Source organism: Paenibacillus sp. strain BS8-2 (genome assembly GCF_054483835.1).
In genome coordinates this window covers 5,001-697,500 of the sequence record NZ_CM137010.1, presented here as the reverse complement: position 1 = coordinate 697,500, position 692,500 = coordinate 5,001, and the positions used below count along the sequence as shown (strand labels likewise).

Here is a 692,500-nt window from a genome sequence, read left to right as displayed (position 1 = left end):
TGAGGAAGGCTCGTCCGCTCAGGGTAAGTCGGGACCTAACGCGAGGCCGAAAGGCGTAGTGGAAGGACAACAGGTTGATATTCCTGTACCACCGAAGATTGTTTGAGCAATGGGGTGACACAGAAGGGCAGTGACGCCGGCTGATGGAATAGCCGGTCCAAGCAGTGAGGCTAGTTGGTAGGCAAATCCGCCAACTATAAGGCTGGGCTGTGATGGGGAGCGAAAATTGCAGTAGCGAAGGTCATGTACTCCGGCTGTCGAGAAAAGCCTCTAGTTAGATCTAGGTGCCCGTACCGCAAACCGACACAGGTAGGCGAGCAGAGCATGCTAAGGCGCGCGGAAGAACTCTCGTTAAGGAACTCGGCAAAATGACCCCGTAACTTCGGGAGAAGGGGTGCCTCGGTAGGGTGAATAGCCCGAGGGGGCCGCAGTGAAAAGGCCCAAGCGACTGTTTAGCAAAAACACAGGTCTGTGCGAAGCCGTAAGGCGAAGTATACGGGCTGACGCCTGCCCGGTGCTGGAAGGTTAAGGGGAGCGGTTAGGGGTAACCCGAAGCTGTGAACCGAAGCCCCAGTAAACGGCGGCCGTAACTATAACGGTCCTAAGGTAGCGAAATTCCTTGTCAGGTAAATTCTGACCCGCACGAATGGCGTAACGACTTGGGCGCTGTCTCAACGAGAGATCCGGTGAAATTTTAATACCTGTGAAGATGCAGGTTACCCGCGACAAGACGGAAAGACCCCATGGAGCTTTACTGCAGCTTGATATTGGACTTTGGTACGATCTGTACAGGATAGGTGGGAGCCTTTGAAGCCTGAGCGCCAGCTTAGGTGGAGGCGCCGTTGGGATACCACCCTGATCGTATCGGAGTTCTAACCTAGTACCGTGAAACCGGTACGGGGACCGTGTCAGGCGGGCAGTTTGACTGGGGCGGTCGCCTCCTAAAATGTAACGGAGGCGCCCAAAGGTTCCCTCAGAATGGTTGGAAATCATTCGAAGAGTGCAAAGGCATAAGGGAGCTTGACTGCGAGACCTACAAGTCGAGCAGGGACGAAAGTCGGGCTTAGTGATCCGGTGGTACCGAATGGAAGGGCCATCGCTCAACGGATAAAAGCTACCCTGGGGATAACAGGCTTATCTCCCCCAAGAGTCCACATCGACGGGGAGGTTTGGCACCTCGATGTCGGCTCATCGCATCCTGGGGCTGAAGTAGGTCCCAAGGGTTGGGCTGTTCGCCCATTAAAGCGGTACGCGAGCTGGGTTCAGAACGTCGTGAGACAGTTCGGTCCCTATCTGTCGCGGGCGCAGGAAATTTGAGAGGAGCTGTCCTTAGTACGAGAGGACCGGGATGGACGTACCGCTGGTGTACCAGTTGTTCCGCCAGGAGCACCGCTGGGTAGCCAAGTACGGACGGGATAAGCGCTGAAAGCATCTAAGCGTGAAGCCCCCCTCAAGATGAGATTTCCCAGTATGTAAGACCCCTTGAAGACGACGAGGTTGATAGGTTCGGGGTGGAAGCACAGCAATGTGTGGAGCTGACGAATACTAATCGGTCGAGGGCTTATCCTACACGCTTATCTGTTCATACAAACGATAAGCAACAGCTTAAAGGTTCAGCAAACCTTTCGTATCCAGTTTTCAAGGTGTAATATACTTGATGAAGTCACCCACAGTGATGTGGTTTTTTTATTGGCCTTTAGCTCAGCTGGTTAGAGCGCACCCCTGATAAGGGTGAGGTCGGTGGTTCGAGTCCACTAAGGCCAACCATTCCAATTTCCAGATACGGGGCCATAGCTCAGCTGGGAGAGCGCCTGCCTTGCAAGCAGGAGGTCAGCGGTTCGATCCCGCTTGGCTCCACCATATTCCCTGATAGCTCAGTTGGTAGAGCACTCGACTGTTAATCGAGTTGTCACAGGTTCGAGTCCTGTTCGGGGAGCCATACAGAGAGGTGTCCGAGTGGTCGAAGGAGCACGATTGGAAATCGTGTATACGGCAACGTATCGAGGGTTCGAATCCCTTCCTCTCTGCCAGAACAGCTTATTTTCACTAAGCAGCTCTTGCTTTGCAGTACTGTACGTTAAGGCCCGTTGGTCAAGGGGTTAAGACACCTCCCTTTCACGGAGGTAACAGGGGTTCGAATCCCCTACGGGTCACCATATATGGAGGATTAGCTCAGCTGGGAGAGCATCTGCCTTACAAGCAGAGGGTCGGCGGTTCGATCCCGTCATCCTCCACCATATATCTGTTCAAAATGACGCGGGGTGGAGCAGCTCGGTAGCTCGTCGGGCTCATAACCCGAAGGCCGCAGGTTCAAATCCTGCCCCCGCAACCAAATTACTTTCGGATACAATCCGAAAAACGCTGTGGAGCTGTGGTGTAGAGGCCTAACATGCCTGCCTGTCACGCAGGAGACCGCGGGTTCGAATCCCGTCAGCTCCGCCACTTTTTATCCAAAAAGTGAAGAAGTCCTTCGAAGCTAATTCCGATTACTTTTACGGGGACCCCACTTGCAGGGAAGCATGGCTCGGTAGCTCAGTTGGTAGAGCAAAGGACTGAAAATCCTTGTGTCGGCGGTTCGATTCCGTCCCGAGCCACCATACAACTTCATTATGCCGCTGTAGCTCAACTGGTAGAGCAACTGACTTGTAATCAGTAGGTTGGGGGTTCAAGTCCTCTCGGCGGCACCATCATATGGCGGTCGTGGCGAAGGGGTTAACGCACCGGTCTGTGGCTCCGGCATTCGTGGGTTCAAGTCCCATCGATCGCCCCATATGTTGCTTCAAACATTGGTTAATGTTGGGGATTAGCCAAGCGGTAAGGCAACGGACTTTGACTCCGTCATTCTCAGGTTCGATCCCTGAATCCCCAGCCATCTTTTATCAAGAGCCATTAGCTCAGTTGGTAGAGCACCTGACTTTTAATCAGGGTGTCGAAGGTTCGAGTCCTTCATGGCTCACCAGTTTCATATGCGGTTGTGGTGGAATGGCAGACACGCTATCTTGAGGGGGTAGTGGGCGTACGCCCGTGGAGGTTCGAGTCCTCTCAACCGCACCAAACAAATTTCATATGCGGTCATGGCGGAATTGGCAGACGCGCTAGATTCAGGTTCTAGTGGTGTAACAACCGTGGAGGTTCGAGTCCTCTTGACCGCACCATGATTTGCGGAAGTGGCTCAGCGGTAGAGCATCGCCTTGCCAAGGCGAGGGTCGCGGGTTCGATTCCCGTCTTCCGCTCCAACATTTTTTTGCGCGGCCTTAGCTCAGCTGGATAGAGCGTTTGACTACGAATCAAAAGGCCAGGAGTTCGAATCTCTTAGGCCGCGCCATTGTTACGGGATGTAGCTCAGCTTGGTAGAGCACCTGGTTTGGGACCAGGGGGTCGCATGTTCAAATCGTGTCATCCCGATTAATGAGAGAAGCTCTTTATCCATTTGGATAGAGGGCTTTTCTTTTTTGTTATAAAATGACTAATTTTCGAATTTACTTATTATAGTCTGTCCTAGCAACTTATGTCATCCTTCGTTCGTTAGAAGGGTACATACACATAAGGGGGCTGATTCGATGAAGGTGGGATCTTCGTTGGCAGGAGTCGAGAGAGGGAAGCGCCGGCGGTTCCGATGGTTGGCTGCAGCATGGCTCGCAATTGTTGTCTTTGTAAGCGCATGTTCAAGCGGGGATGATAATGTGGGGAACAGCAGGTCGGAGAGTACGACGAAGGATGAGGCATCGGAGGCTGCTGAATTCAGCTTTGATAGCAGCGATCGTTCATTAGAGCCTTTAAGGACGAAAGAGGAACGCGGGGAGCACCCGAAACCGCAAGAAGAGGTTCAAGCCGGCCAATTAACGGCGGGAGAATGGGATGATCTTGCCGCATGGGAGGCATTTAACGATTTGTTGAATAGTCAGGAGGGTGATAGCAGCAAACATTTCTGGCGATTCGGCAATTTTCATCGGCTGGAGGTAGCTGTTACCGCTAACGGCAGAGCTGTGGCGGACGCAGAGGTTGTGCTGCAATCCGACAACCAGACGATTTGGGAGGCACGGACGAATACGGATGGTATCGCATACGTTTATGCAGGATTGTATGAGCGCGAGGTTCGTAACAACAGCGCTTATAAAGTTCACATCCGCAAAGGGCAGATTGAGAAATCGATGCAGGAGCTGGACATGGTTCGGCAAGGAGCTATCAAAATCGATATTGGCGCTAAAGCAGAGGGCACGGAGCCGTCCAGTCTAGTTGATCTGATGTTTGTTGTCGACACAACAGGTTCGATGCAAGATGAGCTGAACTATTTGTCAGCCGAGCTGAAGGACGTGGTGAAACGGGTAGCGGATGAACATGCGAATCAACTCGGAATAAGAGTGAGCGCTAACTTCTATCGCGATGAAGGGGATCAATATGTAACAAGGCCATACCCATTTACGACGGATATAAATCAAGTTGTGGAGCAGTTCGGTCAGCAGTCTGCTGGTGGTGGGGGAGATTACCCGGAAGCGGTTGATCAGGCGCTCCGCGACGCCATTAAGGAGCATAATTGGAGCAAGGATGCACGCGCAAGACTTTTGTTCTTGGTTCTGGATGCTCCGCCGCATGAGGATGTTCAAATTATTGAAGAAATCCATGAATTGATTGAGGAAGCCTCGTCCAAAGGTATACGAATAATTCCGGTCGCTTCGAGCGGCGTGAACGTGGACACGGAATATCTACTGCGGTTCATGTCTGTTGCGACGGGCGGAACCTACTTGTTCCTGACCGATGACAGCGGCATCGGAGGAGATCACCTGGAGCCTGCGGCAGGCGAATACGAGGTAAAGCTGCTGCGCGATTTGTTAGTGGAAGTAATTAACCGTTATGTAAGCTGACGAATAGATAGGAACAAAAGAAAGGGATATGCGGACAATCGCATATCCCTTTGCTGGCTTGTGACGATATACTAATTGCTAACCGTCGGACCGCTTAACACGGATGTACTTACCGCATCCGACGTCATGTCCGTCGTGTGGAAGTAATACGAATGAATGCCTATCGGAAGCTTGGTCGTATACGTATAGGCTTTGCCGTCCGCATAATTGGTATCCGCCGGATTGGCTGCTTGCATCGTACGTATAACCCCATCCAGTACAAGCTCTACGACGAACGGTGCTTTATTGTCTGCATCGGTGTAAGTCACGTTAAATGTAAAGTCCGTTGTCGGATCGCCACTCGATACGCTGACGCCACCGCTTGTTAATGTTGGAGCGGTACCGCTAGCAACATTGGTTGCTTTAATTTCGTCGATCAGCATTTCTCCATACGTTCCGCCGGTTTGGCTGAACCAGATGGACAACTGAGCGTTCTTTTTGTTAACAGCATGCGTAAGACCGTCGAGATCGAATGCAAGATCGGTCCAAGTGGAAGGCACGCTTGCCCAGCCGCCAGTCAAATTATGAGTACGAGTGCCGTCGTACAGGTCGACTCTCATGCGCAAATTCGTATGGCTTGGATTTTTGACGGTGAAGTTCAGATAACGATAGCCCGACAGGTCGAAAATATTGTTCCACGGCTGGAACTTGGCGTAAGATGTCGCTGAGCTAGGTGTCTGCGTGAACTTGCCGACCGTACGTCCATCCACTGTCGTCTTGGCGAACGTGCCGGTACCGCCGTTCTGATTGTACCAGTTGACCCATGGCATGCTGCTCTTGGAGCCCCATAGTCCGCCTCCTCCCATATCGTCGTAGAGAAGAGGGGTAGATGGATCCGGCAGCTTAGGCGCTACATTATAGTGTGTGGAGCTATAAGAATCCTTGCCATTGGCATCCGTGCCTTTGACATCGATACGGCGATAAGTGAACGGAGCTGCGGTGCTCTCGTCAAGTACGCTGGCGAATGCATCGCCGGATGCCGTCATGTTTGTATAACCTGTGCCTGGCATGTTCACATTCGATTGCAACGAGGTAAGGCCAGCCCCAGGATCCGCGAAGATGGTAACATTGCCGCGTACATAATCGCCGATAACCGGGGAGAGAATCGGCAGTTCTAACGGCAGGTCACCGGCAGAGATAGCTGTGCTGTCTGTTGCGCTAAGTCCCATGATCGTATACAGAAGACCAGCTTGGATGCTGATACTGAATTCGTTGTAGCGCCACTGGTTCGTATCATCTTGGTAAAGCGAACGATCCTCGTACCAAGGACTTACGCTTTTGTTATCTTTCGTATCCTTAATAATAGGTCCGCCGACCATGGCACCTGGCAATACGATACCGCGGGCGTCCGGCGTGTTGGCTTCTTCGTCGTAACGGGTATGCGGGAAGTCCACGAAGTCGGAGCCAATACCCGATACCCAGCTGATGTTCCACGGATTTTCGCCGAAGATCCAGTATAGACCTTTGAGTACGCCATTCAGAGCTTCAGGGTCGCCGAACAGCTCGTAATACCGGAGCAGGTCGCCGAGGTACGAGGCATGCGGTTCGTTAACACCGAAATTCTCGAAATGGTTAAATACGCCGTATGGTGTATCATCGGCTGTCGACAGGAAGTAATCAACTTGCTGTCTCAGCAAATCATGAATATGTGCTTGCGTCGTGCTGTCCGCGACTGGATAGAACTCCGCGAGCGACATCGGGCGCATGTCCCAATAATTTGTCGCGTACAGATCCGAGAACCCGATCGCGTTGATTTTGGTAGTAGCTGCGTTCTTGTAATCGATGTCGTTCGTTAGCAGATACAGCTGAACATCAGCAAGCAGCATGGAATTGTCGATGCCGCCGCGCGTCTGGTAAGAGCCGATCGGGTCGCTGTAATGGCTTAGCACGTAGGAGTGGAATACTTCTGCAGCCGCCTGACATTCGGCGGCAAATGCGGTTAGCGCAGTAACGTTTGACGGATCGATATCGCCGTTCGCGATAGCCGTATGAATGGCGCGTGCAGTAGCGGCTAGCGAGCCCGCGGCTTTAGCGGATCCGCCGATGTTATAGTCGGATATTTTGCGATCGTCAGCTGTGCCCGGGATGTTGTCGGTATTTTTGGTCGGGTGCACGAAGGAAGCGTTGTTCCGGATATTGTACATCGCGCCGCCGAACTGGTCAGCGATCTTGATGTAGTATTCGCTGCCCCAGATCGCTTCATCGATGAGGTCCGGCACGCCGTTGGCGTCGTTGTCGAACTCGACGCTGCTCTCGTCCGCGTAGCGGATATAAGCGAGCGCGATCTCCGCGGCTACCCAGTGGTTACCGCCGTATTTGCCATAGTCGCCTGCATCATACCATCCGCCGGTTAGATCATATTGCACCGTGCCGTCTGGAGAGGCAGCGTCGTCCAGATGTCCGGCTTCGTGATAGAGCTTCGCAGAAGGCGCGACGCTGCTGTAGCCAGCCGGATAGGCGTCTACGGTAGAGATGCTGGCTCGCTGCAGACGATAGAAGGCGGTCATCTCGTCCTTGTAGTTGTCCCAGACGTTTGTCTGAATCGGGAAGGGGAAGGAGGAGATGCCGTTTGTGTTCACGGTGTAGTTATCGCCAACCGTGGACAAGGTCGAGAAATCGACGGTGTACACGTGTTTGCCCCAGGTTACTCCCTCATATGCCATGCTGCCGGATGCAACGACCGTATTGCTGGCATTGCGTACTTCATAGGAGGTGTCAACGAGCGGTTGCACGGAGGTGACTTTAGCGTTCTTAACGTCATTAACGCTATATCCGGCCTGACTCGCGACAACGTCGATGAGCTGGCTGGAGTTGACGATGGTCGGCTGTGCTACAGGTGTGGTGGCTGCGCCGTCAGAGCTAAGGTCCGTCGCGCGGAAGTAGTAGGAGTGAGAGCCGACGGGCAGCTTGGTCAGGTAGGTATAGGATTTGCCATCGGTATAGTCGACGTCCCACGCATCGGTTTCCCGCATTTCGTAGGCTTTGTCATCGATGACGACTTGCATGGCGTACGGTTTCTCGTTGTCGCTATCGGTGTAGGTGGCAGAGAAAGTGAAGGATGTGTTCTGATTAGGGCTGCCAGTGGTATTGGAGGTCATGCTTGTGCCGGACAAGACGGGTGCGCTGCTTCCGGAGGCGGTTGTTGCGACGATGTCGTCCATCCAGATTTCGCCGTAAGAACCGCTCGTTTGGCGCAGCCAAATTTCGAATTTGACCTTCTTCTTGTCAATTGCAGGCGTGAGCGCATCCAAATCGAATTGGCGGGTTGTCCAGCTGCTGCCCACGGTTTCCCAGTTCATCAGCGTATAATAACGTGAGCCGTCGTGAATGACGACTCGCAGACGTGCGTCAGTATAACCCGGATTTTTGAGCGAGAAGTTCAAATAGCGATAGCCCCTCAAATCGACAGTTTCGTTCCAAGGCTGGAACTTCGCCCATGAATTGCTGGATGCAGGTGTTTGTTTGAACTTGCCAACTTGACGAGAATCCTCGGTGGTTTTCTCGAAGGTGCCGGTGCCGCCGTCTTGATTCCACCAGTTCATCCAGTTTTGTTTGAAAACACCGCCTCCCGAAAAGTTGTCATAGACTAGCGGATTGCTTGGTCCAGGCAATGGAGCGATTGCGGCTTGCGTAGCCATTGGCGCAGCAGTCATAACAGGAATAGCAAGGGCGATTCCCAAGCTAAGTGCGGTCAAACGTTTGGCTCCGGATGGCATCCAACTTCTTAACGACATTACATAAAACCTCCTATTTATCGTTTTCATGTGAGCACGCCCATAGGCTGCTGATAGATGATGTGAAGCGTATCCCCTGCGGCATACGCATTACCTTATCCCTCCTATTCCATTTTGAATCCGCTTTCAGTTCAATATAATAGAGGCTAACACGGTAGACAAGCAATGATGGATTATGAACAGTAGATGATTTATTTCTATTTTCTGATTAATTACAAATGGAGAAGGTGGAGAACATGGGTGTCGATGATAATCGTAGTCGCTTACCCTCAAGTGTGATATGTTAGTAAAAAACGACATGCTGTCTGACTTTCGACACGAATCGACTTGGGGGAGCATCTATGGCGGTCATTGCTAGGGAAAGAATGAAAGCGGTTTATTTGCCGCTGCGTATAAAATTTATGATCTTGTTTTGTTTTCTGATCGTTATCCCGTTTGTTGTCATCGGCACGATCACCTACCTCAAATATTCGGAGGGGGTCGAGCGCAATACGGCCGAGTTGTCCAATCAGCTTGTGGATCAGATGAGCGTTAGTCTGGATCGATACATTAAGGAAATCGAGCGGCTTACGCTTATGCCGTTCTATGACGAAACGATTATGCACATCCTCAAGAACCATCGCGAGTTTGCGGCGGCAAGTCCGTATTTGACTACGGATGAAACGTCCAAAATGAATCTATTTATATCTTCCCTATCGTATGACCGGCCAGAGCTGGCAAGCATCTCGATCTTCACTAATGATGGGAGCGTGTTCAGCAATCTGGAGCAAAGCATCAAAAGCCGCTGGAATATGATGACCGCGGATGAGGATTGGGTGAACCGGCTGAAGGAAGAGGATGGTGGTCTTGTTATCCTCCCTCCTCATCAAGCGGACTACTATATGCGCCCCATGACCGTTGTATCGATTGCGCGCATCATTCGCGAGCCTTACTCGAATAAGACGCTTGGTGCAATCAAAATAGATCTCACGCCGATAGGATTCGAGTCCATCCTCTCTACCGCAAGTCTTGGCGGGAACGGGAGCTTGACCATTACGGATCGTTCGGGAGAACAAATGAATGCGAGTGAGCCGACTGATAGGGGAGAATATTCAGCAACAGAAGCCAGTTCGGCGACCGATGACGCATTTATTCGGGCATCCGTCCAATCGGATTACACGGGATTACAAATCACGGCCATGATGTCGCGTTATGAGCTGCGCAAGGAAGCCAGGGAGCTGTCGCGTTATACGTTGATCGTATCGATTGCGGCATTGGCGGCGGCTGTTATAGCAGCGGTCGTATCGGCAAGCCGTCTCGTGAGGCCTATAGCCCATCTGCACGCCAAGATGAGATTGGCCAAGCGGGGCATGTTCCAGGAACGTGCGATCGTGACGACGAATGATGAGATCGGTCAGTTGACCGAAGGTTTTAACGGGATGATTGGAGAGATCGACCGGCTGGTCAAAGAGGTTTACGAGACGAAGCTTCGTGAGAGAGAAGCTGAGCTGTTCGCACTGCAAAGCCAGATTCACCCTCATTTTCTATACAATACGCTAGAAATGATGAATATGCTGGCGCTGCAAGGCAACGGACAGCAGCTATCCATGATTGCAACCAATCTCGGAAAGCTGCTGCGGTATACCGTTGATCGGAAGGAGCAGCAGGTATTGTTGCAGGATGAGCTGAAGTTTGTTGACTCGTATTTGCAAATTCAAGCGCTGCGCCTCGGTAATAATTTGCGGACCTCTGTCCGTGTCGATTCCTCCTACGACCGCTGTGTGGTGCCTAAGCTGATGCTGCAGCCGCTTGTCGAGAACGTCATCGAGCATGCGATGGGCTCAGCCCCGGTGGAGCTTATGATCTCGGCACGCGTGGAGGAAGATGATTGGATTATCATGGTGAAGGACAACGGTGTCGGCATGAGCCAAGAGCGCATGCTCAACCTGGAGAAGGCGATTCATGAGTCGGAACATATGAGTCAACAACAAGGCAGCAGCTTTGGTCAAGTGCGCAAAGGATTTGCACTTCGTAATGTGCATCAACGGATCAGGCTGCTACATGGCGAACCGTACGGATTGACGCTTGACCACGCCGTAGAGCAGGGCGTCACATTCCATATCCGACTGCCGATCGAATGGGGGATCTAACATGTATAAAGTATTTCTTGTGGAAGACGAGATTATAATTCGATCAGGACTAAGGCAGCTGCTCGAGCAGGTGATCGGAGGGTATCAGATCATAGGAGAGGCAAGCAACGGCAAAGAAGCGTTGGATATGCTTAAATTAGTGCAGCCCGATGTACTGATTACGGATATTCGGATGAACGAGATGAACGGCCTGGATATGATCAAACGACTGCGCGATCAGTATCCCGACCTCTATGTGCTTATCTTGAGTGGATATGCAGACTTCGAATACGCGAAGCAGGCGATTCGATACGGGATCAGCGATTACTTGTTGAAGCCGGTTGACCGCGTGGAGCTGGCGCAAGCGCTGGATACGTTCAAGCGCAAAGCAAGAAGCAAGGATGCGGCGGTGGCAGCAAGCGATGCGGCGGAGGGCCAGGCGGGCGACGAAGAAAAGGCGCATCAGGGAAGGCAGCTGATCCGCCGAGTCAAGCAATTGATTGCAGAGCGGCTCGATCAGGAAATTTCGTTACAGTACATCGCAGAGCAAGTGCATCTCAATCATCAATATTTGTCGGTGTTATTCAAGAATGAGACCGGCCAGAACTTCTCGGATTACGTGACCCAGTGCCGCATGAGCAAAGCCAAGCAGCTGCTCAAGGATACGAATTTGAAAGTATATGAGATTTCGGTGTTGTCGGGGTATATCAGCGCCAAACATTTTATGGCCGTCTTTAAGGAGGCAGTCGGTATGACACCATCGCAATATCGTGATCAAATTGAAAGCGCAATCTCGAATTTTCATACCTAATCTCGAATTACAGTGATTTTTCTCCGAATGGGAAATTCGTATACTTAGACTCATGAAAGCGCTTCAAGGTGCAAGACAAGAGACTGAGAGGGGATAATCACAGTGAGAAAAAGCTCGATGATGCTTCTGGCCATGGTACTAGTGCTGACGCTGCTGGCAGGCTGTGCAGGAGGTTCGAACGGAACGAACAACACGACAAACGGTGAGCAAGGCTCAACCAATACTTCCAAGAACGGGGCGACAGAAACGGAAAAGCCCAAAAAACAAGTAAAGCTGCAGTTCAGCATTTGGGGCAATGACGCTCACAAAGCGATGTATGAAGAATTGGTCAAAGCCTTCCAGGTTGAGCATCCGAATGTCGAAGTCGAGATTGTGACGATCCCGTTCGCCGATTACCAACAGAAGCTGTCTATCATGCTGGCTTCCAAAACCGCACCGGATGTAGGCTGGCTCGCAGAGCGTATGATCCCGCAATTCTTGGAGTCGGGTCAATTGGTTGATATTGCGGCAAGTGTGAAGGACGACGCAGACTACAACTTCGCGGACGTATTCCCTTCTACGCTGGAGCTGTTCTCCAAAGAAGACAAGCTGTACGGCATTCCATTCTCCACGCCGCCAGTGCTGATCTACTACAACAAGACGTTGTTCCAGGAAAAAGGGCTCAAAACACCTTCCGAGCTGTATGCGGAGGGCAACTGGAACTATGATGAGTTTCTGAAAGCAGCCAAAACAATCGCCGATCCAGGTAAAGGCGTATACGGCGTGAAGCTTGTTCGTGAATGGAAAAACTGGTCCGATGCGCTGCTGCCGCTGTTCTGGTCGCATGGCGCTGACGTATTCAACGCCGATGGAACCGAATTTACGCTGAACTCGCCGGAAGGCGTGAAAGCGCTGCAAGTGTACAACGATATGCTCTTCAAGGATAGCGTTCACCCGAAGCCGGGCGACGAAATTACATTTGATACGGGCAAGATCGGCATGTACACCGACCGTTACAGCTACGTGTCCAAGGCTCGCGCTGTTACCGACTTCGAATGGGACATCGCGCCAATGCCCGAAGGCATGAACGGCCGCGGCACATCACTCGGCTACGCAGGTTATTCCGTATTCGAGACAGAGCATCCGGAAGAAGCGACAGCGTTCTTGAAATTCGTAACGAATGCACAATCGATGGGGGTAACTTCGCAATACTTCGTACCTTCCCGTAAATCCGTCCTTGAATCTGACGTATTCCTGAAGGCAGCTCCGCAGCCATCTGCAGAAAGCATTCAAGTGGCCGTGCTCGAACAAATGGAAGGCGCCCGCATCGCTCCTGGCCATAAAAATTGGCAGCAAATCGACGTGAAGGTTCAAACGCTGCTGGACTACTTGTACACACAAAGCGAATCGGTAGAGGACGTGCTTGCACGGATGGAATCCGAAGTTAGTCCGCTCTTGAAGTAACAGATTGTTTTGGTAGACCCGCTTTGCGAATCCAACACGCTACGCGTCACCGGCCGGGCTTCCCTAGAAGTCCGGCCGGACCTCCCAAAGGAGAGAACTTCGAATGTTGAAATCTGAAAAGTGGTACGGCTACCTGTTCATCAGCCCTATGGTGCTCGGCTTTGCCGTCTTCATGCTCATACCCATTGTTACCGCGTTCGCGATGAGCTTTACAGATTGGTCCCTGCTCCGCGAAACGTCATTTATCGGCCTCGACAATTACACGAAGGCGTTTACGAACGATCCCGTGTTCTGGGAAACGGTCGGCAACACGCTCTACTTCTCGGCCGGCCTCGTTCCGCTTAATATGATTCTTGCGCTTGGGTTAGCCTTGCTGCTCAAAAACAATATCCCCGGCATCGGCTTCTTCCGAACCGCTTTGTTTACACCGGTCGTCACATCATTAGTCGTATGGGCGATCGTCTTCAAGTACATTTTTGCTACGGACGCGGGCATGATCAACCAACTGCTCAAACTGATCGGCGTGCAAGGACCTGCTTGGCTCTATAACCTGGAACTGGCTATGCCGGTCGTCATCGTGGTCAGCGTACTCAAAAATGTCGGCATGAACATGGTCATCTTCCTCGCCGCATTGCACGACGTGCCAAAAATGTATTATGAAGCTGCGAGCCTCGACGGCGCCTCCAAATGGAAAACCTTTACGCATGTGACACTGCCGATGATCTCGCCTTCCGTATTTCTCGCGATGATTCTGACGCTGATCGGCTCGCTAAAGGTGTTCGGCCAAATCTATGTCATGACCGGTGGTGGACCGGGCACAAGCACGTATGTACTGGTTTATTATATTTATCAGCAAGCGTTTAAGCTGTATGAGTTCGGTTATGCCTCGGCAGTCGCGTTTATTCTGTTTTTCCTGGTGCTGCTGCTGACTCTGCTGCAATGGAGCGCAAGAAAGAGGTGGGTGCATCATGAACAATAATTTGACACGCAGAGACGGGATCATCTCCCGATCATTGACGTATTTGCTGCTGAGCGTCGTGACCGCGATTATGCTCGTACCATTCTTCTGGATGGTGACGACCTCGCTCAAGGATCAGACCAAAATCTTTTTGTTCCCGCCGCAGTGGCTGCCAAGTCCGATCGAGTGGGGCAACTATGTTGAAGTGTTCACGCGCCAGCCGTTTCATCTGTATCTGTTCAACAGTGCATATATTGGAGTCATCGTTACACTCGGCACCTGCGTCTTTGCTTCGTTGGCAGGTTACGCGTTCGCGAAGCTTAAGTTCCCGTATAAGAATGCCATCTTTCTTGTGTTGCTCAGCAGCATGATGATCCCGACCGAGGTGACGGCGATTCCATTGTTCCAATGGATGTCGAAGCTAGGACTCGTCAACACACATTTCCCGCTGATCGTGCCGCCGATGCTTGGCGCTTACGGAATGTTTGGCGTGTTTCTACTCCGCCAATTCTTTATCACGGTACCTTCCGACCTGGATGAAGCGGCCAAAATCGACGGCTGCACGCCATGGACGACGTTCTGGCGGATTATGTTCCCGCTGTGCGCCCCGGCGCTATCGACATTATGTATCTTCGTGTTTCTGCATAGCTGGAACGAGTTTTTTGAACCGCTCATCTATTTGAGCTCCAGCGATCTCTACACGCTGCCGCTTGCATTGTCACTCTTCACCGACCAAAGCGGCACCGAATGGCATTTGCTGATGGCGGCCTCCGTCATCGCAACGCTTCCGCTGTTGATCGTATTCTTTTTCGCCCAGAAGCGGTTTATCGAGGGTGTAGCCATGACCGGCATCAAATAAATAGATAACGGCAATAAGAGCTGACCTTCCGATAAGAAGAAGGGCAGCTCTTGTTCGATATATATAGATAATCTAGAAATAAGTCACATTTTAGTTCCTATTCATCATCGCCAAGCCCGATAATTCGCGGTAAGATGTAATAAATTACAATAGAATGCAAGCCGCCGTATCTCGATACGGCGGCTATACGCAAATATGCTGACAGAACGGGGGGGCCTCATGTACAAAATATTGGTAGTCGACGACGAGCCGAGAGTCAGTATGGGTATCCGTAATTTTCTGTTAGCATCCGATTTGAAGATTAATTATATCGAAACGGCGCTTAATGGCTTCGAGGCAATCGACTATTTGCGAATGGATCACTTTGATCTTGTATTAACGGATATTCAGATGGGACGAATGAGCGGTCTCGAGCTGATGGAGACGATCTATATGGAGCAGCCGCATCTTCCGATCATCGTGATTTCTGCTCACGAAAAATTCGAATTCGCCAAGAAATCACTCCGGCTTGGTGCAAGGGACTACTTGGTCAAACCGGTCGAGCAAATAGAGCTGCTGCGCGTCGTCGGTCAAGTGCTGCAGGAGAAGGAAGAATACGGCAAGCAAACGCTGGAGCAGGCGAGAGGGCAAAAGGAAGAAGAAAAAACGGGGATGTCGAGACGAAACGAGCTCCTAATGGAGCTTGTTACCGAAAAAAACTTGAACCCCAAAGATTATGACGAGCTGCTGTCCGAGCTGAAGCCAAGCAGTGAAGGCGCTTGTTTCGGCATGCTGTCGATCAGGCTGGAGCTCGGCAGCGGCGGCTTTAGCAACCGGCAGATTAAGCTGAACGATCGTAAGCTGCTCAAGTACGGGGCTGTCAACATTATCGAAGAAAGTCTGCAAGAGTGGAAGGGCTTAGTGTTTAACGGCTATGGGAACGAGCTGATTGCCATGGTGCAAATTTATGATTATTACGCGAATGACTCTCAGCAACAGCAACAGCTCAAAAGCCAGCTTCAATTAATCGGTCAGCTAGTCACGATGAATATCAAACAATATTTGAATATCGAATCGGCTGTTGGTTTAAGTACGTTGAGTCCGAATGTGTTTATGCTGCCCAAGCTAATGGAAGAAGCCGGGGCGGCCATCGAGTGGCGCAAGCTTCATCCGGGACAAAAGGTATTTTACTTCGACGATATCGCATCGCAGCAAAACTTGAATATCGTGGAGTGGATGAACAAGGTCGATGAATATATGGAGCTCTTGAAATCCTCCTCAGAGGATCCTGCTTCGATCGTTCCTTCGTTAATCACCGGGCAACTGACCAAATACGGCCCAACCGAGGAGCTATTTAATAGCTGTTTCGGTATGCTGGTATACCGGATGTACGGATTGCTGCTGGAATACGGGCATAGCCAGCTTATCTCCCTGCATCGTTTTGATCCGTCGGTCTACTTCCGGAACTCTAATGCGGATGCGAAGCTGGAGGCATTAAACGTGTATATCGGTGAGGTTGTTATGCAATTGTATGAGATGGGCAAGGAGCGGGATAAATCGATACTGGCTCGGATAACCGGATATATTAGGGAGCATTATCGCAATCCCGCCCTCAAAATTCAAGATATAGCAAATGAGGTCCACTTCAGTACGGCCTATCTCGGTTATTTGTTCAAAAAAGAAATGAAAAAAAATCTATGGGATTTTGTAACCGAGCAACGGATCGAAGAGGCCAAGCGGCTGCTTACTTCGACGGACAAAAAAAGATACGAGGTGGCCTACGAGGTCGGCTATGAATCGCCGGAGCACTTTAGTCGAATGTTCAAGCGGTATGTGGGCATCAGTCCGGCGGAGTTCCGCAAGGACATCCAGGGGTGAGACAACTGAAGCTGAAATATAAAGTGACGATCGCATTCCTCCTATTTATCGTCGCTCCGTTCCTGGTTGTCGGGTGGTATTCTGCGTATAAGACATCGGAGTCGATGAAGGATGAAATAGGGAGAACGACGCTGCAGCTCGTAAATCAGAATCATGTCACGATCGAAAAAACGTTGTCCGCCGTAAATGATAAAATGGTTACGCTGCTTGATACGCATTTCTTCAGCAATCCCGCTCAGTATGCGTTCTGGACAGGCGTGGAGACGCTCGGTGAAATTAGCGCCGCCGATTCCATTCTTGAGCTGTGGTCCTCGGATGGAACGGAATATTCGTTGTTTATGAAAAATAAAGGCGGCAAACAAACGCCATTCCAGATGTTGAATAAGCAAACGGGTTTCATCTACGTGGAGGAAGGCGGAGCGGGGTTGCCCGATTGGGCGAAGGAAACATTAGGGCAGGGTGGCGGAAGCAGCGTCAGACTAGTCACGCTGCCCGGCGGAGCGACGACGGTTAGCTTCATGCGAGGCATCATGAATCCCAAGTCGTATGACGAAGTGATTGGGCTGCTGGTGGTGGCGAAGCTAGAGGTGCTGCTGACAAGGGATTTGGTTTCGGTCCAAATGCCGAAAAATGCGAGCAGCTATTTATTTAATGAGCAGAACGAGCTGTTAATGAAAACAGGCTCGACACCGTCTGAATTAATACAGATTCCGGTCGAGGCCAAGGATAAAATATCGGGATACTATTTTGCAACCGAGCATGGAACGAAATGGCTATACGCGTTTTCTCGTAAATCCGCTTATGAGACGACGTTGATCTATAAAATTCCTTACGAATCGATTACCGGCAATCAATCGTCTTTGATGGGGATGCTGATGGTATTGTCCGGCTTGTATCTATGCGTTGTGCTGTTATTTGTCTTGTATCTGCTAAGGATCGTTGTGAAACCGCTCGGCAAGCTGGTCTCCATAACGAAGTTGTACGAGCCGGGCAAAAAGTTGGAGCTGGATAGTGAACAGCTTCGTTCGGATGAATTCGGCATTCTGTACGGCGCTTTCCTCAAGATGACCAAACGTCTGGACCACTCGGTCGAAGAAAATTACGGCATGCAGCTGAAGCAGAGAGAGTACGAGCTTACGATGCTGCATTCTCAAATTACACCTCATTTGCTGTACAATACGCTGGATTCGATCTATTGGTATGCGCTGGACAGCGGCAATACGGATGTCGGCGACATGGTCAAGGATCTGTCCAAGCTGCTCCGCATCGGTCTTAGCAAAGGACGGAGTATGATCACGATCGAAGAAGAGCTGGAGCACGTGCGTGCATATACCCGTCTGCAGGCCAAAAGGTATCCAGACACGTTCGAGGTAGAGTGGCATGTAGATGCGGACTTGCTCTCATACATGACGCCAAAGGTCATTATGCAGCCGCTTGTCGAGAACGCAATCTTTCACGGCGTCAGCGCAATGGATGGCGAGGGGGTTATCCGTATCCGAGTCGAGCGAATCGAGGACGAGATCGAGTTATCCGTCGAGGATAACGGATTTGTGCCTGTCGACCTCGAACGTTTGGAGAGAATCGTTCAAGGAGAAGAGACGGACAAAGGTTATGGTATCCGCAATGTGCATCAGCGCGTGCAGCTGCATTACGACGAGGCGTACGGACTTCGGTATGAGCGTGCGGAAGGCGGCGGGCTGCGCGCCGTCATCCATATGCCGCTTAGAAAGCAGGCGTAAGACGGGCGACAATAGAAACGATCGAAGCGGGCCCCCACTATGGGGGCTTTTGTGATTTTAGTGTTTACTTTATATCACATTCATATAAGAATACATCATCGCTATGCAACCCTCTCGGTCCTATACTTAAAACATGAGAGAGAGGAAGTGTTCACGTGGAGAAAGCGATGACAGAACCCAGAAGGCTATCGGGCAGTGTGAAGAAAAAGTCGGCGTGGTCCATGTGGCTGCATCAAATGTGGAAATATAAATATTTGACGTTGATGCTTCTCCCAACAACGATCATTATCTTGTTGCATAGCTATCTTCCGATGTTCGGCGTGTTTATTGCATTTAAGAACGTTAATTACATCGACGGCATATTTGGAAGTCCCTGGGCAGGTTTTAGAAACTTCGAATTTTTGTTCTCGTCGGGCTCCTTGCTGCGGATCACGAGAAATACGATCCTATACAGCTTTGCATTTATGATTGTGAATCTGGTGATCTCGGTAGGTATCGCGGTCGCGATCAACGAACTTCGTAAGAAGTGGCTGACCAAAACCTATCAGACGTTTATCATCATGCCGAACTTCTTGTCCATGGTGGTTGTCAGTTATCTGGTTTACGCCTTCCTGCATCCTGATTTCGGATTCATGAACATGACGTTTCTGAAGTGGTTCGGCATGGATCCGGTCTACTGGTACACGGAAAAAGGGGTTTGGCCTTATATTCTGATTTTCGTAAACGCATGGAAAGGCGTCGGTATTGGCGCCGTGATCTACATCGCTGCAATCGCCGGAATCGATCCCGAATATTACGAAGCGGCGATTATCGATGGAGCCTCCAAGTGGAAGCAAATCATTCACATTACGCTGCCTTCCATACAGCCGATTATTATCATAATGACCATCCTGTCGATGGGAAGCATCTTTAGCGCGGATTTCGGCTTATTCTACCAGGTTCCGCAAGATTCGGGGGCATTATATCCAGTGACGGATGTCGTCGATACTTACGTGTACCGCGCCTTGATGAGAATGAACGATATCGGGATGTCGTCGGCAGCCGCACTCGTTCAGGCAGTCGTAGGTTTCGTCATGGTCATTCTAACGAACTGGACGGTACGCAAGATTAACAAAGAACAAGCCTTGTTCTAGGCCAGCTTTGGATCACGAAAACGACGAAAATACAGCTTTACGATGACATTAGTATGAGGTGAATGTTATGAATTTCCGAGCGAGCCAAAGAGAAAACAGCTTGTCTCCCGCTGCCGGCTTCCTATTAAATATGATGTTCGTTATCTTGTCACTCATCTGCTTGCTCCCTGTGCTGCTCGTTATCATTGTATCGATTACGCACGGAGACTCCATCGTGGCCAACGGGTACAGCTTTATGCCCGATCGCTTGTCGCTTGTCGCCTACGAATCGCTGTTTAAGGATTACGGCACGGTTATTGGTGGCTATGGCGTGAGCATCGGCATCACGATTGCCGGAACGCTTCTCAGTGTGGTGTTGATGGCGCTGTATGCGTACCCGATATCAAGAAGCGACTACCCGTTTCGCACCGGCTTTACGTTCTTTCTGTTCTTCACGATGCTGTTCAACGGCGGACTCGTCAGCCGATATCTGGTCTATACGCAGCTGCTGGGACTGAAGGATTCTTATATCGCGTTAATTATGCCGCTGCTCATTATTCCGTTTAACGTCATCATTATGCGGACCTTCTTCCAGACGACGATCCATCCCGCCTTGATCGAGTCCGCAAGAATCGATGGAGCGGGAGAAATTCGAATATTCGTGACCATCGTCTTGCCGCTATCCTTGCCGGTGCTTGCAACAATGGCGCTGTTCAGTACGATCAACTATTGGAACGACTGGTTTAACGCGCTGCTCTTCATCACCAGCGAGGACAAATATCCGTTGCAATATTTGATGATGCGAGTTCTTAACGACATTCAATATTTGCGAAGCAATGTAGAGCTCGCGGCTCAAAATCCTGAATTGCTTGCCAAGCTTCCGAACGAGTCGCTGCAGATGGCGATGGCAGCCGTCGGGATGGGACCCATTCTGATTGTCTATCCGTTCTTCCAGAAGTATTTTGTCAAAGGACTGACGGTCGGCGCTGTCAAAGGTTAAGCCGTTTTATATCAAGGTAGCTGCGATCGGGTGTCTTAGGCGCCTTAGACATCCCATCGTTCTATATAAATAAGTTTAGCGTTAGATACGATCGAGGAGGGTTAAAATGAAACAAAGAAAAGGCACGAAACAATTACTAATCGTATTTACAATTCTATTAGCAATGGTTTTGCAAGCGTGTTCAAGCAATAGCGGCGGCGGCAACAACACGCCTGCAGCCACGAAAGCGCCGGAAGCGTCGACTAAGCCTGCTGCAACGGAAGCGGTTGAGGAGCTAAAGCCTTACGAGGTTTCCATTACCTACTGGGGCACTCCGGAGCGGGACGTAGCACTGGTCGAAGAAAAGCTGAACGAGTTTTTTAAGGAAAAAATCAACGCGACTGTCAAGTTAAATCCGATTGCAAGCAGCGAATATAAGCAAAAAACGGAGCTCATGATGAACAGCGGCGAAAAAATGGACCTCGTGTTCACAGCTTCGTGGCTGGACTTCTTCTCCAACATTACCAAGGGCGCGTTCATCGAGCTGGACGAACTGCTCGAGCAGCACGGCCAAGGCATCAAGGAGCAGCTGAATCCGATGTATCTGGAAGCACCTCGTTTGGACGGCAAGCTATACGCTGTGCCGACGAACAAGGAGATTACGCAATCCCGTTCGCTCACGTTCCGCAAAGACATCATAGAAAAATACAATATCCCGCTGGATACGATCAAAACATATGCCGATATTACGCCATGGATGCAAGTCATTAAGGAGAACGAGCCGGACATCATCCCGAACTACTCGGCTGGCGGCGGCGGTGACGGATCGATGTACGAATCAGACGGAAGATTCCTTCCGGTCGGACCGACTCCTGGCAAAATTGCGATGTTCTTCTTTAACCCAACCCAAGAAAAAATCGAGGTCATTAATGCCCTAAATCCAGAAATCGTAACAATCAACAATAACGCGAACGAGCTTGCTCGCAGCTGGTTCGAGCTAGGATACACGAACAGTGATGCGGCAACAGCCAAAACAAACATATCAGAGCTGCGTAAAGAAGGAAAGACTTGGTTCCAAGATGGTGTCTGGAAACCAGGAGCGGAAATCGAGATGAAATTGACTACCAACAATAAATACGATTTCGTATCCCATGTGATGAACGAACCTTATGTTACGACGGATCTGACGACAGGCTCCATGTTCTCCATCTCCCGTACGTCGAAGGATCCTGCCCGCGCGATGATGGTATTGAACTACCTGCACACGGATCCGTATGTCGTGAATCTCATCGTTAACGGGATCGAGGATGTCCACTACAAAAAAGTAGGTGACAACCGCATCGAGCCGATCGCGGACTCCGGTTACGGCACAAGCGGATTGTTCTGGGTCGTGGGCAACCAAATGATCAACTACCTAAAACCAGGTCAGCCAGAAGATCTGTACACGAACTGGATCAAATACAATAATGAAGCGAAACGCTCTCCATTGCTTGGCTTCGTCTTCAACGATTCTAATGTGAAGAACGAGGTCACGCAGCTGACGGCTATCGCTACCGAATACAAAGCGATTACTACAGGCGCGATTGCGAACCCTGTCAAGCTGCTCGAAGAGCGTAATAAGAAGCTGCAGGACGCGGGTATCGAGAAGGTTAGAGCGGAAATTCAGACACAAGCTGATGCTTGGCTGGCTGCTCAAAAATAAGCAGAGAGTACCCCTATAGCTTGATCCATGCAGGGCTGTCCCAAGGGTCGATGTCGAACCTATTGTGACAGCCCTCTCTCTAATGAACATAAGGAGTGGGTAACAAGATGAAGCCCGAAAATTTGATTTATACATTCGTCAGCTATGCGGCTCATTATGATACCGACTGGGGGAAAGGTGTAGCAATCGAGGGAATCGACCGAACAGCTGCCGTTGCGCATAGACATGGCATCCCGGTTACATGGATCGTCAACAGCGGATCGGTGCCGGTGCTGGCTAGTCGAATTAACGAATGGCATGAACAGTATGGCGACGATATTATTTTGCAGACGCCGTTTTTCATAGAGGACTGCGGGGCAGATTCAGCCAAGTTTAAAGCTGCACTAGTGCAAGCATGGACGATCGTAGAGGCGGCTTTTCCATGGGCGAGTACAAAGGTGGCTGCACGAGGGAAAATCTACAATGAAGTGATAGAAGTGCTGGAAGAGCTTGATTTCAAAGGAATGTGGGGCTACTGCTGGGAGCAGGTCTGGTGGGACGGCATTACGCATAAAGGCATACCATGGGGATCCTGGTATATCGATCCTAATCGATATAAGGCACCTCATCCGGGCAAAGGCAAAGTTGTCGCCTGCGAGTGGACCGCGCGAGATTTGAACTTGACTTATCATTCACGCAGTCCCGTCATCTATTCGACAGACCCTAACGACGTGCTGAGAGCCGGGCTATGTACGGGTGACAATATCGACTACTGGAAAAATTTATTCATGGATTATTTACGTAATACTTCACACAATGACCAGGTGTTTTTCCTGCAGCAGCAAGAAGCGCATGAAATGGAATATACGGACCGATTCGCGGTGTTCCCGGCTTCCCATGTGGAGGCATGCGAGAGCATGCTGGATTTGTTTTTTGACTATATTACGGATTTCCCGATTACGTTGACAACGGTGCCGAAGGCGATGGAACGTTATCACGAACGAAATTCGGAGACGGCGCCGGTGTATATGCTGACGCAAGATACGCTTGTAAGACCTGCGGTGAACGAATATACAATGACGCTGGGCGGCGTAGGCGGCGGGCCTTGGCCGGATGTCTTCCTCTATTATGACAAAGTATGCCAGATGGCATTCGTTGATGGCGAATGCATCCCCCGGTTGCTACGTAATTATATCGGCAAGGGCAACATGGCGGACAACTTCGAGGAGGCGACTCCAGGATTGTTCGTGAAAGGATACGAGAAGACACTGGATCGTATCGCGCTGACGTACGAGATCGGATACACGCAGCCGATGCCATTCGGACTGGCGTATTGGGATGAGCTTGACGGGTTCGAAGTTATTTCTTGCAGCGAAGGCGTCGAGACGAAGCTGATCGAGGGTCGGTTAGTATTTCTTAAGTTTCAGCTGACGGGGGAGCCGCGCAAGCTCGAGCTGGTGCTGGCACGGAAGCGGGGATTGTAAGACCACGCTAGTTAACGGAAGGAAGGTGAACTCAATCGTCAATTAGGGATTTCGATCTTTATGGGGCATCGGCTGGCATGTGAGGTTGTCGACTGATGAGCTGTTCTTAAGGACTGACTCCCTTACTCCTTGCAATTGTGGTATGATGTGGGGAATGGCTAAAATCCGTTAACTACAATATGCATAACATAGGAGAACAAATGAACTTTAACGATTTGCGACTTATACCAGAAATATTGAAAGCGTTGCGCGAAGATAATCTTGTGCAGCCTACACCGATTCAAGAGCAAGCAATTCCGATTGCGCTCCTCGGCAACGACGTCTTGGGCTGTGCACAGACGGGAACAGGCAAGACGGCGGCGTTCTCGCTGCCGATCATTCAACGGCTGTACCAGGAAGGAGTTGCGGCACGTGACAAGCAGCGTCCGATTCGCAGCTTGATCCTCACGCCGACACGAGAACTGGCTATTCAGATTGAAGATAATATCCGTGCCTACGGTAAATATACGGGTCTTCGTACGTTGTCCATTGTCGGCGGCGTATCGCAGAAGGGTCAAGAGCGTCATCTGGAGAAAGGCATCGATATTCTGATCGCGACGCCTGGTCGGTTGATGGATTTGATGAACCAAGGATTTATTGATCTGTTGCATGTTCAGGTGCTGGTATTGGATGAGGCAGACCGAATGCTGGACATGGGATTCATTAACGACGTGAAACGAATCATCGCCAAGCTGCCATCGAAGAAACAAACGATGTTGTTCTCGGCGACAATGCCGCCAGAAATCGCAAAGCTAGCGGATTCGCTGCTCGTAAATGCTGCTAAGCTGGAAATTACGCCGGCATCCTCGACGGTTGATCTGATCGAGCAGTCTGTATATTTCGTGGATAAGACGAACAAACCGGCGTTGCTGGCAGAGCTGCTAGCGGATACATCCATCTCTTCTGCGCTAGTGTTCACGCGCACGAAGCATGGTGCCGATCGCGTTGCGCGCGGGCTGAACCGCGCTAATATTACGGCGCAGGCTATTCATGGCGACAAGTCGCAGAATCAGCGTCAAAATGCACTCAATAATTTCAAGAGCGGCGCTACACGTATTCTTGTTGCAACCGATATTGCGGCTCGCGGCATTGATATTGAAGAGCTGTCGCATGTGTACAATTTCAATCTACCCAATATTCCGGAGACGTACGTTCATCGAATCGGTCGGACGGGACGTGCTGGACATAGCGGCGTTGCTGTTTCCTTCTGCGATGAAGAGGAACAGCCATATCTGAAGGACATTGAGAAGCTGATTAAGAAAAAAATCTCGGTTGTGGTTGGGCATTCGTACCCGATGCAGGGAGCTGCAGCAGACGCGGTGGTTACGTCGGCTAATGCAGCCGCCAAGAGCGGGCAAGGCAATCGCTCCGCGAAGGCGAAGCAGCCAGCGGCGGCGCAAGGCGGCGGCCAGCAGCCCGCGAGGGCGCAGCAGCCAGCGGCGGCGCAAGGCGGCGGCCAGCAGCCCGCGAGGGCGAAGCAGCCAGCGGCAGCGCAAGGCGGCGGCCAGCAGCCCGCGAGGGCGAAGCAGCCAGCGGCAGCGCAAGGCGGCGGCCAGCAGCCCGCGAGGGCGAAGCAGCCAGCGGCGGCGCAAGGCGGCGGCCAGCAGCCCGCGAGGGCGAAGCAGCCAGCGGCGGCGCAAGGCGACGGCCAGCAGCCCGCGAGGGCGAAGCAGCCAGCGGCAGCGCAAGGCGGCGGCCAGCAGCCCGCGAGGGCGAAGCAGCCGGCGGCGGCGCAAGGCGGCGGCCAGCAGCCCGCGAGGGCGAAGCAGCCAGCGGCGGCGCAAGGCGGCGGCCAGCAGCCCGCGAGGGCGAAGCAGCCGGCGGCGGCGCAAGGCGGCGGCCAGCAGCCCGCGAGGGCGCAGCAGCCAGCGGCGGCGCAAGGCGGCGGTCAGCCGTCTACGAAGCCGAAACGCAAGGATCGCGGCAAAGTCCATATGGACTCCAAGGCGCGCCAGTTCGCGAGACAAGAGCAGATGGTTATTCGTCAGATGGACGAGGAAGTGAACCGGATGCAGTTGTCTTCGACGTGGAAGCCATACTTCTTGCCGGCCCAGCCCAAACCGAAGAAATAAGCTCATGACTTAATCAGCCGAGCAACTGTTCCTATTTAGGGTACAGTTGTTCGGCTTTTTTTTTGGAAATATTGGAAAGCTTCCCGGCTTGAAACACGTCCCGTCGCCAAAGGACGGCGTAGCCGTTTCTCCTTGACGTATAGGCAAGTATATGACGGATTGGAGTATATCATTTTCAGACGTTAGAAGGGTATCAAATCGGATACCTTGCGAGCGACGGTTATTGCTCCCCCTCGATACAAAGGCCCGATACTTCAATGTGCGCCAAACTGCGAATTCGAGGAAATAAGTCTATGAGGCATACTTAACGGCGTAGCCCGTCGAGGCGAATGGATGTGAAAAATCACATACATGGCGCCCAACCATATACCAACCGTAAGCCTACATTGCCTCAATATGTCTCATCACACAAATTTCTCGTCAAACGAAGTGTGTCAACAAACCATTGGCAGCGGACAGCGTGCAGCCCGCCATCTAGGCGGTGCCCAAATTCATCTTGCAGCCGCTAGTCGAGAATGCGATTTATCATGGTTTCCAGGAAACGCGTAAGGGTAATAGAATCGTGATCTCTGTGTATAGACAGAACGATTCTCTGTTTATTGAGGTTCAGGACAATGGGGGCGGGCTCGAAGCGGCAGCTCCGCGCAAGCCGTCACGAGATCGAGACTCTATCGGACTTAAGAATGTACAAGAAAGACTAGCTTTATTGTAAAAGGATGAAGCTCACATGAAGCTTATGAATCTCGAAGTCGAAGCCAAGGTTGAAATCGTTGTCCCGTTTCTAATTGCCAAGCCCTATGCATAAATGAGGTGGATGACATGTGGAGAGTGCTGATTGTTGAGGATGAACCATTCTTCAGAAGGACCCTCAAGCTGAAAACGCCATGGAAAGCCATGGGCTTCGAGGTCGTTGGGGAAGCAGGAGATGGAAACGAGGCTTTGCAACGCATTTATGAGCTGAAGCCGGATGTTGTGATCTCGAACATCATCATGCCATGCATGAATGGGATCGATTTGCTCAGACGCACCCGAGAAGCCGGAATCGACTGCCGATTCGTTATGTTGACCTGCTCCACGGAGTTTGAGTATGCACGTGAAGCTTTGCAGCTTGGGGCATCCGGTTATATGCTCAAATTATCGCTGGATAATGAAAGCTTAAGTAAGACGCTAGACAGGGTCAAGCTTGAGCTTCAAACCAAAGCCCAAATGAAACTGCAGCAAGAGTCGTCCTTATTTCATGTGTTATACAAAGAGGTATGGAATCATATTCGTCATATGCCGGATCAACCATTCGAGATGAGCCGTACAGACCATCTGTCATGGGTTCAAATCATTGTTTCCTATACGAACAAACCAATTCGCGAGATGCTGGGCGCAATGGGCACGCTGCTCCAACCAGGCACTGTCGTGCATGAGGATCAGCATAACGGGATTACAACGATGATGGTATGGAGTCATTCTCCTGTCGCGTGCAACACGGAAAACTATAAATCGTTGTTAGGAGCGGCCGTGATTACGGCAGCAGGAGAAGGAAACAGACTTTACGAGCTATGGTACAAAGCGCTGTTGGAATTAAGCGCATACTGGTACGGGCTAGAGGAGGCTCCACGCGGTACAGCATCGTTAGCCGCGGAAACCGATTTTACACAGGAGCAGCACAGGGAGCTGCTGCGAGCCATACAGCGTATGGAGGCAGGAGAGCTGCGAATATGGATTCATACCTTACTGCAGCAATGGCGTTCAGCTTCGATTCCGGTGTGGGGAGTCATGGAGAATTGCCATGATATTCTGAAAGCTGCCTGCCGGCTTGCGAATATGAAAGCATTCGGCGTTGAAATGATTTACTCATGCACGGACTACACGCAGCTCAAGAGCATGATGGTTGAACGTTTGTTGTCGGTCATGGAGAAATACAAATCCAACCAACAGCAGGTGACGGATCATGCGGGTATTAATCAAATTGTCCGGTACATCCATGCACACTATAACGCATCCATTACCTTGAGAGCGATGGCCATTCTGGTCTCCATGGATGAATATTATTTGAGCGGATTATTTACACAGAAAATGGGAGAACCGCTTATTCAGTACTTACAGCGGGTACGTGTCAGAAAGGCGAAGGAATTGCTGACCGAAAGTGAATTGGCCATTGCTACAATCGGTGAGATGGCTGGTTTCGTCAACACGAATTATTTCTTTAAGACATTTAAGAAGTGGACCACCCAAACACCAAATGAATATCGGAAGGACAGCAAAAGAAGCCGCTTCTAAGGTAGTCTCGTGACTACCTGAACGGCTTTTTTTTACGAAACGATCCTTGTTGATATGGCATTCTCTATATTTCTCGGCATGAAACGCGCTCCGCCGCCAAAGAGTTAAAAACGTTCATGATCACACTAAGTTCATTCATTATTATCGCAAGCGAGAGTTGCTATATTGGAAATAAGAATATGCACAGAGGCTTATTGAGGAACAAGGTGTTATGAATTGACCTTCAGATAGGAGTTGCTAGGGTAATGAATCGAGAAGAACAAGCTGATCTGGTTATTATCGGTGGAGGTACAGGCGGATGTGCAGCGGCAATGGCGGCATGTCGATTAGGATTGCAGGTCATCATGACGGAAGAAACAGAATGGATTGGCGGTCAGTTGACTAGTCAAGCCGTCCCGCCGGATGAGCATCCCTGGATCGAACAGTTCGGCTGCACAAGCACGTACCGTCAATTCCGCAATGGCGTACGAGACTATTATAAGAGTCATTATCCGTTGTCGAACAAGGCGCATTCCGCGATGTACTTAAATCCCGGCAATGGCCATGTAAGCCGTTTGTGTCATGAGCCAAGAGTGGCATTAGCCGTGCTCAACAGCCAACTGTCTCCTTATGTGAATAGCGGGAAGCTGCGTATCATGACGCATACGCGGCCGATTAGCGCCGAAGTAGAGGGTGATGATGTTAGGGCTGTTACCGTGCAGCACACTGGAACCCATAACAAGTTGACGCTGATTGCTCCGATGTTTATTGATGCAACGGAAATCGGAGAGTTGCTTCCATTAACGAAGACGGAATATGTGACAGGCGCAGAATCACAAAGTGTAACGGGAGAGCCGAGGGCGCTGCAAGGTGACAGCCAGCCTCTTGATATGCAAGCGATATCGCATTGCTTCGCTCTTGAGTATGACGAGTTTGAAGATCATACGATTACGAAGCCTGAAGGGTATGAGTTCTGGCGTACGTACAAAGCCGATTTCTGGCCGGATAATCACTTCAGCTTTGTGACACCGATCCCTTGGACGCTTGAGGCCAACCATCAGCAATTGTTCCCGTCGGCCAATCGAGCGGATTCGTTGTGGCAGTTCCGTCGTATTATCGACAAGGCGAACTTTCAAGAAGGCACCTACAACAGCGATATAACCCTGGTGAATTGGCCGCAGATTGATTATTGGTTAGGACCTGTATTTGAAGTGGAGCCGGATGTAGCAGCCGAGCATCTACGGCAAGCGCGAAACTTAAGTCTTTCGTTCCTCTACTGGATGCAGACAGAAGCCATTCGGCCTGACGGCAAACAAGGTTATGCGGGGCTGAAGCTGGCGCCGCATGTGACGGGAACGGATGATGGCTTGGCCATGGCGCCTTATATTAGGGAATCACGCAGAATTCAAGCGGAATTCACTGTGCTGGAGCAGCATGTGTCTCCCGAGGGAAGGCATGATGGCAAGGCGGCTGAATTCTTTGACAGCGTAGGAGTGGGCTCATATCGTATCGATCTGCATCCAAGCACTGCACTCCGCAATTATGTGGATGTCTCGGCGCTGCCGTTCCAGATTCCGCTCGGCAGCCTGCTGCCTGTTCGGGTCAACAACTTGATCCCGGCATGTAAGAATATTGGAACAACCCATATTACGAACGGCTGTTACCGGCTGCATCCAGTGGAATGGAACATCGGAGAAGCAGCAGGCGCGCTGGCTGCGTACACACTAAAGCACAAGCTGCAGCCACGTCAAGTTAGAAGCGATAAGCATATTCAGGACTTCCAGAAGGTACTGCGAGAGCTGGGCTTGGAGCTGGAGTGGCCTGTATTGCGAGCATTATAAATAATTAATCAATAATAGGAAGGGGTATGGATGGATATGAGTAAGAAACAGTTGCGAAGCGCCATTATCGGCTACGGAGGTCAATTCGGTATGGGGCAGGCGCATGCCCGGCAGATGCAAGACAACGGCATAGAGCTTGTCGCGGTATGCGATTCTGACGAAAATCGGACCGCGCAGGCGGTAATCGATTTTCCTGGCATACGTACCTTTACCGATGCGAATCGGATGTTAGCCGAACAAGATATTGATCTCGTAGTGGTCATTACACCGCATAATTCGCATGTGGATTTGGCGCGAAGTGTACTCGAGCATGGCAAGCACTGCATTCTGGAGAAGCCGATGTGCATTAAGGCGGAGGATGCCATGATGCTTAATCAACTGGCGGAGGATCGTGGGCTTATGCTAACGGTCTATCATAACCGCCGCTGGGACGGCTGGTATTTGACGGTGAAGGAGCTTATTCAAGAGGGTGCGCTAGGCGAGATCTTTATGGTCGATATGTTTTTCGGGGGCTTCAAGAAGCCCGGTCAAACATGGCGTGCTGACAAGCAAATATCCGGGGGGCTGTTCTATGATTGGGGAGCCCACTATGTAGATTGGCTGCTCGGTATCATGGCTGCTCCGGTCAAAGAGGTGCGCGGCTTCATCCATAACCGGTTATGGCATGACATCACGAACGAGGATCAAATGGAAAGCATCATGGAGTTCCAGGACGGTGCAACGGCTCAATTGCAAATCTCTACGATTGCCCGAGCGCCTAAGGATGCGGTTCGTGTGCTTGGTACAAAGGGTGCAATCGTGCTGAAGAAACCTATGGATACGGAGATTATTTTGTACAGCGAAATAGGTGGTCAAAAAATTGAGTCTGTCATTGCATGCAAGCCGAATCAATATTCGGTCTTCTATGAGAATATCGCTAACCATCTCAGAGAGGGAGAGGAATTGATCGTCAAAGCGAGCCAAGCCGCGAATACGATTGCTGTACTTGAGATGACAGAAATCTCGGCGAAGGAAGGCAGACCGATCAAGTTCGAGCAATAGACCATATAGATGACGAGGAGAATAGACATGAAGATTGCGCTCCAGCTATTCACCCTGCATAAGCACTTAACAACGCCGGATCACATACGGAGCACCTTCGAGAAGGTGAAGAGGTTAGGTTTCAATTATGTTGAGGTGGCTGGTATTAAGATCGATTACAAGCACGAAGTATCCAGGCTGCTGAAAGAAACAGGACTGACGGCTATATCTGCTCATATTGGCATCAATGATTTAATGCAGCCGATGGATGCTATTCGGACTAAACATGAGCTGTGGGGCTGTCGTTATTTTGCCATCGGGAGCATGCCGCTCGAAATGAGAGAAGACAAAGAGGCGTATGCCAGATTCAGCGCATTAATGGCGGAAGGCGGAGCGGCGCTTAGACGACAAGGCTTGGAGCTGCTTTATCACAATCATGCTTTTGAATTCCACAAATTCGATGGGCATATGGGTATGGAGCTATTAGCAGATACGGCGGGGCCAGACAGCTATGGGATGGAATTGGATGTTCATTGGATCCAAGCTGGCGGCGGCGATCCGGTCGAATGGATTCTAAGACTAAAGGATAAGGCGCCGATTATTCATCTTAAGGATTACGCTGTTAGCTCGACCGGTGAACGCATGTTTGCAGAGATTGGCCGAGGCAATATGAATTTCGAACGAATCTTATCCGCATGTGAGACGGCAGGCGTGTTATGGGGGGTAGTGGAACAAGATGACTGCTATGACCGCGATCCGTTCGAAGCGCTGGAGGACAGCGTGAGGTGCCTGAAGGAGCTTGGTGCTGCGTTTTAAACGCCCAGTAGAGACCGGAATATACGGTTGATAAGTTGATTTGGATCTGTAATTTGGAATTTAGGATCTGGGTTCTGGGGTGGGCCTCTCTGCGAAGAGAGGCTTTTTCGTTTTGCAGTATTTGTGGTTTGAATGATCCTCAAGTGTAACAATGAGATCGAAAACTGGCACTATCCCTTTAGATGAGATTGCTGTATAATCGGAAAACATTCCTCAAGAGCCGGATGCAGGTCTGCATCCGGCTATTCGGAACACACAACGAATTTGCAGCATGAGAAAGCAGGGATTCATCTATGTTAAGACGATTGCAATTATCCCTACGCGGTTATCACCCGATTGTAAAAGTGCTGCTGCTCGGCACGATCTTTGCACGGATAGCGAGCTCTATGAGCTTGCCGTTCCTTGCTATTTATCTGATTGCCAAGACGGATATGAGCCCGATGATGGTTGGCGTTACGATCGGAATTGGCTCCCTTGCAGGAATGCTTGGGGGTTTCTTTGGCGGTTTCCTGTCCGATCGCTTTGGACGAAGGGTTGTGATGTTGGCAGCCATTTATACATGGGGAGCCGTGTTTCTTGGTTTCGCCATGACGGACGTTCCGCTCGTATTTGCATTGCTTAACGCCGTTAATGGACTATGTCGCTCCTTCTATGAGCCGGTATCACAAGCGTTAATGGCCGATCTCACGGATCAGGAGAAGCGGTACGAGGTGTTCTCGCTCCGCTATCTGGCCATCAATATCGGCGTAGCCGTCGGTCCTTTGCTGGGTACGCTGTTCGCGGCGATGGAGGGGAGCTTGCCATGGACGATTACGGGTCTTATCTATATCGTGTACGGCATTCTACTGCATATCCTACTGCACAAGTTCGGTATCCACCATATTGAAGGGGATAAGAGAGAGGCGGTCACAATCACCAGGTCATGGAACGTTATCAAGGGTGATCGGGCGTTCCGTTTCTTTATCCTTGGCGGTATTGTATCGGCAATCGGTTATTCGCAGATGACGTCGACGTTATCTCAATTCATCGAGCAAAATTTCGTCAAAGGCGTAACGATGTTTGCCTGGATGATGACCGTAAACGCCGTTGTTGTCGTGTTGTTCCAGCTCCCCTTAACCAAGTGGGCAGAGAAGAGGAAGCCGTTAACCGTGATCGCAGTAGGCAGTATCTTCTTCGGGCTGGGGCATATCGGCTTTGCCTACAGCACGAGTGGGTGGTTATTGATTGCGGCAATGATCGTGTTTACCTGGGGCGAGGTCCTGACGTTCCCTGCCGCTTCTGTGATGCTGGACAAGCTGGCGCCGGATGGGATGCGGGGCACTTATTTCGGAGGACAGACCTTTACAAGCCTTGGTTCCTTTATCGGTCCCTGGCTTGGTGGGTTCCTGCTGCAGGATTACGGCGGCAAGACCTTGTTCCTCGTGATCGCGGTCATCTCCGTTACCTCGATCTGGTTCTATCGAGCGGGTGAGATCGATCGCGCAGCAGCCCGAATACAAACAAGGTAAAGCACACTTGTGTGCAGACCATCCTTATTCAAGGATTTCATACACGTATACACAAAAAGGAGAGTGACTTCGGCGTCGCTCTCCTTTTTGTGTAAACGCAAGATCATGGTGCACAGGGGCTCCTGCTGAGCTGGAAATGGTGAACGGGGGAGAAGTAATAGGGTATTTATTCCATTACAAGTATGCTACAGTAAACGGAGTGCTGCCTCATACATGTATAAGGTAGTTATATTCGCGTGGAGAGGAGAGCGTAATGATCAACTTCGAGCTCTGGCCGGCTAATATCGTGGAGAGTTTGTCCACAGTATTAGGTTTTGGTGTGTTTATTGGCATTGTCTTTTATTATTATCGGAAAGTGAAAAGAGGGGAGCGCCCGAATCCTTGGAAAGCCCTGCTGATTGCGTGTATTTGTTTATTCTCATTTACGTTCAATACTCCGATTGGCGAGTATACAGGCAAGCTGGCTATTCTGCCGCTAGGTGTCTGGCTGGTGTATGGGCTAACCCGAAAGTCATCTTGGCCTCAATATAGAAGGTTCGCTTGGATCGGATTCTGGAGCAATTATGTGCTGCTTGCAACGGGGCTGCTAGGACACTACATGTATGATGTCGTATATCCCAAACAAACGATAGCCACGTATCTCGCGAATGTGGAGGAGGCGAGGCTTGTCGCTATACATCCTTCCGCGCCTGAGGCATCGCTTGATACTGTACAATTTGAGAATGCCTTGCAAACGCTGGAGCTGCAGCCGAGTTATGATGGGATGAGTCTGGGTTATAAGGCTAATGAAACGGAAAAGGAGCCATTCCCTTACCTCCTGCTTGGGACGAAGTCGAGGTGGGGCAGCGGCATTGAGGCCGAGTTCTATATGCAATCGGATGGCAAAGGGCTGTTGATGATCTGGGATAATCGTTATATGTATTACACCTCCCAAATGACGATGCTTCGGACGGAGACGGGAGGTGGCGGCAAGTGACCAAACGAAGTATGGTGATCGGGTTGATCATACTGGCTGCCGCGGCGTTCATCTTCTGGAGATGGATCGGGGTAAAACCAACTGCAATGAGCGATTTGGAGTTCATACAGTCATCCTTGCAACAGCTTGCTCCCGACTATAACATCGCAGAGATTCAGGATATCGTTGAAGTGGACAGCCGGCATCTCTTCGTACCCTTTGTGTCTAAGGATGGCGAGTACGGCATGAGCTTCTGGGTCTGGGACAGATTCAAATGGGAGCTCAGAAGAGTACAGAGTGACGGAGATCCCCACCTTTGGAGTCTTCGAGGCGATGATCCTGCTGGACAGTATCTCGTGTGGAACGTAAATCCGGATTACATGGTGGGCGAATATGCGTTGTACTGGATGCGAGATCGAAACGGTGGACAATTCTACGGCAATGACTTTTATATTCCACGGGTCCAGCTGGAGCATCGAATCTCGCTTGGCGAGCGAACCTACGGAACGCTGCTTCTGCCCGAGCAATGGGCGGAGCTGCGACGAATGGAGCAGGCGGCTGTTAACGGCGCGGCAAACGCGGGTGTATGGGGAGGGAGCGTACAGATGCCATCGTCCTATCGAATCGGATATTTGCCCATTCTGATCGGGGAACCGAAGGATAGAAGTTTCTATAGTACAGGGGCCACGATTTTCGGAGACGTCGATGTTACGTTCTTATATCATCTCAACCAAACCGAGCTGGAAGGTCTCGCATCGAGTGCAGAAGCCGCTCCATAAGTCGTCAAGCTTCGACAGAGCGAGAAGAAATTATACAGCAATTAGTTATAAGTACAGCCGGCGAGTGAAGCAATTCGCGAAATGAACAGTTTCGCTTCGGGGTGCTGAGAGTGCACGATAGAAGGGCGGGAAGTCAGGCGCAGGTCAGCCGGCATCCCGCCCTATTCTATGTGCAAGGGAGAGATAGTAGTGAAAACAACGAAACGAACGGGTATCAGTTTGTTCCTGTCGCTTACGCTTCTAGCTGCTGCGGCCCCCCTTCCTGGGGCGTATGCATCCGGAGGCGCCTCAGGAACGGTGAAGTCCATTATCCATTACGGCGCGAACGGCACGGATGCGCTGGATGACAAGGCGGCGATTCAAGCGGCTGTCGATGCGGCTTCCCCGGGGGATACGGTACTCATTCCGAAAGGGACGTATTATTTGTCTGGATCGGTACAAGGCAAGAGCGGCGTCATCATTAAAGGCGAGAAACGCGATCAGTCCATTGTGAAGTTCGTTTCGGAATCTGATACATTTATGATCCACTTGCAGAATGTTACAGGCGCCACGGTCTCCGACCTGACTCTTGACGGCAATAGCAGTATGATCGCGATGTCGGCGGTTGCGATGTCAGGCGGGAAAAGCAATACCGTTAACAATGTACGCGTGAAGGATTTCACGGCTGTGGACGGATTTGGACCGCATGCGCTGTTCGTCGATAATTCCACTTACGCTACGATTTCGAATAATATCATTACGAATATTGGAACCGCTTCCATTTGGGGTGCAGGTGTACGCGCCGGCTGGGGCTCAGCCCATGCGACGATTGAAGGCAATGTGATCGAGAATACGGGACGCGGCGGCATCTTGGTCAATGATAACAGCCCCTGGGCGATTGTCCGAGGCAACAAGGTGAAAGGATCGGGTCTTAAGGAACACGGCCTTGCCATTGAGCTACATACCAACGTGGATAATTCCATTATTGAAGACAATCAAGTCGATACCTGGATTAGTGCCGTTCGTTCTAGCAAAATCGCTGTTCGCCGCAATTTGATTCAGCCAAAAGACGGTCGGGTGGGCAACATTGGACTCGAAATTATGGCGGACGATACGATCACGACAGATAACATCGTGGATGGCGGGCAACAGGTCGGGATTCAGCAATCGCCTGGCACCGGGCATCAGTACTGGGGATACAACGTCATCAAAGATATGGTGATGTGGGGCATGCAGCTGCAAGGCGAAGGCTCCGGTCAGATCGAGCAGTTCCAATACTTCTATAGGAACAGCTTTATCAAGACACAGGAAGGCAATCCGAAGGCTAATTATCCGGGTTATGACGGTAATGGCATCCGGATCCACGGCAGCTCTCAGAACTTGTCGTTCGATAGCAACATCATCTCAGGCAATGGCCGCAAGGCGATCGAGATTACAGGAGCGGCTGGCGTTGACCGGCTAAGCTTCACAAACAATCTGATTACGAGCAACAAAGGCATCACGATGGATCCTTACCCGGCAGCAGCCGAGCATCTGGAGTGGTCGGGCAATATCGTATGGGGCAACGGCTCGAATGTAGTGCCAGTATCGCGCGGATTCTCGAACAAGAAGCCGGTCGCGGATTTCCAGACGCCGCTATTGGTCCGTGTAGGTGAACCTGTTACCTTCACCGATGCATCCAAAGATGCGGACGGATCAATCTCGCATCGGCTATGGGATTTCGGCGATGGGCTGCCGAGCACGTCGACTTCGCCTACTTACGTGTACAACAAGCTGGGCATCTACCGTGTGACGCTGGTCGTATGGGATAACGAAGGCAGATCTCATCTGAAGGAGCGGGTCGTGCTTGTCAGACCTGGCGCTCCCGATACTCAGGCGCCGACGGCTCCAACGGGCTTGCTCTCTCCGGAGCAGACAGACGAGACGGCATTCATCAGTTGGTCGAAGGCTTCTGATAACGTAGGGGTCGTCAGCTATGACGTATTCGTGGATGGCGTGTTAGCCGGCTCCACCGCACCAGGCGAAACATCGTTCCTCATTACAGGATTAACGGCGTTAACGACTTACCAAGTAACGTTGAAAGCCAAGGACGCAGCCGGCAACGTTTCTCCCGCCAGCACGCCGCTGTCGGTAACGACGGAAGCGCCGGATGCAACACCACCTTCGGCTCCTGAGAATCTGACGGCGACAGCCGCAAGCGCGACAAGCGCAGCGCTGGCTTGGTCACCTTCGACGGATAACAAAGCGGTGACAGGGTATGAAGTATTCCGCGGCGGCAATCTGATCGGAACGACGAGTGGTGCTGCTGCTACGACGTTTACGACCGGCGGCTTATTGCCGGGCACGACGGGCACGTTCACAGTCAAAGCGGTGGATGCCGCAGGCAATCGCTCCGCTGCCAGCGTCTCTGCTTCGGTCACCATGACTGCGCCAACTGGTGATGTGTATCTCAGCGATTATGCTTGGGATTCCGGCACGGCCGGATGGGGCAATATCCAGCTCGACAAATCGTCCGACGGCAGACCGATCACGCTGAATAACGTCGTATACGCCAAAGGCTTCGGTACGCATGCGCATTCGGAAATCGTTTATACGGTAGGCGGGGCTTACGAACGGTTTATGGCGAGCGTCGGCGTGGATGATGAGACATACGGCAACGGCTCGGTGGGCTTCGAAGTTTGGCTGGACGGCGTATTAGCCTACGATAGCGGCGTGATGTACGCCGACACCGACACCATCGACATAGACGTCGACATCAGCGGTGCTCAGCAGCTCAAGCTGGTCGTCACGAACGGCGGAGTCAGCGGTACGGACTGGGATCATGCCGATTGGGGAGACGCACGTATCCTCTACAACGAATAACAATCGTGAAGGAGTTCGGCAGACTAGTATCCGCGAATGATCGAGCATGACGAATTCATGGCATTGCGTTTACGGTGGACATCAGGGTGCATGGGATAAAGAAAGGCAAGCCCTGATGTCCGCTGTAAGCGGGCAGTGGAGTTGTTAAGCATGTACGCACAAACATGAAAGGTGGTGAGGCTTAAGAGATTGGGATTGTCGGGATAGAGATAACCATCATGGGGTTGCATACTACAAGATCAGGATAGTGAGAAGGAAGCATTCTGAGCAGAAGTAGAAGCCAATCTTAACAAAGTGAGGGATTATTAATGACAACAACTACTAAGCGACCGAGACTGAAGCTGAGGCTATTCAGCGCATTATGTGCCATGTCGATGCTGCTGCCGGTATTACCGGCTCCGATTGCGAGCGCGGCAACGTTCGATGTGACCTCTTATGGAGCTGCCGGCAACGATACCGTGTCCGACAGCGCCGCCATTCAGGCAGCGGTAGATGCAGCCTCCAGCGGAGATACCGTCCTTATTCCCGCTGGTACATTCTATTTGACAAGCACGGTATCCCTGAAGTCAGGGGTCAAAATTACGGGCGCAAGCCGAGATACAACGATTGTGAAGTTTAATTCCACCTCCGCGCTTACGTTTTTCTCCATGTATAATTTGACCGGTGCAGAAGTCACTACGATGACGCTTGATGCGAATAACAGTACGATCCCGCAATCGGTTGTTGTATCAGAGAATGGCAGCGGCAACAAAATGACGAATTTGAACGTGAAGGATGTCGCGACAAACTCTGGCTTCGGTCCATTTGCGTTGTTCGGCATCAATACCGACAATCTGATCGTCAAAGACAACATCATTACGAACATCGGCGTCAACTCCGACTGGGGCGGCGGCGTACGGATCGGCTGGGGCTCCGACAATGCGCTTGTCGAGAACAACGTTGTCCATCTAACGGGACGCGGCGGGATCTTCCTGAATGACGACAGCCCTGGTGCGATTATTAGGGGCAATACAGTTACAGGTACTGGCAAGAAGATGGAGGGTCTCGGCATCGAGCTTCATACGAACGTCGACCATTCTATTATCGAGAACAACACAGTCGATCACTGGATCAGCGCTGTACGTTCCGCCTACATTGCGGTTCGGAATAACGTGGTGAGAGCAACGGACGGCACAGTGGGCAATATGGGCCTTGAGGTTATGGTCGACCACGGCGTTACGAGCAACAACCTTGTCGATGGCGGGCAGCAGGTCGGTATCCAGCAGTCGCCTGGCACGGGTTATCAGCTCTGGAATTACAACACTGTCCAGAACATGGTGATGTGGGGCATGCAGCTTCAAGGCGAAGGAACAGGACAAACCGAACAGTTCCAATACTTCTATAAGAACATCTTCGAGGATGGACCGATTGGTCACCCGGCTGCGGCTTATTCCGGTTATGACGGCAACGCGGTTCGTATTCACGGCAATACCAAGAATATTACATTCGACAGCAACATCATTCGGAACAATGGCCGCAAAGCGATTGAGATTACAACAGCGGGCGGCACAGATAAGCTTAGCTTCGTTAACAATACGATTACCGGCAACGGTGGACCGTCTATCGATCAATACCCGTCTTCCGCAGGGGATCTTGAGTGGAGCAACAATACGGTAAGCGGCAACGGCACCAACACGCAGCTGACGAGCAGAGGATTCAGCGATCCGAAGCCAGTTGCCAACTTCTCGGGGCCATTGACTGTACAGCTCGGACAATCGGTTACGTTCACGAATACATCAACGGACAATGGAACGATCGTCGAAAATCTGTGGGATCTGGGCGAAGGTTTGCCAGTCACCACAGCCAGCCCGACATACACGTACCAGAAAGCAGGCACCTACCAGGTTATTCTTGGCGTATGGGACAATAATGGTCGCGCCTCTGTCAAAGAACAGACGATTACTGTCGTAGCGGGACCGCCGGATACAACAGCACCTTCTACGCCTTCGAATCTGACATCGCCTTCGAAAACAAATACAAGCGTAACGCTGACGTGGAATGCTTCTACGGACAACGTTGGCATTGCCGGTTACGAAATTTATGCGAACAGCGGTCTTGCAGGCACGACGATCGGCGGCAGTACAACATCCTATACGGTTACGGGACTTCAGCCGAATACGGCTTACTCCTTTACGATTAAGGCCAAGGATACTACAGGTAACTTGTCCTCGGCCAGCTCGGCATTGAGCGTCACAACCGATTCGACGCCGGTTCCGGTATGGGAGCTGTGCGCGGGAGAGAACAACTGGTGCGGCTTCACGGGTACGAAGGAAGTCCGTTATGGTGCAGGCAGCAGCTGGGCTTACGGCACGTACACCAACGGGGTTATGTGCTCCAATAATACGTTCGGCGATGCGGCCCCAGGACAATACAAATCCTGCTTCGTTAATATGGCTACACCAGGCGGAGGCGGCGATACGCAAGCTCCAACTGCTCCAACGGGGCTGACATCGCCATCCAAAACGTCAACAAGCGTTAGCCTATCGTGGACGGCTTCTACAGATAACGTAGGCGTAACGGGTTACGAAATATACAATGGATCGACTCTGGCAGGCACAACAACTAGCGCAACAACGTACAACGTCACGGGACTAACAGCGAGCACAGCTTACAGCTTCACGGTCAAAGCGAAGGATGCGGCAAACAACTTATCATCGTCAAGCTCTTCGCTGAGCGTAACAACGAACGCTGCAGCAGGAGACACGCAGGCGCCGACTGCTCCAACAGGATTGACCTCGCCATCCAAAACGTCTACTAGCGTAAGTCTTTCATGGACGGCTTCCACGGACAACGTGGGCGTGACGGGTTACGAGATTTATAACGGATCGACGCTGGCGGGAACGACAACCGGCGCAACAACGTACAACGTCACGGGATTAACGGCCAGCACGGCGTACAGCTTCACGGTCAAAGCGAAGGATGCGGCTAACAATGTATCGGCGGCAAGCTCGGCACTGAGCGTAACGACCAATGCTGCGAGCGATACACAAGCACCAACTGCTCCAACTGGCCTGACCTCGCCATCCAAAACATCTACAAGTGTCAGCCTATCGTGGACGGCTTCCACAGATAATGTGGGCGTGACCGGCTACGAGATCTATAACGGTTCGACGCTGGCGGGCACGACAACCGGCGCAACAACGTACAACGTCACGGGATTAACGGCCAGCACGGCGTACAGCTTCACGGTCAAAGCGAAGGATGCTGCGAACAATGTATCAGCGGCAAGCTCTGCGCTGAGCGTGACAACCAACGCTTCTGGCGGCACAACACCAACTGGATCTATTACGCGTGAATACTGGACGGGAATTTCGGGACCAACAATTGCAAGTATCCCGACATCAACGACGCCTTCGGGCACGAGCTCCCTGACGAGCTTCCAGGCTCCATCGAACTTCGGTGACAATTATGGCACACGTATCCGCGGTTATATCGTGCCGACAGTAACAGGTACGTATCAGTTCTCTATTGCCGGCGACAATAACAGCGTGTTGTACCTCAGCACGGATAACACAGCTGGCAACAAGGCGCAGATCGGCGAAGTCGTCGACTGGGTGAACGAGCTGGCCTTCACGCAAAATGCCGGACAACAATCAGGACTGATTACGTTGACTGCAGGACAACGCTACTACGTCGAAGTGCTGCACAAAGAAGAGGGCGGCGGCGACCATGTGGCGGTTGGCTGGAAAACGCCGGGCAGCTCGACTTACTCCGTCATCCCAGGCGCTAATCTAGCTCCGATACAATAGGCTAGCACGCCGACCATACTCATAAAAACGCAAAAAGCATCTCTGCTGTGCCGACTGGGGCCAGTGGAGATGCTTTCCTTTTGCGCGTATTACTTAATGACGCCGCATGCAATGCGATCGCCAGAATTGCCGGATGGATCCGTTGCGTAGTCATCTGCTTTCGCATGGATAACGAGCGCTGCACCGCTGATCGAATTCGATTTCCCTGGTTCGAGTGTGACGGCGGCAGACGTAATATCGATGACGACCTCGCCGTTCGCGCCAACCTCGATATTAGGCAGATCGCCATCATGGAAGCCGTTGGGGTTGTTAAAGCCGTGCTGCTTCCCTTGCGGATTGAAGTGAGCGCCGGCCGACTTGAAGTCGGGACCCTCGCATAGACCGACCTGGTGGATATGAATACCGTGCGCACCCGGAGTCAGCTTCTTTGCTTCCAGATGAATGACGACATGGTCGCCCTTCTGCGTCAAAGACGCTTGACCGATAGACGCGCCTTCGGTGTTCATGATCGAGATGGTTTGTCCTGTTGTCTCGCCGCTTTCGCTAGATATGGATGCTTCGTGCGCCCCTGGATGCAAGAGGAGCATAAGCGAGGTTGCTATCGCAAATAGATTCATGTTTCCCTCCACATATGTTTCATGTTTGGCCGCCATCGCTTCAGCATTAGAAAGTGACAGCCTCCCTAGTATGTGCATAAAATTGGAAAACATTCGCGAGGATTAGATTTAGGTACTGGCTCCGGAAGCAGCATTGTTTTGCCGTTTCTGAATGTTGTGTACACCAAGGACGACCGCAATCAGCTCATAGCTGTCCAGCGATGTAGAGGAATTGCTAAGTTGGAACGCCCCGGCCTGCAGCCAGCCGCTGACCTTCTCGAAGGAGGCGACGGCATTACCGCCTTGATCCAGAATCGTATATTCCCGCGAGAAAGCGGGGGATTCTATCGTATAGAGACCACGAGGCCCGGCATCGTATTCGAACTTTTTCGAGAATAACGAGAAGCGGGCGCGCAGTACGCCGACCTCAAACCCCTGTTGGTCCGACACCTCCCACTTGCCTGAGAAGAATCGGAACTTGCCGGAGTACCGAAGCGCCGAGTCTGCTCCGTATACCGACAGCGTTGCAGTCATTATACTTTCCAGATCGACGGTGCCGCGCGCCTCACCTTGCTCGTTCATAATATCCGTCGTGCCTGAGCTAAAGAATCGATCGCTAAAATAAAGCTCCATCCCATCCCGCCTTCCATTATTCGTATATGGAATTATACGTCGGGAAGGAGAGCACAGTTGCTAATCGCGATACAAAATCGCGAATTAGAAATCGAAGTTGTCGGGGTCGGGACCAACACGTTTGTTTTGGTTCATGGCGTCGATCTCGGCCATCTCTGCGTTAGACAATGAAAAGTCGAACAGGCTTGCGTTCTCGTCAATACGGTGCTGCTTAGTTGACTTCGGAATCGTAACGACGCCGTGCTGCAAGTCCCAGCGGAGGATGATCTGCGCTACGGACTTGCGGTGACGATCTGCAATACGCTGAAGCGTCTCGTTCTGGAGCAGCTGACCTTGCGTGAGTGGCGACCATGCTTCGAGTTGAATGTTGTGCTCCCTTGTAAAAGCAAGCAGCGGCTTCTGCGTCAGGCGAGGATGGAATTCAACCTGGTTGATGGCCGGCTTGATCTCTGCGGTCTCGAGCAGCTCTTGGAGATGATGGACCTGGAAGTTGCTTACTCCGATCGCTTGTACGCGACCATCCTTATAGAGCTTCTCCATCGCACGCCAAGTATCTTGGATCTTGCCTGCGACTGGCCAATGAATCAGATATAGATCAAGCGACTCCAGCCCAAGCTTGCGCAAGCTGGTTTCGTAAGCTGCAAGGGTCTCCTCATAACCCATGTCGGCCGTCCATACTTTGGACGTCACGAATAATTGGTCGCGGCTAAGACTGTTGTCGGCAAGCGCCTGGCGAATACCTTCACCGACGCTCGATTCGTTGCCATAAATAGCGGCGGTATCGATGCTTCGATAACCTGTGCGGACGGCAGATCGAATCGCGTCTACCAGCTCTTGTCCTTCTTCCACTTGAAACACGCCAAGACCGACGCGCGGCATCGAAACGCCGTTGTTTAGCACAGCTGTGCTTTGAAGTGTCCATGCTGAAGCGTTATGTTCGATGACAGTGTTGGTTAGGTTATTGTTGTTCATGATGAAATCCCTCCGTTATGAATCGTTTCGTTTTCCCTTTGAAGTCGAATGGATACGCCGGCAAGCAGTACGGCGATGACGACCATCAGTCCGCCGATCCATGGCGTGTGGCGCAATCCGATACTGTCGACGACCAATCCGCCAGTCACTGAGCCAAGTGCGATGCCTACATTAAACGCTGCGATATTGAGCGCTGACGCGACGTCGACCGCCGATGGTACGTAACGTTCGGCGAGCTGCACGATATACAATTGCAGACCGGGCACGTTCATGAACGCGAACAATCCCATCATCATAATGGCGAACAGACCGGCGAGCTGATACGGAATCATGAAGGACATCGCAACCAAGATAACTGCCTGGACGATAAACATGCGGAACAAAGCGCCAATCGGATTACGGTTCGCCCAGCGGCCGCCGATTTCGTTGCCGATTGCGACGGCGATCCCATAGACGAGCAACACGATTCCGACCGCTCCTGGCTTCAGATGGAGGACGTCCTGCAGAATTGGCGTAAGGTAGGTAAAGGTCACGAATGTGCCGCCATAGCCTAGCGCAGTGATAGCGAGACCAATCAATAACCTGCGGTTGCCCAAGATACGCAGCATGTCCACAAATTTGGACGGCGGTGGCTGTTTAAGTCCCTTTGGAACAAGTATGCCGACGGCGATGAAGCTGACGACGCCGAGCAGGGTGACGCCCCAGAAGGTGGCGCGCCAGCCAAGCAGCTGACCGATGTAAGTGCCGAGCGGTACGCCGGTCACAGTGGCGATGGTAAGCCCCGTGAACATGAGCGCGATCGCGCTGGCCTGCTTCTCTTTCGGCACGAGCTGGACCGCAATCGTAGCGCCGATGGAGAAGAAGACGCCATGCGAGAATGCGGTGACGAATCGAGCGGTCATCAGCAAGGCGAATGACGATGATAAAGCTGCTGCTGCGTTGCCGACGATAAAGAGCTAAATTAACGCCATTAACAGCGTTTTGCGGTTCATCCGGTTCGTTAACGCCGTTAAGATTGGCGCGCCTGCAGCGACGCCGATGGCGTATCCGGAGATAAGTAGACCCGCAAGGGTGATACCGATATGAAGATCATCCGCGATGGACGCGAGCAAGCCAACAGGGACGAATTCGGTCGTACCGATTCCGAATGCGCTGATGGCGAGCGCAACAAGCGCGAACGAGCCAGATGCTTGTTTGCGGCCAGAACCCGCGGCTTCCCGGATTGTGGTGGATGCCATGATGAATGTTCCCTCCCAGTAGAATGAATGTCGGCCTCTTGTGCCGTTTGCTGCATGGATGCTAGTATAAGCCTAACGAAAACATTTCGTAAGTACGTACTTTTAAGTGCTATAGGCACCAAAAAGTACCCTGCATACGACGAAAGAGGGTAGAAGCGATGCCATTCAACATTCCGGTAGAAGCGACGCTGGAGGTCATCGGGGGCAAGTGGAAGGTCGTTATTTTGTGCCATCTGGACAAAGGGGATAAACGGACGAGCGAGCTTCGTAGACTGATGCCGAACATTACGCAGAAGATGCTGACTCAGCAACTGCGAGAGCTTGAGGAGGACGGCATGGTGAAGCGGACGGTGTACGATCAGGTACCGCCCAAGGTTGTTTATTCTCTGACCGACTACGGGTGGTCGTTCAAGCCGACCTTGGATGCCATGTGCTCTTGGGGTGAGAAGCATATCGAAGCCAATCAACTGAAATAGACAAAGAGACCATCTCCGCACGACTATCGTCCATGCAGAAATGGTCTCTTTGCTATACCTATGATCGGAGTAACACGATTCGAACGTGCGACCTCACCCACCCCAAGGGTGCGCGCTACCAGGCTGCGCCATACCCCGACGCTTCGAGAAGACAGCGCTGTCAAACGCTGATGTAATAGAGATTATACTACTCGTTTTTCGAGCTGGCAATAGGTTTGACGGGCTAAAGAGGCCCCTGTGTTAAGTTTTTGTTCTTGTCTGCCATTACCGCGCATTTGCTATACAATAAAGGAAAATGGTTGCCTGGGAGGTCAAATCTATGAAAGCCTTTTCGAAGGAAGAACGAAGCTGGATGTTGTATGACTGGGGCCATTCTGCGTATTCCGTTATTATCTCTACAGCCGTGTTCCCGCTGTTCTACAAGGCAGCGGCCGAAGCGTCCGGCATCAGCGCAGCAGACTCTACTGCTTTCTTGGCATATACCATCTCCATCTCCACGTTGATCCTTGCGCTGCTTGGGCCGATACTCGGGACAATAGCAGATTACCAGGGGTTCAAAAAAACGTTTTTTGCCGGCTTCAGCCTGCTTGGCGTCCTAGCGACCGGCCTCCTGACTTTCATACCGAATGACTATCCGGAGCTGCTGCTGGTCTGCTATATGTTTATCGCCATTGGCTCGGCTGGCTCGAATGTGTTCTATGATGCGTTTCTTGTTGATGTCACCGACGATACCCGAATGAATAAGGTATCCTCGCGCGGATTTGCGCTGGGGTACATCGGAAGCACGATTCCGTTCCTGATCAGCATCGCGATTATCCTCCTTGCCCAGCAAGAAGTGCTGCCGCTGTCCGTGACGGCGGCTAGTCAAATCGCGTTCATGATAACAGCGATATGGTGGGGAATATTTACTTTGCCCATGCTGCGTCATGTCCGGCAGAAACACTTCATAATGCGGGAGCCGCGTATTATCGCGAATAGCTTTGGGCGTCTCTATGGGACGTTTAAGGAGATTAAACAATACCGGGCGATGTTCCTGTTCCTGCTGGCGTACTTCCTCTACATCGATGGAGTCGGTACCATTATTACGATGTCCAGCGCATACGGCTCGGATCTGGGGATCGAAGCAACGGATTTGCTCATTATCTTGTTCGTCACGCAGATTGTGGCGGCCCCGTTCGCGATGTTGTATGGACGATTGGCCGACCGCTTTGGGAGTAAGCCATTGCTTTACGTCGGCATTGCTGTCTACATCTTCGTCTGTATCTACGCCTATTTCATGAATTCGACCTTCGACTTCTGGGTGCTGGCCATGCTGGTAGCCACCTCGCAAGGTGGAATTCAAGCTATTAGCCGCGCCTATTTCGCCCAAATGGTGCCGAAACAAAACGCGAATCGTTTTTTCGGGTTTTATAATATTTTTGACCGGTTCGCGTCTATTCTGGGACCGCTGCTCGTCGGCGTGACAGCACAAATGACGGGTAATACGAACACGGGCGTGTTCAGTCTTGTTGTTCTGTTCATTATCGGAGCGCTCCTCCTCGCGCGTGTGCCGGAGCCAGGCAAAGGACTCCCGGCTCATCAGGCGGGGATGGACGCGCAAGGCGGGGTTACGCCTCCGCAATAATGTCGCCGGTACGTGTGAGATCGTAGGATGCCATCGAACGCAGCTCGCGCCGAAAGAGTTCGGATCGGAGGATACGAAGCACGGCTTCGATCCACGGGAGATTCTCCGGGCGTTTCAACATGACGAGATCATAATGCTCGACGGCAAGCGGGATAAAGTCGACTCCTTGGACAATGGAGGCGGCCTTCTCTGTGCCGACTCCAACGTCGGCTTCGCCGGAAGCCACTTTGGAGGCTACGGATAGATGATTGCTTAGTGTATGATCATATCCCAGCAAGCCTGCATGCGGAATGCCATGAAGCCGTAGCTGCTCATCGAGAAGTACGCGAGCGCCGGCGCCTTGCTCCCGATTGGCGAAACGAAGGCCGGGACGAGCGAGATCCTTCCAGGCTGTGAGACCGAGCGGATTGCCGGCGGCGACAAATAATCCGGCCTGCCTCGATAACAGACGTACGACAAGATATGGCGAGCCAACAAGCAGCCGCCGGATATATGGCATATTGTATTCGCCTGTATCACCGTCCAGCAGATGGGTGCTGACTAGGTCGGCTTCGCCCTTGTACATGGAGATCAGGCTGTCCATACTGCTGGCATGAGAGCGGAACATGCGTTGACCGGGTGCTTCTGATTCCAGATGCCTCGAGAGAATATCCAGACTGATATCTTGCCCCGTAATGACGATGGAGCGAGAAGAGACAGTTTGAGTTTCCTTAGCCGGGGTTATCTCATGTAAGTCGGCGTTCAACCTGGGCACACGCTGCTGAGCAGGAAGTGATACGGGCTGTACGTGTGTGGGGACGGTACGATTACGCTGCTTGTAAGCTTCAAGATCCTCGGCGTCAACTCTCATTTGTTTGCCGACGCGGTAGGAGGGGATCTCTCCTTTTTTGATTAAATCGTATACGGTAAGCTTGGAAATCTTGAGGAGCTTCGCGATTTCGTCCGTCGTGTAGGAGATATCGGATGATTGTGGCATAACGTCTTGTTCCTCCCGCGTGGTGGCAGCGTTTTACTTTGTTCCTTATTGTAGCATAAGCGCGTACGCACGGCTTCTTGTATTGTTGGGCGGCAGACTATTCGGGCGCTGGTCAAGTTTCCTAAAGCGGAGCATCACATAGGATGGACGGAGGAGGTGCATAACGAATGCCATGGTATCAAAAAGCGATGATGCTCGTCGGCCAGCCCGTCGGAGTATCGCTTACAAACGGTCAAGGCGTATCCGGCGTCTTGTGCAGTCTAAACAACAACACGGTCGTGCTGCAGGAATATATGTATCAGAACCAATATGCGGCCAAACAATATCCGTTCCATACGATTCAGGATATAAACGGATTTCCAGGCTGTGCGGTATCGCCGGGACCGTTATATTAAGTTGATCCATCGAGGTTAAGGTACATTAATCCCGATAGAGGAACATTGAGAAGGGGGCGGATGCTCCCTTTTTGCTATGACAGCCATCAGGAGGCTTCTGCCAGCGCATGTAAGGGTAAGCCCTCCATGCCATCGCCGCGCCGAATGATGTAAAACATACAGCAATAATCTTTGGTTTGAAGCAGATTGGGAACGATTGCTGCATTTGATGCAGGAATCTCAAGCCTAGACAAAGGCAATAAGAGGTTATGACGCAGAATTGATGTACAAAATGCAGCAATAGTCGAATTCTCGAGGTTTGGAGGTTGGAATGCTGTATAAAATGCAGGATTATCGTCTCTTGCCCAGTCCATATATTTACAAAAACACAGCTGGAAATGCCCCAATTATCGTCCGCCGACAGCTTCACATTACCTTCGGACTTGGCCGTTATACGGCCATAAGGCTGAACCGCAATGACGCTGGAATCGGTGTTTTCAATTGTATGCTTGTCCATGGAGTACGAAGAGGGTATGTTTGGTCTAAATACATAGTGGACAATACAACTATATCTAATTATATTTAATTATAATTAGATATAGTTGATTAGATATAGTTGGTGACTGGGAGTGGATGAGATGGTAACTAGGTTTCGTGTGATTTGCATCAGTTTGATTGCGGCAGCACTGCTTATCAGCGGCTGTTCTACCTTCGGTAACGTGACGGTGCACGAAGAGACTGGCGGCCATGTTGAGCTGACGATCTCCGCTGCCGCGAGTCTGACGGATGCGCTCGAGGAGCTGAAGATCGCCTACGAGAAAAAGAATGAAGACGTGACGCTATTATTCAACTTCGGAGCTTCCGGTGCGCTGCAAACACAGATCGAGGAAGGCGCTCCAGCGGACTTGTTCTTGTCTGCTGCGACCAAGAATATGAAAGCTTTGGTTGACGGAGGTTTCATCGAGGAAAACAAACAAACGAATGTGCTCGGCAATGAGCTTGTTGTTGTCGTACCGTCGGACAGCAAGCTGAATATAGCGACAATGCAGGATCTGCAGGGCGAAGGCCTGCAGAAGATCGCAATCGGCATCCCGGAGAGCGTTCCGGCAGGCAATTATGCCAAAGGAGCTCTTGAGAAAGAAGCGTTGTGGGATGTGCTGCAGTCCAAGCTGGTGCAGGCCAAGGACGTTCGCCAAGTACTGAATTATGTGGAGACAGGCAATGTGGACGCCGGATTCGTTTATCGGACGGACGCGATAACTTCTAAGAAGTCCAAGGTAGCGTTCGCCGTATCACCAGACACCTATGCCCCAATTCAATATCCTGTAGGCATTGTGAAAGCAAGCGAACATTCGGTCGAAGCAACTGAGTTCTACGAGTTCTTGCAAAGCAAAGAAGCACTTGATGTCTTCGCGGAGTACGGCTTCTCCGTATCGAAAGAATGACGGCCATTGATTGGAATACACTCTGGCCGCCGATCAAGCTGTCTCTATTGGTGACACTGCTCGCAAGCGTTGTGGCAGCCCTTCTCGGCATAGCCGCCGCATGGTGGATGTCTCGCGGGAAATTCCGCGGGAAGACCCTCATTGATACCGTGTTTTTGTTGCCGCTTGTATTGCCCCCAACCGTTGTCGGATTCCTGCTGCTTATGCTGCTTGGCCGCAGAAGCTGGGTCGGTCAGGCGATCGAGTGGCTGTTCTCGGCCCCGGTCATCTTCAGCTCATGGGCGGCCGTCATTGCCGCGGTCGTGGTCGCTTTTCCACTCGTCTATCAGACGATGAAGGTAGGCTTCGACTCCGTTGATCGTGAGCTGGAGCAGTCGGCCCGGTCGATGGGTGCATCGGACCCGCAAGTGTTCAGACTCATTACGCTGCCGCTTGCTTGGCGTTCGCTTATGACAGGTTATATTCTAGGCTTCGCGCGTGGATTGGGAGAGTTCGGAGCTACACTGATGATAGCCGGTAATATCCCGGGTAAGACGCAGACGGTGCCAACGGCGATCTATGTCGCGGTTGATGCAGGACGGATGTCGATGGCTTGGGCTTGGACGATTGGGATCATCGTCATTTCTTTTTTGATGCTGCTGCTCACGGGCAGATGGAAGTCGCGGGAATAAAGTATAATGGAGCCGGATTCGAACCGGAATGATCCGATTTTGGACTAGTCGACGGCTTCCCCATCCAGTATGATAGAGCTGATATTGGACAATTTGAGGGCGAGAGGGGATAGTCAATTGACTACGAAAAAGTTGAAGTTCGACCGCTTCCCAGGCGGTGTCCACAAGGCGGTGACGTTCAGCTTCGATGATGGTCGTACGCATGATCGACGGTTAGTCGAGGTCATGAACCGATACGGGCTCAAAGGGACGTTCCATCTCAATTCCGGTTTCTTCGGCCATGATGGCTACATCAGTGGAGATGAAGTGGCTGAATTGTACAAGGGACATGAGGTATCCGCACATACGGTAACGCATCCATTCTTGGAGCAATCGCCAATGGATCAAGTAGCGGAGGAGATTCTGTCCGACCGTCAGGCACTAGAGTCGCTGGTCGGGTATCCGGTACGGGGCATGAGCTACCCGTTCGGCAGCTACAACAATCGAGTGGTTGAAGCGCTGCCGGCGCTCGGCATCGAATATTCGCGCACAGTTCAGAGTCATGGAGGTTTCAGCATGCCGGAGGATCCGCTGCGCTGGCACCCAACTTGCCATCATAAGACGATGGTAGAGAAGGCTGAGGAGTTTATGCAATTGCAGCCGTATCGGAATCGCTGGCAGCTTCTCTTTATTTGGGGGCACAGCTACGAGTTCGAGAACGACAACAACTGGGAGCTGATGGTTGAGGTCGGCGAACGGCTTGGCGGGCAAGAAGGCGTGTGGCATGCGACGATGGCGGAGGTGCTCACGTATCACAACGCGGTGTTGGCGCTGCGTTTCTCTGTTGACCGCAGCTGCGTCAACAACCCTAGCGCAACTGACGTGTGGGTAAGCGTCAATGGCGAATCGACGTTGATTCCCGCAGGCCGTACACTTCGGCTCTAGCCAAAAAAGCGTTAAGCCGTCCTAGATGTTAGACAGGCGGCTTAACGCTTTTTTTGTTGACGATAAAACCTGCCTTCAAGCACGGCCGCTCATCATCGCAAGGCCTCGATCGAGGTTTTCTCATGGATGACCCTCATGGCCTGGGCGCTACTCCTGCAGCTTCGCCAAATATTCGTCCAGCAGCTGGAACGTGCCCTCAAAGCCGACTTTCACGTTGTCCTTAAACGATTCGAAAAATTGGATCTCTGCTTTCGTCGCTTCGTAAGCCTTGCCGTGCATGGTAAGCTCGGTCTGATCGCCATCGGCGCGGAATGTGAAGGTGTTCAGAACGCGCAGCGGCCACATTTGACTGAACGATGCTCGCAGTGTGTTGCCTTCCTCGTCGGAGAAGGAGTTCGTATACACAAACCTCTCGTTCGGCACGATTTCGATGTAGTCGAATTTCCCCCACATGATCTGTCCTTCCGGGCTCGTCTGATAATAATGGACCACGCCCCCCGGGAGAAGCTCCTGTTTGACGGTCGTCATCTCGAACCCTCGCGGTCCCCACCAATGTTTCATATGTTCAGCCTGCGTGAATACATCGAAGAACAGCGCAAGCGGCGCATCGAACGTCCGTTTTATGACAAGTCCAGGCTCCTTAGCCGTTTTCCCGAATAATTTCTTCATAATGTGCTTCCCTCCGATCCCCCTATTCTACATGTTCGAATATACCGCAATGCGACGTTATAAGCCAGTTTCGCTCGAGATTGAGGTCTCGACTCCCTTCAAGCTCTCGACGATTATGTTACAATATGGGCACAAGGCAAGCTTAAGGGCGGAGAGAGGGCAAGAGGCTATGAAAGGGAACAAAGACTTTCTGATTCGCAAAAAAAGAGAACTCGGCGTCGAGCTGAACGACGTGCAGCGGCAAGCCGTGCTGACGACGGAAGGCCCGCTATTGCTGCTCGCATCACCGGGCTCGGGCAAAACGACGACGATGATTATGCGCATCGGCTATATGATCGAAGTGAAAGGTGCGGAGCCGTCACGCATCAAAGCCGTAACCTTCAGCCGGGCCTCGGCGCGGGATATGAGTGATCGGTTTAAACGGTTTTTCCCCGCGCTGCCGCCGGTCGATTTCTCGACGATCCATAGTCTGGCGTTCGAGATTGCGCGTGAGCGGTTATGGAAGGACGGGACCTCGTACCAGATTATCGAGGGGCGGACGGAGGCCGAGGAAGATGACGTAGCGGAGGGAGTTCAAGGAGAAGAATCGCTGCCGCTGCACAAGAGAATTATCCTTCGCACGTTGTTCAAACGATTGAATGGCGAGAACATCACCGACGATCAGCTGGAGGAGTTAACGACCTTTATTAGCTATGTTAAGAACCGAATGATTCCCGAAGCGGAATGGGACTCGGTCAAGACGGATGTGACGGGAGCAGGCGACCTCGCGCGCGAATACGAGCAATTCAAGCGGACGGGGCATGCTAAGCGGCTCATTGATTTCGATGATATGCTGACGATTGCGGAGGAAGCGCTGGAGAAGGATGCCGGGATGCGCAAGAAATATCAGCGCCGGTATGATTATATTTTGACTGACGAGAGCCAGGACACCTCCTTGGTGCAGCACGCGATCGTCGAGAAACTCGTCAGGGAGCACCGCAATCTCTGCGTCGTGGCCGACGATGACCAGTCGATCTACAGCTGGCGGGGGGCGGAGCCGTCTTATTTGCTGAACTTCAAGGAGACTTACCCTAGTGCGGAGATCTTGTTCATGGAGCAGAATTATCGATCGGACAAGGGAATTGTAGAGGCGGCGAACCTGTTTATCAAACGAAACAAGAACAGGTATCCCAAAAACATGTTCACGAATAACGCGACAGGAGACAAGCCGACGTTCAAACGTTTCTCGGATTATCGCAAGCAATCCAAGTATCTCGTCAGGCAGCTGCAGCAGGTAGAGAAGTTGTCCGAGACAGCCATCCTGTTCCGCAATAATGCTTCGTCCATTGTATTGATGAATGAATTCGACCGCGCGGGCATCCCGTTCTATATGAAGGATGCGGACAATCGGTTTTTCTCCCACTGGGTAGTGGAGGATGTGCTCAACTTCATGCGGATGTCGTTCACGGATCGCCGGGCGGACATTCTTGAGCGCATTCATCTCAAGCTGAACGGATATATTAGCAAACATCAGATGGCGGTGCTGAAGGAGATCGACAACAACGAGTCGGTGTTCGATAACCTGCTCCGGTTCGTCAAGCTGCACGATTATCAGACAAAGCCGATTGCGGAGGCCAAGGAGACGTTCCAGGAAATGCGCGGCATGCCGCCGAAACCTGCGATCGCAGTTATTCGAGGCCGACTCGGCTATGAGAAGGCGCTGGAGAAAATGTGTGAGCGGCTTGGCTTCCGCAAGGAATATTTGATCGGAATTCTGAACACGCTTGAGGAAATCGCGGATGGACTCGAGACGATGGAGGACTTTGCAGCCCGGCTGAAGTACCTCGAGACGCTGCTTCACTCCGCGAAGGGACGACGCGGTCAGAATGTGGTGACCTTCTCCACGCTGCACAGTGCCAAAGGGCTTGAGTTCGACCGTGTCTACATGGTCGATCTGATCGAGGGGATCATCCCGTCCGCTGAGGATACCAAATATGCGGGAGCGCACAAGAAGGACGGCGGCACGGGCGAACAGCCGCTTCTGGAAGAAGCAGTGCGACTGTTCTACGTCGGCATGACGCGGGCGCGTCATCATCTGGAGCTCATCTCCTACGGCAAACGCGACGGCGAGGAGACCAAGGAGTCCAGCTTCATGGAGGCGATGCGAGACATTGTGGAGCCGGAGAAGCGGGAGGCGGAAGCGAAAGCGGCAGCAGCCAAACGATTGGCGGCTGCGAGCGGCTCCGGTAGAGAAGCGCCGGGCAGCCGCGCCGGTACGGCAAACACGAAGCCGGGGCGGGGCGAAGGCAGCTGGAGCGCTAACGGCGAAGACGGAGTCCGGCGCTGGAGCGGCAGCGGCGGCAGCCATGCATCGGCGCGCCGACTCAAGGCGTCGCTCAAGCCGGCGGTCTCCAGCGTGACAACGACGGATGGCCGACCGGGCGGTGCGGGACAAACCTCGTCAGCGAGTCGCGGACGGGGCAAATCGACCACGGATGCTTCGGGGACAGCGGGGCAAGACTCCGCTTCCGGCCGCGCGATTCGCGAGCGCGCTGCGCTGAAGACAGGCGTGTCCGTGCGGCATCGCGTGTTCGGCTCGGGAATCATCACCAAGGTCGTGGGGGATGGAATCGAAATTTTATTTGGCGCTGCTAATCTGAAGTCGTTGTCCGTGGTCATGTGTCTGGATAAGGGACTTCTGGAGCATGACGGCTAAGTGTAGTAAACTATTAGAGACGGCTTGGCTTAAGCAGAGAGATCCATCCCATGTTTAACCGGTCGCCATAACGTAACAGAAAGCGAGGTGCTGCCGATGCTGCCAATCGATCCATCGGTCATTCAGCAACAAATCGATACAATGACGGGAGAACAGCTGTATCTCCATCTGGAGCAGACGACGGGCGCATATGCCGCACATTTCGATAGCTCCAAACATCCTGCGGCATCTTTCATCAGCAATATTGTAATTACTTATTCGCATGGCGGCATCTCCGGCGGGGGACCGTTCCGCGTCGGACTGAAGATGAAGCATGGCTGGGTATATTGCGAAGGACTGACCCACTACGAGGAGACGGAGACTGATCGTCTTATCCTTGCCGGTCACGATAGCACGGGCAAGCTGGTCGTTGCGCTGCAACTGAGCCGCGAGCCGTTCGGAGAGGAGCGATAATACATGACGGAAAAAATACTAGTGCTGCTGCCTCACCCGGATGACGAAGCGTACGGGATGTCCGGGGTACTGGCTCGTTATATCCAAGAGGGCGCTCACGTCACTTACGGCTGCTTGACGCTCGGCGAGATGGGACGCAACATGGGCGTGCCGCCGTTCGCAAGCCGCGTGACGCTGCCCGCGATCCGCAAGCTGGAGCTGGAAGAGTCATGCCGTGCGATAGGGATTCAGGATCTCAGATTGATGGGCTTCCATGACAAGATGATCGAATTCGAGGAGCCAGAGCTGCTGGAATCGGCGATTGCCGGCCTGATCGAAGAAGTGCAGCCGACGCTGGTCTTTACCTTCTATCCAGGCTACAGCGTTCATCCCGACCATGACGCAACCGGTGCCGCAGTCGTGCGAGTTATCGGCCATATGCCTGCTGCCAGCCGGCCAAAGGTATTGTGCGTCGCCTTCTCCAAGGATCATGTGACCGCGCTTGGCGCACCGGATGTGCATTATGATGTCAAGGCAACGCTGTCCAACAAAGTAGCCTCCATCTCCGCGCATCGGTCGCAGTTCCCGTCGCCGGCGGGCATGTCGAAGTCCGATCTGTTGGAGCGCTTCGGCACGGAGCGGTTCTATACGTATAAGTTCAAGTAGGGTAGTAGAACCTGAAGCATAACACTCCTATGTTTCCTATATGACAAGAGAAGGCGGGCCTCCTATGAGGCCCGCCTTCTTCCATGTGTAGCTTGTGGTGATTCAGCTAAGATGCAACAGAGCTCCACAGCAACTTCAACTATCCTTCTTGCAAGCTATCCATCAATCGAATGACTGCGACGGTTGCTTGCGCTTTGGTAACGTTGGTCAGTGGACTGAGCACCGATGCAGACACGCCCTTCAATATGCCCAGCTCGACTAGCCAAGCGACCGATTCTCTCGCATAGGAGCCGACAGCTATATAATCGTTGAAGTGGTCGAGAATCGTAACATCAGTCTCGTTCGTACGACCGACCAGCGCAAGCGCTCTTGTGAGCACAATCGCCATATCTTGGCGTGATATAGAACCGTTCGGGTCAAAGTGATCGACTGTTTTGCCTGTTACGAGACCAAGCTTAGCCGCGGCTGTAATGTCGCCTGCGAACGCGGTATCGGCATCGACGTCTGCGAATACGCTGCTGCCGTAATCTGGCAGGATGCCGAGCATTCGCGTAACGAGGGAGATGAATTCGGCACGAGAGATGTTGTCCGATGAGCCGAACTCCGCAGCGCTCTTGCCCGAGACGAGCAGACTCGACGTCGCGAGCTCGATGGCGTCCTGCGCCCAATCGATGGCAATATCCTCGTAATCAAAGGTAGTCGCTGCTACCGCATAGATACTGTTGCCGTCACGGATGAGTTCTGCCGTGACAGTGCCATCCGTCTGCTCTCTGATTACAGTTGCGACGGGACGGAACTCGCCGCTGGCCGGCAAATAGATGACGCCGATCAGTCGGCTATTCTTCGCGTCGTCTCCGCTCAATGTGAAGACGCGATGGAACAATTGACCCTCGAAGTCGGTAATCTCTGCATAGCTGCCGTCTTCTTGCTGCTCCGCGATCTGGAAGTCCAGCGGTTCGGTTAGCAAGGTCAAGCCAGCTTCATCCGCCTCAGCGTCGATCGCTTCTGCTTCCTCGCTTGGAGGCCTGATGGAGATGCGAATATCGGTTCCGCGAGCGAGCGCCGCCGCTGGGATGATATACGTCACGTCGCCCCAGACGATTGAGAGCTGAGCGTCTTCTCCTTTGGCTGCAAGCGCAGCTGCAACGGCATCCGAAAGCTGAATGTCCAGACTGTCCGCGAACGGATCGGCTGTAAGGGTGAATGCGGCAGAATCATTCACCTTAATGGTGCCCAGCGCAGCAATTTCGTTCACAGAGATCGTGAGTTTGCCGCTTTGCCACATCACGGTCGCATCTAATTCATCCTTATCCTTAACAGTCGGCAAATAAGGGAATACGGCATCTGTTGCAGCGTTCACAATGCTGGCCGGCGATACTTCGTCAATGACGTCGCCATCACGAGTAATAGCAAGTACGTAGAAGGAGTAGCTCGTGCTTGGTTGCAATTGCTGCTCGTAATAGGTGGTATCCGTTGTGGTGCCTAGATACTTCCGATTGGCATAAACCTCGTAAGCGTCGGCATCTGGGACAGCCGCCCACTCCAGCGTGGCATGAGTTGTGCCTATGCTTGTGAGCCTCAGCTGCGTTGGGGCCGCAAGTGTTTCTGGATTGAATGCTCCGTCAATCGGTAGATCCAGCGCAAGCTGATCCTGCAAGGTGAGGTTGCGGTCGCCGCTCACTTCCCAGCTCATAACGCCGGCAAGGTTAAGTGACTTGACGAACGAAGCGCTGTATTTCATCGACGTTTCGTCATTGTAGGTAATAAACATACCTGTTTCTTCGTTCCAGAGATAGGCTGTCTTGGACGCTTCGTTCCAATGCTTGACATACCCATCCTTCCCTACGAAGTTATTTTCCAGATCCGCTACGTCAAAGACGCCTGCTTCCCAAGTGCCGGCCGGAATAGATGTACAAGTGCCATATTCGCCGCCATCGGAGCAGCCTAGCCAGCCTTTGCCGTAGAATGGAATGCCGAGTACCAGCTTATGAGGCGGTACGCCTCCGTTCAAATGTCCAACGGCACCGCCGCTGACATTATTACGAGCCGCGTAATCCTTCGGGTGCGCTGCATCGTAGTAGAGCGGAGAGTTATGGTGGGCAAATAGCTCCCAGCTGCCGCTATAGTCGTAAGCCATAATATTAATGAAATCCAGATAAGCCGAAGAGTGCGCGAGATCCGCATTTGCGACAAAGTTGTCTCCTTGACCGGATGCGATCGTCAGCAAATAGTATTTGCCGTCCTCGGAGCCCGCCGCGTCGAACGCTTCGCGTATCGTCTTCATGAGCAGGGTGAAGTTGACGGTATCTTCCGGCGAATGTGCATTGCCTTCTTCGCCGCCCTCGATCGGATACTCCCAGTCGATATCCAGACCGTCAAGACCGTACTCGCGCATGAAATCAACGGCGGAATTCGCCATCGCGCGACGTGTTACTTCGCTTGCGGCTACATGAGAGAAGTTGTTCGACCACGACCATCCGCCTACGGAGACTAGCAACTTCAGATGCGGATTACTTTCTTTGATCGTGGCAAAGCTTTCGAAGTTCCGAGGATCGAAATCCGCGTCACCGATAATAACCTCGCCATCATATACGTAATCGTCTTGCAGCGGCAGGTCCTTGTTATGGCATCCAGCGGCACCTGAGCCGAACTTCTTCCAGCACAGATCCGCGAACGCATAATTGATATGAGTCAGTTGGGATACATCGATATCCTCCGGCTTAAAGTTGCGTCCCTCTTCGGATAAGGACCAGGATGTGTAGTAGGTGACGTTCGTATAGTTGGCTCCCGGAACACCGGTCGCTGCATGGCTCGCAGGAGATTCCCATAGCTCGTTCGAGGCCTTAACCGTAAAGGCGTAGGATTGACCCGCGGTCAAATCGGATATAGTCAGACGAGGATCGGCTGTCGTACCGATTGCAGTTCCATCCCGGTATACGGTGTAAGCGGTCGCACCGGGTACGGGGGCCCAGCCGAGCACGATTGTCGAACGGTTGGCGGTAACGACCTGAACATCGGCCGGCGCAGCCAGCTCACCCCAAGTGAACGCGACGGTGTTGCTGCTTGCCGAGACTCGTTCATTGGCGGAATCTTTGGCGACTACGTTAAAGCTAATCGGAATGCCCGAATCAAGCAAAGCCTCGGGAATCGAATAGGTCGCTCCAGTCACTGTACCCGTCCACGGACTATCTCCGTTCACATAGAGATCATAATCAGCGGCCCCTGGGCTTCCCGTCCAGGAGAACGTCACATCAGTGCCTGAGATGCCATCCACCTTGAAGTTATGCGGCGGGGAGAGCGGAGCCTCTTCGTATACGCTGGTGTCAGGCAGCGTCGTGAATGTGACGAGGTTGCTCTTCTGCTCTGGCGTCAGATTAGGCGCTTGCACGCCGTCGGGTCCCACGTAGAAGGAGTAGGTAGTCTCCGGCGTCAATCCGCCGACTGTCTGCGCTCCATCGTTAGCCCAGAGGATGTATTTGTTGCTGGAGTCCCAGATCCAGTAATGTGCGATGCCAGGAGCAGGCGTCCATGTCAGGGATACTGAATTGTGGGTCACGCTCTCGACAACGAGGTTCGTTGGTCCCCCGGTCGGATCGGGTTCGTCCTCTCCTTCCAAGGTCGTAAATTCGATAATATTACTTCTGTGCTCACTTATACCAACTGGCAAATCCCATGTGATATACAGTTTGTATGTGGTGCCTGGACTGAGCCCGGTAATGTTGCGACTCCCGCCGTTGCCCCAAGTAAAGTACCCATCGCCGCCTCCGGCAGGTTCTGCATGCCAGACGTCGACATCGTTTTTCGATGCGTCGTGGGTCCAAGTAATCGTTGCTGAAGAAGAAGTGATGCTTGCAGGGTCAACGGCAAGGCTTTGTGGCGCTTCGGGATTTACAATGGGTAGCTCATCTGCTTGAATCGTGGTTGGACTGAAGAATGGGCTGATCAGTAGTGCTAGGCAAAGCAGCCAGATAAGCGGATTGGTCATGCGAGTTCGTGCGAGTGGATACACCATATCACCTCGAATTTTATTTTTCGAAGAACGCTGCAGCAAGTGTTGCCCTGTGCAAGTCTAGGTGTGGGGGTATGAATTTGTCCAGGTCTCCTTTCATCAATTTGAAGAGTTAAGATCACTCCTGTTATCTCTTTAATCATGGGACGAAGAGGGGGGGTTCAGGAAGGGGGAGATTTGGATTCTACCGGGTTAAATTTACAAATCATGTACATTTTTCGGGGCGAAAATTATCTCGGATTAAAATAAACGAGGACGAGAAAATTCCCCCCCTGGTCAAATGGATGAAACCATGGGCAAATAGAGGGGGCAATTCTCGAATAGCTGGATCGAACCGATTAGAGCTCTTCCAGCGCCTGAAGTCCGAGCAGATTCAGACCCTTGCGCAGCGCCTCCGCCGAGGAGCGAACGAGCTTTAATTTGAATGCTTGTTCAGCGGCGCTGCCGTCCAGTACTTTGACATGGTGGTAGAACCGATTGAATGCTTGCGCTAGCTCTAACAAATAACGAGCCAGCACGGACGGTTCATATCGCTGCGCGGCTTGGCGGAGACGGCTTGGGTAATGGCCGATCAGCTTCAGCAGCGCCCAAGCATATTCGTTAATTGCGAGTTCGAAGTCTGCCTCGCCAGATGTGGGGACATCCCCAGATGCTGCGTCAGCCTTGCGCAGGATGCTGGATGTTCTTGCATAGGTGTATTGCAAGTAGGGCCCTGTTTCGCCGTCAAAGTTGAGCACCTCCTGCAGGGAGAAGTTGACGTCGAGCGTTCGGGTGTTCTTGAGATCACCGAATACGACTGCGCCAATCCCCACCGCTTCGGCTACGGCATCCTTGCCCGCAAGCGAGGGGTTCTTGGCTTCGATCACGTTCTTGGCTTGCTGCACCGCTTCGTTAAGCACATCTTCAAGGAACAATACTTTGCCGCGGCGCGTGGACATCTTCTGCCCATCCATCATCATAAGACCAAACGAAATATGGCGGCAGCGGTCTTGCCAAGCGGGATCCATCTTCTCGAGGACGCGGAATATTTGTTGGAAGTGGAGCGCTTGCTCGCCTCCCACCACGTATAGCAGCTGCTCGCCGTTCATCTGATCGCGGCGATACAGTGCCGTTGCCAGATCGCGGGTCGCATAGATAGACGTGCCGTCGGACTTGACGAGCAGACAGGGAGGCATGCCAGTTTCGTCCAGTCGAACGACAAGCGCACCGTCGCTTTCCTCCAGCAGCCCTTGCTCGCGAAGCGAGTCGACAACGGCGCCCATCTTGTCGTTGTAGAAGCTCTCTCCCAGCACATGGTCGAACGTTACGCCGAGCCGGTCGTACAGCTTGTTGAACTGCTTCAGACTTTCGCCGATCATCTCGCGCCATAACGCCGTCGCTTGCGGATCTCCGCCCTCAAGCTTACGGAACCACTCTCTCGCTTCGACTTCAAGCTCTGGATGGTGCTCGGCTTCTTCATGGAATTTCACATATAGCGCCAAATAATCTTTGGTCACGTTATCGCTTGCCGCAATGGCTTCCGGATTGCCCCACCGGAGATAGGCGACGATCATCTTGCCGAATTGCGTCCCCCAGTCGCCTAGATGGTTGACTTTCACCGTATCGTGTCCCGTCTCCCTAAGGATGCGATAGATGGCGTTGCCGATCATTGTCGAACGCAGATGGCCAATACCGAACGGTTTGGCGATGTTGGGAGACGACATGTCGATGATGACTCGTTTGCCGTTACCGACGTTTGGGCGCCAGAAGTCTTCCGACGGAGTGGTACGCAGAAGCAGCTCCTCGGCAAACGCCGGACGGTTAAGCTTGAAGTTCAAATAGGGACCGACGGCTTCCGCGCGAAAGGCGGGATGGTTCAGTTGGTTAAGTTGGTCTGCGAGTTTCTGCGCGATTAGCGCGGGGCTCTGCCTCATTGATTTGGCCAAAATGAAACAAGGCAACGCGACATCGCCAAGCTCATCGTTCGGGGGATACTCTAGCATTGCGGCTATTTCATCCTCCGCGAGAGGGAGCAGCGGTGCAAGACATTGCGTTAATAATGGATTGCTCATCTTTAGTTCCTCCTTATATGTGTGCGCGTTAGAACGCAAAAAATCCCCGTCTCTGCTAGAGACGGGGATGTACCCGCGGTGCCACTCTGGTTATCCAATGACTCACGTTCGGAGCTGGATCTTATCATAGCCGTAACGTGGCCGAACCGGGCTTTCCTAGAGGCAATCGCCTGTCGGAGAGCCGTCTCCCGGGTCCTCTTCGACCGTCTGTCGTTGACCGGCTCCCACCACCCCGGCTCGCTTGGCAACGTATATCTGACGATGTACTGTACCGTTCGTTGACGTTATACAGTATTATAGCGATTCGATGGCGGAAAGCAAGGGGAAAGTGCTGGGATGACGATATAGCTTTCGTTTCTTGAAAATGATATATTGGACACGAATCTATGATGAGGATTGTTTCGGAAGCAGGAGGATCTTATGAAGCACACAAGCAAAAATAACCAACCAAAAGCAGGTCGCCCGAACGTCAGTCAGTACACGGTCAAGGAACCGACGGAGCTGCTGCTTTTTTTGTTGCATAAACAATCCAAGGAAGGCCGGAACAAGTTGAAAGCGATGCTGGCCCGCGGTCAGGTGTCGGTTGATGGGCGAGTCGTGAAAGAATACAACTGTCCGCTCGCTCCGGGACAAACGGTGAGCATTAGCAGAGAAAAGATCGTCGAAGCAGAGCCGCTCGTCGGTCTCTCGATCCTGCATGAGGATGAGGATATTATCATCATTCTGAAGCAGGCCGGATTGCTCTCGATCTCGACGGGCCAAGATGAAGAGATAACCGCTTACCGCCAGCTCATGGCACATGTTCGAAGCAAGGATCCAAAGAGCAGAGTGTTCGTCGTGCATCGTCTGGACCGGGATACCTCGGGTGTCATGATGTTCGCCAAAAGCGAGAAGATTCAGCAATCGCTTCAGAATTCGTGGCAGGATGCAGTGAAAGAGCGGACATATGTGGCGCTGGTCGAAGGTAAGGTGAAGAAGCAGGAAGGCACGATCACCTCTTGGCTCAGGGAGAGCAGCACGCTCAAAATGTACTCCAGCCATCGCCAGGACGACGGTCAGCATGCCGTCACGCATTACAAGGTGTTGCAGTCTAACAGCAGCTTCTCCTTATTGGAGGTTCAACTGGAGACGGGACGGAAGAATCAGATTCGCGTTCATATGGAGGACATCGGGCATCCGATCGTAGGGGATAAGAAATACGGCTCCAAGTCCAAGGCGCTCCCGCGGCTAGGACTCCATGCTCGTGTACTTGCGTTTGTTCATCCGAAGACGGAGAAGCTTATGCGGTTCGAAACGGATATTCCTAAGGCGTTTCTTGGTTTATTGCGGTGAGGGATGAGGGATACGCATCTCTGACTAGCCATGCCTATTTTCTTAATCATGCGAGAATGGCGGGAGGACCGAGTTGAATATTAACCCAAAAGCTATCGAACTGTTCGAAAGCAATGAATGTGATGCTGCTTTGGATCTTTTCAAAGAAGCTGTAGACGCATCGAGAAATGTACAGTCTTTAACGAATCTCGCTTGGATGTATTACTACGAAGAAAGTGATCCAGAAACAGCTCTAGAATTGGTGGAAGAAGCCATTGGTTTACATCCGACTTCGCATTTGCCTTCGGAAAGTGATGATGAATTTGTAGGAGAAGCTTTTGTTGCTGAATAATTCCACCGATGAAATATTCTACATCTTTGAGTTCTAGTTGTTATTTATTTGGATGCTCAAGGCATGATAATTCGGAATACCATTCGTAAAAGATTGACGATGAAAGATGGCGGTCAGCTAGTTTGACCGCCATTTCTTATGTCATGATTAGGATTGCATCTCTGAACGGAATACTTTTTGTAAATTCACCGCTCTTTATTTTTTGGCTTTGTTAAACTGTATTGTTGATTTTCCCATTAAGTTAACAGGCAGTTTAGTTACAATGTATGGTAAATTAATCTGTGATATCATATTCAGTTTTTGGGGGTCGTGTATGCCATCGTATGAATTTGAGTTAAAACCAAATAACTTATTCGATTACTGTTCTATAAAAAAATATGTCCTGACTGCAAGGAGAAGCTGGTAAAAAGTAACGAAAAGACCTTTCTTAAAAGAGGTTGGTACAATATAAACGGAACTTATTCATATGGAAATCAATATCATTTAAAGTTTCGTTACTACTGTAAAAATTGTTTAAAAGACATACAATTGCTCGATCTGCGACATAGAAGATTTTTCAATAACTAATTCCATTGAACTAACAGGAGACGATATTTCAATCAATAAAGCTCAGCTTTTATTAAAGAAAATGGAAGATTACGTAAACAACCGATCCTAGAAATAAAGGAATTGAGTGGGCTAACCTCGAAAAAGAAAATTAGATTTTAGGTCTGGTACGGGCATACCAATTTGGAGGTAATCATGAAGAAGAACGAAATTCTAGATCTGCTAGTAACGTCCGGCCTTGAAGCATACAAAGACCGGTTCGATTCCTTGATCTTTCCGTCTTATCAGATTCAATTGGAACCAGAGGAAGACTCGAACTTCCCCTTGGGTGTGAGCAAGATTGGCGGTCAACCGGATCTGGCTGCTGATATCGAGTGGCCAAAGTGGAAAGGTTACAACATGTCATTCGTCGCTCAAATTAATCTTGCCGATCTGCCCGATCCTACTCCGCTTCCGCTAGGAGGTCTGCTTTCTTTCTTCTACGCGGTAGAACCGATGTACGAAGATGAGGACTTCTATGGTGATCCATACACATGTCACGTCATCTTTACGCCGGTCGAGGGGCTATCAGGACTTACCCCTAAACCGCTACCAGAACTCACAGAAGAAGCCATCTTCAGGCCAAATCGGGCTACGTTCTCGCCCGTACTTTCAGTACCTGCGCCAGAATCGGCCTATTTGGAGAGCATGGGGCTTGGATGGAATGGGAACCGTGAACACTTCAATAAATACTGGGAAGTCTTTATTGAGAAGTACCGTGAAATCACCGAGCCTAGTGATACGGTTCACCGCTTGTTCGGTCATCCGGAACAAATACAAGGCGACATGCAAGTTGCTTGCGAGGTTATGACAACTGGACTCACATACGAAATGCTTAAGGATCCTGGAGTCAAAGAACGCGCTGTTAAGTCCGCTTTGAAGTGGAGACTGCTTCTTCAAATCGATTCCGAAGAAGAGAAAACCGGCATCATGTTCGGGGACGTCGGTCGCGTTTATTTTTGGATTCGAGAGGAAGACCTCGCGGAGCAACGCTTCGATCGGGTTGTTTGCGAAATGCAGTGCTGATAGTCCTTGTCCCTATTCGAAAGTGGAAGTTAGCTAATGAAGTTGTTCCGCTAACGTAAGAACGGGAGTTCAACGAATTCTTGTTACCTGATTACAAAAACCGGCTATCGTTTATGAGAGCCGGTTTTAATTTAAGCGGCATAGAATAAAGACGGGAAGACGAACTAATAAAATGTAGATTCAAAAAAGTCATATATAATGTATCCAGCATAGCTGACTCGAGTATGGATCGGATTTCCGACGGCTAGCCGCCGAAATCCCCCGTCTCTGAATCGAAATAGGCCTTCGCACCTTCTACAGGTTCTTGCCTGTGAAGTTCATAACGCCAGATGACAGTTCTGTCTTCCTCGTCACTCACTGTCAGGCTGCCGGTGATGACCTCAGGGTAAGCCTCCTTCGATTCAAATTGGAAGGTCGGGCTTCTGAATTTCGCTGTCAACTGTATATCTCTTGTTTTGATTGACTCATAGTGACGGACGTATTTGCAGCCGCTCGGGATTTCTTCGTGCCGTATGGTCGCTTCGAAGGGCTCGCCTTGGCTGTCCGAAACGCCAACGTACAGATTGAACGCGTATCCCTCCGAAGTCGTTCCGGAACGCGTCAGCCTAGCGGAGATGTCGTCGGTCACGCGATCGCTCCCCCAGCCCATCCCGGTAGTCGTATGCTGGACCGTTCCTCCTATGCAAGGTTGAATACCGCTCGACTTCCTCTGGTACAAAGACGTCATCTGCACGCTTCCGCTGCCTCTGAGGGACAAGGGAGAGGAGGAGAGATCGCCGGTGCTGCTCTGATCGAGCTGCCACTGGCCCGAAGCCGACCTAGAGACAATCTCCACATGTTGATTCGACCAGCTGTCCCGTTCGCGGAGCGAGGCGGATACCCAGCCGGTATAGCTGTATGTTCGGAATTCCGGCACATGATAGGTCACAACGGTGGTGCCGTATGCCTCAGGTTCGACGATCTCCTGAAACCATCCGGCTGCGATGTCCATAAGGGTGTCGGCAAGTCCCAGCAGCTCGAAACCGCCTGATTTCGCGGCTTCCAGGCCCAGCTTGCCCGAACCGAATAAAGAACCGATCAACGCAGGAGGCGCGCTGGTTTCCGCCAATGCGCGAACGACGACCTCGGCCGATTCTTCTTCGCCCTCATGCTCCCGGACGTTCTCATCGACCACATCGGTTACAAGGCTGGCTTCGCCTGCGATATCGGAAATGCGTTGTACCTTCGACTGGAATTGCCCAGGAAGCTCGAATTCATTCTTGTTCAGGCTAATTACCGCATGCTTGCCGCCCCCGGCAACAAGATCCCATTCCACGCTCCACTTGTCGATTTCCTTGGCGATGTCCGCAGTATCCGTCGGGACCGGGATGCCGTAGAAGGAGAGGCATTCCTTCACTTCCTTGCCTAGCGGCGTGGCGTTCCATTGTTCCAGGTACGCCTTATATTTCGCTTCGTTCACGCCGACCTTCGCTGTCCAGTTCACTTCCTTCTCGTTCTCCGACGAATTCTGCTTGTGAAGGGAAGCGGGGTCTCCGGCCACCTCCACTTCAATCGATGAATAGAGCATACCGAGCTTGAGCAGCTTGAATGCCGCGCTCACAGCCGTCATGGCTTTGGCGGCTGCACTGTTAAGTGCCTCAGTGACTCTGCCGGCTAATTCGTTATTAAGCATCTTGATCAAGTCCAGGCCCGTGTCGGAAATGCCATATCCGTTCGGACCTCCGTCCTTGGCGCTCGTCCCGCTGCCCAGCCACTGCCGGGCAATGGAGCATGTCGTCGGCTTCGTGGTCGGCGCAGGCGTCGGCGCTTCATCGGCATAGGCAGTCTCCGTAAGCCAGCCCGTCAACTTCGCGCCGAATGAGGTTTGCGATGCTCCGGTCTGTAGCGCTTCGGTCTGCGGGGCTAGGAAGAGGCTGAGGAACGCGAACAATTCCAGATACGTCAGCCGGTATAGCTGGGGATGCCAGCCCTCCTCTGTCAGGTCGATGCCGGGCTTCTGCTTCAACGCCATCGCCTGCAGGAAGAGCAAGGCATCCGACCCCTCGTCATTCGGACTATCGATCGCATGGAGCACGGCTTGGCGAAGCGCGGACTGAAGGGCGAATGCCTCATCCTCTTCCGGCTGGAAGGGGAAGCCGAGATCTCGCAGCATCATCGCAAGCTCGGTTAAGGTTAACCGTCCCGAGGTCTCCTTAAGGGCGGCGTCATTCGCAAGCGCATAAATCTCGGCAGGCAACACAAAGAATGGCGTATCCGGTGACTGTGTCTCGTCGAGCGCGGCTTCCAAGCCGAATTGCTCGACGAGTAATCTCGTCGTATCGAGCTGAGCTTGCCGGTCGTCGTGAAGGAGAGAGTCGACAACGGACTCTTTAGGCACAGGGGTTACGGTATCTTTGTGAAAATACGAAATACTCGGGATAACCGTCTGAATCTGGGTGAGCACCCCTACGGCGATCAACATGAGCAGCGCGGCGACAATCTTTGCGCTACGGGGAAGGCTCTTCAGCCAGCGGGCGAGCGGCTGGATCAGGTAGACTCGCGTAGTTCGAGCCCCTTGACGCAGCAGCCACCATAATGCCAAGGCTGTGTACTTGATCAATGTCCATAGCACCGGCAGCAGATAGGTCCTTATTACTTGCAGCAACCAACGGAAGACGGTCTTCAAGCGGCTGTTCTCAGGGGGAGAAGGATTGTCGTTCATCGCTTACCTCCGATATATAAAATGAAGTTATAGGATCGTACGCGAAATAATTCAATAATAGTATATAATTTGCTCTCGACGCGTGCCTGCGACTAAAGTAACGATATGGAAGACGAAACTTCCTTATTCTCGCATGTAACCTTATAATTTAAATTAATAAGGGGGGCGGTAAATATGGCAAATCATTTTGCCGGAATAAGTAGCGACTCATGCAGAGCCTTTTATTAGGGCGATCTTTGCATGGGGTGATTCGTTTATGGTGATCGCCGGATTAAGAAGCAGATCGGTCAGTTACAAAGTGCCAGTAACTCCGTTTCTGATTTGAGAGTGGTCGCAGCGGTTCGCAATGAAACAGAAGTCAAGATAGGCGGAATGTTTTCGGATGCAACCGATTGGCAAAAACAACTGGTTGGGAACCTGGAACAGCTACAAACCACTGCGGACTTTCAGCGATATTTGCATTCCTTGGAGCCTTATTTGGCAGAGGAATATGCGCATGTGACAGACAATCAATTAAAGAAACTTTTCCCCAAACACAAGAAACTGAAAATACCTGATCTTAATGGTATCCCTTATAGATTCGCGACATATCTAGGCTGGACCGATATTGCAGCGAATAAATTTTTCATGGTTTATGATCTGAACGGAAAGCTTATCGGCATTGAAGGGAAGTATACGCCGACGAATAAGAAGGGTGTTTGCTTCGTGTGCAATCGGCATGCTGAGGTCATGTTAATCACTGCTGAGACCAAGTGGAAACCGGTAGGTGCATCACCCGATTATTACAGGGCAATAGGTAATTATTTGTGCGTGAACAGCGAGGCTTGCAATAAGAATATAACGAATGTTGAAGCATTGGAGAAATTCATTCATGGCGTGTTTGTCGGTCCGTAACCGGCGCGAAGCCTGACCCAAGTGACCCAAAAGAAAGTTGTTTCGGAGGAATGTAGCTTATTAAACACAAAGAAACGGCAGCCGGCATAATGGCTGCCGTTTTCTTAACTAACGAAAGAATGAGAGCTCAATGAACCGCCTAATCATCACGGAGGCGGTTTTCTTATGCTCAAAAATCAACATCAGCGTTAACATAGCCTATTTTTTTCTAAGCTTGTGCAGGTAAAAATAATACACGCAAATGAGTCTAAATCATGGACCGCGATCGGCGGCGATTGTTCCTATAATGAACATATCGAAAAGGTATGGAAACTAGGAGGGTCATGCGACATGTCAATGATGGTCGATCGGACAATGCCGGCAGAGCGTGCGGGTCGCCGGAGATGGTGGAATCAACATCGGAAGGAAGCTCTAGTGGGCTGGCTGTTTCTGGCGCCAGAAGCAATCGGTATCGTCGCGCTGGCTATCTTTCCGTTATTCTTCTCTCTCTTGCTGAGCTTCACGAACTGGAATCTCGTCGGTGGATTCAAGGAGATGGAGTGGGTTGGACTAGATAATTTTGCAAAGATGATGGACGATTCGAAGTTCTGGAAGGCGCTTGAGAACAACTTGTTCTTCACGGCGGTGACCGTGCCTGTTGGTCTAATCATCGCTGTCGTTATGGCCGTGCTCGTGCATACGAAGGTATATGCGAAGGATCTATTTAAAATTTTGTTCTTCATTCCTTATATTTGCTCGACTGTTGCGATTGCGGCAGTATGGGCCGCATTGTACCATCCCTCCAGTGGTCCGATCAATCAGTTCCTGATGGCGATCGGTCTCGATCAACCGCCCAAGTGGCTTGTTGACTCCGAATACGCGATTGTCGCGATCATGGTAATCGCGGTGTGGCAAGCACTCGGCTATCAGATGATTATTTTTTTGGCTGGTCTTACACAAATTTCTGAAGAAATTTACGAGTCGGCGCGTATCGACGGCGCTTCGGGGTTACAGCAGTTCTGGTCGATTACGATTCCGATGCTTGCGCCTACAACGCTGTTCTTGACGATCACAACAATTATCGGCTCGTTCAAAGTGTTTGATCTGATTAAGTTCTTGACCGACGGCGGCCCGAACGATGCATCGACTGTTTTGGTGTACCGCATTTACGAAGAGGGATTTATAAACTTCAACATGGGTTACGCATCCGCGTTATCATGGATTCTCTTCCTGCTTGTTATTGCCGTCACATCCGTGACATGGATCGTACAAGCTAGGGAAAAACGGGCGTAGAGGGGGAGAAACGGGATGAAATTATTAAAGCTAAAGCTCGACCGAGTGGCATTGACCGCCGTATTCGGAGTGTTCTCGATTCTATTTATTATGCCGCTCATCTGGATGCTCTCTGCTTCTGCGAAGGTAGAGCGGGACGTTATGACGTATCCGATCGAGTGGATCCCCAAGGACTGGAATTGGATCGAGAATTTCAGCAAGGTATGGCTGGAGGGGGTACCCTTCTCGATGTTCTACTTGAATTCGTTCAAGCTAGCCATTATCTCAACGCTCGCAACCTTACTATTTTCTTCAATGGCTGCCTTCGCCTTGTCGAAGCTGAGGGCACCTGGGAAAAGCATCATGTTCGGTCTAATGATGTCGTTTATGATTATTCCCGAGCAAGCGACGCTTGTTCCGCGATTTATTATGATAAAATGGCTGGGGTTGTACAATTCGCATGAAGGTCTTATCCTGATGCTGGCGTTTTCGATGTACTTTACGTTTCTTATGCGGCAGTTTATGATGAGTATCCCTAACGACTTTATCGAAGCGGCAAAGATCGACGGCGCTGGCTACGTCAGGGTATATGCACAGATCATGCTGCCTTTATGTAAGCCTATTCTGGCAACAGCAGGTATAATCAAGTTCATATGGACATGGAACGATTATCAGAATCCATTAATTTTCTTGTTCTCAAAAGAGTTGCTGCCGCTGCCGCTTGGCATTCAATTTTTCCGTCAGGAATATTCGAACAACGTGTCACTGATGATGATGGCTGCAGTATCCGCGATTATTCCATTAATTATTGTGTTTGTTGTGTTGCAGAAGCAGGTCATTAACGGAATTACGGTCGGCGGGGTTAAGGGGTAAGCTCATCGCTTCGTGTCTCGTAGTCAAAAAAGTACACGATGAAGTTCTACAGAGATTACACGGTAAACCGCTTTCATATTCTTTATGCTAAAGATGCAGTTAATCATTCTGTAGAGATAAGGGGATGCGGTATGAAAAAATTCGCGATGATAGCAACAATGTGCTCCATGCTGTTCTTGGCAGCTTGTGGAGATCAGGGCACAGGAGGAAACGGCGCTTCGAATACGCCAGCGAATGGCGGGGACACGAAAGGCAGTTCTTCCAGCGAGACGGTGACGCTGAAGTTCTATACGAATGCAAAGGGCGAGCCTGGCGAGCCGATGATGAAGATCGTAGAGGCGTTTAATGCACAAAGTGATACGGTGAAGGTGGAGCATGTCGCGCTTGTCCAGAACAATGATTCTCGCGAGATGCTGCAGAAGCTGGATGTACTTGCGGCATCGGGTGAAGAAGTCGATGTTGTGCTTATGAACAACGAAGGTTACGTGCTGGAACGCGCCGGCAATGGCATGTTGTATCCGCTCAACGAATACTACGATGCAAATCAAATCGATGCGGAAGCCGAATATTATCGCAATCCGGTATACGACGGCAAATATTATGGCGCAATGACGGACGCCAGCTTCTGGTATGTCGCGCTTAATGAAAACCACCTGAAGGAAGTGGGGCTGGAGCTCCCGTCCTCCGATTGGACATGGGATGACTTCCGAACATATGCCAAGAAGCTGAAGGAAAGTAAGGAAGGCCGCTTTGGAGCGTACTTCCACACATTTGGCGAGTATGCCAACATTATTGCTTATACGGATTTCAAGAACCCGCAATTGAAGGAAGACGGTACACTTCAGTTCGATGATCCATCCTTCGAATACTGGTTCAATCTACGCCGCGGTATGGAAGTCGAAGATCAATCCGTACGCCCGCTCGCGGATGTTCTGGCGGCGAAGCAGCACTGGGCAACGGACTTCATGAACGGCACAACGAGTATGATGCCGATCGCCATGTATTCGCTTGACGAAGCGTTCTTGAATGAGGAGAGTTACCCGCGCGACTTCAAGATTACGTTTGCTCCGCTGCCGCGTTCTTCTAAGGATACGGAAGCCGGATTGACGAGCATCGGGGGAAGCTTCCTCACCATCCATAAGAACTCCAAGCATAAAGAAGCGGCTTTCGAATTCATTAAGTACGCGACGACGGAAGGCGCGGCATTGGGCGGTCGGATCCCGGGCTGGAAGAAGGCGGACGGGAAAGCGATCGTGACCCAAATGGTAGGCGACAAGACGGATCTGGTAGACGTTGATGTGCTCACCTCGACCATCTTTAACGAGAAGGTGCGTACAGCCGGCTCCTCGGTGATCAGCGTGCCTTACCAGCAGCAACTGAAGAAGATAGCAGAGGGCGGCATTAACAAGTTCCTGCTCGATAATACGACTTACGAAGAAGCTCAGCAGTTCATGATGACAGAAGGCCAGAAAATTATAGAAGAGAACAAATAATAGAACGCGTTCGCGTTCGGGAGAGGGGAATCCGCGTTCGCAGATTTCCCTTTTTCTCTTTCGAGTGTTAGGTGTATCATGGTGAAAAAGGTCGGTGCTTGGAGGAATGGATGTTGGGCTGGTTTTATCGAATCTCATTTTATCGCAGAATACAGGTCGCGTTGTTGTTATTTCTCATCTTCCCGTTGCTGATCATAACCGGATTATCTTATATAACGAATAAGCAAGCGAACGAGGATAACGTACGCGCGAACATGAAGGGGATTCTCGGGATTCTCGCTAACGACCTGTCCAAGACCGCCAACGATGTTACGTATACCGTGAACCAATACTCGGCTGCCCAAAAAAATGATTTGTTTCTTTATCTTCGAGCATTACGAGATATTGATGGCTTTATTAACTTTCAGAACTATCGCTATTACGAGGAGCTTAACGCAACGACTGCTCTTCATGTGGGCAAGCTGTCTCTCGTTCACGTAAACGTCTTCTATATCAACCGCGTCGACTACCCGATCATTGGAACGGTTAATGCACAAGATATCGATAAATTGCAAGACGATACGCGCTTTGATCATCTCGACGCGGTTGAAGCGGCGACTGGTCTCGTGCATTGGTTTCGTGCAGATCGATCGGGTGGATACGAGCTCTACGCGAAGAAGAGCGTGTATGATCCTTACCATCAAGAGGTGCTCGGGACGCTGTTCGTTGGCATACCTGATTCGTATTTCGATGGGGTGTTCCAAAGTGCAGGTGACGGCACCATGACTTTATATGATGCTGATGGCTTCCGATTAGCCGGGATGAAAGAGAGTCCAGATCGACTGTCCGTTGCTCCGATGTCAGGCTGGATGCGGGAGCGCATCGCCGTGCCGGGCACGTCCTGGACGTTGACTTACGATCTGGAGGTCGCGAGCGCCACCGGCGACATTACACAGCGCTTTTGGTATACGATCATGGCGGTCAGCATTGTGATGTTCGTATTTTTATTCATGTCTACCGTAATCGCTAGAGGACTTAATAGACCGATCCATAAGCTGATGCGTGTCGCTGCGCAATACGGTGAGGGCAACAGCTCGATCCGGTACAATGCGACGGGACAAGACGAAATTTCTTTGCTCGGCGAATCGATCAACCAAATGCTCAATAACATTAGTGCTCTTATTCGCAAGGTGGAGGCAGAGCAAGAAGAGAAACGGGCAATCGAGCTATACGCCTTGTATTCGCAGATTCAACCGCACTTCCTGCTGAACACATTAAATTCGATCAAATGTAATCTAGCCATCGAAGGCGATCAAGTACATAGTGAGACGATCGACTCGTTAATGGCTTTGTTGCGTGCGCATCTGCGCGTTCATGAACCATTATCCTTAGGCGAGGAATGCAAGCTGCTTGCTCAATACATCTCCATCATGCGCATGCGCAACCGATTGAATATCGAGTTCGTGGTGGACTTGCCGGAGAACTGCCAGGAGGTGCTTGTGCCGCGATTGTTCTTGCAACCGTTGGTGGAGAACAGCATTGTGCACGGGTTTACCCGTCTGGGGCGAACACCGCGAATTAAGGTTACGGTTAGTAGAGCGGACGGAGGGGTAGAGATCCGAATTGCTGATAACGGACATGGGGTGACGGCCGAGCAGGCCGAAGCGCTGAACAGTAAGCTCGAAGCCGAAGCAGAACATACTGGCGCACGCGGAGTAGGATTGTACAATGTGAATCGCCGTCTGAAGCTAACGTTTGGCGAACGCTCGCGGTTTCTTGTCGAAACGGATGTGCTGGAGGGGTTTGCGACATATTTGTTTTTGCCATGGCACGGTAGCGACACAAGTGGAGGCGGAGAGGGGCGAGCAAATGTTTAACGTGATGATCGTGGACGATGATGTACCTGTAGTAGAATATTTGCGGAAATTAGTTCCTTGGCAAGCGCTCGGACTTGCTGTCAGCGCCGAAGCATACTCGGTTGCAGAAGCGGTGGAACAGTTTGAGGCGTCGCCACCGGATATATTGCTGACGGATATCGGCTTACCCGACGGCAACGGAGTCGAGCTGGCGCGCCAGTTCCGTGAGTCTCATCCGCGGCTTCGTGTCGTCTTTCTTACATGTCATGAGGATTTTCACTATGTCCAAGAGGCACTCCGTATCGAAGCCGACGATTATGTGGTGAAGGATGAATTGACCCCTGAGAAGATAGCGACCAGCTTGCGCAAGGCATCCATGCGGATATCAAGCGAGCAAGAACGGTGGGAGAGGATCTCCTACAAGAGAGAGATGGACCGCAACCGCGATGTTCTCTTACAGCAGCTCTTCAACGATCTATCAAATGGCTCAGATCCCGCTGTGCTGCTCGAATCGGCAAAGCGGCTCGGCATTGATTGGAGCGTTCCTTGCTTCGGCGCTGCCCTCTGTCATCTGGACCTCGGAGATTTATCCGAAGTGTACGATCGCGAAAATGTCGAGCTGGTTCATTATGCAGCTTATAATATTGCCTCTGAGCTGGCGACAGAATCGAGATTGACGGTATTTCGATCGAAGGATCAGCGTCTGTGGGTGATCTCAGGCGAAGCAACGGGCAATGTGGTAACCGGCGTATTGTCCGAATTTATAACGAGGCTACAGCAAAAGCTGCTCGAATTTCTTAAGGTGCGCGCTTATTGCGAAGCGGTGGAAGAAACTTGCGTATTCTCACAGCTCCCAGGTCTCATTATGCGGTCAAAGAAGACATTCGATCTAACGTACAATTTGGGCCGAGGCACATCGAATATAGCGCCAAAGCCTAACGTCGGCGCAGAAGTATCCGAGAACGACACGAATCTCGACATGTTGTCGACGAAATGGATCGAAGCATTAACGCAACAAGATGATTCGTCCGCGCACATCTACTTAGGAAATCTGGAGAAGGCGATGCGGGACTCTGCTCTGCATGCCGACAAGAAGAAGGAATGGCTGTTGCGCTGTGTGCAAGAGATCGGCGTTCGTTTAGGTCGGCCCGTGGATGCGGGTATTCAAGGAGATATCGCTCGCACGGCACGATTGGAGGAAGCGTTCCGCATCGTAAGGTGGTACGCGGAACGTTTGGTTACGCGTGTGAAGAGCGACGCGCGGGAAACGGCGGCGTCCGACCCCGATCTGAGGGCGATTAACGTTTTTATTCACGAGCATATCCATAGAAACATAACGTCAATTGATATCGCCAGACACTTGCACCTTAATCCTAGCTACTTCTCTAGATATTTCAAGAAACTGACAGGAACGATCTTTACCGATCATGTTCATCTCATGAAGATGGAAGAAGCGAAGCGGCTGCTTGCGAAAGGCGAAACGGCTGAAAACACAGCGTACATGCTGGGATATTCGGACCGAGCGTATTTCTCGAAGGTGTTCAAGAAGTATACCGGCATTAGTCCGAGTGAGTGCAAACTGCGTTCCCCAAAGGGAGAGGAAAGAGAATGATGAATAACAATACCGAGCTACGCGACGATAGGCCTTGGGTGTCGGATCAGGGCAATGGCATGTTTGTGAATCCCATCCTGCATGCGGATTATTCGGATCCTGACGCGATCCGCGTTGGTGATGACTTCTATATGACGGCCTCCAGTTTCGGCCATATCCCAGGATTGCCGATTCTTCATTCGAAGGATCTCGTGAACTGGAGATTGATTAATCATGCGATCCAACGAATGCCCCTTGACGGCTATGACCGGCCGCAGCATGGCAACGGCGTATGGGCGCCCAGCATTCGATATCATGCAGGAAAGTACTGGATTTTCTATGGCGATCCGGATGTTGGCATCTTTATGACAACGGCAGACGACCCGGCTGGAGCATGGTCTGATATTCATCTCGTCCAAGAGGGCAAAGGGTTAATCGACGCTTGTCCGTTCTGGGACGACAATGGGGATGCCTACTTAGTTCACGCTTATGCTCAAAGTCGGAGCGGTATTAAACATCAATTGCGCGTTCGCAGGATGAGCGCGGATGGGAGCAGCTTGCTTGATGAAGGCATTGTCGTCATCCATGATCCCGAGCGGCATCCGACGATCGAAGGGCCGAAGATGTACAAGCGCAATGGCTATTATTATATCTTTGCACCGGCTGGAGGCGTCGAGGAGGGGTGGCAAACGGTGCTGCGAGCCACTCACCCTTACGGTCCCTATGAGGATCGGATCGTTCTGAAGCAAGGTGATTCTCCGATTAACGGGCCGCATCAAGGCGCATGGGTGGAGCTAGCCTCAGGAGAATCATGGTTTATGCACTTTCAGCATAAGGACGCTTATGGCAGAATTGTACATTTGCAACCGATGTCTTGGGGGGAGGACGATTGGCCAACGATGGGCTTCGACTCGGACGGCGACGGAATCGGCGAGCCTGTGTTGCGTGCGCGCAAGCCTGATGTAGGCGGCGAGTTGATGTCCATTGAGATCCCGGCGACATCCGACGGCTTCGATACGGAGCATCTGGGGCTGCAGTGGCAATGGCAAGCTAATCCGGAGCCACATTGGTACTCGATGAGCGAGCGCCTGGGACGACTGCGACTATATGCACAACGTACGGAGGAACCAATCGGATCGTTGTTTGCGGCACCATATTTATTGATGCAGAAATTCCCCTCCGAGTCATTCGAGACCACTGTTATAGTGGATGGCGAAGGTTTGCGGCCCGGAGATTGCGCAGGTCTCATTGTGTTTGGATATCGGTATGCAGCGTTAACGTATAGCGTTGATGAGGCCGGGAGTACGGAGCTGGTCTTGGTAGAAGGGGACACTGAACGAGAAACGGAAGTGTGGCGTGTTCCTGTGCTAAATCGAGAGGTTTCGCTGCGCGTTGTCGTAAGTACCGGCGGGGTATGCAAATTCTCTTACTGTCACGCTGGCGAACGATATGTTGCGATAGAGGCTCCTGACTTTGTTGCTTCGGTTAGCAAGTGGGTCGGAGCGAAGGTAGGGATCTATTCGCAGGCTGGACGGAGCGATGGCGGATATGTGGATTTCGACGAGTTTCGGATGGCGGCGTCCGAGGCGAAGGACGTGGAATGATGAGTACGAACGACAGATTGTGGTACCGTCGACCTGCATCGGAATGGAACGAAGCGTTGCCTCTTGGCAACGGGAGTCTCGGCGCTATGGTGTTTGGTGGTGTGAGGAGTGAGACGATCTCGCTCAATGAGGACTCCTTATGGTACGGCGGCCCCCGTGATCGGCATAACCCTGATGCAGCGCTCCACTTGCCGCACATTCGGGAGCTTATATTCGATGGGCGTCCGCATGAGGCGGAGCGACTGGCTGCGCTGGCGCTAACGGGCTTGCCGGAGACGCAGCGCCATTATGTGCCGCTTGGCGATCTATTGCTGACATTCCCTGACGCAGGAGGGGATGTCTACGAGGAGTATGTTAGAGAGCTGGATATCGAGAAAGCGGTGGCCGGCGTGTCTTATCTTGCCGGGAACGGCGTTCGGTATACGAGAGAAGTGTTGACCAGCTATCCGGATCACGTGCTTGCCTTGCGATTAACGGCCGATCGACCCGGTGCGCTACATGTCACAGCAAGACTTGGCAGGGCCAAATGGCGTTATGTCGAGCAGATTCAAAAAATCGACAACGACACGCTGGTCATGAGAGGGAATGGCGGCGGCGAGGGCGGTGTAGAGTTCCGCGCAGTGCTGCGCTGCATCCCGACTGGAGGGACCGTTCGTGCAATCGGCGAGCATCTCATTGTCGAAGGAGCAGACGAGGTTGTAATGTTCTTGGCGGCGGCAACGTCTTACCGGTTCGATGATCCGGAGATGATCTGTATGAATCGCATTGAAGCGGCTGCGGCGAAAGGGTATGCAGCAGTGCGGAATGACCATATCGTCGACGTTACGGAACTGTTTGGGAGGGTGCGCTTCGAATTGCACGGCGATTCCGATTCCGACGACGTTCTCAACTTGGACACGCGGGAGCGATTAGAGCTCGTTCGCAGCGGCCAACGCGATCATGCTTTGACAGCTCTGTATTTTCAATATGGAAGATATTTGTTGATAGCGTCCAGCCGTCCCGGCACGTTGCCGGCGAACTTGCAAGGGATTTGGAATAAGGATTTCCTCCCAAGCTGGGACAGTAAGTTTACGATAAACATCAATTTACAGATGAACTATTGGCTCGCGGAGTCTTGCAATCTGTCGGAGCTGCATGAGCCATTGTTCGATTTGATAGACCGGCTTAAGAGATCCGGGAGCCAGACTGCTAAGGTCATGTATGGGTGCCGAGGTGCGGCTGCTCACCATAATACGGATTTGTGGGCGGATAGCGCCCCGCAAGATACCTGGATTCCGGCAACGTATTGGCCGCTGGGCTTAGCATGGCTTGCTCTCCATCTATGGGAGCACTATCTCTTTACGGAGGATCGCCTGTTCTTGACCAAGCATTACGATACCCTCAAGGAAGCATCTGTGTTCGCACTGGATTATTTGGTTGTCAGTCCAGAAGGGGAGCTTGTTACATGTCCTTCTGTGTCGCCAGAGAATACGTATAGGTTGCCTGACGGAACATCGGCGGTCTTCTCCTATGGATCCACGATGGATAACCAATTGATTCGAGCATTGTTCGAAGCTTGCCGGGCAGCAGCGGAGACATTGGGGATCGACGACGAATTCCGCACGACGCTGTCGGAAGCATCCGATCGATTGCCTCGCACCAAGATCGGTAGCCATGGGCAAATTCTCGAATGGATTCATGATTATGATGAGGATGAACCGGGACATCGTCACATCTCTCATCTATTCGGCTTGCATCCCGGCAATGAAATCAGCGCTGCGGCTACACCTGAGCTTGCGCAGGCAGCAAGGGTTACCTTAGAGCGCCGCCTCGCGAGTGGAGGTGGGCATACCGGCTGGAGTCGCGCGTGGATTGTGAACTTCTGGGCTCGATTATGGGACGGAGAACAGGCGGATGCACATCTGCAAGCACTGCTGGCGAAGTCGACGCTGCCGAATCTGCTAGATAATCATCCGCCCTTCCAGATCGACGGCAATTTCGGAGGGACGGCAGGCATTGCAGAGATGTTATTGCAGAGCCACAGCGGCGAGTTGCATCTGCTCCCTGCGCTGCCAGTGGGTTGGCAAAGCGGCAGCATGAGCGGGCTTCGTGCGCGCCGCGGGTTTACGGTTGACCTCAAATGGGCGTATGGCCGGTTACAAGAAGCGCGTATCATAGCAGCAGCTAATCGCCGTTGCCGAATTCGGATCGGGAAGGCTGAGGAGACGCTCGAGCTCGACGTTATACAAGGTCAGGTCTATGTTATTTTGTGCGATGCACATGACAGCTTTCGAGTGATGGATGAATCAGTAAAGACCGCGCTTGAGGATACAGCTCTGTAAGTAGCCAAATGAACGATCATTGGATAGGATATTATTAACGGGTCATATGACCTATAATTTATAAAAATAGTCCTTATGAATTATATTTTTGTTGAAAAGGTTCCGTCTATTAACCACTAAATGGTATAGATGGAACCTTTTTAAATTGACGACACATTTAATGACAAATAATATAGAGGGAGGAATAGTCGGAATTTGGAGGAATTTGTTGATGCAGCATTCGAAGAATCTTCAGGATCCTTTGCTTGAAATGTTTGTAGCCGAATCATCCCAACTTTTGGAACGACTAGAGGCTATCGTCCTTGAGAACGACGAACGTATTGCTGCCAATCTCGATCGGGAAACGATCAATGAAATCTTTCGGGTTATGCACACGATCAAAGGCTCCTCAGCCATGATGGGGTTTGCGGAGATCGCTGCCTTGACGCATAATCTGGAAGATTTATTTGCGTTTTTACGAGAAAAACAAGGTCACGTTCCGGTGGAATCCGCGTTGTTCGATCTTATTCTCGATGCCGTCGATCACATCAAAGTGGAAATTTTCAAGATTGTAAATGGCGATGCGCCTGACGGGGATTGCACAGCATTGATCGAACGATCACGCGTATTGCTGAATCAGTTCAAAGCTGATGATGGAGGAGGGGTGGCAAGCAAGTACCAATTGATTGTCCACTATCAGGACGGCTGTGAGATGGAGAATGTGCGCGCCTATCAATTATGCATGAAACTGCAGGAGTTAGCGCAAGTGATTGAGAGTCAGCCGACAGACCTACTGGATGAGCGGTCGACTGCGTTCATTCGCGAACAGGGGTATTCGGTGATCTTAACGACGACCATGTATAGAGACGAGCTAGAGCAACACATTCGGTCTGTTAGTTATATCGATCGCTTCTCGTTGACCTATACAAGCAGCGAAGCGGCTGTGACAATTAGTGCCGAGGATGAGGCTGTCTCTCCGTTTACCGTCTCGAATACGCAAGAGAAAGACGCCTCTCAGCAAAGCTCTATTAACGTGAGCGTCACGAAGCTCGATGAGCTCATGAATTTAGTTGGTGAGATGGTAATCGCCGAAGCTATGGTAACGCAAATTCCGGAATTCCAGGGGCTGCCATTAGAGCAGTTTCGCAAAGCGGCAAGGCATCTGAGCAAGATTACAAGCGAGATCCAGGATACCGTCATGTCGATCCGCATGGTGGCACTGTCGCAGACGTTCCAGAGGATGAATCGGATCGTCCGGGACATGAACAAAAAGCTGGATAAGGATGTGCGATTAACACTGATCGGCGGCGAGACCGAAGTCGATAAAGGTGTCATCGATCAAATTGCCAATCCGCTTATGCATCTTGTTCGTAATGCCATTGATCATGGCATCGAGCTGCCAGAGCAACGCGTATCACTTGGCAAGTCTGCGCAAGGTACGATTACGATTGAAGCTCAACATGTCGGCAATGAGGTGCTCTTAACCGTACGCGACGATGGCAAAGGGCTCAATAGAGCTTCGTTAATCGAGCGCGCACGGAGCAAAGGGATTATTACTTCCGAGCAGTCGCTGTCGGATCAACAGGCATTTGAGCTGATTTTTGCGCCCGGGTTTTCGACAAAGGACGGCATTTCGGAATTTAGCGGCCGCGGCGTCGGCATGGACGTAGTCCGGAAGGATATTGAAGCGATCGGCGGACATGTCACCATTGAGAGCAGACAGAACGAAGGCACAGCTATTCAAATCAAAATTCCTCTAACAATTACGATTATCGACGGAATGAACATTCGCGTTGGCACTGCCAGCTATTCGCTGCCTACCACATCTATTCAGCAATCGTTCCGCCCGCAGACGGGAGAAGTGTTCCTTGATCCTTCGGGTAATGAGTTAATCTTTGTCCGTGGACAGTGTTTGCCGATTGTGAGGCTGCATCGCAAGTTCGCTACTGGCATACAGGATTGTGCATCTGAGAGGAATATCGAAGAAGGCATATTAATTGTGGTCGAGCAGGACGGTAACCTGATATGTCTATTTGCTGATGAATTGTTAGGACAGCAGCAGATTGTCGTAAAGGCTTTGCCGCCATACTTACTGCAATTCAATCGTTTGGAAGGTATTGCGGGCTGTACGCTGTTAGGAGACGGAAGTATCAGCCTGATCCTCGACACATGTGGATTAATACGAACCGCTTAAATACGTAAGGGGGAGAAGCTCTTGTATTCTGAGGTCCAGCCATCGTTAGAGGTCGTTGAAGATACACAACGAGGGAAACTTCTTACGTTCCAATTGGAGAACGAATACTTTGCCATCGACATTAAGCACGTCATCGAAATCATCGGTATTCAGCCTATCACAAACATACCTGAGATGCCTGAATTTATCCGAGGTATCATTAATTTGCGCGGTAATATTATTCCGGTCATGGATGTAAGACTACGATTTGGCAAGACGTTTCGAGACTATACGGATCGCACATGCATTATCGTTGTAGAAGTACTGGATCTATCGATCGGGTTGATCGTAGACAGAGTTTCTGAGGTGATTGCCATTCCTGAGGAGCACATCGTTAATCCTCCGGAACTGAGAACGAGCGTTGCTCGTTATGTTAAGGCTATCGGTAAAGTCGGTGATAACGTTAAGCTGTTGCTGGATTGCGATAAACTCATTAACGATACAGATGCGAGTAGGTTGTATACCGCTTTATAACTAAGGGGGATTCTCGAATGCGTTGGTTTAATAATTTAAAGATAAGTACAAAGATGATAAGTGCATTCGTGATCGTGGCGTTATTAGCAGGAGTTGTTGGGGCGCTTGGTGTCATCTATATTAAGAAGATCGACACGGAGAGTATAATCGTGTTTAACGATTACGGCGTTTCGACTGGCGACATCGGCTCTGCCGGCATGGCGTTCCACAATATGCGGGCGACGGCGCGCGACGTATTTCTTAAGCCGGATACGGATGAAGTTGAGACCAATATGGCTAAGATCGAACAGCTCGATGCCAAGCTGACCCAGGAGCTGGATAAATTTATGGTCAGTCTTCATTCGGAAGAAGATAAAGAGATCTTCAATCAGCTGCAAGAGCAAATCGAGATATTCCGGGCGGGGCTGGCCAAGTCGCTCCAACTGGTGCTCGATGGTCGTCATGACGATGCGATTGCTACCTATTATTCAGAAACAAGCGCTCCTTCTGGACAAGTAAACGACCTGATTGATCTATTATTTAATCATAAAGTCGAAAAGGGTACGGACAAAACCCATGAACTGGAATCGCTCACTACGAGAATCAGCCTGACGATGATCGTAATTGTTATTGCGGCGGTTACCGTGTCAATCCTGCTCGGCATATTTATTGCCCGCTCGATCAGTCGCCCCATCCAGCATCTGGTCCAAACATCAACGAAAGTCGCCGATGGCAACTTGGAAGTGAATATTGAGGTTCGTTCGAAGGACGAGGTTGGACAACTGGCGAACGCATTTGTACGGATGACAGATAATCTAAACGAGGTGATGAGCCGAATTCAGGTGTCGGCAGAGCAAGTCGCGGCCGGCTCGATGCAGGTGTCTGATTCGAGCGCTTCGCTCTCCCAGGGGGCAACCGAACAAGCTAGCTCCCTCGAACAATTGACGGCTTCGCTAGAGGAAATTTCGGCGCAGACGCAGCAGAATGCCAATCATGCCAATGAAGCCAATGAGCTTGTAGAGTCGACAAAGGAAAATGCGAAACACGGCAACGAGCAAATGAAAGAGATGCTATGCGCGATGGATGACATTAATCTAGCTTCCGAGAGCATCTCGAAAATTATTAAAGTCATTGATGAGATTGCGTTCCAGACTAATATTTTGGCGCTTAACGCAGCCGTCGAAGCAGCTCGCGCGGGTCAACACGGCAAAGGGTTCGCGGTTGTGGCAGAAGAAGTACGCAATCTCGCGGCGCGCTCAGCGAGTGCGGCCAAGGAGACGACGGCGCTCATTGAGGGCTCTGTAAAGAAAGTAGAAGGCGGAACGAGGATCGCCAAGGACACGGCGCTCGCACTGCATAAGATCGTGGAAGACGTGGGGAAGGTCGCGGGGCTGGTGAACGAAATTGCCTATGCGTCGAACGATCAAGCGGCAGGTATTAATCAGATCAATCTTGGACTGCTGCAAGTGTCGCAGGTGGTACAAGGCAATTCGGCTACCGCCGAGGAGAGCGCTGCGGCGAGCGAGCAGTTATCCGGTCAAGCTGAGCTGCTTCGAAACCAAGTAAAGAGGTTCCAGATTCGCACATATAGCAGTTCCCGTTCCGGATATAGCGATATGGATGCGTTACCTGCGGAAGTGCTGCAGATGCTCGTCCAAATGGCGGATAAGAAGCGTACGAATACGGCATTAGGAGAAGCAGCGGCAGCGAGCTCGACTGCGATGTCCGCACGCAGCCACGGCCTTAGCGACAAAGAATTCGGTAAGTATTAATGATGCCGATGGAGCAGCTCTCGGACGATACATATGGTAGAATTGTCGATCACGTAAAGCGGCATTTCGGTATTCATTTGGGCAGCGGCAAGAAAACACTGGTCGTGAGCAGATTGGCTGATGTGCTCGGCAAGCTTCAGCTAAGCAGCTTTGACGAGTATCTGAAGCTAATAACCGCCGACCCGCAGGGGCAAGCAGCTAAGCTGCTTGCCGATCGCATGACGACGAACCATACCTTTTTTATGCGCGAGATCGATCATTTTCGATATATGAGTCAAGTCGTACTGCCTTATTGGGATGGGCAGGTTAGAGACAAGGACTTGCGCATCTGGAGCGCAGGCTGCTCGTCCGGTGAGGAGCCTTATACGCTTGCCTTTCTCCTTGATGATTATTTCCAGCTGCGAAAACGGGAGTGGGATACGACAATCTTGGCAACGGACATATCAGCCCAGGTACTAAATAAGGCGCTCCAAGGCGTGTTCCAAGGAGATGCGGTTGCTCCCCTTCCGGAACGATGGAGGAACAATTACTTCATGCATCAGGACGGTCAGTATCGGATCATCGAACGGATCAAGAAGGAGGTCGTCTTCCGAAAGTTTAATTTAATGGAGGCAAACTACCCGTTCCGGAAAAAGTTTCACGTCATCTTTTGCCGTAATGTGATGATCTACTTTGATCACCAGACGAAGATGAATGTCGTAAGCAAATTCTACGATTTGCTTGAGCCGGGAGGGTACTTGTTTATCGGACATTCGGAGACACTGCAGTGGGATCATACAGCCTTTGAGTATGTCATGCCTGCGGTCTATCGTAAAGTCGCAATAAGGAGGGTGGGCGTATGAATAGAGTCATCCGCGTCCTGATCGTCGACGACTCTCTCTTTTACCGGGAGCTGATCGCCGCGGGTCTATCCACTGATCCTGCGATTACAGTCATGGCTAAAGCTGCAGATCCCTTAGAGGCACTGAATATTATGCTCTATGAGCTGCCGGATATTATGGTCTGTGATGTAGAGATGCCCCGAATGAACGGTATCGATTTCCTGCGAAAGCTGATGCCAGAATACCGAGTGCCCTCCATCATCGTCAGCACGAACGCTCACGCTGTGTTCGAGGCACTAAGCGCCGGTGCTGTTGAGTTTCTATCGAAGCCTACAATGCCTTCGCCGCAAAGCTTGGAGCCATTTATTGAAGAACTAATCCGATTGATCAAGGTCACGACCCATGCCAAAGTGGTTGTGCCTGAGGAGCGAGCCTATACTCAATTGAGCTCGGCGGCTCCGTCCACAAGATCGGACATCGAGCTAATCGCGATCGGAGCTTCCACCGGAGGGACGGAGGCGGTCGCCCAGCTGCTCCGCGGCTTGCCGCCTAACGGAACGGGCATTGTGGTGGTGCAGCATATCCCGGCGACATTTTCGCGTATTTTTGCGGATCGTCTGAATCAAGACACGGCATGGACTGTGCGCGAAGCGAAGTCAGGCGACCGCATACAAGCTGGCACCGTACTGATCGCGCCAGGTGATCGTCATATGAAGGTACGGCGCGCCAGCCTCGGCTTAGCCGTCCATTGCTATGATGGCGATAAGCTGAATGGGCATCGGCCCGCGGTTGATGTTCTCTTCGAATCGGTTGCGCTCGAAGTAGGGAGAAGGGCGATCGGCGTTATATTGACCGGGCTCGGTTACGATGGGGCGAAGGGATTGATGGCGATGAGACGCAGAGGGGCGCGCACGATGGGCCAGGATGAAGCAACCTCCGTCGTCTATGGGATGCCTAAGGCAGCGTATGAGCTGGGAGCGGTAGAGAGACAGGTTCCTTTGCATCGCATGGCTAATATGATAACATCGATGTTTAATTAATGTAGAACGAATAAAGAACGAATAAAGAACGAATAAAGAACGAATAAAGAACGAATAAAGAACGAATAAAGAACGAATAAAGAACGAATAAAGAACGAATAAAGAACGAATAAAGAACGAATAAAGAACGAATAAAGAACGAATAACCCGTTTCCCCGGCGCTGACCTTGGGCGGGTTATTTTCATTTTTCAGTTACCGTGCTCTTCGTTTTCTACGATGGTATACCCACCATCCCATGGCGATGGTCCCGAGCACCAACAATCCGCCGAGCGGACGCGAGTTATGAGGGCCGAGGCATTGTTGAATTTGAGCGTGATGAGAAGACAAAGCGAATTAATTATTTCAACGAGCGTTGTAAAGCTGCAGCCTTGCTTTCGTCGATGCCTGCTACGGTTTTCATTTTCTTCACCGTCCAGTAGAATATTCTCAACCTATATGACGGCAATCTATTGAAATTCCTTCAAAGTGACTTTAGTTCAACTTATATAGTTATTTTTGCTGTCGTAATTTTTCTGTGAAAGTCATTAATGCTCGAATTACCATCAACCCACTCAAGGTCGATTTAATGATCTCATAAAACCAACTTTGATTTAAAATCAGACAATAGGATGCCCGGGGCCAGAAAATATTGGCCTTTATGTTTAAAGCTTTTAAAGTTTGTCTATACTGTTATGCTTCTTGAGCAGTTATAACGGGCGGTCCGCCTTCTATATAACCATGTTTGTGTTTGATCATGTGATAGATAATCGTTAAGATTTTTCGAGCAAGAGCAATTAACGCTTTTTTCTTACCTCTTCTCGCTGCCATTTTCCAAAAGCGAATAGCCAGTAAGGATTTTCTTGATTTCGTTGCGGCCCAGGCAGCTTCACATAAAGCTGTTTTGACATGAGGATTGCCTTTTACTGTTTTTGAACTTTTTTTTTGCCCGCACTTTCGTGATTTCCGGGGGCCACACCTGCCCAAGAAGCTAGATGATCTGCAGTTGGAAACTGGTCCATATGGACACCAATCTCAGCAATGATAGCCGAAGCAGTGATACTACTGACTCCTGGTATGGTTTGAAGCAGGTTATGCTCCTCTTGGTAAGGCTTAAGATGCGCTTCAATTTCTTGATCCAGCTCGGCAATCGATTTTTCGAGAAAAGTAATGTGTTCCCAGCAATTTCGAATCACTAGAATTTGATGATTGGTCAATGTCCCAAACAATGATTCTGCGACGCGAGATACATTTTTCTTCACGTTTCCCCGTACGCGATGTTCGATGTCATCTCGATCCACAAAGCCTTGTTCCATTAAACGTTCAAGAAGATTACGACCCGAAACACCGAAAACATCCGAAATAACCGTGCCTAATTTTACATTCGAGGCTTCCATCATCTTCTGAATGCGATTTTTCTCTGCGGTGAGGTTGCCAATCCGCTTCTTGCGAAGGCGTGTCAAATCCCGTAGTTCACGCAGATCCTCCGAAGGTACGAAGCTCTTTTCAATTAAGCCAAATCGTAGAAGCTTTGCAATCCATTCTGCATCACTAACGTCGGTCTTGCGGCCGGGCACATTCTTAATACGTTGAGCATTAGCAAGACAGATGTCGAAGTAACCTTCTAAGATATTGTACACCGGTTTCCAGTAGATTCCGGTGGACTCCATGGCGATATGCGTTACATTCATATCTTCGAGCCAAGTCATTAAAGCAAATAAATCTCTTGTCATCGTTGGAAATGTTCTCGTTTCGATGACGGGTGATTCATCCGCTTCTCCGACCATTACACAAGCAACAATTGATTCTTGATGGACATCGAGTCCGGCACCTCGGGCAACAAGCATATCCATAATACTTCCCTCCAATCGATTGGTACTACGATTGGCGAATTCGTTTGAACGTACCATTTTTCTGTACGCAGTCATTCGGCAAAGCGAGCTCCGAAGCTAGCATGGGGTTGTGCACAAAACGAATTCTCACAGTTTTTAGGACAGGGTCGAACCACCAAAAAGAGTCTCGTGTTTCTGTCCAATCGCAGTATTAACCATTATGGCAGGGAACGAGCGGCGCTAAACTCCACTTTCATGCTGGGGTTGCGGCCGAAGAGCCATGGATGTTTTTAGTTGAAACAAGATCTCGAATTGGGTATTATTAACAATGGGTTTAATTACAATATTAAGGAGGTATGCCAATGAAAGTATTTTTAAGGGAAAGATTGAAAATTAGGAATAAGGTGGTATTTATTGCAACGTTTATTTCCTTTTTTGCGTTAAGTCTTGTAACACAAGTTTATGCTGGAAACATCGCTAATTATCCAGCACACCAACAAGGTTATTCTAATTGGTGTTGGGCAGCTTCAAGTACTAGTATCCTTGATTATTATGATATCGTAGGTACTCAGTGTGGTATTGTCCAAATTGGTAACAATTCAAAGAATTGTCCTAATGTAACAGGTTCAGTTTATGATGCACAGGATGCTTTAGATCATTTTGGCGTCTCATCGGATTATTATAACGGAAGTCTTTCTTGGTCTAATATCCAAGATCAAATTGATTCTGGGCTACCAATATATGTTTCATGGGGATGGACTGCAGGTGGTGGTCATGCTGTTGTGATATACGGTTATAGTAACAGTGGTTCATATGTTAATTATATGGATCCGGCTACAGGGACAAAGACTTCTATGACTCTTACAAGTTTTACTGGCGGAAGCAGTTCAGATCGAATATGGCGATGGGGGCTTAACAACATTACGGAGTAGGAGGGGATTTGGATGCTTAAAAAGATAATCGGTACTTCATTCTGCTTCTTTTTCTTATTGGCAACTGCAGCATTCGCTTCTGTTCCTAATCATGTAGAAGAGTTCGCGAAGCATGAAGGATTAAAAAAATTCAAAGAAATATTATCGGAAGATCCATCAAGTTTGATGGATTACGGTTATTCTGATATAGATGAACTTGACAGAGCAGAACTTGGGGAAGGATTCCAAGTTCATATTATTGATCCCGAGAAACTTCAAAAGGCGAACGCTTCAACTGAAATACAATCCATTATTAAAAAAACAGATCAATGGGAATACATTGTCCTTGTTGATGGTTTTCCAAAATCGCTTCTTGGTGTTGGGATTGAGAATGGTAAATGGAGTGTAACGAAAGCTGGAGGATATGCACTTGATCTTGCTAAAAGTTACGATGAGATGACAGCCTTAAATCCGAAGGAAAAGCCAATCTTATTCTATGCCCAAGGGATCCCGATATTTTTATCTAAGAAAGATAACACTGAAATTATTTCGACAGAACTACTCGCAAATAACTCCAAATTGCTTCCCAATATAACGGATAGCAATTTATCAACAGCACAAGCACTTATTTCTAATCTACAACTGATTCAATCTTCTCCAAATCAGAACGAAGATTCAGGGGGGAAGATTGCATCTAGTATAACTGTCAACAATGAACAATCAACCGTAAAAGTAATTACTATAAGTGCAATAGTTGCTTTAATGGCGGCGTTTGTAATTTATCTAGTACTAGCAAAAAAAACAGCTAAAAAGATGGATTGATGATAATCACGAAGCTGGCGCTTATGAATCTGTATCATGGGTTTTATAAGGTGAAGAAGCAGTGAAGATGATATTGAAAAAGAACCTTGCGCGGGCGAGGTTCTTTTATTTTTCTCTACTTGCTTTCAATTGTCCATTCACTTTGTCCATCATTTTCTCGTAGTCATTTTTGTAGCGTTTGACGGATTGTTGAACATCATCGAACTCTTTACTAATCAATGTCAACAGGTTAAGCAATAGACAGCCTAATCCGGCCGACGAAGCGATCTAAAAGAATACCAATCAACTCATTGCGGTTGGCTTGGTAGTCATAGCGGTTCTCTTTGTCTTTGCGTGCTTAACCGGAATGCCCGTAATCGGATCGGCAGCCTCCTTGAAGCATACACTATAAATGAGCTCATAAGTACGTTTGATTAGAATGTCGGTTACGTTCATCGCAGATCACCCGAATAATTAAAAGGTATACCGTTTAACCTCATACGGCAAGAAGTCTCCTATCCTCTATAGGTGGGAGATGAATTGCATTTCTTCGAAGCGTTGCTTACCCAATACACGCCGTCATGATATAATCAGTAGTAAAGTTGTAAATGGCGGTGATACTGTGGAATTAGACAATAATAATCATTCAGTATTCTTGATGTACTATCACCTTGTTTTAGTTATCAAATATCGTCGAAAAGTGATTGATGATCAAATATCGAATCGTCTCAAGGAGATATTCGAATATATTGCACCGAAGTACAATATTGCATTACAGGAATGGAATCACGACAAAGACCATGTTCATATTTTGTTCAAGGCACAGCCAAACAGTGAGTTATCTAAATTTATCAATACCTATAAAAGCGCATCATCACGTCTGGTCAAAAAAGAACATTCCATCATTAGAAAATCACTATGGAAAGAATATTTCTGGTCGAGAAGTTTTTGTCTGCTAACAACAGGCGGAGCACCCATTGAAGTGGTCAGACGTTATATCGAAAGCCAAGGTGAGAAGATATGAACAAAGCATTCAAATATCGGATCTATCCGAATGCCGAGCAAGAAATTCTCATCAATAAAACGTTTGGTTGTGTGCGATTTATCTATAATCAAATGCTTGCGAATCGAAAAGAAGTTTACGAGTCATTCAAAGACGATAAAGAAGCAATGAAGAAACAGAAATATAGGCTTCCAGCCGACTTCAAGAAAGATTTTGTTTGGCTCAAAGAAGTAGACAGTCTGGCGCTGGCGAATGCACAATTGAATCTGCAAACGGCTTATAAGAATTTCTTCCGAGACCCGTCTGTGGGTTTTCCGAAGTTCAAGAATAAGCATCACGATAAGAAATCCTATACTACGAACAATCAATGCGGCACGATTCGGCTCATAGACAGCAAAACCATCCGACTGCCTAAACTGAAAGATGTGAAGATTAAGCTTCACCGTCAGTTGCCAAAGGAAGCCATCATAAAGTCTGCAACGCTAAGTAAAACGGCAACGGGTAAATATTTCGTCTCCATATTGATCCAATACGAAGCACGAATAAATCTAGTAGAGCCAACCCCTGAAACGGTAGTAGGTTTGGATTATTCGTCTCGTTCATTGTTTGTCGATAGTCAGGAAAACAGTGCTGACTATCCAAAATTCTACCGAAAGGCAGAAGAAAGACTGAGAAAAGCTGCGCGCAAGCTGTCTAAACGCAAAAAAGGCGGTAAAAACCGTGAAAAGCAACGCCTTAAAGTAGCCAAGCTCCATGAAAAAGTAGCGAACCAGCGCAAAGACTTCTTGCATAAGCGCTCCAGGCAGATAGCCAATGCCTGCTCAGCCGTTGCCATAGAAGACTTACATATGCGTGGAATGGCGCAAGGACTCCGTCTGGGAAAATCTACGAATGACAATGGATTCGGGATGCTAAAGACCTTTTTGGGGTATAAGCTTGCGGAGCAAGGAAAACAACTTGTTGTGATTGACAAATGGTTTCCATCCAGCAAACGGTGCAGATATTGCCAAAACGATAACAAGGAACTTACATTGGCAGATCGAACTTGGGTATGCCAGCACTGCGGCACAGCATTAGACAGAGACGTAAACGCGGCAATCAACATCAAAAATGAAGGTTGCCGGAAGCTGGGTATAGCCTAATCGGCACGAATCAGAACCGTGGGGCAAACGGGGATAGCTTGGTCATGATGCTGGCATTAGCTGGTATGTCCCAAGAAGCCCCCACCTCTAAGCGTTAGCGCAGGTGGTGGGAGTATGTCACTGCTAAGACGATCTACCGAGTTGCGTTCCCTTTACTTACGGGGATCGGTATTATGAATATCCCGTCAGCCGCCTTCGCGGATTTTCCGCCGTTATGGGCGCCGATTGCATCGAACGGTCTGGTCGTCGGTGTTATATTGGCGATTGTGATGGAAATCGTGGTGCGATGGGAGCGTTATGAGACTGTTGCTACCAGTTCGAAGGCCGGATAAGCGGTTTATCACCAAGAAGACCTATCGACAGGGATGACCAATCACTAAGAGGAAAAGAAGGAATTTGCCACAATCGAAAAGCCGTTGTCGTACCGGAGCAAATGCTGCGTACGTGCAGCGGCTTTTTTCGCATTCGACATGATTCGATGAAATTCTACCATAATTTACGGGTCTGGGCAGGATGATAGATGACTGCGTCGAATGTTAAAGGGTATATACAATCATGTCGAAAGGCGCGGCCATCGACAACTATTCTGACGCAGAGGAATGAGCTATCACATGATGATCGATGTGCTGGAAGTCCAGCAAGCCTTACGTTCTCGCGGCATTCTCATCTGTTTTTCCGGAAAGCTGACGCAAGCGCTTATTGTGGAGTATGGAGAAGCAGTGAAGTCGTATTTGGAAACAGAGGATCGTCCTCAGAACGAGGTCTATAATATTTTCGCATTATTCATCGAACAGACGCAAAATATCAATAACTACATCGCGATCAAAACGAACAGTCCGCACTATGAGACACTCCTCCATTCTAGTATCGTAACGATCGGGAAAACAGAGGATGACGGATACTTAGTTTGTTCTGGGAACTTGATTGAAAATGAAGACGTCGCAGCTCTTGAGTCCTATATCGACCCCTTGATGACTATGGATAAGACAGAGCTCAAGGCGTTGTACCGGACGAAGATGAAGGCAGATCTGGCTCCTGGGGCCGCGAGTGCCGGCTTAGGTCTTATCGATATGGCACGCAAATCGTCTACGCCGCTGCAATACTCTATCGTGGAACGGAATAACGGTTTATCCTTCTTTACCTTGAATGCGACTGTACGAGGAGTGTCATCATGAAGCCATTATACATAGAAGCTACGAAGAGCACGCCTGAAGTTCGCTTCGATCCTGAGACGGGGGCGCTCGCGATCTCCGGTCAGTCCTATCCAGAGAATGCGTTTCAATTCTACGAGCCGTTAATGAACTGGGTGGACGAATATTTGAAGGGGATGACTCGAGACACGGTCATATCGATCGAGCTTGAGCTCCCCTATATCAATACGAGCAGCACGAAATGCTTCATGATTCTGCTGGAGAAGCTGGACGATGCGTTTGCTTCGGGTCAGCCTGTCGAGGTTCGGTGGTATTGCGATGAAGAGAACGAAGCGGAGCAGGAATGCGCGGAAGAGTTCAAGGAAGATCTGAATCTGCCCTTCACCATTTTGCCAAAAGGTGTTTCGACGTGATCGGCCGAAGCAAACAGCCGCCTGCTCAAGGCGGCGTGTTCGATGCGAAGCTGGATATCGGCATCCGGAATGTGATGCTGCTGGCAAGCGTATTGATCGCGATTTCGATCATACTGATCGGTTCGTACGTGTATGGGATTACGGAGCGGGCAGCGCTGGATAAGCTGAAGACCCGCGACCTTCAGACACTTGCAAACTCAATTGCTGCGAGAGTTGATGGCAAGATCGAACGTGCGGTGGAGACGTCTCTGACGCTGTCTCACGACCCAGCCCTGTTGGAATGGCTGGCGAGCGGAGAACGTGATGAGCAGCTAGCTCGCATGATCAGTGGGAAAACAAGTTATATGCACCGAGAGCTTGGCTATAGTGCGACGTTCATCGTCGGCGCAGCTACACGTCAATATTGGGATTACGAGGGCAAGCTCTTATCTGTCATCGACGAGAATGACCCTGCGGATGTTTGGTTCTTCGACACGCTCGCAAAGGCGCAGCCAGTTTCCATCAACTTTGACTCTAACCCTGAGCTCGGAGACACATTCGCATTTGTGAATGTTCTGGCAGGAGAGGATGCGCACGCCCCCCTTGGCATTGTAGGTGTAGGGATGGAACTGGATGAGTTATCGGCGGAATTCGCCTCTTACAAAGAAGGTCGAGGGATCAATCTATGGTTGGTCGGCAACGAAGGCCAAATTCTTCTGTCCGACGATATCGCGAACAATGGCCGCAATATTAGCGAAGTGCTGCCCGAATCAGCTAGGCAACAGTTAGCGGATGCTGATGGAGCGCAAGACGGAGAAGCGGTCGTTCTTGAATATGAAATCCGGGAAGTTGGCAAGATGGATCTGATCCGCCAGCCTTTGCGATCGACGGATTTGCAGCTCCTCGTCGAGGTGGAGCGGAAGGAGACAACGGGCTTCCTTCAGTCGATCCGCTGGAACACCGTCGTCGCAGCTTTGCTCACTATGCTGGCTACTGTACTGTTCTTCTTCTATGTATCTCGCAGAATCGCCAATCCATATAAGCGGACGCTTGAATTGAATCGGAGATTGGAGACAGAGGTTGAACTTCGAACGAAGGAATTGTCAGAGCGCAATCGCGAGATGCTCGATAGCATCAATTATGCGCGGCTGCTGCAGCAGTCGGTACTTCCGAAGAGTGGACAGCTTGAAGCGACTCTCGATGCTCCGTTTGTTATTTGGCGGCCAAGGGATGTCGTGAGCGGAGATTTCTACTGGGTGAAGCAGTGGGGCGGAACGACGTTCGTTGCCGTTGGAGACTGTACAGGGCATGGTGTTCCAGGCGCCTTCATGACGATGCTTGCTATATCAACGCTTAATCGGATCGTGGAGTCGGATGCTGAGCTTAGTCCGGCAGGTGTTCTGGAAGAGCTTAATCGGCTGATGAAGGACACACTCCATCATGGGAATCAAGAAGGGGTAACGGATGATGGTCTGTCGATCGGCATTTGTGCTATGGGGGAGTCCGGCGAAATCGTGTTTGCCGGGGCTTCAAGTATGTTGTACCGACTAGACGATGAAGGTATGCAATCCTGGAAGGGCGATCGTTATGGGATCGGATATCGTCGTACGCCGAGCGATTGCCGTTATACGGACCATGTTGTGCCGGCCTTGGAGGCGAGACTTTATCTCTCGACAGATGGATTCATGGATCAGAATGGCGGAGAGCGTGATTATGCTTTTGGTAGAAAACGATTCGAGGAGCTTCTCCAGTCTGTGTACCGATGGAATGCGGCGGAGCAGCGTGATGGTATGATTCAATCGCTCGAGTCTTACATGAGGGGAGAACGGCAACGTGATGATATTACTGTGCTGTCATTCCTTAGTCGCGGCGATTGCTGAGCACGGAGGAGAAACGTATGAAACATGAGGAGCAATATCGGCATGAACTGAGTGTATTGTCTCGAAGCAAGCTGGAGCTGAAGCGTTCGGAAGTGTTGAGTGACAGCTTAAGGCCGGAATACGAGAAACTGCTGCATGAATACGAGAAATTGATGAAATGGTCTCGCAAGATCGCATCTATTAGCGATGTGCAAGCGAAGATGCTTCGCCGCCGTGAGAATGATATGAAGAGCTTGCTTGACCATACGAATCAAGGATTTCTGACGTTCGGGCTAAATCTGCGTGTCAATCCGCAGTTTAGTAAGGCATGTAATCGGATATTCGGAAGAAGCATCTTCGGATTGAACATTGTCGACCTTCTCTACGGGACAGCGGGTACGGAACGAGAGGCTCTCTGCGATCTTCTCCGTCAGGCGATGAGCGCGAGCATGTCCATGGATGATGCCCGGCATCTACTCACTGGCATGCCGGACAGCGCGATGATTGGTGAGAAGACGGTTGTGCTCGAATACCGTCCGATTATTGACGAGATGACGGAAGAGAGGCTTGTGCTACTCATCGTTACTGATGTTTCTGAACGAATGGCTTCGGAGGAGCGCATTCAATATTTGAGTTATCGCGATGTGCTCACGTCGCTTTGCAATCGCAGTTATATTGAGCCGATTCTCGATCTGCCGCCTGCCGCTGAGTGGCTGCCTGTTAGCTTGCTCGTGATCGATTTGAACGGTTTGAAATTAGCCAACGATGTATTCGGTCATCGTGAAGGAGATAGGCTGCTGGCAAGAGGAGCAGAGCTGCTGCGGACGGTGTTCGCAGGAGAGGAAGCGACCCTGGCTCGATGGGGCGGGGACGAATTTGTTGTCGTTCTGCCCCGAACGGACAAGGAAGCTTGCGCTGCTGCCACAGCGCGATTGAAGGCAGAATGCGAGAGATCAGCAATCGATCCGGTCAAAGTGTCGATGGCGATCGGAAGTGCGACGCTGTTGAATACCGAAGAACCTTTAATGTCGGCGTTCGTGACTGCGGAGAAGCAGATGTACAAGAATAAGCTGCTTGAGAACAAGCTGGTACGAGCAGATATGATGAAGAGCGTAACCACTGCGCTGATCGAACGAGGCGTTGAGCGGAGCGGGCATCAACAGCGGCTCCGCGAGCAGGCTATTCCATTCGCGATTCGGTTGGGACTGAAGTCGGGATCCCATGATATGAATGTGTTGGAATCACTTATTCCGATGCACGACATAGGTTATTTGGCACTCCCCTCCGACATGCTGCTTAAGCCCGGTGCTTTATGTGAAGAGGAATGGGAACTCATGAAGAGCCATAGCGAGATCGGCTACAGGATGGCTTCGTCAATTGGTGAATGGGCGCTTGCCGAAGCGATTCGCGGTATGCACGAGAACTGGGACGGCAGCGGTTATCCGTATGGATTGGCAGGAGAGCATATTCCATATGTATCCCGCCTGCTCGCCATTGTGGATGCATACGATGTGATGACTCACGATCAGACGTACAAACAAGCCGTATCCTCGGAGGTAGCACTCCTCGAGATTGAAGCCCAGGCTGGCCGACAATTCGACCCCAAGATTGCTGTAGCTTGGCTGGACTTCGTACGTGAATGTGAATTCGATATTAGCCAACAAATTGCATCAGCAGCTGATTAAACCGTTCGTGGGAGAAATATGAAACTGTTGCTTCCAGCTCGACTGGTGGTAAGGCATAAAGCAGTTTTCCAAGGAGGATGTATCTTTTGGAAGCTGCTTTTCAGTTTTTGCGTGTAAATCCGGTCGTGTGAGAAAAAATGTGATTTAATAATGAAGAGTCCAGATTATAGAAGGAATAGGTTGTAGTTGTGATGGAGGGAATGATGAACGTGAAGGATGGGAATGTAAAGGAAATGACCAATGACGGTTCATTTCATCGCCAGAACAATCGATTTACGACGCCATTCGGAGACAGGCCCAGCGAGCTGCCCGTTGAACCTGGCCGGTATCGTTTGATCTGGTGTCCTGCTTGTCCATGGGCGCATCGCGCCGTCATTGTTCGCAAGCTGCTCGGGCTGGAAGAAGCAATTAGCCTCGGTACGGTAAGTCCGATGAGGCCTCGGACCGGTAAAGTGGATTGGGAGTTCTCACTTGATCCCGAGGGCGTTGATCCCATCCTTCGTGTACGTTATTTGAGCGACATTTACCTTGGCACAGATCCTGATTATGCAGGCAGGCCAACGGTGCCGGTGATGGTGGAGATCGGGAACAAGCAAGCAGTGAACAATGATTACCATCAGCTCACAACAAGCTTCGAAACCGCTTGGGCGCCATATCACAAAGTAGGGGCTCCCGATTTGTATCCCGTGGATCTCCGTGCAGAGATGGAGGAGCTGAACGATAGCATTTTCCACCGTGTGAACAATGGCGTATACAAATGCGGCTTCGCAACATCCCAAGAATCGTACGAGAAAGCATATGACATGTTGTTCGACGAACTGGATCGTTTGGAAGAGCTGTTGTCCGAGAGGCGTTTCTTGCTGGGTGATGCGATAACAGATTCTGATGTCCGCCTGTATACAACGTTGGTTCGATTCGATACCGCCTACTACAATGCATTCCGCTGTAACCGCAGCTTGCTTCGCGAGTTTCATCATCTCTGGGGTTATGTCCGAGATCTCTATCAGACGCCTGGGTTCGGAGATACAACTGATTTTGACGCGATTAAGCGCCATTATCACTTGTCCATTACGATCGACCCGAATCGAGCAGAAACGTTAATATTGCCGAAGGGTCCGGATCAAAGCGCATGGCATACCAATCATGATCGTAATCGACTAAGCGACCGTGAAGGGAAGTTCCGGTAGCCACGAAGATCGAACAACAAATATCGGAGGTCAGACTTATGCTAATACGCGAGGCTGAGGAAAATGAGCGTGAATGGATACGGAAGCAGCGAATCGAAGCTTATCGCGTGCATGCCAATCGGATACCGGCAGGTCATTGGGCTGCGCTGGAGCAAGCGATATCCACCGATGCGGATGCCCTTGAGGAAGTGAAGCTGCTCGTCGCGGTGGAAGATAACGGAGAGATTGCGGGGAGTGTCGCGCTATTTCATCCAGATATCGATGCCTATGACGGATTAACCGAGAAACAGAACATTCCCGAAATTCGGCTGCTCGCCGTCTCTCCCGCGAATCGGGGGCGGGGCATTGCCTCCGCGCTTCTCGAAGAATGCTTCCGCAGGGCACGTTCCGAAGGATTTGCTGCCATTGGTCTGCACACGGGAGAGTTTATGCTCGAGGCTATCTCCCTGTACGAACGAACAGGTTTTATACGCGTTCCTGAGCATGATTTCCAGCCGGCCGACGACGGCATCAACGTACGCGCTTATCGGTTGTCTTTGGGGTAATCGTTTGAGAATTTTTTTTACACAAATTCTCGCCCTGTGTCCACCTATTACCTTCGATTAATCAACGATAATGAATGGATTTGTACTGCTCTGCGAGCAAGCCGCGCGCGGGCGACTGAAGGGCGAGCATGAGGCTGGCGGGATGATCCAGAGAACGCTTTGCCCAGAACTTCATTCGCTCATTCCAGCGATTGGTGGGAGCAGCGCCGGGAGAGTACCGCAAACAACACGGCAAGCCGACAATAGATCAATAAGACGATCGAAAAAAAGAAACCGTTTCTTGGTAAATGGAGGCACGACCAACCATTTACGAAAGGAACGGTTTTTTTGTACATTCCATAGACCATGAACCCCGTTTTTTATTTTCCCATATTCATTATGCAACGAGCTATCGCTATATTTTGCAAACGGTTTCATGAAAGTCTTTGATTCTAGAGCTTTAATAGGTTTGAACCTTTCAGCAAACACCGTTATACCGTGCAAATACTATAGTGCAGGGGTTATCTATAATGAGAACCATCCAGTGAGGAACGTTGTGAGTACGTCCAAATTACGATTTTGCGCTGCTGAATTGGGTGCGCCAATCGGATGGGTTCTTGCCGGTATGCTTCTTGAAAGCGCTGCTAAAGTGATGGATGTTGGGATACCCGCATTCTTCTGCAATCTGATTGACCTTCATCGATGTGGTAGTCAGATAGTTGATGGCCGCGCGCATTCTCAGCTCATTGAGATAACGAATAGGGGTGAAGCCGCTGTATTCTTTGAATTTTTTTACAAGATAAGAGCTTTGGAAGTGGGATATTTCTGCCAGTTGGCCTAATGTAATTTCTTCGCGAAACGTAGATTCCATAATGATCATCAAGGTTTTAATAATATCCTGCGTAGGCGTGTTGCTTAATGGTTTTTTAAGTATATCTTGGAAATTTTGTCCCTGTTTATAGGATTGCAGGATCTCTTCTACGATCAGGAACAGCTTCGAGATATCGAGCAGGAGCAGTTCGGTGCCGCAAGTCAGCTTGTCTAGATCCTGCTTCAGCAGTTCACTCATTCCTTTGATGGTATGGGACATGGCAGCAGGCATGTGGCTAGATATATCAGATTCACATTGAAGTCGATTCCAGACGAGGATGCTCTCTAGATTCGGGAATAAGGAGGTGGTATGCGTTTCGGTCAGCTCGATATACCAGAATGTTGCTTTGCTTGAAAGGATAACGACGTCATGGGGGGTGTTCGGTGTAATAAAGAATAGCGAATTTGGTTTAATCGTATAGCTTTCACCAAGCCATTGCATTTGATAGCTTCCTTCGGCCAAATATAAAATCTCGAAAGAAGGATGGATGCCGCCTGTCTTGTAATCGGATTGGGAATAGTGGTCCACATACTTGAAGGTTCTTATCTGCATAACAATTCTCCTTAGAAGAGATGGCTTATGGTAGCCCTATTGTAGTATGTCGCTGCACACTTGTAAATGAGAAACACAATAATGGAGGTGCTAGAGTTGTTTAAGAGGAAAATGATTTTAATATTAGCTTTTATGGTTTTGCTGTCCAATATGAATCTCATGCTCTCTGCCAGTAGCCGGGTTCACGCGGATGCTTTCGAATATGTGGCACAGGATTCTAGCTTTTATTTGAATGACACGCCTAATACTCTGATTGTAAGCGACGCGACAGCATCCGATGGCAGCGCAGCTGCAAAAGAATTAGCAGAAACGAACACATGGGACTTCCAGCTCAGGATGAATCAAGGGGTATTTACCAAGGATATGAATTTTGTTCCTACTGCCCCTGCCCCTTTTGCCGCAGGCAAAGCTTACGTGTTATATGCAAGAGTGAAGGCCGATCTCATCCAGCCGAATTCGACGGCAACAGCATTCTCTGTAGGTGTCTACTCGATGACGGCGAACAATTATCCACTTCCCTCCGTTCATATTGCAGCGAATCAATTGCAAGACGATGTATGGATGGATATTCAAGTCGGAGCTTATTATCCTTCGCTTACGGGCTGGGAATGTGTATATCTGGAAAGCGCCAATTATGTACAGGATCAGATTGCTTCGATCTCCGTCGACAAATTTTATTACCTGGAGGTTGCGGATCAGGAAGCACCCATTATCAATGTAGCAGGTGCAACTCAAAACAGTCTAATTGCGCATGCGGGAGGCTCGGTAACGATCCCGGTTACGACACTTAATATAGAGGATCATGAAGTACTGGATGTAGTTGTTAAGAATAGTGCGGGCGTGGTACAGAGCTTCAACATAGAAGCTGACGCCGTAAACAATAACAACTCGCGGATCAAAGTAACGGTGCCTGCACTGACAACCGGCGGCCAATACGAGGTGGAGGTCCGATATGCCAATGCAGAGACCGGCCGGACTCGGTTCGAGGTTACGACTGAGCCGCTGATTCAGATTGAGGAGCCGCTAGATACGTCGGTCAGTTACGACGGCGGAGAAATTATCACGAGTGCCACGACGCTCAATATTGGCGAGGGTGAAGAGCTGGATGCGAGCATCTTGAATCACCTCGGTGAGGATGTCACACAATCATCGGGAATCGTCGTTAACCAAAATGTCGTTACGAACCAAGCAGTTGAGTTAAGCATTCATATACCTGCGTTTACGTTAGGCGGGGCGTATACCTTGCAATTAAACTACGGCAATGCGAGTCGCAATCTTAACTTTGTTATAGAGCCTACGCCGGTCATTGAAGCATTATCTGACCAGGCTAATCCGGTATCATCCGTAATCGGCGGCGAGGTCATCATTCCTGTTAACGTGCAGCATATCGCAGATATGGAACAATTAGAAGTTGTTGTCATGAATGCGGCTGATGAATCCCAATCCTTTGCTACAACGGGTCTTGCCGTATCGGCAGGAGCGGCGGAAATTCGTATAGCCGTTCCCGCAGGAACAACTGCCGGCTTATATACCGTAGCAATCGGCTATGAGACGATCCCCGCGACGACTATTCAATTCGCGGTTAGCGGTTCGGCATATGTGCAAGTGGGCACACCGACCACAGCGACGATTCCTTCCGGCGGAGGAGTCATGGGAATACCGGTTACTTCGGCTAATGTAGCCAATGGGACAATAATCCCGATCCAGATAGAAGATGAATGGGGTACAGACGTCACTTCAAGCATAGCAGCATCGGGCAATACCATCCAGGATAATCAAGCAGCTATAGAGCTGGACATTCCCGAAACGCTTGCAGCTGGCGAATATTCGGTAACGCTGGATATGGAGGGCGTTGCGGAGCACCATACCAAATTCGTAAAGCTGGGAGCTCCTTCGATACACGTATTGGATACGATCGGCGGTCCGGTATCTTATTCGGGCGGGAAGCTCGTGATCTCGCTGGGTACGGAACAATTGGAGGATGGAGCGGAGCTTGCTGTTGTGATCAAGGATGAGGCAGGCGTGGATCAAACGGCATTATTCGGAGTCGACGGTCTCTTAGTGACCGCGAACACAGCCAACGTCGTCATTGATGTACCTGCTATGAATCAAAACGAAGATCAAACATTTGCTCTTCATTTCCAGCATGATGGAATCGAACTTGCAAGCTCGTCTTTCCTTGTGATAGCTCGTCCTGCTCAAGTGACAGGCGACTATACAATCGAAGACAGCAGCTTGCATCTGTTCAATGACGCCAATATTGTAGTCGACAACAGCGCAAGCGACGGGTCTGCCGCGAGTGTCGGAGGCGATTCGACGAGCAAGGACATCGTATATGAAGCATGGGATTTCGGGATGTTGAAGTACGGAGCTCCATATGATGTGTATTTCAAATTAAAGGTGAATCAAAGCGGCGGAAGCAACGGTGATGCTGTTAAGGTAGGGGTCTATGATACGACTCAGCGGATCGAGCTGATTACGCCAGTATCTGTACCGTTGTCGGAAACAACGGACGAACAGTGGCAGCTTGTTAGGGTGGGTACGATTCATCCTAATTATGGTGTGAATAAACTGCAATTCTATGTACAAGGAATGGGTAATAGCAGCGTAGAGTCGATATCGCTCGATCATGTGCTGCTGAAGAATGTTGTTCCGCATGTCATTCAGAATGACCAATTTATTCTTGCTGCGAGCGCTGTAAACGGTCCTGACGGATTAACGCCAGACAACTCTGCTGTTAAGGTAACCAATGGGACTGTGGCAGGTGTTAATATCAACGATCCTGCAATCCAGATTCCGATTGATGGATCTGAGCTTGTTACGGGCAATTATAATTTGATGCTGCTAGTAAGTCCTGATCGTGTGACAGGTACCAACTGGGATGATATAACGGGAGAAGTCATGGGATATTCGTTGCATAATTTGACGACGAACGAAACGATTAGACCCAAAACGATGTTGAGTACATCAAATTCGCCATTCAATATGAAAATCGAATACTTCGGCGCTTTGGTGATGCCGGTTGCCATTAACCCGGAGCATGATTATGAGCTTAACATTTACTCATCCGAGAATGTCGCAAACTTCCCTTCTTTCCGGGTGGATAGTGCAACATTTACTAGAGTGCTGCCCGAAACACATTATGATGCCAATCATTATGATGATGTGTATCCGTATAAGATTTCGCCAGGCAATGCGGATGGTATTCATGATTTCGCCACCGTGTATTATAGTGTGCATGGGTTATACCAGCCGGGGAAAACGGTAGATGTCACGGTTTATTCAGCAAACGGCAATCAGGTGAAGAAGCTGGTTGACGATCGCGAGGACTGGACATATGCGAATACCGTATGGGATGGGACCAACGATCAAGGAGCCATCGTCCCTAACGGCTTGTACACCATAGAAGTGAAGCGATCGGACGGCTTTGTCTTTATGTATCATAATGTCGAGGTTATCACAGGTGTCGAGCTGACGAAAGCAACGGTGAATCCTGCGCTGGATCATTTCCCTAAAGGTGTTTGGTTCGAAGCCGGCAATATCCCGTACATTGAAGCGGATGCAGAAGCTTATCTGGATCGTACCTTCAAGGATATAAGCGAAGCAGGTCTCGACACAGCTTACTTGGCCAATTGGCACGGGAAGCCGGATATCTACGACATTACATTGGAGAAAGCGGCCGAGTATGGTATTGAGCTGATCGGCTTGCCCAATAGCCATGATCTATTCAAATTCTGGGATGGCAATTTCTTTAATACGGAAGGTTTATATAGCAACGATGAGATAGCCATGTATGATGCTTTGGCTGAACGCACTGCATTGGCGCTAAAGGAGGAGCATGCGGATCAATTAGCCGGGTATTTGCTCTTCGATGAACCGCGAAGCTTGTACGTGGTGAACACGGAACGATTCCGTGACAATCTGTCTCTCATGGTACAGATGCTAGAGAGTATCGATCCTACAAGATTCACGGTCATTGATTATACGATGCCGGAGGATGCCGAGTACTTCTATCCGTCTAACCAAACCCAAGCGATAAGCCTGGATCTCTACCCTGCCGTTAATCATTATGCAACGCCAGGCAACTTCAAGCACATCGGCACGTACCCGAATGCGACGTTCGAGGAGAGTCTGGATGCATCTACGCTGCAGGTTCGTAAGGATCTGACGAACGATGCGCCAATCTGGATGATCTTGCAGGCACATGGCGAGACGGGCGGTTTGCCAAGAGAACCGATTGCATCAGAGCTCAGGGCGATGACCTATGAATCGCTTGGCAGAGGAGCGCGCGGTTTCACCTACTTCCTCTATCAATCGACTGTGGTATGGCGTGGAATGGTAGATTACGATTATACGCGTCGTCCGCATTACTACAATATCAAGAAGTTGATGGAAGAAGTGGAAGTGCTGAAGCCTGTCATTATGGATATGAGCCGAGTAGCCAATATTGCCACAACGACAGGCGGTGGCGGCGGCGCTACGGTCACGCCATACGATCCGGGGTATGCAAGTGCAGATATTACAACGCATGAAAGTGTCAGCTCGACGGACAAATATCTCGTCGTCGTGAATCATGATGCTTTGGCAAGCAGCGATGTGACAATCACGATCGATAGAGACAAGCTGGGCATGAATCTATCGGCTATTAAGGTCATTAACAAAGAAGATGGAAGTGAATCACCGGTTAGCTTCACGACGACGGAGGATGCCTATATCATATCGTCCTTTGGTTTCGAAGCGGGAGACGGTCAACTGTTCCGCTTGGTGAAGCAAGCTGCTCAAACGGTGAAGACTTTGCAGGATCAGCAGTTCGGAGTTTGGGGAGCCGGCAGTACGCGCGGCAATGCAGACCTGACAGCAACGGACGGTACAACGGCAATGAAGACGATAGGCGATAGCAATGGTCCTATGGATTTCTATAGCTATGTAAGTGCAGCCGATCTTGAGCTTAACGAAACGTATGATGTCTTCGCCAGAGTAAAGATCAACTATAAGACGGCGCTCCTCGCTGATCTGCAGAACGGTCCATCATTCCCGAAACCAGAGGGGGATGCCTTCGAGGTCGGTATGAAGTTCGGTACTGGCGGCATCATTGTTGCGCCGACTACCATATCGGGTGCCAGTATGGAAAATATGTTATGGACGAATGTGAAGATTGGCGAGTTTACGGCAACGGAGGCTGAGCTTGCGACGGACGCGGCTTATGTCTATGTTTCGCCGGCCAATAACAAAACAAATATCGAATCCATCTATGTTGATCACTTCTATTACGTGCAAGCGACGGAGGATGTGCCGGTAGATCCGATAGATCCGGTAGATCCGGTAGATCCGGTAGATCCAATAGATCAAGCAGGCTCAGGAGAGAATGGCACTGTCCAGGATAAAGGTCTACACCATGTCAGCTTGACGGCTAAGGCCTTGATGGAGTTGATGTCGAAGGCGCAAGTAGATGCGAGCGGCGACTATCAGATTGTATTGGATTATACCGGATTGAAGGATATGACAACCCTTCGATTGCAATTATCCAGCCTGCTGACATGGATGGAGCAAGAGGATAAGCCGGTGAAGCTGACGATCTCGACGAGCTTCGGTACCCTATCCATCGATAAGGAGCTGCTCCAATTACTGCAGGGAGAAACGGGCGATCTATTGACGATTCAATTGCGGAAGGGAAGCTTGGAATTCGAGCTGCTGGCGAATGACAAGCCCATCCAAAGCTGGGATGCCAATTATGCCGTAAAAGGTGAGTTGCCTTATTCGCTTAAGGAAGGTCAGCGCTCCGAGTATGTTGTTGTTACACGAAAGGATAAGAATGGCACAACATCCGTTGTTCCGCAAAGCGGATATGCTGATGGAGTCGCCAGCTTCTGGACGAGTCGAGCTGGCACTTACGAAGTGAAATATAACGAGAAGTCGTTCAGCGATCTCTCCGGACACTGGTCGGAAGCAGCTGTGAAGGCGATGGCAGCGCGCGAGATTATCAAAGGCAAGGGGAATGGCTTGTTCCAGCCTGATGCAGCCATGACGCGAGCCGACTATGTCATCATGTTGTTGCGTATGCTCGGCATTCGCGGCGATGCGACGGAATCGTTTATAGATGTACAGGAAAACGATTATTATGCCAAGGAGGTAGGGCTCGCACAGTCTCTGGGTATCATCAAGGGCGATGATAAGCAAGCGTTCAGGCCTCGCGCTGTCATCACGCGTCAAGAGATGTTCACGATAACGAATCGTGCATTGGCATTAACAAACAAACTTGGCCAAGATTCGGAGCCAGCGCAAACAACTATGTTCCTTGATGCGGATAAGATAGCCCCTTATGCAATCGATAGCATTGCTTCGTTATCCAGCATGGGACTGATTCAAGGATACAAGAATCGTATCCAGCCGCAAGAGGGAGCGACTAGAGGTCAGGCAGCACAGTTTCTGGCGAATCTAGCAGAGGTTCTGCAATCGAATCAACATCTTGAGTGATGCATTGAAATATTGACCTTACATCAATATATTGCAAACCATTGCAAGAGATAGCGTTCTTGGCAGGCTTTATCACGGTTCAGGATAAGGAAGAACAATATCTCTTGCAAATACGATTATTCCGATACAAGGTATAATTGTTTTAGAAATAAAAAATTTCATAGGAGGGTCACAAAGATGAAAGTAAAAAATAAAAAATCATCCATGTTCGTCGCTTTGTTAACAACAGCCGCATTACTCTCCGCTTGTTCAGGCAACAATGGCAATGCTCCAGGGGCGGAAGCCACAAATTCTCCCTCTAGCAATCCACCGGCAACGGAGGCTCCAGCTGTGTATGAGAATGGATTGCCTAAAGACGAGAAGGTTACGCTGAAGGTCGGTTTCCTCGAAGCCGGCTACGGAAGAGAATGGTTCGACCATGCAGTGTCCCGATTCACGGAGCAATATCCGAACGTCACGTTCGATATTACGGCTTCTCCGAAAATTCCTGAGCTGATTACAACGAAAGCAGCAGCAGGGGATGATGAGGATATGTTCGATATTCTATACGGACTGGCCTATACGGAGTTCGTGGACGCCAATAAGCTGGAGCCGCTTACCGACCTCTTCCAGATGCAGCCTTCCGACGGCGGGGGCAAGACGCTTAATGAGCTGATCGTTCCGGGGTACAATGTGCCTGAACAGTATTACAAGGGAGAGAACTGGCTGTTCCCGATCGCCAACTATGTCGGCGGCATGTTCTACGATCAGAAGCTGTTCAAAGAGAATGGCTGGAACCAGTCGCCGAAGACGTACGATGAGTTCCTTGCATTGTGCGAAGCGATCAAGAGCAAAGGGATTGATCCGATTGTATATTCCGGACTTTACAACTACTCGATCTTCTCCTTCGATACGAAAGTATTTGAATTAGCAATTGACAATGGCAACAAGGAATTCCGCAGTCACTTTGAGAATTATTCGGGACCAGAGTTTACTTCGGCCGAAAGCGTAGAAGTATATAATCGTTTGTATGATATGGGCAAGAAAGGTTATATCGGCAAACAAAGCGTAGGCATGAATCATACGCAATCCCAGATGCTTGCCTTGCAGGGCAAAGCGGCAATGGTTCCATCGGGCGACTGGATCGAGAACGAGATGAAGGAATCTGCCCCAGATGGCTTCGAGTGGGGGTATATGGCTGTACCGTTCTCCAATAATCCGGAGACGCCGATTCATATTAACAATGGTCTCAGCTACGCGTTCCAAATCTGGGCGAATAAGCCGGATCTGTCGAAGCAATGGGCAAAGGAATTCCTTGTATCCTTAATGACTAACGAAGTACAGCAGATTCTAGTAGATAAGGGGGGAGCGTTCCCGCTGAGATCTGACTTTATGGACGATCCGGCCAGAGCAGCCAACATGAAGCCGCTCCAGAAGTCGATTGCTACTTACCTGTCTGAAAACAATGTTGTCCTTGAACTGAAAAGTCGGAAGGTCGTTCTGAACTCACCGGATTACGTCGCGGCATACAAGCACGTTCAAGATAATACAGCGCTTATATTGACAGGTCAGAAGGAGCCGCTGCCGATTCTTGAAGAGGGTGAGAAGCTTCTGCTAAAGGCCGTTGAAGCTGCTGGCAAATAATACAAGCGTTGTCGTCATTCAGCACTAATCTTGCTTGTCAGACCGTTGATCATGGGGTTAACGGTCTGATTGGCGACTTGAACAGGAGAGAGATCGATGTGAAGACAGCAGCCCTAGCGAATAAACAGGTTCAAAAAACGCTTTTTTTAGTTCTGGCAGTCGTTCCGCCTTTCGCGGCTTACATGCTGTTTACGCTATACCCTAATGTGCTCTCCATTTATTATTCGTTCCTGGATTGGAATGGGATCGGGGAGAAAACATTTATTGGCCTCGATAATTACATTCGGTTGTTCCAGGATCCTGTTGTCGTGAATGCGCTTAAGAACAACTTGATTCTTGTCGTCACGGTGATTCCAATTACGTTAGTCATTTCGTTGGTACTGGCAGATTTGCTTGTGAATCGCAAGTATAAGGAAAATGGTTTCTATAAGGTGCTATTCTTTTTCCCGAATGTTTTGTCGCTTGTCGTTATCGCACTCATTTGGAGCTTTATCTATGATGGGACCTTTGGATTATTGAACGGCCTGCTGCGAGCAATAGGCATAGGAGGCGATCACAACTGGCTAGGCAGTCAAGGGACTGCGCTTGCATCGATGGTGCCGCTATATGTATGGTGTTATGTTGGTTTCTATGTCGTTATTTTTATCAATGCGATGAGCGCCATACCTAAGAACATCTACGAATCTGCTACGCTGGATGGCATTACGAATTTCCAACGATTAACGAAGATTACTTTACCTCTCATGTCAGGCATCATACGGGTGGGAATGATTTTCTTAATGCTGAATGTCATTAAGGGATTCGAATATATGTTTATCATGACAAAAGGCGGTCCAGGCGGATCGACGGAGGTTATTTCGTTGTACATGTTTAATCTGGCCTTCGGCACTCTGAACTTAGGACAGCACTTCTATGGATATGCGTCTACGATCGGGATGTTCATCTTCGTCCTGCTGGTGCTGCTCAAGGTTGGCATCGATAAAATATTCTCGAAGGATAGCGTAGAGTTTTGAAGGGCGGGTTCTCATGACAAGAGGAATAGGTTCGATCGTTTGGCGCATCGTCTTGCTGATCTGGGCATTAACGGTATTTCTTCCGATCGCTTGGATCGTATATCAGTCATTAAAAACGAATCAACAATTTTTTGCCGACATATGGGCGCTGCCGAGCACGCTTCAATGGTCCAACTACAGCAAGGCATGGACGAGTCTCGGCGTAGGCAAGTCATTGCTGAACACTGTCTATTACGTAGGCTTAAGTCTGATCATTAGTCTAACATTGGCGGTAGTGAATGCGTATGCCTTTACGAGAATGGAATGGAAGCTGCGCAACCTCGTCTGGAGTCTTATTATGCTGTCGCTGTTTCTACCGGGCATCAACATTCTGGTGCCGCAATACACGATCATGAGAGCGCTGGATTTGACGAATAGCTTGAACGGACTTGTCTTGCTGGCCAGTTTACCGCTCGGCGCCTTTGAGTTACTGCTGCTAGGAGGTTTTATGCGATCCTTGCCTAAGGAGGTAGAGGAGAGTGCCTTCATCGACGGTGCGACGCTCTTCCAGGTGGTTAGGAAAATAATCGTTCCGCTTGCCATGCCGGGTCTAGTCACGATTGGTATATTCAAATTCGTCGCCCTATACAATGATTTCCTCGGCCCGTTCATTCTGCTGAGCGATCCCGACAAGTATACGGTAAGTATTAATATGTACGCTGCGAATGCGATGATGGAATACAAAGCGGACTGGGTTACGCTGCTTGCAGGGCTGGTCATCACCATCATTCCAACAATTGTTGTTTATATGTTGTTCCAGCGCAAAATTATCGAAGGGGCAACGTTAGGCGGAGTCAAAGGGTAATACAAGTTAGACAAGATCGTTTCAAACGAACGGCCTTCTTGAACACGATTTCGTGGGATTGGAGGTTGTTTGCTTTAGTAGAGGTATTACACAAAAATGGTGAAAGGCCTGCGCGTATATGCACAGGCCTTTGGATTGCTAATTTTCTACAGCTGTATTTATGAGAAATCATTTACCCTATTGCGATTCCGTGAAATCGGTTGGCGGATATGCAAATACCTTAATGGCTTGTTGACTCCTGAGCAGATCGATTGCTTCATTGTAGCGGTAGAAGGGGACATGATGGGTCTGAAGACAATTCGTGTTTAATCCCTTATTCACAACTAGATCAAGGAGCAAGGCTTGGTCTTGCTCGGTAAAGCTGCGGTAACGATATGATTCAAGCTTGGTTCCTTTGAACCATAGTTTCTCGTTATATCGTACATCGCCCTTAAGTACGCCAAAGATGACGAGATGATCATTAATATGACCCAGAAGACTCTGAACCGAAGGCGATGCACCGACACAATCATAACCTAGATCGAAGCGTTGGTCGCCTAGCTCTTCTACGTGGATGGCTGATCCTATACCAAGCTCATTAACGAGATTAATACGTTCTCTATTGATATCCACCGCAGTTACTTGGCTAGCACCCATAAGCCTGGCCGCTTGAAGCGCTAGCATGCCGGCAGGTCCGAGACCGGATACCAGCATGGTCTTACCGTTTAAGTCTCCGAACTGGAGCAGCCCGATCAAGACGCATTTCAGCAATTCGAATGAAACGGCTTGCTTCCATTCGATTTCAGCCGGCAGCTTGATCAGCTCATGCTCGCGGAAGTTCAGGTATTCTGCATAACCGCCATTTCCTTGAAGATGCTCCAGCGAGGCTACCCGGTCACCAATGGACAGTTGTGTAACCTTGGAGCCTGCGAAGACGACTGTACCTGCGATCTCATGTCCGGGAAAACCGGGCGGAAGGGGGTAGTCCGGCGCGAGCGCAGCGTCGAACATATCTTTGCCGCCCAACATATTGATATCCCATCTTGGACATGTAGATGTCATCTCGATTCGCACAGTGACTTGATCCTCATGCGGATCCGGCGCAGGGAGATCAATAATTTGATAAGTCTCTACTCCTGTAATTTGTAATGCTTTCATGACACCCACCCTTTACGTAATGTATCCATCATTAATTATGGAACTTAAGTAAAGTGTACCGTCGGGTGGTCAGAAAGTCTTTGTACCGGATACGCCTAACATCCCAGAAGCAAGGACGAGGAAGGGCGATATGCAGGCAACAAACATCGTGATTTGTACATTATTCACATTTTCAAAGTTTCGGAGTCATAATGACTGACAGGGATGTGTGTTTTTCGATAAACATGAGGGGTTGTGCCTGTTAATTTTTTGAATATCCGATTGAAGAATGCGAGATCTTCGTATCCGACTTGCTGTGCAATCGATGATATTTTGTCGGTTGTTGTACGTAACAATTCGCAGCTTCGTTCGATCCGATAACGCCTCACATATTCGATATAAGTCATACCCGTACAAGCTTTAAATCGCCTGCGGAAGTGGCGTTCACTTAATCCGACTGCCGCAGCTTGTTCAGTTAAGCAGCCTGGGGCATGGGCATCATTCGGCGTCCGGAGCTTCTCGGCAATGAGATGAATCTGATCATCGACCGATCTCTTTTCCGTATCGTTTGTCTCAGACGAATGAGAGGATAGTTTGATCAGACGCTCCATATGAATGAGAAGCCGCATAATATCCGAATGGATAAGTGAGAGATAATGGTCGCGTTGTCGTTGGAATTCGCCGAACATATTATGGAAGATAGGCTCGAATATACCCTCGCGGTCATGGGCGTACAACCAAGCTTGATCGGGAAAAGGGTGCAGGAGCAATTGTTGCAGAGCAGACGCATTCTCAAAGGAGTGGCTTATGCGCTCTGCTAAGCTTTCGCTAATCAAGCAATTATAAACAATCAATCTCCCATCGCTGGGATTGGAGGGACGAAAAACATGGGATACGCCTGCTGGCAAATAGAACAGGTCTCCCTTCGAGACGGGAATCGTTTCATCTTCTATATAATGAAATCCTTTGCCCTCGCTGACATAACAAATCTCGATAAATTCATGTCGATGCTGCTCCAGCCGGAAGGATTCGGAGACCAAATTAATGAAGACAGGCCTCTTCGTACCCAGATAGGTTTCGTTGGTCACTAGCACAATATGATTCAAGATATCTCCCTCCGATAGAAAAGCTAATGTCCGTTTTATCCCTATAGTTGGTCCGGAATGTCCCTTCTTTTACCTATACCCATTAGTATAATGAAGTTGTTCGTAAAAAGATTGATAAATTATTGTCTTTATGGGAGCGGATACTCATGGACCGAATCGTTGAACGTCTAGATTGGCATGCAAATTGGATATGGGGAGGGAACGAGTCAAGTCCGAGAAATGAATGGAGATGCTTTCGCAAATCGTTCCAGCCCCTAGAGGAGGTTGGTCAAGCAAAACTGAGAATAAGCGCAGACTCTCGTTATGTGCTCTATGTGAATGGAAAGCAGGCTGGTCGAGGACCTGTTCGCTCATGGACGACTTCTTGGTCGTATGACGAATATGAGATTGGGCATTTGCTAGAGCCGGGCAAGGAGAATGTAATTGCGGTGCTCGTGCTGCATTATGGTATTTCTACGTTCCAATACGTTAGAGCGCGCGGCGGTCTCTTGCTTCAATTGGACTATCCAAACGGCGATGTGGAAGATGGTGGAGTCACAACCGATCACTCCTGGAAAACAGCCGTTCATCAAGGCTATGATACGAATTCGTCGCGGATATCCTGTCAGATGGGGTTTACAGAAATTGTAGATGCCAGATTGTGGGATGAGAGATGGGTAAGTGCCGGATACGATGATTCAGCCTGGGAAGCTGCAACGGTGATCGGCGAGGCGGGCGTGGAACCCTGGGGAGCTTTGGTACCTCGCGATATCCCGTTCCTGACCGAAGAGCCCATCTACCCGTCTAGAGTAGAATCGATTAGCGCTGTTCTTGCGCCAAAGTGGGGCGTTGTCATTGATTTGTATGCGCTTATGTCTCCAGACAGCGGAGATCATTCGAACAATATTCAGTTCTGTGGTTATTTGGCGGCGGAGCTTCAATTAGAAACTTCGTCCGACATCATCATCGGACTTCCCGATGGAGGGAGAATAAAACCAGAGTTATGGATAGATGGAAAGTTCTGCATTCCGGATGAACTCCCCGCACAAGTAACGCTAGAGCGCCAATGGACGTTGCGACTGGAAGCGGGCTCCCACATCCTTCTGCTCGACGTATCGGGCATGAGTCATGGACACGGTTTCCACATCGGGATTGACTGCGCATCTCCTTTCTCCTTGCAGCCGATTAAGACTGATGATGCTGGGGCAGAGCAAGGAGAATCGGAGTTCACGCTGATCGGTCCATTCGATGCGCTTACGATTATTGACTATCGACCATCACGAGAGCTTAATCGAGCACACCCGGACTATCTGGCCATCCGCGAGGCTGCTTCGGCCGCTGAGCTTATTGAATTTGTAAGTTGGTTCAAGGTAATAGAGCCGGTCTATATTAATCGCAATGATGTGTTTGCAGCTCACGTCTGGCAGATCGAGAATAAGCCGCAACCTATGCCGCAATCCGCAACTTTCGCCGTTACAGCGGGGCTCGATGCGGCGTTATTGCCAGTCTTTCCGGACAGGGATACGGAGCTTGTCATCGATATGGGCAGGGAGTTATCGGGATACATCACATTCGAACTCGACGCTTCCGAAGGAACGATCATTGATTTGTATGGGCTCGAATATATACGGGACGGCTGGCGGCAACATACGTATTCGCTCGATAATACGCTGAGGTACAGATGCCGGGAAGGACGTCAGTCCTATCAATCTGTCATTCGTCGCGGACTTCGTTATCTAACATTGACGGTAAGAGGAGCGGATCGTCCTGTTCGTCTATATTCGGTCCAGATGATTCAAAGCAACTATCCCGTTGCCAACGTCGGCCAATTCCTGAGCAGCGACACGAAGTTGAACGAAATATGGCGAATCAGCCGGGAGACGACCCGGCTTTGTATGGAGGATACATTCGTGGATTGTCCTGCCTACGAGCAAGCTTATTGGGTGGGGGATGCGCGTAATGAGGCACTAGTTAATTACTATACGTTCGGGGCCAAAGAGATCGTGGAGCGATGCCTGAAGCTTGTACCCGGCTCTGGTGACAATACGCCATTTTATATGGATCAATTGCCGAGCGGGTGGAATAGTGTCATCCCGAACTGGACCTTCTTCTGGGTGACAGCTTGTCTAGAGTATTACGAATACGCTGGGGATAAGAAGTTTCTGAACGATATATGGCCGCATGTGGAGCGTACGATGCATGCGTATTGGCAGGAGCGGAACGAGCAAGGTTTGTTTGAATTTAACGGCTGGAATTTGCTTGACTGGGCACCGTTTGAGCAGCCCGCGACCGGCATCGTGACACCTCAGAATATGTTCCTGGTCAGAGCGCTTACACACGCAGCCGAGATCGCTCGGATTGTCGGAGAGTCCGCCAAGGCGATGTCTCTGAACGAATGTGCTCAGGCTCTCCGACAATCTATCAATCAATATTTGTGGGATGATGAGCGATCGGCATATGTCGATTGTATTCGAAGCGATGGCAGCTACTCCGAGACGTTGAGCGTGCAGACACATATTGTGGCTTGCTTATGCGACATTGCCCAAGGGTCTAGGAAGGAAACGGCAGAAAGTTATTTGGTGGACGCTCCGCAATCGTTCGTGAAAGTAGGCAGTCCGTTTATGTCGTTCTTCCATTATGAGGCGTTAGCAAAAATGGGACGATATGATTTGTTAATGCAGGATTTGCAGCGAAATTATGGGGTTATGGTGGACAACGGAGCGAGCGCTTGCTGGGAGATGTATCCGTGGAGCGGATTTTTCTCAGACCCTAAGCTGCTCACGAGGAGTCATTGCCACGCATGGTCGGCAGGACCGGCTTATTTCCTAGGCGTGTATGTCCTGGGCATACAAGGCTTGACCCCTGGATGGAGCGAAGTGAAATTCGCGCCGCAGCCTTGCGGGCTGCGATTTGCGTCTGGGTCCGTACCTTTGCCAAGCGGAGAACGGATCGATGTATCGTGGCGCGAAGAAGGCGATGGCCAATTACAGGCGATCATCTCTGCGCCATCTGCGGTCAAGATCAGCGTGGAAGCACCTGCCGGGTATGAGATGACCGTTGTGTATCGATGCATTGGGAAGGAACTGCCGTGAAAGTCAACTAAGATGTGGAAGCTCCGAAGATTACGGAGCAAGAGTAGGCAAGGCAAGTCCAACTATGGACCGAAAAAGAAGGAGTCTCACCCTAGTAATAGGGCGGGATTCCTTTTTTTATCTCAAAACATGCGCAACATACAAGCATCTCATAGCCAGAAAAAACAGGAATATTAATTTCGTACAAAACGAGCTTGCTCGCTGTAGTCCTAATGCTGACTCCCCGCCCATTCATTTGCTTATGAAGAGTATCTGCTATAAAGACTTCCTGCTTCCCCGAATGTACTCTTTAGTAGAGTCAAATCGCTGCACTTCATAATGACTCGGTTTCTTAAAGCCTGGCTACCAAATTCAAGCTTTTATTCAAATGAAAGTGAGGGATGTAAGGAAGGATTTATGAATCGATGGATGTCAGCAAGATCAGGTTGAGCATGAAGAAGGAGGAGTCAATTTGTTTACTAAAAAAATTTTAAGCGCATTCATTGCATTACTAATGGTATTTTCCATTTTGCCCCTTTATGCAGCGGCGCAACCTCTTATGTCTGTAGAGTACCCTCCAGTTGCAGTTGCAGATGCGCTAGCTATTAATGGCGACGATCGAACGGCAGGGAGTGCTTTGAGCAGCAAGACGACGTCTATCGGAGATAAAGTGTGGCGTTCTGTTAGCGGATTACGATTTGCTCAAGATGAGATGAATAGCTCGGATAGCTATATTACAAGTGACGGAGTAGATCATCCTTATGCGTATGTTCCATATAATCCGTCAGTTGAAACCAATATAGAAGCGGATATTGTGCTGCAGAACTCGAGTTGGGTAGCGATAGGCTACAGCAGCGAAAATAATTATTTATGGACAACGGGTCAGATGTGGGTATATGTCGCTCCGACGGGTACCTATCAAATGTATAAGAACGGTATGGACTTGGTCGTTACCGGGCAAGCAGTTGTATCTAGCGGAACGGACTATACGAATGTGAAACTGCAATATAATAAGGCGACGGAAACCGCGTCATTATGGATTAATGGAGTAGAAGTAGAGACGGATCTTCAGATAGGAGAAGTAGGAGAGATCAACTATGCTGGATTTATGATTACTTATCCTACTGCCTCCGAACAACGAATCAAGAATGTAGTCATTCGCGGAGAAGAGCAACAATCGCTTGCTATAGCAGATGATTTGTCCGCTGCTGATTCCAATCGATCACTGGGCAGTTCCTTAAATGGACAATTTACGCCTATAGCTGCAGAGCAGTGGGCAGCTAGTTCCCAGCTTGTATTCGCAGAAACTGCGGGCAAACAATATGTGACCAGCAATGCGGGAGGATATCCTACAGCATTCGTACCTTACCAGCCAGCAGGTGATGCGACAAGTGTTGAAGCCGATATCGTATTAGGTTCGGAGGATTGGTCGGCAATTGGTTATGCATCGGCTGCGGGCGAGTTCTGGACCGCTGGCGTGGGAGCGCTGTGGGCGAATATTAATAATAACGGAACATATCGGATTTATAAGAATGGGGTAGTCATGATAGCAGGCGGAGATGCCGTAGTATCCGCTGCGGGGAATCCAACACATGTAAAGCTGGCCTACAATCGTGTAGCAGGTACGATAACCTTATGGGTCAATGGGATAAAATACGCGGATCATGTTGAAGTAGGAGATTTGGATGGCGAGATTCTGTACGCAGGTTTTATGATCTGTACCGCAAGTGATGGCGGGCAGAATTTCTCCAACTTTGCCGTGCGTGGAGAAGCAAAGTTGTCGGAGCTGCCAATCGAGGTGTTTGATGATCTCGCAATGAACGATACGAACCGTGCGGAAGGAAAAAAACTGAATTATCTGGACACTTTGATGGATGGACGATGGTGGGAAGCGTCTCCTGAATTTGTATTTGCCGGAGACTCGACTGACAGCTATATTACGAGCAAGGATGGCGGGAGTAATCATTACCCGTTGGCGCAAGTGGCCTATACGCCAATAAACCCTATGACGAGTATTTCCTATGATATCCAAATAGGTGATATGCCTGCAGGTTGGATTGCATTGGGATATGCTAGTGACTTGAATTACCTCTGGTTTACAGGTCAGCTATGGGTATTACTAAATGCCTCGGGGTATTATCAAATATACTCAGAGGGATCGAATAAGTTATTGGCATCAGGAACGGCAGATATTGATGTGAATAATTATACTAACGTCAAGCTGCTATATAACGCGAATAGTAACACGGCTTCATTATGGATCGATGACGTTCTTTATGTGAACTCGCTGAAGGTGGGCGACGCGCCTCTGAATATCCAAACGGCAGGTTTCATGATGACTTCTCCGACGGCATATGGGCAGAAGATTAAGAACTTTACAATCGAGGGAGAATCGGAGGAGGTCCCGCCGTTCTATCCAGAGGATATTGTAAAGCCCGATCCAAGCGACTTCCCGATCGGCGTGTTTGAGGATGCTAACTTGATTCGCGGCAAAAAAGGGGAATTCAAGGCGATCATTAATGACCTTCAGTCCAGAGGTCTTAATGCAATTATGTTATCCAACGCTAGCGCTGAACGTGATTCGGAAATGCTGGAAGTATCCGATAAATATGGATTTGATGTGTTTTTTGGCGCACATGTTGATTGGTATCCTTGGTTGCATGATAAGAATGCGGCAGGCGACTTGAATGCCGCAAGAGATCTTGTCACTCCTGTCGTCGAGTTGCTCCAGGACCATCCAAGCGTGAAAGGCATTAACATTTCGGATGAACCAGAGCTGTATACGCTGGAGAAGCATGTGAATGCAGCAGAAATTATTCATGAGCTCGCTCCTCACATTAAAGTCTCTACCCCCCTTATTGGTTTTGATCGCGCAGGGCCCATGGCTGCGGCGCTAAATCCGGATATTTATATTGTTGATGTCTATCCGGCGGCCAAAATTAATCCTGAAGGCGATTTTTCGATGAATGCTTATGGGTATGGCGGTTGGGATTTTATCAGCTACACGCGTGAAGTGATTAAGGAAAAAGCAGAAGATACGCCGCTCTGGATGATTTTACAGACCCATGCTTATAACTCAGGCCGGTTTTCCTTACGCGAGCCGCTCCCTGCTGAGGTTCGCGAGCAGCAATGGTTAGCAATTGGCGAGGGTGCTACGGGTATATTCTGGTTTGTATACGGTTCACAGCTGGATTCGGGTTGGACGGGCTTGAGCGACAATGAAGTGTTGTTCTCCGAGGTAGAGGACCTTACCGGCAGATTGAACCCGCTGCGCGAGACCCTCTTGAGCACTAAGAAAGATGAGGATCGTTTCACGGCAACGGCTACAGGTTCTGCTAAGCCCTATATCAGTACATTGGTAGAGAAGAATGGCGACAGGCAGTATGTGGTTGCCGTCAATACGGACGTATTGTCCAATCAGTTGCTCACGATTGAATCCAAGCAATTTGAAGGACAATTAAAGGATTTGGAAACGGATGAAATATTCACAATAGGGGAATCGGAGATTGATGTGCGGCCTGGAGACGGTAGAATGTTCGAAGTTATTCCGTCACATTCCTTCACGGAGCCTACGGTGAAGATTACGAGTGTGGAGTCTGGCATCACGTTAAATGTGGGCGATCAGCTTGGATTCAGAGCAGAGGCCGGTGCTCCTGAAGGAATTGCCAAAGTAACCTATTACGCCAACGGAGATGAAATAGGTTCGTCGACAGCGGTTCCTTATATCGCGAATTGGACGGTGAATCGTTCGGGAAGCTATTCGATAACGGCAGTAGCGACAACAATCAAAGGGCTGGAAACCACTTCAGAGCCAATTGAAATAATGGTTAATGGCACGGATAATATGATTCAGAATGCATCCTTTGAAGCGTGGAGCAATAACAGCCCAACAAACTGGAATATCGGTTCAAATATTACAGCGACTCTGGATCAAACGGTATACCGTACAGGAGACTCGTCGCTGAAACTGTCTGGCGTAATTGACGAGGTAGTTCTATGGCAAGATGTGACCTTACAGCCGAACAGGGAATATGAATTAAGCGCATGGATCAAAACGGATGATGTAAGAGGCTCAGGTGCGCTGCTTCGTACGGTTGTCACAGGGCCGGCTGCTTATAAAAATATAACGCAGCCTATCTATGGCACGAAGGAATGGACCAGGGTGCATGTGAAATTTACAACGCCGTCTGTTGTCACATCTAGCAATGTCTCCTTGTATCTGGATGCGCGCATGGTGCCAGGAACCGTATGGGTTGATGATATAAGCTTTGTAGCTACAGGCGCGGCTCAGGTTAGCGACGGGCTGACCATGCATTGGTCCTTCGATGAAAGCGCAGGCGTCAATGTCTATGATTGGTCAGGCAACGGCCACACAGGCAATATTATTCGATATGTGAACGGCGAACTAACAGAATTTGTGCCGTGGGCGGTCGCCTTTGATTCAGGGGCCAAATACGGTTCAAGCGGTCTCTTCTTCGACGGTGTAGTTAATTATGTACAATCCCAGGACGAATTCAGCTTGGATAACGAAACATTCACTTGGTCATTATGGATGAATCCGCAGGAGTTCAGAGATCAGATCATTATGTCGAGCGAGCAACTGTCCATAGCCATCGAAGATGGACGCCTGAATGTAAGCGTGCAAGCGGAGAGCGGAGAATGGCATAGACTAACAGGTCCTGTAGTTAACGCATTGGGCTGGCGTCATATTGCAGTCGTATACGACCAAGCGAACGCGCTGGAACTATATATCAATGGAGAACGGGTTGCTTCGTCAAGTGCTGTTGGGAATTTAGCTGAAGCAAGTGGAGCGATAATCGTGGGCGCTTCATTAGAAGACACCAGCTTGAATCTACACGGATATATCGATGATTTGCGTATTTACGATCGTGCTTTAACAGGCGATGAGTTGAAGCGTTTGGCTCTGAAGCTAGCTAATCCAATACTGCCAAGCGAGCCAGGTTCTGAGAATCCGCCAACCGAATGGCCAACGAATCCGAATACAGCCCCGACACTGGAAGGTACAGTGACGATACCGGCTGGCCAAGCTGGCCAAGTCCATCTGAAGCAGCTGATTCAGATGTATGTTCCAATCGGCGCTTTGGATCATGCAGCAACCATTACGATTACCGAAGTAACAGATGCAGATGTACTGATTGCTGACTCATCCAATCCTCTGGCAAGTCGTATTTATGAAGTGTTGAAGACGGTAAGCGGCAATTTTAATAAACCTGTTACCATTCGAATGGCTTTTGATCCTGATGTTGTAGGTAACAGCAGACCAGCCATCTTCTACTATGATGAGGACGCCAAGACATGGGTTGAAGTTGGCGGTACCGTAGCAGAAGGCAATATGGTAGAAGCGACCGTGGATCATTTTACCAAATTTGCGGTGTTCGCAGTAGCTGATGCAACAATTCCTGCAAGCTTTACTGATCTGCATGGGCACTGGGCTGAGCGCCTCATTGCGCAAGCGAGTGAGCTTGGCTTCGTGACCGGATATCCGGACGGTACGTTCCGTCCAGAAGGCAAGGTAACTCGGGCAGAATTTGTGAAGCTGCTCATTGGAGCTTTGCAACCGGAAACGACCGAGCACGCTGCAGTGACGTTCGCGGATCACAATCAAATTGGGGAGTGGGCGAGGGAATCGATCGCTGCTGCCGTACAATTGGGCTGGATTCAAGGCTATGAGGATAACGCTTTCCGTCCGAACCAAACCATTAGCCGAGCAGAGATGGCCGTCATTGTGGCAAGGGCGCTGGCTCTAGCTCCGAGCACTGGCGGCGCAACCTCATTTGTCGATGATCAGGATATCCCGGAGTGGGGGAGAGAAGGGATTCATGCTTTAGCTCGCGAGGGACTGTTGACTGGTAGAAAGGGCAATCTCTTTGCTCCGAGCGCGTCAGCAACAAGAGCTGAAGCTGTTGTATTAATTCTTCGGGCATTGGAATAGCTTATAAGCACGAACCGACTACAACTTTATAGGGAAAGGAGCACGAGGAGGTCAACCAAGCCATAATGGATGATCCTCTTGTGCTCTTTTGGCTTGTTTGACAAGGTGTCTATGAATTGGCAAATATGAACAACGATGCTACACTTGATTCCATATTTGCGGCAAAAACCGCATGTTACATCGCAGGATGGGGGATCCGTATGTATAACGTCATGATCGTGGAAGATGAAATGCTGGTTCGTCTTGGGTTAAAGCATTCCGTCGATTGGGGCAAATTCGGCATGCAAGTCGTCGCCGACTTGGCTAATGGGGCCGAGGCTTGGGATCAGTTCCAGAGGGCAGCTCCGGATGTGCTGATTACAGATTTGAAGATGCCGATCATGGGAGGGATGGAGCTGATTGGCAAGATCAGGTCCGTGAATCCGACGACACGTATCGTTATTCTGACCTGCCTGGAAGAATTTCATCTGGCGAGAGAAGCGGTTACCCTCGATGTCAGCGGTTATCTCGTCAAGCTAAGTATGTCTACGGAAGAGATGGAGGCCGTGCTTGTCAAGCTGCGAGAGGAGCTTGCAAAGCAGCCCTCTCATGCCGAGCTTCCCTTGCCGGACGAGGCTTCCGCCAAGGAAAGCTTACTGAAGGATTTCCTGTTTCTACAGCGCTACACCTCAGGCGAGTTCGCTCGCAAGGCAGTTGGCATGAAGCTGTCCTTATCTGCACGCCGCCTAATGATTTGCGCGATGGAGCTCGATCCTTATGAACGTCTTCAAGAGAAGTTCAAGGACAGCCGTGGATCGCTCATTCGGTTGTCCCTGTTAAATGTGTTGGAAGAGGTGCTTAAATCCTATGATTGCTGCGAGGTATTCCACGACTCGGATAATAGATACGTTCTGATCTTTAGCTTTGCGGAGCTCTCGGGAGAGAGAGAAGCGGAGGAAGTGCTAGGAAGAATCGTGGGGCATGTACGGAAAGTTATGTCTGTCTATTTTGACATAACAGCAACGTTCGGAGCCAGCGGCAAGCAGGATGGATACGACAAGCTTAAGTTGCTCTACGAAGAAAGCCGGAAAGCGCTGAATAGAAGCTTCGTGGGTGGTCTTGGAAGAATGTATGTACACAGTGAACGGCAATCCGAAGCATTGACCGCGGAGACCGCCGATAAGCTGCAGAGGGTTGCTGCGATCTGGGAGGGGACGGGGCTTCCATATAGCTTGGTGTGCAAGGGTGTGTTGGAACGATATTTGAAAGCGTATTCAAGCTGTGAGAGAAAGGATTTGCTCGTGTTGTTTGCACGGCTTCTTCACGGTCCTATCGTCACGCTACGGCTAGCCGATGATGAGATTTCGGAGCGTTGTACGTTCTATGCAGCGGAATTATCCAAGGCAAGAACGTTAGATGCATTGATAGGGCGATACGAGGAGTTTGTTCAAGAGCTGCTACGAAAGCTTCGACGTCGTAAACAGACAAGCCCAGCCATCGCCTCCGTGCTGCGGTTCGTGGAGGAGAAGTATGCGGATAGCATTACCCTGCAAGAGGCGGCGGAGAACGTGCTCATGAATGCCAATTATCTCAGCACATTGTTTAAGAAAGAGATGGACATGAATTTCGTGGATTATGTGATGCGTTTCCGCATTGAGAAAGCAAAGGAGCTGTTCTTGACCGGCGGACTCAGGGCGTACGAGGTGGGAGAACGGATCGGATTTGCCAGCCACAGTCATTTCAGCAGGGTGTTCAAGCGTTATGCGGGTCTGAGCATTCGCGAATTCCGCAGAGGATGGACAGACGATAGTGCGGAGGATGCCGAGGATGAAGAATAATAGAATCCGTTCGTTCGGCTACAGTCGAAGCTTGCGCGTGCAGCTTAGACTAACCTTTATGCTGATCACATTCATCATACTGGCGATGAGCGCCGTTATGACGTATACAGGCGTTATGGATATTCTAGCCAAACGTACGAATGAATCCTCCACTCAATACATGGCGCAAGCAAGCGACGCGCTGATCAGCCTGCGCAATGACGTGGACAAGCTGACCAAACAACTGCTGATCGACCCGGACATCCAGAAATTTCTGGATAGGGAGGATGGGGAGGAGCTTTCGGACCAAATTATACTCCACAGGGATATATTAGAGCACTTGCATGATTCGATAGAGGGCCATGATTATGTCCGATCCATCTATCTTTTTGCCGAAGACGGTAGAGTAATTGGCACCACAGAGAATAAAACGAAGCTGCTCCACGATCCCGCTAAGCGGGAGCCCTTCTACTCCTCAGCACTGCATGAACGTGTTATTAGCGTGAACCATGATAACGATCTTCCGACACTCGTATGGGATGGCTCGAAGCGGAATGAAGAATTCGGCAGGACCATGCATGAGTCCGAGGGGCGATTGAGCGGCATCGTTACGGCGGCACGGGCGATGAAATCGTTGTATCAGAGCAAGCCTTCGGCGACGCTCATCATCAACGTGAAGGAGGAAAAGCTCTTTTCCTTATATAATAACGGCAAATCTGCGGAGCCAGAGCAGCTCTATCTGTGTGACGCCAGCTCGCGAATTATCTCCCATGCCGACAAGAGTCTGCTAAGAACGCAAAGCGACGCATGCGAACGTGCGAACGCGGAGCCTGCAAGCGGGAGTCTCCGATATAACGAAGAGCAAGTCGTCTACTATAAGCTGGCCGATACGGATTGGACGATGGTGAAAGCCGTCCCGGTCAGCGGGTACATCCGGGATTTGTTCCAGCTTCGCTATCAGCTTATCGGCATTCTGATTCTCAGCTTTATTGCCGCTTCCTTTCTGTCCTCGATCTGGATTAGGAAAATAACTCGACCTATGCAAAGGCTAATGGAAGCGATGTCCATGATCGAGAAGGGCAAGCTAGATGTTATGCTGCAAGAGACAGATCAGAATGAGTTTGGACGTCTCAGTTTAGGGTTCAACCGCATGTCGGCCGGCATCAAGGTGCTGATCGAACAGAACCGAATCGCGGAGAACCATAAGCGAAGGATGGAGATCCAGATGCTGCAAGCGCAAATCAACCCCCATTTTCTGTTTAATACGCTTAATACGATTAAATGGATGGCGGTTATGCACAAGGCGGACAACATTATGAAGAGCATCGGAGCGCTGGGGAGCCTGCTGCAGCCGATCTTTAAGAAGCAAGGGCAATTATGCCCCCTTGCCGAGGAATTGGATTATGCTGTCCATTACATTCAAATTATGAATTACAGATATGGAGAAGGTATCGTCGTCGAATTTGAGGTTTCCCCTGAGGTGCGAGCCGTTCCCGTTCCGCGGTTTGTCCTTCAGCCCTTGATCGAGAATGCCGTGCTTCATGGTTTCGAGCGCAGCGGTTATGCTGGGCTTATTCGGATAGAAGCGGAGAAGGTTCACGATTCTCTCTCTATCCGCGTGGTGGATGACGGGCAAGGAATGACGGAAGAGAGACTGCTGGACATCCAGCAATGGATGTGTGGGGAGACGCCTGGGGAAGAAGAGAATAGGGAAGATTCTGCCTTCGGAATTGGACTGCGCAACGTTCACCGTAGAATCCGGCTTATCTTCCCAGATTCCCCCGGACTTCTGATCCAGCATTCTCAATCAGGAGGCATCCAGACGGAGCTGCGCATCCCGATATCCGAGATTTAGGCACTGATTCATGAGAAGGGGATCATAAATTCACAGGCAGTCGATTTATGTGGCTTTCTCCGGAGAAAGAAGCATCTTTTCGGAGATAAGGACATTTTTCGGCTGCTTTTCCTTTGTTATGCTGTGATAGCAGCAAGAATGAAAGGGGGCTGAGTCGAACGAATGAAAGTGGTAATACGTACAAAACCGGCAATCCGAATGCGTAATAAGAAACGGAAATACAGCTTAAAGCTTTTTCTTATGGCACTGCCTTTCCTGTTTCTAGTCATCCTGTTTTATTATGTTCCTTTGTTCGGATGGGTCTATGCGTTCTTCGATTACAAGCCGGGCATTCCCCTGATGCAGTCTGAATTTGTAGGGATGAAGTACTTTAAGATTGCTTTTGTAGAACAGGGGAGTAACCTCGTACGCGTGCTTGAGAACTCGCTTGCACTTAGTTTGTTAAACATTCTGGTTTCGCCGCTGTACGTCGTGTTTGCGATTCTGCTGAACGAGATGAACGGAAAACGATTTAGGAAATGGGTGCAGACCACTACCACGCTTCCTAATTTTATTAGCTGGGTACTCGTCTATTCCGTATTTTATGTCTTCTTCGCCGTATCGGACGGCGTTGTCAACAAAGCTTTGACCGCTCTCGGGCTGCTGGAACTTCCATTCAACTTTCTGGGGGAGAGCAGCATCGCCTGGGCTTTCCAGACGATGATCGGACTCTGGAAGGGACTTGGTTGGGGCGCGATTATTTATTTGGCCGCGATTGCGGGTATTGATCCTGAGCTCTATGATGCGGCCAAAGTAGACGGAGCGGGGAGGTTCCGCACGATATGGCATATCACGGTACCGGGTATCTCGTCAACGTTTATCGTATTGCTGCTGCTGAATGTGAGCAACATGCTGAACAATGGCTTCGAGCAGTTTTATGTCTTTTACAACGCGTTAGTAGCAGACAAGCTGGAGGTCATCGATTATTACGTATATAAAGTAGGGCTGCAGAGCAATGATTTCTCGTATTCGACGGTCCTCGGCATGTTCAAAACAATCGTCAGCGTCACCATATTGTTTGTGGTTAACTGGATCGCTAAACGAATAAGGGGGGAGAGCATTATATGAAACCGGCGGCGATGCAGGTGTCAACGATGCGAGAGCAGATCATTGACAAAGTGTTTGTGATTGGGAACTACATCTTTTTTGCGCTGTTTTCCTTATGCTGCATCTATCCTTTTTATTACATTCTGATTAATTCCATAAGCGATCCTATGGCGGCTGCAAAGGGGGTGTATCTAATCCCTCAAGGCTTTAATCTGACGGTGTACAAAGAAATGTTGACTCAGGAGGCGATTCTGTCGGCATTTGGCGTCTCACTATCGAGGGCGGTCATCGGTACAGTCGTCACCGTGTTCAGCTGCGCGTTGTTTTCTTATATTGTCACCAAGAAGGAAATGCCGCTGCGGAAGACAGCCTATCGCCTCGTCGTAGTGACGCTCTATCTCCATGCGGGGCTCATCCCTTGGTACATGACGATGAAGACGCTGGGATTAAAGAACAACTTTCTCCTGTACATTCTGCCGTCAGTCATTATCGGTTTTTTCGTTATATTGATGAAAACATTTATTGAACAAATACCGGCAGCGCTGGAGGAGGCGGCGATGATGGAGGGTGCGGGCTACTTTACTATTTTTGTCCGGGTTATCTTTCCGGTATCGCTTCCGATCGTGGCCACGGTTACCGTGTTTAATGCGGTCAATCAATGGAATGCATGGATGGACAATTTGTTCCTGGTTAATGACCCGAACCTTCAAACCTTGCAGCTTACGCTGCTGCAGTATTTGAAGCAATCGGAGGCGCTGGCGAGTGAAACGACACGGCGTTTGCTCGGCAACAGCAACAGGCTTGGAGAGAACGCCATAACGCCGCAAACTGTCAAAATGGCGATTACAATGATCGTCACGGCACCGATTCTCTTTATCTATCCGTTGATGCAGAAGTATTTTGTGAAGGGTATTATGTTAGGTTCGATAAAGGGATAGACGATTACAACCGATGATTGGAGGAAGAAATGAGATGAAGGGGAAAAAGATCAAACAAACAACTATTGCGCTGGTAGTGACCGCATGTCTCGTATTATCGGGCTGTACGAACGGCAACACGAAAGGTGAAGGAGGAGACGTCAGCGCAAAGCCGGTCACGCTGCAGCTTACAAGCGACAATACGTTATTCACCGCTACATTGGCCGCCGGCGAGCAATCGGATCCCGTCATGAAGGAAATTCAGAGAAAAACCGGGGTCACGCTTATGCTGGATACACAGACGGACGACAAGAAATTTAACGCCATGCTGGCTGGGGGCGATCTTCCCGATATTGTGGTGCTCCAGAATCCTCAGAAATATTTGAAGCCGCTGATCGAAGGCAATCAAGTCATTCCGATGGACGATCTGCTGGAGGAGCATGGATCCAGTATCTTACAGGAATCGCCGCAAAAAATCGAAAACAGCCGCAAGTATTTCAGCAACGGCACGGGCAAGCTGTACGCCATTCCCGGCATTGCGAGCCAAGTCGTGCCTCAGTTCAAATACGGTTCTCCTGCCTACAACATTCGGTGGGACTATTACAAAGAGCTGGGTTACCCCCAGATCGACGACATAGACGCCTTCCTGAACATGCTGGTCGAGATGCAGAAAAAACATCCAGAGAACGAGCAAGGGCAAAAGGTATATGGGCTGGCGCCGTTGTTTGATTGGGGACTCGTGCCTTACGAGCTGTTCGATCGGTTCTTCAACCGAATGAATCGGAACAATCTGTTCGTCTATCTGGATGCCGATACCTATATGCCGGGCGGCGGCATTCTGAATCCCGACAACGCGTACTGGAACGGTACAAAATTTTACCGCCAAGCCAATCAGCTAGGCGTGCTCGATCCCGATTCTTTCACGCAGAAATATGATAACTTCACGGAGAAAGTAAAGAGCCATCGCGTATTGTTCTCGCAGTGGCAATGGGCTGGCGTAAACGAAGCAAACGCAGAGTTGGCGAAGATGGATCAGGTCTCCGGCTGGATGCCGATGCCGGTGCCAAAGGGTCAGACGGTCTATGCAGGCGAATTCGGCTCGAACGGTTTCTCTAACCGGCTGTTCTTGATCTCGAAAAACTGCAAATACCCGGAGCGGGCTATGGAGCTTATCAGCTACTTACAGTCGGCGGAAGGCTCGAGGCTGATCCTGAACGGTATGCAAGGCGAGCATTGGGACATAACGGATGGCAAACCCCAGTGGAAGCAAGAGACAATCGATGCCCAGAGGAATGATCCGAACTTCCAGATGAATACGGGGATCGGGTTGTATTGGAATCTAGCGGGCTTTGTCGACGGCTATGTAGACCCGCAATATAATGTGCCATTCAACTTCACGCTGACTCTCGATTTCTGGAAATCGCAGATGACGGAGCTGGATAAGGACTATGCGAGCCATTATGCGGTTGCGTATCCAGGTGAGCTGGTTCAGAAGCGGGTGGAAGCGGGAGAGATTGGACTCATTTATTACGACATGGACAACGAGCTCGGCATGGACCAAGATATGCCGGATGACATCAAGCGGATCGAAACAAACGTGACGGACTACTTGGTGCGCATGGCGCCAAAGCTGATCTATGCGAAGACGGATGAAGATTACGAGGCGCAGCAAGCGATTATGATGGAGGAGCTCAGCAAGATGGACGCCCAGAAAGCCATCGATTACTGGATGGACAATTTGACGAAAGCGGCCGAGATATACGAGAGTTCTCGGAACAACTAATCGCCTAGAGAAAGGAATGTGGAGAATGAAGGGAATCGGAAAAGGATTTGCCGTCTTCACGATCTTATTGGGAGGTCTGCTATTAAGCAAAACAGCCGTTCACGCGCAGGATGTGTCGATTCAAGACCATGCGTTCACCTACTTCAACGGAGCGCATACCGTGGCGGATGGAACGGCGTCGGATCTGTTTTCGGCACATATGGCCAACGATAACACAGGTTGGAACATTCAATACATGCAATGGGATTTCTCTGCTTTGAAACCGGGCGTTTTGTACGATGTCTACGCCAAGGTTAAAGTCGAGCATGCCGTGGCGAATCCGTCTGGGCAAGCGTATAAGCTGGGCGTCTACGATATAACGGACGGCAGCGCCGTCTTGCCGGAGAAGACGATTGCCGCATCGGCCACCCAGGATAACGTCTGGAAGGAGGTCAAGCTGGGCACGTTCAAGCCAAACGCGTCGGTGAACTGGTTGAGCTTCTATGTCGGAGGAACCGCCAATACTTCGCAAGTGTCGGATATTTATGTAGATGCCTTCGTCTTCAGGGAGTATCAGGACTACACGATTGAAGATCAGTTCTTCTACCTCTTTAATGATGCCGCTTCCGTAACCGAACCCATGGCGGTGAACAACACGGCGGTGCGCATGGCGAACGGTACAGGAGGAGGCTGGAACATTCAGGCCAAGATCGACGGCTCCATGATTGAAGCCGGCAAGTCGTATACGGTATCCATGCAAGTGAAACCGGAGCGAACGGACTGGAATACGTCTGCTGGCGAGATGTTCGGCTATCTAGTCTATGACCTTACGACGAGTACGTATCTGGTCAATCCTACAACGGTGACGTCGACCTCTTCTGACAAAGTTGTCTACTACCCGCAATGGAAGACGCCGCCAATTATGATCGACCCTAGTCACGATGTCCGCGTTTGCTTCTTCCCGGTCAACAATGCGGCGAGCTTCCCTTCCTTTAAGGTGGACCGAGTGACGTTGTCTCAGGTACCGGTGGACGAAAGCGCGGTTAAGCCGATCCATGCCTATCCGTATAAGCTGTCGCCGGGCAATGGTGACGGGCTCAATGACTCCACCGAAATAACGTACACGCTGCCCTCCGCTCAGAACGTCACCGTGACTGTATATAGCCATGGCAGCCAGTCCACGGTTCGGACGCTCGCAAGCAACGTAACGCAGTCCGGGACGCACAAGATCGTCTGGGATGGGAAGAACGGTAGTGGACAGACGGTGGCTAACGGCTTGTATACGATGAAGGTCAGCTCCGGGGCGACGGAGCTGCTGAGGACCAATGTCGAGGTTATTGCAGGCGTTGCACTAACGCCTCCGCAAAGTGCGGTTCAGGACGAAATGCCCCTTGGCATCTTCTATGAAGCGGGGGAAATTCCCTATAACTTGACGGACGCGGCAACGTATCTGGGAACCACATTCAGCGATATTAACGGTATGGGTGCAGATACAGTTTTCTTGGCGAATTGGCATGCGAAGCCGATTGGCGTCTACGAAGAGACTTTGCAGCAAGCTGAAGCGAACAATCTGCGAATCGTCGGCCTGCCGGACAGCTACTTGTTATTCAACGAAACATTGTACAACGATGAGATTGCGATGTACGCTCAAGCTCAATCTATTATCGATCCCGTACGCGACAGCAGCGCTCTTTATGGCTATTATCTGTATGATGAGCCGGCCAACGATTATCGGCTTGCGGATAACTTAAAGGATATGAAGCGTTTATTGGAAACGGCGGATCCTACACGTCCGGTCCTGATGACCTACGTTGGCTTGGACCGAGTGCCGCTGCATTACGGCGTGGAGAGACCACAGGTGCTGAGTATCGATCCGTATGGCGTAGGGGAAGGCAGTGCGATCGGGGATTTTAGAAATATATACAAATATCCCGGATTTTCCTTTGAGCAGTATATGGACTTCTCTTCTCTGCAGATCCGCAAACACATTGACGACCCGGCGCCTATGTGGACGATCCTGCAGACGAACAACACAACGGGCTGGCTTCGCAATCCGACCGCTGCAGAAATTCGGGCCATGACCTACGAGGCGATCGGATACGGCTCCAAGGGCTTCACGTATTTCGTATATCAAACGGAAGTGGATTGGGTCGGCATTGTGGACGAATATTACAACCATACGGATGATTATGAAACGGTTCAAACCTTATTTAGCGAGCTCGCTGTGCTGAAGCCTACAATTAAGAACATGAGAAAGATCGGTGCTGTTGCTACCGCGTCCGGAGGCGGGAATTCGGCTTACGCGACCGCCGACATCACGACTCACGAGGATATTGTGACAGGTGACAACTACTTGGTTATCGTCAATCATGATTGTATCAACCCGGCGAATGTGACCGTTACGATTGACCGTGCCAAGCTTGGTAAAAATATCGTATCGATGACCAATATACTGAACAACGCCAATATTACGTTTACGACGACCCCGACCAGCTATATCATCAGTAATCTAAATTTGGCGGCGGGAGACGGCAAACTACTCAAGCTGACGAAGAGCTCCACTGCAATCATCTATACGGGCCAGGACTCGGACTTCCACGTTAATAACGGTGCGACGAAGCTTGTGACGGATCTTTCGACATCGAACGGGAAGACGGCGAAGCATACGGTAACGAACTCTAGAACCTGGAACATCCAGTGGTTCTGGGATAAAACGCAGCTTGTGCCAGGCGCAACCTATGATTTGTATGCCGTGGTCAAGGTAAAATACGCAAAGGATACTTACGTAGACGGATACGGAGCAGAGCATCCGTTCCAGCCGTCCGGCACGGCCTTTTCCTTCGGGGTATATGATCTGACAACCGGCACGTATCCGGTAGCAGAAACGACCGTAGCAGCAAGTGGATTGGAGAATATGTTCTGGCATACGGTGAAGATCGGCAGCTTCACGCCATCCCAGACAAACAGTCAAGTCGTTTATATCATGCCTTGGGATAACCCAAACAACGTGTCCGAGGTTTATGTTGACCAATTTTATTTTGTAAAGCAATAATTCGATGAACGTTTTCGGGAAGATTCAGAGAACATTAATCAACGCTGTATGGAGGATAAGGTTTACGTTGAAGGAACAACCGATTGTTTTATTTCATGGGGGATTCCTGTGATCGCTAGCTTCCAAGCAAAAGAGCAAAGCGTTCACACGGATGCTGAAGAAATAACAGAGATAGCTTCCCTCAAATAACAAATCTGCTCCGTGTAATTAACGAAACGATGTTAAATTGGCGGTAACGAGGAGCAAGAGAGTTAGCGTAGAGTGTCTTAATCAAAAATCCGTTGTTCCGACTGAACGTTTGCATCGTTCGGCGGAGCAACGTTTTTTTGTAATATTCGCGGAATGTAACGAGCTTCTCCATCAACGGACAACGTAAGCGGTTGAGCGTTAGCTATTCGCTTGTGTGGCTTCGCGCTAGCGAAGCTCGATTCTATGGATTTTACCTGAGTAAGTCTTCGGCAGCTCGCCGATGAGAAGCGTGCTTTCGGTTTGGTCGCAGCGTTCTCAAATCGTGATCGAGAAGGTAGCTTCGAACAGCTTGATGACCGCTTAATTAAGAGGTTCCCGGTCGATAGCCATGGGTATGGACGACGCCCCTCGGATTGACGGTCGTACCGACGTGTAGGAGAGAATCGACATGTCGTCGCGGTTGGTCGATTCGGCGTCGCTTCAAGCATGCGATCTCTTGAGAACGCACGTGATAAGGTGCTGGATATTAACCAATGGCATCCGTAAGGTTTAGGGGAACTGCTGAAGTCGGAATATCATTCTCTGAATCAACAAATGGAAGACAATAGCTGATTGTTGTACCTGTGCCAATTTGAGAGCTAATGGTTAAACCGTACATATTCCCGAAATAAGTTTTCAATCGGCTTGAGACATTGGATAAGCCTACACCTGTTTGTTTATTTAAATCAGAAGGTTGAAGCAACTGCAGTATTTTATCTTCTTCGATTCCGACGCCATTATCGCTCACATCAATGTATACTTTTTGTTCTTTCATATAGGCTCTAATTCGAATAAGCCCCCTTCGATTCGTTAAGGATTCCAATCCGTGTTGGATGGCGTTCTCCAGAATGGGCTGTAGAATAATTTTTAAGGTATATGATTTTTTTATCTCAGGATCAACATCCCATTCAACATCGAATCTTGATTGTGATCGAATTTGCACAATTTCGAGATAACAGTTCGCATGATAGAATTCGTCGCTGAACGATATGAAGTGTTTGCCTTTGGAGACAGATATCCGGAATAAATCCCCCAGTTTCACAATCATCTTTACAGCCATGTCTGTATCGCAGTCCATGAGATCAATTTCGCTTTTAATAAACTCCAACGTATTGTACAGAAAGTGTGGATTGATTTGGGACTGTAGCAAATGAAGCTCCATTTCGCGTTTTTTTAAAGAAGAAGCAATATTTTCATGAGTTAAATTGGCTAAATTATGCAGCATGTCATCGAAACTTCGATCCAGAATGCTAATCTCATCTTTTCCTGTCGCTGGCGCAGTAGATTGCTGCAACCCTTTGCCCGCCATAACGACTTTGTTTCTAAGCTTGCGGATGCCATTCGTTATTTGTTGCGTAAACAAGTAGCTGATGAATGTAAAGAGAACACACGCAATCATACCAGAGATTAAGACGAAAGCTCGCATACGAAAAATGGGCTCGTCCATAGACTTTGTTGGCGCAGTGAGGGCAATTACCCATCCTAACGGCTCTAGTTGCTGATGAGACACAAAGAATCGATCGTTATCTTGATAGATGATTTGGGCCGCCTGTGGATCTATCTTTTCTTGCATCAGTTGCAGGGTAGAAGGTTGCCCAATAAGCGTTGGATTTGCATCATAAATGATAATTCCATGCTCGTTCATGATATGGAATCGAACATCTCCTAATTGTTGAGATAAATCGGTGTCAATGCTGATAATAGACGATATGTTAACTTTCATTTTCAAAAATCCGATCTGCACGCTGTCTTCATAACTGAGTATCGCTCGGAAAAAAGTCAAAAAGTACTTATCCTGAAAAGAATCATGTTCGAGATACCACATCGGTTTCTTGGAATTAGAGAGGGCGAATTGCGGATCATCATCTAACGCGGATATGGGGAAAAGAAACTGCCCGTCGGAATAATGATAGTTTTGGGTGTAATAGAAACCAACTTCATCGATGTGAGTTTCCCGATAGGCTCTCATAAATCTAGTAGCTGCATAGATTTCCTTGTTGACTTGAACAATGCCTTTTTCTTCAAAAATACTAGGATCGGATAATAAACTTTGAATGTCCGGGTTTAACATCAAATGATTAGCGATACTTTCATAAAATTGAAGATTGAAGGAAATTGTTTTGTTTTGATGACTGACGAGAGCTCGATAGGAGTCGCCAATACGATTAATGATTAGGGTCTCTGCGTGACTAATAAAAAGCAGGGATAGGACAAGAATCGGAATGGCACTGGTTAACAGATATGTAATTGTTAATTTGTGATGAATCCTCATAATCCCTTCTCCCTCTCCTTTTTATATATATACTAACATGCTCAAAACTCAGCTTACTCAATATTGTACATGACTGGATTGAATCCGCAATACGGAGTAAAAAGTAGATACGTATAGACAATTATTTTGACTTATTTGACACAAATGTCCTTGCTATACTTTGATTATGAATTGAAAGTTACAAGGAGTGTATGGCATGAAACTAATGAATGCGAGAAAGAACTTGTTTGCACCGAAGCAAGATGCAAAGAGAATTCGTGAGCTGATAAAGCCGATTTGGTCACATCGAATGTTTTATTTGTTTCTATTACCGGGGATAGCTTGGTTCTTTATATTTTCTTATATTCCTTTGTATGGAGTGACACTGGCTTTCAAGGAGTACAGCTTCACCAAAGGGATATTAGGCAGTCCATGGGTAGGGTTAAAATATTTCGAACAGTTTTTTAATTACTATCAATCCGTGGATCTGATTAAGAACACGGTAGTCATAAGTTTGTTGAAACTATGCATAGGTTTTCCAGCGCCGATCATTCTTGCATTAATGTTAAACGAGATCGGGAAATCTTGGTTTAAGAGGCCTATCCAAACGATTTCCTATATTCCCCACTTTATATCCTGGGTAGTTGTCTATACGTTATTGAATCGACTGCTTTCGCCTAGTGGTGGTCCGGTCAACGATATGATCGAATCATTTGGGGGCACGAAGATCTTTTTCTTTGGAGAGATCGATTGGTTCTATCCATTACTCTTATTTTCCTTCGTATGGAAGGATGTTGGTTGGAACTCCATTATCTATCTTGCGGCTATCTCGGGCATCGATCAGCAATTGTATGATGCCGCCAAGATCGATGGAGCAGGTAGGTTTAAACAAATGTGGCATATCACATTACCGGGAATAAGGGATGTATTCATCCTTCTGTTTATACTCGGAACGGGTTCATTAATGAGTGCAGGTTACGAGCAATTGCTGCTCTTTAACAACCCGGCCACCGCTTCAATAGGCAATGTATTAGATACTTATGTCATCAATGCGGGGATAAAGGGGGGAGAGATGAGTTATGCTACGGCAATTGGTTTCTTCCAAAGCGTGATAGCTCTGATCTTTATCCTGACGGCGAACAAAATAGCCAAAAAAGTAAGCAGCACCCATTTGTTTTAAATTATGCTTGACTGATAGGAGAGAAAACGATGCGTTATATGTTTCCTGTTTTCAACTATTCGCTGCTCGGTTTGTTTGCATTCTGTACGCTCTATCCTTTTCTATACGTTATCGTATATTCGTTAAATGATGGGATGGATGCAATGAAGGGTGGACTCTACTTCTGGCCGCGAGAGTTTACTATAAATAATTACGTAGAGCTGTTTAAAGATTCTACGATCATCAATGCCTACAAGATCACGATCTATCGAACGGTTCTCGGCACCTTGCTGCATATCGTACTTAATATGTTGTTCGGCTATGCGCTGGCCAAGAAATCACTTCCCGGCAGAAACTTCATTACGTTTTTTATCTTCATCCCGACCCTGTTCGGCGGGGGACTCATTCCTTTCTTTATTCTTCTAAGAGATTTGAATTTGCTGAATACCTTTTGGGTGTATATCGTGCCATCGCTGTACAGCTTCTTCCACATCATTATTATCCGCACATTTCTACAGCAGCTGCCGCCGGAGCTCGAAGAGTCAGCCCGAATTGACGGCTGTGGAGATTTGAAAATTTTTGTATCCATTATACTCCCTCTCTCCATGCCGGTATTGGCTGTCATATCCATCTTTATTGGAGTAGGGCATTGGAATGATTGGTTTACCGGTAGGTATTTCATCACTGATAAAGATTTAATGCCGGTTCAAACGCTGCTACAGGATCTACTCACTCAATCAGATGCGCTGATGAACGCGGCCAAATCGATTGAGAAGGGGGCCGCAACCTCTCAATATAATATGGGCTCTGCAAAGGTGACAGTTGAGTCTCTCAAAATGGCCGTATTGGTTGTATCGACAGTTCCGATTCTATTGATCTACCCCTTCTTTCAGAAGCACTTCGTCAAAGGAGCTCTGTTAGGTTCTGTTAAAGGATAGTGGGCATCTTAATACTTCGAGCCAACAGCAGGCCCGATTTATTATATACGTAATATAAATTATTTTCATAAAACAAAGGAGGGTTCGCAAATGCGCAAAAAGACATTGCTTGTCACACTCGCTTGTTTGATAGTCATCATCACCATTCTAGGGGGCTGTACCTCCGAGAATACGAACGAAGGAAAAGCAACCGCCGTCAGCCCAAATGAGGGGAAGACGGAAGGGAACGAACCGGAAAAATTTGAAGAAGTTACGTTACAGCTGTTAACCAACTGGAATGGAGCGTCTACGGCTCCAAAGGACCAAATTAATAATCCCGTAGCCCAAATTATTAGGGAAAAAACGGGGGTTACGCTTGAAATCATGGAGGTTAAGATTTCGGAAGTAGAGAAGTTAAATGCCATGTTCGCGATTCAAGATTTTCCCGATATTTATGCCGGACCGGCTTGGATGGGTGGAGGCGAGATGGAAACCATCCTGAAGGGCGTAAAGGGAGACATGTTTCTGGATCTAACCGATTACTTGAAACGATATCCCAACTTGGCGAAGAGCGTACAGAAAGAATCCGTGCCGCTTGACATGTACAACCGATACTTGGATCCTGAGCAATTCGGCGGCAAATCGTACATGCTGTATACGGGAATGCCAGCGACAAGCGATGATGGTTACGACTGGCTATACGGATTCTATGTACGGAAAGACATTACTCAGCAGTTGAACGTCGATCCGCAAAGCATACGAACGAAAGATGACTTATATGATTTCTTGAACAAAATCAAAGATGCCAAGTTGACAGAGAATGGTAAGGATATTTTCCCTTTAGGGGCGTTCCATGGAGGCTGGCCACTCGGTCTATTGTCCAAAATGTTCTATAACAATGCAGGCTGGCAATTTAACGAAGATGGTACCGTGCAGCATAATTTCATGACGCAGGCCAATGAAGAGGCAATTCTCTTCACTCGGAAGCTCATTAGTGAAGGGTTGCTCGACCCCGAAGCCTTCTTGCAGTCGGAAGCTATCGCTAATGAGAAGATCGCTCAAGGACGTTATGCGGTTCTACCCGGCCACTTCTATTATGTGAATGAAGCTACGGGCGGATATGTAAAAGATAATCCAAATGGGGAGTTTATCCCACTCGGACCGTTGGACAATAGTAAAGGCGATCCGTATAAAAGCGTCTTCCGAGCGCAAGGCCATAACATTAATTTGATTCCGAAAACGTCCAAAGATCCGGAAGCCGCTGCTAGAGTCATTGATTTTCTATCCTCTGACGAAGGATATCTTCTCACGCACTATGGAGTCGAAGGCGTACATTATGACATGGTAGACGGCAAGCCATCTGCAAAGGCAGAATGGGTAGAGAAGATGAAAGCTGATCCGAAAGCGCTGTTAAATGAAGGGATAGCTGCGGGATATGCAACCTTGTCCGGTCCTGATCGTCAAGTCTCACTTGGCGGAGGAACATTCGGCCATGAAGCAGATCCTAAGAATGCCATCGCACAAGAATATAAAAAGATGATCCGTCCAAATGGGGTAGAGATTGCGACTGGATCTGATCCTCAGCTATACGCCATATCGACGGACATGTGGCAATCGATTAAACCGGTTGCTGACGGACTAGCTGAAATCACGCAACAGGCATACTACGCCAAATCGGAAGAAGATGCGAAGAAATTGATCGAAACCGGTAGAAGCCAGATGGAGAAAGCGGGAATTCATAAGATTGAAGAGATGATCGCCGAGCAGCACAAGATTACCCCATTTATCGATTATCTTGACCCGAATTGATCTTTAATCTAGCATTCAGAATGAAGGGAGATAGCCGGTCACAGTGGAATCGGATATCTCCCTTCTAAGGAGAAGAAAACTTAATGACACATGAGTTTATGTTCGAGACCGTTTCTTTAAGCTCACTCGCGAAGGTATTTCCCGATGAGGATATTCAAGATCCAATCTTGCAGAGTGCATCTGCCTTATGGAACGAAAGCTATTCTTATCAGATTGCCTATCGATGCGCGGGGAAATTGCTCCGGCCGATGAAGATTCAAATCCATTCTGATATTCATAGTCACATTCAAGTACGGACCGTCGGAGTCGTACCGGTAGAGATGCCGACTTATCATGATCATGACGATGACGTGCTGCGCGTGACGCCAGGTTTATACCCGGACCCTCTGTATCCAATCGAAGGGTTTCGGCTTACCGGGCTGCCGGGACAATGGAGGTCCATATGGGTGGAGATAGATGTGACGGATGCAATTGCGTCAGGCAACCATAGCATCGATATTACTTTTGAGACAGATGATGGAGAGCTGTTAGGGCGACAAAGCTTCAATTTGTTTGTCGTGGGCATCGAATTACCTAAGCAAACGTTGATTCGCACAGAATGGTTCCACAGCGATTGTCTGGCCACCTATTACGGGGTTGAGGTGTTCTCCAGCGAGCACTGGCAATGGATCAGGAAATATGTTCAAACCGCCGTCAGAAACGGAGTAAACATGATTCTGACTCCTCTGTTCACCCCACCGCTAGATACGTATATAGGGGGAGAACGACCTACGGTTCAGCTCGTTGGCGTGGAACTACAAGAAGACGACTATCGCTTTAACTTCGATCGGCTAGAAGAGTGGATCAATATGTGTGTAGACTGCGGCGTTCAATATTTCGAATTTTCCCACTTATTCTCGCAATGGGGGGCGAAATCCGCTCCGAAAATTATGGGGCAGGTAAACGGTGAACAGAAACAGCTATTCGGCTGGGAACATTCATCGACAGGACAGGAATATCAACATTTTCTTGAAATGTTTCTGCCAAAACTACGAGCGTTTATTGTCCAGCATCAGTTGCAAACACAGTCTTTCTTTCATATTTCCGATGAACCCGGCCCGGCTGATCTTGAAATCTATCAAGTGGCGAGTGATTTGATTCAGAAGCATCTGAGTGAGTTCCCCATCATAGACGCCCTATCGGATTATTCGTTCTACGAAAAGGGGTTGGTGAAAAAACCAATTCCATCAAACGATCATATCGAACCTTTTATCCATAACGAGGTGCCGGATCTGTGGACGTATTATTGTTCCGGACAATACAAACAGGGTGTATCGAATCGGTTTCTGAATATGCCTTCTTACCGCAATAGGATCATCGGCATGCAACTCTACAAGTTCCGCATAGCCGGCTTTCTGCACTGGGGTTTCAACTTCTGGAATTCACACTTATCGAAGCGTGCCATCAACCCTTATATGAATTTGGAAGGCGATTATGCTTATCCAGCAGGTGATGCATACGTGGTTTATCCAGGAGAATCAGAGCCCATTGAGTCGCTGCGGCTGCGCGTATTTCACGAAGGCATACAGGATATGAGAATGCTCCAATTGCTCGAGCAATTAGCTGGACGGGAGCAGACGTTACTCTGGTTGGAAGAAGGATTGTCCTCACCTCTCACGTTCGATCAATATCCGCATAATCAGTCATGGATTCTAGAAAAAAGAGAAGTTTTGATCAAAAAAATAGCGGAATACGTTGAGAATAAGAGACTTGCGCAGTAGTGAATCCAGACCCATGTAGGAGGAGGATACAATATGTATCGGCTACTTGTTGTGGAAGACGAATATGCTTCTCGAAGATGGTTGTTAAAAAAACTGAATTGGGAACAACTAGGCTTTCATGAGGTCGTATCCGCCGAGAACGGTGTGCAAGCATTGGATCTGCTATCTCAGATGGGAGGCGTAGATGCAGTCATCACGGATATACGCATGCCACTTATGGATGGACTTCAATTGGTGGCCGCCATTCGTTCCTTATATCCGCAGGCGGAAATCGTCGTCTTGAGTGGATTTGGCGATTTTGAATATGCTCAACAGGCTATCCAGTTTGAGGTGCGAGACTACTTAACCAAACCGATATCCAAGGAGCGGCTGGAACAAGTTGCCGAGAAAATTAAAATCAGGTTGGACGATAAATATTTGCAAACGACAAGGATGCAACAAGCCGTATGGTTGCAGAAGGAAAAGAATGAAAACGAAAAAGCAAATTTGTTGCTCAGATGGCTGAGAGATAAGGAAACCGCCCCGGCACTCCAGCTTAAGCTGCAGCAATTCGGAATTGAATTTCGTCATAGCGAGTATTGGATCCTTGTCGTGGAGCTGGATGAATATCACAAGTTTAAGCTCAGGTACAACCGAGAGGACAGGGATTTGTGCACATTCATTATTTCAAATATTTTTGAAGAAGTGATGATTCCGTACGAAAGTATCGGATCGACACACTCCGACAGGGGGCAATATGTTTTTATAATGCCTTTCGATCGATCACATGGAGACAAAGAGCAATACGTCCGAAGAATTGGCAACAAACTAATCGAGAATTTGTATAAACATCTCAAATTGTTCAAGGTTTCTGTATCCGTTGGCTGCAGTCTGACAACAAACCATCCCGAGTCCTTGCCGACTTGTTATGATCAAGCGATACGCGCACTTGGGCAGAAGTTTTTATCAGGTCATGGGCAAATTCATATATATAACGATACTTGTGCTGATTCGAGACCATCGCTAAGCGTCGTTCCTTACGAGATGGAGCAACAGATGCTGCAAGCCTTTAAGGAACACCGATTCGACCAAGGTATCACTTACTTATCACAGTTTTTGAATGCATTGACGCAGCTCGGCGATGTTGCGTTAATTAAGCAGATTGCATGCGAATGTCTTGCGAACTTAACGAAGTCACTGCGCGACTTCCGTGCCGTATCCACCCCGGAACTCTCGTTCATTGATTTTCTGGTAAGGCTGAATATGGCGGATGAATTCTCTCAGCTCCGCGACGATGCGTTAAATTATGCCCATTCGATCTATCATCGTTTCCACGAGCAACGAAGTGTCAGCCGTATGGATCGAGCTATTGAATATATGAAACTGCATTTGACTAGAGATCTCTCATTACAGGAAGTAGCCGATTATGTCGACGTTGGATATCATCGCTTTAGCAAGTTATTTAAACAAGAGAAGGGGCATAATTTCATCGATTTTCTGGTGAGTATGCGAATGCAGCGTGCCTTGGAGCTGCTGGAGAGCTCGGATCGAACGATCGCTTCGATCGGCGAAGAGGTTGGTTATTATAACTACCGTTATTTCATTAAGGTGTTCAAAGATCAATATGACATTACGCCGACTCAGTATCGAGAAAGATTAATGACCGTGATCTAGAACAAACCCAATATAAGTAGAATGCGAGGAGGATTTGACAATGGAAGTAGAGGACAAAGGAATGATCAGCAGAAGAAAAATGTTGGCCGCTTTGGGTGTGGCTGGCGCAGGTCTGTTAGTCGAGAATTTAATCCCCGGCAGCACATCAACAGCCTACGCCAAAGGTAATGAAAACAAAAACAACAAATGGCTATCATCTGGAGACTGGGTAGCTGTTACGCTCACCGAACTGAAGACTTTGATACAGCCTAACTCAAGCTGCATCTATTACTTGAAGGACCGTGGTAAGGAAGGGCCTTTCTATTATGATGCTTCTGATGTTTCGACTGCGGATAATACGGGAACCATCATCGTCTCCAATTATGGCGCTCGATTTAAACGCATCTATCAGGGCGAGGTAAGTGTGAAATGGTTCGGTGCTGTCGGCGACGGAGTGGCTGATGACACGATTGCGATAACCAAGGCAGTAGAAACGGTTCAACCCCCGGTAGGAAATTATCATACAGCACCTGGCGGTACGGTGTTTCTTCCGGAAGGCTCTTATCGGGTGACCAGTACCATTATTTTGTGGTCGAATGTATGTTTGCGGGGGAATTCCATTGAATCCACTCGAATCATCGCCGATCTCAATGGTTATGCGCTGACGCTTGCCTTCCTCCATAATACAGTCTCCGATCTGAAGATCGTCGGGACAGGCAATCAGGCCGGAAATGCGCTGGCCTGCGGCATCGATATGAACTACACGCCTCATCGATGGAAGATCTCGAATGTGCGATTCGAGAAGCTCTTGAAGGCATTCGAAGCTAAGGGTGCATGGACGGGAACGATGAACGACATTTATGTATACAACTGCGGCAATAGCACTACGTACGCCTGTTGGCTTGGTACTCATGCAGAAGGATATGAAACCAATAATGTGACGTATTCGAATCTACACATTGAGGGATCGCAGGAATGGATTGGCAAAGGATTGTATATCGAAAACCTCGATCATTCGTTCCATGGGCTCCATATTGAACATATTAGACTGCCTGATGCGTTTACCTCTAATGCCGATGGGGTCGTTATCAACGGTATATATGCCGAGCATCATTCTACGCCGGCGGATAACCAATTAACGTTCAACAAGAATGCGTTAATTACAGGTGGTCTAATCAATTGCGAAGTGGTGGCGAATGCTAGAGTTACCTTTGAAGGAACCCGTTTTTATGTCCCGCAGAATGTCATCAATAAAAATTTCTATAATTGTGTACAACCGGATATTCGGAGCGTTGGAGTTATTCAAAGCATCACTTCATTGCCAGCCATTGAAGATTTTACGGCGAGAGATATCCCATTAGACACGAACTCGGGAACGTTCGAAGAATGGGCTGTCAAAATGAATGGTACTGATGGTTTCATTGGAGAAAGCGGATATTACGGTGGTGCTCACCGCTTGGAAATTCTGAGTGAAGCGGGTCAATATTTCACCGGAACAAGAAGCTGCAAAGTGACTAAGATTTCAGACGATGCTTTCGGAGGCAGCGTATACTTCACGTTCCCTGAGACATATGTAAACAAAAAGATTTATGCTTGGGCCATTGTCAAAAACCCATCTCCCGAACTGCAGATTACCTTCGGACTGGGAGGTTATGGGTTCGAAGAGCCGCAGAAGCTCATTCCAGTTTCAAACACTGGAAGCGATTTCAAATTACTGGTAGTTGGGCCGGTTACACCTTATAGCAATTACGTAACCTTTAATATTAATAAAGTAGGAGGCGGCAGCCCCCCTAATGGACAATATTTCATTATTGATAGTGTGGGCATCAGCGTAGGCGGCATTAATTTCAGGAAGCTGTTTCAATCGGCAAAAACGTTATCAGAGGGTAGAAGTCTAGCATCCTTGCCTGCGACTGGGAAATGGATGATAGGAGATAAGATTACCAATACCACCCCTGCTGCAGGTGGAAACTTAGGTTGGATATGCGTATCATCAGGCGAATTCGGAACAATGAGCCCTCCAATTTTCAAAACATTCGGACAAATAGAATCATAGGAAGGAGATGTATGCCGTGCCACATTTCAGCGCGTCTACAATTCTATTATTGATCATCGCGGCTCTACTGCTGTTTGGTCCGAAGAAGCTTCCGGAGCTGGGCCGTGCAGTTGGCAATACGTTGAAAGAGTTTAAGAAAGGAACGAGAGAAATCATCGTTGATGATGAATCTGATTCCTCAGGGGAGCGGGAGAAGAAGATCCTCGATCACAAGCAAACAGAAGGAACGGATAGGTGATTCTATGAAGGATGGTTCCATGTCGATGGTTGACCATCTGACAGAGCTTCGCAAGCATGTCTTATGGATCGTGATCGTCCTGGTCGCAGCAATGATCGTCGGTTTTTTAGTTGCCGGACCGCTGCTTAGCTATCTGAAAGGGATAGAGCCTGCTTCGTCGATTCAATGGAACGCTTTTGCCCCATGGGATGGGATTAGGATCTACATGCAATTTGCCTTACTTCTGGCTATGGTCGTAACAAGTCCGTTCGCATTATACCGACTCTGGCTCTTTGTTAGACCAGGGTTGAGCGAGAGGGAGACGAAAGCAACATTTCGATACATTCCGTATACCATCGTTCTATTTTTAGTAGGTCTTAGCTTCGCTTATTTCATCGTATTTCCGTTAACTTTTCATTTCACCTCGGGGTTTAACAAGAGTATGGGGTTATCGGAAACCTATGGGATAACACATTATTTTTCGTTTATGTTCAATCTTCTTTGGCCGCTGTCGCTCTTGTTCGAAATGCCGATCGTCATCCTTTTCCTAACCAGAATTGGATTATTAAAGCCCGCTACACTGATCAAGTTCCGCCGCTATGCGTATATGCTGCTGCTTGTGTCAGCTACTTTTATTACACCACCCGATGTGTTGTCAGTCATTATCGTAACAGGGCCTTTAATCGGGCTCTATGAAGCAAGTATCTTCCTCTCCAGGTTCATCCTCCGGAAGCTGCCTCCCTATTTAGCCCCCAAATGAACTTGGACAGTAAACCCCTTATTCCGATACAATGAAATCAGTCGGAGGGGAAAGCAATGGAGAGAAGAAGGTTTGATCTGAATTTCAAGAAGATGGTTGTAGCAAAAGGGAAAGAAATTGGTAATATGACCGCTGCTGCACGGCAGCATGAAATCGATCCGAAGATGGTACTACGCTGGGCGAGACAGCTTGAGCGTAAAGATCTTGATCAACTAGACGATACAGCTTTGAAGCAGCCAACGTTCATTCCCTCAGCAGCCGACTTCGCTGCCCTAGAGAAGGAACATGAGAAACTCAAGAAGCTTTATGCAGAGCAGGCGCTAGAGAGGGAGATCCTCCGTGACCTGTTAAAAAAAACGAACCCGCACTTGCGGATAAAATAGCGATTGCGCAGAAATATATCTGCCAGGGGCATTCGATCAGCCTTGTGCTGCGCTTTGTGGGAGTAGAGCGATCCACTTACTATACACATGTGGTTCGAACAAATCAGCAACCTGAACAATACCATAGGAGCGGTCGCCCCGCACCTGGATACTCATATACGCAAGACAACAAACGAATCAGTGACGAGCAAATCTGTGAATGGATCATGGAGTTATTAGCCGATGAGTATACGTCCGTTTATGGCTACCGTAAGCTGACAAAGCTGTTAAAACGCCAGCACGGACTTGTCATCAACAAGAAGAAAGTCTACCGACTGTGCAAGAAGATGAATGTGCTGCGGCCTCAGCGAGCGCTGAAAGTCAAGTACCCTAAGAGGCTGGCGAACAATAGAACGATTACCGGTTCCAATCAGTTGTGGGAGACGGATATTAAGTATGGTTGGATTTCAGGTGAACAGCGTTTCTTCTTTCTCATGAGCATCATCGATGTGTTCGACCGAGCCATCGTTACGTATCACCTCGGTTTGTCCTGCGAAGCCAAAGACCTTGTCCAGATCACGCAAGAGGCGCTCATGAAGCGCCAACTCTTTGGCAAGGCGAGTGGGCCAGTCATACGATCAGACAATGGACCACAGTTCATAAGCCATCGATTTGCGGAGGCCTGCGAACAATTCAAGATTATTCACGAGCGCATACCACCGAAGACTCCGAATAAAAATGCGCATATCGAATCTTTCCATGCCATTCTAGAATCCGAATGCTATCAGCGATACGAATTTGAAAGCTATCAACATGCCTATGAAGTCGTGACCGGCTTTATCCACAACTACAACCATGATCGCATTCATGGCAGCATCTACGATATGTCACCCTACGAATATATGGATGCAATTAAGCTTGGCATTGCAAAGCCTAAGGAAATCAAAGTGTGAGTCGATGAATAACGAAAATCGAAGCAACCCTAAGCAATTCTATGCAATCAATCGAATAAGAGGTGCACTGTCCATTATTCGGGGGTTAAACCGCTCCGGAGGACTCGTCCGAGGAAATGACGTACGATCAGTCATATTCAACATCGTGAATGCGTTTAAACTACTCATTCCAATAGTAAGGAGGATAAGGTTTATGTTGAAGGAACAACCGATTGTTTTATTTCAAGGGGATTCCATTACGGACGGAAATCGAGGCAGAGACGAAGACCCTAGTCATATTCTAGGTCATGGATACCCTTACTTAATCGCTGCAAAGCTTGGATTTGAAATGGCCGAGAGGCGGCCTATTTTCATGAACAAGGGGGTTAGCGGGAATCGAGTTGCCGATCTATACGCGCGTTGGAACGAAGACGCCATGAATCTAAGACCGGATCTCATTAGCATTCTAATTGGTGTAAATGATGTGCAATGGGCATTGAATAGCGTATCGGATCGGTTCGAACGATCATATCGGCATTTGATCGAAGAAACCAAATCCGAGCTGCCGGACACAGGATTGATTTTATGCGAGCCCTTTATATTGAGGGAGGAGGATAGGTGGGCAGGGTGGCGTAAGCAAATTAAAGAATACCAGAACACGGTTCGCCGGCTAGCAGAACAATACCAGGCTGTATATGTTCCTTTGCAAGAAGCTTTCAGTGACGCCTGTTTGAAGGCGGACCCGGCTTATTGGCTCTGGGACGGCGTACATCCTACTGCTGCAGGACATCAATTGATTGCCCGCGAGTGGTTATCGGTCGTGCAGAACAGTCCTTTGCGTATAACTTAATATTTGACGATTCATTTGAGTTGCTATTATGGCGACTCCTTTTTTTATTCAACGGGCAGTCGCAACTTGAGAGAGTATGGCGATGCGTTCCTTGTCGGAGGGATGACGCAGTAGCCCCTCCGAGCTGCTGCAGCTGTACCGGGAATTGTACCGGCGGCCTTGCTTGCCGAAGCAAGGCTCGTAATCGTTGCGGCAGCTCGGATGTCGTCCATTAGTTAGAATGCCCAATTGCCCTTGCGGAACACCGGCTCTCTCTCGCCGCCTTCTGTAATGCCGTCGATATCCATGTCGGCTGAGCCGATCATAAAGTCGACATGCAGGATGCTTTGATTGAGACCGGCTTGCTCCAATTGTTCCTTGGTCATCGCTGCTCCGCCTTCGACGCAAGTCGGGTAGGCATTACCCAGCGCTAAGTGGTTAGAGGCATTCTCGTCGAACAGCGTGTTGAAGAAAATAATGTTGGAATCCGAGATCGGCGATTGGTGAGGCACAAGCGCAGCCTCGCCAAGATAACGCGAATGGTTATCCAAATCAAGCATTGCCTTCAGCGAGTCGTAGCCACGTTCTGCTTCGAAATGCACGACTCGTCCTTCCTCAAACGTTAAGCTGAAGTTTTCAATTAAATTACCTTGGTAACTCAGCGGCTTCGTGCTGCGAACAACACCGGTTGTACCCAGCTTGCTAGGAGCGGTGTACACTTCCTCGGTGGGGACATTGGGATTAAACGTGTTCCCTTGTTCGTTCCAGGAGATGCCGCCGTTCCAGCGATGAGACTCGGGGAGCTCGATGGTCAAATCCGTGCCGGGTCCGGTATAATGCAGCTTCTTGTATTGCTTGCTATCCAAATAAGAGCGTTTGGCGAGCAGATTATTATTGTGCTTCTCCCAAGCTGACACGGGATCGTCTTGATCAACGCGTACAATGCGGAAAATCGTCTCCCACAGCGCTTCAACCGCAGCATCGGCGTCTAGTTGAGGGAAGACGAGCTTAGCCCAGCCATCCGAAGGGGCAGCAACAATCGACCACGTTATCCGCTTCGCGGACATATACGATCGGAAGGTTGCTAGCGCGGCGGAGGATACCCGCGAATATTGTTTAATCCGCTCAGGGGAAATATCCTTGAGCAGCTCGGGATCTTCGGAGTGTATCAACAGGTAAGCATGTCCCCGTTCGGCTATTTCCGTCATTGCTTGCGCGCGCCAGGCCGGATATTCCTCAAAGGCTTCGTCCGGCGCAAGACTGTAATTCAGCTTGGTTACTTGCTCGTCCCGCCATTCGACATGAACCTGCTTCGCACCTACCTCGTATGCACGTTTCACGACTAGCCGAACAAGCTCGGGCACATGGATAGGCGCATTGATCCACAGTGTCTGGCCTTGCTCGATATGTACGGCCGTTCTGACAATCAGGTCGGCATATTTCTCTAGATTTTCTATTGTAGGCATCAGGTATTCCTCCACATTTGTATTCTAATTGAAGTGTACCACAACGAGCTTGCCTCCTTCATCCCACCATAGGTGCACCAACAATCGGATTGGGTTACAATGCAGGTATAGAGCTATTTGTACGTACACGAATTGGAATGATAACCAAAAGCGGAAAGGTGGCTTGCAGATGGAACTGGAGACGGTCATGCAGGAATTGGAGGCGCTTGGCAAGGAACGGCTGAAGAAGATGTATATGTCCAATGGCGCGCAAGAGCCGGTGTTCGGTGTGGCAACAGGCGAGATGAAGCCGCTGTTCAGGAAAATTAAGATTAACCAAGCCCTAGCGGACGAGCTGTATGCGACTGGCAATTATGATGCGATGTATTTTGCCGGCATTATTGCCGATCCGAATGCGATGACCGAGGCTGATTATAATCGGTGGATGGATACTGCCTATTTCTACATGGTGTCTGACTATGTTGTGTCTGTCACGTTGGCGGAAGCGAGAATCGGTCAAGATGTGTCTGATGCCTGGATTCATGGCGATGACGAGCTCAGAATGTCTGCAGGCTGGAATTGTTATTGCTGGATGCTGGGCAATCGCCCTGACAGCGCGTTTGACGAGGCGAAGATTGCCAATTTGCTGGAGCTTGTACAATCTACCATACACGATGCGCCTATACGTGCGAAATATGCGATGAACAGCTTCATTTATACTGTAGCGGTATCCTATACGCCGCTCCATGATCTGGCGGTTCAGACTGCTGGCGCCGTAGGACTCGTAGATGTGCAACGCGACAAGAAAAAAGGCGGCCCTCTCAACGTAAGCGAACGCATCCAGAAGGCGATCGACAAAGGCGAAGTGGGCTTCAAGCGTAAGCACGTAAGATGCTAGCCTAGCAGCCGCGGCAGGCGCTCCCGCCATGTGCGCTGATCAATCGGGACAATTTCCCGGTGAAGCTGCTTCGCTTAAGGACGAAGAAGGAGATCTTTCGAACCTCCCCAAGGCGATGAGGACTGCATTTCTGATACGATTGGATTATTTTTCCGAAATCAGCGTGAGGATTAAAGGATTCTTGCCGAAGTGTGGCGAAACCTGTTTGCCGCATATAAACTGGCAGAAGGTGTGATCCGAAGTTGATGAAGAAGTGGAAGTGGGCCATTAGTCTGGTTCTGAGCATGATTGTATGGATATCGGTAGGAAGCACGGGGGTCGCGACGGCAAACGGTACGCAAGTTGTCTCAGGCATCAGCATTTATTATGGAATCAAGGCGGGCGATACGTTATACGGCATATCCAAACGGCACTATCTGACCGGCGATTATGTCTCGGTGGCCAAAGCGAATGGCTTAGACCCGCAAGCGAAGTTAAAGGCGGGGAGCAGGGTTAAGCTAGGCAATCCGCTCGTGCTGGACTACTATACAGTTGCGGCAGGCGATACATTGTACGCAATTGCAGGCAAATATTTCAGCCGCATTAATTACATTAGCATTATGATGCAATATAACGGTATGAGCAGTACAGGGGATCTTAAAGCAGGCATGGCGCTGCGAATTCCGCTGCCGGCAGGTGAACGTTGGCATAAGGTGCAGGCTGGTGAAACGTTGTTCAGCATATCGTCTAACTATTACAAGCAAGTGGATTACATCGAGGCAATCGCAAAGAGCAACAATATTGACAGCGCGAAGGGCTCCATCAAGCTCGGCCAATCTTTGCTTATCCCTAATCCGTTTTATACCAATGAACTAGCCGCAGTTTCTAGTACGCCAGTGTCTTCAGCTAGCATCGTTCGATCTGTGGAGATCGACATCTCCAAGAACAAGCTGTACATCAAAGCGAACGGGAAGCTGGAGAAGACGTTTACTGTCGCGAGCGGACAAGGGCACAAAACGCCAACGGGTTCGTTTGAAATCATTACAAAGCTCAAAAACCCGTGGTATTCGGCCAAAAGTATTCCGGGCGGTTCCGCGGACAATCCACTGGGCAGCCGCTGGCTAGGGCTCAGCGTGCCGGGGACGAGCGGAACCAAGTATGGCATTCATGGCACGAACGCGCCCGAATCTATCGGAACCAGCGTTAGCGCAGGATGCATCCGCATGTTAAATAAGGATGTCGAGTGGCTGTACAGCAACTTGCCGACTGGCACGAAGGTTTTGATTCGAGCTTCATAACGCACAACAGGTTGACCTGCCAGGACATAACGTCTTGCGGGTTGACCTGTTTTTTTGTGTGCAGCGATTATGTCGCTCCCACTGATATAATAGTCAATTACTTTTACTCTGTGCGGACAGTAGCGTTCGGGTCATTGTCATACTGGAAATGGACGCACATATGGATTCAGATGAGAAAGCAGAAAGTTGACCGGTGCCTGGACCTAATCTGTCTGTATGGCTATTCGTTGCTAGGTAAGTTTCGCCTTAATCCAATCCTTAAACAATCCCAAAGAAAGCCCTTCACGCGATATTTCTTACATGTTGTCGAATCTTACAGGATTTGTGCCCGTTGATCGCTATGAATCATGCCATCCCTAATTTCAATAATTCTGCCACATTGTTTGGCGACTTCCGGATCATGGGTGACAATGACGATTGTCTTTCCTTCTTGATTCAACTGTCTAAGCATGCCCACGATCTCTTCTCCCGTCTTTCGATCCAGATTCCCTGTTGGCTCATCGGCTAGAATCAGCTCCGGTTCCCCGACCAATGCTCTCGCAATCGCCACTCTTTGCTGCTGCCCTCCTGATAGCTCATTAGGCTTTTTATCCAAATGCTCGGCCAAACCTACCTTTACTAGAACCGCCTTCGCTTTCTCCTTTCGCTCTTTAGAGCTGGATTTTCGATATGTCAGCGGCAACGCAACATTTTCCAATGCGGTATAGTCCTTTAACAGCGCAAAATATTGAAACACAAATCCGATCATGGAATTCCGGACCCGGTGAATGCTGCGACTTCTGAGGTGGTGATGGGACTGACCATTCAAGACGTATTCGCCTTCAGTCGGCGAATCCATGAGACCCAAGATATGCAGTAACGTGCTTTTGCCGGAGCCTGACGGTCCCATAATGGCTACGAACTCTCCCTTTCCAACAGTAAGATCGATGCCGCCCAAAGCATTTGTGTAAACTTGTTTGCGACGGTATATTTTTTTCAGTGACTTTAACTGAATCAGGTCCATCACTCCGTTCCTCCGATTAATGACTTCAATTCTTGTTTCTTAATAAACGGATACAGGATGAGACTGGATATTCCAATAGTCGCTATAAGAATGAAGAAATTCGACAAAAGAATGTTGAGATCGATCTTGATATCGAGCGAACTGGCCGCATTTAAATCACTAGAAATTTGGAGCAGGCGTCTATATTTTATGGCAAAATGAGCAATCGCCAATCCTAGTCCTGCCATACCTATGATCAAGATTTCCATAACGATTTGAACAAAGATGCCACGCTCGCTTTCGCCTACAGCTAGCTTTATCCCGAATTCTCTTCTTCTGATCCATATGGATACAAGAGTCGTTACGACGATTCCAATGATGGAGAATAGAATAAATGATGCTCCCATTACCATCTGAGGGATCTGAATGTAAATATCTCGTTCGGCATTGCTGCGAACTTCTTCACCAAGACTTCTAACGTTAATGTCTACTTCGGTCCCGGGCAAAGTCAATATTCGTTTTATTCCATCCAAATCGGCATTGGGCTGCAGCTTTAACACAGTGCCTAAGTGCAATCTATAGAACATAGAAGAATAGTCATTATATCGATCCAAAGGCATAGCCAGCAGCATAGTCTTATCCTGCTTCAAGTAAACGTTGGTCGTATTGTTATTCACGAGGTAGCCTTCAGGTATAAAACCTATAATGCAATATTGATTCTTGATGACATCGCCAATCTCGTAATACTTCTTAAAAAAAGTGCCCGCGAGCACAGGGATAACCTCTTTGCTGGTTTGACGGAAGTCGGTCTCCGTGAAACCATGCCCGTCTTTAATTTCCAAGTCCATTAAATGATAATAGGATCGATCCACGACTATGGTATTAATTAAAGGGTAAGGAAATGTGCTGATTTTCAATTCCTCGATGAGTCGGTCATCGAGTTGGTTCGCATCATCGAATATCAGATTATCTTCATAATAAGTCCCATATCCGATAACATCCGGATGCTTCCCAAGCTTCTCATATATACCTTGGACTTGCTCCATAGTAAATTGATTCTCGTTTAATAGTCTGGCCGATCCTTCCGGTTCTACCAAATATGTGCTTTCGAGATCTAGAAGAGACCCTGTTTCTAGATAATGAAGATTGTATAATGTATTCAGAGTGCCTGTCATCGTGGATAGACCTAGAGTGAACTGGACAAGAAGCAACAAGGAAAATACCCATCTATTCCTGAGTGCCTGCAAGGCGTCTCGTATTCTAAACATGGCAGTTACTCCTTTAAGGCTTTGGCTGGTTCGATTCGTATTATCTGAATAAGTGGAAGAGCCGACGTCAAGCAAGCAATTGCTAGGGTTATCAGAAGAGCTGCGGCCAAATGGCTGGGATGATAACTGATAAAGTAGCTTGTGGATTCAACCACGGATACTCCTGTTCTGCTAAGAAACCATTGCAAGGCGCTTGAACCAAGTGCAGCTAGAAAAGCGCAAGCGAACAACTGCCCCCAGATATGACCGATTAACGAAATAGTGCTGGCTCCGAGTGCCTTTCTGAGCGCAATTTCTTTCCTCTTTAGATACATCCATAAATAACTGACATTTATCCCGTTTATCATGGCGATCAGGGCCAACTGATAGGGGAATCCGAGCACTTCATTAACGCCCTGTCTCGATTTCTTTTCTTCTTTGAATTGCGGGTTTACGTTCGTAATTGTAATCTCAACCTCCTTAAATTGTCGCTTCACGGCAGTGATGAACCTTTCGATGTCTGAGGTGGGATTTTTCTCCGATCGGACCATGATCCGTAGTTCATTGCGGCGCCCCAGCTCGCTTATAAGCGATTGCGGCATTTCGTGTAGTCCCACAAACAATTTATTGCCATAGACATTGATTAAATCTCTGCCTGCATCTTTTCCAGCTATTCCCTTTACCTGATAGGTTTCTCCTCCCCATTCAAACGTGCCGAGCTGTGAAGTGATTAGCCTTCCTGCTACAATTTCTTTCTCCTCGACTGACTCTATGCCCTTGCCCTCGATCAGAGACGGCGTCCAGAGTTTGTCCGTAAGCATTCCTACTACCTCAATGTCGCTTACCCTCTTAGGATGCGAAGCGGTAACTCCGCTGGTAATGACGCTTGCGTCCTGGAAGCCGGCATTTGCCATATCGTGCAGCACATTAAATTCGAGCTTCTGAATGTCCTTTAAATCCAGGGCGTAGTTATATTTAAAAACGCCGTTTTTCTGATGGTAGAAATGGTCATTGTAATATTGATAGGTTGATAAAGCGATGAGCAAAGGGATGATGGTTAGCAGAAACCCCAAAAATAACATAGCGAATATGTTCCTGCTAATCCAGATTTCCTTTACAATTTGTCGCATGTTGTCCTCCAGCCAGCCAGAACATGAACGAGGGCATTACCCTTTGTTCATGTTCCGACATTTTATATTTATGAAGAAAATGAATTAGTTAAAATCCATGACCTTGCTAATTGCTGCTTCATCCCCGTTCATAATCCACTCATGGAAGGAAGATCCGCTACTTACAGCACCCGCTGTTACGAAATTAACATAAGCCATGTCGGTTTCAAGTGCCGGATTCCTAGCAGCGGATCTACTTGATCCATCATTTGTGTATGCTTCTACTCGAATATGGTAATTCCAAGATTCATTTGATTGACTAGTATAAGCATACACCTGGGCTTTTCCTCCTATACCAGTCCAAGATGCATCAGAATCCCAAGCGATAGAGGCGAACGAGACAGAAGAAACAGCACCTACGAAACAAGCTGCCAAGCCTAAAGATACTAATGACTTTTTTAGTAGATTTTTCATTTTACAATAACACTCTCCTCATCTAATTTTCGCGGCCGCATCCAAATACTACTATTTATACAACATAATTTCCATAAGTTTACACAATCTTAACAGCCTTACTAATAGTTAGACTCGTATATCTTTTTCATTCATATGTATTCAGAGTTTCTAATGAAAAAAGGTTCTTACCGCATAAAGCGATAGAAACCTTTGTTGACCCTGACTATTAAAACCAGCGCCCATAATCGGTATAAAAGCCATACGTCTATGAACAGCATCACGATTGATAAATGGGCGACTCTTCTGGAGCTCGGTGCTCATCCATGAAGTAAGCTCCCGATATGACTACAAACACTAAGCGAAATAAGTAAGCGCAATTGAAGCCGAACTTTTTCTTCAATCCTGCGCTGTTCAAGTGTTTGATGACGTTCAATTCTTTGGCAGTTGATCAAGGGATTGTTTTTGTTCTATCATGGAGAAGACACCTCTTCTGTGTGGTAGTGGTAGCTCGACACTCTCACTTTACCAAACGAAGGTCTTTTTCTCTATTGTAACAAGCTTGTTTTTCAATATGCCTCATGTTTAGAGTTAGCAAGCATTTGCGATTGATATTTAGGTGCGAAAGTTGAGATAAGAAGGATAAGAAAGAGCAGCTGTGAACACGTAAGGAGGCAAGAAAACATGGATAAGAGTAAGCGGAAAGAACTGCAAGAAGCGTATAAAGAAATAAAAACGTATATGGGCGTAATCCAAATTACGAATACGGTGAACGGCAAGACGTACGTCGGAGGTTATCCGAATTTAAAAAATAAATGGTCGACGATCCAAGCTCAGCTGGCCATGGGACAATTCCCGAATCTGGAGCTGCAGAAGGATTGGCATGCGCAGGGAGGAGCTGGCTTCGAGTACGAGGTGCTGGAGCAGCAGGATGCAGGGGAGATCACGGACATCAAGTGGGCCAAGAAGCAGCTCGAGAAAGGCTGGTTGCAGAAGCTGCAGCCTTATGACGATAAAGGCTATAATAAACCTCCCAAAGAATGAGGGGTGGAGCAAAAGCGCCTAGTAGTGATATGATGGTAGTGGGTGATGCTGACATGTCCAAAGAGACAACCGAGCCGGAAACTAATACGTCTGGCACTACTAATCAAACTAACGATAATAACGAGAAGATGGTTGAACTGCTCAAGGCTGTTTATCACAACGGCTTGACTGCATTAAAGATGTTTTTTGATGAAGTGGCAGGGCAGGTGTTGAACCAGGAACGTTATGGTCCTGTCTTTGTATTCCAAGTGAGAGACTCGAACCAACATGTATACGCTTGCGGATTTTTCCTCCAGGAGCTGGTCGCCAAGTTCCAGTCGGGCAAGGACCCGGCACAATGGCTCGCTTCCTTCTTCTTTGAGCTCATGAATGAACACAAAGAAGGCAAGGGTCTTCCTACTCCGCCATCCGGCGAAGATGAGACCAAGGCTTTGATCGACAAAACGCTCGTTCCGCATTGCATTACGTCCGTACGCGAAGAGTTTGAGCCTGAGCAAGTGCATGCGGGCCTCGGATTCGTACCGGAGAACGGGCCAGTGTTCGAAGCGGGTTTCCCGTCCATCAAGGACGGCAATAATGTGTGCGCGGTGCCGCTGCACATCTTGATTACGCATCATTTGCTTAACCGGGATCCAGCCGAAATTCTCATCCAAGGACTGCACAACATTCGCGAGCAACACGGATTAAACACCTAACACGGCATCCGAAGGGCAGGGGGATGTGCACATGCAGGAGAAGAAGGCGGCTTTCGCGAGTATTGACGAATATATCGCAGCGGCAGCTCCGGATGTAAGAGAGATTTTGCAGACACTGCGCGGTGTGATCCGGGAGGCGGCGCCTGAGGCGAAGGAGAAAATAAGCTACGCCATGCCGACCTTTGATTATCAAGGGAATATCATCCACTTCGCCGCATTTAAGAACCATATCGGAGTGTATCCAGCACCGAGTGGCATTGAAGCGTTCGCTGAAGAGACGAAACCTTATAACAAAGCCAAAGGCACGCTGCAATTTCCGTTGAATCAACCACTGCCATATGAGCTCATCGCACGTATTGTGCAATATAGAGTAGCGTCAAACGAAGAGAAGGCGCGCAGCAAGTCCTCAGTCAAACCGGATAAAGCCGCCAAAGCTCCCAAAGACGCCAAAGCCTCCAAGAAGTCGATGACTTCGGCAGCGCAGCCGGAATAACAAAGAAGAGACTCCAATCCCACTCAAGGGTCTGGAGTCTCTTCTTTGTTACATCTTAAAACGTTCGATCTGTACCTGCAGACGTTCGGCAAGCTCTGTCAGCGATCTCGCGGAGGCAGCTACCTCCGACATGGAAGCAAGCTGTTCCTCCGCACCGGCTGATACTTCTTGTGTGCCGGATGAGGTCGTCTCTGAAGCTGCCGAGACGATGCTCATCGCGTGAACGAGCTGTTCGGCGCCGGCTGCCATCTGCTGAATGGAGGAGGATACTTCGCCGATCTGATCATTCACGGAATTAACGGAGCCTTGGATTCGAGAGAGAGCTTCGCCGGTGTGATTAACGGCCGAGATGCTGGAGTCTACCTCGTGTGTAGCGGCTGCCATCTGATCCACGGCGTTATGTGTTTCTTGTCTGATGGCTTGTACCAGCAACGAAATCTGTTCGGCAGAGCTTGCGGACTGTTCGGCCAGCCTGCGGATTTCGACAGCCACAACGGCGAAGCCCTTGCCTTGATCGCCGGCTCTAGCGGCTTCGATACCGGCATTCAACGATAGAATGTTTGTCTGCTTCGCAATGTCGGAGATCACTTGAAGGAATGCACCGATCCCATTGGAACGATCTTGAAGCGTCTTAATTAATGCGGCTAAATTTGTAACTGTGGTATGGAGGGAATCCATCTGCTTGATCGCTGTTTGGGCAGCCGCCTCCCCTTTCGCGGCTTGGCTGTATGCGTCCGAAGCATTGGCCGATACGCTTTGTGCATGCTCTGCGATGAGTCGCGCGTTGGCGCTCATGTTATGGATGGTTTGAGAAGCCTCGCCGATATGATGAGACTGCTGGCTGACATCCTCGGCCACCTCCTGCATCGTCTGGGCTATTCGATCGGAAGCGAGTGAGGTCTGCTCGCTTGTAGCTGACAACTGCTCGGCAGAAGCCGCAACCTGCTCTGCATTATGGCCAACATGATGAATTAACTCGCGCAGCTGGGAGGTCATCGCTTGGAACGAACGGGCAAGATCGCCTAGCTCGTCTTTGCCGTTTGCACGTATCGTTTTGCTCGTCAGATCGCCTTGGGCAATCGCTTCGGCAGCCGCTGCGATCTGGATGACCGGACGAGATATCATTCGGCCCACCAATCGAGAGACGATGAAGCTGACGATAAGAGCTATGACACCGAGAATTAGAATGTTACGTTTGATATCCTTAACCTCATCCGAGGCTTGTAATTGTTCGGTATGCAGCAACGTTTGTTGGAAGGCTGACAGAGCTTCCGTTTCTTGATCGAATCTTTGCATGATCTCTTGACCTTCGCCAATAGCGAGCTCCATTGCCTTCGTGCTGTCGCCTTTCACCAATAACTTGATCGAGCTGTTGGAGGAGAAATAATATTGATTTTCTAGGTCGATAATATTCTCGAGCAACACGATGGCATCAGGGTGCGCGATATTCTCCTGCAGGGCTGTTGCTTGTTTCTTAAAAGCAGTATGTGCATCCGTAAAGCTCTGCAGCGATGCCGGATCTTGCAGGAGCAGGTAGCCGCGGAGGCTCGCCATCTCTTTTTTGACATTGATATTAAGCTGCTGAATCATGATGAGATTAGCGGCTCTGCCTTCAATGAGTTCCGTAAAATGGCGTTCCACCTTCGAAACTTGGGTGTAACTTAACACAATTGTGATGCTCATGACGAGTAATACGGCCATAAATCCTGAGAAGAGTTTCTTGCCTAGTGTTAGTCGCATCGTATTACCCCGATCTATGTAATTATTAATAACATGAATAATAATAGTACAGGCCAGCGGAGTTTACAATATACTGACTATAAAGTTATAGGTGTTTCCTATAATTGGATGGAGGCGCATGGGGCAGCCTATGACAAGCGTTGCCGTCTATGCTACTATGATTGCTAACTAATGAAATGACAATACATAACGAAGAACAGAAGAGGACCATTATGATTACACAATTGGATCATCGCAACTTGAGTACAGCTCAAGAAATTATCGGGGTGCAGATACCTGCATATCTTGTTGAGGCGGCGATAATCGGGTTCGACGGGATTCCCGCGCTGCAGGATACGGCTGAGCTAGTGAGTGCATCAAGCGAAGATTTTGTTGGCTGCTGGGAGGAGGATCGGCTGGTCGGTGTTATTTCTTATGAGACGAGGGATGAGGAGATCGACATTTGCCGGTTGGTTGTTCATCCCGATTTTTTCCGAAGAGGCATTGCCGCCAGGCTGCTGGGGCATCTACTAAGTCATGCGGCATTCGGCAAACGCACGGTCGTTAGCACAGGGAGAGACAATGCGCCTGCCATTGCGCTGTACAAGCGATTTGGGTTCTCCGAGCGTGGCGACTTCGAGGTGGCACCCGGCTTTTTCATTACCCAGCTAGTACGCGAAGCTTAAGTACAACAAAAGGCTTTCTCTAACGACCTTGTGACACAAAGGCGGTTAAGAGGAAGCCTGTTTACGTATAGAGCTCTGGTATTCAAGAGAAGCGGAGACCCTCAGCGATGGCAACGATCTCATTACGTTCAAGTGCTCCAGTGATTGCGATGTACAAATGATCAACAAAATATTGAAGCCCTGCATACCCTTCGTCCGACACTTGCAGATAAGCTTCGTAGCCGTTAATGACAATTGTTTCCGTCGCAATCTGCGATTGCTCGGAGGTGATTTTCATTAAAGAGCCCGGAGGAAATACCTGCACATGCAGATGAAAGAATCCTTCGGCTCCGTCCTTGCGATTATAGGTGATCGTCAGCTGTTGATCCTTAGATTCGTCATGGGGTCTGAAAGTCTGAATCTCCGTCATCTCGAAGACATCAGGCAAATAAGTAAGAGTGGGAGGCTTAAATGCCAGCTTGTCCACTGCCTCAGCGAGCGTGGAATGTCGATTGTGGCTCATTCCGCCACTGTCAATATCTAGACCTTCTTGAGGCAGCGTATCTTGTTGTCCCGCATAATCAGGAGGGGCGTCCGTCTTGGGAGCGGTATCTGCCGGCTTCTGCCTGCCAACAGTCAGCTCTACAACTCCATCTCTAATGGTTGCTGCCGACTCTATCATCGGGTGGAAAGCAATCGAAACGATAGGTGTCCCGAACACTAAAGCTCCGATCAGAAAGGATAAAGCGATATAAGGGGTAAGTCGGAGTCTTCGGCGCAGCCGTGCCCGTCTTAGTAGTCGTTTCTCGATGTTCAACCAAGAAGGCTCGGAGTCGGGTACGAACTCTGAATTTCGTGCCGCTTCTTCGAATGACTGGTCGAATATTCGGTCGAATCGTTCGCGATCCATAGCTAGTCCCTCCATCTCTTCAAGAATATCTTGCGCATCGCTTCACGAGCTTTGTAGAGCTTGTACTTCACCTTATCCTCAGTCGTATCCAGCTCGGCGGCCATCTCCCGATAACTTAGCTCTCGCTTCCAACGGAGCTCAATTAACGCCTGATATTCCGGCTTCAGCTTCGTAAGATAGGTTTCTAGCTCCTCTGCCATCAGTTTGGTTTCGATTTCTGCTTCTAGTCCTGCTTTATCCGTAGCCATTCTGAGATTGTCTATGATATAGACACTGTCTGTGTTGTTATCGTTGCGATTTTTTTTGTGCTTGCGAAAAAAATTATAGATTTCATTCTTCACAATTACCTTCATCCAGCCTTTAAGATGGCCTTCATTTTCTAATGGAGGGATATGGCGAATGATCTTCATAAAGGCGTTCTGGAGTATATCTTCCGTTGTCGCATGATCTTTGACCATATAAATGATGATCGGGTATGCAAACCGATAATATTCGTGATAGACTTCACGCTGTACACTAGGTGACAGAGCTTCAAATTGGACAGAAGTCAAATGAAACAATTTGGTAGACATGGAATCTAGATTCCTCCTGAGCGACAAAATACACTGATTCTTCCATATATTCCGTAATTATATCGTATTTACAACACTAGGCGACAGTGAATGATAGGTTTACAAGGAAATAACAGGAAATTTGGTGGCGATTGCTTCTCCCTATGACCAAAGCTACAATGATACTTGAAAGGAGTAGATGAAACGATGACAACACCTTTACAGCCGAGTCTCAACTCGGAATATATCGTTAACCAACTAAAGGAATTACTTGCGATACCAAGTCCAAGCGGCTATTGCATGGCAATTATGGAATATATGAAGGAAGAGGCACGGAAGCTCGGTTATGAGATGGAGCAGACGCCCAAGGGTGTAGGCATCATTACCATTCCAGGCGACGACCCCTCGACGGTAATCGGGATTTCCGCGCATGTTGATACGCTGGGGGCGATGGTCAGATCGGTCAAGCCGAACGGTATGCTCCGATTTACACCTATTGGCGGCTACTCCATGCAGAGTGTGGAGGGCGAATATTGTGTGATTCATACGCGTGATGGACGCAAATACGAAGGAACCGTGTTGACGACCAAACCATCGGTGCACGTGTACGCTGATTCCCGCGACTTGAAGCGCGAGGAAGCGAATATGGAAATTCGGATCGATGAGCTGGTGGCTTCCAAAGAAGACACGTTGAAGTTAGGCATCTCGGTTGGCGATTTCATTTCTTGGGATCCTCGGACCAGGGTGCTGGATAACGGCTGGATCAAGTCGCGCCATCTGGATGACAAGGCGAGTGTTGCGGCGCTGATGGGAGTCATGGAATGGCTGAAACGCGAAGGTCGCTCGCCTAAACATACCTTGAAGCTCATTATATCTACGTATGAGGAGGTCGGTCATGGCAATGCCTACATCCCGTCCGATATTACGGAGCTGATCGCAGTTGATATGGGCGCGCTAGGCGATGATCTGTCCGGCTCAGAGCGGCATGTATCGATCTGCGCCAAGGATTCCGGCGGTCCCTACGACTACGAGATGACATCCAGGCTGATTGAGCTTGCCAAGCGGGAAGGGCTCCCGTTCGCGGTGGATATCTACCCGCAATACGGCTCCGATGCGACGGCAGCACTGCGTGGCGGCAGCAACATTCGTGCAGCGCTGCTCGGACCAGGCGTACACGCATCTCACAGCATGGAGCGCACGCACAAAGAGGCTGTCCTCGGCACAGCCGCACTCTTATTGGCGTATGTATTGGACTAGCGACATCGCATACGAATCATAAAACGGTTAAGCCATGGGCAGGCTTAACCGTTTTTTTGTCGATTCACGCGAGCAGAATAATCCATAAAACTGAGCTCGAATATCCATGTTTTATGCGACTGGAGAGGAGTAAACTTAATGCCATAGTGAAAAAGAGGGGGGATGGCGGTGAAAACAAAGCCGTTATTCAAAGAGCATCTGTTGAATTACAAAATGCATTATGTAATTGGTGCGGTATTATTGTCCATATCATGTCTGTTGCAACTCGTTATCCCTCTACTGCTTGGTCGATTCGCCGATCTTGTACAAGAGGCGATTACCGGGGAACAAATCATGTCAATTGCGTTATGGATCGCAGCGATTGGTTTGCTGGCCGCATTCTTTCGCTCAACGAGCCGTATCTACTTGTTCAGGCTGGCTCGTCTGCTGGAGAAACATATTCGGAAGAAACTGTTTGTGAAATGGGAGAGCTTATCCAGCGAATATTTCGGCAAACAAAGAATCGGCGATCTCATGAGCCACGCCGTGAACGATATCAACATTATGCGCGAGGTCGGCATGATGGGGGTCTTCTCCACCATTGAAGCGGTCGTCCTCATTGGAGTAGCGATCGTGGCTATGGCTGGTTCTGTTCATATGGGTCTGACACTGCTCGTACTGCTGCCGCTTCCGGCGCTTACCTATCTGGCGTATCGATTCCGGGGAGAAATTGAGCATCGGACAACGCTTGTGCAGGAGGCTGTCGGGGGTCTGACGAGCCGAGTTCAGGAGTTCTGCTCGGGTATTCGGGTGGTCAAAGGTTACGTGCAAGAGCAGCCGGAGATCGACAAATTCAAAAAGGATAACTACAACAATCTGGAGACGAACCGTCAGCTTAATCGTTCCAACTCGTTTTTCTCCGCGATTAGCTCTGCGGTTGTTGGCGTCAGTTACTTGTTATCTGTCGTATTTGGCGGGCTTCTAGTGATGAAAGGAAGTATCGGCATGGGGGATTTCGTAGCATTTAATACGTATCTGACCATGTTAATCGCTCCGGTAGAGAACTTAGGCAAGGTCATTAATATCTTGCAGCGAGGCAAGGCGGTCGACGTGCGGCTGCGCCACATTCTCGATACGGAGCCGACTATATCGGATGAGGAGGGGGCAGAGCGTGTGCCGGATATTAAAGGGGCGATTGAAGTACGAGGGCTCACCTTTTCTTATCCAGGTCAGAAGCGCGCGGCGCTGGAAAACATCAATCTCACCATCCCTTCAGGCGGGAGTCTCGCCATCGTGGGCAAGGTAGGCAGCGGCAAGACAACACTCGTCAACTTGTTGCTCCGACTGTACAATCCGCCCAAAGGCACGATTATGATCGACGGACACGATATGATGGATATTCCCATCAAACAGCTGCGGGAATCAGTGGGCTTCGTCCCGCAAGAGCATATGCTCTTTTCGACGACAATTGGCAACAATATCGCTTTTCATCCTGGCGGATATGCTCAGAAAGATATCCAGGAAGCGGCAAAGGTCGCGCAGGTCTATGACAATATTGTGGAATTTCCCGGGAAATTTGACACCTCGCTGGGCGAGCGCGGCGTTTCGCTTTCTGGAGGGCAACGTCAGAGAGTTAGCATGGCGAGAGCGCTGATTAAGGGGCCTTCGATTCTAGTGTTCGATGACAGTTTGTCGGCAGTCGATGCGGAGACGGAAGAGCGTATTCTCGAGGGGCTGACAAGTGTGATGAAGGATCGTACGACCATCATTACCAGTCATCGGCTGTCGGCGATCCGTCATGCCGACCACATTATTGTGATGGATCATGGAAGAATCGTAGAACAAGGCACGCATGCTGCATTGATGAAATTAGGCGGTTTGTACGCTTCGACGTACAACAAGCAGACGATGCGAGTCGGAATGGAGGGTTCGCTTGGATATTCACAATGAACGTAAGTTAGCAGGCGTCAAGGACGGATTGTTGTGGCGTCGAATGATGAGCTTCGCCGTACCGTATTGGCGCAGCTTGGCCATATCACTGTTATTCGCATTGCTCATAGCGGCAGCTGCCGTCACGCAGCCGCTTCTTGTGAAGTCGGCGATCGACGACCGGATTAACGGCATATTGAAGCCGATGATGTACGCGACCGATGAGATCGCGCTTGCCGAGCTATCGGGCGATGACCGTGCGTATGGCAAGCCGATTCAGTTGGGAGAGCGGACCTTCTACCGTGTGAATCCGGACGAAGGAGAATGGATAGCAGGATTAAGTCCAGCAAGCATTGTCGTGCGCGATGGCACCTACTATTTGCAAGAACAATGGGACGGGAAGGCGATTGCGGCAGATAATTACGAGCTGTCCAAGGGAGAAGTCGCGGCTTTTCGAAAGCAGGACTATACCGGATTGATCCTGTTAGCTGGATTATTTGTGCTTAACGTCGCAGTGGCGGGCATTTTTACGTACTGGCAGTCGGTCATCTTGTCGAATACGGGTCAACAAATTATTTACGACATGCGGAATCGGATGTTTACGCACTTGTCGAAGCTGCAGACATCGTATTACGACCGGAATCCTGTCGGACGACTTGTAACGCGTGTCGCGCATGATGTCGAAGCCGTTAACCAGCTGTACTCGCAGGTAATCGTCAATCTTGCCAAGGAGGTGCTGCTGTTAATCGGTATCGCGTCGATCATGCTGGCACTGAACGTCAAGCTGGCACTGGTTTCCTTTGCGGTTATTCCGCTATTAATCGGAGTAACGTTCTACTTTAAGGGAATTATCCGGGATGCGCAGCGTGTGTCGCGGTTGATGCTGTCGCGATTGAACTCCTTCTTGGCAGAAAATCTTAGCGGGATGACGATCGTACAAATGTTTACCCGCGAGAAGCAGCAGCTTGACGAATTCTCCAAGCTTAACGACGAACATTATCGTGCCGGCATGCGGGGCAGTGTCAACAACTCGATCTTCAACCCGATGATCGGATTTATCGGGAACATAGCACTCGCGTTAGTAGTCTGGTATGGCGGGCACTCTGTGTTGGCGGCGGGCGTCACCTTTGGTATTGTGTATGCATTTACGACTTATGTTCGTCAGTTCTTCCAACCGCTGACCGCGCTTGCCGATCGTTATACGCAGATTCAGACGGCGCTTGCGTCGGCGGAGAGAATCTTTGAGCTGCTGGAGGAGCGCCCAACGATTGTAGATCGACCGGATGCGAAGGCGATTATTCGTCCGCTCAAGGGGAGAATTTGCTTCGACAAGGCATGGTTTGCTTATCAAGGGGATGAGTGGGTACTGAAGGATATTAGCTTTGATATTAAGCAAGGTGAGACTGTGGCGTTTGTCGGAGCGACGGGAGCAGGCAAGAGCTCAATTATCGGTCTTGTTAATCGCTTCTATGACATTCAGCAGGGGAGTCTGACGATTGACGGCGTCGAGGTCAGGGATTACAAGCTGGATGAGCTCAGGAGATCCATAGGCGTCATCCAGCAGGATCCCTTTGTATTTACAGGAAATATCTACGATAACATCCGTATGAACCGTGCGGACCTGACGGACGAAGATATTTGCAAGGCGGCGAAGGAGCTGGCGATGGACGACTTTATCGAGCGACTGCCGCACGGATACGAGACGCCAGTCGGCGAGCAAGGTGTCAAGCTGTCTTCTGGTCAGCAACAGCTTCTTGCGTTCTTGCGTGTGTACGTCAGCGATCCGGACATTCTGATTCTCGACGAAGCGACCTCGCATATCGACACGGAGACGGAAGAAACGTTGCAGCAAGGGCTGATGCGGCTCTCGCGGGGCAGAACGACGCTTATCGTGGCGCATCGCTTGTCGACGATTCGACATGCGGATAACATCATCGTACTCGACAAAGGCAGGGTACAGGAGATGGGCGATCATGATGGACTGATGCGAATCGGCGGCGTGTACCGCAAGCTATATGAGCTGCAGAACGCAGACGGAGATGATCGCTCGTCAGTTGAGGAACCAAGTAGAGTTGCCAGGGACGATGCTAGAGCAAAAAACGCGGAGCGCCTCGCAGCTATGCCGGCAACACGAGCTAGATAATAAACGAGCGAGCGTTATGTTGAAGGGATAGAAGGCGGCAGACTTATAGATTGGGCGCCGCCTTGTGCGTCTTGGCGTATTGCGATGGCGATTGGCCGGTAAATTTCTTGAACAGCCGGCTGAAATAAAGCTCATCCTCGTAACCAATGCTCTGGGCGACAGCCTTGAGCTTATGGTCAGACAAGATAAGCAGCTCCTTGGCCCGGTCCATACGCAGCTGAGTCAGGTAGTGGATCGGGCTGGCGCTCGCGTATTTCTTGAACAGCCGAGAATAGTGACTGCTGCTCATCCCCGCCATATTGGCGAGATCCTCGACGGTCATATTCTCAGCATAATGATTAACCATGTGATCGATCGTCGTTTCGATCATGGTATTGGTATGTCCCGTCACGGCTTGCGAGCGCAGATCTGCAATAATATGCGTCAGAATGTCGAGGAATTGAATGCGCTGCCGCATCTGGACAATCTGTCCGCGATGCTTCATGAGCTTAATAATCGCTTCGAATGCATTATAAATCGGCGGCGTACTCAGAATGGAGTAGCTGCCCGATAAAGGGAAACGCAAATGGTCCCCGCTCTCGAGCGACCAGGAACCGTCTTCTTCGTAGGCGGCTACAACATAGGAGAAACGAATGAAACAAAATTCGATAGGTCCGTCGCCCTCGTTAATCCGTTCGATAATCATGCCGGGAGAGAGGGCGAATAGCTTGCCCGGCTCCGCGGTGTAAGAGGTTCCATTGAGGACAAACGTTGCTTTGCCTTTCGTAATAAGCCACAAGCTGTGGAAACGGTGGCTGTAAGGACCGTTACGCCAGCCGGCAGGTTTGTGGGAGTAGCCAGCCAGGATGACTTTCATATTCATACGGTTCAAATCTCGCATGATTTCCCAAGGTTTCATCATACAACATGCCTCCATCCGATCGCGCCTTCTATAACCAGTGTATCAGAAAAAGAAGCGACATTGGTACGATTCGTGTGGTCGGCGAATAAGGGGACGCACTACTCGGCATAGAAAGGCGGCGACTCAAGCGCCTATTGGATTTGGTTTCTCTTCCGATAAGCCGAAGGAGGCATCCCCGCATATTTGGCGAATGCGCGCGTGAAGGCGAAGGGATTGGCGTAGCCGAGCGAATAGGCGACCTCCGCGATGGGAACTGCCGAGTCGTCAAGCAATTTCGCTGCCCTTTTCATGCGCACCTTCGTCAAATATTGCAGTGGGGATATCCCCGTATGCTCGGCGAAGGCGGTGGAGAAGTAGTTGCGATTCATGCCGACCAATTCGGCAAGCTGCTCGACGGTGAGCCCCTCTGATCCGTGCAGCTCGATATAACGAATGCTCTGCTTCACCCATTCCCTGGCTGGAGGGCGTGATGTCACCGGCAACGAATCGATCAGCTGTGAGAAAAATAGATGTAATACGCTTTGTGTCTGCAGGGCGCGAGGCAAGCTCTCGCCGCTGGGATCGCTGCGCATAAGTCCGAATAATTGGGCCAAAATATCCTGAAGCGAGTCGTTGATACGGTCGCAAATATAGGGAGTTTCTGGTGTCATCCCGGCTTTGCCAAGCAGGCTTTCCGCTCCGGGCCCGTCGAAGGCAAGCCAGCTGAACGTTGCTTTGTTGCAAGAGTCGGGACGATAATAGCTGTACGAACGATCCTTGAATTTGCAGAATAGATCGCCCCCCGCAAGCTTGACCTCTCGATTGTCCTCTCGAAGAATGAGCTCACCCTCTGTTATCAGGTGCAGGCTGTAACAATCCATGCGCCTTGCTCCTGCATGATAACCCGTTTTTGTGATGGACTGTCCTCCCCGTACGACCCATATTGTCTGTTCAAGCTCCCAGTCGCTAGGGGTACGGTAGAGGAATTCAGCGTATTCGTTCCCGTAATCCTTCCATTGCAAGACGCTCACCCTTCCTTCTACCTGACAAAGTGATAGTTTAACCTGATATTCAGACATGGTCATGATACGGTTTGTTTACCTATAATTTTAGCATAAGAGGAGGATGGATGATGAAAAAACCTAACATATTGTTGATCACGAGCGATCAACAGCACTGGAATACAATCGGAGCTTTCAACGGGGAGCTGCAAACACCGAATCTGGATCGGCTGACTCGCGAGGGCACAACGTTTACAAGAGCCTATTGTCCCAATCCGACCTGCACGCCGACTCGCGCATCGATTATTACAGGAATGTATCCAAGTCAACATGGGGCATGGACATTAGGCACCAAGCTGCTAGAGGATCGACATACAGTCGGAGAGGACTTCCGTGATGCGGGATATTTGACGTCGTTAATTGGCAAGGCTCACTTCCAGCCTCTGAAGTCTACGGACGAATTCCCTTCGCTGGAGTCATATCCGATCTTGCAGGATTTGGACTACTGGCGTTCCTTCGATGAGCCGTTCTACGGCTTTGATCATGTGGAGCTGGCACGCAACCACACGAACGAAGGTCATGTCGGACAGCATTATGCCGCCTGGATGGAGGAGAAGGGCTGCTCGAACTGGCGGGATTATTTTGTAGCGCCTACGGGGACGATGGATCCGAATCACACCTATTCTTGGCCGATTCCAGAGGAGTATCACTACAATACATGGATAGCGGAACGGACAAACGCCAGACTGGAGCAGCATAAGGAAAACGACGAGCCGTTTTTCCTTTGGTCGAGCTTCTTCGACCCGCATCCGGAGTATCTTGCGCCGGAGCCATGGGATACGATGTACGATCCCGAAAGCTTGACGATTCCGAGCGCTGTGCCTGGCGAGCATGACAATAACCCGCCGCATTTCCGCATGACGCAGGAGGATGCTCCGGACTTCGCTGAGTGGAAGGAGACGGGAATGGGCATCCACGGCTACGGCTCCCATCAGTACTATATTTACGGAGATAGGAAGAAGCTGAGCGAATATGACAAGAAAAAGCTGGTAGCCGTTTATTACGGCATGATCAGCCTTATGGACAAATATATCGGACGCATCCTGGACAAGCTCGATGAGCTCGGCATGGCGGAGGATACAATTGTTGTGTTCACGACCGATCACGGGCATTTCTTCGGACAACATGGCTTGCAGCAGAAGGGCGGCTTCCATTACGAGGATCTGATCAAGCTGCCGTTTATCGTGCGGTATCCTGGTCATGTGCCGGCTGGAGCAACATCGGATGCAATTCAGTCGCTTGTTGATCTGGCCCCAACCTTCCTATCGTTCAGCGATATTCCGGTTCCCTATGCCATGACTGGCGTCGATCAGAAGGATGTCTGGCTGGGACGCAAGAGCGAGGTCAGGGATCATGCCATCTGCGAGTTCAGACATGAGCCAACAACGATCCATCAGAAAACCTACGTGGACAAACGCTACAAAATCACGGTCTACTATAATCAGACATACGGCGAAATTTTCGACTTGCAAGAGGACCCTGGCGAGCTCCGTAATTTATGGAATGACCCGGCATCCGCAGGTCTGAAGTCCGAGCTGCTCCTCAAGTATGCTTGGGCTGAGCTCGGCAAGGAGCCGATGCCGATGCCGCGGATTTGCGGGGCATAGCTCGGGCGGCGATGATTGTTTAAAGATTGCTACATGGAATTGCGAATGGTATGGAGCCTCGTACTCACGTTTGTTGTGGGTGTGGGGCTTATTTTAAATTCTAAGGATTCATAAGTTTGCATCTTATCTGAGTTTTGGATTCGCGGAGGAGCTCTGAGGACCCGCCGATGTCCCCAAGAGATCATGAATCGCTCAGTTAGTAAGGCTAGCGGAGTAGAACTGCTGCTTGAGCACTTTGGGATCCGTTTATCCCAAGTGATTGTGTTTGGTGACGATTATAATGACCTTGAACTTTTTGGATTGCCTGTTTATAGAGTTGCTATGTTTAACGCTGTAAACGAATTGAAAGAGCTAGCTAACCAAATAACGGAATCCAACGATAATGATGGCGTTGCCATCGTACTGGAGCAACTTCTAATAAGGGATAGTGGTAGATGTCGGGATTGACAACGGGAAGATAATCATGTAGTTTGATATTTATCTAATTAGATAAATATCAAAACACATAAGGGCGTGCAGCCATGCAATTGGACAAAATCGTGCAATACCACAAAGCGCTTTCGGATGCGACGAGAATACGAATGTTAGTCTTGCTCTCAGAGGGCGAGCTTAATGGTCAGGTACTGGCAGAGAAGCTGGCGCTCGCGCCGGCTACCATCACATTCCATGCAGCCAAGCTGAGGGAAGCGGCGCTCATCTACGAAAGAAGAGAGAAAAATGCCATTTATTTTTCCTTGAATCCTTATTTCCTTAAGAGTGGAGCCGAAGGTGTGCTGGGCCTTGTATTCAAAAAGAGAGGAGAGATTGGTATGATTGAGAAGGACGAATATACCAAATGGAAAGAATCGACGATCCGGAATTTCTTTTCCGCGGACGGAAGGCTAAAGACGATTCCCAGCCAGATGAAAAAGAAGCTGATCGTGCTAGAGCATCTGGCGAATAAGCTGTCGTTCGGGCGCCAATACGAAGAATCCGAGATCAATGCGTTTATTAAGCTTGTTCATGATGATTTTGCTACGATTCGCAGGGAACTTATTATGCATCAGTTCATGTTCCGGGAGAATGACAAGTACGAATTAAATCCGCGTGAGCTCTGGACGAAGTGGGAGGAGCTGAAATAACGATGAAAACTTACGCGCTGTCGACGAAAGACAGGGACGGTATGATTGATGTCACGGCTTATGTTCGCGAGGCAGTACGGGAGAGCGGCGTGCAAGAGGGATATGCGCTCGTGTATTGTCCTCATACAACAGCGGGCATGGCTATTAATGAAAATGCCGATCCAGACGTAGTAAGGGACGTGCTTCGCCGATTGGATGAGCTTTACCCATGGGAGCATCGGTTAGATCGTCACGCGGAAGGCAATACGGCCGCTCATCTCAAGGCGATTACTACGGGCACAAGCCAGATGGTGTTGATCTCGGGTGGCAAGCTTGTGCTCGGTACGTGGCAGGGCATTTATTTCTGTGAGTTTGACGGACCTCGCAGGCGAACGTTCCATGTGAAGGTGATAGGCGGATAGATGGAGCAGCTGGATGCCGTGGCTGTAATCAGAGCAAGCATGGTAACACGGTACAGACGATTAGCCATGCGGAAGGAGTGCATGTAGATGTGCAGAAATATTAGACCGTTGTTTAATTTCGAACCTGCCGCGTCGCCGGATGAGGTCGAAGCGGCGGCCCTTCAATATGTACGGAAGATATCTGGCTTCGTTCAGCCCTCCAAGGCGAACGAAGAAGCATTCCGCCGTGCTGTGGCGGAAGTGACCGAGGTCTCCCAGCGTCTTCTGGAGTCGCTTGTGACGAATTCCGAGCCCAAGAATCGGGAAGTCGAACGAGAACGGGCACGTGAGCGCAACGCCAAGCGATTCGGAGAAAAACCGGTAGAAGGGTAGCGCAGGCTGCATTGTTAGATTGATTCGCGATTCGCGTGGCTTCATCCTTTCCCCCGCAGCCAAAGAAGGTGATCATCCCCGATCGGAAGTGGCAGCTCGCCAGTCCGAAGCGGCGCGTAATGCGAGATGAGCTCAGACGCAGTGACAGGCTCCGGCGTATCCAGCCAGCCGGCAACATGTGCGAGCAGCCCGATGAGCCGCTCGGCCTTGACGTTCTCGCTGCGGAGCGCGGCAAGCGTAAGCGACTTGTCCCGCTTGGAGAATCGCTCGCCGCTCGCGTCTCCGAGCAGCGGTACATGGGCGAAAGCGGGCGCCGCATGGCCAAGCGCATCGTATAATGCAAGCTGTCTCGGCGTGGAGTCGAGCAGATCGGCGCCACGCACGACATCGGTGATGCCCATGGCGGCATCGTCAACAACGACGGCAAGCTGATATCCGAACATGCCATCCGCCCGCTTGACGACGAAGTCGCCGAGCGTGTCGCCGTCATAGGAGCGAACGCCAGCGTAGCCATCGACGAAAGCAATTGGCACGCTCGGCATAACAAAGCGGAGGGACGGCTCCTTATGGGCAGCTCTGGCAGCTCGCTCCTCCTTCGTCAGATGGCGGCAGAAGCCGGGATAAGCCGGTCCCTCGGAGGATAGACCGTGAGGAGCACTTGCAATAGAAGCAAGCTCGGCACGGCTGCAGAAGCATGGGTAGAGACGACCGGCGGCCCGAAGAGTATCCAGAGCAGCCTCATATAACTCATCGCGATGGCTTTGCTCGTATGGTTCATGAATACCTCCGATGCGAGGTCCCTCGTCCCAGTTAAGACCGAGCCAGAGCAAGTCGTCCTGTTGCTGCTCGGCAAAGGCGGGACGCGACCTCGGTTTGTCGATGTCCTCGATGCGAAGCAAGAATTCGCCGCCAGAATGGCGGATTTGCAGCCAAGCGACGAGAGCTGCGAATGCGTTGCCGATATGTAAGAGACCGGATGGCGTAGGAGCGAAACGGCCCCGGCGCTTGAGCGGTTGAATCGATGGAATCGGCATTAGGAGCCCACCTTCTGGTCGAAAATGATGTCAAGAAAACGAAGATGAAATGGTCTGATGGTCGTTCGATGCGTTAGCATCTTACTTCCCGAGCATACAAAAAAAGAGCAGCATAGCCGCTCTGTTCGTTATACATATAGGTTGGTTAGTCTGGAGTGAACTTCAAATGGCGGAGCTGACGGGATTCGAACCCGCGGTCTCCTGCGTGACAGGCAGGCATGTTAGGCCTCTACACCACAGCTCCACACTTAAAGTCGGTGTCTCGCAGACACAAGTAGTATCTTATCACGGTGCTGCGTGCTTTGACAAGCTTTTTGTTCTATTGAAGCATAAACGGTGCTCAAACGGGAATCCAGATGCGCGAAGAATCCAGACGCATGGAGATCAGAGCTTCATTAAAGGTGAGCTGCTTAAAGCAACTTTTGCATTTCGTCTTTACTTTCGATGGCTGCAGGGCTGGGAAGGTCATCTTCTACCATCTCACGTGTTGAGCTGCGGAATTCGCGCAGTGTGTCGCCGAATGCGCGACCGAGCATTGGCAGCTTGGACGGACCAAATACGATGAGCGCGATGAGCAGGATGATGATGAGCCCGGATACCCCGATATTATTGAACATAGGAATCACCTCGTTTTCCATGTCATTCCATGTATTTTGCTTCATTATTGCGTGGCTTATGCGTTTCGTTTGGCGGGAGGCGTTGTTGATGCAGCCGCTGCAGAGGCGCTTTACAAAAACAGCTGTATCGGCTGCCATGCTGCAGATCTTGCGGGCGGAGTAGGACCGAATTTGCAGAAAGTCGGCGGCGAGATGACGACGGATGAAATTCACGATAAAATCGCCAAAGGCGGCGGAGGTATGCCAGGTTTCAAAGATCAATTGACGGACGCCGAAATCGACTCGCTAGTCGGTTGGCTTGCCGCCAAGAAGTAACGAAGCATTGATAGGTATGCGGGAAATTGAAAAGCCGTTTCGCCATGATCCGGGATCATGTTGCGAAACGGCTTTTGTGCATTCGGCGTGTGTTTAGGACTGTGTTTGTCGTAACGGTACTGCGAACGCCTGTAGGAGTGACTTCTCTTGTATGAGTGGTAGTGGTGGCACATCCGTCAGCGTTCTGGCACTCGATTTCTGGCTAGTTCATTATCATAGATCATTATCATCAAACATTGATGTATTTTATACAGGTAAATTTTCAAATTGTATGCCTTTGGAGAAGGTTTGATGTAGTTTGTACAGGATTCTAATGGCTTGAACCTGTTTCCAGGGGTGGAGGCTCCAAAAGTCCTGTACCAATTACATGATTTTTAATTTTCCCCAGACTTAGGAGGCGAGAATGCTGTACAAAATGAAGGATTCGATCCTCCAAAAGGACCCGCCGCTATAATCCAACAACTACCGCTCGAAAAAACATCAGCCACAAAGTACAGACTTCAGGCCGCCGAGGCGGGACGGATGCTCGTGAAACAGCGTCCAGTCCCACAGCCAGCTGTTGCGATAGTGTGAAAATAATCTAGATATACATCCTATGATTGCTCTAATCTAAACAACAAACGAGACAACATCACAGCCGCTTCGGAGCGAGTCGCAGATTTGCCAGGCTGCAGCATGCCTGCCGGCGTACCTTGCAAGATGCCTGCCCTCACCATATCAGCTAGCGGCGAGCGTGCCCACTTGCTGATCGATGCGGCATCCAGGTACCTGTTCAAGACAGCAACAGCATTGCCGTCTCCGCCCATATCGGACATCGTTGCATCAGCAGCACCAGCTTCAGAATTCTCCGCTATAACAATACCCTCGAGCGAAGCTCCTATTCCTGAATAGCTTGTTTGCTTCAGCGCTCTGCTCAGCATGACGGTTATTTGCTCACGCGTGATCCAGGCATCCGGACGGAAGGTCCCATCATCATAACCAGTGACAAGTCCAAATCGTTCGGCAGCAGCGACAGCTTCCGCATACCATGCGTCAGGATCGATATCAGTAAACGAGGATTGGCCGCCATACAGTCCAAAGGCGCGTACCAGCATTGCCGCGAATTGAGCACGAGTTACGTTCTCGTCTGGAGAGAAAGTGTCCATAGCTACACCTTCAATAAATAAACGACTCGCCAGCCATTCGACTTCGGAACGGGACCAGTGTTGGCTAAGATCGTCGAAGACACGATTGATATCGACCGCTGCGTAGATGCTGTTACCGGTTCTAAGCATTCGGATAAAGGAAATGTCACCATCCTGCTCGATATACGAAGGTACACCGGAGAAGCTGCCGGTCGCCGGATCGTAGACGGCTCCAGCTAGATTAGAGGATTCATACCCCTCTGGAAGCGGGATGTATCGAGCGGCGTAACCTGGCAGCTCAGTTACATCGATGTTACCGGCGGCACCTTGGATGGAGACTGCGAAATCGATAGCTTGCGACACCAGCTTAATTCCGTTAGCTTCTGCATCTATCTCCATTTGCCGAGCTTGCTCTCCCGTCAATGTGCTGATCTTCAAAGAAACGGTAGTTCCTTCCGGCATACTTTCCAGCATGCTTAGATCAGACGCAGACCATAGCGACTTCGTGGAGATCTGATAGCGGCCGAATACTGTATGCAGCTCTAGGATAATGCCATCATTGCTGGCATCGGTCGTTACCAGCGACATCAGGCTTGCTAGCGGGAGCGCCACTTCCATACGATCAGCTAATGGGTCTCCATCAAGCTTCATAGTTATACCATTCCGGTTGGCATCCAACAAAGCACCCGCTTGAGCCAGATTGGATGGAGTCAGCCGAGCAATATATGCCTTCCTACCATCCGAGGAGGTCTGCAACGTCCCAGACGCATGGATGAACGCGCCAGCGTCGTGACGTGAAACGATAGGTTGAGGCGGCAAAACAATCGAACCTAATTCACCGTCACCATTCCCATTACCGTCCCCATCGCCATCCCCATCACCGCTGCCCGGTTCATCGTTCTTTTTCCCATAGGCCCGAACATTGTCCAAATAATATGCATTTGCGGAATTGTTGTTGGCTGTGAAGCTTTGGATGACGGCGATATCTGCTACCGTGTTAAACAATCCGATCTGCTCCAGCGCCAGCTCGCCATCCACATAGATGTCCGCTTTGCCCGTTGCCAGGTTGGCGACGATGCTGATGGCATACCAAACGCCTGCTTCGTAGTTCATGAGAAAAGGTACGTACCCGCCGTTTGTCCGATAAGCCAAATGTCCGCCGTTTGTTTCGATTGCCACAGCAGCATAGCTGTTGCTTGTCGAGCCTGCTCCGGCTCCAGATGTAAGACGGAATACCTTGACCGAGTTGGCTTTGCTCTCCTGCATGAAATCAAAGGAAGCCCCGGCGATGGCCGTTTGCCCTTCAAATGTTCGATCCCCCAATACGATGCCGCTTCGATCGTCGAAGAATCGAATGCTTTTATCCGTACTGCTAGGCAACTCTGCTACGGTGAGCGTACCGCTTTCTTCGAGTATGGCGTAATGCTGAGGTGCGGCACCTGTTTCTTGATCGTCAAAATGATCCTCCAGCAGCATACGAAGCTCGGACAGCTCCGTCAGATCGGTCAGAGAAGCGCTGGTAGCAGCAGACAGTTCGCTTGCTCCCGCCGCATTAACGGCAGCTACCGCGTATTCGTACGTTATCCCCTGTGCAGCTGTCCGATCTTCGAAGGAATGTTCGAATATAGAACCATCGAGAATAACAAAGCTTTCCGTCTCGGCGACACGGCGATATAAAACATAATAATCTGTACCGTTCGAAGCCTGCCAAGAAACCGAAATCTTCGTGCTGCCTCCGGAAGCCGTAACGCCCGCTGGAACGGAAGGAATGGCTAGCTCTCTCGGCGTCGCGGTTACTTGGATTGATGCGTTACTCTCACCATTGTCGTTGACCGCACGAACGACATAATAGTATGGAACACCGTTACTTACCCCTAGGTCTGTATAAGATGTCTCAACAATTGTTTCCAGCAGGTCGAAAGGTCCTTCGGACGACTCGCTGCGATACACGTTATAGCGATCGGCCGCACCGACTTCCCCCCAACGAAGCTGGATCTCGCCGTCGCTTTCGATGGCGAGCAGTCCGCTAGGCGCGGTTGGTGCTTCTTCAGGAGCATCTGATGGTGTCCCGCTATAGCTGCTCGTGCTCAGCCAGTTCTCTGTTGACCAGTACAGCTCACCCGCGCCTGCTCCAGAACCGTTAGCACCGCTCAAGAGCGAGCTAAGTCCGGGGGTTTCCTGCGGCTCGTACAGATAAGGAAGCTCGCCCGACGCTGTATTCCAAGCAAATGGCAACGGTTCGGCCGGCATAGGAGCAAGCGGACTATCAGGCGAATCGCTGTCGCCGGAGTATGTAGCTCCGTCGAGCGAATAATCGATGCCGGTTGCTTTGATGGCACCCGTGAAACGTGGATCTACATCTTCCTTCTGATTGTTGCGAAGGGGGTACAGAACATCCGTGATCACGCTGTTCTCTATGAATACGGCCCCGCCTTCCGTAGAAATTGCACCGTTGCTTGTCACGCCGAAGTGGTAGCCAGCCTCGGCGATCGCTGCGGCAACCTCTGGCGTCAGCCTTTTGCTCGCGTTATGAGCTCCCGTGTTGTTGACGACGATGTTGTAGACATGCGCATTGCCAGCCCGGAGGCGCGGGATTCGGTCCATCATGTCCGTATACAAGTTGTGATGCAGCGTGATCGCAAGCTCTGCATTGTCGGCAGCAAGCTCGGACGCACCGATGAGATGCCCCTTCTTCTGACCTGCAGCAATTGCGATAATATCTGCTTTGGTCAAACCGGCGCCTAGCAGTGCTTCGTACATCGGATATTTGGCTGGCAATCGGTCGAGCGCTTCGATCTGCTCGCTAACCCAGCTTCCCTGCTTGCCGTCGTCGCCCTCAAAGCGGCTCCAGGAAATCGTGATGCCATTACTGCCGCCTTTGGCGTCGACGACACCGTCATACGATTTGCCGAAGGTAGCGTGGTCGATCCATACCTTGCTTGTTCCGCTCTCCAATGAAATATAGTCCCAATCGTTGCGATCGTAATCGCCGTTCGTTGCTTCGTCCCATTCCCACAGCTCATCGAATTTCAAATTACGAATTACGATGTTGGTGCTCGCCCGGAAGACAAGGGAAGCATGGCGAATGGCAGATCCGTTGCGGGAGAAGATGGTGAGCCCATTCGCATTGTCTATGGTGATCTTGCTGACGCCAGTCTTCAATAATATAGGGTGCAGGAGCGGTTCATTATGTTTGGCAAAAGGAGACCGTTTCGCGCTCTCCGGAATTTCGTTCCAGCCTAAATCCAGATCGTTCATAATTTCGATGACCTTGGCGCCGGAATCGGGCTGCAGCGCATCATGGAATTCAGCGGCGTTCGTTATTTTTCGATAGGAGGGATCATCCTCTGGGATGACGCCTCCGCCGCTGGCGTACGTTGCAAAGCCGGACAGCTCGTATAGGCCTGGCACAGTCAAGCCAGTGGGGATGGCCGACGTCTGCTCGGAATCGTCGCTCAGACCGTTCGTGTTGCCTGCGTTGACGACGAAATAATAAGGGACACCGTTCGTAAGTCCGTCAATCGTTGCGGTTGTTCCTGACGCTTCATCTAACAACGGATATGGTCCGCCATCCGCGGTGCCGCCTTTTATCTGATAGTAGGTGGCTCCCGTTACGGTGTTCCATGAGAGATCGACCGCCCCGTCCTTGGCAACGGCGACTAAGCCGTCAGGCAGGCTCGGGGGATCGCTGCTATCTACGATCGAATCGGAGTCGAACACCTCTTGGCCATCCACGACCCAAGTGATTTGGTCGAAAACGGCAGAACCGGCTGAGACGGCCAATCCGACGTGAAGCGTAGATAGATTCAGATGTGTATAGTGGTTCTTGTCGTTATTGTTGAAGTTGGTTCGGGATACATAATTGGTGCCGCCATCCGTTGAGTATGAGAAGGCGAGGTTGTTGTCCGTTCTTTGGATGCGCAAATAAACGGGACCGCCAAGCTCCGTGCCGAGGGCAGTCGTTCCTCCGCCCGTACCGTCAAGTCTTCTGTAATCGCGTACTTGATAGCTGCCTGAGCTGTAATAGAGGCCAAGGGCAACCATCTTGGATGCGGCGTCCGATCCGTCCTTTACCATGAGTGCCGCCCATGCGTTGGACGGGTTAGGCACGAATGCGCTGATGCGGGCCGTGAAGGTGAAATCCTTGTTTCCGATAACAGGCATAAAGGAGTAGACCACGTTGTCACCGGACGAATCGATTTTGCCGGCTGCAGCAGACATCGACAGCTGATTGTTTGCAAATTGAGCCGATGCCTCACCAGGCTTCGAGGACTCGCTCGCATACATACTGACTGCGCTCCATGAATCGGGCAGATTCGCCGTTACTACAGGATCAGCGGCAGCTGATACAATAGCGCTTGGCAGCGGGGATACGATGGCAAGCTGCGCAACCATGGTCGCCGCGAGGATGGTCCCGAGCCAGTGTTTGTGACGTTTCATCTTCCTGTTGCACCTCCATTGGATATAGGTATGTAAACGCTTACCGTTTCTTCGCCAGTATAGGAGACTCCGGGAGGTACCACAATAATCATCGCGCCAGTAATCGTGTTTAGCGACCTAAGAGGCGGATAATCATTTGTTCGGGTCATAATCACTTTGTTGGTCGCGGAGCGCAGCGGTGAACGTTTCTCCAGTCGCGGGACACGGTTCTTGCAATCATAAGAAAAGTTCACGTATGAATTCAATATTTCTTATAGACATAATTCGTCAATTTCATTGACCGAAACTAGCGTCTATGATAATTTTAGAGCAGGATAAATTCATACTTGGAAACTTGGAATTGAAGTGCATAGATTCGATGTGAGGTGGATGCAGTTGCAACTTAAGGTGACGAACAGTCCGTTTAACGAAACGCAGGTAGAGCTGCTTAACAAGCTGTTGCCGACTTTGACGGATTCCCAGATTCAGTGGCTTAACGGATACACGACTTTCTATCGTACAGGCGCCGCATCCGCGGAATCCGCGGTAGCATTGCAAGAACAATCGCCGGTTGCGGTTGCGGCAGCGCTTCCAGTTCTAGAAGCGGTTGAAGCTGCAGCGCCTGCATTGCCGCGCGAAGCAACCATTTTATTCGGTTCGCAGACGGGTAATTCGCAGCGTCTAGCTGGCAAGCTCGCCGCTCAGCTCAAGGAGCAGGGCTTCGATGTCACATTGTCGGCGATGAATGCTTTCAAGACGAACGGACTTAAGAAGGCTCCTTATTTGTTTATCGTGGCAAGCACGCATGGTGAAGGCGATCCGCCGGATAACGCGTTGACGTTCCACGAGTTCTTGCTGGGCAAGCGCGCGCCTAAGCTCGATGGCATGAAGTTCTCCGTGCTGGCGCTCGGCGATACATCATACGAATTCTTCTGCAAAACAGGTCAAGATTTCGACTCTCGCCTCGCTGAGCTTGGCGCAGAACGGATCGCGCCGCGCATGGATTGCGACGTCGACTTCGATGGACCTGCAACGCAATGGCTGGCTAGCGTGATTAGCGCTGTGACGGCAGCTCCTGCAGCAGCAGCTTCAAGTGCGACGGCAGCGGCTCCTGCAGCATCCTCCACGGCAGCCGGGGAATCGGAGTTTTCCCGTGCCAACCCGTTCAAGGCGGAGCTGTTGACGACGGTTAACCTTAATGGACGCGGATCCGACCGCGAAACTCGCCACCTCGAAATCTCGCTCGAAGGCTCCGGCCTGACATACGAGCCAGGCGACTGCGTCGGTATCTATCCGGAGAACGATCCCGCACTTGTTGACGCGATCATCGCCGAGATGAAGTGGAGCGGCACCGAGAACGTAGTACCGGGCAAGGATGGAGATGGAGAGGACGGCCAACTGCGCGGAGCGCTGCTCCGCCAATTCGAGATTACGGTTCTGACGCGTCCGCTGATCGAGAAAGCAGCGGCATTCTCCGAGAACGGCAAGCTTGCCGAACTGAGCCTGCCGGATAACAGAGAAGCGTTTAAGGCTTATGCCAATGGACGCGATCTGTTGGATCTGCTCCAGGACTTTGGTCCTTGGAAGCTGTCTGCAGCGGATCTCGTATCCATTCTGCGCAAGCTGCCGCCTCGCCTGTACTCCATCGCGAGCAGCAACAAAGCGAATCCGGATGAAGTGCATGTCACGATTCGTAAGGTCGAGTATGAAGCACATGGACGGAAACGGGGCGGCGTATGCTCCGTGCAAGTGTCTGAACGAGTGGAAGCGGGAGATACCCTGCCGATCTTCATTCAGAACAATCCGAACTTCAAGCTGCCTGTCAACTCCGAAACGCCGGTTATCATGATCGGACCGGGTACGGGCGTCGCGCCATTCCGCGCATTCCTGGAGGAGCGCGAAGAGCTTGGCTCGGAAGGGAAAACATGGTTGTTCTACGGTGATCGCCACTTCGTGACAGACTTCCTCTACCAGACGGACTGGCAGCGGATGCTGAAGGACGGCGTTCTGACGAAGCTGGATGTTGCGTTCTCCCGCGATTCGGAGGAGAAGGTTTATGTACAGCACAGAATGCTGCAGCAAGGAGCCGAGCTCTACGCATGGCTTCAAGAGGGTGCGCATGTTTACGTGTGCGGCGACGAAAAACATATGGCGCATGACGTCCACTCGGCACTGCTGACGATTATCGAGCAGCAGGGCGGAGTCAGCGCAGAAGCAGCAGCGGCATATGTAGCTGATCTGCAAGCGAACGGGCGCTACCAGCGCGACGTCTACTAGAGGAAGAGAAAGGAGCGGACAGCAGTGACGAAACAGAAAGTACAACCAGTTGGCGGGCCTCCGAGCGATGTCGAGCAACTGAAAATAGAGAGTAACTATTTGCGCGGGTCTCTTGTGGAGACGTTGGCTAATCGCGTAACAGGCGGCATGACCGAGCTGGATAACCGATTGATGAAATTCCACGGCAGTTATATGCAGGATGACCGCGATGTGCGGAACGAACGCCAGAAGCAGAAGCTGGAGCCTTCGTACCAATTCATGCTGCGTGTCGTGACGCCAGGCGGCGTTTCGACGCCGGAGCAATGGCTGGAGATCGACAAGCTGGCGCAGAAGTACGGCAGCGGCAGCATCCGTCTGACGACCAGACAGGCATTCCAATTGCATGGCGTTCTGAAGTGGAACCTAAAGCAAACGATTCGTCAGATCAACGACGTGATGCTGACGACGCTTGCGGCTTGCGGCGACGTTAACCGTAACGTTATGTGTACGCCGAATCCGGAGCAATCCGAGGTTCACAGCGAGGTTCAAATGTGGTCGGAGCGTCTAACGACGCATCTGGCTCCGAAGACGCCAGCCTACCACGAAATTTGGCTGGATGGCGAGAAGGTGGATACCGGCGAGAAGCCGAAAGCGGAGTCCGGCCTTACGGGCAATGCGGTGGAACCGATGTATGGACCGGTCTATCTGCCGCGTAAGTTCAAGATCGGCATTGCAGTACCGCCTTCCAACGATGTGGATGTGTATTCGCAGGATCTTGGTTACATCGCCATTATGGAGAAGGGCAAGCTGCTTGGCTTTAACGTAATTGTAGGCGGCGGCATGGGTATGACCCACGGCGATACGAACACGTATCCGCAGCTTGGCCGTGTCATTGGCTTCTGTACGCCAGATCAAATTCTTGATGTAGCGGAGAAGACGATTACGATTCAACGCGATTATGGCAACCGTTCCGTACGGAAGTACGCCCGGTTCAAATATACGGTCGACCGTCACGGTCTCGACTGGTTCGTGGGCGAGCTCCACGAGCGTATGGGATGGGAGCTGGCGCCGGCTCGTCCGTTCAGCTTCGACTCGAATGGCGACCGTTACGGCTGGAACAAAAACAAAAACGGCAAATGGAATTTCACGATCTATGTGAACAGCGGCCGTATTATCGATACCGACGAGAGCAAGCTGATGACCGGTCTTCGCGAGATCGCCAAGTTCCATACGGGCGACTTCCGCTTGACGGCGAATCAGAATTTGATCATCGGCAATATCGCGGCGAAGGACAAGAAAAAGATTACCGGTCTGATGGAGCAACACGGCATCACAGACGGCTCGGAGCTTGTCGCGATGCGCCGCAGCTCGATCTCTTGTGTGGCGCTGCCTACCTGCGGACTTGCAATGGCAGAGGCAGAGCGTTATCTTCCAACGCTGATCGAGAAGCTGGAGCCTGTGCTTACAGACGCAGGTTTGCGCGACGAAGAAATCAACATCCGTATGACCGGCTGCCCCAATGGCTGCGGTCGTCCGGCGCTCGGCGAAGTATCGTTTATCGGCAAATCTCCGGGCAAATACAACATGTATCTGGGCGCTGGCTTCTCCGGCGATCGTCTCAGCAAGCTGTACCGCGAGAACATTGGCGAAACGGAAATCGTCGACACGCTGACTCCGATTCTTCATCACTTTGCATCGGATCGTGAGCAAGGCGAACACTTTGGCGATTTCGTCATCCGCAATGGTTACATCAAAGCGGTTACCGACGGCACCAACTTCCATAGCTAAGCCATCAACAAGGTTGTCCCTTAAGTCGTGCATGTTGACGACTTGTGGGGCGGCCTCTTTTTGTAATATAGGAAAATCGAGTTGCGATCAGGTTTGCAACCATGCGCCGCCGGACATGCTGATAAGACCAGGCTTATCAGGTCTATTCCATTGGAGGAGGGGATTTACATGGTTGGCATTCATCCCGTTCATCGCCGTATGGCGGAGTTAACGCTCAAAGCCAGAGCGACAGGGGGTTATCACATGTTGTCGTTGCTGGAGAAGAGGGAGTTTGAGCACTGTATGAAAGTAAACTTCGATCTCGTATCTAATCTTGATTCGTTAAAGTCGGTTGCGTTCGTTGCGTATACGAGCGGAGACGCCGAATGGCATCAGGAGTTGTGCGCCAAAATCGAGGAGCTTGAATCGAAGCTGCTTTAGCAGGTGCTGCTATAGCCGAAGCTACTTAATCGAATATGAGATTGTCCGTTAATAGGTCAACCAGAGTTAAACGGAGCAGCTCTTTCATTAATACGAAGCAAGCGGAATCGAGCGAGGGTGGTATACTCATCGTATAAGGATTGTAATGACAACCATTAACGATGAGAAGGCGGCGAACTTTGATGAAAAAATCGATGATAGCAGCACAGCTATACACGCTTAGAGAATTCTGCAAGGACGAGGCAGGTCTGCGTGAATCGCTGCGCAAGGTCAAAGAGATCGGCTATGAAGCCGTGCAAGTATCCGGGGTAGGCCCGATCGATCCCCAGATCGTGAAAGCGATTGCGGACGAGTATGGTCTCACGATCTGCGCGACGCATGTCGGTTATGATGCATTGACGACTGATCTGGAAGCAACCATCGAAAAACATAAGCTGTGGAATTGCAAATACGTTGGACTTGGCGCTATTCCTGAATCGTTCCGTAATGCGGGCGGAGAGGGCTACTCTGAATTCGCAGGTATTGCGACAGATATCGGACGCAAGCTGAATGAGGCTGGCCTGCAATTTATTTATCACAACCATCATTTCGAATATACCAAATACGAAGGTCGTACAGGCATGAGCATCCTGCAAAACGACAGCGATAAAGACGCCGTTCATTTCGAGCTGGATATGTATTGGGTACAAGCAGGCGGCGCTAGCCCTGTAGAAGCTGCACATGAGGTTGATGGCCGTATGCGCGTTGTACATCTCAAAGACATGGCGATCGTTGATAATAAACAAGTGTTCGCAGAAATCGGCGAAGGCAACATGAACTTCCCGGCAATCATTGCTGCTTGCCGCGAGATCGGCGTTGAGTGGTACGTGGTTGAGCAGGACGTATGCCTGCGCGATCCGTTCGAAAGCTTGGCGATCAGCTATCGTTACCTCAGCACTTTGGCTGAAGAGTAGAACGATAACTCATTTAATTGAAAGAATAAAGCCTTCATTTCTCGCTTGTACAGTGGGGGATGAAGGCTTTTTTTGTATAGGATAATAAAAGTGTGTCCGGATTGAATTGCTCATGGCCGCCTAGTTCATACGTATTCTCGAGGTTGGGTGGCCGGAAAGATGTGTAGAATGCAGGATTGTTTGATGGTTGATGCTTTAAAAAATTAGCTTTTTCAATCCCACGCACCTAGTTGAAGTTACTTTCATTACAATCGTTAAAAATTTGTGCGATTTTCCCTTTGAGGGATGTAGAGGATGTCCTTCCGTTATGGTACGCTAAGTGACATAAACCAAACGAGGTGAATAATGAATGGGTGCTCAAGCAAATCGTAAAAAGAAGGGATCAGGCTCTCGTAATTTCGTATTGTATACGGCAATTGTTGTTCTGATCATTGTATTGCTAGTTGTAATCAACCAGATGCAGAAAAAAGAAGAAGGCCAGAATAAGGAGTTATCCAGCATCCCGTCGACCGAGTCGCAGCCGGTGCTTGGTGATGCTAATGCGAAAGTATCGATCGTGGAATTCGGAGATTATATGTGTCCTTCCTGCAAATATTGGGGAGAAGCGGTATGGCCTCAACTAGAGAAGGACTTTGTCGATACGGGTAAAGCAACGTTTTCTTATGTGAATGTTGATTTTCATAATCAGCCGTCCGTTACAGGAGCGCTTGCGAGCGAGTCCATTCTGAAGGCGTATCCCGACAAGTTCTGGGATTTCCACAAGGCATTGTTCGCGCAGCAACCGACTTCCGATCATGATGCGGTTTGGCTGACGGAAGACAAGGCGGTAGAAGTAGCGAAATCTGTCATTCCGGAGCTGGATGAAGCAGCTTTGCGGACAAGCATGAGCTCGGACGAGATGAGAGAGCAGTTCTTGTTGGACAAGGGTCTGTATCAAAAGTATAACGTGAACCAAACACCTACCATCATGATCAACGATACACAAATCGCAGATCCGTTCGATTACGCGTCGATCAAAGCGGCAATCGAAGCGAACCTGGAGTAGGGGTGAACCTATGTTATTAAGACGGAACGCGTTAAACCTTGCCTGGATCGTTGCAGTCGTCGCAACGCTGGGAAGCCTTTATTTCAGCGAGGTACGCGAATTTATTCCATGCGACCTATGCTGGTTCCAGCGTATACTGATGTATCCGCTCAGCATTATTCTCGGCATCGCGGCATTTAATGATGACTTCAAGATCCGTAAGTACGTGCTGCCGTTGTCCATTATCGGCATGGGGATATCGACTTTCCACTATATGCTGGAGAAGGTTCCGGGCTTCGAGAAGGTTCGACCTTGTACCAATGGTGTGCCTTGCACAACAGAATGGATCAACTGGCTAGGTTTCATCACGATTCCGTTCCTCGCACTGACCGGATTTACGCTGATCACGATTTTGATGCTGATCGCTAAGAAAAACGAAAACGAATAAGCACTGACAGGGTTAAGCGGCGGACCAAGACTTGAAATTTGAAGTCTTGGTCCACCGCTCTTTATTTATCCGACGTTAATAGAATCATGTTCTTGCTCCAGATCATCACATGACTCCAATATAACCGCAACATTACGAATGCTGCAGTGTGTAATAATGCAAAAACAGGACCCAGGTCCGCGATGAAGGAGTGGTGAAATTGCAAGAGGCGTTGGAGCAAATTCGGCTACCCGTGCCGGAGGCATTCGATTTCCAATGTAATTTGGCTTATTTGAAGCGCTCGAGCAACGAATGTCTATTCCGTACGGAGGAAAATACCGTATACAAAGCGATAACGGACGGCACGTATGCAGCCGTCTGGCGGGTCAGCGAGGGAGAGGGCGGAGAGCTGCTGCTCGAGAGGGTGACGGAAGTGGTATCTCTGGCATCGGATTCTGATGCAGCCCCACACACAGCCAACAGCCGCCAAAGCGCTGTAGATTCGCTAAGCCATGTTGCGGCAACCTATGTGCGTGAATGGTTTGATCTAGAGCGCGAGCTATCGCCGTTCTACGAGATGGCGGAGGGGGATTCTCTACTGCGGGGGCCATCCCGACAGTTCCGCGGGCTGCGTCTCCTTGGCATCCCCGATTTGTTCGAGGCATTGTGCTGGGGCATTATCGGGCAGCAGATCAATCTGTCGTTTGCTTACACGCTCAAGCGCAGGCTTGTAGAGCGCTACGGTCGTTCAATCGGCTATAATGACGAGACCTATTGGCTGTTTCCCGAGCCGGAGATCATCGCGGGACTGACAGTAGAGGAGCTTGAACCACTTCGTATGACGGCGCGCAAGAGCGAATACTTGATCGATACGGCGGCAGCCGTTGTTTCCGGCGAACTGAGCAGAGAGAGGCTGCTGGCTGCAGGTGACATCAAAGCCGCCGAACGTATGCTTATCAGCCGCCGGGGTATTGGTCCTTGGACCGCACATTATGTCATCATGAGATGCCTGCGATACCCGGACGCCTTCCCGATCGACGATGTTGGCTTACATAATGCGATTAAATCATTAACAAATCTAGAACGCAAACCGACAAAATCGGAGCTGCTAACGATGTCAGCAGGCTGGGCGGGCTGGGAAGCATACGCGACCTTCTATTTGTGGCGGCTGCTGTACTAAACAAAGCTCCGCTAAACCTCCCGCACCAGCTTGTAATACTGCATCGGCGAGCATCCGACATATTGCTTAAACACTTTGCTGAAGTGATAGGGATCACCAAGTTCAATCAACGGACGATCGATGCGATTATCGAATCTTTTGACGAAGGTCGCTGGATTTCGGCAACGTAACAATAACCAAGTAAAGGTAACTAGGAAGGGGTTATCCCATGGTCATCGAATAAGATGACCTTAGGATAGCCCCTTTTGCTTGCTTGATTATGCTCTAAATAGCTGTTCGAGCACGAAAAAACCTCTTATGGAGCAAGAGAAAAGACGGGCAACGCGCCACTGGCTAAGGGCAATCGATCGGTCGAGGAATTGTTTTTGACGAAACCGATCGATAGGGATGAGCCCGGCGACAGGTTCAGCAGCGAAAGCGGGATTGCCGCTTCGATGACCGTAGCATTGCGCGAATGGGCGATGCTGCTGCTTTGCAGTGTCCAGCTCCAGCCGCTGCCGGAATGGCGATAGAGGAACCCGCCCTCAAGCATATATTCGGCGCCGCTGTTCCCCCAGCCAGCAGCCTGGAAGCCGGTTGCCGAGCTTCCGTCTGTATTAAAGAAAAACTGAGAGAATACGTTCATTCCTGTTCCTTGGATGAGCAAATACAGGTTGGTGCCGTCACTTGCGGCTTTCATGCTTTGGACGGTGCTGCTGCCGGTTGCTAACGCGGGCACAACACTCCATTCTGCTGCGTTCCCGTCAATGATAATGGTAGCCGGAGGCGGCGATGCCGCGGGAGTGATCGTAACCGCTGCGCTCGCGCTCGAGAGATTGCCGCTTGTGTCGATGGCTTTTACCGTGAAGGAATAAAGCGTCCCATTCGTCAGCCCGGTTGCGGTATACGATGTTGAAGGAATTGGTGCAGATGTTAGCTGAGTCCCGCCACGGTAGACATGATAGCCTGCGAGATCGGAGGCTATGACAGCATTCCATGATAATGCCGCTTGCCCATTGCCCGTTGTCGCTGCCAGTCCGGTTGGTGTCGCGGGAGGTGTCGAGTCTGGTACAGGTGGACCCGCGATCAACGTATAAGACGGGAGAGTGACATTGGGTGCAGGGAGCCGATCTGTAGTCGAGTTGTTTTTGAGGAAGCCGAGCCTGATCGTATCCCCTTCTGCAAGTCCCAACGTCGCAAGCGGAATCGCAGCTTCGATCGCTGTGCCATTCTTCGTGTACGAGGACAACGCGCCGAGTGACGTCCAAGACCATCCCGAGCCGTTATGCCGGTACAGAAAGTTGTTTTCCAACAAATAATTGGCGCCAGCCGATGGCCAACCAGTCGCATTGTAGCCGGTCGACGCATTGTTGTCGGAGTCGATATAGAATTGCGCCATCGTATTTAGACCCGTGCCTTCCGCGAGCAAATACAGATTGGTTTCGTCATAAGCCGCTTTGATGGTTTGAACAGTCGTTGCGCCTGTCGCCAAGGCCGTGATGGTACTCCAGTCGGATGTATGGCCATCAACGGTTATGTCGGGACCATTCTGTAGCGGCAGCGTTGTAAAGCTGCTGTTGCCGCTGGTTGTCATAAGTCCACCTGCATTCGATGAGCGGATGCGGAACTGATAGGAGGTTCCTGGCGATAATCCATTCAGCTCCACCGAATGGCTAGTCTTAAGTGTGCTGCTGTTGACCGTGGAGCCATAGGCGGTCGTTAGACCGTATTGCACCTGACTTGTAGCAGGTTGATTACTTTCCCATCTGACAGTTGCTTTGCCGCTTTCGATTGGCTGCACAGTAATGTTCGAGACAACCGGCGGCGCCGTGCTGTTTGTCGTTGCGAAGATGCGCTCGCCGCTTTCGCCGATACGGCCTTGAGCATCTTGCGATGAAACTTTATAGCGGTAAGTCGTACCAGGCGTAAGGCCGGTTAGTGTCATGCTGTGCTGTGTAATTTGAGCGCTGCTGGTGCTCGATGCTTCGCCTGTCGAACCGACGCCGTATCGCACGATCGAAGTCGAGGGCAGATCCGTCGACCATGTGATCGTAGCTGTGTTGTCGCCGATCGCTGCAGCCTGGACGTTAGAGACGGCTGGTCCTTCGGTCGGCACGGTGAATTTGACAGTCTGCCCGCCGAAGTTGGCGCTGCGGAACCATGTCCACACTTCTCCGCCGCCATGCTGGGCGCCAGAGAAGAGGTAGTCGCGGCTCATCTCGAGCTCGGCTCTATTGCCCGATTGGACGGCGCGCACCGGCCAGCCTCGATTAGTAGGCGCGTTCGCGCCGCCGAATCGGAAGACGTCGCCTGAGCCCTGATGCGGAAGTGCGTACACCTGATTCATGTTCTCGAAGTAGATCCGGGCATCCGGAGATGTAGGCCAGAACACTTGCCAGCCCTCCGCGCCGTCTTGATCATAATCGAAATAGATCATTTCCTGACTCAGATTCAGTGTCGTATTTGCTTCGATCATCATAAAAAAGGAATCGCCGACGAATTTCGAATAGACCTTCGTAATGCCTTTGCTATTCGCCCCCGCCGGATCGCTGAAGATGGGCGTCTCAGAGCTCCATTCGGTGAACTGACCGTCGGCCAAGAAGCCGTCGTGCATGTCGGTCGGATGAGCGCCTGCATGGCTCGGATCGTGGAGTCCGTTCGAATCAAGCCAGTTCTTGGACGTATCGTAGATCGCCGAGTTGAAATGGGTAGAGCCGCTTACGTCGTATCCCATGTAACCATTGTTTGTGACGATCTCATTCATCCATTTGTTTGTGCCGCCGGAAGGAATCATAAAATCGATAATGATCATGTTGAAGCCGTCTGGCTGATTGGCAAGCTCATTCATATACGATTTCCAGAAGCCGCCGAAGTTGTCGCGCGAACGATAGCTTGGCGAAGCGGTATTCGTGTTCCAATTGTCCGCGTATGCGGAATGTTCGTCGTAGAAGCCTGGGATATAGGCGTTGTAGTACCAAGATTCCGTGACGAACATATTGATGGCGTGGCGGTAACGATCCGCGAATTGAGATGTTCCTTCGTCGGGATTGAAATACCAATAACCTCTGTTAGCCGCGACGATTTTGGCCGGATTCACCTCTTTGATCGCCTCGACTAATTCGACCATCCCTTCGGCGGTAAAGCCGAAGTTGCCGCGAGGCCCCCATGAAACGGAGGGTCCGGCGCCGCCGACAGGGTCCGGTGTGTCGACCGTATCGAGGAATACGCCGTCGAACTTGGCGTCGTGCACGATTTTGTCCACTTGGAAGGTCACGAACTTCTGCCAAGCGGGATCTCCTCCGTTCACATACCCGCCGCCGTAGCTGTTGTTGACGTCGACGACACCGTTGCCGTCCTTCCAATAGCCTCCGTACATATACCGGCTGTCCGTCACCCAGGTCCCCTGCTGATCCAAGTACCAGGGCATGACGCCTTGGTTTTTCCAGGTCAACCGGTTGCCCCATGACGAGTAGTCGTCCGCGATGCCGAGACCCGCATACCCTTGATAGCCGTCATCGTACGTACCGTCCGGGAGGGAGCCGCCTTCTACGTTCACGTACCCTCCGCTGCTGTTGAAATTCCAAGGATTTGGACCGTGGAGCGGTCCGGAAGGTCCGCTGTATCCTTCGGGCAACAGACCTAACTCGATGCCGCGCTGGATGGTCATATGACCGCTTGAGCCGGGAATAATCGTGGACAACATCTCACCGATGGAGATGTATCCGAGCACGATGACGTCATCCGCGGTGCCAAGCAGACCGTCGCTCCCGCGCTTAAGCTCTTGTACTTGCGCGCTGGTTAGATTTTCGAAATAAAATTCATTGTTCTTTACGTTGATGACCCGGAGCGTAGGCTCCAGAATGACGAGATCGTATCCCTTCAGTTGATTGAGCTTTGTCTGATCGAGCGCCCCGTACCAGAACGAGATGCGGCTGTTCGCGTTCAAGATCGGCACTTTGCCGTAAAACGGCGTCTTCCCCAGCTCGAAGAGGGGGTCTGCGCTGACGGTCTGCGGCGGTCCGCCGAGTGGATATACCGTCAACAGCAGGAGAACGGCTAACGCGGCGGCCAGTCGACTGCTCCATGTATTCGCTTTCATCTATGTTCCTCCTTTATAGTGGATAATCGTTCATAAATCGATGAAGGATTACTCATAGTGAAAGCGCCGGCAGTGTGGCGTTCTGCGCAGGCAGCCGCTCCGTAGTTGAGCCGTTCCGTATATAGCCGAAACGAATGGTTTGACCTGCCGCAGCCCCGATCGAGGAGAGAGGGATGCTTGCTTCGACGACGGAGCCGTTCTTGGCGAACTGCGTTGCGCCAAGCGTCGCGACCAGATTCCAGGACCAGCTGTTTCCTGTGCCTGTGTACACGTACAACAAGTTGTTCTCGAGGAAATAATCGGCGCCGCTGCTCGGCCATCCTGTCGCGTGATAACCCGTCGAGCTGTTGTTGTCCGAGTTGATGTAGAAGGCTCCCGTATCGGTCAATCCGCTGCCTTGAGCGAGCAAATAAAGGTTTGAGCCGAATCTCGTTCCCTTGAGTGTAGAGACAGAGGAGCTTCCTGTTGCCAACGCTGCGATACCGCTCCATTCGGATGCCGAGCCATCTACCGTAATCGACGTACCTCCTCCGCCTGAGCCGGTCGTGACGGTAAGCGTACTAACGGGGAATGAGCCATCGGTAAGCTTGCCCGTATTCGCGAAGTCGACGGCAGGCGTGTTCGTCGCCGGATCCAGGATGGCAAGCGCAACGGTATAGCTGCCTGCTGCAAGACCGGCCGGAACAGTTATGGAGCTTGTGTGGGAGTAAGTACCCGTCTTCCAGTTCTTGAGCTGGATGCCAGTCACTGCTCGCGCATAAACAGTAGATCCGCTGCGAATTTGGAGCTCAACCGGCCAGTTGAACGGGAAATGCTGCACGCCTTTATTCTCCACGCTTAGATCGACAGAGAGCGGCGATCCTTGCTGTGCGGAAGAGTTGTGCGTGACTTGCTTCACGACGAGGTGGTAGCCCATTCGTTTCTCGAGCGTATCCATGTTGGCTTGGTACGAGTTTCCTACTGCATAGGATGCGGGCGAGTTGGGACCGAGCCAGCTTGGTTTACTAAGCTCCGTCTGTCTCATCGTCTCGGTGAAGCCTGCGCCGCTTGTCAGGCTGGCTTGTAATCCGCTTGCTCCGCCGTAGAATTCGCCTGCCGAGATGGCGTTGTTCCAGAAGTTCGCATATGCCGGCTGCTGCTGTCCGATATCGTCCCAGTAGCCGTTCTGCGTGCCGGTGTACCAGCCCCATGAAGAGTCGAAACTTGGCTGATGGCCGAACATGTCGTTGAACATGCCGAGACCGTTCGAGGAAGCGAGCTGCACGCTTCTGCGGATCATGAGCGAGATACGATCGGATTTGTTTTGAAAGGCATTGATGTAGTGCTGGATGAATTGGTTCGAAATCGAGTTAGGAGGGAAAGCGCCCGTATAATTTTGTTCATTGTTAGGACCTATATAAGGCCAACTGTGGAATTCTCCCCAATGTCCGAGCGAGCCGATCTGAACGAAAGCGACAGGAGCGTCTTGGGTGTAATAGCGGGTTGCGATTGCCTGGATGAGCGTCTGATGGCGGGAGATGAGGGTAGGTGAGCTGTAGTTAGGGGCAAAACCGGTGTTGTTGCCCGCGCCCATGCCGCCGGTGTTGTCTTGATAGGCGATGCCCGCCGTTCCTTCGAGGTTAATCATGTCATTATACAGCCAATCGGGAATATCGCGATGAGGGACGCCGGAAGGGCTATCCAGCAGCAGTCGGAACACGATTCGCACGCCTTGGCTCCGCCAGTAGCTGAATTTGAACTTGGACTCGATGCCCGCCCAATCGTACACTCCTTTCGTAGGCTCAAGCTCCTTCCAGGTTACACCGGCATAGACAAGCTTGTGAGACTGCGCGTACGGACCTCCTTCAGCGCGGGGCGCCCAGCCTTTGAACGGATTGTTCAGCGGGCTGTTCAGTTCGGCAGGGTAAAAGACGGCGGCCGATGCGGCAGGCGGGAAGCTGCCTAAGCTGCCTATGGCGAGCAGTACGGCCATTAGCAGGCGAAAGGTGAACTTTCGCGGGTCTGACTGGGGACGAGGCAGACGAATACGGGGGGTTTTTACGTTTCTCATTATGCACCTCCAATAATTTGGCGCAAATTTTAACGAGTTTCCGCTTTGTTTGCGCACTCAACTAGAGAGTATAGTGCCATTATTTAGATATTTCAAGCCATTTCTTTACGATATCTAATCGATTTGTTCATGATGTTCGTGATTTTATCGAAATTACACAAAGTTGGTTGACAAAATTCATTACGCAAATTATTCTATTTTTGCACTTGTTTGCGCCAATTTTTTGGTGATATGTCGAAAGGGGGAAATGAAATGGTCAAATCTTTATCCGCGTTGCTGGCATCGGCGCTTCTTGTATCCTCGTTAGGTGCGGGGGCTACACATGCCGTTGCTGCAGGTGGTGTCAGTTTGGTGCCGCCGTTCGGGGGTACGGCGCAGGAGTGGGAAAACATCCCGTACGATTCCGTAACCGCTGAGAACACCCTGAACGAAATGAAAGCGTTACAGACAGAGCATTCGCTGTTCGTTGCCGTGAGCGGCGGAACACTGGAAGAAGCGGGGATTCTGTATATCGACAGCGATAACGACGCGTCTACCGGCTGGGATTCCTTGTTATGGAGCAACGGCGCAGGGATCGATTATAAGGTGGAGGACGGTGCGTTGTTCGGATATGAGGACGGCGCATGGGTGGAAGAGGGAAGCGCAGATGTACGGCAAGGCGAAAGCTTCATTGAGATTGATGTGGCGCGAAGCGACATCGGTCTTAGCGATCCGGGCAAGCTGAGAATCGGATATGTAGTAGACGGAGCCAGCATGTTGCCGGAGATTGGCTCCCAGATGTTCTCCGTCGACGCTGCTGCAGGAGCTGTGCCTGTCGGCGATGGACGAGCACTTGTCGTTGATGGGAATGCCGGAGATTGGGACGGGCTCGAACCGTTGATGGTAACGGCTGATGGCTCGACAAGTGTTACGGCGAATGTCTATGATCGTACGCTATACATGCTTATCGAAGGGCAGATTGACACCAATGATTTCGCAGACGGCTTGTGGGAGCATCTGTTCATCGATACCGATCGTGACCCGGCGACAGGGAACTCGTCGTGGGCATGGGCAGATACGCTTGGCTCGGACTATCTTGTCCAGTTCGGTGGATTATTCAGAAGCAATGCAGGCGGGGGCTGGGATGATACGGCTACAACCTTCGCATACGAACGTTCCGGCACCGGAGCGAACAAGATAATCGAATGGGCGCTGCCATTGGACGCGCTTGGCGTGGAGGAGCCGGCAACAGTGAATGTGGCATTCCTTACGGGCACATTATCCGCTCCGCTTGCATCGGGAGATCCTGCATCGCTGCCGCTGCCGTTGTCGATCGCGGTCGAAGCGGACGGAGACCCTTCCGAATGGGAAGGCGTAGCGCCGCTTTTCGCGACAGCGAATGAAGCGACGAAGGTTTATGCTCATGTGAATGGCGGCGCGCTAAGCGTGCTCATTCGCGGAAGCGTCGACACGAACGAATTCGCGGACGGAATATGGGAGCATCTATTTATCGATGCTGACCGGAATCCGGAGACGGGCAAACCTTCTTGGGCGTGGGCGAATACGATGGGCTCGGAGTACCTCGTTCAATTCGGCCTGCTGTACCGCAGCAATGAAGCTGAGGAGTGGGAGGATACCGGGACGGTATTCGATTACGCCAGGTCGGGCAGCGGCTTAGACAAAGTGATCGAATGGACATTGCCGCTCGACACGCTTGGACTAAGCGATGCGGGCAGCGCGAATCTAGCGTTCCTATCGAACACCCAGTCCGGGCCGGATGCAACGGGAGACCCTGCGACCCTGCTGTTAAAGTCGACGGCAGCAACAATCAACATGGATGGCCAAGCGGATGATTGGGTGGACATTCTTGCAAGTGCTGTTCCATCTGGGACAGGCGCGGAGCTGCGTGTCGCGACGGCTGGCGAGCGGTTGTATACGCTTGTTAAGGGTGAACAGCTTAATTTGGACAACGTCTATTATATTGACAGCGACGGTCTTGCATCGACAGGCGACACGGGAACTCCGTGGACGGCTGCGGGCATGGATTACAAAGTCGAAGACGGCGTGCTTTATGCTTACGAGAACTCAGGCTGGACGAAACGCGGTCCGGTGCGTGAGAACGTCACGACGGAGACGGCGGAGATGTACTTGTATCTTGAAGATATCGGTGCGACGACGGACTCGGATATTAGCGTCGGTTACATGGGACGCGGTCTGTTCCAGTTGCCTTCAGCGGGCAGCCAAGCCCTTGCGGTGGAGAGTGGTCCCGCGTGGCCGGGTGGTCAGGACATCGTATATCCGAAAGAATACTTCGGGGTCTTGAATAATCCGTACATGGGATGGGTGCCATGGGCCAGAAACAAGGACAAGGATGACGGCGAGTCATACGCTCAGCCGCATCGTACCGTCTATGCGGGCGTTTCTTGGAGAGAGCTGGAGCCTGTTCGCGGACAGTTCGACTGGGAAGGCATCGAGGAGAAATATCAGTTCGACTTCTGGGCGGAGTCGGGAAGCCGTATCAATCTAAGGCTTGTACTTGACCTGCCAACCTCGGATCCTGAACATATGGATATTCCAGACTGGCTGTACGAGGCATTGGACGAGGAAGGCGATCCCGGAGTCTGGTACGACACGGTCGAGATCGGCTCCGGCTTCAGTCCGAACTATAACAGTGAATTGCTGCTCGCAGAACATGAGCGCATGGTAGCTGCGGTAGCGGAGCGCTACAATGACGATTCGCGCATTGCTTATATCCAGCTTGGCAGCCTCGGACATTGGGGCGAGTGGCATACATGGCCGGCTGGCTCCGGCGTCTTCCCGACGCTTAGCATATCCGACCAATACGTGCAGCATTACCTGAATGTCTTCACGAATAAGAAGATTGGCATGCGTAAGCCGTTCCCGATCGCGAAGGATCATGAGCTTGGTCTGTTCAACGATGTATTCGGCATTAAGTCCTCCACCAACGAGTGGGTTGGCTGGACAAAGAACGGCTGGGCTGGTATCGGAGAGTTCGTGGATCCGGGCGACGATCCAGCTGAGAAGCTGGCAGCGTCGGCCATGCCTGACTTCTGGAAGTATTCCTTCTCAGGCGGTGAGTTTGCCGAAGGTAATCCAGAGAAGTGGCTGGTGAATGGAGCGATTATGGAGTCGCTTCGCCAAATCAGGGAGAGCCACACGGCTTGGCTTGGACCAAGCGCGCCAAGCGATGTGCCCGCGGGCTCCGAGCTGCAGCGCAATTTGGACGCTATGCACAACCTGATGGGATACCGGTTCGTGCTGGAGGCTGCGAAGTTTAACCAAGCCGTTCGTTCGGGCGACTCTGTAGATGTATCGATGTTGTGGAACAACAAAGGCGTTGCGCCATTCTACTTCGATTGGCCTCTTGAGCTGAGACTGCTAGACGGCAGCGGCAACGTGGCCGCGACAAGTGTCGTGGCGGATGCTGACATTCGAAACTGGCTGCCTGGCCGGAGTGAGGTTCAGGGTTCAATTGCCATCCCAGCCGGTCTTGCCGCGGGTCAATATGGCCTTGCCGTTGCTATTCTTGATCCCGAGGCAGATGCGCCGGGCATTCTGCTCGCGAACGAAGGACGTCTGGAGGATGGGAGTTATCATATCGGAAACGTTACTGTGCAAGCGGAGACAGGGGGCCTGGGAGGTTACGTGCCGCCAGTCGATATCGCCGAGCCGGGCGAACAACTCGTAACGGCACCGGTGGTAGATGAGGAAACCTACCGAGTTGAAGTTGCCCAGGGCATTCGACAAGTTGTGATTCCGCTAAGTGCGCTTGTTCAGGCATCGGGCCCAGCCCGATCGTTGACGCTGGAAGGAGAGGGCTTCACGTTGGAAATTCCTTACGACGTGCTGCTTCAATCTTACAAGGCGGCCGGCACTGATTCTGGCGCGCGGTTGACGATCCTCATAGAAGAAAACGAAAAGAAGGACGTAATTGCCCGTGCCGAGAAAGATGAGTACGCGAAGTTGGCCCCGCTAGGAGGAGCCTACGCACTCGGCATCGGTGTAAGAGGAACGGATAAATCTAATCTAGCCATCACCGATTATGCCGCGCCGCTCACATTAGGATTGGACGGTGGAACGAATGAGGCGGACACATGCGGATTGGGTGGCGTATACGAAATAACCACTGACGGAACAATGGAATATCAAAGGGGACAATGCAAGAACGGCGTATGGCTGGTCGATGTTGCGGGACCTGGGGTATATGCAGTTGTCACTTATGACAAGCAGTTCGACGACATGGCAGAGGGGCACTGGGCTAATCGAATCGTGAAATGGCTTGCGGCCAGACATGTTGTGACGGGAGTCAGCAAAACGGACTTCGCTCCGGATCGGTCAGTCACACGCGCTGAATTTGCCGTGATGGCGGCGAGGGCGCTTGGTTTGGAGCCGAATATCGGCCAAACATTTGATGATGTCGAAAGCGATGCTTGGTATGCCGGTTATATCGGTTCGTTATATGCAGCGGGTATCGTAAGCGGCGATACCACAGGAGCGTTCCGTCCGAATGATCTCATTACGCGCGAGGAGATGGCTGTCCTGCTTGCTAGAGCAATTGGACTAACAGCGAGAACAGGTGACGCGACTCTCTTCCGTGACGATGCGGCAATCAGCTCGTGGGCGGCGGATGCCGTCTATGCGCTGCGTCAAGCTGGTTATTTGTCGGGGTATCCCGACGGAACGCTGCTTCCACAAAATGAGGCAACGCGAGCGGAGGCAGCTCAATTGCTTCAATGGCTGCTTCGTGTCTAGTTGTTAGTAAGAATGTTAGTTAGAACGAAATCGGGCAAGTTGAATGACTTGTCTGATTTCGTTAAATATTTGGCGCAAATTTTCACTAACTTGGCATAAGTGTTAGCGCCAATTGGTACATCCTTACATGGCATGTAAGGAGCGCTATATTTAAGCAAAAACTCATTGACAATGCCTATCATTTGGATTAATATTTAAATAACATTTGGCGCAAATAAACGGATTTTATACTTGAAAATTTGGCGCAAATAAAAAGTGATCCAACAGACAACAAGGGAGAGAGTTAGATGGGGAATATCGGCATGGCGTTTATCGGCGTAGGAGACATGGGTTCGCATCATGCGATGGGGTTCGATCGGATACCGGGATGCGAGGTTCGCTACATATGCGATTCCCATGAGGGAAATGTGGCGCGAACGTTAAAGGAGCTTACCAACAGCACACCTATCATCACTGACGATTACAAGGAACTGCTCCACAAAGAAGATATTGATGCAGTTGTCATCAGCGTGCCGAACTACTTGCACCGGGAAGTGGCAGTCGCGTTCCTGCAAGCCGGCAAACATGTTTTCTTGGAGAAGCCTGTTGCGCCAACAATCAAGGATTGTGACGACATTATTCTCGAAGCGGAGAGAAGCGGGAAGATTTTGCAAATCGGTCTTGTCTATCGTTATTCCAATCTGTACCGGAGAATGGCAAAGGAAATTGCAGCAGGACGTCTTGGTCAAGTGTCGATGATGTGGTGCAAGGAGTTCCGCGATCCGTTCCCTCCTGCAGACTGGTTCTATGATTCGGCGAAATCCGGCGGAGCGCTGGTAGAGAAGGATTGCCACCACTTCGATATTTTCAACTGGATGATCGGCTCACGCCCACGCCGCGTATTCGCTTCGGGGGGTCAGCAGGTGATTCGTGGCGGTGAGGAACGGCTCATTACGAACTCGTACTCCCATTATCCGCCCAAGACGATCTCGGACAGTTCCATCGTCGATCATGCGTGGGTTATCGTGGAATACGAGAATGGCAGCAAGGCAAACCTCGGACTCTGTATGTACTTACAGCCTCGTAATTTGATGGAGGACGGACTGGAGTTCGGCTTAATCGGCAATAACGGTGCGCAGATGACGGCGAAGAAGGATTCGCGAATCGGTATCTTTGGCGGCGAGGACTTCACTAAAGAATACATCGACGTCGACGTCAGATCGGATTCCATTGCGGGAGGCCATACCGGCGGTCAGCGACAGCGCGAGGATTTCATCGATTGTATTCGCACCGGCAAGCAGCCGTTCGCGAATGGTCAGATTGGACGCGATGCGTTGCTCGTCGCGCTTGCGGCCGAGAAGTCGATACGCGAAGAACGTTATGTCTACATCGACGAGATTACGGAATGAGGTGGTCCTTTGTTATCGTCAAGCAAGCTTGATCAATGGAAATTTCTGGCCTTCATCGGCCCGTGGCTGATTGGGTTCACGCTGTTCTTCCTTATCCCGTTCGGTACGGCAGTCTTCTATGCCTTCACGGATGCCCGCTTGCCGGGTGCTACAGACGTTAATTTTGTCGGCTGGGACAACTTTGCACTACTGATGGATGATGAAATCTTTGGCAAAAGTGTAACCAACACATTGTACTTTGTACTGCTTGGAGTACCCGTCGTGACAATCGGCATGCTGCTTATCGCCCTATTGCTGAATCTGGATGTCAAGGGCATTGCGTTGTTCCGCACCTTTTATTATTTGCCAACGCTCGTGCCAATTGTCGCGACGGTCATCATATGGCGGCTCGTGTTCAACTCCGAATTCGGCGTGCTGAATGCATTTCTCGGCGTATTCGGCATTGATAAAGTAAATTGGCTCGGCAGCGCGGGCATGATTAAACCAGTCATCATTCTGCTGCAGGTCTGGATTTCGGGGAGTGGCGTGCTTATCTTCCTTGCTGCGCTCAAGGGCGTGCCCGCTCATCTGTACGAAGCGGCGCGAATCGACGGAGCAAGCGTGCTGAGACGGTTCTTCTCCATCACGCTGCCGATGATCAGTCCATCCATTCTGTTCGTCATTGTGATCCAGACAATGTACAACTTCCAGATGTTCACCGAGGCGATGCTCTTGTCGAACGGCGGACCGAATTACGCATCGTATACCTATGTGTTCAACATTTACAAATCGGCTTTCACGGACTTGAAGTACAGCATAGCGATGGCGCAATCGATGATTCTGTTCGCCATGATACTCGCGGTTACCCTGTTCATTCTGAAAGCTTCCGACAGGTTCGTGTACTACGAGGGAGAGAAGAGGGGGTAGGCTAGGGTGAACGTTTCGTACAAAAAAAGTAAAACGATGTCCAAAGTCGCAAGTTATGCACTCTTGACCGCCGTTCTGGCCCTGTTCACGGGACCGCTGTTCTGGATGCTGTCGACAATGCTGAAGACGAAGGCTGAGACGTACAGATTCCCGCCGACGATCATCCCGCATGAAATAACGTTCGACGCCTTCAACAGGCTGTTCACCGTGCAACCGCTCATGTGGCAATGGATCGGGAACTCTGTGATCATATCGGTGCTTGTCGCCGTGGGAACGGTGCTCTCCAGCTCGCTCACCGCATATGGTTTTGCCCGGTTCGACAACAAGATCAAAAATGGATTGTTTTTTATCGTTCTCATGACACTTATGATACCCGCCTCGGTCATGATCGTGCCTTCGTTCGTTCTGTTCACCCGACTGGGGTGGATCGACACTTGGCTGCCGTTGATCGTTCCGGCATGGCTCGGCGGAGCGTATTACATCTTTTTGTTCCGGCAATTTTTTATGACTATCCCACGCGAGCTTGACGAGGCAACCTTCCTTGATGGCGGCGGCAGATTCTCGGTTTACTGGCGCATCATCATGCCATTGTCGAAGCCGATCATTGTGACAGCCTCGATCTTCGCATTCGTGTTCTCCTGGCTGGACTTCCTGGGGCCGTTCCTTTATCTGAAGTCCAGCGAAAATTATACGCTAAGCGTGGGGCTTCAATTCCTAATCGGTCAAACTAGCCAGGATTTTCCGGCACTTGCAGCTGGCGCGTTCATCAGTATCTTGCCAATCGGCATCATCTACTTCTTCGCGCAAAAGTATATCGTCGAGGGGGTGGTGCTCACAGGTTCAAAAGGGTAGTCGCATAAAAGCAAGCGGAGTCATGCAAGGCATCATCATTCCAAATTGTTCGAAAAGGGGAGCTTGATCCATGTTTGTTTCGAAAAAATTAGTTTGGGTTGTATGTTTGGTGTTAGTTGTATCCATGGCATTGATAGGTTGCAGCGGCAATAATAACGGTGAAACGAATGAGGCGACAAACGGCAATTCTGCAGAAGCAACTCAGAAGCCTGAAGAAAAAGTTACGATTACGTATTCCCAGTGGGGAACAGCTGAGGAGCTTCAACGCATTCAGGAGCTGCTGGATCAATTCATGACGGCCAATCCTAATATTACGGTTAAGCTGGAAGGCAAGGATTGGGGCAGCTATTGGGACGGCTTGACGGCTAATGCCGCTGGCGGTACGTTGCCTGACGTTATGAAGACTAGCTATGCTTTCATCGAGAAATACGCGGAGCTTGGTATCTTCAAAGAGCTTGACGGTCTGCTTTCGAGTAACGGGTTCGATCTTGCAAACATAGACAACAGCATGCTCGGCTTACATCAATATGGCGGCAAACAGGTTTCGATGCCGATTGACGCTAACGTTATTATGTTCTATTACAATAAGGATTTGTTCGACAACCCAGAGACGAACCCTAAGGGTGCTGCTTATCCGGAGAAGATGCCGACTTGGGATCAAATCTCCGACATTGCAACAAAATTGACGCTTGATGCAAATAACAAAAATCCGGGCGAAGAAGGATTCGATGCTGGTTCGATCAAGCAATGGGGACTTTCTCTAGTGCCAGGCTCGACAATGGACTGGTTCCTGGAGCCGATGCTTTGGTCCGGTGGTGCGAAGCTTATCAACGACGACGGTTCACTCGCGCTAGATACACCTGAAGCGCAAAAGGTTCTGCAATACTTTATCGATATGACGAAAAACACGAATATCAACACAACGCCAGCACAAATGGAAGGTCTCGGCGGTCAAGCGAACCTGGGCATTACAACAGGCAAAGTAGCTATGAACGCTGGCGGCAGCTGGAACACAACGCATTACAAAGAAGCGGGCATCAACTACGGCATCTCGCATCTGCCTAAGTTCGAGACCACACAGACGGTTGTGCAGCCAGCAGGTGTAGCGATGAGCGCAACGACGAAACATGAGGAAGCGGCGTATAAGCTGCTTGCTTGGCTGTCAGGTCCAGACGGTCAAACGGCATTGGCTAACCAAGGTTTCGCGATTCCAGCGAACAAAGCAGCTTCTGGCGCTTACGTTCAAACAGCTGGCGATGACTTCGGCATTTTCTTGGAAGCGCAGAAGTACGGTATTATCTCTCCATTTACCGTGAAGAAAACGGATCTTGTATGGACGTACGGCGAACAAGTGATGAAGGGTCCTCTGGCTGGTGAAGGCGATTTGGCTGCGGCAATTGCAGATTTGGCTTCGAAGATTCAATAAACTAGAGCAATCCCAGATGAGGCAATAAAGCTTGTCTAGCAAGTCAGGAAAGCCTCTTAGGCGATAGCGGAACCCTCTTCCGCGCCTAAGAGGCTTCTTTTCTAGTTGGGGCAAAAAGGAATACAATAAAAAGTTTGCCCCAAACAATTATTTTTGATATAACTAGAATAACGGGAGGGGGCGTAATTCTTGGCAAAGTTAAAGGATATAGCTGAACAAGTAGGGGTATCTGTATCAACTGTATCCCGCGTAATCAACCATGACGTAAGCCGATCGGTGAATGAGGCCACGCGCAACCGCATATTGGAAGCCGCTCAGTCGCTGGGCTATAGGACGAACAAAACGGGCAAACCGGCGAAAGGCAAACGGGAAACGCGAGCAGCGGCGTTCCACGTGGGCTGTGTCGTCGCTGTCCCTCAGAATAAATATAATGACCCTTATTTCTCCATCATTCTCGAGGGTATTGAACGGGGGATGACTGCTCAGGGCTACCGCCTAGAATTTATTCAAACCATGGATAACGCGATGGATACAAGTGCTTTGCAGCAGCTGGTCAAAGAGCATTCCATCGACGGAATAATCGTGGTTGAAGGCATTCAGCCAGAGGCATACCAGTGGATCAAAAAGAACGTACGTGTCGTGGTCGGAATCGATATTGCCGACAATGAGGTACCCGTCATTGCATATGACCGCGTGATGGCGGCGAAGGCTGCCGTTGCCCATCTTATCGCGAAGGGGCATCGCGAAATTGGTTTTATTGGAGGTCCTGGACGCTATGGCGAAGTTCAGAAGGAGAAGCGTTACCGCGGATATCAATTAGCGATGGAAGAAGCGGGATTGCCGATTCATCCCGAATGGGCGATAAATGTCAATTGGGATGTATCTCAAAGCTACGAAGCAGTAAAGGAAGCAATGGACAAGACAGGACGACATCCGAGCGCGTTTTTTGCCGCTAGTGATATGATGGCGATCCCTGCGATGAGGGCGGTTACGGAGCGCAAGCTTAGTATTCCCGAAGATGTTGCCTTTTTCAGTGTAGATAACATTGAGCTGTCGCAATTCACGTCGCCGCCGTTATCAACGATCCATGTGCCCAAGATGGAGATGGGCATGATCGCTGCCAAGACGTTGATCGATTATTTGAACCGTCAATATACGATACCGGTCAAAATCTGGGTGCCTTACGAACTGAAGCTTCGTCATTCGTCAGGGGATCAATAATAAGGGGTTCCTTTCGAATCTAAATCGGAAAGAGAAGCAAGCTGTCGCGATTCACCGCTAGAGAGCGGAGAGGGCGACAGCTTTTTTGTTCGTATCACAGTACCATACAGGGGTATCGTAAATTTATATTGATTCATATACCTCTATGGGGTATACTGAAGTCAGACGAGGATGAAATTGTATGTTTTGTATGACAATGAAATCATACAGTTAAGTGCTGGATAGGAGCGTGACAAACATGACAGTAAGAGAGAATGAACGGGGCAAAGTTGACATAACGGGATTAGAACACGTTACTTTTGATATAACGGGCATGACCTGCGCCGCCTGCGCGAATCGGATTGAGAAGGGGTTATCCCGGATGCCAGGCGTATCGAACGCGGCAGTCAACTTCGCATTGGAGACGGCAACCGTGTCGTATACTCCGGCAGAGCTGACGGTTACCAGTATGGAAGACAAGGTTAAGCAGCTAGGGTATTCAGCGCTGGTCAAGAAACAAGATAATAGCGTAGCCGACAGAAGGGCCAAGGAGCTGCGCCATCAGCAATTCAAATTATGGATATCCGCTATTTTTTCGCTGCCTCTCCTGTGGAGCATGGTCGGCCACTTTTCCTTTACAACTTGGATTTATGTGCCGGAATTATTTATGAACCCATGGTTCCAGCTGCTATTGGCTACGCCTGTGCAGTTTTATGTCGGCAAGAGCTTCTATGTCGGTGCCTACAAGGCGCTTCGCAGCCGCAGCGCTAATATGGATGTGCTCGTCTCATTGGGTACATCGGCCGCTTACTTCTATAGTCTGTATCTAACGATAGATTGGTATGCGCTGCAGTCCGCTGGGCATGGAGGACATGGCGGCCCAGAACTTTATTACGAAACAAGTGCCGTGCTGATTACGCTGGTTGTCATGGGTAAGCTGTTCGAGCTCAAGGCCAAGGGACGCACGACAGAAGCCATTAAGTCGCTTATGGGTCTGCAGGCTAAGACAGCTACCGTTATACGTGATGGGGTCGAGCTTTCGGTCAAAGCAGAGGAAGTTGTGCCTGGCGATATTATTATGGTTAAGCCAGGTGAGAAAATACCTGTGGATGGTATCGTGACCGAAGGAAGCTCCTCCGTCGATGAATCCATGTTGACGGGAGAAAGTTTGCCTGTCACGAAAGTGGCGGGTGATGCGGTGATCGGAGCGACCATCAATAAAAACGGCAGTCTTCGCTTCCGTGCAACAAAGGTGGGTAAAGATACGGCGCTGGCACAAATTATTAAAGTGGTTGAGGAAGCGCAAGGCTCCAAAGCGCCGATTCAGCGGGTAGCGGACATCATATCCGGCATCTTCGTGCCGATTGTCGTTGCCATTGCTGTCGTTGCTTTTGCGATCTGGTACTTCTTTGTTACGCCGGGGGATGTTGCGGGATCATTGGAGAAGGCTATTGCCATTCTGGTTATCGCATGTCCATGTGCGCTTGGTCTCGCCACTCCGACTTCGATTATGGCAGGTTCGGGACGAGCAGCCGAGTTAGGCATCTTATTCAAGGGTGGCGAACATCTGGAGCACACGCATGTTATCGATACTGTCGTGCTAGACAAGACGGGAACGGTAACCAAAGGGAAACCGGAATTAACGGATATTATAGCCGTTGGGGACGAGAATGAGTTTTTGCGTCTATTGGGCGCTGCGGAACGTCGTTCGGAGCATCCATTGGCGGAAGCGATTGTAGGAGGCATCGAGCTCAAGGGGATTGTTATGCCTGACACGGAATCGTTTCAAGCGATTCCTGGTCATGGAATAGAAGCTGCTGTGGAAGGCCGGACAGTGCTTGTCGGGACACGAAGATTGATTGAGGACAGGGACATTCATGTACCAGGCGGATATGAAGCAATGGCGGATCTTGAGAGATCCGGCAAAACAGCGATGTTAGTGGCGATCGACGGAAAGTACGCAGGAATTGTTGCGGTGGCTGATACGGTCAAAGAGTCCTCTGCTTCTGCAATTGCTAGGATCAAAGCAATGGGTATCGACGTTATTATGATAACGGGAGACAACGAACGAACAGCTCGGGCAATCGCATCTCAGGTAGGCATTGACCGTGTTCTGGCAGAAGTGCTGCCAGAGGGCAAAGCCGAGGAGGTGCGCAAGCTTCAGGCATCGGGCCGCAAAGTGGCAATGGTAGGCGATGGGATTAACGACGCTCCTGCGCTTGCGTCTGCCGATATTGGTATGGCAATCGGCACAGGAACCGATGTGGCAATGGAAGCGGCGGATGTAACGCTGATGCGAGGAGATCTCGCGAGCATTCCTGATGCGATTGAGATGAGCCGCAGGACGATGGCGAATATTAAACAAAATCTGTTCTGGGCGCTCGGTTACAATACGCTGGGTATCCCAATCGCTGCGATTGGTCTGCTCGCACCGTGGGTTGCGGGAGCCGCAATGGCGCTCAGCTCCGTATCAGTTGTGCTTAATTCGCTGCGGTTGCAGCGTGCCAAAGTGCGTTAATTTTCAAGGATTAGTTGAAAACTAACCATAATGTTACTCTTGGTGTATTATTGACTTTAGTAGATATATAATATAAACTTAATTACTATAAGTAAGTAACTGCAAGGTGCATATAATTCGCGTAGGAGGTCGTGCATCCATGACCCAGCATTTACATCCGGGCATTAAGCTAGGCGAGGTTAAACTAAGAGTGAGTGATCTAACGAGGTCGCTTGCCTGGTATGAACAAACGATTGGTCTTCGACTCAAGAAGGCGCATGACGGGCGTACGGCAGAACTGACAGCAGACGGCAAGACGACGCTGTTAGTGCTTGAGGAAGTGACGAATGCTGTCATTACGCCAGAGCGCTCATACAGCGGTCTGTACCATTACGCGATCCTGCTGCCGACAAGAAAAGACTTAGGCATTACGCTGCGTCATTTGATTGAAAAAGGAGTAGCGATTGGGCAAGCAGATCATCACGTTAGTGAGGCGTTATATCTGTCTGACCCGGATCGTAACGGTATTGAAATTTATCGGGACCGACCGAGGTCGGAGTGGAATTTCAATACGGACGGAACGGTTAGCATGGCAAGCGATCCGATTGATTGGGAAGGTTTGTTGGCGGAAGCTGGAGATACGAAGTGGACAGGAATGCCTTCGGGAACAACGATGGGTCATGTGCACTTCCATGTGGGGGATATTGCCAAAGCAAGAGGTTTCTATTGCGATGTGCTCGGCTTCAAGGTTGAAGCGGATTGGATGAGAATGGGCGCTTTGTTCATAGCAGCAGGGGGCTATCATCATCATATCGGTCTCAACTTGTGGGCTGGCGCGGGTGCGCCACCGGCTCCAAAGAATGGTACAGGCATCGATTACTTTACAATCGTAATGCCGGATGAAGCCGAACTAGCTAGAGTCGTGGAGGCTGCTTCCATGGCGGGATTTGTAGCGGAATCGCGTAATGGCGCCTTTTATTTGTCGGATCCATTCGGTATTGGAGTCAAGCTTACGGTTTAAACGATTTCCAAGGCACTTATGCACTTCTAACAGGATCATCCACACTCATGGGCACAAGTCATTACTACAACTACGATATACGGAGGTTTTTTTATTATGGGAACAGCAACTTTAAGAGCGACTACAGACTTTTATACGGCGGTGCAAGCAAGACGTTCGATCTATGCTATTAGTGACGAACGTGTTGTGTCCGACGAGAAAATCCAAGAGCTCGTAAATCATGCCGTACAATATACACCATCTTCGTTTAATTCCCAAAGCGCTCGCGTCGTTGTGCTGCTCGGGGAGCAGCATAAGAAGTTCTGGAGCATAACAACGGAGACACTCAGAGCGATCGTTCCGGCTGATCAATTCTCGTCCACCCAGGATAAGATGAATGCTTTTGGTGCAGGCTACGGGACTGTGTTGTTCTTTGAAGAAATGGCGGTAGTTGAAGGTTTGCAGCAGCAATTCCCTTCTTACGCAGATAACTTCCCTGTATGGTCCAACCAGTCGAATGGCATGCTGCAATACGTCATTTGGACATCCCTGGAGCTGGAGGGCCTCGGTGCATCCTTGCAGCATTACAACCCGCTTATTGACGACAAAGTGAAGTCGGAGTGGAACGTTCCTGCTAGCTGGAAGCTGCTCGCACAGATGCCGTTCGGCAAAATCGTCGCGCCAGCAGGCGACAAGCCTGTTCAACCGCTAGATGAGCGCGTGAAGTTCGTGAAGTAACAACATGTAAAATAGCTCGCACTTTTCGACCAGAGGTCGGAATGTGCGAGCTATTTTTGCTTTCAGCCCCAGATGGCTTATGAGATCGAGAAAGCCTTCTCTTGTAACTCACGGCCTCCTCTGGGTGCTATATGGCTAGGCTCAAGCCTCTCCTGCTGGTTACGCGTATGCATACCAGACGCGGACAGACGACTTAAAGGACAGTGATCCCGGCTCAATCGTCGTCGAAGCATCGCCAGCGGGCATCGACATCGCTTTATACAGCACCGGCTCGAAGCCGCCCGGAGAGGTTTCCACTACCTTGCATGGCACGGAGGAGAGGGAGACGCCTAACGTAGCTGCGATGACGAGCGCCTTCTCCCCAGCGTCGCGCACGGCCGCTGACAATGCCTCTCGGCGAGCGGTTGATGCGCCAGTCGAGCGGAAGGCTACGTCGGTCACCGTATTCGCACCGTGGGCGACAGCGGCGTCTATGACGATCCCGGCGCTCTCTGTGCCAGAAAGCGTGATCTGAAGCAGATGCGATACTTTGTAGCCGCGGAATATCTGTTTGCCGTCCGTATAGTCGTATTGCGGTTCGATCGTGAAGCTTGTCGTTGCGATGTCATGACGGGCGATGCCAAGCGCTGTCAGGGCGCCAATAATGGCGGCAATGGCAGCTGCGTTTTCCTTCTGAAGCTCCGTCAGCTTCTCTCCTTCATTGACCACGCCAAGCGTTACCACAGTCTCGTCCGGCCTGACCGCCGTCACTCCTTCGCCAGCAACTTCAATCGTTAATGGACAGTTGTGCTCCCATTGCTCTTTCATCCGATCACGCCTCCTTTTCTATCCATAGGTATGAACCTTATACGAATTAAGACGCAGCAGCTAGGCAAGAAGTTGCCAAGGTCCCAGAGGGAGTAGACTGCTTCCGCCTTGCGACGGATATGTATACCCTGCTTGGGGAGAGCTGAGAACCAACCGCAGGTCCGTTACAGATTGATGTTTTTTTCTGTAAATTAAAGGAAAAGTGAGGAAAGAGGTTGAAGGACATGGCGGGAAGTAGGATCAAGCGTTGGTTCATCGAGGAAAAAGCAATGATCATCGTAGGACTGCTCGGTTTCGTGTTGGCATTATTCTGTACTTGCTTGGCACTAGTGACGGGGGCGGATCGGCCGCCGGATGGAAATCTGTGGCATGCATTTTCGTTTGATGCGGCGCTAGGCATTTTCATGCTATCGACGGCTGCCGTCATGCCATTCTCTGGGCTAGGTCGCAGGTCGAAGGGGATCTTCCGCTGGTCATACATCGTGCTCGTGATCTATTGTTACGCTCAGGAAACGATACAACATGTTCGCGGGGTTAATCCCAGATATCCGGAGAACGGTTCGACCTTCGACGACATCGCAGCCGGGATTTTTATAATGGATGCGTTCCTGCTAGTCCTCTTTTATTTGTGGTTCGCGATCAGCTTCTTCAAACGCAGCGCATTTGCCCAACATCCTGAGCTTGTGCTCAGTATTCGGTATGCGATGGCCTCAATTATGGTGTCATTTGCCGGAGGTATCTCCATAGCCATGAACGAAAGCAGAATGGTCGGCGCAGAAGGGAATCTGATCACGTTGCATGGTCTCGGATTCCATGCGATCCAAGCACTGCCGATCATCGCTGCGCTGGCTGCAGGAGCGACACTAGCTGCTAGAGTACGCTTAACATTGGTGCATGTTGCCGGCAGCGCATACTTTGTTGGCTTGCTTGCGATCGGTTGGCAGACGATGCTTGGTCGACCTTTGCTGGAGTGGTCGGCATTACCTCTTACTGCCGCTGCTTGCTACGTTCTTGTGGCGGTTGCTTGCGCTAGAGCATTGTTCGTGAAACGGGCGCATGATGGGCGCAGTCAATCCGGTCATCCAGGAGTCCGATCAGATACAGGCAGCGACCGTGGTCATTCGGTATAATGTAATCTTTACAATACCTCAACTATAGCAGATGCATGGACATCCTTTATAATAAACTCATTAAGCATGGGTCTTAAGGGACTTGCTGCGGCAATGGGGGCAGGATGGATGTCAGTTAGCGATCATAAGATGACTTCGCTGTTTATGGCGTCGCTGAAGCTAGGACTCACTTCCTTCGGCGGCCCTATCGCGCATTTGGGATACTTTCATGAAGAATATGTTCGCAGGCGCAAGTGGCTGGATGAGCGTCAGTACGCGGATCTAGTTGCGCTTGCGCAGTTTCTGCCGGGCCCGGCTAGCAGCCAAGTCGGGATCGGCGTGGGAATTATGCGTGCCGGTCTGCTTGGCGGGATCGTGTCGTTTCTCGGGTTTACATTACCCTCAGCAATCGTGCTTGCCTTGTTCGCATTATGGCTGCATGGGTCTGGCTTCGGCGACGCGGGCTGGCTGCATGGGCTTAAACTTGTAGCTGTCGCGATCGTTGCGCACGCGGTTTGGGGTATGGGGCAGAAGCTGGCTGCGGGGCGCACACGGATGACGATGGCTGTTCTTTCGGCGGTGATCGTCTTAGTATGGAATACGGCTTACAGCCAGTTTGTCGTAATTGCAGCCGCAGCGATAGCAGGTTGGTATTTGCTCGGCAAGGGGGCCCAATCTGCCGCTGCTCAGAGCGACAGCGTAGCATGGAGGGGGATCTCCAAGCGGACGGGATGGATCTGCCTGACACTTGGAGTCGCTATTCTTATCTTGCTGCCAATTGCCAGAGAGCTGACTACGAATCATTGGGTAGCGATGGCGGATAGCTATTATCGTTCCGGCTCGCTGGTATTTGGCGGCGGTCATGTCGTACTGCCGCTGCTGGAACGGGAAGTAGTCCCCGCAGGCTGGGTAACGGCAGATCAATTTATTAGCGGCTACAGCGCAGCGCAGGCCGTTCCGGGACCGCTGTTCACCTTTGCATCCTATTTGGGCGCGATTTCGGACGGTTGGTTAGGCGCAGCCGCAGCTACATTCGCTATTTTTTTGCCTGCATACCTGCTCATGGCGGGTGTGATGCCGATCTGGCAATCCCTGCAGAGCCGTCCAGCTATACGGGCAGCGCTAGGTGGTGTCAACGCAGCGGTTGTCGGCATTCTACTTGCAGCGTTGTATGATCCGATCTGGATAAGCGCGGTAGCGTCGCCTTCTGACTTTGCCATTGCAGTCCTGTTGTTTGTTATGCTGGTATTCTGGAAGCTGCCGCCTTGGATGATCGTGCTCCTGGGGGCGGCGTGCGGGACGCTGCAAGGTATATGGCTGCCATAGCTGAATAACAGGCTGTGTAGGACCTCAGCCTCCACTTTGCGGTGGGGAATGAGGTCCTTTTATTTGCCCAAAGTCAGCTAATTTTTGTATCTTTCACAACAAATGGCTACGACAGACATATTGCACTCCGAGGTCAGAAAACTTATTATATATTATTAGGTTGTGTGGCAGTAGAAAGATTGGTATGATCTTAGATTGGCTGCTAGACGCAGGAGAGGAAGACGTACGATGACACAGAGTTTGCCCCAGAGATGGAGCACCAAGTCTATTTTGGTATTTTCTTTAATTATGCTGGTCAAAAGCTATCTCACCTGGACGGTTTTATTCGAAGGAAGTTCGTTCCATACGTTCTGGCTGAAGGAGATGCCCTTCATTCTGATTGTATTCTGTTTCATCGAGTGGTTCTCGACCAAACGGAAGCTGTTGATGTATCTTATTGTAAACTTGCTCATTACGGTTTTGTTTTTCACGCTAATTGTTTATTATAGGCACTTCGGCATCATTCCAACGTATCAGGTTCTCGAGCAAGCAGATCAAGTCGGCGCGGTGAAAAAAAGTATTTTCTCCGTCATCCATCCCAAATATCTGCTGATCTATATGGACATCCTAATTCTTGGCTATGTGCTGCTTCGTCGGCGAATCGCGGTGGGCTGGAAACGCGCCTTGTCGGCTAGAACAAGCCGTAAGACAGTGGCTGCCGTATTCTCGGTTTCCTTACTGGTATGTTTATTCAATGTTCTGCCCCATACGGAAAGTATTAACGAAACGGTTCAGGCAGAGCAAATGGGAATTTTGAATTACGAAGCATTCAGCCTGCTGGAAAATGATGAGGAAACGCCGGTCGAACAGGATCTGATCACGCAAACCTCCATCAATGAGCTGAAAAACATTACGGAGCCGGCAACGCCGCTCCAATTCGGCAGCGCAGCTGGCAAGAACGTCATCATGATTCAGATGGAGTCGTTCCAGAACTTCTTGATTGATCTGAAGATTGACGGTCAAGAGATTACGCCTGTCATGAACCAGCTGGCTCATAACGGCTATTACTTCCCGCGCTTCTACCAGCAGGTAGGACAGGGCAATACCTCGGATGCGGAATTTGTGGTGAACACATCGTTTTATGTACCGCCTGACGGTCCAGCCACGCAAATCTATGCGGATAAGGAGCTTCCTAGCCTGCCGAGATTGCTGGGGGCGAATGGCTACGATACCGCGACCTTCCACACCAACGATGTGGACTTCTGGAACCGGGAAAAATTGTACGAAGGTTTAGGCTTCAATCGATATTACGACAAGACCTTCTTCGGTGAAGGAAATGATGAGCTATGGTTCGGTCCTTCGGATGAGGTGCTGTATAGCAAAACGGCGGAGCAATTGCAGCTTATGGATGCAAATGAACAGCCATTCTACGCGCATGTGATTTCGATGTCGGCTCACAATCCGTTCCAGCTTCCTGAAGAGAAGGCCAAGATGACGTTGCCAGAACGTTATGTTGGTACCTACGTGGGCGATTATATTCAGTCGCAGAACTACGCGGATTACTGTCTAGGCGTATTCTTGGAGGACTTGCGGACGATAGGATTGCTGGAGGATAGCATTCTCTTATTCTACGGAGATCACCGTGGGCTGCCTGTCTTCTCACTGGACGAGGAGGATCGTGTGCTGCTGGAGGAAATCTTCGGCGGAACGTATCTCGAACGCGACATGATCAACATTCCATTCATGATTGCGGGAGAGGGAATTACAACACCAACGGTATACCAGCAGCTTGGCGGTCAGGTGGACATCTTGCCTACTCTGGCGAATCTGCTAGGCATTTCCTTGGCGGATCACATTCATTTCGGTCAAGATTTGCTGAATCAGCCGCTCTACAATCTGCTTCCACAGCGTTATTATCTGCCAACAGGATCATTCGTTAATACGGAGGAATTGTTCCTGCCGGGAAGCGGCTTTGAAGATGGCAAGCACTATACATTGTCTGGCGGCGACAGCACCGAAGCGTCCGCATCAACGGAGGAAGAGTTTAACCGTGCGCTGGAGCTGCTTCACTTGTCAGACAGTTATGTGAGTCAGTTACCGGATCGTGTGGAGGATGAAGTGCGGGAAGAGTAAAGAATCAGCAGTGTGTGTGAACGGAATGATAACCTGTTATTGCAGCCATCCAGCGTATGCTGGATGGTTTTTTAATCGTCTTTTCTTGTCTACAGGAACGGTTACGACCAGGTCGCTTTAACGTATGCAGATAACCTGATAGAGCTTCGCGAAAGGTATCGCCTCCCTCAGCGAGGGAGAACTGGGAGAAGCGGGAGCGGGTCGAATAGGGCCGTTTTCCAATAAACTATGGAAGTCGAAATGCGACATCATATATAATGGATGGATATGATTGTACAGAAAGTGAGGATATTCGATAGCGAATGGAACAACAATCGACAGAAACAAAGGCTCGGATGCCCGCTAGGCGCCGAACTCGATACAGCAACATTCGTAAGAAGAGATATGGACTGCTGGGGCTGATCTTCGCTCTGGTCTTCTTCGTGGCGGCGCAAGTTGTCGTGAGCTCCTATGTAAAGCTCGACACGGTGTACAAGCATCGGCTAAATTACAATATGTTTCTCGAGGATCGCAGCATGATTGAGGTTGTGATCGAGGAGATGGCGAAGACGATCAAGCAGGAAGGGCTCACGGACTACGCCATCCTGATCGGCAATTCCGTCGCATGGGGGACGAATGAGAGCTCGGAGCATTCGCTGGGCCGCTATTTGTCCGATGAAGCAGTTACGGCTGAAGGAGACGATAAACTACAGGCGGTGTTTAACTTATCTGCGCCGTCCATGATGGCAGGGGATGCGTATACGCTCCTCCTGATGATGGAGGATCACGGCATCCGGACAGACAACGTGATGATTGGTTTATCCTATTCGGCATTTGTTCAGCCTAAGCCGGTTACGGGTCCTAGGCAGGTATTCTGGTTAGGCGATTACTTGCGGGAGCAGGATAGCAACGCATTCTCTGACGTACTGCCCCATCTGACAGCGAGCGGGTATCAATACGAAGAGGGCTGGAAATACACCGAGGAGAAGGCGCTTGAGACGATTCTTCATCGCATTCCTGTCGTTAAGTACAAAGAAGTTATTCCTGCTTACTGGGAGCAACGGAACGCCGGCACCGATCTACTTGGCGATCCCCGCGCATGGAACGAGAAGCAGTTCTCCGAGACGTGGTTGTCCGACCCGTCTTATCTCAGCTTCTTCGATCCGACGCCGTTTGATATGAGCGAGGCGAACTGGGGCGTTTACTTCATGAACCGCATCGCCGAGCATCAGCAAGGCAAACGTCTGCTTGTCTTTGTGTCGGGCGGTAATGGTGAGCTGTCGAAGAAGGAAGTTACGAATCCAGGTTATATAGCCAATACCGATATGATCGAGACTTACCTCAAGCAGCTTGATGCTCAATATCTCATTATGCAAGATAAGATCGATCCGAATTTGTTTACCGATCATGTTCATTTGACGAAGGAAGGCAATGAACTGCTTGCCCGTTTCGTATGGGACACCTGGACGGGGAAGGGGGCTTAACGCATGTTATTTAATTCACCGACATTCCTGTTATTTCTGACCGCGGTTTTCCTGTTGTATTATGCCTTCCCGCGCGGTCGAATGCTGGTTCTTGCCGTTGCTAATGCAGCGTTCTATGCTTATGCAGGGGTAGGTTACTTCCTGCTGTTCTTCGCCATCGTCGCTTTGGTATACGGTATATCCAGATTTCTGGGCGGCAAGAATGGCAAGCTGGCATTAATCGCAGGTTTAATTGTGGTCTTAGGCAATTTGATTTTCTTCAAATATTCCGTATTCCTGTTAAGCAATTTCGAGCAAATGCTTGGCGCAACGTTCTGGCAGGACGGCATTCCGTTCGCAGATATGCTGCTGCCGATCGGCATCTCCTTCTACTCATTCCAGCTAATAGCCTACCTGGTCGATGTATATAAGGGCAAGCTGCAGCCAAGTCGCTCGTTATTCGAGTTCTGGGTGTTCATTTCCTTATTTGCGCATTCCGCTGCAGGACCGATTCTTCGTGGCGGCGATTTCCTGCCGCAGCTGCGCAATATCGCGATGATCAAGTTCCGTACGCCTCGGATCAAGCTTGGTCTGGTTTTTATCTTACTGGGGCTCGTTAAGAAGGTCTTCATCGTCGAGAAGATCGCTCCTTATGTTAACGAATACTTTTCGGCTGCTCAGACGCTTAACGGTGTAGAATCTTGGGTCGCGACTTATCTGTTTGCTTTTCAGATATATTTTGACTTCTCGGCATACAGCGAGATGGCAGTCGGCATCGGCTTGCTCCTGGGCTTGCGTCTCGACTTAAACTTTAAGACGCCTTACTTGAGTGCCAATCCCGCCGAATTCTGGCGTAGATGGCATATTACGCTGTCGCAGTGGATTCGCGACTATGTCTTTATCCCGCTTGGGGGCTCGCGCGTCAAAAATTGGCGAATCTACGTCAATCTGATCGCAGCCATGACGATCTCCGGCATATGGCATGGCGCAGCATGGACATTTATTATCTGGGGATTCTACCATGGTGTCTTGTCAGCTGGCCACCGGATGTATGGCAAAGGTCTCAAAAGGCTAGGCTGGACAAAGCTGCAGAACAATATGTTGTACAAGCTGATTGCGATTGCGGCATTCTTCCATCTGACGGTTGTGGGCTGGGTATTCTTCCGTGCTAATAGCTGGGGCGATGCCGTGCATATGATCAAACAAATGACGCTGCTTGGCGGCGTGACATTTACCAAGGAAACCTTGCTGCTGCTGGCTATTTCGGCAGGCTTGTATTTGCTACATGTTGTAGAGTTTGTTGCTGTTACGCATTTCAAGCGTTGGTCGCTTGCTTGGCAGTCTGCGGTTCCTTCCATTGTGCGGGGAGCGGTCTACGCTGCTATCGCGATCGCTCTGCTGATGCTGCTTATGAACGGAGAGGCAAGCACATTTATCTATTTCGCATTTTAAGTTGGTTAACTAAAACGAGTGTGAAATTTTCTAGCACAAGTAACGCAAATTCGAGCGGGAAAGCCGTTCCGATTTGCGTTTTTTAGTATGAGAATGCCCATTCTTACATGTTGGGCGAAGAGCGAGTTTGGAGGAGTATCATCATCTCGAACGAAATGCATCGAACGGACCGCTCGAACCGTCCAGCTCCAACATGCACAGTCATATTCGAATGGATATCTAGTACTAGTTATTGGAGGGTAGGTCGACATGAAGCGAAAGTTGTAATTCGTACATCATTATCTATCGCATAACCCCGACCCAAGTGGTGTTCAAGTAATCTGTACAGCATTCTGGAGCGATACCCCACTCTCTGCCCCTTATCATGACATAAATCCTGCACAAAATACTGCATTACTTCACATACTGTCTCTAATCTAGAAGATTCCTGCACCGTTTACAGCATTCTGCATCGTAAGAGTGCTAAGTGAACTTCTATCTTGAAGTCATCAGCGTCCTCTTCACGGAGGAGCAAGCTTTTTTCTTTGTTAAGGTATATTACATGACATAACAGACAGACTGAATGGTGGGGATCAACTTTGGAAAGGAGTGCATGTCATGGAATTTACACTTGGAGCAGACGAAGTTGTTCGCAGAATCAAGCATTTGCAGACCTCTGGCGGATCCATGAGTAAGAAGCAAGTGAAGCAACACGATCCAGAGTTGATGAAAAACGCATTGTTTTATTTCCCAAGCTGGGAGCACGCCCTCAAGAACGCGGAGCAACTGTAGCTCCGAACCACGCCGTACCGCCTACATATAGAAACTTCTAGAAGGACTGTAGAAGCATGCGAAGCCACAGGCAATTCCCGGAGCAAACGGGATGCTTGTGGTTTTTTGTCTATAATCAATTGTCTATAATCAATCATTCCCTATGGGGAGAATCGGCGAACATGGTAAGGTAGACAATATGAATGAGGACAATGAATGGGGATGTGTTTCAGATGAATACAAAAGAATTGCCGTTAACAGTAACAATCATAAAGGAGCAGCTTACGCGGCTAGGGGTAGAAGAAGGGATGACGCTGCTGGTCCATTCTTCGATAAAGTCGATGAATCGCTGGATTGTTGGGGGAGAGACAGCCGTTATCCTAGGGCTCGAAGCCGCGATAGGTGCGGCCGGAACCTTAGTGATGCCGACGCATACCTCAAGCCTCTCGGAGCCTGCATACTGGCAGAATCCGCCCGTACCGGAAACATGGTGGGACATTATTCGGGAGGAAATGCCGCCGTATCAGCCAGACATAACGCCAACCTATTATATGGGGGCAGTTCCGGAATGTTTTCGGAAACAAGAAGGTACGTTAAGAAGCTCACATCCGCAGCTTTCATTTGCCGCTCGAGGCAGACATGCAGCAATAATGACAGCTCATCATTCGCTTGACCATGGCCTTGGGGAAGCTTCGCCGCTTGCGCGATTATATGATCTGGATGGATGGGTGTTGCTACTAGGTGTGGGTCACGCTCAGAATACTTCGCTGCATCTATCCGAACATCGAGCGGATTATAAAGGCAAGAAAATGACCAAACAAGATGCTCCGATGTTAGTTGACGACAAACGAAGTTGGGTAGTGTTCGAAGAGATTGGCTACGATTCCGGGGATTTTGTTTCGGTCGGCGCACAATTCGAGAAGGAGAACGCTGTCATAAAGATAGGAAAGCTCGGTGATGCAGACGTACGTCTGATGCGTGTAAGAGAAGTTGTCGATTATGGGGTTTGGTGGATGGAACGATATCGAGTCTAGGCTTGCGAATTTCGATTGTTGGTGCTCATTAATGCGGAGAATGTTTCGAGCGAGAGATAAGCTGTATTATTGAGGAGAAGGAACCCGCCTTCTGTTAACCGGCCGTCTGACAGAATAGCAGCTTCGGCCAAAAGCAATGAGAACGAAACCTGATTGAGCGTAACATCGACAGATGTAGTCTCGGGATTGTAGATCAGCTTGCCATGGTGTGTCTCCACATAGCTGCGGATCGGAACATAAAGCTGTTGATTATGTTCTATCGCTGCCGCAGCAGGCTCGGAGATCTCCTGGAGAGCAAAATGCTGGCGCTGAGTATCAGGAGATATGGGTTGGTTGGCAGAGCGAAGGATTTGAACGCTGGGAACGGCGGCAGCTTGCGCTGGTTCAACATAAGGGGGACGGAACAAACCTCCGGCCAAAGTCGAGCTTGCAAGCACAATCATTAGGGTGTTACGGAACCATAAACTCATTTTCATATAAACAGCCTCCTCGGAAAAGGATAATAGAAGCGAGGTCAAGCTTCGGACATCCTTAGTGTACCGCCGAAAGATGCTGGCTATGTTAGAGCCGTTTAAAGGATTTGTTAACTGTTTAAGCACGAACGAGAGCTGCCTCGATTTTTCCTGGTGGCTGTTTCACGTTGGTATCAAGCGGGAAGTGCCATAACAGGCCTTCGGTTTAGCGATTTCTAAGAGTCGAATCGAATAGATGGCGGGAAATTTTTTTTGGCTCCGTGACAAAAACGAAGCTGTTCAGTTGTGTTAGTAGTGAAGGGGGGGATACAAGGTGCCAAACTTATCTGAGCGGGGAGAAGCGGTGCGTATAGCCGTTATTAACCATTCGGATACGCTGATCAAAGTCTCCTTCTCCTATCTCAAAAATATGTCGGATGCGGAGGAAGTTGCGCAGGATGTGTTCTTGGCTTACTTGCAGACTGCTCCCGTCTTTGTGAGTGATGAACATGAGAAGGCATGGCTGATCCGGACAACGATCAACAAAAGCAAAAATCGTCTGAAGTCGGGATGGTTCAGCAAACGCACAAGGATGCCGGACAACTTGGGTAGTCTGACGGAGCAGGAAAACGCTGTACTTCAAGAGGTGCTCGCTCTAGATGAGAAGTACCGGATCCCCATTCACCTGCACTATTACGAAGGTTATTCGCTTGAGGAGATTGGGGACATTCTTCACGCCAAGCCGGCGACCGTTGGCACGTGGTTGGCACGTGGACGCAAGATGCTCAGAAGCGTAATAGGAGGAGGGCAGGCATGAAGAATGATAGCTACAAGGAGGCATTATCCAAGCTGAAGATGAGCGAGGACTTTCAAGAGCGCACGATTGCCATGCTGGAGAGGGAACAACAAAGAATGGATAATCAACAAACCAAAGGAGCGATGAGGATGAATACAGTCAATCAAACAAAACGTAACAAATGGAAGGCATGGACGGTAGGGGTTGCTGCATGTGCGGTTCTGGCAGTAGGCATAGTAGCCCTTAACAATAACGATGGCGGTGCTGTAACAAATCCTGGAGGGGATAAAGGCGTTGTGGAGACGCAGCAGCCAGCACCTCCAATAACGGGCAAAGTCCAAGTGAATATCGACGGTGTGATCGAAGAGGTCGGCGCAGACGGCAAGAGCTTCCGCATTGGCGAGCTTTGGGTAACCGTAACGGACGAAACAATTTACGGCATTTCGGGAACTACTGCACCTGATGCTTCCGAGCAACTAGTCAGCAAAGAATTTAAGGTAGGCAACACGGTTTCTGGCTTCACATCTGATGATGTTGCCAGCGGCAAAGTAACGGCCGTTCGGATCTACAACAACTTCTAATTGTAGCTAAAGGCACTATCTCTAGCCTGATCTTAGTTCGAGCCGCAAATAAACTAACCTCTTCTACATCGAAGCCAGCCTTCTGGGCCAATCGATCGCAAAAGAGGTTTGTTTGGGTTAATGATAAGGTTAGGATGATGCTTTGATAGGCTGCACAACCTCTGATTTCGGGCTTGTCATTGTGCTGCTGCCGTTAAATACGCCGCCGGATTCGATGATCAGCGATGCTGCCGTGATGTTGCCGTTAAGTACGCCGGTTGAGCTAATGGTAAGCTTGCCTCGAACCGCGACATCTCCGTTCAGCTGTCCTGCCAGCACGAGATCGCGTGCGTTGACGTTAGAGTTGGCCACGCCGTTTTCTCCGATAATGACGTCGCCGCTCGACACGATATCGCCGATGATGCTGCCTTCGATACGGATGCTTGCTTCCGTGCGAATATTACCCTCAAAGATCGTACTTTCACCAATCAGTGTATCCGTCGTATCCGGATTGATTTTGCCGGCTCCGGCTTTGTTCTTGAACATTACGATCCACGTTCCTTTCTATTTATCCTCTCGAATATAGGGCATAGGGTCGACATGAGTGCCGTTAATGATCACTTCGTAGTGAAGGTGAGGGCCCGTGCTGCGCCCGGTGTTGCCTAATTCTCCGATCAGTTGTCCCTTCTTGACCTTGGCTCCGACCTCTACGATCCGCTTGTTCAGATGCAAATATCTCGTTTCGATTCCTCTGCCGTGGTCGATGATGATGTTGTTGCCTTGCGGATAAGTGCGTTCCGATAAGGTAACAACTCCGTCAGCAGCCGCATAGATCGGATCGCCGCGATTGCCGCCGATATCGAGTCCCGAATGCAGGGCAGAGCGTCCGGAGAACGGATCTCGCCTTACACCGAAGGTGGACGTTATTTTACGATTATCGGCAGGCCAGATGGTTGGCGTTATATCTAATATTTGTTTGTATTCCACAATGGCCGCCTTAGTCTCTTCGAGACTGGGCTTTAATTGGTCGATTTCGATAGAGAGTTGGTTGAATTCCTGTTCCGTCAGATCGACAAGCGAGGGGGTGCTAATCGCTGCCGGGAGGTCGAATTCCTCACCGCCTTGACCGCCTTCAATCAGCGGCAGACTGTCCGCCTTGGAGATGGTCGAATCCGAGACCTGGATGCCTGCGATATCTTGAAGCTCCTTCTCCAGCTCGGTAATCGCGTTCATTTTTGTTTCAATCTGCTTGGCTTGTGCGGATAATGCGGAGAGGTCGGCTTCGAGAGTGGCGATCCGATCGTTTTTCCCTGACAACGATTGTTCATAACCGGATTCTGATGCGTCGATCTGTGCTTGAAGCTGTGTGATGGTTGTAGAGCTGCTGCTGAATAAAATCGTGAATACGGCCCCGCATATGGCAATCAGTGCGATTACGGAACACAGTAGAACCAAGGTGAAAACATTTAGCCGAATGCGCCGTACGGATTGATTGGCTTCGGGGATGATGACGAAAGTAAATTGTTTGGATAACCACTTCATAGGTATTAGGGCCTCCTACCAGATTCCTAGTCGTGCTCAACTTCCTGTCATTCGACAAGCACAGGCGAAAGTCCTCTTTTTAGAACGAAATTTAAGGAAAAATATTCTTATCGTTGTCTTCAATAACCAAATGACGTCATATGTCGATCGATGGATGTGCTGACGGCATTCGACGGTGATTGCAGGTGGTGCTATAATGTGCGAAGAATGAGATATTGAGCACGAAGAGCAGTGAAAAAACAAGAAGGCAGGTGCTTCATCAGATGTTGAAATGGGACGGGCATACGCACACACGCTTCTGCTATCATGGGAGCGACGCGGCGCAAGAGTTATATTTGGACAGAGCGGTAGAGCTCGGATTCCAGCGATATACGATAAGCGAGCATCCGCCTTTGCCAGTGGACTGGATTGACGATGCCAAGCTTATGGATGAACTGGCGATGTCTATGGAAGAAATGCCGGAATATTTGGCTTATGCCAAAGATATGAAACGCCGGTACGAAGGGAAAATCGAGGTCACGGTAGGACTCGAGATCGACTATTTGCCCGGCTCGGAATCCTTTACGGAGCAATTAATCAAGCAATGGGGCAGTGAGCTGGAGGATGTTGTGTATTCGGTGCATTATCTTCCCGGGATCGGCGGGATGCGTTGCATCGATTATACGGCGGACGACTTCCACAAGCATCTGCTTGCGCATTACGGTACGATGGACCGGGTAGTGGACGAATATTACAACCATGTGGAGGCGGCTATCCGTCTCGCAGCCAAGCTGCCGATGCGCAAACGGATCGGCCATATTAATCTCATAGAGAAGTTCCGCACGGAGCTGCCGGAGATCAGCGAATCGTTGATTCGGTCGCGTCTGGAAGGAATTCTGCCGTTGCTGGAATCGACAGGTGTTGGTATCGATGTCAATACAGCAGGTCTACGTGTTGCAACATGCGGCAAGGTTTATGTGCCAGAGTGGTTCCTATCGGCGTGTATCGAGCGCGGGATCGAATGTGTGTACGGCTCGGATTCGCATAAGCCAGAGCAGGTAGGTTTCGGTTATGAGTGGTTCGAGCAGGCGATGCAACGTGGTTGATACGAGCGGCAAAGATGTTGTTGTGCTAGAGGTGACGGCGGATGATGGTTCTCTCGCTGCGCTGATTGCACAATTAGATGAGTATTTGGCAGGGATCTATCCGGCGGATGAGATTTTTGGAGTGGACTTCTCCGATCCCGGGACACGAGATATGGCGTTTGCGATTGCATATCTGAACGGACGGCCCGTCGGCTGCGGCGGTATTCGGAGCCTGGATGCGGATATTGCGGAGCTGAAGCGGTTCTATGTGGAGCCGGATGCCCGTAGAGGCGGAATCGCGGCCAAGGTTTACGGCTTCTTGGAGAAACGTGCGATAGAGCTTGGACATACACGTCTACGTCTCGAAACTGGCGAACCTCAATTCGAATCCATCGGTTTCTATCGCAAACAAGGATTTTATCCGATTGAGCGGTTCGGCGAATATATCAATTGCGAGTCTAGCTACTGTATGGAGAAGGTCATCCGTCTATAACAAATGAAGCCTGTAGGTCGAGGTTGTTTCCGCGCTTACAGGCTTATTTGTTGTTTGATGCTGAAGCGGTCGGGGGCTCAAGTTTTTTGTCTAGCCACTGCTGCGTTCAAAGGCGATAATCGTATCCCCTTTTATAGCGGCATAGCCGGAGTCGCCTTCCATGGCGAAAGCGTTAACGTTATTTGTATCCAGGTATTCGCGGCGCGAGCCATTGTCGAATTCCAGCATGATGTAATAATTTGTCCGCGAGGATGCTGCCGAATGTCTAGAATCGTTGTTATTCTGTACCTCCAGTCGTTTGGCGATCACTTTGGCAAATATGTTTTCCTGCTTTGCTTTCGAATTTCTAACGCGTCGGATGCTGACGAAGATGACTGCGCCAATTACGACGGCGAATACGATCGACATCAAAAAAGGGATGATCGTGATCATCATATCGAAATCGGCAGAAGATTCGGCGTTGCTGCTCATTCTGAATGCCTCCCGTTACTTATGAAAATATGCTCTCTAGCTCTCTCTTGGAGACTGTCGATTAATTCTAAAGAATCTATAAATAAAAATGGTCAAATTCTATATAAAATAACCTTTTTACTCGATAAATCACCGAATATCTCCCGATTTCGTGGTATAATAGACTTATACTGAGGGGAGAGATTTGTCATGGCAGTCGCGTTTAAACAGTTTGAGCAGCTTTCATTTGCGGATATCGAGGTTTATTCTGTGTTGCCTGAGCATCCCATTTGGAGCAAAGTAGCGGATCTCGTGGACTTTAGCTTCACTGACCGCATTTGTGCTCATCTGTATTCCTCGCGCGGTCCTAGACCCTATGCCCCATCCATCAAATTTAAACTTCACGTTGTCCAGCGCTATTACAACCTTTCGGATCGCGAGATGGAGGAGCGCGTCATTGGCGATCTCTTCATTAAGCGATTTTTAGGCGTTCCGGTCAGCTTTATGGGGTTCGACCACAGTACGATCGGGCTTGATCGCGACCGTCTCGGCTCTGCTTTATTCGATGCCTGTCACCATCACATTCTCGCGCAAGCGAAGCAAAAAGGGCTTTGGGGCGATAACAAGGACATTTGGATTGTGGATTCCTTTATCACGCAGGGCAATGCCGTTTACCGCTCCTCTTATCGCCTCATCAAGCATGCCTTCGTCCGCGTGCTGAACCACCTGAAGCGTGCATATCGGCACTTGTTTGACCGTGCCCAAACGGAGCTTGACTTGCGTCCGTTGACCACAAAGCTTCCTCCCGATGCGACCGCGGAGGATCTCGGTGTTGCGTTTAGTCAATTGATTCTTATGGCTTACGAACTGTTACACTGGTTCGAAAAGGATGCGATCCGCAACCTCTTCTGGTCGTGGTCCCATCCGGAGCGCCGAGTGGATTCTTTAGAGCTTCAAGCGATTCTGTACCAGACTTTAATGGAGAATGTGTACCCGGAAGATCCGAATGATCCCAAGACCCCATTCAAGAAGATCGAGCGTAAAAAGCGGCTGAAAGACCGGATCGGCAGCGCAGTCGATCCAGAGAAGCGAAATGGTTTCAAAAGCAAAACCTTACAGTTCTTTGGCGACAAGGTGCAGGTGGTCATGTCCGAAACCAATGGCATCGTGCTCCATGCGGAACCGATTGCGGGCAATGAGCCCGATGGCGACCGTCTGCAGGAGCTCTTGAACGTTGTGATGGAAGAGCATAACGTCAAACCGGAGTACGTCTTGGGCGATTCAGCGTATGGATACGGGGTACACCGTCAGACGTTGGCTAAAGACGGCATTCAACTTGTGTCGCCGTTAAAATCCATTGGCGTCAATACGAAGGGGCTCATGTCCAGCGACTTATTCCTTTACGACCCCGATGCGGCGTCGGTCACTTGCCCGCAAGGCCAAGTAAATGCTTATATTAACGATATGCGAGAAGACTCAGGCAAACAGTATATATTCAGCAAAGCCCAATGCAAGAGCTGTCCGATCAGATCGGAGTGTACCACGAGCAAAAGGACCGGGAGAACCATTTTCATCAGTGACTATTATGCAGAATTCAAGCAAGCAGGAGCATTTAACGCAACCGATGCGGGAAAGGCACTGCTACAAAAACGCGCGAACATTGAACGGAAATGCAATGAAATGAAAAATCACAATGGGCTAGGCAGAACACGATTACGTTCTCGGGAGAAGCGCCGTATAGACACGAAGCTTGTAGCCGTGGTGACAAATCTGAAGCAAATCGTGAAACACGCGCAGGGTTCGCTTACACTTAGTTTTCAACGTAAGCGAGGCCCTGGCTCACTGTGGCCGATTTACGGTTAAGGGCAGCAAAAGGAACAGAAAAACGGGCTGACTTGACCGAAGTTGGACGTTGAAAGGCATGAAATGCAAAAATTTAACAGAATGATAGTTGAGGGCAAGTCTGGTGACTGTTTAATCGACAGTCTCTCTTGGCAGCCTATCGGAACCACAAATCCTTGAACCTTACCCAACTGAGCGACTCTAGCGTAATCCCCTGTACAGAAGGGTGGAACGCCGTCTTGAGATGTTTGCGATAGAGGAAAAAGAGGCTGTGACGCATCGTAAGCTGTTGCTCGATTCGGATAAATAGTCTGGCACGCACGGAAGGATCGACTTCTGCCATTATGCCATGAATCCATATGTTCATGTCGTGCGCGTCACTCTCAGCCATATGCTGCAGCATGCTCGTATAGAGGTCAACGAGGCGCAGCTCCCGGTATTCGTCTAACATGATCGCGAACAGCAACAGGTCGGCTTCCATTCGTCCGCCGCCTTTGAATTGCTCGGCAGGCAGCAGCTTAATAGTTATCCGGATGCCTTGACCGGCAAGCAATTCCGATATGAGCGAAGCATCCGCCCCATATTGGGGGATGGTGACGAGCGTTAGCGCGTCGTTACCGAAATGTGCAAAAGCTTCTTCAAGCTTAGTGAGGAGCTCCGTGCGCTCGGCCTCATCAAGCGTTGTAGTCGAAGCACTCCTCCGGTCACTTCCCTGATCCGGACTGCTGGCGCGCAGCCAGAAGCTGGATGCTTCCTCGATGACGTCGCCAGACAGCAGCCTCAGCAGCTCAGTCCGATTAATGGCTCGATTGAGCAGCTCTCGAATTCGCGGATCGGCGAGAGGTCCATCCTTCAGCTCGTTCATCGTCAAGAACTTGCAAGTGGTCCCGGATTGCCGGACTTGCTGCCACTGTGCGTCGTCGCTTTCGACCATGCGAACATTATGCATCACCTGATATTGACGCAGCTCGCGGTTATCTTGGACAGGCTGATCGACCGGCATCGGCATGGTCCATACCTCCACCTGGTCCAGGAACGGTCTCCCTTGAAAATAGGCCGGATTTGCTTCCAATGTCAGAATACCTTGCTCGCTGGATGCAAGACGGAAGGGACCCGTTCCAACGATCGATCCGCCTAAGCTGGCGTTGCCGTATCGTTCTCCCTCGGCTTCGACGATGTCTTGCGGCACAATGGAAGCGCGATTAGTAGCCAGGAACGGTAAGAACAGCTCGCATCTTGTGTTCAGCTTGAATCGGATCGTTGTGTCGTCAGGTGCTTCGATCAAACTGATTTCACGATATGCCCAGCTATACAAGCCGTCCGGCGCATGCCGGCGAAGACGTTCTATCGAATAAGCGGCGTCTGTCGCCGTCATCTCGCGGCCATGATGAAACATAATGCCTTTGCGGAGATAGAACGTCCATGTCATGCGGCTTTCGTCCGTTTCCCATGTATGGGCTAGATGAGGCAAGACGGCGCCCCCGCGACTATCCATGCGCACAAGCCCGTCAAAGAGCTGATGAACGAGATGCGACTCGCCAAAATAATGGATGCGCGCGGGGTCCAACGTATCGATCGTGCCCGGAAGCGGGAATCGAAGCGTATCGGTTCTGCGCTTGCCGTCCACTTGTGTACGGAAGCCGAATTGTCCGGCAAGCCAGTCCTGGAACGTGTCTCTTGCCGCCGATCCGTCCGTCGTCTGAAGCGTATCGAAACCTGCAAGCAGATCGCCGCGAGCCACAAGCTCCTTGGCCTCCTCCAGCAGCATATAGTCGAGAGGCACCAAAAATACAAGCTCCGAACGATTTCCTCTGCCGCGTTTGGATTCCCATCTAATCCAGCCGTCTCTTTCCATTCGCTTCAGAATCATGACCATGTTTCGGGTCGTACATTCGAGCAGTTCCGCGAGTTCGAAGGTTGTCGCCAGTACGGCTTCGCCGTCTGCAACCGACGAATAAGCGCGTCTGAGCGCGATATAGTGCCGCCTGATTTTGATGATCATCCCCGCCTTTGCACAAAACATGAAATTCCAGAGATGCAAATTGCACTTTTTGTTCTTATTTTCTAGGTTACAATAAAAGGAGAAAAAAGCAAAGGGAGGGCAACAGAGATGAGAGATCCAGCGCCATGGCTAAAGAGATATAGCCGGATGTGGATAATCGCTCTACTGCTGGGATTAATCGGGCAATATTTAATTGTGGACCAACCGTTTGGCGTTTCGGTGCCATTGTTTGTCATTGGGCTGTACGCGTTATTCTTTTATTCGGCGAGAGGCAGAATTGGAGGCTTCGACAAGTGGAAGGGACAATCCAAGACGGGATGGCTCTTGTTCGTGCCAATCACTGCGCTGGCGTTAAGCTATGTTCTGTTCGCCAACGATATGTTCCGCGTTCTGAATGTGCTTGCGCTCATGCTGCTTATCGTTGCGCAGACCATGCTCTTGACGCGCGGCGGATCGCAGCCGTGGCATCGTTTCGGATTTTATGGCGATCTGTTGCTGCAATGGCTCATTGTGCCGCTTAGACATATGATGGTGCCGTTCGGGATTGTGGGCGGATGGCTGCGTATTGGCAATGGGAGCGGCAGATTCGGCGGAAGGTTCGCGAAGGTTGCGCTGGGACTCATTATTGCGCTGCCACTGCTGATCATCGTAGTTTCTCTCCTTGCTGCCGCAGATGGCATCTTCCAGTCATGGCTCGCCAATATTCCGGAGCTGCTCCAAGGCGAGACGCTGGGCGAAGGCATGGGCAGAACATTCTTTGGCTTATGTATCGCTTTCTATTCGTTCTGCTTTGTATGGGGGTTGTTATTCCGCAAGCCCAAGTCGGACGACAGCTTAGACGCAGCTTTCCCTAAGGATCCCCATGGGGCAACGGATAAGTCGGATACGGTCGTCTACATTGATTCGACGATTGCTGCCACGGTATTGGTCTGCGTGAACGCTGTATACGTGTTGTTCGTTGCCATTCAATTCTCTTATTTGTTTGGTGCCGCAGAAGGTCTGCTGCCGGACGGAACAGCATACGCGGAGTATGCGAGAAGAGGCTTCTCTGAGCTAGTCGCGATCGCCGTCATTAATATGGGCTTGTTGCTGCTAGGGCTGCATTTCGTGAAGAAGGAAAGCACGATGCTCGATCGCCTGAGACAGTTACTGCTTACTGTACTAATGGGTTGTACGGTAGTGATGTTAATTTCGGCATATGGAAGGTTATCTCTATATGAAGAGGCTTATGGCTTCACTCAGCAGCGTTTGCTCGTGCATGGTTTTATGATTCTGCTAGCCGTGATGATGCTGGCTGCGATCGTAAGGATCTGGTACGGCAGATATTCGCTAGCTAAGGTTAATATCGCATTAGCTGTTGCGGCATACGTCATCATGAATTATGTTAATCTAGACGCGCGTATTGCAGAAAATAATGTGGAGCGTTTTGAGCAGAGCGGCAAGATCGATTGGGCATACATGGATACCTTGTCGGTAGATGCTGTACCTACATTTATAAAGCTGAGTGAGAAGCTGCCTGATCATATACAAGTGCGGGCCACTCTGGACCGGATGAAAAATAAGGCCGAGGATCGCCAAGGCTGGCAGTCCTGGAATCTTGCCTATAGCAAAGCTAGTCGGATCGAATAGACGTTTAACTGGAGGTTGTATGATGAGCAGGACGAAACGGTGGTGGTTGATCTATATTCCTGCATTGATCCTCGGGCTGTATCTGTTCTTGTATTTTGAGAACAATGCAATTGGCGTTACGAGTTATCGCATGGCGTCGGAGAAGCTGCCCCAAGGCTATGACAGCTACCGAATCGTCCAGCTGTCCGATCTTCAGAGCAAGATGTTCGGACGGGATCAGAAGCCGCTCATTCGTAAGGTCGAGAAGCTGCGGCCTGACTTGATCGTTGTGACCGGCGATCTCGTTGATGCGAATCATTATGACGGTGAAGCGAGCTTGCGCATGATGCAGGGTATGGTCGGAATTGCTCCGGTTTATATGATTACGGGCAATCATGAATATGCGGCGGAGGATTATCCCTCGCTCGAGAAGGAGCTTCGTACGATTGGCGTTCATGTATTGCGTAACGAGCATGAGCTGCTCCCGCTTGGGGACGGCTACTTAAGACTCGTGGGGATCGACGATCCACTGTATAACAAACATGGCGATGGCGATGTAGATAAGCTTAACATGCATCTGGAGGAAGCCATGGAGGGGATTCAGCAGCCTGAAGCCTATACAGTGTTGCTCTCCCATCGCTCCGAACGGTTTGACGTTTATGTTCAGCATGGTTTTGATCTAACCTTCTCAGGTCATGCGCATGGCGGTCAATTCCGTATTCCGTTCGTCGGCGGGGTGTATTCTCCCGAGCAAGGCTTCTGGCCTAAGTTGTCCGAAGGGAAACATGAGCGTAACGGATCGACGCTTGTCATCAGCAGAGGACTTGGCAACAGCGTCATCCCGCAGAGGTTGTTTAACCGGCCGGAAATTGTCTCGGTCGATCTGGTTCGAGGATCGGCAGAATAACCGCCGTTCGTAACAAAAAGGCGTTTGTTCCTGATGGATGAGCCAATACGAAGGCTTCATGTCTCACGTAATATAAGGTATGGATCATGACAGAATCGAAAGATGAGGAATGATAGACCATGCCTTGTTATTATGGCAAAGTCGTTATCGTCAGGAACGAAGGGACCATTATATTCGGACATATATGGGAAAACTCGCCAAGTATCGCTACGCAAACAAACACGGGCTCTGGCGAAAGCACGGAGGAAGAAGAGGATACCGCCGAAAGCAGCTCGGCCAGAAGCCGCCGCCGCAGAAAACGGCGAAGGTGCAAGAAACGAAAATAACGGAATTCGATTCATTCGACTCGGATTCCGTTTTTTGTGATGTCCGCAGGCCGACATAAGCCCGTCCAAACGCGCCAACTCTCGCAAATAAGAGGGCGGATAAGAAACTCGGAACAGGGAATGCTACTATATAATTTTTAAAAATATATGATTATTATAATCATGTGCATGAATAAACTAATGAATTAATGCGTTGATACGATAAAGGACTCGGTATGAGTCCTTTTTTTATTTTATCAGGTAATAATATCCATTTATATACGCATACTATTGCTATTGTAGCGATAAATATTATAATAGTTCATGTTCACATATAGAAGAGGAGATGGATAGAGAATGAAAAGAATGGTGACAGCCCTGGCGGCTATCCTTTTAACGGCATCGTTGACGGCTTGCGGTGCTGACCAAAACAATGAAAACAACGGTAATTCTACAACGGGTGAACAACCGAAGCAGAAGATCGTATTAGGTACGAGCGCGGACTATGCGCCTTACGAATTCCATAAGATGATCGACGGCAAAGATCAAATCGTCGGTTTCGATATTGAGATTGCGAAGGAAATCGCCAAAGACATGAATGCGGAGTTAGAAATCCAGGACATGGACTTTGCGGGTTTGTTGCTTGCGCTCGATGCTGACAAAGTTGACTTCGTTATCTCCGGCATGACGCCGGACGAAGATCGTAAGAAGCAGGTTGATTTCACGGATATTTATTACCTGGCGGGACAAGGCGTACTTGTTAAAGCCGGCGATGAGGGCAACTATAAAACATTAGACGACTTAAAAGGCAAAAAAATCGGCGTGCAGCTTGGATCCATCCAAGAAGGTATAGCGCAAGAAATTGAAGGCGCCAAGCTGACTTCCCTCGCCAAGATTCCTGAGCTGGTGCTTGAGCTGAACAGCGGCCGTGTCGACGCGCTTATTCTGGAGAAGCCAGTTGCTGCTCAATATGCGACGAAGCAGGATGAAGTTGTTATGTCCAGCATCGAGATCGAACAATCTGCAGAGGAAGCGGGTTCCGCGATCGCTGTTAAGAAGGGCAACAAGGAATTGCTGGACAGCATTAATAAGACGCTGGAGCGTCTGAAAGAAAACGGCGATATCGATCGTTTCGTTATCGAAGCTAACGAACTGGTTGGCGAATAATCGGCCGAGGACGGAGTTAACGGATGGACTTGGATTTATCATTATGGGGGTTGGATTTTAACTTTTTGAAAGAATATTGGCCCTACTACACCAATGGGGCCTGGATGACGCTGAAGCTTTCGTTCTTCGGCGTCTTGCTGGGTACGATTCTTGGCGTTGTCTTTGCGCTGCTTCGTATTTCGGGTATCTGGCTGCTCCGGTTTCTGGCGTCGGCATACATTGAGCTGATCCGCGGAACGCCAATGTTGGTTCAGATTGTTATTATTTATTACGGATTGTCGGAATTCGGCATCAATCTGCCGCCGTTTATGGCGGGCGTCATCGCGCTGACGATTAACAGCTCGGCCTATATGGCCGAGGTATTCCGTGCGGGGATCGCTGCGATCGACAAGGGGCAGATGGAGGCGGCAAGATCGCTTGGTCTGAGCCGCGGACAGGCGCTGCGATATGTGGTGATCCCACAGGCTTTCCGTAATATGCTGCCGGCAATCGGCAACGAATTTATTATTATTATCAAGGACTCATCGCTTGTTTCCACAATCGGCATAGCTGAATTGTTGTATAATGCCCAGGTTATCCGGGGGACGACCTTTATTCCGCTTGAACCGCTAATCGTGGCGGCTGCAATCTACTTCGTCATGACCTTTACATTGTCAAAGCTGCTGGGCGCGCTGGAAAGGAAGCTGAATACGAATGATTAAAATTCAGGGACTCCGCAAGTCATACGGCAAAAATGAAATTTTGAAGGGCATCGACACGGAGATCCGCCAAGGCGAAGTTGTGGTTGTCATCGGACCAAGCGGATCGGGCAAAAGCACGTTTCTGCGCTGCTTGAATCGGCTTGAGGAACCGACTGGCGGTGAAATCTGGTTCAAGGACAAGCAGGTAACCGGCAAGCAGTCGGAGCTGAATGCCATTCGCCAGAAGCTTGGTATGGTGTTCCAGCAATTTAATCTGTTCCCGCATATGACAGTGATGGAGAATTTGCTGCTCGCGCCAACGAAGCTCAAGAGCCGAGGACGGGCGGAACTGGAAGGCGTCGCGATGGAGCTGCTGAAGTCAGTCGGTTTGGCTGAGAAGCGCGATGTGTACCCGGGCAAGCTGTCCGGCGGACAGAAGCAGCGGATCGCCATTGCGCGGGCGCTTGCAATGGAGCCGGAAGTGATGTTGTTCGACGAGCCGACTTCGGCGCTGGATCCCGAGATGGTCGGTGAGGTGCTGGACGTGATGAAACGTTTGGCGGCGCAAGGCATGACGATGGTAATCGTGACGCACGAAATCGGCTTCGCCCGTGAGGTCGGCGATCGGCTATTGTTTATGGACGGCGGAGTTATCGTAGAGGAAGGCGTACCTCGCGATGTGATCGCGAATCCTCAGCATCCGCGTACGGTAGATTTTCTAAGCAAGGTGCTATAAAGCTGTATGGGAGTGCCCGCCGGCAACGGTTAAGGGCACTTCTTTTTGTATACAGCTTTTTGTATACAGCATATAGGATTGGATTACGGTTGAAGCGCAACCTTGAATAAAGGAATGTCGTTATAGAGATATAATATCAAAAGGATTTACAAGGGGCGTGCAGGATGAAGAAGTTAATCAGTGTGTTGATGTTTTGTGTTGCCGTAATCATGCTGACAGGGTGCCAGGGTAAGTCCGATACCTTCCAGGGCAGAATTGATGAATTAACAGATCAAGATTTGCTTGTGGGCTGCAATGATGCAGTTAATAAGGGAGCCAGAAATTCGGATGATGCGTATTATAGCTGCAGGGTTGAGATTACGGAGGATACAATCATTCATGACAAGGATGGTAACCCGTTAACTTTCGAACAACTGTGGATAGGAACCTCCGTCCGCATTGTAATCGGGGAGAAGATTGGTTTTAGAGACTATGTCAATGACAGCGAGAGACAGCCGCTTCTTGCAACGGAGGTCACTGTTTTGGATGATGAGCCTCAGACAAGAGGATTTGTTGGTTATATAACCAAGGTGGACGGAGATCGTATGCTTGTTGTCTCCTCTGAGGGGGAAGATTACAGCTCAACTGGCGGAGTATCCCATCACTATGCTGCCGTATGGTTCACGGTGGATGATCCTCCGCATCCGGTAGAGGTTGGTATGAAGGTGAAATTAAAGTTTGGTATGCTGCTCGATTCATATCCGCAGCAAGGCAAGGCGGAGCGTATGGAGCTGTATATGGATCCAAAGCCGGAAGGAGCCGCGCTATCCGAAGAAGAGGCGATTCGCCAAGCGATGGACGCATTCGAGCTGCCTAAGGATCAGATTGTCATCGTCACGAATACGGAATATGATGCGGAGTCTTCGCTATGGATGATTAGCCTTCTAAGCTCTGATCAAACCATTGCCAAAACGATCGAGGTGAAGGACGAATAACAACGGAGGTAACGATACTGCTTATGGTTACAGAGCTATAAGCACGCTTGGTTCTCCGTACACAAAAAAAGGGACCCGCTGCAACGGGCAGCGGGCCAAAGTTATATATTATTAAAAAGGGGGTCGAGTTCTATTATAGGCTCTCAACATTAAATAAGGATGAAGGAAATATTTCAATTGCATTACAAAATGTTGGTTTTCATTTCCAGATCCCCAAAGAGAAAAAAGGTTGAACGAAAAATAACGCCATGATATAATCGATAGCGCCATTGACATTTCAATATTTAGTTCCGTACAGTGTTATCCTTACTTTAATTGTACATCCCAATATTGAATTTGTCAATGCCCTTTTACCTAATCCCTATTTTTGGAAAAAAGGAGCGTGTTCGGTTAATGAAGACAAAGATGGATACAAAGGATTGGCAGCAAGAGCAGGAACGTGTGGATGGGGTCAGAGACAAGCTGCACGCTCGAATTGCCAAGCTGGAACCCGAGGTTGCCGGTCTGAGCGATCAAGCGACGGACATCCGTAGACGGTTCTGGGAAGAAGTGACGATCAACACCAGCACGCAGGAGGATTTCGAAGAAACCTTCTACACCATTAATCAGCAGTCGGCGTTATTGGCAGAACGGGAGCGCGGTCACAAGCTGCTCGTGCAGCAATGGAAAAATATGAATCGTCTGCTGCCGTCCCCCTATTTTGGACGTCTCGACTTTCAAGAGGATGGCCTGAACCAGAGCGAGCTGGTCGAGCCTATCTATATTGGCGTTTCATCCTTCATTGATGAGGATGAACTAAACTTCCTGATCTACGATTGGCGTACGCCAATTGCAAGCATGTATTACGACCATTCTCCAGGTCCGGCAGGTTACGACACGCCAAGCGGTCGAATCGAAGGGACCATGATGCTCAAGCGGCAGTATCAGATTCATCATGGACATATTCGCAATATGTTTGACGCGAGCGAGACGATCGGAGACGAAATTCTTCAGCAGGTACTCGGCAAAGGCGCAGATTCGCAAATGAAAAGTATCGTGGCTACGATTCAAAAGGAACAAAACTCGATTATCCGCGATGATAAAAGCGGAATGCTTATCGTACAAGGTGCGGCAGGCAGCGGCAAAACTTCAGCTGCTCTGCAGCGGGTTGCGTACTTGCTGTACAAACATCGGCAAAACATCAAGGCTGATCAAATTGTGCTTTTTTCGCCTAATCCGATGTTCGCAAGTTATATCTCTACGGTTCTGCCAGAGCTTGGCGAGGAGAACATGCAGCAGACGACGTTCCAGGAATATATCGACTATTGGGTAGGAGCAACGCTGCGTCCGGAGGATCCATTCGAGCAGATCGAATATGTGCTTACCGCGCAAGATGATGCGGGTTACGATGCGCGTCTTCAGGGCATGGCGTACAAATCATCCGAGACTTTCTTGCAGGCCCTGCAGCACTACGGGACATGGCTGGGACAACAAGGCATGGCTTTCCACAGCATCAGGTTTCAGGATCGAGACTATATTACCGGGGAACAAATGAAAACCAAGTTTTACGAATTCGACGACTCTCTATCGGTGTATAACCGGATCGTTCTGCTGCAGGAATGGCTGTTGAAAGAGCTGTCTAAGCTTGAACGGGCGGAACGTGAAGCTGAATGGGTCGACGAAGAGCTGAATTATCTCGATAGCGAGCAATACGCGGAAGTGTTCGCCAAGCTGCATAAGGATCGTGAAGTTTTTGATCTTGCAGAGCATTATGCCGTTATTTTCGAGAAGCTGGATAACAAACGCAGGGAGGATGAAAGCGACTTTGACTTCGCCAGCAAGGAGGAGGAGCTGCTCCGCCGAACTATCGTGAAGGAAAGTTTTAAACCGCTGCGGCGAAGTGTCAAAAAGTTATGGTTCGTAGATGTCAAAACGATCTATGGGCAATTGTTTGACGAAGAATCCGCTTACCGCGAGAAAACGAATAATAGGGATGTCCCGCCGCTGTGGACCGATATTTGCCATCAGACCAAGGAAGCGCTGGACCGTAATGTATTGTTCTACGAGGATGCGACGCCGTATTTGTATGTCAAAGAAATGGTCGAAGGCGTACGGACGAATACGGAGATTAAGTATGTATTCGTAGATGAAGGACAGGATTATTCGGCGTTCCAGTATGAATATCTGAAGAAGCTGTTCCCTAAGGCGAGAATGACGGTGCTGGGCGATTTCGGGCAAGCGATCTATAGGCAATCGACTAGTCTAGACGCAGCTAATTCTCCTTTGATCCGCCTGTTCGGCGAAGCCGATACAAGGCTGGTTACGTTTGTTCGCAGCTATCGCTCCACGAAGGAAATCGTTGCGTTCACCAGACTTATGCTGCCGGGGGGAGAAGAAATTATACCCTTTGATAGAGGAGGACAGAAGCCGCTTCTAAAGAAAGCAGGCAGCAAAGCGCAGCGCGATATTCAAATAAGGTCTGATATCGAAACCCTTCAGGCTGATGGGTATGATTCGATTGCCATCATTACAAAGACAGCGGCAGAGAGCCGAAAGGTTCATGATGCGTTAATAGCGAGTGGCTGCAGCGGGCTTAAGCTTGTTACGAAGGAGACGCTCCAGTTCGACAAGGGGATCATGGTTATTCCTGTCTATCTCGCCAAAGGCGTAGAATTCGACGCGGTCATCGTATATGATGCTTCGTCCGACACGTACGGCGGGGAGAATGAGCGCAAGCTTCTGTACACGGCATGTACACGGGCTATGCATCGACTTTGTCTCTACACCACAAACGACTGGTCGCCCTTCGTGCAGGCGTTGCCTGAGAGCTTGTATGAACATATGGCGATTAATCAATAAAACATGCTTAATATACAACAAGCCATGACCGATAACGGTCATGGCTTGTTGTACAGCTCAACAGCTCAAATTGCTCAGGCTGTCAGTCCCTGTTGATTCAGGCGACGATAGATACCGTCGCGCCCCATTAGATCATCGTGTGTGCCGCTGTCGGCGATACCTTGCTCAGCGACGACAAAGATTCGGTCGGCGTTGCGGATTGTGCCGAGGCGGTGGGCGATGACGAGCGTGGTACGACCTTTGGACAGCTCGGCCAATGCTTGCTGGATGGAAGCCTCCGTTTCTGTATCAAGCGCGGAGGTTGCTTCGTCCAGAATGAGAATTGGCGGATTTTTAAGGAAAATACGGGCGATGGATAGTCTTTGCTTCTGTCCGCCAGAAAGCTTAACGCCTCGTTCGCCGATCAAGGTATCAAGCCCCTCCGGCATGGAATCGATCAAGTCTCCGAGCTGAGCGTTCTCTGCAGCTAAACGGATCTCCTGCTCGCTTGCGCCGAGCTTACCGTATTCGATATTTTCGCGAATCGTTCCATCGAACAAGAATACATCTTGCTGCACAATGCCGATTTGCTCCCGCAGCGCACGGAGCGGCATATCACGAATGTCCAGACCATCGATCATAATCTGTCCTTCGGTAATATCGTAGAAGCGTGGCAGCAGGCTGCAAAGCGTCGATTTGCCGCCGCCGGACGGCCCAACAAGGGCAATTGTTTCACCAGCGCGGATATCCATGTTCAGTCGGTTTACAATGTGCTTATCTGGCTCATATCCGAAGCTGACATTCTTGTATACAATATTGCCGCGGAACGGACCGACTTCACCGGCGTTCGGCTTCTCATTGACATCAGATTCGGTATGAAGCAGCTCCTCGTAACGACGGAAGCCCGCCAAACCTTTGGGGATCGTCTCAATCAAGGAGTTGATCGTACGAATCGGTCCAAGGAAGACGTTGGAGAGCAGGATAAACGCCATGAAATCACCGTAAGTCATACGATCCTCGATGACGAACCAGGCTCCGCAGACGATAACAAACAAGGAAACAAATTTCAACATAACAAAGCTAATGGAGGAGTGCCATGCCATCACTTTGTATGTAATCAACTTCGTCGTGCGAAAACGATTATTGTTCATGCTGAACTTTTCGATTTCGTACTGCTCGTTGGCGAAGGCTTGCACAACACGCATGCCGCTGACATTGTTCTCGACGCGTGCGTTATAGTCGGCGATGTCGCTGAACATTTTATTAAAGGCGGCATTCATCTTGCGCGAGAAATAAAGCGATATCCAAATCATAAGCGGCACGATCACAAAGGTAAGGAGAGCGAGCTGCCAGTTGATGCCGAGCATTATGCCCAAAGCTCCGAGCAGCGTCATAATAGCGATAAACATATCCTCTGGCGCATGGTGGGCAACCTCGCCCATGTCCATGACATCATTGGTCATACGGGAGACGAGATGTCCGGTCTTGTTGTTGTCAAAGAAGCGGAAAGAAAGTTTCTGCACACGCTTGAACAAATTACGGCGCATGTCGGTCTCGATATTAATCCCAAGCTTGTGTCCATGATAGGTCACGATAAAATGGAAGACGGAGCTGAGCAAATAAATGCCCAGCAGAATGACCCCGGCCCAAAGGATCGACATCCAGTTGCCTTCGGGAAGCAAATCGTCAATGATGACGTTGATCGCCATCGGGAAGGTCAGTTCGAGCAGAGCCGCCATGATGGCGCTCCCGAAAGCAACAATGAAAAGCCCTTTGTAGGGCTTGTAATACGAAAAAAATCGACGCAAAGTTTTCACGCGCTTGCCCTTCCTTTCTTTGATACAAAAATAGTAGTGCTATTGTCATATTAGGTTGATGCCATTTAGGAAGTCAATCATTGCAGTGAGAGGCTGGAGTGCTGGCGAATGTATGCCTGAAATGCCGAAATTCAGCAGTTTTAAAGGATTTACACTGTTAATGATAATCAAAATCAGTTAAAATCGGCATAGTATTAAATCAATTTGGCACATTATTTTGGAGGAAGAATAGATGGGAAAGTCAACTGGAAGAGGCAAACTCAATATAGAAGCTAAGGTGGGGCTAGCGGGCAGCTTGCAGGAGTTGGACGAGCTTTATGCTAACGGTCTTGCGGATATGGCTATGGCATTCGGAATGCAAAGGCGTCCATTCGGCAATGGCTGGTGTTACGATATGCCGGAGAGCGAGGGCCAAGGTTGGATTATCCAGATGAGCCCCGAGCCTGGATTGTTCTGCATTAGCGCATGGTTTACGACAATTAGTGAGCGGTCCTTTACGTTCGACTCGGATAAACCTTACGTATGGCTGTTCAGCGTTGCCGAAGGGCGAATAACGACTTCCGGACAGGGGAGAAGCGAACGAGAGCTGAAGTCCATGAATCAGACCCTTGCTAGCGGAGGCAAGCCGGTTACCATTCGGTTCGCTGCGGAGGAGCTGATCTGCTTCGATGCCGTCATCGTGTTCGAAACATACATGAGAGACAGATTGTGTGCCGGCGGCGGTGCGGAGACTTCCTTTAAACCAAATGAGGGAAGGATGTGGACGGAGCCGGGAATTAACACTGCGGATGTGCTGCTTGCGATGGATGAATTGAAGTGGTCGGTACGTAAAGCGGTGGTGCCGCTCGCTTATTATTATTTCAAGTGCGGAGAAATATTGATGCTGATCAAACGTAATCACGAGCAGCCGGAGCAGGTGGACCGCAGACGGGCGGACCATGTGACTTGGGACAACAAACAGCGTATCTTTAAGGTTAAGGATGTTATCGACAGGAATATCCTGGAGCAACAGGAGTTGTCTCAGTTGGCCGCGCTTGCAGCGATGAGCGAGAGCAAGCTGCGGCGCTCCTTTAAGCTGGTATACGGGGTGACGATTGCTGCTTATGTCCGCGAGAACAGGATGCAGCAAGCGATGCGGATGTTGGCCAAGGATGAGATGAGCATTAGGGATATCGGGAGAGCATGCGGCTACGAATGCGCCGGTCGCTTCTCCGCCGTGTTCCGGAAGATACATCTGATTACGCCGAGCCAGTATCGCAAATCATTTGATCTATAATCGAGATTAGTTATGAATATGAAGGAGGAATGGGAGATGGAGCATGATCAGGAACAGGGCGCTCAGAGAGAGATTCTGGGCAATGCGGGGAGCAAGCCGAACAGCTTAAGCTCATACATGCTGCTTAACGTTCGTCTGGAGTGCGGTTATTCGTATGAGAATGGGCAGGTTGTCGCGACCGAAAGTGATCTGCGACATATATATATTCACGAAGGGACCATCGCGAGTATTACGGATACAAGCGATCCCCTAAGAGCCGAAGGGATCGTATGTTACGATGCCAAGGGTATGCTGCTCCTGCCATCGTTCCGGGATATGCATATCCACTTGGACAAAACGTATTACGGCGGTCCCTGGCGGGCAGTGCGGCCTGCTGCTAACGGCATATTCGATCGGATCGCAGAAGAGCAGACCTTATTGCCCCAGCTTCTGCCGACAGCTCAGGAGCGAGCACAGAAGCTGATTGATCTCATTCTAGGTTACGGTTCCACCCATGTAAGGAGCCATTGCAATATCGATTCTACCGTGGGGTTACGCAATCTGGAGCATCTCAAGAAGGCGCTAGCGAATGATTCGGACAAGCTTTCTTATGAAATTGTCGCATTCCCTCAGCATGGCTTGCTTCGTTCCAATGCCGAAGGCTTGCTTCGGGAAGCGATGCAGCTTGGCGTGACACATATCGGCGGTCTTGATCCGACGCTCGTTGATCGGGATATGGAGAAGTCGCTTCAAACGATGGTGCAGATCGCTGTAGATTATGGGTCTGGAATCGATATCCACCTTCATGAAGGTGGGGATACGGGGCTGCAGGCGATCCACAGACTGGCCGATCTGACCGAGGAAGCAGGTCTGCAAGGGAAGGTGACCGTAAGCCATGCATTCTCTCTCGCTTCGCTTGCAGCTGGCGCAGATGTGGAGTTGTTCAGTCGGCTTGCCGCGCTTGGCATCTCGATCGCCACTTGCGTACCGATTGGGCGAAGCATCATGCCAATTCCCAAGCTGCTGGAGCAGAAGGTGAACGTGATGCTTGGCAACGACAGCATTATTGATCATTGGTCGCCGTTCGGTACCGGAGATACGCTGCAGAGAGCGAATCTGGCTGCGCAATTGTACGGATGGTCCAGCGAATATAAGCTGTCGCGTGCGCTGGCGCTGGCGACTGGCGGCAAGACGCCGCTTGACGAGACTGGCAACCAGGTATGGCCCGCGGCAGGAGATGCGGCAACAGGCGTTCTAGTCTCGGCGAGCTGCTCCGCAGAGGCAGTAGCGAGGCTGCCGGAACGTGCAGCGGTGTTCTACAATGGAGCATTGTCCTCCGGGACACTTGATCGGGCATAATGTTCTTGAGCAAGTGAACTTAGAGCGGCGACTTCTCCCGCAAAGACTTCCATAACGAAAGCTGCTGCTCAAGCTGCTCGATGACGCCATCAACCTCGTGAGTGAACAATACTTGTCCGTCGCCGCCGGACTCGTGCACCAGCTTCGCGATGGACCTCGAAAGCTCCGCTTGTTTCGGAAGTTCCTGTTGCAGCTTGCGCAGCAGGTCGGAGACATGGACATGACCGCCGTTAGTAGGCACTGTGCCAACAGTCTGTTGAAACTCTGGCACGCGCACGGCACCTGCTTCCAGCACGGCTGTAGCAGCAGATACGCCGCTCGGATGCGAAGCAGGACCAGTTTGCGCCTCGGCACCGGATGACGACGAAGTTGCCGTTGCCGCTCCCCTTGGCGCAGCATCCTTGGACTTCTTGTCGCCGGCTTCCGAATTCGCGGAGCTTCTTGCGCCCTCCTTACGATTCTGCTCGTATACGGACCACGTTTCAATCAGTCCGCTGCCGGTCTTGAGCAACAGCTTCTCCTTGGTGTTGTCGGAGATCGTCTTGTCCTTGAACAGCTTGGCGATCTTCTTGACATCGCTGACGGGAAGCTCGTCCCTCGCGGCGATGAGCGCAAGCGGATCCCGATGCTCCATCGGCAAATCCTTAAGCGGCATCAGTTGATCCTCAGTTAGTTTGTCCTTACGAATCTCCGTGCCGCTGACAATCAGCTTCTTGACTGCCGCGCTGAATTTGAGCAGCTCGCATTTGTTCTTAATATAGCTCTCCGGCTTGCCAAGCTTGGCCGAGAGAAACTTGAGCGAGCTGCGGAACCGTCCATCGTTCATGAGCTTGTCGAAGGCGATCGCCTCTTCAATGGGGGAGAAACCTTCTCTCGTCAGGTTCTCCGCAATTTGTTCCAGATAGATCTCCATCTCATCGGTCGAAGTGGAGACGATGCAGGGGATCGTCTCTCTTCCGAGCATCTGCGTCGCTTTGTAACGCCGATTCCCGTATATGATGCGATAACGTCCGCCTTCGATGCTGCGTACCTTGATCGGGGAGAGCAGTCCGAGCTCCTCGATGCTCTTCATCAGCTCCTGCAACGCTTCATCGTCAAATTGATAACGCGGCTGGTCCTTGTCCTCTTCGATGAGCGACATAGGTAGTTGGGTGATATCCATGAGTTCTCTCCTTTGGCTGCGGTATAGGTTCACTTATATGATTTCGTGTCGACTCGCGATACTACTATTATAGCTCAGCCTTCTACCGAATCAACGGAGTCCTCCAAAGTCTTCCTGTTTCATCTTTCCATTGTGCGTTTAATAGTAATCAAGCTAGCGGTAAACGCCAAATCAAAAGGAGTGATTCATATGTTAGGCTGGGCATTATTGTTCTTCCTCTTTGCCATAGCAGCGGGCATCTTCGGATTCTTCGGGATAGCATCCGCCATGGCCGGCATAGCCAAAATCTTGTTTGTCGTCTTCCTAGTATTGTTCATTGCATCTCTTATTTTTGGACGAAGACGAGTATAGCTGAGCCAAGAGCAAGCTAACTCGGCAATTACGATAACAAGGCAATCGCCAATAAACCAATAAACGGAGGGAATTTATATGACAATCATGAATACAGAACAAACGAAGGTACACACGGTCATGACGCGAGATGAAGTTCAAGAGCAGGTGGAAAGATTCCGCAAGGAAGGATATCATGAGGATCGTATCTTTGTTCTTACGCATGACAAAACAAGGACGAAACGCCTCGCGGAGCGAACAGATGCCGAGGAAATCGGCATTATGGACGAAGGAATCGGCACGGCAATCGGTAACATTTTCCGGAATACGGGAGATGAGCTACGGGCCAAAATGAGATCGCTTGGCGTGGCGAAGGCAGAAGCAGAGCGCCTCGAAGCCGAGATGGATCGCGACAAAATCGTGGTGATCGCATGGGGCGGACGCGAATACGACAACGATGATTATGACAGAGATATCTACTTTCACCCTTATATGATGTACAATGGATATACTAATCAGCCGCCTCTCAGATAGCAACTTGATAGCCTGCCCCTAGGGGTAGGCTATTAGACATATTAAACGTGACTCTGGCAAGTGACCAATGGGAGGACCCGTATGTGAGTATTATAATCGTAGACGACAATGTAACGAACCAAATGATCATTCGAGCAATATTGACGAAAGCAGGCTATGCCGAAACACGAATCGCCTCTTCCGCCAAAGAGCTGTTCGATATACTTGGCATGGACGGCATGCCTTCGACCGTGGCAGCGACGGAGGAGCCTGTCGATCTGATCTTGATGGATATGATGATGCCGGAGGTTGATGGCCTCGAAGCGTGCAGAAGAATTCAGGCCGAAAAGAGATTTCGGGATGTGCCGATTATCTTTGTTACGGCTGTGGGAGATTCTAATAAACTAGCTGAAGCGCTGGATGCAGGTGCCACCGATTATGTGATGAAACCGATCAATAAGCTCGAGCTGCTTGCTCGTATGCGCTCGGCGCTGCGGCTCAAGCACGAAAAGGATTGGCACAAGGAGCGGGATAAGCGGATTCGTTATGAATTGGAGCTCGCCAAGCAGGTGCAGCGCAGCGTCCTGAGCAGCCCCATCCGGAACCGGAACATCGAAATTAATGCCTCATATCGCCCATCCTCTGAGCTCGCAGGCGACTACTACGCGTGGTTCCGTATCGATGCTAACCGGTATGGCGTCATGCTGCTGGATATGATGGGACACGGCATATCTTCCTCGCTTGTTTGTATGTTCATCTCTTCGGTGCTCCGAGACCTCATCATGCGGGTCAACGACCCGGTCGAGGTGATGCAGGAGCTCAACCGCTATATGGGCGGGCTCTATCGATCGGATGAGCTCATTAATTATTATTTTACGGCTATATTCGTTGTAGTAGATACGGAGAATAGGCAGCTTGAATACGTGAATGCAGGGCATCCGGCAGGGTTCATCGCGGCAGACGGCGAAGTGGTGTGTATGGAGCCGACGGGACCGGCGATTGGTCTGTTTGACAAACTTGCGATCCACAAGGTTAGTCGGCCGTATAAGTCCGGTACCGAGCTATTCATGTACACAGACGGACTGCTCGACGCGCTGGAAGCGAAGGACGGTAGTCAATGCAGCACGAAGGAGCTCGAGGAGGCTGTCCGCAAGCATCATGGTCAGGGGCTTGGACCGGATGAGTGGGTGGAGTCGCTGCTTGATGTACGTGAGGGGGAGCAGCAGCGCGATGATATTTGCGTGGTGCATGCTATCCTGCACGCGTAAACAGATCATTGAAAGAAAAGCAAACCAAACTGTTTCAAACCTTCTGAATTGGTTTATACCATATGTATAGACTCTAGCAGAATGGTTGATCGCAGGGAGGTTGCAGGTATGAAAGTGATCCTATTCATAACGTTAATCCTGAGCGGAATGATGTCGGGAGGGAGCGGGGCTTCCGAAGTGAAGTCGAACGATATCCCGGTTCATCAACTGGAAACGGAATATGTACAGCTTGTTGCGCCTGACATACAAGTAAGTGTGTTGTCGAATGGCGAGACGTTGCAGCCTGCTGATGAAGGCGATGAGCCTGTCATCACCGTAACGGGCGATGCCGGGCCGATCCTGCTCCAAAGCGTCGAAGAGCTTACGCTCTATGATGATCGCGCGGCTGTCATCGGCAAGCTGGGAGAGCCAAAGGGCGTAACGCAGGATGAGTTCTATAGCGAGCTTGTCATCTACGAGTACGAGCGGCTTCACGTTGTCTTCTTTGGCGAATATATTCAATCTATTGATATTGCGGCTGATGTGAAGGAAGTGCTGCTGGACGATCGATATGTGGAAGCAACGTTGACCGATCTTAAAGACGTGCTTGGAGATCCCGATTACGTGGCGGAGGACGGCATTGTGTTCCAGCGTGATGAAGCGCTGCTTAAGCTGTTCGTTGACCAGGCAAGCGGAGAACTGAGCTCAATCAGTTATTATCATTTGGCAACGGTATAATTTATTTATCCTTGGAGAAAGTGAAGTGAACAAACATGAAGTTAGAGCCATTTAACGTTCGAACGGAAGAGAAAAACGGTGAATTCACAATGTACCTGGAGGGGGAACTGGACCTCGCGGCCGTACCGCAGCTGCAGTGCGTGCTCGAGAATGTACTGAAGCGTACTGACGTTGCGCTTGTACTTCACCTTGGAAATCTGACTTACATCGACAGTACGGGCATTGGTGTAATCGTCTCGATCCTCAAGACGAGAGACCAGCTTGGAGCTCCGTTCTATGTGCAGGAAACGCCGGCCAAAATCAAGCGATTGTTCGATCTAACCGGCATATCGGGATATATCAAGGAAGGAGCCGGGGCGTAAGGATGAAAGAGGTACAGCTGCAAATACCGGCTCATGCGGATCACATCGATCTTGTTCGAATCTGTTTGTACGGGATCGCGAGTAAGCTTGGATTCGCTTACGAGGACATTGAGGATATGAAGGTAGCGGTTTCCGAAGCATGTAGCAATGCGATCCTGCATGGCGACGAAATCGGAGCAGGCGTCATCGAAGTGACATTCCGCCATGATGATCACGCATTGATTATTCAGATTCATAACGAGGGGCCGCCATTCGTATTCGATGGCAGCAGTCTTGCGTCGACTCCCCTGGGAGGAGCGGCAGTTCAGGAGCTTCAATCGGGAGGTCTCGGCATCTACTTGATGGAGGCGTTGATGGACAAGGTTGAGGTTGTTCCGACTCGTGACGGCACAGATGTATGGCTAACCAAATACCGGCAATAAAAAGAGGCGATCGTTTGCGACGACGCCTCTTTTTTATTGCCGTATTTGTAGGTGTTAATCCGTTATTAAACGTTTGCGGAAGATTCTGTGTTCTGCGTTCAATTCCTCGAAGTCGCCTCTCTGGGGCGAAATAAGCGATTCCTTGCTCCCCAAGACGAGGAAACCCTCATAAGCCAGGCTGCCGTTCAAGATACCATGGACGCGTCTCTGAAGCTCTGGGGTGAAATAAATGAGCACATTCCGGCACAAGATAACCTGGAATTCATTAAACGAGCCGTCCGTCGCCAGATTATGCTCCGCAAAAACCATACGTTCCTTAAGGGAAGGCAAGAAGCGGGCATAGGCATGATCGGTTGTGTAATAAGCCGAGAATTCGCGCGAGCCGCCCGCCTGCAAATAGTTTTTGGTATAGGCTTGCATACGTTTAAGCGGGAACCGACCTTCCTTGGAATGAGCGATGGCCGTTCCGCTCATGTCGGTGGCGTAGATTATCGTTCGATCAAGCAGTCCTTCCTCCTCTAGCAAGATCGCCATGGAGTACACTTCTTCACCGGTAGCGCAGCCGGCGTGCCAGATACGAATCCGCTCATGTTTGCGAAGTAAGGGTACCACATCCTTACGAAAGGTAAGGAAAAACGCAGGATCGCGGAACATCTCGGTCACTTTGATAGAGAAGTCCTCCAGCAGCCGCTCCATAAAACCGTCGACATGCAGGATTCGCTCTTGCAGGGAGGATATGGTCGATATCCCTTCTAGATTCATCCGGTGGCGGATTCGGCGGCGAAGCGACGAACGTAAGTAGTTCCTGAAATCGAATCCACGTACGCGGTAGATTGCTTCCAGGAGCAGATCGACCTCTAGCTCCTCAAGCTGCGTGAACCCTTCATCGCTAGAGCCATCTCCAAGATAACTTCCATCGTCGGCGGCGGCAGCCTCCTGCCTGCCGACAAGGTCATCGATGTGCCCGAAGCCGTCATGTCTAAGCATTAATGCCCCACCTGCTTCGTCAACCATACCCGCATAAGCGAGAACAATTGCTCCATATGGATTGGCTTGCTGATGTAGTCGGAGGCGCCGGCCGCCAGACAACTTTCTTGATCACTTTTCATTGCTTTCGCCGTAAGAGCGATAATCGGCGTATTGTGCATATTAGCATTGGCTCGCAGCGCGCGAGTCGTCTCGAATCCATCCATCACAGGCATCATAATATCCATCAAGATGAGATCAAAGCCGTAGTCAGTTGCGACGATGTCTAGACATTCTTGTCCATTACGCGCGACTTCGACCTCTAGTCCTTTACCAGCGAGCGCCTTGACGATGGCAAAGATATTACGTTCATCATCCTCTACTAGCAAGACGCGTTTGCCCAAGAAGATGGACGCTTCTTCGGTAAGACCGTCCGGCACCTGCTTCGAAGCGGAACGCTCAGAAGAGGCGATCGTCTCGTTGTGGCTGACGCGAGACAATTGATCTGTCGATGGTTCTTGCGAAAGCCGTTCGACATCAGCATCCGAATAGGAAGCTGCCGTCTGCTGCGCAGCCTGCTCGAGCTCGTATGCCGTACAATGAGAAGCTGGCAAATAGAGCGAGAATGTACTTCCTTTATGAAGCTCGCTGTCCACGACGATGCAGCCGCCGAGCAGTCCCGCAAACTCGTTGCAGATCGAGAGACCAAGTCCCGTTCCGCCGTACAACCGATTCGTATTGCCGTCAACCTGCTGGAATGCTTCGAAGATCTGCTCATGTTTGTCCTTCGGAATGCCGATTCCCGTATCGATGACGGAGAATGCGATCATCTCGTCGGGATTGCTGCCTGGAATTCTGCCGGCAACAACAGCAGGATCCGCCTGATGAATCTTGAGCGTGACGGTCCCATGCTCCGTGAATTTAAAAGCATTGGACAACAGATTTTTCAGAATTTGCTGGAGCCGTTGACCGTCTGTACGGATGACATCGGGAATGTCGTGCTGCACTTCGATACGGAATGTAATGCCGCGCTTGTCTGCCACGGGATCGAAGTTCATCCGCATCATCTCGGGAATTTCTGTCACGTTGACGTCGTCCATGACAAGCGCTAACTTGCCGGCTTCGATTTTGGACAGATCCAAAATATCATTGATTAATGCAAGAAGATCGTTGCCGGAGGAGTGGATGACACGTGCATATCCGGCTTCTTCGTCGGTCAACGATTTGTTTTCGTTCTCATACAGCAGCTGCGACAAGATCAGGATGCTGTTAAGCGGCGTGCGCAGCTCGTGGGACATATTAGCAAGGAAGTTCGTTTTGTATTGGGCGCTTTGGCGCAGCTTCTCGGCGTAAGCCTCCAGCTCATGTTTGGCTTGCTCCAGCTCGCGGGTCTTCTGCTCGGCGAATAGATTCTGCTCCTCTAGATGCTCTGTCGTCATTCGCATCTCTTCTTGCTGCATCTGCAGCTCCTCGGATTGCGCTTGCAGCTCTTCAGTCTGGGTCTGTAGTTCCTCTGTCAGCGCTTGAGATTCGCTCAGCAGCCGCTCGACTTCCATGCGTCCGGCAACATTATCAATAGCTACGCCGAAGTGATCCTCAATGCTCTCTAGTAATTTCAGATGCTGTGAGGTGAAGGGCTCTAGCGAAGCGAATTCTACGACTGCAACAACATGTCCCTCGAATTCGATCGGGACGATCAATACGCTGCTTGGGCTGAGCGTCGTCAAGCCGGACTGGATACCAGCCTGATAATCAGCCGGTGCATTAAGCAGGAAGGCGCGCTTATCCATTGCACATTGCCCTACAAGTCCTTCGCCAAAATGGAACGTGTCCTTCACATTCGGCATCGCGGATTCGGCATAGGCAGCAAGCTTGTTCATGCGCGGCTGAGTGCCTCTGGCCCCTCTGATATAGAAGACGCCGTATGGTGCGCCAATCATTGGAGCTACCTTAATCAGGAATGCTTTGGCGAGCTCTTCCAAATTATTCTGGCCTTGCGTCATCGTTGCGACTTCCGTTACCTTGTTCGTGACCCATGCCTGAGCTTCCAGGCTGACGAGCAGGCTGTTGGTTGAATGGGCCAATTCTTTGATCTCGTCGTTTGTTCTGACGTGGATACGTTTGGACAAGTCACCCTTAGAGGCTGCAATCTGTCCGATCGTTAGCGAGACTTGTCTAATTGTTTTGGAGATGGAGCCGGACACGTATGCAACGATAAGCAACGAAATAATTGCGACTGCTAATAACATGACATACAGACTAAGCGTGACAATACGATTGCGGCTCTCGAGCTGCAGAATATAGCTTCTTGTTTCGCCCAAATGATCCATTCTCATATCTTCAAGCTGCGTGCGCAGCTTGTCGATGTTGGCCTTGCCGGGATCGTTCTGGAAGAAGGAACGAATCTTGTCCGTCTCGTTGTTTTCGGCCATCAGGATGGTCGGCTCCGCCGTATTGCTGATCCAGTCCTGAATCGTCAGCTTAACATTGTCCAGAGCTTGAAGCGCGGGAGCATTGTCGGACATCAAATCCCTCAGGTTATTATAGTTCGCTTCCCACTGTGACCTGCCATCTTGATAGGGTACCAGATAGGATGGATCGCCCGTAATGACATAGCCGCGTTGACTTGTCTCCATACTGATGACGTTGTAGCGGATATTCGTGATGGCATTATGAATGTCCAGATCGCGGCTCGTAATTTGTTCGATCTCCTGTTGCAGAGATGTAATACGATCGGTCACGATGGCTATCGTCACTCCGAGACAGCAGATGATCAGCAGATAGCCGATAGCGATCTTTATTCGAATAGTAAGCTTCCAATGTTTAAACATAAGTTCATGACCCTCTCATTCAAAGTTGCGAGTATTCAGGCTATAATCTATTACCCAGTATACCATGCTGTTGAACGCAACCCAATTCCAGAGGGTAATATTTCCTTTGTTTCAACCTTCGCTTGGCGGGGTACAAAAGGGATAGAAGTTACAAATTTTGAATCGAGGTGGCCTTTATGGATCTATTAATCGGCATTTGTTTGGTCGTGATCACATTAGCGCTCATTATACTTGTAATCGCAGTTACCAAGACCTTCAAGCAAGCGGAAACGTTTATCGCGGAGACGAAGAGAACGGTAGGCGAGCTTCGGACCGAGGTCCTTCAGATGAGCAGCGAGGCGAGAGAGGTCGTGCAGAATACAAATGCGGTGACGGTAGATGCGAGAAGGAAGCTGAAGGAGCTCGACGGGCTGTTCCATACGGTCAGCGACCTTGGCGAAGCGGCTCATGCGCTGACTTCGGCTGCAAAGCAGGCTGCGGCGGGCGTGCTTGAGAAGACCATGGAAGGACAAGAGGCTGCAGCTGGAGTGAAGGCGGCGGAGAGTGCAGCAGGCGGCACGCATGCCGTTCGTCGAACGCGTACAGCAGGCAGTACCAACAATCAAGTGAGAAAGACAGCTGCGGCAATAACAGAAGTGATCGCTTCATCCGTCCGGATCTGGAGCAGAATGAAAACAAATTAAGGTATACTACTAGACAAAGACGGAGAGGAACGTGTACACAATGAGCCAATCGCCCATCAGACTGCGAATACCCGCAGAAGCCGATTACTTGGATATTGTCCGTGCCGCTTTATACGCAGTTGCGGCGAAAGCCGGATTCGCATATGAGGACATCGAAGATATGAAGGTGGCCGTAACGGAAGCTTGCTCGAATGCGATACTTCATGCCTACAAAGGAAGCGATGACCGAGGAGAGGTGGATATCGAGTTTCTATCCACGGATGACAGTCTCATGTTGACGGTACGTGATTATGGGGGAGCAGCGTTTGATCGTGTGGAGCCTGTTACGAGAACGGGTCTTCATGGTACGCCGATCGAGGAAGCGCCAGTTGGAGGTCTCGGATTATTTATGATGAAAGCATTGATGGACGATGTGACTGTCCGGATCAATAATGGTACGGAGGTTGTACTCACCAAGCGCAGGAGCAGAAATGAGGAGATGGTATGAATTCAGGTTCCTCTGAGCTGACTTCGCAGGAAGCGATGTCCTTGCTGGAGCATTATCGAGAGACGGGCTGCAACGATACCGCCACTTCGCTTCTGAGCCACTATGAACCCATCGTGCGTATGGCTGCAGGCAAGCTGTCACGCAGCAGACCCGATCTGTACGAAGATATGTACCAGGTTGGGCAGATGTCGATGCTGCGATTGTTCGCGCAATACAATGCGGATCGTGAAATTCCATTCGAAGCTTATGCCATGAAAAGCGTGGTCGGTCATCTCAAAAATTATTTGCGAGACAAATCCTGGTACATACAAGTGCCTAGACGCCTCAAGGAAAAGGGACTGCTGCTTGGCCGTGCCATCGATGAGCTGTCTATACAATTGGGCCGTTCTCCCAAGGTGGAGGAAATAGCGGCCTATCTCGAGCTGTCTGTCGAAGAAACGATCGAGGTCATGACTTCGAGGGAGTCATATCAATACGTTTCGCTGGATACCCCTTTGTCTACAGAAGGTGAGAGCGCCGCTACCATCGGAGATATGATCAGCTCGGACAACGACGAGATGCTATCGCTCGACGGGCGCATGGATCTCAAGGAAGCGATAGGCAAGCTAAAGGAGGAAGAAGCGAAGGTGCTGTCGCTTGTATATGACGGTGGCCTGTCCCAGAGGGAAATCGCGACGCAGCTAGGTATCTCTCAGATGAGCGTGTCGCGTATCCAGAGAAGGGCGATCGTCAAGCTCCGCGAGCTGCTTGAAGATGATTACGCCGAGAGCGCTGCTGCGGCGCGAGAAGAACGGGATGATTAGCATGGTCCTGCATATCGTATGATCGACATGTCACAAACTGCCTTTGCGCTGTTAATGATCGCTCCCACGGAAGCCGTGGGGGCGTTAATGGTGTTAAGGCTGTTTGTTGTGTTATGTTGATTGTGTCTCTGTGTACCTCAATGAAATGGAAGGGAGGAACAGCTATTGCGTCTGATCTTGGAACATATCGTCAAACAATTTGGAGAGAAACAGGTGCTTCGAGAAGCGAGCTTCAGCTTCGAGAAGGGAAAGATCTACGGTCTATTGGGCCGCAATGGAGCTGGCAAGACGACATTGTTTGATTGTCTGAGCGGAGAGAAGGGAATGGACGGCGGTCAAGTGCTGCTGGAGGACAATGGACATCGACGCAAACTAGAAGAGCATGATGTGGGCTATGTGTATTCCTTGCCGATTCTGCCTGAGTTCCTGACGGGTTACGAATTTGTTTCTTATTTTATGGATATTAACCGGGATAAACGTCAGCAGGGGATGTCCATCGACGCTTATTTTGACATGATGAGCATGACGCCCTCGGATCGACATCGGCTGATCAAAGGGTATTCCCATGGCATGAAAAACAAATTGCAAATGCTCCTGTTTCTCATCACGAGACCTCCGGTTATTCTGCTCGACGAACCGCTTACCTCGTTTGATGTCATTGTAGCGCTAGAGATGAAGCGGATGTTAAAGGAACTGAAGAGCGAACATATCCTCATTTTCTCGACACATATTCTGCAATTAGCATCCGATCTATGCGACGAGTTGGTCGTGTTACATAAAGGGGAGTTGTCCGCCGTGCCGGCCGAGCTGCTGCACAGCCAGGAATTCGAGCAATCCGTTATCAACTTGTTGAAGGATGATGAGCATGCTGAGCATGTTTAGAACACTGCTGGCGATACGGACCTCAATCGGAGCTAATCTGCTCCTTTACTACGTTCAGAAGCTGCCCTTCGCAGGCAAGCTGATCAAGAACAGCGTTTACAGCAATCTGGAGCTGAAAAGGGTTATTTCGGTTGTGGCGCTGCTGCTTACATGGTTATGGGGCTTTATTCTTCGTTTTGCTTATGTGGGGCTTTTGCTTTATCTACCGGTGGTCGTAATAGCTGGCGATGGATGGACGCAGGAACAGAGACTTGGCCAGTTTCTCTATATGTTCTTCATTATCAGTTACATCATTGCAGCGGTGAGTGGTGCCTCAGCGCTTGAGCCCAAGCGGGAGAAGTATATTGCGGTTAAACTCATGAGGCTTTCACCTGCGAAGTACATGCGGTCGACGATGGTGTACCGCTACGTGACTTTCGGCATCTTTATGCTGCCCGCGATGCTTGTGTGCGCCACGTTGCTAGGCGCGTCCGTTCTGGAAGCGCTGATGCTGACCATGATGATTACCTCGTGGAGACTGCTGGCAGAGTACGGTCATTTGAAGTTATTTGAGAAAACAGGGATGGTATTGATCAAACATACCGTCATCGTTTGGGCGGTGATACTTGTCGGCTATGTTGCAGCTTATGCGCCTTTATTCTTGGACAAGCTGCCGTTAACAGGTGCGTTTATGCTTAAGCTGCCTTTCTTTATTGTTGTTGTGTTGGCAGGGGCATACGCGGCAGTGCGGTTGTTAGGCTATTCTCATTACAGGGAAGCAGTCGACGCCGCGACCAAGCGTGATGATCCGCTGTTGAACATTGGTGTGATGATGTCGGATGCACAGAAGAAAAGTGTGGCGTCAAAGGACGGCGATTACAATCTCCGTCTAGATCGTGAGGATTGGAAGGGCAAGAAGGAAGGACACGCCTACCTTAACGCGTTGTTTTTCTTGAGACACCGCAGCTTGATCAGTAATCCTGTCAGACAACGATTGGCTATTATCGGTGCTTTCGGTGTGGCTGGTGCTCTCCTCATGACATTACTCCGCGAGCGTATGGAGCAACTCGATTGGAGCCTGGAGCAGATTTTGCCCTACCTGGTACTGACGATGTACTTCTTTTCCGTAGGGGAGAAGATATGCAAAGCGATGTTCTATAACTGTGATCTTAGTCTGATGAGATATGGCTTCTATCGTAGCGCCGCTTACCAACACTTTATGATACGGCTGGGCAAGATCGCCGGGTGGAATTTGCTTATCGCTGCCGCTATGGGTTTGTCCCTGACAGCTGTTGGAGCGGCGGCAGGGGTCGTGAGGTTTGATGCTGAGCTGCTCATACTATGGATCAGCGTCATTACGCTCTCCCAATTTTACACCATCCACCATTTATTTATGTATTACTTCTTCCAGCCTTATTCGACAGAGCTTAATGTTAAGAACCCGTTGTACTTCGTCGCGAACATGGGTGTTTCGTTATTGAGCGGCTTAAGCATCATCTGGAGCGGGGCGGCGGTTCCGTTTATGGTGGTCATCGTGCTTGCGACGCTCCTATACTTGGCGGCTGCCTTAGTTCTGGTGCGGAAGTTCGGTTCGCGGACATTTCGTGTAAAATAGTTTAGTTCGGCTGCGAGAATGTACTCAACAAGAACCGTGCGACGAAACGTCGCACGGTTCTTGTTATGACAGCCGGATCCATGACAGACCGATCATTGAGTCGGGTCGGGCTGAAGTCCTTTGTTCTTGACCTCGGTATTGGTCGGCATCGCATCCATTTCCTTGCCGAGCCTATGGATATCGTCTTGCAGCGGCGCCATGGAGTTTACATCCGACTTCACGCCATCGACTGCACCTTTGACACCCTCTACAGCGCCTTGCGCAGCCTCGCGCGTATTCTCGCAGACGCTTGCGGCGACCTCTTTGGTACGTTGTCCAATCGCTTGAAGTGAACTAACCAAATCGGACCTTAGACGCTCGCCTGACTTAGGCGCTAGGAGTAGGGCTGCTGCTGCACCTACGATTCCTCCGACGACTGCGCTCGTAATGATTCCTCCTGCAGTTCCTTGCTTAGACATATGCGATCACTCCTATTCTCGAATATGGTTTCAAGGCCATATTGCCTTATAGAGATATGTAACCTTGAGACTGCTGTTTGAAACAGACCTCATATCTCTATATATTTCCATGTTAACTTTGGCAATATTATTCGCCCCATCGCTTCATAATAGGTACTACATATTGGGATAGGAGTTGACTCTTGGGAGTGGCACAGAGTAAGGGAAAAGTGGTCGCAACGACGTTGCTGCTAGTGGCGGTCATAATGGGAGTGGTCTGGTTATGGACAACGCTTCTCCCCGATACCGTTCAGGAGCATCAAGAGGTAGCAGGTTTAGCTCTGAAAACGTCTGGGAAGGAGAGTTACGATGTAATTGTTGCGGGGAGCGATCCGGAAGGTGTGGCGGCCGCATTATCTGCAGCGAGAAACGGCCTAAGCGTGTTATTAGTGGACGGCAAGGGGCGGGACAAGCTTGGTGGACTGCTGACGCTTGGCTGGCTGAATTCTCTTGATCTCAATATTGCGCCCTTGCAGTCGGAGGAAGCGAAGCGGAAGGGGAATCATGAGTTCCTCAACAAAGGTATCTTTCAAGAATGGTACGACCGGATCGGGAACACCTCGTTTGATGTCAACGAAGCCGCAGCGGCGTTCGGTCAGATGGTTCATTCAGAGCCCAATATAACCTTGCTGTTGGGCGTGAAGTCGATGGTGCCGCTGATGAGCGGACAGACGGTTACAGGATTGGTCATAAAGGATAAAACAGGTGCAAGTAGGACGTTGCGCGCACAATCGGTCATCGATGCAACCCAGGATGGGGACATTGCCGCCTTGTCAGGCGTCCCTTATACGATTGGTCATGAGGATTTGGGGAACCCTGAGGCGAGGATGGCCGTGACGTTAATATTTAAAATGAGCGGGATGACGGATGAGATTTGGCAATCCATCGGCCAACGTGAGGATACCGGAATCGATCGCAGCAGCGCCTGGGGGTTCCCGTCGGCAAAGGCGTACAAATCGTCCTCGCCAGATAGAATTGCGCTGCGCGGGCTCAATATTGGCAGGCAGAATGACGGCACCATCTTGATTAACGCGATGCATCTCTTTGGCGTGGACCCGCTTGATCCGGCGTCTGCGAAGGAAGCTTGGAGGTTAGGAAGCGAAGAAGCGCCGCGTATCGTTGAATACTTGAAGAAAACATACAAAGAAATGCAGGGGCTAACCTTTGCAGGCGTTGCGCCGGAGTTGTATATCCGGGAGAGCAGGCACATACAAGGTGAATATCGGCTAACGATGGCGGATGTAATGGAGAACCGTGATCATTGGGATGCGATTGCGTATGGCTCTTATGATGTCGATATTCAGCGATCGGGGCGAGGAGATTACGGGGCAATCATGATGTCGCCGCAGCAGTATGGAATTCCGTTCAGATCGTTAGTCCCCAAGCATACGGACGGCCTGCTGGTCGTCGGACGTGCCGCGAGTTTCGATTCGTTACCTCACGGCAGCGCGCGCGTCGTACCGCTCGGAATGGCAACTGGCGAAGCGGCTGGGGCGGCGGCTAAGCTGGCACAGACAGAAGGTCTGTCGTTCCGTCAGCTTTCTTCGTCGCGGGATGGAATCGCCAAGCTGCGCGAGCAGTTGCAGAGACAAGGCATGGACTTGGCCATGCGGGAGCTGGAGCAGCCCTCGTATCGCAATCATAAGACGTATCCAGGTTTGTTGGCTGCGGTCAGCATGGGCATGACGCTTGGTGGATATGACAACAAACGTTGGGATCTCGACGGACTGTCCAGCAAGGAGCGTTATTTCACAATGATGCAGAGGCTAGCCCAGATGCACGAGCGTCACTTCCAAGGTAAGCCGGAGCGTTCGCTCCGTGAATATATACAGTCGCGAGCTCCGCTGCAGCTGGAGGATGCCGTATATGCGCTGCTGCTGACCGCTGGCGTTCAGGTCAAGCGTGACCATGCCATTGACGAGCTTAAAGCACGTGGCTGGATCTCGCCGGATACTTGGTCGCTTGTTACGCATCCGGGCGGCTTGACCAACGGAGAGACCTTCATGCTTGTGCGAGACGCGGCTGCGCATTATGCTGGCGTGATCTACCGATAAGTGGCGTAGGGAGTTGAACCGAGCTGTATGAATGAGGGTTCACAAAATGAAGGCTCATATCAAGGCCGGGGAATCGCTTCTGCTTTAATCAAAGCGATGGCCAGCAGTCTGGCTGATAGAGGAATTGATCGTTTCTGTCTAGATAGGACTCGCCCCATATGGTTTGGTGTTGCAAGAAAACGAATGAGGCTGTTCCCGCGTAGGAGCAGCCTCTTATTTATATGTAGGTAATCATATGGTGTAAATTCGTTCTTTATTAAGAACAAAAAAGCTGATATAGTAAGGAAGTGTTCCATAAAAAGATCGATCGCAAGCACGTAAATCGTAACTAAAGCCGCTCTACATAACAGTTAATCGGACAGAAGACTAAAGCAGCCGACTACGATGACAAATGTTCGCGGGCGATGCGGAGGTAATGTTGACGAATGGCATGGCGCAGCGAGTTTCAACGAAACACAGTTCCTGCTATGTTGGAGCAGAGAGCCAAGGAATTCCCGAACGTGGTCGCTTATATGTTTCCGGAATGGGGACAACGCGCTACGTGGCGCGGCATGTGGGAAGAAGTGAAGCTGCTCGCTTACGGCTTGAGACGTATGGGGGTTCGAAAAGGGGACAAGGTCGCCGTGCTTATGACAGGACGCATGGAAATGATCGTGTCGATGTATGCTGCAGCTTGTCTCGGGGCGGTGCTTGTCCCGCTGAATGCTTATTCCCGCAAGGAAGAGGTGGTCGGTTATCTCGCGGAATCGTCGCCTACGGTGCTGATCCTTGGAGCGGAGGGACACAAACAACATTATCCGGCGATGTTGGATGAGTTGATCGTGGAATTCGAGTCGCGAGGGCAACCGCATTGGCTGCCAAGTCGGGAGCGTATCTTCGTAGTCGGCTGCAAGGACGATGACGAAGGACTGTCTGGCTTTCACTCGTATAAACGAATATTGGAGGGGGGCGGCAGTCATGAGGCCGAGTATGCCGCATTCCGAGAGGCATGCAGGAGTGTGGAGTCTCGCGACCCATTGGTGCTTCTGTTCACCTCGGGAACGCTCGGAAGTCCCAAAGGCGTGCTGCGAACGACTTCATCCTTCCTCACCAACACTTCCAAGAGTCAACAGGAAGGCTGGATGACTACCGTGATGGCAAAGGTTAGCGGGAAAATTATGGCACAATTCAAAATATTGACTTTGCTCCCTTTGTATCATATGGGTGGTTTCGCTACGCTGCTGACCACACTTAAGAGTGCGCCTGTGTGCACGGTAATGCTAAGTCGCTTCAATCCAGTGCAGGCGCTGGAGGTTGCGGAGACGGAGAGATGCAGGGTACTCGTTGGCACGCCATACATGCTGCAAGCGATGATCTCGGTTCCGGAGATAAGCCGCTATAACTTGTCATCATTGCTCGGCGTTGCGTTTACATCGGCAGCCGTTAATCCATCAATCATCAGGCGAGTAACAGGCGAGCTTAGGCTTCGGTTCTTCCTTGTCAGCTATGGCTCTTCAGAAGCGGGAGCTGTGGCGAGCGGTACTTGCTTGATGGCAGGAGGCATCATTTTGCCGCTTTTGTACCGTATGCTTGAGCACACCAAGCTGCTGGGCGGACTGATTCCGTACGAAAGATTTATGAGCGAGAACTATAGTCTGGCAGGAAGAGTGGACAGGAGCATCGAGATCCGGATTGAGGATCCCGTTACGGGGCGAGCGATGGCAAGAGGTGAGCAAGGCGAGATCCTCGTTCGGAGCCATCGGGTCATGCGGTATATTCGCGACGAGGCCGAGCGTTCCTGCCATCAGCAGGACGGATGGTACCGTTCGGGTGATCTGGGAATGCTCGATGAGCATAATCAGTTGACGATAGCGGGACGGATGCATCGCATTATTTCGCGTGGGGGGGAGAAAATCTCGCCCGTGGAGATCGAGAATGCCATTCTAAGAATCCGCGATGTGGCGGATGTGATGGTGCTAGGTATTCCGGACGAGCTGTATGGCGAACAAATCTGTGCTTGTGTCGTGCCGAAGCAAGGGGCCAATCTGTCCGCAGATTGGCTGAAAGCAGAGCTAACACCATATTTGTCGGCTTTCAAGCTGCCCAAGGAAACGATATTTCTCCCAGCGTTACCGATGTCGGGCACGGGCAAGGTTTCTGTCGCAGAGATGAAGCGGCTGGCGCTTGACGAAATTGGTTTGTTGCGGAGACACGCATGATGCGGCGGTTCTATCCCGGTATTACGATGTTCAAGCTGGCTGGTGCGATTCTCGTGCTGGCAGCACACGCCCTCCTTATTCCGTCTATGACTGCGATGAATTTGCCGCCTTTGCTATCTTTTTTGATGCTGGAGGGCCGCATTGTGGTGCCTTGTTTCTACCTTGTCTCAGGTTTCCTGCTCTATAAAGGCTGGACGCATGCAGATAAGCCGGTCGCTTATGTAAGAAAATACATCCTTCGAATAACCGCTGTATATGCTGTCTTCTGTCTCTTGTTCGCATTCGAATTTGTTGTACCGGCACTTGCCAATGGTGGATTCGGAATATCCAATTTACTGCTCCAGGGAAAAATCATGTTCATGGCCGTCTTCGTCAACGGACCGCTCATACAGCTTTGGTTCATCCCCCCGCTATTGTTCGGGGCTGTCGCCTCCTATTGGCTACTGAACCGATTGGGCACCCGAGGTATCGTCGTGATTGTCGCTTCGTCTTATTTGTTGATCCAGCTTGTATCCGGCAGTCTGCTAGGGTTGTTCGGTATAGGCGGGGCGAGCATTGACAGTGCTGTAACTGCTTCAGATACACCATTGGAATATGCCATCATGTGGGCGACGCGATATCTCGGCTTTGGTTTAACGTTTGTGGTTATGGGTGCATGGATTGCTCGCTACGAAGAGTGGTTCCTGCGTCTGGATATTCGTAAATTAATGATCGGAGCAGCGGCGCTCACGGTTGTGGAATTGTTGCTGCTCCTCACATTCGCTCCATGGACAGAGGCTTATAAGTTAACATTCAGCATGATTCCGAATACCGCGTTATTATTCTATGGAGTGCTAAAGCTTCGGAGTGCAATCATTACAGCTCATCATCGGCTCCTCAATTTGTTCAGCATTGTCGCATTCGTAGCCCATATTCCCTTAATGAGACTTAATGCGTGGATGCTGGGCTGGGGCGGAAGCATGGAGCTCGAGCTTTGGCAGCAGGTGCTGCAGACGGGACTGACTTTCGTCGAATGTGTCATCGTGACTACGCTCTTGCATCGTCGGAAGCATGCCGGACGAACGGGAGCGACCTCGCTCACATTATCCGAGTCGCAGAGGTCTCCTGGTTAATGATTGAATGAGGAAAGGGGCTGGACCTTAGGTCATAAATTGACCTAAGGTCCAGCCCCTTTTTTTGCAATGCACGACTAAGTTATAGATCGCTCGAAGATTGTTTTTTTTCGGCTTCAAGCTGCTGCAATCGATATCGTTCAAGTGCTTCTGCGACCATATCACGTTTGGGTAGTTTACTGTTAATTCGCAACAGCAGCCCAATAATCAACAGGAGTAAAATGATGATTATAAACAAGGTGACTCACCATCCCTATAAAAATATCCACCACATTGTCGTCAATAAGGGTATGTATATTACCATTCATTGTAAAGTACAAGGTGGATTGTTTACAAGAGAAAGTGCTCTTATCGGGTTTTTATTTGAACGACGCTTCAAATGCCTCTTTAATCGCAGCTTGGTCATGCGAGATGGAGAACAGAATGTAATTGCCTTTGCGCAGTATTTGATAGTTCTTGGCATCCTCATATTGGTCTTGCAGGTAGGTAGAGAACGTTTTGATAATATCCTCGGCGCGCTTCGTAAACCCTTCTTTTACTGCGTCATAATTGTCATCCGATTTAAGCTTGACGACGGCGAGCTCAGTCGCTTTGGTATTCATAAGCGCTTGTTTGAACACGCCGCTTGCGAGTAATTCAGTGCTGTCGAAATAATAACTATCTTGGATGCGATCGCCGGTTACTTCGAGCAGCGCAGGCAGCTCAATGTCGTCCAAAATGTTGTCCATAATGTCGTTCACGGAGATGTTCGATTCCGGCTTCACAGTTGGGCTAGGTGTTGCGGTTGGTTTAGTTGTTGGTTTGACCGTTGGCTTGGCGGTCGGCTTAGCTGTCGGCTTAGCTGTCGGTTTAGCTGTTGGCTTGATTGCCGGCTTGACTGTTGGTTTCGCTGTTGCTGCCGGCTTCATGGATGGTTTGGCTGTTTGCTTCTGAGCGTTATCGGCCGTTGCGGATGCGCTCGGTGTCGCAGCTGCCGTATCAGTAGCCTCCGGAGCCGCCGATGGTTCCATGGATGGCGAAGGCTGCGCGGTGGACTCTCCAGCACCATCCGTCGGTGCAACCTCTGGCGAAGCGCTCGAAGTGGCGGTTGCCGTCGATGTGCCTGCTTCATTGCCGGCGTTGGAGGTCTGATTTCCCTCGTTACTGCAGCCGGAAGCTACTAGCGAGATCGCGATCGTCAGAGTTGCGGCTGCTTTGAGCCAGGTTGTTCTTGCTGTCATTATGTACTCTCTCCTCATTCATGTTGTCGAACACTAGACGAGCAGAGACGCTGTAAGGTTGCATCAAGGATCCCTTTTAAGAGCGCTGATTACGATTAATTACAGGGTGTTTCACTATTCGGGTTGTATATGGTTTGCCTTCCGGCAAGGAGAAGCGGTATTGTGTAAACAGAGAGTATATGAACGGAGGCCTCGTCATGGAAATAAGAAGGTTTCATAAATCGGATGTTCATCCCATCGTTTCCTTGTTCTATGACACGGTACATCATGTGAACGACAGAGATTATACGAAGGAACAGCTTGATGCATGGGCTTCGAGAGAGGAACAGGCGAACAAGTTGGACACTTGGATAGATTCGTTAACCAGCAACACGGCTTATGTGGCCGTATTGGAGGACGTAATCGCGGGATTCGCAGATATGACAGATGAAGGTTATTTGGATCGGCTGTATATTCATAAGGACTATCAGAGAAGAGGCATCGCTACGGCTTTGGTTGATGTGTTAGAGGAGACTGCGGTGAGCGCGGGAATTCAGGAAATCGTGACGCATGCCAGTATTACGGCTAAGCCGTTCTTTGAGCATCAAGGTTATGTCGTTGTTGAAGTCCAAAGTGTGATCCGGAAAGGCATCGCATTAACTAATTTTCGCATGGTTAAATCGATTGCTCCGAGAAACGTGATGGGTTAGATACGGAAGATGGTATACTTTGGTCATGACTGCCCGATTGAAACAATGATTGCTCTGTGATCGTATGACCTTATTATTGGGTAAGTACTTTCATGAATCGTTAGCAATTCGATCAAGGGGGCAATAATCATGAATATAGATTGGACAGCGGCAGAACAAGTTATTAGTCAAATTAAGGTCGTCGGCGATGATAGCAATCGTGAAGTTGACATCATCGGCCAAGCGGACGGGTTGAGTTGTATAGGAGTGGGTACGGATGCGGCGGTATTCTATTACGATGAAACGCCCGGGTATGCGTATAAAGTATATTCGGATCATGCCCTGCACAAAAAAACAACGGAAAGAGATGTCTATAAGCAGCTAGAAGGCATCCCGTATTTCCCTCAATTGCACGGGGAAGGCGCGAATTATCTGGTCATGAGCTACGAGCGCGGACCTACGCTGCTGGATTGTCTGATCGAAGGGATTGCCGTACCGCCTCAAGTCATTGCCGATGTCGAAGAGGCACGGAGGCTCGTGCGAGAGCGGGGGCTTAATCCGCGGGATATTCATCTCAAAAACATCATCCTGCAGAATGGCCGCGCCAAAGTATTGGACGTGTCGGAATATGTACAAGACGGCAACGACAAGCGATGGGAGCATCTTGTTTGGGCTTACCAAACATTTTATGCGGGATTAGAGGGACGGCGTGTTCCGGAATGGCTGCTGGAAGCAGTGAAGAAGAGCTATCAGAAGCTTGATCAAGCGAATCTCAACTTGGAGGAAATCGCAGCACGCGTAAACCGAATGTTGACGCGGTTGAAATAATGAGAGGATGAGTGAATAATGGCACTGGAGATCGAACGCAAGTTTTTGCTGGCGGGCAATCCTTATGAATTAATTGTAGATGGTGTGATTACGGCCATTAAGGAGCAACGCATCGAACAAACGTATCTCGCGATCGACGAGACGCAGGAGCTTCGCGTTAGGCGGATCCAGGATCTTGGGAGCGGCGAGGTGACTCATACACATACGTTCAAGAACGGAAACGGGCTGGTGCGCGAAGAGGTGGAGTATGGGATCAGTCCTGCCCTATATAGTCAGGTCGTGACGGCATTCGGGTTCGTCCCACTCACCAAGAACCGCATCACAGCGAGGTGGAACGGCACAACGGTGGAAATCGATATCTATGATCAAATCCAGTTGACTGTGCTTGAAGTAGAGTTCGCGTCACTGGAGGGGGCGAACGCTTTCCAAGCGCCGGATTGGTTCGGCGAAGATATCAGCTCGCAGAAGCAATACAGCAACAAGACGGTCTGGAAGCAGCTGCAAGGTGATAAGTGGCAGGAGTAACGGGAGAAAGCAACGCGATTGTAGAATTAAAGGGCGAAGGAGTCGAGTAGTCAATGTCGATTCATCGGAATGGTCATTACTTGAGGAAAATCAGCCTGCTTCGAGATGCCGTCCCCACATTCGATCGATATCCGTTTAACCTGGATGCCATAAGAGAGCTGGACGAGCTGGCGTTCCATCCTAAAGTAACGTATATCGTCGGCGAGAATGGGGCGGGCAAGTCCACGATGATCGAAGCGATGGCAGTCGCGCTCGGCTTTAATCCCGAAGGCGGGACGATTAACTTTAACTTCGAGACGGCGCATACCCACTCGGAGCTGCACGCGTATATGCGTGCAGTTCGCGGTGCTCAGCGACCGCGGGATGGATTCTTCTTCCGCGCGGAGAGCTACTTTAACGTGGCGACTTATCTTGACGAGCTGGATAGAGAGCCCGGACTTGGGGCGTCCCTAATCGGCTCCTATGGCGGCCATTCGCTTCATGAGCAATCGCATGGAGAGTCGTTTTTTGCAACGTTCCTGCACCGGTTCAGCGGCGGCGGTCTCTATATCATGGACGAGCCCGAGGCGGCGCTGTCTCCCTCAAGGCAGCTCTCCATGCTGGCGCGGATCCATGAGCTGGTGCAAGACAACTCGCAGTTTATTATCGCGACACATTCGCCTATTCTCATGGCCTACCCCGACGCGTGGATCTATCGACTGACGGGCAACGGAATCGAACAGGTGACATGGGAAGAGACGGACCACTACATCATCACCTCGCAGTTTCTCAACAATCGCGATCGTATGCTGAAAGAATTGTTGAGTGAGGAGTAGGGTGAGTATGCGGGATGATTTAGCGTGCGGAATAATCGGTACAGAAATTTGGTTGAGTAGTCGGAGGGTTGAGTAGGCGAGCGTTCGTAAGCTCCTGCCGCCTGTAAAGTTACAGGCTGATGAGTAGCTGACGCGTTTGTTCGGGAGTATGTCGGCAGGGCCGACATAATGACCCTGCAAGTCACCCCTCCGCGAGCACTGTCAGCTCCGCAAGCTCATTGAACAACGCCTCGGTCGCGGCGGGTTCCTTTTCGTTGTAAACGACGTAGCGGTCAGGCAGCTTGATCAGGATGTACGGCGCGCTCTGCTTGAAGATGTACATCTTCGCGGCGCCAAGCTCCGTCAGCTTGAAGTTGCCGCGCGCGTACTCTGAGGTAGCGATTCCATTCTGTCGGAAGCCGCTAGGCATGTCCTCCTCCAGCGTGAGTTCCAGCACGTCATCCAGCAGAAATTCGAACGGATACATCGTGTCGTCGATAACGACTCTCTCCGTTCCTTCGATGACGAGTTGTGGCGGACTTGTATCCGCACGCACGATCAGAATCGTGACCGGAATAATGACTGCGGCGGCAAAGGCGAGCGCGCCGTAATAATACATTTTGCCTGCGCGAGTAGCCATATTGACCGTCTTGCCGGAACCAAACCGTTTCGTTACAAATACGGAGTTGTCCTTGGGATTGTAGTAGGAGAGTCCATGACGCCAATGGGCGTCCTCATCAGACGGAATACTGTTGCCATCAGTGTCGCCATATCGATACTCCAGCTCCTTAATATGCTGATGCACCACGAAAATCCCGATGAGCGGCACCAGCGATACCATGAAGATCCCTCCGAACCACAAGCCGGGATCACCGGAGTTGCCCTCCGTAAGCACTTTGTACGCCACAAATGCGTTGGCCGCTTCAAACACGGCAAGCGACAGCCATAGAATCGACCAGAGTCGGCTGGCGGCGATGTTAATCGCTGCGTTGGGAACTGGATTGCGGCTATGCGCCCGATGCTCGCCGCGGCTGAAGGCTAGATACAGCGCGAACATGACCGCCGTCATGATCAGCGAAGCGAAGCCTGAATATAGCAGCACGCCTACGCCGTCCCGCAGCGAGATGATCATCAAAGGCACAGACATGAGCGCGGGTACGACGAACCAATAAGGCGACAATGGCAACTTGCCTTTCATAAGCGCGATGTCGACATCAATACGAACGTTCTTCTTTGCTCCGGGAGCGAACCAATTATTGTCCCGTTTGAGCTTGGCCGCCTTGTAGTGAATACGTTTGAATGGTACGGTAGAGGTGTAGATGACACCAGCAAACCATAAGAATACGTAGATAAACGAGAGTGAGAATGTGTCCGAAAACCAAAGAATCGGAAGTGCGGCAATTCCGGCAAACACAGCGAACCATAAGTATCCTCTGCGGAACTCTCGCTGCAAGTCGAGCAGACGTTTATCCGCGAGCGCTTCGGCCGGCAACGAAACGCCGAACCATATCCCCTTCTTTGGTTTGGCATACCCAAGGTATACGCCGACGAGGATGATCAGCACAAGTAGAAGACTTGCAAGCCATATGTATTTTTCCATGATAGTACCCCCTTAGACATGCTTGTCAGTGGCTCCGACCCACTATAATATAGACGATTTGATTTTGTCAAAAAGGAAAGGAAGAGCATCATGATACGATTCGGCATTATTGGCACCAACTGGATTACCGATAGATTCCTCGCAGGAGCGGCGTTAGACCCTCGCTTCAAGCTTGCGGCCGTCTATTCACGCACGGAGGATCGAGCGAGCGAGTTCGCTCACAAATATAACATCCCCCACACCTATACGGATATGGATGCCATGTTCACCAGCGGCGAGATTGATGCGGTATATATCGCCAGTCCGAACAGCCTCCACGCCGAGTACGCCATCACTGCGATGGACAGGGGCATCCACGTCCTGTGTGAGAAGCCGATTGCTTCTAACAGCCGTGAGCTTGAGGCGATGATCCATGCCGCTAGGCGCAATGATGTGCTGCTGATGGAGGCGCTGAAGTCGACGCTGATGCCTGGATTCGGGGCTGTACGCGAAGGCGTCCAGCGTATTGGGACGGTACGGCGGTATTTTGCGAGCTTCTGCCAATATTCCTCTCGGTATGATGCTTACCGTTCAGGCAATGTCATGAACGCCTTCCAGCCAGAATTCTCGAACGGGTCGCTGATGGATATCGGCATCTATTGTTTATATCCGGCAGCGGCATTGTTTGGCAGACCTAAGGCAGTCAAGGCGTCTGGCTTTATGCTGGAATCGGGAGTCGATGGGGAAGGCAGCATTCTGATGCAATACGATGAGATGGATGCGGTCGTCATTTATTCCAAAATAACGAGCTCCTCGCTCCCTAACGAAATTCATGGAGAAGACGGCAACTTGGTGATCGATAAGATTAGCGAGCCGGAGGCAGTGCGGCTTCAGTTCCGTGATGGGCGAGTGGAGGATCTGAGCAGATCGACGGTCGAACATAACATGTTCTACGAGGTGGAGGAGTTTATTTCGCTGATCGAACAAGGCAAGACGGAGTCGCTGGTCAACTCGCATGAGCTGTCGAGAATCGTAATGGAGATTATGGACGAGGCAAGGAGGCAGATCGGTCTTGTTTATCCGGCGGATAACAAGTAAAGGGAAGGATGAAAAGGATGAGGTGAGCGTATGCGTAAGCTGATAGCGATTATGATTGTTATTCTTGCTTTAGGCTGCGGCTGCTCGGCGGGCGCAGATCATAAGGATAGTGATTCCAATCATAGCTCCGAAACATGGGATTACGGGACGGGGTATGTGCTGGAGAAAACCAGCGGAAGACTGCTTATCGTATCCGAACCGTTCGAAGAGGGGGCGACCTCAGAGGAGGTGCTGGTGGGTGGCGGCATGAAGGCTATTTCACTAAAGGTGGAGTCCTCAGCGTTCGAGCAAGCCAACATCGGCGATTACGTGCGGATTATGATAATTGGCGCCGTCGCAGAGTCGTATCCGGAGCAAGGCACAGGGAGCATCGAGCTTCTGAAGTAGCGGCCCGGCGTAAGGCGTCTGCATCACACTCTCATCGCACGGCTCAAAAAAGGCAGTCCAAGACTTAAGCGGTCCAGACTGCCTTTCCTTATGTCCGCCTAAGAAAGGCGGTACAGTGCGAAAGGCTCGCCTTCGCGGAAGGGGGCGCTTAGCTCGTCCAGCCTTGTTAGCGCCGCCTCGTCAAGCTGAAGCTCCAGGCTCGCAAGGTTGCTGTGCAGCTGGTCGCCGCTCGTGGCGCCGACGATGACCGTCGACACGGCGGGACGCCGCAGCAACCAAGCAAGCGACAACGCGCTTGCGCTCGTGCCGAGCTGGGCTGCCAGTGCGGCGACTTGCTGCGCCAGCGTCACCGACCTCTCGCCGAGGAAGCGGCGGAAGCCGGGATCCGTGTCGGCGCGCGAGCCGGGCGGTGCATCCTGCGGCGTGCCGTATTTGCCGGTTAAGATACCGCCGGCAAGCGGGAAGTACGGGATGATGCCGAGTCCTTGGTCGAGGCACATCGGGATCAGCTCCCGCTCCGGGGTCCGATCGGCAAGCGAGTAGCTTGTCTGCATCGAGATGTAACGCGCCAGCCCAAGTCGGTCGCTGATGCCGACCGCCTTCATGAGTTCCCAAGCATGGTAGTTCGACGCGCCTACATATCGCACTTTGCCGGAGGAGATCATATCGTCGAGCGTACGCAGCGTTTCCTCCAGCGGGGTCTCGGGATCAAATGTATGGATCTGGTACAAATCGACGTAGTCCGTACCCAGCCTGCGCAGACTGCCTTCGAGCTCATGCATCAGATGCCGGCGGGACGAGCCGCGTTCATAGACGCCGGCTCCGCGAGGCAGCCCCGCTTTGGTGGTCAATACGACCTCATGCCGTCTTCCCTTAAGCGCTTTGCCGATGATTCTCTCCGACTCCGTGCCCGCATAAATATTAGCCGTATCGATAAATGTCACGCCTCCGTCCAGCGCGTCGTGAATGATCCCGATCGACGTACCTTCATCGGATCGTTTGCCGAAGGCGTTCGTGCCGAGTCCGATGGCGGATACTTTCAGCCCGCTATCTCCTAATCGACGATATTCCATCGTTGCTTCACCCTTTCCTTATGCAGCTTCGGTTGTTCCATAGTATATCGAACGAGGCTGCTGAGATACAAGCACGATGTTTGAGTTGGAAACAGGCTTGTATATCATCCTGCATCGGCTGCCCACGTTGAAGATGGTATTGGAGAGCGGTATAATCTCCGTGAGAGATGAAATCTCGGACATCCAAGGGAGGATATGACATGCGTTTCGTCAGTAACAAGGGGATTACGGACCCCGCAATCAATCTCGCGCTGGAGGAATACATTCTGCGTTCATTGCCGAGCGAGCATGACTATCTGTTATTTTATATAAACGAGCCATCTATTATCATTGGCAAGAATCAAAATACCGTCGAAGAGATCAACGCCGAATACGTCGAAGCGAACAAGCTTCATGTCGTGCGCAGATTATCCGGAGGCGGAGCGGTGTATCACGATCTCGGCAACCTGAACTTCAGCTTTATTATGCAGACCGACGGCGGCTCGTTCCACAATTTCAAGAAGTTTACAGAGCCTGTCGTCAAAGCGCTGCGTAAGCTTGGCGTTGAGGCGGAGCTGACAGGACGCAACGATCTGCAGGTCGGCGAACGTAAAATTTCCGGCAATGCGCAATTCCACACAAAGGGCAAAATGTTCAGTCATGGCACGCTTCTCTTTGATTCGGAAATCGAAAACGTCGTATCCGCGCTCAAAGTAAACGCGGAAAAGTACGTGTCCAAAGCAACGAAGTCGATCCGCAGCAGGGTAGCGAACATTACTGAATTTCTTCAAGAGCCCATGACAGTGGAGGCGTTCCGGGAAACCTTACTGCAATCCATCTTCGAGGATCGAGGCGGTGAACCCGCCGCTTACGAGCTGACGGACGAAGACTGGGGTAACGTGCATAAGCTGGCAGATGAGCGATATAGAAACTGGGAGTGGAACTATGGCAGATCCCCCGCTTTCAATGTGCAGCAGCGCAAAAGGATCGAAGGCGTGGGTACCTTTGACGTTCGCCTGCAGGTTGAGGACGGTGTAATTAAAGAAGCTGCGATCTACGGCGATTACTTCGGCCGGGGCGACAGCTCGGAGGTTGCGGCGAAGCTTGCAGGCGTCCGATACGATGCGGCGGCGCTGAAAGCTTGGAGCGGAGAGATCGAGCTTGCCCATTATTTTGGCCCTATTACCGAGGAGCAGTGGCTGGAGCTATTGCTGTAGCAGGCTAGAGAGCTAATCATCCAGAAATTAGAGAGGAGAATGAACAGGATGACAACTATACGCCCTCCTTGTTAATTCTGGGCTGCTGCCCGGGCACCCCCTCGGACACGACGAGTATTAGCCGTCATGTCTATAGAGAGGGGATTACGAACGAGCATGTCCAACATTACCAAATTGTATTATATTCGCTTCTTCCAAAGCCTAGTGCCGGCTTATGTGATCGAGCGGTTGTTCTGGGAGAGCCGGGGCATGACCATCCCCATGGTCGTGATGACCGAAATCCTGTATGCCTTGGTTATTGTAGTACTGGAGATTCCTACAGGCATCTTTGCTGACAAATGGGGCAGGAAGCGGCTGCTTCTCATCGCTGCCGTTATCGGCTGCTTGGAGTTCCTTCTGTTGTTGTTTGCCACGGAATTCTGGCACTTTGCGGCTGTTGTTCTGATGACGGCAATCGCTACTTCCGCGAGCAGCGGAGCAGATGAAGCGCTGCTGTACGAATCGCTTCAAGAGAACGGCAGCGAGACCTCTTTTGAACGGATATTGGGACGATTGAATGCGCTGGATATCGTTACTGTCATGATCGCGGCATTGTCCGGGAGCTTGCTCGCGGTGCGGTATGGCCTGTCCTTCAATTATTGGGTGTCATGTATGAGTATGCTGATAGCCCTCGCGCTAACCATGACGCTGAAGGAGCCTCCGAGAGGCAGTCATGGAGGGAGAGAGGAGACCATTCCGATCCGCGTTTATGTGCGAGAAGCGTTCGCCTTTTTCCGCAGGCATCCCGGCATCTATCCCGTTATTCTGACGGGGATGATGATTGGCGCTTCCATCAACTTCGTCGACGAGTTCTGGCAGCTTTATCTGGAGCGGCATGGTATCCCGATTGCGGCATTCGGCGTTGTTTCGGCGGCGCTTTTTTTCGCGAGGCTCCCGGGTAATCTACTGGCGTATAAGCTCAAAGAACGTATACCGATGAAGGTGCTGCTGCCGCTCATTACCGCTGTCATAGGAGCGAGCTTCATCTATATGGCGCTTGCAAGAGATTGGACGGGACTGATAGCACTGCTTGTTGCGTGCATGGTTGCCGGAACCATTGAGCCGCTTGCCGCGGGTTACCTGCATCATCGCATTGACAACAATATGCGCGCAACGATCGCCTCCTTCCAGTCACTTGGCCTTCATTCGGCCGTTGTTGCGATGGGAATCGGATTCGGATATGTATCATCCGAGCTGGATTTGTTCGGCGGGTTTGGTTTTGTCGGCGCGGCATGTGCAGCATACCTGCTTTACCTATTGGCGGTATCACGCCGAGTGGGCCGCTAAGCTAAGCTAAGTTTAAGGGCCACTATCTTCCCGAAAGTGACTTCCGGAGGCGGGCGGTTCGGCGATCATCATCCGGATATGACGAACAACAACCTTGGCTGCAGCGTACAGCGGCACAACAAACAGGACACCTACGAGCCCTGTAACGCTGCCTGCTGCCAGTATAAGCACAATGACGGTAACAGGATGAATGTCGAGCGTACGTCCCATCACTTGCGGCGAGATCAGATTGTTCTCGATTTGCTGGATGATGACCGTAATTAGTACGACATACAGAGCCTTGACGGGGTCTTGGAACAAGGCGACAAGCACGGCAGGCGCTGCGCCAATCAGCGGTCCAAAGAAGGGGATTAGATTGGACAGCATGCCGATAACAGCAAGCACTAGCGCGTAATCCAATCCGATAATGGCATAACCAGCTAGCAGCAGGAGCCCGACGATGAGGCAGACAACCGCTTTGCCCCTGACAAAGGAAGAGATGGTTTCGTCGAGCTCTTGCAGCATGGCGGCGATATTCGTCCTCCTAGGCTTTGGAGCCAGCTCCAGCATGCGATCGGCAAATCGTGTGCTGTCCTTAAGCGCATAATACAGGATGAAAGGGACTAAGCTTAGCATGACGAGCGCATTGCTCATCCAGCCGAAGACGCGGAAGAGGCTGTTCGCGATAGACGATGCGTACTTATTCCACTCGGCGCCCAGGTCCTGCGCCATGTTCGGCAGTGCATCCCGAATTTCTGGAGACAGTGCGTCCTGGCTCTGCTTCAGCGACTCCATCCCACTCGACACGAACGTTACCATCTCGGGCATTTGCTGCACGAAGCTTAGGAATTGAGTCTGCAAGAAGGGACCTGCTGTCACCACGATAACGACGAGCAGTACTCCAATTGTAATAAACACCAGAAGTATCGCGAGCGTTCGCGGTACTTTTTGTTTTTCCAGAAGTGACACGATGGGCCGGAGCAAATAATAGAGCACCGCAGCAGCTGCGAATGGGAAAAATAAAGTAGAGAATATCGCTCGAACAGGGGCGAACAAGCCTCGATTCAGATGGATCAAGTAGAGCAATAGCAGAACTAGTATCGCCCCTGTCAGTCGCCTAAACCAAATGTGCTGTCGCAGCGTCATCCGTATGCCCCCTTTACGTTTTCCATATTGTTAAACGCGGAGGAGGAGGTTTCAAACAGGCAGGTCTATCCATCGGTTGGTACGTTCAAAAGGCGATATTAGACGATAAGCAATCTGCTATTGGTCGCATATCGATATAAATTTTGCATTTTTATAGGCAATGCGTTACAATTTTTATATCGACAAATTTGCAGGTCTATACAAGGAGGTTTACATATTATGTGCCCCCGCACTAAAGAACAAAATGAGCTCATTCGCTTACAGCGCATAGAGCAGATTCTGGACGTCGCCGCACGCTCCTACTTCCGGACGGGAGGGAGCTTTGATATTCGTGACGTTGCTCGCGAGGCAGGACTTGGTTATGGCACGGTATACCATTATTATCCTAACCGGCATTTGTTAATAGATGAAGTGTTAAGAAGCGGCTTCGAGCGATGCGAGCAAGTCATTGCAGACTGGGCAAGCAACAGCGGCAGTCTCTCAGGCGACTCGAAAGTGTTGACATACTGCAAGGTGCTCCTCGAGCTATGGCAGTCGGACGCCCGTGCATATCTCGTCTACAAAATGGCGTCGGAGCATTATGCAGGCTTACCTGAAAGGGAGCGCCACCATGCCAAAATCAATTTTATGGAGCGGCTGTATGACCCACTCCAATCGATCGCAGAGTGCGACGACGACGGCGTCGACCATATGCTTGCCGTGTTGGTCGGCTGCTGTGGGCTGTACTACTATGCGGACAATTCCGATCTGAACGTCGATCGAATCGCTAGACTTGCTGTGCAAGCAATGAAGAAGGAGAGCTGATACGAATATGATTATTCTCAAAAGCAAACAAGAAATAGAGGCGATCCGCAAGGCATGCCAAGTGGTAGCTGAGTGCCATCGTACAATCGCCCCGCTAATCCAGCCGGGTATTACGACCAACGAGATTGATCGTATATTCGAGGACATCATGTTGAAGCATGGTGCAAAGCCATATCAGAAAGGATATAAGGGCTATCGATATGCGACGTGTGCCTCCGCCAATGATGTGATCGCACATGGCTTCCCTAGCAATAAGCGACTTGAGGAAGGTGATATTGTGACGATCGACACGGTTGCTGAGGTTGATGGATGGCTGGGCGATTCGGCCTGGAGTTATGCGGTCGGGCAAATCTCCCCGACGGCCGAGACGCTGATGCGCGTCACGAAGGAATGTCTTGATCTCGGTATCGAGCAGGCACAGCTTGGCAATCGACTCGGCGATGTTACGAGCGCGATTCAGCGGCATGCGGAATCGCATGGTTTCGGCGTTGTGCGGGATCTTCTCGCCCATGGCATCGGCCGCAACCTGCATGAGGAGCCCTCTTATATGCATGTCGGCAAGCCAGGAAAAGGCCTCCGTTTCAAGGAGGGGATGGTGTTCACGATTGAGCCCATGATCACCGAAGGATCGTACGCCATGACAATCGATCCGGACGGCTGGACCGCACGGACGAAGGACAATAAGCTCGCCGCCCAATACGAGCACACGATTGCCATCACGTCCGAAGGTCCACAAATTCTAACCGAACAATAACGAAATAGAGGTCGACCAACGAGCGTATTGGTCAATCTCTATTTTTATAGTCAATACCGTTCTTGTATGTTTGTAGAGGCGTCAGCCGTTGCTCCCAGCAATCTTCGCGTTTGGAGTCAGTTATGTCGGTGAGAACGACATACTGCCGGGAGTGACCCATTTTCAGGCCTATTATAGGCCCAATTATAGGCAAAGGTAGATGAATTCTTTTATCATAAGCAAGCTGCTTCCACTAATTTCTTCCTGTCGCACGAAACATCTGCAAGTTCAACTCGTAATAAGGTATAATCATAATCGCATGAGTGAAATGCGGAGGAGGCAATTAAAGTGGAACAAGGCATTAATGTAGTGCTAATGGAGAAGACCGCAACAGGCGAGCTTCGCAAGATTGAAGAGAGAGTTTGGTCGATGAATATGGTCGCAGCTCTGGAGCATGTCAATTACATTGTGGTAGGGGATCGCGAATACGAGACGGTCGAAGGCAGGCTGAATGTAGATCTTGGCAGCCTGGAGTTACTGCTTGTTCCCATGCAGTCCTAATCCGCTCATTATATAGTTGATCGCATGAAGGAGGATGGTCATCTTGACCCACGAACACGAAGAGAAGCAACGGCCACAAGGAAAACAATTACCGGGCACCCCGCGGTTGTTCACATCCGAAGGCAAGCCGGTTAAAGTATTGTCTACATCACTTGGTATCGCGCTGCTGGCGAGCTCCGTGCTCGGCACAGGCATAGCATCCGCTTCGAGTACAACGACAACAGGGGAGCAGCCCAAGCTGGTGTCGTGGTCCTCGGAGGAAGTCAAAGCGTACTTTGATGCTACGGTAGACTGGAGTCTGCCAATGCCTCCGCTTGCTGATGAGGAAACGGAAGAAGATGAACCCGTAGCTTCGAGCAGCGGAGGCAGTTCTCCAACAGTTATTCATCATTACGGCTCCGGCTTCGGCTGGGACGACATGCTCTTATACCATTTGCTGTTCAATAATGGCGGCAGCTATTCGTCATCCGGTTATTACAAGAACAGACCGGCTTATTATTCGACTAATAAGAGCAAGTATACACCTAAGACTTACACAAGTGACTCGTTCCAAAATAAACAAGTCGCCGGCACGTCGGTTAAACCGAAGACGTCCAGCACGTCAGGCACGATTACCCGGAGATCGACTTCGTCATCGCCAGGCGGCATCGGTGGAACATCAAGCAGCTTGAGCTCCTCGGGTTCCAAGAGCAGCAGCAGCTCCAAGAGCAGCGTGTCCTCTTCCAGCGGCAAGAGCAGTGGGTTCGGCGGATGACCAAGCAGGCGTTCGAGATCGTTACGCAGCCGCATCCGGATCGAACCAGCCGCATTGAAGCGCTCAAAGAATTAGGCTTCGGCTGGGCTGATCTCGAAGATGAGCAGTATTGGATCGATCAGGTAGCGGCGTTAGATCGTGATGTATACAACGAACTGCATCGTGCGTCCGTCATTTTATGGCGCGTGTTTGACAAGTCTGTCCGACATATTCACGGCAATCACGGCGTTTACGAATTGATCGGCATCCCGCCGATTTTGTGGGAAATGGTCGATGGAACACCATTGCCAGAAGCAGGTCTTATCAGCAGGTATGCAAGATTCGACTTCGCCATCGATCAAGACGGCACAATCAAGCTGTTAGAGCTCAACGCTGACACGCCTACCGGATATGTAGAGGCTTCTATCGCTACCCCTTGGTTGTGTGAGGATGCGGGGATTGTTTCTCCCAATAGCGGGATGCGCGATCGCGTGGCAGCAGCTTGGGGAGTGGAGCGTCCAGATACGGCGGCTTGCGTGGCCTATGGCGAACATCTGGAGGATTCCGGCACAATCGAAGCATTGGTGTCGCACAGCGGACTCGACATTGCGTGCAGAGATTGTCTGGAGCTGTATGTTGACGAAGGTGAACTTAAGGACGGAGAAGGCCGTGTTATCCAGCGGATGTTCGCCCTATATCCTAAGGAGTGGATGGCAGTTGACGAAGGCGGAGACGCCTTGGCGTACGCAATTGAGACAGGTAAGCTAACCTTGTTCAATCTGCCGCCTGCCATTCTGCTTCAGACCAAAGGTCTGATGGCCGTTGTCTGGGGGCTCTACGAGTTAGGGCAATTGTTCGACGAAGAAGAACGTACGGCGATTGGTCAATATCTCTTGCCAACGTATAACAAGCCTGTTTTTGACGGCAGCTATGTCTCCAAGTCGATGTTCGGCAGGGAGGGTGGTTCCGTGCGTTTATTCGACGACGCCGGCGGGCTTGAGATTGAAGATCAGGACGGTTACGATACGAGTGTGTTATTCCCGACGGTGTATCAGAAACGGGCGAATCTTGCTCGCGTGGAGACATCGCGCGGAGAGCTTCATCTGTTAACAGGCATGTTTGTTATTAATGGCGAGCCTTGCGGAATGCTCGGACGGGGAGGCGGGCCGATTACGGGCAACGCCAGCCATTTTATCCCGATAGGAGTGAAATAAATGACAGAGCAGAATAAAGAGAAGAAGCAGCGCGGCATGACCATAAGCAAATGGATGATTGTGCCTGCTCTTGCACTGGCGCTTACCTTGACAGGATGTTCGTCGAATACTCAATCCGTATTCAGTTCAGATACATCTTCTTCTGTGGTCAGCGATGTGTCACAAGTGCCTTGGGATTACAAAATTGTTGAAGGGACGGTTGGCGATTTGATCGGCAGCGATATGACGATTCTGCCAGACAATACGCTTATGCCGAATGATAACAACTACGCTACTGGCGATAAAGTGTGGAGCCTTCAGTTCATGGATGCCGAGCTCAGCACCGATGCGCAGAAGCGCAACGAAATTCGTTTGTCCGCTTGGCGGGTGATCAAGACGTTCAAGGATGAGAAATCCGCGATGACCGACATGGACAATTTGAAGCTTCTGCTAACGACCGAGGTCGATCTTGTTGGCGTCTACAAGACGGAGTTCAAAGGTGAAATGCGCAACTTTGCCGTCGTCGAGCTGCCAACGGGCAATCGGATGAAGCAGCCGATCGACGATAAACGTTATGAAGATTTTTCGAAGAAAAAGACAGTAAATGTTTATTTGGAAGAAGTACATGATTTCGCGGATTATGATCTTGCGTATGCCAAATTTCGGGGGTGGGCGAATTGACGATTTTTTTGAACATTGTAGTTAGCGTTGCAGTCATTATCATTCTTCAATTACTTGGTATGATCGTATTCAATTGGATTACGCCGTTCAAGGATATGGAAGAGCTTAAGAAGGGGAATGTAGCCGTAGGTCTCGCACTCGGCGGCAAGTTCATCTCGACGGCGATTATTCTCGGGGTAGCCGCATATACGAACTCGAATATTTGGTTTATGGTGCTGTGGTTTGCAATCGGTTATGTTTGTCTATTAGCGGCCTATCTGATCTTCGATTTGTTGACGCCTGGATTCAAGGTGTCTGAACAACTGGTCAAAGGCAATGTTGCGGTTGGCATTATGTTGTTCTCGGTATACCTTGGCTTTGCATTTGCGATTAGCAGTCTTATTATTTAGTTGTATCAATTTCTATTTCGCAAGAAAAAGACCTCAATTTCCACCATGCGTGGCAGTTGAGGTCTTTTTTGCTCGGTTATTGCATAGCCTGTCGGGGATCGTAATCCTGCGGATCGATATCCGTTGACAGTCCGCAAGCAAGCAGAGCCAGCTGCTTGCCTAGATACGGCCCGGCAGTTAAGCCCGAAGCGCCTAGTCCGTTGACGGTATATAACCCTTCCCACTCCGGGATGGCTCCGAAAACAGGGAGGAATCCCGGTGTAAACGGGCGGAAGCCCACCCGCACCTGTAGAAGCTCCGCACTCGCAAGGCCAGGGGCTGCGAGCAATGCCTTGTTCATAAGCTCTTGTAGTCCACCTGCTGTCACTCTCGTATCGTCATCATCTTCTGTTACATCTTCGTGTGTTGCGCCTACTACTATGCGACCCTCATCGAAGGCTAACAGGTATTGGTCGGATGGAGGCATCACGACAGGCCAATGCCCCGTAGACGAAGGAGAGCTTACGCGGAGATGCGCAATTTGTGCTTTTTGGCGTCTAATTGGCATGTGGATGCCCAGCGGCTGCAGCAGCTTGCCAGCCCAGGCACCTGCACAGACAATGATCTTGTCGGCAGATAACGACTTGCCGTCTACGATAACGCCCTTGACCCTGTTTTCTTCGGTGCAATAATTCAGTGTGGCATCACCTTCGATATAAGAAGCACCCAACTTAATTGCTGAACGAATCAGCGCATCACGCAATGCTCTACCGTCAACTCTAGCGGCACCACTCACGTGAAGGGCGTGGTATCCGTGCGCGAGCGGCGGGAACAGATCTCGTGTTTCCTTCTCGTCGCATATCCGAGTTGCTCCGATCTCGGGAGCATCTTCCTTGCGTACATGCGCCCGTTCGGAGAGCTCGGCTAGTTTATCCGGATTCTCGCGCAGCAGAAGTGCGCCCACCTGTGAGTAACCTGTTTCGGTCTCCCCCAATTGCTGCAGCTCATCGATGAGGGCGGGGTAATAACGCGCGCCTTCCTTCACTAACCTGTACCAAGTAGCATTACGTCGTTGAGATAACCACGGGCAAATAATGCCAGCCGCCGCGCCTGTAGCTTGACCGACATCCTTGCGGTCGACAATGATGGTCTCGGCGCCGAGCTTGGCCAGATGATAAGCGGTCGAAGCTCCCGCGATTCCTGCTCCGATCACGATGTATTTCATATGGAGGTCCGTTCCTTTCATTAATCTGCATGTGAGAAGCATACCAAGGATGATGTGGCATTGACAACTGTGTGATGGGCAACGCGTTATGTAACATTGAATGTAAAAAGTTACATCTAGCAGAGGGCGGAAGGTGAGCGCGATGCGATTGTATGTAAAAAGTTACATCCAGCAGAGGGGGAAGGGCAGTATGGTGCGATTGTATGTAAAAAGTTACATCCAGCAGAGGGCGGAAGGTGAGCGCGATGTGATTGTATGTAAAAAGTTACATCCAGCAGAGGGCGGAAGGTGAGCGCGATGCGATTGTATGTGAAAAGTTACATCCAGCAGAGGGCGGAAGGCGATCGCGATGCGATTGTATGTAAAAAGTTACATCCAGCAGAGAGCGGAAGGCGATCGTTAAGCGTTGGTGCGTCTTGGACTTAGGAAAAAGACCGTCTCACAGGTCGCTTGCGACCTTATGAAACGGCCTTTCTGATGTTACTCCATTAATTCGCTATTCGACTAGCGAATCATCAATCTTGTTATCAACCACGTTTCCGATCCGTCTAATGTGGAGCAACTGTTAAAGTTGCCGGCTAGTGAATCGATTTTCCTTCGAGCACCTCGACGTCGGCAGGGAGAACGTCTTCGCCTTCGTAGATCATAAAGCGCCCCTCCAGCCACTCGATCCGCAGCAGCTTCCGGTCATCCGACTGGTAGCGCCAGACGGACTGCTCGCCTCCTTGCATGAAGGGAGACTTGCCCATCGTCGTCACATATTCGGCATAGTGCTCTTCCATGTGATAGGTGCGTCCGTCGAGATCAAGTGTCATCGGAACTTCCGTAATGCTATCGAGTCGTCCATCGATTGGCGTGAAGATAGAATAAGCATTTACTTCACGCTCCTCGACGAGCAGATAACTTAGATCCGCTCCGTCTTGCAGCGTCAGCATGGTCGTGCGGCGACGGCTGTTCAGCACACGCCCAATGACTTGATATGTCACGAGGGAAACCTCGCACACATCTCCCGGCCCGGTCGCCAGAATGCTGCGCTGCGCGACTGGCGGCTCGGGACGTTTCATGATGCCTTTAATCCGTTGGAATATGCTCATATCGGATTCCGCTGCCTAGTTCTTCTCGTATTGCTTGAGAAGCGCTGCCAGCTCGTCGTCAACGGCTTTGTTCTTGCCGAGATTTGCGAATTCGTCATCGATCGATTTGCCTTTGGAAGCGGCCAGATCGTTGCTTGCTTCCGCCATGGCTTCGGCTTGCAGCATCTTCTCTTCCATCCGCTTCATGCCTGCAGCGCCAGTGCCAGTGCCGAATCCGGACATCACTTTGTTGATTTGCGTTTGTGTCTTGGCAGCTTGGTAGCGTGCTACGAGCGTCTCGCGTTTGTTCTTCATGTCTTCCAGCTGCTTGCGCATTTCGTCTAGCTTAGCGCGCAAGTTGTTGGCGAGCAGTTGGTTCTCGGCGAACGCTTCTTTGTATTCGACAACCTTTTTCTCAACGGCTTGTTTGTCCTCAAGGACGCGACGGGCAAGATCTACATTGCCTTCTTGCACGGCTACATGAGCTTGCTCCGAACGTTTCTGGAACAATGCTTCTTGCTCTTCATAGAGCTTTTTGAACTTTTTCTCAAGAGCGATCTGAGAAGCTACGGCTTTCTCAGCGTCTTGAAGATCTTCGGTCATATCCCGGATATATTGGTCGGTCAGTTTAATCGGATCTTCGGCCTTTTCAATCAAGGAATATACATTGGAGAGGGTCAGGTCACGCAATCTTTTGAACAAGGACATGTGCAAACCTCCGTAAATTTTTTTTATTGTTACTTGATGACTCTTATACGCAATTCCATTATAATACGTTTCAACTGATTAACGGGAGGAGCCTGTTATGATTTTTTTGAGAATTTTGGGAACGCGTCTGCTTCGGCTTAATCCGATGACGATTGCAGTCATCGTTATTTTGTTCACGGGGCTTGGAGCAACCTTCGCTTATACCATCGAGCCTGACACGTTCGGCACTTGGTTCAACGCCCTTTATTGGGTACTGACGACGATGGCGACGGTGGGATACGGAGATTATTTCGCGGTTACGGTGCTAGGCAAAACGTTTACGATTTTCCTTTACATTTTCGGAATCGGCTTACTCAGTTTGGTCATCGGGAAAGTGATTGATTCATTCGCGATCTTTAAGCAGAAGAGGGGAGCTGGGGAGTTGTCCTATCAAGGTTCGAACCACATCGTCATTATCAATTGGGGCAAAAAAGCTCAAACGGCCGTAGAGGATTTGTTGTCGCACTCCTCGCATCTCGATATTGTCATCATCGACGACGGACTCGCCAAACATCCCTTGGAGGAGCTAGCACAGGTCCACTTTGTGAAGGGGGACCCGTCGGAAGACGGCGTTCTCGCCAAGGCATCGATTGGGACAGCGCGATCGGCGATTATTTTTGCAGATATGCGGATCGACGAAGGTTCGCTTGTTGACGGGAAGTCGCTGCTGATTACGTCTAGTATCGAGCGAATCGCTCCGCAGGTGCATACGACCGTAGAGATCGTGCACGAAAAACATATTCGCAACTTCAAGCATGCGCATGTCAATGAGTTCGTGCTGTCTCATGATGCGATATCGCGTCTGGCCGTACGTTCGGCGTTGCAGGAAGGGAACACCGAGCTGCTCAGGCAGCTCATAAGCAAGCAGGATGAAGAGGATATTTATGAGGTGAAGCGCGATCCCGCTTGGAAAACATATGGCGACGCGTTCAGGGCGCTGTTGGAACGGGGCGCGACATTGATCGCCGACCGTGGCGACATGAGCATCAACCGCAAGCTGACAACTGGTATCCCGGACGAAGCCAAATTGTTTATCATCTGCGATAAGTTAACTTACGAACGTTTGAGCAAAGGGTCGAAAGGGTAAGTATAGAGCGAACTTGCATCTGCCATGAGGAGATGCGGGCTCGCTCTTTTTAATTCCTAAGGCGATGATCGTGTACGGATAGGCTGGTTAGAGCGCATGTCAGCCGCACGTTCAGGAGATAGTAGGTATGAATAGGAGGGACACGATGACGTTAACACCGGAGCAGCGCATCCAGCTGCATGGATTCAATAATTTGACCAAATCGCTGAGCTTCAACATGTACGATATTTGTTATACGAAAACACGCGAGGAACGCGAGGCATACATTGCCTACATTGATGAGCAATACAGCTCGGATCGATTGACTGCGATTTTGCGGAATGTAGCAGACTTGATTGGCGCGCATGTCCTGAATGTGGCTAAACAGGATTACGTTCCTCAAGGGGCTAGTGTAACGATTCTCGTATCGGAAGGGCCGATCGTGGAGGTGCCGGAGGAATCCTATGAGGAGTCGCCGGGACCGCTGCCGTCGATCGTCGTGATGGCGCTGGACAAAAGCCATATCACGGTACATACCTATCCCGAATACCATCCCGACGAAGGGATCAGCACATTCAGAGCGGATATCGACGTATCGACCTGCGGCGAAATATCGCCGCTCAAAGCGCTGAACTATCTGATCCATTCGTTTGACACGGATATTATGATGATCGACTATAAGGTGCGCGGCTTCACCCGCGATATCTATGGCGACAAGTTGTTTATCGACCACGAGATCAACTCGATTCAGAATTACATTCCGGATGAGCAGAGCAAGTTATTCGATATGATCGACGTTAACATCTATCAGGAGAATTTGTTCCACACCAAGTGCAGGCTCAAGCAATTTGATCTCAATAACTATTTGTTCGGTTATACCAAGGATACGCTGTCCCAGGAAGAGCAGAAGGAAATCACGGATCGGTTGAAGTCGGAGATGGACGAAATCTTTTATCATATTACGAGATGAGGTGTCGCTGAAAATGACAAATTCGATGGAAAAGAGGCCGGTATTCCCGCCGCAAAACCAATCTCGGCAGCCCGGCATCGAATCCGTGATGAATCCGCTCCCTGTCTTTGATGATGGCAAGTATAAAGCGGCAGGCAAATTAGCGAACAAGGTTGCGATTATAACCGGCGGCGACAGCGGAATTGGACGAGCGGTCGCTGTTGCTTATGCAAAGGAGGGAGCATGGCTCTGCATAGTCTATAAGGACGAGCATGGCGATGCCAAGGTGACTGAGGAGCTGGTAACGGGGTTAGGCGCGAGATGTTTGCTGCTGTCGGGCGATATTGGTGACGAAACATTCGCGAAGAGCGTTGTGGAGCAAACGGTAAAGGCATTCGGCAAGCTGGACATTGTGGTCAATAATGCGGCGGAGCAGCATGTCCGCCAAAAGCTGGAGGATATAACGGCGGAGCAGCTGCATACGACGTTTCGGACGAACGTATTCGCGATGTTCTATTTGACAATTGCTGCGATGCCGCATCTGAAAGCATCGAGCTGCATCATTAACACAGCTTCCATCACAGCATACAAGGGCAACCCGACCCTGATCGACTATTCGTCGACCAAAGGAGCGATCGTGTCGTTCACCCGCGCGCTCGCCGCCAACCTGGCTGCGCAAGGCATCCGCGTGAACGGAGTCGCGCCGGGGCCGATCTGGACGCCGCTCATTCCGGCATCGTTCGATCCGCATCGCGTCTCCGAATTCGGCTCGGATACGCCAATGGGCCGCGCGGGACAGCCGCATGAGCTTGCTGCAGCATACGTCTATCTCGCTTGTGAGGACTCCAGCTATATGACGGGCCAGATGCTGCATATTAACGGCGGAGAAGCAGTCAACGGCTAGGTCAGAAATCATCAAGGGGCTGAGTTTTCTAATTGCGAAGGCAGTGGCAGGAGCATGGCTCACAAGAAGCCATGCTCCTTGGCGTAGTTGCCCCAGTGAGGTCGTGTGCCATCGGCGTCGATGATGCCGTACATATCCGAGAGCGACCAGCTGGACAGCACTTTGCCTGAGTAAGCGGCATAGTCTGGATCTGCGGCGAAGGCTGCAAGACCGCGTCCGATATAATGCGGGGTTTCCGATTGGGCGAAATGCTCGGCGTCCTTGATGCCGCCGGTAATGGCATCCCGCCAGTTGTCCTCGGTAACGCGGAAGTGCTCCAGCATCTCTTCGGAACGCAGGAAGCCCGGAGTCGCAGCAATGGCAGTTACGCCATAGGGCGCCAGGTCGGCTGCCATTGATTCGGCAAGGTGGATGGGCGATATTTTGGCCAGGCTGTAGAACAGGTTGCCCCGATAACGATAGTCGATTCCATCCGTGACTTCGATGATCAAACCTTTGCCTGCCGAGACCATGAGTGGAGCGCCGTAGTAACTCGTAATCATGTGGGCTTTGACGGCGCGCTCCTGCACGAGCAGGCCGGCAGGCAAGTCATGCTCCCAGAATGTCTTGCCCCATTCGACCAGCTTCTCGCCGCCCCAGATGTTGTTGACGAGCACATCGAGTCGACCGTCCTGCTCTTCGCTAATTTGAGCAAACAGCGCTTCGACCTCGGACGGAACGGTGTGGTCGGTGCGAACCGCTATCCCGATTCCTCCAGCTGCACTAACTAGTGCTGCGGTTTCTTGAATCGTCTCCGATCGGTTCAGATCCGACGGCTGCCCCGTAACGCTTCGCCCTGTACAATAAACCGTTGCGCCTGCGGCACCGAGGCCGATAGCAATGCCCCTTCCCGCGCCTCTTGTCGCACCTGCGACAACGGCAACTTTGCCTTGCAGAGATTTGTTGTCTATCATTTGTGATCATCCTTTCGATGGATCATGGAATGGTGGAACATGTGTGTTTTTAGTATAGTCGACGTAATATGACAACCTCTGTCATGATTGAACAGATATAATAAAATCAAAATAACGTTAGTGGAGCAGGGGAGAGGAAGAGGCTATGCGGGCGAGCCGCTTGGTATCGATTGTATTGGCGCTGCAGAATGCTGGCAAGCTGACGGCTCGCCAGCTGTCAGAGCAGCTAGAGGTGTCCGAGAGGACGATCCTCCGGGATATGGAGGAGTTAAGCGCAGCCGGCATACCGGTCTACGCCGAGCGAGGCAAGGAGGGAGGCTGGCTGCTGGCAGAAGGATATCGGACAACGCTGACCGGTATCCATGCTGATGAGCTCGCCGCGTTGCTCGTCGCCAGTCGGTCTGAGCTGCTAAGCGATCTGGGCCATGATCGGCAGCTTGAGGCCGCGCTGCAGAAGCTGCTGGCGGCGGCAACGGATGCAGCGCGGAGCGGCGCCGAAGCCGTCCGGCGTAAGCTGCATATCGACGGGGCTGGCTGGCAGCCGAACAGTCGGCGCAGCGAGCCTGTGTCTTGCCTCGCTGCCGTGCAGGAGGCGGTGTGGCAAGAACGGGTGCTGCGTATTGTTTATTTGCGCGATGGCTTAGAGAAGATCCGCTTAGTCTATCCACTTGGTCTAGTTGCGAAACGTGGTATCTGGTATCTCGTCGCCGATACGGAGGGAGATGGCCTCCGCACGTTCCGCATCTCCCGGTTGGTGCGAACAGAGTCTTTGCCAGAGGTGTTCGAGCCGCCGCAGGACTTTGATCTGGCATCCTATTGGGAGAACTCGCTTGAACAGTTCCGTGAGCGATTGCCTCGATATCCAGCCAAGCTGAAAGTGAGGGCCGATGCAATGCCTAAGCTAGATAGGGAGCGGTATGTGACGGTGCATAGCCGCAGCCACGACAGCGCTCAGCAGATTAACGACGAGCCAGTTAGTCAATGGCTGCTGGTGGAAGTCGAATTCGAGACGCCTGAATCGGCAGTCGAGATCGTGCTTGGATTCGGGGGGAGGATGGAAGTGTTGGAGACGCCGGAGCTCCGAAGGCTGGTGCGAGATGAAATCCGATCGGCATCAATGGTATACTTGTAGAGCCCGACCCGTTCGTGCGGGCGCGTACAACACACTAACTTACGACCGAGGAGATGCAAATACATATGACAACTCAATTGCACGCAAATTTCGAGAAATATGCCGAGCTTATCGTACGCACAGGCGTAAACGTTCAGCCTGGCCAAGAGGTATTCTTGTCCGGAGCATCCATTGAGATGGCGGACCTGGTTCGCCTGATTGCGGCCAAAGCTTATGAAGCGGGCGCTTCCAATGTACATGTAGATTGGGTAGACGATTCGCTCGCCCGACTCAAATACGAGAAGGCTGACGAATCTGTTTTCTCAAGCTTCCCTGCTTTCGAGACGATGAAACGGAATCACTTCGTGGAGCGTAATGCCGTCTTTATCTCCCTCGTAGCTTCCAGCCCGGATCTGCTTAAGGGCATTCCTTCTAGCCGCATCTCGGCATTCCAGAAGGCATCCGGCGAGGGGCTCAAAGAATTCCGCAAAGCGATCCAATCCGACAAGGTTAGCTGGACAGTCGTAGCCGGCGCAGGCAAGGATTGGGCGAAGAAGGTGTTCCCGGATACGACAGAGTCCGAGGCGGTTGATATGCTGTGGAACGCAATCTTCGACTCCGTGCGTCTGCATGAAGGGGATCCAATCTCTGCATGGGTGAAACACAACGAGACCTTGCATGTCAAAGCCGAAGTGCTTAATGACAACAGATTCCGCAAGCTGCATTACCGTGCGCCGGGTACGGATCTGACGATCGAGCTTCACGAGAAACATCTATGGGTAGCTGCAGGCAGCACGAACCAAAGCGGCTTCTCCTTTATGGCGAATATGCCTACGGAAGAAGTGTTCACGGTACCACTTAAGACGGGTACAAATGGTTATGTCTCCAGTACGAAGCCGCTTAGCTATGGCGGCAATATTATCGATAAGTTCAAGCTGACTTTCGAGAACGGACGTATTGTGAAAGCGGAGGCAGAGGAGGGCGAAGAGATACTGCAGAAGCTCGTCGAGATCGACGAGGGCAGTCATTACCTGGGCGAGGTTGCGCTGGTGCCGCATCATTCTCCGATTTCGGAGTCCGGCATTCTGTTCTACAACACATTGTTCGATGAGAATGCTTCTAACCACTTGGCGATTGGCAGCGGATATGCGTTCAATGTCGAAGGCGGCAAGACGATGTCCCCCGAAGAGCTGGAGGCGCATGGCGTCAATGCGAGTATTACGCACAACGACTTTATGATCGGGTCCGCCGAGATGGATATTGATGGTATCAAAGTGGATGGCACAGTCGTGCCGGTATTCCGGGCAGGCAACTGGGCGATCTAATCGTTCGCTCGTATCGAGAGGCCGTTTCACAAGGTTGTAATCCAACCTGCGAAACGGCCTCTTGTGCGTTGGTGCTCGAGTGATGCTTGTTACCGCAACAGCCCTGTACTTTCAAAGTTGACTTTGAATTGGGAGGAGATACGTACCTCCGGGTAAACAGAATCCCATTCCACGTTTTCCCACAGCTTCGGATGTGTGATCCTAAAGTGCCGACCGATACCTAAGGCGTCACAGTGTGCGGTCTGCAGCTTCTTCGTGATTCGTTGGACTTGCTTCTCTAATGCTTCCTCGACAGCAGCGCTAAGCATGCTTAAATGAGCATTAGCGTCTCCCATCATCGGATAACTCAGGATGTCCCCGTACAGCTTCACATGAATAACACAATCGATTCGCCCTGTCAGATCATCGACTGTAACCTCTATCTTGTTGGATGCTTTCGTTACTTCATAAGTTAATATAGTGGACAACTTCTCAAGCGGAATATTCAGCAAGGTCGTTCTGCTGAAATTGCCTGTCATCAGCATGAGCAGCTTGCTATCTTTCTGATCCATCGTCACACCGCTATACTTGTCGTCGTTCATCAGTGCGATGCTTTCGATGACAATATGGTCGCTCCGTTTGCTAATTAACGGAATGATGATGTCGGATTCGCTATCGAGAAGCTCCGTCCATATCGTATAGAGTGTCTGATTAGGGGCGATAGCGGCGAATTGCGCGCCTTTGATCATCTGCTCAATTTCGAAGGCGATGGGACTACCGGTTGGCGCATTGGCCACCTCCAGCATATCCGAAGCCCTTCCCTTAGCAATCAGGAAGCTGGAATTCAGATTCCCTTTGGAATTCCGATAGAAAGTCTCGATCGATGAGAGAACGCCTGCCTTGGCAAGCTTCTCTCCGACCATAATAATATGCGTTTTGGACGATTCGATTTTGCCGGGCATCATGTTATTGATCATGGATCCAATCTCTGTGACGGAAGCTCCTGTAGCCTGAACAACATCATCCTGTTCTTCGAATTGCCCACCTCCCTTATTAATGAGCTTGATCGTGCTTGCCGTCCCAAGGATCCGTCCATGATCCGCCACATCGAGAGCGATGCCATTAATGATTAATTTGTCTGCCAGCTTATCGGTATCCCAACATCCGGGAAGAGTAAGCAGAACAGTTGCTGTCAGCAACACGAACGTTAACCTTTTCATGGATGCCTCCGATCAACATTTGATTTGGGTTTAACTTTATAGGACATTGCTAACAGCAGTGCGGGCAAGATAGCAATAAGGAACAGATACACATAAAAAAAGTTGAGATTGAACGCATCCAAGTCGTCAATCTTGATAAGAACATAACCCAAGACATAAACGATAATACTGCTTACCCATATAATCTTGCGGTTAGATTGACTCTTGGGCGAGAGGACTCGGCTTGCCATGTAGATATATCCGACAAAGACCGTTGTCATAGCGAAGATCCAGATGGACAAAAAAATCTGATCAAGCCTGTCGGCCAACTGAAAGGAAAGTCCCTTGAAAAGAAAAAGCACGGGCTCCTTCAGAAGCTGCAAGGCATGAGGACTAAAGCTAAGTAGACAAAGTAATACGAAATACATGTAGAAAAACGTGACAAATACGTTCGCGATCGTCATGGTCGGCAGAAAACGAAGCGGTTTGCCATTGTCACGATGAACATGAGCCATCAAGAACAAAACCACTTCGAATCCGATCATTGAAAAAAACGTGTCCAGACTCCCGCTCCCTATGTTGGATATACCTGATTTGCCTATCGGCATAATATACGACAGATGCATATTGTGCGAATGCGCAGTCAGGCTGAACAGAAGGATGATGACGAACAATATGGAAGCAAACGTAAAAAATCGCTCAATAGCGCTTAAGCTTTGTAAAGTAAGATAAAGGAAAGAGCCGACAATCAAGGCTAATATAATCGGTTCCGGTGTCTTTGGCAGCAGCCAGGTATGGACAACATGATTAAAGAGCTTGAGCCCATACGCGGAAATATAGACGAAACATACAAAGTAGATGAAATTGATTGCCCGTCCGATGGGCTTGCCGAGGAGCTCGATGGTCATCTCGCTTAACATGCGCCCCGGCATCCTGGTATATAGCAATACATACACAATCAATAGCAACTGTATAACGACCCCGGCGACAAGAACGGATATCCAGGAATCCCCATCTGCGGAGTCATATATATCCGAAGGCAATGATAATAAGCCGATGCCAATCTGGCATTTGATCATCCAGATAAACAGCCCGAACCTCGTAATCTTATCCTTGGAGCGCACAATGGATGATTCCATGGCTTCACTTCCCTCCTTTCTTTGGCGTCATTTTACCGTTCTTCCATCGAAGTTTCAGAAACCCATATGTTGGATAACGAATGTACATATCTCGAAGCCCTTCCCTGCCGCGGAACGGGCCGAATGGAGAGAAGTAAGGAACGCCAAACAATTCGAGATTGCACAGATGAATGAAAATGAGCATGAGCATAATGGATATGCCAAAAAATCCGAATAATGTGGCTGCCAGAATCGTCGAGAATCCCAGCACTCGCAAGCTGGTTCCGAATTCGCTGATTGGCGTGACGAAGGAGGAGATCGCGGTCAAGCCAATTACGACGATCATCGTATGCGAAATCAGATGCGTCTCCACGATCGCCGTCCCAATGACGAGTCCCCCAACGACTCCAATCGTCTGAGCAATGGAGGAATGGAGCCGAATGGCAGCTTCCTTCAACAACTCCAGGATAATCTGCATGGTGATGGCTTCCATAATGGGCGGGAACGGGACATAGGTGATGGCCACCTTAACAGAATACAAAATACCGATCGGGAGAACCTCGGAATGAAAGGATACGATCGCAATATAGATCGCAGGCAAGCTAATTGCGAATACGAAACCGATCATTCTGACAAGTCTGTTGAAGGTGCCGATGATCCATCGGTTGTTATAATCATCCGGAGACTGGTAGAAAGCAAAGAAGGTGATTGGCAATATAAGCGCGACAGGGTTGCCATCCACGATAATTGCGATCTTGCCGTCCAAGATATAAGAAACAGAACGGTCAGGTCTCTCCGTCTGCAAGGTCTGTGGGAATGGAGATAAGGGATGCTCCTCCAGAAACTCGGCGATATTGCCCGTTGAGTACAGATGATCAGCAGAAAATTCGGAAAGCCGTCTTGTGCACTCGGTCACGATGCCCGGATCTGCGAGATTGTCCATATAAACCATGGCAACCTTGCTTTTCGTGATTTTGCCCATGTTCAAATAAACGATCTTGAGATTAGGATGGTGGATACGTTTGCGTATCAAATAGATATTCGTGTTCAATTGTTCAACGAAACCATCATGAGCGCCGATCGTTACTTGCTCACTGCGTGGCTCGGAGGGTGAACGTCCAAAGGATTCTGCCACATCGATGACGTAGGCGAAATCCTGACCCTCGGGCAACAAAGCAACCCGACCTTCCAATAAGACGTTGCTTAGCTCTACTAAGTCATTAACGAGAAGCTGCTGATGAGGAGACAAGAATTCTCCCTTTTCAATGGTTTCCGGCTCGCTTTTTTGCTGGAAAAGCCTGAATTGTATCGATTCGGCATGAATGAGTGACTCGAGATAGATAAACGCGGCAGTTGACCCTTGCCATTGAATGGGGCGGATCTTCAGATCTTCTGTATGGGCGAAATAGGCTTGTACTTTTGATAACTGCAGCTGCAGCCGTTCTGATAATTCGATCCCAGTCACCTCCTATCCTCCTCGTGTCATGTAGGTAGTATGAGCTAAGAAAGGATTTTGCATCCCATCTTTTAACATTAGAACCAGCAAGCCATATGACATTTGTCATACGACATGCTTGACGTTTATGACTGTCAGGTATGACACAGATTTGGCTACAATGAGGTTAAAGATGTTATTGACGCAGAATGCGGCCTTCTTGTGGGCGGCGGAACGGCGTTACTCAAGGAGGAAGCCGGCATGATGGAACCGAAGCAAGCCCAGTTAAAGAAAAGCGTAGCCCCTTTTGAACGAAACGATCTCAAAGTCAGCATAGGCCAATTGATCAATACTTTACTTCCTTTGGTTGTATTGTGGGCGGCTGCATATTACAGTTTGTCGATTTCGTATTGGCTTACGCTTGGTATAAGCGTGATCGCATCGGCGTTTGTCGTACGTACATTTATTATTTTCCATGATTGCTGTCATGGATCGTTTTTCTCGAGCAAACGTGCCAACGATATTCTTGGGATTATAACAGGTGTTATTACACTGGTACCTTATCAGCAATGGAAAAACTCGCATGCCATCCACCACGCTACGAGCAGTAATCTCGACAAACGCGGAGTAGGTGACCTATGGATTCTGACGGTCGAAGAATATGCGGCGTTAACACCGCTTCGTAAGCTGGTTTACCGTGGGTATCGTCATCCGCTCGTCATGTTCGGACTTGGTCCGATCTTTGTGTTCGTCCTTCAATATCGCTTTAACCGCAAAGGAGCACGCCGCAAGGAACGTCTCAACACATACTTGATGAACGTACTTATTGTCGGCGTATACGCGTTGATGGGCTGGGCGCTCGGCTGGCAATCATTCCTGCTCGTACAAGGGCCGATTTTCTATCTTTCAGGCGTACTTGGCATTTGGTTGTTCTATGTACAGCATCAATTCGAAGATTCCTACTTTGAGAAGGATGATGAGTGGAGCTATGTGAAAGCGGCGGTAGAAGGCAGCTCGTATTATAAGCTTCCTAAGCTGCTGCAATGGCTGACAGGCAATATCGGCTTCCATCATGTCCACCATTTGAGCCCTAAAGTGCCGAACTACTACCTTGAGGATGCCCATGAAGCGACGCCTCCGCTGCAGAATGCGACGACCATTACCATTCTTCAAAGCTTCGAATCGCTTCGATTCCGCTTATGGGATGAGCGGGATAAGAAGTTCGTGAGCTTCAGGGACGTGAAGGATCGGATTGGCAAACGCCGCACCAGATCTACAGAAGTTCGTCGTAACAAGCGAGCGGTGTAATCAATTCTGATATGCTAGAATAAAGAAAAGACAAAGTGAAGGAAGGACGACCCATGAACAAGTGGCATCAAATTTTCAGTCGCAGCACGGGGCTTAGCCCTTATGTATGGGTCGTCTTCTGTATCTTGCCGTTTTACTTCATATTCCGATCGTCATCAACGCCAGAGGTCGTGTCTGGCATTGTGATGATCCTTTTATTTTTTGTTTGTTATTGGCAGTCGTTTGTCTCGAAGGGATGGCTAGTATACTTCTGGACAAGTGTCCAGATTGTCATCTCGATTGCGATGACTGTATTGTTCAGCTACGTATACTTCTCGATTTTTCTTGCTTTCTTTATCGGTAATATTAAGAATAAAGCGGGATTCTACACGCTATACGCGATTCTTCTTATCAGTACGATCATCACGGTCAATTATGGTCTGGTAACGCAGAATAAACTGTTTTTCACACAATTCCCGTTTATCCTGATTTGTCTGATCGTTGTCATTTTGCTGCCCTTCAATACGTTTAGCCAGAAGAAGCAAGACCAGCTGGAAGGCCAACTGGAGGATGCCAACAAACGGATCGACGAGCTCGTAAAGCTCGAGGAGCGTCAGAGGATCTCGAGAGATCTGCACGATACGCTTGGTCAGAAGCTGTCGCTTATCGGACTTAAGAGCGACCTGGCTGGCAAGCTGGTTCATCAGGACCCGGAGCGCGCCCACGCAGAGATGCTGGACGTGCAGCAAACCGCTCGTCATGCGCTGAAGGAAGTGCGAGAGATGGTGACTCAGATGAGGGGTACAAGGCTTGACGAGGAGATGCACCGTGTTGGTCAGATCCTATCGGCGGCTGGCTTAGGGCTTACTGTGACAGGGGATCCGAAGCTAGCGAATACGACACTGCTTGCAGAGAACGTGCTTAGCATGTGCCTGAAGGAAGCGGTAACGAATATCGTGAAGCATAGTCGAGCTGCAAATTGTGATATAACGATTCATTCTACGGATACCGAGGTATCCGTAGCGGTCAAGGACGACGGAGTAGGTATGACTCTAAAGCCGGGTTATTACCGGGGAAATGGGCTTAGAGGGATGAAGGAGCGCCTGGAATTCGTCAACGGCAGTCTGGATATCGCATCGGATCGTGGTGTGATCGTGACGTTCCGCGTACCGCATGCCGTAAAGCAACCTATGAAGGAGCTGAAATCATGATCAAGATCGTCATTGCGGAGGATCAGAGGATGCTGCTGGGTGCGCTCGCATCTTTGCTTGATCTCGAAGGAGACATGACCGTCGTCGGACGTGCAGGCAATGGCGAGGAAGCGATTAAGCTCGTGGAGCTGCATGAGCCCGATATTTGTATCATGGATATCGAGATGCCTTCGAAGAGCGGCTTGGAAGCGGCGGAGGAGCTGAAAGGACGCTGCAAGGTCATTATCTTGACAACGTTCGCCAGAACGGGGTATTTCGAGAGGGCGCTTAAGGCCGGAGTAAGTGCTTATCTGCTCAAGGATAGTCCGAGCGAGGAGCTTGCGAGCTCGATCCGCAATGTGATGGCGGGACAACGAATCTACGCATCCGAGCTGATGGACGAAGCATACGGTGGTGGAATCGACAATCCTCTGACGGAGCGGGAGAAGGAAGTGCTCGGATTAGTCGCCGATGGCAAGAATACGAAGGAGATCGCAACGGAATTGTTCCTGACGACAGGCACGGTGCGCAACTACATCTCCGTCATTCTCGACAAGCTCGGCGTTAGCAACCGGATCGAGGCGATTACTAGATTTAAGGAGAAGGGCTGGTTTAAGTAGCCGGCTCTTTTTTGAATTCTAAGAATTTATAAGTTTCGCACCTTATCTGGACATAGAATTCTCGGAATGAAACGCGCCCCGCCGCCAAAGGACGGCGTAGCCGTTTCACCTTGCGTATTTCGTTTGGCTCGCGTTCCCGCCGACATACGCTCCAAACGTGGGCATACCGAATGTAATCAATCGTTCAACCGTTCCAACCGTGGAGCGGTTTTTCTTATTCACGAAAAACACCAACAAATGACGACATTACATTTATTGAAATGCAAATTAATCCATTTACTTGCAACTAAACGATCGAAGTAGACGTAATAGTTATGGTACATTTTGGCACATATGATAGACAATATGCAATGGAAAGGGAGAGACAGATGAAAGAATGGTGGAAGAAGGCAGCACCTGTGGCACTTGCAGGTACGTTGCTGGCTGGTTGCAGCTTTGGCAGCGGGAACACGGAAGAAGAGAGCGAGAAAACGATCAGGGTCATGTATTATGATGAAAGTCAATTTTATTCGAACTATGGGATGTTATACAGCGCGCTGTATCCGAACGTCAACTTCGAGATTGTATCCACTCGTAATTTGTACGCAGGACCTGCGGAAGAAGGGGAGGAATACGATCCTGACAAAGCTCTTCAGAAGTTAATCGACGAAGAGAAACCCGATGTGCTGATGATTGATCAGAATCAATATAAGAAGCTTGCGGAAGAAGGCAAGCTGCTAGACATTGAATCTTACATCGCCAAGGACAAATTCGATACGGAAGGTATCGTTCCGGGTATGGTCGATTTCATGAAGGAAATCGGCGGCGGTCAGCTATACGGCTTCCCATCGAGCTTCAGCAGTCAGGTTATGTATTACAACAAAACGTTATTCGACAAATACAATATCCCTCATCCGACGGATCAGATGACCTGGCATGAAGTCATTCAACTTGCGAGACAGTTCCCGACTGACGGTGAGCCGAATGAGCGCGTATATGGCCTAAAAGCCGGCTATAATGGCGACTTGAACGAAATGGTCAACATGCTCTCATCTGCAGAAAGTTTAAAATACGTGGATACCAAAAGCAAAAAAATGACGATTGATACAGACGGATGGCGTAATGTCGTACAGTCGTCGCTCGACGCTATTCAATCCAATGCGTTGTATTTTGAAAGCATGAATCAGGGGATGATGAGCTCGGGCAGCTATGAGGATTATATCTTGCAGGATCCGTTCATGGGCGGCAGGCTTGCAATGACGCTGGACCATACCTATTTGATGCAGCGTATGAATGAGGCGAAGGACATGATCAAAGAAGAGGGCGTACTGATTAGCGATTGGGATATCGTGACGATGCCCGTCAGCGCACAATATCCGGATCAAAGCCCGAATACCTGGTACAGCGATATCTTTGCAATTGCCAAGGATTCACCGAATGCGGAAGCGGCATGGGACTTCATCTCGTATATCTCCGGCGATGAATATGCGCGCGTAAAGTCCAAAGTAACCAATATGGGAGGCTTCCCGATTCGAACGGCATACATTAAGGATGAGGAAGGCCATAATTTCGCAGCGTTCTACAAGCTGAAGCCATCGCGGCAGATGCAGGATTATAGTGAATATCAAAAATTGAATCCGCAGTTCAGCATGCTCTTCTACGGTTATATGCAGGAGGAGTTCAAAGCTCTTCAAGATGGGGCGAAGTCGATTGACGAAGCGCTCCAGACGCTGCAAGTCAAAGGGGACGAGCTGCTTAGTCAAGAGCCGATGACGGATGAAGAAATGCAAAAGGAGATGGAAAAACAAAGGTCGGAGCAGCAGAAGCTGTTGCAAGAAGCAGCAGGCGATGCTGTGGAGGACGTTGTAGCCGAGTAGGTGTACGCGAATATATAAGTCGATGCAGCAGTAAGGACTTGACGTCCGAACGATAAGCGACAAGTGATAAACGCGATTCAAGCGAGATCACTTTGTGGCATGGTTCGGGCGGAAGTCTTTTTTTTGTGTTGTGTAAGGATCATATTTTGAAATCGCCCATTGACTTTGATTCCACTTCGTTATATGGTTAGTTACATAACTAATGAACCGCATAAGTAATGAGGTGAGAGGATGTTCGATGACCGTAGTCCGATCTATCAACAGATCGCTGACGGAATTAAAAACGATATTGTAAGTGGCGTGCTCAAGGAAGAGGAGCAAGTCATGTCGACTAATCAGTATGCGGCATTCTATCGCATCAATCCTGCAACGGCGGCCAAGGGGTTCCAGTTGCTGACGGACGAAGGTATTTTGTACAAGAAGAGAGGGATTGGCATGTTCGTAAGTCCACAAGCGCGCGAGTCGCTTCTCATGCAGCGCAGAGATCGGTTCTTCGAGGAGGTCGTCGACAAGATGGCGGCGGAAGCAAAGCAGATCGGGATTCCGCTGACGGAGATTGTTAGAAGGCTCGAAGACTTGAACGGAGGGGAACAGGCATGACATTGACGATTGAGGTAAGCGGCCTTGGACATCAATATGGCAGATCATTCAGGGCACTGGAGGATGTTTCATTCCGGCTGGAGGGCGGCAAGATCTACGGATTGCTGGGACGCAATGGATCGGGCAAAACAAGTCTGCTCTCCATTCTGGCATCATTCCAGCTACAGACTGACGGCGAGGTGCGAATCGACGGAGAAGCGCCTTACGAGAACGAGAGAATCGTCAATCAGGTTTGTTTCATCCAGGAGAATGGTTTTCTGTCAGAAAGCATGAAGGTTCGAGACGCGCTCAAGTTAGCCGCAAGCTGCTGGCCGCAATGGGATGCGGCATATGCGGATCATCTTATTAAGATGTTTGACCTTCCGCTCAAGAAATCGATTATGACGCTTTCTCGCGGTATGAAGTCGGCGCTAGGCGTTACGATAGGTCTCGCTTCGAGGGCAGCGGTAACCATCTTTGACGAAGCCTATCTCGGAATGGATGCCCCATCGCGGTATTCGTTCTACGACGAGCTGCTAAAGGATTATATGGAGCATCCGCGAACGATGATTCTCTCCACCCACTTGATCGAGGAAGTATCGGATCTATTCGAAGAAGTGCTGATCCTGGACAAAGGGCGATTGGTCTTGCACGAGGAGGCCGAGACATTGCGGACACGCGGGGCGACGATTACTGGATCAGCGCAACAAATCGATGATTTCGCCCTTGGGCTGACTGTGCTTAACGAACAAAAGCTCGGCGGTACGAAGTCGATTACCGTGTTCGGTGAGCTCGGCAGGGAGCGTGAGAATCGGGCTATCGCGGATGGTCTGGAGATTGGACCTGTATCGTTGCAGGATTTGTTCGTACATCTGACAAGAAAGGGGAGTGGAGAGGATGAACGGAAACGCGGCTAAAGAAAAACGTAGTCCAGCGCGCAATGTGGCGTATCATTTGTGGAAAGCATACAGACATGTTTTGATTTGGTTCTGGCTGGTGTTCACAGTCATTTTTGTTGGAATCAATGAGCTGATTATGCGTGGGTACATTCCCGATGAAGAATTTAAGGAGGCAGGAAGCATCTGGTCGGGCGCTTCGTTATCTCCGCGAATATTTTTGCTTGTGTTAGGCATCTTGTTAACGCTCGGCTCGCTTAGCAGCTTTGTGTCGAATGGAGTAACGAGAAGAGCGTTCGCTAGAGGTGGTCTGCTGTTTATTGCGGGGATGTCATTGATTTGTAGTTTGGTTGTGTTGATTGGTTACCCGATCGAGCGAATGATCATCGAGATTAGTGGAGCGGAGCGTATTCTTGTTCATCCTAATCTATTGGTCGAGGTGCTGAAGAACATCCTGCTGTTCTTTAGTTATTTCTGTGCGGGCTGGATGATTGGTACCGGATTTTATCGGTTTCATTGGTTCAAAGGGTTGATCTTGTGTCATCTGTTAGTTGGCGTCATCATTTTGCTGGAAATCGTGCCATCATTGGAGTGGGTAAATTCGGCATCTGGTAATCATGCCATTAACTTCGTGCTGTTGTTATTATCATGCGTATGTCTAGCGTGGATCAATGTGCGCTTGCTGCATCGCGTTGTCATTAGACGCAAGCTGACCATATAAGGACGGGAGCCTGCGTCTATGCGACGACAGTCGTTATATAAACCATAAGCGCTCGGCTTCGGCGACACAGGCAGCTGCTTCTGCACGGTCTTGCAGCTCTAGATTGGCTAACACAATCCATACACGGCCGTCGGGCTGCGGATCACGGACAATGCGTGTCCAGTAGCCCGGCCATCCTCCGCTATGACTTTGCAGTAATCGACCGGAAGGCGTATACGAGTGGAACCAGCCTAGTCCGCAAGGTGTCTCGCTTCCGTCTTGCAGCGGCATTGGACTCGTAGACAGCAGCTGCGATGCAGGGGACAGCAGTTTCCCTGAACGAAGGGCACTATCGAAGGCATGCAAATCATCTAAAGTAGAATGAACCGTGCCGTCTCCTTGAATGCCATCTAACGTAATAACGAAGGAGAGCTCATCCACTTCATCGGGTAATCGATAACCAAGAGATGGTTCATATACCCATCCAAGGGCCAGATCATGGATGTGATGAGGATTGATCCGGCGATTGTAGACGCGAGAGCGCTTCATCCCCGACGCTTGGAACAGCTCATGATCCATGTAGTTGGCAAAGGATTGACCGGAAGCTTCTTCAATGATGGTAGCCAAACAAACATAAGCCGTGTTCGAGTATTCGAATTGGCTGCCCGGTTCGAATACCGTGGGAGGAACATGCTGATTCAAGGCATCGATAACGTCGTCGTTCGAATAGATTCGGCCCTCCTCGTAGTGTGATGCGAGCAGCTCCATATAATCGGGTAATCCGGAAGTGTGAGTCAGCGCATGTCTAATCGTGGGCACAGGATAAGGCAGCTTTGGAATCCACCGCACAAGCGGATCATCCAACTGCAAGCGGCCTTGCTCCGCTAATCGCTGAATGGCAGTCGCGGTCAGCGGTTTCGTGACCGAAGCAAGCTCATACAAGGAGTGTCTTGTTAATTCTCTGCCCGATCGATAGTTAGCTTGTCCATATACGGCAACTTGAGCTGGAGCGTTGGACTCCGCCAACAATATACCTCCAGAAAACAGACCCTTACGATGAAGGGTCTGAAATTGTTGGAGAATGAATGAGCCGACTTCAGCAGCTGGCGTCATTGGAACTGCTCCAATACGGCTTCTACGATTCTAATCTTGCCGTACGCTGTGCTGCCACCGGAGACGAGCGGATCAATCGCATTGATAAACAATTTATTTTGTTTCACTGCATCCAGACTTTGCCATACTTTGGAAGCCTGAATGTCTTGCAGCGTCTGCTCGCTTCCACCGTTCTCATAGATATCATATTGAACGATCAAGTAGTCCGGATTAGCCGCGAATAGACCTTCCAGTGTGATTGCTGTCTGTTGCGTAGTTTGAGCAACGACAGAGGGCACGGTAAAACCTAACTCCTCATAAAGCACGCTATTGACGAATACATCCTGTGGATAGACCATAATTTCTCCACCTCGAACGCGAACGGCTAAAACTTCAGTGGTAGAATCCAATTGGGAGACGATGGATTGTGCTTCTTTTTTAGCCTTCTCGTAGTTGGCTACAGCTTCGACTGCCGAAGTTTGCTGACCGGTAACATCGGCTAACATCTCCAGATTCGCTTGCCAATCCTGTCCAAAGTGAGAGACGGGGATATACGGAGCAATCAGCGCGAGCTTCTCATGTACGGCTTCGGTTTCCATATCCGTGCCGATAATGAGATCAGGAGCCAGCTCCAGCAAATACTCCAGACTTTCTTCTGTAGCACCCATGAGAGGAATCGTTTCTTTCATAACGGTGCCATAGAAGCCGGGAAATGGCTCAGCATCATCGCCAATGGCACTGGATGCGTAAGGCTCATAATTCAGGACGACGGCATCCTCCATCGATTCAAACGCGCTCATAAACAGAATTCGTTGTGGCTCTGCAGGAATCGTATACATTTGACCGAGATATTCAATCGTGCGGGTAGCATTCTCCGATGCTGACTGGGAATTGCCGCAACCAGATAGCAGTGTGATTACGGTGCACAAGCTTAATAAGGATATAACGAAACGACGTAATGGCATGATAGGCACAACCTCCAGTGAGAATGATTATTACTATTAGACATCATAGTGAACGTAGGACAGTTCTGTCTATGTACGATTGTCTGCTAGTATGATGGAGGATTGTCGGAAAGCATCCTTACAGTCGCGTCTACAATTAGCTTTCTTGCCAGCGGCGAATCTTCACGCCAAGGGAAATGCTGGAGCATATATAGCTGTCGCTGGCGAATGGCAGGCAGCTCGAGCCAGTCTTCATGAAACTGTAGAGATTCCCAAGTGTACATGGATTCCTCATCTTGATAGATGAGCACAAATAAAATATCGGGTTGTGCTTCGATTAGTTCGGAGAGGGAGAATGGCGTATCGATATCATTCACATGTGAATGAGCCGCCCTAAAGCCCAGATCTTCGAACAAGACGGAGGAAGCCGTATGCGAGGCATAATTGTAGATATACGTTCCTTCGATGAGCAAGAGCTGTATGGAGTGAGTCTCTCGCCATCGTGACAGCTTCATGCTCGCAGCCAACACTTCATATTCATAAGCAGCGATGAATCGTGCAGCTTCGCTCTCGGCATGTAGCAGGGAGGCGATCTGCAGGAATGGAATCTGCCACTGAGCATGTGCGAGATCGATAGATACGAGCGTCCCCGCGCTTTCTAACAGCTGAACATCTTGATGTAATTGATCGGCTGGATAAAAAATAATGTCATATTGCCGACCTTCACGAAGCAAGGTATGGACATTATTGTGGATAATTGACGGAGATCGCCCTATGCTTAGACGTAGCATGAGTTCATTGCCGATAAGCTCGTCGTAATAGGATCGCCATATGGGATGACTCGGCGCGGCGTAGGGCAAGAAGTGCAGCGGTGCCAGGAAGCCTAGAAATGCACTGTCCAAGACGACGATCACACGGCTTCGATTATGAATAAAGTGAGACGGCGAAACACCGGTCTCTTGCTTGAATCTTCTGCTGAAATAAAACTCGTCTTGAAATCCGCAAGCCAGCGCAATCTCGCGCAAACGACGGCCTCCTCGCATGAGCAAGCGCTTCGCGGCTTCAATTCGAATCTGATTCAGATACTGAATGGCGCCAATGCCGTAATGTTTGCTGAATAGCTCCATGTAATATTTGGGGCTGATTCGAATACTGCCAGCCAATGTTGCTATAGTTATCCGTTCGGCATATTCGTTCTGGATATAGCGCCTACTAAGCTCAAGACTCGTCAACAAGCCATCCTCTGCATGAGGAATAGCCGTATTAGCATAATGCAGCAGCTCGTGGAAATAAGCTTGAGACAGGTGGGAATGGGCATCAGGCTGCTCTAACTGAGTATGGTCAACTAATAGATGACAAAGTTGCAGCAGACGTTCGTTCAGCGGCAATTCAGCGGCAAGCGACAAGAGAGGAGCGGTTATCCGATATAGTTGTTCCGGAAACATCGTCCCATCATCGTTCGTCCCCATTTGCGAATACCTCGTGTGATAACAATCAAATGAAATCATATACACCATACTATGGGCTGCAGGTACCCAATCCGTCGTCAATTCCTCTTCAGGCGGACAATAGAATATGCTGTTACACGTGGCTTGGAAGCTATGTCCTCCGCTGATGATCGTACCTTCTAGTTGGTTAGGAATGATAAGGGTATGACACATAGACAAATTGTGGTTTATGCGGCTGCAGGATGAGCCTTGCACACGTTTGATGTCTCTCAATTGGTAGATGGACCTGTCATTCTGCGAGGTATGCAACATGGACTTTTTCCCTTCTATATAGCAAGATGGAGCTGTATTCATTGTAACAGAACACGAATTCAGATGGATAATGCTAGCATCTTGTTAACGAAACAGAGACTCTCTATCATGCTCCAATTGGACCATGATAGAGAGTCTCTGTATGCTGTAAGTGGTGGCTGCCCGCTCAAGCAGGTTATCTTGCTGGTGTCACGGCAGGCATCGGCATCATATCGATCGTGCCGCCATCCCCCCAGTAAGAAGGCTGAGGGAGCGGCGGGTAAGATAGCATGCCCTTATCGGTTAAATCCGACAAGCCGGTTGCTTTGAGCATAGCGTCGGACAACGTATAGAGTGTATCGCCGGCGTATAGGATGCGGCGTACGGTCTTATTGTAGTCGTAACCGTATTGCCCGCTTTTCTTGAGGTCTGCATCGGACAAATGGCTGATGCGACCCTTAAGGTTAAAGCCGTTGACAAGGTCAACTCCGTATACATATGCGCCTTGGTAAACAAATTCGCCGTATGCCGGCATTTCTCCCGGTTTGATGGCTTCTTTGTTTTTGATTTCGTAGAGCTCAACCGGGAATGCCATGATACCCTTTGCCTTCGAGAAGAGGAGAGCCTTGTGATTATAGAGCAGCTCGGATCCTGTGCCTCGATCACCAATAACTTCTTTGAACAATTCCTTTGGCTGCGTAACATCCGTTACATCAAACATGGCGATCTTCATCCCTTGATAGAACGCCATCGTTTCGTCTGGCCCCATCCCTTTGGAAGGAACCTCTACCGTTTCTTTGCCGAAGCCGATGATATGGTTCTCATCGTACGGATGGAGATAATCGCTGTAGCCTGGAATTTTGAGTTGACCGAGTACGTTCGGTTTCGTTGGATTGCTTAAGTCTAAGGCAAACAACGGATCTACGTTGCGGAAGGTGACCATGTAGGCGCGATCTCCCATAAACCGGACAGAATAGATGCGCTCTCCCGGTGCGAGACCTTCAAGCTTGCCTATCGTTGTTAGCTTCTCGTCCAGCACGAAGACATTATTGGTGGAGCCTTGTTCACCGCTCGCCCACATATTGCCTTTGGTAAGTGCTACTCGGAAGTAACCATTGTATTCGTCCATCGAGAACTGATTCAATAGGCTGCCCGGTACGGAACCTTCACCGATGTATACGACCTTGCCTTGATCCAGTCTGAACTTATGGAAAACCGTAGACTCCTTGTAGTCGTCGCCTTGTATTTCGTACTTGGCAATCGCGACATACAGATGTTTCTCGGATGCATAGATGGTGTTGCCGGAACCAAGGTATGCGGATACTTGCAATTCCTGATCCGGTGTACTGAGATCAGCCGCGCCGACCAGCATCATGCTGTTGTCTGTCGGATTAGGGAAGTAGCGGATCTCGTCCAGAGGTAGAGTCACTGGTTTATCCGATACAGCGGAATCCCTGTACAGCGGTTCAACTTCTTGCGCTAATGCTTCGACGGATGTTTCATTGCTGGTCGCATTCTTGGCATCGCTGCTGATGGACTTGTTGTACAGCGGGTAGAAATTGTTATATTTGTTCGTGACGATATAGATTGAATCACCAACCATACGAGAGGAGACATAGCCGCCCTCTTGGGACAATTCTCGTGCGAGAGCAGGCTCACCTGCATCACTCAGATTGTATACCAAAGTGGTCGTCAAGCTGCGGCTGTTCATGTATGGCATGCTGGACATACGTTTCTCATCCGGTACCGGCTCGGAGGTTATATTGTCTGGAGCAACTGGATCGGCGCCTTGTGTTGCTGATGAACCAGAGTTGGGAGGTGTGCTATCCACTCCAGCACCTTCGTTCCCCTCTTCAAGAGGCATAGCTGCAAATAGTTGGTCCTGGCCAATGACTACCAGACGGTTGTCACCGACATACAGCTCTTGTGGAGTAAAGCCCTTTTTGTCGTCATACTCCAGTACGGCAGCCAGCTTAGGGTTGGCTGGATCCGCGATGTTGGTTATGATGACGCGATTACCGCTGATCTGGTAGACAAAATGGCCGTCGGTCTTCGCCCAGTCAGCCTCATCCACGCCGTCTACTTGCACATTCGTTGTGGAATGATCGTCGGCTGTAGGCGCACTTTCGCCATCAGACTTCGCGCCTGCATCGGAGCTGGTTTCTGCAGATACAGCCGTGCCCATCTCGGCGGCTCCGGAAAGCATAATGACTTTGTTATTCTGGTTGATGGAAGCTTGGAGCAGCTCCATAAGCTTCTTCGGTGTCCCGATGGTCGGGAGCTCCTTCGGTTCATCAATCGAGACGATCTGTTTAATGCCGTCCCATGCCACGATTGTGCCGAGTGACTCAGACACAGCGCGCAGCGGAACCATCGTGATATCGTTTTCGATCCGCGGCGCAAGAGGCAGCTTCACGTTTTTGCCGCTTGCCGTCATCGTAATGGAGTTGATCGCGATACGTGCAGTGCGGCCGTTTCTCTCGATCGTTACCGATTTCGAGCCGTCTCCTGCGTCGTTGTATACCACATTTGCCCCTAGCGCCTCAGCAACCTCTCTAAGCGGAACAAGCGTTGTTCCATTATCAATATAAGCTGGTGTGCTCAGCGCAAGCGGCTTGTCTTGTATCCGAATTTCGATCGATCCTTGAGCGACGGCTTCTTCCTTAAACGTCCCGCCTGTAAACGGAGATAGACATAGCGCTAGAGCGAGTAATACGGCCATTGCAGCCTTCCTCTTCATAACTGGGCCTCCTTTGGATTGGGTTGTAATCGATGTGCCCCCTCTAACGTAAGCAGCGTGCTTCTTGGTGTTACTTCATTTGACGCTGTTGTTATGGAATAAGTTGCATGTAGTTTACACATTTTAACGGAAATGAATTGACACTCGCCTCTTACAGGAATAGAATGTAAGTAATTACTTGCATGCACGCTGGAGGAAAAAATGAGCGAAAACAGCAACATGAACACCAGAGATAAGATCATGCTAGCGGCGATCGACATCATGTCGGAGAAGGGATATGCTGCGACCACGACCAAGGAGATTGCGCTTGGGGCAGGCGTTAATGAGGTCACCTTGTTCCGCCATTTCGGAACGAAGGAAGGTCTCGTGAAAGCCGCATTCAGCCGCTTCCATTACGGTGACGAGATGACGAAGCTGTTCGAGAATCGTCTGGTCGGCGAGCTGGAGACAGATTTGCTGGTCATCAGTCAGCATTATCATAAGCTGATGAGCGGCAACCGTAAACTGTTTATGATTACCCAGCGCGGGAGAGGACAATTGCCTGACGAAGTGTATGAAGAAGCGCATCGGCATCCCATGCAGCTAAAGAAGCTGTTAACGGACTATCTCGGAAACATGATGAGCCAAGGTCAAATAGTGGCGACCGAACGATCGGATCTTCGTGCATGGTCGTTCATGTGGATGCATCATGGTGCATTCCTCTCACAATTGAACGAAGATGATTTGTCTGTATTCATCACAGATAGTGTTAATCTGTTTGTACGAGGTCTGAGACCTGACACGGAATAGGGAATGATCACCCGCTTGGGTGTTTTTTTCTACCCTAAATGTAAGTATGTACTTGCATTCAATGGTGTTTGAAATGAAAAGAAATGAACACAAACAGGAGGAATAAACGATGAATGACGATGCGGCAAGCTCGAGTGAAAGGCAAGGTAAGGCCCTTATGCGATTATTGTTATTTACCGTCATGATTTCTTCGATGGGTGCGCTCATGTTTAATATCGTGCTTCCGCAGATCGGCGAAGAGTTCCACATGTCGCTGCCACAGACGAGCTGGCTGACGACCGCTTACGCATTAATCTATGCGCTCGGCACCGTAACCTATGGCAAGTTATCCGACCGCTTTCAGCTCGCGAATCTATTAACCTTCGGCATCCTCTTATTCGGAGCAGGCTCGCTTATCGGCTTTCTGTCGACGACATTCCCGGCAGCTCTGCTTGGGAGATGTCTGCAATCCGCAGGCGCCGCGGCAATTCCGGCTATCGCGATGATTATTCCGATTCGTTATTTTCCACCGGAGAAGAGAGGGAGCGCCATCAGTATGACGGCTGTAGGGATCGCGCTCGGGAGCGCGCTGGGGCCAGTAGTTGCCTCATTGCTTGTCAGCATTGCCGACTGGCGGTGGCTGTTCGTTCCGTCTCTTCTTATGGTGGGGTTCATCCCGCTATATCGCAAATATCTGCGTACCGAACCGCTCACCGAGCCGCGCTCATTCGATTGGTTAGGCGGCTTGCTGCTAGCCGCTGCCGTATCTCTTATTTTGCTCGGCGTCACTTATTTGGAGTGGTTGTATGGAGTGGGTGGGCTGGTGGCATTGTTCCTGTTCGGAATACGTATACGGGCGGCAAAAGAAGGCGAAGCCTTTGTGCATCCGGGGTTATTCCGCAATCGTAATTATGTCGTCATGCTTGTTCTGACCATGTTAGTCAGTGGCATAGGGATCTCGTTGTTCTTTCTGACGCCGATCCTGTTGGCCGAAACCTATGGTTTGGATGCTGCATGGATAGGCTTTGCCATGGTGCCTGCTGCTGTTGCTTCGTCGTTGCTCGGCAGGAAAGGAGGGAGGCTGGCGGATCGCAAAGGCAATACCTATTTATTCACAATCGCATCGAGCTGCCTGATCCTGTGTTTCTTGCTTCTGTCTTCCTTCGCAGGCATTGCAGTGCCATGGATTGCGGCGTTCCTCATTCTCGGCAATGTGGGGCAATCCTTCCTCCAGATTGCGATATCGAACGCCGTCTCCAGCGTGTTGCCCAAAGAACAAATCGGCGTGGGCATGGGATTGTTTTCGATGATGAACTTCATTACGCACGGTCTTGCAACGGCTGTATATGGCGTGTTAGCTTCGACTGGAGCGGCTCATAATTGGAATCCTATAAACAGTTATATGAAAGAGCAGTCGTTTAGCAATATATATTTGGTACTAATGGCGGTTCACATCGGAATATTGGTGTTCTACCGACTTCGCTCTACTGCGGGAAGCTCATCCAGTAAGACGGTTGGCATGACGCGATAATGGCATAGGGGCTTCTTCATCAGTCAGGATCATTTGGCTGGAGAGGGAGCCTCTTCGTTTCGTATATGTTCGATGTAGCTAGGATGCGCTGGACGGTCGGTACATCTGCCGGTGCCCAGTTAAGTGTTTCAAGTTCTGACACCGCAAGCCATAATAGTTCCTCATGTTCTCGCGGGATTGGCGTACCTTCAACAACCTCTGCATAATGAGTGAGTAATCGTACCTTTAAGGAAGGATACTCATGAACAATATCTTCAATTCGTGCTCTTACTTTGATTAAACATCCCAGTTCCTCTTTGATTTCTCGTACGAGACATGCTTCCACTGACTCCCCGGCTTCGACCTTTCCACCAGGAAACTCCCATACCCCCGGCATAGACATTTCTGAAGAGCGTAAGGCGCATAAGATCATTTGATCTTCGTTAACAATGACGGCCGCCGCGACGACAATAGACTTCAAGTGCAACATCTCCCGTTCTTAATGCTGTACATACCATTTCCTAATAGCTATACCCACATAATAGCGGATAATAAAAATTGTTACCAATTAATAGTTGTAATTCCTTCAAGTATATCGGAAAATAGTAATAGGTAAATTTTGACGAAGAATGTCGAATTTTAGGTATTCGGATAATAGATATAGATACAGATTCGCTCGAGGTGATTGTATTGAAGCTTTTAATCAAATGTGTAGTTGGCTTGTTGGCTTTAAGTATGATTATCGGAACGATAGCAGCGATATCGCCGGGACGAGCGGAAGCAGCTGCTAGTGGTGACGCTTCTTTCATCACGGAATGGCAGATGTTGTGGGAGCAGCCAGACCAACCGCTGTCGATCGAAGAAGTTAGATCCCTTAAAGATGATGAGGGTTGGTTTGATGTGCATTCGGATGAGGAGTACCCACGATTACCCGAAGGCATAAACTCCGCATGGATTAAATTCAAATTGCCTGAGCTGTCGCAGATGCGACCTGCAATTTATATGGATAAGGTTTTTGCTAGGGATGCATGGATCTATATCGATGGTCAATTAGTATTTGAGATGTTGAAAGATTACAAATTTATTAGAAATAAAATAATTATCCCTCTATCTACTATAGAGTCAAATAAAATGGTTTATATGAAATTAACTACATCCGGTAATCAAAACGGTATTAAATATGCGATGAAAATTGGAGAATATGACAATCTCTCCAGAATTAAAGCTGATGATGAGTTATACGATGTCGTATTAGGAGCCTCACTGATTTTCTTATCGTTGTTCAGTTTTATTACGATTATGTTTATTAATCGGTTTGTATTGAGCGAATGGTATGCTTTTTTCTTAGTCATGTTCAGTATTGGAGTAATGATACTTTCGTACTCTACATTCTTCCATTCTACTTATAAGCAGTTTGGGGAGATTGTTTATTACTCTTTCGATTTTGCAACTATTCTACTACTACCTTCAATATTTTATTTCTTTGAAAAGGTTTTTGGAAGCGGGCCATTTAAAATCATTAAACACTTTAAAACAACTCATATTTTTTTATCTGGAATTTATATTGCTTCTCTAATCATAGGTTTTATCTTCCCATCTTATAAAATAATATACGAAACCTATGGTTCGATTTTATTAGGACTCTCAATTATTGTTAGCTTAATTGTATTGGTTGTTGTATTAATTATTTATTGTCGAAGCAAGAGCAAGGAAGCAATCATTATTACGATTGGTTTTAGTACTTTCGCATTGTTAGGAGTTTCAGAACTAATACTTTACTTTGCGAATTCAAAATTGTATCAATTGAAGCTTTGGAAAGTAGGTGTATTTATTTTCCTCGCTTCCCTGATGATCGTCCTGGTAAGAAGAGCGATACAAAATTATAAGCAAGTGATATCATATTCCAAACAACTAGAAGTATTTAATGTTGAATTACAAAGGTCAGAAAAGATGGAAATGGTAAGTCAATTAGCTGCTTCTGTCGCTCATGAGGTGCGAAACCCATTACAGGTAACAAGGGGCTTTCTACAACTTTTACGGGAAAGAACGTTACTTGAAAAAGATAAAGATTATATGATGCTTGCGATTGAAGAGCTAGACAGAGCTTCAGAAATCATAACGGATTTCCTAACATTCGCAAAGCCAGGAAGCGAAATGTACACTGTAATTAATATCAGGGACGAGTTGCAACAAATCGAAGCTATCCTAATTCCATTAGCTACAATGCAAGGAGGATCACTGAAAGTCACTGGTTCCTTCGAGGCATTAGTAAAAGGCAACTCTTCGAAGTTTAAGCAAGCTGTACTGAATATTGTCAAAAATAGTTTGGAAGCCATTGAAAGTAATGGAATAATTAGAATTAGTATTAATGAATTGAAGGAAACAAACGAGGTTCATATATGTATAGAGGATAATGGAGTCGGAATGGATAAACACGTTGTCTCCCAATTAGGAGAACCATTTTATTCACAAAAATCCAAAGGGACTGGGCTAGGATTGATGGTAACCTTTCGGATTGTAGAAGCTATGAATGGAAAAATAAATTATGAGAGTGAAAAAAATAAAGGAACTCGAGTGAATATGATTTTTCCACTTGTATAGTAAAACGCCAATGAATCTATTGTAACGAATTCATTGGCGTTTTATTTATTCCCACATAGGGCCTTCTAGGTTGTCTTTTACATCTGCAGGGTTTTGCGGGATGACTACGTAATAGCTGTCCGCGGACTCTTCTAGGGCTTTGACACTTACGTTTTCTGGAACTTCAATTCCGAAAGCGTCTTTGATTGCAGCTTTTGGATCTGCGAGTAGTTGTTTCTTGAATTCGGCATCTTCCCAAGCTTTTTCGATAATCTTATTACGTAGTTCTTGTTCGTTCATCAATGTAGTCACCCTTTCGAATATGTATATCATTTCCAAACTCATTCTATCATGTTAATTCGACATTTACTAGATCTTTATTACTACAAACGGAAAATAAAGAAACTATTTACCCACAAAAAAACCACTACCAAAGTAGTGGTTTTTTTGTGGGTTTTAAAGCCATCGCGGGCCTGAAGATGGGTTATCAATTTCGAAATCACCAGGAGCAGGAGGAATCACAAGATAAAACTTCTTCGAAGATTCAGTAACGGCTTCAACAAGAAACTTGTCATAAATCTACATAATATTCACAATTCGACGTTATCTGATCATTTTATCCCTATATTTACAAAGTGATTGTTAGAATAGCAAATTAATCCCCCCGCCAAGCAGCTTGCGTTTGCGCTCGGCAAGTTGATTTGCAATCTCTTGCAAGCTTTCTAGGAGATGTACGTTGAATGCAACTAGATCTGGAGGCGCATACGGATTTGATAGCAGCTGTTCGTGATAGGAAACGGCGATGTCGGCGTAAGGTGCCATACAGCCGCGCACATATATAGCGGCTTCGATTCGTTCGATTGTCAGATCATCTGTAGAATAGGCAGGGATATGGCCCGCGACTGTTGAATTAGAGATAGATTGGATCATCGCGAGCAATCCATTATAACTGCCGTCCTCCAGATCATCGCGCCAATCCGCCCAATCGTCCAGCATCTGAAGCAGCATTAATGCAGTGTTGACAGCTTCTTCTGTACGTTTGATCCGCTCGCGAGCGTTGCCTTCAACCTCAATTGCATCCACAACGCTTTCGCTAGACTCAGCAGCAGCAGCGAGCAGCCACGCGCCTGCGACGCATACTTTGACTGGACTAGCCTTTCCCGATATCAATAAAGGATTTGTCAGGAAGTAATTGCTACGTCCTTCATTCACCACGCTGTCCGCCCATGTATGTACATACCTGTTATAATAGTCCCAGAGTAAACTGCCAGGAGGGTATAGATCATGGAAGATTCGGAACATCTCGAGCTGGAGCAAATTGCCTAGAGCGAGCTGAGTTTTCCAGTCTTCTCCACCTGCAACTTTGCTGTCCATCACATCGTCTTGAATAAAGAAGTAAAGCATGCCATATACATTGGCAAGCGCAAGTTGTTCGCACTGCTTGTTCGACAGCGAGGCGCTCTCTTGCATCCAATAAGGCAGCAGCGTACAGATATAATCCTTGCCTCCATCGTTGTCTACCGGATCGAACTTCTTGGCATAAGCCAAGCCAAGCTCGTTCAGAGGCGACGGGAAGCCGGAGATTGTATCAAGCGCAGCCTTATACAAAGCCGTTAATCGAGGTTTGTATCGTTCGTACCATAACATGTGCAAACACCCTCCGTTTGGACGATATGAGACTATTTTCTAGTTCTATATCACTATATCACGAATGGAGGCGGGAGAAGCGAGCAGAAGGGAAGCTAGAGGCAATTTTTTCTATATTCATCTACGCATGTACCTGTTGAGTAAATGTCAAAAATCAATTAAAATGGATGTTATTACGAAGGTAACGTTACCATTACCAATTGTCGGGATTTAGCCATTTACTAGACTAAGGTCGGGGGATCGTCTATTACCTCAGAAGGTTCTATCGAGCCTTCTCCTGCATTAAAGTTAATACCAAATGAAAGTTCTTTAATGTGGAGGTCATTAGGGATGAATAGAGATAAGGAAATTTATGTGCTTCTGACGGATACCGGGACCGTCCTGACGAAAATCATTCGAACATTTACGAAAGATCCGCTTAATCACGCTTCTATCGCGTTTGATTCAAATCTTCAAGAGGTGTATAGCTTCGGCAGGAAAAATCCTAGTAATCCATTTTATGGCGGGTTCGTTCGGGAGGATGTGCGAAGCGAATTTTTTGAGGATTCCATGTGCGCGCTATACAGATGTACGGTGAGTCCACTCATATACTCAAGCCTGAGGACGCAAGTACAGCATTTCGAACAGAATCAGGACCTATACAAATACAACTTGGTCGGAATGCTTGGTGTCGTCTTCAATATTGAATGGGAGCGCAAGTATTCCTACTTCTGCTCTCAATTCGTTGCCACGATGTTTGAGAGAAGCGGTATGAGTCTCATCGACAAGTCGCCGCTGCTTGTTACGCCAGGCGATCTGCAGCATACGCCGGTGCTCGAGCTCGTCTATCATGGACAGTTGCATGCTTATGTTGGATGTCAGAGCACCATTACGGCAGCCAATACGATACGAACGGCTTAGAGGGGATCTCGAGAACATCGAGGTCCCTTTTTTCTTGTTATGGATTCGAATGTGCTATGCTTATCATCAGGAAGAAATTATATCTACATACAGGAGGGAAAGCTATGCCGCACGTTAAACTGGATGACGCTTTCGTCATAAAGAACCTGAAACTTCGTAATCGGACGGTTATGGCGCCGATGTGTCAATATTCTGTACACGAGAAGGACGGCATTCCTACAGACTGGCACTATATCCATTATGTTTCTAGAGCTGTAGGCGGTGTGGGTCTTATCCTTGTCGAGATGACGAACGTGGAGCCAGCAGGACGGATCACAGACCGATGCCTTGGCTTATGGTCGGATGAACAGATTCCTGCTTACAGGAAGATCGTGGATGCTGCACACTCGCATGGCGCGAAGATCGGGATCCAGATCGCTCATGCGGGTCGCAAGGCAACCGATGATCCATCACCTGTTGCTCCTTCCGCTATCCCGTTTGACGACAATTCGAAGACGCCAACTGCGTTATCGACGGATGAGGTTAAGGGAATGGTTCGTAAATTTGGAGAGGCGACCCGTAGAGCCGTCGAAGCAGGCTTCGATACGATCGAGCTTCACGGTGCACACGGCTATCTGATTCATCAATTCCATTCGCCGCGGAGCAATGTACGCGATGATGAATACGGCCATGATCTGACCTTGTTCGGACGGGAGGTGATCGCCGAGGTCAAGAGCGCCATGCCGGAGGGCATGCCATTATTGTTCCGGATTTCTGCACTTGAATATACAGAAGGCGGTTACGGCCTGGAGACTGGTATTGAACTATGCCGCGCTTATTTGGAAGCAGGTGTTGATCTGCTGCATATTTCGACTGGGGGCGAGGGGATTCCGAGTCCGGAACGCCGTCCTAAGGTTGAGCCTGCCTTCCAGCTTCATGCTGCGCAGGCGGTGAAAGAAGCGCTCGGCGTACCTGTCATTGCGGTCGGTATGCTCGAAGACCCAGCGGTCGCCTCAGAAGCCTTGGCTTCAGGCAAAGCGGACCTGATTGCTGTTGCACGGGGTTTGCTGCGCGATCCGTATTGGGCCATTCATGCCATTAAAGCTAGTGGAGGGGACTACAAGGCAGCTGTGCCTGTTCCTTACGAGAGAGGGTACTAATCAAAAGCGGGTAAACGCTAGACTATTCGGGCAAGGTATGAGACTCTATTGGTACATATTGATGTGAGGGAGAGGTCTCATGAAGGGTCAGGGTATGTTAATCGCGGCATTCGCCTTCGCGCTTGTTATCGCAATATTCGCTGTTATCAATGTCGAGCAGGTAGAAGTGAACTTCCTGTTTGCCAAGACAGCGACTCCGCTCATTCTGGTCATCTTGGTTTCCACGCTGCTCGGAGGTCTAACGGTCGGATTGTTCGGCATGCTTCGAATTTTCAAGCTGCAGCGTCAAGTCAAGGCGCTTGAGAAGGCAGCGGCGGATCAGGCGGAGGCAAGAGATCCGTTTGAAGCTTCTTTTGCAGCTGGAACAGGAGCTGGAGAGCTCAAGGAGGAGCCGACAAGCTCCGATAGCAAGAGTCGTGACGGGGAACAAAACGAAGGTCGTTCTGCAAGAAGCGAATGAGTATATTAGCATAGGGCATAGCTGGATACAGCCCAGACTGTTGGGAGTAAATGATGTTGATAAAGCAATGAGACTGTACACGTATGCTTGTCATGAGGACGAAGCGGAACTATGCGCCTTAGAGTTATCTACTCTGCTTGGCAGGCTTCCGGCTGCAGGTATAATCGTGCAAGAAATGAATGACGGAGAGCCTGCAGTCGATGTGAGCAGGAGCCCGTTCTTGAAGCGAAGGATCGATGTTGAGCGGAGAGCAGTATCGCTGGAGCGCTTCTCGGAGTTGCTCGCTGGTTATGATTTAGCGGGACAGACATTTAAGATCTATTACACCGATGGAGACGAGTCGCATACGTACGAGGAAAGACGTGAGTATGAGAGGCAAGTAGGCGGATATTTGCGAGGCAGAGCAGAGATGCGCTATCCTGATGTTAAATTCGGTTTGATGCGGTATCAGGGAGAGTGGCTGTGGGGTCCCAGCACAGACAACGCTGCGACATGGCTCCTCCATCAAGCCAAGCCGCAAAATTATTCAACGGCACTTCCGACTCGCGCCGCAAGAGCGCTCGTCAATATTGCCGCCGGAGCTAATCCTGCCGGACTTAAGCTCATCGATCCATGCTGCGGCATGGGAACAGTGCTGATTGAAGCTTTGTCGATGGGAATCGATGCTGAAGGCGTGGAACTTAACCCGCTTGCAGCTAGAGGAGCAAGGTTGAATCTGGAGCACTTTGGATACACTGGGAGCATCGTGACGAGAGGCGATATGTTGGAGTGGACTCGTCAATATGATACGGCTATTCTGGATATGCCTTATAACTTATGCTCGGTATTGCCGAGCGAAGAGCAACTGGCGATGCTGCGAGCGCTTAAACGGATGACGAATCGTGCCGTCGTTGTGACAACGGAAGACATCGGAACCCAGCTAGCTCAGGCTGGTTTTCGGATGATGCAACAAGCCAAGCTGAGCAAAGGTACTTTCACGCGATATATAAGTGTAGTAGAATAAGGAAGATGCGGAGCATAAAGTGAGGTGAACCTATGTCTGCGAATGAACAAAACGAGGCCGTCGAGCAGAAGAAGCTGACTCAAGCGGAGCGTGCGAAGCAACTGCTGGCTCAGAAGAAACAGGGACAATCGGGTCTGCAAGGCCAGAAGCACCACTCCACTGGAACTCAAGAGCTCAAGAGCCAAAATACGAAAAAGGTTAACAACCAACGTAAAAAAATGGGTGTATAACCAAACAAGAGCGTCAGTCGGATCCTTCCGACGACGTTCTTTTTTTGTCGTACAAATTGATTATAGATTTGTGTCCAGTTGCAGGCTGATATGGGTATGAATATGATAGATGAAAGGGAAATATCGCTCGTCCATAGTTGTCAACTAAAATGTAAGCGTATTAAAGCGGAGCATCAGTAATGTATAGAAATAGGCAATCGTTGCGGAGAAAGTCGCATACGTTCAAGACACTTAGCTGCTAAGCAAGTGTGGGCGATACTGACAGTTGTATCGAAGAATGAAATGAGGCGAGTCCCCGCATAATGAGGGTAAACCATCATCATGTTCATGGAGGGATTCATATGGCGGTGAGCTCAACTTCGCTTCATGTTTATTTGCTGGCCGGCGTAAAAACAACAACCAGTGCATTCAATGCTTGTAAGGAAAGATTGGAAGCGCAGCTCAGATCGGAGGGCATTACACCGATTATCGAAGTGTTATACCCTTACGGTGATTGCAGCAGAAGTGTAGTCAGACAGGTGCTTGAGGTTCGTTCGGATCTATCTAACAGGTTGAAAGCTGGACGGATCGGGGGACGTAAAGTTTGGGATCAATTAAAGGATTCGGTCAAAGATGAGAACGGTCGTTTCCTGCTTATTGGGCATAGCGGTGGAGGGGCAGCTGCTTATCAGGCCGCCAAGCTGCTGGAGGAGAACGGAATTATTCGTGACTTCCGAGTGGTGCAGGTCGGTTCTCCTCGAACACCGATCCACCCTAGACTTCAAGACAAGGTTAGTTATTTTCATTCGGTGGACAGCTTGGGGAAACAAAACGATCCCATCACGAAGATCGGTACTTGGGGAGGCTGGATCCGCAAAGAGAGGTCCTTGCCCAGATGGAATCACTTCAAGTATGCGCCAGGATACGTGGAAGGTATTCCGACGATTGGCGGACATGCCGACTACTTCCGCAACACGGAGCCGTTTATCGATACGGATTCCGTCTGCAATCTGGATAAGACCATTACGCGAGTAGGCGCTTGGTTGAAAGGCTGGCTCTAATCGGCTAGACTGAAGGAGAAGCATTGAGGAGAAATCGAGCATGATGATGTATCCTTGGACCAAACCTTCAGGAGTTGATCTCAACATGGCCAATACTCATACCTTCTCCAAGGGAGAAGAAATTGCCAATGCCGTCACACACGGAATAGGCGCTTTGCTAAGCATAGCCGCCCTTGTGCTGCTTATTGTATTCTCGTCCCTGAAAGGCACTGCGGCTCATGTCGTGAGCTTTACGATATACGGTTCTGCCATGCTGTTGTTATATCTCGCTTCAACGCTTGTCCACAGCTTTCCGCAGGGCAAGGCCAAAAAGGTGTTCGAATCACTGGATCACTCCTTTATTTATGTCTTTATTGCCGGCACATATACGCCGATCCTCTTCCATATCGTACAAGGGACGTTAGGCTGGGTGCTCTTTGGTATCGTATGGGGCGTAGCGGTGGTCGGAGCTCTATTCAAAGCTTTTTTTGCCTCTCGTTTCTTTGTTACCTCTACAATCTTGTACATCGCTATGGGATGGATTATCGTGTTCGCATGGAAGCCGCTGGTTACGCATCTGGCGCCAGGTGGGCTGCAACTGCTTATTGCAGGGGGCTTGCTGTATACGGTCGGTACGATATTCTATGTATGGCGCAGTTTTCCGTATCACCACGCCGTATGGCATTTGTTCGTGCTAGGCGGGTCCATTGTCCATTTCTTCGCCATTATTTTATACGTGCTGCCGGCCTGAATTCAGGCGCGGCGTTTTTTTTTCGTTTTGAGGTTTCTGCGGAGAAGAAACGGCTATTTCACTTCCGGGCACCAGCCTGGCGGCTCTGCACACATGGATACGGCGACGACAGGCTGCTCCTTGGCCAAATCAGCGAAGTAGCTGTCGAGGATATGATTGGCGGATACGGAGCCCTTGCGGAAGGAACGAGGCACTTCTCCTTTGACATGCAGATAAAAATAAGTTTGTTTCGTGCGCGGCGATTGATACACGAGTGGCGGCAGATGCGGCACGATATCGTGTTCGTTCTGGAAACGCCAATGCGTCGTCACGCAATAATTATAGGTCTGTACAAACTTGGGATCACCAACGCGAGGTGCTCCGAACGTATATACAATTGGTGAGCCTAACGTCGTATTGCGGGCGATATCGAGTGCGGCAAGTGTGGCGAGTGCCCCGCCAAGGCTATGTCCGGTAATGAACAACGGCAACCCTGGGGGCAATTGCGCGAGCAGCTCGAAGATTTGATCCCTCGCGGACATATAAATATCGGTAAAACCTTTATGTGTCTGACCGGCGCCGCGGACAGGACGGTATGGCGTCTGCTGCGCGATGAAGTCAGCCACCCAATCCACTGCCGAGCCGGTTCCTCTGAATGCCATAACGGCGCATTGCTCGGACATGATAACGAATCCGAAGCGCTCGGGTTTGATGCCGTATGCGCTCGCCATAATCTCGCCAACAAGCGAGTAAGTGCGAGGCACGAGGAATAATCCATCTTCTTTGTTATTGTACTGTACATAGGTCTGTCCACAGACGCCCGCAAGAAACAAAGCGGCTTCCAGATCCGGTTGTTGGATAGCTGCAATCGGGGTGTTATTGCCTGCATTCATGTGTGATCCCTCCGCGTTGCCGCAATTGGCGCGGCCTCATTCCTCATTGTATGTAGGCAGATGCGGATAGGTACCGGATGTAAAGTTGAATGGACGAGCAATGCAAGGTCGTTTATAATGTTGAGCATCGAGGCGGCGGAGCGTGTGGCGGCCCTTGTAATGAGTCATGAGTCATGCAGAACGATGAGAAATGGGGAGAGCTGGTAATGACATTACAGATTGGGTTAATCGGTACAGGTTGGTTTGGCAACATGCATGCGGAAAAGTTAGCGAAGATGGAAGGCGTTAATGTCGCTGCTTTTGCAGCAACAACGCAAGAGAAGGCAGATGCAGCAGCGCGAGGCTTCCAGGATGCCAAAGGTTATGTATCCGTGACGGAAATGCTGGACTCGCGCAAGCGCAAGCTGGATGCCGTTTATATTTGCGTTCCTCCTTTCGCCCATGGAGATATTGAAAACGCTTTGATTGAACGGAGTATTCCTTTTCTGGTGGAGAAACCGATTGGTGTGGATGAAGAACAGCCAGAGGCGATTCTGCGCGGTATCAAGGAGAAACAATTGATTACGTCAGCAGGCTACCACTTCAGGTACATGGATAGTACGGCAAAGGCCAAGGAGCTGTTGAAGGATCGAGCGATTGGTATGGCGCTGGGTTATTGGATGGGAGGTATGCCTGGCGTATATTGGTGGAGGTCAATGCAAGGGTCCGGAGGTCAATTCGTCGAGCAGACCACTCATATTGTGGACCTGCTTCGTTATACGGCTGGCGAGGTAACCGAGGTTTATGCGGCGTATGGGAATCAGATCGTGGCGCAAAATAATGACGGTGTTACAGTACCGGATGTAGGAACGGTAACCATGAAGCTGTCATCCGGCGCGGTTGCGACCATTAGCAATACTTGTGCTATTCCTGCTGGCGGCCATAACGGCTTGGATCTATATACCGATGCAGGCGTCCTCGAGATCGGCGGCAGCAGTTTGATTCATCGCACGGCTGGTCAAGTGACGGAATACCAGAATGTTAACAATCCGTACGATGCAGAGAACGAAGCGTTCTTGCATGCTGTTCGAACAGGCGACACATCGCGTATCCGATCTACGTACGAAGATGCTTGGTTGACTCATCGGGTTACGATGGCGGCAAATCGTTCAGCTCTTACAGGCTTACCCGTTAAACTGCAATCATAAGCTTACACCAAAAATCCCGGAAGCGCTGCACAAGCCCGTCTGCTCTTGAAGACAAGGTTATGTGCGTTCTCTCCGGGATTCTCTATGACCATGACCGTATGAGCTTGTATGAAGCTCACCGCGACGAGGGTTATCTTTGCTTTTGCGCTTATCTTTGCCATGTTTTGCGGAACGCCGCTTGCCGCCGCCGCTTACTTCTTCGTCTAGCTCTAGCAGCCCGAGCTTCGACCTCTTCTTGACAAGCAAGTCTCCCGTCCAGCCTTTCCGCCATAACCAGAAGTAGATGCCAACCGTGATGAGGGCGATGCCGGCGACGGTGACGCCGAAGCCCCACTCTTGCTTGCGCCATGGCAGCGTATCGAAGTTCATGCCCCATAAAGCGCCGATGACCGTAGCAGGGAGGAACAACACGGTAAAGATCGTCAGCGTCTTCATAATATCATTGCCTCTGAAACTCGAGATCGCATCATCCATCGAGATCAGCGTATCGATCTCAAGAGCGTAATGCTTAAGGAGAGCGTCGATACGCTCCAGCTTATGCGTAATACGAGTAAATCCTTCCGTATCCATCAAATCGTGGGAGAAGGCTTCCTTCGCGGCGCTATGCACCTCTCTGATCGGAATGAATAGATGGCTCCAATGCAATAGATCATATCTGCGATCAAAGATGACGTCGAGCAGCCCAGTACGATTACGGTGACGCATCGTGCGCTCCAGCTCTCCGAGCCTGCGCTCGAAGCCGTCAAGTCCGCCGTGGAATGTGTCCAACAAGACGCTAATCATTATAAAAAAAGCTTCCGGAGCGATATGACATTCGTCGTACTTTGATGTATGTGATCCCTGCTGCAGTCTAAGAGGCAGCCGAATATCATCATAGATTGTAATCAGTCGATGTTTGGACAGCCAGAAGTGGAACGGCTGGACATCGGAAGCATCATCCGATATTTGCATCATGAGTGTGCCGCATAGAATGGATCCCATTTCCTCTGAGTGATCAACCAAGATATGGTTGGTTCTTCTGGATGCACATTCGTCAATCCACTTGGCGCATTCGGGAAACTGCCGCTTTAATTCGACCGCTTCATCCTTCTGATCTGTCACGGGCGGGGAGAGGAGTGGCCGCCGATCTGCTTTGGGATTGGATTCTGTCTTGCTCTTCCTGCTCGGAAGCGGCTGTGCAGGCTGTTCGAAGCAGCTTGCTTGCTGCAGCAGATGCCATTCCCATCCAGATGGATAGCTTAGCAATTGACGAATCATTGGTTCTCCTCCCTTCCGCGTTTCCAGATATTGTGGTAGCCGTACATGCAATCGCTACCTTCCATCATAACCCGAACAAGCTCGCTAGACAACTGAAGAGTGATCGCGGCTGCATTGGGGCATACCAACCATATGGGAAAACGAATATAGAATAAGGCGGAGGCATCGGCAATGGCCAAAAAAATCGGAATTTTTGAATCTCAGCAGCAGGTAATCGGCGCGATCACCCAGCTCGAGGATGCGGGCTTCAAGCCTGGTGATATGAAGATACTGGCTAAGGACAGCGAGCATTCCAGGCGTATCGAAGCAGAAAGCGACGTTCACGTTGACGAGATGAGAGACTTGGAAGAGACGCGCAACGACGCCAGAACCCATACGGATACCATTGGGGCGGCTTATTCGTCTGGATCGGCAGATTCTGCATTGGCTATGTCCTATGGGTTTACAGGCTTTGGCGGCAGTATGACCGCAGGCGCGGGATTCCCGCTTGCCGTATCCTACTCCTTTATCGGGAATGATCACGAGCGGGCGTTCCGATCCTTGGGACTTGATAACAAGGAGGCTGAATTGTGCTGCCGAGAGGTAGAAAGGGGCGCTTACGCTTTAATTGTAGAAACGACAGAGAGCAAGTCGCTTCTGGACAAGGACGGAGGGCCTGACTTATCTACCCTTGGCGTAGCAGAAGCGGTGTTCCGAAGCTGCAACGCGTCATTGATTACGGATGGAAGCTGAGCCGAATACAGACACGTTAAGGAGCGGAGGAACAAATAGTTGAACAATGCCGGCTTAGCCGCATCCCAAGCTGCGGCAGCCGGTTTTTGTTTTAACGCAGGGTTGCCCTGGATAAGCCGACGATACGGTTCAGCGGATTGTCACCCGCTGTTCCTTCGATGAGCCCGCGAATCAACTCTGCGGCGAGCACACTGTACACCGTTCCGTTGCCTCCGTATCCGAGCGAGTAATAAACATGACGCCATTCGGGATCTTCGCCTATAAAGGGAAGATTGTCCTCTGACTCACCGAAGGTCGCATTCCAATGATACGCGATGGTAAGCGGCATGCCGGGGAACAACTCTTGTGCTTTCGTGAGCAGCTTGGAGCTGTGCTTCTCTTGTGCATGTTTGCCGCGCAGCGGCGTACTGATGTCCTCATCAAGTCCGCCGACGATGATACGATCATCCTGTGTCGTTCTCAGGTAAAGATAAGGGCGCGCTGTTTCCCACAAGAGCCATCGATCATGCCACTGGCCTAGGTCGGCGATCGGATCAGTTACGATGACAAAGGAGCGGCCGATATCCGGTTTGATGAGCTTCCCGCGCAACTTCTCGGGTTCATAGCCGATCGCATAGACAACATGCTCTGCCTCGATATAACATCCGTTGCCGGTATGCAGTCGGTGTAATCCATTCGCAAGTGTCTCGTGATCGAGGATGTTGGTACGCTCCCGAATTCGGAGTCCCCGGCTTACCGCCTGTTCGGCTAGCAGATGGACGAACCGAAACGGATTTACTTCCGCATCTCCGCCTGTTACGATTGCGCCTGGCTTCTGGAATGGGAAGTGGTTCACAATGTCCTTTTCGGTCCACCATATCGCATCCAAGCCGCAAGCGGATAACGCCTCGTATTCTTGCTTCAGCTTGGGCAGATCCTGCTCCGAAGATGCGTAGTAGAGGCTGCTTCGCCTAATGAATCCACTATCTCCAGGCAATTCAGCCGCTATCCTAGCGAGTTTGTCTACGGCGTTGCTGCAGGCTCGGTAGAACGTCTCTGCGGGCTCTTGCCCGATCTGCCCGATCAGCTCGGACAACATGACATCATTGCAATATTGAAGAAGACCAGTATTAGCGGAGGTACTCTCCGAAGCGACGGATTCACGATCTGCCAATATGACGTCGATTCCTGCAGATGCAAGCTCCCAAGCGGATGTGACGCCGGACATGCCGCCGCCGATAACGACTGCTTTGGCCCGCTCATTGCTTGTCAGGCTTGGATAAGTTTGAACATCACTCATGGTCGTTGGCCAATACATATGCCCGCTATGTAATTCGCTCATTTAATGAATCACCTCAGTGGTAGTATACCCACGAGAGAACAATCCGAAAACAGACGAGACATCACAGTCTTGCAGCAAGTTGAGTCTGATCATTATCCTAGTCATCTCCATGCCAAATATCCGCGCGGTATGCCGTTGGCGACATGCCGAATTGCTTGCGGAACTGCTTGGAGAAATAGAGTGCATCCTGCAAGCCGACAGAAGCGGATACTTGTTCTACGGTCAGCTCGGGCCGCTCTCGCAGCAGCAGCTTCGCCTTATCCAGTCTTAGCCTGAGCAAGAACGAGATGGGCGTAATCCCTGCCTTCTGCTTGAAGGCTCTGGACAAATAAGCCCGGTTATACCCGAGCGCCTCCGACATTTGTTCAATGGATACAGGGTGAGAGTACTGCGTATTAAGATAATGAATCACTTGTCGATGGATATGCTCGTTTTCGTTTCGTCTAATGCTGTTGTCGTCGGTGCCGCCAATGCGGCTATCCTGATAGAGCGCCATTAATAGCAGCAACCATCCCGCCGATTGCACGGACGCCGATGAACGGGCTCCGCGGAATGTCAGATAGACATTGCGATAGTATAGCGATGCTCTGCGGCTATCCTTAATGGCAATGACAGGGCTTTTCTCCCCGAACCCGGCTCCCTGGACAAGCCCTTGAGCCATTGACCCCGAGAAGGCAATCCAGCGATAACGCCAAGGGTCGTCGAGATCGGATTCATAGCTGATGAGCTCCTCGGGTTGAATAAGAAAGGTAGACCCCGCGGACAGCTCGTGCCGGATGCCGTTTATGATAAAGGTCCCTTTGCCGGAGATGACCAGATGCATGAGGTAGAAGTCATATACTTTGGGTCCCAGCCTATGTCCCCCCTTTGTCTGGCTTTCGCCGGCGAATAAGACATGAAGCGGAGTGGAGGCTCTGCCGGTATCTGTAATGGGGTTTGGATTAGAGGCGACGGTATATGTCTCTTGAGTCATATTTGCGCACCAGCCTTGTAAGCGAATTTGATGATTCTATTGCCTTATGATACGTCCATCATAGCACGATCAACTCGTCGAATTAAAGTTGGAAAAGTCACATAAATCCATATGATCGGCACTTTGCGCCATTTTGTTCTGGCTGCTAATCCACTATACTAAGGCTATAACAAGCAACTCCACACTTAAACCAAAGGAACGTGATCGCACATGGCTAATCTTGCAGCTCTGAAAGACACATTCGTTTCACAATATGGCGGTAACGCCGAGGACATTGCGGTATTCCACGCGCCTGGCCGCGTTAATCTGATCGGCGAGCATACCGACTACAATGGCGGTTATGTATTCCCGGCTGCGCTGACTTTCGGCACAACGCTGCTGATCCGCAGAAGAGAAGATAAGAGCCTGAAGCTGGCGACAACGAATTTCCCATCCGACGGTACCTTCTCCGTCGAAGGAGTAGTATACAACAGCGCCGATGATTGGATGAACTATCCAAAGGGGATTGTCAATGAGCTATTGCAGCAAGGCGTGAAATTCGGAAGCGGGTACGAGCTGCTTTATCATGGAGAAATACCGAATGGCTCCGGCTTGTCCTCATCGGCATCGATTGAGGTTGTAACGGCTTACGCGCTGCTGTCGATGGAAAATCTTCCGCTCGATACGGTTAAGATCGCTTTGCTATCGCAGAAATCGGAGAACGAATTTAATGGCGTCAAATCCGGCATTATGGATCAGTTCGCAGTTGCCAATGGCAAGAAGGACCATGCGATTCTGCTGATGTGTGACACGCTCGAATACGATCTCGTACCATTCGATTCCGGCAGCTACAAGCTTGTGATCGGCAACACCAACAAACGCCGCGGACTCGTGGATTCCAAATATAACGAACGACGCGCGCAATGCGAGCAAGCGGTAGCTGACCTTCGTGCCGATCATCCCGAGCTAGAGCTTCTCGGACAGCTCAGCCTGGAGCAGTTCAATGCTTCTAAGTCGCTTATCAAGGATGACCTCATCCGCAGTCGCGCCGAGCACGTCATGGAAGAGATCGACCGCGTGCTGAAGTCGATGGACGCGCTTAAGGGCAATGACCTTGCAGCATTCGGCCAACTTATGAATCAATCGCATGATTCGCTCCGTGACCTGTATGAAGTAACTGGCGCAGAGCTTGACGCTATGGTTGATGCAGCGCGTGAGGTTGAAGGCGTGCTGGGCTCCAGAATGACTGGCGCGGGCTTCGGAGGCTGTACGGTTTCATTGGTACACGAGGACAGCGTAGAGCGGTTCCAAGAGGAAGTAGGACGCAAATATACGGAAGCGACGGGGCTGAAGGCAGACTTCTACGTATGCACCATCGGTAACGGTGTTGAGCGTCTTCAATAGATCGTTTACTAGTCTGAATCACGAATAAACAGGAAGAAGGGATAGATATGGCAGTATTGGTAACCGGAGGGGCGGGTTATATCGGCTCTCACGCCGTAGCAGCACTTAAGGAGCGTGGGGAAGAAATCGTTATCGTGGACAACCTGCAGCAAGGCCACAAGGAGGCGCTGTTAGGCGGCAAGCTGTACGTTGGCGATCTGAGAGACGCGGACTTCCTTGATACGGTGTTTAAGGAAAACGAAATTGATTCTGTCATTCATTTTGCAGCTAATTCCCTTGTCGGAGAAAGCATGAAGCTGCCGGGCAAATATTATCATAACAACGTATATGGCACGCTTTGCCTGCTCGAGAAGATGAATGAATATGGCGTGAAGCGTATCGTCTTCTCTTCGACGGCGGCAACGTACGGCGAGCCTGAGAATGTACCGATAGACGAATACGATCGTACACTCCCGACGAATGCATACGGTGAAACGAAGCTTGCGATGGAGAAAATGATGAAGTGGTTCGACATTGCCCATGACATCAAATACATTTCGTTGCGTTACTTCAATGCCGCTGGCGCGCATGACGGCGGAGAGATCGGTGAGGATCATAACCCTGAGACGCATCTGGTGCCGATCGTACTGGAAGCAGCGCTGGGCAAACGTCCGCATATCTCTGTATTTGGCGACGATTATGCAACGGAAGATGGCACTTGCGTTCGCGATTATATTCATGTCAGCGATCTTGCGGATGCGCATGTCTTGGCGGTTGATCGCTTGCGCGGAGGAGCGGACAGCTCCGTATACAACTTGGGCAATGGCCATGGATTCTCCGTCAAACAAGTGATTGAGATTGCACGTACTGTGACAGGCCGCGATATCAAAGCCGTTATTGAACCAAGACGCGCTGGAGATCCGGCTGTCCTGGTAGCTTCCTCAGAACGTGCGCGCTCCGAACTGGGCTGGAATCCTAGCCGCAGCGATCTGAATAACATTATCTCGAGCGCATGGAATTGGCATCAAGCGAATCCGAACGGATACGGAGACGGAAACTAAACCCGGAAGCAAGCTGATCAACAAGCGACCGGAGGAGCGAGAGGAGCTGTAAGGGCATGACATTGCAACAAGAAGCCGCACCTGCCGGATTGGAGGCGCTGGCGAACATAGAGAAGCTGCTGGCGTTTGCAGGGAACAAAGGCATGATAACAGACGAGGATACCGCCTACGTGCGCAATGCACTGCTTGATCTATTCCGATTCACGGAGCCGGCAGCTGCGTCGGCTGCTAATTCTGCAGAGATCGCGGACAGCGCCGTCCAATACTTGGAGCCGTTGCTTGATTACGGCTTCGAGATCGGACTTATCCCCGACAACACGATCACTCAGCGGGATCTACTGGACGCGCGTATTATGGGGTTGCTAATTCCGCGTCCATCGGAGACTACGGCTGCTTTCCGGAGCACGACAGCCAAGGAGGGCATTGCCGCCGCTACGGACCGATTCTATGCGCTTAACATAGACAGCAACTACATTCGGATGGATCGTATCCGCAAGAATCAATATTGGCGTCATGCTACGTCTTACGGCGAGCTGGAGATGACGATCAATCTCTCGAAGCCGGAGAAGGATCCTAAAGAAATCGCGCTGCTTAAGACGCTGCCGCAAGCCCATTACCCGAAGTGCCTGCTTTGCGCTGAGAATGTGGGTTACGCAGGGCGCGCAGATCATCCCGCCAGACAAAATCTGCGGATTCTGCCTATGCAGCTGCAGGGAGAAGACTGGTTCTTCCAATACTCGCCGTACGTGTATTACAACGAGCACAGCATTGTGTTCAAGGGCGCGCACGAACCGATGGCGGTCACTCATTCTTCATTTGCAAGATTATTAGACTTCGTGGAGCAATTCCCGCATTACTTCATCGGTTCCAATGCCGATCTCCCGATCGTGGGCGGATCCATCCTGAGCCACGATCACTTCCAGGCAGGACGCCATGTGTTCCCAATGGAAGTCGCGCCGATCGAAGCCACTTATGTCGATGGAACGGGTTCGGGCGTTACGTACAGCATCGTACAATGGCCGATGTCTGTGCTGCGTCTGCGCGGCAAGGAAAAGTCGGCAGTTCATGCGGCGGGCTGTCGCATCTTGGACTTGTGGAAGGCGTACAGTGACCCTTCTGTGGACGTGCTAGCTTACACCGAGACAGCCGACGGTCAGCGGATCCCGCATAACACCATTACGCCAATCGCCAGACTGAAGGACAATGGGGATTACGAGCTGGATCTGGTGCTTCGCAACAATCGTACAAGCACCGAGCATCCAGGCGGCATCTTCCATCCGCACAGTCACTTGCATCACATCAAGAAGGAGAATATCGGCTTGATCGAGGTCATGGGGCTTGCCGTTCTTCCGGGGCGCTTGAAAGAAGAACTAGAGGGGATCGCCGTCCTGTTGACGCCAAGAGCCGAAGAGAAGCCATCTGATCTGAGGAAAGAGGGCCACAAGCTTGGGCATCATGCGGAGTGGGCGGAGTGGCTTGTGGCGAAGTACGGCAATGGTCTTACAACGGAAGAGGCTGCTGCCGCCGTCCGTTCGGAGACGGGAGACAAGTTTCTCGAGGTATTGGGAGATGCGGGTGTATTCAAACGCGACGAACGTGGTGCTAAGGCATTCCGCGATTTTCTTGAAGCATCTGGATTGAATATGCAATAAACGATTTACAACCTCATATAACCTTCCTTGTCGAATGATGTATAATTATGATGAGGAAGGTTTTTAGTTGTATTCATCACAAGTTTATGGTATTTTTTATACAATAAATATTATTAATTTAATAATTATTATGATGTGAGATGTATGATTAATAATAAGATTATGGGGGTACTACAGATGCCGGAGAAAATGTTGCCGCTTGAAGAGTTCCTGGAACTCACAACAGATGAGCAAGTAGAGAAGCTCAAGCGTTGGAAGATGGATTATACGCTTAAAGATATTAGAGAAACATGGAACTTCAAACATTCCGCCCAGTACTATATGCTGCTTAAGAAGCTTCGTATCTACGAACGTGTCGTCAACAAATCGGACAAGTTCTATCCTGCACAAGAGCAAATTATTAACAGGCAGAACCCGGCAGAAGAGCTGGGCTGGAGATCTCAGTCCTCGTCCAAGCTTCCTTCGGACAGCTTCGACTACCACCTCAATACGACGCTGAGCGGTGCCGAACTTGCGGACAAGCTGGAGCGGCTGGCCTATTTCCTTAGAGGCGAACGCAAGAATGTCGCAATTAAGCTTTCTCTAGGTGCGGTTGAACCGGAGACATCTGAAGAAGAAAACGAAGAATAAGCAGAATAGATGCAACAAAAGACCGGAATCGACAAGGTTCCGGTCTTTATGTGTTCTAAGGATATTCATTACAGCATTTTTCTGTGAAATAATGGATTGTTATGGTAATGATTGTCGAAATAAAAAATCAACCATGATCAACCCCGTTAGGTCGATTGCTTGTTATTTGCGGAGCTTGCCGAGCTCGGATACCAGCGCTTCTACTTCGCTAATGCTGAACTTGTCTTTACTTACAATCAAATCATAAATATCTTTGATATCTTCATAGAGATCAAGGCTGAAGCTGCTGGCTTGCATAGCAGCGCCGGATGCCATTCTGAGCTTGGTCTTAATGGTTTCGATCATGAATTCAAGATTTTCTTGTGTTGGTACTTGCAAATCTGACATTCGATATTTCCTCCTTTGTTGCTTGGCTATTGTAATCGTCATTGTACCACGACGTGTGTTGCGACACCACAAATTGAAGAAGGAAACGGTTATCGGTTACAATAAACAAAGCAGAACTTCAAGTTCGTTATTATTAGGCGGGGCTGGGGCGTAAACGGAGGAGCAAAGGCGATGACGATAAGCAAGGCGGCGGCTTTGCCTGATGAGGAAACTTCGACGGAGCGATTGCGAGGATTTGTGTCCAGCATTGCCTCCAAGCAGCCGGATAAACAACGTATCGTATTTGTATGTATCGGAACGGATCGATCGACGGGGGACGCGCTGGGCCCTCTTGTGGGAACGATGCTTAAGGAGCACGGCTGGCCGCGTGTCATCGGCACGCTGGCAGAACCCTGTGACGCCCATAAGGTCGAAGGAGTGGCGGCAAACATCCCGGTGCCTGCAGCGGATGGCACAATCATTATAGCTATCGATGCATGTCTGGGCAAACCTCAATCGATCGGCGGTTATGTCCTTTCGAGCGGCCCCATTCGTCCTGGTGCCGCAACGGGTGGAGGACTCCCGCCTATTGGAGACTTCGGGATCGCGGGAGTTGTCAATCGACACGGTCCCAAAGCTTATTTCTTGCTTCAGACGACTTCGCTTCATCTTGTCATGGAGATGGCGAAGCAAATTGTTTCAGAAATTAATGAAGCGTGGTATATCCATTCATAAACACCATTCGCCATTACGATGTTCCGATCATAGGAACAATCGCCAAGGAGGGTATTCGTATGTTTAGCAAACCTGGCATTGATGCTCAAACGGTATCCATAGCAAATCGCACGATTACGCTGGAAAGCGGTCTTGAGCTTGCGTATTTCGATTCGCAGGAAGAAGCCGATGACAGACCCGTCATTGTCCTCCTGCATGGTTATTGCGGAAGTTCCTCGTACTGGGAGCTTGTCGTCAGCGAGCTGTCGCAATCCGCGAGAGTGATAGCGCCGGACGCAAGAGGCCACGGACTAAGCGCAGCGCCGGCTTATGAGATTTATGTCATGGAGGCGTTCGCCCAAGACGTAGAGGAACTGCTTGCACAGCTAGGCATCGAGCAGGCTGTCCTATTGGGCCACTCGCTTGGCGGTTACATTACATTGTCTTATGCAGAGAAATTTGGCAGTCGATTATCCGGCTTCGGGTTGATACACTCGACTACGCTGTCTGACAGTGAAGCTGCGAAGGCCAATCGGGACAAGGCGGCAGCTGCTATTGAGTCGGATGGGATCGAAGCATTTGTCGAGGGGCTAATACCCAAGCTATTCGCTGCCGATCGAATCGGCGATCTGGCAATTGAAGTAGCCCGCAGCAAGGAAATAGGCCGCGCCGCCTCGCAGCATGGCGCTGCGGCAACCGCGCGCGGCATGAAGGAGCGTACCGAGCGCGGCTTCATCATCAGAGAAACAAAGCTTCCTGTCCTCATCGTAGCCGGCGCCAAAGACGGGATCATCCCGGCGGAGAGCGCCTACGCGGCGACGGGGGAAACAACTAGAATCGTCGAGCTGGTAGAAGCCGGTCATATGAGCATGATGGAATGTCCGGAGGCGCTGACCGCGGCGATTCGGGACTTTGTGAGCCAGATTAAGTAATACGGCACGGGAGTAGGGATAACCGGGGAGGAATGGCGTTGTTTCAACGGGATTATTTCATGCGCATGATCGCGCAGATGACCGAGGCGATTGGTGTGATCATGAAACTCCGCAAGGAGAACAAGCAGGAAGAAGCACTGTTCGTGATCGATGAGCTGCTCGATAAGGAATTTCGTCTCAGCTCGAAGCTGATTCGTTCGTTGTCGGACGAGGATCTGATCAAGGTTATGACCACGAACGGTTTGCCGGACACGGATCATCTGCAGGCCATTGCGTTGTTGCTGAAGCAAGAAGCGCTTCTGCTAGCGGAGCTGGGGAGGGAAAACGATAGCTTCGCAGGTTATGTCAAGGCGCTGAGGCTATTCCTCCGTCTCTCCCTTATGGGCGCGGAGCCCACATTATCCGTACCGAACGACGAGATTCGTAATCTGCTCGCTACTTTGCGGCCTTATGAGCTTCCGGTCCCTGCCAAGCGGCTTCTGATGGAGTGGCACGAGACCGAAGGTCGATATGATGAGCTTGAGAACGTAATGTACGAGCTAATTGAAGATATGGCATTATCGACGGCTGATGCCGCCGCAATTTATAAACGATTATTGATGCAGGAAGATGATAAGCTTACGGCAGGCGGCTTGCCCCGTGAGGAAATCAATCAAGGCTTGACGGAATTGACTGTAGAGATCATCAAGGAGTGAACGGGACCTATGTCGTATGAGCAACAAAAGCAGCAAGAGCAACATGAGCTGACAGAGCGCCAAGAGCAGTGGAAAAAGGATATTATTGCATGGGTAGGCAGCGGCCAATTGCTGCATGCAACGTTAAGCCAGCCTCGGCGCAAGGATGGGGATACAGCGCAGCGGACGGTCGTCCGTCCCGTGCGCTTGAAGGATGGTCTCTACTATCAATTCGAATCATTTGTTGCGACGAAAGCGATTCATCGTAATACGAGAGAGGGAGATGCAGCCGAGGAGCTGATCTCCCTTCTTGCGGGAAGCTACCGGCAAGCGCTGATTAAGACGCCGACGGCAGACGTCCAATTGCTGTTCAACAAGAAAGGGAAAGCGGCTGTACGCAAACTTCCCCCTACCTCCAAAAACGAGGGCATCCAGGAGCATAATCGACAGAAGAAGAGAGTGCTGGAGGAGGGGACTCCAGTTCCGTTTCTTGTCGAGCTTGGTATCATGACGCCAGAAGGCCGAGTACATGCGAAGAAGCAGGATAAGTTTCGCCAGATCAATCGGTTCCTTGAGATGGTATCCGACGTGCTCGATGATCTCCCTGAGGGCAGGGAACTGCGAATTGTCGATTTCGGCTGCGGCAAATCTTATTTGACCTTTGCCCTGTATCATTTGCTTGCAGTTGAGCTTGGTCGTTCGATCTCAGTGGTGGGGCTTGATCTCAAAGCGGATGTCATCACATTCTGCTCCGAGCTTGCGAAGAAACTCCGTTACGACCGGCTGCAATTTCTCGTCGGTGATATCGCCGAATACGAGGGGCTGACTTCGGCGGATATGGTCGTGACGCTGCATGCTTGCGATACCGCCACCGATGCCGCGCTTGCCAAGGCTGTGCAATGGGGCGCATCTGTCATTATGTCGGTGCCATGCTGCCAGCATGAGCTGTTCCGTCAGGTCGACAATGAAGTTATGGCTCCAATCCTTTCGCAGGGCTTGCTCAAGGAACGATTCGCCGCACTGGCTACAGATGCCGTAAGAGGTCAATTACTGGAGGCACTGGGATATAAAGTGCAGATGCTCGAATTCGTAGATCCGGAGCATACGCCCAAAAACCTGTTGATTAGAGCGGTAGTCTCTGGTCATAAAGAACCATCTATGCACAAATGGGAGGAATATCTCGCGTTTAAGTCGTTCCTAGGACTCTCTCCGGCGCTTGAACGGATGCTACCAGATGCCTGGCCTGCGATAGAGAAGAAATCGTTCACAGCCGATAAATAGGCAATTGTCGATGACAAGAACATTTGCTACAATGGAAATAGATGGCTACCAAACGAATGGGTGAACCTTATTGGATTGGATGATCTGGCTCGATTTTAGCATGTTTGTGATTCTTGCGGCGTTGTTCTTGTACGTGTTTTATTCAAGCACAGTAACGGTTCTGCACCGCATTTATCTATTGCTCCACGTTGTGTTTATTATGTGGCCGCTGTTCCAGTTCGCATCGCAGACCACCTCAGAGATTCCGTTTAGGCTATTATACCTATCGGTATCCTACATAGGACTATCGTTGTTAGGGATTGGGTGGTTCATCTTTATCTTATATATGACCGGACAATCCTATGTCATACGCAAGAGTAGGTTGCTTGTCCTATCGATACCCGCACTAATCTCCTGTACTGTCGTAAGCTGGAATCCAGACGGACTGTTTCTTTCCATTAACGATCAACTGGAACCGCTCAAGCAGCTGCAGCACGGTCCGCTTTATTGGGTCATGATTGGGCAGTTGGTATTGTATTTATCCGTGTCGCTCGTCATCCTGATGTACAAGCTTCGGAGAAGGGACGAGTCCGCCCGGCAGCGTCAAATGGTCCGAACCGCGCTGATCGGGCTGTTCATGTTGGCGGCTTTCGCATTGGGCGATTTGTTTGTCAACTTGTATTTCATTGATCGCTTTGACAACTATTTCCCGCTTATCTCGGTTGGACTTGCGGCCACTGCCATCTATATCGTTAATGCGATCAGCCGCAACCGGGTGTTCGACATTATCCAGATCGTGCAGCAGGACGTTATGAACACCATGTCGATGGGGATATTGGTGCTGGACGAAAACGATATCATTCTCGAAGCAAACAAAGCGCTGAGGGCGAGTCTTAAGCTTCGAATCGGGGACTACTTCAAGCCGCTCGAGATGGCTGCGCAATTTAACGAAGAATCGTACAAGCAGCTGTTGGCATTGTTCGAGGCGCAGCAGTCACGTCCGAAGGATCGTCTGGAGGTCGAGCTCAATGTGAGGTTTGACCAAATGAGGCATGTAGTCGTGCAATCTGCTCCAATTCTGGATAACAAGAAGCGGATCATCGGGCGTGTGTTAACGTTCCAGGATGTGACGGAGCTGAGGATGCTTGTCGAAGAATCATACTCTCAGAACGAACTTTTGCATCAGCGCAATAATGAGCTAATGATTATGCAGGACGAGCTCTCGCAGGCTAACAAGAAGCTTGAGCATATGGCGATCACGGACGGTTTGACTGGTTGCTTCAACCGCAGATATTTGCTCCAACAGCTAGAAGAAGAAGTTGTTGCGAATGTCAGATACGGCATTCCGTTCTCGCTGTTCATATTCGATCTGGACCACTTCAAGATGATTAATGACCGCTACGGTCATCTGACAGGCGACGAAGTATTATGCAGTACAGTGGCGGCGGTACGCGGAGTGCTTAGACAGACGGATGTGCTGGCCAGGTTCGGCGGCGAAGAGTTCACCATCTATTTGCCGCATACCAACAAGGAGCAGGCTGAGCTCATGGCGGAGCAAGTCAAGATGATCGTCGAGCAGAACGTGGTGCTGTCGGGAGATGCGAGTATCTCTGTCACTATAAGCATGGGGGTCATCTCGATCGACCGATACGATTCCTCCATACTGGCGGATCCCAAGACGTACCTGCGCCATCTTATGGCGCAGGCAGACGCAGCACTCTACGAGGCCAAGTACAACGGTCGTAATCGAATCGTCAAGAGCAAGCTGGCTTAAGCGATGGCTCGTCAGTGGGCCAAGGATGTTAGCAGGAAAGTCTGCTTCGTCCTTTTTTGCATTGCAGTGAAGAATACATACCGGGAATGACTGACATAGCAATACGAAATAATGTTTGCTAAGATATAAAAGATATTCACCCAGCGGGTAACGACGCAACTGAAGGCGGGAAGGTATAACATGAGAAAAGTGCAGCTAGCATTGGCCAAACCGGGAGATCGGGTTGCGAGATCCATCTTTCAGGAAAATGGCAACGTACTGCTTGGGGCTGGAGTCGAATTAAGCGAACGTTACATCGATCGACTGCGTGTTCTCGGAATTGATGTTCTGTATATTGAAGACGGGTTATCTGGAGACATCGAACCGGAAGAAACAATCCGTGACGAGACGAGAGCAAGGTCGGTAAACGAGATTTACAAAACAATGAACTCCTTTAAAGATGAAGTCGTAACGAAAGGCCGCACCATCGCTCCCGATATGGGAAGGAACTTTCGTGCCGTCTTCGGTAATATTATGCAGGATCTCGCCACGAGACCCAATATGCTGGTCAATCTGACAAGTATCCATTCCATGGATGCCTATCTGTTTCAACACTCGTTCAACGTAGCGGTATTGTCGGGTATTATGGGTATTGCCAAAGGCTTTAATCGTATGCAACTGGAGGAGCTTGGTATCGGTGCGCTGCTGTTCGATATCGGTATGACCAAGCTGCCAAGCAATCTGCTCGTCAAGCAGGGCCGTTACACCCAAGAGGAGCATGAATTGCTGCGGACGCATCCTAAACTCGGCTTCGATATTTTGCGCAAGTACCACGACATTTCCATCGTATCCGCCCATTGCGCTTTGCAGCATCACGAGCGATTTAATGGTTCGGGGTATCCTCGAAATTTGAAATCAAACGACATTCATATATATGCCCAAATCGTCGGGCTCGCCGATACTTACGATGCACTTGTTTCACCTCGTCCTCATCGCAAGCGGTATACAACGAGTGAAGCCATCGAATTTCTGTTTGCCTCAGGCGGAACCTACTTCGATTTGGACTTGATAAAGTTGTTCTGCAGCCATATCTCCGTATATCCCGTTGCGACAACACTGGAGCTTAGCAGCGGCCAGATCGTTGTTGTTACGCATAACAGTCAGCTTGCTGTTCATCGTCCGCGTGTCCGGGTCATCTCGGAGCCAGACGGTAAGCCGCCAGCCTCTCCTTATGAGATCGAGTTAAAGGATCAACTGCATCTAACGATCGTCAGAGAATTATAAGACCAGGTGTCAACGGCGTGTATACGAAACCTTCTCTGCGATCCGGCATTGCCGTAGCGGAGGAGGTTTCTTGCTGGTTGGACGCAATTATCACAACGCTTTGAATCGCTTCCGCTTTAAGGTAGAATTAGGACATATAGCGTGGATGAAGGAGATTCGGGGCGTGGATGAATTCGCAAGCATAGCGCATTGGACGGCGCATAGGCAGACAGCCGACTGGCAGAGAAGCCGCGGCGTGTCGCTTGGCATCGGTGATGATGCGGCGGCTGTTGATCTGTCGGGCGCCGGAGATGGGATCGACGGAGCGAAGAGGCTGTTGCTCGCGGTCGATACGATGGTGGAGACCGTGCACTTCAGCGATGCGACGATGAGGGACGAAGATGTCGGCTATAAGGCGCTGGCCGCGAACGTCAGCGATATTGCCGCGATGGGCGGCGTGCCCTTGCATGCGCTCGTATCGGTATCCGTGCCGAGGTCATATTCGCCGGAGCGGATGCTCCGGGTATATGACGGGCTGTACGCGTGCGCCGAGCGCTATGGTGTTGCTGTGATCGGAGGCGACACGACGTCGTCGCCGGAGCGTCTTGTGGTATCCGTCACGCTGACGGGAACCGTCGAAGCGGGACGCGAGCTGCGGCGATCCGGGGCGAAGCCCGGTGAGGCGGTGTTCTTGACCGGCGCCGTCGGGTTGTCGGCGGCGGGGCTGCATCTGTTGCTGGCCGAAGCCGGGACGGCGCATGCGGGCGGTCAGCATGGGGTTCCGGCGGGGGAGCGGCGTTATCGCGAGACGCTGGTTGCGGCGCACCGGCAGCCGGCCCCTTCGGTGCGGGCGGGCAGGCTGCTGCTCGCCGGTGGCTGCAGCAGCCTCAACGACGTAAGCGATGGACTCGCAAGCGAGGCGTGGGAGCTGGCTGAAGCTTCGGGGCTTCGGCTCGTACTGCATGAGCGGCAGCTGCCGAAGAGCGGCAGCATGAGCTCGTATGCAGGCGACTCGTCAATGGATGCGCTGCAATGGATGTTGTATGGCGGCGAGGACTATGTGCTGTTAGGGACGATCGCTCTTGATGTGGTGGACAACCTCCGTGCATCGTTCCGGGCGGAAGGGCTGCCATTCTTCGTAATCGGTGAGACGGAAGCAGGTCCCGTTGGTGTGGAGCTGGTCCGTGCGAGCAGCAGCAACGGCGGAGATCGTGAGATTCGAGTTTCGATTGCGAAACAGGGATATAATCATTTTGAATAACGAACGGGTGAGAGAAGTGAAGACTGGCGGTACAACGTTAGAATGGATGGCAAACAGCCTCCTCGATACGGCGGCGCTTGCTGCAAGGTTGGCCCAGTGTGCGGGACCTGGAGCGGTCATTGCGCTTGACGGGGATTTGGGAGCGGGTAAGACGGCATTCTCCCAATCATTTGCCGCGGCTATCGGTGTGAAAGGAATCGTGAACAGTCCTACATTTACGATTATTAAGGAATATGAAGGGGAGCAGCTCCCTTTTTATCATATGGATGTGTACCGGCTATCGCTGGAAGAAGCGGACGAGCTTGGGCTCGATGACTATTTCTACGGTACGGGCGTGACGATCGTCGAATGGGCGAGCTTGATCGATGAACTCTTGCCTCCTAATCATCTCTCGATTTATATCGAGCATCTGGGGGGAGAAGCAAGACGGTTCCGGCTGACTGGATGGGGAGAGCCTTACGCGACGTGGATGGACAATGGACTTTAGAATAGGGGAGCAGGACGAATGAATACGGCAATAAAGGCGGAGAGCGGACCTATAATCGCTCTGGATACATCGACAGCCGCCATGGCGGCTGCCGTCATGCACAATGGGGAAGTGCTCAGCGAGGTGCAGTCTCTGGCCGAGAGGAATCACTCCGTTCATGTGATATCGCACCTGAAAGAGCTGTTGGTTTCATCGCAGGTTGCGCCTGAGGAGCTAGCGGGCATCGTAGTCGGCAATGGACCTGGCTCTTATACGGGCATGCGTATTGCCGTGACCGCGGCCAAGACGCTGGCGTGGTGCTGGGGCAAGCCGCTAATCGGTGTCTCCAGCCTGGAGGCTGTCGCTTATGGCGCATGGCATCGCGGAGTGGAGGGCCAGCTAGGGGACGGTAACAAGAAGTCTGCTCCCGCTGAGATTACTTCGGATGGCGAGCACTGGGTCCTTCCCATCATGGACGCAAGACGTGGACAGGTGTATAGTGCTGGCTTCTTGTCGCGTGAGAGTGGGTATGCGGGAGTGGTGTGGAGTCGCTTTGCGGATGATGGTGTACGGCTTATGGAGCAGTGGGTCGATACGTTAGTTGAGCGAATGTCTGCTCTCGATGAGAGCCAAAGCAAACCTGTCGTCTGGCTGGTGGGCGATTTGTCGCTCCATGAACCAACAGCCGCACGGCTAGTTGCGGAAGCAGCGCTGCTCGGAGTAGTGGTTCGGCTCATGCCGTATGTCATGGAAGGTCGTTTTCTCGCTGAGCTTGGTCAACAGAGACTCGCCGCTGGAGAATCGGATGATGTACATTCGTTTATTCCGAACTATACGCAGCTGACAGAAGCTGAAGTGAAGCTGAAGGCGAAGCTGGCAGGTGAAGCGTAACGATGGTAATGAACAATGAGATGTTGTTATATCGATCGATGACGATGGAGGATATCCCTCCGATTCTGGCGATCGAACAAGAAGCGTTCAGCAGCCCATGGACCGAGGAAGCATTCGTGAACGAGCTTAAGAATAACATGTTCGCCCGATATGTCGTTATGGAGTATGGCGGGGAGCTGATTGGTTATGGCGGCATGTGGATCATCATGGACGAAGCCCATGTAACCAATATCGCCATTCGCTCCGATGTGCGTGGTGTGGGGCTTGGTGATAGGCTCATGGGTCAATTAATCCGTACGGCAATCCTTTATGGAGCGGTACGCATGACGCTTGAGGTGCGTGTGTCCAACGAACATGCCCAGCGACTATATCGCAAACATGGCTTCGAGTCGTCCGGCGTCCGTCCGAATTATTATTCGGACAACAACGAAGATGCGCTTATTATGTGGGCGGAGCTGGATGCAAGCCGGCAAGGAACGGGAGAGAGGAACCAGTGAAAGATAGCAGCAAGCAAGAGGATTTGATTCTCGCGGTCGAAACGAGCTGCGATGAAACTTCGGTCGCCGTGATCAAAGGCGGCAAACAAATATTATCCAATGTGGTAAGCAGCCAAATCGATGTACATGAGCGCTTCGGCGGTGTCGTACCCGAAATCGCTTCGCGCAAACATGTAGAAAGTATTACGCTTATTATCGAGCAAGCGGTAAAGGAATCCGGATTTGAGCTCAGGGACATGTCCGCAGTTGCCGTTACGCAAGGGCCTGGATTGGTGGGCGCTCTGCTAGTGGGGATCGTCGCAGCCAAGAGCTTGGCTCTAGCACTGGACATCCCGCTGATCGGCACTCATCATATCGCAGGACATATCTATGCGAACGAGTTGGTCCATGAGCTGCGTTATCCCTCATTAGCACTGGTCGTATCGGGGGGGCATACCGAGCTTGTTCTGCTGGAGCGCGAGGGCAGCTTCAGGCTGATCGGAAGAACACGGGATGATGCTGTAGGTGAAGCTTATGACAAAGTGGCGCGCGCCTTGAAGCTGCCGTATCCAGGCGGTCCGCATATCGATCGTCTTGCATCGCAAGCCGAGGCCGCGATCGAGCTGCCACGTGCTTGGCTGGAAGAAGGCAGTTTCGACTTTAGCTTCAGTGGACTGAAGTCAGCTGTGCTGGCGGTTATCAACCAGACGCGCATGAAGGGGCTCGAGCTCGACGAGGCAGCGTTAGCCCGCGGTTTTCAAGAGTCGGTGATTGATGTGCTCGTAGCCAAGTCCATGCGGGCTGCGAAGGAATATGGCGCTGAGCAGTTGCTGCTTTGCGGCGGCGTTGCCGCCAATCGCGGACTTCGTGCTGCATTGACCGCTCGTTGCGAAGCCGACGGGTTGCCGCTCCTTGTTCCGCCTAGCCAGCTATGTACGGACAATGCCGCCATGATTGGAGCAGCTGCGTATCTCAAGCATAAACGTGGAATCTATTCCGATCTGGAGCTGAAGGCGGATCCTGGCTTATCTCTGGAGCAATGGTCGGTTTAATCCATAAGATTTAGCCTAATAGGCATGTCGCCTATTTTCTTTTACCGAATTGACAGACAATTTGGGATGGACTATAATAAGCAACAATACTTCACAACCACAATATGACAAACGCAATGATCAGGAACAGTAGAGGAAATCCGGGTCGCTTTCGCCCTATAGGCGTGAAGCATGAGAGAGCTGCGGGAAGGTGCAACGCAGACGATGGAGTCCTTGAAGCTCGCCTGGGAGCGGAGCTTAGGAAGTGTAAGCATGGGGTCGGGATATTGAATTCCTACATGATGCGTGACATTACTTCGCTACGGTTAACCTCCGTGAACGGGTTCATAACGGCGGCCTCCGGAGTCGTTGTTATGATTAAGGTGGGTATTCTGATGCTGTAACAAGCCAGGAATGCCAACAAGGGTGGTACCGCGCGGGTCTTAATAGCCTGTCGTCTCTTGATATAGAGACGACAGGCTTTTGTTATGTCGTCATAAGGTTATGGCCGAATAAGCGTGCACCTTATTCGAACTCTTAACAGAAGTCGGCAAAGGCCGCCGGTAACGTATAGCTCGTGAAGTAAACCAAATTCAGACAATCGAATAGAACAAACGCTGAGAACAGGAGCAAGTAGAACGATGGTTGGCAAACCGCGTGTGGAGAAATCCATTACGTGGAAGTAGAGAGCTGCGGGAAGGTGTGACGCAGTCGAAACCAGGTTCGAATCTCGCCTGTGAGCGGATCGTGGGAACACGGAGTATCTGAAGGGAGCCTTGGCTTGCTTAAGATACACTGATTATACTGCGATACGGGTCGCCTCCGTAAACGGGTTATAAGCGGACATGCGCCTAACAACGGTTAAGCGCGGTCAATTAGAGTGGTACCACGGCATAGCGCAAGCTTGTCGTCTCTTATTAGAGACGGCGGGCTTTTTTATTTGTTGATTATTTGAAGATCGAGTGATCACACTTAACCCCCTGAGGAGGAATAACAATGGAAACAACCCATACTAACATTCAAATTTTTGATACGACATTAAGAGATGGTGAACAATCACCGGGAGCGTCCATCGCGCCCGAACGCAAAATTGTTATCGCGCGCCAGCTTGCAAAGCTGGGCATCGATGTTATAGAACCGGGATTTGCAGTATCCAGCGCAGGCGAGTTCGCTGCTGTTCAACAAATATCTCGCGAGCTTCAAGGCGTTGAGATTGCCGGCTTTGCCCGTGCTGTCAAAGGAGATATCGATGCCGCTGTGCAAGCGACGGCTGACGCGGAGCGCCGCAGGCTGCACCTATTTATCTCGTCGTCTGATATTCACCTGAGCCACCAGCTGCGCAAGTCTCGCGAAGAAGTGATTCGTATCGCACGCGATATGGTTGCTTACGGCAAACAGTTCGTAGATGAAATTGAATTTTCTGCAATGGATTCTACGCGGTCGGGGAGGGATTTCGTTATTCAGCTGGTGGAGGCGGTCATCGAAGAAGGAGCCACGATCATCAATCTGCCCGACACACTTGGATATGCCATGCCGAATGAGGTAATCGATTTGTTCCAGACGGTTCGGAGAGAAGCGCGCGGAGGTGACAGAGTACGCTATAGCGCGCATTGTCATAACGATCTGGGTATGGCGGTAGCCAATAGTCTGGCGGCTATCCAAGGCGGCGCTACGCAGATTGAAGTGACGGTTAATGGCATCGGTGAACGGGCGGGCAACTGCTCGTTAGAGGAGCTGGTCATGGCGATCGAGACGCGGCGCGACTTTATGCAAGCAAGCACCAATATCAAGATCGACCAGATTTATGAGACATCCAGAGTCGTAAGCCGCACAATGAATTTCCCGATCGCGTATAACAAGCCGATTGTTGGCCGCAATGCGTTCCAGCACGAATCCGGCATACATCAGGACGGCTTGCTCAAGAACCGCAATACGTACGAGATTATGGATCCAGAAGCAATGGGGATATCCAGAAGCATGATCGTGCTGGGCAAACATTCGGGCAGCCATGCAATCAAGCATCGTCTGGCGGATTTCGGCATTGAACCGACAGAAGAGCAATTCCAATCGATCTATATCCGCTTTAAGGAAGTAGCTGACGGACAGAAGATCGTGACTGACAACGAGCTGATTCGCATCGCTGGGGATATGACGCAGACGCAGCCAGATCCGCTTGTGTTGGTTGACCTGCATGTACATGCAGGTACGCAGCGTGCCAGAACTGCAACTGTCACGGTTCGTGAGAGAGGCGATGGACGAGAAGAAAGTTATACGGCGATTGGCGCCGGTCCGCTGGAGGCTGTTATATCAGCGCTGAAGCAAGCGATTCCTGCAACGATGGAGTTCGAGGATCTTGAACTGCATTCGTTATCTACCGGAGAGGATGCGTTCGGCGAAGCGGTGGTCAGCGTATTATATGGCGGTGAGCGGTATAGAGGAAGCTCGATTCATCAGGACATCATTCTGGCCGCAGCCGAGGCGTATGTCTCTGCTTGTAATCAAGCGATCATGACAGCGCAAGCTGCTCAGCTAGATAAGCCTGTGCATGAGGCGGTAAATGGAATGGGCTAGGACGAAATGAAATTTTTTTCAGTCACATGTGCATAAAGTTATCCACAGAACGTGCGTGAGATGTGGATATGTATGTAAAAAAGGCGTAAACCTTAGGTTTGCGCCTTTTTGTTGTTGTGTTGTAAATGGGGGTAACTTTTTCACAATATAGCTGTGGATAATGTGAATAACGTGGACAGAATGTTGTTCATCTGTGTCGAAAGAAGACATTTATGGCTAAAGGCTTAGGAAATGTGGGATGTAACGCGAATATTGTCGACAGAATTCACTAACAATTTATTCACGGTTGTGGATAAAGCTGTGGGTAATATGGACAACTGATCTATATTGCCAAAAAGCGCAATCTTCTTTGCGTTAAATACGAATCAACTTTTCGGTGAAATACCGCTTTGAATGCGCTATCTTAACAATAAAGTCTTATAAGCGGAGGTAACCCGAGTGGATCAGAGAGCCATCATCCAGGCGAAACAGGTCAGCAAGTATTTAGGCGCTACTCATGCAATCAAGCAAATATCCTTCGAGGTGAGTCAGGGCGAGTTGTTCGGCATAATAGGCAAAAGCGGAGCAGGTAAGACGACGTTATTAGAGCTGTTATCCGGCAAGCGTTCGGCCGACGAAGGCTCCGTTCGCGTGCTTGGCTTCGATATGGCGACGGAAGCAGAGAAGCTTAAGAAGCACATTAACTTTTTTGTACAGACAACAACGCTCGTGGACAAACGGACGGTGCGGGCAGCGCTCGAAATGTTCCAGGATGTCTACCGCGGCGAAATAAATATAGATGTCGTCATGAAACAATTTGGTCTGACGCCGTACGCGGAGCAAATTGTCAGTCGGCTCTCATCGGGGCTGCGCCAGCGGACCATGCTTGCCGCGTCGATCATCAGCGATCCGTCGATTGTCTTTTTGGACGAACCGACGACTGGTCTCGACAGCCAAGCCAAGAGAGAGTACTGGTCGATACTGGCGGCCTTAAAGCTGCAAGGGAAAACAATCGTCATCATCTCGCATGATATGACCGAAATTCAATATTGCTGTGACCGGGTTGGCGTCATGAAAGGTGGACAATTAGTTGCATGTGACAGCCCGACGACATTGATTGAGGAGCTCCCTCGCGGCGGACTTACGATGGAAGCCGTATACATGGAATATGCTGTTGGCTATGGGGGGGGCGTTGAAGTTTAGATCGTTCGAGCAAGGCAAGCAAGTGCAAGACCCGTCCACTGAGCGAAAAAGTCTGATAGAGATAAGGATGGAGATGCTCGCACTTCTCTTATCACGTAGAAGCGAGGAGGGAACTAAGAAGAACAATATGAGCGATGTCACATCGAAAAAATCGTAGTATACTAGTAATCTAAGGTAGACATGAACGGGGGCAAGAGAATGGACGGTATATCATTACCAAGTCAGATACCGTTGAACGAACGGATTGCTAACACCATGAGAACCATTGTGCAGGAGGGTTTCAAGTCGCATCGTCTGCAGGAATTATTGATTCTTTTCACGGAGAATAAACTCGTTGAACCTATGATTTTCGGGCCGCTAACCTATATTCACTACGGAATGTACGGCGGTGCCAAAGGCGACCCCGTTCGAACAGCGGCAGGTATGGAACTGCTTATATTAGCATCGGATATATTAGATGATCTGGAGGATCAGGACGCCCCTTCCAAACCGTGGATGAGGATCCCGCTGCCGGAGGCTATCCATATTGCTACTTCCTTATTAACCCTCGCACAATATACAATGATAGATAGTATGCCAGATCAGGCGAGGCGTGCTACAATGGCGATCAGACTGAATGAGCAACTGTTGTTATCCGCCGATGGTCAAATGATGGATATTGCCCACGAATCGGAAGATGAAACATCTTATCTGGAGATGGTTCGACTCAAATCGGCTTCTCTATTCGTTCTAGCTTGTAATGCAGGGGTACTCGCTGCCGGATGTGACTGGAACGAGGAAGTCGCTTCATACGGTGAAGAATTGGGATTATCCTCGCAGTTAAGAAACGATGTCAGGGACTTGGTTCGTTGGGATGAGAAAAGTGACTTCTTGCAACGTAAAGTCAGTTTGCCCATTCTTTATTTGCTCGAGAGTGTCAGTGAGCAAGATGCTTGGATTGCCGATTATTACAAAGGATTAATCGGACAAGAGGATGAGCGTTGCACTCAGGCGGCGTTTAGTGAAGTGCTTGAGCGAAGCGGAGCGCTGCTGTACGGCACCGTAATGGGACGTATGCACTATAATCGGTTCCAGGATCAACTGGCTTCGATGACGGTTCCAGATGTGTGGAAAAGGGAGCTCATCGATACGTTAGAAGGCAGAGTAGGAGCTGTGCAGGATACGACTTCGCCAATTTAATAGGTTTACGAATGCGATTTCGACAGGGGCTGACGGCAAGCGGGAGGCAATCACGCAATTCGCGTTTCGGTAAATACCAATCACATTTGCGTTTGCCTGCGTACCTATGTTTGATATAGTAATAATGTACTAGATTTCAAACTATAAACTAGGCGAAGCGGAGGAATTTGAAATGTTAAAAGAAATGATTCGTCAACTGGCTAACAGCACAGAAAACATGAAGCTGGTTATGGGTGGACAAGTTCAACTGGCAGGCGTTTCGATGGAAGAGCAAAAAGCACTTCTAGGCGAACTCAATCAACAAGGAAAAGAAAAATATTCCTTCACTTACGGGTGGAACTAGACTCTACGCATGAAGAGATTGAAAGGAAGAGGACTGTATGAAATCCACACCTATTAAACGGCTGACAGCAATCCTCTTCCTCTTGGTTACCGTATCGCTAATCATATACTTGACCGCCGTCATCATTCGGGTACCTTCCATTGGGGCTTATGTTACGTCCCAGAAGAATGACGGTTTTTTTGTTGTCTCCGTAGCCCCAGGGGGACAAGCCAAGATGAAGGGACTGCAGGTCGGCGACCAGATCGTCGAGATTAATGGAGAACCCGCAGAGCAGTTCCCCAATTTGTTAAAGTACGATTCGCTCGAAGATGCTCATCATATTTTTGCGAAGAGGCAAGACGGGGCGGCTGTATCGATTACGTTCGCCAAAGCATGGTCGGGCAATCATTCCGCGCTGGAACTGATGCTTCAGTTGTATGTGCCGGGTATTTCATTAATTGTATTCTGCGCGTTTTCTATCTTCCTTTATGTGAAACGAAGTCATGATCCTGCGGCTATTATGTTGATCCTATTCTTCTCATCCATAGGAATCAGCTATTACAGTTCATCTGCATCTATACTAAGAAATCCAGTAGGGCTATCGATCATCTATGTTGTTATGCCCGCTATTTCTCTGTTATATATGCAGTTTATGAACATGTATCTGCGAAGATTTGATGCCAATTTTATCAATACTCGATTCTTGAAGCTGTTATTCGGAATAGTTGGTCTAGTCAGCGCGAGCAGTCTGCTATACATTTGGACGGATACACTCAGCAGTTCGACGTTTACTTACATAAGAGGCGCTCACAGTGCCATCGTATTAATAGGTAATTTGATATGTGTGTACAAGCTCGTACTCAAATATATCAAACATCGATTCACCAAACTGCATTCGTTGTTCACGATTACATTGGTGTCGCATATAGTAGCGTTTACGCCATTCGCGACTTTGAATTTATTGCCGCAGCTATATGGAAACGATCAGGTGCTGCCTCCGGCATTTACGGCGTTGTTCCTTTTCATCCTGCCGGTCGTCTATTTCTATTTGTCGACCTCCAATCAATTGTTCGATATCGATTTTATATTAACGCGATTCAAATATTACACGTCACTTTCCATGATCCCTTCGTTGCTGCTTACAGGAGTCATTACTCTTGTTATGAGAGACTGGGAGAACGGCATCTGGTCCCAGTTTATCGGCGTGTTTGTTGTTCTCTTTACAGGTATCACTTTATTCTTGTACGCCAAGGAGCAGATCGATCAGCGATTCCGACCGCGTTTGTTTAAGGCGATGTACAGCTATCAAGACAGTCTCGATCGTTTCTCGCGCAACGTCGCTAAAGTCATGAAACAAGCGGACCTGGAAGCCGTGTTAAAGAGCGAAATTAACGACTTGCTTCCCGTCGGACGCATCTCCTTCTTAATCGTCGATCAGTCGGAGCATGCGGTATTCCCGATGACGGACGATCAGGAAGAGCTTGTGACAGCGGACTTCTTGCTTGGTATTGTCAACACATTCAAGCCCGGCGATCTTATTGATCTGCCTTATGGATTAGGTCTCGTCATCGGTAAGCAGAGATCTCGTTACCATGTCCTGTGGATCGGACAAAAAACGAATCATACACGGTTTAATTCAGACGAAATCCGTTGGCTCAAAACAATGGCCAATTATTCTAGCATTGTATTTGAGAATTTGTATTTGATCGAGGGATTGATCGAGGATTTGCAATCCGAGGTGCGCAAGGAACATGCGCCATCCCCTTGGGTGCTCCGAATGCTGTTCCTATTATCGGAGAACGAACGGCGCAAGCTTGCTGCGGATCTGCATGATTCGGCTTTGCAGGATCAGCTGCTATGGTATCGCAGACTCGAGAGTTTTATTGTGGATCATCCGATTGCGGACAAGCTGGGCAGTGAGCTCGAGGCTATTAAGGAGGGCTTGCTGGACGTCATCCATCAAATCAGGGAAACCTGCAATGAGCTGAGGCCTCCTTTGCTCAAGGAGATGGGCGTCGTGGAAGCGGTGGAGTCGATCATCGAGCATACGCAGATGCGAGTTAATTTCGATGTGAAATTCCGTTCCAAACCAATCAAGGATGAGCTAAACGAAGAACAGATTACAGCGATTTACCGAATTGTGCAGGAGCTGTTGCGAAATGCGGATAAACATGCGAATGCCAGACATGTATCGCTTGAGCTGGAACTGCGTAAAGGTATGATTTATTTCCATTACAAGGATGACGGAATCGGTATGGATGTTAACCATATGACGGAGTCGTTCGAGCATATGGGACTGTCTGGTATTAAGGAAAGAGTGGCGAGTTTGGAAGGCGATATTTCGTTCATTTCAGAGCGCGGCGGAGGACTTGAGGTTACAATTCTGATGCCAATTATGATGGACGGAATAAGAAGCGACAGGGGGATAGCGGGTGATTCATATCTTATTAGTTGACGATCATCCATCGGTAGGAGAAGGTACCAAGACGATGATCGAACAAGACAACGAAATGAAGGTAACCGTCGCTCATTCTGCATTGGAAGCGATGAATAAGGTCCAGATGGACAAAGAACCTTTTGATCTTATTCTTTGCGACCTTAATATGCCAGGCATAAGTGGATTGGAACTGACAAAACGATTGCTTCAGCTGGATCCGGAACGGAAGATTGTGATTTACTCCGGCTACGAGATCGGTTCACATTTCAACTTGTTAATTGAATCAGGTGTATCTGGGTTTATTTCCAAGACAGCATCTCGTGATCAATTACATCATTCGATTCGCTGCGCAATGCGTGGCGAAGCAGTCATTCCGATCACGTTACTGAAGCAGCTAAGGCGGAATGAGGTGACGGTCTCCCGCTCAGAGCTCTCGATCGAAGATGTGTCGATTAACGAAAAAGAAATGGCGATATTATCGGAGGTAGCCGCAGGTATTAGCAATAAGGAACTAGCAGCTAGCCTGCACGTCAGCCAGCGCAATGTGGAGTATCAACTTACCCGAATCTTTGAGAAGCTGAACGTCCGATCTAGATCTGAAGCGATTAGAGAAGCGAAGAGGCTAGGACTTATCAGCATGGAGACTTACTAATCTTATTAATGAACAGCAATAGAGGAGCAGTCCCATCGTCCATCGATTGATGGTGATGACAGGGAATGCTCCTCTTTACCTTGTGGAAACGGACCATGCAAGTGATGGGAGAGCGGCCCCGACTTCGCTTCTCTTATCTTATCTGAGTCGTAGTCTAGTCTCACTCTTTGCACAACGTCATATCTAGACCTGGCGTTACATCAGCTCTTCCCACTGTTCGTATGCGACAGATAATGTTTGTTTGTGTTCGTCGATCGAAGACTGAATGTCTTGGATGCGAATGTAGTCATTGAAGATAGCGGGATCAATCAACTGTTCCTCGAGTTTCGTAATCTGCTCTTCCAGCTCAGCGATTTGTGCTTCAAGGGTTTCCAGCTTACGCTGCTTGTTACGTTCCTCGCGTTTCGCTTGTTTGTCAGCTTCATACGAATTACTTGCCGAAGGAGCTGCAGCTACAAGGCCAGACTTGCGCTGGGCGGCAGTTGCTTGAGCGGCGATAGCCTCTTGCAACGCTTCTTCGATCTCACGTTTTTTCTCCAGCATATCATCATAATTTCCTAGGAAATGTCGGATTCCGTCGGGTTTCAATTCGACAATACGCTCCGCCATCTTATTGAGGAAATAACGGTCATGGGAGATAAACAATAACGTACCTTCATAGTCCATGAGCGCTGATTCGAGCACTTCTTTACTATATAGATCCAAATGGTTCGTAGGTTCGTCCAAGATGAGCAGGTTTGCTTGGGCTAACATCAGCTTCGCGAGAGATACACGCGCTTTCTCGCCGCCGCTTAGGGATGAAATCCGTTTCAGCACATCCTCGCCGCTGAACAGGAAGTTGCCAAGCACAGTCCGAATTCTTGCTTCCTCCATATGCGAGTATTCGCCCCATACTTCTTCTAATACCGTATTCTGTCCATTGAGCCGAGTATGTTCTTGATCATAGTACCCAATTTTGACATGGGTGCCGAATTGTATGGTGCCGGATGCAGGCTGAAGCTGGCTCATAAGTGCTTTGAGCAACGTCGATTTCCCGATGCCGTTAGGCCCGATAAGCGCCACCGTCTCACCGCGCGTCAGCTTGAATCCGATATTGCGGAATAGCGGCTCCTCTTTGCCTGGGAAGGATATGGACAGGTTATCGATGTTAAGAACATCTTTGCCAGACATTCGTTCAATCTCGAATGTGAAATGAGCTTTCTTCAGATCCCCAAGCGGCTTGTCCAGACGATCCATCTTATCAAGTGCCTTGCGACGGCTCTGCGCTCGTTTGGTCGTGGAAGCACGAACTATATTGCGCTGAATAAATTGCTCCATCTTCTCGATCTCGCCTTGCTGCTTCTCGTAATGCTTTAGTTGTGTCTCATATTCGGCTTCTTTGATCTCCAAATATCTTGAGTAGTTGCCTGTGTACCTAGTGGCGACATGCCGCTCGATCTCGACAATCGTGTTCGCCATTGCATCAAGGAAGTAGCGGTCATGGGATACGACGACGATTGCGCCAGCATATCCACGCAGGTATGACTCCAGCCACGTTAACGTTTCAATATCCAGATAGTTGGTAGGCTCATCGAGCATCAGCAGGTCTGGCCCCTGCAGCAGAATGCGAGCTAAAGCAAGACGTGTCTTCTGCCCGCCGCTTAACGTAGAGATGATTGTATTCAGATCGAAGTTACCAAAGCCCATTCCGTGCAGCACGCTATTGATGCGGGTATTAATCTCGAAGCCGCCTTGCTCCCTAAACCAATCGGATCGGAGTGAATATCGTTCCAATGTTTCCTCATAACGCTTGGGATTGTCGTGAAGCTCTGGATCAGCGATGCGCAGTTCGAGCTGACGCAGCTCCTCCTCCGCTTCGATTAGATGGGCGAAGACGGCACGCATTTCCTCTATAATGGTACGATCGGACTGCAGACCGCTATTCTGAGCGAGATAACCTAGTTTGGTTTCCTTGGATTTATGAATATCGCCGGAGTCTGCAGACATTTCGCCGGCTATAATTTTAAGAAGTGTAGACTTGCCCGCGCCATTGACCCCGACAAGGCCGATACGGTCGCGCTCTTGCACCTGCATAGAAATATGGGATAATACGGCGGTAACGCCATAGTTTTTGGATATATTAGACACTTGCAACAACATTGCTGACCCTCCACTCCATAGTCGCAGCGAAAGGCTGCGTGCATACATGTCTAGTTTACCACAAAGTGCCGCTTTCATTGGCGAAAGTTGTATAACAATGGTACACTACAACTTAAGGGAAGTTCAGTCATTGGACGGGAAAGAGGATTGAACGGCAATGGATTCACAAGAAGCGGCGCAGAATAAATCCGAGCTGCGGGCTCACTATACCGAAAGGCGTAATGCGATAGATGCGGAGAACCGCCTTGCGTGGTCAAGGGAAGCCAGCAGATATGTAGCCGAGTTAGCGGAGAGCCAACAAATGAAGTCCATTATGGCTTATGTAGCATTCCGCAGCGAGCTTGATCTTGGTGAACTTATTCGTTCGTGTTGGCAATGCGGCATCGACATAATTGTGCCAAGATGTACCTTCGCTGATCGTGGCATGACGTTGCACCAAATTAATAGCTTCGACCAGCTCCGATCAGGCGCTTACGGGATTATGGAACCAGATCCGTCGCTCGCGCCGCAGCTCGAAGATACGTGGGTTCCAGAGCTAATACTAGTACCGGGGCTCGCCTTTGATAAGAAGGGCGGACGGATGGGCTACGGCGGCGGTTATTATGATCGTTACTGGGAGCGGCTTGAATCGTTAGGAAACAATGAGAATAAGCGACCGATATGGTTAGGCGTATCATTTGAGTCTCAGATTCAGGAGTATGTGCCATGCGAAGCTCACGATCTGGTTCTGGATGGAGTCGTAACGGAACGCGGTGTACACTGGCGGGTGCCAGCCGACTAATCATCAACGACTGAATAGAGAGGAAGTGTAGAGGTTATGGAGCTAACCCATTTCAACGAGCAAGGAAGAGCCAAGATGGTAGATGTCTCGGACAAAGATGTGACGACTCGGGTCGCGACTGCTCACACTGGTGTGAAGATGCTGCCATCGACGCTTGAAGCTATCAAAGCCGGTCGAATCGGCAAAGGCGATGTTCTCGCTGTGGCACAGGTTGCGGGGATTATGGCTGCAAAGAAAACGTCCGATTGGATTCCGATGTGTCATCCTCTACCGCTATCGGGCATTAACATCGTGTTCGAGGATAATGGTACGGACGAGCTATACATAGAGGCAACAGTGAAAACGACAGGTAAGACTGGTGTTGAGATGGAGGCGTTAACGGCGGTATCTGCCACTGCGCTTACCGTATACGATATGTGTAAGGCACTGCAGAAGGATATGGTTATAGGTCCTACCAAGCTCATTGCCAAGTCAGGCGGCAAGAGCGGGGATTATATGATTGCCGATTCATAGAGTGCCTTAGGCGAGAGTGTTCTACGTTACATTCGGGATGGGAGGAATGGGTTATGCAGTGGAAGGTTGCTTTGTTAACGGCTAGCGACAAGGGATCACGCGGTGAAAGAGAGGATACGAGCGCGCAGGTTATACGTGAGCTGGTGGAAGAAGAGCTCGGAGGTGTAATCGTCGATTATCGTATTGTGCCTGACGAACAGGATGAAATTATGGCGGCATTGATCGAGATGACGGAGTATTTCCAAGCGGATCTTGTTCTGACGACCGGGGGGACGGGACTTGCTCTGCGGGATATCACACCAGAAGCAACGCTCAAAGTCATCGATCGGGAAGTGCCAGGACTAGCAGAAGCTATGCGGATGGGCGCACTCCAGAAGACAAGAAGGGCGATGTTGTCACGCGGGGTATGCGGGATTCGCGGCAGCTCGTTAATTATCAATTTGCCGGGAAGCCCCAAAGGCGTTCATGAAAGCCTGATGGCCATTATGGATCAACTGCCGCATGCGCTTGGCATCCTATCGGGCCAACTCGGGGAGCATAACGGATGACAGGACGAAATGGAGAATCCAGGGAGCTTGAGGTCATCAGGCAAGGGACGACGGTACTACGGGAAGTGTCTGTCCACAACGCCGTAGGATTAAGACTGGCACATGATTTGACTCAGATCATTCCAGGGAAGTTTAAGGGTCGTCTATTCAAGAAAGGCCATCTCATCGCCGAGTCCGACATCCCTAGCTTGCTTGATATTGGCAAAGAACACATATATATTCTCGAGCTCGGAGAAGGCGAGCTTCACGAGGATGACGCTGCCCTTGCGATGGCTAAGGCATTAGCAGATGAAGATCTGCTTCTGACAGAACCACATGAGGGGAAAGTAACGCTGAAATCGCCAATCATGGGACTCGCTCGCATCGATAAGCGCATCGTAGACGCGATTAACAGCTTGGGCGAAATTGCACTTGCAACCGTGAAGGAGCATGCAGTGGTCAAAGCAGGTAATCCGCTCGCTGCAACAAGAGCGATACCGCTTGTTGTGCCTAAAGATAAGGTGGCTGAGGTTGAGAAGCTGGCTACACAATATCGCACAGATCATGGAGGCTTAGCGCCGATTAGTGTGCGACCATTCCGCCAAATCAAGGCGGGGCTGCTAACCACAGGCAGCGAGGTATACGAGGGGCGAATTACGGACAAGTTCGGTCCCGCTGTCGCTGCGAAACTGAGCGAATTAGGTTCGGTTGTAGCTGAGCAGCGGTTCGCGCCAGACAATAGTCATGTAATTGTCAAGGAAATACACTTTATGCTCGAGCAGGGGTATGATATGATACTCGTGACAGGCGGCATGTCCGTAGATCCAGATGACCGGACGCCTGGCGCAATCCGAGCTGCCGGTGCTGATATCGTTAGCTATGGGACGCCGATGCTGCCGGGATCTATGCTTCTAATGGGTTACATAAACGGGATTCCGATTATGGGTCTCCCAGGTTGCGTGATGCATGATCCTTACACCTCCTTTGACGTGCTGCTACCGCGTATATTGGCTGGAGACGTTATAACGAGAGATGATATTATACCGCTTGGTTACGGTGGTTTACTTACACGATAGGACATTCACAATAATTTGGCCGAATGTTGTTATCGTAGATCTACAGACGAAGGAGGTTGGATGATGAGCGGAATTGGAGCGACAGGCATTATTTTGCTCGTACTGATCGCGTTGCTGTTGTTTGGGCCTAACAAACTTCCCGAGCTCGGAAGAGCGTTCGGCAAGACACTTCGCGAATTCAAGACGGGAGCCAGAGAAATGATGGATCACGACGACGCCAAGGACAAGGGAAGAGTCGAAGTAAGCGCGGCATCCGATATCGAGAAAACCAACAAGCGGCTACCGGAGTAATCGGGCCCGCTTTTTTCTTGTGAAAACGCGCTGCGCAGCCAAGGCATGGAACATGAGTTGCATCTTGTCTCGTGCGTGCGGGAATGTTGAAAGGGGAGTAATATTCACCGATGGAAGCCGGAGATATGAAGAACATACAAGGAAGCAAAGGCTTGCTTCGGGAACAAGGACTCATGTCGCTGCTTGAGCATCTGGGGGAGCTGCGCAAACGTCTGATCTATGTCGTTATTGTGCTTACTCTGGGGCTAGTGCTCGGAATTGTGGCGGCTGAGCCGTTATATAATTATCTGATGAGCATGGAGCCGGCAAATACAATGACTCTCCATACCTTCTCGTTGTGGGATGGTATCGGGATGTATATGAAGTTCGCGTTTGTTATCGCGCTGATTATTACATTACCATTTACGGCCTACCAGCTATGGGCTTTTGTTAAACCGGCTTTGAGGCCAATTGAGCAGCGCTCTACACTGAAATATGTGCCGTTTGCGTTGCTGATGTTCTTAATCGGTCTAGCGTTTTCGTATTTTGTAGTGTTTCCGTTGGCCTTTAACTTTACGCGCACAGTGGCTGAGCACTTGAATCTTGAAGAGACCTACGGGATCATTCAATACTTTACGTTTATGTTCAGCATACTTATACCGATCTCGCTGCTGTTCGAATTGCCGCTTGTCATTATGTTTTTGACTGCCATTCGACTCGTCAACCCGCAGCGACTTAGGAAGATGCGCCGATTGGCTTACTTTATTATGGCTTTTATCGGCATCACCATTACGCCGCCCGACTTTATATCCGACGTTCTGGTTATCATCCCGCTCGTCCTGCTATATGAATTTAGTGTCTTTTTGTCGGGTCTGGTATACCGCAAGCAACAAGACGCTGATGCCAAGTGGGATGAAGAAGCGACCGAATAAGAGGTACATGAAACCCGTAAGGCAATACAAACCTGAAGGGCAGAACAAACCTGGTGCGATTCGCTGCATCGGGTTTGTTTTAATTTGGCGATAACCTTGCATAGCTGTTTCGAGCTATATCAAAATTGGTAAAGGAATGTTTAAAGAAATGACGGTTGACAAAAACGCAGAGTCATCGCATAATTTAAACAGTTGTTTTAAACACTTGTTTAAATATAGAATGGAGTGGAATCGAGATGAAACTTGCGTTACAGTCATTTATGAAACGACCGACGACTTGGGTCGGTATTATTACAGCATTTATGTTCCAAATTATTTTTTCGGTGATTTGGATGACAGGTTACGATGGCGTGACGGATCGCGTCGATGGATTGACGATCGCAATTGTCAACGAAGATACAAGCGGCATGGGCGACACGATCGCGGGTAATTTGGCCGACAACCTTCCCTTTACCGTGGTGCTGCCGTCCTCGCTAGAGGAAGCGAAGAAGGAATTGAACGAACGCGAGCTGCAGATGGTCGTCCATATCCCGTCTGACTTTGCTGCACAGGCTGCATCTAAGGACGCACAGGCGAAGATCGACTATTGGATTAACGAGTCCAACCCTGCGTTGATCAAAAGTATGATGAGCGGCGCGGCAGAGACAATTACCGCAGAGGTTAATCATCAAGCTGTCGCGATGGGTATCAAAGCGACATTGTCAGGCATGAGTGTACCGGATGAGCAAGCTGCTGCCGCTTCAAGCGGTTTGTCGGAGCGTGTGGTTTCGAACGTACAATCGGTGAACGTTGTGCAGGGTATGAATAATCAGATGGTGCCGATGATGATGGTTTTAGCTTCTTATGTTGGTGCAATGATTATGGGGATGAATATCGAACAGTCGAGCATGGCGATTAGCGGCACGACCACACGATTTGCGCGATTCGGCGCAAGAAGCCTGATCAACGTTATCTCGGCGGCGGCTGTGTCCTTAGTAGGCGCTTCGCTGCTGGCCGCGCTTGGCGGACAGATCGAGGCAGGTTTCCTCGCATTGTGGGGCTTCCAGTTCTTATTCCTGCTGACGTTTATGTTCGTGTCGCAGATGTTCTTGTATTTGTTCGGCATGGCGGGCATGCTGTTTAATATCATGCTGTTGTCGGTGCAGCTCGTTTCTTCGGGCGCAATGGTACCGCGCGAGTTGCTGAACGATTTCTATACAGGTCTAAGCAAATTATTGCCCGCAACCTACGCGGTAGATGGTAATATGAATATATTGTTCGGTGGTCCAGGCGTCGGCAACGACGTTGCAGCGCTGCTCGCCATTGGAGCTGTTGCCGCAATCGTGAGCGCAGCAGCAGTCATGCTTAAGCGAAGGGCTGCCGCCCCGCAGCCACAGGTCGCCATCGCAAGCAAAAAATAATTTAAACGACAACGATAATATGACAGGAGCTTAGCTATGTCACCTGCAGATGAAATAGATGTCAAGATGCGGATTCTGTGCGAAGCCAGGAAGCTGTTCGCAAAATATGGATTTGAAGGAACGTCCATCCGGCAAATATGCGAAGAAGCGGGAGCAAACGTTGCATTAGTTTCCTACCACTTTGGCGGCAAAGATAATTTGTTTGGCTCATTAATCGAATCGTATTTTCCTAATCAACTGCTGGCTTCTGTCGATCCCGATATGGATCCTATAGCTGGAGTGAAGCTCCTTATTCGGGAGGTTACGGCATTCCGGCAAGCAGATCCGCTCTTGGTCACCATAATTCAGCAGGAAATTATTATGAATACGCCGCGCATCCAGAAGATCAGGCAACATGTTATGCCGATGTGGGGCTTGCTTCGTAAGTGGATGAAGGAAGGCCGAGAGCAAGGTCACTTTCAGTTCGGATCTTTGGACACTGCGTTTATGTCCGTGGTTGGCACGCTTCTGTTCCATCGCAAACAGGAGTATTGGAGCGTCTTACTGGAGGAAGAGCCGTCGGATCTAGAGACAGTAACGCGAGAACTGACAGAATTTATTTTGTTAGGTCTGCAATATAGAGGCGATTTATAAGTTAGTCAACAGCCCGGGAGCGTAAGCTTCCGGGTTTTTATGAAATTCTAAGAATTTATAAGTTTTTGCATCTTATCTGAGCTTAGAATTCTCGGAATGAAACGCGCTGCGCCGCCAAAGACGGCGATAGCCGTTTCACCTTGGGAATCATGTAAAGATACGACTATCATCCGTCAAAATAATGGTATCGCCGCCCTGGAAAACTGAGCTACACTCGATAGATGGGAGGCGATCCGACAATGAAACATACGAATCTCGAAGCAGGCTGGGAGCAAGCGGCGTGGAACGCGATCTTAGTGAAGGTAGACCGTACAAGCGAGCGGATTAAGGACGGTTTTCCGCATGCTAGCGTGAACGGACAATATGTGCTGGAGCCTGCATCTTGGTGGACGGCAGGTTTTTGGCCGGGTCTTCTGTGGCTCATATACCGGGACACACGGGACGAACGGCTAAGAGCGTATGCGGAGAGCTGTGAAAAACAATTAGACGCGGTTATGACCGGCTTTGATCGGCTGGATCACGATATCGGTTTCATGTGGCAATTAACAAGCGTTGCCCGCTATAAGCTTCTTGACGACGATGCATCAAGGCGGCGTGCGCTGCTTGCAGCTAACTTACTTGGTGGACGATTTAACGTCAAAGGCGGATATATCCGGGCCTGGAATCCCTGGAGGGATGGGGAAGATAATTCGGGCTGGGCTATTATCGACTGCGCTATGAACCTCTCGTTGTTGTATTGGGCGAGCGAAACCTCGGGAGATCCTCGTTATAGGCATCTAGCGATGGTCCATGCCGATACGGTGCTGCAGCATTTTATCCGTCCGGACGGCTCCGTTAACCATATTGTGATCTTCGACTCCGAAACGGGAGAACCTAATAGCGTCAACGGCGGACAAGGGTATGCCGCGAATTCGGCTTGGTCGCGAGGCGCAGCTTGGGCGATCTATGGCATGGCTCTTAGCGCGAAACATACAGGCGAAGAACGTTATATACAGGCAGCGAAACAGGTTGCGCATTACTTCATGGCCAATCTACCTGAGGATCGGGTTCCGCACTGGGACTTCCGGCTGCCGCCAGAGGTACCACAATACCGAGATTCCTCGGCAGGTGCGTGTGCCGCTTGCGGTCTATTGCTTCTCTCGGAGCTCGTAGATGATCGCGAGTCGGGACTGTACCGCATGGAGGCGGAGCGGATGCTTCATTCGTTGTATACGAATTATGGCGCTTGGGACAGCGCAGACGAAGAAGGGCTGATTCTCCACGGCACCAGCCATTATCCGGAGGGCAAGAACATCGATGTGCCGCTAATCTACGGTGATTATTTCTTCGCTGAGGGGATTTCCAGATTACTGAAGCACGGCGATCTGTTCTGGTAGAGACTTCATAGAGGATCAACAACGAAAGGTGGTCTTGTGCCCTCATGGGCAAGGACGACCTTTTTTGTTATTTGGCGTGCCCAGAAGCACGCATCTTCTAGCCAGGGGCCAAGCCCCTGGATAGATGCAGACCCATGCATAGACTTGCGAGATGGTATGCAAAGAAGAGACAGCGCGTGCGATGGATGAGTTCGGTGCGCCAAAACGCTCTTGTAATCTGCATGCACATGAAGGACGAACATCGGAAAGCCGTATGAGGGAAAACCTCACGTACGGTTTGATGAGGAGGGGCAGAATAATTTGCCCTTCCTTTACTCTTGCTGTCCACTTCTCTCCAGTCCCGTCAAAAAAGTCAAAATAACGGTATAGCCGATCAAAATAGCGTTAAAGGCGAGGCGTCTTTGTTTTCTATAATACGAGTAAGACATCGATAAGAGGAGAGGTAGAGATGCAAACGACAAAGACGACGACGGCAACCACTGTGCAAGCAGCGCTCAAGCCGAAGCGGAGCCAAGGACGATTGCAGCGTCACGAAACAATCGCCGGCTTTCTATTTATTGGACCGATGCTGATCGGCGTATCCATATTGACGCTTATTCCGATCATCGCGACTTTCTTATTATCGCTCGCCGACTGGAACTTCATTGCGGGCATCAAGGATATAAAGTGGGTAGGCTTCGATAACTTTGAGAAACTATTCCAGGACGACATCTTCTTGAAGTCGATGCGCAATAACGCCCTGTTCTTGCTAGGTGTGCCGATCTATCTGATTATTTCGATGTTCCTGGCCATCGTGATCGACAAACATATTTATATGAAGGCATATTTCAAAGTGGCCTACTTCATGCCGTACATCTCCAGTATTGTGGCGGTCGCCATTGTCTGGCAGGTACTCTTTAATCCTTCGGCGGGGCCGGTTAACCAGTTCCTCATGTCAATCGGCATCGACAATCCGCCCAAGTGGATCGCTGATCCCAAGTTCGCGCTCGTGTCGCTTATGATGATCTCAGTCTGGACTGCCATTGGCTTTAACATGATCGTCTATATCGCTGGTCTGCAGTCGATCCCAAGAGACTTGTACGAAGCGGCAGAAATCGATGGCGCGGGCACTTGGACAAAGTTCAAGAGCATTACGTTCCCGCAGCTATCCTCTACGACTTTTTTCCTGCTGGTAACGGGCATTATATCGACTTTCAAGGTGTTTGATCTGATCGCTGTATTGACCAAAGGCGGACCGTTGTCCTCCACGAGCATGATCGTCTGGCAACTGTACGACACCGCGTTTGTTAACCTGAAAATCGGATATGCATCATCGATGGCGGTCGTCCTGTTCGTCTGCGTCCTGGCTATTACGTTGCTCCAATGGATCGGTCAAAAGAAATGGGTCAATTACTAACGAGAAGGAGGAGAGAATCTTGAACGCAACAACAACTGCTGCTTTACGCAAAGGAATCCTCACAGCCATCATGTTTGCTCTCAGCATCGTGTTCCTTCTGCCATTTCTGTGGATGCTGTCCGCATCCTTCAAGATCGAAGCCGAGGTGTTCACGTATCCCATCAAGTGGCTGCCAACGCAGTGGAATGCGATCGATAATTATAAGGAAGTATGGGTGGGACAATTCCCGTTCTACAAATATTATTGGAACACGGTCAAGGTAACCGTCGCGACAACGGTACTATCAGCTATCATCTCCGCGCTTGCGGCATACGGCTTCTCCAAAATCCAATTCGGAGCCAGCAAATATTTGTTTCTAATCGTGCTTGCGACTTACATGATTCCGCAGCAGGCCATTCTTGTACCGCAGTTTATTCTGTATCGTCAGATCGGCTTCTTCGACAGTCATCTTGGCCTGATCCTGCTAGGAAGCTTTAGCGTACTAGGCACGTTTATGCTTCGCCAATTTTTTATGGGCATTCATAACGAGTTTATTGAATCGGCCAAGATTGACGGAGCAGGGCACTGGCGCATCTTCTGGCGCATCGCCTTCCCGCTTGTCCGGCCGGCAATTGCCACGTATGCGATTCTTCGATTCATCTGGACGTGGAACGATTATCAGAACCCGCTCATCTTCCTGCGGACAGACGCTTTGTATACCATCCAGCTGGCGATGCAAAAATTCACAACGATCAACGGAGAATTTTATTCCTTGATGATGGCGGCAGCCGTGTCCGCAATCTTGCCGCTCCTCATTATGTTCGTCATTGGTCAGAAGAGTGTCATCGAAGGCATCGCGTTAGGCGGTGTCAAAGGTTGATGGTGGTGCCGTCGTCTAAACGACATCAACCGCTGTTTCAATGATACAGCACGCATGGCGGTCTTCCAGAAGGTAAAAATAGTCGTATTTGTAGTCAAGATAGTAGTATAGAGCTTCTGGAAGCGCTTGCTACAATAGAGTCAAGGAAGCAGATGTAAGTGAAAAACGGCGTATAAGCCAGCTTTCTGTAGTATAGTGGAGATACAAATTGGGAGGGGTACGGATGTTGAAAGGGAAAAAGGCGGTTTTCGTGCTTGCATTGTCGGCGGTCGTTGGATTGACGGGCTGCGCGGGTAATAATGGCGGCAATAACGGTAATACGTCGGGGAACGGAGGCTCGACCAAGGCGCCTGCGGAATCTCCGAAGGCGGCGGATGAACAGGTCACGATCCAGCTTCATACATTCGGCAATGAAGCCACGTACAATTGGCAGAAAACCGTGGCGGCATTCCAAGAAGAATATCCAAACATTAAAGTAAATGTGAACGTGCTGAGCGAAAAAGGCGATTCGCAAGAAGCGCTCCAGAAGCTGGATCTTGCGGCTTCCTCAGGCGAAGCGATGGACGTAGTGATGTTCTCGGATCCGGCGAGCTATGCACAACGGGTTGGTCTTGGCATGGTAGCACCGCTTGACGAATATATCACGGCCGAGGGCTTCAAGGTAAACGAGGATTACAAAGTAGACACAACGCTTAACGGCAAGATCTATGCATTGCCGGGCAAGTTCAACCCATGGTACGTGCTGCTAAACAAAACGGATTTGGACAACGCGGGACTTGAAGTGCCAACCGACTGGACATGGGAAGACTTCACGACATATGCCAAGACGCTTACGACAGGCGAAGGCGCAAAAAAACATTACGGCACCTATTTCCACGGACCGCAGAACGGCGGCTGGATGGAGTTTATGAAGCTGGCTCTTGCGAACCAAGCCGACAACACGGAATTCCTGAAGGAAGACGGCACGATGAACTTCGACAATCCATTATTCCGCAAGACGCTGGAGCTGCGTGTGCAGATGGAGAAGGAGGATCAATCCGCAACGCCATATACGGATATGTTGTCGCAGAAGCTGCATTACCGCAATCAATTCTTTAACCAAGCTGTCAGCATGATTATGATTGGCAGCTGGATGAATACCGAGCTAGGCGGCACAGACCAATTCCCGCTTAACTTCGATGTAGCAGTAGCGCCGATTCCGAAGAACAGCGCAAGCGATGCAGGCGGATATACGATGGTTACGACGGACTATGTGTCTGTTGCAGCGGCATCCAAAAACAAAGAAGCGGCTTACTCATTCGTACGCTGGTATACAACGAAAGGCCAGATCGCGCAAGGGAAAAACATCCCGGCATGGAATGGCGTAGATCAAGCGGAGCTGGAAAGTATCATTGATATTATTCTTGGCGGTACTAAGAATCCGGAGAAGGTTGACAAAGCTTCCCTGTTAAACACATTGTCGAACGCCAAGTCTTCCAAAATCATTCCTCCGGTTACCTATCAGTCCGAGATGTACAAAGTAATCAACGAAGAATACGAGAAGCTGATCTACGGTCAGCAGGATGTCGATCAAGTCATCGCGGCGCTTAATGATCGCGTACAGAAAATTATCGATGCGAACAAATAATAAGTTATACTTGTAGCAATAGCATAAAAGAGGTGCAGAGTGACAAGCTGCACCTCTTTTTATTCCAGATTAGTCCGAGTAGCCGCAAGTTTGATTGAACAGGAGGAGTCACGTATGTCAGTCCCGCGCAAGCCATGGTTGTGGTCGAGATCGTTCCGCTTCCGTCTGATGGTTACGGCCGTCGTCTGCATCCTTGTGCCTGCGTTTATTACGCTGGCTCTTTATAATATGCTGACCAAGGATGCCGTTAAGGAAGAAGCGATCGTGCAGGCCCGGCAGAAGCTGCAACTGGTGGATGGTTACGTGACGAGCCTGTTCGACGACATGCTGGCGATCGCGAACAGTATACAGAACGACTCCTCGGTTAGTATCGTGCTGAAGGAAATTGCCAACGGCAAGATGTATGAAGGACCGAACGGCGAATATGAACGATTCCTGGATCAGTCTAAAATACTGAGCAAAATCGATTTTTTGACGATTCAGGGAGACTCCGCCTACGTAACGATTCTGCTGAAGGACGGCACCAAGTTTACGAATTATAACATCTCGGATTTCGATCCCATCAAATTAAAGGATGAGCCTTGGTTCGACCAATTGGATAGTTTGACCGGGCTGCAGTCTCTTTGGGTCGGTACATCACCGACCGTATTTCCAATTGAAAGAGTGAATAGTCCCTACCAAATTACGATGGCTAGGACGCTCCGAGCTGGCGTACGACCATATGGATACGTCATTGTTACGATTATGGAGAAAGACGTCAGCGGCATCTTCAGCCGATTGGCGGAGGGCCAAGAGACGACGCTGCTAGGCAGCGATGGACGGATCATGTCGCATCTCGACAAAGACAAGATCGGGGAAACGTTTACGCATGGCGATACGCAAAGCAGCAGCTCCGATCTCGTTCATGTGGACGACGAAAGCTACATTCTTACTTCACAAAATCAGAAGCTGACAGGCTGGGAGCTTGTCTCGCTGACACCGTACAAACAAGCCGTATTTAAACTCAATTCCATCTTCAATCGAGTGGCGGTGCTCCAGCTTATATCCTTTGTAGTATTTGTATTATTGTTTCTATATTTGCTTGGCAACTTCACACGCCCGCTTGTACGGCTGGGCAAGATGGCAGAGACGGTGCAACGGGGCAATCTCGAGGTACGATCGAATATACGCGGCAACGACGAGATCGGGTATCTCGGACTGTCGTTTGACCATATGTTAGACCGGGTGAAAGGCATGATTGCGGAGATCACTATGACGCAATCGAGGAAACGCAAGGCGGAGCTTGCGATGCTGCAAGCGCAGATCAATCCGCACTTTCTATTTAATGTGCTCAATTCGATCAGGATGAAGGTGATGCGCGGCGGTGATCTGGACAGCGCTGAGATGATGGGCTCTTTGTCCAAGCTGCTCCGAATGACGATCATCCAGAGCAAGGATACGATCCCGCTGCATGAGGAGCTCTCGATCGTAGGGGATTACGTCAAGCTTATGAACATGAGGCAAAGGGAGAAGGCGGAGCTGCGGCTAGATCCCGCCCCTGATACCTTGATGTGCCGTGTGCCGCGCTTTTTCCTGCAGCCGCTCATCGAGAATGCGCTTATTCACGGACTTAGTCAACGTGCAGGCGTGATTTCGATTACGGCGCGGACGAATGATCAGCATATGGTGATTAACGTGCAAGACAGCGGACAAGGGATGGATACGGATAAATTGGAGACGCTTCGTAATAAATTGCAGGCTGGCAGCATCAGCGACGAGATCGGCGATGAAACCAGCGGCAGGTTATCGGGAATCGGGCTGTATAATGTGTGCGAACGGATGCGAATGACGTATGGGGAGTCGTTCCGCATTGATGTGAACAGCGGAGTAGATGAAGGGACAACGATTACAATGATCATTCCTATGCAGAGAGCGGAGGTGGACGAACTTGTATAAAGTGATGCTCGTAGATGACGATTATCCGGTTCTGGAGCTCATTCATTATGCGATCGATTGGGAGAGCCTTGGATTGTCCGTCATCGGGATGCATGAGAATGGAGCCCGAGCGCTGGAAGCCTCAGAGATCGAGATGCCGGATATACTGATCACGGATATCGGCATGCCTCAGATGAACGGCCTAGAATTGATTGCGAAGCTTAAGGAAGTGAAGCCAGGTCTTCGAGCGGCTATCTTGTCCTGCCATGACGAATTCGAATATGCGCGGCAAGCCATGAAGCTGCAGGTGCAGGATTATTTGCTCAAGGATACGCTTGACCCCGCTGCGATACGGACGCTGTTATCGCAATTCATCGCGAGTCTGGAGGAGGAGCGAGAGCATCAGTCCAAGCAGCTTCGTATGGAGAGTTTGGTTGACCGCAATCGTTCTCTTATGAAGGAAAAGTTTATACGCGCGACTCTGCAGCAGCCCATGTTAGACTTTGGGAAATGGCAAGCGGAGCTTGCCGGATTCGGCTTGCCGCTGCAGCAAGGAGAGACGATCATTCCCGTCATAGGGCTAGTCGATGAATATAAGGCTGCGAAGCTGCGGTTCCAATCCGAGGAGGTGCTGCGCTTCGCTGTTGATAATGTGCTCGAGGAAACGATATCGAAGTGTGGTCTTAAGGCTGTCCATTTTCAGTACAGCACGCAGGAGACCATATTGCTGGCGGCGTTTGCTGGAGGACTGAAGGTGAATGGATACGACAAGACAAGGGAGCTGCTGCGAACCCTTCAGGCTGCTATGAGAAGTCTGAAGCTGTCCATGTCGTTCTTGATCGGAGAGAGCTGCCCAGGGGCAGAGGGGCTTAAGACTGCATTGAAAGGGATTCAGCAAGATAGTCTCTCGCGGTTTTATCGGCAGCCAGGGGAGATCATCCGAACGGAGGAGAAGCAGCCGCAATTGTACGACCCGATCAAAGACTTCCAGAAGTCGAGCGAGAAGCTGCGGGATCTCATCTTAGGCAAGAAGGTAGTGGAGATTCAATCGGCCGTGGCCGAGTGGCTGGATGAAGCGGCGGAGCGGCGTCCAGATCCGGCGGCCGTCAAAGACTGGGTGCTTCGTATGCTGCTCGATACGAGGCTTAAGCTGCAGTCCGTAATGGACTATCGCTCTGCCGGGCGGGGGGAGATGCTTCCTAACGAGGCGCTTGAGCTGGATACGCTTGCCGAACTGAAGGAATGGATGATCGGCAACTGCTTGTCCATTATTGCAGCGGATATGTATGGAGGACCCTCCAGCAAACGCGAGGAGATTGCGGAGGCTTGCGGATACGTGAAGCAGCATCTGGATCGCAAAATTACACTCGAAGAGGTGGCAGAGCAGCTCTTTATGAATCCCAGCTACTTTAGCAGACTGTTCAAGAAGGAGACTGGGGAGACCTTTATCGAATATGTTACGAGAATGAAGCTTCATCGCGCCAAAGAGCTGCTGGAGAACAGTGCTGCTCCCGTCGGAAAAATATGCGAGACGCTCGGTTACGACAACCAAAGCTACTTCATTAAGCTATTCAAATCGTTTGCGGGCGTTACGCCCGTCGAATACCGTAGCCAGTTGCGCAAATAAGGAGTGGAAGATGTGGAGTGGGGACAGAAGGAATCGAGATCATTATTTGAGCTATTGTCGGACCGGGTGCGCGGATTCGAGCTGATAGGCGGTCCGGAAAAGAAGCAAGAGATGGTGCAGAGACTGAGAGGGGATCAATCTCTCGCAGCCATGCTCGATGAGATCGAGGCGGAAGCGGAGCGACTGTTGGCGGAAGCAGAGCCAATCCTGACGGACCAGCTCTTCCGGTTGTTCGGCGAAACCGGTGAGCGGCTGCCTTATGAGCATGTGTACTTTGCCAAGCGCAAGAGGTTGAATGCGTTCGCGCTTATGACGTGGCTGAAGCCGGAGACGGGGACGGGGATCTACGCGGATGGTCTTCGCCAGATTGTACGATCAATCTGCGACGAGTGGACATGGGTGTTGCCCGCCCACTTCGACGAGGAACGAGGACCCTGGGGCTATATTGATTTGTTCGCAGCCGAAACAGGGCAAGCGCTTACGGAAGTCGCCGTATTGCTGGGCGATGTTCTAGGCGAGGATATAGTTGCGCGTATCGCCGAAGAGGTGGAGCAACGGATATTCGAGCCTTTTATGTCCAAGGGACCATACCGCTGGGAGAAACTCGCCAACAACTGGTCTTCGGTCTGCGCGGGATCGATCGGCATGGCAGCCATTTATGTAGTGGAGGATACGGAGCGCTTAGCTACTTTACTCGAGAGGGTACATGCGGCAATGGATGCGTTTTTGTCGGGATACGGACAAGATGGGGCTTGCCTGGAGGGGTATTCGTATTGGCAGTATGGATTTGGTTATTACATCTATTATATGGATCTGCTTAAAGCGGCGACTAGCGGCAGATTGGATGGATTCGCTGAGCGCAAGGTAGAAGCTATCGCGATGTTCCAGCAGCGGTGCTTCACAAGCGAAGATATGGTTGTGAGCTTCTCGGATTCGCCGGAGCGCAGCGGTGTTTATATGGGGATGACGAATCGGCTGCGCCGTGAGTTCCCGAGCGTGGCATCCCCTGATATATTGCTTCGGGTACCCTATGCGACGGATCATTGCGGGAGATGGGCGCATGCGTTCCGCAATGTGATCTGGGCGACGGATTCAACGGGGGCTGCCGCAAATGAGATGGCGGGATCTGGGGCGGTCAAGGTCGGTTGGCCTGCGGAAACACGTTTGATGGAGGACGCGCAATGGTTTATTTCTCGAATCGTACCTGGCAAGGGTGATTCCTATTGTTTCGCCGCCAAAGGGGGACATAATGGGGAGCCTCATAACCATAATGACGGCGGTCAATTTCTCCTTCATGCGAATGGAGAAGCTTATCTGGCCGATCTTGGCAGCGGGATGTATACGAAGTCTTATTTTGGACCCGAGCGGTATTCGTATTGGTGTAACGGGTCTCAAGGGCATTCCGTTCCCATCGTGAACGGGGCCTATCAGGCAGAGGGCAAGGATCGGAAGGCGACTATAATCGATGCAATGATTAGTGAGGCGGAGGATCACTTTGCAGTAGAGTTGAAAAGAATGTATCCGGAATCAGCAGGTCTGCAATCATTCGAGCGAAAGTTTAGGTGGTGCAAGCTCGGATCGCCCGCGCTTACGATTAGCGATCGATTCTCCGTTGATGATCATTTAGCGGAAGCGTCGTTGTCCATTGTGGAGAGGTTTATAACAAGGAAGGAACCTCGTATGTTAGAAGAAGGGTTTCTTGTGCTGGAGCAGAACTATCTACTGATGATCAGATATGACTCTGACTGTTGGAGACCGGTCGTGGAGCAGCGGAAGGACTTTGATCATTTTGGTCAAGAGCGTCACTGGTATACATTGGACTTCCTTCCTACAGAAGCATGGAGGAGCCATATCATCGAAGCCGAATTTACATTTACTTTCCTACCCGAGGAGGATGCGAGATGATGAAGGAGATGCAATTGGGAAATCGCGATTATTGGATACAGCGATTGAGTGAGGTGGCCGAGCCGGTATTACTCAAGATGGCTGAAGGCAAGCTGAAAAGCGAGATGCCGGTGGAAGCGAAGGATGGGCTGCTGGAGGACCGAAAAAACTTTACCTACCTGGAGGCGATTGCTCGATTGTTGTGCGGAATCTCGCCATGGCTGGAGAACAGGGAAGGCGCAGCAGATGCCGACGAAGAGGCTCTCCGTAGTCGATATAGCGATTTGGCGCGACGCGCGATAAGAAACGGCGTTGATCCGAATTCGCTGGATTACCTGAATTTTTCTGTTGGTCATCAGCCGATCGTCGATGCGGCATTCCTTGCTCAATCGCTGCTTCGCGCGCCGAACGAATTGTGGGGCAAGCTGGATGTAGAAACCCAGCGCCAAGTTATCGCGGGGCTGAAAGCGACGCGCACCCGCAAGCCGTATCCTAACAATTGGCTGCTGTTCGCCGCAATCATCGAGACGTTTTTGTTTGTTGCAGGAGAGCCGGACTGGGATCCGATGCGCGTCGATTATGCAATCAGGCAGCACGAAGCCTGGTATGTAGGCGATGGCGCTTATGGCGACGGACCTCAGTTCCACTGGGATTATTACAACAGCTTTGTCATTCAGCCTATGCTCATTGATATATTAGCCGTGTTACATACGCAAGATGTCTCATGGGATCGGTATTATGCTGCAGTGCTTGAGCGGGCGAAGCGATATGCAGCCGTGCAAGAGCGGATGATAGCCTCGGACGGAACCTTCCCGCCGATGGGCCGGTCGCTTGCTTACCGCTGCGGCGCCTTCCAAAGCTTGGCGCAGAGCGCTCTGCGAGGCGAGCTGCCTGAAGATCTAGCATCAGGTGCGGTCAGAAGCGCGCTCACGGCCGTCATCCGGCGTACGCTGGATGTGCCGGGTACCTTTACGGAGGAAGGCTGGCTGACGATCGGGCTTGCCGGTCATCAGCCTGAGCTGGGCGAAAGTTATATTTCGACGGGAAGCACGTATTTGTGCTCAGCTGTTTTCCTCCCGTTGGGGCTGCCTGCATCCGATCCATTCTGGAGCGAACCTGACCGGCCATGGACATCAGTCATCGTCTGGAGCGGGGAACATGCGTCGATCGATTCGGCGTTGAAATCATAGAGGTTCGAAATACGCTGTCTTCATGCCCGTCTATCCTTATATTTAGCTTAAATCCTAGCACCTCCGTCTACTGGCGGAGGTGTAAATTTTGCGAAAAAAGGTTGCTAGGCACTTGAAATTGGACGGGAAGTTGAGTATGATAAAAATGGCTGTTAGCACTAAACGCTTACGAGTGCTAACGATGTACAATAAGCGACAAATTTAGAAGGAGGCTATTTTCAATGATTAAACCTTTGGGTGAACGCGTATTGATCGAACCAATCGCGAAAGAAGAAACAACTGCAAGCGGCATCGTGCTGCCGGATACGGCTAAGGAAAAGCCGCAAGAAGGCAAAGTTATCGCTGTAGGCAGCGGTTCGTTGAAAGACGGAGTACGCGTTGCATTGGAAGTAAAAGAAGGCGACCGCGTTCTGTTCTCCAAATATGCGGGAACAGAAATCAAATACGAAGGCAAAGAGTATTTGATCATGAAAGAAAGCGACATTCACGCGATTTTCGGCTAAGTTCGCATACACATACCTTATTTTAACCAATCGGGAGGTTAACGATTATGGCTAAAGAAATTAAATTCAGCGAAGACGCTCGCCGCTCCATGCTGCGCGGTGTCGACGCTCTTGCTAATGCAGTTAAAGTAACACTTGGTCCTAAAGGCCGCAACGTTGTACTTGAGAAAAAATTTGGCAGCCCGCTCATCACGAATGACGGCGTATCCATTGCCAAAGAAATCGAGCTGGAAGATGCGTTCGAGAACATGGGCGCTCAACTGGTTAAAGAAGTAGCAACAAAAACAAACGACGTAGCTGGCGACGGCACGACAACTGCAACGGTTCTGGCTCAAGCGATGATTCGCGAAGGTCTCAAAAACGTAACAGCTGGCGCTAACCCAATGGTTATCCGCAAAGGTATCGAGAAGGCTGTGAAAGCAGCTGTAACCGAGCTTAAAGCGATCTCCAAGCCAATCGAAGGCAAACAATCCATTGCGCAAGTTGCTTCCATCTCCTCCGCTGACGAGGAAGTTGGTCAACTGATTGCAGAAGCAATGGAGAAGGTTGGCAACGACGGCGTTATTACTGTTGAAGAGTCCAAAGGCTTCAACACGGAGCTGGAAGTGGTTGAAGGTATGCAATTCGACCGCGGCTACATCTCCCCTTATATGATCACGGACACAGACAAGATGGAAGCGGTACTCGACAACCCTTACATCCTGATCACGGACAAAAAAATCACGAACATCCAAGAAATTCTGCCTGTCCTGGAGAAAGTTGTACAATCCGGCAAGCAGCTTCTGATCATCGCGGAAGATGTAGAAGGCGAAGCGCAAGCGACGCTGGTACTGAACAAACTTCGCGGTACATTCACTTGCGTAGCGGTTAAAGCTCCTGGCTTCGGCGATCGCCGCAAAGCTATGCTGCAAGATATCGCGGCCCTTACAGGCGGCCAAGTGATTACAGAAGAACTTGGACTTGAACTTAAAGGTACGACAGTAGAGCAACTGGGCTCCGCTCGTCAAATCCGCATCACGAAGGAAAACACGATCATCGTTGACGGCGCTGGCAACTCCGCTGACATCGTTGCTCGCGTAAACCAAATCCGCGTTCAATTGGAAGAAACAACTTCCGACTTCGACAAAGAGAAGCTGCAAGAGCGTCTGGCTAAACTAGCTGGCGGCGTAGCGGTTATCAAAGTTGGCGCGGCTACTGAAACTGAACTGAAAGAACGTAAGCTTCGTATCGAAGATGCCCTGAACTCCACTCGCGCAGCTGTGGAAGAAGGTATCGTATCGGGCGGCGGCACGGCTCTGGTTAACGTATACAAAGCGGTTGCAGCTGTTGAAGCAGATGGCGACGAAGCAACAGGCGTGAACATCGTTCTTCGCGCTCTGGAAGAGCCAATCCGCACAATCGCAGCTAACGCTGGCCAAGAAGGCTCCGTTATCGTTGAGCGTCTGAAGCACGAGCCAGTAGGCATCGGCTACAATGCGGCTTCCGGCCAGTGGGTTAACATGTTCGACGCTGGTATCGTCGACCCTGCTAAAGTAACGCGTTCCGCACTGCAGAACGCAGCTTCCGTAGCGGCTATGTTCCTGACAACTGAAGCCGTTGTTGCTGACAAGCCTGAGCCTAAGGGCGCTGGCGGCGGCATGCCTGACATGGGCGGCATGGGCGGCATGGGCGGCATGATGTAATGAAATCATTATCGAAGTAATTCGATGATGAGCGACCACGCTTAAGCGGTAGATTTCATCGCCGATGGAGCAGAGTGCGCTCCATGCGGTAATCATCAGGCAAACTCCTGATATAGTAAGGAAAACGGGACCTTTAGGGGTCCCGTTTTTTGCGTATTATCACAATCAGCATCGTCAAAACCATATCATCCATTTCGAAGTCGGGTACGGATCAGTCCGTCTTAGGAGGCTGCAATTCGATGTCACGCAAGGATGAGAATATTATGTATGACCTTGCAAGTGCCTGATCTCCAGAAGATCAGGCTCTTTTCGTTGGTTGCCGGAAGCGAGTTGCAAATGCGAACCTAAAGAATTCTTTAACTTCCTCACAGGGGCTAATCCGCCATGATAGAGTAACAAGATAGGACAAATTAGCTAATAGAGGAGCAAATATGCAGCATCAAACCAATAACAAGGATCGGATTTTGATGAAAAATGTCCGAATTGCAGTACTTTTTTCATTCTTTCTTTTTGCAATAACGCCGTCGGCAGCGGCACAAAACGCAAGCTATGCAGAAGCGCTCAACCGCTTGGGATTGTTCGGCGGAACGGGGAATGGCTATGAACTTTCGAAGGTGCCTACCCGAGCGGAAGCCCTTGTGATGATGCTTCGTCTGTGGGGGAAGGAAGAGGATGCCTTGAAAAATACCTACAAAAATCCATTTAACGATACGACTTGGGAAAGTCCCTATGTGTCGTATGCCTATAGTAATAGCTTGGTCAACGGAATGACTGAACATCGTTTTGGCGGTAACCAACCCACCTCTCTAAACCAATACTGTGCAATGATGTTAAGGGTTTTGGGCTATTCGGAGACAAAGGGCGACTTTACCTATGAAACCGCGGTTTCTTTCGCCTCAAAGGTAATGGGAATAGACCTAGCAAAAGAAGCTGAGTTCAATCGGGGAACGCTTGCGAAAATAAGCAGCTATGTTTTAAACACTAGACCCAAAAACAAAATTGCGACACTAGGCCAAATCCATAGCGATAGTGATGTTTTTACGACGCAAAGTTTAAACGAGGCAAGGTCGCTGTGGGAGCAGGATAAAAATGTGGATTCATCGACGATTTTGATCTATGCAGTTGGCTCTGACCTTGAATCGCAACAAGGTCGTCTAACAGCCGACTTGGAAGAAATTTTTCGCGGTCAGCCCAATAAAAATACGAAAATCCTGATTCAAACGGGTGGAACGCTCAACTATCACAACCCATATATGACGGATGGAGCATCCGAACGCTTTGAAGTTAGCGAAGGACGACTTAGAAAGCACGAAAGCCGCATCCAAAGCGCCGCATCAGCCCCTAAAACACTAAAGGATTTTCTGGTTTGGGGCAAAACCGTTGCGCCGAGCGAGCGTTATATCCTGATTTTATGGGACCATGGGTATGGTACAATGGGCGGATTTGGTGCAGATGAGCTAAACGGACGAAAAACGATGAAGGTATCGGAGCTTTCGGGGGCAATCGATGAATCAGATATGTATTTCGACTTAATCGTCTTTGATGCATGTCTGATGGGTACCGTTGAAACGGCCTATGCTCTTAGAAACCATGGCGAATATCTCATTGCTTCCGAAGATTCAACTCCCGCAGCAGGGTTGTATTATACGACATGGATAAGCGCAATGGAGCGAAATCCGCAGATTAGCACGGAAAGATTGGGACGGTTAATGCTAGATTCCTTTACCCTGCATTCGGCGTTAGAAGCTAATCATATGCCAACAACAATATCAATGATGAAGCTTTCTCAGGCTGAATCACTGGTTAAGGCAATAGAACATGCGGAATTCGATACTTCGCTGCCAGACCTTGTAAGCAACTCAGAGCTATTAGGGGTAAACGAAGGGGTATTTGATCAATATGATGTGATCGATCTGATGGGCCAATCATCAGCTATTACTGCTGCAGCCCAGGCGCTTGCATTCGAAGTGAGAAATTCAGCGGGCTACAACAATCGTAACGGCGTGGCGCTCTATGTGCCTAACAGAAAAATCGCGCAGGCAGATGAAATGAAAGAAGAGCTAAAAGCCATTGGTCTTGGCTCACAATATATCAATACGATTTTCAATGAAAATTAGGGTACGACTATATGAGGAGGTATCTTATGAAGAAGATTTTAAGCTTGATGTTAGTCCTTTCGTTGCTGGCATCAGTAGTACCTGTTTATGCCAATGTGGCAACCAAATTCAACTACGTGTTCGGTGTGCAAACAGGTGGAAACGGTGATGGCGGAACAGGTGATAATATTCATCTTGGTTTAAGTACCTATGACACTGGAACATACGGTGCTAATGGATCAGGTTATGGCGGAGCTGGAGCTTGGGAATATAAACAATATCCGTATACCATGGACAATACTCCGCCATGGAGAGTGGATAAATTGGTTTATTGGCTTGTAGGCAGTGATGATTGGTACATTGAACATGTAAATCTGTGGCTTCCCTATATGAATGGGGGATTAAATCCGACACAGACGACACGAGAGCTTGAGCTATTTACATGGACCAAAGACCGCGGCAGACTTGAGCACAATATTTCGGATTTAACACGAAGAAAATTTACAAGCTTAGGTGACGTTGATAAGCGTGGGGGAGAGTTCTATCTCGATCCTAATTCATCAGGCTCTGAAAGTGTAGATTGGGACAATTATGTTAGCGATCAATATGGCCACTACGACATTATGCAATATGAGGATGCCCCAGTATTCAGCTATACCGTTTCGGACGACGCTGTGGGAAGGAATTGGCTAACATTCCAGGAGCCAACAAAAACTCAAAATTTCAGATTGGATATTGATCGCAAGAAGCTTCACGATGCAATGGTTGCACAGGACAAAGCAGAGATTTCGTTAACGTATAGAGTGGCGCTGCTTGCCCAGTCTACCAATGCTGAGAGCCTTGAGGGGACATTTGCCCACATAAGTTCAGGAAATCCGGGAGTTAAAACCTATTTAACAGCAAAGATCGGGAACCAGGATTATTATTATAAGGATATAACGTATACGTTTTATCGCAGCATCTATAACCTTGGCAACCCTGACATCAGTCAAACGATTACCTATTCGCCCAGCCTTGACAATCGATATCTAAATCGTACATTTACAGATGTTGATATCACAGTTGAAGCGGTTTCCCTTCACAAAAAAACGATGACGCAAGAAATGAAGACGGAGCTCATAACGAACTTCCAAGCAACGCCTGTGTTGTATCTTGGAAACAGTACGGAAACACCGCTTGCTGACCTTACCATGACAAAACTACGGGACAATGACGGAAATCCAAACGGCAAACTTCAATTTACTGGAACAGTGCCGTTGGATGTTAGCGCAGTTGAAAGCGAGGGCATAAGGCTTCAGCTTAACAACGTGTCTACCTCTCTAATGAAAAATGGTCGAGCTCAGGCCTATCAATTGGAAAATCCAACACCGGAATCAGCAACCTCACAAAGCTTTTATTTTTCAACGCACAAAGTGGACACGAAAACACCAACCGTAAGAGTTACCGACCAATATGGAAATGACCTTGTGGGGGGGGATTCCATTCAAAATAACATCAAAAAGAAACATGAGTTTTATATGGTTTCAAGCGAAACACTCTATCCAGAGGGAAATGTCGCCCACACCACTTCGAATCAAAACTATTTTAAATATGAGCTGTACAAGAAATCGGGTGATTCCTACGAACCGGCAATGACAAGAATAACAAACTTTGACGGAACAGGAATACAAACAAGAGTGACCGCACCTATTAACACGCAAGTTTTGAATGGAGTTAGCATAAAACTAAGTCCGATTGATCCCACAGAAGGAGAATTCAAGCTGCGGCTTTATGGATGGGATCGAGCCGACAATCCGTTAGGCGGAGATGCCGGATACGCAGAAATCGAAAATATCAAAATCGATAACCAGGCTCCGCGAGTGAGCATTCACGAAACGGTACACCAGCAGGATGCCCAGTTCCGCAAAAGAAATGACTATCGATTTGCAATGAACGATCTTCAACAAAGCAACAACGGCTGGTCAAGGACTTATTATACCTTTATAAACGGAACTGCGACGCCATCCGATACTCCGATTGGTGAAATTGAACCTGCATCGGAAGAAATAGCTTCTACCCAAGGCATGTGGGCATTTGTAGATTCTGAAGGCGATAGCGCAACGGCTATGTTATCCATTCCAGAAGGTGACAACTTTGATGGGAAACTCTATTATTTCACAGTAGATTCACTTGGCAACGATTCGAGAGACGAGCAAGCGTCAAAATATTATACGAAACCTGTGAAGATTTATAATGGGGAAGTTACGGACACACTCATTTCCGGGGATGCGAGCCTTCCAAGTCCTCGCTTTGACATCAGCTTTGACACAAGCGATCCAAACCTTGAAACGAGTTACAGATGGATTGCGCATCCCAGCAATACCTGGTCGCCCACCTTTACGCAAAACTTTAGAGTATATGATGGACAAGATGTCGGCGATTCTTCACAACGTAATGCTTCAAATGGAAGAATAATCACGATGCACGAAAGATATATACTTGAATATACGGTTACCAATCAACAATCTGGCAACACGGCCGAGTTTTCAAGAGTATACCATTATGACAATGAATACCCTGAAATTAGCTATACGATCGGAAGTGGGCACGATCACTTTAAATCATCCCATCAGTTTAACGTGAAAGTGACAAGTGACAGCGGAATTGCAAGCGCGTATTACTATTTATCCAGACCGGACACGGAAATTAGAATTGACAATACATCAAACTATACGCTGACATTGACACCAAACAGCGAAAACATAGTAGAGGTTGATCAAACCTTGACCATGACGGGACTTCCGTCAGGCGCGTACAGCATTGTTGTAGTTGCAACAGACCTGCATGGAAGGGAAAGCAAAAAGGTTTCCCCGTACTTCGGCATGAGGTCAGGGTCTGCAATCGTTGATGAATTAAAATATACAGGGCCAAAGATTTTAAACGGGATGGGTACAACAACGGATGGAACCTATAGCGTCTATACGATTTTGAGAGAACCCCATGTATCATGGACTTCGGATAGTACAAAGAAGTATCAAAACCCGGTCTATTATGCAACAACGGATGGTATGCCAACAGATAACGGCGTTTTAGTGCCTACGTTTACAGCCGGCAATAACTTTGGCGGGTATTTCATATTTACACTCGACACCCCCATGCAGCTTCAAGAAGGTGTCAACACCATCTATCTTCAGTTTGGGCTTTTAAATCATCCTGCTGATGAAAGACCAGAGTTTTTAACGGAAGCAAGACCGGTCACTATTCTTTATGATAGCCAGGCGCCGACCTTTGAATTGCCGGACTATAGCACCATTCAGCCAACTAACGGATCAGTAACGGCGACAATAGCAGCAAGCGATGCTGGAACGGGAATTAGCAAGCTGACGGTTGCACCGGAGGATGGGGGCAAGATTACGGTTTCTCCTTATGCAAACGGTGCATTCACCGTAACGGTCAGCGAAAACATAACAACGAACCTGACGCTGTCCGACGAGCTTGGCAATAGCGTTCTCGTTCCGATTTCGGTTTCCAATATTGACAAAACAGCTCCATCCGCGCTGGCGTCGAGCAGCATCGTGGCAAATGGTGCAAGGCAGGATGGCGTCATTACGGTTGATGTTTCCGACAAAAACGACACAACCGTTTCATTCGCACTTATTAAAGATCCGACGGCAAATCAAACTCTAACAGAAGCGGACTATGCTTTGTTTAATTCCAGTCAATCCGTGGAACTGCAAAGCAGTCCGGTAATCGTTAATGGCGAAGGAAACAAACAGAGTACCTATACGATCGATTTGAAAGGGCTTAGCGGAAGTTATGCAATCGGGATCAAGGCGGTCGACGCTGCAGGCAATATGACCGAAACAGTATTTTATAACTCCAGACTGAGCCTGGTTGATGCGGAAGCATCCATAATAAGTGTTAGCGCAAACCCTGCAACAACAAAAACCACCTCTACGGTCACCGTTACATTTAACGTTCCAGTAACCGTAATGCCTAACGCACCTGCCCAGGGTAATGTTGTAGGGGATATGGCAAGGTCGAACCTTCTGTATACAGGACTGTTAACAACATCCGTCGACTATGTGCTGGACTATGATGTTGTGATTCAAAACAATAATCCAATCAATCTCTATATCCAGGACGAGGTTGGCAGGGATAAAGTAGTAGAATTCACGCCTGATGTTGAATTTGTTACAGGCTTTGACATTACAGGTCATGTAGAGAAAAATGGTCAGACCATTCAAAACGGAGGATTTATAGCCTATAACCAGGGCGACAAGCTTTATTATGTCGTCGTTCCCAATCCAGCGTATTCCGCGCAATATTTCTTTGTTGAACATGCAATATTGTCCGGGATGGAATTGAATACGGAGCTTAGCGTTCATGAGCCTTCCTTTACAGAAGTAGAAGGGAAAACAGCTTATTCTAAGCTTGTATTCGAAGCGCTAAGAGATGGCCAAACAACAAAGTCGGCTTATTTCGAAGCATACACAACAGAAGGCATTGAATCTGATCGAATGGAAGATGAATATGTTGCCATTTCAGTGGTGGATGAAACTGCCCCTGCTGCCAATGTGAACTATTCGATCACTGCGCTAACAAACCAGAATGTTAACGCAACACTATCTATATCCGACCCGGAAAGCGGGATTTTGAAGCTTGAACGTTCGTATGACGGCCAAAACTATAGTCCAATTGACTCCATTGTTTCGCACACCGAAACCTTCGAGCAAAATGCAACGGTATACTTCAAAGTGACAAACAAAGCAGGAATCGAAACAATCGTACCCGTTACTGTTTCAAACATTGATAAAACGCCAATCACGCAGGACAGACACTATACAGTGGAATACACTTATGAAAACTATCTTGGAAATTCGACCCCCATCCAAGAGGGAAAGGCCTATAGAAGGGTTATGGCAACGCTCAAGTTTATCGGTGACGAAAAAACGCTTGCCATGACAAACAACAGCGGAGCACTCTCAAGGATGCTAACGCAAGATGTTCATACATTCACATTCCAGCTTAGGGATAGCGCGGGAAACACAGGTTCCCAAACGGTTAGCTATGACCATTACGACAACACAATCGGTGAAACCTCCTATGTGTTATCTAACACGGCCAAGACAAACCAAAATATCTATGCAACGATCACGTTGACGGATGATCGGGGCGAGATCGCATTTGCCGAGGTGAAAAAGGGCGATGCCGTGTATCCATTCAGGGGCGAGCCGCTTGAAAATGAATATGTCGTGGAGCTGGACAGCTCGGGCATTTATTATGTGACAGCATACGACTACGCAGGAAACAAGTGGACAACTCCAATCACGGTTTCAAACATTAACAAAGTAGCGCCAATTGCAACCGCAAGGACCTACAGCACGCTTCCAACGACAATCACTTCACAAAGCGTGAATGTGGAGTTAACGCAGTTTAGCAAAGATATCAAAACCATTACAGTCACCGGCGTGGAACTTACCGGAAGCCTTACTGCCAACGATATCGTGCATATCCCTGGCACAAAAGCGGTTCGCTTCAGGAAAAACGGCACGGTTACCATGTTCTTTGTGGACGATTATGGCAACGAAGGACATGAGGTGATTACCGTCTCCAATATTGTGTCCACGCCGCCGCAAATCGAAGCAACGGCAGCCTTGGCGGAGAATAAGCTGAGCGTGAATGTAACCTTTGACCAAATCCGCGACAGTGACGGCGTACCGCTGGACCTGCTTAGAAAGCTGACGGACCTTACCGTTTCTTATCGCGGCTATGAATATGCGCTTTTGTCGGAGGTTAAGGATGAAAACGGCGATGTTATCTCCTATAAAGAGGCCGTCATTAACGTCAAAACGAACGGGGAGCACGTCTTTCAAGTCCGAGACCGAACTGGCATCACGCAAAAAATTCTACTGACGGTTGAAGGCATTGAAGTGGGCGCGCCAAAGGTTCAAGAAGTTCGTTGGACGTATAAATATCTTGAACAAAACCAAGCTGGCGAGTGGGTGGAGAGGGATCACCAAAACAAAATTGTTGTTGGTGTCGACACGTCCGGCAAAGAAGCAGGGTATGTCGTGGGAATCGACAAAAACCCGGCAACGAACCAAGATGTGCAGGTCACGGTAATCACGGACAAAGATGCCAAGTTCGTGGGCGGAAACGACCCTTGGGGACAAGATAAGTCAATGAACTATAGAGAAAATGGACTTTACAATTTTAACCTTGAAGGAAGAACAGGGGACTATACCTCGTATGGTGTCAATATTGGTCTAATCGACAAAACGCCACCTGTGCTCAAGCTTAAAAATGGCGAAGAGCTAATCTTCATTGAAGGCATGACGCCTGCAAGGGATGCCTCCATTGCCTACGACAAGTCAAAGCTTCTGGACTTCGAAGCATGGGATGTGGTTGCAGGCCAAAATGTCGATCTAACGAAACGAGTCACCATAAGCTACGGAGCAGGCGGCAGAGTGTTTAATCCTGACAACATTTCGGCTAATGAATTTGTTCGCTCGAACCCTTACTATATCGACTATACCGTAAGAGATGATGCAGGGAATCAAACCACCATTCGTAGAACCGTTCGTCTTGTGGGTCTTTACGACACAATAGCCCTTGTTAACGGAGTTATGCCGGACAGCTCGAATGTTGCAACCGTTGTTGGAAACAAAGTTGAACTAACACTAAAAAACTTTTCCGGAATCTCGTATGCCCGTTATGAAAAAGGGACTTTGACGCAAGGTCAAATGAAAACAAAAGGAACGATCCTTCGGGAGAAAAACGGCGTTTATACCATCGATAATGTCTCGAACGGTTGGTACACCGTATATATCCAAACGGATAAACGCGACTATTTCAACATTCATGTCTATGTTTCACATCTAGGAGGGAAATAGGCAATGACGATCCATCGAACAATGAAACGCAGCATAGCTGCAATCCTTTGTTTAACCCTGTTATTCACTTTTGCAAGTTTCCCTGACCGTGCAGATGCTAGCAACGAAAATTATTCCATTGCAAACGAATTTATGAAATATTCGATCAATGCGAAAACGGGTGGTTTTTCAATCGAAACCATTAACGGTCACCCGCAAAAAGCTTTCGACAACAACCTGCCGCTTCTGTATAGGGAAGATGCGGCAAGGAGCAACGGAACATCCTTCACAACCGTTCGGATCGACGGAAAAGATTTTATTTTTGGTCAGGAATACGGCTGGTTCGGAATCGATACAAAGCTTCATGAACCTGTCGTTTCGGAGCAAAACAGACTGTTGACCATTGCATGGGACATCAAGGGCTATACCATCACGCAAAAGGTGTCCATTTCGATTGACCCTAACAATCCGAGGGCTGGAAACATTGGTATTTCCTATGATGTAAAAAACAACAATGCCAAGTCCGGGACGGTTGGTATTCGACTGCTTCTGGACAACGCGCTTGGTTCGGACATTGATTCACCTTATGTTTTGGTTGACCCAACGCAACCAACAATCGTTGAAACCGAATATAGCGGCGACAACCTTCCGCAACAAATTAGATATGTGGATTCTCTTTCCGCTTCGGACAAGATGGCTTATGCCATGTTGTCCGGCTGGAGCGGCAACAAAGACGTAAACGTTGATAAAGCCATCGTGGGTCACTGGGTTAATCTCGCAAACACAAGATACGATTATACGCCAAACCCTAATGTTGACTTTACCAACTATTCAAACAAATATTTAACCCCTGATACGGCAACTGCTTATTATTGGAACGAAAAATCAATTGAGCCAGGTGGGGTCAGAATTTCCGAAATGCTTTATGGGATCGGCAACTTTTCCGATCAAACCCAAAAGGAGCATGTTTCAATAGGGATCCAAACCGAAAACGTGTTGCTGACTAACGACAAGAAAACGTATGAAAACAATGGCGTTTTCAAAGCTACCGTAACCATTGACAACAGTGTCTCGGGTGCAAGAGAGCTCCTGGAACCTGTTGTGAAGCTTAGCCTCGATGAGGGACTTGTTTTTGCGGCCACGAATACACGGGAATACAATGTGCAGATTTCGGGCGGTCTTAACATTGGAACGGTGTTTGATATTCCGAATGTCGAGATTATCGCAGAGGCTCAGCCTATGATAACCTCCAAGCGTTTGATTGTTTCGTTAAATGCAACAGAAATTATTGATTCTAGCACACATAAAGTGGTTGACTATAGTGCGAATACAAACATTTTGATTCCTGCAGTTGAAGGGAAGCTTCCGGAAGTTTCCATGAAGCATGTTTTCCCGGCGGCCGTTTATTATGAAGGCGACAAAAATATAACCGTTTCCGGCGATATGAAAGTTTTGGCTGAGGCCCTTTCGGGAAGCGATGGATGGAGTCTTTACCTTGTTTCATCATCAAGCAATGAAGCTATTTTGATCGACAAAAGAAAAATAAGCTTTATTGAAGAAGGTCAGACGCTTGCGTTCTCAACGAACCAAACGATGGCAGTCGGAAAATACGACATTGAATTCAGATTTACCAATCAACAGCTGATCGGTGCCTTTGGTGCAAAAATAAAAGCAACAACGACTTTGGATGTCACAAACAATTTAGCGGATAAAAGTGCAAGCTACGGCATTGTTTCGCTCGTTCGATTTACAAATGCTGCAAACAACAGACAGATGTATGACTATATTAGTTTTGCAAACGAAGATGTCATGAAAAAATTTGTAGCTGGCGGCGTACAAAAAGATGGTATTCTTCATAAAAACATTCAGTTTGAAGGGGATAAAACTGAAATTCTGTTGACGCTTCGCGGGAAAATCAGGCTTATGGATACGGGTACAGAAAAATATTACTCTGCCAGCCGAGCCGATGGCGACATTACCATCAATAACATTTTGGCCTATGACAGCAACGAAGCGCTTAAGATGACCGTTAACAGCAATGGTGCAAAGCTGGAGGGCGACGGTACCATCAAAGTAATCAACTCTATCAATATTTGGCACAACAAGTGGTATTATGAAGCCCAAAACGGGGTCAAATATAGCCTGGACCGGGAGGCTGTTTCCGAGGAAGAGGCTAAGGCATTGGAGCTTCAGCTTGGCGATGCCGGTTCTATGCTGCAAAATATTGCGGGTTTCCTGATCAATATTAAATATGGCGTGATGACCCAGGATGATGATGATTTCGGAATCAGCTTTGGCGGAAGAATTTCATTGCCTTTGAAAGCTGCTGACAAATCGAAGGGTGAGGAGCATTATGACTATAAAGGCTCACTCACTGCAGATGTTAAGGATGTTCTCTATGGAAGCAAAGGCGACGATATCGGTTTTCGCGGCGTTAATACAACGCTGGCCGTTGAGCTGCCCGAAGATATATTAGGCCCTTTGGTAGGGAACGAGATCGGTGCCAAAGCCGAAGTAACGATTAACACCATTGAAGATATTTATAAGATTGAAGCCGGCGTTTCGATAACCGTGCTGGAAGTAGAAGGGTCATTGGCACTGAAAAAGGTTCGTATTAACGATGTTCCAAAAATGATGCTGGACGAAATCACATTCTTTTTAGCATCAGAAAATACGAGAATTCCTGTGGTTTCGCCTTATGTATTTATCACGGGACTTGGCGGAGGCATATCAAACCTTGCAGACACCATTGCCGGGGAACCGGCAGGCGAGCTGCCGCCGCTTACCATCCATCTTCAAACAAGGCTTTTGATTAATTTAATTATTGTTGGCGACTTTAAGCTGGATGCCAAGTTATCCGGAATGGCCATTGAAGGCGCCGCCCATCTTAATGGCGACGATAATGGACGGATTTTAAATATTCAAGCGGGAATGAATGTGCAATGGATATCGCCTTTTCAGCTAAATGCCTACGGCAGCATCAGCATTCATGCCGGAACGATTCGTGGCGGCATCACGATCAAAATTACGGAAGATTATTTTTATGGTTATGTTTACGCGGGACTGTTCATACCAGACTCCATCCCGTTTGTAGGGGGCAAGGAGATTGGAGGAGTCGAGGCGGCCGTTTCATCCGACTTTGTTGGCGCAAACTTCAAAGTCATTGGAATTAAGCTTGGCTTTATCTATTATTGGAACGGGGACCTCAACTTTGGCGGATCCATCGATCTATCTTCAAGAGGAAAAGCTGTTCACTATGTCCAATCGGAAGGGCTGGACGAAAGCGGCAACCTTGTACCAACCACCACGGTATATGGATCGAACCTGAGAAGACTCGCGACAAAGGCAGTGGCTAAAACGCGAGCCGGGAATGGCGTTACAAAAGAGATTAAACCGGCAACAAAAGATTCGCTTCTCTTTGAAGTTCCGCTTCGCGGATTTGTCAAACCTTCTGCATCGGAAATCATTGTCACCAATCCTAACGGCACCAAATTGACAATGGTCGAAGACGATTATAACGGCAACGGAAACTATCTCGTTCAATCTTTGGATGGCGTTAATTATTTGTACATTACAGTCACTGACCCATCTCTTATTGTTGCTGGCAACTGGTCGATATCAGTTGCAACGCCGGATGTTAATATCGACAACTTTGAAGTAAACAGCGTTGACGCTATGCCAGAGCTCACAGGAATTAGTGTTTCTCATAGCGAAAATGCAAGCCGTGATATTAACGTTTCCTGGACAACGGATAAACAAAGCAACTATTCGGGCGCGCTTAATATCTATGTCACAAAAGACCCATCCGTCATGCAATCCATTGAATCAACGAACATGCAAGACACTTCATCCTTAATTAGCGTTGGCAACCTGGAATTAGATGAAATTAAATCAGGTTCGCATGTATTCACGCTTCCGGAGTCCTTTCCGCAAGGGGACTATCATGTTGTTGCCATGCTTGTTAACCATCAAGGGGGAATGAGCAAAAAAATCACTTCTTCCACATTCACGTTCACAAATCCATTGCTTCCTCAAAAACCACAGGCTGTTTCTGCGGTCTACAGTGGCGACGGCTATGTGAAAGTGGATATAACGGGAAGCGATGAGAAGGCAACACATTATTTCGTGGCGATCCAGGACGAAGATGGTGTTGAGGTCGATAATTCCTTTGGTCAATTTAAAGTTGGCGGCGACATCATTCTGAAACCGTTAGAAGACCAAACGAACCGGCCTCTATTACAGGAAGGCAAAACGTATTCGGTTAAAGCGCAGGCTGTTAGAATTGTGGAAAATCCTCTTACGCATGCGGAATATTACAGTTCAACCGAACTTGCTTCATCGCCAAGTTTTGTTATGCCTTCACAGGCTAAGCCACAGCTTTTAAGCGTTGAAACGAACATTGACAGATCAAGGGATCGCTATTATTTAAACACGGATCTATTGGAAGTAACGTACACCTTCGACAGACCTGTTAAAATGACATTTAACCTTAACACGGAAGAAAAAAACACGCCTGAAGAGTTTAAGACGGTTTGGTCATTCCAGGAAACGGTTGAAGACGGCCAGCATTTGATGGACTTTATAGCAGTTGGCGAAAACCGTGATACCATTCAGGGCAGCAGGTCATCGGGAGCCATAGGGTTTACTGTCGACACAAAAGCACCTGCGTTGATGCTTGGCGAAGAGGTTCAAACAAGCCTTGACGAGGAAGAAGTTGACAACACCGTCAGTAATCAAGTTGTTTTTGTCGGAGCCAATTCACGCTATAGCTTCCATGGTGTAACAGAACCATCCGCAACCTTAACGTTGGACGGCAGTTCAGACGGAATAGATAGAAATCCGGACGGAACCTTCGTTGTGGGTCGTAAGACTTCCAGCCAAGAGCCAGACCAAACCCTGATTCTTAAAGCGGTTGATGATGCCGGGAACGAAACGGTTGTTCAGGTGTATCTTGTGAATCGTGCTTTGACGGAGTTTGAAAGCATTAAACTCATCTCCGACCTTGAAAGCTCCGAGGATCAACCTGATTACATCGAGCTTGGCATAGGCGGGAAAACGGCGCTTTCCGTTAAAGCTCTGCGCACAGTTGGAGACACCGTGTTAGAAGCGGAAGACGTTGTGTGGCACGTTCTTTATAATCAGAACATCATCAAGCTTTCGCAAGACGGGACAATCGAAGCATTAGCTCCCGGAGAAACGGCCATCAAAGTCAGCTATAGACTTTCTGCTTTTGAAGGTCCGGACGGGAAAGTTGTCTACAAAGAACTGTCGGACGTTATCAAAATTAGCGTAAAAGATCTTGGATATCGTTATGAGGTTCGTCAAACGCAAGGGTTCTCGTTGTACGCCATCTACACGGAAATAAACATGGGCAAGGCAACGGTTGTGGTTGATGGCATCAAACAAACGCTGTTATATGACAACCTGAAGAAAGCATATATAGGTTCTTCAAGGGCGCTTGTCACAGGCGAGCAATTAACAGCCCATCTTGTTTTTGAACCATCGGTGAAATCCCCTATTCTGCTTCGCGGCGATACCGATGGCAGCGGCGCTATTGATAAAACTGACATTTCGGAAACAATGGATGGGATATTAAACAATGTCTACAACGGATTTAGTTCTTCGGAAAACTGGATGAGAGCGGATAAAAACGGTGATGGCATTGTTGACATTGTTGATGCGCAGCTCACGCTAATGGAGGCACTTAAAAGATGATAAAATACTTGAAAAGCATCCTTTGCATCATGCTTCTAGCGGCTGTTTTACCATCCTATGCCTACAGCGCAAACGATGCCGCAGACCTTAGTTATCGTGCAGACATCACAGTAACCGACAGCTCGGGTGCCGCGAAATCATCCTTTGAAGTTGGAGAGGACATTTTTGTTAAGCTAAGTCTTTCCTATACGGGTGCAGGAAGAGCGCCCGTATATGGCTTTCAGGGAAAGCTGCAGTTTGATTCTTATGTTCTGAAAAACACCGGCTTTAAAATGGAAAAGGACATTTCAATGAACTATTCCGATGGCATCATCAACTATATCTATCTGGATATGACCGCAGGGGGAAAAGCGGATTCCATGCTTCAAAATATGGGAACCGCTGTTTTCCAGGCCAGGAATAGCGGAACGTTCAGTTTTTCTTTAAGCAACGTCATTCTAACCAACAAAGATGCGACACACCGGTATATGGAACCGTCCCAAGATGTGCAAATCATTGTTGGCTCCGGAATAAAGGAAGCCTCAAAATCATCATTATATGAAGACATTGTTGCCGCCAAAGCTTTGCTTGCTTCCGTTACCATCGCGGATGATCCCAAAACCATATATAGTCCGGATTTTTGGTATCCAACAAAATCCGCGCAACAGTTAAGGGATGTTATTGCCGAGTCTGAGGCCGTTTTCGAAAAAGAAAATGCTCTGGCTTCGGAAATCTCGGAAGCAATCGAAAAGCTCAGCATTGGCGTTTCCAATTTTGAGAGCTCAAAAATAATCGGCCCGAATCGTTGGGTTGACCCGACCGGTAACAGCACCGTTGATCTTAAGTATTCCGTTAGAGCTTCCGTTGAAGGCGGAAATGGAAAAATTGCCAATGGCTTTGAAGCTCAAACCGTTCGCGCGACAACCTCTGCAACGGTCAGAATGATTCCCGATGAAGGGTTCGAAACCGAATATATATTTGTCAACGGCGAGAGATTTATTGGCTACGACATTTATACCATTCCGGAGGTTAACCGCGACACCGTTGTGGTGGTTACCTTCGCGAGAAAAACTCCTTTTACGGATATAGCGCATGACGAATGGTTCTATTCATCTGTAAGGTACGTTTATAACAAGGGGCTATTCACGGGAACTTCCGAAACAGAGTTTTCACCCAATGGGAAAATGAGCCGTGCCATGCTCGCCACTGTATTATATCGGTTGGAAAATCAACCAAAAGTTGAATTTGCAGATGTATTCTCTGACGTTCAGAGCAGTCATTGGTATTCGGATCCTATCATTTGGGCGAACCAAAGCAAAATTGTTAACGGATATGGCAAGGGAATATTTGCTCCCAATCAACCAATCACTCGCGAGCAAATCGCGGTTATGCTCTATCGATACGCCAAGGGCAAAGGACTGGACCTCCATGCCGAAAGTTCAAGCCTCGGCTTCAAGGATGCCAATAAAATTTCGGAATTTGCCAAAGCGTCCATTGCTTGGGCCGTGTCAAAGGGCATTATGCAGGGGAACTCCGATTTAACGCTAAACCCTTCCGGTCTTGCAACCCGAGCAGAAGTTGCCACGATGCTTCAAAGGTTCGAAGAGTTGGAGTAATTTAAAATGAATGCAAACCAAACTGCCTTAGAGCTTTTCTTTGGCAGTTTGGTTTCTTTCTGTGAACTTTTATTTGTTTGCGTAAGTTAGTAACATTGCAAATATTAGTTCTTGATATGATGTCATGCAATTCAGTATGATAACGATACAGCATCGTAAGGCAATCATCTGGAGGAATTTCAATATGTTAAAAAATAAAAGTATTTTTATTACCTTATTACTGTCCTACCTGTCCATTCTTTGTTTATTTATTCTTATTGGAAGCTACATATTCGCCAAGGTATCCGAGGTGTTGGTTGATAACGCACATGCCTCTAACCTGACCATAATGGAGCAGGCCAAGCAGGATATCGATAGCAGGCTGAAGGAAGTGGCCAAGCTGATGGAACAGGTCGGCATAAATCCCCAGGTTCAAACGCTCACGAATGCGGCCTCCTCTAATATATATCCTCAAGAATATTTGGCTTTCAGTTTATCCAAGGAGCTTTTTCGATTATCGTCAATGAGCAGCTTTGCCGATCAATTTTATATTTATTTCGCAGATCGTAATCTTGTTGTTTCGCCTAAGTTGGCGACGAGTCCGGACATCTTTTTTAACCAAATCAATGTTTACTCCAACTTAACCTTAGATCAGCTGAATGAGAAATATTTCTCGGGGTTTCGACCCAGCCGCTTTTTTCCTTCTGAACCGATGACGAATAACATAAATAATCAGATTATCACATACGTACAGTCGTTGCCGCTTGGACAGAAGAGCAATGTCCCGGCCTATCTGGTTGTCTCCATGAATGATCAGCAAATTAAGAATATCGTAGAGAAGTGGGGTCAACTTAACAAAGGACAGTTCTTTATTGTGAATAAGGAGGGCGAGATCGTTACTTCGACTTCTGACAATACAGCAATATTGAATGATGCTCGTCTAAATTTGAATAATCAGCATGATGCTAATCTGGAAGGCTCCTTCACCTATTCCTATAATCGAGAATCAATGATCCTTACGTATGTCGTCTCGGAAGAAAGCGGATGGAAGTATATATCCGTTATGCCGACGAAAGTGATCATGTCTAAGGTGGATGATATTCGAAATTGGGCCGTTAAAGTATTGCTAATTTCGTTAGTGGCGGGGATTGCGGTGTGCTATTATATGGCTTATCGCAATGTCAGCCCTATTCGTCAAATTATTCATGTCATTGCCAATAGCGGTAAAACGGCAGATCGAAAAGCGGGTCATAATGAGATCGCGATTATTAATAGCACCTTATCGGATTTATTTATTGAGGAGAAGCAGCTTAAACGAACCGTTTACGAGCAAATGCCGATCGTACGCGCAAACTTTTTGAATCGTTTAATTAAAGGGCATGTAGAACCCGAGTCATTATCCGAGCTCCATCTTCAGAAGATGGGACTTTCGTTCCCATACTCGCACTTCGCGGTGCTGATTATCGATATCGATGATTGTAATGAATTTGTAAAGAGCGAATCGGAAAACGAGTGGTCGCTCGTTCGATCCGTTGTCATTAACATTATCGAGGACTTGTTTCAAGGCACCGGCATGGCTATAGAGACGGATCGAGACCGCTTGATTGCCTTAATCAATCTGAATGACGGATCAGAGCCGACATATGCCAATTTAGTATTGATCATCGATAAGATGAGGGATGTCATGATTTCGAATTTCAGAACGCGAATTACGGTAGCGGTAAGCAATATTCATGAAGGCATGAACGAGCTGGGCCAATGCTTCGCGGAAGCCTCCATAGCGATTGAGCATAAGATCATAAAGGGTGAAAATCAATTACTGACCTACGAGAATATGAAAAACTTGAGTCAGCGATACTACCACTATCCATTGGAGACGGAGCAACAGATCATCAATTTTGCCAAAAGCGGCGATTATGATAACATCGAGATGATTTGTAATCAAATTTACGCCTTCAATATGAATTCTCAGTCACTCTCTCCCGCGATGACTCGGTGCTTATATCTAGATATGGCGAGTACGGTGATTAAAATCATTAATGGTTTGGAGACCATGCCATCCATGCTGGATGAGGAAGGGACAGAAATTGATCTCGTAGGCATGATTTCCAGCGGCTTATCCGCCGAGGATATGCATAATCAAACAAAGGAACATTACAGAAGGATATGCGAGCATGTAAACACGAACCGTACCTCTCATGGAGATAAGTTGTACATGAGCATCAAGGAGTTTATCGATGGACATTACAACGACAATGCTTTAGGTCTAGTAAGGATTGCGGACGAATTCAAGTTGACATCTAAATATGTATCTTCCTTCTTCAAATCTTACAGCGGTCAGAATGTCGTAGATTATATGACGGAAGTCAGAGTTGCGCATGCGAAGAAGCTACTGACTGATTCCGATATGACGTTATCCCAAATTGCCGAGAAGGTCGGTTACACCAATGACGCAAGCTTTATTCGCGTATTCAAGAAGCTGGAAGGGATTACGCCTGGGAAATATAGAGGACAATAATGGATCTGGCTAGACGTGGGCTGCAGTCTTTACTAAGACTGCAGCTTTCCTATTTTGATGAAAATGCTGATAAATCGGGAATGTGGAATGCTAATCGGGAATATTGCATGTCGTCTAATCGACTATTTGACTATGGATAAGGCTATCTGAGTATGGAGCCGTTACTTAGTGAATGGTAAGTTAGAGGAGGCCAAAGCTTCACGGCCCAAATAAACGATGGAGGGTCAAATATGAACGCAAAAAAAGGGAAATACGCTTTGAGCAAAAGCGCAGCTGTCGCCAGTCTGGTGCTTGCCGTTGTTATATCCGGATGCGGGAACAACGCTGAAAGCAATAGCAACAATAATAGCAATACCGGCAATGCCGGTTCATCGACGGAACAACCTGTACAAGAGGTCAGCTATCCTGCATCGCTGTCTTATTGGACGGATGCGATAGCGCCGGACGTTACGAAAATAGATAGTGAATTGAATGTAAAGAACGAACTGGAGAAAATTACGGGGACAAAAGTCGACTATCAGTACCCGACAGGCGACGCGAACGAAGCCTTGAATCTTATGATTGCAACGAACAATTTGCCGGACGTTATTGAAACCAACTGGCTAGCCAAGGGACCGGATCAGCTGATTAAAGATAAAACCATTATTCGTTTGAATGAACTTATCGAACAGCATGCGCCTAATTTGACAAAGTTGCTTAACGAGCATCCGGACTGGAAGAAGGCGATTACAACCGATGACGGCAACATTTACGTCATGCCGTTTATTCGCGAGCATAAGGATCTGACGATCTTCATGGGCCCGATTATAAGGCAGGATTGGTTAGATACACTAGAATTGGCGATGCCAACTACGATTGACGAGTGGAATACCGTGCTGACGGCGTTCAAAAATAATGATCCGAACGGCAACGGCAAAGCCGACGAAATTCCTCTCCTTCTTCAAATCAACCCAACTGCAGGGAATCTCCTGGGAAGCTTCGGCTTGCCAAACGGCTTGGCTACGGCATGGGGAGTGAACAGCGATTTCTATCAAGTCGACGGCAAAGTGAAATACGGTCCAATCCAACCGGAATATAAAGAATTCTTGATCCAATTAAATCAATGGTACAAAGACGGAGTGCTTGACAAAGAATTTGCCTCCGTCGACAACAAGCTTCGCGACGCAAGAATTACGAGCGACACCGTTGGCTCCTTCGTAGGTTATGCAAGCTCTGGCATTGCCAAGTACATGGGACTTATGAAAGAAAAGAATCCGAATTTCAAGCTTGTCGGCGCTCCTTTTCCCGTACTGAACAAGGGAGATAAAGCGGTAATCGGCTTACAGGATGCCATGTTCAAAGGTTATGGAGCAGCTGTTACCTCGGGGAACCCAAATCCTGCCGAAACGATAAAATACTTGGATTATATGTACAGCGATGAGGGCTACACATTAATCAATTACGGTATCGAAGGCAAAACTTACGAAATGGTGAATGGTGTTCCAACCTTTACCGAACTCGTTACCAAAGATGCTGACGGACTCTCTGTCGGAGAAGCGAAGATCAAATACGGTGTTGAGACTGGCGAAGGCGCATATATTCAAAGCCAAGGCGTCCAGCAGCCTTCAACGCAACTGCCGGAACAGCTAGCCGCGGTTGAAGCATGGGGCTCTTCATCGAATGAAAGATTGCTTCCTTACTTCACACAAACGGGAGAGGAAGACAAAGAGATGAAACCGTTGCTGACCGATATGAACACTTACTTTACGGAAATGTTCGTGAAATTCGTCATTGGCGTTGAATCTTTGGACAATTTCGATAAGTTCGTGAAGACGATGCAAGGTATGGGAGCGGACAGAGTTGTAGAACTAAAGCAAGCTGCTCTTGATCGTTATAATCAACGATAAGATTTGCAGGGGGCTTGTACCGGCTAAGGGTTCCGGTACAAGCCTAATCCCGACATCATCATGTAATGGCAGGTGAAGAGAATGTCAACGAAATCAGCACCATCCTTAGCAACGACGCTCACGAAGGACTTGAAACGCAATAAAATCATTTATCTTATGCTAGTGCCGGTCGTTGCCTACTTCCTTATCTTCCAATACGGCCCCATGTACGGGGTTCAAATTGCATTCAAAGATTTTTCTCCGGCGCAGGGCATTTGGGGAAGTTCGTGGGTCGGCCTTCAAAATTTCGAGAGTTTCTTTAATAGCTTTTATTTTTCCCGGATTGTTAAAAATACGTTAATCCTTAGTTTGTATGATCTTATCTTCACCTTCCCGGCTCCGATCATCCTTGCTTTGCTGATCAATGAAGTGAGAAGCCATATTTTCCGTCGTACCGTACAATCTTTGACTTACTTACCGCATTTTATCTCCATCGTTGTCGTCGTGGGGATGATGATCGATTTCATGTCGATTGACGGAATGATTAACCGAATTATCATTGCTTTCGGCGGGGAAGCGATTCCTTTCTTTCAAGAAGCTGGATGGTTTAGAACGTTATATATCGGCTCGGCTGTATGGAAGGAAATTGGCTGGGGGTCGATTATTTATCTCGCAGCGATTACAACCATCGATCCAACGCTTTATGAAGCGGCAAAGGTGGATGGCGCAGGGCGCTTCAGGCAAATTATCAATGTGACCATACCGGGGATTATGCCCACGATTATTATTTTGCTCATTCTTCGAATTGGATCGATGCTCGCGTTAGGCGACGAGAAGATCCTGTTAATGTATAACCCCTCCATATATGAAACATCAGATGTGATCGGGACATTTGTCTACCGAAAAGGTCTGCTCGAATCTAACTTCAGCTATTCCGCGGCGGTTGGATTATTAAATTCCGTTATCAACTTCATATTGCTGATTCTTGCGAATTACACGAGCAAGAAGTTTAGCGAAACGAAGCTTTGGTAGAAGGAGGCACATCTTATGCTGCAGAAGAGAACCGTAGGCGAATTTATCTTTGAAAACATCAATGCCTTCTTGTTGATTTTATTATCCATTTCGACTTTATACCCGCTGCTCTTTGTCCTCTTTGCTTCTCTGAGCGAGGCTGATCTGCTGGTGCAAAGCCGGGGTATCCTGTTCTGGCCGCAGGGCTTTTCTCTGGATGCCTACAAAGCGGTATTTCAGAATCCCATGGTCAGCTCTGGCTATGTGAACACATTATTTTATACTTTAGTCGGTACGTTCGTTAATATTTTCCTGACTTGTCTTGGCGCGTATGGTTTGTCGAGGAAAAATGTACTGCTGAAAAATCCGATTATGTTGATGATCGTATTTACGATGTTTTTCAACGGCGGGCTTATCCCGAACTTTATTCTTATCAATAATCTAGGCATGCTGGACACCAGGTGGTCGCTGATCTTCCCTCTTGCAATCAGTGCGTGGAATCTGATTATCCTTCGTACGTCGTTCCAAGCGGTTCCTGCGAGCTTGGAAGAAGCAGCGCGCGTGGATGGAGCGAATGATATCACCATATTGTGGAGAGTCATAATCCCGTTGTCGCTTCCCGCGATTGCTGTCATTTCTCTCTTCTATGGCGTGCATCATTGGAATTCATGGTTTAGTGCTTCCATCTATTTGCAAGATAGAGATCTCTTTCCGCTTCAGCTCATCCTGCGGGAAATTCTTATCCAGAATGTGACGGATGGAATGACGGGCGGCGTAGACGCCGGCAACAAGATGCAAGTTGGAGAAACGATCAAATATGCGACGATTATGGTCGCTACTCTGCCGATTCTGGTGCTCTACCCGTTCTTGCAGAAGTACTTCGTGAAAGGCGTTATGATCGGAGCAGTGAAAGAATAGCGATAAGGATGTGATCATTTTAATGACGCAGCAACGCAAGAAACCCAACCTCCTGTTCGTATTTGCAGACCAATGGCGCAGACAGGCGGTTGGCGTCAGAGACGAAGATCCGGTCATCACGCCGAATTTCGATCGATTTGCGCGGGAGAGCGCCGATTTCGATCAAGCGGTGAGTTGCTACCCCCTTTGTTCACCTAATCGATCCTCCTTGTTGACCGGCAGATTCCCGTTGTCCACCGGCGTTACGACTAATTGCAAAACCGGTCTGTCCATTCAGCTTAATGATGGAGAGATTGGTTTCGGCGAAGCATTGAAGGCGGAAGGGTATTCGACGGGCTATATCGGCAAGTGGCATCTGGATGAACCGGATCTGAACAAAAGCGCCAATCCAACATCCGGCGCATCTAATTGGGATGCATACACCCCTCCAGGGCCAAGAAGGCTGGGTTTTGACTTCTGGTATTCGTACGGAGCGGATGGCCAGCATCTGCATCCCCATTACTGGAAAGACACACCGGAGATGATTCGGATAGATGAATGGTCGCCAAAACATGAAACGGATGTGGCTGAAGCTTATATTCGAGACCGTGATCGAGACCGCCCGTTTGCCCTGTTCCTCTCATGGAATCCGCCGCATCATCCTTACGATCAGGTCCCTGCGGAGTACCGTGAGCGATATGCTGGTATGGAGCTCCCGACACGCCCCAATGTGATTGGCGAAGGGGTTGAGGAAGCCGAAAAACATTCGCTTAATTATTTTGCAGCGGTAACGGGAATTGACGATCAATTCGGAAGACTGATGGCTACGCTTGAAGAGGAAGGACTGACGGACGACACGATTGTTGTGGTTACGTCGGATCATGGCGACACTTTAGGATCGCATGCCTGGAAGCAAAATAAAAATATATGGTATGAAGAGTCAATCGGAGTACCATTGTTCATTCGATGGCCGGGGAACATCAGACCAGGCACGAACAGTACATTAGTGAACAGCGTAGATCTAATGCCAACGCTGCTTGGACTGATGAATGCGGAGATTCCGGCTCTCGTGCAAGGGGAGAATCTGGCCAACGCGGTAGCAGAATCCGAGTATCAAGAACGCGGTTCAGTATTTATCTGCCGATATCCGGGCAGTGTGGCCGAATATGAAGAGGCGAAGCGCAGAGGTATCGATCTCCTTGCATATGGTTGGCGCGGAGTTCGTACTTCCCGGTATACGTATGTGGTAACTCGCTCTCATATAGAGGACAGTCGGGAAAGGATCCTATACGACAATGAGAAGGATCCCTATCAGTTGCAGCCTATTACGAATTATGAAGGCTATGTTGATCTGATGAGCGTCTTGGAGAGCGAGCTTGAAGGTTGGTTGAAGAAGATCGGCGATCCCTTCCCGATCAGAGTAGGCAGCGTGCAATAATAAGCAGCGATAGTTCAACAAAAATAGTCTGTGTTCTCCATGGGGATGCAGGCTTTTTTTTCGTCTCAAAACAAGGCATTTTGAACTGTTTTCGCAGTCTGGTGCTGGCGATCGGGATTTATGCGCATGTATTCGGAAATTTGATTATAGCTGTATTGGCGCCGAGATCGTAACATAATGCTCAAATATATTGAATTGGCGGTGATGGAAGCGCTTAACAGGCGCTGGAGCACAACCTGTTGAGATAGACGGGAATTTGATTCAAGCAGTGACAAAGCGATCTGGCGGAGGGATCTAATGATGAACAAATGGAAAGCACGTAAATGGTTATGCATGATGTTAATAATTTCTATGTTGGTTCCATCCTTGCTGGTGACGAAGGCGGCGCATGCCGACGTATACGATGAATTCGATTTGATGAGGATGAAATGGTTCGACATGCTTACTGGCGGTAGCGATTATGACCCGCAGGATGCCGATGTCGCAGCGCAGCTAGCAACGATTACGGCAAATGCCAATACGTATTGGTCATCGATGAACACGTCATCCGAGCGCACTTATCTGTGGAGCGATGCAGCCAGCTGGACCGTATCAGCTACCTTGACCACAAATTACAATCGCCTATATGCGATGTCGGCGGCATACGCCACTAGCGGTTCAGCTCTTTATGAGAATGCTTCGCTTGCTTCGGATATTGTAAACGCTTTAGATTGGATGTACACGAATAAATTCAATACCAGCACGACGCAATACGATAATTGGTGGGATTTCGAGATTGGGTCTCCCAAGAAGATTGTCGACATTATGGTGCTGCTGTACGATCAATTATCGCCGACTCAAATTACGAATTATGGCACAGTATTGAATAAATTCGTGCCGAATCCATCCACCGATATGAGTCATGCCGACGGTGCCAATTTGTCGGACAAGGCTCAGGCTGCAATCGTTCACGGTATTGTAGGCAAGCTTCCGTCTCGCATCGCGCAGGGACGGGATGCGCTTAGCAGGATTTTCCCATATGTAACGAGCGGAGATGGCTTCTATGAGGACGGCTCCTTTATTCAGCATAATCGCATCGCTTACACCGGAAGTTATGGTTCCGTGTTATTGAGCGGTTTTGCGAATTTACTATTTATTTTGCGAGACACGACTTGGGAAGTGACGGATCCTAGTGTTAATAATGTCTATCGTTGGGTAACCGAAAGCTTTCAGCCGCTCATATACAAAGGCGCGATAATGGACAACGTGGCAGGACGTTCGATGTCGCGGCAAAATACGAACGACCATAAGTCGGGCAGATCGATTGTCCTCTCTATCCTTAAGCTTGCGGAAGGATTCTCCGCCGCCAAGGAGCTTGAATTGAAGAGCATGGTGAAAGCATGGGTGATGCAAGATACTACCTATGCTAATTATTTCGTCAACATGTCTCTCTTTAATCAATCGAGGCTTCGCGCTCTAATGAATGACGATTCGATTCAGCCGATGGCCGAGACTTACGGGAATTACGCATTCGCGTCCATGGATCGATTCGTGCATGTTCAACCCGGCTATGCCTTTGGACTCAGTTTATTTTCCGACCGTATTTCCTCCTTTGAATCCATCAATCAAGAGAACTTGAAGGGCTGGTATACAGGGGCTGGAATGACCTATCTGTATAATGATGATCTCGCTCAGCATAGCGACAATTTCTGGCCGACAATCGATTCATTCCGTCTGCCTGGTACAACGACGGACGGTTCCGGGAAGGGCGTCACGCCCAAGAACGGTAATAAATTCATGAATACTTCTAATTGGGTGGGGGGCTCCAGTGTCAATGGAATGTACGGCTCTGCCGGCATGCAGTTCTCGTTAACCGAGGTAACCGGAAGTCCCCTTCAAGGTAAGAAATCCTGGTTCATGTTCGGCGACAAGATCGCGGCGCTTGGAACGGGAATTAAGAATACGAATACGAACCCCGTAGAGACGATCGTGGAGAATCGAAAATTGAATGCCGCGGGCGATAACACGCTTATCGTGGATGGGAACGTCAAGTCTACGGCGCTGGGCTGGTCGGAGACCATGAACGGCATTGAGTGGGCAAACTTATCAGGCAGCGTGCCGGGCTCCGACATCGGCTATTATTTCCCTGGTACGGCGACGATCACCGGATTACGCGAGTCAAGAACTGGAGATTGGTACGATATTAATACGAGGATGAACGAACAAGGCAGTACGGTTACGAACAACTTCTTAAGCCTGGCGTTCGAGCATGGCGCTCAGCCGGCAAACGGTTCGTATTCTTATGTGCTGCTGCCGAACAAGGACGCCGCTGCCACTGCTGCTTATGCGGCTAATCCGGATATTGTAATTCTAGAAAATAGCACAGAAGCACAAGCCGTGAAGGATACCGCTTTAAATGCGGTGGGCGCGAACTTCTGGAACGATGGCACGAAGACGATTTCCGTTGACGGGGCAAGCTTCTTGACCAGTGATAAAAAAGCGTCGATCACAACACTGGAAAGTGCGAATGAGTTGGATATAGCGGTGTCTGATCCGACACATACGAACACTTCGCCGATTCATGTGGAGATCAACAGAAGCGCCGCAGGCGTTATTACTCTTGATCCGAACGTGACGGTCACGCAATTGTCGCCAAGTATTAAATTGACGGTTAACGCAAGCGGATCGCAGGGCAAGTCTCATGAGACGAAGTTTATGCTCAGCACGTCTTCCGCTCCTGAAGCGCCTGTGCTAAATGGGGTAGACGTTCACAACCTGTCAGCCGATTTGCATTGGAGCTCTGCGGGAGGCGAGAGCGGCTACAATATTGTGTACGGCACATCTCCTGGCGTCTACACGCATTCGATCCCAGTTCAAGCCGTAAGCGCGTCGAACAGCTTTACGGTCACGGGCCTTGCAGGAGGGGCTTCCTATTACTTCGCAGTACGAGCTGTGAACAGCGAGGGCGAAAGCGGGCCTTCGAATGAATGGAGTGTGGTTACGCCTAATTTGTTGGTGATCGAGTCATCAGATGACGCCTTTGTGCAGGATGGCTCTTATGCGAACACGAACTACGGCTCGGAGCAAATTCTTTATACGAAAACAGGAGGCGCGGGTTACTCACGCAATGCCTATGTGAAGTTCGATCTGTCTTCCATTCCCAGCGATGTGTTACATGCTTATATTCAGCTTGTACCAGTATCCGCGGGCATGGAAGGTATCGTGAATGAGGCGCATCTTATAAACGACCATACATGGACCGAATCGACGGTAACATGGAATAACCAGCCGATTGCGGGAGAGCTGCTGTCAAGCTTCGTGGTTGCAACGGATCGATCGCCAGTACAGATCGATGTGACGGATGAAGTAAATGCAGCTTTGCATACCAGCGGCTCCATATCCATTCGCGTTTCATCCCCTACCAATCCAGGTTCGCAAGGCTTTATCTATTATGGCAGCAAAGAATACGAGGTTGAGGCTTACCGTCCGATTATAGTCTATGTGAAAGGACCGACCATGCTGACGGCATCGGAGGATGCCCTTGTAAGGGGAGGTACTTATGCCACAACGAACTATGGATCGGCGGTAACCTTGGTAACGAAGAATGAATCCGAAGCGTATACTCGCGAAAGCTATATCAAATTCGATCTGTCATCGCTGGCGACCGAGGTGTCCGACGCCAAGATCCGGCTTACAACGACGCGCTCCGGGATGGACGGCGTCCTGAACGGGGCGAAACTCGTAAGCGACAATTCGTGGAGCGAAACGGGGATCAATTGGAATAATAAGCCGGCAGCAAGCGGAGATGCGATTGCGACATGGACCTTGCAGCAAGCCTCCACCGTGGTGGAGTTTGATGTGACGGATCTCATCAACGCAGCAATCGCCAACAACGAGAACGCCATTACATTATTCATATTCTCGCTTGAGAGTCAAGGCTCGGCGAGCGATTCGACCTACGCTTCACGGGAAAACGCGGACGCGGCGAAACGGCCGATGTTGATTTATACAGAACAATAACAAGCGTTTTCCGGCAATGACGCTAATACACAGCTTGACGACCACAGATAGATTCACAAAAGGCTTCTCATGAGTTCACCAAACTTGTGGGAAGCTTTTTTTGGTTTGAAAATGAATAATTCAGGCATAGCGAGATCGTGCCCTTTAGGGAAGAACTCCCTCAAGAGCCCATTAGCGTTCTCATTGGAACCGCGTTGCCAAGAAGAATAGGGATCAGCGAAGAAGACGTTAGATGTCGTACTTCATATTACAATCCGTCGTATGCTTTAAAATGCTTGACACAAAATGAGTGCGGGTGTACAGTAAATGTGTATTTGTGAGGAGTTGGTTGCATATGTTTGCAAATGAGAGACGTATAAAAATTGTGGAAATGATCAAGGAACAGTCTTCCGTTACAGTATCGGAGCTCATGTCATTGTTTGGGGTATCGATTGAAACGGTGCGTAGGGATCTCGAATATCTAGAAAAAAAACAAGCGTTGAAGAGAGTGCATGGGGGGGCTGTTTCGAATCAGAAAATGAAAATGGCTGCCAGCCTTGAAGAGCGTATTTCCGAAAATCGGGAGCTGAAACAACAGCTGGCGCGTAAAGCATTGCAGTTTATTCGCGAGGACGACATGATCGTAATCGATTCAGGCAGCACTGCAATGGAGTTCGCGCCGCTGCTCAAGGAGCATTTCCACAGACTCAAGATCGCTACGAATTCCCCCGAAGTTTTCGCCGCTTTATGCGATGTAGAAGGATTTGACTTGATCCTGATCGGCGGCCAGTACCTGCGGGAGGAGAAAGCTTTTTATGGTCATATGGCAATGGAGACGATAAAGCGGCTTCATTTTTCAAAGGCTTTTATTTTTCCTTCAGCAATTTCGCTTCGTTATGGAATCGGTTTGTTCTTTCACGAATTATTTGATATCCAGCGGGGATTTATCGAGCATTCGGATGAAGTATTCATTTTGGCTGATAGCTCGAAGTTCGAAACGCCTGCCACCATTAAAGTTTGCGATTTATCATCTTCCTTCCAGATCATAACGGATTCAAAGCTGCCGGATCACATTTTATCGTTGTATAAGAACAGCTCGCTAAACATCATAAAATCCATGGAGTGATATAAAATGAACCATAAAGTTCTGCTTATTTTGGTTGATGGTATGCGTCCGGACAGCTTATCCCTTTCAGGTCATCCCTATATCGAACAATTAAAGGAGCAAGCAAGCTACACGCTCACTGCCCAGACGGTTATGCCAAGTGTAACACTCCCCTGCCATATGTCGCTGTTCCATAGCGTCCCACCTGAACGGCATGGCATAATGGATAATATCTATACTCCGCAGGTGCGGCCAATCGCCGGTCTCTGCGAACAATTAAAAGCGGGCAACAAAACATCAGCGTTGTTTTATAATTGGGAGGAGCTTCGTGATGTTGCACGTCCGGGTTCAACCGCGCATAATTGCTTCTTATCAGGCTCTGACTATGGTTATGACGTTACGAATGGAATGTTAACCGACATGTCGATCGCATGTATAAACGAATATGCTCCTGATTTTACCTTCTTGTATTTAGGAGAAGTGGATGTGGTTGGACATAAGTATGGCTGGATGTCCAAGGAATATATTGAAGCTGTTTATTCATCCTGGGCATGCATCGAGAGGGTCATACATGCTATTCCGGAGGATTATAATGTCATTGTGACTGCAGATCATGGGGGCCACGACCGTACTCACGGTACAATGATGCCCGAGGATATGACGATTCCATTGTTTGTTAAAGGGAAGGCATTTGCATCGGGGGCACCTCTTCCGGAAGCTACTATTATCGACATAGCCCCGACAATTGTTAAGCTTCTAGGCGTAACCTCCAATAAGGATTGGGAAGGTAAGCCACTTGTGTGATGATTTCGGAATCGATAGCTTCAAAAACAAAGCAGCGAAGCGCTTTATTTTTTAGTATTTTATGTTGCTTGGTCTATTTCACCAGCTATTTGACTCGCATTAATTTCGGGGCAGCTCTATTAGAAATCGCGCAATCGCTGCACATTAGCAATCAATTGGCAGGCATGGCGGTTATCGGCAGTTTTATTACCTACGGCGCTGGTCAGCCTATTTGCGGGTATTTGAGTGACCGGTTTGAGCCGAGAACGATGATTTTCGCAGGATTGGTGGCAACAGCTCTTTGCAACTTTACAATTGCTTTTATGAGCGACATCTATCTGATGACCTTTATTTGGTGCTTAAATGGATTCTTTCAAGCGATGTTATGGCCGCCGCTTGTACGCGGCATGTCGCAATACTTATCGCCCGAGCTATACCGCAAGACAAGTGTGTGGATCGTTACGGCGTCATCGGCAGGAACAATCGTGGTCTATCTATTAGTTCCCTTTAGCATTTGGATTTCGGGTTGGTGAATCGCTTTTATGATACCTGCAATGTTTGCACTGATCGTCGCAGTATTATGGATCTTTAGTATCAAAGCTTTTGGTAGGCATGAACCGACCGAGTATGCCACGAAGCCGGGTTCAAGTAGTAGAATTCCTGAGTCAGAGCGAGGCGTCGGCGCGCTTATTTGGACCTCGGGCCTGCTGCCGATCATGCTGGTCATTGTTCTTCAAGGTGCTTTGCGAGATGGTATTACAACATGGATGCCAACCTATATTCATGATGTTTTTCAGTTAGACACATCACTTTCCATTTTAAGTACCGTCATATTGCCCATATTCACCATTTGCTGTGTAGCAGTAGCTTCCCAGGTTTACAAATCCTTAAAAAATGAACTTTTGGTTTCTGCCTTGTTATGGGGGGCTGGGGGAATTACGGGTTTGGCGCTTATTTTCTTTTTTGCGTCACATGCAATGGTTTCTATTCTGCTTATGGCCTTATTGACCGGTTGTACGCACGGCATTAACTTGATGTTAATTAGTCAATTGCCGCTTCATTATGCCAAGTATGGTCGCGCAGCAACGATTTCAGGTATTTTAAACGCTTTTGCTTATATCGGAAGCTCAATATCTATCTATGGAATTGCAGCGTTAAGCGAAGCTTATGGCTGGGGCTTTACCATTATTAGCTGGACTATTATTGCGCTAATAGGGCTAATCATCTGTCTTGGACGTATGAAGAAGTGGAGAACGTTTGTGCAGAAAACAGAGCTGGGCGTTTCATCCTATTAGAGGGGTGCAGTTTAAGTTCGAACAGGGCACTGAAGAACCTATGGTTTTTCAGCGAGTCCCAGCAATGGGCGAAAAATGCGGCACCTATTCCGATTAAGTATGCATTATCTTTGAGAATTCAATAGGAAGGGGGATGGATAATTCTTGCTGATACAGATTTGATATGTACACATAATGTTGTTCGAATGATTGATGATCCTTCGATTCTTTATAAATCTGCAGCAATAACAAATGAGCTTCCTCGTCCCATTCATCGTTTACAAGTAGCTTCTTGATCAGGGGGATTGCTTGCTCAGCTCTTCGATGTGCGATCAGAAACCCACTTAACTGTTTGACAAAGTGGGCATACAATTTGTGTAGACGGATTTGCTCGGTAATCGACCATTCAAAGGATCGGTCCTCGAATAATTCAGCGATATACAGTTGTTCGCATGCCAAGACATTGTCAATATGAGTAGGTTCTATTGTAGTGAATTGAGAAACTTGATCTTCGAATTGCACGAAATCGATCTCGACATGATCGAGGAGCAGCCAGTATTGGTCTTGAGAATGGACAATGATGTTCCTATGCCCGAGTGTATGCAGCGTTTTACGCAGCTGATAGACATTCGTATTCACATAAGTTGCAGCATTCTCCTGTGGTGTGTCCGTGTAAATGTGTTCGATGATCCGGCTTTTGGAAACGGGCCTGCCTCTTTGGATCAGAAGATAAGCGAACAACTCCATACTCTTCTTCGAGATCCATTTGGCATGTCCACCTTGCTCGCTTCTTACTTCGAATCCTCCAAAGGCTCGCACTATCAGCTTTCCGGGAGAGTTGTCCTCAGTTGTGGACTTCTCGCTGATTCTTGCTGCAGCCCGCATGATCGTCTGTTCTAGACGTGGTTTCGAAACGGGCTTAATCATATAATCCAGGGGGTAGCTGTCGAATGAATCTATTGCAAACTCCTTGTGCGAGGTTACGAATACAATATCTACCTTGCTGTGGGTAGAACGAAGCTGACGAGCGACCTCCAATCCGTGATCTTGCCCGATCATGATATCTATGAATACTAGATCTATGTCCTCCCGATTTACGTGCTCCAGCGCCTGTGCGGCATTCTGATAGCAACCAACCACAACTACTCCACTGATCGCGGATAATAAACGGTTCATCACGATATGCATGGCTTTTTCATCATCAATCACAATGACCCTCATCGTAAATCACCGTCCTCAAGCCCAATAGTGAAAGTGCTCCCGCTGCCTAGATTACTGTGTACCTTGAGAGATCCGCCGCTTATGTCTAGAAATTGCCGGCTTACAAGTAAGCCAAGACCTGTCCCTTTCTCTCCAGCGGTGCCTGCAGTGGAATCAAACCGTGTATCATCGAACACATATTGGATCTGTTCTTCACTCATTCCCACGCCATGATCGGTAACAGAGATTTCTACTCTACTCTCGGTAGTTCTAGCACTTATTCGGATTATGCCACCTGGATTAGAATACTTAATCGCATTGGACAGAAGATTGCGAATCACCAGAATAAGCGCTTCACGATCGACGTAAACGCGGATGTCTTCATCAATATGGACAAGCAACGTCAGTTGCTTCACCTCACAGTTCAGCAAGAGTAACCGACATGCTTCGTCAACAATAGCGGATACGGGAAAGGATTCAGGATGCAGCACGATGCCTTCCCTCTGACCGCGAAACCATTCCATAAGATTCTCGACAATTGTATAGGTGTTGCGAATTTGTCCGCCTAATACATGAATAATCTCGCTGCCAGCTTGGTCGGATGGTCCTTTCTCTTGCTCCAGCAGCTCTATCAAGTTGACTTGAGCAGCTAACGGGTTACGAATGTCATGCGATATGGCTGTGAAGAGCTGATCCTTCATCTGGTTTAGGTGGGCAATCTGTTCTAACGCTTGTTGCTTCTCCGTAATATCGATAATGACCGAGATGGTTCCTAGCTTGCGTTGTCGCTGGGTGAAGAATGGATAGACATTCACGATGTATGCTCTCTTCTCATGTCCGATCTGAGTACTGATCTCGATTCGGCAATCTTCCATGAGAGCGCATGCAGACTGCCATTTGGGCCAAGCTGTGAGTACTTCCTCGTAACTACGGCCCAGGATAGGACTGTTGTTGTTATCCTCTAACAGTAAGCGAGCTAATTTGTTGCTATCAATAATTTTGCCTGTCTTATTCATAATGAGCATTCCTTCATGCATCGTGTCTACAACGATGTTCCTCGCCATGGGGACACTTGAGAAAAGCTTCTTCCGCACAATAATCCAGAACATGATCATGCCGCAAATTCCGGAATACACGGAGAGAGGCAAGAGCCATGGAGAGAGAGTGGGCATGAAAAGCTTCAACAATTCTACCGACATGGGAATACTGCCGAACAACAGAAGCCACATGCCTGCTATACGGAATTCAGGACGTGAATTTCGGATGTAACGGATCAGAACGAATATGCAGCCCGCAATAATGGTATAACACAATAAGTTGAAAGCTAATGCATACGGGGTCTTAATGATGACCAGGTGCCCATTAACCAAGTCTTGCGTTCTATTAATGATATGCCAGTAAGGTTCTGCCCAGATCACAACGACCCAGCAAGCGAATAGGGCAATGAGAGAGGCGCTCCATCGCAGCCGCAACCACCTGTCCTTACCGACCAGGTCCAGGACAAAAAGTACCATTAATGGGACCATAAATAAGAGTGCTGTTTGTTCTATATTTCGAAAAAAAAGTTTGGATTGCAAGTCTGTGCGACTGATCTCGAGAATCACACTTCCTGCATAAACGACTCGGCAGCCTAACACCCATACGAAAAAGCGCACACCATGTTCCCGGCGGTACACGATCGCATACATCAACATGATGCAGATTAGAATGGCCGAAACAAGAATTGTGATTGAGGGTAGTGTCCTTAAATCATTCATATATAGGGAAGTTGCTCCTCCGAAGTTAAGGAATTTGGAAAAATTAAATAAATTCTATCATAATTTTATCATAGCAGTATGCTAGGATGAAAACTAATTGTTCCATACTTTTATACAATTTCAGAGGAGATAGGTGGAAATTCATGATAATGAGAGGTTTTACGCGGAAAATAGGACTTGCTACTCTGTCGATTTTTCTGTTTTTTGGGAGCTTTATGTCATTCCCGGTGACTAGCACGTATGCTGCTGTGGAAGGTGATTTTGAATACGAAGCCTTAAGCGGAGTCACCGCAATAATCACAGGCTACACGGGGGATAACGGAGTAGATGTTGTCATCCCTAATAGTGTGGGTGGCGGATTAACCGTGGTCGAAATCGGTGAGTATGCTTTTAGCGAAAAACAACTGATATCAATAATGATTCCAGAAGGCGTGACGACTGTCGGGAATGGCGCATTCGAAAGGAACAACCTGACTGATTTGACTCTCCCTAACAGTCTCGCGACAATCGGAAGCTTTGCCTTCTATCAAAATGAACTGTCCTCGCTAACGATCCCGGACGGTGTGACAGCAGTCGGGCAAAGCGCATTCGAATCGAATAATCTGACTGATTTGACACTCCCTGGAAGTCTTGCAACAATCGAAACAAATGCCTTCTATAACAATGAACTGTCCTCGCTTACACTTCCAGACGGTGTGACGACAGTCGGGCAGGCGGCGTTTCGATATAATATGTTGACTAATTTGACACTACCTAACAGTCTTACAACAATCGAATCAAGTGCCTTCATGAACAATGAACTGTCCTCGTTAACGATTCCAGAGGGTGTGACGACAGTCGGGCCAAGCGCATTCGAATATAATAACCTGACTAATTTGACACTCCCTGGTAGTCTTACAACAATCGAATCAAGTGCCTTCAAGGAAAATGAACTGTCCTCGTTAACGATTCCAGAGGGTGTGACGACAGTCGGGCCAAGCGCATTCGAATATAATAACCTCACTAATTTGACACTCCCTGGTAGTCTTACAGCAATCGAATCAAGTGCCTTCAAGGAAAATGAACTGTCCTCGTTAACGATTCCAGAGGGTGTGACGACAGTCGGGACAAACGCATTCCAATATAATAACCTGACTAATTTGACACTACCTAACAGTCTTATAACAATCGAACCAAGTGCTTTCAAGAACAATGAACTGGTCTCGTTAACGATTCCAGAGGGTGTGACGACAGTCGGGCCAAGCGCATTCGAATATAATAACCTGACTAATTTGACACTACCTGGCAGTCTTACAACAATCGAAACAACTGCCTTCAAGGACAATAAACTGGTCTCGTTAACGATTCCAGCTAGTGTACAGACGATTGAACCAAGAGCATTTAGTTATAATCCTGCACTTTTGGATGTGCTAATACTGAACACAAGTGTGGAATTTGCGGCTAACGATATATTTTATCGAAATTCGACCAATCTAACGTTATATAGTTATGCCTCTTCAAACTCGCAGACGTTTGCTTCTGACAACAATTACGGCTTTCAGACCATTACGCCAAAGCTTCTGGACCTGGAGCTTAACATTGACGGATTTTCATTTGATCCGGAGGAGCGTACCTTTAACGTGATGACAAATGCGAATGCCGTTATTGTGACACCAACTCCTGTTGTCCCCTTCTCGATAGTGAAGGTTAATGAGGTGCTGGTGCCGTACGGAGAAGGCTCCCTACCCATTGAACTTGATGAAGAATTGGCGACAATTACGGTGGTTGTGGAAGCGCCAGACAACTCTACAGAAGAATATACATTGGAATTAAGTGTTGACCAAACTAGTCCATCTATTGATTTGACAGCTAATCCGACAATGCCGACTATGGGAAATGTTACCATAAAAGTCGATACGGATGGTACTGGAAGCGCCATTGACAACGTAAAATGGGCGGCAGGCAACCAGGTTGCTGCGTACTTCGAAACATCCGGACAGTTGCTCACAGGTAACTCATTCGATGCAACGTCTAACGGAATATATACCGTTTATGCGCGAGACGAGGCCGGCAATGAAGCGGTTGAGACGATCACAATCAACAACATTGACCGCAGTACGTCTTCAGTTGACTCTACACCGCCGCTCTGCTCTGAAGATTGCGAACCTCGTACAATCATATCGATTGGTCCTGGTGTCATCATAATAAAGGTGGCTCCACGAGATATCAAGGAGTTGCCAAAGGACAACGGTAGGAATAAAAAGGTTGTGAATCTCCCTGATGATGTGTGGGAGGAACTTCCCAAGCTACTGGATGATGATCGTCCTGTGATACAAGTCGTCATTGATGACACTCTGCCCGATGTAGAATTGCGTCTTCTAGGTAAACAGTTGGAAAAACTGAGGGCTATTAATCCGAATGTAGAGTTTGACATGCAACTGAACGGATCCAGTTTTCAATTGAAAGTAAACGTACTGGATTTAGAACAACTGGCTACACGATTAGGGATTGCTGTAGAGGAATTGAATGTGGTTATTAAAATTTCAGCCTTAACAGGCGACACTAAAGAAGATTTCTTATTAGCTGCGGACGAGCAAGGGATGACAGTGCTCAGCCAAGTGATTGAATTTCAATTGTTTGTATCGGGCGACGATGAATGGGTTGAGATAACCGATTTTGGCGGCACGTATATGACCAAGTCGATCGTGCTGGACAAACAATTCGCCAATCGAAATTACATGGCCGTCCTATACGACCCAGATGCTCGAACATTTACGTATGTACCAGCGGTTATGGATCGCCAAAGCAATGGTCAACAAGATGCAGTCATACAGATGCCGCATAATAGCATCTATGCGATAGTGGAAACGGATCGGATCGAATTCGCTGACATGCAAGGACATTGGGCGGAGTCAGAGGTTGAGAAACTGGGATCCAAACGAATTGTCAGAGGGATAACGATCAATGACTATGCACCGAATCGCAACATTACTCGTGCTGAATTTGCTTCAATACTGGTGCGTGCACTGGGGATCAAGACTAATCATACTGGTGCAGGCGATGTTTTCAAGGATGTAGCAATCAGTTCTTGGTATTCCGCTGAAGTAGAAGCAGCCTTCAGGGCGGGACTGGTGAATGGGATCAGTTCAACACATTTTGCTCCGGATGCCCTGATTACGCGGGAGCAAATCGCAGTAATGCTCATGAACGCTCAGGTGCTAGTGAATGATGAATCCAATTCTATCGAACGGATTCAGAGTAGACTCACATCGTTTACCGATGCTTCGGAAGTGTCCCTTTGGGCTCGAGATGCAATATCGGAAGCTGTCGCCAGTGAACTCATTCAGGGGATGAGTACAGACAGATTAGCGCCGGCCGCACCGGCAACACGCGCACAAGCAACAGTCATGCTGCACCGATTCATGGTTATGTTCGAATTCTTGGATTGAGGAACATTGAGGAGTTAAAGAGAAGAGGCTTCGCATTCGATCACCGAACTTTTGCGAAGCCTCTTTTTCTTGTTTTGGTCACTGGAGCAGGCGATACAGTTTCTGCAGTCGGGCAAACCCGGCGTGCACATTGCGGAAACGGTGGGAATTATTCGATTTCTGGAGGCCGCGGAGGAGAGCAGAGCTCGAGGTACGTCGGGTAAAGCTTTAGTCAGTCGTTAAAATAAGTCCCATCCAATAAATGTTCCGTCTACATTGACGGATTCCCAAAACGCAGGACTGGGTTGTCCCGGTCCTGCGTTTTGGCGTATGGAGCTTGGAGCTCCAGTCTTGTTTTCGCAATTGTGCGAATTAGCAGCTTGGCCGCTATAGTGGTCGGAGTGGACAAAGCGCTTGGGCTTCGGTTCGGAGCGGATGATTATATCGCGAAGCCGTTCTCGCTGCTGGAATTGGTGGCGCGCGTGAGCGCGTCGATCCGCCGGACGACGAAATACGCGGCGGCGATGGATTCCGCGCAAGGTGGAGCCGCCGTTCCTCTTACCTCGGGAGAGCTTTTCCCCCTCCCCCCACGCGGATAGTTTGGCTTCCATCTCATCACCTCTAGTCTGAAATCTTTATTCCCGCCGCCAAGAGTATACTATTATATTCATCTATTGGATAGTACGCTCCTCTAGGTGGGGACGGGGGAGCATGATGCATAATCTCCCATGATAGAACCGGAGAAACGGCAATGAGCCGGGGCATCTAACGAAATAGGGCATCATGGCAAACAGGCTGCTTCCTGCATGACGGGAAGCGGTTTTTTGCGCTGCGCAGAAGCAAGATTATCCGGATATCTCCATAGCTTCTCCGAATATTCACTATTTCCGCTAACACGCGAGGGCTATACTTTAGGCGTGAATCACCCAATCCATGGATGAAAAGGGAGGAACAACATGAAGCAGACAAGGCTTAAACGATGGACCGCGGGCATGATCGCGGCGATGACCCTCTTGATGACCTTCGCGCCGCTGCCTGCGGCGAAGAAGGCAGAGGCCGCAGCGAGCTCAAGCGCCGTTGTAAGCGCATACGATCTTGCGACCCGAGGCGCGTGGAACGGCGTATACGGTCGCGACGGATACGTGCTGTTCGGTTATGACGGCAGAGATGCCGATCCGATCGAGAACCAGGGGGAGACGAGCAAGGAAATCGCTTTGTACGGCAGTGATGTGACGGTCAATCCGGCATACGTGAAGCAGGAGCTGGGGGGCAACATCTATACCGTTACAACAGGCGCTCGCGCATGGGTCCGGGCGGATGATGTCAGCGGCAACGGGGCCGTGCTGGATCCGCCGTCCGGCAGCGGACTTGTCAAGACGAATGCGTTTATCTCGAGAGGGACGCCTGGAAGCGACGGGGACATCCGTCAGTTCGCCTTCACGCTCGAGGATAACGAGGAGCATTTGTTTTCGGTTTATTTTGCGGGAGACATGAATTATAAGTATTACACGATTAAGGATCTGGAAGGCAATATTCTCGTGAATACGTTCCGCGGCATGAAAACGCTTACCCCTCCGCTGGCCGATGCGCCTGGTTTGCCTGTTGGGGCCAATAGTCTGGGGGATCAAGGCGCGTATATTACATTCAAGGTGAAGGGCAGCTTCGTCTTCGAGGTGATGGGGGCTTGGAGCGAAGGGCCGTCCGGGATGTTCTTCGATCCCGTCGAACCCGTCGGTCCCGTCCAGGGGGACGAGGCGTTGCAGATCAGCGTCGACAAGTCGACCAAAGGAGATTGGATCGGCCAATACGGCCAGGATGGGCACATTCTGCTGGGGTACAACTATCCGGGTGCGGTTCCGGGCGATAATCCGATCTGGGATACCTGGCTGTTCATGAATCCGACGATCCATGATTACGTGTCGAAGCCGGACTATCTGAACGAATTTACCTACAATGTCAATGGAGACTTGTGGGCCAGGAGCTCGACGAACGAGGAGGCTAGCTTAAGCCTGCCTGCCGCTGCCGGGTCGCCTGCCAAACACGATACTTATGGAGCGGGCGGTTCTCCGGGACAGTTCAGCTTCGTGCTGGACGATCAGGATTGGCATCAGTTCTCGATCTACAGCAATGCCGTTCCGCAGAATCCGGTGGGGCTCTCCTTCCTGGACAACGACGGTAATGTTATGCTTCCTAACCATGCGATTACGCCGGATACCTTTAACGGCGGCGCGTATTTGACCTATTTCGTCAAAGGCAGCTTTACGTTGAAAATGGTCAAAGCGGACAGCGACATGACCTTCGGTCCGCAGGCGTTTTTCTTCGACGAGCCGGCGGATTACGATCTGGCGGGGCTGACCGGCGAATACCAGTCGCCTCGTTCCGCCAAGCTGAGCTGGAGCGGCGGGGATGCGGGCTCCATCGCGGTCATCGAACGTTCCGCGCAGGCGGAGGGGCCTTTCGTTCAGGCAGGCACGACGGACGCCGCGGAAGGCACCTATGTAGATGCCGATCTGGGATCCGGCGGCACGTACTATTACCGATTGCGCGTCAAGGACGGCGGGCGCTACTCGCTGCCCGGCGATAGCGTCGTTTCCGTCGACGTGCCGGCTTACCAAGCCACTGCCTTGCAATTTGATTCCGAGGCTTACGACGTGGCCAGATCTGGATCCGCCGTCGAGCTTAACGTAACGTTAACGGCCGAAGGCGTTCCGGCAAGCGGCCAAACAATCGCCTTTAACTTGTCCGGCAGAACGGTCGGCGATTATATTCCCGCCGCGTTAGGCACGGCCGTTACAGACGAAGACGGAGTGGCTACGCTGAGCTTCACTCCCGATTACTTGGGCAGCTTCACCGTTACGGCAACGTTCGCGGCTGACGACGTGGATCAATTGGCGAATTCCGCTCGCGATGTCGCTTTGTCGATCGGCGGCAAGGCCTGGGAGCTTCCGCCGGTCATCTACAAGCTATCGGACGCGGTGAAGCCCGGCGAGTTGATCTCCATCAACGGCTACGGTTTGAAAGCCGGCGATACGGACGAGATACAGGTCGTCATGAAGGCTCACAACGGCAGCGGCTCCATGCCGGCATTGCCTCCCGCGGATGGAACGCAAGCGGCGATCAAGCAATACGATCAGCGAGACGGCTACTTCGTCGTAGCCGAGTTTCCGGAGCAACTGACCGCAGGCCAATATGCCGTCTGGATCAACAACGGTCACGGTTGGAGCACGCCAACGCTGCTGAACGCCGCGCGCCCGCTGTTCATCTCCGAGTATGAAGCATGGGAAGGACAGACGATCGATCTATCCGGACGCAACCTGATGGCCGAGCAGTTCGGGATGGACTCGGCGACGCGCTTGCGTCTCGCGAACGACACCCGAACGGTCGAGCAGAAGATTGGGCAATACTCTCCGTATTCGTTGCAATTTACCGTCAAGGCGCCGATCGGCACGTATAACGTAGAGGTGAGCCATAACGACGGCGCGAGCTGGGCGCCTCTGGCCAGCGGACAAACGTTGGACGTGGTGGAGATGGGCCGGGATCCGCTGGGAATAGGCGTCGCTTGGGCTAATCAGTTCGATTGGGACAATCGATACGACGTAACCGACTTCGGAGCCGCTCCTGGAGAAGGAGCGGATGATACCGCGTCCGTGACGGACGCGATCGAGGCGGCGAAGGATTCCGGCGGCGGGGTCGTCTATTTCCCCGCGGGCACGTACGAGGTTAGCCGGGTTCCGATGTACGCGGACGTCGTGCTGCTGGGCGAAGACAGGGATTCGACGCATCTCGTCTATACGGGAGCGGGCGTCAACATGTTCGAATCCGAAGGCGACGGCGCGGTGGAAGGTCGGTACGGCGTATCCGGCTTTACGGTCGGGCTATCCGATGACGCGAAGCGCCCGGATATGTTCTTCGCCTTCGGGCAGCCATGGAGCGAAGCGGCCGGCAATATGGCGCTGCGCACGGCCAGCGAAATGTTTATCGACAACATCAAATTGGATTATACGCTAGATACCGGCTACGGACAGGCCAATCCGGATCCTTACGCCGGCATGCGAGGGCTGGCCGTCGTCATTATCGGCAAAGAACGGTTTATCGTCCGCGACTCCGAGCTGAGCGGCTGGTCCGCCGGCATTACGCATGCTTATCTCAACGAATACACGACTTATTATAATAACAAGTTAGACTACGCCCACGAAGGTTACTTGCAGACCGTTGCCAACTATTCGTTCATGAACGGCAACATCGTACACGGCCGCGGCTGGGAAGCGGGCTTGCTGAAGGATTCGCACGGCCTGTTCGCCCGCGCCAACGTACACATGGAAGGCAATCAGGTATACGACGTGGGAAGCGATTATAATGACGGCGAGAGTTATGCGGTAGACAGTCCCGGAGGCAACTTCAACTCCGGCTACGTCATTAACGCGACGGAGAACACGTTGACGACGGCGCCGCTTGCCCCGTATCAAGACTATTCCGTCATGTACAATACCTTGGGCGTTCAGATTACGGACGGCCGCGGCATCGGGCAATGGCGGGAAGTGGAGAGCATCGACGACAACGTGATCACGATCAAGGGCAGCTGGGACGTCATTCCGGACGGCAACAGCGTGTTTACGCTCATATCGCCCAACGACAATGTAACGATCTACGATAACTTTGCGGAAAATACGAGTAAAGGCATCTATATCTTCGGCAATGCGGTCGACACGGTAGTAGCCAATAACGACGCGATCGACACGGAAGGCGCTTTTGTCTGGACCGCGTTGTTAAAGCAAGCGCCGGCGCTTGTCTCCGCCACGCACGTCGCCATCCGCGACAACGAGTTCGACGGCGTGTCGCCGAAAACCCGCACGGGCGGCATTCTGCTCAACACCCAGAGATACGGCTCCGAGGGGCTGTATTATTCGGTAGCCGCGTATAATATCGAGCTCCGCAACAATGCGCTTACCGGCGTTCCGAGCGCCGTGCCCAACAACTTGTCGGAGGCGCCGCCCGAGTCCGGCATCGTATTCTGGTCGGGGCTCAAAAGCTCGGACTTGATCGCGGACGCCTATAGCGGAGACGCCACCAATCTGATCGTGCAGAACAATATGCTGACCGACTATAACAAGGGGATTAGCGTAACGCTTGGCGATTACGGCGTCATTACCGCGGACAATTCGTTCCATAACGTAACGACCGAATTGTTCCATGCGGGCAAAGACCGGGTTGACGGCGAAGCCGAAAATCTGGTTCAACTGGAAGGAGAAGCTTCGGTGGATGCCGGCGACCTGCAGCGGTTGTACGATGCGGAACTCGCGCTGAACAGAAATGCGTCAAGCTACGTAAGTCATACATGGGAGCCGTATGCCGACAGACTTGCGGCTGCGGGAGACGTACTGGCCTTATCGACGCCGCGCAATATCGACATCAGAAACGCGCTTTATGATCTTCGTTCCGCCGTGGCCGCTCTAACGGCGATACCTGCATCTCCTGGCGAGCCTAGCCAGCCGGACAACGGCAGCGGACCTCAGCAGCCTGCAGAGCCTGAAGAACATTGGCCGGCAATAGGGGAAGACGTAACGTATACCGGCTCTTATCTCGCTCCGAATAGCAAAGGTCTCCTTGAGCCCGATAGCAAGCTCACGAGAGGCGACGTGGCCGACATGATCTACAGCTTATACGAAAAGCCAAAGTCGAAGCTGGACACAGACGTGTTGGAGCAATTCCGGGATGTCGGCTCCCTGCACAAGCATGCGGATGCGATCGCTTTCTGCACGCAGCTTGAATATGTGAATGGTTACCCGGACAACAGCTTCAAGCCAGAACGATTGATTACGCGGGCCGAATTCATCTCGATGGCCCTTAAGCTGCGGAGTCTTCCGAATGCCGCGGGAGAAGCGCCATTCTCTGACATCGAGGGACATTGGGCCGAGTCCGCGCTGAATATGGCTTATAGCAACGGCCTTATATCCGGTTACCCGGACGGCAGCTTCAAGCCGAATCAGACGTTAACCAAAGCCGAGGCCGCTACGATTATAGCCCGAATTCTGGAGCGCTCCGCGGAATGGACGGGAGACCAAGCGTTCCCGGATTTGCCGATGAGTCATTGGGCATACGCTTCGTTAATGAACGCAGCGAACGGGCAGTAACATAACTAATCCAATCAACACCAAAATTCCTTCTCATTCGACAATGGGGAGGAATTTTTTTCATGCTTCGCTATTAAAACAAGTTATAATAAAAGGATCATAGTGCTCCAAATTCCGGCATCATTCCTCCTGATTTGGACTGGAATTTGCGGGAGCGGCAATCTACCATTAGAATGAAAACGCTTAACTTATTAGACAGAGGGGGAGCGCTTATGTTCAAGCTGATCATTGTCGACGACAACAAATACGAACGTATGGGCATTAAGCAAGCGGTGGATTGGGGGGCGATGGGTATCGAGGTCGTCGGCACGTACGCCAACGGAGTGGAAGCGCTCGCTGGCGTCGGCGAGCTTCATCCCGATCTGATCGTTACCGATATCGCCATGCCGATGATGAACGGAATCGCGCTCGCGGAGCGCGTCAGGGAGCAATATCCCGATATAAAGATCATCTTTACCAGCTGCCACAGCGACTTCGAATTCGCGAAATCGGCGGTCAATCTCGGCGTGTACGGCTACGTGCTCAAGCCCATTATCTCCGGCGAGCTGGAGACGGCGGTTCGGGGCGTGCTCGGCGAGATGACGGAACGGGAGCGCAGGGAGAGGGAGCGCTCCGGCATGCTGCGTCAGCTCGAAGGGATGCTGCCGCTCGTGCAGGAGCAGTTCTTCAAGGAGCTGCTGCTCGGCAACTTCCGCGACGAAGGAGACATTCGCGAGCGAATCGAATTTCTGCGCGTGTCCGTGCCGGACAATTCGAGCTTTGCGGTGCTTGCCCTGGACGTCAGGGAGAAGGCGGAGCCGACGGCCGGCGAGTCTTCCCGAAGCGTCGTGGATACGTACTACCAATCGTATACGATCAAGAAGGCGGTTAACGCGCTGGAGCGGGGAGCCGATCTTGACGCGGCAACCGGTGATTCGGTTGGCTCGCCTCGTCTCGATTACGGCAGAGAAGGGCAGGGACTCGTGTCCGCTTATCCGGTTCAGATGGCGGGAGATTCCTTCGCCGTTCTGCTGTTCGGCGAGTCGGAGCAATTCCTGCAGACGGCGGTCGATCTGCACTTGATGATTACGGACCGGATCGACCGCTCCGTGACGATCGGCATCAGCGAGGCGTCTTCTTCGCTCTCCGCCATGGCGGAGCTGTACAGGCAGGCCCGACAGGCGGCGCTGTCGACCTTCTACGAGGGCAGCAACCCGATCATCGTCTATTCGGAGATCGAGGACCGGGCGGAACGCACTCCGTTCGACGCGATGCCGGGGCTGGAATCGTTGTACGGAGACGTCAAGGCGCTGCTGTCTTACGGCGGAGAAGAGGTCGTCGACGAGTTTCTGGACAAATACATGACGGCGCCGGGAGGCGGAGTCCCGCACGAAAGCTACGTCAAGGTTTTCTCCTATTTGACGCTTAATGTGGTGAACGTGCTGCTCGAGGAGGCGAACAAATCGCTGAAGGAGCTGATAGGTGAGGAATCGGCGGATTGGAGCAGCTTTAACTCATCCGCTCCCGCGAAGGAAGCGCGCGCGTGGCTGCGGCGCATCTTTGCGATGCTTCGCGAGGCGCTCGCCGAACGCAATCCGACCAAAAATCAGAAGGTCATCGATCAAATAAGGGACATTATCGGCGAGCGCTACGGCGATCCGCTTACGATCGAGGATATTTCCAAATCCGTTTACTTAAGCGGACGGCACGCCAACCATATATTCAAGAAGGAGACGGGCCAGACGATCTTCGATTATTTGATCGACTACCGGATCGGCATAGCCAAGGGGCTCTTGAAGGAGCAAGACAGCAAGGTGGCCGTCGTAGCGGAAGCGGTAGGGTACGTCAACACCTCCTATTTTTGCCTGGCCTTCAAGAAAAACGTCGGCATGACCCCGGCGGAATACAAAAATAAATCCATGCTGCGCTGAGAGCGGGGCATGCTCCCTGGAGGGGTCTAGCGCCATGTTTCTATTCGGCAAGCTCAAGTACCGGCACAAAATCGCGTCGATTATTTTCATCTTCTCGTTAATTCCCATGCTCGTATTAGGTTCCGTTCTGTTCTTCAACGTATGGAACGAGAAGGTCGACGACATTCTGGCAAAAAACGAAGCCCTGCTCGCGGGAAGCGTGGCCGGGGTCGACAATTTGCTTACGTCGAACATCGACATGCTGCTTTTCATGAACAGCAACTTCTATATCCATAATTATCTCGAGACGAAGACCGATCAGAATCTGGTCGGCATCATGTCGTTTAACGATTATTTGCAAAGCGTCGTCGCAGCCGTCAAGGCGGACATGAAAAACGACAGCGTCATTATCTATTCGATCAGCGAAGATACGCTGAACGGCGATTATTTGCGAAGATTCGATTCCCTGGGAAGCAACGAGGCGGACGGGGGGGCCAAACTCCGCGAGGATATTCTGGCTTCCGACCCGGGCAGCGTGTTCTGGAGATTGTCTACGTTAAACGGGCAAGGCGCTCCGGAAGATCGAACGTACATTTACCTCTACAAAACGCTGGCCTCCTTCCGAGGACCGCTCGCTGTGACGGAAATCCGCGTTCCCTTCCCGACCGTTCGAAGGCACTTCGATATCGAATTGCCGCCGAATTCGTCGATCGAATTCGAATCCGCAATAGGCGGCGGCCGGTTTCCGATAGCAGGCTCGGATCAAGACGAGACAGCCTCCGCCCCCGATTCGGAAGATCGGTACGATATCCGGCTCGACCTCAAGTCGGGGATCGGAACGGTCGCGATGCACATCCCGAAGTCTCTCGTCGTTCGGGAGCTGGATTCCTATTGGATCGGAGCAGTCGCCTTGCTGCTCGGGGTCATGGTCATCCTTCTATTAATGGTGGAGGTTGTATCGTTCTACCTGACCCGCAAGCTGGAGGTGCTGTTGCGCCGGATGAATACGACCGTCGAGAACCTGCTCCACAACGATCACCTGCAGTTTTCCACAACCGACGACGAATTTAGCCGCATGGGCAACGTCCTTCACGAGCTGATCGTTCGCGTTCGCGATTATTATAAGCGCATTAACGCTTACGAGACGGAGCGCACTGTGCTGGAGACCCAGCTTCTGCAAGAGCGCATCAATCCGCATTTTCTCTACAACACGCTATCGACCATGAAGTGGCTCAGCGGCGACGAGCGCATACGCGGCGTCATCGACTCCATGGTTCGTTATTACCGGATCGCGCTTAACAAGGGCAGCAGCATCATAACGATCAATCAGGAGCTGGAGATGATGCACGAATATTTGGAGCTGCAGAAATTCGCATACGGCAACGATTTCGCTTTCCGGATTCATGTCGAAGAAGGGCTCGGCGATACGCCCATGCTCAAGCATCTGCTGCAGCCGGTCGTGGAGAATGCCGTGCTGCACGGCATTAACGGACGCGAGACCGGAGGTCTCATCTCGATTCGTGTGGAACGGGGGTTGCCGGGGGAGGCGGCTCCGGACGAAATATGGATTCATATTGCGGACAACGGAGAGGGAATCCAGCCGGAGAAGCTGAGTACGATCATGAGGGGCGAGACCGACGAAGGCAGCATGTACGGCGGCTATGGCATGCTCAACACGCGGAAACGGATCGAGGTTTATTACGGCAAGCCGTACGGCATCGAGATCGACAGCAAACCGGGCATAGGTACGACCGTAACGCTGCACATACCGACAGCCTCGTGAATGGTGGTCAGGCAGCAGACGAGTAGAATAGCGAGAAGAGAGAGAAGAGAGAGGCCTGTCGCGAAAACGGCAGGTTCTTTTTTTGAAAATATAGGAAGGTATATCATTTTGCCATACGTTCTCTATATTTCTCGGAAATAAACGAGTTCCACCGACTAAGGAGGGCGCAGCCGTTTCGCCTTGGCTTAGTGGCGGCTGCCAAATTGGAGGATGGGGCATTAAGACTGAACACAATGTCCGAATTCAGCTATACGAGCTCCGTTTATTTACTATAACCGCTATCGGCAATGAACTAGAATGAGAGCAACACCTACGACGAAAGGAGCTGGAACCTTGCACGAAGAAATCGCCATCAACCATGCCGCCAAACCGGCCGGAAGCAAATTCATGCGGACGCTGCGCAAAAACTCGTTCGGCTATATGCTCATGCTGCCGTCGATCGTGTTGACATTCATCTTCGCTTACGTGCCGATGCCGGGCATTATCGCGGCGTTCAAGGACTACAACATTTTCTTGGGATTATGGAACAGCCCATGGGTCGGGATGGAGCATGTCCGGGAAATCTTCGAGACGCCGATGCTGAGGCAGGCGATTATCAATACGCTGGAGCTTAGCGTGCTGACGATTCTCGTAGGCTTCCCGGCGCCGATCATTCTCGCCTTGATGATCAACGAGGTCAAGGACGGCTTGTTCAAGCGCTCCGTCCAGACGCTAAGTTATTTGCCCCACTTCCTGTCCTGGATCGCCGTCGTCGGACTTGCTTACTCGTTCTTCGATCTGTACGGTCCGCTTAACGATCTGTTGCTCAAGTTATCTAGCGGGGAAGAGAGGATCATGTTCCTCTCCAAACAGGAGCTGTTCCTGCCGTTCCTGCTTCTGCTTAGCGTCTGGAAGGAAGTAGGCTGGGGGACGGTCGTCTACTTGGCGGCCATTACCTCCATCGATCCCAGCTTGTACGAAGCGGCCAAGATCGACGGAGCCAACAGGTGGAAGCAGCATCTCTACATCACGTTGCCCGGACTCAAGATGACGACCATTCTGCTTCTGATCTTCACCTTAGGCACGCTGTTCACGAGCAACTTCGAGCTCGTATACGGGATGCAGAACGCGTTCATCAGCTATGACGTCATCTCGACGATCGTTTATTCGTCCGGCATCCAGCAGGGCAACTACTCGATGGCGGCGGCTGTAGGCTTCCTGCAAGGACTCGTGGCGCTTCTCTTGACCGTCTCGGCCAACACCATCGCCAAAAAAACGACCGGAATTTCGATCTGGTAAGGAGGATGCACCATTGAATCACGAATCGCTGACGTACCGCATCTTCAAAGTAGGCAACGCTTCGTTGCTGACCCTGATCGTAATCGCCATGGTATTTCCGTATCTGAACGTGCTGGCTTACGCGCTCAACGATCCCGTGGATTCCCAGTTCGGCGGACTTACCTTCTTTCCGAGGGAGCTGTCGTTCGCCAACTTCGAGATGCTGCTTACGAACTCAGCCATCATTCAGTCATCGTTTATATCCGTGCTTCGCGTCGTGATCGGCACGGCCTTCGCCCTGCTCATTCAGTATACGAGCGCCTACGCGTTCACGTTGAAGGGCTTGCAGGGCAAGGGAGCCATCTTGATCTTCCTGATGATCCCGATGTATTTCGGCGGCGGACTGATTCCCGTCTACCTGCTGTATTCCAAGATGCATCTGCTCAATAACTTCCTGGTCTACATTCTCCCGGTTTCGTTCAGCTTGTACAACATGGTGATCATCCGTTCGTTCCTGTACACCATTCCCGATAGTCTGGCCGAATCGGCCCGGATCGACGGAGCGAACGAGTTCGTCATCATGCTGCGCATCTACGTGCCGCTTTCGATGCCGATTCTCGCGGTAATGGCGTTATGGACGGCGGTGTACCACTGGAACGACTGGACGACGACGCTTTATTTCATCACGAACCAAGACTTGAACACGCTGCAGTATATTCTGATGCAGATTCTGAAGGAAGGCGAACGGATGGCAAGCATGTTCCAGGAGGCGATTCGGGCAGGCATCGCGTCCGGCGTGAACACGCAGCCTCAAGTGACGCCGCAGGCGATTCGCGCCGCCAACATCATCCTGACGACCATCCCGATCGTGATCGTGTATCCGTTTCTTCAGAAGCATTTTGTTAAAGGCATTACGCTAGGGGCAGTCAAAGAGTAGGCCTAACGGCTGTCGCCATCCTTGGCGGCTCGGTTCGTTTCATTCAAGAACAACCACGGTATGATGCCGGATCTGCTATGATGGTGAAAAACCCGCTGCAAGGTCCGGCATGATATAGATGCCAATTCATTCTAGGGGGAGAACACATGAAATTACGGATGCGAAATACGGTTACGCTGACCGCGGCCGCGGCCTTGCTGATGTCGCTTGCGGCAGGCTGCACGAACGACGGCAATAGCCCGGCGGGAACGACGGCTCCGACCAATTCGACAAATGAAAACGTTTCCGGAGAAAAAGCCTATTACGACATGTACGAAGAAGTGACAGACAGCTCCGAGCTGCCGGACTGGACCGGCAAACAGCTCAAGCTGAAGATTTGGTACGCTCACGGAACGGGGGACGCCAAACGGCCGGTGCCTACGGAGGACATCGTCAGTCCGGAGATCAAGCGGGTAACGGGCATCGAGATCGACAAGGACGGCTCGTTCGACAACGGCGGGCAAGCGATCGACGTGAAGCTCGGCATGATCAACGCGGCGAACGATTGGCCCGAGCTTGCTTTCGTTACCGACTCCGGCATGGGCAGCCTCAAGGACATGTTCGCGGCCGGCAAGGCTTACGATTTGACGGAGGCGATCGAGAAGTACGCGCCGAACCTGCAGAAGCGTCTAAGCTTCGAGACGTTCCCTTACGTCAAACGTTTCTCGACGAACAACGATCAGGACGGAAGCATCTACTCCTTCCCGACGCAGATGGGGGATCCCGACCGCTCGATCAAAATGATGGATCCGTCATTCGTCACCCCGAACGCGCTCGAAGGCACGGACCAATTCATCTGGGTGCGCGACGACCTCTTGAAGAAGCTGTATCCGGAGGCCAAGTCTCAGGACGAGATCGACGCGCTGTTCGTCGAGAAGGGCGGCAAGTTCAGCAGAGAAGATCTCTTCGACGTTCCGGTTAAGACGACGGAAGACTTCACGAAGCTGCTGTACGACCTTCAGACTTTAATCAAAACCGAGAATATCACGGAGAATGGCAAGCCGGTCGAGGTGAGCTACGCATTCGGAGGCCAAGACAACTGGGGGACGCTGGCCGTTCTGGCCAACCTCTATGGTCGCCTGCCGAAGGGCAGCAACTACTTTACGTACTTCGACAAAGAAACGCAGCAGATCGAATTTATGTTCCAACAGCCGTTCTTCAAGGATATCGTCCACGACTTCAACAAGCTCGTGCGCGATAAAGTGATGGATCCGAACTCGCTCGTCGAGAACAACGCGATGCATCTGGAGAAGATCAATAACGGTCAATACGCGGTTGCTTACCTGTACGATCAGCCGGACGAGAACGTGATGAAGGCCGCCGGCAAAACGTACCGTTACCGCAAAGTGTTCTTGGATTCCCCGGTCAACACGGATAAATTTATTTCGCCGATGGGCGGCGTCAAGAACAATATCGGCGTCGTGATCTTCAAGGACAGCGTGAAGGAAGAGGATTTGCCGCAAGTCGTTCGCTTCTTGGATTACATGGTATCCGAGCTCGGCGAGAAGATGTACACATGGGGACCGAAGAGCGCGGGACTGTTCGACGAAGTAGACGGCAAGCGCAAGTTCAAGGACAAAGAGCTCGAAGACGCCATGGTTTACAACAAGGATAACGGCAAGTCGCTTCATTACAACCTGGCGAACACGAGACTGGCATCGACGAACGTTTACGGCAGCGGCTGGCCTTATTATCCGACTTACATGTGGGGCGGCTCCCAAGTTTCGCCGTTCTACAGCTATGATCGCGTCCTATCGCCTTCCGAGGCAAGAAACTTCTTCGATCCGGGCAATTTGCCCAACAATTCGTACTCGGATCTAGGCATACCGATCAACAACGACATGCAGATCTGGAACTTCTTCGGCGTCGTGCCGGAGGCCGACGAGTTCTGGAAAGGCCGCGACGCCTTCGAGAAAGCGTTGACCAAGACGCTTGCGGCACGCGACGACGCGCATTTCGAGGAGCTATGGAAGCAGTTCGGCGAAATCGCGACGAAAAACGGCGGCAACGAGGAGCTGCGTAAAAAGATCGACGAATATTTCAAAACGGCCAACAAAGATCAGCTTGATGCGCTGAAATAAGGAATTCCCCCCGGTGAGACGGCAGGCCAAACAGGCTTGGCGGATAGCCGGGGGATTCTATACGACATCTCGGTAATCGCTTACATTTTAATAATCCAAATTGTCAGGAGGCTAATTATGTACTCTTTGGTTAGAAGCTCTCTACGCGCAGGCTTGTCCCGATTGTTGGTTATGGCCCTGTTATTGACGTTGGTGGCCGCGCTGGACGTCCGTCCGGTCCATGCCGCGGACGCGCCAAAGATTCACCGGATGTCGGACGCCGTGCAGGCGGGAAAGACGTTTACGATTACCGGCTGGGACATGACGGCGACCTCGCAAGACGTTGCGATCAAGCTGGATGTGGCGAATACCTCTCCGGCTACGCCGCCTGTCGATGCGCTGCATCCGACCATTATCCAGAGCGATCGCAAAGGGAATTACGTCACGGTGACGATGCCAAGCGGCGCGACAGCAGGCGTCTATAACGTGTGGGTCAAGAACGCGACGGGCTGGAGCGCCCCGGCCAAGCTCAATGCGGCTCGCGCGATCTGGATCTCCGAGAAGCAAGCCTGGTCCGGCCAGAAAATAACGGTCGTCGGACGGAACTTCGCGGGCTCCGAGTTCGGGGCGGCTAACGGAACCGTCGTTCGGCTGAAGAACAGCTCGAACACGGTGAATCAGACGATCGTATCCAGCAACGCGTACATGGCCGAGTTTACCATCTCGTCCGGTATGCCGCTAGGGACGTACGACGTCGAAATTACGAACGACGGCGGCGTGCACTGGAGCAAGCCGAGCAGCGGACAACAGCTGCAAGTCGTCGCCGCGGGCAGCGATCCGCTGGGTCTTGGCGTCGCCTGGGCGGGCAACTTCAACTGGGCGAACCAAGTAAACGCGAGCTCGTACGGCGCTACGCCGAACAGCGGCGTCGACGAGACCGCCGACATTCAGGCCGCCATCGACGCGGCGGGAGCGAATCCGAACGGGGGCGTCGTCTATCTGGCCGACGGCACGTACCGGATCACGTCCTTGCATCTCTCGCGCAAAGTCGTTCTACGCGGCCAGAGCCGCGCGGGCACGATTCTGCAATATATCGGGACGGGCGGCGCCACGGCCATCGATAGCAAAACGAACTTCGGCCAGGTCGGCATCGCCAATCTGACGGTGACGATCGCTCCGGGCCATACGAGCCGTCCGGACATCTTCCTCATCCTAGGTTCTCCGTGGGAGGTATTGGACGGAAGCGGCAATCCGACCTATCCGGCGGGCAACGTATTGCAACGCACGGCCGAGCAGATGTTCCTTAAAGGCGTAAAGATCGATTACGATCTCGGCACGAACGGCGCGCCGGGGCAGCGCGGCTTCCCGATGATGACGCTCGGCAAGGAACGGTTCCTCGTGGCGGACAGCGACTTCCGCGGTTTTGCGGGTTACGCGCATAACTACGTCAACCAGTACTCTTCGTTCACGAACTCGTACATGGAATTCAGCTTCGGCGTCTACGTCAATACGGCGGAATATTACATCGCGACGGGCAACACCCTTATCGGGCATACCGCCGTCAACGCCGAGAAGCACGGTTTGTCGGTACGCGCCAACAACTATCTGGCGGACAATACGATTATCGGCATGCGATCCGTGGCGAGCGGGCTTGTCGACGGCCACGATAACGACGGGGAAGCGATCATGTCGGAAGCGCCGAGCGGCTATTTTAACTACGGCACGGTGAGCTCGGCAAGCGGACTTAACGTCACGGTCAGCGCGGATCGCGCGCTGGTTGCGCCAACCGTCATGTACAGCTATCCGGCCATCCAGATCATCGACGGGACGGGGCTCGGACAACTGCGCCGAGTAACGGGCATCTCCGGCAACACGATCACGGTCGACAGGATCTGGGACAAAATGCCGGATAACACGAGCAAATGGACCCTTATTACCCCTAACGAGCATACGACAGCCTACAACAATACGATTACCGACAACGACAAGGGCATCTGGCTGTTCGGCAACGCCTACGACAGCGTCGTGGCGAACAACACGTTCCTGGATTCGGAAGGTGTCTTTATCTGGAGCGTGAACGTCAAGAACGGAAACGAGTCCAACTTGTCGCCCAATTACTTCAACAAGGTGAAGGGCAACGTCCTGACGGGCGTGTCCCCGCTTAGCAAAAACTCGGGCGTGGGAGTCGCCTCCGAGCGGTTCGATAACGGCGGCGGCCATTACTATGCCGTTCAAGCGTTTGGCAATGAATTCAGGGACAACGACCTGACGGGCACAAACGAAACGCCGGTCGGCAACAGCATCACGGAAGCGCCATCCTACAACACCGGCATTTATGTCTCCGCGGCAGATATCGGCTACTACGACGGCAACAACGACGTGACGGTATCGGGGGACACGACAAACACGATCGTCGAGGACAACACGGTCCGCAACAAACAATACGCGGTCACCTTGACGCATAGCAGCTACGGCACGGTTCTGGCGGGCAACAAGACGGCCAACGTAACCAGCGCTTTCGTTAATAATACCGGCGCGCATAATACGTACAATGCCAATAACGCGGGAGCGGCGGCCTCCCAGTCCACCGTAGCCGCGCCTACGTTTACGCCGACGGCCGGCGCGTACGGCACGCCGCCAACCGTGACGATCGCTTCGGCGACGACCGGAGCGACGATCCGCTACACGACGGACGGCAGCACGCCGAACGCGAACTCGCCCATCTACCGGGCTCCTTTGACCGTGACGCTGCCGCAGACCGTCAAAGCGATCGCGGGCAAAGCGGGCATGCTGCAGTCGGCCGTATCGACGGCCGCATACACGTCTTCGGGAGGCGGCAGCACGTTGACGCTGCAAGCGGAGAGCTACAACGACATGAGCGGCATCGTCAATTTCGGCTCCGCGATCGGCGATCTTCATAACGGGGATTGGGTCAAGTTCAGTAACGTAAACCTGGGAAGCGGTTATGCGACGCTGCGGACGCGTTTCACGAACGGAGACGTGAGCGCCAAGACGGCCGAGATCCGTCTGGACAGTCTCACGGGCACGCTGATCGGTTCGATCTCGACGCCGCCGACGGGAGGCTGGAGCAATTGGGTCGAGACGACGAGCTCGCTCACCGGAGCTAGCGGCACGCACGATATTTACATCAAGTTCTCCGGCATGACCGACTTCGACTGGTTCCGGTTCGAGGACAGCGTAAGCGCCCCGACGCCGGTTACGATTCAAGCGGAAAGCTTCAGCGACAGCTATAGCGTCTCGAACTACACGACGACGATCGGCGGCTTGAACGCGGGCTCGTGGGTCAAGTATAGCGGCGTTAATCTCGGCAGCGGCTTCTCGCAATTGAAGTTCAGATTCACGAACGGAGAATCCACGACCAAGACGGCTACGGTGCGCCTTGGCAGCTTGACGGGAACGCAGATCGGGACGATCACGACGCCTGCTACGGGCGGTTGGAGCAACTGGACGGAAGGAACCGCGGCGCTTACGGGGGCTAGCGGCACCCACGATATTTATATTTTGTTCTCGGGCGCGACCGACTTTGACTGGTTCCGATTCGAGTAAGGGAAAAGGGAGAAAAAAACGATGACAATGGCACCTATTATGCTGCTGATCGACACTTCGATGGCGGCTCTACCTGACAGCATACGGCATGCCGTTGCGGACATAGCGGGAAAGGGCTTCGACGCGGTCGCGCTCGAATTTCGGAATTGCAGCTATAGCGAATTCGACGAGATCGGCCAGAGGGCCATGCGCGCGGCTGAGGAGGAGGCTCATAAGCAGGGCCTCTCCTTCGTCCAGATCATACCTTGGCCGGGGTTGCGTCTTCTCAAGCGTCATCCCGAAGCGAGACAGAAATGGATAAGAGAGCACCAAGGTTTCATACGTGACGGCAAGCTCGAGATCAGGCTTCACGATCTCGAGTCTGTCGGGCATATCGAGATGAGGCCGGTGTACGAAGGCATCGCCAAAGCGTTCCTCGTCAAGCGGGAAGGGGGCATCATCAGGGAGGCCAAGGATATTACCTCGGAATTGAAGGATCTCTCTCTCTCCATTACGAGCCGCTCCTTGCTTCGCGGAACGTACGGCGCGGACGGCGAGGTGCTGTTGTATGCGTCCTACTCTACCGATTATCCCGATTTTGCGAGCCCCGCCATGGCCGAGTCCATTGACGAAACGTTCGATTGTTACCGGGGCATGAAGCTTGACGGTTTCGCCATGGACGAATTCGGAGCCGGCAGCAAGAAGGAGGATGTCTACCTGGGCGGTACGGCCTTTCTGGAAGCCTTTCGCCGGAGCTCCGGCTATGACTTCCTCGATCGAATTTACCTGATGCGGCACGAGTCGGCGGATGAGAGCTCCGGCAAGCTGCGTTATGACTATTACAATTTGACGATGGAGCTGACGTACCGAATCCAGAAGCAGGTGAGGGAGCGTTACGAAGCGCAGCATGGCCCGGCGTCCTTCATGGGCTTCCACAGCACGTGGTGGGGCGAAGGAAACTCCGGCGATTTGTGGGCCGGCAATATCGATTACTTTAAGCTGGCGGATAACTTAAGCGGCGGGTTTGTCGACGCGCAATACGACGCCGAGCGGACGATGATTTCCATGACGATGCTGGCGGAGTCGCTCGCGAAATATTCGGACAGCGGCCTGGCGTACAACATGTGCTGGGATCGCGAGCCGACCTCGGGCAAGATGACGTATTACCATCGCTTGCTCGCCGCCCGCAACGTGCGCTGGGTCGCCCACGCTTACGGGCATTCCGGACCGTTCGGCCCCGGCTATCCGCATCACCCGACTTGGGAGATGACGGGGCGCTGCGTCTCCATGCAGAGGGCGATGCAGCGGTTTATCGGCCAAGCGGTCAGCCGTCCACGGGTCGCCTTGATGTACGCATGGGAATCGGTTGCTCATCGCAACGATCCCTTCATGCATTATCACCGCCTGAGCATGAAGGCGCTGCTGCACAAGCTGATGCTGCGTCACGTGGAGGTCGACGTCGTGCCATCCTTCGAAGAAGAGCTCTCGCGCTACGACGCGCTGATCGTGCTTTGGCCGGCTATGCTGCCGGAGGCAACCTGGGAGAGAATTAGGCGTTATGGCGAATGGTCCGGGAAACGTCTGATCTTTATCGGTCCGCCCGCGGCTTGCACGACGGAGGGCAGGGATATAACCGCAGAGTTTGCGGAGTTTACGGGAACGGCGGTACGCGGAAACGAAAACTTGGACGGACGTAGCGCTCAAGCACCTCCCGAGACTGACTATCCCGGAGAATACGAATACGTGGCTTGGGACCTGTGGTTTACGAACGAACGGATCCCGATGAAGTGCTTCCCGTTATCCGTTGCGGACGGAGCCGGGGATGCCAAGTTGACGATCAGGCATGACGACCTGGCCATCGCGGCGCGAAGAGGCAATGTCGACTATTACGCGTTCGAGCTGCCGCTCACGCCTTATTGCGAATCCCTGTTGCATGAGCTGGAAGCTTACAAGGAGCTGCAATTGCCTCCTAACGTGCTTTGCAAAACCTCGCATGACGACGACGGAACCGTACTGACGCTTATGCCGCGGCTGGGCGGGGAGCTAAATCTGTCGTTCCGCTATGCGGGCATCGGGTTCGAGATTCGCGGCGGGGGTCTGATCGGCCTTCGGATCACGGACGGACGTTTGACGGCGGCAATTGGCGAAGACGGGGCGGAGCTGTATGCGAACGGAGCGCGGGTAGACGATTCGATGTTCGAGAGGCTTGCCAGGCTGTCGCCGAAGTTTAGCAGCTAGCGGCTAGTTCAATATACCGTTTAGCAAGGAGCTTGCCTTCTAGTCCATCTAGCAAGAGGCTTGCCTTAGTCGTCTAGCAAATGTCTAGCAAATGGCAAAACCAGCCTAGTCAAAACCGAAAAGCCGGATTCCCGTGTCCGCATGGGGAGTCGGCTTTTTACTGCAGTCCGATCGGAGCGGAGATACCCTTTACGCGCCGGAGCCGCGGACTCTTCTATCCCCATCTGCCTTTTTTTGGTATACTAGAGAAATCTATCACGGAAAACGAGGGCCGCTTATGGGGAAAAAGCTGTTCTGGACTGACCTGCTGATCATCATTGGGCTGGTGATGTGGTTCTGGGGCTCGGAGATCGTTAAGAAATACGCCGAGCAGACCTGGTTCGAGCCGATATTGGCATGGTTAGATGATAACTTTATTTTTTCGGTACCGTTCTGGTCGGTATTTTTCTTTGGGGCGACGTTCGTGGCCATCGTGATCCGCGTCTACAGGCGCCGGGTAGGGGAACTGGAGACGCTGCTGGAGGACGAGAAACGGATCATGGCGCTGCTCAGCGAGGAGCAGAGACCGCTGCAGATGCGTTATCTGTTAGGCAAAGCTGCGCAATCGTTTGTAGAACGTAATCCTTATGCGATCGCGGCGCAGCTCTTTCAATATGAAATCATGATCGGGCGGGGGAACACGCGCATCGCGGTTAAGAATATCGGCGAATATGCCAGCGAGGGAGAGAACGTCAATATTTTCTCACAGCATTATTATAATGTGCCGACGAGGCTGTACAAGGAGCTTCGCGAAGCACAGAAGGCGCTTGCCACGCATGATTTGATGCCTGCAATCGAGCTAGCCGATCGGCTGCAATCCAGGCTGCAAGCGAAGAGCGCAGCACAATATACGGGCAAGGATGCGGTGGAATTCGCTTTCTGCCGGATCGCGCTTGGCATGATGGCGACTTACCTGGATATACGCGTGGAGCATGAGCTGTCTGAGGAAAAAGCTGAGAAGCTGGATCAAATGCTTCGCTCCGGTATTTTGATGGCGATTCTCATGAAAACGAACTATTATGTTTTCTCCAACATTGGTAACGACGAGAAAAAGGACCGTGTGTATTACGCGACGGAAATTCAAATGCCAAGGGATCGAATGCTGGCGCTTATTATTTTCAGCCCGGGGCTGCACGACGAATCCAATGCTTTCATCGATGAGACGATGAAGGAGTCAGATCAAGTTCTGCGTGAATTGTTGGCTCGAATATACTATAATGGGAATAACGATGCCGGAGGAGGTCGAAGTCATGGATGACATTCAGAGAATTCCCGTTATACAAGGGGAAGAACGTGCGAAGGCGCTTCGAGTGCTGGAGGCGCACGGTTTTAAGGTGAAGCCGTCTGAGTCGAAGGAAGAATCGACTTCCAAGACGATCTCGTTTTTTGGAAAACGTACGGAACGGATGATAATCGGCTAAAGCCGACGGAATAGATGGGAGAAAAGGCGACGATGTCGTCTTTTTTTAATTCTAAGAATTTATAAGTTTTTGCATCTTATCTGAGCTTAGAATTCTCGGAATGAAACGCGCTGCGCCGCCAAAGACGGCGATAGCCGTTTCACCTTGTTACTTATTATCTGAAAGTATTAAATCCTTACCCTATTTCAATTTCCAGATGCTGAATTTTAGATGCTGAATTTAGATTCTAAACTCTAAATTTAGATTCTAAATTCTAGATTCTAAATGCAAAATGAAAAACGCAAAATTATAAGTTTTGTACATTATCTGAGTGAAGTAATCGCGGGATGTATCGCGCCCCGCCTCCTAAGACGCCGTCAGGCGTTTCACTGGTGCTAGCCCACTTGCTTGGGTCGAAGCACATTGTAAGTAGATTTTTACATACGTTGGAGCCACAAGGTTGGATCGCAGCCTACTGTATGTAAGGGTGTTTTCAAACTGCACTTTTCTTGAATTCTAAGCGTACTATGTCAACTACTTTTTACGGACTTTAGAGCACCCCAAACACACCTAACCTGTAGAATTTTAAAAATAGGGTTACCAACTGACGAAAAGCGGTGGACGAAAGCGGTATGTCTCGAATCTGAAGAAATAGCCTCGTTTCAATCCTGTATGCAATCTGGCTGAGTGCAGATAGCTGTTCTAACGTACAATTCGCATTGACAGGACGAGGTGGATAACGCTTTAGTACGAGGTCTGGGCCTCCAGAATTTGATCCGATCTTCCCTCGGTCCCAGACATACCGACTTCATCATTTTTCTTTGTATCTAGGCAGCGCTTGATGTGATCATGCAATTAAAGGCGAGCTTTTTGTTGATTTCCTGCACGAGCCGATAAGCTGGCTTGGAGGAATGGAACGGCTGCTTATCGCGTAACATGGCAAAAGCGATCTTAAGCATCTTGTTGCCCATTGCTACAAAGGTTGCGCGTTCGTGCTTGCCTCGGCTTCTGAGACGTTCGTAAAACGGCTTCAGGTCCTCATTATGCAAGCAGAGGCTCCGCCCAGCTAGATAAGTGACATAGCGTAAGTGAGTATTGCCCTGCTTGGAGATTTTGCGATAAGAGCCCGCGCCGCCGCCTGACTGCTTGACGATCGGATTGGTACCGGCCTTCTTGATGAGTTGCCCGGCATGCTGATAATCCAAGACATTACCGATCTCCGCGTAGAGCTCTGCCGCCAAGGATACGCCGAGTCCAGGAACCGTAAAGAGTAAGCTACCGTCGGTCTGAAGCAACAGGTTTTCAATCTCATTGTCCAGCGTATTGATTTTGGCATCGAAGGCGCGGAGGTCCTGTAGCTTCATACGTAGCACCATGAGCTCGGGACGGAGCGTCTGCACGTCTGAGGCAAGTGATTCCTTTGCCACATGAAGCAGCTTGCCGATTGCGTTCGTACGCAACTTCAAGTTGTGCTGAACGGAAAGCTTCCGTAGCCCCATCTCACCAAGTTGCAAAACGAGAGCGGGGTGCGGGTAGTACTCCATGAAGTAGAGAGATGCTTTCCCCCACAAGTCGCTAAACACTTTTATTTTCTTAGCTCTTCCATTCTGGTGTTCGGCGTAACCTTGATACTCTCGCCAGACGATATCCAGGATGTTTCGGATCTCCATACGAAGGCTAGAACGCTTGCGAATTTCTGAGCGCTTTGCACGAGTTAGGACGCGCAACTGTCTTTGCAGGCCTTCCGTTAAACGATACTCCGTCGCTTTATTGTTACGAATGGCGTGAGCAATGGCGACGAGGTCGAGGTCATCGGTTTTGCACCAACTAAGAGCGCTGGCACGCTCTTCAGAGGTCGTGTAGGCGTTGAGAATTTGAACGTGGTACCCATGCATGGTCATCTGTCTGACAATGTCCTCGTAGTAGTGGCCGGTTGCTTCAATGCCAAGAAACAAGCGTACGGCTTCCGTGTCTCGAATGGCTCTTTCAATCGTGTCGTATAGGAGTTTCATTCCGGATTGACTGACGGAAAAAAAGAAGGGTTTCTCAATCACGTCGCCGAAATAATTGCATATGAGTGCTTTTTGGTGGAGCTTTGCCGCATCGATCGCTACGATGAGTACTTGCTCCAGGTTAACACCTCGCAGTTGTTGACTGAACTTTGTTCCCTTTAAGCCTTGAATATGTTGGGATTTCCCCATGTGACTTCAACCTCCTGTGGTGGGTGGTTAGATTGAAGCTCTTCGTCAGGTGCTTCTTTCTTCGATAGTCGCTGGGGATTTTCCTTTATAAAAGGAGTATATTACACGCCAGAATTTATAAGTTTCGCACCTTATCTGGACTTAGAATTCTCGGAATGAAACGCGCCCCGCCGCCAAAGGACGGCTTAGCCGTTTCACCTTGGTGCTCCTAATGGTCAATGGACGACACAGTGGTCTCGCATTGACATGCGTCAGCCTATATGACTCTTGCATAGACGCAAATGAAGAATTACTTGATTCAATATCTAAAGAAACCAAAAAATTAAAGCATTTCATGAAGTCTTGGTTTGCACATCGTTTCCTCTTCGCATACTGTACAGCAGGAGGATGGCGCATGAAACGAACACATACAGAATGGATAGACACACTTGCGGCTCGCGGATTTAGGATCGGAATGTCACAGCCGTACGGTGAGCGTCGGTCCTACATGGAGATCAGACCAAGCGGGTTGACGGCACAGATAGAGTTGCTGCCAACGGAGCAGCCGAAAGGTACATGGATCACAAGGAACAAACAGAACGAACATCGACTTTAACGTACGAAAAGAGCGAATCGCACGAATCGCATGAATCGCACGGATCGCACGAATCGCATGAATCGCACGGATCGCACGAATCGCATGAATCGCACGGATCGCACGAATCGCATGAATCGCACGAATCGCATGAATCGCACGAATCGAACGGACCGCCACGATCACACGGCTCGCAACAATACCTTTCACACGAGAAACCTCGCATACGGCTCTGCGAAAGAGTCATATTCGAGGTTTCTATTGTGTCGTCCTTATATCAAAAGATGCGAATGGCCACTACCCAGCGATACGTTTCTTGATCGTGGTGTTCATTTGAAGATGGTCAACATCTTGCCAGCGTACTCTGCAGCCATTAGAGTTGCAAAAGTCATAGTCAGGGCATGAGCGATATTGCACGAGCGCATCGTCAAGGGATTGGCTTGCTTCAAGAACTGCCGCATTGGTAAAGGATTCGAAATTATTGAACGTGAGTTCCATGATTCTGCGAAGTTGTTCGATTCGATTCCGGCATTCGCAAGTATTCATCGACGTTCGTCTCCTTTAGCGTTAGTTGGATTTGCAAAGTGATCTCCTCATTTTACAACAAATAACGATAATTTACTATAAGTGGGAGTGACGAATATCGTAAACTCTTGGTCATCGGAGGAAATTCCGTATAATTAACCAGAGATTCCCTGGCTTCTCCGCTAGTCTGCGCGTGTAATAAGGGTACCACATCTGCCCGTATGGAATGTAACATCGGACCCGATAACCTTGGTTGGCGAGGTTTATTTGTTCATTGGTACGAAGTCCATACAGCATTTGAAATTCGAATTTGGATGGCGGTATGCCTCGATCAGCTGCATATTGTTTGACGAACCGGAAAATTGCATCATCATGTGTGGCAATGGCTGTATAGACACCACGATCCAAGTGCAAAGCAATCAAGTTCTTAAACTGCTCTGCGATCTCACTCGATTTCTGAAACGCAATGCTGGCAGGCTCCTTGTAAGCGCCTTTGACGAGCCGGAGACTAATGCCTTCCTCAAGACAATGCTCCGCGTCAGCTGAGGACCGAAGTAAGCACGCCTGAAGGACGGTTCCAACATTGCGCAGCCCTTCACCATGTAGTCGTCGGACAATGGCGAGCGTAGCATCCGTATAAGGCGAATCTTCCATATCCAGCCGCACAAAGTTGCCAACCGTGGCAGCATGCTGCACGACCTCTTTAATATTGGCATAGCAGGCTTCGGCATCAAGCGCAAGTCCCATCTGCGTAGGCTTGAGTGAGACATTGGCGCTTAGACCATGATCGGCGATCCCGGTCAGCAACAGATGATAAGCATGTTGATACCCGACTGTTTCGGAAACCTCCCGAATCCCTTCCCCCAAATGATCCAGCGTTACCATGATACCCTTGAGGTTTAATGCCTTGGCTGCAGAGATCGCCATAGGAAGCTCTTCGCCTGCGATAAATCTGGCGGCCAGCCGTTTGCCGTACTTTACCGTCATTGTTCGAACAATCTTCTGGTCAGCGATGGTCAACATCGTATTGCGATACCATTCTGAACGGATCGGCATGGAGCACCTCATTTCCTATTCTGTTGGACCAGCACTTATCACGCTAACATCGTTGCAACATTATATGCCGTAACAGGATTCCAATATCCTGGTGTCTCTACATATCGTGCTTAGGGCTTGACCTGTGTTAGACCGAAGGAAAGGCCCGCACAGGGGCGGGCCTTCCTTTGTGATCGCTGCTGCGATTCATGTCATTATGCATGGAGGATACAATCAGACATGAATTAGAACCATTTGTTTCCAAAACTGCAAGCGATGATCACCAGCAGAATGAAGAGGACTAGGATAGCTCCAACGTTATTATAAGCACCACCAACGCAACCGGACATTGTTACATGCACCTCCTTACGTTTTGAGTACTCTGTAGGTTATGCTCCTATGACATTCGTTGACTGGGTATTTGTTCCTGTGGCAAATAACTTGGGCTTATGCCCCGAAAGACGGGACAAGGGTCTGTATGGGGATGGACAACTGCCGTGACTGGAGGGAAAAGGTGACGGCATCCCAATAAAATGTGCAAACGCACAATTTATCAAAGTGCCTATACATTTGGGGGAAATATACATAGGATACTGTACCTTAACATTAAAGGAGCTGAAAACTTAATGAATTATGCAGCAAACGTATCTGGCGGAGGAAACAATCATTACCCGGTAGCAGGCACAGGTTGCGGACCTGTCGGCGGCGCATACAACAGCGTTGGCGCAATCCTGGTTCTTTTCATCCTTCTGGTTATCATCGTTAAAACTCTTTGCTACTAATCCTTGTCGCACTCACAATCCATGAGCTGAAATAGCATGTAAACCCTCAAGCGTCCGCGCTTGGGGGTTTGACATGTTCAAAGCAAATTACGACCGCATTCGACACTATATGCGAATCCGACTCCACATTTCGACACATATTCATTATAATGGTTATAAAAATACGTATTGCAAAGGAGGACATGTGATTTGAAAAGAACAATCGCAACGGTCGGAGTAGGCTTAGCTGGCCTAGCCGTGTTAGCTGCTTGCGGTATGGGGAACGATCCTGGCGAGGGTAATGATTCAACTGAGAACATACAACTAACGCTGTGGCATAATTTTTATGCGGAAGATCTTCGCTCTATCATGATGCGCGGTATTATCGAGTCGTACGAGGAGCAGTATCCGAATGTGGAACTGCATGTACGTGCGATCAATCCCGATGATTACCGTGCGCAAATTCTCCAAGCGGCGCAAGAGGACAAGCTTCCAGATGTATTCGTCATGTGGAGCGGAGCCATGACGAAGGGATTCGCGGATTCCGGCGTCATTCAGCCTATCAACTCGTTGCTTGACGACTATCCGGAGTGGCGTGATGGATTCCTTCCTGGTTCCATGGAGGCCTTCACCGAAGACGATGATACATATAGCGCTCCGATGGGGTTGTCTCCAACCTCGATTCTGTATTACAACAAATCCATTTTTTTGGAGCAGAAGCTAACAGTTCCGCGTACGTGGGAGGAGCTTATAGAAGTTAGCCGCGAGCTGAATGAGCGGGGCATTGCTCCTATTGCGCTCGGAAACAAGGCGGGGTGGCTGGCGCAATCCAGTATTTTCAGCTCGCTTGCGGACCGAGTGACCGGGACAAGCTGGTTTATGCAAGCGGTGAGCGGTGAAGGGGCGTCCTTTATGGATCCCGAGTTTGTCCAAGCTCTATCGTATATGAAGGAGCTTGGTCAAGAGGATGTATTCCAAGAAGGTTATGAGGAGCTCGACAACTTGGAGATGGAGATGCTGTTCGCGCGTGGAGGCGCGGCTATGATGATCGACGGTGGTTGGGCGTTAACCAATCTGGCTGCGAATGCGAAGACGGAAGAACTCCAGCGGATCGGTGCTACCGTACTACCTACCATGCCTGAGGGCAAAGGGGATCCAAGAACGTTATCTGGAGCAATAGGCTCCGGTATGGGGCTGAGCAGCAAGGCTCAAGGGGAGACGCGCGAAGCGGCTCTTCGGCTTATCTACGCCATGTCGGGGCCGGATGCCCAGAGGCGGACGCTGGAGAGTAATCAATTGGTCAGCTATAAGATCGATCTGGATCGGAACAAGGTGTCTCCGATCTTCGCGGAAGTGTACGAATTAGTAAACAGCGTGAGCCTTACGCCTGTGTATGACGGATATATGTCTCGTGAAGCAGCGGACGTGCTGAATGACGGACTGAAGCGACTTCTTGCCGGAGAAGCGGAGCCGGAGGAGATCGCAGCCGCCTTGCAAGCTACAATGGAGAAGGTTAGCGCGAAACAATAGGGAGAACCGGAGGAAAGAAGGATGACATTCGATTATAAGGACGGTCATGCACCGATTCCGGTATATGTACTTACGGGATTCCTTGGCAGCGGTAAGACAACGCTGCTTGGCCGGCTGCTGGAGCGGCTTAAGGCGGAAGGGAGAAGGCCAGCTGTTATCATGAACGAGCTCGGCGATATCAATCTGGATGGTCAGCTTGTCGAATCGAGCGTACCGATGGCTGAGATGTTAAGCGGCTGCATCTGCTGCAGTATGCGCGGAGATTTGGGACTCGAGATGGAGGGGCTCATCCGTCAGCATCGGCCGGATGCCATCGTCATTGAGGCGACGGGAGCGGCGCATCCCATGGAGCTGCTTGACGGGGTGACAGAAGCCGCGATGTATCATCCGATCGAGCTGAAGGCGGTTATTACTGTTGTGGATGGCCCTCATCTTCTGCAGCGCGCTAGAGATGGCAAGGGGCGAACGTACAAGCTGATGCGTGATCAGATTCGATGCGGCACCGTACTGCTGCTGAACAAGTCGGATCTGCTCGCTCCGGATGAGCTGGTCGAGGCGCAGCAGCAACTGCGAGAGATGAACGTGTATGCCCCAATTGTTCCTTCCGTCCGCTGCGACACCAATGAGTGGGAGTTATTGCTTGCACAGGCAGGGACGTCTCCTGTCATTAGGGCGAATTGGATGGAGGAGCCAGAAGCAACACATTCATTGATAGGCGAACAATCTGAAGGCGCATATCATCACAGTCATGACCATGTCATGTCGTTGACCTATTATTTGAACGGACCGGTAGATAGTGAAGCGTTCGAGCAGTTGTTGAACGGACTCCCTGACAACATCTATCGAGCCAAAGGCATTTTATCATTCTCGGATACATCGGGAGGCAGTCGATTCTTGTTCCAGTACGCCTTCAAGGAGTCGGATTTCATCCGGATCGAGCCACAAGGAAAGGTGCTGGATGTGGCTGTATTTATAGGCGAGCATTTCTCCAAAGAAGCGCTGCTTGAGAAGCTGAGGGGGCTGGAATCAGAGTCAAGTTCTGCGTAATTTGTCGGTTCATGTCTATTCGTCCAGCGGGTTGGTTAGAATAATCGGGATGGGATCCACACATATCCCAACCTACCAACGAGGATAGAAAGGCGTGAGATGTTATGATGTTCAGAAAAGTATCGGTTGCGCTCGCGACCACGCTGCTGCTTGCTTCCGCATACGGCCTTACTTCCCATGCAGCTGCCGAAGGCCCGGAGCACATTCAGCATGTGGATGGAGAGCGCGGTCATCATAAAGGCGAGATGTCCCGCACAGAATTCGAAGCTTACCGTCTGACGAAGCTTCGTGAGATGGCGGCATATTTCGGGCTTCAGACCGAAGGGAAGTCCGCTGATCAATTGAAGCAGGAGCTGAAGGAAGCAAGAAAAACGAATCCCGAGAAATGGGAGGCATTCAAGGCTGAACACCAGGCCAAACGACTGGAGCGTCTGCAGGAGATTGCGAAGGAGCACGGTATCGAAACCGAAGGCAAGAGCGTGGAGCAGCTTCATGCGGAATTAAGAAAGGCTGGCGGAGATCAATGGCCTGGACGCGGCAAGGACAAGGGGAAGGATTCCCGCCAGGAACCTACTCCTAGCGCAACGGTTGCGCCAGCTCCGAACCCTGCGCCGACTGTAATGCCTACCGAAGCGCCAACGGCAGCGCCGACGGTTGCACCTAAACCGGATGTTAAACCTGATTCCAAAGATGATGCTTCCAAAGGTTCCAGCGACACGGGCAAAGGAAATGTAGGCTCGACGCAATCCAAACAAAGCAAATAATCTTACTGAATGCAACGTAAATACAACGTAAATACAGCGTAAATACAACGTAATAAAGCAAGCAAACATGGGAATAAAAGAAATGGCGATGTACGGGTTCGAATACCCATGCATCGCCATTTCATGTTTTCTGTCGTCCTACCTGCGACTCGACCGATCAGATGGTCCACTGCGAATGAACGACTGCGCATACATACCAGTTGCCTTGAACCTCTTCTAGCACGAGGATCAAACTTGCCCAGTCCATCCCCGCAAATTCTTTGTCAAAGCCGCTGAAGTAATATTCGACAGAATAACCCTCAGGGAAAACGTCTTTTATGTTCGGCTCCGTGTTGCCCTGACTGATAATCTTGTCGTAGCCAACCTGCTCGGGATTAGCGAAATCCTTGTCGTATACGAACTTCTTGTAGTATTCGCCAAATGTTAATTGAATCGGTTCGCCAGATCCATCATAAGAGCCCCATACATATGAGGTATCCGCGTTTGCAGTCGGCAGCTCATCGGAAGAGAAAGTGATGGCATGATCCGCATCGATATGGCCATAAGGCGAGAACAAAATGCCTTTGGACGGGTGGATGTACGCCTTCAGCCGTTCCCAATCAGATTCTTTAAGCGTCTCAATGACAGCGGCTGCTGCGTCTCTTGGATTGTCGAAGGTATCTTCTGGCTGACTCGGATCATCGGTGGATTCCGGTATCGCAGTTGGCTGCGGCTGTTCGGTGGCGATCGGCGTTGGTGAGGCAGAGTCGACCGGCCGTTCCGTATTCGTGGGGGATTCCTTACAGCCTGACAGCATAATGGCTATGAACGTGGTTAAGATGATCAGTATCGTGCGGGTTCGCATATGCAACACCTCGGTTTCGATCCGGGAAGGATCGGTATTGTGGATACTTGATACCAGAATTGACGAAGACATGATGTGAAAAGGTTGCAGTAAGCAGATGCATTCGCTTGAAATTACATGCTGATTTTGATAGGATTACTCTTGTTAAGTAAATTTATTAACTAAATTTTGAATGCACAAACCTATTATTGAAATATCCTCTAGGAGCGATTGGATGGCCACGATTAAGGAAATCGCCGCACTAGCTGGCGTGTCCGCGGCTACGGTATCCCGCGTGCTTAACAATGATCAATCGTTATCTGTAAGCGACGAAACGAGAGGCCGCATATTCGGTATCGCAGAGCAGCTCGCATACAAGCCGAGCAGGATTCGGAAGCAGAAGCAAGAGGAACATCTCTCCCGGCAGCAGATCGGCTTGCTCATGTGGTCCTCTGTCGAAGATGAAGGTGACGATCCTTACTTCTCTTCCATCCGCCGCGGTATCGAGCTGCGCTGCGAGGAGCTGGGGCTGTCGATTGCGAAGGTGATGAGAGGCAGAAGCAGCACTCAGCTTGCGCCATGCCAAAATTTGGACGGGCTAATTGTCGTTGGATCTATTCGGCTAGAAGACATCCTTGAATTGTATAGCCAATCCGAACGGATTATTCTGGTCAATCATCCGAGTGCCCCCTCCAACATAGATGCGGTTAGGATGAACTTCGATGGAGCGATCGACGATGCCTTGTCCTATCTTGGATCGTTAGGACATCGCCGAATCGCCTATATTGGCGGCGAGGAGACGATCCACCGGCTGTCCGGTCCGTTAGCGGAGCGAGGAGATCGATCGGACCTGTACGATGTGCGCAGGAATCGGTTTGCTGCCGTCCTAACTGCACAAGGGCTCTACCAGTCGAGATACAACCTCATCTCGGAGTGGTCTTCGAATGGCGGATATAGCGGGATGCGTAAGCTGCTGGAGCTTGATGCCAATGAACGCCCAACGGCTTGTCTGATGGGAAGTGACCCAATGGCGGTCGGCGCGCTTCGCGCGCTTAATGAAGCGGGACTGTCCGTACCGGAAGATATGTCCCTGATAGGTTTTGACGATATCGAGATATCCGCGTATTTGAATCCGCCGCTTACCACGATCAAAGCATACACGGAGCTTATGGGGCGGACGGCGGTCCAATTGCTGCTCGAGCGGCTGGATGGTCGGGAGACAGCCATTCACTCCATTGTCAATACGGCATTTGTGGAGAGAGAAAGCTGCGGGATACCAGCCCAAACATAATCTTCCCTTAGTAGTAATACCCGTTTCTATTCGTTTGTTAACGACTACAATTTGATGTGGAGGTATTCTAAATGTTCATTCAATTTGATGAAAGTAATCGTATATTCCATCTCCAGTCCGGCGACACAAGTTATGTGCTTGGTCTTACGGAGCAAGGGTTCTTGGCGCATTATTACTGGGGGCGCAAGGTTCGTGGTACGGCGCTGAACCAATTGTTAGAGCTTAAGGAGCGTTGTTCGTTCAACCCAAGCACGGATCTGGATCAGTTGTCATTATCGCTTGACACGCTTCCACAGGAGTATCCGGCGTATGGCAGCTCGGACTTCCGTAACCCAGCCATCCAAGTGCAATTGGCGAACGGCTCGACGGTGACAGAGCTTGTATACGAGTCGCATCGCATCGTTGACGGCAAGCCGGCTCTTCCTGGTCTTCCAGGTGTATATGCCGAAGAGGCTTCAGAAGCCAAGACGCTGGAAATCGTATTAAAGGATTCGTATTCAGGTCTTAGCGTGACGTTGTCATATACCGTATTTGCGGATCATAACGCCATTGCGCGGTCGGCTCGCATCAGCAATGAAAGCGACAAGTCCTTTCAGTTGCAACGGGCATACAGCGCAAGCTTCGATCTGCCGCATGACCGTTACGAGATGCTTCAGCTCTCGGGTACATGGGCACGCGAGCGTTATGTACACAAACGTAAGCTCGTTCCTGGCATGCAATCGGTAGAGAGCCGCCGCGGATCCAGCAGCCATATGCAGAACCCGTTCATCGCTTTGCTTGGCGAAGGTTCGACAGAGACGCAAGGCGATGTCTATGGCGTCAGCCTCGTATACAGCGGCAGCTTCGCAGCTGGCGTTGAGGTGGATCAGTTCCATACTTCCCGAGTATTCGCAGGGTTGAACAGCTTCGATTTCAGCTGGCTGCTAGAGCCGGGCGACTATTTCCAGACGCCGGAAGCCATCCTGGTGTTCTCGGACACGGGACTTGGCGGCATGTCGCGCAGCTATCACAACCTGTACCGTTCACGGCTGTGCAGAGGCGTTTTCCGCGATCAAGCTCGTCCGATCTTGATCAATAACTGGGAAGCGACGTACTTCAACTTTAATGCCGACAAAATCGAGGATATCGCCCGCGCGGGCAAAGAGCTTGGCATCGAGCTCTTCGTGCTGGACGACGGCTGGTTCGGTAAACGCGACAAAGACAACTCGTCGCTCGGCGACTGGTTCGTCGATCGCAACAAGCTGCCAAATGGACTAGAGGATCTTGTTTCGCGTGTGAATTCGATTGGCATGGAATTCGGCTTATGGTTCGAGCCGGAGATGGTGTCGCCGAACAGCGAGCTATATCGCAGCCATCCGGACTGGTGTCTGCATGTCGAGGACCGCAGACGGACGCAAGCTCGTCATCAGCTGATCCTGGATATGTCCAGACATGATGTGCAGGACTATATCGTGGAATCGTTGTCGGCGATTCTGTCCAGCGCGCCAATCACTTACGTCAAGTGGGACATGAACCGTAATATGACGGAGATTGGCTCCGCGCTGCTTCCGGCCAATCGCCAAAGAGAAACCGCTCATCGTTATATGTTAGGGTTATACGCTGTATTAGAGCGGATTACGTCGAGCTTCCCGCATATCCTGTTCGAGAGCTGCTCCGGCGGCGGCGGACGTTTCGATCCGGGCATGCTGTATTACATGCCCCAAACATGGACTAGCGATAACTCCGATGCGATCTCGCGCCTCAAGATCCAATACGGTACGAGTATCGTGTATCCGATCAGCACGATGGGCTCTCACGTATCGGCCGTGCCGAATCACCAAGTCGGCCGAATCACCTCGCTGGAGACGAGAGCGAATGTGGCATTATCCGGCAACTTCGGCTACGAGCTGGATCTGACCCAATTCACGGAAGAAGAAAAGGTGCTCGTTAAGGAGCATGTAGCCGCGTACAAAAACATTCGTCATCTAGTGCAGTTCGGTGACTTCTACCGCCTGCTGAGCCCGTTCGAGGGCAACGAAACCGCATGGATGTACGTGTCTAAAGATAAGTCGGAGGCCGCAGTCGTGTTCGTATCCGTCCTTCAGGAGCCGAACCCGCCGCTTGACCGCTTCCGCCTGCAAGGCCTGGACCCGGCGGCCGACTACTTATTGCAAGGCTCCGGCATCACATATGGCGGTGACGAGCTCATGTATGCTGGGCTTGCAACACCGCAATTCCATGGCGACTTTGCAAGCAAGCTATACCACTTCAAGAAAAGCGAATAAGCAGAGAACGAGGCGGCGCCGCAGGGCGTACGCCTCGTTTTCTGGAAGGACCATGGTTACATTGGAGCGAGTATCAAAGCTGGTATCTCGAAGTTATCGTGAATGATGGAAATAACAAGCCTGCCGCATAAAATATGTGGCAGGCTTGTTTGTTGCGTAACCGAGTTGCTCGCAATTGGGCTATTATTGTGGAATGGTCAGAAGCCACATGACAAGCGTTGATTTAGACGGCCTGCAGACCTGCCTGGTTCAACAGATTCCAAGGTTTGTTGTAGTGGGGCTGGAAGAAGAAGTCGACGAACCCGAGACCGTCCATCGTCATGCCATTCTGGATGCAGACCGATAACGTATTGATCGACTGCGTCAAATCGACCTTCGAGATCACCTGAGCACCAACGATACGTCCAGTATCGGCTTCGTAGACGACCTTAAGCGTCACATCCTCGTAAGTCGGCATAAACTCCGGGCGATCGTGATCCTGCAAGGTTACTTGTTTGACGGTAATGCCGGCGGCTATTGCGCCAGTTTCGGTCAAACCTGTCGATGCGATGTTGTAATCATAAATTTTAATGCCCGATGTTCCTTGTGTGCCCATATATCGCACGGTCGGCTCCATCAAATTACGGGCTACCAATGTGCCCATCCGGACGGCGTTGGTTGCGAGCGGAATGTAAGCATGAGCCCCGGTTGGGTTGTAGCGAACCGCGCAGCTGTCACCAGCCGCGAACACATCACGTTTGCTTGTACGCATGTATTCGTCGACCAGGATCGCTCCGTTCGGCAGCATATCGATCTGTCCCCGAAGCAGCTCCGTGTTTGGACGGAAGCCGATGCAAAGGATAACGAGATCGGCATGGATTTCGCCGCGATCGGTTACGACGGTGGCAACGCGGCCGTCATCGTCACCTTTGAACGACTGGGCCGTGCAGCCAAGCGCTAGCTCCACGCCCTTGTCAGTCAGTTCACGTTCCACGATGTCCGTGAATTCTGCATCCAGATATTTGTAAAGCACACGGTCCATATTGTCGATGAGCGTAACGTGTTTGCCAAGCATTTCGAAGGCTTCGACAAGCTCAATGCCGATATAACCGGCGCCGATAACCGCAATACGTTTGGCTTGCTTTGCTTTCTCAATAATCGTTTGCGCGTGCGTATAGTTTTTGCATAATACGATGTTCTCCAGTTCGATACCGCTCAGCTTTGGAATGATCGGCCACGAGCCTGTTGTCACAACAAGTTTGTCATATTCATGCACCATCGTTTGGCTCGTCTCGTTGCTGCGGACTGTCAATTGTTTGGCATCAGTGTCTACCGTCAACACTTCATGACGCATATGCGTTTGTACGCCTAGTGCTGTCAGTTGCTCTGGAGAAGCATAAAATAAATCCTCGGCTTTTTTTACGACACCGCCTACATGGAGCGCAATGCCGCACGAGAGAAACGAAATCGTATCGTTTTTTTCGAATACATGAATGTCTGCTTTCGGGTAAAGTTTTGCCATATTCAGTATCGCGGCAGTGCCCGCGTGCGTGCAGCCGATTACGGCGATGCGAGTAGGGGTTGTCATCATAAACGCCTCCAATGGGTATAGTGAATTAATTCACAACCATGTCTATAATGTGATTTAATTCACAATGTGTTCTTGCTATTATCATATGACAGACTAAGGAATCTGGCAATGACTAAATTGTGAACTTTTTCACATCAAGTATTTGTAGCATGCACAGCAGCTTTAGAAGCAGGTGGGGGATTGTGATACAATATCTGCACACTAAGGTTGTAAAATCACCGTCAGCTTACGAAAGGAGCGAAGGAAGATATGGAACAAGATACGCATGAGGGAACAATCGTATTGATCACCGGTGCGGGGAGCGGAATTGGCAGAGAGCTGGCACTTGCTTACGGACGAGCTGGTGCATTGGCGCTTATCTGCGATCGGAACGAGATCACGCTGGAGGAGACAGCTGCCCTTCTCGATCAAGAGGGGCTGGACTCCGGATCGTTTGTTGCTGACGTAAGCAGGCCGGAAGAAGTTATCCGCATGTTTGCAGATATCGAAGAGCTGTTCGGCAGAGTGGATACCGTCGTGAACAACGCCGGGTATGGGATATGGAAGTCGCCTTATGACCTCGAGGTGGACGAGTGGGATCATGTCATCGACACGAACCTAAGAGGCGCGTTCCTCTGCTCGCGCGAAGGGGCTAAGCTCATGCGCAAGGACGGGGTCGGCGGTTCGATCGTCCAGATTGCGTCTACGCGCGCGTTGATGTCCGAACCGAACACGGAGGCGTATGCGGCATCCAAAGGCGGTCTATTGGCGCTAACCCATGCGCTGGCGGCATCGCTAGGTCCCGATCGGATTAAGGTTAACGCAATTCTGCCAGGGTGGATCGAAACGGGAGATTATAGCAAGTTGGGAGCGGCCGATCATGAGCAGCATCCAGCGGGGCGAGTCGGCAGGCCGGATGATATAGCACGGGCTTGCCTTTATTTGACCGATCCTCGGAACAGCTTCGTGACCGGATCTCAATTAACCATTGACGGCGGCATGACTACCAAAATGATCTATGTAGAATAATCGGACAAGCCCGAAACGCCAAATACGGGCGACGCGTATGGTGAAAGCACCATCTCGCATCTCCCGTATTCGACATAAGCAAAAGCTCTATATGAAGGCAGCTAGTTGCCGGATTTGTTAAGCAGACGCTGCAGCTGTTCTTCTACCAACGCGGTGCGCTGCTCCTGCTTCGTGTCGACAGGCCCATATCCGCCTCCAAAGCTGCCATTAGGGGCTGTCTTAGCAAGGTCGCGTGATGCTTCCCACTCCATAACCTTTTGCTCGATTCGCTCAAAGCCTTTGGCTGCAGAGCTTCCGTGGAGCGTCGATCCGCCGCCGTAAATACCTGATTCAGGCCCCTTAACTCCTTCCGCATTCATCTGTTGAACCCGGGTCAGAAGCTCAGCGCGCTTGCTTTGCAGCCGCGTTTTCTCTTCCTTCAGACCTTCTACGCGGAGCTTGAGGTCAATTGCCGCTTGTGCAGCTAGCTCGCGGAGCTTCAAGGTATCCTCTGCTTGCTCCAAATACAACAACTTCGCCTCCAGCGCCATACGCGCTTCCGTTTCGCGGCCTTCCAGCGCCGCTTGTTCAGCCTTGCCCTCATAATAACGCGCTTGCGCTCGCAGTTCCTCCAGCTTGGAGCCCATGACTCGCTCCTGCACTTGCTGCTGGACAAGCGTATGCTCCGTTCGACCGATCTCCTCATCCAAGTCTCGCAAATAATGGTTAAGCATCATAACCGGATTTTCCATTTTGTCCAGCATCTCGTTTGCTGCAGCCCTCGTCATATTCATTACGCGTTGTAGAATTCCCATATCTGATCTCTCCCTTGTCCTATTAGTAGTGGTCTACGAAACGAAAGTCATTGTACGGCGCCTTCGGGATAAAGATTGAAGCAATCAAATAAACGAGGAGCACGCTGCCAAAGCTGAAAAACCCGGCAATGACGACCAGCATTCTGACGATGTTGGAATCGATACCCAGCCACTGGCCGAGACCTCCGCACAGTCCTGTTAATTTGCTATCCGAAGTAGAACGAAACAATTTTTTCATCTTGCATACATCCTTTCGCTTGGCTCATCTATGTCTCAATTGTAGACCTTGAGCGAAAGAGACGTAACAGTCCGTAGTCTATTGTTGCCACTAGTCTTTAGGCGGGGAAGACCTCGGACGTACGACCGGGAGAGGAAATGGTTGAGAACGCGACTTGAGAGAGAAGCAGGTGGAGACTGAGATAATGGGGGTGGGATTCTGGCAGACTGATCGGTGATAGGTTAGTCGGCATAACGTGATCGAAGTGACGTGATCATCGCTGCAACCTCTGAGGCAAGCGGCATCTGAAGCTTGGCTGCCGCTTCAGCTAATCCATGCTCAGATTGACCGTCCCGAATGGCAGCTTTAATAGCCTCCGCGAAAACAAGCGAAGCTTGTTCGCCTAATCCCGCCAGCTCCTCGAGACTAGCGGTGCTGTCACCTTGTACGATGGGATGACTAGTCGTGTCGTCTCCTCCCGAGGCGAAGTCGTAGAAGCTGCGCACGAATTCGGCCCGCTTGCGGCCTGAGCCTTCGGCAACGACAAAGGCTTGTACAATGGAAGCATGAGTTTGACGCCGCTGTGCAATTCCGCAAAACTTGTAGCCTTCGATACTAAGGTCAAAGTCTCCGGGGCAATAGGCGCCCGTGATTTCTCCTTTATCAACCTGGCGTCCCGTCGGCTGCAAGGCTTTGGCGATCAAGGCGTACATCCGCTCGAAGTCGTTATGGAAATGGTAGTCGAGTGCGCTGGCTTTGGGCAGAATGAGAGAGATGTTGAGTACACCTGAATCTAGCGGCACGGCAGCGCCACCCGAATTGCGCACAATCGTTTCCCAGCCACTCGTCTCCAGCCATTGCCGTGCTTCTGCAGCTCGGGGCATTCTGTTATCTTTTTGTCCTAGCACAAACGCATGGGGATGGCGCCACAAATGGCAGATCGCGGGACCTCCTTTGCCGGCGCTGCGGCACAGCAGCTCGTCCAGGGCGAAAGCGTACATGGGATCCTTCTGACTGAAGTCATTCGTTCGATCTAGCAGCAGGATGGCAGACTCCTTATTCAACTCCATGTGATTCGTTCCACTCCTTGATTGAAGCTCGGTGGGGTCATCCCGTCCGATAAGATTACAAACATACATGAATTGTAGCACAAGCGCCGATCGCTGCTCTAGAACAAGCAAAGCCGCCGGACGAAGATCGCCCGGACGGCTTCTGATAATCGAGATTATTTGACCGAGAGCAAGCTGTTCGAGATAAATGAAAGCTGTGCTTCCAGCGAAACAGGATCATTGTACGTATCGGCCAACGGATTTAGCTCGAACGTATTTCCTGCTTGGACGGCGGGCAGGCCTTTCCAGAGGGCATTGTCGTATACGGCTGCCGGATCTGCGTCGTCTCCCGACCATGGGCAAGTAAAGATGATGTCTCCCGCGAACTGCGGCAGAGTCTCAAGCGAGATGGAGGCCCAGCCAGTACCGCTGTCGATGACTTGCTTCTGTGCTTCCTCAGGTGCCTTTAATCCGAATTCACCATATATGATTTCGCCGCCGCGTCCGTAATTGTGACCGAACACGTACAGACCTTTGGAATACGGATTGAGGATCGAAACGGTTTTGTCGCCAACGGCAGCTTGTACCTGAGGTTTAAGCTCGGATATCTTTTTCTCCCACTGCTCAACCCAAGCATTGGCTTCTGCTTCTTTGTTCGTCAGCTTGCCGATCTCGATCATCTGCTCTTTGTAGCTCAGCTTGCCATATTGAATGGCCACGACCGGAGCGATCTCCTCGAGTTTGTCGATGCCTTCCGTTCCTGTATAAACAACGATGAGATCCGGCTCAAGAGCCAAGATATTCTCTGCTGTCGGTGCATTGCCAAGGCTCGTTACACCTTCGAGCATGCCTTCGAAGTAAGGAGTGGTCATCGCACCTTCCATAACACCTACCGGCTTCAAGCCGAGTGCTAAGTAGTAACCTGTCATAAAGCCTGTCGTATCTATGATTCTTTGCGGATTTCTCGGTACTTCAATATCTCCGTTGTCTGCTTTAAATATAACTGTTTCGCTCTCTGCAGCCGCGCTTTCTGTAGGTGCTGGAGTTGCCGTTGCGGCTGTGTTGGTTGCTCCCTTGCCGCTTTCGGCAACTGTGTTTCCATTGCTGCCGTTCGAATTGCCACCGCATGCAGCGAGTACGACCGCTAGTACAAGCGTTAGTAGAGCTAGTGTAATCAATCGGTTAAATCGGTTTGTAAGTAACAAAATTATTCCACCCCTATGTACTTGATATTGATAATCGTTATCAACAATAAAATGGTTTTATCATTCTGTCAATCTTTTTTCGATAACAAACAATGATGCCGCTGGAATTGTTTGCATATTGTTGATGTTTTGAGCGCATATTGTAATCACAATTATTTCTTCGGATGATGAGCGTAGAGGGAGCTGGCATTGAGGTGAAAAGCGGACTAGAGACTCCAAGATCACTGGGAAATGAGTTGGAGAAAAATCTGGATACGATTCGTCACGATCTTGGCAATAGTGAAGATATCGTCATTCGACCTCTACGGATTGGCAATCGGGTTGCGGCCGCTATTATATACACAGAAGGATTGGCAAATAGGGAACTTATTTCGCATTTTATTATTACGACTTCAATGGATATTTCGGACTTGTTCGATGAGGCGACCTCGCAGCACATGCCGCATGAAGTCATGATGGAGGTGGAGCGCCGCGCCATTGCGATCGGAGACATTTCATTTACGTATACCTTTAAATCTGTGTATGCTGCTCTTCTATCAGGAGACACGATAGTACTGGTAGACGGGTGCGACAGCGCCATTGCGGCAGGCACCAAAGGATGGCGGGACCGCGGCGTGTCCGAAACCACATCCGAATCGGTCGTGCGCGGCTCCAAGGAGGCTTTCACGGAAACACTCCGTACGAATACGGCGTTAATCAGACGCAGGATCAGGACCCCCGATCTTCGATTAGAAAACCGGAGAATCGGACGGCAAACAGAAACGGATGTGTCGATCATGTTTATACAAGGCATCGCGAACGATAAGATCGTGCAAGAGTTACGTGATCGATTGGAGCGCATTGATATCGATGGCATCCTGGAGAGCGGTTATATTGAGGAGCTTATCGAGGACGAGACGTATACACCATTCCCTACTGTATATACTTCCGAACGCCCGGATGTTGTCGCAGCGGAATTGTTGGAGGGGAAAATCGCGATTTTGATAGACGGAACGCCATTTGTTCTCATTGTACCTGCTTTGTTTGTCTCTTTTTTGCATTCTGCCGAGGATTATTATCATAGGTGGGATATCAGCACATTAGTGCGAATTTTGCGTTACATAGGCGTTTTTTTGGCGTTGCTCGGGCCATCGCTATTCGTGGCCATCACGACATTTCATCAGGAGATGCTGCCTACACAGCTTTTGATCAGTCTAGCTGCCCAGCGAGAGGGCATACCGCTGCCTGCATTCATAGAAGCGATCATGATGGAAGTCGCATTCGAAATTCTGAGGGAAGCAGGTCTTCGTATGCCGCGAACGATCGGACCTGCCGTATCCATCGTAGGCACATTAGTTATTGGACAGGCAGCTGTCGAGGCCGGCATCATATCTGCCGCGATGGTTATTGTCGTTTCAACGACCGCAATTGCAAGCTTCGTTTTCCCTTCCTACAGCATGGCGAATACGATTCGAATGCTTCGATTCCCGCTTATGATGCTAGCGGCATCGTTTGGTTTATACGGCATTATTATGGGGATCTTCGCACTTGTTCTGCATGTGAACAGTCTTCGTTCGTTCGGGGTTCCGTATATGAGCCCGATGTCGCCCATGATTCTGTCTGAGAGAATCGATGCCATCTTCCGCTTCCCGCATTGGGCCATGACCAATCGTCAGAAGCTAATTAGTCCGCGCAATCGCAAGCGTCAGCAGCCGGCTTCTGCCGCGAGGCCTGGGACCAACAAGGATTGAAAGGTGCGAGTGTTATGCGTAAGGGTAAGCTTGTTACATTAATAATCTGCACGTTGTCACTCTTAGTGATTACCGGTTGTTGGAACCGCCGCGAGCTTAATGAAATCGCAATCGTGACCGGCTTTGGCATAGACCCAGCTGACGAGGGGTATACCGTCTCCGTACAGGTTGTCGATCCCGGTGAAGTTGCTGCGGGATTAGGAGGAAGAGGAAACTCGCCCGTTACGACGTACCATGCGACGGGTGAAACGGTTATGGAAGCGATACGGAAAATGACGGTGATGACGCCTAGAAAGCTATACTTTTCACATCTTCGTATTTTCGTTATCGGAGAACAGCAGGCTCGCAAAGGAATAGGGGAAGTATTAGATATGATGTCCAGGGACCAAGAAGCACGCCCAGACTTTTATATTGTTGTAGCCAAGGGACATACGGCGTTAGATGTGCTGAACGTATTGACGCCTATGGAAATGATTCCTGCAGCGAAGCTCTTCTCGTCGCTTGAAGTATCTGAGAAGGCGTGGGCGCCTACTGTTTCTGTTCAGCTCGACGATCTTATTTCGGATATCGTCAGCACAGGGATCCAGCCGGCGCTTACCGGCATAGAAATCGAAGGTCCACTGAAAAAAGGCTCCACGATCAGCAATTTAAGAACACCGAATACACCAGCCCAGCTACGGTATAGCGGTATCGCCATATTTCGAGCGGATATGCTCAAGGGCTGGTTTAATGAGAGTGAAAGTAAAGGGTTTACCTTTATTACGAATCGTTTGAAAAGCACGGTGATTGTGACCGATTGTGAGGGAGGGGGAAAGCTGGCTATCGAAATCATTCGTGCGGAATCGAAGATCAAGGGGACGGTTAAGAATGGCGAACCTTCCGCGCAAGTTTCCCTTCGAGCAGAGGCTAATGTTGCGGATGTCGAATGTAAGGTGAATTTAACCGGGAATCAGTCTTTTGATGAACTCCAGCAGAAAGCTGAGCTGGTCATGAGGCAGAACGCCGAGGACGCCATCGCACGTGCAAAGAAGCTGAAAGTCGATGTATTTGGTTTCGGGAATGCGATTCACAGAGCCGATCCCTCCTATTGGAGACAAGTCGAAGAGAGATGGGACAAGGTATTTGCGGATATGCCAGTTGAATTAAATATGCAAGTAAACATTCGGAGAATTGGAACGATCGGCGAGTCATTCCTGAACAAAATGAAGGAGTAGAGTGATGAATGCGTTGTTAGGTATCGTTGCGTTAGTTGCCGGTATAGCCTTCTTGGAAATTCCAGGTTTATGGAGGAAACATCAATTCAAAGAGCTTGGCATGTTCATCTTTATTTTGGCATTAGGAACCGTTATCTCCTGCGGATTATGTTTGAAGCTCCCAATGCCTAACCCAATGGATTGGATCGGCGATGTATTTCGACCACTGAGTCAGCTTACGGATACCATTCTTAGCTAGAGAGAAGGTGAAGGCATGATTGGTAAAGAACAAATCAGCGGCAGACAATTCGCGTTGCTTATCGCCTACATCTCCATCGGAGACACCTTTCTGGTCACTCCCTCCATACCGACAATAGAAGCGGGAAGGGACTCATGGTTATCGGCGTTGGCGGGGATTATGTTCGGGATAATTGTCGTTTGCTTTCAGGTTTTTCTGGCTAAGAAACACGCAGGTCAATCGCTGGTCGACATATTGGAAAGTCGATTTGGTCGATGGGGAGGCTTGGTCATAACCGTTTTCTTTTTGATATATCTCATGGTATCTGTATCCGCACATGTTAGGGAAATTGGTGACTTTATGACGACGCAGATGATGGTGGAGACGCCGATACACTCCATTCATATTCTCTATGCACTAGTCATTGTTTTGGCTGCGAGGCTCGGCCTCGAGCCTATTGCAAGGACAAGTGAATTTTTTTTCCCTTGGCTGATGTTATTTCTAATCGTATTTATATTATTTCTGCTGCCTAACATCCATTGGGACAATTTTTTCCCGATCATGGAGAAAGGCGTGAAACCGATTCTGAGAGGCTCGGTTACAATGACGAGTTATTCATTTATGGAGCTGGGTGTTATGCTAATGCTTCTACCTCATTTGAAGAAAGGTTCGTCTATTGGGAAAAATTGGATTAAAGGCTCGTTGTTTGGAGGAGCGGTAATTGCCGCGATCATTGTATTGTCAATCGCTATATTAGGCGAAGATTTGGCTTCCAGAAGTATGTATCCTGGATATGTTCTGGCCAAAAAAAATCGATATCGGACATTTCCTGCAGAGAATTGAGGTTATATTGGCTTTTATGTGGTTGTTAACTTCGTTTATAAAATCTTCTGTGTTTCTGTACATCTTTCACATCATGCTTTCACAAGCCTTTCGCTTTCGCCAATATCGAGCGTTCGCCTTGCCTGCAGGTTTGTTGATCGTATCATTCTCCACGTTAATGTCGCCCGATATTAATCACTTCAATGAATTGAATACTTATTGGCCGTACATGGATGGCGTATTCGGTTTCGTCCTGCCTACGCTACTGCTGGTGATTGGGGCGATCTGGCGAAAGAAGCCTAACCAATGAGCTAGATTGACGTTTTACTAGACTGCGCCATTAAAAATTGAACCAAGCCTCTGCCTGTCTGCATAAATGTCCAAGTCCCCTCATAGAGATGTATCATCCAGTAAAAATTCGAGGTTAGAGGGGATGATTTCATGCGTCGCATGGCATGGACCGCGGCAATTGTGATGGTATTCGCGATCGTTTTGTCTGCTTGCGGTGGTACGAAGGACGCCGAGTCCGTGGTTAAGGATCTCGAGAAGTACGTTAGCAACATGGAGAGTTATCAGGGAAGCGGTACGATGACGCTGCATACCGGTCAGCAGCCGCTTACTTATCAAGTGGATGTGTCGTATCAGACGCCCCACTTCTATCGCATTAAGCTGACGAACGAAGAGAAGGATATTACGCAGATTGTCCTTCGCAACGATGATGGCGTGTTCGTGCTTACGCCAAAGCTGAACAAAGTGTTCAGGTTCCAAAGTGATTGGCCGCAAAATCAAGGGCAAGTGTATCTGTACCAAACGTTAGCGCAGAGCATAATCGTCGACAACTCCAGATTATTTGCGGTTGATGAAGACGCGTATGTATTCGATGTGATGGCAAGCTACAATAACGGCTCGCTGGCCCGTCAGAAAATCTGGCTCGATAAGTCGGATTTGAGCCCGGTGCAAGTTGAAGTCAGTGATACCAGCTCATCTGTCGTGGTGGACGTGAAATTCGATCAATTCGAATTTGGCGCCAAATTCGAGCCGGATGTATTCCAGACAGAAGCAAATATGCAAGCTGAAGCGTCACCTTCGACGGGCAAAGAAAACGAACCTACGATCGCGACGCCGGAGAATAGCGATGATGTGACTGCGCCAGGGGATGACCAAGCTGCAGTTGACGGGAACGACCAAGAGGGCGTTGACAACGAGGCAACAGGAGCTGAAGACGAAGATGCTTCGACGGATGCACAAGGCGAGAAGCCAGTCGATTTCATTGCACTGGGACCGGATTATCTACCTGAAGGCGTTTCTGTGAAGGGCTCCAAAGACATTGTATTCGGCGGCAATCCGGGCATGATGACGCAATACGAAGGCGCCTACAGCTACACACTGATTCAGACGATGCCGAAAGATATCGCAACAACATTGGTTCCTGGGCGCATCGTGGATATAGGCTTCGACAATATAGGCGAGATCACGGGCGAAGGAGAGCTCCAGACGCTCACGTGGACGTACGAAGGACATCAATTCCGCCTCACAAGCGACAATCTGCCAGAGGTCGAGATGGTTCAAGTAGCCCAGTCTGTACAGGGTGAAATGGCCAAATAAATACGGAATAAAGGTTGGCGCAGGAAAAATGGCATCGGCTAGCTCGTAATTTCCAAGACGTGCTAGCCGATTCTGCGGCGCAATTGATTGACAGTCCCAGCACCAGCGTATAACATTAATTCTATTGATGTTGGCTGCTCGGATTGTAAGGAAACCAGCTGGTACGCCTATTGCAGGGGACCGCAGTTTCACATTTGCGTTACAGAATGAAGAGAAGGTGGAAGACTTGGAACCGTATTATCGCTCGACTTGGGCAGAAATTTCACTCGACGCATTAAGACATAACCTCTCTGCTATTCGCGCGACTTTGCCAGATGGCTGTAAGCTCATGGCATCGGTGAAAGCGAATGCGTATGGACACGGAGCGGTTGCAGTGGCAAAGGCCGCCGAGGAATTCGGCGTTGATTATTTGGGTGTGGCGTTCCTCGACGAAGCGCTTCAATTGCGAAGCCAAGGCGTTCGGACGTCTATTCTTGTTCTTGGCTATGTGCCGGGAGAGGCGCTTGCGCTTGCGCGTGAGAAAGATATTACGATCAGCTTGTTCAGGGAAGATGTCAGGCTGGCTGCTGAGAGCTTGCCTCCAGCCGCAGACGGTCGTAAGCTTAAGATTCATGTTAAGGTCGATTCAGGTATGGGCCGTCTAGGCGTTATTGGCCAAGAAGAAACAATTGCGTTCGTGGAGCGTTGTTTGGGTACGCCTCAGCTTGAGGTGGAAGGTATGTTCACGCACTACGCGCGCGCGGATGAGCTGGACAAATCGTATACGGAATTGCAGTATAAGCGGTTCTCTGCCATTGCCAATGCGCTGAAGGAGCGAGACATACACATTCCGATCATCCATGCAGCTAACAGCGCTGCAGGGATGGATACGCCGGAGTGGGCTGGCGGGATGGTCCGCTTGGGAATCGCAATGTACGGCTTGTATCCGTCTGCTGAGGTCAATCAAGAAATCATTGAGCTGAGGCCCGTCATGTCGCTTAAGACGCGGATTGCGTTCGTGAAGGAGACTCCGGAGGGTTGGGGAATCAGTTATGGCACTCGTTATTTCACGCAAGGTCATGAATATATCGGCACGCTGCCGATCGGTTACGCCGATGGCTACAGCCGGATGCTGACCGGCAAAGCGCACGGTCTTGTGCGGGGAGTCAAGATGCCGATCCGCGGTACGATCTGTATGGATCAATGCATGATAGCACTGGATGACGAGCTGCTTCATGTTGCAGATCTGGGTGAAGTTCTCCCCGGAGAAGAGGTAGTCCTGATCGGGAATCAGGGAGATGCTACGATCACAATGGGAGAAGTAGCGGCTCAGCTTGACACGATTAATTACGAGGTTGCATGCATGATTGCATCCCGTGTGCCTCGCGTATATACGGAGGCTGGAGCGGTCGTTGCGGTAAGTAACGAGCTGGCTTAAGTCCGCGAATGAGAGCTGGGATTATTTACATCGAGGAAAGATTGTCAAGTACAGAGGAAAAATGGGAACTAATATCGAATGTAGATAAGTGGTTGTTATGCACACTTCGATACAGACAACGATATAGCATAATTGATATATGGCTAACATAGATATGTTGAAGTATAGCGCAGGCTATATTTTGTCATAATGTGTAATGTGGCTTTGGAAAAGTTTTGGGGGTGCGAGTTCGGTGGCTAATGTGCACAATACGAAAAGGATCATGATCAGCTTGCCTGATCAGCTGCTGGAAGAGGTCGACGGCATTGTCGCCAAAGAAAATTCCAATCGCAGTGAGTTTATCCGGCAAGCCATGAAGCTATATCTGGTAGAGCGCAAAAAACGCCAAATCCGCGAATCCATGCAGCGCGGTTATATGGAGATGGCAAGAATCAATCTGAATATGGCCTCGGAAGCGTTTCAAGCGGAGGAAGAAGCCGATCATACGTTGGGTCGTCTCGTTAGCGGGGTGTAGAGGTTGATCGTAAAACGCGGAGATGTGTTTTTTGCCGATTTGTCCCCGGTCGTTGGATCTGAACAGGGCGGAGTCCGTCCCGTTCTCGTTATTCAGAATGACATCGGTAACCGCTTTAGTCCAACGGTCATCGTTGCCGCCATCACAGCCCAAATCCAGAAAGCGAAGCTGCCGACGCATGTGGAGATGGACGCGGCGACGCATGGTTTCGATCGTGATTCGGTCGTGCTTCTAGAGCAGATCAGGACGATCGACAAGCAGCGACTTACGGACAAAATTACGCATCTGGACGATGAAACGATGCGTAAGGTTGACGATGCGCTGCTCATAAGTGTCGGTTTGATCGATTTTTAGACGCCTCTCCTGCAGAGTAAATAATGTTGTAGACAAATCATGACAATTATTGATATTATATACACAATCGATTGCCATATATTTAAATTATAAGGAACTACGATGCGAAGAACGCATACGTTTAGCCAGAGTGCTGACGTGTGCGTTCTTTTTTTTGTGGTTTGGAGGGGAGTCGGAACAGGATGAACAGAAGCAAAAATATGTGGCTCAGCTTGGCTGCGGCGGTATTGGCGGCAGGTCTTGTTTATGGCTTGTACGAGCTGCAGCGTATGCAGGTTGAACGAGAGGTATCCGTATCGGTCGTTGTACCGAATCGATTCATTGCTGCAGGCGAGCGAATCGGGGCGGGCGATCTGGAGCGTATCAGGCTGCCTGCGGATGCGCATCTCGGCGAGATGGCGGCAGAGGTAGATGAGGTGGCGGGCAAGGAAGCAGTGGTGCCGATGGGCAAAGGGGAGCCTGTGCTGGTATGGAAGCTCAACGAATATGGGTTGCAGCCGGGTCAATCGGAGTCGACGTTCCAGCTGCCCAAGGAATATATCCGGTCGATCTCGAGCGGCATCCGGGCAGGAGATCTGGTTATGGTGTATGCCTCGGGAGCCGAAGGCGAGTCGTCCCGCGTATTCGATGAGCCGGTCGTGGTTGCATCAGTGAAGACTGCGGGGAATGTGGAGATCGACAATTTGGAGCGTTCTCATCTGCTTGCGCTGGCCGAGGGCAACAAGGATGGAATGTATGCCTCGCGTCGGGACGCGAACGGCAGCATTGATGCCATCAATGTCAATTTGACCGAAGCGCAGTGGCTGAGCATCGACAAGCTGTGCAAGGGCGGTACGGTTAAGCTGGTCATCGCTTATAGTCCGGCATCGTTCGAGCGGATCGGACAAGCAGCGGAGCTCGCAACAGGTGGAGAGGGGGAGAGCCGATGACCGGGTTCGGGTCGCCAATGGCGGTATTCGTTGGCACGACACCTAATATCGGCACGACAACCGCAGCTTTCGCGGCGGCGGTGAGGATAGCCGAAGCATCGGACAAGCCAATCGGATACTTGTGCCTCCATCTCAAGAGCGCCAAGCTGCATCGTTTCCTCGGTGTAGACGATCCCGAGATGACGCTGGACAAGCTGCAGCCCGAGCTGCGAGCCGGCGTGATGACGCCTGCCATCCTGGAGCGCGCAACCTATGAGCTTCCCGAGCAACGGAACCTGCGAATTCTGTTCGGAAGTGTGAGCCGCGAGCAAGCTGAATATTTCACGGACAAGGAGATCGAGCATCTGCTCGATGTGGCGGAGCGCACCTTTGCGTTCACTGTGCTGGATGTTGGCGCCTACTGGGATAATGCTGCAACAGTATGCTCCATCAGGCGTGCATCCTCGAGAGTAGTCGTGACAACAGGCGCATTGTCCCACTTCCAGGAGGATGGCAGGCGATGGATCCGTGAGCTGTCACCGCTATTCCAAGTGCGGCTGGAGCATTACGAATGTCTGGTTATCCGACCTCCGTGGAGGCAAGACGCATATAGCTTAGCGCAAATCGTCAGAGAGCTCGGTGCTATGAGTTTAGGGGAGCTAAGACTAATGCCATCCCTGTTCGCCAGTCTCGACCATGGGATGCTCGGAGAATGGCTAAAGCAGGACAAATCCGGACAGCTTGCCATGGCTGAGGCGGCAGGACGTCTTGTTGCGAGGTTTGAACTGGCGGGGCCTTCGCGAAAGTCTATTCGACCTTGGCTGTTTAAGCGCAGGTTGGCGCAGGATGGAGCGGGATCCACATGAGCGGGGAGCGTACGAGGTTCTCTCCGGCAGAGTTCGCGTTTCGTGCGAGCGGCAGCGGCAAAGGAATGGATCCGGCAATGGGTGAGAAGATGCCTGATAATCAGGATCGTGCCGCCAGTGAAATGTCCGCAGGGGGAACGGATGAGCAACTAAAGCTCATCGAGGATATCCGCTCGTATCTGAGTGCGCCAAGAGGGCTGACGGAAGAGGAGCGAAGAGCTTACGGCGAGACGCTTAATCGGGCTGTGCTAGGATTTCCGCAAGATAGGGAGCAAGTGCTTGCGATGATTGAAGAGAGGCTGATCCGGCTGCGCGTTCATCACGTGGAGGGCTGGAGTCATCCATATGCGACGCTGGCAGAAGCTTTATTTGCCGAAGTGGTCGGACTGCACATTCTGGAGTTGGTGCTGGCCAATCGGGAGGGACTCGAAGAAATCCAGGTTGTCGGAACGCGAATCTACGAGGTTCGGGGAGGCATTCCCGAATTGTCCCGATATTCATTTGGGGAGCTGAAGGATGTGCTGAGAATTCAGCAGAATCTGGTGCTCTTCAACAACGACCGGATCACGCCGCGCAAGAAGTGGGCGGAGGTCATGCTGCGCGATGGCTCGCGTGTAACGATGACCGGCTTCGGTTTTACTGCAAGCCCGACGCTTACGATTCGGTTCTACACCATGAGAACATTCAGTTTGTCTGCGCTTGCCGCAAAGCCGTATCGGACGATGAATGACAAGATGGTGGAGCTGCTTCGCGCCGTTCTTGCGGCGAGATTCAATGTCGTCGTTATCGGAGCGACCAATTCTGGCAAGACGAATTTGATCAAAGCAATGATCGGAGAGCTCCCGGACGAAGAGCGGATCATTACGATCGAAGGGCGTTTCGAGATGATGCTTGGACGGGACTTCCCCGGCAAAAACATTATCGAATACGAGTCTTCCGAGGAGGAGGGAATCCATTCGCCGGAACAGGCGTTCAAGCTGGCTTTGCGGCAGTCGCCGCAGCGGATTGTTCATGCCGAAATCCGTGACGGTGACGCCAATATATATGTGCGTGCTTGCACGAGAGGGCATTCGGGGAGTTTGACGACGGTGCATGCCAATACGCTAGAGGATGTGCCGGAAGCGATCACGGACATGTGTATGCTGGATAAACGGGCGATGAACGCGGAGCGGCTTGCGAAACGGATCACCGAATACGTGACAGAGGTGGGGATTCAGATGAAGGTTGTATCGGGACGGCGCATCATGTCTCGAATCGGCGAGCTGTGCTGGGAGAATGGCGAAGCCGTTGTACGGGATTGGGCGGTCTATGATGAGCATAACGACGAGTGGAGGCTCGGGGGAACACCTTCGGAGAAAAAGGCCAGGAGACTGATAGAAGCGGGATATTCGTTATGAGCCAGCTCTCTATGACGGCTGCTGCCGCTACGTTGTTCCTTCTGTTTCTTTATATCTTCAGCAAGCTGTTGGAAGCCATGTTAGGCAGACAGAGATTGAATAACCGTCTAACCTATGAATCTCCTCGCAGCATACGGCGTTTGCTGATACGAAACCTCCATGGCTACGCCAAGCTTCGCGCCCATATAGCCGAGCTGCTCGAGACATTGCGTATCAAGTTTTCGGCTGATTCCTTTCTTGGTCTCAGCGGTCTGCTTTATTTGTCTGGAGTTGCATTAGGCGGGCTGTACTTTCAGACGGCAAAAGGGACGCTTCTATTCGGTGTGCTAGCAGCTTGTGCCCCTTATACGATGCTCAGAGGGCTGCTAATTCATCGTAGAATGCAGGCTCAGCTTGACTTCCTCCCTGCTGTCGAGCTGTTCTACCAATGTTATCTCGTTACCGGAGAACGCCATATCAGAACGGCTCTGCAGCGTGCGATCGAAGAGAAACGGCTGCTCGGTCCGATGCAGGCGGTGTTCGAGCAGCTGTACCGCAATTTGTGTGTCAGAGGGGATGACGAGGCATCACTGAGAGTGATGGCTTCTTCGCTGGGACATGTATGGGCCGATTACTTCGCCAATATGTTGCGTGTGGCTTTATCCGAAGGTGTTCCGATCACGGACGGGCTGCGAGAGCTGCTGGGCGACATGCGTGGTGCGAGACGATCGAATGAGCAAGAACGTCATCGGCTGCTGGAGATTCGGATTGCGAACTTCACTCCCATACTGTTTCTTGCGCTGTTCGTTGGCATCAACGCCAAATACAATCCCGATCATTCGTACTACTACTACCTTATCGATCCGCAAGGCAAGGATATGCTGCTTAATGCTGTATTGCTAATTTTCGCATCTTTCCTGATGGGGCTGTGGCTTTCACGCAAAAAGATGTAGAGAGGAGGAGGAGGAATGTTGAACGAGACGGATCAACTATTGCGGCTGGGACTTGCGGGGGGTCAATGGTTATTCGCGGCCGCGGGCATCTATATGCTTATCAAGTCGCTCCCCCATAAATCGCCGCGCTGGCGTCGAATGGCGCTGCTCTCGTGGAGGACGGAGTCTCCGTCCGAACGGTGGATGCGATTGTTTCGACTCCGCAGAGACTCGTCGTCGTTCCGGGAGCGTGAGCTGCTGCTTGCTTCATGTGGTGTAACGGCGGATGCGGCATGGTATGTGCTGGCCAGATGGACGGCGATAGGTCTGTTCGTACTCCTGACGTTAGCGGCATGTACATGGTTTGGTCTGAACATAACCTCGCCGGCATTTCAGCTTGCGGCGGGAGTTCCTGCCATTCTTGCGGGAATGCTGGCCGTCGACCGGATGTGGCTCAGATCGTTCGGCAGGCTGCGCTCGCTGCAAGTAACAAAGGAGATTTATACGATTAGCAGGCAGCTTCTGTATTTGTCGGACTCATCGCTGCATATCCACGCCAAGCTGACGCGCTGCGTTCCGTTCACGAAGGCGACGCGAAATGACTTAGAGAGCTTGCTTGCCGAGTGGTACCATGATCCGGCTGCTGCCCTGCAGCGCTTCAAGATCAGGCTCGGTACTGATGACGGCATGAGTTTTGTCGAGACGCTGGATGCGCTTCGTTTTCACGAAAGCCGTGATTATTATGAGCTGCTGAGGATCCGAATTGCAGATTATAAGGACAAGCTGGAGCTGGCCAAGGAAAGCCGTAAGGAGTCGTCGTCTTACGTGCTCTTTCTACTGGCGGGGATTCCGATCTTGTATACGTTCCAGGTATTTATTTTCCCGTGGGTCAAGGAGGGGCAGAAGCTGTTCGAGTCACTGGGATGAGTCGCTGGGATGAGTCGCGACAGAAGTTCGGCAATTCATTGAAGGAGGTGAGATAGGATGCGTAATATTCTGATGACTGTCATGATGCTTGTGGTTGTAATCGTTTTGTTTAATTCGATTATCGCGCAAGATGCGACAGGTACCAAAAGTCAGGTGCAATCGCAAGGCAATGCAGCGAATACAAGAATTAGCCAGCTTATCCCCTAGTTGGTTCTGGGAGAAGCAAAGGAGGTCGTATATGCGTGTGCTACTCGTGTGTATGCTGCTGCTAATAACGGCTATGATACTGTATTCGACCATTGTTACGGGTGAGGATGGCATTCGTTCGCGTACCGATGGAGCGGGAAGCTCGGTGAGCGATTATATAAGGGGGATGAGTCCGTGAGGCAGCTGCTGCTATTTGTGCTGTTCGCTGCAATGCTGTGCTGGATGATGTTCTCCCCGATCTATAAGCATGTCGTTATCGTCCGGCAAGCGGTGCTGCAGCAAGAGGTGGACTATTTGCTTGAGATTGGGGCGAGCGGCACATTCGGCTACATTGGCGCGGTTATGCTGGAGCAATCGGCAGAGCGACTTTCGCGGCTTGGGTTGGAACCGGATCAGCTTGTGTACGAGGCATCGACGACCAGCGGTGTTGCTGCCACCAATCCAGGTATTCCTGTCGCTAGAGGGACAGGCATTCGACTTGAAATTAGTTATCCTTACGAAAATTTGTTTATGATTGACTCGCTCATCGGGATTACGCCCGTGGCCCCGACTGAACGGATGCGCGCTTACGGGATGCGGATGAGTGAGTATGTGCCATAACTGGAGACGCCGCAGCGAATCGAATGAAGGGAGAGACGGTCGTTCATGTACAAGCTGGTGCTTATCGTAATGATGATGACGATCTGGATGGCCGTCCATCTCATGGGCATTGAAGAGGAGCTCGCGATGAAGACGTTGTCGCAAGGCAAGAAGGCTGTCAATCGGGCAGCCCATGCCGCCGCTCAGCAGCTGGACAAGCAGGCATTGGGGGATGGCAAGCTTCGAATTGATCAGACGGCTGCCGAAGCAGCGGCTACGATGTATCTGGGCAGCAATCTGCTCCTCGACGCCGCGGGTAACCCTCTTGCGGGTTCTCTCTTGAGGGAGCCCGTAGAGGTGCTTGTTTTCGAAATCATTAATGATGACGAGCAGTTCCCTTTTATTTATCGTAATGAAGAACATGATTTCGAAGCCGTCTTGCGGAGACCAGGCGTCGTCTTGATCATAAAGGTTGTTTATCCCAGAGCGTTTCGAGTGCTGGAGCCGATCGAATGGGAAATTAGGGGGGCTGCGGAGCTCGTAATGAGTTGACTATCGATACGGAAATTGGTGTAATAGGAGGGATTGGAAGAGAGGAGCAGATCCATGAACAGGGAATTGAGCAAGAGGCTTCACCGCGACTATTTAAAGGTTTACCGTATTTCGGAATATATATCGAACGGCATCTTTCTGGCATTGATACTGACCTATTTGGGGCTAGCTTTGGCGTTTGACTGGACGCTGCTTCCCGTCTGGATTTGCGCGGGCTTGCTCGCGCTGTCGCTTATTATTTTCACGTGGATAGTGCCCAAGGTCAAATATGAGCGTTTCCGCTTTGAACTGTTTGAGGAGGAGCTGGAAATCGAGTCAGGCATTATCTTTATCAGCAACGTGTTAGTTCCGATGGTTCGGGTCCAGCATGTCGAGCTTGGCAGCGGGCCGCTCATGCGTAAGTTCGACCTGGCCTCCGTCTCCGTTGTTACGGCTGCGACGACGCATAAGATCAGCGGACTTAAACGTGCGGACGCCGAGGAACTGAAGCGGAGCATCGGCAAGCTGGCTAAGGTGGATGACAGCAATGAATGAGAGACGTATGCTCCATCCTCTGTATATCGTGTACGGCGTGCTTACTTTTGTTAAAGGACTTATCCCTGTCGTTCTGATCTTTATGCTAAGAGGCATCAATTGGGAGGAAGTCTTGCGGTGGTACTGGCTTGCGGGAGCAGCGGGACTGCTGGCATTATTGCTGGGCATCAGTTATTTGCAGTGGAAGAGGTTCAGCTTCTGGCTGGAGGAGGATCGAATTGTCATTCGTTCGGGTCTGCTGTTCCGCGGAGAGAAAACAATCTATTATTCGCGCATACATACGGTCAATGTTGAACAACCGCTCATTCAACGGCTGCTTCGCATCTCGCAATTAAAAATAGAAACGCCGGGCGGCGGTGCGAAATCCGACGGCGTGCTCGAAGCGTTATCACTTTCCGAAGCAAATTTCATTAAGGAGCAACTAAGGACATTCGCGGAAGGCGCAGACCGCAAGAAGGATGAAGGAGTTGTAACAGCTGCGGACGACTCCGCGGGAGGGCTGTCAGCTACGGCTGCGGTTGATGTGCTGACAATGGACAGGGCAGCACAAGTCAATGGGACGGCTGGACAGGAGCAAGGGACGGCTAGTGCGGAGATCAGCAACAACGGCAGCAGCAAAGTCATTAAAGATAGCAATCAGTCTCTAACGACAGCACGGGAGAACTCCGTTACTTTAGGACCGGCTCAGCTGCTGCAAGCAGCGGCAACCTCGCTTAACTTCGGGCTTGCGCTCGCATTTATTGGCGGCTTGTATTCGTTTGCCGACGACTTCCTGGAGCTGCTGCTGCCTGACCGATTTTTCCAGCATCTCATCGAGGATTCCCGAAGTTTGATGCCCAGCGTGTTGGTAATTGTGTTTATCGCGATATTGGTCATCGGACTGACTTGGCTGTTGTCCATCGTGTTGTTTGTATTGAAGTACAGCGGATTCACGATGAGGCGTGACGGTCAACAAGTGAGCATCTCATATGGTCTGTTGGAGAAAAAGTCGTATGTGTTCGATCCCCGAAACGTACAGGCGGTTATCATTAACGAAAGTTTGCTTAGACAGTGGATTGGATATGCGGAGGTGCGACTGCAGATTGTATCTTCCGATAAGCAGGAGCAATTGATGCTTCATCCATTCGTAGCGTTTAGGGATATTGATAAGCTGCTCTCTCAGTTCGTTCCGGGGATGCGCGTCTTTGATCCGGCGGAGCTGTTGCCTTCGCCCAAGAGGGCATGGCTGTACTATATTCGTATTCCTTATCTCCTTACAATCGCGTTATGTGCGGCGAGTATCGGATTCTTTGGCGTTGCAGGCATATGGTCCCTTTTCTTGCTTCCGCTGATCTATGTTTGGTGCCTGGGCTGCCACCGGGCCGCGGGAGTTCTGCTCCGGGACGGTCAGCTGTCGCTCAGAAAGAGATTTATCGGTCGAACGACATATTGTCTGCGTAAAGCAAGGATCGTGGCGATGAAGGTAACGAGCACGAACGCCCAGCGCAAGAAGGAATTGAAGTCCTTGTCTGTTCATGTACTCGGAAGCGGATCGGCATACAATACGAGTTTCTTGAACGTCAGGGATGTTGAAGCGGTGTGGAGCTGGTATAGTCGGCACTTGGCTCCACCATTATCAGAGTAACCTTAGTATCAAGAGGCCGATTACAAAGTATAAGCTGGATTAAATTAAAGCGTGTGAGCAATGATAGATGAAAACAGGGAGACGTAAATAACATCGGTGTTTCGGAGGTTGTCCGAATACCGATGTTTTTTTTGGGAATGCGAATGAACGAAACGGGAATGCTGAACGTCATATAAGCGAAGACAAGTAGAAGTGAGGGGAGTCGCTGGCGATTGAAGTAGAAGAATCGAAGCTCGTGCAGCAAGCGATCCGAGGCGATACCCGGTCCCTGGCGGAGCTGCTGCGACTGAATTATACGTTCTTATATCAGTATGCGATCAAGCTAACGATGGATCGAAGCCGTGCGGATGATATTGTGCAGGAGACAGCGCTTAAGGCGATCGAACAGATCGGGACCTTCAGGGGGACATCCAAATTTTCGACTTGGTTGATCACAATCGCATCCAGGCTCGTCATCGATAAGGCACGCCGCAATAAACGGGAGCAAAGATGGCTGCAAGAGGAAAAGGCATATACACGATCCTTTCAATTCGAGACGATAAACAGGCTTGGCGAGTGGCCGGATGCGGTAGAGGCGCTCGCGGAATTGCCGGAGCATCATCGTGTTCCGATCCTGCTGAAATATTATTACGGCTACTCGCAAGATGAAATATCCGAGATGTTGAAGGTGCCCTCTGGCACCATCAAATCTCGTCTACATGAAGGGATGAAACGATTAAGAAAGGAGCTTGGCGGACATGATGGATGATCGCGAACGCGGCGACAAGCAGTGGTTCAGGGAGAACATCGGCAACCAACTGGAACGAATGGACGAAGTGTTGACTTCTCAACAGCCCGAACTTCATGTTATGGAGGCCTTTGTAGCTGACAGGAAACATGAGCTCAAACGGAAGTTTCGCAGGGAGCTGGTCTTATTTTGGCTGCTGGCTGCAGTGGTGTTAGGGGCAATGGCTTGGACGATTGATCAAAGCTTGGCCTTGTTCGTGACGTTACAAATAACAGTTACGCTACTTGCAGGCGGCTTCATGGCGGTCACGATCTTACGTCTGATGAGAGCGAAAGGGAAGAAGCTATGGAAGAACAGCTAAAAAATTCGGTGTGGTTCTGGAGCTTGCTGGCGGTGATGCTGATCACGCAGTCGACTTGGTTGTTCATAGATGCGCGGAAGCGAGGAAGCAGCTACTGGTTCTGGGGATTATGGGGGCTGATACAGTGCCCGTTGCCTTCCATCACGTATTGGCTGTTTGTTCGAAGAGGGCTGTGGCGGCAGCTTAAGCAGAAGTTGAATGAGAAGAAGGAGGAGACATAATGGAAGAGATGGAGCTATCGAAGTTGATTGCGGTTCTTGCGCCGTTTGTTGCCGTGCAATTGATCTTGATGATCATTGCGCTCGTGCTGTGTATCCGGGCCAAGGAGACAAGAGGTCCTAAGCTGATGTGGATCTTGATTATTATTTTCGTTAATATTCTCGGTCCGTTTGCATTCTTTGTATTCGGAAGGAGAAATGGAAGTTGAGCGCGCTTCTAGAAGTGTCCGGCTTGTCCAAGAGCTTTGGCGGAGTGGAGGCTGTTAAAGGAATCGACTTCTCCATATCGGAAGGCAGATGCGTCGCGTTGCTAGGGCCAAACGGCGCGGGCAAAACCACGACAATCCGGATGTTGGCCGGATTGTTGAAACCAACTGCAGGTCAAATCCTATATCTGGGAGCAGCGGGCAACATCGACGCTAGGGCTGCTATCGGTTATCTGCCGCAATCCCCGGAGTTCTATCGATGGATGACGGGATACGAGTTCGTCTCTTATGCGGGCAAGCTGTGCGGATTATCCGGAGCGGATTCCAAGCGGCGGGCAGGCGAATGGCTGGAGCGGGTGGGGCTGAAGGATGCGATGAAACGAAGGATCGGCGGCTACTCCGGCGGCATGAAGCAGCGGCTGGGTTTGGCGCAGGCGCTCGTACACGGACCCAAGCTGCTTATTATGGATGAACCGGTATCTGCGCTCGACCCTATCGGACGCCGCGAGGTGATGGAGTTGATTGCCCTTCTCAAGCAGGAGACAACTGTCTTGTTCTCGACCCATGTGCTCCATGACGCAGAGGAGCTCTGTGACGACATCGTCATTATCCGTGAAGGACAAGTAGCGTTGAAAGGTGAGCTTGAGAGAATTCGTAATGAGCATCGAATGCCTGTCATTGAGCTGCTTCTGGAGCGGGATGAACGAACGGTGAAATGGGCTACGGCGTTTATGGCAATGGTGGCCGACCCAGCAGATCAAGCTTATCGTTACATCGGATTGGTGGAGTGGAAAGGCAATCTCATGCGATTGGAAGTAAAGGAACTGGAATCGGCAAGGTCCTATATTTTGCGTGAGCTGGCAGACCATAAAGTGAATATTATTCGGATGAATGCGGGATATTCGACGCTGGAGGATTTGTTCATGAAGGCGGTGAGCTTGTGAAATCATCCGTGCAGACACAGACTAGTTCTATCTCCAGCAGGTACGGTGCAGTGCTCGGCAAAGAGCTGTTGGAGCTTACACGCAGTATGAAGCTGGTTTTTGTGCCGCTTATCTTTGTTGCGCTAGGTATTATGCAGCCCGTATCGATCTACTATATGCCGTTTATTCTGGAGAACGCGGGCAATTTGCCCGAGGGAGCAATTATCGACATTCCGCCACCAGAGGCCTCGCAGGTCATGGCGAATACGTTGTCACAATTCGGTGTACTGGGTTTATTGGTTATCGTTCTTGTTTTTATGGGGATCGTCTCGGGAGAACGTACCAGCGGTACAGCCTCTTTGATTTTGGTCAAACCTGTGTCTGTGAGCGCCTTTCTGGGTGCAAAGTGGAGCAGTATGCTGCTGCTCGCATGGCTCTCGTTATTAGCGGGTTACGGAGCTGCTTGGTATTACACAACCTTGCTCATTGGTTCATTCCCGTTCGATGCCTTTATTCGCAGCGCTGCCGTGTATGGTTTATGGTTGGCATTTGTGATGAGCGTGACGCTGCTATTCAGTACGATGCTGAGGAGTCCCGCTGCAGCTGCTTTCTGCACGCTAGGATTAATGGCGGCATTATCGCTCACATCGGGTCTGCTGCCGAAGTATTTGAGCTGGAGTCCCGGCTCGTTAAGTGGCTTCGCCTACCAAGAGACTCAGTCCGCTCTGGAGCGATCCGATATGTTGCTCTGGTCGATTGTAATCACGATTGTGCTCATTGCGGCAGTGTTTGCGATTACTTATCAGCTGTTGCGACGTGCAACCGCCATTGATTAAGCATGTTATTGCTGCATCGTCCATATATATAAGCGAGTACTTCTGTCTGGGGTTGGAGCATCGATGAATGGCGGGTATAATGGAGGTATTATGACTTCGAGGAGCTGACAGCGATGAAGTTAGTGGTAGAACAGGCAGCGGCGCGATGGTATAAGGAGCAGATGGAGTTGTCCGATGGAGACGCGCTCCGCATTTTTGTCAGACTTGGCGGCTGCGGCAGCGTTCATCCTGGATTGTCGCTTGGCATTACGAAGGACTCGCCAAGAAGCGAGGGGCTGCGCCACGAGATTGAAGGCATTCTCTTCTATATCGAAGATGATAATCTATGGTATCTGGAAGATAAGGAATTGCGAATCTCATTCGACGATCGTTATGAGGAGATCCTGATGAAAGTCGTCTAACGATAGCAGTCGCGCTTTGTTTTCTACAAAACAATCTTTGATGCCGCATGACAGGTAAAAAAGTAAATGAGTTATGCCAGGCAAGAGGGATGTCCGAGGTCTATTCGACCATGGACATCCCTCTTGTTGTTCTGCATGTTAGGAGTTGGTTTTGTCCGTGCCTTCGCTCAATTCTTCAAAGGATTTGACCTTCCCGTGCGGCGGTTTCTGACCATGCTTGCGCTGATGCCAGGCATTCTCCCTGCGACGTTTGGATGATGACATGTTTGAAGCACCTCCTTCCACGTCATTAGCATGGCATCCCGGCCATATTCGCATGCGTGGCAAATAGGGGCTATTGGAGTTTGCTGTTACGATTCGGCTGATGGCTGCTTTTGGGAAAATTGTCTGTAGCGCAGCGGTGTAATGTTTGTTATCTGGCGGAATGCGCGTCCGAATTGTACCAGCGAGCCGAAGCCCACATGCTCGGCGATCGTAATCACTTTGTCATCCGTTTCCTGCAGCAGACGCTGCGCTTCTTGTATACGTATGAGATTGACGTAAGTAACAAGCGAAAATCCCGTTACTTCTTTGAACATTCGACTTAGATACGCAGGACTGATCTCGAATTGAAACGCTAGTTCTTCGAGCCGGATTGGCTCTGCATAATTAGAGTTGATGTAACGGACGATGGCGGATATTTTGCGATGGAGCGGGCTGACATGATCGGGTGAAGTGACGGGATGCTGACGGACGAATCGGGATGTAAACAACAGAAGCTCGAGCAAATAATGCCGAATGGCAAACAACTGGTCCTGCTCATCCTCGCGCGCCTCTTCTGTCATGGAATCCAAAATACGCTGTACGATGCGTCTGCTTGACAGGTCTAAGCGTAACACGGGTGAACCGTGGGTTAACGCATCCAGCAAATTAGGCGCTTCCTCTAGCGCACGACCGACGAAAGCATCGCTGAAATTGATGACAACCCGAGCATGGCCCCATTGCCCAGAGTCCGAAGTGGCATGCAGATCGCGTCGATTAATAAGCACGAGATCACCGGGCAGTATAAGGTATGAGCGATCACGAATGAAATACATGCGCTCACCTTCGTATAAGTAATACATTTCGTACATTTCGTGCATATGCTGCGTTCGCTCGAACGGACCGGAACGGCGAATGTATTGAAGATAAAAAGGGCCTTCTTCTTCGTTGCCGAAGGTTACGGTATCAGACATTTGAGCAGCTCCCCTTCTTTGTTAAGAAGATCGTAGCATATTATTGCAAAATATGAATAGTTTTATTAGAAAATAAGAATAAATGAAAAGAAATATATCGATAATTGCGATACGATATCTATATCTCATACCGGCTCATCCATGTTCGAATAAAGGTGATAACCCTTACATTCTTGACTTGGGTGATGCAAATGACAAGGGAGGCCTATCGCAATGAAAACATGGATCGATGAATTGCAATCCGGCAACACATCCGAGCAGACTTCTTCCGACAATTATGTATATCCCAATTCTGTTGCAAAAGCATCCGGCACGACGATTGCCATCGTCAAAACAGATCAAGGCAAAAAGCTGTATGCGGCAGGAGACGGAGAATTATATGATGCGCTTGTTGGCGAGTTAACCGAAGATGGCACAGGCAAGCTGTGTGCGCTTTCTCATGAGAACAGATTAACGATTAACAGCTATTTCCCATATACGGCACCGCGTGCTTTCGGTACGAAGGTGGCAACGATGGGTCTCGGCGATCGTCTTGGCATCGCGAGCCCAGGACATATTCGTACGATTAGGGGCAAGGACATCAGACCTGTGCTGGCTCAGCAAAGTATCCGTGAGCTGACGTTGACAGGGCGCACCTATGAGGATGTACTGGACGCTGCCGCTTATGCCGTTCTGCAAGAAGGGTATACGGATGGATATGGAGCAGATGGCGACCATTTGAAGAAAAAAGAAGATATCGAATACGCGCTGCGTCTAGGCTTTACGATGCTGACGCTAGATTGCTCAGAGCATATCGACGGTACGATCGGCGGAGCTTCTTCTGCTGAGATTGCTGCGAAATACGAGCTGCTGCCCGCCGAATTGCGCGAGCGTTATGAGTCGCGTTACTTGAGCGGCGATACAGCGCTTCCTGGCGCTTCGCTTGCGTTTACCCGCGAATCGCTCATGAAGGATGTGCTTATCTACGATAAGGCGATCGATTTTATGGAAGAGATCTATAATACCTATATCAAGACGCTGGATCGCGAGGTCGACTTCGAAATTTCGATCGACGAGACAGAAACGCCAACCTCGCCTGAAGCGCATTACCTCGTAGCCAGCGAGCTGCATCATCGCGGCGTAACGATCTTTAGCATGGCGCCAAGATTCTGCGGAGAATTCCAAAAGGGCATTGATTACATCGGGGATATCGCACAATTCGAAAAGGAGCTTGCGAGTCATGCGGCAATCGCCGTTCACTTCGGCTACAAGCTGAGCATCCACTCTGGCAGCGACAAATTTAGCGTGTTCCCGTTAATCGGGCAATATACAAATGGATTGTTCCATCTTAAGACGGCAGGCACGAACTGGCTTGAAGCGGTTCGTGTAGTGGCTAGCGAGAATCCGTCGCTGTATCGCCGCATGCATCAATTCGCGCTGGATCACTTCCATGAAGCAACGGTCTATTATCATGTTACAACGGATATTAGCGCCATCGCGCCGTTAGCCAGCGTGAGTGACGTGCAGCTGCCGGAATACATGAACGAAAACAACGCTCGCCAGCTGCTGCATATTACGTACGGCTTGCTGCTGCAAGCGAATAATGATGACGGCAGCAAAACGTTCGCCGATGAATTCTTCCAGACTCTTGCAGATCGCGAGGAAGTGTTCGCCGAAGGATTGGGTGTGCATATCGGCCGACATTTGGAACTTCTGGGCAAATAAGCCTTGTTAGGACACGGCATGCTCGTACTTGTCTTAGGGAACACTGACGAAGAAGTGAAGTCAGGAGGGATCCGTAATGGCAAACCGAGGATTAGCTACTGCGCTTGCGGCCATTGGCGCTGCGCAGCTGCTCAAAGTTCCATTGCATGCGTGTCGAACGGGCGAATGGAAATGGAGCAAAATGGCCGGCTCCGGTGGAATGCCGAGCTCGCATTCGAGCGGTGTGTCGGCACTTGCCACATACACGGCGATGAAATATGGAGTTCGTACACCGGAATTCGCCATTTCCAGCATACTTGGCTTAATCGTCATGTACGACGCCATGAATATTCGCAGGCACGCGGGAGAAATCGCGATACAAGTCAATGATCTTGATGCCGATGTGGAGAGATTGGCGGGACATCATCCCGGCATCTACCATGAGCGGCGCAAAGAGAAGCTCAAGGAGACGCTCGGTCATCAGCCGAGCGAAGTGGCGGCTGGCGCCCTTCTTGGTGTGATTCTTGGAGCGGTTGGAGCGATGTCGATGCGGGCTCGCTGATTATGATGAATAGTGCAGAAGCGAATAACCGTCTTGCGGCCTATGGCTGCGAGACGGTTATTTGAATATGTGTACGCACCCTGTAAACATAGATGATTCAGTTGAAGCATATTCTGATACAGATATCCACGTACTATCCCGCATTCACCCACCCTAACAAGCCGGATGGTGATCAGATATGCTTCGTATTGATACATGCAAGAGGCAAGATATGAAATGGCTTTCCAATCAAACTGGGCACACGGCGACTTTGCGAATTAGCGAAAAAAGCGTCTACATCTCCCAAGCCATACTCATATGGCACACGTCTGAGAAGGAGTGTATCATCCATTTGATGGCTGATTATCATATTAAACGTATTCGCTCAGTTTCATCCTCAATTGCTGATCAGGATGATAGATATATTCATATCCTGAACGTAGCAGATTTTGTGCGTGCCCACTTGAATGCCCGATACAAGGTTCAATTGGACCGAAAGTCATCGAATTACACTCTAATGCCATGGCACATGCTCATTGTATACGGTTCTCCGTTTATGCCCTTATGTCATATATCCATGTGCTGGTCGCAGCCCTCCATGGCAGAATGGGATACGTGGATATCATCACTGCCAATCAATTCACCTGGCTTGCCTTGGTCTGCCAAGCTGCAAGTGCTGGATCCAATCTTGAAGGAACGCACATGCCTCTTAAACCTCCAATTCAACGAAGACAGCCATCTTAAAACAACAAATTACAGCAGAATGCGAAGCCACTGTCCCTCTCCAGTGCTGATCGCTCAAGTCATCCGGTTACCGGTTGCTGTCATGGAGGTTTCACATTGTGCCGATCGCTACATTATTAAAGTAGGTGATATCGTCACTATACAATCTTGTATTACCAATATAGGCAAGCTGACCGCTTCTCCTGTGCAATATCGAACAACCTTGCCTCGGGGTACGGAATTGGTTTCGGATAGCTTTAAACTAAATAATGTTCCTATTCCAATTCATGCAGATCACTTCAATGCGGTCACTGTTTATTTAAGGGCCATGCCTGAGCGAGATGAAATTGTAGCCATGTATCAAATCAGGATTAAGCAGCAAATAAAGCCATTTCTATTGTCGAGCGCAACATTGGATTTCAGCTTTCGTCCGGCCGAAGGGCTCAAGGCGGTTGACAATCTACCAAGCAATACAATTAGATTGGAGTTTCTGGATAACTGAAAATCATAGATGAAAAGGCGCAATTTCTTGTGGAAATTGCGCCTTTTCCTGTTCCAATCAATTTGAAGGATTTCTTGTTAGATTAACTTGATGGCAGTAACATTTGGTCTTGTGAATTGTCGAGCTCCGCCGTATCCTGAAGGCAATAGCTGTAATACGCCAGGGGCGCCTGCTTCGACATTGACGATAGCGGATTGTGTGGCTACTGGCTGAATGTTAAGGTTGTCGCTACCATTGGTTACCTGAGATATACTGCCTGGTACTAATACTCCGTCCAGTTCCAGACGCAATTGTACGTTCTCCTGCTGTAATCCCGGAACACCTACCGAATAGGTGACGAAATAAGATTGGTTAGGTGCCAATATAATATCTTGAGTAGGCGTCGCAGCCGAAATGGCCGTTCCATTAACAAAACCAGCCGAGTCATACGTAAGAGCAACGTTAGAAGATCTGTTCTGGTTGTCAGAATGATAAAAGGTTGCGTTATTATCTACAACACTTGAACCGGTTGGACCTGTTGGTCCCATCTCGCCGGTAGCGCCTGCGGGTCCGGTCGGCCCTTCGGGTCCAGTGGCGCCATCAGCGCCGGCGGGCCCAGTCGCGCCAGTCGCACCAGTCGCGCCAGCAGCGCCGGCAGGACCAGTGGCACCGGTAGCTCCAGCTGCGCCGGCTGCGCCGTCCGCACCAGTCGCGCCGTCAGCGCCGGCTGGTCCAGTCGCGCCAGTCGCGCCAGTCGCACCAGTCGCGCCAGCTGCGCCGGCAGGACCAGTGGCACCGGTAGCGCCAGCAGCGCCGGCTGGTCCGGCAACGCCGTCCGCTCCAGTGGCGCCGTCTGCACCAGTCGCACCGGTCGCGCCAGTGGCACCAGTCGCACCGGCAGCACCGGCAGGACCAGTGGCACCAGTCGCACCGGCAGGACCAGTGGCACCGTCAGCGCCAGCTGGCCCAGTCGCGCCAGCAGCGCCGGTAGCGCCAGTGGCACCAGCAGCGCCGGCAGGCCCAGTCGCGCCAGCAGCGCCGGCAGGACCAGTGGCACCAGTTGCGCCAGCAGCACCAGTCGGCCCAGTTGCGCCCGCCGGACCTTGAGCGCCCGCCGGACCTTGAGCGCCTGCCGGACCTTGAGCGCCCGCCGGACCTTGAGCGCCCGCCGGACCTTGAGCGCCCGCCGGACCTTGAGCGCCTGCTGGACCTTGAGCGCCTGCCGGACCTTGGGCTCCAGGAGCCCCGTTCTGACCAGGGTAGCCTTGAGGTCCGCGAGGTCCTTCCGCCCCAGCGATTCCTTGAGGACCCTGTTGACCAGGGTAACCTTGAGGTCCTCGTTTCCCTGGTGCACAACATCTGTAACGAGTGCTGCCTCCACCTTGACCAGGACCGACAATGATGACGGGTGAGCAATTTTTGCCGCTGGCCGATCCATTATTTCCTGAACCTGATTTTGATCCAGCACCTCCATGACGTTTTTTCTTTTTGCATCCGCAATCTTTACTTTGAATTATCATCCTCTTCGTTTTTGTAGCAGGACGACTTTTACTGCTGACATGATCATTTTTCTGATTGGATTTTTTACTCATAAATTTAATACACCTCCTTGTGATAAGACAAGATATGCCGGATCTCTATCACTGGACTGTGCTTGTACTCAACTCTATCAAAATTCCGCTGCTTCACTATGAATAGAATTCAAAAAGTAATAGAAACTAGAAGTGGAATATTGGAAGTGCGTTTCTAAATAGAATGAATCCATTGACACCTCATGATTAATTGTATAAAATCTAATTAAACAAAATATAAATGGGTAATGAAAGGAGTATGAGTGATATCATGTCCATATACGATATTTCGGTCAAGACGATTAAAGGAGAACAGCAAACGCTCGAGCCGTACAAAGGGGACGTTATGTTGATCGTGAATACGGCAACAGGCTGCGGCTTCGCACCTCAGTTCAAGGGACTTCAGAAGCTGCACGACGAATATGCAAGCCAAGGATTGGCCGTACTCGGCTTCCCTTGCGCACAGTTTGCGAATCAAGAGAAAGGCGAAGATTCGGAAATCGCCCAGGCCTGCGAGTTGAACTTCGGCGTATCCTTCCCGCTGTATTCTCGCGTAGACGTCAAAGGAAATGATGCCCATCCGCTATTCAAACATTTGACTGACGAAGCTAGAGGCGTTTTTGGCACTAAGTCGATCAAGTGGAACTTCACGAAATTTCTTGTCGACCGTCAAGGTCGTGTGATCAAGAGATTCGCTCCTACAGATGAGCCGGCTAAGATTGAATCGTTTATTCTTGAACAGCTGTAGAGGTGCTGCAGCACACGAATCGAAGACTCGCCTCATTAGCTGGAAGTCCGATGTTCAGAGCCCGCCTATGGCGGGTTCTTTGTATTGGAGGGGAGCAGTTTGTTGATGATTTGTTGTGATATACTGGCATCATTAGGCAACAGAATCACAGCACACCTCATATATGGATATAAAATGAGATAGATCAATCAGTGGCTCGTGCCAACAATGAGTACAAAGGAGAGTGCCACATTTGTTCAAAATCATGCTCGTCGAAGACGACGAGAAGATTCGCGGTATTGTAGCGAACAGCCTAAGAAAGTGGCAATACGAGGTCGTCGAAACGACGGACTTCGAGACGGTTGAGGAGCAATTTCGAGCACATGAGCCTCATCTCATCCTTCTGGATATCAATCTCCCTGTGTATGACGGCTACTATTGGTGCCAGCGCATTCGTGCCGTCTCGAAGGTGCCGATACTGTTCTTGTCTTCCAGAAGTCAGAACATGGATATCATTATGGCGATTAATATGGGGGGCGACGATTATGTGCAGAAGCCGTTCGACCTATCCGTGTTAGTGGCCAAGGTAAGCGCGCTGCTTCGGCGCAATTATACGTATCAGGACGAGACGCTGCAGCTGCGGCATCGCGGTTTGACGTTCCATCTCGGCAATTCGTCGGTCCAGACGGATGATAAGACTGCCGAGCTGTCGCGCAACGAATTTATTATTTTGCAAGTGCTCATGCGCAGTATAGGTCGAATTGTTCCGCGGGAAGAGCTTATGCATGCGTTATGGAAGGACGAGCAGTTTGTCGATGATAATACGCTAACCGTCAACGTTAACCGTCTGCGCCGGAAAATTACAGAGCTTGGCATGGAGGATTATATCGCGACCCGCAAAGGGATGGGGTACATCGTCGAATGAGTCGGATCAAGAAGTTTCTACGTTATCAACGCTCTTATTTGATTATATGTGCGGCGAGCTATACGCTGGCCATGGGAGTCTGTTATGCGGATCCTGGCATCGACTATGACTGGGATGTGTTTCTATACGGGCTCATTCTTCTTGCGTTATTGCTCGCTGCTTTTTTCTCCTATCGTTACATCCGAGAAACGCAGAGTGTCCGCCGTCTCCGGCATGAAGACGGAGAGCCGCTTTCTCTTGAGGGGGAGGCCTATCAGGACGAGCTAAGCCGGATGGAGATGGAATACATCCGCAAGTTGAACGATCTTCAGGACAGACAGTTGGAATCTTATCGGTATATGGTGTCTTGGTTTCATGAGATCAAGACGCCGATTGCCGTTCTGCGGCTGATCGAGCAGACGGATCCGCATGCGGCCGACATGGACGAGGAACTGTCCCGTATCGAGCATTATGTTGATCAAGCGCTCTATCATGCCAAGCTGGACAGCTTCCACCAAGATTATGAGATCGAATCCGTCGATATGGAGCAATTGGTGAAAAGTGTGGTCAAGCAACATGCGAAGACGTTTATTGCCAAAAAAATAAAAGTCAGCTTGCATGTCCACTCGCACCTAGTGTTAAGCGATCGCAAATGGCTCTCCTTCGTGCTCCATCAGTTGATCTCGAATAGTCTGAAGTACACGCCATCAGAGGGGGCTGTGCAAATAACGACTGCCGAGACGGATTCAGAGATACAGTTCAACGTGCTCGATAACGGAGCGGGGATCGATGCCAAGGATTTGCCTCGTATATTCAATCGAGGTTTTAGCGGCGAGAACGGGCGGAATCATGCAAGGTCTACGGGGATGGGCTTATATTTGGCACAGGAAATGTGCGGCAAGTTGGGGCATTATTTGTCATGCGAGTCGGAGAAAGGGCAGTACACTTCTATGACGCTTCATTGCCCGCGAATTCATGATCCGTATCAATTCATTGTGGGCGAGCTGGAACAAGAAAACCGGAAGCGTTAAAGCTTCCGGCTGACGATTCGTTCGTAGACGCTTGCCGAGGACCAATACAACAAGCTGTATATAAGGATATAGATGCCCATGGACGCGAACACGATGGACACGATATCAGGGTAATCCTGCAGCGTATCGAGCATGTAGGAATCAATGACGAGCCAACTGGTCAATAGTCCGAGCACGAGCGGCGGCGCGAACACAAACAGCAGCTGCTTGCGAATGACACCTTTCACTTGGCCGCTCCGAATGCCGAGTTTGCGCAATGTCTCAAATTGCTGGATGGCATCCGTAGCTTCCTTAAGCTGACGGAAGTAGATGACACTCGCTAGCGCGAAAAGCGCAATTATCGCCAAGAAGGCTCCTGAGAACAATAAGAGAGACGAGCTTTCAATTTGCTTGGAATACACATCTGCGAAGGAAGAATAATAGCCATTCGGAGCAGCAGCATAAAACAATTCCTGCACTTGGAGCGACAATTCCTCCGCGTTCCCAGCATCTTCAATGTCATAAGTCTGGAACGTTCTTTCCTTGGCGCTAGGCTGCAAGGAGACGTACAAATCGTCGGAGATGACGAGTACGGCTACCTTGCTTGACATCGAGTCTTCTAAGCTGGTTTTCCAGCCGAGCAGCGAATAATCGATTTGTTCCGCAATGGAAAGTGTGATCGGCGAATCGCCTGCCAGCAGCTCGAACTCAGGTTGTTCATCTTGCTCGTAGACGATAGGAATGTCGATGCCGGCGGATAAAGAGATCGTCTCATTACCTGATAGCGGCGTGCGCTTCGAGTGGCCATGCACTTGTTCAAACGAATTGAACGTCGACTCTGAGACGAGTAACACGCCGGGGTCAAATTGTTCTTCGCCCTGGAATGCGATCTCCCGATCGGTAACCGCTTCAGTCTCAAGCGTGTGCAGGAGACGATATTCGTTCACTGGATGCTCTTCGGAGCCCCGAATGATGCCATCGAGCTTAGAGACCGTATCTTCGTCTATTGTTGCGAATGCGATATCATGCGGCAGATTTTTCCCCACCGCGCTGAACTGCACGCTATAATTGATGGCCACGAAGCTGGTTAACAGAATGAGAACAGAACTAAACAACGTAATAAAGGTTAGATTGAGAACGTTGCTTCGCACCTGAAAGCGCAGAGCCGAGGTCCACAACATGGTCGTGCTTTCGAGATAACGAGACGCCTTGCCAAGTCTGGCCAAGATCCAGCTCGTGAACTGACGGAAGAACAACCAAGTGCCAGCGAGGATGCCCACCGAAACGGCAAGGAGCGATAACGTGCCGTAATCCTGCCAGAGGAACGATTCCCGACCAAGAAGAATAAGCGTATAAGCCTCGGCGAGCAAAAGGATCGACAGCCATGCCAGTACAGGAGAGGCTGCAATAGGCTTCTCGCTTGTGGCTCTCGCGCGGAACAGCTCTACGAGCTGAACGCGGCGAACCATGATTAAATTCTGAATGCTGATGATTACAATGATAGCAAGGAATACGAGCGCCGTTGTGCCGATTGCGCCGCCTCGGAACGATAGGGAGACAGCTTGGTCATACTCCATTAGCTTCATGAGCAGCATACCGAACCACTTGGACAACAAACCGCCAAGCAACATCCCCGTTACAAGTGAGAAGGCCCCCATAGCGAGCGTTTCGTACAATAACATAAACGTTACTTGTCTCTCGTTCATCCCAAGCAGCAGATACATGCCGAGTTCCTTCTTGCGCTGCTTCATAAAAAACGAGTTGGCATATAAGATAAACAGGATGATAAATAAGCTGATTGCGACAGAGGCAATCGTGACGCCTTGGCGGAACATGTCGCTGTTACGCAGCGCATCCAGAATATCTTCGTTGTACATGAGCGATGAAAATGTAAAATGAATAATGACACCAATGATCATCGCCAGCAGATAGATTGAATATATTTTGAAATTGCGGCGAGCTCCCCGTAGCGTTAGCTGTAGCAGACTCATCCCCGCCCACCTCCGAGCAAACCTTGCGACTCCAGGATTCGATCAAAGAAAAACTTACGGGACTGATCGCCCGCATAAAGCTCGTTCACGACAGATCCGTCCCGCAGGAAAACGACTCGACTACAATAACTGGCCGCATAAGGATCATGTGTGACCATCAAGATTGTCGTGCCTAGCTTCTTGTTCATACCGGACAGCACTTCTAGCAACTCGGTCGCCGATCTGGAATCCAGCGCTCCGGTTGGTTCATCTGCAAAGACGACGGACGGATTCGTAATGAGCGCTCTTGCGGATGCTGTTCTTTGCTGTTGACCTCCGGAAATCTCTGTCGGGTACCTGTCGAGAATGGATTCTATCTGCAACGTATTCGTGAGCGACTTCAGTCGAGCCTCCATTTCGGTTGTTTTGAAGCCTCTGAGAGACAAGGGCAGCAATATATTTTCTTTGACGGTTAACGTGTCCAGCAGATTGTAATCTTGGAATATGAATCCCATCTTCTCCTGACGGAATTCACGAAGCTCTCTTTTGCCCAGTGACAGCAGCGATTGCTCTTGCAGCCATACCTCGCCTCCAGATACCCGGTCGATGGTGGACAATACGTTCATCAAAGTCGATTTCCCCGAGCCAGACGGTCCCATAATAGCGGTGAATTCGCCTTCGTTGACGTTTAGATCTATATTACGCAGCACAGTCGTCTTACCGAAGGTTTTGGTTACGTTCTTCGCGCGGATGATTGGCATCTTCATATGTTTTCTCCTCTTTGTACTTGATTATGATCCCAATATACCGTTCTTCTAAGACTCGTGCCATCGATTGCTCATGTTCGTAAGTGACACTTCCGTCACATATGATTTAAATCGTTTTATCAGTTGTAGGATTTCATATTTAAAGGTAATATTATACAATCACTGCGCTGAAAGTAGGGGATCCTTTGACTTTTTTGAAGCGTTTGGATTGGTTTTTTCGTCAAAGATGGGGCAGCTATGCGATAGCGATCAGCATTATGACGATCGTCAGCCTGCTCTCTGCTGTACCTCCGAGATGGATCGGCAACACGGTGGACCAGATTGGTGCGGGTGAGCTGACGCAAGAGGATCTAGGCAGGACGGTATTATTGCTCGTGTCGCTGGCATTGCTGACATATGTGTTTGTGTACATATGGATTACGACGTTGTTTGGAAATTCAGTGCTTGTGGAGAAGCTACTGCGAGGCAAATTGCTGAGTCACTTGACGCGTATGAAACCTTCTTTCTTCCATAAGAACAGTACGGGCAATTTGATGGCGTTAGCTACCAATGATATTACAACAATCGGCAATACGGCAGGATATGGCGTCATGACGCTAGTAAACACGCTTGTCGGAGCGTCCGTCGTCATTGTTATGATGGTGACGTTTGTTTCCTTCAAGCTCATGCTTGCAGCGCTCTTGCCGCTGCCGCTTCTCGCATTTATGATCAGCTGGCTTGGCACGAAGGTGCGCGATCGTTTTATGGCGGCGCAAGCGGCCTTCGGAACGATGAATGATCATGCGCTGGAGTCGATATCCGGCATTCGTGTCATTCGTTCCTATGTACAGGAGCAAGCGGATCTGGCTGCGTTCGATCGGGTGACGGAGGATGTCATGGAGAAGAATAGGAGGGTTTCGCTGCTAAACGCGATGTTCCACCCGCTTATCTCAATCATAGTAGGCATCAGCTATACCATAAGCATCGGGTACGGCTCCTATTTGGTACTGGAGAAAGAAATTATGATCGGCCAATTGCTGACGTTTAACATTTACCTTGGCATGCTGATATGGCCGATGATTTCCTTTGGCGAATTTATTAACGTGCTTCAACGTGGAAGCGCTTCTGCCGATCGATTGGACCAAGCGTTTGCACAGCAGCCTGATGTGACGGAGCCAGAGGCGCCGGTCAGACCGAGCATCCCAGAGAGCATCGAGTTCAAATCGCTGAGCTTTGTTTATCCAGAGGCGGCTGCGCCGAGCTTGTCCGGCATCAGTTTCCGACTTCATAGGGGACAGACGCTTGGTATCGTAGGCAAGACGGGCAGCGGCAAGAGCACACTGCTGAAGCAGCTGCTGCGTCAGTATCCGATTCAGCCGGAATCCGTATTCGTTGCGGGGTCGCCAATTGAGCAAATATCACTGGATCTATTAAAGGGATGGATCGCTTATGTGCCGCAGGAGCATCTTCTTCTCTCCAAATCGATTAGGGACAACATTGCGCTGGGCAAACCGGATGCAACGGAAGAAGAAATCGTGAAGGCGGTGGAGATGGCATCCTTTGATGGAGATATCGCTGGTATGCCTGAAGGTTACGGAACGATCGTCGGAGAAAACGGGGTAATGCTCTCCGGAGGCCAGAAGCAGCGACTCGCAATTGCCCGCGCATTGTTGATTGATTCTGAGATGTTGTTATTCGACGATTCGTTATCTGCAGTTGACGCACGAACGGAGAATCGTATTTTGAAGGCGATTCGCAGAGAACGTCAAGGGAAAACGACATTCATCACGACCCACCGGTTGTCCGCCGTCAGTCATGCCGATTGGATATTGGTTCTGCACGAAGGAGCAGTGGTGGAGGAAGGCACGCATGAGACGTTGATGGGGCTCGGCGGCTGGTACAAGCGACAATGGGATCGTCAGCAGATGGAAGCAAGTCTTGCAGAATAGGAGGGATATGGATGGAATCTATCGAAGTCGAACGACCTGCATCCGGGAGAACGACGATAAAGCGTCTTTTGTCATATGCACTCCGATATAAATACAGAATTGTCATCGCGATCTTCATCCTATGCTGCGCCGTTGGCGCTGAGCTGGCAGGTCCGCTGATCGTTAAAGCAATTATCGACGATCATCTGAGCCAAGGCGGTGTAGAGCAGATGGCGCCAGTCCTGCGATTGTTATTGTTGTATGTCGGACTGTTAGTTGCTGCGAGTTGCTTTCACTTTCTACAGTCTTATATGCTGCAATCGACGGCGCTCCGCATCATCAAGAATATGAGAATGGATCTGATGGGGCAGATTCATCGGATACCGCTTCGCTACTTCGACAATACACCGATCGGAGGGATCGTATCCCGGGTTGCCAATGATACCGAAGCCGTACGCGAGTTATTTATGAGTTTTATGGCAACCTTTGTTGTCAGCTTTGTTCAGCTTGCCGGCATCTACATTGCGCTCTTTGTTCTCGATGTTAAGCTGGCGCTGCTATGTCTGCTTCTGTTGCCGTTGTTTGCACTTATTATGGTCGTGCATCTCCGTTACTCCAAACGCTACATCGCGATAATGCGAGCCAGGCTTAGTGATATGAACGCAATGATCAACGAGTCGATCAATGTAATGCCCATCATCCAGGCCTTTCGCAGGGAGCGGCGCACGATCGATGAATTCGAGAAGCTGAACAACGACAGATACGTAAACCAGGTTAAGCAATTCCGTGTTTTTTCGTTATCTTCACGTAATATCGTAGGTACGATCGGCGCTTTGTTGACGGCGTTTGTGTTGTGGTATTTTGGCGGGCAAGCGCTCGAAGGAGCCATCCTGTTTGGCGTGTTATATGCGTTTATTGATTATTTGGGGCGAATCTTCCACCCAATTATCGGTATCTTCGATCAATTGACCAATGCGCAGCGAGCATACGTATCAGCCGAGAAAATATTTTCGATTATGGATATGGACGGCGTCGATGTGGACACTGCCCCGAACGACAAACGCCCGAAGGGCGATATCGTATTCCGCGACGTCACCTTCTCCTACAAGAGCGGCGAACCGGTGCTCAAAGGGATAACCTTCGAGGTCAAACGAGGAGAAACGTTGGCGCTTGTCGGTCATACAGGTTCGGGCAAAAGCTCAATCATGAATCTGCTGCTGGGGTTCTACGAGCCGGATCAAGGAGAGATCACGATCGATGGGAGGAACATTGCTACGATGTCGAAGCAGGAGCTTCGCAGCCCAATGGGCATCGTACTCCAGGATCCATTCCTCTTCGCGGGTGATGTCGCGTTTAATGTCAGCCTCCATCAGCAAGACATAACGCCCGAACGGGTCTGGGCAGCTCTCAAGGAGGTCGGAGCGGAGTCCTTTGTCCAATCGCTGCCGCAAGGATTGTCCGAGCCTGTTGTCGAACGTGGCAGCACGTTCTCTGCCGGGCAACGACAATTGATTTCGTTCGCAAGGGCACTCGCGTACGATCCGGCAATCCTTATTCTGGACGAAGCGACAGCAAGCGTCGACAGTGAGACCGAACATATTATACAACGTGCGCTAAAGGTGGTTAGCGAGGGACGAACGACGTTAGTAATTGCCCATCGCTTATCAACCATTCGGGACGCGGATCATATTCTGGTGCTGCATCGAGGCGAGATCGTGGAGAGAGGAAACCATGATGCATTGATGGCGCTAGGCGGCAGATATCATCGGATGTATCGATTGCAGATGGGGGAAGAATCGGCGAGTCCGGCGACATCTAATAGATGAGCAGAAGCTTCACGTAGACAACGTAACCGTTGTCCGTGGAGCTATTTTATTTTTGTCATCCATCTCAAATAGATATTGATGCGTGATTTCTCGAAACCGTTTATAATAAAAAATAGCATTCTTATCATGAATAGGAGGAACCGGCTTGCCGCACAGAGTACACAAAAAATTATCCCCTTTAGAAATCTCCAAACGATTATTATTTATTACAATCGGTGCGGTTCTGATGGGCGTTGCACTCGAATTATTCCTTGTTCCGTTCCAGATCATCGACGGCGGAATTGCGGGCATCTCTATCATGTTATCCGAGTTAACGCCGCTGCCCCTCAGCGTGTACTTGTTCCTCGCGAACGTCCCTTTTCTTATTCTCGGTTACAAGCAACTTGGCAAAACCTTTGCGTTATCCACTCTTTATGGCATCGCCATTATGTCGATAACCACTGCATTGCTACACCATGTCGATGCTTTTCCGGAAGATAAGCTGCTGGCAGTTCTGTTTGGCGGTATGATATTGGGTGCGGGCGTCGGACTTGTCATACGGTACGGTGGAGCGCTTGATGGGATTGAGGTTGTGTCCATTCTGATCTCCAAGAAGCTGCGTGTTGCAGTAGGACAAGTGATTATGATCTTTAACCTTGCGATCTTCCTGATCGCAGGCTTCGTCTTCGAATGGACATCTGCCATGTATTCGATATTGGCTTATTACATAGCGATTAAGGTCATCGACATTGTTGTCGAAGGTTTAGATGAATCCAAGTCTGTTACGATTATCTCCAAGGAACATTCGGAAATTTCCCAGGCAATCATGGACAGGCTAGGTCGCAGCACGACATTGCTGCAAGCGCGCGGCGGATATTCCGGCGACGAGCTGCAAGTTATTTATTGTGTCGTTTCCCGTCTGGAGCTTGCGAAGCTCAAAAGTATCGTTCAGGAAATTGACGAAAAAGCTTTTATCGCCGTTGAACATGTCTCGGATGTAATGGGTGGCAACTTCAGTAAAGGCAGCATCCATTAATCGCATAACGAGAATGAATAAGGGCTGCGCCATGTCTCGAGACATTGGGTGCAGCCCTTATTAGATGAACCGGAAAAAGGTATCAAGCGGAATGTGTAGATGTAGGAGAGATGGTATGGCCGCGATCCTTGACGCCAAGCAAGAAGAGAAGCGCGACGGCCATGCCGCCTGCTGCGACATAAAACAAGATCGAATATCCCAGCCAGTCGATTAGCAACCCCATTAGAGGCGGAGACGAAACAGCAGCAATGGATGAAGCAATATAATAAATACCGGTCCTGGTGCCGATGCTGCTCTCTTCTCCAAGCTGTACGATAAATGGATACGAGTTAATATTAATGCATGCCCAGAATAGACCGCCGATGAGCAGCATAATCCGCAGAGCCAGTACCGATTCGGCGAGAGAAATGAGCGAGAATACAGCAATTAAGCCGACCACGCCAATGAGAATGATTGTTTTTTTGCCATAACGGTTGCCGAGCATGCCGCTCGGTATTGCGGCAATTACGAATGCGAGAGAGAAAAAAGCAAGCGAGAAGGCGGCTTCGCTGTCCGTCATGCCCATACGATTCGTTCCGTACAACGTAAACAGTGCTTCGACGCCCTGATAGGAAAAGAACCAGAAGAAGATCGCACCTAGAAGGAACATAGTGGGACGATTCCATTCGGCGCTGAATTTGGTCAGTTTGGGTTCTTCTTGCGCCATATAACTAGTGTTATCCGATTGCAGTTGCCCGCGAACGACAAACAGAAGGATCACCATACAAAGCAGCGTAATGATTGAAGAAGTGAGAAACGGCATGGAGGTATGCCAATCGTTGAGATAAGCCCCTCCGGCAAATGCCAGAATGGAACCAATGCCTCCCATGAAATTAATGATGCCGTTGGCTCCTGTTCGTTTGTCGGCCGGTGTAAGATCCGGCATAAGCGCTACCGTTGGAGAACGGTAGAGACTCATCGATAGATTCATGAGCACCATAAACGCGACTAACGTTACGATTCCATTGTGCCATGGGATAAGCGCGGCGAAAACAGCGGCGAGCGGCATACCAATGAGGAGAAATGGCATACGCTTGCCAAGCTTCGAGCGTGTTTTGTCACTTTTCCGTCCGATCCATGGCTGAAGAAACATAGCGAAATAATTGTCGATCGTCATCATGAAGCCGATCAGGGCTGTACTCTTGATGAAATGCTCGAGATAAAGCGGGACATAGGCGTTATAGAGCGCCCAGGTTATGCTGATACTGAAGAAGCCAAAGCCGAGCAGCCAAATACTGCGCGCTGAATAAGTTCTCATGGGGTTACCTCGCCGCCAGAAGATCACGTAGCCGATCCGGATAATCCGTGATAATGCCGGCAACGCGAGCTTCGATTAATCGGCTCATCTCGGCTTCGTCATTGACAGTAAAGGGGTGATAAACGATTCCGTGCTCCTGTGCTTCTTGTACCCACTCTGGTAATACGGCATGATGATAAGCGTGGAGCGCATCCGCCTGCAGAGTTGCGGCATAAATCCATGGGCGATAAAGTCCTTCCATATACAGAATGCCTGTGCGAATATCGGGAGCGAGATGTTTGCAGAGCGCGAGCGAATAATGATTGAAGCTTGACAAGACGACACGATGGGCAAGTCCAGCCGTACGCACAGCTTCGATAATTTCAGCTTCCATGCCGGGGTATAATACGATACCGTTCTTGAGCTCTAGATTAAGATAGAGATCGTGTTCTACAGCTAATTGAAGCAACTGATCAAGTGTTGGAATTCGTTGGCCTGTATAGGAGGCATCGAACCAACCACCGGCATCCAGCTGGGACAATACTTCAAACTCTGTATCGTTTACAAGCTGGTTCAGTCCTGTCGTCCGGAACAAAGATTCGTCATGGATGCAGATAAGCTTACCATCTTTCGTTCGTTGGATGTCGGTTTCGATTCCTGTCGCGCCTAATGAAACTGCATGGACGAATGCGGCCATTGTATTCTCTGGGCAATATTTGCTTGCACCACGGTGAGCGAAGTTAATGAGGTTATTCATCGGGATTCATCCTCTCGAATAAAGTGATTAACAATAGGTAGAACATAAGATAGCGCTTGCATGTGGATCGTAGCATAAACCAATACATCGTGTATAGTGAGAATCATGTAAAGGTTAGTGGTGATTGGCGATTCATACTTTACATACCCATAAGGGGTATGATAAGATGTGAACATAAGTTGCATACCCTGGGGAGGTATTACATGGAGCATACACCTAATGCTATCGACAGCCCGTCATGTCATGGCTCAGAGAGTGAAGTAGGCAGGAAAAGCCATCACTCCGATAAGACGAAACAAAATTTGACGAGTCGTCTTAATCGGATCGAAGGACAAATTCGCGGAATAAAGTCCATGATCGAGAAGGATACGTATTGTGATGACGTTATAACGCAAATCGCGGCCGCTCAGTCTGCGCTGGGAAGCGTCGCCAAGCTGCTGCTCGAAGGACATCTGAAGAGTTGTATCGTAGAGCGGATTCAAGCTGGTGAAGATGAAGTCATTGAAGAGTTGTTGGTAACGGTAAATAAATTAATGAAATAACAGGAGGTTCGATTAATAATGGCAAACGTAGTATTGAAGGTTGAAGGTATGAGCTGCGGACATTGTGTGAATTCGGTTGAGAAAGCGGTAAGCGGACTTGGTGCAACCGGTCAAGTGAGTCTGGGTGATAAATCGGTGACAGTGCAATACGATGACAGCAAAGTGAGTCTGGATGCGATTAAAGCAGCGATTGAAGATCAAGGTTATGATGTGGTCTAAGAGAAACACGAACCGCTCAATAGTGATATCCATTGTGTTATGTGCTGCATTGACCATAAGTGGTTGCGGAAGCGGTGCGGGGCTCTCCCATGGTAATCATGTGGCAGAACAGGCTAACGGCGAGTTGAACGAAGGTGATCACGAAGGTCATGGAGATGCGGAGACTGCCGATTCGTTGGTAACTTGGACGTTTGATCCTGAGCATCCTAAAGCTGGTGAGACGGTTTCCATTAAGATGAGCATGATGGATGGAGAAGGGAAGCCGATCGAGAATTTCGTTATCAGTCATGAGAAGCTGTTGCATTTGATCATGGTGAGCCAGGATCTGAGCCAATTTCAGCATCTACATCCCGAATACGATGGCAAGAGCGAATTCAAGCAGGATGTTGTACTTTCGAAAGGTGGAACATACCGTTTATTCGCTGACTACAAACCAGCAGGAGAAGCTGGAGTCACTGCGAGGGGTGAAATTCATATCGCTGGAGGAACGGATGCAGCAGTCCCACCCCTCCCTGATACGGATCCTTCTAAACCGAAAACAGTCGAGGGGATGAACGTTGCTTTGGATATCTCGACACTTGCGGCAGGGCAACAATCGAGGCTGACGTTCCGCTTTGAAGATGCTTCAACTGGCGAGAAGGTGTCGGATTTGATGCCGTACCTAGGAGCGATCGGTCATGTCGTTATTGTTGGCGAAGGGGCAGAGGAGTACCTGCATGTCCATGCAGAGGATGATAATGGTACTGGACCGGAAGCAACATTCTCGACGATGTTTCCTAAGTCTGGCGTTTATCGGATATGGGGACAATTTCAGCGGAATGGCAATCTAATCACCGTTGCTTATACAGTTAAAGTCGTTTAACGAAATAGATATGCAAATTGGACAGGGCTGCCCTGCCAGCGACAGTTGTCGCCGGCCAGGCAGCCCTTTAATTGCTTATATTTAACCTGCCGCTGCTAAGTCAAGCGACACGTAATCCCCACAGCATAACGGAACAGCATGCATTTCACAGTTGTACGTGCTTCTTTTTTTCTAAAACAACGAAAGCCCTACCTCTCTTTCGTCCTTGCGGCTCCAATGACCGCGCCAGCGTGAATCAGAAAACAGATGAAACATGAGTTGGAATCGTCAGTCAAGATGATCAATTACAGAGGGTATAGTTGATTCTTACTGGAGATATATAGGGGTTAAATATTGCATCAGGTTATTATAACACATGATGAAGCGGTGTGCAAATAGAAAGTGTAGAACGCATGACTTTAGCTCTTTTGGACATTATAGGTTTGGAAGGGGGAATCTGAGATGCCGGATGTATTGGAAATTGTTTTGCGCACGTTAGCGGCTATTGTGATCCTGTTTATCCTGACGAAAGTGCTTGGGAAACGGCAAATATCGGAGCTATCGCTGTTTGAATACATAACAGGAATTTCGATTGGTAATATCGCGGCGTATGTCTCGCTTGATCTTGATAATCTGTGGTATCTCGGTATTGTATCCTTGGTGGTGTGGGTAAGCGCATCTGTGGGGATCGAACTGTGGACGATGAAAAACAAAAAGGTTAGAGATTTTGTCGATGGTAAAGGCACTGTGCTTATCAAAGATGGCAAGCTTCTAAAAAGCATGCTTCGCAAAGAGCGGCTGACGATGGACGAGCTGCTGGAGCAACTCAGAAGTCGAGATGTTTATCGAGTCGCCGATGTTGAATTTGCCGTCATGGAATCCAGTGGAGAATTGAATGTATTATTGAAGAAACAATTTCAGCCCATAACGCCGGACATGCTTGGATGGAAGATGACGGAGGAGAAACCGCCTCATACGATTATAATGGATGGTATTGTAATTGATTTGGAGCTGGAGCTTGCGGGCAAAGACAGGGATTGGCTGAAGCATGAGCTTCACAAAAATAAGATCAAGCTCGAGCAAGTATTGCTGGCCCAGATCGAAGACGATGGCGTAACGGTCAACATCCAGCTTATTGATGGACAGACGTTCCCGCGCGAACAAACGGATAAAGCAACCGATCGGATCCGTCAGTTAACTCGCAAGCTTGAGGCGGAGCTTAAGCAGCTCGAAAGTGTTTCGCGCAATCAAGAAGACAAGAGGGCTTATCGATCCGCTCTAGCTAGACTGAACCTGGAGATAGAGCAGCAGCCGGAGAGTGAAACCCGACATTAATCTTCAAGAGGAGCTTCCCGAATAAGGGAAAGCTCCTTGTGTTTCTTCTATATAAATAGAAATAAGGATACGAAGGGATCGTTATCTTGTTTGCCAGTTCTGCGGAGAATATCGGCCTGGCGTTGTGATGGGTTTTGGTCTGTCTGTGCTACCGTCGAATTCATATTGAATCACTTTGTTAAATGACTCGACCTGCGGCTTCAAGGAACGTCCTGCCCAAGCCTCTTGCGCGAATTGAACAAAATAATTGTTGAACTCCATATTGGCTGAAATGTGGACTTCTTGAATCATGGGCGAGTTCTCGCGAATGCTGTTCGCGATGGTCTGCTTAAGCTCATGGGACAAGTTGTTATGATCCTTGACGGTGAAGAATGAGTTATACGGCGTAACAAGTGCGTTCGTATTGCTGTAAGGCGTACCTGAATCGATGTTAAAGACGCCGCCATTGGAGCCCGTGTTGTTCTGCTCATGGGTACCGCCCTTGCTTGTTGTACCAGAGGCTGTCCAATCCAGTAGTATGGCCACATAAGCGTTCTTATCCGTCAACATAACAATCGCGTTCGCGACGCCATTAAGTGAGCTGAGCTTATTGGACAAGACGGAGCTGTATTCGAAAAATGAATTGTCGTGCTGCAACTTGCCACTGCTCATTGAGCCATACGACTTGACTCCGTTCATCTTGGGGTCGTTTTGTTTCCTGCTCCCGTAATCCGAATCGGAATGCTGGACATTCTCCTTGTAGCTGCAGGACGCAAGGGTAATAGCCATGGCAAAGGACAGTATCAAAAGCCCGGCTCGTCTAATCATGATCATCGGCTTACCTCCAATCATATTGGTATGCCCTTAGTTTTGGTTCTGACGGTTCAAATATACGCTTTGCGAAAGCATACATAATTGACCATGGGTTTGGTGCACAATGATAGGTAAACGAAGCTTCTCATGAAGCAAGATTGCCTGTCGCAATAGCCCGAAAGTGCGCGAAAAGATTACATTTTGACAGCTTTGAGAACAATTTGTGAACTCTCTGTGGAACATTGACAAATAGGGTCGTCAACTTTATATTTAATAAAGTGTTTAAAGTTGCACGAGATGTAACAACAGCTGTGAAACACGCAGCAGGCCGCTTGCCACGTGAAAACAGGCCGCTGCGAAAACGTCAAAAGTGGGGTTGATTAATGATGAATCGGTGGCAATTTGTAAGACGGCTAGCACCGCTAATGGCCATGATGGCATTGGTGCTGGCGGCATGCGGACGAGAAGACTTGTCTACGCTGAATCCTCAGGGGCCGGTAGCGGAAGAACAATTCGGACTGATGAAGCTGGCGATTATAATCATGGCGATCGTGATTGTTGTCGTATTTGCGATTTGTTTGTATGTCATTATCCGGTTCCGCAGACGTTCAGGAGACAAGACCATTCCGAAGCAGGTAGAAGGTAACCACAAACTTGAGGTTATCTGGACCGTCATTCCGATCATCTTGCTCGTGATCCTGGCCGTTCCTACTGTACAATCGGTGTTTAACCTGTCCAAGGATTACAGCAACGACCCTGATGCAGTGAAAGTCATCGTTACTTCTCATCAATACTGGTGGGAATTCGAGTATCCGGAATTAGGCATCAAGACTGCGCAGGAGCTGGTTATTCCGACCGGCAAGACGATCGCGATCGAAGCGAAGACGGCAGACGTTCTTCACTCCTTCTGGGTACCATCGCTCGCGGGCAAGATCGATACGAATCCAAGCGGCAACGAGAACCACATGTACTTCTCCGCACCAAAAGAAGGCGTTTACTTGGGCAAATGCGCAGAGCTTTGCGGACCTTCTCACGGCCTGATGGACTTTAAAGTAAAATCGGTAGACGAAGCGGCATTTGACCGTTGGGCAGTAGCAATCAAAGAACCTGTAGCTATGCCGGCTGATCTTGCTGTAGCAGAAGCTTTCCAAAGCAAATGTCTGGTTTGCCACGCAATTGGCGATACAGGCCCGTCGGCTTATCCTAACCTTGCGGGTATCGCAAGCCGCGGCAGCGTAGGTGGTATTCTTGTCAACGTAGAAGCTGATGATAAGCAATACAAACACGAAGATACGGTCTATAACAATCTCTACAAGTGGATTAAAGATCCGCAGGCGGTCAAGCCAGGCAATATTATGGCTAACAAATATGATCTGACAGATGCGGAGCTTGAAGGGATTACAAAGTATTTGTCGGAGCTAACGCTCAATTACGAATAAAATCATCAGCGACTTAAGGAGGCACCTACCTTGGCTCATGCACATGGTCATGCTGTCAAACGTTACAGTGGTCTGATGGACTGGCTGACAACGGTTGACCATAAGAAAATCGGTATATTGTATTTGATCTCAGGAGGATTTTTCTTCCTGATCGGCGGTCTTGAAGCGATCCTGATTCGGGTTCAGCTTTGGGCACCACAGAACGACTTCGTAGGAGCAGATACATACAACGAACTGCTTACGATGCACGGAACAACAATGATCTTCTTGGCTGCGATGCCACTTTTATTCGCCTTTATGAATGCGGTCGTACCGCTTCAGATCGGCGCGCGCGACGTAGCATTTCCTTTCGTGAACTCCCTTGGCTTCTGGACGTTCTTCTTTGGCGGACTGCTGCTGAACATCAGCTGGCTGACAGGCGACGTACCGGATGCAGGCTGGACGGCTTACGCACCGCTAGCGGGAACAACGTATAGCGGCGATCACGGTATGGATTATTACGTATTAGGTTTGCAGATAGCCGGTATCGGTACGCTTGTCGGCGGTATCAACTTCCTGGTTACAATCATCAACATGCGCGCTCCAGGCATGACCTTCATGCGGATGCCGCTTTTCACTTGGACAGCATTTATCACATCCGCACTGATCCTGTTCGCGTTCCCAGCACTTACAGTTGGTCTCGCGGCACTAATGTTCGACCGGATCTTCAGTGCTAACTTCTTTGACCCATCTGCAGGCGGTAACGCTGTACTATGGGAGCATATCTTCTGGATATTCGGGCATCCTGAGGTGTATATCCTCATCCTGCCGGCCTTCGGGATTATCTCCGAAGTTATCAGTACATTTGCGCGTAAACGTCTGTTCGGATACAGCTCCATGGTATTTGCAACCATCTTGATCGGCTTCTTGGGCTTCATGGTATGGGCGCATCACATGTTTACAGCTGGTCTGGGACCTGTAGCGAATGCATTGTTCTCTATCGCGACAATGTTGATCGCGGTACCGACGGGGATTAAAATCTTTAACTGGTTGTTCACGATGTGGGGCGGCTCCAACAAGTTCACCGCAGCTAACTTGTTTGCGGTAGGCTTTGTCCCAACATTCGTAATGGGCGGCGTTACAGGCGTTATGCTTGCGGCGGCACCAGCTGACTTCCAGTATCACGATTCTTATTTCGTCGTAGCTCACTTCCACTACGTTATCGTAGGCGGCTTGGTGCTCGGTATCTTTGCAGGCTTGCATTATTGGTGGCCTAAGATGTTCGGACGCGTGCTTAACGAAACGCTTGGCAAGCTGACGTTCTGGACATTCTTTATCGGCTTCCACTTAACATTCTTCATTCAGCATTTCTTGGGTCTGCTTGGTATGCCGCGTCGTATCTGGCAATACCTGGACGGTCTAGGCTTCAACGAAATGAATATGATCAGTACAGTAGGCGCATTCTTGATGGGTCTGGGTACAATCTTCTTCCTTATCAACGTGGTGTCTACAGCTGCTAAACCTAAGAACGCAGGAAACGATCCTTGGGAAGATGGCCGTACACTGGAATGGACGATTCCTTCGCCTCCACCAGAGTACAACTTTGCACAAACTCCTTTGGTTCGTGGTTATGACGCTTACTGGAAAGAAAAGATGGAAGGTCACAAAGGCATGACGCCTGCGGAGCCAATTGGACCGATTCATATGCCATCCCCATCGATTCTGCCGTTCTTCATGGGTCTGGGTCTGTTTATCGCAGGTTTCGGATTTATGTATTCGCCGGATTGGGATTATGGAATCTACGTCGGTGCTCTCGGCCTTGGCATTACGCTGATCTGCATGATGCTTCGTTCGGTTATCGACGATCACGGCTTCCATATCGAAGAAGATGAGATCCTTAAAGATATGGGGGGTAAAGCATGAGCGCACACACGCATGTAGAAGGGCAATTGCCTCATGAGCCGGAAAAGGCGACCCTCGAGGGACGCAATAAGGTACTCGGCTTCTGGTTGTTCCTAGGCGGCGAGACTGTACTCTTCGGTACATTGTTCGCGGCATTCTTAGCACTTCGCGACCAAGTGCTTGACGGTCCTAAACCTGATCATCTATTTGATCTAACGCTTGTTGCTATCGCAACAGCTATTCTGTTAACATCCAGCTTGACAAGCGTATTCGCTATTCAGGCTATGCACCAAAACAAAGTAAAAAGCTTGATCAATTGGTTGATCGTTACCGTATTACTCGGCGCGGCGTTCCTTGGTCTTGAGATTTATGAATTCTATCACTATGTGCATGAAGGTCACGGATTCACGACTAGTGCGTTCTCGTCTTCGTTCTATACGCTAGTTGGTTTCCACGGAGCGCACGTATTGTTCGGTATTCTATGGATCACGCTGCTGATCATTCAGCTCTCGCGTAAGGGTCTGACGGTTGTAACTGCACCGAAGACATATGTTGCCGGTATGTACTGGCACTTTATCGACGTTGTATGGGTATTCATCTTCACAGTTGTTTACCTGATGGGAAAGGTGGTTTAACGGTATGGCGAGCAATCACGGTGCTACGGAGCAACACACAAACACCAAACGTCATAAGGTTGAAGGTCCCAAGAAACATATCGTTGCCTTCATTTTCTCGATTCTGTTAACATTTATTGCGTTTGCTACGGTTATCAGCGGTGAGATCAACAAAGACTTTATCTACATCATTCTGCTTGGAACGGCTGTCCTGCAAGTATTTGTACAGATGGCATTCTGGATGCATATGAAGGATCGTGGGCATACATTCGCTTTGATCGGAATTTTGACCGGCGTATTCGTTGTCTTCACTTGCGTCATTATGGCGGAGTATTGGGTTTGGTGGTAATCGTTCTACCGCAAGATCGATAAGAATTGAACAGAGGAGGGTCCCAGTGGTTGCGGGTCCCTCTTCTTTCCGTAATGTAGAAAGGAGCCTTTCAGATGTTTGGCTTAAACGAATATTTTACTTTTGAGGAATTATGGTCACCTTTGTTTCTATTTGCGATGATTGCGGTGGTCATTCTGTATTTCTATTTAATAGGTCCTTGGAGAGAGAAACATCATCCGCAAGAAGCCGGTGCAACGCCAATGCAGAAGATGTTGTTCATCGGTGCTGCGTTTCTGTTCTACTTGACACAAGGAGGTCCTCTCAGTTTAATGGGCCACCTGATGTTCACCTATCATATGGTAGATATGTCCATTTCCTATCTAATGGTTCCGCCAATGGTCCTGATCGCCGTGCCTGCATTCCTTTGGAGAAGAATGTTCGCGCCTCGCTTCTGGAAGAAGTTCTCCTTTCTCATGCATCCTATTATGACCCTGGTTATGTTCAACATGCTGTTCTCGATATATCATGTACCGATGGTTCACGATTATGTGATGACTAATTTCGCAGTGCATCGGCTCTATTATGTCGTATTGTTGATTACAGCATTTATGATGTGGTGGCAAGTCGCTTGCCCGGTCAAAGAATGGGCGAAACTGACTGATATGAAGCGTATGGCTTATGTATTTGCCAATGGGGTACTTCTAACGCCTGCTTGTGCATTGATTATTTTCGGGCCAACCGATCTATATGCGACATATAACGATCCGCAGGTATGGGTGCAAGCAATGGGCTATTGCATTTCAGGTGATACATCTTATTTGCTGACGCAATACGGCGGTCCTGAGTTCTTTAACCATATCGGGATTGAGGATGATCAGCAATTGGGCGGCATCGTGATGAAGCTTGTCCAAGAGATCATGTACGGGATCATCCTGGCTTATATTTTCAAGCAATGGTTCAAGAACGAGCATGCGGAGGATGATCTTCCTAATTCTAATCCGAATCCTGGGACCGTGTAATCGCATCTTCAAACCTATTGCCCATTATGACGCATGGAGTGGATGACAGTGGAGCTTAACACGTTAATGCCGACCGTAAGCACATTCTTTATCGTGCTTAGCGCGACACTTGTCGCTTTTGGTTGGCGGCTGGCTATCAAGCGGAAGCTTGATCAGCATCAGAAGGTCATGGTGTACGCAGCCGTGGCAGCCATATTATTTTTTATCATCTACGCCTCCCGCACCTTTATAATCGGCAGTACGCCGTATAATGGCCCGGAGGGTCTTAAACCCTATTATTTGGTCTTTCTACTGTTTCACATTGTGCTTGCAACGGTCGCAGCGGTATTTGGGATTACAACGATCGTTCTTGGTTACAAGAAAAAATTCGCCAAGCATCGTAAGTTTGGCCGATTCACATCGATTATTTGGTTCATTACGGCCATCACAGGTACGGCCGTCTACCTGATCTTGTATGTCTTGTATCCGCCAGTGGATGCGAAACCGCTTTTTGAAGCGATTTTCGGGTAGATACGATGTCGAGCATCCAGAGAAAATCAAACATCATTGAAATCGGTATCGTGCGAGCAATTGCTATAATTGCGGTTGTTCTCATCCATGTGACAGCTAGTCCCAGCTATTCCATCCCGTGGGGCAGCTTATCTGCTCCGTTCTACTTGTTAGCGAATCAATTAAGTATGTTTGCGGTACCTCTGTTCTTATTGCTCAGCGGACTTGTATTATTCTATCGTTATCACGACGACTGGAGCATGAGACAGGCACTTGCTTTCTATAAGAAACGGCTCAAGTATATCGTATTGCCATACCTGGTATGGTCGCTTATCTATTACTTGTATAATCAATGGGTTTATGGCAAGTCGTTGACGTTCGAGATAGTCTCATTTGCCAAACTATTGATCTGGGGAGATGCGAATTACCATCTCTACTTTATGGCGATCATCATACAGCTATATCTTATATTCCCGCTGCTGATGGGACTTATTCGGTGGTTGAAGCTCAAGGCGTGGCATGTCGCAGTGCTCGGCATAGCGGTACAGATTACATTCTTGTACATTCATAATGAAATATACAAGTTTGAATATGCCACTACAATAATATTGAACTACTTCGCGGTGTTCGGTATAGGAGCGGCAATCGGAATGGTATATGAGGCATTCGCAAAACGGTGGATTCATGCAGCTTGGACGGGGCCGCTAGCGATGTTAGTAGGCTTTATGTATATGCTTTGCCTGTTATCCGCCAAGAGCGGAGTGATGTATCCCATGCCGATCTACATTACCCTATACAGCATCTATGCGGTACTCATCGGGGTAACGCTAATCTGGGGAGGGAAATTAATCGCTGAACGGGCAACACGACTGACAGGCTGGCTGCTTGCTCTAGGTTCTGCCTCATTCGGTATCTACTTCATCCATCCCGCCATTCAGACAGCAATGGGCAAGCTGTTCGGCCAAGCGCTCGGCAGCTCGTATTACCATCTTTATAACATCTCGTTGTTTGTAATCATGCTTGGACTTTCGTTCACGATCGTGCACCTGACGAGAAAGATGAAGTTGTCTTGGCTGATATGGGGCAAGTAATATTTTCTGCTATACGTTAAACCTCTTCACCTATTCGTTATGTCAGAACGAATGGTGTAGAGGTTTTTATTTTTTTCCAACGCTTGACAATGAATGTCTTCGTGCATATACTGTGTATATAGATATATACAGTATATAAACACACCACACAAACGCGAGAGGTCAGATCCGGGAGGTAAGAAATAGATGAGTAACTGGAGAGGCGCATGGTTTCTGGTAAAGAGCGAGATCAAATGGGCGAAGTGGAAGGTTATATATCCAATCCTATTTGCTGGCTACATGCTGCTATTTATGATCTCAATGTTTGATGATGCTTTGCTACATGAAGGATCGGTTTTCACTTACATGGCTATCGATCTATATGCGCTGCTATTATTCCCGTTGTTGGGCCAAATGGCAACACAGCCCTACTTCACTTGGAAAGCAGATATCTATACCAAGAAGCTGGAAACCTGGAGGACATTACCGATTCCAATCAAACAAATTGCGTTAGGTAAATACCTTCTATATGTGACAATGGGCATCCCCCCAATGATTCTATACTTTATTGGCTTCTATTACGCCATCCAATCGATTGGGCCGCATGAGATGGAGCTTGGAGCATTTGTGATGTTCGCCTTGTTCTGGATTGTATATGCTTCAGTATTTGGTTTTGTGTACTTGTTCATGGAGTTAGGTTTCAGAATGAAAGTATATTTTTGGTTCTCCATTTCGATCTCGATTGTTGCGTTAGTTGCACTCATCTCTTATTCGATCATGGTAGAGGAGAGCTTAATGCTTGAAAGCTATCGAACGATCATGAGCGGAGGCTGGTGGTTACCGGCGGCAGCGATTGTAGCAGCTTCTGTGCTTATACCGCTGGGCTTACGTGCTATCGAGCGGAAGATACGAAAAAGGAATTTGGCCAAGTAACGGGAGAAAGCGGGTGAAGACTGGTGAGACTGCCCATCCAAATCAACGAACAAAGCGCAGAACCACTCTATCATCAAATCAAAGTACAGCTTAGAGCGCTTATCGTCAGCGGTCAGCTTGTCGATGGCACCTTGCTCCCGTCTATTCGCGAATTGGCGCAGACCGTCAAGTGCAGTGTTATTACTGTCAAACGAGTGTACAGTGATCTGGAAGCGGAGGGGTTGCTGCGAACGAGACAAGGAACGGGAACCTATGTGGCGAAGGTTGGCGAGCAGGAACGAGATCGTCACCGGCTTTCGGTCGTTCTAGAATCATTGGAGCAAGCGGTCATTGCCGGCAAACGTGTGCAGTGCTCGGTCGAAGAGCTAGAGGAACTGTTCCGCGAGGCCATCCATAAACATTACGACTCGGGAGGCGAAGATGGATGAACGAGTGGAAATCGGAGACAGCGATCTCCTTCGAGCAGGTATCGGTCAAAAATACGGAATTCCGGTTAGGTCCAACAACGCTTGATATTCCTTCCGGTTATATAACGGCGATCGTGGGTCCCAATGGGAGCGGCAAGAGCACACTCTTCCGTATGGCGCTCGACCTTGCTAAGCCGGATCAAGGCAAAGTGACGGTGCTTGGTCAAGAAATCGGGAGCGACGACGATGATGCCATTAAGCAGCGAATCGGTTATGTTCCCGAGGAGCATTATGCGCATGAGAATCAGATGAAGGGCAGCGATAAAGCGAAGATTAACGGTTACTGGTATAAGAATTGGGATATGTTCCGCTATCAGGAGCTGCTTCGTATTTTGCAGGTCAACGATCATCAGATGTTAGGCAAGATGTCCAAAGGGATGCGGAGAAAAACTGAGCTTGCGCTTGCGCTTGCCCATAATCCCGATCTGCTCCTGCTGGATGAGCCGTCTTCTGGCCTCGATCCGCTAGCTTGGAAAAGTATGATCGATATTCTGCATCGACATATGGAACAAGGTGACCGAACGATCCTGATGACGAGTCATATCGTTGAAGAAGTGAAACGGTTGGCAGATTTTATCGTATTTATGGCGCAGGGAAGGGTTCTTGGCTTCTACGAGAAAGATGAATTGTTCAGCAGTTGGTTCATGTTGTATGTGAGCAGTGTAGGCTTGGAAGCCAGGGACTTGATGGATATGCCTGGTCAGTCCGGCATCGAGAATGCAGGGCTGCATACGTTCCGCGTCCTGACGAGTCAAGCGTTTGAGGCTGAACGCTGGTGCCAGGAGGCTGGGCTTAACATCATGAGCAAATCCGCGATGGAGCTGGACGAAATTATGGCTGCGTTGTTGCAAGGTATTGCACTAGAGACCAAAATGAACGAAGTGAGGGGATTAAGAAGATGAAGCCATTGATAGTCGAAAATGTTACGAAACAATACGCGGATAAGACAGCGGTAAACAACAACTCATTCGAGGTTGGAGAAGGTGAAATCTACGGGTTGCTTGGCGCGAACGGCGCAGGAAAAACGACGACGATGCGAATGGTGCTCGGCCTGATTTTCCCGGATGAAGGCAAGATTCTCTATAACGGCAAGCCTTACAGCAACGAGCAATTAAGTAAGCTCGGGTACCTGCCGGAGGAGAGAGGGCTGTATCCGAAGATCAAAGTTAGCGAGCAAATCATCTACTTGTCCCATCTTCGCGGGATGTCGAAGGCAGACGCCGACCGCAACTTGAAGTATTGGCTGGATAAATTTGAAGTACCGGAGTATTACAACAAGAAGGTTGAAGAGCTGTCGAAGGGGAATCAGCAAAAAATACAGTTTATTGCGGCCGTCAACCATAAGCCTCAAATCGTAATTATGGATGAAGCGTTCAGCGGTCTTGATCCCGTTAATGTCGAGTTGCTGAAGTCGACAGTCAAGGAGCTGCGCGATACGGGTACAAGCATCCTGTTCTCGACGCATCGGATGGAGCATGTCGAGGAGCTCTGCCGGAACATATCGATTCTTCATCGTTCCAACACCGTGTTGAAGGGCAGCCTCAAGGATATCAAGAAACGGTTCCCAAGAGAACGTGTGATATTAGGCACGGATACCGAAATTAACGGACTTGACCGTGTAGCTGGCGTTAGCGGAGTTACACGGACGGAGCGCGGCTACGATATCGCGATTTCCATGGAATCTGCGGGAGCGGAGATTCTGAAATTAGCGGTGGATCAAGCGACAATCAATCATTTTGAAATCAAAGAACCGACGCTTAACGAAATCTTTATTAGAACGGTAGGTGATCGTCATGAGTAAATTCGGGACGGTAGTAGGGTTTACGATTCGCAATAAAATTACAGGCAAAGCATTTGTAATTACAACGCTTATTATTGCGCTGGTCATCAGTATCGGCATCCATCTTCCCTATATCATCGAGCAGTTTGACAAAGGCGACAAAGCGACGAATATCGGTTATGTGCAGATGACAGGACAAGAGGCTGATCAAACCGGAGATCTACTGAAAAGCTTCTACGAGAGCCAAGAAAATCCAACTATTGTGATGGTGCCGTTCGAGAATAAAGGCGATGCTGCGGCGAATGAGAAGCAGCTCAAGCAAGCAATCGAAGATGGCGAGATCAAAGGATATCTGGAGTTCGGAGATACGCTGACGGATAGCGGCTTCCCCGAAATGAAATACAAATCCGAAAAACTGCTCGAATTCGGCATGACGGAATCGATGCAGAACGCTTTGATCCAAATCAGACAAGTAAATATCCTGAAGGATGCGGGCCTGACGGATGAACAAATGAAGCTGCTGTCTGCTCCAATCAAAATTGATACGGTGCAAATTTATACTGGAGAAGGCTCCGGTGGCGATAATTCAGGCAGAACCAAGGAAGAACAAGGCGTGAATATGGGCGTTGTATACGTCATGATGATCTTCCTGTTTATGGCGATTATGATGTCCGGCAATATGATCGCATCCGAGATTACATCGGAGAAAAGTTCGCGCGTTATGGAGATTTTGATTACGAGCGTGTCACCGCTCACGCAGATGTTTGGCAAAATTTTCGGGATGTTTGTTGTCGTGATCATCCAAGTAGCATTCTATGTTGCTGTTATACTCGGCAACGCATCATTGCCGCATAATGAAGGTGCGCTCGGCAATCTCGACATCGACTTGTCGTTAGTCGATCCGGTGCTTATCATGTACGCCATTCTGTTATTCTTCTTGGGCTTCTTCTTGTTCGCAACGTTGTACGCGGCTATCGGATCTATTGTCAGCCGCACAGAGGATCTTGGCCAAGCCGTACTGCCAATGACATTTATTTCGCTTGCGGGCTTCTATATCGCGATCTTCAGTATCAGCACGCCAGACAGCTTGCTGGTCAAAGTATCGTCGTACATCCCGCTGTTCTCGCCGTTTACGATGCTGCTTCGTCTGGGGCTGACAGAAGTCGCGTTGTGGGAAACGCTGCTGTCCTTCGGCATCCTGATCGTTTCGATCTACGTCTCGGTCTACGTTTCGGCTAAGATCTACCGCACGGGCGTGCTGATGTACGGCAAACGTCCTACTTGGAAAGAGATTCGGAAAGCGATGAAGGCTTATAAGATTTAATTGTTTGAGTGAGTTGTGAGTCTTGGTACATTTATAAAAGCTGATGTATCAAGGGTTTTTCATTAAAATTTGGTGAGTAGTAAAGGATGATGACAAGTTGGAACAATTTCTGCAACAGCTGCAAGATTCAAGTCCGATCTTACAATTCATTGGGGTTATGCTCGTGGCCATGGTCCCGTTTCTCGAAGGATACGTGGCAGTACCCCTAGGGATTGCGATCGGGTTCCCGGCCGTGATGACGATCGCGGCGGCCATCGTCGGCAACTGGATTTCGGTTATGGTTGTGATCCTGGCCAGCGATCGCGTTAAGCAGTGGCTGCAAAGAAGAAAACCGTCCGAACGTAGCCAAGAAAAGCAAAACAAACGTCTGGAACGCGGGCAGAAGTTATTCCAGAAGTACGGCGTTCCCGGAGTGTCGCTTCTAGGCCCGTTGTTGATCGGAGACCACATCGCGGCTCTAGTCTGTATCGCCTCGGGCGCAACGAAACGATACGTAATCATCTGGCAAACGATCGCCATTGTCGTATGGGCTGTCGGAACGGGGATCTTGGTGTTGTTAGGCATTCAAGTTGCAAAGTAATTAGGTAAACTATGTTTGAGATGTAATAGGCCCTTGATACATCCTAGAATGTTGATGTATCAAGGGTCTTTTCTTATTAGCTTGGTGAGCAGGAGTAGAACTGGAAGAGGAGGCCGGATGATATGAGTGATAACAATCCGTCCAACAACAATAAAAATCGGAAAAAAGAGACGGCATCGGGAATGGCGCTCGGCATTGCCATCGGCGTCGCTCTCGGGGCGGCATTCGATCAACTCGCGATCGGTATCGCCCTCGGAGTCGCATTCGGGGCCGCATTGGGCTCAGTTGCTTCCAAGCCGCCGAAGAGCAAGTAAGCAGGAAGAGGAAGAGAGGAAAATTGGCGGTTGCTGAGGATTGAGTTGATGCTCTCCATCTGATTTTTCTTTATATGTTCTTCTGAGTCACTTTGAGCAATCAGATCTAACCGTCTGACATAAAGCCCTTACCATAACATATTCATTTGGTTGCACTCCATCCCTATAATTAACGTCGTAGTCTATTCGTATGAATGGGGAGTGGGACGATGTTGGAGCTGCGGTTGTCGGAAGTAGAAACTTATCGGTATATCAACGAGATGAAAATGATCAAAGCGATATGATTTTAATCTCATCTATAACCGTGACTCACAGCATGTGTGAGTAGTAATTATAATGGAGACAAGATACGAAACCTTGATGATCAGAAGCATTGATCAATCAAGGTTTTTTGGTGCGCTTGGCCGCGCACCGACTAAGGAGTGAAAGTCTCCAATACAGAGATTTGTTCGACAAAGAACTGCATGTGTTCGGAGAGTTGTTCAGATATTTGAGTTTCGCTGAGGATATCGGATTTGCGCCATTGCTGAAGCGATCATGCATGCAATCAACGGATAGGGGTTGCAATCTCTGTAAATTTCATCATAATAAATCGTAATTATTACTATTATGAGGGGTGAAGAATTATGGCCAAAAAATCGAAAGTTGTAAAAGAACAAAAAAGAAGAGAGAAAGCAGCCCGTTACGCAGCAATTCGCAAACAATTGAAAGAAAACAAGGATTATGGTAGAGAAGCTGGCGAAGGAAGGCCGATTCGATTACATCTTAATCGAATCAACGGGAATTGGCGAGCCGCTGCCCGTGGCTCAAACCTTTACCTACGTAGACGAGGACCAAAATATGGATTTATCCATGCTGACCCGTCTTGACTGCATGGTCTATCCTCCTTCGTCTACACGCGCAAGGTCCCGTTTCATCCGGATCGATTGCTCAGGTGGACGGCTGTCCTACTATTGGAGTCCCGTAGAATGGATTGTTGGATTGACATTATTAATCGTAATTGTTACAATTAAGTTCATATAGTAATGATTACGATTAGAGGGGCGAATACAGGCTGTATTACGCGTAAGGCTATGACTACAACTAATAGAGGTGTCAAGAATGAATGAAAGCAAGAAGCTGCCGGTAACTGTTCTAAGCGGATATTTGGGAGCAGGCAAGACGACTATTATGAATCATGTGCTGAACAACCGCGAGGGTATGAGGGTGGCGGTCATCGTTAACGATCTCAGCGAGGTCAATATTGACGCCGATCTCATTCAGAACGGAGGAGGCTTGTCGCGTACGGAAGAGAAACTGGTCGAAATGTCGAACGGGTGCATCTGCTGCACGCTTCGAGAGGATCTGCTTCGTGAAGTGGAGAGATTGGCGAAGGAGCAGCGTTTCGATTACATCCTTATCGAATCGACAGGCGTAGGAGAGCCTGTCCCCGTTGCCCAGACGTTCTCCTACATCGACGAGGAGCAGGGCATCGATCTGACAGAGTTCTGTAGACTGGACAGCATGGTGACCGTGGTAGATGCCTATCGGTTCTGGAGCGACTTTGCCTCCGGCGAGACGCTGATGGATCGCAAGCAGGCAGTGGGCGAAGACGACAGCCGGGAAGTGGTCGATCTGCTGATTGATCAGATCGAGTTCTGCGACGTGCTCATACTGAACAAATGCGATTTGGTGGGCGAGAAGGAGCTCGAAGAGCTGGAGAAGGTGCTTCGCGCGCTTCAGCCGCGAGCCCGTCTGATCCGCGCATCGCGCGGCGAAGTGAAGCCTGTCGACATTTTGAATACTGGCTTGTTCAATTTTGACGAAGCAAGCCGCTCGGCCGGTTGGATTCAGGAGATGGAGAAGGAGCACCATGTGCCGGAGACGGACGAATACGGCATCGCTTCCTTTGTCTACGAGCGTGTGAAGCCGTTCCATCCAGAACGATTAATGGATTGGATGAGTGAATGGCCGGAGGAGATTGTGAGGGCGAAGGGCATGGTGTGGCTTGCTACTCGCAGCGACATGGCGCAGAGCTTCAGCCAGGCTGGACCTTCCATTCAATTCGGGCCAGCCGGGAAGTGGGCGGCGGCTCTTCCGGAAGAAGAGCAGCAGCAAATGCTGCAGGAGGATCCGGAGCTATCTAACAACTGGAATGAAATGTACGGGGACCGTGTGAACAAAATTGTATTTATCGGGATGGACATGGATCGGCCGTCTTTAACGGGAGAGTTGGATAACTGTCTGCTAACCGACGAAGAGATGGATATGGATTGGAACGATTTCGTCGACGAATTTCCGAACCAGCACGACGTTCAACTGGAAGAACAATTCAACTAGCCATATTGAATAACCTCTAAAAGAAAGGGGGGAGCCTTCATGCGAGTGACGATTATGCTAGCGTGTACGGAATGCGGAGATCGCAACTACACGACGACGAAGAACAAGCGAACAAATCCGGAACGTTTGGAATTCAAAAAGTATTCGCCGCGCTTGAAGAAGGTGACGGTTCATCGGGAAAGCCGCTAAGGGTCCAACGACAATAACACGGCCGCTCCATTGGAGTGGCTGTGTTTGTGGTGGTCGGAAGGCGACGTCATTGCTTGAAATAACAAAATAAAAAAGATTGACAGCATTAATCGTAATAATTACACTCTATAAAGGTCGTTATTAGTAATAATTACTATTGTGAAAAGAGGAGAGTCAAACCATGAAGAGAAACAAAGGAGTCGTTTTGCTGGTTTCCTTGCTCGTCATTGCCTTGTTGGCTGGATGCAGCGGCAACGGGGGCAATGGAGACAATGACAGCAAAGCTGGCAATGGCAATACAGATGAGGGCAAGGAGCAGACGAAGGAGATCGTATATGCCACTGCAAAAGACATTAACGATATGAACCCGCATCTGTATCCAGGCTCTATGCCTGTGCAAGGCATGATTTATGAATCGCTTGTCGAGAACACATCGGAAGGCATTAAGCCGTTGCTGGCAGAATCCTGGGATATTTCGGAGGACGGCAAGGTCTATACATTCCATCTGCGGAAGAACGTCACCTTCCATGACGGTGAGCCATTCAATGCGGAAGCGGTCAAGGCGAACATCGAAGCCGTGATGAGCAACGCGGTTAAACATTCTTGGATTAAACTGACGACCATGCTGGATAAAGTCGCCGTTATCGATGAACATACGGTGCAATTGACGCTGAAACAAACGTATTATCCGACGCTGCTCGAGTTGTCCATGACTCGTCCCTTCGTCTTCCTGTCGCCGAAGGACTTTCTGAACGGAGAGACGAAGGACGGCGTGCAAGGCCATCACGGCACGGGTCCTTACAAGCTGGAGGAGCATGTGACGGAGCAATTCGCGAAGTTTGCAGCCAATGAACAATACTGGGGCGGCGCACCGGAAGTGAAGTCTATTACGGCTAAGGTGCTGCCTTCAGGCGAAACGACGCTGCTTGCGCTGCAAAAAGGCGAAGTGAACTTTGTATTTACGGACGACCGCGGCACTGACAGCATCGACGTAGAAGCGATGCAGCAGCTTGTTGATTCCGGCGACTACCAGATCGTTCGAAGCGATCCTATGAATACAAAAATGATTGTGGCCAACAGCAGCAAAACGGACAGTCCGGTAAGCGATCGCGCTGTTCGCGAGGCAATCTGGCATGCGATTGACAGGGAAACCATCAGCCAAGCTATCTTTAATGGCACAGAAGCTCCGGCCGAGACGCTGTTTGCTCCCAACGTGAACTATGCCGATGCTGGTTTGGAAAAGCGAGAATACGATTTGGAAAAGGCCAAAAGCTTGTTGGAGGAAGCGGGATGGACGTTGTCCGGAGGCGTGGATATTCGAGCAAAAGACGGACGTCAGTTAACGATGAAGATCTATTACGACGTCAATTCGGGCTCGCAGAAAACGCAAGCGGAGCTGCTCCAAAGCGAAGCACAGAAGCTCGGCATGAAGCTGGAGCTTGTCGGAGAAGAGTCACCATCCATCGCAAACCGTCGTTCGACCGGCGACTACGAGCTGTTGTTTAATCAGACATGGGGTCTAGCGTATGACCCGCAAAGCACGATCGCGGCGTTTGCCACCGAATCTTCTTATCTACATACGACCAAAGGAATTGTTCAGGCAGATGAGCTGTACAGCAAGATCGATGAAGTTATGGTATCCACGGACGAGGAGACAAGAAAAGCTCTCTACAAGGATATCCTTACCATTGTGCACGAAGAGGCTGTATTTATCCCGCTGACGAACGGAAGCGTGACAGTTGTTGCTCCGACAGATCTGGAAGGTATTTCGTTCAAACAGACACAATTCGAGCTGCCTTTCGAGATGATGAGCTTCAAGTAAGCTTTCGATTTTCAATTGACGACCATTTAAGTGCCTTAATGCTGACGGAGGAAGAAAGGAGGAACCGTTTATGCTAGGATACGCACTGCGAAGAATCGTCCTTGTTGTGCCGCTGCTATTCGTAATCTCTTTTCTCACATTTATATTAAATGGACTGTCGCCCATGGATCCAGCCGAGGTTGTGCTGCATGCGCAGGGCGTGCCGGTCATCACGGATGAACTCATCGCCGAAACGAGAAGCGAATTAGGTATGGACCGGCCGATGCTGGTTAGATATGGAGATTGGTTAATGTCTTGCCTGCAGCTGGATTTTGGCATCTCCTACATTACGGGTGATACCGTGTGGTCGCTTCTGGGACCTGCTTTGTTGAACACGGTGAAGCTAACACTGGTCTCTTCGGTTTTCATTATTCTGTTGTCGATCGTGCTTGGAGTCGTTTGTGCGCTAAAGGAGGGCAAGTGGCAGGATTTATCCATCCGAAGCATTTCCTTCTTCCTCACTTCGATGCCGGCTTACTGGCTGGCGGCGCTAATGATATGGTATTTCTCCGTAAAGCTGGATCTGTTCCCTACTAGCGGGATGGATACCTTTGGCAGCTACGTGCTGCCGGTTGCGGTTATTGTGGTTGGTTATGTCGGTATCTATTTCCGTATTGTGCGCAGCTCAATGCTAAGCAATTTGAATGCGGATTATGTAACGTACGGCAGGGCATGCGGAATGACAGAGCGCAGTCTCAATACGAAGGTGCTTCGAAATTCGCTTCAAGTTGCCATTTCTGTGTTTGGAATGGCCATTCCAATCATTCTGGGAAGCACGGTAGTGGTGGAAAATATGTTTGCATGGCCGGGCCTTGGCACGCTTACCGTCAATTCGATATTGGGTCGGGACTTTCCTATTATTCAAGCCTATGTGCTCGTACTAGCTGTCGCTTTTGTTCTGTTTAACACAGTATCGGATCTGCTTGGCGCAGCGGTGAACCCAAAGCTGAGGAAGGAGTTCTAAAGATGCTGATCAAAAGACTGCTGAACAAGGTACAACGGCTATGCCGTCCTTTACGGCGGGGCGCATATACTTTGCTATATTTGGACAAATGGGCTGCGGTTTCGCTGGCCATCGTCTCGGCCACGCTGCTCATCGGAGTATTGGCTCCGTTATTGGCCCCGCATTCACCTAATGAAGCGAATATGGCTCTCCGATTCGCAGAGGCATCCTGGAGCTATCCGCTGGGCAACGATCATTTGGGCCGCTGCATCTTGTCCCGGCTAATATACGGGATCAGGCCAAGCGTACTCTGGGTGCTCGCGGCACTTGGCGCATCGGCGTTCGCAGGAGCTGTCCTCGGCTTTGCGTCAGGTTATTTCCGAGGTAAAGTGGATGCCGTCATCATGCGGATTTGCGACATTATGCTTTCGTTCCCAGGTTATGTGATGACCCTTTCGATCGTTGGCATGCTAGGAGCGGGGCTGACGAACATTCTTGTTGCGTTCATCGTGATGAAATGGGCTTGGTTTGCGCGCGTCATCCGTTCGGCTGTCATGCCGCTTGCGGATGCCGATTACGTTAAATTTTCAAAGGTGCTTGGCATAGGCAATTTTGCAATTATAAGACGGCATGTATTGCCTACTGCATTGCCTGAGCTCGCGGTTATCACAAGCGGCGCTTTTGGCTCCATGGTTTTGCAAATATCCGGCTTGTCCTTTCTTGGTCTAGGCATTCAGGCTCCGCACGCCGAGTGGGGGATGATGATGAATGAAGCCAGATCGGTCATGTTCACCCGGCCGGAGCTGATGCTCGCGCCAGGATTGGCCATTATTATCGTGGTGCTGGCAGTGAACTTTTTGTCCGATGCCCTGCAAAAGGCGATTGATCCGAAGCTGATGACTGCAGGAGCGCGCGCTGCGAAGCAGACTGGCGGATGGGCGCTGAGTCAGCAGAAGAAGGAGGTCGCATAAGCCTCATGAATGTGCTTGATGTGGAGCATTTGAACGTTTGGGAGGAGAGCTCCGGACGCAAGTTGGTTCGAGACAGCTCATTTCGTATTGCGCAAGGAGAATGCCTGGCGATCGTAGGGGAGAGCGGCAGCGGCAAGTCTTTGACTTGCAAAGCCATTATGAGGCTGAACCGAAATAACATTCGTCATTCCGGCCTGATCGCGCTGAACGGAGAGGATTTAACAACAGTGTCCGATAAAGCCATGCGTCAGTATAGAGGGCGGCGGCTTTGCATGATTATGCAGAACGGCATGAGCGCTTTCGATCCTTCGACACCGATCGGCGCCTATCTGCATGAGACGCTAGGCATTCATTATGACTGGAGCCGCTCCGAGAGAGAAACGAAATTAATCGAGGCAATGACCGCCGTTGGCCTAAGAGAGCCCGCATCAGTGCTGCGCCGGTTTCCTTTCGAGCTCTCCGGCGGTATGCTCCAGCGGGTAATGATTGCATTGGCTCTCGTTCTGGAACCGGACGTCATTATCGCCGACGAGCCGACGACAGCGCTCGATGCAGTGACGGCTTACGAGGTTGTAGAGCAGTTCGTGCAGCTGCGGGAGCGTCTGGGAAGCGCAATGCTTTTTGTCTCGCATGATTTGGGCGTCGTTCGTAAAATTGCGGACAACGTACTTGTTATGAAGGACGGGGAAATCGTGGAGCAAGGCTCGGCGCAAGATATTTTCGCCGGTGCGAAACATCCGTATACACGTTATCTGGTGTCCTCCAAGGAGACGCTTAGCCGCCATTACAAGTGGTTGATGGGAGGCGCGAACATTGCTCAAGGTTGAGGGCGTATACCAGTCGTATCGACGCAGCGGCTTGCTGCGCAAAACCAGTCATGATGTGCTTCGGAATATCGGGTTTGAATGGGAAAAGGGCGAATGTCTCGGCATTATCGGCGAAAGCGGAAGCGGCAAATCGACGCTTGGCCGTCTGCTGCTCGGCATCGATAAGCCGGTTCGCGGCTCAGTCACGTTCGACGGAAAACCGATTGCGGATCGCAAGACGCGAAGAGGCGCGATCAGCGCCGTCTTTCAAGATTATACGTCATCCATTAATCCTTTCTATACCGTGCGACAAGCCATTCTCGAGCCGCTGCGTCTCAGGAAAGACGAGATCGAATCGTTCGACATCGGGTCGCTGCTGCGCGAGGTCGGGCTGGATGATTCTTATTTGGGCCGATATCCGCATGAGCTGTCGGGAGGAGAAGCGCAGCGAGTATGCATTGCCAGGGCTGTAGCCTCGAAGCCCGAATGCATTGTGCTGGACGAAGCCATAAGCTCGCTGGACGGCTCGGTTCAAATGCAAGTGCTGGAATTGCTTAGGAATCTGAGAGAGACCTTCGGCATGGGGTACATCTTCATCACGCACGACATTCAGGCGGCTGCTTATCTGTGCGACCGGATCATGATCATTCGCGCCGGAGAGATCGAGGAGCTCGTCCGGACAGAGGAGCTCGCGAACGTACAATCTCCGTATGCCCAGGAGCTGCTGCGGAGGGTCATCTCGTAGCTAGAGGAAGGAGAACACTCGCGTGAAAGGAGCTTTATCCTGGCCGTTTGTTCGGCTGTATTTGCTTACGCTGCTGTACTTTAGCGCCAATTCGATTCTGAATGTCATTATCCCGCTCAAAGGCGAATCGCTTGGTGCTTCCAATACGACAATCGGCATTATTATGGGAGCCTACTTGCTGACGACAATGGTATTCAGACCGTGGGCGGGCAGCTTGATTCAGCTATACGGGCCGATAAAAGTGCTGCGCATTCTGCTGGTCGTCAACGCGCTCGCCCTGCTCCTTTATACGTTCACCGGTCTGGAAGGTTATTTCCTTGCGCGCGTGCTGCAAGGGGTATGCACCGCTTTCTTCTCCATGGCATTACAGCTAGGCATTATCGACGCCCTGCCGGACAAGGATCGCTCGCAAGGCATATCCATGTATTCGTTATGCTCCTATCTGCCGGGCATCTTCGGTCCGCTTCTCGCGATCGGCATGTGGCAGTCGGGAGATATGAGCGTATTCGCGGTATCAATGGTCGCGATCGCAGTGCTAACCGGCGCCGTGGGATTCACTGCAAGAATCGGGGAGCAGCCTGCGGAATTTTCGAGCGGCACCGGAGTACGAAGTCAAGCAGCCTCAATGATCAAATCGATGGGTCAGCTTGCAACGAATCCTCATTTATCAAGATGCGGGTTATTGATGTTGAGCGCCTCCATGATCTTCGGAGCGACAACCGCATTCGTTCCCTTATATGTTCCCGAGGTAGGTGGAGCCAGTGCTGCTGTCTATCTGATGATTCAGGCGGCAGTCGTTGTAGCGTCGAGATTCCTGCTTCGCTCTAAGATTCCATCGGACGGCAAGTGGCGAGGCTCCTTCGTAGGAGGCAACATGCTGCTTCTAGTCTTGGCTGCAATTGCTGCCGGCTTGTCTGCGTACGCAGGCGCGGTGCTGTTGTATGCCGGAGCCGTCATGATGGGAGTCGCCCAAGCGTTGCTCTATCCAACGCTCACGACATACCTCAGTTTCGTGCTCCCCAAGGCGGAGCGCGGCGTGCTGATCGGTCTATTCATCGCGACGGCCGATCTCGGCGTATCGCTAGGAGGTATCATCATGGGGCCCGTCGCCGATCTGACCTCCTATTCCGACATGTATTTGATTTGCGCGATGGTCGGGACGTTTGCGGCGGTATTTGGCGTATGGAGACGGCAAGCGGGAGCTATTGATTGCAGGTAAGCCACACATCATGCTAAAGTGAAGCTAATGGATGAAGCACATCCTTTCCGAACAAATCGGGAGGGTGTGCTTTTTGGCATTTGCTCGGATCGACGGGGAGGATTATTGCTGCTTCATGCAAAACCTAGAGGGAGCGAGTATAATGGAAGCAGAAAGAACGAAAAACAAGACCATTCCGAAACGCAGGATGAAACCGAAAAATGATTTTATCTTTCAGAAGCTGTTCGGGGAAGAGGAATCGAAGGAAAGCTTGATCAGCTTGCTGAATGCCATTCTTGGCCTGGAAGGCGAGAAGCGTATTCGCAGCTTGAAGGTGAAGGACAACAAGCAATTGGCCAAGAAGATGGTAGACGATAAGACAGGACGTCTGGATATATCGGCGGAATCAGACGACCAAGTGCAGTACGACATCGAGATGCAATTAACAGATCAACGCAACATGGCGCGTCGATCCTTATTTTATATGAGCAAGATGTATATCGGCTCCGTCAAGCAAGGTGATGATTATAGCCAACTGAAGCGAACGGTAACGATCAATCTGTTGGACTTTCTGTTATTCAAAGAGCATGACACCTTTCATACGACATTCCACTTATATGATGACAGAGACAAGAGTTTATTGCTGACTGATGCATTTGAGGTTCAGTTTCTAGAGCTGCCCAAGTTTGAGCGGATGGAGAAGGATCTAAACAATCCATTGCATCGTTGGCTGTTGTATCTGGACGAAAGGCTTCTGGATAATCAATTAAAGGAGTTGATCGAGATGGATGTGAACATTAAGAAAACCGAAGAGCTGCTTCTTCGGCTTAGCAGCGATGAAGAGACGTACAGACTGTATGAAGCCCGGGAACATTCTTTGATGGAACGTAACAGTCTCATCGCAGACGGAGTAGCTAAGGGGATGGAGCAAGGAATCGAGAAGGGCATCGAGAAAGGCATTGAGAAAGGCATAGAGAAGGGCATCGAGAAAGCCAAAGCAGAAGTGATAAGGAACATGTTAACGGAAGGATTAGAGGTGGATCTCATAGCCAAAGTAACCGGTTGTTCTGTTGATGAGATTCGCGAGGCAAAAGAATTCTAGAAGAAGCTACAAAAGTCCGAGAAAAAGGCATCCATACCCTAATAAATGGGAGTAGATGCCTTTTTCGTTTTTGCATAGCTTGCCAGCGAAGAAAAAAGTAAGTCTTCAGTGGTCTTGGAGCTAATCAGGTCATATGGTAATGTCTTAGCGAGTTACATACCGCCAGGACGCGACAGTCCCAGATGATCGCGCAGAGTACGACCCGTGTATTCGGTGCGGAATAGACCTCTGGTCTGCAATTCGGGTATTAACAACTCGACAAGGTCATCAAGGCTCCCCGGCATATGCTGAGGGATGAAGATGAAACCATCGGCAGCGCGTTCGGTCAGCCACTGCTCAAGCACGTCAGCGATGTCGCTTGGTGTCCCTTTTAGTGTAAGATGACCTCTCTTGCTATTCGCGGCTTCAAAGGCTTGGCGAATGGTAATTAGACCGTTTCTACGAGCATCCTCCAAGAGAAGCTTGTATCGCTCTCCCGCAGCAACTACGAAGTTTTCCTCATCAGGAAGCGCGTCATCCGGCGAGTATTCGAGCAAATCGACTCCCAGAACGGCAGAGATGTAATCCATGCGGTTCATGGTACCGAAGGCTTCCTGCCACAAGGCCTCCTTCTCCTTGACCTCGGCTGCTGTTCGGCCGATCACCAGATTCAGTCCGGGCATGACAACAAGGTCATCAGGCTTGCGGCCGAATAGGGCAAGCTGCGATTTGATATCTTTGTAGAACGATTGTGCAATCGTTAGGTTATTTAATGAAGTAAAAACAACATCCGCATCCTTGGCAGCGCGTGACTTAAACGTATCGGACTCTCCAGCCATAACGATGACGGGGTGACCTTGCGGCGGTCGGGACACATTAAGCGGCCCTTGCACCTGATGCCATCTGCCTTTGAACGGTACGGGATGGATCTTGGAGCGATGGACGTACAAGCCGCCCGATCGATCCTTCTGTAAAGCGTCATCCTCCCAGCTGTCCCATAGGGCTCTTACAATGTCTAGAAATTCCGTAGATTGCTCATGTCTCTGCTCCTGCGGAATGCGATTCGATGGCCCGAAGTTGATGTCCTCGGCGTCGCCTCGCGAAGTAACGACGTTCCAGGACGCGCGTCCGTCGCTGAGATGATCCATCGAAGCAATGGTCCGAGCCACATGGAAGGGCTCATGATAGGTAGTAGACAGAGTTGCCGACAAACCTATATGCTCCGTTGTTCCTATTAAAGCGGATAATAAGGTTACGGGCTCCGGCCATGTATGAATGTTTTTTTCGAATTCGGGATCGTCGGTATGAGAAGACAGAATATATTTGTCCGCAAGGAATAACATATCAAGTTTTCCTCGCTCCGCTTGCTGCGCGACCTTCCGATAAAAGGATAAATTCATCACATGGTCGGCGTCGGCGCCAGGGTATCTCCAGCCACCGCCTAAGTGGGCTGGAGACACTGGGAGGGCAGCGAGCTTAAGCTGCCTCTTCTCTGAAATACGCATAATGACAATCCTCTCTTTCAATAGATGGGTTGCCGCTTGAATCTATTATTTGCTCATGAGGCGGACGATCTCGTCCAGCGACCAATCCAGCGCGGGAGCATCTCCTGCCGAGATACGATCTCCGAGCACATAGACGCGATCATCTTTAACCGCGGGCAGATTGCTCCAAATTGGACCTTTAAGCACTTCGTCCACATAAGCCTTATCGCCGAAGGTCGTGACGAGGAAGATATGATCGGCAGCGAATTCAGGCAACGATTCTTCCGTGATTTGCATGCCTTGTGTAATGGTATAAACATCCTCGACCGGCGCCTTCAAGCCCAGTGTCTCATAGACCGTTGGGTACGTGCTTGCCGGGAAAATGAACATGGATCTATTGCTGAACTGAATAACGATACCCGTTTGACCATCCTGGACGACGGGAGCCAGCTTCTTGCGCGTTTCCTCCCCCTTCTTGAGGTAGCTTTCGATCCAGGCATTTGCTTCGTCTGACATCCCCATCAAATCACCCGCGATGCGGAACCTGTCCAGCGCATCGCCAAAAAACGGAACAACAACCGTTGGCGCAATTTTGCTGTACGCTTCAATACTTTCTGCTTTGCTGACTTGGGCAGGCGTAATAATCAAATCGGGCTCAAGCGATACAATGCTCTCCATATTTCCAGGCAATTGACCGAGATTGACGATTCCAGCTTGTTCTTCTTCACTCATAAATTTAAGCCAATTGTCAGCCGCTCCAACCGGTTTTTTTCCTAGGAGTGCCATCTCTCCGGTCATCGATATGGTGACCACACGCTCAGGGCGCACGGGGATTTCAACTTCCCTGTCCATGGCATCTTTATATATCCGGGTTTGCGGGAGCTCCTCCGAATCCGTATTGGCGCTTGGGGTAGAGGAGGGCTCGGCGTTGGCTGTTGATGACGGGCTTGTGCTGCTAGACGGGGTTGTATCAAGATTCGCCCCATTGTTACCGCACCCAAGCAGCATGCCTCCCAGTGAAATAACGAGAATAAGAACATACCATTTCTTCATTTCTTTTAGCTCCTGTCTTTGATCTATCGACAATGAAATTCATTATCAATAATAACAAAGAGAAAACTAGCGGGTAAATATACGAATTTCTAAATCAGGATGGACTTTTTCCGAATCCGGTGCGAGTTGCGAGTGGTGATAATCCGACATGTTTTTTGAACAGACGGCTAAAATAATAGGCATCCGAATAACCGACGCTCCGCGCGATGTCTTTAATGGAGCAATTGCTATTACGCAGGAGCTCTTTGGCGCGGGTCATCCGATATTGAATGAGAAATTCTTTGGGACTGATGCCCGTATGTTTGTGGAATCTGTATGCCAAGTGTTTCTCATCCAACTCAAATGTGGCAGCTAGATCGCTCATCGTTATCGGTTTCTGATAGTGCTCCTTCATATAATCGGCGATTTGGTTAGCCAATTGCTGTCCGCTTCGTTCTCTCCGATTTCTGCAGGTGTTGAATAACTCATCTGTGATGGTGCCGAACAGTACTTTGGTGCGATAGGCGGAAAAGATGTCGGGGTTATTGGACGATGCATGAATCTCATATAGAAGCTCCGTTAATCTAGAGTGCTCGCCCGGCTCTAATAGAAAATGAGATTTTTCGTATGTATTGTTCACGCCTTCAACGGAATACGTATCGTAAAAGATTAGACAAAACTCCATTCCCGAGGAGCCGTATTCCATATCCAAAGTCATACCCGGCCCACCGTGAACGACGACGCCTGGACGAATTTCGTATTCGGTTCCGTCGAATCGATATAACGCGTTTCCTTTCAGTGGAAACACGAAGCCGGGATTGACGGTGCGAAAGTTATATTCAATAATATCTGGCTCCCTTATGCCCCAGTACACATCGACATGGCGAACAGCATGGCGCGAAAATTCGATAACGAGCTCATTCAGCTTGTCCATAGCCGCAATCTCCTTTATTAGTAATGATTATTCTATTATAGTGCCACATTTCAGAGGGACTTCCAACCTGTTAGCATTTGTGAGGTCAATTACTCAAGCCACTATAAGGTTGCACTCGAAGCACCAATTGACTGAAAGCGCAATAAAAAGCTATAATTTCATTATTGTGCAAAAAAGTTTCCTAACGTTGGGAGGGAGAGCAAATGAAGCTTAAAGAAATCGCAAAAAAAGCAAACGTTTCGATCAGTACGGTGTCCAGGATCATAAACAATCAAGGCAATTTCAGCGAGGAAACCCGCAAAAAGGTATTGGATATTGCCAATGAGCATCTAAAGCCAGGCGTTACTCCCTCCAAGCTGGCCGGCATTTCTTATTCGATTGCAGTCATTGTTCCCGGGCAAAATGATTTCTTCGACAACGATCCATCTACATCGGCCGACCTGACTCATTTAAAGGAAGAGTTCGAGGCATACGGCCATCAAGTCCATATCGTGAAACACGGCGCGGATATGCCGTCCTCTCCGGTTAACAGAATGCTCGGCGAGGATAAAGTGGACGCAGCAATCATCTTTGATCCCGTGGCGGGCGACAAGCTCTTCGATGAGCTCGAGAGAATTGGCATGCCTTACATGCTCACGAATGGCAGAACCTACAAGGGCGGCCACAACTTCATCGATTACGATAACCGCAAAGGCGCCTACGAAGTCATTCAATATTTGCACGGACTGGGACACCGTAAGATCGGGATCATCGCGGGGCCCAAAAATCATCTTGTGAACATTAATCGCCTGGATGGCTGCAGAGACGCATTTCGAGATTTGAAGCTGCCTTGGATCGAAAGCCATGTCGTCACAGGGGCGTTCGACCCTTCGCATGGCTATGAAGCCGTGAAGCAGTTGATGCGTGAGGAGCCGTCTATTACCGCGATCTTTACGCTTAACGATATTATTGCATTCGGCGCTATGAAGGGACTCTCGGAGCTTGGCATCCGGATTCCCAGGGATGTATCTTTGGTCGGCTTCGATGATCTCAAGCTGTCGGAGTTCATGGTTCCGCCGCTTACGACGGTACGGAGATTCCGTTATGATATCAGCTCCATTATCGTTAAGGTGCTGACGGAATTGATCACGAACAAGAACATTTCTGAAGTGAACATCAGTCTCAAAACAGAGCTTATTGAACGTGAATCCTGCGCTCAAGCGGTAAAATAAGCGTAGCACGCGGCAGAAGTTTTGATAAGCCTGCACAGCCGTCTTCCGATTGTCGGAGGGCGGCTTTTTGTTGTGCAATGATTTCTATTGACGAAGAGATTACAGGTAGAATATACTAAAAGCGCAAAAGTTTGCGCAAACAATTTGCACGAATTGAGTAAATGTGGGAGGGATTAATAATGACAGGCAAGGTTTCCAGGCCATTCATGAAAGCGTTTACTGCTTTGATGTCGTTCATTTTGCTGGCGGGAGGTTCGCTCTCGGTATCCAAGGTGGAGACGGCATCAGCGGCAATCGGTCCCATCAGCGTCAATCTGACGGAAACACAAGAAGCGTTCAAGAATCCGTTTAAAGGTTTCCGGCCTACCCGTTTCATGAACGACACATCGTTCTCGAGCCCGGAGTATGGAACGGTGTTCAAGCACTATATCAAATACACCGATCTGGAGAATGCAGCGACGGACTCTGTGCAGAAGATCAAGGATTGGAGCAATACGGCATGGGCGGGGATTGAAGCGCAGAACAAAAAGGTTATTCCCCGCGTATTTATCGTCTATCCGAATGGAGGCGAGTATTGGCCTGACGGTGTGCCGCACGGCGATGTGACGACGCAGTGGACGTCGGAAACGTTAAAAAATCGGCTGACAGCCTTCGTCGCAAAGCTCGGGCAAGCTTGGGATAACGACCCAAGAGTCGCCTACATAGAGCTGGGCTTGTGGGGGAATTGGGGCGAGCATCATATTTGGCCGGATAAGCTGTCCGACAACACGGATCGTATCCCGCTCGCTTTCCAGACGGCGCTTGGCAATGCGGCAACGCAAGCCTTCCAGAATAAGAAGGTTCAAGTGCGGTATCCTGACACGTTCCAGAATTTTAACTTCGGGTTCCTGTGGGATTCCTTCGCGTTGATAGATGATTTGTCTGGAGGAGAGGGAATCGTCGCAAGAAACGTCTGGCGGACGCAGGTCAACGGAGGCGAGGTGGCTTACGATTGGGGGCAGAAGCACATTCAGCCCGGCGATTCGCCAAACGATACGTTAAGCGATCCGACTCATCGGAACTACGTCATCGACTGGATCAAAAAAACACATACAACCAGCCTCGGCTGGATCGATCTGTATGATGCAGGTAATTCGGCCGTCTCGCAAGGCGCCGCTTTGATGCAGAAGGAATTCGGTTATCGGTTCGTCGTGAACCAAGCGACCTTCTCCGGCAACGTGACGCCTGGCAGCATGATGAACGTATCGTTCCAGGTCGTGAACAAAGGTTCGGCGCCGTTCTACTACAACTGGCCGGTCGAAGCGAGTCTACTTAGAAGCGATCGTACCGTAGCGTGGAAAGGCATCTTCAATAACACGGACATCCGGAACTGGATGCCTGGTGATGATTGGAACAGCACAACGCGTCAATATAACGAAGCGCCTGCTGTACAGCAGGTGAATGGCGCTTTTACGATTCCGTCCAATATGCCTGCAGGTACCTACACATTAGCGTTATCCATTCTGGACCCTTACGGATATAAGCCAAGCGCCAGATTTGCGAATACGAATTATTACACCGGCGGCAGAACGCCGCTGGGTAAAGTGGGAATCGGCATGGATCCCGCCGATCAGAATCTTGGAACGTTCGATGCGATTAAACCCGATAATACGTTATCGTACAGCCTGACCCAGACAGCATATGATGGCGGCTACAGCGACGGCGGTGGAAGCACGGATACGCAGGCGCCGAGCGTTCCGAGCAATCTCACAGTAAGCGGGACGACTTCGAGCAGCGTCAGCCTAACCTGGTCGGCTTCCACCGACAACGTAGGCGTGAGCGGATACGATATTTACCGCGGAGGAACGTTGGCGGGCTCTGCGACCGGAACTTCCTTCACGAATAGCGGGCTTAGCTCGAGCACGAATTATACGTTCACGGTCAGAGCCAAGGACGCGGCAGGGAATGTTTCCGGCGCAAGCAGCTCCGTGAGTGCGACCACGAACGCCTCAGGCGGGGGAGGAACGGGAGCGTCATACGAAGCGGAAGCAACGGGTAACACCAGAACCGGAGCTGCCGTCATTGCAGCATGCGGCACTTGCTCGGGCGGCTCGAAAGTAGGATATGTCGGAAACAATGACGGTACGTTGCAGTTTAACGGAGTCAGCGCATCGGCGGCAGGTACGTATACGATGACGGTGTCTTATCTTAGCGGCGAGGCTCGCTCCGCACAGCTGCGCGTGAACGGAGGAACGGCCGTCACTATTCAATTGCCAAGTACCGGAGGATGGACAACGGTTGGCAGCGTTCAGGCACAGGTTCAGCTGAATGCGGGGAATAATACGATCCACTTCTCTAATCCGACTGGCTGGGCGCCGGATTTCGACCGCATTCAGATTAGCGGCGGAGGAGGGGGAGGCGGCGATACGCAAGCGCCAACCGCGCCGACGAGTTTGAATTCGCCTAGCAAAACAACGAACAGCGTGAGCTTGGCGTGGACCGCTTCGACGGACAATGTTGGCGTTGCGGAGTACGCCATCTACCGAAACGGCAACCAAGTTGGCACTTCCGCTGTGACCAGCTATACGGACAGCGGCTTAACCGCGAGCACGGCATACGCGTATACGGTGAGAGCGAAGGATGCGGTGGGCAATCTATCTGCGGCTAGCGCAACTCTTAACGTCACCACGAATGCCGGTGGCACGACCAGCTTGCTAGTCGATAACTTCGACAGCTCGCCAAGCTGGCCGGGGACAAACGATCTGGGCAAGTGGACGGGTGCGAACGGGTTCGTGAACGGCTCGGGCGTCATCGAATCGGGCGCGTTAAAGCTGCAATATAACAACGATGGCTGGTTAGGCTCGGAGGTTGCCCAGAATGTCAGCAGCTACTCGAAGCTGATCATTCGGGTCAAAGGCGCAAGCGGCGGGGAACAAAATCATGTTCAGCTCACGCTTGGCGGCGTGACACAAACATTAGGGTCGTTAAGCGGAGACACGATTACGACCGCCTACAAAAATATCGAAATCGATTTGGTGGCGAAAGGCGTCAATCGCACAAGCCCTGGGCAGCTAGCCATGTCCTTCTGGCACGGGGGCAACAGCACGGTTTGGATCGATGAGATTCGATTTGAGTAAACAGACGAGTATGCAGCTATTATGATGTTGATACATGTCTAGAGGTATTCCGACGCAATACAAAGAAGTCAGGGCTGAGTTATTCAGCTCCTGACTTCTTTGTTCACATATGGGAATGCAGCCCCTTACTCTAGTGATTATCGATTAAGGTGAACCAATTCCAAATTTGCATGCGTCTCCTTCATGATCTCGACCATTTCCGTGTACGGCTGATCCTGCTGATTGACGAGTCCGGTGTTGTAGCTCTCGCCGTCCGGACGCCCTGTAACCGGCTGGTCGTAATAGGCAAACCATCCTGAACCGACAAACAACGGATGCGCGGCCTGGCTTTCCGCAAAAGCCCGGTACGCTAGCCCTCTCTCCCTCACGCTCGTTGTCCTCGTACCTATATTGATATAGGATAGCCCGCGTTCGGACGAGCCGAAAGAATACTCCAGATTGAGCAGAGGTTTGCCGAATGCTTCATATCTGGAAATCCAGCTTGCATCTCTTGAATAAACGTCGACGGAGAAGGCATCGACGAAAGGCATCGCCGCCTGATCCCACTCCAGGCTCGTGCGCCATGTAGGAACGATGGATGTCCCCAGGAACAGATGGTTCGGATCGTATTTCTTTATAATATCCCTGATCATCGAATGGTACGTTCTGGATGCCAGCTTGATATATTCCGATACGACGGCCTCAGGAACCTTGGTGATATCGATCCGGGTATTTTTCAGAGCGGCGAACGAGGCTGCCTTCGTGCCCAAAGCCTGATTGACCGCGGCGAGGCTGCCGTTATAGGTTTGTGCGGCCAAATCAACGAATGCGTTTTTCGCCGGAGAGGTCGAAGAGTAGGTAAGTACCTCTTTTACGATATCGGTATTCCAGCCCGCTTCATTATCGTACGTATAACCAATTAGCCACTTGCTGGATCTCGTGCTCTGGAGCTGCGTCTTCAGCGCGTTCTCGATGATGGGCCCGGTCTGCGGATCGAACAAGTCGTACGTCCATTGAATCCTTCTCAAGTTAGCGGGGTCCTGCAAGGATTGAATGTACGGGAACGTGAAGCTTCTCGGTTTGGTCCATTTGCTGAACGCATTGAAGCCCCATTCGATTAAACGATTCATCGTCATCTCTTCCCATTTCGACTCAAAATCGTTGCCGTATTTCTTCATTACATTCGCTACGACGAAGCTGACATATTCGCCATTCCCATCTCTGGTGTAAGCGGGGGCGTAAGCCGAACGATTGGGCAATTCCTCGAAAATTTTCTTGACGGTGCCGTCCGTCTTTAGAATCGGCGTCTTATAGCCGAACTCCCACAAGCTTGTCGCATCGACTCCTTTCACGATAAAGGGATAGCCATCCGGCGTAATGAACCACCATTTTCCGTCGATGGCCTGAAGTCTGAAGTAGCCGGTGGCGGCTTGTTTTCCTAAGCTTTTGATGCCGCCATATGGATCATATCGTGCGGGATCCGGCGCAACATTCGCCAAGTCGGCTGCCTCGGCCGCATATTCCAGCCGCAGTTGAGCTTCTGTTGTCACTTTGCCCGGCCAGTCTTCATTCATCCATTGGCCGAATCGGTCCGCCAGCAGCGCTTCTTTCTTCAGCTCGGCCAGCAATTGTTCCGTGGTTAGCGCAGGTCCAGGAATAAGATTGTAGGCGCCTGTACCTCCATCAATCTCGACTTCCGTCAGCGGAATATGTTGAAAGGGTTGTGTACGCCTAATATTCAGCACGATAAATCTGGCCGTCTTGTCCGACATAGGGACGGTTAACGAATAGTTGAGATCAGTTCCCGTTCTTACGTGTCTTGCCGCAATGTAATACCCCGTCGCCGATTCAGGACGGTACTTGACGGTAATGTCCTTAAATCCCCAGTATGTATTGGGGGAATTGAGCACAATGCGGATCTGGCTCAGTGGGTAGTCCCGGAGCAGATCGATGACGACATTTACGGTTGGTTGCGAGGTTGAGCTCCCCATCCAGCCTGCGTAAGCGGAGGTTCCGTCGAACAAGACGCCTTCCGCCGTGGATATAACCCCGGATTTATTCCAGTCGGGAGAGTTCCCGCCGTTCGGAGCGGGGCTGTGAAGATAGTTGCCTGTCCTTAGCATAGAGCCTTCCCCTCCAATTTGACCGTATGGGACGAAAATGGATGCGACGACGAATGCCAACAAGTAAGTCAAAATACCATTGCGATTATACCTGGATCTTGTATTCATCATATGTAGATCCTCCGACTAATGTGATAATCTGTTTATCGGCAAAGCTCCTTCCTCTCTCGCGTTGCGCCGCCCAGTTTCGTTCTTTGGTCCTAATAAAAATGTTAGAGGCGTTGTCGATTTGGCTTATATGCGTGTTTGAAGGAATGAAATCATGTTTTTTTTTGAAAGTAATCGCTAATTTGTTGGATGAAAATGTCTGTTCTCTATTTTTTTTATTATAAATAAACCGTTTTCATAAATATTCCTGGTTGATGCAAATAATGTCGACTGACATGGTCGTGTTAACAATGTCAAGGACGTCGGTCAATAGTCCCATTCCTGATGTAAGAAAGACGATTTTATGAAGTAACGGGAGAAGTCTCCAAAAACGTGGAAGCGGAAACAACCTTAATATAACAAGGTTTGTATTGGGCTTATAACGATACGAAATAGTTCTGGAGGCAGGCTGGCCATGAAAGACCATAAAGCGCTTTCATCTGACAAAATAACTTTTTCATTGGCAAAAACAGATGTGTTCATTCAGAACAAAATGGATAAATTAGGAACGAATTCTTATGAAATTGGCCCTAAAAATGAGAAGGGAATGCTAAATAACAACATGTCTTTGTTCCCTCAAGAATTGTAATAATCTATGGCATACTAGTCTCAAAGTAAAAGCTTGGAAAATTAAAAACTATATTTTTCTTAATATTAGAACTTCCTAATTATAGTTGTGTTAAATGTCGTTTTGTAGCAATCTTAGCTTACCTCATGAAGAGAATGGGAAAAGGAAGTGTGGAAATGGAGGAGTTCGACAATGGAGATTTCGAGACAAGAGCAGAAGCGAATAAGGCTGAAGCTATTTTTGAAAATTTTATCCGAAGATCCTTCACTGGTACACGAGGGGACGCTCCAGAACGCCGGTTCGCTCGCCGATCTCTTTGTTTACACCGGATATTATCCAAGAAACGACACAATAGATATAGCCAAGGTCGTGTCGCTCCTCCTAAAGAAGCTGGGTCATGAGGCTGGCTCGGAGGACATGATGGAGCATGTCATTAACGGAGGAACGATTGAGGAATTTATGAACCAATGCCAGGTAAGGGCTTCTGGATAAGGGAGAAGGGATAGAGGCAACGCTTCTATGCCATTCTTACGTCCAAAAGGTCGCGTTTTGAATAATACTAAATGATAAATATTCGTTATGAATATGTGTGAACAGGTCGAAAAAGAAAAATATTACGAGTAATGGAGGAGACCTTGTTGGAATTGAAACATTACTGGCACATCGTCAAAAGAAGGCTGCTACTCATTGCACTCATGATCATCGTCGTTTGTACGGCCGTAGGCATCTACTCCTTTTTATTCATCAAACCGCAGTTCATGGCTTCCTCTACGCTCATCGTAGGCGATTTCAAGGATAGCCCCGAGCTGCTGCCAAGCATAGACCCAGTCTCCATTACCTCCACGATCGGGCTCATCAAGACTTATAAAGAGATCGTAAGAACGCCTAGCATGATGAAGAAAGTGTTAGCCGAGCATCCTGAGCTTGGAAACTCGTACCGTGAGCTCAGCGGCAAGGTTACTGTGAGCTCGGTTAACGAAACGCAGATTATGACCATTACCGCCCGTGAGGACTCTTATGAGAAGGCGGCCAATATGGCCAATGCCGTTGCGACCGTTTTTCAAAAATCGGTTCCCGAATTGATGAAAATTGACAATGTTGCCGTCTTGGATCTGGCTGATCCAAGCGAGCAACGCGGCCCGGTGGCGCCGAATCCAATTATGAACATTGCCGTCGCATTTATATTGTCTGCGATGGCGGGCATAGGCCTGGCCTTCCTTCTGGAGCATTTGGATGAATCGGTTAAGAACGAAGAAGACGTCGAGGCCCTGCTTGGCGTACCGGTGCTGACCTCGATTCCGAGGTTCAACAAAAGTGACGCCGTAGAAGCAGGCAGCGGGGCAACGATGAATCGAGGAGCAGGGAGGGGAAGCAATGTCTCGCTTGACACGTAAATGGAATCTCATTACAGAACGAAATCCGGAATCACCTATCTCCGAAGGGTACCGGATGCTGCGGACGAACATCGAGTTTGCGACGAATAACGATAAACCGCAAATCATTATGATTTCCTCTTCCCAGCCAGGCGAAGGAAAAAGCACGACATGCGCCAATATGGCGGTCACATTCGCTCAAGCGAACAAACGGGTGCTAGTGATCGATGCAGATTTGCGAAAACCGGCGCAGCACTACATTTTTTCCGTATCCAACCATAAAGGCTTGACGAACGCCTTGTTGAACCGGCTGGAGCCGCAGGAGGTTATCCAGCGGACGAGTACGGACAATCTGTCGGTTCTCACTGCAGGCCCGACTCCTCATCGTCCATCCGAGCTGTTGTCGTCGAAGGAAATGGGAAGCCTGCTTGAGACGTTGAGGGATGCCTACGACATCATCATGATCGACACGCCGGCGATCATGTCTTATACGGACGCTCAAATCGTTGCGGCGCAAAGCGATGGCGTCGTTCTGGTCATCGACTCGGGGAACGTGAAGAAAGAGGTCGTGCTCAAAGCGAAGGCTTCTCTCGCGCATGTACATGCCAATCTGATCGGCGCCGTACTCAACAACATTAGCCGCAAACAAGTGAATGCCTATGCCTATTCCTACAAAGTAGGCAGCAACTCTTAGCACCTAGAAATACCTCGTAATGGGAAGCGGACTTTTTGAACTTCCTTAAAAAAGGAAGGTAATGTCTCCTGCACCTTTATCACCGGAGGCACTCGGTCATGCTGTGGGTCAATTGACCTTAGACGTTAATCGTCAAGGGTGTGACGTGAGGAAGGGTTAAATGCCCTGATTGTTTTATTTTTACGTTTATAAAAAAATAGAAGGTAGGGTGAAGGTCAATTGAAAAAAGTGAGAAAAGCCATTATTCCTGCCGCTGGACTAGGTACCCGGTTTTTGCCGGCGACGAAAGCCATGCCGAAAGAAATGCTTCCAATCGTTGACAAGCCTACCATTCAGTACATCGTAGAAGAAGCCATCGAATCTGGCGTAGAAGACATCATCGTCGTGACGGGCAAAGGCAAACGTGCGATCGAAGACCACTTTGACAGCGCGTTTGAGCTGGAATATACGCTCGAGCTTAAAGGAAAGCTCGACATACTGGAAAAAGTAAAGAAATCATCCAATGTTAACTTGCATTATATTAGGCAAAAAGAAGCGAAAGGACTTGGCCACGCCGTATGGTGCGCCCGTAATTTTATCGGGGACGAGCCATTCGCCGTTCTTCTTGGAGACGATATCGTAGAAGCAGACACACCTTGCACCAGGCAACTGATTGAGCAGTACGAGCTTACGCAGCGTTCGGTTATCGGCGTGCAAGCCGTTCATCCAGATCAGACGGACCGATACGGGATTGTCGATGCCGGTGAGACGATGGGCCGACTGTATCAGGTGAACCGATTCGTCGAGAAGCCGCCGAAGGGACAAGCGCCTTCCAACCTGGCCATTATGGGCCGCTATGTGCTTACCCCGGAAATATTTGAATACTTGGGTCGGCAGGAAATCGGTGCGGGCGGAGAAATCCAATTGACCGACGCGATCCAGAAGCTGAACTTGGATCAAGGCGTCTTCGCTTACGATTTCCGAGGCAAACGCTATGACGTAGGAGAAAAACTCGGCTTTATTATGACGACCGTCGATTTCGCTCTCCGAAATAACGAGCTTCGTCATCAGCTCTTGATCGAGCTTGGAGAACTGCTGGAGAGAGAGCACGGGAAGCACTTGATCGCAATTGGGGGTGAATCATGATGCAACCACAATTTCGCGATGAAGTCGCATTGAACAGGCCTAACGAGTATCGATTTTCCTTGAATTTGGTGTTGAAGAGGACCATTGACATAACCGGTTCGCTGATAGGCTTGATTCTGTTAAGCCCGTTGTTTGTCCTCATTGCCGTTCTGATCAAGCTCGAGGATCCGAAAGGCTCCTTATTATTTTATCAAACGAGAATCGGCAAGAACGAGAAGCAGTTCCGGATGTTTAAATTCCGCTCTATGGTAAGCAACGCTGAAGAAAAGCTGAAGGAGTTGCTCGCCCAGAACGAAATCGAGGGCGCAATGTTCAAGATGAAGAACGACCCGCGTATTACGAAGGTCGGGAAGTTCATCCGCAGAACGAGCATTGACGAGCTCCCGCAGCTGATCAACGTACTTCGGGGCGATATGTCCCTGGTCGGACCGAGACCTCCCTTAGTTAGGGAAGTGGCAGAATATACGGATTACGACAAGCAGCGTTTAACAGTTACGCCCGGCTGTACGGGTCTATGGCAGGTTAGCGGCCGTAATGAACTCAGCTTTAAGGAAATGGTCGAACTGGACTTGAAATATATTCAAAAGCGGAGCGTCGTGTATGACTTGATCATCATATTCAAGACATTCAGAGTGCTCCTTGGGGCAAAAGATGCTTTCTAAGGCGGATAACGGATGAAAAAGATGATGTTTATTACAAATAGGCTACCGTTTCCGAATACAGACGGCAGAAAAAATCTGCTTATGCAATACATTCAGCAAGTCAAAGACATTTATCCCGAATGCCAAATCGTGAACTTGTCCTTTGTCGACGACAAAAAGTACTTGAAGGATCGGCCAGCCGCGATCTCCCGGCTCGAATGTCTGAAACTGCCGGGCATGGCAGAAAAGCTGTACAATGCGCTGGTCTATTCCTTCATCTTGCGGAAGTGGCCGCTTCAGGTATCGGTTTATTACTCCCGGATAACGCATCGGGAGATCAAACGGATCATAGCGGAAGAGCAGCCGGATTACATCTTTTACGACATGGTACGCGTCGCGGAGTACGTAGCGGACGGAATAGGGCAACGCGTGCTTAGTTACGATGATCTGCTGTCCTTGCGCTATGAACGCCAGCTTCAATGGTTTCAGTACATTCCGTCCGTATTCGGCGGTTTCTCGAACAAGCTCCCAGCCGGACTCAAGCGGTTTGCCGATTTGAAGTTCATTCAGAAGTGGCTCATCGCGTTCGAAAGCAAGCTGCTGCACAAGTACGAAAAGCATGTTGCCCGCCGTTTCCAACATCTGATCTTCACTTCGCCCAAAGAAGCGGAATCGTTCCGGCAAATCGTAAGTCATCGATCCTGTCTCGGCATACCGATGCGATTCGACCCGGATGGAGCATCGAGAGGTATTCCCCGCTCGTACGACCGGAACAAGCTCGTCTTTGTCGGGAAGATGGACATTCCCCACAATAGCTCGGCTTGCGTTTTTTTCTGCGAGCAGATATGGCCCAGCATAAAGCGGAAGGCGCCGGACGCAACGTTCCATATCATCGGCAAAAACCCGACCGTGGAAGTGTTGAAGCTGCAGCAGACCTATCCCGGAGTGATCGTAACCGGCGAAGTGGATGACGTGAAGCGGGTCGTTAGCGATGCCGCGTTAATGATCGCTCCGCTTCTGTTCGGCACCGGAATTAAAACGAAAATCGTCGAGGCGATGTCTTGGGGCGTTCCGGTCGTAACGAATCCGATAGGCAGCGAAGGCATCAACGCCATCAATCATGAGGATTTGTTCGTCTCCGAAACGGATGAGGAAATGGTGCAGAACGTGCTCTTGTTACTGAACGACCAAGAGATGAACGAAAAAGTTTCGCGCAATTCGATCCGTTACGTGAGCCGTCATTTCAGCAGCTCCGTAACCCGCAAAAATCTGGAGCTGATATTATCGTAAGGCAATTGCCAAAGCAGGTGTTGGTTATCCGAAATCTTGTTATAACTCGAAATCTTGTAATAGCTCTATTCCTATTATCTTTGATGCTGTTCACGTACGACAGCTTGCCGTTTATCCCTTTCTCGGTCTACCGGCCGGTATCGATGTTTCCAATGTTCCTTGCTTCCGTCTTGCTCCTGTTAACCGACTTCAGGTTCAAGAAAGGGGATGTTTTTCTTCTTCTCTTCGTGATGTACAGCATCGGGCATTCCTTGATTGTGGCTACGATGAACGGCGATATCGGCAGCAGCGCATCTCATTGTATCACGCTGCTGTTTGGCCTCTCGATGTACCGGGTAACGGTGTATGTCGCCGAGCAAGCGAAGGAAGATCCGGACATTATGAAGGGCATCGCCAAAAGCATCGCGATCGCGTTTATCCCCCCGCTCGCGGCCGGCTTTATGCAGTTCGTTGATTCGTTCTTCATTCGCAGCGGATTTTCCGGCGTCTTTACGGGACTATTTGCGGAGAAGGTGTATCTCAGAAGAATTCAAATGCTGTCGGGCGAGCCCGCATGGGCGGCGATCCACATGTTAAGCGGCGGGCTGATCCTATTTTTCCTGTATAATCGGGGCTTCCGCAAGCTGCTGCTTTTGTTCATAGCCACGATATTGCTTATGGTGGTATCCTTTTCGGCTTACGCCTATTTGGTGCTCCTGACCGCGCTGGTCATTTACGTGCTGTCAACAAGCAAGAACAGGGGCAAGATGCTGGCCGTTCTGGCGGCATCCGCCTTAGTCGTTGTCGTAGGCGTGCCGTATCTGATCGAAACGTTCAAGATAAGCGGCTACTTTACGGATCGGTTTCAGTTCGATTTCAAACAATTGATGAATAACGACAATTCTTTTTTTATTCGGCTGGTGTTTCCGGCCATCGGTTTCCTGGAATTCGCCAAACATCCGATATTCGGAGTTGGCGGCGGATATTATTATACGGAATTTGCCTCCCTTCTACAGCAGTATTTCAGCAGCGGATTGAAGTTCACCGAAGTGCACGATCTTGTGTTTAATAAGCCCGATGCAGCTACATCGAGAAATCTGGTGTCGAAGGTGTTCGCGGAGGAAGGCCTTATAGGGGTTATCCTGTTTGGAGGGTTTCTCGTTTCGATTTTTCGTAGTTGCGGGGCAAATCCGTATTCTAAATTCGCTTTTGCGTTATGCATCGCCCTAGTGATGAATTTTGATTCATATGCTTTTCTGGATTTCTGGTTGTTGTTCGGGTTCATCCGCGGGGGCTGGTTCGAAACGGAGGCCGTGCGTACAGCCCTTCCGGTACGCGCTCCCGTTCGGGCAAGAGGCCTGTTGCCGCCCGTTAGGCCTATTTATAGCGAATGGAGACGAAAGGCATGAAGAGCATGAAGAGCATGAAGAGCATGAAGAGCATGAAGAGCATGAAGATCGTAATCGTTAACAGCTTGTACACGCCGCATATTATCGGCGGCGCGGAAATATCGACGCAAATTTTGGCCGAAACGCTTAGTTCCGCGGCTGACGTGCATGTGTTCACGACAGGCGGGCAGAAGAGGAGCGCCGGCATCTCGTCGGAGAGGATCAATGGGGTTACGGTTCATCGCCTCCCCTGCAACAATTTGTATTGGATCGGCGAGGGGGAAGGTCGAGGCACGCTGCATAAGGTAGCCCGCAGGCTTATCGATATGTATAATCCGATGCAAATCGGGGCTGTTTCGAGCCTTCTTAAGCAAATACGGCCGGATCTCGTCCATACGCAAAATTTGTCCGGGTTCGGACCGGGGATCTGGTCAGCTTTTCGCCGGGCAGGCGTACCGATCGTGCATACGCTGCGGGATTATTCGCTCATCTCGCCGGTCAGCTCGCCTATAGCGAATCCGTTCATGGCACGGTTATACAAGCTGCCTTCCCTAGCTTTCAGCAAGCGGGTATCCGCGGTGGTCGGCATATCCTCTCATATTTTGAATAGGCACACGGAATCGGGATTGTTCCCGAATGCGGAGCACCTAGTCATTCCGAACGCGGTGGAAGGCGACATCGCCGCGAGCGAGAAGGAATTTGCGCGAAAGCCGCTGCGCGTCGGTTATTTCGGCAGAATCGAGCAGGAGAAGGGCGTCCGTGAAATCGTTGATGCCGTCCTGTCGCTGCCGCAAGAGAAGGTGGAGCGGCTCTATGTATGCGGCGAAGGCAAGCTGAAGGAGGAGCTGAAGGCTGCGTGCGGCGACGACGGACGTATCGTGTTCACCGGCAAAGTGAAGCCAGCCGAGGCGCGGGAGCTCATGGCCCGGGTGGACGTGACTGTCGTTCCCTCGATCTGGGAAGAGCCGTTCGGCCGAGTCATTATCGAATCCTATCAAGTGGGGACGCCCGTATACGCCTCGGCTGTGGGCGGAATACCGGACGTTGTCATGAATCGCGGATTTCTGTTCGAGCCGGGCAGTTCGGATGCCATTCGGGACAAGCTGATGGAATATTACTGCCACTCGGCCGAAGAGAAGGAAACGATTCAAAGCGAATGCCTGGAGCACAGCCGCAAATTCACCAAACAATCGCTGCTTGAACAGCATAAGGAATTATATCAATCGGTCATGCTGGGGCAATCCGGCCTTGCGCAACCGGAGAATGCGTTTGCCGGACACAATATGAAAGCCGGCGCGGGAAGATAGTCTATGGCACAGTTGGCAATCCAAAAACGGCTGAGCGGGAACGGTCTCGTTCAGACAATCATGCAAACGAGCGCGGCCAATTTTCTGGTGATGGTCATTACGACGATCACCTCCATCTTGACGGCGAGAATGTTCGGCGTCGAGGGCAAGGGCGAGTTTACGGCGATTCTGTTCTGGCCGACCTTTCTGGTCGGAATCGTCGGCTTTGGTCTTCCCACTTCCCTCATCTACAACATGAAGCAGCAAGCCGGCAAAGGAGCCGAGTTCATCAGGGCGGGATTCCTGTATCAGCTCGCGGTGAGCATCGTGGTCGGCGTCGTTTCCTGGATCTGTCTCCCGGCGTGGCTGGGCGGCTATTCGGCGGAGGTTGTTGAGACCGCGAAGTGGTATACCACACTGACGCTGCCGCTGCTGCTGGCGGTTAATCTGATCGCTGCGCTGGCACAAAGCTCGGATAACTTCCGAACGTACAACGGCGTAAGGCTGTTCGTCCCGCTCTTAAATTTGGCGGGGATCACCGCGCTCTACGCGATCGGGGTGCTGAGCATTCACGCCGCCTCGTTCGTCTTCTTGATCACGACGCTGCTCGTCGTCATCTGGTCCGTTTACCAGCTCAGGGATCAGCTCCGAATTCATTGGCTCAGGCACATGGTCGACAAGGCGGCGGCCGGTTCGCTGTTCGCTTACGGCAGCCGGGTGTTCGGCGTCGAGCTGCTCGGAACGTTGTATACGCAGTTTGACAAAATCATTATTTTATCGCTGCTCACGCCGCGGGATCTCGGTCTGTACAGCGTCGTTTACGCGCTATCCCGCGTGTTCAACACGGTTCAGACGGCGATCTCGAACGTCATCTTTCCGAAATTGACGGGGATGGACAAGGACAAGATCATATCGACGGTCGGACGGGCCTTCCGGCTGTCGCTCATTTTGATGACGATCGTGGTCGTGCCGAGCATGTTCATCGGCAGGTTTCTGATGGGGCTGCTGTTCGGCCAAGAATTTCTGGAGGCGAGCACGGCGTTTTACCTGCTTTCAATCGAATGCATACTTGGCGGCGGCTCATGGATTCTTGCTGCTTCGTTCAACGCGCTGGGGCGTCCCGGCCTCGTGCTGATTCGGCAAATCATCGCGCTCGCGATTACGATCGGGCTATTCTTCCTCTTCACGCCCCTGTACGGGCTGAATGGAATCGCCTTGTCGCTGTTAATCGGCGCGCTGGTGCGAATGCTCGTTACGATAGCCGCGATGCGGGTCGCCTTCAAGGTGCGGATTGCCGGCATGTTGTTCGACAAGGATGATATCCGCTTCTTGATTGGCCGTTTGAGAGAGAAAAAGATCATGAAAAGAGTTGGAAGAGCAGGTGGAATGGATGAGTAACCCTACGGTCTACATGTGGCCGAAAGCAAGCCCGCATAACAAATACTCCGAGCTGCTGACCAAGTCCATCGAAGCGGGCGGACTGCAGGTGGAGCATTACGACAAACGGAACACCCTGAAGCCATCCAAGGGAGACATCGTCCATATGCATTGGCCCAGCTACTCGTATCAAGCATCGAGTTTTCCGTTAACGATCGTCAAGTCGCTGTTTTTTGCCGGACTTCTTTTGTTCTTGAAGTCGAGGGGCGTGCGGCTGTTCTGGACCGTTCACAACGTCTGGCCGCATTCGACGGGCAAGAGCAAATGGGATTACAGAATGCGCAGATTTATATTATCCGTCTGCAACAGGGGTTTTGTTATGAGCGAATCGGTCAAGCATGAAGTGGCCGAGACGTTCGGGGTCAGAGCCGATAAGCTGATCGTCACGCCGCATGGACATTACGTGGATGCCTATGTCGGCACGGGGACGGATATCCGGGGGCGGTTCGGCATCCCGCCGGATCAGTTCTTGTTCCTGTTCGTCGGCCGAATCAATGCGTACAAAGGCGTCGAGAAGCTGGTCGAAGCTTTTCTGTCGCTGGGGCTGGAGTCGGCCGGCCTGTTGATTGCGGGCAAAGTAGACGACGGTTACAGCCTGGATTACTTGGATCCCATCAACGACGGCCGAATCAAGGTTTATCCGCATTTTGTGGACGATCGCGAGCTGGTTGACTTCTTGAAGGCCGGCGATGTCATGGTGTTGCCCTATACCCAGATAACGACTTCCGGAAGCGCGATTCTCGCGCTCTCCCATTATAAGCCGGTCGTTGCGCCGAGACTCGGTTCGCTAAGCGAATACGTTGCCGATGGCTGCGGAATCTTGTACGATCCCGCCGACCCGAACGGATTGCGCAAGGCGCTGGCGATGTCGGTCCATATGAATATGAACGAGGCCGAGAAACAAATTTCGAAGAAGCTGGCGGAGCTGGACTGGCAAGGAATCGCCGGGAAAATGATCAAGGTCTACACCGGGACAAAAAGGTACGAGGTGAACGCATGATAGCGACGGTAGCGATATGCACGCATAACAGGGCCGAAGATGTGAGGGAAGCGCTGTTCAGCCTTCTGCAGCAAAGCTTTGCGGGGGCTTACGAGGTCATCGTGGTCGACAATAGGTCCACCGACAACACGAGGCAGGTCGTTCAAGAAGTAGGGCGGATGACAAACATTCCGATCCTTTATGTTTACGAGGAGCGGCTGGGCCTCTCCGTTGCCCGCAATCGCGCGATTCGCGAAGCGAAGGGCGACTACATCCTGTTCCTGGACGACGATGCCGCAGCATCCAAGAACTGGATAGAAGGCATTGTGTCCGTTTTCGAGTCCGATCCCCGGATCGGCTGCGTCGGGGGCAAGATCGAACCGGCATGGGAAGGGGCGGAGCCGACCTGGCTTCTGCCGGAAAACCGCACGCTTTATACGATACTGGACTACTCGCAAGAAATTGTGGAAATGAAAAAGCCGGCCATCCCGTTCGGAGCCAATGTCGCTTTCCGCAAATCCGTGTTCGATACGCTGAAGCCGTTCCGTGAGGATCTGGGAAGAGTGGGAAGCAACCTGCTCTCGAGCGAGGAAGCCGAGCTCATTGACCGCATACGCAGTCGCTATACCGTCTATTACACCCCTCATGCCTGGGTTCGGCACAAAATACCGCGAAGCAGAGTCAGCCGCAAATGGCTGCTGCGCCGGATCTATTGGCAGGGTGTGAGCAGCGCGGTGAGCTCCGAGCGTAAATCGGGCATTTTCGTTAAATCCATACTAAAGGTTCCCGTGTTTCTGGTACTGACGGTCGTCTTCTTCTTCGATAAACATCGGATTTTCCGCAATATTAGCAAAGTCATTTACAATAACGGCTTAATCAGTGGCGTTCTGCGCACTTACAACTAGATCAATAGAGAGAGGAGAAAAGAGGTGGATCGGGCAGCAAACATAAAGAGGAACCATCGCGCCGTGTTTTACTTGATCTTAATCATATGGTTGCTTCTAACCCTGATCCCGAGAAGCGGTCATTCAGACAGGGCTATAGCCGCGGAAGTTCCAGAAAACGCGGGCCTGTACGATCCGCTGGACGATTTCAAGCAGCTTGCAGGCCGCTCGAGTGTTTATCTGGAGAAAGCGGATGCTCATTACTTCGGCAACGATTCGAGCCGGATCGTGCGTACGACCGTTAAGCCGGGGCACATCGTCTATCAAACGGATTACGATATGAAGTCCTTTATGGTGAAGGGCTACTTTTTCGCGGGAAATGTGATAGAGAAGCTTCGGATCTACGTATCGGGCAACGGCAGCGATTATACGGAGCTGGCCGCCACCGCTTACGCGGTAGGACAACCCGTATCCAATTGGCAGAAATATACGTACGAGGCGACGTCGCTGCCGGCAGGCACGAGGTATGTGAGAATCGAGCTGCGCGGAGGGGTTGCGTGGTCGCCCCAGATTTCGGATGTCATGCTAGATCGGAGCACCGCTTCCGCGAAGGTGCAGTCGATCAGAAGCGGCGACTCCATGCAAGCGGTGCTGACCACGGCTTCGAGCGGGGCCCGCATTTATTACCGGTTGAACAAAGAATCCGCCTTCCGGCAATATACCGAGCCGCTTGAGCTCGCCGGCTATAACGTGCTGGAAGCTTACGCGGTCAAGGAAGGCCTCGAGCCAAGTCCGATCCGCAGCTATACGCTCAACGCTAGCGATGAAATCCAGGTGGACCGGTTCGGCCAGATCCAGTCCGCGAACTATCCCGAGAAGGTCATAAGCGAGCAGCAGTTGAAGTCGGACGCCGTGACGGACGAAGCGTATTACGATGGCTTAACGCCGCCTTCAAACCGGGACACGTATGGCGGCTTAGCCGGCAGCGCGACGAAATACGGCTTGCGGAAGACGGGCTTCTTCGCCATTCAGAAGATGGGAAGCCGCAAGGCGATGACGACGCCGGACGGCAATCTCTTCTTCAGCTTGGGCGTAAACGGGCTGACGGCGAACGAAACCTATGCGAAGGTCAAGGGGAGGGAGGAGCTGTTCGAATCGATACCGTCCATTCTTGAGGATTATAGAACGGCTTATAACGGAGACGCCAACTTTTCGTTCTACTTAGCCAACAAGTTCCTTAAGACAGGCACGGTCCCGACCGAGCACGCGATTTATTCGGAAGCGGCCGAGCGGATTAAGAAATGGGGGTTTAATAGCGCGGGAGGATTCTCGCCGGACAAATACGGAGCGGAAAATAATCTGCCTTACGTGCGGATGCTGCCGTTATCCAGCATGGGCTGGGCGAAGATAGACGGGTTTTCGCTGTTCGACATTTTCGCGCCTGATGCGGAGGCCAAGCTCGAGAAGTCGTTTGCCCAATACGTCTCGCCGCATAAAGACGATCCGTTGCTGATCGGGTATTTCATCGACAACGAGTATGAATTCCACAAGTTTTATTCCCACGTGCCGAAACTGAAGGCAAGCGAAGCGGCGATTAAGGGACGGTTGGTCAAGCGGCTGAAGGATAAATATCAGGAGTTGTACAAATTCAACAGCGAGTGGAAAACAAACTTCAAATCCTTCGAAGAGTTGAAGGAAGCGGAGCTGCCGCTCAGGACGTCGGCGGCATGGCGCGATATGGACGCCTTCTTCAGGTACTACCTGGATACGTTCTACGGGACGGTCTCGCGGCTCTACCGCAAATATGATCCCAATCATCTCCTGCTTGGCGACCGCTGGCTGATGACGCCGTTCCTTGACGAGAAGTTTCGGAGCGTGATGGCGGAGGTCGAAGGGAAGTACGTCGACGTCATCAGCATCAACAACTACAGCTATGACTTGGAAGCCGGCCTTCTGGAAGACGTATACGAGAGATCGGGCGGCAAGCCGATTCTGATCAGCGAATTCGGGTTCGGCACCTCGGAGCAAGGCCTCGAGCCGCTCCTGCCGAATTCGGCCGTCAATCAGTCCCAGAGGGGAATGCGTTACAGAAATTACGTGGAGGCGGCCGCGAGCTTGGACTACGTTGTGGGCGCCCACGTGTTCAATTACGTGGATCAGGCAGGCCTCGGCAGATACTGGGAAGGCATATGGGGCGAACGTTACAACTCGGGACTTGTCAATGTCGCCGATCGGCCGTACAAGCCGTATTTGGACGGCGTCATGGCGACCAACTACGACATTTACAAGGTCATGCTGGGGGAGAAGCCCAGGTACGAATGGAGCAACAAATGATCAGCGAGGTGAAGGCTGTCGTGGGGACAAGGAAGAGAAGCCTCAGGGAATATGTCAGATACGGATACCGTATTCTGCTCGGCCTGATATTTCGCACGAGGCTGGATCAAGGCGGCAGTCTGCTTCGGGTCTGCGGGAGAGTCATCGTATCCAAAGCAAGGAACGCCAAGCTGATTGTCGGGAGAAACGTCATCCTGCATCAAGATATCGGCCTTTATCTGGAATCGGGAACGGCGAGGATTGAAATCGGCGATCATACGTTTATTAACCGAAGATCGGAAATCAGGTGCAAGGACCAAGTGAAGATAGGCAGTCATTGCGCGATTTCCTGGGACGTGTCGATCATCGACACCGACTACCACCAGCTTATCGGCACCGAATCGACGAAGCCGGTCTTGATCGGAAACAAGGTTTGGATCGGCTGCAAATCGACGATTCTGAAGGGCATCACGATCGGCGACGGCGCCGTCGTCGCGGCGGGCTCGGTCGTCACGAAGGATGTGGCGCCTTATACGCTCGTAGCTGGTGTACCGGCCAAAGAGATCAAACGCAACGTCGAGTGGACCCTTTAAGAGAGGAAGTTCAAAAAACCCGCTTTTGATCACGAAGCAAATCGAGAAGTATACTCGACGTCGAATATCGAATTCAGCCGGAACTTCCGGTGCTGAAAACCGGGCTTTTTGAACTCTCACTTTAAGACGAATTAGTTTGACGGAACAAAGAAGCGGAGCAAGAGTGATGAATCTGGAGAAGCGTCAGCGAACAACAGCGATCGGAAGATCATCACTCTTGCGCAGCCGCCTGTGTTCGATCTATTTAAACAGATAAAAGGAGAGAGTGGGCTATCATGCAGAGTACCTCGAGCGTTCATCAGATGGACGTGCTGAAAAACAAGCTTCGCCAAATAACGGAAGTCATTCCGCCGGGCTCCAACATTTATTACGTCGATATTCCCGTGTATAACAACGGAGGCGACATGCTCATTATGAAGGGCACGGAAGCGTTCTTCAGGGACTACGACATTCGCGTCCATGCGCGCTACAGCGTGCTTGATTTTCCCGATTCGCTCCTTATCCCGAAGGGTTTCATCATCGTGCTTCAAGGGGGAGGAAACTTCGGCGATCTATATCCGACGCATCAGAGACTGCGCGAGAAGATCGTTGCCAGCTATCCAAACCATAGGATCGTAATCCTTCCGCAGACGATTTTCTATAAGAAAGAGTCCGAATTCGACCGAACGGCACTCATATTCAACGGACACAGGGACGTTCATCTCTACGTTCGCGACCCGTTGTCCTTGCAAGCCGCAACCGATAAGTTTCATCGATGCAACGTGTATTTGTCGCCCGACATGGCTCATCAGTTATGGCCTATTCGCCATAAGGACAGCCCGGATAAGGAGCTGCTCTGCTTCTTCCGCACGGATATCGAGAAGACCGCCGAGCAGGAGCAGCTAGAATCCGCGAGCCGCGGCGACTATTTGGACTGGGGCTCCCTGTTCAACAGGATGGAGCAGAAATCGATACATCTCATGGTTCGGATGTTTAAGAAAGGCCCCGGTCCGCTGCTCATGCACACGATCTGGGGCAAGTACACCGATTATTTGGTCGATAAAGCAGTCAAACGCTTCAGCGGATACCGGAACGTGCAGACGTCCAGGCTCCACGGTCATATTCTCTCCTGCCTGATGGATAAGCCGAACACGCTGCTGGACAATTCTTACGGCAAGAACTCCAACTACTACCATACCTGGACGAGCGGCATCAAGTCCGCCGAATTGATTGTGAAGAGTAAAGGCTAGATAAGTTGAGCTAGAGAACTGAACAAAGCAGCGGAGCAAGAGAGATGAATCTGGAGAAGCGTCAGCGATCGGAAGATCATTACTCTTGCGCAGCAGCCCCTTGTTCGTATGTGTAGTTCATCTTATATAGACCTACTGAGGAGGAGTAACCATGAAGATTGTTCTACTCTCCGGAGGCTCTGGCAAACGCCTGTGGCCGCTGTCGAACGATTCCCGCTCGAAGCAGTTTTTGAAGGTGCTTAACAATTCGGAAGGAAAACTCGAATCGATGGTGCAGCGGGTTTGGAGGCAGATCGAAAGCGCCGGGCTTCGCGAGCATGCTTACATCGCGACAAGCAAGCCGCAGGTGGAGATGCTCCACAGCCAGCTGGGCAGCGAGATCGAAGTGATCGTCGAACCGGAACGAAGGGATACGTTCCCCGCGATTGCGCTGGCAGCCGCTTACTTGTATTCCGTAGAAGGCGTCGGCTTGAACGAGACGGTCGTTGTTATGCCCGTCGATCCTTACGTCGAGGAGTCGTTTTTCCACAAGACCAAGGAACTGGACCGCGTCTTGAACGAGTCGGGAGCGGACCTTGCGCTAATGGGCGTCAAGCCGACTTTTCCTTCGGAGAAATACGGGTATATCGTTCCGCAAAGCGGGACGCCGCAAGACGCGCCCTATATGAACGTGCAAAGCTTTCGGGAAAAGCCCCCCGAAGCGGAAGCGAAGGCGATGATCGAGCAGGCCGCCTTATGGAACTGCGGAGTGTTCGCGTTCAAGCTGGATACGATCATCAATATACTGCTGTCGCACGGGTATCCGATCCAATACGACGAGATGGTGAAGCAGTACGGCAAGCTTCCCAAGAACAGCTTCGACTACGAGGTTGTCGAGAAGGCGAACATGATCGTCGCGTTGCCATACGCTGGGGATTGGAAGGATCTCGGGACGTGGAATACGCTGACCGAGGAAATCGTCAGCCCGTTGATCGGCAAAGGCATCATGACGGACGATTCGTCCAATACGCATGTGATTAACGAATTGGATATTCCGATTACGCTGCTTAATGTATCCAACGTCGTTGTCGCGGCGAGCCCGGACGGCATTCTCGTCTCGGACAAGGCTTCAAGCCCGATGATCAAGGAAGTCATGAAGCATTCGGAACAGCGCCCGATGTACGAGGAGCGGCGCTGGGGCCGTTACCGGGTGCTCGATTACCTGAAATATCCGGACGGGACGGAGGTGTTGACCAAGCGGCTCTGCGTCGGACCGGGCAATAATTTGAGCTACCAGTATCATCTGCTTCGGGACGAGGTATGGACGATCGTCTCCGGCAACGGTGTCATGGTACTCAATGACAAGAGATTTCCGGTAAAAGCCGGAGACGTGCTCACGATCTCGAAACAGTCCAAGCACAGTCTGCGCGCGGAGACGGAAATGGACATCATCGAGGTGCAGACGGGGTCGGAGCTAATTGAAGAAGACATCGTCAGGCTTGCGTTCGATTGGGACGAAATTATGCAAATATGCGCGGTGCAGGCGAGGGCTTTTCAATAGAAGGGGTGATGGAAATGAACATTACGGTTATCGGCACTGGCTACGTTGGGCTTGTATCGGGTGTCTGCTATTCGGAGCTTGGTCATGAGGTCATCTGCGTCGACAAAGATGTCGGGAAGATCGACATGCTGCAGGCCGGCGAGATTCCGATCTACGAGCCGGGGCTTAAGGAGCTAGCGGACAAGAACCGTTCCTCTGGCAAGCTCTCATTCACGACCGATCTGAGTGAAGCGGTACGGCAATCGGACATTATCATTTTGGCCGTCGGAACGCCTCCGATGCCAAGCGGCGAGGCGAATATGGCCTATATCAACCAAGCCGCCCTTGATATCGCCGACGCGATGAACGGCTACAAAATCATCGCCGTCAAAAGCACGGTGCCGGTCGGCACGAACGAGCGGATCGGCGAACTGATTCGCAACCGTACTTCGGTGTCGTTCGACAGCATCTCGTTGCCGGAGTTTCTGCGCGAAGGCTCGGCCATCCAGGATACGATGAATCCGGATCGAATCATCATCGGCGCCGATTCCGAACGCGCGGCCGGCGCGATGGTTCGGCTGCATCGGCCGCTGACGGAGCAAATCGTCGTGACGGATATCCGCAGCTCGGAAATGATCAAATACGCGTCCAATGCTTTTCTCGCCACGAAGATATCGTTCATCAACGAGATTGCGAACATCTGCGAGAAGGTGGGAGCGGACGTGACGAAGGTTGCGGAAGGGATGGGCTACGATAAGCGGATCGGACAGTCGTTCTTAAGAGCGGGGATCGGCTATGGCGGCTCCTGCTTCCCGAAGGATACGAGAGCCCTTATCCAAATCGCGGGCAACGTCGATTACGAGTTCAAGCTGCTCCGCTCGGTCGTCGAAGTGAACCAGGATCAACGTTTTAACTTGATCCGCAAGCTGGAGACGATCTTTGACGGCGAGCTGAGAGGCAAGACGGTCGCGATATGGGGGCTGGCCTTCAAGCCGAATACCGATGACGTCCGCGATTCGCCGGCGCTGGAGATCATTCAGTATTTGGTGGAGAACGGCGTGAAGGTGAAGGCGTACGATCCCATCGCGATGGATAACTTCAAAGCTTTATACGGCAAGGAAGGCGTCGCATGGTGCAGCGAGGCGCTCGAGACGGCGCAAGACGCGGACGCGCTTTGTCTGCTGACGGAATGGGACGTATTCGCGGAAGTCGATTTGAATCTGCTGCAGTCCGTCATGAAGCAAGCCATTCTGATCGACGGACGCAACGTGTTCGAAGAGGAGGATTTGCTCGGGACCGCATTCATTTATTATTCTGTCGGACGGCCGAGCCTGAATCAAGGCGTGAAGCAGCAAATTCCGGTCATGCAATTGTAATTCTAACGATAGCGGGGTTCTTACATGATGAAAGCAGGGAAAATCGATTTGAGCGATATTTCGAATGAATTATCCTTTCTGTTATTCATTCTGCGCGAGGCGGGGGAATGGGATGAGCGGCGAACGCGAGAATTCGCTTCGAAGATGAAATGGGATTCTTTCATCCAATTAACGTTGCATCATCGCGTCTATCCTAACGTTTATTTGAAGCTAAGCCAAAGCCGATCATCCTGCATTCCCGCCGATGTTATGGAGACGCTCCGCTACCATTACAATGCCAATCTATTGAAGATGATGCAGCTTACGAGAGAGATGAATACGATTTGCGGCAAATTAGCTGGCGGCGGCATACGAACCCTGATCTTGAAAGGCCCCGTGCTGGCCGTCCAGCTTTACGGCGACATGGCGCATCGGACCTCCAAAGATTTGGATATCCTGATGGATGCCGAGGATGTGGAACGCGCAGAGGAAGTAATGGCGCAGCTTGGATACATTGCTGAGGATAAGCCTACAGCCAAACCGGATTGGAAGAAGAAGACGCATCATCTTTCGTTCAGACACAAGGAACATGCCGTACAGGTCGAAGTCCATTGGCGGCTCAATCCTTATTCCGGCGGCACGCATTCGTTCCATCAGCTGTGGGAACGCAGGAATACCGTTGAAATCATGAATTTGTCCTTTCATTGCCTAGGAAATGAAGACCTGCTCCACTATCTGGCGGATCACGGCGCCAGGCATGCCTGGTTTCGATTGCGCTGGCTAGAGGATATCGATCGGTTAATCCCTCGATTGAACGGCGACGACTTGCTTGCCTACTTGAGGTTGCACGGCGGACAATCGTTCGCCGGACAGGCCTTCCTGTTAGCTGAACAACTGCTCGGATCGAAGATTCCTTCTTCCATGGGCGGGCTGACGAAACATAAGAAGTCGATCAGGCTGGCGAGAACGTCCCTGTTTTTTATGAAAAGAATCGTGAAATTAAACCCGGTTCCGGAGAAAAGCGTCGTATGGCCTTATTTTCGGTATAGTCTATCGCTAATGACGGGCAGGCAGCGGGCGAGGTATCTGCTCCATCACTTGGAGCCTAATGTTAAAGACATGTCGCAGCTGCCGCTGTACAAACCGCTTCATTTTCTCTATTTGCCGCTCCGGCCGTTTCTATGGTTCTGGAGGCATATCATCAATAATTGAAATCGAGGTGATCGCGCTGAATGATTATCGATTATTTGGTTTGAACATGAGGAGCAGAATGGTTTTGCCTGAAGCATTCGAAATCAACGGTTTGCAAAGCGTCGATGTCACAATCGAAGTGTTGCCACCACAGGAGAATATCTGGAATTCATTAGAGGGAGCCAACTTCCGCGTCGATAATGGCCAATTCCTGTTTCATGTACCCGGAACGGCTGTTTACAGCGTCGCGGGCGGCACCTATATCGAGATAACCCCTTATCCGGGAGCCGACGAGGCGAAGATTCGACTGTTCTTGCTCGGAACTTGTATGGGGGTGCTGCTCATGCAGAGAGAGAGTTTGCCGCTGCACGGGAGCGCCGTCGTCATGGACGGGAAGGTATATGCCATCGTGGGGGAATCGGGCGCTGGCAAATCAACGCTTGCCGCGGCGTTCGCCCGCGCGGGTTATCCGTTAATGACGGATGACGTGATCGCGGTCGACTTCTCAGGCGGCACGGCTCTCGTTCATCCGTCCTATCCGCAGCAGAAGCTGTGGGAGGAAAGTATCGAGCAGCTCGGCATGCATGATCGCGACTATCCATCGATCTACCAGAGGGTGAACAAATACGCGGTGCCGATACGGTCCCGATTCTGCAGAGAGGCGCTCCCGCTCGCGGGAATCGTCGAGCTAGTCAAATCGGATGAGCCGAAACCGTCGATACGATCTTGCAATCGGCTGGAAGGGCTTCATACGCTCAACGCGCATACGTACCGAAATTACCTTCTCCATCTGATGGACAGGCAGCAATGGCAATTCGAGTGTATTGTCCGGCTCGCTTCCGAGCTTCCGGTGTACCGGCTCCGCCGCCCGGCGGACGGATTCTCCGCCTTCGAGCTGGTGGATCAAATCATTCGCACGACCAATTTAAAGGAGGTTGTTCATTCATGAGCGTCGATACGATTGCCTTAAGCGAGCTTGTCGTCCAGTCGGAAGGCTACCTCGTTAGCGAAATGAACGGCGAGAAGGTCATGCTGAGCATCGAGAACGGCAAGTATTACAACTTGGGCCAGATCGGGGGTCGGGTATGGGAGCTGATCGAGTCCCCGGCGTCCGTTCAAGACGTGGTGGATCAATTAGTGGCCGAATACGTCATCGAACCCGAAGACTGCAAGCGGCAAGTTCGCCGATTCCTGCAGCAGATGCAAGCCGAAGGACTCGTCCAAGCCGGTAAGAAATAATGAACGTGTTCCGAAGAGCGGCGAGAAAAACCAAACGGTTCGCGGCTTATCCCGCCGATTTGAAGCGGATGTACGTGGAAGCTTACTTCTACCTGGCTTGGGCCAGGGTGCTTAAGCTGCTTCCGTTCGCGAAGGTGGCGCCGTCGCTTGGTACGCATGGCAAGGAGACCTCACACGCAAGTACGATAGAGCAGGATCTGCTGCAGCGCAAGGTAGCCAAGGCCGTACATGCGATGAGCCGCGTCACCTGGTGGGAGAGCCAGTGTATGGTCAAAGCCGTGGCGGCGATGAAGATGCTGCGGCGCAGAGGAGTCGCGAGCACGCTCTATCTGGGAAGCGGCAGGGACGAAGGCGGCAAGATGATCGCGCATGCTTGGCTGCGCAGCGGGTCGTATTACGTAACCGGCAACGAGAAGCTGGAGAGATTCGCCGTCGTTGCCGTGTTCGGGAATGACACAGAAGCTGCGGTGTTGTCGCCAGTGGAGCGGTAATCCGCATTAGGAGTATGCCTGATGAGTGATTTATTCTATTTTATACGCAAATTGCGCCGGGACGCCGGATCCCGTCTGTACCTCAATATGTTCACGACCTTCGTGATCAGCTGTTTGGACGGCATCGGCATTTATCTGATCGTCCCGATGCTTAGCTTAATCGGCGTTTTTCAAATGAATATGGATGAAGTGCCGCTTGTATCGACATTGCTTGGTATCGTAGACTCCTGGTCGATCGAGCTCAGCTTGCCGATCGTGCTCGCGATATACGTATTGATTGTAGGGGGACAAGCCCTGCTGCAACGGAGCCAGATGGTGCTGAATTCCCGGATTCTTCAGTCTTACGTTCGTTCTCTTCGCTCGGAAACGTATCGTGGGCTGCTCCTTGCCAGATGGGAGTTCTTCCTCCGCAAGCGCAAGTCGGACTTCCATCATGTCATGGTGAACGAGCTCGGACGGGTCAGCTACGGCTCTTCCCTCTTCCTTCAGATGGTCACGGGCATTATCTTTACGGTGATTCAAATCGGTCTGGCCTTCTGGCTGTCTCCGATGCTAACGGCTGTCGTGCTTGCGAGCGGCGGCATGCTCGCCTTGTTCTCACGCAAGTTCGTCAAGAAGGCTGGAGTGATCGGCGATCAGACATCGGAGCTGTCGCAGAGCTATTTTGCGGGAATCAACGATCATTTCGGCGGCATCAAGGATATCAAGAGCAACAGGCTGGAGCGCTCGCATATCAGGTGGTTCGACGGCATGAGCAAGCAGCTGGAGAGCAACGTCGTCCAGATGGTGCGCGTCAGCTCGCTGTCCCAGTTCATCTACCGGGTCTCTTCGATCGCGCTCATTGCCGGGTTTGTTTATTTGGCCCTGGAAGTGTTCCGTACGCCTGCCGAGCAGCTTATTCTGGTCGTGCTCATTTTCTCGCGGCTGTGGCCGAGGTTTATCGGTATTCAGTCGAATTTCGAGCAGCTCGCGACCAATCTGCCCGCTTTCCGAACAATGCGCAAGCTGCTTCAGGAGGCTCAGCAGGAGAAGGAGCTTACGTTGTCGGAATCGCAGGATGCAAGCAAGCCGTTTCAATTGCGGGACGGCATCGCATGCAGGCAGGTCCATTACCGGTATGATCCCAAAGAGCCGGCGTTCGCTCTGCGCGATATCAATGTCTACATTCCCGCTAATCGCATGACGGCGATCGTAGGTTCGTCCGGCGCGGGGAAGAGCACGCTGATCGACATGCTCATGGGGCTGATCGGGCCGGAGCGAGGGCAGGTTCTGATCGACGGCGTCACGCTGCGGGACGAGAAGCAGCTTCTCGCGTTACGGGGCTCGATCGGCTATGTGGCGCAGGAGCCCTTCCTCTTCCATGCGAGCATTAGGGATAACTTGAAGCTGGTAGATCAAGGTGCCGAGGACGCCGAGCTGTGGAAGGCGTTGACGTTCTCGGCTTCCGACGAATTCGTGCGCAAGCTGCCGCAAGGCCTGGATACCGTCATCGGCGATCGGGGCATCCGGTTGTCCGGAGGAGAGAGGCAGCGGATCGTACTCGCCAGAGCGATATTGAAGCGCCCGTCCATCCTAGTGTTGGACGAAGCGACCAGCGCGCTGGACAGTGAGAACGAGAGGCGGATTCAAGAGGCTCTTGAACGGCTTAAGGGCAGCATGACGATTATCGTCATCGCTCACCGCTTGTCGACCATCCGGAATGCGGATCAGGTCATTGTCATCGAGCAAGGTGAGGTTATTCAGCAAGGCGGCTACAAGCAGCTCTCTCAAGAAGCCAAAGGCAAGTTCAAGCAGCTGCTGAGCTATCAATCGGGAATGAATGGTTAAGGAGTGAGATGGCATGAGCGTTATGGCCGGAGTTATCCAATTCGATAGACCTCTGCAGCCATCCGATGGCACGGCGGATTTCATGGAGGCCGTGCGGCATTTCCCCGGAAATGCTTTCGAGACATGGGAAGAGGGTACGGCTCTACTCGGCTGCCGGTCGCAGTGGATAACGCCGGAATCGGTGCAAGAACGGCTGCCCTTCCGGGACGGGGAATCCGGGCTGGTCATTACCGCCGATGCGATCATTGACAATCGCGGGCAATTGTACGAGCAGCTCGGGATCGGAGGCGACAGGAGGAACGAGATACCAGACAGCGAGCTCATTCTGCACGCTTATCGCAAATGGGGTTCGGAGACGCCGAATTATCTCGTCGGAGACTTCGCCTTCGTCATATGGGATGAAAACAGAAGGCGGCTGTTCGGCGCTAGAGATCAGCTAGGCAGCAGGACGCTGTATTACCATCGGAGCCGGAATTCATTCTCGTTCTGCAGCGTCGTTCGTCCGCTGTTCTCCCTGCCGGGGATCGACAAACGTTTAGCGGAGGAGCGATTCGCCGAATTTCTGGCCATACCGACGCTGCTCGACGCCGTCGATGTTCACACCACTTATTACGCGGATATCTTCCAGCTGCCGCCGGCACACTCGTTTACCCTGCAAGAGGGGAAGCTTGCGGTGGCAAGGTATGGTTCATTCCTGCCGGAACGGAGTCTGACTCTGGGCTCAGACGACGAATACGTGGAAGCGTTCCAGGAGATTTTCCAGGAATCGATCCGCGCCAGACTGCGCACCTTCAAGGGGGTGGGCGTCACGCTGAGCGGAGGACTCGACTCCGGATCGGTGTCGGCGTTCGCGGCGGGCATGCTCGCGGGGGTAGGCAAGAGCCTGCAGGCGTACAGCTATATTCCCGAGCGCGACTTCATCGATTGGACGCCAAGAAGCATGTTCGCGGACGAAAGCCCGTACATTCAATCCGTCGTCGACCATGTCGGCAATATGAACGCCAATTACTTGGATTTTCCCGGGATAAGCCCTTTCACCGAGATCGACGAATGGATGGACGGCCTGGAAGCGCCGTATAAAAATTTCGAAAACGCGTTCTGGGTGAAAGGCATCCATGAAGAAGCGGCGCGTCAAGAAATCGGCGTACTGCTCACGGGTGCCCGGGGAAATTACACTATATCCTGGGGTTCCGCCATCGGTTATTACAGCCTGCTTCTGAAGAGGCTCCAATGGCTTCCGTTATACCGCGAAATTTCATTGTACGGCAGACAGCTCGGCACCGGCCGGAAACGGATCGCCCGCGCTATCAGACAACAGGTATTTCCGGAGAAAGGTGTTCCGTTCGAGCCTGGCGTGCCTCCTCTTATCGATCCCGAATTCGCAAGAAGCTCGGGCGTATTCGATAAGCTGTCGCCTTACGATGTCGGCCTGCGGGAGTCCGCGTACCGGATGATGACGGAACGCGAAGATTACTTCGGCAATCAAGCGGTGTTGAACATGCAGGGCACCATATCGGCGAAGTCGTCATATCGCCTTGGCATATGGGAGCGGGATGCGACCAGTGATATCCGTTTAATCAAATTCTGCTTGGCGATCCCCGTCGAGCAATATGTCAAAGACGGGTTCGGACGGTCTCTTATCCGAAGAGCGACCGAACATCGTTTGCCGGACAAAGTGCGGCTCAATCAACGGACGCGAGGCGTTCAAGGCATGGATTGGGTACACCGGACCATGCCCCGGTGGCGGTTCATCGTGGAAGAGCTTCGCGCTTTGTGCGGAGATGAGCGGGCTGCCCGCTACCTGAACGTCATGCAGGTGAAGGAATCGCTTGGCAAGGCAGGTCCGGACCTCCGTCCGGAGCAGGCCGACGATCCTCACTTGAAGCTGCTTATGCGAAGCTTGATTGCCTATCGTTTTCTCAAACGATTGCAATAGACGACCCCGCTTGAGAGGAGGTGAAAGACTATGGAGAAAAAAGAATGGACTTCGCTTTCCCTGGAAGTGCTGGAGGTATCCGAGACGATGGCAGGCTTCGGTATTTCGAAATTGGACTATTCGTATGTTGACGGCAAGCTCGTAGACATTGATGTTTATGATTCCTAGTAAAATCGGATCACGATCCGCGCCACGAAAGGAGGTGGAAGGAATGGAGAGAAAACAATGGACGTCGCTTTCCCTGGAAGTGATGGAAGTATCCGAGACGATGGCAGGTTTTGGCGTTTCAAAAATGGACTTCACTTACGTTGACGGCAGGCTCGTCGACCTCGACCTGTACGATTCCTAGTATTCAGAGTTCCCAAGCTCCACGGAAAGCGCCGTAAAGGTTCACAGCTTCGGCTGTGCCTTTACGGCGCTTTTTGTCGTCTTGGATAGTGTCAAATTATTCAAAATGCAGCATTATTCTTGTTTGGGCAAAGCGCGGTCCCGAAGCACGCGTTCTAGCAAGCTCCGGATCAGATCGAGATCATCCTTCTCCAGAGGGACGCCGTCCCAATGAAGCTTCTCCACGTTCAAGTATTCCTTCGCGTTATGCGTAAGCTCGTCAGGCGGATCGGGGTGATCGACAAGGCCTAGAAGATAGTCCGCGGACGTGCGCAATTTACGGGATATCGTCTGGATCGATTCGATCGTCGGTTGACGGTATCCCGATTCGTAACCCGCATAGGTGCTTTTGGCCACGCCTACGTAGTCGGCTACTTCCTGCATGGTCAACTTCCTGCTCTTCCTCAGCTGCTTCAGTCGCTTTGCAAACATTTTTTTCTGCCCCCATTAATGTAATACGCTTGCAAAATCAGTATATCAATCTTAGGGCAGATTTGCCATAGAAGGCAGTAAGTAGATAGACCACGAAGCCACTTGGCGGCGATATCCTTGAACGGAGGAGATTTCGAAATGATGGGATTGGACCGGTCACAGTGGTCGGCGTAGCCGTTTCACTTTGGTTCGGAGGAGAGCATCAGCAGGCGTCTCTCGGCACTAAGCTTCGGGCAGGTCTCGCAATAGTCGGGCTCTTCTTGCCCTTTCCCGCCGAGCTGGTAGGCAAGACAACAATATGCACGTACATAGACCGGCGGCCCTTGCCAGAGCGGGTCGTTAAATCGGGTGTAACGGGCAGGGCCCATTGTTTCCGTTAAGGCTAAGGCTTGCCAATCTTGCATAACCAGCTCCAGTCTGTTCGTGCTGAGCGGATAGGATGATGTGCTGTCGGTCAAACTCCCGTATAAGCTGTACACATTGTGTCCTACAAGAGACCACATAACGGTTTCACTCGCTCCCGTGTTGGAAGATACAGCTTTAAATATAGGTGCCAAATGCTCCCTCAACCGATTCATATAAGTTCGTGCAAAGGTAGAGCGATTGGTTTTGGTCAATCCTTCTTCTCGTGAAGGCTCGGCCGCATAAAGCATCATGCCTCGATCGGCCAAACGGAACTTGACGTTCTCATGCGCGAGATCGAGCGGGGTATCGTATAGGCTGAAGGCGGCAAGCACGCCTCGTGCCCATACGGAATAACGTTTGGCGAACAAGGTGCCCGTCACATGGCTTTCGGGATTCCCTAGAGCAGCGGATTGACGATCCAGAATGCGGGTCAACGAGTTTTCGCAAATGAAGTCGCTAGAGGAATAAGGGTAGTCGGAATCGGACCATGGAGCTAGATGAATGGCAAAATAACGCAGAAGGGAGGCTGCCGCCTCCCTTGAAGCGAGATCGTTCTCCCCACTCATTTATTCAATGATCCGCAGCACTTCGTCCAATAGCTCGCCGCGTCCGATGACGCCCCATCCTTTGAATAGCCAGAAGGAGTCTGTCTCATAGAGTTTACCGTTCTGAACGGCAGGCAGATTGCTCCAAAGCGATGTCTCTTCTATTTGCTTCAAGTAATCACCGCCATTAGGATCTACCTCCAGCACCAATCGATCGGCGTCAAGCTCCGGCAATGACTCAAGCGACAGATCTGCTCGCTGCTCTTTGGGAGTCAGAGCGGCTGGCTCGAAGCCGAGTTCCTGGTATAAGAAGACGTTGGTCGGGTGACCTTCCTGTGCGTAGATTTGTACGATGTCTTTTCTCACCCTGAGATAAGCAAGCTGCTTGTCAGCTAGCCCTTCGACCTTCGCTTTGACCTCGGTTACTTTTGATTGCAGCTCACTGACGGCACGCTCAGCCACATCTGTTTTGTCGTACATGCCGGCAATGGTCATGAGGTCGTTCGTCCAGTCTTTTTCGTAATCGAGCCATTCTGAGCCCAGTACGATCGTCGGAGCAATTTTGTTGAGCTCCTCGTAGGTCGTCTCCGCCGTGCGGCTCTCGATTAGGATGACTTCGGGATCAAGCTGTACGATAGCTTCGAGATTAGGGCTGTCCGCCGAGCCTACTGTCGCCACGCCTTCCAATTGATCAGCCAAATAAGGAAGGTAGTCGCCGCCGTACCGGACTTCGACATTTACGCCAACCGGCTTCTCTCCGATAGCCAGCAAGTGATCGATATAGGCGGCGGAAAGCACGACGATTCGTTCGATCTTGGCCGGGATTTCACTCGTACCTTGAAGATGGGTAATGCTTCGAGTCGTTGGCGCCGAGTCTGCGCTTTGGGCCGGCTCGCTCGCAGGCGGATTGGCAGATTCGGGCGCTGCGTTATTGTTGCTGCATGCGGCTAGCATTAGGATAAGGAAGGTCAGGATGATTATACCTACCCTTGTTTTTCTGAAATGATACATGTTGTATTGCCCCTTTGTTTAGTAATAATAATCATTATCATTGTATGGGCAGCAGCGGGAGACAGCAATGGATCATATCCCTCAGTTCCGTTGTACAATATCACTTTCCGGGAGCTTTAACTGGCGTGCAATTCTGCGAACGGCAGACAATCGACCTGTCGGCCCCAATGCTCGGAAGAACAGATCGCCAGCCTCGTATACATGTCCGTCACGAACGGCAGGCAGCGCTCTCCAGGATTCCGATTGCTGCAGCATCTTTAGTCGAGTCTTGGCTTCCTCGGTAGGATCCGTCATTAAGAAGATATGGTCAGGCCGTAAGCTGGCCCATTCGCTGAGTGGGAAGTCTATCCATGATCGTGCCTGTAATCCATCCGGCAGCCCGAGACTCAAATCCTCATGAAGCAAAGAACCCGTTTGGTTAGACGCTCCATAGACCCGATAGAACGAGCCGCATATTCGAACGAAACAAGCCGTCTGATGACCCCATTCCTGCACAAGCTTTTCGCGAATATTCGATTTGACTGAAGTATAACGTTCCAGCCATTGCCGGGCTTCGCGTTCTTTGCCGAATAGATGGCCGATATGCCGCAGCATCTCGCCATTTTCGTTGGAATGCCGCAGGATTGCTATTGGCGCGATAGCTTGTAATGAGATATCTTCCTTCAATCGGTCGCTCGTCAGAATCAGATCCGGCTTCGATCGGAGCAGCTTGCCGTATTCCGGCTTAGCCCCATCCAGCCATATTTTCTCTCCATCCTTGTGATGAAGACTCTCCCCATCGAATGCGGTCGAGACCCGGCCCGCATAGGACAATGCAGCGACGGGCTTAAGACCAAGAGTTGTCAGATAATCGTCGAGACCGTAATAGATCGTGGCGATTCGGTTGCATTTGTTCTTTATATAGAGGGTCGGCGCCACACCTTCAGCCTTCTTGAATGCTCGGCTGAAGTAATGCTCGTCCTTGTAGCCAACCGCGCGCGCGATCTCCTTGATCTTGCTGCTGTCGATTATAAGCCGTTTCGCCTTGTCCATACGCCTGTGCTCGACGTATTGAAGAGGCGTCATACTAGTTCGGCGCTTGAAGGTGCGTATGAAATGATTAACGCTAAGCCCTGCTAAACCCGCTAATTGTTCAAGCTTCAAATCCTTCGCATAATGTTCGTTCATATACGCGATCGCGTAGTCCATACCGACAACCGGCTCGGATGGCGACGACTGCTCCAGCTCGCCGTTCATCAGACGCTCAAGGAAGCGGTGAAGCCGATATTTCAAGTGGAGGACATCGGGTACACAGTCGCTGTCGTCGGATTCTCTTCTGCTTGAGTCATCTTCAAGGAGACTTGCCGCTTGTCCGCAAGCCTTGGGGGAGAGCTTGCCAGAGACTGGAAACTTTAACTCTGATGGATGCCAGGCTGCTTCCCGTCTGGAAAGCTGAACGCCGTTAAACAGCAGCAGCGAGAAGGAAATCGGCTCATCGATAGACGATTGACCTTCTATCAGCATGCCTGGAGCAAGGAGAAAAGCATCTCCTTTGTTCGCGGAGTAGAGCTTGCCGTTCAGCATAAACATGCCTTCGCCGGACGTAATGACTGCCAAGGCATGATGATGAAAGGCTTTTCTCCGAAATGAGCCTCGCAGGCCATCCCGCTTGATTCTTTTGATCGAAGTAAGCGCCATGCGCCCTGATCGACCTATGTACATTGTATCTTTCATTTGTGCCTCCGAATGGATCCCCAGAATTGTTCGCGCGTTCGTCATTCGTCCTTTGTCCAGTGTAACATGAAATTCGTTGGAGATTCGGCCTTCGCGAGCAGAGGAACGTAAAAAGGGCTGAATCCGGAATTGTACCAGATTCAGCCCTTTATCTAGCTTTTCAATTGTTATAATTTACGATACCAAGGCAACCGCGACAGCGGCGCTGCGACTTCGATCCCAGCAGGTCCGTCCACGATGCTGCCATCGTCGCCCTGCCAGCGTCCAACAGGGAATTGGATCAAGCGGGACGTGCTTCCTTTCGTTATGACCGGAGCGACAAGGATGGATTCGCCAAGCATGAACTGATCCTGAACGGCGTGATACCCTTCATTGGGGAACACAAATTCCATGCTGCGCATAATAGGAAGCCCATTCTCAGCGGCCTGGTCTGCAAGACCGGCAATAACGGCCCCCAATGCCGTGCGTGTCCGCACGGCATCCATACACCATGACAATTCGTCACCGCTTAGTACCCGCCATGGCGCCATGGAGAACTGCATCGCAGGGAACAGAGCTGAGCATTGTACATAACGGACAAACAACTCCGAATCGAATCGGAAATGCGGCGAATTGATATCGCCGTCCATGCCCCCGCCAACCATATCGGGACAATTATAGGCGTAGCCCATCAATCCTTGGGCGATGGCGTTCGGGATGAGACCTTGCAGACCGGTTGCCGCTTCCCACGAATGCGTCTTGTCTCGCTGCCGCTGAATGAGCGCCTGCCCTCCAAGCTTCCAGCACATCCGCAATTCGCTTAGCCCGTATCCGATGCCGAGTGCGGCATAAGCTTCGCAATCCTCCATAGGACGGACAAGACGTGTCCACTCCACGGCTGCAGCAACATCATTCTGAAGCTCAGGCAGTATCGGTTCTCCCGCGTCGAACTTGAAGCCGTCAACCCCGTAATCCTTAATCAATCGATCGAGCTGCTCCCTGAACCATGCGGAGCCTCCCGCGCTTGTATAATCGACCACTGCGCTATACCCGTTCCACCATCTTCTTAAGACAGGAGAGCCGTCCGTATATTTCATTACATAGCCCAAATCACGCAAACGACGGAAGTTTATGCTGTCCGGACTTACATACGGGCATACCCACAGCATTATTTTGAACCCTAACTCGTGTAATACAGCAATCATTCCGGCGGGATCGGGGAAACGGTGTTTGTCAAAGTCCCAGGTGCCATAGTCTTGCATCCAATTATCGTCGATAATCAGCACACCAGGCGGCATACCGTTTTCGATAATGGATCTAGCGTAATTCAATAACTTCTCTTGCGTCGCTTCATAGAACATCTCGACCCAAGTACAATATTGCGGCGCTGTGAAAGCCACCTTGTCTGGTGTGACGCCCGAAGGGGGGAAGTGGCTGGCGCAAGCATGGCGGTACGCGCCTTGGAGCGACTCGTGTCCTTCTTGAATGGAGAGCTTCTCGTTATGATCGATCGTCAGGCTGTCCTCCCGGAATGAGAAAGCAAACGGTTCTTCGGACCAAATATATCTGCCTTTATTAGAAAGTAATAAGGGTGAAGCCTGATTATCATCTGTCAACCTTATATCCCGCGTATGTTCGCCTTCGCCGAATGGCATCGCGTAACCTTCATTAATGACGCCTCCCCACCAGAATTCGCCGGGCTCTCTTTTTAACACTGTCGTTGTCATAGAGGACACTTCCTATCTGTTTTATGAAATTATTTGCGCAAATATTTACTGACAGTATGAATGAAATGATGGGCTAATGCAAACCTTTTTTATCTTAATAATTGGGCATCCAATCTTAAATATGAGGCATTTCAAGTCATTGCAGTCATCCATTACAATGAAGACGTAACGAGGCAAACGTTTAGTACATGAGATTTACGCAAAATTTTTGCCTAAACTATTTCATAGGGGGATATCAAATGATGAAAAGAAACAAATTTGCAACAGTAGGCACAGCTGTACTTATTACGTCTGCTTTGTTCGCCGGCGCATGCAGCAACAACGCCAATACGCCGGCGGACAATAGTCCGAGCAACAATGCTGCAACTGAAACAGATGCACCTAAGAAAAACGTAACGATTACCTACTCGATCTGGGATAAGATTCAGCAGCCGGCCATGGAAGCGATCGCTGCAGAGTTCACGGAAGAGAATCCGAATATCAAAGTAAAGGTAGAAGTGATTCCGTGGGGCGACTATTGGACCAAGATGTCCGCGGCAGCGCCATCCGGCACGTTGCCTGACGTGTTCTGGATGCACGGAGGCCAATTTATCAAGTATGCATCGGGCAAATTCTTGGAGCCGATTACGAGCAAGGTGCAAGCTGGGGAAATCGATCTGAGCAATTACGCAGCCGACTTGGCTACGATCTACACGCTGAACGGCGAGAACTACGGCGTGCCGAAGGACTTCGACACGATCGGACTCGCGTACAACAAAGAATTGTTCGATCAAGCAGGCGTTGATTATCCGGACGATACATGGGATTACGCTAAGCTTGCCGAGGTTGCCAAGCAGCTCAGCCAGCCAGACAAAGGCATCTATGGCTTCGGGGCGAAGCTTGATACACAAACCGGCTACTGGAACGATATTCTTGCTAACGGCGGATCCATCCTGACATCCGACCTGAGCAAATCCGGTTACGATGACCCAGCTTCTATTGAAGCTTTGCAAGCCCGTTACCAAATGATTCTCGACGGAGCTTCGCCGACGCATCAACAAATGACGGATATGGAATCCACCGAGATGTTCAAGTCCGGCAAACTCGCGATGATCTTTGACGGCTCATGGAGAATCAGCGACATCGACAGCAGCGAAATCATCAAGGGCAAATGGGATTGGGCAAAACTGCCGACAGGCAAGTCGAAACGCGGCAATATCATCAACGGTCTGGGCAACGTAATGTCTGCAGCAGGCAAGAACAAAGAAGAAGCATGGCAGTTCCTTAAGTTCCTGGGCTCCGAACGAGCGGCTCAAATTACGGCAGAGATGGGCGCAGCAATCCCGGCCTTCAACGGTACACAAGATGCTTGGCTTACTTCGAGACCTCACCTGAATCTGAAAATATTCACAGAGCAAGTAGCTGATGCGATTCCATACCCAAGCGGCACGATGGCGTATCCGGTCTGGTTCGCGAAGGAGCCTGAGATCATGTCCCAAGCATGGGGCGGAGCGATTTCTGTAGAGGAAGCAGCTAAGAAGGTCGCGGATATGATGAACCAAGCGATCGCCGAAACGAAATAATAACGATCTAAATATAGTCGTGCGAGGACGCTCTTCATACATCGGAGCGTCCCCGGACGAGTAGGGAGTGGTAGGGTTGAATTCCAGAAGCAGATATGTGTGGGCTTATGTCATGATCGCGCCAACGCTCCTGGGCACATTGATTTTCTGGGGATGGCCGGTTCTTCATTCGATATTGCTGGGCTTCCAGCAATCGCAAAACTTTGGCCTGGTCAATCATTGGGTTGGATTGGATAACTATGCAAAGCTGATCCGGGACGAGGAGTTCTGGCAGAATCTTCGCAACACCTTGTATTACGTCGCTTTGTTCGTGCCCGTGACGCTGGCGTTATCTACCTTCTTCGCGGTTCTGCTGAACGCCAAGATCAAAGCGTTATCCGTCTACCGAGTCATCTTTTTCTTGCCTCAAGTGACGATGCCCGCCGCGGCGGCGATGGTATGGGTCGTGTTGTTTGCACAGGATTTTGGTCTGATTAACCATATTCTTGGCACGCGGGAAGCTTGGCTGTCCAATACCAATACGGCGATGTTCGTGCTCGTAATTGTAGGTGTGTGGGGAGCAATCGGCCTCAATATGTTATTGATTCTTGCAGGCTTGCAAGGCATACCGAAGTCGCTTTACGAAGCGGCGGATATCGATGGAGCAAGGCGGTGGGGCAAGTTCCGCTACATTACGATCCCTATGTTGACGCCAACACTGTTCTTCACGAGCATCATTTTGTTAATTGGCGCTACACAAATCTTTGATTCGATCTATCTTATTATCGGGAAGACGAACGTAGCGCTGCCATCGGTTCGCTCGCTAGTCTATGCCTACTACCAGAACAGCTTCGTATACTTTAACCCTAACTATGGGGCAGCTATTATTAATGTCTTATTGGTCATTAATTTGATTCTGACCGGCATACAATTTGCGTTCCAGAAAAAGTGGGTCGTCTACGACTAAGAAAGGGGGAAAACCGACATGCAGACTTTGTCGGCGAGGAGAATCAACCTGCTGATACACGTCATCCTGATCATCAGCGCGATTGCCATGCTTGTACCGTTTATCTGGATGGTGCTGACTTCACTGAAAACAACGACGGAAGCTACGCAAATTCCGATCCGATTTTTCCCCGATGCCCCTAGCTTAAGAGGCTACATCGAGGCGATCAAACAATCGGCGTTTCCGCATTATTATATGAATACCGTATTAACCGCCATCATGAAGACGGTGTTTCCGGTTATATTCAGCTCCATGGCGGCTTACGCTTTTGCACGGATCAGATTTCCAGGAAGCTCCATCCTATTTGTGCTGATTCTTTCGGTGATGATGGTGCCGAATCCTGTTTTCTACACGCCGCAATACATGATGATGAGCGACCTTGGATTGGTGAACACGGTTACCGCGCTTTGGATTACCTCGCTCATCAGCCCTTTTGCCACGTTTCTATTGAGGCAGTTTTTCTTGACGATCTCGAAGGAGCTAGAGGAAGCCGCCGTGCTCGACGGCTGTAATCCATTCCAAATTTATTGGCATATCATGCTTCCACTGGTCAAATCGGCTTTGGTCGCGATTGTCATCATTCAGCTGCAGTGGGCATGGAACGAGCTGCAATGGCCGCTGATCATCAACAGCTCACCTGAGAAGATGACCTTGTCATCCGGTATTGCAACACTGGTATCGATGTTCGGAACGGATTATCCAGTCCTGATGGCAGGTGCCTTTATGGCGGTCGTTCCGATGATCATTCTGTTCTTTATTTTCCAAAAGCAGTTTATTGAAGGCATCGCGTTCAGCGCACACAAAGGTTAAATAAAGTTGAAACAGGAATCCGGGCTTACGAGAAGGTCCGGATTAACCTGTTAGCGAGCTTAAACCGACCGAAAGGTCATTCTTCTCGCAAAAGAATGATAGCGTTTTCAATCGTACAATAAGGAGGATCATGATGAAATCAAATGCTTTGAATCGAAGTAGAAAAGCCAAATTACGCAGCAATAGGAATTCCTCATTAAAAGTAATGCTTATCGCTTGTTTATTAATGAGTACGTTCTTCGGCCATGCGGTAACCAGCAGCGTACATGCCGACCCGGTCCCTGCGCGGGTGCCAACCAATCCCTATCCGAGTCCTGCGGTGGATAACACGTTAGTCCAGCATGACTTGACTCATGCTCCAAGTCCGCTGGACAATCCGCTGAAAGGCTTTGCGCCGTTCTATCCATGGGAAACGGAAACCTCGTTCCCGCATAGTCTGGAGTGGTATTATGTGCCGCTGAAGGCGGTGATGAGCGGTCCTAATTCCTTTACCTTCGGCGAGGGCTTGGAGCTGGCGCTGGATGCGATCGCAGCTAGAGGCAATCAGGCGGCGATTCGGGTCTATCTGGAATATCCGGATAAACCTGATGCCATCCCGGCTTTCATACGCGACAACGAAAACATCGAAATGCGCCACAACGATGCCTTCAATCAAGACGAGCCCGACTATGACAATCCGCTCATGGTGGAGTATCTCACCAACTTCATCGAGGCGTTCGGGGCGGAGTACGATGGCGATCCCCGCATCGGCTTTATCCATATGGGACTCGTAGGATTATGGGGCGAGTGGCATACATGGCCTTATGATTCGGATACCGAGGATGGCAAGCCGAACTATATGCCAAGCGACGAAACGATCGGAACGCTGTTCACGGCTTACGATGCGGCCTTCGATTACACAAAGCTGGAGGTCCGATATCCCGGCTTGCCCGGCGCAGCGGATTACAACTTCGGTTATCATGACGATTCCTTTGGATTTAAGGAGGGAGATCCACTGGAGAGCGTCACGCAGCCCGAAAGCATGGGGGGCGCCTACTATTCGTTCCTGACCAAGATGCTGGATGCCGGATCGGAGAACAAGTGGATTACACAATCCATCGGCGGAGAGGTGCGGCCGGAGATCCAGAGCAGCTTCTTCAGCGGCGGAGCCAATGTGGATGATGCGATGGACGACATCGAGTTGACGCACGCGACGTGGATGATTAACCAAGGCGGGATCAGCAACTATAGCGAGAGCAATGCCGCCGTTGCCGCTGGTGTCAGAAAGATGGGCTACGATCTGCATGTCAAGAGCGCCCATTACAATAATATCGAGCAAGGCGATGTGCTAAAGGTTGGAGTCACGATCGAGAACGACGGCGTCGCACCATTCTCGTATCCATGGGCGGTGGAGCTCGGCGTTAAGAACGCATCAGGAAAACTGGTCAAACAATGGGATACGACATGGGATCTGACGAAGGTCATGCCGCAAGAAATAAGGACGTATCCCGAGTGGGGCCTTCCCGAAGAGCAGGAGTACGTTCCATTCGGCGAACCTTATTATTTTGACACGACGATTGCCGATCCTGACTTAAACGACGGATATTATTATTTGGTCATGAAGGTCGTGAATCCTTTAGAGGCCATTAGCAGCAAAGCCAAGCAAGTCGGCTTCGCCAATACGGATCAGGACGAGGCGGGATGGCTCAATCTGGGACCGGTGCTGATCGGGGATTGTGCGTCTCCATGCGAGGCGCCTCCAACATCGCCGCCTCCGCCGCCAACACGCTTGCTCGTGGATGATTTCGACGGGACGCCGGCGTGGTCCGAGAAGAAAAATGATCTAGGTCAAGGCATCAATTCCAATAACTTCGGAGGCGTTGATGTATCAGGCAGCATTGCGGATGGCGCATTAGAGCTCAACTATCAGAATATGGCGTGGTTCGAGACGAATATCGGACGTAACCTCACGGATACGAGCAAGCTGGTGTTTCGGATGAAAGGAGCTGCCGGCGGCGAGGAAAACGAAGTGAAGCTGACGATCGGCGGCGTCGGAAAAACGCTGGCGCAATTCAGCGGGGATACGATTACGACAGACTACAAAGATATTGTGATCGACTTGGCTGCTCAAGGCGTCAATTTGACGCAGACGATCTGGAGCCTTGCGATCTCGCAAGGAAGCTGGGATCAGTCGGGAACGATCTATATCGACGAAATCTATTTGACCGACCGTTACGAGTCGGATACCGACCCAGGCACGGATCCAGGTACGGATCCGGGAACCGACCCGGGAACGGATGCGCCTGGGCTCATTGAGGACTTTGAGTCCTATGCCGACAATGCCGCCTTGGGGCTAGCTTGGACGGAAGCCTGGTCGGACAAACCGGGCTCGGTGACAAGAACGCTTGGCGATGCCAGCGGCAGTATGGGTCTACAGCTATCGGTCGCTATCGACAATTCGGAGTGGGCCAACATCATTCATGCCATCCCCGCGGACCTGCAAGATTGGTCGAAGTTCGACGGCTTAAGCTTCTGGGTGGATAACACGACATCCGACAGCAAGAACTTCAGCTTAAACGTCGCGCTTCAAACGCCTGTAAGCAAAGGCGAGTTCGGGCTGCAAGAAGGCGGAGCGGCTACGACGATCTCCGAAGGTGGCGTCTGGCAAGCCGCGGCGTTTAACGGCAGCTCGCTGAATGTCCCTTCGGGCTTCAAGGGTGTCGTGCGCATCGGATGGGATCAATTCGTACAGTCCGCATGGCAGTGCGACGGCAACCAAGGGGAATGTGCGGCCTTGCTGGATCCTAGCACCGTGACGGGACTTCAGTTCGGCTACCCGCCGATTGGTTACGTGAACAATGTCGTCACGATTGACGACATCGCCCTCTACCGGTCGGACAAAACGCTGGATGATTTCGAAACATACGCTGATAATGCGGCTCTGCAGAACGTGTGGCGAGTCGACTGGGAGAACGGAGACCCGTCCGCGCAGCGCACGCTTGATCTGGACAATGCCGCAAGCGGCGAGCAAGCGATGAAGTTAACGGTGTCTACTCCTCCGGGCGGAACCATATCCCAGTGGGTTAATATCAAACGGGCAGCCTTCACCGGCACGGATTCCGATTGGTCGGCGTTCGACGGTCTAACGTTCTGGGTGAACAACGTTTCGCCAATGGCCAAAGCGATGGATCTCAATATTTCGCTTGTGACGGATGCGTCGAAAGGCGAGTTTTCGTTACAAGCGGGAGGTTCAGTTCAGTTCTATGATGCAACGGAAGGCTGGGAGGCAAGTACGCTTGGCGGAGGTTCTCTGTCGATTGCATCAGGCTATCGGGGAGTAGTTCGCATACCATGGAGCGCATTCTCTCAATCTAGCTGGCAAGACTGCGGCTCCTGCGCAGCCGAATTCAACGCGAGCAAAGTGCTGCAAATTCAATTCGGCTTCAGCCCGCTCGCACAAGCCGACAATGTACTGAGCATTGACGAGGTTGGCCTATACGCATTGGCTGGCAGAACCGGTGGAGACGGAGAAGGACCGACGAACCCGCCTGTCGATCATCCGAGCCCTCCGGAATGGGCGACGGCAGAAGGAACGTATGCCTTGGAGCATCAACCGGCACCGGTGGATAATCCGCTCAAAGGGCTCCTTCCTTTCTACGACGCATCCGAGGAAGCGTATTTCAAGGTTGGCGACGACTGGAGAGATCGTCCGACTCAGCTGCCGTACAGCTTGGAGTTCTTCTACTTGCCGCTGAGCAAGCTGATGAACAATGTGGATGACTTTAACTGGACCGAGCTGGACAAACGGCTTGCGGAGGTCGCGGCCAGAGGTAATCAATCGGTATTCCGGGTCTATCTGGACTATCCGAACAAACCGTCGGGCATCCCGCAGTTCCTGATCGACGCGGGGCTTCAAACTTACGAGTACGAAGAATTCGACAACGGCAAGGATGCCACGAGCTTGGCGCCGAATTACAACGATGAACGTCTATTAGGTGCACTGGACAATTTCATCGGCGCGCTGGGATCGCGTTACGACGGCGACCCGCGGATCGGCTCCATCATGATCGGCTTGATCGGGTTCTGGGGAGAGTGGCACACCTACCCGTATGACGGCAATATCCAGCAGCCGAACCTGATGCCAACCGATGCTAATCTCCATCGGGTTCTCACTTCCATGGATGCTGCATTCGACGAAACGCAGCTCGTTCTGAGATATCCGAAGGACAGCGCCGATCTGAAAACCAAAAACTTCGACGTTGGTTATCATGATGATTCCTTTGCGTTCCAGACGCTCCCGCCAAGCTTGGGCGGACAGGGCTGGCATTTCTGGGGCAGAGTGAACGACGCCGGCGTCACGGAATTCTGGAAAGAGAATGCGATGGGCGGAGAGATGAGACCGGAAATTCAAGTGAAAATGTGGAACAACGATCCGCCGAGATACAATGAACTTTCGACGCCGATCGAGAACGCGCAAGGCGAGGATTATTACACGAGTCTCGACTTGACGCATGCGTCCTGGTTAATCGCGCAAGGGATCTTCCAGACGCCGCTAGACGCTGAACCGTTGGCAAGAGCGACGGAAGGCTCACGAGCTATGGGTTACGAATATTATGCGCCGACCGCCTATCTGGACGGAACGGATGGCAATCTCAAAGTTGGCGTAGAGCTAGAGAACAAAGGAGTAGCACCGTTCTATTACGACTGGAAGGTCGAGCTTGCCGCCCAGACAGAAGCGGGTATCGTCAAGATTTGGGAGCCGGGTTGGAGCTTGAAGGATATTCTGCCTAATACGAATGGCTTTGACGGTAACAAGCTGTTCGAGTCGACGACCAATCCTGAACTTGGCAATGGAAGCTATCAAATTCTGATGCGCTACGTTAATCCGCTTGAGGAAATGAACGCGGACGCCAAAAGGTTCCACTTCGCCAACGCGGAGCAGAGCAGCAACGGATGGTTGACGCTCGGCAATGTAGAGGTATCGGACAGCGCAGCGGAAGCGCCGATCAGAGTGGAGGACTTAACTACGGTTACATCTCACCAAGTTTCATTGAAACCAGGCGAGAGCAAGCAGATAGACGTCGTTGTATCTCCTGCGAATGCCGATAACAGCAGAGTCGAATGGTCGTCGGCCGACCTTAAAGTTGCTTACGTATCTAATGCGGGCTTGGTCACGGCGGTAGGTGCTGGTCAAACCGTCATTACAGCGAAGAGCTCCGACGGCAATCTGACAAAAACATTTACGGTCACCGTAGAATCCGGTTCGAATCCGGGGACGTCAGGCGGCACGACAACTTCTGAGCCTATTGTCACTGACAAAGGAATCAAGCTGGGGCAAGACGCCATCCGGATCTCGCGGTCAACGAATAAGGATGGAGTGAGCGAAGCGGCAGCGGTACTCGATGGGCAAAGGCTTCGAGATGCTTTCCTTTCGCTTAAGAATAAACCAAATCCGGCGAGTGCGAACACAGTAATCATTGATCTGAGCAATGAAGCCGGAAGCGTGAAGGTGGATATCCCATCCTCCGCGCTCGTAGACGGAGCAACCGAGCTGCCAGATGCTGGGATCACGATTCAGACGAACCTCGGAAGCTATACGATTCCTGTCAGCGCGCTAGGCTTGAATAAGCTGTCAGATCAATTGGGCGTTCAAGCAAAAGAGATGACCATCAGCATCAGCATCGTCCAAGTTGCGGGCGGAGCTGCAGATCTTATGACCGAGCAAGCGAACAAGGAAGGGTTAACCTTGTTATCCCCTGGGCTAGATTTTAGAATTACGGCCGAGGCAGGTGGTCATACGGTTGAGCATGGAAACTTTGGCAGCACTTATGTAGAAAGAACGATTATGCTGACCGGAAAGCCTGATGGCGCCAATGCAACCGCGCTACTGTTCGATCCGGCAACGGGCACCTTCCATTTCGTACCGACGCTCCTTCAGAGCGCTGAAGGGAAAACGGAAGCCCTCATCAAACGGAACGGCAACAGCATCTACGTAGTCGTCCAAGGTAACAAAACCTTTGCCGACCTTCAGGGCCACTGGGCGAAAAAGGACATTGAGCGGCTAGCGTCTCAGCGGGTCGTTAACGGAGCAGCGATGGACCGCTTCGCGCCGGATGCTTCGATTACCCGGGCGGAGTTCGCGGCGATCCTCGTACGTTCCTTGGGGCTGGGCAATTCGGTTAAGTCTACCAAATTCAGTGACGTTACAAGCGAAGATTGGTTCGCGAATGCCGTTGCGACGGCGGTAGAGGCGGGATTGATCGAAGGGTATGGGGACGGCACATTCGGACCTGACGAGTTGATTACGCGCGAGCAGATGGCGCTTATGTTATCAAGATCATTAAGGTATACGGGCCAATCACTTCAAGAGGGCCAACCATCGAGCAGAACGTATATAGATAGAGGAACCGTTGCTCCTTGGGCTACACAAGCGGTAAACGAAATGCTTGCTGCCGGAATAATCAAAGGAAAAACGGAATCGACCATCGAACCTGCTGCCAATGCGACCCGTGCGGAGGCTGCCGTGATGATCAAACGATTCTTGCAGTATGTACAGTTTATGAACTAGCGATTTGACGGAAATAGGGGCACATGAGAATCCCATTCATGTGCTCCTGTTCTATGCATGGAAACGTATTCACTCAAAGGGAAATCGTGTACACTAGCAATATGACTTTATGGAAAAGGAGGCAGCGTTGGAAGATGAAACCTGCCGTCATCGGTTTGGCTGCATTGTTAGTTGTCGCGCTACTCGTTTTTATCTTTAACCCCTCCATTAGCCGTGAGCCAACCGACTCTCCTGAATCCCGAGATAGGGATAAGGCGGAGCAGCAAGCCTCAGACACACCTGAGGGCTTTGTTACGCTGAAGGTCATCATGCCTGGCGATATGTCGGCGCGTATGGGCGATTTTGTAGAAAACGAACTGAATAAAAGGCTTAAACAAGAGTTGAACATGAAGCTTGAATTGACATATATCCCATGGTCCAATTATCAGCAAAAGCTGGAGCTGGCCTTGTCCACCGGCGAGGATTACGATTTGTTCTGGTACGGTGCGCCATTTGTCTCTATCTATTATACGAAGGGATATATTCAGCCCTTGGACGAGCTGCTGAAGCAGTATGGTCAGAATTTGATCAAACATATTCCGGATGAAAACTTCAAGCAGAACCGGATCGACGATAAGCTTTGGGCGATACCGTCTCAGGCGTTTACATCGGCGGGAAAATTCTCTTCCGTCATGGTTCGGCAGGATTTGCTGGAGAAGGTCGGCATGTCTGAGATTGAGACGATCGCAGATCTGGAGCTGTTTTATGCGAAAATGCACGCGATCGACCCTAGCTATTACGGTTATCTGGAGACGGACCGGGGGCACGAGATGGTGTGGAGGGAATTGACGGATCGCAACTATTCTTCCTTGGACGAGCGACTATTGTTCATCGTTGATGAGGATACCGGCGAAATGTTGAACTACGTGGAGACCGAGATATTCGAGAAGGTGGCGAGGCTGCGCGAATCATGGGTGGATAAGGGGATCATCGACAAAAATCTTGTAGGAAATCCGGCAGCGAAGATCGATCAGGAAAATGCAGGGAAACTTCTCTTCCGGGTTGGCGCGGTTTCCAGAGCGATGGAGAATCTGCAGACGGCGCGGAATGCGGATCAAGGTGCCAGATTGCGCGAGTATTATCTTGCCAAGGAGAAACCTAAGTTCATTACGACTCCGGGCAACGAAGCGTTTATGATCACGGCGGCATCGGAAAATCCCGAACGCGCCATGATGTTCATGAACTGGATTCTAGCGAATCAAGACAACTACAACTTTATTATTTACGGAGTAAAGGGCAAGGATTATGTGCTGGAGAACGGCAAGATTAAGCTGCTGACCAACGATCAGCTTATGTACGAGTGGATGTGGCGGAACAAGGAGTTTTTTATCGCTCCTGCGGGCATCGAGGATGATATGATCCAGGATATGCTGACGAACGATGAGAACTCTAGTATCTCCAAGCTCTTCGGCTTCCATTTCAATGAGGCTCCCGTCAGGAACGAGATGGCACAGGTCATGGCGGTCTACAAGGAGAAGGTGGAGCCGATCAACTTTGGCTTGGCCAGCTACGATCTCCATTACACGGATGCTGTTGCAGCGCTCAAGAAGGCAGGTTTGGATATTGTTTTTGCCGAATTAAAGAAACAGTTCTCAGAATTCCGAAAACAACATTAGAGGCCGAGCCCTTAATTGAGAGGACGACCCTGGATGAGCCGATTCAGCATTTTCACGAAGTTAATCGCTACATTATTTATTTTGTTAATTCCGATCTTGCTCCTGTTCGCAGTGTCGAATCGTACCAGCACGGATGTGTTGACCGAAGAAATCATTAAGGTGAAGCGATACCAGATCGAAACGTTCGCGAACCAGTTGGATGAATTGTTTTTTAGACTGGATACCTACAAGAAGATGCTGTACGAGAGTACGGATGTACGGAATTTGGCGTATCCCGATCTGCTGGATGATGTGTTGGATAAATATCGAGTCAATCGGACCGTATCCGAGGAGATTAATCGACTGGCGGGGTACGGCGACTGGAAAGCGGTTATCGCGGTGCTCTACCCCCGCTCGGGGATCGTCATCAAAAGCAATTCCAGCTTGAATGCGCTGCCCGAGGCGTTCCCGGCGCAGGATACATTCTGGCAATACTATCCGGATCCGAATGAAGATTATTTCATGGGAATTCTATCGTATCCCGAGAACTCGGCAGAGACGGGCGAAGCGCATATGCGGGTCGTGCTCAAGTTCGGCATCGCGGCATTGCGCAGCTCTCTGTCCGAATTTAAAGCGAATGGTTCGGGAGATCCGTTTCTATACCATCCAGGGGCGGACCCTATCTATAATTACTCCGTCAATGTGGAGCAAATCGACGAGTTTCTCCCGCGGCTTAAGGAGATCGATCCCTCGTCGGAAAGCGGTTATATGATGATGGAATCTGACAAAACGAGGTTCCAGGTTCATTATCAAAAGCTAGAATCGTTAGGTTGGTATTTGGTTGACTACGTGCCCATCAGCCATATCATGGCGCCGATCAGCCGCAATCAGACGATGTTTTATGTAATCAGCGGGATGTTGTTATTTATGGGGGCGTATCTCGCCTTCGTGATGTATCGCAACATTCAAATTCCGTTCAGGAAAATGATTCAGAACATGAATTTGATCGAAAAAGGGATCTACTCCGTCCGGATGTCGGATAAGCCCAATGGCGAATACCGGTTCCTGTACGATCGGTTCAACTCCATGGCATCCAAGATCGAGGAGCTCATCGAGGATGTGTACAAGGAGCAGCTTCGCTCCAAGGATGCGACATTAAAGCAGCTGCAATCGCAGATCAATCCGCATTTTCTGTATAACACATTAGCTTATATCAAAAGCATGATCGAGCTTCAGGAAGACAAAGCCGCTATCTCTATGACGATGAATTTGAGCAAATATTATAGATATACAACCAAAACCGGTAATAAGATGGTCAGGCTGAAGGAAGAACTGGAGCTGATCCATTTCTATCTGGAGATCCATTGCATGCTCCGGGACGACTTCGAATTCGAGTTCGATGTGCAGGACGGGATGGACGAGCTGGAGGTGCCGAGGTTGATCGTGCAGCCGCTTGTCGAGAATGTTATTATTCACTCCTTCAACAATCAGTCGGACTACGGCAAAGTATCCATTACATGCTGGAGAACGGACGGCCTGTATCATGTAGCGGTCGAGGATACAGGCTCGGGTGTCGATCATGCTTTAATGGAAGCGATGCGGAAGAAGATCTATTCGGTTAATGAAGAAGTGGAATCCGGGCTCAAGAATGTGCATCAAAGGCTTCGTCTGATGTACGGCAGCGACTCCGGTCTGCAGCTCAGACAATCTAAGCTGGGCGGATTATGCGTCGAATTATGCTGGAGCAGCAAGGAACATACGTCTTAAACCAAGGAGGCAATCATGTACGAGATATTGATCGTGGACGATCACACGCACTTGGTCGACAGTCTCGCCATTGGACTTCCGTGGGAGCAGATGGGGATTGCTAATGTTTATAAGGCATATTCCGGCGAGGAAGCGCTGGAGCTGCTGAACTACCGTTCTGTCGATATCGTGGTGACGGATATTCATATGAACGGAATGAGCGGACTTGAGCTGATTGCCCGCATCAACGAGAAATGGAAAAATACCAAAGCGGTGATCATTACCGGCTACGATGAATTCCAATATGCCAAGGAAGCCATTGGGCAGCGGGTTTGCGATTATTTGCTCAAGCCGGTATCGAACGAGGAGCTGGAGCAGACCCTTCGCCAGATTATCGATCGCATAACGGAGGAGGGCAAAGAGCTGCTGGATGGGCAGAAGTTCGCATATCGGTTCCGGGAGAGCTTGCCCAAATTAAGGGAGATGTTTTTGCTCGATTTGTTAACCGGCAAAAACTACCCCCCATCGGACTTGTTGGACAAGATGTTGTTGTACGGTCTGCCCTTTTCCACCGATCAGCAAACAATCCTCTTATGTATGCGGGTTGAGGAGGATTACGCGAATACGGATCTCTATAGTCTGTCGCTTATCGAATATGGCATGTTTAATATCGTGGAGGAAGTATTCTCGAAGCATTACCATGTGATGTCTTGTAAGGATCACCATGATTATTTGATCTTCCTGCTGCAGGCCAAACCATTGGGAGAATCGGACAAAGAATGGAATGTCACGATCGAGGACCTGGCGAGGCTGTCACAGCATCAAATCAAATTATATTTGAAGTCGAAGGTTTCCGTCGTGTTCAGCAACTGGGGAGGCTTCCCGAAGGACATGCGGACCATGTACCACGCCGCCTTGGCGGTGTATACCGATTATATCGGGTATCAGACGGAGAGCTTCTTCCATGTGACGCAGCTCAAAGAGGCTTTCGACATTCAGCCGCTTGCCGAGCTGTATCGACCGCAAACCTTCATGGAGCTTATCGACATCGAGCAGTGGGCAGCCTTCGAAAGTAAGCTGACCCGGATTTTCGAAGAGCTTGCGGAAGCGGGCAGCGGAGCGCGCGAATACGGCGTCGAAATTTATGTTACGTTGCTGCAGGCGTACTCCTATTATTTGCACAAAAAAGGCAAACGGATCTTCGACGTATTCGGGCGGGATATCGAGAAGATGCTGAAAATCGACGGCAGCTGGAGCGTGGAGCCGTTAAAGGAATGGGCGTTCGGCAGCTATGTGCAGATCAAGGCTTACAGCGACAGCCGTTCGGACAATATCCGCACTGACCTGATGGAGCGCATCCGCCGCTTCATCCAGAAAAACGTGAAGGATATCACGCTTCAAGCGGTAGCGGATCATGTCAATCTCCATCCCGTCTACGTGTCCAACCTCTTCAAGCAGGAAACGGGAGAAAACTTCTCCAACTATGTGCTGCATCTGCGGATGGAGAAGGCGGTTCAATTGCTGAGGCACAAGGATCTCAAGATCAACCAGATCGCCCTCGAGGTCGGCTACCAGAAGCCGCAATACTTCATTAAATTATTTAAGACGCAGTATGGGATGACGCCGCAGGAGTATAAGAATGGTATGTGAGTTGACCCTATATAGGTAATTTAAAAGCAGGCCTCTTCCCATCGTGGAAGAGGCCTGCTCGTCGTTAAGGTGAAGCCGCATGACTCGAAAGGGCTATTTCAAAAAAAGGATGAATCCATGAAAATAGAAAGGTGGGATTCGGAATATGAAGCGGCATCATCATGATTTTCGTTGGCGCTCCTGCAACAAGGCGTTAATTTCTGTCATAATGATGTCATTGTCCATCAATACTCCCATTTTGTAGATATTGCGTACCTTGTTGTTCGCGTCAATAAGTACGAGTGAGGTCACGGAATGGGCATACAAACCGTCCTCTAGCTTGACAATCGAGATGTTGTAGCCAGAGGCCAGCTTGTTCACTTCTTCATCGGTTCCTCTAAGCAAGGTCCAGCCGCTCTGGTCGATGCTCATCCGGTCCGCATACTGACGCAGCGCTTCTGGTGTGTCGTTAACCGGGTCAAAGCTGATCGAAGCGAAGGCTACATCATTGCCGAACGATGCTTGCTCTTTCAGCTTGTTTTGCAGCAGCACCATATTGGCCGTCGTCGCAGGACAAATATCTGGGCACTTTGTGAAAATAAAGGATACTAAACGTACCTTCCCGGCAAATCGTTCTTCGGTTACGGTATGACCGTCCAAATCCTCCAATGCGAATGCCGGAGATTCCATGACGACAGGAAGCGATGCGTGGCGGTAGTATGTATCGTATAGCCAGTAGCCTGCTGCAAGCACAACCAGGACCAAGCCCATTAAATAATAAGGGAGACCGGATTTGCGTGAGATTGGAGTCATGCAGAGCTCGCCCCTTTCCAAGTATCAATATCGATTTTATTGTAGTGGAGTGAGAGGCAGGTTGCTATGACTCTTTAGGGCTATGCCCGACTTTTCGATCTCATTGGCTGCCTAATTCTAGTTTGAATTATTTGTGAGAGGTGAAAGCTTTGAATATGCTTATTCGTAATAAATGTTTTCAATTCACTTTGCTGGCAGCGGTGGCGGTCGTTATGATATACGCTGTCGCGAGGACAATGGCTTCGCCGCCCCTGAGTGACGCGGCAGTCGGTGACGAGGCTCCGTCATTTGAGCTGACGGCTTTGAATGGCGACGCTATCCGATTAACCGATTATGAAGGAAAAGGTGTCGTCCTCAACTTCTGGGCATCTTGGTGTAATCCATGTGTAAACGAGCTCCCGCTGCTCAACGAAGCTTATAAGCTTGCAGGCATCGATATGGTTGCCATCAATGTGGGAGAGGATGCGGATACGATTCGCAAGTTTGCCGAGCGTTATGATCTGGCGTTCCCGATCGCGCTGGATGAGGAGATGAACGCCAAGATGCAATATCGAGCCTCGGGGCTTCCGTTAACCGTTCTGATCGATCAACGTGGGCACATTGTGAAGAGGCATGAGGGAGAGCTGACGGATATGTCCGATATTATGCAATTTGTAAACCTTGATTCGGATTCGGGTAGGGCAGGCGGGAAGTCATGACATACAAACAAATCAAATGGCTGATCTTAATTTTGCCGACGGTTACGATTGGGTTATGGGAATATGCGAGACATGAATTTTTTCTTCCGTATATCTCCATGGAGCTGGGGAACTGGCTTGCGCCGTTTATCGTGCTGCTGGTCACGCTGCTGTTCCTGACCAAGCTGTTTGCCATGATCGAGCAAGGGCAGGAGGAGCTGAACAAAGCCAAGGCTCTTCAAGCCGTGCTGCAGGAGAGGGAGAAGCTGGCTCAGGAGCTGCATGATGGGATTGCGCAATCCTTATTTTTTCTAAACGCACAATTGCTGCATATCGAGAACAAGTACCCTAATAACGAGCAGTCCATGATGAAGCTAAAAGAAAACGTGCATCGCACCAACGATTACGTCAGGCAAGCGATCGCCAATCTGCGGCATGCTCCCGAGATCGATTCCAGACCATGGCTGCAAAGCGTCGACAGCATGATCGCCGAGCTTCGCCGGGAGACTGAGCTTCAATTCGACACCGCTTGGTCGATTCCGGATGATGATCTAACCTCCAAGGAGAAGGTGGAGCTGTTATCCATCATTCGTGAGGCGCTCCTTAATATTCATAAACATGCGTTTGCCCGGCATGTGCAAATCCTCGCAGCCCCCTCGAATGGCGGATGGCTGTGCCAAATCATAGACGATGGGGTAGGTTTTGAGCCTGAGCATATAGACGGCGCCAAGCAATACGGACTCAAGATGATGCGTGATCGAGCAAAGACTATGTCGTGGGCGTTCGACTTTAAGAGAATCGGTAATGAAACCATTGTGGAAATTCGGAAAGGTGGAACGAGGCATGGCTAGCTTTCGTGTACTGATTGTAGATGACAGCGAGATGGCGAGAGACGGGATGCGGCTTATTCTGGAGAGTCATCCCGATTTCGAAATTGTAGCCGAAGGCAGCAGCGGCGAGCAGGCGCTTGCGTTATGCGAGCAATGGATGCCCGATCTTGTCCTCATGGATATCCAGATGCCGGGGATGGGCGGGCTTGAAGCGACCAAACGGCTAAAGGATAAGTTTCCGTACGTCAAAGTGATTATGGTGACGGTGTCGGACGACATTTCGCATCTCTTTGATGCGCTCAAGAAAGGCGCGCAAGGTTATTTGCTGAAAAATTTAAAGCCGGAGGCCTGGCATGAATATTTGCGTGCGATTGCCATTGACGAAGCTCCGATGTCGCGCGAGCTGGCTTTTCGGATACTGAAGGAATTGTCGCCTGTGGGTGGGAGTGAGGAAGGGGAGAATCCGCTGACGGATCGCGAGGGAGATATTTTGCGATTGGTCGCCAAGGGCTTGAGTAATAAAGAGATTTCCTCCGACCTGGATATATCCGAACACACCGTCAAAAATCATCTCAAAAATATTCTGCAGAAGCTCCACCTGGAAAACAGGGTTCAGCTTGCTAGATATGCATACGAACAAAGCTGGATGAGGAAGAGATAGGCTGGTGAGCTCTTCGCTTTTCATTCACAAAGCTGTCGATCTTACGGAGAGAATGACTCGAAAGAGCTATATATGAAGCGGAGGCGTATTGCTACAATCTGTTTGTCAGGGGGAACAGAAAGAACCATTATAACAGGGCGGTGAACAAGGCATGCAGATTCTCTCGTCCGCGATCCGGCACATTTGTTGTGTTAGTGTGGCCGCGCTCGCCTTGATCGGCGTGGAGGGAGGAGGCGTCCAAGCGAATGGCGGTCTGCAGTCCGGACTTGTGCAGGAAGCGGCGTACATATCGGCGGAAGTCGGGCAACCAGAAGAGGTATTGGATTTGCAAATGATACTGGATCGGGCGGAACCCGGTGCAACTGTTTCATTAAAGCAGGGTACGTATAGGGGACCGGCGGTCATCCGCAAGCCTCTGCGGCTGGTAGCCCAAGATGAGGGAGATGTCAGGCTTCTCAACCCGAGCGAGGAGAGCGCCTTGACGATCGAGGCCGATGATGTGACGGTGTCGGGCATAACGGTGATGGACGAAAGCTTGAAGGCATCGGCAACGATCTTGGTTGCAGGCGACCGCGTTTCACTTGAGGAGCTGCGTATTGTGACAGGATCGGATGGCATTGCGGCGAAGGATGCCAATGACGGCGCAGTGCTGCATACCGAAATTGTTTGGTCTCCGGAAGGTATCGCCATGGCTAAGAAAGGGAATGGCATTGATCTGTTCCAGTCGCATCGCTGGCATGTAGAGGGCAACGACATCCGTAACGTTCATGATGGAATCTATATGGAATCCAGCAACGACACCATCGTTGTCGGCAATATGATCCAGGAGTCGCGTTACGGCATTCATTGCATGTACACGAACGGCACGATCATTCGGGATAACGAGGGGCTCGCCAATATTACGGGCGCGATGGTCATGACGACTCGCGATGTCGTGCTGACGAACAATGTGTTCACGAAACAAAGCGAGAATGTTCATTCGCAAGGCATCTTGTTATTCGACGCACATGATTCGTTGTTCGAGAACAACACGATTGAAGGGAACCGAGCAGGCCTTTATATTGAGCAGTCAACGGGCAATCAGTTCCTAGGTAATCGAGTAGCCTACAACTTTGTAGGTCTTCAATTGCTGGAAGCAGAGAACAATGTCATAGAGGGCAACCTCTTCCAAGGAAATGTAGCGGACGCTCAAGCGAAGGGAAGTCAACGGAATGAGATATCCGGCAACTATTGGGATAGCTTTCAAGGCATTGACGCGAACGGAGACGGCTATAGTGATGTCTCCTATTCCATCAATCCATTTTTCCAAGGCTTGACGCAGAAGCGTGCAGCATTTCAGCTATTTTTTCAATCGCCGGGGATGGTATTTCTAGAAGGGCTGTACCAGACGGGGCGCGAACAATGGTCCGCGGATCGACGACCGTTGATGGAACCGCCAGCTATTGGCGGGGAACAAGCACAGCAAGAGAACGTTAAGGCTTCCGGAATTGCCGGACTGGCGTTGCTTGGAGCGACGATTATGCTGGTGTATATGAACAGGAGGAGAACCATTTGAGAAAACAATGGAGTTGGATGGGCGTCATTCTGGTCCTTACGCTTGTCCTTACAGCTTGCGGGGAGAAACAATACGAGGCACAGGCTATCAATGAAGAAACCGATATATGTGTCATTTGCAAAATGGCGATAAAAGACGATCAATATGCCACGCAAATCGTAACAAAGGATGGACAGTCGCTTAAGTTCGACGATATCGGATGCCTCAACACTTGGAAAACCGAGAACGGCACCGATACGATCGGAGCTGCATTCGTGCGGGATTTCAATAGTAAGCAGTGGCTTCCTTATGACAAGGCTTATTATGCCTATGATCCAACGTACCAAACTCCGATGGCATACGGTATCGTATCGTTCGAGAAGGAAGAGGATGCGAAGTCGTTTATCGCGGAGAAAGGCACGGGCACCCTTATGACCTCTGCAGATCTAACAAATCATACGTGGGCTGTTAACATGGATATGATGAATATGGACGGGCACGAGCATGAGCATGAAGGCACTGAAGGGCATGATTCGAAAGATCAAGCCACGAGCAGTGGAGGCCATGCCTCGTGAGGCTGATGGTACACGTCGCTGCAAGAGAATTGAAAATCGGATTCCGTAATCCATGGGCCTATTCTTTTATGGCCCTCTTTACGCTGTTCATGTTGAGTTTGTTGCTCATTAATGCCCAAAGCTATGTCACCGGGTACTCCGGGGTGAGCGGCACGATGTTAAATTTAACGCTGTATCTGCTCCCATTGATGGCTCTAATGCTGGGCTCCTTCTCGCTTACCGGCGATAAGGAAGAGGGAAACTGGGAGCTGCTCTCTACCTATTCACTTGGAACCGGAGCTTATATGACCGGCAAGTTCGCTGGTTTATCCATTGTTCTGCTAGCCATCGTTGCGGCTGGCTTCGGCGTGTCTGGGACGGCGGGGCTGCTGCTCGGTGGCGGCTTCGAATGGAGCGCGTACCTTCGTTTACTGCTGTTTGCGACATGCCTGTCCTTATTTTTTCTAGCGATCGCTATGCTTGTCGGAACGCTGGCACGCAATCGATGGCAAGCTCTGACCGTAGCGGTCGGCGTGTGGTTTTTTGCCATAATTGCATGGCCCTCATTATTGATCGCAGCGCTTGGCATGATACCGTATCTCTGGATCAAACCGGCTATCACCGTACTTACGTTTCTCAATCCGGCCGAGCTGACGAGGTTATTTACCGTAACGAAGCTTGGAGGCGGATCTACGCTGGGACCCGAATATTACCAATGGATTACTTGGATAACCTCACCTTGGGGAACTCCTGCATTTGCGGTTATCTCTCTGCTCTGGATCGGAGCAGTTCTGATCGTCTCGTACGCGGTATGGGAAAGGAGGAGAGGACGTGGCTGATTCGTGTGTACAATTACAATCCGTGCATAAAGCTTACAATGGCAAAACAGTGATTGAGAACGTAAGCCTGAACATCGGACGGGGAACGGCAGTGGCGTTATGCGGCGGCAATGGCGCAGGCAAGAGTACGCTGATTCGTATGTTGGCAGGCATCATGCTTCCAACGAGCGGCTCCATAACAGTGGACGGCGTTCATTGGCGAAGCAATCGACAGGCCTATGCCGATAAGATTGGCTACATGCCAGATGATTACAAATTCAGCGCAGGACTGACGGCCATGGAGACGATGTTATTCTGGGCACGCCTGCGCGGACTGGGCAAGACAAGGGCGGCAGAGGTGCTGTCGCTTGTAGGTCTGTCAGATACCGGCGCCAAGCCGGTTGCATCCTTCTCTAAGGGTATGAGACAGCGAGTCTTGTTCGCACAAGCGCTGCTTGCGAAGCCGCTTTTGCTAATTATGGACGAACCGACGAATGGACTTGACCCCTATTGGATGCAGACGTTTGTTGAGCTTGTTCGCATGACGGTCGCAGAAGGGAGCACGGTGCTGTTCTCCACCCATCAGCTGCCTATCGCAGAGTCGCTTTCGGACCGGATCCTGTTCCTGCAGGGTGGAAGCATAGTGTTAGACGGTGGGACCGAAGAAATTCGGAAGGGCTACGGCGCCGAGGGCTTGCAGACTGCATTCGGTCAGCTATTCGGTCTGGCTGGCATGCAGGGATAATGTCTGATCGCGCCGTTCGCTTGATTGCTTGTGGATGCAGCGATCGTACCCATAATGGACGCGTCAAAGGACCTCAACCTCCACGATACGATGGAGATTGAGGTCCTTTTTGTCTGAGCATAGGCTTTGCGTTATTGCTTAATGATGTTGATGTCCAGAAGCGTTATCCCCATCTCCAGCATCTCCTGAATCCCCCTGTTTCTCCATTGCGGCGAGATGAAGCACAGCTTCTTCGCCGATGGCGAAACGTTTGGCCGGCATCGCCTTCATGGTCCCTGACGTCACGAGGCAGCGCACGACGTAGATGCCAGTATCGGGCAAGTCGTAAGAAGCGATGTAGACGCCCTCCCCGTCTTGAACACCATCAACGAATACCTTATGTTCGGGATTATCTTCAGGCCAGAATTCGAAGGTTACAGAATCCGCCGTTGCAGGATTACCTCCTTGTGCGAGCGCAATGGAGAAGGTTGTTTCTTGATGGAGCTTTAGCTTCGCTGGAATTTGCAGGTCTACGTTTAGATGCGGCCGCAAGCCATGTTCGTCCAGATTGCCGGTCTGCGCTGTACAGGCGCCGAGCAGCAGGCTGGAGGCAAGGCCCATAGCAACGATTGAAGCTCGCCAAAGTGTTCGTTTCATCATGTCTGATCATCCTCCCTCTGCATTATGCCGAGAACCAGGCTCTTAGCGGCTTTATTTGTCGTATGATAAGCAGATCCAGCACTAATATGACAAGAATAGATGCTCCGACAAGAGGCATCAGCGCTCCGAAAACGAGCATGATGACAAGCACGCCAATCGTAACACGTTTGTCCTTGGCGCGCGAAGGAGCTCCGAGCTTACCGCCAGGCTTGCGTTTCCGCCACATCACATAGGAGCTGACAGCCATCAGTACGACACCCAAGGCGGTAATCAAACCTAATATCTGATTGGCAACTCCAAATAATCGGCCTTCATGGAGTGCAATGCCCATCGTAATCGCTTTGGCCATGAGACCGTAGTCAGCAAACCGAACGTCGGTCAGCACGGCTCCGCTATATTGGTCAATATGTAAGGTTGCATTATCGCCCGGACGTGTGTGGGAAGTGGTAATCGTGTAGACGCCGGTCTCCCCTCTAGGTAACGAAATCGTATAAGGTTTGGCGATTTGTTGACTGTCGGCGATGCCTGCGATATCCAGGAGGGCCAGCTTGACATAGCCGCCTGCGACGGATTCCGGCACGGGGAGATTCTCAGAAGCCCATGGTACATCCACGGCTATGTCCTTGGTAACGGTAACGGAATCAGGCTTGGCCATGAAGCTGAGCGCATAAGGCGGATAATTGGAATTCGTCGAATTGGCCAGCTTGTCGATCTGCCCGCCAAGCACACCTGACCATGGCAGACCGCCTGCAATTAGAATGACGATACAAAGCGACAGCCAGAAGGCGGGCACGGCATGAAGATCGCGCCAGAATTGGCGGCTGCCGGGCTTGCTGAACCGAGGCAGAATCGTTCCCCAAATCTGGAAGCGATTGCGCGGCCACCACAGGTACAAGCCGGTCATGACGAGAATGATCGCCCAGCAGGCTGCAAGCTCCACGAGACGATTGGCCCATGTACCGCCAATGACAAGCTCACTGTGCATTTTTTTGAAAAAGGCTGTGAATGTCTTGTCGCTGTTCAACATGCCAGATATGTTGCCGGTATAGGGGTCGGCATACATCGTCGTAGGCGAACCATCCCGGCTTGCCGAGAGCTTGACGGTTGCCTTAGGATCATCCGAGAACGTAATGGAAGAGATGGTTGTACCGGGATAAGCCTTCTCTGTCTTGGCTGCAATGGCATCGGGGGACATGGCCGAGGTCCCGACCTCGCGTACTATCAGCATATCCTTGTAGAGATATCCTTCGATCTGAGGTTTGAATAAATAGACGGAGCCGCTCAATGCCAGAATGATGAGGAATGGGGCAAATATGATCCCAGCATAAAAATGCCATCTCCAAACGGATGAATAGAGTCCTGACAGCAGCTTCGACGATGGCTTGTTGGCTTCAGGGGCTTTAACCTCTGGAGCAGAGTGAATAATGGGGTTCATGGGGACCTCCTAAGGGTTGACTCACAATGATCGTACGATCGTAATTATAAGAGGAATGAGCTTGTTCTATCTATAGCTCTTTGGAGTCATGCAGAGGGGATTTGTGGACGAATTGTGCAAAGAAATTATGGAAAAGTCTAACGGTTAAATTACAATATGTGGTATCGTTAAAGATGCTTCAAATATGAGAAAAAGGATGGAACACAATGAAGATGAATAAGCTTCTCTTTAGTTTTATACTGGTTGGTGTTTTAATTTTGGGAGGCTCCATAGGGGCTGCAGCTAGTTCAAACTTCGAAAAAATCATTGCATATCTGGATACGGATATTAAGCTGACTATTCATGGTTCGGATTACAAACCTCTAGATTTGAATGGGAATCCAATCACTCCAATTAATTACAAAGACAGTACATATTTGCCTCTTAGAGCGGTAGCTGAAGCGGTGGGGCTGCCTGTTGAGTGGGATGGAAAAACTAGAACGGCAAAACTGGGATACTCCAGTATGCAGTTAAATAACTACACGACTACTAGCTTCGTTGATATTCAAATAAACGGAGGCTGGCGCCCAAGCTATTTGACTCCAATTAAAAAAATATATAGCAACTCGTTTATGGGGGTCAATTTTGAAATAAGAGAATCAGAGGGAGCCAGCTTAGAAGATTTGGTTGCTAGAAATAAAGAAGAGCTCGCCAAATACGTTGAATTTGTCAATACTACGACAATTGAATTAGACGGATTAAAAGGACAATTGTTAGATTATGTATCCAATGACTCTCATTCACAAAGAGCAATAATGATCAGCAATAACTCGAAAGAATATTATGTAATCGAGGTGTTTGTTGAAAAAAGCAAATATGAAGACAATAAATCGGAGATAGCAAAGATCTTAAATACGTTTAGAAAACAACGTTAATTCACTGGCATTAACAACTAAAATTGAATATCCACATCCATGAAGCTGCCGCTGCTAACCGGCAGCTTCATTATTTTATCGGACAGATTAAATATTTATGGATGATATTACCATATCAATGTAGAATGATATAAAACGGGGTGAGCTCATGGAACAAGCTGCAATAAAAACGGGAAATCAGTTAAGTACCGGTAAAAAACCCAAATTAACGAAATTATACGGGTGGACGCTGGGCTTTCTTAAGCCGTATAAGGGATTGTTTGCACTTAGTCTATTCTTAGGACTGCTGATCGCTTTCTCACAAATTACGATACCCAAATTTATTCAAGTTCTTGTTGATGAGGTTCTACCCTCCGAAGATGTGACCAGATACCGGGAAATACTTATCGTTCTAACAGGCGTTGTCGTCATCGTAATCATCGCCACGATCTTGAAGCATGTGTCGGATCGCAAGATGCAAGAGCGGGTTTCAGGAGATATACAATTAGGTGTATTTCAGCAAATAAGAAGGCTAGGGTATTCATTCTATGAAAAATATCCAGTTGGCGAGATTTATTCTTTGTTCCATACAGAGGTCGAAGCAATTCAGAAGATCAATCGACAATATCTTCCGACCATTATTCAGTACGGGATTACTTTCTTGGTCACATATCTATTTATGGCGATGCTCAATTGGCAGCTATCTCTCGTGTTTCTTCCTAGCATCATCATCTATTATTTGATTGGCCCCTATTTTGAACGGAAATCCGCTCAGTATGCCCAGCTTCTTGCTGCGTCACATTCGGATCTAAACAAAAGTCAATATGATAGTATCTCCGCATTGCTTGAACTAAGAGCGTATGGACAAGAGCACTGGGATTTGGAGCAGCTGCTTAGCAAGGATCGAAAGACCGCATCCATCAATGTTATATACTTTAAGCTGATTAATTATCGAGGGGCATTCCGTCGTATCGCCGTTTATTTGAGTGGCGTGCTAATGTTTATAATGGGCTACTATTTTGTATCTAACGGACTGTTAACGATTGGAGAATTTATTGCATTCACCATTCTTTATTACAAGGTGATGTTTGATCTTACGATTTTGATCACGAATTTAACCGAGCAGCGAGTGCTGTTGCAGCAGTGTCTACGACTCTATCACTTTATGGAGCTAACCCCCGAGGTGGAAGAAGCCCGCCATCCAGTAGAATTGCCTGAGGTTAAAGGTGGAATAGAATTTCGTAATGTGCGATTCGGCTACACATCTTCATCAACGATCGTGCAGAATATAAGCTTTTCGATACAGCCAGGGGAAAAAGTTGCGTTAGTAGGCACGAGTGGACATGGGAAATCCAGCTTAATTAAGCTGTTGGCCAGATTTTATGACCCGACTGCAGGAGCAATCTACTTAGATCAAATTCAATTGACACAGCTCTCACTCAAACAATTAAGAGAGAGCATAGGTTATGTGTTCCAGGAAACCTACTTATTTGGAGGTACGATTAAAGAGAATATTAGGTTCGGCAAAGATGACGCGACTGATGAAGAAATTACTGCTGCCGCAAAAGCAGCTTCAGCTCACGAATTTATCATGGCAACGCCCCATGGGTACAACACTGTCGTGGGAGAGCGCGGGAGTAAGCTCTCGGGTGGTCAACGGCAACGGATCGCTATCGCTAGGATGGTCTTGAAGAATCCAGCTATCATCATCTTGGATGAAGCGACATCCGCTCTTGATCATGAGAATGAAGAAGCGGTCAAAGATGCTTTGGATACGCTGTTTAAAGGTCGGACGATGATTGCGGTAGCGCATCGTATTTCTACGATTCAGGATTTTGACAAAATCATAGTGATTGAACATGGAGAAATTGCTGAAGCTGGAACCTATGAGACCTTGCTTGCAAGGAAGGGTGCTTTTTATCAGCTTCTAATGGGGGAGAAGAGCCATGGTGCAAACACTTAGATGGATTTTCAGGTATATAGCACAAGTCAAATATATCTATATGAGCGCATTAGTGCTGTTGGTCATCTCTGTTGTCACCAATTTGCTTATTACGATTAGTCAGAAATATATGATTGATGATGTTTTTGTTGCAGGTAAGTATGAATTGTTTCCATTTTTTTTAATTTTCTTTGTTGTGATGGCATGTACGTATATAGCCTCTTGGTGTTTTAAGGATATTTTATTTGAACGCGCCTCCGATCAATTAAGACTCATGATGAGAAAGGAATACATGGGGTTCCTCCACCAAATGCCCGTATATGACTATCAAAAGGAACGAACCGGCAGCTATGTGTCTTATTTAAACGAATTTATGAATTCAAAAAATGTTTATATTTGGACCTTTCCTGGATTAATAGAAAAGCTGCTTAATCTAAGTTTGCTAGTAGCCATCGTCGGATTTGTGATGCCGGAGTTATTAGCGCTCATCATCCCGTTATCCGTGCTTTATATTGTTCAAGGAAAATACTTTGGTTCCAAGACGCAACAACTGTCTATTGAACGAAACGAGTTGAAAGCCCAGCACAATATCAATATCGAAGAAGGCGTTTCTTCTTCAAGAGAAGTTATTGCCTTTCATAAGGAGCAATGGGAAAGGAAGCGGCTCAAGCATAGCTTTCAAACGTACATGGACAAAGCATTTGAGATGCTCACACTGGAAAAAAGGGAGCTTAACATCTCAGAACCTTTACGTTGGGGCAGTCATTTGCTGATTCTTGGATACGGAGGGTATCAAGTCATTCTTGGGCATGTATCGATCGGCACATTTGTTGTATTCTATCAGCTTTCTGTTCAATTATTAGGATCTATTCAAGGCGTGTACAACTCACTCATGCAGTTTGCCAAATCCTACGGCGGAATGTACAAAGCGCAGAAGATCATTCAAGGAGAACAGATGGAAAGCGGAGATTCTACAATCGTGAAATCCATTCAAAGCATCGTATTTAGGGATGTCAGTTTCTCATACAGAGATGACAAGCGAAGGGTTCTTGAGTCGGTATCAATGGAGATTCCGACAGGGAAAAAGGTGGCCATTATTGGAGAAAGCGGCTCCGGCAAGTCCACGATCACTCAATTATTGCTGCGATTCTATGAGCCTGATCAAGGGAATATTGAAGTTAATGGTATACCCTTAAGCAGAATTCATAGAGCGGATTGGGCGCGCAAGGTGAATGCAGTGTTCCAAGAGCCGTATCTGTTTCCTGACACGATCCGATCTAACATCCTGATGGGAAGGGATTATTCGCAAGAGCAACTGGAGCAAGCATGCTGGGATGCCGAGATCCATGAGACGGTTTTGGAGTTTCCAGATGGCTATGATACGATTTTGGGAGAAAGGGGTATTACATTATCTGGTGGTCAAAGGCAAAGAATCGCATTAGCGAGAGCGATAATTGGAGATCCTGAAGTGTTGATTCTGGACGAAGCGACCTCCGCGCTAGATTTGGAGACAGAGAGGCGTGTCATGGGCAACATCGATACGTTACGCCACAACAAAACAACGATCATCATTGCACATCGATTATCAACGGTGGAGAATGCTGAGATGAAGATTGTCCTGTAACATTGATATGAGGCGATGACGAACGATTCTTGGAGGTGGTATTCATAATTAACTATAAGTTCACTGTAGTATTGGTGATCGTATTGTATATAATTATTTCAGGCTGCACAGGGATCAATATGGGGTCAAATAGAGATACAAATCAGTCTGATTTAATAGGCTCTATTATGATAGATAACTCAGGTTCCGATACTCAAGTTGCGTATTCTTTCAAAAATCAAAGTGAACAAGTAGTTACTGTTGTTGGCGGAGTCAAATATAAGTTGTTAAAGAGCAACGAAGTAGTAGACGAAGGTGGGGTCCCGATTAAAGACTACATCGAGTTGGAGCCGGGAGAGGACTACACAGATATAAAAACATTTTCGAGATTAGAGCCTGGCTCATACACAATTCAGATTGAGTGGAACAAAACCATCGTATCAACTGAATTTGTTAAGCATTAATATTGGGATGGAGATTGTTATCATGAGGTTATATACCGACCCTAGAGGCGATGCCTACCAACAAGTGATAGATTTAGCGATACGTAATACAGAATGTTTTGTCCTTGGGGAGAAGATGTTTGCCCCGGAATCATCGGACCAGTATAGAAGTGTGTTGCAAGCGTTGGAGCCGTATTTGATTAAGACAATCGTCATTCCGAGCCTGGATGATCATATGGATGAATTTGTGCAAATAAGGAATATCTATCGCAGCCATGCTTTTTACTCTGCTGGGACCTACTATATATATAGATGCTGCGCAGACAGCGGGATCCTGCTGAAGCAATACGCAAATCGATTGGCGGATTGGATATATCCTGCCTTGCCGGAAGATCTATGCTTCTTGAAGGAAGGCGGCGGGGACTACCTGTTTTCCATTGCACATGAACACATGTATGGTATGGACGTGACAGAGGAAGAAGCAATCGCACTGATGGATAGCATTACAGGACTATTTTTTGAATTAAAGGCTCATGGAGAACTTGATCGGCTCTTAGATGATGCCATTAAGCACCAAACAGACAAGCTGGTGATAAGCGGACATAAGCTGTCCGAGCTACCTGATCGATTCCGGGAGCTGACTGAACTGCGTGAGCTGGAAATTTTTGAACAGGATCTTTATCGTTTGCCAGAAGGGTTGTTCGAGCTAAGCAAGCTTGAGCGCTTGAGAATTATGACGGCTGAATTGGAGCGTATTCCGGCATCCATTGCCAAGCTCAAGAATCTGAAGGAGCTTAGTATCATATGCGCAAGCTCGGATCGACCGACTGCTGGTTGGCGGCCTAAACGAAAGGAAGAAATCAGCTTAGACCACATTCCACCTGAAATTGGAGAATTGGAGCAGTTGGAACACCTTACGATCCAATACACTGCGATCCATGAGCTGCCACCCGAGCTAGCGAGGTTGAGAAACCTTCGTGTTTTGAATCTGGGAATGTGTATGATCCAAGGGAAACCCGAGTTTCTCGGAGGTATGAAGCAACTGGAATACATAAACATCTCCAAAGATTCATTATGGGAAGCGAATGAGTCGGAATGATGGCCTGCTTATGCGCGATCAACAATTCGGCTGCTTCCGTATCGCCGCGGCAACGGTTAATACGAGCAGTGGAACTACGAATACGATAGCGGCCCAAAGCGGGTGGACGGCGGTCACGATCGCCCCCCAGCCGGCGGGCCCTTCGAAGGTAACCAGTCCCATAAAGAAGGTAAGCAGGGCTACCGGCATAACGACCGGCGCGTAATCGTCCATCTTAAAAAGTTTAGAGATCACAAGGCTGATCGCATACAGCGTGACCGTCGACTTCATGTAAGAGCCAAGTATAAGCGACATGCCGATGATGGATTCGATACGCTGTATAATTTCCTGAAATTCGACGATGCGCGCCATCGCATACAGCACATAAGGGATGTCGCCCGCATATATGCCAAACATCATTAGCGCAGCGACCGACGCTGCGCATAATATAAATACATTGAGTCCTAGCGCAATCATTAGAGTAGCTGGCAACTGTTTGCGATTTTTGGCGGCGGTATGGTGCATCAGCAATCCAATGACGAATACCTCCGCATACGGAAAACCAAAGGAAAAGTAAGCGCCATGCAGTACAGGCTTGATCCCGTTTGGAAAAATGGGCAGCAATTGCTCAGGCACATAGTCCGTTGTAGCCAGCAAGAAGGTCGCGATAAGAAACAAACCGGTAACCATGACAATAAACACAAACATCCTTGCCATAACCTCGATGCCTGCTCTTGCGGTCAAAGCGGATACAAGCAAAATCATGGAGGTAAACATATAAATCGGCGTTTCCCTCAGCATGGAGCTGACCATGAATATACCTACATCCATCACCATTGCTGCAAGCATTTGAAAAAGAAACGTTAGCGACAGCAGTCCCAATACGATGGTTGGGAAATCCCCGATCAGCTTGCGGCTGAATTCGATATAGCTAAGCTCCGGATATCGGCGATACAAAAAAAGAATCATGGCAAGCAGCAAGAAGCCTGCGCCCCCCGATATCAACAAGGAGAGCCAAGCGGCATTGCCAGCTCTGGCGATGAGAGGGCCGGGGATATTAATGATAGAGGACCCCGTCATAAATACAAAAAATAAGACCCCGATCTGGATATGGCTTATCGTCGTTTTGTTCATTGTTTACTCCAAGCTCCTTAGCCCCATATCTCCAAACATCTCCGAATGTTAATCCCATTGTACTTTTAACGCCGCATCGATTGCTTGCGCCACGCCGCCGAGCGATGCTTGCACGAAGTCAAGATAGTCCACCCAGTCCTGATTAACAACATAATCGAGCCCTGTATAGAGGATGAGCGCCAATAGGACCCCGTAGATAAACTTGGATTTGGCCGTTTGCTTTCCTCTTAGAGTTATCCCGTCATACAGCAGCATGCTAAACAATGTGGCGGTTAATATGAGCGCTCTTTCCCACATGATTTGCTTTTCCTCCTGTCGTACATGATTAAGACAGTATCTTGCTGCTGATCGTACCGCTGGAAATGAGCTTGATCTTGATCGAAATCGTATATGGAACGGCGGCAAAACGTTGATTCCAATCGGTTTTTAGCCCCTTCCACAGCTTTGGATGATGACGGTAGATGAGGTTTCCGAGGCCCATCCCGTCCACTTCCCGTTGCTGCAAGGTATCCATCGCACTAGCGGCTTGGCCTTTTAAGCTTTCTTCGACTTTTTCCAAAAAAGCTTGCTCGGCTTTAGGCGTATCCAGCTTGGAGCATTTGAGCTCATTGATGGTAATCGAGCCTTCCATCTTGATCTCAAGTTTGATCTCTTCACCGGATATTTTGGGCTTGAGCACCGTTTGCAGCGAAAGCACCTCTGCGGTTTCCAAATCGGAGGAGTCGGAGCATTGTATTTCCACCACCCCGGATTTGTAATCATTGCGCAGCATTAACAGGCCTTCCGCTTTGCCGGCGGTCAATACTGATTTTACTTTTCCGTCTTGAATAAGAGCCAAACCAGCCGCGGAGAAATACTCCGGTGATTTTGGATCCTCGTAAACATAACCAATGACGCCGGCTTGCGTCTGACTTTTAGACACCTTAGCCAAATCGAGCAGGGTTGTGCGAAGCGTTTTGGCGGAATTCACGTAAGCCGATTCGTTTGTTCTTAAAAATTGCTGGGAGGTCGTTTGTTCAGCGAGCGGTTTTTTCTCGAGCAGCTTGGCCGCTTTTCCTTTGGCGATCATAATGGAAACACTATTTCGTGGCTCATGATCTCTAATAAACAAATCCAGCGTCTTCATCAAATGATGTGTTCTAGCAAGCTTCTCGCCTACGATGATGACTCTCATATGGCTCCATTGCGCTTTGCGCCCCAGATGAATCGGAATGTCCCTGATCGTCTCCATTACCGAGTTGTCGACTGTTTTTATATTGATGCTGGAATCGATGGAAGTGGAGGGGCCGCTGCCGCTTTCGGCAGATGAGGGCCTGTACAGTTGTGTCAACATCTCCAGCTTTCCGTCGTCTCGCAAATCCAGCGCAACCCCCATCACGAACGCTCGTTCAGGCAGCTCGTATTTACTCCAGCAGGCAGCGAGCAACGGGATCAGCAAGAGGAGCAACGCCGCTTTTTTCCATACGATCATCGTTAGGCCCAACTCCACTCAAACAAAGTAATGGTAACAACGCTCATGTATAGCTCTTATCGCTTGTGCGTACTACGAGGAACGCGCAGCAGCGTTTTGAGCGGAATTCGCATAAAGATGTCTCGCAGATCGCTTATTCGAAGTGGGGCTAGTCCCGCCATATAAGGCTGGCCAAGCGAACGTAGCTTGCTTAAATGCAATAGAATCAGCAACAGGCATATCATCATGCCGAAGCCTCCGAGAATAGCGGCGCTTATCATGAGCGGAAAACGCAAGATACGAAGTGCGATCGTCATGCTGTACTGCGGCAGCGAGAAGGAGGCAATGCCTGTCAACGCCACGACGATAACCATGATGGGAGATGCGATGCCGGCGCTGATCGACGCTTCCCCGATTACTAGCGCCCCGACGATGCTGACGGCCGAACCAACCGGCCTGGGCAACCGCACGCCCGCTTCGCGCATAAGCTCGAAAAAAAATTCCATTAACAAGGCCTCAAAAAAAGCGGGCATCGGTATGCCTTCCCTCGCATTTAATATGGCCAACAGAAGAACGGTCGGAATGAGCTCGGGATGAAAGGTCGACAAAGCAATATAGATGCTTGGAAGCATTAGAGCAATTATAAAGGCCACGATGCGAAGCCATCGTATCAGTGTGGAAATCAATGAGCGCTGGTAAAAGTCCTCGCTGGACTGAAAAAATTCGGGAAACAGCCCCGGACATAACAAGATGCCGCCGGTGCCTTGCACCATCACGATTATTTTTCCATCAAGCAAGGCTGAGACGGCTACATCCGTTCGTTCGGTATAACGATGCTGCGGAAATGGCGACATATTCGAATCCTCGATTAATTGTTCAATATAGGTGGATTCTAAAATTTCGACCGTGGATAATTGTTCCGTTCTTTTCTTGAATTCCTGAAGCATCTCGTTGTCAACAATGCCGTCCATATAACCATAAGCGATCGTTGTGCGTGTTTCTCCGCCGCCGCTCATAAAGTGGATTTTAAGCTTGGGGCTTTTGAGCCGCAAACGGATAAGTCCGATGTTTTTTTGTAAATTTTCGACGGTGCTCTCGCGAGGGCCGACCACAACGGATTCGTTGACCGGCTCGTTGACTTGCCTCGTTTCTACGGACTCGGCTCTAAAGCTTAAGGATTTGTCCCATTGATCCAGAAGGATAACGACCTGGCCGCTCAAAATATCGATGACAAGCTGCTCCAGATCGTCCCGGAGTATCGCCTTTTTGGCGGACGCGCCGTTATGCTCAAAAAAACCGCGAAAATCTTCGACGGTGAGGTCCTGCCCGGTGCCGATTTCATGGGTTTTCAAATCCTGCAAAGACAGCTTCATATAATTAATTGGATCTTCTTGTACCAGCGAGCTGAAATACATGGAACAGGCATTCACTTGATAATCGTCGCCGAAGCTCCAGTTCCGTACGATTAGATCCTCGGCGCCCTCGAATATATGTTTCAGCTCGACTATGTTGTCATTGAGCGCAATGGAGATAGGCTGCTTTGGTTGATCGCCGGACGATGTGGTGTCTTTTCCGCCTGACACGGTGGATTGAGTAGAATCGGATGATGTTTGGCCAGCATCGTTGCCCATGTGCTTGTCCTCCCCTCAAATTAATACCCTATTTATTCCAGTGTTTCCTCTCTTAGTTGACACTATACGACAAAACATTTGCATCGCTTATCTTGCTAATTTCTGGACGGATGGCCCGCGGCAAGCCGGTAAAGGTTGCAAGCGCTAGAGGGAAAACCTTCAAAGTGGCTTTTCTTCACTAGCGCTTAGCGGCGTTCGGCCTTTTGGGATAACCTGTTGAAGTATAGGCGGACAAAAAAATAGCGGTGCTAAGGATCACCCTCGCACCGCTATTTTTTTAGATCGCAACACCCTTACAGCCAAAGTACGGCAAAGCTGCTGTCTAGAAACCCCAATCGTGCGTGGTTATAATCGGAGCGCCGGTTGCTTCGTCAACGACAAGCACCGCGAATATCGCAAACTGGTTGATCTGTACGCTGGCTTGATCGCCTTCAACGGTTGTTACGCCAGCCGGCAGCCACTGTTGCTTTAACACATCGTAATAGAAGATTCCTACCGATTGGTTGTCGTCGACTTTAGCCGAATCGAAGGACATCGTAAGCGTCACAGCCTTGGCAAACGGCAACAGGGGAGTCTTGTACAGGACGTAAGGATCGCTGGCAAGCTCGGCTTTTCCTCGTTTGTCCCATAAAATACTCCATGTTTTGAGGATGCCGAGATCCAGTTTTATGGATGTTGTTTCTTCGGCAACGTCTATCGTGACTTTGCCCTCCAGACTAACGCGGCCCGATTGACCTGCGGGAAGCTTGAGCTTCCCATTGGTAGAGACAATCGACGGTTCCGGTTCTGGCTCCGGCTCAACGGTTTCCTCTTGCGGAGCCGCGCTCGCTTGATTGGAGGCTGCGCTTTCTCCCGCGGCGTTAACCGCGGATACGATGTAATAGTAGGTCGTGCCTGCCTCTGCCGATTCATCGATATAGGCAGTTCCGGCAACGCCGTCTGCTATCGTCTCGTAAGGACCTCCGTTTGTCAGGCTGCGCTTGACCAGATAGGAGTCCGCGCCTTCCGAAGGCGCCCACGCCAATGCGATTTGGCCAACGCCCGGTACGGCAGTCAGGCTATCAATGACGTTCGGCAGCTCCGGTTCTACTACTTCTTCAAGCGGAGTCGCCGATGCTTGAGCGGAAGCTTCGCTTTCGCCCGCCTCATTGACTGCCGTCACGATATAAAAGTAGGTTTTGCCGTTCTCTACAGTTTGATCAACATAGGCTAACTCGATAACATCCTCCGCTATTGTTTCATACGGTCCTCCGTCAATCAGACTACGCTTGATCAAAAAGGATTGTGTACCTTCAGCAGGCGCCCATGCCAACGTGACGACTCCGGCGCCAGCCTCCGCGGCCAAGCCTGCCGGACTTCCCGGCGGCTCGGGCAGAGCAGCTTCTTGCGTCGAGCTCACGGTAACGTCGTCGTATATCGCAAGCGTATTGGCAAATACGCGCGCGCCGATTTTACCTTGCGCGATGGCGTTGTCCGTAGCGCTGAGCTCCAGAACATCATCCTTGTAAACCTCGATGCTGTCTCCTTCGGCTACGATTCGGTACGTGTAGAACGTATTCGCGGCGATGCTAGGGCTTGCATGAGCCAGCACCGTTTTTACGCCGCCTACAACCTTGACCAGCTCCATCTTGCGGCCGGAGCGATCATTATTTTTTAAATACAGCATATACGTGTTGTTCGGATCGGTGTAGCGGAATACGAGTCCCGCATCCTTGTTGCCGCCAGAATTGTTCGTTATATTGACTTTTGTTTCCAACGTGTAATCTGTCCACTCGGCGTCACCTGCAATAGAGAAGCTGTTGCCGGAGCTTGCTTTTCCGTTGTAGGCGCCATCTGTCACGTTCCATACGCCGCTTGTCGACAGCCAGCCGTCGGCATTGCCATCCTCAAAATCGTCGGAGAACAAAGTCGTCGGGTCGACGACGATTTCGCCGCTACCGACCTCCGGACCGACCAGAACTCCCGTGCTCACTGCATCAGAAGAGGTGTCGGTCGTATGGAAATAATACGAATGAACGCCTGGCTGAAGTTTGGTGGTATAGGTATAAGCTTTGCCGTCTTCGAAATTCGTATCGCTAGGATCCAACGCTTCCATGTAGCGGACGATGCCGTCCAGCACCAGCTCCATTGCGAATGGGGCTTCATTGTCAGCATCAGTGTAAGTGACGCCAAATGTGTAGTCCGTATCCCGATCGCCGTTCGCCGTATTAACGCCGCCGTCTGTCAGTACAGGAGCCGAACCGCTAGCGACGTTGGTGGCTGCGATTTCATCGACAAGCAGCTCGCCGTAAGCGCCGCCTGTTTGATTGAGCCAAATGGCCAGCTTGGCGTTTTCTTTTTTAACCGGATTCGCCAATCCGTCCAAATCGATCGCAAGGTTAGTCCAGTCTGTGGGAACGCTAGCCCAACCGCCCGTTAGGTTATGCGTGCGGGTGCCGTCAGACAGCTCGATTTTCATGCGCAGATCCGTGTAACCCGGATTTTTGACCGTGAAGTTCAGATAGCGGTAGCCCGACAAGTCGAGGGCATCGTGCCACGGCTGGAACTTCGCGTTAGAAGTCGCCGAGCCAGGCGTCTGCGTAAACTTGCCTACGGTGCGGCCATCCGCAGTCGTTTTAGCAAAGGTCGCCGAGCCTCCGTTTTGCGTATACCAGTTCACCCACTGGCTGTTGCCGCCGGTTGAGCCCCATAAGCCGCCGCCGCCCATGTCGTCGTAGAGCAGCGGAGTAGAAGGATCCGGCAATGGCGAAGCAACCGTGTAGTGTGTAGAGCTATACGTGTCATTGCCGTTTGCGTCTGTTCCTTTAACATCGATGCGGCGGTTAAAGAAAGGAGCCGTAGCGCTTTCGTCAACCATGCCAGCAAATACTTCGCCGGATGGCGTCATCGCTTGGTAGCCGACTCCCGGCACCGAATATTGCAGGGAGCTCACGCCGTCCGCCGGATCGGCGAAGATCGTGACGTCGCCCCGAACGTAGTCGCCGATGATTGGCGAAAGAATAGGCAGCTCTTGCGGTGTTGTGCCGGACGGGATCGCCGCGCTGTCGGTTGCGCTCAGTCCCATTATCGTATACAGGAGACCGGCCTGAATACTGACGCTGAATTCGTTGTAGCGCCATTGGTTTGTGTCGTCCTGATCGAGTGAACGATCCTCATACCAAGGGCTTACGCTTTTTTTGTTTTTCGTGTCCTTGATGTTTGGTCCGCTAAGCATAGCGCCAGGGAATACGATGCCTTTGCCCTCTGGCGTATTGGATTCTTCGTCGTAGCGGGTATGAGGGAAATCGACGAAATCGGAGCCGATGCCGGATACCCAGCTGATATTCCAAGGGTTCTCGCCAAAAATCCAATATAGACCTTTGAGCACGCCGTTAAGCGCCGCCGGATCGCCGAACAGCTCGTAGTAACGAAGCAGGTCGCCGAGATACGATGCGTGCGGCTCGTTGACGCCGAAGTTTTTGAACTGGTTGAACACGCCGTAAGGCGTATCGTCGGCAGACGATAAGAAGTAGTTTACTTGCTGCTTCAGCAGGTCGTGAATATGAGCTTGGGTCGTCGGGTCGGCCGCGGGATAAAACTCGGCGAGCGACATCGGCCTCATATCCCAGTAGTTAGTTGTATACAGGTCTGCGAACGTCAGCGCATTAATTTTGATCGTAGCCGCGTCCTTGTAATCTGTATCGTTCGTCAGAAGATACATTTCAACGTCGGCTAACAGCATGGAATTGTCTATACCGCCGCGCGTGCTGTACGATCCGATCGGATCGTTATAATGATCGAGTACATATTGGTAAAAGACTTCGGCAGCCGCTTGACTTTCGGCCGCGAATGCGGTCAGCTCGGCAATTTTGGACGATTCGACGTCGCCTTGCGCGATAGCCGTTTGAATCGCGCGCGCCGTTGCGGCGAGCGTACCCGCGGCTTTGGCGGAACCGCCGACGCCATAATCGGTTATTTTGCGATCGTCGGCCGTGCCGGGAATGTTGTCCGTCGCCTTAGCCGGGTGAACGAAGGCGGCGTTGTTGCGCAGGTTGTACATCGCGCCTCCGAGCTGATCGGCGAATTTGATGACATATTCGCTGCCCCAAATCGCTTCGTCGATGAGATCCGGAATCCCGTTGTCGTCGTTGTCGAACTTGACGCTGGCCTTGTCGGCGTAACGAACATAGGCGAGCGCGATTTGAGCGCCGACCCACTGGTTGCCGCCGTACTTGCCGTAATCGCCGGCATCGTACCAGCCGCCGGTCAGATCGTAGTGCTGCGTGCCGTCGGCGGACGCACCGTCGTCCAGATGCCCAGCCGCGTGATAGAGCTTGGCCGAAGGAGCGACGCTGCTATAGCCGGGAGGGTAAGCTTCTTCCGTAGAGACGCTCGCTCTGAGCAGACGGTAGAAGGCAGTCATTTCATCCGTATAATTGCTCCACACATTCGTTTCGATTGAAAACGGGAAGGAGGAGACGCCGTTCGTTTTGACCGTATAGCCTTGACCGAGAGTGGCAACCGAAGAGAAGTCGATTGTATAAACATGCTTCTCCCAGGTTACTCCTTCGTACTCCATATCGCCGCTTGCGACTAATGTCCCGCTGCCGTTAAAGATTTCGTAGGTAGTGTCCGCAAGAGGCAGCGTGGATGCGACCTTCGCGTTTTTAACGTCATGAATGCTGTATCCGACTTGGCTGGCAACAACATCAAGCGTTTGGTTCGATTGAACGATGGTTGGAACGGTCTGCGGACTGGTCGCTGCGCCATCCGAAGTGAGGTCCGTCGCCCGGAAAAAGTACGAATGGGAGCCCACGGGCAGCTTGGTGAGGTAGGTGTAGTCTTTGCCGTCGGTGTAATCGATGTCCGAAGCGTCGTTTTCCTTCATATCGTAAGCCGTGTCGTCAATGACAACCTGCATGGCGAACGGCTTTTCGTTGTCGGCATCGGTATAGGTGGAAGTGAATGTGAAGGCGGTGTTTTGGTTCGGAATACCTTCGGTATTGGAGGTCATTCCCGCCTCGGACAACACGGGAGCGCTGCTTCCAGAGGCGGTCGTCGCAACAATATCATCCATCCAGATTTCGCCGTATGTTCCGCCGGTTTGGCGCAGCCAAACTTCGAATTTGATCTTCTTTTTGTTGATTGCGGGAGAGAGCGCCTCCATATCAAACTGTCTGGTCGTCCAGTCGCTGTCCACGGACTCCCAGTTGATAAGCGTATAATTGCGGGAGCCGTCGTTAATGACTACGCGCAGCTGGGCATTCGAATATCCCGGGTTTTTGAGCGAGAAATTCAAATAGCGGTAGCCTGTAAGGTCGACGGTTTCGTTCCAAGGCTGGAACTTTGCCCAAGACTTGTTGCTGACGGGCGTTTGCGCGAATTTGCCGATTTCTCGAGAATCCTCCGTAGCTTTGGTGAAGGCAGCGGTGCCGCCGTCCTGATTAAACCAGTTCATCCAATTTTGTTTGAATACGCCGCCGCCCGAAAAATTGTCGTAAACGAGCGGATTACTTGGCCCCGGGAGCGGAGCAATTGCGGCTTCTACAGCTTGAGGCGATATCGCGATGGCGGGGAAAGCAAGAGCGACGCCTAGGCATATGGCGCTCATCCTTTTGGTTGCAGGCGGAGCCCATTTCTTAAATGACATTAATTAAACCTCCCATTCGTTGTTTTCTATTGGGCGTGCATAGACATTTCAAATGCGGCCCATGCGATAATCGAATCTTGTGAGAAACCTGTTCTCGTTGTTCGTTCATCTCGTATCTTCCTAGCGCATTCCTTGCGGAATACGCATAAACTTATCCCTCCTTCCATATTTTGTATCCGCTTTCAGGACAATATGATAGCCTTTCACCTGCCAGGCAAGCAATGATGTATAACGAGCAGTGCATGATATATTCCAGTATTGCTAGACAGATCAGTCAGCCAGGGAGCATGCATCTCGAAAAAGGAAACCATTTCTCGAAATCGGATGGTTTTAAAAGGAGAGAACGTTCGTTAAACTATCGAATGAAAGCGCTTAAAAAATTGCGAAGGAGATGAATTAATGAACAGGAAGTTTAAAAAAGACTGCATGCTTATGCTAGCGATGCTGCTGGCGATCATGTCGGCAGGGGTTTGGTCACCCGACAAGGCTCGCGCATCGGATGAATATGATGCGATGAGGGAAGCGTGGAAGGAAATGCTGACTGGAGGATCCGGGCTCGATCCGCTGGATGCCGACATTGCAGCCGGGCTGGACGAGATTGAAGAGGAGGCGAATCAGTTCTGGTCCGCGATGGTTAAGACGTCAGGAAGGAGTTATCTGTGGAGCGATATCCCTGGGTTAGGAAATTCAGTGCATATTCGAACGGTTTACGAAAGAATCAAGGTTATGGCGCTTGCCTATTCGATGCAAGACTCTTCTCTGTATTTGGATGCCGGACTGGAAACGGATATCGTGTCGGCGCTGGATTATATGTACGCGACTCGTTATAACGAGAACACCACGACGACGCCAAGCGGCACAAGCAATTGGTGGGATTGGCAGATCGGCATTCCGATGGCGCTTAATGACGCGGTCGTGCTCATGTACGATGCGTTGTCTTCTTCGCAGGTCGCCAATTTCGCCGCCGCGGTGGAACGGTTCACTCCGAGCGTCAATCTGACAGGTGCAAACCGCTCGTGGAAGGCGATCGTTGTAGGTGTGCGAGGCATCCTTGTCAAGGATTCCACAAAGCTGTTATCGGTAAGGGACGGACTCTCTCAAATTTTTGATTACGTGACGAGCGGGGACGGCTTTTATCGGGATGGCTCGTTTATTCAGCACAGCAGATTCCCTTATACGGGAGGCTATGGATTATCTTTGCTAAAGGCGATGGGCGATCTGCTGTATATGCTGCACGGAACGTCGTGGGATGTTATCGATCCGGATGTCGAAAACGTGTGGAGCTGGGTGTATGACGCCTATCAACCTGTGATCTATAAGGGCGCTATTATGGACAATGTGCGGGGTCGCGAAATTTCACGGAATTATTCGCAGGATCGTGCGGCGGGGCATGAGGCGATTCAAGGCATTATGAAGCTGGCTTTAGTCGCTCCCGCTTCTCAGGAGATTGACTTTAAACGTATGGTCAAAGCGTGGATCGAACAGGATACGTTTTTGAGCTTTTACCAAACGGCCTCCGTGCCGCTGGTGCAGCTGGCGAAGGACATCGCCGCCGATTCCTCTATTGCTCTGGCGGATGAGCTTGTGCTGTACAAGCAATATGCGGGCATGGATCGCGCCGTCCAGCTCCGTCCGGGCTACGGGTTCGGTCTTGCTATGTATTCGAGCCGCATCGGCAGCTTCGAGGCGATCAACAGCGAGAACGGCAAAGCTTGGTACACCTCGGCGGGCATGACCAGTCTGTACAATGGGGACCTGGGCCAGTTCAGCGACGATTATTGGCCAACCGTTGACAGCTATCGGCTTCCGGGCACAAGCGTGTTGTCGGGTACGCCGACAAGTTCCCATACCAGCGTTAATCAATGGACCGGCGGCACTGCAATGGACGGACTGTACGGCGTATCCGGAATGGATTTGTCGTATAGCGGAAATTCGCTTTCCGCTCGCAAATCCTGGTTTATGCTCGACGATGAGATCGTTGCGCTTGGCGCCGGCATTACAAGCACGGACGGCATAGCGGCAGAGACGGTAATTGAAAACCGCAAGCTCGGCGCGGCGGGCAACGAGGCTTTGACAGTTAACGGCACGGTCGTTTCCGATTCGCTTGGCTGGTCGGATACAATCGATGATGTGTCGTGGGCGCATCTGCAAGGGAATGCGGCAAGCTCTGACATCGGTTATTACTTCCCGGAAACGCCCGACATCGACATGAAGCGCGAAGCGCGGACGGGCAATTGGAAGCAATTAAATACGAGGCCAGTTTCGCCGTCGACGCCTATTACCAGAAACTATATGACGATGTGGGTTGATCACGGTGTTAATCCAACAGGCGCGGAGTACGCTTATGCGCTGCTGCCTGGTAAAACTAGCAGTCAGGTTGCCTCTTATTCGTCCAATCCAGATTTTGTTGTTCTGGAAAATTCCTCGGCTGTACAGGCGGTTAAGGAATCGTCGCTCGGCATCGTTGGCGCTAACTTTTGGACCGATACAACGCAAACCGTTGACCTGATTACCTCGAGCGCCAAAGCGTCTGTCAAGACGAAGGAGTCTTTGGACGGCGAACAGTTGAGTGTGTCGATCAGCGATCCAACGCAGTTAAACGCCGGGGCGATACAGCTTGAGCTTGATCGTTCAGCCGTTTCGTACACGGCGGACACAGGTGTAACCGTGACGCAACTTAGCCCGACGATCAAGCTGTCCGTGAACGTTGCGGGAGCAAAAGGGAAATCATTTCATACCTCGTTCGAATTGGGAGAGCCGGAGCCGGCAATGGAAGTTATTGTCGACAATGCGGATACATCCGGAGCGGTCACCAAGAGCGGCGGCTGGAAGACGGGCACGGTCGGGAATGACAAGTACGGTGCAAACTATTTCCATGACGACAATGCGGGTAAAGGAGAAAAATGGTTGACGTTCGCTCCGAACCTGCCGGAAGCGGGCACGTACGAGCTATTCCTGTCGTGGACGGCGCACTTCAATCGTTCGACGGCAGTGCCGATCGACATCGTTTTTGATGGAGGAACGGCGGCAACGACAGTTGATCAGACGACGGGAGGAGGCGTCTGGCAGTCGCTTGGCACGTATGCTTTTGAGGCTGGACAAGGCGGCAACGGTTTAACGATACGTAATGACGGAACGGTCGGCTATGTCGCAGCCGATGCCGTTAGGTTCGTACGTGTTCCAGACCCGGACCCTGTTCCAGAGGTCGAACCCGTCATTATAGACAATACGGATGCGGGAGCGGCGAAGACCGGAGTTTGGAAAGCGGAAGCTACGCAGACGGACCGATATGGCATAAATTATTAGCATGACGATAACGCGGGCAAGGGAACCCAAAGCGTGACGTTTTCGGCATCGTTGCCGATAAGCGGCACGTACAACGTATACATGATGTGGCCCGCGCATGAAAACCGGTCAACGACTATCCCTGTCGAGGCGCTTCATGCGGGGGCTTATCTAAAGAAGCTTTCCTCGAAGAAAGCCGAGATTAAGGGCCTCTCGGAAGCCGCTCTTACTCCATGACAAGCCCGCCGGTGACGGGCGTATAGGTTCCCGTCAGGAAACGTGCGCCGTCTCCGGCCAAGAAGGAGATGACCCCGGCGACATCCTCCGGCTCGGCAATCCGGCCCAGCGGCGTAAAACTGCCAATCACGCGTCCTTCTTCTTCGGATAAACCGAAGAGATCGTCAGATCTAACGAAGCCGGGAGCGACGACGTTGGCCGTGATCCCGTAGGGGCCGTATTCTTGCGCGATGTATCGGGCGAATGCATCCAGACCGGCCTTCGCCGTGCCGAACGAGATATAAGGAGGAGTGGGATCCTTGCCCTCCGTGCTGGACAGATAGATAATCCGGCCGACCTTTCGCTCCATCATCGCGGGAATCACGGCTTTCGTCGGTTCGAACGCCGCCTTTAATTCATCGGTCATCTGCCGTTCGAATGGTTCCCAAGCCAGCTCGGCGAAGGTTGCGGCTTCGGCGCTCGGCCCCGCGTTGCATACGAGGATGTCGATTCGTCCGAACGAACGAATGACGGCCTCCGCCACCTCTTTCATTTGCTCCGGGCTGCGGGCATCCGCCTTCATCGACACGGCTTCGCCGCCATCCGCGACAATCCCGGCCGCTACGGCTTCGGCGTTCGACCCGTTGCCGAAGTCGACCACGACGACTTTTGCACCTTGTTTGGCGAGCTGCACGCACGTGGACCGCCCGATTCCGCGCGCGCCTCCGACGACAATCGCTACTTTTCCGTGTAAGGACATCATAATCAAGCTTCCTCCCCGATCCGCGTTATTCCTTATCCGCCCCGCCGTACCGCGCCGCGATATCCAGAGCGACCCGTCTTACTTTATCGGCCATGTAGGCAGGCTCGAGCACGGTCACTTCGGTCAAATATTGGAGCACGGTACGGATCAGCCAGCTTTCGCTGGAGAAGTTCATTCGGACGATGAGCTGCCCATCCGGCAAGCGCTCGATGTGTTTTTCGTCGAAACGGTCCATCACCCATACGGCAACGGCCGCCGTGAACCGCAGGACGACGGGTATCCCTTCGCTCGCCGCATGAGGTTCAGGCGCCGTCCATCTATCGTTAAGCTGTGCAAGCGATTCCGCCCGCCGTACGAATGTGCCGGCTTGCACGTCGAGATCCCGAACGCGGGACAGCTTGAAAATGCGATAATCATCGCGCAGCCGGCAATAGCCGTGCAGATACCAAACGTAGTTTTTGAGCACGAGCGCCATCGGTTCCACTTCGCGGCTTTGTTCGCCGGTTCTGCTGGTGTACGTGAACCGGATGAGCTTTCGCTCGTCCACGGCCTTGCGAAGGGAGTCGTATCGGCTCTGATCCTCTTCGCTATTCTTCCAAGGGGTGAAATCGACTTGAATCCGTTCGCCGCCGTCCCCCCGTCCTTGCTCGGCTTGGGCGACCATCGCGCCTACTTTGCCAAGGAGGAGATCCATGTTGCCGCGGTCGAACGCCTTGGTGGATTCCAGACCGCGAAGCGCGGCGGAGAGGGCGGTCAGCTCGTCGAAGGACAGCAATTGACGATCCAGCCGGAAGCTGTCCATGATTTCGTAGCCGCCTTCCATGCCGGTATAGGAGACGATGGGGATGCCGGTTTGACCGAGCGAGTCGAGGTCGCGATAGATGGTGCGGAGGGACACCTCGAGCTGGTCCGCCAATTCCTGCGCTTGTACTCGTTTTCGGTTAAGCAGCAAAATCGTAATAGTCATTAACCGTTCAAGCTTCATGGTCATTTCTCCTCAGTCGGCATGTCGCGTTTCGCCGATCGATGAATTAGTGTGCGACGGCCAGCTCTTGCCCTTCGGCAGCCGGATTCATCTTGCCCTTCGTCATCATGAAAGCCGCGATAAGCGCCAGAACGGCAGGAATGAGGCTCCAGGCAAAAGTAGCTCCAATCGAGCTAGACAGCCCGGCCGTGATCGTATCCAGCGCCTGCGGATCAACGGATTGCCGGAACGCCGGATTCAGCAGCGAATAAGGATCGCTTAGGTTCAAACCGGCCGGGACGGCGGCGCCGCCATCTCCGAACGAGGCGGAGAGCTTGCCGAGCAGGTTGTGGCTTTGCACGATCCCAAAGACGGTAATGCCAAGCGCCATTCCGAGCGAGCGATTGAAATTCAGGGTAGAGCTGGCAGCTCCGCGCTGCGAAGCGGGGAACGAGTCCATAACGGCCGTGCTGAGCACCGAGAAGGAGGCGCCGATCCCGAGGCCGATCAGAATCATGATTCCCGTAATGGAAAGTCGAGAAGATTCTACCGTAATTTGCGACAGGAGGGCAAGACCCGCCAGCAGTATCACGAGTGTTCCGATCATGATGGTGCGGTATTGCAGCTTCGCCATCAGGATTCCGCCAAGCGTCGCGGTGACGACCGAACCTACCATCATCGGCAGCAAGGTGAGGCCCGAATTGGAAGCAGAGCCGCCCAGCACGCCCTGCACGTAAATCGGAATGAAGATCGCCGCCGTCATGTAGGCCGCGCCGCTAAGCATGGCGACCAGGTTGCTTGTCGTGTACAGTCTGCTGCGGAACAAACCGAACGAGATGATGGGTTCCGCCGCTTTTCTTTCCACTAAAATCAGCAAGAAAACAAGAACCGCGAACCCGCCGAACAGTCCGATGATTTGCGGAGAATCCCAGGCATACGTTTTGCCGCCGAGCTCCAGGCCAAGCATGAAACTGGCGATAGCCCCAACGAGCAGAACGGAACCGGCCCAGTCGATTTTTTGGCGGGAGTGCTCCTTCGACTCCTTGTAGAACATAGCGATCATCACCAGCGCGATGAACCCTAGCGGCAGATTGATGTAGAAGATCCACGACCAATTCAAGTGGTCGGTGATATAACCGCCGAGCAGCGGGCCGAGCACGCTGGACAATCCGAACACCGCTCCGAACGCGCCCATCATTTTGCCGCGTTCCTTAGGCGGAAGGACATCGAACAGAATCGTGAACGCAATGGATACCATCGCGCCCGCGCCTACCCCTTGCACCGCCCGGTACATGCTTAACTCCACGATGGATTGCGCCATTCCGCAGAGCGCGGAGCCGATCATGAAGACGATAATCCCGAAGACGAAAAACCGTTTGCGCCCGTACATATCGGACAGCTTGCCGAAGATCGGCATGCAGGCCATCTCCGCGACCATATACGCCGTGGTGACCCATACGAACTTGTCGAGTCCCCCCATCTCTCCTACGATCGTGCCGATCGAGGTCGAAACAATCGTGTTGTCCATGGAGGCCATCAGTATGGCAAGCAACAGTCCTCCTACGATTGCAGCTAATTTCTTTGTCATTCGTTACCAGTCCTTTCTTGTTCCTGTTTGGATTGCTTAATCATCATCTGTGATCATCATAAGCTACCCTTGTTGACAACTGTGTGTCAGGAAAGAAAGGCGGTTGAAAAAAAGTTGTTGGCTGAGGGAGGAAGGAGAGTGGGGCACGGAGCTGTGGGTTGGTGGTGGCACGGATGGAAGATGACGCAACCAGCCTTGATGATAAAGTGAAATGCTCAGGATTTCTTCAAACACAGCGAGACCATGTAATTGATACCAGATACGCGGGCCTGTTTAGGGGATAGGGACTTGCGTTTGTACTCCGTGAACCCAAGTTTCTCATACAAGCGGATAGCCGGAACATTGGTATCGGCGACCTCTTCGATAAGATAGTTACGGTACGGCAAATGATCCAGCATATGTCGAATAACGGCCGATGCCGCTCCTTGACCGCGGAAGGATGAGGCAGTACCGATGAATTCGACCGAACCCGTTTCGGTCGGCGGGTCGACAAAAGGTTTTTGGAACTCTCTCTTGAGAATGAGTGCAGCCATCGAGCCCTTGAACCAGCCTAGATGCCGGCGGAGCGGTGCGCCCTGGAGTTCTAGGGAGAAGCTTCGACAGTCCGTGCATGCGCCAATGGCAGCCACCCGATCGCCAGCGAGCGCCACATAAAACTGATCCAACACAAACATATGGGCGAACGCCTTTGCGATGACATCCCGGTCTTTAGAGAAATACGTGAGCCACTGCGAGAAGCCGTCGGCGAAGATCTCCGCCATCTGGTTTCTGACCTCTACACCAGCTCGGTCCGCCCGGACAACCTTAAAAGCGCTAGAATGTTTCACAACGTTTCACCCTCCTGTTTGAATACTAAGGTCAAGAGCGATCTCGACGGCATCGAAAATTTCTCTTCCAGCATCATCTTCATCATCGCAAGTCCCTGGATGGAGGAGAAGAAATATTGGGCCATCTCAGTAGCGTTTCCTTCTCGGAATTTGCCTTGCCGCTGCCCTTTGACGATAAGAGCGGTAGTTGCTTGCATCAGATCAATGTGAATCTGCTTGAGTTCCTCTCTCCGACCGTCCGTCTCCGTGGAGAAGAAGGATTGTGTCATCAACAGTAAGAGGTGCCCCAAGTCATCGCCGGAAGATAGGTCGAGATATACCTCGTTCGCGAATCGTTCCAGTTCCTCAGCAGGCTCTTCGGTGTACTGAAATTTGGCAATCAGCGCCTCAAGTCCGGCCATGGCGAATTGCACCAGCTCCTCGAAGAGCTGATCCTTTGTTTTGTAATGACGGTACATAAGGCCGGTGCTAATGCCAGCCTGATCGGCAATATGCTGCACATTAGTGGAGCCGTATCCTTGACGAACAAATAACCGCATCGCGGCTGTCTGAATTTTGGTACGGGTTGCAAGGCGCATGGTCTCGTATTGCTCAGGTGTACGGGGCATTTTTGGTTGCTCCTTCAATGAATGAATTATTATTCATTGTAAAATCATAACAGCAAATTGTCAATTGTATGCCAAAATAAAACAGCGACAGTCCAGGATTAGTTCTCGTCCTTGGCTGTCGCTGTTTTCTATTCGAGAGTGAGTCTCACCCGACCACAACCTAAAAAATGCGGATTAAAACCAAACTTTAGAGCGCTTATCCATATTAGGGTAACCGCTTACAATTTAAGAGTAGCTACTCTGCAAAATATGGAAACAAGGGGTGGTCGTTTGAAGCGATTAGAAGAATCATGGCCTTAGAGCGTATGGCAGGATGTATGGTTTGTGGTTTATTTGACAGCGTTCATTCATTAACCATTAGGAGGTTCATATGAAAATTCTCCAGTTACGAAAGGCCAAACGTCCAGTCGCGGCGGCCTTGTCTTGCTTGATGGCGGTAAGCGTAGCATTCACCATCCAGGCTCCAAGCGCATCGGCGGACGCGGTCGTTATCTTTAACACCCAAGTGGGCGGCGTCTATGACGGTATGCCGCTATTCGACGGAAACCCAGCACATCTTGATGCATTCGTGGATACCTATTATGACTATATCGGTCTTGAGGGCGCATCGCTCTACGCTACCGGAATCAGGGATAACTATACCTTTGTCATGGACGATAATCCGCGCAAAGGAAAAACGGTACCTGGCGGACTATCAGCGGCAGACAACGTATCCGGCGTTTCGACGGATTTCCCGGTGTTGCTCGGCATGGGACAAACCTGGAACAAAGATTTGGTAGCTCGAATCGGCCAGGTCATGGGCAGCGAAAAAATCAGTCAGTTGAATGTCAAACAAGGAACGGCCAACAATCACAATGGAAGCGGTGCAGCACAATCCCGTTCCATCGCGTTCACAGCCTTGTCAGACGTTCGGGTGAATCCGCTTAACGGACGATTCCACGAGGGTTACTCAGAAGATCCATATCTTTCCGCTACGATGATTGACAGTAAGGCGTCGGGGCTTGCGGGAACGAACTTAGGCGAAAGCGATGACGGCTTCTGGATTCGCGCCGTTGTAGGGACCAAACACTTCTCGATGTATAACGCCGAGTGGTTCCGTCAATCTTCCAGCACAGCGGCAAGTGCTCGGGCAATCTTTGAATATCAAATCCCTTCCGCGTTCAAGGGGCTTGAATCCGGATCGGTTTCGGGTATTATGACATCGTTCGGACGTACGAACGGCATCCCGAATATCATTTCGCCATACTTAATCAAAGGCAATGAAATCGCAAAGTATGGCATGTATTCTTCGCCAGACTTCAACGGTGAGAACCATCTGTTCAACACGAATTTCAGCAACGGTTACGATGCGAGATATACCCTGGATCGTAAGCACGCGCTTGCTTTGATGGTGCTAGCTCATTCCGAATCGGTACGCGCTTCCGGAACGGACAAAACGGATGTGGTGACGCTCGCTAATGCGACCAAAGAAGGACTTTATGGTCTTACATTAGAGCATGTCATCGAGGCGGGACGCCCGTTGGTCAACCAGCTCGTTCGTCTGGGCATCTTCAACGAGCCGGACGAGAATGGCATACCGAAAAACTACCCATTCGCGAATCAAGCCAAAGACGTAGCCAGTACGCTGACCAACTTCAGCACGCCTGCCCATCAAGAGGTAGCGCTGGAAGCGGCACGTGAGACGGTGGTTCTTCTCAAAAATACGGACGGTGCGCTGCCGCTGCAGAAAAACGAAAAAGCAGCTGTTGCTGGCGTATATGCCGATATGCGGATGAGACCTCAGTACACGGCATCAACACCAACTACAATTGATAACAGTGGCAAAACGCCTCTGTACACTCTCCTTAACACGATTGGTGCGGATAAAGTCCAGTTTGCGACAGGCGGCGAGGTTGTAGCGCTGAAGTCGAAGCTTAACGGACAATATTTGACTTCTGCTTCCGGTAATGGAGATCAATTGACTGCTAACTATACACCTACGGCAGGCGAGTTCACGAACAGCCAGCTGTTCGAAGTAACAGACTGGGGACAGAACGCGTTCAGCTTTAAGTCGCTGGCTAATAACCGCTGGCTCAGCGCTCCAACAGCCAATGGTGCGGCGGTCGGCAATACGGCGACGGCAAGCCTGCTGCTTACAGGGGCTGACTGGAGCAACTTAAGCTCCGTGGCAATTAACAGTACAGTACCTCCTAAACTGCGAGTCGAAAACAATGCGGACGATACATTATCTGTTGTATCTGGAGGTCTCGGATTCCAGACTGGCGTATTCAATGGCCGATTTGTAACAACTGACGCGCAAGGTAAGATCGCTGCGGCTACCTCAACGATCGGCAACTTAGCTGGCTTTAATACGAGAACAGATGCAACGAAGTTCGAGAAAACGGTCGTTAAGGAAGCTGGAGCTGACTTTGCTGCTATGGCTGACACGCAGGACTACGCTCTCGTTTTCGTAGGTGCGCATCCCGGCAATAGCGCCGGCGAAGGCAACGATCGCGCGGATCTGTATTTGGGCGAAGGCGATTACAAGCTGGTGAAGAATGTCGCAGCGGCATTTGCAGCCAAAAACAAGAAAACAGTCGTCGTGCTCCTCACTACGGCTCCAGTGATTATGAAAGAAATTCAAGAAGATCCTAATGTATCGGCTATCGTTATGCAGCCGTATTCGGGGCAATACGAGTCACAAGGTCTGATCGACGTCTTGTACGGAGATTATGCGCCAACGGGTCGACTGACTTCGACTTGGTATGCAGATATGGGTGCACTTCCTGCAATCGACAGCTACTCCATTCCGGAAGGCTCAACTTTGACAATGGAGCAGCTTGATCCTCGTTATGTTTCCGACATGAACAATGCGGATCCGGTTGAAGCGAATTTGACTTATATGTATACCGATTCAGAGGTCACTTATGAATTCGGGTACGGTCTTGGTTATGCGGAATTTACGTACAAGGATTTCTCGGCGCCTACGGCAGCGAGCGGTAACGGTACGTTTAACGTATCCGTTGAAATTACGAACGAAGGAGATGTAGCAACCTCTGAGGTCGTACAATTGTACGCCAAGAACAATAATCCGGCATACGGAGATTTCTCGCGCCAGAAGCAACTGGTCGGTTACGAGAAGGTGGAGCTCACAGCTGGAGAACACAAGGTCGTTACGATGACGGTTGACGCTAAGGATTTGGCGATCTGGGATGTTAACAAAGGCGATTATGTTATTGAATCCGGCAATTATTCATTGTTGGTTGGACATTCGTCCAAGGATATTCGTCAAACCAACAACATTCAGATCGTTGGAGAAGAGCTTGCTCAGTTGAATGCTGCTGACGGCTTTAATGTGTTCGATCATGCATTTGCTTCTCATCATGTTGTGTACAACGAAGTATCGAAACAGCGCACGGTGGATCAATTAACCGCGGATCAAGTTGCAGGCGGTTATTACACGGTCACATCGAAGGATGCCAGCTCGTGGGTGGCGCTTCCTAAGGCGAATTTCACGGGAGCCGAGAAGGTCAAAGCGATGGTGGCATCCAAAGCCGCTGGCGGTACGATTACGCTGCATGCCGACTCCTTGGCAAGCGAGCCGTTCGCGACGCTAGAAGTTCCAGTCACGCAAGTCACTCCATACACGATGCGCAATACCGCGCAGACGGTCAATGAGCTCGGCTTCGTTGAGATCGAAGGGGATGTGGCGCAAGCGCCAGCAGGAAGCCGAACGATTTATTTGAAGTTCAGCGGACCGGACATCCGGGTTGACAGCATACAAGCAGTAGGCTCAGCGGTAACGGCTACGCAGGGAACGTTAACGGGACCTTCCGTTGCAAGACCTGGCCAGGCGGTTACACTGACGGCAGGGCTCGAGAATCTATCCGCAGGGTTCTCGTCCGTAGACGTCATTGTCCACTATGACCCGCAGCAGTTGGCGTTTGCGATGGACGAAGTTGAGCTCGAAGGCGGAACGTTGGCGCACTACTTGAAGGATACGGCTATCACAGCTGTAAATTCTGAGATCGCTATCGCAGGGGCGGCAATCAAGCCGGAGCTAGGCGAAATTAAGGTGCTGCTTGCTTCGACAGGTGCAGAAATCGAGAGTGACGGTCCATTGTTTACTCTTCAAGCTACTGTGAAACCAGCCGTTAGCGGCGCTTCGTTGGTGGCTCTAGCAGACTTCCATATCAACCGATTCATCGAAGAAACAGAAGAGGTTGTTACGACGGTGGTAGAACCTGCATCTCATACGATTGTAGTATCCGAGGTGGATCTGTCCGGCCTTGCGGCGGCGATTACAGGTGCACAGAACCTATTGACTATCGTTCAGACGGCAACAGAGGGCACGAATCCGGGTCAATACGCGGCTGGCTCCATCACTTCGTTGCAATCGTCGATCGCTGCAGCGCAAGCTGTTCTGATGGATAACACCGCGACGCAAGCTGACATCACGGCAGCAATCGCTTCTATTCAGACAATTGTTGCAACCGTAAATAATTCCAAAGTACCAAGCATCCCTGTCGATCTGGACAAAACGGCGATTATCGCTGCGATCACAACAGCGGAAGCCAAGCTTGCCAATGCCGTAATCGGAACAGTCATCGGTCAATACAATTCCGATAAATCCGCATTGGAGCAGGCGTTGGCAGCAGCGAAGACGGCAAGGGATCATGCAACAACGCAGACAACGCTTAACGGTGCAACGACTGCTCTCAACAACGCTTTGCAGTTGTTCCAAGGCGGGTTCGTAACGCTTGTAGCAGGCCAAAGCCAAGTAACGGTCAAGGATTTGACGATCGTGGCCAATCACTATGGAGCTACCGCGGCGGAGTGGAATAAATTCGGAGTGGTCAATCCGTTCGGAGTTTCTGTAGATCGTGTCAATATTCAGATTCTCGCATACGTCGCCAGATTGATTCTGGATGATTGGCTGCAGCAATAACAAGGAGCAATAACAAGAGATAGAGAGTTTCATCCGTAATGCTTGGAGTCGGAGGAGCGAATCATTCGTTCCTCCGACTACCCGATTATGGCTACAGAAGAAGGGAGACGCGGTCCATTGATTTCTAATATGCGTAAGACGTTCCTGCTTAGTTTGGGCCTCCTGATCGCGATTTCGTTAATGATGGTTAGACCCGCACTAGCGGCCGATGCGTTGAAACCGACATTTGACTTGCTTCCGGCTATCAGCCAGGTAAGTAATGGCAAAGAGCTCCAGATTGTCATAAACGGCAGCAACTTAAAAGACTTATACGCCTATGAAGTAAAGGTGCAATACGATACGGACAAATTGAGTTTTAAATCTGCAGCAAGCTCGCTGAAAGGTTTCTCCGTCAAACCGATTGTCGAAGGCGGGATTTTAACGTTCGCAAGCACCAAGACGGGCATTGCAGCGGGCGATAACGGAAACTTGCCTCTGTGTACATTAACTTTTACGGTGAAAACCTCAGGTTCGGCCAAGCTGGATCTGCTCCATGTAGAATATGTCAACTCCAAGCTCGAGCTCACGAAAAACGAAAAAGTCGTTAGTCGGAACTTCGTCGTTCGTTCAGCTGAGTTTACGGATATAGCAGGTCATTGGGCGGTAAACCAAATTAAGGAGGGCGCTCTGCTAGGTTTCGTGGAAGGATATCCGGATGGCAGCTTCATGCCGGATCGTCAAGTGACTCGGGCTGAGTTCGTCACGATGCTGGCTCGCGCTTTGAAATGGACGTCAGAGGAGACGGACATACATTTTGCGGATGCCGAACAAATCCCTGCGTGGGCCAAAGATTCAGTAGCAGCAGCTGCCAGCAGAGGAGTCATCGATGGTTACGAGGACGGAACCTTCCGTTCGAGCCGTGCGATTACGAGAGACGAAGCGGCCAAAATGATTGTGAACGCGTTAGGAATTGAAGTTGTGGATGGAGCTAGTCCTACCTTTGCGGATACAGCATCCATTCCATCGTGGGCAAGTACTTACGTGGCAGCCGCGGCTGAAGCGGGCATCGTGAAGGGCAGAGGCGGAAACTTATTCGCTCCTAGAGATTTCATTACTCGAGCAGAGACGATTACGCTCATTCTAACTGCTTCAAAGCTCCAATCGTAATTTGTCAACGAGCCCGCTAGGTGATACCTTTAACCAAAGGAGCCCAGCGGGTTTCTTGCAATCTCTAATGAAACGGAGCAGTAACCATTATGCAACTCTACGAACGACCCTGCAAGCTTGCTGTGATCTTAGCGTCTCTGATATGGCTGACTTCATGCGGAGGCGGCAGACCATCGGTATCCGAATTGCCACCGTCACCGGTAACGATTACATATATCACATCTGCAGGCAATTCAATTAGTACTTCGATCATTCGGCAATTGGCGGAGGAATATTCGGCGTTACATCCACATGTGACGTTCAAATATGAGGAGACGGGTAATGCGGACTTATCGAAAAAGATCCAACTGCTCGCGGCGAGCAACGATTTGCCCGTCATGTTCAGTTATCCCGCCGGCAAACCGCTCGAAGACTTGATCGAGAGCGGTGCCGTTCTCGATCTGGAGACAACGCTATCAGAGCTGGGCATGTCTGACATCTTGCTTCCTTCAGCGGTGAGCTTGATGAAGAATCAAGTTGAGAACCGAGGTTTGTATGCGATGCCGCTCGAGATGAACCTGGAGGGCTTCTGGTATAACAAGGAACATTTTGCTGAGCTCGGGTTAGCTGTACCCCAGACGTGGGATGAGATGATGGCTGCCGCCGCCAAAATGATGGAGGAAGGCATTCAGCCTTTCGCACTCGCAGGCAGAGAAAAGTGGCCGATCACGCGTTACATGAACGCCTATATTATTCGCAAGCTAGGTATCGATGCGATGAAGGATGTAAATCAAGGAAACGCAAAACTGACGGATAAAGGTTTTGTAGAGGCAGCGCAAATGATTAAAGAGATGGCAGGAAGCGGTTATTTCGGGCCTTCGCCAAGCCGGGTGAGCTTCGGAGAGGCGACGAAGGCGTTTATGCAAGGAAAAATAGGTATGTTTTATTCCGGAAGCTGGTCGCTTAGGGACTTTGACAAGGGCAGCGAAGGTAGTCTGAAGCCGAGTTCCATAGGTTTCTTTGGCATTCCGTCCGTAGAGAACGGCAGTAGCAAGGCGGAGGATTATCCCGTCAATGCGGGACTAACGACGGCTTTTTCGAAGGAAGCATTTGACGGTGAGGTTGGAGAGTGGATGAAGTATGTGTTCGAGCGATACGGCCAGCTTGCGATGGACCAATATGGTATGATAACAGGTTTTCGCGTCGATCGGATGCCGGATGCTGCTTCGCCGCTTGCCCACATGGTCCAAGATAAGCTGGCGGAGCTCAAGAGGGGGGCGCTTTGGTTCGAAGCCCGGTTTACAACAGAAGAGCAGCTAGCGGCTTGGGATAATGCCCAACTGTTGATATCAGATCCCGACTATTCGGGCGCCATGTATATGAGAGAGCTGCAGGAAGTGATAGACGGCAACCGGACGAGCGGGGACTGATCAGATAAATGCGGTATCGACCAGAAAAAAAACGCACATGCTCGTTTTCGATCCTCTGCTATACTGAACTTAATCGGGCACCTATTTATAGCAGATGGTGTTCAATATTACCAATGTGAATAACATGCAAAGGAAGTCTGCCATGAAGTCTGGTCTATTACGTAATCTTTCGGGCGTGCTGCGGCAAGCCAGCATACGACGAAGATTTCTGACCGCTATGATTCTAGTCGCGCTGCCTCCTCTAATGATTCTGGGTTACTTTTCTTACAATATCGCCAAAGATACGCTTGTAGACAATCATAATGAGAGAAATGCGGGACATCTGCAAACCGCCAGCGAAGTGGCAGATCTGCTATTGCGCAATATCATAAACATGAACCGGATCATATTATCCAATGATGAATTAAGGGAACAATTAATCGCAAGCGGGGCGAACGAAGGCAATAAGCAGGACTTTCTCGATGTGCGAACGGCGAACAAGCTGCAGAACATCGTGGTCGCCAACCTTTTCGATACACAAAATATCGAGTCGATTTGTTTGTTCGATCGTAACTTCCGATCCGTATGTCACGGCCGATCCGAGCACGGGGGGAAGTATGGCACGGATGAGACAAGACGGGAGATTGTGGACACGGATTGGTATACCGAGGCGGCAAAGGCTAAGGGCAAGGAAGTTTTCTTCGGGTTCAACGTACTAGGGAACTCGAGTGAAGGCGAATCGTTCTCCAGCGTCAAGCTGTTGCGCGATCCCAATCGGTTAACGGCCGGTATGATGGGGCTGCTCGTCATTAATATTAAGACCTCGATCTTTGATCAGGCGGTGAGCGGCAGCGGACAAAACGGTTTTCTCATCTTAGATGCGTCCCATAAGCCGGAGCCGGTAGCGGTTTATGACCTGACGCCGGATGTGACGAACAGCATCGGGCTTGGATCAAGCTTGGACGAAACCGTTCAAAGGCTGCAAGATGCGGACAACATCGTCAATCAATTTACGAATGCGACAACCGGCTGGAGATTTATACACTATGTGAAAATGAATACGCTTTTAAGTCAATCTGACCGGATCGGTTCCATTACAATGCTTATCTCAGCATTAATGGCGGGCGTTGCGATACTCGTTTCTTATATCATCTCAGGCACGGTAACTCGACCTCTGTTGCAGCTCAAAAAGATGATTGTAGAATGGGCGACGGGGAGTCCCTCCAGCGAAGGAGCGTTGGCTACACCGTTTGCAACAGACGAAGTTGGCGTTATCGGAGCGACCTTCCGGCGCATTACGTTTGCGAATAAACAACTTAGCGAGCGGCTGCTCCAATCGGAGCTCAAAGAAAAGGAAGCGGAGCTGCGGTCGCTGCAGGCGCAGATCAAGCCTCACTTTCTGTATAATACGCTCGATTCGATTTATTTCATGGCGCTTCTGGAGGAGAAGAAGGATATCGCCCAAATGGCGCTCTCACTCTCGGAGAGCTTTAAGCTCAGCTTAAATAAGGGCAAAGAGTTGATCCCCGTATTCAAGGAGCTTATGCACATTGAGCACTACATGATTATTCAGAACATGCGTTACGACAATCGTTTCCGCTATGAGGAAATGGTTGATGAGGAGATCAAGGTATACGAAATTATGAAGCTGCTGCTGCAACCGCTTGTGGAGAATGCGATGTACCACGGACTCGAACCGAAGGTGGGCGAAGGCATGATCCGACTGATTGGGCGGAGAGATGGTGATTACCTTGTTTTCTCTGTATCCGACGACGGCGTCGGTATGGACGATATCAGCAAGACGGATCAGGGCTATGGTATACGAAATGTCCGTGAACGCTTGATATTGTTTTACGGAGCCAAGAGTTCGTTCCATATTGAGAGCGAGGCAGGCAAAGGCACATACATCGAGATGAGGTTCCCTCACCAGGGAAGGAAGGGAGATGAATCCGTCCATGCTGAAGGCGGTGCTGTTTGACGACGAACATATCGTGCTTAAAGGATTGATGAAGCTTATCGTATGGTCGGAGTGCGGGGTAGAGCTAGTGGCGACGGCACAGGACGGCATATCCGCTCTCGAAGCATTCAGATTACATAAGCCGGATATCGTCATGACGGACATCCGCATGCCTGGAATTGACGGGCTCGAGCTGATTCGTACGATTAGGGAAGAGGCGCCGGATACGGCTTGTATCGTTTTTAGCGGCTACAACGAATACGATTACGTGAAAAAGGCGATTCAACTGGGCGTCATCGATTATTTGGAGAAGCCGATCACACTTGACAAGATTCGTGAGGGTATTGCCAAGTCCGTCTCCCGCATCCATGATAGGTCCGAGATGAGCGAGCTGAAGGAGCGACGCAAGCAGGATCTCTTAAGTATGGCGACACTTGGGCTGCTTCATCGCGGCAAGGAGGCCGAAGCGAGTTGGCTGGCGCAGTTCGGTGAGAAAGCAGGCGAGGTTAAGGCAGTATCTGTACTAGCCGCATCACGGCCTGAATTTCGAATGGTTGAAAGTACAGCCTATCATGCTGTAAACGTGTCGAACGGGAGAGAGAATCTGATCGTTCTGTTCCATTTCCACATCGATGGAGAGGAGTGGAAGCATGGGCTGGCTGATCTGGACCATCTCACGGTAGGGTCAGGACGTATTTATCCATCTTTAGCAGAAGCGTCGAAAAGCTATAAGGAGGCGCTTCGGGCGCTGCGATACGGACAATATCTTGAAGGGATGGGCTGGATCCCATTTGACGAGCTTGGGGATCACCATACTGTATCGCCTAACGTTTCGGAGAAGGAAGAAGAGCTGTTGTTCGACCTGAGGTTAGGCGACAAAATAAACTTCATGAGCAAATTAGACGATTATCTGGCCAAATTTAAGTCCAGTACGATTGATCCCGACGTAGCCGAGATTGAACTGCTTAAGTTGGTTCTTCATTGCGCAGAAGCGGCAAAGGAAACGGGCAGCAACACGTCAGAGTTGCTTCCTCCCGGTTATGCGCCGCAACGCGAGCTTCGAGATGCGCAGACCAGAGGAGAGGTGGCTAGCTGGCTGAGGCTGGAACTGGAACGGATTATCGATTGGGTCGTCGGTGTGAGACAGCGCTCCAAACATTTGGCGGTAGAGAAGGCGATTCGTTATGTGAACGATCATTACGGCAAGGACCTTACGCAGCAAGAGGTGGCGGATTACATCGAGATGAATGTCACGTATTTCAGCCTCCTGTTCAAGGAGGAGATGGGCATGTCCTACATCAAATATGTGACGACCATCCGAATGGAGAAAGCCAAGGAGTTGCTAGCCGAGGGCACATCCATCCAAATGATCAGCGAAAAGGTAGGTTATTATCACGCTAGGCATTTCGCAGAGGTATTTAAGAAGTATACCGGACTTACACCTGGGCAATATCGGTCGAAAGGGATGGGTACATGAAGAGATTAGCGCCGTCCTTGGTCAAACTTCCTGGCTTATTCGCTGCCGCTATTCTGCTGTTGCTCACTAGTTGCAGCCAACCTTCGCAGCCAATGTATATTGAAGTGTTGCCGAAGACCTCCATCCTGTACCTGTCCTCCAATAAGGAACAGGAGGGAAGCGCGAGAATTATAAGTCAATTATCCAAGGATTACGGGGCAAATACACCGGGCTTTTCGTTCGAATTCGAGAATGTGGCGGAGAGCGATCTATCCCAGCGCGTACAGCTTCTGGCGGCTAGTAACGACTTGCCCGTACTCTTCAGCTACCAGTCCGGTAAGCCCTTAATTGATTTGATCCAAAGTGATGCCTTATTGGATCTCGAGGATACCTTTGACGAGCTTGGTATGCTAGATGCGTTAAATCCTGCAGCCGTAGAGCTGCTGAAGGCTTATGCAAACGGTGAGGGGTTATACGCGCTGCCGCTGGAGCTTAATATTGAAGGCTTCTGGTATAATAAGCAGCTATTCGATGATTACGGGATCGAGGTGCCGGAAACATGGAACGACATGCTGGCGGCGGCAGAGAAGCTGTACAACAACGGCATTCAACCGTTTGCGGTTGCAGGTAAGGAAAAGTGGCCGATTACCCGGCTGATTAATGCTTATGCGATCCGGGTGTATGGGGCTGATGTCATGGAGCGAGTAGATAAGGGCGAATTGACATTGACGAGCCGCGGCTTCGTCGAAGCGGCGGCAACGGTACAGAGGATGGGGCTTGCAGGTTACTTCGGTTCGCGCGTTAACACTGTTGATATGGCATCCTCTGTGAATGATTTCCTGCAGGGGAAAGCCGCGATGTTCTATATGGGGAGCTGGCAGCTGCGGGCGTTTAATGATGAGTCCCAGAACAAGATTGGCGAAGACAATATCGGCTTCTTCAGTATTCCGCTCGTAGAAGGAGGCAGCGGGAGCCTCGACGAATATCCTGTCAACGCGGGGCTAACGACTTCTTTCTCTAAGGCGGCTTACACACCGGAGGTTGGCAAGTGGATTAAATTTGTGTTCGAGCGATACGGAGCGCGAGCGATGAAAGAGCTTGGCATGATTACTGGCTTCCAAGTCGAGCATACACCTAGCGACTTGCCGCCGCTTACCAAGCTTGTACAGGAGAAAATCAATGAAGTAAGCAAAGGGGCGCTTTGGTTCGAGGCGCGATTCGATACAAATGCCCAGCTGCTTGCATGGGATCAAGCCCAACTGCTGGTCACGGATGAAACGTACGAACCCTTACGTTATTTGACGGCACTACAGGAACAGCTAGATCGTGGCAGGTAGGAGTCGGGCGAGGATTGAGGGAAAAGAGATTGCGAGAGTAACAGCCAGCAGTCTCTTTTTCCTACTTGTATTATTACTCTCTTAGTTCCTTTCGCAATTTCTCTCGGAGTTCCTCTCGCAGTTCCTCTCGCAGTTCCTCTCGGAGTTCCTCTCGGAGTTCCTCGTCTAGCTTCTCATCTAGCTCGTCTCCCGATCTCTATCTTCGACTAGCATGCTTGGGAGCAGGTGTGAAAGAAGGCGGGAGGGTGATAGGCTTATTGAGAGGTTGAGTGACAAGCGTGCGGTGAGCGGAGTGGAAGAAGGATGGAAGGAAGGTAGTTATGCAAATTTTGCAGTCGGGAGAGAAGAGAGGGAAGTGCCAATGAGGACCGCAAGGTCCTTTTTTTGTTGAATTTGCGTATTGCTTCGACTTTTTCTGCTCGACAACAAACTGATTTTCGAGAAAACTCATAGAAGTAACATCTGCATCTCGGCCCCCATTGCGCATTACCTGCGTCCAAGCACGTACCCATGCAACTGTGCCCACCATAACTCATATCTCCAATTTCGAGACTTAATTTTAACGAGCCTATAAATCTGAGCTCCAGCAACTCCGTGATGGAGCGGACACAGCGCAGCAGTGCGCTGCAACTCGAGAAAATAGGGTCGCCACGCCCTCCGCGCCCTCCACCCGACACCGCCGCGAGCAACGAGGCTCTCTTTTCCGAAAAATGCGGTATCCAGACAAAAAATGACGCGCTTATGAGATCGCGCAAACCCCTTTAGAATTAGAGATGTAGCAAGTAATCATGACTTAATCACAGGGGGTATATCCAATGAAGTTTCTGAATCGTAAATCGTTTGCGGTTGTTTTCGCCTCGACTCTTCTCGTCCTCAGCGCGTGCAGCTCAAACAACAATGGCCCGAGCGCCCCAAGTCCGACGAACAGCCCAAGCGCGGGAGCGGAGCCGACCGCAAGCACTAGTCCAAGCGCAGACCCAGTCACGCTGACGATGCTCGTATCTGGGGCTAAGGCTGCCGAAGGAGCGGACTTCGAGCTAGAGACGCTGCCTAAGCTCGTGAAGGAAAAGTTCCCGAACGTGACGCTTGAGGTACAGAAGTTGCCTGACGAACAATATTACACGACCGTGAAAACAAAGCTTGGAGCTGGCGAGGGTCCAGACATCTTCCTCGTATTCCCGAACATGGCGAATATGGGAGCGATCGAAGTAGCGAAAGCCGGTTATGCAGCCGACCTATCGGATTTGTCCTTCTGGGATCGAGTTAGCCAAGCTGCTCAGAATGATATGAGCTTCGAAGGCAAACCATATGCGGTTGCCAAAGGTATGGATATTCTCGGCACATATTACAACAAGTCGCTGTTCGAACAAGCAGGCATTACGGAGCTGCCGCAAGATTGGGCAAGCTTCCTCACAGCCTCGGAGAAACTGAAGTCTGCCGGCATTACGCCAATCGTTATGGGCGACAAAGATCCGTGGGTGATCCAGTTCGGCATGTATCAACTAGCAGCCAACAGCGTATATCCATCCGATCCTGATTTTGACAAGAAGCTGCAAACCAAAGAAACTGCTCTGACGGACGAGAAGTGGGTCAAGACGATCGGCCAATATAAGGAGCTGTACGACAAAGGTTACGTGGCTAGCGGATCCTTGGGAATGGCTAGCGCTCAAGCTGCTCAACAATTTGTTGATGGCAAAGCGGCTATGATTTTCACTGGAACGTGGGATCTCCCGGGCTTAACGGCAACAGGCGCTGCGGAATTTGAACGTGGATTCTTCTCGCTTCCGGGCAATGACGCAGGCCAACCGGTATACGCATCGGCAGCAACCGCCGCTGGATATGCGCTGAACGCCAACTCGCCTAACCTTGAGATCGGCAAGCAAGTATTCGAATATTTGTACGACGGCGAATCTCCGCTATTCCAAGCCTGGATAGAGTCCAACCCGTCGATTAGTGTATTCAACGGCGTCGAGCTCAAAAATCCGATTTTCCAAGATGTGCTTACGAACATTCAAGAAACGGGCAACGCCTTCTACTTCTCCAACCAAATGTGGCCAGCCGGCGTGAGCGATGTGATGCAGTCGAAGTTCTCAGAAATCATCGGCGGAATGAAGACGACAGCCGAAGACGTGACCAAGTCGATGCAGGACAAATATACGGAACTATTCAAAGAATAGAAGTTTTCCGTCCTCGGGGAGGCCGTCAACATGAGGCTTTCCCCGTATGACCGGAATGAGGAAGGGAAGAAATCAACATGAATAGTGCGGTCATGAGAAAAACAATGTACCTTTTTGTGCTGCCAGCGCTCATCTTTTATTGTATCTTCTGGATTTTTCCGATTCTTAAACTCTTTCAGTACAGCGTCACGGATTATAACGGTTACGTCCAAAGCTTCCAGTATGTCGGTTTCGACAATTTCAAGAAATTGTTCGGAGAAGAAATTCTGAGCGTTTCGATCAAAAATACACTGGCGTACACCGCCATCACGGTTGTGCTTGGCAACGCGATCGCGTTAATGCTGGCCCTCCTGCTCAATGCGAATATACGTGCCAAAGGGTTCTACCGGTCGGCTTTTTATATCCCCACCTTGTTCAGCGCGATCGTTGTCGGTTTCATTTGGAGCTATGTCTATATGCCCGATGAAGGTCTCATCGCTTCCTTCTTGTCCAAACTCGGCTTGCAGGGATGGGATACAAACTTCCTCGGCAGCTACTCCAAAGCGCTGTATTCGATCATCGCAGTTGATATTTGGAAAAACATCGGCACGAGCGTAATCATTTTTTTGGCAGGTTTGCAGACGGTTCCGAGCGAGCTGCTTGAAGCAGGCAAAATAGATGGGGCAGGCAAATGGAAGCTGTTTCGTTTTATTACGCTCCCGATGCTGGCCACCTCCGTCACGATTAATATTACGTTAAGTGTCATCAATGGCTTGAAGGCATTCGACTTCCCATTCGTCATGACCAACGGCGGTCCAGGTATTTCTACTAATACGCTTATCTATGCTATGTACAAGATGGCGTTCACCGATCAATTGTTTGGCAAAGCTGCGGCGCTGGGCCTTATTTCGTTCGCAATCATTATCGCCATTACGATCGTTTGCGTGCTGACGCTCAACAAGAAGGAGGTGCAGGCATGAATTTGGCGGCAGGGTGGAAACGTTTCGGTACGCATGCGCTGCTACTCGCGCTGGTTTTCGTTAATCTCATTCCGTTAATTATTGTGTTATCGAGCTCGCTGCGTTCTCCTCGCAACATGACGAACCCGCTGAATTGGTTCAACGAATGGTCTATGGAGAGCTTTGCATCAGCGTACAGCCGCATGCACTTTCCCATTGCTTTATGGAACAGCATCGTACTCACCGTTGTATCAGTTTTCTTTGTTGTGCTATTTGCAGCGATGGCTGCTTATCCAATGGCACGTATTAGAAACCGGTTAAGCAAATTTCTGTACATGTTCTTTCTATCGGGTCTTGTCGTGCCGGGTCAGATGGTGTTGATCCCGATCATTCAAATGATCAAGGGGCTGGGCATTCCGCTGGGACAGTATACGCCAATTCTTATGTTTATTACATGCAGCTTGCCGTTCTCGACCTTTCTGTACACGGGTTTTATCCGGAGCAGCGTGCCAGAGGAAATTGAGGAGGCGGCTTATATCGACGGAGCGGGCTTGCTGACCAGGTTTTGGCAAATCGTGTTCCCGCTGCTGCTCCCCGTCACCGTGTCTGTCGTAATTACGCAAGGCGTCTGGATATGGAACGATTATTTCTTTAATATGGTGTTCATCACCAAATCGATTGACTCTCCGTTGCCAGTCGCGATGTTAGGTTTCCTTGGGGATCAGCAGAATCCGGCGCAATGGAACGTGTTGTTCGCCGCTTGTATCCTTTGCGCGATGCCGCTGCTTTTGATGTTTTTTGCCTTGCAAAAATATTTCGTGGGCGGTCTGACGATGGGATCGGTCAAAGGGTGAAGCGTGGAAGGAGATATTGACTTTCCGATAAAAGGAGCTGATTAAACGTTGACTCTCTTTATCCGGGGGATGAGGCAAATATCTGATATAAAGAGTTCAAGGGGCGCGGCGACTAGCTGCGTCCCTTCGCGTGTTGTTTGGGCGTAATGCCATACGTACGCTTAAACATCCGGATAAAGTAGCTGGTGTCCATGCCCAGCATCTCTGCGACACGATCCACTGTGATGCCGGGCTCTTCTTGGAACAGCTGCAACGCTCGCCGCATACGAAGCTGGAGCATGTATTGCTGAGGAGTAGTGCCGTAGCTTGCGACAAATAATCGGTGGAAGTGCTGGACAGAATAACCTGCTGCCCTGGCCACGTTGGATAACAGCAGCCTTTCGCTGTAATGATCGTGAATCAGCTGTACGGCTGCTTGTAGAGCAGAATTGGGCTGATCGGCGGGAAATATTTTTTTGGCAGGCTTCGTGTTGGGATATTGTCCTTCCATAAAGGCAAGAAGAAGGTCGTACAATCGTCTTGAAGCATCATAGGCATGCTCGCCGACTTGATTGATGGTATGCCAGATGCCCTCCAGCCGGAGCCAGAGATCGTCGAAGTTGGGCGCCTCGAGCACGCGCTGTGAGAGAAGATCCATCTGCCCCAGCAGGACATCCGCCACTCCGCCATGGAAGGCGATGAAACCCAGATCCCACTTCTCCCCCGAGTCGTCCGGACGGTAGTGATGCCCGATATGGGCGGGGAGGAGAAGCGCCTTACGCGGCGTCAACTTGTATTCGTGGCCTTCGACCGTCCGGAAAGTACCTTCTCCCCTTCGGGTGAGGAACAGCTGATGTGCGGGATATCCGTTCTCGCGCCGGTCTATCTCCTTCTGCTCGTGACTGCCAACGCAAAGCACGTAAAGCGGGAGATGCTGCTCTAAATTCTCATTATCCGCCAAGAGGAAAGGCATCATCGGTTTTCACTCCTTATGTTAGGATCGGACGATTTCTTGTCAGTTCTGTTCTATGAGTATACCCTGCAAATGGACTATGATCAAAGAATAATAAGAGAATAATACGATTATGAGGTGGATATCAAATATGACGATCAAACAAGCGCCAATAAGCCCGAAACTGCCCGTGCTGATGCACGGAGCCGACTATAATCCCGACCAATGGCTGCACGATCCCGCTGTGCTGGAGGAAGATATCCGGCTGATGAAGCTTGCTGGATGCAACGTGATGGCAATCGGCATCTTCTCTTGGGCAGCTTTGGAACCAGCGGAAGGAGAATTCCGATTCGAATGGCTTGATCAGGTGCTTGAGCGATTCCAAAAAAATGGCATTTATGCGTGGCTGGCTACGCCGAGCGGCGCGCGTCCCGCTTGGTTATCCGCCAAATATCCGGAGGTGCTGCGAGTCGGAGCGAATCGCGTTCGCAACCTTCACGGACTTCGGCATAACCATTGTTTCACTTCCCCTGCTTACCGAGAGAAGACGGCTATTATTAATCGCAAGCTAGCGGAGCGTTATGCCGAGCATCCTGCGGTCGTCGGCTGGCATATTTCCAACGAATTTGGAGGAGACTGCCACTGCGACCTATGTCAGGATGCGTTCCGGAACTGGCTCAAGGACAAATACGGCACGCTCGATGCGCTCAATATGGCGTGGTGGACATCTTTCTGGGCACACACGTATACGGACTGGGCTCAAGTAGAATCGCCGGCTCCGCATGGAGAGAGCATGGTGCACGGTCAGAATCTGGATTGGCGTCGATTTATTACGGATCAGACAATCGACTTCTGCAAGCATGAGATTGATGCCGTCAAGTGGGCTAATCCCGCTTTGCCTGCCACGACGAACATGCATCTGATCGAAGGACTGGATTACCGCAAGTTCGCTGACATACTGGATGTTATTTCTTGGGATGCCTATCCAACCTGGCATGACAACAAGGATGATAGCAAGCAGGGAGCAGCCATTGCGTTCAACCATGATCTTTTCCGCACGATTATGAATAAGCCGTTCTTACTTATGGAGAGCACGCCAAGCAGCACGAACTGGCAGGCGGTGAGCAAGCTGAAGCAGCCAGGCATGCATCGCTTATCCTCTCTGCAAGCGATTGCGCATGGCTCGGATTCGGTGCAATACTTCCAGTGGAGAAAGAGCCGAGGATCCAGCGAGAAGTTCCACGGAGCGGTCATAGATCATGCCGGCCACGAGCATACCCGCGTATTCCGCGATGTAGCCGAGCTGGGTGTAACACTTGCCGATATTTCACAAGTGACGGGTACTGCGACGCCTGCAGAGACAGGCATACTGTTCGATTGGGACAACCGCTGGGCGGTAAAGGACTCACAAGGCCCGCGGAACTCTGGACTGCATTATGAAGCAACCGTCATGGATCATCACCGAGCATTGTGGGAGCATGGTGTGCCGACTGATATCATCGGAAGCGAAGCCGACTTCTCCGCTTATAAGCTAATCGTCGTGCCAATGTTATATTTGTGCAGGGAAGAGACGGGACGCAAGCTGGAGGCGTTCGTTGAACAGGGCGGCACGGTGGTTGTGACCTATTGGTCCGGCGTTGTCAACGAAAATGACTTGTGCCATCTGGGCGGCTTTCCGGGACCGCTTCGCAAGATGCTCGGCATCTGGGCGGAGGAAATCGAAGGACTGCATGATTGGGAGCGCAATGGACTCATTATGCATGACGGCAACTCTCTGGGTCTGTCTGGTCAATTCGAGTCGCGTGAGCTCTGCGAGCTAATCCATCTGGAGGGAGCGGAAGCGCTGGGCAGCTACACGGACAGCTTCTTCGCGGATCGGCCAGCACTTACCGTCAACAAGCTGGAGCAAGGCAAAGCGTATTATATCGCCACTCGTCTCGGCGACGATTTCCTGCTTGCCTTCTATCAGGCTGTGACGGCGGAAGCAGGAGTTGCGCGTGCGCTGGATACCGTGCTGCCGGCTGGTGTTACTGCACAGATTAGAACGGACGGCATCTCAGATTTCGTCTTCCTGATGAATTTCTCGGGCAGCACAGCGCAAGTCGAGCTGGACGGCAGAACGTACAGTGATCTGGAAAGCGGAGAGTCGGCAGAGGCTGTGATTCAGCTGCCAGTCAATGGTATCCGGATGCTCAAACGGACAACGGCAGACCGCGCTTAATGAATATAGACGGTATAACAACAAACCTCGCACAAGGGCGATATTCGCTCTGCGAGGTTTTTTCTTATGTTCTTTAATCATTCCACAGCGGCTAATGGCTGATAATGTTGGATGAATTAGACATACTAACCTGGAAGCGTCAGGTATCAAACTCAGGTGAGGAGGGAATAAGGTGCAGGATCGTCGGTGGGGAACGCTTCTTCTTATGTTTTTGTTGCCGATTCTGTTGCTTGCGTGCGGAGACTCGTCGCCAGCAACGAATGTGAAGTCTGGCAAAATATCGGAGGCGGAGCGGCTGCTGATGGACTATATCCGCCGGGAGCAGCTAGGCGATTTCGGCGTTAACACCAATCGTATTGAAAGTGACCAAAATGAGGATGCGGCAAGCGGTCACGAAGTGCTTAGCGAATCGGCGGGTATCATGCTGCGTTATTATGTGACGAGACCTAATCAGCATCTGTTTGATAAAACGCTGGAGCAAGCCAAGGACCTCTTCGAGCAGGAAGGCGGCTTCAGTTACCGGTACAGCCCCAAGCAAGACAAACGTTTTGATGCCAACGCGGCAGTTGATGATCTTCGTATCATCAGAGCGCTCTACGAGGGAGCGGAGGTGTTCCGTCACAGCGCTTATCGTTCCGAAGCCAAGCGTTATGGCGAAAGGCTGCTGGAACATAATGTGCAGAATGGCAATCTTTACGATTTTTACGATATGAGGCTCAAGCAAAGAAACGGCTTTCTCACATTATGTTACGCGGATCTGAGAACGCTTCAGTATATCGCCGACCATAACCGAGAGGCGGATAAGCTCGCGGAGCGGATGCTTGCTGTCGTGGAGGGCGGCTATCTTTCTGAACAATTCCCTTTCTATGAGACCCGTTATAACTATGAGAGCGGACGATATGAGTCGGATCGAATCCATATGGTGGAATCGATGCTGACAGTCCTTTCACTCGCGGAAATCGGTAAGGAACGCCAGGAAAGCATGGACGCGATTAAGAGGATGGTAGCAAGCGGGGAGTTGTATGGTCAATATGACAAGGCCGGAACTCCGCTTAGCGATATTCGTTCAACGGCATTATATGCGATCGCCGCACTGATTGGGCGCGAGGTTGACGATAAAGCGCTCTATGAAGATGCGATTGCACATATGGTCGAGTTTCAAATCATGGATGTTCATTCTGTGTTATATGGTGGATTTGGAGATCCCGTCACCCGGCAAGCATATTCGTTCGATAACTTGATGGCGCTGCTTGCACTGGCTTCATAACCTAAGACCGCTCAATGGATGGAGGCGTAAGGATGCAGGAATGGGTGCCTGGAAGAGGAACGACGTTATCTAGGACATCAAAACGATTACTGCGATATATGTCGCCATCGATTCTTGCTGCCATGCTTGTTGGGGTAGTATCTGCCGTTGCATTATTTATTCCTCCGTACGTCGGGATGGCGGACAACGGCGATTTCTCACGGATCATTTACGGGAACGGGTTATACTTCAATGCGCCGGACTATATCGATCAATATTTCGGCTATTTTATAAGGCAATACGGGATCATGCAATATTACAACGAATATTCGGAGGCGTTGTTTTCTTCGCAGTCTTTGTTCATTCGATTATCCCTTTGGATCAACCGTTTGTTCGTCAGCGATGTCATCTTTGATATTCGGGTGCAGGCTGGGGTATTGTGGGTGCTGCTTGTTGCGGCTGTTTATTTGCTGGTCGAAGGGTTAACTTGGAGAACGCCAAACAAGTTAGGATATCCCATTGCTTTCCTAGCGGTGTTTATCTTCGGAGATACTGGCTACACGGCTTACTTAAATTCCTTCTACGGGGAGAGTATCGTTCTGCTGATGTCGTTGTTCGTGGTCTCTTCATTGTTGCTTCTGTGCCGCAAACGATTTAATGATTATGTCCTGCTCGCGATATTGGCAACCGCAATGCTGCTGCTTACGACTTCCAAGCAACAGAACGCGCCGGTTGGGATCATAGCCGGAACGGCGGGGTGGGTCATTGTATTCGCCAACAAGTCGCGCACGTACCGCTCCATTGTCTGTGGCATGCTTGTCATGTTTATCGTTGCGGGAGCTGCGACGTATGCGTTGATCCCACAGCAATTTGTCCATATCAATCAGTATCATGCGATGACTCGAGGCGCTTTGTTAGTGTCGGACAACCCCGAGGAGACGCTTCGCCACTTCGGAATCGACAGGCAATACGCACTGCTTGCGGGCAGTAATTATTACGAGCGCTACACAACCGTTGATGTGGATGCTCCTTTGCTGGAGAACACCTTTTATGACCGGTATGGCTTTACATCGTTAGTAGGATATTACCTTGCTCATCCTGGTCAGACAATCAAGCTGCTTCATTTGTCTGCTCGTCATGCATTTACGATACGGCCGCCTGCAATGGGTAATTTTGAGCGAGCCGAGGACAGACCTTTTGGCGCGCACACTTCTTTTTTTTCAGCTTATAGCACTTACAAAGAAGCGGTTGCTCCGCGAACCTTCGGTTTCATCCTGCTCTGGATGGCGATCATTATCGGCTTCTACTTCCCCTCCTTTCTGCGAGCATATAAGGCCAAGGCTTGGCGACAGGCGATTAAGCTGCCGCTGCTTGTGATGTTTATTCTAATCGGGTTGTCTGGAATTGCTGTATCTCTGATCGGCGCTGGCGATGCCGATCTATCCAAGCATCAATTCCTGTTCACCGTGATGTTCGACATCGTATCGTTTGTAGCCGTGTCAGATCTGATCATGAGTTGGTACTGGCGGTCGGTGAGACGGGCAGGAAGGGGGGCATTAACATGAGAGCGAGTTTTTTAAGCATGTCGAAGCTCCTGATGATGTTCCTTGTAAGTCTGATGATATTGTCGCTATCGTCGAATCCACGCGCAGCGGCTAATCCTGTCGCAAAGGATGTTAACCTGCTCGTTGTTTATGACAGTCTCGCGATTGGAACGCCGAACAGTGGCAATGTAGAGGCATTGCTGAGATTGTTATCGGCCATGGGCGTGCATGCGGAGCTCTTGCGGCTTTCGGATCAAGCCGTACCACCTCTTCGTGATTATGATGCGGTGATCGCGATCCGCAATCATACAGAACTAGAGGGCGGTTACGCTAAGCTGCATGAGGAATTATCGAATTATAAGGGTCATTATCTACATGTCGGAGCAGGGATGGACGAGCAGCGGGCAGCATCGCTTCAGCTGATTCAAGGGATATCGGAGCTTGGAGAAGCTCGTCTGTCTGTGGGGCCGCTGCGGCTTGCAGACTTTGTTCGTGCTCCCGAGCGGCTGCCTTACATCTCTTCTGCCCTGGGGACCTCGTATGGCCGGGTCGTATGGACCGAATTAAGCAGAGAAGCGCCATTTGGCGTTCGTCTAGGCACAACGGCATACGTGCCCGTTTTCCGCAAGGGAGCGCCTTCTTGTATAGCGCTGGGATATTTAATTCGGGATTGGCTTGGCCTCAGCAGGCAAGGCCATGCGTATTTGGTCTATAAGGAGATATATCCGTTCTCCGATTTAGGGCTGCTGCACGATTTGTCCGGCGAGCTCTATCGGCTTGGGCTCCCGTTCATTTATTCCGTAAGACCCGTGTATCGCAATACGGATTTCCCTGCCATGAAGCGGTATACGGAGATGCTTCGGGGGGCTCAGTCCCGCAACGGGACGATCTTTGCCAATGCTTCCGTGTTGTCGCCAGCAGCCGGGATCGAGACTAGCACATTGAAGGAGAAGACGGAAGTATTTTTGAACACGCTGGCAGAGAACGATATCGTTCCGTTGGGAACCGGCGCGGATGCGGCGTATTGGTGGCGGGAGGAAATGGGCTACGTCGAAGATGGCATGGAGCCCTTCGATTCGGCACTCCTGTTCGCCCCGCCCGACCCTTCCTTACTGGTTGGGACAGAAGGGATTCCGACACGCGTATTTGCATCCTCCATGTTAGACACGGCTTGGCACGAGATCGAGCCGTATTGGCAAAGAGGTGACGTTGAGACATTACCGGTCGATTTGGCCATTACATTGGACTTCTATTCATCCCAAACAGAGATGGAAGAGTCCCTTCTGCGGTTGAGGGATAGCCGAATCCCGTTCGCGGATTACAAGTATGGAGAACATGAGACGCGCACTACTCGGCACATCATGGGTTCGCGAGACGGTATTCTGTACTTGGATGGTGAGCAGGTAGGACTCAGTCAAACGATTGAGGAGGTCAGTGATGAATTCGATTATGGGCAAGATGGGCCAAAGAGCTTCGAGCGGTTGTTTACGATTCAAAATTACATTTATCTGACCATCATCGTGTTCGCACTTGTTGTATTCGGAGCTATTCTGCTTGTCGGCTACCGATTGTATCGTCGCAAATATATGAAAGGCGGAGGTGACTAGTCTCATGACGGCAGCGGATATTCTAATGGTAATCGCAGTGTTTTGTATCTGGTCCCTGTTGCTTGTGAACGTTCTCCTTATCATGGCAGGGTATTGGTATTATGTCGCTTGCGAGCATGAGCCGGAGCCGGTCATACGTGGCGAGTATCCGTTCGTGAGCATTATGGTTCCCGCCCATAACGAAGCGAAGGTGATCGTGCCAACTGTACAAGCGTTGCTGCGACTGGAATATCCGCATGACCGCTACGAGATCATCGTCATTAACGACAACTCCTCCGACAATAGCGAAGAGAAGCTTGCAGAGCTTCAGTCTGCCAATGCGGACCGACGCTTGATCATCCTGAATACGGATAACGTGACCGGGGGGAAGGGGAAGTCGAATGCGTTGAACATCGGCTTGCAGCATAGCCGCGGCGAGATCATAGCGATCTACGATGCGGATAATACGCCCGAACGAAAAGCGCTTCTCTATTTGGTTGCCGAGCTTATATCTGATAACAAGCTCGGAGCCGTCATCGGCAAATTTCGGACGAGAAACCACGATGTCAGTCTGCTGACGCGATTTATCAATATCGAGACATTATCCTTTCAGTGGATGGCGCAAGCAGGCAGATGGAAGCTGTTTAAGCTTTGTACGATACCGGGCACCAACTTCATCGTGCGGAGGTCGATTCTGGAGGAGATCGGCGGGTGGGATACCAAGGCGCTCGCGGAGGATACCGAGATCAGCTTCCGGATCTATCGGATGGGGTATCGGATTAAGTTTCAGCCGAGGTCAGTTACATGGGAACAAGAACCGCAGACGCTCCCGGTATGGTTCAAGCAACGATCAAGATGGGCGAAGGGCAATATCTATGTCATCGTCAAAAATATTCCGCTGCTCTTCCGTCGCGAGGGCAGAGCGATCCGGTTCGATCTTCTATATTTTATGTCCATTTACTTCCTGCTTTTGACTTCTCTTCTCATGTCCGATGCCATCCTCATTCTGCACGCGCTCGGTCTCGTCTACACAACCATTTCCGGCTTCAGCACACTCTTATGGGTGCTCGCGATTGTGTTGTTTATCGTGGGTACCTTTGTCACGCTGACCACGGAGAAAGGCGAGATGAGCTTGTCCAATCTAGGGATCGTCGCATTGATGTACGTGACGTATTGCCAGCTCTGGATGGTAGTAGCGCTCTACGGTTTGTATATTTTCATAAGAGATTTGGTATTGAGGCGTGAGCTGACGTGGTACAAGACGGAGCGGTATTAGGACATGTCTGAGGCACACTGAGATGAAGAAGGAAAGGAGTAACAATATGCGCAGAATACTCTGGTTGATCGGGATCATTAGTTTGCTTCAAGGAGTAGGGGTGACTGAATGCATGAGCCAAGGGGAAGCAGAGCCCTATCCGATTATTATAACCGGGGCTGATCAAGCCTTACAGGGGATGTGGCCGTCCTATCAAAGCTACATCAATATTCCTGAATATTGGACGGTGAATCAAACGTCGATCAAGCTGGACTACAAGGCTTCTCCGCTTGCCGCCAAGGAGAAATCCAGCGTGACGCTGCTGATGAACGGGACCCCGTTCTATTCGTTCCGCCCCGTCATGGAAGGGGAGCAGACTAGCTCATTGACGGTTCCCGTCCCTGGTCGCTTGTTGGCTGCTGGCTCTAATCAGTTGACCATTCAAGGAGCGCTTCGTACCAATGTTACTGCTGAGTCATCCTGTCTGCATGGTGAGGAGCGGGACAACTGGCTGCAAATTGCGAAAACTTCGGTCATCTTAATCGATTATGTTGAGAAACCACTGGGACAGGGCATTCGCGAATTCTATCGCCGATTCGCGGGGCAGGACGCCGCCGCGCTTGATCGGCGGGTCGTAGTCGTGCCTGACGATGCTTCGCCCAAGGAGCTGGAGACCGCAGCGCATGTCATCGCCGGGCTGGCAAGAGCCAGCGAAACAAAGGATGCGCCGATTCCGCTTGTTGCGTATTCGGACGAGTCATGGAAGAAAAGGAATTATGTAATCTTGGTGGCGCAGCGAGATCATCTACCAGTAGAGGTAGCAGCGGGTCTGGGAATGACAGAGGGAAGTGTCGATGCACGCGTCACAAGGGTAGATGCAGGAGGCACACATTTTCTCGTTGTCACCGCGGAAAAGCCTGATATGCTGCCAAAGGCCGGGAGGCTGCTGGCGAATGCCGACTTGGCCTTGCAGCTCGATGGTGACAGCAGGATCGTGACAGAGGAATTGGTCGTTGACATGCCGGCGGACTCCGTGAGCCGATCGATTATGCTTACGGAGCGCGGAGATCTCATTACAGGCTCGCGACATCAGACTCGTTCTTATTTCGTATCTTTGCCTGCGAATCGTTCGATAGCGGAGGCAAGCAAAATTACATTGGATTTTCGCTATTCGCGTAATCTCGATTTCAGCCGTTCCTTGGTCACACTGCTAGTCGATGGCAAGCCAATCGGCAGCAAGAGGTTGAATCCGGATTGGGCGGACAATGATACCTTGATGGTTCCGATTCCGCGGAATGCGAATATATCGGGCAACTTCGTTGTGACAACCGCATTTGATCTGGAGCTTGAAGGCGATTCATGCGTGTCTAACGGGCAGGAGATGCCTTGGGCGTTCGTCGGTGCGGATTCGGAATTGCAGCTTAATACGCTGGATCGCACGGAGCTTGTGCTCGATAACTATCCGTACCCCTTTCTTCGGGATGGCGTTTTTCATAAAATTGCAGTCGTCCTGCCGAAGGAGCAGAATCGTTATGTCTTGGGTTCGATATCGAATTTGTTTAGTCTGCTAGGTCAATATGCCGAGAGCAACACGGGAGAACTTCATTTCTTTGACGATCAGGATGATGAGCGAGCTTATCGCGATTCCAATATCATCGTGATCGGAAGCTCGGCGGATAACGAATTGGTTGGAGGAATCAATTCGGAGCTGTACTTCTCCTATGGAGAGGACGGTCGAACATTTCTTTCTAACGAAAAGAAGAGTATCGATCCCCGATATGGCGGCAGGCTCGGCATTATTCAATTGCTGGAATCTCCCTTGGCGGCTGGCAACGGCATGCTGGCAGTGACGGGATCTACAGACGAATACGCTTATCTGGCTTCTAAGTTAATGGCTTCAGAGGCTGAACGTTGGAAGCTGGCAGGAGATGCGGTCTTGACGGATGCTGACGGAATTATCCAATCGTATCGCTTCAAGCTGGCTGAGAAAGAGGGGGTTTCTCGAACGATTGGAGATGTTGTGGATCGAGAGGATGTGCTGCAATTTCTGACGGCTGCCGCGCTGGTGCTCGTTCTTGTGCTTCTGTCTTTGCTGATGATCGTCCGCAAATATCGGAGGAAGCGGGGTGGCGATCGTGAAACGTAAGGGGGGCGGCTTAATTGCCGATACAGGCTTCATCGCGTTTCTGATTCTCTGCTTCATTGGCATCATGTTTGTGTCAAGCGAGCCCGATCGGTATTTGCTAAATATTCTAATGCTGAACACCGCTTTTATGATCGGCATATTGACGTATTTCATCAATGTGACAACAGGTTTAGTGCTGAACATTGTGTTTATATTTGCTTATGGCACGTTGATGTTGTATCAGACCCTAGCGATCGGCGATACGATTGCAACAGAGTCGTACTTCTGGCTGCTGATGGCGCCGCTCTACACGGCTGCGATTTGGATGATGACCAGCGGCATGAAGCAATTGCACATAGATGCGGAGGCGCTTAAGGAAGCCAATGATAGATTAGCTACAATGGATCGTAATACGAATTTGCGTAACATTCTTTCGTTCCAGAAGGATGCCACTGTCTACATGGCATTGTCTACAAGATACGGAATCCCGCTGACGCTGCTCGTTATGCAGGTGAGGTATTGGCATGATGTCAGACGGATTATTGCGGACGACGGTATCGCCGATGCATTGTTCCGTCTCTCGGAGCTCAGCGAGAGCAGCATTCGCAGCAACGATTCGTTGTATATCCTCGACAAGGAGAATGCAACGTGGGGGATGCTGCTATTTACCGATATCGAGGGGTCGAGGATCGTCGCGAACCGTCTCAATACGAATATGGAGCGGTTCAATGAGCGGGATGGTGAGGGCGGCTTCCCGGTGGAATTCCAGCTTCGAATCGGCGAATATCAATATGATCCGGAGACGGTTTCGTCGCCGCTTGATTTCATCGACAAAGCGAGAAAGCAGCTGGAATATGATGTATAATACGAAACCCCGTGTTGCTGCAAGCTGCGCCTGAGAGGCTGCATGCATCCATCACGGGGTTTATTGTTGTAAAGTCCGAAGGCAGGTCAGCTGCATTCATTCAATCATTTATTCGTTCGTCATATATTCGCCTCGGATCAGCATTCGCTCGGGGCTGGCATCCGGATTACGTAATCGCCATAACAGCTGATCAACGGCTCTCAGGCCTAGCCGTTTTTCCTCGACGTTAATCGTGACGGATGAGACGTTTCGGCGCATGTTATCAAAGCCGGTGAACATCATGTCTTTGGTAGAGTGACCAAGCTCCTGCAGCGTTTCTTTGGTCACGCCAGCATAATAATCATTGGCGCAGACCAGCACTTCCGGAAGAGGTCTTGCAGCGAAAGCTGCAGCAATCGTTTCTTTATAACTTTCGTAATCGATACGAAGCAGCTCGGGAATTTGCACATGAGCAATATCCGCATTCATTAGCGAGACGCTAAAGCCGACCCAGCGCTCGTAGAAGCTGTATGCCTCTTCGATATTACCGATAAACTGGTAACGCCGGTACCCTCTGCCGAGCATGTCCGACATCACATCGTTGATCCCTGCCAAGTTGTCGGAGAAGATCGTATCACAGGGGAAGCTGGGATCCAAATGATCCACCATCACGACTGGTATGCCGAGGCGGCCAGCTTCATGCAGGATGGGGGACGAAATATTGCCGACGGTAATCATGCCCATGAGGGCCTGCGGATTAAGCAAGGAAAACATGGAATCAATATCCGGTTTCGTGAGCGATACGATATTGATGCCCTTAGCGTTTAGGCCTTCAGTGATGCCTTCGAACAGCGGTCCCCAGTACGCCGATTCTTGATTCTGAGCCCTGACGTCGGGGAATAGAACAAGCACGCTACCGCTCCATTGTTCATGCTCTTCATCAATCATAACTGAATTTCTGCTGTACGACTCGCTCGCTGCACGGACGGAGACCGGTTCCTTGCGATAACCAAGCTCTGCCGCCTTGTGCAGGATGATCGCTTTCGATTCGGCGCTGACACCTGATTTGCCGGCTAACGCCCGTGATACTGCATATTTGGATAACCCTACGCTGTCGGCGATTGTTTGTATGGTGACTTTACTTCGCATAAGTCTTCTCCTCTTTTGTTAGGATCAGAAGATATGCGCTAAGTGTAGCATCGATAGACGGAATTCCGCAACCATTCGCCATTCTGGGGATGTGTGGAGGGGAGGATATCATCCTAACAAAACATAACAAAAATGTTGTTTGACCATAAAGTTAGGCTCTGTTATCATTTGTTATGAAATTGATAGCTTTGAAATTCGATTGAGGTTGAGTATAGAAGAGACAACAACTGAGGGAGAGATCAGAATGACTGTATCTAGAGCGATTATGAAAGAAGATCAGCCTGTAGCCAGCCTTTCACTTCAGAACTGGACGTTTAAGTCCAGCAAAGAACGGGATTGGCTGCCTGCCGTCGTTCCGGGCTGCGTGCACACGGATTTGCACCGTAACGGTGTCATTAAGGATCCGTTCTATGCGACGAACGAACATGACCTGCAATGGATCGATAAGCTGGATTGGGAATACGAAACGACCTTTGATATAAACGGCGAATGGCTGAACATGTCTATGCTGGAGCTTGTATTCGACGGGCTTGATACGTATGCGGACGTCACGCTTAACGGCAAAGCCATACTTTCAACAGACAACATGTTCCGGACGTGGCGGGCGGATATTAGGTCGCTCGTCAAGGAGCGTGACAATAAGCTCCATATTACATTCCGTTCTCCGGTGAACGAGGATCTGCCTAAGATTCAGACGCTTGGTTACAATCTGCCTGCATCAAACGATCAATCCGAGCTTGGCGGGCTTGGTGAAGACAAGGTCAGCGTATTCGCGCGAAAAGCACCGTATCATTACGGCTGGGATTGGGGTCCTCGTTTTGTGACGAGCGGGATCTGGCGTGAGGTGCGTATTCTGGGCTGGTCCGATGTTCGGATGAGTGATGTATTTGTTCGTCAGGATGTGGTAACAAACGATCTGGCCAAGCTGGCAGTAGGCGTAGAGATAGAAAGCGAAGCGGACGGCGAAGGTACGGTCACGGTAACCGATGGCACTTCGACATGGTCTGTCCAAACGTTTCTCAAACAAGGGGTTACGATTATCGAGGTGCCTGTCGAGATCGAGAATCCAAAGCTGTGGTGGAGCAGAGGACTTGGAGAAGCGCACTTGTATACGTTCCAAGCGGCATACACGGCAGCGGGGGGACTTACGCCAATGGCGATGAAGTCCGTTCGAACGGGATTACGTTCGGTTCGTCTCGTACGCGACAAGGATGAGCTGGGGGCGAGCTTCTACTTTGAGCTGAATGGTGTTCCTGTATTCGCCAAAGGCGCCAACCATATCCCGAATGACAGCTTTATTACGGAAGTGACAGAGGAGAGATACCGTCACGAGATCGTCTCCGCGGTCGAAGCCAACATGAATATGCTTCGCATTTGGGGCGGCGGCATCTACGAGCAGCCTGCGTTCTACGAGCTGTGCGACGAATACGGAATTATGGTATGGCAAGACTTTATGTTCGCATGCAGCATGTACCCATCGGATGAAAAGTTCCTTGAGAACGTCAGGCTGGAGGCAGAGGAGAACGTTAAGCGGCTTCGCAATCATCCATCCATTGTGCTATGGTGCGGCAATAACGAGATCGATACGGCTTGGTCGCAATACGACGAGACTGGCGGCTGGGGCTGGAAGAAAAATTATACGAGCGAGCAACGTGAAGTCATCTGGGCGGGCTATGAGGCAATCTTCCACCGCATCTTGCCAAAGATCGTGACTGAGCTTGCTCCCGGCATGGACTACTGGCCTTCTTCTCCGATGATCGACTTGACGGGGGATATTGGGCAGCATTCGCATCCGCTGACACAGGAAGGCGATATCCATTACTGGGGCGTATGGCATTCGGTGGAGCCGTTCGAGAATTACAATGTCAAAGTCGGACGTTTCATGAGCGAGTATGGCTTCCAGTCCTTCCCGGAGTATGACACAGTAAGAACGTTTGCCGAAGAAAGCGACATGGAGCTGGAATCAAAGGTCATGCTCGCGCATCAGAAAAACAATGCAGGCAATCGACTCATCAAAGAATATATGGACATCTATATGAGCAAGCCGAAGGATTTCCCTTCGTTCCTATACGTAAGTCAGGTCTTGCAAGGGGAAGCCATGAAGATGGCTATCGAAGCGCACCGGAGAAATATGCCCCGCTGCATGGGAACACTCTATTGGCAGATGAACGACTGTTGGCCGGTTGCGTCCTGGTCTGGCATTGACTACTATGGAAAATGGAAAGCGATGCATTACTTTGCGACTGCCAGCTTCGCGGATACGCTGGTATCGTTCGAACGTACGGAGCAAGGTGAGCTGCGAATCTTTGCGATTACGGACTCGCTGGCTCCTATCGAAGGAGAGCTAAGAATCTCGTTGCTTTCATTTGATGGTGAGATGCTGGCTGAGATCAAAGAACCGTTTGCAGCAAGAGGTAATCATTCGACTCTTGTGTATGCCGCGGATGAGGCTGAATGGTTGTCCGGTCGAGACGCGAATCGTGTTGTGCTGGTTGCGGAGCTTGTGCAAGGGGAGCAGGTTATGAGCAGAAGATCTCATTACTTCTCGTACACGAAGGAGCTCAAGCTGGCACGGACTGACGTGCGCGTAACGGAAGTCGAAGGAAGCGGCGGAACAAGGTTCATCGTAACGTCGGACTCGTTGGCGAAACAAGTATGGCTGCGTGCCGAAGAGGATGGACGATTCTCGGATAACTTCTTCGATGTACTGCCAGGCATGCCGGTGGAGGTGGAGTTCCGTCATCGCGCCGAAGGCCAGGTCGCAAGCAGCCCGGCATCTGCTGGACGAATTACGGCAAGCTCCATGATTGACTACTTGTCTGAAGCATAACTTGAATTGAAGCAATAACTAATGGCGGTGCCAAGGATGATCGGATGATCCCTGGCACCGCCATTTCCTTTGTCTTATGTCCTACACTCGATTCGCCAGCCGGTAAGCAGAAGGCGACATCCCTCGCTGCTTGGTGAACACTCGGCTCAAATAAAAGCCGTTCGCGAAACCGCAGCGCTGAGCGATGGCGTCAAGGGAGAAGCGGGTATGCGTCAGCAGATAACAAGCCTTCCAGAGGCGTAGGCGCAAAAGCTGTTCGGAAGGATTGGAGCCGTATGCGCGCTGATAGCGCCTCGATAGCTGCACGGGACTGAGTCCGAAGCGGTAAGCGAGCTCCTGGATCTGCAGAGGCTGGTCATAAGCAGCCTCGATATGGGCATGCACCTCTTGCATGAGCGGATCATCTTGCTGCATAACCGCTGTTCGGTCAAGCTCTTCCTGCTCCATGACATAGAGACGAATAATATCGTTCCAGAGATGGTTCTGGCGGTGAAGCGGCGTTTCTTCCTGATGCCATCCATGGGAACGAAGCCACTGCAAGGAGGAGAACAGACGGCTGCCGTCCTGGAATTTCCATTTGGCTTCAAGAGGGTAGCTCGAAGGCTCTAGCCGGGCGCCCGAGCCGTCAACCCAATCAAACACGAAGAAGTGGAATGTGATGGGCCCAGACGTTTGACGATGAAAGCTTGTATATGGCGGACAAACAAGGACCTCCCATTCTCCCGCCGTTCCTTCTTCTTCGCCAATCCGGTAGACGCAGCTGCCCTTCTCGATCGCGAAGGCAGCCCAGTGTGGCAGAAGGTCGACAGCTAGCTCGAAGGCTGGTTTATCGAGAAAATAATGGTACCTCGATAGCTTGGGCTCGTATGTCCATATGGCAGTGAAGTCCATGACACACCACCTCTCTAAAAATTGTGAAAGAAAGTATATGGAACAGGATAACACAGTGTATGGGATTCCGGTATCCGATTCGTTATGATGAAAGCGAATACAGTTTCATTTAATGAATGATAATGGAGGAACCAGATCATGAGAAGCTTGGAAGAACACTATGATGTAGTCGTGTGCGGAGGAGGACTTGCCGGTATATGCGCGGCTATCGCTTCCGCGAGGGGAGGGGCGCGAACATGTATTATCCAGGATCGCCCCGTATTCGGAGGCAACAGCTCCTCCGAGATCAGAGTGTTCCCGCAGGGCGCGGCGAACTTCCACGCATACGCGCGGGAGACGGGCATTATCTCGGAGCTGTTGATCGAGGAGAGAGCCGTCAATCACGAGCCTAACCGCGTGAACGGTCGTACCAACAGCGTTTGGGATTTGCTCCTTTACGATAAAATCATGGAAACGGAAGGACTGTCCTTCCATCTTAATACTTCGATTCATGCGGTGGAGAAGGGGCCAGACGGAGAGCTGCAGGTTATACGCGCACGCGTTGCGCATGCAGAAACCGAGCTTGCCTTGCATGCAAATCTGTTCATTGATTGTACAGGAGATGGCATTGTCGCCGCTTTGTCCGGCTGCGAGTGGAGAATGGGCTCCGAAGGACGAGATGAATTCGGTGAGCCGCATGCCCCGGAGTCTGCTTCGGGTGATGTGATGGGAAGCTCCATTCATTTTCGCGCCAAAAACATGGGCCGGCCAGTACCGTATCAAGCTCCGAAATGGGCCGTTCGTTATGACGATCCCGACTTTTTCTATAAAGGCGGCCGTTTGGCGGACGACCCCGAAGGAGGCTTCTGGTGGATCGAGCTGGGCGTGCCTTGGAATACGATCGAAGAGAATGAGACGATTCGCCATGAGCTTACGAGTCATGTGTTAGGGATATGGGATTTTATGAAAAACAAGGATCCCGAGATGAAGGAGAAGGCGGCTAATTACGCACTGGATTGGATCGGTGCAGTGCCGGGCAAGCGGGAGAGCCGTAGAATTATGGGGCAATACGTACTGACCGAGCTGGATTTGCTGAATCCAGCCCCGTTTGGGGATGAGATCGGATACGGAGGCTGGTACATCGATTTGCACAAAGCCGGCGGTTTGCTGGCCGAATACAGTGAACAGGCTGTGGCGGAGGGTGAAGGATCCAGTTATATGAGGAAAAGCTACGTGCCGCCGTTCGGTATTCCGCTGCGCTGCTTGCTTAGCAAGGATGTCCCCAATCTGCTTATGGCGGGAAGGAACATTAGCGTGACGCATGCGGCGCTTGGAAGCACGAGAGTAATGGGTACGACGGCGGTTCTGGGACAAGCGGCAGGGACGACGGCGGCTGTGCTGATAGCCCGAGGCGAGCAGTCGTCCAATGTTTCGGCGGAATCAGTCCGTGACATCAAGCAGATCCTGCTTAAGGAAGGCGCCTTCCTGCTGCATACGCGGAACGAAGACGAAGCTGATCTGGCACGACAAGCGACGGCGAAAGCGAGCGGTGATTTCGTTGTAACCGGTGCGGAGCCTTTCGTTGAAGCTGCTCATGCCGCTCCCATTGCCGATGAGCTTAGGCTTACGGAACGAAGAGCGCAATGGATAGCCGTACATTCGCCTGTTATCGACGAGCTGTCGCTCTATGTCGTAAACCGAGCAGAGGAAACACGTTATGTGGACGTTGCTCTTCGATCGACTGGTCATCTATGGGATTACCATTGTAGAGCTGATGATGTCCTCGCGCATGACCGGCTCGAAATTCCGGCTCGTTACAGCGGCTGGCTTACATGGCCGCTGCGTTTGACCTTTGAGGACGGCGCTAATAGGCGATACGTGCGACTCGAAGCGGGACCAAACGAAGATATCGCCTGGATCGAAGCGGAGAATGTGCTCCCCGGCATGACAGCCGCTTTCGATATGGGGGAAGGCATGCTGCGCCGATACGGCAACGGCTCGACGTTGTCCTTCCGAATTTCGCCTGCACAGCGTCCTTATCCGGCTTCGCTTGTATTGAGCGGAGTAACACGTCCTTACGATGATACGAATATGTGGCGCTCCCAGACTATTCAAGATGAAGCCGAGGGGGCCTGGATTGAGCTGGAATGGGCGCAGCCTGTTGCCATTCGGGAAGTGCAGCTTGTATTCCCGGGCCATCTGCTTAGGGATTATCGCTTCCAACCGCCGTTATCGCGCGACGGTGCGATCGGTAAGCAATACGACATTTATGCTTGTGAAGAGGGACAGTGGGTATGGGTCCACAGTGAGACGGATAATTATCAAGCTCGCCGCACCCATGTTCTACCTCGATCATATACCGCGGACAAATTGAGAATCGTGGTGCGCGAAACGAATGGCGACCCATGCGCAATGATGGGCGAAATTCGCGTGTACGCTTGATATCGGTGCATCTGTAAGCCAATTAGCCGCGTAGGGCTTTACGATTGGCGGGACCAATGCTAAAGTGAGATGAGTTTGCATGAGAGTAGTATTATGACAGCAGCATACATGATTGTTTCGCTCCAAGCGAGAAAGTGCTTTCCAGGAGAAGACTCGGGGGGATCATGATGGACAAGAGAAACATGCTTATCAAATTAGTAGGTGCTTTCGCATCGATCGTGCTGCTCTACACGGCTGTGGCTACAGGCGTATTTTTTCAGAAAACAAATGAAATCAGCGAATATCGGATGGCAAATACCCACCGCGAATTTCTTCTGCAGGCCCGTGACAAAATTGACACCCAAATTACGATTGCGCTCAATCTCACCCAGCAGCTCAAGCGTAGTACACGGATGAATCAGTTCGTCAGCGAGGATAATCGGGACTACTATAACGTTACGCTTATCCACCAGGAATTGAAGACGATGGTGGATTCATTCTCAAACTTCGGACTTATCTTTGGCGTTCAGCGTGTTTCTGACGATTTTGTTATTTCTTCGCGCAACACGTCGAGCGCTTCTGCTTATTATGATGAACTGAACTGGAGCGACTATCAACGCCATCAGGCAGCCGCCTATATGCAGGATGGAGAGTCGAAGGGAGCGCTTCTTCTTAACAGCTCAGGAGACTCAGGAGAAGCGGTCGATTATTTCTCCATCGTGAAGAAGGAAACGCTTTCGAGTGGCGAGGAGCTGGTGTTCTATATTTCCTTCCGGACAACCGCTATCGTGCCTTCGCTTAGCGAAACGGAGCAGCAAGGCTTTGCGATGAAATCAGGCGCACGAACCGTAACTCTGGCAGGGAATCCAGATGTGAAGGCGTTATTGCTTCACTCGGACGAGAAAAAAGCGGACACGCCACTCGGTTACGCGCGTTTCGATGAAGGCGAATATACGCTGCACGTCGTAGGCTCACAAGTGCTGCCAGCCGCTCAATATTTGTATGTCACTCAGAATAACGCAGCTAGCGCGCAGTTAACCGGGATGTTGAGAGATACGATTATTATTTTCGTTCTGTTATTGATTGGCGGAGCCGTCATGATCTGGTTTTTTGCCAAATTCGCTTATCGGCCCTACTCTAGAATGCTGCAAATTAATGAAGAGCTGAAAGAAATTACGCAGCAAGGCAAGCTCTCCATGAAACAGACCTTCCTGAAGGATGTGCTGTTCGGTCGGTTGACCAAGGGTCAAATCGAAGAAGGAAGCGAAATCGTCGGTCTTGGACAAAGCCGAATGCCAGCGGCTGTCGTGATCATCGAATGGAAGAACGACAAGGAATACACGGAGCAGATGTCGGCTGACGGTCTCCGCAAGGCGGCGCATCGATTGAGAGATTGGTTCGGCGAGGCGCTGGAAGGCGTAGAGCACGAGTTGCTCGAAATCAACGTGATGAGCTTCCCGATTATCATCTTCGGCGTAATGCCTGATGAGCTCGAAGCGCTTGTCTACAAGCTGACGGGCTCCATTCAGGCCGGACCGGAGATGGAATTAATCGCTGGCGTCGGCAAAGTCGTAGATGAAATGGCCGATCTTCACGTTTCCTATCAGGAAGCGTTGCAGCTGCTCGAATTCCGTTATGTGCAGGATTGGGAAAGCGTCATTACGAGGGAACAACTTGGCAGGCTGGTGGATGCCGATTATTATTATCCGATGGATGTGGAGCGCGAGCTGATTGCCAGTGTCGTCAGAGGCCGGCAGGAGCAAGCAACCGCGATCATTACAAAGATAATCGAAGAGAATATGGCAGGAAGGGACCTCTCTTATGAGGTCTTGTCACAATTTCTATTCTCGCTAACGGCGACGGCGAACCGGATCATGCAGCAGTTGAAGTGGAAGACGGAGGATGTATTCCACGAAGGTTATAATTTGTATACCGATCTGCTGGCGTTTCATTCCAAGGAGCAACTGGCTTCCAAAATCGCAGAAATATTCGAGAAGCTGTCCGGTTATCACAATCAGAACAAACGCTCCGGAGAACCGGTCATGGCCGACCAGCTCATGGATTACATCCATACGAACTACAGCAAGGATCTCAGCCTTCAGGATATTGCGGATGCCTTTCAGCTGTCGCCTGGTTATGTAGGAAGAATGTTCAAGGAGCGTACGGGCGAGAACTTCAAGGACTATCTCAATTTGTGCAGAGTACGTGCGGCCAAGCAGCTGCTCGACGATACGCCGAAGAAGATTGAGGAAATTGCGAAGCTAGTCGGCTGCAACAACGCGATTACTTTCACAAGAATGTTTAAAAAATATGAGGGCATATCGCCCTCTCAATACGGCAAGCGCAGCGGTTCCTGACAAAGGCTGTGTGCGGCTTCGTTCGGGCTTTCCCGAGCGGAGCTCTTTTTTTGTTAAAGGTACGATTTTGCTAAATGCAGCATTCGTAAGCCTCCGATTTGGTTTGCTAGAGCAGAAAACGACAATTTACCGCCTGTTGGACACATGCTAGTATGAGGTTGTCGAGCTCGACACTCGCAACAAAGCAACGACAACGAGGAGGCAGATTTGTCTCCACCATTCGGGAAGGAGTTGCCGCCATGTTAAAGCGGTTACATCAAGATCGTGTTTTATACATCATGCTCATACCGTTTTTGCTATGGTATGCGGTGTTCGTTTTCAAACCGATGTACGGGTTACAAATCGGCTTCAAGGATTTTTCGTTATTCAAGGGAATTGCGGATAGTTCGTGGGTCGGATGGGAGAACTTTCGTGTCTTCTTTGAAAGCCCTTACTTCCTGCGTGTGTTGAAAAATACCGTCATCCTAAGCTTCTACGGTCTTGTGTTTGCGTTTCCAGCTCCAATTATATTGGCGATATTGCTTAATGAACTTCGTATGTCGATATTCAGAAAAGCGACGCAAACGTTTTTGTACATGCCTTACTTCATTTCAGTTGTCATCGTGGCCGGGATCGTCACCAACTTCTTGTCTCCGGGAAGCGGCGTGGTCAATCTCGTTATTGAGAAGCTCGGTGGAGAAAGTATTTATTTCCTTACCGTACCGGAATACTTCCGTACGATCTTCGTTTTCTCGTTTGATATATGGAAGGAAGCGGGATACAATTCGATCATCTTTCTGGCAGCTCTAACGGCTATTAATCCGCAGCTTTATGAGGCGGCAGTCATGGACGGTGCCAATAAATTCAAGCAGATCATCCACATTACGCTACCAAGTATTTTACCGACCATCATGCTTCTTCTAATCGTGAAGATCGGCAGCATTATGGATGTCAGCTACGAAGCGATTATCTTATTGTACCAGCCGGTCACTTACGCGACAGCTGATGTCATCAGTACCTACGTTTATCGATCAGGATTACAGGAAGGACGTTATGATTTGGCTACGGCAATCGGGTTGTTCAACGCCGCTATCGCATTCGTCCTGGTTATGGTTACGAACAAGCTCAGCAAGAAGCTGACAAACAACGGATTATGGTAGGTGAGAGTAGATGAAATTATCTCCAGGAGAGAAAGTATTTTCGGTTATTAATCATATTGTGCTCGCTCTCGCTGCGCTTGCCGCATTATATCCGTTTGTGTATGTGCTTGCTTCATCCATAAGCGATCCTGTGCAAGTCGTAACGGGCAAAGTGCTCTTGTTCCCCAAAGATATCACGTTTGCTTCTTATGAGAAGGTCCTTTCACAAAAAGGCATTTGGCTCGCATATGCCAATACGTTGTTCTACACGATCGCCGGAACTGCGGCGAGCTTGTTGCTGACGATAAGCGGAGCCTATCCATTGTCTAAGAAGCGACTGATAGGCGGAACGGCTATCAGCTTCATGGTGGCGTTTACCATTTGGATTAACATGTCAGGTCCAGCAGGCATGATCCCGTTTTATTTGAACCTTCGAGATTTGGGCTTGCTGGATAACCGATACGGTGTTGTCATCGCTTTCGCCATTACTTCCTTCTATGTATTGTTGATGAGATCATTTTTTACTGGTGTTCCAGATGCGCTTGAGGAAGCGGCAAAGGTTGACGGAGCAAGTGATTGGACAATTCTGTGGCGCATCTATATTCCATTGTCGGTTCCGGCCATGGTAACACTCGGGTTGTTCTATGCCGTATCAAGATGGAACGGCTATTTCTGGACAATGATTATGATTACTGACGAAAGTAAAGTGCCGCTACAGGTGCTGCTGAAGAAGCTAATCGTAGAAATGGATGTCGACGACATGATGGAAACAGTCAGTTTGTCGGCCAATTATTCGCAAGAAACCATCATTTATGCAACGATAATGGTGTCCATTATTCCGATGATTATCGTATATCCTTACATTCAAAAATTTTTCGTCAAAGGCTTGACCATTGGTTCGATCAAAGAATAACAACGACAAAAGGGGCGGTATCAACATGTCAAAATTGAAACGTACCACAGCGATCCTGAGTGTAATGCTAATCGGAGCCTTGATGCTGGCAGCTTGTAGCGGCTCGAACAATGATAAGAATGCTGAGCCGACAAAAGCACCAGCTGCAACTGAGGCACCTAAGGAATCTGCTCTGCCAGAAGGCCAAATTACAGCAGAGCCGTTGGAACTTAAAATCCACCTGCATTATGATGATACACGTGTATTCGACGATACTTGGAAGACATTCAAATATGCAGCAGATAAAACGAATATTTCGCTTAAAGGTACAGCGTCTGCTACGGCAACGAGCAGTGATGAAGTATTCAATCTCATGCTTGCTTCTGGCACATTGCCTGATATTATCCACGGCAAAAAAGACAAGCTGAACCAGGCAGGAATTGATGGCGCACTCATTCCTTTGGATGAACTGATTGAAGAGCATGCTCCAAACATCAAAGCATTCTTCGAAAAGAACGAGTGGGCAAGAAAAGGTTCCCTGAACTCGGATGGAAAGCTGTATTACATTCCTTATGTCATGGACGGAGAAGCATCGATGGGCTTCTTTATCCGCCAAGATTGGCTGGACACACTCAAGCTTCCTGTACCGAAAACGATCGACGAGTTCTATAACACTTTAGTTGCAATCCGCGATGGGGATCCTAACGGTAACGGCAAAAAGGATGAAATCCCGTACTTCAACCGGAATATGCTTGGCGGTATTGAGCTGGCGCAATTGTTCGGCGCAAACTCTGATTGGTACGAGAAGGATGGCGTTATTCAATTCGGTAAGTTCGCTCCAGAGTACAAAACGGCTATGACTAACATTTCCAAATGGTATGCTGAAGGTCTGATCGACAAGGAAATCTTCACTCGTGGCGGCAAATCCCGTGACATCTTGCTCGGCGGCAACCTGGGTGGAGCAACACATGACTGGTTCGCAAGTACTGGCGGCTACAATGATAAGCTGAAAGCTGAAGTACCAACACTGAACTTCCAACCGATGGATCCTCCTGCCGATGTTAATGGTGTCGTGAAGCAGCAATATAGCCGCACACTGCTCTCTGGCAAAGGATGGGGTATCTCGTCTGCAAATAAGAATCCAATCGAAACAATCAAATACTTCGATTTCTGGTTCTCTGAAGAAGGCAGAAGATTAAACAACTTCGGTCTTGAAGGCGTACATTACGATCTGGTAGACGGCAAGCCGATCTTCAAAGAATCCGTTCTTAAGGGCGAGAAGCCAGTCAATGTGTTCCTCTATGAGGAAGGCGCTCAAATCGAGATCGGTTTCCAACAAGATTTCACGTATGAAGAGCAATGGATGAACCCAATTGCTAAAGCTGGTGTGCAATCGTATGTAGAAAAAGGCTTGCTGATGAAACAACTGCCTCCAATCTCCTTCACAGCAGATGAGCAAAAGGTGCTTACTGAGAAATGGACAGCAATTACTACATTTATCCAAGAATCCGAGCAAAAATGGATCATGGGCGCAAACGATGTAGAGTCTACTTTCGATGCGTATATCTCTTCCCTTAAGAAGATGGGAATGGACGATGTTGTCAAAATTTACAACGATGCTTACCAACGTTATACAACCAGCTAATATGATTTTTGGCTGAGAAAGGGGCGCTCGGCGGTTTCATTCACATATTTGCTGAATGGGGGGCCGAGCGTTTTCTTATCAATATTAAACGGACAAAGGGGATGAATAATGATGCAAGGCAAACGTATTTTCTTATCCTTACTGATTGTTGGCATGGCTCTTCAACTGTTATTTCCATATGGTTTAAAAGATAATTTGAAAGCGTTTTCATTTGATGCTGCTTCAATAGGGGATCTACTTTTAAATGAGCATCCGCGATTGATGGCAACAGCGGCAGACTTCACCAACATGGGAATTGTGGCAGCGCAGGATCCTCATGGTCAGGTGTGGGCGAATAAGCTGAGAGCGGATGCAAATGCTCTAGTCAGTAACACAACACCAGTTCCTTACAACATCTCCGACGGACTTCGCTGGGCTAACGTGGATACCATTCTTAACCGCATTCTTCTGCTTGGAATCGTGTATAAGATGGATGGCGGCACGGCCTATAAGGATCGTGCTTGGACGGAGCTTTCGGCTGTGGCTGGGTACGCGAATTGGAATACGGGGCATTATTTGGATACGGCAGCTGTGGCAGCCGCATTTGCAATTGGTTATGACTGGTTTTATGCCGAATGGACGGAAGCACAGCGGCTGACGCTGGAGACGGCGCTCATCAATAAAGCGCTCACCCCGTCGCTTGCCTATTATAACGAAACTGTACCGGCAGGGACACTGAACTGGACAAAAGTCGATCATAACTGGAATTTCATCTGTAATGCCGGCATGATGATGGGGGCGCTGGCTATCGCCGATCGTTATCCTGCGCTATCGGAGGAGATCGTACAAGGCGGTATCGCAACGTTGCCGCGCGCCATGGCGAACTTTGCTCCTGACGGTGCATGGAACGAAGGACCGGGATATTGGTCGTATTCCACGATTTATCTGACCTACCTATTCGCGTCCATGGAGTCAGCGCTCGGAACGGACTTTGGATTGTCTAACAGCCCAGGTTTCTCGGAGACGGCGAGCTTCCCGCTTTATATGGCAGGACCAGACGGACAGTTCTTTAATTTGGGCGACGGACCATCGAGTGTGGAGAGCTACCCTCAATTGTTCTGGATGGCGGATCGTTTCTCGAAGCCGGAATACGCAGAGTGGCAGCTTCCATACGCAGATGACAACACGAAACCGACACATTTGCTTTGGTATAAGCCAGCGTCGATGACGACTCAGAACGAACTGCCTCTTGATCGTAATTATGGGAATGTTGATATTTCGATCATGAGAAGCGCATGGGACAACAAGAATGCACTCTTTGTCGGAATGAAGGGCGGCAATAACCGGTTTAACCATTCGGATCTTGATCTGGGATCGTTCGTAATCGACGTACTCAGCGAACGCTGGGCCGAGGAGCTAGGCTCCGACAACTACAATTTGCCTGGCTACTTTGGCAGCAACAACACAAGATGGAACTATTATCGGAAGCGTACGGAAGGACAGAACACGCTGGTTATTAATCCGTCGAACACGCCGGGACAGAATCTATATGCCAAAGCTGCCATTGAACGAAGTGAAAGTAATCCGCTGCAGGCGTATTCGATTCTCGATTTGACGAATGCTTACGAAGAAGATGTGGTGTCCGTTAAACGAGGCATCAGCTTGCTGAACCATCGCCGTCAAGTTATGATCCAGGATGAATATGAGCTGAAGGCACCTGGAGATGTGCTATGGTTCATGCATACTAGCGCTCTGATTGAGATTGCTCCAAACGGAAAAAGCGCCATCCTATACAGAGACGGGCAACGGCTGAAAGCCAATATCGTATCTCCGTCCACAGCGAGCTTCAGCATCATGGATGCATCACCGCTGCCGCTGTCTCCGAATCCGAGCGGACAAAGCTACGGGAAGAGGAAGCTGGCTGTGCTATTAAACGATACGGTTCAGGATACACTTGCAATCGCTTTCACACCTTTGCGAGAGCATGAATCTGAGGCTGGGATCAGCGTTCCATCCACCGTGCCGCTGGCCAACTGGGCGCTGGCAACATCAACTTCTCAAGGACTCGCTCAGCTTCAATTAGGCGGAACGGCTATCGCAGGTTTCGATCCGGACGTCTTCACCTATGATCTGGAGCTCACCGGTCCGATCGGGACCCCACCGGTGCTTGCCGCTGCGGCAGTAACGCCGAGTGAGACCGTTGTTATTACTCCGCCAGCGCAAATTCCAGGTAAGTACGAGGTGAAGGTTGGTCTGTCGGGCGGCATCAAGAAAACGTACGAAGTTCATGTTACGCTAGCTCCAACTGATACCAGTATCAGAGCAGGCAGTCTGCCAGTCGTCTCGGCATCCGCCAGTGCAGATGACGGCAATGTGGCTGCGAATACGTTGGATGATAGTTTAACTACCCGTTGGTCGGCGCTTGGAGCAGGTCAATGGATCAGCTTCGACCTTGGACAACAGCGTACGCTTAAGACGGCTGGCATTGCTTGGTTCGCAGCGAATGAACGTTCCACGGCGTTCAAGATCGAAGTATCCAGCGATAATGTAAGCTGGACTGAAGCTTACAACGGCAGCAGCAATACGCAATACGCGCCGGTCGAATATTTTGCGCTTGGCAATGCGACGGCCAGATACGTCAGGATTACAGGTTACGGGAACACGAAAAACGGATGGAACAGTATGAACGAAGCGATGTTCTATGATGTCGTGATTGAACAGTGGCAAGAGCCTGTTCATCTGACAGAAATCCAGATTGTCGGCGGTAAGGCCGTGCTTCAGGTAGGAGAAGAAACCAACTTATCCCTGCAGGGTGTGATGTCTGACGGTACTGCGGCGAATCTGGCTTCTGCGTCGATCGTATACCGTGTTGGCGATGAAAGTCGGTTGACCGTTCTGAACGGCAAACTTCACGCTGTATCTCCCGGCTGGTCGATCGCGATCGTTTATGTCACCCTTGGCGGCTATACGGAAGTGAAGAAGATCGACATTCTGGTCATTGAAGCTGGCGCAGAAGCCTTCTCGCCATACGCGGATGCTTACGTGCAGAATGGTGCTAACGCGGATACGAATTATGGCAGCGCCGTGAAGCTGATGATCAAGGACTCATCTCCAGGGTACGCACGGGAATCGATGATGTTGTTCGACACGAGGAAGTTCGACGGTGCAATTCAATCCGCTAAGCTCTATGTGTATGCCAAGGTAGCCGATACGTTGCCAACTGCGGTTACGGGTGTATATGGTCTTGGCGACGCGGAGTGGAAGGAAACGGATCTGACATGGAACAACAAACCGGCGCATGATGTATGGCTTGCCGATTTCACGGCAAATAGCGAAGGAAGCTGGCATGCAATCGATGTAACGCCATACGTGACGGAGTGGCATGACGCAGCTCGAGGTGTAGGATTCGCGTTCAAGCAATCATTAGGCGGACAGGGAGCTTATACCGAAATCGTCAGCAAAGAAGGACCTGTTAATCGTCCTTATCTGGAGATTGTGGCCGCACCAAAGGAAACGGAATCATTGTTTATCTCGGCAGCCGCAGATACTTATGTCCGCGATGGCAATCATTCGAGTGCTGCCAACGGCGCTGAAGAAGAGATGTATGTTCTGGCTTCCGCGCCGAACTATAATCGCGAGTCGCTTCTGAAATTTAATGTGCCATCCATGCCGGAGCAGATCGTATCTGCGACAGTTGGATTCTACGCGGAGGCGCTCGAGAATGATGAGCATTCGGTCAATCTGGCGCCAGAAGCGGATACCTATGTACGGAGTGGGCAATATGCCAATACCAACTACGGAACAGCTGCGAGAATGGATATTAAAAAAGATACCGGCGCGGACTTCACACGGGAAGCGCTGATGAAATTCGATACTTCAACGCTTCAGGGAGGGCTGGCATCCGCCAAGCTAATGGTTTATGCCATCGTTAGTGATACCGGAACCGATCCAATGGTCAATGATGTATTCGGATTAGCGGACACGGCATGGGGTGAGTCTACCGTTACTTGGAACAATCGTCCGGCAACAGGCTCGGCACTTCAATCCTTTACGGGAGGGCGGCAATCGGCATGGCACGAAATCGATATTACGACATATGCGCAAACCAAATACAATGCGGGCCAAGATATCGGTCTCGTCATTAAACAAACGCCAGCAGGCAAAGGGTTGTATACGACGATTAAGAGTAAAGAAAGTCCGGACTATCAGCCATATCTGCGCATCACGATGACGCCTCCGGGATCGACGGCAAATCAGCCGACAGGAATCCCAGCTGCCAACGAGTTGTTCAGTACAGGTAGCGCATGGAATGAATCGAACGTAGCATGGAGCAGCAAGCCAGCACAAGGAACTACACCGATCGGCTCGTTCACAGCCGCTTGGGGCGGCGCTTGGCAAGAGGTGGATGTGACATCAATCGTGCAAGATGCGGCATTAAATGGAGGAACGGCATCATTTGCCGTGAAACAACGGACGGACGGAGATCCGCTGCTGACGAAGATCTGGAGCAAGGAACATGGATGGAGAGCGCCGATTCTGCGCATTGTGTACGCTCCATTGCCTCCTGCGGACAGAACTATTCTGCAGTCGACCATAGCAGATGTGGACACTGTTCTGCTTAGCGCGACAGTTGGCACGAATCCGGGGCAGTATCCGCAGGTAGCAGCGAGCGAGCTTAACGCGGCTCTGACATTTGCGGAAGATATTGAACAAGATTTATATTCCACTCAAGCGGAAATCGATGAGGCAGTGGCGTCGCTCCAGAACGCCAAAGATTTGTTTTTGTCACGGGTGGTGCCGCCTCCTCCGCCAGCGCCATGTACACCACATCAGGTTGCGGAAAAAAACTTGTTGCTCATGCTGATCGATATCATGGGGGATTGGAACTCGCCGTTCTTACAGTCGATAATCGATTATTATGACGATTGGCTGGAGCGAAATCCGTCCTGTGCGCCGGTCGCGACACCGTAATGATCATCTCGATAGCTCCTCTGGGAGTGTAAGCTAGCAATCGCCTCGAACGCTTCGTCATGGAGCGGTCGAGGCGATTTTTATTGTGCTTGAAGGAACAATAGCAAGTGCGTCGCGCGTACCTTTCCGGAGAATATCCCAGCGTATCCAAGTATTTATCATGGAGTAGCCATCTTGTATTTGTTAATCTCAAAGAGGAATTAACTTAACAATGAAGGTGGATTTATTGTGAAAACGTTATCTCGCATCACCATCGTGTCACTCGCATTTGTACTGCTTGGAACCTTCTTACACGGGACAAAGGCCAGTGCTTCTGCCGCCGAAGATTATGATTTGTACTTTCCTGCGGATATCGGGGAGCATTGGGCTTTTTTCGAGTTAGATAATTTTATGAATGCTGATTTTTTGAAAGGCTACAGGGATAACAATGGTGTTGTAACCGTTAAGCCGGATCAAGCAATCAACCGTGCTGAGTTTGTCGCTCTTCTTGTACGCGTGCTCGGATTGACAGGCAATGGAGCAGGCGCAGGAAACACATTCGAAGACGTTGATCACTCAAAGTGGTATGCCGATCCAATCAGCATTGCAAGCGCCCATGGCATTGTCAATGGTATTAGTGCATCCGAGTTCGCTCCCGAGCGTCTCGTTAACCGCGGCGAAATTGCAACGATGATTGTTCGTGCTTTTGATCAATCGCTGCCTTATGGATCAGAAGCAAATTCGTTTGAGGATGTACCGGAATATTTTGCGAAAGAATACATTGTGAAGGCAAGTGAGGCGGGGATTATAACGGGAGTGACCGACAAGCTCTTTATGCCCTTTGCGCCAGCTAAGCGTGCTGAAGCCGTAGTCATGCTTGACCGAGCACTTTACGCGACACCTGGCGGGAATAACGATCTTGCGGAGCTGTTCGAGGTGCTGCAAAGTGCAGAACAGAAGCAAAATGAAGCGTTGATCAACAAAAGCTACTCTGATCTGAATGAAATATCCGATTTTTATTTCACAGGTTATTACTTGGCGCTAAGTCGATATGAAACGGAAACATTGCTCGATCTGATACAAGATGGTGTTGTTGTTGATATGAAGCTTATTTCGCCGCAATCCTACTCCGTATACGATTATTCGGATCGAGTAGCCATTGTCGAAGCTACGGGGGGAAAATATGAACTCACGACGAACTTCGAAGGAGAATCCGAGACGGAGACGATAACGAGTGATGGGGTCTATTATCTGAAGAGGATGATGGATAACAGCTGGAAAATTTACGCTTATTACGAAGTGGAATAAGTAGGGTGAGATTTTCGGCTAAAAGTTAAACGTACTTTGGCAGCTTGATATTTTGGCATAAAAAAATGGCGATTCATAGAGATAACCTAATGAATCGCCATTTTAAACTTGCCGAGTGAGCTGATTTCACAAGGGCAAAGCTGTGTAAGGGAAGGTCCGCTTGTTGTGCTGCTCTACCAATTAGAAGAAGCCTCCACCGTACCCGCCACCGTAGCCGCCGCCAAACCCACCGCCGTAACCACCGCCACAACCGCCGCCACAACCGCCGCCGCAACCGCCGCCGCAACCGCCGCCAAATCCGCCACATCCACCGCCAAATCCGAATCCGAACGGAATGACAAACAATGCTGCGATAAGGGCGAACGCAATCGCTCCGCCGAAGAAGAAGAAAGACACATGCGCTTTTGTTTTACTCCGTTTCGCATGACGTTTCTTCATACGATTGTAGGTTGGTCCTTTACCTTTATCTATGCTGGAGAAGTAGAGTCGGCCGTTTTTGTACGATTTGATCGTCCCCCGAATGACAGAGCCATCCTTGAGTCTCGCTTGTACAGTTCTGCCGATATAAGGTTTGAGTGCTGCCTCGTTAAGAGGAATTCGTTGCATAATAACACCTCGCTTTCGCACTAGCATCTACTATGATATGCGACACTCGTCTTCACAGATTGTATGAATAGCGGGGTACATGCGAATGTTGGCGTTCGCCTGGTTACATATCTGGAGACGCAAATACGACGCCCGACAACCACCATGCCCCCGAACAGCGCCTCTCGTTTACACAAAGAAAACGCAGCGTTGATATAGCCTTATACGTCCGCTTGTATACTGACATGGATCGAATGATCGAACAATTTGGTCTAGGGTGGTAGATTCCATGTTAAAAAAGCGCGATCTTCACGATTGCCATGTCCTATATCAATTCATGACTGAACCCGCAGTGTTTCCTTATGTTCGATTCAAATGCCAAACCTACGAAGAGTATGTGTTTATGACCAAAAAGCTGATCGACGAAGAAGAGCAGCAGACGTGCATATCCAGGACGATTCTGAACGAGATGGGCCACGCAATCGGGACCATCGATCTTTACGATATCGTCAATCGAACAGGTTTCTTGGCTACGTGGATTGGCACCCCTTATTTCGGAGGCGGGTATAACGGGCAAGCGAAGGCGTATTTTTTTACGGAGCTGTTTGTGGAGGACCGGATCGATACGATATATATGAAAATCCAAAAACAAAATACGAGATCCAAGAAGGCAATCGAAAAGCTGCCATATGTTCAATTCGTAAATGAGCGTGAAGAACAAATGTACCAATTGATCAATAGCAAGCAACAGATATACGATTTGTATCGAATCGATCGTTTGGACTTTTTGGAAAACCGCTCTATGCTGCAACAAGGGATTGCCACTTAACATATCGAGCGAGTTCCATAATCTAGTAGATACGAAAATCAGCGACGGCTAAAGACCTATCTCACCTGGTCTGCGGCTGTCGTTTTTCATAATGTCCTGTAATTGGAAACGGTACTTGAAACCATACTGAAGTAGAGTAAAATAAATAACAAGATCTATTTGGAAACAGTTGAGGCAGCCCCCAAATACATACATTTTCGCGATAAGGAGTGTCGTCCCATGACAATAGGTAAAACGAATCCTAAAGTAGACGGATTTATGCGGAAGGCCAAAAATTGGAAGGAAGAGTTCGAGTTGTTACGTTCAATCGTGCTGGAGTGCGAGCTGACCGAGGATATCAAGTGGATGCATCCTTGTTACATGTACGAAGGCAAAAACGTTGTGCTAATCCATGGATTCAAGGAGTATTGTGCGCTATTGCTCCACAAAGGCGCATTACTCAAGGACCCGCACGGGATTCTGGTTCAGCAGACAGAGAATGTACAAGCCGCTCGCCAACTCCGGTTCACAAGTGTCCAGCAAATCGAAGAGATGCAGCTGATCATTAAGGCATACATCGATGAGGCGATTGAAGTCGAAAAGGCAGGCTTGCAAGTCGAATACAAGAAAACGGAAGAATACACCGTTCCAGAGGAATTGGAAAATAAGTTTGTCGAGATCCCTGATCTGAAAACCGCTTTTGAAGCATTGACGCCGGGCCGGCAAAGAGCGTACCTATACCATTTTTCCGAGCCGAAACGGTCACAGACGCGGGAGTCCCGCATCGAAAAATATTTGCCGTTCATTCTGGATGGCAAGGGGATAAATGATTAAGCGCAAGCCGCCGCAGGTTCGGGTGAGAGGCCGCTTCATCAAATTAGTCCTAACACTCTCAGTTGCGTTCTTCATGTGGTTCGCGATTCATACGGTTATCATCATCATGGATGGCCTGAATGACGAATTAATACCTGTCGATGTTGCCGTCGTCTTAGGTAATAAAGTTGAGCTTAGCGGACAACCGTCCGAACGGCTGAGAGCTAGATTGAATCGGGCGGTAGAGCTTTATAATCGGGGATATTTTGATACAATTATCGTAAGCGGCGGGATCGGCAAGGAAGGTTTCGATGAGGCGAAGGTGATGAAGTCCTACTTATCTCTTAAGGGGATACCCGAGGAACGTATCATCGAGGATAACGAGGGTTACAATTCCCACATGACCGCTCAAAATACGAAAAGTATCATGAATGAGATAGGTGCAGACTCCGCCATGATCATTACGCAATACTTCCATGTTTCCAGGACGAAGCTAGTCTTTAGCAAGCGGGGGATTAAAGAAGTATTCGGAGCACACGCCTATATCTTTGAGGCCAGGGATGTGTATTCGATTCTTCGCGAGTTCCCGGCCTATTACAAATATCTCTTGCAATAGAATAATAGAGTGTCGACAAGCGGCAGCCTTGGACTCAAAAGTCCCGGGCTGCCGCTTATTTTGAAATTGTTGTACGTATTGGGCCATACATGTAGCGGAATCGGCTGACATAAGTATGGATATAGAGATAGCTCCCTGTATAGATAACTTGTACATCAATTGCGAAACGCGAGCCCCGACTGTTGCTTACAAGTCAGCGAGACGACGAAAGGGGAGAACAAACATGGGATCTGTTACCGTCATCGTACATGGTGCCAGAACGCCTTTCGGCAAGCTAGGCGGCGTGCTCAAGGATCTGTCTGCTGTTCAGCTTGGAGGCGCAGCCATCAAGGAAGCGATGCGGAGGGCGGGCGTAAGTCCGGATCAGGTTGACAAAACGGTCATGGGCATGGCTCTCCAAGGAGGAGCGGGGCAGAATCCGGCTAGACAAGCGGCGCGTCTAGGAGGTCTTCCTTGGCAGACATCCGCCGAAACGGTAAACAAAGTGTGCGCCTCAGGTCTAAGGGCAATCACGATGGCGGATCAAATGATTCGCGCTGGAGATGCGGACATCATAATTGCAGGCGGGATGGAATCCATGAGCCAGTCGGTTTATGCCATTCCGGGACTGCGCTCAGGACTGAGAATGGGCAATGCGACGGCCGTCGATTTGATGCTGCATGATGGACTGCGATGTCCGTTCGACGGGGTTCATATGGCGGTGCACGGGAGTAACGTCGCGCAAGAGTATAATGTTACCCGGCGGGAGCAGGATGAATGGGCGCTCCGCAGTCATAGGCTGGCGATAAGCGCAATTGTTGAGGGGAGAATGGGCGAAGAGATTGTACCTGTCAATGTTCCAGGCAAGAAGGGAGCCGAGCTCATTGTCGAGCTAGATGAGGCCCCGCGAAAGGATACGAATGAGGATGTATTATCTCGGCTCCCGCCAGTATATAAGGCGGATGGCACGATTACCGCTGGCAATGCACCGGGCGTCAATGATGGCGCGGCTGCGCTCGTTCTCATGTCGGAGGACAAGGCAAGCGAGCTAGGATTGAAGCCGCTGGCGCGTATCCTTGGTCAAGCAGAATCGGCGTTGTTAGCGCCGTATATTGCTACAGCGCCAGCGATTGCGATCCAGAAGCTGCTTGATAAGACGGGACATCGTCTCGAAGACATCGACCTGTTCGAGATCAATGAGGCATTCGCAGCGGTTGCGCTGACGAGCGGACGCGTACTCGGATGCGATATGGAGAAGGTGAACGTGAATGGAGGCGCCGTCGCGCTGGGGCATCCGATCGGAGCAAGCGGAGCGCGAATACTATGGTCGCTGGTGCTGGAACTGCATAGACGCGGCGGAGGACTTGGCGTAGCGGCAATTTGCAGCGGAACGGCTCAAGGTGATGCGGTCCTAGTGGAGGTGGCTGGAGGCGGCTGAAGGGAGGAGCGAAGATGAGCATTCAGCAATTGATGGTAGTAGGCGCCGGGCAGATGGGGAGCGGAATCGCAGCCACGGCAGCCGAGATGGGGATTGAAGTATTGCTTCACGATTTGGTGCCGGAGCGAGCTCAGGCCGGAATTGCGGCATTACGCAGACAAGCGGAGCGGGATATAACCAAGGGGAAAAGAAGCGAAGCCGCGACCAATGCGGCTTTAAGTCGGATCACGGTTGCTGCAGATATTAGCGAAGCGTTGAACGCAGAGCTTGTTATTGAGGCGATTGTCGAAAGTCTTGAAGCCAAGCGGGAGCTGTTTCGCCAGCTGGATGAGGTGATGCCGGAGTCGTCGATTCTGGCAAGCAATACGTCCGCGCTTCCCATTACGGAGCTGGCTGCTGCGACGGGACGACCGGACCTTGTCATCGGCATTCACTTTATGAATCCGGTTCCCGTCATGCCGCTTGTCGAACTGATCCGGGGGCTGGCTACCTCTGATGAAACGAATACTCGTGCTGAGGCATTCGCGAGACAGCTGGGCAAGACGCCAGTGGAAGCGGGGGACAGTCCGGGCTTTGTGTCCAACCGCGTGCTGATGCCGATGATTAACGAAGCTGTTTATTGCGTGTATGAGGGAGTGGCAACGCCGGAGTCCGTGGACGCCATTATGAAGCTTGGCATGCGCCATCCCATGGGACCGCTTGCGCTCGCCGATCTCATCGGGTTAGACACCTGTCTCTCGATTATGGAAGTGCTGCACCGAGGATTTGGCGATCCCAAGTATCGTCCGTGCCCGCTGCTTCGCAAATATGTGCAAGCCGGCTGGCTGGGGCGCAAGGCGGGACGTGGATTCTATACGTACGAAGCAAAGTGACCAACCGCACCCGAGATTACTCCGCAGAGGAAGTGAAGGTCATGCTGGAGCTCACGAGCGAGCAGGCAAGCTTGCGCGATATGGTTAGGGATTTTGCGAAAAACGAGATTGCTCCATGTGTCGCGGATATGGAAGAGAAGGATGAATTCCCGCTGGCGCTCATTCGCCACATGGGGAGTCTCGGTCTGCTGGGCATTGCCGTTCCCGAGCTCTATGGCGGAGTTGGGGCGGACTATCTGTCCAATATGATTGCGATCCATGAAATTTCCCGGATAAGCGCTGCCGTTGGCGTCATCCTCTCGGTGCACAGCTCGGTCGGCACGAGTCCGATCCTATATGACGGGGACGAAGCGCAGCGTGTCCGGTTTGTGCCGCGTCTTGCCACTGGAGAGGCGCTCGGTGCCTTTGCGCTGACCGAGCCGAGCGCGGGCTCTGACTCCGCCAGCATTCGTACGACGGCCGTGAAGCAAGGCGATCGTTATGTGTTGAACGGAACCAAGACGTTTATAACGAACGGCGGTTATGCGGATTCGTATGTCACCTTTGCCGTTACCGACCGTTCGAAAGGTGTTAAGGGGATATCGGCTTTTATTGTAGAGAAGGGGACGCCGGGACTCTCCTACGGCAAGCGGGAGAAGAAGCTGGGTCTTCACGGTTCCAGCACAACAGAGCTGATTTTTAATCAGGCAGAGGTGCCGGCAGACAACTTGATCGGTCGCGAAGGCGAAGGTTTCCGGATCGCGCTGAACCATTTGGATGCCGGTCGAATAGGTATTGCGGCACAAGCGCTTGGCATCGCGGAAGCTGCGCTGGCTTGTTCGTTCGACTATGCTGGCAAGCGCCATCAATTCGGCAAGCCGATCTCGAGCCATCAGGCCATTGCCTTCAAGCTGGCTGATATGGCGACGAATATCGAAGCGGCGCGGCTGCTTGTTTATCAGGCGGCTGAGCTGAGGTCGAGGGGACTGCCTTGTGGCAAGGAGGCATCAATGGCCAAGCGGTTCAGCTCGGATACCGCGATGTCTTGCGCGACGGAGGCGGTTCAAATTCTCGGAGGATACGGGTATATGCGCGACTATCCGGCAGAGAGGCTGTTTCGGGATGCGAAGGTAACCCAAATCTATGAGGGAACCAATGAGATACAGCGGCTGGTCATTTTTAAGCACATGGTCAAGGATGGTGGATAAGGAGGTGCTGACATGGAGCTCGAATCATCCAAGGGCAAGACCGGTGAAGCCCGAAGGCGCTTACGGTTCGTCACGGCATCCTCCTTGTTCGACGGACATGACGCCTCGATTAATATGATCAGGCGGCTGCTTCAAGGAGCCGGGGCGGAAGTCATCCATCTGGGGCACAACCGTTCGGCTGCAGAGATCGTGACCGCAGCGGTACAAGAAGATGCAGCGGCGATTGCGGTCAGCTCCTATCAAGGCGGGCATGTAGAGTTTCTTTCCTATATGGTTGATCTGCTGCGACAGTGGGACGCGTCCCATATTCGAATATTTGCGGGCGGTGGCGGCGTGATTACAGCGGCTGAGGCGGATGAGCTGCATCGATATGGCGTGGCCAAAATATTTACGCCGGAGGACGGTCGGACGCTCGGGCTGGAAGGCATGATCGACTGGATGCTGCGCGGCGCGGACGATGAGCCGCCGGCCAGATCGCTGGAGCAGGAGCTGAAGCTGCTCAAAGAAGGTCATCCCGGCGCTCTCGCGCGACTCATCACGTCGGCTGAAGAGGGGAGTGCCGGCATAGCGGGGCTGCTGGAGAGCTTGCGTCAAACAGGGACCGCAATGGTTCCCGTGATCGGGATTACAGGAACCGGAGGAGCGGGCAAAAGCTCCCTAACGGATGAGCTCGTCCGCCGGTACTTACGTTACGATCCTTCAGGGAAAATTGCCGTCATCTCTGTTGATCCGACAAGGCAGAAGACCGGCGGCGCACTGCTGGGAGATCGTATCCGAATGAACGCGATCGGCGGATCGCGGACATATATGCGGAGCATGGCGACGCGAGGCTCGGGCAAGGAGTTAAGCGACGCGACGGCAGAAGCGGTCGAGCTCGCCAAGGCGGCCGGCTTCTCCTGGATCATCGTCGAGACGAGCGGCATCGGTCAAGGCGACTCCGCCATCGCTTCGTTATGCGACATCGCAGTGTATGTCATGACAAGCGAATACGGAGCGCCTTCGCAGCTCGAGAAGATCGATATGCTCGATTATGCGGATATAATCGTCATCAACAAATTCGATCGTGCCGGCTCGGAGGATGCCTGGCGCGACGTCAGCAAACAGTTCATTCGCAGCCGCGGACTGACTTCGGTGCCGGACGTGGTACCTCCTATTTACGGGACGATTGCCAGCCGGTTCAACGACGAGGGCACGAACGGACTGTTCGCTGCCATCGTGGAAGCAGTCTCGCGGCTGACAGCCAAGACTGCCACAGACGTGGGGGCAAGTGCAGATAGCAAGCAGTCGGCAAGTAATGCGGTTGATCATGCAGATAGCAAGCAGCTTGACAGCGCAGCCGAATCAAGTGCATCAGGTGCGTCAGGCGCGAATAATAAGCGACAACCAGTTGCAGCAGGAGCCCGCAAATCGGCGCCTTCACCCATCATTCCGCGCGAGCGAACCGGCTACTTGGGCGAAATCGTCCGCACCGTGAGGGCGCGCCATACGTTCGTGAGGGAGCAGTCCGAGCTTGCACGGCGAATCGGTCAACTAAAAGGAACGTTTGAATGGGCAGCCGAGAGAAGAACCGCTGCAGCACCTATAGCGACAGCCGAGTCGTTACCGGTTGTGGGGGGAGAAACCGCGAAGGAGGACGCCACGCCGCTATTTGCCGATTGGCTCACAGATATGATCGGTGAGCTGGAACAGCAGATGCATCCGATAAGTAAGACGCTGCTGGAGGGTTGGCCAGCATTACTAGCATCCTATCGCCCGTCATCTGCACGAGAAGACGACGCCAAGATATCGGCGGCACCGTACTGGGTGACGCTCTCGGGATTGCCCGTGCCTCGGATTGCGCTGCCGCGTTACACATGTCCAGGCGATCTGCTGCAATGGCTGATGACCGAAAACGTGCCTGGACGACCGCCTTATACAGCCGGTGTGTTCCCCTTCAAGCGGCGCGATGAGGAGCCGAAGCGGCAGTTCGCGGGCGAAGGTACGCCGGAACGAACGAATCTGCGATTCCATTATTTGAGCAGGCATGATGAAGCGAAACGGCTTTCCGTAGCCTTCGACAGCGTCACCTTATACGGCATGGACCCTGGGCGGCGTCCTGATATTTATGGCAAAATCGGCAACAGCGGCGTCAGCATCTGCACATTGGACGATATGGAGAAGTTATTCCAAGGGTTCGACCTTTGTCATCCATCAACAAGCGTATCCATGACGATCAACGGTCCGGCGCCGATTCTGCTCGCGATGTTCATGAATGCGGCGATCCGTCAGCAAATGAATAGATTCTTAGCCGAGCAAGGCAGAGAACCGGATGCCGAGGAGGCGGAGCGTCTGAGGGCGTGGACGCTACGGACGGTAAGGGGGACGGTGCAGGCCGATATTCTGAAGGAGGATCAAGGACAGAATACATGCATTTTCTCCACCGAATTCGCTTTGAAAATGATGGGAGATGTACAGCGCTACTTTATCGATAAAGGCGTTCGCCACTATTATTCGGTGAGCATCAGCGGCTACCACATCGCGGAGGCGGGGGCAAATCCTATCTCTCAGCTTGCGTTTACGCTGGCGAACGGGTTTACGTACGTCGAATATTATTTGAGTCGGGGCATGGCAATCGACGACTTTGCGCCTAATCTCTCCTTTTTCTTCAGCAACGGTCTCGACCCCGAATACGCCGTACTGGGCCGCGTCGCGAGACGGATTTGGTCCACCGTGATCAAGGATCTGTATAAGGGGAACGAGCGCAGCCAGAAGCTCAAGTACCATGTTCAAACCTCGGGACGTTCACTGCATGCGCAGGAAATGGATTTTAACGATATTCGTACCACGCTTCAAGCACTGCTTGCTGTATATGACAATTGCAATTCTCTCCATACCAACGCATACGACGAAGCCATTACGACGCCGACCGAGCATTCGGTCCGCAGGGCGATGGCGGTTCAGCTCATCATTGGGCAGGAATTTGGATTGGCTAAGAACGAGAATCCGTTGCAGGGCTCCTTTGTGATCGAAGAACTAACCGATCTCGTCGAAGAAGCCGTGCTGGCGGAGTTCGAGCGCATCCATCTGCGGGGCGGCGTCCTGGGGGCGATGGATACGGGGTATCAGCGGGGGCGAATCCAAGAGGAATCCCTGTTGTATGAGCGGCTGAAGCATAACGGCGAGCTTCCGATCGTTGGGGTGAACACCTTCCTGAATCCGGATCCTTCGATCGTCATGTCGGCAGAACCTGAGCTGGCCCGTTCGACACGGGAGGAGAAGGAGACGCAGCTAACGAATTTGCAGACTTTTCAGACTGTGCATCAGACCGATGCGGAGCAGGCGCTTGAGCGATTGCTGCATACGGCGTTGTCCGGCGGCAATGTATTCGAGGAGCTAATGGAGACGGTGCGGCATGCGTCCCTTGGACAAATGACAGCTGTATTATTCGAGGCTGGAGGACAGTATCGACGCAATATGTAGACGTTAAGTCCAATCCTATCCAAGCCATGCAAGGTATCAAGAAAAGGGAGCGTGATGACGGACATGGCCGACGATCGTTATGTACCCGGACTTGAAAATATTATCGCAAGCGAGACGTCCATTTCCTACCTGGATGTAGAAATGGAGCAAATCGTTGTACGCGGCTACGATCTGATCGAGCTTGCAAGCTGTGTGTCCTACGTCGAGGTTGCAGGGCTGCTGCTGGATGGCAAGCTGCCAACAACAGAACGGAGGAATTCGCTGGAGCGTTCCTTGCAAGCCGAGAGCACAATCCCCGAAGCGGTCTACAACATGATAAGCAAGCTTCCAACAAGCAGCCATCGTATGGACGTACTGCGGACGGGAATCTCCGTGCTTGCGGGATACGATGAAGAACTGGACGATCACTCGGCAGAAGCGAATGGGCGCAAGGCAATCAGAATATTAGCCAAGACTCCTTACCTAGTGGCGAATGGACATCGTTTGCTGAGCGGGCTTCCAATCGTTCAGCCTGCCGCAGATGCGTCTTATGCGGGACGATTTCTACATCTATTGACCGGACGAGAGCCTGATCCGCTGGAAGAGAAGATATTTGATCAGTCGCTGATTGCCTACAGCGAGCATGAACTGCCGAACTCGACGTTCGCCGCGAGAGTGATTGCCTCTACGATGTCCGATATGTACGGCGCGGTAACCGGCGCGGTCGCTTCGCTCAAGGGGTATTTGCACGGCGGCGCGAACGAAGCGGTCATGGAGATGCTGGGCGAGGTGAAATCAGCCAGCGAGCTGGAGAAGATCATGCTCGGGAAGCTGGCGCGCAAGGAGCGAATTATGGGCTTCGGCCATCGCGTCTATATGCGTAAGCCAGATCCGCGGGCGCTGCTTATGAAGGATGCGCTCGGCAAATTGGCGGGGGCCAAAGGGCGTCAGGAGCTGTACGAAATATGCGAAGCGGGAGAAGCGCTCATGCAGCGGGAAAAGGGTCTTTATCCGAACTTGGATTATTACGCGGCTCCGGTATATGCGCTGCTAGGCATACCGGTTCCGCTGTTCACACCTGTATTTCTTGCGGCGCGAACGGCCGGTCTGTGTGCTCACGTCATGGAGCAGCATAGTCATAATCGATTGTTCCGACCGCGTGTACAGTATACGGGACAGCGAGGACTGCGACCTTGAACAAGTTATTCATGTGCTGCCAATGGAAGGAGTGAGGGGGATGGGAACGGACCTGCTGCTTAAGGAAATTGCAGCTTATGCCGCCGATTATACCGTACAAAGCGAGGAAGCGCTGCGAATCGCGCAATATGTGCTAATGGATTCCATCGGGACGGCGATGCTCGCGCTTAGATTTCCCGAATGCGCCAAACATATTGGACCGATTGTGCCCGGCGCGACACTGAACGGCGGAGCGCGCGTGCCCGGCACGAGATATGAGCTCGATCCCGTCCATGCAGCCTTCAACATCGGCACGTTGATCCGCTGGCTCGATTATAACGATACGTGGCTTGCAGCGGAATGGGGACATCCCTCCGATAACCTCGGAGCGATACTCGCCGCTGCGGATTACGTCAGTCGAAGCCGTGTAGCGGAAGGCGGCGAACCTTTGACGATGCGGGAAGTGCTTGAAGCGGCCGTGAAAGCCCACGAAATTCAAGGTGTGCTGGCGCTTAATCATGCGTTTAACGGCGTGGGACTTGATCATGTGCTGCTTGTTCGTATCGCGTCTACGGCGGTGGCAACGGCTCTGTTAGGCGGATCCGCGAGGGAGATTGAGGGAGCGTTGTCCAATGCTTGGTTGGACGGAGGCTCGCTTCGGACGTATCGACATGCGCCTAATACGGGCTCCCGTAAGAGCTGGGCCGCCGGAGACGCGACCAGCCGCGCTGTTCGACATGCGCTGATGGCGCTGAGTGGAGAGATGGGGTACGAGACGCCCTTAACAGCTGAAAGGTGGGGATTCCAGGACGTTTTGTTCAGAGGACAGCCGATTGCGCTCGCACGGCCGCTGGGCACATATGTCATGGAGAACGTTTTGTTCAAAATATCGTTCCCCGCCGAGTTCCACGCGCAGACAGCTGTCGAGTGCGCCTTCGCTCTGCATGATGCGGTCCGGGGACGCCTTGATGAAATCACTGAGGTGACGATTACGACCCATCAGTCAGCCATCCGGATTATCGACAAGAAGGGGCCGCTCCGCAACCCGGCGGACCGCGATCATTGCTTGCAATATATGGTGGCGGCAGCCCTAATTCATGGAACGCTGACGGCAGAACATTATGAGGAAGAGGCGGCGGCGGACCCCCGAATCGATGAGCTGCGTGCCAAAATGACCGTCGTGCATGATGAGCGTTACACCATCGATTATCTCGACCCAGAGAAACGATCTATCGCGAATGCGCTGCAGATCCGCTTCTCGGACGGAACAGCATCGGAGAAGGTCGAATGCGAGTACCCGATCGGTCATCGCAGACGGCGAGAAGAAGGACTGCCAAAGGTGATCGACAAATGCGAAAGCAACTTGTTGACCCGTTTTCCGCGCAAACGAGTTTCCGGCATTATAGAAGCGGGCTTCGATCTGGCGAGATTGGAGCGGATGCCTGTTACGAAATTTATGGATATGCTAATCATTTGAATGCCAGTTGAATGTCAGTTGAATGTCAGTTGTGTCTATATCTCCGGAGGTGAGATGGAGTCATGTCATGGTTAATCGAAGAAGAACCGGGGCAGTCAGAGCTGGCGCAACGATTCCGGCAGCTGGTGGGCAGAGGCCCCATCTTGCAAATCCCCGGGGCGCATGACGGCATGTCGGCAAGAGTGGCGAAGCGGAGCGGCTTTGAGGCGCTGTACTTGTCCGGGGCTGCGTATACGGCGAGCCGGGGGTTGCCTGATCTCGGCATCCTCTACGGTAATGAGGTAGCAGAGCGGGCGCGGGAGCTGGTGCGGGCGACGGGGCTGCCCGTGCTCGCCGATATCGATACGGGTTATGGCGGCGTACTTAACGTGGCTCGCGCAGCCAAGGAGATGGTGGAAGCCAAGGTTGCGGCCGTGCAGCTCGAGGATCAGGATATGCCGAAGAAATGCGGGCACCTCAATGGCAAGCGACTTATTTCCCCAGAAGAGATGATTCACAAAATACGCGCGCTCAAGGAAACATGCCCAACTTTATATGTCGTAGCGCGTACGGATGCCAGGAGCGTTGAAGGCTTGGAGGCTGCGATTGACAGAGCGCAGGCTTATGTCCAGGCCGGCGCGGATGCGATATTCCCGGAGGCGCTGGAGGGAGAAACCGAATTCCGGCAGTTTAGCTCGTCGTTCGACGTTCCTTTGCTCGCGAATATGACGGAGTTCGGACGGACGCCTTATTACACGGCCGAACAGTTCGCCTCATGGGGCTTTCGGATGGTGATCTACCCCGTGTCGTCGCTTCGGGTAGCGGCCAAAGCATACGAACGGCTCTTCGCAGAAATTGCGCGTTCCGGCACGCAAGCGGCGAGTGTTGCAGAGATGCAGACTAGAAGCGAGCTGTACGATACGATTCGATATGGGGATTACGAAGCGCTTGACGGAAAAATCGCGAAGACGGTACTGCCGGAGAAGACGGAATAACATGGCGCCTAGAAAAGCCACCTTCCTATCGCTCGATGGGCGAATGAAGAAGGTGGCTTTGTTGTGTATGTGTGTACGGAAATAGGCTTGAGTCGAAGGAGCACGGAAGCAGTACGGAAGCGATAAGGTTAACTTTATCTATGAAGATACGTGTTCGGAAGATGACCCGCGAATGATAATTTCTGGCTCAAGCTCGATCGTCTGCGTTTCGTCCGGCGCTTCTATTAACGTATGCAGCGCTTCGGCAATGATGGATGCGATGTCGCCAACAGATACGCCGACTGCTGTCGTAGGCACGTCCAAATCCTCCATTAGCGGCAGGTTATCGTAACTGACGACGGACAGCGCCTCTGGCACGCTAATGTCTCGTTCGCGCGCGGCTCTATAAATCCCTCGCGTCAGATCCACCCCTCCGCTAATGACTGCCGTAGGCGGCGTTGGCCAACCGAACATTTCGATGGCTGCGATATAACCGTCATGCGTCTCAAGACCCTCCATACGCAGGACAGATCTTTCATCGGCTTCGAGGCCTAGCGCTTTCGCTTCGTCAAGAAACGCCGCTACTTTGACAGCTTGCATAGGGTCGTTGCCGGCAGGTTCGCCAATGTAGGCAATGGCACGATGTCCTAACTTCGTCAAATGGCGGACAGCGAGACGAATCGCGTGCCCCCTGTTTACGTCAACAGTCGAGAAGGGATGTGTACCCGCAGCGCCGTATACCAGCAGCGGTGATTGCACGCGTCCAATTTCGCTGAGCTCGGCTTGATTGCCGTCGCGATCTCCGAATAATAGGACGGCATCCATCCGGAAGCGGTTGAATGATTCAATAGCTGCTTCTGTTCGACTGATGGAGAAAAGCGTTGTGTAGCCGCGGCGTTCCAGCTCTTCGTTCAGCTTGGTGATCAAAGCCGAGAGGGCTCCGCGTTCGACGGTTGGCCAGATGATGCCGATGGCTCCCGATTTTTTGGACACGAGGCTGCGGGCTGCGATATTAGGCTGGTAACCCATCTCGCGTGCGATTTCCCATATTCGCTCTTTGGTAACCGTCTTAATATTAGGGTTGTCGAGCAGCGCCTTGGAGACGGTGGAGAAGCTGACGCCCGCTTGTTTCGCGATGTCCTTTATCGTAACCATGGAGTGATCTCCTTATCGATATAAAATGTTTGCGAAGGGGTGGAACATGCCGATAATTGGTTTGACGGCATAAAGCGGTGCGTCACTTCCGCATGAGCTGCATCCCGCATATGCCAACATGCCGTGAACATATTGGCATGGCGTGCCTGTTTTTTTGTGCTAGACAGTACTAGCTTAATCTATTATGATTAAAATTACAACGTTGTAAATTCGAGGCGAAGGGTGGTTGCTCGCATGTTTAATTTGGAAAATTCGGTGTCCGTCGTAATCGGCGGCAATGGCGTATTAGGGAGCGCAATGTCGGAGGCTCTGGCTGAAGCAGGCTCCAAGGTGGCAATCGTTGGACGTGATATGGAGAAGGCGGAGCGCGTATGCGAAGCCATCCGGGCGAATGGCGGAGAAGCGATCGCGTTGAAAGCGGACGCATCCCACAAGGAAGATTTGGAGCAGGTGCTGGCGCAGGTTATCGAGTGGGGAGGCAGCGTAGATACGCTGATCAACGCCTCGGGTACGAACAGCGCGACGCCATTCTTCGAGCTGGACATGGATGAGTGGGACCGGATCATGGACGTCAACCTGAAGAGTGTTGTGCTGGCTTGCCAAGTGTTCGGCAAACGGATGATCGAGCAAGGCAGAGGCGGATCTATCATCAATATTTCTTCGGTATCTTCAGGTCCTCCGCTCTCCAAAGTGTTCACGTATTCCGTTTCCAAAACAGGCGTCAACGCCGTCACCCAGTTCCTAGCGCGAGAGTTCGCCAAGGACAACGTACGGGTTAATGCCATTATTCCTGGTTTCTTCCCAGCCGAGCAGAACCGCAAGATTCTCTCGCCCGAACGTGTGGAATCCATCATGCGCCATACGCCAATGGACCGGTTCGGCACGCCGGAAGAGCTTAAGGGAGCAGTCGTTTATCTGGCCTCGCCCAAAGCGTCTTCCTTCGTAACAGGGTCGTTCCTTCGCGTTGATGGCGGATTCGGAGCGATGACAATATGAGTGATCTGCTGACCTCTCTTGTTGAACAAACGCCAATTCCGAGCATGTATCGCATTCGTCAACGGTTTGATGGAACGAAGCTCGAGGATCCGGTAGCAGAGCTCCGAAGAGAGCTTAAGGCAAGCCCGGAGCTGCAGGCGCTTGCGCCTGGCGCTAAGGTAGCGCTGGCCGTTGGCAGCCGCGGCATTTCACGTATTGATGAGCTGACGAAAGTAGTAGTGGACGAGCTGAAGCTGAAGGGCTGCGAGCCGTTTATCGTGCCTTGTATGGGCAGCCATGGAAGCGCAACGGCAGAAGGTCAAGCGTCCGTGCTTGCTCATCTTGGTATCGACGAAGCGACGATGGGCTGTCCCGTTCGTTCTTCGATGGAAGTCATCGAGCTGGGCAAATTGCCGAACGGGCTCCCTGTATACTGCGACAAGATCGCAGCCGAGGAAGCCGACGCTATCGTTGTTGTCAACCGCATCAAGCCGCACACGGCTTTCCGCGGTCCCGTCGAGAGCGGTCTGTTCAAGATGATCGCGATTGGTCTTGGCAAGCAGAAGGGTGCGGAAGCGTGTCATCAGCTGGGTTTCAAATATATGGCCGAGAACGTGCCTGCCATGGCGCGGATTATGATCGACAAGTTGCCAATTGCATTTGGCGTCGCGGTTGTAGAGAACGCGTATGATCAAATTTGCCGTGTCGAGGTCATCGGACCTGTGGGCATGGAAGAACGGGAGCGCGAATTGTTGGTCGAGGCGAAGTCGCGTTTGCCGAAGTTTTTGTTCGATAGCTTCGACGTCCTCGTGGTGGATTACATCGGCAAGAACATTAGCGGCGACGGTATGGATCCCAACATTACGGGCCGTTACCCGACGCCTTACGCGTCAGGTGGTCCAGAGGTCAATAAGATCGTTGTGCTGGATCTGACCAAAGAATCCAAGGGCAACGCCAACGGCGTCGGCACGGCGGACTTTACGACGAGCCGGCTTGTCGGCAAGACGGATTGGCCGGGCACATATGCCAACGGACTGACTTCCACCGTATGTGCGCCAACCAAACAAGCGACCACGCTTGCGAACGATCGCGATGCCATCAAAGCAGGTATCAAAACAAGCAATATTTTGGACTACACGACGGTGCGACTGGCGCGTATACGCGATACGCTGCATCTAGGCGAGATCGAAATTTCGGAGAGCCTGCTTGAAGAAGCGAAGAAGCATCCCGATATCGAGGTGCTGGAAGGCCCGTTCGAATGGCAATTCGATATGGAAGGATTTTTGCCCAAATGAGTCATGAATCTAAGCTGGTTATCAGCATCGATATAGGCACGACAAGCACCAAGACATTGGCAGTAGATTATAACGGCCGGATACTAGGTACCCAATCTATTGGGTACCCGCTGCATACGCCGCAGCCCGGTTATGCGGAGCAGGACCCCGAGGAGATGACGGAGGCCGTCATCGAATGTGTATCTCGGCTTATCAAGGAAGGCGGCTGGAGTGCGGAGGATATTCTGTGCGTCAGCTTCAGCTCGGCGAATCACAGCGTGATTCTGATGGACAAGGAGCACCATGCATTGACTCCGGTCATCACATGGGCAGATTTGCGTAGCGCGGGGCAAGCGGGAGCGCTTAATGCCAGCGGAGAGGGAATCGGCGCTTACCTGCGCTCAGGCACGCCGATCCACCCCATGTCGCCCCTGCTCAAGCTGATTTGGATGAGAGAGAACCGTCCGGACCTGATGGCCGAGGCCAGATATGTGATCGGAATTAAAGAATATTTGCTGCACAAGCTGTTCGGCCGTTATGTCACCGATTATTCGATGGCGAGCGCGACAGGGCTGTTCAACGTGGAGACGCTTGACTGGGATCCCCAGAACATGGAGCTTGCGGGCGTTAAGCCGGAGCAGCTTCCCGAATTGATGCCTTCAACAGGCCGAATAACAGGGTTAAAGCCGGAATTTGTCAACCGAATGGGTTTATCGAGCGAGACGCCGTTTGTCCTTGGCGCGCAAGACGGTGTCATGGCGAATCTCGGTATCGGCGCAATCGCGCCCGGCGTAGCCGCAGTTACCGTCGGAACAAGCAGCGCGGTGCGTACTGCGGTCAAAGGTACGTTGCTGGAGCCGCAAGGCCGCCTCTTCTGCTACGCGCTTGCAGATGACCACTTTATTATCGGCGGCGCATCCAACAACGGCGCTATCGTCGCGCAGTGGACAGCTGAACGACTATTCCCCGGCAAGCCAATGGAAGATATATTGCCGCTTGCTGCCGAAGTGCCACCAGGTGCTAACGGTCTATTTTTCCTGCCGCTGCTGTCTGGAGAACGAGCGCCGTTCTGGGATGGCAACGCCAAAGGTGTGATGTTCGGTCTAACGCTCGCGCATACGGAGAAACACATGCTTCGGGCCGCGATGGAGGGCGTCATGTATCAGATCGCAGCAATCGTTGCGCTGATGAACGAATGCGGCAATGAAATTAAGGAGATTCGGGCATCAGGCGGATTCGCTCGCTCGGAGCTGTGGGTTCAGATGCTGGCCGATATTCTGGGCGTACGTGTAACGGTGCCGGAATCGGTCGAAAGCTCTGGATTAGGCGCTGCTCAGCTAGGGATCTACGCGATGGAAGAAGGCAAAGGTCCGCTGCATCGGTGGGAATCTGGCGACGGTGCAACTTACGAGCCTAATCCCGATACGCATGCGGTCTATCGTGAGCTTCTTCCGTTCTATCTGAACCTGTATCATGCGCTCAAGCCATCCATGCACGAGATGGAGCGATTACCCATTTAGATACTTGAAGGTATAGCAGGATGTAAGGAGTAAGGAAATGCCGGGAGTAAGCGGCACATCGAAGGAGGGGCGTTATGGCTCAGGAAAAGGTTGATAAACTTCAAGAGATTTTGCGCGAAATGGGCTCCGTTGTCGTCGCCTTCTCGGGAGGCGTGGACAGCACGTACCTCCTTTATGCGGCGCTGGAGACACTCGGTAAGGATAAAGTGCTTGCGGTCACAGCGGATTCGGAGACGTATCCAGCCGAGGAGCTTGAGGCGGCGATAGCTCTGGCGGCCGAATTCGGCGCCAATCATGCCGTCATCGAGACGTCGGAGCTGGCAATTCCAGGCTACAAAGAGAACAACGGCAACCGTTGCTATTTCTGCAAGCAGAGCTTGTTCGAACATTTGGAGCCATTTGTTCAGGATGGTGAATATCGCCATATCGTCTATGGTTTGATCGCTGACGATATGAGCGAGCATCGACCTGGCGTGCAAGCCGCCAAAGAAAAAGGCGTTAGAGGTCCGCTTCAGGAAGCGGGTCTGATGAAGGAAGAGATCCGTGAATTGTCCATGCGGGCTGAGCTGTCGACTTGGGACAAACCATCCTTCGCTTGTTTGTCATCCCGGATCGCTTACGGCGAGGAGATCACGATCGAGAAGCTCAATAAGGTTGGCTCTGCAGAACGATTCATTCGTTCGCTTGGCATTCGCCAAGTGAGGGTCAGGCTGCATGGCGAGCTGGCTCGTATCGAAGTAGAGCCGGCAGCGATGGCTGAGTTAGCCGGTCATGCGGCTGTTGTATCCGAGGAGCTCAAGAAGCTTGGATTCTTATACGTTTCCATGGATATGAGCGGCTATCGAAGCGGCAGCATGAATAAGGCGCTGAAGCTGGGAGGAGCAGTCTGATGTCCGGATACGAAGAGCTGGAGTTCTGCAAGGTGGACGTAGATCGTGAGGAGCGGACGGGTTTTCCTGAAGTGATTTTCGGCCTAGGCAAAACGCCAGGGCAAGCCGAGGCGATCTTCGAACGCATCGCTGCACGTCATGGCAGGGCGCTCGTGACTCGAGCTACGGAAGAGATGGCGGAGCGGATCTTATCCTCGCATCCCGGCGCTTTGTTCGATCCCGTCTCAAGGCTTGTACGTTTGGACGGCGAACCGCGCCGTCTGCCGGGGACCGTCGCAGTGCTGACGGGAGGCACGTCTGATATTCCGGTAGCAGAAGAAGCCGCGGGAACGGCCGAGTGGATGGGCTGCCGCGTTGACCGGATCTATGATGTCGGCGTAGCAGGTCTGCATCGACTGCTTGCTCAGATCGATCGGATCAGGGAGGCGTCCGTCGTTATCGCCGTTGCGGGCATGGAGGGCGCGCTTGCAAGCGTTGCTGGAGGGCTCGTTAGACGTCCGGTCATAGCCGTCCCGACTTCGGTCGGCTACGGCGCGAATCTGCAAGGCGTAACGACGATGCTTGCGATGCTGACTTCGTGCGCATCGGGCGTGACGGTCGTCAATATCGACAACGGATTTGGGGCGGCTTATCAAGCTGCTGTTATTCTGCAATTGGTAGCGGAGGCAAGCGAGCGATGAGAACATTATATCTGGACTGCGTGTCGGGAATTGCCGGCGATATGACATTATCGGCTTTGGTCGATCTCGGTGCCGATCGTGATTATATTTGCGAACAGCTCCGCAAGCTGCCGATCGATGCATTCACGATGGACTTCGTGCCAGTCATCCGTCAGGGCATTTCGGCCAAGTGGCTCGACCTGAAGTTTGAGGAAAACGACCATATTCATTCGCATAGCCACAGTCATACGCATGAGCATCATGATAACCATGATCATGGTCACTCGCATAGCCACAGTCACACGCATGACCACAATGATCATAGCCATTCGCATAGTCATAGTCACACACATGAGCATCATCATGACCATGATCACAGTCACTCGCATAGCCACAGTCACACGCATGATCACCATGATCATAGCCATTCGCATGATCACAGTCACACGCATGACCATCATGATCATAACCATTCGCATGACCATCATCATGATCATAGCCACGACCATGGTCACTCGCATAGTCATGACCACGAGCACCGCAAAGCTTCGGACATCTTGGCGATGATTCGTCAATCGGAGATGCCGGCGAGGGTGAAGGAACGTTGCCTTGCCATTTTCGAAGTCATTGCCGTCGCCGAGGCCAAGATTCACGGCATGGATCCAGCTGATGTTCACTTCCACGAAGTTGGCGCGATGGATTCTATCGTAGATATCATTGGCGTATGTCTCGCGCTTGAAAGCTTGGGCGTTGACCAGATTATCGTGTCGCCTGTGCCGGTTGGCCACGGCCGAATCCGGATCGCGCATGGGGTATACCCGATACCTGCACCTGCTACGGCAGAGATTTTGACGGGAGTGCCCCTGTCTGCTTTCACTGCTCAAGGCGAATTGACAACCCCGACCGGAGCGGGGATCGCCAAGGCTCTTGCGGCTTCTTACGGACCGACACCAGGAGGCGTGATCGATCGAATCGGTTACGGAGCGGGCACCAAGGACATGGAGCACCCCAACGTCATTCGCGCTGTACTGTACCGCGACAGCGAGTCCGATCTCGGAGACGATGAACAGATTGTTGTACTAGAAACGCAAGTCGACGATACAACCGGAGAAAAGCTAGGATATGCGATGGGACAGCTGTTCGATGCTGGGGCGCTCGATGTCTATTACACGCCCGTCTTTATGAAAAAAAATCGTCCGGGCGTCCTTCTCACGACGTTATGCCACCCCCGAGACAAGGTCGTTTGCGAATGTATTATTTTAAAGGAAACGTCAACGTTTGGCGTACGCAGTTATATGGCAGATAGACGTATTTTGAGCAGAAGCTGGCTAGATGTGAACACACGTTACGGCATCATTCGAGTGAAGCAAGCCCATGATGGCGAGAAGCTCGTCAAGTCTGCGCCGGAGTACGAGGACGCGGCCAAGGCAGCCCGTGAGTTCGGAGTTACGCTTGAGGCTGTTTACCATGAGGTGCTAAGGAATCTGTAATAGGCAAGTGGAAGGGACAATTGGGGAGGAACGTACAGATGAACGGAGAGGTACAAGAGTTAAGAGCGAGAACGATAGAGCTGGCCAATACGCTGACAGTAACCGATATGCATACACATTTATATGCGCCTGAGTTTGAATCGCTGCTCCTGTGGGGCGTGGATGAGCTGCTCGTCTACCACTACTTGGTATCAGAATCTTTCCGCTGGACGGATCAGTCTTATGATGAATTCTGGTCGCTTTCGAAAAAAGAACAAGCCGATCTCATTTGGCAGCGTTTATTCGTCGATCATTCGCCGGTCAGCGAAGCGGCGAGCGGCTTCATTACGATGTTGAATCGCCTCGGTATCGATGTGTCGTCCCGGAATCTGGACGATTACCGTGCCGAATTCGCCAAGCGGACTGTAAGAGAACAAGTCGATGCCGTGATGGAAATTGCGCGGGTGGATCGAATTGTAATGACAAATGACCCGTTTGATCCGCTCGAGCGTCCCGTGTGGGAAGGGGGCGATGGCAAAAAGGATCCGCGGTTCTACGCGGCGCTTCGTGTCGACTCCTTGCTTAACAATTGGCCGTTCGCTGTACAAGAGCTTCAGAAACAAGGTTATGACGTGGAAGAAGCATGGACGGAATCGACCAAAGCCGAAGTGCGCCGCTTCCTCAAAGAGTGGATCGTGCGTATGGATGCGCTATATCTGGCTGTATCCATGCCTGGCGACTTCGCCTATCCATCCGAGCATCATCGGAGCTTTATGATCGATGAGGTGATGATTCCGGTTTGCCTTGAGCAGGGCATTCCGTTTGCGCTGATGATCGGCGTTCGTCGTGCTTCCAATCCTTCACTGAAGCTCGCTGGCGATATGAGCATGAAGTCGGATGTATCCGCGATGGAGGCGCTCTGCCGCAAATATCCGGAGCAAAAGTTTATCGTGACGATGCTGGCGCGAGAGAACCAACACGAGCTAGCGGTGCTTGCCCGCAAATTCCGTAACCTGATGATATTCGGCTGCTGGTGGTTCCTTAATACGGATTCCATCGTGGAAGAGATGACTCGCTTCCGGATCGAGCTGCTTGGCACAACGATGATTCCGATCCATTCCGACTGCCGGGTGTTCGAACAGCTTATCTATAAGTGGGAATACTCCCGCAAGATCGTAGGTGAGGTTCTCGCCGACAAATACGTCAAGCTGCTCGAAAGCGGCTGGCGAGTGACCGACGAAGAAATCAAACGTGATCTCGAGGATATGTACCATCGCAACTTCTGGCGTTTCCTTGGTCGCGAGGGATAGCCGATTGTTACTCTTTCAAACTCCTGTTTCGCTATATGCGGAATGGGAGTTTTGTTATGCGAATACGAGAATGCGCTCATTCCCTGCTCGGAAGATGAGCGCATAAAGCTTAATACTTTTCTTTTTTTAATTATTGTTGTATGGACTGTATTTCCTTCTTCAATCTGTTCAAAAATTCCTGTTCATTTATATTGTCATCTGTGTAATGATTTTTGTATTCAATCTGATTACTTACAGTTTTCATTTTCCCATTTTCAACTTGAAATAGGAAGGGGACGGCTGCAGCGAAATAGTGTGGCTTCCCCATTGCAGATGTTAGTAGGAAGAAATAATATGATTCGTTCACGTTCACCTCTGCATCTAATCTTTGTGTTTTACCCTTATAATTCCCACCAGAAATGGCGACTTTGATTTCCTCGTCAGAAGATAAGTTTCCTCTGAATACTTCATCTACTCTAACAGAATAATCCGTCCCTGGAGTTATACTCTTTGCTTCTTGCATGGGGTTGTTCAATTCTCTCTCCAAATTTCTAGGAGTACCATTGTCAATTACGGTTCCTTTTATAATATATGCCGATACTGCAGTCAGCACTTCTAAGTTAGGTGCATATGCAACATCGCTATGTGTGACTGTTCGATTGTTTTGCAACCCCCATAATACGAATAATAACAAGCCAGTAATAACGGCTATTATGACAGTGACTAGTATATATCGAATATTCAATCCTTTTAAGCTCACACTATTCACCCCTTAATCATGTAATCAATACATTTATATACTCGTCCTTCCTATTTCATTAATCGCTCGATCAAACTGATGTCAACATATGATCATAAATTTTAAATGATAGCTTTTCATACAAATGACTTATCTTTTTACGTCGCTAAGCTAAATCATACGAAATCGTGGATATTCCAAGGTCGGTTAAGTATCACGCGCATATTGCTTCGCGAAGTCAGAATCGGTAAAATGAGGACATACTTGACGGGTGTGGATCGAAGCGCTCGAATGCTGCAGAAGAGGTGAAAAGCGTGACTGTTAATTTTGACGAATTGTTGGATCGACGCAATACTAGATCGTATAAATGGGATCAATCTGCCAAGATGTTCGGCAGCGAGGATATATTGCCTCTGTGGGTCGCGGACATGGACTTCCCAAGTCCTCCTGCGGTACAGGAGGTATTGAAGCGCAGGGCTGAGATTGGCGCTTATGGCTATGCGATTCGTACAGATGACTACGCAGAATCTATCGTGAGCTGGTTCCAGCGCCGCCAAAACTGGACGATCGATGCGTCTTGGCTTGGCGACGCGCCAAGTGTGGTCACCTCGCTAAGCTTATGTGTGGAGCAGCTAAGCGAACCCGGCGCGCAGGTTGTGCTGCAATCGCCAGTCTATTATCCGTTCTATGACGTGATCGAGAGCAATGGCCGACAGGTAGCCCGAAATCCATTAGTAAACCGCGACGGTCGATACGAGATGGATTACGAACATCTGGAATCGTTGTTCAAAGGCGGCGCCAAGCTGATGCTTCTTTGCAGCCCGCATAATCCCGGTGGGCGCGTATGGGAGAAGGAGGAGCTGCTCAAGCTTGGCGAGCTGTGTATTCGTTATGGTGTGACGGTTGTATCCGATGAAATCCATTGCGATTTGACGTTCCCTGGACATACGCATATTCCGTTCGCTTCGTTGTCTACAGAAATCGCAGACATTACGATTACGACGTTGTCTGTAACAAAGACCTTTAATTTGCCAGGACTCGTGACGTCCTTTATGGTCATCTCCAACAAAGACATCAAATCGAAGATCGACAAACGAATCCATACATTATCGCTTCATATGGCCAGCCATTTTGCACAGGATGCGGTGGTAGCGGCTTACAACGATAGTGAAGAGTGGCTGGACGACATGTTCTCATACGTCGGACGGAATCTCGAATACGCATTGGACTACCTCCAAGCTAATGCGCCTAAGGTGAAGCCGATGAAACCGGATGGCACCTACCTGCTGTGGGTGGATTGCAGGGCGCTGGGGCTGAACAAGGACGGACTCAAGGAAATGATGTACAAGCAAGCCAAAGTAGCCTTTAACGAAGGCTCCGTATTCGGGAAAGAAGAAGGAGAAGGCTGGCTGCGGATCAATCTGGCCTGCCCGAGATTTATTTTGGAGAAGGCGCTGAAGCAATTTGCGGATGCTGTTCATGCTCTCTAATCCCAGCAATGCTTGCAATAGGAAACCCAACAAGCCCTTATCTTGCACATCAAGATGAGGGCTTGTTTATTGATGTTACGGCAGGAATCCATCCTGACTCACTCGAATGGCTCCCGCTGGAAATACTTGTGCCAATCGGTCATGTACGCCTTGCAAGGCAGTTGGACTATACCACTCTTTCAACCCCAAATCCTCATAAAGCTTGTCGATGCCTAGCCGCATCGTTCTTTTGCCACCGCTCCCGTCACCTAAATAATAGTCGTCGATGCATACGCGGTCCGTTGCTGCGCGTAACGTCTCAGCAAATCGTTCGCTGCTTGGAAGGATCGGAGCAACGGCAGCCTGTGTTGGAACTCCAGCCTGAGCGAGTTGTCTCAGCCCCTTTAATCTAGCTGCAATAGGCGGAGCAGCCGGAGAGAACACTTTCCGAATTTCCTCGCGATCAGTCTCCACCGTCATACTGACCCGGACGCGATCTCCAAGCTTGAGGAGCAGATCCATGTCCCGCGTAACAAGCGGACTTCGCGTCTGAACCAAAAGGAAATCCGGCGGCATCTCGCTCATGGTTTCCAGCATTGTTCGCGTAACATACTCCTTTGCTTCCGCAGGTTGATAAGGATCGGTGCTGGAGGACATAAAAATCGTAACCGGACCCTTGGCATATGCTTTCGCCAGCTCCTTGCGCAGGGTGGCAGCGCCACCTTGTTTTATGTCGACCCATTGACCCCATGGCTCGCCTCGAAATAAGGAGACGGGCATGCCGCGTACGTAACAATAGCTGCAGGCGAACGCGCAGCCAGCATAGGGATTAAGCGTATGGCTATACCCTTGGAGGAAGCCCGTTCCTTTATTGAGGAGCGACTTGGGTTCTGTATAAGCGAGCTTTACCGCCATGAAGACTCCTGCTCAAGCTGAAGCAGCTTATGCTTCATGTCTAGTCCGCCGCGATAACCCGTGATTTTGCCATTCTTGCCGATAACTCTGTGACAAGGCACCCGGATCAGGATTGGATTTGCGCCAATTGCGGAGCCGACGGCGCGTACAGCGGAAGGCTGGCCGATTGCGGCTGCAATATCGGAGTAGCTTCGTGTTGCGCCGAATGGGATATCGAGTAAGGCGTTCCAGACTTTCAACTGAAACGGCGTGCCTCGCAAATCGAACTGGCCATTGAAATCGCAATGAACGTTGGTCCCGTATGCGATAAATTCCTTGCCGTAGTCTAATAATTTGGCATCATCTCGAACCCACTGAATGGTCTTAGGTTTGAAACGGGTTGCCAAATCACGATCCATCTCCACGAACGTTCCCTCGAATGCGCCTGCATAACATAATCCGTGCTCTGTAGCTGCGATCATGATTGTTGCATCTTGAATTTGAATCTCCGACCAGTACAAAGCAATACTCTCATCTTTATGATTACTGTTCATGCGAATCCTCTCCTTTGGCAACCATCAAACGATATTGTGCGGGTGTCCACCCTGTTTCTTTCTTAAACAAGGTTATAAAATAAGGCGTGTTCGGCAAGCCGACCTGATTGCCGATCCAGGCGACCGTTTGGTCTCCGCTGATCAGCAACTCTTTTGCCTGCTGGATTCTGATTCTTGTGACATAAGCCGCCGGAGTCAATCCGGTAACCCGTTTAAACGTCCGATGGAGATGATACGGGCTGCTATGACCAGCCTCCGCCAGCTTGTGCAGCGGCAGGGGTTCCATATAATTGGCTTCCATATAGGCGGTTACCGCTCCGACCCATTCTTCGTCAGGGAGCTGCTCCCCTGTCGGCTTGCAGCGCTTGCAGGGTCTGTAACCGGCATGCTTAGCGGCATCCGCCGAACGGAAGATCGAGGTGTTCTCTTTGAGTGGAGGTTTGGAGGCGCAGGAAGGGCGGCAGAAGATTCCCGTCGTGCGTACAGCATAATAGAACATTCCATCGCTGGCAACGTTGTTTGTAATTATACGCTGCCATTCGTCCTCGTTAGGAGAAGCTCCGATCCGACGGCCTCTAGTTTCTTCGATTCCCAATGGTATCACCTCTCCGTTCAGTATAACCGGAACCGGCAGGCGTTGCGTGCCTTTCCTGTTGAAATAGCAAGATAACGAAATCGATAATGAGTTAATCGAATGGGGCATGAACAAGCAAAAGACTCGATGCAAGTGCAAGCATCGAGTCTTCTGAGGCAAGCTGGAAATTACAGCAACGATTCTACACCGTCAATATAAATGGCTGTACCTGATATATGGCTGGATTCGTCCGAAGCGAGGAACAGGACAAGATTCGCCACCTGTTCCGGCTCACCGGGACCATGCTCGAGCGGTTGATTGCCTTCTGGATAATTGACGGGGATTGTTATTTCTTTGACCTCTGGCGTCTTATTCGTATTTTCTCCGATGTTCGTTTTGATGGCACCTGGACAGATCGCATTTACGCGGATGCCATATTGGGCGAGCTCGAGTGCAGCCATCTTGGCAAAGGCGACTTGTCCTGCCTTAGAAGAGCTGTACGCAGCCATACCAAAGCCGGTAAATTTTCGATTGCCGTTAATGGAGCTCGTAATGATCATACTGCCGCCGTTTTGTTTCATATGAGGAATAGCGTATTTGGCTGCTAAGAAGGTCCCCCTTAAGTTGATGGCGAGCGTCTGATTCCAATCCTCGGGGTCCATATGTTCGATCGGTGCAAGCGTACCGTTAACCCCGGCATTAGCAAACAAAATATCAATTTTCCCGAATTGGTCGACCGCCAATTTCATGGCAAGTTCGACCCTTGCAGGGTCGGACACGTCGGTATCGGCAAAGATTGCTTCGCCTCCCATTGCCCGAATCTCCGCCTCGACATCTTTGCTTCTCTCATCAATAAGGTCCACAAGCACGATCTTGGCTCCTTGCTCCGCAAGCTTTAGCGCGGCAGCTCTCCCGATACCAGAGCCAGCCCCCGTTACGACAGCGACCTTACCGTTAACTCTTCCATTTGATCCATGGGTTCCAGTCATCTTCAAATCTCCCTTCGGAATAGTCGTCCTTATCTTTCCATAAACGAGATAAGGTCATTCCGAATCGGATCGGATATTGAAACATTAAGTGAGGACAAGGTTCTTAGATCCGCTATGCCCGCCGAATCAGCAGATACACAATAAACCCCGCAACTGGGAAGATCAATGTTCCGATGAGTAATAGAATGGCGTATTCGTTGCTTTTGCCTAGCTTTTTGGCATCCAGATATGCCCAAACGCTGGTTCCGATATTAAGGAGGAACAAGGCAAAACCAATAAGCAGAAACAAACCAAACAGTCCGAATCCAGACAAGGCTAGCATCTCCTTTCGATAAATCAGTGTGCCTTAATGTACGATAGTCAGCCATGATCGTTTCGTGGGAGTGGGAAAATTAGGATTTGACACAGTGGAGGGCAAAGAAAAAGCCGGTGCTCGGTAAGAACCGATTGCCGGCTTGCAGAGAAGGAACAACATTAATGTTCTGCTGCTTCGTTGTCATTCGTCATCCGAAGGACTTCGAAAATCTTGAATAGTAAGCTGAGCAGAATCGCTACGATTGTCGCGAGGGCCATACCGCTGAAGGATACGTCGCCAATCGTCAGCTTCACGCCGCTCAGGCCAACTACAAGCACAACCGTCGTCAAGAACAGGTTTGTCGGCTTGCTGTAATCCACTTTCGACTCGACTAACATACGAAGCCCTGAAGCTGCGATTACGCCGAAGAGTAACAGGGATACGCCGCCCATAACCGGTACAGGGATACCCGATACAAGCGAGGAGAATTTGCCGGAGAACGAAAGCAAGATCGCAATGACAGCCGCGCCGCCGATAACGAAGGTAGAATAAACCCTTGTAATGGCTAAGACGCCGATATTTTCGCCGTATGTGGTGTTTGGTGTAGAGCCGACGAAACCGGATATGATTGTCGAGATTCCGTTACCGAGCATGGAGCGGTGCAGGCCAGGATCCTTGGACAGATCCTTGTCGACGATGTTGCCTGTTACGATCAAATGACCGATATGCTCGGCGATGACAACAAGCGCGGCTGGAGCGATCGCGATAATCGCCGTCCAGTGGAACTCAGGGAAGGTGAACGTTGGCGCTTGCAGCCAGCCAGCCTTGTTCAATCCGCTAAAGTCCGTCATGTCCATGAGATAAGCCAATACGTAACCGAACAAGATGCCGAACAAAATTGGGATAATGCGCATAAAACCCCGGAACAACACCGATCCGAGAACAGTGACAGCCATCGTAGACACGGACAGGAGGATGACATCCGTATCCATCTTCCAATTCGGGTCTGCTGTATCTGGGATAAATCCGGCCATTTTGGCAGCTACAGGGATGAGCTCCAGTCCGATAATGGCGACGATTGCACCCATGGCCGCCGGCGGGAATACAACATTCAGCCAGCCTGTTCCGGTGTACTGGATAATGAAGGCGATAACAGTAAAGATGACGCCGACGGCGATAAATCCGCCGAGCGCCGCTGCGTAGCTTCCGCCGGTTGCTTCATTAGCGATTACGGCGCCTGCTGGACCTAAGAACGCGAAGCTTGAGCCGAGATATGCAGGTATTTTTCCCTTGGTCACCAGTATGTAGAGCAATGTGCCGATACCGTTCATCAGCAGGCAAATTGCCGGGTCCACCTTAAGAATGTTAGGTACGAGCACTGTCGAGCCGAACATCGCGAACAGATGCTGAAGGCTGAGCATCAAGCTTTGCGCTGCGGGCGGCCTTTCGTGAACGCCAATACTTCTTTTCATTAGTTATAATCCCCTTCATATCAATTAGGTCGATGTTTGTTCCATCGCTATGGATGATTCTATATAATTCGACAATTCTTCGCAAGCGTTTTCTAACCTGCAAGAGGGCTGCTTAGCATCAGGTCAGTGATCCTGATGCGAAGCAGCCCTTCTATCGTAAGAGACACAATTTATCCTTGTGTTTTAAGTCCAGCTCCGGTACAGAAACGGTACGGGGTGGAACTGCGGCGGATATGGCGAATATGCGGTATCGATTGGGCGCAGCGGGTAGGCGTATGTGCCATGGCTCGCAGGCGCCTGCTGCGGCATCATGCCGGAGCCTTGTTGTCCCATCGAGCCTTGCTCCGGCATCATGGGCATGCCGTGACCATTTTGCCCTGGATAATTCTGCATGCCTTGAGAACCTTGTGGCGTCATGCTCGGCGCTCCCCAGCTCCCATTATAAGGTTGCATACCTTGCCCCATGTTACCGCCAGTATTCGCAGGACCTGTATTGGCATTGTTGCAGCCAGCAGGCGGACCGATAACCACTGTGGATTTGATCGGGGCCAGCGTCGCCTTGACCATCTCTTCATCCAAGCAATAGTTGGCCGCTAGGACAGAAGCTGGAGTTAAGCGCAGAATATCTGACCCGAAGATCGCTTCCGGAATCGGAGCATCAAAGATCGCAATCAAATGGGTATCGTCTTCCGTCGCAACTTCATAGTGCCACCATCCCTGCGGCACGTTCGCGACTTGGCCTTTGGTGATCGGGAAGTTCAGCAGCTCGTTCGTAAACGGGTTAATGAGAGAGACGACCGCCGCGCCAGCCACGCAATAAACTAGCTCAGAGGCGTTCTGATGAATATGAGGCTCGACATAGTTTTGTTTGCTGAGATAAATATCCAGAATTGAAGAATTGCCTAACGTGTTCAGCTGTTTGACCGATAACGAAAGGATGTAGTTTTGATCGTCCTTTTTGAAAAAAACATTGTTAGCTAAGTCATAAGTAAATTGTGTATTCGGCGAAGCGTAATCCATATAGGAAGTAGCCATGAGTCGCATCCATTCCTTCCATGCCTTTAGAGTCATGTTGCCCAGGTTAGTGTATGTGTTAGCCCAGAAGGTGGTGCATGGCAAATAGCGAGTTTGATGTATCCGTCAGAGTATTCGAGATAGCTTGCGGTATTCGGATGCGGAGATGCCTTCGTGCTTTCGGAATTGACGGCTGAAATAATGGATGCCCGCATACCCCACCGCTTCGCCGATCTGCTCGATGGATAAATTTGATTCTCTCAGCAGCCTTCGCGCTTCGCGGTGACGGATCGCGCCGACGAATTCGCCAGGCGGCTGACCGACAAGCTCCTTGAACAGCTTGGCAGCATGATCGAGACTGAGTCCAAGTCGTTCTGCAATAGCGCCGTTGGTCCATGCATCGGCGGGATGCCGTTCAATCGCTTCCGCAAGCTCGGTCAGACGCTGGTCGTGCTGTGAAGCAAATCTCTTTTCTCTCGTGAGCGGCAGACGCAGCAAGTGGGCGAGAATGTTGAGCAGCAGCGCTTTACATACGAGCTCATATCCGAGTGGCCGCATGGTGAATTCGTGAACGAGCTGTTCCATAAGTGCAACGCATGCAAGCGTAGGTGTATAGATGACTTGATTGGACAAAGGCGGAAAGCTGTCCGAGACGGCTTCCACTGCGTAACGATCCGTACTTTGCGGCTCATCGTAAGTAATCATATCGTGTTCGGTATGGATATCCAGCTCGCCGAAGAAATCAAAATGAATGCCCAAGAATCGTGTTCCGCCTGTTGCAATCGCTTCGTTCTGGTGCTGTACTCCGGCCGGGAGGAAGATAAGCTGCCCGGCTGACAGCTCATAGCGCCGGCCGTTCATATGGGTAGCGGCCTGACCGTGGCTCACGTATAACAGCTCGAAATTGTAGATTCGCCTGGTCGCCAGCACTTCTTTCTCCAGTTGCTGAAACTTGGCGTAATGAATCGAAGGCATCCACTCGCGGAATGGAGCGTTCCGTTGCAGTGGAAATACAACATTGTTCGTGAACATGACGTAGGAAACTCTCCTTTGCATGTGATTATTACAACGGAATTGTGCAAATAATCGCTTGTATCGCTAAAGAAAATTGATGATAATCCAAGTATTATATAACTATTATGACAGTTAAGATCGCTTTTATCAATGAACGGAATAGGTTAAAGGAGGATCGTGATCGTGCTACTGGATCAAGTTGTCAAACGTTATTCGTGCAAGCCTGCAGCATGGCGATCCGGCAACGCCTGCCAAGAGCCGGTAGATTGGTCGATGTTGGACTGGAGTAACTGCGAATGGGCAGCATTGTCCGAGACGGTGTCAGGCGAAGCTGTTAAGGAGCCGACTTCCTTCAGAGCTTGTTGGAGCGAGGAATATGTATACATGGAATTCAGCTGCGTGGATCATTACGCCGTATCGCAATATACGGAGCATGATGATCCGCTGTACGAGCAGGATGTCGTCGAAGTCTTCATCGAATTCGGTGCGGAGGATGGCGGCCCATACGTAGAGCTGGAAGTTAGTCCGAATAATGTGGTGTTTGATGCCAAGGTGTGGAATAACGGCAATGGAGGCATCCATACCATCGATTTGGAATGGAATATGGAAGGGCTAGTGACAGAGGTTGAAGCGCAGGATGATCATCGTTACTACCGCTTGGCCATTCCAACCCGCCATTTCGCTAAGCAGCCGGAACCTGGTATCAGCTGGCGGATGAACGCATACCGAATCGACGAGGATGAAGCCGGCAATCGCGAGTATCAAGCATGGAGCCCAACAGGAGCAATCAATTATCATGTGCAATCGAGATTTGGAGAGCTGCTTTTTCTATAAAGAACTCACATATAACAAGGAGGAATTACGATGAAAAAAGGGATTAACATTTGGTCATTCGCTGATGGAACTTCCATTGCTGATGCGATCGCATTGGCAAAGAAAGCGGGATTTGACGGCATTGAGCTTTCACTGAACGAAACGGGTGAGCTGGGTCTTGAAGTCAGCGACAAGGAAATCGCTGAAGTGCGCAGCCGTCTGGATGATGCTGGACTTGAGATTGCAGGTCTTGCGACGGGATTGTATTGGTCGTATTCGATGACAAGCAGTGACGAAAGCAAACGCAGCAAGGCGATTGATGTTTGTAAGAAGCAGCTGGAAGTCGCATCAGCGCTTGGCGTGGATGCGATCCTGGTCATTCCTGGGGCCGTCGGCGTTGATTTTATCCCTGGAGCTGAGGTCGTTCCTTACGATCTGGCATACCATCGTGCGTCGGAAGCGATCGCGAGCCTCGTTCCTCATGCTGAGGCAGCTGGCGTAGCAATTGCAATCGAGAACGTCTGGAACAAATTCTTGTTGTCGCCGCTTGAGCTGAAGGGCTTTATCGATGCACAAGGCTCGAGCTTCGTCGGTTCTTACTTCGACGTAGGTAATGTGGTGCATAGCGGTTATCCCGAGCATTGGATCAGCATTCTAGGCGAGCGTATCAAGAAGGTTCACTTCAAAGATTACAGACGTCAAGCGGGCGGGCTTCATGGCTTCGTTGATCTGCTGGCAGGTGACGTGGACTACCCGGCTGTTGTTGCCGCGCTTAAGGAAATTGGATATAGCAACTATGTAACGGCAGAGATGATTCCTGCTTATACGCATCATGCGGATCAGATTATTTTCAACACATCAAACGCAATGGACGCCATTCTTGGAAGATCTGGCTGTTAATTCGGTTAATACAATATAAAGGAGCGAATAGACGATGCTTAAAGTAGGTTTGATCGGATTCGGATTCATGGGTAGAATGCACTTTGACAACTACGTCAGGCTGATGAAAGAAGGCGCGGATGTAAAGCTGGTGGCAATTGCTGACCTGCGCATTCATGAGTTGAAGGATGGAGCAGCATGGGGCAATATTGCGACAGAGCAGTCCGTGTATGACCTGACTCCATATTCGTTATATGAGTCCATCGAAGAGATGTTAGACAACGAGGAACTTGATATTGTTGATATTACATTGCCTACGCCAATGCATGCTGATCTCGCTTGCTCCTTGCTGGAGCGGGGATTACATGTATTATGCGAAAAACCGATTACCCTTAATTCAGCTGATGGCTGGAGAATGGCTGAGACTGCGAAGCGCACGGGCAACACGTTGATGATCGCACAATGTCTGCGTTTCTGGCCGGCGTATGAATATTTGAAAGCGGCGGTTATGGACGGTCGTTACGGCTCTGTCGTTGCAGGCAGCTTCTTCCGGGGCGGCGGCTTACCGCAGCCTTGGTACCTGAAAGGCGAGCATAGCGGCGGATGCCTGGTCGACATGCATATCCATGACACAGATGTCATCAACTGGTTGTTCGGCAAGCCGGAGAGCGTATCTACGCTTGCACGGAATGTCATTCCTGGCAGCGCCTACGATGTTGTTTCGACGAACTACATCTATCCAGATGGGAAAGTGTTGAACGCACAGGCAGACTGGACGCTTCAAGGAGACTATGGATTTGCGATGACGTTCCGAGTGAATTTCGAAGGAGCGAATCTCGTATTCGAGAACAACGAACTGAAAGTAAATCCATATGACGGTCCAGGTTTTATCGCCGATCTGTCCTCTGATATGGGCTATTATCGCGAGATCAAATATTTTGTTGAATCGATTGCGGCCGGCAATCCTGTATCTGTCTGCCTGCCTGAGAGCGCGGTACAAACACTCGAAATCATCGAAGCCGAGATTGCCTCTGCGGACCGCAAAGGCGCGTACGTTAACATCTAAGTGTATTGCACAATGGAGACCCTTATCTTGCGGGATAAGGGTCTCTTTACGCCCGATGAAGGTTGCGTTCCTGCACCGGATCGTGTAGTAATCGCTTCATTTGCAATGGGACTATTCCTTCGTTCATACTAGGAAGAGAACATTCCAGCATCGAGGATCCGGACTAATCCGCTCGGACGAAGGAGATAGATACGATGAGCATGGCGAATTACCCTATCGAGCAATTTAAGAAGCTGAAGACTGAAGTGACAAGATTTATGATGATGTACCAATTTGCCCTTAATGAGCTGGAGACGAAAATCGAGATTGTGAAAGAGGAATTCCAATTCCTGCATGATTACAATCCGATTGAACATACGAAGTCGAGAGTCAAATCGCTTGAGAGCATCATGAACAAGATCGGCCGCAAGGGCATTGCCTTCTCGCTTGAGGACATTAAACGCGAAATTAAAGATATTGCCGGTTTACGGATTACTTGCTCATTCATCTCCGACATTTATCGGATCAGGGATATGCTGCAGAACCAGTTCGACATGCACATCCTCGAAGTAAAGGATTATATCGAACAGCCCAAGCCGAACGGTTATCGGAGTTTGCATTTGGTCGCGGAAGTGCCCGTTAATATGTCAGATGGACGTGAGAGCGTGTGCGTCGAAATTCAAATCCGCACAATTGCAATGGACTTCTGGGCGAGTCTCGAGCATAAAATATTTTATAAGTACGATCAGTCTGTCCCATCCCGGCTAATCCAGGAACTGAAGGAGGCATCGGATTCGGCGAACCGCCTGGATCAGCAAATGGAGAGGCTGCATCGTGAAATTTCCGTCATCAAGGAGAATCAGGGGGAAGATGACACGGAGCAGTTGACGCGTCTGCTGCTGAGCAACAAGGCGTTCCAGCTTCCCAAAGCGCTGCTGGAGCTAGGCAGGGAAGCGGAATAACGAATACAACGATCGTATGACTAGCCTTGTCGCGTTTGATGCAGCAATCACGGCAACTCGCAAATTCCGTCCTATGAAACTCTTTCATCCGCTATTGGACAGCGTAAACGTTTTTTAGTAGGATAATAGAAACGGAAAGAGAGAGTACAGTGACTAGTGCGATAGGGGTTGATAGGATGCTGCAGCTAGGCTCCAAGGTAATCATTATAGCGGATCAATACGAACAGAACCTCCCCGTAGGGGAGTATGGGTATATAATTGCTTATGACCGCAACGCGGACAACGTATTTGATTACGTGGTGCGCGTGCCGAAATCGAATCGTAACTTCCTTCTGCCAGACGAGGATGTGGAGCTTGAGGAAGTGCTGTTCCAGTTGGAAGCAGATCGGATTGAGCGAGACGCGCTTATCGACTACGCGCTGGCGACACATAACGAGGAGTTGTTCTATCGCATCATGAAGGGCGATCAAGAACAGGTCGAAGAGGATGAAGGCGCGGCGAAGGAGCCGCTTAGTCGCGAGGACTTTATTCGCCAAGTGAATCTGAAGGCGTGGATTTGAATCGTCTGCGACAAAGCAGTAATGGCGGTGTCAGGGAGAAGGTATTCCCTGCACCGCCATTTCTGATTTATGGATCGGACTGGCATTCTGTTATCCTGCTTCTTAATTGCTGTGTGTGGTGGATGTAGGCTATAATAGTAGGAATGACGAAAAGCACAAGATGAGAAGGAGAGTTACCGATGAGCATTACGCTAAAGGATGTCGAGCATGTAGCGAACTTGGCGCGGCTGGAGTTGACGGATGCGGAGAAGTCGCAGTTCACGGATCAGTTGAACGCCATTCTGAAATACGCAGAGAAGCTGAATGAACTTAATACGGATGATATCGAGCCGACTACGCATGTGCTGCCGATTACAAATGTGTTGAGAGAAGACGTTCGCAAGGAGTCGCTGCCGATCGAGAAGGTGCTGCTTAACGCGCCTGACGAAGAAGATGGACAAATCAAAGTACCTGCGGTACTTGAATCATAAGAAATGCGATTTTGAAAGGAGGAGCTACAGTTGGCATTGTTTGATCTGCGCCTGCAAGAGGTACATAACAAGTTAAACAATAAGGAGCTTTCCGTCACGGAGTTGGTTGAGGGCTCGTTCGAACGGATCGCGAAGACGGATACGGCCATTCAGGCTTTTCTATCATTGAATGAAGATGGAGCCCGCACGCAAGCTGCCGAGCTCGACAAGACACTGCAAAGCGGCGGCGAGAGAGGGCTTCTATTTGGTCTGCCGGCAGGCATTAAGGACAACTTGGTGACAGAAGGTCTAGTTACGACCTGTGCGAGCCAATTCCTAAGCAACTACAAACCGATCTACAGCGGAACCGCTGTGCGCAAGCTGAATGCAGCCGGTGCCATAACGATTGGCAAGCTGAACATGGACGAATTCGCTATGGGCGGCTCCAATGAAAACTCCTGCTTCTACCCGACCCGCAATCCATGGAACACGGACTATGTGCCGGGCGGCTCCAGCGGCGGCTCTGCTGCTGCGGTTGCGGCTGGACAAGTCTATTTCTCACTCGGCTCCGACACGGGCGGTTCCATCCGCCAGCCAGCCGCCTATTGCGGAATCGTGGGTCTAAAGCCGACTTACGGCCTTGTGTCGCGGTTTGGTCTCGTTGCTTTCGCAAGCTCTCTGGATCAGATCGGACCGCTTACCAAAAACGTTGAAGATTCCGCATACGTCCTGCAAGCAATTGCGGGCTACGACGCGAGCGATTCGACCTCCGCGAATGTGGAAATTCCGGATTACACAGCAGCGCTCACGGGTGAAGTCAAAGGATTGCGCATTGGCGTGCCGAAGGAGTATCTCGGAGCAGGCATCGACCCGCGCGTGAAGGAAGCCGTTATGAACGCATTGCGCGTTTACGAGTCGCTGGGCGCGACTTGGGAAGAGGTATCTCTGCCGCATACGGAGTATGCAATCGCCGCTTATTATCTTCTGGCTTCATCGGAAGCCTCCTCGAACCTTGCTCGGTTCGACGGCGTTAGATACGGTGTGCGCGCCGACAACCCGGACAACCTGATCGACTTGTACCGCAAGTCGCGGAGTCAAGGCTTCGGAGACGAGGTGAAACGCCGGATTATGCTTGGCACATATGCGCTCAGCTCGGGCTACTATGATGCTTATTATTTGAAAGCACAGAAGGTTCGTACGTTGATCAAAGGCGACTTCGATAAGGTATTCGAACAATACGATCTCATTATCGGACCAACTGCGCCAACGCCTGCCTTCCGTATTGGCGAGCAAGTCGGCGATCCGCTCACGATGTATCTCAATGACATTTGCACCATTCCGGTCAGCTTGGCAGGCGTTCCTGCAATCAGCGTGCCATGCGGCTCCGCCGACGGCTTGCCGATCGGACTTCAGATTATCGGCAAGGCATTCGACGAGTCGACGGTGCTCCGCGCCGCTCATGCGTTCGAAGCCCACACGGACTATCATACGCTGCGTCCGCAGCTGTAATAAGAGCGGAAAGGAAGATTAGCATGTCAGAATCGAATTCATACGAGACGGTCGTCGGTCTCGAAGTGCACGTCGAACTTCACACCAATAGCAAAATATTCTGTGGCTGCTCCACCGAGTTCGGAGCGCCGCCGAATACGCATACTTGTCCGGTCTGCCTCGGTCATCCTGGCGTCCTGCCGGTCCTTAACAAGCAAGCTGTCGAATATGCGATGAAAGCGGCAATGGCGCTTAACTGCACAGTAGCCGACATCAGCAAGTTCGACCGCAAAAACTATTTCTATCCGGATTCGCCTAAGGCGTACCAAATCTCGCAATTCGATCAGCCGATCGGCGAGAATGGCTGGATCGATATCGAGGTAAATGGTGAAACCAAGCGAATCGGCATTACGCGTCTTCACCTCGAAGAAGATGCAGGTAAACTAACACATGTGGACGGCGGTTTCGCATCGCTGGTCGACTTTAACCGTGTAGGCACGCCGCTAGTAGAGATCGTCTCCGAGCCGGATATCCGTACGCCAGAAGAAGCGAAAGCTTATCTGGAAAAGCTTCGCGCCATTATGTTGTATTGCGATGTGTCGGATGTGAAGATGGAAGAGGGCAGTCTTCGTTGTGATGCCAACATCAGCTTGCGTCCTTACGGACAAGAGAAATTCGGCACACGCGCTGAGCTCAAGAACATGAACTCCTTCCGAAGCGTGCAGCGCGGTCTCGAGTATGAGCAAGTACGTCAAGCCGAGATATTGAACAGCGGCGGCGAAGTTGTACAAGAAACTCGCCGTTACGATGACGCGGTAGGCAAATCGTTTTCGATGCGCGGCAAGGAAGAAGCGCATGACTATCGTTATTTCCCGGACCCGGATCTCGTAAGGCTTACGATTAGCCAAGAGTGGAAAGAACGCGTTCGCGCTTCGATCCCCGAGCTACCGGATGCTCGCAAAACGCGTTATCAGAGTGACTATGGCTTGTCCTCCTATGATGCAGATGTCATTACCGCATCCAAGAAGCTCGCAGATTTGTTCGAAGAAAGCCTAAGCTACACCAAGGATGCAAAGTCTGTTGCGAACTGGGTGATGGGAGACCTGCTTGGTTATCTTAACGCTAATAGCCTAGAGCTGTCGGATATTAAGCTGACTGGTCAAGGACTTGGCGAGATGATCGGTCTTCTGGAGAAGGGGACGATCAACGGCAAGATTGCCAAGACGGTGTTCAAGGCGATGCTTGAGAACGGCAAGCTTCCACAACAGATCGTTGAGGAGCAAGGACTTGTCCAGATCAGTGACGAAGGTGCCATTCTTGCGATCGTTGATGCCGTAATCGAACGCAATCCGCAATCCGTCGAAGACTTCCGTGCGGGCAAAGAGAAAGCGATCGGCTTCTTGGTTGGACAGATCATGAAAGAGACAAAGGGCAAAGCCAATCCCGCGCTTGTAAACAAGATGCTGCTGGAGCGGCTTAGCTAGCGGAGATAACCACGTGGTTAATATGAAATAGCGTATAGGAGCGTGGTTCATCCAATGGATGGACTGCGCTTTTTTTAAAAACATCCATGGCTCTTCGGCCGCATCCCCAGCATGAAAGTGGAGTTTAGCGCCGCTCGTTCCCTGCCATAATGGTTAATACTGCGATTGGACAGAAACACGAGACTCTTTTTGGTGGTTCGACCCTGTCCTAAAAACTGTGAGAATTCGTTTTGTGCACAACCCCATGCTAGCTTCGGAGCTCGCTTTGCCGAATGACTGCGTACAGAAAAATGGTACGTTCAAACGAATTCGCCAATCGTAGTACCAATCGATTGGAGGGAAGTATTATGGATATGCTTGTTGCCCGAGGTGCCGGACTCGATGTCCATCAAGAATCAATTGTTGCTTGTGTAATGGTCGGAGAAGCGGATGAATCACCCGTCATCGAAACGAGAACATTTCCAACGATGACAAGAGATTTATTTGCTTTAATGACTTGGCTCGAAGATATGAATGTAACGCATATCGCCATGGAGTCCACCGGAATCTACTGGAAACCGGTGTACAATATCTTAGAAGGTTACTTCGACATCTGTCTTGCTAATGCTCAACGTATTAAGAATGTGCCCGGCCGCAAGACCGACGTTAGTGATGCAGAATGGATTGCAAAGCTTCTACGATTTGGCTTAATTGAAAAGAGCTTCGTACCTTCGGAGGATCTGCGTGAACTACGGGATTTGACACGCCTTCGCAAGAAGCGGATTGGCAACCTCACCGCAGAGAAAAATCGCATTCAGAAGATGATGGAAGCCTCGAATGTAAAATTAGGCACGGTTATTTCGGATGTTTTCGGTGTTTCGGGTCGTAATCTTCTTGAACGTTTAATGGAACAAGGCTTTGTGGATCGAGATGACATCGAACATCGCGTACGGGGAAACGTGAAGAAAAATGTATCTCGCGTCGCAGAATCATTGTTTGGGACATTGACCAATCATCAAATTCTAGTGATTCGAAATTGCTGGGAACACATTACTTTTCTCGAAAAATCGATTGCCGAGCTGGATCAAGAAATTGAAGCGCATCTTAAGCCTTACCAAGAGGAGCATAACCTGCTTCAAACCATACCAGGAGTCAGCAGTATCACTGCTTCGGCTATCATTGCTGAGATTGGTGTCCATATGGACCAGTTTCCAACTGCAGATCATCTAGCTTCTTGGGCAGGTGTGGCCCCCGGAAATCACGAAAGTGCGGGCAAAAAAAAAGTTCAAAAACAGTAAAAGGCAATCCTCATGTCAAAACAGCTTTATGTGAAGCTGCCTGGGCCGCAACGAAATCAAGAAAATCCTTACTGGCTATTCGCTTTTGGAAAATGGCAGCGAGAAGAGGTAAGAAAAAAGCGTTAATTGCTCTTGCTCGAAAAATCTTAACGATTATCTATCACATGATCAAACACAAACATGGTTATATAGAAGGCGGACCGCCCGTTATAACTGCTCAAGAAGCATAACAGTATAGACAAACTTTAAAAGCTTTAAACATAAAGGCCAATATTTTCTGGCCCCGGGCATCCTATTGTCTGATTTTAAATCAAAGTTGGTTTTATGAGATCATTAAATCGACCTTGAGTGGGTTGATAGTAATTTGAGCACTAATGACTTTCACAGAAAAGAAATGACAGTTGTTTAACGTTCTCTATATATGATTCCTTCATGTTGATGTACGGCTAGTGCAGAGCGTTAACGCATACACTTATATTATGCCGACAGATGATGAGTCCATGAATAGAGAGGGGTGCCGCGATGAATGTGACAGCAGGTGTGGCGAATAATCCATGGTTTATTAATGAAATTGACATTGCTGCGAGGTTAGGTCTCTCGATTGTGCTCGGAGGATTAATCGGTTTCGAACGCGAGTCATCCAATCATGCCGCTGGATTTCGTACGAATATTCTAGTCTGCTTAGGCGCGTGTTTACTTATGTTGTTGTCGATATACGGGTTTGCTGATTTTGTAGAGGAGCCTAATGTCCGTGTTGACCCGGCCCGTCTCGCGGCAGCGGTCATTACAGGGGTTGGTTTCCTAGGGGCAGGTACAATCCTGTTCACAGGCAAATCCATAACAGGACTGACGACGGCAGCTTCGTTATGGGTTGTAGCCGCTATAGGCCTTGCGGTGGGGGCAGGTTTTTATTTTGCTTCGGGGACAGTTACGATAATGGCACTGTTAACGTTATGGGGATTCAATAAGATCGAGAAAAGATATATGAACGCCAAGAAGGACCGGGTTATCAAGGTTGAGGCATATGATCTTTCATCCCATCTCGTCAGTATCAATCAAATCTTAGAGCACCGTAGAATTACGATTCGCAAAATGATGATGGAAGAAGTGGAGACATCGCGACAAGAAGGGGATGAGCGAGCAACAAGGCTAATTCTTCATGTTAAGATGTCTTCCCATAAAAAAGATTCGGCGCTTCGTCTGCTTGACGAACTGAAGAAACTGGAGGGCATACGTTGGGTGAGCTCCGAGTAACGCAACGAAAGCGGGCATGGCTCACGGCCTTGCTTGCTTTCTTGCTTCCCGGTATGGGACTTGTATATAACGGGCAATATTCAAGAGGCTTTCTCCTCTTATCGGCTTTGCTTCTCGACGTAACCGCAATCTACCGGCTAGCAAATTCTGATGGGGGAAGCCACCTGCTTCTGATCGTATATCTAGGTTTGCTGCTGCCGATATATTATTTTGTAAGTGTATTCGAGGCGCTGCAGATTAAGGATCGTCCAGCTGAGGAGAGACTGCCAGTACAACTGCTTCACGGCATTTTGCTAGTTGCCTCTGGAATTGTCATGATGATATTGATTAAGCCTCCGCATTTGCTCCTCCCATGGATGAACGAATTGGCTGAGCTCAGTGTGGGTCCACTTCTGATGGCGATCGCTTGCTTTTTTGTGCTGACGGTTGTCAAGAAAGGAGAAATCACCATGTTTAAGCTTGGTCGATTAACAGCGGCGATACTAATATTATCGGTTGGGGTACTGCTGCTGCGGGATCAAGTTAGGGATTCGAATGATATCATGCTGCTTCGCGACTGGTGGCCGCTGTTATTTTTGCTGCTTGGCATTGAAGTTACCCTATATAGTACCGTGCTGCGAGCGAAGGTTGCTAAGCTAAAGCTGGATATGGCTGGAGCAGCAGCTGCGTTAGTTGTGACGGTGACAGCTTATGGCGTCACCCAATTCGCCGATTTCCCCGTTAAATGGCTTGATCAATTTAATGTGGATTTGAGTGGCATGGTGGAGTATGGCGAAGAGAAGGGTTACCACATGACCAAGAGCGTCATGAAAGTATTTGTTGATGAGCATCTATCCTCGGTCGCGATAAAAAATATGAATGGAGATGTTATCGTTCGTACAGGCGACGTTCGGGAGATCGAGGTGTTTACGACAGTATGGGTAGACGACTTGGACGAGGCTGAGTCAAAGGTCATTGCCGAGCAATCGACAGTAGAAGCAACACCTGGGCGCGAAGTGATGCTCGAAGCAAAGGGACAACGTTATGGCACCGACAATAAGCGAGTACCTCGAATGAATATGGTGATTGTCTTGCCGCGGATTGAACCTCGTGCTGAGAAATCCGCTCCTGAAGCGACTCCCGATGTGGAAATGGATGAACCCATGATGACGGATGTCATCACAACTCAGTCGGACGAGCCCGTGTACGCATTGCCTGACTACGAACAAGCTCCCGATTCGAGTGCGGAGCAGCCTACAGCTATTCAAGTGCAGATTGAAACCGTTAATGGTTCCACCGAGGTGGACGGGCTGGTCGCAGAAGACGGACTTATCGTCAACAGTGGGGACGGGGCTATACGAATTTCACAATTGATTGGGCCTTTGACGGTTACCGGCAATAATGGAAGTCTTGATGCAGAGTCGCTGAGCGGCGAAAGTACGTTGGAGCTCAAGAATGGGGAGATTGCAGTAAGCCATGCATCTGGAGGAGCCTTGTACGCAGCTACTTCCAACGGCAATATTCGATTGTCGGATATCGCAGGAGAAGCCGAAGCGGAGACCAAGAATGGGAGTGTAACGATTGACGGCGCAGCCAGCTCGGTCAAAGCGAACACAATGAACGGCGGCATTACAGTAGAGAGCAGTATGGTAGGCGGAAATTGGGATTTGGACAGTTCCGTCGGGGAGATTACAGTAGGCCTGCCAGAACAAGGGGATTATTCTTTATACGGTTCGGTAACTTTTGGGAAGATTGAATCGGAACTGCCATTCCAGCAAATTCGCAAAACGATCCGTGGCTCAGTTGGCGCAGGCACTTACCGCATTCATATTAATGCGACAAATAGCATAACCATTGAAAGTCGGGTTACTCGTTAGATGGCGCTTTCATTGACAAAAACTTTAATATGAACGTACAATAGATTATAACGATTATAAATCATTTCATTTTTTTCAAAGAAAGGCGTGAGGGGAATGGCAGCCAACGTTCATTCGGCACTGGAACAACTTAAGATGAATGGCGTCCGTATGACCCCGCAACGACACGCCATACTGGGATATTTGATGGATACGAAATCACATCCTACCGCCGACGAGATCTATAAGTCGTTGTCGCCTACTTATCCGAGCATGAGCGTTGCGACAATTTATAACAATTTGCGTTTGTTCGTCGATGCAGGATTGGTACGCGAGCTAACATACGGCGATGATTCAAGTCGCTTCGATGCTGACCTCTCCGATCATTATCACGCAATTTGCAAGAGTTGCGGACAGATTGTCGACTTCGGCTATCCTCCTCTGCTGGAAGTAGAGAAAGCGGCTTCGAAGGAAACGGGCTTCTCCGTACATGGTCACCGGATGGAGATATATGGACTGTGCACAACATGCAACACTTAACGGTCGCTGACCGTCTATAGAATAAGATAGTTTATGACAATAACGTGCTGGGCAGCGTTTTTACGCTACTTCTTGCACGTTTTTGTTTGAGATTGTATCGGAGCATAAGCAATGAATCCGCATGCTCCGGAATGCAATTATGACAAGAGCCAAGGAGAGTGAAGCATTGGAAATGAATTACATCCGACCGCGTCGTAAGAAAAGAAGAGTCGGATTAATGATGTTAGTCTTTCTGTTCATGACTTCAGCAATTGTAACATTTGGATGGCTGGGTTATTTGAAGTATATTCCAAGCCGTGAGTATCAAGAGCCGTCGTATGCATCTGCGACTCCCATTATCGTAAATGGAGAGGAAACCGCACAAGGTGCTTTGATTGAGAACGGAATGGTTAAACTGCCGCTTCCTATTTTAGAATCTATATTTGCGGTGGACAAGCCGATACACTATGAAAGCACGACAGGTACTATCGTGCTTACGAGCGTGGACAAAGTGCTTAGACTTAAGACGGATGCGTTGACCGGCATTCTGAATAAACAACCATACAAGCTGACGATTGCTGCCGAGGTCACGGACAATATTGTATATATTCCGGCCGCGCCAATTGAAGAGTTATATGGGCTGAAGGTGGATTACAATCCGGAAACGGGGATCGTTTCTCTCCTTAAGGAAGGAGAATCGGTACAGCTTGCAGAAGCGCTGGATGAGAAAGGTGCATCTATCCGCACATCACCATCCATCAGGGAACCCTATTTGTTGAAAGTTGCACAAGGTGAAAGCATGCGTGTATGGAGCAGCAATGATGGTTGGTTGCTCGTACAGTCATCGCAGGGGCACATCGGCTACGTTCGGGAGAAGGACGTTAAGATGTCCGGTACAGAAACAGTGAGCGAAGTGAAGCGCGAAGAACCTTTTGTGCCATGGGAGCTAGACGGTCATAAGATCAACATGACGTGGGAAGCTGTCTACGAACGACGAATCGATCCAGCCAAGATCGGGGAGATGCCGGGCGTTAACGTGGTAAGTCCGACATGGTTTGAATTGACCGATGGAGCGGGCACGATCAAAGGGAAAGCGGATCCGGCTTACGTAAAGTGGGCACATGATCGTGGGTATCAGGTGTGGGCGCTCTTCAGTAATGGATTTGAGCCAGAACGTACGACGGAGGCGCTCGCTACAGTGGAGTCTCGGTTCGTCATGATCCAACAATTGCTTGCATTCGCGGAGATGTACAAGCTTCAAGGTTTCAATATCGATTTCGAGAATGTATATACAAAGGACAAAGAAAACTTAGTGCAATTCGTTAAGGAACTGACTCCGCTGCTGCATGAGGCGGGTTTGGTCGTATCCATCGATGTTACGCCGAAGTCGAACAGCGAGATGTGGTCGGTCTTCCTGGATCGTGAAGCGTTAGGGCGCACAGTTGATTATATGATGGTTATGGCATATGACGAGCATTGGGCCTCCAGCCCGAAGGCAGGGTCGGTAGCCTCGCTGCCGTGGACGGAGAATTCGATTGCGCGCATCCTGCAAGAAGATAAGGTGCCTGCAAACAAGCTGATTCTGAGTATGCCTTTGTATTCGCGGATATGGAGCGAAAAGGCTGGATCAGATGGTCAATTGGAGGTATCTTCTAAAGCTGTAGGCATGGAGCGGGTGCAACAAATTATTGCAGATAAAAAACTTGTGCCTGTTCTGGATGCTGCTGCAGGACAAAATTATGTTGAGTATACGGAGGAAGGTGTCAAGCAACGTATTTGGATCGAAGATGATCTATCCATTCGGGCAAGGGTGGGGATCGTACACAAATACGATTTGGCTGGTGTAGCTACCTGGCAAAGAACCTTCCAGGTGCCATCTATCTGGAATACCATCAATGAAGCATTGACGACCCCATCAAAGTAAAGCAGCACTCATACCATCGATGTAAGAAAACAAACAAAACCTCCAAGCAAGTGCGGCAATGCCCGCATGGCTTGGAGGTTTTGTTCTTCTCAGAAATATACGCACTATACAACTATGGGACGATGATCTCTTGAGTGACAACGTGGTTAGACCATTGTGACGTTGTTAAGCTTTCAGCTCTTCAGTGTTTTCCCGAGCTTGGTTAGGATCAAGCGTCAGCATTGTGCGGCAGAACATGCAACGATCTGTTTTGCCCAACATCTTAGTCTGACGACCGCACTCCGGACACTCCAGCATCGTTGCGCTCGTGGACATCATACCTGC

At 50.4% G+C, this 692,500-nt stretch carries 546 protein-coding genes, 20 tRNA genes, 1 rRNA gene and 6 pseudogenes (2 of these 573 only partly in view); 446 read left to right on the top strand and 127 right to left on the bottom strand.

What is annotated here, in order from left to right:
* The 20 genes from ACX1C1_RS02890 to ACX1C1_RS02795 form a co-directional block, all read left to right on the top strand.
* Positions 1–1,569, top strand: a 23S ribosomal RNA gene (locus ACX1C1_RS02890) (it extends 1,368 nt beyond the left edge of the window).
* Between the two features lie 121 nt (positions 1,570–1,690).
* Positions 1,691–1,767 (top strand) — tRNA-Ile (locus tag ACX1C1_RS02885).
* 17 nt (positions 1,768–1,784) lie between these two features.
* A tRNA-Ala gene (locus ACX1C1_RS02880) sits at positions 1,785–1,860 on the top strand.
* Between the two features lie 3 nt (positions 1,861–1,863).
* Positions 1,864–1,939, top strand: a tRNA-Asn gene (locus ACX1C1_RS02875).
* 3 nt (positions 1,940–1,942) lie between these two features.
* A tRNA-Ser gene (locus ACX1C1_RS02870) sits at positions 1,943–2,030 on the top strand.
* A gap of 51 nt (positions 2,031–2,081) precedes the next feature.
* Positions 2,082–2,156 (top strand) — tRNA-Glu (locus tag ACX1C1_RS02865).
* A 5-nt stretch (positions 2,157–2,161) separates the two neighbouring features.
* Positions 2,162–2,237, top strand: a tRNA-Val gene (locus ACX1C1_RS02860).
* 18 nt (positions 2,238–2,255) lie between these two features.
* Positions 2,256–2,332: transfer RNA gene (locus tag ACX1C1_RS02855), tRNA-Met, on the top strand.
* 33 nt (positions 2,333–2,365) lie between these two features.
* Positions 2,366–2,442 (top strand) — tRNA-Asp (locus ACX1C1_RS02850).
* A 79-nt stretch (positions 2,443–2,521) separates the two neighbouring features.
* Positions 2,522–2,597, top strand: a tRNA-Phe gene (locus ACX1C1_RS02845).
* 14 nt (positions 2,598–2,611) lie between these two features.
* Positions 2,612–2,687: transfer RNA gene (locus ACX1C1_RS02840), tRNA-Thr, on the top strand.
* A 7-nt stretch (positions 2,688–2,694) separates the two neighbouring features.
* Positions 2,695–2,770: transfer RNA gene (locus ACX1C1_RS02835), tRNA-His, on the top strand.
* A 27-nt stretch (positions 2,771–2,797) separates the two neighbouring features.
* Positions 2,798–2,872, top strand: a tRNA-Gln gene (locus ACX1C1_RS02830).
* An 11-nt stretch (positions 2,873–2,883) separates the two neighbouring features.
* Positions 2,884–2,959 (top strand) — tRNA-Lys (locus tag ACX1C1_RS02825).
* 9 nt (positions 2,960–2,968) lie between these two features.
* Positions 2,969–3,054: transfer RNA gene (locus tag ACX1C1_RS02820), tRNA-Leu, on the top strand.
* Positions 3,055–3,068: 14 nt separating this feature from the next.
* Positions 3,069–3,155: transfer RNA gene (locus ACX1C1_RS02815), tRNA-Leu, on the top strand.
* Between the two features lie 6 nt (positions 3,156–3,161).
* A tRNA-Gly gene (locus tag ACX1C1_RS02810) sits at positions 3,162–3,236 on the top strand.
* Between the two features lie 12 nt (positions 3,237–3,248).
* Positions 3,249–3,325, top strand: a tRNA-Arg gene (locus ACX1C1_RS02805).
* A gap of 6 nt (positions 3,326–3,331) precedes the next feature.
* Positions 3,332–3,405: transfer RNA gene (locus ACX1C1_RS02800), tRNA-Pro, on the top strand.
* Between the two features lie 155 nt (positions 3,406–3,560).
* Complete coding sequence (locus tag ACX1C1_RS02795) at positions 3,561–4,862, top strand: VWA domain-containing protein (RefSeq protein ID WP_458955675.1); 1,302 nt, start codon at positions 3,561–3,563, stop codon at positions 4,860–4,862.
* A 71-nt stretch (positions 4,863–4,933) separates the two neighbouring features.
* On the opposite strand, the gene ACX1C1_RS02790 is transcribed toward ACX1C1_RS02795, so the two are convergent.
* Positions 4,934–8,635, bottom strand: a complete 3,702-nt coding sequence (locus tag ACX1C1_RS02790) for a glycoside hydrolase family 9 protein (protein WP_458955674.1) — start codon at positions 8,633–8,635, stop codon at positions 4,934–4,936.
* 341 nt (positions 8,636–8,976) lie between these two features.
* Here ACX1C1_RS02790 and ACX1C1_RS02785 point away from each other — a divergent pair, with 341 nt between their 5' ends.
* The 22 genes from ACX1C1_RS02785 (at position 8,977) to ACX1C1_RS02680 (ending at position 41,575) form a co-directional block, all read left to right on the top strand.
* Entirely contained in the window at positions 8,977–10,764 is a 1,788-nt protein-coding gene (locus ACX1C1_RS02785; protein ID WP_458955673.1) for a cache domain-containing sensor histidine kinase, read from the top strand.
* Position 10,765: 1 nt separating this feature from the next.
* Positions 10,766–11,554: a response regulator transcription factor gene (locus tag ACX1C1_RS02780; protein ID WP_458955672.1), complete on the top strand. Its 789-nt coding sequence runs from the start codon at positions 10,766–10,768 to the stop codon at positions 11,552–11,554.
* A 102-nt stretch (positions 11,555–11,656) separates the two neighbouring features.
* A complete protein-coding gene (locus ACX1C1_RS02775) occupies positions 11,657–12,997 on the top strand; it encodes an ABC transporter substrate-binding protein (protein ID WP_458955671.1) in 1,341 nt (446 codons plus the stop codon).
* Between the two features lie 103 nt (positions 12,998–13,100).
* Positions 13,101–13,976: a carbohydrate ABC transporter permease gene (locus tag ACX1C1_RS02770; protein ID WP_458955670.1), complete on the top strand. Its 876-nt coding sequence runs from the start codon at positions 13,101–13,103 to the stop codon at positions 13,974–13,976.
* Positions 13,966–14,814 (top strand): carbohydrate ABC transporter permease, encoded by an 849-nt coding sequence (locus ACX1C1_RS02765; protein WP_458955669.1) that lies wholly within the window; start codon positions 13,966–13,968, stop codon positions 14,812–14,814. The genes ACX1C1_RS02770 and ACX1C1_RS02765 overlap by 11 nt, the downstream gene beginning before the upstream one ends.
* Before the next feature lie 219 nt (positions 14,815–15,033).
* The gene (locus tag ACX1C1_RS02760; RefSeq protein WP_458955668.1) at positions 15,034–16,671 is read left to right on the top strand and encodes a response regulator transcription factor; all 1,638 of its coding nucleotides are present in this window, start codon (positions 15,034–15,036) and stop codon (positions 16,669–16,671) included.
* The gene (locus tag ACX1C1_RS02755) at positions 16,668–18,410 is read left to right on the top strand and encodes a sensor histidine kinase (RefSeq protein ID WP_458955667.1); all 1,743 of its coding nucleotides are present in this window, start codon (positions 16,668–16,670) and stop codon (positions 18,408–18,410) included. Before ACX1C1_RS02760 ends, ACX1C1_RS02755 begins: the two co-directional genes overlap by 4 nt.
* A 167-nt stretch (positions 18,411–18,577) precedes the next feature.
* The gene (locus ACX1C1_RS02750; protein WP_458955666.1) at positions 18,578–19,543 is read left to right on the top strand and encodes an ABC transporter permease; all 966 of its coding nucleotides are present in this window, start codon (positions 18,578–18,580) and stop codon (positions 19,541–19,543) included.
* A 67-nt stretch (positions 19,544–19,610) separates the two neighbouring features.
* A complete protein-coding gene (locus ACX1C1_RS02745; RefSeq protein WP_458955665.1) occupies positions 19,611–20,522 on the top strand; it encodes a carbohydrate ABC transporter permease in 912 nt (303 codons plus the stop codon).
* A 106-nt stretch (positions 20,523–20,628) separates the two neighbouring features.
* Entirely contained in the window at positions 20,629–22,203 is a 1,575-nt protein-coding gene (locus ACX1C1_RS02740; RefSeq protein ID WP_458955664.1) for an ABC transporter substrate-binding protein, read from the top strand.
* A 107-nt stretch (positions 22,204–22,310) separates the two neighbouring features.
* Entirely contained in the window at positions 22,311–23,666 is a 1,356-nt protein-coding gene (locus tag ACX1C1_RS02735) for a hypothetical protein (RefSeq protein ID WP_458955663.1), read from the top strand.
* Positions 23,667–23,866: 200 nt separating this feature from the next.
* Positions 23,867–25,777 (top strand): DEAD/DEAH box helicase, encoded by a 1,911-nt coding sequence (locus tag ACX1C1_RS02730; RefSeq protein WP_458955662.1) that lies wholly within the window; start codon positions 23,867–23,869, stop codon positions 25,775–25,777.
* A 496-nt stretch (positions 25,778–26,273) separates the two neighbouring features.
* On the top strand, positions 26,274–26,489 hold the full coding sequence (locus ACX1C1_RS02725) for a sensor histidine kinase (RefSeq protein WP_458955661.1): 216 nt from the start codon (positions 26,274–26,276) through the stop codon (positions 26,487–26,489).
* A 107-nt stretch (positions 26,490–26,596) separates the two neighbouring features.
* A complete protein-coding gene (locus ACX1C1_RS02720) occupies positions 26,597–28,048 on the top strand; it encodes a response regulator transcription factor (protein WP_458955660.1) in 1,452 nt (483 codons plus the stop codon).
* Positions 28,049–28,293: 245 nt separating this feature from the next.
* Positions 28,294–29,868: an FAD-dependent oxidoreductase gene (locus ACX1C1_RS02715; protein ID WP_458955659.1), complete on the top strand. Its 1,575-nt coding sequence runs from the start codon at positions 28,294–28,296 to the stop codon at positions 29,866–29,868.
* 36 nt (positions 29,869–29,904) lie between these two features.
* The gene (locus ACX1C1_RS02710) at positions 29,905–30,909 is read left to right on the top strand and encodes a Gfo/Idh/MocA family protein (protein WP_458955658.1); all 1,005 of its coding nucleotides are present in this window, start codon (positions 29,905–29,907) and stop codon (positions 30,907–30,909) included.
* Positions 30,910–30,936: 27 nt separating this feature from the next.
* A complete protein-coding gene (locus ACX1C1_RS02705; protein ID WP_458955657.1) occupies positions 30,937–31,704 on the top strand; it encodes a sugar phosphate isomerase/epimerase family protein in 768 nt (255 codons plus the stop codon).
* A 293-nt stretch (positions 31,705–31,997) separates the two neighbouring features.
* Positions 31,998–33,212 carry an MDR family MFS transporter gene (locus ACX1C1_RS02700; RefSeq protein WP_458955656.1) on the top strand — a complete coding sequence of 405 codons (1,215 nt, stop codon included), beginning with the start codon at positions 31,998–32,000 and terminating at the stop codon, positions 33,210–33,212.
* Positions 33,213–33,465: 253 nt separating this feature from the next.
* The gene (locus ACX1C1_RS02695; protein WP_458955655.1) at positions 33,466–34,188 is read left to right on the top strand and encodes a hypothetical protein; all 723 of its coding nucleotides are present in this window, start codon (positions 33,466–33,468) and stop codon (positions 34,186–34,188) included.
* Positions 34,185–34,946 (top strand): hypothetical protein, encoded by a 762-nt coding sequence (locus ACX1C1_RS02690; RefSeq protein ID WP_458955654.1) that lies wholly within the window; start codon positions 34,185–34,187, stop codon positions 34,944–34,946. The genes ACX1C1_RS02695 and ACX1C1_RS02690 overlap by 4 nt, the downstream gene beginning before the upstream one ends.
* A 189-nt stretch (positions 34,947–35,135) precedes the next feature.
* Complete coding sequence (locus ACX1C1_RS02685) at positions 35,136–37,787, top strand: NPCBM/NEW2 domain-containing protein (protein WP_458955653.1); 2,652 nt, start codon at positions 35,136–35,138, stop codon at positions 37,785–37,787.
* A gap of 308 nt (positions 37,788–38,095) precedes the next feature.
* Positions 38,096–41,575 (top strand): fibronectin type III domain-containing protein, encoded by a 3,480-nt coding sequence (locus ACX1C1_RS02680; RefSeq protein ID WP_458955652.1) that lies wholly within the window; start codon positions 38,096–38,098, stop codon positions 41,573–41,575.
* An 89-nt stretch (positions 41,576–41,664) separates the two neighbouring features.
* On the opposite strand, the gene ACX1C1_RS02675 is transcribed toward ACX1C1_RS02680, so the two are convergent.
* From ACX1C1_RS02675 to ACX1C1_RS02660, 4 genes and pseudogenes are all read right to left on the bottom strand, one after another.
* Positions 41,665–42,192 (bottom strand): superoxide dismutase family protein, encoded by a 528-nt coding sequence (locus tag ACX1C1_RS02675; protein WP_458955651.1) that lies wholly within the window; start codon positions 42,190–42,192, stop codon positions 41,665–41,667.
* A 108-nt stretch (positions 42,193–42,300) separates the two neighbouring features.
* Positions 42,301–42,804 (bottom strand): LURP-one-related/scramblase family protein, encoded by a 504-nt coding sequence (locus ACX1C1_RS02670; RefSeq protein ID WP_458955650.1) that lies wholly within the window; start codon positions 42,802–42,804, stop codon positions 42,301–42,303.
* An 84-nt stretch (positions 42,805–42,888) separates the two neighbouring features.
* Complete coding sequence (locus ACX1C1_RS02665; RefSeq protein WP_458955649.1) at positions 42,889–43,776, bottom strand: aldo/keto reductase; 888 nt, start codon at positions 43,774–43,776, stop codon at positions 42,889–42,891.
* A pseudogene (locus tag ACX1C1_RS02660) lies at positions 43,773–45,014 on the bottom strand (MFS transporter). Before ACX1C1_RS02660 ends, ACX1C1_RS02665 begins: the two are co-directional and overlap by 4 nt.
* Positions 45,015–45,172: 158 nt before the next feature.
* Between ACX1C1_RS02660 and ACX1C1_RS02655 the strand changes: the two are divergent.
* Positions 45,173–45,490, top strand: a complete 318-nt coding sequence (locus ACX1C1_RS02655; RefSeq protein ID WP_458955648.1) for a winged helix-turn-helix transcriptional regulator — start codon at positions 45,173–45,175, stop codon at positions 45,488–45,490.
* Between the two features lie 64 nt (positions 45,491–45,554).
* On the opposite strand, the gene ACX1C1_RS02650 is transcribed toward ACX1C1_RS02655, so the two are convergent.
* A tRNA-Pro gene (locus tag ACX1C1_RS02650) sits at positions 45,555–45,628 on the bottom strand.
* Positions 45,629–45,809: 181 nt separating this feature from the next.
* Here ACX1C1_RS02650 and ACX1C1_RS02645 point away from each other — a divergent pair.
* Positions 45,810–47,114: an MFS transporter gene (locus ACX1C1_RS02645; protein ID WP_458955647.1), complete on the top strand. Its 1,305-nt coding sequence runs from the start codon at positions 45,810–45,812 to the stop codon at positions 47,112–47,114.
* Here the strand turns inward: ACX1C1_RS02645 and ACX1C1_RS02640 are convergent.
* Positions 47,098–48,090 carry a substrate-binding domain-containing protein gene (locus ACX1C1_RS02640; protein WP_458955646.1) on the bottom strand — a complete coding sequence of 331 codons (993 nt, stop codon included), beginning with the start codon at positions 48,088–48,090 and terminating at the stop codon, positions 47,098–47,100. The two genes, ACX1C1_RS02645 and ACX1C1_RS02640, sit on opposite strands and share 17 nt — an antisense overlap.
* 167 nt (positions 48,091–48,257) lie before the next feature.
* Here ACX1C1_RS02640 and ACX1C1_RS02635 point away from each other — a divergent pair, with 167 nt between their 5' ends.
* The 4 genes from ACX1C1_RS02635 (at position 48,258) to ACX1C1_RS02620 (ending at position 51,504) form a co-directional block, all read left to right on the top strand.
* Entirely contained in the window at positions 48,258–48,485 is a 228-nt protein-coding gene (locus ACX1C1_RS02635; RefSeq protein ID WP_458955645.1) for a hypothetical protein, read from the top strand.
* A 617-nt stretch (positions 48,486–49,102) separates the two neighbouring features.
* On the top strand, positions 49,103–49,909 hold the full coding sequence (modA, locus tag ACX1C1_RS02630; protein ID WP_458955644.1) for a molybdate ABC transporter substrate-binding protein: 807 nt from the start codon (positions 49,103–49,105) through the stop codon (positions 49,907–49,909).
* Complete coding sequence (modB, locus tag ACX1C1_RS02625; RefSeq protein WP_458955643.1) at positions 49,906–50,580, top strand: molybdate ABC transporter permease subunit; 675 nt, start codon at positions 49,906–49,908, stop codon at positions 50,578–50,580. Before modA ends, modB begins: the two co-directional genes overlap by 4 nt.
* Before the next feature lie 117 nt (positions 50,581–50,697).
* Entirely contained in the window at positions 50,698–51,504 is an 807-nt protein-coding gene (locus ACX1C1_RS02620) for a polysaccharide deacetylase family protein (protein ID WP_458955642.1), read from the top strand.
* A gap of 147 nt (positions 51,505–51,651) precedes the next feature.
* Here the strand turns inward: ACX1C1_RS02620 and ACX1C1_RS02615 are convergent, their stop codons facing one another.
* Entirely contained in the window at positions 51,652–52,173 is a 522-nt protein-coding gene (locus ACX1C1_RS02615; protein ID WP_458955641.1) for an SRPBCC family protein, read from the bottom strand.
* 169 nt (positions 52,174–52,342) lie between these two features.
* On the opposite strand from ACX1C1_RS02615, the gene ACX1C1_RS02610 reads away from it, so the two are divergent.
* From ACX1C1_RS02610 to bshB2, 3 genes are all read left to right on the top strand, one after another.
* Positions 52,343–54,868: an ATP-dependent helicase gene (locus ACX1C1_RS02610; protein WP_458955640.1), complete on the top strand. Its 2,526-nt coding sequence runs from the start codon at positions 52,343–52,345 to the stop codon at positions 54,866–54,868.
* Positions 54,869–54,964: 96 nt separating this feature from the next.
* Positions 54,965–55,321, top strand: coding sequence for a YojF family protein (locus tag ACX1C1_RS02605; protein ID WP_458955639.1), 357 nt, complete (start codon positions 54,965–54,967; stop codon positions 55,319–55,321).
* Between the two features lie 3 nt (positions 55,322–55,324).
* On the top strand, positions 55,325–55,966 hold the full coding sequence (gene bshB2, locus ACX1C1_RS02600; protein ID WP_458955638.1) for a bacillithiol biosynthesis deacetylase BshB2: 642 nt from the start codon (positions 55,325–55,327) through the stop codon (positions 55,964–55,966).
* A gap of 139 nt (positions 55,967–56,105) precedes the next feature.
* Here the strand turns inward: bshB2 and ACX1C1_RS02595 are convergent, their stop codons facing one another.
* Positions 56,106–59,978, bottom strand: coding sequence for a glycosyl hydrolase family 18 protein (locus ACX1C1_RS02595; protein ID WP_458955637.1), 3,873 nt, complete (start codon positions 59,976–59,978; stop codon positions 56,106–56,108).
* Between the two features lie 335 nt (positions 59,979–60,313).
* The gene (gene argS, locus ACX1C1_RS02590; protein WP_458955636.1) at positions 60,314–62,026 is read right to left on the bottom strand and encodes an arginine--tRNA ligase; all 1,713 of its coding nucleotides are present in this window, start codon (positions 62,024–62,026) and stop codon (positions 60,314–60,316) included.
* Between the two features lie 420 nt (positions 62,027–62,446).
* Between argS and ACX1C1_RS02585 the strand changes: the two genes are divergently transcribed.
* The 3 genes from ACX1C1_RS02585 to ACX1C1_RS02575 all read left to right on the top strand — a co-directional run bounded on the left by ACX1C1_RS02585 (position 62,447) and on the right by ACX1C1_RS02575 (position 65,300).
* Positions 62,447–63,358, top strand: coding sequence for an RluA family pseudouridine synthase (locus tag ACX1C1_RS02585; RefSeq protein WP_458955635.1), 912 nt, complete (start codon positions 62,447–62,449; stop codon positions 63,356–63,358).
* Between the two features lie 73 nt (positions 63,359–63,431).
* Positions 63,432–63,689, top strand: coding sequence for a tetratricopeptide repeat protein (locus ACX1C1_RS02580; RefSeq protein WP_458955634.1), 258 nt, complete (start codon positions 63,432–63,434; stop codon positions 63,687–63,689).
* A gap of 741 nt (positions 63,690–64,430) precedes the next feature.
* A complete protein-coding gene (locus ACX1C1_RS02575; RefSeq protein ID WP_458955633.1) occupies positions 64,431–65,300 on the top strand; it encodes a YwqG family protein in 870 nt (289 codons plus the stop codon).
* Between the two features lie 244 nt (positions 65,301–65,544).
* Here ACX1C1_RS02575 and ACX1C1_RS02570 read toward each other — a convergent pair whose 3' ends face one another.
* Complete coding sequence (locus ACX1C1_RS02570) at positions 65,545–68,001, bottom strand: hypothetical protein (RefSeq protein ID WP_458955632.1); 2,457 nt, start codon at positions 67,999–68,001, stop codon at positions 65,545–65,547.
* Between the two features lie 270 nt (positions 68,002–68,271).
* On the opposite strand from ACX1C1_RS02570, the gene ACX1C1_RS02565 reads away from it, so the two are divergent.
* The 13 genes from ACX1C1_RS02565 (at position 68,272) to ACX1C1_RS02505 (ending at position 86,161) form a co-directional block, all read left to right on the top strand.
* Positions 68,272–68,895 carry a FusB/FusC family EF-G-binding protein gene (locus tag ACX1C1_RS02565; RefSeq protein ID WP_458957578.1) on the top strand — a complete coding sequence of 208 codons (624 nt, stop codon included), beginning with the start codon at positions 68,272–68,274 and terminating at the stop codon, positions 68,893–68,895.
* Positions 68,896–69,225: 330 nt separating this feature from the next.
* On the top strand, positions 69,226–70,167 hold the full coding sequence (locus tag ACX1C1_RS02560; protein ID WP_458955631.1) for a carbohydrate ABC transporter permease: 942 nt from the start codon (positions 69,226–69,228) through the stop codon (positions 70,165–70,167).
* Positions 70,168–70,182: 15 nt separating this feature from the next.
* Positions 70,183–71,019, top strand: a complete 837-nt coding sequence (locus ACX1C1_RS02555) for a carbohydrate ABC transporter permease (protein WP_458955630.1) — start codon at positions 70,183–70,185, stop codon at positions 71,017–71,019.
* A 131-nt stretch (positions 71,020–71,150) separates the two neighbouring features.
* Positions 71,151–72,512: an ABC transporter substrate-binding protein gene (locus ACX1C1_RS02550; protein WP_458955629.1), complete on the top strand. Its 1,362-nt coding sequence runs from the start codon at positions 71,151–71,153 to the stop codon at positions 72,510–72,512.
* A gap of 110 nt (positions 72,513–72,622) precedes the next feature.
* Positions 72,623–74,368, top strand: coding sequence for a sensor histidine kinase (locus tag ACX1C1_RS02545; protein WP_458955628.1), 1,746 nt, complete (start codon positions 72,623–72,625; stop codon positions 74,366–74,368).
* The gene (locus ACX1C1_RS02540; RefSeq protein WP_458955627.1) at positions 74,361–75,959 is read left to right on the top strand and encodes a response regulator transcription factor; all 1,599 of its coding nucleotides are present in this window, start codon (positions 74,361–74,363) and stop codon (positions 75,957–75,959) included. The genes ACX1C1_RS02545 and ACX1C1_RS02540 overlap by 8 nt, the downstream gene beginning before the upstream one ends.
* Positions 75,956–77,542, top strand: coding sequence for a glycoside hydrolase family 43 protein (locus ACX1C1_RS02535; protein WP_458955626.1), 1,587 nt, complete (start codon positions 75,956–75,958; stop codon positions 77,540–77,542). Before ACX1C1_RS02540 ends, ACX1C1_RS02535 begins: the two co-directional genes overlap by 4 nt.
* Positions 77,539–79,863 carry a glycoside hydrolase family 95 protein gene (locus ACX1C1_RS02530; protein WP_458955625.1) on the top strand — a complete coding sequence of 775 codons (2,325 nt, stop codon included), beginning with the start codon at positions 77,539–77,541 and terminating at the stop codon, positions 79,861–79,863. The genes ACX1C1_RS02535 and ACX1C1_RS02530 overlap by 4 nt, the downstream gene beginning before the upstream one ends.
* 211 nt (positions 79,864–80,074) lie before the next feature.
* A complete protein-coding gene (locus ACX1C1_RS02525; RefSeq protein WP_458955624.1) occupies positions 80,075–82,036 on the top strand; it encodes a chemotaxis protein CheW in 1,962 nt (653 codons plus the stop codon).
* A gap of 21 nt (positions 82,037–82,057) precedes the next feature.
* Positions 82,058–82,549, top strand: a complete 492-nt coding sequence (locus ACX1C1_RS02520) for a chemotaxis protein CheW (RefSeq protein WP_458955623.1) — start codon at positions 82,058–82,060, stop codon at positions 82,547–82,549.
* A gap of 17 nt (positions 82,550–82,566) precedes the next feature.
* A complete protein-coding gene (locus tag ACX1C1_RS02515) occupies positions 82,567–84,300 on the top strand; it encodes a methyl-accepting chemotaxis protein (protein WP_458955622.1) in 1,734 nt (577 codons plus the stop codon).
* The gene (locus tag ACX1C1_RS02510) at positions 84,300–85,142 is read left to right on the top strand and encodes a CheR family methyltransferase (RefSeq protein ID WP_458955621.1); all 843 of its coding nucleotides are present in this window, start codon (positions 84,300–84,302) and stop codon (positions 85,140–85,142) included. The genes ACX1C1_RS02515 and ACX1C1_RS02510 overlap by 1 nt, the downstream gene beginning before the upstream one ends.
* The gene (locus tag ACX1C1_RS02505; protein ID WP_458955620.1) at positions 85,139–86,161 is read left to right on the top strand and encodes a protein-glutamate methylesterase/protein-glutamine glutaminase; all 1,023 of its coding nucleotides are present in this window, start codon (positions 85,139–85,141) and stop codon (positions 86,159–86,161) included. The genes ACX1C1_RS02510 and ACX1C1_RS02505 overlap by 4 nt, the downstream gene beginning before the upstream one ends.
* A 670-nt stretch (positions 86,162–86,831) precedes the next feature.
* Here ACX1C1_RS02505 and ACX1C1_RS02500 read toward each other — a convergent pair.
* Positions 86,832–87,991, bottom strand: a pseudogene (locus tag ACX1C1_RS02500) (IS110 family RNA-guided transposase).
* 341 nt (positions 87,992–88,332) lie between these two features.
* On the opposite strand from ACX1C1_RS02500, the gene ACX1C1_RS02495 reads away from it, so the two are divergent.
* From ACX1C1_RS02495 to ACX1C1_RS02445, 11 genes are all read left to right on the top strand, one after another.
* Entirely contained in the window at positions 88,333–88,902 is a 570-nt protein-coding gene (locus tag ACX1C1_RS02495; RefSeq protein ID WP_458955619.1) for a papain-like cysteine protease family protein, read from the top strand.
* 12 nt (positions 88,903–88,914) lie between these two features.
* Entirely contained in the window at positions 88,915–89,703 is a 789-nt protein-coding gene (locus ACX1C1_RS02490) for a hypothetical protein (protein ID WP_458955618.1), read from the top strand.
* A 601-nt stretch (positions 89,704–90,304) separates the two neighbouring features.
* The gene (tnpA, locus tag ACX1C1_RS02485; protein WP_458955617.1) at positions 90,305–90,706 is read left to right on the top strand and encodes an IS200/IS605 family transposase; all 402 of its coding nucleotides are present in this window, start codon (positions 90,305–90,307) and stop codon (positions 90,704–90,706) included.
* Complete coding sequence (locus ACX1C1_RS02480) at positions 90,703–91,827, top strand: RNA-guided endonuclease TnpB family protein (protein ID WP_458955616.1); 1,125 nt, start codon at positions 90,703–90,705, stop codon at positions 91,825–91,827. The genes tnpA and ACX1C1_RS02480 overlap by 4 nt, the downstream gene beginning before the upstream one ends.
* A 173-nt stretch (positions 91,828–92,000) precedes the next feature.
* Positions 92,001–92,159, top strand: a complete 159-nt coding sequence (locus ACX1C1_RS02475; protein WP_458955615.1) for a hypothetical protein — start codon at positions 92,001–92,003, stop codon at positions 92,157–92,159.
* 279 nt (positions 92,160–92,438) lie between these two features.
* Entirely contained in the window at positions 92,439–93,002 is a 564-nt protein-coding gene (locus ACX1C1_RS02470) for a SiaB family protein kinase (RefSeq protein ID WP_458955614.1), read from the top strand.
* Complete coding sequence (locus ACX1C1_RS02465) at positions 92,999–93,391, top strand: DUF1987 domain-containing protein (protein WP_458955613.1); 393 nt, start codon at positions 92,999–93,001, stop codon at positions 93,389–93,391. The genes ACX1C1_RS02470 and ACX1C1_RS02465 overlap by 4 nt, the downstream gene beginning before the upstream one ends.
* Positions 93,388–95,250 (top strand): SpoIIE family protein phosphatase, encoded by a 1,863-nt coding sequence (locus ACX1C1_RS02460; protein WP_458955612.1) that lies wholly within the window; start codon positions 93,388–93,390, stop codon positions 95,248–95,250. The genes ACX1C1_RS02465 and ACX1C1_RS02460 overlap by 4 nt, the downstream gene beginning before the upstream one ends.
* A gap of 17 nt (positions 95,251–95,267) precedes the next feature.
* A complete protein-coding gene (locus ACX1C1_RS02455; protein ID WP_458955611.1) occupies positions 95,268–96,914 on the top strand; it encodes an HD domain-containing phosphohydrolase in 1,647 nt (548 codons plus the stop codon).
* A gap of 200 nt (positions 96,915–97,114) precedes the next feature.
* On the top strand, positions 97,115–98,101 hold the full coding sequence (locus tag ACX1C1_RS02450) for a glutathione S-transferase family protein (protein ID WP_458955610.1): 987 nt from the start codon (positions 97,115–97,117) through the stop codon (positions 98,099–98,101).
* 38 nt (positions 98,102–98,139) lie between these two features.
* Positions 98,140–98,646 (top strand): GNAT family N-acetyltransferase, encoded by a 507-nt coding sequence (locus tag ACX1C1_RS02445; protein ID WP_458955609.1) that lies wholly within the window; start codon positions 98,140–98,142, stop codon positions 98,644–98,646.
* A 550-nt stretch (positions 98,647–99,196) separates the two neighbouring features.
* Here ACX1C1_RS02445 and ACX1C1_RS02440 read toward each other — a convergent pair.
* Positions 99,197–100,048, bottom strand: coding sequence for an AraC family transcriptional regulator (locus tag ACX1C1_RS02440; protein WP_458955608.1), 852 nt, complete (start codon positions 100,046–100,048; stop codon positions 99,197–99,199).
* Positions 100,049–100,144: 96 nt separating this feature from the next.
* On the opposite strand from ACX1C1_RS02440, the gene ACX1C1_RS02435 reads away from it, so the two are divergent.
* The 4 genes from ACX1C1_RS02435 to ACX1C1_RS02420 all read left to right on the top strand — a co-directional run bounded on the left by ACX1C1_RS02435 (position 100,145) and on the right by ACX1C1_RS02420 (position 110,002).
* The gene (locus tag ACX1C1_RS02435; RefSeq protein ID WP_458955607.1) at positions 100,145–106,522 is read left to right on the top strand and encodes an S-layer homology domain-containing protein; all 6,378 of its coding nucleotides are present in this window, start codon (positions 100,145–100,147) and stop codon (positions 106,520–106,522) included.
* A gap of 177 nt (positions 106,523–106,699) precedes the next feature.
* Positions 106,700–108,145, top strand: a complete 1,446-nt coding sequence (locus ACX1C1_RS02430; RefSeq protein ID WP_458955606.1) for an extracellular solute-binding protein — start codon at positions 106,700–106,702, stop codon at positions 108,143–108,145.
* A gap of 98 nt (positions 108,146–108,243) precedes the next feature.
* On the top strand, positions 108,244–109,158 hold the full coding sequence (locus tag ACX1C1_RS02425; RefSeq protein ID WP_458955605.1) for a carbohydrate ABC transporter permease: 915 nt from the start codon (positions 108,244–108,246) through the stop codon (positions 109,156–109,158).
* A gap of 13 nt (positions 109,159–109,171) precedes the next feature.
* Positions 109,172–110,002 carry a carbohydrate ABC transporter permease gene (locus ACX1C1_RS02420; RefSeq protein ID WP_458955604.1) on the top strand — a complete coding sequence of 277 codons (831 nt, stop codon included), beginning with the start codon at positions 109,172–109,174 and terminating at the stop codon, positions 110,000–110,002.
* Positions 110,003–110,179: 177 nt separating this feature from the next.
* Here the strand turns inward: ACX1C1_RS02420 and ACX1C1_RS02415 are convergent, their stop codons facing one another.
* The gene (locus ACX1C1_RS02415; protein ID WP_458955603.1) at positions 110,180–111,139 is read right to left on the bottom strand and encodes a zinc-dependent alcohol dehydrogenase; all 960 of its coding nucleotides are present in this window, start codon (positions 111,137–111,139) and stop codon (positions 110,180–110,182) included.
* A gap of 164 nt (positions 111,140–111,303) precedes the next feature.
* Complete coding sequence (locus ACX1C1_RS02410; protein ID WP_458955602.1) at positions 111,304–112,224, bottom strand: helix-turn-helix transcriptional regulator; 921 nt, start codon at positions 112,222–112,224, stop codon at positions 111,304–111,306.
* Between the two features lie 146 nt (positions 112,225–112,370).
* Between ACX1C1_RS02410 and ACX1C1_RS02405 the strand changes: the two genes are divergently transcribed.
* The 8 genes from ACX1C1_RS02405 to ACX1C1_RS02370 all read left to right on the top strand — a co-directional run bounded on the left by ACX1C1_RS02405 (position 112,371) and on the right by ACX1C1_RS02370 (position 131,695).
* Positions 112,371–115,295: a family 78 glycoside hydrolase catalytic domain gene (locus ACX1C1_RS02405; protein ID WP_458955601.1), complete on the top strand. Its 2,925-nt coding sequence runs from the start codon at positions 112,371–112,373 to the stop codon at positions 115,293–115,295.
* 451 nt (positions 115,296–115,746) lie between these two features.
* Positions 115,747–121,227, top strand: coding sequence for an S-layer homology domain-containing protein (locus tag ACX1C1_RS02400; RefSeq protein WP_458955600.1), 5,481 nt, complete (start codon positions 115,747–115,749; stop codon positions 121,225–121,227).
* Between the two features lie 125 nt (positions 121,228–121,352).
* Positions 121,353–123,044 (top strand): response regulator transcription factor, encoded by a 1,692-nt coding sequence (locus ACX1C1_RS02395; RefSeq protein ID WP_458957577.1) that lies wholly within the window; start codon positions 121,353–121,355, stop codon positions 123,042–123,044.
* Positions 123,034–124,878 (top strand): cache domain-containing sensor histidine kinase, encoded by a 1,845-nt coding sequence (locus tag ACX1C1_RS02390; protein ID WP_458955599.1) that lies wholly within the window; start codon positions 123,034–123,036, stop codon positions 124,876–124,878. Before ACX1C1_RS02395 ends, ACX1C1_RS02390 begins: the two co-directional genes overlap by 11 nt.
* A gap of 162 nt (positions 124,879–125,040) precedes the next feature.
* Positions 125,041–125,985 (top strand): ABC transporter permease, encoded by a 945-nt coding sequence (locus ACX1C1_RS02385; RefSeq protein WP_458955598.1) that lies wholly within the window; start codon positions 125,041–125,043, stop codon positions 125,983–125,985.
* Positions 125,982–126,902: a carbohydrate ABC transporter permease gene (locus ACX1C1_RS02380; RefSeq protein ID WP_458955597.1), complete on the top strand. Its 921-nt coding sequence runs from the start codon at positions 125,982–125,984 to the stop codon at positions 126,900–126,902. The genes ACX1C1_RS02385 and ACX1C1_RS02380 overlap by 4 nt, the downstream gene beginning before the upstream one ends.
* 34 nt (positions 126,903–126,936) lie before the next feature.
* Positions 126,937–128,664 carry an extracellular solute-binding protein gene (locus ACX1C1_RS02375; protein WP_458955596.1) on the top strand — a complete coding sequence of 576 codons (1,728 nt, stop codon included), beginning with the start codon at positions 126,937–126,939 and terminating at the stop codon, positions 128,662–128,664.
* Positions 128,665–128,689: 25 nt separating this feature from the next.
* Complete coding sequence (locus ACX1C1_RS02370; RefSeq protein WP_458955595.1) at positions 128,690–131,695, top strand: FlgD immunoglobulin-like domain containing protein; 3,006 nt, start codon at positions 128,690–128,692, stop codon at positions 131,693–131,695.
* Between the two features lie 715 nt (positions 131,696–132,410).
* Here ACX1C1_RS02370 and ACX1C1_RS02365 read toward each other — a convergent pair.
* Positions 132,411–134,195 carry a sensor histidine kinase gene (locus tag ACX1C1_RS02365; protein WP_458955594.1) on the bottom strand — a complete coding sequence of 595 codons (1,785 nt, stop codon included), beginning with the start codon at positions 134,193–134,195 and terminating at the stop codon, positions 132,411–132,413.
* A 196-nt stretch (positions 134,196–134,391) separates the two neighbouring features.
* On the opposite strand from ACX1C1_RS02365, the gene ACX1C1_RS02360 reads away from it, so the two are divergent.
* The 11 genes from ACX1C1_RS02360 (at position 134,392) to ACX1C1_RS02310 (ending at position 146,628) form a co-directional block, all read left to right on the top strand.
* Positions 134,392–135,354, top strand: a complete 963-nt coding sequence (locus tag ACX1C1_RS02360; RefSeq protein ID WP_458955593.1) for an ABC transporter permease — start codon at positions 134,392–134,394, stop codon at positions 135,352–135,354.
* A gap of 29 nt (positions 135,355–135,383) precedes the next feature.
* Positions 135,384–136,271 carry a carbohydrate ABC transporter permease gene (locus ACX1C1_RS02355; RefSeq protein WP_458955592.1) on the top strand — a complete coding sequence of 296 codons (888 nt, stop codon included), beginning with the start codon at positions 135,384–135,386 and terminating at the stop codon, positions 136,269–136,271.
* 90 nt (positions 136,272–136,361) lie between these two features.
* Positions 136,362–138,059 (top strand): extracellular solute-binding protein, encoded by a 1,698-nt coding sequence (locus tag ACX1C1_RS02350; protein WP_458955591.1) that lies wholly within the window; start codon positions 136,362–136,364, stop codon positions 138,057–138,059.
* Between the two features lie 83 nt (positions 138,060–138,142).
* A complete protein-coding gene (locus tag ACX1C1_RS02345; protein WP_458955590.1) occupies positions 138,143–139,819 on the top strand; it encodes a DUF4091 domain-containing protein in 1,677 nt (558 codons plus the stop codon).
* Positions 139,820–139,852: 33 nt separating this feature from the next.
* Complete coding sequence (locus ACX1C1_RS02340; protein ID WP_458955589.1) at positions 139,853–141,472, top strand: response regulator transcription factor; 1,620 nt, start codon at positions 139,853–139,855, stop codon at positions 141,470–141,472.
* Positions 141,473–141,512: 40 nt separating this feature from the next.
* Complete coding sequence (locus ACX1C1_RS02335; protein WP_458955588.1) at positions 141,513–143,507, top strand: glycosyl hydrolase family 28-related protein; 1,995 nt, start codon at positions 141,513–141,515, stop codon at positions 143,505–143,507.
* A gap of 16 nt (positions 143,508–143,523) precedes the next feature.
* The gene (gene tatA / locus ACX1C1_RS02330; RefSeq protein ID WP_458955587.1) at positions 143,524–143,745 is read left to right on the top strand and encodes a twin-arginine translocase TatA/TatE family subunit; all 222 of its coding nucleotides are present in this window, start codon (positions 143,524–143,526) and stop codon (positions 143,743–143,745) included.
* Positions 143,746–143,764: 19 nt separating this feature from the next.
* Complete coding sequence (gene tatC / locus ACX1C1_RS02325; protein WP_458955586.1) at positions 143,765–144,484, top strand: twin-arginine translocase subunit TatC; 720 nt, start codon at positions 143,765–143,767, stop codon at positions 144,482–144,484.
* A gap of 56 nt (positions 144,485–144,540) precedes the next feature.
* On the top strand, positions 144,541–144,867 hold the full coding sequence (locus ACX1C1_RS02320; RefSeq protein ID WP_458953847.1) for a transposase: 327 nt from the start codon (positions 144,541–144,543) through the stop codon (positions 144,865–144,867).
* A complete protein-coding gene (locus ACX1C1_RS02315) occupies positions 144,864–145,799 on the top strand; it encodes an IS3 family transposase (RefSeq protein ID WP_458957576.1) in 936 nt (311 codons plus the stop codon). Before ACX1C1_RS02320 ends, ACX1C1_RS02315 begins: the two co-directional genes overlap by 4 nt.
* 193 nt (positions 145,800–145,992) lie before the next feature.
* Positions 145,993–146,628, top strand: a complete 636-nt coding sequence (locus ACX1C1_RS02310; protein WP_458955585.1) for an SGNH/GDSL hydrolase family protein — start codon at positions 145,993–145,995, stop codon at positions 146,626–146,628.
* A 215-nt stretch (positions 146,629–146,843) separates the two neighbouring features.
* Here the strand turns inward: ACX1C1_RS02310 and ACX1C1_RS02305 are convergent, their stop codons facing one another.
* Positions 146,844–148,073 carry an aminopeptidase gene (locus ACX1C1_RS02305; RefSeq protein ID WP_458955584.1) on the bottom strand — a complete coding sequence of 410 codons (1,230 nt, stop codon included), beginning with the start codon at positions 148,071–148,073 and terminating at the stop codon, positions 146,844–146,846.
* 169 nt (positions 148,074–148,242) lie between these two features.
* On the opposite strand from ACX1C1_RS02305, the gene ACX1C1_RS02300 reads away from it, so the two are divergent.
* Positions 148,243–148,950, top strand: coding sequence for a DNA alkylation repair protein (locus tag ACX1C1_RS02300; protein WP_458955583.1), 708 nt, complete (start codon positions 148,243–148,245; stop codon positions 148,948–148,950).
* A gap of 245 nt (positions 148,951–149,195) precedes the next feature.
* Positions 149,196–150,227, top strand: coding sequence for a L,D-transpeptidase family protein (locus ACX1C1_RS02295; protein ID WP_458957575.1), 1,032 nt, complete (start codon positions 149,196–149,198; stop codon positions 150,225–150,227).
* Between the two features lie 313 nt (positions 150,228–150,540).
* On the opposite strand, the gene ACX1C1_RS02290 is transcribed toward ACX1C1_RS02295, so the two are convergent.
* From ACX1C1_RS02290 to ACX1C1_RS02275, 4 genes are all read right to left on the bottom strand, one after another.
* Entirely contained in the window at positions 150,541–151,230 is a 690-nt protein-coding gene (locus ACX1C1_RS02290; protein WP_458955582.1) for an ABC transporter ATP-binding protein, read from the bottom strand.
* Complete coding sequence (locus tag ACX1C1_RS02285) at positions 151,230–152,477, bottom strand: ABC transporter permease (RefSeq protein WP_458955581.1); 1,248 nt, start codon at positions 152,475–152,477, stop codon at positions 151,230–151,232. Before ACX1C1_RS02285 ends, ACX1C1_RS02290 begins: the two co-directional genes overlap by 1 nt.
* A gap of 5 nt (positions 152,478–152,482) precedes the next feature.
* The gene (locus tag ACX1C1_RS02280) at positions 152,483–153,586 is read right to left on the bottom strand and encodes an FtsX-like permease family protein (protein ID WP_458955580.1); all 1,104 of its coding nucleotides are present in this window, start codon (positions 153,584–153,586) and stop codon (positions 152,483–152,485) included.
* Between the two features lie 84 nt (positions 153,587–153,670).
* Positions 153,671–154,039, bottom strand: coding sequence for a hypothetical protein (locus tag ACX1C1_RS02275; protein ID WP_458955579.1), 369 nt, complete (start codon positions 154,037–154,039; stop codon positions 153,671–153,673).
* Between the two features lie 663 nt (positions 154,040–154,702).
* Here ACX1C1_RS02275 and ACX1C1_RS02270 point away from each other — a divergent pair.
* The 3 genes from ACX1C1_RS02270 to ACX1C1_RS02260 are packed head-to-tail and all read left to right on the top strand — an operon-like array spanning position 154,703 to position 156,250.
* On the top strand, positions 154,703–155,062 hold the full coding sequence (locus ACX1C1_RS02270) for a GIY-YIG nuclease family protein (protein WP_458955578.1): 360 nt from the start codon (positions 154,703–154,705) through the stop codon (positions 155,060–155,062).
* Between the two features lie 53 nt (positions 155,063–155,115).
* Positions 155,116–155,757, top strand: coding sequence for a hypothetical protein (locus ACX1C1_RS02265; protein WP_458955577.1), 642 nt, complete (start codon positions 155,116–155,118; stop codon positions 155,755–155,757).
* 31 nt (positions 155,758–155,788) lie between these two features.
* Positions 155,789–156,250: an iron chaperone gene (locus tag ACX1C1_RS02260; protein WP_458955576.1), complete on the top strand. Its 462-nt coding sequence runs from the start codon at positions 155,789–155,791 to the stop codon at positions 156,248–156,250.
* 48 nt (positions 156,251–156,298) lie between these two features.
* On the opposite strand, the gene ACX1C1_RS02255 is transcribed toward ACX1C1_RS02260, so the two are convergent.
* Positions 156,299–157,990, bottom strand: coding sequence for a methyl-accepting chemotaxis protein (locus ACX1C1_RS02255; RefSeq protein WP_458955574.1), 1,692 nt, complete (start codon positions 157,988–157,990; stop codon positions 156,299–156,301).
* Positions 157,991–158,202: 212 nt separating this feature from the next.
* Here ACX1C1_RS02255 and ACX1C1_RS02250 point away from each other — a divergent pair, with 212 nt between their 5' ends.
* Positions 158,203–158,655: a GNAT family N-acetyltransferase gene (locus ACX1C1_RS02250; protein ID WP_458955573.1), complete on the top strand. Its 453-nt coding sequence runs from the start codon at positions 158,203–158,205 to the stop codon at positions 158,653–158,655.
* Between the two features lie 82 nt (positions 158,656–158,737).
* On the opposite strand, the gene ACX1C1_RS02245 is transcribed toward ACX1C1_RS02250, so the two are convergent.
* Both ACX1C1_RS02245 and ACX1C1_RS02240 read right to left on the bottom strand, forming a co-directional pair.
* Positions 158,738–159,544 carry a DUF4367 domain-containing protein gene (locus ACX1C1_RS02245; protein ID WP_458955572.1) on the bottom strand — a complete coding sequence of 269 codons (807 nt, stop codon included), beginning with the start codon at positions 159,542–159,544 and terminating at the stop codon, positions 158,738–158,740.
* A gap of 2 nt (positions 159,545–159,546) precedes the next feature.
* Positions 159,547–160,116 (bottom strand): RNA polymerase sigma factor, encoded by a 570-nt coding sequence (locus tag ACX1C1_RS02240; protein ID WP_458955571.1) that lies wholly within the window; start codon positions 160,114–160,116, stop codon positions 159,547–159,549.
* A gap of 186 nt (positions 160,117–160,302) precedes the next feature.
* Between ACX1C1_RS02240 and ACX1C1_RS02235 the strand changes: the two genes are divergently transcribed.
* The 3 genes from ACX1C1_RS02235 to ACX1C1_RS02225 all read left to right on the top strand — a co-directional run bounded on the left by ACX1C1_RS02235 (position 160,303) and on the right by ACX1C1_RS02225 (position 165,403).
* Positions 160,303–161,352 (top strand): M42 family metallopeptidase, encoded by a 1,050-nt coding sequence (locus ACX1C1_RS02235; protein WP_458955570.1) that lies wholly within the window; start codon positions 160,303–160,305, stop codon positions 161,350–161,352.
* 162 nt (positions 161,353–161,514) lie between these two features.
* The gene (locus ACX1C1_RS02230) at positions 161,515–163,281 is read left to right on the top strand and encodes an ABC transporter ATP-binding protein (protein WP_458955569.1); all 1,767 of its coding nucleotides are present in this window, start codon (positions 161,515–161,517) and stop codon (positions 163,279–163,281) included.
* Positions 163,265–165,403 (top strand): ABC transporter ATP-binding protein, encoded by a 2,139-nt coding sequence (locus tag ACX1C1_RS02225; protein WP_458955568.1) that lies wholly within the window; start codon positions 163,265–163,267, stop codon positions 165,401–165,403. Before ACX1C1_RS02230 ends, ACX1C1_RS02225 begins: the two co-directional genes overlap by 17 nt.
* Positions 165,404–165,446: 43 nt before the next feature.
* Here the strand turns inward: ACX1C1_RS02225 and ACX1C1_RS02220 are convergent, their stop codons facing one another.
* Together ACX1C1_RS02220 and ACX1C1_RS02215 are read right to left on the bottom strand one after the other, a co-directional pair.
* Positions 165,447–166,304 (bottom strand): helix-turn-helix domain-containing protein, encoded by an 858-nt coding sequence (locus ACX1C1_RS02220; protein WP_458955567.1) that lies wholly within the window; start codon positions 166,302–166,304, stop codon positions 165,447–165,449.
* Positions 166,305–166,435: 131 nt separating this feature from the next.
* Positions 166,436–167,314 (bottom strand): AraC family transcriptional regulator, encoded by an 879-nt coding sequence (locus tag ACX1C1_RS02215; RefSeq protein WP_458955566.1) that lies wholly within the window; start codon positions 167,312–167,314, stop codon positions 166,436–166,438.
* Between the two features lie 98 nt (positions 167,315–167,412).
* Here ACX1C1_RS02215 and ACX1C1_RS02210 point away from each other — a divergent pair, with 98 nt between their 5' ends.
* From ACX1C1_RS02210 to ACX1C1_RS02190, 5 genes are all read left to right on the top strand, one after another.
* A complete protein-coding gene (locus tag ACX1C1_RS02210; RefSeq protein WP_458955565.1) occupies positions 167,413–168,951 on the top strand; it encodes a sulfatase family protein in 1,539 nt (512 codons plus the stop codon).
* 183 nt (positions 168,952–169,134) lie between these two features.
* Positions 169,135–169,398, top strand: a complete 264-nt coding sequence (locus ACX1C1_RS02205) for an HAD family hydrolase (protein ID WP_458955564.1) — start codon at positions 169,135–169,137, stop codon at positions 169,396–169,398.
* A gap of 74 nt (positions 169,399–169,472) precedes the next feature.
* Positions 169,473–170,072, top strand: a complete 600-nt coding sequence (locus ACX1C1_RS02200) for a DUF2087 domain-containing protein (RefSeq protein ID WP_458955563.1) — start codon at positions 169,473–169,475, stop codon at positions 170,070–170,072.
* Between the two features lie 2 nt (positions 170,073–170,074).
* Entirely contained in the window at positions 170,075–170,473 is a 399-nt protein-coding gene (locus ACX1C1_RS02195; RefSeq protein ID WP_458955562.1) for a secondary thiamine-phosphate synthase enzyme YjbQ, read from the top strand.
* 87 nt (positions 170,474–170,560) lie between these two features.
* Positions 170,561–170,845 carry a DUF2277 domain-containing protein gene (locus ACX1C1_RS02190; RefSeq protein ID WP_458955561.1) on the top strand — a complete coding sequence of 95 codons (285 nt, stop codon included), beginning with the start codon at positions 170,561–170,563 and terminating at the stop codon, positions 170,843–170,845.
* 41 nt (positions 170,846–170,886) lie between these two features.
* Here the strand turns inward: ACX1C1_RS02190 and gluQRS are convergent, their stop codons facing one another.
* The 3 genes from gluQRS to tatA (ACX1C1_RS02175) all read right to left on the bottom strand — a co-directional run bounded on the left by gluQRS (position 170,887) and on the right by tatA (ACX1C1_RS02175) (position 172,496).
* The gene (gene gluQRS, locus ACX1C1_RS02185; RefSeq protein WP_458955560.1) at positions 170,887–171,879 is read right to left on the bottom strand and encodes a tRNA glutamyl-Q(34) synthetase GluQRS; all 993 of its coding nucleotides are present in this window, start codon (positions 171,877–171,879) and stop codon (positions 170,887–170,889) included.
* 167 nt (positions 171,880–172,046) lie between these two features.
* Positions 172,047–172,123 (bottom strand) — tRNA-Asp (locus ACX1C1_RS02180).
* Positions 172,124–172,289: 166 nt separating this feature from the next.
* Positions 172,290–172,496, bottom strand: coding sequence for a twin-arginine translocase TatA/TatE family subunit (gene tatA, locus ACX1C1_RS02175; protein ID WP_458955559.1), 207 nt, complete (start codon positions 172,494–172,496; stop codon positions 172,290–172,292).
* A 51-nt stretch (positions 172,497–172,547) separates the two neighbouring features.
* Between tatA (ACX1C1_RS02175) and ACX1C1_RS02170 the strand changes: the two genes are divergently transcribed.
* Positions 172,548–172,811, top strand: a complete 264-nt coding sequence (locus ACX1C1_RS02170; protein WP_458955558.1) for a c-type cytochrome — start codon at positions 172,548–172,550, stop codon at positions 172,809–172,811.
* Positions 172,812–173,404: 593 nt separating this feature from the next.
* On the opposite strand, the gene ACX1C1_RS02165 is transcribed toward ACX1C1_RS02170, so the two are convergent.
* The gene (locus ACX1C1_RS02165) at positions 173,405–178,375 is read right to left on the bottom strand and encodes an S-layer homology domain-containing protein (RefSeq protein ID WP_458955557.1); all 4,971 of its coding nucleotides are present in this window, start codon (positions 178,373–178,375) and stop codon (positions 173,405–173,407) included.
* Between the two features lie 375 nt (positions 178,376–178,750).
* Between ACX1C1_RS02165 and ACX1C1_RS02160 the strand changes: the two genes are divergently transcribed.
* From ACX1C1_RS02160 to ACX1C1_RS02130, 7 genes are all read left to right on the top strand, one after another.
* Positions 178,751–180,631 (top strand): assimilatory sulfite reductase (NADPH) flavoprotein subunit, encoded by a 1,881-nt coding sequence (locus ACX1C1_RS02160; RefSeq protein WP_458957574.1) that lies wholly within the window; start codon positions 178,751–178,753, stop codon positions 180,629–180,631.
* Between the two features lie 24 nt (positions 180,632–180,655).
* Positions 180,656–182,398 (top strand): assimilatory sulfite reductase (NADPH) hemoprotein subunit, encoded by a 1,743-nt coding sequence (cysI, locus tag ACX1C1_RS02155; RefSeq protein WP_458955556.1) that lies wholly within the window; start codon positions 180,656–180,658, stop codon positions 182,396–182,398.
* A 168-nt stretch (positions 182,399–182,566) separates the two neighbouring features.
* Positions 182,567–182,818: a DUF7667 family protein gene (locus ACX1C1_RS02150; protein ID WP_458955555.1), complete on the top strand. Its 252-nt coding sequence runs from the start codon at positions 182,567–182,569 to the stop codon at positions 182,816–182,818.
* A 182-nt stretch (positions 182,819–183,000) separates the two neighbouring features.
* Positions 183,001–183,771, top strand: a complete 771-nt coding sequence (locus ACX1C1_RS02145; RefSeq protein ID WP_458955554.1) for a sugar phosphate isomerase/epimerase family protein — start codon at positions 183,001–183,003, stop codon at positions 183,769–183,771.
* 349 nt (positions 183,772–184,120) lie between these two features.
* The gene (locus ACX1C1_RS02140) at positions 184,121–184,816 is read left to right on the top strand and encodes a DsbA family protein (protein ID WP_458955553.1); all 696 of its coding nucleotides are present in this window, start codon (positions 184,121–184,123) and stop codon (positions 184,814–184,816) included.
* A gap of 10 nt (positions 184,817–184,826) precedes the next feature.
* Complete coding sequence (locus ACX1C1_RS02135; RefSeq protein WP_458955552.1) at positions 184,827–185,243, top strand: disulfide oxidoreductase; 417 nt, start codon at positions 184,827–184,829, stop codon at positions 185,241–185,243.
* Between the two features lie 193 nt (positions 185,244–185,436).
* Positions 185,437–186,402: a DNA-3-methyladenine glycosylase family protein gene (locus ACX1C1_RS02130; protein WP_458955551.1), complete on the top strand. Its 966-nt coding sequence runs from the start codon at positions 185,437–185,439 to the stop codon at positions 186,400–186,402.
* Between the two features lie 11 nt (positions 186,403–186,413).
* Here ACX1C1_RS02130 and ACX1C1_RS02125 read toward each other — a convergent pair whose 3' ends face one another.
* From ACX1C1_RS02125 to ACX1C1_RS02115, 3 genes are all read right to left on the bottom strand, one after another.
* Complete coding sequence (locus ACX1C1_RS02125; RefSeq protein WP_458957573.1) at positions 186,414–186,512, bottom strand: helix-turn-helix transcriptional regulator; 99 nt, start codon at positions 186,510–186,512, stop codon at positions 186,414–186,416.
* A 185-nt stretch (positions 186,513–186,697) separates the two neighbouring features.
* Positions 186,698–190,480 carry a fibronectin type III domain-containing protein gene (locus ACX1C1_RS02120; protein WP_458955550.1) on the bottom strand — a complete coding sequence of 1,261 codons (3,783 nt, stop codon included), beginning with the start codon at positions 190,478–190,480 and terminating at the stop codon, positions 186,698–186,700.
* A 52-nt stretch (positions 190,481–190,532) separates the two neighbouring features.
* Complete coding sequence (locus tag ACX1C1_RS02115; protein WP_458955549.1) at positions 190,533–192,530, bottom strand: DUF4832 domain-containing protein; 1,998 nt, start codon at positions 192,528–192,530, stop codon at positions 190,533–190,535.
* A gap of 252 nt (positions 192,531–192,782) precedes the next feature.
* On the opposite strand from ACX1C1_RS02115, the gene ACX1C1_RS02110 reads away from it, so the two are divergent.
* The 9 genes from ACX1C1_RS02110 to ACX1C1_RS02070 all read left to right on the top strand — a co-directional run bounded on the left by ACX1C1_RS02110 (position 192,783) and on the right by ACX1C1_RS02070 (position 207,289).
* A complete protein-coding gene (locus ACX1C1_RS02110; protein ID WP_458955548.1) occupies positions 192,783–197,282 on the top strand; it encodes an S-layer homology domain-containing protein in 4,500 nt (1,499 codons plus the stop codon).
* 287 nt (positions 197,283–197,569) lie between these two features.
* Positions 197,570–198,670 carry a Gfo/Idh/MocA family protein gene (locus ACX1C1_RS02105; RefSeq protein WP_458955547.1) on the top strand — a complete coding sequence of 367 codons (1,101 nt, stop codon included), beginning with the start codon at positions 197,570–197,572 and terminating at the stop codon, positions 198,668–198,670.
* A gap of 9 nt (positions 198,671–198,679) precedes the next feature.
* Positions 198,680–199,576, top strand: coding sequence for a carbohydrate ABC transporter permease (locus ACX1C1_RS02100; protein WP_458955546.1), 897 nt, complete (start codon positions 198,680–198,682; stop codon positions 199,574–199,576).
* Between the two features lie 6 nt (positions 199,577–199,582).
* Positions 199,583–200,428: a carbohydrate ABC transporter permease gene (locus ACX1C1_RS02095; RefSeq protein ID WP_458955545.1), complete on the top strand. Its 846-nt coding sequence runs from the start codon at positions 199,583–199,585 to the stop codon at positions 200,426–200,428.
* Between the two features lie 70 nt (positions 200,429–200,498).
* Positions 200,499–201,854, top strand: coding sequence for an ABC transporter substrate-binding protein (locus ACX1C1_RS02090; protein WP_458955544.1), 1,356 nt, complete (start codon positions 200,499–200,501; stop codon positions 201,852–201,854).
* Positions 201,855–202,043: 189 nt separating this feature from the next.
* A complete protein-coding gene (locus ACX1C1_RS02085; protein ID WP_458955543.1) occupies positions 202,044–203,075 on the top strand; it encodes a LacI family DNA-binding transcriptional regulator in 1,032 nt (343 codons plus the stop codon).
* Positions 203,076–203,313: 238 nt separating this feature from the next.
* A complete protein-coding gene (locus ACX1C1_RS02080) occupies positions 203,314–205,572 on the top strand; it encodes a heavy metal translocating P-type ATPase (protein ID WP_458955542.1) in 2,259 nt (752 codons plus the stop codon).
* Positions 205,573–205,711: 139 nt separating this feature from the next.
* Entirely contained in the window at positions 205,712–206,572 is an 861-nt protein-coding gene (locus tag ACX1C1_RS02075; RefSeq protein WP_458955541.1) for a VOC family protein, read from the top strand.
* Between the two features lie 96 nt (positions 206,573–206,668).
* Positions 206,669–207,289 (top strand): nitroreductase family protein, encoded by a 621-nt coding sequence (locus ACX1C1_RS02070; protein WP_458955540.1) that lies wholly within the window; start codon positions 206,669–206,671, stop codon positions 207,287–207,289.
* A gap of 159 nt (positions 207,290–207,448) precedes the next feature.
* On the opposite strand, the gene ACX1C1_RS02065 is transcribed toward ACX1C1_RS02070, so the two are convergent.
* A complete protein-coding gene (locus ACX1C1_RS02065; RefSeq protein ID WP_458955539.1) occupies positions 207,449–208,096 on the bottom strand; it encodes an SIMPL domain-containing protein in 648 nt (215 codons plus the stop codon).
* Between the two features lie 224 nt (positions 208,097–208,320).
* Between ACX1C1_RS02065 and ACX1C1_RS02060 the strand changes: the two genes are divergently transcribed.
* From ACX1C1_RS02060 to ACX1C1_RS02030, 7 genes are all read left to right on the top strand, one after another.
* Positions 208,321–209,226, top strand: coding sequence for a hypothetical protein (locus ACX1C1_RS02060; protein ID WP_458955538.1), 906 nt, complete (start codon positions 208,321–208,323; stop codon positions 209,224–209,226).
* Between the two features lie 108 nt (positions 209,227–209,334).
* Positions 209,335–210,531 carry a chromate transporter gene (locus tag ACX1C1_RS02055; protein ID WP_458955537.1) on the top strand — a complete coding sequence of 399 codons (1,197 nt, stop codon included), beginning with the start codon at positions 209,335–209,337 and terminating at the stop codon, positions 210,529–210,531.
* Positions 210,532–210,759: 228 nt separating this feature from the next.
* Positions 210,760–212,643, top strand: coding sequence for an LTA synthase family protein (locus ACX1C1_RS02050; protein WP_458955536.1), 1,884 nt, complete (start codon positions 210,760–210,762; stop codon positions 212,641–212,643).
* A gap of 302 nt (positions 212,644–212,945) precedes the next feature.
* Positions 212,946–214,106, top strand: coding sequence for a hypothetical protein (locus tag ACX1C1_RS02045; RefSeq protein ID WP_458955535.1), 1,161 nt, complete (start codon positions 212,946–212,948; stop codon positions 214,104–214,106).
* A 3-nt stretch (positions 214,107–214,109) separates the two neighbouring features.
* A complete protein-coding gene (locus ACX1C1_RS02040; RefSeq protein WP_458955534.1) occupies positions 214,110–215,537 on the top strand; it encodes an MBOAT family O-acyltransferase in 1,428 nt (475 codons plus the stop codon).
* A gap of 597 nt (positions 215,538–216,134) precedes the next feature.
* The gene (locus ACX1C1_RS02035) at positions 216,135–216,308 is read left to right on the top strand and encodes a hypothetical protein (protein WP_458955533.1); all 174 of its coding nucleotides are present in this window, start codon (positions 216,135–216,137) and stop codon (positions 216,306–216,308) included.
* Positions 216,309–216,520: 212 nt separating this feature from the next.
* On the top strand, positions 216,521–217,321 hold the full coding sequence (locus tag ACX1C1_RS02030; protein ID WP_458955532.1) for an AAC(3) family N-acetyltransferase: 801 nt from the start codon (positions 216,521–216,523) through the stop codon (positions 217,319–217,321).
* On the opposite strand, the gene ACX1C1_RS02025 is transcribed toward ACX1C1_RS02030, so the two are convergent.
* The gene (locus ACX1C1_RS02025) at positions 217,318–217,797 is read right to left on the bottom strand and encodes a hypothetical protein (protein WP_458955531.1); all 480 of its coding nucleotides are present in this window, start codon (positions 217,795–217,797) and stop codon (positions 217,318–217,320) included. The two genes, ACX1C1_RS02030 and ACX1C1_RS02025, sit on opposite strands and share 4 nt — an antisense overlap.
* A 310-nt stretch (positions 217,798–218,107) precedes the next feature.
* Between ACX1C1_RS02025 and ACX1C1_RS02020 the strand changes: the two genes are divergently transcribed.
* Together ACX1C1_RS02020 and ACX1C1_RS02015 are read left to right on the top strand one after the other, a co-directional pair.
* Positions 218,108–218,590: an RNA polymerase sigma factor gene (locus ACX1C1_RS02020; RefSeq protein ID WP_458955530.1), complete on the top strand. Its 483-nt coding sequence runs from the start codon at positions 218,108–218,110 to the stop codon at positions 218,588–218,590.
* The gene (locus tag ACX1C1_RS02015) at positions 218,587–219,150 is read left to right on the top strand and encodes a hypothetical protein (protein ID WP_458955529.1); all 564 of its coding nucleotides are present in this window, start codon (positions 218,587–218,589) and stop codon (positions 219,148–219,150) included. The genes ACX1C1_RS02020 and ACX1C1_RS02015 overlap by 4 nt, the downstream gene beginning before the upstream one ends.
* 129 nt (positions 219,151–219,279) lie before the next feature.
* On the opposite strand, the gene ACX1C1_RS02010 is transcribed toward ACX1C1_RS02015, so the two are convergent.
* Together ACX1C1_RS02010 and ACX1C1_RS02005 are read right to left on the bottom strand one after the other, a co-directional pair.
* Positions 219,280–219,675, bottom strand: a complete 396-nt coding sequence (locus tag ACX1C1_RS02010; RefSeq protein ID WP_458955528.1) for a bactofilin family protein — start codon at positions 219,673–219,675, stop codon at positions 219,280–219,282.
* Positions 219,676–219,693: 18 nt separating this feature from the next.
* Positions 219,694–220,671: a peptidoglycan DD-metalloendopeptidase family protein gene (locus ACX1C1_RS02005; RefSeq protein ID WP_458955527.1), complete on the bottom strand. Its 978-nt coding sequence runs from the start codon at positions 220,669–220,671 to the stop codon at positions 219,694–219,696.
* A 263-nt stretch (positions 220,672–220,934) separates the two neighbouring features.
* Here ACX1C1_RS02005 and hisJ point away from each other — a divergent pair, with 263 nt between their 5' ends.
* Both hisJ and ACX1C1_RS01995 read left to right on the top strand, forming a co-directional pair.
* On the top strand, positions 220,935–221,756 hold the full coding sequence (gene hisJ, locus ACX1C1_RS02000) for a histidinol-phosphatase HisJ (protein WP_458955526.1): 822 nt from the start codon (positions 220,935–220,937) through the stop codon (positions 221,754–221,756).
* Entirely contained in the window at positions 221,749–222,228 is a 480-nt protein-coding gene (locus tag ACX1C1_RS01995) for a GNAT family N-acetyltransferase (protein ID WP_458955525.1), read from the top strand. Before hisJ ends, ACX1C1_RS01995 begins: the two co-directional genes overlap by 8 nt.
* A 90-nt stretch (positions 222,229–222,318) precedes the next feature.
* On the opposite strand, the gene ACX1C1_RS01990 is transcribed toward ACX1C1_RS01995, so the two are convergent.
* Positions 222,319–222,699: a DUF2500 domain-containing protein gene (locus tag ACX1C1_RS01990; RefSeq protein ID WP_458955524.1), complete on the bottom strand. Its 381-nt coding sequence runs from the start codon at positions 222,697–222,699 to the stop codon at positions 222,319–222,321.
* A gap of 189 nt (positions 222,700–222,888) precedes the next feature.
* On the opposite strand from ACX1C1_RS01990, the gene ACX1C1_RS01985 reads away from it, so the two are divergent.
* A complete protein-coding gene (locus ACX1C1_RS01985; protein ID WP_458955523.1) occupies positions 222,889–224,541 on the top strand; it encodes a transposase in 1,653 nt (550 codons plus the stop codon).
* 136 nt (positions 224,542–224,677) lie between these two features.
* Here the strand turns inward: ACX1C1_RS01985 and ACX1C1_RS01980 are convergent, their stop codons facing one another.
* Positions 224,678–226,522: an ABC transporter substrate-binding protein gene (locus tag ACX1C1_RS01980; RefSeq protein ID WP_458955522.1), complete on the bottom strand. Its 1,845-nt coding sequence runs from the start codon at positions 226,520–226,522 to the stop codon at positions 224,678–224,680.
* 108 nt (positions 226,523–226,630) lie between these two features.
* Between ACX1C1_RS01980 and ACX1C1_RS01975 the strand changes: the two genes are divergently transcribed.
* From ACX1C1_RS01975 to helD, 8 genes are all read left to right on the top strand, one after another.
* A complete protein-coding gene (locus ACX1C1_RS01975; protein WP_458955521.1) occupies positions 226,631–228,151 on the top strand; it encodes a DUF4153 domain-containing protein in 1,521 nt (506 codons plus the stop codon).
* Between the two features lie 19 nt (positions 228,152–228,170).
* Positions 228,171–229,037, top strand: a complete 867-nt coding sequence (locus tag ACX1C1_RS01970; RefSeq protein WP_458955520.1) for a metallophosphoesterase — start codon at positions 228,171–228,173, stop codon at positions 229,035–229,037.
* Positions 229,038–229,156: 119 nt separating this feature from the next.
* On the top strand, positions 229,157–229,363 hold the full coding sequence (locus ACX1C1_RS01965; RefSeq protein ID WP_458955519.1) for a hypothetical protein: 207 nt from the start codon (positions 229,157–229,159) through the stop codon (positions 229,361–229,363).
* A gap of 336 nt (positions 229,364–229,699) precedes the next feature.
* The gene (locus tag ACX1C1_RS01960; protein WP_458955518.1) at positions 229,700–230,509 is read left to right on the top strand and encodes a transporter substrate-binding domain-containing protein; all 810 of its coding nucleotides are present in this window, start codon (positions 229,700–229,702) and stop codon (positions 230,507–230,509) included.
* Between the two features lie 23 nt (positions 230,510–230,532).
* Complete coding sequence (locus ACX1C1_RS01955; protein ID WP_458955517.1) at positions 230,533–231,210, top strand: amino acid ABC transporter permease; 678 nt, start codon at positions 230,533–230,535, stop codon at positions 231,208–231,210.
* Positions 231,203–231,925 carry an amino acid ABC transporter ATP-binding protein gene (locus tag ACX1C1_RS01950; protein ID WP_458955516.1) on the top strand — a complete coding sequence of 241 codons (723 nt, stop codon included), beginning with the start codon at positions 231,203–231,205 and terminating at the stop codon, positions 231,923–231,925. The genes ACX1C1_RS01955 and ACX1C1_RS01950 overlap by 8 nt, the downstream gene beginning before the upstream one ends.
* Before the next feature lie 164 nt (positions 231,926–232,089).
* The gene (locus ACX1C1_RS01945; RefSeq protein ID WP_458955515.1) at positions 232,090–232,899 is read left to right on the top strand and encodes a DUF3221 domain-containing protein; all 810 of its coding nucleotides are present in this window, start codon (positions 232,090–232,092) and stop codon (positions 232,897–232,899) included.
* 405 nt (positions 232,900–233,304) lie between these two features.
* A complete protein-coding gene (gene helD, locus ACX1C1_RS01940) occupies positions 233,305–235,737 on the top strand; it encodes an RNA polymerase recycling motor HelD (RefSeq protein ID WP_458957572.1) in 2,433 nt (810 codons plus the stop codon).
* A 74-nt stretch (positions 235,738–235,811) separates the two neighbouring features.
* Here the strand turns inward: helD and ACX1C1_RS01935 are convergent, their stop codons facing one another.
* Positions 235,812–237,533: an ABC transporter ATP-binding protein gene (locus ACX1C1_RS01935; protein ID WP_458955514.1), complete on the bottom strand. Its 1,722-nt coding sequence runs from the start codon at positions 237,531–237,533 to the stop codon at positions 235,812–235,814.
* A gap of 232 nt (positions 237,534–237,765) precedes the next feature.
* Here ACX1C1_RS01935 and ACX1C1_RS01930 point away from each other — a divergent pair, with 232 nt between their 5' ends.
* Positions 237,766–238,809 (top strand): helix-turn-helix domain-containing protein, encoded by a 1,044-nt coding sequence (locus ACX1C1_RS01930; RefSeq protein ID WP_458955513.1) that lies wholly within the window; start codon positions 237,766–237,768, stop codon positions 238,807–238,809.
* A gap of 117 nt (positions 238,810–238,926) precedes the next feature.
* Positions 238,927–240,147 (top strand): amidohydrolase family protein, encoded by a 1,221-nt coding sequence (locus ACX1C1_RS01925; RefSeq protein WP_458957571.1) that lies wholly within the window; start codon positions 238,927–238,929, stop codon positions 240,145–240,147.
* A gap of 19 nt (positions 240,148–240,166) precedes the next feature.
* Here the strand turns inward: ACX1C1_RS01925 and ACX1C1_RS01920 are convergent, their stop codons facing one another.
* Positions 240,167–241,309, bottom strand: a complete 1,143-nt coding sequence (locus ACX1C1_RS01920; protein WP_458955512.1) for a ParB/RepB/Spo0J family partition protein — start codon at positions 241,307–241,309, stop codon at positions 240,167–240,169.
* 189 nt (positions 241,310–241,498) lie between these two features.
* Here ACX1C1_RS01920 and ACX1C1_RS01915 point away from each other — a divergent pair, with 189 nt between their 5' ends.
* From ACX1C1_RS01915 to ACX1C1_RS01890, 6 genes are all read left to right on the top strand, one after another.
* Complete coding sequence (locus ACX1C1_RS01915) at positions 241,499–241,660, top strand: DUF1328 domain-containing protein (RefSeq protein WP_458955511.1); 162 nt, start codon at positions 241,499–241,501, stop codon at positions 241,658–241,660.
* Positions 241,661–241,738: 78 nt separating this feature from the next.
* The gene (locus ACX1C1_RS01910) at positions 241,739–242,173 is read left to right on the top strand and encodes a general stress protein (RefSeq protein WP_458955510.1); all 435 of its coding nucleotides are present in this window, start codon (positions 241,739–241,741) and stop codon (positions 242,171–242,173) included.
* Positions 242,174–242,256: 83 nt separating this feature from the next.
* Positions 242,257–243,420, top strand: a complete 1,164-nt coding sequence (locus tag ACX1C1_RS01905) for a PP2C family protein-serine/threonine phosphatase (protein WP_458955509.1) — start codon at positions 242,257–242,259, stop codon at positions 243,418–243,420.
* A gap of 108 nt (positions 243,421–243,528) precedes the next feature.
* Positions 243,529–244,137: a hypothetical protein gene (locus tag ACX1C1_RS01900; protein ID WP_458955508.1), complete on the top strand. Its 609-nt coding sequence runs from the start codon at positions 243,529–243,531 to the stop codon at positions 244,135–244,137.
* Positions 244,138–244,172: 35 nt separating this feature from the next.
* Complete coding sequence (locus ACX1C1_RS01895) at positions 244,173–244,499, top strand: STAS domain-containing protein (RefSeq protein WP_458955507.1); 327 nt, start codon at positions 244,173–244,175, stop codon at positions 244,497–244,499.
* A gap of 2 nt (positions 244,500–244,501) precedes the next feature.
* Positions 244,502–244,921, top strand: a complete 420-nt coding sequence (locus tag ACX1C1_RS01890; protein WP_458955506.1) for an ATP-binding protein — start codon at positions 244,502–244,504, stop codon at positions 244,919–244,921.
* Positions 244,922–244,975: 54 nt separating this feature from the next.
* Here the strand turns inward: ACX1C1_RS01890 and ACX1C1_RS01885 are convergent, their stop codons facing one another.
* Both ACX1C1_RS01885 and ACX1C1_RS01880 read right to left on the bottom strand, forming a co-directional pair.
* A complete protein-coding gene (locus ACX1C1_RS01885) occupies positions 244,976–245,908 on the bottom strand; it encodes a CheR family methyltransferase (protein WP_458955505.1) in 933 nt (310 codons plus the stop codon).
* A complete protein-coding gene (locus tag ACX1C1_RS01880; RefSeq protein WP_458955504.1) occupies positions 245,908–248,718 on the bottom strand; it encodes a response regulator in 2,811 nt (936 codons plus the stop codon). Before ACX1C1_RS01880 ends, ACX1C1_RS01885 begins: the two co-directional genes overlap by 1 nt.
* A 176-nt stretch (positions 248,719–248,894) precedes the next feature.
* Here ACX1C1_RS01880 and ACX1C1_RS01875 point away from each other — a divergent pair, with 176 nt between their 5' ends.
* The 5 genes from ACX1C1_RS01875 to ACX1C1_RS01855 all read left to right on the top strand — a co-directional run bounded on the left by ACX1C1_RS01875 (position 248,895) and on the right by ACX1C1_RS01855 (position 253,167).
* Positions 248,895–249,401 (top strand): DUF948 domain-containing protein, encoded by a 507-nt coding sequence (locus ACX1C1_RS01875; RefSeq protein WP_458955503.1) that lies wholly within the window; start codon positions 248,895–248,897, stop codon positions 249,399–249,401.
* 40 nt (positions 249,402–249,441) lie between these two features.
* Positions 249,442–249,888, top strand: coding sequence for an anti-sigma B factor RsbW (rsbW, locus tag ACX1C1_RS01870; RefSeq protein ID WP_458957570.1), 447 nt, complete (start codon positions 249,442–249,444; stop codon positions 249,886–249,888).
* The gene (locus tag ACX1C1_RS01865; protein WP_458955502.1) at positions 249,885–250,691 is read left to right on the top strand and encodes a sigma-70 family RNA polymerase sigma factor; all 807 of its coding nucleotides are present in this window, start codon (positions 249,885–249,887) and stop codon (positions 250,689–250,691) included. The genes rsbW and ACX1C1_RS01865 overlap by 4 nt, the downstream gene beginning before the upstream one ends.
* A 165-nt stretch (positions 250,692–250,856) precedes the next feature.
* Positions 250,857–251,573: an ABC transporter ATP-binding protein gene (locus tag ACX1C1_RS01860; RefSeq protein ID WP_458955501.1), complete on the top strand. Its 717-nt coding sequence runs from the start codon at positions 250,857–250,859 to the stop codon at positions 251,571–251,573.
* Positions 251,557–253,167 (top strand): hypothetical protein, encoded by a 1,611-nt coding sequence (locus ACX1C1_RS01855; protein ID WP_458955500.1) that lies wholly within the window; start codon positions 251,557–251,559, stop codon positions 253,165–253,167. Before ACX1C1_RS01860 ends, ACX1C1_RS01855 begins: the two co-directional genes overlap by 17 nt.
* A gap of 92 nt (positions 253,168–253,259) precedes the next feature.
* Here the strand turns inward: ACX1C1_RS01855 and ACX1C1_RS01850 are convergent, their stop codons facing one another.
* On the bottom strand, positions 253,260–253,625 hold the full coding sequence (locus ACX1C1_RS01850; protein ID WP_458955499.1) for a YtxH domain-containing protein: 366 nt from the start codon (positions 253,623–253,625) through the stop codon (positions 253,260–253,262).
* Positions 253,626–253,813: 188 nt separating this feature from the next.
* On the opposite strand from ACX1C1_RS01850, the gene ACX1C1_RS01845 reads away from it, so the two are divergent.
* The 3 genes from ACX1C1_RS01845 (at position 253,814) to ACX1C1_RS01835 (ending at position 259,028) form a co-directional block, all read left to right on the top strand.
* Positions 253,814–255,718 (top strand): FAD-dependent oxidoreductase, encoded by a 1,905-nt coding sequence (locus tag ACX1C1_RS01845; protein ID WP_458955498.1) that lies wholly within the window; start codon positions 253,814–253,816, stop codon positions 255,716–255,718.
* A 425-nt stretch (positions 255,719–256,143) separates the two neighbouring features.
* Positions 256,144–257,916, top strand: coding sequence for a class I adenylate-forming enzyme family protein (locus ACX1C1_RS01840; RefSeq protein ID WP_458955497.1), 1,773 nt, complete (start codon positions 256,144–256,146; stop codon positions 257,914–257,916).
* A complete protein-coding gene (locus ACX1C1_RS01835; protein WP_458955496.1) occupies positions 257,913–259,028 on the top strand; it encodes an acyltransferase family protein in 1,116 nt (371 codons plus the stop codon). The genes ACX1C1_RS01840 and ACX1C1_RS01835 overlap by 4 nt, the downstream gene beginning before the upstream one ends.
* 359 nt (positions 259,029–259,387) lie before the next feature.
* Here ACX1C1_RS01835 and ACX1C1_RS01830 read toward each other — a convergent pair whose 3' ends face one another.
* Positions 259,388–260,248, bottom strand: coding sequence for a DUF4358 domain-containing protein (locus tag ACX1C1_RS01830; protein ID WP_458955495.1), 861 nt, complete (start codon positions 260,246–260,248; stop codon positions 259,388–259,390).
* A 197-nt stretch (positions 260,249–260,445) separates the two neighbouring features.
* Here ACX1C1_RS01830 and ACX1C1_RS01825 point away from each other — a divergent pair, with 197 nt between their 5' ends.
* The 4 genes from ACX1C1_RS01825 to ACX1C1_RS01810 all read left to right on the top strand — a co-directional run bounded on the left by ACX1C1_RS01825 (position 260,446) and on the right by ACX1C1_RS01810 (position 263,084).
* The gene (locus tag ACX1C1_RS01825; protein WP_458955494.1) at positions 260,446–260,937 is read left to right on the top strand and encodes a GNAT family N-acetyltransferase; all 492 of its coding nucleotides are present in this window, start codon (positions 260,446–260,448) and stop codon (positions 260,935–260,937) included.
* Between the two features lie 129 nt (positions 260,938–261,066).
* Complete coding sequence (locus ACX1C1_RS01820) at positions 261,067–261,744, top strand: serine/threonine protein kinase (protein WP_458955493.1); 678 nt, start codon at positions 261,067–261,069, stop codon at positions 261,742–261,744.
* Positions 261,745–261,762: 18 nt separating this feature from the next.
* On the top strand, positions 261,763–262,269 hold the full coding sequence (locus ACX1C1_RS01815) for a CYTH domain-containing protein (RefSeq protein WP_458955492.1): 507 nt from the start codon (positions 261,763–261,765) through the stop codon (positions 262,267–262,269).
* Between the two features lie 53 nt (positions 262,270–262,322).
* Positions 262,323–263,084, top strand: a complete 762-nt coding sequence (locus ACX1C1_RS01810) for an AAA family ATPase (RefSeq protein WP_458955491.1) — start codon at positions 262,323–262,325, stop codon at positions 263,082–263,084.
* 181 nt (positions 263,085–263,265) lie between these two features.
* Here the strand turns inward: ACX1C1_RS01810 and ACX1C1_RS01805 are convergent, their stop codons facing one another.
* Complete coding sequence (locus ACX1C1_RS01805) at positions 263,266–264,663, bottom strand: DUF5808 domain-containing protein (RefSeq protein ID WP_458955490.1); 1,398 nt, start codon at positions 264,661–264,663, stop codon at positions 263,266–263,268.
* A 90-nt stretch (positions 264,664–264,753) separates the two neighbouring features.
* Here ACX1C1_RS01805 and ACX1C1_RS01800 point away from each other — a divergent pair, with 90 nt between their 5' ends.
* Together ACX1C1_RS01800 and ACX1C1_RS01795 are read left to right on the top strand one after the other, a co-directional pair.
* Complete coding sequence (locus ACX1C1_RS01800; protein ID WP_458955489.1) at positions 264,754–265,740, top strand: Gfo/Idh/MocA family protein; 987 nt, start codon at positions 264,754–264,756, stop codon at positions 265,738–265,740.
* A gap of 30 nt (positions 265,741–265,770) precedes the next feature.
* Positions 265,771–266,127 (top strand): DUF3221 domain-containing protein, encoded by a 357-nt coding sequence (locus ACX1C1_RS01795; RefSeq protein ID WP_458955488.1) that lies wholly within the window; start codon positions 265,771–265,773, stop codon positions 266,125–266,127.
* Between the two features lie 98 nt (positions 266,128–266,225).
* On the opposite strand, the gene ACX1C1_RS01790 is transcribed toward ACX1C1_RS01795, so the two are convergent.
* Positions 266,226–267,200 carry an aldo/keto reductase gene (locus tag ACX1C1_RS01790; RefSeq protein ID WP_458955487.1) on the bottom strand — a complete coding sequence of 325 codons (975 nt, stop codon included), beginning with the start codon at positions 267,198–267,200 and terminating at the stop codon, positions 266,226–266,228.
* Positions 267,201–267,400: 200 nt separating this feature from the next.
* On the opposite strand from ACX1C1_RS01790, the gene ACX1C1_RS01785 reads away from it, so the two are divergent.
* Together ACX1C1_RS01785 and ACX1C1_RS01780 are read left to right on the top strand one after the other, a co-directional pair.
* A complete protein-coding gene (locus tag ACX1C1_RS01785; RefSeq protein WP_458955486.1) occupies positions 267,401–268,396 on the top strand; it encodes a lipoate--protein ligase in 996 nt (331 codons plus the stop codon).
* 156 nt (positions 268,397–268,552) lie between these two features.
* On the top strand, positions 268,553–269,722 hold the full coding sequence (locus ACX1C1_RS01780; RefSeq protein WP_458955485.1) for an MFS transporter: 1,170 nt from the start codon (positions 268,553–268,555) through the stop codon (positions 269,720–269,722).
* 12 nt (positions 269,723–269,734) lie between these two features.
* Here ACX1C1_RS01780 and ACX1C1_RS01775 read toward each other — a convergent pair whose 3' ends face one another.
* Entirely contained in the window at positions 269,735–270,847 is a 1,113-nt protein-coding gene (locus ACX1C1_RS01775) for an AI-2E family transporter (RefSeq protein ID WP_458955484.1), read from the bottom strand.
* A 219-nt stretch (positions 270,848–271,066) separates the two neighbouring features.
* Between ACX1C1_RS01775 and ACX1C1_RS01770 the strand changes: the two genes are divergently transcribed.
* The 7 genes from ACX1C1_RS01770 (at position 271,067) to ACX1C1_RS01740 (ending at position 275,941) form a co-directional block, all read left to right on the top strand.
* Entirely contained in the window at positions 271,067–271,651 is a 585-nt protein-coding gene (locus ACX1C1_RS01770; RefSeq protein ID WP_458955483.1) for a TetR/AcrR family transcriptional regulator, read from the top strand.
* 7 nt (positions 271,652–271,658) lie between these two features.
* Positions 271,659–272,405, top strand: coding sequence for a type I methionyl aminopeptidase (map, locus tag ACX1C1_RS01765; protein WP_458955482.1), 747 nt, complete (start codon positions 271,659–271,661; stop codon positions 272,403–272,405).
* Positions 272,406–272,732: 327 nt separating this feature from the next.
* Positions 272,733–272,945 carry a hypothetical protein gene (locus ACX1C1_RS01760; RefSeq protein ID WP_458955481.1) on the top strand — a complete coding sequence of 71 codons (213 nt, stop codon included), beginning with the start codon at positions 272,733–272,735 and terminating at the stop codon, positions 272,943–272,945.
* A gap of 34 nt (positions 272,946–272,979) precedes the next feature.
* The gene (locus ACX1C1_RS01755) at positions 272,980–273,699 is read left to right on the top strand and encodes a hypothetical protein (RefSeq protein WP_458955480.1); all 720 of its coding nucleotides are present in this window, start codon (positions 272,980–272,982) and stop codon (positions 273,697–273,699) included.
* Positions 273,696–274,892: a glutathionylspermidine synthase family protein gene (locus tag ACX1C1_RS01750; RefSeq protein ID WP_458955479.1), complete on the top strand. Its 1,197-nt coding sequence runs from the start codon at positions 273,696–273,698 to the stop codon at positions 274,890–274,892. The genes ACX1C1_RS01755 and ACX1C1_RS01750 overlap by 4 nt, the downstream gene beginning before the upstream one ends.
* Before the next feature lie 36 nt (positions 274,893–274,928).
* The gene (locus ACX1C1_RS01745; protein WP_458957569.1) at positions 274,929–275,552 is read left to right on the top strand and encodes a signal peptide protein; all 624 of its coding nucleotides are present in this window, start codon (positions 274,929–274,931) and stop codon (positions 275,550–275,552) included.
* The gene (locus ACX1C1_RS01740; protein ID WP_458955478.1) at positions 275,549–275,941 is read left to right on the top strand and encodes a DUF350 domain-containing protein; all 393 of its coding nucleotides are present in this window, start codon (positions 275,549–275,551) and stop codon (positions 275,939–275,941) included. Before ACX1C1_RS01745 ends, ACX1C1_RS01740 begins: the two co-directional genes overlap by 4 nt.
* 76 nt (positions 275,942–276,017) lie before the next feature.
* On the opposite strand, the gene ACX1C1_RS01735 is transcribed toward ACX1C1_RS01740, so the two are convergent.
* From ACX1C1_RS01735 to ACX1C1_RS01725, 3 genes are all read right to left on the bottom strand, one after another.
* Positions 276,018–277,145, bottom strand: coding sequence for an NAD(P)/FAD-dependent oxidoreductase (locus ACX1C1_RS01735; RefSeq protein WP_458955477.1), 1,128 nt, complete (start codon positions 277,143–277,145; stop codon positions 276,018–276,020).
* Between the two features lie 578 nt (positions 277,146–277,723).
* Entirely contained in the window at positions 277,724–278,239 is a 516-nt protein-coding gene (locus ACX1C1_RS01730) for a DUF4178 domain-containing protein (RefSeq protein ID WP_458955476.1), read from the bottom strand.
* 15 nt (positions 278,240–278,254) lie between these two features.
* Entirely contained in the window at positions 278,255–278,926 is a 672-nt protein-coding gene (locus tag ACX1C1_RS01725; protein WP_458955475.1) for a PspA/IM30 family protein, read from the bottom strand.
* A 97-nt stretch (positions 278,927–279,023) separates the two neighbouring features.
* On the opposite strand from ACX1C1_RS01725, the gene ACX1C1_RS01720 reads away from it, so the two are divergent.
* The 3 genes from ACX1C1_RS01720 (at position 279,024) to ACX1C1_RS01710 (ending at position 281,884) form a co-directional block, all read left to right on the top strand.
* Positions 279,024–280,052: a potassium channel family protein gene (locus ACX1C1_RS01720; RefSeq protein ID WP_458955474.1), complete on the top strand. Its 1,029-nt coding sequence runs from the start codon at positions 279,024–279,026 to the stop codon at positions 280,050–280,052.
* Between the two features lie 145 nt (positions 280,053–280,197).
* The gene (speD, locus tag ACX1C1_RS01715; protein WP_458955473.1) at positions 280,198–281,001 is read left to right on the top strand and encodes an adenosylmethionine decarboxylase; all 804 of its coding nucleotides are present in this window, start codon (positions 280,198–280,200) and stop codon (positions 280,999–281,001) included.
* A gap of 13 nt (positions 281,002–281,014) precedes the next feature.
* Positions 281,015–281,884, top strand: a complete 870-nt coding sequence (locus tag ACX1C1_RS01710) for an SDR family oxidoreductase (protein ID WP_458955472.1) — start codon at positions 281,015–281,017, stop codon at positions 281,882–281,884.
* 59 nt (positions 281,885–281,943) lie between these two features.
* Here the strand turns inward: ACX1C1_RS01710 and ACX1C1_RS01705 are convergent, their stop codons facing one another.
* On the bottom strand, positions 281,944–282,837 hold the full coding sequence (locus ACX1C1_RS01705) for an SDR family oxidoreductase (RefSeq protein ID WP_458955471.1): 894 nt from the start codon (positions 282,835–282,837) through the stop codon (positions 281,944–281,946).
* 145 nt (positions 282,838–282,982) lie between these two features.
* On the opposite strand from ACX1C1_RS01705, the gene ACX1C1_RS01700 reads away from it, so the two are divergent.
* Complete coding sequence (locus ACX1C1_RS01700) at positions 282,983–283,969, top strand: helix-turn-helix transcriptional regulator (RefSeq protein ID WP_458955470.1); 987 nt, start codon at positions 282,983–282,985, stop codon at positions 283,967–283,969.
* 65 nt (positions 283,970–284,034) lie between these two features.
* Positions 284,035–285,273, top strand: a complete 1,239-nt coding sequence (locus ACX1C1_RS01695; protein WP_458955469.1) for an aminopeptidase — start codon at positions 284,035–284,037, stop codon at positions 285,271–285,273.
* 89 nt (positions 285,274–285,362) lie between these two features.
* On the opposite strand, the gene ACX1C1_RS01690 is transcribed toward ACX1C1_RS01695, so the two are convergent.
* From ACX1C1_RS01690 to ACX1C1_RS01680, 3 genes are read right to left on the bottom strand one after another with little or no spacing between them, the layout of a single operon-like run.
* Positions 285,363–286,472 (bottom strand): Ger(x)C family spore germination protein, encoded by a 1,110-nt coding sequence (locus ACX1C1_RS01690; protein ID WP_458955468.1) that lies wholly within the window; start codon positions 286,470–286,472, stop codon positions 285,363–285,365.
* Entirely contained in the window at positions 286,469–287,590 is a 1,122-nt protein-coding gene (locus tag ACX1C1_RS01685; protein ID WP_458955467.1) for a GerAB/ArcD/ProY family transporter, read from the bottom strand. Before ACX1C1_RS01685 ends, ACX1C1_RS01690 begins: the two co-directional genes overlap by 4 nt.
* A gap of 4 nt (positions 287,591–287,594) precedes the next feature.
* Entirely contained in the window at positions 287,595–289,034 is a 1,440-nt protein-coding gene (locus tag ACX1C1_RS01680; RefSeq protein ID WP_458955466.1) for a spore germination protein, read from the bottom strand.
* A 231-nt stretch (positions 289,035–289,265) separates the two neighbouring features.
* Between ACX1C1_RS01680 and desA the strand changes: the two genes are divergently transcribed.
* From desA to ACX1C1_RS01645, 7 genes are all read left to right on the top strand, one after another.
* Entirely contained in the window at positions 289,266–290,312 is a 1,047-nt protein-coding gene (gene desA, locus ACX1C1_RS01675; RefSeq protein WP_458955465.1) for a Delta(5) desaturase DesA, read from the top strand.
* A 53-nt stretch (positions 290,313–290,365) separates the two neighbouring features.
* Positions 290,366–291,502, top strand: a complete 1,137-nt coding sequence (locus tag ACX1C1_RS01670) for a histidine kinase (protein ID WP_458955464.1) — start codon at positions 290,366–290,368, stop codon at positions 291,500–291,502.
* Positions 291,499–292,101 (top strand): response regulator, encoded by a 603-nt coding sequence (locus ACX1C1_RS01665; protein WP_458955463.1) that lies wholly within the window; start codon positions 291,499–291,501, stop codon positions 292,099–292,101. The genes ACX1C1_RS01670 and ACX1C1_RS01665 overlap by 4 nt, the downstream gene beginning before the upstream one ends.
* A 368-nt stretch (positions 292,102–292,469) precedes the next feature.
* The gene (locus ACX1C1_RS01660; RefSeq protein ID WP_458955462.1) at positions 292,470–293,957 is read left to right on the top strand and encodes an extracellular solute-binding protein; all 1,488 of its coding nucleotides are present in this window, start codon (positions 292,470–292,472) and stop codon (positions 293,955–293,957) included.
* A gap of 231 nt (positions 293,958–294,188) precedes the next feature.
* A complete protein-coding gene (locus ACX1C1_RS01655) occupies positions 294,189–294,557 on the top strand; it encodes a GntR family transcriptional regulator (RefSeq protein ID WP_458955461.1) in 369 nt (122 codons plus the stop codon).
* Positions 294,554–295,453, top strand: a complete 900-nt coding sequence (locus ACX1C1_RS01650; protein WP_458955460.1) for an ATP-binding cassette domain-containing protein — start codon at positions 294,554–294,556, stop codon at positions 295,451–295,453. Before ACX1C1_RS01655 ends, ACX1C1_RS01650 begins: the two co-directional genes overlap by 4 nt.
* The gene (locus ACX1C1_RS01645; RefSeq protein WP_458955459.1) at positions 295,434–296,153 is read left to right on the top strand and encodes a hypothetical protein; all 720 of its coding nucleotides are present in this window, start codon (positions 295,434–295,436) and stop codon (positions 296,151–296,153) included. Before ACX1C1_RS01650 ends, ACX1C1_RS01645 begins: the two co-directional genes overlap by 20 nt.
* A 33-nt stretch (positions 296,154–296,186) precedes the next feature.
* Here ACX1C1_RS01645 and ACX1C1_RS01640 read toward each other — a convergent pair whose 3' ends face one another.
* The 4 genes from ACX1C1_RS01640 to ACX1C1_RS01625 form a co-directional block, all read right to left on the bottom strand.
* Positions 296,187–297,158: a serine hydrolase domain-containing protein gene (locus ACX1C1_RS01640; RefSeq protein ID WP_458955458.1), complete on the bottom strand. Its 972-nt coding sequence runs from the start codon at positions 297,156–297,158 to the stop codon at positions 296,187–296,189.
* 83 nt (positions 297,159–297,241) lie between these two features.
* Complete coding sequence (locus ACX1C1_RS01635) at positions 297,242–298,189, bottom strand: ABC transporter substrate-binding protein (RefSeq protein ID WP_458955457.1); 948 nt, start codon at positions 298,187–298,189, stop codon at positions 297,242–297,244.
* An 86-nt stretch (positions 298,190–298,275) separates the two neighbouring features.
* Positions 298,276–299,637: a helix-turn-helix domain-containing protein gene (locus tag ACX1C1_RS01630; protein ID WP_458955456.1), complete on the bottom strand. Its 1,362-nt coding sequence runs from the start codon at positions 299,635–299,637 to the stop codon at positions 298,276–298,278.
* A gap of 466 nt (positions 299,638–300,103) precedes the next feature.
* Positions 300,104–302,647 (bottom strand): beta-propeller domain-containing protein, encoded by a 2,544-nt coding sequence (locus tag ACX1C1_RS01625; RefSeq protein WP_458955455.1) that lies wholly within the window; start codon positions 302,645–302,647, stop codon positions 300,104–300,106.
* Positions 302,648–302,848: 201 nt separating this feature from the next.
* Between ACX1C1_RS01625 and ACX1C1_RS01620 the strand changes: the two genes are divergently transcribed.
* Positions 302,849–303,436, top strand: coding sequence for a TetR/AcrR family transcriptional regulator (locus tag ACX1C1_RS01620; protein ID WP_458955454.1), 588 nt, complete (start codon positions 302,849–302,851; stop codon positions 303,434–303,436).
* Between the two features lie 109 nt (positions 303,437–303,545).
* Positions 303,546–304,946, top strand: coding sequence for an MFS transporter (locus ACX1C1_RS01615; RefSeq protein ID WP_458955453.1), 1,401 nt, complete (start codon positions 303,546–303,548; stop codon positions 304,944–304,946).
* A gap of 19 nt (positions 304,947–304,965) precedes the next feature.
* Here ACX1C1_RS01615 and ACX1C1_RS01610 read toward each other — a convergent pair whose 3' ends face one another.
* A complete protein-coding gene (locus ACX1C1_RS01610) occupies positions 304,966–305,415 on the bottom strand; it encodes a (deoxy)nucleoside triphosphate pyrophosphohydrolase (RefSeq protein WP_458955452.1) in 450 nt (149 codons plus the stop codon).
* Between the two features lie 200 nt (positions 305,416–305,615).
* On the opposite strand from ACX1C1_RS01610, the gene ACX1C1_RS01605 reads away from it, so the two are divergent.
* Entirely contained in the window at positions 305,616–307,526 is a 1,911-nt protein-coding gene (locus ACX1C1_RS01605; RefSeq protein ID WP_458955451.1) for an ATP-binding protein, read from the top strand.
* A gap of 45 nt (positions 307,527–307,571) precedes the next feature.
* Here the strand turns inward: ACX1C1_RS01605 and ACX1C1_RS01600 are convergent, their stop codons facing one another.
* Together ACX1C1_RS01600 and ACX1C1_RS01595 are read right to left on the bottom strand one after the other, a co-directional pair.
* Positions 307,572–307,805, bottom strand: coding sequence for an NHLP leader peptide family RiPP precursor (locus tag ACX1C1_RS01600; protein WP_458955450.1), 234 nt, complete (start codon positions 307,803–307,805; stop codon positions 307,572–307,574).
* 342 nt (positions 307,806–308,147) lie between these two features.
* Entirely contained in the window at positions 308,148–309,152 is a 1,005-nt protein-coding gene (locus tag ACX1C1_RS01595; protein WP_458955449.1) for a hypothetical protein, read from the bottom strand.
* Positions 309,153–309,482: 330 nt separating this feature from the next.
* Between ACX1C1_RS01595 and ACX1C1_RS01590 the strand changes: the two genes are divergently transcribed.
* The 7 genes from ACX1C1_RS01590 to trhA all read left to right on the top strand — a co-directional run bounded on the left by ACX1C1_RS01590 (position 309,483) and on the right by trhA (position 314,654).
* Positions 309,483–310,052: a hypothetical protein gene (locus ACX1C1_RS01590; RefSeq protein WP_458955448.1), complete on the top strand. Its 570-nt coding sequence runs from the start codon at positions 309,483–309,485 to the stop codon at positions 310,050–310,052.
* A gap of 104 nt (positions 310,053–310,156) precedes the next feature.
* Positions 310,157–311,191, top strand: a complete 1,035-nt coding sequence (locus tag ACX1C1_RS01585) for an NADH:flavin oxidoreductase/NADH oxidase (protein WP_458955447.1) — start codon at positions 310,157–310,159, stop codon at positions 311,189–311,191.
* A 79-nt stretch (positions 311,192–311,270) separates the two neighbouring features.
* Entirely contained in the window at positions 311,271–311,651 is a 381-nt protein-coding gene (locus tag ACX1C1_RS01580; protein ID WP_458955446.1) for a LapA family protein, read from the top strand.
* Positions 311,652–311,718: 67 nt separating this feature from the next.
* Positions 311,719–312,654, top strand: coding sequence for a TRM11 family SAM-dependent methyltransferase (locus ACX1C1_RS01575; protein ID WP_458955445.1), 936 nt, complete (start codon positions 311,719–311,721; stop codon positions 312,652–312,654).
* 32 nt (positions 312,655–312,686) lie between these two features.
* Complete coding sequence (locus ACX1C1_RS01570) at positions 312,687–312,884, top strand: hypothetical protein (RefSeq protein WP_458955444.1); 198 nt, start codon at positions 312,687–312,689, stop codon at positions 312,882–312,884.
* 341 nt (positions 312,885–313,225) lie between these two features.
* Positions 313,226–313,924: a lipase family protein gene (locus ACX1C1_RS01565; protein ID WP_458955443.1), complete on the top strand. Its 699-nt coding sequence runs from the start codon at positions 313,226–313,228 to the stop codon at positions 313,922–313,924.
* 85 nt (positions 313,925–314,009) lie between these two features.
* Positions 314,010–314,654 (top strand): PAQR family membrane homeostasis protein TrhA, encoded by a 645-nt coding sequence (gene trhA, locus ACX1C1_RS01560; protein WP_458957568.1) that lies wholly within the window; start codon positions 314,010–314,012, stop codon positions 314,652–314,654.
* A gap of 53 nt (positions 314,655–314,707) precedes the next feature.
* On the opposite strand, the gene ACX1C1_RS01555 is transcribed toward trhA, so the two are convergent.
* Positions 314,708–315,526 carry a lipase family protein gene (locus ACX1C1_RS01555; RefSeq protein ID WP_458955442.1) on the bottom strand — a complete coding sequence of 273 codons (819 nt, stop codon included), beginning with the start codon at positions 315,524–315,526 and terminating at the stop codon, positions 314,708–314,710.
* A 206-nt stretch (positions 315,527–315,732) separates the two neighbouring features.
* Here ACX1C1_RS01555 and ACX1C1_RS01550 point away from each other — a divergent pair, with 206 nt between their 5' ends.
* Positions 315,733–316,713: a Gfo/Idh/MocA family protein gene (locus tag ACX1C1_RS01550; RefSeq protein ID WP_458955441.1), complete on the top strand. Its 981-nt coding sequence runs from the start codon at positions 315,733–315,735 to the stop codon at positions 316,711–316,713.
* A 57-nt stretch (positions 316,714–316,770) separates the two neighbouring features.
* On the opposite strand, the gene ACX1C1_RS01545 is transcribed toward ACX1C1_RS01550, so the two are convergent.
* Positions 316,771–317,970: a magnesium transporter CorA family protein gene (locus tag ACX1C1_RS01545; protein WP_458955440.1), complete on the bottom strand. Its 1,200-nt coding sequence runs from the start codon at positions 317,968–317,970 to the stop codon at positions 316,771–316,773.
* 171 nt (positions 317,971–318,141) lie between these two features.
* Between ACX1C1_RS01545 and ACX1C1_RS01540 the strand changes: the two genes are divergently transcribed.
* Positions 318,142–318,702 (top strand): hypothetical protein, encoded by a 561-nt coding sequence (locus ACX1C1_RS01540; RefSeq protein ID WP_458955439.1) that lies wholly within the window; start codon positions 318,142–318,144, stop codon positions 318,700–318,702.
* Between the two features lie 91 nt (positions 318,703–318,793).
* Here ACX1C1_RS01540 and ACX1C1_RS01535 read toward each other — a convergent pair whose 3' ends face one another.
* Together ACX1C1_RS01535 and ACX1C1_RS01530 are read right to left on the bottom strand one after the other, a co-directional pair.
* Complete coding sequence (locus tag ACX1C1_RS01535) at positions 318,794–320,023, bottom strand: NAD(P)/FAD-dependent oxidoreductase (protein ID WP_458955438.1); 1,230 nt, start codon at positions 320,021–320,023, stop codon at positions 318,794–318,796.
* 97 nt (positions 320,024–320,120) lie between these two features.
* Positions 320,121–320,996 carry an AraC family transcriptional regulator gene (locus ACX1C1_RS01530; RefSeq protein WP_458955437.1) on the bottom strand — a complete coding sequence of 292 codons (876 nt, stop codon included), beginning with the start codon at positions 320,994–320,996 and terminating at the stop codon, positions 320,121–320,123.
* A gap of 210 nt (positions 320,997–321,206) precedes the next feature.
* Here ACX1C1_RS01530 and ACX1C1_RS01525 point away from each other — a divergent pair, with 210 nt between their 5' ends.
* From ACX1C1_RS01525 to ACX1C1_RS01510, 4 genes are all read left to right on the top strand, one after another.
* A complete protein-coding gene (locus ACX1C1_RS01525; protein ID WP_458955436.1) occupies positions 321,207–322,379 on the top strand; it encodes a galactokinase in 1,173 nt (390 codons plus the stop codon).
* Positions 322,380–322,426: 47 nt separating this feature from the next.
* Positions 322,427–323,419, top strand: coding sequence for a UDP-glucose 4-epimerase GalE (gene galE, locus ACX1C1_RS01520; protein WP_458955435.1), 993 nt, complete (start codon positions 322,427–322,429; stop codon positions 323,417–323,419).
* Positions 323,420–323,475: 56 nt separating this feature from the next.
* Positions 323,476–325,071 (top strand): UDP-glucose--hexose-1-phosphate uridylyltransferase, encoded by a 1,596-nt coding sequence (locus ACX1C1_RS01515; protein WP_458955434.1) that lies wholly within the window; start codon positions 323,476–323,478, stop codon positions 325,069–325,071.
* A gap of 177 nt (positions 325,072–325,248) precedes the next feature.
* The gene (locus tag ACX1C1_RS01510) at positions 325,249–325,701 is read left to right on the top strand and encodes a hypothetical protein (RefSeq protein WP_458955433.1); all 453 of its coding nucleotides are present in this window, start codon (positions 325,249–325,251) and stop codon (positions 325,699–325,701) included.
* A 162-nt stretch (positions 325,702–325,863) separates the two neighbouring features.
* On the opposite strand, the gene ACX1C1_RS01505 is transcribed toward ACX1C1_RS01510, so the two are convergent.
* Positions 325,864–326,088 (bottom strand): DUF1128 domain-containing protein, encoded by a 225-nt coding sequence (locus ACX1C1_RS01505; protein WP_458955432.1) that lies wholly within the window; start codon positions 326,086–326,088, stop codon positions 325,864–325,866.
* A gap of 171 nt (positions 326,089–326,259) precedes the next feature.
* Between ACX1C1_RS01505 and yyaC the strand changes: the two genes are divergently transcribed.
* From yyaC to ACX1C1_RS01420, 17 genes are all read left to right on the top strand, one after another.
* Complete coding sequence (gene yyaC / locus ACX1C1_RS01500; RefSeq protein ID WP_458955431.1) at positions 326,260–326,802, top strand: spore protease YyaC; 543 nt, start codon at positions 326,260–326,262, stop codon at positions 326,800–326,802.
* A 59-nt stretch (positions 326,803–326,861) separates the two neighbouring features.
* The gene (locus tag ACX1C1_RS01495) at positions 326,862–327,713 is read left to right on the top strand and encodes an alpha/beta fold hydrolase (RefSeq protein ID WP_458955430.1); all 852 of its coding nucleotides are present in this window, start codon (positions 326,862–326,864) and stop codon (positions 327,711–327,713) included.
* Positions 327,714–327,751: 38 nt separating this feature from the next.
* Complete coding sequence (locus tag ACX1C1_RS01490) at positions 327,752–328,408, top strand: DUF6483 family protein (protein ID WP_458955429.1); 657 nt, start codon at positions 327,752–327,754, stop codon at positions 328,406–328,408.
* Between the two features lie 9 nt (positions 328,409–328,417).
* Positions 328,418–329,668 carry a class I SAM-dependent methyltransferase gene (locus ACX1C1_RS01485; RefSeq protein ID WP_458955428.1) on the top strand — a complete coding sequence of 417 codons (1,251 nt, stop codon included), beginning with the start codon at positions 328,418–328,420 and terminating at the stop codon, positions 329,666–329,668.
* 79 nt (positions 329,669–329,747) lie between these two features.
* Positions 329,748–331,421 carry a histidine kinase N-terminal 7TM domain-containing diguanylate cyclase gene (locus ACX1C1_RS01480; RefSeq protein WP_458957567.1) on the top strand — a complete coding sequence of 558 codons (1,674 nt, stop codon included), beginning with the start codon at positions 329,748–329,750 and terminating at the stop codon, positions 331,419–331,421.
* A gap of 180 nt (positions 331,422–331,601) precedes the next feature.
* A complete protein-coding gene (locus ACX1C1_RS01475; protein ID WP_458955427.1) occupies positions 331,602–332,684 on the top strand; it encodes an HD-GYP domain-containing protein in 1,083 nt (360 codons plus the stop codon).
* 163 nt (positions 332,685–332,847) lie between these two features.
* Positions 332,848–333,924 (top strand): thiamine-phosphate kinase, encoded by a 1,077-nt coding sequence (thiL, locus tag ACX1C1_RS01470; protein ID WP_458955426.1) that lies wholly within the window; start codon positions 332,848–332,850, stop codon positions 333,922–333,924.
* Positions 333,925–333,970: 46 nt separating this feature from the next.
* Complete coding sequence (gene tsaE / locus ACX1C1_RS01465) at positions 333,971–334,411, top strand: tRNA (adenosine(37)-N6)-threonylcarbamoyltransferase complex ATPase subunit type 1 TsaE (protein ID WP_458957566.1); 441 nt, start codon at positions 333,971–333,973, stop codon at positions 334,409–334,411.
* Positions 334,412–334,429: 18 nt separating this feature from the next.
* On the top strand, positions 334,430–335,281 hold the full coding sequence (gene tsaB, locus ACX1C1_RS01460) for a tRNA (adenosine(37)-N6)-threonylcarbamoyltransferase complex dimerization subunit type 1 TsaB (RefSeq protein ID WP_458955425.1): 852 nt from the start codon (positions 334,430–334,432) through the stop codon (positions 335,279–335,281).
* Positions 335,282–335,283: 2 nt separating this feature from the next.
* Positions 335,284–335,778, top strand: coding sequence for a ribosomal protein S18-alanine N-acetyltransferase (rimI, locus tag ACX1C1_RS01455; RefSeq protein WP_458955424.1), 495 nt, complete (start codon positions 335,284–335,286; stop codon positions 335,776–335,778).
* Positions 335,775–336,809: a tRNA (adenosine(37)-N6)-threonylcarbamoyltransferase complex transferase subunit TsaD gene (gene tsaD / locus ACX1C1_RS01450; RefSeq protein ID WP_458955423.1), complete on the top strand. Its 1,035-nt coding sequence runs from the start codon at positions 335,775–335,777 to the stop codon at positions 336,807–336,809. The genes rimI and tsaD overlap by 4 nt, the downstream gene beginning before the upstream one ends.
* A gap of 975 nt (positions 336,810–337,784) precedes the next feature.
* Positions 337,785–339,359: a 2-isopropylmalate synthase gene (locus ACX1C1_RS01445; RefSeq protein ID WP_458955422.1), complete on the top strand. Its 1,575-nt coding sequence runs from the start codon at positions 337,785–337,787 to the stop codon at positions 339,357–339,359.
* A gap of 438 nt (positions 339,360–339,797) precedes the next feature.
* Positions 339,798–340,541, top strand: coding sequence for an ABC transporter ATP-binding protein (locus ACX1C1_RS01440; RefSeq protein ID WP_458955421.1), 744 nt, complete (start codon positions 339,798–339,800; stop codon positions 340,539–340,541).
* Between the two features lie 198 nt (positions 340,542–340,739).
* Positions 340,740–341,720, top strand: coding sequence for a polyprenyl synthetase family protein (locus ACX1C1_RS01435; RefSeq protein ID WP_458955420.1), 981 nt, complete (start codon positions 340,740–340,742; stop codon positions 341,718–341,720).
* A gap of 172 nt (positions 341,721–341,892) precedes the next feature.
* The gene (gene comX, locus ACX1C1_RS01430; RefSeq protein ID WP_458955419.1) at positions 341,893–342,063 is read left to right on the top strand and encodes a competence pheromone ComX; all 171 of its coding nucleotides are present in this window, start codon (positions 341,893–341,895) and stop codon (positions 342,061–342,063) included.
* A gap of 37 nt (positions 342,064–342,100) precedes the next feature.
* A complete protein-coding gene (locus ACX1C1_RS01425; RefSeq protein ID WP_458955418.1) occupies positions 342,101–344,497 on the top strand; it encodes an ATP-binding protein in 2,397 nt (798 codons plus the stop codon).
* On the top strand, positions 344,475–345,131 hold the full coding sequence (locus ACX1C1_RS01420) for a response regulator transcription factor (protein ID WP_458955417.1): 657 nt from the start codon (positions 344,475–344,477) through the stop codon (positions 345,129–345,131). Before ACX1C1_RS01425 ends, ACX1C1_RS01420 begins: the two co-directional genes overlap by 23 nt.
* Positions 345,132–345,326: 195 nt before the next feature.
* Here ACX1C1_RS01420 and ACX1C1_RS01415 read toward each other — a convergent pair whose 3' ends face one another.
* A complete protein-coding gene (locus ACX1C1_RS01415) occupies positions 345,327–347,270 on the bottom strand; it encodes an ABC-F family ATP-binding cassette domain-containing protein (protein WP_458955416.1) in 1,944 nt (647 codons plus the stop codon).
* Between the two features lie 157 nt (positions 347,271–347,427).
* On the opposite strand from ACX1C1_RS01415, the gene ACX1C1_RS01410 reads away from it, so the two are divergent.
* The 29 genes from ACX1C1_RS01410 (at position 347,428) to ACX1C1_RS01270 (ending at position 395,427) form a co-directional block, all read left to right on the top strand.
* Positions 347,428–348,051 (top strand): 5-formyltetrahydrofolate cyclo-ligase, encoded by a 624-nt coding sequence (locus ACX1C1_RS01410; RefSeq protein ID WP_458955415.1) that lies wholly within the window; start codon positions 347,428–347,430, stop codon positions 348,049–348,051.
* Between the two features lie 36 nt (positions 348,052–348,087).
* Positions 348,088–348,564: a cyclic pyranopterin monophosphate synthase MoaC gene (moaC, locus tag ACX1C1_RS01405; protein WP_458955414.1), complete on the top strand. Its 477-nt coding sequence runs from the start codon at positions 348,088–348,090 to the stop codon at positions 348,562–348,564.
* Between the two features lie 53 nt (positions 348,565–348,617).
* The gene (locus tag ACX1C1_RS01400; protein WP_458955413.1) at positions 348,618–349,112 is read left to right on the top strand and encodes a MogA/MoaB family molybdenum cofactor biosynthesis protein; all 495 of its coding nucleotides are present in this window, start codon (positions 348,618–348,620) and stop codon (positions 349,110–349,112) included.
* Positions 349,109–350,167 (top strand): molybdopterin-binding protein, encoded by a 1,059-nt coding sequence (locus tag ACX1C1_RS01395; protein WP_458955412.1) that lies wholly within the window; start codon positions 349,109–349,111, stop codon positions 350,165–350,167. The genes ACX1C1_RS01400 and ACX1C1_RS01395 overlap by 4 nt, the downstream gene beginning before the upstream one ends.
* Positions 350,168–350,227: 60 nt before the next feature.
* Complete coding sequence (gene tatA, locus ACX1C1_RS01390) at positions 350,228–350,458, top strand: twin-arginine translocase TatA/TatE family subunit (protein ID WP_458955411.1); 231 nt, start codon at positions 350,228–350,230, stop codon at positions 350,456–350,458.
* 125 nt (positions 350,459–350,583) lie between these two features.
* A complete protein-coding gene (gene tatC, locus ACX1C1_RS01385) occupies positions 350,584–351,369 on the top strand; it encodes a twin-arginine translocase subunit TatC (protein WP_458955410.1) in 786 nt (261 codons plus the stop codon).
* A gap of 236 nt (positions 351,370–351,605) precedes the next feature.
* Positions 351,606–352,769: a YhgE/Pip domain-containing protein gene (locus tag ACX1C1_RS01380; RefSeq protein ID WP_458955409.1), complete on the top strand. Its 1,164-nt coding sequence runs from the start codon at positions 351,606–351,608 to the stop codon at positions 352,767–352,769.
* Between the two features lie 36 nt (positions 352,770–352,805).
* Positions 352,806–353,402, top strand: coding sequence for a TetR/AcrR family transcriptional regulator (locus ACX1C1_RS01375; RefSeq protein ID WP_458955408.1), 597 nt, complete (start codon positions 352,806–352,808; stop codon positions 353,400–353,402).
* A gap of 239 nt (positions 353,403–353,641) precedes the next feature.
* On the top strand, positions 353,642–354,778 hold the full coding sequence (locus tag ACX1C1_RS01370; RefSeq protein WP_458955407.1) for a glycoside hydrolase family 88 protein: 1,137 nt from the start codon (positions 353,642–353,644) through the stop codon (positions 354,776–354,778).
* 448 nt (positions 354,779–355,226) lie between these two features.
* Positions 355,227–356,174, top strand: a complete 948-nt coding sequence (locus ACX1C1_RS01365; RefSeq protein WP_458955406.1) for a carbohydrate ABC transporter permease — start codon at positions 355,227–355,229, stop codon at positions 356,172–356,174.
* Between the two features lie 70 nt (positions 356,175–356,244).
* The gene (locus tag ACX1C1_RS01360) at positions 356,245–357,033 is read left to right on the top strand and encodes a carbohydrate ABC transporter permease (protein WP_458957565.1); all 789 of its coding nucleotides are present in this window, start codon (positions 356,245–356,247) and stop codon (positions 357,031–357,033) included.
* Between the two features lie 223 nt (positions 357,034–357,256).
* Positions 357,257–358,660, top strand: coding sequence for an ABC transporter substrate-binding protein (locus ACX1C1_RS01355; protein WP_458955405.1), 1,404 nt, complete (start codon positions 357,257–357,259; stop codon positions 358,658–358,660).
* A gap of 114 nt (positions 358,661–358,774) precedes the next feature.
* Positions 358,775–360,595, top strand: coding sequence for a sensor histidine kinase (locus tag ACX1C1_RS01350; RefSeq protein ID WP_458955404.1), 1,821 nt, complete (start codon positions 358,775–358,777; stop codon positions 360,593–360,595).
* Position 360,596: 1 nt separating this feature from the next.
* Positions 360,597–362,201 (top strand): response regulator transcription factor, encoded by a 1,605-nt coding sequence (locus tag ACX1C1_RS01345; protein WP_458957564.1) that lies wholly within the window; start codon positions 360,597–360,599, stop codon positions 362,199–362,201.
* Positions 362,202–362,213: 12 nt separating this feature from the next.
* Complete coding sequence (locus ACX1C1_RS01340) at positions 362,214–364,106, top strand: heparinase II/III family protein (protein ID WP_458955403.1); 1,893 nt, start codon at positions 362,214–362,216, stop codon at positions 364,104–364,106.
* Positions 364,103–365,275: a DUF2264 domain-containing protein gene (locus ACX1C1_RS01335; protein ID WP_458955402.1), complete on the top strand. Its 1,173-nt coding sequence runs from the start codon at positions 364,103–364,105 to the stop codon at positions 365,273–365,275. Before ACX1C1_RS01340 ends, ACX1C1_RS01335 begins: the two co-directional genes overlap by 4 nt.
* A 221-nt stretch (positions 365,276–365,496) precedes the next feature.
* Positions 365,497–365,778 (top strand): co-chaperone GroES, encoded by a 282-nt coding sequence (gene groES / locus ACX1C1_RS01330; RefSeq protein ID WP_087571121.1) that lies wholly within the window; start codon positions 365,497–365,499, stop codon positions 365,776–365,778.
* Positions 365,779–365,825: 47 nt separating this feature from the next.
* Positions 365,826–367,460: a chaperonin GroEL gene (groL, locus tag ACX1C1_RS01325; RefSeq protein ID WP_458955401.1), complete on the top strand. Its 1,635-nt coding sequence runs from the start codon at positions 365,826–365,828 to the stop codon at positions 367,458–367,460.
* Between the two features lie 149 nt (positions 367,461–367,609).
* Positions 367,610–367,747, top strand: coding sequence for a hypothetical protein (locus ACX1C1_RS01320; protein ID WP_458955400.1), 138 nt, complete (start codon positions 367,610–367,612; stop codon positions 367,745–367,747).
* A 144-nt stretch (positions 367,748–367,891) separates the two neighbouring features.
* The gene (locus ACX1C1_RS01315) at positions 367,892–369,577 is read left to right on the top strand and encodes a clostripain-related cysteine peptidase (RefSeq protein ID WP_458955399.1); all 1,686 of its coding nucleotides are present in this window, start codon (positions 367,892–367,894) and stop codon (positions 369,575–369,577) included.
* Between the two features lie 26 nt (positions 369,578–369,603).
* Entirely contained in the window at positions 369,604–376,431 is a 6,828-nt protein-coding gene (locus tag ACX1C1_RS01310) for a hypothetical protein (protein WP_458955398.1), read from the top strand.
* A gap of 3 nt (positions 376,432–376,434) precedes the next feature.
* Positions 376,435–382,125 carry a hypothetical protein gene (locus ACX1C1_RS01305; RefSeq protein WP_458955397.1) on the top strand — a complete coding sequence of 1,897 codons (5,691 nt, stop codon included), beginning with the start codon at positions 376,435–376,437 and terminating at the stop codon, positions 382,123–382,125.
* Entirely contained in the window at positions 382,122–383,720 is a 1,599-nt protein-coding gene (locus tag ACX1C1_RS01300) for an S-layer homology domain-containing protein (protein ID WP_458955396.1), read from the top strand. Before ACX1C1_RS01305 ends, ACX1C1_RS01300 begins: the two co-directional genes overlap by 4 nt.
* 184 nt (positions 383,721–383,904) lie before the next feature.
* Positions 383,905–386,217, top strand: a complete 2,313-nt coding sequence (locus ACX1C1_RS01295; RefSeq protein WP_458955395.1) for a helix-turn-helix domain-containing protein — start codon at positions 383,905–383,907, stop codon at positions 386,215–386,217.
* Between the two features lie 230 nt (positions 386,218–386,447).
* The gene (locus tag ACX1C1_RS01290; RefSeq protein WP_458955394.1) at positions 386,448–388,103 is read left to right on the top strand and encodes an extracellular solute-binding protein; all 1,656 of its coding nucleotides are present in this window, start codon (positions 386,448–386,450) and stop codon (positions 388,101–388,103) included.
* Positions 388,104–388,184: 81 nt separating this feature from the next.
* A complete protein-coding gene (locus ACX1C1_RS01285) occupies positions 388,185–389,114 on the top strand; it encodes an ABC transporter permease (protein WP_458955393.1) in 930 nt (309 codons plus the stop codon).
* A gap of 15 nt (positions 389,115–389,129) precedes the next feature.
* Positions 389,130–390,011, top strand: a complete 882-nt coding sequence (locus tag ACX1C1_RS01280; protein ID WP_458955392.1) for a carbohydrate ABC transporter permease — start codon at positions 389,130–389,132, stop codon at positions 390,009–390,011.
* A 22-nt stretch (positions 390,012–390,033) separates the two neighbouring features.
* Positions 390,034–391,428, top strand: a complete 1,395-nt coding sequence (locus ACX1C1_RS01275; RefSeq protein ID WP_458955391.1) for a sulfatase family protein — start codon at positions 390,034–390,036, stop codon at positions 391,426–391,428.
* Positions 391,429–391,725: 297 nt separating this feature from the next.
* The gene (locus ACX1C1_RS01270; RefSeq protein WP_458955390.1) at positions 391,726–395,427 is read left to right on the top strand and encodes a polysaccharide lyase family 8 super-sandwich domain-containing protein; all 3,702 of its coding nucleotides are present in this window, start codon (positions 391,726–391,728) and stop codon (positions 395,425–395,427) included.
* Between the two features lie 128 nt (positions 395,428–395,555).
* On the opposite strand, the pseudogene ACX1C1_RS01265 reads toward ACX1C1_RS01270, so the two are convergent.
* Positions 395,556–395,654: pseudogene (locus tag ACX1C1_RS01265) on the bottom strand (IS30 family transposase); the annotation flags it as partial.
* Positions 395,655–395,761: 107 nt separating this feature from the next.
* Here ACX1C1_RS01265 and ACX1C1_RS01260 point away from each other — a divergent pair.
* The 3 genes and pseudogenes from ACX1C1_RS01260 to ACX1C1_RS01250 all read left to right on the top strand — a co-directional run bounded on the left by ACX1C1_RS01260 (position 395,762) and on the right by ACX1C1_RS01250 (position 398,589).
* Entirely contained in the window at positions 395,762–396,532 is a 771-nt protein-coding gene (locus tag ACX1C1_RS01260; protein WP_458955389.1) for a DeoR/GlpR family DNA-binding transcription regulator, read from the top strand.
* A gap of 6 nt (positions 396,533–396,538) precedes the next feature.
* Entirely contained in the window at positions 396,539–397,315 is a 777-nt protein-coding gene (locus ACX1C1_RS01255) for an alkaline phosphatase family protein (RefSeq protein WP_458955388.1), read from the top strand.
* Positions 397,315–398,589: pseudogene (locus ACX1C1_RS01250) on the top strand (MFS transporter). The gene ACX1C1_RS01255 and the pseudogene ACX1C1_RS01250 overlap by 1 nt, the downstream one beginning before the upstream one ends.
* Before the next feature lie 93 nt (positions 398,590–398,682).
* Here ACX1C1_RS01250 and ACX1C1_RS01245 read toward each other — a convergent pair.
* From ACX1C1_RS01245 to ACX1C1_RS01235, 3 genes and pseudogenes are all read right to left on the bottom strand, one after another.
* Entirely contained in the window at positions 398,683–399,777 is a 1,095-nt protein-coding gene (locus ACX1C1_RS01245) for a response regulator (protein WP_458955387.1), read from the bottom strand.
* Positions 399,778–399,785: 8 nt separating this feature from the next.
* The gene (locus ACX1C1_RS01240; protein ID WP_458957563.1) at positions 399,786–400,784 is read right to left on the bottom strand and encodes a sensor histidine kinase; all 999 of its coding nucleotides are present in this window, start codon (positions 400,782–400,784) and stop codon (positions 399,786–399,788) included.
* Positions 400,785–400,844: 60 nt separating this feature from the next.
* A pseudogene (locus ACX1C1_RS01235) lies at positions 400,845–401,525 on the bottom strand (histidine kinase N-terminal 7TM domain-containing protein); the annotation flags it as partial.
* Positions 401,526–401,668: 143 nt separating this feature from the next.
* Between ACX1C1_RS01235 and ACX1C1_RS01230 the strand changes: the two are divergent.
* The 12 genes from ACX1C1_RS01230 (at position 401,669) to ACX1C1_RS01175 (ending at position 426,272) form a co-directional block, all read left to right on the top strand.
* Complete coding sequence (locus ACX1C1_RS01230; protein WP_458955386.1) at positions 401,669–404,953, top strand: leucine-rich repeat protein; 3,285 nt, start codon at positions 401,669–401,671, stop codon at positions 404,951–404,953.
* Positions 404,954–405,312: 359 nt separating this feature from the next.
* Positions 405,313–405,531: a hypothetical protein gene (locus ACX1C1_RS01225; protein ID WP_458955385.1), complete on the top strand. Its 219-nt coding sequence runs from the start codon at positions 405,313–405,315 to the stop codon at positions 405,529–405,531.
* 357 nt (positions 405,532–405,888) lie between these two features.
* Positions 405,889–411,063 carry an S-layer homology domain-containing protein gene (locus ACX1C1_RS01220; protein WP_458955384.1) on the top strand — a complete coding sequence of 1,725 codons (5,175 nt, stop codon included), beginning with the start codon at positions 405,889–405,891 and terminating at the stop codon, positions 411,061–411,063.
* 212 nt (positions 411,064–411,275) lie between these two features.
* On the top strand, positions 411,276–412,973 hold the full coding sequence (locus ACX1C1_RS01215; RefSeq protein ID WP_458955383.1) for a response regulator: 1,698 nt from the start codon (positions 411,276–411,278) through the stop codon (positions 412,971–412,973).
* A gap of 34 nt (positions 412,974–413,007) precedes the next feature.
* Positions 413,008–414,735, top strand: coding sequence for a sensor histidine kinase (locus ACX1C1_RS01210; RefSeq protein WP_458955382.1), 1,728 nt, complete (start codon positions 413,008–413,010; stop codon positions 414,733–414,735).
* A gap of 333 nt (positions 414,736–415,068) precedes the next feature.
* Positions 415,069–416,013: an ABC transporter permease gene (locus tag ACX1C1_RS01205; RefSeq protein ID WP_458955381.1), complete on the top strand. Its 945-nt coding sequence runs from the start codon at positions 415,069–415,071 to the stop codon at positions 416,011–416,013.
* Positions 416,014–416,026: 13 nt separating this feature from the next.
* Positions 416,027–416,929: a carbohydrate ABC transporter permease gene (locus tag ACX1C1_RS01200; RefSeq protein WP_458955380.1), complete on the top strand. Its 903-nt coding sequence runs from the start codon at positions 416,027–416,029 to the stop codon at positions 416,927–416,929.
* 146 nt (positions 416,930–417,075) lie between these two features.
* A complete protein-coding gene (locus ACX1C1_RS01195) occupies positions 417,076–419,049 on the top strand; it encodes a type 2 periplasmic-binding domain-containing protein (RefSeq protein WP_458955379.1) in 1,974 nt (657 codons plus the stop codon).
* Between the two features lie 117 nt (positions 419,050–419,166).
* Positions 419,167–422,595, top strand: a complete 3,429-nt coding sequence (locus tag ACX1C1_RS01190) for a carbohydrate-binding protein (protein WP_458955378.1) — start codon at positions 419,167–419,169, stop codon at positions 422,593–422,595.
* Between the two features lie 21 nt (positions 422,596–422,616).
* Entirely contained in the window at positions 422,617–424,812 is a 2,196-nt protein-coding gene (locus ACX1C1_RS01185; RefSeq protein WP_458955377.1) for a hypothetical protein, read from the top strand.
* A gap of 277 nt (positions 424,813–425,089) precedes the next feature.
* Positions 425,090–426,109, top strand: a complete 1,020-nt coding sequence (locus ACX1C1_RS01180; RefSeq protein WP_458955376.1) for a hypothetical protein — start codon at positions 425,090–425,092, stop codon at positions 426,107–426,109.
* The gene (locus tag ACX1C1_RS01175) at positions 426,102–426,272 is read left to right on the top strand and encodes a hypothetical protein (protein WP_458955375.1); all 171 of its coding nucleotides are present in this window, start codon (positions 426,102–426,104) and stop codon (positions 426,270–426,272) included. The genes ACX1C1_RS01180 and ACX1C1_RS01175 overlap by 8 nt, the downstream gene beginning before the upstream one ends.
* Before the next feature lie 806 nt (positions 426,273–427,078).
* Here the strand turns inward: ACX1C1_RS01175 and ACX1C1_RS01170 are convergent.
* The 4 genes from ACX1C1_RS01170 to ACX1C1_RS01155 form a co-directional block, all read right to left on the bottom strand.
* The gene (locus ACX1C1_RS01170) at positions 427,079–428,452 is read right to left on the bottom strand and encodes an IS110 family RNA-guided transposase (RefSeq protein WP_458955374.1); all 1,374 of its coding nucleotides are present in this window, start codon (positions 428,450–428,452) and stop codon (positions 427,079–427,081) included.
* A gap of 457 nt (positions 428,453–428,909) precedes the next feature.
* Positions 428,910–429,236 (bottom strand): hypothetical protein, encoded by a 327-nt coding sequence (locus ACX1C1_RS01165; protein ID WP_458955373.1) that lies wholly within the window; start codon positions 429,234–429,236, stop codon positions 428,910–428,912.
* Positions 429,237–429,323: 87 nt separating this feature from the next.
* Positions 429,324–429,572: a Spo0E family sporulation regulatory protein-aspartic acid phosphatase gene (locus tag ACX1C1_RS01160; protein WP_458955372.1), complete on the bottom strand. Its 249-nt coding sequence runs from the start codon at positions 429,570–429,572 to the stop codon at positions 429,324–429,326.
* A 111-nt stretch (positions 429,573–429,683) separates the two neighbouring features.
* Positions 429,684–430,607 carry a proline dehydrogenase family protein gene (locus ACX1C1_RS01155; RefSeq protein ID WP_458955371.1) on the bottom strand — a complete coding sequence of 308 codons (924 nt, stop codon included), beginning with the start codon at positions 430,605–430,607 and terminating at the stop codon, positions 429,684–429,686.
* A 605-nt stretch (positions 430,608–431,212) separates the two neighbouring features.
* On the opposite strand from ACX1C1_RS01155, the gene ACX1C1_RS01150 reads away from it, so the two are divergent.
* From ACX1C1_RS01150 to ACX1C1_RS01135, 4 genes are all read left to right on the top strand, one after another.
* The gene (locus ACX1C1_RS01150) at positions 431,213–431,368 is read left to right on the top strand and encodes a hypothetical protein (RefSeq protein ID WP_458955370.1); all 156 of its coding nucleotides are present in this window, start codon (positions 431,213–431,215) and stop codon (positions 431,366–431,368) included.
* A 189-nt stretch (positions 431,369–431,557) separates the two neighbouring features.
* A complete protein-coding gene (locus tag ACX1C1_RS01145; RefSeq protein WP_458955368.1) occupies positions 431,558–432,877 on the top strand; it encodes an extracellular solute-binding protein in 1,320 nt (439 codons plus the stop codon).
* A 21-nt stretch (positions 432,878–432,898) separates the two neighbouring features.
* Positions 432,899–433,924 (top strand): CobW family GTP-binding protein, encoded by a 1,026-nt coding sequence (locus ACX1C1_RS01140; protein ID WP_458955367.1) that lies wholly within the window; start codon positions 432,899–432,901, stop codon positions 433,922–433,924.
* 104 nt (positions 433,925–434,028) lie between these two features.
* A complete protein-coding gene (locus tag ACX1C1_RS01135; protein WP_458955366.1) occupies positions 434,029–434,688 on the top strand; it encodes a hypothetical protein in 660 nt (219 codons plus the stop codon).
* A 157-nt stretch (positions 434,689–434,845) separates the two neighbouring features.
* Here ACX1C1_RS01135 and ACX1C1_RS01130 read toward each other — a convergent pair whose 3' ends face one another.
* Positions 434,846–435,532 (bottom strand): hypothetical protein, encoded by a 687-nt coding sequence (locus ACX1C1_RS01130; RefSeq protein ID WP_458955365.1) that lies wholly within the window; start codon positions 435,530–435,532, stop codon positions 434,846–434,848.
* A gap of 214 nt (positions 435,533–435,746) precedes the next feature.
* Here ACX1C1_RS01130 and ACX1C1_RS01125 point away from each other — a divergent pair, with 214 nt between their 5' ends.
* Together ACX1C1_RS01125 and ACX1C1_RS01120 are read left to right on the top strand one after the other, a co-directional pair.
* A complete protein-coding gene (locus ACX1C1_RS01125; RefSeq protein WP_458955364.1) occupies positions 435,747–436,802 on the top strand; it encodes a LacI family DNA-binding transcriptional regulator in 1,056 nt (351 codons plus the stop codon).
* A gap of 71 nt (positions 436,803–436,873) precedes the next feature.
* A complete protein-coding gene (locus ACX1C1_RS01120) occupies positions 436,874–439,066 on the top strand; it encodes an alpha-galactosidase (RefSeq protein ID WP_458955363.1) in 2,193 nt (730 codons plus the stop codon).
* Positions 439,067–439,289: 223 nt separating this feature from the next.
* Here ACX1C1_RS01120 and ACX1C1_RS01115 read toward each other — a convergent pair whose 3' ends face one another.
* Entirely contained in the window at positions 439,290–440,636 is a 1,347-nt protein-coding gene (locus ACX1C1_RS01115) for an FAD-dependent oxidoreductase (RefSeq protein ID WP_458955362.1), read from the bottom strand.
* A 249-nt stretch (positions 440,637–440,885) separates the two neighbouring features.
* Here ACX1C1_RS01115 and ACX1C1_RS01110 point away from each other — a divergent pair, with 249 nt between their 5' ends.
* Positions 440,886–441,644, top strand: a complete 759-nt coding sequence (locus ACX1C1_RS01110) for an SDR family NAD(P)-dependent oxidoreductase (RefSeq protein WP_458955361.1) — start codon at positions 440,886–440,888, stop codon at positions 441,642–441,644.
* Between the two features lie 101 nt (positions 441,645–441,745).
* Here ACX1C1_RS01110 and ACX1C1_RS01105 read toward each other — a convergent pair whose 3' ends face one another.
* The 4 genes from ACX1C1_RS01105 to ACX1C1_RS01090 form a co-directional block, all read right to left on the bottom strand.
* Positions 441,746–442,438: a PspA/IM30 family protein gene (locus tag ACX1C1_RS01105; protein WP_458955360.1), complete on the bottom strand. Its 693-nt coding sequence runs from the start codon at positions 442,436–442,438 to the stop codon at positions 441,746–441,748.
* Positions 442,439–442,460: 22 nt separating this feature from the next.
* The gene (locus ACX1C1_RS01100) at positions 442,461–442,676 is read right to left on the bottom strand and encodes a PspC domain-containing protein (RefSeq protein ID WP_458955359.1); all 216 of its coding nucleotides are present in this window, start codon (positions 442,674–442,676) and stop codon (positions 442,461–442,463) included.
* A gap of 221 nt (positions 442,677–442,897) precedes the next feature.
* Positions 442,898–443,725, bottom strand: coding sequence for a lipoate--protein ligase family protein (locus ACX1C1_RS01095; protein WP_458955358.1), 828 nt, complete (start codon positions 443,723–443,725; stop codon positions 442,898–442,900).
* Positions 443,726–443,880: 155 nt separating this feature from the next.
* Entirely contained in the window at positions 443,881–444,909 is a 1,029-nt protein-coding gene (locus ACX1C1_RS01090; protein ID WP_458955357.1) for an ABC transporter substrate-binding protein, read from the bottom strand.
* 164 nt (positions 444,910–445,073) lie between these two features.
* Here ACX1C1_RS01090 and ACX1C1_RS01085 point away from each other — a divergent pair, with 164 nt between their 5' ends.
* The 27 genes from ACX1C1_RS01085 (at position 445,074) to ACX1C1_RS00955 (ending at position 464,959) form a co-directional block, all read left to right on the top strand.
* The gene (locus tag ACX1C1_RS01085; RefSeq protein WP_458955356.1) at positions 445,074–446,639 is read left to right on the top strand and encodes a spore germination protein; all 1,566 of its coding nucleotides are present in this window, start codon (positions 445,074–445,076) and stop codon (positions 446,637–446,639) included.
* A 14-nt stretch (positions 446,640–446,653) separates the two neighbouring features.
* Entirely contained in the window at positions 446,654–447,853 is a 1,200-nt protein-coding gene (locus ACX1C1_RS01080) for a Ger(x)C family spore germination protein (RefSeq protein ID WP_458955355.1), read from the top strand.
* A gap of 4 nt (positions 447,854–447,857) precedes the next feature.
* The gene (locus ACX1C1_RS01075) at positions 447,858–448,091 is read left to right on the top strand and encodes a hypothetical protein (protein WP_458955354.1); all 234 of its coding nucleotides are present in this window, start codon (positions 447,858–447,860) and stop codon (positions 448,089–448,091) included.
* A 15-nt stretch (positions 448,092–448,106) separates the two neighbouring features.
* Positions 448,107–448,913 carry a GerAB/ArcD/ProY family transporter gene (locus ACX1C1_RS01070; protein ID WP_458955353.1) on the top strand — a complete coding sequence of 269 codons (807 nt, stop codon included), beginning with the start codon at positions 448,107–448,109 and terminating at the stop codon, positions 448,911–448,913.
* Entirely contained in the window at positions 448,864–449,202 is a 339-nt protein-coding gene (locus tag ACX1C1_RS01065; RefSeq protein ID WP_458955352.1) for a GerAB/ArcD/ProY family transporter, read from the top strand. The genes ACX1C1_RS01070 and ACX1C1_RS01065 overlap by 50 nt, the downstream gene beginning before the upstream one ends.
* Positions 449,203–449,333: 131 nt before the next feature.
* Complete coding sequence (locus ACX1C1_RS01060) at positions 449,334–450,497, top strand: LolA family protein (RefSeq protein WP_458955351.1); 1,164 nt, start codon at positions 449,334–449,336, stop codon at positions 450,495–450,497.
* A 226-nt stretch (positions 450,498–450,723) separates the two neighbouring features.
* Positions 450,724–451,914 carry an alanine racemase gene (gene alr / locus ACX1C1_RS01055; RefSeq protein ID WP_458955350.1) on the top strand — a complete coding sequence of 397 codons (1,191 nt, stop codon included), beginning with the start codon at positions 450,724–450,726 and terminating at the stop codon, positions 451,912–451,914.
* Positions 451,915–452,146: 232 nt separating this feature from the next.
* Positions 452,147–452,428 carry a CopG family ribbon-helix-helix protein gene (locus tag ACX1C1_RS01050; protein ID WP_458955349.1) on the top strand — a complete coding sequence of 94 codons (282 nt, stop codon included), beginning with the start codon at positions 452,147–452,149 and terminating at the stop codon, positions 452,426–452,428.
* A 3-nt stretch (positions 452,429–452,431) separates the two neighbouring features.
* Complete coding sequence (locus ACX1C1_RS01045) at positions 452,432–452,782, top strand: type II toxin-antitoxin system PemK/MazF family toxin (protein ID WP_087569551.1); 351 nt, start codon at positions 452,432–452,434, stop codon at positions 452,780–452,782.
* A 182-nt stretch (positions 452,783–452,964) separates the two neighbouring features.
* Positions 452,965–453,711 (top strand): SAF domain-containing protein, encoded by a 747-nt coding sequence (locus ACX1C1_RS01040; protein WP_458955348.1) that lies wholly within the window; start codon positions 452,965–452,967, stop codon positions 453,709–453,711.
* Entirely contained in the window at positions 453,708–454,556 is an 849-nt protein-coding gene (locus ACX1C1_RS01035; RefSeq protein WP_458955347.1) for a hypothetical protein, read from the top strand. Before ACX1C1_RS01040 ends, ACX1C1_RS01035 begins: the two co-directional genes overlap by 4 nt.
* The gene (locus ACX1C1_RS01030; protein ID WP_458955346.1) at positions 454,553–455,953 is read left to right on the top strand and encodes an ATPase, T2SS/T4P/T4SS family; all 1,401 of its coding nucleotides are present in this window, start codon (positions 454,553–454,555) and stop codon (positions 455,951–455,953) included. Before ACX1C1_RS01035 ends, ACX1C1_RS01030 begins: the two co-directional genes overlap by 4 nt.
* A complete protein-coding gene (locus tag ACX1C1_RS01025; protein WP_458955345.1) occupies positions 455,950–456,885 on the top strand; it encodes a type II secretion system F family protein in 936 nt (311 codons plus the stop codon). Before ACX1C1_RS01030 ends, ACX1C1_RS01025 begins: the two co-directional genes overlap by 4 nt.
* Before the next feature lie 15 nt (positions 456,886–456,900).
* Positions 456,901–457,791 carry a hypothetical protein gene (locus ACX1C1_RS01020; RefSeq protein WP_458955344.1) on the top strand — a complete coding sequence of 297 codons (891 nt, stop codon included), beginning with the start codon at positions 456,901–456,903 and terminating at the stop codon, positions 457,789–457,791.
* Positions 457,792–457,848: 57 nt separating this feature from the next.
* Entirely contained in the window at positions 457,849–457,998 is a 150-nt protein-coding gene (locus ACX1C1_RS01015) for a hypothetical protein (protein WP_458955343.1), read from the top strand.
* Between the two features lie 31 nt (positions 457,999–458,029).
* On the top strand, positions 458,030–458,176 hold the full coding sequence (locus ACX1C1_RS01010) for a hypothetical protein (protein ID WP_458955342.1): 147 nt from the start codon (positions 458,030–458,032) through the stop codon (positions 458,174–458,176).
* Positions 458,173–458,598: a hypothetical protein gene (locus ACX1C1_RS01005; protein ID WP_458955341.1), complete on the top strand. Its 426-nt coding sequence runs from the start codon at positions 458,173–458,175 to the stop codon at positions 458,596–458,598. The genes ACX1C1_RS01010 and ACX1C1_RS01005 overlap by 4 nt, the downstream gene beginning before the upstream one ends.
* A 45-nt stretch (positions 458,599–458,643) precedes the next feature.
* Entirely contained in the window at positions 458,644–459,129 is a 486-nt protein-coding gene (locus ACX1C1_RS01000; RefSeq protein WP_458955340.1) for a hypothetical protein, read from the top strand.
* Between the two features lie 54 nt (positions 459,130–459,183).
* Entirely contained in the window at positions 459,184–459,663 is a 480-nt protein-coding gene (locus tag ACX1C1_RS00995; protein WP_458955339.1) for a PH domain-containing protein, read from the top strand.
* Positions 459,656–461,287, top strand: coding sequence for a PH domain-containing protein (locus ACX1C1_RS00990; RefSeq protein ID WP_458955338.1), 1,632 nt, complete (start codon positions 459,656–459,658; stop codon positions 461,285–461,287). Before ACX1C1_RS00995 ends, ACX1C1_RS00990 begins: the two co-directional genes overlap by 8 nt.
* Before the next feature lie 205 nt (positions 461,288–461,492).
* Complete coding sequence (gene sigY, locus ACX1C1_RS00985) at positions 461,493–462,035, top strand: RNA polymerase sigma factor SigY (protein ID WP_458957562.1); 543 nt, start codon at positions 461,493–461,495, stop codon at positions 462,033–462,035.
* A complete protein-coding gene (locus tag ACX1C1_RS00980) occupies positions 462,025–462,375 on the top strand; it encodes a YxlC family protein (RefSeq protein WP_458955337.1) in 351 nt (116 codons plus the stop codon). The genes sigY and ACX1C1_RS00980 overlap by 11 nt, the downstream gene beginning before the upstream one ends.
* Entirely contained in the window at positions 462,360–462,596 is a 237-nt protein-coding gene (locus tag ACX1C1_RS00975) for a sigmaY antisigma factor component (RefSeq protein ID WP_458955336.1), read from the top strand. The genes ACX1C1_RS00980 and ACX1C1_RS00975 overlap by 16 nt, the downstream gene beginning before the upstream one ends.
* Entirely contained in the window at positions 462,596–462,802 is a 207-nt protein-coding gene (locus ACX1C1_RS00970; protein WP_458955335.1) for a PLD nuclease N-terminal domain-containing protein, read from the top strand. Before ACX1C1_RS00975 ends, ACX1C1_RS00970 begins: the two co-directional genes overlap by 1 nt.
* Positions 462,799–463,743 carry an ABC transporter ATP-binding protein gene (locus ACX1C1_RS00965; RefSeq protein ID WP_458955334.1) on the top strand — a complete coding sequence of 315 codons (945 nt, stop codon included), beginning with the start codon at positions 462,799–462,801 and terminating at the stop codon, positions 463,741–463,743. The genes ACX1C1_RS00970 and ACX1C1_RS00965 overlap by 4 nt, the downstream gene beginning before the upstream one ends.
* Entirely contained in the window at positions 463,740–464,558 is an 819-nt protein-coding gene (locus tag ACX1C1_RS00960) for an ABC transporter permease subunit (protein ID WP_458955333.1), read from the top strand. Before ACX1C1_RS00965 ends, ACX1C1_RS00960 begins: the two co-directional genes overlap by 4 nt.
* Before the next feature lie 113 nt (positions 464,559–464,671).
* Positions 464,672–464,959 carry a HesB/YadR/YfhF family protein gene (locus tag ACX1C1_RS00955; protein ID WP_458955332.1) on the top strand — a complete coding sequence of 96 codons (288 nt, stop codon included), beginning with the start codon at positions 464,672–464,674 and terminating at the stop codon, positions 464,957–464,959.
* Positions 464,960–465,097: 138 nt separating this feature from the next.
* Here the strand turns inward: ACX1C1_RS00955 and ACX1C1_RS00950 are convergent, their stop codons facing one another.
* Both ACX1C1_RS00950 and ACX1C1_RS00945 read right to left on the bottom strand, forming a co-directional pair.
* Positions 465,098–465,223, bottom strand: coding sequence for a DUF6254 family protein (locus ACX1C1_RS00950; RefSeq protein ID WP_458955331.1), 126 nt, complete (start codon positions 465,221–465,223; stop codon positions 465,098–465,100).
* An 86-nt stretch (positions 465,224–465,309) separates the two neighbouring features.
* Positions 465,310–466,173, bottom strand: coding sequence for an AraC family transcriptional regulator (locus ACX1C1_RS00945; protein WP_458955330.1), 864 nt, complete (start codon positions 466,171–466,173; stop codon positions 465,310–465,312).
* A 213-nt stretch (positions 466,174–466,386) separates the two neighbouring features.
* Here ACX1C1_RS00945 and ACX1C1_RS00940 point away from each other — a divergent pair, with 213 nt between their 5' ends.
* The 3 genes from ACX1C1_RS00940 to ACX1C1_RS00930 all read left to right on the top strand — a co-directional run bounded on the left by ACX1C1_RS00940 (position 466,387) and on the right by ACX1C1_RS00930 (position 469,622).
* Positions 466,387–467,877: a tagaturonate epimerase family protein gene (locus ACX1C1_RS00940; protein WP_458955329.1), complete on the top strand. Its 1,491-nt coding sequence runs from the start codon at positions 466,387–466,389 to the stop codon at positions 467,875–467,877.
* Between the two features lie 76 nt (positions 467,878–467,953).
* Entirely contained in the window at positions 467,954–468,418 is a 465-nt protein-coding gene (locus ACX1C1_RS00935) for a divergent PAP2 family protein (RefSeq protein WP_458955328.1), read from the top strand.
* Positions 468,419–468,629: 211 nt separating this feature from the next.
* Complete coding sequence (locus ACX1C1_RS00930) at positions 468,630–469,622, top strand: hypothetical protein (protein ID WP_458955327.1); 993 nt, start codon at positions 468,630–468,632, stop codon at positions 469,620–469,622.
* A gap of 77 nt (positions 469,623–469,699) precedes the next feature.
* On the opposite strand, the gene ACX1C1_RS00925 is transcribed toward ACX1C1_RS00930, so the two are convergent.
* Positions 469,700–471,193, bottom strand: coding sequence for a collagen-like protein (locus tag ACX1C1_RS00925; RefSeq protein WP_458955326.1), 1,494 nt, complete (start codon positions 471,191–471,193; stop codon positions 469,700–469,702).
* 250 nt (positions 471,194–471,443) lie between these two features.
* On the opposite strand from ACX1C1_RS00925, the gene ACX1C1_RS00920 reads away from it, so the two are divergent.
* From ACX1C1_RS00920 to ACX1C1_RS00910, 3 genes are all read left to right on the top strand, one after another.
* On the top strand, positions 471,444–471,920 hold the full coding sequence (locus ACX1C1_RS00920; RefSeq protein WP_458955325.1) for a glutathione peroxidase: 477 nt from the start codon (positions 471,444–471,446) through the stop codon (positions 471,918–471,920).
* 232 nt (positions 471,921–472,152) lie between these two features.
* Positions 472,153–472,824 (top strand): response regulator transcription factor, encoded by a 672-nt coding sequence (locus ACX1C1_RS00915; RefSeq protein WP_458955324.1) that lies wholly within the window; start codon positions 472,153–472,155, stop codon positions 472,822–472,824.
* Entirely contained in the window at positions 472,821–473,834 is a 1,014-nt protein-coding gene (locus tag ACX1C1_RS00910) for a sensor histidine kinase (RefSeq protein WP_458955323.1), read from the top strand. The genes ACX1C1_RS00915 and ACX1C1_RS00910 overlap by 4 nt, the downstream gene beginning before the upstream one ends.
* Here the strand turns inward: ACX1C1_RS00910 and ACX1C1_RS00905 are convergent.
* Together ACX1C1_RS00905 and ACX1C1_RS00900 are read right to left on the bottom strand one after the other, a co-directional pair.
* Positions 473,831–475,804, bottom strand: coding sequence for an ABC transporter permease (locus tag ACX1C1_RS00905; RefSeq protein WP_458955322.1), 1,974 nt, complete (start codon positions 475,802–475,804; stop codon positions 473,831–473,833). The genes ACX1C1_RS00910 and ACX1C1_RS00905 overlap by 4 nt on opposite strands.
* Positions 475,801–476,544 (bottom strand): ABC transporter ATP-binding protein, encoded by a 744-nt coding sequence (locus ACX1C1_RS00900; protein ID WP_458957561.1) that lies wholly within the window; start codon positions 476,542–476,544, stop codon positions 475,801–475,803. Before ACX1C1_RS00900 ends, ACX1C1_RS00905 begins: the two co-directional genes overlap by 4 nt.
* A 191-nt stretch (positions 476,545–476,735) precedes the next feature.
* Between ACX1C1_RS00900 and ACX1C1_RS00895 the strand changes: the two genes are divergently transcribed.
* The 3 genes from ACX1C1_RS00895 to ACX1C1_RS00885 all read left to right on the top strand — a co-directional run bounded on the left by ACX1C1_RS00895 (position 476,736) and on the right by ACX1C1_RS00885 (position 481,298).
* Positions 476,736–478,478: an ABC transporter ATP-binding protein gene (locus ACX1C1_RS00895; protein ID WP_458955321.1), complete on the top strand. Its 1,743-nt coding sequence runs from the start codon at positions 476,736–476,738 to the stop codon at positions 478,476–478,478.
* Positions 478,479–478,489: 11 nt separating this feature from the next.
* On the top strand, positions 478,490–480,283 hold the full coding sequence (locus ACX1C1_RS00890; RefSeq protein WP_458955320.1) for an ABC transporter ATP-binding protein: 1,794 nt from the start codon (positions 478,490–478,492) through the stop codon (positions 480,281–480,283).
* A 145-nt stretch (positions 480,284–480,428) separates the two neighbouring features.
* Positions 480,429–481,298 (top strand): YitT family protein, encoded by an 870-nt coding sequence (locus tag ACX1C1_RS00885; protein ID WP_458955319.1) that lies wholly within the window; start codon positions 480,429–480,431, stop codon positions 481,296–481,298.
* Positions 481,299–481,380: 82 nt separating this feature from the next.
* On the opposite strand, the gene ACX1C1_RS00880 is transcribed toward ACX1C1_RS00885, so the two are convergent.
* On the bottom strand, positions 481,381–482,595 hold the full coding sequence (locus ACX1C1_RS00880) for an SLC45 family MFS transporter (RefSeq protein ID WP_458955318.1): 1,215 nt from the start codon (positions 482,593–482,595) through the stop codon (positions 481,381–481,383).
* A gap of 4 nt (positions 482,596–482,599) precedes the next feature.
* Positions 482,600–483,331 carry a glycerophosphodiester phosphodiesterase gene (locus ACX1C1_RS00875; protein WP_458955317.1) on the bottom strand — a complete coding sequence of 244 codons (732 nt, stop codon included), beginning with the start codon at positions 483,329–483,331 and terminating at the stop codon, positions 482,600–482,602.
* Positions 483,332–483,534: 203 nt separating this feature from the next.
* Between ACX1C1_RS00875 and ACX1C1_RS00870 the strand changes: the two genes are divergently transcribed.
* From ACX1C1_RS00870 to ACX1C1_RS00855, 4 genes are all read left to right on the top strand, one after another.
* On the top strand, positions 483,535–483,873 hold the full coding sequence (locus ACX1C1_RS00870) for a metal-sensitive transcriptional regulator (protein ID WP_458955316.1): 339 nt from the start codon (positions 483,535–483,537) through the stop codon (positions 483,871–483,873).
* An 18-nt stretch (positions 483,874–483,891) separates the two neighbouring features.
* Positions 483,892–484,092 (top strand): copper ion binding protein, encoded by a 201-nt coding sequence (locus tag ACX1C1_RS00865; RefSeq protein WP_458955315.1) that lies wholly within the window; start codon positions 483,892–483,894, stop codon positions 484,090–484,092.
* The gene (locus tag ACX1C1_RS00860) at positions 484,079–484,954 is read left to right on the top strand and encodes a hypothetical protein (protein WP_458955314.1); all 876 of its coding nucleotides are present in this window, start codon (positions 484,079–484,081) and stop codon (positions 484,952–484,954) included. Before ACX1C1_RS00865 ends, ACX1C1_RS00860 begins: the two co-directional genes overlap by 14 nt.
* Before the next feature lie 441 nt (positions 484,955–485,395).
* Positions 485,396–486,268 carry a DUF421 domain-containing protein gene (locus ACX1C1_RS00855; protein WP_458955313.1) on the top strand — a complete coding sequence of 291 codons (873 nt, stop codon included), beginning with the start codon at positions 485,396–485,398 and terminating at the stop codon, positions 486,266–486,268.
* 81 nt (positions 486,269–486,349) lie between these two features.
* Here ACX1C1_RS00855 and ACX1C1_RS00850 read toward each other — a convergent pair whose 3' ends face one another.
* Positions 486,350–487,081 (bottom strand): hypothetical protein, encoded by a 732-nt coding sequence (locus ACX1C1_RS00850; protein ID WP_458955312.1) that lies wholly within the window; start codon positions 487,079–487,081, stop codon positions 486,350–486,352.
* Between the two features lie 362 nt (positions 487,082–487,443).
* On the opposite strand from ACX1C1_RS00850, the gene coxB reads away from it, so the two are divergent.
* The 25 genes from coxB to ACX1C1_RS00725 all read left to right on the top strand — a co-directional run bounded on the left by coxB (position 487,444) and on the right by ACX1C1_RS00725 (position 509,435).
* Positions 487,444–488,499 carry a cytochrome c oxidase subunit II gene (coxB, locus tag ACX1C1_RS00845; protein WP_458955311.1) on the top strand — a complete coding sequence of 352 codons (1,056 nt, stop codon included), beginning with the start codon at positions 487,444–487,446 and terminating at the stop codon, positions 488,497–488,499.
* 75 nt (positions 488,500–488,574) lie between these two features.
* A complete protein-coding gene (gene ctaD / locus ACX1C1_RS00840; protein WP_458957560.1) occupies positions 488,575–490,401 on the top strand; it encodes a cytochrome c oxidase subunit I in 1,827 nt (608 codons plus the stop codon).
* On the top strand, positions 490,398–491,015 hold the full coding sequence (locus ACX1C1_RS00835) for a cytochrome (ubi)quinol oxidase subunit III (protein WP_458955310.1): 618 nt from the start codon (positions 490,398–490,400) through the stop codon (positions 491,013–491,015). Before ctaD ends, ACX1C1_RS00835 begins: the two co-directional genes overlap by 4 nt.
* A 4-nt stretch (positions 491,016–491,019) precedes the next feature.
* Positions 491,020–491,343, top strand: a complete 324-nt coding sequence (locus ACX1C1_RS00830) for a cytochrome C oxidase subunit IV family protein (RefSeq protein ID WP_458955309.1) — start codon at positions 491,020–491,022, stop codon at positions 491,341–491,343.
* 95 nt (positions 491,344–491,438) lie between these two features.
* Positions 491,439–492,344, top strand: coding sequence for a cytochrome c oxidase assembly factor CtaG (gene ctaG / locus ACX1C1_RS00825; protein ID WP_458955308.1), 906 nt, complete (start codon positions 491,439–491,441; stop codon positions 492,342–492,344).
* A gap of 48 nt (positions 492,345–492,392) precedes the next feature.
* Positions 492,393–492,854, top strand: coding sequence for a DUF420 domain-containing protein (locus ACX1C1_RS00820; protein ID WP_458955307.1), 462 nt, complete (start codon positions 492,393–492,395; stop codon positions 492,852–492,854).
* Between the two features lie 5 nt (positions 492,855–492,859).
* Positions 492,860–493,924 carry an acyltransferase gene (locus ACX1C1_RS00815; RefSeq protein WP_458955306.1) on the top strand — a complete coding sequence of 355 codons (1,065 nt, stop codon included), beginning with the start codon at positions 492,860–492,862 and terminating at the stop codon, positions 493,922–493,924.
* A gap of 186 nt (positions 493,925–494,110) precedes the next feature.
* Positions 494,111–494,836, top strand: coding sequence for a hypothetical protein (locus ACX1C1_RS00810; protein WP_458955305.1), 726 nt, complete (start codon positions 494,111–494,113; stop codon positions 494,834–494,836).
* 23 nt (positions 494,837–494,859) lie between these two features.
* Complete coding sequence (locus tag ACX1C1_RS00805) at positions 494,860–495,264, top strand: GntR family transcriptional regulator (RefSeq protein WP_458955304.1); 405 nt, start codon at positions 494,860–494,862, stop codon at positions 495,262–495,264.
* Positions 495,261–496,205, top strand: coding sequence for an ABC transporter ATP-binding protein (locus ACX1C1_RS00800; RefSeq protein WP_458955303.1), 945 nt, complete (start codon positions 495,261–495,263; stop codon positions 496,203–496,205). Before ACX1C1_RS00805 ends, ACX1C1_RS00800 begins: the two co-directional genes overlap by 4 nt.
* Complete coding sequence (locus ACX1C1_RS00795; RefSeq protein ID WP_458955302.1) at positions 496,202–497,104, top strand: ABC transporter ATP-binding protein; 903 nt, start codon at positions 496,202–496,204, stop codon at positions 497,102–497,104. The genes ACX1C1_RS00800 and ACX1C1_RS00795 overlap by 4 nt, the downstream gene beginning before the upstream one ends.
* Positions 497,097–498,407 (top strand): ABC transporter permease, encoded by a 1,311-nt coding sequence (locus ACX1C1_RS00790; protein WP_458955301.1) that lies wholly within the window; start codon positions 497,097–497,099, stop codon positions 498,405–498,407. Before ACX1C1_RS00795 ends, ACX1C1_RS00790 begins: the two co-directional genes overlap by 8 nt.
* 97 nt (positions 498,408–498,504) lie before the next feature.
* On the top strand, positions 498,505–498,987 hold the full coding sequence (locus ACX1C1_RS00785; protein ID WP_458955300.1) for a small multi-drug export protein: 483 nt from the start codon (positions 498,505–498,507) through the stop codon (positions 498,985–498,987).
* A gap of 122 nt (positions 498,988–499,109) precedes the next feature.
* Positions 499,110–499,301, top strand: coding sequence for a hypothetical protein (locus ACX1C1_RS00780; protein ID WP_458955299.1), 192 nt, complete (start codon positions 499,110–499,112; stop codon positions 499,299–499,301).
* A gap of 626 nt (positions 499,302–499,927) precedes the next feature.
* On the top strand, positions 499,928–500,170 hold the full coding sequence (locus ACX1C1_RS00775; RefSeq protein ID WP_458955298.1) for a 30S ribosomal protein S14: 243 nt from the start codon (positions 499,928–499,930) through the stop codon (positions 500,168–500,170).
* Positions 500,064–500,324, top strand: a complete 261-nt coding sequence (locus tag ACX1C1_RS00770) for a hypothetical protein (RefSeq protein WP_458957559.1) — start codon at positions 500,064–500,066, stop codon at positions 500,322–500,324. Before ACX1C1_RS00775 ends, ACX1C1_RS00770 begins: the two co-directional genes overlap by 107 nt.
* Positions 500,325–500,402: 78 nt before the next feature.
* Positions 500,403–501,620, top strand: coding sequence for a GTP-binding protein (locus ACX1C1_RS00765; protein WP_458955297.1), 1,218 nt, complete (start codon positions 500,403–500,405; stop codon positions 501,618–501,620).
* A gap of 39 nt (positions 501,621–501,659) precedes the next feature.
* Positions 501,660–501,809, top strand: a complete 150-nt coding sequence (rpmG, locus tag ACX1C1_RS00760; RefSeq protein WP_458955296.1) for a 50S ribosomal protein L33 — start codon at positions 501,660–501,662, stop codon at positions 501,807–501,809.
* 181 nt (positions 501,810–501,990) lie between these two features.
* The gene (gene cntA / locus ACX1C1_RS00755; RefSeq protein WP_458955295.1) at positions 501,991–503,631 is read left to right on the top strand and encodes a staphylopine-dependent metal ABC transporter substrate-binding lipoprotein; all 1,641 of its coding nucleotides are present in this window, start codon (positions 501,991–501,993) and stop codon (positions 503,629–503,631) included.
* Between the two features lie 70 nt (positions 503,632–503,701).
* Complete coding sequence (gene opp1B / locus ACX1C1_RS00750) at positions 503,702–504,634, top strand: nickel/cobalt ABC transporter permease (RefSeq protein WP_458955294.1); 933 nt, start codon at positions 503,702–503,704, stop codon at positions 504,632–504,634.
* Positions 504,635–504,636: 2 nt separating this feature from the next.
* Positions 504,637–505,584 (top strand): staphylopine uptake ABC transporter permease subunit CntC, encoded by a 948-nt coding sequence (gene cntC, locus ACX1C1_RS00745; RefSeq protein WP_458955293.1) that lies wholly within the window; start codon positions 504,637–504,639, stop codon positions 505,582–505,584.
* Between the two features lie 5 nt (positions 505,585–505,589).
* The gene (gene cntD, locus ACX1C1_RS00740; protein WP_458955292.1) at positions 505,590–506,411 is read left to right on the top strand and encodes a staphylopine uptake ABC transporter ATP-binding protein CntD; all 822 of its coding nucleotides are present in this window, start codon (positions 505,590–505,592) and stop codon (positions 506,409–506,411) included.
* Positions 506,398–507,135 carry an ABC transporter ATP-binding protein gene (locus ACX1C1_RS00735; protein WP_458955291.1) on the top strand — a complete coding sequence of 246 codons (738 nt, stop codon included), beginning with the start codon at positions 506,398–506,400 and terminating at the stop codon, positions 507,133–507,135. Before cntD ends, ACX1C1_RS00735 begins: the two co-directional genes overlap by 14 nt.
* Positions 507,136–507,157: 22 nt before the next feature.
* A complete protein-coding gene (gene cntE, locus ACX1C1_RS00730; protein WP_458955290.1) occupies positions 507,158–508,354 on the top strand; it encodes a staphylopine family metallophore export MFS transporter CntE in 1,197 nt (398 codons plus the stop codon).
* A 142-nt stretch (positions 508,355–508,496) separates the two neighbouring features.
* Positions 508,497–509,435, top strand: coding sequence for an Rpn family recombination-promoting nuclease/putative transposase (locus ACX1C1_RS00725; protein ID WP_458955289.1), 939 nt, complete (start codon positions 508,497–508,499; stop codon positions 509,433–509,435).
* 152 nt (positions 509,436–509,587) lie between these two features.
* Here the strand turns inward: ACX1C1_RS00725 and ACX1C1_RS00720 are convergent, their stop codons facing one another.
* The 3 genes from ACX1C1_RS00720 to ACX1C1_RS00710 all read right to left on the bottom strand — a co-directional run bounded on the left by ACX1C1_RS00720 (position 509,588) and on the right by ACX1C1_RS00710 (position 512,864).
* Positions 509,588–510,919 (bottom strand): NtaA/DmoA family FMN-dependent monooxygenase, encoded by a 1,332-nt coding sequence (locus ACX1C1_RS00720; RefSeq protein WP_458955288.1) that lies wholly within the window; start codon positions 510,917–510,919, stop codon positions 509,588–509,590.
* A 45-nt stretch (positions 510,920–510,964) separates the two neighbouring features.
* Positions 510,965–511,951, bottom strand: coding sequence for an ABC transporter substrate-binding protein (locus tag ACX1C1_RS00715; RefSeq protein ID WP_458955287.1), 987 nt, complete (start codon positions 511,949–511,951; stop codon positions 510,965–510,967).
* Between the two features lie 94 nt (positions 511,952–512,045).
* Positions 512,046–512,864 (bottom strand): helix-turn-helix domain-containing protein, encoded by an 819-nt coding sequence (locus ACX1C1_RS00710; protein ID WP_458955286.1) that lies wholly within the window; start codon positions 512,862–512,864, stop codon positions 512,046–512,048.
* 203 nt (positions 512,865–513,067) lie between these two features.
* Here ACX1C1_RS00710 and ACX1C1_RS00705 point away from each other — a divergent pair, with 203 nt between their 5' ends.
* Positions 513,068–514,075, top strand: coding sequence for a LacI family DNA-binding transcriptional regulator (locus ACX1C1_RS00705; protein WP_458955285.1), 1,008 nt, complete (start codon positions 513,068–513,070; stop codon positions 514,073–514,075).
* A 179-nt stretch (positions 514,076–514,254) separates the two neighbouring features.
* Complete coding sequence (locus tag ACX1C1_RS00700; RefSeq protein WP_458955284.1) at positions 514,255–517,191, top strand: DUF4832 domain-containing protein; 2,937 nt, start codon at positions 514,255–514,257, stop codon at positions 517,189–517,191.
* Positions 517,192–517,328: 137 nt separating this feature from the next.
* Here ACX1C1_RS00700 and ACX1C1_RS00695 read toward each other — a convergent pair whose 3' ends face one another.
* Positions 517,329–519,404: a hypothetical protein gene (locus tag ACX1C1_RS00695; RefSeq protein WP_458955283.1), complete on the bottom strand. Its 2,076-nt coding sequence runs from the start codon at positions 519,402–519,404 to the stop codon at positions 517,329–517,331.
* Positions 519,405–519,855: 451 nt separating this feature from the next.
* Between ACX1C1_RS00695 and ACX1C1_RS00690 the strand changes: the two genes are divergently transcribed.
* The 25 genes from ACX1C1_RS00690 to ACX1C1_RS00570 all read left to right on the top strand — a co-directional run bounded on the left by ACX1C1_RS00690 (position 519,856) and on the right by ACX1C1_RS00570 (position 545,126).
* Positions 519,856–520,029, top strand: a complete 174-nt coding sequence (locus ACX1C1_RS00690) for a hypothetical protein (RefSeq protein WP_458955282.1) — start codon at positions 519,856–519,858, stop codon at positions 520,027–520,029.
* 171 nt (positions 520,030–520,200) lie between these two features.
* Entirely contained in the window at positions 520,201–520,500 is a 300-nt protein-coding gene (locus tag ACX1C1_RS00685; protein ID WP_458955281.1) for a hypothetical protein, read from the top strand.
* 146 nt (positions 520,501–520,646) lie between these two features.
* A complete protein-coding gene (locus ACX1C1_RS00680; RefSeq protein ID WP_458955280.1) occupies positions 520,647–521,402 on the top strand; it encodes a YveK family protein in 756 nt (251 codons plus the stop codon).
* Positions 521,383–522,075: a CpsD/CapB family tyrosine-protein kinase gene (locus ACX1C1_RS00675; RefSeq protein ID WP_458955279.1), complete on the top strand. Its 693-nt coding sequence runs from the start codon at positions 521,383–521,385 to the stop codon at positions 522,073–522,075. The genes ACX1C1_RS00680 and ACX1C1_RS00675 overlap by 20 nt, the downstream gene beginning before the upstream one ends.
* Before the next feature lie 219 nt (positions 522,076–522,294).
* A complete protein-coding gene (gene galU / locus ACX1C1_RS00670; protein WP_458955278.1) occupies positions 522,295–523,200 on the top strand; it encodes a UTP--glucose-1-phosphate uridylyltransferase GalU in 906 nt (301 codons plus the stop codon).
* Positions 523,200–523,862, top strand: coding sequence for a sugar transferase (locus tag ACX1C1_RS00665; protein WP_458957558.1), 663 nt, complete (start codon positions 523,200–523,202; stop codon positions 523,860–523,862). Before galU ends, ACX1C1_RS00665 begins: the two co-directional genes overlap by 1 nt.
* A 12-nt stretch (positions 523,863–523,874) precedes the next feature.
* Positions 523,875–525,131: a glycosyltransferase family 4 protein gene (locus ACX1C1_RS00660; protein ID WP_458955277.1), complete on the top strand. Its 1,257-nt coding sequence runs from the start codon at positions 523,875–523,877 to the stop codon at positions 525,129–525,131.
* Positions 525,132–525,274: 143 nt separating this feature from the next.
* On the top strand, positions 525,275–526,519 hold the full coding sequence (locus ACX1C1_RS00655; protein ID WP_458955276.1) for an O-antigen ligase family protein: 1,245 nt from the start codon (positions 525,275–525,277) through the stop codon (positions 526,517–526,519).
* Positions 526,516–527,805, top strand: coding sequence for a glycosyltransferase family 4 protein (locus ACX1C1_RS00650; protein WP_458955275.1), 1,290 nt, complete (start codon positions 526,516–526,518; stop codon positions 527,803–527,805). Before ACX1C1_RS00655 ends, ACX1C1_RS00650 begins: the two co-directional genes overlap by 4 nt.
* A 3-nt stretch (positions 527,806–527,808) precedes the next feature.
* Positions 527,809–529,182, top strand: a complete 1,374-nt coding sequence (locus tag ACX1C1_RS00645; protein ID WP_458955274.1) for a lipopolysaccharide biosynthesis protein — start codon at positions 527,809–527,811, stop codon at positions 529,180–529,182.
* Positions 529,175–530,221 carry a glycosyltransferase family 4 protein gene (locus ACX1C1_RS00640; RefSeq protein WP_458955273.1) on the top strand — a complete coding sequence of 349 codons (1,047 nt, stop codon included), beginning with the start codon at positions 529,175–529,177 and terminating at the stop codon, positions 530,219–530,221. The genes ACX1C1_RS00645 and ACX1C1_RS00640 overlap by 8 nt, the downstream gene beginning before the upstream one ends.
* The gene (locus tag ACX1C1_RS00635) at positions 530,218–531,105 is read left to right on the top strand and encodes a glycosyltransferase (RefSeq protein ID WP_458955272.1); all 888 of its coding nucleotides are present in this window, start codon (positions 530,218–530,220) and stop codon (positions 531,103–531,105) included. The genes ACX1C1_RS00640 and ACX1C1_RS00635 overlap by 4 nt, the downstream gene beginning before the upstream one ends.
* Positions 531,106–531,168: 63 nt before the next feature.
* Positions 531,169–533,418 (top strand): beta-galactosidase, encoded by a 2,250-nt coding sequence (locus ACX1C1_RS00630; protein ID WP_458955271.1) that lies wholly within the window; start codon positions 531,169–531,171, stop codon positions 533,416–533,418.
* Positions 533,403–533,990 (top strand): acyltransferase, encoded by a 588-nt coding sequence (locus ACX1C1_RS00625; protein WP_458955270.1) that lies wholly within the window; start codon positions 533,403–533,405, stop codon positions 533,988–533,990. Before ACX1C1_RS00630 ends, ACX1C1_RS00625 begins: the two co-directional genes overlap by 16 nt.
* Before the next feature lie 275 nt (positions 533,991–534,265).
* Entirely contained in the window at positions 534,266–535,219 is a 954-nt protein-coding gene (locus tag ACX1C1_RS00620; RefSeq protein WP_458955269.1) for a polysaccharide pyruvyl transferase family protein, read from the top strand.
* Between the two features lie 151 nt (positions 535,220–535,370).
* Positions 535,371–536,759 carry a sugar phosphate nucleotidyltransferase gene (locus tag ACX1C1_RS00615; RefSeq protein WP_458955268.1) on the top strand — a complete coding sequence of 463 codons (1,389 nt, stop codon included), beginning with the start codon at positions 535,371–535,373 and terminating at the stop codon, positions 536,757–536,759.
* 14 nt (positions 536,760–536,773) lie between these two features.
* A complete protein-coding gene (locus ACX1C1_RS00610; RefSeq protein ID WP_458955267.1) occupies positions 536,774–538,114 on the top strand; it encodes a UDP-glucose dehydrogenase family protein in 1,341 nt (446 codons plus the stop codon).
* Between the two features lie 24 nt (positions 538,115–538,138).
* Complete coding sequence (locus ACX1C1_RS00605; protein ID WP_458955266.1) at positions 538,139–539,305, top strand: nucleotidyltransferase domain-containing protein; 1,167 nt, start codon at positions 538,139–538,141, stop codon at positions 539,303–539,305.
* Positions 539,306–539,369: 64 nt separating this feature from the next.
* Positions 539,370–540,233: an ATP-binding cassette domain-containing protein gene (locus ACX1C1_RS00600; protein ID WP_458955265.1), complete on the top strand. Its 864-nt coding sequence runs from the start codon at positions 539,370–539,372 to the stop codon at positions 540,231–540,233.
* Positions 540,230–540,523 (top strand): lasso peptide biosynthesis PqqD family chaperone, encoded by a 294-nt coding sequence (locus ACX1C1_RS00595; protein WP_458955264.1) that lies wholly within the window; start codon positions 540,230–540,232, stop codon positions 540,521–540,523. Before ACX1C1_RS00600 ends, ACX1C1_RS00595 begins: the two co-directional genes overlap by 4 nt.
* Entirely contained in the window at positions 540,523–541,014 is a 492-nt protein-coding gene (locus tag ACX1C1_RS00590) for a lasso peptide biosynthesis B2 protein (RefSeq protein ID WP_458955263.1), read from the top strand. The genes ACX1C1_RS00595 and ACX1C1_RS00590 overlap by 1 nt, the downstream gene beginning before the upstream one ends.
* Positions 541,015–541,035: 21 nt before the next feature.
* The gene (locus tag ACX1C1_RS00585) at positions 541,036–542,841 is read left to right on the top strand and encodes an ABC transporter ATP-binding protein (protein ID WP_458955262.1); all 1,806 of its coding nucleotides are present in this window, start codon (positions 541,036–541,038) and stop codon (positions 542,839–542,841) included.
* A gap of 13 nt (positions 542,842–542,854) precedes the next feature.
* Positions 542,855–544,777 carry an asparagine synthase-related protein gene (locus ACX1C1_RS00580; RefSeq protein ID WP_458955261.1) on the top strand — a complete coding sequence of 641 codons (1,923 nt, stop codon included), beginning with the start codon at positions 542,855–542,857 and terminating at the stop codon, positions 544,775–544,777.
* Between the two features lie 30 nt (positions 544,778–544,807).
* Positions 544,808–544,945 (top strand): paeninodin family lasso peptide, encoded by a 138-nt coding sequence (locus ACX1C1_RS00575; protein ID WP_458955260.1) that lies wholly within the window; start codon positions 544,808–544,810, stop codon positions 544,943–544,945.
* A 43-nt stretch (positions 544,946–544,988) separates the two neighbouring features.
* Positions 544,989–545,126, top strand: coding sequence for a paeninodin family lasso peptide (locus ACX1C1_RS00570; protein ID WP_458955259.1), 138 nt, complete (start codon positions 544,989–544,991; stop codon positions 545,124–545,126).
* A gap of 113 nt (positions 545,127–545,239) precedes the next feature.
* Here the strand turns inward: ACX1C1_RS00570 and ACX1C1_RS00565 are convergent, their stop codons facing one another.
* The 5 genes from ACX1C1_RS00565 to ACX1C1_RS00545 all read right to left on the bottom strand — a co-directional run bounded on the left by ACX1C1_RS00565 (position 545,240) and on the right by ACX1C1_RS00545 (position 550,976).
* Positions 545,240–545,596 (bottom strand): helix-turn-helix domain-containing protein, encoded by a 357-nt coding sequence (locus ACX1C1_RS00565; protein WP_458955258.1) that lies wholly within the window; start codon positions 545,594–545,596, stop codon positions 545,240–545,242.
* A 179-nt stretch (positions 545,597–545,775) separates the two neighbouring features.
* The gene (locus ACX1C1_RS00560) at positions 545,776–546,567 is read right to left on the bottom strand and encodes an IucA/IucC family C-terminal-domain containing protein (RefSeq protein WP_458955257.1); all 792 of its coding nucleotides are present in this window, start codon (positions 546,565–546,567) and stop codon (positions 545,776–545,778) included.
* Entirely contained in the window at positions 546,568–547,557 is a 990-nt protein-coding gene (locus ACX1C1_RS00555; RefSeq protein WP_458955256.1) for an ABC transporter substrate-binding protein, read from the bottom strand.
* A gap of 81 nt (positions 547,558–547,638) precedes the next feature.
* The gene (locus tag ACX1C1_RS00550; RefSeq protein WP_458955255.1) at positions 547,639–549,270 is read right to left on the bottom strand and encodes an AraC family transcriptional regulator; all 1,632 of its coding nucleotides are present in this window, start codon (positions 549,268–549,270) and stop codon (positions 547,639–547,641) included.
* Positions 549,271–549,437: 167 nt separating this feature from the next.
* Positions 549,438–550,976, bottom strand: a complete 1,539-nt coding sequence (locus tag ACX1C1_RS00545) for a glycoside hydrolase family 31 protein (RefSeq protein ID WP_458955254.1) — start codon at positions 550,974–550,976, stop codon at positions 549,438–549,440.
* Between the two features lie 239 nt (positions 550,977–551,215).
* Between ACX1C1_RS00545 and ACX1C1_RS00540 the strand changes: the two genes are divergently transcribed.
* The 7 genes from ACX1C1_RS00540 to ACX1C1_RS00510 all read left to right on the top strand — a co-directional run bounded on the left by ACX1C1_RS00540 (position 551,216) and on the right by ACX1C1_RS00510 (position 565,910).
* Positions 551,216–552,538, top strand: a complete 1,323-nt coding sequence (locus ACX1C1_RS00540) for an ABC transporter substrate-binding protein (protein WP_458955253.1) — start codon at positions 551,216–551,218, stop codon at positions 552,536–552,538.
* Between the two features lie 76 nt (positions 552,539–552,614).
* The gene (locus tag ACX1C1_RS00535) at positions 552,615–553,484 is read left to right on the top strand and encodes a carbohydrate ABC transporter permease (protein ID WP_458955252.1); all 870 of its coding nucleotides are present in this window, start codon (positions 552,615–552,617) and stop codon (positions 553,482–553,484) included.
* Positions 553,485–553,502: 18 nt separating this feature from the next.
* Complete coding sequence (locus ACX1C1_RS00530) at positions 553,503–554,333, top strand: carbohydrate ABC transporter permease (protein ID WP_458955251.1); 831 nt, start codon at positions 553,503–553,505, stop codon at positions 554,331–554,333.
* A gap of 130 nt (positions 554,334–554,463) precedes the next feature.
* Entirely contained in the window at positions 554,464–560,880 is a 6,417-nt protein-coding gene (locus ACX1C1_RS00525) for an S-layer homology domain-containing protein (protein ID WP_458955250.1), read from the top strand.
* 134 nt (positions 560,881–561,014) lie between these two features.
* On the top strand, positions 561,015–562,535 hold the full coding sequence (locus ACX1C1_RS00520; protein ID WP_458955249.1) for an ABC transporter substrate-binding protein: 1,521 nt from the start codon (positions 561,015–561,017) through the stop codon (positions 562,533–562,535).
* Positions 562,536–562,568: 33 nt separating this feature from the next.
* Positions 562,569–564,281 (top strand): sensor histidine kinase, encoded by a 1,713-nt coding sequence (locus ACX1C1_RS00515; protein WP_458955248.1) that lies wholly within the window; start codon positions 562,569–562,571, stop codon positions 564,279–564,281.
* A 15-nt stretch (positions 564,282–564,296) separates the two neighbouring features.
* Positions 564,297–565,910, top strand: coding sequence for a response regulator transcription factor (locus ACX1C1_RS00510; RefSeq protein WP_458955247.1), 1,614 nt, complete (start codon positions 564,297–564,299; stop codon positions 565,908–565,910).
* A gap of 159 nt (positions 565,911–566,069) precedes the next feature.
* On the opposite strand, the gene ACX1C1_RS00505 is transcribed toward ACX1C1_RS00510, so the two are convergent.
* Positions 566,070–566,702: an SCO family protein gene (locus tag ACX1C1_RS00505; RefSeq protein ID WP_458955246.1), complete on the bottom strand. Its 633-nt coding sequence runs from the start codon at positions 566,700–566,702 to the stop codon at positions 566,070–566,072.
* A 155-nt stretch (positions 566,703–566,857) separates the two neighbouring features.
* Here ACX1C1_RS00505 and ACX1C1_RS00500 point away from each other — a divergent pair, with 155 nt between their 5' ends.
* The 7 genes from ACX1C1_RS00500 (at position 566,858) to ACX1C1_RS00470 (ending at position 572,521) form a co-directional block, all read left to right on the top strand.
* Positions 566,858–567,400 (top strand): redoxin domain-containing protein, encoded by a 543-nt coding sequence (locus tag ACX1C1_RS00500; RefSeq protein ID WP_458957557.1) that lies wholly within the window; start codon positions 566,858–566,860, stop codon positions 567,398–567,400.
* On the top strand, positions 567,397–568,230 hold the full coding sequence (locus ACX1C1_RS00495) for a sensor histidine kinase (RefSeq protein ID WP_458955245.1): 834 nt from the start codon (positions 567,397–567,399) through the stop codon (positions 568,228–568,230). The genes ACX1C1_RS00500 and ACX1C1_RS00495 overlap by 4 nt, the downstream gene beginning before the upstream one ends.
* Positions 568,223–568,870: a response regulator gene (locus ACX1C1_RS00490; protein WP_458955244.1), complete on the top strand. Its 648-nt coding sequence runs from the start codon at positions 568,223–568,225 to the stop codon at positions 568,868–568,870. The genes ACX1C1_RS00495 and ACX1C1_RS00490 overlap by 8 nt, the downstream gene beginning before the upstream one ends.
* A gap of 151 nt (positions 568,871–569,021) precedes the next feature.
* Positions 569,022–570,425, top strand: coding sequence for a right-handed parallel beta-helix repeat-containing protein (locus ACX1C1_RS00485; protein WP_458955243.1), 1,404 nt, complete (start codon positions 569,022–569,024; stop codon positions 570,423–570,425).
* The gene (locus ACX1C1_RS00480; protein WP_458955242.1) at positions 570,422–570,979 is read left to right on the top strand and encodes a nitrous oxide reductase accessory protein NosL; all 558 of its coding nucleotides are present in this window, start codon (positions 570,422–570,424) and stop codon (positions 570,977–570,979) included. Before ACX1C1_RS00485 ends, ACX1C1_RS00480 begins: the two co-directional genes overlap by 4 nt.
* A 5-nt stretch (positions 570,980–570,984) precedes the next feature.
* Positions 570,985–571,797 carry an ABC transporter permease gene (locus ACX1C1_RS00475; RefSeq protein WP_458957556.1) on the top strand — a complete coding sequence of 271 codons (813 nt, stop codon included), beginning with the start codon at positions 570,985–570,987 and terminating at the stop codon, positions 571,795–571,797.
* Positions 571,790–572,521 carry an ABC transporter ATP-binding protein gene (locus tag ACX1C1_RS00470; RefSeq protein ID WP_458955241.1) on the top strand — a complete coding sequence of 244 codons (732 nt, stop codon included), beginning with the start codon at positions 571,790–571,792 and terminating at the stop codon, positions 572,519–572,521. Before ACX1C1_RS00475 ends, ACX1C1_RS00470 begins: the two co-directional genes overlap by 8 nt.
* A 138-nt stretch (positions 572,522–572,659) precedes the next feature.
* Here ACX1C1_RS00470 and ACX1C1_RS00465 read toward each other — a convergent pair whose 3' ends face one another.
* Together ACX1C1_RS00465 and ACX1C1_RS00460 are read right to left on the bottom strand one after the other, a co-directional pair.
* Complete coding sequence (locus ACX1C1_RS00465; protein WP_458955240.1) at positions 572,660–573,160, bottom strand: FixH family protein; 501 nt, start codon at positions 573,158–573,160, stop codon at positions 572,660–572,662.
* A gap of 22 nt (positions 573,161–573,182) precedes the next feature.
* Positions 573,183–574,595, bottom strand: a complete 1,413-nt coding sequence (locus ACX1C1_RS00460) for a PepSY-associated TM helix domain-containing protein (protein ID WP_458955239.1) — start codon at positions 574,593–574,595, stop codon at positions 573,183–573,185.
* Positions 574,596–574,801: 206 nt separating this feature from the next.
* Between ACX1C1_RS00460 and ACX1C1_RS00455 the strand changes: the two genes are divergently transcribed.
* From ACX1C1_RS00455 to ACX1C1_RS00435, 5 genes are all read left to right on the top strand, one after another.
* A complete protein-coding gene (locus ACX1C1_RS00455) occupies positions 574,802–575,509 on the top strand; it encodes a stalk domain-containing protein (protein ID WP_458955238.1) in 708 nt (235 codons plus the stop codon).
* A gap of 148 nt (positions 575,510–575,657) precedes the next feature.
* Entirely contained in the window at positions 575,658–577,451 is a 1,794-nt protein-coding gene (locus ACX1C1_RS00450) for an ABC transporter ATP-binding protein (protein WP_458955237.1), read from the top strand.
* Entirely contained in the window at positions 577,435–579,054 is a 1,620-nt protein-coding gene (locus ACX1C1_RS00445; RefSeq protein WP_458955236.1) for an ABC transporter ATP-binding protein, read from the top strand. The genes ACX1C1_RS00450 and ACX1C1_RS00445 overlap by 17 nt, the downstream gene beginning before the upstream one ends.
* Before the next feature lie 83 nt (positions 579,055–579,137).
* Positions 579,138–579,497: a hypothetical protein gene (locus ACX1C1_RS00440; protein ID WP_458955235.1), complete on the top strand. Its 360-nt coding sequence runs from the start codon at positions 579,138–579,140 to the stop codon at positions 579,495–579,497.
* A 22-nt stretch (positions 579,498–579,519) separates the two neighbouring features.
* The gene (locus tag ACX1C1_RS00435; RefSeq protein WP_458955234.1) at positions 579,520–580,575 is read left to right on the top strand and encodes a leucine-rich repeat domain-containing protein; all 1,056 of its coding nucleotides are present in this window, start codon (positions 579,520–579,522) and stop codon (positions 580,573–580,575) included.
* Between the two features lie 18 nt (positions 580,576–580,593).
* On the opposite strand, the gene ACX1C1_RS00430 is transcribed toward ACX1C1_RS00435, so the two are convergent.
* The 5 genes from ACX1C1_RS00430 to ACX1C1_RS00410 form a co-directional block, all read right to left on the bottom strand.
* On the bottom strand, positions 580,594–581,688 hold the full coding sequence (locus tag ACX1C1_RS00430) for a GerAB/ArcD/ProY family transporter (RefSeq protein ID WP_458955233.1): 1,095 nt from the start codon (positions 581,686–581,688) through the stop codon (positions 580,594–580,596).
* Positions 581,689–581,736: 48 nt separating this feature from the next.
* Entirely contained in the window at positions 581,737–581,985 is a 249-nt protein-coding gene (locus ACX1C1_RS00425) for a hypothetical protein (RefSeq protein ID WP_458955232.1), read from the bottom strand.
* Between the two features lie 28 nt (positions 581,986–582,013).
* A complete protein-coding gene (locus ACX1C1_RS00420) occupies positions 582,014–583,159 on the bottom strand; it encodes a Ger(x)C family spore germination protein (protein ID WP_458955231.1) in 1,146 nt (381 codons plus the stop codon).
* Positions 583,160–583,215: 56 nt separating this feature from the next.
* Positions 583,216–584,769, bottom strand: coding sequence for a spore germination protein (locus ACX1C1_RS00415; protein ID WP_458955230.1), 1,554 nt, complete (start codon positions 584,767–584,769; stop codon positions 583,216–583,218).
* A 322-nt stretch (positions 584,770–585,091) separates the two neighbouring features.
* Complete coding sequence (locus ACX1C1_RS00410) at positions 585,092–590,398, bottom strand: glycoside hydrolase family 9 protein (protein WP_458955229.1); 5,307 nt, start codon at positions 590,396–590,398, stop codon at positions 585,092–585,094.
* Between the two features lie 399 nt (positions 590,399–590,797).
* On the opposite strand from ACX1C1_RS00410, the gene ACX1C1_RS00405 reads away from it, so the two are divergent.
* Complete coding sequence (locus tag ACX1C1_RS00405) at positions 590,798–593,704, top strand: polysaccharide lyase family 8 super-sandwich domain-containing protein (RefSeq protein ID WP_458955228.1); 2,907 nt, start codon at positions 590,798–590,800, stop codon at positions 593,702–593,704.
* Positions 593,705–593,909: 205 nt separating this feature from the next.
* On the opposite strand, the gene ACX1C1_RS00400 is transcribed toward ACX1C1_RS00405, so the two are convergent.
* The 5 genes from ACX1C1_RS00400 to ACX1C1_RS00380 form a co-directional block, all read right to left on the bottom strand.
* Positions 593,910–594,659 (bottom strand): SDR family NAD(P)-dependent oxidoreductase, encoded by a 750-nt coding sequence (locus tag ACX1C1_RS00400; RefSeq protein WP_458957555.1) that lies wholly within the window; start codon positions 594,657–594,659, stop codon positions 593,910–593,912.
* 28 nt (positions 594,660–594,687) lie between these two features.
* A complete protein-coding gene (locus ACX1C1_RS00395; RefSeq protein ID WP_458955227.1) occupies positions 594,688–595,647 on the bottom strand; it encodes a helix-turn-helix transcriptional regulator in 960 nt (319 codons plus the stop codon).
* 46 nt (positions 595,648–595,693) lie between these two features.
* The gene (locus ACX1C1_RS00390; protein ID WP_458955226.1) at positions 595,694–597,214 is read right to left on the bottom strand and encodes an MDR family MFS transporter; all 1,521 of its coding nucleotides are present in this window, start codon (positions 597,212–597,214) and stop codon (positions 595,694–595,696) included.
* 215 nt (positions 597,215–597,429) lie between these two features.
* Positions 597,430–598,041 carry a GNAT family N-acetyltransferase gene (locus ACX1C1_RS00385; RefSeq protein ID WP_458955225.1) on the bottom strand — a complete coding sequence of 204 codons (612 nt, stop codon included), beginning with the start codon at positions 598,039–598,041 and terminating at the stop codon, positions 597,430–597,432.
* Complete coding sequence (locus ACX1C1_RS00380) at positions 598,038–598,649, bottom strand: TetR/AcrR family transcriptional regulator (protein ID WP_458955224.1); 612 nt, start codon at positions 598,647–598,649, stop codon at positions 598,038–598,040. The genes ACX1C1_RS00385 and ACX1C1_RS00380 overlap by 4 nt, the downstream gene beginning before the upstream one ends.
* A gap of 370 nt (positions 598,650–599,019) precedes the next feature.
* Here ACX1C1_RS00380 and ACX1C1_RS00375 point away from each other — a divergent pair, with 370 nt between their 5' ends.
* The 9 genes from ACX1C1_RS00375 (at position 599,020) to ACX1C1_RS00335 (ending at position 614,829) form a co-directional block, all read left to right on the top strand.
* On the top strand, positions 599,020–603,576 hold the full coding sequence (locus ACX1C1_RS00375; RefSeq protein ID WP_458955223.1) for a glycoside hydrolase family 3 C-terminal domain-containing protein: 4,557 nt from the start codon (positions 599,020–599,022) through the stop codon (positions 603,574–603,576).
* A gap of 117 nt (positions 603,577–603,693) precedes the next feature.
* A complete protein-coding gene (locus ACX1C1_RS00370; RefSeq protein ID WP_458955222.1) occupies positions 603,694–604,722 on the top strand; it encodes an S-layer homology domain-containing protein in 1,029 nt (342 codons plus the stop codon).
* 89 nt (positions 604,723–604,811) lie between these two features.
* Entirely contained in the window at positions 604,812–606,131 is a 1,320-nt protein-coding gene (locus ACX1C1_RS00365; protein ID WP_458955221.1) for an ABC transporter substrate-binding protein, read from the top strand.
* 142 nt (positions 606,132–606,273) lie between these two features.
* On the top strand, positions 606,274–608,088 hold the full coding sequence (locus tag ACX1C1_RS00360; protein ID WP_458955220.1) for a sensor histidine kinase: 1,815 nt from the start codon (positions 606,274–606,276) through the stop codon (positions 608,086–608,088).
* The gene (locus ACX1C1_RS00355; protein WP_458955219.1) at positions 608,054–609,544 is read left to right on the top strand and encodes a response regulator; all 1,491 of its coding nucleotides are present in this window, start codon (positions 608,054–608,056) and stop codon (positions 609,542–609,544) included. The genes ACX1C1_RS00360 and ACX1C1_RS00355 overlap by 35 nt, the downstream gene beginning before the upstream one ends.
* Complete coding sequence (locus ACX1C1_RS00350; RefSeq protein ID WP_458955218.1) at positions 609,541–610,860, top strand: ABC transporter substrate-binding protein; 1,320 nt, start codon at positions 609,541–609,543, stop codon at positions 610,858–610,860. The genes ACX1C1_RS00355 and ACX1C1_RS00350 overlap by 4 nt, the downstream gene beginning before the upstream one ends.
* Positions 610,861–611,675: 815 nt before the next feature.
* Positions 611,676–613,037, top strand: coding sequence for an ABC transporter substrate-binding protein (locus ACX1C1_RS00345; protein WP_458955217.1), 1,362 nt, complete (start codon positions 611,676–611,678; stop codon positions 613,035–613,037).
* A gap of 77 nt (positions 613,038–613,114) precedes the next feature.
* Entirely contained in the window at positions 613,115–613,996 is an 882-nt protein-coding gene (locus ACX1C1_RS00340; RefSeq protein WP_458955216.1) for a carbohydrate ABC transporter permease, read from the top strand.
* Positions 613,993–614,829 carry a carbohydrate ABC transporter permease gene (locus ACX1C1_RS00335; protein ID WP_458955215.1) on the top strand — a complete coding sequence of 279 codons (837 nt, stop codon included), beginning with the start codon at positions 613,993–613,995 and terminating at the stop codon, positions 614,827–614,829. Before ACX1C1_RS00340 ends, ACX1C1_RS00335 begins: the two co-directional genes overlap by 4 nt.
* Positions 614,830–614,941: 112 nt before the next feature.
* Here ACX1C1_RS00335 and ACX1C1_RS00330 read toward each other — a convergent pair whose 3' ends face one another.
* Positions 614,942–615,784 carry a helix-turn-helix transcriptional regulator gene (locus ACX1C1_RS00330; RefSeq protein WP_458955214.1) on the bottom strand — a complete coding sequence of 281 codons (843 nt, stop codon included), beginning with the start codon at positions 615,782–615,784 and terminating at the stop codon, positions 614,942–614,944.
* Positions 615,785–615,911: 127 nt separating this feature from the next.
* Here ACX1C1_RS00330 and ACX1C1_RS00325 point away from each other — a divergent pair, with 127 nt between their 5' ends.
* The 7 genes from ACX1C1_RS00325 to ACX1C1_RS00295 all read left to right on the top strand — a co-directional run bounded on the left by ACX1C1_RS00325 (position 615,912) and on the right by ACX1C1_RS00295 (position 626,602).
* Positions 615,912–617,981 (top strand): beta-galactosidase, encoded by a 2,070-nt coding sequence (locus ACX1C1_RS00325; protein ID WP_458955213.1) that lies wholly within the window; start codon positions 615,912–615,914, stop codon positions 617,979–617,981.
* A 172-nt stretch (positions 617,982–618,153) separates the two neighbouring features.
* Positions 618,154–619,248 carry a hypothetical protein gene (locus ACX1C1_RS00320; RefSeq protein ID WP_458955212.1) on the top strand — a complete coding sequence of 365 codons (1,095 nt, stop codon included), beginning with the start codon at positions 618,154–618,156 and terminating at the stop codon, positions 619,246–619,248.
* A gap of 32 nt (positions 619,249–619,280) precedes the next feature.
* Positions 619,281–620,792 (top strand): glycan biosynthesis hexose transferase WsfD, encoded by a 1,512-nt coding sequence (gene wsfD / locus ACX1C1_RS00315; RefSeq protein WP_458955211.1) that lies wholly within the window; start codon positions 619,281–619,283, stop codon positions 620,790–620,792.
* On the top strand, positions 620,789–622,378 hold the full coding sequence (locus ACX1C1_RS00310; protein WP_458955210.1) for a hypothetical protein: 1,590 nt from the start codon (positions 620,789–620,791) through the stop codon (positions 622,376–622,378). Before wsfD ends, ACX1C1_RS00310 begins: the two co-directional genes overlap by 4 nt.
* A 4-nt stretch (positions 622,379–622,382) precedes the next feature.
* On the top strand, positions 622,383–623,633 hold the full coding sequence (locus ACX1C1_RS00305; protein WP_458955209.1) for a glycosyltransferase family 2 protein: 1,251 nt from the start codon (positions 622,383–622,385) through the stop codon (positions 623,631–623,633).
* A gap of 46 nt (positions 623,634–623,679) precedes the next feature.
* Positions 623,680–625,758, top strand: a complete 2,079-nt coding sequence (locus ACX1C1_RS00300; RefSeq protein WP_458955208.1) for a cellulose biosynthesis cyclic di-GMP-binding regulatory protein BcsB — start codon at positions 623,680–623,682, stop codon at positions 625,756–625,758.
* The gene (locus ACX1C1_RS00295; RefSeq protein ID WP_458955207.1) at positions 625,739–626,602 is read left to right on the top strand and encodes a diguanylate cyclase domain-containing protein; all 864 of its coding nucleotides are present in this window, start codon (positions 625,739–625,741) and stop codon (positions 626,600–626,602) included. The genes ACX1C1_RS00300 and ACX1C1_RS00295 overlap by 20 nt, the downstream gene beginning before the upstream one ends.
* Before the next feature lie 108 nt (positions 626,603–626,710).
* Here the strand turns inward: ACX1C1_RS00295 and ACX1C1_RS00290 are convergent, their stop codons facing one another.
* Positions 626,711–627,730, bottom strand: a complete 1,020-nt coding sequence (locus tag ACX1C1_RS00290; RefSeq protein ID WP_458955206.1) for a LacI family DNA-binding transcriptional regulator — start codon at positions 627,728–627,730, stop codon at positions 626,711–626,713.
* A gap of 244 nt (positions 627,731–627,974) precedes the next feature.
* Between ACX1C1_RS00290 and ACX1C1_RS00285 the strand changes: the two genes are divergently transcribed.
* The gene (locus ACX1C1_RS00285) at positions 627,975–630,560 is read left to right on the top strand and encodes a beta-mannosidase (protein WP_458955205.1); all 2,586 of its coding nucleotides are present in this window, start codon (positions 627,975–627,977) and stop codon (positions 630,558–630,560) included.
* An 81-nt stretch (positions 630,561–630,641) separates the two neighbouring features.
* On the opposite strand, the gene ACX1C1_RS00280 is transcribed toward ACX1C1_RS00285, so the two are convergent.
* Complete coding sequence (locus tag ACX1C1_RS00280; RefSeq protein WP_458955204.1) at positions 630,642–631,451, bottom strand: helix-turn-helix domain-containing protein; 810 nt, start codon at positions 631,449–631,451, stop codon at positions 630,642–630,644.
* Positions 631,452–631,589: 138 nt separating this feature from the next.
* Between ACX1C1_RS00280 and ACX1C1_RS00275 the strand changes: the two genes are divergently transcribed.
* From ACX1C1_RS00275 to ACX1C1_RS00245, 7 genes are all read left to right on the top strand, one after another.
* On the top strand, positions 631,590–633,872 hold the full coding sequence (locus ACX1C1_RS00275) for an FAD-dependent oxidoreductase (RefSeq protein ID WP_458955203.1): 2,283 nt from the start codon (positions 631,590–631,592) through the stop codon (positions 633,870–633,872).
* A 164-nt stretch (positions 633,873–634,036) separates the two neighbouring features.
* Complete coding sequence (locus ACX1C1_RS00270) at positions 634,037–636,208, top strand: helix-turn-helix domain-containing protein (protein ID WP_458955202.1); 2,172 nt, start codon at positions 634,037–634,039, stop codon at positions 636,206–636,208.
* 239 nt (positions 636,209–636,447) lie between these two features.
* Positions 636,448–637,347: an ABC transporter permease gene (locus tag ACX1C1_RS00265; RefSeq protein ID WP_458955201.1), complete on the top strand. Its 900-nt coding sequence runs from the start codon at positions 636,448–636,450 to the stop codon at positions 637,345–637,347.
* A gap of 10 nt (positions 637,348–637,357) precedes the next feature.
* Positions 637,358–638,239: a carbohydrate ABC transporter permease gene (locus ACX1C1_RS00260; protein ID WP_458955200.1), complete on the top strand. Its 882-nt coding sequence runs from the start codon at positions 637,358–637,360 to the stop codon at positions 638,237–638,239.
* A gap of 25 nt (positions 638,240–638,264) precedes the next feature.
* The gene (locus tag ACX1C1_RS00255) at positions 638,265–639,863 is read left to right on the top strand and encodes a DUF3502 domain-containing protein (protein ID WP_458955199.1); all 1,599 of its coding nucleotides are present in this window, start codon (positions 638,265–638,267) and stop codon (positions 639,861–639,863) included.
* 108 nt (positions 639,864–639,971) lie between these two features.
* Positions 639,972–644,813 carry a CBM96 family carbohydrate-binding protein gene (locus ACX1C1_RS00250; protein ID WP_458955198.1) on the top strand — a complete coding sequence of 1,614 codons (4,842 nt, stop codon included), beginning with the start codon at positions 639,972–639,974 and terminating at the stop codon, positions 644,811–644,813.
* A 228-nt stretch (positions 644,814–645,041) separates the two neighbouring features.
* The gene (locus ACX1C1_RS00245; protein WP_458955197.1) at positions 645,042–646,100 is read left to right on the top strand and encodes an S-layer homology domain-containing protein; all 1,059 of its coding nucleotides are present in this window, start codon (positions 645,042–645,044) and stop codon (positions 646,098–646,100) included.
* Positions 646,101–646,280: 180 nt separating this feature from the next.
* Here the strand turns inward: ACX1C1_RS00245 and ACX1C1_RS00240 are convergent, their stop codons facing one another.
* Positions 646,281–646,706: a hypothetical protein gene (locus ACX1C1_RS00240; RefSeq protein ID WP_458955196.1), complete on the bottom strand. Its 426-nt coding sequence runs from the start codon at positions 646,704–646,706 to the stop codon at positions 646,281–646,283.
* A gap of 268 nt (positions 646,707–646,974) precedes the next feature.
* Here ACX1C1_RS00240 and ACX1C1_RS00235 point away from each other — a divergent pair, with 268 nt between their 5' ends.
* From ACX1C1_RS00235 to prpB, 10 genes are all read left to right on the top strand, one after another.
* Positions 646,975–647,514, top strand: a complete 540-nt coding sequence (locus ACX1C1_RS00235; RefSeq protein WP_458955195.1) for a GNAT family N-acetyltransferase — start codon at positions 646,975–646,977, stop codon at positions 647,512–647,514.
* A gap of 219 nt (positions 647,515–647,733) precedes the next feature.
* Positions 647,734–648,327, top strand: a complete 594-nt coding sequence (locus tag ACX1C1_RS00230; RefSeq protein WP_458955194.1) for a YdeI/OmpD-associated family protein — start codon at positions 647,734–647,736, stop codon at positions 648,325–648,327.
* Entirely contained in the window at positions 648,320–648,922 is a 603-nt protein-coding gene (locus tag ACX1C1_RS00225) for a YdcF family protein (RefSeq protein ID WP_458955193.1), read from the top strand. Before ACX1C1_RS00230 ends, ACX1C1_RS00225 begins: the two co-directional genes overlap by 8 nt.
* Positions 648,923–649,145: 223 nt before the next feature.
* Entirely contained in the window at positions 649,146–650,339 is a 1,194-nt protein-coding gene (locus tag ACX1C1_RS00220) for an acetyl-CoA C-acetyltransferase (protein WP_458955192.1), read from the top strand.
* A gap of 14 nt (positions 650,340–650,353) precedes the next feature.
* Positions 650,354–651,211, top strand: a complete 858-nt coding sequence (locus tag ACX1C1_RS00215) for a 3-hydroxybutyryl-CoA dehydrogenase (protein ID WP_458955191.1) — start codon at positions 650,354–650,356, stop codon at positions 651,209–651,211.
* A 41-nt stretch (positions 651,212–651,252) separates the two neighbouring features.
* Positions 651,253–652,398 (top strand): acyl-CoA dehydrogenase, encoded by a 1,146-nt coding sequence (locus ACX1C1_RS00210; RefSeq protein ID WP_458955190.1) that lies wholly within the window; start codon positions 651,253–651,255, stop codon positions 652,396–652,398.
* Between the two features lie 12 nt (positions 652,399–652,410).
* Positions 652,411–655,857: a methylmalonyl-CoA mutase family protein gene (locus tag ACX1C1_RS00205; protein ID WP_458955189.1), complete on the top strand. Its 3,447-nt coding sequence runs from the start codon at positions 652,411–652,413 to the stop codon at positions 655,855–655,857.
* A gap of 54 nt (positions 655,858–655,911) precedes the next feature.
* Entirely contained in the window at positions 655,912–657,033 is a 1,122-nt protein-coding gene (gene mmgD / locus ACX1C1_RS00200; protein WP_458957554.1) for a citrate synthase, read from the top strand.
* Positions 657,034–657,073: 40 nt separating this feature from the next.
* Positions 657,074–658,489 (top strand): bifunctional 2-methylcitrate dehydratase/aconitate hydratase, encoded by a 1,416-nt coding sequence (locus tag ACX1C1_RS00195; RefSeq protein ID WP_458955188.1) that lies wholly within the window; start codon positions 657,074–657,076, stop codon positions 658,487–658,489.
* A gap of 62 nt (positions 658,490–658,551) precedes the next feature.
* The gene (gene prpB, locus ACX1C1_RS00190) at positions 658,552–659,463 is read left to right on the top strand and encodes a methylisocitrate lyase (protein ID WP_458955187.1); all 912 of its coding nucleotides are present in this window, start codon (positions 658,552–658,554) and stop codon (positions 659,461–659,463) included.
* A 138-nt stretch (positions 659,464–659,601) separates the two neighbouring features.
* On the opposite strand, the gene ACX1C1_RS00185 is transcribed toward prpB, so the two are convergent.
* A complete protein-coding gene (locus tag ACX1C1_RS00185; protein ID WP_458955186.1) occupies positions 659,602–660,597 on the bottom strand; it encodes a LacI family DNA-binding transcriptional regulator in 996 nt (331 codons plus the stop codon).
* A 234-nt stretch (positions 660,598–660,831) separates the two neighbouring features.
* Between ACX1C1_RS00185 and ACX1C1_RS00180 the strand changes: the two genes are divergently transcribed.
* From ACX1C1_RS00180 to ACX1C1_RS00150, 7 genes are all read left to right on the top strand, one after another.
* Positions 660,832–661,593, top strand: a complete 762-nt coding sequence (locus ACX1C1_RS00180; RefSeq protein WP_458955185.1) for an SDR family oxidoreductase — start codon at positions 660,832–660,834, stop codon at positions 661,591–661,593.
* Positions 661,590–662,867, top strand: coding sequence for a nickel pincer cofactor-dependent isomerase, group 22 (locus ACX1C1_RS00175; protein ID WP_458955184.1), 1,278 nt, complete (start codon positions 661,590–661,592; stop codon positions 662,865–662,867). Before ACX1C1_RS00180 ends, ACX1C1_RS00175 begins: the two co-directional genes overlap by 4 nt.
* Positions 662,864–664,366, top strand: coding sequence for a gluconokinase (locus ACX1C1_RS00170; RefSeq protein ID WP_458955183.1), 1,503 nt, complete (start codon positions 662,864–662,866; stop codon positions 664,364–664,366). The genes ACX1C1_RS00175 and ACX1C1_RS00170 overlap by 4 nt, the downstream gene beginning before the upstream one ends.
* Positions 664,367–664,440: 74 nt before the next feature.
* The gene (larE, locus tag ACX1C1_RS00165) at positions 664,441–665,256 is read left to right on the top strand and encodes an ATP-dependent sacrificial sulfur transferase LarE (RefSeq protein WP_458955182.1); all 816 of its coding nucleotides are present in this window, start codon (positions 664,441–664,443) and stop codon (positions 665,254–665,256) included.
* Positions 665,256–665,936, top strand: a complete 681-nt coding sequence (gene larB, locus ACX1C1_RS00160; protein ID WP_458955181.1) for a nickel pincer cofactor biosynthesis protein LarB — start codon at positions 665,256–665,258, stop codon at positions 665,934–665,936. The genes larE and larB overlap by 1 nt, the downstream gene beginning before the upstream one ends.
* Positions 665,933–667,405 (top strand): nickel pincer cofactor biosynthesis protein LarC, encoded by a 1,473-nt coding sequence (larC, locus tag ACX1C1_RS00155; RefSeq protein WP_458955180.1) that lies wholly within the window; start codon positions 665,933–665,935, stop codon positions 667,403–667,405. The genes larB and larC overlap by 4 nt, the downstream gene beginning before the upstream one ends.
* A 38-nt stretch (positions 667,406–667,443) precedes the next feature.
* Entirely contained in the window at positions 667,444–668,694 is a 1,251-nt protein-coding gene (locus ACX1C1_RS00150; protein WP_458955179.1) for a glucuronate isomerase, read from the top strand.
* 130 nt (positions 668,695–668,824) lie between these two features.
* Here the strand turns inward: ACX1C1_RS00150 and ACX1C1_RS00145 are convergent, their stop codons facing one another.
* Positions 668,825–669,433 (bottom strand): hypothetical protein, encoded by a 609-nt coding sequence (locus tag ACX1C1_RS00145; protein ID WP_458955178.1) that lies wholly within the window; start codon positions 669,431–669,433, stop codon positions 668,825–668,827.
* 293 nt (positions 669,434–669,726) lie between these two features.
* Between ACX1C1_RS00145 and ACX1C1_RS00140 the strand changes: the two genes are divergently transcribed.
* On the top strand, positions 669,727–670,902 hold the full coding sequence (locus ACX1C1_RS00140) for a MalY/PatB family protein (RefSeq protein ID WP_458955177.1): 1,176 nt from the start codon (positions 669,727–669,729) through the stop codon (positions 670,900–670,902).
* A 75-nt stretch (positions 670,903–670,977) separates the two neighbouring features.
* Here ACX1C1_RS00140 and ACX1C1_RS00135 read toward each other — a convergent pair whose 3' ends face one another.
* From ACX1C1_RS00135 to ACX1C1_RS00100, 8 genes are all read right to left on the bottom strand, one after another.
* The gene (locus ACX1C1_RS00135) at positions 670,978–671,796 is read right to left on the bottom strand and encodes an SPL family radical SAM protein (protein ID WP_458955176.1); all 819 of its coding nucleotides are present in this window, start codon (positions 671,794–671,796) and stop codon (positions 670,978–670,980) included.
* Positions 671,787–672,329: a methylated-DNA--[protein]-cysteine S-methyltransferase gene (locus ACX1C1_RS00130; RefSeq protein WP_458955175.1), complete on the bottom strand. Its 543-nt coding sequence runs from the start codon at positions 672,327–672,329 to the stop codon at positions 671,787–671,789. The genes ACX1C1_RS00135 and ACX1C1_RS00130 overlap by 10 nt, the downstream gene beginning before the upstream one ends.
* Positions 672,319–672,924 (bottom strand): bifunctional transcriptional activator/DNA repair enzyme AdaA, encoded by a 606-nt coding sequence (locus ACX1C1_RS00125; RefSeq protein WP_458955174.1) that lies wholly within the window; start codon positions 672,922–672,924, stop codon positions 672,319–672,321. Before ACX1C1_RS00125 ends, ACX1C1_RS00130 begins: the two co-directional genes overlap by 11 nt.
* A 167-nt stretch (positions 672,925–673,091) precedes the next feature.
* Entirely contained in the window at positions 673,092–673,892 is an 801-nt protein-coding gene (locus ACX1C1_RS00120) for an SDR family oxidoreductase (protein WP_458955173.1), read from the bottom strand.
* 112 nt (positions 673,893–674,004) lie between these two features.
* Positions 674,005–674,205 (bottom strand): hypothetical protein, encoded by a 201-nt coding sequence (locus tag ACX1C1_RS00115; RefSeq protein WP_458955172.1) that lies wholly within the window; start codon positions 674,203–674,205, stop codon positions 674,005–674,007.
* A gap of 161 nt (positions 674,206–674,366) precedes the next feature.
* Entirely contained in the window at positions 674,367–675,659 is a 1,293-nt protein-coding gene (uraA, locus tag ACX1C1_RS00110; RefSeq protein WP_458955171.1) for a uracil permease, read from the bottom strand.
* 183 nt (positions 675,660–675,842) lie between these two features.
* The gene (locus ACX1C1_RS00105) at positions 675,843–676,694 is read right to left on the bottom strand and encodes a cupin domain-containing protein (protein ID WP_458955170.1); all 852 of its coding nucleotides are present in this window, start codon (positions 676,692–676,694) and stop codon (positions 675,843–675,845) included.
* 105 nt (positions 676,695–676,799) lie between these two features.
* Positions 676,800–677,705 carry a helix-turn-helix domain-containing protein gene (locus tag ACX1C1_RS00100; RefSeq protein WP_458955169.1) on the bottom strand — a complete coding sequence of 302 codons (906 nt, stop codon included), beginning with the start codon at positions 677,703–677,705 and terminating at the stop codon, positions 676,800–676,802.
* A 165-nt stretch (positions 677,706–677,870) separates the two neighbouring features.
* Between ACX1C1_RS00100 and ACX1C1_RS00095 the strand changes: the two genes are divergently transcribed.
* The 13 genes and pseudogenes from ACX1C1_RS00095 to ACX1C1_RS00035 all read left to right on the top strand — a co-directional run bounded on the left by ACX1C1_RS00095 (position 677,871) and on the right by ACX1C1_RS00035 (position 692,176).
* On the top strand, positions 677,871–678,521 hold the full coding sequence (locus ACX1C1_RS00095) for a carbohydrate-binding family 9-like protein (protein WP_458955168.1): 651 nt from the start codon (positions 677,871–677,873) through the stop codon (positions 678,519–678,521).
* Positions 678,522–678,551: 30 nt separating this feature from the next.
* Positions 678,552–679,400 carry a sugar phosphate isomerase/epimerase family protein gene (locus ACX1C1_RS00090; protein ID WP_458955167.1) on the top strand — a complete coding sequence of 283 codons (849 nt, stop codon included), beginning with the start codon at positions 678,552–678,554 and terminating at the stop codon, positions 679,398–679,400.
* A gap of 34 nt (positions 679,401–679,434) precedes the next feature.
* A complete protein-coding gene (locus ACX1C1_RS00085; RefSeq protein ID WP_458955166.1) occupies positions 679,435–680,445 on the top strand; it encodes a Gfo/Idh/MocA family protein in 1,011 nt (336 codons plus the stop codon).
* 200 nt (positions 680,446–680,645) lie between these two features.
* Positions 680,646–681,386 carry a GTP pyrophosphokinase gene (locus ACX1C1_RS00080; protein ID WP_458957553.1) on the top strand — a complete coding sequence of 247 codons (741 nt, stop codon included), beginning with the start codon at positions 680,646–680,648 and terminating at the stop codon, positions 681,384–681,386.
* Between the two features lie 176 nt (positions 681,387–681,562).
* A complete protein-coding gene (locus tag ACX1C1_RS00075; protein ID WP_458957552.1) occupies positions 681,563–681,946 on the top strand; it encodes an ATPase in 384 nt (127 codons plus the stop codon).
* Between the two features lie 179 nt (positions 681,947–682,125).
* Complete coding sequence (gene gatC, locus ACX1C1_RS00070) at positions 682,126–682,416, top strand: Asp-tRNA(Asn)/Glu-tRNA(Gln) amidotransferase subunit GatC (protein WP_458955165.1); 291 nt, start codon at positions 682,126–682,128, stop codon at positions 682,414–682,416.
* 30 nt (positions 682,417–682,446) lie between these two features.
* Entirely contained in the window at positions 682,447–683,904 is a 1,458-nt protein-coding gene (gatA, locus tag ACX1C1_RS00065; protein ID WP_458955164.1) for an Asp-tRNA(Asn)/Glu-tRNA(Gln) amidotransferase subunit GatA, read from the top strand.
* Positions 683,905–683,927: 23 nt separating this feature from the next.
* Positions 683,928–685,367, top strand: coding sequence for an Asp-tRNA(Asn)/Glu-tRNA(Gln) amidotransferase subunit GatB (gatB, locus tag ACX1C1_RS00060; RefSeq protein WP_458955163.1), 1,440 nt, complete (start codon positions 683,928–683,930; stop codon positions 685,365–685,367).
* Between the two features lie 347 nt (positions 685,368–685,714).
* Positions 685,715–686,874 (top strand): annotated as a pseudogene (locus tag ACX1C1_RS00055) (IS110 family RNA-guided transposase).
* Positions 686,875–687,166: 292 nt separating this feature from the next.
* Positions 687,167–687,898 (top strand): MgtC/SapB family protein, encoded by a 732-nt coding sequence (locus ACX1C1_RS00050; protein ID WP_458955162.1) that lies wholly within the window; start codon positions 687,167–687,169, stop codon positions 687,896–687,898.
* On the top strand, positions 687,880–689,754 hold the full coding sequence (locus tag ACX1C1_RS00045; RefSeq protein ID WP_458955161.1) for a DUF4097 family beta strand repeat-containing protein: 1,875 nt from the start codon (positions 687,880–687,882) through the stop codon (positions 689,752–689,754). The genes ACX1C1_RS00050 and ACX1C1_RS00045 overlap by 19 nt, the downstream gene beginning before the upstream one ends.
* Positions 689,755–689,850: 96 nt before the next feature.
* Entirely contained in the window at positions 689,851–690,273 is a 423-nt protein-coding gene (locus tag ACX1C1_RS00040) for a Fur family transcriptional regulator (RefSeq protein ID WP_458955160.1), read from the top strand.
* Positions 690,274–690,445: 172 nt separating this feature from the next.
* Positions 690,446–692,176 (top strand): glycosyl hydrolase family 18 protein, encoded by a 1,731-nt coding sequence (locus ACX1C1_RS00035; protein WP_458957551.1) that lies wholly within the window; start codon positions 690,446–690,448, stop codon positions 692,174–692,176.
* Positions 692,177–692,341: 165 nt separating this feature from the next.
* Here the strand turns inward: ACX1C1_RS00035 and ACX1C1_RS00030 are convergent, their stop codons facing one another.
* Positions 692,342–692,500: the final stretch of a YgzB family protein gene (locus ACX1C1_RS00030; RefSeq protein ID WP_458957550.1), read on the bottom strand. It continues 192 nt past the right edge of the window; the window shows 159 of its 351 coding nt (coding positions 193–351); its start codon lies beyond the right edge, outside the window — the gene reads right to left on this strand; it ends in the stop codon at positions 692,342–692,344.

Bases quoted from the DNA above. Each gene is read 5' to 3' on its own strand.
- ACX1C1_RS02795 (WP_458955675.1), top strand. From the start codon at position 3,561: ATGAAGGTGGGATCTTCGTTGGCAGGAGTCGAGAGAGGGAAGCGCCGG.
- ACX1C1_RS02790 (WP_458955674.1), bottom strand. From the start codon at position 8,635: ATGTCGTTAAGAAGTTGGATGCCATCCGGAGCCAAACGTTTGACCGCA.
- ACX1C1_RS02785 (WP_458955673.1), top strand. From the start codon at position 8,977: ATGGCGGTCATTGCTAGGGAAAGAATGAAAGCGGTTTATTTGCCGCTG.
- ACX1C1_RS02780 (WP_458955672.1), top strand. From the start codon at position 10,766: ATGTATAAAGTATTTCTTGTGGAAGACGAGATTATAATTCGATCAGGA.
- ACX1C1_RS02770 (WP_458955670.1), top strand. From the start codon at position 13,101: ATGTTGAAATCTGAAAAGTGGTACGGCTACCTGTTCATCAGCCCTATG.
- ACX1C1_RS02765 (WP_458955669.1), top strand. From the start codon at position 13,966: ATGAACAATAATTTGACACGCAGAGACGGGATCATCTCCCGATCATTG.
- ACX1C1_RS02760 (WP_458955668.1), top strand. From the start codon at position 15,034: ATGTACAAAATATTGGTAGTCGACGACGAGCCGAGAGTCAGTATGGGT.
- ACX1C1_RS02750 (WP_458955666.1), top strand. From the start codon at position 18,578: ATGACAGAACCCAGAAGGCTATCGGGCAGTGTGAAGAAAAAGTCGGCG.
- ACX1C1_RS02745 (WP_458955665.1), top strand. From the start codon at position 19,611: ATGAATTTCCGAGCGAGCCAAAGAGAAAACAGCTTGTCTCCCGCTGCC.
- ACX1C1_RS02740 (WP_458955664.1), top strand. From the start codon at position 20,629: ATGAAACAAAGAAAAGGCACGAAACAATTACTAATCGTATTTACAATT.
- ACX1C1_RS02735 (WP_458955663.1), top strand. From the start codon at position 22,311: ATGAAGCCCGAAAATTTGATTTATACATTCGTCAGCTATGCGGCTCAT.
- ACX1C1_RS02730 (WP_458955662.1), top strand. From the start codon at position 23,867: ATGAACTTTAACGATTTGCGACTTATACCAGAAATATTGAAAGCGTTG.
- ACX1C1_RS02720 (WP_458955660.1), top strand. From the start codon at position 26,597: ATGTGGAGAGTGCTGATTGTTGAGGATGAACCATTCTTCAGAAGGACC.
- ACX1C1_RS02715 (WP_458955659.1), top strand. From the start codon at position 28,294: ATGAATCGAGAAGAACAAGCTGATCTGGTTATTATCGGTGGAGGTACA.
- ACX1C1_RS02710 (WP_458955658.1), top strand. From the start codon at position 29,905: ATGAGTAAGAAACAGTTGCGAAGCGCCATTATCGGCTACGGAGGTCAA.
- ACX1C1_RS02705 (WP_458955657.1), top strand. From the start codon at position 30,937: ATGAAGATTGCGCTCCAGCTATTCACCCTGCATAAGCACTTAACAACG.
- ACX1C1_RS02700 (WP_458955656.1), top strand. From the start codon at position 31,998: ATGTTAAGACGATTGCAATTATCCCTACGCGGTTATCACCCGATTGTA.
- ACX1C1_RS02695 (WP_458955655.1), top strand. From the start codon at position 33,466: ATGATCAACTTCGAGCTCTGGCCGGCTAATATCGTGGAGAGTTTGTCC.
- ACX1C1_RS02680 (WP_458955652.1), top strand. From the start codon at position 38,096: ATGACAACAACTACTAAGCGACCGAGACTGAAGCTGAGGCTATTCAGC.
- ACX1C1_RS02675 (WP_458955651.1), bottom strand. From the start codon at position 42,192: ATGAATCTATTTGCGATAGCAACCTCGCTTATGCTCCTCTTGCATCCA.
- ACX1C1_RS02670 (WP_458955650.1), bottom strand. From the start codon at position 42,804: ATGGAGCTTTATTTTAGCGATCGATTCTTTAGCTCAGGCACGACGGAT.
- ACX1C1_RS02665 (WP_458955649.1), bottom strand. From the start codon at position 43,776: ATGAACAACAATAACCTAACCAACACTGTCATCGAACATAACGCTTCA.
- ACX1C1_RS02655 (WP_458955648.1), top strand. From the start codon at position 45,173: ATGCCATTCAACATTCCGGTAGAAGCGACGCTGGAGGTCATCGGGGGC.
- ACX1C1_RS02645 (WP_458955647.1), top strand. From the start codon at position 45,810: ATGAAAGCCTTTTCGAAGGAAGAACGAAGCTGGATGTTGTATGACTGG.
- ACX1C1_RS02640 (WP_458955646.1), bottom strand. From the start codon at position 48,090: ATGCCACAATCATCCGATATCTCCTACACGACGGACGAAATCGCGAAG.
- ACX1C1_RS02635 (WP_458955645.1), top strand. From the start codon at position 48,258: ATGCCATGGTATCAAAAAGCGATGATGCTCGTCGGCCAGCCCGTCGGA.
- modA (WP_458955644.1), top strand. From the start codon at position 49,103: ATGGTAACTAGGTTTCGTGTGATTTGCATCAGTTTGATTGCGGCAGCA.
- modB (WP_458955643.1), top strand. From the start codon at position 49,906: ATGACGGCCATTGATTGGAATACACTCTGGCCGCCGATCAAGCTGTCT.
- ACX1C1_RS02615 (WP_458955641.1), bottom strand. From the start codon at position 52,173: ATGAAGAAATTATTCGGGAAAACGGCTAAGGAGCCTGGACTTGTCATA.
- ACX1C1_RS02610 (WP_458955640.1), top strand. From the start codon at position 52,343: ATGAAAGGGAACAAAGACTTTCTGATTCGCAAAAAAAGAGAACTCGGC.
- ACX1C1_RS02605 (WP_458955639.1), top strand. From the start codon at position 54,965: ATGCTGCCAATCGATCCATCGGTCATTCAGCAACAAATCGATACAATG.
- bshB2 (WP_458955638.1), top strand. From the start codon at position 55,325: ATGACGGAAAAAATACTAGTGCTGCTGCCTCACCCGGATGACGAAGCG.
- ACX1C1_RS02595 (WP_458955637.1), bottom strand. From the start codon at position 59,978: ATGGTGTATCCACTCGCACGAACTCGCATGACCAATCCGCTTATCTGG.
- argS (WP_458955636.1), bottom strand. From the start codon at position 62,026: ATGAGCAATCCATTATTAACGCAATGTCTTGCACCGCTGCTCCCTCTC.
- ACX1C1_RS02585 (WP_458955635.1), top strand. From the start codon at position 62,447: ATGAAGCACACAAGCAAAAATAACCAACCAAAAGCAGGTCGCCCGAAC.
- ACX1C1_RS02575 (WP_458955633.1), top strand. From the start codon at position 64,431: ATGAAGAAGAACGAAATTCTAGATCTGCTAGTAACGTCCGGCCTTGAA.
- ACX1C1_RS02570 (WP_458955632.1), bottom strand. From the start codon at position 68,001: ATGAACGACAATCCTTCTCCCCCTGAGAACAGCCGCTTGAAGACCGTC.
- ACX1C1_RS02560 (WP_458955631.1), top strand. From the start codon at position 69,226: ATGTCAATGATGGTCGATCGGACAATGCCGGCAGAGCGTGCGGGTCGC.
- ACX1C1_RS02555 (WP_458955630.1), top strand. From the start codon at position 70,183: ATGAAATTATTAAAGCTAAAGCTCGACCGAGTGGCATTGACCGCCGTA.
- ACX1C1_RS02550 (WP_458955629.1), top strand. From the start codon at position 71,151: ATGAAAAAATTCGCGATGATAGCAACAATGTGCTCCATGCTGTTCTTG.
- ACX1C1_RS02545 (WP_458955628.1), top strand. From the start codon at position 72,623: ATGTTGGGCTGGTTTTATCGAATCTCATTTTATCGCAGAATACAGGTC.
- ACX1C1_RS02540 (WP_458955627.1), top strand. From the start codon at position 74,361: ATGTTTAACGTGATGATCGTGGACGATGATGTACCTGTAGTAGAATAT.
- ACX1C1_RS02535 (WP_458955626.1), top strand. From the start codon at position 75,956: ATGATGAATAACAATACCGAGCTACGCGACGATAGGCCTTGGGTGTCG.
- ACX1C1_RS02530 (WP_458955625.1), top strand. From the start codon at position 77,539: ATGATGAGTACGAACGACAGATTGTGGTACCGTCGACCTGCATCGGAA.
- ACX1C1_RS02525 (WP_458955624.1), top strand. From the start codon at position 80,075: ATGCAGCATTCGAAGAATCTTCAGGATCCTTTGCTTGAAATGTTTGTA.
- ACX1C1_RS02515 (WP_458955622.1), top strand. From the start codon at position 82,567: ATGCGTTGGTTTAATAATTTAAAGATAAGTACAAAGATGATAAGTGCA.
- ACX1C1_RS02510 (WP_458955621.1), top strand. From the start codon at position 84,300: ATGATGCCGATGGAGCAGCTCTCGGACGATACATATGGTAGAATTGTC.
- ACX1C1_RS02505 (WP_458955620.1), top strand. From the start codon at position 85,139: ATGAATAGAGTCATCCGCGTCCTGATCGTCGACGACTCTCTCTTTTAC.
- ACX1C1_RS02495 (WP_458955619.1), top strand. From the start codon at position 88,333: ATGAAAGTATTTTTAAGGGAAAGATTGAAAATTAGGAATAAGGTGGTA.
- ACX1C1_RS02490 (WP_458955618.1), top strand. From the start codon at position 88,915: ATGCTTAAAAAGATAATCGGTACTTCATTCTGCTTCTTTTTCTTATTG.
- ACX1C1_RS02480 (WP_458955616.1), top strand. From the start codon at position 90,703: ATGAACAAAGCATTCAAATATCGGATCTATCCGAATGCCGAGCAAGAA.
- ACX1C1_RS02475 (WP_458955615.1), top strand. From the start codon at position 92,001: ATGAATATCCCGTCAGCCGCCTTCGCGGATTTTCCGCCGTTATGGGCG.
- ACX1C1_RS02470 (WP_458955614.1), top strand. From the start codon at position 92,439: ATGATGATCGATGTGCTGGAAGTCCAGCAAGCCTTACGTTCTCGCGGC.
- ACX1C1_RS02465 (WP_458955613.1), top strand. From the start codon at position 92,999: ATGAAGCCATTATACATAGAAGCTACGAAGAGCACGCCTGAAGTTCGC.
- ACX1C1_RS02455 (WP_458955611.1), top strand. From the start codon at position 95,268: ATGAAACATGAGGAGCAATATCGGCATGAACTGAGTGTATTGTCTCGA.
- ACX1C1_RS02450 (WP_458955610.1), top strand. From the start codon at position 97,115: ATGATGAACGTGAAGGATGGGAATGTAAAGGAAATGACCAATGACGGT.
- ACX1C1_RS02445 (WP_458955609.1), top strand. From the start codon at position 98,140: ATGCTAATACGCGAGGCTGAGGAAAATGAGCGTGAATGGATACGGAAG.
- ACX1C1_RS02440 (WP_458955608.1), bottom strand. From the start codon at position 100,048: ATGCAGATAAGAACCTTCAAGTATGTGGACCACTATTCCCAATCCGAT.
- ACX1C1_RS02430 (WP_458955606.1), top strand. From the start codon at position 106,700: ATGAAAGTAAAAAATAAAAAATCATCCATGTTCGTCGCTTTGTTAACA.
- ACX1C1_RS02420 (WP_458955604.1), top strand. From the start codon at position 109,172: ATGACAAGAGGAATAGGTTCGATCGTTTGGCGCATCGTCTTGCTGATC.
- ACX1C1_RS02415 (WP_458955603.1), bottom strand. From the start codon at position 111,139: ATGAAAGCATTACAAATTACAGGAGTAGAGACTTATCAAATTATTGAT.
- ACX1C1_RS02405 (WP_458955601.1), top strand. From the start codon at position 112,371: ATGGACCGAATCGTTGAACGTCTAGATTGGCATGCAAATTGGATATGG.
- ACX1C1_RS02395 (WP_458957577.1), top strand. From the start codon at position 121,353: ATGAACAACGATGCTACACTTGATTCCATATTTGCGGCAAAAACCGCA.
- ACX1C1_RS02390 (WP_458955599.1), top strand. From the start codon at position 123,034: ATGAAGAATAATAGAATCCGTTCGTTCGGCTACAGTCGAAGCTTGCGC.
- ACX1C1_RS02385 (WP_458955598.1), top strand. From the start codon at position 125,041: ATGAAAGTGGTAATACGTACAAAACCGGCAATCCGAATGCGTAATAAG.
- ACX1C1_RS02380 (WP_458955597.1), top strand. From the start codon at position 125,982: ATGAAACCGGCGGCGATGCAGGTGTCAACGATGCGAGAGCAGATCATT.
- ACX1C1_RS02375 (WP_458955596.1), top strand. From the start codon at position 126,937: ATGAAGGGGAAAAAGATCAAACAAACAACTATTGCGCTGGTAGTGACC.
- ACX1C1_RS02370 (WP_458955595.1), top strand. From the start codon at position 128,690: ATGAAGGGAATCGGAAAAGGATTTGCCGTCTTCACGATCTTATTGGGA.
- ACX1C1_RS02365 (WP_458955594.1), bottom strand. From the start codon at position 134,195: ATGAGGATTCATCACAAATTAACAATTACATATCTGTTAACCAGTGCC.
- ACX1C1_RS02360 (WP_458955593.1), top strand. From the start codon at position 134,392: ATGAAACTAATGAATGCGAGAAAGAACTTGTTTGCACCGAAGCAAGAT.
- ACX1C1_RS02355 (WP_458955592.1), top strand. From the start codon at position 135,384: ATGCGTTATATGTTTCCTGTTTTCAACTATTCGCTGCTCGGTTTGTTT.
- ACX1C1_RS02350 (WP_458955591.1), top strand. From the start codon at position 136,362: ATGCGCAAAAAGACATTGCTTGTCACACTCGCTTGTTTGATAGTCATC.
- ACX1C1_RS02345 (WP_458955590.1), top strand. From the start codon at position 138,143: ATGACACATGAGTTTATGTTCGAGACCGTTTCTTTAAGCTCACTCGCG.
- ACX1C1_RS02340 (WP_458955589.1), top strand. From the start codon at position 139,853: ATGTATCGGCTACTTGTTGTGGAAGACGAATATGCTTCTCGAAGATGG.
- ACX1C1_RS02335 (WP_458955588.1), top strand. From the start codon at position 141,513: ATGGAAGTAGAGGACAAAGGAATGATCAGCAGAAGAAAAATGTTGGCC.
- tatC (WP_458955586.1), top strand. From the start codon at position 143,765: ATGTCGATGGTTGACCATCTGACAGAGCTTCGCAAGCATGTCTTATGG.
- ACX1C1_RS02320 (WP_458953847.1), top strand. From the start codon at position 144,541: ATGGAGAGAAGAAGGTTTGATCTGAATTTCAAGAAGATGGTTGTAGCA.
- ACX1C1_RS02310 (WP_458955585.1), top strand. From the start codon at position 145,993: ATGTTGAAGGAACAACCGATTGTTTTATTTCAAGGGGATTCCATTACG.
- ACX1C1_RS02305 (WP_458955584.1), bottom strand. From the start codon at position 148,073: ATGCCTACAATAGAAAATCTAGAGAAATATGCCGACCTGATTGTCAGA.
- ACX1C1_RS02300 (WP_458955583.1), top strand. From the start codon at position 148,243: ATGGAACTGGAGACGGTCATGCAGGAATTGGAGGCGCTTGGCAAGGAA.
- ACX1C1_RS02295 (WP_458957575.1), top strand. From the start codon at position 149,196: ATGAAGAAGTGGAAGTGGGCCATTAGTCTGGTTCTGAGCATGATTGTA.
- ACX1C1_RS02290 (WP_458955582.1), bottom strand. From the start codon at position 151,230: ATGGACCTGATTCAGTTAAAGTCACTGAAAAAAATATACCGTCGCAAA.
- ACX1C1_RS02285 (WP_458955581.1), bottom strand. From the start codon at position 152,477: ATGTTTAGAATACGAGACGCCTTGCAGGCACTCAGGAATAGATGGGTA.
- ACX1C1_RS02280 (WP_458955580.1), bottom strand. From the start codon at position 153,586: ATGCGACAAATTGTAAAGGAAATCTGGATTAGCAGGAACATATTCGCT.
- ACX1C1_RS02275 (WP_458955579.1), bottom strand. From the start codon at position 154,039: ATGAAAAATCTACTAAAAAAGTCATTAGTATCTTTAGGCTTGGCAGCT.
- ACX1C1_RS02270 (WP_458955578.1), top strand. From the start codon at position 154,703: ATGGATAAGAGTAAGCGGAAAGAACTGCAAGAAGCGTATAAAGAAATA.
- ACX1C1_RS02265 (WP_458955577.1), top strand. From the start codon at position 155,116: ATGTCCAAAGAGACAACCGAGCCGGAAACTAATACGTCTGGCACTACT.
- ACX1C1_RS02260 (WP_458955576.1), top strand. From the start codon at position 155,789: ATGCAGGAGAAGAAGGCGGCTTTCGCGAGTATTGACGAATATATCGCA.
- ACX1C1_RS02255 (WP_458955574.1), bottom strand. From the start codon at position 157,990: ATGCGACTAACACTAGGCAAGAAACTCTTCTCAGGATTTATGGCCGTA.
- ACX1C1_RS02250 (WP_458955573.1), top strand. From the start codon at position 158,203: ATGATTACACAATTGGATCATCGCAACTTGAGTACAGCTCAAGAAATT.
- ACX1C1_RS02245 (WP_458955572.1), bottom strand. From the start codon at position 159,544: ATGGATCGCGAACGATTCGACCGAATATTCGACCAGTCATTCGAAGAA.
- ACX1C1_RS02240 (WP_458955571.1), bottom strand. From the start codon at position 160,116: ATGTCTACCAAATTGTTTCATTTGACTTCTGTCCAATTTGAAGCTCTG.
- ACX1C1_RS02235 (WP_458955570.1), top strand. From the start codon at position 160,303: ATGACAACACCTTTACAGCCGAGTCTCAACTCGGAATATATCGTTAAC.
- ACX1C1_RS02230 (WP_458955569.1), top strand. From the start codon at position 161,515: ATGGCGGTGAAAACAAAGCCGTTATTCAAAGAGCATCTGTTGAATTAC.
- ACX1C1_RS02220 (WP_458955567.1), bottom strand. From the start codon at position 166,304: ATGATGAAACCTTGGGAAATCATGCGAGATTTGAACCGTATGAATATG.
- ACX1C1_RS02210 (WP_458955565.1), top strand. From the start codon at position 167,413: ATGATGAAAAAACCTAACATATTGTTGATCACGAGCGATCAACAGCAC.
- ACX1C1_RS02205 (WP_458955564.1), top strand. From the start codon at position 169,135: ATGAATCGCTCAGTTAGTAAGGCTAGCGGAGTAGAACTGCTGCTTGAG.
- ACX1C1_RS02200 (WP_458955563.1), top strand. From the start codon at position 169,473: ATGCAATTGGACAAAATCGTGCAATACCACAAAGCGCTTTCGGATGCG.
- ACX1C1_RS02195 (WP_458955562.1), top strand. From the start codon at position 170,075: ATGAAAACTTACGCGCTGTCGACGAAAGACAGGGACGGTATGATTGAT.
- ACX1C1_RS02190 (WP_458955561.1), top strand. From the start codon at position 170,561: ATGTGCAGAAATATTAGACCGTTGTTTAATTTCGAACCTGCCGCGTCG.
- gluQRS (WP_458955560.1), bottom strand. From the start codon at position 171,879: ATGCCGATTCCATCGATTCAACCGCTCAAGCGCCGGGGCCGTTTCGCT.
- tatA (WP_458955559.1), bottom strand. From the start codon at position 172,496: ATGTTCAATAATATCGGGGTATCCGGGCTCATCATCATCCTGCTCATC.
- ACX1C1_RS02165 (WP_458955557.1), bottom strand. From the start codon at position 178,375: ATGAAACGTCACAAACACTGGCTCGGGACCATCCTCGCGGCGACCATG.
- ACX1C1_RS02150 (WP_458955555.1), top strand. From the start codon at position 182,567: ATGGTTGGCATTCATCCCGTTCATCGCCGTATGGCGGAGTTAACGCTC.
- ACX1C1_RS02145 (WP_458955554.1), top strand. From the start codon at position 183,001: ATGAAAAAATCGATGATAGCAGCACAGCTATACACGCTTAGAGAATTC.
- ACX1C1_RS02140 (WP_458955553.1), top strand. From the start codon at position 184,121: ATGGGTGCTCAAGCAAATCGTAAAAAGAAGGGATCAGGCTCTCGTAAT.
- ACX1C1_RS02135 (WP_458955552.1), top strand. From the start codon at position 184,827: ATGTTATTAAGACGGAACGCGTTAAACCTTGCCTGGATCGTTGCAGTC.
- ACX1C1_RS02120 (WP_458955550.1), bottom strand. From the start codon at position 190,480: ATGAAAGCGAATACATGGAGCAGTCGACTGGCCGCCGCGTTAGCCGTT.
- ACX1C1_RS02115 (WP_458955549.1), bottom strand. From the start codon at position 192,530: ATGAGAAACGTAAAAACCCCCCGTATTCGTCTGCCTCGTCCCCAGTCA.
- ACX1C1_RS02110 (WP_458955548.1), top strand. From the start codon at position 192,783: ATGGTCAAATCTTTATCCGCGTTGCTGGCATCGGCGCTTCTTGTATCC.
- ACX1C1_RS02105 (WP_458955547.1), top strand. From the start codon at position 197,570: ATGGGGAATATCGGCATGGCGTTTATCGGCGTAGGAGACATGGGTTCG.
- ACX1C1_RS02090 (WP_458955544.1), top strand. From the start codon at position 200,499: ATGTTTGTTTCGAAAAAATTAGTTTGGGTTGTATGTTTGGTGTTAGTT.
- ACX1C1_RS02080 (WP_458955542.1), top strand. From the start codon at position 203,314: ATGACAGTAAGAGAGAATGAACGGGGCAAAGTTGACATAACGGGATTA.
- ACX1C1_RS02075 (WP_458955541.1), top strand. From the start codon at position 205,712: ATGACCCAGCATTTACATCCGGGCATTAAGCTAGGCGAGGTTAAACTA.
- ACX1C1_RS02070 (WP_458955540.1), top strand. From the start codon at position 206,669: ATGGGAACAGCAACTTTAAGAGCGACTACAGACTTTTATACGGCGGTG.
- ACX1C1_RS02065 (WP_458955539.1), bottom strand. From the start codon at position 208,096: ATGAAAGAGCAATGGGAGCACAACTGTCCATTAACGATTGAAGTTGCT.
- ACX1C1_RS02060 (WP_458955538.1), top strand. From the start codon at position 208,321: ATGGCGGGAAGTAGGATCAAGCGTTGGTTCATCGAGGAAAAAGCAATG.
- ACX1C1_RS02055 (WP_458955537.1), top strand. From the start codon at position 209,335: ATGTCAGTTAGCGATCATAAGATGACTTCGCTGTTTATGGCGTCGCTG.
- ACX1C1_RS02050 (WP_458955536.1), top strand. From the start codon at position 210,760: ATGACACAGAGTTTGCCCCAGAGATGGAGCACCAAGTCTATTTTGGTA.
- ACX1C1_RS02045 (WP_458955535.1), top strand. From the start codon at position 212,946: ATGGAACAACAATCGACAGAAACAAAGGCTCGGATGCCCGCTAGGCGC.
- ACX1C1_RS02040 (WP_458955534.1), top strand. From the start codon at position 214,110: ATGTTATTTAATTCACCGACATTCCTGTTATTTCTGACCGCGGTTTTC.
- ACX1C1_RS02035 (WP_458955533.1), top strand. From the start codon at position 216,135: ATGGAATTTACACTTGGAGCAGACGAAGTTGTTCGCAGAATCAAGCAT.
- ACX1C1_RS02030 (WP_458955532.1), top strand. From the start codon at position 216,521: ATGAATACAAAAGAATTGCCGTTAACAGTAACAATCATAAAGGAGCAG.
- ACX1C1_RS02025 (WP_458955531.1), bottom strand. From the start codon at position 217,797: ATGAAAATGAGTTTATGGTTCCGTAACACCCTAATGATTGTGCTTGCA.
- ACX1C1_RS02015 (WP_458955529.1), top strand. From the start codon at position 218,587: ATGAAGAATGATAGCTACAAGGAGGCATTATCCAAGCTGAAGATGAGC.
- ACX1C1_RS02010 (WP_458955528.1), bottom strand. From the start codon at position 219,675: ATGTTCAAGAACAAAGCCGGAGCCGGCAAAATCAATCCGGATACGACG.
- ACX1C1_RS02005 (WP_458955527.1), bottom strand. From the start codon at position 220,671: ATGAAGTGGTTATCCAAACAATTTACTTTCGTCATCATCCCCGAAGCC.
- hisJ (WP_458955526.1), top strand. From the start codon at position 220,935: ATGTTGAAATGGGACGGGCATACGCACACACGCTTCTGCTATCATGGG.
- ACX1C1_RS01990 (WP_458955524.1), bottom strand. From the start codon at position 222,699: ATGAGCAGCAACGCCGAATCTTCTGCCGATTTCGATATGATGATCACG.
- ACX1C1_RS01985 (WP_458955523.1), top strand. From the start codon at position 222,889: ATGGCAGTCGCGTTTAAACAGTTTGAGCAGCTTTCATTTGCGGATATC.
- ACX1C1_RS01980 (WP_458955522.1), bottom strand. From the start codon at position 226,522: ATGATCATCAAAATCAGGCGGCACTATATCGCGCTCAGACGCGCTTAT.
- ACX1C1_RS01975 (WP_458955521.1), top strand. From the start codon at position 226,631: ATGAGAGATCCAGCGCCATGGCTAAAGAGATATAGCCGGATGTGGATA.
- ACX1C1_RS01970 (WP_458955520.1), top strand. From the start codon at position 228,171: ATGATGAGCAGGACGAAACGGTGGTGGTTGATCTATATTCCTGCATTG.
- ACX1C1_RS01965 (WP_458955519.1), top strand. From the start codon at position 229,157: ATGCCTTGTTATTATGGCAAAGTCGTTATCGTCAGGAACGAAGGGACC.
- ACX1C1_RS01960 (WP_458955518.1), top strand. From the start codon at position 229,700: ATGAAAAGAATGGTGACAGCCCTGGCGGCTATCCTTTTAACGGCATCG.
- ACX1C1_RS01955 (WP_458955517.1), top strand. From the start codon at position 230,533: ATGGACTTGGATTTATCATTATGGGGGTTGGATTTTAACTTTTTGAAA.
- ACX1C1_RS01950 (WP_458955516.1), top strand. From the start codon at position 231,203: ATGATTAAAATTCAGGGACTCCGCAAGTCATACGGCAAAAATGAAATT.
- ACX1C1_RS01945 (WP_458955515.1), top strand. From the start codon at position 232,090: ATGAAGAAGTTAATCAGTGTGTTGATGTTTTGTGTTGCCGTAATCATG.
- helD (WP_458957572.1), top strand. From the start codon at position 233,305: ATGGATACAAAGGATTGGCAGCAAGAGCAGGAACGTGTGGATGGGGTC.
- ACX1C1_RS01930 (WP_458955513.1), top strand. From the start codon at position 237,766: ATGGGAAAGTCAACTGGAAGAGGCAAACTCAATATAGAAGCTAAGGTG.
- ACX1C1_RS01925 (WP_458957571.1), top strand. From the start codon at position 238,927: ATGCTGCTTAACGTTCGTCTGGAGTGCGGTTATTCGTATGAGAATGGG.
- ACX1C1_RS01920 (WP_458955512.1), bottom strand. From the start codon at position 241,309: ATGGATATCACCCAACTACCTATGTCGCTCATCGAAGAGGACAAGGAC.
- ACX1C1_RS01915 (WP_458955511.1), top strand. From the start codon at position 241,499: ATGTTAGGCTGGGCATTATTGTTCTTCCTCTTTGCCATAGCAGCGGGC.
- ACX1C1_RS01910 (WP_458955510.1), top strand. From the start codon at position 241,739: ATGACAATCATGAATACAGAACAAACGAAGGTACACACGGTCATGACG.
- ACX1C1_RS01900 (WP_458955508.1), top strand. From the start codon at position 243,529: ATGAAAGTGATCCTATTCATAACGTTAATCCTGAGCGGAATGATGTCG.
- ACX1C1_RS01895 (WP_458955507.1), top strand. From the start codon at position 244,173: ATGAAGTTAGAGCCATTTAACGTTCGAACGGAAGAGAAAAACGGTGAA.
- ACX1C1_RS01890 (WP_458955506.1), top strand. From the start codon at position 244,502: ATGAAAGAGGTACAGCTGCAAATACCGGCTCATGCGGATCACATCGAT.
- ACX1C1_RS01885 (WP_458955505.1), bottom strand. From the start codon at position 245,908: ATGCTTAGACATGACGGCTTCGGGCACATCGATGACCTTGTCGGCAGG.
- ACX1C1_RS01880 (WP_458955504.1), bottom strand. From the start codon at position 248,718: ATGTTTAAACATTGGAAGCTTACTATTCGAATAAAGATCGCTATCGGC.
- ACX1C1_RS01875 (WP_458955503.1), top strand. From the start codon at position 248,895: ATGGATCTATTAATCGGCATTTGTTTGGTCGTGATCACATTAGCGCTC.
- rsbW (WP_458957570.1), top strand. From the start codon at position 249,442: ATGAGCCAATCGCCCATCAGACTGCGAATACCCGCAGAAGCCGATTAC.
- ACX1C1_RS01865 (WP_458955502.1), top strand. From the start codon at position 249,885: ATGAATTCAGGTTCCTCTGAGCTGACTTCGCAGGAAGCGATGTCCTTG.
- ACX1C1_RS01855 (WP_458955500.1), top strand. From the start codon at position 251,557: ATGCTGAGCATGTTTAGAACACTGCTGGCGATACGGACCTCAATCGGA.
- ACX1C1_RS01850 (WP_458955499.1), bottom strand. From the start codon at position 253,625: ATGTCTAAGCAAGGAACTGCAGGAGGAATCATTACGAGCGCAGTCGTC.
- ACX1C1_RS01840 (WP_458955497.1), top strand. From the start codon at position 256,144: ATGGCATGGCGCAGCGAGTTTCAACGAAACACAGTTCCTGCTATGTTG.
- ACX1C1_RS01835 (WP_458955496.1), top strand. From the start codon at position 257,913: ATGATGCGGCGGTTCTATCCCGGTATTACGATGTTCAAGCTGGCTGGT.
- ACX1C1_RS01830 (WP_458955495.1), bottom strand. From the start codon at position 260,248: ATGACAGCAAGAACAACCTGGCTCAAAGCAGCCGCAACTCTGACGATC.
- ACX1C1_RS01825 (WP_458955494.1), top strand. From the start codon at position 260,446: ATGGAAATAAGAAGGTTTCATAAATCGGATGTTCATCCCATCGTTTCC.
- ACX1C1_RS01820 (WP_458955493.1), top strand. From the start codon at position 261,067: ATGAATATAGATTGGACAGCGGCAGAACAAGTTATTAGTCAAATTAAG.
- ACX1C1_RS01815 (WP_458955492.1), top strand. From the start codon at position 261,763: ATGGCACTGGAGATCGAACGCAAGTTTTTGCTGGCGGGCAATCCTTAT.
- ACX1C1_RS01810 (WP_458955491.1), top strand. From the start codon at position 262,323: ATGTCGATTCATCGGAATGGTCATTACTTGAGGAAAATCAGCCTGCTT.
- ACX1C1_RS01805 (WP_458955490.1), bottom strand. From the start codon at position 264,663: ATGGAAAAATACATATGGCTTGCAAGTCTTCTACTTGTGCTGATCATC.
- ACX1C1_RS01800 (WP_458955489.1), top strand. From the start codon at position 264,754: ATGATACGATTCGGCATTATTGGCACCAACTGGATTACCGATAGATTC.
- ACX1C1_RS01795 (WP_458955488.1), top strand. From the start codon at position 265,771: ATGCGTAAGCTGATAGCGATTATGATTGTTATTCTTGCTTTAGGCTGC.
- ACX1C1_RS01790 (WP_458955487.1), bottom strand. From the start codon at position 267,200: ATGGAATATCGTCGATTAGGAGATAGCGGGCTGAAAGTATCCGCCATC.
- ACX1C1_RS01785 (WP_458955486.1), top strand. From the start codon at position 267,401: ATGCGTTTCGTCAGTAACAAGGGGATTACGGACCCCGCAATCAATCTC.
- ACX1C1_RS01780 (WP_458955485.1), top strand. From the start codon at position 268,553: ATGTCCAACATTACCAAATTGTATTATATTCGCTTCTTCCAAAGCCTA.
- ACX1C1_RS01775 (WP_458955484.1), bottom strand. From the start codon at position 270,847: ATGACGCTGCGACAGCACATTTGGTTTAGGCGACTGACAGGGGCGATA.
- ACX1C1_RS01770 (WP_458955483.1), top strand. From the start codon at position 271,067: ATGTGCCCCCGCACTAAAGAACAAAATGAGCTCATTCGCTTACAGCGC.
- map (WP_458955482.1), top strand. From the start codon at position 271,659: ATGATTATTCTCAAAAGCAAACAAGAAATAGAGGCGATCCGCAAGGCA.
- ACX1C1_RS01755 (WP_458955480.1), top strand. From the start codon at position 272,980: ATGGTCATCTTGACCCACGAACACGAAGAGAAGCAACGGCCACAAGGA.
- ACX1C1_RS01750 (WP_458955479.1), top strand. From the start codon at position 273,696: ATGACCAAGCAGGCGTTCGAGATCGTTACGCAGCCGCATCCGGATCGA.
- ACX1C1_RS01745 (WP_458957569.1), top strand. From the start codon at position 274,929: ATGACCATAAGCAAATGGATGATTGTGCCTGCTCTTGCACTGGCGCTT.
- ACX1C1_RS01735 (WP_458955477.1), bottom strand. From the start codon at position 277,145: ATGAAATACATCGTGATCGGAGCAGGAATCGCGGGAGCTTCGACCGCT.
- ACX1C1_RS01730 (WP_458955476.1), bottom strand. From the start codon at position 278,239: ATGAGCATATTCCAACGGATTAAAGGCATCATGAAACGTCCCGAGCCG.
- ACX1C1_RS01725 (WP_458955475.1), bottom strand. From the start codon at position 278,926: ATGTCCTTGTTCAAAAGATTGCGTGACCTGACCCTCTCCAATGTATAT.
- ACX1C1_RS01720 (WP_458955474.1), top strand. From the start codon at position 279,024: ATGATTTTTTTGAGAATTTTGGGAACGCGTCTGCTTCGGCTTAATCCG.
- speD (WP_458955473.1), top strand. From the start codon at position 280,198: ATGACGTTAACACCGGAGCAGCGCATCCAGCTGCATGGATTCAATAAT.
- ACX1C1_RS01710 (WP_458955472.1), top strand. From the start codon at position 281,015: ATGACAAATTCGATGGAAAAGAGGCCGGTATTCCCGCCGCAAAACCAA.
- ACX1C1_RS01705 (WP_458955471.1), bottom strand. From the start codon at position 282,837: ATGATAGACAACAAATCTCTGCAAGGCAAAGTTGCCGTTGTCGCAGGT.
- ACX1C1_RS01700 (WP_458955470.1), top strand. From the start codon at position 282,983: ATGCGGGCGAGCCGCTTGGTATCGATTGTATTGGCGCTGCAGAATGCT.
- ACX1C1_RS01695 (WP_458955469.1), top strand. From the start codon at position 284,035: ATGACAACTCAATTGCACGCAAATTTCGAGAAATATGCCGAGCTTATC.
- ACX1C1_RS01690 (WP_458955468.1), bottom strand. From the start codon at position 286,472: ATGAAAAGGTTAACGTTCGTGTTGCTGACAGCAACTGTTCTGCTTACT.
- ACX1C1_RS01685 (WP_458955467.1), bottom strand. From the start codon at position 287,590: ATGGAATCATCCATTGTGCGCTCCAAGGATAAGATTACGAGGTTCGGG.
- desA (WP_458955465.1), top strand. From the start codon at position 289,266: ATGATGGAACCGAAGCAAGCCCAGTTAAAGAAAAGCGTAGCCCCTTTT.
- ACX1C1_RS01670 (WP_458955464.1), top strand. From the start codon at position 290,366: ATGAACAAGTGGCATCAAATTTTCAGTCGCAGCACGGGGCTTAGCCCT.
- ACX1C1_RS01665 (WP_458955463.1), top strand. From the start codon at position 291,499: ATGATCAAGATCGTCATTGCGGAGGATCAGAGGATGCTGCTGGGTGCG.
- ACX1C1_RS01660 (WP_458955462.1), top strand. From the start codon at position 292,470: ATGAAAGAATGGTGGAAGAAGGCAGCACCTGTGGCACTTGCAGGTACG.
- ACX1C1_RS01655 (WP_458955461.1), top strand. From the start codon at position 294,189: ATGTTCGATGACCGTAGTCCGATCTATCAACAGATCGCTGACGGAATT.
- ACX1C1_RS01650 (WP_458955460.1), top strand. From the start codon at position 294,554: ATGACATTGACGATTGAGGTAAGCGGCCTTGGACATCAATATGGCAGA.
- ACX1C1_RS01645 (WP_458955459.1), top strand. From the start codon at position 295,434: ATGAACGGAAACGCGGCTAAAGAAAAACGTAGTCCAGCGCGCAATGTG.
- ACX1C1_RS01635 (WP_458955457.1), bottom strand. From the start codon at position 298,189: ATGCCATTACGTCGTTTCGTTATATCCTTATTAAGCTTGTGCACCGTA.
- ACX1C1_RS01630 (WP_458955456.1), bottom strand. From the start codon at position 299,637: ATGGGGACGAACGATGATGGGACGATGTTTCCGGAACAACTATATCGG.
- ACX1C1_RS01625 (WP_458955455.1), bottom strand. From the start codon at position 302,647: ATGAAGAGGAAGGCTGCAATGGCCGTATTACTCGCTCTAGCGCTATGT.
- ACX1C1_RS01620 (WP_458955454.1), top strand. From the start codon at position 302,849: ATGAGCGAAAACAGCAACATGAACACCAGAGATAAGATCATGCTAGCG.
- ACX1C1_RS01615 (WP_458955453.1), top strand. From the start codon at position 303,546: ATGAATGACGATGCGGCAAGCTCGAGTGAAAGGCAAGGTAAGGCCCTT.
- ACX1C1_RS01610 (WP_458955452.1), bottom strand. From the start codon at position 305,415: ATGTTGCACTTGAAGTCTATTGTCGTCGCGGCGGCCGTCATTGTTAAC.
- ACX1C1_RS01600 (WP_458955450.1), bottom strand. From the start codon at position 307,805: ATGAACGAACAAGAACTACGTAATAAGATTATCGAAAAAGCTTGGGAA.
- ACX1C1_RS01595 (WP_458955449.1), bottom strand. From the start codon at position 309,152: ATGTTATGGTACGAACGATACAAACCTCGATTAACGGCTTTGTATAAG.
- ACX1C1_RS01590 (WP_458955448.1), top strand. From the start codon at position 309,483: ATGAATAGAGATAAGGAAATTTATGTGCTTCTGACGGATACCGGGACC.
- ACX1C1_RS01585 (WP_458955447.1), top strand. From the start codon at position 310,157: ATGCCGCACGTTAAACTGGATGACGCTTTCGTCATAAAGAACCTGAAA.
- ACX1C1_RS01580 (WP_458955446.1), top strand. From the start codon at position 311,271: ATGAAGGGTCAGGGTATGTTAATCGCGGCATTCGCCTTCGCGCTTGTT.
- ACX1C1_RS01575 (WP_458955445.1), top strand. From the start codon at position 311,719: ATGAGACTGTACACGTATGCTTGTCATGAGGACGAAGCGGAACTATGC.
- ACX1C1_RS01570 (WP_458955444.1), top strand. From the start codon at position 312,687: ATGTCTGCGAATGAACAAAACGAGGCCGTCGAGCAGAAGAAGCTGACT.
- ACX1C1_RS01565 (WP_458955443.1), top strand. From the start codon at position 313,226: ATGGCGGTGAGCTCAACTTCGCTTCATGTTTATTTGCTGGCCGGCGTA.
- trhA (WP_458957568.1), top strand. From the start codon at position 314,010: ATGGCCAATACTCATACCTTCTCCAAGGGAGAAGAAATTGCCAATGCC.
- ACX1C1_RS01555 (WP_458955442.1), bottom strand. From the start codon at position 315,526: ATGAATGCAGGCAATAACACCCCGATTGCAGCTATCCAACAACCGGAT.
- ACX1C1_RS01550 (WP_458955441.1), top strand. From the start codon at position 315,733: ATGACATTACAGATTGGGTTAATCGGTACAGGTTGGTTTGGCAACATG.
- ACX1C1_RS01545 (WP_458955440.1), bottom strand. From the start codon at position 317,970: ATGATTCGTCAATTGCTAAGCTATCCATCTGGATGGGAATGGCATCTG.
- ACX1C1_RS01540 (WP_458955439.1), top strand. From the start codon at position 318,142: ATGGCCAAAAAAATCGGAATTTTTGAATCTCAGCAGCAGGTAATCGGC.
- ACX1C1_RS01535 (WP_458955438.1), bottom strand. From the start codon at position 320,023: ATGAGCGAATTACATAGCGGGCATATGTATTGGCCAACGACCATGAGT.
- ACX1C1_RS01530 (WP_458955437.1), bottom strand. From the start codon at position 320,996: ATGACTCAAGAGACATATACCGTCGCCTCTAATCCAAACCCCATTACA.
- ACX1C1_RS01525 (WP_458955436.1), top strand. From the start codon at position 321,207: ATGGCTAATCTTGCAGCTCTGAAAGACACATTCGTTTCACAATATGGC.
- galE (WP_458955435.1), top strand. From the start codon at position 322,427: ATGGCAGTATTGGTAACCGGAGGGGCGGGTTATATCGGCTCTCACGCC.
- ACX1C1_RS01515 (WP_458955434.1), top strand. From the start codon at position 323,476: ATGACATTGCAACAAGAAGCCGCACCTGCCGGATTGGAGGCGCTGGCG.
- ACX1C1_RS01510 (WP_458955433.1), top strand. From the start codon at position 325,249: ATGCCGGAGAAAATGTTGCCGCTTGAAGAGTTCCTGGAACTCACAACA.
- ACX1C1_RS01505 (WP_458955432.1), bottom strand. From the start codon at position 326,088: ATGTCAGATTTGCAAGTACCAACACAAGAAAATCTTGAATTCATGATC.
- yyaC (WP_458955431.1), top strand. From the start codon at position 326,260: ATGACGATAAGCAAGGCGGCGGCTTTGCCTGATGAGGAAACTTCGACG.
- ACX1C1_RS01495 (WP_458955430.1), top strand. From the start codon at position 326,862: ATGTTTAGCAAACCTGGCATTGATGCTCAAACGGTATCCATAGCAAAT.
- ACX1C1_RS01485 (WP_458955428.1), top strand. From the start codon at position 328,418: ATGTCGTATGAGCAACAAAAGCAGCAAGAGCAACATGAGCTGACAGAG.
- ACX1C1_RS01480 (WP_458957567.1), top strand. From the start codon at position 329,748: ATGATCTGGCTCGATTTTAGCATGTTTGTGATTCTTGCGGCGTTGTTC.
- ACX1C1_RS01475 (WP_458955427.1), top strand. From the start codon at position 331,602: ATGAGAAAAGTGCAGCTAGCATTGGCCAAACCGGGAGATCGGGTTGCG.
- tsaE (WP_458957566.1), top strand. From the start codon at position 333,971: ATGGCAAACAGCCTCCTCGATACGGCGGCGCTTGCTGCAAGGTTGGCC.
- tsaB (WP_458955425.1), top strand. From the start codon at position 334,430: ATGAATACGGCAATAAAGGCGGAGAGCGGACCTATAATCGCTCTGGAT.
- rimI (WP_458955424.1), top strand. From the start codon at position 335,284: ATGGTAATGAACAATGAGATGTTGTTATATCGATCGATGACGATGGAG.
- ACX1C1_RS01445 (WP_458955422.1), top strand. From the start codon at position 337,785: ATGGAAACAACCCATACTAACATTCAAATTTTTGATACGACATTAAGA.
- ACX1C1_RS01435 (WP_458955420.1), top strand. From the start codon at position 340,740: ATGGACGGTATATCATTACCAAGTCAGATACCGTTGAACGAACGGATT.
- comX (WP_458955419.1), top strand. From the start codon at position 341,893: ATGTTAAAAGAAATGATTCGTCAACTGGCTAACAGCACAGAAAACATG.
- ACX1C1_RS01425 (WP_458955418.1), top strand. From the start codon at position 342,101: ATGAAATCCACACCTATTAAACGGCTGACAGCAATCCTCTTCCTCTTG.
- ACX1C1_RS01415 (WP_458955416.1), bottom strand. From the start codon at position 347,270: ATGTTGTTGCAAGTGTCTAATATATCCAAAAACTATGGCGTTACCGCC.
- ACX1C1_RS01410 (WP_458955415.1), top strand. From the start codon at position 347,428: ATGGATTCACAAGAAGCGGCGCAGAATAAATCCGAGCTGCGGGCTCAC.
- moaC (WP_458955414.1), top strand. From the start codon at position 348,088: ATGGAGCTAACCCATTTCAACGAGCAAGGAAGAGCCAAGATGGTAGAT.
- ACX1C1_RS01400 (WP_458955413.1), top strand. From the start codon at position 348,618: ATGCAGTGGAAGGTTGCTTTGTTAACGGCTAGCGACAAGGGATCACGC.
- ACX1C1_RS01395 (WP_458955412.1), top strand. From the start codon at position 349,109: ATGACAGGACGAAATGGAGAATCCAGGGAGCTTGAGGTCATCAGGCAA.
- tatA (WP_458955411.1), top strand. From the start codon at position 350,228: ATGATGAGCGGAATTGGAGCGACAGGCATTATTTTGCTCGTACTGATC.
- tatC (WP_458955410.1), top strand. From the start codon at position 350,584: ATGAAGAACATACAAGGAAGCAAAGGCTTGCTTCGGGAACAAGGACTC.
- ACX1C1_RS01380 (WP_458955409.1), top strand. From the start codon at position 351,606: ATGAAACTTGCGTTACAGTCATTTATGAAACGACCGACGACTTGGGTC.
- ACX1C1_RS01375 (WP_458955408.1), top strand. From the start codon at position 352,806: ATGTCACCTGCAGATGAAATAGATGTCAAGATGCGGATTCTGTGCGAA.
- ACX1C1_RS01370 (WP_458955407.1), top strand. From the start codon at position 353,642: ATGAAACATACGAATCTCGAAGCAGGCTGGGAGCAAGCGGCGTGGAAC.
- ACX1C1_RS01365 (WP_458955406.1), top strand. From the start codon at position 355,227: ATGCAAACGACAAAGACGACGACGGCAACCACTGTGCAAGCAGCGCTC.
- ACX1C1_RS01360 (WP_458957565.1), top strand. From the start codon at position 356,245: ATGTTTGCTCTCAGCATCGTGTTCCTTCTGCCATTTCTGTGGATGCTG.
- ACX1C1_RS01355 (WP_458955405.1), top strand. From the start codon at position 357,257: ATGTTGAAAGGGAAAAAGGCGGTTTTCGTGCTTGCATTGTCGGCGGTC.
- ACX1C1_RS01350 (WP_458955404.1), top strand. From the start codon at position 358,775: ATGTCAGTCCCGCGCAAGCCATGGTTGTGGTCGAGATCGTTCCGCTTC.
- ACX1C1_RS01335 (WP_458955402.1), top strand. From the start codon at position 364,103: ATGATGAAGGAGATGCAATTGGGAAATCGCGATTATTGGATACAGCGA.
- groES (WP_087571121.1), top strand. From the start codon at position 365,497: ATGATTAAACCTTTGGGTGAACGCGTATTGATCGAACCAATCGCGAAA.
- groL (WP_458955401.1), top strand. From the start codon at position 365,826: ATGGCTAAAGAAATTAAATTCAGCGAAGACGCTCGCCGCTCCATGCTG.
- ACX1C1_RS01315 (WP_458955399.1), top strand. From the start codon at position 367,892: ATGCAGCATCAAACCAATAACAAGGATCGGATTTTGATGAAAAATGTC.
- ACX1C1_RS01310 (WP_458955398.1), top strand. From the start codon at position 369,604: ATGAAGAAGATTTTAAGCTTGATGTTAGTCCTTTCGTTGCTGGCATCA.
- ACX1C1_RS01305 (WP_458955397.1), top strand. From the start codon at position 376,435: ATGACGATCCATCGAACAATGAAACGCAGCATAGCTGCAATCCTTTGT.
- ACX1C1_RS01300 (WP_458955396.1), top strand. From the start codon at position 382,122: ATGATAAAATACTTGAAAAGCATCCTTTGCATCATGCTTCTAGCGGCT.
- ACX1C1_RS01295 (WP_458955395.1), top strand. From the start codon at position 383,905: ATGTTAAAAAATAAAAGTATTTTTATTACCTTATTACTGTCCTACCTG.
- ACX1C1_RS01290 (WP_458955394.1), top strand. From the start codon at position 386,448: ATGAACGCAAAAAAAGGGAAATACGCTTTGAGCAAAAGCGCAGCTGTC.
- ACX1C1_RS01285 (WP_458955393.1), top strand. From the start codon at position 388,185: ATGTCAACGAAATCAGCACCATCCTTAGCAACGACGCTCACGAAGGAC.
- ACX1C1_RS01280 (WP_458955392.1), top strand. From the start codon at position 389,130: ATGCTGCAGAAGAGAACCGTAGGCGAATTTATCTTTGAAAACATCAAT.
- ACX1C1_RS01275 (WP_458955391.1), top strand. From the start codon at position 390,034: ATGACGCAGCAACGCAAGAAACCCAACCTCCTGTTCGTATTTGCAGAC.
- ACX1C1_RS01270 (WP_458955390.1), top strand. From the start codon at position 391,726: ATGATGAACAAATGGAAAGCACGTAAATGGTTATGCATGATGTTAATA.
- ACX1C1_RS01260 (WP_458955389.1), top strand. From the start codon at position 395,762: ATGTTTGCAAATGAGAGACGTATAAAAATTGTGGAAATGATCAAGGAA.
- ACX1C1_RS01255 (WP_458955388.1), top strand. From the start codon at position 396,539: ATGAACCATAAAGTTCTGCTTATTTTGGTTGATGGTATGCGTCCGGAC.
- ACX1C1_RS01240 (WP_458957563.1), bottom strand. From the start codon at position 400,784: ATGAATAAGACAGGCAAAATTATTGATAGCAACAAATTAGCTCGCTTA.
- ACX1C1_RS01230 (WP_458955386.1), top strand. From the start codon at position 401,669: ATGATAATGAGAGGTTTTACGCGGAAAATAGGACTTGCTACTCTGTCG.
- ACX1C1_RS01220 (WP_458955384.1), top strand. From the start codon at position 405,889: ATGAAGCAGACAAGGCTTAAACGATGGACCGCGGGCATGATCGCGGCG.
- ACX1C1_RS01215 (WP_458955383.1), top strand. From the start codon at position 411,276: ATGTTCAAGCTGATCATTGTCGACGACAACAAATACGAACGTATGGGC.
- ACX1C1_RS01210 (WP_458955382.1), top strand. From the start codon at position 413,008: ATGTTTCTATTCGGCAAGCTCAAGTACCGGCACAAAATCGCGTCGATT.
- ACX1C1_RS01195 (WP_458955379.1), top strand. From the start codon at position 417,076: ATGAAATTACGGATGCGAAATACGGTTACGCTGACCGCGGCCGCGGCC.
- ACX1C1_RS01190 (WP_458955378.1), top strand. From the start codon at position 419,167: ATGTACTCTTTGGTTAGAAGCTCTCTACGCGCAGGCTTGTCCCGATTG.
- ACX1C1_RS01185 (WP_458955377.1), top strand. From the start codon at position 422,617: ATGACAATGGCACCTATTATGCTGCTGATCGACACTTCGATGGCGGCT.
- ACX1C1_RS01180 (WP_458955376.1), top strand. From the start codon at position 425,090: ATGGGGAAAAAGCTGTTCTGGACTGACCTGCTGATCATCATTGGGCTG.
- ACX1C1_RS01175 (WP_458955375.1), top strand. From the start codon at position 426,102: ATGGATGACATTCAGAGAATTCCCGTTATACAAGGGGAAGAACGTGCG.
- ACX1C1_RS01170 (WP_458955374.1), bottom strand. From the start codon at position 428,452: ATGGGGAAATCCCAACATATTCAAGGCTTAAAGGGAACAAAGTTCAGT.
- ACX1C1_RS01160 (WP_458955372.1), bottom strand. From the start codon at position 429,572: ATGAATACTTGCGAATGCCGGAATCGAATCGAACAACTTCGCAGAATC.
- ACX1C1_RS01155 (WP_458955371.1), bottom strand. From the start codon at position 430,607: ATGCCGATCCGTTCAGAATGGTATCGCAATACGATGTTGACCATCGCT.
- ACX1C1_RS01150 (WP_458955370.1), top strand. From the start codon at position 431,213: ATGAATTATGCAGCAAACGTATCTGGCGGAGGAAACAATCATTACCCG.
- ACX1C1_RS01140 (WP_458955367.1), top strand. From the start codon at position 432,899: ATGACATTCGATTATAAGGACGGTCATGCACCGATTCCGGTATATGTA.
- ACX1C1_RS01135 (WP_458955366.1), top strand. From the start codon at position 434,029: ATGATGTTCAGAAAAGTATCGGTTGCGCTCGCGACCACGCTGCTGCTT.
- ACX1C1_RS01130 (WP_458955365.1), bottom strand. From the start codon at position 435,532: ATGCGAACCCGCACGATACTGATCATCTTAACCACGTTCATAGCCATT.
- ACX1C1_RS01125 (WP_458955364.1), top strand. From the start codon at position 435,747: ATGGCCACGATTAAGGAAATCGCCGCACTAGCTGGCGTGTCCGCGGCT.
- ACX1C1_RS01120 (WP_458955363.1), top strand. From the start codon at position 436,874: ATGTTCATTCAATTTGATGAAAGTAATCGTATATTCCATCTCCAGTCC.
- ACX1C1_RS01115 (WP_458955362.1), bottom strand. From the start codon at position 440,636: ATGATGACAACCCCTACTCGCATCGCCGTAATCGGCTGCACGCACGCG.
- ACX1C1_RS01110 (WP_458955361.1), top strand. From the start codon at position 440,886: ATGGAACAAGATACGCATGAGGGAACAATCGTATTGATCACCGGTGCG.
- ACX1C1_RS01105 (WP_458955360.1), bottom strand. From the start codon at position 442,438: ATGGGAATTCTACAACGCGTAATGAATATGACGAGGGCTGCAGCAAAC.
- ACX1C1_RS01100 (WP_458955359.1), bottom strand. From the start codon at position 442,676: ATGAAAAAATTGTTTCGTTCTACTTCGGATAGCAAATTAACAGGACTG.
- ACX1C1_RS01095 (WP_458955358.1), bottom strand. From the start codon at position 443,725: ATGGAGTTGAATAAGGAGTCTGCCATCCTGCTGCTAGATCGAACGAAT.
- ACX1C1_RS01085 (WP_458955356.1), top strand. From the start codon at position 445,074: ATGATGAGCGTAGAGGGAGCTGGCATTGAGGTGAAAAGCGGACTAGAG.
- ACX1C1_RS01080 (WP_458955355.1), top strand. From the start codon at position 446,654: ATGCGTAAGGGTAAGCTTGTTACATTAATAATCTGCACGTTGTCACTC.
- ACX1C1_RS01075 (WP_458955354.1), top strand. From the start codon at position 447,858: ATGAATGCGTTGTTAGGTATCGTTGCGTTAGTTGCCGGTATAGCCTTC.
- ACX1C1_RS01070 (WP_458955353.1), top strand. From the start codon at position 448,107: ATGATTGGTAAAGAACAAATCAGCGGCAGACAATTCGCGTTGCTTATC.
- ACX1C1_RS01065 (WP_458955352.1), top strand. From the start codon at position 448,864: ATGTTCTGGCCAAAAAAAATCGATATCGGACATTTCCTGCAGAGAATT.
- ACX1C1_RS01060 (WP_458955351.1), top strand. From the start codon at position 449,334: ATGCGTCGCATGGCATGGACCGCGGCAATTGTGATGGTATTCGCGATC.
- ACX1C1_RS01040 (WP_458955348.1), top strand. From the start codon at position 452,965: ATGAACAGAAGCAAAAATATGTGGCTCAGCTTGGCTGCGGCGGTATTG.
- ACX1C1_RS01035 (WP_458955347.1), top strand. From the start codon at position 453,708: ATGACCGGGTTCGGGTCGCCAATGGCGGTATTCGTTGGCACGACACCT.
- ACX1C1_RS01030 (WP_458955346.1), top strand. From the start codon at position 454,553: ATGAGCGGGGAGCGTACGAGGTTCTCTCCGGCAGAGTTCGCGTTTCGT.
- ACX1C1_RS01025 (WP_458955345.1), top strand. From the start codon at position 455,950: ATGAGCCAGCTCTCTATGACGGCTGCTGCCGCTACGTTGTTCCTTCTG.
- ACX1C1_RS01020 (WP_458955344.1), top strand. From the start codon at position 456,901: ATGTTGAACGAGACGGATCAACTATTGCGGCTGGGACTTGCGGGGGGT.
- ACX1C1_RS01015 (WP_458955343.1), top strand. From the start codon at position 457,849: ATGCGTAATATTCTGATGACTGTCATGATGCTTGTGGTTGTAATCGTT.
- ACX1C1_RS01010 (WP_458955342.1), top strand. From the start codon at position 458,030: ATGCGTGTGCTACTCGTGTGTATGCTGCTGCTAATAACGGCTATGATA.
- ACX1C1_RS01000 (WP_458955340.1), top strand. From the start codon at position 458,644: ATGTACAAGCTGGTGCTTATCGTAATGATGATGACGATCTGGATGGCC.
- ACX1C1_RS00995 (WP_458955339.1), top strand. From the start codon at position 459,184: ATGAACAGGGAATTGAGCAAGAGGCTTCACCGCGACTATTTAAAGGTT.
- ACX1C1_RS00990 (WP_458955338.1), top strand. From the start codon at position 459,656: ATGAATGAGAGACGTATGCTCCATCCTCTGTATATCGTGTACGGCGTG.
- ACX1C1_RS00980 (WP_458955337.1), top strand. From the start codon at position 462,025: ATGATGGATGATCGCGAACGCGGCGACAAGCAGTGGTTCAGGGAGAAC.
- ACX1C1_RS00975 (WP_458955336.1), top strand. From the start codon at position 462,360: ATGGAAGAACAGCTAAAAAATTCGGTGTGGTTCTGGAGCTTGCTGGCG.
- ACX1C1_RS00970 (WP_458955335.1), top strand. From the start codon at position 462,596: ATGGAAGAGATGGAGCTATCGAAGTTGATTGCGGTTCTTGCGCCGTTT.
- ACX1C1_RS00955 (WP_458955332.1), top strand. From the start codon at position 464,672: ATGAAGTTAGTGGTAGAACAGGCAGCGGCGCGATGGTATAAGGAGCAG.
- ACX1C1_RS00950 (WP_458955331.1), bottom strand. From the start codon at position 465,223: ATGTCATCATCCAAACGTCGCAGGGAGAATGCCTGGCATCAGCGCAAG.
- ACX1C1_RS00945 (WP_458955330.1), bottom strand. From the start codon at position 466,173: ATGTCTGATACCGTAACCTTCGGCAACGAAGAAGAAGGCCCTTTTTAT.
- ACX1C1_RS00940 (WP_458955329.1), top strand. From the start codon at position 466,387: ATGAAAACATGGATCGATGAATTGCAATCCGGCAACACATCCGAGCAG.
- ACX1C1_RS00935 (WP_458955328.1), top strand. From the start codon at position 467,954: ATGGCAAACCGAGGATTAGCTACTGCGCTTGCGGCCATTGGCGCTGCG.
- ACX1C1_RS00930 (WP_458955327.1), top strand. From the start codon at position 468,630: ATGAAATGGCTTTCCAATCAAACTGGGCACACGGCGACTTTGCGAATT.
- ACX1C1_RS00925 (WP_458955326.1), bottom strand. From the start codon at position 471,193: ATGAGTAAAAAATCCAATCAGAAAAATGATCATGTCAGCAGTAAAAGT.
- ACX1C1_RS00920 (WP_458955325.1), top strand. From the start codon at position 471,444: ATGTCCATATACGATATTTCGGTCAAGACGATTAAAGGAGAACAGCAA.
- ACX1C1_RS00910 (WP_458955323.1), top strand. From the start codon at position 472,821: ATGAGTCGGATCAAGAAGTTTCTACGTTATCAACGCTCTTATTTGATT.
- ACX1C1_RS00905 (WP_458955322.1), bottom strand. From the start codon at position 475,804: ATGAGTCTGCTACAGCTAACGCTACGGGGAGCTCGCCGCAATTTCAAA.
- ACX1C1_RS00900 (WP_458957561.1), bottom strand. From the start codon at position 476,544: ATGCCAATCATCCGCGCGAAGAACGTAACCAAAACCTTCGGTAAGACG.
- ACX1C1_RS00890 (WP_458955320.1), top strand. From the start codon at position 478,490: ATGGAATCTATCGAAGTCGAACGACCTGCATCCGGGAGAACGACGATA.
- ACX1C1_RS00880 (WP_458955318.1), bottom strand. From the start codon at position 482,595: ATGAGAACTTATTCAGCGCGCAGTATTTGGCTGCTCGGCTTTGGCTTC.
- ACX1C1_RS00875 (WP_458955317.1), bottom strand. From the start codon at position 483,331: ATGAATAACCTCATTAACTTCGCTCACCGTGGTGCAAGCAAATATTGC.
- ACX1C1_RS00870 (WP_458955316.1), top strand. From the start codon at position 483,535: ATGGAGCATACACCTAATGCTATCGACAGCCCGTCATGTCATGGCTCA.
- ACX1C1_RS00865 (WP_458955315.1), top strand. From the start codon at position 483,892: ATGGCAAACGTAGTATTGAAGGTTGAAGGTATGAGCTGCGGACATTGT.
- ACX1C1_RS00860 (WP_458955314.1), top strand. From the start codon at position 484,079: ATGATGTGGTCTAAGAGAAACACGAACCGCTCAATAGTGATATCCATT.
- ACX1C1_RS00855 (WP_458955313.1), top strand. From the start codon at position 485,396: ATGCCGGATGTATTGGAAATTGTTTTGCGCACGTTAGCGGCTATTGTG.
- ACX1C1_RS00850 (WP_458955312.1), bottom strand. From the start codon at position 487,081: ATGATCATGATTAGACGAGCCGGGCTTTTGATACTGTCCTTTGCCATG.
- coxB (WP_458955311.1), top strand. From the start codon at position 487,444: ATGATGAATCGGTGGCAATTTGTAAGACGGCTAGCACCGCTAATGGCC.
- ctaD (WP_458957560.1), top strand. From the start codon at position 488,575: ATGGACTGGCTGACAACGGTTGACCATAAGAAAATCGGTATATTGTAT.
- ACX1C1_RS00835 (WP_458955310.1), top strand. From the start codon at position 490,398: ATGAGCGCACACACGCATGTAGAAGGGCAATTGCCTCATGAGCCGGAA.
- ACX1C1_RS00830 (WP_458955309.1), top strand. From the start codon at position 491,020: ATGGCGAGCAATCACGGTGCTACGGAGCAACACACAAACACCAAACGT.
- ctaG (WP_458955308.1), top strand. From the start codon at position 491,439: ATGTTTGGCTTAAACGAATATTTTACTTTTGAGGAATTATGGTCACCT.
- ACX1C1_RS00815 (WP_458955306.1), top strand. From the start codon at position 492,860: ATGTCGAGCATCCAGAGAAAATCAAACATCATTGAAATCGGTATCGTG.
- ACX1C1_RS00810 (WP_458955305.1), top strand. From the start codon at position 494,111: ATGAGTAACTGGAGAGGCGCATGGTTTCTGGTAAAGAGCGAGATCAAA.
- ACX1C1_RS00800 (WP_458955303.1), top strand. From the start codon at position 495,261: ATGAACGAGTGGAAATCGGAGACAGCGATCTCCTTCGAGCAGGTATCG.
- ACX1C1_RS00795 (WP_458955302.1), top strand. From the start codon at position 496,202: ATGAAGCCATTGATAGTCGAAAATGTTACGAAACAATACGCGGATAAG.
- ACX1C1_RS00790 (WP_458955301.1), top strand. From the start codon at position 497,097: ATGAGTAAATTCGGGACGGTAGTAGGGTTTACGATTCGCAATAAAATT.
- ACX1C1_RS00780 (WP_458955299.1), top strand. From the start codon at position 499,110: ATGAGTGATAACAATCCGTCCAACAACAATAAAAATCGGAAAAAAGAG.
- ACX1C1_RS00775 (WP_458955298.1), top strand. From the start codon at position 499,928: ATGGCCAAAAAATCGAAAGTTGTAAAAGAACAAAAAAGAAGAGAGAAA.
- ACX1C1_RS00765 (WP_458955297.1), top strand. From the start codon at position 500,403: ATGAATGAAAGCAAGAAGCTGCCGGTAACTGTTCTAAGCGGATATTTG.
- rpmG (WP_458955296.1), top strand. From the start codon at position 501,660: ATGCGAGTGACGATTATGCTAGCGTGTACGGAATGCGGAGATCGCAAC.
- cntA (WP_458955295.1), top strand. From the start codon at position 501,991: ATGAAGAGAAACAAAGGAGTCGTTTTGCTGGTTTCCTTGCTCGTCATT.
- opp1B (WP_458955294.1), top strand. From the start codon at position 503,702: ATGCTAGGATACGCACTGCGAAGAATCGTCCTTGTTGTGCCGCTGCTA.
- cntC (WP_458955293.1), top strand. From the start codon at position 504,637: ATGCTGATCAAAAGACTGCTGAACAAGGTACAACGGCTATGCCGTCCT.
- cntD (WP_458955292.1), top strand. From the start codon at position 505,590: ATGAATGTGCTTGATGTGGAGCATTTGAACGTTTGGGAGGAGAGCTCC.
- ACX1C1_RS00725 (WP_458955289.1), top strand. From the start codon at position 508,497: ATGGAAGCAGAAAGAACGAAAAACAAGACCATTCCGAAACGCAGGATG.
- ACX1C1_RS00720 (WP_458955288.1), bottom strand. From the start codon at position 510,919: ATGCGTATTTCAGAGAAGAGGCAGCTTAAGCTCGCTGCCCTCCCAGTG.
- ACX1C1_RS00715 (WP_458955287.1), bottom strand. From the start codon at position 511,951: ATGAAGAAATGGTATGTTCTTATTCTCGTTATTTCACTGGGAGGCATG.
- ACX1C1_RS00710 (WP_458955286.1), bottom strand. From the start codon at position 512,864: ATGGACAAGCTGAATGAGCTCGTTATCGAATTTTCGCGCCATGCTGTT.
- ACX1C1_RS00705 (WP_458955285.1), top strand. From the start codon at position 513,068: ATGAAGCTTAAAGAAATCGCAAAAAAAGCAAACGTTTCGATCAGTACG.
- ACX1C1_RS00700 (WP_458955284.1), top strand. From the start codon at position 514,255: ATGACAGGCAAGGTTTCCAGGCCATTCATGAAAGCGTTTACTGCTTTG.
- ACX1C1_RS00695 (WP_458955283.1), bottom strand. From the start codon at position 519,404: ATGATGAATACAAGATCCAGGTATAATCGCAATGGTATTTTGACTTAC.
- ACX1C1_RS00690 (WP_458955282.1), top strand. From the start codon at position 519,856: ATGAAAGACCATAAAGCGCTTTCATCTGACAAAATAACTTTTTCATTG.
- ACX1C1_RS00685 (WP_458955281.1), top strand. From the start codon at position 520,201: ATGGAGATTTCGAGACAAGAGCAGAAGCGAATAAGGCTGAAGCTATTT.
- ACX1C1_RS00675 (WP_458955279.1), top strand. From the start codon at position 521,383: ATGTCTCGCTTGACACGTAAATGGAATCTCATTACAGAACGAAATCCG.
- ACX1C1_RS00665 (WP_458957558.1), top strand. From the start codon at position 523,200: ATGCAACCACAATTTCGCGATGAAGTCGCATTGAACAGGCCTAACGAG.
- ACX1C1_RS00660 (WP_458955277.1), top strand. From the start codon at position 523,875: ATGAAAAAGATGATGTTTATTACAAATAGGCTACCGTTTCCGAATACA.
- ACX1C1_RS00655 (WP_458955276.1), top strand. From the start codon at position 525,275: ATGTTTCCAATGTTCCTTGCTTCCGTCTTGCTCCTGTTAACCGACTTC.
- ACX1C1_RS00650 (WP_458955275.1), top strand. From the start codon at position 526,516: ATGAAGAGCATGAAGAGCATGAAGAGCATGAAGAGCATGAAGAGCATG.
- ACX1C1_RS00645 (WP_458955274.1), top strand. From the start codon at position 527,809: ATGGCACAGTTGGCAATCCAAAAACGGCTGAGCGGGAACGGTCTCGTT.
- ACX1C1_RS00640 (WP_458955273.1), top strand. From the start codon at position 529,175: ATGAGTAACCCTACGGTCTACATGTGGCCGAAAGCAAGCCCGCATAAC.
- ACX1C1_RS00635 (WP_458955272.1), top strand. From the start codon at position 530,218: ATGATAGCGACGGTAGCGATATGCACGCATAACAGGGCCGAAGATGTG.
- ACX1C1_RS00625 (WP_458955270.1), top strand. From the start codon at position 533,403: ATGGAGCAACAAATGATCAGCGAGGTGAAGGCTGTCGTGGGGACAAGG.
- ACX1C1_RS00620 (WP_458955269.1), top strand. From the start codon at position 534,266: ATGCAGAGTACCTCGAGCGTTCATCAGATGGACGTGCTGAAAAACAAG.
- ACX1C1_RS00615 (WP_458955268.1), top strand. From the start codon at position 535,371: ATGAAGATTGTTCTACTCTCCGGAGGCTCTGGCAAACGCCTGTGGCCG.
- ACX1C1_RS00610 (WP_458955267.1), top strand. From the start codon at position 536,774: ATGAACATTACGGTTATCGGCACTGGCTACGTTGGGCTTGTATCGGGT.
- ACX1C1_RS00605 (WP_458955266.1), top strand. From the start codon at position 538,139: ATGATGAAAGCAGGGAAAATCGATTTGAGCGATATTTCGAATGAATTA.
- ACX1C1_RS00595 (WP_458955264.1), top strand. From the start codon at position 540,230: ATGAGCGTCGATACGATTGCCTTAAGCGAGCTTGTCGTCCAGTCGGAA.
- ACX1C1_RS00590 (WP_458955263.1), top strand. From the start codon at position 540,523: ATGAACGTGTTCCGAAGAGCGGCGAGAAAAACCAAACGGTTCGCGGCT.
- ACX1C1_RS00585 (WP_458955262.1), top strand. From the start codon at position 541,036: ATGAGTGATTTATTCTATTTTATACGCAAATTGCGCCGGGACGCCGGA.
- ACX1C1_RS00580 (WP_458955261.1), top strand. From the start codon at position 542,855: ATGAGCGTTATGGCCGGAGTTATCCAATTCGATAGACCTCTGCAGCCA.
- ACX1C1_RS00575 (WP_458955260.1), top strand. From the start codon at position 544,808: ATGGAGAAAAAAGAATGGACTTCGCTTTCCCTGGAAGTGCTGGAGGTA.
- ACX1C1_RS00570 (WP_458955259.1), top strand. From the start codon at position 544,989: ATGGAGAGAAAACAATGGACGTCGCTTTCCCTGGAAGTGATGGAAGTA.
- ACX1C1_RS00565 (WP_458955258.1), bottom strand. From the start codon at position 545,596: ATGTTTGCAAAGCGACTGAAGCAGCTGAGGAAGAGCAGGAAGTTGACC.
- ACX1C1_RS00560 (WP_458955257.1), bottom strand. From the start codon at position 546,567: ATGAGTGGGGAGAACGATCTCGCTTCAAGGGAGGCGGCAGCCTCCCTT.
- ACX1C1_RS00555 (WP_458955256.1), bottom strand. From the start codon at position 547,557: ATGTATCATTTCAGAAAAACAAGGGTAGGTATAATCATCCTGACCTTC.
- ACX1C1_RS00550 (WP_458955255.1), bottom strand. From the start codon at position 549,270: ATGAAAGATACAATGTACATAGGTCGATCAGGGCGCATGGCGCTTACT.
- ACX1C1_RS00545 (WP_458955254.1), bottom strand. From the start codon at position 550,976: ATGACAACGACAGTGTTAAAAAGAGAGCCCGGCGAATTCTGGTGGGGA.
- ACX1C1_RS00540 (WP_458955253.1), top strand. From the start codon at position 551,216: ATGATGAAAAGAAACAAATTTGCAACAGTAGGCACAGCTGTACTTATT.
- ACX1C1_RS00530 (WP_458955251.1), top strand. From the start codon at position 553,503: ATGCAGACTTTGTCGGCGAGGAGAATCAACCTGCTGATACACGTCATC.
- ACX1C1_RS00525 (WP_458955250.1), top strand. From the start codon at position 554,464: ATGATGAAATCAAATGCTTTGAATCGAAGTAGAAAAGCCAAATTACGC.
- ACX1C1_RS00520 (WP_458955249.1), top strand. From the start codon at position 561,015: ATGAAACCTGCCGTCATCGGTTTGGCTGCATTGTTAGTTGTCGCGCTA.
- ACX1C1_RS00515 (WP_458955248.1), top strand. From the start codon at position 562,569: ATGAGCCGATTCAGCATTTTCACGAAGTTAATCGCTACATTATTTATT.
- ACX1C1_RS00510 (WP_458955247.1), top strand. From the start codon at position 564,297: ATGTACGAGATATTGATCGTGGACGATCACACGCACTTGGTCGACAGT.
- ACX1C1_RS00505 (WP_458955246.1), bottom strand. From the start codon at position 566,702: ATGACTCCAATCTCACGCAAATCCGGTCTCCCTTATTATTTAATGGGC.
- ACX1C1_RS00500 (WP_458957557.1), top strand. From the start codon at position 566,858: ATGCTTATTCGTAATAAATGTTTTCAATTCACTTTGCTGGCAGCGGTG.
- ACX1C1_RS00495 (WP_458955245.1), top strand. From the start codon at position 567,397: ATGACATACAAACAAATCAAATGGCTGATCTTAATTTTGCCGACGGTT.
- ACX1C1_RS00490 (WP_458955244.1), top strand. From the start codon at position 568,223: ATGGCTAGCTTTCGTGTACTGATTGTAGATGACAGCGAGATGGCGAGA.
- ACX1C1_RS00485 (WP_458955243.1), top strand. From the start codon at position 569,022: ATGCAGATTCTCTCGTCCGCGATCCGGCACATTTGTTGTGTTAGTGTG.
- ACX1C1_RS00475 (WP_458957556.1), top strand. From the start codon at position 570,985: ATGGTACACGTCGCTGCAAGAGAATTGAAAATCGGATTCCGTAATCCA.
- ACX1C1_RS00465 (WP_458955240.1), bottom strand. From the start codon at position 573,160: ATGATGAAACGAACACTTTGGCGAGCTTCAATCGTTGCTATGGGCCTT.
- ACX1C1_RS00460 (WP_458955239.1), bottom strand. From the start codon at position 574,595: ATGAACCCCATTATTCACTCTGCTCCAGAGGTTAAAGCCCCTGAAGCC.
- ACX1C1_RS00455 (WP_458955238.1), top strand. From the start codon at position 574,802: ATGAAGATGAATAAGCTTCTCTTTAGTTTTATACTGGTTGGTGTTTTA.
- ACX1C1_RS00450 (WP_458955237.1), top strand. From the start codon at position 575,658: ATGGAACAAGCTGCAATAAAAACGGGAAATCAGTTAAGTACCGGTAAA.
- ACX1C1_RS00445 (WP_458955236.1), top strand. From the start codon at position 577,435: ATGGTGCAAACACTTAGATGGATTTTCAGGTATATAGCACAAGTCAAA.
- ACX1C1_RS00435 (WP_458955234.1), top strand. From the start codon at position 579,520: ATGAGGTTATATACCGACCCTAGAGGCGATGCCTACCAACAAGTGATA.
- ACX1C1_RS00430 (WP_458955233.1), bottom strand. From the start codon at position 581,688: ATGAACAAAACGACGATAAGCCATATCCAGATCGGGGTCTTATTTTTT.
- ACX1C1_RS00425 (WP_458955232.1), bottom strand. From the start codon at position 581,985: ATGTGGGAAAGAGCGCTCATATTAACCGCCACATTGTTTAGCATGCTG.
- ACX1C1_RS00420 (WP_458955231.1), bottom strand. From the start codon at position 583,159: ATGATCGTATGGAAAAAAGCGGCGTTGCTCCTCTTGCTGATCCCGTTG.
- ACX1C1_RS00415 (WP_458955230.1), bottom strand. From the start codon at position 584,769: ATGGGCAACGATGCTGGCCAAACATCATCCGATTCTACTCAATCCACC.
- ACX1C1_RS00410 (WP_458955229.1), bottom strand. From the start codon at position 590,398: ATGTCATTTAAGAAATGGGCTCCGCCTGCAACCAAAAGGATGAGCGCC.
- ACX1C1_RS00405 (WP_458955228.1), top strand. From the start codon at position 590,798: ATGAACAGGAAGTTTAAAAAAGACTGCATGCTTATGCTAGCGATGCTG.
- ACX1C1_RS00400 (WP_458957555.1), bottom strand. From the start codon at position 594,659: ATGTCCTTACACGGAAAAGTAGCGATTGTCGTCGGAGGCGCGCGCGGA.
- ACX1C1_RS00395 (WP_458955227.1), bottom strand. From the start codon at position 595,647: ATGAAGCTTGAACGGTTAATGACTATTACGATTTTGCTGCTTAACCGA.
- ACX1C1_RS00390 (WP_458955226.1), bottom strand. From the start codon at position 597,214: ATGACAAAGAAATTAGCTGCAATCGTAGGAGGACTGTTGCTTGCCATA.
- ACX1C1_RS00380 (WP_458955224.1), bottom strand. From the start codon at position 598,649: ATGCCCCGTACACCTGAGCAATACGAGACCATGCGCCTTGCAACCCGT.
- ACX1C1_RS00375 (WP_458955223.1), top strand. From the start codon at position 599,020: ATGAAAATTCTCCAGTTACGAAAGGCCAAACGTCCAGTCGCGGCGGCC.
- ACX1C1_RS00365 (WP_458955221.1), top strand. From the start codon at position 604,812: ATGCAACTCTACGAACGACCCTGCAAGCTTGCTGTGATCTTAGCGTCT.
- ACX1C1_RS00360 (WP_458955220.1), top strand. From the start codon at position 606,274: ATGAAGTCTGGTCTATTACGTAATCTTTCGGGCGTGCTGCGGCAAGCC.
- ACX1C1_RS00355 (WP_458955219.1), top strand. From the start codon at position 608,054: ATGAATCCGTCCATGCTGAAGGCGGTGCTGTTTGACGACGAACATATC.
- ACX1C1_RS00350 (WP_458955218.1), top strand. From the start codon at position 609,541: ATGAAGAGATTAGCGCCGTCCTTGGTCAAACTTCCTGGCTTATTCGCT.
- ACX1C1_RS00345 (WP_458955217.1), top strand. From the start codon at position 611,676: ATGAAGTTTCTGAATCGTAAATCGTTTGCGGTTGTTTTCGCCTCGACT.
- ACX1C1_RS00340 (WP_458955216.1), top strand. From the start codon at position 613,115: ATGAATAGTGCGGTCATGAGAAAAACAATGTACCTTTTTGTGCTGCCA.
- ACX1C1_RS00335 (WP_458955215.1), top strand. From the start codon at position 613,993: ATGAATTTGGCGGCAGGGTGGAAACGTTTCGGTACGCATGCGCTGCTA.
- ACX1C1_RS00330 (WP_458955214.1), bottom strand. From the start codon at position 615,784: ATGATGCCTTTCCTCTTGGCGGATAATGAGAATTTAGAGCAGCATCTC.
- ACX1C1_RS00325 (WP_458955213.1), top strand. From the start codon at position 615,912: ATGACGATCAAACAAGCGCCAATAAGCCCGAAACTGCCCGTGCTGATG.
- wsfD (WP_458955211.1), top strand. From the start codon at position 619,281: ATGCAGGAATGGGTGCCTGGAAGAGGAACGACGTTATCTAGGACATCA.
- ACX1C1_RS00310 (WP_458955210.1), top strand. From the start codon at position 620,789: ATGAGAGCGAGTTTTTTAAGCATGTCGAAGCTCCTGATGATGTTCCTT.
- ACX1C1_RS00305 (WP_458955209.1), top strand. From the start codon at position 622,383: ATGACGGCAGCGGATATTCTAATGGTAATCGCAGTGTTTTGTATCTGG.
- ACX1C1_RS00300 (WP_458955208.1), top strand. From the start codon at position 623,680: ATGCGCAGAATACTCTGGTTGATCGGGATCATTAGTTTGCTTCAAGGA.
- ACX1C1_RS00290 (WP_458955206.1), bottom strand. From the start codon at position 627,730: ATGCGAAGTAAAGTCACCATACAAACAATCGCCGACAGCGTAGGGTTA.
- ACX1C1_RS00285 (WP_458955205.1), top strand. From the start codon at position 627,975: ATGACTGTATCTAGAGCGATTATGAAAGAAGATCAGCCTGTAGCCAGC.
- ACX1C1_RS00280 (WP_458955204.1), bottom strand. From the start codon at position 631,451: ATGGACTTCACTGCCATATGGACATACGAGCCCAAGCTATCGAGGTAC.
- ACX1C1_RS00275 (WP_458955203.1), top strand. From the start codon at position 631,590: ATGAGAAGCTTGGAAGAACACTATGATGTAGTCGTGTGCGGAGGAGGA.
- ACX1C1_RS00270 (WP_458955202.1), top strand. From the start codon at position 634,037: ATGATGGACAAGAGAAACATGCTTATCAAATTAGTAGGTGCTTTCGCA.
- ACX1C1_RS00265 (WP_458955201.1), top strand. From the start codon at position 636,448: ATGTTAAAGCGGTTACATCAAGATCGTGTTTTATACATCATGCTCATA.
- ACX1C1_RS00260 (WP_458955200.1), top strand. From the start codon at position 637,358: ATGAAATTATCTCCAGGAGAGAAAGTATTTTCGGTTATTAATCATATT.
- ACX1C1_RS00255 (WP_458955199.1), top strand. From the start codon at position 638,265: ATGTCAAAATTGAAACGTACCACAGCGATCCTGAGTGTAATGCTAATC.
- ACX1C1_RS00250 (WP_458955198.1), top strand. From the start codon at position 639,972: ATGATGCAAGGCAAACGTATTTTCTTATCCTTACTGATTGTTGGCATG.
- ACX1C1_RS00240 (WP_458955196.1), bottom strand. From the start codon at position 646,706: ATGCAACGAATTCCTCTTAACGAGGCAGCACTCAAACCTTATATCGGC.
- ACX1C1_RS00235 (WP_458955195.1), top strand. From the start codon at position 646,975: ATGTTAAAAAAGCGCGATCTTCACGATTGCCATGTCCTATATCAATTC.
- ACX1C1_RS00230 (WP_458955194.1), top strand. From the start codon at position 647,734: ATGACAATAGGTAAAACGAATCCTAAAGTAGACGGATTTATGCGGAAG.
- ACX1C1_RS00225 (WP_458955193.1), top strand. From the start codon at position 648,320: ATGATTAAGCGCAAGCCGCCGCAGGTTCGGGTGAGAGGCCGCTTCATC.
- ACX1C1_RS00220 (WP_458955192.1), top strand. From the start codon at position 649,146: ATGGGATCTGTTACCGTCATCGTACATGGTGCCAGAACGCCTTTCGGC.
- ACX1C1_RS00215 (WP_458955191.1), top strand. From the start codon at position 650,354: ATGAGCATTCAGCAATTGATGGTAGTAGGCGCCGGGCAGATGGGGAGC.
- ACX1C1_RS00210 (WP_458955190.1), top strand. From the start codon at position 651,253: ATGCTGGAGCTCACGAGCGAGCAGGCAAGCTTGCGCGATATGGTTAGG.
- ACX1C1_RS00205 (WP_458955189.1), top strand. From the start codon at position 652,411: ATGGAGCTCGAATCATCCAAGGGCAAGACCGGTGAAGCCCGAAGGCGC.
- mmgD (WP_458957554.1), top strand. From the start codon at position 655,912: ATGACGGACATGGCCGACGATCGTTATGTACCCGGACTTGAAAATATT.
- ACX1C1_RS00195 (WP_458955188.1), top strand. From the start codon at position 657,074: ATGGGAACGGACCTGCTGCTTAAGGAAATTGCAGCTTATGCCGCCGAT.
- prpB (WP_458955187.1), top strand. From the start codon at position 658,552: ATGTCATGGTTAATCGAAGAAGAACCGGGGCAGTCAGAGCTGGCGCAA.
- ACX1C1_RS00185 (WP_458955186.1), bottom strand. From the start codon at position 660,597: ATGGTTACGATAAAGGACATCGCGAAACAAGCGGGCGTCAGCTTCTCC.
- ACX1C1_RS00180 (WP_458955185.1), top strand. From the start codon at position 660,832: ATGTTTAATTTGGAAAATTCGGTGTCCGTCGTAATCGGCGGCAATGGC.
- ACX1C1_RS00175 (WP_458955184.1), top strand. From the start codon at position 661,590: ATGAGTGATCTGCTGACCTCTCTTGTTGAACAAACGCCAATTCCGAGC.
- ACX1C1_RS00170 (WP_458955183.1), top strand. From the start codon at position 662,864: ATGAGTCATGAATCTAAGCTGGTTATCAGCATCGATATAGGCACGACA.
- larE (WP_458955182.1), top strand. From the start codon at position 664,441: ATGGCTCAGGAAAAGGTTGATAAACTTCAAGAGATTTTGCGCGAAATG.
- larB (WP_458955181.1), top strand. From the start codon at position 665,256: ATGTCCGGATACGAAGAGCTGGAGTTCTGCAAGGTGGACGTAGATCGT.
- larC (WP_458955180.1), top strand. From the start codon at position 665,933: ATGAGAACATTATATCTGGACTGCGTGTCGGGAATTGCCGGCGATATG.
- ACX1C1_RS00150 (WP_458955179.1), top strand. From the start codon at position 667,444: ATGAACGGAGAGGTACAAGAGTTAAGAGCGAGAACGATAGAGCTGGCC.
- ACX1C1_RS00135 (WP_458955176.1), bottom strand. From the start codon at position 671,796: ATGGCGGTAAAGCTCGCTTATACAGAACCCAAGTCGCTCCTCAATAAA.
- ACX1C1_RS00130 (WP_458955175.1), bottom strand. From the start codon at position 672,329: ATGAACAGTAATCATAAAGATGAGAGTATTGCTTTGTACTGGTCGGAG.
- ACX1C1_RS00120 (WP_458955173.1), bottom strand. From the start codon at position 673,892: ATGACTGGAACCCATGGATCAAATGGAAGAGTTAACGGTAAGGTCGCT.
- uraA (WP_458955171.1), bottom strand. From the start codon at position 675,659: ATGAAAAGAAGTATTGGCGTTCACGAAAGGCCGCCCGCAGCGCAAAGC.
- ACX1C1_RS00105 (WP_458955170.1), bottom strand. From the start codon at position 676,694: ATGGCTACTTCCTATATGGATTACGCTTCGCCGAATACACAATTTACT.
- ACX1C1_RS00100 (WP_458955169.1), bottom strand. From the start codon at position 677,705: ATGTTCACGAACAATGTTGTATTTCCACTGCAACGGAACGCTCCATTC.
- ACX1C1_RS00090 (WP_458955167.1), top strand. From the start codon at position 678,552: ATGAAAAAAGGGATTAACATTTGGTCATTCGCTGATGGAACTTCCATT.
- ACX1C1_RS00085 (WP_458955166.1), top strand. From the start codon at position 679,435: ATGCTTAAAGTAGGTTTGATCGGATTCGGATTCATGGGTAGAATGCAC.
- ACX1C1_RS00080 (WP_458957553.1), top strand. From the start codon at position 680,646: ATGGCGAATTACCCTATCGAGCAATTTAAGAAGCTGAAGACTGAAGTG.
- ACX1C1_RS00075 (WP_458957552.1), top strand. From the start codon at position 681,563: ATGCTGCAGCTAGGCTCCAAGGTAATCATTATAGCGGATCAATACGAA.
- gatC (WP_458955165.1), top strand. From the start codon at position 682,126: ATGAGCATTACGCTAAAGGATGTCGAGCATGTAGCGAACTTGGCGCGG.
- gatB (WP_458955163.1), top strand. From the start codon at position 683,928: ATGTCAGAATCGAATTCATACGAGACGGTCGTCGGTCTCGAAGTGCAC.
- ACX1C1_RS00050 (WP_458955162.1), top strand. From the start codon at position 687,167: ATGAATGTGACAGCAGGTGTGGCGAATAATCCATGGTTTATTAATGAA.
- ACX1C1_RS00040 (WP_458955160.1), top strand. From the start codon at position 689,851: ATGGCAGCCAACGTTCATTCGGCACTGGAACAACTTAAGATGAATGGC.
- ACX1C1_RS00035 (WP_458957551.1), top strand. From the start codon at position 690,446: ATGAATTACATCCGACCGCGTCGTAAGAAAAGAAGAGTCGGATTAATG.